We start from the raw sequence: 922,746 nt of genomic DNA, 5'->3' as shown, positions 1-922,746 counted from the left end.
TGAACTTTTAGAATGGCGCGAAGAACATTTGCTTGCTCAAACCTTTCTGCGCAACAACGGCATGGAGTTTCATCGGCAATATATTGGAGCTTCGGCATGTTCCCCGAGCCGAGCCACCTTTCTCACGGGCCATTATCCCTCTCTGCACGGGGTGACCCAGACAAGCGGACCTGGGAAGGGGCCATTGGGTGAAGGCATCTATTGGCTGGACTCCAATAGTGTGCCGACCATGGGGGACTACTTTCCGCGCTGCCGGTTATCGGACATTTCTAAAAGGAAAGTGGCATGTTTCAGCAGCAGACATTCTGATTCCTGGTACCTATCAATCATACCCCAGCTATGACCCTCAGACAGGTGTACCTATTCCGGCGAAGGTAGAAACCTATTGGTATGCGGATCGCCTTGCCGATTTTGGGTTTCATGGATAGGTTGGTCCTGAACCGCATGGAGCAAATCCCCTCGATTCAGGATCATCCGCGGCTGTCGGGTTAGCCGGCAGGGATCAAGTGTTTGCTGAAGAAACCGTTGATCTGATCAGATGGTTGGATCAGGAAAAGAAAGAAAATCCGTATTCAGAATCCGGCCCCTGGCTGATCGTCTCATCCTTTGTCAATCCACATGATATTACCTTGTATGGAGATGTCACCAAGTTTTCTCCTTCCTTTCATTTTGCAGTAGATCCAACTGTCCCTGATGTTCCCCCACCTCCGACGCTTCATGAATCTCTGGAAACGAAACCTCGCTGTCAACAGAGTTATCGCGATGTGTATCCACTGTTCATCCAACCTACAGAGAACTCTAGCTTTTACCGCCGACTCTACTACCAGCTCCAAAAAAACGTCGACCAACAAATCGGAAGAGTTTTGCAGGCTCTCCGTGAGTCTTCTTTTTATGAGGACACCATTGTGATCTTTACCTCAGACCATGGGGAGCTGTTAGGTGCTCATGGAGGGATGCATCAAAAATGGTACTGTGCCTATGAAGAGGTGATTCACGTTCCTTTCATTATTCATAATCCGCGGCTGTTTAGCGGCCGCGAATCGGTTGACATGCTAACCTCTCATGTCGATCTGCTTCCGACTATGCTTGGGCTAGCGGGTATTGATGTAGAGAGTGTTCAGGGTGTGGTACGGAGAAGATCACACGGAAGTGCATCCTTTGGCAGGCAGGGACTTATCCCCGATGATCCTGCACGGAGCGAAGCCGGAGCGTGCCGGGGAACCGATTTATTTCATGACGGATGACGACCCCACGGACAACTCGATCCAGTACGGAGTTCTCAGAATCCATTATGAACCAGTTGTGCAACCCAATCATATTGAAACGGTGATGGCTCAGCTGAACATGAACGGTCGGGAGGAAATCTGGAAGTATTCGATTTACTTTGATAATCCCCAATTCTGGTCGGATCCCGGTGTAAAAAATGAAGACATGCATCAGCGTTCAGGCGAATTGGAGAATAGATACGCCGATAAACGTGTTGTTGATGAGTCGATTTGCTACAAGACCATAAAGAGAGAACCTGTCCCTAACCAATATGAGCTGTACAATCTAACCGAAGATCCGCTAGAAATCAACAACCTGGCCTATCCTGAACATGCTACCGAGAGATCAAGAGAGATTCAAGCATGGCTGGCAGAGCTCTTGGAACAACAATGTCGTCAGAAACGGCTAGCTCCAACGAGTGGTACAGTACCTGGAATGCCAACGTGCAACGAAATAGAGGGATGAGGTATTGTCAACACCATCTGCACAAGATGTTTTCGCCGCCAAAGGAACAGATGATATGATATTGAATTCAAGTGGGGAATTCATGATGGGAACAAACAGTCCGATAACACAGAGCCGTATCATAAGCCGACGGGCAAGCTGCTTTGTCATTTGCATTAAGCTCCGACGATACGGTTTACATATGCCGTTTCCCAGCGATCATAAAGCATAATCATAAATATAGGAGCAATATAACGGAATGCAGTCAAGAAATGATTCCAATCGTGATAAATCAACCATCCATGATAGTAAGAATAAAAGGCAAATGATATGCCGATGCCTGCAACAAGGGTGAATACTAGAGGTCGGTATTTCATGGGTGTACTTGGAATGAACATCGTACACAAAATGGCCAATACCTCTCCTGAGAGGAGGTCGACAAAACGACAATCAGCCATGGGATCGTGAAACAAACCTAATTTGTATTGATACAATTTTAATAAGGGAGATGCGAAAAGAGCACCAAACCACATAATGATCATGTGTGAAAAAGCAAGCAAACGAACCCTATATGGGATTGGTGGCATATAGCTTTTCAGACGTGGAGCCAAAAAGGCACCTAAGCGAAAACCGATGATATAAAAAGTGGCGGAATATCCGATGTTCCAACGTATGTACGCAATATACCCTAACTTTAAGTAGAACAACTCGAGAATGATAAACCCTGACGCAAACAGTAATGTGATCCTCCATGGGTGCTTTGTTTTAGAAGCATAATATACATAGATGATGAAAGCGAAAGGTAAAATTAATGTATCCGCAAACACGATTCCTAGTTCATTGGCATCAATTGGATTTTTATGTAAATGTGTGGGGAACCCTAAGCAATGCCAACATCCATACGGTCAAGAAAATAAGAGTGAAAATATATAGTAAGTATGATTTACCCCTTATTTGTTGGTCTGATCACAGTATGAACAGGTAGGCGAGTTGTCATTCTTTGGTTTTGGACATTAGCGGTCACATGCTGAACCGTATCACAAACAATGGCAAAAACTTCACAAAGTCTGACCGCTGTCTACCGTAATCACCTGTCCCGTCATCGCTTCTTGTTCCAAAACCGCACAGATCATGTGAGCAATCTGTTCCGGTGTTGAGATATGTTGCAATAAAAGTTGCGGAGCCAGCCTCTCCATCTGCTCTTCTCTCCCAGCCCACCATCTTGTCGCAACCGCTCCAGGCACGACACAGTTGACTCGAATGCACGGAGACAAGGCACGCGCCAACGATTTCGTAAGACCGTGAACAGCCGCCTTGGATACGGCATAGGGAAGCGATGAACCTAATCCCGTCTGGCCTGCTATGCTGCCTAGATTGACGATTGCGCCTTGTTTCCTCTTTTTCATGAGCGGGGCAACGGCTCGTGCGCAGAAAAACATGCCTTTGACATTTACATCATACAACTCATCCCATACGTCTTCCGTTGCAGCTTCCAAGTCGTCGAAGGAAATATGGCGTGTCATGCTGGCGTTATTGACAAGCAGGTCGATGGTCCCGAATCGCTCTACGATGGCATCAACCATTTCTCGTACGTTCTGGTCTTTTGCTACATCGGCGCGTATAGCTATGGCTCGTCCGCCTTCGTTATTGATCAGTTGTACCGTTTCTTCTGCATCTGATCTGGAACGGGAATAGTTCACAGCAATCGTTGCACCCCGACTGGCAAGTGCAAAGCATGTCGCTCTGCCGATTCCTGTACCGCCGCCGGTAACAAGAGCCACTTTGTTTTGTAGATCCATCTTCGGTCATCCCCTTTTGAAATATGATGTCAGTATGTATAGGTGATTTTATACCTTTCACTTTGTTTTGTATAATTGAATATATAGAACGTTTGATTCGATTTTTTTGAATTAACCAAGTTCGAATTAACGAAGATGGGGTATGGAGATGGACCTGAAAACCGTAAAAACGTTTCAAATCATCGTAAAGCACAGGAGTTTTAACCGGGCGGCAGAAGCGCTCAACTATGCTCAATCTACCGTAACGATGCAGATCCAGAAGCTTGAAAGCGATCTGGGTGTGCAGTTGATTGAACGTGGCAAAAACTTTCGGTTAACGGAAGCGGGCAGGCTCTTTTACGAACAAAGTTTGCAAATTGTAAAAGATTTGGAACAGCTACAAGCAACGATGTCGGAGGTGCAGGTGGGGGAAGCAGGTACGATTCGCTTAGGGGCGACGGAGCCAACTGCCAGTTATCGATTACCTGGCATGTTGAAGCGGTTTTCCGATCAGTTTCCGAGGATTTGTATCTCTGTGGAGATTGCCAATACACCAAGATTACAGGAGCGGCTTTTGAGCGGGGATATTGATTTTGCGCTATGTTCAGCACCGGACTTAGGTACCGATTTTTATTTTGAACCGCTGTTTCGGGAAACGTTTGCGGTTTTGATGCCGGGAAGCCATCCGCTTGCTGAGAAGGACGTTATGAAACCGGATGATATTCGGGAACATCGTCTGCTTATAACCTCAGCCACCTGTCCCTATCGCAGAAAACTGGAGATGGCTTTGCAGGAGTCGGGGAATATTCCCGTGGACACGATGGAGATAGGGAGCATGACGGCTCTCAAATCCTACGTCCAAAGTGGATTCGGCATCGCTCTTCTGCCAAAGATTCTTTTGGATCCAGTCCCGGCGGGAACGACGGTGCGGACGATGAGTGGCAGCGGTTCTATCGATATGACGTTTGGAGTTCTCTACAAAGCATCTGATTATCCGTTGAAACTGGCAAGTGCGAGGCTGTGCGAATATCTCAAGCAGGAGCTGTATGAACAGGAAAAATCCGAACGGGAACGATCAGAACAGAAACGACCAGAACAGGAACGATCAGAACAGGAATGAGTATCATCCTTTTTTAACGGTATTGCGGGAACAAACGAAGATAAGGCGTACCCTGGATACATCATGGTGCCTTGCCTCTATATGGTAGTATGAGAGTATCGCAATTGAGGGAAGTGACAGGAGTTGTCTAACAAGCCTATCAATCGTCCAACGATACGTTTTTCGTTTACATCAGACTGTGAGAACTGTTTTGGATTATGCTGTGTTGCACTGCCTTATGCAAAGTCAGCTGACTTTGCTTTTCATAAAGATGGAGGAGCACCTTGTCGAAATCTAAAAAAGGACTATCGTTGTGGTATTCACCAAAATCTAAGGGATAACGGTTTTAAGGGCTGTACAGTATATGAATGTTTTGGAGCGGGCCAAACGGTTTCCCAGCTTACGTATAAAGGAAAGGGTTGGCGAGAAGACCCTGAGATCGCGAAGGAAATGTTCGATGTATTTCCTATCATGCAGCAGCTCCACGAAATGCTTTATTACTTGGATGAAGCGCTTAGTTTGGAAGATACCGAGCCTCTTTATCACGATTTGCTGCCAGTGATTAAGGAAACGGAACGACTGACGCGACTCGACCCCCAATCGATTTTACAGCTTGATGTGCCAGCGCATAGAGCTATTGTGAATAAGCTACTTCTCCAAGCAAGTGAACGGGTACGTGCCAAAGTGAAGAAAGGGAACAAGCACCATGAAAGGAAACGGGCTGGGCGAAGAGACCTCATCGGAGCCAAGTTAAAAGGGGCTGATTTAAGAGGCGCCAATATGAGGGGAGTCTTGCTTATTGCTGCTGACCTCCGCGAAGCTGACTTGAGGTGGGCTGACCTGATTGGTGCAGACCTTAGAGATGCGGATATAAGAGGAGCGAATCTGGTCGGAAGTATCTTTTTGACGCAGGCCCAGGTGAATGCGGCAATTGGTGATAGCAATACCAAGTTGCCACATCCATTGAAGGTTCCGGAACACTGGGTAAAATAAGTTCTCGAATGAAGTTCACTCTAATGTTAGGAGTGGCTTTGTGTTATGTACAAATGTAAATCTTATACATATGAGATCAAATGGTCAAATGTATCAATAGGCGCCAACTATGCCTAGAAAGAGTATAATAAATTGGCAGAAGTAAACACTAAACTGGGTAGCTTGTAGCTAACACAGAAATATTGATGACGATAAATACCATAAACACCTATGATGTGTTGTTTTAGCCCCCAAAAAATCCAAGATCCCAAAAAAGGAGATACGATGACAGAGAACCAAACCATCATACAAGCAGGCTGGAACTTCGACAATAGCTATTCTCGTCTGCCGGACTCTTTTTATACCAAGCTAGACCCAACCCCTGTACGTGATCCGCAATTAATTATTCTCAATGAGCCGCTAGCTGCATCCCTGGGGTTGAACATCCAAGCCCTGCAAAGCGACGACGGCGTAGCAGTGTTTGCCGGCAACCAGATTCCCAAAGGGGCTGAGCCACTCGCTCAAGCGTATGCGGGGCATCAATTCGGGCATTTTACCATGCTGGGGGATGGCCGGGCTCTGCTGCTTGGGGAGCAGATCGCGCCGTCAGGTGAACGGTTTGATATTCAGCTCAAGGGCTCAGGGAGAACGCCGTACTCCCGCGGGGGTGATGGCCGGGCAGCACTTGGACCGATGCTGCGTGAATACATCATCAGCGAAGCCATGCATGCGCTTGGGATTCCTACTACTCGCAGTCTGGCAGTAGTGACGACCGGTGAGTCAATCATCCGTGAAACGGACCTGCCTGGTGCGATACTGACCCGCGTGGCGGCCAGTCATGTGCGGGTCGGTACTTTCCAGTACGCTGCGAGATGGGGCACTGCCGAGGATCTCAAGGCTTTGGCTGATTATAGCTTGCAGCGCCATTTTCCGGACGTTGCCGATGCCCCAGACCGATATCTTTCCCTACTGCGGGAAGTGATCAAGCGCCAGGCTGAGCTGATTGCCAAATGGCAGCTCGTTGGGTTTATTCATGGGGTGATGAACACGGACAATATGGCGATTAGCGGTGAAACGATTGATTACGGTCCTTGTGCCTTCATGGATACCTATGATCCGGCCACCGTATTCAGTTCTATTGACATTCATGGCCGTTATGCCTATGGAAATCAGCCGTATATAGCGGCGTGGAATCTGGCGAGATTTGCGGAGAGTCTGTTGCCGCTGCTGCATGACGACGAGGAGCAGGCTGTCAAACTGGCGGAGGAGGCCATTTCCGAATTCAGCGGGTTGTATCACCGTCATTGGCTCGCCGGCATGAGGGGAAAGCTGGGGATTATGAACGAAGAACCGGAGGACCAATCCCTTGTGGGAGACCTCCTCAGCATGATGCAACAGTATCGCGCAGACTACACCAATACCTTCCGCGCATTAACGTTTGATCAACTGGAGGGTACGGATCTGTTTTGCAGCAAGGATTTCACGGAGTGGCATGAGCGGTGGCAGGCGAGACTGGGCAGGCAGTCGGAATCAAAAGAATCCTCGCATCAGTTGATGAAGAACAGCAATCCGGCGCTCATCCCTCGCAACCACCGGGTAGAGGAAGCATTAGAAGCGGCGGTGGAAGAAGGAGACTACAGCGTGATGGAGCAGCTTCTCGATGTTCTCGCGAGCCCCTGCGCCCACTCTCCTGAACAGGCTGAATACGCCATATTGCCACCGTTATCTGATCAACCTTACCGTACTTTTTGCGGTACTTGAGTTGAGAGTGTGAGACCAGACAAGGTTTTATCTAATGATCTGAAACCGATCTGAAACCTTAGTCTGGAAGTTTTACATAAAAGGGCTTTCGCTTGGGATGCAAATAGATGACTTCTGAAGCTTGCTGGATCTTAAACTGAACGTCATCAGCAGCATAGAAGCGTGCTCACTTCGTTTTTGCGTTGCAACGCATAAAACTGATTCTACGAAGACAAAGGGGCGTGGATCGTAATGAGCAAACGGCTCGCAAACCTGCTCCCAGCGCTGCTTCCTGCAGCGCTGCTGCTCGCATGTGCCATGGGATTCCTCTACTCTTCCCAGACACTCCTGGGGCTGATCAACCAGAGCTTTCTAACGGGGCTGTTTCTCTTGATTCTCGGCAGCATCGCACTGGTGCTTCGCTCCGGCTTTTTCACCGTCTTTTTGCGAGGTTTCAGGCAATTGAAGCACTTGTTTTTCAAGCGCCCGCGGGTGATGGAGAGCGATTGGTTTCAAGAAAAGGACGCAGTGTGGCAAAAAAAGAAAGAGACGCTGACCCGAGTCTGCACGTCTCTATCTTTATGGGCGGGGAGTGCCCTGCTCATGTTTTCCATTGTGCTAACCGGTTTCTATCTCTATCAGTCGTCGTAAAGAATCAGTTAGAACAAAATCGGCTGTAAAGAATCAGTCGTAAAGGTGGCAGGCTGCCCAGTGGCCTGCCTCCGTTTCGTTCCAGACCGGCTCTTCGAGGGCGCAGCGCTCTGTTGCCTTCGGACAGCGCGTACGAAAACCGCAGCCGCTAGGCCGATTGGCTGGGCTCGGCAGGTCGCCCTGTAAAAGGATTCGCTCTCGTTTGACAGTTGGGTCCGGAACCGGCACAGAAGAGAGCAAGGCCTGTGTATACGGATGAAGCGGCCGTTTATACAAAGTATCGCTGGTCGCGAGCTCAACCAGTTTACCCAAATACATAACGCCGATGCGAGTCGAGATGTGCTTCACCATCGACAGATCATGGGCGATGAAGAGATAGGTTAGCCCGTGCTCTGCCTGTAAATCCTCCAGCAGATTGACTACCTGTGCCTGTATCGAAACGTCCAGAGCGGAGATCGGTTCGTCCGCAATGATAAATTGAGGTTCTACCGCAAGCGCCCTGGCGATGCCGATCCGCTGACGCTGACCGCCGCTGAATTCATGCGGAAAGCGGGAAGCGTGTTCCTTTCGCAGACCGACTAGATGCAATAGCTCGGCAACCCGTTCTTTGCGCATTCCCCTGCTGAGCCCATGGATGTCCAGGCCCTCAGCGATTATGTCCTCCACCGTCATCCGCGGGTTGAGGCTTGCCTGCGGGTCCTGAAAGATCATCTGCACATCCCGGTTGAATCGAGACGCTTCCTTCCCTTTCAGACGATAGACGTTCTTGCCTTTATAGAGTACTTCTCCGTCCGTATTTTCGTACAAACGGATGATCGTCCGCCCCAGCGTCGACTTTCCGCAGCCGCTCTCTCCCACAAGACCAAGCGTCTCGCCTTGCCGGATGGAAAACGTCACGCCGTCAACTGCCTTCAGGAGCAAGCCGTTGCCGATGTGAAAATGTTTTTTCAGATTGTTTACTTCTATCAGTCGATCGGTCATCTATGCTGCCTCCCTGTCGCGACCCATTCCTCGACACGCGGCGCACGCGGATCATGCAGCCAGCAAGCCGCTTGATGTCCCGCCTCGAACGTGCTGATGGGGGGCATTTGCTGATTGCAGATTTCCATCGCGTAATCGCAGCGTGCTGCAAACGGACAGCCCTGCGGCGGGTTGAACAAGTCCGGCGGGGCTCCGTCGATCGGCACAAGCCGCTGCTTTTCCTCTCCGTCCATACGCGGCAGAGAACGCATCAGACCCCATGTATACGGATGTCGTGGCGCCGCAAACACATCTTCAACCGTCCCGGTCTCCACTACAATTCCCGCGTACATCACCACCATACGGTGCGCGATTTCCGATACGACGCCCAGGTCATGGGTGATGATGACGACAGCGAGCTGCTGCTCCTCCTGCAACCGTCCCAGCAGGTCGAGAATTTGCGCCTGGATCGTCACGTCCAGCGCCGTCGTCGGCTCATCAGCGATGATCAACTGGGGCTGGCAGGCCAGTGCGATGGCGATGCCGACACGTTGGCGCATCCCGCCGCTGAATTGGTGTGGATACTGCTGCACCCGTTTTTCCGGATCGGGAATCCCGACCAAGCGGAGCATCTCGATCGCCCGTTTCTGTGCCTCTTCACCGGAGACTTGGTGGTTGCGCACAAATCCCTCGACGATCTGCGCTCCCACCTTCATCGTCGGATTGAGCGTGGTCATCGGGTCCTGAAACACCATGCCGATCTTGGAGCCGCGGATTTGCAGCCACTCTTTTTTCTTCAAATGGGTGATCTCGTTCCCTGCAAAAACGATCTGTCCGTCTACGATCCGGCCCGGAGGTTGGGGGATTAAGCCCATGATCGCCTGGGCGGTCACGCTCTTGCCGCAGCCGCTCTCGCCGACGATCGCCAGTGTCTCCCCTTTGTCTACATGGAAGGAGACGCCTCGTACAGCTTGTACTTCCCCGCCGTATGTCGTAAAGTTTACTTTCAGGTTGTCAATGGTTAGCAGATGGTTTTCCATCGCGGTTCCTCCCTCCAGTGCTACTCGCGCAGCCGCGGATCAAGTGCATCCTGCAAGCCGTCTCCAAATACGTTGAAAGCAAACATCGTTAGTGAAATCATCAAGCCAGGGAAGAAGAGGCGCCACCAGTCGCCTGTCAAAATAACCCCTAGCGCATCGTTGGTCATGGTGCCCCAACTTGCGTCTGGTGCCTGAACACCCAAGCCAAGAAAGCTGAGGAAGGACTCTGCAAAAATCGCAGACGGAATGGTAAAGGTCAGGTTGACGATGATCACACCGATCGTATTGGGAATCAGATGCTTGAACAAAATGCGAGAAAACTTGGCTCCCAACACTTGTGACGCAAGGATGAATTCCTGGTTTTTCAACTGCAGGATTTGGCCGCGCACCAGTCGTGCCATCCCGGTCCAGCCGGTGGCGGAGAGTGCAATAATAATAGTCAGCATCCCCGGTTCCATCACGACCATCAGCAAAATGACAACGAGCAGATACGGCAGTCCGTACAGTACTTCGATCACCCGCATGATGATCGTGTCAATCCTCTCTCCGCGTGCTCCTCTGCCTGCCATGTAACCGGAAATGCCGCCCACTGTCACTCCGACAATTAGGTCGATCAGAGCGGCAACCACGCCAATTGTGAGCGAGATGCGAGCTCCGGCCCAAGTGCGGGCAAACATATCCCGTCCCAGATCGTCAGTACCGAACCAGTGCTCAGCCGACATCGGCTGGTTTTTCGCGAGCAAGCTTTGATCCGATGCGCTGTACGGCACCAGATGGGGCCCGATAATCGCCATGGCGACCAGCAGCAAGATGATGGCAAGGCCAAGCATGGCCAGTTTGTTCTTTACCAGTTTGCGCACCACTTGCTGGACATATGTCTGGCTTGGGCGCATGGAGATGTCATGGGCTTCCGACTGCTTTTGTAACGGTCGGAACAGCGGATCGATTGGTTGCTCCATCGCCACTGCTCATCCCTCCTTGTTGGTCAGCTTGATTCTCGGGTCAATCAGGGTGTAGGCCAAGTCGATCAGGAAAATCGTTACGACCAGGATCGAGCTGTAAAAAATAGTGGTCCCCAGAATAACTGGGTAGTCACGGTTAAAAATGCCATCCACGAAGTATTTGCCGACACCTGGGACAGCGAAAATTTTCTCCACAACGAACGTTCCCGTGATCAGCGATGCGATAAGCGGTCCCAAGAAGGTGACGACCGGCAGGATCGCGTTGCGAATGCCGTGCTTGATCACGATGGTAAAGGTAGGGACCCCTTTGGCCTCCGCAGTGCGAATGTAGTTCTGATTCATCACTTCGATCATGCTGGCCCGCATGTAACGGGTAATAATCGCAAGCGGTCCGAAAGCCAAGGCAAGCGACGGCAGCACCGTGTGCGCCCAGGTACCCCAAGTGGCAACCGGCAAGATTGGCATTTTGATCGCGAAAAAGTGAATCAGCAGGGGCGCCATGATAAAGCTTGGGATAGCAACCCCCAATACGGCCATCGCCATTGCCGCGTAGTCCAGCCATTTGTTGCGGTTCAGTGCCGCGATGATCCCAAAGGTGACGCCAAAGAGAATCGCGATCACAATCGCTTGCGCACCTAATGTGGCGGATGCCGAAAACCCGTCGGAAATCATGTCATTTACGCCGCGCGTATCCGACTTGATGGAAGGACCGAGATCAAGCATGATCAGGTTTTTCAAGTAGAGCACATACTGCACGGGCAGCGGCTCGTCCAGGTTGTATTTGGCGCGCAGATTGGCCAGGATCTGTTCCGGCAGTTGATCTGACTCGGAAGCAAACGGATCACCCGGTATGGCATGCATCAAGAAAAACGTCATCGTCACGATGATCCATAGTGTGAGCAGCATCATCAGGACGCGCTTTACGAGGTAATGGGACATGGCTCAACCTCCACAACGTGTTATTTGGCCAGCTCGTACATGGCCTCTGCATAGATAGCCATCGCCCGGAGCAAATCGTCAATCTCCGCGTACTCATCGATGAGATGGGCCATCGACTGTTTCCCGGGGAAGAGCGGACCGAATGCGACCCCCGCTTTCAACGATTTGGCATAAGTTGCGCCGCCCGATGAGAGCAGTGCTGCTTCTTCTCCCGTATGTTTGGTGTAGACGCGGGAGAGAGTTTGAATAACAGGATGATCTTTCGGGACGTAATGAGAGCGGGACGTCCGCAAGCTGGAGATGGTAACGCCAATCTGCGCGGCTCGCTCCTTTAGCTTTTGGACATACTCTTCCGGATTGATCGTAGCAGGATAGCGAATATTCAGTCTGACAGAACCGCCGTCGCTGCGGCTGTAGGTCAGGATTCCCGCATTCACCGTCAGGGGTCCGGTCGCTTCATCCGTACAGGCTAGTCCCAGCTTCATACCGTAGTGATCCCCGTGCAGTACATCGCCTAGTAACTGCAGAAACACACGGTCTGAACCGGCAAACGGATAGCGCCATAGGAAGCTGGCAGCAATCGTTCCCGCATTCAGCCCCTTTTGCGGCTCCATTCCATGGGCTGTTCTCCCCTTTACGTAAAACCGGAGCGTACCGTCATCGCCCGGGATTAGTTCTCCGCTCACCCCGTGCGCGGCAAGATGCACCTGCCAGTTCTGCTGCACATCCCGAACGGTACGTTCTTCGTCTGCTTCGCGCGGTAGAGAAACAATGACAACTGCTTTTTCCGGCACGCTGTTTCCCTGGTCACCGGAGAGAAACGAAATCAGCTTCCAGACGGCAGTATCATCTGCCGAAATGTCAGGCGCGATCGCCAGCGACGGGTTGATCTGCCCCTTTTCCGCATGGATGATTGGGAAGGATGCATCCGGCGAAAACCCGACCTCCGGCAGTCCTTCCACCTTGGCATAATGCTTCATACAGAGCCAGCCGCTCTCTTCGTCGGTACCGATGATCAGCCGAATTCGCTTGGAAATCGGCATTCCCGACTCCTTCAGCAGTTGCAAGGCAAAAAAAGCAGCCAGCGCAGGCCCTTTGTCATCGAGTGCACCGCGGGCGTAGATTTTTTCTCCCCGAATGTCTGGTTCAAAAGGAGGAGTCGTCCATCCCTCTCCTACTGTCACCACATCTACATGCACGAGAACACCGATTTCCTCTTCACCCTGGCCGTACTCCACGTATCCGGCATAGCCATCCAGGTTTTTTGTCGCAAAGCCGTGCGCCTCTCCCAGGTTGAGCAGGTATTCTAGCGCTTCTGCCACGCCTGCCCCAAACGGCTTGCCTGCTGACGCGCTCGTCATGTCCTCGATACTGTTGATCGACAAAAACGGGATCAGTTTTGCTAGAAAAGTTTCCCGCTGTGCTGCCGCTCTTTCCTTCCAGTTTTCGATCATCTCGATTCCCCCCTATCTGGCAGCTTGCTTGCAAAAGTAAGAAACGCTTTTCCCTTTGAAGAGATGCTGCTCCCTTGCCGGCCCTTCCCGACATAGATCAGTTCATCTTGTTGAAGCATTTTCAGACGGTAGCGAAGCTGCTGTGATGTCAAGTTGAAGCCTCGCTCGCGCAGCTGCTCCGATAGAGCGTACCTCCCGCCTCCACACATGGACAACTCCTCAAGAATGGCGGTCATTTCGGGTAAAAACCCTCTGCTTTCATACGCTCGATAGATACCTTCGCACTGGTGCTGCAAACCTTCTGCTTGCCATACCGGGACCTCGGAGGCGGTCAGCAAAAAGGGCAGATGGTCCGTATAAACCTCATCGTCCACTACATGAGCCAGATACTCTACGACATTTTCCAGCTCGCGGACATTTCCCGGCCAGTCATACTCCTGCATTGCCCTCAACGCTTCAGGCGACAGTGTAAACGGAGGGCGTCTCAAATCGACACAATAGTGACGAGTAAACACTTCTACCAACCATGGAATATCTTCTGCCCGTTTTCGCAAGGGCGGCAGATGAATCGGCAAAATGTTAAGTCGGTAATACAGATCTGCCCGAAACCTCCCCTCTTTCACCATTTGCTGCAAATCCTGATTGGTGGCGGCGATTACCCTGATGTCGATCGGGATCACCTTGTTGCCGCCTACACGCATGATCTGCCGCTCTTGCAGCACCCGCAGCAACCGGTTCTGGATCGCTCCGCTGGCATCGCCGATCTCGTCAAGAAAAATCGTCCCTTTGTGCGCCAGTTCAAACCAGCCGATATGTCCGCCCTTTCGCGCTCCAGTAAATGCCCCCTCCTCATAACCAAACAGCTCGCTTTCGAGCAGAGATTCAGAGATAGCGGCAAAGTTGACGCCGACAAACGGCTCCCGCTTCCTCTGAGAAGCGTTGTGAATCGCCTGTGCCAGCAATTCTTTTCCTGTTCCGGTTTCGCCGAGCAGCAGCACGGTGGAATTGCTGCGGGCGATTTTTTTGGCGATCTGGATGACCTGTTGAAAGGACTGGCTCTTTCCGTAAATCTCGTCGAAGCTGTACTTGGCGATCAAGCCCTTGCTGTACAGGCGCATCCGGTAGTCGTGCTCCATCTTTTCGATTTCAGCCGCCTTTCGGAACAAAAGCAGGCTCCCCAAATATCGCCCTTCCATGACGATGTGCATTTTTCGGAAAAAGTAGGTCCGGCCAGCCCAATCGACGAGCACCTCTTCATTCTCATCGCAGTTGCGAACCGTCTCCATAAAGTCTTCCGGCAGGCAGAGAGCCGCTTTCTCCCCTTGTACGCCAGGTCCGGGCAGATGAAGCGTATCGATCGCTTTCTGATTGATAAAGCGAATCACTTCTTGCTCATCCAAGGCAATCACTGCGTCTTCGATCCGGTTGACGATGCCCTCCAGATACATTTGCAGCAAGCGGGCATGGAGAATTTCATTGTTTAGTTCCTTGGTAATGTAAATGAGTGACTGCATGGTGCGAGATGTTACCTTTTGAAAATTGCCGTTCTCAAAATGGGCGTAAATCTCCAACCATGTAGACAGGTCGATCACCCGAAAGCCGATATCCACGACCTTGCGAATCGTCGAAGGGACATGCTCTGCCTCGCCCGGTGTCACGGCGATTTCAATGTCCAGCGGATAATCGGATCCGGGGTAGTAGGGATACAGATCAAAATCTACTCCCGATGCGATCAGGAGCCTGATCGTCTCTTCCACCGTCTCGGCCGTATCACTGACCAGCAGCACCTTGACGCCTTTTGGAATCTCCAGCATTTCCCGCAGGTTGTGATAAGGCAGCATCCGCTTGGCGACGATCACCTCGGAACCTTGCGGCAAATACGGCTCCACCTGGTCGTAGATGCTCCTCGTGGACAGCACGACCAGCGAGCCTTCGCCAATCGGCCGATAAGGAAGTTGGTCGACCCGCCGGCCTTCAATATGAAAGTCTTGTGTAATGCCCAACTCATGACACTGGCTTACCACCGATTGCAAAAATTCGTCCATCTTCGCAACAAAGGTTACCGTTTTTTTATCCATCATACCCGCTCCAAGATGTATAGTGAGGACAAGGGCAGGTATAGAAGGCCCTTGTCCTCGCATTGTAGTATGAATGTTCAAAAAACACTAATTTCCTAAAATTTCGACCCACTTGTAGTCGAGCGTTCCAACGGGGTGACGGATAATGCCTTTCACTTTTGGCTGATCCATGAACACCTTGGTATTGAAGTAAAGTGGAACAAGCGGCATATCGTCCATGAACATCTTCTCGGCGTCGTGCATCAGTTGGAATCGTTCTGTTTCGTCCGACGTATTGCGGATTTTTTCCACCAGCGCATCGTACTCTTTGTTGCTGTAGTTGATCCGGTTGCCGGGGTGATCCGTTACGAACAGTTCCAGGAAGTTGAGCGGATCGCCGTAATCTGCCGGGATCGTGGAACGGGAGATTTGCAGCTGACGAGCGCGCTGTTCTGCCAGGAACACTTTCCATTCCTTGTTTTCCAGCTTCACGTCAACACCCAGGTTTTTCTTGTACATCTCTTGCAGCACTTGCGCGATCTGTTTGTGAGCATCGCTGGTGTTGTAAGTGAGCGTGATGGGCGGAAGTGTGGTGTAGCCTTCTTCCTCCATCCCTTTTTTCAGCAGCGCTTTAGCTTGTTCTATATCGTTGTCCTTGATATAATCGCCGCCGACTTCACGGAAATCGCGGCCGTCTGGCTCAGGAAAGCCGACCGGGATGTACGCGAGTGCAGGAAGCTGCTTTCCTTGGGCGACGTTGTCGATCAGCGCTTGACGGTCGATCGCCAGCGCAAATGCTTTGCGGATGTTGGCGTTTTGGAACGGTTCCATCTTGACGTTCATCCGGTAAAAGTAAACGGCTGCTTCCGGTTCTACCTTCGCTTCTCCGGAATCGATCAGTTGCTTCTTCATGTCGTTGGGTACGGTTTGGATCATGTCCAGCTGGCCTGTTTTATACATCTGGTATTGCGTGTTCTCATCATTTACCATCACCCAATCGATGCCGGCATACTTCACGGAATCCTTATCCCAGTAACCGTCGTTCTTTTCCGCTTTCACAGATTGATCGTGCACCCATTCGGTAATTTTGAATGGACCGTTGCTCACGAGGGTAGATGCCTCCGCCGCAAAGTTGGGATTGCTTTCCACCACTTTTTTGTTCACCGGAAAGAAGGTTGGCTGGGTCAAGATGTGCAGGAAGAACCCTGCTGGAGACCTCAGCTTGATTTCCAGCGTCTTCTCGTCGATGGCCTTTACCTTGACATCGTCGGCTGTGCCTTCGCCTTTGTTGTAGGCTTCCGCTCCTTCGATGTAATAGGCGAGGAAAGCGGACGGGAAGGCGTTCTTCGGATCGACGATGCGTTTGAAGGCAAACTCAAAGTCATGCGCCGTTACCGGATCCCCATTGGACCAGTTGCTGTCGCGAAGCGTAAAGGTGTAGGTTTTGCCGTCTTCGCTCACTTCCCACTTTTCTGCCATTGCTGGCTGCGGCTTGTGATCCTTGTCCAACCGGGCAAGGCCTTCCATTGTAGCGTTCAGCACTTCATTGGAGGTACTGTCAAAGCCTTTTGGCGGATCGAGAGAAGGCGGTTCCGTTTTCAGGTTTAAGCGAAGCATGGCCGATAGATCAGCTTCTCCTCCAGGTTCCCCCGTCTGCTGTTTTCCCGGTTCTGTCGGCGCGGCAGACGGGCTGCAGCCTGCCATGACAAGCGAGATCAGCAAAGCTGCTATGCCTAGTATTTTCCATCCTTTGTCCAGATTCATCACTGGATTTCCCCCTTTTTTGGATTACATGGTATATGCGTAAACGGGCGTCGAGAACAACGACCTTTTACACGCCGAGTGATCTATTTTCTCTGTTCAGCGCAAATACTGTTTCAATGCGTCCTACCACGTTGCTGCTCATGTTCTTGACGGTAGGATTGGTGTATTGTGCAAGCTGCTCAAGCGGGCCATCTGAGCCGATGCCCAGTTGGCGAAGTACTTCATTGACCACAGCGTAGATGGCGCGTGGTCCACCGTCTTCGATCTTCACGGCGATGCCGATCCCTGTCTGACGGTCACCCAGGCAGTATACAGACTCTGCACCTGCTTTGCCAAAAATCCGCCCGGAGAAGGCGATCATCAAGTCGGTGCAGTAGCGCTGGTTGCCGCCGACCATTTCCGGATGGGCTATCATCGCATCCGTTATGCGGACGACTGCTTGGCGGCGCGTCGGATTTGCGATCACGTCCGGCTTGGCCATTTTGGCGTAGGCCCAGGCGTAATGAGCTAGTGGCAGGCGATGCACAGGAACGCCGCATCCGTCCGTCCCGAGGACGATCTTCTCCTGTGGGTAGGATGTCAGATCGGCGACCGCATCCAATATACGCTGCTGCACAGGATGCTCAGGCAGATGGTACGTGGTTACCTCTTCTCCCATGTGGACGGCTGTCGCAATCATGCCGGCATGCTTGCCGGAGCAGTTGCTGTAGATGGGGGTTAATGGCTTGCCCGCGCGAATCAGTTCCTTATAGCTCTCCTCGTCACGAGGCACATGGGTTCCACATCGCAGGATCTCTTCCGGCTGACCGGCGCGAATCAGCATCTCCATCGCTCGGGAGCGATGACGCGGCTCGCCGCTATGCGAAGCACAACAGAGAGACAGGTCCGCTGGCTCCAGTCCAAACTTGTCCGCTGCCCCCGTCTCGACGATTGGGATCGCTTGGATCGGCTTCATGCTGGAACGGGCGAACGTTTGGCGATGAGGATCACCGTAGGAATAAAGCAAGGTTCCGTTTGCATCGACGACAGCTACATGACCGAGGTGCGTGCTTTCTACCGCATCCCCTCGGTATACGTTGGCTACCAGGTTCATGACGAATCTCCTTTGGTCGTGAAGTATGGAATTCTATGCAGATTTTTAGCAAGAAGCGTGCCAATCATTCCAATGAAGCAAAAAACGTTGAATGTTCGCTCTTTTCATGATTCGTGCTCTTTCATCCAGTGTGACCACTTTTATAATGAGTCACCCTATTTTGAGGAATAGGTGCGCCGGTTGTGTGAAATGGGTAAAGCTTCCGTCTCATGGACATAAAAAAAGGCCTAAGGCTGCCAACTGACAAACCGCCGTCAGCTTTTCGCTTCCTTTTGGCCGATTAGAGTGATAAATGCAGATTCATAATCCGTTTGGTCGAAGTTCTCTATGACTTTCTGATCGCGATATTGACAATTCCGGTCATCTCAAAGCGAAGCCTACCATCCCTAATCACGCTCACGCCAGTCGCGGTCCGGAATAACAAACGAAACAACCGTCCCTTCGCCTGCCTTGCTCTGTATGGATAATCCCTTCCCGTACATTTGCGTCAACCGCCGATTTGTATTGCACAACCCGATCCCACCTTGATGCTTCCTCGTCGTATCCAAAACATACCGGATCTTCTCTTGCTCCATCCCCGTGCCGTCGTCCTTTACCTCGATATACGTCGCATCAGCCTGGCGGAGAATTCGGATCTGCACCGTCCCCCCTTTGGCTTGGCTTAGCACGCCATGTCGGACCGCATTTTCCACGAGCGGCTGGATCGTAAGTGGCGGAAGCAGCAGATCGAGATCTGGATCAACCTCCCACACGATGGACAACCTGTCCTCGAAGCGCTCTTGCTCGATATAGAGATAGGCACGGACCAGATCCAGTTCGTGGGAAAGCGGGACTAGCTCTCCGGCGGTTATCAAAGCTGATCCGCAGATAGGATGTAAAGGCATCGCCCAGTTTGCGCATTCTATCCGTATCCCATTCGCTCAGCGCCATGATCGAGTTCAGGGTGTTAAACAGAAAATGGGGGTGGATTTGCGCCTGCAGATAAGCAGCCTCCAAGCGCAGCCGTTCATTGACCGATTGCTTCAACGTTGTGAGCGACCAGATGCGATATTTCAGTTCCATGGCGTCGACCGGCTTGGTGACGTAATCGTTAGCCCCGGACATAAAACCGGTGTAGATATCTGCAGGCTCACTCCGCGCGGTCAGCAGCAAAACCGGAAGTTCTGCAGCGGAGAAGCGCTCCCTCACCTTTTGCGTCAACTCGTAGCCAGACATATGTGGCATCATCACATCGGCAATGAGCATATCCCATTGTTCTATAGCCAGCCATTCCAGCGCTTCCCGAGCTGATGTCACCGTTCTCACGTTGTACGCCTCCGACGAAAGCATACCGATTAGCACCTTCAGGTTGACAGGATCGTCATCGACGATGAGCAGGTTCGCCTTTTCGTCACCAGCAGGCGGCACGGTAAGCGGCAGCGAAGACCACGCATGAGCCGAGGCATCATCTGACAAGACCCGTGATGCCGCGATTTCCTCCAATCCGTTAGTGTGATGATCGGAGACGTCCCGAATTGATGGCAACCCTTGCGTTTCGGCCAACGGAAGCGAAAAGTTGAATACGGAGCCTTGCCCTGCTTTGGAGCCAACGCTCAATTCGCTGCCGTGGAGTTCTACCAACTGCTTGCAAAATGCTTAAGCCGAGCCCGAATCCTCGTCCATCGCTTAGTTGGTTAGCTCCCTGCTCGTAAGGCATGAAAATACGTGTCTGTGTCTCCTCGTCTATGCCCACTCCGGTGTCGGACACTCGTATGATGGCGTGTCCGTTCCGTGCTTCGGCAGAAACGGCAACCGTCCCTTCCTCGGTGTATTTGAGCGCGTTATGCAGCAGGTTGAACAAAATCTGCACCAGCCGCTTTTCATCCGCCATAATGGGCGGCATCGATTCCGCAATCTCCATCTTGAGCTGAACGGGTTTGCCGTCTGCCATAAACTTGAGCATGCTAAAGACGCCGGAAACGACCGATTGGAGGGCCAACGGCTCCTGCTGCAGCACGATGCGCTTCTCCTTGAGCCGCAAGATGTCCAGCAGATCGTCCAGCAGATGCGACATCCGCCGGCTGATCGTGATCAGCAGCTCCATGTCCTCCAGACTCTTGGCGTCCATCGTATGCTGCTCTTTGTCCGCGATGTTCCGCGCGATATTTAAGATGCCGTGCAGCGGCGTTCTTAACTCATGCGATGTGTTGGCGAGAAACTGGTCCTTCAGCTTGTCAGCCTGTCTAAGCTGCTCGTTCAGCTTGGCGTTCTCCTCGGAGTTGCGGAAGTACTTTTTAAACCAGTAAGCGGAAAAGCCGACGATGGCCGCCATTACATCGATCGGATAGAAGACGCTGGTCACTTCCTGGTAAAAATTGCACATCCCGCAGACTACACCGGATACGACGCTGGTGGCCGCAAGCAGCAGAAAGATGACGTCGTGATCATTTTGGATCACCATTTTCCCGATCAGACAGACAAACCAGGCCAATGGAAACAGGTACAGCACTACGAATACCTTTGCTTCGATCGAATAGTAAATGAGCGGCGGAGACACGGCCAGCACAAACAACGAATACAGGGCAAGCAGAGCGGTATATGTCCGGAACAACTTGAGTTGAGACGCATATCCGGAAAACGCTCTGGCCATCAGCAGGGTCAGAAAAGACAGCCACAGGTAGGAGAGCAGGCTGATTTTCAGGGCCCAGGCATAGTTGATCGGCAGCCATATCATGAGTATGTCATCGTTATTGGAGACAACTGAGATGGCCGCGGTCAAGAGCAGCAGGAAGAAGACAAGGAACGCCTTTTGCCGCGGATTGAACAAGTACAAGATGCAGGCGTAAAACGCATGCAGCATCAGCACCATGAAGGTAACGAGCTGAAAACCGATGGAATACCAGCGTTCCGTATCGATCGCTGCCTGCGAGCCGAAATGGATCGGTCTGATAATCCCGCCATGGAACGGGTTGTCGAAGTTAGCCACGCGCACAAGCAGCTCGATCTCTTTCGCCCCATCTGATGTGTGCGATACGGTATAGGAGACATTCTTTGGCTTGTACTCCTCTGCACGTTCTGCAGGAGGGCCAAATGCAACTTGCCTCTCCCCGTTGACTTCAACATTGGAAGAGGCCTGAATATCCTGAATCCAGAAGGTATAGGGTTGATCCAGAGAAAAATCATCGACCAAGATCCGCAATCGGTACGTCCCGTAACCAAACGAAGATTCCGAGTCTTCCGGAAAAGCACTTCGCCAATCTCCCGGAACTTGCACATAACGCGGGTTGTCTACGGTTTCTTGTGATGTCTCTTCATGCGAGATGAATGCACTGGGGAAAAACTGCCATTCGCCATTCAGCTTGATAGGAGGTGCTTCCGCGAAGTGCCAGCCGCGCATGTCGAGTACTCCTTGAACCGCACGGGGCTGCTCCGCCGCATAAAACACTTCGGACCAGAGCCACCGCAGACTAAGGAGAACAGAAACAAACAGGATGATGATGACAACATACTTTAGGGCAGGTTTATTTCGTGCTCGCATCATATTGGCAATCGATTGGACACTACTCATACTTTCCTATTAATATTCCTTCCTGTGGGAGCATTTATCTTGGGCTGCATGTGGAGATAATAGGGGAGAAGAATGGATCTAATAGCAACGTACACAGACACCACCGATAACCTTATCACAAGTAATAGCAATTTTCCATTGAGTGGCGACGAAAAATCACGTCGTGAGAGGCTCAGGTAAATCAATCTTCTCACCGTCCGAATAGCCAAGCGAGTGTTACCTGCGCTTTTTTACTTCACTTCTACAGCTACACTTCCGGCCTGCTCAATGCCCTGCTGCTGCTCCCATAATTGCTGTCCTCTGCGAAAGAACGGAAAGGCCAAGAACGTAAGCAGCATGAGAATGCCAAATAGCAGGGGGCCTTGACTGAATCCTAATAGTTGGAGCAAGATGCCGCCAATCCAGGTGCAAACACTCTGCCCGATAAAAGCAAAGCCACTGGCGCCATAATATGTCCCTCTCAAATGTTCAGGAGCAATTTCTCCTATCAGCACATCGCCAATGACAAAACACAAGATTTCACCAGTCGTAAATACCACCATAGACAACGCGAGCATCAGCATATCTTCAAAAAGACCAAATCCGAACAGACCCAGTCCAAACAACAAGCAGCCAACCTTTAACGCCGTTATAGATGAGAAGCGTTTCATCAGTTTTGCCAGGGGATACTGAAGGACCAATACAGACAGCGTATTGATCACGAATAGAAAGGAATACGCTTCGATCCGGTCATGACCAATGAACTGCGACAGCGTCGTATCCAAGTGAGAATAGGCTCCCGCCACAAACACGTTTCCCAGCAGGAAATAAAGAAACACGCGGTCAGTGAAAACAATCCGAACCATTTGCCTCAACGGGACAGTAGTGGATGCCTTTTCCATCTTTTGATTGAACGTGATCATGAAAACCACCAACACGACGGCGTAGACAGCGAATATGCCCGCGCTTACCAAAAACGGCAAAAACGCTGAAGCGCTGCCTGCCCCCAGTTTCAAACCCAATAATGGTCCGATCGCTCCACCCATATTGATCGCAAAATACCTCGCATGAAAGGCATCTGCACGACGTTGGGCTGGAGTGACATCGGCCAACAGTGCTCTCGCCGTCGGTTCGAATACGCTGCGAAAGAGGCCGTTTAACGTACTTAATAAGAAGAACTGCCACAATGCGTCTGCGTAGGCGTATCCGACCAAGACAAGGCTCCACGCAGCCATTGCAGAGATCATCACGGGGTAGCGGCCCAGTCGATCCGATAACGCCCCTCCCAAAACGCTGCTTGCCGTCCCTGCCAATAAGCTTGCTGCCAATATAGCCCCAACTGTGGCTGGATCGATCCCCTTGACCTTACCCAAATAAATGCCCAAAAACGGAATCGTCATAAAAAAACCGGTACGGGAAAGAAAGGTCCCGATGATTACACCCCAGGCAACCGGATGAAAGTCGGCCATGTCACGCAGTTTCTTCAAGTGGATCTTCATGTTTGTTCATCATCCCTTTTTGATTCGTCACGTCTAGGTGATCGATTTGTTTGTTTGGTTTTTGAGTAACGTTATCTTGAGTATATCTGTCCAAAAGGGGATAAAAAGGGTATGATTTGTTTGAATCTGTTCACCTTTTACACCAGAAATGAGGGTCACGATGTCGATCATTCTTTATTTTTTAGAGCTTCGCCTGTTTTTTGGAACCCAAGAGATTGGCACACCCTTTCCCGTCACGGTCGAAAAACTAACCGGCGTCTGGCATTGCACACCTCGCTATGCCAAACAGATCATTCGCAAACTTTGTGAACTCGGCTGGATCAAGTGGCAACCAGGGCGGGGCCGTGGTCATACCTCCGTATTGACGCTGCTCACGGATTCGGATGAGATTCTGCTTCAGGAAGCGAAGCATAGGATGGAACAGGGCGATGTGAAAGAAGCGATCGAGCTGATGAACCGGTTCGGAGGAAACGCGGTCAAAAACCGATATGTAAACTGGCTGTCAGCAGGAATGGGCTTCTCCACAAAAACCGTTTCTGACAAACTTCAGGATACGCTTCGTTTTCCCGTGTATCGAACGATCGTCACGTTAGACCCTGGTTTGATCTATTACTGTCTTGATTCACATATCGCGGGCCAGGTGTTCAATACACTTTTGACATATGACCATGACAGTCGAACGATCATGCCTTGTATCGCGCATTCTTGGGAGAGCGGTGATGATGGCCGAGAGTGGATGTTTCATCTGAAAAAAGGAGTGATGTTCCATCACGGTCGGGAACTGACTGCTGCTGATGTCGTTTTTTCTCTGGATCGGATCCGATTACAGCCTGATCGTTACGAATCTAGCTGGATGTTTCAAGATATTGAGCTGGTGGAAGAGATGGATTATAAGACGGTACGCATCCGTTTAAAAGAACCGAATCACTTGTTCCTGCGGTTTCTCTCTACCATTCCTTCCAGTATTGTTCCGAGAGATATTGTGCAAAAAGATGAGGTGGGCTTTGGGAAAAAACCGGTAGGAACGGGTCCATTCCGAATCGTCCGTTTCAACGAGGGAATCTGCAGTTTAGAGGCATTTCCGACACACATTCAAGGCAGGCCGCAACTGGACCGGGTTGAGGTGCTGATGCTCCCTGGTATGGAACCCGGCCGATTGAAGGAGCCAGAGTGGACATCTATTATGTCTTCATATGGGGACACTCCCAAAGCACAATGGAAAGGGTCGAGCAGAAGCGATGCTGAGTGGCACAACATGGAGACGCTGTTCTCCTGCTGCACGCTGCTTGTCTTTAACCAGCGGAAAGTAGGTCCGCAAAATCACACCAGTTTCCGTGAAGCGCTGCACCATATCATTGACCGGGAGCAGATGATAGCAGATCTAGGCGGGGACCGGTTCTCACCGGCACAAGGTTTCCGTGCGGACATGATGGGTTCTGCTCAGACAACGGGAGCGAACACCCGTCTAGGTCGACGGGAAATCACAGCACTATTGCACGCAAGCGGCTATCAAGGTGAAACGTTCCGTTTGACAACAACGAAATACCACGAAACAGATGCTGCCTGGATCAGAGAACGCTGCAAGTCGTTTGGGATCGATATGGAAGTAGATATTCGAGAGCCATCTCATCTGGCGATTCACCATTCTTCACCAGATTATGACTGCCAGCTATATGGAAACGTCTTTGTTGATGACGAGATATGCGAGTTGGAAATGTATCTTCAAAAAAATTACTTCTTGTCTGCGTTTGACCAGCAAACAGCAGAGGCCGTAACAAAGGCGACTGAATCAATCTTTCGTGAATCCGACGAGTTGGAACGGCACCGTAAGCTTACTCGCTTGGAGCATTTGATCAGGCAAACGTATTCCATTCTATATCTTGTACATCGAAAAAAAAGCACCTCCTTCCATCGATCAGTTCGTGGGGTTACGATAAACTCATCTGGTTGGCTCAACTTCCATAAAATCTGGTTTCATCCGCGTATGGTAAGGGAAGAGTGCGATATATCACACTGAACTGTCTATCGTTTCTTGCAACAAGAAAAAAGAGCCGTATCCGCGCGGCTCTTTTTAAGGGTCTCACCAACCACTAACCACCATACAATCGAAAGGTTTTATTTTCTTTTCTCCTGTAAGTGAATGGAGAGAAAGATGATTGATTCTGCCTGCGTTCGATCACGCGATTGTGACGGAGGCACCTGACGAAGCTGAAGCCCTTGAGAAGAACCCCACCTCCCCCCTCCTTAATACAATATCCCTTAATACAATATCCCTTTCGAAAGAACGAACAAGTCCCTACCCGATCGTGAAAAATGGTTGAGAAATTGTTTAGAACGTTTTTTTATACTCATAACTCCGAGAGTATCGACCAAAATATGGAAACATCCGTGCGCTCTCGGAATGCAAGGGGGTGCCCAGGCAGCCAGAATCGTGGCAAGGAAAGGAGGAGGAGCGCTATTCGATTGCCGTTTTTCAAGGGGAGAGCCGTCACAGCCCTTATTTGGTTGTTTTTGTTTTCGGGCATTTCTTTGATCTGCTATCCCTTTGCGGACAGGTGGTGGCAGGAAAAAGAGCAAACTCGGCTGTTGAACGAATGGAAACAGCACAAAGAAAAACCTTTCACTACGCTGCAAACTTCGTCAAATGAGCTGACTGCTGTTTCTTCCGGCTCCATAGAAAGTACAAAAACCGAAGATGATCAAGTGCTTGGCGTGATCAGCATCGACAAGATTGGACTGGAGGAGGTTATCCTGCCAGGTACCGATGAAGAACAGCTTCGACTGGGGATCGGGAAGGTGGAGCCAGACCGTACACCCGGAGAAGTGGGTAATCTGGTTCTTGCTGGTCACCGGAGTTGGACGCACGGCAAGCAGTTCAGCAGATTGAATGAACTGTCTCGTGGAGATCTCATCCGGATCCAAACCGACACGGGTGGTTATGTCTATTCCGTTACGGATTCATTTTTGGTGACACCGTATGAGATAGGGGTTCTCGACAATACCGAGAATACAGCGGAAATCACCTTGATTACGTGTGATCCGCCGCGTAATCCCACCCATCGATTGATTGTGAAAGGGAATTTAGTGGATGGAGGGGAGTAGCAACAGATGAAGTGCAGGAAAAACATGCACGTGATCGTGTTTATCTTCATGCTTCTCGTGCAAATGATCCTGCCGCATGCAGTTATACACGCAGAGAACCAGACAACAGTGCAGGCAGAATTAGCAAGTCCGAGTGCGGACGAACCGGATACGTCGACGACGGATCAAACGGATGCGCCGACGACCGAGGTTCCGGAAACGCCGCCGACGGGCGATCCAGAAACGCCGACAACGGAGGATCCAGAAACCCCGACGACGGGCGATCCAGAACCCCCGCCAACGGAGGATCCAGAAACCCCGACGACGGGCGATCCAGAAACCCCGCCAACGGGCGATCTAGAAACCCCGCTAGCAACCGAACCATCTGATGAACTTATCGTACTTGACCTTGCTGTAAACAAGACAAACGTAAAAGCGGGGGAAACGTTTGAATACACGATCCGATACAGCGTTTCCAGCACGATGCAGTACGAGTTTGAAACCCCGAAAATCGTATTTGAGATTCCGCAGGGTGTCGAGTACGTATCGCACATCGACAGCGATATTTCGCATGGAACCTTTGACGATGCAACAAATACCATTACCTTCGGGTTTGAAAACGACAAGCTGCCCGCGGGTTCCACTGGTATCCTAACCGTAAAAGCAAGGTTCCCTAACTACGAGACACCGAATGGTACCACAGCAACCGCGCATTGTACATTTGAAGCAACGATCGAAGGAGAGCCCAAAGAGCAGCCTTCAAACGATGTTTCGGTTACCGCGGAGGCAAATGCGGACTGGCAGCTCACCAAAGAAAAAATCCGCCCTCTTCCCGATCCGATGAAAGGTTCGGAAGTGGAGTACGAGATTGTTTTCTCGGAAAACAGCTCATCTACTGGTGCTCTCGACATCACCGATGTGACGATCGTCGATACGCTGCCGCCGGGGGCAATCTATGACGATTCGGACCCTACTGCTTCCTCGCCAAAAGGAGTCTATGATCCGGACGCACATACCCTTACCTGGGACTTGGGCGATAGCCCCAGAGACGAGAAGACGCTGAAGGTAAAAGTACAATACCCGGCAGATTTCCCCGATGACACGGCAGTAAACCAGGTGACGGCTACGTTTACCCCCTTTGGGTGAGGACGTACAAACGCTGACGGCACAGGTGGATCATGGATTCCAGACCGGTTCGGAGGACTTGGGTGCTTCCATCAACAAGGGGCATTTCTGGTACAACGAAGAGGTATCTCCGGGGCAGACGGTTACATTTACGATTAACGGTTTTGAAAACAAGTCTAACCAAACCATACCGACTGCCACGATTGTCGACATGACACCAACCAAGGCTGTATCCACTGATCCTGCTATAGGGGAGATCAATGATATCCAGTTGGATCTGGAAGCATTGAAAACAGCCACGTTCTCCGGTATCCAAACGTATGACATTTACTATACCAAGAGCACGGACGCAACCAGCTGGCAGGTCTGGAAAACTGGTGTTTCCGCTTCCTCCAGCGAGACGTTAACCGTCAGCGGTGAACTAGCAGGGAAGATCAAAGGCGTTAAGTTTGAGTTTGCCGATCTCCCGATTAACTTCATCCAGAGAAGCGCGTTCGAAATGACCTATCGTGTGCCGGCAGATTTGCCCGTAGGTCCGGATGAAGCGAAAGAAATCACCAACACGGCGACTCTCGAGTATGAGTTCGCAGGGCAGACCAAGAATGCCGCAGACTCTTCCACGATTGAGGTTGTACAAGATCGACCGTTGGTGGATCTGGAAAAAACGGCAAGCCGTTCTTCGCTTAACCCAACAGAGGAAGTCACCTATACCCTCAAGTTGGATAACAGCTCTCACGGAAGTGCGGACTTGACCAACCCGCTGTTGACGGACATTTTGCCAGCTGAGCTGGAGCTCGCTGAAGATAGCTGGTCAATGACCGACGCGCCGGCTGACTTTCTACAGCCCACGTTTAACAGCGAGGACCTTGACGACGGCAGCAAGAAACTGACCTGGCACTGGGAGAACAGCACACTGCCTCCAGGCGAATCGCTTGTGATCGCGCTGCGTGCCAAAGTGAAGCCAGGAACCTCGTCAGGTGAAGTGGTAAACAAGGTGCAGGTTACATCGGATGATCCTTACCTGAACGATGTTGACTTCACCTACTCCAAATGCCCTGACTGCAAACCACCTGACGGCAAGTATGTGATCGAACGCACCTCAAAAGTAACCGTCTCGGCAAATGCCTCGATTCAATCGGTGATGTGGATCAAAGGGGAATTGGACAGTGACTGGTCCCGTTATCCGGATACTGGGGAAACCGCTCCCGGCGGTATTGCCAACTACAAGCTGATCATTACCAATGTGGGCAATGAGTCAGTCAAAAATCTGGTGATCATCGATTCTCTGCCGCGGATTGGCGATAGAGGTGTTGTCTCCACCAACGGCAGCCGCCAGAGTGAATGGGGGCCGATCCTGGTCGGGCCGGTGAGCGTGCCGGATTATGTGACGGTTTACTATTCGACGACATCGAATGTTACGATGAACCCTCTCACAGGTGCCGATAACGGTGAATGGCAGGAAACACTCCCGAACGACATCACCACTGTGAACGCCCTGAAGTTCGTGTTCGATCCTGATTATATCCTGGAACCGAACGATGAGCTGGAAATGCAGTGGCCGATGCGTGCTCCGGTAGGTGCCCCAACAGGGGGAGAGGTGGCCTGGAACTCTTTTGGCTACATGCTGGAGACCGTTTCCGGGCAGAAGCTGCTGCCTGCAGAACCGCCGAAGGTGGGTATTGAAATCTATGAAAGCCCGAAAGCGGAAATCGGCAACTATGTATGGTCCGATCAAAATGAAAACGGCATACAGGATAATGGCGAACCAGGCATCAACGGCATTTCCGTACAGCTGCTAAACGCCCAAGGGGATCTGTTGGCGGAAACCTTTACAGGCGATGACTTCGACGGCAACCCGGGCTATTACCTGTTCCCCAATCTCGAACCGGGCACATATGTGATCCGTTTCGGGTCATCCCTGCACCATGAGGGGTGGACAAAAGGGAATCAGGGCGGCGATGCGGAGAAAGATTCCGATGCAGATCCTGCCACAGGCCAATCCAGTTCGGTCACTCTGGCGGACGGAGAGAAGAACCATACCATCGATGCCGGTTACATTCCGAATAAAGGAAAACTGGGCGACTACGTATGGATCGATGCCAACGACGATGGCTTGCAGGACGCCAATGAGGAAGGTGTAAATGATGTGGTGGTCGAGCTGTACGACGGCACAGGCAATCTGCTCACTCAAACCAAGACGGCGACGCACAACGGAAAATCAGGGTACTACCTGTTTGACCAACTGTCAGCGGGCACCTATCTGATCCGCTTCATTCTGCCGGACGGGTACACCTATACAACGGCAGAAGTAGGGGAAGACGATAGCGCAGACTCCAACGCAAACGAAGAAGGCTGGACAAAACCAATCGTCCTCGCTGCCGATGAAGCCAATATGACCATCGACGCCGGTGTCTATACGGCGGATGCAGAAGGCGGAAAAGCAAAACTGGGTGATACCGTCTGGATCGACAAAGATGAAGACGGCAAACAAGATGAGGACGAAAAAGGCAAGAATGGTGTTGAAGTGAAGCTTTATGATGCGAACGGGGATCTGGTGGCAACGACGGAAACCGCTACGGTTGACGGGCAAAGAGGCTACTATGAGTTTGATGAACTCTCGGCAGGCACCTACCGGATTCGTTTCATTTTACCCGATGACTATGAATTTACCGATCGGGAAGAAGGTAACGACCGCAGTGACGACTCGGATGCCGATAGCAAAGGTTGGACAAAATCGATTGTTCTCGGTGTGAACGAGGAAAACATGAGCATTGACGCGGGACTGGTCTCGGACGATGATTCGGGAGGGTCGAACAGACCTGACGATGACGATGACGACGACCGTGACAACGATGACGACCGCGACAATGACGATGAATGATATCGAAGATTGCAACGGTTAGTATTTATGTAGACGATCAGGAGAAAGCAAAAGAATTTTGGTTGAATAAAGTTGGTTTTGTAGTAAAAGCAGAATTCCCCATGGGGCCCATCGCCAGTTAACGGAAAAAGGAGTGGAATTCACGATGCATCCAACCGAAATGGAGTTTGGGTTCTTCGCACAATTTGTAGATGAGGATGGAAACTCGTTTGGACTCAAACAATCCAAAAAAGGTGAGACGTCTCTCACCTTTTTTCATGATGATAAAATCACTGAGAAGCGATTTCTTCTATCTTTACGTTGCTTTTGCTGGCTCCAACTATTTCTGTAAAGGAAATAACAGACTCGAGATAAGGTTTGCTTGTATTAGCCTTGCCGATAATGCTTCCACCAAAAATTGAAAACGCACTTCATAATCAATCGAGAACCGAGCTGCTGAGCGGTTCACGAGCAACATCAACATGCGACATTACTGGTTGTAGGCTTTTAACACGATCACTGCATTGTGCCCTCCAAAACCGAACGAATTGGATAACCCAATGCTCAGTGAGGCTTCACGAGCTGTATTGGGCACATAGTCGAGATCACATTCTGGATCATTCTCCTCCTGATTAATCGTCGGAGGGATGATGTTTTGCTGAAGGGTTTTTACGAGACCGATCGCTTCCACCGCACTAGCTGCTCCCAACAGATGACCTGTCATCGATTTGTTGGCTGTAATCGGTATCCGATAAGCGTCATCTCCAAAAAGCCTTTTAATCGCCAGCGTCTCCGAGCGATCGCCTACCTCTGTGCTTGTAGCGTGTGCACTGATTACATCGACTTGATTAGGGGCAATGCCGGCTTCTTGAATCGCTAGTTTCATAGCCTGATAAGCGCCAATCCCCTCTGGATGGGTCGCTACCATATGGTATGCATCCGAACTGGCTCCATAGCCGATCACTTCTGCATAAATCGGGGCATCTCTTCGCAGAGCATGGGTAAGCGATTCCAATAGCAGCACCCCTGCGCCCTCTGCCATCACGAATCCATCTCGTCTGGCATCGAACGGACGACTGGCTCGGGATGGCTCCTCATTTTGGACAGATAATGCGGTGGCATTGCCAAAACTGGCTAAAGATATTTCCGTGACAGCAGCTTCCGCTCCTCCAGCAAAGACAGCATCCGCGCCCCCAGAACGAATCAAGCGAAATGCTTCTCCGATCGACGTATTGCCAATGGAACAAGCCGTAACCGGGGACATGGTGGGACCTGATGCGCCAAATGCGATACTGATCATGGCGGCCGCCATATTGGAAATCATCATGGGTACCAAAGTTGGGCTTACCCGCGCCGGGCCACGCTCTCGAATAACAGTGTCCTGTCCCAACAAGGTTTGAATGCCGCCGACGCCAGAACCGACAAAAACGCCCAAACGTTCCCGATTCATCTGCTCTAGTGAAAGTCCCGAATCTTGCAAAGCTTGATGAGCAGCCACCACAGCAAACTGGCAAAAGCGATCCATACGTCGTGCTTCTTTGCGGCCCAAGAGCGCATCTGGATCAAAGTCTCGAACGAGCCCGGCTATTTTCGACTTGTGCCTGGAGACGTCAAATGTATCAATGAGGGAAATGCCAGACTTGCCGTTTATTAATTGATTCCAAAAGCTGTCTACGGTGTTCCCTAGCGGCGAAACTACACCCATCCCAGTAATAACGACCCTTTCCATCACCGTTGCCCTCCCTTAACGCAGAAATCACAAGATTATCTTTTCACGTGATTTATCCTATTACAAGTTATAGATTATAATAGTATAATCAGTACCACGATAATGGAAATGAAAAGGTGAGCAAAAACCATGGATCGCGAAGCGAGACGGCAAGCTCTATCCGTTTTTTTGAAGGCGAAGCGGGCCAAGATCCTCCCCGAATCTGTTGGATTAGCTTCCGGCACTCGCCGCAGAACGCCGGGCTTACGGAGAGAAGAAGTTGCCCAACTGGCAGGGATCAGCACCACCTGGTACACATGGCTTGAACAAGGGCGAGACATCAGAATGTCAACCTCGGTATTGGATTGCATTGCAAACGCGCTGCAGTTGACCATTGACGAACGCAAATATCTCTATGCCTTGGCATTGGAGTCTGGTTCAGCGGCAAACTTAGGGAAGGAAGAACCGCCTGAAATCAGTCCCTCATTACAAAAGATTTTGCAGGAGCTGCGATTTTGCCCTACAATCATCTCCGACAGGCGCTATGATATTGTCGGATGGAATGACGCGGCAGCCAACGTTTTTTTAGATTTTGGGACAATCCCGTTTGAGCAGCGTAATATGATTCGTCTGCTGTTTACCAGAAAAGAACTACAGCGATTGGCGGTGAACTGGGAGCATTTTGTCAGGGGGTTTCTCGCCATCTTCCGGGCGTATTACGGTCAATATGCGGAGGATCACTGGTATGATCAGTTCCTTGAAGAGATGAAGGCGATTCACCCAGACTTCGACGATCTTTGGCAGCAGAGCGAGGTAAAATCGGCTCCAGAGGTATTGATCCAGTTTCGTCATGCAAAAGCAGGGAAGATGCAGTTTCACCTCACATCTCTGCAGGTGCAAGGCAGCTCCGATCTACGCTGCAGCATCTATACGCCAGATCCCCATTCGCCAACAGAGAGCAAGTTGAAAAAATTAATGGGGGACAACGCGGGGTAGCGAAGTTCCGTGTCCCTTTTGATAGAAGTCCTGAACCGCAGTCGTTCAGGACTTTTTAATAGGCTACGAAACGATGGATGAATTGGCGTTGTGCTAGTTCATTATCAAGTAAAAGATTTTTGAAAAGAACGTTGACATTGTTTTCCATACGTGATACGTTACTTTTGTAACGTAGCATTTACATCAATCTACAAAGGAGGCGCTTACTCATGCTCTTGATCAATCGGATTCGCAAGCTTGAAGCTGCTTACAACTTCATCAGGCATGATGTGACCTCCTTGTTAACCCGCAAAGCCGTGTAACGATTTGTTGTTTCATCTTCGTTAAAACAGGCGCAGGTCACGATTTGTCGTGGCGTGCGCTTTTTATATGGTTCTGACAAAGCACATTGCGATGTCGTGATGTGTTTTTTTATTATCCAGCAGCCCATGAAAGAGAGGAGAGAAGACCATGCTGGCGGTCATGCAAAAGCTTGGCTGGTTTTTCAAACAAGAATGGAAACGGTACACGCTGGCCATTTCGCTGCTCGTGTTTGTCGGCATTCTGGAGGTGATTCCGCCGATGCTGGTGGGCACGTCCATTGACGCGATCCAGCTTGGGATGTTGACCTGGGTAGAAATGGTGCAGACGCTGCTCCTGATGCTGGGCATTACGGCAGTCGTGTACGCGATCACCTACGTCTGGATGTATACGCTGTTCGGAGGGGCATTTGTCGTAGAGCGGTTGCTTCGCTCGCAGTTGATGCGTCACTTCCTCAAGATGACCCCTACCTTTTACGAGCGGAACCGTACAGGTGATCTGATGGCGCGGGGCACCAACGATCTGCAGGCGGTGTCGCAAACAGCCGGGTTTGGCATATTGACGCTGATTGATTCTACTGTCTGGATGGCGACCTTGCTGGTGACGATGGTTTGCTTCATCTCGTGGAAGCTGACGCTGGCCGCTATTTTACCGTTGCCGATCATGGCGGCTCTGATCAATACCTATGGAAAATGGATTCACGCGAGGTTTACGGCGGCCCAGGACGCGTTTGGCGACATGAATGACGGTGTGCTGGAGACGATCTCAGGCGTCCGGGTCATCCGCGCCTACGTTCAGGAGAGGGCGTCGGAGCGGCATTTCGACGGTGTGACCAGAGATGTGCTCCAGAAAAACCTGGCTGTGGTTCGTATTGACGCGTTGTTTGAACCGACTGTGAAGATCCTGGTTGGTGCTAGCTATTTGATCGGGCTTGGCTATGGTGCCTACCTCGTTTTTCATAATGAACTGACGATTGGCGGGTTGGTCTCGTTCAACGTCTATCTGGGGATGCTGATTTGGCCGATGTTTGCGATTGGTGAACTGATCAATATCATGCAGCGGGGAAATGCCTCTCTCGACCGGGTAAACGAGACACTTGGGTATCAACCTGATGTTCCCGAACCAGAAAACACACTGCCCGTCGAATCACCCGAACGGCTCCAATTCGACAACGTTTCTTTTCGTTATCCCAGTTCCCGGATTGATAACTTGCAGCAGATCTCCTTTACGCTGGAAAAAGGGCAGACACTGGGCATTGTAGGGCGAACCGGCAGTGGGAAAACAACCTTGGTCAAACAGTTGCTGCGCGAATACCCACCGGGTGAAGGCAGCATAACCATATCGGGTGTTCCGATTGAGAGAATTGACTTGGACCAGTTGAAAGCGTGGCTGGGGTACGTGCCTCAAGAGCAATTTTTGTTCTCAAGATCGGTAAAGAACAATATTTTATTGGGCAAGAGCAATGCGAGTGAAGAGGAATTCCACGAAGCAGTCACTGCTTCTGCGTTTGAAAAGGATTTGCCGTACCTGCCCGAGGGGGTGGACACGCTGGTTGGAGAAAAAGGGGTGGCGCTGTCCGGCGGCCAAAAACAGCGTGTATCGATTGCGCGGGCGCTTATTGCTGACCCGCACATTCTGATCCTGGACGATGCGATGTCGGCGGTTGACGCACGGACAGAAGCAGAGATCATCGCCAATATCCGCAAGGCACGTAAGGGTAAAACCACGTTGATTACCACACACCGGTTCTCCGCCGTGCAGCATGCGGATCTGATTTTGGTGCTGGATGAAGGGTGCATCGTAGAACAGGGAACTCATGAGCAGTTGATGGAAAAGGGTGGTTGGTACTGGGAACAGTACACACGCCAGCAGGTAGAAGCAAAACTGACAGGGAGCGGGTGATCCCGGATGGAGACAGATATGGATCAATATGATTTGGAGATGGACCGGACCGCTGCAAGTGTAGCCAAAACAGGCAAGCGGCTGGTGAAATACGCCCTGCATTTTAAATGGCAATTGATCGCTGCGCTGTTGATGCTGGCAGTGGCGGTTGGAACAGATCTGGCAGGTCCCTTGATCGCCAAGCGGATGATTGATGTGCACATCTCCGGCATCGAGCAGTCTTGGTACGAGACCGAGCAGGAGGGACCGTATGCAGTACCGTATGAAGGCAGGTTATATAAACGCGCTGACCATTTTGCGGAAGGAGAGGCTCGCGGTACCGAGGTTAGGGTTCTGCAAGTGAATCAGGATTATTACTTTGTCGGCCAGCCAGTTGGCTTTGACGGCGAACGCTCCATCACAGCAGATGGCTTGCTGGCGATTACCAAAGGGAACCAAACGCAGACTTATCCGGCTCAAAAGCTGGATACGGAACAGCTCTATCCGTTCTTTCAACCAGAGATGAGCGGTTTGATTCAGCTATGCTTGTTCTACTTCGGCTTGCTGATCGTATCGTCCGTGTTCACGTATGGCGAAAGATACCTGCTGCAAGCAACAGCGAACCGGATTATTCGAAACATGCGGACAGATGTATTTGCCCACTTGAACAGGCTGCCGATCCACTATTTCGATAGCCTTCCGGCCGGAAAAGTGGTATCGCGGATTACCAACGATACGGAAACGACGCGCGAGCTGTATGTTACCGTATTGGCCAACTTTTTCTCCGGTGCGATTTACATGATCGGGGTGTTTGCCGCTTTGTTCATGCTGGATGTACGGCTTGCGTCCATTTGCCTGTTTATTGTGCCTCTTCTGGCGATCTGGATCTATGTGTACCGTCGTTTCGCCAAACGGTTTAACCAGGTGATCCGTTCCACAGTCAGTGAGATCAACGCGATGATCAATGAGACGATCCAGGGGATCACGATCATCAAGGCGTTTCGGAAAGAGAAACAGACAGAGCAGGACTTTCACATGTACAATACGAGGCTTTTCACCTACAAGAGCAAGCTGCTCAGTCTCAATGCCCTGACCGGCCACAATCTGGTCGGCGTCATTCGCAATCTCGCCTTTATCGCCATGATCTGGTACTTTGGCGGCATCTCGATCACGGGGGTGGAAGGTGTTATTTCGCTTGGTATGCTGTACGCGTTTGTCGATTATCTGAACCGCCTGTTCCAGCCCATCGTCAACATCGTCAACCAACTGCCCCATCTAGAGACGGCGTTGGTTTCGGCGGAGCGTGTATTCGTTTTGCTTGACGAGCCGGGCGAAGATGTATCCGATCAGAAGATGGACCGCTATCAGGGCAAAGTGAAGTTTGAGGACGTATGGTTTGCCTACAAGGAAGACGAGTATGTGCTCAAAGGCATCTCGTTTGAAGCAAAGCCGGGACAAACGGTAGCGCTTGTGGGGCATACCGGCTCCGGAAAAAGCTCGATCCTGAATGTGCTGTTTCGCTTTTATGACGTGCAGCGCGGCCGGATTACCATTGACGACGTGGATATTAGAGAGCTTCCTCGACAAACCTTGCGGGAGCATATGGGGATCGTGCTGCAGGACCCGTTTTTGTTCACAGGAACCATCGCGTCCAATGTGTCGCTCAGCGATCCGGCCATCTCGAGGGAGCGGGTGGAACAGGTACTGAGCGAAATCGGCGGTGATCGGGTGCTGAAGCATTTGCCAAACGGCGTGGACGAACCGGTGATCGAAAAAGGCAGTACCCTGTCTGCGGGCCAGCGTCAGCTCATCTCGTTTGCCCGTGCGCTTGCCTTTAACCCGGCCATCCTGATTCTCGATGAAGCCACGTCCAACATTGACACAGAGACAGAAGCCACGATTCAGAATGCGTTGGATGTGGTGAAAAAGGGGCGGACCACTTTTATCATCGCCCATCGCCTCTCCACGATCCAAAATGCTGATATGATTCTGGTTTTGGATCGGGGTGAGATCGTGGAGCGGGGGGACCACGATGCATTGATGAGGCTGGGAGGCAAGTACTATCACATGTATCAGCTTCAGCAGGGAGAACAGGAAGTGTCTGCTGTAGAGCGGAGTGTGTTGTCACCGGAAACCGCGTAACATTCTGACGCTGACTTGCCCAGGCCAAGGGGAGTGGCGCGGAGGAGAGTAGCTCTTTGCCTCCAGTCGCTGCCTCCGGAAAGGAGCTGTCCTCCGCCTGTACCGAGGCTTTGTCTACATGCTAAGAGGGGAAGCTGCAGCTTCCCCTCTTGTCCGTCCTATTACAAACACCTACTTTGACCAGAAGATCCCCCGATCAGTTGAGAGGGCTGGAATGGTCAAATGATTTCCTTTCTCCCTGGGCTTGACTCATCTTACTCTTCGCCAGCTTCAAATACCCATAAACGTTTTGCAGTTCGCTATCCTCCACGAATCGCAACTTGACCGTACCAGCCGCTTCTTTAATGTAGGGTTCCAGGGCCGCGGCACCTCCGCCAATCACATAAAAGCAATGAATATCCGGAAACTTGTTCCATCGCTTTTTAATCAACCCAAAGATTTTTTGGGCGGCACGGGTAAAGTATGTATCAACGATCGGTTTGATGTCGGCTTGCCCTTCACCAATCCGTTGAATCATAAAATTCTTCTCTTTTATCCTTTGAACCAACTTCGTTCGGCTGGGGAAACGATAACCGTATTGATCCTCTACGTCGCGGATGATGGCGTCGATGTACACAGCGAGACCGATCTGCTCTCCGGTGCTGAACTGATTGTCGATGTTCATCCGTTTCACTACCGGGAAGTCCGTGGTTAACGCTCCGATTTCACATATTCCGATGCATCCGTAATACAATTCTTCATCTCTGACCTGAAACGTGTCATTCGTCGCCATATGGAACAGTGCGGCCGCACCTTCTATTGACACGACAGCTCGTTTAATGTTGACTTTCACTTTGTGGTTTTGCAGTTTTGGTGTAGACAGGAACGTCACCTCATGCTCTCCCAACAACCTATCCTCGAACGTCTTGTGATAGTTAGCGTACGTCCGCACGGGGAGTCCTGTTCCAATACAATACGCAACTTCATCATAGTGATTGGATGAAAAACCTGATGCAGATTGGTTCATAATACCAGCATATGCTAGGGCGGTTAGCGCGACAACGAGGCTCTGATCCGAGACCGCCTTGTTTTCGCTCTCGTCCAATTCCACGTTGTCAAGGTTCTCCGTAGCCAACAAACCGACAAAGTAGCGCTCTCCTTTCATCGAGAGCTTGGGGCTGTGAATGGTGACATCCAGCGCCTGCAGTGGAGATTCCTCATTCTGCAGAATGTGTCTGTCGTGACCGGGAGCGACTATGTTGGGAATGACAATAGGCTGAGTCGATCCGTCAAGAACAACCTTGACACTATCGTTCCCAACATCAATTCCTGCTAGCTTCATTTGATATCCCCTTTCATGTTAGGATAAATCGGAACATTCAGTGTTTGGCAAGTATAACTTGACCATAATAATGGCAGGTGTGTATAAAAACCCAACCGGGTAGCAATCATTTACTTTCATGTTAATTCCCGAAGCAAGCAGAATCTAAACTACTTGGCAAACAAGAATCACGAAGGGAACGTTTTATTTCCCTATTGACCCTCACGTTACGTGATACGATATCGTGAGGATAGAAGGGAGGTCACCGAACAATGAGAGTAAAGGAAGTAGCCGACTTGGTTGGCATTAGTGTGCGCACACTTCATCATTACGATGAGATTGGCTTACTCACTCCGGAGAAGACAACCGAGTCCGGTTACCGCATTTACTCCGACCAGGATCTTGAGACGTTGCAGCAGATCTTGTTTTTTCGAGAGCTTGGCTTCCCTTTGAAGGAAATCAAAGAAATCGTCAATAGTCCCTCGTTTGATCGGCGGGAGGCGTTGGAGCTGCAGCGGAACATGCTGCTGGAGAAGCGCAGCCAGCTCGATAAGATGATTGCGACGATTGACAAGACGATTCGGCACATGAAAGGAGAGATTCAGATGACAAACGAAGAAAAATTTGAGGGATTCGACTTCCGGCACAACCCATATGAGCAAGAGGCACGCGAGCGTTGGGGAGATGAGGCAGTTGACAAGACGAACGCCAAGATCAAAAACATGTCGCAAGCGGAACAAGAAGCGATGGGCAGTCAAATGAATGCCATCTATCAAAAACTGGCGTCTCTTCGCCATGACTCTCCGGAGTCAGCAGAGGCACAGGCTGCCATCAAAGAATGGTACGTTTTCCTCAACACCATGGGTTGTTACTCTCTAGAAGCTTTTAAAGGATTGGGTCAAATGTATGTGGATGATGAACGCTTTACCAAAAATATCGACAGGTTTGGTGAAGGCTTGGCCCAATTCATGCGTGACGCGATGGCCATCTATGCAGATCGTAACAAGCAGCGATAAATGCGAATGCTGTGATTCCCTTCACCACTGCTATGTTTGCGGGGCAAATAAAGTGATCCCGAAAGTTCATCCCGGTATGGGATGGACTTTTTTTTCGAACCATTGTCTACAGTACGTGCGGAAAAACGTATTAAACGAAGAGATGATTTTTAATGAGCAGGTGAACGATATGGAAGAGATTCATGTACTGATAGCCGACGATGAAAAAGAGATTCGGGATTTGGTCAAAAAATATTTGGAACAGGAGAAATATCAGGTAGATGTCGCCGCAGATGGAGAGGAAGCTCTTCGTTTGTTTGATCAAAACAAACACAACCTGATCCTGCTGGATCTGATGATGCCCAAGATAGACGGGATCGAGGTATGCAGACGGCTGCGCAACAAAACCAATATTCCCATTCTCATGCTTACAGCCAAGGATCAAGAGGTAGACAAGATTGTTGGATTAAGTATCGGAGCAGACGATTATATTACGAAGCCATTCAGCATCCATGAACTCGTTGCCAGGATCAAAGCGCACATGAGAAGGTTTATGGTGCTGGGGAGTGATCGCAGTACGCAAGAGGCGCCGATCACGTATGGCAGCATCACCATGGATGTAAAAAAGTACAAGGTGAGCAAAGCGGGAGAAGAGGTATTCTTGACGGCCAAAGAATTTGAGCTGCTGAAGTTTCTCGCCTCCCATCCAGAACAGGTGTTTACCAAAACACAGATTTTCCGCAATGTCTGGGGCACTCAATACCTGGAAGATGACAATACGGTGATGGTTCATATTCGAAAGCTGCGAAAGAAAATAGAAGATGACCCGTCCAATCCGAAGTTGATTCAGACGGTATGGGGGATAGGGTACAAGTTTGTAGGTGGATCAGATGGCTCATGACAAGTGGATCGTGCTGACCCTCCTGCAAAGCTTCCTGATCGCTGGTCTTTTCATCGTGCAGGTGAACGATCACTCTCTGGGAATCGCGCAAGCAGCGTTGTTTGCCGCACTGTTCGCGCTAACGGCGATGTTGTTGGTCGCCCGAATCCACTTCCTATCTGCCTTAAAAAGCATGGTTGCAGCGCTAAGACGTGCGATCCAAGGGAATGTCAACACCAGATTATTGGCCGATCACGGCCGTTGGTTCAATGAAGTCATCTTTGCCATCAACGAATTGATCGAACAAACCGCTAAAATCCAAGTCCAAACGGTCAAATCGGAGGCAGCAAGAAAGAGTCTGTTAGCAAACATTTCCCATGACATTCGGACTCCTGTGACATCGATCATTGGCTATGTTGATGCGCTCAAAGATGGGATCGCGATCTCTGACGAAGAAAGACGCGAATATCTTGAGATTCTATCCCGGAAGGCACTCTCCTTAAAGGATCTGATTGACGAGATTTTTGAGATGGCCAAGTTGGATGCGGACGATATCTCGTTCAAGCTGGAATCACTCGATTTTGCTGAGCTCACAAGGGAGTCGGTCATTGAGTTTTTGCCTGAGATGAAAAAACAGGGGATCAACCTAAACGCTGCGATTCCCGACACGAAATGTCACATCGTTGCAGATCGCCTCAGCATGCTGCGAATCATCCGAAATCTGCTCAAGAATGCTCTGCAGCATGGCAAAGATGGCAAAGTAGTAGGGGTAGAATTGATAGAGACGGCCACAGACTATCAACTGAGCATATGGGACAAGGGAGCGGGTATTTCAGAAGATGATCTGCCTCATGTGTTCGAACGAATGTATCGAACCGATCGATCGAGAAGTTCCTCGCAGGGGGGAAGCGGCCTAGGTCTGGCTATCGCCAAAGCGCTGGTGGAAAAAAACCGGGGCGCCATCTGGGTGGAAAGCAATCCTGGAACAAGAACCTCGTTTCGATGTTCTATCCCCAAAGCAACGTTGCAGAACCAAAGATTAAGAAATAGATAAGAATTTGATAAGAGGCAGTTAAAACCGCCTGTTTATCATGGTACTAGAGCTGTTGTTGAGGGCATGATGGGAGACGGGAGGTAGCCGATGACTACGATCATCAAAACGACAAATCTGACGAAAATGTACGGGACCCAGAAAGCGGTAGACAATCTGCAGATGAATGTGCAGCAAGGACAGATTTACGGTTTTCTTGGCCAGAATGGCGCGGGCAAAACGACGACGATTCGCATGCTGCTAGGCTTAATCAAGCCCACTCAGGGAAGAATTGAGATATTCGGAGAGGATTTGTTTCAGCACCACAAAGAGATTCTGAAGAGAATCGGAGCTATTGTTGAGTTCTCTGGCTTCTATGAAAACCTGACAGCTAGAGAAAACCTGCTCATCAATGCAAAACTGATGGGAGTTCACAAGAAAAACGCAGTTGAGGAAGCCCTGGAGATCGTCGGACTTCACCAGGAAACCAAAAAGTTGGTCGGCAAGTTTTCCTTAGGCATGAAGCAAAGGCTGGGGATCGCCAGAGCGATTCTGCACCACCCAGAGCTGTTGATCCTCGATGAGCCTAGCAATGGCTTAGATCCGATCGGGATTAAGGAGATACGCAGACTGATCAAATCGCTTGCGCAGGAACGGAAGATCACGATTGTCATCTCCAGCCATATTTTGTCCGAAGTAGAACAGTTGGCAGATCATATCGGAGTGATTCATCAGGGGAAGCTGCTCGAAGAGATCTCGTTTGAGGAACTGCGGAAAAGGAATCGGAAATACCTTGAGTTTCAGGTATCAAACGACCATAAAGCTGCGATGCTGCTGGAGAAGCACTTTCAGATTTTTGAATATGAGGTGCATGACGAAGGGAATATCCGTATCTATTCTCACATCGGCCAGCAGAGCAAGTTGAACAGAGTGTTTGTCGAACATGGCATTGACGTGTCAAAGATGACGATGAGTGAAGATCGGCTGGAAGATTACTTTATCAAAGTAATCGGGGGTGGAAGGATTGGTTAATCTGATCTACACGGAACTATTGAAACTGAAACGAGCCAAGATGTTTTTCGTCAGCGTTATTGGAGCGGCGGCAGCACCGATCATGATGTTTATCGGGTTTTTACATATGAAAAGCGAAAAGCCTGACACGCCGATTACGTTTGAAGTCTCTTTTTACAATACCAATCTGTATGTTATTCTGTTGATCGGAACGCTGCTCTTTGGCGTCATTACAGCTTATGTGTTTAATCGTGAATATGCGGAAGACACCCTGAAAAATCTCTTAACCATCCCTGTTTCGCGAATAAGCCTGATTGCTAGCAAGCTGGTCTTGGTGTTTCTCTGGATTTTGGTCTTGACGTTGCTGTCCTGGGGACTAACTCTCGTGCTGGGGCTCGTCGGGCAGTTCGAAGGGTTGAGCACCGCCGTGCTGTTACAGTCGTTGAAACAATATATCATCGGGGCCAGCTTGTTTTTCCTTCTGGCAACCCCGACTACTTTCGTATCATTGTGGTTTAAAAATTATGTGCCGACGATTATTTTCACTGCTATTATTACGATGGTAAACGTTGCACTTGTTGATACGGAGTACAGAGTATTATTTCCCTGGTCGGCGGTGCATGTGATCGCATACGACAGTTTCGTTCCGGAGTATCCGCCGCATTATTCTTATCTTGCTGTCCTTGCGGCTTCGGTTCTTGGCTTTATCGCCAGCGTGGTCTATTTTAACAGATCGGATATCGATTGATGCGATCAAGCTTCTATTGATGCAAACAAGTTGCTAAAGAGGATCGGCGATGAACCGATCTATTTAGGAAAGGTAGAGTGAATTGAGTGAATCTATGGGAAGCATTTGTTGCGCTAATATTGGGCTTAGTTGAGGGACTGACCGAGTTTGCCCCGGTTTCTTCCACCGGTCACATGATTATCGTCGATGATGTTTTGTTCCAGACGAAAAAGATGTTTTCGCCGGAGATCGCCAATACATTCAAAATTGTGATCCAGTTGGGATCGATCCTGGCCGTTGTGGTACTGATGTGGGGGCGGTTTATGAACCTGCTCGGACTCGCAAAAACGCCGGGACAGACAACATCGGCCGGCCCGCATCTCAACCTGCTGACTGTGCTGGTCGGGCTCATTCCTGCTGGCATATTGGGACTGCTTTTTGACGATTACATCGATGAATACCTGTTCTCTACGGAGACGGTTGTAATCGGGCTGGTCCTTGGTGCCCTACTGATGATCGCAGCTGATTGGTTCCGTCCACGTCAACCAAAGACAGAGACGGTGGATCAGGTGACGTATAGACAAGCGCTGCTGGTCGGGTTGGTGCAATGCTTGTCGCTGTGGCCTGGTTTTTCACGATCCGGCTCTACCATCTCAGGGGGCGTTCTCTTGGGGATGAGTCACCGTGCAGCTGCTGATTTTACTTTTATTATGGCAGTCCCGATCATGGCTGGTGCCAGCTTTTTATCGCTGCTTAACAGCTGGGATTCGTTTACGATTGACGTGCTTCCCTTTTTTGTCGTCGGATTTATCAGTGCGTTCGTTTTTGCACTCCTCTCGATCCGCTTCTTCCTGAAGCTGATCAATCGCATCAAGCTCATTCCGTTTGCGATCTACCGTCTGGTCCTCGCTGCTGTGATCTATTTTGGGTTCCTGATGTAGAGGCAACCTTAATCAAAACACGATTCTTCTGATTTGCGTCATCTGTTTACTTAGTTGGCAGAGGTAAAGCCGCTGGTTGGGTGTTGTACAGAAGACCGACCAAGACGAAGTGACCGCGATCCGTGGATTTCCGGATCAGCGGTCTTTTTTTTGCAATGGAGTACGGGAAGCTGCGCAGTTGGTCTTGTTTTATTTTTTGTTTGGCCAGCAGGTTCTTGTCGCTTCATGTTAAGCAATGGATGGATGCAAAGCAGCGGACCAAAAGTCGGAATGGGAAAGCAACAACTCGAAAGACGTCAATGCAGCATACGTGGTACAACTATTGTCACAGGCAGACCACCGATGGGAAGTAGGCGGATCGACCACTGTGGCCAAAACGATGTCACCTGAGACGAACACGATATCCTTGAAGGAGAGTGTATGTATGCATAGAGATATTCAGCCGAAGATTCTTTACTTTGGAACCCCGGTTGTGCTCATCAGCACACTGAATGAAGATGGATCAGCCAATCTCGCTCCGATGTCCTCGGCATGGTGGCTTAACCAGTCGTGCATGCTCGGGATGAGCCGCAAATCACAAACCGTACAGAATCTGCTGCGCGAGGGCCAATGTGTCTTGAACCTTCCTTCGGCGGACCTTGTTGGTGCGGTGGATCGGCTTGCGCTGCTTACGGGCAGAAACCCGGTACCTAAGAATAAGGAAGAGGTTGGATATCGTTACGAACCGGAGAAGTTTAGAGTGGCCGGGCTAACGCCGGAGCCTTCGGGGGTGGTGAGGCCGCCGCGCGTGGCTGAGTGCCCGGTTCAGCTGGAGGCGCTGGTTGAACAGGTTCATGATTTTGAAAAGCCAAGCTCCTTGGCCGCCATCGAAGTAAAAATAGTGCGGGTTCATGTTGAGGAACAGCTCCTGATGGCGGGAGAAAAAAACTACATCGATCCCGAGAAGTGGAGTCCGTTGATTATGAACTTCTGTGAGTTCTTCGGACTAAGTCACAAGCTGCACCCGTCGCGGTTGGCTCCAGTCTTCGCTCCTCTGCATCGCATGGTTTAGCAGATACAGGCAAGACAGCTGCGGACGTCATCGTCTGGCAAACAGAAATGATAAACAAGCAAAGGGAGGTGAGAGTCGATGAGTCCTTTTACCCAATCGATCTCGGTTTGGCAGGGCATTGCCTTGTATGTAGGTGCGGTCGTGGGCTCTGGTATTCTGATTCTGCCCGGGATCACAGCAGGGATCGCAGGGCCCAACGCCCTCTTGTCATGGGTAGGAATGGCATGTTTGGGCATGCCTTTGGCATCTACCTTTGCCTTTTTAGCCAGGAAATATCCCAGTGCAGGTGGGGTGGCAACATTTGTTGAAAAGGCATTCGGCAGATATGCGGGGGCCATCATTGGATGGTTTTATTTTATTGCAGCTGCAGTAGGACAAATTATTGTGCCGTTGACGGGCGGCATGTACCTGACGTATGCGCTTCAATTACCGAGCGAAATGGCCTTTGTCACTGCAGGTGTCATCGTGCTGGCTGCCGTCACGGCAAATTATCTGGGGATCAAAACAAGCGGCAAGGTTCAGCTCATCATCTGTGGGCTGACTTTGTTGGTTCTGCTCGGCACCATTGTGTTGGCTCTCCCGCTGATTGAAGCGGAGAATCTGACGATAAACCTCACCTCTGATGAAGCCATTGCATCTGTAGGAACAGCTGGGATGCTTATCTTCTGGTCATTCTTTGGGTGGGAGGCCATTACCAGTTTGGCTCCAGAGTTTCAAAACCCCAAGCGTGACATCGTCAGGGCAACGATAGGAGCCGTAATCATAGTCGGCATCGTCTACGTTGGATCTGCGGTTGCGGTGATTGGCACACACTCCTATTCGATTGGAACGGATACGATCAATCAGTCCATGAATCATGCCTCTTTGGTACAACTGATCACGTTGACAACAGGGGTGAATGGCGGATATGCGACAGCTATCGTCGCCCTGATCATTTGCTTAGGTACGACCAATGCGTTTGTTGCGGGAATCAGCCGTTTGGGGTATTCCCTGGCAGAAGAAAAAATGGCTCCTTCTTGGCTCTATTGGATGAACGAGAAGTATTCCACCCCTTCTCGTGTGATCTTCTTCGTCGGTGTGGTTGCAATCGGAGGTCTTACCATGACCTACGCATGGGAGATTGGGTTGGAGCAGCTGGTCTACATCCCCAACTCACTTGGGATCGCGACCTATATATTGGGCGCATTGGCCGGGGTCAAGCTTTTGCCATCTAACATGGAGAAAGGGATGGCAGGATTCACCTGTCTTGTGTGCTCCCTCGCATACCCCTTCGTAGGAGTTTTCATCCAGATCCCGATCGTGGTCGCTGTAGGCTGTTTCTTGTATGTGTATGGCAGACAGATGAGAGAACAACCGTAAGAAAAGGGAGCGGCTGCCCGCAGGCAGTCACTCCCTGGTGAATGCTTGTGATGATAGAACGGTACTTCCCTCTTTATTGCCCATAGTATTGTTTCAGCGCTTCAACCAGTCCGAGCGGGTTTTTGCGCAGATGCTTGGCGCTGAAAAAGATCGCTCCCTCTACTGCCGGGTATTGCGTATTGTACTGCAGCTGGTTAATGATCTCCTGCGCGGTATGCCAACCGGCTTCAGGTGTACCAAGTTTGTATGGTGCGTGACCAATGTACAGTTTCACATCAGTCCCGTTCACTTCGTTTGTCCACCAGGCTACCAGGGTGGCATAGGGCGCAGCAGAAGAGGAGAAGCTCCAATAGATTTGAGGTGCTACATAATCCACCCATTCTTCTCGAATCCAGGTGCGCACATCAGCATACATGTGATCATAAGTGGTTACGCCGGCTTTCGTATCGGACCCGGTTGGATCGGTTGACTTGTTGCGCCAGACGCCAAACGGACTGATCCCGAACTCGACCTGCGGTTTGACGTTGTGAATCGCTTGGCCAAGCTGCTTTACGAATTCATTGATATTGTCGCGGCGCCATTCCGCTTTGGTAGCAAACTGTTTGCTGTTATAAGCCTGAAAGGCAGCGTCATCAGGGAACGTTCCGCCAGAGGGGTAGAAGTAATCATCGAGATGAACGCCGTCAATCTCATAGCGATTCACAACTTCCAGAATAGCGGAAATGATGTGCTGCCGCGCTTCAGGAATGCCCGGGTTGATGTACAGCTTGTTATCAGCCGTGACAATCCAATCAGGATGCAGCTTGGCAACATGGTTGGGCGCTAGCTGGTCCGTTTTGGTGTCAGTATTGGCTCGAAATGGGTTAAACCAGGCATGAAACTGCATGCCGCGTTTGTGTGTCTCTTCAATCATAAAGGCGAGCGGGTCATATCCCGGATCTTTTCCCTGCGTTCCGGTTAACACCTTGGACCAGGGAACCAGTGAGGAAGGATAAAGGGCATCGGCAGCAGGGCGAACCTGGACAAATACCGCATTCATCCCCATGCTTTGCAAGTCATCTAGTAAAGCTATGTACTCCTGCTGCTGTTTGGCCGCATTGTCATAAGACTCGGCTGATGGCCAGTCCAAATTGTAGACGGTAGAAACCCAAACTCCTCGCACAGAACGGTTTTCTTCCTCCCCTATAATATCGGGCGGAGGTGTGGGCACAGGTGCGGCTGCACCTGATTGCAAGGTAATGGTTCGGGTTGCCTGATCCCAACCCACCAACAGACCGAGCTGTTCACTAACAAAACGGAGCGGTACCATCACCCGTCCCTGTTTGTTCCGAACCGATGCATCCAGCGCTATGCTGGCCCCATTGACCAGAGCATGCTGCTGACCTACCGTCATCGCAATCGTTGTTTCTGGCGTCTGGATCGTCGCCGTTTGGCTGCTTTGCGTCCAAGAGACTGTTGCCCCAAGACCTTCGCTGATGACGCGTAGGGGAACCAGGGTGACATTGAGGCTCGGGTCGATAAATGGAGGGACATCGCTCTCTATTTTTTGCCCGTCCAAAAAGATGCTGATCCCTGTCGTTTCTGCTTGGGCGGAAGCGCTGACAGACGGAATGCACAAGGTAAACAACAACAGCAGAATAAACCACTTACGTAACGCCATGTTCGAAATCCTCCATCAATGTAGATTTGCGCGAACGATCGTACAATCATATAGACGTCTGTCTCCGATCATTGGTTGCGGTCAGTTTGTGTGCATAATTTGAATCGATTCCACCATAATAACTGTTGTTGAGCTCAACAATAAAATGTTGGAGGTTCAGGCAAATAATGAGACAATGGGCTGCGCACGAACTGATGGAAACGACTGAACTGCTGAGAAAATTGACGGCTGATATTGAATTTCACGCTTTTTGCGCCGAAATGACGAGTGATCACGATCTGCAAGGCATCCTTCGGCGTCATATCCAGACCATGGACCATACGTACCATCAGGCGGTCAACTTGTTGCACAACAAAGGTGCGGACTTGACTACTACCCGTATTCATCAAGTACATGGCCAACACCATCCCCACATGGCCCAACAGCCACAGCAGATGATGCCCGCCCCCAATACCAACGCCACCAGAAAAATGAGTGACTTGACCATCAGCACCCTGATTTTAAACAGTCATAAGGCCGGTTCGATGTTGGGGATGCTGTGGGCCAATGAATGCGTCGATCCGGACATTCGTTCCCTGCACGTGTTGAGTGCCAACAACTGTCAGCAAATGGCGTATGAAATCTGGCAGTACATGAACGCCAAGGGGTACTATGAGGCGCCTGTTATGCCCGCCGAGACAGCCAGAACCATGACACGGGCCTTTCAACCAACAGCAGGAGCAAATCCTGCATACACAGGAGTTTATCAGATGATGTAAGCAACCCCAAATTTGAACAAACATGGAGGTGTTCACAGTGCCTTTGGTTCCGTACGAACCATTTCGTCAACTGGAAAATATGAGGCGTCAATTGGATCGGTTTTTTACCAATGACTTTCCCGCTTTGGCAACCTCCCCGTACTTCGGCAATCTGAACGTAGATGTTTACGAAACGGAAAATGAGGTAGTGGCAACCTGTGACATACCAGGATTGGAAAAGAAAGAGGATGTGAACATTGATATTGATAACAACATCCTGACCATTAGTGGAAGCGTAAACAGGGTAAATGAGGTAAAGGAAGAACAGATACACAGGCAGGAACGTTTCGTCGGCCGTTTTCAACGGTCGATCGGCTTGCCCCACAGTGTTTCCACCGAAGGGGTTCGAGCTACGTATCGGAACGGAGTTCTCGAAATCCGCATGCCGAAGCTGCAGGGAGATAGCAGAAGGAGAATCGATGTCCAGTTTCATTAAGTTCTGCCTGATCAGCAGCGAACATTTTTGTCTGAAGGCAAGACCCTAGGTGTGTGACCAAACCGTTTTGGCTTGGTCTCTTTTCTTTTTGGCCGCAATCTGTTCTCTGAACGTAGTAAATAATGTTTTACCTCTATTACCCCGGCATCCGTTTCTTGCTTATAATAATGAATAGGTGATCTGGCCTAACAGGATGGACATATTGTTAATTGGGCCCGTAGTGGCAGGAAGCGGAGAGCGTGAACGTTGTGGGAGGGCTGATTGTGTCAAAAGGAACCGACATTGTCTCAACAAAATTGAACATCCCCAAAATGTCTCACGGGATCATATCGCGAACTCGCCTGATGAACAAGCTTGATCAGGGAATGAACGGAAAGCTGACGCTGGTTTGTGCCCCAGCGGGTTCCGGCAAAACAACGCTGGTGGGCGAATGGGCGCAGCGCTCGGGTGTATCCATTGCATGGGTTTCGCTTGATTCATTTGATGATGACTTCTATCGCTTTTGGAGATGTGTGACTGCTTCAATTGAACAGCACATACCCGGCTTTTCCGGACGATCATCCCGGTCTTGAGCAATACCCGACCACTTTTCTTTCATCCCTTTCTCGTGCAGGTTTTAAATGAATTGCGTCATTTCCATGACCGGCTTGTTATCGTCCTGGATGATTACCATGTATTACAAAGCGCCTCGATTCACGAATCAGTCGCCTATTTTATCAAGCGGATGCCGGAGCACATCCGCTTTCTGATCATAAGCCGTACCGAACCGCCGCTGCCTTTGCCTCAACTGGCAGCCAGAAATGGTTTGCTCCGCCTGGACACGGTCGACTTGAACTTTACCATGGGGGAATGCAAAGCATTTTATCGTATGATGAAGCTGGATCTGCCTGCCATTTACATCGAGCAGCTGCTGCAACGCACGGAGGGATGGATTACGGGTATGAAGCTGGCGGCACTTTCCTTGGAGAGAGGTGGTGATTACCGCCGGCTGATCAGGACGCTGACGGGCAATCACCGTTATCTGGCGGACTATATGTTTCAGGAAGTGTTCCGTTTGCAGACCGACTCCGTTCAATCGTTCCTGAAGCGAACGTCGGTGCTAAACCGTTTCTGTGCTCCATTGTGCGAATTGGTGTCGGGAACTGCAGATTGCCAGCAGATGTTGCAGCAGTTGGAGCTGTCCAATCTATTTCTAATCTCCTTGGATGAGACGCGACAATGGTACAGGTATCACTACCTGTTTACCGATTTTCTGCAAAGGCTTCTGCGCCAGGAGGAGCCCGACCTCTGGAGTGAACTCCACTACCGTGCGGCGCGATGGTTTGAAGAACAAGCCTATACCGTCGAAGCGATTGAACATTACTTAGCCGGGAATCATCAACTGCAGGCGGTTCGACTGATCGAAGAGGTATTGCCGGAGGTGATCGGCGGCAGATGGGAGACGCTGCATCGGTGGTTGTCGGCCATGCCGGAAGAGCTGTTGGAAGAGCGGCCTGATCTCTATTTTACCCTCGTCTTTTTCATCACCATCAAGGAAGACTGGCGATCGGTGCAGCCCAAGATCGCTGGTGCAGAGCGCTTTTTTGAATCCCGTCAACCGTTTTGGTCAGCGGAGGAAGCAAGCAAGTACGCAGGATACCTCCATTTGATTAAAAGCTACGCCGCGGTGGATCACCTCTCGGACCTGGATGCTGCTGTTGCCCACTCTCGTGAATATTTTCGCTCGATTCCGAATTCGGTCTTGCTGCATCATGTTGATATTGATACAGGCGATATATCGATACTGCGGGCTTTTACCGGCATTCAAGGAAAACTGCGCAGGGCGGAGACGTTTTTTGCTGAGATGATAGAAATATGGCAACACACGTTCTCGCCGTTTACCGGCATATTTTACATCGGGCTAGGTGAAGTGATGTACGAATGGAACAGAATAGAAGAGGCGGAAAAGGCTGCGTGGAGAGGATATGAGATAGGAAAACAACAGAACAGCGGGAAAGTAATTGCTCCGGCTGCCGTCCTGCTGTCCAAAATCTATGCGATTCGGTATTCAACAGATCAGGCGATCGCCTTTTTGCAGAAAACCATTGATCTGCTCCAAAACAGCCAGTTTCACTTTTGGGCAGACATTGGGGAGGCACAGATTTTGCGTTTCAGGCTCGACCGGATGTCCACCGCCGAACGGCAAGCCTGGTGGGAACAATGGTCCTGGATATTGGACGAAGAGATTCCCTCAGCCCACCTCTTTCAAGCCCTGTCGTTGATTCGTGTGCTGATTGCCTTGGAGCAGTGGGATGAAGCTGCATACTGGCTGGCTCATTTGCAGCGCTTGGCTGAGCAACAGGGAAGATTGGGGGAACAGATCGAGATCCTGATGCTGTATGGCTTGCTGAACAAAAAAAGAAAGCAGATGAAGCAGGCCGTCTCTATTATGTCGGAAGCGTTATCGCTGGCGGAACCGGATGGCTATCTCCGCACGTTTTTGGACGAAGGAGGAGCGGTGGCTGAGCTATTGCAAATATGTGTACATGACAAAAAAGAGAATCGTTTGCCAGCAGCACATGCTGCGCCATCACTTGGGTACCTGGCTCACCTGAACGAAACATTCAGAAACGAGTTTCTTGCCGCAGCGTGTTCATTGGGAATAGCGGGAATCGAATTGTTAACGGACAAAGAACGGGAGGTGTTGCATCTTCTGGCGGAAGGGGTGTCAAACCGGCAAATTGCTCAGCACATGCATATATCCGTGGGCACTGTGAAAACCCATTTGCACCGGATTTACGATAAATTGCAGGTCAAAGGGCGCTGGGAAGCGATCGAGCAGGTGAGACGGGCGTGGACAGCTGGCAACAAATGACCTGTGTACAAAACCATATGGAACAGATGTATTGCAGAATCTATCTTTTGGATAGATTCTTCTTCATTTTATGTAGACTACAATGGATGTGCGAGTATGTCCATGTCGAAGGATCGTTTTGTGACTTGTCAGGCGCATCTTGGTCAAGAAAGGAGGTGAAGGGGCGATGCAACCTGTATTGAATGGAATCTATATCGTTGAGGACATGAGTCCATCAGCACAAACAAGACGGAAATAATGTCCGAAGATGACAGGTGTAATGGAGCTTTTGGGCGAGACGCCAGGCGGGATCGTTATCCCGCTTGGCGTGTCGGGTAAAAGCTTGTTCTCTATCCTTGTTGTCCCGAACATCGGGTAGTGGGTTCATACTCGACCCGTCCAATCTTGTTCTGTACACGGAAATCTCTATCTTTTGGATAGATTCTTCTTGTTTTGAGGGGAATTATACTGAGTCCTGCAAGCGGTATGTATTTATCCCATTATAGTAAAGGGGTTCGCACATTGGGGTACAACATCATTACGTGTCAAAACGACAGCGAGTACGAGCAGTTTGCCAGATTCTTTCTGGAGAATCGACGGGAATTCCTTCATCCGTACAGTCTGAAAGCAGCCGTCCATTACATAAGCAAGAGCTTGAGGGATGGAAAGATCCTGCTGGGTTTCAATGAACGTGGAGAAGTAATTGGAACACTTGTGTTTACGATCGGTACCCAGGAATGTAATTATCTGGATGATCATGTTGTTTGCATCAATTTTGTTTTGCTTCACAAAAACTATCGAAAATCCAAACTCTTTATTCACGGTTTCCGGCGGGTAGCCGAGTCGATCGGACAAACGGGAGCGGAAGAAATCCGGTTTAATGCCAATTCCGATAGTATGTATTTGCGACAATTATACGGCAAATTTGCCGGGGTAGTCTCCCAAAAGCAGAGCGGTACTTATGCGGAGGATAGCTATTCTGTAAAATACTCCGACTTCGTTCATTCAGGCGGAGGTTGGCGTGGAGGAAATCGAGTTTTATGTCCCAGGTAATGATCCTTACTTGCGCAAGCTGTTTTCCAAATTCGCAACCCTCAAGGTGACGACGCAGACGAAGTTCGGTTTGGAAGACCTTTTCACCGTAACAATGGAAGACTTGACCAGGTATTGCAACGAGTTGAGACCTCAAAGGGCTTAAAACACTTCAGGGTTTCTGTTTTTGTCACGAACTTGCCACTGTTTCCCTTGTTTTCGGCTTATTTGACCCGACAAACTCCCATTTCTGCTCCGGCAGCGAGGGAGTTTGTCTGTAATCTAAAAATCTATCATTTAGATGCGAGCAGTGCTATTATTGTGTCTGCCTTCTCTGTTATTGGCCGAACGCCACGTTTTGGTTACGTACTGACGCATCATATAATATCTTGATCTGTACACGGAAATCTATCTTTTGGATAGATTCAGCCTGTAGACAAAGTTCCGTAAGGAACAGGGTCTGCAGGCTTTTTTGTTGAATATAGAACATGTTACGTTTTCAATAGTTATTTTTTAGGGGTGGCATTATGCTTAATAAGCAAGAGGCCGAGGGCCGTTATCAGATATCTGCATTCTCTTTAGATGAGTTGGTGCCAAAAGATCATCTCGTAAGAAAAATTGAAAATGCAATCGACTTTTCATTCATCTATGACTTGGTGGAAAGCCTCTACTGTCATGACAATGGCAGACCCAGTGTTGACCCTGTAGTCTTAGTCAAAATTGCTTTCATCCAATATATTTTTGGAATTCGTTCCATGCGACAAACGATTAAAGAGATCGAAACCAATGTCGCCTATCGGTGGTTTATTGGCTATGACTTCAGTCAGCCCATTCCACATTTCACGACCCTAGGTAAGAACTACGTTCGCCGTTTTCGGGATACTCAACTCTTCGAGTCGATCTTCCTTCGCATATTGGAGGAGGCGGTACATCATGGATTCGTGAAGCCTGACGTGCTTTTCATTGATGCTACGCATGTAAAAGCCAGTGCGAATAAGCATAAATACGTGAAAGAAATCGTTGAAGAACAAGCCAAGAAATATCAAGAGCTACTGGACGAAGAAATCAATCAGGATCGTATTGCACATGGAAAGAAGCCCCTTGAAAAAAAGACAGTAACTTCGAAGAAGGAGGTGAAGGTCAGCACAACTGACCCGGATTGCGGATTGTTTGTAAAAGGGGAAAAAGAACGTGTTTTTGCTTATAGTTTTCATACAGCATGTGATCGAAATGGATTTGTGCTTGGCGCCAGGGTAACGCCAGGCAATGTGCATGACAGTCAGGTTTTTGAGGATGTTTTGAATCAAGTGCGACAGACGTTTGCACAGCCTCAAGCTGTGGCAGTGGACTCGGGATACAAGACGCCTTACATCAGTAAAACACTCCTTGATGACCAGATTCGCCCCGTTATGCCCTACACAAGACCACGCACCAAAGAAGGTTTTTTTAAAAAGCACGAATATGTGTATGATGAATATTTCGACTGCTACATCTGCCCGAACGAGCAAATCTTAACATATGAGACAACAAACAAGGATGGGTACCGTATCTATCGATCAAATTCTCAAGTTTGCCGAAGTTGTCCGTTTTTGAAACAATGCACGGAAAGTAAAGACTACACAAAGAGAGTGAGTCGCCACATCTGGGCTAATTACCTCGAAGAGGTAGACCACCTCCGGCATACCGAGGAAAACAAACAAATCTATAGCAAACGGAAAGAAACGATTGAACGTGTATTCGCTGATATGAAGGAAAAGCATGGCATGCGTTGGACGACCTTACGAGGACTGGAGAAGGTCACGATGCAGGCGATGCTTGTTTTCGCTGCCATGAACTTAAAAAAAATGGCGACCTGGCTATGGAAATCAGGTCGCCAAAAGGTGAAGGATCAAAACACCTTCGGTATTTTCATCAAATTATTAAACAAACGCCCTCTGCTGTTCGTTCAGCGAGGGAGTTTGTCTGCAATCTGAATCTATCTTTTGGATAGATTCTTTTTGTTTTGAGAGGATTTATACTGAGTCCTGCAAGTGGTATGTATTTATCCCATTACAGTAAAGGGGTTTGCGCATTGGGGTACAGCATCATCACGTGTCAAAACGATGCCGAATACGAGCAGTTTGCCAGGTTTTTTCTTGAGAATCGTGAAGATTTTTTTCGTCCGTACAGTCTGAGAGTTGCTCTTCAATTAATTGAAAAGAGCGTGGAACAGGGGAACATCCTGCTTGGCTTCAACGACCGAGGGGAAGTAATCGGCACGCTGGTGTATACAATCGGCACGAGGGAAGCCGATTATCTTGACGAGCATGTCGTTGATATCAGTCTCTTGCTGCTTCGCAAAGACTATCGAAAATCGAAGCTGTTTCTGCACGGTTTCCGGCGGGTTGCCGACGCCATTGGAGAAGCAGGAGCAGAAGAGGTTCGGTTTCATGCTACAGCGGATAGCCCCTATTTGCGAAAATTGTACAGCAAATTTGCCAGCGTAGTCTCTCAAAAGCGTGCCGATACATGCATAGAGGATATTTATTCTGTCAAGTATTCCGACTTCGTTCATTTTTGCAATCGGCTTCTCGCCAGGCAGGGGTTACAGGATGGAACAGAGGCAACGGATTGATGGAAACCTGTATCAAACGTTTGGAGTTTTGAAGATGTCTGCAGAGGAGTACGGATTCTAGCCGTTTATAAATTGCTTTCGGAAAGGTTGATCCGATGGTTACTGTTGTCACGTGTCAAAACGATGCCGAATATGAGAAGTGCATTGATTTTGTGTTACGCCACAGGCGAGACTGTTATCCCGCGTGCAGATTCGGTACGGTTTTGGCCTTTCTCAATGGTCAGTTGAAGTTTGGTGAACTCGTCGTTGGGTTCAACGAACGAAATGAGGTCATTGCGGTGGTCGGCTATGTGTACGGAACGCCGGAGAGGGAGTTTGCAGACAAAAGCCGGGTTCGTATTGAGACCATCTGCATCGCCGAGGAACATAGAAAGACCAGGCTTTTCTACAACCTGCTCCGCCATGTGATCGATCATTTGAGCAGGGCGGAAGTTGGTGTGAAAGAAATAGAATTTTATGTCCCAGGCAATAACCCGTACTTTCGCAAGCTTTTTTCCAAGTTTTCCACGCTCGCGTCGACATCGAAAACCAACTTCGGTGTGGAAGACCTTTTCGTAGCCACAATGGAAGACTTGACGAGCTATTGTGAGAGACTGAGACCTCAAAGGGCTTGATCGCTTTGAGGTTTCTTTCTTCGTGAGCAAGCGACTTGCGATTTTTACTGAAGGGCTGGTAGGCAACATGCCAACACTCCCCTTGGGAAAAAACGGAATTCTGCACAACAAGGTATTCAGAATACTACTACTCTCCGTCCTGTTTTTGCAGGTTGGAATCTGGGTGCGCAATTATGCTGTGTTATTGTTTGTGATGGAGCAATCCAACGGTGATCCATTTGCTGTCTCCATGATTTGGATTGTTCAATATGTGCCCATGCTGCTGTTTTCGTTTGTTGGCGGGATGTTTGCCGATCGCTGGCGTCTCAAGCCGACCATCATTGGCTGCGATGTGTTAAGCTCCTTGTCGGTTTTCGCTCTCTTGCCGACGCTATTGTTTGGGATGTGGGAAGCCGTATTTTTCGCTGCGTTCATCTCTGCCATAACAGCGCAATTCTCCCAGCCCGCTGCTTTAAAATTGCTGAAACTCCACCTGTCGGACGAGCAAGTCCAGTCCGCTATTGCCGTCAATCAAGCCGTATTTGCCCAGTTTGCCATGATTGGCCCAATCCTGGGCACCTTAGTGTATCAACATTTTGGCATTCACTTCTCCGTTGGGGTCATGTGTGCAGCCTTTCTGCTGTCTGCTGCCGCTCTTGCTTTCTTGCCGCCCGATCAACCAGTTGAGAAAGAAAAAACACCGGCAAGCTTCCGTCAAGAATTGGCAGAAGGACTGCGTTATGTATGGTCCAGCAACGTCCTGGTGCGGATGGCGGCGGGTTACGTTGTCGCAGGCTTGGCGCTTGGTTTGATTCAGCCGCTGGGCATTTTTGTGGTGACCGATCGCCTGTCTCTGCCAAAGGAAGCTATCCAGTGTTTTACCGCTGCGAATGGAGCAGCCATGGTGATGGGCGGTATCTTGATGCTGGTGGCGGGAAAAAAGATGGCCCCTCTCAGGATACTGGTTACAGGAATGGCGATATCAGCGGTGAGCGTCTCCGTCACGGGATGGTCCACCAACATCTGGTTTACACTAGCCGCCCAGTTTTGCAGTGGTCTTATGCTGCCTTTCATTCAGATGGCGCTGAGCATGATTATGCTGCAAAACACGGAACAGTCGTTTGTTGGGCGCGTCAACGGTCTGCTGTCTCCGCTGTTTTTGGCCTCCATGATCGTCACGATGAGCGCTACCGGTTGGCTGACATCACTGCTGTCGATTGTTGCTGTCTATCAGTTGGCGGCCATGTTGCTAGTGATCGGAATGGGAATCATTCTGCCGCTTTCGCATGAGTGCCGACAAAAGCCAGAAGCTTCGCAAAAGACGGAGACAGGAACCGCAGAACTCTCCTAGGAGTGCCTCGCCGGGCTGCAAACCTTTAGCTGCAAACCTTCCTGACAATCCTCTTTTTGTACGCTCCCTTTGCTTATCTGTTTGTCTATTTTTCGACAATTGAAGATCCAGGGGATAGGGATCAGCATTCAACAAGTGTCATGCCTGTTTTACCGGTTGACATTTTCGGTGAGGAGCGTTATCATTCTAAATGATAATGAATATCATTATTGTGGATTTTACATACGACAACTCCTCGACGTAGAGGCAGAGTAAGGAAGCGTTATGAAAAAGAGATACCTGATTCCAGCGTTGATTGTCCTATCGATCATTTCCATTTTTGTTGGGGTAAAAGAGCTTACTCCTTTTGACTTGTTCAGTCTAAGCAAAGAACAGAGCCAGATCTTGCTGATCAGCAGGCTGCCTCGGTTGATCAGCCTCATTGTCGCCGGCATCAGCATGAGCATTGTCGGTTTGATCATGCAGCAGCTGAGCCAGAACAAATTCGTATCGCCTACGACTGCCGGAACGATGGATTCGGCCCGCTTCGGCATCTTGGTTTCGATGATTTTGTTTACTTCAGCAAGCCCGTTGCAGAAGATGCTGGTTGCCTTTGTCTTTGCCTTGCTCGGCACCTTTCTCTTTATGAAGATACTGGAGAGGGTGAAGTACAAGGACACGATTTTTATCCCGCTTGTCGGTTTGATGTTTGGCAGTATCGTCAGTTCGATGACCACCTTTTTTGCTTACAAGTATGATCTGATTCAGAATATCTCCTCATGGCTGCATGGAGATTTTTCGATGATCATGAAGGGGCGGTATGAACTGATCCTGATCAGTGTTCCGCTTGTGATCGTTGCGTACCTGTTTGCCAATCGGTTCACGATCGCGGGGATGGGGGAAGAGTTTTCCGTCAACCTGGGCCTGCGTTACAAGCAAGTGGTCAACATTGGCTTAATCATCGTCGCCCTGGTATCATCGGTTGTTGTCCTGACCGTTGGCATGCTGCCTTTTTTAGGCTTGATCATCCCCAACATCGTCACCATTTATCATGGCGATAATCTGAAAAAAAGCCTGATCCATACCGCTTTGCTGGGAGCCGTATTCCTCTTGTTCTGTGATATCCTGGGCCGGCTGATCATCTATCCTTATGAGATTCCGATCGGTCTGATGGTTGGCGTCATCGGCAGCGGCATCTTTCTTTACTTGCTCATGAGGAGAAGGACATATGGACTATAAAGCCAAGATCAGCATGCTTGCTATTCTCGCAGCCGTATTCATCGCCATGTTTTTATTGATCGACATCGGTCCCAACTGGGATTACGCCCTGCCGAAGAGAGGGAAAAAGATCCTGGCGATCGTCCTGACCGGTGGTGCCATCGCTTTCTCCACCATGGTGTTTCAGACGATTACGAATAACCGCATTTTGACACCCAGCATGATCGGCTTGGATTCGCTTTACCTGTTGATTCAGACCTTTATCATTTTTGTGTTCGGCTCGACCAGCCTGACGGTGATGGATAAGAACATCAACTTTCTCCTTTCCGTTGCGCTGATGGTTCTATTTGCCGGAGTGCTGTACAAATTGCTGTTTAAACGGGAAGGACAAAACATCTACTTTCTGCTCTTGATCGGATTGATCTTCGGCACCTTTTTTGAGAGCATTTCCACGTTTATGCAGGTGCTGATCGATCCCAACGAGTTTTTGATCATACAGGACAAAATGTTTGCCAGTTTTAACAACGTCAATACGGATTTGCTGCTGATTTCGATCGTCGTTCTGCTTCTGGCAGCCGTCTACTTTGCGAGGTATATCAAATACCTGGACGTCCTTTCACTGGGGCGGGAACAGGCGATCAATCTGGGAATAGACTATGACTATGTGGTCAAAAGGCTGCTGATCGGAATCGCCGTCCTGATATCGATATCGACGGCTTTGGTCGGACCGATCACGTTCTTGGGACTGCTGGTGGCCAACATCGCGCATGAGTTCTTAAAAGCGTATCAGCATAAGTACCTGTTGGTCGGCTCCATTCTGATCAGTATCGTCGCCCTGGTGGGCGGTCAGTTGATCGTAGAGCGGGTGTTCACCTTCTCCACCACGTTAAGCGTGATTATCAACTTTATCGGCGGCGTCTACTTTTTGTATCTTCTCTTAAAGGAGAATAAGTCATGGTAGTGGTGAAAAACGTTTCCAAGCGCTATGGACATAAAAACGTGGTCGACAACGTATCTGTCGAGATCTCCAGAGGAAAGATCACTTCTTTTATCGGCCCAAATGGAGCGGGGAAAAGCACCTTGCTGTCGATGATGAGCCGTTTGATTGGGAAGGATCAGGGAGAGATCTGGATCAATGGCACAGAGATCAGCCAGTGGAAAAGCAACGATCTGGCCAAGAAGATCTCCATCCTGAAGCAATCGAACCATATCAACATCCGCTTGACGATTCGGGATTTGGTCAGCTTTGGACGCTTTCCGTATTCCCAGGGGAGACTCTCCCAGGAGGACTGGAAACACATCAACGAAGCGATTGAATACATGGAACTGGGCGATATCCAGGAGAAGTACCTCGATCAACTGAGCGGCGGACAAAAGCAGAGAGCCTACATCGCCATGGTAATTGCCCAAAATACGGAGTACATCCTCCTGGATGAGCCGCTCAACAACCTGGATATGAAACATTCCGTGCAAATCATGAAAGTATTGAGAAGGTTGGCAGATGAACTGGGGAAAACGATCGTGATCGTGATCCACGATATCAACTTCGCCTCTTGTTATTCCGACTACATCGTTGCACTGAAGGATGGCAAAGTGGTGAACGAGGGACCGACCGATCAGATTATCACGCGACCGATCCTGCAAGAGATTTATGATATGGACATCCCGATCGAGGAGATCAATCAGAACAAAATCTGCATCTATTTTACCTGATCATTGTTTCCGCTGTACGGGTGACAATTTTGGTCGTCCGGCCATGCGATACATGCTGTAGGCTCTGCACATCCCTTTTGCTTACATAAAGCGACAGAAATGGATAACTGTGCAAATCAGCAACTGTTCGGTTTTGGCGGCACGATCAAAATCACATATATGAAACCATACTATTTTGGGGAGTGACTCAAATGAAACAAAGATGGTCTTTGATTCTCATGATGCTGGTGTTGGCTCTCGTGGCTGCCGCATGCAGCACGACCAGCTCGTCAGCACCTGTCGGCAGTGAAGGAGGACAAACAACTGCAGCCAGCACATCGGGCGGAAGCGACAGTACCGGAGCTGCTGCTGGAAGTGAAGAGCTAACGATCAAACATCAGTTGGGCGAGACGAAAGTTAAGAAAAATCCTCAGAAGGTCGTTGTTTTCGACATGGGGGCGCTGGACACACTGGATAAACTGGGGATTGAGGTAGCAGGTGTGCCACAGGATTCCCTGCCATCCTATCTGGAAAAGTATAAAGATGCCAAATACGAAAATGTAGGAAGTCTAAAAGAGCCGGATTTTGAGAAAATCAATCAAATCGGTCCAGATGTGATTCTCATCTCCGGACGGCAGTCAGAGGCTTATGAAGAGTTGTCGGAGATTGCCCCTACCGTATTTGTCGGAGTGGATACCAATCGGTACATGGAATCCTTCAAGGAAAATGCGAAGCTGATCGGGCAGCTGTTTGGCAAAGAGTCGGCTGTGGAAGAAGAGTTGGCCAAGATCGATGAGTCGATCAAGAGTCTGCATGACAAAGCTTCGACCAGCGGCAAAAACGGGCTGATCATCCTCACCACAGGCGGCAAAGTTAGCGCGTATGGAGCAGGTTCTCGCTTTGGCTTGATCCATGATGTGTTTGGTGTGCCTCCGGTGGATGAGAACATTGAGGCATCCACGCATGGTCAAAGCATCTCTTTTGAATATATCGTCGAGAAAGACCCTGACTACCTGTTTGTCGTCGACCGCGATGCAGTCGTAGGCGGTGAATCGGCGGCGAAGCAAGTGGTGGAGAATGAACTGATGAAGAACACCAAAGCGTTTAAAAACAATCATATCATCTATTTGGACCCTAACTACTGGTACTTGTCTGGCGGCGGTTTGATTTCCGTTGCGGAGATGGTCAAAGAGATTGAAGCAGGCATAAAATAAATAAGAACGAGCTGTCTGTGTTGCGGGAGATGTCTCGAACAGGCAGCTCTTTTTTTGCACGACAGCCCCCTACACGCGATCGATGTGGGAGACGGCTCCGTTTTTGACCTTCGAACCGAAAAGGGTAACGAAAGAGGCCAAATACGAGACCTTTCTGCTGCTTGAAAGAGAGCAACTGTTCTACCATTTCGTCTGTCTCACTGGTATTTCCGCCAGTAAAGCGATAGAAGTACAGATGCACGGAAGACCATTCTGGATCGGTTCGCTTTTCCTCAGAGAGCTGATGATGGATCTGAGTGATTCTCCCAGATTGCTTCATAATCTATGCTCACCGCTTCACGTTTTTCTTTCATTATAAGAAACAGCAGACAAAAGAATTGTCAGAGATTGAAGCGAAGATACCGCTAAGATTGTAACTTTATCGGGAATGCTGACGGGAGGACTCGATTACCCCATAGGAGATACGGTCGGATGCTGACTCAAGTCGTATAAAGCGAGAACTCTTAAGGAACAATTTACTTGTGTGGAAAAAACTTGCGCAGAAAGAAGGGATCATCCATGTCCGTCAATCTCGCGGTCATTTACTACAGCAGCACGGGAACCAACTATCAGATGGCCCAATGGGCCGCAGAAGGGGGGAAAGAGGCAGGGGCAGAAGTAAAGATCCTGAAGGTGGCCGAGCTTGCACCGGAGGAAGCGATCGCCGGCAATCCTGCATGGAAGGCACATGTGGAAGCAACCGCAAACGTCCCTATCGCTACGATGAACGACTTGGAGTGGGCGGATGCGATTATCTTCAGCACCCCCACCCGTTTCGGCAACGTTGCTTCTCAAATGAAACAGTTCCTGGATCAGACGGGAGGACTGTGGTTTCAGGGAAAACTGGTGAACAAAGTGGTCAGCGCGATGACTTCGGCGCAAAATCCGAACGGTGGACAGGAAGCAACCATTCTTTCGCTGTATACGACGATGTATCACTGGGGGGCGATTGTGGTTGCACCCGGCTATACCGACCAATCGATCTTTACTGCCGGAGGAAATCCGTATGGAACCAGTGTCTCGGTAGACCAGGATGGAAACATGAAAGAGGATGTGCGTGGAGCGGTACAACATCAAGCCAAACGGGTCGTAACAGTTGCCGGATGGGTGAAAAAAGGGATGCAGTAGCTAGGGAGAGAGCTATTTCGGCTCTCTTTTTTTGTACGGAATGGAGACAGTCAAGGTGTAATTGACAATCCCAGAACGGCATAATACAATAACGCTTAGAATTCTAACTAATCGTTGAGAAGGTTGGCTATGAAAAAGGAAACCAACGAATCGCTGCAGCAGCTGCCGTGGCAGGAAAGAGGAGGACTCACCGGCCACTGGCTGAAAAGAGCATACCTAGTGATGCGTCGTCAGCTTGAAGGAGAGCTGCGGCAGCTAGGCCTGACACACCCCCAGTGGGCAGCGCTCGGGCAGCTCTACTATCGCCCCGGGATGACCCACTCCCAACTGGAGGATGCTCTGATGATTGAAGCGCCTAGTGTTACAAGCTTGATCAACGGGATGGAGAAAAAAGGATGGGTGAAACGACGCCAGCATCCTGAAGATGCCCGTATCAAGCAAATCTTCATCACCGAGGCAGGAAAAAAGGTGATCGAACCAGCTTTGCGGTTGGGCGAAGCGGGAGAAGAGCAGCTGCGGCAGGTCATCCCGGCAGAGGAACTGGAACAGGTAAAAAAGACGCTTCGCAAGATTGTCCAATTGTACGAATCGTGAGCAATCGGATTGGTTGCTCCCTATTGGTTAGAATTCTAAGTTGTTGCAAAGACACGCTGATTTAGTTCGAATTCTAACTTAATAGTTCGAATTCTAATAATAAGGTAGAAAGGGTGAAGAAGCAGGTGAGACAGCAGAGCGAGATGATAGGAACTCCTTACCAAAACAGGTGGTGGGCCATGAACGCGGCAAAGCCATGGCTGTTGTTGGAACCATCGGTCCGCTTGGAGGGATTGCCGGTCCCGGATTGGGAGGTTTGTTGACGGAAGCCTGGGGATGGCAAAGCGTATTTTTTGTAAACGTGCCATTCTGCCTGGTGGCGCTGCTGTTGATGTGGCGCCTTTTGCCGAATGATACAACGAAACGGCATCAACCGTATGACTTTGTCGGTTCGATCGCTCTCTCAGCGGGTGCGCTTCTTCTGTTGTTGGGACTGACAAGCAGCTACGACCTATCACTTTTATTCTTGATTGCTGGCGTTTGTCTGCTGCTGTCGTTTCCGTTGATTGAGAAGCGGGTCCGGCATCCGCTCGTTCCCCCTGCTATGTTTGGGAAAGGCGACTTTACGCTGCCCTTGGCTGGGGTTATCGCTAGTTCCATTGCAGGAAGCGGCCTTGGTTTTATAGCTGCCTTCTTTTTGCAGATCGATATGGGACTGAGTCCCGCTCAGGCAGGGTTTGCAGTACTGGCTGTGCCGGTATCGATGATGGCTGCTTCCCAAATCGGAGGCATCATAACAGATCGTATGGGTTCAAGGCTTGCGGCGATGATAGGTGCAGCTATGGGGCTCCTCGGTCTGGCCTTGCTGCTCCCTTTACAGCCCGATTGGTCGATCGCAGATGTGATGCTTCGCTTTGTCTTGATTGGTTTTGGACAGGGATTGTTCGCTTCACCGGCCAACGTGGCAATCATGGCAGCCACTTTGCATGATTATCTAGGGGTGAGCAGCGCGATCACCAATCTGCTTCGTCAGCTTGGCTTTGCACTGGGGCCGGCAATTGCCGCTTTCATGTGGAGACCCGATGCGATCGATTCGTTGGAAAGTATGCGCAGCGTCTTTTCGGTGCTGCTGGTCGTTCAAATGATCACGTTCACAACCACTTTGCGTTATCGAAACCCTGTCTGACAGATCATGCCAAACGGTTCCATTGATTGTAAAGTTTATTTGATCAAACTGCCGGCTCGCCATATAATCCTTACTAGGCATGATTCAGTGACGCTAAAGGAGAAGAGAAGAATGATCCGCCGCTTTTATTCTTACTACATCCCCCATCGCAAATTGTTTATGCTCGATTTTAGCAGCGCGGTCGTCGTAGCGGTCCTGGAGCTAGCTTTTCCGCTTGCCGTACAGTGGTTTATCGACACGTTGCTGCCTGGCGGGAACTGGTCAGCGATTGTCTGGGTAAGTGCAGGACTGCTGATGTTGTATCTGCTTAGCACGTTTCTCCATTTTGTGGTCAACTACTGGGGGCACAAGCTGGGGATCAATATTGAGACCGACATGCGGCAGCAGCTTTTCCAGCATGTGCAGAGACAGTCGTTTCGCTTCTTTGACAACACGAAAACCGGACACATCATGAGCCGCATCACCAACGATTTGTTTGACATTGGCGAACTGGCCCACCATGGGCCGGAGGACTTGTTTATTGCTGTGATGACTTTCCTCAGCGCCTTCTGGATTATGTTTACGATCAACGTGCCGCTCACTCTGGTGATCTTGATCATCGTGCCCTTTCTCATCTGGCTGATCGTCGTCTGCAACCTGCAAATGAATCGCGCCTGGAAACAGATGTACAGTGAAATAGCAGACGTGAACGCTCGTGTAGAAGACAGCGTTTCAGGCGTTCGTGTGGTTCAGTCGTTTACCAACGAACCATTTGAGATTGCCCGATTTACGAAGAATAACCAAAAGTTCCGCAAGGCCAAGCTCCGTTCCTACCGGATCATGTCATTCAGCACCTCCGGGATCTACATGATGACGCGACTTATCACGCTCGTAGTTCTCGTCGTGGGTGCTTGGTTCAGCTTCCGCGGCCAACTCTCCTATGGGGAACTGGTCGGGTTCGTGCTGTATGTCAATGTGCTGTTCAAACCGATTGACAAGATCAGTGCATTGATGGAGTTGTATCCAAAAGGCATGGCGGGGTTCAAACGGTTTACCGAGCTGCTCGATATGGAGCCGGACGTGCAGGATGCGCAAGATGCGATAGAGGTGCCTGCGCTGCGTGGAGATATCGTGTTTCGCGATGTGAGCTTCCGATACGATGAGCGCAAGCCTGTCCTGGAAGGAATCAATCTGCAAATCCGGGCAGGGGAGACGGTCGCTTTTGTCGGACCGTCCGGAGCCGGGAAAACAACGATCTGCTCGCTTATTCCGCGATTCTATGATGTTGATCACGGGACGATCACCATCGACGGGATCGACATCCGCCAGATGACCAAACAGTCGCTGCGCTCGCAGATCGGGATTGTGCAGCAGGATGTCTTTCTGTTTACGGGAACGCTGCGGGAAAACATTGCCTACGGCATGCTTGACGCTACCGATGAAGAGATAGCGGAGGCGGCTCGACGCGCCCATCTGGAAGACTTTATTGCATCTCTCCCGGAAGGGTACGAGACGCAGATCGGGGAAAGAGGATTGAAACTATCTGGCGGTCAGAAGCAGCGGATCGCGATCGCCCGTATGTTTCTTAAAAATCCACCGATATTGATCTTGGATGAAGCTACCTCGGCTCTCGACACCGAGACGGAATTCATTATCCAAAAAGCGTTGACCGAGCTGGCCAAGAATCGCACAACACTCGTCATCGCCCATCGGCTGGCAACCATTCGGAATGCAGACCGCATTGTCGTGGTCACAGAAAACGGGATTGCCGAACAGGGGCGCCATGATGAGTTGGTTGAACGAGGCGGAGTATTTGCTTCCTTGTACCGGGTAGAGTATCAGCGGTCATAGACGGGCGGCTCGACAGGAAACGATGATTAGCAGCAGAGATGATTACTTTAGCGGAATATAAATCTCCACCTCTCTGGTGCTGATCGGTGTTTCCCCGGGTTTGCATACTTGCAGACAGTAGGCATCGGGATCGTGATCCATGTTTTGCTGACGCAGTTTTTCAAGGGTAAAAAAATAAGTCAGATCCAGCTCTTCCCGCTGGTGGGGGCCTTGATGAATGTAGGCGGCATAGGCTTTGGTGGGTAACGTGATCCCGACCATGCCCCCGGGAACCGTATCTAGGGAGGCGACTTCAACTCCTGCTATATAGTGATAGGCGAAGTTGCGGTTCCGTACGACGCCGATCATCCGGCCGGGTGCAATAGGTGAGGCAATCTCCTGCTGTCTCACCTCTAGTTCACGCCAAAGCCTTGGGATAATTGCATTGGCCATATAGACGGCGGCAAACGGTGCTTTCAACTCGACTCCCACAACGTGTGTAGTCGGTTTTACCAAACGCCTCGTCAAAGGAGGAGATTTTTCTATTCTCCCCCTTCGGCTGCTCTGATTGGTGATGCTGTACCCACCGTGCCTGCCTGGTTCCGAGTAGAGCGGGACTCCCATACCGCTTAATTCCTGCAGATAACGAAGCATGGTCCGGTAAGAGACCCCGAACTCTGCCGCCAACTCGTCGACGGTAAACCGCTTTCGTTCGTATACGACCATCATCAGTTCCAGCAGTCTCTCTGTTTTCGTCATCTCATCACTTCTTTGTATTAATCTGACAAGTTTTGTCACAGTTTCATTGTATGATAGAGGCAAGTTGTTAGCAAACCAATTACAGGGAGGTAACGATGATGGAACAGTTGACCGCAGCGGCTGTGGTGACAAGAACAGGTTTTCAGGCCATTGGATTAAAATGGGAAGGGACGTTTGCCGAGGCAGGCGCGGGCGATATTCGCCGGGTTCATCAGGAGATGCATCGACGCCTGCAGGAGATCCCTCATGTTGTACAGCCTGACAAGTTGTTAGGGTTGTCTTATCATGCCCATCCGGGAGCGGCCGGTTTTACTCATTATGCGGTGGTAGAGGTGGGCAAGGTGGAGCAGGTACCAGCCGGCATGGTTCATCTCTCTGTGCCAACGCTTACCTATGCCAAGTGTGAACATCGCAAGGGACAAGAAATTATCCGCTCCTATCAAAATCTCTACACGTGGATTGAACAGCAAGGATTTTCTCCTTTCAAAGGAGATCTGACTCACCTAGAAGAATATCCGATGGCCCAAGATCCGCATACGGATGATCCCGAGTTTACCATCCTGATTCCGATTGAAAAGCAATAATCCGGGGGTAGGCAACGGTACCAGTCCGGCCAACTGCGGGCCAGCATCTAGTTTAAGTAGAAGTCACTTTAGGAAAAGAAAGACGAAAAGGTAGACAAAAAGCAAGGGGCATATACAGGATATGATCCCTTGTTTTTTTATTTTGGTTGCGGTGCAGGATGCCCTGTCTTCTGTGTAAATTGTTTTGGCAACAGGGAGGAGCCAGCTCCATGTAGGTAGAAGGATAAGAGAGGTTGCCCTTTTTTTGAATTCTTGTATGGTAAGCTATATGACAGTCCATGTAGAAAAAGGAGCGGACCATGCGCAAGACTTTGTTCATTCTGTTTTGCAGCCTGTTGGTCACTATTCTGGCAGCCCATCCTGCTTTCGCCAACGGAACGACTTTCTTTCGATACTCCAAGATGCCGACCGGCCAGGTGCTGCCCATGGAGCCGGGAAAGATGAGCATAGAAGGGGAAGAACTGTCGATACGTTTTGTGAAGCAAAACAAGGGGACCATCTTTGCCCCCGACCACCCATCGATGAAGGCAAGGATTCAGGTGATCTATAAGCTGCACAATCACCTCAGCGAAGATTGGGAGGTGCCGATCGCTTTTCCCCACCCGGGGGAGACTGACCAATGGAAAGTCACCTTTGATGGGAAAACGATTCCGCTGACGGGGACGGTTATGCTGCCGAGGGAACAGGTGGTAGGCAAGGTTCCGCTGCATAGTTGGATTCACCCGCGTATCGGCAAGAAGTATGAGCTCAGTTACCAGGATGAGTATGCTGAATTCCGCAGCATTCCGTCCCAAACGTTTACCGTTTTGGCGAAGGGAGAAACGACTCACACCTTGCAAATCGAATACGAGGCTAGCTTGGGGATTGATGAACGAACCAATCTTCACCCCGTCTATCGCTTTGATTATCTGCTTCATCCCGCATCGTACTGGAGTGATTTCAAGGATCTCCATATCAAGTTGGATATCCCCTTTAACGGGGACGTCTACGTCAATCTCCCGCTGCAGAAGAGCGGCTTTTACAGTTGGGAAGGAACGTTTGACCGTCTTCCGGAAGAAGATCTGGTCGTCTTTCTGTCACCTGACTCTGGTGTGGTGATTGATTTGTTTCACTCCAGGGCAGCCGCTCTGGCAGCGGTGCCGATTCTATTGCTCCTGTTCTACCCCATAGGCCGATGGATGATTTCCCGGACACCCTCGCGTCATGGGAAAGTGGTTTCCATCTTGTGGCTGGCGGTTTGTCTCTGGGCAGGCTATGACATCCTGGAGATGAATATCACGGGTTATCCATTCAAGGTGCTCCAGCCTGTCTTGTTTGGAGTGTATGTGTTGATTCTCATCCTGGTGTGGAATCGATTGCGCAGAGTATGATGCGTTGCGTCGGCGTACTGTACTGATTGACGCAGCCGAATTGTTTTTGGCCCCTCGCAGCGGCAGTACAATGCCGTGTGAGGGGCCTGCAAATATTACTTGCCCAACATCTCGTTCACTTTATCCTGATTGTTATCGATCCAGGCTCTGGCTACCTCTCTCGGATCTTTTCCGTCGTTGATCTGGACGATCATTGCTTCAATATCTTCAACAGGGATACTCCATTTTTTGAGAAACGCGTGGGCTTCAGGTGCTTTTTCCTTAAACCCTTTGTTTGTCAGCACATGAACCTCCGAAGTCTTGAAAAACTTTTTTGGATCAGGAAGGACTTTCAGATCCCAGTTGACAAACATCGGGTGGGGACGCCACCCCAGGAACAAAACCGGATTGTTTTGTCCGATTTCCCGCTTGGCTTGAGCCAGCATCCCGGATTCGCTGGAGGGAACGTACTGCAGATTCAGCCCGTATGTCTTGATCATTTCACGTGAGGTGATGGTCATGCCGGCCCCTTCTTCAATCCCGTAGATCTTGCCGCCAAATAGATCTTCTTTTCCCTTCAGATCCTCTACCGAATTGATGCCCTCTACATAGGTTGGGATGACCCAGCCCAATTCGCCATTGGGATAACTGACAGCAGTATCTTCAATGTTCTCTCCGTATTTTTCCATGTAGTTGCGATGCATGTCCGGCAGCCAGGAGTCCATAAAGACGTCGATGTCCCCTTTTGACAGACCGGTATAGACAACCCCTGCATCAGCGTCCTGCAGTTTGACGGTGTAACCCATGTCCTCCAGAAGCAGGCGCGCGATCTGGGTTGGTGGAACCGTACTGGTCCACGGCGTCACCCCAAAGGTGATCGTCACATCTTTTTTCTCGTCAGCCGGCTGCTGTTCGGCGGGCTGTTCGGCTGGCGCTTCCCCTCCCTGACCCTGATCGGTGCCGGTTGCACAACCCGTCAGCGCCAACAGGAACATCAGAACCGCAGTAAGCCCCAGCTTGATCCATTTGTGCATCGTTTCCTGTCACTCCTTTGTTATTTTTCTGCGCTTCTTCCCAATCCTTCTGTCATGCGGTCGAGAATAATCGCCAACACCACGATTCCCAGTCCCCCGACCAACCCGATGCCAACATCTACCCTGGAGATTCCAGAGAGAACAATCGATCCCAGTCCCGGTGCGCCGATCATCGAGGCAATCACCGCCATCGAGAGCGCCAGCATGATGGTCTGATTGACACCCGCCAGGATCGTAGGCATGGCGATGGGGAGCTGAACTTTCGTCAGCATCTGCCAGGAGGTGGAACCAAATGCGCGGGCTGCCTCCACTACGTCATCAGGCACCTGCCGTATGCCCAGGTTGGTTAAGCGGACAGCAGGCGGGGTGGCAAAGACAAACGTAGAAATCACGGCAGGAACACCGCCGATCCCGAACAGCAAGATGGTTGGGATCAGGTATACGAAGCTGGGCAGCGTCTGCATAAAATCAAGAATGGGTCGAACGGCACGTTCTACCGCATCCGACTTGGCACTCCAGATGCCAACCGGAATTCCGATGATGATGGAGAAGGTGGTCGCCACCAGAACCACTGCCAGCGTCTGCATGCTCTCTGGCCATAAATCGACCGAGCCGAGGTACAAGAGACCGATGATGCTGAAGATCGCGATCCCGATTCCCGCTGTACGCCAGGCCAGCAATACGATCAGAACGGCGATGATTTCCGGAGGGATCCAGAGCAGGACAGCTTGAATGGCATCCAGCACAATAGAAATGTAGTCACTGATCATGTTGAAAAATCCACCGAAGACGGGGATCAACCAATTATCGACGAACAGGTTTGTCCATTCCGCCAGCGGGAACTGGAAATAATTCATACACCGTTTACTCCTTTCCTGCCTCCGCTTCTTGCATCTCTTCTTTACCCAGGACCAATCCGGAGAGGATCGAAACTCTCACAATGATCCCTTTCAGTTTGTTGCTCTCATCGACCACAGCGATCGGATACTTGGTCTGGGCGGCAATCCCGATCAGATCGGAAAGCGGCGTATCCGGGGATGTTGTATGGAAATCCTGGATCAGCATTTCCTCCACCCAGCGGTTGTTTTTGGCTGCCTCCAATGCATCGTCAATCGTCAGCAGCCCTTTCAGGTTCTGCTGCTTGTCGACCACGAAAATGCTGGAGATCCCTTTTTCCTCCATCTTGCGGATCGCCACCCGTGGACCATCCTTCCAAGCGGCAACAACATCTGGTTTTTTCATCACTTGTGAAGCAATCAAGATCTTGGAGCGGTCCACGTCTTCGACGAAGTTGGAGACATACTGGTTGGCTGGGTCACGCAGGATTTCTTCCGGGGTGCCGATCTGCACCACTTTGCCGTCCTTCATGATGGCGATGCGGTCCCCTAGTTTCAGCGCTTCATCCAGATCGTGAGTGATGAAAAGAATCGTCTTCTTCAGCTTTTCCTGCAGCTCCAGCAATTCATCCTGCATTTCCTTGCGGATGAGCGGGTCAAGGGCACTAAAGGCTTCATCCATCAGCAAAATGTCGGGATCGTTGGCCAGGGCCCGGGCGAGACCGACCCGTTGCTGCATGCCGCCGCTCAGTTGATCCGGTTTGCTGTCCTCATATCCTTTCAATCCGACAACTTCAAGCGATTCTTTTGCCTTGCGCTCTCTTTGATCTTTGGGGACATTTTGCACTTCCAAGCCGTATTCCACGTTTTGCAGGATTGTCCGATGAGGAAAGAGACCGAACTTCTGGAACACCATCCCCATTTTTTTTCGGCGCAAAAGCGTCAGCTGTCGCTCATCCATCTTGACGATATTCTCTCCATCGATTAGTACGTCACCTGCAGTTGGTTCGATGAGCCGATTGATCAGCCGGATCAGAGTTGATTTTCCACTGCCGGAAAGCCCCATGATAACGAAAAACTCGCCTGCCTCCACTTCAAAACTGGCCTGATTCACCCCTATGGTCATCCCTGTTTGCTTGTGAATCTGATCTTTGGATTCACCGTTTTTCAAACGACGCAACGCTTCTTCCGGATTGGACCCGAAAATTTTGGTGAGATCTTTGACGACAATCTTGGGCATACGATGTTCTCCTTTTTGGTCTCCACTCTAATCCATGATTGATAATTACCCTTAAGTTTTGTTACTTTTTTGTTTTGATGTATGGAGTTTCTTACCTGTGTGTCGCCTCTTCATCTCTGCATGTATCTGTGATAGCAGGGATAAGCTATGCCTAAAAAGAAGGGATTGGTATCTTGTGAAAGCTAGGAGCGGATTTGGCCCCCTGTGTCTGCTTTTCTTGGCAGTGACAATCGTTATGTCCGGGGGCTGCGCGACGCAACCTGGTGGTGATCAGCCGGGCGGGGCTGCAGAGGAAGCGGAGAAGCCAACGATTACGATTGGAAAGGTACCGTTCGAGCATGAATGGGTTCCTGTCGCCATCATCCAGGAGGTAGCGAAAGAATTAGGGTATGCAACCAAGATTGAAGAGGGGGATGTAGGCGTTGTTTTTCTCGGTCTTTCCACGGGAGACATCAATGTGTATCCGGACGTCTGGCTGCCTACCCTCCACGCCAGCTACATGGAAAAGTACGAAGGGAAGATCGATCTGGCCGGAACGGTGTACCAAAAGGCGCCGACCGGCTGGGCTGTACCGACTTACGTAGACATCAACAGTATCGCAGACTTGAAAGGAAAGAGCGAAACCTTTAACGGACAAGTGGTTGGCGTGGAACCAGGTGCCGGGATGATGGTCACGTCAGAAAAGACCATCCAGTCTTACGGTCTGACTGATTACAAGCTGCTTTCCGGAAGTACGCCGGCGATGTTGGCTGCTGTAAAGAAGGCAACGGATAATCAAGAACCGATCGTATTTCTCGCCTGGCGTCCCCATACCATGTTCCAGGATTTTGACATCAAGATGCTGGAAGATCCCAAGGGGGTCTGGGCATATGATGACTGCAGGATCGGTACCAGTACAGATTTGAAGGAAAAAGCACCCGATCTTTATTCCTTCTTGCAGAACTTCCGGATCAGTATGGATGAAATAGAGAGCTTCCTGGTCAAAATGGATAAGGAAAATGCGGATGTGAATGATCTGGCGAAGGAATGGATTGAACAAAACCGGAACGACATCGATAAATGGATCGGTAAATAACGCAGATTAGCCGTTAGCGCGAGGTGATGTCCTGCACGCTAACGGCTGATTTGGTTCGTCTCTTTTTTATCACAACTGCATGCTATAAACCGCATGTGATAGACAGTATGGTCATCGACAGAGAGATGACTCCCACTGATAGGCGTCACTAGAAACTCTCGTCAGAAACGGACTAATCTCACCGACTGTGTATATGTGCAATTCGTGCATCGCCCGAGTACAGGCAGTGTAAAACAATTTGCGCTCACTCTCTCTTGCGTACTGTTCACGCGAACCGTTGTAGATGATAACAGCGTCGAATTCGACCCCTTTGGCCAGATAAGCGGGAATAACAAGTACACCAGACTCGAAAGAAGCGGTCTCTTTTCCGATTATACGAATCGGGATGTCGCCTCGCATGGCCTCGCAGGCCTGGCGACTTTCCTGAGCTGTTTTGCAGATCACGGCAATGGTACGGTGTCCTGTCTGCAGGAGTTGGCGGATGCGCTTGCTCACCTCTGTGGCCAACTCTGCTGGAGATCCAACCTGTGTGACAGTCGGCAGGCTGCCTTCCCGGTTGAACGGCTCAATGGCTTCTCCTGCAGGCAGTAGTTGGCGGGTGAACTCTACGATGGGCCGGGTGGACCGATAACTGCGCGTCAATACGATCGTCTCGGTACGATCTTCATCAAACAGCGTGGACAGGCCTTCAAAACTCGTCTCGGACGTGTCCGCATGTGCCGAAATCGACTGGTTCAGATCCCCAAGTACCGTCATTTTGCTCCGTGGAAACAGCCTTTTGATAAAGGCAAACTGAAACGGTGAATAGTCTTGCGCCTCATCAATGAAGACATGTCGCACCGCGTTGTTCGTCTGGAATCCAGACAGCTGTTCTTGCAAATACAAGAATGGAGTTGCATCTTCGTAGGCAAGCTCCCCACGATCCAAGCGTTCCACGGTTTGCATACAGATCGCATCCCATGTCGCAGGATCGATGGAGAGGCCATCGGCTGCCATTCGGGCACTGTACTGCGGATCGGCAAATAACTGTCGATAGAGCGCCAGAACATCGATAAAGCGGAGTCGTTTTGCGTTCGCACGAATAGGCTTGAAGTGCTCGTTGACCACCATGGCAGCAAGCACTTTCTGTTCCTGCTGATGGTCGTCAAACGTATCACCACCAAACCGCTTTTTCTTCTGAAGCTGCTGATAGGCCTGCAGGAAATCCTCCTTGTCCAGCAGCTCGATCTCGTCTTCCACCCAAGGCTTTTTCCGCTCTAGCCGAGCCCGCGCTTTTAATTCTCCAAGCAGCCATTTGGCGGTCAATTCCATACGATTGGGAATCGATAAGGAGGGATCCAGACTGTAAAAGTATTCCTTGATACTGGCAGCAGATATCAATGTCTGCTCCCGGAACACGATATCCGCAAAGAGCATCCCGTCCCGACCGAGAGAGTGGACATATCGTTCGATCATCTTCATGAAAGAGAGGGAGGCTTTAAAACGGATTCCTTCCATTCTGGACTGATAGCCCGGTTCATGCATCGCCGTGAGGGCGTATTCCAGTTGGGTGAACGGGTCTTCCAGGATAAATCGTTTGCCGAGTCGACGATCCAGATACTCTTGAAACGTCGTTTGCTGCATGTTTTCCTCCCCTAACTCAGGAAGAACAGTGGAAACGTAGCTGTTGAACATCGGATTGGGGGAAAACAGTACGATTTGTTCAGCCTGCAGCGTTTCCCGGTATCGATACAATAGATAGGCAACGCGCTGGAGAGCGGCTGATGTCTTGCCGCTGCCTGCTGCTCCCTGCACGATCAGCAAGTGACTGCGTTCATTTCGAATGATCTGGTTTTGCTCTTTTTGGATCGTAGCGACAATACTTTTCATCTGGGTGTTCGCCTGATTGCCCAGCACTTCTTGCAGCAGTTCATCGCCGATGGTGACTCCGGTGTCAAACAGGCTGCGGATCTTGCCATCCCGGATGATAAACTGGCGTTTCAAGTCCATTGTTCCGGTGATGGTGCCGCTGGGAGTCGCGTACTGCGCAGGGCCAGGCGGATAGTCGTAATAGAGACTGGCTACCGGTGCCCGCCAATCGTAGATCAGAAACTGCTCTTCTGCTTGATCGAGAAGGGAAGCGATCCCCAGGTAGATCTGTTCCGTCTCTGTTTCCCCATCTTCCGTAAAGTCAATCCTGCCAAAATAGGGTGAGTGCTTGAGACGAATCAGTGTTGCCAACTGACGGAATCCATGCCTATGAGTCCGTTCCCTTTCTGACAGGACTTCTGCTTGTTGTTTCATGCTGGCATAGGTCTCGATCGCTTCTATTGCGTCATCCAGGTTGACCGTCACGTCGTCCCAGAAGTTTTTGCGGATGTCCACAATATCTTCTTTGGTTTTTCTGACCTGCTGCTCCAGCGTCTCGATGCGCCGATCGATTTCATCGACAACCTGATCAACCCGCCGCTGTTCCTCCTGCCAATCCGGCTTTACTGGGTTCTCTTGTTTGGACATGCTCACAAAACCGCTCCTTTGCATTAGAGTTTTTGCTGCTTGGGAACATACCTCATGTTTGGCAAAAGGTTGACATACCGAACCTGATGTGATAAAATTAAGGTGGAGATATATACATTAAAGGAATTCACAAAGATGGAAACCATCCCCTATTCTAACATAGGTTTCTGTCTGTTTCAATATTCTATTCTTCTTTTTGCTGAAGAAAAACGGCGACGTTTAGACGTCTCCGTTTTTTTGTTGTGACGGAGAGATTATTGTCCCAATCATGTCGAGGATGGTATGGTCGAGTAGACAGTCTTTGCTTAAACTAAACCTAAGATTAAGAGGGGATTGAGGTGAATGAGGATGAGCACCATTTCCGAGACAGACGCAGTCTACCAACAAGCAGAAGAGGTTCTTATAAAATACTTTGGTTATCCTTCTTTTCGGGAAGGGCAGAAGGAGATCGTGCAAAGCCTGTTATCTGGTCATGATACGGTAGGGATCATGCCGACCGGTGGCGGGAAATCGATCTGCTATCAGGTACCTGCCGTTCTCTTTGAGGGTGTTACGATCGTGATTTCACCGCTCATCTCCCTGATGAAAGATCAGGTAGATGTGCTTGTCCGTATGGGTGTCCCTGCTGTCCACATCAACAGTTCACTCGATTCAATGGAAGTGCAGCAGCGGATGAAACAAGCTAGTCGCGGGGAATACAAACTTCTTTACGTCGCACCGGAAAGGCTGGAGTCGGAACGTTTTCTTGCTTTGACAAAGCAGCTCCCTGTTTCATTTGTGGCTATCGATGAGGCTCACTGCATCTCCCAGTGGGGGCACGATTTTCGCCCCAGCTATGCGGCGATTGCCCAGTTCATTCAATCACTGCCAAATCGACCGGTGGTGGGGGCATTTACGGCGACGGCGACACCAGAGGTGACGGAGGATATTCGAAGACAGCTGTCGTTGGTCGATGATCAACTTTTCGTAACCGGTTTTGGCAGAGAAAATCTAACCTTTTCTGTTCGCAAGGGGGAGGATCGGCGGCGGTTTGTACAAGACTATCTTCAGGCCAAGTCAGGACAATCAGGTATTGTTTATGCCGCAACCAGAAAGGAAGTAGATGATCTATACGAGCATCTGCTTGCAAGAGGGTTTTCCGTCACCCGATACCACGCCGGGCTCGATGATCGTGAGAGAGCGAGAAACCAAGATTTGTTTCTGTTTGATGACGTGAGGACGATCATTGCGACCAATGCATTCGGGATGGGGATCGACAAATCCAACGTTCGTTACGTTATCCACTACAATATGCCCAAACACCTGGAGGGCTACTATCAGGAAGCGGGGCGAGCCGGCCGGGACGGCGAGCCGAGTGAATGCATTCTGCTGTTTCACCCGCAAGATATACAGACACAGAAATATCTCATCAGCCAGAGCCAACAGGCGGAAGAACGAAAAGAGCATGAATACAAAAAACTGTACGCCATGATCGATTACTGCCGCACGCCCAGATGTTTGCAGCACTACATCGTGCAGTACTTTGGAGAGAACTCTGCGAAAGAGTGCGGGCAATGCAGCAACTGCACAAACGTGGCAGAATGGACAGACATCACAGTGGAGGCGCAAAAAATCTTTTCCTGTGTGAAACGGATGAGGGAACGCTTTGGCGTCCAGCTGATTGCTCAGGTATTGAAGGGCTCTAAAAACAAAAAAGTGGCCCAGTTTCGGTTTGACCAACTGCCGACCTACGGAACGATGAGCCAGTACACAGAGAAAGAGATTGCCGATCTGATCCATCTGTTGATAGCAGAGGGGTACATGGCAATGACAGGCGGCCAATACCCGGTCGTCACCTTATCAGAACGAGCTCTCCCTGTGCTGAAAGGACAGGAGAGCGTCCAACAAAAAGTCCCTGTTCGCCCGACTGTGCAAGAAGCCGATGATGCTCTCTTTGAACGGCTCAGGCAGCTGCGAAAGGAGATCTCGCAGACGGAGGGGGTACCGCCGTATGTCGTTTTTCACGACAGCACGCTAAAAGAGATGAGCCGATTGTGTCCGACGGATCGAGAGACTTTTCTTACAGTCAAAGGAGTTGGGGAGTCCAAGTTTGAAAAATATGGACAGGCCTTTCTGGAATGCTTGCGGGCATATGCTGCGGAAAAGTAGTTGCAATATACATATATTACCTTTAATTTAATTTTTAGGACGATCCATCCAAAAGAGGAGAAAAATTTTTAATTCTGACAGGTTGTTTAACGATAAAACATGTTCTATAATTCAAAACGCAGGCAATATTCAAAAAACATTAGGGGGGGGCGTTTTTGGAACAGTTTGTCGGAACCTTGAACGACATTTTGTGGAGTACACCAATGATTGTCTTTTGTCTTGGCGTAGGGCTCTTATTTTCCATCATGACTCGTTTCTTGCAGGTTAGGCATATCAAAGACATGGTTACTCTGATGTTTAAGGGGAAAAGTTCCGAGGCCGGAGTATCATCTTTTCAGGCATTATCAATCGCTCTTTCAGGCCGTGTCGGAACAGGTAACATTGCGGGAACAGCGACGGCGATTGCATTTGGCGGACCGGGGGCCGTTTTTTGGATGTGGGCGATCGCCTTCATCGGGGCCGGCAGTGCTTTTGTCGAGTCCACACTGGCTCAGATTTACAAAGTAAAACAGGATGGTCAGTACCGCGGCGGACCTGCTTATTACATCGAAAAGGGTATCGGCTGGAAATGGTACGGGGTGCTGTTCGCAATCGCTGCAGTTGTTGCGATGAGCATCTTGATGCCAGGCGTACAGTCCAATTCAATCGCGTCTGGTTTGGAGAACGCTTTTGGGATTAATCCGACCATCACGGGTATTGGCATTGTCGTCCTGTTGGCCCTGATTATCTTCGGTGGCGTGAAGCGGATTGCCCGTGTCGCCCAGTTGGTTGTACCTTTCATGGCGATTGGCTACGTTCTTGTTGCTCTGATCATTGTACTGATGAACATCGAACAACTGCCAGGCGTGTTCGCACTGATCTTCAAGAGTGCGTTTGCAGCCGATTCGATGTTTGGCGGCATCATTGGGATGGCGATTTCTTGGGGTGTCAAGCGGGGGATTTACTCCAACGAGGCAGGTCAAGGTACGGGTCCTCACCCGGCGGCTGCTGCGGAAGTGTCTCACCCAGCGAAACAGGGGCTGGTTCAGGCATTCTCCGTGTATATTGATACATTGCTGGTATGTTCTGCAACAGCATTTATGATTTTGTTTACCGGTATGTATAATGTACAGGGACCAGATGGGAACTTTATCGTTAATAATTTAGGTGATGTCGAGGCGGGGCCTGCTTATACGCAAGCGGCGGTTGAATCTGTGCTGCCAGGTTTCGGCGCAGGGTTTGTGGCGATCTCACTGTTCTTCTTTGCCTTTACTACGATTATGGCTTACTACTATATTGCGGAGACCAACATCGCTTATCTGACGCGAGGCAGAAACAGCAAATGGCCGATGTTTGGATTGAAGATCGTACTGTTGGCTGCCGTGATGTACGGATGCGTGAAAACGGCGAAAGTGGCGTGGTCACTGGGTGATGTCGGGTTGGGGCTGATGGTATGGCTCAACCTGATCGCGATCGTGATTCTCTACAAGCCTGCTATGAAAGCACTGAAGGACTACGAGGAGCAGAAAAGACAAGGATTGGATCCTGTATTCGACTCCGAGAAACTTGGGATCAAAAATGCTGACTACTGGGTGAAAGAATACAAGAGAGATCAGGAGCAAGTGTCGTAATACCGGAGATCGATAATGATAGCACTGACTGCAAGAGGGGATGTCTCCAATAGATGGGCATCCCCTTTCTGCTTTTCTAAAAGACTGGGAACCAGCCAGCAGAGATACTTCAAGGATGTTTGGTACAGCAAACGGACACCTACCCCCTTTCGGGGAGGTGTCCGTTCTTATTTCCAACCGTCCAAAAAGTTGACAAACGCCCGAATAACCGAGATATCCAGTGATTCATTGCGAAAAATCATCCAGGTCCGGCGTGTGACCGGCACGTTGTCCCGTGTGGTGCACCGTGTTGTAAACAGGTTTTCATCCTCATCCAGTACGATGCTGGGCAAAATCGCATAGCCCAGTCCATTCAGCACCATTTCCTTGCAGGTTTCCATTTTGTCTACTTCCATCGTGATCAGAGGAGGATGGGAGTATCGTTCGTGCCACCAGTTATCAATCATTTTTTTCAGCGAGGTGTCCGTATTATAGTAAATCCGGGACATATTAGGCAGCTCTTCGATGTCGATCGGCTGCTTGGAAACAATATAGATGTGTTCTTCCATCACCAATTTTCGTTTATAAGGCCAGTTGTAGTCTCCCCGAATGATCCCGATATGCACTTTCTCTTGGTAAACCGCGTTGACCACTTCCTCGCTCCAGCCAGTCGTTACATTAAATTCTACATCAGGATACTCGTTGTGAAAATTCTTCAGGATCGCTGGCAGCTTATAGCGGGCAAATATACTGGATACGCCCAGACGGAGTGTTCCTTGTACCTTGTTATCCATGTTCTGCAGATACTCCTTAGTCTTGCGCAGTTGCAGCAGCATCTCACGGGCGTATTTTACCAAATGTTCGCCTTGTGGTGTAAAGGATACTCCACGGCGGCCACGGTGGACAATTTTCACCCCGACTTCTTGTTCCAATTGTTGAAGTCTGTATGTTAAAGCGGGCTGAGAGATGGAAAGTTTGTCTGCCGTTTTGGTAATGTTTTTTTCCTCGTACAGGGTGCTCAAAATGGACCAATCACGATCGTCCATCGAGTACCAACTCCATTTCATAAAAAAATATTATCGTTTGAGTGAAACAATTTATATAATCTTTATATCAAATTGTACTACAAAATTCGACACGCTGTCACGTAATGCTGCGGAGGGTGGAGCAAAAAACGAATAGGAACCATGATACAAGAAGAGGATCATATAAGTTCGGGACGAATTCGGGACGAAAAGAATGCAAAAGAGATACAATAAAAATTAATTATGGAATCAAATAAAAAATAAGTATTTTTTTTATTCCTAAATGTTCGCTACAATAACGATTAGAGAGAATTAAATATTATTTGAAAAATTCATTACTAGTAAAAATTGGGGTGGGACCAGAAGATGTACATCCACGGACAGATCTACCGGGTTCCCAGTACCCTGATGCGCGGTGGAACAAGCAAAGGTTTAATCCTGCGAACAGTTGACCTGCCGAAAGATCCTGCTGTACGTGATCAGGTGATCCTGAAAATCTACGGCAGCCCAGGAAACAATCAAATCGACGGGGTCGGCGGAGGAACGCCGCTCACCAGTAAACTGGCACTCGTGGGGCCGACTGCTCACCCGGAGGCACACATCAATTACACCTTTGGACAAGTCAGCTTGGAAAAACAAGTGATCGACTACCGGGTCACATGCGGCAACATGGCTTCGGCTGTCGGGTTATACGCGGCAGAAGAAGGATATGTAGAGCTGCAAGAACCGGTCACATGCGTACGGATCTTCAATACCAACACCAACAAGATCATCGAGGTGGAAATACCGGTACAGGACGGACAGATTCAGTACGAGGGTGATTTTTCTATCGCTGGTGTCTCCGGTACAGGTTCGCGCATCATGGTCAACTTCCTTGACTCGGGAGGAACCTTTACGGGAAGAACGCTGCCAACAGGAAATCCGATCGATGCGATCAAGTTGGACGATGGCAGAAAGTTTCTGGTTACGATCGTCGATGCCGCCAATGTTCTGGTGTTCGTCCAAGCCGAGGATCTCGGCATCATCGGGACGGAACTGTCCGGTGAGGTTGACGGAAATGCTGAGCTGCTGGGGACGTTGGAGAGGATTCGCGTGAAAGCAGGAGTGCGAATCGGAGTGATCAGCGACGAACGAAATGTAACCCCTACCACTCATGCTCTTCCCAAGATTGCTGTCATCGCGCCGGTCCGAGAGTATGTGACCGAGAACGGACAAACCGTCACCGCCGATCAGGCAGATATTCTGGGACGCTACATTTCTATGGGGACCTTGCATAGAGCGTTTGCTGTAAGCGGTTCTATCGCACTGGGTACAGCCGCCAAAATTCCTGGTACACTTCCTCATCGTCTGGTTGCCAGCCGCGGAGTGGGTCTCAGGATCGGACATCCCAGTGGAACGCTGTACGTGGAGGCACACGTAGAGCAGAATGGGGAAGAATGGTACGTAGCACGAGCCGCTCTTGGGCGTACCGCACGGAGATTGATGGACGGCTACGCCTATGTCCCAACATCGTCACTCGTCGGGCAAGCAGTATTGTGAAGGTGCGTTTTTACAGGCAATAAGGCGTGACGAAGGCAGTAGCGTGCACCTCTGGCAAGAGGGCCGCTTTTACCGTCGCTCTTGCCATGTAGAGAGAGGGAAAGTAAGCGTGAATTCGTAAGCGGTTTCAGTCGTTTTCATCGTTTGCACTCTATGCTTATCGGGTAATTCTACTGAGCCGCCTCGCTTTCACTGCATGCAGATACAACATAAGGAGGGTTTTCTCAATGAAAAAAAGCTTGTTATCCATCTGTCTGACGCTCACACTTTCTCTGGGACTGGTTGGCTGCGGCGGTGGCACTGGTGATACCGCTGCCGCTCCCGGTGGAGAGGGACAAAGCGACTATCCGAAACAACCGATTGAGATGGTTGTTCCGTTTGGTGAGGGGAGTGCAAGTGATACATTTGCCCGCAAGTTTGCAGAAATCATGAGCAAAGAGACTTCTCAACCGGTTCAACCGGTCAACAAAGATGGCAGCGGCGGACTGGTCGGAATGGTATACGCGCACGGCCAGAAAAATGATGGCTACACCATTCTGGAAATCACTCCGTCCCATGTCATCGCGGATGTATTGGGCAAAGGAAAAGACGTCAAGCTAATGGAAGATTTTGAACCGCTTGTTCGTATCCAAAGTGACATCTACGTCCTGTCCGTACCGGCTAACAGCAGCATCAAAGATTTTGACGATCTGATCAAACAAGGGAAAGAACGCGAAATCTCCTTTGCCGGGGTTAGTCCGGGGGGATTAGATGACTTGACACTGAATACCCTGGCTGATGCAACAGGGATCAAAATCAAGTTCGTGCCCTACAAGTCTGGTTCAGAGGTAAAGGCAGCTGTACTTGGCGGAGAAGTAGACGTCTATCTGGACAAACTGGTATCTGCGGTCAGCTACATCAAAGACGGCAAAGTAAAACCAATTGTCGTGCTGAATGACGAACGCATCACACGAATCGAAGAGTTGAAAGATACACCGACTACGGTGGAAAAAGGGTATGACGTGACCATCGGTTCCTGGCGTGGATTTGTCGTGAAAAAGGGAACGCCGGAAGCTGCGAAAAAGTACCTGATCGAGAAAATGAAAGCAGCATACGACTCCGAGGAGTACAAAAAGTTCGCTGAGCAGAACCTGGTCGATATTCGAGAAGGGTTCCTCACACCGGAAGCATTTAAGGCAGAATGGGATGTGCAGTACCAGGTCTTTGACAAGATCGCTAAACAGATCGGGTTGAAAAAATAAGCGTCTCGCTAGCGTTGGGAACAAAGAGAGAAGCGGAAACAAACTGGTGCAGGCGGCAGAGATGTCGCCTGCTTTGGAGGTGACATCATGGGTGAAATTTTGTTCCACGTGCTGCTGCTCATCTGTCTGGGCGCCTTTTTTAAAGAGTCGCTCGTTATTGACACCACAAGGGTGTCCGATCCGATCGGACCAGCCGGCTTTCCTCAGGCCATCCTGATCATCGCGATTGTACTTACGCTGGTTTCCCTGTTTCAGACGATCCGCAAGCGTAAAGCAAAGGCTGAGGTGTCGGGAGGCGGTAAACCTCACGAATTGAGCAAAGAGTTTATCGGTCTCTTGCTTACCATCTCCATCTATGTGTTGATCGTAGATACGTTAGGCTTTATTTTGGCCACCATCCTCCTGCTGTTTGCTCTTCTGTTTCTGTTGGGCGAGAAGAAACCAGGCAAGGTGGTGATTCTGTCGATTGTCGGTTCGTTTGGCTTTTCGCTTTTGTTCGGGAATCTGCTAAGCGTGCCGCTGCCCAGAGGAATCGAGATTTTGAAACAGCTCAGCTACTACATCTACTGAGAAGGGGAGGATGATCATGGACTTCAATCTGTTATTTGATGGCCTGCTGACCACCTTGTCCCCGTTCAACCTGCTGCTCGTCTTCATCGGTATGCTGATGGGAGTTGTCTTCGGGTCACTGCCGGGGATCAGTTCTTCCATGGCGATTGTGCTCATGCTGCCGTTTACCTACTATATGGGCATCATACCGTCTATCATCTTGCTTGTCTCGATCTATGCGGGATCGGCGTACGGTGGATCGATTACGGCCATCTTGTTTAATACGCCTGGTACTCCAGAATCGGTTGCGACAACGTTTGATGGATACCCGATGGCCAAGCAGGGGAAAGCAGGACGAGCGTTGGGATTGGCCATCAGTGCCTCGGCGTTTGGCGGAATCTTCGCTGTCCTCGTGATGCTGTTCTTGTCTCCACCATTGTCTGAAGTAGCACTCAAGATCCAAAGTGCTGAGTATTTCGCGCTTACGTTCTTGGGGATTACGGTCATTTCTGCGGTGGGAACGAAAAATGTGGTCAAGGCGATCATATCTGGATTGATCGGGATCACCATCGCGATGATTGGGATTGACCCGATCGCCGGTTCTGAGCGGTTTACCTTCGGACACATTGAATTGATGAATGGGATCGAATTCATTCCAATCATGATTGGTGCGTTTGCGCTAGGAGAAGTGTTAAACCAGGTAGTAGAAAGATCGGAAGCACAAAACTTCACGACCAGTGAGAAGATTAAACTGGCCGGGTATAAACTGAAAGACTTGATGGTCCACAAATGGGTGGCCTTGAAGTCGGCTGTTATTGGTACCTTAATCGGGATTTTGCCGGGTACCGGTGGCTCCATCGCTTCGATTGTCAGTTACGGAGAAGCGATGCGTTCCAGCAAGAATAAGGACAAGTTTGGCCAAGGTGTTGAGGAAGGCGTAATCGCACCAGAGGCAGCAAACAACGCAGCCGCTGGCGGGGCGATGATTCCTACGCTCGTCTTGGGGATTCCGGGCAGCCCGACGACTGCCGTTATTTTGGCCGCGCTCACCCTTCAGGGACTTCAGCCTGGCCCGCAGCTGATGTCGGAGCAGCCGCTGTTGTTGTACTGCATTTTCTTCGCCATGCTGTTTGCCGGCTTGATCACCTTTGTTGGCGGACGTGCTGGCGTGCGAGGGTTTGGTTTGCTGCTGAACTTGCCCTATTCTATTTTAGGTACATTTATAATTGGCTTGTCGATCATCGGATCGTACGCGGTCTCCAACAACATGTTTGAGGTTTGGATCATGCTGCTGTTTGGTGTGGTCGGTTACTTCATGAAGAAATACGAGTTTTCTCCTGCCTCGCTCATCCTGGGTCTGGTATTGGGGAAAATGATGGAGGAGACATTCCGTCGTCAACTGCTGATTACCGACGGGGACTACAGTTCGTTTGTGACGCAGCCGATTTCGGCGATCATTCTGCTGCTGGCTGTTGTCTCGCTGTTTTATCCGGTACTGTCTAAGTACCTGACGCTTGGGCCGAAGAAAAGAGATTCCTAGCCGCCGGCTTCCAGGCAGGGTTAGGATAGCAGACAAGAGGAAGGGCGTGGGGGAGAGTAGCTCTTTTCCTCCAATCGCTCCGTTGCCAACCAGCGAGGAAGTGGGACTGGCGCAGCTGAGCTGGTTGGCAAGAGTCGCTCCTTCCGGAAAAGAGCTACTCTCCGCCTGTACCGAAGTTTTGTCTACACGCAAAAAGGGATGCCCCGAGGAGGCATCCCTTTTGCAATTCGTTGTTCAAACTGTGATTTTTTCCTTTATTTACCTATTTTGTCTGGTATTTTACTATTGAGACAAGCGCTTGTACGTTTCCTTATCACAGATGACAAACAGGCGGGCATCTGGAGGTATGGTGTCATCCAATCTGCGGTTGATGTTGAGCTGCTGTCCTTCCGATACAAGCGTCGCCCCCTCCGAGAGAAGTTCGGTAAAAGCGTCGCGGTAGGTGTTCCAATGAGGCCTTTTCTTGATCTGATACAAGTCGTCTCCGTCCTGTGTCGACAGCAGTTGTGATACGACCTTGGAAGCGCCAGGGCTGAAGGCAGAACGAACAGCCAGCTGCGATACCGTTTCTGATCCGAGGATGAATTCATCTACATTGACATGGATAAAGTTCTGAATGTTGTCCCGTTCTTTCACCTCGACAATGGTGTAGATATGGTGAAATGACGTTCGATTGTCGTTGCGATCAGCAGCGTCTTCCCGTCGATAAACGAGGTGTCCCGGATCACGTTTTGATGTTCGGTGACGTCATTGGCAAAGATGAAGACGGCTTTTGCTTTCGCTAGGTTGGCCTGATCCAGCGTCTCTTTATGGACGGGGTTCCCCTGAATGTAATGAACCCGTTCGTGGGAGATCGGCGTTTTCTCCAATTGGTCGATCAGCACCACTTCGACAGCAGGGTCGCTGCTGAGAATCTCTTGAATGGCCAGATCGGCGTTTCTGCTCCAGTCGATGATAACAAAATGGTTTTCCCCTCTGTAACGCAACTTTCCTTCCTCCTTCTTGCGATTGTAGGCGAAAATAAAGTCAACCGCTTTGCTGATCACAATCGAAATCAAACCGATGCCAAAGATGTACAGAAAGATCCCCAGGCATTTGCCGGCGATAGTGTGGGGATAGAAGTCCCCGTAACCAACTGTTGTGACCGTTGTCATTACCCACCAGAAGCCGTTAAAGGAATGTTCGTATGTTTCCGGTTCGATCCAGTAGATCAGGTAGGAGCTGAACAGGATCAGCAGGCTGGCGCTCAGAAAGATGTTCCTGTTGCTCATGTGAACCAATCGCAGGAACAATCGTTGAAAAAAGAACATACTGCACCTCCGTCGCATTGATCGGAGCCGATTTGACTCGCTGTAAACCTTATGCATGATTATACCATTATGGCAGATACGAGGCCCAAAACGGTTTAAAACCTTATTAGCAGTGATATTCCTTCGAAAAAAATGTTGCTGTTCGCGTTGCATCATGCAGAATGTGGACCGAAGATATGTGCTCTGCAAGGTTCCCGTAGAGTAGGCTGCCGCAACTTGATGAAGTTTTAATAAACCCAAATAATTACATTAATATGATTATAATACCAAGGAAGGTATTCCCAGTTTACGAAGTGTATGCTATGATTTAAGTAGAAAAATAAAATGGGACAAACTCTTTTCGTTGGGGGGCTTCTGCTATGGCGATTGGAGACTTTGGAGAATTGATTCGGACATACCGACGACAGGTGAACATTACAGCAAGCGAACTTGCCAAGCGGGCTGGTATTCCCAAAAGCGTGCTCTCAAAAATCGAAACAGGTGAAACAAAACGTCCATCGTTTGAGACCTGTAAAAAGATCGCCAGTACGCTGAATATTCCCGACACGTTGGTCATCAGCTCCTACCTCGATGTCACAGAACATGCAAAGTCGATTCAAGTCCTTCTGCAGGAAGCGATCGCCCTTAAAAACAAGGTGCTTGTGGAAAAGGTGGCTCAACGGCTGCTGGAAACGCCGAAAATGGATACCTTTCTCGCATTGGATCTTCTTTTCCAAGTAACAAGAGATGTTGCAGATCATCCTATCAGACTGACGTTGTACAACGTTATGATTGACTACACCCGAAAGCGTGGGGTGCCTTACTATCTGGGGAAATGTCTGTATGAGAGGTACTTGCTTGAACGCGATGATTTTTCACGTTTCGAGGAAACGTACCGGGGAGCCAGGGAACTGCTGCACTACATTGATTACCTTCAGCCGACCGAGCGGATTTCCTTTTACTATCGGTTGGGCATTCACGCTAATATTTTAGGCTATCATCGTGAATGCATCGAATTATGTGGCAAGGGGATTCGCCAAGATCGAACGGACAGCAAGCAGAAAGCATCTGCCTTGATTGCGTTGTTTAACTCGTACATCGCTCTGGGTGATCTCACTTTTGCTGAGTACTGTTTAAAACAGTACGAAGATTGCGAATATGCAGACTTCCGCAAAAAACACTTTCAGGCTGCTCTTTACACAATGAAAGGGCAGTATGACGAGGCTGTTCATCTCTACAAAGAGTGCCTGTATGAGGCGGAGCGGGACGGTCGTATCTCGATCGCAAGCGATCTGTTGGAAATTTACATGGTGAGTGGCAGAAACGATGCGATAAAAGAATTGATCCAAGCAGAGGATCAGTTCTTGCCTGCAGATGTTGATGGCCATCCGTATCGGATCAACGTGGCTGCCAGGTACTTTCAGCAAAAGGGGATGTGCCAGCTTTCCATAGGACTCACCGATGAAGGGTTCAACAGCCTGCTGCAAAGCATTTCGTTCTATCGAAAACTGGGAGCTTCGGAAAAGGTGATCGAGTGTGTCGGCCTTTTCCTGAAGCACCATCGGATATACGAAAAAAATTTATCCTTCGAACATATGGAATTAATAGTAAATATATGCTATGATGACAATTAAAGGGCAAAGGAGGTTTATCGCATGAAAAAATGGTTATCTGTATTGGCTTTTGCTTTGCTTTTCAGTATAACTGCGATGCCTACAACAGTGCCGAATCAAAATGGACAAGCAAATAACGCGGTTGTACTCGTCGAGCCAGACTGGTAAGCCGTACAACAAGTTGGCCGAACATGGGAACACCCTTGCGGTAAGAGCTTTCTTATCGCAAGGGTGTTTTTTTGCGAGAAAGCGACTGCCCCCTAGCCCATGCCGGTTGATGCAGGTGCAGTTCGGTTCATCTTTTCTCTTGTTTTTGTATGCGCTTTATTTTATAATCTCCCTAAACCGGTTTACTAAATCGATTTAGTGATGAGGAGCTGTTATGAAACGAGTAACAATGGCCGAAGTGGCCGCCATGGCAAATGTCTCGAAAAGCACAGTATCCCAGTATATCAACAATCGCTTCGAGTACATGAGTGAGGAAACGAAGCTGCGCATTGAAAACGCTATCGAAACGCTACAGTATCGGCCCAACTATGTCGCAAAAAGCTTGAAGCAAAAACAGACCTCGACGATTGGTGTGATTGTCGCCAATATTTTGCATACGTTTTCGACTCAGGTGATTCGCTCGATAGAAGACTTCTGCAGAGAATCCGGCTTTCACGTGATTGTCTGCAATGCCGATGACAACCCGGAAGCGGAGAAGAACTATATCGACATGCTGCGGGCCAAGCAGGTGGACGGACTGATTGTGTTCCCGACCGGGGGAAACATGGAGCTCTACGAATCGATGGTGGAAGAGAAGTATCCGCTTGTTTTCGTGGACAGGATCGTGAAGGATGTCAGAGTGGATACAGTTTTGCTGGATAACGAGAGGGCATCTGAGCTGGCTGTCGATCACCTCATCAGTAAAGGGTATCGACGAATCGGCATGATTACCACATCCCTGCATCGCAACATCACCCCGCGGATGGAGAGGATTAACGGATTTAAAAAGAGTCTGAACAAACACAGCCTCCCTGTACGGGAAAGTGATTACGCAGGTGTGGAAATCTCCGACATGAAGCAAACGCTGCAGCGTATGTTTGCGCAGTCTGATCCTCCAGAGGCGCTGATTGCAGGGAATGATTTGACGATGATGGAGATTCTGAAGTTTGCCAAAGCGGCTAACCTGGCCATACCAGATCAACTGGCACTGGTCGGCATTGACGATGTATCCTTTTCGGAAATTTACGACCCACCGCTGACAACCGTCCGTCAGCCGGCATTTGAGATTGGCAAGAGGGCGGGTGAACTTCTCTTGAGGCAAGTCAAAGAGGGCAGGCAGGACGAGGGGCGGGTCTATCGATTTACACCCGAACTTATCATTCGAAGTTCAACCTGACGTTTGGAAATGGATCAAAGACTTGTTGATGGATAAGGAGAGATACGATTGTTGGACGTGATAACCATAGGGGATGCGTTGATCGCGATGAACCCGTCTACTACGGGACCCCTGCGCTTTGTCCATTCCTTTGAAAAGAAGGTGGGTGGAGCAGAGCTAAATGTGATCATCGGCTGTGCCCGATTAGGTCTGAAAGCGGGCTGGATCAGCCGCTTGGGGAATGATGAGTTTGGTCGGTTCGCCCTAAACTTTGTGCGGGGAGAAGGGATCGACACTTCACAGGTGCAGTTCGTGGATGGATGTCCTACCTCTGTTTATTTCAAAGAGATATTCGAAGATGGCCGAACCAACTCCTATTACTACCGGCAGCAATCGCCGACCAGCTCGATGACTCCGCAAGATATCGATGCCGATTATCTGAAACAAGCCAGGATTCTGCATATCTCAGGGGTTTTTCCGGCTGTGTGCGAGAGCAATTACGAGGTGCTGCTTCATACGGTCAAGCTGGCCAAAGCGAATGGTTTAACAGTGACCTTTGATCCCAATATCCGTTTGAAACTGTGGAGTGCAGAGAAGGCACGGCAGAAGCTGCTGGCGCTCATGCCTTTTCTCGATGTCGTGCTGACAGGGGAAGAGGAGGCTCAGATTCTCGTCGGAACATCTGAGCCGGATGAGGTGTTTCAGGCTTTTCAGAGCCTGGGGATTGATCACATCGTGTTGAAGCAGGGAGAGCGGGGAGCTATCGCAAGTCGGCACAACCAGGTTATGCACTCCCCTGCTGCGGCTGTCAGCAAGGTTGTGGATACGGTTGGTGCAGGAGATGGGTTTGCCGCAGGATATCTGTATGGACTCTTGCATCAGTGGAACCTGCGGGATTGTTTGCAGCTGGCGAATGCGGTGGGTGCGTTGGTGGTAGGCGTCTCAGGTGACAACGAAGGCCTGCCGTACATGGACGAAGTAAAGGTTTTTCTCGGTCAAAAAGTCGTGGTAGACCGATAGACAACGCCGCCAAGGGCGGCAGCAACAGGTGTGATTGTAAGCGCTTTGATTCTGCAGTGGAGGTGAGAGATGGAGGAGGAAGGCGAACAAGTTTGATCATCAGGTATTGCAAACGTATTCAACTAGAAGAGAACGAGAAAGAGGGGTTTTACAAACATGCAGAAACTTGGGAAATGGGGAAGTATCGTTCTATCGATCGTACTTACATTTGCTTTAGCGGCTTGCTCTTCCGGCAATAGCGGAGGAGGCGCAGAAAATGCAGGAAACACGGAAAGTCCGGACGCAGGTGCAGAGGGCAAAACATACGTGGTCAACATCGCGTATGGAAACCAGCCTGGCGAACCCATTGACAAGCTGGCGAATAAATGGAAAGAGCTGGCGGCAGAGCGCAGCAACGGGCAGCTGGAATTAAAACTGTTCCCAAGTTCCCAGATGGGCTCTGAAAAGGATGTAGTGGAGCAGGCGATCATGGGGAATAATGTCGTCATCCTGACCGGTTACGACTTTTTGATGGATTACGTTCCCGATCTGGGGATTTTGACAGCTCCTTATTTGACTGAGGATTTTGATGATTTGTTTTATCTGACGACAACGGATTGGTTTCAGGATCTGGAGTCTCAACTGAACAACAAGGGCGTGGACATTGTCACCACCAATACGATCTACGGGAAGCGTCATCTTATGACCGTGAAGGAAGTAAAGACACCGGAAGATTTGGCAGGGATGAAGATCCGGGTGCCCAACAATAACATGTACATCAACTCCTTTACAGCACTAGGAGCAACGCCGACCCCGATGCCGTTGGCCGATCTGTATACCTCTCTGCAGCAGGGGCTTGTAGATGGTGCGGAGAACCCGCTGCCGGTATTGCAGGGGTCCAAAACGCATGAGGTAGCCAAATATCTGGCACTGACCGAGCATACCAAAATTATTAGCCCATGGATCGCCGGAACCAAATTCCTGGAGACGATGCCGGGAGATCTGGTGAAGATTCTCAAGGAAACAGGCGACGAAGCGGGCGAGTACGCAAAAGAGATCGTCGAGCAGGAGTCGGCAAAAGTACTGGAAGAGTTCAAGCAGCAGGGAATTACCGTAAACGAAGTGGATCTGAATGCATTCAAGGAGAAAGCGAAGAGTGTCTACACCGCATTTCCTGAATGGTCCCCCAATCTGTATGAGACGGTACAAGAACTGCTTCAGAATCGCTGATCCAAAGTGTGAGAGGGAGCCTGTTTTCAAAAGGCTTCCTCTTCTCGGGAGGGGATCCATATGCTGAAAAAATGGTTGGTCTTACTTGATGATGTCCTCTCGGTCGTCAGCTTGACCGGGATTATTCTCTTAACCATCGTAAATGTGTTCTGCCGCTTTGTGCTGAACAGTCCGATCGCCTGGGCCGAAGAGGTTACGCTTGGCTTGTTCGTCTGGCTCGTTTTTGTCGGGATTAGTTCGACGATGAAGCGGGATGGCCATATCGGCATCGACTACTTTGTACGGAAGCTGCCAAAGCCTCTTTCCGCTGTGTCCCAGATGCTGCGTGCGGGCGTGATCTATTACGTGCTGATCGGGATTCTGCTTGTACTGGGTTACGAGTTGATGGCACAGGCAGGGGAAAAAGTGACACCGGTACTGGGGATTAGTTATCAGCTGATCGATCTGGCCGTTCCCTTTGGCGCCATCCTGTCGACCGTTCATTTTACACGCAGGTTGATTGAGACGGGGCCGTGGAAACGAAGCAAGGAAGGGAGCTGCTAACGATGACACTAACCATTACCCTTATCGTCTTGCTCGTCCTGTTTTTGATCAACGTCCCGATATCGTTTGCCTTGATCGCCAGTTCGTCGATTTATTTTTTGACCAGTGATTCTTTTTCCGGCGCTGTCCTGATCCAACGAATGGTGGGCGGAATTGAATCCGTTCCGCTGTTGGCGATCATATTCTTTATCACCGCAGGCATCTTGATGAACTACACCGGGATTACCAACCGGATGTTAAACTTCGCCCAGGTGATTACCAGACCGCTGCCCGGCGGCTTGGCCCAGGTAAATGTGATCCTCAGTACGATGATGGGCGGGTTGTCTGGTTCCAATATTGCAGATGCGGCGATGCAGTCCAAGGTGCTGGTGCCGGAGATGGTGAAACGTGGATATCCGAAGTCGTTTTCAACCGTTTTGACGGCTGCTTCTTCGCTGATTACCCCGATCATCCCACCGGGCATCGCGCTCATCATGTATGGGTATGTCGGCAATGTTTCGGTCGGGAAGCTGTTCCTCGCTGGTATCGTTCCAGGCATCGTGCTTTGCCTCGTTATGATGCTGTACGTTCATTTTGTTGCGAAAAAACAGAACTTTGAGACGGATAAAAAAGAACGGGTTACGGGAGGAGAGTTCTTTCGTTCCTTCAAGGACGCGATACTGGCCATCCTGCTTCCGGTGATTATTATCGGCGGGATTCGCTTCGGGATCTTTAGTGCGACAGAAGCAGGAGCGATCGCCGTGTTGTATGCGCTGTTGCTGGGTCTGCTGATCTATCGGGAGATGAAGCCGAAGCACCTGCTGGATGCGCTGGTCGAGACGGTCCACACATCGGCTTCGATCCTGATTATCATGGCCGCCGGGTCTGCCTTTGCCTGGATTTTGACCATTGAACAGGTACCGCAAACATTGACGCAGTTTATGGTTGGGATAATCTCGTCTCCAGAGATGTTCTTTGTCGTGGTGCTGCTTTTCTTGCTGATCGTGGGGATGTTTGTGGAAGGGAATGTGGCGCTGATCATCTTGACGCCATTGTTCATGCCGATGCTGCAGGCGTATGGGATCGATCCGGTTCATTTCGGGATCTTTTTCATTATGTGTTTAAGCATTGGCACGCTCACCCCGCCGCTCGGCACGATCATGTTTACGACTTGTTCGATCACCGGTACCAAAATCGAGGAATTCGCCAAAGAGAGTCTTCCCTTCCTCGCTCTTTTGATCATAGCGGCCTTGGTGATTGCTTTTGTACCCAGCATCTCACTCTGGCTGCCGTCCGAACTGTTCTAACAGCTACAGCAAACGAGAAGAGGTGAAAGTGTGACAAGCGGAAAACGGCAAGCAATCCAAATCCACCAAGCAATCCAAATCCACCAAGCGGACAATGTATGGGTCTCTTTGCAGGATCTGCAACCGGGAGACATGATAGAGGTCGCCGGCCATAGGCTCGAGGTAAAGGAAGAGATCGCGAGCGGCCACAAAATAGCTTGTGAGCCCATCGCTGCAGGCTCCAACATCATCAAGTACGGTTTTCCCATCGGACACGCGACTACCGATATCCTCCCAGGGCAGTGGGTGCATACGCACAACGTGAAAACCAATCTGGAAGGCGAACTGGAGTATGTCTATTTGCCGAAGTCCGAGCAGCTAACTCCTGCCGATCAGAGGGGAGACGCGACGTTTGCCGGCTATGTGCGGGAGAATGGCGATGTCGGCATCCGCAACGAGATCTGGATCATCAACACCGTCGGATGCATCAACAAAGTGGCGGAAAACTTGGCTCGCACGGCCAACCAGATGATTCAGGCAGACAACCTGGACGGCGTGCATCATTTCCCGCACCCGTACGGCTGTTCTCAGCTAGGTGATGACCTGGTGTACACACAAAAGATTTTGGCCGGACTCGTGCAGCATCCAAATGCCGGCGGCGTGCTCGTGCTGGGGCTTGGCTGTGAAAACAATTACATCGATTTGTTCCGGGACGTGATTGGGCCGCATCATGAGCAGAGAGTCAAGTTTTTAAGCGTGCAGCAGGTAGAAGATGAGATGGAGGCGGGACTGGAACTGATCCAGGAGCTGGCTGCATACGCAGCACAGTTTACCCGCGAGGAAGTACCGGTCTCCAAGCTGAAAGTGGGGTTGAAATGCGGCGGTTCAGACGGATTGTCCGGCATCACCGCCAATCCGCTCGTCGGCGCTTTTTCTGACAAACTGATCGCAGCTGGCGGCTCCACGGTACTGACGGAAGTGCCTGAAATGTTTGGGGCGGAGACGATCCTGATGGAGAGGGCTAAAGATGAGCAGGTGTTTGAACAAATCGTAGAGCTGGTGAACAGATTTAAGCAGTACTTTATCAAGTACGACATGCCCGTCTATGAGAATCCATCGCCTGGAAACAAAAAAGGCGGCATTACGACGCTGGAGGAAAAATCGCTCGGCTGTGTCCAAAAAGGCGGGTTTGCCCGCGTCGACGACGTGCTGCCATACGGTGAGCGGATACGCGCCACCGGCCTTAGCTTGCTGCAGGGACCGGGAAATGACCTGGTTTCGGTTACGGCTCTTGCCGCATCAGGCTGTCAAATGGTGCTGTTCACAACAGGACGAGGCACCCCTTTTGGCGGACCGGTACCGACGGTGAAGATTTCAACCAATACCGCGTTGTACGAGCGGAAGAAAAACTGGATCGATTTCAACGCTGGAAAACTATTGGACAACGGTTCCATGGAAAAGGTTACGGATGAGTTGTTTGGGTACCTGCTGGATCTCGCCACGGGCAAGGAGCGGACGAAAAACGAACAGTACGGATACAAAGAGATTGCCATTTTCAAAGATGGTGTGACCCTGTAAGGAGAGTGGCAAAATGGAGCAAAACCTGCCAGTTTTAAACCGCGAGAGCGCCTCCGCTGCTGCGGCAAAAGAGCTGGACTACACACCGCATGCCGACTTGCCGGAGCGTGTGCTGCAGATCGGCGAGGGCAACTTTTTGCGCGGTTTTATTGACTGGATGATCCATGAAATGAACAAACAAGGTCTCTTTCGCGGCAGAGTAGCGGCCATCCAGCCAACGCCTCGGGGAAAAGTGGTGCCGAAGCTAAATCGGCAGGACGGTTTGTATACGCTGATCCTGCGCGGTATGGAGCAGGGGAGGGCAGTCGAGAAGCTGGAAGTGATCGACTCGATCAGCAGAGGGATCAACCCCTATGAGAATTGGTCGGAAGCGCTGCAGGCGGCAGAATCGCCATCTATTGAGTTTCTTATCTCCAACACGACGGAAGCAGGGCTGCAGTTTCTGGAGGAGCCGTATGATCCCGATCAGTCGCCGCTGTCGTTTCCCGGAAAGCTGGTCGCCCTCTTGTACCACCGTTATCAACATTTCCGAGGAGCACCTGACAGAGGCTGGATCATCCTGCCCTGCGAACTGGTTGAGGAAAACGGGGCGGTCCTGAAGCAGTTGTGCCAGCGGGTCGCAGTGTACTGGCAGCTGCCCGATTCGTTTCTCGACTGGGTAGAAACATCGTGCGTCTTTTGCAACACGCTGGTGGATCGGATTGTGACCGGGTATCCGCATAGTGAAGCGCAACGCTATCAAGAACGGCTCGGCTACAGAGACGAGCTGCTGACAGCGGCAGAGCCTTACCACTTGTTCGTAATTGAGGGGCCGCAGCAGGTACAGCAGAAACTGCCGTTTGACAAAGCCGGACTGCGTGTCTACTTTGACCGGATCGACGATTACCGGGAGCTAAAAGTTAAGCTGTTAAATGCGCCTCATACGCTGATGGCTGCCGTTGCCTTTTTGGGCGGAGCAACTACGGTGAAAGAAGCGGTTGAGGACCCGCTGTTCAAACAGTATGTGCTGGACGTGATGACAGAGGAAATCACGGCAACACTGCGCGGTATCGATCGGGATCGGGCACTTTGTTATATCGACGATGTGCTGGAGCGCTTCGCCAATCCATATCTGCATCATCGCCTGCTGGATATCAGCCTGAACGGTGTGTCCAAGTTTCAAACAAGGGTGCTGCCTAGTCTGTTGGCATATCGAGAAAAGAAAGGACAGCTGCCGAGGGGGCTTGTGTTTGGGTTAGCTGCCTTGCTCGCCTTTTACCGACCCAAACGGATAGAGACAGATCGTTATATCGGAGAGCGCGACGGCGGTGAGTACGAAATCAGGGATCATGGCGATTTCCTGCAAAAGATGGAAGCGCTGTGGAAGGATGTGGACCAGATCGAACCGGTGGCAGAGCAGGTGGTCGCCGCATGTCTGGCACAGGAGAGCCTCTGGGGCCATGACTTGACCCAAGTTGACGGCCTGGTAAAAGAAGTGGCGGAGCAGCTCGTCGCAATCGAGCAGCACGGGATTCGCGCCGCCTTGCAAGAGAGCGGCTGGGGCGTTACCGGGCTGCAGTAGTATGCTTTGACATGGAAAGGGTGGAGAGCAGTGAAGACGATCGTGTGTCAGGAACCGGGGAAAATGGAGCTGGTAGAAACGGAAGCGCCTGCCCATCCGGCGGATGATGAAGTAATCCTGCAGGTAAAGCGAATTGGTATCTGTGGTACAGACATTCATGCCTACAACGGGAATCAGCCGTTTTTCACCTATCCCCGGATTCTCGGTCATGAGTTGTCTGGTGAGGTCTCCGAAGTAGGGCGGGCTGTTTCCACCGTCAAAAAAGGAGATAAGGTGTCGGTTGTTCCCTATATGCACTGCGGGAATTGCGTGGCTTGCCGCAGCGGCAAAACCAACTGTTGCACCAAGATGAGTGTATTAGGGGTCCATCTGGATGGTGGAATGAGAGAGTGGATAAAGGTGCCGGCTTCGCATGCGATCCCGGTACACGATCTTACATGGGAAGAAGCAGCGATTGTGGAACCGCTCAGTATCGGCGCCCACGCAGTGCGCAGGGCGGCGATTCAGCCTGGGGAGACCGTGCTGGTGATCGGGGCGGGACCGATTGGGTTAGGCGTGGCCCGGTTTGCCAAACTGCAGGGAGCCAATGTGATTGCGATGGATATGAGTATAGAGCGGCTCCAATTCTGCCAGCAGTGGGCGGAATCCGATCATACGGTCCTGGCGTCAAACCAGCCGGCGGAGAGGATCCTGCAGGTAAACAACGGAGAGTACCCCACGATTGTGTTCGATGCGACAGGGCACAAGGGGTCGATGATGTACGCGTTTGACCTTGTATCTCACGGGGGCAAGCTGGTTTTCGTCGGGCTGGTCAAAGACCAGATCAGTTTTTCAGACCCGGATTTCCATGCAAAAGAATTGACGTTGATGGGGAGCCGCAACGCGACGATAGAAGATTTCCAATACGTGATTCGCAATATGGAACAAGGAAAGATCGATACGGTCCGTTTCATCTCGGAGACCGTGCCGTTTGCAGCGGCAGCCGAGCGTTTTGGCGAGATCCAGGGGAACCGGCAGTTGATCAAGGCCGTGCTATCTTTAGACTAATCATGCGGAGGGGGACTCAAGGTGAAGCGGGTAGAGACACTGCAAGGGCTGCAGCGAGCAGGGATTGTTGCGGTGATGCGCAAAATGAAGCCGGATACAGTCTCACAGATCGTAACTGCGCTGCATCAGGCCGGTATTGAAGCGGTTGAGATTACAGTGGAACAGGCTGATGGTTTTGCCTGTATCCAACGATTAAAAGAACAGTTTGACCGTTCGCTGCTAATCGGTGCGGGTACGGTACTTGACGCGCCAACCGCGAAACGAGCGATCGAGGCGGGAGCCGATTTTATCGTAACCCCGGTGGTCAAAGAGGACGTAGTGAAGATGGCCAATCGATATGGCGTTGCGGTAGCGGCAGGGGCGATGACCCCGACAGAAATCCTGGCCGCCTATGAGCTGGGAGCAGACGTCGTCAAGGTATTTCCGGCAGCAACACTTGGACCCGACTATTTCAAACATGTAAAAGGGCCGCTGGGACATATCCCGCTGATGCCGACCGGCGGCGTAGACCTGCACAACATGGAAGATTACTTCCGCAGCGGGGCCGTCAGCGTAGGCATAGGCAGTGCGCTGTACAACTATCAAACCCCACAAGAGATTGAACAGGCAGCACGCCAGTTTGTAGAGAGATACCGCCAGATTTGTGCAGAACAAAACCGGAACTCCAAGTAGAAAAGGAGTTCCGGTTTGTTCATTTCGGTTTATCGGTCATCCCGGCTTCCCCGCAGGCACTGGCACGAGCCGAGCTTACCTGTTTTTCTCTTTGCGCCCCCACTCTGTACGTGCAAAGCTAAATACCGTCAAGCTCTCTTTTCCCCTACGGTATTGCAACCAACCCCAGTAATGTTCGTCCCTATCTATTTCTCATGCAGCTCTGCTCTCAGAAAATTTTCCGTCGCAAAGGCGGAAACCCCAAGCGCAGCAGAATAGGTAGACAGTTTTGAAAAATGAAGCTGCAAATCCACACGGTGAAACGGCAGGGTGTGGCTTTCAATAACCCGTTCAACCGGTTCTTTCAGCCATTCCTCAGCCATCGCCAATCGGTTGCCGATGACGATTTTTTGCGGGTTAAAAGAGTTGATGATATTGTTGATCCCAAATCCCAGGTAGCTGCCGATATGCTCAAATAACTGCAGCACCTCCTTGTTGCGATGGCGGGCCAACTCAAGCAACGTTTCCAATGATGGCTTTTCTGATTGCTGCCCAAGCGGTTTCAACTGCTCTGCTTCAGTGAGCAGTGCCTGTTCGGAAGCATACAGTTCCCAACACCCCTTGCTTCCGCAGCGACAGGGTTTCCCGTTGACTTCTATGATCATGTGACCCATTTCCCCAGAGAAACCGTTGAGACCCCGATACAACTCACCATTAAAGATGTAGCCGACGCCAATGCCAATACCGGCACTGATATAGACGAGATTGTCCACGTCTTGTCCGGCGCCGAACTTTTTCTCACCGTATGCCCCTGCATTGGCTTCATTGTCAATGATCACCGGAAGATGGAAGTGCTGTTCAATCTGCTCTTTGAGATCAATGTTTCGCCAGCCAAGGTTTGGGGCCAGCAGGATTTCCCCTTCTTTATCGACGATGCCCGGCACGCCAACGCCAATGCCGACAATACCATAGTAGCTGTCGGGAGCAGCATCGATGAGCGACTGGATCGTCTCCTTGAGGTGCTGGATCATGCTTTCAAAGGTAGAACTGCTGCAGTTCACACTGGTTTCTTTGACGATGTTGCCCTGCAGATCCGTCAATACGCCCAGAATGTAGTTGACACCCAGGTCAATCCCGACAGCATATCCCGCCAGCTGGTTGAACAGCAGCATGACGGGCCTTCTGCCGCCGCTTGATTCGCCTGGGCCGATCTCGTAGATTAATTGCTCTTCGATCAGCTCATGTACGAGCGATGAAACCGTACCCTTGTTTAATCCGGAACGCTGCGAGATGTCCGCGCGAGACAGCGGAGCCTGTTCTTTGACGGTCTGCAGCACAAGGGATTTGTTGCTCTTCTTCACTAAATGCTGATTCCATGTGATCATCTTTTCTCACCTAATTAACGTAATCTGGTTTAACGGGTCATTTGAAATCCTGTTATATGCTGGTACTATCCAAAAATTCTTGCGCCTCTCACTCATTGTAGCACAGGTCATGAAAAAATTATAAACTTTGTTTATCCAATGGACAAACAAAGTTTCCCTTTGTTATAATGCGTATGAAAGTTACAAACTATCTGAACAAGAGCAAGGGGGAGATGTTGGGTGAAACATGCGGTAAAGTCTGTATGGTCTATTTGCTTGGTTTTGGTTTTATCATTGGTGTTGTCGGCCTGCGGGCAAGATGCTGCGCCGCAAAATGGAAGCGGTACCAATCCTGCCGATCAGAGCAATGGTCAGGAGGCGGGTGAGGCAGACAGCCAGGCCGAAAAAATCAAGATCGGACTGTCCGTATCTGACCTGACACTGGAACGCTGGCAGCACGACCGGGATATTTTTGTTGAGAAAGCAGAAGAACTGGGAGCGGAAGTGCTGGTTCAATCGGCGAACGGAGAAGACGCGAAACAGTTGTCGCAAATCCAGAACATGCTGTCGCAAGGGATCGACGTGCTGGTCATCATAGCCAATAACTCCGACGCATTGTCGACTGTCGTAGATCAGGCAAAGCAGGAGGGCGTTCCTGTTTTGGCGTACGACCGGCTCATCAACAATTCGGACATTGACGCATATGTCTCCTTTGACAACGTACGGGTGGGAGAAATGCAGGCAGAGTACATCGTGAAGCAGGTGCCGAAGGGGAGCTATTTCCTGCTTGGCGGTTCTCCGACTGACAACAATGCAAAGATGTTTAGAGAAGGACAGATGAATATCTTGCAGCCGCTGATTGACAAGGGTGACATTACCGTAGTCGGCGACCAATGGGCCAAAGACTGGCAGGCCTCAGAAGCGCTGACGATTATTGAAAACGCTTTAACGGCGAATCAAAACAAGATCGATGCGATTGTCGCTTCCAATGATAGTACGGCAGGTGGTGCCATCCAGGCGCTTGCCGCTCAAGGTTTGGCCGGAAAGGTGGCCATATCGGGACAGGATGCCGACTTGGCGGCGGTGCAGCGCATTGTAGAAGGAACACAGTCGATGACGGTGTACAAGCCGATCAAGACAATCGCAACAAAATCTGCTGAAGTAGCCGTGCAGCTGGCCAAAGGAGAAAAGGTGGAGGCGTCAGGGGCCGTCAACAACGGTAAGATCGATGTACCGTTTATCAAGCTGGACCCGATCATGGTAGACAAAGAGAATATGATCGATACAGTGATCAAGGACGGTTTCCACTCCTATGACGACGTTTACAAAAACGTACCGGAAGATCAGCGTCCATCGCGTCCATAACGACCAGGGAGTGGGGTCTCTTCGACCTCGGAGCGAAAAGGGGGAATTCACGAATCCCCCCTTTCCCTTCCCCTTTACTCGTCAGGAGGTTACAGGCACATGTACGCACTTCAGATGAAAGGAATAACCAAGGAGTTTCCAGGAGTTCGCGCCTTGGATAACGTAACGTTTTCCGTGCGCAAAGGGGAGATTCATGCACTTTGCGGTGAGAATGGTGCCGGGAAATCAACACTGATGAAGATTTTGAGCGGACTATACCCGTCCGGCACCTACGAAGGACAGATCGTGATCAACGGGAGTGAAGTGGCGTTTCGTACGATCAAAGAGTCGCAAGATGCTGGTGTCGCGATCATTTATCAGGAGTTGGCACTGGTTCCGGAGATGACGGTGGCGGAAAATATCTTTCTTAGCCATGAACTGATGAGACGTCCACTGATCGACTGGAATCAACTGTACGCGGAAGCCCAAAAATGGCTGGATCAAATGGGACTGGAGATTGATCCAGAAACCAAAGTGGGTGATCTAACGGTAGGCAAGCAGCAACTGGTCGAGATTACCAAGGCGCTTACCAAAAAAGCGGATCTGTTGATTCTGGATGAACCCACTGCCGCTTTGACAGAGAGTGACGTTGAGATATTGAAAAGCATCTTGCGGGAGCTGAAAGCAAGAGGGGTCACTTGTATTTACATCTCGCACAAACTGGGCGAAGTGATGGAGCTCGCTGACGCCGTTACCGTGCTGAGGGACGGGAAAACGATCAGCACCGATCCGATCGATCAACTGACGGAAGAAAAAATCATAACCAAGATGGTCGGCAGGGAGCTGACAGAACTGTTTCCATACCAGCGGCGTGCAGTTGGCCCTACCATCATGGACGTGAAGAATTACAGCGTCACCAAAGCGGATACGGGAAAAACCGTGATCCACAATGTTTCGTTTTCGCTGAATCGAGGAGAAATCCTGGGCATCTCAGGCTTGATGGGTTCAGGTAGAACAGAGCTTTTTACCAGCTTGTTTGGGGGATTCAACGGAAAACAGCAAGGAACGGTCAAAATCGAGGGGCGGGAGGCTGCCATCCGTACTCCTGCCGATGCCATCCGGGCCGGACTCGCTTATGTCTCGGAAGACCGTAAGCGATATGGGCTGGTGTTGGGCATGGATATCATTCAGAATTCCACACTGGCTTCCCTCAGGAAGGTCATGAAGTTTCGGGTCATTGACGATGCCTTGGAAGTGAAGCATGCCGACCAGATGACCCGGAAGATGAAGCTGAAAGCAGCTGACCTCAAAGCGAAGGTAAGTCAGTTGAGTGGCGGCAACCAGCAAAAAGTGGTGCTCAGCAAATGGCTGTTGAACGACCCCAAGATTCTGATCCTGGATGAACCGACAAGGGGAATCGATGTGGGGGCAAAGTACGAAATCTACAAGATCATCAATGAACTGGCCGAGCAGGGAGTGGGTATCGTGTTGATCTCGTCGGAATTGCCGGAAGTGCTCGGCATGTCGGATCGGATTCTCGTGATGTGTGAAGGCAGCATCACCGGTGAACTTTCAAGGGAAGAGGCGACACAAGAAAAGATCATGGCCTATGCGACAGGGGGGATAAAGCGTGAATCTTGAACAGTCCAGACAACACAGTACGCAGAGCAAGCAAAAAAGCGGGCTTCGCTTTACCTTTGATCTGCAGTCCTACACACTGGTCATCGCACTGGTGATCATCGCGATCATCTTTGGCGTCTGTACGGGCGGTGAGTTCCTCTCTTCGCGAAACCTCTCCAACCTGTTCACCCAGATGTCGGTCATCGCTGTCCTCGCTATCGGCATGACGCTGGTGATTGTGGCGGGACATATCGATCTGTCGGTAGGCTCCATGGTTGGACTAACCGGTGGGATTGCGGCGATTCTACAGGTTTGGTACGGATGGGACACCTATTTGGTCGTGCTTTCTGCCGTGGTTGTCGGAGCGATTTTGGGGTTGTGGCAGGGATGGTGGGTTGCTTACCGGGCGGTACCCGCCTTCATCGTCACATTGGGCGGTATGCTGATTTTCCGGGGGGGCCTCATTGGTCTCAGCAAGGGACAGACCATTGCCCCGCTGGAGGAAAGCTTTAAGCAGATCGGGAACAGTTACCTCCCTTACGGCTTGGGGTACGGATTGGCCGCCCTCAGCATTTTGTTGCTGTACGGCTGGACGGCCCGTACCCGGAAAAAACGGGAACGGCTAGGCCTGCATGTGCCGCCGGCGCTCATCGATTACGGGAAAGTGACGATGTACTCGCTCTTCATTCTCTTGCTCACTTACATGTTAAATCGCTACTACGGCATCCCCGTCCCGATGCTGATCGTCCTCCTGCTGGCTGCAGTTTTCCTGTTTCTCGCCGTGAAAACAGCGTTCGGCAGGTACGTGTACGCCATCGGCGGCAACGTAGAGGCAGCTCTGCTGTCGGGAATCAACATCAAGCGGAATGTGCTGTCTGTTTTCATCTTGATGGGTGCGCTCGCCGGGGTGGCCGGTGTGATTTTGACTAGCAGGCTGAATGCAGCAACGGTTGGTGCGGGTGAGATGTACGAACTGGATGCCATTGCTGCATGCGTGATTGGCGGAACCAGTCTGATGGGCGGAAGAGGAAACATCGTAGGTGCGATCATCGGAGCCCTGATCATGGCCAGTATCGATAACGGCATGAGCATGATGAATATCGAAACCTTTTGGCAGTTTATCGTAAAAGGGCTGATCTTGATCGTAGCGGTGTGGATTGACATCTCCAGCAAGAAGCAAACGGCCTAGCAAGGCGACGGCGGAAAGGGGCGAAGCAGAGAGGAGGCGATGGAAACGAAAGAAACAGCTATCGACAGAGTGAGGGATGTAGAACAGAAGCTGAAGCGGGTCAGGCGCTTTATGGAAGCCAATCAATTCGATGCCGTTTTTCTGCAGCGCCAGGATTCCTTTGCCTGGTTGACCAGCGGCGGCCATAACGGCATTCCGTACAACAGCGAAGCGGGCGAGTGTGCACTGCTAGTCACCGATCAGGAGTGCTATCTGCTCGCCAATACGATTGAGATGCCGAGAATAGCGAGAGAAGAAGTGTATGATCTGCCGTTCACCATGGTGGAGTACCCATGGTACGACGAGATCGCCTCCCAGGTAAGACGGATCATAGGGGACGGCAGGGTGGCTACTGATCAACTGGTGGATGGGATGATCCTGGAAAGCAGGTTGGCGGGACTGCGATTTGCTTTGACGGAGTTGGAAGTGGAACGGTACCGATACGCGGGAGAGCAGGTGGCCCGCTTGACCGAACAGTACTGCATGAGCTTGCGGCCCGGACAGACAGAATGGGATATTGCAGCTGGTTTGCATCATATCTATCTATCGCAGGGGCTGATCCCTACTGTCACGTTAGTTGCCTGTGATGAGCGGCTTGATTCCTACCGCCATCCCACTCCGACAGCTCAGCCATTACGCAAAAAGGGCATGGTGGTAGCTTGTGTCCGGTACAAAGGACTGATAATCGCCTTGACGAGGATGGTCTGTGTGGGGCAGCCGCCTGACGATCTTGGCAAAACCTTTGTCGCGACTGCCATGATTGATGCTGAGATGATTGATGCCACACGACCAGGGGTTTATACTGACCAATTGTTTGAGCGTGTAAAAGCCTTGTATGCGGAAGTGGGCTTTGACGGGGAATGGGTGCGGCATCATCAGGGAGGAGCGATCGGATATCGAAATCGCGACTACTTGATTACACCGCCGCAGCGTTATCAGGTGTTGCCCAATCAGGCGTTTGCCTGGAATCCTTCGATCCGCGGAACAAAGTCGGAAGATACGATCTTGGTTGGAGCAACGGGGGCGGAAGTTGTCACCGTGTCCAACGGCAGTTGGCCGCAGATCGATGTGCCGCTTTCTTCAGGCAAGACGATGCGGCGACCAGCTATTTATCAGATATAATACGATGCCAAGAGGGGGAGGAATCAGCGATGGCTTATTTCCAAAATATCGATCAGATCCAATACGAAGGACCCAAATCGAAAAATCCGCTCGCGTTCAAGTACTACAACCCACAAGCTAAAGTGGGCGAAAAAACGATGGAGGAACACCTCCGCTTTGCTGTGGCCTACTGGCATACGTTTACGCATGATGGCACGGATCCGTTTGGAGCGGGCAACATGCAGCGGTCATGGGATCGCTTCCAGGGGATCGATTTGGCCAAAGCCCGTGTGGAAGCAGCGTTTGAACTATTTGAAAAGCTGCAAGTGCCGTTTTTCTGTTTCCACGACGTGGATGTCGCACCGGAGGGAAGCACGCTGCGGGAGACGTATCAGAACCTGGACACGATTGTCTCGATGATCAAGGAGTACATGAAAACCAGCAAGACCAAGCTGCTTTGGAACACGGCCAACATGTTTTCGCACCCCCGGTTTGTCCATGGCGCCGCCACCTCCTGCAATGCCGATGTGTTTGCGTATGCTGCCGCCAAGGTGAAAAAAGGGCTGGAAATCGGTAAAGAGTTGGGGGCAGAAAACTATGTGTTCTGGGGTGGCCGTGAAGGATACGAAACCTTACTGAATACCGATATGAAGCTGGAATTGGACAATCTCGCCCGCTTCCTGCACATGGCGGTCGACTACGCAAAAGAGATCGGATTTGACGGGCAGTTCCTGATCGAACCGAAACCGAAGGAACCGACCAAGCACCAGTATGATTTTGATGTCGCCACCGGGCTGGCTTTCCTGCAAACCTATGACCTGCATCATCACTTCAAGTTTAATATCGAGGCCAATCACGCCACGCTGGCCGGACATACGTTTGAACACGAGCTGCGAGTTGCCCGGCTGCATGGCATGCTTGGTTCCGTCGACGCCAACCAGGGAGACTTGCTGCTGGGGTGGGATACAGATGAGTTCCCTTCCGATTTGTACGCGACCACCCTTGCCATGTACGAGATTTTGCAGAATGGCGGACTGGGAAGAGGCGGATTGAACTTTGATGCAAAAGTGAGAAGAGGATCGTTTGAGCCGGATGATCTCTTTTATGCCCATATCGCCGGGATGGACAGCTTCGCCATCGGATTGCTGGCAGCCCATCGCCTAATCCAAGACAACGTATTGGAAGATCTGATCGCCCAGCGATACGCCAGCTACTCCGAAGGCATCGGCAAAGAGATCGTTGAGGGGAAAGCCAACTTTCACAAGCTGGAGGCACATGCCATGCAGTTGACGGAGATCCGGAATACGTCTGGTCGATTGGAGCGAATCAAGTCGCTTCTCAATCAGTATCTGCTGGATGTGCCGAACGCAGTAAGCGGGTGATCGGCAGATGAAATACGTAATCGGAGTCGACCTGGGGACCAGTGCGGTAAAAGTGCTGCTGCTCAGTCAGGAGGGGCAAGTATGCGGGGAGGTCTCGGCTTCCTATCCATTGATCCAGGAGAAGCACGGGTACAGCGAACAATCTCCGGAGGCATGGGTGGAAAAGACGACCCAAGCGATGGGGGAGTTGGTTCGACAGTTTGCAGGGAACGTGGCGGATATTGAGGGGATCAGCTTTTCTGGGCAGATGCACGGCCTGGTGCTGTTGGATAGACAGAAACGGGTATTGCGCAACGCGATTCTCTGGAACGATACCAGGACCTCCCGGCAGTGCCAACAGATTTATGAGCGGGTGGGCAGAGAACGTCTGCTGGAGATTGCCAAAAACCCTGCGCTGGAGGGATTTACCCCGCCTAAGCTGCTATGGGTAAAAGAGCATGAGCCGGAACTCTTCAGACAGGCTGCCTGGTTCCTCCTGCCTAAGGATTACCTGCGCTATCGGATGACAGGGACGATCGAAACGGAGTATTCGGATGCCGCGGGTACGCTGCTGTTGGATGTGGCAGAAAAAACATGGAGCACAACCGTTTGCGAGCTGCTCGATCTGGACCCCGGACTGTGTCCGCCGTTGGTTGAATCCCATCAATGCGTCGGCACGATCACCCCTGCCTTCGCGGAGCGGACAGGACTGTCGCCTGCAACCAAAGTGTTTGCCGGCGGTGCGGATAACGCCTGCGGCGCAATCGGCTCCGGCATTCTATCAGACGGCAAGACGCTGTGCAGCATCGGAACGTCTGGTGTCATCCTGTCCTACGAAGCAAGCAAAGCGCGTGATTTTCAAGGAAGAGTTCACTACTTTAACCATGCGAAAGAAAATGCCTACTACACGATGGGCGTTACGTTGTCGGCTGGTCACAGCTTGAGCTGGTTCAAGCAGGTGTTCGCGGAACAGGAGGATTTTGACACGCTCTTAAGCGGAGTAGATCAGGTACCGATAGGGTCAAACGGGCTGCTTTATACGCCGTATTTGGTAGGGGAACGGACACCGCATGCAGACGCTGTCATAAGGGGAAGTTTTATCGGACTCGATGCTGCTCACCGAAAAATAGATTTTGTGCGTGCCGTGATCGAGGGCATTACCTTCTCTCTTTGCGAGAGTGTAGAGATCTTCCGAAAGAGCGGAAAAACGATCGATACGATCATCTCCATTGGCGGCGGTGCCAAAAACCGGACGTGGCTGCAAATGCAGGCAGATATCTTTAATGCCCGGATCGTCAAACTTGCCAGTGAACAAGGGCCGGGGGTCGGTGCGGCCATGCTGGCGGCCTACGGCTGCGGATGGTTTTCTTCCCTGGAGGAGTGTGCAGAGCGTTTCATACAGCCTGTTGCCACTCATCAGCCAATCAAGGAGAACGTTGAGCGATACCACAATCTGTACAGCGTGTATAAACGGGTGTACCATCAGACTAGAGAGATCAATGGCGCGCTATCAGCTTTTCGCGGGTAAAATAAAGGAGGTACGATCTATGACGGTTATCCGGTGGGGAATCCTGAGTACAGCCCATATCGCACATACGGCGTTGATTCCGGCGATTCGGCGGTCGCGGAACGCACAGGTGACGGCGATCGCCAGTGGCAGCGGGAAAGCGGCAGCGGTCGCGGCACGGTTGGGGATACCCAAATCGTATGAGAACTACGAAGAGATGCTTCGCGACCCGGAAGTAGACGCAGTATACATTCCCCTCCCCAATCATCTGCATAAGGAGTGGGTCATCGAGGCCGCCAAATCCGGCAAGCACATCCTGTGCGAGAAGCCGGCCGCGCTGACGGCAGCAGAGACAGAGGAGATGGTCAGCTTCTGCCGTCAGCAGAAGGTGACGTTCATGGAAGCGTTTATGTATCAGTTCCATCCGCAGCATCAGCGGGTGAGAGAGATCATCGCTTCTGGAGAGATAGGAGAGGTAAAACTGATGCGGGCCAGCTTCTCGTTTTACCTGGACCAGCCGCAGGGCAACATCCGCATGGATGCGGCCAAAGGCGGCGGCAGTATCTATGACATTGGCTGCTACTGCATTCATTCCATTCGCCACGTTTTGCAATCCGAGCCTGTCTCCATTCAGGTACACGGCCAGATCGATCCACAGTATCAAGTGGATACTTCCGCTTTTGCCACGCTTACGCTGGAAAACGGAATGAACGCTATGTTTGACTGCAGCTTCGAGATGACGTTCCGCAATATGTATGAGATCGTTGGGACAAAAGGACGGATCACCGTTCCCCGTGCTTACCGGCCTGATCTGCATGGTGGAGAAGGGGTGGTTGCGGTGGAGAAGGATGGCGAACGAAGAGAAGAATATATCTCTGATGACCAATACAAGATGGAAGTGGAGCACCTCTCGCAATCCATTGTCGAGGGTCGAGACCCGATCTATCCGGGGGAGAGCTCTATCCGGAACATGCGTGTCATCGATGCGTGCTATGAGTCTTTAAGGAATGGGACGGTCGTCAGGATGTAGTTTTTGTGGGCAGTTTTAAAAGTGTGAGACAAACTCCCTCCGCAACACGTACGGCAGTGAGGGAGTTTGTCTGTATCGATCCTGCGTAAAGCCCTATCTTCAAAAGCGTGAGAATGTTCTCCCAACCTTTACCGTAACGCTATGCTACCTTCATACAAGCTTAACAAACCAGTGGTACCTTAGGAACCGTAGACAAGTGAATCAGAGAAAGTTCTGGGTCAGAGTATAAGAGAAAGCCCTCATCCAGGAATAGCAAGAGACGGAACCTGTAGATGGAAAGGTTCTAAACGTTTGCTATTGCTGCATGAGGGCATTTTTTATTTTCATGCGAAGGGGACATCCAGTTTGGCAGAGTGCGCGACCAGATTTGACGCCTACCTTTTTGATTTAGACGGAACGATTTTTATCGGAGGTCAATTGCTTCCCGCAGTTGGGGAAACACTGACCATCCTGCAAAAGCGGGGAAAGCGGGTGATGTTTGTAACCAATACGACCATTCAGACACGGGAACAGTGCGCAAGCCGTCTGCGGGCGATGGGAGTAGATGTGAGTGACGACCAAATCGTTACGGCTGCGTATACGGCAGCTCTCTACTTCCGTGATGCAGCCCCCTCAGCCAATGTTCTGCTGATCGGGGAGGAAGCGATGGCAGAGGAATTGGACAGGCTTGGGGTTCAGCAGACGTTGGTACCGGCAGAAGCGACTCACGTCCTGCTGGGCTTGGACCGTACTTTTACCTATGCCAAGCTGTGTGACGCGATCAACGCACTGCTCAACGGGGCCAAGTTGATCGTCGCCAACCCTGATCCGGCCTGTCCGGTACCAGGAGGAGCGATTCCGGATACAGGGGCTTTAGCCAAAGCGATTGAGGCGGCGGCGGCGCAGCGCAGGTATGCGATGACGGGCAAACCTTCTGCCTTCTATGCGGAGCGGGTGCAGCAGATGCTGGGCATTCCCGGCGAGCGGTGCCTGGTGGTGGGCGACCGGTTGGAGACGGATATTTTGCTGGGCCGCAACAGCAGGATGATGACGGCACTGGTGCTCACCGGCGTGACGACCAGAGAAGACCTGCGGCAGACGGACATCGTGCCTGACTTTATCCTGCCGACGATGGCCGAGCTTCCGATCGACTAGGTCCATACGGATGGAATGGAATCTGCATTTGGGGAGGAATGAGGCAATTGACGACAAGTGCTCAACATCACAAGCAACCATGGAGCAAAAAGCTGCTGATTGGTTTTCTGGCAGCAAGCACGTGGATAAGCGGCTTTCCGGTTGCCGGGCAGGCATATTCTCAGGAGAGCAGCCACGTTGGTAGCGATGAAAGGGTACGGACGCTGGTCATCTCAGAAATCTTGTACAACGCGGAAGGCTCCGATGACGGAACCGAATATATCGAGATTGCCAACCTGGGCAGCGAGCCCATCGATATCAGCGGCTATCTGTTGGGGGATGAGGAGACCGAGGGCGGCGGCGAGGGGATGTTTGCCTTTCCGGCAGGAGCGGCGATAGAAGCGGGCCGTTCTATCGTGGTCGCGCAGTCGTCACTGATCAACAAGGAGAAGTACGATTATACACCTGACTACGAGTTCCCCCAAGTTGAGCGCTACAATCCGCTCGACGATCCAGAGGTCCCCAATCTGACGGCGGCCGAGTGGGCCGAGGGAACTGTAATCCTGGCCAACAGTGGCGATGATGTGCTGCTGATGGATCAGGAGTTGAATGTGATCGATTACGTACCGTACATCAATGATACCGAGTTTGGCGGACAGATCGTCAAAGCAGCGCCTCCGCTTGCTCAACTGGGAGAATCGCTGCAGCGGTACTATCTGACCGGTGACGCATCCCGTGACTTCATCTCACAGTAGCCTACGCCGGGCGAAGCGACGTTCTCCGATGAGGAACCACCACCGCTCGAAGAACCGGAGAGTAACGGCCTTTTGATCACAGAGGTAGTTAATGACCCGTTGTTTGATGAAAGTACCGGTGAGTTCATCGAAATCACCAACGCCTCCGAACAGTCAATCGATCTGAGCGGGTTTTACATCGGGGATGAGGAAACGCTTGGCGGCGGCGAGGGGATGTACCGCTTCCCTGAAGGGACGGTGAGGGGGTCATTCGGCTGTTGGTTGATCAGGAGGGAGCCGTGACTGTCAGGGAGGATAAAACATCCGTACTGGCAGTTAGACCGGGGAAGGTCTTGGCTGGTCTATGGTCAGCCGTTGCCACCCAGACAGGGACCTGGCTGTATGCAGCTCCCCCGATCGAAATCAAGGTGACGCCGGGAAAAGGAGGGGAGTAGAGGTCTACGAAATCTTAACGATGCCAAAACGGTTCATTTAGACGAGATTGCTATGGTAGTGATAGCAGGTCAAAAAGATGAGGGGGATCGGGATGACAGAGGTCGCATTGCGATCTGTCAGCAAGCTGTATGGGAAACAGCAGGCAGTGCAAGACATCAGTGTCGACATCCGTCCGGGCGAGTTTTTTGTTCTGGTTGGTCCTTCCGGATGCGGAAAATCGACGACGCTGCGCATGATTGCCGGTCTGGAGGAAATCAGCTCAGGACAACTTTTGATCGACGGAGTCGTGATGAACCATGTGCCGCCCAGCAAACGACGGATCTCAATGGTCTTTCAAAACTATGCGTTGTACCCGCATATGACGGTGAAGGAGAATATCTTGTTCGGGCTTCAGGTGCGACGGGTGCAAAAAGAAGAGCAGAGAAAACGACTGCAGCACGCAGCCGAGATGCTGGGGATAGCCAATCTGTTGAATCGCAAACCACGCGAGCTTTCAGGAGGGCAGCGACAGCGGGTTGCACTGGGACGGGCCATCGTCAGTCAGCATCCGATCTGCTTGATGGATGAGCCGCTTTCCAATCTTGACGCCAAGCTGAGAGGGCAGATGCGTTCGGAGATTCGACAACTCCAGCAAAGCCTGGGCATTACGATGATCTACGTCACACATGATCAGGTAGAGGCTATGACGATGGGAGACCGCCTGATGATCTTGCGTGATGGTCAGCTTCAACAGGTTGGAAAACCTCTTGAGGTGTACAATCAGCCGGCCAACTTGTTCGTGGCCCAGTTTATGGGGGCTCCCCCCATGAATACCGTGAACGGAGTATGGAGACAGCAGGGCAGTCAGACAGGGATTCAACTGGTAGAGCAGGAGGTGGACCTGTTTATCCCGCTGGCAGGCACGGAGGGATTTACGGATGGTACGCCGGTGGTGCTCGGCATTCGCCCTGAGTCCCTGCTGCCGGCAACGGGCGAGATGCGCTATACCAATCATCATCAACTCTGTGTCACTGTCCGCAGCGTGGAACTGCTGGGATCGGAAACGATCGTGGGGTTTATGCTGGGGCGTGAGTGCTGGAAGGCCAAGTGGAATGGGCAGTGGCCGGTTAAAGTGGGGGAAGTCTTGGATATTGTGTTTGCACCGGAACAAATCGTCCTGTTTGACCAACAGTCGGGTGAACGTCTGCCCGTTCAATCCAACGATAAGGAGAAGATTGAGCTATGGGTAAAATCGTAAGAAGCATGCTGCTGATCATGATCATCTTCACATTGGCAGTTGTCGGCTGCTCAAACGGTACGACGCCAGCCAACAGCACCAGCACCTCTGGAGAAACCGGGGAGCAAACCAAGCAAAACGGAGAGGCGGCCGGACAAGAGAAGGTGGAGCTCACCTTTTTCTACCCGGTAGCCGTCGGTGGACCGCTGACCAAGATCATCGACCAGATGGCCGCCGAGTTTAATCAACAGCAGTCCAATATCGTAGTTAAGCCTGTTTATACTGGCAGCTACCAGGACACAACCACCAAAGTACAGGCTGCCGTACAAGGGAACAACCCGCCTGATGTAGCGGTTATGCTCTCTACAGAGCTGTTCACGATGCTGGACATGGATGCAGTCATTCCCCTCGACGATTTTGTCGCCAAGGACGGAGGCAATGAGTACCTCAACGACTTCTACCCCGGCTTTATGGCCAACTCGCAGGTGGACGGCAAAACCTACAGCATCCCGTTTCAGAGAAGTACGATCGTTCTTTACTACAACAAGGATGCGTTTCGCGATGCTGGCTTAGACCCGGAAAAACCACCGCAAAACTGGGACGAGCTGGTCACATACGCACAAAAATTGACCAAGGACGGACAGTGGGGAGTAGAGATCCCAACCTCCGGATTTACCTACTGGATGTTCCAGGCGTTTGCGCTGCAAAATGGGAAGAACATGATGTCTGAAGACGGCAAACAGGTATTTTTTGACACCCCGGAAAATGTAGAAGCTCTGCAGTTGTGGGTCGATTTGGCCAAGAAACACAAAGTGATGCCGGAAGGTGTGATCGACTGGGCAACCGTCCCGTCCGATTTCCTGGAGGGCAAGACAGCCATGATGTACCATACCACAGGAAACTTGACCAACGTGAAAAACAACGCAACCTTTGACTTCGGCGTCGCCTATCTCCCGGCCAAGAAAACGTATGGCAGCCCGACCGGTGGCGGAAACTTTTACATCTTTAAAGGAATTGACGCGCAGAAACAGGAGGCAGCCTGGAAGTTTATCCGGTTTATGACCGAACCGGAGCGTGCTGCCCAGTGGAGCATGGATACCGGATATGTGGCCACGCGGAAATCGGCGTATGAGACCGACAAGATGAACGCGTACGTAGCAGATTTCCCGGCAGCAGCGGTTGCCCGCGATCAGCTGGAATACGCCCATGCGGAACTGTCCACCCACAACAATGGCAGAGTCACCAAAGCGTTAAACGACAGTCTTCAGGCGGCGATCACCGGTCAGCTTGACCCGGCGGCAGCCCTGCGGAAAGCACAGGAAGAGGCCGAAAAGGTACTGGCACCATTCAACCAATAAAGCCTGAGAGAAAATGGGGGAGAACGAATGGAGAGAGAACAACGATTGGCATCGTTCAAGGTAAATGCATACGCCTGGCTGCTCCTCCTTCCCTCTCTCATCTTCCTCGTCCTGTTTACGTTTTATCCCGTCATTCAAACTGTGCTGCTCAGCTTTTATCAAGCGGATCTGGGTACCCCAGAGCCGCTTTTTAACGGGATCGACAACTACAAACGGATGCTGGAAGATGACGTGTTTTGGAAGGTGATCACCAACAATCTCTGGTTTGCGCTTTGGACCGTTCCGACCAGCATGGTGCTCGCGCTGCTGATGGCTCTGTACGCCAACCACGTGCTGCGGGGAAAAGGGTTTATCCGCACGGCCTATTTTTACCCTACCGTTCTGCCGATGATTGCCGCGGCCAATATCTGGCTGTTTATCTACACGCCGGAGTATGGGGCACTCAGCCATGTTCTGCAATGGATCGGGCTTGACCAGCTTAACTGGTTAGGCGATCAGGATCTGGTGATGTGGGCGATGGTGATCATGGTGGTGTGGAAAGAGGCGGGCTACTTCATGATCTTCTATCTGGCCGGCTTGCAAAACATCTCCCAGGAACTGTACGAGTCAGCTTCCGTGGACGGGGCACGGCCCTGGACGGTGTTTCGCCGGGTGACGTTTCCCCTGCTGATGCCGACTACCTTGTTCGTGATGATTATCGCCACCACTAATTCATTCAAACTGGTGGATCACCTGGTGATCATGACCAAGGGCGGGCCGGACAATGCAAGCAGTCTGCTGCTCTACTACATTTACGAACATGCCTTTACCTTCTGGGATCAAGGCATGGCTGCCACGCTAACGTTCGTCATGATCGTGATTTTGCTGTTGATCGCCGCTGTGCAATTTTTTGGTATGGATAAAAAGATACATTACAACTGAGGGAGGTGGCAGGATGCTGCGACGCATCACCGATCTGGCGATGTACGTATTGGCACTGCTGTGGCTGTTTCCGCTGCTCTGGGCGATGTGGACCGCGTTTCGGCCGCGTGAGAAGGCGATTACGTGGGATTTGTCGCTGGAGTTCACCTTTGACAACTTTATTCATGTCTGGAACTCCGCTCCCTTTGCCCAGTATTATCTCAATACGTTTCTGATCGTGGCAGGAGTGCTGGTCGTCCAGTTCGTTACGGCAACGCTGGCGGCTTATGCTTTTGCCAAACTGCGGTTTTGGGGGCGGGATGTGCTGTTTATCCTGGTACTGGTTCAACTGATGGTGCCTCCTGACATCTTGATCTTTCCCAACTACAATGTCCTGCGGGATCTGTCGCTGATTGATACCAAGCTTGGCATTATGATGCCCTATTTTGCTTCCGCCTTTGGCATTTTTCTGTTGCGACAGGTGTTTAAGACGATCCCTTATGAGCTACAAGAGGCGGCCCGTATGGAGGGATGCAGGTGGTGGCAGGTCTTGTGGAAACTGTACATTCCCCTGGCCCGGCCAACCTATGTCGCTTTTGGGCTGGTCTCTGTCAGCTACCACTGGAATAACTTTCTGTGGCCGCTGATTATCACCAACTCGGTGGAGAATCGGCCGCTGACGGTCGGACTGGCGATCTTTGCGCAATCGTTTGAAACCGGGGCACAGTGGGCAGAGGTAACGGCTGCTACGGTGATGGTGATCCTTCCTCTGCTGCTCGCCTTTTTGCTGTTTCAGCGCCAGTTCTTGAACAGTTTTATCCATAGCGGAATGAAGTAGGGGGGATAGCCGATGCAGGTGCAGGCGAATGGAGCTGACTATGCCATCTCCACGTACGCATTGTTTGAGCTGCCACTGCGGGAGGCGGTTGACCAATTGGTGGCGGATGGCTGGACGTCGATTGAACTGATGTGTGAAGGCAATCATGCGGAGATACTGGAGTGGACACAGGAGCAAGTATCCACATTGGCAGAGTGGGGACGGGAAAAAGGGGTGCGCTGGTCGCTTCACGCCCCGATCAGCCGCTGCAATCCGGCTGCCGAGGAGCAGGCGCAGCGCGATCACTCGGTCGAGTTGATGCGCCGCTGTCTGCACCTGGTCGGAGAACTGCAATGTTCGCATGTGGTGATGCACGTCGGACAGATACGGGACCACCTCGATCCCGTTTGCCGCGATCAGGGGGTGCGGCGGGTCATACATTTTCTGCAGCAGCTGCTTGCTGACTCGGATAGAACAGAGATTAGTTTGGCGTTGGAAAACGTTCCGCCTTATCCTGGCGTGCTCGGCTGGAATGTGGATGATCTGGTCTCCATCTGTCAAGGGATGGACGACTCTCGTGTGGGGATTGTTTACGACGTGGGACATGCTCATCTGATTCGCCCGGGCTACGTGCTGGAATCGCTGCGTCAGGTGCTTCCTCACCTGCTGGCGCTTCATCTCAGCGACAACAGAGGTGAGCATGATGATCATCTGGCTGTGGGAGAAGGAGCAATCCCGTTTCCGCAGGTGGTTTCTTTCTTGTGTGAGCAGGGTTATCGCGGTTTCTGGACGCTGGAGACAACCAGTGTGGCCGATGCTCGACTCAGTATCGACCGTCTCGGACGGTACCGGGAAAACGAGGGACGAGGCTGAGCATGAAGATGGTTAGGTCGCTGGGGCAAGCCCATTCCGTGCTGCTGCGTACAACCAAGTGAAACATAGCATTTCTGGGAATGAACCAGGCACCTGTCCTCCACATAGGATGAAGTAGGTCAATAACGGCACATCATTCGTGGAGGTTTTTTTATGTACGGGTATCTTATCCCGATCAAACATGTTCCGGTAGGATCATATCTGCCTGTCACCCGCCCGCCTCGGCGTGCATTTGCATGGATTACCGGCGGGCCGCTTGCCCCTGATCTGAATGGAGTTGTGGTGTTTACCGATGTTCCCGGGGGAGTTGAGGTGTATGTCAAGGTGAACGGACTTCCTCCGTACCAACCCGGCACGGAGACTCGGGACCCCATCGGGCCCCATGGGTTCCATATTCACGAAAATGGTACTTGTGAAGTAGGCCGGCCGGATGATCCGTTTCAGTCAGCAGGGGAACACTGGAATCCGACCAACCAGCCGCATGGAAATCATGCTGGAGACTTCCCCGTCCTATTCTCCAACAATGGATATGCTGCGATGAGCTTTTTCACCAATCGGTTCCGTGTAGCCGATATTATCGGCAAAGCGGTGATCATTCACCAAAACCCTGACGACTATCGGACTCAACCGGCCGGTGACGCAGGCAAACGCTTGGCTTGCGGCGTGATTCAGCCGTTGGAGGAAGGGGCCTTCGATTTTTAAAGCAAAGATTCGTTACAGGATCCATTCCGCTTCATTCGTTTCGCTTCGTTCCTCTTTTACAAAACGCCCGTAATCGGGAACCGCGACACGGTCAAACTCTCGGGCAAGCTGCTCTAGGCCTCGTGACAGCTGCGTTCCCGACATCGGCAGTCCGTGTCCTGTCACTGCCAGGGCTGGCTGCAGTGCGGCTAGCTGTTTGACCGATTCCCAGGCGGCCTGCCAATCTGTGGTCAGATAGCGGGGTGGACCGTTAATTTCTTCTACCTGTGCGATTACTTTGTACAGGGAGTCCTGTCTCACAGTGACAAAGGCATCGCCGGCAATCAATGCGCGATCCTCCTCCCGAAACAGCGACACGTGGCCGGGCGTGTGTCCCGGTGTATGAATCCAGCGCCATCCAGGCAGTTTGGGCACGGTCCCGTCGGCAGACAGCTTGTGTATCCGCTCGCCGAGATCAATCCCCTCGTTTGGAAACAAAGGGGACAGTTTGGCGACGAGGCCGCCTTCCACACTTCCGTCGGGTTGGGGGTAATCGGATCTTCCGGTCAGATATGGCAGTTCCTGTTCATGGGCATACACCGGAACATCCCACTGCTCCGCCAACTCTCTGACTGCTCCGACGTGGTCAAAATGTCCATGCGTCAGGATGATCGCCCCAGGCCGCTTGTCTGTCCCAAACCGCTCTGCTGCTACCGCGACGATCCGTTCGGCTGAACCTGGCATGCCGGTGTCCACGAGAACCCACTCGTCAGCTTGCTGTGGATGACCGACAAAACAGACATTGACGATTTGGACAGTCAGGCTGTAGAGGTCTGGGGCAACTTCTTTGCCGATGCCACTTGCTGTTGACGTTACGGGAATGATCGTGTCTGTCATCTGATTCCTCCTCTGGAGTTGTCTAACTCCATTGACTCCATCCTGCCTGTTATTGTTAGTCTGCAGGCGAATAAATATGTTAATCCGCTTGCTCTCTCCAACGCATACCCTTTTTTGTCAGCTTTTCTCCACATTTCGAAACCATTTTTCACTTATTCTGTATTTGTCTGTATTAAGGGTCATGTTAATCGAGGTAGTTGTTGCTCAGACTGGAGAAGGATGATATTATTAATACTGGATGTTTATTCCATGAACATAACTTTTACTTCTTTTACACTCAGCGAATCATAATCTCCCAATTTTCTAAAAAAACAAATAACCAAAAAATGATCGAAACTATAAACATTATAATGGAGTTACATTAATTAGTAATTAGACATAGTGTTGAGCAATTGTTTGAGAAAACTTGCGCCTATCACACTTACTGACTTTTACATTACAGGGATTGGTGAGATGCAGCTAGGGGAGCAGGTGGTTTCTCACTTAGTTGGGACTGGAAGATTGAATACCTTCCATCATTAAAAACGAATGGGCAATATTGAGGTTAAAATCTATTACAATGGTGCCTCTCTTAAGAGAGACACCCAGATTGCAGACAAACTCCCTCGCTGAACGAACAGCAGAGGGCGTTTGTTTAATAATTTGATGAAAATACCGAAGGTGTTTTGATCCTTCACCTTTTGGCGACCTGATTTCCATAGCCAGGTCGCCATTTTTTTTAAGTTCATGGCAGCGAAAACAAGCATCGCCTGCATCGTGACCTTCTCCAGTCCTCGTAAGGTCGTCCAACGCATGCCATGCTTTTCCTTCATATCAGCGAATACACGTTCAATCGTTTCTTTCCGTTTGCTATAGATTTGTTTGTTTTCCTCGGTATGCCGGAGGTGGTCTACCTCTTCGAGGTAATTAGCCCAGATGTGGCGACTCACTCTCTTTGTGTAGTCTTTACTTTCCGTGCATTGTTTCAAAAACGGACAACTTCGGCAAACTTGAGAATTTGATCGATAGATACGGTACCCATCCTTGTTTGTTGTCTCATATGTTAAGATTTGCTCGTTCGGGCAGATGTAGCAGTCGAAATATTCATCATACACATATTCGTGCTTTTTAAAAAAACCTTCTTTGGTGCGTGGTCTTGTGTAGGGCATAACGGGGCGAATCTGGTCATCAAGGAGTGTTTTACTGATGTAAGGCGTCTTGTATCCCGAGTCCACTGCCACAGCTTGAGGCTGTGCAAACGTCTGTCGCACTTGATTCAAAACATCCTCAAAAACCTGACTGTCATGCACATTGCCTGGCGTTACCCTGGCGCCAAGCACAAATCCATTTCGATCACATGCTGTATGAAAACTATAAGCAAAAACACGTTCTTTTTCCCCTTTTACAAACAATCCGCAATCCGGGTCAGTTGTGCTGACCTTCACCTCCTTCTTCGAAGTTACTGTCTTTTTTTCAAGGGGCTTCTTTCCATGTGCAATACGATCCTGATTGATTTCTTCGTCCAGTAGCTCTTGATATTTCTTGGCTTGTTCTTCAACGATTTCTTTCACGTATTTATGCTTATTCGCACTGGCTTTTACATGCGTAGCATCAATGAAAAGCACGTCAGGCTTCACGAATCCATGATGTACCGCCTCCTCCAATATGCGAAGGAAGATCGACTCGAAGAGTTGAGTATCCCGAAAACGGCGAACGTAGTTCTTACCTAGGGTCGTGAAATGTGGAATGGGCTGACTGAAGTCATAGCCAATAAACCACCGATAGGCGACATTGGTTTCGATCTCTTTAATCGTTTGTCGCATGGAACGAATTCCAAAAATATATTGGATGAAAGCAATTTTGACTAAGACTACAGGGTCAACACTGGGTCTGCCATTGTCATGACAGTAGAGGCTTTCCACCAAGTCATAGATGAATGAAAAGTCGATTGCATTTTCAATTTTTCTTACGAGATGATCTTTTGGCACCAACTCATCTAAAGAGAATGCAGATATCTGATAACGGCCCTCGGCCTCTTGCTTATTAAGCATAATGCCACCCCTAAAAAATAACTATTGAAAACGTAACATGTTCTATATTCAACAAAAAAGCCTGCAGACCCTGTTCCTTACGGAACTTTGTCTACAGGCTGGGTGCCTCTCTTAAGAGAGACACCATTGTTTGTTGTAAGTGTATGATAAGTTTTTGGCGTTATCAGCATTAAAATAACACAATTGCAAAATCTCATTAAAATGGAGGTTACAAACATGTATCGGTTGAACTTCCTACTGTTTATTCTGTGTGCGATATTGTCAGGTTGTAGTAATGACGAATATGTTTTAACTAAAGCAGAGGTTCATGGTATTACCTATAATTACGCTGAACATGTTTATCTGCATGCAATGTTCCTTGCACATATCAATAATTGGTTGGCAGATAATAACCAAGAATATTCAGAAAAAAGTGACCGCTTGCGGTCTTATATCAACGGTTTTGAGAGTGGAAATAAACGGAGAAGTATATATGATAGTGTTCGAAATATTGTTTCATACCGGCTATCTCAGTCCTATAGTGAGAAAACGATTAATAACATCAAAAAAGCTCATGCAAGATTAAACATCATCTCATATAAAACTTCCGAATACCTCACTCAGGAGCGTGATATTGAATCGCGTGAATTAACTGAGTTGGGGAAACTTATTAATCAGGTAGAGTCTTTACTTTATCCTAAAAGTGATGATAGAGCAGAGTTAAACCTCTATAATTTAATACTATATCAAGAGGATATCACTGAGGCACACAACGAGAAAAAAATTGAGAAATACTTTGATGATCTTGACTCGGCAATGTACCAATTAACTGAATTTTTGAATGAGGGTACACAACCTTAAGGGGGACATTCTGCAGTATGGAACATTTGTCGTTACGCTTAGTTAGGATTCTACACCAAGACCGAGAAAAGACGAGGAAATGATGAAAAGAGTGATGTCTACTCTCTCTGTAGTCATGATGGCTGGCATTATCCTGTCTGCTTGTGAGAATGGGTCGTCATGGATCGGACTCGGTCCAGATGAGCGGCGGGAAACAGGCCAGCAGGCAGTCGAACAAGGCCAACAATCAGATAACGAGAAGGGAGAGGCGGTTATGCGGGAAGATTTGCCACAGCTTCTGCTCAATCAACAATTCGAGCAAATCTACAGGCAAACTGGGCAGGAGTTTCGGGAGGCGGTCACTTATGATCAGTTTCGTTTGATCGCAGCCCAGTTCGTGGAAGATGTGACATCGTTTTCGCTGCAGTCAAAGCTGACGGAAAACGGGCTGGACATGTATGTCTGGATTGACCAGAGCAGCACAAAAGGGATGATGGCGGCCTTTGATCAGACAGGAACAATCGTCGGGCTGCAAGTAAACCGGCTGCAATCCTATCCAGATACAGACGCTGCTTTGACGCAGACCGAGTACAGGCTTCCTTTCCAGGGGGAGTGGATGACCTATTGGGGCGGTCGCAATGTGTTGGTCAACTATCATTACGCCTATCCTGGTCAGCGTTATGCTTACGACTTTATCATTGTCAAGGATGGGATGTCGTACCAGGGCGACCCAACCCATAACGAGAGCTATCACGCTTTCGGCCAAGAGGTGCTCGCCCCGGCCTCTGGAACGGTGGTGCAGGTAGTCAACGATGTTCCCGACAATGAGCCGGTTGGCGAGATGAATGAGGAACAGCCAGCAGGCAATTATGTCGTCATCGATCACGGCAGGGGAGAATACAGTCTGTTGGCCCACTTTCAGCATCAATCGATCCGGGTAAAGCCGGGCGATGTGGTGGAAGCAGGCGACCTCCTAGGTTTGTGCGGCAATTCCGGCAACTCCAGCGAACCGCACATCCATTTTCATGTCGCTGATGATGCGGATCTTGTGAAAGGGAGATCGCTGCGGATTCGCTTATCAGATGGGTTGGACCCGCTACGTGGGCAGGTAGTGGCACCGTAAAGCGAAACGATTTGTCATAACCTAATTTGGAATTGTTGCCACGTAGAGCAGAATAATCACAGGGAGGTGAGCGACGCTCTCCTCTTTGTTTTTCCAATCTGCTACAATCAAGGGGAGCAAGAGAAATCGCATCTCGCACTGCGCCGAAAATAGCTGGTTGTTCTAATCGACTGGTTTCCCTCATGTAGACTGCATGGGTTGGGATAACCATTCAGCCAATCGGTGCGCCGCAAAGGTGGTGGAAACGAAACGATGATCCTCATCAGTTCTTGTATGGCCGGCCTGGCTACTCGCTACGATGGAAATGATGCTCATGTGGAACAGCTTGATCAATTGCTACAAGCAGGCAAGGCTGTACTGGTCTGCCCGGAACAGCTCGGCGGCCTTCCTACCCCCCGTCCGCCTGCCGAGATCGTCGGTGGCGACGGATATGATGTTCTGGATGGAAAAGCGAGCGTGATCGACATAAACGGGTGTGATGTGACGGAGGAATTCCTCAAAGGCGCGCAGCAGACCCTGAAGCTGGCTTTATCGGTAGGTGCGAAGCAGGCTGTGTTAAAAGAGCACAGTCCATCCTGCGGGAGTTCGTTTATTTACAATGGGACGTTCCGTGGAGAAAAGAAAGACGGAGTGGGTGTGACCACGGCCCTCTTGGAGAGAAACGGGATCAGGGTGATCTCCGAGGATGACATTGACCTGGACAACCTGTAACAACCAAAACCCAGTAACCAATAACCTACATAACCTATCTGTCCCATACGATCACTCAGTATGCCTATAAAGTTGAGGTGGTAGGATGCGCCGGCAGCTGACTCAGACGAAACTCGCCCAGACGCTGCGAACGATCGGAGACACATCAGCGATAAATGAAATCCGTCCTGTCACAGGTGGCGACATCAATGAGGTGTATTACGTTAGAACGGCTGAACAAGAATATTGTGTCAAGTGGAATCAGAACATTCCCTCGGGGTTTTTTGCAAAGGAAGCAGAAGGTCTGGAGCGGATCAGACAGTCAAAGACGGTTGCTGTCCCCTTGGTTTATGGTGTGCACGAAGACGATCACGGTCGGGGAGGCTTGCTGATCCTGGAATGGATCGAGGGGGAAAAAACGTCCATCACCGATGCACAGTTGGGCAGGAGCGTTGCCGCGCTGCACCAGACTCCCGGGCCAGGGTTTGGATGGGAGACGGACACCTACATAGGGAGACTGCCGCAAAAGAACGGCTGGTACCAGCGCTGGACAGACTATTACCGGGAATGTCGACTCCTGCCGCAGATGAAAAGGGCCGAACAATCCGGACGTATGCCAGTCCAGCGTGGAAAACGACTGTTACATCTGATGGAGAACATCGAAAAATGGCTTCCCAAAGAAGGAACTCCCGCTTTGCTGCACGGAGACCTGTGGGGAGGCAACTGGTTGGTTGGACCTTATGGACGCCCCTATTTGATTGATCCGTCTGCCTTTTATGGGCACTATGAGTTTGAACTGGCTTTCACCGAACTGTTCGGCGGGTTTTCCGACCTGTTTTACCAAAGCTATCAACAGTTCCAGCCGCTCTCGCCGCACTACGAGGAAAGGAAGCCATTGTACCAACTCTTTTACCTGCTTGTCCATCTCAACCTGTTTGGTGAATCTTATGGAAGCTCGATTGACCGCATCCTTACACGCTATGTTGGCTGATCCACTTTTTATGGCGCAGATTCGGCCACATACTGATCGCGACCGTTGTGCTTCGCTTGATAGAGGGCCTGGTCGGCTGATTGGAGCATCTCCAAGTAATGAAAATCCGAGGTTCGGGTAATTCCTCCGATGGAGATGGTAAGCTTCACAGTCTCTGAGTCGGCGGCCACTTCCAGCTTGCGGATTTCCTCCAGGATTCTTTCTGCTACTTGCCTTGCCTCCAGTTCATTAGTCTCCGGCAGCAGCACGCAAAATTCTTCTCCGCCCAAACGAGCGGAAATATCCGTGGCTCGGAGTGAACGGTTCAACGTATGGGCAACTTCTTTTAATGCCTCATCACCGACGATATGGCCATACGTATCATTGATCTGTTTGAAGTGATCGATGTCCAGCATCAGCAGCGACAGCGGATGCTCATATCGTTTGGAGCGGTCAATCTCCGTCAGGAAGAGTTGTTCAAAATGGCGGCGATTGTTCAACCCAGTCAATTCATCGGTCGTGGCCAGTTGATGAAGCCTCTTTTCCATTTCCTTTTGCTCCGTTATGTTTCGCAGAACAATGGAGGATCCACCTACCAAGCCATCATCGTTTACTTCATATCGTTCACAGAAAAAGCTGTATGTTTGGTCATGCATGGACAGGGTGATTTCACTGTTATGGCAATCGGCATCATGCAAAAGCTCAATGACCCGTCTCTGTTCGGAATGGTCCAGTTGTTTTTGCAGCTCCCAAAAAAACTGCCCCAATACTTTTGAGCGTTCCATCTGAAGAAAGGAAGCCATCTGATCGTTGCAGAGATCGATTTTTCCCTCGCTGGTGGCTCCCATGATCAATGCGTTAGAGTTTTGAACCAGAATGTTGTGCTTGCTGTTTAGCTGTTCTCTTGCTTTGACCGTCTTGCTCACCAAAAAGATGACCAAGCCATAAGTAGCAAATACCATCAACGTTTCCAGCAGCGCATAGAGAGAAAAGCTCATAGAGAACGTTTTGATCAGTAGATCAGACAGGGCTAATACCAGAGTTAAGCCTAACCCCGTTCGCAGGTTGGTATAGATGGTTAGGATCATCACGGGAATCAGATACAAGTCGATGACAAACAAACCGCTGTCGGACTGATAACCTTCGATGTCCCATAGAATACTGAGAATAGAGGCCAAGGCAGCGACAACGTAAATCATCATTCGCTTCTGCGCTTGGAAAGTCCCCAACCAGACAGGTTGAACCACCAGATAGAGGAAGATCATCATGATCACATTGAGTGCCTGGCCCAGCACATAAAAGTCGGTTGGGAAAAATTTCAATTTTAAAAAAATATAAACCGCAAAGACAGCAAGGATTACCACGTTTTGCATCATTAATCGCATACCGGACTTTATATTCATGTTCTCTCACCTGTCCTAGGGGATCCATTCACTCCATAAGAGTAAGGGATACGAAGGGATTTGCCAAGCTATGTTTACATCATAACCGACTTCATTTTCGAGAGGTACAGGATTTTTCCTCCATATGTATATCTCGACATGGAAAAAAGCAGTACATGTAGGGGGGTCAGACCGGCTAGGCTGGGGATACGTCTGAAGTGGAATCAAAGGGGATGTCAACTAGTGGATGGTATGTCTGAGAGTCAAAGTTGAACTCTGCTGATGGACACAGTATTATGAGTAGAAGAATACATTGCAGGAATCGACGACTTAACGTATGTGAAAGGTTGATAACAGTGGAACACAAATCGGCTTCCTCCAACTTTATCCGAACGATCATACAAGAGGATCTGCAGTCTGGCAAAGTGGATCAGATCGTGACCCGCTTTCCCCCGGAACCAAACGGGTATCTGCATATCGGACATGCCAAAGCCATTTGCCTCAACTTTGAACTGGCGGATGAATTCAAGGGAAAGACCAACCTTCGCTTTGACGATACCAACCCGCTCAAGGAAGACAAGGAGTACGTAGAAGCGATCAAGGAAGATGTGAAGTGGCTCGGTTTTGAATGGGACGGGCTCTACTTCGCGTCCGATTACTTTGAGGAAATGTACAACCGGGCTGTGCTGCTGATCAAAAAGGGAATGGCCTACGTCTGTGACTTGTCGGCTGAGGAGATCCGGGAGATGCGCGGGACCTTGACCGAACCGGGGAAGGAGAGCCCTTACCGCAATCGCTCGGTCGAGGAAAACCTGGACTTGTTTGAACGGATGCGGAGCGGTGAGTTCAAGGACGGTGAAAAGGTGCTGCGGGCCAAGATCGACATGGCTTCGCCCAACATCAACTTACGGGACCCGGTCCTGTACCGGATCTCCCATACGCCTCATCACAACACCGGAACCAAGTGGTGCATTTACCCGATGTACGACTTTGCCCACCCGATCGAGGATGCGATTGAGGGCGTCACCCACTCTCTCTGTTCCTTGGAGTTTGAGGATCATCGTCCGTTGTATGACTGGGTCGTGCGCGAAACGGAGATGGAGCACCAACCGAGACAGTACGAGTTTGCCAGATTAAATCTAACCAACACGGTGATGAGCAAGCGATATTTACGGCAATTGGTAGAGGAAAAAGTAGTCGATGGCTGGGATGATCCACGGATGCCGACGATTTCCGGGCTGCGCCGCAGAGGATACACCCCAGAAGCGATCCGCACATTTGCTCGTGAGATCGGTGTAGCCAGAAGCAACAGCGTAGTCGACGTCCGGATGTTGGAGCATTTCGTCCGTGAAGACCTGAAGCTGAAAGCGCCGCGGACCATGGCCGTTCTCCGCCCGCTCAAGGTGGTCATCGTCAATTACCCAAAAGACCAGGTAGAGATGCTTGACGCAGAGATTAATCCAGAGAATCCGGAGATGGGGATCAGGCAGATCCCGTTCTCTCGGGAGATTTACATCGAACAAGACGATTTCATGGAAAACCCGCCGAGCAAGTACTTCCGGCTGTTCCCCGGGAACGAAGTGAGATTGAAACATGCCTACTTCATCAAGTGCGTCGATGTGATCAAGGATGAGGAAGGGAACGTGGTCGAACTACACTGCACGTACGATCCCGAGACTAAGAGCGGCACTGGATTTACCGGGCGCAAAGTAAAGGGAACCATTCACTGGGTGGAAGCCAAGCACGCAGTTCCCGCGGAGTTCCGGCTTTACGATTCACTGATCATCGATGCCGACGATAAGGCAGACAAGTCGCTGCTCGACCTGCTCAATCCCGACTCCTTGGAGATTACCCACGGTTTTGTGGAACCGAACATGAAAGAGACTGCTCCAGAAGACAAGTACCAATTCTTCCGACACGGATACTTTCATGTCGACCCGAAATACACAACTCCTGAGAAGCTCGTCTTTAACCGGATTGTGCCGCTCAAGAGTTCGTTTGATCCCAAGAAAGGATAACGACGCTTCGGCGTTGAGTCATCAAGCTGTTGACACTAGTAGTGTCCACAGCTTTTTTATTCATGTAAAGGAAAAAAGAGACCAACCGAGACCGGTTGGTCTTGAAAAAGGAACAGGAAGGGTGAACGGCCGCTGAGGAGATGTGCGATCTCAGGTAGAGCGATTGATCGGAGTATGACGCTGTTGGATGGTGGCATTGCGTGTTGTAACGTTGCGGTTCGTAATGTTACGGTTCGTAATGTTACGGTTCGTAATGTTACGTGTCACAACGTTCCGCGTCGGAGTGTTGCGTGTCACAACGTTCCGCGTCGGAGTGTTGCGTGTCGTATTACATGTGTTTGCATTGCGTGCGGCAGCAGTTTGTGTGGTTGTCGTATTACGAGGGCAGTTGGGGAACCGGCGTATGGATCGAACTTGGTTTATCGGGATCCGGATGAGTGGAAATACATCATCGATTAGAAAGACCAATAAAAAGAGATTGTTGACTCCCACTCGGCACAATACGCCATCAATCCCGGTACCATCCCTGCGTGTAATACCAACCGGTTTCCCGACTAATCGCAAAGCCCTCTGACGGACCAAGGTTGTAGACATTCGATACCCTCCACTTCTCGTTGGTATAGGATATGGTATTGCGTCTGAACAATCGCGGAAACGGCGAATGTACTGCCTGTCAGCCCAAAATGGATGTTGGAACAAAGGGCGAAGGACTGTATGGCCGCACCAACGATAAGGAGGAGCAAAAAAACCGCCTCGAAAACATCTGAGGCGGCTTGGAATTTCTTCATGTGATGTCGCTCATAGAGAGAAGTCGATCTTGGTTCCCAGTACGTGATCGAGAGGGATAAACCCAATATCTCTGCTGTCTTTGCTGTTGTTGCGATTGTCACCCATGACGAATACGTGGTTTTCTGGAACAACCCATTTCCCGTCAGCTACATAATCCATCGCTTCTTTTATATACGGTTCGTCCAACGCGGTTCCATTTCGATACACCTTGTGATTCTTAAATTCCAACACATCGCCTGGCTTCCCGATCACTCGTTTTACATATAGAAAGTGTCCCTCTACCCCTGTGACCAGTTGTATCAGCGGCGTTTCACTCACTTCATCGACAAAGGTTCGCTCACGATTGGTCCGGCTGTCAATCACCACGACATCCCCATAGTCCGGCAGATACGAGAACGTATGCGGCAGCTTTGAAACGTAGATACGCTGCTGATCCTGCAGGGTAGGTTCCATAGAATGTCCTTCTACTTTATATGGTTGAAATACGAAAATCGTGATCAGTAAAGCGAACACCAAAGCGATTGCCAGAGAACGAATCCAGCTCCAGATCTCACTCACCATCTTCACAGGCGATTTCCTCTCCTTTTTTCTATCATTCTTACGAAATTATACTCCACAGGTGCACCATAAGACAAACAAGACGGGAAAACAACCGTCCCTGCCCTACGTTCGCCCAACCTTTGCTCTCATGAGTTGTTGGACCGGGAGAGGGTGGCTGGCCCAACACGAGAGACTTCTGCTGCCTTGCGGTGGGCGCTGGTGCTACCTAGCGTAGTGCTTCGCTTGGGGCCCAGTAGCAGCGCGGTGTCTATTGGGACGATATGGGAGTATATGAGAGGATACAGGAAGAAAAAGGGGGATCCCCCGGGTAATGCTTGCTGAAATTGGGTGAGCCGGTTTCAGCCGGAATAATTCCGCTATATCAAGGATGAGGATCGATTGGAATTTTGTTACCATAAAAGTCAGGTAAATAAGAACGGCGTTGCACCCTCTGTCATTTACTCCGACTGTCACCCTCGAAGACCTTCATGATAAACGCATACCTTCCAGACCCGGACGTAGTCTCGCGCTTCAAATAATGGCAATATTTGAAATAGTGCCATTATTATAGCCTATAACATGCATAAAAAATTATTGGGGGGAGCCAGAGCGATGAAAAAATTTTTTCACATGCTTATCACATTGATGATGGTGGGGGTTCTAGTCGGCTGCGGCACACAGACGAGCGGCAGTCAGGCAGGAACCGGAGACCAGCCGTCAGGTGACTCATCATCGGGAGAACAGTCGGCAGAAACGACGCTTGCAAAAATTAAGAGCGCTGGAAAAGTAACGGTCGGTTTTGCCAATGAGAAGCCTTACGCATACAAAGATGAGAATGGCAAACTGACAGGTGAGGCCGTAGAAATCGCACGTACGATTCTGAACAAGATGGGCGTCAAGGAGATGGAACCGGTACTCGTCGAGTTTGGTGCACTGATTCCGGGTCTGAAGGCAAAACGCTTTGACATGATCACGGCCGGAATGTACATCACGCCGGATCGCTGCAAATCTGTCGCGTTTGCTGAGCCAGAGTACAGCATCGGTGAGGCGCTGGCGGTGAAGAAGGGAAATCCGCTCAACCTGAAGAGCTATGAAGATATCGTCAACAACAAAGAGGCCAAAGTTGCTGTTATGGCTGGCGCGGCTGAAGAGGGCTACTTGAAGAAAATGGGTGCCGCTGAGGATCAAATCGTGATCGTTCCGGATCAACCCGCGGCGATAAAGGCCCTGCAATCTGATCGTGTACACGCTATTACGATGACCGGTCCTTCGCTGCAGGCAGTGCTTGACTCAGCAAATGATGACACTCTGGAGCGGGTGATGGACTTTGACCAGCCGGTGATTGACGGGAAAGGGGTCCGTGGCTATGGTGCCACTGCGTTCCGTCAGGAGGATACAGCTCTTCGCGAAGCGTTTAATGCGGAACTGAAAAAACTGAAAGAATCAGGCGAACTGCTGAACATTATCAAGCCATTTGGCTTTACGGAACAAGAGCTGCCGGGCGATATGACCGCTGAGAAGCTCTGCAAACCGGAATAACTGCTGGAATCAAGATGGACTTTGCCCCCGCTGACAGGGGGCATTGTCCGCTTCCATTGATTTTCCACTTTTGCCTAAGGAGGTTGGAGTCCGATTAACAGCATGATTGATTTACTGCCTGCTTTATGGAACGGAATCATTGTTACGGTGGAAGTAACGCTGTACTCCGCCTTTTTTGCTCTTATCATTTCTATTGTTGCGGGTCTTTCCCGCCTTTCCAAATACGCGATCGTACGACAGGTGACAGTTGTCTACGTGGAAATCTTTCGCGGCACCTCGCTGCTTGTCCAACTTTTCTGGTTCTACTATGTGCTGCCATTGTTGGGTGTGACGCTGCCTACGATGGTGGTGGCGGTTCTCGCTTTTGCCCTTAACTACGGGGCGTACGGATCAGAGATCGTGCGCAGCGCCATTTTGGCGATACCAAAAGGCCAGTGGGAAGCCTCGATTGCCCTCAACATGACACCGTTTCAGCGGATGAGAGTGGTCATCCTGCCACAGGCGTTTGTACGGATGATTCCGCCCTTTGGCAACCTGTTGATTGAACTGCTCAAAGGAACAGCACTTGTCTCGCTGATTACGCTCAACGATTTGACAGCCGAGGCCATGCTGCTGAGTACCACGTACATCGACAAGTCGACGATGATCCTGGGCTCGCTATTGGTGATTTACTTCATCATTGCCTACATTCTGACACTTGCGGTCCGTTTCATCGAGCGAAAAGCCGCAGCGGGGAGGTCGTAGGTGATGTGGGACTGGAATTACGCCTTCTCAATCCTGCCCAAACTGCTTGAAGCGGCACTAGTAACCATTGCTGCAACGTTTGTCGGGTTTGTGATTTCTGTCGTATTCGGGTTGCTGCTGACACTGGCGAGGCGGTCTTCCAACCGTCTGCTCTCGCTGCCGGCCGTTGGGTTTGTCGAGTTTGTCCGCAGCACCCCGCTGCTGGTACAGGTGATTTTCTTGTATTACGCCATGCCTGCATGGACTGGAATTTCGCTATCGGCCTTTACCACTGGTTCGATTGCATTAGGTCTTCACTACAGCACCTATCTCTCAGAAGTGTATCGTTCGGGGATCGACAACATCCCCAAGGGCCAGTGGGAAGCAGCGACGGCGCTTAACTTCACGCGGGCACAGACCTGGCTCCGAGTTATTTTGCCGCAATCGATTCCCCCGATCATACCGGTGATGGGGAACTATCTGCTAGTGATGTTTAAAGACACACCGATCCTGTCGGCGATTACGCTGGTGGAACTGCTGCAAACCGCTAAGATCATTGGTTCCCAGACGTTCGAATACGTTGAGCCGTTTACCCTGGTCGGTCTGATCTTCCTCCTGTTAAGCTATCCTTCGTCGCTTCTGGTACGACGGCTGGAAGCACGTTTGCAGCGGTAACGGTTGGCATCAAAGAAGCGAAAAATCCAAAAAAGGATGTGAGGGTATGAGCATGGCACTGGAGCATTACCACGATGAGGTCCAGGAAACGGTTAGTCAGCGGCCCATGGTGCGCTACCGGGGAATAACCAAAAAATTTGGTGATCTGGAGATTCTAAAGGGGATTGATCTGGACATCGCTCCTTCGGAAAAAGTGGCCGTGATCGGGCCCAGCGGATCAGGTAAGACGACGCTGGCTCGTCTGTTAATGACATTGGAGGAGCCCACCTCAGGCACGATTGAGGTAGATGGCGAGATGCTCTGGCACAAAGAAGTGAACGGCAAGCTGGTACGTGCTGATGAAAAGCATCTGCATCGGATTCGCGGCAATATCGGGATGGTGTTTCAACACTTCAATCTCTTTCCGCACATGACAATCCTGCGCAACTGCATTGAGGCACCGATCCGCGTCTTGGGGCTGTCCAAAGAGGAAGCCGTGCAGCGGGCCGTCAGCATGCTGGAAAAGGTAGGTCTGGCGGACAAGACGGATGCCTATCCGGCTCAGCTTTCCGGGGGGCAAAAACAGCGGGTGGCCATCGCGCGAGCATTGGTGATGCGTCCCAAGGTGATGTTGTTTGACGAGGTCACCTCTGCGCTCGACCCAGAGTTGGTAGGCGAGGTCCTCTCTGTTATCAAGGAGATTGCCGAAGAGGGCGAAATGGCGATGATGCTGATCACACATGAGATGGATTTCGCGCGAGACGTAGCGGACCGCGTCATCTTTACCGACGGCGGATTGATCGTAGAAGAAGGTCCGCCGCAGCAAATCTTTGAGAACCCGCAGAGTGAACGGCTGCAGTCGTTCCTCAGTCGGTTCCTCAATCCGTGATAGAGGGCTGCATTGCCTTTTCGAAACAGACAGATATAGGGTATACGCTTACCGTTCATTGGGCTGTTGATTCCTCAACAGCCCTTTTTTGCCCCTTTTGCGGTTTGCGGGGATACTCCAGCCAACCCTTCAGTCGTGCATGTCCAGTTTTTGTTATAATGGTTGGTATGGATGGACACTTTGCTTTTATAGGTGATGATGAGATGAAGATATTGCGAAATGACTGGGGACCGCTCCTGCAGGACGAGTTTGAGAAGCCGTATTACCTGCAATTGCGGCAGTTTCTCGTAGAAGAGTATCGGACGAAAACGATCTATCCGGATATGTACGACATTTTTAACGCGCTGCACTACACGGCGTATGCCGACACCAAAGCGGTGATCCTCGGTCAAGACCCTTATCACGGGCCGGGGCAGGCTCATGGGCTAAGCTTTTCCGTCAAGCCGGGAGTGGCCACCCCGCCGTCCCTGCAGAATATGTTTAAAGAGCTGCAGCAAGATCTGGGCTGTACCATTCCCAACAACGGTTACCTCGTCAGATGGGCTGAGCAGGGGGTGCTGTTGCTCAACGCTGTCCTCACCGTACGGCGCGGTGCTGCCAACTCGCATCGGGGGATAGGCTGGGAGAAGTTTACAGACAGGGTGATCTCCATCCTCAACGAGCGCGAAAAACCAGTGGTCTTTCTCTTATGGGGCAAGAACGCTCAGGAGAAACGTGAACTCATAACGGCTCCGCACCACCATATTATCAGTTCCCCCCATCCCAGCCCGTTTTCTGCCAACAGGGGGTTCTTCGGCAGCAGACCATTCTCTAGGACCAATCAATTCTTGAAGAGCATCGGCAGTGAGCAGATCGACTGGCAGATCCCGGATATGTAAAGGAAAGCTCGGCAATCTCCGAGCTTTTTTGTTTTCGACAAGGAGCCGGTCAAGTTGTTTCCTGTCTGGACCTCTGCAGGACATCTGCCAACGAATGGCCCCGCGTCAGGGTTGGTTTCTTTCCACCTCCAGCTCACGTACAATCGATCGAATCAGATGTTCAGGCGAGTTTTCAAAACCGGACAGCAGCTGCATCGGATGGATCTGGGGGAACAGGCGTTGGCGGATCTGCTTGGCCGTTAGGCCTTGCTCGTAGAGTGCGGTTACCTGTCCGACTACTTCTTCCAGGTAGTTTAGCTTTGTTTGAATCATTTTTTTCCCGTCGAACAGAACGCCGGCATGTGAACAGATTAAGGTGGAGAAGTCATAGGACAAGATGCTGCGCAGTGAGCGAATGATCTGCGGTGCTGCTTCAAAGGAAAAGAAGCTTTTGGGACGTGACGTAACGAACAAATCGCCGCTGAACAACCAGCCTTGTTCACGGTTGAGCAGCGAGATATGATCGTCGGCATGGCCGGGTGTATGGATCACTTCGAACTGGTAATGTTCCGTCTCCACAGTGGAGGGCACGGGCTGCGGCTGAAACGGTTCCCGGCCTCCCCAGAACAGTCGGCGGTAGAGCGGAAGGGATGGCCGCTGCTGGCAGAGGGGGATGCCTTTTTCATGGATATACGGAGTCATGCCGAGGTTTTGCTCGATCCATCTAGCCAGGCCGGTATGGTCTTCATGGTGATGGGTTAGGACGACTTGCTCGATCGGCTTGTCTTGGAAAAACGGAATCAGTGTACGGCTCATGCGACTCGGTCCGGTATCCACCAACAACCCGTCCATAAAGTACAAGTAGACGTCAAGCTTTATTCCGCCCCCGGACACTGTCGTCCGGGCGCAGGTGATCGCGTCAAACTCGGTTATCTGCAGCAAATCTCTCACTTCCCGATCGATAGAGGTACAGGTATAGTATAAAACAAATGAGGGTGAATACCCAGATCTGGATGAGGTTCATCACTTGCATGCGTGTTAGTTGGTTCGATTGTTTTCTCGTTTTCTGATCATGTGTCACAAATCTCACTTCTTTCTCGTCTTGTTTGCAAAAGGATGCAAAGGGGAGGACTCTGATGACGACCACACCCGCCAGGTGGGAGGGTAAGCCGTGGGACACAGTGGTTATCGGGGGTGGCTTGGCAGGTTTAACGGCGGCCACCTGGTTGGCCAGACGAGGAAAACAGGTGCTGCTCCTGGAACGCTCAGATCATCTGGGAGGGCGCGCCATGACGGAGGAACGGGAGGGATGCCTGTTTAATCTGGGCCCTCATGCGCTGTACAAACAGGGGGCGGGAATGAACGTACTGTGCGAGCTTGGCGTGATTCCAAAAGGGGGAACGGCTGGCATCTCCGGCAAGCTGGTTATGGGAGAGAGGGTATACGAGATGCCGCTTTCACCGGTCTCTCTGCTTACCTCCAAGCTATTCTCCTGGCGGGAGAAAAAGGAGCTGATCCGTTTGATCAGTCGGCTTCCGAGGGTAGACACGGATGCGATCCAAGGAATCAGCCTGCATGACTGGGTAGAGCAGCAGTTTCAATCGGAGAGTGTGAAGCAGCTTTTTTATGCGATCTCCCGGCTGGCCACCTATACCAATGAGCCGGAGTTGACTAGCGCCGCTGCGGCCATCCGACAGGTGAAGCTCTCCGCAAAAGGAGCCCTCTACCTACATGGTGGTTGGCAGCAGTTAGTGGATGGTCTGCTGTCGCAAGCAGTGGCAGCGGGAGCGACGGTCCACCAAAAAAGACAGGTTACAGCGATCGGCGGCACGGCACCGGAGATGATCGTAACCACGGCTGATGGACACGCATTCCATACTCGCTCAGTCATCTCCACACTTCCACCGCCAGGTACTGTCAAGCTGCTGCGGCAAGAGGTGCCATCACGGCTTGCGGCACTCGGGGAGGCCATGATCCCGGTGAAAGGGGCGTGTCTGGACATCGCATGTAAAAGACTGCCAAGACCCGACACCTCGTTTGCACTCGATTTGGACCGTTCGCTTTACTTTTCCAACCACTCGGCAGCGGCCAGGTTAAGTCGGGACCGTCAGCACGCTGTGGTTCATCTGTTCAAGTATCTGCGAACGGGGGAGGAGCAGGATGCAGCAGGACATAGACAGGAAATGGAATCGTTTCTCGATCAGCTCCAGCCTGGGTGGCGGAGGGAAGTGTTGACCAGCCGCTATCTGCCAGCTATTACCGTGTCGCACCGCTTGCCGAGGGTTGAACCGACATCCGTCACAGCAGAAGCATCCTCGGTTGCCGATATTCCCGGTCTTTACCTCGCTGGGGACTGGCTGACTGCCGAGGGACTGCTGGCTGATGCTGCCCTGTCCAGCGGAAGGCAAGCCGCTTCCTGTGTGCTCACGCTGCTTACTATATAGAACAAGAGGTGATGGCGCTATCGATACAGTAGAGTTGTACCGGAGATATCAACCATTGCTCTTTTCACTGGCCTATCGGATGTTGGGCACGGTCGTTGATGCAGAAGACATTGTTCAGGAGACGTTTGCGATGATGGGTCGGATCCATCAGGAGCATATCTCCAACATCAAAGCGTATCTGTGTAAAATGGTGACCAACCGCTGTCTGGACCACCTCAAATCGGCACAGAAACAGCGGGAAGTGTACGTCGGCCCGTGGCTGCCGGAACCTCTCGTCCTTCAGCAAGATGATGATCCGCTGCAGGAGGTCATCTCCCGTGACAGCTTGTCTATTGCCTACGTGACCTTGATGCAGCAGTTGACGGCTGTTGAGAGAGGGGTGTTTGTCCTGCGTGAAGTTTTGCAGTTTGACTACTCGGAGATTGCCGAGATTGTCGGCAAGACGGAGGCAAACTGTCGGAAGATTTTTAGCAGGGTTAGGCAGAAGCTGGCCCACGAGCATCCCCAGCAGGAGGTGCCTTATGAGGAAAACGAGAAGCTGCTGCGTGGATTCATCACGGCGATCCGGCGTGGAGATGCCCAAGCCTTGCTTCGTTTCCTGTCGGATGATGCCGTCTTGTACTCCGATGGCGGAGGCAAGGTGAGGGCAGCTCTGCGTCCGATCTACAGTCGGGAGCGTGTCGTCGCCTTTCTCTTGGGAGTGGCGCAGAAGCGGGCTGCAAATATTGGCCTGCAGATCGTCAATGTAAACGGCAGTCCGGGACTGTTGATTTCAGAAGGCAGTAAGTACTGGAGTGTGTTCAGCTATAAACTGCAGGGAGGACAGATTGCGGAGATCTACCTGATCATGAACCCTGACAAGCTGCGGCACCTCCCGCAGGTCCCCAGAGAAGATAGTGACGGCTCCGACTGATACCCGTCTCTGATTGAGTCGATGCATGGGGCGGCCCTGCTTTCCACGATAGGGAAGGCAGGGCCGATTCATTTGGAGGGGAGATCACGATAGACGCAGGATCGTTAGGGCTGAATTACGGCTGCTGGCTTATATCGCCATCCAGTCCTGCTGTCCGTTGATGTGAACGGGGCAATCGCCATAGCTGCCGGACGATCACATAGCCAATGATACAGAGAGAGAAACTGGACATGCTGAGGGCCATCAGGCTCAGTCCGATCGTGTCTAGCAGGAGACCAGCGGTCAACATCACAAACAAGAAGTAGCTGTTTTCCATCATGTCGACCAGCGAAAAAAAGCGTCCGTGAAACTGCTTGGGAATCTGTTGCTGATACAGAGCTGCAGAGAGCGGAAAAAAACTGCCTACACCCAAACCCATTACGGCAAAACTGGTGAGATAAAAAGGCCAGTGCTGGGCGAAAGTGAGAGAGAGATAAGCGAGACCGACGAGCAAAACAGAGACGGTCATCACATAGATCTGATTCCGTCTGTGCGACAGCATCCTGGCCGCAAACGTTCCCGCGATGGCACAGATCCCCTCTGTCGTGTAGAGCAGTCCTTTGATCGAGGGGTCGGCTGTCTGCTCGCTAATCGCGATCACTGTTAAGTTGAAACAACCTAAGAGAGTCAGCGGCACAAAAGAGAGAAGCAGTACCTGTGGCACCATGGAAGACGCTCGCAATACGGGAAGCAAATCGGCAAAGCGGTGCCCCGTATCTGCTACTGCTGCGGCAGGTTCCTGTGGTGGGCGATCGCAGGCGGGAATACCCTCTTGTCCTCTCGCCGGAGCAGCTTTCCCGGTCTCGCCTCTATCGATACGTAGAAATGGAGTGAGGAGGACCAGAAAGAGATAGCCAAACATGGCCACCAGATACATGCCAACCAAGTCAGTCACAGTCAGCAGCAGCCCGGCCAAGGCGGTACCAGCGATCCGGGAGAAGGTAGCCACGTTCATATGCAGCCCGTTTGCCGCCACCAGGTGCTTCTCCTCGACGATCAAGGGAATCAACGACTGTAGCGCCGGCAGATAGAAGCTAGCAGCCACTCCGTTGACAACCATGAACAGAACCATCCAGCCGACCGAATCAGTGGCAAGAGCGAGAAACATGAACAACAGCCCGCATACGCGGGCGATCCCGGACCAACCCATGACCGCTTGGCCGCCCTGACGGTCAATCACGCTGCCAGCGTATGGAGCGGTCAACGTGCCGACGAACAAGCCGGACAGCAGAATCGCCGCTTTCAGGAAATCGGAAGGGACCATCTGCTGTAAGAACTCGAGATTGCCGATGATTCCAAACCACATGCCCAGTCCGGAGCCTCCCTCGGCGATCATTAAAATCCACAGATTTCGGTTCTTCCACATTGGCGATGCCCCTTTTCCAGGTGATGACGATTCGTAGAAACGAAGATCGGTTTTAGAAGTTTGTTCATTTTATTTAGATATGAATCTAATTTAATGAAAATCTAATTAGATAATAATCGAATTCGTTGGTGCGCGCAAGGAGAATCTGATCGAACACGATCAACTCTTAACCGGCATGAGCAGTGATGAACGTGTCTGACGATAACAAAAAACACACCGCAGAACATCGATATGTTCTGCGGTGTGTACGATGGCAGCAGCAAAACAGCGCTTCGCTGTTCAGCCCAGATGTCAGACGTCTACATGTCAGGAGCCTACTTTGCTAACCTGCCGTTCTTCTTTTGCTGTCGCTTGGTTTGCCTCTTGCTCCAGCACATAGCGGTTCCGCTTGTGTTCACGGCACTCCTGCGAGCAGGAGCGTTTATAGGTTTTCTCGCATTCTTCACAGCAGATATGCTGCAGGTTGCATTCCGGGTTGGCACAGTTGACGTAGCGATCTTCCGGTTTTCCGCAGTGATAACACTTGCCGACGACAACATCTTCCACCTGGTTGATCGGTACGGAGATCCGTTCGTCAAAGACGTAGCACTTCCCGTCAAACAAATGCCCTTTCACTTCCGGGTCCTTGCCATAGGTGACAATCCCGCCGTGCAGTTGGTACACATCCTGAAAACCTTCTTTCAGCAGCAATCCCGTCAGTTTTTCACAGCGGATTCCGCCGGTGCAGTAGGTCAGTACTTTTTTATCCTTAAACTGTTGGAAGTTCTCTTTGATCCATTCCGGGAACTCACGGAACGATTCCACATCGGGGCGAATCGCGCCGCGGAAGTGTCCGATATCGTATTCGTACGTGTTGCGTCCGTCCAGCACGACGACATCCTCGCGCTGCAGCATCTCGTAGAACTCTTTAGGGGAGAGGCGTTTGCCGCTCAATTCGTTGGGGTTGATGTCTTCCGGCAGGCGGAAGGTAACCAACTCATTGCGCGGGCGTACGAACATCTTTTTAAAAGCATGCCCGTCTGCTTCGTCAATCTTGAAAACCATGTCGGCGAAGCGAGAGTCCTGGTGCATAGTGTCCATGTAAATCTGTGTCTGTTCAACCGTGCCGGATACGGTGCCGTTGATTCCTTCCGGTGCTACCAGAATCCGTCCCTTGAGACCCAGCTCCTTGCAGAATGTCAGATGCTCCTGTGCAAACTGCTCATGGTCCTCAATCGGCACATACTTGTAGTAGAGCAAGACTCTGTACGGTTTTTGTTGCTGTTCCATTTTCAAATACCTCCATCTATTTGCAGGATAGATGATGTGCAATACCTGCTATTATACTACAAAAGCAGCTATTTCGCACAACTTGCCGTCACTTTACAGAAACTACCGCCTGCTTGACAGCAATAGGTCTAATCCTACCATACATGGAGAGCAGTGTGGCTGCGCTGCATGTGACTAATTGACAAACTTTTTGCTCAATCGGACAGGGCGAGACTTCCCACTTCTTGATACGTGTCAAGGTCGTGTGCTTTAATCATCGAAGAAGACAGGGTGTACAGCTTGTCGCCGATGTACAGGATTCGCTCCACATTGCGTTCGCTGTCGTACCAGCCGTCACCCGACTTCAGCATGTCCTGCTCTGTGAGGTGGGTAATCTTTTTGCGCAGGGTAAAGCCTTTGTCGAGATCCAGTTGGTAGACATAGGCACCCTGGAACGTAAACTCGCCGTAGCGTGTCACGTCACGCGCTTTGGACTGTTTGACGCTTTCCGGGATTTCTCTGACGGTGATTGGGAACGCTAGCAGGTTTTTCGCTTTGGAGAAAAGCAGTGCCTTGTGGTTGTGCAGCAGTTCCGAATCGGTGCCGCGATCGCCGATGATCAGGCTGTACTTTTCCACCGGATGGCTGACATCGCTGACGTCAAACAGAGCGACCTTCATGCCTTGGTAAAAGGCGATTGTGTCTGAGCCCGATCCTGGTTCCCCTTCCCGTGAGGCTTCCACTGCGTCTTTTCCGAAGCCGATCAGATGGTTTTCGTCGTAGGGATGGAGGTAATCGCTGTAGCCGGGAATCTTCAGTTTTCCGAGAATCTTTGGCTGCTCCGGGTTTTTCAGATCGATCACAAACAACGGGTCCACTTTCTTAAACGTTACGATGTATCCTCTGTCGCCCATAAATCGGACCGAGTAGATTTTTTCGCCTGGTGCGATGTCCTCGATTTTGCCCTTCAAGGCTAGACTGTCGTCCAAGATGTACAGGTTGTTCTTCGAGGTATGCTCATCGGTGCGCCAGACTTCTCCTTTGGTCGTGGCCACACGGAAGTAGCCGTCGTGTTCATCCATCGAAAACTGATTGAGGATGCGGCCGGGGACTTCCCCTTTTGCCAGGTATTCCGTTGTACCGTCATGGAGAGCAAACTTGTAAAACCGTGTCTTTTGCTCAGGTGGCTGTTCGATAAAAAAGGTCTCCTTGAGTTCGTAATCGGTCACTGCTACGTACAAGTGCTCAGGTGAGGCGTAGATATTTTCACCCGCTCCCAGATAGGAGGAGACCTGCATCTCCTGATCGATTCGATCCAGATTGATGCCGCCGATCAACAGATAGTTCGGCTCGATCGAATCAGGGAAATAACGCATATCGCCATAGTCAACCGGGATCGGCTCATCGCCGCTGGCCGAGTCGCTGTACACCGGGGCAGGCAGTTGCGTCTGCTCTTTTAAAATCCAGTGGGAGTCGATCCATCGGTTGGCGACGAGATAGAGAGCAGAGCCGATCTTGCGGGACGATACATAGTGACCCTCCAGCGCAACCTCTTTGACCTGTTTTAGCTTCGTTTTGTCACGCAGATCATAGACGATGGCTTTTACCTGCTCGCGGTGGTAGGGAATTTTGGAGATCCGTTCGGCATCATGTCCGATCACCACCAGGTAGTTGTCATCCACGTACAGCTCACTTGGTCGGAGATCTTCTTCTGCGTAATTGAGGGTGCTGACGACCTTTAGCTGATCTGCGGGAGTGGCCTGTGCCACAACGACCTGTTGATTGCGCACCAGATACAGATAAGAACCGTCTGTCTTGACCACGTCGGATTCATCGACGCCGGCAACCTGAACATTGGTGCCCGAGTAATCTGCGGCCATGCCTGAGTCGGCCGAGGGTGCTGCCTGTTTTGCTTGGGCTTCGCTGCTGGCAGGGGCAGAAGCAGTTGTTTCGAGGGCCATTTTGACTCCCCGGTAACGGTACACCCGTTCACGGGTTTTCTCCGCTTCTTCCAGTAGTGCTTTTAGATTGTTGTAGGACCCCACTACCGGCAGCGGCTCTACCTGCTTGGGAGCAGTCGTTTGATCCGCTGTTTGTGCAAAGGCATGGGGCTGATCAGTCAAGAGATATCCATCGTCAGCCGATCGCACTCCCCACCCGTTCCAATAACCGGCAGAGAGTGCAACCAGGAACGTAAGGATGGTTAAAAAGTAAAAACGATTCCGTTTCATCGCGCACCTCCTCTTTGTTGATGTAGACGTGTTCTGGTGCGGATACGTTGCAGGTGTTTGCGAATCTAAGTCGAACCCAAGACAATGCATATCGGCTAATCCAAACTCTGTATGAGCAAGAGTTGTCCGGACTCGACGCTGACCGTACCGTGTGAACCCAGCAATTCGTTGCTGATCCCGAGTGACTGGCCGATGGTTAGTGTTGCGCGATGCAAGGGGTAGAGAAATCCCTCCAGCGTAATGCCGGTAACCTGTGTGCTGAGCGGCAGCAGGGAGACATAGCGGTAGCGCCTCTTTTTGATCTGTGCGGTGCCATCAACGAGCAGCACCTCGTTTTTCTCGTCGACAATCCTGCAGGGCACAGTTGCCTTTTGCGCTTCGACCAGCAGGTGGAGATTGGCCAGTGTGTGGTCCAGGCGGCTGCCTACCGCACCGAGCAGGATGATTTCCGTCGGCTGCTGTGTGAGCGCCCATCGGAAGGCCATCTCCGTATCGGTCAGGTCTTTCATCACCGGATCACAGGACGCAACGCTCGCTACCTGCTGCTCGATCTGGCTTCGTTCTGCCTCGTTTACGGAATCGAAATCTCCGACGGCATAGGCTGGAACGATACCGTGCTGCAGCAAAAAGAGCGCCCCGCGGTCAACGCCGACCAGCACATCACCCTCCTGCACTTCGTCAAGCGCCCAGTCCCCGAGATTGCCTCCGGAAAAGAGGAGATAACGGTGTGTCATCATCGGAGATTTCTCCTCCTTTTGTATTCGTAAGAACTTGTAGTCGTCAAAACCACGGTGGTTGTGATTTCGCGACCAATCGTTGCTGCCAAGGAAAGAAAAGAATGCATGTTACGAATCCACCACGTTGGAAAAGACTGCTTCCTGCAGCAGTTGGAGCAGTCTCGATTTGATGGATAAAAAGGCGGGATCGGTCGTGATCACCGGCTCCCGCGGCCGTGGCAGAGGTACGTCCACTTCGGCGACGATCTCTCCGGGACGTGCGGATAAGAGATAGATCCGGTCGGAGAGGAGGATCGCTTCATCCACATCATGCGTGACCAGCAACACGGAATGGCGGAACTGCTGCCAGATGCCGAGCAGCCACTGCTGCATCTGCATCCGGGTGAGTGCATCCAGACTGCCGAACGGCTCATCCAGCAGTATCAATTCTTTTTTGCACAGGTAAGTACGCAAAAAAGCGGCGCGCTGCCGCATCCCGCCGGACAGCATGTGCGGGTAGCTGGCAGCGAACTGCTCCAATCCAAACACGGGCAGCAGGCGGGTCGCTTCTTCTCGTGCCTGCTTTTTTTCCACTCCTTGAATCTGCAGCGGGACGATCACATTGTCTAGAATGGTTCGCCATGGAAACAGCACATCCCGCTGCGGCATATAACTGACGTGGCCGCGTTCTCCGGCCTTGGAGCGGCCATCGATCAGTACATCACCAGCGTCGGGAAGCGAGAGACCGGCGATGATGTCCAGCAGGCTGCTTTTCCCTGATCCGCTCGGGCCGATCAGGCTGACGAACTCCCCCTGTCGGACCGACAGGGAGATATCTTGCAGTGCTCGGACACGAGAAACCCCTTTGCCAGGGAACGTTTTGCTTATTCCTCGTATCGCTAGTTTTTCATCGGTCATCCGCAGCTCCCTCCTTTATGCGGGTGATGTTTTATCGTTCTTCTGGTTCACTGGTTATTAGTTGGACGGCTCAGGCAAAAACTCGTTGGTAAAGGCCTTGTCCGCTTCGATCATCTTTGGGATCAGGTCGCGCTCAAACATCCATTTGGCATAGCGTTCCCACACTTCTTGCTTTTGGATGCCCCATTGGTCAGCATCGTCCTGGTACTTGCCACTCAGCCACTCCTGGCTTGCTTTGACCAAGTCCGCATTCAATTCCGGGGCGTTTTTGAGCAGCATGTCCGCTGCTTGGTCCGGCTGTTCGATAGCAAACTGATACCCTTTGGCAGTAGCGGCGACGAACTTTTTGACCAGTTCTTGTTGCTCGGCGATATGATGTTCGTTGGTGACGATCACCGGTGTGTAGTAGTCGAGCGCAGGGTCCAGGTCTTTGAGCATCAACAGATTGAGTTCCATGCCGCTTCGCTTCGCTTCGACACCGTCCCAGCCGTAGTAAATCCATTCAAAGTCGGCATCTCGCCCGATGGTAGAAAAGAAGTCGGCGACTCCAAGCGTGACGTTTTCTACTTTGGTAAAGTCGGCGCCTGCTTTTTCCATCACCGCTTGCAGTACGGCTTCCTCGACTGGCGAGCCCCAGCCGCCGTAGCGTTTTCCTTCGAAATCTTTGGGCGAGCTGATGTTAGCCTCCTTCAGTGAGGCAAAGGCAGAGGTGTTGTGCTGGATCACCGCTGCGATGGAAACGAGCGGGATATCAGTTGCCCGTGCCTGGGTGACTGCTTCTTGGTAACTGATGCCAAAATCTGCTTTTCCGGCGGCTACCAGTTGGTCGGCTGTGCTGCCTTCGCCCGGCTGTACGATTTCCACATCCAGCCCCTGCTCCTCGTAATAGCCGTTTTCTTTGGCTACGTAGAGACCGGTATGGTTGGTGTTGGGCAGCCAGTCCAGCATGACTGTCACTTTTTGCGGTTCTGCTGGAGCTTCTGTGGACGGAGTCCCCCCTTGGTTTGGTGTCGTCTCTTGTTTCGGTGCGGATTGCTCCGCGCCGCCACAGCCGGTCACCACCAGCGCTAACGAGAGTCCCAGTGCCAGCAGCGGTGCAAACAAATCTTTTCCATTCTTGTTCATCTTTTTGTCTCCTATCCTTTCGTCGTTTGCATGCAATCGTTGCATCATTCAGATGGTTCCTTCTGATCTTTCCTTGCTTCGCTTCGTTTCGGTCGGCGCTAGGGTGAAGGCTTCTGCCGATAATGCCAAGGCATCAACAAGCGGGCGGCTCCCTCGATCAGAGCAAAGATAGCCAGGCTGAGCAGGGTGATCACCACGATCGTCGCAAACACCCGGTCAGTCAGGAACGACTGTGACGAGCGGGTCATCAAGATGCCCAGTCCTTTGCTCGCTCCCAGCCACTCGCCGATCACGGCCCCCATCACACTGTAGGTACCGGCGATACGCATCCCGGAAAAGAAAAATGGCAGTGTCGCCGGCAGCTTCACCATGTGGAAGATTTGCCAGCGGCCTGCGCCCATCGACGCCATCAGCCGCAGGGTGTCGCGATCGACGAGCCGCAGCCCGTCTGCCACATTAATCGCCACTGGAAAAAAGCAGACTAGAGTGACGACGACCACCTTGGGCAGGATGCCATAGCCGAACCAGATAAAAAAGAGCGGTGCCACAGCGATAATCGGGACCGTCTGGGAGATGATCAGCAGCGGGTAGAACGCTTTGCGCAGCCACTCTGAGCTGTCGATGATCGCGGCAATCGCGACTCCGATCACGATCGCTATGGCCAATCCCAGCAGGGCTTCGTAGATGGTCTGTACGCTGTGCTGAGCGATCAGTGCTCGCGACTCCCAGAGCGACTGTACGATGTGCGACGGCTTGGGAAGAATCCACTTTTCAATCCGGGTGATGGCCACCAGCCATTCCCAGAGGATCAACAGTACCAGCATCACACCGCCAGGCAAGAAGATGGACACCCAACGGGTAAGCGGGGTATCGTCTATGAGGCTTCGCTTACCGGTATTTTTCCAGCTTTTCATCCATGCTGACTCCTTCGGGCCGGTAATGGATCTTCATGTGGGTCATCACTTCGGAAGCACCTGCGGCGATGCAGGCTTCCTGGGCCCGTTTGACGATCTCCAGCAGTTGGTCAAGCTCTCCTTCCATCACGGTCTCCATGGCGCCCACTTCGTATTTCACACCAGATCGCTGCACGACCTCGATCGCCTTGTCGACGACCGCATAGCTGCTGCCATCGGCCACCTTGGGAAGAACTTGAAAACCTACATTCACGATTGGCATCTGCGTGATCTCCTTTCTTTTGCCTACACGGCAATCTAGCTGCTGCGCCACCAAAGAGCAATGAAAAAAGCTGCCATTAGCGGGCAGCCTGTGGATTCGCACAATAACAACCTGGGTTGTTACAATGGTAAGCTTCATTCCCTCCGCTGGCATTACCCAGATCAGGTTTGACGGGTCGGTACCTGTCGGGTACCCTCTCAGCCAGGCTCACCCAGCTCCCCGAAACGAGTATGTGGTTGGTCTACTGACACTATACCAATGGTTGCGGCATTTGTAAATTGTATGAGTGCGAAGTCAAAACAAGTGGCCAGCGATGGTATCAAGCGCCTCCAATCCGGCCACATCCTGCTCCAGCATGGGAATCCTGACGATCCGGTAACGGCTGAATTGCTGTTCGATCTCGGTCAGGTACTTCCTCTCCTGCTCGCGCCGACGTCGGATAAACTCGCCGTCCGCCTCGTCGGGAATCACCCGGTTGACAACCAGGGTATCGACGGGTACCTGATACTTTTGCAAAACAGGCAATGCCCGTGTCGTCTCGGCAATCGGCAGCCGCTCCGGGGTGAGTACGAACGAAAAGGCGGTCAGCTTGGCATTGAGGATCACTTCTCGAGCGCGAGCGAACTTCAGCTTGCGGGCGGTCAGAATCTCATAGATCGGGTCTTCGGCAGGAGCCGCTTCCTCCAGCCAAGTCTCCCGCATGCTCATCACCTTCTGGCGGCGCGACAGCATACTGTCCACCCAGGCACCCATCAACTCCGGCAGCGACAACAACCTGAGCGTATGTCCTGTCGGGGCGGTGTCGAAGACGATCAAGTCAAAATCGGTCTCAATCCATTGGATGATCTCGACGATCCGGTCAAACAGAGCCGATTCGTCAGCACCGGGGGAGACATGGGCGATATCGATCTGCCGCTCGATTTCATTCATCATCTGCACGCTGACCACTTTTCGCAGGTTCTCCTTGACCGATGCGATGTAGCGGTGTGATTCGTGGTGTGGATCGATTTCCAGCGCCCATAGATTCTCTCTCAGCTGCGTCGGCTCCTGTCCGACCTGCCGCTCAAAGATGTCGCGCAGATTGTGGGCGGGGTCCGTGGAGACAAGCAAGGTTTTTTTTCCATGATCGGCGGCACGCAGGGCAAAAGCAGAAGAGGTGGTCGTCTTGCCCACCCCGCCCTTGCCGCCGAAGAACACAACTTTTCTCTGCAGGTAGTGTTTCACGGCCAATTCCCCTTTCCGGCATACCGTGCTGATCTGAGCGACGCAGGCGGATACGGATGCTTGATTCGCTGCCCCGTTGCGCTGTCCTCATTCAACAGCAGCGAATGTCATCAAGCGGTGAGCGCTCCATACCCATCCGCGTATGCCATTCGTGGAAACGTTCGTAGATGGCTGGATACAGCTCCAGCGTATAGTACGAGACCGGGTTGGGCAATCCGAGCATTTCGGAAAAGCAGAGCAAGAGGAACAGATCTTCTTCGTTGCGGATTTCCCGTCTGATCTCTCTGCGGTAGCGGACGTAAAAGAGCTCTTCGTAACCCTGCATCAGCGTCTTCCAACGTTCTCTGATCTCCATCGCTTCACTTCCTCTCTCGCTGCCTGGTTAGCATTTGCAAAACTTTGTCAGCAATCAGATCATACCGGGGGATCTCCCCGGCAGCGACTAGTTCGCCGTTGACAAAGATCGCTTTTGTATGAAATCCACGGCTGAAGTGCATCAGCATCTGCGACAGCGGCACTTTTTTTCTGCGCCACTGCCGCCACAAAACAACCACGAACAGAATGATGTTGCGTGGATCGATGACATCCAACTCCACTTGCTCCCCGAATTGTTCATCCAGTCGGCGGTAGAGGAGGCCCATCTCCTCCATGATCTGGCGGCGTTCGCGGAACAATCGCTCACCAGTCACTTCCGAGAGGTTGATTAGATCACCGGAGAGACGGCCGCAGCAGCCGCTGTTGGACATCTGCTGTTCCGCTTCCCGTACAAACAGCACATGCACCTTTTCCATCGCTACCATCTCCCAAAAGATAAGGAGCCGCATGGGCGGCTCCTTCCCGTATCTGGATCAGCCCGGAATGTCCTTGGAATAATCTTTTCCAGTGGCAAATACTCGGACGGCCTCGAGGACGATCCAGGCGGCGAAGACGAGGATGACGGCACCGAGGAAGAACAGCAGCATTTTGCCTTCCTGGCCCATCCACTGGGTAAACACCTGCTGAGCCATCGCCCAGATCGTAACGAACAGGATGAACAACATCGGCAGCAGCGTCGGCAGGTAGTTGCGGCCCAATCGTTTGAGCCAGATCGTGACGATCAAGAGCGAGATGCCGGCTAACAGCTGGTTGGAGGTCCCAAACAACGGCCAGAGGTGATAACCGCCGGAACCAAACCCGTTGGCGCCGCCCGGTGTTAGTGCCAACGCTGCGCTGGCCAGAACGGCGATCGCTGTAGCGGTTCGATTGCCGGTAATTACTTTGATCTTGTATTCACTGCCGATTTCTGCAATGATATAGCGCATCAGCCGTACCGAACTATCCAGAGTGGTCGCGGCAAAGCTAACCACAACCACGGCGACGATCGTCTTGCCAAGCGTCGGATCAATCGCCAGTCCGCTGGCCAGATTGGCTGCGCCATTGACGAAAGAGCTTAAGCCGTTTTTGCTGGCATCGGCAAAAGAGGCGTATTTGCTGGAAAAATCGACTACGGAGAAAGCAGTGGCAACGGCAATGACGGAGATCAGAGCGAGAATCCCTTCACCGACCGACCCGAGATAGCCGACGTAGCGGGCGTCTGTCTCTTTATCCAACTGCTTGGACGTAGTGCCGGACGAGACCAGTCCGTGAAAACCGGATATCGCACCGCAGGCGATGGTGATAAACAAGAGAGGCCACCAGGATACGTCGTTGGCACTGGAGTTGACGACTGGTGCCGTGACCTCAGGAGCCAGGAACAACAGGCCCAGGTATAGGACAATCAGCCCGATGATCAACTGGTGCGAGTTGATGTAGTCCCGCGGCTGCAACAAGGTCCAGACCGGCAGGCTGGAAGCGAAGAAACAGTATACGAACAGCACTACGATCCAGATCAAAAAGGTAGTCTCGGTGGCGTTCAGCCCCATAAAGACGTTTGCCGCTTCGGCACCGCCCAGGTAGTCGACGAAGTTGATCTGCAGAGCAGGCACATAGCTGGCGACGACAGCTGTGCCCCACATCACGACCAGCGCGATGACTGAGGGAAGCAGCAAGCTTCCGCCGGAACGATAGACGCGATAGCCGATCCAGATGGCAAGCGGGATCTCGATGAAAATCGGCAGGACAGAAGCGGGGAAAGAGATAAACAAGTTGGCGATCACCCAGGCAAACACCGCATTCACCATCAGCACAAGGATGAGAATGATGAATAAGAAGAGCATTTTAGCACGCTGGCCGATGATGCGGTTTGCGAGGGTGCCCATTGACTGGCCTTTGTGTCGGGCCGAGATGACCAGGGTTCCGAAGTCATGCACACCTGCTGCGAAGATCGTGCCTAGGACGACCCAGAGAAAAGCAGGCAGCCATCCCCAGTAGACGGCGATAGCCGGACCGAGTATGGGGGCAGCTCCAGCTATGGATGTGAAGTGGTGCCCCCACAAGATTTCTTTCTTCGTCGGGACGAAATCCACACCGTCCTTGTAGCGGTGGGCAGGGGTGACGAAGGTTGGATCCAATCGGTAGATTTTCTCGGCGATGAACTTGCTGTAAAACTGATAACCGAAGAAAAAGCAGAGCAGTCCGACGACAGCAATACCGATTGACATGTACGAAGCCTCCTTTATGCATTTTTTAGGGCAAGCGTCATAGGTCAATGTTCAGGCAAACGCTTACATTCAAAATTATTCGATTATTTGCAGAAAAATCCTTTCCAAATAGTCTGTTTTTTCTATATATACGCTGAACAAACAAAATATCGTATGTTGTCCTTTTCGTAGATGGACAGGAAGTTGAGCCAGAGACTATGAGAGAAAGCAGTGCCTTACTGAAGAACAAGCCGTAAAAGCCTTTCATCCGAACCAAAGGATAGCGACGAAAATCGGCATTGTCAGGATCACCCTCCCCTCACTGAATCATCAGGCGACAGTACGGATCGACGAAAGAACGCTCAATGAAGGAGGTTCAACGAAGTGGGAAGGTTCGGGAAAAGGATTGAAAGGAGAGCCTTATAGGATTAAAATATTTTTAACGTAAAATATTGGTTGTGGGTGAGAGAACACATAGGTGCATGTGCTTGCCTAAGATGGAGAGGAGTGGGAAGGTTGGTTCAGATCAAACGTTTGACAGAGTGTACGTTGGAAGAAGCGGTTACAGCCTGGAACAAAGGGTTCACTGGATACTACGTAGATGCGTCGACGACAGCAGACAAGTTCGTCAGCCGGATGGGGCAGGAGGATTTATCCCCCTCGCTATCGGTCGTCGCATGTATTGAAGGCAGGCCAGCCGGACTGACGTTGAGCGGGCTGCGGACGATCCATGGCCGGAAAGTGGCGTGGAACGGGGGCACCTGTGTGGCTCCTGAGTGGCGCGGCAAGGGCGTCGGAGAAATCATGATCAAAGCCGCCCTGGAACGGTATGAGCAGGAGGGAGTGGACACGGCAACCCTGGAGGCTTTTGTTCAAAACGAGTCAGCGATCTCCCTCTATCGCAAAATGGGCTACCAGGTCGTCGATCGACTCTTATTTCTGGAACGAACCGGTCCATTTACAGCCGAACCGTTTGCACAAAGCGGTGAGGATCTCTACACCATTCGCAGAGTGACACCCCGTGAAGTGGGGCTGCTCCCGTTTTACCCAAGACTGGCACCGTGGCAGACCCAATGGCAAAGTGCCAAAGAGGGAGAGGGACTGCTAGTCATCGATCAGAAGGGGGCAGTTGTTGGATTCGCCTTATATAGACGGGTCTATGACGAAGCGGGGGCGGTGCAGGCGATCTTTCTGCTGCAGTGCGATGCACATCCGGAAGTGGATGATGCTGACGGGATTATCCGCACAGCGCTCACAGAACTGTTTGCTCCTTACGATCTGTCCTGCCGCCGCAGTACGTTTAACCTGCCGGCCTCCCGTCAGCGGTTGGTTCAGCTTCTCACAACAGCAGGGTTTCAACCCACTGTGGAGCAGGTGTTCATGACGCGGCAAAGCTGATAGACAAACCGGACGTTCCCGTATTATGATTATGACGGATAAACGGATAACCATCGAACAGGTGCATGTCCATGCTTAATAGGGAATTCGGTGCATAACCCGACACGGTCCCCGCCACTGTAAAGGTGAGTTCCCCTGGATGAAGCCACTGAATACGTTCGGGAAGGCACAGAGGAGTGATGAACCTGAGTCAGGAGACCTGCCTGTTCGCGATTCACGTGCAACCTACGGGTGATAGGGAAGTGTGAGGGTGTTTCGAGATGATTCATTCTCATGGCTGAACTGGCATTTCTGACCACACTGCCCGGTTGGAAATGCTTTTTTGTTTGGTACGGACAATCGGATGGAGGTCATAATCATGTACAAAAAATGGATCAGTCTGTTGATGGCAGTCTTCCTGTTGATCGCCTTGGCTGGCTGCGGGAGCGATGAGGCACAATCTGTTCCGCAGGGTCAGTCTGCAGGGTCTGCAAGTCAGCCATCGGCACAGCAGCCAAGTCCGTCGAGTGCGACGTCTGGGGAAGGAGAACAAACTGGCTTTCCAGTCACACTGGCAGATGGCAGCGGGGCGGAGGTTGTAATCGAAAAGCGGCCGGAACGGATTGCTTCCGTCACGCTGGGGACCGATGAGATCTTGCTCTCGCTGGTGGATAAACAGCGTCTGGTCGCCGTCACCCAGTACTCGACCGATCCGGGCATTTCCAACGTTGCTGGACAGACAGATGACATTGCGGCTAAAATCGAGAGCTCCAATGCAGAACAGATTATTGCGCTCAATCCCGATCTCGTCTTAGTCGCCAGCTATACGTCGCCGGATGTCGTCAAACAACTGCGTGATGCCGGTTTGACCGTGTTTATGTTTTCGTTTGTCGATTCCATTGACCAGATGAAAGAAAATATCCTGACGATTGGCAAAGTGGTAGGAGAAGAGGAGAAGGCGAAGCAAATCGTCGCCGACATGGATGCCCGGCTGGCCGCTGTCGCCGAGAAGGTGGAGAAGATCGATGATCGCCCCACTGTGCTCAACTACACGCCCGATGGCTACACGGGCGGAAAAGGTACGTCCAATGACGATATCATCACCAGGGCGGGCGGGATTAATCTGGCTGCCGAGGCGGGCATCGAGGGCTGGAAGCAAATCTCCCTGGAAAAGGTGGTTGAACTAAATCCAGACGTGATCCTGTTGAGCGACTGGAATCCAGGGCACCCCAACTTCGCAGAAACACTGCGGAATGATCCGATCCTGAAAAACGTAGCCGCCGTAGAGGAAAGTCGTGTCGTGACCGTGCCTGGCAAACACTTGACTGCCGTTACCCAGTATGTCGTCAATGGTGTAGAAGATGTATACAACGTCCTCTATCAGTAAGGTACGGAAGAAAGCGACCGGGGAGTTGAAGGATCGCACCGTGCGCTTGTCGCTGTTCCCTCTGCTTCTGTTTTGCAGCCTTCTGCTGGCAGCCGTGATGATTGCCGCAACGGCAGCAGGGGCCGTAGCGATACCGTATCTGTCGACAGCCAAAATCATCTTGTCGCAGCTTCCGTGGATCAACCTGAGCGGCTGGGACCAGGCCCATGAGACAATCATCATGCAGATTCGGCTGCCGCGCGTCCTGGTTGCGGCTCTGGTGGGGGCTGCTCTCGGCGTCTCTGGAGCCGTGATGCAAGGGTTGTTTCGCAATTCGATGGCGGACCCAGGGATCATTGGCGTCTCCAGCGGCGGTTCACTGGGAGCGGTCATCGCGATCTACCTAGGCTTGGCTCAGCTTCATTATCTGCTGGTTCCGGCATTCGCTTTCTGCGGCGCCGCCGGCACGACGTTTCTCGTCTACCTGCTGGCAACCAGCCGAGGGCGCACTCCGATGGCCACATTGCTGTTGGCGGGGATTGCGGTTAGTTCGTTTCTCGGTGCGACAACCTCCCTGGTCCTCTCGTTTTCCAATGAAAACGTGATGCGGGAGATCTTGTTCTGGATGATGGGCGGTCTCTCGTCGCGCGGTTGGGCGCATGTGACGATGATTATGTTGCCGGTACTGCTCGGTATGGCGATCCTGTTCTGCTACGCGAGATACTTGAACATCCTGCTGTTAGGAGAGGAGACGGCTCATACCTTGGGGGTGAAGACCCAGAAGACGCGAAAGGTGCTGCTGGCAGTTACCTCCCTCGTCACCGGGGCGGCTGTCTCCGTCAGCGGTGTGATTGCATTTGTCGGCTTGGTGATTCCGCATATCATCCGCATTCTGATCGGTCCTGACCATCGGCTGCTGCTGCCGGTCAGCGCCTTTGGCGGTGCGATTTTTTTGATTGCGGCGGATACCTTTGCCCGGTTGGCGATTCGCCCGGCAGAACTGCAGGTGGGTATCGTCACCGCTTTTGTCGGCGCTCCGTTTTTTCTCTACCTGTTGCGCAAAAACAAAAAGACAAGTTTCTTCTGAGATCAGGCCAAAGAGCTTGTGTACGGTACAGGTGGGCAGCTAAGGCTGACCGGTCTGCTGTTGCTGTACGGTTGGCCGTGCGGGTGATTGTACGGATGACTGTGGGATCAGACGCAATCAGGCTTGGCAGACAGGACAAAAGAAAGTCTTGCGCGCCGAAAGCTTCTCACGTCGAATCGGACTGCCGCAGCGGAGACACGGCTCCCCTTCACGATCGTAGACGAGACAGTGACGGTTGTATCCTCCGGTTAGGCTGTCTCCCGCAAACAGCGGATTCTCCATATAGCCGCCGAGTGACACTGCTTTGGTTAGCACCCCGGTAATCGAGCGGTACAGACGGGCGATGTCACCTTCCTGCAGTTGGTTGCACTTGCGCATCGGCTTCAGCTGGGCTTGAAAACAGATTTCATCTGAGTAGCAGTTGCCGATCCCGGCGATAAACGATTGATCAGTCAGGGTTGGTTTCAGCATCCCTCTTTTGCCAACAAGCCGCTGACGCAGGCTCTGTTCGTCAAATGACAGGGCGAGCGGCTCCGGTCCAAGCGGGTCCAGCTTCTCATCGACAGCGTCAGTAGACAGCAGGTGAAGGTAGCCCAACCGCAGCCCGTGAAAAAACAGCTTGTCCTCTCCAAAGCAAAGGACGACTTGGGCGGTGCGATCCAGCTTTTCCTGCTGGCTGCCATAGTACAGAAATCCGCCTAGCATCAGGTGCAGCAGCAGGACAGTTCCGTTGTCCAAACGGAACAGCAGGTGCTTGGCCCGCCGTTCGACAGACAGCAAGCTGCGCTGCTGTACGGCATCGACAAACGCTGCGACAGGCAGATTGACCGATTTTTCTCGATTGATCATCACGCGGGTGATTCTGCGCCCGCTTATTTTTTCTGTCAGCAGTTTGCGGTAGGTCTCCATTTCAGGCAGTTCCGGCATGGCTGGCGCACTTCCTTTTTGTGTACAGGCTTCTTTCCGCGAAGAAAACAGGTAGAGAGATTGCTGCTCGGTTGTATCGTAGTATAAACGAATCGTCGGCACATATATGCAGCAGTGGACTTTTCAAGCACTTAGACGATTGCTGTCAAATCACTCTGCCAATGGGGTATGATAGGGGAAGAACAGGAAAACCAGCAAAACGGTTGCCAATTCACAGCAGCAGAGGACGGGAGATTTGTGACATGCAAAAAGTAGAGTTGATCGCGACGGCCACCTTCGGTTTGGAAGCGGTTGTTGCAGAAGAAGTAAAACAACTGGGGTACCAAGACGTACAGGTGGAAAACGGAAAAGTGACGTTTACTGCCGACATGTCAGCCATACCCCGCACCAACTTGTGGCTGAGAACTGCAGATCGCGTCCGCTTGAAGATCGGAGAGTTTCAGGCGACGACCTTTGACGAGCTGTTTGAACAGACCAAGGCACTTCCCTGGGCGGAGTGGATTCCAGAAGACGGTGCGTTTCCGGTAGAAGGGAAATCAGTCAAATCGACGCTGTTTAGCGTCTCCGACTGTCAGGCAATCGTCAAAAAGGCGATCGTGGAAAACCTGAAGCAAACGTATAGACGCGATTGGTTCGAAGAGACAGGTCCTCTCTACAAAATCGAAGTATCTCTATTGAAAGATATCGCCACACTGACAATTGACACCAGCGGCCCTGGCCTGCACAAACGCGGCTACCGTCAGCTGATCGGCCCGGCTCCGTTGAAAGAGACGCTGGCAGCGGCGTTGATTCTGCTGTCCCGCTGGAAGCCGGATCGCGTGCTGTACGATCCTTTTTGCGGCTCCGGCACGATTCCGATCGAAGCCGCTCTGATCGGCCAAAATATCGCCCCCGGTATGAATCGCGAGTTCGCATCGGAACAATGGCCGGTGATACCTAAGGCACTGTGGCGGGATGCGCGGGCGGAGACGCATGATCTCGCAGCGTACGATCGGAAACTGGAGATCATCGGTACAGATATTGATGAAGCTGTGTTAAAAGTGGCCCGTCACAACGCAGTGGAAGCGGCGGTGGAGGAGCAGATTCACTTTCAACGCATGGGTGTCAACGAGTGGAGCACACGGAGGAAGTACGGTTACCTGATCGCCAATCCGCCTTATGGGGAGCGGCTGAGCGAACGGCCTGAACTGTCCGGCCTGTACCGTGATCTGCGAACGCTGATGCAGCAGTTGGATACCTGGTCGTTTTATGTGCTCACCTCGGATGAGAGATTTGAAAAAGAGATGGGGAGGACGGCGAGCAAAAAGCGGAAGCTGTACAACGGCAATATCAAAGTAGATTACTTTCAGTTCTTCGGGCCGCGTCCACCTCGTACGCAGCCAGTGATCCGTGCAGGAAAAGAGGCGGAACCGCAATGAGGTTTGACAGTCGAACAGGCTCCAGCAGCCGGGATGGCAGGACACCCAGACTGTCGGTTCGGCTGATCCTCATTGCGACCTGCCTATTGACGGCGGTGGGGGCAATGGGAGCGGACCTCGTGTGGGCATCAGGTGGCGCCTCAGACGGGTTTGTCATAGAGCCCGCACGGCTAACGCTCGTAGCAGGAACAAGTGAAAAGATCATCGTCAGGGGGAGAGACGGGGCCAGACTGCCGTATCCCCCTGTTTTTTCTTTTGATCGCATAGAATTGGGCAGGGTGATGGCGGACGGTACATTTGTCGCCGGTCCGTATGCCGGAAAAGGCACGATTACGGTGTCAGTGGGTCACCATACTGCGGCCATCCCGCTGGAGATCACCCCTGATGGACGCCAGCCGATTCCGATTGGACAACCATCGCTTACCCTGCCACAGGCTGACAAGCTTGACAAGTACGGAGGCAACCTCGCTACCCACCGATTCTTTTCCGTACAGACCACAGGTCCTGTTGACCCTGCTCTACAGCAGATGGAGCGGCAGTACCCGGGGCCGGTAGGTGGTTTGGTCACGGATTCACCTGTCTGGACCGGGTATCACCGTCAGGCAGGCCGAGTGATTACGGTGGCCTTGGGAGACAGGTATGGATTGGAACAAGTATCCCTCTCTTTTTTGCAGCGTCCCGATCAGGGAATCTACGCTCCGCGTGAGATGGATGTGGAACTGTCGGCAGACGGGGAAAACTGGCAGTTTGCCGGCAAGGTGAGGCACTCTTGGACGGGGCAGCGGACCGATCATGGCGTGTATACGTATGCTGTCGCCCTTCCCGCTGCCCCGGCGAAGTATGTTCGGATTCGCTTTCCTGTAAAGGTCTGGGTGTTTGCGCGCGGGTTGCAGATTAGAGGAGCTTTCCGAGCGGGAGAGGAAAGGCAGGTGAAATGGGCTGACGCAGAGCAGCAGCAGTCCCGTTCAGACGGGAGAGTTGGGCCCGTTCGCCATCTGCTGCTTACCTACACCGGAGGACATGGGGCGCGTGGAACGTGGAACAGCCGCGACTTTCTGCCGATGGTGGCGTATGTGGATCAGCGCGGCAGGATCGTTGATCGGATGTTTGACAGCTTCCTGTTTCTGCCCTATCCAGAACTGTCCGCGACCAAAGAGGCGTGGACCCGCTATCTTGACGATCTGTTTCAACTAGGCAGTCAGTTGGCTGCGCTTGAGGAGGCGATGAAGGAGTACGACCGACAGCACGGCAGATCAGGGGAGACACCAGAGGTGGCTCAAGTCATCTTGTCGCTCCCGTATCCCGATCCTAGGCAGCATCACTTTGGCAGGATACCAGATCTGCCGCGGCCGCTCTCATTTGCCGGAAGCGGTGATGACGAGGCTGCTTATGAAGATCGAAAGCGGGCGCTGGAATGGTATGCCGATCACCTGCTGCAGCGCTGGAAACAGGCTGGCTATTCCCATCTGCGGCTGGTCGGTCTCTACTGGTTTCACGAACTGGTGGACGACAGTGCACCGGGAGAGCGCCAATTGATACGCGATGCCGCTGAGATGGCGCACAACATGGGCCTGCCGCTGTTCTGGATTCCGTATTATGAATCACCAGGGTATACGGAGTGGCGGGAGCTGGGATTTGACCATGCTTTTATCCAACCCAACTACTACGGTGACCAAAGACTGCCGCTCGCCAGGATGGAGGCGGCGGCGGCCGTAAGTCGCGCATTTGGCATGGGTCTGGAAATAGAAGGGGATGAGCGGATGACAGCAGATCTCCACTTTTACCAGGTCTATCGCAACCAGTTGATTGCAGCACACCGGCTCGGGATGGATCGGCAGGCAGCCTGCGCCTATTATTTTGGTTCAAAGGGGCTGCTGCAGGCATATCGCAGTCGGGAATCCCACGTCCGGCGTCTCTATGACGATACCTATTGCTGGATGCGCAGTCGTTTTCTTGAGCGAGACTACTGGCAGCCGTGGGTTCTCCCCGACTAGCTATGCCTTACCTGATGCACCTATACCACCTCCGGCTTTGCTTTCTTTTGCTTCGCCTCTTGCGCCGCGTTTGCGTCCAACTCCTCCTGGCTGGTTTTTCGGGGGAATTTGGCGAGCAGCCGGAACAACCTTACGTACAACAAGGCGCTAATCAGGGCACAAAGCAGTATCACGCCAAACACACCCAGCGGCGGGAGCCACTGCGACAGCCCGATCGCAGCCGGGGCGAGGAAGCGTCCGATGGAGAACTGCAGCGTAGAGGCGCCCATGTACTGACCGCGGCTCTCTTCCGGTGCATATTTGCTGACAAACGTCTGGGCCACCGGAGTCCGGATCAGTTCCCCCAGGGTAAACAGCACCATACAGCCAAACAGCAGCCAGACGTTGGCGGTCAGCCCCATCGCAAACATGCCGATTCCAGACAGGATCGAGGAGAGAACGAGCGCGTTGCGGTCATTCCAGTGGGAAAACATCCGGGTCACCAGCAAGGTAAACAGGACGACCATCAGCCCGTTTAGGCCGATCAGCCAACCGAACACTTCTGTCGGTGCCACCGTGAACGACCAGTCGCCCCAGGTGAACAGCGTTTGTTCCGGGACGTGCTCTTTAATATAAATGCCCATGTAGAGATCCATCTGCATAAACACGATGGCCACGAGAATCCCGGCCATAATATACAGGGCAAACATTTTGTCGCGAAAGATCACCGCATAACTGCGCCACTGCTCCTTGGGCGTGTTTGCCTGTTCGCGCATCTTCCGCGCGGAAGCGGGCAGCGATTCTTTGATCAGGACAAACAGCAGGGTAGTCAGCAGCATGCTGACTGCGGCACAGACCACGAACAGTGCTGTCCGGTGGTGAATAAAGAACATCGAGCCGATGATCGGTCCGACTACCACGCCAATGTTCATCGTCGTATAAAAGGTGGCGAAAACCTTTCTGCGCTCTTCTTCCGTGGTCAAGTCGGTCACCATCGCGGCGCTTGCCGGCCAGTAGATAGAACCGGCAACCGAGAGGCCGATAAATGCCAGGTAATCCACCCAGGGGGAAGAAGAGAGGGCAAACAATACGAACATGGCGGACTCCATCGCCGAGGCGAAAATCATCGCCGGTCGTCTCCCGATTCGATCGGACAACTGGCCGCCGATCAGGCTGGCGACGATGCCCAGCAGCGGCGGAACCATCAGCAGGAGCCCTGCTGCATCTTTTCCAAACGATTCCGTGAAGTGCAGCGCCATAAAGGGAAAAACCATCCACATGAATATGTGAAAGATCCCTTCGCCAAACAGCCGTACTTTTAAGTTTAGATCCCATCGAAGCCAATACATGGCGGTACCTCCCATCAGTTTTCCATACAACATCTGCAGGTACGGGCCATCCGCCTAACAAAAAACAAACAGCGTAAACGAAGGGAGGTGGACTCCTGCGCTTACGCTGTTTCCAATTGCGACGTACGCTGTTTTGCATTCTCGGCCTTCGGGACATACGATAGAAGGACTGATGACATGTGTGGGGAATGAAAAAGACGAAAGCACACCCTTCCCCGCTAAAGGGAACGGAAAGACACCTTTCGTCTCCACAATACGCAGCATATGGAAACGGAAGCGGACCCAGCATCCTGCAGCTTCTCAGATATGAACGGTTTTTCAGGGGGACGGACGGTACCCCCCGAAGGGCCCGTCACATCATCGAAACTCCAGTTGGACGCATAAGTCACACTCCCGTTACATGACATGTTAACAAGTGATATCCATAGATTATGCCAGAAAAATAGGAAAATGCAAGAATTTTTTTCGAACAAAAACGATTTACCGGATGACTGTTAGGTGGAATATGCAGGACTTTGTGAAGTGATCGAGAAGTTTTGCCACTATAAAGCGGATGAAGAGGTTTTGTCACGTCAGATGGTGAAAGAAAAAATGAGCGTTTGACCAAGAAAGCTGCAAGGGTGGGTATCGAATGAAATCGGAACCATTGAAATCAGACCAAATGACTCAATATCACAGAGAGTGGAATGCCGTCATGGCCGACAACGATGACTTCTTCCAACAATTCGGAGCGTTGGACGACAAGGTGTACGAAGAGGGGGCGATTGACAAAAAACACAAAGAACTGATGGGATTGGCCATCTCAGTCACAACCAAATGCAACGAATGCATTTTGTATCACCTCAAAGGGTGTCTGAAAGCGGGCGCCAACAAAAGCGCGATCATCGAGGCGATCAAGATCGGTGTGATCGCCGGCGGGTCGATCACCTATCCCAATGCTCGTTTTGCCTTTGAGATGCTACAAGAGTTGGAAGTGATCCAGGCAGGGTGAAACGGTCACTGTCATCACGACCGCTATGCCAATCTTATGACTGTTGCTATGCTAATGCGACGCCAACTGTCATGCCAACAGACAGGACGACTGCCCGCATCCCCGGCGGGCAGTCAACAAGTGAGGCAGAACATGTCCTATACTACCACGATCTTCCCAGGATGCTCGTCAACCACATCGGCGATCTTCCGCGCCCCATCAACCCCATGCTCGTGCAGGGAGTGGAGCAGCGCGTCAGCCTCCTCGCCTCGCACACTGATCAACAGTCCCCCTGACGTTACGGCATCACAGAGGATCAGGCGGTCAAGCTCATCCAGCGCCTCGGAGAAGCTCACGCGGTCCTGAACCCAGCGGTAGTTGGATTTGCTGCCGCCGGGAACGATTCCCACCTCCGCCAGTTGGCGCGTCCCCTCCAGAACCGGTACGTCCGCCTGCCGTATGCGAATCCCTACCTTGCTTCCCTCCGCCATCTCCAGTGCGTGTCCCAGCAGTCCAAAACCAGTCACATCGGTGCAGGCATGGACAGAAAAAGCTTTCATGCAGGCAGCTGCCTGCTTGTTCAGCGTGGCCATCAGCTTCATCACCGTCTCTGTCATTTGAGGGGAGAGGGCATCCCGTTTGATCGCTGTCGTCTGAATGCCGACGCCGATCGGCTTGGTTAGGATCAGCGCATCGCCGGGTTTGGCTCCCGCGTTGGTGAGAACGTTCCGCGGGTGAACCGTTCCGGTCACCGACAGACCGAACTTTGGCTCGGGATCGTCGATCGAGTGCCCACCCACGAGAGCCGCGCCCGCCTCCTCCACTTTGTCCGCTGCACCCCGCAGGATCTCGCCCAATACAGCCGGGTCCAGCTTGCTGATCGGGAAGCCGACGATGTTAAGGGCCGTAATCGGCTGCCCGCCCATCGCAAACACATCGCTTAGTGCGTTTGCCGCCGCAATCTGGCCGAACCAGTACGGATCATCGACAATCGGCGTAAAAAAGTCCAACGTTTGGACAAGCGCGATGTCATCGGTCAATTGGTAGACGCCGGCATCATCGGATGTCTCCAGTCCAACCAGCAATCGCGGATCGTTTTGACCCGGCCGTTTGGCATCCTTCAGTACGGATGAGAGGGCATCAGGGCTGATCTTGCAGCCGCACCCTCCTTTCGTCGTGTAAGACGTCAGTTTGATCGGGCTAACCATCTGCTATGACCTCCTTTATGGAATGAACATGGAATCATGCTACAATAAAGCAAAGTAAATACGGATTTATCTTATCAAATAAAAGGTGATGTTGTCGTGAAAGAGATCAGCATAGAGGAACTGCTGCACAAGGGATGCGGCAACCTGATCGACGTGCGATCCCCTGCGGAATATGCGCGTGATACGATTCCAGGTGCCTGCAACGTTCCGCTGTTCAGCGATGAGGAGCGCGCCCAGGTGGGAATCACTTACAAGCAGGAGGGACAAGCAGCGGCACAGTGGCTAGGCATGCAGATTGTGGCGCCCAAGATGGAGAGATTGATGCGGGCGATCCGGGAGCGGGCAGAAGAAACAAGTGAAGTCCCGACCATTTTTTGCTGGCGGGGCGGCATGCGCAGCAAGGCGATGGCCACATTTGCCAGCTTTTCCGGTCTGCCTGTGCAGCGCCTGATCGGTGGATACCGGGCCTACCGCAAACACGTCGTGCATACGTTTGAGCCGTACCAACTACATGCTCCGGTGGTGCTGCTGCACGGTTTGACGGGGGTGGGCAAAACGGAACTGCTCAGACGATTGGAAGAGCGCGGTCTGCCTGTGCTTGACCTTGAACGGATGGCGGGCCATCGCGGTTCGGTCTTCGGTCACATCGGGTATGGCAAACCAGCCAACCAGAAGATGTTTGACGCTCGTCTGTTTGAGACCCTGCGCCAGTATCCAGACGCTCCCTTTTTCCTGATGGAAGCAGAGAGCAGACGGATCGGCAATGCCCTCCTCCCTCCCTTCTTGATGGAGGCAAAACAGACAGCCTATCATCTTTTTCTCCGTGCGCCGCTCGACGTGCGTGTTGAGCGATTGTATGCCGATTATGTCGCTCCGTATGCCCACCGCAGTGATTTCCGCGAAAGCATTCTGCAGGCCTACCGAACGATCGCCGGCAAGATTCCGACAGAACAGTCCCGTCTGCTGGCAGAGGCGATCAAGCGGGAGGATTACCGACAGGCGATCACTTCTTTGTTGCTATACTACTATGATCCGCGCTACCAGAATAAACGGAACACTTATACCGGTCCCTTTACCGAGATCGATGCCACCTCGCTGGAAGCAGCGGAAGCGGCGACGATTCATTTTTTGAAAGCAACTTTTACCGACCAAAAAATTTATGGTGGGATATCAAGGGGGCAGCTCGATGTGTTACAATGACAAGGATATGGAAGGTTATGGTAAAGGGGTAGAATAGATGGTAGATCCACGAATGAGCAAGCTGGCTGAAATCCTGCTCGACCACTCCGTCCGCATACAGGAACGGGAGCATCTCATGATTGAACTGCGAGGCGGAGGAGTGGAACTGGCCAAGGAATTGATAAAACAAGCATACGCCAGAGGGGCTTACCCGCATGTGCGGATAATCAATCCCGAGATTCAGCGCGAACTGCTGATGGGCACGACAGAGGAGCGGGCAGAAACAATCAAGCAGTGGGAGGAGCCGATTGTCCGAGGAACGGATGCGTTCATCGTGATCAACGGCATGAACAACGACAGTGAAATGGCCGACGTGCCGGTTGAGCGGCGGCGCATGCAGCAAAACGTGATGAAGCCGGTCAATGACTTGTTGACCAATCACCGGAGATGGGTACTGCTCAACTATCCGGGTCCCGCTAAAGCACAGAGCGCCAACATGTCGACGGAGGCTTTTGAAGATTTTTACTTCGATGTCTGCACCCTAGACTACAAAAAGATGAAGGAAGCCTTTTCCCCGCTAAAAGAATTGATGGATCAGACAGATCAGGTGCGGATCGTCGGTCCAGGTACCGAGCTGACCTTTTCGATCAAAGGCATCCCTAACATTATCTGCGCGGGTGAATACAATGTTCCGGATGGAGAAATCTTTACCGCACCGGTGCGCGATTCGGTTAACGGCACGATTAGCTTCCGGACGACTACCCAGTACATGAATACGCGGTTTGACCATATCAGGCTGCGCTTTGAAAACGGCAAGATTGTGGAAGCTTCGGCCAACAATACGAGCCGATTAAACGAAATCCTGGATTTGGACGAAGGAGCTCGCTACATTGGCGAATTCGCAATCGGGGTCAATCCTTACATCCTGCACCCGATGAACGACATCTTATTTGACGAAAAAATCGCCGGCAGCTTCCACTTCACGCCAGGGCAGGCTTATCTGGAAGCAGACAACGGAAACCGCAGCGTGGTTCACTGGGATATGGTCAACATTCAACGTCCGGAATACGGTGGTGGCGAGATCTGGTTTGACGATGTGTTGATTCGCAAGGACGGTCTGTTTGTGCACGAGGCTCTGCTTGGCCTCAATCCGGAAAACCTGAAAACCTGAAAACTTGAAAAGACGCATCGATGTGACAAGGGGGTAACACGATGGCGACGATCAAGACACCGCTGCAGTTTTTGCCGCGTCTCAGCGAGACATTGGGGCGGCAGATCTGGATCAAGCGGGACGATCTGAACGGTGACATCCTGACCGCCGGAAACAAAAGGCGAAAACTGGCCTATCTGTTGGCAGATGCGAAACAGAAGGGGGCAGATACGGTTCTCACCACAGGCGGTCCTAATTCCAACCACGCACGGGCAACCGCTGCGATGTCCATACAAATGGGTCTCACTCCGATCCTGGTACTGGCTGGCCGCGAGCCGGATGCCCGACGGGGAAACTATCTGCTCAACAGCCTGATGGGCGTCGAGATGAAGTTTAGCGGGGCACGCACACAAGAAGAGATGGAGTCTGCTTTGAGAGATTACGCCGACCAAGTGGCTCAAGCGGGAAAGCGGCCGTATGTGATCGGAGTGGGCGGATCGAACGGTCTCGGGTCGCTCGGCTATGTCGATGCATACAGTGAGATGAAGCGGCAGGCGGCGGAAGCGGGAGTCCACTTTGAGTGGATATTTGCTGCTGCCGGATCCGGAGGAACACTGGCAGGGCTGATCTACGGACGTGACCTGGCCGGCGATCAGACGGAGATCGTCGGGATTTCCCCCTGGCTAAAAGAGACGGAAATCCGCATGCGGATTGATCAGTGTCTGGCCGAGTTGGATGTACTGGCAGAGCAAAGAAGGACGGCAGAACGATCCGGTCCCGCATATCGGGTGAGTGATGCCTACCTCGGCAAAGGATACGGTGTGCCTACCGATACAGGCATGGAGGCACTAAGGCTGCTGGCCCAGTCGGAAGCGATCCTGCTGGATCACGTCTACACCGCAAAAACAATGGCGGGCTGCCTGGACTTCATCCGCAGCGGAATCATTTCACCAGGGGCGAACGTACTCTTTTGGCACACTGGTGGAGCACCGGGGCTGTTTGTACTGGAGTAGAGCAGGATCGTTCCTTTATGCAGAAAGCCGAGAACAAGGGACGGTAACAGGAATCACAACTGCAGCACCACCATACGAATCAACCAATACTGGTTACGAGAATTACCCAACACAGAGGAGAGTGTTGGTCTTTTTTTGTCTATATATAATACTTTTTAAACAACAATGTTTACAAATGAAAATCCCTTGCTATATACTTAATATACAAATAAGTTTAATAAGTTGGAGGTTAGCCATGGACAAAATCGTCAAAAGCATTGTCTGCCAGCTGCTGCCACAAGGGAAGTATACCCTTGCTTATGTGCTTGATGAACGATATACGACCCAATTGCTGGAGTTGGGGAACACTCCATCATCTTGGCCCCCAACATCCCCAGAGGCTGTCTATGAACAGGTGTACATGACGAGAGTCGTGTAATCCGATGTCAACTGGCGGTCCCCTCCTCGTTTCGCTACAATAAGCAAAGGATAAGAACCTACAGAACGGCGGGGATACAGGTGTCAGCCAAGGGATGGCTTGAATACGTAGTGACGGAGCAGGACGAAGGACAAACAGTGGAACAAATCGTACGGGAGAAGCTGGCGGTTTCCGGGCGCATGGTACAGCGGTTAACCCGCAGTAAAGGAATTCGCCTCAATCGCAAAAATGCTTATCTGAAACGAACGGTAAAGAAGGGCGACAAGGTAGCGGTGCGGATCGCAGACAGGGAAAGAACGGGGGCAGCATCTCTGCCAGAGACGGAGCATCCTCGTATCTTGACGAAAGCGCCCCCCGTCGAGATTCTTTATGAAGACGACCATCTGCTGGTGGCAAACAAGCCTGCGGGCATGATGGTGCATCCTCTAAGGGAGACAGATCGCGCCACGTTGGTAGAGGCACTAGCAGCCCACTTCCAGGTGACGGGTGAGGCGTCAGTGGCTATTCCCCATCCCGTCCACCGGCTGGACAAAGAGACCTCGGGGGCTGTGTTGATAGCCAAGAGCAGCTACGCCCACCAATTGGCGGACAGGGTGCTTCGGGCAGGAAAACTCCACCGGGAATACATAGCGCTCGTTTCCGGGCGAGTGGAGAAGAACAGCGGGACCATCCGGGCGGCGATCATCCGCGACGGGCGGCACCCGACCAAGCGGAAGTGGAGTGAAGCAGGTGATCCTGCGATCACACACTACGAGGTGCTGGTCAGAGGAACCGATACGACACTGGTTAAAGCGTGGTTGGAGACGGGAAAGACGCATCAAATACGCGTTCATTTCTCCGGATTGGGTCATCCGCTGATCGGGGACCGATTGTATGGGGGGAAGGGATTCGGCTTTTTCCGTCAGGCGCTTCATGCCTATCGGTTATCCTTTCCTCATCCGCTGTTCGACGAGGTGGTAGAGGTGTTGGCGCCACTGCCGGAGGACCTGCGTTCCTATCTGGCGAAGGCAGGGTACGACGAGCATCTAGAGAATGGCAGCTAGTGCTGTATATCAATGTGGAAAGTGGGGAAGCAGATCAACTGCGGTTCATGAAGGCAGTGATCTACTTTTTCTGTTTCGACGGATCAGCATTTATTTGCAAGCAAGTATTTACTGTCATGCGCCCGCTTTGGTATAATCTTCATGTTAGCAAGTACTTGCATGTGGTGGGGGAACGAATGATGACAAAAGGGACAAATCTATTTCCAGATGGAAAGGGGGAAGAGCGCGAAACGAGACAGCGCATCTTGGACGCCGCCCGCCGATTGATGGCTCAAAAAGGATATGTGGGTGCGACCACGCGCTTGATTGCAAGTGCCGCCGGAGTAAATGAAGTGACCATCTTTCGCCACTTTGGCAGTAAAGAAGGGATTTTGGATGCGATGGTGGCTGAGATGGAGGCAGCTTTTCCTGTTTTGCAGCAAAGTCTGGCCCAGTCCTATACAGACCCCAGAGAGATGTTGATTCGCTTCGGGCGTACCTTCTTCCAGGTGTTGTGCGAGCAGCGGGAAAACCTGATGATCTGTCTGGTAGAAGTGCCCAATCGCCCGGAGTTGGTCGGACACTTCAGCCGACTCCCGTTTGCGGCGGCGTCAGGGCTTCTGGCCAAGCTGGAGGAGATGCATCGGGAGGGATGGCTGCCGCCAGGGGATTTTGCTGTAGCAGCTCATATGTACATATCTTCTTATTTTTACGCCTTTATGGTGCGGTATCGGTTAAACAACCAGTTGTATGAGGTTGGGGACGAACGGCTGTACGAGACGGCCGCCGATCTGTTGCTGAACGGCTTGACAGCTGGACGGAAATAATCAGACAACATAGTACGTATTGAGTAAAAGAGAACGGGTACGAGGGAGCATCATACGATGGGAGCGGAGGTTGTCATGAGTAAGCGTATTCCGGTTTTATTCAGTATTTTCACCTTGCTGGTCTTGACCGCATGCAGCAGTCAGCCTGCGGCAGTTGCACCGAAAGAAACGAAACGGGTAGCCGTGGTTCCGGTAAAACGGGAACAGGCCGTACGGGTTGTCGAGCTGTCCGGAACACTGCAGCCGAACGAGGAGACGTTGGTTGCCTTTGAGGTTCCGGGACGGATCGTCGATCTGAAGCGGGAGGAAGGTGATCGGGTCGAGGCAGGAGAACTGCTGGGGCAGGTGGACGCCAGCGATTATTCGCTGCAGCTGGCCCAGGCGAGTGAAAGCGTCCAACAGGCGGAGGCTACGCTGCAGCAGGTGAACAACGGTGCACGGGAACAGGAGATTGCCCAGGCGAAGGCAGCCGTTGAAAAGGCCCAGGTCGCATGGAAGCAAGCTGAGAGTGACTTCAAGCGGATCGAGAAGCTGTACGAGGAAAAAGCGGTCTCCCAGAACGATTACGAAAACGCGCAAAACCGATTGACCCTCGCTGAGAAGGATCTGCTGACAGCCCAGCAGGCCTACTCGCTGGTCACGCAGGGGGCCCGTTCGGAGGTGCGCGAGCAAACCAGGTCCTCTTATGAGTTGGCACTCTTGGCGAAACAACAGGCTGCCCTTACCCTGTCCAAGACGGAACTAAAGGCGCCGATCAGCGGAACCGTTATCGCCAAACTGTCGTCACCGGGTGAACTGATCAGTGTCGGCACACCCGTCTACAAGATCGGCGACATTGACATGCTGAAAGTGGTGCTCCCTGTGCCGGATCGGGAGATATCCGAGTGGAAACAGGGAGATACGGTTACGTTATCGCTGTACAGTGAGACTCGCGAAGGGACGGTTACCAACATTCTGCCGGCCACCAACCAAAACACGGGAACGATCAGTGTGGAGGTAAGTGTGCCTAACCCTGAGCACGACTGGTATGTGGGGCAAGTGGTCACAGCCAACCGGACGATTACGGGGAGTGAGGGGATCTACGTCCCGATCGAAGCAGTCCTGAGCCGTGGTGAAGAGACCCCGCATGTCTTTTTGCTCCAAGACGGAAAAGCCGTGAAAACCCCGGTTTCGGTTGGACAACTTTTTGACAACAAACTGGAGATCACAAGCGGTTTGAAAGAGGGAGACGTCCTGATCGTCAAAGGAGCGGACCGCCTGTTTGACGGTGATCAAGTCGAAGCGGCAGCAGGAGGTAAGTAACGGTGATCTCTTATATCGTCAAGAAGCGAAAGATTACCCTTCTGTTTTTCACGATGCTGCTAATGATTGGGAGCCTCTCCTTTCTGCAGCTCCCCCGGCAGGAGATGCCGGAGATTGTCGTCAACATGGCGACCGTTACGACGGTATATCCGGGAGCTTCCCCCGAAAAGGTGGAGCAGACGGTCACCAAAAAGTTGGAGGAAAAGATTAACGAACTACAGGGATTGAAGTCGATCCAATCTACCTCCAGCCTGGGGGTCTCGTCGATCATCATTGAGGCGGAAAACGGCGTAGATCCCAAGCAGAAGTGGGATGAACTGCGGAAAAAAGTGAAGGATGCGGAAGCAGATCTCCCGGAAGATGCCCACCAACCGGTGATCAATGATGATTTGAACCGCACGTTTATTCAGACGTTTGCGATCGTTGCCAATTCCACAGAACAGCTCTACAGTTTGCGGGATACCCTGGAAAACTGGAAAGAACAACTGAGGACCATCCCCAACGTCGCTGATGTGACGATTCAGGGACTTCCTGAGCAAGAGGTGCGGATTGACGTCGACACGCAAAAGCTCCAGCAGTACGCGATCTCTTGGACACAGGTGCTGGGGGCTGTCCAGGCGGAAAACGAGCGGGTGCCGCTGGGTGATCTGGATGTGGGAGAACGCACGTACCAGTTGAAGCTATCCGAGTCGCGCGATGTACAGCGGTTGGAAGACGTGATCGTCTCCAAGTCCCGGGAAGGGTTTCCAATCTATCTGAAAGATGTCGCACGGGTGGTGCTGACCACAGAAAAGATCAACTCTCTTTCCTACTATAATGGAAAGCCGTCCGTCTCGATCAGCATCAATGCGGAGTTTGGCAGCGACGTGCCTTCCCTGCAGGAAAAAGTAGATGACATGGTCGAGAACTTGGAAGAGACACTGCCTGTGTGGGCGGAGTTTCATTCGATATTTACCCAAAACGAGCAGGTGCAGGAGATGTTTGGCGATCTCTCGCGGGAGATGCTGATCGCGATTGTCGCCGTACTGTTGGTATGTACACTCGGGCTTAACTTTACGACTTCATTCGTGGTCGCTTTGGCCATCCCGATATCGTTGTCGGTTGGCATGCTGCTGCTGCCGCCTCTGGGGATCAGCCTCAACATGATCACCATCGCCGCGCTGATCATCGTGCTGGGGATTCTGGTCGACGACGCGGTTGTCGTCAACGACAATATCGAGCGCAGGCTCTCTGTCCTGCGAGAGCGTCCCTTTGCGGCAGCGGTAAACGGTGCCAGGGAAGTGTCGATTTCGATTATCACGGCTACGTTAGCGACGATTGCCTCGTTTGGCCCGCTCTTCTTCCTGGAAGGGAATGTAGGACAGTTTATCAAGCCGGTCCCGGTTATTATCACCAGTACGATGCTTGCTTCGATGGTGATGTCTCTGACGATCATCCCGATCTACCGGCAGTGGCGTGAAGAACGGAGCAAGCGGGGAGTGGAAGGATATCGCAAACCGGCGGGTCTGTTGGGGAAACAGATCTCCTCGCTGACCGACTGGTATGCACAGCGGCTGATGCCCAAGGTGTTAGCGAAACCGCTGCGTACCGGATTGATTGGCGTGCTGATCGGCACGCTCGCGTACGGATTGATTCCGTTTACCCCAGTTCAACTGTTTCCCCCTGACGATCGGGCGCAGTTTCTCGTCAATGTCCGCCTTCCGGTTGGCAGCAGTCTGCAGGAGACGGATCGCGTCGTCAGCGGTGTGTCCGACTGGATTCGTCAGCAGGAAGGAATCGAGGCGGTTGCCGCCTACGCTGGCGGCAGCGCTCCCAAGATGTTCAGCGGGGATACAGAAGTAGGAACCGGTATTGAACTAGGGCAGCTGGTCGTCACCGTCGATCAGGATAGACGGGATGTCGCCCAAACGGTCGAGGAATGGCGCGACCAGTTCCGGCAGCTGTTTCCGGAAGCAAGCGTAATCCCGGTACAACTGGAAGCAGGTCCGCCCGTCGGCAGCCCGGTCGTAATCCGTATCTTTGGCGACGATCTGGACACGCTGCGCAAGCTGTCTCAACAGGTGAAGGATATCGTGGCCGATGTACCCGGTACGTTCGACGTGCAGGATAATCTGGGAATTGAGCGTTACGCTATCGAGTTTGAGGTAAACAAGGCGCTGATGGATGAGAAAATGGTCTCCGCGGCCGAGCTCAACCGAACACTGCGGCTGATGAATGAGGGAATCACGGTCAGTGAGTTTGATACGGGGACTGAGCTGATCGATATCAACCTGTACGCCGACACGACACAGATCGAACCTTTTGCCGCGTTTCAACGACTATCCGTGACCAACGCGATGAGTCAGCAAATCCCGCTGTCCGAGATCGTCGAGATGAAGCCAGGGTTTGCGATCAAGTCGATTCCGCATCACAATCTGTCCCGGTCTGTTACCGTATACAGTGATGTGAAAGGGCGTACGGCGACAGAAGTGATGCAGGAGATTCGACCGCTTGTAGAAAAGATCTCGTTTCCTGACGGGTATCGCTGGGAAGTAGCAGGGGAAACTTCGGAACAGACTGATGTGTTCATCGACATGGGCAAGCTCTCTGTCGTCGTGGTCTTCCTGATCGTAATCTTGATCGCGATGCAATTCTACTCACTCAGCCTGCCTCTCTTGGTGATGAGTACGGTATACCTATCGTCAGCGGGCAGCTTGATCGGCTTGTTTGTTACACAGACGCCGCTTGGCTTCATGACGATGATGGGTGTGATATCCTTGGCGGGGATTGTCGTACGCAACGGGATCGTATTGATCGAGTTTGTGGAAGAGGCCAGACGCGAGGGTGTCGAACTGAAACAAGCGGTCATCCAAGCTGGCGAAGCGCGGTTCAGACCGATTCTGCTGACTACGATGACGGCAGTAGCAGGCTTGATGCCGCTGGCGCTGTCGGGTGACGTTTTGTTTGAACCGATGGCGATTACGATCATCTTCGGGCTGATTTTCTCGACGATGCTGACGCTGATCGTCGTGCCGTCCTTCTATACGGTACTGGCAGCCTATAAAGAGAAACGAAAGGCTCGTAAAGCAGCACGTCTCGGTCTGGATGGCCCGTCTACGGGTGCAGAAGTGTAGCCTGGACGAATTGTTATTCAATGTCTCCCCAGGAGGGGCGGTTCACCGAGTAGTAGATCACCCGATCGCTTGCAGGCTCAAGGGTGATCTACTTTTTTCTGCCGTTCGACAGGGACGCGACAAAAGCAACTAGTGCAACTACGAAGATTCCAAACTGAATCATCAAGTTTATTTCTTCGTGTGCTGTCATGGCTCTACCCCCCTTCCCAAATGGGTTGGTGATGTCTCAAACAATTTTGCTATACTGTATGGTATGGGTAGTAGATGGCGAGAGAGTTGGAGAGGGAGTGCGTCCCGATGGAGATGGCTGAGCTGTTAAGCGAAGAGAAGGTGTTTAAAGACCCGGTCCACCGCTATGTGCACGTGAGGGAGAAACTGATCTGGGATCTGATCAATGCACGCGAGTTTCAACGCCTGCGTCGAATCAAGCAGTTGGGCACCAGTTTCCTGACGTTTCACGGCGGTGAGCACAGCAGGTTTAACCACTCACTCGGCGTCTATGAGATCATGCGCCGGATCTTGGAGACATTTGAGGGACGAGCTGAACTGACGAGACGGGACAAGCTGCTCTGCCTGTGTGCGGCGCTTCTGCACGATATCGGGCACGGACCGTTTTCCCATTCGTTTGAGAAAGTGTTTCGTTTTGATCACGAGGACTGGACCCGCAGGATACTCACCGGTGATACCGAGATCAACCAGGTGCTGCGCAACGTGGACGAGCAGTTCCCGCTGGACGTGTCCGAAGTGATCGCCAAAACCTATGAAAACAAACTGATCGTCAGCCTGATTTCCAGCCAGATTGATGCCGATCGGATGGATTACCTGCTGCGTGACGCCTATTACACTGGTGTCAACTACGGCAACTTTGATATCGAGCGAATCTTGCGGGTGATGCGGCCACACGAGGACGGTGTGGTGATCAAGCTGAGCGGGATGCACGCGGTCGAAGATTATATCATGTCTCGCTACCAGATGTACTGGCAGGTCTACTTTCATCCGGTGACACGCAGTGCGGAAGTGGTGCTTCGCAAGATTTTTCTGCGGGCCAAGCATCTGCATCAGCAGGGTTATGCGTTTGGCATGGAGCCGCTTCACTTCCTGCCGTTCTTCCGTAAGCAGATCCTTTTGCAGGATTATCTGGCGCTAGATGAGACCGTCGTCTTCTTTTACATGCATCAGTGGCGGGAAGAAACTGATCCGATCTTATCTGACCTGTGCAAGCGGTTTCTTGACAGGAATCTCTTTCAATACGTCGAACTAGATTCTAAGAAGTTTCTGCAGGTGGAAGAGATGAAGAAACGGTTTGCTGAGGCTGGCATTGATCCGATGTACTATGTAGAGGTAGATTCCACATCCGATCTGCCGTATGACTTTTACCGTCCGGGAGAAGAGCAGGAGCGCATCCCGATCATGCTGCTGATGCCATCGGGGCAATTGCAGGAGCTGTCCCGCAAGTCGGAAATCGTGGAGTCGATCAGCGGGAAGCGGCGGTTTGACTATAAACTGTATTTTCCCATGGATGCCGTGATGGCTTTGCCGGATCATCTGTCCGGCCCGATTCGAGAACGTCTAGGGGTGATGCAAGATGTTTAAAGGACACGCCAAGATCGTACGTCTGGTCGAGGTACTAGGCGAGGTGACAGGGCGCAAGAAGCTGCACAAGATGGTCTACATCGCAAAAAAGATGCAAGTCGACTTTGACGATCGGTTCGAATTCCACATGTACGGACCGTATTCGGAAGAACTGACCGTACGGGTCGACGAACTGTGCAGCCTGGGGCTGCTCGACGAACAGAAAGAGAGCAAGGGAGCAATCGAAGTCTACCGCTACACGGTGAACGATGCGGGACGCGAGTTTCTGCAGCACCAGGATGTTGATCTGGGCGGTGGGGAACCGTTGTTTCGGCGGATGAACGAGGAGAACTCCCGCTTTCTGGAGCTAGTCTCGACCATTCTTTTCTTTGACTATCTTCCCTACGACGAGATGAAAACGAAGGTGTTTACGCTCAAAAGCAAGCAGCGCTATACCGAAGAGGAGATTGATAGAGCGCTCGCATTCATTGAAGAGATTCGGGTGATACATATAGCGTAATACGCTTGTTGCGTCTTCGCCAGCAGTGGCTGTGGGGTGGGAGGCTCCGCTGCGCGTGGGAACTCTACCGCAAGCGGGAGCGGTTTGGTTTGCAGCAGTTTCTGCTAGTCAGAATCAAGTGTACGTGGTTGACAATCGGTCTTATCATCTTATGTGTGTTTATGCATGAAGCTCGACGGACGTCATGTCCTGTTGAGCTTTTTTTGTCTCACTGGAAGGAGATAGGATGTAGATGTTCATGTTTCCTACCATCCGTAGTAGAGGAAATATTTATAAGGTTATACTTGGAAAGGTAAGAAGAGGAAGAAAGATTAATCCGATGAAACTAGTAGGGTGTTCTGCAAGCGTTTTGTAAGCATTCTGAACGGTTCTTGATTAAGGATTTTTAATCTTTCCTGAATCGGGGTGTTTTTCGATCTTTTTTCTCATTGTCAGGTTGTCAGGCTGCTCTCTTTTTCGGTTCACTTGGCGTGAGTATGGATAGCTGGTTTTGTGAAAAGAGATTGCGAGAGAATCAGGGGATGGCTAGAGCCAGCAGGTTCCGAGAGAAACAGTAATGTTTATGGAGGGGGGAACGGGCATGTACACTGCCAAGCAAAAACAAGCAAGCAGTCAGGGAAAGCGAACAGTCAAATGGGTTGTGCTTGCGCTTGTGATTCTTTGCTCTTTTTTGGTCGGTTTTTGGAGTGGGAACGCTGATCCTGCATCTCCGGTGATGGAGAGGAGCGACCTGGAATGGGCGCAAGAGCAGGGCTATTTAAAAGCGGGGATCGAATCAGAAAAACAGATTACCCAAGCCGAGTTTTTGAACGGCGTGATGAAGCGCTATGGAGAGTGGCAGACCGGCTTAACCGTGCCAAAAGGGGCGGAGAATCACTGGGCGGCCGATGTGTACGCTCTGGCCAAAGGAAAGGGAGTAATCGATTGCTCTTGCCAGATCAAGCCGGATGAGCCGATCACCACGGATGAGGCTGTGAAGTTTGTCATGCTGGCGATCAACACGAAAGCGAACAAGCAGCTGACCAACTTTGAAGAGGTGCAATCCTGGATCAAACAGGACGGGGAAGCGTTGGTGACGTATCAGGATGCGGCGACGCTGATCCGCAAGATGGATGAGCTGTACCGGTATCACAAGTTGATTCCACAGGAGGAGAATGCGTCATGAGAACATGGATGAACCTTGCATTGGCTGTTGTTATGGTGTTTGGGATCTTATTTGCTTCTGCTGCTGCGGCTGCCGATGAGTCGCCTGCGGAGATCCGCGTGCAGGTGGATGGGAAGATGATCGAGTTTCCGGATGCCAAGCCTTACATAGATCCTACGAATAATCGGACGATGGTGCCGGTGCGGTTTGTGAGCGAGGCGTTGGGGGCGGAAGTGACGTGGGACCCGGTGAAGCGGAAGGTGCGGATGGAGAGGGAAGGGAAAGTCGCTGCTTTGTATGTCGGTAGCAAGAAGGTTGATGTACACAACCGCACGTTTTACATGGATGCCACCCCCGTGATTCATGATGGTCGTACCTACGTTCCGTTGCGTTTTGTCAGCGAGGCGTTTAACCAGGATGTGAAATGGGACGAGAAGGAACGGCTTGTTACCATCACGCCTCTGCCTGAGCTTCCTGAACGAACGGATAGCAAACTGCACAAACGAAATCCGGCTGCAGAGGCGGCAATGGTCAGCTTTGTGAACAGCATTGAAGTGAAGAATGGATACGTGGAAGCTGTTATGCCGAAGACTCCGGACGGGTATCAGTTGAAAATCGATTACTACGATGAAAGCGATGGACTTTGGGGCAATCGAAAGTTTGATGTAATCGAGCTTCAAGACAGGTACAAGGCAGGTGAAAAATTCAAGATACAAGTGCATGGGCAAGGTGGTTTTTTTGCAATGTCTGTCTTTAGAGGGGAAGTGGGCGTAGGTGGTGTTTCTGTCATTGTCCCATCTTTAGAAGCTAAATGGTCAATTGAGAGGGAGATATGAAAAGAGCTTTTGAAGTAACAACCACTTGTTTGTTAATATTTTCATTGCTACTAACGAGTACAGTTACAATTCCTATCTCAGTTACTGCGGCTACGGAACCGGCCTATGGACCATTTGAATACAGCAAGGATAGGACTTATAGCTTTACAGGTGACTTGCGGCCAACTGGCTTGGAAAACCCCGATACTCGGCAGGCTTGGCATCTCTGGCACAAGGACAACTTTGTAGGAGCTGTCAGTAACTCTCTTAACGGGGTTACGTTTGACCTGCGGCCCGATTCGTCACAAGGAGAAGGAGAATGGGATTTAAGCCGTAGGTCAGGTTATCACGTGGTACCGTGGGAAGAGTCTGCTGTCAAGATGATAGTGGCTGCAGCTAACGGAAATCCCGATTGGGTTTGGAGAGAAGGAAAGAGCCAGACAGAGCCTGACCCGGACAATCCGGGCAGAAGAGTCCCGATTATCAAAAGTTTTTCCGTTGCACAACGGTATGAATGGGTAGACTTTGGAAGCCTGGTCCGTCTCAGCGGTGGTGGAAGCCCGAACGAACGCCGAACGGGAGATGGTGTTTCCGACCCGTTGTTCACAACGGAGTGGGATACGACTCCAAAGCCGTTGATAAATTCGATCAAGTTTAACGGCGTAGAAGTTGCTCGGAACAATCAGGGGGACAATCATTCGCCCTTGATCACGAACTATATCCATAAAGCCGATGCGGGTCCAATCCAAGTAAATATCACACAAACGGTCTACGGGATAAACCCGACTCGTAACATACTGGAAGTCTACTTCGATGGGTTCAAAGACGATAGCCTTGGCATCGTAACGAATGATTCTGCAGCCGGTTCTTATCAAATCAATCATTCATTTACGATCAGTAACCCTGCCAGCTTACAGCCTGGTATGAGCCATGAAGTAAAGTTCCGTGTGTTGGATGACTTTCATCGAGAAGCATATGTCACGGTCCGTTATACCGTAGAAGGAGAGTGTGACCCCACCGCATCCGGCACCTGGGGAACAATCAAGCCTGCGGGGGAGTCCTCCAGCACCGTTCCATCGATGGGAACGTTTGAACTTCCCGAAGGAAGTGATGAAGTAACTCTGACGTTTGATAAGCCGGGTAGACTAAAAGTAGATGGCGTTGACTTCGGAGGGGTTAGTCAGACATTTCGTGTGCCGATCACGGGTCCAACAACGGTTTATTATCTATCAGAAGATGGAACCGATTGTTGGCAAAAAAGTATCGTCCCAACTGTTCCTGACGATGAATGCGACCCTGAGCTATCGACATTCCAAATGCCGGTGGACCCGTTTCCGCATAACCGGCGTGTGTTGGAGAGTGGCGGCTTCTATGCATTAGAACGAGATACGGACACCCTTCAATTCTGGCCGGGAGTGAAAGGAACCTATTACAAAAACGGCAGCATAGTCGCTGAAAACAAGGAGACGTTCAGTATTCCCGTTAGCGCATCGGAAGGTTCTTTTACGATTAAGTTCGTCAGTGAAGAAGGCCAATGCTGGGAGCATCGATTTGGTTGGCAATCAGCGGAGGATACATACTCCTGTCCAAAAGTCGAGTATTCGCTCAATCGCAACGATGATAAGACTGAACGGGTTGGAGATGGGGATACCATCTATATCCGCCCAGGAACCTACCTGCGACTGGATGCTTATTACCTTGATGAAGAAGGAGATCGAACGGGAGCAAGGGTATTCTGGCATATGAAAACACCGAGTGGCAAGATCCGCCATTATGACGATAACCTTACCAGCGTCTTTACTTATGACCGGTTCGACGAAGAGATGGGGACGTATGAGATCTGGATCTCCTTTGATCCGAACAGCAAATCAGGTGAATCGTGGATCGAGCAAGGCTGCTCCTGGAAGATGTTTGTGGTAGTGGAAGATTCGTATCAGTGTGAGCAGGTGACGGTGGAGGGATTTGTCGGAAGTCGCAGTGTGTCCATGTCCGGCAGTGGTACGCAGTCATCTCCTTATCGATTACAGATTCCATTCGGGGCCAATCCGGAACAAGATTACGGTGTTCGCCTTTCTTACAATGGCGAGAGCTGGAATATTCCAGAGGAATGGACCATCTATGATAAGAACGGCACCGACATTACCAGGGAGTACAGCTGGAGTGGGGGAGAGAATAGGCTGTACAGCGCAATAAAATATCTGGATACAGACACTTTGCCTCATCTGATTGTGGTGAAGGTAAACTACACCAACCAGTCTGATTGTATCAGGTATATCGAGATCAGTATGGGAGAGTTCTCCTGCGATGATGTGTGGGTTAAGGCGGAAGTAGATGGAGATAGGGTCTCCATGACAGGAACAGGTACGCAATCCAATCCTTATGAGCTGGATCTACGATTGGGGGGCAGATACGACGTAGATTTTACTGCTTTCTATGATAGTTCATACAAGGGAGTCACAGCTGATTGGGAGCTGACCAAGGATGGATCGACCTACTCCCGGATTGTAAACGACGATAACCCGTTCTCGCACACCTTTAGTGACTCATCTGATGCAAGCTATACGCTTCGAGTTACCGTCCATGTCGGTTCCGAAACGTGTATCGTCTACATCAAGGTCAACGTGAAACCCGTCGATTGTAGTGATGCCTACATTAGTGCCTTCTATGATGGAATCGCACTTGATGAAGGTGACGGAGACGGTTCGCTATCGGCTCCATATGAGATTAATATCTTAAAATCCGGTAAAGAGACACTCTTTCGTGCCAGGTTCAACATGCAGGATGCAGACGCCAATTGGACACTGAAACGTGGGTCATTCACAGGGACCACCATTGAAACAGAAAGTGGACAAGTAGAGTTTTCGTATCGGTTTACGGATACATCGGTCACAACGTACTACCTGATCGTGGAGATTGATACGGGTACAGAGCCGTGCACCAAGTACATGATCATTCATTTGACAGACAAAGTTTGTACCGGATATCTCCATGTCGGTGTTGTACTCGAGGGAGAAACCCAGTGGATCTTAAATCAAGACGGGAAAACCGTTACTGTTGAAGCCGAGCATGTGGATACAATTGCTGCGTTCGTGGGTTACTGGCCCAACCAATGGGAGGGGGCTTTTTACAAAGCCGATTGGACTGGTACTCGATCCAATGAAAGTCCTGCAGAGGGCCTCTACGCAATGTTTGATGTAGAACCTGGTACGTATCACATCAAAGGCGTCGTTAATGAAGACAGTTTCGATCAATTAAATGTCGGATGTGAATACAGCGTGACCGTCGTGGTTACAGGAAACGAAACCCCTGATCCTGGCGGCGATCTAGATGGCGGCGAGGTCGAGATCCGTATCTACGATTCCCGCAACCGTATGCTTCGTGACGCGGCGGATGGCGTGTGGGAACGTGAGCCGGCGCGAATCGAGGTGACGATTGATCAGAACAAGATTCGGGAGGCATTTTCCCAGATCGATGACCAGATTAATCAAAAGGCAACCGAGCAAAAAAACGAGTGGGAGAGCAGATACTCTGGTCCGGAATATGAGAATGTGATGGTTACAATCTCGCCTCCGGTCTGGAATTCAGAGACAAGCCCTACGACAGAGTGGCCGTCGACTCTGCGATTAAGCCTAGAGGGGCCAGGAACTGACCAGACCTTTTCCCTCCAGCCGAAACGACAGACTCAATCTCACACGTACACAGGAACGATTCGCCCTACGATCACAACATGGGGGAAATCGCTTCATTCGGAGAACTATCGGGCCACAGTGGATAGTTTTGTGATAACCGTACCTTATCAGGTAGAGATCGATGTCTCCTATGAGATGTGTGAGGCGGCTGTGGACCCGGATACGGGAGATCCGCTTCCCGATCAGGAGAGGGTGTGTACGCCAGGAACAGACAGTGATGCGATCTCCGGTACGTTTACGGTTACGGTACTCGGCGATGAAGCGTTGTTTGAGGTGTATGAACCCAACGCCAGAGGCTGGTTAGCCCATACCGCTGAATGGGCGGAGTACCACGCACGCGACCGATATCCGGCAAGTCAACCCAACGACTTTTACGCTGGTGAGCGAATCCTGACCCGAGTGCAGTTGGACGCACGACATCGACACCCGTACAGCGGACAATATCCGCAAATCCTCTCTGCAACGGCTTGGATATCAGAGAGAGGACGGGCTTCCGACATGCTTGCTTCCACGCTTGCCTTACAGCAGCAGAGCAACACACTCTGGGGCGGACCCCAGCATTCCGTGGAGAAACTGGGGCTGCGTGAAGTGGGGGTAGACATACCGTTGATGGGCGACAAGCAGAGAGGATTTGCAAAGGATTCCACCTATGCCGTCCATTTCACGGTTCAATTCGCATTTGGTGTCAGAAAAGGCTTCGTCTATCCCGACAAATCCGTTTATACCGGCCACGAACAGCAGGATTACCGTACCGTATTTCGGATTATCGCCAACGCCTGGGAGCGGCAGGGCATCCGCAATCACACGACACAATAACAGATGCAAGAAATCGTAAGAAAATATGTTTGCACCCCCTATTGTCTTTTTCTACGGTGTAAAGGGAGAAGACAAGGGGGGTTTTGTCTTGAAAAGAAAGAGTTTACGATATATGACGCTGGTCCTTGTCGCCCTATTGGAACTTCATTTCACTATGGGGATGTCAGCTGCAGAGGTTCGTGCGGTTGGGGGGAACGATCCAGCAGGTTTTCACAGGCAACAACCGCAGTGGGATGCTTCAACAGAGCAGGCAGCAGCGGTCTCACCGACCTTGTCGGCAGAGCGCAGGAGCAGCCTGTCTCAGCGTCAACACGATCGTTACCGCTATGAGATGGAGCCGAACAACACCCCCCGTTACGCTGATTGGACGTTTCCAGACATACCAGCCTACGGTCGAATCTCGAAAAGCGGCGATCTTGATTACTGGAAGGTAAAGGCCTCTCAAGAGGGGACCTTGATCGCCGTACTGGAAGATATTCCACCGGGGCGGCATTACGTGCTCTCCTTGTACGATGATCAGCAGCGAATCCTGGATCAGTCGGACGGCAGGGGAGAGCGCCAGCAGGTAGAAGCAGAAGGAGTCGAGCAGGATCGATGGTATTACATCGCTGTCACGGCAGAGGGATTTGAATACGATACGAAACACTACTACCACTTGGATGTGCATGTGGCCGCATCGAAAGAGGATTCATCTACGATCGGACCAGATCGATTCGAAGCCAATAACCGTCTGGACGATTCTACTGCCATTCCCTACGATGACAGGTTGACCCAAAACAGACTGACCCCAAACAGCCTGACAGCAACCCTCCATGAGAAGGATGACGTCGATTATTACACGTTTACGCTCAGGCTCGCCTCAACCATCGAAGTAAGCCTGAAATCAGCCCAGGAGAAGGATCTCATCTTGTCTTTGCTCGACAGGAGGGGCAGAGTGCTGGCGCGTTCGGTCGATCAGCAGAAAAAGAAGACACTTCTGTTTCACGGTGACCCTGGCAACTATTACATCAAGATTGAGTCGATACAGTCCGCTTCGTTTACGGCACAGTCTTACACCCTGACCAGCCGTATTCAGACGATCCCGGTGATTCTGATTCCTGGCATTGGCGGATCAAGGCTGATGGTGACTGAGGAGGGGAAAAGCAAGGAAGCGTGGCTCGACATCGCCAACATGCCGGTTGATCGGATCCTTGCCGTACACCGACGAGTCCTTCCGCTCGTCCCGAAAAAACCAGGCAGTACAGAGATGGTCCAGCGAGAACCGGGGGTGACAATCGCCCCTGAAACGGGTGATGCCGGGTTTCGGGCTACCGCTTTTTTGTCCTATGATTCGCTGCTCAAACAGCATACCGAACAGTTTGCCAGCCTGGCGGAACACCTGCAGAAGATCGGCTATGTGAAAGGCATTTCTTTGTTTGCTCATCCGTATGACTGGAGACTGAGCAACGTTGAAAACGCCGTACGGTTAAGAGAACGGGTCGATGAAGCACTGAGAGCATCGGGGGCAGGGCAGGTACAGTTGGTCGCCCACAGCATGGGTGGACTGCTGGCGCGGGAGATGCTGCTTTCTTATCCGGCCTATCAGCCCAAAACGAGACGCTTGATCTATCTAGGCACGCCGTTTCTGGGAGCACCCCGCGCTTATCAAGCGATCAAGTTCGGATACGACTTTGGGATTCCGCTCATTTTTAGTCCGGAAACCGGGAGACAGATCGCTATGTACGCTCCTGCTGTCTACCAACTGCTGCCATCGAGGGCGTACGTCGAGCGGCAAAGCTACCTGTACACAATGCCGGATCTCTATAGGCCAAACAAAGGTGGACGTGAAGCGTTGGATTACGAGAGTATCTATAACCATCCGGCTGCCCAACTGCCGTATGCCCCGCTGGTGCGCCAGGGCGATCTGTTGCATCGGAAGTGGGACCAAACTGAAATACAGGTATCGCAGTATTCTATTATTGGGCAGGGACACACAACCCTACAGGGGTACAACCTGTTTCCACGGAGCGAGTGGCACCTCCCGCTGTACGATTCAGAGGGAGATGGGACGGTTCCGTTTCACAGCGCCAACCACTCTGGTGCCAACATTCGCAAAAAATTTTATGTTGCGGAAACACACGCCAAACTCCCGGTCAATCCCCGCGTGATCCAGCAAGTAATCCAGCTCTTGCTGGGAGTGGAAACGGTTCAAGCCGGGATGAGCGATTCACCTCTCTCCACAAAGCCTTTCGACTATTACGTCATCTACAACAGGGACGGTACCTTTCCAGAGGTGACGATTGAAGCTGGGGGGCAGCGCTTTCGGACGGCGGCGATGAAGGCAGCGTCGATCAAGCAGAAGATCCCGCAGACCGATCCGTTTGAAGTGGAGTTTCATGGCAATGTGATCGTCGTCATCCCCAAAGCAGGCGGTCCACAGCCGAAGATCAGGGATGCGCAGTCTGGTGGAATGAAGCGTTCTGCCAGGGGATCACAGTTGGTAGTAGAACGGCAGCACTCGACAACGCCGCTTTCCCTGCACGATAAGCAGTAATCCGGTCAAGTCGTTGGCTGATCCTACGGACGGGATCATACAGTAGAGAAATTGCACCGTCGACAGCTTTCAGGGTACAATAGAAACAAGAATGACTGGAGTATGGAGGATGTGCAGGATGGACTTGTTAAATAACAAGAAAAAAAGCGGGTTTACAATCATGAGCCAGACCACCGATGTACACGGCGGGTACGGTCAGGGAGTGCTCGACCTCAGTTCTGTTTCATCGGTGATTATTGATGGGGACGAAGCCTATATCGATATGGGCGCCCTGCATGCCAAAAGTGCAGTTGAAAAAGGAATCAAGTGGACGGCCAACAAGGAAGAAGTGCCCAATGGCAAACCGTATTGGGTTGTATGGGTGACGGTTGATCGCAATGAAAAAGGCCCCTACTACGCAGGGGTCACCGCTTGCTACATGGAAATTGATCGCGAGGCCAGACGCGGTTACAAGCTGCTGCCGGAACACGTCAACCGGATGGACTACTCGATGAAGCGACGGATCATGGTCTCGGAATTAGACGGAACGGCTAAACAGGCATTACAAAAGCTGTTGATGACACACAACCCGCAGATGTGGGAAAACTCCACAGACGAATTAAAAGAAGCGTTGGCATCGTAGCTGCTCTGCTCGATGAGCACCTGGATGCCAAAAATGAACGGTCTGTGAACAAAATGTGAAAGCGATTGTACCAGCATTTCAACTCAGGTAAACTAACGATACAACTGCATACGTTGTTTTACACTAGGTCAGCAAACAGGGAAAGATTCCGTCGTCTTTCCCTGTTTGTCTTTTTTTACAGCATATTGCGCTCTGCCTGCGGCACACTAGCGTTAAACGGCTTCATCATTACAAAGCGAGGTGTTGACATTGGATCTGACCAACCAATCCGTTCAGCAGACAGATGTTGTGAAGGAACTGTTCGCCCGACATGGAGGCGTCCACTTCCAGGCCCTTGTCCCTGCGGAAGAGATCAACCACTTTGTGGCGAGACTTTCTGCAGGAAAACGGGAGAGCATGTTTGAAGTGATGAAAGAGTTGGAGAAGGCCGGATACATCTCCATTCTCAACGATCACGTCTTCACCGACGGCAATGGCGTTGTCGGCGGAGGCGAGCTTGGTGAAGGCGAAAACGGAACAACCATGTCATAGGGCAGCCACTCCCGAATTCCCGCGGCATAGGGCAACTACACTCTCGAACTTGCACAGCTACCGTCCCCACCAGCCGCCGAACCGCTGCCAGAACGACTGATCATCTGGCGGCTCAATTGGTTTCGGCGGTTCATCCGATTCAGGCAGGTGATCCGTGCAGAATTCCTTCGGCTCTGTCCCTTGGGCAAAGTACTCCAATTGAGGATTGGGACAGTTCTCTGTGGCTAGTTTGTGGCTGACCGGGTCAACGTAGACGGAGATCACACCAGCCGGCATTTCAAACAGTGTTGGCGGTCGATCCGACAGCGCATTTTCCGTGAATTCCGCCCAGATCGGGGCTGCCAAGGGGGCGTCCCGGACAGGATCGATCTTACGGCCTTCGTCATACCCGACCCAGACGGTGGTGACTAGTTCCGGTGTAAATCCGACCAGCCACGAATCGTAATCAGTAGATCCCGTTTTTCCCGCGACCGGACGGTTTAACAGATGGGCTACCCGATAGGCAGTTCCTTTCGGTTCAAACACGCTCTGCATCATTTGTGTCAGCAAAAAGGAGGAAACTGGGTCGGCCACCTGTACTTTTTCTTGCTCTTCTTCGACAAGGACGTTGCCTTCGCTGTCCACGATTTTTGTAATGGCTATCGGTTTCACCCGTTCCCCCAGGTTGGCAATCGTGGCATAGGCCGCCGTCATCTCATACGGGGAAACCGGTGATGTACCCAGTGCCAGCGAAGGAACCGCCTGCAGGGGACTGGTGATGCCCAGCGTCTTCGCTTGTTCAACCAGAGCCTGCGGCGATATCTGCTCTATTGTCTTCACGGCGTAGATGTTATCCGATGTTGAGATAGCTTCCTGGAGCGTGATGAAATCGTGGGCGTACTTATCCCCGAAATTGTGAGGGGCGTACTGCTTTCCATTGTCATAGGTGAACACCGTCGGTTCACTTTTCATCAGGGTCAGCGGCGTAAAACCCTCCTTGAGCGCAGCCATGTACAGAAACGCTTTAAAGGAAGAGCCTGGCTGACGTTTGGCGAACACGCGGTTGTACTGACTCTTTTGGTAATCGCGACCGCCAACAAACGCTTGGATGTGACCGGTTGTGGGATCGATCGCCAGTAAGGCTGTCTGCAGTTCTGGATTTGCCTTTTTCATGTGATTGGCGATCGCCTGTTCCGCTTTTTTTTGCATCTCATAGTCCAGCGTGGTATAGATCTTCAGGCCGCCATGAATAAAGGTGTCCTCGTCGATGCCGTACTTTTCCTTAACCAGATTGGCTACATAGTCACGAAAATAGGGAGCCGCAACAGGCTGCTGCCTCTCCTCCGGGGTGGTGTAGATCAACTGCTCGGCGTAGGCTTCTTCCATCTGTTCCGGACTGATGTATCCCTCCCTGACCATTGCCTGCAGGACGAGCTTTTGACGGTTTTTGGCCCGATCCTCATCGTTAAACGGCGAGTAGTAGGTGGGCCCTTTAGGAATCCCTGCGAGCATGGCACTCTCTGCCAGGGTCAGATCTTTGGCATCTTTTCCAAAGTAGGTTTGTGCTGCAGCCTGGGCGCCATAAGCAGAGGAGCCGTAGTAGATTTCGTTCAGGTACATTTCGAGAATCTCCTGCTTGCTGTAGTTGAGCTCCAGTTGGACGGTCAACAGTGCTTCCTTGATCTTTCGCTCCCAGGTTTTGTCCAGTGTGAGGTACAGGTTGCGGGCCAGCTGTGCTGTTATCGTACTGGCTCCCTGGTCCTTGTCCATATTCTTCAGATTTACATAGACGGCCATCAGGATCCGTTTCAGATCGAATCCGTAATGCTGCCAGAAATAACGGTCCTCAATGGAGACGGTTGCCTGTGCCAGATAAGGCGAGATATCCTTGAGCGGGACAACGAATCTGTTTTCGCCGCGGTGCAGTGTGTCCAGCACTTGGCCGCCATTGGCGTAGATCGTTGTTGTTTGCTTGATATTTGCTTCTGGCAGCGGTTGGGAACGCAGATAAAGAACAGCCAACAAAATAAGAAAAGAACCAAATAAGACACTGAATATACCAAACTTGATCAGCCGCTTCAGCCAGCGCAGCCAGCGAATCAAGGGGGCTTCGCGAACCACTTCCACCGTTGTCACATCCTTTCCGAATCGTCCCGCTTCCGGCTCATCAAAACATCGTCTAAAAAGCGGTCAGTGATCTGATACCAACTTTTGCAAATCAAGACGATAGAGCGCGCGAGCTGCAAAATCCGTTTATTTTGGAAGCTTCTCGCCCGAATCGGTCATACTGTATGAAGAGCAAATCAATCTCTGTATGAGTGCATGTCCATACACGCTTTGACTGAATGCAAGCCTGTCCAGCCTCTTAAACAGCAAGCCTGTCCAGCTATTATTCAATCAGCAAAAACCGACCCATCAGGCACCAAAAGCCAGTCGAGTGGTAGTATCCAGTATGGGACAATCGAACAGTGACTATACTTGCCTGCAACCCTGGGAAAAAACCCTTGCATTTTGAGAGTCAGCTACTATAATTCTTGTTGACGTGCAAAAACGGACGGATTGATCTGCCGGTTTGAAGCGTCCTGCCTGTGGGTCGGACAAGCACGTATGGGGCGCGGAAAACCGCTGCCAGAGATGAACGTCAAGAGGAGGCGTAAACAGATGGATATGGAGTTGTGGTACACGGAGAAACAGACGGAAAACCATGGGATTACGACGAAAATCACCGAAACTTTACATAGTGAAAAGAGCGAGTTTCAGCAGATCGACGTAATCAACACAAAGCAGTTTGGGCGCATGCTGGTCTTGGATGGCATGGTGATGACTACCGACGTCGATGAGTATGTCTATCATGAGATGATCTCGCACGTAGCACTCAACACCCATCCCAATCCGAAAAAAGTGCTGGTAGTCGGCGGTGGTGACGGTGGGGCGATTCGCGAAATCGTGAAGCACGCCTCGGTTGAAAAAGCGGTTCTCGCCGAGATTGACGGCCGCGTGATTGAGACCTGCAAAACCTACTTCCCCCACATCGCCAGCGAACTGAGCGGCAATCCGCGCGTTGACGTGCAGGTGATTGACGGCGTGAAGCATATCCACGACAACAAAGGGGAATACGACGTGATTTTGGTCGACTCGACAGAACCGGTCGGTCCTGCCGTCGGTCTGTTTGAAAAAGGTTTCTACCAGGGGATTTACGATGCGCTGAAGCCGGATGGCATCATGGTGGCGCAAACTGAATCGCCTTGGTTTAATCGCGATCTGATCAAGCGCGTCTTCCGCGATCTGAAGTCGATCTTCCCGGTTACTCGCTTGTACACGGCGAGCATCCCTACCTATCCGTCCGGGCTGTGGAGCTTTACGATTGCTTCCAAGCAGTATGACCCGCTGGAAGTAGATCCCGTCCAGATCAAGGATTTGGACACGAAATACTACTCTCCGGAACTGCACCATGCCGTATTCAAGCTGCCCAAGTTTGTGCAGGAATTGACCCGCGACTAGGAGGCTCCGGTCATGATGCGATTTGATGAGGCATACTCCGGCAACGTATTTATTCGCAGTCATCCTGACTATGCAGAGAGTCAAGCTGTCATTTACGGGATGCCGATGGACTGGACAGTCAGCTTTCGACCGGGCTCCCGTTTCGGCCCTGCCCGCATCCGTGAAGTCTCGATTGGTCTGGAAGAGTACAGTCCGTACCTCGACCGCCTGTTGGAGGAGATTACCTACTTTGATGCCGGGGACATACCGCTTCCTTTTGGCAACGTAGAGGGCAGCCTGGAGGCGATTCGTTCCTTTGTCCGGCAGGTGCTGGCTGACGGAAAAATGCCGATCGGACTTGGCGGGGAACACCTCGTCACCTGGCCGGTGATCCAGGCTGTATACGAGAAGTACAAGCAGGATTTGGTCGTCTTCCACTTTGACGCTCATACCGATCTGCGTGACCATTACGAAGGGTATCCGTATTCTCACTCTACTCCGATCAAAAAAACTTGCGACTTGATTGGCGGCAAGAATGTCTACTCGTTTGGCATCCGCAGTGGGATGAAGGAAGAATTCGAATGGGCCAAAGAAAATATGCATCTGTACAAGTACGATGTGTTGGAGCCGATCAAACAAGTGCTACCGACGATTGGCAGTCGTCCGATCTATTTGACCATCGACATCGATGTACTGGACCCGTCGGCCGCTCCCGGTACAGGGACGACCGAAGCAGGCGGGATTACCTCCCGTGAACTGCTGGAGACGATCCACTACATGGCGCAAAACGGCGCCAAGGTGATTGGATGCGATCTGGTCGAGGTAGCTCCCGTATACGATCATAGCGAGATGACACAGATTGTCGCTTCCAAAATCATTCGCGAACTGCTGCTCGGTTTTGTGAAGTAAACTGCTCCCCCTCAATCCCGGACAGGATTGGGGTTTTTCTTTTTTATTTTTTAAACAAAAATATTTACAAAGTATCATAATTTCAGTATCCTATACGTGAAAAGATACGCGAGGGGGCGGTACATATGAAAGAGGTCTTCAGCAACCCCAATTTTCGCAAGCTGTTTTTATCCAATCTATTCTCTGGCTTTGGTCAGGGGATGAGTATGATCGGCATCTCCTGGTACCTGGTCGATACGACGGGTTCTGCCCAACTGCTTGGTTCGACGATGTTTATCTCGGCGATCCTGATGTTTTTTGTCGGCCCGTTTGTGGGAACGGTGATTGACCGCTTTTCCCACAAAAAGATTTTGCTGCTGATGAACACAGGAGCATTTCTCGTGATCGGTCTGCTGGCCGTTTGGGGATTTTTTGGTTCTTACACCGAAGGGATGCTGATTGCGATATTTTTTGCCACCACACTGGTTTACCAGATCCACTACCCGACGCAATCAGCTCTGGTGCAGGAGAACTTCGATGAGAAACAGTACAAACATATCAACAGCCTGCTGGAGATTGAAGGACAGACAGCAAGCATGTTGGCCGGAGCGGCAGCAGGGTTGGCATTGAAATGGTTTGGTCTGCACGTGGTGCTGCTCTACGATGCACTATCGTATCTGCTGGCGTTCCTCCTGCTCTATCGGATTGAGTACACCTTCACGCTGGAAAAGCTGGTGGAAACGTCTCCGCGAACCGGGTGGATGGGGCAGCTACGGCAAAGTCTAACCTATGTAAAAGAGAGACGGGGTTTGTTCCTGTTTGGCATATCCGCGCTGATGCCGTTTATCGCTGTGATGGCGGGCAACCTGTTGGCACCGGTGTTCGTCAGCCGGGATCTCGCGGTTGATGTGAAGTTCTATTCGCTCCATGAGATGACGTATGCGATCGGAGCGGTCGCCGCCGGCTTCCTGATCGCTGCGGTGACGCGCCGGTGGGGCGATACCGCTGCGCTGGTCGGCAGCATCTTGCTGTTCGCGTTGACGATGATTGCGATCGTGGTGATCCCCAATGGCTGGGTATTTGTGGCCTTGTCCACGCTGATGGGCTGGTCCAATGCTTCAGCCCGCCTGATTCGTCAGACGCTGCTGATGGTGATCGTGCCTCGCCAGTTTATGGGGCGGCTGCTCAGCTTTTTTCAGGCCCTCGGCATGATCTTCCGTCTGTTGCTGCTCGGTCTGTTCACACTGATGATCGATATCACCGGTGCTGGCATTGGGTACCTCATCTTGGCCGGTTTGCTTCTGCTCGCGACGTTGGGCGTCTATGTTTCGATGGGTATATTGCTGCGACCGTCAGCCGGGTCCCAAGCGTTCCCGGCGGAGATTGGGGCCCTTCCGTCTGCCACGGCGGCAGCGGCAGTTGCAACTGGAACAACTGCAACTGCAACCGCAAACGCAGCGATCCTGCCGACTTGTACGCCAGCGGCATCGGAGCGGACCGCTTCGGACAAGTGATTACTCAGATCGGCGCCGGACATGGGATGTCCGACACCTCTGGCCGTCCGCTTTCCTTCCAGGCTTATCTACAGTAGAATAAAAGGGAACGAAGGTGAGGATACGGGATGCAGGATGTTCTATTGGACTTGCACAGCAAGCAGAGAAGCGGCGGACAGCTGGAGGAAGTGACTCAACGATACCATTCCAAAGCGGTTGCCAAACCAAGCGGCTGGTTTTTTTCCTATCACGAGTCGATCGGGGACGTGGGCGAAGTACGGACGGTTCTTAAGATTAGCGATGCTGAGGTGACCATACTTCGCCAAGGGTCGCTGGAGATGAAGCAGCGGTTTCAATCCGGTGTGAGTACCGAGTCGATCTATCACAGTCCGTTTGGCCGATTCCGGATGAAGGTGCATACCCGACGGATGCAGGTGACAAAAGAGGGGAACCGTCCCACTGCCGTAGATATCTCCTATCAGCTGTGGTTAAATGATGCCTACGTCGGGGAGGTTGATCTGGCGTTTCAGCTTGACTGGCGGTGAGAACGGCGGGAGGGGAGCGAAAAAACAATGTTTATCCTGATCCATGGATTGATCTCCGGGATGATCTTGGCTGCTTTTTTGGCGTTGTGCGACGGATTGTTTGCGACAGCCACCTTTGCGACACTTTTGGATGTTTCTTATGTCCCAGGTTTGAGCGGGTTGGCACCCATCGTGGAGCTGCTGATTCACTTACTGATCTCCATGGTGATCACATTTGTATTTATCTCTTTCTATCCCCGCTACGGTGGGAAGCCGACGTTGAAATACCTGCTTGGCTGGATCGGAGCGTACGGACTGCTTTATCTGCCGATCTCACTGCTAAGCGGGCAGATGCTGTCTGCTGCCGCCTTTCTGATTTGGCTGATTGGCCATCTGCTCTACACCGCTTATCTGACGGTTGTGGTGGAACGACAGCGTTAATGCCGGAAAATTGGCACTTGTGACGAGAATTCGGCAGCTTTGCCAGAGAGGGGGGACCAGCATGGAAAACTGGCCGATGTCTGATACCGTAGAGATGCTGCAGGCCATTCTGAGTACGATTGATGAAGGGATCCACGTCGTTGACGCCAATGGGATGACCATTTTTTACAACCATGTAGCGGCCAAGCTGGATGGTTTAACCCCTGAAGAAGTGTTGGGAAAACCACTGCTGGAGGTGTTTCCTTCGCTCGACAGGCATTCCAGTACGCTGCTGCGTGTAATTGAAAACGGAGAGCCGATCTACGACCAGCCGCAAACCTATACCAATTGGCGCGGTCTGCGTGTGGAGACGGTCAACACCACGCTTCCGGTGCGGGTGGGGTCACGGCTGGTCGGAGCGGTGGAAGCGGCCAAAGATATTGGAAAATTGCGTGAACTGTCAGAGCGGCTGATCGAGCTGCAAGCCCAGGTGAACAAGCCCAAGCGGGCCAGACGGCAGGAGACGGACGGAGCCGTCTTTCAGTTTGAGGACATCGTGACGCAAGACGAGGCGATGCGGCAGATGATTCAACGGGCCCGACGCGCTTCATCCACCAGTTCGCCGGTCTTGATCTACGGAGAGACAGGTACGGGAAAAGAGTTGTTTGTCCAGTCGATCCACCACGCGTCGCGGCGCAATGGCCGACCGTTTATCGCGCAAAACTGTGCTGCCCTGCCGTCTTCTCTGCTGGAGAGCATCCTGTTTGGTACGACGAAAGGAAGTTTTACAGGAGCAGATGACCGACCCGGCCTGTTTGAGTTGGCAAACGGAGGAAGCTTGTTCCTCGATGAATTGAACAGCATGCCGCTCGATCTGCAAGCCAAGCTTTTGCGTGTCCTGCAGGACGGCCAGGTGCGGCGCATCGGCAGCATGAAGGCGAAGCAGGTAGACGTACGGATTATGGCGGCGACCAACGAACCGCCGCAGCAAGCGGTGGAACGGGGTGTCCTGCGCGCGGATCTGTATTACCGGATCAATGTCGTCTCGTTCGAAATTCCGCCGCTGCGGGAACGGCGCGCCGATATCCCGCTGCTGTCCCGCCATTTTTTGGCCAAATACAATCGTTTGTTTGAGACAAAAGTGGGAGGGTTTGACGAAGCGGTCAGCCGGATGTTTCAAACGTATGACTGGCCAGGCAACGTACGAGAACTAGAACACGTGATTGAAGCGGCACTCAATGTGGTGGAAGGGAAACAACTTTGTCTCGAGCACCTTCCTGACTACTTGATCGAACGTGGCCGCAAAGTACAGGGAGAGCGGACAGCGGAGGCGCTTGCAGGGGAAGGAGCGGCTCTCATTGATGCCCAGCAGGTTGTCGGAAGCCGAAAACTGCGCGATGTCCTGCAGGAGACGGAAGAGATGATGATCGAGGCGGCACTCGCCCAGACAGAGGGGAACATTTTGCAGGCGGCCAAGCTGCTCGGCATCCCGCGGCAAACCCTGCAATACAAGCTGAGTCAACGTTCTTCCACAACACAATAATAAGGAAGTGCCAGTCGAGCTTACTTTTGTGCCGAAAAACCGGCACTCATAACGCCTCCCCATCGGCAGAAGGGGAATGTTGATGTTGACCGGCATACGCTGCGAAACGGAATCTATCGCGGTTTAGCGCGTGTTTATTTAGCCGAATCATCAAAATATACTGATGTTGGCATGAAGATTGCACTCTCTTGTTGCCAAGAACGCGTACGATTACGTACAGCTCGGCGAAGGAGGAGTATGCAATGACTGTAAAAACGCGTGACTGGCGCGACATTGAACTGTGGAAAGACGTAACGGATGAACAGTGGAACGACTGGATGTGGCAATTGACCCACACCATTCGCTCCATTGACGATCTCAAGAAGGTAATCAACCTGACGCCGGAAGAAGAGCAGGGGGTAGGAATTGCCAACCAGACGATTCCGCTCAATATTACTCCGTACTATGCGATGCTGATGGACCCGGATGATCCGACCGATCCGGTGCGGATGCAGTCGGTTCCACTCTCCCAGGAGATGGTTCGCACCAAGTACGACATGGAAGATCCGCTGCATGAGGACCAGGACTCGCCTGTGCCGGGACTGACCCATCGCTATCCTGACCGCGTGTTGTTTTTGGTCACTAACCAGTGTTCCATGTACTGCCGCTACTGTACGCGCCGCCGTTTCTCCGGCCAGATTGGCATGGGCGTACCGAAGAAACAGCTGGACGCCTGTATCGACTATATCCGCAGGACCCCGGAGATACGTGACGTGCTGCTTTCCGGCGGTGACGGCTTGCTGATTAATGACCGCATCCTGGAATACATTTTGAGCGGCCTGCGGGAGATCCCGCATGTAGAGATCATCCGCATCGGGACGCGTGCCCCTGTGGTATTCCCGCAGCGGATCACCGAGAATCTCTGCAACATTCTGCGAAAATACCATCCTGTTTGGTTGAATACCCACTTCAACCATCCAAAGGAGATTACGCCAGAAGCAAAACTGGCGTGCGAAATGCTGGCAGATGCAGGTGTACCGCTCGGCAATCAGGCGGTGATCCTGGCAGGGGTGAACGACTGTCCGCATACGATGAAAAAACTGATGCACGAACTGGTCAAGATTCGCGTCCGCCCGTACTACATCTATCAGTGTGACTTGTCGGAGGGGATCGGTCACTTCCGTGCGCCAGTCAGCAAAGGGATTGAGATCATTGAGCATCTGCGCGGCCATACCTCCGGCTACGCCGTTCCGACCTTTGTGGTCGACGCTCCGCACGGTGGCGGCAAGATTCCGGTGAGCCCCAACTACATCATCTCGCAGTCAGCAGAAAAAGTGGTGCTGCGCAACTTCGAGGGCGTGATTACCTCCTATCCGGAACCAAAGGAGTATCACAAGCACGACGAGGAAAACTGCGAATACTGTCAGGCCGCCAAAGGCAGGAGCGTCGGTATCGCTTCGCTGATGCAGGATGAGCGTGACAATCTGGAGCCTGACGGATTGCCGCGCAACGAGCGGATCAAGTCGACCAAGGTGAAGTCGCTGGCTGACATTCGCCGGGAACAACAAGAAAAAAAGCAAATGAAAGCAGCACCGGAAGCGTCCGGCAAGTAGTCCGCGAGCTGCGCCAAGCAGCAACAGGACCAACCGGCGTGTACGGAGAATGAGAGGCCTTCAACCGACCGAATAAGGATGAAAGTGAGCACCATCTGTACGCAATGCGTCCCGTGATGGTGCTCACTCTTCTGTATTTTGAGATCCTCCATCGTGGGGCGGCTGATTGACTGACGATTTCCATAGCGCTCTTCCTTTTCCTGTGGTATAGTAAAACTGTCAGCAGTGTTCATGCACTGTTTTCTCTTTATGTTCATGCTGAACGGCCGCTCAGCATCGAGCGGAATAACTGGCATTTTTTGCAAGCTTGCGATATTTGAATGAATGATCATTCATTTTTTGAAAGAAATTTGCTAAGATGGAGGTACGAATAACCTTATCTTAGAGAAAGCAAGGGAGTTGAGAGCCGTGGATTGGTTGCCGCTGCTAAATCTGATCGCCTTTTTCCTGGTCCTTGCCTACGGGCTGTACCTGATCGCCCACGTATTGTACAGCCGATACCTGTTTATCAAACTGGGCAAGAAAGGCGATATCAAAGATGATTTCCGTACTCGTCTAAACTTGGTGATTGAAAACGTTTTCCTGCAGAAGAAGCTGCTAAAGGACAAGAAGAGCGGCGTGATGCACGTCGTCATGTTTTACGGCTTTATCATTTTGCAGTTTGGCGCGATTGAGCTGATTCTAAAGGGATTGATCAAAGGTTTTGAGCTTCCCTTTGGCAGTGCTCATCCTTACTTCAGTCTGATGCAGGAGATTACCACCTTCCTGATTCTAGCGGCTGTTGCCTATGCCTTTTACCGCCGCTACATTGAAAAGCTGGCTCGCTTGAAACGGGGCTTTAAAGCCGGACTGGTCCTTATCTTTATCTCAACGCTGATGGCATCTGTCCTCTTGTCGCTCGCCTTTGAGCAGCTCTGGCTGGGACACGAACCATCTGCATTTGCCCCGATTTCATCGCTGATTGCGATGCCGTTTGCGGGAATGGGGGCGACGGCGGCCGCATCCCTGTTCTACGTCTTTTGGTGGGCCCATCTGCTGATCCTGCTGGCGTTTGCTATATACGTACCACAGTCCAAGCACGCACACTTAATCTTCGCTCCGTTTAACGTCTGGTTCAAAAAGCTGGATCCGCCGGGCAAACTCTCTTCGATCGACTTTGAGGACGAGACGCAAGAGGTATTTGGCGTCGGACGGATCGAAGACTTTACACAGACACAGCTCATCGATCTGTACGCCTGTGTGGAATGCGGCCGCTGCACTAACATGTGCCCTGCATCAGGGACAGGCAAGATGCTGAGTCCGATGGATCTGATCGTAAAGATGCGTGATCATCTGACGGAAAAAGGGGCGGTTGTCACCTCTCGTACACCGTGGATGCCCAGCTTTGCCTTTCCCGATGCATCTGCCAATCAATTGGCCGTTCAGGCGGGGCAGCTCGCCGGAGAAGCAGCGGCTGCTGGCGAATCAACTGGTCAGGCAGTCGCCTACGACGTCAACCTGATCGGAGACGTGATTACCGAGCAGGAACTGTGGGCCTGTACGACCTGTCGCAACTGCGAGGACCAGTGCCCGGTGATGAACGAGCACGTGGACAAAATCATCGATATGCGCCGCTACCTGGTGATGACCGAGGGCAGCATGCCGCAGGAAGCACAGCGTGCGCTGAACAACATTGAGCGCCAGGGCAACCCATGGGGGATTAACCGGAAGGATCGCACCAAGTGGATCGAGGGCTTGAACGGCGAATACGAGGTGCCGACCGTACAGGAAACAGATGAGTTTGAATACTTGTTCTGGGTCGGGGCGATGGGCTCCTACGACAACCGTAGCATCAAGATTTCACAGGCATTTGTCAAACTGATGCACCAGGCAGGCGTCAAGTTTGCGATCCTTGGCAACGAAGAGAAGAACTCCGGCGATACTGCCCGCCGGATCGGAAACGAGTTTCTCTTCCAACAGCTTGCCCAGGAGAACATTGCTTTGTTTGAAGCGTACGGGGTGAAAAAAATCGTCACCTGTGACCCGCATGCGTTTAATACCTTTAAAAACGAATACCCAGAGTTTGGTCTGCAGGCGGAGGTGTATCACCATTCCGAACTGCTGGCGGAGTGGGTAAAAGAAGGACGTCTCAATCCAAGCAAGGAAGTAAACGAGCGAGTCACCTACCACGATTCCTGCTATCTGGGTCGCTACAACGAGATCTACGACAAGCCCCGCCAGATCCTGGAGCGCATCCCTGGTGTTGAGATCGCGGAGATGCAGCGGAGCGGCTGCGACAGCATGTGCTGCGGAGCAGGCGGCGGGATGATGTGGATGGAGGAGCACGAGGGAACGAGGGTCAACGTGGCCCGCACCGAACAGGCTCTCGAGGTGAACCCGACAGCGATTGCCAGCGCCTGCCCATACTGCCTGACGATGATGAACGATGGAGTCAAGATGAAGGAAGCGGAAGAACAGGTGAAGACTAGAGACATCGCCGAGATCTTGGCCGATGCGATCTAATCCGGAGGTTGGTAAAAAGATGCTGCGAAAGCCGTACGGTCAGGTACGGCTTTCCGGCTCTTATTGCTCGATATTACAATTGACGAATCTCCAGAAAACGAGGAAAATAAAATCATAAGTGAGCGATCGCTCAATCGTTTGGTTGATTCTGTAAAGTGAGTCGATTATGACAATCCTGACGAAAAGAGGAGTGACGCGGATGAAGACAGTGATTGCGGGAGCTGCCCGTACGCCGTTTGGCAAGTTTGGCGGTTCGCTCAAAGAATTGTCGGCGGTCGAGCTGGGTGCCGTCTCGATTCGGGAGGCGCTGGGACGTGCGGGGATTGGCGGCGAACAAGTGGATGAAGTGATCATGGGCATGGTCATCCAGGCCGGAGCGGGTCAGGTGCCATCACGTCAGGCAGCACATAAGGCAGGCATACCGTGGAGCGTGGCCAGCCAGACGATCAACAAAGTATGTGCATCCGGCATGCGGGCGGTCACACTGACAGATCAGATCATCCGTGTCGGTGACGGCGAGATCATTGTGGCCGGTGGGATGGAGAGCATGAGCAATGCTCCGTACGCACTGCCGCGGGCCCGCTACGGATTTCGGATGGGCGATGCAGAAGTGAAAGACTTGATGATGCACGATGGACTGACCTGTCCATTTGATCAGGTGCCAATGGCTGTCCACGGGAGCAATGTGGCAGAAGAGTACGGGATTACGAGAGAGCTGCAGGATCAGTGGGCCTATCGCAGTCAGCGTCGTGCCGCAGCAGCCGTGGAAAACGGTCTGTTTGACGAAGAGATCGTCCCGGTCACCATCCCACAGAAAAAAGGGGAGCCGCCTGTCGTCAACCGCGACGAGGCCCCTCGTCCCGATACCACCCTGGAAGTGCTAAGCAAACTGCCGCCAGTCTACAAGAAGGACGGTACGATCACCGCCGGCAATGCCCCGGGGATTAATGATGGGGCAGCGGCGATGGTCTTGATGTCGGATGTGAAAGCGAAGTCCTTAGGGATCAGGCCGCTGGCCACCATTCTCGGCCATGCGCAGGTTGCAGCGGAAGCACCCTATATCGCTACCACACCCGGTCTGGCGATCAACAAATTGTTGGAGAAGACGGGTGTGCGATTGGCGGATATCGACCTGTTTGAAGTTAATGAGGCATTTGCTGCGGTGCTGCTAACCAGCGGAAAGCTAGTAGGCTGGGACGAAGAAAAAGTAAATGTAAATGGTGGGGCAATCGCCCTCGGCCATCCCATCGGAGCAAGCGGGGCCAGAATTATCATCACCCTGATCCACGAACTGCGCCGTCGCGGCGGCGGTTTGGGTATTGCGGCCATCTGCAGCGGCGCCGCCCAGGGAGATGCCGTGCTTTTACAAGTGGAATAAAAGATAGATTGATATTCCTTGGAGGAGGCGTAGCAGTGAACAAGGTAGAGAAGCTGATGGTGGTGGGAGCCGGCCAGATGGGCAGCGGGATCGCCCAGGTAGCGGCTCAGGCAGGGATCCAGGTCCTGCTGCACGATGTAAAGCAGGAGTTTGTCGAGAGAGGGCTGTCCACCATTACCCGCAACCTCTCTCGCAGTGTAGAGAAGAACAAGCTGACGGATGAGGATAAGCAGTCGATCTTGTCGAGGATTACCCCCTGTACCGATCTGCATGACGCTGGCGACGTGGATTTCGTGGTGGAAGCGGTTACCGAGAACATGCAGATTAAAACGGATATTTTTACAAAGCTGGATGCCGTCTGTCCAGCCCATACGGTCCTGGCCAGCAATACCTCGTCGCTGCCGATCACAGAAATCGCGGCGGTGACCAATCGTCCGGAAAACGTGATCGGCATGCACTTCATGAATCCGGTACCGGTGATGCGGCTGGTCGAAATCATTCGCGGCCTGCAAACCGCTGACGAAGTGTACCAGTCGGTAGAGGATCTGGCCAAGCGGATGGGGAAAGTTCCGGTCAGTGTCAACGACTTTCCCGGCTTTGTCTCCAACCGGGTGCTGATGCCGATGATTAATGAAGCGATCTATTGTGTTTATGAGGGAGTAGCCACCCCGGAAGCGATCGATGAGGTGATGAAGCTGGGCATGAATCACCCGATGGGGCCGCTCACGCTGGCTGACTTTATCGGTCTCGATACTTGTCTATATATCATGGAAGTGTTGTACGAAGGATTTGGCGACTCCAAGTATCGTCCATGCCCACTGCTTCGCAAATACGTCAAGGCAGGCTGGTTAGGCAAAAAAACCGGTCGCGGCTTTTACGTCTACTCGTAAACCAAGGTCCTTACTCATTACTTACAGCTAAAAGGGTGAGAAACAACAATCCACGATTGTTTCGCCCATAGAGAGAGGGTTTATACGGCATGGATCTTCGATTCACGGAAGAACAAGAGATGATGCGCAAGATGGTGCGTGACTTTGCCCGCAAGGAGATCGCTCCGTTTATTCCGGTGATGGAAGAGACGGAGCAGTTTCCCCGCCAGATCGTCAAGAAGATGGGGGAAACGGGCTTGATGGGCATTCCGATCCGTGAGGAATGGGGCGGAGCCGGCGCTGATTTTGTCTCCTACATCCTGACAATTCACGAAATCTCCAAAGTAAGCGCCACTGTCGGTGTCATTTTGTCGGTACACACCTCGGTCGGCACCAATCCGATCAACTATTTTGGCAGCGAAGAGCAAAAGCGGCGCTACCTCCCCAAACTAGCCAGCGGTGAGTATCTGGGTGCGTTTGCCCTGACTGAACCCAATGCCGGGTCCGACGCAGGCCGCATCAGGACGACCGCCGTCCGGCAGGGAGATGCATACGTGCTGAACGGCAGCAAAATCTTCATCACCAATGGCGGGGAAGCGGACACGTACATCACGTTTGCTGTCACTGACCCATCTAAAGGGAAGAGAGGAATCTCCGCCTTTATCGTCGAAAAACAAACACCAGGTCTTGTGATCGGGAAAAAAGAAAAAAAGATGGGGCTCTACGGTTCCAACACGACAGAGCTTATTTTCGACCAGGCGCGGGTGCCGGCCGAAAATCTGCTAGGCGCTGAAGGGGAAGGGTTTGCGATTGCGATGGCCAATCTGGAGGTGGGGCGCATCGGGATTGCCGCCCAAGCCTTAGGCATTGCCGAAGCGGCGGTCGAACACGCCGTCGCGTACGCTAGGGAGCGAAAGCAATTCGGTCAGCCGATTGCCAAGCAGCAGGCGATTGCGTTTAAACTGGCGGAGATGGCTACCCTCGCGGAGGCGGCCCGTCTGCTTGTCTATCAGGCTGCCTGGCTCCGGAACAACGGACATCCCTGCGGCAAACAGGCATCGATGGCCAAGCGATTTGCTTCGGACGCTGCGATGAAGAACGCCACCGAGGCGATCCAAGTCTTTGGCGGATACGGATACACCAGAGAGTACCCGGTGGAGCGGCTGTTCCGCGATGCCAAGGTGACGCAGATCTACGAAGGTACCAGCGAGATTCAGCAGATTGTGACAGCTAAACACTTGCTTGCGGACTAGAAAATGCCAGCACCACAATTCTGAAGCGGTTGGGAGTGTTGAATGAGATGGATTTCCGTCTGACAGAAGAACAAGAGATGATCCGCCGGATGGTGAGGGAGTTCGCCGAGACACAGGTAGGACCGACGGCGGCTGAACGCGACGAGGAAGAGCGGTTCGACCGGGAGATTTTCAATCAGATGGCAGAGCTTGGGATGACGGGGATACCGTGGCCGGAACAATACGGAGGTGCGGGTGCCGACTATCTAAGCTATGTTTTGGCAGTTGAGGAACTGTCTCGCGTAGATGCTTCCATCGGCGTTACCCTCTCGGCCCATGTGTCGCTGGCCAGTTGGCCGATTTACAAGTTTGGGACGGAAGAGCAGAAACAGAGCTTTCTCCGGCCGCTTGCCGAAGGTCGAAAAATGGGGGCATACTGTCTGACAGAGCCTGGCTCCGGCTCTGATGCTGCAGGCATGCGCACAACAGCCGTCAAAGACGGGGACGATTACATCCTCAACGGCAGCAAAATTTTCATAACGAACGGGGGTGAAGCGGAGATCTACATCGTGTTTGCCATCACCGACCCGTCGTTGAAGCATAAAGGAATCAGTGCGTTTATTGTGGAGAAAGGAACACCAGGTTTTTCGATGGGGAAAAAAGAGAAGAAGCTGGGTATTCGTTCATCGCCAACCTTGGAAGTGATTTTTGAAAACGCACGCATTCCGGCAAAAAACCTGCTCGGTGAGGAAGGACAGGGATTTAAAATCGCCATGATGACCCTGGACGGGGGACGCAACGGAATTGCCGCCCAGGCACTGGGGATTGCCCAAGGGGCGCTTGATCATGCCGTGGCCTACGCCAGAGAGCGACATCAGTTTGGCAAGCCGATCGCTTCTCTACAGGCGATTCAGTTTAAACTGGCTGATATGGCGACCAAGATTGAAGCAGCCCGTCTGCTTACCTACCAGGCAGCATGGCTGGAAGACCAGGGTTTGCCCTACGGCAAGGCGTCAGCCATTTCCAAGTTGTTCGCAGGCGACATCGCCATGGAAGTCACCACCGAAGCGGTCCAGGTGTTCGGCGGGTATGGCTACACTCGTGAGTACCCGGTTGAGCGATTCATGCGGGATGCCAAAATCACGCAGATCTATGAAGGAACCAATGAGATTCAGCGTCTCGTGATCAGCAACTACCTGCTCAAGGAGTAGATCGAATCAGGTTCGCCCCCTGTGCTGCTTTGCCAACAGACGTGGTTGTCCTAGACGCATTCTACAGACGGAGGGTTGTCTCAACATGCACGATATCTCGAAACGAATCCTGCAAGGCGAAGTGCGCGGAGCAGCCCGTGCCATCACCTGTATTGAAAATGACTACCCGGAACGGACCCAGATTCTGCAGGAGATTTTTCCGCATACGGGGAAGGCGAAACTGATCGGGATCACTGGCACCCCTGGTGCTGGCAAAAGTTCGCTGGTGGATGTGCTGATCGGATTCTTGCGTGCACAGGGGATGACGGTGGGCGTAGCTGCTGTCGATCCGACCAGCCCGTTTACCGGCGGCGCACTGCTTGGCGATCGGGTGCGGATGCAGAAGCATGCCTTGGACAGCGGAGTCTTTATTCGCAGCATGGGTACACGGGGCAGCCTCGGTGGGCTCTCCCGCAAGACGAAGGATGCCGTTCGGGTAATGGATGCGTACGGCTGTGATGTGGTGCTGATCGAGACAGTCGGTGTGGGACAATCAGAGTTGGATGTGATGAACATTGCCGATACGACAATCGTGGTGTTGACTCCCGGCGGGGGAGACTCTGTCCAAGCTTTTAAAGCAGGCATCATGGAGATTGCCGACCTGTTCGTGATCAATAAAGCTGACCTGCCAGGTGTCAGCAAACTGGAGACGGAAGTAGAGCAGATGCTTGATCTGGTCAAACATGATGCCGCCTGGCGTCCGCCGATCGTGAAAACCATCTCTACGCAGGGAAGCGGTTTCGAGCAGCTATGGGAACAGGTGCTTAAGCACCACACCTACCTGCGAGCAAGCAGCCAATGGGATATCCGTCGCGCACAGCATCTGCAGGAGGAAGTGTTGGACATTGTCGGCTACCAGGTGCAGCGGCTGATACATGATCAACTGCGATCAGGCGAGTACGGAGAGCAGTTGATGTCGGTGGCGAACAGAGAGAAAGATCCATACAGTGTCGCGGAAGAAATCGTCCGTCGCTGGTTCGGCTCGCGGCCCAATTCGAGATAAATAAGGATTGTGGCTACCTCTCTTCTCGTCGTATAATGAGAATAGAAGAGCGAATCTATTCTTGTTTTTTTCAACCCGACTAAACGCTCAGTCAGTATGCGAGGTGGCTGTTACTTTGTCTGAAAAGAAAAAAACCATTCCTTCTCTAGTCAAAGATCCAAAACTGATAGAAAAACGGCGCGAGCAAATTATCGAGGCCGCTGTGGACCTGTTTATTCACAAGGGGTTCCACAAAACGACGACGCGGGAGATTGCCCGTGCGTCGGGATTCAGTATCGGTACGCTGTACGAATACATTGAATCCAAAGAGGATGTCCTCTACCTGGTCTGCGACGCCATTCATGCCGAAGTGGAAACCAGGCTGCGGGAAGCGATCACCGATCAAGGAACCGGTTTGAAGATCTTGAAGATGGCGCTGCGCAGTTTCTTCCGTGTGATGGATCAGATGAGCGACCGTGTGCTGTTGATCTATCAGGAAACCAAGTCGCTGCCGGGAGAGACGATGCACTACGTGCTGCGCCGTGAAGAGGAGATCACCGAGATTTTTGAAGAAATCCTGCATAAGGGTATCAAAGACGGCTCTATCTCCATCGATGAGAAGCACGTCAAACTGATGGCCCACAACATCATGGTGCTGGGGGAGATGTGGGTGTTCCGCCGCTGGACGCTGCAGAAGGATTACACGCTGGAGGAGTACACGGAGAAGCAGACGGCTCTACTGCTGCGCGAGATTAGCATTTCGCAATCGTAGTCAGCGTATGGCATAGCGTAGCATGGACCGGGCAATCCACAGGTGCTATGACAGCGTTACGGAAATTCTGTGATCGTGGAAAGAAGAGGCAGGCGGTGACGGTCACCGCTTGCCATGAGGAGGGAGCAGGATGGAAACGGAAGTGTATCAACCGACCAACAAGGTTCGGTTTGTAACCGCTGCCAGTCTGTACGATGGACATGACGCTTCGATCAACATCATGCGCCGCATACTGCAGGCATCCGGGGCGGAGGTGATTCACCTTGGACACAATCGCTCCGTGGAGGAAGTGGTAACGGCAGCGATTCAGGAAGACGTGCAGGGGATTGCGATCAGCTCCTATCAGGGCGGCCACGTTGAATACTTCAAGTACATGATAGACCTGCTGCGGGAGCGCGAAGCAGGTCATATCCGGGTGTTTGGCGGCGGTGGCGGCGTCATCGTGCCGCAGGAGATTCGGGAACTGGAAGCGTACGGCGTTTGCAAAATTTTCTCGCCGGATGATGGTCGGACTCTCGGGTTGCAGGGCATGATTAACCTGATGCTGCGCGAGTGTGATTTCCCTACTGTCAGGCAGGTGGAAAACGAGCTGACCGCACTTGTGGAACAGAACCACCAAGCGGTTGCCCGGCTGATCTCACTGGCGGAGTACGCGGTACAGCAGCCTGAGGTGTTCGCCCCTGTCGCAGAGCAACTGCCACGACCGGAAACAGCGATTCCCGTACTAGGTATTACCGGTACTGGTGGTGCAGGGAAAAGCTCGCTGACTGACGAACTGGTTCGCCGTTTTCTCAACACGTATGCGGAGAAGACGGTCGCGATTCTTTCGATCGATCCTTCCAAGCAAAAAACGGGCGGCGCTCTGCTTGGGGACCGCATCCGGATGAATGCGAACCAGACGCCGCGTGTCTACATGCGCAGTCTGGCCACACGCAAGTCGGGGTCGGAGCTGTCCGCGGCGATCCACGATGCCCTCAGGGTCGTGAAGGGGGCTGCCTTTGACCTGGTGATTGTGGAGACGAGCGGGATCGGCCAGGGTGATGCACAGGTAGCTGACGTATGTGACGTCTCCCTATACGTCATGACCAGTGAGTTTGGTGCACCGACGCAGTTGGAAAAGATCGACATGCTGGACTTTGCCGACATCGTTGCGATCAATAAGTTTGACCGCAAAGGCTCCGAAGATGCGCTGCGAGAAGTACGCAAGCAGTACCGTCGCAACCACAATGCCTTTGACCTGCCTGACGAGAAGATCCCCGTCTACGGGACGATGGCCAGCCAGTTTAACGACCCAGGCACAACTGTTCTTTTTGCGGCTGCCATGCGAGCGCTCGTTCAGAAGACGGGTGTCGACTGGTCGGTTGAGCATCTCGACCCAACCCCGGTGGCGATCCAGAAACAGTCGCTGATTCCGGCCGATAGAAGTACCTATCTGCAGGAGATCGCCAACACGGTACGCTGGTATCGCACATATGCCGAGGAACAATCACAGATCGCCCGCAAGCTGTTTCAACTGCATGGGGCTAAGGAAACTGTGTTGGCTTCTGGCGATCCTGCGGCAAAAGAAGTGGCCGCCGTGCTGGAGCGGCAAATCACTCATTTCCAAGAGAAGCTGGACCCGGAATGCCGCAAGCTGCTCGACAACTGGCCAGAGTTGAAAAAAGCGTATCAGCAGGACCAGTTTGTGACCAAAATCCGCGACAAGGAGATCGTGACCAAGCTATACAACCAATCATTGGCCGGTACGCGGATCCCCAAGGTATGTCTGCCTGATTTTGCGGATTGGGGAGAAATCCTGAAATGGTCGCTCAAAGAAAACGTCCCTGGTCGGTTCCCTTTTACTGCCGGTGTCTTTCCTTTTAAGCGTGAGGGAGAGGAGCCGCGCCGTCAGTTTGCCGGAGAGGGCACGCCGGAGAGAACCAACCGCCGGTTCCATTACCTATCGCAAAACGACGAGGCCAAACGGCTCAGCACGGCATTCGACAGTGTTACCCTGTACGGGGAAGATCCCGATTACCGCCCAGATATCTACGGCAAAGTGGGCAACAGCGGTGTCAGCATCTGTACACTGGATGACATGAAAAAGCTGTACGCCGGGTTTGACTTGTGCGCGCCGAGCACATCTGTCTCGATGACGATCAATGGTCCGGCCCCGATGATTCTGGCGATGTTTTTAAATGCGGCGATCGAGCAGCAGCTGGAGCAGTTCGTGCAGCGGGAGGGGCGGCAGCCGAACGAAGAGGAATACGAGCAGATTAAGGCGTATACCTTGTCTACCGTACGCGGCACCGTTCAGGCCGACATTCTCAAGGAAGATCAGGGGCAAAACACCTGCATCTTTTCGACAGAGTTTGCGCTGCGGATGATGGGCGATATCCAGCAGTACTTTATCGATCATAACGTACGCAACTACTATTCTGTCTCGATTTCTGGCTATCACATCGCCGAGGCAGGAGCCAACCCGATCACGCAATTGGCCTTTACGCTGGCCAACGGCTTTACCTATGTAGAGTACTATCTGAGCCGCGGCATGAAGATCGACGACTTTGCTCCCAATCTATCCTTCTTTTTCTCCAATGGCCTTGACCCCGAGTATACGGTGATTGGCCGGGTAGCTAGGCGGATCTGGGCTACGGCGATGAAGTACCGCTACAACGGCAATGAGCGCAGCCAGAAGCTGAAGTACCACATCCAGACGTCGGGCCGCTCGCTGCACGCGCAGGAGATGGACTTCAACGATATTCGCACGACGCTGCAGGCCTTGATCGCAATCTACGACAACTGCAACTCGCTGCACACCAATGCCTACGATGAAGCGATCACCACTCCGACCGAGCAATCGGTTCGCCGGGCGATGGCGATCCAGATGATCATCAACAAGGAGTTTGGTCTCGCCAAGAACGAAAACCCGCTGCAGGGATCGTTCATCATCGAAGAACTGACTGATCTGGTGGAAGAAGCCGTGCTGATGGAATTCGAGCGGCTCAACATCCGCGGAGGTGTATTGGGCGCGATGGAGACGCAATACCAGCGCGGCAAGATTCAGGACGAGTCGATGTACTATGAGATGAAAAAACACAGCGGCGAACTGCCGATCATCGGGGTAAACACGTTCCTGAATCCCGATGCTTCCGAAGAAGACTACGATATCGAACTGGCTCGCGCTTCGGAAGAGGAAAAAGAACAGCAGATCCGCAATCTCCGTGCGTTCCAGGAGCGCAACCGCGAGCAGGCGGAGCAGGCGCTGCGGCGGCTGCAGGAGGTGGCTGTTACCGGCGGCAATATCTTTGCCGAATTGATGGAGACCGTGAAGGTTGCCTCACTGGGGCAGATCAGCCGGGCTTTATATGAGGTCGGTGGTCAGTATCGCCGCAACATGTAGCAGCCTATCAATGAGTGTGCGTGAAGTGTAGGTGGCGTGTACGCGAGCAGAGATGACATCTGACGATCCCACAAGCCGTTCCAAGCCAGTTTGGTTGGGACGGCTGTTCCTATTCACCATGAAGAACATCCATAGCGCCGCACTCTTGCATCGCTTGCATTTTCCAGTAAAATAAGGAATACTGTAAAATAGCCAAGTTATTGTTGGGAAAGGACGTGCCCGGGTTGAGTCAATTACTTCAACATATCGAACCGGAAAGACTGAACGAAATGGCGATGGTCGACATTGCTTTTGAGATCTTGAAAGAGACCAATCATCCGCAAAACTTCCGTGATTTGATGAAGCAAATCGCTGCGCTGCGGAACATGACAGAAGATGAAATGATGGCGATGATCGCCCAGATCTACACTGAGGTAAACATCGACGGCCGCTTCGTCTGCCTTGGCGAGAACACCTGGGGGCTGAAGCGCTGGTACCCGATGGAGACCGTCGAGGAGACGCATGAGAGCGGGAAGAAGAAAAAAGCGGCGATTGACGACGATTTTGATTTTGAAGAGGATACAGAAGATGACCTCGTAGAAGAGTTTGACGAAGATGACGACATCGAGATACTCGATGATGAGGATTTCGATGAAGATGACGAGGATCTGGATGACGAAGCTCTTGATGAAGACGAAGAGCTTATCGAAGACGATGAGGAAATGTTTGAAGATGAAGACGAGATAAGCGATGAAGAGACAAACGAAACGGACGAGGATAAAGACGACTTTTGACGGGTTGACTTCCTCGTTAAAAACAGTATAAAATACTCCTTGGGCTTCACATGAAGAGATACCATATTAGGAAAAGCTATAAAACAAAAGTGCCCCTACCTGCTTGGCGGGATAGGTCACGCTTTTGTTTTTTTTCTTTTTTAGGGAAGCCATCCTCACCGGAATGAATATATTGGCTGCTAACGAACATACGGAAAAGAGAAAGAGGGGACAGAAACGGTGGCAAAGTACATTTTTGTAACCGGTGGGGTCGTATCCTCACTTGGCAAAGGGATTACAGCTGCATCTCTGGGACGTTTGTTGAAAAACAGGGGCTTGAAGGTGACGATCCAAAAGTTCGATCCGTACATCAACGTAGATCCGGGAACGATGAGCCCGTATCAGCACGGCGAGGTGTTTGTGACCGAAGATGGTGCCGAAACCGATCTTGACCTGGGTCATTATGAGCGTTTCATCGACATAAATCTCAATGCCAACTCCAATGTGACAACCGGAAAAATCTACTCGGCCGTCATCTCCAAAGAACGGCGCGGCGATTACCTGGGAGGTACGGTGCAGGTGATTCCGCATATTACTAATGAAATCAAGGAGCGGGTGTTCCAAGCGGCGGAACAGACCGGAGCTGACGTGGTGATCACGGAAATCGGCGGAACCGTTGGGGACATCGAGAGCCTGCCGTTCCTGGAAGCGATCCGTCAGATCAAGAGCGACATCGGGCGGCAAAATGTGATGTACATCCACGTAACCTTGATTCCGTTCATCAGTGCCGCTGGCGAACTGAAAACAAAGCCGACACAGCATAGCGTCAAAGAACTGCGCAGCTTGGGGATTCAGCCCAACGTGATCGTTACCCGTACGGAGCAGCCGCTCTCCGAGGAGATGAAGGACAAGCTGGCGCTGTTCTGCGACATCGATCGAAATGCCGTGATAGAGGCGATGGATGCCGACACCATCTATGAAGTTCCGCTGCTTCTGCAGGCACAGGGACTTGACGATTACGTCTGCAGCCACCTCGGTCTGAACTGCGGTCAAGCAGACATGAGCGAGTGGAGATCACTGGTGGAAAAGATCAAACACCTTTCTCATACGACCCGTATCGCTATCGTAGGCAAATATGTGGAACTGCACGATGCGTACTTGTCTGTGGCAGAAGCTCTCTATCACGCCGGATATGCCAATGACACCACCATTGAGATCAAGTGGGTCAAGGCGGAAGAAGTGGCTCCCGACAACGTGGAGCAGCTGCTTGATGGCGTGGATGGCATTCTCGTGCCGGGCGGTTTTGGCGACAGGGGGGTAGAAGGGAAAGTTGTGGCAACCCGTTATGCACGTGAGCGCAAGATCCCTTTCCTCGGCATCTGTCTGGGGATGCAGGTGGCCGTCATTGAATTCGCCCGTCACGTGGCAGGGATGGCAGGGGCCAACAGTTCTGAGATTGATCCAGAGACCAAGTACCCCGTGATCGACTTGCTGCCCGAGCAAAAAGAGGTTGAGAATAAAGGCGGCACGATGCGCCTGGGCGTTGACCCGACCAAAGTACTGCCAGGCAGTCGGCTTGAACAGGCCTACCAGCAATCGATGGTCTATGAACGTCATCGCCACCGTTACGAGGTAAATAATGAGTATCGGGAGCAAATGTCCCAGTTGGGTCTTAGTTTCTGTGGCACTTCACCCGACGGCCGATTGGTCGAAGCAGTGGAATTGCCTGATCATCCATGGTTTGTCGCGACGCAATTCCATCCGGAATTTACTTCCCGTCCCAACCGGCCGCAGCCGCTGTTCCGCGAGTTTGTCAAAGCAGCCTTGCATGCAAGAACAACGACTCACCACAACCGGTAATGTGACGGATGGCGGACTTGGACTGCATTTCGTTCCCTTTTCACCTCTGTGATGGATGAGAGAGTGGGTACCCGATGGGTATCCACTTTTTTTATTGCCAGTAACTCTTTCTGTTTTTCCAGCAGGATTTTCCATATGATTAGCGAATTTTCAAAACTATCATGTTGAGGACGAAAAGGTCAGGAGGGAAAGACAGATGCAGCAGCAGAAGAAAATCTTAGTGGTTGACGATCAATACGGCATCCGCATTCTGTTGTATGAGGTTTTGGGCAAGGAAGGATACTCCACGTTTCAGGCAGCAAATGGCAAGCAAGCCTTAGAAATTGTGCAAAAAGAATCACCGCATCTCGTCATTCTGGATATGAAAATTCCCGGTATGGACGGTATTGAGATCCTCAAACACATCAAAACGATTGACAAGGATATCAAAGTGATCATGATGACGGCTTATGGCGAATTGGATATGATTAAGGAAGCGACGGAGCTTGGGGCTTTAACCCACTTTACCAAACCATTCGACATCGATGAACTGCGACATGCCGTTAATCAGCAGTTGGTTTGTTGACGTGCGACTCTGTTAAGAACTACATACATGTGGTATAATAAGCCGAGTTAATGATCACCACTGGAGGAGGAATCATACTGTTATGCCATTGGTACCAATGACCGCATTTATAGAAGATAGCAGGAAGCAGAGATATGCTGTCGGTCAGTTCAACCTGAATAACCTTGAGTTTACACAGGCGATTACGGAAGCGGCGATGGAAGAGAAGTCACCCGTTATTTTCGGTGTCTCTGAAGGAGCCATGCGCTATATGGGCCTTGATTTTACTGTCGCCATGGCAAAGGCAGCTGCAGAGCGTGCAGGTGTTCCGATTGCCCTTCATCTGGATCACGGGAGCAGCTTTGAAGTGGTGATGAAGTGCATTCGTGCAGGTTTTTCTTCTGTCATGTTTGACGGTTCTCACTACCCGTTTGAAGAGAACATCCGCCTGACCAAGCAGGTCGTGGAGGCAGCACATGCGGTAGGCGTTTCCGTAGAAGGGGAACTGGGTACGATTGGCGGCGTAGAGGATGACCTCGCGGTGGACGAAGCTGATGCGGCTTTGGCCAAGCCAGAAGAAGCGATTCGCTTCTGGGAAGAGACCAAGGTAGACTATGTGGCGATTGCCGTAGGTACCGCTCACGGCATGTACAAAGGCGAGCCGAAAATCCACTTTGACATCATTGAAGAAGTGGCCAAGAACATCGGGGCGCCGATTGTGCTGCACGGTGGCTCTGGCGTACCTGACGAGGCGATCAAAAAATCGATCAGTCTCGGCGTTGGCAAAATCAATGTGAATACAGAAAACCAGGTAGCCTGCACAGAGACCATTCGCAAGGTCCTGGCCGATAAACCGAACGAAATCGACCCTCGCAAGTACCTGGGGCCGGCTCGCGAAGCGATCAAGGAAGTCGTAAAAGAAAAGATGCGCTTGTTTGGAAGCAGCAACAGGGTATAACTCGGGAGGTAGCTTATGCGATTTTTTATCGATACAGCAAACGTCGACGAGATTCGTGACATCCACGAATGGGGTGTATTGGCCGGTGTGACAACCAATCCGTCGCTGGTGGCCAAGGAAGGGCGCGATTTCGTCGAAGCCTTGAAGGAGATTATTGACATTGTCGATGGACCAATCAGTGCCGAAGTGATCAGCACGGAAGCCAAAGGCATGATTGAAGAAGGCGAGAAGTTGGCAGCCCTCTCCAAAAACATCGTCATCAAGGTGCCGATGACGGCTGAGGGGTTAAAAGCTGTCAAAGTCTTTGCCAAGCGCAAAATCAAAACCAATGTTACGCTGATCTTCAACGCCAATCAGGCATTGATGGCGGCCCGTGCGGGAGCGACTTACGTGTCGCCGTTTCTCGGACGTCTCGACGATATTGGCTATGACGGGATGCAGTTGATCAATCAAGTGGCTGATATCTTTGCCATTCACGATATCGACACGGAAATCATCGCGGCCAGTATCCGTCATCCGCTGCATGTTACGGAAGCGGCCCGTCAAGGTGCCCATATCGCCACGATCCCGTATAAAGTGTTTCAGCAGATCATTCAACATCCGCTCACGGATAGCGGTCTGCAGAAGTTTCTGGCTGACTGGGCCAAGATGCAAAAGTAACGATGACGGTCATAAGGAGCACCTTTTCCGGAGGAGAAGGTGCTTCTTTCAAGAAAACGAACCAATAATCAGAAAGATATGCCTGAGGAGAGCGAAAAATGGGAAAACTGTTCATTGAAGGAGGAAAGCCGCTCGCGGGAAAAATAGAAATAAGCGGAGCGAAAAACAGCGCGGTTGCTTTGATCCCAGCCGCGTTGCTGGCCGATGGTCCGGTCGTGATTGAAAACCTGCCCCGGATTCAGGACGTAGAGATTTACACGGACATCCTGCGCGAGATGGGAGCCGACCTGCTCCTCGAAGATGACTGGATTGAAATCGATGGCAGATCTTTGCGGCCGATGACGATGCCCAACGGACGCGTAAAAAAACTGAGAGCCTCATATTATTTATGGGGAGCTCTGCTTGGAAAGTACGGAGAGGTAAGTGTCGGACTGCCGGGTGGCTGTGATTTGGGACCGCGTCCGGTCGATTTACATATCAAAGGATTCCAAGCCTTGGGTGCCCGTGTTGAAAACAAAAACGGCGTGATGAGCATGAAAGCGGAACGCCTCCGTGGAGCGCGGATTTACCTCGATCTGGTCAGCGTCGGTGCCACCATCAACATCATGCTGGCCGCTGCCCGCGCAGAGGGAGTGACCGTGATTGAAAACGCTGCCCGTGAACCGGAAATCGTCGACGTGGCGACACTTTTGAACAACATGGGTGCAAATATAAAAGGAGCTGGTACCGATGTGATCCGCATCGAGGGTACGGACCACCTGAGAGGCTGTCGCCATACGATTATCCCTGACCGGATTGAAGCGGGGAGTTACATGATTCTGGCCGCTGCTGCACGTGCAGATGTGACGATTGAAAACGTGATTCCTAAACATCTGGAGTCAGTATCGGCCAAACTGCGGGAGATTGGGGTCGTGGTGTCAGAAGAAGACGACAGCATCCGCGTGATCGGGCAGGACCACTATCGCCCGGTAGACGTCAAAACAGCGCCGTATCCCGGATTTCCCACTGATCTGCAGCAGCCGATGACTACCCTGCTGACGCAGGTTGATGGTCCCAGCATCATTACAGACAACATCTACGGCAGCCGCTTTCGGCATGTAGATGAATTGCGTCGGATGGGGGCCGTGATCAAAGTGGAAGGGCGGTCCGCCGTGATCGAGGGTGGTTCCAGACTGTTTGGCACCAGAGTGGTCGCTTCCGACCTGCGTGCCGGGATTGCTTTGGTGATTGCCGGATTGATCAGCCATGGGGTGACGGAGATCGATGGGGTGCACCACATTGAGCGAGGCTATGCGAATTTGGTTGGGAAGCTGCAGAGCCTGGGAGCAACAGTCTGGAAAGAGTCGATGGAGCCAGAGAACATCATGAGGGGGGAACTAACAGATGGAACGTAGCTTGACGCTTGAGTTGGTCCGCGTCACCGAAGCCGCTGCCTTAACCTCTGCGCGTTGGATGGGGCTTGGCAGGAAAGACGAAGCGGATGATGCAGCGACGACAGCGATGCGCAAAGAGTTTGAAAATATCCCAATGGACGGGGTAGTCGTGATCGGAGAAGGGGAGATGGATGAAGCGCCGATGCTTTACATCGGAGAACGGCTTGGCCAGGGCGTGCCGCCGTACGTGGACGTCGCCGTCGATCCGCTGGAGGGGACCAACATTGTCGCCAAAGGGACGTGGAATGCGATCTCCGTCATTGCCATCGCTGATCGGGGGAACTTGCTGCATGCGCCCGACATGTACATGCAAAAAATTGCCGTTGGACCAAAAGCGGTCGGCAAGATTGACATAAACGCCGCGGTTGCCGATAATCTAAAGGCGGTGGCACAAGCCGTCGGCAAGGATATCAGTGATCTGGTGGCGATCGTACTGGATCGGGATCGCCACCAGAAGTTGGTCGATGAGATCCGGCAGGCCGGTGCACGAATCAAGTTGATTCCGGATGGAGATGTGGCAGCAGCGATCAATACCGCGTTTCCAGACACCGGCGTCGATATTTTGTTCGGCACTGGCGGTGCGCCAGAAGGGGTTTTAGCCGCAGTAGCGCTGAAGTGTCTCGGTGGGGAAATCCAGGGAAAACTGCTGCCGCAGAGTGACGACGAATTGGAGCGCTGCAAGAGGATGGGCCTCTCCAACCCCCACCAGGTGCTGTACATGGATGACCTGGTAAAGGGAGATGACGCCATATTTGCGGCGACGGGAGTGACGGACGGTGAACTGCTGCGCGGGGTTCGTTTTCAAGGGATGCGGGCTACCACCCATTCCGTGGTGATGCGGGCCAAGACCGGAACCGTTCGTTTTATCACTGGCAATCACCGCCTGGAGCGAAAGCCGCGATTAGTTTTGTAGAGAAAGGAACAGATGACATGAAGAGAAGACGTAAAGCGTGGTGGAATCGTACGTGCTTTTATCAGAACTAGAAGAAAAAAAGCTGACGGAATTATACAAGCTGGCCAAAGAGTTTCAGATCGCCCATTACTCGCAAATGAAGAAGAAAGAATTGATCTTTGCCATTTTACGGGCACGAGCTGAGCGCGATGGGTTGATGTTCATGGAAGGAGTTCTGGAGATCCTTCCGGAGGGATACGGGTTCCTGCGACCGATCAATTACCTGCCCAGCTCGGAAGACATCTATATCTCCCAATCGCAAATCCGCCGCTTTGACCTGCGGATGGGCGATCTCGTCTCAGGCAAGGTACGCCCCCCGAAAGAAAATGAGCGATATTTCGGTCTGCTGCAAGTGGAAGCTGTCAACGGAGAAGACCCGGAATTGGCGTCTGAACGCCTGCACTTCCCCGCCCTTACACCGCTCTATCCTCAGCAAAAACTCGTATTGGAGACATCACCCTCTAAGCTTTCTGTACGTTTGATGGACTTAATCACCCCTGTCGGCTTGGGACAGCGCGGATTGGTTGTCGCTCCGCCCAAGGCCGGCAAGACCGTCCTGTTGAAAGAGATAGCCAACAGCATTACCGAGAACCATCCGGATATCCACCTGTTCGTTCTGTTGATCGACGAGCGGCCAGAGGAAGTAACCGACATGCAGCGATCGGTAAAGGGAGAGGTTATTGCCTCAACGTTTGACGAACTGCCGGAAAACCACATCAAGGTGGCAGAGTTGGTCTTGGAGCGGGCGAAGCGTCTGGTAGAGCATAAAAAAGACGTCGTGATCCTACTCGACTCAATCACTCGGCTGGCCCGGGCTTACAATTTGGTCATTCCACCGAGCGGACGCACGTTGTCAGGTGGGATTGACCCAGCCGCCTTTCACCGGCCAAAGCGCTTTTTCGGCTCAGCCCGCAACATCGAAGAAGGGGGCAGCCTGACCATTCTGGCAACCGCCCTCGTAGAGACAGGTTCGCGGATGGATGATGTGATTTACGAAGAGTTTAAGGGAACCGGCAACATGGAGCTTCATCTCGACCGGAAATTGTCCGAGCGTCGCATCTTCCCGGCGATCGATATCCGTCGTTCCGGTACTCGTCGTGAAGAACTGCTGCTGACCAAAGAAGAGTTGGAAAAGCTGTGGGCGATCCGCAAAACCATGCAAGAGAGTCACGAATTCGTGGAATCATTCCTGAAAAAACTGGCTGATTCCAAAACCAATGAAGAATTTTTGCAGACCATCGAGAGTAGAGATACCAAGGGGGATGCCCAGTCGGATGCAAAACCGGCGCGCGGGTCCCGCACCTCATCTATGACGGCGAGATAAAACTCCCGTCATTTTTTTTGTCCATCGCGCATATCTGTAGGGAAGGTAGAGGGGAGGGAATCAGATGGATTTGCATGACTCCGCTGTAGAAGCCTCTTGGAGCAGTCAAGAGGACGCAAAGCAGGCTGTGATTGAGCAAACACTGCTACAGGCGATCAATCCGTTTTCTGCGCTTCAGGAAGATAAGCAGCCGGTCGCTGAACGGAAAACCGTAATCACGTACAGCGTGCAAAAAGGAGATACGCTTTCAGAAATTGCCTATAAGTACGGCGTAGGTTTGCAGCAATTAGTTGAAGAAAACAAGATTCGCAACCCCAACTTTTTATCCATCGGGATGAAGATTGTCATTCGGCGCAACGAAGTGGTCCATACGGTTGCGCGAGATGAAACGCTGGAAAAGATAGCCGCCCGTTACCAGGTGGACAAAAAGGATATCATCTCACGCAATCCACTGCTGCGCATCTTGCCGGACAATTTGTATATCGGACAGGTCGTGTACGTGCCGCTTCCCCGGACCGAACCCATGCTGGCCGGCGACGTGCAGCTTCGCCGACAAATCGTGCAAGCGGCCAGCCGCAGTGCGGTTCGGTCGCGTTCTATGGATTGGCCGGTCAGCGGGGCGACGATCACCAGTGGTTTTGGCATGCGCTGGGGTCAACTGCACAAAGGGGTCGATCTATGGAATCAACAAGAAGCACAGACGCCGATCCTCGCTGCCAAGGAAGGTGTCGTAGTAGAGACGGGAGCAATCCGCAGCGGGTACGGCTACATGGTGATCCTCGACCACGGTGACGGGCTGCAGACGTACTACGCCCATATGCGGAAAATCATCGTGCAGATCGGCCAACGTGTGGAGCGCGGCCAGAAGTTGGGCTACATGGGAAACACAGGTGATTCGACAGGGTATCATCTTCACTTTGAGGTTAGGCAGGATGACGTGCCGGTCAATCCACTTCGCTATCTCAGGTGATCGCAGGTGAGTGGTTGCGCGAGGTGGCCAGTTTTCTGCGGTGACAGCCAGTTTTCTACGGCGAGACTGCCCACTCGCTCTGGCAAAAGCCGTTCCGTTTACAATGCCTCTTGAATGCGGTACGATACAATGAGCAAGAAGCAGTGAAAAGAGGCGATCCTTACCATGCATCTGGTATATGCAGATGACCAGGGCCGGGTGTATGATCACCCGGATATCTTATCCGTTGCTCGCAACGGCGATCTATTGACCGAGATCTTGGATGATGAATTGATCCTGCTGCCGGAAGGGGCCACACTAGTCAGCCTGCCGGATACGGTGCCAGTCGGCATGGACCCAAAGACAGGAGAGATGATCAAACTAGATGGGTGTACGGCTGTCGGCGCGCTGCTGCCGCAGGGGTTCACCCGCCTGCTGCTTCCCGGCTACATCAAAGTGGACAAGCAGAAGAAGTTTCCTCTGTTCGGCTATACCGCCGTCGTCTGGAAAGATGATCAGTTCTGGGTTGCGGCGAGGCAGAGTGACGACCCCCACAAGTGGAATCCGCTGCTCTCACCGATGGATGAGTTGAGCCGGCTGGTTGAGAAGACATGTACCCAGTTTCCCGATAACCGCATCTTTCAGCATCTGTCGCACTGTGCGTTGGAATACGAGTGTTTGACGGCGGCCAACAACTTTTTTCACCGCTGGGAAGGCAGTCTGCCCGTCTCCTATACCTGCAATGCCGGCTGTTACGGCTGCATCTCCGAACAACCGGAAGACAGCGGCTTTCCGGCGCCGCAGACGCGGATGAACTTTCGTCCGACAGAAGATGAACTGGTCGAAGTGATGCTGCATCACCTGCAGACGCCGGAGAGTATTATCAGCTTCGGGCAGGGCTGTGAAGGGGAACCGTCGACGATGGCCTCTCTGATCATCCCGGCGATGCGTCGCGTGCGTCAGCAGACCGAGATGGGTTACATCAACATCAACACCAACGCCGGCTTGACGGACCATATCAAAGGAATTGTCGACGCCGGTCTCGACCTGATGCGGATCAGCATCATCAGTGCGATCGAGGAACATTACAATGCGTACTATCGACCCCGTGGCTACACGCTTGAGCACGTAGCACGCTCGGCCGAATACGCTTCGGCCAACGGCGTCTACACCTCGATCAACTACCTCTGCTTCCCCGGGGTCTTTGATCGCGAAGAAGAGATGGAAGCGATGATCCAGTTTATCCGACGGACGGGTATCAAGCTGATCCAACTGCGCAATCTGAACATCGATCCGGAGAGCTACCTGGCGATGATCCCTCAGGCTCAGGGAGAGGTATTCGGAATGAAACAGGCGATCGAGATCTATCAGCAGGAACTGCCGGATGTCGTGATCGGCTCCTTTACCCACGTTCCACCTGAAGAACTGTGTCGCAGGAAGAACACCGCTAACAAAAGTTGACAAGAGGATAGGCTGTTGCATTCCCTGCAGATACGTGTTACTATGTTTTTATGTGCGTATGAAGATAACTCTGTTTCGGCATACGAATCAGGGCGGAAAGAGGTGTATATCATGAAACCAGGAATTCATCCTACCTACCACACGGTTAAAGTAACGTGCGCATGCGGCAACGAGTTTGAGTCTGGTTCTACCAAACAGTCTCTGCGCGTTGAGATTTGCTCCAACTGCCACCCATTCTTTACCGGCAAGCAAAAATTTGTGGATGCCGGTGGTCGTGTGGATCGTTTCAAACGCAAATACAACCTGTCCTAAGGACAAACGCAGCAAGCACGATGACCAATCTGCTCAAACGAGAAGCCAGGCGGTTCCGACTGCCTGGCTTTATTGTGGAAAAAATCAGCTATTCTGCATTGGCTGCATCGCTGCAAGATGATATGATGTAAAAGTTACCCTCTCTTCTTGAAGGGAATCGAGATTACGGCAATTGGGGATGTCTGGTTATGTTATTTATGAAACATGATGGCTGGATTGAAGTGATCTGTGGCTGTATGTTTTCCGGAAAGAGTGAAGAGCTGATTCGTCGGATCCGTCGGGCCAAATACGGAAAACTGCGTACCCAGGTATTTAAACCGTTGATCGACGATCGATACCATGCGATGGCTGTCGTTTCCCACAACGGAACGATGGAAGATGCCATTGCCGTCAAGCATTCCCGCGATATTTGGAATGCGGTCGGGTCAGACACGGACGTCGTGGCGATCGATGAGGTGCAATTTTTTGACAGCGGAATCGTCGAAGTGGCAGAAGCCTTGGCTGATCAGGGGATTCGTGTGATGTGCGCCGGACTAGACCTGGATTTTCGCGGCGAACCGTTCGGATCGACGCCGACGCTGCTTGCCTTGGCTGAGTTTGCAACCAAACTACACGCAATCTGTATGGTCTGCGGCAATCCGGCGACGCGTACCCAGCGGTTGATTGACGGCAAACCGGCTCATTATCACGATCCGATCATCATGGTTGGCACATCGGAGAGTTACCAGGCGCGCTGCCGCCACTGTCACGAAGTGCCAGGCAAACCGCGCTTGCCCACCCAGGAGGGCTGCGGCAACCCTTCGCAGGTCTAGGACGACAACGGCAAACCATTCCCTGCATGGAGGGATCTTTCGCTGAGCCAGCCTGTTGGCAGCGATTTCAAAGGAAAATCAGGCCACCTTCTCTAGCTCGTATGTGCACCTCACGGGATGCGCAAACTAGGCGAAACAGGAGGTGGCTTTCACATGCAAGCAAAGGTACGGTGGTCGCGATTGGGAGGGGTTCTGCTGGTTTTGGCTCTCGTCACCGGCTGCAACTCGCCTACGACCCCGCAGGAGAACAGCGCAGGTGTGCGCAGCCTTGACCCTACGCAAAACGGGCAAACCATCCCTGATCGCAACGATGATGTGATTGATCGTCAGGCCTCGCCGCTGCAAGATAGAGATGAGTTGATGGGCAGAGACCAGAACCCCAATCTGGTGATCGGTCATTCCAACGTGAACAATAAAGAAATCGACATTCGCAATATGCGGATGATGGCAAGACGGGTGCCCGGCGTGGAGAATGCCCGGATCACATTGAATGGGGGGAACGCCTATATTACGCTTGATCTGGTACCCAACGTTACGGCCCAGCAAGCCCGCGATGTCGAACGGCAGGTGATCACAGCCCTACGTCAAAAGGTCCCCCGTTACGATTTTCACGTCACCTCAAACGACGGCTATCACCGCTGATGGCAAAGATTGGGCTCGGTTCTGCCGGGCTTTTTTCTTTGACTTTTAAAACGTAATCTCCTATACTTTTACTGTTAAAGGAAAGTGGCATTCATTCTCTAACATATGGGGTGAAAAGCATTGTTTGATCGCTTAGCCGCAGTGGAAGAACGCTACGAGGAAGTAACCAACCTCTTATGTGATCCTGATGTGATTGCGGATACAAGAAAACTGCGCGAGCTCTCCAAAGAACAATCGTCTTTGGAAGAGACCGTTATGGTTTACCGTGAGTATAAATCAGTCGTACAGCAATTGGACGACGCGAAAGCGATGTTCGAAGAAAAACTGGACGATGAAATGCGCGAGATGGTCAAAATGGAGATCGCCGAACTGGCACAGCGCAAGGAGAAGCTGGAGCATCGCTTGAAAATCCTGTTATTGCCCAAGGACCCCAATGATGAGAAAAACGTCATTGTCGAGATTCGCGGGGCTGCGGGCGGCGATGAAGCAGCGCTGTTTGCTGCTGACCTGTTCCGGATGTACTCCCGCTTTGCCGAACGCCACAACTTCAAGGTTGAAGTGCTGGAAGCCAACCCGACCGATATCGGCGGGTACAAGGAGATCATCTTTTCTGTCAGCGGTCATGGAGCTTACAGCAAGCTGAAGTTCGAGTCGGGCGCCCATCGCGTGCAGCGTATTCCGACCACAGAGTCGGGCGGGCGGATCCACACCTCTACCTCCACCGTAATTGTGCTTCCGGAAGTCGAGGAGTTGGAAGTGGAACTGCACGAGAAGGATATTCGCGTAGATACATTCTGCTCCAGCGGTGCTGGAGGACAGAGCGTCAATACGACCAAGTCAGCGGTTCGCGTGACGCATCTACCGACCGGAATTGTGGTTTCCTGTCAGGATGAGAAGTCACAGAATTCCAACAAGGAGAAGGCGCTCCGCGTGCTGCGCGCACGGCTGTTTGACTATTATCAACAGCAGGCGATGGCAGAGCAGGATGCAGCGCGGAAAAGCCTGGTTGGCTCTGGTGACCGCAGCGAACGGATCCGCACTTACAACTTCCCGCAGAGCCGGGTTACCGACCACCGCATCGGCTTAACTGTGCATCGCCTGGACGCGATCCTGCAAGGGGAATTGGATGAAGTGATCGATCAACTGATCATGCACGAACAAACGGAGTTGTTAAAAAGTGCAAGCGCAACCGCGTAAGCCAGAGACTGTCCGGGAAGCCCTCGTCTGGGCTTCTTCGTTTTTGCGGCAGACAGGAAGCCAAGATCCGCGGTTTGAGGCAGAACTGTTGCTGCGACACATACTGGGCCTGGATCGCACCCGCTTCATCACTGCTCTGCCGGAAACCATCTCAGCAGCAGAGGTAGAGGAATTGGAGCGGCTGTGTCGGCGCAGAGCAGCATCGGAACCGCTGCAGTATATCGTCGGCACACAGGAGTTTTTTGGCAGAGTATTTGCTGTTCGCCCTGGCGTGCTGATCCCCCGTCCGGAGACAGAGATTCTAGTAGAACAGGTGCTTCGCCATGCCGACAAACTATGGCCAAGCGTAGAAACGCTGGATGCAGCAGATATCGGCACCGGCAGTGGAGCGATCGCGTTGACGCTGGCTGCGGAACGTCCGCAATGGCGCGTCACCACAATCGATTTGTCACAAGCTGCGTTAGCGATTGCGATGGAGAATGCAGAGCGGCTGCACCTGTCCTCGCGCCTCCGTTTCCTGCAGGGAGATCTGGTACAGCCGCTGCTTGCGGCAGACGAACAGGTGGACCTGCTTGTCTCCAATCCGCCTTATATTCCCAGTGCCGATGTAGAACGGCTGGATCCTGAAGTGAACCAGTTCGAACCACATCTCGCGCTGGACGGCGGAGATGACGGACTCACCTGTTATCGGAAAATATGTGCCGCACTGCCTCATCTGCTGCGGCCAACCGCCCTTGTCGCCTTTGAGGTGGGCATCCATCAAGCCGATACGGTTCAACAACTGTTGCTCGACTCCGGAGCTGTGGACGGTACAGAGATCGTGCCCGACCTCGCCGGCATCGATCGCGTCGTGCTGGGCTGGCGGAGAGAAGCTTCCGAAGGATCAGCATAGGATTTATTCTGAATCAAAGGAAAGCACAATCCACCTGTTCTAAGGGGTGGCATGGATGGAAGGACAAGATGTCTGAGATACGCAAGGAAATGTTTGTCCGAAAGTAAACGTTGCGAGGCGAAAGAGAAAACAGGTGAGCGAAAGCCTTGGCAGTGCCCACAGAGTCGGAGCGGAAACAAAGCGGTACACGCTTGGCGGCCAACTGCTTCCCTGAGATGCATTCGCCCCTTGAGGGCTTTTGGCCGCCGTACCGCTTTGTTGGAGAGGAGACGGTCATCCCGGCTTCCCCGCAGGCACTGGCACGAGCGGAGCGAACCTGTTTTTCTCTTTCGCCCTCCACTATGCTCGATCCTCAGCAATAGACAGATTGGCTGTCGCTGCACGTCCCCTTGACGGTTTTCCCATACCCAGACAAAAAAATCTGATCAACTTTTCAGAACCGTGTATCATCACTAGATATTCTGTCCATACTGTGGCTAGAGAGAACGATAGTTGTACACAGTATGTAGGGGAGAGGGTATCGATGAAGCGGTTCTTTTATCTGTTGTTCGCCTTGCTGATTGGGATGATGAGTTGGGAAAATCAATTGGAAGCAGCTAGTCTTGCCGATCCGGGGCCGATCCCGGAGCAGTCGATTCGGCTGCGGATCATAGCCAACAGTGACTCCTTCCGCGATCAGTGGCTGAAGCGCGAGGTGCGTGATGCGATCATCGATCAGGTGAATCAGTGGGTAGAGGAGGTTCGCTCCATTGATCAAGCCCGCTCCCAGGTGGCGACACGGCTTCCCGAACTGCAGCAGCTCGTAGAACGAACGATCCGTGAACGGGGCTTCCGCTACCAGGCGGATGTCCAATTCGGGCAGGTAGCGTTTCCCACCAAACTGTACGGCAGCTACGTTTACCCTGCAGGTCAGTACGAGGCCCTATTGGTCAGACTGGGTGAAGCAAAAGGGCAAAACTGGTGGTGTGTGTTGTTCCCGCCGCTCTGCTTCATCGACATGTCTAACGGCGATGCCATAGAACAGACGAAGTCACCGACAGACGATTCGGATGAGACGTCGACATCTGACGCCGTGGCTGAGCAAGATCACCTGACGGAACGTGAAAGGGATAGCGGCGCAAGCGATTCCCAAACCGGCTTTTTTGACGCCTGGTTTGCTGCAGAAGAGGAATCTGACCGTACGGAAACGGATCGTCCAGCAGCAGAACAGACGGCAGCAGGACAGGTACAGACTGTCGCCGCCGCATCTACTGCTCTGGAACAGGATCCAGCCCCACAAGTGGAAGTCCGCTTCTTCTTCTGGGAAAAACTAAGTTCTCTCTTTGGATGATTGCCTCCCCCTCCCCTATCTCTTTTTTGGGATAGGGTTTTTTTATGGAAGAAGAACCAACCGGCTGCTTCTAGGTTTTTAATGCTTCTTCCTGGACCGCATTCTCATTCTGTCTCTCCTATCCAGGACAACAACAGACTTATTCACAGGTTACCCACAGGCTGTTGAAAACTTTACCTATAGATTCTATACTGGGGAAAGCAAATGGCTCATCTCGCATGAACAGGAAAGGAATTTCCGCTGATGAAAAAACAGATGAAGACGCAGGTTTGGCATGTGGACAAGCATGTGGACGAAAAAACGATTTATACACAGATTGTGGATGCAGCCCACTTGATCAGACAGGGAGAAGTAGTCGCATTCCCTACGGAGACCGTTTATGGACTAGGAGCCAATGCATTGTCTGAACATGCTGTGGAAAAAATATTCGAAGCAAAAGGGAGGCCTAGCGATAATCCACTGATTGTGCACATCAGTGATCTGGATCAACTCCCTATGGTTGCCAGGGAGGTGCCTGAGCAGGCCGAACGAGTCATGGAGGTTTTCTGGCCCGGGCCGCTGACGCTGATTCTGCCCAAGCAGATGGACGTGGCGGAGCGCGTCACTGCCGGTCTTGATACGGTGGGGGTGCGCTTGCCTGACCATCAGTTGGCTCGTGCGCTGATCCGGACAGCAGGAGTACCTGTTGCTGCGCCCAGCGCCAATCGCTCAGGGCGTCCCAGCCCGACGACAGCCCAGCACGTCCTTGTCGATTTGGATGGACGGATCGCAGGTGTCGTAGATGGAGGAAGCGCTGGTGTCGGCGTAGAATCGACGGTACTGGATGTGACGGTTGATCCGCCGATGATCTTGCGCCCGGGCGGGATTACCTTTGAACAGCTCAAAGAGGTTTTGAGCGAGGTCACAGTTGATCCGGCGATTGCCCGGGACACGGAGGCGCCGCGCTCACCCGGTATGAAATACGCACACTACGCTCCCCAAGGCGAACTATGGGTCGTTGACGGAGAACCGGAGCCTGCTCGGGAGCGTATGCTAGAACTATTGAAGAGCGCCTCAGAGGCAGGTCTGAAAACAGGGGTGCTGGCGACGAGAGAGACAGCCGACTGGTGGAAGCAGCAGCCAAGCGCCGGGCTGGTCCTCTCATGTGGAGCGGATGGCGATCTGTCCGCTGTCGCACGGGAATTGTACGCTTGTCTGCGCCGCTTCGATGAAGAGCAGGTCGCCTATATCGTGGCTCAAGCTTTTCCCCGAAGCGGTCTGGGAGCCGCGATTATGAACCGATTGGAAAAAGCCGCCGGCGGACGGGTGATCTGCGTCTAGCCGGTTATGTTTCCCCACTTGTCCGCATAAGGTGAAGGGACGGGAGGGGGAAGCAGGATGGACATCACTCTGATCCAGTGGGGCCAGTTCCTAACCTTTCTGATGATTGCAATCGCCCTTGGTATGGATGCTTTCTCTTTGGGAATCGGTGTCGGCATGGTAGGGATGAGGCTCAGAGAGGTGATCCGGGTCAGCGTGACAATTGGTTTGTTTCACATGGCAATGCCTTTGCTGGGCATTTTAGTTGGTATATACTTATCTGAAATGGTTGGCGATGTCGCCGTGCTCGTTGGCGGGGGAGTCCTGACCATGCTGGGAATGCATATGTTGTGGAACGGACTGTTTGGCAGTACTGCGCAAAGTATGATGCAACCGAGTGGCATCGGTCTGTATCTGTTTGCCTTTAGTGTCAGTCTTGATGCCCTATCGGTTGGACTTTCGTTTGGTCTGATGAATGTGAACAGACTTGTGGCCGTTACCCTGTTCGGCTTGATCGGTGGTCTCATGTCGGGCTTTGGTCTTCTGCTGGGGCGCAGAGTAGGCGGTTGGCTGGGAGGATACAGCGAACTGCTGGGCGGTCTGATCTTGCTTATTTTTGGAATCAAGTTCATGATGTAGGGACAGACGAGTGACAGATTCACAAGGAAGGGTGAAATGCAGATGCGCATCCTGTTTGTCTGCACTGGCAATACATGTCGCAGCCCGATGGCCGAAGCGCTGCTGCGCGACAAGCTAAAGGGAGTAGCGGGTGTGGAAATCAAATCAGCCGGTGTCGCTGCCTTTGACGGTGAAAAGGCGTCTGAAAACACGCTGCTCGCATTGGAACAACGAGGCATCCAACTGCAGCACTCCGCTCAGCGCCTGACAGGTGACTTGATGAAGTGGGCGGATCTGGTATTGACCATGACCCGAGGTCATAAACAAGTGATCTGTGATTTGTATCCCGATCGAGTGGACAAGGTGTTCACACTTAAGCAGTACGTCGGTTGGCGGGGGGACGAGGATGTAGCTGATCCATACGGCGGCAGCTTGGAGATGTATACCATCTGTGCTGATGAATTGAACCAACTGTTGGAGGAACTGCGAGAGATCCTCACCACTTCTCCTTCAAGGGAATAAGCTAACATCGTATTGCCAGCTGCCGTCTGGACAGCGGTTGTTGCCATAAAAAGCGAACGTTTTGCGAAATGGTGATAGAAAACATAAGGATTTTTATGGGAAGGACGGCAGGAATACGGTATAATAGACGAATACAAGACAGCGCAGACTGCACGGAAATGGAGGGTACAGATGAGAATTGCATTGGGTTCCGATCACGGTGGTTTCAGGTTGAAAGAAGAGATCAAACAGCTGCTGGCCTCGATGCAGATCGCGTATGAGGATTTTGGTTGTACATGTGAGGAATCGGTAGACTACCCGGACTACGCTCTGCCCGTAGCCCAAAAGGTGGCATCCGGAGAATTTGACAGAGGGATCCTGGTATGCGGGACAGGCATCGGGATGTCGATCTCGGCAAACAAAATACCGGGGATTCGCTGTGCGCTTGCCCATGATACGTTTTCGGCCCGCGCGACTCGTGAACATAACGATTCCAATATTCTGGCGCTGGGTGAACGGGTGGTTGGTCCTGGTCTGGCCCTTGACATCGTCAAGATTTGGCTGGAGACAGAGTTTCAGGGAGGGCGTCATGCTCGTAGGATCGAAAAAGTAAAGGAGATTGAGGCCAGTCATTTGGGAGTGAAGCAGGGTGGACCTGTCACTGGTTGAGCAGCAGGCTTTGACTGTTGTATCAGACGTACAGCGGATGGCTGATTTGCGCAGTGGCCAGATCTTAGTGATCGGCTGCAGCACGAGTGAGGTGCTTGGCGAACATATTGGGAAAGCTGGCAGTCAGGAGGTGGCTGCAGCCTTGTACCGGGCGTTTTCGCAGGTGCAGCAAGCATACGGATTTGCCCTTGCCTTTCAGTGCTGTGAGCATCTGAATCGAGCCTTGGTGATGGAGCGCACGACGATGGACGCATACGGCCTGGAGGAAGTATCGGTTGTTCCCGTGCCTTCTGCTGGCGGTTCGATGGCTGCATACGCGTACGGGCAGATGCAGTCGCCTGTCGTGGTTGAGCACCTGAGGGCAGATGCAGGCATCGACATCGGCGATACGCTGATCGGGATGCATCTGAGGCATGTAGCAGTCCCCATTCGGCCAACGGTACGTCAGATCGGGCAGGCTCACGTGACAGCAGCGCGTACGCGGCCCAAGCTGATCGGCGGCAGCCGGGCCGTATACGAACGGACAGTTGCCAATCAGAGCTGTCAATAGCGTGGGGATAAGTTTCCTGTAGGTTTGATCAAGCTTACATAACGAGGAGGAGAGAAGATGTTTGAATTTCTAAAAAAACAAGACCCGCAAATCGCAGAAGCAATCGGACTGGAGCTGGGACGGCAGCGGGACAAGATTGAACTGATTGCTTCCGAAAACTTTGTCAGCCGCGCTGTGCTGGAAGCAGCCGGCACGGTACTGACCAACAAATACGCAGAGGGGTATCCGGGCCGCCGCTACTACGGTGGCTGTGAATATGTCGACATCGCTGAGAACATCGCCCGTGACCGTTTGAAAGAGCTGTTTGGGGCAGAGCATGCCAACGTCCAGCCTCATTCAGGCGCACAAGCCAACATGGCGGTTTACTTGACTGTATTGAAGCCGGGGGATACAGTCCTGGGGATGAATTTGTCGCATGGCGGCCATCTCACCCACGGCAGCCCGGTCAATTTCTCCGGTTCGCTGTACAACTTCGTCGATTATGGTGTGGATCAAGAGACGCATCGAATTGATTATGAGGTTGTTCGCCAAAAGGCACAGGAACACCAGCCAAAGCTGATCGTGGCTGGTGCCAGTGCGTACCCACGTAAAATCGACTTTGCCAAACTGCGTGAAATCGCAGATGAAGTAGGCGCTTACCTGATGGTAGACATGGCTCACATTGCCGGTTTGGTGGCAGCGGGGCTGCATCAGAATCCGGTGCCTTACGCTCAATTCGTCACCTCAACGACGCACAAGACGTTGCGCGGGCCCCGTGGCGGTCTGATCCTCTGCAAGGAAGAATTCGCCAAAGCCATTGACAAGTCTGTATTCCCGGGTGTCCAGGGTGGTCCGCTGATGCACATCATCGCTGCCAAAGCGGTGGCATTCGGGGAAGCGCTGCAGCCCGACTTTAAAGAGTATGCCCGGCGGATCGTGGACAATGCCGTTGCTTTTGCGGAAGCGCTCCGAGCAGAAGGTCTGCAGTTGGTATCAGGCGGTACCGACAACCATCTGGTCCTGGTCGATGTGCGCAATCTCGGACTGACCGGCAAGGTTGCCGAACATCTTCTCGATGAAGTAAATATCACCACCAATAAAAACACGATTCCTTACGATCCGGAAAGTCCGTTTGTCACCAGCGGCATTCGGATGGGAACGCCGGCGGTCGCCACCCGCGGTTTTGATCAGGAAGCGATGAAAGAAGTAGCGGCAATTATCGCGTTGACACTGAAAAACCCCGAAGACAACGCTAAACACGATCAAGCTCGTCAACGGGTCGCCGCTCTCTGCTCTCGTTTCCCGCTATACCCTGGATTGGAAGTATAGCCGGTCTTGATACAAAAAAGATCACGCTACAGGCCGTTGAGCATTGCTCGGCGGCCTTTTGCTGTGAGGTGACCATAAAATAACACATGGACTGGTAAATCATTTCACCTCTGAATACGTTACAATAGAGTCAGATGAGGAGGAGAGATAATGACCGGATTGGCGAAAGTTTTTTGGGGACTGCTGTTAGTATTCTTTGACTTTCGTATCGAAGGATTTGACGTTTTGCCTGATGTTGCGGGGTTCATTGTTGTGTACCTGGGCTTCTCTCAGTTATCGGCCCACCACTCCTCGTTTCACAAGGCAAAGATTGCTTCACTGCCTCTGCTGGTATTATCGATTTTGGATTTGTTTTCCTTTCGGTTTCAATTCGAAATCGGCCTTTCGATCCCAAATGAATCGGGGGATGCAATCGGCCTGATCGTTGGACTTGCTGCCGCAGCCCTCTATCTGTATATGGTGTATCACCTATGCAAAGGGATTGAGCACATGGCCCAACGAGCCGGCTTTGTCGAACTTCAGCAGAAAGCGAACCGTAGGTGGCAGTACTATCTATGGGCCAACATTGTCATTTTGTTGTGCAGCATTTTGGCAGTTGGTGTGCCCATGTTGATTGGACCATTGATCATACCCCTCATAGTAGTGGGAGTGGTTGTCTACATTCTGATCCTCGTACTCGTCTATCAGGGTGATCAAGTGTTAAAAGTGTAGCAAGCTTTTGGGAGGGGAGAGTAGATGTGGAGATCTTTACCTGGATTGTGCTCTCGATCATCCATCTGCTGCTTTTGTACGTGATCATCATGGCGGCAATCGACGGTTCAGAACAGACCGCACTCTTGCGGGAGATTCGGGATATGCTCAAACAGCAGATGCAGACAGGCCAGCCTGAAGCTGGGGATCGGGAGAAGATGGACCCAAGCACAGAAGAATCAGACCGGAACTGTCCCGCATGCCGCCATGATCTGGCAGATACGGATGTAGAATGCCCCTCCTGCGGACTAGTGCTTGTCGACCCAGGAGATGATAACCCCCGTTAACCGGACGTCCCCGAGGAAAAATTGACGTTCCTGCGCGGCTCCAGTATCATAAGAAAAGCTTCGTTGAGACCGCAGCCCTCTTTACCAGATCGTCTGCGGCATGTACGAAGCGAGATAGCAAACCACACTGAAGCTGAAAAACGGGGGAGTTGCGATGAGTCGAGTCTATGTGTTTGACCACCCATTGATCCAGCATAAACTGACCTTTATCCGCGATAAACATACGGGTACCAAAGAATTCCGGGAACTGGTTGACGAAGTAGCCACCCTGATGGCCTATGAGATCACGCGGGATATGCCGCTGCAGGATGTGACGATTGAAACACCGGTTGCCCAGTGTCGAGCCAAGATGATCGCAGGTAAAAAGGTGGGGCTGATCCCGATCCTGCGGGCCGGACTCGGGATGGTGGACGGGATACTCAAGCTGATCCCGGCTGCGAAAGTGGGACATGTCGGATTGTACCGCGATCCGGAGACGCTAAAGCCGGTGGAGTACTATGTCAAACTGCCTTCAGACATTGAAGAACGCGACCTGATCGTGATTGATCCCATGCTGGCAACCGGCGGCTCGGCTGCCGCCGCCTTGACCGCGCTAAAACAGCGCGGCGCCAAAAATCTCAAGCTGATGTGCCTGATTGCTGCTCCAGAAGGCGTAAAGGTGATCCAGGATGAGCATCCTGACGTCGATATCTTCGTCGCTGCCGTCGATGATTATCTCAACGATCACGGTTACATCGTCCCAGGTTTGGGCGACGCCGGTGATCGCCTCTATGGCACGAAGTAGGTGGAGACCATGAATCAAATCAAAGTGATGACCGTATTCGGCACGCGGCCGGAAGCGATCAAGATGGCACCGCTGGTTCACGAACTGAACCGACATCAGGAAGAGATTCAATCACTGGTCTGTGTGACAGCCCAACACCGGCAGATGCTCGATCAGGTGTTGACGATCTTTGGGATTGAACCGGCGATTGATCTCAACATCATGAAGGAACGGCAGACATTGGCCGATGTGACGATCCGCGCTTTGGACAGCCTCCATCATGTGATCAAGGAAAACAAGCCGGACATCGTGCTGGTCCACGGTGATACGACAACCACTTTTGTAGCCAGCCTGGCCGCTTTTTACAACCAGGTGGCGATCGGACACGTGGAAGCGGGACTGCGCACCTGGGACAAGTACTCGCCGTTTCCAGAAGAGATGAATCGGCAGCTGACAGGCGTCATGGCTGATCTCCATTTCGCACCTACTGTTGGTGCAGCTGAGAATCTGCGACGGGAAAACAAACCGGAACAATCGATCTACATAACCGGAAATACAGCGATTGATGCGTTGAAAACGACCGTGCGCAGCGACTACCAGCATCCTGTGCTAAGCCAGGTGGCGGGCAAAAAAATGGTGCTGATGACCGCTCATCGACGGGAAAACCTGGGGGAACCGATGCGCCGTATTTTCCGTGCGGTACGTCGTCTGGTGGAGAGTTGGGAGGAGATCGCCGTCGTCTATCCGGTACATCTCAACCCGGCTGTACAGGAAGTGGCCTACGACGTGCTTGGCGATCATCCGCGCATCCACCTGATCGATCCGCTGGATGCGCTAGATTTTCACAACTTTGCCCGCCGGGCGCACCTCATCTTGACCGATTCAGGAGGTGTTCAGGAGGAGGCTCCTTCGCTTGGTGTCCCGGTGCTTGTGCTGCGGGATACGACCGAGCGGCCGGAGGGGATCGAGGCAGGGACGCTAAAGCTGGCGGGAACGGATGAAGGTCAGGTCTACGATCTGGCTGATCAACTGCTTCGCGACCCCGCCGCCTACGAAGCGATGGCCAAGGCGGCCAACCCGTATGGAGATGGAGCGGCCTCCCGGCGTATCGTCGAAGCGATTTTATACCATTTCGGCAAGCGCCAGAGCCCTCCGGACCCGTTTCAACCGGGGGTAGAGAGGCTGCCGAGCCGGTGATGGAATCACCATGTGATCACGATAGAGTGGATGCGAGGCGTTGGGCACAGCGCCTCGTTTTCCGTATCTCAAGCTGATGCCAGCAGCTGCCAGCCCATATAGGCAGCTACCCCCCAGATAATCACCGCAGACAGACGGTTGATCCACAGCAACCAACGGCCAGAGCCGTCAAACCGGCCGATCAGCCGGCCGCATACCGCCAGCCCGACGAACCAGATGAACGAGACAAGAATGCAGGAGGCGGTAAACACCCATTTGTCAGGTGAGTCGTACTGCAGCGAACTGGTACCGATGACGCCGATCGTATCCATGATCGCATGGGGATTTAACAGGGAAACGGAAGCGGCGAAGGCGATCTGCTTGCGTGGCGAAAACGGTTCTGGACGTTCCGCCTGCGACACACCTGCAGGAGAGCGCCAGATGGACCAGCCCATGTAAAGCAAAAACACCAATCCTGCTCCAAACAAGAGGGTCTTCAGCCAGACGACTTGCAATACGATCAGCGAGACCCCCAACACCGCCAACAAAATCAGCAGCATATCGCAGAGAGTGGCGGTCAGGACCGCGGGCACCGCTCGGATCAGTCGCGGCTGTGTCGCTCCTTGATTAAAAATAAAGACGTTCTGTACGCCGAGCGGCAAAATGAGTCCAAGTGCCAGCAAAAAGCCGTGTAAAAAGGCAGTTATCACAGCAGAAACGCTCCTTTCAAAGCAACCCCTGCTACCATCCTAAACGAAGGGTGATGAAAAATCTCCAGCCAATTGGATGGCATCACACCCAACCACTTTATTTGTTGGCCGGCACACATCGCACGGTGCGGAGTTGGTGCAAGGATCAGCGCAGAGAGGAGGGGATCGGTTGGTTACGTTTCGTTCAGATTGGAAACCGGATCGATCGTCTGTCGTACCACTGTACAGGCAGATCATCAATCACTTGCGAGAAAAAATCACCAGCGGTGAATGGCCTGTCGGCAGCAGGATCCCCAGCCAGCGGGTACTGGCAAAAGCCATGGGGGTCAACCGCAGCACGGTGGTGACAGCCATCGACGAGCTGATCGCCGAGGGATGGATCGAAGGGAAAACAGGCAGTGGAACCGTGGTGGTCGATAACAGTTGGCGGACCGTATCGGCTTTACCGCCAGACTGGAACCAGTATGTTAGCTCTGGTCTGTACCGCCCCAATCTGCCGACTATCCAGGAGATTAATCAAGCCGAGTTTCTGCCCGGCATGATTCGCCTTGGTACGGGGGAACTCTCTCCAGAGCTATACCCGTATGAGATGATGGCGGACATCCTGGGACGTCTGCCGGAGCGGATCCACTCGCTTGGTTACGAAGAGCCAAAAGGACTGCTGTTTCTTCGTGAACAGATCAGCCGCTATGTGGCCTCTTTCGGCATTCGGGCAACGCCAGATTCGATCCTGGTTGTCTCCGGGGCGCTGCAAGCCCTTCAGTTGATCTCGCTTGGCATTCTGCAGCAGGGGGCGACTGCTCTGCTGGAAAGGCCATCCTACCTCTATTCACTGCATCTTTTTCAGTCGGCCGGCATCCGTTTGGTCGGGGTACCGCTCGATTCACAAGGGATCGCGGTGGACCGTCTGGCGGCAGACATAAAGAAACAGAATGCCAGTCTGCTTTACACGATCCCGTCATTTCACAATCCGACCGGACTGGTAATGAGCGAAGAGCGGAGATCAGACGTACTGCAAATCTGTGAAGCGGAACGTCTGCCGATCGTAGAGGATGACGTATACCGCGAACTATGGATCGACCAGCCTGTACCTGCGCCGCTGAAGGCCCGCGACCGCAGCGGCTTGGTGCTCTACCTCGGCAGCTTGTCCAAAAGTCTCAGTCCCGGTCTTAGGATTGGCTGGCTGATCGGTCCCGAACCGGTGATGGAGAGGCTGGCAGATATCAAGATGCAGACCGATTACGGGTCTAGTTCGCTCTCTCAGTGGGCGGCTGCCGAATGGCTGGCGACTGGTTTCTACCAGCAGCATCTGGAGAGCATTAGAAGCCAACTCCGCCGCCGGAGGGAGATCGTGCTGCAGGCATTACAGCGCTGCTTTTCCGATCTGGCAGAGTGGACCGAGCCGCAAGGTGGTTTTTACATCTGGATGCGGCTGATTCCCCCGGTGCGGATGAGAGATCTGTTCGATAAAGCACGGGCAGCAGGCATCCTGCTTAATCCTGGAAGTTTGTACGACCGACACGCGACCGACCATCTCCGTCTTTCGTATGCTTACGCGAAAGAATCGGAACTGACGGAAGCCATTCATACGTTGTCCGTGCTGATCCGACAACAACGAAGTTCGCAATGAGCGGTAAGATAAGGAGTGCGTCCCACCAATTCCCTACGAAAAATTTGATCGGTAACGAAACAACTAGGGGAGATAGTACGTCTATACTTACTAGATGACCATGAGAGAAAGAGAGAAGGAACGAGTGGAACGGGAGGGGAGCAACAACTGTGAGAAGAAGACTACATAGACTGCTGTCACTGCTTACCGCCTCCGTTTTGGCGTTGGGGACGGTTGTGCCGACAGCTTCTTTGGCGGCTGAGGCGCAAGGGAAGACAGGCCCTTTGACTGAGCAGTGGAGTTCACCGATCGGGGAGGGGACGACGCTCTACAAGTACACCAAGACGCACGGAAACAAGCAGGCGGTTGTACACGTGACCAAAGTAGATCTGCGCAACCAGTACGTCGAAGTCAAGCCGGTGTACGGAACCGGCGGATTATTGACAGATAAACAAAACGTGACACAGATGGCCAATGAGAGCGGAGCAATAGCGGCGATCAATGCTGACTTTTTTGATATGAGCAAGCGAGGCGCGCCGTTCGGAATTGTCTTAAAGGACAAGCAACTGATCTCCTCGATGGGGCATATCGGCTATTGGTACAGTCTCGGCATCACGGAGGACAAGGTGGCCCATATCGAGCATCTTGGATTTAGCGGCAAGGTGACCGCAGAGAACGGCGCCAGCTTTCCGTTGCGGGGAGTGAACAAAGAGAAGTACAACCCGAGTGAAGGATACAGCCACTTGGATCAGTTGAACCTGTACACCCCGGCATTTGGCAGAACAAGCCTGGGCAAGATTGAGAATTATCAAAATGTAGTGGAGGTTGTGTTTCAAGACGGAGTCGCTACCGAGGTACGAGTGGATCAACCGGGCACTCCGATTCCGGTTGACGGATTCGTTCTCTGGGGCCAGGGATCGGCAGCCAATTACCTGCTGCAAAACGTCCCCGTCGGTTCGCGTGTGACGGTTGACTATGAGACAACACCGACCGATAAAGACTGGCTGCAGGCGGTCGGCGGACACGTCTTATTAGTCGACCAGGGAAAAGCATTGACTAGCTTTCGGGCAGATGACTATGTCAAAGGAGTAAATGCTCATTCCGCGGTCGGGATTTCACAAGATGGCAAAACCTTGTACATGGTGGCTGTGGAGGATAGTGCCAACAGCCGTGGTGTCAGCTTGCAGGAACTGGCTCAGATCCTGGTGGAATTAGGCGCCTGGCGCGCTGTCAACTTTGACGGCGGAGGCTCGACCACGCTGGCCGCCCGTCGGCTGTTTGACACTCAGGCAACGTTAATCAACCAACCCAAGGGTGGTTCCCAGCGGCGGGTACCGACCGGGCTTGCCGTATTTAATACAGCGCCGCCAGGAACACTCTCCAACTTCCAGATCTACGGCCCGTCAGAAGTGCTGATTGGCCAACAGGTGGAGTTTACGACCAAAGCGTACGACAATCACTACCTGCCATATACGATCAAGCCTTCCGAGATCCGCTGGGATGTTCCTGCGACGGACGCCGGTACGTTTGAAGGAAGCAAATTTACCGCCAAGAAAGCGGGAAATCTGACGCTGAGAGCAACGGCGGTCGGCGTGACCAAAACGAAAGAGGTCTACGTGATTACAGGGAAGGACGTCGCTGAACTGCGTATTGTACCGTCGGCGGTCAACGTCGCACTTGGTCAGACGGTTCCGCTGCAGGTGCAGGTGAAGACAAAACGCGGTCAGACGATCACCGCTTCACCGAAAAGCGTAAACGTAACCGTCAACTCCCCGCTGGCGACAGTGGATGATCAATTGCGGTTGACAGCTGGCAGCACACCAGGCCACACCACTCTGACGGTCTCTTACGACGGCGTGTCAAAGACCGTACCGATCAACATCGGGGAGCGGGAGCTGCCGTGGCTTACGTTTGACAACTTGAGTGGGCCGTACCACAGCGGTCATCCCGCATCACTGAACAACGCAGGTTCATTCACGTTGAGCGGGGAAGGCGAGCCGCTTTACCGTACGCGAAAGGCCGGCCGGCTGCAGTACAACTTCGCCGGAGTGCCAAATGACGACGTCCGGATCTCCTACGGACGGCTCGGCTCTGAGGCTGTCACCATACCTGGGGAACCGTTTGGCATGGGGTTGTGGGTATACGGCGACAGCAGCGGACACTGGCTGCGCGCAGAAGTGATTGATGCCAAGGGAGACCTGCACTATGTCGACCTGGCTGAAAAAGTGGACTGGACCGGTTGGCGGCAGGTGAGAGGCTACTTCCCGCCGGGAGCGCCTCACCCGCTGAAACTGCGCAGCATTTATCTGGTTAACAAGCCGGAAGAGACAGAAACCCGTCCGGAGCGTGGTACTGTCTACTTTGACGAAGTATCCCTCCTGTACCCGTACGATGCCAAGCAGCAGGTGACGGGCCGTGAGGTGCAGCCGGATACTCCTGGTACGCTCTCATTGGGGAAAGAGCTCAACCTGACATACTCGTTCCAGAGCGCAGCTGCTTTTCTGGAAACAGGACGAATTGGCGTGCAGTCCGTTGTCAAGCGTCAACTGCCTGGATACGTGCCGGCTGACTACTCCTTCAGCATCGAGGCGGTCACCTATAAACAGGGGCAGAACGACCAACTCACGATGCACCCAGTAACAGTAAAGCTAACTCCCAAGGAGTGGATCAAACGAAAAGGAATCGGACTGCTGTACGTCAATGAGCAGACCAACACGCTTGATCCACTGCTTGGCCAGATGGATCCTGACGGCAACTGGGTCTATCAGCTAAATGCGTATGGTACCTACATTCCGTATTATTTGGATATTCCGTCCAATCTGCCGTTTATGGATATCGTCAATCATCCGGCTCAGGCAGAGATCACCACGATGTACAACCAGGGGTACGTGAAGGGACTGACCGCAGACGCTTTCGGCCCGGAAGTAGCGCTGACCCGGGCACAGTACGTCACCTTGCTGGCCCGCGTATACGGATGGAAACTGCCGGAGAAGCCGAATCCAGGCTTTAAGGATGCGATCCCTGCCTACGCACAGGGTGCTGTACAGGCGGCGGTAGCGAAAGGACTGGTGAAAGGATATCCAGACAAAACCTTCCGCTCCGATCAGCCTGTTTCCCGGGCGGAGGCGGCGGTGATTCTCGATCGATTGATCGGGACGAAGCCGTCGACGACGGTCCAGCTTGCTGATCAGGATAGCTGGCCCGACTGGGCAGCCGTTTCCATACGCAACGTAGTCGGACTGGGGTTGATCGATCCGCTGAACGAAAAGTTTGAAGCCGGCCAACCGACAACCCGAGCTGTGTATGTCGTCGCCCTGTACCGTCTGTTGAACGAAACATAAGTATATGCGAGATTCTTACACGACCACACCTGCATGATTCAGGTGTGGTTTTTTTGATATTCGTTACAATCCGGATGTTGATCTGATTACGGACACGATCTGTTTAAAATGTAAGACAAAGTAAAAGATTTACTGAATATTCCGTTTTGAGATTGACAGAGATGGAAGGTGTTGTAATAATTTAGATAAAAAAATCTAATACATCCATCATTTTCTACCATTCTGGTTGTCCTTCCTTTTCTGCCAAATCGATCGTCGTCATCGCTGAGATGGGGGATCGATGGCTCTCTCCTTGGTGCGTACTCCTTATGTATGAAATTGTGCAGGTATGACAGAGGAAGAGGTGAAACATGGCGGCAACATCGACTAACTTACTGCTTGAAGTAAAACATCTTCATGCCGGATTTGCCATCGACGGCAGTTTTTACAACGCGGTAGATGACGTCTCTCTCACGGTGGAACCCGGCAAGATCGTCTGTATTGTTGGGGAGTCGGGCTGTGGAAAAAGCGTCTTGGCCCTGTCGATCATGAACCTTCTGCCGAGTGAGTCGGGTAGAATCGCCAAAGGCGAGATCCTATTCCGAGGCAAGGAATTAACCTGTCTGTCCCAAGAGGAGATGAACCGGATTCGCGGGATGGAGATCGGGATGATCTTTCAAGAGCCAATGACGGCACTAAACCCCGTATTTACGATCGGCTTTCAACTCCAGGAATGTCTTTTGAATCATCAGAATATTGGCAAGAGAGAAGCGAGAAAGAAAAGTGTTGAATTGCTCAAACAAGTGGGGATACCCCGTGCTGAAAAGGTAATCGACGAATACCCACATCAGTTATCCGGAGGGATGCGGCAGCGGGTGATGATCGCTATGGCGATTGCCTGCAACCCCCAGCTATTGATCGCCGATGAGCCGACGACTGCCCTGGATGTGACCATCCAGGCTCAAATCCTCGAACTGATCAAACAGGTTCAGCAAGCGGGCGACATGTCCGTCCTGCTGATCACGCATGACTTGGGTGTGGTCGCAGAGATGGCTGATGAAGTGATCGTGATGTACGCCGGTCAGATCGTGGAGCAGGGAGCAGTGGACGACATTTTTCACGACCCCAAGCATCCCTATCTGCGCCAGCTCTTAAAAGCGATTCCCCGGTTGGATGAGGATCGCAGCCGATTGGATTCGATCGGGGGCATCGTCCCATCTCTGAAGCGGATGCCACGCACCAGCTGCCGTTTTGCCGGTCGCTGTCCGGAGGCGAAGACAGACTGTTATCAGCTTGATCCACAGTTGGCCCATGTCGGCAGAAACCACCAGGTGCGCTGCCTGTTATACAGAGAGAGCTATCCCGCCAAGGAAACGGGGGCCCGCACATGAACCGTTCGTCCACGCCCAACTATCTGCTGGAAGTAAAGAACCTGAAAACTTATTATCCGATTCGCGGCGGGTTTTTCCGCCGGAAAATCGGAGATGTAAAAGCGGTCGACGATGTCTCGTTTGAATTGGCGTACGGTGAGACGCTCGGGCTTGTCGGCGAGAGCGGTTGTGGCAAGTCGACGACTGGGCGCAGCATCCTCCGCCTGACCGAACCGACGGACGGAACGGTTACGTTTCAAGGCAAAGAGATTACCCAACTAAAGGGGCGGGAGCTGCGCTTGATTCGTCGAGATATGCAGATGGTATTCCAGGACCCCTACGCTTCCCTGAACCCGAAAATGATGGTCGGCAGTCTCATCTCCGAACCAATACGCAACTACACCGGCCAGAGCGAAAGCCAACTGAAGCAGGAAGTATGTGAACTGCTCAGCAAAGTAGGACTGCCAGAGGATGCTTATTACAAATACCCGCACGAGTTTTCCGGCGGGCAGCGTCAGCGGATCGGCATCGCACGGGCGCTTGCCCTGAAGCCAAGGTTAATCATAGCCGACGAACCGGTCTCTGCCCTGGACGTATCGGTACAATCGCAGGTGCTCAACTTGCTGCAGGACCTGCAGCAAGACTTTCAGCTCACCTACCTCTTCATCGCCCACAACCTAAGTGTGGTCAAACACGTAAGCGACCGGATCGGCGTGATGTACCTTGGCAGGCTGGTCGAGATCAGCGATAAGCAGAGTCTGTACACGGACCCGCTCCATCCATACACACAAGCCTTATTGTCGGCGATTCCCATACCCGACCCGCGCCAAAAAAAGGAACGGGTGGTCCTGCAGGGTGACGTGCCCAGTCCGGAGCGTCCGCCGCAGGGGTGTGCCTTCCATCCGCGCTGTCCGCATGCGTTTGCTGAGTGTCGCCAGGTTCGCCCTGTGATGAAGGAGGTGAAGCCGGGACACAAAGTGGCCTGTCATCTCTATTAGCACGGCAACAAAAGATATGAGGGGGTAAATCATAGTGAAGAAAACCAATTCGATCATATTGTCGCTGCTGCTGGCACTTGGTCTTGCCATCAGCGGCTGCAGCAGCCAACCGGCGACGAATGGCGACGGTCAAGGCAATAATCAAACGGAAACCACTACGCCATCTGAGAGCGATACGGAGCCGCCAAGCAGCGAACCCAAGTATGGGGGTACCGTCACCTATGGATTTAACATACCTTTTAAAGGATTGCTGGAACGCGGGCTGTACGAAGGCGTCGACGACGACAAGATTCTCTATTTTATGATGGACCCGCTGTTTAATACGGGCGACGACCTGCGTGTCTATCCTTATATTGCGGAATGGACAGAATCGGAAGACCATAAAACCTTTACCTTTACGTTTAAAAAGGGTGTCAAGTGGCACAACGGTGATGAGTTGACCGTAGAGGATTGGAAATACGCTCTGGAGGTAATCGCCCACCCTGATTACACTGGTCCTCGCTACTCAAATGTCGAGATGATCGAAGGGGCGCAGGAGTATCACGAAGGGAAAGCATCTGAAATCTCCGGCATCAAGGTGATCGATCCTTATACCATTGAGCTCAAAATGAAGAAGGCAGCGGTCAACACGATCGACAACCTCTGGGCATACCCGATGCCTAAAAAATACTACGAGGGCATAGCGGTCAAAGACCTGCAAAACGCACCGCAAGTGCGCCAGAAGCCGATTGGGACGGGACCGTTTAAAGTGAAGAACATCCAGCCGGGTGAGTTTGTCGAGTTGGAACGCTTTGACGACTACTGGCAAGGCAAGCCGTACCTTGACGGGATCGTCTACAAGGTAATAGATGGTGCCCTGGCTACCAGTCTGCTGCAAAACGGCGAGATCGACATGACCGACGTTCCGCGAAGTCAGGTGAAAGAAGTGGAGAAGCTGGACAACGTCTACATCAAAGAGGAAGACGAACTGGGCTACGCCTACATCGGCTTTGACTTTGGACACTGGGACAAAGCGCAGGAAAAAGTGGTCATGGACAATCCCAAGTTTCAAAACAAGAAACTGCGCCAGGCTTTTTACTATGCGATTGATCGGCAAGCAATGCTGGACGCTTTTGAAAACGGCAAAGGTACTTTGATCCAGGCGCCGATGCCGACGGTGAGCTGGGCTAAAGCTCCCGAGTCCGAACTAATACCGTACGAGTATAATCCTGAAAAGGCGAAGCAGCTGCTTGACGAGGCTGGGTACAAGGACGTGACCGGTGATGGGATGCGCGAAGATCCCGAGGGTAAGAAGTTTACCGTCACACTTCATGCCATGTCGGGTACCGAGGTATCGGAACCGCGGGCACAGGCGACGATTCAGTTTCTGAGAGACGTCGGCATCGACGCCAGCTTGAACGGCGGTTCACTCAAAGAGTTTAACCTGTTCTACGACATGATCGACAACGACGACCCATCTGTTGAACTGTTTGCTGGTGCCTGGGCCTTGGCCAGCGACCCTGATCCGACAGGACTGTGGAAGAGCACAGATATCTGGAACCTCCCTCGCTGGTACAATGAAGAATCCGATCGGTTGATCGAAGAGGGAATCGGTGAAAAAGCATTTGACCCAGAATACCGGAAACAGGTCTATATTAAATGGCAGAAGCTGGTCAACGAAGAAGTGCCGATGATTTTCCTGTACTCGCGCAAAGACATCAACGTGATCAACAAGCGGCTGCAGGGCGTCCATACCAACTCGTTCGCCAACAACCTGTATTCGCACAAGTGGTACGTGACCGATTAGATTGAAGCATGCGGCAGAGAGGGGGAAACGACGATGCTCACGTACACACTGAGGCGATTGGTAGGTATGATTCCCCTCCTTTTTCTGATCTCGATCGTGGTGTTTTCCCTGGCAAAGATGATGCCGGGGGACGCTCTGACGGGCCGAATCGATCCGACCAATGTCAAACCGGAGTACCTAGCCGAGATGAGAGAAAAACTAGGGTACAACGATCCGATTCACGTCCAGTACCTGCGCTGGATCTCAGGCGTGCTCCAGGGTGATTTTGGCGAGTCTTTTATTCATAAAATGCCGGTGTCCCAGCTGATGGGACACCGACTCTCCAACACGATTTTTTTGGCGCTGCTCTCCTTGTTGATTACGTACGCCATCGCTTTTGCCGCCGGCATCTACGCCGGCCGCAAGTCATACACGCTCGGGGACAATCTGGTGATGGCTCTCAACTACATCGCGTATGCCGTCCCCTCTTTTTTCGCGGCGATTGTGGCGATTTACATCTTTGCCATTCTTCTCGGTTGGGTACCAGCCAGCGGCACGATCAGCGTTGGGGCAGGAGATGACTGGCTGTCGTCTTTTCTGGATCGGTTGAAGCATGCCATCTTGCCTGCGTTCTGTCTGGGGCTTGTTCAAACGGCGCAGTACACGCAGTTTTTGCGCAATGACATCATTGAGAGCAGCCGCAAAGACTACGTGAGAACGGCCAGAGCAAAGGGAACGAGGGAAAACCTGGTCTACAACCGGCATATCTTGCGCAACTCGCTGATTCCCATCGTCACGTTTCTGGGCATCGATATCGGGGTGCTGCTCAGCGGGGCGGTGGTGACGGAGCGGATCTTCGTCTATCCAGGGGTAGGCTCGCTGTTTATCGACTCCATCAGCAACCGGGATTACTCGGTGGTGATGACGATTACGATGATGCTATCCGTCATGACACTGGTGGGCAATCTGATCGCCGATCTGCTGTACGGGATCGTCGACCCACGAATCCGGCTTGAATAGGGGGGATGATGGTGCAGCCGATACCCGTGAGAGAACAACCTGACGTACCACGAAACATAGCTCCGTCCAAAAGTCCATCCCCTTGGATGATCGCCAGGAGAAAGTTTCTGCGCAACCGGTTGGCGATGGCCGGATTGGCATTTCTCATCGTTACTGCAGCGCTCTCTTTTCTCGCACCTTATGTGACGACAGAAGACCCGACCAAGCTGAACATTCGTCAAATCAATCAGGCGCCGAGTGCCGAACATTGGTTGGGGACGGACAAAGGCGGCCGGGATGTATACACCCGCCTGCTGTACGGTGGCCGGGTTTCTTTGACCATCGGCTTATCCATCTCGCTGCTGGTCATTCTGGCGGGTACCGTGATTGGAGCGACCGCCGGCTACTTCGGCGGAAAAACGGATAATCTGCTGATGCGTTTCACCGACTTTATCCTCAACTTCCCGCTGCTGCTGTTTGTGATTGTGTTCAGTGCGATCTTTCAAGGTTCAGGAGTCCTGACGCTGATCCTGGTGATTAGTGCGCTGAGCTGGGGTTCTACCGCCCGGCTGGTGAGAAGCAAAGTGCTTGCCGAGAAGGAGAACGAGTACATTTTAAGTGCCGTCTCCATCGGCTGCACGCCGCTGCAGGTGATTGTCAAACACCTGCTGCCCAACGTCGTTTCCACGATTATCGTGCAGTTCGTCTACCTGGTCGCGACGATGATCGCGGTGGAAACGGCACTCAGCTTTCTCGGTTTTGGGGTGCAAGCGAATGTTCCCAGTTGGGGCAACATGATGTCGGATGCCATCTCCCCGGAGGTGATCCGCAATCAATGGTGGGTATGGGCCCCTGCAGGGACGCTGATCACCCTGACGATTCTTGCGATCAACTTCGTCGGTGAAGGGTTAAAGGATGCGTTTAACCCCAAATCGCAACGGTGAGCAGAAGACGGTTCTCCTTATATGGGGGAACCGTTTGCTTTTATACAACTAGAAATGATGATCGTGAGTCACCAATCTTTGGCATCGTCAACACGCTGGGCGAAAATCAAACGTTACGGAAGAAAAAAAACAGCGTAAGCGAAAGCCTTGGCAGTGCCTACAGAGTCGGAGCGAACCTGTTTTTCTTTTTGCCCACCCCTTTTGTTCGACATTAGGAAAAACTCGCATGTTAATAAGGGTAAGCAAGTAACGAAGTGAAGTACCTCTTACGGGCAGTTTGGCACAGAACGATTGCATCGGAACGGATTTATTGGGAACTATTTCCTACTACTCTTGTCCGATTTTTCCATTCGATATTTTTTGACATAATACTTCTTGATTATAAAAAGATAGACACAAATAGACTATGAGGGGAAAGTGAAATGGGAAAATTACATGTAAAATCGTTTGTCAGCGGCGTTTGCATCGGATCGGTCCTGTTTGCCGGGATGGCCTATGCTTCCGCCAGCAAGGTGCTCAGCCTTGATGTCGTCCAAATGCCGACCACGTTTTATTTTGATGGAATTCCGAAATCGCCGCCCGAAGGTCATGAGAGCTTCCTCTACAAAAACACCAACTACGTACCGCTTCGGTTCATCGCCGAAAATCTGGGCGAATCCGTGATCTACGATGCCAAAACCGCATCCGTCTACATCGGTGAACTACCCTCCGTTCAAATGTTGTCCAAGCTGCAGGCAGTTGAACTGGTCCGCCAACTAAACAGCCAACAACTTCCTCCCAACGCCATCGTCGAGTATCATCATACGAATGAAAACGGCCATTATGTGATTCATGTTTATTCTGAATACGTCAACAACTTCTCGACAGGGGATTCCTACACGCGGTCATACGGCTGGTTTGTTGTAAATCCCAGCAGTGGCGACGTGCAGAAAATTTTATAGTAGAAGAGTTGTAACTGTGGCATGGTACCATTACCTTGGGAGGCTGCGACAAAAACAGGGAGCAGGAAACATCCAGTGGTAAGCAGAATCAGGTAGTAAGAAAACGCTATCATGTGCCAAGGAGGGTGTCGCGATGAGCAACCGGGAAGTGGTCATTGTCAGTGCGGTGCGGACCGCAATCGGAAAGTTTCAAGGTTCTCTTTCGACTGTAGCCGCCACCAGACTGGGAGCGGTGGTGCTGGAGGCTGCATTGCAGAAGGCAGGTGTTGCCAAAGAACAGGTGGATGAAGTGATCATGGGCAACGTCCTGCAAGCCGGTCTGGGACAGAATCCAGCAAGACAGGCGGCGATTCAGGCGGGTCTGGCTCAGGAAGTTCCGGCGATGACGATCAACAAGGTGTGCGGATCAGGGTTAAAAGCGGTCCATCTGGCAGCCCAGTCGATTCTGTTGGGTGATGCTGATGTGGTGTTGGCTGGCGGCATGGAAAACATGAGCCAGGCTCCTTACCTGCTGGAGGGCGCTCGCGAGGGATACCGCATGGGTGATCAGAAGGTCGTGGACTCGATGATCCGCGACGGCCTGTGGTGTGCTTTTAACGACTACCACATGGGGATTACCGCAGAAAACATATGTGAACAGTACAATCTGACGAGAGCGGAACAAGACGAGTTTGCTGCATGGAGCCAGCAAAAAGCACTGCAGGCGATTGCGGAAGGACGCTTTCAAGATGAGATCGTGCCGGTTCCGGTGCCGCAGCGCAAAGGAGATCCTGTACTGTTTGAAGTTGATGAAACACCGCGCGAAGGGATCACGGCTGATTCCCTGTCTAAACTGCGGCCTGCTTTTAAAAAGGACGGCCAAGTTACGGCGGGCAACGCTTCAGCGATTAATGACGGAGCAGCCGCTCTGCTGTTGATGTCCCGCGCAAAAGCAGACGAACTGGGTGTCAAACCGTTGGTCCGCCTGGTGTCCAATGCGAGTGCCGGCGTCGACCCCAAGATCATGGGGATCGGTCCGGTTCCAGCCACCAAGCGTGCGTTGGAGAAAGCGGGACTCTCTTTGGAACAGCTCGATCTGATCGAGGCCAACGAAGCATTCGCAGCCCAATCACTGGCCGTTGGCAAAGATCTGGGTATTGATCGGAGCAAACTAAATGTGAACGGCGGAGCGATTGCATTGGGTCACCCGATTGGTGCCAGCGGTGCCAGAGTGCTTGTCACCCTGATCCATGAATTACAAAAACGGGATGGGGCAAAATATGGATTAGCGACACTCTGCATCGGCGGTGGATTAGGTGTGGCCAGTATCGTGGAAAGGCTGTGACAAGCCACTTAAACTCATGGAACGAGCCTGTTTTGCAAGCAATTGTGAACGGTTTGTGTACAGTAAAGCAGGCAAGTTGACAACATGAATAAACCAACGTTAATATGGATGAGGGCAATTGGCATTTCTGCCTGCCCTCTCCTTTTGTGGAAGGGGAGAATCTGTTTGCCAAAACCGAAACTAGATAACCCGTGGCAGGCCATTGCCCTGGTGAGTGTGATCGGTGTTGACTTGGCTATCTCCGTGATGGCCGGGTTTTGGCTGGGCCGTTATCTGGACAGCTGGCTGCAGACAGATCCGTGGCTGATGCTGCTCGGGATACTCGCAGGATTGGCCGCAGGCGTATACAGTGTATACTTGCTCATACGCTCGTACTTATAGGGGTCCTGCGATGCAAACCTTTTCAACTCAAATGCGTTTGGTCTTTATGTATGCATTTCTCTCGTTGGCAGTGGTGGCGATCCTCTGGGCTGCATTGCCTGGTTCTCGCGTTTTTTTGCAAAGCCTGTTCCTCGGGATGATCGGCAGCACGATCAACGGCGCTGTTCTGTTCGCCAAGACCTGGAGGGTAGGACAAGCGGCGGTCGATCCGCGCATCCGTGCGAGGGGAACCGGGATGCTGCAGCGCTTTTTGATTGCCAGCATGGCCATATACTGTACGATCGCATTTCCTCAGTACTTTGTCCTGTCAGGGGTGCTGATCGGATTGTTCCTCATCCAACTGCTAAGTGTTGTTACGTTTCTAATCCGCTCCTTTTGACGATAGTGCAGTCCACTTTTCCTTCTGATACCCCATTTTCGGGGAAACCACACATCTGATTTACGATTTATTCGGCAGAAAGGGGTGAAAACATGGGTCATTATTCTTTGCGATTTGAGTGGGCAGGCATGGTGTTTGATATCCCGACCATGATCATGATTGTTGTGACTTCCCTGATCGTGTTCCTGCTCATCCTTGGGTTGACGCGCAACATGACGGCTGGTGTGCCGAGAGGGGCGCAGAACTTCATGGAATGGGTGATCGAGTTCGTCAAAGGAATTGCGATGAACTTTATGGATGCAAAAACCGCAGCTAAGTTTGTCCCGCTTGGGTTGACGCTGTTCCTCTACATCTTTATCGGCAACCAGCTGGGTGTCATCCTCAACGTGAACACAGCTCACTATGAGGTGAGCGAGAACCTGATGGAGTACCTGACCGTTTCCGGTACGGAGGAACAAGCAACAGCAAAACGGGAAGAGATTGAGCATGAACTGGCTGAGGGTCATCCGGTCCACATCGCCTGGTGGAAATCTCCGACAGCGACGACCAGCGTTACCTTCACTCTTGCGCTTTTCGTTTTGTTATACGCTCATTATCTGGGGCTGAAGAAAGGACCGGGTTCCTACTTCAAGCACTACTTTGAGCCGAATCCCGGAATCTTCCCGATACACGTGCTGGAGGAGTTTGTGATTAAACCGCTTACGCTCCCGCTTCGTCTATTCGGTAACATTTTTGCGGGTGAGGTGCTGATTGTCTTCCTGCTCTCTGCAGGGCTGTTTGCATCGCCGGCACTGGCGGTTTGGCTGGGTTACTCGGTATTTGTAGGCGCTATCCAGGCGTTTATCTTTACGACGCTGACGATGGTATATATCTCACAAAAAGTGAGCCATCACTAAAGGCAAGGATCAAAATCTCTATTATTTGAAAATCTTGAGGAGGTATTTACACAATGGAAGGATTGGCTTTGGCAATTGGCGTTATCTTTGGTCTCGCTGCACTTGGAGCAGCAATCGGAAACTCTGTCGTTATTTCCCGTACCATTGAAGGGGTAGCTCGTCAACCGGAATCTCGCGGTTCGCTGATGGGTCTGATGTTCCTTGGTCTCGGTCTCGTAGAGGCTGTGCCGATCATCGCGGTAGCAGTAGGTTTCCTGCTCTACACCAATCTGTAAGGTATCTTTCATACGATTTCGGCGGGGGTTCAACCTTCGCCTCTCTTTTGTAAGCGCATGTTTGACTGGGAACATCGTTGTTAGGTAGGAAGGAGTGAATCGAATGCTCGATTTAGGAGCGATTTCGTTTGAAGCAGGGACAATGCTGTTTCAATTGATCGTCTTTCTGGTGCTTATTTTTCTCGTCACCAAGTTTGCACTGAAACCGGCTATGTCCGTTATGGAAAAGCGTCGTCAGCACGTGGCAAATGAAATCGAGGCGGCAGAGCGGAACCGGCAGGAAGCGGAGGCGCTGCTGGCAGAACAACGCCGTCTGCTGGATGAAGCTCGGCTAGAAGCAAAAGAGATTCTTGATCGCGTAACCAAACAAGCGAACGACGAATCTGCCCGCATCGTCGAGGAAGCGAAAGCAACTTCCGAGCGCCTGAAGGCGGATGCAAGCGCCGATTTGGCCCGCGAAGTGGAAAAAGCGAAAGCAGAATTGCGCGACCAAATGGCGGGTCTGTCCGTGATGCTGGCTTCCAAGATCATCGAAAAAGAACTGGATGAAGCGACGCAGAAAGCAAATATTGACCAATTCTTGAAACAAGTAGGGGATCGCTTATGAGTGGAGCTGTAGCCAAGCGCTACGCGCGTGCACTCTTCGAGGTGGCAAATGAGCGAGGGCTGATTGATGCCGTAGAGGCGGAGGTGAAGCTGGCTGCTGTGACGCTTCAGACCAATGAGGAAGTTGCCAGTGTCATGACTCATCCGCAGATTCCCGTGGAGGAAAAGAAGCAGTTGGTCAGCGACCTGTTTCAGGCCCATCTCTCTCAAGAGACGCTCAACCTGCTGCTGATTCTGATCGAGAACGGCCGTCAATCCCAATTGAGCGATATCGCCAAGGCCTATGTTACGTTGGCCAACGAAGCGCGCGGCATTGTTGATGCCGTTGTGACTACGGCGAAACCGCTGTCAGAGCCGGAACAGGCGGAGATTGCCGAGCAGTTCGGAAAGGTTTTGGATCGCACATTGCGCGTTCAGACTGTCGTCAACCCGGCGATTCTCGGAGGCGTTGTGGTCCAAATCGGCGACCGTCTGTATGATGGCAGCTTGAAGACCAAGCTGGAACGTTTTGCGCATCAAGTATAACGATGTTTGGATGAATGGGGTGAATCAATAGTGAGTGCAAGTGCAATCAGACCGGAAGAGATTAGCTCCCTCCTGAAAGAGCGGATTGCTAACTATAAAGCTGAGATTGAAGTTGTGGACGTTGGTACCGTTATCCAGATCGGTGACGGGATCGCACGTATTCACGGTTTGGAAAAAGCCATGGCCGGTGAGCTCCTCGAGTTCCAAAACGGCGTCATGGGCATGGTGCTCAACTTGGAAGAAGATAACGTGGGTGTCGTTATCCTCGGACCTTACCGCGATATCAAAGAAGGGGATACCGTTAAGCGTACCGGCCGGATCATGGAAGTACCTGTCGGCGATGCCATGATCGGCCGCGTCGTCAATCCACTCGGTCAGCCGATCGATGGCCACGGACCGATTGAGACGACAGAATTTCGTCCGATAGAGAGCAATGCACCTGGCGTTATGGCCCGTAAGTCGGTTCATGAGCCGCTGCAAACGGGGATTAAAGCGATCGACTCGATGATTCCGATCGGTCGCGGTCAGCGTGAGCTGATCATCGGTGACCGCCAGACCGGTAAGACGGCGGTGGCACTGGACACGATCATCAATCAAAAAGGACAGGATATGATTTGTATCTACGTCGCCATCGGTCAAAAGCAATCGACCGTTGCCGGCGTGGTAGAAACCCTGCGCAAGTATGGCGCGATGGACTATACCATCGTCGTTTCCGCGACGGCATCCGATCCGGCTCCACTGCTCTTCCTGGCGCCGTACGCTGGCTGCGCGATGGGTGAGTACTTCATGTATAAAGGCAAGCACGTTCTCTGCATCTACGACGACTTGTCCAAGCAGGCAGCTGCCTACCGTGAGCTCTCCCTGCTGCTGCGTCGTCCCCCAGGCCGTGAAGCATTCCCGGGTGACGTTTTCTACCTGCACTCCCGTCTGCTGGAGCGTGCAGCGAAGCTGTCCGACGATTTGGGCGGCGGTTCGCTGACAGCTCTGCCGTTCATCGAGACGCAGGCTGGTGACGTATCCGCCTACATTCCGACCAACGTGATCTCGATCACGGATGGTCAGATCTTCCTGGAGACTGACCTGTTTAACGCCGGTCAACGCCCAGCGGTGAACTCCGGTATCTCCGTATCTCGTGTCGGTGGTTCGGCACAGATCAAAGCGATGCGAAAAGTAGTGGGGTCGCTCCGTCTGGACCTTGCGCAGTACCGTGAATTGGCTGCTTTTGCCCAGTTCGGTTCCGATCTCGATAAAGCCACACAAGCGCGGCTGACCCGTGGTGAGCGCGTGGTCGAAGTGCTGAAACAGCCGCAGTTCCAACCGATGCCGGTTGAGAAACAAGTGCTGAGCATTTATGCAGCGACAAAAGGATTCCTCGACGATATTCCGGTCGGCGATGTAAGCCGCTTTGAAAAAGAGTTTCTGGCATTTGTTGAATCCAGCAAGCCGGAACTGTTGGAGCACATCCGCACGACCAAGGAACTGCCGGATGAGGCCCAGCTCAACGGAGCAATCGAAGAGTTCAAGAAAGGCTTTGCTGCAAGCCGCTAAGCCTGCCAGATGACGATATATCTTGCCGAACAGCGGGCATGACTGACAGCCCGCTTCCCCCGGTAAACACAAGGTGGTGAAACACAAGTGGCTCAAAGTATGCGTGAGATTAAACGCCGGATCAAAAGCATAAAAAACACACGTCAGATCACCAAGGCGATGAAGATGGTCGATGCGGCCAAACTGCGTCGCGCCCAGGAACGAGCGACGGCAGCTAAGCCGTATGCCCGTAAGATCCAGGAGGTTATCGCCAGCATAGCCAGCGGGACAACTTCTGTCAATCATCCCATGCTGCAGTCCCGTCCTGTGAAGAAAACAGGTTATATCGTGATTACGTCCGACCGCGGACTGGCAGGCGGGTACAACTCCAACATCATCCGGAAAGTGATTCAAACGTTGAATGAACGGCATAAGTCGCCGGATGAATACGCCATCTTCGTCATCGGTCGCAAGGGACGGGATTTTTTCAAGAAACGCAACTATCCGTTGTTGGATGAAATCGTCGGACTGCGGGAAGGTGCGACGTTCGCAGATATCAAGCCAATCGCTGCTGCGGCTGTACAGATGTACGCCGACGAGCGAATTGACGAGCTGTATATCTGCTACAACGAATTCCACAGCGCGATTTCACAGACACCGGTTCTGAACCGCCTGCTTCCTCTACAGCAGGTAGATGGCGCCAATGAACGGAAAATCAACTACGAATACGAACCATCGGCCGAAGAAGTCCTTGCCGAGCTGCTCCCCAAGTACGCAGAAACACTTGTGTACAGTGCCCTGCTTGAAGCGAAGGCTTCCGAGCACGGTGCGCGCATGACCGCGATGGGAAATGCTACGGATAACGCGACGGAAATGATCGAAAAGTACACCCTGTTCTACAACCGTGCTCGTCAGGCTGCGATTACGCAGGAGATTTCGGAGATTGTGGCCGGTGCCAATGCACAGGTGTAACGATACGGTACAAGCGATCGCAGGAACGGCTGAGAATCGTTGAGATGACCAAAAGCTTGCATAGGCTTTATTTAGGAGGGAAGAACAGAGATGGCGAAAGGACGCGTAGTACAGGTAATGGGTCCGGTCGTCGACGTCGAGTTCGAACGCGGACATCTGCCTGCCATCTACAATGCGATTAAAATCCAACACAAAGCGCAGAGCCCTAGTGAGAGAGATATCGACCTGACAGTAGAAGTAGCGATTCACTTGGGCGACAACCTGGTTCGCACCGTTGCGATGTCTTCCACGGACGGCTTGGTGCGCGGGATGGAAGCAGAAGATATGGGAGCGCCGATCTCCGTACCGGTTGGAGAAGTTACCTTGGGCCGTGTATTCAACGTGCTGGGTGATCCGATCGATCTGCAGGAAATGGGCGACGTACCTCGTCGTGACCCGATTCACCGTGCAGCACCGACGTTTGCAGACCAAGCAACCAGCACAGAGATTCTGGAGACCGGGATTAAGGTTATCGACCTGCTTGCCCCGTATGTAAAAGGTGGTAAGATCGGTCTGTTCGGTGGTGCCGGCGTAGGGAAAACCGTATTGATTCAGGAATTGATCAACAACATCGCCCAAGAGCACGGCGGTATCTCCGTTTTCGCTGGTGTAGGGGAGCGTACGCGTGAAGGGAACGACCTCTACCATGAGATGAAAGATTCCGGCGTTATCAGCAAAACGGCGATGGTGTTCGGCCAGATGAACGAACCGCCGGGTGCGCGCTTGCGCGTAGCATTGACCGGTCTGACCATGGCTGAGTACTTCCGTGATCAGGAAGGCCGCGACGTACTGCTGTTTATCGACAACATTTTCCGCTTTACCCAGGCTGGTTCCGAAGTATCCGCTCTGCTCGGCCGGATGCCTTCCGCGGTTGGTTATCAACCAACGCTGGCAACCGAGATGGGGCAATTGCAAGAGCGGATCACCTCAACCAAAAAAGGTTCGGTTACCTCGATCCAGGCGATCTACGTGCCAGCGGACGACTATACCGACCCCGCTCCGGCAACGACATTTGCCCACTTGGATGCAACGACCAACCTGGACCGCAGCATCTCCGAGCTCGGGATCTACCCTGCGGTCAACCCGCTGGAGTCGACCTCCCGTGCACTGTCTCCTGACGTGGTTGGTCAGGAACACTACGAGGTGGCACGTGGCGTACAGGCGATCCTGCAGCGCTACAAAGAACTGCAAGACATCATCGCCATCCTCGGTATGGACGAGTTGAGCGACGAGGATAAGCAAACCGTTGCCCGCGCCCGCCGCATCCAACGCTTCCTGTCGCAGCCGTTCCACGTTGCTGAGCAGTTCACCGGTTTCCCGGGTAAATACGTGCCGGTAAAAGAAACCGTACGCAGCTTTAAAGAAATTCTCGATGGCAAGCACGACAATCTGCCAGAGGCAGCATTCCTCTATGTCGGCACGATTGAAGAAGCTGTCGAGAAAGCAAAGAATATGTCTTAAGACAACCCTGCGAAAGGGGAGACGATAAATGAGCAAGATGATGTTGGAAGTCGTAACTCCCGAACGGGTTGTCTACAGCGGTGAAGTAAACATGGTAATCGCGCGTGGGGTCGCAGGCGACCTCGGGATTTTGCCCAACCACATGCCGCTGGTTACCCCGCTAAAGATCGCGCCGGTTCGGGTCAAGACCGAAGGCGACAAAGAGACGCAGATTGCTGTCAGTGCCGGTTTTATGGAAGTCCGGGGTGATAAAGTGACAGTTCTGGCTGAAGCAGCCGAACTGCCGGAACAGATTGACGTAGAACGGGCTAGAGCGGCACAAGCCCGTGCAGAGCAGCGCCTAAACGAAAGGCACCCTGACTTGGACATAAGCCGCGCCGAATTGGCTTTACAGCGTGCAAAGGTACGATTGCAGGTGACCAAATCCCTGTAAAAGCGAAAAATCCCCGACGCTTATGCGCGGGGATTTTTCTAACATCTGAACAGCGGAAATGAAGCATCGCTGGAGTTTCCCACACAGATTGGTAAAACCCTGTCCGATATGTGTATAATAAGGCTGATAGTGAGTCAACTTTGCCCGACTTCCCGTGCGAGGATTCAAGTTTTCGAGAAGGAGAGAGCGAGATGCAAACAATCCGCGAATTGAACCAAAATAGCGAGGAAACCGTCATCCCTAACGGCTACGAGACGAACGGGTGGTCCAGCATTTTATCCCATGAGTTAAGTGTGCTGTTTCATGCGCTGTGTCATGTTGTCCCCAGGTATCAGTCCAAAGAAGAGATGAAGCAGGCGCTGATGGAGTTCGAAGGGGTTAAACACTCCTTTTCCCAACTTGATAAATCCAAGTTCAAGTCAGAAGAATCCTATAAGGGATATGTGCAGCGTCTGGAGCGACACAAGCGATTCTTAAAACGCTCAGGTTACGAGTATCCCTCTACCGTGGATGAAGCAATCGAACTGTTTGTGAAGTGGGGATTGGTGCTGGACCAGGACGGTTATTGGGATATTCCGATCAAGCCATTTCCTGACGTGCAGGAACTTTTCACACTCAAAGAAGAAGAGCGTACCGCTTTGGCTCACATTAAGCTCGAGGCATTGATTCACCCGGTGTTCAGCAAACTGGTCCTGACTCTGCACGAAAAGGACGAGAATACGTTCCAGATGTCAAAAAACGAATTGAAAGAGATGCTGCAGGTTAACGATACGATGCTGCTTGAGGTTCTCGTCAAACTGACACCGTATCTGGAAGAGCCAATTGTCAACATGCATGAGATTCCAGACGACCAGAAGATGGAGTTCACGGTTGTCTGGGATCGGATCTATGAAGATTTCCTCGGAACGAAAGACCCTCAGTCAATCCAATAACAACTCTCCCTGGTCCTGCCAAGGAGACAGATGTGATGCGGCCTTGAGCCGCATCTTTTTTTTCATCAACTACAAAATCACGCCCTCTCCCCCTACTATAGACCTATTTGTTCTACAAAAGCTGTCACCGTTCGATTTTAATCGATTCCAGAAAATAGGAAAAACGATTCAAGGAGAAAGCGAAATCCGGACGGAATAATAATTATTTATAAAAATAAATAAAGCAGCCAAAAATTTTTAAGCGCATGGGAGCCGTTTAGCCAATGTTCCAAAATCTAGGGAGAGGGTGATGCTTGTTGAAAAGAACGCGTAAAGTTATGGCAGGTATTATGAGCTCGACACTGGTGCTCGGCGCACTGTTTGGCACACCGCTGAGTGCTGCGGCGAAGGACGAGGATGCGCACGTCGACTGGGCTGTGGTAAACACGGACAGGTTGGTCAACGCCTTGATCGAACAAGGTGAACTGGACGAGGATGCATCCCCTGAGGAGATCGACCGTGTCGTCAAACGCTACGTGACGCGCCCCAAACGTCCCGGTACAGAAACGTTGGGAATTGACACATCAACCAAAATCGGGAAAAAGGCTCTCAAAGGGAAACTTGGCGTACAGCAAAACGGCATGGCGCTGGTTAGCGGCAGCGAAAAGGCGAAAAAGGTGAAGAAGAAAGACCGAGCCCATGTGGATAACGCCGTAGTAGCGCTGATTGAATACCAAGATTTTACCCACAACAATATTGAAGACGATGGCTACTACTTCTGGACAGCCGATTTTAACCAGGAACACTATGAAAACATGCTGTTCAACGAGGATGGCTACACCACTCCGGAAGGCAAAGAGCTTATCACGATGACCCAGTATTATGATCAGCAGTCTGCCGGCAGCTGGAAACTTGAAGGGACGGTAACACCGTGGATCATGGCTGAAAACGATGCTGATTATTACGGTGGCAATGATGCAAATGGAAACGATGAGCGCCCTCGTGAACTGGTCATGGAGACGCTCGAACAAGTAGGTGAGCAAATTTCTGATGATTGGGAAAAATACGACCAACGTGACCCTTACGACTTGGACGGCGACTTGAACGTCATGGAGCCGGATGGATTGCTGGATACACTGATGATCGTGCACTCTGGAATCGGGGAAGAAGCCGGTGGAGGGGAGCTTGGCGAGAACGCGATCTGGTCTCACCGCTGGACCTTGCGAGAACCGACTGATATCCCAGGTACACCCCTGAAGGCATATGACTATATCATCCAGCCGGAGGACGGTGCTGTCGGGGTTTTCGCCCATGAATATGGCCATAACCTGGGATTGCCGGATGAATACGACACAGGGTACTCCGGGACCGGTTCGCCAGTTGAGGTATGGTCGCTGATGTCAGGCGGCAGTTGGGCAGGTCAGACTCCTGGAACGGAGCCAACCGGATTTAGTCCATGGGCCAAACTGTACCTGCGTGAGACCCTCGGCGGCAACTGGCCGGAGCCGCAGGAGATCGATCTCGATGATCTGAGACGGAAGAAAAAAGTGAAGTTGGATGAAGCCGTTAGTATGGATGATGACGGGAAGCTGCTCAAGATCAATCTGCCGGATCGGGAGATGGAGCCGCCCACTCAACCGAAAGACGGGGACTACGCTTATTTCTCCACCAAAGGAAATGACCTTGATTCCCGCATGACATCACCGGAGATCGACTTGACTGCAGTCAACGAAGCGTCATTGAGGTTTGACTCGTGGCGGCAGATTGAGACCGGTTATGACTACCTCTATGTCAATGTATACGCTGAAGGTTCTGAAGAACCAGAGCAGATTGAGGGGTACGACGATACCACTGATGGCGAGTGGGAAAGTGAAGAACTGGATCTGTCCGACTTCGTTGGTCAGAAGATCAGGATTGAATTCCAGTACAAAACAGACGGCGGGCTTATCATGGAAGGCTTCTACGTTGATAATATCGAGGTAGTGGCCGATGATGAGGTGATCTTCCAGGACGATGCCGAAGGTGAACCGCTGTTTGAACTGGATGGCTTTGAAAAATTTGATGGTTCACCGATTCTGTATCCCAGCTACTATCTGGTAGAATGGCGTTCGCACAACGGTGTCGACATCGGACTGGCCCACTATCGACGCAACAACAGCTTGCTTGTGTACGATCCCGGCTTGCTCATCTGGTATTACGATGGCCGTTGGGGAGAGGACAACATGACAGGAAACCATCCTGGTGAAGGGTTCCTCGGTGTGGTCGATGCTCACCAGCGTGGACATTACTGGGATGACGGCACGGTAGGGTCTACACGCTTCCAAATCAACGATGCAGCTTTTGGTCTGAGTGAGACGTCCGATATCAATGTCGTCTATCCGACCTTCTCCATGGTCTACGAGGGATTGCCGGGCGTAAGCACCTTCTCTGACGAAGAGGATTATTCCAGCCCGTTTAACCCGGACGGTGGAAAAATCCTGCCGGAGCACGGATTGGAAATCGAAGTGAAAAAAGTGAAGAAGGACGGCAGGGAAGTGGAAATCGAAGTAAGACGGGACTAACAAGCGGAAAACAGGCAAGGCCATCGTCGATGGCCTTGCTTTTCTGTGCCTGTGAAAGCTGATCGGAACAAGAAAAGGTCTGCCGCTTTCATTAGACAGTAGAAGACCCGATTTGCTATAATGGTGGGGGCATTTTCTTGAGCCTCACTGTACAACGGAGGGGGAAAGGCTGATGAGTGCAGAGTATGCGAATAACTATGTAATCGTTTCTATTTTTTTGATCCTCGGCGTACTGCTTCCAGTGGTTACCGTTAGCTTCATCGGACCGCTTTTACGGCCCAAAAATCCAACCCCTGAAAAGCAGACCACCTATGAAAGCGGAAACATTCCGGTTGGCGAGAGCTGGGTCCGCTTCAATGTGAAGTATTACATCTTTGCTCTGTTGTTCGTTATTTTTGACGTTGAGACACTGTTTCTCTATCCGTGGGCAGCGGCCTACAATCAACTTGGATTATTTGCTCTGGTTGAGATGGTCATCTTTGTCGTCCTGCTGGTAATCGGGCTGATCTATGCCTGGAGAAAGAAGGTGCTGGAATGGAACTAGACCTCAAGAACATTGCGCCTGAGCTGCAGGAGGAACTGGATCGCAACGTACTGTTTACAACGATGGAGACCCTCAAAGGATGGGTGCGCAGCAACTCGCTATGGCCTCTGACATTTGGCCTGGCCTGTTGTGCGATCGAAATGATGGGGAGTGGAGGCGCCAACTATGACTTGGACCGGTTTGGCGTTATTTTTCGTGCTTCCCCCCGGCAGTCAGATGTGATGATTGTCGCCGGTACGGTAACGAAAAAAATGGCTCCCCTGCTTCGCCGTTTGTACGATCAGATGCCTGAGCCGAAGTGGGTGATTGCGATGGGCTCCTGTGCCACTGCGGGCGGCCCGTACATCAGATCGTACAGTGTGGTCAAAGGGGTGGATCAGGTGGTGCCGGTAGATGTCTACATTCCGGGGTGTCCGCCAAATCCAGCCGCACTAATTTACGGAATTAACAAACTGCAAGAGAAGATTCGGTATGAAGCGAAGACTGGGAGGAAGGTGACCAGTCAATGAGTGAAGATAAGCGTAAACCTACGCCTGAAGAAAAGGCAAAGGCAGCGGCCGAAGCCAAGGCAAAGGCGGAAGCGCTGCGCAAACAGCGCGAACAAGAGCAGCTAGCCGAAGCAGGTTCAACTGCTAATCAATCAGTTTCCAGCGAGAGTGAACAGTCTACGGAAACGAAGCAAGCCCAGAATGAAGCGGGCGAAGGCAGCGGAGTTACTAGTGACGCAGACGCGAAAGCAAAGGCAGCCGCCGCGGCCAAGGCAAAAGCAGCAGCCGCAGCAGCGGCAGCAGCGAAAGCGAAGCAAGCCCGGGAAGCAGGCGAGAGCGGCGGAGCCGAAGGCGATGCAGACGCGAAAGCAAAGGCAGCCGCCGCGGCCAAGGCAAAAGCAGCAGCCGCAGCAGCGGCAGCAGCGAAAGCGAAGCAAGCCCGGGAAGCAGGCGAGAGCGGCGGAGCCGAAGGCGATGCAGACGCGAAAGCAAAGGCAGCCGCCGCGGCCAAGGCAAAAGCAGCAGCCGCAGCAGCGGCAGCAGCGAAAGCGAAGCAAGCCCGGGAAGCAGGCGAGAGCGGCGGAGCCGAAGGCGATGCAGACGCGAAAGCAAAGGCAGCCGCCGCGGCTAAGGCAAAAGCAGCAGCCGCCGCGGCGGCAGCAGCGAAAGCGAAGCAAGCCCGGGAAGCAGGCGAGAGCAGCGGAGCCGAAGGCGATGCAGACGCGAAAGCAAAGGCAGCCGCCGCGGCTAAGGCAAAAGCAGCAGCCGCCGCGGCGGCAGCAGCGAAAGCGAAGCAAGTCCGGGAAGCAGGCGAGAGCGGCGGAGCCGAAGGCGATGCAGACGCGAAAGCAAAGGCAGCCGCCGCGGCCAAGGCAAAAGCGGCAGCAGCGAAAGCGAAGCAAGCCCGGGAAGCAGGCGAGAGCGGCGGAGCCGAAGGCGATGCAGACGCGAAAGCAAAGGCAGCCGCCGCGGCCAAGGCAAAAGCGGCAGCTGCAGCTGCGGCAAAAGCGAAAGCCGTGCAGGGAGCGTCTGCGGAAGAAGAAGCGCCTAAACCTCCATCTAAGAATCAACCCTTCCTCGACAAATATATCAAACGGATTACGGAACAGTTTGGTTCAGATGCGATAGAGGACGCTTACATCAATGAATTGGCCAAGGAAGTGCCGACGATTGTTGTAAAAAATGATCAGTGGCAGGATGTGGCCCGCTTTTTGAAAGAAGATGAACAGTTGGCATTTGACTATCTGTCCAATCTGCACGGTGTCGATTATGAGGATCGGATGGAAGTATACTATCACTTTTACTCCTACAACAACCGACAGAGTTTGGCAGTCAAAGTAACTACGGACCGAGAGAATCCGACAATCCCTTCTGTATCAGATGTTTGGTCGGGGGCCAACTGGAACGAACGGGAGACATTCGACTTACTCGGCATTTATTTCCCGGGTCATAACGATTTGCGTCGAATTCTGCTTCCTGATGATTGGGTCGGTCACCCCCTGCGTAAGGATTACGAGCAGTATGACGAGGAGGTGTGACGGGTGAATATGCGAACCGAACCGACGACGCTTTCCACTGCGATTTCGCCCGACACCGGCATTCGTACCGAAGAGATGCTGCTAAATGTAGGGCCGCAGCATCCGAGTACGCATGGCGTGTTTCGTTTAGTCGTAAAAATAGATGGGGAGACGATTACCGAAGCAATCCCAGTGATCGGCTACCTGCATCGCGGAACGGAAAAACTGGCTGAGGATCTCAACTACACGCAAATCATTCCGTATACCGATCGCCTCGATTACGTGTCGGCCATGACCAACAATTATGTGTTGTGTCATGCGGTAGAGACGATGATGGGATTGGAAATACCGGAGCGAGCCCAGTACCTGCGGCTGATTGCGATGGAGTTGAACCGTGTGGCAAGCCACCTCGTCTGGTGGGGGACTTACCTCTTGGACATCGGAGCGATGAGTCCGTTTCTTTATGCCTTCCGCGACCGCGAGATGATTCTAGACTTGTTTAACGAACTGTGCGGCGCACGGATGACGTTTAATTACATGCGCGTAGGAGGTGTCAAATGGGATGCTCCGCCTGGCTGGATCGACAAGGTAAAAGAGTTCATTCAGTATATGAAAAAGCAATTGCCCAGTTATCACAATCTGGTCACCGGCAACGAAATTTTTATCAGTCGTTTGCGGGGCATCGGGACTTTTGATGCCAAGATGGCACTTGACTACTCCCTATCCGGTGTGATGCTGCGCAGTACCGGCATCAAGTGGGACCTTCGCAAAGATGAACCCTACTGCATTTACGACCGGTTTGACTTTGACGTGCCGGTGGCGACGGAGGGTGACTGTCTCTCCCGCTACCACCTGCGCATGGCGGAAATCGAACAGTCCCTGCGTATTTTGGAGCAGGCGGTGGAACAGTTCCCGTCAGAAGGCGAGGTTATGGGGAAAGTACCGCGCGTGATTCGTCCGCCTGCAGGGGAGACATTTGTGCGAATTGAATCGCCGCGCGGAGAGATCGGTGTCTACATTGCCAGCCAGGGAAAAGACAAACCATGGCGGCTCAAGTTCCGTCGTCCGTCTTTTAACAACCTGCAAATCCTCCCGACACTGCTGAAAGGAGAAAACATCGCGAACATGGTAGCGATTCTCGGCAGTATTGATATTGTACTTGGGGAGGTGGACGCGTGATGGAACAGTTGCTGCAACAAACACCTGGATTGCAGAACATATTGCTGTTTGCCGTTGCGGCAGTGGCTTTGCTGCTCGTCGTACTTGGTTTCGTCACTTACGCGATCTATTTTGAGCGCAAGGTGATCGGCTGGATGCAGCTGCGGATTGGGCCTAACCGGGTTGGACCGCTAGGGCTTTTGCAGACCGTGGCAGACGTAGCCAAGCTGCTGCTCAAGGAAGACACTCGTCCCAAACACGCCGACAAGGCATTGTTTGCGCTGGCGCCAGTGCTTGCTTACGCCCCTGCTTTTGCCGTGCTGGCAGTGATGCCATTTACGGATACATTGCATTTTGCTGATCTCGGGATTGGTATCCTGTACTACATCGCGCTCTCCGGGATTACTGTACTTGGTGTGATAACGGCCGGCTGGGCCTCCAACAACAAGTACTCTTTGATCGGGGGACTGCGTTCGGCGGCGCAGATGATCAGTTACGAAGTGCCGCTGGTTATGTCGGTAGTTGGCATTGTCCTGATGACGGGAAGTCTCAATCTGAAAGAGATCGTGCTGGCTCAGCAGGATGTGTGGAACATTGTGCCGCAATTTCTCGGGTTTGTCGTGTTTATCATCGCAGCCCAAGCCGAGCTGAACCGGACCCCGTTTGACCTGCCGGAAGCAGAGTCGGAGTTGGTCGCCGGTTATCACGTCGAGTACTCCGGTTTCCGCTTCGCGATGTTCATGCTGGCGGAATACGTCTACATGTTTGGGATGGGGACGTTGGTTACGATCCTGTTCCTCGGTGGATGGCTTCCGATCCATCCGGCACTTGACTTCATACCGCCAGTTATCTGGTTTATCTTGAAGTTTTCGCTCTATGTATTTTTCCAGTTCTGGCTGCGCGCGACCATGCCGCGCCTGCGGGCCGACCAGTTGATGAGCTTCGCCTGGAAAGGATTGCTCCCGCTTGCGTTAATTAACATCATGCTGACCGCGCTGTTTGTCTCCTACCAGTCTGGTATGATGTAAACAGAACTCGGAAAAGCTGCTTGTCCCAGTAAACGATAAGGGGTGAACAATCATGTTAGGATTTGCCAAAGGACTGGGATATACGCTAAAGAAACTGTCGGAAAAAAAGGTGACACACTCCTATCCCGACGTTCCTTATCCGATGCCACCCAGGTTTCGTGGTATCCAACACTTTTCTCCGGAAAAATGTATTGTCTGTAATCAATGTGCGCGTATTTGTCCGACCCAATGCATTCAGCTGACGGGCAAACCGCACCCCGATCCGGAAAAGAAGGGTAAGATCATCGACACCTACGATATTAACTTTGAAATTTGCATTCTTTGCGACCTCTGTACGGAGGTTTGTCCGACAGAAGCGATTGTGATGACCAACAACTTCGAACTGGCCTCCTACAGTCGGGATGAGCTGTACAAAAATCTGAAGTGGCTAGACGATAACAATACCAACGTCAGGGAGGAAAACTAGCGATGCAGGTGAGCGGAACGTTTCTCGCATTTGCCGTCCTTTCCTTGCTGACGATCGGGGGAGCTGTCTTTATGATCAGCTTCACCCGTGTGGTACATATGGTCATCTCGCTCGGTGTTACCTTTTTAAGCATCGCCGGTCTGTTTGTCCTGCTGGAAGCGGAGTTTGTGGCTATCTCGCAGGTGCTCGTATACTCCGGTGCGATCTCGATTCTCATGCTGTTCGGGATCATGCTGACTAGACACGATGCGATGGATGAAGGGGTATCCAAAGCAAACAAAGGCTGGCTTAGCTTTCTCATCGTGGCTGTTTTCTTCGTCATCATCTTTTGGGGCATTCAGAATACGCCGTGGGTTCCGGCGCCGGACCGTTCGACCGCTGCACAGGTCGACAACGCTACGCAGCTGGGTACGGAGATCTTCACCAAGTTTGTCATCCCGTTTGAGTTGACCTCGGTCTTGCTGCTGGTCGCATTAGTCGGTGCGATTATCCTGGCCAAAAAGGAGGGTGAGAACGAATGATCTTTGAAGTATCCCTTCCGCTCTACCTGCTGATTGCTCTCATCCTCTTCAGTATTGGGCTGTACGGGGCACTGACGAAACGAAATGCGATTGTCGTGCTGCTGTCCATAGAATTGATGCTAAATGCTGTGAACATTAATCTGGTCGCTTTTGCCAAGTACGGACTGTACGCGTCGATTACAGGGCAGATCTTTACCCTGTTTACGATGACTGTAGCGGCCGCTGAAGTAGCAGTGGGCATCGCCATTTTGATCTCGCTGTACCGCAACCGTGACACGGTGAACGTGGACGAGATGGACACGATGAAGCGCTAAAGAGGATGGGAAAGATGCTTGCTTCTTTATCCAGCCTCCAAAACAGGGAAAAGGATAGGTGAATTATGGATACGATCATGCAATACGCCTGGCTGATTCCTCTTTTTCCGCTATTTGCTTTCACGCTGATCGTCTCGTTCGGCCGACAGTTGAAAGAAGCTGCGGCTTATCTGGGGATCGTTGCGGTAGCGATTTCGTTCGTGCTATCCGTCATGACCTTGTGGGCACGTTTTCAAGAAGGGGCGATCGACTACAAACTACCGGTGGAATGGCTGCAGATCGGCCAGTCTGTCGTCGAGATGGGTTTTGAGGTAAACCAGTTGAACGCGATGATGCTGGTGATTGTAACGCTGGTCAGCCTGCTCGTCCAAATCTACTCCCGCGGCTATATGCACGGAGACGAGCGCTATCCGGTCTTTTATCAGTATCTGTCATTGTTTACTTTTTCAATGCTCGGCCTTGTGATTTCTCCCAATCTGCTGCAGGTGTACATTTTCTGGGAGTTGGTCGGGGTCTGTTCATTTTTACTGGTAGGCTACTACTACTTCAAACCAGAAGCAAAAGCGGCTGCCAAAAAGGCATTTATCGTCACACGGATTGGCGATGTAGGCCTGTTTATCGGAATCATCTTGCTGTTCTGGTGGACCGGAAGCTTTGACTACTCCGAAATCTTCAATGCGGTATCAGCCGGCAGACTGGAGCCGTGGATGATTACCTTGGCTGCGATTCTGATCTTTATCGGAGCGATAGGTAAGTCAGGTCAGTTTCCGCTGCATACCTGGCTGCCCGACGCGATGGAAGGTCCCACACCGGTATCCGCGTTGATCCACGCCGCGACGATGGTAGCGGCCGGGGTGTATCTGGTTGCGGCCACGTATCCGCTGTTTATCGCTTCGCCGACCGCACTGAACGTGGTTGCCTATGTAGGTGGATTCACCGCCATCTTCGCTGCTTCGATTGGCTTGACACAACGTGACATCAAGCGTGTTCTGGCCTACTCAACGGTCAGTCAGCTGGGTTATATGATGATGGCTTTGGGAGTTGCTGGGGCGGTTGGTTATGTCGCCGGTACGTTCCATTTAATGACCCACGCCTTTTTTAAGGCGCTGTTGTTTTTAGCGGCAGGCAGTGTGATTCATGCCGTACATACCCAGGACGTGTTTGAAATGGGTGGTCTGCGCAAAAAAATGCCGATCACCGCAGGTGTGTTCCTGATCGGCTGCCTGGCGATTGCGGGAATCCCGCCGCTTTCCGGATTTTTCTCCAAGGAAGCCATCCTGGGCGCTGCCTACAGTGCACACCGCTTCGATCTATTATGGCTGGGACTGATTGCTGCCTTTTTCACCGCTTTTTACATGTTCCGGCTTTACTTCCTGACCTTTACCGGCGAGCGACGCGGTGGAGCTGACGGAGCTCATGAATCCCCGGCGGTGATGACGGTGCCGCTTTTGATTCTAGCTGTGCTCGCCGTCGTTGCGGGATTCGTCAATACGCCGTTTGCACCGATCCTTCAGGACTGGCTGGTATCCGGCAGCATCGGAGAATACCTGAGCAAGTCGTTCGGTACAGAGGAAGGCCACGCGGCGATCTGGGTACAGGTGGTTGCGATTCTGGTATCTGTTCTGGGAATCCTGTTGGCCTATCTGATGTACGTGAAACGGACCGTATCGTCCGACATCATCTCCCGTCCGCTGCCATGGCTGTATCAACTCTCGTACCGGAAGTACTACATTGATGAAATTTATCACGCTGTGTTTGTCCGACCGCTCAAATGGCTGGGCATTCTGCTCAACCTGATTGACCGTTACATCGTGGACGGCTTGGTGGCACTTGTGGCCAACATCACCAATGGTATCGGTATCTTGCATGCGCGTATCCAAAACGGCCAGGTACAAACGTACGGCTTTGTCGTTCTGCTCGGATTGGTCCTGTTGGTCGCTGGGTTCACGGTGCTAGGAGGTATCCCGAATGGACAATAGTATGTTGCTTAGCCTGATTACCTTTTCACCGCTCTTGGCAATTCTGATCCTGGCGTTCGTCCCCAAGCAACATGGCGGGATCATCAAACAGATCGGCATCATCGGTACGCTGCTGCCGCTGATCCTGTCGCTGATGTTATTTGCCAACTTTGACTATCAGCAATCGCAGATGCAGTTTGTCGAGCATCTGCCCTGGATCGCCGTTCCGATCGGAGTAGGAGCGGGCGGTGATTTGTTTACCTTCCCGATCAACTACGACATGGGAGTAGATGGGATTTCCATGCCGTTGATCGTGCTGACAGCGATCGTCGGAACGCTGGCGGCCATTGCATCGTGGCAGATCAAGCGTCGTCTGAAAGAGTACTTCATCCTCTTTCACCTGCTCTTGATCGGGATGTTTGGCGTGTTTGCGACACAAAACCTGCTTCTGTTCTTCATCTTCTTCGAATTGACCTTGATCCCGGCGTATTTCCTGATCGGGATCTGGGGCTACTCTGAACGGGAGCGGGCAGCGAACAAGTTTCTGATCTACAATGGTATCGGCTCGGCGATCATGTTGATAGCCTTTATCGCCATCTTTTGGACGGCACCGCAGTTGAATGCCGACCCTACGATGAACATGACAGAGTTGAGACAGATCCTGACCTCGCCCGATTTTCTGGCGATGATGGAGCAGGTTAAGCCTGGTCTTTTGGCCGCTCTGTTTCTCGCTTTGTTCATTGCCTTCGGTATCAAGCTGCCGATCTTTCCGTTCCATACCTGGATGCTGAGGGTTCACGTACAGGCTCCCGTGCCGATCGTGATGATCCACTCCGGCATCCTGCTGAAGATGGGCGCCTACGGATTGATTCGTCTAGGGATCGGGTTTTTCCCTGAGCAAGCCTACTTCTTCGCTACCTGGATGGCCATCCTTGGGGTGATCAATATTTTGTACGGTGCCGTATTGGCGTTTGTGCAAAAAGATCTGAAGATGGTGATGGCATACTCCAGTATCAGCCACATGGGGATTGTCCTGCTCGGCTTTGCTGCGATGAATACGATTGGCTTCCAGGGTGCTGTCTTTCAGACGATCTCCCACGGTTTTATCTCAGCGCTGCTGTTTTTCCTGATTGGCGTGATCTGGGAGCGCGTAGAGACATCGCAGATCGATGAATTGGGGGGACTGGCCAGATCGATGCCGTTTGTCAGCGGGATCTTGCTGGCCGCAGCGATGGCCTCCCTGGGACTGCCGGGGATGTCCGGCTTCATTAGTGAGTTCCTTGCCTTCCTCGGACTGTTTGGTACCATGCCGGTGATCGGGACCATTGGGGCACTGGGCATCATCTTGACAGCAGCTTACCTGCTGCGGGCCATTCTCCGCACCACGTTTGGCCCCACACCGGATCGGTTCCTGAGCTTGGCCGATGCGCAGCCTATCGAAGTGATCCCGATGATCGTCCTGCTCGGTTTTATCATCCTGCTCGGGATTTATCCGGCTGTGCTGAGCGATCCACTGCAAGAAACGCTGAAAACCATTGTACCAATCGTAACGGGAATAGGAGGGTAAGCGATGGAAGTAAAAGATATCTTTTCTTACGATTGGAGCTACCTTCTACCCGAGTTCATCATTTTGGGCTTTGCAACGCTGCTTTCTCTAATCGACTTGTTTATGGGCAAGCGGGCCAATCGGGCGATCCTCGGCTGGCTGGCCTTGGCAGGTGTCGTGGTGGCAGGGGGATTTGTCGTCTCCAACATGCAGGCACTGGACGAACCATTCTCATATATGGCCGACATGCTGCGCGTCGACGATTTCGGCAACGCCTTTAAGCTGCTGTTTCTCGGTGGGGTGGCGTTTACTCTGCTGCTCTCCCTCTCCTATATGAAGACGGGGGAAGTACAGCACAGCGGAGAGTACTATTACCTGCTGCTGACCGGATTGCTCGGTGCGATGGTGATGGCCTCCTCGGCCGACCTGCTCACCCTGTTTATCGGCTTGGAGCTGTTGTCGCTCTCCTCCTACGTCTTGGTTGGTTTGCGCAAAAAAAGGCTGCAGTCCAATGAGGCTGCCTTTAAATACGTCGTATCGGGATCCATTGCAACAGCCTTTACTTTGTTCGGGATGTCATACGTATACGGGCTGACTGGGACGACCAACCTGTACCAGATCACCCAGCGGCTCAATGAGGCTTATGTTGCCGGGTTTGGGTTTCTTGTCCTGCTCGCGTTTGCCTGCCTGGTCGTCGGGCTCAGTTTTAAAATCTCCACTGTGCCCAATCACATGTGGGCTCCCGATGTGTATCAAGGGGCTCCGACACCGGTAACCGCGTTTTTGACGACCGTCTCCAAGGCGGCGGGATTTGCCCTCGTCTTTCGGCTGCTGCTGATCGCTTTTATCGGCCTGTACAATCCGGAAAAAGCACCAGAAGGCGGACGGGTCTTTATGGAAGATCTCAGCTTCTATCTGTCCATTATCGCCGCTTTATCGATGATTATCGGCAATACCATGGCATTACGGCAGACAAACGTCAAGCGGATGATGGCCTATTCCGGTGTGGCCCAGGCAGGATATCTGCTCGTACCGTTCGTCACGCTCACCTCGCTCTTCTTTGAACAGGCGCTCTTTTACCTGTTCGCTTATCTGCTGATGGCCTTTGGCGCATTTGCCGTGATCATGGTCGTGACACGTGAGCAGCAGACGGAGGATCTCAAAGCGTTCGCTGGTTTGTATCATCGTTCGCCGTTTGCCGCCATTGCGATGAGCATCTTCCTGCTGTCGCTGGCCGGGATCCCTGTAACAGCCGGCTTTTTCGGCAAGTTTTACATCTTCTGGAGTGCGATCTGGCATGAGAACTATTGGCTGTCTGCAGTGATGATTGCCACTAGTGTTGTTTCGTACTACTATTACTTTGGGATCATCCGGCAGATGTATATGCGACCTGGGCGTGAGGAGACACGGGTGGTCTTTCCGGCTGGTGTTGCAACTGTCGTAACCATTACCGCTGTGTTGACGGTGCTGTTTGGCATTATGCCTGGCACAGCTATCGATTTTATCCATGCCAACTTCAACTCAGGGTTTGACTTCGGCAATATGTTGGTTCCCAGCAAATAAGGATGACGGTTGGACCAAAAGAGAGGGGCTGCATACCATCTCCCTCTCTTTTTTCTTCCTCCGTCGGCGCATCCGGCAGGAGTAAAGCACTGCGACGGGCGAGAAACGATAGGAAGCGGTAAGGCGGCGGCCATGCTTGGTGGTGATCGCTTACCAGTCGCCGTTTTTCGTCAGTCCGAGTTCTTTACCCGTTCAGAGTAAGAGAAGATCTGAAAACGGAAAAAAGGGTTTGAAGTAAACGAATTGGAGGTAATCAAATGGTAAACTCCGTCGGCATATCCGCGCTTTTGTATATTGTCCTGACAATTATCTTTATTGCCATTAGCTGGTGGGCCTTGCAAGCGTTTCGGTTTGATTTGTTCGTCAAGAAACCGGACGGGGCCCAAGCCAAGCTGCTGCAAGTCCTGTTGTCCATCTTTATCGGACACGGCGTGGCTCAGTTTTTTATGGAGTACCTAGGTCATTCCCTGCTGCTGCAAAATCTCTTTCAGTAAATAGCGAATGGATTGGTCGGCACTGGTATGTATCTCCATTTTCCCGTTAAGAATAGTTGTAAAGAAGAAGAAACGGGGAGAGAGAAGATGGAGAAGCATACATGGCGGGGGAGCCTGCTCCTAGCGGTATTATTGCTGGTCGCTGTTGGTCTGCCGGTACTGTCAGCGGACGATCAGCCGTCTAGTTCCTGGGATAGCGCTGCAGCCCTGCTCGAGGCGGTAGAAGCATCCGGTGCACAGGTGAGCGAGGTCGAGTTGCGCGCTACCATTGATGGTGACCATCTGCCTGATGCAGAGTACCTAAGGGCAAAAGCCAATGAGTGGAACAGCCTTCTCGGGCTTTCGGTTCCACAGGATCCTCAACAGGACAAGGGAACATATATCATGCAAACGCTGGGTGTTTTTGGTGAAGCGAAGCTCCATGTACGATTCGTCGGTGTACCGCAGAATTCCGGATTTCGTACCTATTTAGTCGTCAAAATGACAGGTGAGCGTTCCGCTCTCAAGGATCTGGAACAGCTGTATCAGCAGGTGACGGAGAGATTAGCCGAAAAATCGGCAATTCCGCATTTTAGCACTTGTGTTCGCGGAATATACAGTGATACACTGAGTGATGATCAACAGGAAGGTAAAGTTTTCGCCGTTTTACAATATCTCCGTGCGCAACCAGTTGAGCGTCTGCACGATGAGACAGTACTGAGTTTGTCCGCTTATGCCGGACAGTGGCAGCACTGGATCAAGACGGGTCAACACAAGATGAATCTGCAAGTAGCTACCCATACCGATACAATGGGTGAGATAACGCGAATCACCGCAGGGACACCGATCATAACAGCGGAATACTAAGCACCCGGAGGGATTTCATTGGAAAAAATTATTGTCCGCGGTGGTAAGGCATTAGCGGGTAAGGTAAAAGTGTCCGGTGCAAAAAACGCCGTCCTCCCGATTATTGCAGCCTCAATTCTGGCGGAAGAGGGGACATGTGTCATCCATGATGTACCGGCATTAGATGACGTATATACGATCTGCGAGCTTTTGAAAACGCTCCAGATATCGATTACATATGAAGACGAGATGTTGACGATCAATGCTGCCAACCTGGATGGTTGTGAAGCCCCATATGAGTTGGTTCGCAAGATGCGAGCTTCGTTTCTGGTGATGGGACCGCTGCTTGCTCGGCGGGGCAAGGCGCGAATCGCCCTGCCAGGCGGTTGTGCAATCGGGACGAGGCCGATCGACCAGCATCTCAAAGGCTTTGAAGCGATGGGGGCCAAAATCGAGATTGGACAAGGTTTTATCGAGGCGGTTGCAGACGGTCGACTGAAAGGCGCCAAGATCTATCTCGATGTGGCTAGTGTCGGCGCTACAGAAAATATCATGATGGCGGCAGCCATTGCCGAAGGTACTACGGTGATTGAAAATGCGGCGGAAGAACCGGAGATCGTGGATCTGGCCAACTTTCTCAATGGTATGGGAGCCAAGATCCGCGGCGCCGGGACAGGCTCAATCCGCATTGAGGGAGTAGATCGGCTGCACGGCTGCACCCATGCGGTCATTCCCGATCGGATCGAGGCGGGCACGTTTATGGTCGCTGCAGCTATTTCAGGTGGAGATGTCTTTGTAGAAGGTGTGATTTGCGATCACTTGAAGCCGATCACCGCCAAGTTGCGGGAGATGGGTGTAGAGGTTGACGAGCAGGAAAACGGTGTACGCGTGAAGCGTACAGAATCCTTGCGGGCTGTTGACGTGAAGACTTTGCCGTATCCTGGTTTCCCTACGGATATGCAGTCGCAAATCATGGCTTTGCTGCTTGCATCAGAGGGGACAAGCATTGTCACCGAGACCGTTTTTGAAAATCGTTTTATGCATGTCGAAGAGTTCCGCCGCATGAGCGCCAATATCAAGATCGAAGGACGAAGTGCGATTGTCGAAGGAGGCGCTCAACTGACCGGTTGCAGAGTGTGCGCAACCGACCTGCGGGCGGGTGCCGCGCTGGTGCTGGCAGGCTTGATTGCCGAAGGAGAGACGGAAGTGATCGGTCTAGAGCATCTGGACCGGGGCTATGTCAACTTCGCCGAAAAGCTGCAGGCTTTGGGTGCGGATGTAAAGCGGGTAAAGGAACAAGAAAGCACATCTGCGGCAGATGAAACCGATATGCAGCCGAAAGCGAAACAGACCGGCCAGGTCAATCTCTCTGTCAATCTGGCATAAATGTACGCCATGTGCTGCTTCTACCGGGCACAGCAGGCCATCATTCAGCCAGACATGTTAGAAAGACCCAGACAGCATGTTCTCCGGCAAATACGGAGAACAGCTGTTTTTTTGTTCAAATCTTTTTTTCTATTTCCAGTACCTTGTGCTGTGCTCCCTCTGTGCTATTATTATGGAAATGCGATCACGCAAAAAAAAGACAGATTCAGGCTGTAGACAACGTAAAGAAGGAGAGTAGCTCTTTGACTATAGTCTGAAAGATGATTTGTCAAAAGATTCAAACCAAAGAAGGGTTGGAGTGGAATCATGAACAAGCAACAGCGGACAGAACTGCTGCGGCTGTTGGAAGAGGACAGCCGTCTGAACAGCTCGCAGTTGGCCAAACTGCTGGGAACGACAGCAGATGAGGTGGAACAAGAGATTCAGGCTTTGGTCGACGAAAAAGTGATTGTCAAATTTCCGGCACTGGTCAACTGGGAACGAATCGACGACAATCCCTATGTGACTGCGATGATAGACGTGAAAGTGACTCCGAAGCGGGAAGTCGGATTTGACGAGGTGGCAGAACGTATCTGCCGTTTTCCTGAAGTAAAGGCCGTCTATCTGATGTCTGGTGCCGGCTATGATTTGTCTGTCGTACTGGAGGGCAAGACGATGCGGGAGGTGTCCAGTTTTGTCTCACAGAAACTGGCGACGCTCGACTCTGTCATCTCAACTGCCACCCATTTTATCTTGAAACGGTACAAACATGATGGCATTGTGCTGGAAGAGCGGGATGACGACCGCAGGATGGTGGTTAGCCCATGAGTGAGCAGGTATCCACGCGAAGCCGCTTGTCAGAGACAGTCAGCGCGATCCGTCCGTCAGGCATTCGCCGTTTTTTCGATCTGGCTTCCTCGATGGAAGGCGTCATATCGCTGGGGGTCGGGGAACCGGATTTCGTCACTCCCTGGCGCGTTCGTGAAGCGTGCATTTCGGCCCTGGAACGAGGCTATACGGCGTACACGTCCAACGCCGGTACGTTGGAGTTGCGTCGGGAGATTCAACACTACCTGGAAGAGAGATTCTCTGTCTCGTATCGTGCGGAAGAGGAGATCATCGTCACGATTGGGGCAAGTGAGGCAATTGACATCGCCTTGCGCGCGGTCCTCGATCCGGGTGATGAAGTTCTGGTGGTGGAACCTTGCTACGTCTCCTACGAGCCGATCATCCGGCTGGCGGGAGGAGTGCCTGTCTTTTTACAGACATCGGCACGAAACAACTTCAAGCTGACTCCGGAGGAGATGGAACGCTGCATTACACCACGGACAAAAGCGATCATTTTTTGTTATCCCAACAACCCGACCGGCAGTACGATGAACAGGCAGGAGTGGGAAAAGCTGGCGGCCGTGATCGAGCGTCACGACCTGCTGGTCCTCTCAGACGAAATCTACGCAGAACTGACATACGACCACCTGCACGACAGTTTTGCCGCCCTGCCGCGAATGAAGGAGCGGACGATCCTGATTTCCGGTTTTTCCAAAGCGTTTGCTATGACCGGATGGCGGCTGGGATACGTCTGTGCCCCGCCTGATCTGACGGCAGGGATGTTGAAAATCCATCAATATACCATGTTGTGTGCGCCGATTATGGCGCAGATGGCGGCGGTTGAGGCACTTCGCCGCGGACGCGATGATGTAGAGCGGATGGTTGAGAGTTATCGACAGCGGCGCAACTACATCGTTCGCTCTTTTTCTGATATCGGTCTCGCCTGTCACGAACCGGAGGGGGCGTTTTACGCTTTTCCTTCCATTGCATCAACCGGGCTCAGCGCAGAGGAGTTTGCCGAGCGACTGCTGATGGAAGAAAAGGTAGCCGTCGTTCCGGGGGATGTATTTGGTCAGAGTGGCCAGGGACATATCCGATGCTCCTACGCCACATCGCTGGAGCAGTTGGAGAGGGCACTTGAGCGGATAGACCGTTTTCTGTCACGACTCTAGGGTATAACCTGCAAACACGACTCTCGTAATCTCTTTCGTTCTATCTTCCCCAACGAGGACATAGACTATAATGTCGGGTCGTCCAGTATCGTTGGGGAGGATGTTTTTATGAAGCGAATCGCACTCACTCTACTCGTTCTTCTACCTGCTCTCGTAGTTTTCATGCCGGCTGTGCTCGTCTACTATCTAGCAGATTCTGCCTCCGACCCGCTGCCTTCACCCAAACCAGAGGAAGACCCCGACCAGCCATCTGCTTCTTCGCTGCAGATCCACGTCTACAGGACTGAGCAGCAGCGAGTGGAGACAGTCCCCCTCGACCGTTACCTGGAAGGGGTGGTGGCTGCCGAGATGCCGGCTGAGTTTGAACTGGAAGCGCTAAAAGCTCAAGCTATGGCAGCACGTACCTACATTATACGGAGACTGGCTGCTGGACGGTTTGATGACGTGCCGGAAGGAGCGCACGTGCTGGATACGGTGAAACATCAGGTCTATCTGGATGAACAGCAGCAGAAAATCCGGTGGGGCAGCGATCATGAATGGAAGAGCCAGAAGATCAGTCAGGCGGTAAGTGAGACGAGAGGCATGATTCTCACCTACCAGGGAAAACCGATTGATGCCACCTTTTTTTCAACAAGCAATGGTTTTACCGAAGATGCAGAAGATTACTGGCAGCATTCGATTCCGTATCTGCAAAGTGTAGCCAGTCCCTGGGATCAGGAGTCTCCCCGTTTTCGGGAACAAGTCGTGATGGATGTAGCGGAGTTGGAGCAGAAGTTAGGCACTCGCCTGGATCTGACAGCTTCCTCAGCGGGCAATTGGTATACGGTGCTGGAGCGGACCACTGGCAATCGCATTGGACGTGTTCGGATTGGCAGCAAGGTTTACAGCGGCCGGGAAGTGCGGGAGAAGCTGGGCCTCAATTCGACGGCGTTTACCATGCAGCTCTCCTCGGGGCGGGTCGTGATTACAACCAAAGGATATGGTCACGGCGTCGGGATGAGCCAGTGGGGCGCCAATGGAATGGCCAAGTCCGGCAAAAGCGCGGAGCAGATCGTGAAGTATTTTTACCAAGGGGTAGACGTGCAGAACTACCAGCAGGTCATCAAGATCTAGGATTTGCATTTCGTGGAGTAATGAAAAAATTTCTTTTTTTCACCCGTTCTCAGGTTTAAGCGGTAAAAATCTGGCGATACTGAGGACTGAGGTGATAAGAAATGGAAGATCAAAAGAATCAAAAACAACCGATTCCATTTAAAAAGACATCAGCCTGGAGATCGTTCCTGGGCAAAAAATGGGCGTTCCCAGCTATCTACATCGGAACCGCAGCAATCATCCTCGCTATTGTGATGTGGTATCAGGGAACAGCCAATGACACCCCGCTTGACAAGACAGACGTGATGGATGGTGTCACTGTGACCACCCCTGAAGACGGCAGTCAGGCAGCGGTAACAGATGAGACGGATCAATCAGCTGTACCAGTCAATACCCCGTCGCAACCATTGGCGTGGCCGGTAGCCAAAGATGTTCCGTTTGAAAAGGGAATGGGCTTCTTCGACGATGCAGCTCCCGAGGAAGAGCAGGAAAAGGCGCTCGTACAGTACGACGGGGCCTACACGCCGCATACCGGGATTGACTTTGTGGCCAAAGATGAACAACCATTTGATGTGATGGCTGCCCTGGACGGAAAAGTAACCAAGGTGAAAACAGACCCGCTGGTCGGCGTCCTCGTCGAGATTGAACACAGCGACAAGATGACCACTGTATATCAAAGTTTGGAATCCGCTTCCGTAAAACCGGGAGATGAAGTGAAACAGGGTCAACTGATTGGGAAAGCCGGTCGCAACGTATACGAAAAGGATGCTGGTGTCCACCTGCACTTCGAAGTGCGTGTCGATGGCAATGCGGTCGACCCGGAACAATATTTGAGCAAAGCAGAATCGCAGTAAGAGAAAACCACTCTGGCGTTAACAGGAGAAAAAAACCCGGTCCAAAGCCGGGTTTTTTTCATGCTGTCAAGCGCTGTAAAATCCGGCATGTGTACACGCCTGTGAAAAAAGATTGAGTGCTGCCAGCTTGTCAGGCTTGGAAACGTAGAATATGTGTCCCCACCTACCCATATATTGTATCAGACAATTCCGATACAGGGAGGCGAGGGGCGTGCATGATTACATCAAAGAGCGGACCATAAAGATTGGCCGATATATTGTGGAGACGCGGAACACGGTTCGCATGATCGCCAAAGAATTCGGTGTTTCCAAGAGCACAGTGCACAAAGATCTGACAGAGCGACTGCCCGAGATAAATCCAGAATTGGCAAACCAGGTAAAGGAGATACTGGAGTACCACAAAGCAATCCGTCATCTGCGAGGAGGGGAAGCGACCAAGATCAAGTACAAACGGAAAAGCAAAAAGGTGAGACGAGAACAGGAAGAAAGCGTTTAGATTTTATTGGTTATAACGTGAAGGTTTTCCTTGTCCTCACATGAAATCCGGCCTATGATATTAGTAATGAATGTTTACACCGTACAGGGAGGCCCTTTCATGTTTAACAAAGATATCGGGATCGATTTAGGCACGGCCAATGTGCTGATTTATGTGAAAGGAAAAGGAATTGTACTTGATGAACCTTCTGTAGTAGCTATTGACAGTCAATCGAAAAAAGTACTGGCCGTAGGCCATGAGGCACACCGTATGGTAGGAAGGACTCCCGGCAATATTGTCGCAATCCGACCGCTGCGCGACGGAGTGATCGCCGATTTTGAGATTACAGAAGCGATGTTGAAGCACTTTCTCGCCCAGATTGGCGGCAAGAGTTTGTTGACCCGTCCCCGTGTTTTGATCTGCTGCCCAACCAACATCACATCTGTGGAGCAGAAGGCGATACGGGAAGCGGCTGAACGAAGTGGTGGTGCACGGGAGGTCTACCTGGAAGAAGAGCCGAAGATTGCAGCAGTAGGTGCGGGGTTGGACATCTTTCAACCCTCTGGCAATATGGTGGTGGATATCGGGGGAGGCACGACTGGCGTGGCAGTTCTTTCCATGGGCGATATCGTCACCTCCTCTTCTATTAAGGTAGCAGGCGATAAATTTGATCTAGCTATCATGAAGTACATAAAAGACAAATACAAGATGCTGATTGGAGAGCGCACGGCTGAGGAGATCAAGATTACGATCGGGACCGTTTCCGGCGGACGCCAGGACGAAATGGACATCCGTGGACGCAATATGGTGAGCGGGCTGCCGCAAACCATCACGATAGCGTCGCACGAAGTCCAAGAAGCCCTGGCTGAGTCGGTTAGCGCAATTGTACAAGCATCAAAAAATGTTTTAGAGCGAACACCTCCGGAGCTTTCTGCCGATATCATAGATAAGGGGGTTTCCGTGACAGGCGGCGGGGCCCTGCTGCACGGTCTTGACCAACTGCTGGCTGATGAACTGCGGGTTCCGGTACTAATCGCTGAAGACCCGATGATGTGTGTGGCCAAAGGTACCGGATTGATGCTGGAATATCTGGACAAGCTACCGAGCAGGAAGAAAAAGCTTTTTGGATAAGGGGGTTGACCTCATTTGATCAGGGGATTGTACACGGCGGCTTCAGGCATGCAGTCGCTGCAGCGACAGCAGGAGTCGCTTTCGAACAACCTGGCAAACATCAATACGCCGGGATACAAACAGGATGACGCTGTGATGCGTTCGTTTCCCGAACAGTTGATATCGCGCATCCGCGACTCGCAAAGTCCGGACATTCAGGGATGGCCTAGCATTCCCAGCCAGCCCGCCGTGATCGGCGGGCTGCATACCGGTGTATACGTCCCAGAAGCGATATCCAACTTTGCGCAGGGAGATATCGAGCAGACCTATTCCGCTTTCGATGTGGCGTTGACAGACAATCTGCCGATCGATCCGGATGGGCCAGTCGTCAACGGCAAGCCGGTTCAACCACGCCTGTTTTTCGGTGTGGCGCGACTGCAGGATGATGCTCAGTTGGATCAGCCGGTCGACCCTGCCAATATCCGCTATACCCGGAATGGCAGTTGGCAGGTAAACGACCAGGGGTATCTGGTGACAGCAGAAGGATACCACGTATTGGACCAGCAAAATCGTGCGATCCGCGTAAACGGTCTGCAAGACTTGGTCGGAGGCACCATCGACGTGGGAGAAGATCTGAAAATTTTGCCGGATGGACAGTTGCTGCGGCCTGACCCATTTGAGCCGGAGGGGACATATGTACCGTTAACCGAGCCGTTGAATAATGAACCCGGACCGCGGATCGGGATCAAAGTTGTCGACGATCCGTACCAGCTCGTACGGGAAGGAAACAGTGTGTACCGCTGGGAAGGAGAAGAGGTCCCGGCTGACGTATCCGAAGATCCTGCGCTTGAAGGTTTTTACGCGGTTCGTCAGGGCTGGATTGAACGGGCAAACGTAGATTCTGCCAGGACGATGACCGATATGATGACCGTCCTGCGGGCTTACGAGGCGAACCAGCGGGTCATCACCACCCTTGACGGTACATTGGAAAAAGCGGCTAACGAGATTGGCCGGGTAAACGGATAAGCTAGTTACAACCTTTGAGGAAAGGGGTGTACGGAATGCAATCCTTACACATATCCACTTCCGCTTTGCGCAGCATTCAATACGCTCTAGATACAACAGGCAACAACCTGGCCAATCTGGACACAGTTGGCTACAAGCGGCGCAATGCCTCGTTTTCTGAGCTGCTGTTTGACTCCATGAACGAGCAGCCGTACAATGATAGGGAGAACCGTACCACGCCACCGGGACTCAGAATTGGCAGCGGTGTCCGATTGGGTGAGACGCGCCTGGATATGAGCCAAGGCAATATGAAGGCGACTGACGTCCCGACTGATCTGATGATCGAGGGGGAAGGCTTCTTCCTGGTGAGACGGATGGACAACCCTGACGAGTACGTCTTCACCCGTAATGGTGCATTCCAACTGATGCAGAACACATCTGGAACCTATAGCCTTGTCAATGCATCTGGCGACAAGCTGGTGGGGGAAGATGGTTTCGAAGTGGAGTTGGACATCGACCCCTCTGATACGATTTCGATCAGCCCTGATGGCCGGATCATGGTGAATGGGGCGGAAGAAGATCCGCGCATTCCGGTCTGGCACATCCCAAATCCAGGGCAGTATCGGCAGATCGGAGACAACGAATATGTATTGACGCTGCCGGATGGAGTAAACGATCCGAGTTTGGTGATGGGCTTTTTAAATTATGAAAACCCCGAGTATCCTCCTGCCCAGGAAAACCTGAGGATTGGATCCAAGATCCGCCAGGGAGCCCTGGAGATGTCCAATGTGAATCTGCAGGAAGAGATGGCCAAACTGGTTACCGTTCAGCGGGCTTATCAGTTAAACGCACGTGCAGTCGCAATCAGTGAACAAATGATGGGGATTGCCAATTCCCTGCGCAGCCGCTGAAGCCACATCCGTGCACGCTGACTGCTGAAGCAGGCTGAACAGGCGGCGCATACGAAAAAACGGAGGCAGTCCTGATGGAACAAGTGGAACAAAACCGCTATTCGCGCAGGCCGCAGCAAACAAGCGAGCAAAAGAAGCCGAAGCCCAATGGCAGGGCCAACAAGCGGGTTTTGCTGTTGACGAGAGTTCTGTTGATCCCCGGCTTGTTGTTTCTGTCGCTGATCGTGGGGTTGATGATCGGCTACAGTGTACTGGGGGATCGCCCTGTATCGGAGGTCTTTGATCTCCGTACGTTTACCCATATGTACGACTTAATCTTTGAAGGCACGTAACACAAAGGCATCGTACAGCAGAGTTTTCGGCCTTGTTCCGAAAGCTCTTTTCTTTTTATCGTGTGCATCCTCCTTGACAGGTATTCTTTGGCAAAAGCCCTGTTGCTGTTCAACAAACAATGGAGGTATAATGAAACAAGTGGTCAAGGAGTGTCGCGTGTCAGAGGTGGGACCCACGGAGGGATTCGGATGAACGTTCCTAATGCTCTAACGATCTTTCGGATTTTGCTGGTACCGATCTATCTATACATCTTCTTTTCATCATATCCCTACAAAATCGAGATCGCCTATGTCATATTGATCATCGCGGGCTTGACGGATATAATCGATGGGTACATTGCCAGAACCTATAAGTTAATAACCGAATTTGGAAAAATGATGGATCCTTTGGCAGACAAGCTGATGATGTTAGCGGTAATCACATCATTTTTTTTGACAGAGCGGATAAGTGTATGGGCCGCCCTGTTTTTCTTTGCTAGGGACATTGGGATGATTGTCGCTTCCGCCATTTTTCACTTGCGTGGAAAAAAGACTGTTCCAGCCAATGTGTTTGGCAAGCTGACAACAGTCTTGTTCTATCTGGTATTTACCCTGATTATGTTTCAGTATCCGTACGCCGAGATTGGGCTGTGGTTTGTCATCGTTTTTTCGTTTGTCACCAGTGCCGTCTATGTGGTCAAGTTCCGGTTGATCAATCGGGTATCATAAGGATAAAGAGCACTTCTTCAGCGAGAAGTGCCCCTTTATCTCAATCCCGCATCCCCGCAGGGAAAGGGAATTGACCATAGTTTATATGGCCAAGAGTCTCTTCATGCGTGCGGGACAAGCAATCTTAATGGAAATGGAGTTGTTGGCATGGAAATTTCGGCAGTTCTTGATAGCACACAGATTCAGGCGATTATTCCGCATCGATACCCGTTTTTACTGGTCGATCGGATCACGGAATTAGAAGTTGGGAAACGGGCAGTCGGTCTGAAAAACGTCACGGTGAACGAGCCGTTCTTCGAGGGACATTTTCCCCAATACCCGGTGATGCCGGGGGTCCTGATCGTAGAAGCGTTGGCCCAGGTTGGCGCGGTTGCGGTGCTCAGTATGGAAGAGCATAAGGGCAAGCTTGCTTTTTTCGCCGGCATTGACCAGTTTCGTTTTAAGGAACAGGTGACGCCAGGGGATACACTGCAATTGGAAGTGGAAATGACCCGGCTGCGGGGTACACTAGGAAAAGGGCATGCTGTGGCGCGAGTCGGCGAGAAGGTCGTGGCTGAAGGAGATCTCCTGTTTGCCCTGTCCAAGGCATAAAGGCTTATTCCAAATAGTACTGTTACACAAGAGGTAAACTCCGTTATAATAACGGTAGATTTACTTTTGAAAAGAAAGCGTTACGCTGACGTAACTTTTTGCAAACGGATTGCGTCTAACTAACGAGGGTGGGTATGTTTTGATGCAGGTCGCAAAGATACTGGGTGTACCATTTAAGACGAGTGGCTTTGAGGAGACCGTGACTCACCTGACGGGACGTATCGATGCAGGCGATCGAACCCATGTGGTCACAGCCAATCCGGAAGTGGTGATGGTGGCTCGCAGCAATCCTCATTTTAGGGCGGTTTTGGACCAAGCCTATGTCGTTCCAGATGGCATCGGCATTGTATATGCAGCGCGGTGGCTGAACTACCCGATGCGAGAGCGCGTGACGGGAATCGAACTGATGACTGCCTTGATGGAACGTGCCAATGCTTATGGGTGGAGTGTTTACCTGCTGGGTGCCAGTCCTGATGTGATCGGAAAGGCTGCCTCAACTCTCAGCACGCAGTACCCGCAGTCCCGGATCGTCGGTGTTCGTGACGGGTACTTCTGCAAAGAGGAAGAAGCAGCAATCGTAGAAGATATCGCCGCCAAACGCCCCGATTTGCTGTTCGTAGCACTTGGTTCCCCCAGGCAGGACGAGTGGATACACACGTACTGGGAGCAGATTCAGGTTCCCTTGGCGATGGGGGTAGGTGGCAGTTTTGATGTGTTGGCAGGTGCCGTAAAGCGCGCCCCTCTCATTTGGCAAAAGATGCATGTTGAGTGGCTTTACCGCTTGATCAGTCAGCCTTCCCGTTGGCGACGGCAGTTAGCGATTCCGCAATTTGTGGCTGCCGTTCTGCGGGAAAAATGGACACAACGAATGCAATCGTAAGGGTAAGAGAGGAGAATACAGATGTCCAGCTATGTTTTAGGGCTCTTGACTTCACTGCTGATTGCTTTTTTGGCCACACCTTATGTAAAGCGTCTTGCAGTCAAGCTGGGAGCGGTGGATGCTCCCGACAGTCGAAAAGTACATACCAAAATCATGCCGCGCATGGGCGGTTTGGCTATATACCTGGGATATGTGGTTTCCTTGTTTCTGTTTGTACCATTGACAAATGAAATCATCGGTATCTTTATCGGGGGAACGATCATTCTGCTCGTCGGTATGTTGGATGACCGATACCAGCTTGCTCCCAGATGGAAGCTGCTCGGGCAGTTGGTTGGCGTTGCCATTGTTGTCATTCCGTTTGGTTTGAAGATTGGCGTGGTTAACCTGCCGTTCGGTGGCATGATCGACTTTTCCAGCGGTTGGCTCGTCTGGCTGGCCATACCGATTACGATGTTCTGGATTGTTGGCGTAACCAACGCGATCAATCTGATCGATGGCTTGGACGGGTTGTCGGCGGGAGTATCGGCGATTGCTACCGCCACGATGGCGATTATGGCCCTCATCATGAATGACATCGTCGTCTCCACTTATTGTTTTGTCCTGTTAGGAGCCATTTTGGGGTTCCTGTATTTCAACTTCTATCCCGCCCGCATCTTCATGGGAGATACGGGAGCGCTCTTTCTCGGGTTCAACCTGGCTGCGCTGTCCGTGATGGGCTTTAAAGAAGCGCTGTTTGTCTCCTTCATCATCCCGATCGTCGTGCTTGGTGTGCCTCTGTGGGATACGTTTTTTGCGATCGTTCGCCGCATTGTCAACAAGAAGCCGATATCCAGTCCGGACAAGGGACATCTGCATCACTGTCTGCTGGACATGGGCCTGTCCCATCGGACTACGGTGATCACCATCTACGGGGTCAGTATCCTGTTTGGAGCAACGGCGATCCTGCTCACCCAGACGGAAGCCTTATGGGCCTCGATTATCATTATGGGCATTTTGCTTGTTGTGATTCACATGGCAACGGAAGTGACGGGTCTGGTCGGCAGGGGCCACCGTCCGATCATCAACGCCTACCGCCGTCTAACTCGGAGGACGCAATAATACGGTTTATTAAGTGAAAAATACGTGAAGCCGCATCTGTTTAAAGCAGATGCGGCTTTCTTTTTTTAAAACGAAGATTTTTGCGACTGCACGTATGGACAGGCAAACAAGTCTAATCATCAAAGGCAGAGACACCGATATAAAAGAAAGGGAAACATTTTAGCAGTTGCCGCAGAAACATTAGGAGGGGAAAGAATGTTCAGAAAGCCGTTGTTAGTGCTTCTCGTCTTTGTGATGATGATAGGCACGATGTTTACGACCATACCACCGGCACCAGCCTACGGCGCGGTCAATTTTATTGATTTTACCAATCGGCAATTAAACAGCACGGATGTGAACAATCCGTATGAACACAATTCGTCCCGTATAGACATGGAAGGGACGCTCAACACTGTAGATGGACGCACTCTGTCCTATACGGTGGAACAAATCGTGAACAAGGATACGATGGAAGTAGGGCTGAGTGCCAGTCCGAATAGCGGAATCATTACCCAAGGATCCAAAATCACGGTTTCGGGCGTACAGCTTTTCCCCGGGTTGAACCGAATCACATTTAACGGAACCAGCGGAGGAGCTGCCTATACCCAACATGTATTTGTTCGTTATATTGATGCCCCCTCGCTGTATAATTTGCAGATCACAGGTGGTTCTCAGGAAGTAATCATCAAGGATACCGGTACGACGGTGATCACTCCTAACAATGTGAGCGATCCGAGAAGAGGAACGGTATTTATCAAAGGGAACGCCCCAAACGTCAAACAAGTGACGGTAAATGTCATTGATGTTTCGACCGGTGAAGCGGAGGGGACGACGGCTTCGGTCATGTCCAACTCCAGCTTTTCTACCCAAGGTATCGAACTGCAGCCTGGAAAAAACCTGCTTCAGTTTATCTTGCGGACAGAAGACCAATACACGGAAACGTATCGTACCGTTGTCTACTTTGACGGAAATGTTACATTCTACGACGAAAAACTGGTAAACCCGGCAGCTGCAGGAGCGGAAACGGAAGAGCGCTACCTGCGTAAGTTGGAGCCGTTTTATATTGAGGATGATGACAGCAGCGGGGATGCAAATGGCGAAGCGATCGAGCTGAACGCCAAGGTGATTGTCCCCAATGGTTACACAGTGGAAGAAGAAGGCCTACGCGTGACTGCTGTCTATATGGAGGCAGATGCTACCGGTACATCGGGTGTCGATGCCGATGAGCGCATCGTCATCGAGTTCAACCAGGACGTAGACGGTGGAACGGGTACGGATGACGCTGCTGATATCAACGATATGCTCGGATTTTACTACGTGGCTGGTGGAACGAGCGGAAATGTAGTGGAGATACCAGCTCTGGACGAGCGTAATCCCGACAACAGTGTGCAGACGACCGGTGAATGGGTAGATCCCAGCACGTATGTGATAACACTTGGCGAAGCAGACGTTGAGAAATTTGTCCCATGGGCTTCTACCGACAGCACGACGGCAAATATGCCATTCATCGTGTTTAAGGAAGAACTGGTTGCTGAAGACGACCCAACATTACCGGGGATCAATCCGGCGATTCGCATCGACAACGACGACGCTGACAACGGAGTGCTCCAGCTGACGGAGGACCTGGAGATTGGCGACGTGCTGCTGATTGGCGATGGTGCCGATTCAGCCGCTGCCGTCAATGACGCCAATGCGAACCAGCGTTGGGTGCTGGTAGGCGATGGGCTAAACAGCGGTGATCGGGTGGAGCAGATCTTTGTCGTAGGCAACCCTGATCCTGCGCAACTAATCCCGGAAAACACGCGGATTGTTAAAGCTGTCGATGAGAATAACCCTGCTGTTGATACCGTGGATGAGACAGCGACTACGGTTACCGATACGGCAGCAAACCTGCAAGTTCGGGTGGACAGCACAACCAGCAACAGTGACAACAGCACGACAGTCAGTTTAAAAGTACATGATACGGCGACCGGTACAGATACTGGAGGAATCCCGGCAAATGCTGCTGTCGCCTTCACGGAAGGAGAACTGGTGCGCTTTGTTGACGATCCGGCGGCCCCTGCCGACATCATATATGGCATTGTGGCAGCTGACGCAGCAGGTCCAGCCAGTCAGGTAAAGGTATATGCCACCGAGACCATACAGGCTGATTACGTACTGCAAAAGATCAATTACGCAGGTGTTGCCCCCGGTCCGGGTGTACAGGGCAGCGTAGCACTAGGAGGAGACAAAGGACGCGTCTATGGAAAACAGGCGTTCAGCACGATCGGTGACGTGAATGCCCAACTCTCGCTCAACGTCGGCAGTGATCAAAAAGCTGCTTTGCTGGGTAGTATCCAATCAGGACAACTGCTTGTTGCAGACGGAAAACCGGTCATTGTGGCCGTACCGAAAAATCCGGCAGGCACTGCTTTGACGATTGGTGATACGGCGGCAGGCAGTGAAACTATCTCCACCCTGCCGATTGTAGGGCTGAATGGAGACGCCTTGTCTGATGGAAGCACCGTTACCACAGCGACCACTAGTGCCGGAACCTCCCTTGGTTCGGTGAGCGGCAGCCAACGGGTCGGACTGGACGGCAAACTTTCTCTGGCCATTGGTGGTGCAGGGATCTCCACTGCTGTGACCGGAGGAACGGTGCTGCAGGTAGGCACTCAGTACGCGATCGCCACAGATGACGCACCAGCAGGAGCAACAGCCATTCCTGTTGTGGCTGCGCCAGGCGTAGTTTTGTCCGGTGCAATCTCAACGGTTACAGCATCGGCCGGTACGACCATCGCTTATGTAGCCGATGGGGTAACGCTGAATGGAACCGGCAATCTGCCGTTCTTTGCCGCAGGTTCGTTTGACAGTACAAAGCCTTCGATCATCCGTGCAGAAGTGAATGCTGATGGTGACAGCGGCAACGTAGACGAAGGCGAATCGATCAACGTGATTTTCCAAGATCCGCAAAATCAGCTGCGGAAACAGTCCACCAGCACACTGAGTGGCATCGACACCAGCAAAGTGTTGGTCGAAGGGGTATACGGCAGCGGAACGGATAACCGCGGTATCTTTAGAAATTCCGACCCGCTTGGTATTCAGGGAAGATTGCGCTGGCTGGGTGAGACAAGCGGACACAAGACCCTGCAAATCATCATGGATTCGAGCGGTAAGTCGTTCTTCAACGACTACGGTTATATCTCGCTGCAAGGATCGTATCCGAGAGAGGGCGGCGGAGCCAACGTGAGTGTGGGCAATGTGCCGTTAACCTCTATCAATGAAGCAATGGTGCTGTTGAACGGCAATTTTGACGGCGACGATCGTTCTGCCCAGCCTGATGTGACCAAAATCGTCGGCGGCTACATTCCGGATTATACGGCAACTGTCGTATACAAGGATGAAAATGGCGATGTGCTTGATTCTATTCCCGGAGTGAAGCTGCGGACGATCGCCGGCGAAAGTTACGAGGAAAGCGATCCGTATTTCATCTTTGAAATCAACGAAACATTGTCTACCAGTACGCGCGGCTACCAAACGGAATACTGGGTGAACCTTCTTGCAGACAACCTTACCTTGAACCCAGTAGCAGAACAAGGCACGGCAGACGGTGAACTGCGCTTCTTGTTGGATTTGCCCAACCAACCGTTCTTCCACGAGGTCAACTTCAAGGCTTCTCCAGGAAATGTCAGCAGCATCGGTCAGAGCTGGCTGCTCAATCTGGACAATCTGGCTCGGTTGACGGATGGAACGACATTGTACAATACACCATTTGCTGTTCAGTATGTGGTCATTGATGACGATTCGGCTGATATGAATGGTACGGGTACGACAGGCAGCCTTCCGGACGCGAGCGCCAACTTCGATATGGAAGTGATCGCTACCAGCCTGGCCGGAGACACGGTCAAGCTGCACGAGAATCCTGACAAGTACTTCGTCACATACAATACGAACAAAATGGCTGCTTACTCGATTCAAGATGAAGTAGTCCGTATCGATGGAGTCAATCACGACGTGACGTACATCAACTTCCTGCTGAAAGAGCTGCCGTTTGAAGGAACACAGACGCTTACATTCAAGCTGAAAGTAGATGGTGTGGAGCAGGAGATTAAGCGTACGGTCACGTATGTGGCAGGCACATTTGTCACCTTTGACTCCATGTACGATGGTCAAGTGATCAACATTGATACGACCGAACCAAAGGACGACCTAGTCGAATCAGTCGTGGAGAAGGCACTTGGCGCTCTTGCCGGTGAAATGCGCAATGCAGATCTGTCGAATGATGCCTACTTCGTAAAAGAAGGCGACGATCAACGACTGTTCCTGTATGTCAATAACTTTGAGGTCTCTCTGAAGCGGGAGAGCAGCAGCGCCCCCAATCGCTTTAATGTAAAGACAGCAGGAACCAACTCTACCACCTTTGAACAGATATACGAAGCGCTATTGCCTGGTGAGAACAAGATTATCTTCTATTACAAGTCGGATGGTCCGACGACCAAACAAGAAGATATCTACAAACGGGAACTGGTGATCCGGCTTTCGTCTACTAACGTCCCGGTCATACCGGTACCTGACACGGATATTTACCCGTATCCGGCAAGCTATGAAGAACCGGAGAAAGATTCCAAGCGGTTTAAAGGTTCTGATGGCGCTTATGTGACGGAAGAAAAAGAATTTAACGTATATGGTACGTTTGACTTTATTGACCTGGGCACTTCTCGCCAGTCGGTACAGACGAAGTTGAGTGCGTTGGGTGACGATGCAGAGAACTATATCCTGCAAATCGAACGTACTGATACAAAAACCACCTGGACGTGGAACCTGACCAATGAGTTTTCTTTGGTAAACAGCAGTACCGTTTTTAACAACAATGACGACATCGAAGATCTGCAAGTGATGTACGATACGGAAGACGAGACGTTCTCCTTCATCATCGAAGATCAGGACATGCCAAAGGACGGCAACAAGGCGATCTTTACCTTTAAGGTGTACAACTCCGGCAAGTCCGGTCCTTACGCCAGCTACACACTGGAGATCTCGCCTAGAAACTTGCCGTATACGATCCTCAGACCGGTGGTTCAGGAACGGAACGGATCGATCAACCGCAACTACGTGGAAGTGATTATCGAAGCTGTTGGTGCAGAGCAGGTCATCATCAACGACATTGAAGCGGAAATGATCGACTTCGACGAAGACAATGATGGTGACACTGATTACAAGGATGTGTTCCGCGCCATCGTGATGGATCTGAAACCGAACAAGAGCAACACGATAGAGTTTACGATCATCAACGGGGACGATGAAACAGAGGGTGAATTCGAGATCATGTTCGCGCAGGATCTCATCCCCGGAGCCCAGATGATGGAGCCGATGGACAGCGGCCACAAAGTGTTTGACGATGCTCTAGAACTGGACTTCCCGAAAGACACATATGTGCGCCGGATGGATCCGAAGAGCCCCAACTTGTACAAGACTCAGGTATACGCTGACCATTCCATCCTGTTTGGCATCGCAAACCCGGTGGATGGCGTCGTAAACCGGTACGACTACGAGGAATGGCCGAACAGCTTTGAGGCCAGCATCGAACGAAGCGAAGCTCTGCTGCAGGGGTCGTTTGACTACAACTTTAAGCCGATCAGTCCTCTGTACTGGATTGACGCCGGTATGGCCGACGATGACGACACCTCGGAATACGATGATGTGAAGCACGGCTTCCTGCCTCATCAAATGCCGTCATCGGGATTGCCGGACTTCGACGAGCGACGCGCTGACCTGATGGTTGTTCCGACCAAACGGGGGGAACTGACGCTCAAGTTCGACGAAAATGTCGTGACGGATGCGTCCGCATGGGTAACCGTGTTCCGCTTTGATCCGGAAGATTATACCTGGACTAACGTTGGCGGAGTCGTCAATTCCAAGAATGCAGAGATCACGGTCAACTTCGACCGATTTGGTTATTACGTGGTCGGCAAACTGTCGCACACGTTTAATGACCTAGTCTCACACCCTTATGCACGCAACCATTCGGAAGCGATGTACGTAAAAGGGGTCATGAAACCGGTAGAAATCGACGAATTCGGCCCGGATCAAAACATTACCCGAGGTGAGTTTGCCGCCATGGTGGTTCGTGCCCTCGGAGTACCGCTTAATTTCGACCCGGAAAAACTTAACTTTAATGACGTGCCGCTGTACTACGATGCGGATGACCTGTGGGATTACCGCTATATCGAAACAGCTGCCAACATGGGTATTCTACGAGGCACATCGGCACAAACCTTTGAGCCAAACGCACCTATCACACGTGAGGATGCATCGGTCATCATCGCCCGCGCGTTGGAGTTGAAAATGGAGACCAATGCGAAAAAGATTGAGAAAGACCTGCAAAAACTCTTCAAGGACTATAACTTGATTTCGCCATACAGCCGTTCGGCAGTATTGGCAATAGCCAAGGCAGGATACGTCAAAGGGGCACCTGTTGATGAGAGTGATCCCAAACAGGGATATGTGTTTGAGCCACAAGCCAACCTGCTGCGTGGGGATGCAGCGATCATCATGGCCAACATTATGGCGGATGAGAAGAAACTGCCGGAACTGCAAGCCGTGCGCTAGAGCAGGCAGGCAAATAAGGAAAAAAGCTGAAGGGCCGCGAGCCCATCAGCTTTTTTTGCTGCTTTCTTAATCTATGGAGAGGAATGTATGGTTAGTATCAATAAGCCAACTACTTGGGGTCGTCCGGGCCATCCTCTACCAGTGCATCCAGGTCCACATGGAGGTGATGACCCAGTGCAAAGATTTCCCGATCATGCCTCCAGAGGATTTTCTGACTGTACTGGTTGTCCGCTTGCAGCCTCTTCACTGTAGTTTCAAGCCGATCGATGCGTGTATTCGTTTCTTGCAGATAGGAATTGTTTTGCCCGACCATCTTGATCAGGGACGCACACATCTCCTCGGTACGCTTCGTCTGCCCTTCAATTCGATCAAGGCGTGACTCAACCCTCTCGAACCGCTGGTCCATTTGTTCAAGTCTGTGATCAATCTGTTCAAACCTCTGGTCAATCTGCTCAAACCTTTGATCAATCTCCTCAAACCGCTTGTCGATCTGTTCAAACCTCTGATCGATCTGCTCAAACCTCTGATCAATCTGGTCAAACTTTTTGCCGAACTGCTCCCCCATCTGCTCGATCTTCGCAAATAGATCGTCCAGCGACTTCCCCATCATTTGACCTCCCCTTATCCTCCAGATCCTCTTATATAATGGTAAGACAAGACAAGGGATGTCGCAAAGAAAATCTCACTGCGCTTTGCCACTGCCCGGAAATATCGCGTCATCCTTTCTACGCTTCCTCCCCAACCTCTTCAATCGGTACCTCGACGTACTCCTTCTCCTCAAGAAGTATCTCGGCCTGTCCATTGGTCAGATCAGTCATGCGCTCTACAAATCCATCCTCTTCTCCGGCCGGAATCAGTACTTGGACCGCTACCGTATCTGTATAGGAAGTGTCCACCACGCGATGATCGCCCACCCGCAGCTCGTTTTCCACCTTGCCCCACCAGTGATAGTCTACCGTCACGGTGATGCGCACGTGCAGAATATGAGCCACGATCCTCGCGCCCTGCAGCGCGGCCACGGTACCGGCTGTGTAGGCTCTCACCAGTCCGCCCGCTCCCAGCTTGATCCCGCCAAAATAACGGGTCACGACGACCACGGTATCTTTGAGTCCGTTTTTCTTGATGCACTCCAAGATTGGCTTGCCTGCCGTCCCGCTCGGCTCCCCGTCGTCGCTGGAGCGCTGAATCTGATCGTGCTCACCGATCACAAAAGCGGAGCAGTTATGCGTCGCATCCCAATGTTTCTTTTTGATCATCGCAATGAACGCGGTCGCTTCCTCCTCTGTCGTCGCTCGCTGCGCGTAACCGATAAAACGCGAACGTTCAATCACGATCTCCTGTTCCCCATAGCCTGCGACTGTCTTGTACTGCTGTATCACGCAAACATCACCTCATGAGACAGCATAGCCCAGTTTTCCACCTTGATGCAATTGGCTGAAATCAAATCTGTCACTAAAACGTAATAATAGACAGGTTCTATGCCGTCATCAAATCAACCGAGGAGGGATACACATAGAGAGTGTGGAAAAATACGGATCAGATGAAAACTTTCTAACAATCGGACAACCTGACATCAATCCGACTCAAGGCTGTGGTATAGTCAGGTGAGGAGCGGTATGATAAGCCTTGTGAGAAAATAAAACGGTAAACTGAAAAGATGAGACCGAAAAGGAGTGTACCAGATGAACTTTCCATATTCCAAGTCGAAGTGGCTGAGCCTTTCACTGGCAGCGTTGGTGCTGACATCTACGGCTGCTGCAGCGGCTGAGTCCACCGCAATCCCCAATCAGCCATCTGCTGAGTCGGCTCAGCAAGCAAAGCCCGAGGCGAAAGAGCAAGTCAACCAAAACGAACTGACGGTTGATACGGCAATCGAGATGGCTTTGAAAAACAACCCAGACTTAAAGGCTCTTAAGCTTGATGTGGAGAATGCCAACATTAACTACAGGATGGTGGATTCTCAACTAGATGACCTCTCTTCAGAATTCATCAACTCACTGGAGACCGCCCAGCAAAAATACGTAAATGAAGCAAAAGCGGAAATGGCCAAAAAGGTGAATGAGCTCACGTATCAGGCGACCGAGAATAAGATCAAACTTGGTGCGCAACAAGCTTACTACGAACTGCTGCATGCGCAAAATGAACTAGCGCTGAAAGAACAAAGCCTAAAGCGTTCAGAGGCACAGCTCAAGGTGGCAAAAGCAGCCTTTGACGTGGGAACAAGAGCAAAAACCGATGTGCTCCAGGCGGAGGCAGGCGTAGCTAGTGCCGAGGCAGCTCTGGCTGTGGCGAAAAGCGACGTTGAAGTGGCCCGCATGAAGCTCAATCAGTTTATCGGTTCCGATCTGTCCAAGAAGTGGGACCTTACTTCCACAGACTTATCAATCGAGAAGAAGCAGATCGACCTGGAAGAATCGATTGCCAAGGCACAAGAGCAAAGAGTAGAAGTAAAGCAAAAAGAGGAAGAGATCAAGGTGGCGCAACTAAATCTGGAGTTGATCGATAAGTATGCGTATCTCGGTACCTATCAAGGCCGGATCAGTACCAGAGATAAGGAGAAGGCCCAGATCCAACTGGAGCAGACAAAGCAGGACATCGCTGTTGAAGTCTCTCAGGCCTACTACAATCTGGATTCAGCGTTAACGGCGATCAATGCCTATAAAAAAGCAAAAGAGTCTGCGGCAGAAAATTATCGACTGACCAATCTGCGCTATGAGACTGGTCTTGCGACAACGCTGGAAGTGATCCAGGCTGAAGAAGAGCTGTCCAATCGCGAGAACCAATACCAGCAGGCTGTACACAATTACAACCTGGCTCTGGTTTCGTTTGAAAACGCGCTGGGCAACTAGTCGTAAAAATGGAAAAAGGTTGGCGATGACAATCCATCTCGCCTCCCCTATAATACGAATTGTGAGGCTGGAAAACCGTACAGATTACGGCAAATCCTCGTCTCGCAAAGATTTAAAAATTTTTTCTCCAAGGCACCGCAACTTTTCAATGGATGAAGCGTTTAATAGAATGTCACACACAAAATGGGGAATTTGTGTAAAAAAGAATTCACGAACTCTAGCACTTATGATACACTAGGGATTGTTGTATTTTACGCAAACGTGAGATTTACTGAAAGATTTAATCTGTTGCGAAAAAATCCACGATCCTGCGAAGGGAGGTGAAACGCGCTTGCAGGATTCGGGCTTTAAAAAGAAAGATACAAAAGAAATAATTCCCCAAAGACAATCTCTTTATACTAGAGGAGGAGAACCTAAGGTTATGAAAAAGGTTGTTAACAGCGTATTGGCAAGTGCACTGGCACTGTCTGTAGCTCCTATGGCAGTAAGTGCTGCTGAAGATGACACTCAAATCGATTCCAAGCTGCAAAACACGATCGACCGTTTGCAAGCTCTTGAGCTGGTTACCGGTGACGACAAAGGTCAACTGAACCTGGAAAACCCGATCACCCGCGCTGAGTTCGCTACTCTGGTTGTTCGTGCTCGCGGTCTGGCTAGCGGTGTACCGCTCGCAAAATATCAAACCAAGTACAGCGACATCCTGGTGTCCGACTGGTACTCCGGTTGGATTAACGTAGCGTCCGGTGAAGGCCTTGTAAAAGGTTACCCGAACAACACGTTTGGTCCGAACAACAACGTTACTTATGCCGAAGCAGCTACCATGCTCGTTCGCGCACTGGGTTACGAGCCGTCTGTAAGCCAAGCTGGATGGCCGAACAACTTCATCGCGAAAGCAGCTGAGCTGGGCATCTCCGACAACGTACAAATCGATCCTAACAAGCCTGCTACTCGTGCTGACGTATTCATGATGCTCGACAACTCTCTGGACATCGACCTCATGAAACAAGTTACTTACGGTTCGCAGATCGAGTACAAAGCTGTTCCGGGAACCAGCCTGGTTGAGGACTACCTCAACGTAATCGTATACGACATGGACTGGTATACAGAGGATGACCTGGACAACGAGTACGATGCTGACGACCTTCCGTTCGTAACCGGCGTACCGGCTGTTGAACTGGGCGACCTGGAAGAGGATGAAATCACGCTGGCTTCTGGTTTCTCTGGCGGTCTGAAAGGTACCTACAAGGTATCCAACGGCATCAACCCGAACGAGTTCGCTGGCCAACACGTACAAGTGTGGGTGAAGGAAAGCAGCAACGTAATCGTTTGGATGGAACCTTCTGAAGATGAAGAAGTTCTCAACACCACTTTCGACGCCTTCTCCTTTGATGGAGATGACCTCGATGGTGACAACTACGACGATGACAACGTTGACCTCGATGACGAGGATGAAATCCGCGTAGAGCTGGGCGGACGCAAATACGAGTTCGCTGACAACGCTGCATTCGTCTACAACTATCAAAAAATTGACGACATGCAGGAGTTCATCGAAACCGTCATCGAAAACTCTGATGTAGATGGCATGCAAACCAAAGCCGTGCTGAACGGCCAAGGTCAAATCAACTACATCCACATCGTCGACGATGTACAAGGTGACCAAGAGTCCGACTATAAATTCGGTTCTGAAGTTGTCAAAGAAATCGACGCTGAGGATCTGAGTCTTGAGTTCTTCGATGGCGATGACCTCGACTTCGAAGATCTGGAAGAAGGTACTGACTTCATCGTCCTGCGCAACGGTGAGCGTGCAACGTTTGGTGACCTGAAACCGCTCGACGTTGTGAACGTGTACTATGCAGGTGGCGACGAAGACAAGCGCATCGTCGTAGCAACCAGCAAAACAGTTGAGGGTACGGTTGAGAAAGTTACCATCAAGAGCGACACTGACAACCGTCTGGTCATCAACGGTGAAACCTACCGCATGAGAGGCGACGTAACCATCTCTGACGATGACAACGAGACTGCAGAAGTTGCAAACGATGACGATATTCGTGATCTGTACGATGACGAGGTAACCCTCTACCTCGACTCCAGCGGCCGTGTACGCCACATCTTGGTAGGCGAAGGCAATGACAACACCGTCAAAGCTGTCGTAACCAAAGATGCTTACTACGATCCAGGCCGCGACGAGCTGACTTTTGAAGTGGTTGACGAGAAAGGTGTCAGTGGCAAAAAAGTTGTCATTACTGATGCTGACGATATCTCCTTCGAAAACGATGATGACGATATCGACTCCGACAACCTGAAAGACTACGTTGACGTATTCAATGTAGTGAGCAGCAAAAAACCTGTCTTCGTTGAGCTGGAACTGGACGACGAAGGTGATGTAGAGTCTGTTGAGGTTCTTGACTCCGACGACCTGCAGCACATGGATGCTGACACATTCGGAGACGAGTCCGAAGAAGATACGCTTGATGGTGACGACATCACTGACAGCACCGTTGTCTTCGATCTGACTGGCGACCTGAAAAAATCGGGTGACCGTGACGAGATCGACGATGCAGACACCACCAAGTGGAGCTACGTCGAAGGTGACGATCACGAAGTATACTACATCACTGAAGATGGCGATGTAGAGTACGTATTCGTTATCTCCAACTCCATTACTTCCGAAGGTACCTTCGGTTACGTGAAAGAGTTCAGCAAGAGCACTGACGATACGGCTATCATCATCAACGAAGATGGTGAAGAAAAAGAATACAAGCTGGACGGCGACTATGAAGATGCAAGAAAAGAATTCGCTGACAGCGACCTGATCTACTTCGAGCTGAACGGTGACGATGAAATCGACCTCGACAGCGTAGAAGTGATCGCAACTCTCGATGACGATTTCCTCGACGGAGATGGTTATGAGATCAACAAAAACTACTCCCAAGTTGACGACGTTGTAGTTGGCCGTGTGGTTGACTTCGATAAGAGCGAAGTTGAATTGGAAGTAGCTACTGGAAACGACTTCGATGAGAAGACCTTCCAACTGTCTAATGCGGTAATCGTATTCGACGACGAAAAAGTTCGCGACGCTGACGAAGACGATCTGGTCATCCTCGTCGACACCGACGACAACAGCGACAAGTACGACTTCGTACTGGTACTGGATGAACCAGCAGACGAGTACAGCCGCGCTGAAGTCGAAGAGTTCCTGAAGCAAGTTGCTCAATCTGGTGAAGAGCCTGGCGGCGACGACCTGATTAAAGAAGAGGACGTTGAAGCCAAAGGTGTAGCACTGGCTGGTGCTTACTTCTACACAGTTGAGGCACCTGCTGGTACCGTTGACAAGGATGCCGTTGTCGAAGTAACCCTTGGCGGTCAAACCAAAACTGCTGAAGTGAACAGCGACGGTTCCTTCGGTCCGCTGGAATTCGCTACCGAAGATAAGGCAACCAAGGCTACGATCAACGTAACTCTTGGCGATAAAGAAGACGAAGAGGAAATCAGCGTAAGCGTTGCTGAGTAATATACTCTTCAATCTAGTGTGATTGATTTGGGAATCTCATAGTAGGTACTCTCGGGGGCACCCCCGAGGGTATCCCTACATAGAAGCCCCCAATCTTTGAAAGCATGATATTGTTGTTGGAGAGAAGCAATCAGCATAGATACAGACCATCACGATGTTTCTCTTCTTCATAAAAAGATTCCTATCAACTATCTGGAGGGGTAGTACGTGAAGAACAAGAAGTTGGTACTCTCTGTATTATCAACGGCTGTAGTAAGCAGCATCGCTTCCTCCGCTTACGCTGCACCAAGTGGCGGTTTCTACATCGGCGGAGAGGTTGACAAATACTACACCATTAGCGCTTTCGTTAACGACAGCACAACAGCTACCGGCGAAATCGTGGACGCTTCGTTTGACAACGTCGTCTACGTACATGAAGATGGCCAAGCAGCATCTCTGAAGGAAATTGTAGATCAACAATCTCTCTTCGATGCCCTGCGTCAAGCTACCGAAAACGACTTCGAAGGAATCTACACAGATGCTGTAACTGGTGAAGATGTTGATCCGATTTCTCAACTTGATCCGGTAGATCCTGGTGAACTGACTGTTGAGAGTGTAAGTGCTATTAACGCAACTCAAGTTGAGGTTGTATTTAGTGTAGAAGTCGATAAAACAACCGCTGAAGATTTAACAACTCTTCCTGGGGATACAACTTCTAGTTACACTGTAGATGGTACTAAGTTGGATACCACTAACGTAACTGCGGAGCTCCAGGATGATAAAAAGACTGTTATTTTAACCTTTAACACATCTCAAGATGGAACCTCTCAAACTTTCGAAATTGCAGGCGTTAAGTCCGCCGACAAGAGTCAAACACTGGCCAAGTCCACTCATGTAGTGTCTTTCGATGATACGGTTGCACCAGAAGTAACGGAAGCTACTATTAAGTCAAATGGTGATTTGGAAATCACTTTCTCCGAACCGCTTGATGCTGTTGATCCGATTGTTCGCGTTAATGGCAATCCAGTTACAGTTCAAGCTGTAGGAGCCGGTGATACCACTGTTACTGTTCTTCAAGCTGATCTTCCGACTTTGACGAAAGGATCAACTGCAACATTATACGTAGCAGGTGCTAAGGACGTTGCAGGTAATGAAATGGCTCTCTACAATGGATCCTTCGAAGTTCCGGACGACGCAGTGGCGCCAGAAATTGATTCAATTGAACAAATTGCCCAAAATGCTATCCGAGTCCAATTCAGTGAGCCGTTAGGTGGAACTGAATTGGAAGATGGAGATATTAAAGTACTTATTGGCTCTACAGTTTACTATGATGGTGATGCTTACGCTACGGCTACCACTGTTAATAAAAACACAACTGTAGATCCAACTGGTAAAACCTATGACGTTGAGTTTGATCTTGGTGGTGAAGGACCTAACGAGTACGGTATTTATCCTAACAGCACCGCTTCTAGTGCAACTGTGACTCTTTTGATTGATGCTGATGCTGTTGAAGATGCCACGGGGAATGGTATTGAAGCAGTATCTCAAAGTTTTACCTTTACTCGCGATGCTGAAGGACCAGCGTTTGATTCGGCTGAAGTAAGCTCCAATAAGCAGGCGATTGAAGTAACATTTGACGAGATGATCAAAGATGGTGCTGATGTTGATGAGACCAAGATCATTGTTACAAACGAAGATGGTGTAAGGTTCAGTTTAGTTGCAGCAGAGACAGACCGTAAGGGTGCTGCTGGTGGAGATGAAAAAGTCCTTGTTCTAGACTTTGTCACCGGGGGAACAGAGATGACTAACGGTACTTACACTCTTCAATTCAAAGAAGGTGCCGTAGTTGACTCGTTGGGTAACAAAAACGCTGCATTTACTACAGAAGTAACAGTGGGTGACTCTACCGACAACGAGAAACCTACAGTTGCATTAGATGGAGCAAGTAGCGAGAACGTCTTTGTAGTAGATTTTGGTGAGAAAGTAACTGCAAGTGCATTGGATCTGAGCAATTACAAACTCGATGGACAGTCCCTACCTGATGGTACTGACATTTACTTTAATTCTTCCTCTAAGGATATGGTCACTATTGAACTTCCTGAGGGTTCTGTAAATATTGGAACAGTAGGTCTTGGAACAGACGCCGTTCTTACTGTGGCCAATGTAGCAGACGAAGCTGGGAATGTAGCTGACACTACTAATTTGACTGTGACCATTTCTGACAACACAGCAGCTGAATTGCAATCTGCTGAGTTGGTTGGTGACATCCTTGTACTAACCTTTAATGAGGACCTGGACGCAGCATTCACTGCTGCTGACCTCTCCGCTGTGTTAGCCGAGATGGACATCGAAGCCGGATCTACTGCTCTTGAAGATGGTGCTACAGACGCTGTATCATCGGACGTTGAAAATAACAAGTTGATCCTGACCATTACCGGTGGAGATTCTAACTGGGACACAATCAAAGCAGCTGATACAGTTACAGTGACTACTAAAGCTGGAACTTTGACTGACGCTAATGGCTACGGTGTAGCTGAAGGTGTAGAAGTTACTGTTCAATAGTCAACCGAAACGCAACTTCATAAGCCATCCCTAGGATGAGCGAAAGAAGTGGAGAAAAACCCCCATAGTGCAGACATTAGTCGGCTATGGGGGTTTTCTCTAACTGTTCCGTTGAATCGACAGGTGCAATTCCTGTTCAGGACAACAGCGTAAATGCAATGAATAATAAATAAGGAACAATGAAAACGTGTAATGTCTGACATCGGGCGCTATTCACTATTCATTGTTTCCCTGTTCATTGCATTAGTCCTGTGCCTAATCTCCTGCATCCAGAGAGGCGCTATCCACGCCGAAGGGGTGAAGTCAGGTAAAGTCGTACTCGCTAGAGGCGGGGCTCCTTAAAAGGTGGCTATGGTTAGGCAGACGAACCCATGACGATCCAGGGTGAGGTAGTGGGTGTCGTGATCCGATGCTAGCAGTTCGGCATCCATCCCTGCATGTGCGATCATGCAGCGGCGATCAGCACAATTGGGCTGTTAAACTGGTCGTTCTCATACCTGAATAGTGGGAACCTACGGTCATCAAAAGAAGGGATAGACGGAACGGGACGTTTGAAGTTTTGCCGGAGGAGATGGGATAGCGTCAACGATCCCGGCAGAATGGCGGCGGGTTCGTAGTAGTGAAGAGGGTCTGCCGTTGGTACCGCGATGGCAACATGGCGGGAGGGGAAAACAGACCGGAGCGAAGGGACCCAGTCAGCGATAAGATGTGATGTTACAACGGGCGCAACAGTTTGATACAAGACCGATCAGGATTGCTGATACCTTGGTATTGGCAGTCCTATTGGTCTTTTCTTCCGTTTGTAGAGCTCTTTGCATGAAAGTAAAGGGATTTTTACCCATAGAGGAGCTAGGGTATGGTATGATGGCACTGCCCGTTGTACGTTACACCGCTTATCGTTGATGGCACGCCGTGTGCGCTGAAAGGCGCCCGCACGGTGTAGGCCTGACCGAAAACCACAAAACGGATGTGGTTAGGCGGGAATAGCAAAGAAGGAGGATATACGCCTCCACCACCACCACCCGAAGCATCGGGACTGACCGTTTCCACAATGGATGATCGATCAAATGAGACCCATACCATCGTGCAAGTAGATTCGGGAGCAGATCCCGGCAATAAGTTTGTTTATAAGACGAGTGCAACGACACTTCCGGCACCAAGAGTAGGCGATAGACTGACGAGCTGGACAGATCTGCCTGGTGATGGCAGTATCGCTGCGGTAGATGGGCATGATGTCTATGTTGCCGAAGTCAATGCCGCGACGAATGCGGTAGTCAAGTTTGGCTCAGCAACAGCGGTAGTGTTACCCCACCTTGCTCCTTCTATTGCTGAACCAATCGATGGTCAGACCGCGATAATAGGTCCAAAGACAATCCGAACAACCTGGAAACAATACAATATTGGAGGTGGAGATAAAAAAGTAGATTTGTCGGCAGTGTTTGAAGATGAGAATGGTGATGTATTAACCTATAGTGCTGTTTCAGATGACGATACCATTGCATCGGTCACCATCACCGGAGACGAGTTGATCATTCATCCGATCGTACCTGGGGACGTTACAGTGCGCGTAACGGCAAAAGATCCTACCCATTTGAGTGTAGATACTTCTTTTTCCGTAACGGTATCAGGAGCGGATCTGGAAGGTCTTGATTTAAGCAACGCCAATCTAAAAGGAGTAAATCTGTCCTACGCAAACGTGAAAAAGGCCGATCTGAGCTATGCTGAATTGAAAGGCGCCAATCTAAGCCATGCTGATTTAAGTCAGACTGAATTAACCTTCGCGGATTTTAGCAATGCAGACCTTTCCAACGCTAATCTGAATCAGAGTGAAGCTGGATACGGTGTATTCTATGAGGCTGATGTGTCAAATGCAACCTTTCGGGATGCTTTTCTGGCATTTGCAGATTTTCGTAATGCCAATCGAAGCGGTACCGATTTTACAGGAGCCGATACTGCTTTTGTTGAATGGTAGGAGCCTAAACCTCTAGTTTTGGTTTCCTGCTTGAGAGTTTAGGAGTGTTTGGGAGATCCAAGGGGATAGCGGTGATTCCCCTGCCATGGGAGTGAGAGGGGTTACTGTGTCCAGGTAGTCGAGAGAAGGGTCTGACGTCGAGAGACGGTTAGACCCTTTTTTGCTGTGTCTATGTCTAGGTTGAGCTATCCCCCATACCTCTCCAAAAACTCCTCCACCGCCTTGTTTACCACATCTTTTACCGTGAACCCGGTATTATTCACAAAACCCGACAATCGTTCCGACAGCTGCGCTTGAAACTGTACCGTCTTGGTTACTGCCGGTCCCCTGTACCGTTTCATATGGAGTGGTGGGGCTCCATCTGTAACCATGTTTAGCAGCTTGTCCTTGTTTCGCAGGATCTCCTGTAAGCCGTGCAGCAGTTCTGGCGGTAAAACTGCCGGTGTTGCAGGCTTCTTCTCCACTGATTTTGGGAACGAGACAACGTTGTTATCTTTTGATTCCTGCGACTCTTGCAAGAAATTGCTTGCTTCTTTCAATGGATTGCCAGTTTCAAGTTGCTGTTGATTGCTTCCTTGCCATTCATTGCTTACCGGCAATGTCTGGCTATCCATTTCACTTTTTTGCAAATTGCTTGTTGCTTGGTCAAGTAAAAGAGCTTGCTGGTTAACGCTCTTGGATGATTCTCCGTTTTTCACCGGATCAGGTACATAGTTCTTCACCGTCCAATCCCATCGGTATCCGTGTCGGCGCATGTAGCCGCTAACGCCGCCTTTTCCTTTGTACCCAAGCAGGTCGGCGATTTCTTCCGGTGAATGCCCTTCTTGAAACAACTCAATGATTACCTGGACACGTTCGTTCGTTTCCACACTTTAATCTCCTTTCTATGAGAGTTTTTCTAATGCCTCTCGCAGATGCTCCGGCGTGGTATGAGTGTAGATGGATGTGGCCCGCGGTGAAGCATGGCCAAGCAGTTTCCCGATCCGCAGCAAATCGATGTCAACTGCAAATGAAAATTCCCCATTATCTGCACTTGAATTTTCCCCATATTAGGCAATAGGTTTGTTTGAATAATGCCCCCCGAGGGGGGCTGGCGGCGGGAAAATTCCGTTCATTCGGTTTTATCTTCAATTGTCTCTGGTCGAAAGAAACCAGCTTTTTTCTTCTCCTTTATGCGATAACTTTCTCCTTTAATGTTGATGGTGTGGGAGTGATGCAATAATCGATCAAGGATGGCGGTGGCAAGTACCGTATCTCCAAATATCTCTCCCCACGAACCATAAGACTTGTTCGAGGTAAGAATAATCGAACCAGATTCATAACGCTCCGAAACGATTTGAAAGAAAAAATGAGCTGCCGTTTCATCCATCTTGCGATAGCCGATTTCATCAATGATCAGTACATTCGGCTTAATAAAAGCCCGCATTTTTTGTTTGATACTATTGTTTTGATGGGCAATCTGAAGTGTCTGAACCAAATCGTGAGCAGTTGTAAAGTAAACTGTCAAACCTTGCTTAATGGCTTCCAGAGCCAATGCAACAGACAAGTGGGTCTTTCCGACTCCTGGCGGACCCAGCAAAATGAGATTCTCCTGTTGGTGCACAAACCGGAGGGTTGCCAAATCACGAATCCGTCTTTCATCTACGGAAGGCTGGAAACTGAAATCGAATTGCTCTAATGTTTTATGGTAGGGTAAATGAGCCAATCGTGTCTTCATTCGAATAAATCGATCCCTCTTGGCCTTGATTTCCTCTTGCAAAAGCTTGTCCAAGAACTCCAAATACGATATATTCTGAGCAGCAGCTTCTTCTGCGTGGTGGTGAATAATTTCCGGGATTCGTACCCATCCCATTTGCGAAAAGGCTTCTTCTAAACGGGACTGGAGCATCATTGTACGATCACCTCCTCGTCAGCAAACTGCTCGTAGACTGATAAATCACGTTCCACCACTTCAGGGCTTGGATTTGAAACCAGACGCGGCATAGGTTGGGGAGCCTTCACGCGACTTTGGGTTTGAATCCCCTCGAAGTGTTTTTTATTGGTTACGACTTGTTTGGAACGAACTGCTTTTTGATGTTCAGCGATAATCGTGTTGCCCTGATAGATCCGGATATGACCATTCTGGAGATCTTGTACCTGTACCGTATGACCAATATAGGTATAGGGTACAGAATACCTGCTTCCTCCGTAAGAAACGAGCAAATCGTTGGATACTCTTCGAGTATGCCGTTCTACTTCTTCGAACGGAACCGGGTTAAGCGGCTTCAACTGTTCATGTTTCCATCGATCTACCGGCTTTTCATGTGTGGTGCCGTGAATCCGTACATTGGCTACCGTATCCAACCAATGGCGTACTTGTTGATTCAAGTCACTCAGGCTGGTAAACGACTGTACGCGAGGCCAAAAATTCTTTCGCACATAGCCAACACCATTTTCTACTTTCCCTTTTGTTCGTGCACGGTAGGGGGCACAACGCCGGAGGGTAAAGCCGTGATGACTTGCAAACTGAGAAAAACGTTCATTCCACAATACATGGCCTTGGTCGTCGTAACCTGCAATGACGGTTTTCATATTGTCGTACAAGCATGTATCCGGTCTGCCTCCAAAGTATTGCATGGCACGTAAGTGACAGCCGATGAGGGTATCCAGCCGTTCGTTCTCCGTAAATTCCACATACAACATTCTCGAGTATCCCAAAACCATGACAAAGGCGTATAGTCGTTTATATCCACCATTCCATTCCACTTTGAAATGTCCCCAGTCTACTTGCGCTTGCTTACCAGGTGTGGTTTCATAACGGATCGTTGCCTTGGAGGTAACGACGGGGCGCAATGGTTCCATGAAGGAACGAAGGAGTCTAATTTGTCCTGAGTATCCCTGGGCTCTAATTTCATCAAACAAGACAACAGCATTTAAGCAGCCTTCTTCCATTCTCGCTTTGATATAGGGTTTAAATGGATCGAGGATGCTTGCTTTTTTGACGGTTCGCTGGTATTTCGAAGGTTCATCTCTCTTCAGCCACTTACGGATTGTTTTTCGATCCCTCCCTAATTCGTTCGCAATTTGCGTGGTACTCATTCCTCTTTGTTTCATGTCTTTAATCAAGTAAAACTCCCCATTCTTTAGCATATTTCTCTCCTCCAGGGAGAGATTTTCTGCCGAAAGTGGGGAATTTTCAAGTGCCGTTATTGAGGATTTTAACAGTGCCGTTCACATCGACTCCGTGATCCTTGTAAAGTGAAGTAGCGAAGGAGTGACGGAGGACGTGCGGTGTTACCTTTTTGGAGATACCAGCTGCGGCAGTTGCCTTATGCAGTATGGCCCGGATGTAGCCGGTCGTCATTTTTGTGCCCGTTTTCTTGGTGATGAAGAAATGCGGATCGCAGCCGGATGGTCTGATGTTTTCCAGGTATTCCTGGAGGATCGGGGCCAACTCCGGGTGCAGCGGGATTATTAGAATACCTAGCTGTTACTGGTGAAGTCGTTAATTTATGAGAAGTAGGAGACATCCCCCAAGAGGCAGAGACATAGACTTCTCAATGAAGGTTTTTCATCGGGCTCATCGAGTTGATCAAGGGGGAAAGGAATTGAACTATTTCTTGGGTACGTTCGTGTTTTTGTTACCCGGTCTGATGGCATATTTCTGGCTGCAAGTGTTTGGGCTCACTCCCCCGGTGAAACATACCACATCAGAAGTGGCGGGAATCTCAGCGCTGCTGTGGCTTCCGATCAGCTTTACTTCCCTTTGCCTGCTCAACCTATGGTCGCTGATGGGTGAGTACGTTCCACTGCTTGCTGTCAAGCGTGTATGGACGGTAGATGAGCTGATGCAGGCCACGGGCGACATCCGTTACCTCCTGCTCTTTGTGGCGGTTAGCGCATGGGTCAGTTTTGGATTATGTGTAGTGTGGAGTACGTTTTTGGCATCCCGTCTGGAAAAGCTGATCAACAAGGTGCGTTACCGGAGAGGCCTTGCTGATTTATCGAGTCGATCGACGGTGTGGGACGAGATCTTTTCCACGCAGGAGCCGCAGGTAGTGGAAATCAGCAAACTGGATAAGCCTGAAGAAAAACAGATTGGTTCCATCATTCATGTCTCCCGACCATTTGAGCCGGAACGAGTGCTGGTCTTAGACGGCATCAGGCTCTGGACACAGGTGGTTGCCAAATATCGTCCAGAGCCTGAAAAGGTTTTTGTCGATATCAAAGCGGGGATTGCGATAAAAGTCTTCAACAGTGATGTAATGCTGGAGCACGCCCTCCGGGAGTTAAACACTACTTCTTCTGATTTTGTGACTGTTGCTGAGCGATCGTCGTGAGGGAAGGCTTGTTTTGGGATTTGGCGATGTTGGTTAAAGAACCCTTGTTTTGGCTAGACGTTTCGGGTCCTGTCGCAGATGGTTTTTTTGAATCACTCACGGTACTCCCTCCTTTCCTTGGTTATTAAAATCTCTATTCGATTTCTACCCTTATGAGGCAGGTTCCTTTCATTTAGGAAATAATCTCTGCTTGCCAGGCGGTGGGCGGCTGTTGGCGTATTGTCCATTTTATGCGTCTTTTCGTTGTCAGTCCATGTTTCATGTAGTAAACTAGGGATGTAAATAGCAGCAGCCGTATAAACTAAGAAAGACCGCAGGTGTTGGCGCACCTACGGTCTGTACAATAGACGTTCCCCATAAGGGGGCGGCTCATTACTCAATGCGAAATAGACCGCCGAGCTACCAACTCAAGGGCGGTCTATTTCCTTTTAGGAAAAGACAGTATGGCGACGACCAACATGCCGAATGCAAGCATCAGGCTGAGTGCTTCATATACTGTCAAGTCTCTCACCCCCTCCCATTATGGGATAGAGAGTGAGCCGACCACCCTTGAGGAGCCGATTCTATTGTACAGGGGGATTATACCACCGTTTTGAAGTGCTGGGTATACATGAATATGAGTACCATCAGGACTAGGTGGCACTTACCAAAAGCTTGTGGTAAAATAGCTTGTACAAGCATAAGCTAAAAAGACCGCAGGTGTTGGGAACACCTACGGCCTTGTACAATAGCCGCCCTCAAAGGCGTCGGCTCAGGGTATTGCATTGTAGACCTCCTGGCTTCGCAGGCTCAAGGGAGGTCTACTACTTAAAGGCGATCTACCAACTCCGGGTTTCGCAACCGCAGCAGGAGCAATAGGCAAGGCACCGGGAGTCTTTTCCCGTTATTTTCAAATCAATTTTCTTTTTCGTTTTTCGTAAGAAAGGGGCGAGCGACATGAGTGAGGAGCGGTTGGAGCGGTTAGAGGTCATGATGACTGACTTGATCGGGAAGGTTGGAAAGTTGATCGAAGGGCAATCTCGGATGGAGGAACGCTTGGAGAGGTTAGAGAAACGGCATGATCGTTTGGAAGAATCTCAGTATCGTTTGGAGGCTGAAATACAGAAAGTTGGACAACGTGTGGAACGCTTAGAATCGAAGTTTGACCGTGTTCATCAGCGGCTTGCTCTCCACTCTGAGCGCATTGAGGAGCTTGAAGTAGATGTTTCGATTTTGCGCGATCGCCTGCGAGGGTGATACCGGGAATACTCCCGGTATTTTCTTTGGGGAGATGTGGAGTGAGTGTATCTTTCTATCGACCAGATTAGGTGGCACTTACCAAAAGCTTGTGGTAAAATAGCTTGTACAAGCATATGCTAAAAAGACCGCAGGTGCTGCGAACACCTACGGTCTGTACAATAGACGTTCCCCTACAAGGGGGCGGCTCAGCAAAACATCAGTGGTCACGGAAATGACCGCCTGGCTGCCACAGCTCAAGGGCGGTCATTTCTCTTGGTCAAGGCAATGACGATTGTGACGATTAAGCTCAGCAGGCCGATCAGAAATCCGCCGAACTGGAGCATGAGTGTCATCGTTTCGTGCGTGATTGCCACGTCTCTCACCCCCTTCCCTGATGGGATAGAGAGTGAGCCGACCACCCTTGAGGAGCCGATTCTATTGTACTGAGGAAGATTATACCACGAAATAAGGCGGAGCGGCGCACTTGTGTTGACAGTCCAGACAAGGGTTTACATTCCGGACATTCAACCTCGGCAGGGCTGTCATTTCGTTATAATAGGGTCAAGGACCAGCAGCCAAGGGTCACCCAAGCCCATCAACCACTCGGACGAAACGGGTGGTTTTTTTTGTTGGTTGTTCCCCGTCTGTTTGGTGTGACGTCACCCCGCCGATTCGGTACAATGCCGCCAACGATGGAAAAACAGGAGGGAACGATGGAATTGTATCGCGTACATGTGGACATGCCGAGACGGTGGCTGTCGAGTTACGGATGGATGATTCTCGGAGCTGCGGAATTCGTGTCCAGTTTAATGGTCGGCATGCTATTGATCCTCTTCGGGCTGTTTCTGATTGGCATTCCGTTGCTTCTCTTCGGCGTATGGGGCGCTATCGGGACATGGAAGAAGGCTCGCAAGTGCTCCCGGTTTGCTTGTCAACGTTGCGGCAAACGGTTGGTGGTTTATCGTTACCACTACGAAGTCCGTTGCCCGCGTTGCCGAGCTGATCACGATATCGAGTGGCCAGATGAAGGGCACCTGTAACATGCACCCGCAACCGGGTGTTTTTTCATTTGAGAGGAGGTGAACGTCGTTGGCAACGATTACAGCCACGTTCGTCGCACGCAATCGGATTACACCCGAACTGGTTCGCATGCAGCGCGAGATTCGGGAACTGCGTCGTGGCCTTGGTGGCTTTGAGCGAGAGACTCGCCAGATGGACCACTCGTTGGAGCGGGCTGCCCAGGACGCCATTCAGGATATGGAGCGAATGCAGCGGGAGATCAACGAATTACGCGCCGATCTTCGCCGCCTCAACGGGACGGATGCGCGGCCCACGGTCCAGATTGACGACCAAGCCAGCGATCAGATCGCTGGAATCCGAGAACAGTTGGTGCGGCTGAGTACACTGGCAGGCGGGATCGCCATCGGGATGGGAATAGGCGACATCAAAGGAGAGATTGACGATATCTACCGGCAGCGGATGCTCTATGCCGCCAAGGGTCGGACCGATGAAGAGATGACGACCTATGATCAGCGCTCTCGGGATCTGGTCCGGATCAACCCCTACGCTTCGCGTGGCGAACAAATGGCGTTGTTGCGTGCATCCTCCAAGTATTTCGGAGAGAACGGAAACGACTACGCATCGGTTGCTTCCAAACTGCACATCACCAGCGATCTGGACCAAACCGACGCACTGACCGCGATGGCTGCGATGAGGGCTGCCTTTGATGTGGACGATGCCGAACGATTGGGGAATGTTGTCCTGCACATGCAGCAGAGTGCAAAAGATCTGCGAGGTGAGCTGATCGACTCCTTGGTGGAGTACAGCATTCAGACCAGCAAGTTCCTGGACTCCCCCGAGAAGATGGCGGCCTTGGTCGAGGAAATGGGCAAGATGGGCGTTTGGTCGCTGGATAAAAGTTTCGATGCCTTAAAGGAAACCACCTTGAAACTGGCCAACCAGGGCGATCTGGCCAACGTCTTGAAAACCGGTTACGAAACCCAAGGGATGGACGCAAAAGATGCGCAGGAGAAAGCGGAGACAGAAGCGGCTTTGTTGCGGGAGTTGCTGAGTTCCGGGAATCAAGCGGATGCGCAGCACGCAATGGGCCGGTTGATGATTGACCTGTCGACGATCCGAGATCGCAACGCCCAGCAGCAGGTGCTGAACGAACTGGGCAGCGGCCCCGGAGAAGACATGGGCAAGGATTTCCGTCCATTGCTGGAGGCGGCTGGGCGGCTTGCTACGGGAGAGGTGACGCCAACGATCAGAGACCGACTCAATCCGGCTTATCAGGCGGCAACCGGAGGCAATCCGTTGTTTGCGTACACCCAAGCGCAAAATGAAGCGAAACAGGCGCTGTTGGACTTCTCTGCCTTGATTGCCCAAGATGTGGCGCCGGTGCTCTCTGGTTTGGCCCGATCCGTTCAATGGGCGCTGGATGGATTTCGCCAGATGCCGGATTGGGCCCGATGGGGGACGGAGCTGGTGGCAGCTGGTACCGCATTGGGCGTAGGAGCCAAGGTCCTTCTCAACACGCTCTCTTCCCGCCGACAGGCTACCGCAGCCCAGGAGAGGGCGGCAGAAGCGCAGGAGCGTGCCGCAAGGGAGTTGGAGCAAGCAGCTAAGAACTACGGCCGGAAAAGTCAGGGGATGTGTTGCTGCTGTGAGGAGGGCGGCGGGAATCGAAGGCGGCGACGCAGCGGTCGGCGTCGGTTACGCAGAGGCAGGCTGGGCGGGGCAGGCCAACGGTTTGTGGGCAGACGCCGGATGACGACTGTTTCACCTGCGCCACCGGACACAGGCGGGACCCGAAGCGGCAGCAGTCAGGGACTGCGAGGCCGTCTGGGAGCCGGTCTCGACCGGATCAAGGATGCGGGAGGCAGGTTGTGGAACGGTGCGAAAGAGCTGCTGAACTTCGGAGGAGAGAGCGGCGGGATGTGGAACAAGCTGAAAACCTTTGGCGGCGGTCTGGTGCGGAAGCTCCCCTGGATCGGAGCCGCCATCGGCGTGGGCCAGATCGCGACCGCGGACAACAAATGGGAGGCAGCCGGACGAGTCGGTTCCGAAACGATTGGAGCGCTGGGAGGAGCCGTAGCAGGGGCGGCCATGGGTTCCATCGTACCGGGTATCGGGACAGCGATTGGGGGTGCCATTGGAGGAACCATCGGGGCGTTTGGCGGCGGTGCCATCTTTGATAAAGTGAAAGCCTGGTGGAATGGCACACCAGAGAAGCCACCGAAGCCGCCGAAACCGCCTAGACCGCCGGAAGAAGTGTTGAAAGACGTGGGCGGCATCTTGAAGGATGCTGCCGCGAAGACGACGTTTGGCGGCGTCGCGACAGCGTTGGCTCCCCTCGGTGAAAAGATTTGGGCGGGGATGAAAAAGAAAATGGAGGAGAACGCAAATGCCCAGGCGCAAGGTGTGAAACCGGCTGGGGTGCCCGTTGTATCTCCGACCAAGCCCAAAGAGGAGAAACCCAAGCTGGCGTCTCTGACCGTTCAACAGATGCCGATCACCCTGCAGGCAGACGGTATCCTCCAGGATGTCGCGGGTCTTTTGCGGCTCTTGCGCGATCCCAAGGTCAGCAACGAGGTGAAGAACATGGTGGAGAAGTTTCTGGTTGATGCCATCGAAACGGCGGGCGGCGCCACCACATAGGAGGTGTTATGGCATATGATTCGACTGCAAGGCATGTACCGGCTTACCTTCCCGGTCACTCCCGGCGAAGTGCAGCTGCGGGGATACGGAAACGATACGGAATCCACAACGACGATTACGCTGTCCACCAAGTCACGGATGGCGGGACGTCGACCGAAGTCCATCTCGTTTGATTTCGTCTTGCCGGGTGACCCTCAGTCTCCCCTCAACGAAGTACCGGGCTACCAGGGACCGAAAGCCTGGCTGGAGGGTCTGGATCGACTGACACCCAAGGAAGTGCTGATTACCATTGACGAACTGGACTTGGCGTGGACGGTACTCATCGGTCCGTGTGAAGGAGCGTACAAGGGGATCAACGGCGATTTCTACGGCAACATTGAACTGCCTCTCTTTGAGAAGGACGAGTTTGTCACCTACACCAACCAGAAGCAGTTGTTGCAACCAGCTGCGGTCGTGGCCAAGCAGACCAAGGCGAGGCCGAACACGACAGGCAAAACGGCCAAGAAAAAAAGCACGTCCAGTCAATCCCTGGTGGCGTCCACCCTTCAACTGACGCAGCGGGAGCGGATCGATCGAAAACTGGCCAGTCTCAACCGTGCGATCGGGACATAAGGGGGCGATTGGATGAGAGTGGTATACGGCAAAGGAGCGGAACGAATCGAGCTGACCGATTCCATCGTGGATCTCTCTTGGTCATCGTCGCGCGGTCAGATCGCCCAGACCTGCGACATCCGCATCCGCAACTCCCCGCTGTTACAAGCAGCGGGTTTTTTGATGCTCTTCTCCGGTGAGGAGCTGATGGAGAGTGAGCAATTCTTTCATGGCCCCATCGTCAACCCCCGGCGGGATGACAAGACGGTTGACTTATCCGCCACAGCCTACGAACTGTCCTGGTACCTGCAGAAGAATGACACTGGGCCGGTTCGCCTGAACGGGGATGCGGGCAAGGAGCTGGAGCGAGTGATCAAGGGTACAGGGATCGCCTTCTCCTGCCCGTCCCTCGGCTTTTCGATCAAGGAGCGCATGGTCTCGCAATCGTATGGGTCGCTGTATACGACCATCATGGAACAAGCCTATGAAAAGACAGGAAAGCGTTACTTCCTCCAGCATCAGCGAGACAAGCTGACCGTCGTGCCGGAAGGAGGGAATCAGAGCATTCCCCTCTTCCGTGCCGATCTGTTGGAAAGCAGCTCGACCGGCAACAGCATCGAGGACGTGTACACGGTGGTCACCGTCGAGCGATATAAAGACGATAAGGTGGCAGGCCGCGTAACCAAGGAAAACGGATCGCTCATCCAGGACATTGGCCGGATGGAAAAGATGGTCGATGCCGGAGAAGACACCAACCTGTCCAGCTTAGCCGACAGGCAATTGAAGGAACTGTCCAAGGTGCCCGTCACCCGGTCGATTACCGTCAAGCACAGCGATCCCAAGGCGGCGATGCTGCGGGCCGGGTGGGCCATCAAGATTCAGGAGAAGGATGGACAAACCATCTCGGATTGGATCGTCACGTCCTGCCGCGGCATGTGGAAGGGCGGCCAGTTCACGATGGATCTGGAGATGGAGAGGAGGTGAGCACAGAGAGATGCAGACCGCGATTGCGAAACTGTTTCAAGGGGCCAGGTCAGGTATTACGGATACACAGCCGGAATTCGGGACCATTCAGTTGCACGCCCCTCTCACGATTAAGCTGGATCGGGACCCGGAACCGTTGGAAGAGGAGGAATGCGTTTTGCTGGAGGATGAGGTGATTCTGTCAGAGGACATTGGCAGGAAAGTCGTGCTTGTCCGCTGTGCGAATGGTCAATATCTGGTGTTGGGGAAGGTGAAGTGAAATGTTTCCACAACTGCAAGACAACCAACTGCTCAAGCAGCAGGATGAACAGACGCCGATCCCCTGGACGTACAAGTTTGACTGGGAAACGAAACAGTTTCGACAGGGGCCAGATGGGCGGTACCTTCGTACGACCAGCTATGCCGAGTACCTGGAGGAGGCGGCTAAAAAGATTCTCAACACTAGACGGTTTCGCTACGCCATCTACTCGGAGCGGTACGGGGTGGACTTCTTATACGAAGTGGGCCGCATGCGGTCGGGTATATCCCTGGCAACCATTAAAACACAGGCCCAGGAAGCGCTGGAGGCCCACAGCGAGATCGAGCGGGCCGAGGTAATGGACATCCGGTTTGAAGGAAACGGCATCATATTCTCGCTTGAAATCGAAGGTGTAAGAGGCACAACCAGAACGGAGGTGGACGCATGGCAGCGATAGAGAAGCCGGAGATGCCGATTTTGCGGGAGACGGCGGATCAGATTTATCAGCGAATGGTGAACCGGCTGGAGGCTTTGGCGCAGGAGCGAGGGGAGACTCTGCCAGCTACAGAGGAAGGGGAGTTTTTCTACGATCTGCTCTACCCGATTGCCGACGAGATCAGCGAGCAGCAGCAGCTGTTGGAATATGCTTTTGTGCAGGGATTCCTGCCTTGGGCGGATGGGGAGTTTTTGGATGCTCACGGTGTGTTTATGGGATTGGAGCGAAACATCGACGAGGCAGATGATCCGTACCGGCAGCGATTGATCGACCGCGCACGGACGGAAGAGGGGGATGGGCGCAGGATTGATTACGAGCAGTGGGCGCGGGCAATTGACGGGGTGGGAGGCGCAGTTGCCATCGAGAAGGCACGACACGATCTATCGATCGACGTGTACATCACGGATAGTACCGGGCAGCCAGCATCTGCGGAGTTAGCGCAGCAGGTGCGGGATCAATTGGAAGAAAAACGAAAGGCCCTGCATGACTTGCAGGTGCTTCCGGCCAATGTCTATCCGGTTTCTGTATCAGTGGCGCTGATCCTTGAGCCAGACGCTGTGATGGAGAAAGTTACTTCGGAGATAACCAATCAAATCAAAACCTACTTGAAAGGGCGTTCCGAGATCGTGTACCAGGTGATTGGATCGCTCTTTTTGGTAGACGGTGTCAAAGACTTCACCAACTACACGTTGAATGGCGGGACTGCCAATCTGACGATCCCCGCTGATGCCGTTGCAACGCTAGAACTGGTGGTGACGACATGATTCCTGAGCGATACCGAGAAATGTTGCCACCCTACTGGTATGAGAACAGGGTGGCTGAGTACTACTTTGAAGGGGTAGCCGTACCCGTCGATGACTATGCCGCTCGTCGGGGAGAGTTGGGACTGCAGTTTTTTCCCCTCTTGGCCACCTATGCACTGGATGTGTGGGACTGGATTTACTTCGGACAGAAGCAGCCTCTTGGGACAGAGGAGCGGCGGAAGAACATCCAGCGGAAACATTGGGCACGGTTGGGGTTTACGCCCAGCGTCCTTCGCGCGATTGGCCTCAGCGCCTCTACGTTGAAAAACGTCCAGATGGTGGAGGACTTTCTCGGAAAGGTCATTCACTACGTTTACCCGATCGAGGATCCGTTCGATACGAAGCACGCCGTTCAGTCAGTAGAGAAGATTCGCCCCGTGCATTGTAACGGCGTTTCCTTTGAGCCAGTGAGCGGCGATCATTTGCAGTTCGTGGACAACGTAGTGGTCGGCATCAAGGAGTACCACATCGTAGCCGAGTTTCGCGTCGGCATGACACCAATTAAACGATATGAGGAGGTGCTGGTATGATGCACAAAGATTACCTGACTCTTGCCAGAAATGACCTCCTCTCACGATTGAACGGCGGCAGCATCCTTATAAACGATTCCGTTTCTGTTCCAGTGCAAGGTGCGGTGATTTCAACCCACCCCATTGTTGGGTTTCAAAACGCGATTGCCCTGCAGGTACAGGCGCTGCATGTAGATTCCGTACCGCTAATCAACAATCTGAAACTGTTGACCTCGGATGGCGTTGTCGTGGCAGAAAAGGTGACTCAGATCGGAATGAACGGCTCGCAGTTTTTGACCTTGACATTCGTTGTGCAGGTGAAAGGAGGGGTATAGGTGCCTTATCAAGCAAAGATCGACTGGAAATACAGTGATCCTGTCACAGAGCAAGACATCAACCGCTGGGAGCAGGGTATCGCAGATGCACATGCACAACTCGCCCAACTCTCCACGGATGTGAACAACCTGAAAACCCGCGTCTACACGCTGGAAGGCATTTTGCCCGAGAACTTCATCCACAACAAGTTTGACGACGACCTGAGCACGGTCGACTCCATCATAGTGATTCGCGGCTACTACAATGCAGCTGAGACGCGGTTGGAGGTATAGGTAATATGCGGATACCTTCGGATAACGGCCATTTTGAGAAGGGAGGGGGAGGAATATGTCGTATACCAAGAAAGTGACTAATATATTAGCCGATACATTTGTAAATGCCGGAAATTCTGGTAATACCGCCGACACTGCATTTGGTGCAACATCGCCGACGATTAATGAAATAGGAAGGTTGAATAGGGCACAATACTCCTATCCATTCTTTAAATTCGATATCTCAGGGGTCAATAACCTTTCTGGAATTACTGATGCGAAGTTAGTAATACCAGTCACGAGAGCATTTGCCTATTTGAGTTACAGCGCTATCTCAGCCAAGGTCTATAGATGGAAAAATGAATGGAATGAAAATACCTTGACATACAATTCATCCGATCTAGCCAATTATAATTTTAATAGAATTGACGATGGCAACGTCGGTACCATAATAACAGGAGATGAATCCGTAGGTAGTCTAGTAAAACTTGATATCCTTAATTCTCTTTTGGCTGCTATTGGAGAAGGTCAGAACATTTTAAACTTTTACATTCATAGCGAATTTGGGGAGACAGGTAATTCATGGGCAGGCATAGAGACTGGTACCAAAGAGAACACTGACGTAAATAAGCGGCCATATCTAGAAATAACCTACTCAAACCAAATTCCCTTGTTAAATGTTAGTTTACCTACCGATAATCAAACATTATCGGAAGGTACTGCATACGACATCGAGGGAAGCGCGACCGACGCAGACAATGGCAACGTGGTGACGGTCAAGTATAAAATCAACAACGGCACAGAAAGGGCGATTGCCTCCGGTGTAAGCGATGGAAGCACGCCTCTTTCTTTTGCAAAGGCGCTGACGTACCAAAACAAACGGCTGTGGGATGGCGCCACGGACGTAACCGGTGTAGATCTGGCCGAGAACACGGCCCACACGTTGCATGTATGGGTTGAGGATGACCAGGGCGGTGTTTCAACCGAAGAGGTCAGGAACTTTACCGTCATCTGGAACCGTCCACCGACCATCAGCGGGGCCAACGAGGATCTGGGAACCATCATGGCGCCGCCTGTCCGGACATACACAGTTACGGATCCAGAAGGAAACCCGTTCATGATCACCGAGAAAATCAACGGAACGGTCATTCGCTCTTTCCCAGGCGTTACTGGCCAGGAAGAGACGGTAACCATTCCGCATGATCGCTGGATCAGGCTTGACTTGGACACGCCACACGAGCTGACCGTGGAGGCTACTGACGACAACGGCCTCACATCTACCCGGACGTTCACTTTCGTGAGAACCGAGACCCACATCGAATTCATGCTCGATTTCGACAACCCTGATGTGGAGGTGCACTTCACGCTGGACGGGATGCCGAAACGGGTGCTCGTGAAGTTGGAACGGTATCTCCCACCGGGCTCAGAAATCGAGTTTGTGCGGGTAACAAACAACGCGATGGATGCGGAGCCTACCTGGGAGGATGCAACGGCAGCTGTAATCGCAGGACGAGGGCATCTCTTTACAAACGAGACGAAAACCGCTGAGAGCTGGCGAATCAACATTTGGGTGAGCATAGCGAAGGGGACAGCAACGGAAAGAGTGTTGCTGAACGGATACGGAGGTGCATTCGACTGATGCGATTCCAGAACGTGAAACCGATCTCGGAGATCCGCGAAGAGGAAAGGCAGAGTCCCGAAGTGAGAATTGCCCAACTGGAAGCCGAAAACACAGCGCTGAGGGCCGAAAATCAAACGCTTCGGGCCGACAGCCTCATGACGATGGAGGCGGTAGCAGAAGTGTATGAGCAGTTACTAGCTTTGAATGGAGGAACTACATGATAGTGCAAATCTACTATACCTTGATCAAGGAAGGACGCAGAACCATAGAACAAGTCCCGGAAAATCTCCGTGCAGATGTTCAAGCCCTCATGGATGCTGAGAACCATGCTTCTTAGCTTCGTGCTATGGATACTTTTTTGGAGAGGGGGTGTCGATATGGTCGCCTTGTACGTCGCCTTGATCATTTACGGTCGTCGAACCTTCGATCAGGTTCCATCTATCCTGCAGCCTGCTGTACAAGCAGAACTGGAGGTGCTTGGCTTGGGTACCGATGGACAACCTTTACCATAAAACATCACAATATTACAGCTCGCCCCGAACCGATCGGGGCTATTTTTGTTGCCTGGAAGGAGGGTGAGCACATGGAACAGACACTATGGAATACGTTGCTGCAGCAGGGGCCGTTCGCGGCCCTTTTTGTTTGGCTGCTATTTTACGTGATGAAGACCAGCAAAGAACGAGAGATGCGCCTGCAAGAGTTGCTCAACAAGTTCAGTGACAAGTATGACGTGGTGATCACGGAACTACGTGAAATCAAAGAAAAGGTGGGGAAGTAGCATGAAGAGCAAAAAGCAAGGAAACATGGTGGTATTGGTGACTGGCTTGCTGGGTGCCGCGAAACTGGTATTGGAGGCGTTTGGCTACAGTGTCATTTCCGATGATCAGATCAACGCGATTGCCAACGGTGTAGCTGCGGCTGCCGCCGTTTTGGCAGCGTTTCTCAACAACTTCAAAGGGGAGAAGGATGGACAGTGAACATCATTCAGGATTTCATTCCGGCCGGCCGCCCAAACCGTCCAGGAACAAAACTGACAGGACCGAAGTACATCACTGTCCACGACACGGCCAACCCAAATGCCGGGGCTGACGCACTAGCGCACGCCCGGTACCTGAAAGGAGACAGCGCTGCGAGTCGGCCTGTCTCCTGGCACTTCACGGTAGACGACACCCGCATTGTGCAGCACCTGCCACTTGATGAGATCGGCTGGCACGCTGGAGACGGCAATGGCCCAGGCAACAGCACATCAATCGGCATCGAGGTATGCGAAAACAGCGACGGCGACCGTTCCAAAGCAGAAGCAAATGCTGCGGAATTGGTCGCTTCTCTTTTGCGGCAGTTTGGACTTGGACCGAATGCCGTAGTCCAACACAGCCACTGGACAGGGAAGAACTGCCCGCATGTGATCCGGTCGCGTCCCGATGGATGGGAAGAGTTCATGGCCAGCGTCCAGCGGCACATGAAAGGTACGCCTATTGCAGGGCAGGCGCAAGCTACCGTACAACAAGCCCAAGAGTGGGCGCGGAACCGCGGGGCATCTCAAGCGTTCATTGACGTGGCTCCAATCTACTGGCGACTTGGGGCGGAGATGGGCATCCGGGCAGAAGTAGCGTATGCGCAAGCGGCCAAGGAAACGGCGTTTGGGCGTTTCGGCGGCGTGGTCACACGCGATCACCACAACTGGTGTGGGCTGAAAACGACCCAAGGCGGAGCCAACAGCGATCCCTACGCACACGCAAAGTTTCCAGACGATGAAACCGGGGTACTGGCGCACCTGCAACATCTGGCACTGTACGCTGGCGTGGAAGTCACAGGCAAGATCGTAGACCCCCGGCACTTCTCGTCCATCGAAGGGACGGCCCCGACGGTGGAGGAGTTGGGCGGAAAGTGGGCACCCGCAGCTGATTACGGGCAGTCGATTGTGAAGGACTATCTGGCGGGCCTGTTGGCCACGAAAGTATCCACACCGCCTGTGGATAATGCTGTGGATAGAGAGGCAGCCGAGAAGGTGATCGGTGTCTTGGGAGCGCTCTGGATCGCCAGCGCAGATAAGAAAGTACAGGATGCTGCACATTATGCGGCTAGTGCGTTGCGGAACGCGGCGGGGATTCCGAGGTAGTGTGTGAAGGCCTTCAGCCAAATCGCTGGAGGCCTCGAAATCAAAAGAAGAAGAGTTAGTTAGCCTTTTCTTGAATGTATTCCGTTATTTCTTCGTTAGATGTTCCTTTAATCTTAAAGTATTCTGTGTGCAATGTATGATCGCTTGATTTCCAAGACACCTTTACATAAACCGTTTCGTAGAGATCAACGAAAGACTGGTCAAGCGCTTGGGGATCAAGGATAAATCCTCTAAACAGTTGTACGCCCTTTATTTCCCCACCTGGTTTAAGTAGAAATCGATCGGGGTATGTATCAATATCAAATATATTGGTGAAAAATACATTACTCGTTTTAAGCTTCAATGCCATGTCAGGATCAAGATGAGCGCTTAACGTAACGTCTTTCATCATCTGTTTCGCTTCATCGACTGTCACTTCGTAGATAATTCGATCCATCTCTTCTTGTTTCAGACTAATGTTTACGGATATATTGTATGAAGTTGGCAAGGTTGATGAAAAGCTTGACGTTTTTATTTTATCTTCAATGTCGGAAAGTTCCTTGTTGTGTAAATCCATTGGCTCGTTACCTCTAGTAGAGTGATCTTTGTCCACACTACAACCTGTGATCGCCGATAACAAAATGATCAAAATGATCATTATCAAGCAAGTGAACAGTCTTTTCACGGAAGTCCTCCTGATATAAAGAGACCTGTGGAAACCACAGGTCCATGATATTTAATAGCCAGTCTCAACAACCCAATATCTTTTGTACTTCCAAAACATCAGACCTTACCGCCGGAACTTCTCCTATAAAGATTAAAACCCCTTCCTCGGAATCATCACATGAGCAAGGGGCACACTCGTTCAAAGGCCAGCCTACCGGCGTTCGGATAATTCCATGATACAAAAAATGGCTCTGTTACACAAGCGAACAAAATTGGCTATGTACGCAGTCTGGGTGATTTTCTGATGCGGATGGCTTATCACGAAGCCGTGCATACCGGATAGATGCTTCAGTACATGCGGATGATTCCCATTCCGCGGTCGATGATCAGGGATTAACGGCTTACTGGTGAAAATCTTTGGCGTTTATTGTTTTTCCCTGCAAGGCGAACGTAGCCGTAGGTGGTGCCATGCAGGTGCTCTGGGAGATTGACAGAGAGGAATATATTGAGTGACACCTCAGCAGACCAGAATTGCGTTGCTGAGGCGTTGCTGTTTGGGTTTAGTCAATTAGCAAGAAAGATGACGTGTTTGTAGCGAACTAGATTGATTTGTCAGACATCGAAAAGTATAGCTGGATACGAAAAGACCAAGAGATAACTCTACAGGTAGCAACTAGCGGCTACTCTGTGAGCTCGATTACAAGGACTTTGCCCTTGTAATTTCGGTTGCAAAATTCCAATGATTTAGGTAATATGGTTGCAACAACATTTGTCAAGAGGTGTTTGCCGGTGAAGGTAGTAGTTCCTGAAATTGCGGAGGATTTTATCAACCAACAAATTCCGCTTAAAGTTCGAGCGAGTATTGTTCCAATCATCCGTAGTAGCTATTCGCTTGCTTATCAGGCAGTACATAATTCTGACTTCTTGAACTGGGAAATTGGCCATGCTCATGTTGGTTATCTTAAACCTATAGCTATTCAATTCATGTTTAAGAAAGCCATCGATGAAGGAAAACTTAATCTTCAATATCGTTTAAGTTACAACAAGAATAAGACTGCGCGACACCTTGAATTACTGACGAATCGAGCGATTATTACCATCAGTCAAACTCGTAGCCCTAATCGTATAGCAAGACCAGCTTTTTTTCGCAAGAAGTATCAGGAACTGAATCTGAATCAGTTGTTTATCGACTATTTCGGCGAAGTGAATCAATATAACATTCTACAAGAGAAAAGATATTTACTCCTTACCCATGGGTATGGAAATGTGGAACCGGATTTTATCATGCTTGGTATCCCGGGTAAGAAGGAATGGATTGACCGTATCAACTTGCTAAAAGAAAAGCATTTGGTGCAAAATAATGATATTCAGATCGAAGATGATGCCAACATGGAGGAACGCTTAGTCAGTTTTAAGCGTTTTGTTCAAGGAGTGCAAAATGAGTGAAGAACAGGAAGCAATTTTCTAGCTTCGTTCCAGAAAGGTTGAAAGAAGGTCGCGAGGCCAGGGGATTAACCTTAGTGGAATTGGCTGAGAAAATTGGAGTCACGCACCAAGCTGTATCGAAATATGAAAAGGGAAAAGCAGTGCCCGCACATAATGTTTTAGATAGAATAACATACGTATTAAATCTTCCCCTTTCATTCTTTCTAAGGCCCATCGAAGAAAAAAGGGATGGGATTGTTTACTTCAGATCAATAGCGGCAGCTTCAGTAAAATCTAAAAAGATACATCAAACAAAAATAAACTGGCTTAGAGATGTGCATTGTTATCTGGAGAGTATATTAGACTTCCCAGCATTAGATATACCTAAGGTTAACACTACGTCTCATTTTGTGGAAACCAATTTCAATGATATTGATGATATTGCGTTAGAGGTCAGAAGGCGTTGGGGATTAGGAAACGGTCCTATCACCAACCTTATTCGGTTGTTGGAGAAAAAAGGGGTCATCATTGCTCGAGCACGCTTGATGAACTACAAAATTGATGCGTGTTCTCTATGGAATGAGGGAGAACGACCATATATCTTACTGGGAAACGATGAACAATCCGCTGTTCGCTCAAGATTTAATTTGGCCCATGAGTTAGGGCATCTGATTCTTCACTCCTCGATAACATTAGAGGAGTTCAAGAAAAAAGAAAACTACAAACGGATGGAAAAGGAAGCTCATCGGTTTGCTTCAGCATTCCTGCTTCCTTATAACTCTTTCCCCCAGGAAATATTCTCGAGTTCGCTGGATCATTTTATATCACTGAAAAAACGATGGAATGTCTCAATAGGTGCTATGATTTATCGTGCGGAAGAATTGGGGATCATTAGTGACTATCAAGCCCTCTATCTACGAAAAAAGATGAATGCACTAGGAATGACGAAAAGGGAACCATTAGATGCTGAAACGCCCTTAGAAGAACCTATTGCATTGAAACAAGCCATAGAATTATTGCTTGAGCACAATGTGAAAGGTAAGTCAGATCTCGTGTCGGAAATTGGATTGTCTGCCAAGGAGATTGAAGAAGTAGCCAATTTCCCTGATGGTTACTTAACCGAACGAGAAACAGGACCATCTGCTAAGATCATTCATTTGAGACCCAGATAATTTTTACTAAAGGATGATCCAGGTGATTGAATACAAAAGAGGAAACCTTCTTGAAGCAGATGTGGAAGCGCTGGTCAATACGGTCAACTGTGTCGGGGTTATGGGTAAGGGGATTGCTTTACAATTTAAGCAGGCCTTCCCCGATAATTTCACCGAATATGTGAAGGCGTGCAGGGTTGGTGGCGTGCAACCCGGCAAGATGCTTACCGTCATGACCGGTTTTTTGTGGAATCCCAAGTACATCATCAATTTTCCGACAAAAAGGCACTGGAAAGAGGCATCCAGGCTAGAGGATATCGATGCAGGGTTAACAGCACTGGTTCAAGAAGTGAAGACCCTCAACATTAAATCAATCGCGATTCCTCCTTTGGGATGCGGCAATGGCGGACTTGATTGGAATGTAGTGCGTCCGAGAATCGAAAATGCGTTTGCGCCACTTTCAGATGTATATGTTGAGCTGTATGTACCCTCCGGGAGTCCTGCACCTGACGCCATGAAGATCGGCACAAAAAAACCAAGAATGACTAAAGCTCGCGCTCTGTTTCTCTCACTTATGAAGGAGTACGCTTTGCCAGGGTATCGCCTGTCCCTGCTGGAGATTCAGAAACTGGCTTATTTTTTGCAAGAAGTGGGGGAAGAATTAAGACTAAAATTTGTGCGGTTCTACTACGGCCCCTATGCGGAAAATTTGAATCACGTCCTCCAAGCATTAGAAGGGCATTATATTCGAGGGTATGGTGACAGAAGCAAGGATGCGGAAATATACGTACTTCCCCATGCGGCGGAAGAGGCTAAGGACTTTCTGGCGAATGAAGGAGAGTCCCTGCGAAGACTGGATCACGTAAAGGAAATCATTAGAGGATTTGAAACCCCATACGGCATGGAATTATTGGCGACGGTTCACTGGGTGGTGAAAGAAAAGCCGGGGATTGCTGACTCTCCAGACAAGGTCGTTTACGAAGTTCATCAATGGAGTCCCCGCAAAAAGCGGACTTTTACAGAGAGCCACATAAAAAAAGCCCTTGAGCATCTTAGAAAGGCTGATGTTATGCCCACAACAGACTGACACCAAGGTTTGCCCGTCTCTCATCTAGAGGCGGGTCATTTTTTTGGATAAGGCCAATTATTCTCCATACCTCCCCCTGACAAAGCATCAGAGAAGCTGTACTTGGGATAGCCCCGAAACCGTTCTTAGCGGTGGATGAACAGCGAATATGCAATATCGAATCCAGGAATGACTACGCCGTCACCGTGTAGCATTGCTCCCGTTGGGGGATACGGTCGATGTGGGGCTGCCACAAATAAGCAGATCAAAGTGGTCAATGATGACTTTGAATGGATTGATGTGAGCGAATTGTGTCATTTGGAAAGCAGAGTAAAGGGCATCATTTCCATTATTGGAATACCTGGACTTGACTAAAGCACAGAAAACAGGCACCATTCAATCGTGTAACGGTTGCCTGTTTTTGTGCTCCAATATATCTAATGTGTATCAGGGGTGCTATTATGACTTTGCAAATAAAACGGATGGACTCGATAAAAATAGTGGGGGTTTTGTGCGACAAGAAAACTGAGGTTGACCAATATTGTTATCAGCAGTTAAGTATAAACAACACTGTAGATAATGATACAGTTTATAAAATCCATGACGAATATTACTACATGATCGGAAAACAAGTATCCCATGTGGATGGAGTAGAGCAAGGTTTAAAAGAAATAACAATTCCAACTGGAGAGTATGCGGTTTTTCCAAAAGAGCAGATCAGTGAAATAGAACAGACCGACTCCTATGCGACCATTGGATATTGGTTTGAAGTGCACCATTTTCAAGAGGGTATAAAAAAGCGGGTTGACCTCTATGTTCCTATAAAAGATTACGAATTACGTATAAATCTGCTACCAAGCCTCTCCCGGGAAGAATCGTTACGCTTAAGAAAAAAATATATTCGTACTTTTTGTAATTTGGAAGAGCAAAAGAAAAAGAGCTATTATCAAGACTATCTCCAAGGGTATGGGTACCTTTGGGATGTATTAAAATCAGGTTTTGCGGTTGTTTGTTTTGAAGACGTAAAGTATGGCATGGATCTTAACCAGGAGGTTTTCTTTTTTTGGGATGGTACGTCACCGTTTACATATACAATGGGTAGAACGTATATTTTTAAAATGCCGTTTCAAGAATTAATGAATAAATTAACGGATTTTCCTTCTGATTTATACATTTTTGACTCCAGCTTGGATTGGACAGTCGTTTCCACACATGAAACTTTAAATGAAGAAGGATGGAATTGGTTAAAAATTGGTGATGCTAAGAATGCTAAGTTTAATATTGATCGTTTAAACCGACCAGAGTAAATTGTGATATGATTCTCAAGTGTATTATCGGACAATCGGACAATACATCAACTGTACTAGTTTGGTAATGTTTATGCTTGTTTTGTTATTGCACGCAAACTCTATTCAGTCCTCAACAAACCGCGTCATTATGCGGTTTTTGATTTTTTGTAACGTTAAGTGCTATTAACGCTAAGAAGCTGCAAGTAGTGTTTAGTAAAGAAGTAGAAGCTGGTGGTGGCACAAATGGTGCCGAGAATGCCGCTAACTACTCAATTAACGGCTTCAATGCTGGTACCATCACACCTACGTTGTTAGAAGACGGCAAGACAGTTGAATTGGCGCTTCAAAACGCAATTTCTAACAACACTACTTTTGCAATTAACGTTTTGCCTATTGCTCTTGAAAGTGATGGCTCTGTTAAGACTGAGGTATTTACAAAAACAATTACCTTCAGTGACACGACAAAGCCACAATTTAAAGAAGTAAGCTATCCAGCGGCTGGAACTGCACGTGTATACTTTACTGAGGAGCTTTCCGTTCTTGGAAGTGTAAAGGTATATGATGGCTCAACTCTGCTGTCAAATGGTGTTGATTATAATCTTACCACTTTCAATGCTGGTGAAAATTATCTTGAATTAACAGGTCTAACCAGCAACAAGGTGTACACTGTTGAAGTAGTTGGTGCAAAAGACCAGTCTGGAAACTTTATTAGCCCGAACCCAACCTCCGAAGATGTAAATGTACTTGAAGAGGACACTACACCTCCAGAAGTTGTATCCGTCAAAGCGATTGACAGAGACACATTGGTTATTGAGTTTAATGAAAAACTGGCTGGCACAACCACCTTCGCTACTGTTACAGTTGGAGGAATTACAGCAGACGGAGCGCAATCATTTGATGAAGACACTAACACACTTACGGTTGCATTGGGTTCTGCTGAACCTGCTGGTGACTCGATAGAGTCTGTAGTAATTTCTGGGTATAGTGATCCATATAACAACAGTGGGGACACCTATACAAAAGCCGTAAGCTTCCAAGCTGACGCGCCTGAGCTGTTGAATACAGAGGTAAAGGTGATCGGTAGCGATACTTTCGTAGTATTGACCTTTAATGAGGACGTTGATCAAGCTGCAGCTCAAGGTCAAGATATTACCGGCACTTATGTCACAGCCAACAACATCGTTAAGAATGTGGATACCGCTGCTATAAACGAGGGTACAGATGTTACTGCAACCGATGAAGTGTTAAAAATCAAAGTAACAGGATTTGAAGCTGGTGCGTATAATCTAACCATTCCTGCTGCTGGTATTTCTGACGGTGCAAATGCAGCTTCTGATGATCTTGAAATTTCATTCACCTTAGAAGCGAATGACAATGCGTCGAAACCAGATGTAAGTGCGATTTACATCCCAGGTGATGATGCAAGCGGAGACGGTGGGCCTGCTAATGTTCCTCTAAACACAATCTATGTCAAGTATGATGCTGAAATGGGTCCATCTGCGATTGATGTATCGAACTACTCCATTGATGGACTAAATGTCTTTGAAGATGCTGTGTTTGTTGGAGATGAGACATTAGTTAAACTTACTATTGCAGATGGAGAATTAACTACCTCTGGTAATCGTGAATTTGTAATCAGCAGTGCTGTCAAGGGTAAAAATGACGTAGCTATTGACGAGGATTCTACCACACAGGGACTCAACGAGAATGTAAAACCCGAACTAGTTTCTGCCGAATTGGTTGATGGGGACACTATTCGTGTAACGTTCTCTGAAGTAATGAGACACAATGAGATTGAAGTAGCTGCTGGCTCTGGAGACGACTTTGAAGTATATGTCGATGGAGTTAAGAATGCGATTACCGCAGTTGCTTCGGTCGCAGGTTCAGCCACAGATGATAATGAGTTTGATCTGACACTAACTAATCCGATCACACCAGATCAAGTAGCTGACGATACTCTAATCGAGTTGAAACTGCTGGACGGCAGTGATGCACAAGATCAAGCAACCAACCCGTTAGCAGAAGACAACATCACTATCACTGTTGACAAACAGTAACCGAAACGCAACTTCATAAGCCATCCCTAGGATGAGCGAAAGAAGTGGAGAAAACCCCCCATAGTGCAGACATTAGTCGGCTATGGGGGTTTTCTCTAACTGTTCCGTTGAATTGACAGGTGCAATTCCTGTCCAGGACAACAGCCACGATCAGACGAGTAACCGTGTCCTGTGCCTAATCTCCTGCATCCAGAGAGGCGCTATCCACACTGAAGGGGTGAAGTCAGGTAAAGTCGTACTCGCTAGAGGCCGGGCTCCTTAAAAGATGGCTATGGTTAGGCAGACGAACCCATGACGATCCAGGGTGAGGTAGTGGGTGTCGTGATCCGATGCTAGCAGTTCGGCATCCATCCCTGCATGTGCGATCATGCAGCGGCGATCAGCACAATTGGGCTGTTAAACTGGTCGTTCTCATACCTGAATAGTGGGAACCTACGGTCATCAAAAGAAGGGATAGACGGAACGGGACGTTTGAAGTTTTGCCGGAGGAGATGGGATAGCGTCAACGATCCCGGCAGAATGGCGGCGGGTTCGTAGTAGTGAAGAGGGTCTGCCGTTGGTACCGCGATGGCAACATGGCGGGAGGGGAAAACAGACCGGAGCGAAGGGACCCAGTCAGCGATAAGATGTGATGTTACAACGGGCGCAACAGTTTGATACAAGACCGATCAGGATTGCTGATACCTTGGTATTGGCAGTCCTATTGGTCTTTTCTTCCGTTTGTAGAGCTCTTTGCATGAAAGTAAAGGGATTTTTACCCATAGAGGAGCTAGGGTATGGTATGATGGCACTGCCCGTTGTACGTTACACCGCTTATCGTTGATGGCACGCCGTGTGCGCTGAAAGGCGCCCGCACGGTGTAGGCTCGATTTGAAAGCCCAAACCGGGTATAAGACGAGAATAGCGAATTTGACAGTGGGGATGGCACAGTCAGCAATCCCTATGTGATTACAAATGCTGCTCACCTGGACAACATACGGGATCATCTATCCTCTCACTTCCAACTCGGTCAAGACATTCAGCTTGATTCAAATACGAATTGGAACCCGATCGGTTCGGTGAGCAGTCCGTTTACCGGAAATCTAGATGGAAAAGGGCATGTGATCCGTGGCCTGCGGGTAGACGGAGGGGGGAATATTGGCCTCTTTGCAAGCATTGCAGATGGTGCCAACATTAGAGAATTGGCGCTGGAGGATGCCAGCGTGGCCAGCACCCAGAAAAACGTCGGGCTGCTCGTCGGCCACATGCAAGGAGGTACGATTGACAGCTCGTCTGTGATGGGTGATGTGACGGCTGACAGTTTTAACGCAGGATTGTTGGTCGGTTTTATGGAGGAAGGAACGATTTCGAATAGCTCAAGCTCGGGAACTGTGGTCAATGAGGATTATTATACAGGCGGGCTCGTTGGAAGAATGAGTGCAGAGGCGAAACTCACCCGCACATTTGCCGATGCGACGGTTAAAGGTTTTGGGTTTACCGGAGGACTTGTGGGGGCGAGCGAGGGGACTATTGAAGAATCGTTTGCCATAGGTTCCGCTGAGAATAACGCTTCTAGCTTAGGCGGATTAGTCGGGGAAAACTATGGAACCATCTCGCAATCCTATTCATGGGTAGACGTAGGCAGTGGCAGCAATGATGTCGGAGGGCTCGTTGGAAGCAATGCGGACACTGTTACGGAAACGTATGCTTCCGGGAGCGTTAATAGTGCATCTCCCAACATAGGCGGGCTGATCGGAGCGAATACGGGAACCGTCAGTCGTTCTTACTATGATGCTGATACGAGCGGGCAGAGTGACACGGACAAAGGAACTCCGCTCACTACAGCGGAGATGAAGCAGGAAGCTTCGTTTTCTGGCTGGGAGTTTGCGAGTGTTTGGGAGATCCAAGAGGGCAGTGGTTATCCAACTCTGCAATGGGAGTAAGAAGTGATACGTGTAATCTGTTAGTTGGGAAGGGTCTAGCGTCGAGAGACGGTTAGACCCTTTTTTGCTGTGTCTAGATTGAGACTAGCCGCCGTACTTCTCCCAAAACTCCTCCACCGCCTTGTTCACCACATCTTTTACCGTGAACCCGGTATTATTCACAAAACCCGACAATCGTTCCGACAGTTGCGCTTGAACCTGAACGGTCCGGCGGCCTGACGTTTTCTAGGTATTCCTGGAGGATCGGGGCCAACTCCGGGTGCAGCGGGATTATTAGAATACCTAGCTGTTACTGGTGAAGTCGTTAATTTATGAGAAGTAGGAGACATCCCCCAAGAGGCAGAGACATAGACTTCTCAATGAAGGTTTTTCATCGGGCTCATCGAGTTGATCAAGGGGGAAAGGAATTGAACTATTTCTTGGGTACGTTCGTGTTTTTGTTACCCGGTCTGATGGCATACTTCTGGCTGCAAGTGTTTGGGCTCACTCCCCCGGTGAAACATACCACATCAGAAGTGGCGGGAATCTCAGCGCTGCTGTGGCTCCCGATCAGTTTTGCTTCCCTTTGCCTGCTCAACCTCTGGTCGTTGATGGGTGAGTACGTTCCGCTGCTTGCTGTCAAACGTGTTTGGACGGCAGATGAGCTGATGCAGGCCACGGGCGACATCCGTTACCTCCTGCTCTTTGTGGCGGTTAGCGCATGGGTCAGTTTTGGACTATGTGTAGTGTGGAGTACGTTTTTGGCATCCCGTCTGGAAAAGCTGATCAACAAGGTGCGTTACCGGCGAGGCCTTGCTGATTTATCGAGTCGATCGACGGTGTGGGACGAGATCTTTTCCACGCAGGAGCCGCAGGTCGTGGAAATCAGCAAACTGGATAAGCCTGAAGAAAAACAGATTGGTTCCATCATTCATGTCTCCCGACCATTTGAGCCGGAACGAGTGCTGGTCTTAGACGGCATCAGGCTCTGGACACAGGTGGTTGCCAAATATCGTCCAGAGCCTGAAAAGGTTTTTGTCGATATCAAAGCGGGGATTGTCATAAACGTCTTCAACAGTGATCTCATGCTGGAGCATGCTAAGCATGAGCTAAACACTACTTCTTCTGACTTTGTGATTGTTTGTGAGAAATCGTCGTGAGGGACGGTTTGCTTTGGGATTTTGCGATTTCGGTTAAAGATCTCTTGTTCTGGCTCGATGGCTGGGCTCCTGAGGCAGCTGGTTTTTTTGATCGGCCCACGATATCCTCTCCTTTCGTTGATTGATTTACCCTTCTACTATATGTACGGGAGCCCATTTAGATGGCGGATTCCGGTTTGGAAAGTGAACGAAGGGGTGAATCCGTTTTTTTGTGTCTACCGCATGATTGAACACGGAGAATATGCCATAAAATCGAAAGGTTGGGCATACTGAGGGGCAAGGATACCTTTACTGTGTAAAGCAGGTTAGGTGGCATTTGCCAAGAGGTTGTGTTAAAATAGCTTGTACAAGCATATGCTAAAAAGACCGCAGGTGCTGCGAACACCTACGGTCTGTACAATAGAGGTTCCCCACAAGGGGCGGCTCATTTCTGGGGAAGTAGATCACTGAGGTCCTAACTCAAGGGTGATCTACTTCTTTTTGTGGAAGGACAGTATAGCTACGACTAGCATGCCAAATGCCAGCATGAGACTGAGTGCTTCGTATACTGTCATGGCTCTCACCCCCTCCCGTTAGGGGATAGAAGGTGAGCCGACCACCCTTGAGGAGCCGATTCTATTGTACTGGGGAAAATTATACCACGAAATGAGGCGGAGCGGCACTTGTGTTGACAGTCCAGACAAGGGTTTACATTCTGGACATTCAACCTGGGCAGGGCCGTCATTCCGTTATAATAGGGTCAAGGACCAGCAGCTAAGGGTCACCCAAGCCTATCAACCACTCGGACGAACCGGGTGGTTTTTTTGTTGGCTGTTCCCCGTCTGTTTGGGTGTGATGTCAACTTGCGCTTCCGTACAATGCCGCTAAGCGATGGGAACAATATGGAAAGATGGAACCGTACGACTTGGAATACCCCCTGGCTGAAGAGATCAGTGAACAGCAGCAATTGCGGGAGTACCATTTCTTACAGGGATTTCTCTCTTGGGCGGACGGTGAATTCCTGGATGCACACGGTGTCCTGCTTGGACTAAAGCGTAACGAGGGGGAAAACGACGAATCCTACCGTGACCGGCTTATCGCCAAGGCGGTCGAGGAGGAAGGCAGCGGAGCCGAGTACGATTACACCCGCTGGACCAAAGAGGTAGCGAATGTTGGCGAAGTTTTCGTGTGGGGCGAGCCGCCGAATACGGTCCGCATTGCGATTACGGACGCTACTGGTGCTCCTGCGTCAGCCGATCTGGTGACGGCGGTGCAAGAGCATGTGAACCGTCCAGACAAGCACCACATGAATGACCAGGTGATCGTGTCTGCCGCCACTGCCATCAATCTGAGCATCACCGGTCAGGTTGAACTTGCGGCAGGGACAACGTTGGATCAGGTGGCCCCGCAAATCGAAGCGGGCATCCGTGAATACATCCGGACGCAGCGCGAGCGGGTGCTGTACTCGGAAGTCCACCGGCTGTTTAAGGTGCAGGGGGTCGTGGATTACCGAAACGTGCTGATCAACGGAAGCACCGATAATGTCACCATCCCGTTCGGGTCCATTCCGGTAGCGGCCAGCGTGGAGGTGACATTGTTATGAGCGATGTGAAGCTGATACCCGAAAGGAACCGACCGCAGTTACCCCCTTATTGGCGGGAGAATCGGGTGGCGCTCTATCACCTGCACGCCGCGGGCGCGGAGATGGATGAGCAGCGGGAAAACGATCTGGATGTGGCCCGGCAGATGATCCTCGCTACGGCCACCTGGGGACTGGCCTATTGGGAGTACCTCTTTCAGGTGCAGCCCAAACCGGGGGACACATATGACACGCGGCGAGCCCGCATCATGGCCAAGTACCGGCAACGGAATCCGTTCACGCCCGCGCTTGCGACGGAGATTACGCATGTGTTCCTGACACCGGAAGGGCAGGGCCATGTCGAAGTGATGGAGAACGTCGACACCGGGGCGTTTGTGATCTCGGTACCCTTGACCACGCTGCGCGACCTGGAGGAGTGGATCAGGGCCATCGAGAAGCGGAAACGGGTGCCGCACCGGTTCATCCCGAACCTGTTTAAAGGCGGAGAAGTGCGGTTTTCCCTGACGTCTGACGCTGTTCGGGTCTACATCAACCGGTTTCCGATCTGCGGGACATTCTCTTGTGGAGGAAGGTGGAGGCTATGATGACCGAGTACGCGCTGGGTAGACACGCCGATCTTTTGGCGTCCCTGTTTGTATCGGCGGAGGTTAAGATTGACGGTGTGATAAAACCCATGACCCTCACCAAGGTGCAAGATGGCGCCCAGGTGCGGGTTTTTATCAACATCCCGGCTGCTGAGGTTGGCCGGATTACCCGGCGGATTGTGAAAGACGAGACGGGACAGGTGGTGTGGGACGATCCCGTGGACATCGTGAAGCCCGAACGGGACATGACGCTGGAGATACGAGTGGAGATGACGTGGAAGGGAGGCACACCATGATGCTGCCGCATTTTGAAGATGAACAGGTACGGATAGGGGAGGAGAACCGGTATCGGATTACGGACCGGGGAGATGGTACGGTGGACATTGTGTTCACTGGGCAAGTGGAGCGGCCTGGAACGCCGATTAACAAAGCGACGCTGAATCCGATGGTGGATAAGATTAACGAGCTGGAGAGTAGGACAGAAGGGTTGGAAGAGGCGACGCTGCAACAAGTCCACGACTTGCAGGTGAACTTCATCGACCTGTCCATCGAGTTTGAGACGTTGAAGGGAGCCACGCTCAACGGTGTCACGGCCAACATTTTTGTTGAGACGTTCCAAACATTGAATGATATAGAGATGATACACGGGTCTTTTGATGTTACGAACGAGAAAGTCTATCTGCCTTAGAAAGGAGGGAGAGTATGCCGACATATGACGTACAGTCAACGGTTGTAGCGCAACCATACCACACATACGGCAACGGCGGGCGGAAGTTGGTGCGATTATCAAATGGGTGGGTTATTGTAGTTGCTTTCGACAGTACCAATAAGCGCTATAATTTTTATAAGTCCGAGGACGGAAATACGTGGAGTAGTTTGTGCTATGCGTATAATGCCAACTATTCTACCAGTAACATTGCTATAGTAAACCTCGGCACAAGGGTTTATTTGTTAGTGGGAAGAGATACTCAAGGACATTTTTACGGGTTTGATGCAACTACTGTTACAGTAGATTCCCAATTAATCGATCCTTATATTTTTTATGCCTACTCTTCCTCTGGCTCCGACTTTACCCCGACACCGACAGTCAATCATGCAGATAATACGATTCATGCTGCTTGGTCTGCTGTTATGTCTGGTTCCGTAAACTCTAATAATATCGCCTATTGCAAAGGGACAATCGCGGAAGACGGGTCGGTGACGTGGGGTACGGTAGAGCAGGTGACCACTATTAATACAACAGGACACAACATGACGAGTCCCTGTGTAGTTCTACTGCCTGATGGAAATCCAGTAATCGTTTACGAAGAGGCATCACCTAGCGCATCCTTTCCAATCGCAATAAGTTACGCCAAGTACAGTAACGGTTGGAGTGGTGGTTATCGGGACGGGTTTGTTTTTAGCAGCTATACCGAGTACGGTGACTATTATAATCAATCCTCCCCATGCGCTATATATGTACCGCAAAATGTGAACGGATTAGCAAATGGCCGCATTTGGGTTGCGTGGCATGGCACGGATGGAACGGACACCCCTAGAGTTCAATTGAAAGTGTCTTATTCTGACGACTTGGGTGAATCGTGGTCCCCGGTACAGAAGCTTACAACGGGTTCTGACAACGGAAATCAACCATCAATCACTGCCGATCCTAACGGAAACCCAACGATAGTCTTCGGGGGAATCGAGACATCTGTTTCAGCGACCTTCTACCAGATTAAAAAAGTAAAATATAACGATACAGGTTGGGGCGCTGTTTCAATAATCACTAACAACACAATAGACAATGCTATGCACCCGTCAACACTATTTGACAGCACGTTTTTGCTAGATTTCAGCGAGCCTTTGTTCATCTATCGGGACAACGAAGCATCTGCCGTCAAGTTCATGGGTACCTGGACCGTCAACGATCCACCAGACCCGCCATCGAACTTATCACCCGCAGGAACCAGCGGCGCCCCTGGATCAGTGGCAACACTGACACCTACACTGTCGTGGTCGTTTAGTGACCAAGACCCGACCGACTCACAGAGCGCCTACCAAGTGGTGGTGAAAAAGGCGGCGGAAGACAGCGTGGTGCATGACACCGGAAAAGTGACAAGTGGCAGCACATCCACGACCATACCAGCAGGAAAACTGGAGCCGGACACGCTCTACTACTGGACGGTGCAGGTGTGGGACAACGATGACGCAGCCAGCCCAGTGAGCGATGCTCAATACTTCAAGACGATGAAGGCACCGACAGCCACTCCAACCAATCCAACGGGTACAAGCACTACCCCGCAGGCTGCCGGTACAGCTCCCCGTCTTGAATGGTCATACAGCGATCCAGAGGGGCACGCACAGCAGAAGTACCAATCTCGGGTGTACAAAGGCGCTGACGATTCGCTCGTCCATGACAGCGGCGTGGTAGCGTCCGCAGACCCATTCCATGACGTGCCTGACGGTGTTCTCTTGGCTGGGGAAACATACTACTGGCAGGTGCAGGTCATAGACAGCACGGGCATGGTGAGCGCGTGGACGAGCCCGCAATACTTCATCACGAACCACGCACCGGCAGCCCTGACGACGATCAGCCCGGTAGACACGCTACGGACACCTGTACGCCCTGCCTTCACGGCCCAGATCGGCGACGACGTGGAGGATGACGGCCAGCATTTCGTGTTGCAGTTGGCGGACGACAATGCTTTCTCCATCAACCTGCAAGAATTCATCAGCAGCACAGACGCCACGGGTTGGGAAGTTGCCCCGCCGAGTGGTTCCTTTGCCCCGCTGACCACAGCAGGCGTAGACAGCACGTATGAAGGCGGGCAGGTGCGCTGCACGATGCAAGTCGATTTGACCGAGGGACAGACCTACTACTGGCGCATGGCTCCGATAGACGCCACTACAGGGGCACGGGGAGCATGGACAGAGACCCGATCCATCCGAGTGGGGGACAAACTTCAGTTCAAACTCAAAAGCCCCATCGTCACCAGCGTAGCAGCTCAGCGGCTAGTTTTTAGTGCTGTCTATAGCTTGGCTGCGGACGGCACGATCCCGGCAGGAATTCTGGTAGAAGTCTGCAACAACGGGAATGACGCTGCCCCAACTTGGGAGGATGCGACGACGACGGCCTTCCTGACCCGGCAGTACCACCAATTCGCCAACGCGACCAAGACGGCAGCCGATTGGGCGATTGACCTTCGCGTGACGGTGACGGCAAATGATTCTTGGAACGAGATTTCGTTTGACGGAATCGGGTTCTCGTTCGACTGATAGAGGGGAGGAAAAGTCGTGAGAGCAATCACCCAAACCGACTTGCTAGAGCAAAGGCGAAAAGAACGATCTAAGATGACAGCCGATCAATGGTACCAAACCATCAGGCAGACCAACGCGCCGTTGGAAGAGTGGAAAGAAGCCAAGATAGCCCAGTTGGACGGGATGGCCGAGCGGGATATTCTCTCCGGATTCACATCTCAAACAACTGGGCATTTCTATCGATTCAATCAGCTGGATCAGATGAACTTCACGCAGCAGATGCTACTTCTGGTTGCTGACCAATCCATTGCGGAAGTGTCATGGAAAACCGAAGATGCCGGTGTTGTGGTGCATACCCGCGAGCAGTTTCTGGCCGTGACGAACGAAGCCGAGCAGCACAAGCGTAGCCTAATGGAGCGATACTGGACACTGAAAGCTCAGGCACAGGATGCCACAACAAAAGAAGAAGTGGATACGATCAACTGGTAGGTGGGATCACCGTGGACCTGAAACCCTACGCCCTAATCTTCGTGAAAGGGCGAACGTGTCTCGGACGGATCAACCGCCAAGTGACGGACTCGCCCTATTCTCATGTTGCCGTCGTTCTGGATGAGTGGCACGTGGCAGAAACAAACTGGTGGTCCCCGTTGAAGGTGCGGCACCTGACATATCCTCAGGACATGATCGATGTGTACCGGTATCGGGAGCCGGTCACGCCAGCACAGGCTGCAGCAATGGATGACTTCATCCAGGCCAAGCTGTGGACGCCATATGATTTCATTCAGTCAATCACCAATGGCTTGTATCTTCTGACTGGTCTGGCGATTCGCGACACTCCTGACCGCATGAACTGCTCAGAGTTTGCCGATGAGCTGTATGCAGCAGCCGGGATCGACCTGTCGTTGAGGCCGTTGGGGAAAGTGACGCCGGCAGATTTGGCCCGGTCGGATAAGCTGGAGCGAGTGGCAAATCGGGAGAATCGTAGGCGATACCTTTCTCAGCATAGTAGAGAGACGTTTTTCTTGAGAAGCTGCCACGGTTTCGTTTGCTATCAGACTCCAAGCTAGAACTACAGCAATTGCGCAACTTTGTCCTTGTCCATATCGTATCAATGGATAGGAATGCTTAAGGAGGGTCAAGGTTGTGTTCGATTTAGGCGCGGTCAGTTTTGAGTGGGGAACGATGATTTTTCAGCTTATTGTCACACTCATCGTCTTTGTGATACCTGGTGTGCTGATGATCTACCTAATCTATCGCTGTGGATTGAAGAGAAAGGTAACGGAACTGGAGCAGAGAATCGAACAACTGGAAAAGGAACGAAGGAAATAGGGGAGCTGCATGGCTCCCTTTTTCTGTTTGAGGAGGAGGGAAGCGAGCACATGGAACAGACACTATGGAATACGTTGCTGCAGCAGGGGCCGTTCGCGGCCCTTTTTGTATGGCTGCTATTTTATGTCATGAAGACGAGCAAAGAACGAGAGATGCGCCTGCAGGAGTTGCTCAACAAGTTCAGTGACAAGTATGACGTGGTGATTACGGAACTGCGCGAAGTGAACTCAGAGCTGCGAGAAGTCAAAGAAAAGGTGGGGAAGTAAGATGAAGAGCAAGAAGCAAGGAAACGTAGTTGTTCTAGTGACCGGCCTGTTGGGTGCCGCCAAACTGACATTGGAGGCATTCGGCTACAGCATCATCACGGAAGACCAAATCAACGCGATTGCCAACGGTGTAGCTGCGGCTGCCGCCGTTGTGGCAGCGTTTCTCAACAACTTCAAAGAGGAGAAGGATGCACGATGAAGTTGATCGCAGTAGATGATGGCCATGGAATGGAGACTGCCGGAAAAAGAACACCTCCATTTTCCGACGGAACAGTCATGAGAGAAAACGAATTCAACCGGGCCGTTATTGCCTACCTGGATGCCGCACTTCAACGGTGCGGCTTTCTTACGCTTCTGGTGGCGCCTGGTGACGATGACGTACCACTGAGCACTCGTACCGAGCTGTCTAACAATGCTATCCGAAACAAGTACAACCGGCCGGCAGACCTGTATATCAGCATCCACACGAATGCCTTCACAGGCGAGTGGCAGGACAAAGCGCGGGGGATTGAGACGTACCATTACCCCGATGTGGAGGACGGAAAACGAGCGGCACAGATCATCCACAGCCATCTGCTGCGGGGAACCAATCTGCCTGACCGAGGCGTGAAGACTGCCGACTTCTACGTTCTGCGCCATACTACCATGACAGCAGTGCTCGTAGAGTGCGGATTCATGGACAATCGGGAGGAGGCGGAGCTGTTGCGGTCCGAAGCATATCGAAAAGAATGTGCCGAGGAGATCGTTACAGGGATATGCGAATACTTTAGCGTTGAATACGTGCCGGAGGGTCAACCTGCAGGTACGTCCATAGCTGGATCGGCTCAATCCACAGTAGAACAAGCGCAAGAGTGGGCGCGGAACCGTGGGGCAGCTCAAGCCTTCATTGACGTAGCTCCAATCTACTGGCGACTTGGGGCGGAGATCGGCATCCGGCCAGAAGTAGCGTATGCGCAAGCGGCCAAGGAGACGGCGTTCGGCAGATTCGGCGGAGTGGTTGATCGTTCGTTCCACAACTGGTGTGGACTGAAAACCACTCAGGGCGGCAGCAACAGCGATCCGAACGCACACGCTCAGTTCCCCGATGATGAAACCGGTGTGCTGGCTCATCTGCAGCATCTGGCCTTGTATGCTGGCGTGGAAGTGAGCGGAGAGATCGTAGACCCTCGGCACTTCTCTTCTATCGAGGGAACGGCACGGACAGTGGAATCTCTCGGCGGGAAGTGGGCACTGGCTGCAGACTATGGGCAGTCGATTGTGCGGGACTACCTAGAGGGACTGCAGCAGACAAAGATATTCACACCTCCTGTTGATAACTCTGTGGATAAAGAAGCTGCGGAGAAAGTCATTGGTGTCCTGGGAGCGCTCTGGACGGCTAGCGCCGACAAGCGCCGACAAGCGGGTGCAGGATGCGGCACGTTATGCTGCTAACGCTTTGCGGGATGTTGCAAGGATACCGAGATAATTATTCAGAACCCTTCGGCATACTCGCCGGAGGGTATTATAGTTGTAAATGTTGCTTATTTTAGTTCCTTCCAATAACACTTATATCTTCTATTGTCCTGGATTTCCAAAGACCCTTTGAGGTTCATTGTTTGGATGTTAAGGACATCCCTTATTCCCCAACTTAACTTAGCACTAGTAGTTGCGACAACTGCCTCTCCATCTTCGGACTCTGTATTCCCCATTGCTTCGCTGTCTAGTCTCCAGACATTTAGAATATTCTCGGAGAAGTATATGGGGTCCCTGCATACCAAGTAATCTTTTCACCGTCAGTTTTGGCATCTTGATAGAGGGTGTAACTCCACAAATCAATTCCTATGCACTTTCACATAGAATGTTGTTTTTGCTGTTACTTCTCTAAGTGAAGCCAACTTCCGTCATTTCAGAAATCTTAATCTGTTTGTTATTAGTTGGAGTATTAGTAACCGTCAGTTCGGACCAATACACAAAGGAAGGTGAACTGTAGATTAGCTTGTTTCGGGTAAGTACAGAAGTTTTTTTGCATCACGGTGTTTGGTGAAGTAAACATTGCACCGCTTGAAAAAATGAACCGCAATGGATGGCGTGGAGTAGACTATTACTCATTGCAATGTCCGTTGCATTGATTGTTGAATGCATTGTACGGCTCTTAAAGAAAGCGAATACGTCTGATTAGTTCTCAATAAGAGATCCTCGGCTTTAAACCACAATCCCGCGTTTGGTAATACAGGGAGGGTTAAAAAATTCACTTGTTGGGCCATGAGCGTGGGGGCAACTGAGGCGGCCTACTGGCGAAAGCTAGGACGAACGCAGACGGAGAACACATCTTCACAGTAGGCGGGGATTATAGTCCGGCGGCAGAAACAGTGTGGCCCCATGTTCACACAAGAGGGAACGGTTGCGGGGATGTTATTCTCAGTAACGATGCTTGTATGGATATGACCAATTACCGTAATGCCCCCCCAAAGTCCAGACAAATTTTTGCTGTTTTACGTTAGAACGTTTTCCGACCACCTGAATCGTAGGATGATCTGCGATATGCGTCAAGGAAGGCACTTGACCCATATCGCAGATCATCCTCTGTCTCGGATAGGTCGGAAAACGCATCGTTATGCAGCATGAGCCATCTGCGACTTCCGAAACTCGGTCGGTGATTGGTACCGCAAAGCAGAGTGTGGACGCTCCTCATTATAGAATCGGATGTATTCCTCAATGTCTTGTTTCGCCTCGGAAAAAGACAGGTATTCTTGCACCCAAACCGTTTCTTCTTTGAGCGTACGAAACCATCTCTCGATGTAAGCGTCTGCATCGGGATTGTTGTAGCCCGTTCGTTCCTGTTTGATCCCTGCATCCTTGAGAGCTTGTACATAGCGTTTGCTGGTCATCTGGCAACCGTTATCACTGCGAATACGTAACCCTTGCCCCTTGACACCCGTTGGAAACCGATAATCAATGGCCATGTTCACTGCTTGCAGCAGTTCATCCGTCCGGCAGAAGCGAGAAAAGCTGTAGCCAACAATCTCTCGATCATAGGCATCAATCACAGCAAAAAGGTATCCCCATCCGTCTTTCCCGCACCACACCTTGGTCATATCTGTTTGAAAATGTTGGTTGGACCGTTCGACGGGGATCTTACCTTTCTCTTTTTTACGCCGTGCGGCGTATGCCTTGGTGGCGACCAACAGATTCAGTTCTTTCATGATCCGGTAGACACGCTTATGATTGATGACACGCTGGTATTTTTTCTTCATCCACACCCGGATGCGACGATAGCCGTTGGTCGGGTGCTCTGTGCACAACTGGCGTATCTCGGCTTTGATTTCGGCTTCATCAGGACGTTGGCGCTTTTGTGTCCGCAAGGGCTTGAGCAGAGCGTAGCAATACGTTCGATTCAGTTGAAGGGCAGAAGCAATGCGCGGGATCGGATGCCCTTCACGATGGAGAGCCTGAACCAACTGACGACTTCCTACTTCCGACCCCAGTTCGTCTTTTTTCGGAGGATCTCGATCTGCATGGCTTGATCGCCCAGCAGTTTCTTTGCCTCCTAAAGCTCTTTCTCCAACTGTTGCTCACGGGTAGAAGGACCCGCGGAAAGGCCAGAAAGCCCCGCTTGGAGGAATGCTTCACGCCAACGATAATAAAGGGTTTGGGCAATGCCGTGGTTGCGGCATACCTCGGAGATGTTTGCGCCAGGAGCCATTCCCTCCAGGACGATATTCATTTTTTCTTCGGCTGTCCATTTTCTTCTCGACATAACAAAGACCCCTTTCGACCCTTCCTTGATTATAACTTACATGTTGTCTGGGGTCTTATGGGGTCAGTATACGCCGATGACTCCATGTACATGCGATTGGCCATACGAAATATATTTACAAACAGCGGGCGTAACGATCGCTGGAGAGGCAAGGAATGGGGAGGAAGCAGTAGCAGAGTTTATCAGATTGGGACCTGATTTTGTGGACACTGGATCTGACGATGCCGAAGATGGACGGTATGAAGGCCGCCCGACACATTTTACGCCATGATGAAAACGCAATCATTTTTATTTGTACAGCAATGGGACAATCACACCTCAAGGAAGAGGCTCAGAAAATCGGGGTCAAAGAGTTCATCGTCAAACCTTTTCAGTCGAGCGATATTTTACAGACGATTCATACGGTTTTCGGTTCTCAAGAGTAACCTCGCATTGGTCTTTTCTCACCGGACGTCCTTCCTTCGGGAAAGGAATCGGAAATATAGCACCTTGAGGTGAACCCTATAGTTACCATCGGGCTGAACCTCTCGCTGATTGGCATCAACGATCCTATCATTCGTGCATGAAGAAGATCGTTTCTTTCTTATTGTAAGAACACGTTGTAAGAACACGCACCTTACCAAGCCGTACCAAGAACCCATCACGAAGCAGGGAATAGTAAAAATATTCTTGACAATAGATCTTGTTGCATGGAATGGTAATAGAAAGAAAACCTCACGCATATCATGGCTTTTCGACGGCATTCCTTAACGTTGAAACGCTGAGGTTCAGCCATACATGAAACAGATTGGAGGGTTCTAGGATGTCGGAAAAGGATATTGTACTTTACACGGAGGAAGATGGAATTGCGAGGATTACCCTGAATAGGCCGGATGTACGAAATGCTTTAAGCCGAGAGGTTCTCCAACAACTTTCGTCCATCTTGGATAGGGTGAAAGAGAATGATCACGTAAAGGCAGTGATCCTTATCGGTGCAGGAGAAGAGGCATTTTCTGCGGGGGCGGACATTGCGTTTCTCAACCGGGCCACTCCTCTGGAAGTGAGGGAATTGGCTCAACTGGCGGTGACGGTGACGAGCAAAATCGAGTCATTGGGCAAAGTAGTTGTCGCTGCGATCAATGGCCACGCGTTGGGAGGCGGGCTGGAATTGGCTGAAGCCTGCGTCCTTCGTGTGGCAGCCCATCATGCCAGATTGGGCCATCCGGAAGTCCGCATTGGAGCTGTTGCTGGATTTGGAGGTACAACGAGGCTGCCGAGACTTGTCGGCAAGGGACGCGCTGCCGAACTTCTCCTCACAGGAAAGGTGATAAGTGCTGCCGAAGCTCATCAGATCGGATTGGTGAACAGGGTGGTTGAGCCTGATCAGGTATTGCCTGAATCAGAACAGCTTCTCCGAGAGATTCTCGCTCAGGCTCCTATTGCGGTAAAAATGACATGGGAGGCTCTACACCGGGGCTGCAATCTAACATTAGAAGAATCCGCGCAGCTCGGTGCAGATTACTTCGGTCTGATTGCCTCTACTGAGGACTTTAGAGAAGGAACGAAATCGTTCTTGGAAAAGACCAAACCTGCATTTAAAGCAAGGTAATTAATTGAGTAAGCCGAGGCTTGCTCCTTCCACGGTTTGTCAGAGATGTGCCCCTCACAAGAGTATTCCAGGTTTTGCATTGGCTCGAACAGGAAATGTATATAGTATGGAACCCTGCCGGACCGAACACAAGTAACCACCTATGAGGCATGGCCTGGAAAGGAGTCAAACTGTTGAAGTCAGTCAGCAAGAAAGACAGCCTGTTTGAAGCGAGCCGTTCACTTCCTGAGCAGCACGAGGGATACCTGAAGATGAACCAAGAGCAGGAGTTGGTTGCACAGCCAATCATTGAGGAGGACGAGGTAAATAAGTTTAACCGAATCATATACGATTCTGTTCATCGAGATTATGCCGTTACCGTACGGTCTTGGGTACCGGTATCCATTCGACCGGATCTCGGGGAAATCAAGTCTGTGTGGGGGCGGATCAAGAGGATCGATGCCACCAACCAGCAGATCAAGATCGTAAACGATGAAGGAACCGAGTGGATCGATATGAACCGAATTGTAGCGATTTGGAAAAATTCAATAGAAGGCTAATACTAAGCTACTCCTTACCCCTGCTGCGGCGGGGGTTTCGATTTGAGGACAAAACATTTTTATCATGTATACTTAGCGAGAGGATGCGCTACTGTTCCGGATAATGCTCACCTTCTCCTCTGAACAGCTGCCGAACTTTGGTGTACTGGCGCACAGAGAGATGGGGAAGTACGATTGCCAGCTGCCCAGTGGGGAGCATCGGGAAATCCGTAGGGTCTTCAACGGCATGGGGGATGTCCATCCCTTCTAGAGCTTGAGTGTAATCAGCGGCATCATCCCATGACACAGGGTAGTATATTGACTTGTTGTCCACTTTTTCACACTCCTTTACAGCTAGTATGTCCAGGTTAGGGAGGGGAATACAAAACAAAGCTCCTGTTGGCCTTGGTAGACCTCAGGAGCTTTGTTTTGTATTCACAAACATCCTATCCTTGTTGTGTTTACTCGATGTCGATTACATCGAAATCGTCGCCGCCGCCCAATTCTGCTCCCGGAAAGACGAGATCCAGTTCATCTCCGTTTTCATCAATCTCGGTATATCCGTTTGCTTCAAAGTCGCCAGCGGTCAGCTCGTGAAGGGCGTCAAATAAAGAGCCTTCATCGACAACCTCCAGGATGGTTGCGCCGGTTGCATCATCCGATACGTAGATCGTTTCTCCAAAACCGGCATCAGTAATCTCTTCAAGAGCTTGTTCAAAGTTCTTAACAAACGAGGTGATCGAGTAATAGCGATCTACCTCCCCATTGATGTAGAAACCTTGCTGAGGCGCTGCCCAAGCGGGGGTAGAGAAACTTCCCAAAAGTGCCGTGGCTGCCAATGTGAGTGCCCACTTTTTCATTCGTTTCATCTTGCGTTTTCCTCCAATCGTCTCTTTATTCTATTACGGTGTGATCGTAAAAGTCATCCGAATGGACTGCTTCAGCTTTTCGCCGGAGCGCGATACAACACGATCGGTGATGATGAGATCATAACGCTGTCCATTCAGGAAACCCCCAGCTGGTTCCTCTACGATAATCGATTTGTTGTCCGCGCCGATTGTCACCGTTTGATCGAGCACTTGTCCTGTTTCATCTACAACATACACAGTTTCGTTCGTCACGCTGTCCGGGTCTACTTCATCATTGAAGCGGATCGTCCAGGTTTTGCTCGCAGATACGTTGGTTTGCGACGGCCATTCCAGATAATTGTCTGCATCGGCAACTGCCACAGATGCTGTTGCCGTTTTGCCTTCGTACTCTACGGTAACGACGGTTGTACCGCTCCCTACGGCAGTTACCTTCCCGTCAGCTACGGTGGCCACTTGCTCGTTACTAGACATCCACGCACCCAAATCGTTGATGAGCTCTTCCGAACCGTCAGAATAGATAGCGGCAGCATCCAGTTGGATGGAATCACCTGTCGTCAGTGTTAATTCAGATGCAGAGAGCTGCAATGCCGAGACAGTCTTTTCAACAGCGTCAGTAAACATGCCGTTGGTTGCGATCGCGTACGGTTGAGGTCCCCACGGAATGTTGTAGCCGCTTACCGTTACCGTGTAGAGACCTGGCTCAGGATTGACGATATACGTCTGTTCCACATTGTTTACATTGTCCGTCTCATCGCCGGGTGAGCCGTTAAAGTCATTCCCGTTGTACACCTGACCGCTTGGCGATACTACAACAAGGTTCACGTCGTTAACCAACTGACGGTCAGCGAGGACGGATCCGGGATAATCGGTCCATGCCAGTGTGGTCACAAACAGGTTGTCCGATTCGCTTACTTCGATTGTATACGACTTGCTGTCACCTGTTTCCAGCGCATCAGACTCATCGATGAAGTCGGTCTCGATCGCATTTACCAGATTGGCCCGCCCATATCCTTGTTGGGGAAGCGGCAGCGACAGATCGTCAGCGCCGGTGAGCAGCATCGTCTTGATCAGGGCACTGCTCGGATTATTGTGTCCCTCTTCTTCCAGAAACTGACGAACCTGTGCTACGCCGCCGGCCAGAATCGGGGTGGCCATACTAGTGCCGCTCAGGTATGCATAGTGGTCATTGTATGGAAGGTGAAAACCATCATCGGTGGCGAGAGCAGAACGTGTCGACAAAATCATGCTGCCCGGTACGACGATGTCCGGCTTGATCCGCTCGTCTTGGGTTGGTCCCATGCTGCTAAATATAGCGACATCATCCGCATCATCGGCGTATGAGCTGTCGCCGTACGCTTGCGAGCTCTCATTTGGACGTACACTTTCCGACGCTCCAACCGCAATCACGTTTTTCGCCGTTGCTGGAGAGCCGATCGAATAGAATCCCTCTTGCCCGGTGTTGCCTGCAGCAACCAGGATCGTCATATCTTTGTTTTCCCAAAGGTACGTATCCATAAAATAGGAATCGCTGCCATAGGCCCCCATGTCATCGGTACCCCATGAGTCGGAGTGGATGCGCGCTCCCGCATCATAAGCCTGATCTAGAATCTCTGGCAGATTGTTTAATCCAGTTAGATAGCCATCCTTATCTGCAACGGAGTGAAACACCAGTTGGGCATCTACAGCCATCCCTGTAATCTGCCCGCTGGAATAGGCACCGCTGCCCACGATGGAACCTGCTACATGTGTTCCGTGTCCGTCCCCATCGCTGGGATCACCGGGACGGCCAACGCCGTAGAGCGCGCGCACTTGTCCGACAAAGTCGGGGTGGATGTTGTCGAGATCACCCGTGTCCAATCCGGTGTCGGCTGCACCAATAATCTGCCCTTCGCCGGTATATCCTGTGCTGGCTAAATTGTCAGAATGGATAATCTTCGCGGCCATGTCGTTACGCAATTTGCGCTCCGGCACCGGCTCGATTGCGATCACATCGTCCGAGAGAAGCAAGTCTTGCAATGCTTGGCCGCTGACGGTGATTTGGGAGACACTTTTTAATTCAGACTGGTCAAGCTCACTCGCTTGTGGCACCAGTTTGCGAATCTTGGGAGCGATGTTTTCCTCCCTGTCAAAGCCGAAGACTGCAACCTTTACTTCATCCGAATCGTCCAAATGATCGAGCAGCTTGGGTGACAACTTGTAAGATGGTTTAAAAGGGTGCACCTCTTCTACAAAGGATAGCTCCTTTAGCTCACGCTTGCTCTTGTTGTCGTCCAATCTGGCAATAAAGGCGAAGTCGGGTATGTAGTGGGCCAACTCGACGCCCAGGTCTTCCACTTCTTCTTTCCACTCCTCCTGAACGGGTCCCGCAAACTGGATTATCACCAGTTTGCTACTGGATTCCATTTGACGAAGCTCGTTTGGCAGAGATGCTGATCTCAGAGACAGTTCCTGCCGTGCCTCGATCTTGAGGCCCTCCCGGTCGTGCTTGGGAGCAGCATGCGCGGGTGTCAATAAACCACCGGTGATCAATGGAAGCGTTAAAGCACTGATGACTGCGATACGGGCAAGCTTTTTCAAGTAGAAACCGCCTTTCACTTGTAAATATGCTGTCTTATTATGAAAAAGAAAAGGACAAGCCAAATAATTCCCCATTTAAATATACTTCTGAACAGTTCCAGTTAACAAGTAAAGATTCCAATACAAACCAAGGCAATCACAGGAGGTTCCTCCCGGCCTGAAATACCGGACACAATCTCTATCTTGTTGCTTGTTCAGGCGGCTGTTGAATCCTTTTTGCTTCTGATTCGTATACATGAGAAGAATCATTTTACACACAAAGGAGAGATTGACTGATGAGATATATGATGGCGATCATCATGCTCTGTTTTCCTCTCGTCCTAACTGGATGTGCCGAATTCACCCAGTCGGTACAAGATGCCCAGCAGGCAGTGGAAGCTGGCAAACAAGTGATCGAGACCGGCAAAGAGGCGGTAGAGTTGGGGAAACAAGTAGTGGAGACCGGTAAACAACTGGCGCAAACGGAAATCGCCCAGGAACTGCAAACTTACCTTCAGGAGAAGTACGAGACCTCTCAGGCACTACGTGACTCCATGTTTTCTGGTGACGGTCAACTGGTTGTACAAGAGTTGCAGAACACCGAGTTGGCCGAGTTCAGTTTTTACCAGTCCGATTTGCTAGGAATTGAATACAAAGGGAAACTGACGGCGGATGGAACGTTTCAAGTACTGAAGTACCAGCTGGCTGATCCACAAGCGGAACCGGAAGTGGTTACAGAGTTTAACGTAGTCCTGAACTCGAATGGAGACATTCAGGTAGAGCAGCCGCAGCAGGAGGGCGCAAGCGAGCCGCAGCCATGAACGAGGAAGCCTGAACTAGAAGCAAACAGGACCATTCTATTACGTTATTTCTCAAAAAACACATTTTCCCTGTAACAAAATGTATATCATATACGTCATGAATTGTAGAGAGATAGGCGGAAAAGGGGGTAATGGGTGATGGCAAGGCGGATGAGTGTCCTTACATGGGCCGCGGTACTGTTGGGCATTAGTCTGTTGACTGGCTGTGACTTGCAGAAACAAGGGTTGCTGGAGGATGGATCACTGCCAACCCTGCATGCTTCCGCTGGAAATGCGGATGATACCCCCCCGACGCAAGAGAAGCAACAAGAGAAGCAACAAGAGAAGCAACAAGTGAAGCAGTCGCAGCAGCAAACAAATGCAACGGATGGGAAGTCTATTCATACGACGACATACCGGCTGAAGATTCCTGATGGTCTAGAGGTACAGCATGATCCAGGCGACGTTGTTTATCTGATGCGTGATGGCCGAATGATCGGCGGCATCAATGTGTACAGCTTCTATTCCGAACATCAGGATATCTCGTTGATCTTGCCGAAAAACAGTAAGATGGTGCGGTCGCAACCGATGGAACATGGTAACGGAAAAGCGGTTCGTTACGTCTTGGAGCGCCCTCAGTCAGACGGAGCGGATGGAACAACCATCCTCGAGTCCCACACTTACTTTCTGCATAGGCCACTCGCGTATGATGTTTGGGTAGTAGAGGGTGAACTGTCAGAAGATGCATACAGTTCCATGCTAAAAAGCTTTCACCTGCTTCATTCCTCGGAAGTCGCGGGAGGCGGCGAGGAGGATATATAGGATACCAAGGCACCTGAGTGCACGTCACTTGGAGCACCAATGGACTATGGAGTGGATCTATATAATAAGGAAAAAACAGTCTGTTGCTCATCGTCTGCAGGCTGTTTTTGCTTTTTGGAAAATGAATCGTCTTATGTTATAGTGGAGTTCAGTGGCAGCAGGCCATACCAATTGGAATCATGGGGAGCGTAATGCAATGTTTTCATTTATGAAGAGTTGGTTAAAAAAAGGGTCAAGCGCCGATGAAGGAGATACGGAGATAAAAGAAGAGTCGGTGTTGTCGGCGGATCAAATCAATCTTGCCGAAACAGGGGAAACGGCGTTGACAGAGGAACCGATGAAGCAGGGGGAAGAGCAGAAGCCCGAAGGGACCGAAGGGACTGCTGTAGAGACCCCGCTCTCCCTGCACCCAGAGTGGGAACAGCAGCTTGATACCAATCAAAAGTATGCTCTCATGTTTATGGCGAGCGAACTTCCGCCGATATCGAGGGGCAACGTATCCTTGGCGGGGATCAAGATTTTTCCCCATGACGAAGGTGTGGAAGTGACGGCTTTTATCCGCAATGGACTGCCCCGGCCGATACGATTTGATCATATGAATCTACTACTATTGTTTGACGATAACAAGCTGTTCGCCCGTCAGACGTTTGACTTGTCGGCGGTAGGGGAGATCCCAGCCAACCACGCACGTCCATGGAGCTTCCTGTTTTTACGGGAACATTTCCTGATCACGGACGTGCTGCTCTCTAACTGGAAACTGGCTTTTGAACTGGCCCAGAAAAAACTGGTGCTGCCCCAGCAGTTAGAGCTGGAAGAGTCGTGGATCAAGGCGCTCAGCGAGGGGCAGAAACAATCCCTCATCCAGCTGGCCAAGCGGCTGCCTCCACTGCAGCCGGGAGAGGTGAACGTCCAGGCCGTTCAGCTTACCAGAGGCGATGATGAATCGCTGCGGGCCTTACTGCTATTCCGCAATGGTTCACCGAAGTCGCTTTCGTTTGAGAAACTGCCGCTCGTATTGTTGGATGCACAGGGGGACAAGGCGGCCGAGGGAATCTTTGAATTGCAAGGGCTCACCGTTCGGACGGGGACGAGCAAGCCTTGGTTGTTCATCTTCCCGCAGCAGAGTCTATGCAAGGATGAACCGGATTTATCTCGTTGGAAAGTAATCGTCCCAAGCAAATCGTAAGCAAATTGACCTGTATTGGCAAAATCTATATCATGAAGATTAAAGGCGCTACCACAATGAGGAGGATACGATGTTCTCGTTTTTAAAAAACTGGATGAAAAAAGGCGAAGATAAACAACGCTCACTTGATGAGTTAAAGCAAGACATACAGGAAGGCACCACCATCTCTGCCGGGGTCGAAGATGCGGAAGGACAGACCGAAGCAGAAGGCGACACCGCGGATCAATCGGTCAAGACGGTGCGCACGGAACTGTCGCTGCATCCGGGATGGGAGGCGGCACTTGACTCGGAAAAAAAGTATACGCTCCGGTTCTTGCAGGCGGAACTGCCGGAGATGGAAGACGGCACCATTGGTGTGACCGGGTTTAGTCTCATTCCCAGCGAAAAAGGTTTGACAGCGGCCATGTTTTTCCGCAATGGGACCAAGCATCCGCTCAAATTTAAAAACCTGACCTTGCTGATCATGTTTGACGATGAGATTTATGCCCGTCACTCATTTGATTTGAATCAGTTGGAGCAGATTCCCCCCTACAGCAGTCGTCCGTGGGAAGTGATGTTCCCGCGCAGCAGTTTTCTAAAGGACAACATTCGCTTTGAGCGGTGGAAAGTAGCTATCGAGCGAAAGCGTGTCTGGCCAAAGCAGTTGGACTTAGACCCGCAGATGGAAGCGCGTATGACGGAAGCGCAAAAAGAGCGTCTGTACATGTTGGCACAGAAGCTGCGTCCGTTGGCCCCTAGAGAAGTGAATGTGGCCGGATTTGATATTGCCAGAGCGGCAGATGGACGGCTGATCGTTGGTCTCTTGTTCCGCAACGGAATGTCGGTTCCCTACAACCCAGAGAAGTTCCATATGGAGATTTTGGATAAAGCGGGTGACCTCGTTGCTTCCGGAACAATTGATGCCAGTACCGTAGAGGTAAAGCCGGGCACCAGTCGGCCGTGGATCGTCGTCATTCCGCCCGGAGCGGTTAAAAAATCAGACGCCGATCTGAGGAGATGGAAGGTTAAAGTTACGTAAACCTATAATCGGAGGGTTATCATATGAGTTGGTTGTTGGAAAACTGGTTTGGCGGCAAAGAGAGCCTCGAACAGGTTCGTGAAGAAATAAAAGATTACGCACAAAAGGAAGTATATCTTGGAGTTTCTGGTCTGGAGAATCCGGAACAATCTTCGAACCGGGTGCCTCCTCAAGAGCTGTTCCTCGCCTTGCATGGGCCTTGGGAAAAGAAGCTGGAAGAGAATGAGGCCGAGTTTCTGCAGTTTGTCCATGATGAATTGCCTCCTGTGGTGCGTGATGAGGTAGGGATTATTTCATTCTTCGCCGCACCTACCACACAGGGATACCTTGTCCTCACCTTTATCCGCAATGCTGGCAAGCGGGATGTCGCCTTTTATAAGCTGCCGCTTTCCCTCGTCAATGCCAGAGGAGAGGTCATGGCCAAGAAGAACTTTGACATGATGAAGTTCGGTACGGTTGGTGATCGGACGAGTCGGGCAGCGGACTTTTTGTTCCGCTGGGAAGAGTTTCGCCAGATACCTGAACAGGGAGAACCGCTCTTTCTCCGATTTGACGCTCCACTGCGCAAAAAAACTACCACAGCTGTCGGACCAACAGATACAATGGACCCGAAAGCGTTGGCTCATTATGAAGAGAGATCAGCTGAGCAGCAAATGTCTGTTGTCCCTGGGGAAGTGAAACTGGATGCACTCGACATCCTCCCCGCTGACGAGGGCAATTGGAAAGTCGTTGTCCTGTTCCGCAATGGTCTTGACAAGCGGCTGGAGTTCACAGAAGTACCGATCCAGATCCGTGATCAGCAGGGAGCAGAGGTTGCAACGATTCGTTTCGGATTGAAAAATCTGCGAGTCGATCCCAACAGCAGTCTCATCTGGGGATTCGACATACCGGCTGAATCGATCAATAAACCAGGAGTAAATCCAGCCGAGTGTACCGCTTATATCCCCGACCCAGAGCCAAAGAAAAGCTTGAGAACCAAGCGCCGTTCGCGAGGAATGATTCAGTAAAGCATTCGTATGTGTGCCCCCGTGGAGAGCGGGGGTTTTTTGATTCTACTAACGTTGCATGTCCATTCTATGGTAAACTAGGGGTATTACCAAACGACAAAGGAGCGACACGAACGGTGAAAAAACAAGTAATGCTGGCATGCCTGGCTAGTGTGCTGACAGGAAGTCTGGCTGCAACGGTCCTTGCTGCCGGGGCAAGCCCCTTTGGTCAATTGGGCGAATACGACAAGGTAAAAGTGATTGTCGATCGCACGCCTGTAGAGGATAAGGGGTTGTTGATCGACGGGAACTTGTACATACCGGTCAATGCGCTTAGGGAAGAAAACAAACTCGCTTATGTATATGACCCTGAAACATATCAGGCTTATCTCTTTTTTGGTGGAACGGCTGCCAATCAGGGAACCAATCCTTCTGCAACAGATCAGTCACCCTCCCCGAGCGAAAGAGAGGTTGCGCTGGGCTTCATGTCCGGCATCCCGTATGAAGCGGACGACTACCACTCCGGCATGATGCGGCAGGACGTGATCAATATCGCCACGCTCGCCAAAGCACTTCTTGATACGTCAGGCGATTGGGAAAACGCCGTCTATTCCAAACTGAACTTCAATCGCAACCCGAATCTCTCCATGCTGAGGCAAAAGTTGGCCTATCGTACCGTTCCGTTTCAGGTTCTCGAAGACAGGATGGAAGCATTGGCCGAGGAGTTGGGTGATCAAATATCAGGCAGATACGAGCGGAAAATGGAAGACGTAATTGATGAGCTAGAAGAGGCTGTCGAGAAAAAAGAGAAGGCGCTCGAATCACTTGAAGATTGGCTGCAAAGTTCCGATGAGGATGATTTGGAAGATTACAGAGATTATGATGAAGAGGCCAAAGAGAGCATTTCCGACGCAATCGAGAAGCTAACCGGAGAGGATCTGGAGGATCCGACCGACCACCATTCCAACAACATCAAGGAAAAAGTGGAAGAATGGTCCCGGAAACAGCAGAAACTAGATTGACAACGTTTTTTGCGCGAGGCTGCAAACAGCTGTGCGCAAAAAGGCACCTCTTTTGCTTCCAACTTTTGATAAAGTTGTGACAAGAAAGGAAGAGGGGACGCGGTTTAGATGGAGAGGCACCTATCACTGAGGAAATGGCTGCTGGGGTGTATCGTATTTGTCCTGATGGTTACCGGTTGGCCCACTGCAAATCGGGTATGGGCCGAATCCCCCAACGATCCATACTATCGCAGCCAGCCTCACTTGAAGCAGATAAAAGCCGATAGGGCGTGGAGCCTTGTCAGAGGTAATACGGCAATTAAGATCGCCGTACTTGATTCTGGTGTGGACCGCAATCACCCGGATCTGAAAGACAATCTGCTGCCCGGCATCAATCTGCTCTCACCGTCGCGCCCGCCTGAAGACGATAACGGTCACGGAACAGCCGTTGCCGGGATCCTGGCGGCCAAAGGAAATAACGGAGCCGGTGGCAGCGGTGTCATGTGGGACGCCCGCATCATTCCGATCAAGGTATTGGATCACCGCGGAGAAGCGCTAGTTGAGAACCTGGCTCATGGAATTAATACAGCAGTGGACCTAGGTGCCAAAGTGATTCTGATGTCTGTCAGCAGTATACAGCATTCTGCACAGTTGGAGCAGGCGGTGAAGCGAGCCGAGGAGCGTGGGGTGGTGCTCGTTGCTGCCGCGGGAAACGAATCCAGTCGAGTCACCTATCCGGCCGGCTACCCGACAGTCATAGCCGTAGGAGCAGTCAATGAAAAAAACCAAGTGATTTATCAGTCCAATACCGGACCAGAACTGAACCTGGTTGCTCCTGGTTGGAGCATCTACACCACCCAGCGGGGCGGTGGCTACTGGTCATTTAAAGGCACATCTGCAGCTGCTCCTCAGGTTGCTGCAGCAGCGGCGATGATCTTGAGCCGTCACCCCCACCTGACACCATTGGAAGTGCGTCAGCTGCTTTATCACACGGCTACAGATCTGGGGAGCAAGGGATGGGACAGACAAACAGGCTACGGTTTGTTGAATGTGGATGCCGCAGTTCGCAGAGGGCTGCCGGCCGACATTAACGAGCCCAACAACAGCAGGCCAGCCGCAGCAGCATTTCCCATTGAGTCGCAGGTCCGCGGTTCGTTGGATCACGCCGATACCGTTGACTGGTACTACACCGATATACCTTATGACGGTAAGCTGTCCGCATCCGTCTGGGTATCATCCTATTCCGTCGCGCCGCTTGCCATTACCTTTTACAATGGAGATCAGACTACCTCCTACTATCCAAGTTCGGGGCACACCTTGCATGTTCCGGTTGAACAGGGGAGAGTGTATATAAAAGTAGAGCGGGGCGGAGGGGCCGGTTCCCTATCCTACTTGCTGACCAGCCGCTTTCAGATTGCAGCTGACCGTTATGAGAACAATGACCAACTGGATGCGGCGCGACCACTGCCGCCAGGGAATCGCGTCAGCATATTGGGCAATTTTCACCGTGCGGGAGATGTCGATTGGTTTTCGTATTACGTGCGTGGTCCGGGCAAGCTAGGTGTGACCGTTACATCGGATACATACCGGATTGATCCTGTCCTGTTCATCGCCAAAGAGAAGGAAAGAGGTGTTGAGATTGACAACAACAGCTCTGTTCCCAATATCGAGCAAGCCAACCTGGATGTCACCACAGGAAAATACTACGTCAGACTAACCGACTACTGGGGAAATCAAGTAAACGGCGAATACCAGTTGGAGGTCATATATACACCAGAGCGACAGGATGAGAATGAGCCAAACGATACCTACAACCGCGCCACCAACCTGGGGAACAGCATGCTGATGACCGGAACGCTGGCTACAGAGCATGATTATGACTGGTTCCAGTTTGTCATCTCCGAAGACACGTATGCGACCATTCGCGCCCCATACATCCCGGTGCGCTCAGGCGTCCATTTCTCGCTTTACAAGGCAGGACCGACACGCAACTATCTACTCGCTTCGGCTACCAATGTGGCAGAACTATCGAGAGCAGGCAGCTACATCTATGCATATAAATTAACTCCCGGGACCTATTATGTTCGACTGAACAGTATGGTACCCTTCCGGTATGACGCCTACCGACTCACCATTACTCGCGAGAGGCTGATTGATGGTTATCGGGATATCAGCAACCACTGGGCTCGCGCTGAGATTGCCCGACTGTCCAAGCGGGGCATCGTCCGTGGATTTGAGGATTCTACGTTCCGGCCCAATCAGACGGTGACGCGCGCAGAATTTGCCACAATGCTGATCCGTACCATGTCGGAGAAGGGGCTGTACACGGGGAATGTCAATGTGAGAAATCCTTTCCGGGATATTAACCGGGCACACTGGGCTCACGAAAATATTATCAAAGCGTACAGCCTCGGTATTTTGGCAGGATACCCTGATCGTACGATTCGCCCCAACCAGCCAGTTACCCGGTCAGAGATGGCGGTCATGGTAGCGCGCGCCAAGGGGTTGTACACCTACAAGCGCAGCCGAAGTTCGTACCGAGATGTTTCGGTCGATTACTGGGCGTCACCAGCAATCGAGTCGCTCACCAGCCTGGGATATGTGAGAGGGATTAGCTACCGGACGTTCCAACCACAGGCCAAAACTCGCCGCGTCGAGGTGGTCGTCCTGTTGACCAAAGCCTTTAACCTGTAGGAGGAGAAGAGATGAAGAAGAACATCAAGGGAATTGTCGCTCTTGCCGCAGTAGGCGTCTTGATTTTTGCCGGGCAAGCGTGGGCTGATTATGCCGGTTCGGCCGGTATTCCCGGCTCGGCGGATGATCCGGTCGTGACGAAAAGTTATGTCGATGAGAAGATTCAACAAGCGCTCGGCGGGGGACAAGCACCCTCGCAACAGCAGTCTGAGCCGCAAGGAAGCAGTCTGGTCGTAGAGGAACTGACGCCGGGAGAGACGTTGTACGGTTTTGAGGGCACGGAATTTATTGTCCGCACAGGCCAAGTAATCGCCGTGCCTGGTCAGAATGGAGATGGTTTGACCGATCTTACGGCTGGTGTCGATCTGCAGGGGGGCGATCCAGTCGGGTTAAATCATCTGCTGTTGATCCCTCGTTCCGATTCCCGTGGACTTCGCTTGGCACCTGATTACGATGGGACAGCCTACGTGATTGTTCGCGGAAAATACGAATCGCGCAGCCAGTAGTCCATTGACACAACTGGAAAAAACGGTTATTCTATTACCCGTAATGGATACTCTTATCCAGAGCAGGCGGAGGGACTGGCCCGATGAAGCCCGGCAACCGTCTCGTACGGTGCTAACCAGCAGAATGGTTGCCATTCTGGCCGATAAGAGGTTAGGGAACGCATACAAAGTACCTTTTCCTCAAAAAGATGGAAAAGGTTTATTTTTTGGACGTGAGAGAAACCCGATTCGGCTAGCCACACTATTCGTATAAAAGTTCAAAAGGAGGTTGGATTATGGCACTGCAAAAAGGTCGTCGTCTCTTTACATCAGAGTCTGTTACAGAAGGGCACCCTGATAAAATCTGCGACCAGATTTCTGACGCGGTCCTGGACGAGATTTTGTCGAAAGATCCCAATGCACGGGTGGCGTGCGAAACGTCGGTCACAACCGGGCTGGTGTTGGTAGCAGGAGAGATTACCACCAATACCTATGTCGACATCCAAAGGTTGGTTCGTGACACGATCCGGGAGATTGGATATGACCGTGCCAAGTTTGGTTTCGATGCCGATACGTGCGGCGTCATTACAGCGATTGGTGAGCAGTCGGCAGATATTGCGCTCGGCGTGGACAAGGCATTGGAAGCACGCGAAGGAAGTATGACAGATGAAGAGATTGAAGCGATTGGTGCCGGCGATCAAGGTCTGATGTTTGGCTTTGCCTGCAATGAGACACCTGAATTGATGCCGCTTCCGATCAGTATGGCCCACCAACTGGCCCGTCGACTCACTGAAGTGCGGAAGAACGGAACCCTTGCCTACCTGCGTCCTGACGGCAAAACACAAGTAACCGTAGAGTACGATGGTGACAAGCCGGTTCGCATCGATACGATTGTCATCTCCACCCAACATGCACCAGAGACCACCCTGGAACAAATCAAGGCTGATCTGATGGAGCACGTGATTAAGCCAGTGGTGCCAGCCGAATTCCTGGATGAGCAAACGAAGTACTTTATCAATCCGACCGGCCGCTTTGTCATCGGCGGGCCGCAGGGAGATGCTGGATTGACCGGCCGCAAGATCATTGTCGATACATACGGTGGCTATGCCCGACACGGCGGAGGTGCTTTCTCGGGGAAAGATCCGACCAAGGTGGATCGCTCCGGTGCGTATGCTGCCCGCTATGTAGCGAAAAACATTGTTGCTGCCGGCCTTGCTGAAAAATGTGAGGTACAGGTCGCTTATGCGATCGGGGTGGCACAGCCAGTTTCGATTGCGATCGATACGTTTGGCACAGGAACGGTGTCTGAATCGGACTTGGTTGCCCTGGTTCGAAAGCACTTTGACCTGCGTCCTGCCGGGATCATCAAGCAGTTGGACCTGCGCCGTCCGATCTACAAGCAGACTGCAGCATATGGGCACTTTGGCCGTAACGACCTACAGGTTCCTTGGGAACAAACAGACAAGGCGGAAGCGCTCAAACAGGATGCTGCCCAGTTGACAAAATAAGAGCGTAATCCATGTCACAAAAGCGCTTGGCTGATCAGCCGGGCGCTTTTTGTGGTTCGCCTTTCCTCTGTTGGATCTTAGTGTATAAAGGATTCTTATTACCTATGTCGAATGATTAGGAGGAATCAAATCGTACCCTACAGGCATTCCTCTGGCGGCTCCATCTTCAATGCGAACAGGCCAGTGAGAAGGAGGAAGCTTCGTGTTCAGACGATTCCCTTACTTGATCGTAATGACTGCGGTCATTACGTTGGTAATGGTAGGGTTATTTTTGTTAACAAATACGAAAATGGCGAAAGATGTTGACAATATGCAACATTTTCCCCCATCTCCCACGTCTAAAGATCATAGGCAGAACGATTCAACGATAGAAGCACCGCTTCCATCGACGGATGTGCCTACACCTAAGCCGCTCCAAGAGCAGACATGGTACCGCGATCAAGTAGTCGTCCTGATGTACCATCATATTGCTGACAACCCGCAGACCCGGTACGTCATTCGTCCCGAACAATTCGCTTCTCATATGGCTTTTTTGCATGAGAACGACTTGCGGCCTATCTCGCTGGGAGAGTTTCTGCGGTTTGTCGACACCGGAGTCTTGCTCACGAAAAACGCGGTTTTGATTACCTTTGATGATGGGTATGAAAGTTATTACAAAGAAGCATTTCCTGTGTTGGAAAAGTACGGTTATCCATCAGTCAACTTTGTGATCGCCGGAAACCTGCGGGATGTTCAGGGGAGAAAGCGGGAAAACATGATTTCCCCGCTATCCCACTCGCAGATTGCCGAAATGACGGGCAGCGGGCTAGTTGAACTAGGGTCACACACCTACAGCCTGCACGCGATGGAGATTGCAAGCGAATGGGGAGAACTGGGGCCCAGGACTTCTCCTGTCTATCTCGAGGATCTGCATCGAGTTGAAAAGGAGGAAGAGTACCGGGATCGGTTGTTTGTCGACTTTAAGATGTCGCGAGCTGCTCTAAAAGATCTGATCGGGCATCAAGTGACAAGCATCTCCCTTCCTTATGGATACTTTAACGACACCGTTTTGGAGACGGCCAGACAAGCAGGCTATCGCCACATTTTCACTTCTCTTCCAGGACTCGTTGCAGAAGATGTGAATCCGATCGAAATCCCTCGATATGATGTGGGATTGCAGGATTTTGACGAGAACCGGCTGAGGCAGTTATTCCAGTCGGTTAGGATGAAGTGATGAGAGGAGTACCCAAACGATGGGCATAGACGTGAGTGTGCTGGACGGAGTCATTAAAAAGACGATAAAAGCTGTCGAATCCAGCAAGGAGCAAATTTTTGAAATCGCGGAAACCGCCAGGCATGAATATCAAAACATCCAGCAGGAATTACAGGAAGTGCGGGATACCATAGGGGAAGTGATCAGTCAGGTAGACGAACTCGACCTTAAATATCGTCAGGCACGCTCCAGTTTGATGATGGTCAGCAGAGACTTTAACAGCTACACGGAGGACGATATCCGGGTTGCTTACGAAACTGCCCACGATGTCCAGATTGATCTGCTGCTCGCGCGTGAGAAGGAAACCAACCTGAGAAAACGTCGCGACGATCTGGAGAGACGGCTCCGCAACCTAGGGCAGACGATTGAAAAGGCGGAAAACCTGATGTCACAGATGGGCATTGTGCTCAGCTATCTGATGGGGGATCTTGGACAGGTGGAAGAAATGCTCGCTACGGCGAAACAGCATCAAATGATGGGGCTCAAAATTATTCAGGCCCAGGAAGAGGAGCGAAAGCGGGTTGCTCGCGAAATCCACGATGGTCCCGCACAGTCGATGGCCAATGTCGTGTTGCGTGCCGATCTTGCCGAAAAGATGTTGAAAAACCAGCAGGTGGGAGAAGCGCTGCAGGAACTTCAGGGGTTGAAGGAGATGGTCCGGCTCAGTTTGGCTGACGTACGGCGGATCATCTTCGATCTGCGTCCGATGGCGTTAGACGACCTGGGGCTGGTCCCGACATTGCAGAAGTATATCCAGACGTTTGAAGAGCGGACGGAACTGCATATTGAGCTGACTGTATTCGGCAAAGAGCAGTCGCTGGAAAGCTCCTTTAAGGCCGGTATGTTCCGGCTTGTACAGGAGTGCCTGACCAATGTGGCGAAGCATGCGCGAGCCAGGTTTGTCCAAGTGAAGCTGGAATTCCAGCCAGAGATGCTGTATCTCGTGGTAAAAGACGATGGCGTCGGATTTTCCGTTGAAAAGATACAGCGCAGTGGACATTCATTTGGAATCCTCGGCATGAGAGAGCGAACCCAGCTCCTGCAAGGAAAAATGGAAATTACGTCTGCTCCGCAGCAGGGAGCAAAAGTGTTTTTTCAAATACCGTTAAAAGGCGACTAAGCATGTGCGAGGAGGTAGAGGTGTGTTGGAGAATCGTGAAGGCATCAGCATCGTTTTAATAGATGATCATAAATTGTTCCGTGAGGGAATCAAGCGGATCCTGGAAATGGAAGCAGACTTGAAGGTAGTTGGGGAAGGGGCAGATGGCAGCGATGCGCTCCGATTGGCGGAGCAGCACAATCCTGACGTGATTTTGATGGATATCAATATGCCGAACGTGAATGGAGTGTCTGCCACCGAGAGTGTGATCGAAGCAAGTCCGCAGTCACGGATCATCATCCTGTCGATCCATGATGATGAGGGATACGTCTATCGGACACTTCGATCCGGAGCATCAGGATACTTACTGAAAGAAATGGAAGCGGATGATCTGGTGGAAGCAGTGCGGGTGGTGGCCAATGGCGGAGCCTACATACACCCGAAAGTAACCGGAAAGCTGATCGACGAATTCCGTCGGCTGTCAGAGCAGGAAGAGCAACAGGATCGACCTCATTATTACGATGGCGCAAGTACCCACAACAACAAAGTAATCGAATCGCTAACCAGGCGCGAACGTGAGGTACTCCAACTGATGGCCGAAGGAAAAAGCAATCGGGTCATCGGGGAATCACTCTTTATCAGTGAAAAGACGGTTAAAAACCACGTCAGCAGTATTTTGCAAAAGTTGGACGTACAGGACCGTACGCAGGCTGTGGTCATTTCGATCAAAAATGGTTGGGTGAAGCTGTCGTAATCAGGCTTCTGTAGCTGTTGTCAACAAAACTGGTAGTTGGCGGGAGGGGTACGCACCCCGACCAAGCTATGCGGCATACCCTGCTATAGGAGGGGATGACCGTGTGGGATAACTTGCTGGTTTGGTTGATGGCGGTGTATGGCTGCTCCTCTCTCTTGGTGACCTTACTGGAACGGTGGTGGCTTCGCAAGACAGTTTGCGATGATATGCCATTCATCCACTACCAAGTTTTGTTATATAATTCTGAAGATTTACTGGAGGGCGTTGTGCGCCGTTTATTGTATTCGTCTGTGGTTCGCGGGGAACCGATTCGCATCTCGTTTGTTGATTATGGTTCAACGGACGATACCGCCAAAATCGCAGCGATATTGCGGCGAAGAGATGAGGTATTGAGCAATGCTCCCGATTGGTGCGATCGTGAGAAGATGGTTTGTGTCGATTTGAGAATGCCGACACATCAATAAACGCATCCAGATCAACGGGATGCTTCCAAACCTGGTGAACATGGTTTGGAAGCATCCTTTTTTGATTGGAGGGCTATATTTTCTTGCATACTCCCCTGTCTTTTTCCAAAGTGATAGTAAGGATAATGACAGGGGAGCGAGAGCATGCACGAGTACCTGCTGTATGTAAAAAAGGGCAGCGAGAATCGGTGCTGGGATGCCTATGTGACGCCTTGCTTTCAGGTAGACAGGATCTACTGGCAGGAGCGGAACGGGGGGCATCTGCAGATCGTTGGCAAGAGCAGATCACTGGCCCTCGCCTTCGCCTTGCGTGAGGAGATTGGGCGGATGCTGGCGCTCGGTTCGTCTTCTTTGCCGATTGAACAGATCCGGAAGAGAGTGTTCGCTTACGTGCGGGAATTGAACCAAGCATATAGGCAAAAAGCCCAACAACAAGCAGCCAAGTTTGGAGACGGTGAATTCGTTGAGACGGATGATTGGTCTTACGTGCCTTATTCCTTTGAAACTTCACTCACTGAAGAAGAAGCGGATTCGGACTCAACCCGATCGCAAGCAGAAAAGGAGGAAGTATGCTTACCTGAGGCACTGTCAGACTTCAAGTCGATATCGGCGATTCAGATGGAGGAGTGGGCCGAACAGTTGCTGCTGCAGATAGGTGGGCGAGCGCTGCTGATGGAGGAGATTAAGCTGCTGCTTCATATGAGTGGCTATGCTTTCTCCGTTCCACTGATGGTTCCGATCCAATGGCTGGTGTTGCAGAGGCGGGCTGCTCTGCTTGCGGGGATTCGGACGGAATGGAAGCGCAGCTGGTGGAGAAATAGATTGCGTCTTATCTGCCAGCGTTGTGGTGCCGATGAGACGGATGGTTCAGTCCGCATTACCGTTTGTCACACTTGTCGGCAAGGTTGTGCTTATTGTTTATCCTGTTTGCAGATGGGGAGGAGCAAATGCTGTACACCGTATATTCAGGCTGAACAGGTACGAATGATGACACAGCTTCCCTCTGTGTCCCGCCTCCAGTGGAGCGGCAGCTATTCTCCACTACAGGAGCGAGCAGCCGAGCAGGCACGCCGTTTTGTAGTTGGCGAGTTAAAACGCCCAGGCGATGGAAGCTCTTCATCCTGCCCGGCGTTTTTGATTTGGGCTGTTTGTGGCGCTGGTAAAACCGAGTTGATCTTCCCAGCTATTGATGAAACTCTGCAGAATGGAGGGCGTGTATTAATTGCCACTCCCCGCAAGGACGTAGTGCTGGAGCTTGCTCCCCGTCTGCGGTCCGTTTTTCCGTCGGTAGAGGTGGCAGCAATATATGGAGGCAGTGAGCAAAAGTGGAGTGACGCGGAGCTTACCCTCTCCACCACACATCAGGTACTCCGCTTTTACCAGCGGTTTGAGTTGGTGATCGTCGATGAAGTAGACGCGTTTCCCTTCCACGGTGATCCGATGCTGCACCGAGCTGTTCAGCGAGCAGTTGGCAGCGAGGGGAAGCTGCTCTACCTGACCGCAACCCCGCCGCAAAGCCTGCGTGACAGGCTGGTACGCTTCGGGCCACCGCCCAGAAGCTTGCGTGAGCGATGGGGGCATTGCGTACGACAGCTTACCAGCTTATGGAGGACGAGGTTTCCGCTGTCTTCTGCTACGCACGTGATGGTGCCGCTGCGTTATCACGGGCACCCGTTGCCAGTCCCGCAAAATGTACTGATTTCCGGACTAAGCGGGAAGTTGCAGAGAGGCCAGACCATCCCTCTGTTGGCGGAAACGATCATACGGTCGATTCAAGAACAGCGGCAGGTTTTTGTATTCGTTCCCCGCGTCGCACAGACAGCGAGGATACTGGCCTACCTGCGCAGGCTGCTTCCCGACCATGCGGTTTGCATGGAGGCTGTATCAGCTGCAGATCCGGAACGGGAACAGAAGGTGAACCGCTTTCGGGAGCGTTCATTACGGTTGTTGGTTACCACAACGATATTAGAGCGAGGAGTCACCATTCCGCGCAGTGATGTGATCGTCCTCGAGGCGGATGATCCAGTGTTTGATGAGGCCTCACTTGTTCAGATTGCCGGACGGGTCGGTCGTTCGGCAGACGATCCAGACGGTACGGCGCTGTTTTTGCTCAACCGGCGCAGCAGCGCCCCCTACGCTGCCGTCAAACAGATCCGGGCCATGAATCGGTTGGCGGCAGAAGTGACTAGGCCGGATGTGGACTGATCAGGGAGGCGGTAGACGAATGACAATCATAGGCTTCCACCCTAGGTGCAGTGCAAAGCCCGTAAATACAGGTGCCGTATATCCGAAAAAGTGTGGTGAAGTACGCCGATATGGATAACTCCTGCCTCTCCTGCCGCCGTATGGTTCGTCCGACGGACCGGGAGTCTGCGGTCAGGGTACTCCTGAAGTCATATTGTGCAGCGAAGATGTATCCAAAATTGTTTGGGTTGCTCAATCGGCTGCCTTTGTGTGCCTCATGTATGGCGGGGCTGCCGATGATCACCGGAGAGATTTGCCAGCGATGCGGCAGGGAGTACGTTCACGCTCAAGATAGGGAACCGGAGCGACAAGCAGTAGCTCATAGAGCAGCTCATGGTACCGGCGCATTGTGTGGCGACTGCATCAGGTGGGGAGACAAGGATCCTCTGGTCATGAATCGCTCCACTCTACGCTACGACAACTGGAGCAAAGAGATGATCTCCTTATTGAAATACCGCGGCGATGAACGTATCGCCGAACTGCTTGCTGTGTTGCTGATCGTATCATTTCAACTCGGTTACGCCGGGAAAACGTTTCAACTGCTTTCCTATGTGCCTCTCCATGAACAGCGCCTGCTGGAACGCGGGTTTAACCAGGCCGAGCTATTGGCTCACCGAGTCGCTCAGCACACCGGGATGCTGATCCTGCCGCTGCTGCAGCGGACGAAGCGAACGGCCAAGCAAAGCCAACAGGAGGGCAGACAGGCGAGACTGGAGAGCATGATAGATGCCTTTCGAGTAGACCCATCGATAGCACAGATGGCAGCGAACCGATTAGCGAGAACTTCAGGCAGGACTGCGAGATCTGTTGGTGCACCTTGGCGCGTGCCAGCCATTCCACGACTGCTGCTCATTGATGATATCTATACGACCGGGGCCACGATTCGCTCCTGTGCCCGTACCCTTCAAACTCATCCGCTGCTAGCCGGTATCGAAGTGCACAGCCTGACCGTTTGCCGGTGATTAGAACTTGGCTTTGCCAAGTCTCTGGCACGGGCGAAGCCTGAGTTGTACTACTACGATCAACCTTAAAGTGTTGGTACTTTTGATAGCGGAAAAAATTCATAGGCAACAATTGACTCTTACGGTATGATAAAACTATAAAACCGAAAAAGAGAGAACAACTCACCACAGAGGGGATGTGCCGCCTATGTCTTTAGGGAATTTGGCAAACTGCTCTCGCTGCGATACGTTATTTGTAAAAAAACTTCGGGATGTTTGCCCGAAATGTTATCAGGAAATTGAACAGGAATACGATAGATGCGCGAAATTTTTAAGAAAGCGGGAGAACCGCGGGGCGACCATTTACCAACTGAGTGACGCCACTGATGTCTCGGTCAAACAGATTACCAAGTTTATTCGGGAGGGCCGGATATCGGTTCTGGACAATCCCAATCTTGGTTACCCGTGCGAGAGCTGCGGGACGATGATTCGGGCAGGAAACCTTTGCGAGACGTGCGGCAAGAGCTTGAAGCGACTGATCGACCAACAGCTCGAAGTGGAGAAGCGTCTTGAGGAGGACAGGCAGCGCGCCAAGGGAATCGGGTATCGCAGCAGAAAAGGTACGGATGATTGAGCTTTTCCTGAGAAAAAACTAATTGTTTTTTAAAAAGTTGCCGATGATACTACTGAAGAGTGTCATCGGTTTTTTATGCCTTGAGAACAAGAGGGTGAAACAGTGAAGATAAATGAGCCAAATCGCACAAGCATGATCAACGCTTATAACAAAAATCAGTCCCCGGTGTCCAATCAGTCGAAAGCGACGCGGATGGGCCGGGATGAAGTAAAGATATCCGATGAAGCGCTGGAGCTTTTGCGATCGTATGGTGATATCGATGCCAGCCCAACCAGCAAAGCCAGGCTGCAGGAATTGAGTCAGCAGGTTGAGCAAGGAACTTACCACGTGCCAAGTGAGAAGATCGCTGAGAAGTTTATTTCTTTTTGGCTCAAGGGATGACGGTTGACGTCTCCCCATCATAATGCAACCTAATTAGGAGAAACGGGTGAGCAGAATGACACAGATCGCCCCCCTCTATGAGGTACTGGATCAACTGCTTGATCTGCATAAGGCTCTGTATACGTTGGCAGATCAAAAAAAAGAGGTGCTGATCAAAGGCGATGTCGAATCGTTAATGAACATCACCAAGCAGGAGGGGAAGTTGCTGCGAGCGGTAGAACAAGCGGAGGCATCTCGCATAGAGATGGTCAAACGGATATACGAGGCCAAGGGGCTCCCGCTTATAAACGGAACCCTGCAGGATTTGATCAAAAGCACGACGTCAGCGGACGAGAAAAGCCGTTTACAACATTATCGTGAAGAACTCATCAGGATTGTATCCGAACTGCGTCAGGCCAATGAGTTGAATCAGCAGTTGCTGGAGCAATCCCTTTCTTTTATCAATGCAAATCTGGAACTATTGACAGACTCTCCCGAAGAAGATTACATCTACCGAAACCCGAGCGGATACGGCAGCGGAACCTCTGCTAACCGTTCGTACATTAACAAAAAAGCGTAAAAGAGGTGCTCCTATGCGATCTACGTTTCACTTGCTGGAGGTAAGCAAGCGCGGACTGTTTGCACAGCAGAATGCGTTAAACGTGACTGGTCACAATATTGCGAACGCCAACACAGTGGGCTATACGCGACAGCGTGCCAACATGCAGGCCACTCCTGGCATACCCGTTCCGGGGATGAATATGGACCGGGCACCAGGACAGCTGGGAACAGGCGTTGAGGTGACAGACTTTCAGCGTTTGCGTGAAGATTTCCTGGACATCCAGTATCGCAACCAAAACAAAAGGTACGGATTGCATGAAGCGAAGCTGGATGCCGTGCAAAAAATCGAAGACATCATGAATGAACCATCGGAGACAGGTTTGCAGTCGGTTATGGATCAGATGTGGCAAGCATGGCATGACTTGTCACAGGACACGCGTGATACCTCGGCACGCTCCGTATTGCGTGAACGCTCGATCGCCGTTGCCGAGACCTTTACCAGCATTTATAACCAGCTGGATGAGGTGCAAAAGGATCTGGATAACGTGCTGGGCGTGAAAGTGGGAGAGGTTGATTCCCTAGCTCGGCAAATCGCCCAATTAAACGATCAGATCGCTGATGTCGTCCCGCACGGCTATCAACCAAACGATCTATACGACCAACGCGATGTCTTGCTGGACAAACTGTCCAAGCTAACCTCGATCAACGTTACACAAGGCGAACACGGCATGGTTAACGTAACCATGGAAGGTCAAGCGCTGGTAACCGGAAGAACCTCTGTAGCGGTTGAAGCGGTGCCCAATGAAGTCACCGGTTTGCTCGACATCCGTCTGGGCGGAGCAGATTTCATCCCGCAGGAGGGTGAGTTGGCCGGGATCATCCAATCCCGAGGGATCGCCACCGTGGAGATGGTAGAGGTGGACGGTCAACAGCAGCAAGTTGTGACGTATACGGGGCTGCTTCCAGACTACAAAAAGAATCTGGACAAGCTGGCCGTCAATCTGGCTCGGGAGATCAACGACTTGCATCGTACCGGTTTGAGCCTGAAAGACATCAATAACCCTGGGGCCGCGCCACAGGATCTGCCGTTCTTCGTCGACGCCGATGCTTTGGCTGCCGATCCAAATACCAAAGAGTACCCGACAGGGGCTTCCAAGCTGGTGATCAATCCAGCAATTATGGCAAGCTTGGACGCCATCGCCGCAGCTCGTCCGGAAGCAAACGGCACAGCGCCTGAAGGCAATAACGAGAACGCGTTGGCTATCTCCGAACTGAAGTTTAAGATTATCCAAGCGGGTACCGGTCCCAACGATTTCAACGAGACGACGTCAATGGATGATTTTTACCGCAATATGATTGGGCAGCTTGGGGTAAGCGGTCAAGAAGCGGAGCGCAATATGAAGAATTCTGAGATGGCACTAGGTGTAGTTGACAACAACCGGATGTCTGTCTCCGGGGTTTCCATTGACGAAGAGATGGCCAATATGGTGAAATTCCAACATGCCTACAACGCATCAGCCCGTGTCATGACCAGTATGGACGAGATCTTGGACAAAGTGATAAACGGCATGGGTCGAGTCGGACTCTAAGGTAGCAGGAGGGGTTAGCTATGTCGATGCGCGTTACGCAAACGATGTTGAACAACAATATGATGCGGAATTACCATAATTCGATGAGTAAACTGGGAAATCTGCAAGAACAGCTTTCATCAGGGAAAAAAGTATCCCGTCCGTCACAGGATCCGGTCATTGCAACCCGAGGGATGTTTTACAGAACGGCGCTTGTAGAGAACGAACAGTATCTGCGCAATGCCAATATGGCTAGTTCTTGGATGGATATGACGGACAATGTGTTGAACGAAGCCGGTAAAATTATGCAGCGGGTGAACGAACTGTTGGTCTATTCGGGAGACGGAGCCGTATCACCGGAAGATTTAAAGGCGATGGCGGAAGAGGTGTCCCAATTAAAAAAACAACTAGGGACGCTGGCCAATCAGACCATCAATGGTCGCTATATTTTTAATGGTACGGATACCACTACTGCTCCATATGACCCGGTTGCCGGTGAGTTTATCGGGACGAATGATGAGGAGATTAAACTGGAAGTAAATCAAGGCGTACAAGTTCCGATCAACGTAAATAGCCAGAATATCTTCAACTACCCGGACAATGCCAACAATATCTTTAAACTGCTGGACAACATCGTTGCCGACCTGAGCAGCGGTCAGCCAGCTACTCAGCATCAAGCAGCCTTTACCCAACAGCATGACAACCTGCTTGCGGAACGGGCTACATTAGGGGCGCGGGTGAATCGGATCGAATTGGTGCTGGAGCGATTAAAAGACCAGGAAGTAAGTACGACCGAACTGATGTCCAAAAACGAAGATGCAGATGAAGCGAAGGTGATCACCGACCTGAAGACACAGGAGTCGGTTCACCGTGCCGCTCTGGGTGCGGGAGCACGGATCATTCAACCGTCTCTGCTGGACTTTCTACGCTAATCGTTTTCCCAACATCGAGTGGTAAGGAGGGGCCGACATGCCGATGGCTCGCCTCACAATCGACCAGACGTTTGCCCAACACGGCATTCGCATACAGAAACCTGTCCAGCAGATCGAACAGCCCAAAGCGGAGCTGAATCTGCGGCAGGAACCGGCTGTTATGGAAATCCGACAGCCAGTGGCGATACTGACGATTAACTCCACGCGGGCAAAAGAAGCAATTGGCATAAAAACGCCGTTGCCATTCAGCGATGACCAGGCGGCATATGGCAAGCAGCAGTTGATGGAGGCGATCGCCCAGATGAGCCAGGAGGGTGATCGCCTCGCCGCTATTGAGAACAAAGCCAATGCTATCGCCAGTCTCGCCTTTGAAAAAGGATTCCGCGAGCCCAGCTACTTCCCAGTTACGCCGTCCCATGATGAAGGAGTGGACGTCTCGTTTGAGACTCATCGTCCAACCATCCATGTGGAGCGCAGGGGCATGCGGATGGACCCGGAGATCAAGCCGATTGTACATGAATATACGCCTGCCAAGGTGGAAGGATACATGTTGCAGTGGCCTCGGGTGGAAATCGACGTCGTAGGACTTCATGTAGACCGAAGGATGTAGCTTGAAAAACCATAAGTTTTACCCTTGAACCACAAAGTATTACTATGTAAAGGGAGTTGGCTCCATGAACAACGGCATTCAGGCAGGCAAGCTCTTCTTTGAAGAAGGAATCCCCGGGTTTCCTCAATTGCAGTTTTTCCAGCTGAAGCAGCATGAACCGAACAGCCCATTTTATTCACTCGACTCCATGGAAGAAGAGCAGGTAGGATTTTGGCTGGTCGATCCGTTCTCCTTTTTCAGAGAGTATCAGTTCACTCTCTCCGACTCAGCCAAGGCCAGTCTGCGAATCGATGAAACGAGTACGCCGGTGGGTGTTCTCAATATCGTCACCATTCGTTCCAACAATCAGGTGACGGTCAACCTGAAAGCGCCGATTGTGCTCAACCTTGCGAATCGGATGGGCAGACAAGTGATCTTAAACGATGACCGCTATTCGGTGCGTCAGCCGCTCGTTCCGGTCAACCAACAGCAGGCAGGCGGGTGAGACGATGTTAGTCCTTTCGCGAAAAAAGAATGAGTCGATAATGGTCGGTGACGCAATCGAGATCAAGGTGATCGCGGTGGAAGGCGATACGGTACGGATCGGGATCGAAGCTCCTCGCGATGTGGAGGTCCATCGCAAAGAGGTATACGTGGCGATTAAAGAGGAGAACAAGCTGGCCTCGGAGCGCAAGCTGGATTGGTCCGTTGTGAAGAATCTAGTGTCGCCTGGGGATGTAGAGGAATAGGGTTCAGTTTTCGATCTGGTGAGCGGAATCATCAGATTTTTTTCTTTAAAAAAACGAAAAATGCTAAACACGTCTTTATACCTATCCGATAATAAAAATGGAAGGGAGTACTGCACAAGCGCGCGATTGTGCCGTGCTCCACACCAAATGTCGGTCACAGGGACGTGACCGGAACAATCAAGGAGGATGAAACGAATGATTATCCAACACAACATTTCTGCGTTGAACACCCACCGCAACCTGGGCATCAACGGTCAAAACCTGGCGAAGAACGTGGAGAAGCTGTCGTCCGGTTACCGCATCAACCGTGCTGCTGACGACGCAGCTGGTCTCTCCATCTCCGAGCGCATGCGTGCACAAATCCGCGGTATGGAGCAAGCTTCCCGCAACTCGCAAGACGGAATCTCTCTGATCCAAGTAGCTGAAGGTGCGCTGCAAACGGTAAACAACATGCTGGTTCGTATCAAAGAACTGGCTACGCAGTCTGCGAACGGTACGTATGACTCTACAGCTGACCGCGCTCGTTTGCAAGAAGAGTTGGAAGAATTAAACAAAGAGATTACCAACATTAGTGCAAACACGAAGTTTAACGGGATTAGTCTGCTCGATGGCAGTGCCACTGGTGGTGCTATCCAATTGCAGATTGGTCAAGAAGCTGGTCAAGTGTTAAGTTTGGTCGTTTCCAACTTTGATTTGACGGCGTCTGTGACAGGTGCCGTAGGTGCATGGGACATCTCAACACAAACGGGCGCTTCTACTGTTCTGGGCAGCATCGAAGCTATTATTAACTCGGTGAGTGCAGCCCGTTCATACTTGGGTGCTAACCAAAATCGTCTGGAGAACACAATCAACAACTTGAACATCACCGCAGAAAACCTGACGGCCGCTGAATCCCGTATTCGCGACGTTGATATGGCGAAAGAGCAAATGCAATTTACTAAGAACAACATCCTTACGCAAGCATCTCAAGCGATGCTGGCACAAGCAAATCAATTGCCGCAAGGTGTACTGCAACTGCTTCGTTAATAAGCATCAAAGTGAAGGCATGGATTCTCGTTCGAGAATCCATGTTTTTTTATATACAGGCGTTCTCTATGCTGCCCATCCCCATAAAAAGGAAATGCATTTTTGGGTGAAAATGATTTTTACATGTAATTCTATGAGGCAAATCATCCGAAAAAGATAAAGAAGGAACAGTAGGGGGGCGGCAAAAAATGCGCGTTTTGATCAAGGAGAAAGAATACTTCTTCGAAAACAATGTACAAGCTGTTGAACAAATGATCGAATTAATCAATACGAGTATCTCAACATCCGGCCTCCTCTTTAGCCACGTGATAGTTGACGGTGTGGAGATATTTGCGGATCCGGCACGATATATTTCAGAGAATCTTAACAATATTGAGCTTGTTAAGGTGCATTTAGTAACCCCGACGGAATATTTGTACGATCTTCTACGAACGGGGAAGGAATATATAGGTGGTGCCATCGTGCAGTTACCACTTTTAGTAGATGAGTTTTACAACGTTCCTACAAGCGACTCCTGGATCAAGCTAAGTCAATTGACCGAAGGAATTCAATGGTTTCAACAAACAGCGTTATTTATTCAGGAGGTGAGATCGCTTCCTAAATGGGCCGCAGGCATTCAAGACGTATTTCAGTTTGCGTCAATCCTGTCACAGCTAGAAGAAGCAGTGAACCAGGAAGATTCAACAATGATTGGGGACATCATTCAGTACGAGATCCTTCCGCGATTTGAGGATATTTCGCGGATCCTAGTTGAAATAGATGAAAACGAGGTTGAAAATGGATGTTAGTGGAAAATGTGAAATACCTTAAGGATAAATTTCCAATCGCATGGAATGTGTTACAGGCTGCAACAGCAAACTTAGCAGAGAATAACATTCAATTGGAGATTGCGAAAAATGAACAGCATACGATAACGGTCCATACAGAGGGACGAACTAACTATATACACAGTAGCTATAATCCACAAGCGGAAGCTGTAAGATTTATTGATCAACAAAAGGAGATCGGATTACATAAGCATGTTTTTTTCTATGGTGTTGGACTTGGGTATCATATCGAAGAATTTGTAAAACGGTATCCTAACACCTCCTTTTCGATATATGAGCCCCATACGATAATTTTCGAACAATTTTTATCCTTGTTTGACTTACAGCAGTGGAAAAAAAATCTAAAGCATGTGTATCTTGAAGACAAACCTGGTGCCATCCATTACAACCTAAGACATTTCACACAGAATATAAAGGAAGATGTCTGTGTAGTAGTATGGCCAAGCTATGAAAGACTGTTTTTGGGAAAAACCAACGATTTCATAGCAAAGTTCCGGGAGAAAGTTTTTGCGAGAAAGTCGTATATGCAAGCGAGCAGGGTGTTCTCTAAGCGGATTACAATAAATAATGTTATCAATCTCTCCAAGGTCGTTCAAACGCCCGACATTTTATCTGATGGTATGGAGCACTTTCAAGGAAAACCAGCCGTTATTGTGGCCGCAGGTCCATCTCTTGACGCAGAATATGAAAATCTTCGGTATATAAAAGAGAAAAAGCTCGCTTATATTGTTTCAGTAGGTTCAGCTATTAACTCGCTGATTAAGAATGGAATCTATCCGGACGCCGCCGCTACTTACGATGGTAGTGTAAAAAATGCAACTGTGTTTCAGAAGGTTGTTGATGAGAAGATTACGAATATCCCCCTTTTGTTTGGTACCACTGTTGGCTTTGAGACATTGAAAAACTATCCAGGCAAATTGTTTCATTTTATGGTAAATCGTGATACCATATCTCCGTATTTCTTGCGTAGGAAAGATAATAGGGAGTTTGGTATGGTTAAGGGATATAAGACCATTTCTACTATTACCCTCCAACTCTTATCTAAATTAGGTTGCGATCCAATCATACTTGTCGGTCAAAACTTTGCGTACACACAAACACAGCGGTATGCGAAGGGAATTGATTATATTAACCCAGACTTAAACAAGGATAAGATGAAAGATCTGACTACGGTGATTGACGTTGACGGTAATGAAACGGTAACCAGCCGAATGTTTGATCTTATGAGGCTGGAAATGCAGGAATTATTATCATCCTTAGACTCTACTGAAGTAATTAATACTACTAAAGGGGGTGCGCGAATAGAAGGAGCACCATTTATCCCTTTGGAGCATGTGATCCGGGAAAAGCTCACACAGGAGCGCGTTGTTTCCCCACAGTGGCAAAAGCTAAAACATGTGGAGTACGATATGGAGTACTTCAAGAAACAGGCAGAACAAATGAAAGGGATCATCGGTAAGTATGAACAAACCATCAGTAAGTTTGAAGAACTGTTCACTGAGATGAATCACTACATTCAGAGCAGAAACCATAAACAGCTGAACAAATGTTTCAATAAATTTGATAAATTGTTTGACCGTCTCCAAAGAAATGAGTTTAACTTGAGAGTCATATTTCCGATGAACAACCTGATGTTTGAGCAGATCTTGAAGATGTTTGAGGAAGTCCGATTCTCCAAAGATGTGGTTGCAAAAGCAAAACGGGTTATGGAAGAGTTCCGCCTATATCTAGACCATTGTCGTAACGATACCAAAGTCATTAAGTATCTGCTAGAAGAAATGCAGCAAGAAGTGCTGGGGGAAAGCAATACAGTATAGAAACTGGAGGAAAAGAACAATGAACCTCAGCGGCAAAAAAATTCTCGTCACTGGAGCAGATGGATTCATCGGCTCTCATCTAACAGAAGAACTGGTTCGTCGCGGTTATGACGTCCGCGCGTTTGTATATTACAACTCATTTAACTCTTGGGGCTGGCTCGACCAGGCTCCGCTGGACATCCGTGCGGCACTTGACGTATTTGCGGGAGACATCCGTGACCCCTACGGCGTAAAAAAAGCGATGCAGGACTGCGATGTCGTTCTGCATCTTGCGGCACTGATTGCGATCCCGTACTCTTATCATTCTCCGGACACATATGTTGATACCAATGTGAAGGGTACGTTGAACGTGTTGCAGGCAGCGCGTGAACTGGGTCTGGAGAAGGTTGTCCACACATCGACGAGCGAGGTCTACGGGACAGCCCAGTTTGTACCGATAACCGAAGAACATCCCTTGCAGGGGCAATCCCCCTACTCAGCGAGTAAAATTGGAGCTGATCAGATGGCGATCGCATTCCATCGCTCATTTGAGATGCCGGTATCTATTATACGTCCGTTTAACACCTACGGTCCTAGACAATCTGCACGGGCTGTTATACCCACGATTATCACCCAGATCGCCAATGGAGAGAGAACGCTTAAGCTGGGAACCCTGCACCCCACCCGGGATTTTAACTACGTAAAAGATACTGTGGCCGGCTTTATCAAGGTGGCTGAGTCGGACCAGGCAATTGGTGAAGTAATCAACATTGGCAGCAATTATGAAGTTTCGATTGGAGATACGGCTACTATCATAGCAGAGTTGATGGCCGCCGACATTGAAATCGTGACGGAAGATAAACGTGTCCGCCCGGCAAAAAGTGAAGTAGAGCGTCTGTGGGCTGATAACAGCAAAGCGAAGCGACTGCTCAACTGGACACCGCAATACGGCGGACTGGATGGTTTTAAAAGGGGCCTTTCCGAAACGATTGCCTGGTTTACTGATAAGAAAAACCTCCACCAATACAAAGCGGGAATGTATAACATATGATGAAAACGTTTAGCGTGGAAACGGTTGTGTCAGTCCTGCAGAGCGTAGTGCCAGCAGAGGAGCGCAGAGTCCCCCTTCATGAACCGGTATTTGAAGGGAACGAGTGGTTGTACGTCAAGGAATGTCTGGATACCGGTTGGGTTTCATCTGTGGGCAAGTATGTCGACCGTTTTGAGCAGATGCTGTGCGAATACACAGGGGTAAAGCATGCCGTTGCCGTGGTAAATGGGACGGCAGCTTTGCATATTTGCCTTAAGCTGGTTGATGTTCAACCGGGAGATGAGGTGCTGATTCCCGCATTGACCTTTGTCGCAACAGCTAATGCTGTTCACTACTGCGGAGCGATCCCTCATTTTGTCGACAGCTCTCAAAAGACTCTTGGGCTTGACCCGGTAAAACTGGAACAATATTTGCAAGAGATTGCAGATGTTCGTACCGATGGTTGCTGGAACAGGCAGACAGGACGTCGGATCAAGGCAGTTGTCCCCATGCATACATTTGGCCATCCGGTCGACTTGGACAGGCTGGTTGATGTTTGCCAGCGTTATCGTCTGGAGTTAGTTGAGGATGCGGCTGAATCGCTTGGATCCTATTACAAAGGAAAGCACACAGGCAACTGGGGTAAGATGTCCGCGCTTAGCTTTAATGGGAACAAATTGGTCACAACCGGTGGTGGTGGTGCGATCCTGACCAATGACGAATCTCTCGGAAGGTTGGCAAAGCATCTCACCACGACAGCTAAGGTGCCTCATCCATGGGCTTTTTTGCATGACATGGTTGGATACAACTATCGCTTGCCAAACATCAATGCAGCTTTGGGATGTGCACAACTGGAGAAACTCCCAAAGTTCATCGAACGAAAGAGGTCATTGGTACAGACTTATCTCCATGCTTTTGAGAAGATAGAGGGGGTTCAGCTTTTCACAGAGCCTTCCTTCGCTGAGAGCAATTACTGGCTTCAAGTGTTGTTGCTGGATGAGTCTTACAAAGACCACCGTGATGAACTGCTGGAGGCGACCGATCGTGCTAAAATCCAGACTCGCCCTGTTTGGACGCCGTTGCATCGACTGCCCATGTTTCAGCAATGCCCCAGGATGGATGTATCGCTGGCGGAGCAGTTGGAACGAAGAATCATAAACATACCAAGTAGTCCTAATCTGGAGGCAGCAAATCATGGAGAAGCGTAAGATTTGCGTCGTAACCGGGACCCGGGCCGAATATGGTCTGCTGTATTGGCTTATGAAAGAAATCCAGGATGACCCAGATCTTGAACTCCAGATGGTCGTCACCGGAATGCATCTCTCCCCTGAGTTTGGATTAACGTATCGAACGATTGTGGAAGATGGGTTTACGATTCACGAAAAAGTAGAGATGCTGCTTTCAAGCGACACGCCTGTGGCTATTACAACTTCGATAGGTCTCGGAACCATTGGCTTTGCCGTAGCCTTTGACCGATTGCAGCCAAATATCGTTGTCTTGCTGGGAGACCGCTACGAGATACTAGCTGCCGCACAGGCTGCCCTAGTGGCCAGAATCCCTATCGCCCACCTTCATGGCGGTGAGACGACGGAGGGTGCTATTGACGAAGCGATTCGACATGCTGTTACCAAAATGTCTCACTTTCATTTTGTTTCAACAGAAGAGTATCGGCGTCGTGTCATTCAGCTTGGTGAGGTTCCCGAACGGGTATACAACGTCGGTGCAATCGGTTTAGATCATATACGACAGTTAACGTTGCTTGATCGGGAAGAGTTAGAGAGCTCGATCGGTTTCACACTGGGCAAAGTTAACTTTCTGATTACCTACCACCCGGTCACTTTAAGTGATAGACGCCCCGAAGAGTCCATGAATGAGTTGCTGGCAGCATTGGACGAGTTTCCAGATGCCCATCTGATCTTTACAAAGCCGAATTCCGATACGGGTGGCCGCATTATTTCAAAGATGATTGATGATTACGTTTCACGTGATTCCAGCAGACGTGTTGCTTTTACATCCCTTGGACAGCTCCGATACTTAAGCGCTGTGAAACATGTGGATGTAGTGATCGGCAATTCCTCTAGTGGAATCATTGAGGTTCCAGCTTTCAGGAAACCAACGGTGAATCTGGGGGATCGTCAACGGGGAAGAGTACGAGCACCATCCATCATTGATTGCGATGAAACCAGAACGGATATCGTGGCTGCAATTAATAAGGCACTATCCACCCCTTTTCAACGAGAGCTGAGTAGTCTTAACTCCCCATATGGCAATGGGAGTGAATACGTTTCTGTAAAAATAAAGGATCTGTTAAAAAAAGCTGAACTTCGTAATGTTCTCATGAAGTCATTTTTTGATCTTCCAGCAAAGGAGGTCCTGTAGCCATGCAACGAACGTTTATCATCGCTGAAGCTGGCGTAAACCATAACGGTTCACTGGAGAGGGCTAAGGACCTGATTCGTGTCGCTGCCGAGGCCGGAGCAGATGCGGTCAAATTCCAGACATTTAAAGCGGAACAGATCATTAGCCGTCATGCGGAAAAGGCCGCTTATCAAAAACAAACGACCGGAACCAATGAATCACAATTGGACATGGTAAAAAAACTGGAACTGGATGTCTCAGCTCATATCCAATTGAAAGCGTACTGTGAGCAGTACCGGATTCAGTTTTTGTCTACTCCTTTCGATCTGGAAAGCGTTGACTTGCTTGTTCAGCAGATACACGTCCCGACATTAAAAGTGCCATCAGGGGAAATCACAAACGGACCGCTTCTGTTAAAAATGGCACAGACTGACCTGCCGATCATTCTCTCGACTGGGATGGCAACTCTGGCAGAGGTGGAACAGGCGCTGGGTGTACTCGCTTTCGGCTATACCGGCAAACAGTCGGAGCCGTCGATTGCGCTGTTTCGCTCAGCCTATAGCAGTCAAGAAGGACAGCAAGCATTGCGCGAAAAGGTAACATTGCTTCACTGCACGACGGAGTATCCGTGCCCATATAGCGAAGTAAATCTACGTGCAATGGATACTTTGTCTACTGCCTTTGGCTTGCCTGTCGGTCTGTCTGACCACACAGAGGGGATCGCGGTACCGATCGCCGCGGTTGCCAGAGGTGCTAGAGTGATCGAAAAACATTTCACATTGGATAAAAACCTGCCAGGACCTGATCATAGGGCTTCCTTGGAGCCAGACGAACTCGCTGCGATGATCACGGGAATCCGCCAAGTGGAATCGTCACTGGGATCGCCGGTAAAAGCACCTTCGCCCTCCGAGCTCAGGAATCGAGAGGTTGTCCGAAAAAGTTTGGTTGCTGCTAGCGGGATAGGCGTTGGAGAGAGGTTTAGAGAAGATAACCTGACGTATAAACGACCAGGAACAGGCCTTTCTCCCATGCACTACTGGGAATGGCTAGGGAAAACAGCAAACAGGCTCTATCAAGCAGATGAAGTGATTGAAGAATGAATCCAGTCATCGTCATCGGCGGCGGCGGTCATGCCAAGGTTCTGATCGATTCGTTGCAAGCTCAACTCATCCCGATCCTCGGATTTACCGATATAAGTGATAAGCAGGGCAAAACGGTTTTAGATGTACCCTTTCTTGGTTCTGACGATCAGATCTATCGGTACTCACCGTCAGAAGTAGAACTGGTTAACGGAATAGGCTCAGTGGTCGATGCATCCTCCCGTCGACAGGTGTTTGAAGCGTTTAAGCAGCGAGGATACCGGTTTGCTGCGGTGATTCATCCTAGTGCAATCGTATCGCGATATGCCCAACTAGGAGAAGGTGTACAGGTGATGGCCGGGGCGATCATTCAACCGGGGACGGTGATTGGAGCGAACACAATCCTGAACACCAAAGCATCACTCGACCACGACTGCCATATTGGACAACACGTCCACGTTGCCCCAGGGGCAACACTTTGTGGTCAGGTACGGGTGGAAGATCACGCTCATGTTGGGGCGGGAGCTACAGTTCTGCAAGGGGTGACTATCGGACAAGCCAGCATTGTCGGCGCTGGGGCAGTAGTGACCCAATCCGTCCCACAGGGGATAACAGTGGTTGGAGTACCTGCACGCGAATTGTCAAAGGGGTGAGACAACAAATGACCTGGCGAGAAATGATGGTTTCACCAGAGACCCCCATCATCAAAACATTGGAGATTATCGATGCGAGTGCCAGGCAGATCGCGTTGGTTGTCGATCATGATGACCGTCTCCTCGGTACGGTAACGGATGGAGATGTGCGTCGCGGTTTGCTCAAGGGAAAATCGCTCAACGATCCCGTGTCACTGGTGATGAACGCTTATCCAACCGTCGCATCACCGTATGATTCCAAGGAAAATATTCTGGCTCTAATGAAAATTAAACAGTTGCAGCAAGTCCCTGTTGTCGATGAGGATGGGCGAGTGCTGCATGTAGAGATATTGGGAGAACTGCTGCGACCGGTTAGGAAAGAAAATCCGGTAGTTTTGATGGCAGGCGGTTTTGGAACGCGGCTGCGGCCGCTTACGCAGGAATGCCCGAAACCGCTGTTAAAGGTTGGGGACAAGCCGATCCTGGAAACGATTCTCAATAACTTCATCGATCATGGTTTCTATCGTTTTTACATCTCCGTTCACTATAAAGCAGAGATGATCAAAGAGTATTTCGGAGACGGATCTCGTTGGAACGTAGAGATAGAGTATCTGCATGAAGACGAGTCCCTGGGGACCGCAGGTGCATTAAGCCTGCTCCCTATGCAACCATCATCTCCTTTTTTTGTGATGAACGGCGACCTGCTAACCAAGGTGAACTTTGAACAACTGCTCGATTTCCATGCGGCACACCGGGCCAAGGCCACCATGTGTGTCAGAGAATACGATCACCAGGTGCCTTATGGTGTTGTCAGATTAAATCGGCACGAGTTGTTGGGGATTGAAGAGAAACCGATACAGCGCTTTTTTGTCAATGCCGGCATCTACGTGCTAGATCCTTCGGTCATTGGCATGATCCCCCGCAATACCTTTTTTGATATGCCAAGCTTGTTTGATATGTTGGTGAAACAACAGGAACAGACCATCGCCTTTCCGATCCGGGAATACTGGCTGGACATTGGCCGGTTTACGGATTTTGAACGGGCTAATATGGAGTTTGCGGAGGTATTCGGGTGATAAACGGAAAAACGGTATTGGCGGTTATCCCCGCACGCGGGGGATCGAAAGGCGTACCCAGAAAAAATATAAAACTTCTCGCCGGTAAACCGCTGATCGCCTGGACGATTGAAGCTGCCAAGCAGTCTGCTTATCTCGACCGAGTTGTCGTTTCAACTGATGATGAAGAGATTGCCAGCGTGGCCAAGAATTACGGAGCCGAAATTCCTTTCTTAAGGCCGCCAGAGTTGGCTCAAGATGATACACCGGGGATTGGGCCTGTCTTGCATGCGCTGGAAAGTCTACCATCCTATAATTACGTGGTCCTCTTGCAACCTACTTCACCGTTGCGAGAGTCGCAAGATATTGATCGGTGTATCGAAGTGTGTAGGGAGCGGGAAGTGCAGGCTTGTGTCTCGGTGACGTTAGCAGACAAGCCTCCCCAGTGGATGTACCACTTGGACGGGAAATCCCGCCTCCAGCCGCTTCTCCCTAAGCAGCCGTTCGTTGCTAGGAGGCAGGAGGCACCGGATGTATATGTTTTAAATGGTGCCGTATATGTTGCACAGAGCGAGTGGTTAAAGCATAGCCGTACATTTTTGACCGATGTAACAGCGGCATACATCATGCCCAAGGATCGATCGCTCGATATCGACAGCGAAATCGATTTTCTCGTCGCTGCGGAACTACAAAAATCTCGCGTCTAAAACGGCCCCTAAAGCAATAGTAAAACTTTCCTCTTGTTTTTCCGATAATTACGGTAAAGAGAGCGATTAGGGAGGAAAAGGGCATGAGGATCGAAGCGAACGGCTCTGCCACTGGTGTCTCGACCCAGTATTCTGACAAAGCAGCGTCAGGCAGCATCCAGACTGAGAATCAGGGAATCCAGGAGCGCAGTGGAGACGAAAGTCTCGAACGAAAACCGAATAGGCCAGATCTAGAGAAGGAGTTAGAAAACTTGAATAAGTGGGCGCAATCGCGGGGTACCCACATCAAGTTTACGCTGCACGACAAACTAAACGAATACTACATCCAGGTCGTCAACAACGAGACAAACGAAGTGGTTCGTGAGATTCCATCCAAGAAAATCATGGACATTTCAGCCAAGCTGCAAGAGATGATCGGATTGCTCTTTGACGAGAGAAGATAGGAGGGGAAAACATGGTAGGTCAAATCAGATTTGGTGGGATGGCTTCGGGGCTTGATACGGAGAAAATCGTCAAGGAACTGATGAAAGCAGAGCGGATGCCCGTTGACAGGCTGCACCGCCAAAAGCAGTTGCAGGAATGGAAACGGGACGCATACCGCGAGATGAACACACTGATGCTGGAACTGCAGCAGACGATTGACAGCTTGCGGTTTTCCGGATCTTTTAACAAAAAAATTGCCACTTCGGAGAATAGTAATGTCGTCTCCGCTACTGCCACCGGCAAGCCGGGGCTGTCTACTTACTCGATCGAGGTGCTCCAATTGGCTGAGCCCTCTACGCCGCCAGTCGCAGAGTTTACGACGAGCACGACCGATTCCACGGCGGCACTGGGCGCATCTTTTACATTTACCATCGACAAGACGATTGACGGTACGCCAACCACTGCAAGCATTACGGTGGAAGCAACTGATTCCATTGACAGCGTGATCAAAAAAGTGAACGACGCCAATATTGGTGTAAAGGCTTCATTTCTGAACGGAAAGCTGGTCTTCAGCTCAACCGATTCAACCGCCTTCACCGTCAATGCACCTACTGACGGAAGTGGCGCTGCACTGGGCATGAACGGCTCGGTCACCGCTACGGGTACTGCCGGTACGCCCGGCAAGGTAAAGATCAACGGCGTCGAACATGAGATTACCAGCAATACATTTACGTATGATGGAATGGAATTAACGGTGAAGCAGGTATCCGCGACACCGGTCGTCGTCAGTACCAAGACAGATGAGGATGCAGTGTTTGATCAGATCAAATCGTTTGTCGACAAGTATAATGAAGTGATCGAGAAGATCAACGCCAAAATCTCCGAACCCAGGTACCGGGGCTATGAGCCGCTGACCGACGAAGAGCGGGAAGCACTGCCGGAAAAGACGGCCGACAAGCTGGAAGGGATGGCAAAGAGCGGCTTGCTGTTGCGCGATTCTATTTTGACAACGGGTCTTCACAATATGCGCTTTGCGATTAGTACCCCGCTGCAGGGAGCGGGCGTTGACACGGCGTTTGACACGTTATCCGAGATTGGCATCGGTGGCCCTCCTACGGGTAAGTATGCCTATCAGGAAAACGGAAAGCTGTACATTGACGAGGACAAACTGCGCCAGGCAATCAGTGAAAACGGCGATGCGGTTGCCAAGCTGTTTACCAATTACAGCAATAATGCCGACCCGGCAACCAAATACAAAGAGAGCGGAATTGCTGAACGCCTGTATGACGAGTTGAAAAAGACGATGGATGAAGTGACCAAGAAAGCGGGAAGTTCGACTACGCTCTTCGATGACAGCGTCCTTGGGAAAAGCATTCAGAACATTGATGACGAGATTGATCGATGGGAAGACCGGCTTCAAACCATCGAGGATCGTTATTGGAAGCAGTTCACTGCCATGGAGAAGGCGATTGCCCAATACAATTCGCAAGGCTCATGGTTTGCTCAGATGTTGGCTCAATAACAAGGAGTGATACAGGTGTTACACAACGCGGCCCAAGCATACCAGAATAACCAGGTTACCACTGCCACTCCTGGAGAACTGACATTGATGTTATACAACGGTGCTATTCGATTCATCAAGCAAGCGAAGGCAGCGATCGGTCAACAGAATGTGGAGCAAGCGCACCAGCACTGTCTGCGTGTGCAGGAGATCCTCTACGAACTGATGTCTACCTTGAACAGAGATTACCCGATCACTGAAGAATTTCTCAAGATGTACGATTACATGCTGCGCAGGATGATCGAGGCCAACGTGAACAAAGATGTCTCTATCCTCAGTGAAGTGGAGGAACTGTTCGTCCAGTTCCGTGACACCTGGAAGGAAGCAATGGCATTGGCGAAGCAGCAGGGGTGAAAGAGATGTCCTCGTTAACCTCGTTATGTGAACGCCTGCTGGAGACCACCCTGAAGCTGGAGGCTGTCGTCAGTCAGTCTGATTCTGATGCCGAGTTGTGGAGTGCCCTTCTTGAGGAACGGGAAGGGATTATGGACCAGATTTCCCAATTGCTGTCCGCGGGGGAAGAGTTGTCTGCTACGATGCGTGAACAATATGTGGAGAAAGCAGATGAGGTAAACCGGAGGATACGCTCCCATATGACAGCACGGAAGGACGCCGTTCATGATCAGATTGTTCAACTGCAGCGGACCAAGCAGGTGAGGCGGCATTACGCCAACTCGGGCCCAAATGGATATGGCGCTTTCTTTGATAAACGCAAATAAGACGGACAAAACGGTCGCAAGTCTGCGACCGTTTTGCCCGTAAAGAGGAGATTAGGCACGCACATCGACGTGGTGCCCCGCTGTCGGATGTGGTGCGCTTGCTGCCTGTTGGATGTTCTGCTGAGTTTTGGCAAAGTCAGCGAGCATGATAGAAGCTTGGGATGCTATCGTATTTTGTACATTGTCCAACACGCTGATATTCACAGCCTGTTTCAGCTGTAACGCATTCATACTGTCTCCTCCTTTCAGGCATCTATTTGTGTTGCTGTTTCTTTTATCGGCAAATGTGGTTGTATTGGTTACCGCTTGGCTGAATAACACGGTAGGTCAATTGAGGATACAAGAATTTACCTCATTAAAATGTAGTACTCCCCGCTTAATTACGATCCTTCTCTAACCGATAAATAAAATAGTAGAGGTGTTACTTTATATACACAGGGGTGCCTTATGTTACATTACAAAATGCTGCTTCTAGGTGATACAGTTATTGACCCCATCGTGAGATTTTTGGCAGATCCCGGAGTAGAACCGGTAATTCAGGCAACGGTTGGACCGTACAACCAAATATATCAGACACTTATGGATCCGTCTCATGCCGTTTGGCAAAACGACTCAGACATATTATTGATCTGGTCAACTCCTCAAAGCGTGATTCCATCCTTTGAAAAGCTGCAACGTTACGAAAACGTCTCCACTGATGAAATTTTGCGAGAGGTAGAACGTTTCGCTGAGTTAGTACGAAAAGCAAGTGCCAAGCATAAAGCTACTTTTGTGATTTCATGGTCTTTGCCGCCCCACCTTCGCTGGAACCAAGCTATGACCTACCAGCATAATATTGGCTTAACCAATATACTAATGCAGATGAACTTGCTCCTTGCTCAGTATTTTAGTAAACACAAAAACATAGTCATGCTGGATTCCCAATACTGGTATGCCGCCTTGCAGAAAAAAAGTTATGATCCCAAAATGTATGCGATAGGAAAAATCCATTATACCAGGGACTTCTTTGCACTTGCGGCCGAAGAAATCAAAGCGGTCGTGAAAGGAGTTTTTGGTCAGGGCAAAAAACTGATTATTTGTGATTTAGACAACACTCTTTGGGGAGGAATAATAGGTGACGACGGGATCGACCACATCAAGTTAGGTGGTATCGACCCTGTGGGTGAAAGTTTTGTTATGTTTCAAAAAGAACTCAAAAGTTTGAAAAACCGGGGCATCCTACTCGCTATCTGCAGCAAGAACAACCAAGATATAGCCATGGAAGTGATTGAACATCATCCTGGAATGGTATTAAGAAGAGATGATTTTGCAGCTTATCAGATTAACTGGAATGACAAGGCGGAGAACATCGCTAAGATTGCAAGCGATCTAAACATCGGGTTACAATCTGTCGTCTTTCTTGATGACAACCCTGTGGAGCGTGACAGGGTTAAACATGCATTCCCGGAAATCTACACGCCGGATTTACCAGAAGATTTTACACATTATCCAAACTTCCTCAGTGCTCTTCGGTGTTTTGATACACTGGAAATAACCCAGGAAGATCGTGTTCGTACGGAGTTATACCGAAGTGAAATAAAACGAAAAGTTGCGCTTCAAGAAGTGGCCTCAAAGGAAGAATGGTTGAAAACCCTGGACATCGTCGTGACGGTAAGACTGTTGGAAAAAAGTGATTTACCTCGTGCTGTGCAGCTGTTAAATAAAACGAACCAGTTCAACATGGCTACCAATCGGTATACCGAGCCTGAATATTGGGAGTGGAGTCAAGTATCCAACAATAGAGTCTATGTGTTTTATGTGCGCGACAAGTTTGGGGATGTCGGGCTAACGGGAGTGCTTAGTGTTGCACTGAAGGAAGAGACAGCGGAGATTATCGACTTTGTTATGAGTTGTAGAGTAATGGGAAAACAGATCGAAGACGCAATGCTTTGGACTGTACTTTCGAATATTCAAGCGGAAAAACCTGCTACGGTAAGGGCCATATATCGGAAAACGGCTAAGAACTCACCCTTTTACGAATACATTAAGTCCAAATACAAAGATGAGACTACTGGTGTCTTGGAAATAGCGGCAGTGAACAAGCCCGACCACATAACTATCCTGTAGAAGGTGAATCATGATGAATCGATTAGAGAAAGTGAGAACCATAGTGTCAACCATAATGGAAGTTCCCATTGAGGCAGTAACGCCTGAGTCAGAAAGAGAGGATTATGAGAAATGGGATTCATTAAATCAATTGAATCTCGTTATGGAGATTGAATCAGCGTTTGGCATCTCGTTTAGTCTAGAAGAAATGAGTAGTATCAACTCGATTAAAGATATCCTTGATATTCTTGAAGACCATTTAAAAGCATAAGGAGTCTTTCCAAATGACAGAGTTTCACTTTTTTGGACCTACAGCTAGGCTCCATCATGTTGGTCTCGCTGTTTCCAGTATAGAACTAGCAAAAATGAATGACTTGGAGGTATTTGAAGATCCGATCCAAAAGGTAAGGGTTGGATTTGTTAACGTAAGTGGGACTAATTTGGAACTCATTGAACCTGTTAGCGAGCAATCTCCTGTTCATAATAGTATCAAGAAAGGACACAAATTGGTCCATTTATGTTTTGAATTAGATGATCTACAGGCAGGCATCGATCTAGCAACATCTTATCAGTTTAAAGTGCTTCAAGAACCAACTCCTGCCGTAGCTTTTCAGAATCGTCGGATTGCATGGGTTTACCATCCTGTTTGGGGTTTATACGAGTTACTGGAAAGGGATAAAGCTGATGAAACTCCTTCCGTTTAACGTTACATACTTTGCAGATGTAGTTGACTTTTTGAAAGAAAATTGGGCCCAAAACCATCCTATCTATGACGAAGTATTATTCAATTGGCAATACAGAATAAACGATCAAGGGGAGTCAGACTCGCAACTCCTCGTTCATGAGGACCGGATTATCGGATTTCTGGGAAACATCCCAAGTGTGTTTTCAATTGCTGGAGAGAAGTTGTCAGGTGCAGGTTTGACCATGTGGATAATTGACAAAAAGTACAGAAATACGGGGTTGGGAATTAGACTTCTCATGGAAACCGAGAAACGCTTTCCTATGACTTATACGCTTGGCTGTGGCCAACAAGTGGTCCCGCTGTATAAGCGAATGGGTTATACATACATGGATTCACTAAATCGCTATGTAATACCCCTAGATGTAACGGGTTATCAAAAACTCCTTCCAGAAGCTGTCGACTTAGAGGATATAGGAAAGTGGCTAAACCACATATTTCCGGAGGTTGACACAAGAGAGTTGCCACTTGACAATATCTCGCTAAAACAGATGGAGCTTCTATACAACCGTACAATTGAAAAGGCCTTCATCATTTCGCAATTCCGAGACGAAAGCTTTTGGAATTGGAGATATGTGAATAGTAAGGGCTATAACTATCATTTTTTGGGGGATCCTGAAACAACTGGTGCTGCGGTTGTCAGAATGGACAGAGTGTATGATATAGACAATCGTCTACTACACGGAACCAAAGTACTGCGTTTAATAGAACTTTTACCAGCCAATGGCGATGTTTGGCACGGTAAAACAGATCAACGTTTTATTGCTTTGCTGCGTGCGGTATTACTGTGGGCCAAAGAGAATGGGTGTGTTGCAGCCGATTTTCAATTAAGCAACAATCGATTGGAACATATTTTATCCGAGGTCGGCTTTAAAAAACAAAACATCGATTACTCACCTAATTTATGTGGAATAGCCGGGCTGTTTCAACCGTTCCGCTACAAAGTAAACAGAATTAATGTGGCCTGGAAGGTCAAACTTGCAGAGCAGAAAACGGCTATAGTTGATCCTAATGATACGTACTTTGTCAAATCAGATTGTGATATGGATAGGCCTAACATATGGCCGCTTCCCGAAGGATGGAATAACTAAACGACGAATGGTTGTGTGAAGGGTTGAGAAAGGTCGATATTGCCGTTATGTATCACTATATCCGTGAACAGAATGGATGGGGCGCTATTCATCCCCTGCGGCCCGAGGATTTTGCCCGCCAAATAGATGTAATCCTGCAGACGCATGAAATTGTGAGTGTAGATGAACTAAGAATGCCGTCTACTAAACCAAAAGCAATTATTACTTTTGACGATGGAACGAAAGATCAGTACACATACGCATTCGATATCTTGCGGAAAAAAGGTGTTCGTGCGTATTTTGCAGTAATGTCTGGGCCACGGATTACTGGGAAAATACCGCTTGTTCATTTAGTTCATGCCGTCCTGTCATTTACTTCTGACGAAGAGTTAAGGGATATATTGATAGCTTCGTATGACGTACAGAGTCTTTCAATTGAAAGTTCCATTTATGATTACGAGACGAATAAACTTCGAAAATTTAATAAATACGTATTAAATTTTATTCTTAAGGAAACGGAAGCAAGGGCCATTTTGGAGTCGATTTTCAATGCCATTTTTCCAAATGCTGCTAAGTTTGTAAAAGAACACTACATCAGTGATTCTGAATTAATCGAAATGCATCGAGCAGGGATGACAATAGGGGTGCATGGTCACAACCACATCCCATATTACAATGATGCACAGCATTATTTTGCAACAGAAATCCTCCCTTGCAAAGAATATTTAGAAAGGGAATTGGGGATTATCGCCAAGTGGTATACCCCTCCTTTTGGCGGAGGGGAGTTTTTCCATTGCATGGAGCGGGATTTGACTCCTATTTTGTTGGAGCATGGTTTTGCAGGGGGATTTTCAACTATATCTGGTCCAATTGATGATACGAGCCGTTTCTGGTTTCCCCGGATAGACTGTAACCGCCTTTCGCCTGAGCTCCAAAGCCTAACATAATCGTACAAGCGTTTTTACCATACAGAAGGAGTGGGATGAAATGGAGAAATTTGAATTTATCCAACAATACGCTGAGTTGGAAAGACAAACACGTGAAGATCTGTTGGAATTGTTTCAGAATAGTCCTGTACCCAAAAATGAATTGATGGACCATATGGCCCTGTACGTTCATCGTCAGATGATGTCTCGGATACTGTTTCTAAATGAACTGTACCAGCACATACTGGATGTGAACGGTGTGATTATGGAATTTGGTGTGCGCTGGGGAACGAATTTGTGTATTTACGAGGCGCTTAGGGGGATTTATGAACCTTATAACTATACGAGAAAGATTATTGGATTCGACACTTTTGAGGGATTTCAATCGCTATCTTCCAAGGATGGAGATCATGCAATCATCAAAGAAGGAGCATACGCAGTAACAGAGGGTTACGAGAAATATTTGTCCGATCTGTTGTTTACCCGCCAAAAATTAAGTCCGTTAAATCATATCAACAAGTACGAGTTGGTGAAAGGCGATGCCACGAAAACCCTTAAACAGTACCTTGATCAACAGCCTGAAACGATTGTCTCTCTTGCTTACTTTGATTTTGATATTTATGAGCCAACAAAGGTATGTTTGGAATTGGTGTTAGAGAGAGTTACCAAGGGAAGTGTTATCGCATTCGATGAATTGAACTACCCGGCGTTTCCTGGTGAAACGTTAGCTCTGATGGAAGTGATGGGACTCAATAAATATCGCCTGCGCCGCTCTAAGTTTGCATCTGTTCCTTCTTACATTATTTTCGAATAGTAGGTTTTATTTTATGATAATGCCATGCCTTTCTTCCGTTTTTGGGCTCGAGGAGGGAAGGTGTGATGTTATCATTTTTGTCTGTATTTTGTTTTTAGAAACAGGCGGTATCCTGTCGCGAGTGGAATTCTGGTACGAAAGCGATTAAATCTCGAAGAATGGAAGCGTTCCATCAATGTGAATATCGCGAAGTCTCTATATCGAAACTATGTACATCCGATTGGTAGGTGATTCCATGCGTTGGCAAAACAAACGCTCCATGGTGCTGGTTGCCATCGTCATTTTCATCCTGATCCACGTCGTCTACCTGCACGGCAGCTTCGTCGATCTGCTCAACTTGACTGCCTTTGAACTGGTCGGCCTGTCCGTGATCATCTCTTATGCGATCAAGCGGAAGCACATCCAGATGAAACGGTTGGTGCGTCTGCTGGTCCATGGTCGAGAGAGCAATGTGGAAGAGACGATCAAGCGCTTCTACTATTATGCCCTGGTGCAAAAAGAGCAGGGATATTTGCAGTTGGAGAAAGAGCTGCAAAAAGAGCCCGATTCTTTCGTTCAGCGTGGCAGCCTGCTGGCGATAGAAGGAGTACCGGAAGACGAACTGCGTCTGATCCTGGAAAATGAGTTGAAGGGGGAGCAGTACCGCTATCAACAGGCAGGGGGGATGTTCCGCCTGATCGCCCTGCTTGCCCCTGGGATGGGGTTGGTTGGAACACTGCTCGGGATGACGGGCGTGCTGGAGACACTCTCTGATTTTACGCAGACAGGTCACAGCTTGAGTGCGGCGGTGATCGCTACGCTGTACGGCGCCTTGCTGGCCAACCTGTTGGCCCTTCCCTGTTATTACCGCTTGATGGACATACACGATCGTGAGATGTTTGAGAAGCGGCTCTACATCGAGGGCTGCCTCGGTCTGCAGCGGATGGAAACACCGCGTGTCTTGTTTGAGAAACTGAACTCGTTCCTGCCGGGTGATCAAAAGCTGGTGTTGATCAAGGAACCAGGAAGTATGAAGGGAACGATCGAAAGGCAGGCCGAATATGCAGGATGAGCGCTTGTACGATGAGAAAGAGCTGGAGAAAAGCTGGCTGCTTAGCTACAGCGACTTGATCTCTCTCTTGTTCGTGATCATCGTGATCATCGCTGCTACCTCCGCCTCGCAGTTCGAGAGCAAGCTGCGTGAGGTGAAGCAGGCGGAGGCGGAACAGCAGACCGCCTTGCAGGAGACGATCAAGAGCAAAGACATCCTCGAGCTGCAAAAGTTGGAGCTGCAGCGGGAAATCGCCCTGTTGGAACAGCGTCAGCAGCAGTTGGTGGCTGATATCGAGGCTGTCCGGACCGTAGAGGAGGATGCCAGCAAGCGCCTGGACATCGTCCGCTCGCAGTTGGCCGCCGCCCTGCATGAGATGAACGTGCAGTTCGAACAAACACCGGAGGGATTGATGATCCGCCTCCCGGAGAATGTCTTGTTTACTAGCGGATCGGCAGAATTACAAGAGACAGGCAGGCAGGTGATTGCATCGGTGGCCGGAGTGCTGCAGCGTTTCCCGCACCTGGTCCGGATCGAGGGGTATACAGATAACGTGCCGATCGCCAACAGCAGGTATCGGACCAACTGGGAACTATCGGCCGCACGCGCGCTGTCGGTGATGCGGGAGATGGTCGATCAGCATCAGCTCCCTCCTTCTCGCTTTATCGTCGCCGGACTTGGGGAACGAAACCCGGTTGCCGACAATACGACAGCGGCTAATCGGGCGCGGAATCGCAGGGTGGAGTTAGTGATTCTGCCTGATCTGCAGCAGGCTGATCAATAAAAAAAATTTGCCTAAGAGGAATTTCTTCATGCAAAGCGAATCTATTCTCGTTAAGTGCTGAAAGATTCTTTGTTTTCCGGCACTTGTCTTTTGGAAGCATCGCCAAATCAGGTTGATTCTGTGAAACAGAGACGATAGCAGGGTCGGCTGATCTGGAGATGTTTCGGACACAGTGTGTGTTCCTCAACTTTTCCCCATGTGCACAAGTGGTTGTGGATAATGTGGACAACTCTGTGGAGAACGCGTCGTTTAGGGGACGCCGTTGTGTACAGGTCGTACAGTCGAGGAATGACATCTGTGTGGTTGCACAAACTGGAAGAGGGAAGGACAAAAGGGGGTTCACGAGATGAAGAAGAACGGATGGAACAGAAACTGGTTGCTGATGATCGTCGCACTGCTCAGTTTTACGCTGTTGGCAGCGGGATGCGGCACTAGCCAGCCTGAGGCGGGCAATCAGCAAAACACAGGTGCGGGCAATGAACAGGCCAATACCGGCGACACGAACAATCAGTCGGGTGAGGGCACCGCAGAAAAGACTTACGTCGTTGGAACCGACGCGATCTATCCGCCGTTTGAAAAAATGGAAGCCGACAAGATCTCCGGCTTTGACATTGACGTCATCAACGCGATTGCTGAGGCAGCTGGGATGAAGATTGAGATCAAGCATACCGGCTGGGACCCGCTGTTTGACGGGATTGAAAAAGGGACAGTCGATCTCGGCATCTCGGCGATTACCATCACAGACGACCGCAAACAGAAGTACGACTTTACCGAGCCGTACTTTGAGGCAAATCAGTTGATCATGGTAGCTGAAGATTCTCCGGTAACCAAACTGGCTGACTTGAAAGGAATGACCATCGGGGTACAAGGCGGAACTACCGGTGCTATCGCAGTCAAAAAAGCGTTTGGTGACACCTATGAAGGCTTGAGAGAGTACGAAGACACTCCGTCGGCCGTGGATGACTTCTTCAACGGCCGTGTACAGGCTGTAGTGGCTGACAACGGTGTGCTTTCCCTCTACACCAAGACGGCTGCTGGCAAAAAGTTTAAGCTGCTCAAAGATGACTCGTTTGAGAAAGAATATTACGGCATCATGGTCAAAAAAGGAAACAGCGAGCTTCTCGAAAAGCTGAACCAAGGGCTCAAGACGATCCAGGACAACGGAAAACTGGAGGAGATTCACAAACAGTACTTTGTTCAATAAAGGTTGAATAAAGCATAAACAAATCGTCTCAAGTACAGTCAGCAGCGGGACAGTGATGTTGACAGATAGACGAATATCCTTCGGCAGCATGAAGGCGGGCGCGTCTGATGGCGTGCCCGCTTTTCAACAAGATTTGTGAAAGGAGGACACCAATGGATTGGAATTGGTACGTGGTCTGGGAATATCGCGAGTGGTTTTATCGGGGAATCATGTATACCATTTTGCTGACTTCGGTAGCGATATCACTGGGGACAGTCATGGGTCTGTTTATTGGGCTGGCCAAAATTTCGAAGATCAAGATCCTGCGGATTCCGGCGGCGATTTACGTGGAAGTATTTCGGGGTACACCGCTGTTCGTCCAGATCTTCCTGTTTCACTTTGCAGTTATCCCTTCGTTTTGGGAAACATTCTTTCCCGGTTCGCCCGCGCCGCAGCCCTTGTTTACCGGTTTTGTCGCCCTGACGCTCAATGCAGCCGCCTATATTGCCGAGATCTTCCGGGCCGGGATACAATCGATTGACCCCGGGCAGATGGAAGCGGCCCGTTCGCTGGGGATGACGAATCGAATGGCGATGCGGCTGATCATTATCCCGCAGGCATTTGTACGGATGTTGCCACCGTTGGGCAACGAGTTTATCACGCTGCTGAAAGACTCTTCGCTGCTTGCCGCCATTTCGGTGACAGACCTAGCTTACGCCGGGATCAACGTGGCCAAGAGTACCTTCGAACGCTACCCTCCATATCTGACGATCGCCGCTATTTATCTAATCATGACACTTTTCCTGTCACGGGTCGTCGTTCGTGGACTGGAAAAACGGTACACACGCTGACATCCACAATTTGACTTTGGGATGAGCAGAGTGATATATTCGAGACGTGGGGTGTCGCTCCACAGTTTCCAAAAAGAAAGGACTGTATTTTGCATGCTGGGTAAAGTAAAATGGTTCAACGCTGAAAAGGGTTATGGGTTCATCGAGCGTGAAGATGGAGGAGACGTGTTCGTTCACTACTCCGCCATTCAGTCGGATGGATTCAAAACCTTGGACGAAGGTCAGTCTGTGGAGTTTGACATCGTAGAAGGTGACCGTGGCCCTCAAGCAGCAAACGTCATCAAGCTGTAAGGTTTCCGCGTTGGAAACAGTTACCGAATAAAATGACGAGCCCTACCCCCTGAACTGTGTTCAGGGGGTATTACATTTTCAACACATTCTCCATTAGCCGACAATTTGTTCGATCGTGATTCCACGCTCTTTGCGCAAATCAATGTACTGGCGGCCGCTCCGTACGAGGGGACGCATCGGTTCGTCGAGGTGAATCAGTACCACTTCTACTTCCTCACCGTTACTGAGAATGGCCTTATGTCCGACGTAACATTGAACGATGTATTGGATGAACCGGGAGACGATCTCGGGGTGCAGCTTGCCGTTGAACATGGCTCCCCAGAGAATCTTCGCCGCCTCAAATGGAGAGGTGCGTGATTTGTAGACACGGTCCGAGCAGATGGCATCAAACGTGTCGGCTACAGCCACCAACTGGCACTCAACGGGCAGTTCGTCGCCTGTACGTCCCTCCGGATAGCCCGACCCGTCACAGCGTTCATGATGCCAGTGGGCACACTGTACGAGTACCGAATCCGTTCCCTCCATCTGCTTCAGCAATTGATACCCATAGATGGTGTGCTTCTTCACTACTTCGAACTCTTCCTCTGTCAGTTCGCCAGGTTTCATCAGCACATTCTGTGGGATCATCATTTTCCCGATGTCGTGCAAGAGACCGGCTTGACCCATCAGAATGATCCGTTCTTGCGGCCAGTTGAGGAGCTTGGCCAGAAGGGCGGACAGAATTCCAACATTGATGGAATGGCGGTAGGTGTAATTTTCCGATCCCTCCAGCAGATAGATCGGATGAAAAATACCTGTCTCTTGCAGGACCTGATTGAGCAGGGGAAAAAAAGCCTCCGTAAACTGGTGCAAGGACGGGATATGGATCTCTGATATCTTTCCAAACAACTCTTTGGTTTGTTCCAAAGCGCGAGAGTACGTTTGGATCACTTCAGGGTCTCTGTATAGCAACCGTTTGATCTGAGCGTGGATCTCTCCACTGTACTCATCTCCTGGACCGAATGGTATCCATTCAAACAGAGTGGATGCGGGAATATGGGTCACCTGATGGGCAAGCAGCAGGCGAATATCTTTGGAAGTCAGCTCTGTTCCCCGGGACAGAAGCAGCAATCCGTTCTCGTTGTATACGTCATCTGACAGGATTTTCCCAATCAGAGCGGGTCCTGTCTTCACCATTTGAGGCATGGATCACTCCTCCATCGTACGGGTTTGTGCATGTGCTTCCCTATTATAGCAATTGTTCGCGCTCCTGTGCATCTGTTGCTGTTGTGTTTCATGACCCCCATGCATGCTGTTTGTAAAGGTTATGTAAAAAAATTATGAAGGGCAGAGGAGGATTTTCACTGTCCACAAGGAATACAGTAAACATAGACGGAAGGAGGTCAGGTGCCATGAAAATGCAAGTTCGTGGTGAAAACATTCAGGTTACTGCAGCTCTTCGCGACTATGTAGAGAAGAAACTCGGCCGTCTCGAACGCTACTTCGACAACGGGCAGGTGAAAGACGTCAACGTAACCTTGCGAGTCCTCCGGGGGGACGGGATCATCGAGGTGACCATCCCTATGACAGGCGTGATCATCCGCGCCGAAGAAACTCATGAAGACATGTATGCCGCTATCGATCTGGTGATTGAGAAACTGGAGCGTCAAATCCGCAAATATAAAACCAAGATAAACCGCAAGCTTCGGCACGATTCGACGGCGAAAATAGCGCTGCGTCAGGCAGAATCGGTGGCTGTCCTGACAGACGATGAAGAAGACGACGATGAGCTGAACATCGTCCGCACCAAACGGTTTGACTTGAAGCCAATGGATGCGGAAGAAGCCGTCTTGCAGATGGATATGCTGGGACACAGCTTTTTTGTCTTCCAAAACAGCGTAACCAATGAGGTAAATGTCGTTTATCGTCGAAACGATGGACGATATGGATTGATTGAACCAAAATGAGCAAAATGTGACGATTGAGGGAGTTGTCGTTTGGCAGCTCCCTTTACTTGTGCACTTTTCACATCATTTGTTACAATAATCATTTAGATGGGTTCATGTGTTATTTTTAATTTAATGTGATCCAGGATGGGTCCACCGACGGGTGTGAACCGTGAAAGGGGTGTCCCTATGTTAGGACTGGTAAAGAAAATATTTGGTGATGCAAACGAGCGAGAAGTGAAAAAAATGTTTAAACGCGTTGAGAAAATCAACGCTTTGGAACCGGAGATTGCTGCGTTGAGTGATGAGCAGCTGCGGCAAAAAACAGAAGAGTTCAAGTCTCGCCTGGCTCAGGGTGCGAGCCTCGACGATATTCTAAACGAAGCGTTTGCCGTTGTCCGTGAAGGATCCAAACGGGTACTGGGCATGCGCCATTTCGACGTGCAGTTGATCGGTGGGATGGTGCTGCAGGAGGGACGCATCGCGGAGATGAAGACCGGGGAAGGGAAAACCTTGGTGGCGACGCTGGCAACCTATTTGAATGCCCTGCAAGGGAAAGGCGTCCATGTGGTCACTGTCAACGAATACTTAGCTGAGCGTGACGCCACGACCATGGGTAAGCTGTACGGTTTTCTCGGCCTGACGGTTGGCCTCAACAAACACGGCATCAGTACAGATGAAAAGCGCGCTGCCTATAACTGCGACATTACGTACGGGACAAACAACGAGTTCGGGTTTGATTACTTGCGGGACAATATGGTCTTGTACAAAGAGCAGATGGTACAGCGCCCGCTCTACTATGCGATTATCGACGAGGTAGACAGCATCTTGATCGACGAGGCCAGGACGCCGTTGATCATTTCCGGGGCGGCCAACCGCTCGACGGAGCTTTATCACATCTGCGCTCACTTCGTCAAACGGTTGGAAGAGGAGACCGACTATACGGTTGATGAAAAGCTGAAGATTGTCTCCTTGACTGACGAGGGTGTCGCCAAGGTAGAAAAAGCCTTTAATATCGACAACTTGTACGATACCAAACACATCACGCTGAATCACCACATCACCTCTGCGTTGAAAGCACAAGTGCTGTTCAAGCGGGATGTCGACTATGTGGTGCAGAACGGCGAAGTGGTGATCGTGGACGAATTTACCGGACGCCTGATGGTCGGGCGGCGGTATGGCGACGGTCTGCACCAGGCGATCGAGGCCAAAGAAGCCCTAAAAGTACAAAGCGAGAGTATGACCCTCGCGACGATTACGCTGCAGAACTACTTCCGTATGTATCAGAAACTGGCTGGCATGACCGGAACGGCCAAAACAGAAGAAGAAGAGTTTAAGAAAATCTACGGGCTGGACGTAGTTGTCATCCCGACCAACCGTCCGGTGATCCGTCAAGACTTGCCAGATGTAATTTATAAAACCGAAGACGCAAAGTATAAAGCGGTCGTCAATGAAATCATCGAGCGGCATAAAAAAGGACAGCCTGTGCTGGTCGGGACGATCTCGATCGAGAATTCGGAGCGACTTTCAAAAATGTTGCGGCAAAAAGGTGTTCCGCATAACGTGCTCAACGCCAAGCAGCATGAGCGTGAGGCGGAAATCATCGCCCGTGCAGGGCAGTACGGCTCCGTTACGATTGCTACCAACATGGCTGGTCGCGGAACCGACATCCAGCTCGGTGAAGGCGTAGCGGAAGTGGGCGGACTGCACATCCTCGGGACGGAGCGTCACGAGAGCCGCCGGATTGACAACCAGCTCCGCGGACGCTCCGGACGTCAGGGTGACCCTGGTTCGTCACAGTTTTTCCTCTCGTTGCAAGATGAGTTGATGCGCCGCTTTGGAGCGGAAAATATCATGAACATGATGGACCGATTGGGCATGGAGGAAGACGTACCGATCGAGAGCCGGTTGGTGTCTCGTGCTGTTGAATCAGCGCAAAAGCGGGTGGAAGGCAGCAACTTCGATGCCCGTAAAGTGGTTCTGCAGTATGATGACGTGATGAACCAGCAGCGTGAGGTCATCTACAAGCAGCGTCGCGACATCCTGGAAAATGAGAACTTGCGTGAAGTAGTGCTAGGCATGATCGCAAGCGTCATTGAGCGCATGGTAGAAGCATACTGTCCAAAGGAAGAAGTACCGGAAGAATGGGATCTGCAAGGATTGCTGGATTCGGCCAACAACGGCTTCCTGCGTGAGGAAACGATTACCCTCAAAGATCTCAAGGGCAAGGAAGCTGAAGAAATTCTCGAGTTGCTCAAGAGCGAAGTGGAGAAACAGTTCGCCAAACGGGAAGAAGAGATTGGCGAGTTGATGTCCGAGTTTGAGAAAGTGGTCGTTCTGCGTGCGGTAGACAGCAAGTGGATGGATCATATCGACGCGATGGAACAGCTGCGTCAGGGTATTCATCTGCGCGCTTATGGACAGACCGACCCGTTGCGTGAATATCAATTCGAGGGCTACGAGATGTTCCAGGCGATGGTTGCCAAGATCGAAGAAGAAGTGGCGCTCTACATCATGAAAGCAGAAGTGAGCCAGAATCTGGAGCGTCAGGAGGTTATCAAGGGACAGGCAGCCAACCAGAAAGAATTGAAAACATCAGGTCCTTCGGAGAGACCGACCAGTGCCACCTCAGGCGATGCCGAACCGAAAAACCGGGCGCAGCGCCGTGCGGAGGAGCAGGAACGGCGGCGTCAGCAGAAGCGCACGCGCTAACGAACGAAACACCATTTTCCGCTTTCAACGGGAGAATGGTGTTTTTCTTATGCATATTTTAGTACCAACTACTAATACTTTATACTATAATCAAGTTATAAAAGATCGTTCGCATCTGATTACTAGAAAGGCAGGGAAGAAAGATGACAAATACAGGAGTGGCTCTCTCCTCTCGTGCACGCATAACCGCAATTGGCAGCTACGTGCCAGAAAAGGTTTTGACCAATCACGATTTGGAGCAGATGGTAGAGACCAGCGACGAATGGATTGTGCAGCGGACCGGGATACGGGAGCGGCGCATAGCTGCTGCAGATGAATTTACCAGTGATCTCTGTGTCGCCGCTGTAAACGATTTGGCGAGAAGGTACGGAAAATCGCTGGATGATGTGGAGGTAGTGATCGTTAGCACGTCTACACCAGATTTCCCATTTCCCAGTGTATCCAGTCAAGTACAGGCCAGGCTTGGACTAGAGGGGGCGGGAGCGATTGATTTGCAGGCAGCATGCGCCGGATTTGCGTATGGCCTGCATTTGGCCAATTCGCTGATTACGGCGGGCATGCATAAAAAGGTGCTGGTGATCGGGGCAGAGACGCTGTCAAAGATTACGGACTACAGTGACCGTACGACGTGCATCCTATTTGGCGATGGAGCAGGAGCGGTCTTGGTCGAGCGCGATGAAGAACATCCTGGGTTTCTATCGTATCACTTGGGTTCCCAAGGCGAAGGTGGTGTTCATCTGTACTGCAGCGGACTTTCCTCCAAGATTGGGGATCAGGAGCTGATCGACAACAAACGGATTGTTCAGAACGGTCGGGAAGTGTACAAGTGGGCCGTCACCACTGTGCCAAAAGGAATGCAAAAGGTTGTGGAGAAGGTGGGCATGACCCTGGACCAGGTTGACTGGTTTATTCCGCACAGCGCCAATCTGCGCATGATCGAATCGATTTGCGAAAAGACTGGTTTTCCGCTGGAGAGGACACTCTACAGCTTGGAATACTATGGGAATACATCGGCAGCAACGATCCCTCTATCGCTTCACATGGCCATCAAGGAGGAGAAAATAAAAGCGGGAGATACGATCTTGATGTACGGATTTGGTGGTGGATTGGTCCACGCCGGATTGTTGATCAAGTGGGGGAAAGTCTGACGGGGACAGAAATAAGGGAATCACCAAAAGCACCAAAAGTACCAAAGGATCGGAAATAAAAAAGTCGAAAGTGGCTCGCTTAATACGAAAGCGGGCCATTTCTTCATTTGTTTTATACAATACCTATGTATGGTATAATACACAAAAGACGATCATTATGGATGCAGAGGGAGGGGTTGCTGTGCGGCAGCAGTGGAGGGTGGGGATATTCCTGTACGAGGAGGTAGATGTGCTTGATGTTGCCGGTCCGTTTGAAGTGCTTTCCCTTACCGGGTACACGCAGAAACACGTCGCTAGAATTCTCGATGGTACGGATTGTCAGGAGGACCATCCGTTTATCGTGCGGACGGTATCGGAGACGGGAGAAGCGGTGAAGGCGCACAATGGCCTGCGCATCGTGCCCGACTACGGGTTTGCGGATGCGCCTCATTTTGATATCCTTGTGATTCCCGGTGGGGCTGCGCTGACGGTAAAACGGATGATGGACAACAGCACCGTCATCGACTGGATCGGAGAGCAAATGAAACAAGTACAGTTGATGACGTCTGTCTGTACCGGATCGTTTTTGCTGGCCAAGGCCGGGCTGCTTGCGGGAAAGCAGGTCACCACTCACCGGTTTGGTCAAGACGCTTTGGCGCTGCTCAATCCCGATCTGCAAATAGTGCCTGATCAAAAGGTAGTGGATCAGGGGAATCTGATCACCTCAGGTGGGATATCGGCAGGGATTGAGATGGCATTGCACGTAGTGGGCCGATTGCTTGGCCGGGAAGCCGCAGTGACCACGGCGCGTTCGCTGGAATACGACGGCTACCACCCGGTTGTCCCGGCAGCCTCCTATTCACAAGAACGATTGTCTTGGAACCGGGCGATCAGGCAGTTGGTACGGCTGTTTCGTCTGTATCTGTACGAACGTGCTCAAAAAAGGATACAGCGGTAAAGAGGAGAGAGAAAAAGCGGATCATCAACTGTTCCAGTCTGGTTGCACTCTCGGCAAAATCCGCTACAATAAGTAGGAACAAGGAAAAATCTTTACACAAGGGTGGTTCAAACATATGGCTTTGATCGACGTGACCAACGTCAAGCAGGAACTGACCAATATGGCTAAGCGATTAGCGGATATCAGGGGGTCTCTTTGACCTCCCTGTAAAACAGGAGCGAGTCGGTGAACTGGAGGAGCGAATGCTGGCTCCCGATTTCTGGGACGACAACGACGCGGCACAGAAGACGATCAGTGAACTGAACGCATTAAAAAGTCTCGTTGATACGATGCATTCGTTGGATACTTCTTATGAAGACCTGCAGGTGATGCTGGAATTGGCGGTAGAGGAAGAGGATGAGTCGCTGATCCCCGACCTATACGACAGCGTACAGTCGCTCAAACGGGAGGTAGAGCAGTTTGAACTGCAGCTTCTGCTCAGCGGTCCCTACGACAAAAACAACGCAATTCTGGAGCTTCATCCCGGAGCAGGTGGAACAGAATCGCAGGATTGGGCAGAGATGCTTCTGCGGATGTACACGCGCTGGGCCGACGATAAAGGATTCAAGGTGGAGACGCTCGATTACCTGCCTGGTGATGAGGCAGGGGTAAAAAGTGTTACGTTGCTGATCAAAGGGCACAATGCATACGGATATCTCAAGGCGGAAAAAGGTGTTCACCGCCTGGTGCGGATTTCTCCATTTGACGCTTCCGGACGCCGCCATACCTCTTTCGTCTCCTGCAATGTACTGCCGGAGATCGAGGCGGATGACCAAGTGGATATTCGCAGCGAGGATCTGAAGGTGGATACCTATCGATCCAGTGGTGCAGGAGGACAGCACATCAATACCACCGACTCTGCCGTACGGATTACCCACCTGCCCACAGGGATTGTCGTCACCTGCCAGTCGGAGCGGTCCCAGATCAAGAACCGGGAGCGGGCGATGACGATGCTGGCAGCCAAGCTGTTTGAACGCAAGCGGGAAGAACAGCAGCAGCAGTTGGCTGAGATCCAGGGCGAGCAAAAAGACATCGCCTGGGGCAGCCAAATCCGTTCGTACGTGTTCCATCCTTACAGTCTGGTCAAAGATCACCGCACCAATGTGGAGGTGGGGAACGTCCAGGCTGTGATGGACGGTGAACTGGACTCGTTTATTGATGCCTACCTTCGCTCGCAACTGAATCAGTCTTAACATAGGCTTTTCTGGTTATCTATGTTCCGAGTAAAACAGCGCAGTCTAATAAAGGGCTGCGCTGTTTGCTGCAACTTGCCCGATTCTCCTACGTAAGATAGGGAGACGTGAACACAGTATAAGAAAAAGGTCGGGGTAAAAGATGGAAACCAAAGAACAACTGCAGCAAGCGATGGCTGAAGTAGAGACGTGGGAACAAGAACAAAAAGACCTGTGGATCTGGGATAAACTGGCCAGGCTGCCATTCGTCCTGCTGGATAAAGTGACGCCAGCCTTCATCCAGGAGAAGCTGGGACAGGCTGTTGAGGAACTAGCCCGTTATGTCGATACAGGGGGCAGGTACCTGCTGCACGAACAGGAGGTGGTGAAGCTGCTGAGTGAACAGTCTGTTGCTGCCGGCGGCCAGTCGATCCGTTCGATCGAGCAGATTGCGGAGCAGCCGCTCTCCTTGATGGATGCTGTAGCCGATCAGCTAAGCTCATCCCGCACCCGTTTTGCCACGGTACAGGGAGCGACGACCGGAGTTGGCGGCGTCTTTACCTTGGCGATTGACATCCCGCTGCTGCTCGGACAGTCACTCAAGGTGCTGCAAGAGATGGCAGTCGTATATGGCTATCAGCCGGCAGAACAGGCGGAGCGGGTATTTATCGTCAAATGTTTACAGTTCACTGCCTCTGATCTCGTCGGCAAACGGGCTATTCTAGAGGAGCTCGGCCAATACGGCAGTGAGGCAAAGCGGAACCAGATGATCGCCCAGCTTGTCGGCTGGCGGGAAGTAGCCTTGACCTACCGAGACAACTTTGGTTGGAAAAAACTGCTGCAGCTCATCCCGATAGCCGGTATTCTTTTTGGTGCTTACATCAACCGAAAAACGATTGAGGAAGTAGCCGAGACGGGCAGGATGTTGTACCGCAAGCGGCGTATCGCGGAGAGGCTGCTGCGGATTACAGGAGAGAGACCTACCGAGTAAAACCCAATGCCCGGTCAGGCCCCTCCTTTTCTTCTTTTTCCTGTTAATCGAACACACAGACTTTGTCAGGATCACGCAGGTACTCGAACAGCAGATGGATTTGGGCTTTGGTATTGCGCCTCTCTGACAGGATGGGCAGTTCCTGTTCTGGGAAAAACCCGACATCACTCGTCTCGATATCGTCAGAAACCGCACTGCCGCCCGTGATCCGGCATTGAATAAAGATCTTGTAAAAATGGTAGGGCTGCGGCAGTTGGGAATGACGTCTCATGTCCAACACTGCCAGCAGTTTGACAGGTACTACTTCGTAACCCGTTTCCTCTTTTACTTCTTTGACGGCGATTTCGCCCGGCGTATAACCGATATCGGCATAACCGCCCGGTAATGCCCAGGCTCCATCCGACATTTCTTTCACCATCAAGATTTTGTCGTCTTGGAAAACGACACCGCGGACGTCCACCTTGGGGGTTGGATAGCCTTTCTCATTGGCAAACAGTTGGCTCACCCGGCACATCTCTGTTTGGGAGTACTCCGCCATGATCTGTACACTGATCCTGCGCAACTCCTCAAAACGTTCACGATCAAAGGCATCTTTGGAAAAGGTCAAGCCTGCCTGGGCGATGGCTTGCAGACGAGTGCTCCATTCTAACCACTTGTACGACATATCCTCATCTCCTGATTCTCGTCTTGCTGGTTCCATTCTACCGTACCCGTCCAGTATTCTCCAGCCGAGGAACACCCAACTTCTGGCGAGACGATCCGGGCATGATGGATTGACGGCTATTCGAGCAATCGCTTACAATACACATATTGATGAGGTCATCAGATCACCGCAAGACTTATGAACTCGTGAGGGGCAATATGAAACCGAATTCTCATTTTAAAATCCGCAAGACGTACGAGGAAGTGGCTGATTACATCAAACAGCAAATCTTGTCGGGTGCATATCAGCCGGGAGACCGACTTCCTTCGCTGCGTGAACTAGGGGAACTGTTGGGGGTAGGTCAGTCGACGGTACGTGAAGCGGTCAGTGCGCTGAAAACGATGGGACTTGTCAGCATCAGACAGGGGGAGGGAACATTTGTCACGCCCTTTCATCCGGAAGAGGTCTTATCAGCTTTTGAACCAGTGCGGCCGATGACCGAACAGGATATCATCGCCCTGCTGGAAGTGCGCAAAATCATTGAGTCGGGTACAGCCCGCCTCGCCGCTGAACGGCGTACCGAGGATGACCTGAAACCGTTGGAAAAGGCGCTGGAGCAGATGAGGGCAGCACTGGTAACAGGGGTGCTTGGCGAAAAGGCGGATTGGCATTTTCACTACTCGATAGCCCTCGCATCGCACAACCCGATTCTCGTCTCCGTCGTGCAGTCCATCGGAGAGACGATGGAGAAGCACGTGAAAGAAAACAGGCTGCGGTTATTCCGCACCCCGGGGAATCCGGAACGCCTGCTGGAAGAACACCGCCGAATCTTCGAAGCAATTGCCAACCAGCTTCCCGAGCAGGCGGAAGCGGCGATGCTGGCCCATCTGCAGGGAGTGGAACAAGAGATGATGTCCTGAATGGCCCTTTCAGCAGAAGTCATCTGATGACCTGATGCTAGATAGGGGCGATTTGTCATTACGACTGGGGTAGGTCACCGATAGGGGGACGTACCCAGCCAGCAAGACAAATCGCGGTAGAATGTACGATTTCCAAGGAGGCTTGCCATGGTAAGCAAGGAAGCACGAAGTGAACTGATCAGTGTCGTCGGCGAGAAGTGGTTTCTCGATTCGCCGAACGAATTGTACGTCTATTCGTACGATGCCACGCCGCTCTATCAGGCTATGCCCGATGCAGTGGTGATTCCCGGCAGTGTGGAAGAACTGTCGGCTGTGCTGCGGATCGCCAACCAGCGCGGCATCAATATTGTACCCCGCGGGTCCGGAACCAACCTGTGCGGCGGGACGGTGCCGCTGGAAGGCGGCATTGTACTGAACATCAACCGTCTCAACAAAATCAAAGAAATCGATCAGGACAACCTAACCGCGACGTTTGGACCGGGAGTGATCACGGCGGATCTGCATAAAGCGGTGGAAGCGGTTGGCTTGTTTTATCCGCCAGACCCGGGCAGCATGCGGATCTCGACGATGGGCGGCAATGTGGCCGAGTGCGCCGGTGGGATGCGCGGACTCAAGTACGGCGTGACCAAGGACTACATCATGGGTCTGGAAATGGTGCTGCCGACAGGCGAAATTTTGCAGGTTGGCGGAAAAAACGCCAAGGATGTGGCCGGCTATGATTTGACAAAATTGTTGGTCGGTTCAGAAGGTACATTGGCCGTGGTCACAGAGATTACGGCCAAACTGCTGCCGCTGCCGGATGCCAAGCAGACGATGGTCGCCTATTACCGCAGCTTGACTGATGCTGCCCGCACAGTACAGCGGGTGATTGCCAACAGGATCATCCCGGCGACGATGGAGTTTCTCGACAATGCTACGATGCAAGTGGTAGAAGACTTTGCCCGAATCGGGCTGCCGCTGGATATGGAAGCGATGCTCTTGATTGAGCAGGATGGCTCTCAATCGCAGGTGGAGCGAGATATGGAGCGAATCGCCGAGATTTGCCGTCAGGAAGGAGCGGCGGAAGTGCGGTTGGCCCAGACGGCCGATGAGGCCGCTGGTTTGATGGCAGCCCGGCGTGCCGCACTGTCGGCGCTGGCTAGAATGAGACCGACAACGATCCTGGAAGATGCCACAGTTCCCCGCTCCCGACTGGCAGAGATGGTGGAGCAGGTGAACCGGATTGCCAAAAAGTACGATGTGCAGATCTGCACGTTTGGTCATGCGGGTGACGGCAACCTGCACCCCACCTGCATGACGGATGAACGGGACAAAGAGGAGATTCACCGCGTTGAACAAGCGTTTGAAGAAATCTTCCTGGCCGCGATGAAGCTGGGCGGCACGATTACCGGTGAGCATGGTGTTGGAGTAGCCAAGGCCAAATACCTTGACCTGAGAGTAGGTTCTGCCGGTGTTGAGTTGATGAAGCGGATTAAACAAGCCTTTGATCCCAACGGCATCATGAATCCCGGGAAAATGTTTGCCAAAGATACACGGCGGCGAGTGGTGGTGAAAAGTTGTGAGTGTGGACATGAACACGCAACAGAACACGAAGCTTGAGGAACAGCAGAAAAAAGCATCGCAGCCCGGCTGTGAGACGATTAGCTTGCTCGGCAAGTTTAATATGGACGAAATCATGAACTGTATGCAGTGCGGCTTCTGTTTGCCCGCCTGTCCCACCTATCGGGAGACGGGGAAAGAGTCAGCCAGCCCTCGTGGGCGAATCGCACTGATGAAAGGAGTGGCGGAACAGAAGCTCCCGGCGGATGATGAATTTGAGCAGAACATGTACCTCTGCCTCGGCTGCCGTGCCTGTGAAACGGCCTGTCCTGCTGGCGTGCCATACGGTAGTTTGGTAGAAACAGCTCGTGAAGTGGTAGAGTCGACCAAAAAGCAAAGTGAATCCCCTTCATTCGTCCGCAAGTTGATTTTTGAGAAGGTATTCCCCTATCCGGAGCGATTGCAGACACTGGGCACCCTCCTGTGGGGGGCACAGGCAGCGGGATTGCAGTCGCTGGCCCAGAAGACCGGATTGATGAAGCTGCTGCCCCGACCGATGGCTGAGATGCAGCAGGCGGTCGATCGGGTTGCATCTCCAATGGAGCGGCGGAAGCGAGAGCCCGTGATGAAGCCGGAAACTTCCCCGCCAGCCTTGAGAATCGGCCTGTTTACCGGCTGCATTATGGACGTGATGTTTTACGAGATCAATCAGGCCACGGCCCGTGTGCTGGTGAAAGCAGGGTGTGAAGTCATGTTCGTCGACAATCAGGTGTGCTGCGGTGCGCTGCATGCACATGCCGGAGAAAAGGACGGAGCGGTGGAGCTGGCCAAACGGAACATCGAAGCGTTCGAGCAGTCTGGCGTTGATTATGTTGTGAACAATGCTGGGGGATGCGGGGCTGCCCTCAAAGAATACCATCACTGGTTTCACGATGACCCCGAGTGGAAGCAGCGGGCGCTCAACTTTGTAGCCAAGGTACGAGACGCCAACGAATTGCTTGCCGAACTGCCGGAAATCACCTTTACCAAGTCGCTTGCCATGCGGGTCACGTACCAAGATTCGTGTCACCTGGCCCACGGTCAAGGGGTGCGCAATCAGCCGCGGCAGTTGCTGCGCAGCATCCCTGGCGTGGAATACCTCGAACTGAACCGGGCGGATAGCTGCTGCGGCTCCGCCGGGATCTACAATATCACCAACTATGAGATGTCAATGCAGATCCTGGATGAAAAAATGGACGACGTACAGGAGACCAAAGCCGATGTAGTCGTCACGTCCAATCCCGGCTGTTTGTTGCAAATGAAGCATGGTGTCAATCGTGCAGGGCTGGCAGGACGGATGGAAGCACTTCATATCATGGAACTGCTGGACCGAGCCTTGTAATTAGGCATTGGCGCTGGCAGGCCGTTAGGGCTGTTAGGCAATGTTCACCATTTCGTTGGTGTCAGATCCTCCGTGAAGGATGTTATAATCTAGATAGTCAATAAGGTTACAGATGGAGGGAAAGACTATGTTGTATGTAGCGATGTTAACGATTGTCGATCATGAGGTAAATGCCCAGGTTCGACCGGCACATTTGGAGTATATCAACCAACTTTTCCTCCAGAACAAAGTGGTCATGGCAGGTCCGTTTACCGATCAGCGCGGCGGGATGGTCATTTACCGGGCAGACAGCCTGGAAGAAGCTAGAGAGTTGGCAGAGGCTGACCCGGTCGTCTTGAAAGGAGCGAGGACACTGGAGCTGCGAGAGTGGAACCCGCTTTCCTTTCCTCTCGGTTGATCGGTTGAGCTGAGCCCCTTTGTGGCAGACTATCCTTATACAATTCGCAAGGAGGAATCTGAATGAAACGTATTACCCTCACATTGCTGTCAGCGGTCATCGCTTTGGCAGTAAGCGCCTGTGGCGGTGGCGAGCAAGCAGAACCACCAGCCGAACAAGCACCTGCAGAGCAGCCGCCTGCCGACCAACCACCAGCAGAGGAACCAGCGGAAACCGCTCCTTCCGGTGAGGCCGGAGAGTTTGACGCGGAAACCGCATCCGCGCTGTTCAAGCAGAGATGCGCAGGCTGTCACGGACAAGAGCTGGAAGGATTAAACGGTCCGGCATTAACCAACGTCGGCGCCACCTATTCCCAGGAAGAAATTTTGGAGATTATAAAAAACGGCAAAGGCGGAGCGATGCCGGGGAATCTGGTAACCGGTGAGGATGCCGACAACCTGGCAGCGTGGCTCGCATCCAAGAAGTAAACAAAACGAAACAGAAAATAGAAATAGATATTGATCAGTAACAACCATCTTCACGGAAGGAAGGTGGTTGTTTTTTTGTTGAATTTTTATTATTATTCATGTATAAAAATACAGAAAGAGGAGAGAGGCATGATTCGTGTTGGAATTGTGGGTGCTACCGGATACAGCGGTGTCGAACTGATTCGTCTGTTATCCCTTCACCCGCATGCGCATATGGAACGGCTTTATTCCAGTTCGGCTGAAGGAACGTCACTCGCATCGGTATTCCCGCACCTGCAGCAAATCACTCTGCCGACGCTGCAAGCGATTGACCCGACAGCGATGGCGGCAGAGAATGATGTCGTCTTTCTCGCTACACCCGCAGGCGTCAGTCGGGAGTTGTCTCCTCAACTGCTTGCAGCAGGGGTCAAGGTGATCGATTTGTCAGGAGACTTTCGTCTTTCGTCCAGTGAATTGTACCGAACCTGGTACAAAAAAGAGCCCGCATCGCAGGACCAGCTGGCGCTTGCTGTGTATGGACTGCATGAATGGAATCGGGAACAGGTAAGCGAGGCGAAGCTGATCGCCAATCCTGGATGCTATCCGACGGCAGCACTGCTTGGACTTCTGCCGCTGGCCAAAAGCGGTTGGGCAGATCCGCACAGTTGGATTATTGATGCCAAGTCAGGTGTATCCGGAGCGGGCCGCGGCGTCTCTCTGGGTGTCCACTACAGTGAAGTGAACGAAAGTGTTTCTGCGTATAAGGTGGGTCAGCATCAGCATACACCAGAGATCGAGCAGGAACTGACCCGACAATCGGGTGTGGAGACGATCATTCAGTTCACGCCTCATCTGATTCCGATGACGCGGGGCATTCTGGTTACCGCTTATGCCCAATTAACAGCCTCGGTCGGGATCGAAGCGCTGCAAGATTTGTACGAATCGGCCTATTCCGACAAGCCGTTTGTGCGTGTTCGCCAGCCCGGCACCCATCCCAGGACCAAAGAAGTATACGGCTCCAACTACTGCGATATTGCCCTTCACCTCGACCAGCGGACAGGGCGTGTGATCATCCTGTCGGTCATCGACAATGTGGTCAAAGGAGCGGCAGGTCAGGCTGTACAAAACATGAATACGATGTTCGGATTGCCGGAGACGGAAGGGCTCGCGCTGACGCCGGTGTTTCCGTAAAAGGGGGGAGAGACGTGCCGGTTGTGATCAAGTGCGGCGGCAGTACCATGGAACAGCTGCCCGCTGCGTTCTACCAAGCCATCGCTGAGCTGCAGCGATCTGGTGAGCAGCTTGTGCTGGTGCACGGAGGCGGACCGATGATTACGGAGATGCTGAGCAAGATGGAGATTCCGCCCCGTTTTATCGAAGGACTGCGCTATACCTGTGAAGCGACGATGGACGTCGTGGAGATGGTGCTTGGCGGCTCGATCAACAAGCGTTTGGTACGCCGGCTGCTGCAAGCGGGGTGTCGCGCCTGGGGGCTAAGTGGGATCGATGGCGGAATGATTTCGGCCAGACAGACAGATCAACCGTTGGGATTGGTCGGAGAGATCGTCAGCGTCGAGACCTCACTGCTGGTCAGCCTGTTGGATCAGGGATATCTGCCAGTGGTAGCACCGCTGGGCGTGGAGCAGGATGGGAGACAAGTCTACAACATCAATGCCGATGTTGCCGCAGGAGCTGTCGCCGCTGCTCTTGGCGCAAACAAACTCCTGATGGTTACCGATGTACCGGGCATTCTCATCCCTGATGGCGATTCATTGGTCTGCAAGCAGACGGTTGATCCGCATGAAATCGCGGAGCTGATCGAAAAGCAAGTGATTACCGGCGGGATGATCCCAAAGGTACGTTCCGCGCTCGCTGCACTGGAACAGGGGGTAGAGGAAGTCGTGATCTGCAGGGGCACGCCTGAAGACCTGCATGGAATATTTGCCGGCAAGCCGGTGGGGACATCGTTGCGCAAGAGCCGTGACGAGCGTTCCGCCACGATGAAAGGAGTGAGCGTATGAGTGCGGTCACCGATGCATGCAACTTGATGAACAACTATACGAGATGGCCGATTCGTCTGGTGAAGGGGAAAGGAAACACAGTCTGGGACGATCAAGGCAAGGAATACCTTGACTGTACGTCCGGGATCGCCGTGACCTCGTTGGGACACGTGCCACCACAGGTGACAGAGCGGCTTCATCAGCAGCTCGATCAACTGTGGCATACATCCAATCTGTTCGAACATCCTTTGCAAGAGCAGCTGGCGGCCAAGCTGGCCCAGCTCTCCGGACTGGATCGCGTGTTTTTTTGCAACAGTGGCGCGGAAGCCAACGAAGCGGCTATCAAACTGGCCCGCCGCTATCAGCAAAAGGTGAAAGGAGAGCAGCGGTACGAAATCATCACGTTCCGCCAGTCGTTCCACGGACGTACGCTCGCTACCCTGACGGCGACGGGGCAGGATAAGGTCAAGGATGGTTTTCTGCCGCTGCCGGAGGGGTTTGCGACGGTACCTTACAATGATTTGCCCGCTCTGTCTGCGGCGATCAGCCCTCATACCTGCGCGGTTATGCTTGAGTTGGTGCAGGGCGAAGGAGGAGTACTCCCGGCCGATCCACAATGGGTAAGTGCAGTGGCGCAGCTGTGTGCCAAGACAGGGGTGCTGTTGATCATTGACGAGATCCAGACTGGAGTTGGCCGCACCGGCAGTTGGTTCGCCTATCAGCAGTACGGGATCAAACCGGATATCGTGTCACTCGCCAAAGGCTTGGGCAGCGGATTCCCGGTAGGGGCGATCCTGGCTGGGGAGGAAGTGGGCGAAGCGTTTTCGCCAGGCACTCACGGCTCCACCTTTGGCGGCAATCCATTGGCGATGGCGGCAGGCTTGGCGACGCTGCAAGTAATCGAACAGGAGCAGCTGCTGCAGCGGGTCGGTGAGCTAAATCGTTATCTGATCTCCCGCTTGGAGCAGATCAAGGAGTCCCACCCAGGAAAAGTGACCGCCGTTCGCGGCATGGGCTTGCTGGTAGGTATCGAACTCTCCCAGTCAGCCGCTGATGTTGTCTCTCACGTGAGAGAAAAAGGGGTGCTGATCCTGCAGGCGGGACCGCAGGTCGTACGCCTGCTGCCATCGTTTGTCACGACAGAGGCGGAATTGGATCGACTGACAGACGCCCTTGATGAAGCGATAGCTGCTCTGTAAATCCCAGGCAACGGGTTGATGTAGGCGAAGGCCCGCGAAAAACCCGTTGCATTTTTATTAATGGAAACGTATAATAATTCACAGTTGCGCATATGTATACGGCAGAAAACAGAGAAAACCTGTGATTTTCATGGAGAGGAGATGGCTGTATATGAATCAGCATACAACCGCCCATGGCCCCGGTTACTTGACGCTGGCGAGTGGTGAGGTATTTGTCGGACAGCTGCACGGCGCACCGCTGACTGCCCCTGGGGAAGTGGTTTTTCATACAGGCATGACCGGATACCAGGAAGTGATGACCGATCTCTCATTTGCGGGTCAGATCGTCACGTTTACGTATCCGTTGATTGGCAATTACGGGATTAATGAACACGATCACGAGGCACTGCAGCCAGCTCTTGCCGGGATGATCGTCAGCGAGTTGTGCGATCAGCCCAGTCATTACCGCAGTCAGGCAACGCTTGCTGAGACGGCGGAGCGTTTTGGCTTTCCGATTTTGTCTGGCATTGATACACGAGCGATTACCAAGCTGGTTCGGGCGAGAGGTCATCTCTACGGTGTCATTGCTGATCAGCCGCTGACGGGAGAAGAAGTAGTGCGTCTCTGCACCAAGCGAGACTGGTCATCGCTTGTCGCCGACGTATCTTGTCGCCAATCGGAGAGCTATCCAGGCACAGGAGAACATGTCGTGCTCGTCGATCTGGGGATGAAACGGTCGATTCTCGATTCGCTGCTCGCTATGGGCTGCCGAGTGACGGTCGTTCCTTTTAACACCAGCTATGAACAGATCAAGTCTTTGGAGCCAGACGGTCTGGTTTTCTCCAACGGTCCTGGCGATCCCCAGGATTTGCTGCCCTACTGCAGTGAGTGGCTGAAGGCTGTAGAGCGGTATCCGACGCTCGGCATCTGCCTCGGCCATCAGGTGATCGCTTTGATGTTCGGAGCCAAGACGGGCCGACTTCCTTATGGTCACCGCGGGAGCAACCATCCGGTAAAAGAACTGCTGACCGGAAACGTATACCTGACCTCGCAAAACCACGGGTACGTTGTCCTGGAAGAGACGCTGGACAAACGCCAATTGGCGGTTACTTATCGCAATGTAAACGATGCTTCCGTAGAGGGGCTGCGACATCTCTATCTGCCGATCAGCAGTGTCCAGTTCCATCCGGAGGCCCACCCGGGACCTGACGATACGTCCCATATTTTTCAACAGTTTATCCAGTCACTGCGCACGATAGGAGCGAAGCATTATGCCTAAACTGCCTGACATCAAGAAAGTGCTGGTAATCGGTTCCGGTCCGATTGTGATCGGGCAGGCAGCGGAATTCGATTATGCCGGCGCCCAGGCCTGCTTGTCTTTAAAGGAAGAAGGCGTCGAAGTAGTCCTCGTCAACAACAACCCGGCGACGATCATGACCGACGAACAGATGGCAGACAAAGTGTACCTGGAGCCGCTGACCGTAGATGCGGTAGCCAAGATTATCGAAAAAGAACGGCCTGATGGCCTTTTGCCGACACTGGGCGGACAGACCGGTCTCAATCTGGCAGTTGCCTTGTCCGAAGCGGGTGTACTTGCCAAGTACCAGGTAAAACTGTTGGGAACCCCGCTTGAGGCGATTCAAAACGGGGAAGACCGTGAGCTGTTCAAACAGATGATGGAGAAAATCGGCGAGCCCATTCCCGAGAGTGCAACGGTGGAGTCGGTCGAAGCAGCGATGGCGTTTGCTGCGCGGATCGGCTATCCGGTCATCGTCCGTCCGGCGTATACCCTGGGAGGAGCCGGGGGCGGCATCGCGGAGAATGAAGCGGCGCTGAAGGACGTAGCAGCACGCGGCATCGCCGCCAGCCCGATCGGTCAGGTGCTGATCGAACGGAGTGTGAAAGGCTGGAAAGAGATTGAATACGAAGTGATGCGGGACAGCAGCGATACCTGCATCATCGTCTGCAATATGGAGAACCTCGATCCGGTCGGCGTTCATACAGGGGACAGCATCGTCGTCGCTCCGTCACAGACGTTGACCGACCAGCAGTATCAGATGCTGCGCAGCGTATCGACAAAAGTGATTCGGGCGCTGGGCGTTGTCGGCGGATGCAACATCCAGTTTGCGCTTGACCCTCATTCTGACAGCTATTACTTGATCGAAGTAAATCCACGGGTAAGCCGTTCCAGTGCGCTTGCTTCCAAGGCGACCGGCTATCCGATTGCCCGAATTGCGGCAAAACTGGCACTTGGCTACCGTTTGGATGAAGTGCTCAACCCGATCACCGGCTATACCTACGCCAGCTTTGAGCCAACCCTGGACTACGTGGTGGTTAAGATTCCACGCTGGCCATTTGACAAGTTTCCACAAGCCGACCGTTCGTTGGGGACCCAGATGAAGGCGACCGGTGAAGTGATGTCGATCGCCCGCAACCTGGAAGCGGGTCTGCTCAAAGCAGTGCGCTCGTTGGAGATTGGCTGCATTCATCTGGAGCGGCCGGAAGTGGCCGCCTTCACACGAGAGGAACTGGAGACGGCGTTGGCACATGCCACCGATCTCCGCCTGTTTGCTCTGGCAGAAGCAGTGCGTCGCGGCTTTTCCGAAGAAGAGCTGCATGCCTTGACCGGGATCGATCCGTTTTTCCTGCGCAGTGTCAGACGGATTGTGCAGCTGGAGAACGTGCTGGCCGACGCAGGGGCCGACGGATTGACTAAAGAACTGCTGCAGGAGGCAAAGCACCGCGGTTTTACAGACAAAAAAATCGCATCCTTGCTCGCCTCCACACCAGAGAAGATTCGTCAACTGCGCAAAGAATGGGGCATCACACCCGCTTATAAGATCGTCGACACCTGTGCCGCTGAGTTTGACGCGATTACACCCTACTACTATTCCACCTGGCAGGGAACCGATGAAGTGGCGGAGTTAACCGGACGAAAAGTGATGGTTCTTGGTTCGGGACCGATCCGCATCGGTCAGGGAATCGAGTTTGACTACTGTTCGGTTCATGCGGCAAAAGCGCTGCAGGCCAAAGGCATCGCGGCGGTTGTCGTCAACAACAACCCGGAGACGGTCAGCACCGACTATGAGACAGCCGACCACCTCTACTTTGAGCCGCTGACGGTGGAAGACGTCCTGCATGTTGCCGAGCGTGAAGGGATAGAAGGGGTTATGGTGCAGTTTGGCGGTCAGACCGCGATCAATCTGGCTGCACCGCTGGCTGAAGCCGGACTGCCCGTATTGGGTACTTCGCTTGATTCCGTAGACCGTGTAGAAGACCGTGAACTTTTTTATCAGCTGCTGCGAAAGCTGCAGATCCCGCACATACCCGGCCAGGGAGTAGATTCATTGGCTGAAGCGCTGCAGGTGGCTGAATCGATCGGCTACCCTGTGCTGCTCCGTCCCTCTTACGTCATCGGCGGTCAGGGGATGACGCTGGTGCACGACCCGGCAGAATTGCAGACGGCAGTAGAGAATTGGCTCGCTGACAAGGAAGACCGCAGCTTTTTCCCGCTGTTGGTAGACAAATATATCCTGGGGATGGAAGTAGAGATCGATGCTGTCTGCGACGGAGAAACGGTCTTGATTCCCGGTATTTTCGAACATGTGGAAAAAGCGGGGGTTCATTCCGGCGATAGTATGGCCCTCTTTCCGGCACAAGGCCTCACCAGCGAGCAGAAAGAGACATTGGTTAGCTACAGCAAACGAATCGCCGTAGAGATGAAAGCAGTCGGACTGATCAACATTCAGTTCGTCGTCCACCATGACGTGATCTACGTCCTGGAGGTAAATCCCCGTGCTTCGCGGACCGTACCGATCGTGAGCAAAGTGACGCGCGTACCGATGGTGGAACTGGCCGTACGGGCACAGTTGGGGGAAAAGCTGGAGCAGATGGGATTTGGCAGCGGGCTGCTGCCGGACATTCCTTTTGCTGTAGTAAAAGCGCCTGTTTTTTCGACGATCAAGCTGTTAGGTGTTGATCCGGTTTTGGGACCGGAGATGAAATCGACCGGAGAGATTCTCGGAATTGGTCGCACGGTAGAGGAAGCAGCGGCCAAGGCGTTTGAATACAAGGACGGACTACATTTGGCGCTGCAATCCGACGATCTCGTCTTTGTATCGCTTAGTGACGCCGACAAGCCTGCTTTCCTGGTCCAATTGGACGGCTTGTGCGGGAAGGGAGTGCGGTTTGCCGCTACGGCTGGTACGGCAGAAGCGTTGAAGAGGCACGATGTTGATGCGATTGTGATCAGAGATACCGCAGAATGGCAGCAGTTGATCCAAACAGACAAAGTGGCGTTGGCACTCATCACGGCAACGAAGGGAAACCGCCAAGACCGTCTGGGATTTGCTCTGCGCAGCCTGGCCATTCAAAAAGGGGTCCCATTGTTTACCGCGATGGAAACGTTTGGCTTGTATCAAGAGGCTTGGATGAAAAGGGGGAGTACGGAGGATGGAACCTGCGAAGACATTGGAAGCTTATCAGGATGTGCAGCTGTCCGCATGTAAAGGCAGAGATGTGTTGAGAATTGACGAGTTCAGCCCTGCTGAACTGGAAGGATTGCTGCGATCCGCGCAGCAGTTGAAACAATGGCAGAAGAGCGGCAAGGTTTATCAACCGCTAAAGGGAAAAACGCTCGGCATGATCTTTGACAAGGCATCCACCCGTACGCGTGTCTCGTTTGAGGTAGGGATTTACCAACTGGGCGGGATGGGAATGTTCCTGAGCGGCAAAGAGCTGCAGTTGGGGCGAGGCGAGCCAATTAGCGATACAGCGCAGGTGATGTCACGCTATGTCGATGGGATCATGATCCGCACGTTCTCTCATGAGGCTGTAGAGACGTTGGCCCGATACGCCGAGATTCCGATCATCAACGGACTGACCGATCTGTTCCACCCCTGCCAGGCGCTGGCCGACATGCTGACCATCCTGGAGCATAAAGGAACACTCAAGGGCATCAAGCTGGCCTACGTAGGGGACGGAAACAACGTCGCCAATTCCCTTGTATTGGCCGCTGCACTGCTTGGTGTAGATGTGAGCGTAGCTGCTCCGACCGGTTATGAAATGGACGACCAGATCATCAAGCAAGCAGAGATGTACGCTGCAGCCAGTGGAGCACGTCTGCTATTTACCAACGATCCTGAACAGGCGGTAAAAGGCGCCCACGCGGTCTATACCGACGTCTGGACCAGTATGGGCTTTGAAGCAGAAAATGAACAGCGTCTGCGAGATTTTGCCGACTATCAGGTGAACGAACGACTGGTAAGTCTGGCTGATCCCTCGTATCTTTTCATGCACTGCCTGCCCGCCCACCGCGGGGAAGAAGTGTCGGCGGGGGTGATTGACGGCCCGAATTCTGTCATTTTTGATCAGGCAGAAAACCGTCTGCATGCGCAAAAAGCGATTTTGGCCGCGGTCCTGTAACTCCAGTACTAGGCCTCTTGCGCTCTTGCAAGGGGCTTTTTGCATGGAACATGATGAAATCTATGAGCGGAAAGTCACATTTAGTGGGAATCTATCTAATATTCACAAATCTAGTGTTGCCGAAAAATGTCAAAAACATGTACTATACTTGTAGAGAAGGTGTGATGAAATATAGACTGTATGTTGGATGCTTGGTCTATATGGAGCGTGTAGCGAACCCACCTTCCATAAAGCGGAAAGGAGGGATAGAGATGAAAAAGCTCTTCTTCGCTGTTCTTTTGGTCGTAGGTATTGTAGCTGCTACTTCTGCACACTTCAATGTAACCTAAAACGGACCAGCATGTCTATGGGGAAACACCGCTATAAGTGGTGTTTTTCCACTAGATAAGGAGGAACGCAGATGTCCATCGATATCATATTACTATCCTTTGTGATTGCATTTCTACGTGGTGGCAGGTTGCGAGAGTTGCCCAAGTTCCACAAGCTTTACTTCCTGGTTGTTAGCATTCTTTTGCAAGTGTGTTCAGCTTTCATGCCAACCATCGGGGGCATTTTTGTCTCGATAGCCTATATCTTCACGTTGTTATTTTTTTTTAGTAACCGGGAACATGAAGACATCCGTGTCTTTATGATCGGCTGGTTTCTAAATGCCATCACGATCTGGTCCAACTACGGAAAGATGCCGATAGATCTGGAACAAGCCAAAAAATTGCCGTACTCACTTGAGCCGATTATCAACGGTACAGACTTTAAACACAGTGTTTTGACGGAAGCTTCCAATCTTCCTTTTTTGGCGGATATCGTGTACATGCCGTTCCCGATTGAACGAGTGATCAGTATCGGGGATATGTTCATCATGCTGGGTGCCTTTCTGCTTGTCCAGCGCATCATGAACAAGCCGATTTCATTAATCAGACTGCGAGAAGGTAGTAGCTATGCAGCCAAGAACTGAGATTCTTCAACAGATGAAAGGCTTTCTAGTTCGATTTTGCTATCCAATCCTGGCTATAGTAATCGTGGTATCAGCTGTTCCAACATGGGAATCTCGTACCTATTGGGATATTTTGGTAATATACACGATTTTATCAATTATTGTCTCGTTTACCGCTATGAAAACGGCCAATTTTGTCATCACCTTGAACAACGCCGTAACGTTTTCGGCGATTCTGTTGTACGGAACATGGGTAGGAGTTTGGTGTGCGGCTGTTGAGATCCTAATCATTGCGTTTTTGTTTCGGTCCGCCATCCCAAGATTTTTAGCAAATGCAGGACAGATGCTGTCAACCGTGTGGATTGTGGGTTACGCGCATGAGTGGATCAATTCAACAACGCTTCCTCCAGTGTTCTCTGACGTTTTTTTGGTTTTGTTGTACTTTGCAGCGAACACAGTATTATGTTCAGTGGCCATTTCTCAGTTTTCGAAAGTGCATACATATGTAGTGGCAAAAAGTCTAATCAAGGACGGAACGCTCACTTATGTTCTCGTGATGGTTCACGGAGGGATTGGGGCAAGGCTCATCGAATATTACGGCGCCCCTTCCCTGTTACCGATCCTCGTCACTTTTGTGATTATAAGCATTGTTTTCCACCAATACTTCAACAACCTCAACAGCCTCCAGCAAAAGATGGACGAGGTAAAACATCTGAACGACTCAATCCTCACGGCAATGGCGGCTTCGATTGACGCCCGCGACCCGTATACGCATGGTCACTCGTATCGTGTCGCCTACTGGGGCCGTGAACTGGCCACGGCAATCGGCCTCTCCAAAAAGGAAGCCGATGAAGTGTACTACGGAGGGATTCTGCACGATATCGGCAAGATCGGGATTGAGGACGATATTTTAAATAAAGAAGGAAAATTATCCAAGGAAGAATATCACAAGATTCAACAGCATCCGGTCATTGGTTACCATATAGTGAAACAAGCAGGCGTCTTTCCCGAACTGCTGCCGGCTATACGTAATCACCACGAACGGGTTGATGGGAAAGGGTACCCAGACGGGCTAGGCGGTACAGAGATTCCGCTGATCGCCAGGATTCTTGCGATCTCAGACGCTTTTGACGCGATGGTGTCAGACAGACCCTACCGCAAAGGGGTACCGGTGGACCAGGCTCTGCAGATCATCAAGGAAAACGCCGGGACACAGTTCGATGCAGTCTTGGCCGAGACGTTTGTCAGGCTGGTCCGACGTTACTCCAAAGAGCAGTTGGAAGAAGTGTTTCGACAAAGTGGACAAATCAATATCAGGTTAACCGAGGGGGCTTCTTGACAGGGGGAAGCCCCCTCGGCTTGTTAACGAAAAATGACAGATGCGAAAACTTGTTGTATTTTTATTAGTCAGTATGTATAATTACACAATAGAATACAGGAACGATTGGAGAGAGGATTCATGGCAAAAGAAAAAATTGTACTGGCTTATTCGGGTGGTTTGGATACATCCGTTGCGATTAAATGGCTGCAGGAGACTTACAACTTTGATGTGATTGCCGTCGCTCTCGACGTAGGAGAAGGCAAGGATCTCGACTTCGTACAGAAAAAAGCGTTGCAGGTTGGCGCGATCAAGTCGATTGTCGTCGATGCCAAAGAGACGTTTGCCAATGATTTCGTGCTGCCTGCCCTGCAGGCCAACGCGATGTACGAGGGGAAATATCCGCTCGTCTCTGCGCTGTCCCGCTACCTGATCTCCCGCGTACTGGTGGAGATTGCAGAGAAAGAAGGAGCAGTCGCTGTGGCTCACGGCTGCACAGGTAAAGGGAATGATCAGGTACGCTTTGACGTCTCCTTTACGGCGCTCAACCCAGACCTGAAGATCGTCGCTCCCGTCCGTGAGTGGGGCTGGACCCGTGACGAAGAGATTGAATACGCCAAGCAACACAACATCCCGATTCCGATCAACCTCGACAACCCGTACAGCATCGACCAGAACCTGTGGGGCAGAAGCTGTGAGTGCGGTGTTCTGGAAGATCCGTGGGCAGCTCCTCCGGAGGGCGCTTATGACATGACCAATTCGATCGACGATGCCCCCGATCAACCGGAGGAAATCGAGATCACGTTTGAGAAAGGGGTACCGACAGCCCTCAACGGAGAAAAACTGTCCGTTGCCCAGCTGATCCTCAAGCTGAACAAGATTGCAGGGAAACATGGCGTCGGCCGTATCGACCATGTGGAAAACCGTCTCGTCGGGATCAAGTCGCGGGAAGTGTACGAAACCCCGGCAGCTACCACGCTGATCCTGGCTCACCGCGAGCTGGAGTTCCTGACTCAGCCGCGTGAAGTGGCTCAGTTTAAGCCGATTATCGAACAGAAGATCACCCAGGTGATTTACGAAGGTCTCTGGTATTCGCCACTGATGAATGCCTTGAAAGCTTTTGTCCAGGAGACCCAACAATATGTCAGCGGGGTCGTGCGGGTCAAACTGCACAAAGGTCACGCCATCGTGGTAGGCCGCAAGTCTGCTTCTTCCCTGTACAGCCATGAGCTGGCTACGTATGCGGAGGGTGACCAGTTTGACCATAAGGCGGCACTCGGCTTCATCAAACTGTGGGGCCTGCCGACCAAAGTGCACGCTCAGGTAAATGAAGCGGCACTCGGACAGGGGTATACGACTCCTATTACAATCGTCGATGAAAAGGATGCGGTTACGCAATGAAACTGTGGGGAGGGCGCTTCACCAAGCCGACCAACCAACTAGTGGAAGAATATACAGCCTCGATCTCGTTTGATCAGCAGATGTGGCGGCAGGATATTGTCGGCAGCCTGGCCCACGTCGCCATGCTGGGCAAGTGCGGCATCCTTCCGATGGACGAAGTGAAACAGATTATCGCCGGGCTGAAAAAAGTAAAAGAGAAGATTGAGCGCGGCCAGGTAACGTTTCAAGTAGCACACGAAGATGTGCACATGAACATTGAGAAGCTGCTGATTGAAGAGATTGGCCCGATCGGCGGCAAGCTGCATACGGGACGGAGCCGCAACGATCAGGTGGCCCTCGATATGCACTTGTACCTGCGGGAAAAAATGCTGGAGCTGATCCAACTGGCCGCTTATCTGCAAAACGCCTTGTTGGATCAGGCAGCCAACAACCTGGATACGGTCATGCCTGGCTATACGCATCTGCAGCGTGCGCAGCCGGTGCTGTTCGGCTATCATCTGATGGCGTATGTCTCCATGCTGCAGCGGGATATGGAACGGCTGCAGGATGCCTGGAAGCGGGTCAACGTTCTGCCGCTCGGAGCCGGAGCGCTCGCCGGAACGACCTTTCCGATCGACCGTGAGTTTGTCGCCGAACTGCTGCAGTTTGACGGTGTCTACCTGAACAGCATGGATGCGGTGAGCGACCGCGACTTCATCGTCGAGTTTCTCTCTGCCGCCTCGCTGTTGATGGCCCACCTCTCCCGTCTCTGTGAAGAACTGGTGATGTGGAGCAGTCAGGAATTCTCGTTCATCGAGCTGGACGATGCCTTCTGCACCGGCTCCAGCATCATGCCGCAGAAGAAAAACCCTGACGTGGCAGAACTGGTCAGAGGCAAGACCGGACGCGTCTACGGCAATCTGATCGGCATCCTGACTGTGCTGAAAGGACTGCCGCTGGCCTATAATAAAGACATGCAGGAAGATAAAGAGGGAATGTTCGACACGGTCGCCACCCTGCACGGCGCACTGGCGCTGCTCACCCCGATGATCGAGACGATGCAGGTAAACAAACAACGCATGCGGCAGGCGGTAGCCGAGGATTTCTCCAACGCAACCGATCTGGCGGACTATCTGGTCACCAAAAATCTGCCGTTCCGTCAGGCGCATGAAGTAGTAGGACGGGCGGTGCTCTACTGCATCGAGCAGAAGAAATATCTGCTCGATCTCTCCCTGGAGGAGTTTCAGCGGTTCTCGCCGCTGATTGACGCTGATGTCTATCAAGCGCTTGATGCAGACACGGTGGTAAACGCGCGTAAAGCGATGGGCGGTACGGCGCGCGAACAGGTAGAGAAGCAGATCACTGCTTATCGTGGATTTTTGGAACAGACCAAGTCTTGGATCAATCAGACCAGCCAAAAAGTCTCCATCGAATCACTGGTCGACGTCGGCTCGCCGGTGTAAAGATGATTCTCGTTGCATGAACAAGCGCTCCCCTGCTCCGGAGGTTCCGGATACAGGGGAGCGTTTTTCCTATTTACTGACAGGCTCTGTAAACGTTTGGGCTGTACAACATCAGTCTGATCAGAAGAAAGGAACTTGTCATTAGCTTCAAATCCCGTAATGTATCATGTATTTCTTTTCATCTATCGCCTGTATAATTTTTGAAGCCAGTTCATGAAGTTCAACAGATTGATTATAGTACCTCGAAGATGTGACGACATCATAAAATAACGATAATGATTCAGGTGGAATAATCGTGATTCCCCAATGGGCTAAACCACGTTCTGGGCGATTGCATGAATGAAAGTAGGTTTTCATGGTAGATAAATGTTCCATTAAGCCATTGATCATATCATCATCCACAGAAATACAGTTGTATTTCTGCGGGTTGTAATCATTGTAATCTTTCTGACTATCAATATCATCAAGTATCCCAAACTCGTGTACACAAGGCATGGTCATCATCCTCTCCACTAGAAGAAGCAACTAAACTTATATTCATTATAATCCAATATTGTAATCCGATAGGCTATTCCAATAAAAAGTCCTCATGTACAACTATACTGCTCCGTTCGTTCTTTATCGATTTTTGTTTGATGTGCTTGAGCACATTGGCAGCGCTTAGGGTATGCCTAGTTTTCCGGCAATTTATGTATAATAAGGGAGGTGTAGTTTTCCAAAAGAAAGGAGAGCGGTTTACATGAACAACTTCATCTATCGCAATCCGACCGAGTTGATTTTTGGTAAAGGGCAACTGTCCAAGCTGGCGGAAAAAGTGGAGGCATACGGCCGGAAGATCTTACTGGTGTACGGTGGCGGCAGCATCAAAAGATTTGGCTTATATGACAAGGTGATGTCCATCTTAGGGGAGCATGGATGTCAGGTAGCGGAATTGGCTGGAGTAGAGCCGAACCCGCGCCTGTCAACTGTTCAGAAGGGGATCGAGCTCTGTCGTCAGCAGCAGATCGACTGGATCTTGGCTGTAGGCGGGGGCAGCGTCATTGATGCAGCCAAAGCGGTGGCGGTTGGCGTGCCGTACGACGGGGACGTGTGGGATTTTTACACTCGCAAAGCGGCTGCCCGGGATGCACTGCCGCTGGGCACGATCCTCACATTGGCCGCGACCGGATCGGAGATGAACAGGGGCAGCGTCATCACCAACTGGGAGACCAAGGAAAAGTACGGAGCGGGCACCACCTTTCCGGCTTTCTCCATCCTGGATCCGGAACACACCTATTCGGTGCCACGCGACCAGACCGTATACGGGATTTGCGACATGCTGTCACACGTGTTTGAGCAGTACTTCTCTCACACGCCAGAGATCCCGCTGCAAACACGGATTGCCGAAGGGATCATGCTGACTGTGATCGAGAATGCAGAGCGGGTGCTGGCCGATCCCGAGGACTACGACGCACGGGCCAACCTCATGTACTGCGGCACGATGGCTTTAAATGGCACCTTGGCGATGGGTGTGGAGACGGACTGGGCCACCCATTCCATTGAACATGCGGTTAGTGCGGTTTACGACATCCCGCATGGCGGCGGCCTGTCAATCATCTTCCCTAACTGGATGAAGTATGTCTACAGGGAAAACGTGTCACGGTTCAAGCAGTTTGCAGAGCGCGTCTGGCAGGTTGATCCTGCCGGAAAGTCGGATGAGGAAGTGGCCTTGGAGGGGATTGCCAGGACGCGGGCCTTTTTTGATCGGATCGGCGCGCCGAGTCGACTGCAGGAGTATGAGATCGGTGATGAACAGCTGGATCTGATGGCTGACAAAGCGGTTCCATACGGGCCGATTGGTCGGTTTAAACAGCTTAAGGTAGATGATGTGCGTGAGATTTTAATACAGAGTTTGTAAGCCCCTTGGAAGAGGGGAACAATGTTGTCTCAGTTCTAATGCACTCTTGTTCCTGATGGGAACAGGGTGTTTTTTTTAGATAAGGCTCTGTTAATATTGAATATTGATATTTTATCAAAATTAGAGGTGCAACTAAACGATGCACCTCTAACACATATTGCCTTTTAACTACAAATAGGGATTATGCCTACTGCCTATATATTTGAATATATTAAATATATTTTACTTTGTTAAATTATAACTCCAATTTATCAAATCGTAGATTTCACCTTTAGGAAAAGAACTATCCAATACAATTGTAGTCCAATGTTCCTTATTCATATGATATGCGGGCAAAATTCCTTGTTGTCTCCTTAATAAGCTATTAAATTCTGGGTCGCCCTTCAAGTTAATTATATCAACTTTTCCTTCCCCAGATAAACCTAATTTGACTCTCGGTACATTCATAATCACTCCATACCACTTGCCATTCCTATTATTTCTTATTACGCATAATCTGGATGCTTGAACCAAGGGTAGTCTGGCTCTGTATCAAATTTTTCCTTTACATAAGTAAAAATTTCTTCTCTATTTATCATAAAGGTACCTCCTGAAATAGCTGTTATCTTTCTGTTATACAAATTTTTTTCGAACATAATTTTAATAATTTACATCAATTCTTGTCAGTCGCAAACTGTCATAAGTCTCTATCATTTCAAATACAAATGAAGTTAATAGAAATTCTTTTATATGCTGTTTTGTGCTTGATCCAGTGTGGATACCTTTGTATATCGGGGTTGTCTATGAACTTTATCAGGTCTCGCAAAAGAAGAAATAAGTATGGGAGAGATACGTAACCTTTAAGTAAAATCGGAGAAAGTGGCAATGCCGTGTAAGTATCTCGGGTGCCCCCAAGCCCCCGCTTCCGCACTTGCTCCGCTAAGTCTGGCTGGTGAAAGTCGCTCACACTCTCTTGCCAATACCAAGATGCTGCAATCTGCAACCCGGACGTTGTTCCGGGTTTCAGCCTGTAGACAAAGGGGCGGCGCGGGGAAGAGTAGCTCTTGGGGAGTATCGTACCAAACCTGTTTGTTTAAGCCGAATGCGCCAGCAGAAATAGCCGCATCTACCGATTCAATGTAAATGGGCCAATCATCCTGTCCCTTTCTTTTGGACAAGATTCCGTTCTATTTCCTTAGTTTAGCTCCGGTTTTGTCACAAAAAAAGGGCGGGAAGCCCCCATTTTTCGATTTGCTGTTACTTTCTTACACCTTGAGACGTCATATGGGATGAGAGCTCAAGCAAGGACAAAGAATGGAAATGGAGGAGAAACGATGAAGCTGTTACATAAATCCGTGATGACGGTGATCGCGGCTAGTCTGCTGTCCAGCACTCCGGTCTGGGCCAGTGCCCAAGAGGCGGTCATCACGAACCAGGAGGCAGTGGAGAAAGCGAAAGCAGTGGAAGTGAAAGTGGCAGAAAAGAAAGGGGAAGAAGGGAACGTTGAACAGCAGGCGATGAGTCAAGCGGTGGAACAGTCACTTGACCGCCTGTATCAACTCGTACCAGAGCTACAGGAGATGAAGCTGACAGATCAACACCTTCGGCCTGCTGAGAATGGTCGCTCTGCCGCCTGGTACTTGCATTTTTCTAATGCTCCAGAACAACCGCAGGAAGCAGAAGATTTGCAGGATACAGCACATGCCTACCTGTCGCTGAAAGCGGAGACTGGAGAACTGCTCACTTTCAACATCCAGCATCCGCAGTGGTCGTCCGAAGAAATGCCAACAGCGCAGCTGACAAAGGAGAAGGCGACAGCCTTTATGAAACAACTGCTAGGGGATCAGGCAGACGATTATCGACTAAGCGATAGCGTCGGTTACGGTCGCAGTGCTTCCCGTGACAGCAATGGCAACGAAACAGTCTGGACCAGCGCCAGTGTGCAGTTTGAACGGCTGATTCATGGCGTTCCCCTGATCAATTCCGGCTACCAAGTGGAGGTAGACTCGTTTGGTCACGTGACCAGCATCTATCAAACGGATGAAGACAGCGGAGTGGCCCCGATTGATCTCGAGGCATTTCCCGACCCGTCAGAAGCATTGACGGTAGAGGAAGCAAAGAAAGCGTATCAGGACCTGATCGAGATGGAATTGGTTTATTCCGCATACGGTCCAGGCCAGCGTATCCTGATCGGAACGAATGATGATGCGGAAGAATCAGCCGCAAAACCGAGTCTCCAGTACAGACCGAATTTTACAAAAGTGTTGGACGCACGCACAGGAAAAGAAGCAGATATGGGAATGCGACTGGCAAACCGCGAGGAACTATCGAAAAGCATCAAGCTGGAACCGCAGGGGAAAGAGCTGGTGGCCGAAACACCGGAAGACGCCGCAGCGCTTCTCTCTGACGAATTCGGCATTGACATGACAGGTATGCGCTTCGATGAGCGTGAGGAGATGGACTGGCCAACGCAAAAGAAATTTCTCCACTACTCCTGGCATAGTGAGCCAAAAGAAGATGTAGAAGGCCCGGACAGGTACGCTGACATGAAGTACGTGCATGTGGGAATAGATGCAGAAACGGGTCAGGTACTCAACGTCTCCGTGCAGGATGAGTCCAAACAGGGAGCCAAGCCGAGCATCAGCGAGGATCAAGCTGAGAAGGCAGCCATTCAATTCCTGGAAACATACACGGATTCCGATATAGAGGAGTTGATGCTGCGGAGCATGTACTCTTCTGTGGAGAAACCGCTATACCCTGACTGGGTGGACGAAAGCAAAGTAGAGGAGCGAATGGCAGAGTCAGCGCCGGAATTCACGTTTTTCTTGAACGAGAGCTATCAGGGAATACCGATTATCGATCGCTCCTACCAAGTGACGATTGACGCGGTAACAGGTGAAGTGAGTCGCTTCTATCTCCCCAGTCAGCGGGAGCAGGACCTTCAACTGCCGGACAGCAGCCAGGTTGTCACGCCGGAAGCAGCAGCAGAGGCCCTGTTTGATGCAAATCCGCCCCGCATGGTCTATGTGTGGCCAGAATTCGCAGGTCAGCGCGCACCACAGCCTTGGCTGCTCTACATCAGTGACTATACGGCTGGCGGCGGCTATCTGGACGCGATCACCGGTAAATGGGTGAAAGCCAGCTCGGATAAGGAATAAGGAACGTGAACGCTGGTTGAATCATAGCGAGAACAGAGAGGCACGGGAATCCATCCCGTGCCTTCTGACTTGGATCAAGTCTTAAACCGACACGGGTGATTCGTTTTGAAGCACGTTGGCTGTTTTCTTTTTTTGGCGCTCCTTCAGCACGTAGTGAAAGAGGTACAGCATGATACACCCTACCAGTACATAGAGAACACTCATCATCCAGGACGGCAGCAGTACGCCAAGCAGGATGCCGGAAGCGCCGAAAAGCCTTCCGCCGTGAGCGACCAAGCCGTAGACCGCCATATAAGAGCCTCTGGATTGCTCATCTACCAGATCAGCCATCACGGCCTGGTTAACCGGCGTCAAGATCAGTTCCCCCAGCGTGACAATCAACACGGCCAACAGCAGAATCCAGAACATATTGTTGCTTCCCATGATCGCAAACCCAACCATGTACAGGATCGTACCTGTGCGCAGCATGAGGCTGTCTGAAAACCGTTTGGTCCACTTGGTAACCCAGAGCATCCCGATGGCTACCAGCAAGGTATTTTCCATCTGCATGATGCCCACTAGCTTGATTCCGTTGATCTCTATTGAAAACAGATCAGCTACTGAGAGATACTGGCTGCCGAACTCTTGTTGTACACGGACGGCAATGTAATACAGTTTCTGATTGAGCAGCGCACTGCCCAACAGGGCGGCCAGACAAAAGCAGAGAAATATCCGATCTCGGGCCACAAGCTGATAATGATGCAGCAGCTCTTTCCAGCCTGCCCTTTTTGTATCCTGGGCAGGCTTTTTCATCTGACCAGATTCGCTGATAAACAGGATAAATACGAGTAATGTGAAGATATGGACACCCGTCAAGGTAAGGAGAAGTTCAAAGCGGTGGGTTTGAAACAGAAAGCCGCCGGCCAATGCGCCGATCGACATCGCCAGGTTGAGCGACCAGTAATTGAGGCTGTATACAAATCTACGGTTCTCCTGATTGGTCACATCGATGAACATGGCATCGATGGCGGGGAACAACAATCCGGTTCCGATGCTTTGCACCAACAGCATGGCAAACGTGAGCCAGGCTGAATCAAGCCAATCGGAGTTGGCTACTGTCATCATCGCATAGGCCAGAACCAGAACTGTCTGCGAAGAGACGATCACCTTCCTACGTCCGATCCGATCGACGAGGAATCCGCCGTAAAAGCTGATCAGCACGGTAGTCGTCACCGTTGACAGCATGATTACCCCGGCTGTGGCCTGCCCAAGTTTTTCGGTAAAGTAAATCGACATGAACGGGAAGATGGTCGTGCCGACGATTACGCTTAAAAATCTCGTGATGATACGGATTTTGATATTTGGATGAAGGTCGCGGAATCTCATCTCTTTCCTCCCCTCCTCTACATCGTGATTATACACCTAAATATGTCAAATATGGTATATGTTTTTATCGGGAGGATAAGGGAGGGGGCGGTCAATTGCTATCGCATTTTCTTTTCCGTTTAGAAAAAGGTTCTGTTCCCCAGTGGAATCAGAACCTTCCCTCTCGTCCTCTTGGTGTCGTGTTGTTAATCCTCAGTCTGAGCATCACCCAACAATGGCTCGTACATCATGATCGCCTGGTTTTCCGTCACCAACTCTTCTCTTACGAATCGCTCTCCTTCATATACATTTCGATAGATTTGATTGTACCGGATGTAGCCACCAAAAGGATTGGGGATAAACTGATGTTCCTTTTCTACGATCTCGTAACGGTAAGGGACAGGCCGGTCCGCTCGCCAGCGGCCGATCAGATGCGTATCGTCCAGTTCAATCTCCAGGCACCAGGTCCATTCCGTATCGTTTTGAAACATCAGATCAATATAGTTGTAAAAACAGGTGGCCCCGCTGCCAAACGGCTGTGTGCGGTTGGCGTCGGGGAAGACGTCGTAGCTGTGCCGCCAACGCTCGACAACGGTCAGCGGTGTGTGCAGCACCATCCAGTACAGCAGGTTGGAGAGTTGACAGAGCCCCCCGCCGATGCCCGCTTTATAGCGGCCGTGTTCCAATACCATCCCTTCTGCATATCCTTTTGCCTGGGTCGGACGGCCAATCGCGCGCCAGTAAGAAAAGAGCTGACCGGGTCGCAGCAACAATCCATTCAGTTTCTCGGAGGCCAGCCGCAAGTTGATGATTTTGTTGTACTGCAGCTTCATGTCCACATCTTTTAACCTGCGCAGCAGGGGTGTCCGATGTTCGAACACGATGACAGGAAACGTCTGGACGTCTGCGAACTCTCGGGCAAACCGTTTTCTCCATCGCAGCCAGCGCAGATAGCGCAGTTTGGTATACACCGATTTTCCCACTGCCAGTCGGATGCGGCTTCTCTTTGTCTGTTTGGGCCAAATCATGGCTGTGTCCTCCTCATCAAGGTCGTGCCGTTCTCTCCTTCGTAATGAAAGGCACATTTTCCTGCTCCGATCCGACAGGGTTGACAAGAAATGAGAGATTTAGGGGATAACAGAACCTATTTCCGATGGTATAATAGGAAAGGTGTCGTCTGATTTCTTTTCTTGTCAAAACGTGCTGCAAGGGGTAACGACGACGCTTGTTTCTGTCGAAATGATTGATAACGGATGATAACGAATAAAACGAAATAGCCGATTCTGATAAAGATCAACAACCGCGATGTTAGGATGTGACAGACTTGATCGAAATGTTTGACGTTTGGAAAACCTATCCGAACGGTACCCATGCCCTAAAGGGGATTAATGTACGGATAGAAAAAAGTGAATTCGTTTACGTCGTCGGCCCGAGCGGCGCCGGGAAGTCGACGTTTATCAAGCTGATGTACCGCGAGGAAAAACCGACGAAAGGCCAGATCTTCCTCGGAGGTTTTAACGTAAGCCGCATCAAAGAGAGCCAGATACCGCTGGTACGACGCAGTATCGGGGTGGTATTTCAGGATTTCAAACTGCTGCCCACGCTTACCGTATTTGAGAATGTAGCCTTTGCGATGGAAGTGATCGAAGCTTCCAAAAAGTTAATCAAACCGCGCGTCATGGACGTGCTGGGTCTGGTCAAACTGAAGCACAAGGCAAAAATGCTGCCCAATCAATTGTCCGGCGGTGAACAGCAGCGGGTTGCCCTGGCCAGAGCGCTGGTCAACAACCCGGGAATCATCATCGCCGACGAACCGACTGGTAACCTCGACCCCGATACTTCATGGGAGATCATGAAGCTGTTCGAGGAGATCAATCAGCGTGGTACGACAGTAGTCATGGCCACTCATAACCGTGAGATTGTCAACACGATGCGCAAGCGGGTGATCGCGATCGAAAATGGTCAGATCGTCCGCGATGAGCAGAAGGGGGACTACGGCTATGAAGCTTAGGACGCTTGGACGCCACGTGCGCGAAGGGGCAAAGAACATCAGCCGAAACGGTTGGATGACGTTTGCTTCGGTCAGTGCCGTCACCATCACGCTGTTAATTCTGGGAGTCTTTCTGCTGCTTGCGATGAACGTCGATTATATCGCCAAAACAGTGGAGAAACAAGTGGAAATCAACGTCACTCTGGACTTGCTGGCCGAGAAAGCAGACATCGACCAAGTGGAGCGACAGATCCGTTCCCTGCCCAATGTGGACTCGGTCACCTTCGTTCCCAAGGAGCAGGGGTTGAAGGAGTTGCAGGAATCGTTTAAAGATCAGGCGTACCTGCTGGACGGATTGGAAGAAGAGAACCCGCTCCCTGACAAGTTTGTCGTCAAAGCAAAAAAGCCGCAGGACACAACAGCGATTGCTGCCCGCATCAATGAGTTCGACCATGTGGACGAAGTGATTTACGGTGAAGGACACGTCGAAAAATTGTTTGCGGTCACCGACATTGTTCGCAACGTAGGACTGGTCTTTATCATCCTGCTTTCGTTTACCGCGATGTTTCTGATCGCCAACACGATCAAGCTGACGATCGTTGCGCGCAGGCGGGAGATTGAGATCATGAAGCTGGTTGGCGCCACCAACTGGTTTATCCGTTGGCCGTTCTTCGTGGAAGGATTGATCATGGGGATCTCGGGAGCGTTGATCCCGATCATCCTGCTCAGCGTGGGCTACCACTTCTTGCTGCAGGCTGCGATGAGCACGCCGCTATTTGCTGATACGCTGCTGCCGCTGTTCCCGCTGGTGTACGAGATTGCGCTGCTACTGGTATCGATCGGTGCGTTCATCGGTATCTGGGGCAGTCTGGTATCGGTTCGCCGATTCTTGCGGGTGTAAGCGATGACCAAGAAAAAACGCATGAGCTTTGACCGGGGAGGAGACGTATGAACAAGAAAGTCGTTTTTCCGATCATCTTGACAACTGTGCTTGTGTGTACGATGATCCCGGCTGTGGGCTGGGCGGAAAATAGCTCGTTGGAGAAGATCAATCAGGAGATCGCGCAAATCCGTGCGAGGATGAGCGAGCAGAAGAAGAACATCTCATCACTGGAACAGCAGATTTCGGCGATCCAGGTTCAGCAGAAGGAATTGGAAGACCAACTTTTATACATTGACATGCGGCGCAATGAGACGCAGAATAAATTGGACAAGCTGGACGGTCAGATTGAGGTCACCAAAGGTGAAGCCGTCAAAGCGCAGCAGCAGTTGGACGAGGCGGTTGAGCGCGTGGCCAAACGGGACGTGCTGCTGAAAACGCGGCTGAGAGCGATGTATGAGCACGGCACCGTCTCTTATCTAGAGGTTCTGCTCGGCTCTACCGATTTTAGCGACTTCCTCAACCGCTTCCACGCACTGCAGACGATTTTTGAGCAGGACAAGCGTATACTTGAGGAAAACATTCGTGACAAGGAAACGATCGAGGCCAAGAAGAAAGAAGTGGACGAGCACCTGGCCAAGTTGGAGACGATGTTTGCCGAGGCAGAGAAGCTCAAGGCGGATCTGGATTCTCAGTACAAACAGAGTGTCGCGATTAAGGCGGAGTTGAAGGAAAAAGAGGAAGATTTGCACGACAGTCTGGTGCAGTTTGAGGAGAATCTGCTCGCGATGGCCAGACAGGAGAAAGCGAAACTGGCGGAGAAAATCCGCATGCAGGGCGGCAGCGTCATCGCAAGTGGCGGAAAGCTGGGCCTGCCGCTGCCGCCTGGGTCGTTTACGTTTACCTCTGGGTTCGGCATGCGGACTGACCCGTTTACCGGCAAATCGGCCGGACATAACGGACTGGACATGGCCGCCCCCAAGGGGACACCGATCTATGCCGCTGAGAAAGGCGTGGTCATCCTCGCCGGTCTGTATCGGGGCTATGGCAATGCCGTGATCATCCAGCACGATGAAACGTACAGTACCCTGTATGCTCACATCCGCGAAGGCGGCATCCAGGTAAAAGTGGGACAAGTCGTCCAACGAGGGGAAAAGATTGCAGAGGTAGGTTCCACGGGCCGCTCCACCGGTAATCACCTCCACTTTACGGTCTACAAAAACGACGTGGCGATCGATCCGGCTCCTTTGATCCGCTGATGAGCCGCAGGTAAATATTGTGCGTCCGGTTTGCATAAACTAGCTGCATACCTTTTTTCCGGAAGCGCAAAGGATGGTGAGTAGAAACGATGAGATGGAACGGTCGTTTGGTATTTTTACTGGTTGCATTTAGCATGGTAATCAGCAGTATGTTTACGATAACTGTCGTAAAAGGGAGCTTGAATAGCCCTACATCGGGTGCGATCGCCGCCTTGGGGGATGCGTTCCTGCCAGGGAGCGGGCAGAGTCAGTACCCGAAGGAATTTGCCAAGCTGCATGATGCTTATAACGTGATCAAGAGCCAGTACGTGCAGGATGTACCTGCCGATCAATTGGTCGAGGGAGCGATTGAAGGGATGATTCAGTCGCTTGAAGACCCCTACTCTGCTTACATGGACCCGGAATCGGCCGGTGAGTACAACAACGCGCTGCACTCCTCTTTTCAGGGCATCGGCGCAGAAGTGACGATGAAGAACGGACGGGTGACGATTGTATCTCCGTACAAGGATTCGCCGGCAGAGAAGGCGGGGCTTCGTCCGAACGATCAGGTGATCAGTGTAAACGGCGAGTCGCTGGAGGGATTGAGTCTCCACGAAGCAGTTGAGAAAATCCGCGGCCCCAAGGGAACCAAGGTGACGCTGGAAGTGGTTCGTGAGGGTACGGCTCAACCGCTGACCATCGTCGTCACTCGTGACGAGATTCCGGTTGAGACGGTCTACGGTGAACGCTTAAAGAGCGGTTCGTTTGCCTTTGGCAAGATCCAGATCGCCCAGTTTTCCACCGAGACAGCCGCTCGATTCCAGGAGGAGGTAAACCGCCTGGAGGGGGAAGGCATCGACGGCTTGATTATTGATGTGCGGGGAAATCCCGGTGGGTACCTGAAAGCGGTGGTCGACATCACCAAGACGCTGCTTCCCGACAAGAAACCAATCGTCAAGATCGAGTATGGCAAAGGAAGTTCCAAACAGGGTGATACGTACAACGCGGAAGCATCAGAATTGAAACCATACCCGATCGTGGTGCTGACCGACAAAGGAAGCGCAAGCGCTTCGGAGATACTCGCGGCCGCGATGCGTGAGAGCGGCGGCTACAAACTGGTCGGTGAGAAGACATTTGGCAAGGGAACAGTACAAAGTACCGTACAGATGGAAGATGACAGTCTGATCAAGCTGACCATCGCCAAGTGGCTGACGCCAAATGGCGACTGGATCAACAACAAAGGGATTGAACCGGACGTCGCTGTGCAGCAGCCTGAATACTTTAATGCCGCGCGACTGCCTGACAACAAGGCATTAACCTTTGACTTGGCTGGTCCCGAGGTGAAGAACCTGCAAGTGATCCTGAAAGGATTGGGACTTGATCCGGGACGCGAAGACGGCTACTTTGACAAGCGAACGGAAGAGGCCGTCAAACAGTTCCAGAAGGAGCATAAGCTGTCCGTAACCGGCAAGGTGGATCAAGCGACAGTGGAGGCGCTCCATGAAGCGCTGCTGGAGAAGATCAGAGATCCGCAAAACGACCTGCAGCTGCAGCGAGCGATTGAAGTGTTGAAGCAGCAGAAAACAAAATAATCCAGTGGCAGGGAATCGCCTGCAGCTTGTAGAAAGGTAAGACCACGGTTTATTCTGCCGTGGTCTTTTTTCTGTTTCGCCAAACTACGGCCATGCCGTCGTCTGAGGCTCGGTATACATCCAGTTTTTGGAAAATGAGGTGATCGGTCGGATGCTGAATGGATGGGGGATGCTGTCCGATGTGTTGTATGGCATCGTTCAGTTACTGCTAAACCCACTTTTATACGTATTCGCCTTGTTCATATACCTGCAGTATCGCAAACAAATGGCGATTGAACGTCAGTTGTTTGCGGTTCGACTTCATATACCTTTGGTTCAGACGATCCGCTCGATTGGCTGGGGGCTTGTTGGAGGCTTGCTGGTCTCGGTGATAGCGGCGGCATTGGGTGTGGTGGTTCAGGTGACGGATATCTGGATGACCGCTTTTCTGGCCATTTTGCTCGCCTTTTTTCGGCTGCGTTTCCTCTGCTTGGCTTATGCCGCAGGTCTGTTGACGCTACTCCATCTGGTTGCGCTGCTGTGGCCGCAGCCCGCACAGTTTTCGACCGTTGGCGTAGTATGGGGATGGCTGATGGAGGTGCAGCCAGTACCGCTGCTTGCCTTGGTCGCGTTATTGCATCTGGCTGAGGCGATGCTCGTCCGTGCCGTTGGCAGCCGTGATGCGTCTCCACTGTTCATCGGCGGGAAGCGAGGGCGGATTATCGGGGCTTATCAGCTTCAGTCCTTTTGGTTGACACCACTGCTCCTGTTCGTGCCAACCGACTCTTCCTCCGGCGTGACAGAGGCGCTCTATTCAGGCTGGCCGCTGTTTTCATCTGAATGGAGCAGTGCTTCCTTTGCCCTGCTGCTGCTGCCTGCTGTGACAGGCTTTTCCGATCTGACACAGGCGATGACGCCGCGCCAAAAAGTGAGGGAAAGCTCTCGTGTGCTGACATGGTACGCGATTCTCCTCTTGGGACTCTCCTATGCTGCTGTCTGGCTGCCGGCGCTTGTTGTACTAGCTGCTCTGTTTGCCGTTGCCGGACACGAAGCATTGGTCTGGTACAGCCGCAGGCGCGAACAAGCATTGCCGCCCTACTTTATCCAATCGTCCAAAGGGATTAAGGTGATGGCCGTGATCCCCAACACACCAGCGGAAGAGCTAGGGATACTGCCGGGGGAGATCATTGTCAAGGTAAACGGGATCTCGGTGCGGGACAAGGAACAACTGTATCCGGCCCTGCAGGCCAATCCGGCATTTTGCAAGATGGAAGTGCTCACCTATCAGCAGGAAGTGAAGTTTCTCCAGTGTGCCGTCTATGCTGGCAACCATCACCAGTTGGGGATTATCGTCGTCCCCGATCAGGAGACACAGTACTATATGGACATCCGCAAACTGAGCTTGGTCCAACTGCTTGGCAAGCAACTGCAGAAGCTGAAGATGGGAGCGTAGGTGAAAACAAAATAAGTAGTCTCAGCCCGTACCGATCTACGATTGGACGGGCTTTTGGCTGTCTATACGGCACCACCGGATGAGGCGCCTCCAAAGCAATGATGCCTCGTTGATCTGGCGATAACCATGCCGGGAATGGGATCGACCGACGGTTCATTGGAATCTGACATAGCCGAGAGGTATCTAGCGTTATGGGAGGAACAGTATCTCTCCTTCCCGTTCTCTCTCAACGAACTGACAGAGCAGATCAAAGCGGCCAAGAATATGCAAACTGAGGCGCAGTTCCAGTTCGTTATAAGACCAGAATTACAAGGGGATTGTGCGCAAGGGAAAAAGAAGCTGTCCCGAGGCCTTTTCATGGCTTCTCAGAACAGCTTCCTAGAGGATTCCGGTCGACCAAGCGACAGTCCATTATCCGTTATTCGATGCCTCAAATCCAATGATATCCCGCAGTGAAATCTTCTGATCATCTGCCAACAAGAACTCAACCAGTCCGTTTTTCATGCTGACAGCGTCGATGGTTCCTGTTTTCTCTACCGATTCCTTGGAGCCATCGTCGTTGACGACCTCTTCCAGATAGGTGACCGTGTAGCCGATCAGTTGCGTGTATTTGAGCGTATTGTCCATCGGGATGTTGTCTGGAGCCATTTCCAGACCGATGATGTCGGCCATGCCGAGCTTCTTGCCATTGTCGAGGGTGAATTCGATCAATCCGTCTTTGACGTTGAAACCGGTAATCGTCCCCTGTTTTGTCACATCGACTGTGGAGATATCGTCGGTTGTATCTGGATCGCCATCCGCATCCACTTTTTCCTGTTCCGTATAGGAGACCAGCGTTCCGAGCAGTTGCGTAAACTTCAGCGCACTATCCAGCAGGCTGTCGTCCGACATGCCTTCCGAGTCCAGTCCGTGGACGTTTCCACGCGGAACGACATCTTCGCCAATCACGAACATGATCTTGCCGTCGACCATTTTAACGTCGTTGATGGTGTCCGTCTTAACCTCGACCGACTTCTCTCCGGTTGCCTCATCGACGGTCACCATGTCATAGGTGGCTGTCTTGCCGATCAATGTCTCGTATTGAGGCAGGTTGAGCAAACTGCTGTTGGATTCCTCCATCAAGGTTTGGATGCGAGTCAGCCGCTCCACCATGGTCATCATCGTCGTCTGCTGCACGAATTGCTGGTTGTCCATCGGAGACAATGGATCTTGCTGTTTCAACTGCTCGATCAGCAGCTTCATAAAAGAGTTTTGATCTATTTCAGTACTGAATTCTTTTTTGCCTTTATAACTCCAGTTGGGTGGAATATAGACGGTGTCGTTGACGCTGTTTGGCATCGTGATCCTCCCCATGTTTCGTCATCTCTTTTCATATCGGCAAAAAGGGGACGAGGCAATAGACAAACAAATGTTCGAATTCTCTGCTTAACGACTTACATTTTGTGCTATAATGATGATAGTACAATAGGAAGGATGAACGGCTAGATGGATCGCTTTCAATTGGTTTCCGAGTATCAGCCGTCCGGCGATCAGCCGCAGGCGATCGATCGCCTGGCGGAGGGGATCATCGCCGGCAAACGGTACCAGACCCTGCTCGGTGCTACCGGGACAGGGAAGACCTTTACCGCAGCCCAGGTGATCGCGCGGGTAAACAAGCCGACACTGGTGATGGCCCACAACAAGACATTGGCGGCTCAGCTTGCGGCTGAGTTCAGGGAGTTTTTTCCGCACAACGCAGTCGAATACTTTGTCAGCTACTACGACTACTATCAACCGGAAGCCTACATCCCTCAGTCCGATACCTATATCGAAAAAGATGCCAGCATCAACGATGAGATCGACAAACTGCGTCACTCCGCGACCAGTGCGCTGTTTGAACGGCGGGATGTGATCATCGTCGCCTCGGTTTCCTGCATCTATGGTTTGGGTTCACCGGTAGAATATCGTGAACTGCTGCTTTCCCTGCGCGTCGGCATGGAGAAGAGTCGGGAGGAAGTCCTGCATCGGCTGGTCGATATCCAGTATGACCGCAACGACATCAACTTTACGCGCGGCACGTTCCGGGTGCGCGGCGACGTACTGGAGATTTTCCCCGCCTCGCAGAGCGAGCAGGCGATCCGTGTCGAGTTTTTCGGCGACGAGATTGAGCGGATTACGGAGATTGACGTAGTAACGGGAGAAATCCTGGGTACGCGTGATCACGTCGCGATCTTCCCGGCATCCCACTTCGTCACTCGCGATGAAAAAATGAAGCGGGCGATTGAGAATATTCAGCGGGAGCTGGAGGAGCGGCTGGCCGAACTGCATGCCGCAGGCAAGCTGTTGGAAGCTCAGCGGCTGGAGCAACGGACGCGGTACGATATCGAAATGATGGCAGAGATGGGCTTTTGTTCGGGCATCGAAAACTACTCCCGTCATCTGACCGGTTTGCCTGCGGGCCATCCGCCCTACACATTGCTGGACTATTTTCCGGATGACTTTTTGCTGATGGTTGACGAGTCGCACATGACCCTGCCGCAGGTGCGCGGGATGTACAACGGGGACCGAGCGCGCAAGGACGTCCTGGTAGAGCACGGCTTCCGACTGCCTTCGGCCCGCGACAACCGACCGCTGACGTTTGAAGAGTTTGAAGGGAAGATACCACAGTTTGTCTTTATTTCAGCCACACCCGGACCATTTGAGCTGGAGCACAGTCCGGAGATCGTCGAGCAGGTGATCCGGCCCACCGGCTTGGTCGACCCGACGGTTGAGGTGCGCCCGATCAAAGGGCAGATTGACGACTTGATCGGTGAGATTCAAGCCACCATTGCCAAAGACGAGCGCGTATTGGTGACCACGCTGACCAAAAAGATGGCCGAAGATCTGACCGACTACCTCAAGGAGATCGGCATCAAAGTTCGTTACCTGCACTCTGATATCAAGACGATGGAACGGATGCAGATCCTGCGGTCGCTCCGTCTGGGTGAGTTTGATGTGCTGATCGGGATCAATCTGCTGCGGGAAGGACTGGATCTGCCAGAGGTGTCGCTGGTGGCGATCCTCGATGCGGACAAGGAAGGCTTCCTCCGCAATGAGCGATCCTTGATCCAGACGATTGGCCGCGCAGCCCGCAACGCGGAAGGCCGAGTGATCATGTATGCCGACAAGATCACCGATTCGATGGCCGCTGCGATTCGGGAGACAGAGCGGCGCCGATCGATACAGATCGCCTACAACGAACAGCACGGCATCACGCCGCAAACGATCAAGAAGGCGGTTCGCGATGTGATCGAAGCGACCAAGGTGGCGGAAGAAAAGGCGGACTATCTGCCGCAAGCTGACTTCAAGAAGATGCCGAAGAAAGATCGCCTGCGGGTCATTGAGCGGATGGAAGATGAGATGAAAGAGGCAGCCCGCAATCTGATGTTTGAACGGGCGGCTGAACTGCGCGATTTGATTTTGGAATTGAAAGCTGAAATGTGAGGAGTGGAATCTCAGCATGCCGCTGGAGCACATAGTAGTAAAAGGAGCCCGGGCGCACAATCTGAAAAATATTGATGTAACCATTCCGCGCGACAAGTTTGTCGTGCTGACTGGTCTATCCGGGTCCGGCAAGTCGTCACTGGCGTTTGACACCATTTACGCAGAAGGGCAGCGGCGGTATGTCGAGTCCTTGTCAGCGTACGCCCGGCAGTTCCTGGGACAGATGGACAAGCCGGACGTTGATTCGATAGAAGGACTGTCACCGGCGATTTCCATCGATCAGAAGACGACCAGCCGCAACCCTCGTTCAACGGTGGGAACGGTAACCGAGATATACGATTACCTGCGGCTGCTGTATGCGCGCATTGGTAAACCGATCTGCCCGGAGCACGGAATCGAGATCAGCTCGCAGACGATTGAACAGATGGTCGACCGGGTGATGGAGTACCCGGAGCGCACACGGCTGCAAATCCTGGCGCCGCTGGTACAGGGACGCAAAGGAGAGCATGTCAAGCTGCTCGATGAGATTCGCAAGGAAGGCTACGTTCGTGTACGGGTTGATGGCGAAGTGCGCGACCTGTCAGAAGAGATCAAGCTGGAAAAAAACAAGAAGCACTCGATTGAAGTGGTGGTTGACCGGATCGTGGTCAAACCGGATGCGCAGACCAGACTGGCTGATTCGCTGGAGACAGCACTGAAACTGGCCGACGGCAAAGTCATCGTGGACGTGATCGATCAGGAAGAGCTGCTGTTTAGCGAAAAGCATGCTTGCCCGATCTGCGGCTTTTCCATCGGTGAACTGGAGCCGCGCATGTTCTCATTTAACAGCCCCTACGGAGCTTGTCCGGAATGTGACGGCCTGGGGGTCAAGATGGAAGTGGACCCTGATCTGGTGATACCAGACACCCGCAAAAGTCTGAATGAAGGCGCGATCGAGGCATGGGAGCCGAAGTCATCCACCTACTACCAGCAGTTGCTGGAGTCGGCCTGCCGCCACTTTGAGATTGACATGGATATCCCTGTGGAAGAGTTGCCGGAGGAACAACTGCGAATTGTCATGTACGGCAGCCGAGGCGAAAAGATTCACTTCCGCTATGAAAACGAGTTCGGCCAGGTTCGAGAGGCGGTTGTTCCGTTTGAAGGGGTCGTGCCCAACCTGCAGCGGCGTCATCTGGAAACCAGTTCCGATTACATCCGTGAACAGATCGAGGGTTTCATGAGTCAGAAGCCTTGTCCGGTCTGCAAAGGGCAGCGTCTGCGGCAGGAGAGCCTGGCCGTGTTGGTGGGCGGCAAGAACATTTCCCAACTGACTGAACTCTCCATCTCGGATGCGTTTGCTTATGCCGATCAGCTGGAGCTGAACGAGAAAGACGCCAAGATTGCCAATCTCGTCCTGAAAGAAGTTAAAGCACGGCTCCGTTTTCTCATCGATGTAGGGCTTGATTATTTGACCCTCAGCCGTGCTGCGGGAACGCTCTCCGGTGGGGAAGCGCAGCGCATTCGCCTGGCTACGCAGATCGGTTCCAGCCTGATGGGCGTCCTCTACATCCTCGACGAGCCTAGTATAGGGCTGCATCAGCGCGACAACGCCCGTCTGATCAAAACGCTCGAACACATGACCAGTCTGGGCAACACCTTGATTGTCGTGGAGCACGATGAAGATACGATGCTGGCCTGCGACTACGTGATCGACATCGGCCCCGGAGCGGGTATTCACGGCGGTCAGGTAGTGGCGGCTGGGACACCGCAAGAAGTGATGGAAAATCCCAACTCGCTCACCGGAGCCTATCTGAGCGGGCGAAAGTTCATCCCGGTGCCGCTCAATCGTCGTGAGGCAGGCGACAAGTGGATCACTGTCGAAGGGGCAAACGAAAACAACCTGAAAAACGTGAACGCCAAGATTCCACTCGGCGTGTTTGTCGCTGTCACCGGCGTTTCCGGATCGGGGAAAAGTACCCTTGTGAACGAAATCCTGCACAAAGCGCTGGCCCGCGAGTTAAACGGTGCCAAGGCGAAGCCGGGCAGCCACCGGCGCATCACCGGCCTGGAACACTTGGATAAGGTAGTCGATATCGACCAGTCGCCGATCGGCCGTACCCCGCGTTCCAACCCGGCTACCTATACCGGTGTGTTTGACGACATCCGCGACTTGTTCGCCCAGACCAATGAGGCCAAAGTGCGCGGCTACAAAAAAGGACGTTTCAGCTTCAATGTCAAAGGAGGCCGCTGTGAAGCGTGTAGCGGAGATGGGATTATCAAGATCGAGATGCACTTCTTGCCCGATGTCTACGTGCCTTGCGAGGTTTGCCACGGCAAGCGCTACAATCGTGAGACATTAGAAGTGAAGTACAAAGGCAAAAGCATCTCAGATGTACTGGAGATGACCATCGAGGATGCGCTGGAGTTTTTCCGCAACATTCCACGTATTGAGCGGAAGCTGCAGACGCTGTACGATGTCGGACTAGGCTACATGAATCTGGGGCAGCCGGCGACGACGCTCTCCGGTGGGGAAGCGCAGCGGGTCAAACTGGCCTCGGAGCTGTACCGGCGCAGCAATGGGCGCACGCTGTACATCCTGGATGAGCCGACGACCGGTCTGCACACGGACGACATCGACCGCTTGCTAAAAGTGCTGCAGCGGTTGGTGGAGAACGGCGATACTGTGCTGGTGATCGAGCACAACCTGGATGTGATCAAGACAGCTGATTATATTATCGACCTCGGCCCGGAAGGTGGTATTCGCGGCGGTGAAATCATCGCAACCGGCACTCCGGAAGAGGTAGCTCAGCAGGATATCTCCTACACCGGACAGTTTCTCGGACCGATCCTGGAGCGCGACCGCCAGCGGACATTGGCCCGGATGGACCAGTTGGTGGCGAAATAATCCGGACTAAGAAAGGGTGGAGGAGCGATGGATTACGCGGCGCTAATTGTAGAAGCACTGCCACCGCGGCTACTGAAGCGGGCGGAACGCTGTTTTGACGGACAGGATCCGGCGCACGATTGGAGTCACAACCTGCGCGTGATGGCCCTCTGTGAACGAATTGGCCGTGAAGAAGGGGCCGAGATGACAGTGCTCCGGCTGGCTGCTTTGCTGCACGATATCGGGCGTGCAGAAGAAAGACGGACAAAAGAATGCCACGCCCAAATCAGTGCTCGACAGTGTGAGCCCATGTTGCGGGAGGAGGGCTATGACCACGCGGTGATCGAGGCCGTTCAAAAAGCGATCCTGACTCACCGCTGGCGCAAAGAGAATCCTCCACAAACCCTGGAGGAAAAGATCTTGTTCGATGCTGATAAACTGGACTCGATCGGAGCGGTCGGGATTGGCCGGGCGTTCGCCTATTCCGGGGTCATCGGTCAGCCGTTACAGTCCGACCAACTCGACCAGCATACCCCACAGCGAGAGTTTGAACAGAAACTAGTCAAACTAAAGGACCGCCTGTTTACGCCAACGGCGAGGCAGATAGCTGAGCAGCGCCACGCCTTTATGCTGCGGTTTTTTGAGCAGTGGGAGAAGGAGCTGAGAGGGATCTCTTGAGGAGGGGAGAGAATGTTAAGATGGGTGGTCCGGTTGCTGCTTAATGGGGGAGCGCTCTTGGCGATCAGCTATTTGTTTGACGAGGTAGAAGTAACCGGGTTTGGTGTGGCGGTCATGGCTGCTTTTATCCTGGGGTTGGTGAATACGATGATCCGGCCGATCCTGGTGATGCTGACCATGCCGCTCAACTTCTTGACATTGGGATTATTCTGGTTTTTCACAAATGCTGTGACGTTTGCCTTGACGGCCTACCTGATCGATGGATTTGAGATTGGCGTGTGGCCGGATTCACTGATGACGACTGTTCTTGCGGCGGCGACGATGAGTTTGTTTGCTGCCGTCATTCACCGAATGACACGTAAGAAAAAAGCCGCATCGTAAATCTTACGATGCGGCTTTTTTGACTAGATTTATTAATTAGGCACGAGTGAAAATATTATTATTTTTCACGAAGGTGAGGCGGTTTAGGTTCGTGCAAGATTCCTGTGCAGCATTTACCGGACAGATTGTGAGCAGATACAGTTGCAAAAAAACCATTGGCTCGCTCAACCATTTTCTTCAACATCATAAATCAACTCCTTTGAAGAATTTATGTTCGATACTCTCAACCAGTCGATATATGACGGGATGGAGCAATATCGATTGGAGTAATATAGCAACTGTGTAAGCAAAGGCAAACTTGCTATAAGCAAAGTATACTAATAAATAAGATAAAAGACAACCAAAGATTAACAATCTTAAGATAATTGTGCGATTCCTTTTGATAATGAATGGATCGTATTCTACATAGATATGCTTCGCCGGTGCGTGCCGCGCGTTTACGAGATACGACAATACGAAACTGATGCTAATGAGAGAGTAGGAAAAAACATCCGGTACAGACGGCAACGATTTTACAATGAGGGCCAAGCCGATCATCAAGGCATTTCCGATGAAAAAGCAAGCCGATTGGTTTCTAAAGTGAACCCCTCCTGTGAAATTTCTATGGAGCATATAGATGAATCCAATCACGACTGATTCCATAAAACAGCCCAGAATATAAGAAACGACCAACAGAAATGCCGCATTGAGTACCATCAAAAGAAAGATCTCTATCCCGTGCGATATTTGTCCAAGGGAATAAGGACTTCCTTCGGTGACAAGTCTCCTTGCCAATCGGTTCGACACTTTTTCTGTCCAACTCAAATGATCATTCCTCCTAACATCTTTCCCTACAGAGGAAATAAAATGGAGAAGCGCGTGATACCGTTGTTGGAGGATACCTTAATACGACCGCCATAGGATTTGACTACCTTTTTCACGACAGCAAGTCCAACTCCTCCTTCCCCCTCTCCTTTTGTTGTATAACCGAGATTGAAAACCTCATCTAGTTTGTCGGTAGGTATCGTGGGACCGCTGTTTTCGATGTACAGGGACCGCTCTTTGTCTGTATCTTCCCAACGAAGAACGATAAAACGGTTCTCCTCTACTTCCTCAAGCGTAGCGGCGATCGCATTGTCTAGCAGATTGCCGAGGATTTTAATGAGATCATACGTCTTTACAAATGAAAACTGGGACTCGGATTGGATGTTGACGGAAAAATGAATCCGCTCCGCCATACAGACAGCCATTTTAGAATGAAGCAGGGCTGAAACGGCTGGACTCTTTACACCATCGACAGCTTGCACCACATTGGTTGTTTCGCGCATTAGCTGCTTTACATAATCTGACGCCATGTCGTACATACCTACCTTTAGGAAGCCATCGATAGCGGTATAGTGATTGACAGCATCGTGTTTGATCGAGCGGATAGCAGTCAATAATTCGTTTATGTTCTGCAAGTATGGAGTTTCCGTTTCGGTTTCTACGCGATCGATCGTGAGGCTTAAATAGACCCAGAATAAATAGGTAATCACGATAAACAAAACCAGAATCGCCCAATTCAAAATGGGGACGTGATCCAAGTATAATAAGGGTAGAACATTTTTCTTTGCCAGATAGAAATGAGTACTCATAAACAAAATCAAAAAGAATTCAATACTTCCTACCAGAATGAGCAAGGTTAAATACCGGTTTAGTTTGGCTTTGGGCATTAACCGACGAATATCAAAGCGAAGGAACCTCAAGATAACGGTGATGATTAGCAAAAATAAAAAGTACAGCCAGACCGCCAAGTAAAGATAGTGTTTGTTTTCCATAATCTCGTCAAGATTAATGGAGAAAGTCTGGAAAAAAATAATGATAAAGAATTCAGAAATAAAGAATAAAGAGAATGAACTTGCACAAATGACCAGGGCGAGCCAAGTCTTTCGTTCAATCAGCCAATAAACGAGTACGAACATCCAGAATAGTAGGAGGAATGCTTTTACATCAATAGACAAGCCAAGATGAGTCAGCAAAAAGCTGCCGCTCCCATACAGGAAGCTGAACAAGAGTCCCTGCTTCCACTTGGGCAGGATTGATTTGTTGAAGACGGCCAATCCAACCATGAGGACGACGAGAGCTTCGGGCACGTTGAGTAGGAAAAATTCTAGTAGGCTGTTCATCAGGCCGCCCTCCTTCTCGTTTACAAATCGCAATAGAAGCGTGGTGCCATATGATTTGAAAGTCTGTTAATCCACTACTATCTTATGAAAAAAGTCGCAGAATGTAAACGATAGGCAAGGAAACAACCAAGAAGGGAAAGGTTGTCGTCGAGTCGGACGATTGGCTACAATAGAGAAAAATCAGGCGCGGCAAATCCAACCTGGGACATAAAGGAGAATCTTATGCGAAAAACAAGAGTAAGCCACGTGGTGGAACAGTTCCATATGAAAGTTTTGAGTGGTGAGGATGGTCTGGGGCGGGAGATCACGGTGACCGACTTGAGTCGGCCCGGTCTGCAATTAGCAGGGTATTTGTCCCATTATCCAGCAGAGCGGATTCAGCTGCTCGGTTTGACAGAGATGGGGTTTCTCAAAACCCTGAGTCAAGCAGAGCGGGTAGAGCGGCTAGGCTTTCTGATGGATGAGCAAACTCCTTGTTTCTGCATCACCCGCAGTCAAGATGTGACACCTGAGATGGTGGAAATCTCCAACGAACGGAATATTCCGGTTTTGCAGTCTCCGCTCGCTACGACCAATCTGGTCAGCAAGCTGACGAACTTTTTGGAAAACCGTCTGGCCCCGACGACGACGCTGCACGGCGTGCTGACCGACATCTACGGGGTAGGGGTGCTTATCGTGGGCGCCAGCGGGATCGGCAAGAGTGAGACAGCACTGGAATTGGTGAAACGAGGCCATCGGCTGGTCGCCGATGATGCAGTGGAGATCCGCCAGACCCAGGAGGGCCAACTGATCGGCAGTGCGCCTGAGCTGATTCAGCATCTGCTGGAGATTCGTGGTGTGGGGATCATCAACGTGATGACGATGTTTGGAGCAGGGGCAGTGCGGAACGTAAAAAATATTGCCATGGTGGTAAAACTGGAGCTGTGGGATCAGCATAAACAGTATGAACGCCTAGGCTTGGACGAGGAAACCATGAAGATTATGGATACGGAGATTCCGCTGCTTACGATCCCCGTCCGCCCTGGCCGCAACCTGGCCGTGATCATTGAGGTAGCCTCGATGAACTTCCGCCTGAAACGCATGGGTTACAACGCCGCTGTCCATTTTTCCAAGCGGCTGACGGATACGATTGAGGACGCCGAACCAGATCTATAAGTGAACTCGCCGTTTAGACTATGAAAACAAGGGGCTAGCAAAGCATATGCGAAAGACAAAACGATACCAGGTGCAGGGGGCCAACCCACTCTGGCAGCTCTACCAAACCGTCAGCTTCTGGAAAGTCGTCAAAAACTTCGTCGTCATCCAACTCTCCCGTTACACCCCGTTTTTATCGTGGAAGAACTGGATGTACCGCAGGCTGCTGCGGATGGAAGTGGGAGAGCAAAGCGCTTTTGCACTCATGGTCATGGTCGACATCATGTTTCCCGAGCTGATCAAAGTGGGGAAAAACTGCGTCATCGGCTATAACACCACGATCCTGGCGCACGAATACCTGGTCGATGAGTATCGGTTAGGTGAGGTGCGGATCGGGGACGGTGTGCTGATTGGCGCCAACAGCATCATACTACCTGGTGTGACGATTGGCGATGGAGCGGTTGTGGCAGCCGGTACGGTGGTTCACAAAGACATCGCTGCTGGCTGTTTCGTTGGCGGCAATCCGATGCAGATCATTCGGGAAGTCGAGTAAGCTGCACGGTTTTCTTATACATCTCCCCCCATTTTTTCATTTCCAATATGATGGGCTCCAGGGTTCTGCCGAAGTCGGTTAGCGAGTATTCCACTTTCGGCGGAACTTGGTGGTATACCTCTCGATGAATCACTCCGTCTTGTTCCAACTCTCTCAACTGCAGGGTCAGCATGCGCTGCGTGATGCCCGGGCAGATTCTCCGAAACTCGTTGAAGCGTTTCTTTCCATCAAGCAAATAATAGAGCAGGACCCCTTTCCATTTACCGCCGATCACATCCAACGTTGTTTCGACCGGGCATGCCTCATCATTGGGGCAGTGCCCGTACCCGCTTTTGCGATTCCTCATCTCCTCATCCTCCCATGGTATACAAAGTGATACTACATCACATGAATGTGCCTACTTACAAAAAGTAATTATACTACATATAATCGGGCTGTAGGCAAAAAAACAGGAGAGGAACGATGGTTATGAACACAGAGAAAACGATGAAAGCAGTTGGACTGACCCGCTATTTGCCGATCGATCATCCGGATAGCTTGCTTGATGTCGAAGTGGAACAACCCACTCCAACCGGGCGCGACCTGCTTGTCCAGGTGCAGGCGATCTCGGTCAATCCGGTAGATGTGAAAGTACGCGCACCAAAAGAGAAGGTGGAAGAACAGCCGAGGATTCTCGGATGGGACGTGGCAGGGATCGTGGTGCAGACAGGTTCTGACAGCAGCTTGTTTCAAGCAGGAGATGAGGTGTATTACGCAGGCAGCATCGCTCGTCCGGGCGGCAATAGTCAATACCACCTCGTAGACGAGCGGATAGTAGGGAAGAAGCCCAGAACGCTTACCTTTGCCGAAGCAGCCGCTCTGCCGCTCACTGGAATTACAGCCTGGGAGGCACTTTTTGATCGTCTCGGCATCCCGTTTGCTGCCGAAGCCAATCGGGGAAGAACGATCCTGATCATCGGTGCAGCTGGCGGAGTTGGCTCGATCGCGACGCAATTAGCCAGTCTGGCAGGGTTAACCGTGATCGGTACAGCCTCACGCGATGAATCGATCCGCTGGGCAAAGCAGCATGGGGCCACCTACACGATCAATCATCATCAACCGTTTGCGACGCAACTAAAAGAGATCGGTTTTGACCATGTTGACTACATTCTTTGCCTCAACAGTACCGACAAGCACTGGCACAGCATGAGTGAGGCGATCGCGCCGCAAGGGAAAATCTGCTCTATTGTCGAGACGGATCAACCTCTTGATCTAACCCTTCTAAAAAACAAGAGTGCAACGTTTGTCTGGGAATTGATGTTTACACGTTCGCTATACCAGACGGCTGATATGGAGGAACAGCACAAGCTGCTGAACAAGCTCGCCGGTCTAGTGGATGGCGGAAACATCCGTACGACGCTGACGGAACGACTGCATCCGATCAATGCGGCAAACTTGCGACAGGCACACGCCAAGGTGGAGACAGGACATACAATCGGAAAGATCGTACTGGAAGGGTTTGAGTGAAGAAACTTTGCTCCGGTGGCCATAGTAGACCACCGGAGTTTTTCTTTTGCCCTGCCTTGTTTTTCCCAATTGTCAAACTATTGTTCCGACTGTTGACCATTTGTCTCTTTAGTGGTAAAGTTCTACTAACTCACTTTGCTTTAGTTCATTAGCAGAGTAAAGCGTTCGGAGGGAGAATCAGATGGCTAAGCCGTTAGGATTTGAAAAACCGTTAGGCATGCGCGACATTCTACCGGAATCGCTGGCGAAACAGCGCTACTTGGAGGCAGCACTGCGGGGACAGATTGAAAAGTGGGGCTACGAAGAGATCGCCACTCCTTCCCTTGAGTATTATGATACCGTCGGAGAGGCGAGTCTGACCACAACAGAACGGATGTTTAAGCTGCTGGACAAACAAGGGCATACAGTGGTGCTCCGACCGGACATGACGGCGCCGATTGCCAGGGTTGTCTCTTCTTTGTATAAGCAAGTGCCTTTTCCAATACGCTTGTACTACCAGGCCAATGTCTTTCGCGCTCAGGAGAAGGAGGCAGGCCGGAACGCCGAGTTTTATCAGACGGGAGTGGAGTTGATCGGGGATCACTCGGTAGATGCTGATGCGGAAGTGATCGCATTGGCCGTAGCTTGTCTGCAATCTGCCGGTGTCACCTCCTTCAAAGTAGCGATCGGTCACGCCGACTTTATGGACGGTCTGCTTGAAGAAATCGTGCCTGACCGCTCTTATCATGAGCAGTTTCGGCAGTTCTTGCATGACCGTGACTACGTCGGCTATCGCCAGCTTGTCGATTCCCTGCCGATCGCCGAAGAGGGGCGAGAGCGCCTGCACGCCCTGTTGCGCTTGAGAGGGGGAAAGGCGAAGATCGAGCAAGCACGGCAGCTCACCGTCAACGGCAAAGCACGCCAGGCTGTGCAAACCATTCAATCTCTATGGGAGGCACTGGAAGCGTACGGTGTGACCGAACACCTGCTGCTTGACTTTAACCTGGTGCTCAATCTTAACTACTACACGGGAACTGTATTTGAAGGATATGCGGCTGATCTGGGCTCGCCGCTGATCGGCGGGGGGCGCTACGACCATCTGCTGGCCCGGTTTGGACGACCGGCACCTGCGACTGGTTTTGCGATCAAAATGGACCGACTCCTACAGGTGACTTCCAGCCGACCAGAGCCAAAAAAACTCGGCCTGTTGATCCTCTACACGGAACCGAATCGTCGGCGGGCGCTGCTGGAAGCGCAGCGACAGCGGCAGTTGGGGCGTGTCGTGTTGACCCAACTGATCGGTCACGCCGCTGACGCCGGTGCGTTCGTTACGCGAGACGACGTCGAAGTGATCGAAATGACGGGAGAGGGGGAGGCCGGATGAGCGGTGCGGACCAGCTGCAGAAACTGACGATTGCCATGCCAAAAGGGCGTATATTTGAGGAGTCCCTCGTATTTTTAAAGCAGGCCGGGCTTACCGTGACGGCTGATCTGCAGGACTCGCGCAAACTGATTATTCCGGTTGCAGACAGTCATCTGCAGTTTATCCTGGCCAAGCCAACAGACGTACCCACCTACGTGGAGTACGGGGTAGCCGATGTCGGGGTGGTCGGCAAAGATGTGCTGCTGGAAGAAGAACGGGATGTCTATGAACTGCTTGATTTGCAGATCGGCTACTGCCGGGTGATGGTAGCGGGGCTGCCTGATTGGAAGCCGGTCGAAGCGCCGCGCGTTGCTACCAAATACCCGCGTATTGCATCCCAGTATTTTCGCGAACAGGGTCAGCAAGTTGAGGTGATCAAGCTGAATGGTTCAGTGGAGCTAGCCCCGCTGATCGGTCTCGCTGACCGAATCGTCGACATCGTCTCCACCGGCCAGACGCTGAGAGAAAACGGACTGGTGGAGTTGGAACATATTTGTGAGATTACGACCCGGTTGATCGCCAATCGTGCCAGCTACCGGATGAAAAGTGAAGCGGTGGATGACATCGCACAGAAATTTCTGTCGGTCATTCCCCGGCCTAACCGTTCCGGTAAGCGGGAATTCTTTTGAAAATGTGAGGGGAGTAAAGAGATGATCAAGATGGTTGACGCCGCCAACTTTGATACCCGTCGCAGTGTAGATAGCGGTACGCGGGAGCAGCAGGAGGCGGTGCGCGAGATCCTGGGCAGAGTGAAGGCGGAGGGAGACGAGGCACTCCGTTTCTATACAGAAAGATTTGATCGTGTGCGACTGCAGGATTTTTCCGTTCGTGAAGCGGAATGGGCAGAGGCGGAAACACAAGTAGATCCTGCTGTGGTACAGGCGCTGCGGGAGGCGGCAGACAATATCCGCGACTATCATCGACGCCAAATCCATCAATCGTGGTTTACCAGCAAGGAGAGCGGCACGATGCTGGGGCAACTGATCCGCCCGTTGAAGCGGGTCGGTCTGTACGTTCCGGGAGGTCTCGCTGCTTACCCCTCGTCGGTGCTGATGACGGGTGTCACAGCACAGGTAGCAGGTGTAAAAGAGATTGTGATGGTATCTCCTCCCGGAGAGGATGGCCGGCTCAATCCGGTGATTCTCACTGCGGCACGGATTGCCGGGGTGACGGAGATTTACAAAGTGGGGGGTGCGCAGGCGATCGGCGCGTTAACGTACGGTACTGAGCAAATCCCAGCTGTCGATAAGATTGTCGGCCCGGGCAACATCTATGTGGCGCTCGCCAAGCGGGAAGTATTCGGACTGGTCGATATCGACATGGTGGCAGGACCGAGCGAGATCGTCGTTCTGGCAGACGAACAGGCCAACCCGCGTTACATCGCCGCCGACCTGCTCTCGCAGGCGGAGCATGATCCGCTGGCTTCTGCCGTGCTGGTCACACCTTCCCGCTCACTCGCGGAAGCGGTCCAGGCAGAGGTGCAGCGCCAACTGGCGGAGCTGCCGCGCCGTGAGATAGCGGCTGCTTCGCTCGCCAACCACGGTGCCATCTGTGTCGTCAGCGACCTGGAAGAGGGGTTTGCTGTCGTCAATCGACTGGCACCGGAACATCTGGAACTGATGATGGATGACCCGTTTGCTCACCTGGGCAAAGTGGAGAATGCCGGTGCGGTTTTTCTCGGTGAATACAGTTCGGAACCGGTTGGGGACTATTTTGCAGGAACCAACCACGTGCTGCCGACGAACGGCACGGCCCGCTTTTCCTCGCCGCTGTCAGTAGACGATTTCGTCAAGAAAACGAGTGTGATCTCATACAGCAAACGCGATCTGCAGGCAAACGGTGCAAAAATCATGGCCATCGCCGAACAGGAAGGGCTGACCGCCCATGCCCGTGCGATCGGAGAGCGGTTAAACGATCTCGGGAACGACCCGGAAAAACTTTGAGTCAGATGGAGTGAGCGAGATGGAAGGAAACAAGCGTATTGGGCGCGTAGAGCGCAAAACAGGTGAGACAGACATTTCCCTTTCGTTTGCAATTGACGGGCAGGGGGATGTCTCCCTGCAGACGGAAGTGCCGTTTCTCAATCACATGCTGGATCTGTTTGCACGGCACGGTCACTTCGACCTATCGGTTCAGGCAAAGGGCGATATTGAGGTGGACTACCACCACACCGTGGAAGATATCGGCATCTGCCTCGGCCAAGCCTTGCAGGAAGCGCTGGGGGATAAAAAAGGGATCAGGCGTTATGGCAATGCGTTTGTGCCGATGGATGAGTCGCTTGCCCAAGTGGTCATCGACCTCAGCAATCGCCCCCATCTGGAGTACCGAGCGGCTTATCCGTCGCAGCAAGTGGGTCAGTTTCCAACGGAGTTGGTCCATGAATTCCTCTGGAAACTGGCTTTGGAGGCGCGCATGAACCTGCATGTGATTTTGCACTACGGCCAGAATACCCATCATATGATCGAGGCGATCTTCAAAGCACTGGGACGCGCCTTGGATGAGGCGACCTCGTTTGATGCCCGCGTCAAAGGCGTTCCTTCTACAAAGGGGTTGTTGTAGATGATCGGCATCATCGATTACGGGATGGGGAATCTATACAGCCTGAGCAAGGCGCTGGAGCGGCTTGGCTATCGTTACGCGTTTGTCACGGAGGCAGCCCAGCTCGCTTCGTATGATGGACTGATCCTGCCTGGGGTTGGGGCATTTGGCGATGCGATGCATAACATTCGTCAGGCCGGACTGGAACAGCCGTTGAGAGAGTATGCCGCAAGCCGACGTCCGCTACTCGGGATCTGCCTGGGGATGCAGCTGCTCTTCAGCCAAAGCGAGGAGTACGGTTCTCACCAGGGGCTTGACCTGCTGCCTGGAGACGTGATCCGTTTCTCTGGCGGCTACAAAGTGCCGCATATGGGCTGGAACCAACTGACGCTGCACAAGGATAATCATCCGCTGCTGCAAGGCGTCAGCAGTGGAGACTACGTCTACTTTGTCCACTCGTACCACGTGAAACCGGAAAATCCCGACCACCTGTTTGCCGTCACCGATTACCATCAGGACGTGACGGCAATCGTGGGTCGAGGAAGTGTCTACGGTATGCAGTTTCACCCTGAGAAAAGTGGAGAGACTGGTATGCGGCTGCTGGGCAACTTTGCCCAGCTTTGTGAGGGGGTCTTGCAATGAGTTTTACGATCTATCCGGCCATAGATATTCGCGGCGGCAAGTGTGTCCGCCTGTTCCAAGGCGATTACGAACAAGAGACGGTGTACGGTGAATCGCCGCTTGATGTGGCCAAGCAGTGGGTGGAACAAGGGGCCACCTGGCTGCATCTGGTTGACCTGGACGGGGCCAAACAGGGGACACCGGCCCACATCGATTTGATCTGCACGATTGCCAGGGAAGCAGGTGTGCCTGTCCAGGTCGGCGGCGGCATCCGTACGCAGCAGGACGTATCAGCCTACTTGGACGGTGGTGTTAGCCGGGTCATTCTGGGGACGGCGGCGATTGAGAATCGCCCCTTTGCCGAGGCTGTTTTGGCCCGATACGGCAAACAGATAGCGATCGGGCTGGACTGCCGAGATGGATTGGTCGCCACTCGCGGCTGGCTGACGACGACTGACGTCAAGGCGGAACAGCTGGCAGTTGAGCTGGCACAGTTGGGAGCGGAGACGTTTATTTATACCGACATCTCCCGTGACGGCACACTTACCGGCCCCAACATCGAAGCGATCCGGTCGTTGGCGCAATCGAGCGGCAAACAGGTGATTGCATCTGGTGGCGTCAGCACGGTTGAGGACTTGCGTGCACTAGCCCGCTATACAGATGAAGGGGTTGGCGGAGCGATTGTCGGAAAAGCGCTCTACACCGGAGCTGTAAAGTTGGCGGAAGCGCTCCGGCTGACCGGGGAGGGCATGTAGCATGCTGGCAAAGCGGATCATTCCTTGTCTCGATGTAAAAGATGGTCGAGTCGTCAAAGGCGTGCAGTTCGTCGGGCTGCGCGATGCCGGGGATCCGGTCGAGTTAGCGAAAAAATACAGCCAAGAGGGCGCTGACGAGCTGGTTTTTCTGGACATTTCCGCCTCTCATGAAGGGAGAAAAACAATGGTGGAGGTGATCGAGCGGACGGCCGCTCATATCACCATCCCGTTTACTGTTGGAGGCGGGATCAACAGCGTCGATGACATGAAGCGGATTTTGCGTGCTGGCGCAGACAAAATCTCGCTCAATACTGCCGCTGTGCTTCGTCCGGAGCTGATTCGCGAAGGGGCGACGGTGTTTGGAACCCAATGCATCGTGGTCGCGATCGATGCCCGACGCACGGGGGCGGACAAGTGGGAGGTGTACACGCACGGCGGACGCAATGCCACTGGCCGCGATGTGGTGGAATGGGCAGTTGAAGCGGAACGGTTGGGAGCAGGTGAGATCCTGCTGACCAGTATGGATAATGACGGTGAAAAGAACGGGTTTGGCCTGGAGTTGACACGCACCGTCTCAGAAGCCGTCACCATCCCGGTCATTGCCTCCGGCGGCGCGGGCAGCCTTGATCACTTTGTAGATGTATTGACTCAAGGAAAAGCAGATGCAGCACTGGCTGCTTCTATTTTTCACTATGAGCAGACATCGCTTGGCTCTGTCAAATCACATCTATTGGAGAGAGGAGTTGCCATACGCCCATGACCAGCACAATACCTTGGGATGAGCTCAAGTTTTCCGAGCAAGGACTGATACCGGCGATCGTCCAGGATGCGGTCAGCAAGGAAATCCTGACGCTCGCCTATATGAATAGGACATCGCTGGAAAAGACGTTAGAGACAGGCGAGACCTGGTTTTGGAGCCGTTCCCGTCAGGAATTGTGGCACAAGGGAGCTACCTCAGGCCATACCCAGCGGGTCCAGTCGATCCGCTACGACTGTGACGGCGATGCCTTGATCGTGCAAGTTGTTCCCAATGGTCCGAGCTGCCACACAGGAGCATACAGTTGCTTCAACACACCCATTCCGGTACAGAGCGGATCAACTGCGAAAACGGCTGCCGGAAATGATCGCTTTGCCATCCTCAATCAGCTGGAAACGCTGATTGCCGCTCGTGAAGCAGAACGTCCGGAAGGCTCTTACACCACCTACCTGTTTGACAAAGGGGTGGACAAGATCCTGAAAAAAGTGGGCGAGGAGGCCGCCGAAGTGATCATCGCCGCCAAGAATCGCAGCCACGAAGAACTCCGCTACGAAGCGGCCGATCTGTTGTTCCACCTGTTGGTGCTGCTGCGGGAACAAAAACTGCCGCTGGACGATGTGCTGGCAGAGCTGCAGAATCGGCGTTAGGGCACGATACCTTCGTACCCTGCCTGGCCCGATGCCGCTTCTGGCGACAACGGCCTATTTAGACGTCTGAGAAGGTTTTTTTACACATCATGCATGAGATTGCCAACAGTGGCAAATCATACATGAAAAAAGGATGGTGTGTATGAACCATTACCTCAGACAGATCACTTGGAGAAAGAGCGTGTTGGCACTGCTTATCGCGCTGCTGATTATGCCCGCAGGTTTGCTTCATGCTGAGCGAGATGAAGGAGGGGGCGCTGCAGCCCACAGCCATCATAAAGCCCGTTCCTATCGGCTTGACTTGGTCCACTCGCCAGCCGTGCTGAAGCTTTTGCAACTGGATGAACAATCGCTTCGGCAGCAGTTGAAGCAGGATAAATCACTGGCGGAGATTGCTGCAGAGCGAGGCGTCAGCCTGGACCGTCTGACGGAAGAGGTCGCCAAGGAACGAAGCAAACGACTCGACCGTGCCGTGGCGGATGGAAAGCTGTCAGCAGATGATGCCAAAGAGATGAAAGCAAGACAAATAAGCGGCATCCAGAAACGACTGCAGGCGAAATGGTCCGAACGCAAAATGCACAGACGGGCCAGACTGGCACAGTTGGCCGATACTCTGAAAATGACCCCTGATGAGTTGAATCGACAGTTGGAAAGCGGAAAGTCGCTCGCCGAAGTAGCCGAGGAAAAAAAGGTTCCGACCGAGCAGCTCAAGACGACCATGAGAACCTCTCTGGTCGAGATGATCGATCAGAAGGCTAATGATGGCTTGATACCTCCCAGCAAGGCTGCGGAGTGGAAGCAGAATGTGGAACTCCATCTGGAACGGATGCTGAATGCCAAGCGTTCGTCTCACAAACATACAGGATAAGCGCTGGGCCCGGGTCTATGACCCGGGTTTTTTATGTAAAAAATCCATTTACAGGAACAAAGTTTTGCTGTAGTATGTGAATTGCCAATTTTTCTAGAAACAACCATCCTTCATTTCAGTACGGATCGTGCCGACCTGTGGACTTTGGTCATGTGATTTTGGGTCATGCCTGGGACACGTTATGTACAGACCACATCGAATATCCTCTCATTATGCAAGCGCCGTTCATGCTGTGAGCAGCGTGATCAGCATCGCGAACCTTTCTAACGAGATCTCAAACAGCTCATGCCATCATATAGTTCCCGTCTCTTTGTCTCTGGAACGGATACAAAACCGGCCAGATTTTGTCTTACGGCTGGAGGCGGACAATGCGGAATTGTGTTTTCCATGTAATCCGCCATATGGAGGATTACTTATTTTCATTATGATTCGATCCAGTTCCCCAGAACCTGATCATACTGCCTACCTGTCCCGGAGCTGGAGAACCGTAGAGGAGGAAAAGGAGAAAAATGAGAGAAGTGAAGGAGATGCGGATGGAATTGCTCCAACAGTTGAAGCGCTATATGGGGGAGGCCAATATGGCGGGGGCCGCACGATGTGCACAACGACTGCACCAGGTGTTGCCGGACAAGGGTGATTTGATGAACAACGGTGTATTTGTAGCGTATGGTGGCGGCAAAGACAGTTCCTATATGGTTGCTTTTGTCCGCTTGATTCAGTTGTTGCTTTTTGAACAATACTCATGCACGTTCAAAGTGCAGGTGGCGACGAATCGTCATGCGGGCATGCCGCAGGCTGTGATGGACAACATTGATAGCGTTTACAAGGCGCTTCGCCTGTATGAAGATCCCGATGTCGAGACGCTGGTAATCGATGGCCAACGCATAACCGCATTTGATAGGATGCTGCCATTGCCGGAACAGATTCGGGAGACGAACCGCAACGATATGCTGATGACCGGACATCGCTGCCAAGGGGACGCACGCCCCACTTTTTGCAATGCCTGTAACCTGAGTATGGTTAATTCCTTCGGTGTCGCTCTCTCTTACGGAAAGGGCCCTGACATTATCGTCACCGGAGATTCTCCCCAAGAACAGCGAGCCTATGCGCGGTGGATCAAGCGATTGGTTTCTACGTTCCACCTGCCCAAACATGCGGGAAAAGATTTCAAAACATTTCTGCGCTCGGTTGACGACATTTCTCAACATTATTTTGCAGACATTCACGGAGACAATGAAGAACAGCTGCAGATGCACCGGGTTGCTTATGAAGGGATTCAAAAAGAACCGCTGTTTTTTTCGATCTATGAAGACACTCCCTACCGGGCAGGCGACCACTGGGATTTGTTGGTTCAGTTTCTAGGATTTCAATTCGATGAGTTGGCCTTCAGTTTTACGGAATCGGACTGTGCCAATCCTGCTTTGATGGCCCATCTGCGCGGGCTAAAAGTGGAGCAGGTGTATGGCCGCACCTACAAGGAAGGTATTGAGGAGTACGTAGCCTTTGCCCTGCAACTGATGAGACAAAAAGATATCCCCGAACATCTCATCGAGATCGCCAAGGATCGCTATCGGGATGACGAAGCGATTCAGGAGATGCGGGCAAAGATCAGTCGATATACGGAAGACGTATATGGTCTGACCGAGGAACATCTAGTCTGTATGGTCTTTTCCCCGTTTGCCGAGCGGGCGAAAAACCTGGAGCAGTATCTGCAGGCAAGAAGGCCTGATCTGTTGGGGCGGATCCCTGCTATCCATGCCTTGCTCTCCGCTGAAGGAGCAGAGGTTGCGGATGCCCAGCGGGACTTGCACCACCTCCTGACAGCGCTGAGTGGTTTTACTCTTCCGCAGCTGCAGAGGCTGTATCAGGCAGACCTTGTTCCCAGCACCCTACAGGTGCAGGACAGGTTAGAGAAATCACCGATTGCCGTGGTTCGGAGAGGGGACCCGCATCAAGCAGTGATTCAGACTCGTCCAGCACCTGACGGGGAGGTCAGGGAAGAAATCATAACCGGACGTTAGGGTGTTTGGGACCGATGAAAAAATGGCTTACCGAATGGCTGCTCTGGAGTGTTGTGCTGATCTGGGGCGCCAATTATACGATCGGCAAATACGGAGTGGTGCAGCTGTCCCCATTGCAGTTTAATACGATCCGCTTTGTCGCCGCTGGTCCGCTGTTGTTATTGGCCACCTATTTGGTCGAGAAAAGTGTAAAGATTGACCGCAAGGATTTCATCAGGCTAGTGGTAGTCAGTCTCGTTGGGGTTATCTGCTACCAAACGTTGTTCATGGCGTCCATCAAGTATACGTCCGCCACCAATGCGGCCCTTCTCATAGCTATGTCCCCCGTTTTTACGGGGATTTTTTCCGTCATGGCCAAGCAAGAGACTTTTTCCTGGCGAGTTCAGATCGGCTCCGTGATCGCTTTTGGTGGCGCAGCGATGGTGATTATTCATAGGGGGGACCCTGGGTCAGCTCCCGACGGGCAGATGTTGGGGGATATCATGGGGTTGCTTGCCGCCATTTCCTGGGGGCTCTACCCGGTTATCACAACACCGCTGCTAAAGACTTATTCAGCGCTGCGTGTCACAACATGGTCGATCGTGATCGGGGCATTGATCCTTTTCCCCCTTGTTTTCTCCGATCTGCTCTCCGCTGCCGGGACCCTGACCGCCTCGACCTGGTCCTCTTTGCTGTATTCCGCCATTCTGGTGACGGCCTATGGCCTGGTGGCCTGGTATGTCGGCATCAGCAAGATCGGTTCGACCAAAACAATGGTGTATATGTATGTTACTCCTCTGGTCGCATCCATCATCGCCTGGCTTTTCATCGGTGAAACCATCCAGGCGGCTCAGATCATGGGAGGGAACATCATCCTAGCAGGTTTGTACATGGTCAAAAGTTCCCAATATACACAGAAACGGCGCCAAACAGCGAAAGGAGGCTAGCGGGTGGGGGCAGAAGAACATATCCTAGCGAAAAAAGAGAGGTACCTTGTAGACTGGCATCGGTCGCTGTGTGGATAGCGTTCACTCTCAACTACCGATAAAGAAGGGAGCCCCTGACGTGTTACGACTACTATCGCTGCTTGCTGTGATCGTGCTGGCGGGACAGTCCAGTCCCGCCGCAGCCCGAACCGGTTCACTGACTGATGGGGTAATTCGCGTGGCCTACGACCACTCGCTGCCGCCTTTTTCCTATGTGGACGAGAGCGGAGAGGCAGGTGGGTTTACCATTGCATTGATCCATGAAATTGCCAAGACAAGAGGCCTTGCGCTGGAGTACGTCCCGCTTGATTGGGGAGAGGCAGTTGCCCGACTTGCGGCGGGAGATGTGGATGTTATTGTGGGGATGAAATACACTAGCGCGCGGGACAGGCTGTTTGACTTTAGCGAATCGTTTTTTACAATGTCGGAGGTACTGCTGGTCCCTAAGCAAGACAAATCGATCCGCCACTTGAATGACTTGAAGGGGAGAGTGGTCGCCGTACAGCGGGCGAGTGTAGGCGTCGATCTGCTGGAAAGTGTCAGAAGAGTGAAAATGCTCGTAGCGTTTAGTCAGCAAGATGCGCTCGACTATCTACATATCGGCAGGGCGGAAGCGTTTCTCGGCAATCCCTGGACAGCGCAATCGATCCTGGAAAAAAGGGGGGAACAGGATTTGTACGAGACCCGCTCGGGGCTGATCAATCCTGCGGACTACGCCTTCGCCGTGCGCGAGGGAAACTACCGGCTGCTGCAGGAGTTAAACAGCGGTCTCTCCCAGTTGGTTCAGGATGGTACCTATGGGCGGCTGTACAGTCGTTACTTCGAACCGTATTCCGCACATATCGCCGATTGGTGGCGCAAACTGGTCACCTTGCTGCTGGCTGTCACTGCCTTGATTGCACTGGTGCTGGTTTTTGGTTTCTTCTGGAACAAGCGGCTGAAGTATGAAGTGAAAAGACAGACCACAGCCTTGGCAGACAGTTTCGCCTTTCAGTCCCAGGTGCTAAACAGCGTGGACAGTGCCATCATCGCGTTTAACCTCGATGGCAGCATTACGCTGCGCAATCAAATCACCGCCCACCTGCTCGGGATAGGGGAGGAGTGTTTGGGCAGACGGGTAGACGAGTACCTGCCGGAGCTGCCGATCCAGGAGGCGATCGAGCAGCGCCAGCAGCTGTTCCGCGGAGAGTTGGTGAGACAGGAGGGCGGCAGCCGCTTTTTTCACTACTACATCGCCCCTCTCTACAGCAGCGTGGGTGAAGTGATCGGGGGAATCGTCAGTCTGCAGGATCGAACGGAGCAGAAACACTTGCAGGCGCGTTTGGTGGATCAGGAAAAAATGCGGGCGCTTGGCCAGCTGGTGGCGGGAATTGCCCATGAGCTGCGCAATCCCTTGACTGCGATTAAGACGTTTATTGAACTGCTGCCGGGCAGGCTGGACGATCCCCACTTTCGTGCCGAGTTGATTCGACACGTGCCGGTTGAAGTGGAGCGGCTCAATCGGATCGTCGAAGACCTGCTGGACTACGCCCGCAGTCAACCGATGCAGACGCGGGCAGAAAACCTGAGGGAGATGGTCGATTGGGTACTTGGACTGTTTGCCAGACGACTGCATCATGAGCAGGTACTCCTCACCGTAGAAGTACCACCTCATTTGACGGTACGCTGTGACCGGGCGCGAATCAAGCAGGTGCTGATCAATCTGGTCGTAAATGGACTGGAGGCGATGGAGCAGACTGCGCAAAAACAGCTGCTGATCCGGGCTGGATCAGAGTCGGGCGCGGTGGTGCTGACGATTGCGGACACCGGTGAGGGGATTGCCAGCGACTACTTGCCCCGCTTGTTTCAGCCATTCTTCACTACCAAAAGTCAAGGGATCGGGTTGGGTCTGCACCTCTCACGCAAGATTATGCGTGAACATGGTGGAGAATTGACAGTAGAGCGCAGCGACGGAACAGGCACGACATTTCGGTTGGTGTTCGCAGACACGCCGCTTTCGCTATCGCCGGGTCCAACACGCTCTACAGAACACGTCGAGCCGATGCGATGAGACAGCGAAGGAGGACACGGTATGAAGAAAAAATTGTTGATCATTGATGACGAACAAGCGATCTGCTCTTCCCTCTCATTTGCGCTTGATGATAAGTACCAGATCTGGACTGCCACAGACGAGAGGTCCAGCCTGGAGATCCTCACGCAGACGGCAATTGATCTGGTGCTGCTTGATCTCAACTTGGGGAGGACTAGCGGCCTCGATCTTTTGCCGCAGATCATCGAACGGCGTCCTGAAGCGGCGGTGATCATGATGACGGCATACGGCACGATTGAATCATCGGTACAGGCGATGAAAGCGGGCGCCTATCATTACATAACCAAGCCGCTCAACTTGGAAGAAGTGCGGTTGTTGCTGCACAAGGCAGCGGAGTACAGGCAGCTGCATCGACAGGCGCAGCTGTTTGGTGATGCTGCCAGACAGCAGCACGCCTACGCCGGCCTCATCGGCAAAAGTCAGCCGATGCAGCGGCTGATTCAGTTTATTGAACGGCTCAAACAGATCAATTCCAACATTCTGATCACCGGGGAGAGCGGAACCGGGAAAGAACTGGTCGCACGGGCGATCCACTTCCAGGGAGAGCGGCAGGCCCGGCCGTTTTCGGTGATTAACTGTGCGGCCATACCGGAAAATCTTTTGGAAAGCGAACTGTTTGGCTATGAAAAAGGAGCCTTTTCGGGCGCCTATAAAAGAAAAGAAGGGTTGGTGGAATCGACGGATGGCGGCACATTGTTCCTCGACGAGATCGGGGAAATGCCGCTTGCTCTGCAGGCGAAGATTCTGCGGGTGATCGAAGATCGGCAGGTCACGCCGCTTGGCTCCCTACAGCCAAAAGAGGTAGATATCCGGTTTATCGCAGCTACCAATCGGAACCTGCTGGAGGAGGTTCGGAAGGGGACCTTTCGCGAAGATTTGTTTTACCGGCTCAATGTGATCCCCTTGCACCTGCCGCCGCTTCGAGAGAGAAGGGAGGACATCCCTCTCTTGATCGAGCACTTTCTTGCCCTTTTTGCCATCAATCTGAACAAGCAGCGAAAAACGATCAACAACGAAGTAAAAAAGCGTCTGTATGCCTACAACTACCCTGGAAATGTCCGGGAGTTGGCCAACATCGTTGAATATGCGGTCGCACTCGCCCCGTCTGAGGTGATCACAATAGAGGATCTGCCTCCCACGCTCTCAACACGGCTAGCGGAACCATTACAGGCAGCTGCCCAGCAGGAGGGGCTGTTTCTGCCGGCAGACCTCCCACTGCATGAGGTGGAGCGCCGCTATACGCTGTATACACTGGAACGATCCGGTTTTCATCGAAAAAAAACGGCAGAAGTGTTGCAGGTCAGTGAACGAAGTCTTCGGCAAAAGGTAAAGCATTATATGGACCCACAGCAGCCAACGGGTAATCGTTAGCCTCCCTCAGCAGAGGTATTCACTCATCCGGAAAACAGCAATGGCATCAAGCGGCAAAATATTCCGCTTCATCTCGGCATTTTTTGCCGGTGCAGGAAGTGCATGAGCTTACGCAATCTTGAGAGCGCTTTCTTTTCCCGCCTTGTCCAGGTTGGCATCCTACTTGCTAAGGGTTATAGAAGTGAAGACATGCAATCATATGGATCAAAGGGGGAAAACGATATGAAAAAGTGGGTATCATCCGTGTTGTCGATGCTGCTGGCGTTGATGGCTATCGGCTGCAGCAGTCCGGCGGGAACAGGAGTAAGCGGCTCCGGCAGCGGTGGGACTGGCGGGGCTGGTGAACAGGCATTCCTGACCATTGCCACCGGTGGCAGTTCCGGCCCTTATTACACGATTGGCGGAGCGTTGGCTAAAGTATACAAGGACAAGCTGGGCTACAACGCCTCGGTACAGTCAACCGGAGCCTCAGTAGAAAACGTGAATCTGTTGAAAGCCAAAAAGGTGGATATGGCTTTTGCGATGTCGGATGTCGTTACCTTTGCGTACAACGGGGAGGAAGGCTTTAAGGAGAGCGGCGCGATCAAGGAATTGCGGGCAATGGCCGGTCTCTATCTCAATTATGTGCAGATCATCACGCTGAAGGATCGGAATATCAAATCCGTTGCCGACTTAAAAGGGAAGCGCGTCGGGGTCGGTGCGCCGAACAGTGGTGTAGAAGTGAATGCCCGGATGGTGCTGGCCGGGCACGGGATTACCTATGACGACATCACACCGGACTATCTTTCCTATGCGGAAGCTGTCGAGCAGCTAAAGAACAATGCAATCGACGCTGCCTTTGTCACGTCTGGTCTGCCTAATGCTACGGTGCTTGATCTGATGACGACTGCAGATGTGGAAATCGTTCCAATTCAGTCTGCCGATGTCGACAAACTGGCGGCAACTTATCCGTTTTTCGTCAAGGCGGAAATCCCGGCGGGTATCTACAATAATGATCAGCCGATTCCAACGGCAGCGATCCGCAACGTGATGCTGGTCCGTTCCGATTTATCTGAAGAGCAGGTCTATTCGTTAACCAAGACCTTCTTTGAAAATCTACAGACGCTGCAAGAGGCCCATAATGCGGCGAAGAACATTTCGCAGGAAGAGGCAGGCAAAAACTTGGTTGTGCCGCTGCATCCGGGAGCAGAGAAGTACTACAACGAAGCGCTTGGCAAGTAACCCAATAGGCAGAGGGGGGAGAACAGATGAAGAAACGACGAACGATCTTTCTTTTTCTGCTTTCCTTCCTCCTGATAGGCCTTTGGCCTCTCCGATGCCTGTTGTTAATCGATTATCGCGAGCAAACGCTGCTTGGAGCACTGCCGTTCTCCCTGGGGGAACGTTTTACTGTGGAATGGGTTCACTCGGTGGAGTTAACGCCGTGGAGAGAAACCTACACACTAGGGGAATCAGGGGGATTGCTGCTGGTGGAGACGGCGTTTCGTTCCTTCGGAGCAGGTGTTCCCGCAACCTTTGAGCAATCCTTCGAGATAGAACAAGGATGGATCGTAGCGAAAGGCCTGCATGCGCCGCGAGATGACGTCATCTACCTGATTTCCCGGAGTGACTACACTTTGACGGTAGGGATGCGTACCTGGCAGATCACGCAGTTGATCGCGCAGGATCGTTCCCTGCAGTTTTCAATAGGATGGCGGCCATGGTGGTACCCTGTTATCCATTGCTTGCCGAGAGAGGATGTGAAAGCGAATGGGCGATCCGATCCGCTCGTTTACAGAACAGCAGAGCAGCGAAAATAAAGCCATGGCGATGCTGCAAAAGTATGATAAGGAATCAGCTTTCCGCGTTTTTCATAACAAGTGGCTGCGGCTGATGATATCGGTGATCACCGTGGCCTTTGCATTTTATCACTTCTATACAACATACTCGCCGATTGTCACCTTGAAACACCGCTCTCTGCATGTTGCCATCATACTTTGTCTGATTTTTTTGCTGTATCCCGGCCGGAAGCGTTCTTCGCGAGGGAAGTTGTCGCTGGTTGACACCGTGTTGGGGCTGCTCTCTCTTTCAACGGCGGGGTATATCTTTATCTATTATCTGGACATTGTTAACCGGGGAGGCTTGCCGTCTGCTTGGGATGTCATCTTCGGAGCATTGCTCTGCGTGCTGGTATTGGAAGCATCGCGGCGCGTGGCCGGTTGGGAATTGACGGCGATGGCTGCTGTTTCTGTCGCCTATGCTTACCTGGGCCCTTATTTGCCGGGAGATTTCGGGCATCGCGGATACACGTTTTCCGATATCTTCAACTATATGTACGTCACCACCGAGGGCGTTTACGGTACCGCTATCGCGGTATCCGCTTCTTACATTATCTTATTTATTATCTTTGGTGCGTTTCTATCCAAATCGGGGATGGGTGCCTTGTTTAATGATCTTTCACTGGCGCTGGCCGGAAGCAGCAAGGGAGGACCGGCAAAAGTGGGTGTGATCGCGAGTGCCGTGCATGGTTCCATCAATGGCTCGGCTGTGGCCAGTGTAGTGACGACAGGAGCCTTTACGATTCCGATGATGAAACGAGTTGGCTACAAACCCGATTTTGCCGCCGGAGTAGAAGCAACAGCGGCGGTTGGCGGTCAAATATTACCGCCGGTAATGGGAGCAGCCGCTTTTATCATGGCGGAGACACTGGGCATGTCTTACATTACGATTGCGATTGCGGCTTTTATCCCCGCGATGTTGTATTATTTCGGCTTATTGGTACAGGTTCATCTTCGTGCAGACAAAGAAAAGCTGGAAGGACTGCGAAAGGATGAACTGCCTCGTGTCATTGAGGTGTTAAAGGAGCGCGGCCACCTGCTGCTGCCGCTGATCATTCTCGTCGCGTTGCTGGTGTTGGGATATACTCCGACACTGGTAGCTGTATGTACCATTGCCGCGACCATCGTAATCGCTTCTTTTCGCCGCACAAGCAGGATGAGTATTCGCGATATCCTGCAGGCATTGGAAAATGGTGTCCGCGATACACTGGGTGTAGCAGCTGCCTGTGCGGCCGTAGGAATTACGGTGGGCGTGTTCAGTTTGACTGGATTTGGGCTGAAGCTGGCCAACATCATCTTGGTCTTGGGGCAGGGAAGTCTGTTTTTGACGTTAGTGTTTACGATGGTGGCCTCCATCATACTCGGCTTGGGGCTGCCGTCTATTCCCTGCTACATCATCACGGCGACAATGGCTGCTCCCGCCTTGGCTGCTTTTGGTGTGGATCCTTTGTCGGCTCATCTGTTCGTCTTCTACTTTGGCGTGATTGCCAACCTGACTCCACCCATTGCTTTAGCTGCTTTTGCCGGTGCCGGCATCGCCGGCTCCGATCCACAGCGGACAGGTTGGGTCTCCTGCAAACTAGCCCTTGCCGGCTTTGTCGTACCATTCATCTTCATCTACAAACCGGCCATGCTCATCCATCAGGCGGGTGCTATCGACATTCTTTTGGTGACTGTTGCATCGGTATTGGCGATTATCGCTCTAGCAGCGGCAACCGAGGGGTACATCTTCGCAGAGCTAAATTGGTTTACCCGACTATTATTGATCGCTGCCGGTGTGGTGATGATGTTCCCGGAGTATTGGGCAGTAGGATTATCGATAACCGTTATAGTGTGTGTGTTTGCCTACCAGTTTCTGCTCAAGAAGCGGTCTACTGTCATCTCCGCTTGATCCGTTAGGACCAAAACTTTGCCTTTTCCCCAGCCTCTCAAGCCGCTGGAGAAAAGGCTTTGTCATTCATTGCGAGATTTCCATAATTTATTATTGACTTTCGTTTTACTAATGTGATAGATTATTTCTTGTCGCCGCTTGAGCGGTTGCAACATAGTGTCGACGAGCATTCTATCGTCTAGCTGATCATCAATGGAATCTTGTGAGTCTTGCTAAAAAATAGCACTTGACTCTATCAAAGAAAACATGATATATTAGCTAGCGTTGGTTCAAAAAACGAACCTGATATGCTCTTTGAAAACTGAACAGCGAAGCGTTTATATGAAGCCTAAGCAAATGCTTTTGAACCGAGATCAATTTCTTTCTTATCTTTAATGGAGAGTTTGATCCTGGCTCAGGACGAACGCTGGCGGCGTGCCTAATACATGCAAGTCGAGCGGGGCGATCGGGAGCTTGCTCCTGAGAGCCTAGCGGCGGACGGGTGAGTAACACGTAGGCAACCTGCCCGTAAGATCGGGATAACATAGGGAAACTTATGCTAATACCGGATAGGGTTGTCTCCCGCATGGGAGAGAACGGAAAGGTGGCGCAAGCTACCCCTTACGGATGGGCCTGCGGCGCATTAGCTAGTTGGTGGGGTAACGGCCTACCAAGGCGACGATGCGTAGCCGACCTGAGAGGGTGACCGGCCACACTGGGACTGAGACACGGCCCAGACTCCTACGGGAGGCAGCAGTAGGGAATTTTCCACAATGGGCGAAAGCCTGATGGAGCAACGCCGCGTGAACGAAGAAGGCCTTCGGGTTGTAAAGTTCTGTTGTCAGAGACGAAACCGTACCGTTTGAACAAGGCGGTACCTTGACGGTACCTGACGAGGAAGCCACGGCTAACTACGTGCCAGCAGCCGCGGTAATACGTAGGTGGCAAGCGTTGTCCGGAATTATTGGGCGTAAAGCGCGCGCAGGCGGCCAGGTAAGTCTGGTGTGAAAGGCCGGGGCTCAACCCCGGTGTGCATTGGAAACTGTCTGGCTTGAGTGCAGGAGAGGAAAGCGGTATTCCACGTGTAGCGGTGAAATGCGTAGAGATGTGGAGGAACACCAGTGGCGAAGGCGGCTTTCTGGCCTGTAACTGACGCTGAGGCGCGAAAGCGTGGGGAGCAAACAGGATTAGATACCCTGGTAGTCCACGCCGTAAACGATGAGTGCTAGGTGTTGGGGGTTTCGATACCCTCAGTGCCGCAGCTAACGCAATAAGCACTCCGCCTGGGGAGTACGGTCGCAAGACTGAAACTCAAAGGAATTGACGGGGGCCCGCACAAGCGGTGGAGCATGTGGTTTAATTCGAAGCAACGCGAAGAACCTTACCAGGTCTTGACATCCCGCTGATCCCTCCAGAGATGGAGGTTCCCTTCGGGGCAGCGGTGACAGGTGGTGCATGGTTGTCGTCGACTAGTGTCGTGAGATGTTGGGTTAAGTCCCGCAACGAGCGCAACCCTTATCTTTAGTTGCCAGCATTCAGTTGGGCACTCTAGACTGCCGTCGACAAGACGGAGGAAGGCGGGGATGACGTCAAATCATCATGCCCCTTATGACCTGGGCCACACACGTGCTACAATGGCTGGTACAACGGGACGCGAACCCGCGAGGGCAAGCCAATCTCTGAAAACCAGTCTCAGTTCGGATTGCAGGCTGCAACTCGCCTGCATGAAGTCGGAATCGCTAGTAATCGCGGATCAGCATGCCGCGGTGAATACGTTCCCGGGCCTTGTACACACCGCCCGTCACACCACGAGAGTTTGCAACACCCGAAGTCGGTGAGGTAACCGCAAGGGGCCAGCCGCCGAAGGTGGGGCAGATGATTGGGGTGAAGTCGTAACAAGGTATCCGTACCGGAAGGTGCGGATGGATCACCTCCTTTCTATGGAGCTTTCGGCTACAAACGTTTTCGCTGTTCAGTTTTGAGGGAGCATTTCCTTCAACTTCCACTTGCCTCTCTGAGGCAGACGTGGTAAAGTAAATATCCTGTCTCAAAGACACAGGAAGGCCTGCTAAAGGCGCCACATCCTGTGGCGATGCAGGCACTAGCACATCCTGTGCGTCGTCTGGTGGCGATGGCGGAGGGACACACCCGTTCCCATGCCGAACACGGCCGTTAAGCCCTCCAGCGCCGATGGTACTTGCCCCGAAGGGGGCCGGGAGAGTAGGACGCTGCCAGGCGGTTTGACCTCTTGTGAGGTTGGACTCTTATATTGTCGTACCTTGAAAACTGGATAACGAGTATAGACAAGGAATGCAAGACGTGGCATGTCCCACGACATGACACGAAAAACGTGTGGTTTCGTCTGCTAAAAGCGCCAACGTCCTGTTGGGTCGGCTAGAGACGTCCCGTCCATGGGACTACGCCGACACTAGCACGTCCTGTGCGTCGCAACGCAGACATAATCACATCCGTGTGGTTAAGTTACTAAGGGCACACGGTGGATGCCTTGGCGCTAGGAGCCGAAGAAGGACGCAGCGAACTGCGATAAGCCTCGGGGAGCGGTAAGCACGCTTTGATCCGGGGATCTCCGAATGGGGCAACCCACCATCCGTAATGGGATGGTATCCGTCACTGAATCCATAGGTGGCGAGAAGGCAGACCCGGTGAACTGAAACATCTAAGTAGCCGGAGGAGAAGAAAACAAGAGTGATTCCCCTAGTAGTGGCGAGCGAACGGGAAGAGCCTAAACCGCAAGGTTATCCTTGCGGGTTGTGGGGCGTCTCACGTGGAGTTACAAAAGACGCGCGTAGGTGAACCATCTGGAAAGGTGGACCAGAGAGCGTGACAGTCGCGTAACCCAAACGCGCGTCTCTCCGACGGACCCCGAGTAGCGCGGGACACGGGAAATCCCGCGTGAATCTGGCAGGACCATCTGCTAAGGCTAAATACTCCCTAGCGACCGATAGTGAACCAGTACCGTGAGGGAAAGGTGAAAAGCACCCCGGGAGGGGAGTGAAACAGAACCTGAAACCGTGTGCTTACAAATAGTCGGAGCACGATCAATGTGTGACGGCGTGCCTTTTGTAGAATGAACCGGCGAGTTACGGTAGCGTGCAAGGTTAAGTCGAAGAGACGGAGCCGCAGCGAAAGCGAGTCTGAACAGGGCGCAAGTACGTTGCCGTAGACCCGAAACCGTGTGATCTAGCCATGTCCAGGGTGAAGGTAGGGTAACACCTACTGGAGGCCCGAACCCACGCACGTTGAAAAGTGCGGGGATGAGGTGTGGCTAGCGGTGAAATTCCAATCGAACTCGGAGATAGCTGGTTCTCCCCGAAATAGCTTTAGGGCTAGCCTCGGATGGGACCCCGCCGAACACGAGCGTAAGCTTGGGTTCGGTGGGTCCAGTGAGAGTCTTGGAGGTAGAGCACTGATTGGGCTAGGGGCCCTCATCGGGTTACCGAACTCAGTCAAACTCCGAATGCCAATGACTTATGTCCGGGAGTCAGACGATGAGTGCTAAGATCCATCGTCAAGAGGAAAGAGCCCAGACCATCAGCTAAGGTCCCCAAGTGTACGTTAAGTGGGAAACGATGTGGAGTTGCCCAGACAACCAGGATGTTGGCTTAGAAGCAGCCACCATTTAAAGAGTGCGTAATAGCTCACTGGTCGAGTGACTCTGCGCGGAAAATGTAACGGGGCTAAACGTACCACCGAAGCTATGGCGGTCCGTACGGACTGGGTAGGGGAGCGTTCCAAGCAGCGGTGAAGCCGTACCGGAAGGAGCGGTGGAGCGCTTGGAAGTGAGAATGCCGGTGTAAGTAGCGAAAAGACAAGTGAGAATCTTGTCCACCGAAAGCCTAAGGGTTCCTGGGGAAGGCTCGTCCTCCCAGGGTTAGTCGGGACCTAAGCTGAGGCCGAAAGGCGTAGGCGATGGACAACAGGTTGATATTCCTGTACCACCTTTGTTCCGTTTGAGCGAGGGCGTGACGCAGGAGGATAGGTGAGCGGCCTACTGGATGGCCGTCCAAGCAGCAAGTGTGGTATGCAGGCAAATCCGCATACCATCCAGCACAAGCTGTGATGGCGAGGGAAATACAAGTACCGAAGTCCCTGATTTCACACTGCCAAGAAAAGCGTCTAGTGAGGAACAAGGTGCCCGTACCGCAAACCGACACAGGTAGGCGAGGAGAGAATCCTAAGGTGCGCGGGATAACTCTTGCTAAGGAACTCGGCAAAATGGCCCGTAACTTCGGGAGAAGGGGCGCCCGGTAGGGTGAGGGTCCCCGCCTGACACGAGCGTAAGCTTGTGTCAGGTGGGCTGAGCCCGAGGGGGCCGCAGTGAAAAGGCCCAAGCGACTGTTTAGCAAAACACAGGCTCTGCGAAGCCGCAAGGCGAAGTATAGGGGCTGACGCCTGCCCGGTGCTGGAAGGTTAAGGGATGAGTTAGCTTCTGGGCCCCGCCGAACGCGAGCGTAAGCTTGTGTTCGGTGGGTAGAAGCGAAGCTTTGAACCGAAGCCCCAGTAAACGGCGGCCGTAACTATAACGGTCCTAAGGTAGCGAAATTCCTTGTCGGGTAAGTTCCGACCCGCACGAAAGGCGTAACGACTTGGGCGCTGTCTCGGCAAGAGACCCGGTGAAATCATAATACCTGTGAAGATGCAGGTTACCCGCGACAAGACGGAAAGACCCCATGGAGCTTTACTGTAGCCTGGTATTGGAACTTTGTGCATCATGTACAGCATAGGTGGGAGCCTGAGAATCCGGTGCGCCAGCATCGGGGGAGGCGCCGTTGGGATACCACCCTTGATGTACGGAGTTTCTAACTCGGCACCCTGATCGGGTGCGAGGACCATGCCAGGTGGGCAGTTTGACTGGGTGGTCGCCTCCCAAAAGGTAACGGAGGCGCCCAAAGGTTCCCTCAGAATGGTTGGAAATCATTCGTAGAGTGTAAAGGCACAAGGGAGCTTGACTGCGAGACCTACAAGTCGAGCAGGGACGAAAGTCGGGCTTAGTGATCCGGTGGTTCCGCATGGAAGGGCCATCGCTCAACGGATAAAAGCTACCCTGGGGATAACAGGCTTATCTCCCCCAAGAGTCCACATCGACGGGGAGGTTTGGCACCTCGATGTCGGCTCATCGCATCCTGGGGCTGTAGTAGGTCCCAAGGGTTGGGCTGTTCGCCCATTAAAGCGGTACGCGAGCTGGGTTCAGAACGTCGTGAGACAGTTCGGTCCCTATCTGTCGCGGGCGCAGGAAGTTTGAGGAGAGCTGTCCTTAGTACGAGAGGACCGGGATGGACGCACCGCTGGTGCACCAGTTGTCACGCCAGTGGCACAGCTGGGTAGCTATGTGCGGACGGGATAAGCGCTGAAAGCATCTAAGCGTGAAGCCCCCTCCAAGATGAGACTTCCCACAGCGCAAGCTGGTAAGACCCCTCAGAGACGATGAGGTTGATAGGTTCGATGTGGAAGCGCGGCAACGCGTGGAGCTGACGAATACTAATCGGTCGAGGACTTATCCACACTCTCTTTCCTTGTTCTATACATTCCGTTATCCGGTTTTGAAGGTGTGACTGGCACAGGAATGTGCCCATCGTTCCTTCACATACTTACTTGAAAACAAAATAGTTCTACTCATGGAGCTGTGGTGAAGTTGGAGTTCACGCCGGTCTGTCACACCGGAGGTCGCGGGTTCGAGTCCCGTCAGCTCCGCCATTTTATTTTGCCTGGATTTTTGCATATGGTTCGGTAGCTCAGTCGGTAGAGCAGAGGACTGAAAATCCTCGTGTCGGCGGTTCGATTCCGTCCCGAACCACCATTTGAGCCATTAGCTCAGTTGGTAGAGCATCTGACTTTTAATCAGAGGGTCGAAGGTTCGAGTCCTTCATGGCTCACCAGTCATAATATGCGGACATAGCTCAGCTGGTAGAGCGTCGCCTTGCCAAGGCGAAGGCCGCGGGTTCGAGCCCCGTTGTCCGCTCCATATGTGATCTGATCACACCACTTGCGATCTGCAAGTGGTGTTTATCGTTTTCTTCTTTCCCCAACGAGCTCTTTTACTTGTGGGTACGCAGGGGATTTGGTACGATACATGAAGGGTAAAGCTCCTGGAAAACATGGAGGTCCTATGAAAAACAGTGAAGGTATGAAAAAAAGAACGGTAGTTGCATTCGAGCGAGACGCCAGCTTTTTTGTGCAGAGGGGTGTGCGTTTAGCGCAGCGCTCTGAGTATGAAAAAGCCATAAAATATTTTCGTCGGGCCGTCGAGTTGGAGCCGACGAATGCAAACTGTCTATGCCACCTGGCAAGCGTATTGGCCGAAATCGGTCAATTTTCAGAGTCAAATGATATATTGCATCAGATTGTAGAACAGACGGAGCCAGGAATGGTAGAAGTCTACTTTTATCTGGCTAACAATTATGCCAACATGGAAGATTACCAGATGGCTGAGGAGATGGCGCTTCGCTATCTGCAAGAGAGTGTTGACGGGACGTTTGCTTTGGAAGCCGAGGAATTGCTCGATTATATCTACTTTGAACTGGATATACCGCCACGCGGACTGGAAGAGGAGAGCGACAATCTTCATTTCAAACACGAACAGGCGAGAAAAAGCCTGGAAGATGGTCGCTTTCTGGAAGCGACGGAACTGCTCCAGGAAGTGATTCAAGCCGATGATGATTTTACCCCTGCTTGGAACAATTTGGCTCTTGCCTACTACTACGTCGGCGATTTTAACAGAGCGATGCAGACGATTGAAGAGACACTGGCACGTGATCCTGGGAATCTGCATGCCCTGTGCAACTTGGCGGTTCTTTTGTCCCATCATAATCGCACGGGAGAATTAGCCCCCTTGCTGGAACAGTTGAGAAAAACGGTACCTCTCCATCATGAGCAGCTTTACAAACTGGCTACTACGCTGGGAGTGCTTGGTCAGCATAAAGAAGCATTCCGACTATATCGGCGGTTGTTCCGCTTCTGGGGACAGCACGATGCATGCACGTATCACTACGCAGCGATCTCCGCTTATCAATGCGGACATCAGGAGCAAGCGATCCGCTGGTGGCAAAGGGCAAAACAGCTGGACCCTGATACGGGGATTGCCGACTACTATTTGCATATGGTAAAAGAGCGCGAAGAAGGAAACAGTATACATGAGATCCCGTATCAGTACCAAATCCCGTTTAAGGGGAGCGCGTTTGAACACGTAGAATGGACGCGTTCAGATGAGTTGAAGTCTGACCCGATGATCCGGGCGTCACTGCTGTGGGCGATGCAGCACGGTACGGCTGAGGTTAAGAAAATGGTGATTCAGACACTGGCGTTAATCGGAGATGATGAGGCGGAAGAGGCCCTGCGCCGCTTTTGCCGTACGGCAGACGACGAGTACCTGCTCAAACTTGCCTTGGTGGCACTGAGTCAAATGGGGGCCGCTCTCCCTTACGAGGTGGGTGCCTTTACAGTTGGTGAAGAGGCCGACCACGTCGCTGACTGCATCCGCACTTGTTTGAGCAGAGAGGAGCACGCGGAGCTGCGTAGATGGGCACTGCTGGTTTGGTCGGCATACTGCCAATATCGGGAGGATCCCCCAAAAACACGCAAGCCGGAAGCGTGGGTTGCCGCTCTGGAATACTTATACGGAAAGCTGACATCAGGCAAGGTTACCCAGAAGTCGCTGGCCGCCAAGTACGGGTTGTCTCAACCGACCATCGCCAAGTGTGCAAAAGAGATATCCGCACTTGATTTACACAAATTCTAAACTTATAATTAATATAAACTATAGGCTGGGATTGTTTTAGGCGATAGGAGGCTGAACAGACATGAGTGAGCAAAAAGTATACGATGTGATTATTGCAGGTGCAGGACCGGCCGGCATGACAGCCGCCGTATATACGTCTCGGGCTAATATGTCAACATTGATGATCGAGCGTGGCATTCCCGGCGGACAGATGGCCAACACGGAGGATATTGAGAACTATCCGGGATTTGACCATATTCTCGGACCTGATCTTTCCACCAAGATGTATGAGCATGCCCAGAAATTCGGGGCAGAATATGCTTATGGCGAGATCAAAGAGATCCAAAACAGTGAGCCGTACAAGAAAGTGATCACCTCTGATGGCACGGAGTACCTGGCCAAATCCGTTATTGTTGCGACAGGTGCCGAACATCGTCTGTTGGGCGCACCGGGTGAAAAGGAACTCTCCGGACGGGGCGTCTCCTATTGTGCTGTATGTGACGGTGCTTTCTTCCGAGGAAAAGAGCTTGTCGTTGTCGGGGGCGGCGACTCTGCTGTCGAGGAAGCGGTATTTTTGACTCGTTTTGCGACCAAAGTGACCATTATCCACCGACGCGACCAATTCCGAGCCCAAAAAATCCTCCAGAAACGAGCCTTCGAGAATGAGAAGATCGATGTGATTTGGGATACAGAAGTGAAAGAGATACGTGGCGATGGAGTGGTCCAAAGCGTTCTGTTGGAAAACAGGAAAACCGGCGAGCAACGCGAGTTTGAGACCAACGGGGTCTTTATCTACATCGGTATGGATCCCCTCACCTCCAGTGTCGCCAACCTGGGGATCACCAATGCAGCAGGATATATCGAGACCGATGAGATGATGCGGACCAAAGTGCCTGGCATCTTCGCAGCGGGTGACGTACGTGAAAAAACACTGCGCCAAATCGTGACGGCCACCGGAGACGGTTCGATAGCGGCACAATCCGCTCAACACTACGTCGAAAACCTGAACGAGCGATTGCAAGCCGAAAACGTTACAATCTCTTAATTCTCTTGTAACATGACTGAAATATTCGGGGGCTATGATAAAAATATGAATTGACCCCCTTTTTCTATACTTTCTTCCTAGCGTGGCCGATTGCTGGTCACGCCCTTTTTTTGTAATGCGGTTTTGGCATGGGAAACAATGCGCGTACATCGTCAGTTATGGTATCCTTATAGCAGGATCAGAGGAGGCGAAATGTTGTGGTAGAAACGGGCAAAGAACGAGCCATTAATCTGCTGATGATCACGGGCATGTCCGGCGCTGGAAAGACGACGGCGGTGCAAAGTCTGGAGGATCTTGGCTTTTTTTGTGTCGACAACTTGCCACCGGTTCTGATCCCCAAGTTCGCAGAGTTGATCAGACAGTCAGGGGGCGGCATCGAACGTGTCGCATTGGTGATTGATCTGCGTGGTCGTGAGTTTTTTGACAGTTTGTCTGAAGCCATCGATAAGTTATCGGGAATGCACGGGATTTCGTTTCAAATCTTGTACCTTGATGCCAATGATCAGACACTGGTCATGCGTTATAAGGAGACGCGACGGCGGCATCCCCTCTCGCCTGAGGGCTCTCTTTTGGAAGGAATCCATTCCGAACGGCGCATGCTTCAAGAATTAAAAGGATTGGCCAGCCAGATTATCGATACCAGTCAGATGAAGCCTGGCCAGCTGCGTGAAAAAATCATTAGCCAGTACGGGCAGCAAGGAAACCAACTGACGATCAACCTGATGTCATTCGGATTTAAATACGGCATTCCGATTGACGCTGATCTTGTGTTTGATGTTCGCTTTTTGCCCAATCCGCATTATGTAAAGCATCTTCGTCCCAAAACCGGATGTGATCAGGAAGTAGCGGAGTATGTGATGAAGTGGAGCGAGACACAGGAATTCATCAACAAACTGCTCGATTTTCTACAGTACACGCTGCCCCATTATCAGCGAGAGGGGAAAAGTCAGCTGGTCATTGGGATCGGATGTACAGGGGGAAAACACCGATCGGTCGCTATCGCCGAGCATGTGGGCGAGGCGTTTGTCAAAGAGTTTCCAGTTCGGGTCACACACCGTGACATGGAGAAGAATAAATAAGCATAGGATGGCAAGGAGATCCATTACGATCGGGATAAAAAGAGACAAGATTTCTCATATGAGGGCTAGGTTCATATGAAGATAATGAGGTGACCTATGTCAACAGGGAGAAGGGGAGGGCAGTCAGGTGAGTTGCCGCGCGTTGTCGTGATCGGTGGCGGAACCGGTCTTTCCGTATTGCTGCGTGGATTAAAGCAGCATCCGGTCCATATCACAGCTATCGTAACGGTAGCGGATGACGGCGGCAGTTCAGGGAGGTTGCGGATGGAGATGGATATGCTTCCGCCAGGGGATATTCGCAACGTTCTGACTGCCTTGGCCGACACGGAACCGCTGATGGAAAAGGTAATGCAATACCGTTTTTCCAACGGAACGGGATTGGTAGGACATAATTTGGGAAATCTACTGATTGCAGCCTTGAACGAAATCACCGGCGACTTTGTTACTGCCGTAAAGGGCTTAAGCAGGGTTCTTGCCGTACGCGGTGAGGTGCTGCCAGCCTCCAATCAATCGATATTGTTAAAAGCAGAAATGGCAGACGGAGCAATCGTGTTGGGAGAGTCACAAATACCGCTGTACGGAAAGCCAATCAAGCGAGTCTTCCTCGATCCGCCGGACGCTGTGCCGTTGGCGGAAGCGGCCCGGGCCATCGCAGAGGCGGATGCCGTTCTGCTCGGGCCGGGGAGTCTGTATACAAGTATTATTCCCAATCTCTTGGTGCGCGGGTTGTTCGACGAAATCATAGCATCGACGGCGCCCAAGATCTATATTTGCAACGTGATGACTCAGCCGGGAGAGACAGACCATTTTACGGCATCAGATCATGTACAGGCGATGTACGATCACGTCGACAGACCGTTCCTCGACACGATCATCGTTAATACAACAGATGTTCCCGATGCCGTTCGAGAAAAATATGCGGAAAAGGGAGCAGCGCCTGTCGTTTGCGACCATGACAAGCTGACGGCACTCGGTCTGCATGTCATGTCTGGTCAGTTAATCGCCTATGAAGACGGTCTGCTGCGCCACGATGCAGACGCCGTAAGTCGGCAAGTCGTCGAACTGATGAAGCAGAAAATGGGGTGAAGCGCCATGTCCTTCGCAGCACACGTCAAAAAAGAACTAACCATGCTGCAGCCATCTGACTGCTGCAGTCGGGCGGAATTGTCGGCGCTGATCCGCATGAATGGCAGCTTGCAGTTTGGTGCAGGCCGCTTTGTTTTGGATGTATCGACAGAAAATGCGGCGATAGCCAGACGGATTTACGTCCTCACAAAGAAGTTGTTCCAGGTACATGCAGAGCTGCTGGTACGAAAAAAGATGCGCCTGAAGAAAAATAATGTCTACATCGTACGGATTCCTCGGGGCGCCAACGAAATCCTGCAGGCGCTGTCGATCATGGATGAAAACTTGTCATTTTATCCGGGGATCCCACGCGATTTGACCAAAACATCATGCTGTCGGGGAGCTTATCTGCGGGGAGCCTTTCTGGCGGGAGGATCTGTCAACCATCCAGAAGCTTCCAGTTACCACCTGGAGATTTTCACTGCCTATCAGGACTTTTGCGAAGCACTGACAGCACTAGCGAACCGCTATCGCCTCAATGCGAAATGTATTGAGCGCAAAAAAGGGTTTGTAATGTACATCAAGGAAGGGGAAAAAATCACGGAATACCTAAGCCTGATCGGGGCACACCAGGCGCTGTTGTACTTCGAAGATGTCCGTATTGTCAAGGATATGCGTAATTCTGTCAACCGTTTGCACAACTGTGAAATCGCCAATATCAACAAAACGGTTAATGCTGCTACCCGACAGATGGAAAATATTCAGTTGATTGAACGGGAGATTGGCTTGGAGAATCTGCCGCCGCGGTTGCGAGAAGTGGCGGAACTGCGCCTGCTTCATCCCGACATCAACCTGAAGGAACTGGGCGAATTGCTGCCAAGTGGCGTGGTCAGCAAGTCGGGGATCAACCACAGGCTCCGAAAAATTAACGAAATCGCTGACAAATTGAGAGAAAATGAAAATATTTCTTCCCCTTGACATGGTATAATGGTCTGCAAGAGCGAAAGAAAGAGAGGGAGGTTGCAATGGTACAACAGCAGGTTCTGGTTAAACTGAAAACGGGTTTGCAAGCACGACCAGCTGCTTTTTTTGTACAAGAGGCAAACCGGTTTGCATCGGAGATATTTGTAGAAAAAGAGAACAAGAAGGTAAATGCCAAAAGCATCATGGGTATTATGAGTTTGGCGATCGGCTCGGGTACGGAAATCACGATCTTGGCGGATGGGCCAGATGCCTCCCAAGCAGTGGCCAGCTTGGCGAAACTGGTAAGCGTAGAGGAGTAACGTTCTCTATTTTTTACTGGTGGCCGAGTGACTCGAAAAAAAGAACATGACTGTTATTGCATCAACCGTTCAGAGATCAAATCTGAACGGATTTTTTGCTTTTTTTGTCTACTTTTGTCTAATTCTTCATTATTTAAAGTAAATTCGATATAATGGTATGGAACGATCTGTTTTGAGATTCAGATACTTCCTGCATCACGAGGAAAGAGACAGCGGGGGGGACAACTGACGTGGAAACCATGGTGAACCAGCGGACGTTCTTTCGGCTTGAGCTAGAACCGCCGTTGGAGGCACAGACGAGCATCGTCAGGATTAAGGACAACGAGATTGAGTCGGGTGAAGCCCACGTACTGGTTGATAACATCAGTGCCGGTGGTCTTGGATTTGTGTCTAATCTCAACCTCCCGGTACAGACTGAGATTGTTTTGGAATTCCGGATGCGTCTGTTTAACCAACAAATCAAACCACTGGGCTACATCGTGAGAAAAGCGGAACGGCCAGACGGATTGTTCCACTACGGGGTTTCGTTTACCATTGACGAAGATCTAAAGGCTCTACTCGTCAGACTGGTCAGCGAGCTGCAAATCAAACTTCGTCGGGGGAACAACATTACCAGCTGTGATTTTTACCACGGGGACGCAACTGCATTTTTCGATAGGGAGCATCAGTAAAAAGGGCTGTCCGCATATGGAACAGCCCTTTTGTGTGCCAGTAAAGGGTCATTGAACCCCTTGGTATTGCGCCGTCCTATAGCTGTAGTTCACACCTTGAGCTGAGATGGCACCGGAGAGCTCTTGTCTCATCTGGCTGCAGAGCTGGGCTGCTTGCTGCATGCGATTCATTGCAGTCTGGTGTCCTTGCAGAGCCGTTTGAATCATCTGAGTGGCTGCTCGCTCCCGTTGAGCCATCTGTTCCAGCATCGTTACGTTCTGCTGTTCTTGCTGCATCATTTGCTGATACATGGCGGTAGCCTGTTGAGTCTGCTGCATCAACTGATTGATCAACTGCTCACATTGTTGAATTTGTTGGATGGCATGTTGATACGTATGCATGGATGGATCCTCCTTTTGCTGGTTGCTGTGCTGTCCGAACCCGGGCAGCCTCGTCTAGTTTTCCCAGGCTACAGACCGGTATGTAATCTGCACCAATCCTTTTACAGGATGAATGGCGCAGCCGATTTGGGGGAATCGTTAAAACAACCGCGGAATCGTTTGACCAACTCAAAAGGGGGGAAAGTATGAGTCGACGTCAGCAGACTGATTCACTGCACGAAGGAAGAGACGAGAACTTCATCGATGTTGATCGGATGGTGAACGAGGGACTGGGAGGAGGTGTCGTCAGTTCGCAAAACGGACTCATCGAACAGACGACTACCGATACGATGGATGATCCAGAATCAGTTGATCTGAAATAGCTTGATCGCGAGTATTCAGGGACGGAAAGGAGTTGACGGAGCGTGGACGCTGCACGGGCAAAAGAAATCTTGCATTCAGCGGAGAGAGTGAGTGTCGAATACGCAGGGGTACCGGTATGGATCGATGATGTGGATGAAAATGAGAACATCGCACGGGTACATACCGAAGGCAATCCCCAGGAGAGCAGAACCGTTGCGATTACCGAACTGAAGGAAAAGTAAAAGGAAAAAGACTTCCCCGGACCGTTCTGGGAAAGTCTTTTTGCGTGACGGCACTTGAAGCGTGTTACGAGATCTGCTTATTTTGCTGGTGTGGAGGAAATCACATCGTCGATCAGCCCATACTCCTTGGCGTCCTGCGCAGACATAAAATGGTCACGGTCTGTATCGCGAGCGATTCGCTCAATGGGCTGACCGGTGCGCTCAGCGTAGATGCGGTTTAGGTGTTCACGCATCCGCACAATTCGCTTAGCCGCTATTTCAATGTCACTAGCTTGACCCTGCGCGCCGCCAAGGGGCTGGTGAATCATGATCTCACTGTTGGGCAGAGCGAATCGTTTGCCTTTCGCTCCCGCGCAGAGCAGGAAAGAACCCATCGAAGCAGCCAAGCCGACACAGATGGTAGAGACGTCAGGCTTGATGAACTGCATCGTGTCGTATATGGCCATTCCCGCCGTGATAGAACCGCCCGGGCTGTTGATGTAAAGACTGATATCTTTATCCGGGTCCTCGGCGGTGAGGAACAACAACTGGGCGACCACGCTGTTCGCAACCACATCGTTAATCGGGGTACCCAGGAAGATGATGCGATCTTTCAACAGTCGGGAGTAGATATCGTAAGCACGTTCACCGCGATTCGTTTGCTCGATTACGGTCGGAATCAAATGCATATCCATTGGCAGTCCTCCTCTCCTTTCAAGTCTAATCATACACTAAAGGTCAAAAAAGGTCAAACAAAATGACCTCTACCTACTTCTCTAATGTATCCCGAAATGAGTAAAAGTAAAACTGCTTTTTGCCGTTCAAGCTCTGCTTTCTGTATGGCGATAAAGGTACCCGTTACTGCCCGCCGGCCAGAATCATCCTTTCGCCCCTGGGAAGGGGCGAAAGGAGTAGGCTAGAGGACAGAACGGTTGACGCGGCGGACGGTTGCTGCGACGGCTCCGAGAAAGATCATCCAGACGGCAATCGCGACCAACCATCCAGCAAATGGCAGGTGAACCAGCAGAGAGAGACCGATCACGCCGATCAATTCTGTCAACAGGGGAGGAATCCGCCACTGAAATCGTTCAGCCAGCCGAAGGCCCGCCCACGTGCCGACAAAGATTTTGGCTACAAACAGCAGCACGCCAACCACAACGACAAGTGTGACGGCAACCGGAATGCCGATGATGGTAATCAACAGGATTACCGTCAACATCGGAACAGCGAGCAGCAGCAGAATCCCGACGCCAAAGTGACCAAGCGTTTTTTCATCCAGCGTACGTTGAATGGACAACAGTGTTTTTGGAAACAGGAAGCGGATCACCAGCCATAGCAGTACCGTACTGATCACCGACATCACAACAAGCAAGATGGGCCATGTCGGGCTTTCCTTCGGCTCCGGCTCTAACTGGGTATACGCCACCTCCCCTGTGATTTGCGCCCCGGGAGCAATGGAAGCCTCCTGATGACTCATGTAGCGAACATCACCGTTGATTTTAGCTGATGGTTCGATTTGCAACTGGCCAACCCGCAGCATCGTGATGCCGCGCCCGATCTCCCCGGTGATTCGCATATCCGCGATCGTTCCATTGATCTCGCCGCCCAATCGCCCAAGCAGATCAACGGTTTGGGAAAAGGCCAAGACATTACGTCCGATCTCGCCCGATTGGGATAGATTGAGATACTGGGTAAAAACGGTCGTACTCCTCGTCACATGACCGTCTATCGTCAAGTTGCGTGTAAACGCCCGGATATCACCGTCTATCTCTCCGCGGATTACGGTATCATTGGAAAACGTGATGACGTCTCCCGTCACCTTGCCGCTGATCTGCAAACTTTCCGCAAACGAATATATGTCCCCTTGCACATGTCCCTCAATAACCACCTTGCGGCCAGTCACGAAGAGATCACCGATATGCGTTTCCCCGTTGGCCAAGACATAGGTTTCCTGGGAAACAGCTTGAAAGGCAAAACAGGTAGTACCGGATATGGCCAACAATGCGAATACCAACAGCAGCATCCTGATCCGATTCTTCACGGTCTGTCCCCTCCTCTCGAATAGGCTGGATCGATCGATTCGGCCTGACGGTTGGCGCCGGTCAAGATGATGGCCAAGATGAGACAGACGAACAAGGCGGAGAACAGAAAGCAGCTGAGCAGAAGATAATCCCAGAGTGTGTGGGCATTTTCTCTCAACCAAAACGTCGAAGTCCACAGCAGGTAGGGCTGCACGATCGGCCAAAGCCATTCCAGCCAGTTAAACAGCCAGCTCTGGGCAGGTATGACGGCCAGCAGGAAAAGGGAGAGAAGCAGGGCAGTCAATCGGTTGATGATTTTCGAAGAAGCCTGCCTGTTTTTTCTGTGCAAAGCACAAATGGCGTCGATTTGCTGTGTGACAGATGGATGGAGCGATGGCAATGGGGCGGATGTCGCCGAAAACGACTGCTCAAAAAACGAGCGGTCCTCCATCCAGGAATCGTACGTATTTCGACATTCCTGGCAACTCCGCAAATGCTCTGCCACTTTTTCCGATTCTTCGGTCAGTAACTCACCATCTGTATACATCATCATCGTTATTTCATCGATATGAGACATGGGGAGACCTCCTTTTGTCGGTCAAATGCTGCAGCAGTTGCTTCAACTGTTTGCGGGCTCGAAACAACCTCGTTCCGACCGTATTTTTACTCATCCCTACAATACTGCCAATCTCTTCGTAACTTAGCTCTTCACTGAAGCGGAGTGTCACAATCAAGCGATCCGTCTCATCCAAATGGGAGAGCAGTTGGTTAAGTTGCGTTTGGAATTCTTTCTCTAGGAACAAGCTCTCCGGTGTGTTGCTATAGGTGCTGTTCTCTTTTTGCACATGCACGTGCAGGCGATCGTCTTCCATCACAATATCCCTCTTTTTGCGAAGAAAATCGATACAGGTATTGGAGGCAAGCCGGTACAGCCATGAGTGAAAGGGGAGCGATTGATCGTATTTATGCAGGTTTTGCGCTACTTTTAACCAAATCTCGTTGTAGACATCCTGTGCATCGTGGTGGGAGTAAATCATCTTTTGCACAAGGCGCATGACCCGCTGCCCGAACAACTCGATCAGCGTATCAAAGCCATTGGCGTCACCCTGTAAAAATTGTTGGATGCCCGTCAGCGAGCGGGTGTTTAGAGCGTAGATATCCTCATGGTGATGCGTGTCCATGTATGCCCCCCCTTCCAATCAATAGTACGGATGAGACCGGTGCAGAATTTCACGCTATTGTCAGCATCGGCTAATCCCGAGCAAAAGAAAAGCCCCCTATGCGGGGGAGTACCTCGTTTATGCTTTTTCCTGCTTCGCTTCTTCATCCGTCTTCGCTTCTTCATCATCCGCTTCTGCTAAATCTACAGCTACCCGCAGCGTTGCTTTTATCTTGCGCCCTTTAATAATCGTATAGTCGGTGATTTGCTGACTTTTTAGCTCGCTTAGGGCTTCAGCCAAGGCTTGTTGATCCTCGTAGGGCTGGATCGTGAGCAAGCATTCGTCGTCACTCGCCTCTTGGTAAATCAGGTAGTAGCGATCGCGCGGCAAACCAAGCCCCCCAATCAGTTATCCACGAAATTATCCACAGCTTGTGCACAAAAACATGTGTTCGCGGCAATACTTTCATCAATCTTACGTAATATTTCCTTGTTGTCAAAAAATATACGGCGGATCAGGCTTGTAACAGCTAAAGTTATCCACAAAGTTATTCACATTTGATCTTAAGCTTGGGGATAGACTGGGGACAAGCGGGAGACGTCATGCTCCTCCTGGTTTGCTCATATACATGTGGCAAAAAGGGAGGAACTAACTATGGCGGCCATACCGGGTATTTTGATTTTGTTCATTCTGGTGGCAGCAGTGGTGTACGGTACAAATCGGATGGTAAAAGAGGATACGACCCAGTACGACCTGCAGTTCTTATGGGATCGGTACCCCATCACGATCGAGCAGATCGAGAAGAAAGGATGAGAAACGGGAGAGTACAAGCGAGATATACGCAAAATACGAGCGAGATACAAACGAGATGCAAGCAAGGAGCGCACAGAGCGGCGCATATAAGAAAAGCAGTCCTCATCTCGTTGAGTGGACTGCAGTTCCATGATGGTATTAGAATTGGTTCCAGACGATGATCTGATCAGCGGGAAAGCGACTGCTGGGACGAGCAGGTTGAGCCGCTTTTCCTACTGCAATCAGCAGAATCGGCAAGTAGCGCTGGGGTATCCCAAACACCGACACCAACTGCTGGGCATCAAAACCGCCCATTGGGCAGGTGTCATATCCCATCGCCTTGGCAGCCAGCATGAGCTGCATGGCAGCGAGCGAAGCATTGCGAATCGCTTCGTCACGCGGGGCATGTGGGACTGTGGCATAGGTTTGTTCAATATTAGCCAACAAGCGCTCTTTCACTTCTTCTGTCATTGCACCGGCCGCTACCGCAGGGCCGTAAACAGCTTCCGCATTTTTATTTGCTTCGAAGTCACCGAGAACGGCGATGGTGGCGGAAGCATCGATGACCTGCTGCTGTCGGTAAGCGATCGGCAGCAGCTTCTTTTTTGCCTCATCGTCGTGAATGACGAGGAACTTCCAATGCTGCAGATTCCATGAAGAGGGAGCGGTCGAAGCGTACTCGATCAGTTTGGCAATCTCTGCTTGAGTCATTTTCACAGAGGAGTCGAATTGTTTGACAGCTCCGCGATCTTGAATAATCGTAAAAAAGTCTTGCTGCAATGTTTCCTTCATCAATAAAGCCCTCCACCATACTGTGTTCAATGTGTATATGCTGTTAGTGTTCCAGATTTCAGTGATCCTACACATCGTATGTATGCTAAGGTGTCAGAATGGATGTCCCGCCGGACAGAAATGTAGTTGGCGGAAGTGGTAGAGAGGGCTATCAGGGAGGCGACACGGCTTGATCGCTAGATCGTACCGGACTGCAACAACCGTTGAATATCCTCCTCGATTTGTGCAGGGTCAGTTGCCGGAGCGTATCGCTTGACAACGGTCCCCTCGCGATCGATGAAAAATTTGGTGAAATTCCATTTGATTTGTTTTGTCAAAAGACCGGGAGCTTCGCTGGTCAGATGACGAAACAGGGGATGCGCGTTGGCTCCCTTTACGTCAACCTTGTCAAACACGGGAAAGGTAACGCCGTAATTGCGGCTGCAAAAGCTTTCAATCTCAGCAGCGGTCCCGGGTTCCTGCCCGCCGAATTGATTGCATGGAAAGGCCAACACCACGAAGCCTTGGTCCATGTATGTCTCATAGAGACGCTGCAGACCTTGGTATTGAGGTGTGAACCCGCAGTTGCTGGCCGTATTCACAATCAACAGCACTTTGTCCTGGTAATCGGCGATGGACTTCACTTCGCCCTGCAGGGTTTTTGCGGAAAAGTCGTAAACGCTCATCATCCTCACCCTCTCATCCGTTTTTCCAGTCTACGCTTCTTTGCGTAGTCGGGCGTCCAGCACAAAGGGCCCAAACGGCAGTATGGAAGCTGCCACTGCGCCCAGCAAGCGTAACAGTGACCAACGGTGAACAATCGTCACATGAGCGACAGCGAGCAGATACAGCACAAAAAACAGACCGTGCAGCCAACCGATAACCGTGACCGGTTGTGGTATGTTAAAATAGTATTTCAGCGGCATGGCAATCCCCAAGAGAAGCAGAAAGGAAGTCCCCTCGATATAGCCAATCACCCGCAGACGTCCAAGCGGTGAATTCATATCCGTCACCTCCTAACGAGATCGAACCATTACCAATTTTACCGGACTCGTATGGCTTGTTTCAATGTTTCGACAGGCAGCTTGCGTCGGGTTGGGCACATCTGACACGATTTGGTCACAGATCGATTCCGCCTGAAACGGCAAAAAGGATCAAACCGTTTGGTTCGATCCTTATCTGTCGTCTATTATGGTGCGTCCGGAGGGACTCGAACCCCCGCAAGACGCGGCTCCGGAGGCCGCCGCTCTATCCAACTGAGCTACGGACGCATAATGCTGATGAGAGTATTGCGCTTTACTGTTTTGTCGTCAGCATTTTTCATTATACATCATTCACGATCGGATGACAATTGAAATCCCCTGGATTTTCAACCCATTCCGAACGGCATTTCTATCAGATCAGTTAAGCTATATTGGACCAGACCATCTAGTCTGACCCGATCCTTACTGATCAGGCAACATAATTAACGATGCCAACCACGATTAGATAGAGGACGAGTATCAGAAAAACGATTTTCATCAGACGGTTCAAAACATACACCTCGATTCTCATCTTGTTAGGTACAACCCACACAAGTTAAAGTGCTGGCAGGTGCATGTACCTGATCAATGCGTATACCTCTCAATATACGCAATTTTTGCTATATTCTGCAAGCGGATCTGAAAATAACTGGATCATCACAGGATTGGCAGGAAAATTGCATAGGGCTCGCGAATACAATAAACACAGAGAGAAACAGAAATGGACGCAAAGGGGGCCGAGCCGGATGAATATGAGTTTTGGACTGTTTCAGGAACAGACGTTAAAACTGGTCATGACGCCCGAACTGCGGCAGGCAATCACCATCTTACAGTATTCCGCTCTGGATCTGAGGTCGTATCTGCAGGATCAGGCAGCGGAAAACCCGGTGATCGAACTGCAGGAAATCAGCGCAGCGGTCGAGACACCCATGGAGCAGAAACCGACGCCGGAAATCGATTGGAAAGAACTGATCAGCAACCGGGCAACCGGTGATTATTCATTAGCGAGAAGTGAAAGCACTTACAATCCGCTCGATCATGTGCATGCTCCATCATCCAATCTGTATCAGCACCTGAAAGAGCAGCTTGGCTATACCAAGGGACTGACGCGCGGCCAGCGAAAAATTGCCCTGTTTTTGATCGGCAATCTGGATGAGAAGGGGTACCTGGAGATTGAGACGGAAGAAGCCAGCAGGCAATTAGGAGTTGACCTCGAGGAAGTAGAGGATATGTTGTCGCTGATCCAGCACTTTGATCCGGTAGGAGTGGCGGCCCGGAATCTGCAGGAGTGTTTGCTGCTGCAGCTGCAACATACCGGCCTCGACGATGAGAAAACGGTGCAAGTGATTGAGCAGCACCTGGATGACTTAGCGCAGAATCGTTTTTCCCGAATTGCCGAAAAGTTAAAAATTGATCTGCAGGAAGTGCAAACGATCGCCGATTTGGTACGTTCGCTCAATCCGCGACCAGGGGCGGCGTTCAATCAGACAGAGACGCGGTTTGTGATGCCCGATGTGACGGTGGAAAAAGTGGAAGGCGAATACGTGGTGCTGGTAAACGAATCATCGACGCCGCGCCTTACGATCAGCAGGTTTTATGAAAGCATGTTGAAGCAGACAAACAGTGAGTCGGAAGCACGCCAGTTTATCCAGGATAAGATGAATGCGGCGATGTGGCTGGCCAAAAGTATCGAGCAGCGGCGTCTGACGCTGCTGCGGGTGATGCAGGCAATCGTAGAAAAACAGATCGATTTTTTTGAGCATGGCGTAGATCGATTGAAGCCGATGACCCAAAAAGAGATCGCGGAACGGGTGGGGCTGCATGAATCGACCGTAAGCCGGGCGACCAGCAACAAGTATGTGCAGACGCCGAGGGGTGTCTTTGAACTGAAGTACTTTTTTACCTCTGCTTTATCTACTGCCAACGGTGATGCGGCGTCGTCAGAAAGCGTCAAACGGCGGATCAAGGCGTTGGTTGACGCGGAGGATCGATCTCGTCCGCTATCGGATCAAAAGCTGACGGAGCTGTTGGCCAAGGAAGGAATTGAGATCTCTCGCCGTACGGTGGCCAAGTACCGGGAAGAGTTGATGATCCCTTCTTCTGCCAAGCGGAAGAGATACGCCTGATCTTCAACTGTGCAGAAATATGCGAGGAAAACGGCGAGCAATGGATGCAGCCAGTGCGCGACAACACAGCGGAGAAGAAGAGGGGTCCTACCATGAACAAGCAAGATCGCCAGGAAGCGTTTCAGGTCGTACTATTCGGCCGTCCCGGCTGCCACCTCTGTGATGAGGTGGAGCGGCGCATTCGTGCGGTAGCGGCGGAGGTTCCTCTCGTACTGGAAACCCGCAGCATCGCCGAAGATCCGGTTTTGGAAGAAAAGTATATGCTCACGATTCCCGTCGTTCAGATCGATGGTGACGAAGTGTTTCTATCGATTGATTCAATCATGACAGAGGAGCAGCTGAGAGCGGAGCTGCAGGGGAGACGAACCAAGCGCGATTAACCGATGGGGAGAGAGGTGGGCGTCCATGGGAGGGCAACCATTGCATGCAGCAGCGATAGGCGCTGCAAACAACGCAGGCGAGTTGGAATGGCTGAATGCAGTTATTGACAGCATCAACGACGGGATTCTCGTCATCGACAGTCAGGAGATTGTTCGCTTGATCAATCCCGAATACACGCGGATTACGGGCGTCTCTCCCGAGCAGATCATCGGAAAGCCGCTCCGCCGCGTTCGTCCTGGCGCTCTGCTGCCCGAAACGCTGCGGGATGGCCGGGGCCGAGTTGGCATCTACCGCAAAGAGGGCAGGCACGAATACGTAGTAGACATGGCACCGATTGTCGTGAACGGAGTGATCATCGGTGCTGTCTCCGTCTGCAAGGGATTGACCGAGGTTCACAAGCTGACACAGGAACTGCATAGGAGTAGAGAAACCATCAGTCGTTTGGAACAGCGGATGGACTCTCTGCATCAAGCTGCCTACCGATTCCATCAGATCGTGGGAAAAGATGGCGGACTGAGACGGCTGGTGCAGCTGGCGCAAAAAGCAGCTGAATCCGACCTGCCGGTTCTCATAACAGGAGAAAGCGGTACGGGCAAGGAATTGTTCGCCCAGTCCATCCACAACGAGAGCGGAAGAGCGGGGCGTCCCTTTGTGCCCGTCAACTGTGCAGCCATTCCGGCCGACCTGCTGGAAAGCGAATTGTTTGGATACGAAGCTGGTTCCTTTACAAACGCCAAAAAGAGCGGGAAGGTGGGGCTGTTTGAGGTGGCAGATCACGGGACCCTCTTCTTAGATGAGATCGGCGATATGTCGCTCGACCTGCAGGCCAAACTGCTCAGGGTGCTGCAGGAGCAAAAAATTCGCCGGATTGGCGATACTCGTGAGCGGAGCATCAACGTGCGCATCGTTGCCGCCACAAACAAGGACTTGCAGCATCTCGTTGCCAAAGGCAATTTTCGGGAGGACTTGTTGTATCGGCTGCAGGTGATCCGCCTGCACATCCCCCCTCTGCGGGAGAGGCGGGAAGATATCATTGATCTGATCGACTGGATGGTAAAAGGAACGAGTTGCAGACTGGAGGAGCGAACCATGCAGGTGTTGCAGCAATATGATTGGCCGGGCAATGTGCGGGAGTTGAAAAACGCAATCGACTATGCGGTCTGCATGGCGGACGGTTCCGAAATCTCCGTAGAGAGTTTGCCGCAGTGGATCGTCAAACGGGTACCCGCTGACGACCAACCGAAGCGCCAGGTGACCAAGCTGAAAGAAGTGCTGGAGGAAGCGGAGCGTGGCGCGATCCAGGTTGCGATCGAGCAGTACGGCTCCGATGTGGAAGGTAAAAAAAAGGCGGCGCAAGCGTTGGGCATATCATTGGCAACCTTGTACAACAAGATCAACCGATTGCAAGTGGATTGGTAATGTCCATTTCTATATTCTTAGAAAAAATGAGAGCGCTTTCTAAAATACTGGAAGCAACGCAAAATACGCAAGTGTACGTACAACTACGCAGCAGCGATGCGACGGAATCCCTCGGTCACAGTTATCGATTTCTAAACAATGAGAATAATGAGAGCGAACCGGTCGAAAAAACCTTGGTTTTACAAGGTTTTTTCTTTTGGCACGAAGCTTGCTCTGTCGGACGTATGTGCGGCTCCGTTGTGGGAAGTACATGGTTCGCGGATTTCAGATTAGTGGGGAGGGATTTCATGTTAGCGCTGTTAGGCTTTTTAACGATTTTTTTCTTCTTATTTTTGATCATGACCAAACGCGTCTCCGTGATTGTAGCGCTAATCACCGTTCCTATCGTGTTTGCCTTGATCGGTGGCTTCGGTTCCGAGGTGGGCAAGATGATGCTGGACGGTGTAAAGGGGGTAGCGCCAACTGGCGTCATGCTGGCGTTTGCGATCCTCTATTTCGGCGTGATGAATGACGCGGGCATGTTTGATCCAGTCATTTCGCGAGTGTTAAAACTGGTCAAGGGAGATCCGCTCAAAATCGTCGTCGGAACCGCTGTGATTGCCATGCTGGCCCATCTGGACGGGTCAGGCGCTTCTACGTTTCTGATCGCCATCCCGGCACTGCTGCCCCTGTACGATCGCTTGGGGATGAGCCGTCTGGTGATGGCCTGTGTTGTCGCCCTGGGTGCCGGTACGATGAATGTCGTTCCCTGGGGCGGCCCGATGGCGCGGGCAGCCAGCTCGCTGAAGCTGGAGGTCACAGAGATTTTTTCACCGATCATACCAGCGGTGATCGTTGGCGTCATCTGGGTGCTGGCGGTTGCCTATTGGCTGGGCAGAAAGGAGCGGCAGCGGCTTGGTGTAGTCGATATGGTGTATGACTATCATTCTGAATTGACAGAGGAACAACGTCGTCTGCGCCGCCCAAAACTGTTTTGGTTCAATCTGCTGTTGACGGTTGTGACGATCACGGCACTGGTATTTGGATGGCTTCCGCTGCCTGTCGTCTTTATGATCTCGTTGGTGATTGCGCTGGTTGTCAACTACCCCAATGTAAAAGAACAGCAAGAGAGGATTAATGCCCAGGCACAGGGCGTGGTCTTGGTAGCGGCGATTATTTTTGCTGCCGGCATCTTTACCGGGATCCTCTCCGGTACCAAAATGATTGATGCGATGGCAGCCAGCCTGGTGCAACTGATTCCGCAGGAGATGGGAGGATACATGCCGATCCTCGTCGCACTGACCAGTATGCCGCTCAGCCTGTTGTTTAACCCTGACGCATATTACTTTGGTGTCCTGCCGGTGATTAGTGAAGCGGCCGCTGCATTTGGTGTGGCTCCGATGGAAGTAGCCCGCGCCGCTGTTTTGGGTCAGATGACAACCGGATTTCCGATTAGCCCATTGACCGCCTCCACCTTTCTGTTGGTTGGGTTGGCCGGTGTGGAGCTGGCAGATCACCAGAAATTCACCTTTGGATGGGCATTTGGGACGACGATTGTGATGACCATTGTCGCTGTTATGGTTGGAGCTATCACTTTATAAAACAGAGGAGAGGTATGGTTCATGTTACGAATAGGTTCAGGAGCAGGATTTTCCGGTGACCGGATTGAGCCGGCTGTGTTGTTGGCGGAGCGGGGGGAATTGGACTACCTCGTGCTGGAATGCCTGGCTGAACGGACGATCGCGTTGGCCCAAAAGCGGAAGCTGCACAATCCAGAAGAAGGGTACGATCCGTTGTTGGAGCGGCGGTTTAGGCGTCTGCTGCCGATTCTAGGAGAGAAGCGATTTCGGATCGTCACCAATATGGGAGCGGCCAATCCGGTGGCTGCGGCAGAACGGATCGTGCAGATCGCTGAGGAGTTGCGGTGTCCGGTAAAAGTGGCAGCGGTGACTGGGGATGAGGTGACGGATCGGATCGATCTGGAGCAGGAGGTTTTGGAGAGCGGCTGCCCGATCCGTTCGTATGCTCCTATCATCTCCGCCAATGCTTATCTGGGCGCGGACGCACTGCTGCCAGCCCTGGAAAGTGGTGCCGACATCATCGTCACAGGTCGTGTCGCTGATCCATCCTTGTTTCTTGCCCCGATGATGCACCACTACCAGTGGCGCCAAGATGATCTTGAGCGGGTAGCCCAGGGAACAGTTGTCGGCCATCTTTTGGAGTGTGCCGGGCAGTTGACGGGTGGATACTTTGCTGACCCCGGGGTAAAAGATGTGCCCCAGCTGGCTGATCTCGGTTTTCCGTATGCCGACATCGACCAAGCTGGACGGGCGACGATCAGTAAGCTGGAAGGAACGGGGGGCGTGATTACGCTGGCTACGGCAAAGGAGCAGCTGCTCTATGAAGTGACCGACCCGATGGCCTATCACACGCCGGATGTGATCGCTGATTTTAGCACCGTCCAGCTGCGTCAAGTGGCCCCCAACCGAATTGAAGTGTTTGGCGCACGGGGCAGCGCAAGACCATCGATGTTAAAAGTAAGTATCGGGTATCAGGCAGGGTTTCTCGGCGAAGCGGAGATCTCTTACGCGGGCGGCAACGCATCGGGGAGGGCCGAACTGGCCGGTGAGATCGTCCGGCAGCGATTGCAGCAGGAGATCGAGGCGATTCGGATAGACTGCATCGGCAGTACTTCTACCCACCGCAAGTCGTTTACCCCCGAGGTCGTCCCTTACGAAGTTCGGATGCGTGCTGCTGCGATCGCTCCGACGGCGGAGCTGGCAGCGCGGATTGGGGAAGAGGTGGAGGCGCTGTATACGAACGGCCCGGCTGGCGGCGGCGGGGTGCGGAAGAGTGTGAACGAGGTGATCGGAATCGTCTCCACGATGATTCCGCGGCAAAACACAGCCACTCGATTGACGATTCGGGAGTTGAGTATATGAAGAAAAAGCTGTACCAGTTGGCCCACTGCCGGGCAGGAGATAAAGGGGATACGCTTATCTTGTCGCTTTTTCCATACGATGAGCGGGACTATACGCTGCTCTGTGAACATGTGACGGCAGAGAAAGTAAAGCATCATCTGCAGGGGATTGTACAAGGGGATGTGATCCGCTATGAGCTTCCCAATATTGCCGGACTGCAGTTCGTCTGCCGGGAAGCGCTGCTGGGCGGGGTCACCACTTCGCTCGCTCTCGATACACATGGAAAAAGCCTGAGCTATGCCTTGTTGGAAATGGAAATCGAAGCATAATCGCAATAGGCTGTCCCGTCATTGATGGGCAGCCTATTGCCTGCTTGCTGCCATTGTGTTACAGTAAGCTAAGAAAGGAATTACATTTTTTTGCCGCTAGCGGGACAAAAAATGCATATGCGGGACAAAAAATGTCCATACTCCTTTGGTAAAGGAGGAGTGGTATGCGCAGGTTGATTGAAGTACAGCAAAAACTACTTCCCGACCTGGTACATGTGATGAGAAAAAGATATGCGCTGCTGCAGTCGATCTACCATCTGCAGCCGATCGGACGACGGGCATTGGCGCAGGCGATGATGACCACGGAGCGCATCTTGCGTGCAGAAGTGGATCTCTTGAAAGAGTCGGGTTTGGTTGTCGTCTCGCCGGTCGGGATGAGCTGTACGGACGATGGACTGCGTGTGTTGGAGCAGCTGGAGCCGATGGTTGATGAGTTGTTTGGATTGAACGAACTGGCGCAAAAGCTGAAGCATCGCCTCGGGGTACGCGAGGTGATTGTGGTGCAAGGAGATGCCGACAGCTCGGAATGGGTGAAACGCGAGCTGGGACGAGTGGGGGCGCGCCTGTTAAAACAGCAGGTCCGCGAAGGAGACGTGATTGCCGTTACCGGCGGTTCTACGATTGCCAGTGTTGCGGAGCATTTGTCTCCCGCTACTTCGTTTCGGGCCGTCCAATTCATTCCCGCGCGCGGCGGTCTGGGAGAAAAGGTGGAGCTGCAGGCCAACACGTTGGCTTCTGCGATGGCGATGAAATCCGGTGGACAGTATCGGCTGCTGCATGCACCAGACAGGCTCAGTCCGGATGCCTATCAATCGCTGATGAGCGACCCGCAGATTGCCGATGTCCTTCACTCGCTGCGATCTGCGAGAATCGTCATCCACGGGATCGGTGATGCCCTGACGATGGCCAGACGGCGCAAGTACACGGAGGAGGAACTGGCCGATCTGGCTCAGGCAGGAGCGGTTTCAGAAGCCTTCGGTTACTACTTTGACGAGTCCGGCCGCATTGTGCATCGCATTCCTTCCATTGGTTTGCAGCTTGACGACGTCAAGCAGGCAGAGGTCGTCCTCTCGATTGCCGGCGGACACAGCAAAGCGAAAGCGATTCTCTCGTTCAGCAAACAAATCTCCGATAACACACTGATTACGGACGAGGGGGCGGCACACGCCTTGCTGTCCGGGGAACTGGCATGAGAGGGGAAGTGATGCCAGCGTCATGTTCCTAGCCAATCTGCCCGTACTGACACTGATCGGCAGTATCGCCGCCTGTCTGATAGGGGGCCTGCCGCTCTCGCTGGCGCTCGCAACAGCTCTGCTGGTTACGCTGCTCACGGTAAAGCGGCTCGGCTGCTCTTACCGCCAACAGTGGCAGTATGGCTGGGCAGGTCTGAAGCAGACGAAGCCGGTCTTGATCATCTTGTTTTTAGTCGGCCTATTAATCCCGCTGTTGATGATGGCGGGAACCATCCCGGCGATGATCTCCTACGGCTTATCGCTCGTTCACGTACAGTTTCTGCTGACCATCAGCTTTGGGCTGACGGCTGCGGTATCCTATCTGCTGGGTTCTTCCGTAGGGACGCTCAGCACGGTAGGTCTCTCGCTGATCGGGATCGCCCATGCCAGTGGCATACCAAGCGGATTGGCGGCAGGAGCATTGATATCCGGAGCGATGGTAGGCGAGCGTTTTTCACCGGTCTCTTCCAGCCGCCTGCTCGTACTCAGTACCGTACAGGAGGATGAGGCACGCGGGCGTTTCTGGCAGATTACCGGCGTATGTGCCGTTGGCATCACTGCCCTGATGTTCCTGGTGGCCGATCTGGGGCGAGAGGCTGCATCCGCAAGCGAGACGATTGCCGGGTATCAGCAGTTGCTGCAGCAGCATGTTCCGATTTCCTGGGTACAGTTGCTGCCTTTGATCATCCTGTTAGGCTCGTTTGCCTTCCGGGTCAAGGCGATTCCCGCCCTCTGCTGTGGCTTGGCTGCCAGTTTTCTCTTATACATGGTGACGCAGTCGCCTGATTGGCACTCTTTTCTGGAGAACCTGCTGTTCGGCTACGACCTTCGCTCAGGAACGATACTGGACGCGCTTCTCCACGGCGGCGGACTGCTGGATATACTCCATGTTTTGCTGCTGATCAGTTTAGCCGGGTTTATGAACGGAATACTATACTCAGCGAACCTGCTCGAACCAATCCTGGAACGGTTTGTGGGCAGTGTGAACAATGCAGGTGTTCTGGTAGCAAAGTGCGTAGCCTTGTCGCTGTTTGCGATCGCGATCAGCTGCAATCAGACGATCCCCATTCTCGTCCTCGGGGCGACGCTTCGTTCCCGCTTTATGCGCCTTCCAGACGGCAGCCAACTGCTGGGTCGGACGATGTTGGATGCAACCCTGGTCATGCCGGTTTTGGTTCCCTGGAATGGCCTGGCGATGGTGACCAGTTTGGCGATTGGCGTTACCACACTGGAGGCGCTGCCATATCTCTGGTTCCCGCTGCTGCTGCCCATCGTGACCATTTTGTTTTCCTGGTTCCATAGACGGCAGTCGGCCTCAGAGTGGGCGAAGCGGACAGAGCAGGCTCTGTGATCAAGGATAGTTAGCAAAAGGTCAGTTTCCGCTTTCTTGAGCGGTAAGCATAAAACACTCAGGAGGTAGAAAGTATATGGTAAAAATAGGAATCAATGGATTTGGACGCATCGGACGCAACGTGTTTCGCGCGGCACTGAGCAACCCCAACGTTGAGGTTGTAGCGGTGAACGATCTGACAGACGCAAAAACCTTGGCGCACCTGCTGAAGTACGACAGCGTGCATGGCGTGCTTGATCTGCCGGTGGTGGCCGGAGAGAAGAGCATTACCGTGGGCGATAAGGAGATTGTCGTCTTGGCTGAGCGCGACCCGGCCAACCTGCCTTGGAAAGAGTACGGGGTAGAGATCGTCGTCGAGTCGACCGGCCGCTTCACCAACCGGGAAGATGCAGCCAAACACCTGGAAGGCGGCGCCAAGAAAGTGATCATCTCCGCCCCTGCCAAAAACGAGGACATTACCGTGGTCTTGGGTGTAAACGAAGAAAAATACGACCCTGCTGCCCATACCGTTATCTCCAATGCATCCTGTACAACCAACTGTCTGGCACCGTTTGCCAAAGTGCTGCATGAGAAGTTCGGCATCGTACGCGGGCTGATGACTACTGTACACTCCTACACCAACGATCAGCAGATCCTCGACCTGCCGCACAAAGACTTGCGTCGGGCACGTGCTGCCGCAGAGAACATCATCCCGACCTCTACGGGTGCAGCCAAGGCGGTTTCACTCGTCCTGCCAGAGTTGAAAGGCAAACTGAATGGCTTTGCGATGCGCGTACCGACGCCAAACGTATCCGTCGTTGACCTGGTGGCTGAGCTGAAAACAGACGTCACCGCAGAAGAGGTCAACCAGGCATTGAGAGAAGCGGCGGAAGGATCGCTCAAAGGGATCCTCGCTTATTCCGAAGAACCGCTGGTCTCCTCTGACTACAACGGAAACCCGGCTTCTTCGACGATTGACGCTCTCTCCACAATGGTGCTGGAGGGCAACATGGTCAAAGTGGTTTCCTGGTACGATAACGAGTGGGGCTACTCAAACCGGGTCGTCGACTTGTGCCAATATGTTGCAGAACGCGGACTGTAAACCGTACAATAAAAGCGTTGCATGCAGTTGATTGTTTGAAGGGAGAGCCGCCTCTCCCTTTTCCCTTAGGGGTGACAGGTTGATCGTCCGACGTGCGGACGACTCGTGTACGAGGAGGTCGTGTTTTGTGAACAAAAAGTCGATTCGTGATGTAGAGCTCGCTTCCCGGACCGTATTTTGCCGGGTCGATTTCAACGTGCCGATGCAGGAAGGGCGGATTACCGATGATACCCGGATTCGCGCCGCCCTCCCGACCATCCGCTACATGCGGGAGCAGGGCGCAAAGGTGATTCTGGCCAGTCACTTCGGCCGCCCCAAGGGGAGTGTGGTGGAGGAACTGCGTCTCACCCCCGTTGGCGAACATCTGGCGCAGTTGCTAAATGCTCCGGTGAAAAAACTGGATGACTGCATCGGATCAGAGGTGGAAGCGGCCGTATCAGCGATGCAGCCGGGAGATGTGATCCTGCTGGAGAACGTACGCTTTCATCCAGGGGAGGAAAAGAACGATCCTGAACTGGCACAGGCGTTTGCCAAGCTGGCTGATCTGTTTGTCAACGATGCATTTGGCACCGCCCACCGTGCGCATGCTTCTACAGCCGGCATAGCCGACTACATACCTGCCGTCGCCGGATTTCTGATGGAAAAAGAGCTTCAGTTTCTCGGCGGCGCGCTTTCCAACCCGGACCGGCCGTTTACGGCGATCATTGGCGGGGCCAAAGTGAAGGACAAGATTGCAGTGATTGAAAATCTGCTCAACAAGGTGGACACGCTGTTGATTGGCGGCGGCATGGCTAATACCTTTCTCAAGGCACAGGGCCATTCCGTAGGTTCTTCGCTGCATGAAGAGGATAAACTGGATCTGGCCCGTTCGCTGATGGAGCAGGCCCGGCAGCGCAACGTACGCCTGCTGATGCCGACAGATGTGGTGGTAGCTGACCGTTTTGCGGCAGATGCTGAGAAGCAGACGGTACCGGTGGATCAGATCCCGGACGGCTGGATGGCCTTAGATATCGGACCGCAGACTGTCACAGCCTTTCGCGAAGCGATCACTGCTTCTCGCACCGTGGTCTGGAATGGCCCGATGGGCGTGTTTGAACTAGAGCCCTTTGCGGAGGGAACCGTTGGTGTGGCCCGAGCGATGGCTGATTGTCCCGGCACGACGATTATCGGCGGCGGAGACTCGGTCGCAGCGGTTGAGAAGGCCGATGTGGCCGAGCAGATGAGCCACATCTCAACAGGCGGCGGGGCATCGTTGGAGTTCATGGAAGGAAAAGAACTGCCTGGCATTACCGCCTTGCAGGAGAAGTAAACAAGACCTCTAGCTATTTGGGTTGGAGTCGTGAGACGGAAAGGGCGATCGAAAGCGGCCCTGACCGTCTCACGGCGGCCCGCATCGTGGGAGGAGAAGGACAGGTGCAGGAGGTAGGATACGATGAGAACACCCATACTGGCTGGGAACTGGAAGATGTTCAAGACGGTGCGAGAAGCTGTCGATTTTGTCAAGCAACTGCCGGCAGATGATCCGGCTACAGGAGTGGAAAAGGTAATCTGTGCTCCCTATACAGCTCTCCCTGCTCTATCGGAACAGCTGCGTGGTACGTCCTATCTGCTCGGTGCACAAAACATGCACTTTGCAGAAGAAGGAGCCTTTACCGGAGAGATCAGTCCGCTGATGCTCAAAGAGCTGGGGGTCCACTACGTGATTATCGGTCACTCGGAACGTCGTCAGTATTTTAATGAGACGGACGAGTCGGTCAATCAAAAGACCAAAGCTGCGCTGCAGCACGGATTAAAACCAATCGTCTGCGTCGGTGAGTCGCTGGAAGAGCGGGAAGCAGGCCGGACAGGAGAGGTGGTTCGCAGGCAGACGGAAGCAGCGCTGGCGGGAATCTCACCGGAACAGGCCAAGCAGATCGTCGTTGCCTACGAACCAGTATGGGCGATCGGTACCGGCAAGTCTTCCACAGCGGAAGAGGCTAACGAGACGATCAGCCAGATTCGCGGTGTGATGGCGGCAAAAGTGGGCGAAGAAGCGGCGCAGGCGATCCGCATCCAGTACGGCGGCAGTGTCAAGCCGGACAACATCGACAGCTTCATGCGCTACCCGGATATTGACGGTGCGCTCGTCGGCGGTGCCAGTCTGAAGGCGGACAGCTACCTGCAGTTGGTGCAGGGTGTACAGGATGCGCGGAGGTGACAACTATGGCAAATCGGCCAAAACCTGTCGCGCTGATCATCCTGGACGGATTTGCGCTGCGTGATGAGACCTACGGCAATGCGGTGGCGCAAGCAAAGAAGCCAAACTTCGATCGCTACTGGAGCACGTACCCGCATGCTACGCTGCAGGCGAGCGGACTGGCAGTCGGCCTGCCGGAAGGGCAGATGGGCAACTCCGAGGTAGGCCATCTGAACATTGGTGCAGGCCGGGTCGTCTATCAGGATCTGACGCGCGTCAGCAAGGCGATCGAAGAAGGCAGCTTCTTTGACAACGAAACACTGCTGGCGGCGATTCAGCACGCCAAACAGAACGGAAAAAAACTTCATCTGTTCGGCCTGCTTTCCGATGGCGGCGTACACAGCCACATCGACCACCTGTTTGCCCTGTTGGAATTGGCCAAGCGGGAAAACTTCGATCAGGTGTACATCCACGGTTTTCTGGACGGTCGCGATGTTGCCCCGGACAGTGCGGTACAGTACATCGAACAACTGCAGCAAAAGATCGAACAACTGGGGACGGGGCACATCGCCACCGTTCAGGGACGGTACTACGCGATGGACCGCGACAAGCGCTGGGAGAGGATCGAAAAAGCCTACCGGGCGATGGTCTATGGTGATGCGCCGCAGTACACCGATCCGATCAAAGCGGTAAAAGAGTCATACGAAAAGTCGGTGATGGACGAATTCGTGATGCCTACCGTGATCGTGGACAAAGCGGGAGAGCCGATCGGCAAAGTAGAGAGCGGTGACGCCGTGATTTTCTTTAACTTTCGCCCTGACCGCGCGATCCAGATCTCACAGGCCTTTACCAACGCTGACTTCCGCGGATTTGATCGGGGAGAGGGACGTCCACAGGATCTCTTCTTCGTCTGCCTGACCCATTTTTCCGAGTCGGTAGACGGCTACGTAGCCTACAAGCCGACCAATCTAGACAACACGCTCGGGGAAGTGCTCGCCCAGCAGGGACTGCGCCAACTGCGAATTGCCGAGACGGAGAAGTACCCACACGTCACCTTTTTCTTCAGCGGCGGCAGGGAGCAGGAATTCCCGGGTGAGAAGCGAATACTGATCCCGTCTCCCAAAGTGGCTACCTACGATCTCAAGCCGGAGATGAGCGCTCCCGAAGTGACCGATGCGGTGGTAGCGGAGATTGAGGCAGAGGCAACCGATGTGATCATCCTCAACTTCGCCAACTGCGACATGGTGGGCCACTCCGGCAAGATGGAACCGACGATCCAGGCCGTAGAGGTGGTCGACGCCTGCCTGGGCCGGGTAGTGGATGCCATCCTGGAAAAAGGCGGGGTGGCGGTGATCACCGCCGATCACGGCAATGCGGATCTGATGCTGGACGAGGCGGGCCGTCCGATCACCTCTCACAGCACCTACCCGGTTCCGGTGATCGTGACAAAAGCAGGAACTGTGCTCCGCGAAGACGGCATCCTTGCCGATCTCTCGCCGACCGTGCTCGATCTGCTGGGGGTTGCACAACCTGCTGAAATGACGGGTGCCACACTGCTTACAAAAGCGTAAAACGACGACAAAGGAGTTGGAAACAAATGGCGATGATTACAGATGTGTACGCACGTGAGATTCTTGACTCTCGCGGCAATCCCACAGTAGAGGTAGAGGTTTACCTGGAAGATGGCTCGATGGGCAGGGCAGCCGTTCCCTCCGGCGCCTCCACCGGCGCTTATGAAGCGGTGGAACTGCGCGACGGGGACAAGGGGCGTTATCTGGGCAAAGGAGTACAGCAGGCGGTGCAAAACGTAAACGACATCATTGCCCCTGAGCTGATCGGGATGGATGCGGCCGATCAGGTAGGCGTCGACATGACGATGCTCGAACTGGATGGGACCGCCAACAAAGGGAAGCTGGGTGCCAACGCCATCCTGGGCGTGTCGATGGCAGTGGCCCGTGCGGCAGCCCAATCGGCAGGACTCCCGCTGTACAACTATCTTGGCGGATTCAACGCAAAAACGCTGCCGGTACCGATGATGAACATCCTCAATGGCGGCAAACACGCCGACAATACGGTGGACATCCAGGAGTTCATGGTGATGCCGGTTGGAGCGGCTTCTTTCGCGGAAGCGCTGCGCACCGGAGCGGAGATTTTCCACTCCCTGAAAAAGGTACTGACCCAGAAGGGCCTCAACACGGCCGTCGGTGACGAAGGTGGATTTGCACCCAACTTGAAGTCGAACGAAGAGGCGATCACCACGATTCTGGAGGCGATCCAGGCGGCTGGCTACGAACCCGGGCAAGATGTCTACCTCGCGCTGGACGTCGCCTCGACGGAGATGTACAAAGACGGCAAGTACCATTTCGAGGGTGAAGGAGTGGTCAAATCTACGGAAGAGATGATCGCTTACTATGAGGAACTGATCAATAAGTACCCAATCATTTCGATCGAAGACGGACTGGCAGAGGACGATTGGGATGGCTGGAGAGCTCTCACAGAGCGCATCGGCAGCCGGGTACAGCTCGTCGGTGACGATCTGTTTGTCACCAACACGGAGCGGCTGGCACAGGGGATTGCCACCAATACCGGCAATTCTATCCTGGTAAAAGTAAACCAGATCGGCACGCTGACGGAGACCTTTGAAGCGATCGAGATGGCCAAGCGCGCCGGCTATACCGCTGTCATCTCCCATCGCTCCGGCGAGACAGAGGATTCGACGATTGCCGATATCGCCGTCGCTACCAATGCCGGACAGATCAAGACAGGCGCTCCGTCCCGCACGGATCGTGTAGCCAAGTACAACCAGCTGCTGCGGATTGAAGACGAGTTGGGTGACACCGCTCGCTACGACGGGCTTACAGCCTTCTACAACATGAAGAAGTAAGGAAACGTGAAGCAGTAAGGAAACGTGAAGCAGTAAGCAAAAGAGGTACCTCCGGCAACTGGAAGTACCTCTTCTGCATCTCCGCGTATGTAAAAAGGCCTTTTCACAAGGCCTTTATGTAGAACGGTTTATTTCTTTTCAGCGAGCCACTTGGCCAGTGCTTCCACCTCGGCCGGTTTGCTAACCAGTCCGCCTGGCATTGCCGGTGGCTTCCCGTTTTTGATAATCTCGGCAATCTGCTGTTCGTCGTATTTGCTGCCAACTGCGGTCAGCGGAGGAGCGCTAGTCCCTTCCAGGTTTTGGCCGTGACAGCCCATACAGCCCGCTTCCTGGTAGACGGTTTCTGCGTTGATCTCGGCAGCAGGTGTATCTTCTGCCATTTCCTGTTCCTTCGGGATGACCAGTGAGGCAACGAGCGCGATCAGAAACACGAGAAATAAAACACCGAAGGAAGTGAAAAACGCCTTCGCGGAATCGATGACGTCGTTTTGTGGCCTATTGTTTTGTTGCTTATCTTTTTTAGAACCAGCCATCAGATAAAGACCTCCTAGAAGAATGTAAACCACTACAGTGCAATTTTACGGTAAAATCGCGGCACATGCAAGGCAAGCCCGAAACAGACAAAGAAAGTACACATTTTGTCAAAACCGTGACGGCGACACCTCGCACAATCCCCTTTGCACGCAGACAAGGGTTGCTGTCGCGATATATCTATGATACAGTAAAAATAATGTTTTTTATGTGTCGCGTCATGATTTTGATCACAGTACAGCGAAGCGTAAAAGGAAATCAGTGCTTTGGGGTGACGTTAAGATGGTGTTGACGGTCAAGATTTTGTTGGTAATCGTATCTATCGGCTTGATTGCCGTTGTCTTACTTCAATCGGGTAAAAGCGCCGGGCTGGCCGGTTCGATCGGCGGTGGCGCGGAACAGTTGCTGGGCAAGCAAAAAGCTAGAGGAATCGATGCCGTATTGAGCAAGTTAACCATCGCATTTGCGGTGGCGTTTATGGTATTGACCATCTTGCTGGGCTATTTTCTGAAAACCGCTTGATATTGGTATGACAGAGGGCAGCAGGCTGAACGCCACGCTGCCCTTTTTCCTGTTTCGGGTTTGCCGCGCAGGGTTGTAGCAAATACTATAGAGAAGTGACAGCGCACAGCGCGGAATTGTTCAAAGGAGTTATGATGATGAACGAACAAGAAATTCTTTCGTTTATGCGGGAGCAGGCGTATCACCCGATGACGATTGATGAGTTAGAGGAAGCATTTCAAATCACAAATGCAGACGATTTCAAAGAATTGGTAAAAACCTTAAACCAGCTGGAAGATCAGGGCGAGATCGTGCGAACACGGACCAACCGCTACGGTGTTCCGGAAAAGATGAATCTGTTCAAGGGCAGACTACAGAGCCACACCAAGGGATTCGGCTTTGTCATCCCCGAAACACCGGGTGAAGGCGATCTCTACATTCACGCCAACGACATGAACGGGGCGATGCATGGCGACATCGTGCTGGCCCGCGTGGAAAAGCAGACGGGTGGCGCCAGGAAAGAGGGACGGATCATCCGTGTCGTGGAGCGGGGGATCACGGAAGTAGTCGGGACCTTTCAGGATGAGGCTCATTATGGCTTTGTCATCCCGGACGACCGCAGGCTGGGGAAAGATCTGTTTATCCCGAAAGGGGCGTATAATGGAGCGGTAGACGGCCACAAGGTAGTAGCCAAAATCACCCGTTACCCGGACGGACGTTCCAATCCAGAGGGGGAAGTGACGGAGATCCTGGGGCATAAAAATGATCCCGGTGTCGACATATTGTCCATCATCCGCAAGTACGGACTGCCGGAAGCGTTTCCCCAGGAGGTGCTGGCGGAAGCAGAGGCCGTACCGGATGAGATCTCGGAAGAGGAAATCCGCGGACGGCGCGACCTGCGGGACCGGATGATGGTGACCATCGACGGTGCCGACGCCAAGGATTTGGACGATGCCGTCTCTCTGGAGCAGCTGCCAAATGGAAACTATCTGCTCGGTGTCCACATCGCGGATGTCAGCTACTACGTAAAGGAAAACTCAGCCCTGGATCAGGAAGCGTATCGGCGCGGCACCAGTGTCTATCTGGTCGACCGGGTCATCCCGATGCTGCCCCACCGCCTGTCCAACGGGATCTGCAGCCTCAATCCGCAGGTGGATCGCCTCACCATCACCTGTGACATGGAGTTCGACCAGAATGCCAACGTCGTAAAGCACGATATCTACCTCAGCGTCATCCGCACCAACGAACGCATGACGTACGCCGACGTGCGCAGTATTCTGGTCGACCGGGATGAAGCGCTGATCGAAAAATATCACGATCTGGTTCCGATGTTTGAACGGATGGAAGAACTGTGCCGCAAGCTGCGGCAGAAACGGATGAGCCGCGGCGCGATTGACTTTGATTTCCGTGAGGCAAAAATCTACGTCAATGAGCAGGGAGAACCGACCGAGATCGGATTTCGCACTCGCTCAATTGCCGAACAGATCATCGAGGAATTTATGCTGGCGGCCAACGAGACGGTTGCCGAACACTTTCATTGGATGAAAAAGCCGTTTATTTACCGGGTCCACGAAGATCCCAACCAGGAAAAATTACAGTCCTTTATCGAATTTGTGACCACGTTTGGCTACGCGGTGCGCGGAAAAGGGAACAGCATCCATCCACGCGCATTGCAGCAGCTGTTGGAAGAAGCGAAGGATACACCGGAGGAAGTGATCATCAGTACCGTCCTGCTGCGTTCGATGAAGCAGGCGCGATACGACGCGGAAAGCCTCGGTCACTTTGGTTTGGCTACAGATTTTTACACACACTTCACATCCCCTATTCGCCGCTATCCAGACCTGATCGTACACCGGCTGATCCGAGAGTGGGTAGAACGCGGTGTGATGAACGAGCAGCGGGAAGCCTACTGGGCGGAAAAACTGCCGCTGATCGCCGAGCATACCTCACAGCGGGAGCGGGTAGCCGTCGATGCTGAGCGGGAAACGGATGATCTGAAGAAAACCGAGTACATGGCGGAACATATCGGCGAGGAGTTTGAAGGTGTCATCTCCAGCGTCACCTCATTTGGGATCTTCGTCGAGCTGCCCAATACGATCGAAGGCTTGGTTCACGTCAGCTTCCTGACCGACGATTACTACCACTTCCACGAAAAGGCGTATGCGCTCGTAGGTGAGCGTACCGGGAAGCAGTTCCGCATCGGGGATGTTGTCCAGGTGCGCGTGGCCAATGTGAATATCGAAGAGCGGACGATCGATTTTGAGATCGTCGGGATGAAAAAAAGTGCCTCTCGGCGCGGCGAGCGCATGCCGCGCGCGATTGCCGGGGGTAAGGTGGATCGCGGCGGAAAAGCAGAACGTGCCGGCAAGCGGGGGAAAGCGGCACGCGGCAAGGGCAAAGCGGACAAGGCGCCCAAGACGGCCAAAACAGCGGCTGAAACGCCGGCAGCCAAGCGGAAGCGGTTGAAAGAACGGGCTCGCAAGCGGCTGGAGGGCGTCGCTGTGGAGTTTGGCGATGATTACCTGGGGCAGGAGCAGTCGACAGGTGCGGCTGGTCAAAAAGCGTTCTGGGAGGACCTGGTCGAGTCCAAGAAGAAGCGGAAAAAGCGGGTGGCTAAGGCTGCGAAGCGGAAGCGGAGATAGGGTGAAGCTGGCCGAGCAGGAGAGTATCAAGCCAGAGGGGTCGTCATCATCAGCCTATAGCTCAGACGGGCGCTCCCCGCTGCTGCTATTTGCGATGTCTCCGAGAGGGCCGCACCCCTTGCGAGCAGCCGCTTTTTTTGCTACACTAACTGATACGATTCCGGCAAGCAAGTGAGGTGAGCTTGATGTCCAATGGGAAAGCCGGCACGAAGACAGTAGCGCAGAACCGGAAGGCGCGTCACGACTATCATATCGAAGATGTCTACGAAGCAGGCATTGCCCTGACAGGGACGGAGATCAAGTCGGTGCGTGCCGGACGGGTACAGTTGAAAGACAGCTTCGCCCGGGTGGAAAACGGGCAAGTGCTGCTGCACAATGTGCATATCAGTCCCTACGACCAGGGAAACCGCTTTAATCACGAACCGGAGCGCACGCGCAAGCTGTTGCTCCATCGCAACGAAATCCTCAAGCTGAACGCATTGACTCGGGAGAGAGGCTACGCTCTGGTCCCGCTGAGCGTCTATCTGAAAGGCGGCTGGGCCAAAGTGGAGCTGGCGCTGGCTAAAGGGAAGAAGAACTACGACAAGCGGGAGTCGCTCAAGAAGCGGGACGCACAGCGTGAGGTAGAACGCGCCCTGCGCGAGCGGCAAAGGATGTAGGATCTGCACAATCTGGGTGGATGCTGACAATAATGGAGGCAACCATACATTGCTTCGTATATACGCATGTGATATATTATAGGTACTACCTCGTCAGAGCTATACGCTGGCCTGACTTCAGGTAGGTACAGGGAAGTATCATCCATCTCTAAACAACCTTTTTTTCAACAACCTTTCATACCTTAGTGATACGCTTCTCTGGACGGCAGATGGCCTGACAGCTTGCCGTCCAGTTTTTCCATGTTTACTGAGATGACATGGATTTTTCTGTCCAATCGGACTATTTCTGTGGTTTTATTCTTATACATGGGGGCGTTTTGGATTCGACGGGGATGGTTGAGCATAAGAAGCGAGCCGGGGGGCTGCGGACCCCGTCAACAACGCGGAAAGCCATAACTGGCAACAAACAACAACTTCAACTCGCTGCCTAATAACCAGCGAGGCTCTACCTCTCCATCGCCCGTGTGGCGTGCGTAGAGCTCACTAACTAGCGGGCTACGCCGGAGGCCTCCGCCTGGGGCCAAAGGAAGAAGATCAATCAGGCTAGGTTGGCGACTGGCGTGTCGTTCCGCAGGTCGTTAACTGAATTGCTATAGAACGACTGCGCTCGGAGATGCTTATGTGGTCGCCGTTTTCGGACGGGGGTTCGAATCCCCCCGCCTCCACCATGAAAAGCCCGACCTCATGCGGTTTGGGCTATTCTTATGCCCGAAATTGTAGACCAATTGTAGACATCAGAATTACTTGATGATTTTATCGGCTATTTTTGTAGACAACTTGTCTATAAACGTTATGGGGAAATATATTGATTCTGCTTACATATTCAACCCATGTGGAGTGTTTAATATTGATGGTTCGCAAAAAATAGATGAGATGTGACAGTATCGTTCAATAACGTTGAAAAGTATAGGGGGCACATCATAGATAATATTAAATTGAAAACACAATTTTAATAGCTTAGAATTAACAGGTGATGATAGTGAGGAGATGTAATGACAAATGATGCTAAAAGATTGGATACTAGAGAACATAGTGGATTTTAACTCGAATGTTAAATCAGAAGAAGACTTGAAAATTAAAGTAATCATTCCATATCTTAAACAGCTAGGTTATGAAGAAGCTGAGTTTAGATATGAAAATCCTATTCAAGTTGTAATAGGTTCAAAGAAAACCACTGTATTCTCAGATATCGAAGTATTAATAAATGGTAAAGTGGAACTTGTGATTGATGTCAAAAAACCGACAAAATCTATTACTGAAAAAGACGTCTTGCAATCTACGAGCGTAATGCCCCCCAAAAGTCCAGACAAATTTTTGCTGTTTTACGTTAGAACGTTTTCCGACCACCTGAATCGTAGGATGATCTGCGATATGCGTCAAGGAAGGCACTTGACCCATATCGCAGATCACCCTCTGTCTCGGATAGGTCGGAAAAAGCATCGTTATGCAGCATGAGCCATCTGCGACTTCCGAAACTCGGTCGGTGATTGGTACCGCAAAGCAGAGTGTGGACGCTCCTCATTATAGAATCGGATGTATTCCTCAATGTCTTGTTTCGCCTCGGAAAAAGACAGGTATTCTTGCACCCAAACCGTTTCTTCTTTGAGCGTACGAAACCATCTCTCGATGTAAGCGTCTGCATCGGGATTGTTGTAGCCCGTTCGTTCCTGTTTGATCCCTGCATCCTTGAGAGCTTGTACATAGCGTTTGCTGGTCATCTGGCAACCGTTATCACTGCGAATACGTAACCCTTGCCCCTTGACACCCGTTGGAAACCGATAATCAATGGCCATGTTCACTGCTTGAAGCAGTTCATCCGTCCGGCAGAAGCGAGAAAAGCTGTAGCCAACAATCTCTCGATCATAGGCATCAATCACCGCAAAGAGGTATCCCCATCCGTCTTTCCCGCACCACACCTTGGTCATATCTGTTTGAAAATGTTGGTTGGACCGTTCGACGGGGATCTTACCTTTCTCTTTTTTACGCCGTGCGGCGTATGCCTTGGTGGCGACCAACAGATTCCGTTCTTTCATGATCCGGTAGACACGCTTATGATTGATGACACGCTGGTATTTTTTCTTCATCCACACCCGGATGCGACGATAGCCGTTGGTCGGGTGCTCTGTGCACAATTGGCGTATCTCGGCTTTGATTTCGGCTTCATCAGGACGTTGGCGCTTTTGTGTCCGCAAGGGCTTAAGCAGAGCGTAGCAATACGTTCGATTCAGTTGAAGGGCAGAAGCAATGCGCGGGATCGGATGCCCTTCACGATGGAGAGCCTGAACCAACTGACGACTTCCTACTTCCGACCCCAGTTCGTCTTTTTTCGGAGGATCTCGATCTGCATGGCTTGTTCACCCAGCAGTTTCTTTGCCTCCTCCAACTCTTTCTCCAACTGTTGCTCACGGGCAGAAGGACCCGTGGAAAGGCCAGAAAGCCCCGCTTGGAGGAACGCTTCACGCCAACGATAATAAAGGGTTTGGGCAATGCCGTGGTTGCGGCATACCTCGGAGATGTTTGCCCCAGGAGCCATTCCCTCCAGGACGATATTCATTTTTTCTTCGGCTGTCCATTTTCTTCTCGACATAACAAAGACCCCTTTCGACCCTTCCTTGATTATAACTTACATTTTGTCTGGGGTCTTATGGGGTCAGTATACGAGTTATGCAAAACTTATTTCGACACCTCCTGCATTGTATTCGATTACAACGAATGGGATAGATTGTATTATTTGCAACACGTTTACTGGAGTAAGACTAGACGAAATACCTTCAAAGTCGCAGTTACTTCGAGATATTGATCGAACTAAAAAGAAAACTTTTAATGAAATTGAAATTAGGGAAATCAAGAGTGTTCTGCTTACGTTACTTGAACCAAACGAATTATTTAAGGTTATTAATCGAAGCAAAGATGTTATTGAAAAGAAGGGTCTAATTAGAAGTGATCAGTCATTCAGAGAAATGACAAAGATTCTTTTAGTAAAGATGAATGAAGAAAGAAGAGTAAAAGTTGGTGAAGGTACGAATCGTTTTACTAAAGAATATCTTGAAACTAATGCTCTTGTTAACAAAACGACTGAACTGAACGTATTTGCGAATTTATTTAACGATGCAAAAAACAAATATCCTGACATATATACTAATGCAGACGAATCGTTGTCAATAACGGATAATGACTGTCTAGTTGAAGTTGTAAAAAACCTAGAGCCATTTTCTTTTTTAGGTACTGGGGATGATATAAAAGGAGCAGTGTATGAGGTTTTCTTAAAGTCAACTCTGCGGGGCGATTTCGATCAATATTTTACGCCAAGAGAAATTGTTGATTTTATGGTAAGATTTGCCGATCCAAATACTGGGGATGTGTTCCTAGATCCTGCATGTGGATCTGGCGGATTTCTTATCCAAGCATTTAATTATGTAAATCAAAAGATAATAAATGCTCCTTATTCTGAAGCAGAAACAAAGAAGAAATTCAACGAATTGGTAGAAAAGTGTATCTGGGGTCATGAAGCTGATTATGATCTACATGTCCTTGCTAAAATTAATTTAATTATGCATGGTGATGGTTGGAATAATATTTATCAAGGTGACACTTTATCCACTGAAAAATTACCACACGACTACTTCGATTTAATTTTAACTAATCCTCCGTTTACCATAAGATATGATTTTAAGAATGTGTTGTCCAATTATGAACTAGGATTAGGAAAAGATAGTGAAGAGCTTGATATATTATTTGTAGAAAAAAGCTTAAAAGTTTTAAAGCCAGGTGGAGACCTTTATATTGTACTACCTGAAGGGTTACTGAATAATAAAGTTTACAGGTATTTTAGAAAATGGTTATTAGAGAATTCTTATTTATTATGTTCAATAAGTCTGCCAGAGGGTGCGTTTATACCGTTCGGCGGATCAGTCTCTAAGACATGCATTATTGGACTTAGGAAAAAAGATAAGACTAATCCTGAATTAAACAAGCCCAATCATGTTTTTCTTGGAAGGGCAGTTGAAGTCGGATATGAAACAGGAAAAAAATCTTATAAACCTAATGAAAAAAATGATCTGGATTTCTTTTTGAAAGAATCTAAAGAAATATTCGATGACATAAAACTCTCTGAGAACCAAGGTGAATGTGGCTGGATCGAACAATCTCTAATTAGTGATTATAGGGTAGATGCAAACTACCTTCTAAATATGATTGACCGCAAACAGTTGCATGAGAAATTTGTAAATCTCGTTGCCTTGGAAGAGGTATGTGAAATTAGAAACATATCGATTTCAATTGATAAAAATACAGAGTATTATTATTTGGAAGTTCCTGATATTTCTTCGGAAACTGGTACGGTTAGTAATATTCGCAAGGTAAAGGGGAGTGAAATTAATGCTGATTCACTTCACCTATTTCATCCTGATGATATATTATTTACTAGAATTAATCCTCGTAAGAGCAGGGTAACAATTGCTCCGCCTATAGAAGGTATTGGAGTAGTATCGAAAGAGGTATATATCATTGCTCTGAAAGAAGGTAATAAATATATAAAGCCTGAAAATCGCTTCGTACTACTCTCGTTATTACAAGCCGAACATGTAAAGAATCAAATTATTCGACTATCTACTGGTTCTTCTTCATCTAGGGCGAGAGTGCAACCAAATGATCTTTTAAGTGATGTGTACGTACCAATTCCGAGTGAAGAAGTCCAAAAGAAAATTAGTGATAGTAACTATAACATGATGAAATCATATTGGGAAGTTTCACAGAATTATTTGAAAGTGTTTGTTGAAAATTTAAATATTTTAGGTTCTAATTTTAATAAACACAACATCCGTTCAGTTTGATTTCTTAGTAAATAAAGAAGATTGCAGGAATATTACTATATTGGGGGCGGGAATGTAAATTTTTTTGTGTAAATGGGTTTTTAACGGGTGGACAGTTACGTCAACGGCTTTACATGGAGTGGCGGGCATGATAGGCTCGCTTGCCATGCGATGCATGTTTTACTGGCATCGCCCAATCGCAAGAAATCATGCCCGCAGAGGCTCCATGTCAAGCCGACTCAACAGCCCAATTATGCGGACAGTTCCCCTTGCAATCGATCTCCAAAATGGATGGCAAGTTGCGATATACATTCTTTCCAACTCCGAAGCGGCATAGTCCATTTCTTCGATGCCTCAACGGTAGCCAGATAGATGATTTTCCGTAGAGCATCATCGGATGGATAAGCCGTTTTTGTCTTTGTGACCTTACGGAGTTGCCGATGATAGCCCTCGATGATATTCGTCGTATAAATCATCTTGCGTATCTCTGGGGGATAGCTGAAATAGGCGGTCAGTTCGAGCCAGTTGTTTTCCCAGGAGCGAATAATGATGGGATACTTCTTTCCCCACTTGTCTTTGAACGTAGAAAAAGCAGTCTCAGCTTCTTCTAACGTAAGGGCTTGATAGACTTTCTTTAAATCTGCCAAGACTAACTTTTCTTCTTTGAACGGAACATATTTCATAGAGTTACGAATCTGGTGGATGACGCACAGTTGAATTTGGGTTTTCGGAAAAGCGATCAAGTCCGAATTTGTGTGTAAATTCCCTCAGCTAGAATTTGCTACATAATGCGTGTCACTTTAGAAGCGGACTTTGGTCTGTTTCCCCGCCATTCTAAGTATTCGGCCATATCGAGATACTTCTTGCCGGCAGCCCATTTCTCGTCTTGTTCCATGAGTAGGGCACCGATGAGTCGAATGACCGATTCACGGTTTGGAAAGATGCGTATGACGCGTTCGCGACGACGTACCTCCTCATTCAGCCTCTCAACGCTGTTCGTAGTCCGTAGACGTTTACGGTATGTTTCTGGAAGGCTCAGAACAGCCGTAGCATCGTCAAAGCCAGCTTCTAGGATCCGCATTGCTTTCGCCGCTTTTTCCTCGTATGCTGCGATCGTTTGTTCAAGCATCATTCTTGCAGTGGCTGGATCAGGTGCCTCTAGAATTGCGCGTACTCTCGGATAGATTTCGTCCTTAAGCCCTTTGGGCGTCGCATCCAGGACATTACGCATGAAGTGCGTTTGGCATCGTTGCCAAGCGACGCCTTGTAATTGTTGACGAATGGAACGCACTAAGCCTCCATGATCATCAGATACAACAAGATCCACACCGCGAAGTCCACGAGACTTCAGCCAACTGAAGAATTCGCTCCAGCTTTCTTCGGACTCTGTATCGCCCAACATGAGGCCCAATACTTCGCGGTGTCCATCTGTATTCACGCCAATACCAAGCATTACGCCTCGAGAGCGAACACGACCGTCTTCACGCACTTTCAGATACAGCGCATCAACGAGAACAAAAGGAAAACGGCTATCCGACAGCGGACGGTTATTCCAAGCCGTGACGATTGGATCGAGACGTTTACACAGGTCGGAGACCGTTGATTTCGAAAACTCTGTGCCGCAGAGCTCCTCCGTCACTTGTGACACTTTACGTGTGGAGACACCGTTGATGACCATTTCCATCATGGCGAGGATCAGTGCTTGTTCACTTCGCTGGTAGCGCATAAAGAGTTCCGTAGAAAACTTGGCACCACGAATCCGGGGCACACTTAGCACAATCGTACCGACACGTGTATGTAATGGGTGAGGATAAGAACCATTCCGGTAACCTTGTCGATCTTCGGTACGCTCGTAACGATCGGCTTCCACTTGTTCCGTCACCTGCGCTTGCAAGACTTGGTTTAAGACCGATTCTAGCAGTTTTGCTACACCGGCATCTTGGGAGTTTCCTAGAAACAGTTGATGCAAAAGCTGCGAATCTACGTTAATCTGGTATTGAGCCATTTCATAACACCTCGTCCATTTAGAATGTTGCTTCGACAACACCATTCTAACTGAGGGATTTGAATATGGCTCCCTTTCTTTTGGGGAGTCTAGCATTTTACACAATTATACGGACTCAACTATGATATGATAGGAGTAATAATCGATCTCTTACTATTTATAGGAGAAGATGTAATGAAATTAAATAAAACGAGTTTAAAACCGTTATATGAACAGTTGATGGATGCGATAAAAAAAGACATCAATGAAGGGGTATACAGCATCGGCGCTCAATTGCCGGCAGAGACCGAATTATGTGAAAAGTACGGGGTCAGTCGGATCACAACAAGAAGGGCGATAACAGAACTGGTTGAACAGGGAATCCTGCGAAAGCTGCATGGCAAAGGGACATTTGTTACTAGCAATAAGTTAAAGCGCGAACTGATTGCCGTCAATGGATTCACAGAATTCCTGTTGCAGTCAGGAAAAGACCCCCATATCCGCATCTTGTCGAAAAAAGTGGTTCCCGCGTCTTGGCGGCAGGCCGAAGTGTATTTGGCAAGTAGAAAATGTACCGCTTGGCAATTAAAAATGCACACTTGCCAACCAGGGTATCATCGATTCATCAGTGAATCCTTATGACGAAAACTATCACGATTAAAAACAATCAAATGCGAATAGTGAATGAGACGATCAATGAATGCTTCCGTCAGTATTGGATCGCCAAAAACGTGATTCCATTGGCCGAACTGTAAGTTCGTGGTTATGATGACACTACGCTTTTCATAACACAGATTGATCACTTGAAACAGTAACTCTGCTCCTTGCTTGTGAAGGGGTACATAGCCTAATTCATCAAGAATTAATAGATCCAGGCTCTCTATTTGTTTAAACAGCCTACCAAGAGTTCCCTTCTCGTTAACCTCTAACAGGCTGTTCACGAGTTGAGCGACTGTATAGAAGCGCACCCGTTTTTGGCTTTTTTGGATGCAGTTCCAGCCTGCCAAGGCTGCCATAAGCGTTTTCCCGACCCCGACGCCTCCATATAGGATTAAATTCTCTTTTCTCTCTATGAACCTGCCTTGCAAGATTTCTTCCTTTGTAATGTTTCCATTCATATGAATACCGTGCCATTCTAGCTGCTTGCCAGATATATCCGGCAAACAGGATTGACTGAGAAGGAGATTGAGCTTCCGTTCCTCTCGTTGCTGTATTTCCCTTTCGAATAAGCAGAGCAGAAATTCTTCATGTGTTTCAGCTTCCACCGCGTGATAATTCTCCCGTATCCAACTTAATTTCAAACGCTTGGCATGCTCTTCAATGAGGCTTCTCACCGCTGCTCACCTCCTGGCATAATCATCAACCGATCATAATGAGAGAGGCCTCTGCTTGAATTTCTAGTTGATGGCACTGAAGGCGGAAGCGACAGTGTTTCTCGAATGCCTCGTCCATTCACAAGCTGATAATAGACGTGCTTGATGGATTCCGTGGTAGGATGTCCATGTTCGGATGCAATCCGTAGGGCTTGTAGAGATATGTCGAAATCCTGTTCCTTTAATATGACGGATAAAAGTTGGAGAGCATTCCGTTTCTCCTCGACTGTACATTCACCGAAAAAGGCTTTCCATTCCTCCGGCAATTGATCGTAGAATGAGCTGTATTTCAAAGCGGTTGGCCTCTTTGCCATCAAGGTCAGATAAGGTTGCCAGTCCATCGACTTCTTTGTCTCCCCATATAATCTGGGGTGGCGTACGATCACTTCATTTTCCTCGTTCAGAAGCGAGATCGTATCAAATGAGATCTTCGCCAATACCGCTTGTCCCGCAAAGCGTGGCGAAGTGGAATATTGCTTTTGGTCAATACGGACGATTCCGTATTTATCCGCTTTGACCTGCTCGAACCGAACGCATTCGTACGCTTTACCGGGCAGTTGGAGGAAGCGCTCCTTGTCTTCCAAATATAGTTCGGCAATCAGGGTATCCTTTTCATAGTGGCAACGTTTCCGATCCCCCAGGCTCCAATTCAGGGTCTTCTCATTCAAGACCGACAGGTCTTCATAGTGGATTTCCGGCAACAGATAGTTGTTTCGTATGTATTTGACCATTGCTTCCACGTGCCCTTTCTCGTTTCCGCTTCCCGGATTGCAGAATTCATATTGGAAGCCATAATGGGCAACAAAACGAGCGAATTCCTCTGTTACTTGCCGTTCCCCGTTTGGCAGCACTTTCTTCACCGCAGGTGACAGGTTATCGAAACGGATCGTATGCGGCACGCCTTCTAGAAAGGCGAACATGTTCGTCAGTCCTTGTAGAAAACACTCCCGGTTTTGGGAAGGGAACACTTGAAACAGGAATGAATTGCTGTAAGGGAATGAGAGGACGAGGAAGGGCAAGATGACCTCTTTTCCCCTGTGCTTAAAAGGAGCTTCCCCAAAATCTACCTGTGCTGTGCCGGCCTTCGCCTCTAACGGTAAGGCAGTGTCATTGCTCTCGTCCAATAAGGCGGCTTTCCTTTTCGCCACATAGGCACGAATCGTACGGTCAGAGCCTTGGAATCCATGTTCCGAAACGAGAAGAGTATAGATTCGCTTTGCGGTTCTTCTGAACTTCTTTTTCTTCCCCATATCTTCAAGTAGCCATTGATCAACGATTGGTTTAACCGGATCCATTACATTGGCTTTCCTTGTCTGTACAGACTTCACCTCCTGATTGAAATCCTCCATCTCCGAATACTTCTTGATTGTCCTGCGATCCATATTCATCTGTCTTGCAACAGAAGAGTAGGAGCGACCTTTTGTGTTTGTTTCATGTCTGATATAATTGACTTCAGCCATTGCTAACATCTCCTATATACCTCCCATGAACGTTATGCCCAACGGGGAGTGTATGTTTTTTAATAGATGTTGGCAAGTGGCTCTTTTTAATATGAGCATAAATTAGCTGCCATTTAGTACATTTAAATCATGCCATAAACAGGCCGAAGCGCTGCAGGTTGAGCGTGAAGAGCCGCTTTTAGAGCTGAAACGACTTCACCTGATAAAAGACGAGCCGATCCACAGCGAGACAAGTTACTACTCGCTGAGGAGATTTCCCGATTTGGACAAGCACATCGGGGATTCCCATTCAACCTATCAGATATTAAAAGAGGTATACCAGATTCAAGCCGTTCGCAATACCAAAACGATCAGTATCGTCAATGCCACTGCAGAGCAGGCGGAGTTTTTAAACTGTACGCAGGACATTCCCTTGTTTGAGGTTGAAAAAATTGCCTTTGATCGAAAAAGTGTTCCGATTCATTATACGCTGTCATTCCTGCCTTCAAACAAGGTGTCATTCACGCTTACGATGGATTCGACCGAAGATGTTCAGATGATAGATGAGTAACAGAAACGATGGCGCACGGCAATAAAAAAGGGGGCCTTTGCTCAGTCGAGCAAGGCTCCCTTTTTTCGTGCAAGATGTTCGGTTTACCCCAGAACTGGAGAAGCGCATTCAGCAGCAGCTCGCTCAGAGGAAGGGCAGAGGATACCGCAAGTTGTATGTGACAGGAACCGTGGCTGCCTGTCTGGCCTTGGCTTTTATCGTCGGCAAACCGATCACTTCAGGGCAGCAAGGGGACTGGCAGTAATCTGCAGCCATGCTGTCGGAGCAAAAAGCTAAGGCTACCGTGGTGAAGGCATTGCAGCCGCTGAAAAAAGCCGTAACGGAACTAAACCGTTATCAGCTCGTCATAAAGGACACATCGGCTGCCGTGATCGAAGCCGAGCTGCGAAACGACGAAGGGTATGCCAGAGTCGTGATCAACAAGGGGACCGAAGCTGTGGAAGGATTTAAATGGTTCACGTACGATACCAATGACCAGCTCCCATCGGAACAGAGGGAGCAGGAGATGTGCTAAGCTCCTATAGGGTCGAGAGTACGGGAGAACAAGCAGCAGAGGCTAAACGAGCTCCGAAAGCGCTGGCATTAGAACGAGGATTTATCGATCAAGGAGATGCCGATATTCTCTCCGTGACGGAGGAAGTCGTGCGGACCAGATTGCATCGTGCCAGAAAGCAGCTGAAAAACCTGATGACCAAGTCCAAGGAGGAAGAGCAATGAGCGAGGAAAAACTACTGCAAGAGTTTGCCCAATCTGCCAGACAAATGGTCGAGAGGGAATATCCCTATCGCCATGACCGTTTGGAAACAAAGGTATTGGCCCGTATGCAAGGGAAGAACCTGCACCAGCAATGGAAGAAAATGGCCTGGTCAGCCAGTTTTGCCGCTTGCTTCGCGATGCTGCTGTATGGCATCACCCCGATAGACCCCATCATTTCGGGAAAGAGAACAGCGAACCACCAGGAAGCTTCATTTGAGTGGTTGGTACCGGACGTAGGCTTTTCCAATGCAATCTATCACGGATACAAGATACTTCCTGAGATTCGGACAGAACAATCCGGTTTCACTATCCAAGTGAAGGATATTATGGTTGACCAGCTGCGTATGGGTTATACGGTGCTGCTTTCCGGAGATGAGATTGAAGCGATTGCTCAGCAGCCGGAGGAAGCGAAAAGAGAAGCCATCTACGCAGGGTTGACTACCGAACCCAATCTGAAGATCAGCGGTGGCAGTGAAAGTTCAGACTACCAATTGATCAATGGGAAGCACTATCTGATCAAAAAGGCGATCTTCACGCTGAAAGAGGGTGAGATCAAAAACATTCTCAGCAAACCGCAGCCAGCCATTTCTTTGTTGATCAAAGATATGAGGGCGGATCAGAAACAGGTAGCCAACGTACCCGTTTCCCTGCCCGTTGATATCGCTCAATCGGAGAAAGTGATACAGTCAGCCACCACTGCCAAACCGCAGCTTGGAACACAAGACGTCTTGCGCAATCTGCGCGTAAACGAGATTAAGGCGTATCCGACTGTGATGCGAATCAAGATGGAGGCTGAGTTGGCAGAGGGATACAGCCTGAGGGGTTTGCGAAACGTGGAAGTGGTAGATGATCATCGCAAAGAATACACCAGGGTGATCGTGACGCCCAGCGTTTCTGTTCAGCAGCAAGGAGAGAACGCTGTCTATTATCTGGACATGATGCCCTCCTTGTACTTCGGACGGGCTCCACAAGAACTGAGCCTGCGATTTGACGGCATTGAAGCGGTGCAAGAGATCACGAGTAGTTTCACACTGAAGCCAAACGGGGAGCCTCACGAGGTGACGCTTGGCAGCAAAAAGATCCGTATTCTCCGAGCTTATTACGAGAATGACCAACTCCATCTGGAGTTCCCTGGGGAAGCTAAGTCAGAGGAGACCCACTTCTCCATTGAAGGCGTGCCGCTGGGTGAAGAAACGTTTGACTCCGAATCGCAGACGTTCACACGCTCCATTGCCGTTCCCGAGAAAGAGACATACAAGATTGACGTGGTAAGGTACGAACAAGAACAAATCAACATCAAGGGGTTTGTTCCTATACGGGATGGCAAAGAGTAAATGCGTTGCTCAATCTTTCACCGCGCTAAGCGGTGTTTTTTTGCATATGTTTCGTTTGAACTGGAAAACCAGCAGATACAAGTCGCTTCAAGATGATGACACCGAGCGAGGAAGCGAACACAATCTTGATCAGATCAGGAATGATAAACGGCATGACGCCAAACAGGAAAGCTTGTTCCCAGGATAGATTCAGAATCAGCTTTAGATGGGAGGCCCCGATCGCATAGATGATCAATAGTCCCAGCAGATTGGCAAGAAACGCTTTCCACACGCTAATCTTGCCCCGCTCAAGGATCAAGCCGATCACATAAACGGCTGGTATAAAGGCAAGCAGATAACCCCCAGTTTTCCCGGCTATGGCTTGCAGCCCGCCTTGATACCCCGCAAAAACAGGAGCACCCATCACGCCTAACAAGAGATAGACGATGACCGATACCGTTCCCCAGCGTCTGCCTAACAGCATGCCGGTCAAGCTGATCGCCAACACTTGCAAGGTAAAGGGAACCGGTCCGATCGAAAACGAGATTTGGGCACAAACGGCTGTAATGGCAGCAAAAAGCGCGACAAGAATCATCATTTTGGTTTGGTGTGAACGCATTGGTAATCCCCCTTTTTGTAAACTTGTTTTATATGTTTGGTTAACAATTATTGCGAGTAATGTTTTCAGTATGGTAGAATGTTCTTGAATTGTCAACCTTGTTTGTTTATTTGGTTAACATATTTCTTGTTGAGGGGGAGACGGGGTGGAATTCGTGATAAAGGCACAGGATTGGAAGAGATTGGCGAAAGAAGTAATAGGGGGTTATCCGATTTCCAGGGAGGAAGCTTTAGCTATTCTTCGCTCCCCCGATGATCAGCTTCTTGAGGTGATGCAAGCGGCTTATCTGATTCGGAGCACGTATTATGGCAAAAAAGTAAAACTGAATATGATCATAAATGCGAAGTCAGGCTTGTGTCCCGAGGATTGCGGCTATTGCTCCCAATCCATCGTCTCGGAAGCGCCGATCGACAAATACGCCTGGCTCACAAAAGAGACGATTCTCAAAGGAGCAGAGGAGGCGATCCGACGCAAGGCAGGCACGTACTGCATCGTCGCATCAGGACGACGACCTACGGATAAAGAGATTGAGCATGTGATCGGAGCGGTCGAGGAGATCCGGGCGACGACAGATCTGAAAATTTGCTGCTGCCTCGGTTTTTTGAATGAGGAACACGCCACCAGACTGGCTGCCGCCGGTGTTCACCGCTATAACCACAACCTGAATACAAGTAAGCAAAACTACCGGAATATCACCTCCACTCACACGTATGAGGACCGTGTAGATACCGTGGTGAAGGCGAAGGAAGCGGGGATATCTCCCTGTTCGGGGGCCATTTTTGGCATGGGGGAGAGCGACGAAGAAGCGGTAGAAATCGCATTTGCCCTGCGAGAACTGGATGCCGATTCGATCCCGTGCAACTTTTTACATGCCATTGAGGGCACCCCGCTGGAGGGGCGAAAAGAACTGCACCCGCGCCGGTGCTTGCGGCTTTTGGCGATGATGCGCTTCGTCAATCCAACCAAAGAGATCCGCATCTCGGGAGGACGCGAAGTAAATCTGAGGTCGCTGCAGCCGCTGGGACTCTATGCGGCTAATGCCATATTTGTCGGAGACTACCTGACGACAGGAGGGCAAGAGCCGACAGAAGACTGGAGCATGATTGAGGATTTGGGATTTGAGATCGAGACGTGTGCCTTGTAACGATCCACATCCCGTCGGCTGAATGATAGCGGGCAGCAAGTCGACCGGCGCCGCTTTTTGGGTGTTCACTGTAGGGGCAAACGGCCGAAACGGCCATCCTGGGCACAGGATGATACCAAATCGAGGAAAAGGAGCAGACGCTTGGAGATATTCGGGAAGCGCAGCGCAATCTGGAGTTAAAGGAAAGAAAGAGTATCTCCATGGACGGCGATGGGATCGTTTACGATAAGAAATCGCATCAGAGCGTCGAGTGGTATGTAGCAGAAAAAGAAAAGGAGTGAAAGGCTTTGTAGTTGTAACAGCACAAGGTCAGGAGAACATGCTACTACAAGAGAGCGCTCTGACGACGCCGTTCTGGTGTCCTCTCAGCGCTCCTCTTCAAAAAAATCGCAAAAGCAGACCAGCCGAGGACATAAAAGACCGCCCTATATCCACGGATGTGAAAATGCTCATAAAAGTAAAGAAAGATATAGGGAAAAGGAGAAAAACGATATACGTCAGCAGATCTATCAGCGTATAGCGTGGATTATGGAACGTGTCATAAAAATCAAGTTTGTGGCCGCCGATGGAAAAATCGTAGATGGTATCCACGCTGAATCCCCATAATAGCATGAGAATCGTCAGCTTCATTGGGAACTTTTTAGGCAGCAGCAAGGACGAGAAACCCGCTACTAAAACAAAATAGATAAAAATCGCTTCTTTGCTAAGATAATCGTCGCTAAAAAACATCATCGGGTTTACTCCTCTTTGCAAGCAGCATGCTGATACCATTTGTACAGGACGAAGGTCGCGATTTGCAGGAAAATATAAAAGACAACAGAGTAGACCAAGTGCCACTTTTCGAATTCATATACGCTGAACTGAAGACCGACCCATTCCATCACCGTCAAAAAGGTATACACGGTGATCGTCATGATTGATTTCTGTTGCCATGAGACACTAGAGAGCCATATGTTCTGACACAGCATAATTGAGTACGGAATGATTGTACGAAACAGTAAAAAGGAGAAATTAGCAGGCAGCGGCGAAGCAAGTTTGATCGCTTTCATCTCCTCAATAAAAATCCAGGACCCGTTGCAATTCAGAAGGATTAGAACCATAAAGAAAAAGGTATTGTCTTGTTTATCGAGTTTGTTGGGGAGCATCATAAACAGGGCCAGGATCACCCAGGTAACAGATGCAAACACAACCAAAACCATGTATTGTCTTCCCTTACGAGGAATTTTGTTTGCTTGTATGCAGTGCAAACATGCTTGCAGGTATTTAAACAATTGCAGATGAATGATTTTTATTTTTTGCCTTGACTGAAAAGTGGGAAAATTGTATGATACACACAAACGGTATATACCAATCAGGAGAAATCGCCAATGAGTCGAAATGATCGAGCAAGAGAACCAGTTCCGTTTTACAAGCAGCTAAAGGACAAAATCATGGAAGACATCGAAAGCGGTAAGGTAAAACCTGGGGATAAGCTGCCTTCGGAGAGAGAACTGGCGGAGCAGTACGGCATCAGTCGGATGACAGCCAGACATACCCTCTCCATCCTGGAAAGAGAAGGGGTGGTTGAACGGAGAGTGGGCGCCGGGACGTTTATATCCAACCAAAAGATTGAAATGAACTTCATTACTTTCAACAGTTTTACCAAAAGCATGTTGGGCAAAGGGCTGATACCGAGCACGCAAAAACTCTCGGTCTATAGGGATCAGGCCAAGGTGCGACTGGCCAATCTGCTGAAGATCCCGGTAGGTGAGGAAGTGATTGTGATCAAGCGTTTGCGCTTGGCAAACCAGACGCCGGTCGCTATTGAAGAATCTTTTATTCCATACCAATACTGCCCGGGGATTGAAGCGCTGATTGAGGATGATACCTCGTTGTATCAAATATTGGAGGATGAGTATGGAATCATCCTGGTCAGAGCCAAGGAATACATGCAGGTCACGTTCTCCGATGAAATGGACAGCAAGTTACTGAGAATCAAATCGGAGAGTCCGTGCATTTTGCTGGAGGCCGTTGCGTTTGACGAAGAAGGACGGGAGATTGAGTTCTCCAAATCGATCACCCGCAGTGACATTGTGAAGTTCTATTCGGAGCCGCACCTGAAAAAATAGAAAGATCGGACAGCATGCGGCACACCTCTTTTTTTTAAGAGAAATGGTATATACCATTTTCAGATATACCAAGGGGGGAGGTCCAGGTGAGGGTTATTGGTGTAGGGGACAATGTCGTGGACAAATATGTACATAAAAAGGTGATATATCCAGGCGGAAATGCCCTGAACTTTAGCGTATACGCCAAGCAATTGGGAATCGATGCCGCTTATCTCGGCGTATTTGGCAATGATCGGGCAGCCAGTCATATCATCCAGACGATGCAGAGTCTCGACATTGATATCTCCCACTGCAGGCAGCATGAAGGGGAGAACGGTTATGCTCTGGTCGATCTGATCGACGGGGATCGGGTATTCGTCGGCGGGAACCATGGGGGCGTACAAAATGAACACCCCATTCAACTGACGTCAACAGACCTGGCATATCTTCAATCATTCCACCTCGTTCACAGCAGCATATACAGCGGAATGGAACAGGAGATCAGGAAGATTCATCAAGCGGGAATTCCGCTTTCGTTTGACTTTTCCAGTGATTGGAGCCCGTCGTTGCTCCAGCGTCTATGCCCATTCATTGATTACAGCCTGCTTTCCTGCGGACATGTGCCAGAGGACGAGGTAGAAGGATTGTTGAAGCAAATCGTCTCCTGCGGAAGCAGACTGGCATTGGCGACGATGGGATCACGAGGGGCCATTGTATACGATGGAGAGCATGTCTACCGACAGCACCCTCATCATGTCAATCCTGTGGATACGCTGGGGGCCGGCGATTCATTTTTCACGGTGTTTATCCTCCGTTTTCTGCAAGGGGAGCAAGGTCTTTCGGCTGCGCTGGAGGAAGCTGCCCGATTCGCTGCACAGACCTGCTTGGTTGAAGGCGCATTCGGATACGGCATCTCGTATGAGGAGTCGGTTTAGGAAGCCTTGTTCGGGGCCGGGGTCAAAGAGGAGCGTGACGCGAGAAAACGGTGTGCACCGATTCATCGTGGAACATAACAAGGAGGGATCACGATTGTTTGGCAAAAGCAAAAGTAAAAACATGACCATGATTATTCTGATCCTGTTCTCGTTGGTCTTCAGCGGGTGTGCAGGCTCCACTTCCACTTCGCAGGATTCGGCGGGTGATGGTCAGATCGTACTAAAATTTCTTCATAAGTGGCCTCAGCCGGAATACTCTCCATACTTCGAGGAAGTAGTCAAAGAATTTGAAAAGCAGCATCCAAACATCAAGATCAGCATGGAAGCTGTAGCGGATGAGCCGATGAAAGACAAACTCCGCGTGATCATGGGAGGAGGCTCCGTTCCTGACATCATGTTTTCCTGGTCGGGAGAGTTTGCCAGAAAGTTTGTCCGATCCGGTGCAGCGTTGGACCTGACACCATATCTGCGCGAGGATGCTGCGTGGAACGACAGTTTTATTCCCGCCTCTTTGCAACCGTTTTCAGCAGAGGGAAAACAATATGGGATTCCGCTCCGGTTCAACGGCAAGTTCTTTGTCTATAACAAGCAGATCTTTGAGAAGCATCAGCTGGAGGAGCCTCAGACATGGAATGAATTTTTGGATTTATTAGATAAGTTGAAGCAGGCCGGAGAAACGCCGATCATGCTCGGAAACGGCAGTCCGTGGGCAGCGATCCATTATTTGGCCGGATTGAATCAAAAAATGGTGGGGACGGACGTACGAATCAAGGACTATGATCCGAGGACAGGAGAGTTTACCGATCCAGGCTATATAAAGGCGTTGGAGTATCTGAAGGAACTGCAGGACAAACAGTATTTCAACGACAACGTCAATTCCAACTCCCACGATATGGCCACACAGCTGTTCTATGCAGAAAAAGGAGCCATGATTTATGTGGAGCTGGAAGAGTTTCCGACGGTAGAGAAAAATATTCAAGTCGAGTGGGACTTCTTCCCAATGCCCGAGATCACAGAAGGGAAAGGGAACCAACACTACATCACAGGAGCGCCAGATGGTTTTATCGTCTCATCCCAAACCAAACATCCGCAGGAAGCGATTATGTTCCTCAAATTCCTGACCAGCAAGGAGAATGCGGAAAAAATGGTGAAACAACTGGGCTGGCCAAGTCCGATCGTTGGGGCGACAAATGATCAAACCGCTCTCAAGCAAGTAGCGGAGGGTGTTGAGGTGATGAAGCAGGCCGAAGGTATGGCGCAGTGGCTGGATACCGACGTGCACGCCAAAATAGCGGATGTCTATCTGTCCAACATCCAGCTTCTGTTGGACGGCACGAAGTCACCGGAGGAGATCATGCGAGAAGTTCAGGCGGTGGCACAAGAAGTGAAGCAGGAAGTGAACTAGCAAATCTGGCAGGGGCAAGCCGACGTCCTGGACGCTTGCCTCGCCGAGGGAGGGGAAACGGATGCTGAAGACGTATCAGAATGGCCGGTCGGCGCTCCCGTTTATTCTTCCGGCACTCCTTCTCATCCTGATGTTTGTCTTCCTGCCCATGATTCTGAACATCTATTACAGCTTGTTCAGATGGAGTGCTTTCTCTGTGGAGAAAGTATTTGTGGGGTGGGAGTATTACGCCAGGCTGTTCCAGGACCCGGTCTTTTATACAGCGCTAAAAAACAATTCGCTGTATGCCTTGATTTCGATCCTCTTTCAGGTCGGAGGGGGCTTGGTGATCGCGGCGATTCTGGAGGATCGCTTGTTCAGAAAATGGCAGCCGTTGTTTCGGACGATCTTTTTTATCCCGTCTGTCATCTCCATTGCGGTGGTGGGGTTGCTCTGGCAGCTGCTGTACAATCCCGACATCGGATTGGTGAACGGGGTGATCAAGGCGATAGGACAAACAGAATGGGCCCATGCCTGGCTGGGTGACAGCAAAACAGCGATTTATGCGGTTATCGCCGTATCGCAATGGCAATTTACCGGTTATATGACGATGCTTTTTCTGATTGCGATGCACAAAATTCCCAGTGAGTTGTATGAGGCATCGATGATCGATGGGGCCAATCGGATTCAGACATTCTTTGCCATCACGATCCCGCAGATCAAGGATATGATCCTGGTGGGTACGATCATTACGGTGATTGGCGCTTTTAAAGTATTTGATGAAGTCTATGTGATGACATTTGGCGGGCCAGGGCGTTCCACGGAAGTACTGGGCACGATGGTATACCGGGCAGCTTTTCGCAATGACGAGATGGGCTATGCGACGACGATTGCGACGGTCATCTTTGTCATCACGTTTACCCTGTCTGTCCTGCAAATGAAGCTATCCAAATCGGGCCGGGAGGTGTGAGCGGGGTGATTACGCTGCAAAGCAAACTGTGTCGTATCCTCATATGGGTCTGGTTCACGCTCTATGCGATCGGTATCCTGTATCCGCTGCTCTGGTTGATCATGAACGGGTTTAAAACCAATCGCGAGTTTTTTCTCAATACATGGTCCCTTCCGAAACAATGGATGTGGGAAAACTATACAGGCGCTTGGGATGTGGGGATCGGGCAGTACTTTTTCAACAGCATTTTTGTCACGACGGTCTCGGTGCTGATCATTTTGCTGCTTGGTTCGATGGCAGCGTACGGGCTGAGCCGGTTTCGTTTTGCAGGTGCCGACCTGCTTCTGCTGATTATCTTGAGCGGTCTGATGCTTGCTCCACAGGCGAGCCTGATCTCTCTGTATCAGATCCTGCAGTCTATCGGGCTGTACAACACCTATTGGGCTCTGATCATACCCTACGTGGCCTTTCAACTGCCCTTCGCCATTTTTCTGATGAGGGCGTACTTTCTCTCGATCCCGAGAGAGCTTGAGGAATCTGCGCTCATGGACGGCTGCAGTACCTGGAGAGTCTACTGGCACATTGTCCTGCCTATGGGCAAGCCCATTTTGGCTTCCGCCGCACTACTGACAGGGATGTCGATCTGGAACGAGTTTATGTTTGCGATGGTCTTCGTCGAAGATACCGATCTCAGGACGATCCCTGTTGGGCTGATGAATCTCAGGAGCCAGTTGAACACCAACTTCGGGATGCAGATGGCAGGGTTGGCCATCGCTGCACTTCCGATGGTCGTGGCGTTTGTCCTGCTGCAGAAAAAATTTGTTCGCGGCTTGTCGGCGGGAAGTGTCAAAGGATAAGACCACTTTTTCAAGACCATTTGGCCGTGTGGATTCCACACGCTGCTTTTTTGGGATAAATGGTATATACCAAAAAGGATAGGGTGGTGAGAAGCGTGCATGGTGGGTGGATCAGGGCCAGCCCTGTACAGCAGGTTTCACCTGTTCCAATACAAAAAGGAGAGGAGATAAGCAAATGTTGACAAAAGGATTGGAAAATGAGCAGGTTCAAAAGGCTTTGGATGCGATGAAGGAGCGAACCATTGATCGTGTATTCTTTGCTGCGTGCGGGGGGTCGTCTGCTTTGATGTATCCCAGCAAATATCTGTTGGATCGGGAAGCCAAAACGATTACCTCCGACGTGTACAACGCCAATGAGTTCATCCATCGCGATCCGGCTACTTTAGGGGAAAACTCGCTGGTAATCCTGTGCTCCCATTCGGGAAAAACGCCGGAGACGGTGCAGGCGGCCGCCTATGCTCGCCAAAAGGGAGCATTGACCATCTCGCTGACCCAGGGTGAAGACTCGCCCCTTGCCAAAGAATCGGAATGCGTCATCCGATACGAGAAAGCCAGTTATTTTGACGAGACGATTGGCAAGAATACCGATTTTTATATCATGTATCAGTTGGTCACAGGCTTGCTCTATCTGAAAGAAGGAAACAACCGCCTCTCCTCTATGCTAAAAAGCCTGGAGCACCTCGATCATGTGTATGCCAGGGCCAAAGAGATCTTTGCAGAGCGGGCCGAGCAGTTCGGCGAGCGGTATAAGGACGCCAGCATCATCTACACTATGGCCAGCGGTTCCAACTATTGCGCCGCTTATATGTTTGGCATCTGCATCCTGATGGAGATGCAGTGGATTCACTCTCATCCGATTCACGCCGGCGAGTATTTTCATGGACCGTTTGAAATATTGGATGAAGATGTGCCATTTGTGATTCTGCTTGGTTTGGATGAGACTCGCCCGCTAGAAGAGCGTGCGGCCAACTTCTCCAAGAAATACGGAAAGAATCTCGTCATCATCGATGCAAAAGAGTTTGACATGACCGGGATTGAGGAGGATGTGAAGGGCTATATTGCTCCGCTCGTGCTGAACAAAGTGCTGGGGGTCTACTCTACCGCACTGGCAAAAGCGCGCAATCATCCGCTGGAGACCAGAAGGTACATGGGGAAAGTGGAGTATTGATCAAAGGATATAGATCGGGGTTGGGCAGACAAGCAAGGGGAGCTGGCAGCAGCGGCGTCGATACTCTCCTTGCCTCTGCCGGTTTTTTTCAAGATGCCGATTTATGTAAGGTCGGACATTTCTGTTTCTGAGGAGGCATGAGCAATGGGGAAAATCGCCAGATCACAAATCGTGGGGATGAACTTTCACTACCTGCATTATCCGTTGGAGTACTTTCTCGATGCGATGGTCCGCTACCACTTTGAAAAGATTGAATTGTGGGGCGCTGCCCCTCATTTTTATGTGGAGGATGATACGCTGGGCGATATGCGGCGGAAAAAGCGGGAGATCGATCAGCGCGGAGTAAGTGTGGTCTGCTTTACACCTGAGCAGTGCATGTACCCGATCAATCTGGCGGCGAAAGAGTCGCATATTCGCGAGAGAAGTGTGCGTTACTTTCGCAAATCGCTGGAAGCATGTGTGGAACTGGAGGCGCCGATGATGCTGGTCACGGCAGGATGGGGATATCGGAATGAACCAAGCGAGGAAGCATGGGAGCGGGCTCTTCACTCTCTACAGCAGTTAGCGGTCGATGCAGAGAAGCATGGCATCTGTCTCGTCTTGGAACCACTGACCCGTGTCGAATCCAATCTGGTTTGTGATCGAGCAACGCTTGTGAAGATGCTGACCGCGATTGATTCCCCTGCTGTCAAAGGCATGATCGATACCATACCGCTCGCGTTGGCCGGTGAGCAGATGGAAAGCTATTTTGAACAGCTGCAGGATGACCTGGCTCACATTCACTTCGTCGACGGAAATCCGGGTGGCCATCTAGCGTGGGGAGACGGGACGCTGCCGTTGGAGCAGTACATCCATACCTTGACGCAATACGGATATAGGGGAGCATTGTCCCTGGAGTTCACTGCTATGCAGTACGTCGTCGATCCAGATCAGGCCATTGAAAAATCTCTGCGACATCTGCAGCCCTACCTAGCATAAAAAAAGCTGCGGTGTTTGAAAAGATAAGTTAAGGGAACTATACAACCCTCCCAAGAGAGGATTTGAGCTGTACGTATGGGAAGAAGGCAGATTCTATGCAAAGTTCCCTAAAAGTGCAAGGGAAGGTTCTGTCCAACCTGTTCCGTTGGGAAAAGGGAGAATGGAGCCAAGCAAACGTGACGAGGCGCAAAGAGAAAAACAGGTGAGCTCGGCTCGTGCCAGTGCCTGCGGGGAAGCGGTCGTGACCGTCTCCGCTCCAACAAAACGGTACAGCGGCCAAAAGCCCTCAAGGGGCGTGGGTATTTCAGAGAAGCAGTTGGTCGCTAAACGTGTACCGCTTTGTTTCCGCTCCGACTCTGTGGGCACTGACAAGGATTTCGCTCACCTGTTTTTCTCTTTGCGCACACCACTATGGTTCGGACAAAGAAAAGGGAAAACGCTTTACTCTTTCCGTTGTGCGGAAGCCCATTTCACCCTATAATGTGTATAAACAGAATGGTGAAGAGGAGTTTCGACATGAAGGCGACTATTTACGATGTAGCAAAAATGGCCGGAGTATCCATTGCAACCGTTTCCAAAGTGATTAACAATACGGGCCGAATCAGCGAGAAAACGAGAAAGAAAGTATTGAAAGTGATTGAACAACTAAACTATCAACCCAATGTGATGGCAACTGCACTGACGGGAAAGTACACTCATACGATTGGGCTGGTCATACCGGATCTGGCCAACCCCTTTTTTGCGGAACTTGCCCGCAGTATTGAGGACCGGGGACATGAGTTGGGGTACAGTTTGGTCATCTGCAGCACGGATTATCTCCCGGAAAAGGAAGCAAAATACCTGGAACTGCTGCGGCGCAAAAGCGTGGATGGCATCATCCTCGCTTCCGGATTTGAGAAAATGAAACTGGTGGAACAGTTGATAGAAGAACGTTTTCCTGTTTCAATTGTGGCTCGCGACTTTCCATCCTTTGCGGTGAATGCTGTCTCAATCGATGATTTCCTAGGCGGATATGAGGCCACTTCGTACCTCGTCAAACTGGGGCATACAAATATCGGTATCATCGCCAGGGACGTCTGGAGCAATCGGGAGCGGATGAGAGGCTACTTGAAAGTGCTGGAGGAGCACCAGCTACAGCCGCATCCTTCTTTTCAATTCGTCCAAGAGTCAAATGTAGAGTGGGGCAGACGGGTGGCCAACCTCTTGCTCGATTCGCCGCAGCCTCCCAGCGCTATTTTCGCCTGCAACGATCTGTTGGCTGCCGGTGCCATCCAAGCGGCCAAGGAACACGGTTTAACCGTACCGGGCGATCTGTCGGTGATCGGCTTCGACAATACGATTTTGGCAACGATTACCGATCCGCCGCTCACCACTGTATCCCAGCCGATTCAAAGCATGGGCCGGGAAGTGATCGATTTGATGGTGTCAGAAATCAAAAACGAGAAAGGGCACAAAAGCAGGATCGTACTGCTGCCTGAGCTGGTCGTAAGAGATTCGACAGCGCCGCTGAAGCCAAAAAAATAGGTTAGCTGAGAGAATAAAGGAAACCTCCCCAACTGGAGACTGGATAGAACAGCGGGACATGTACGCTTTTAAGGTGAAGCGCTTACCTAATTTATTGACTCGGAGACGTTGACCAAAGCAACCAAACGCTATTTTTTGTGTAGAAAAAAATAATTTTTTGTCTGTTTTCGTAATTTCCTGTTGCCTGATATCTGAATCTTTACTATAATTCCAGTTAAGAAATGAGTTAAGCGCTTACCTTTCTCGAGATATTTTTCACGATGGTAAGGGGGGACCTGATTGAAAGCACTTGCAAAAATAAGACCGGGCTTTGGGAATGTCCAGATCATCGATTTGCCTGAACCATCTTGTGAAGATGGGCAGGTTAAAGTCGAAGTGAAATTTTCCGGTATATGTGGTACCGATCTACACATCTATCACGATACGTTTAAAAGCTATCCGCCCGTTATCATGGGACATGAGTTTTCCGGAATTGTGGCCGAGGTTGGCCGAGGCGTCCGACATGTGAGAGAGGGAGACAGAGTAACGGTACTTCCCTCAACAGCTGTCACATGCGGGGAATGCGACTACTGTCGGCAGGGATTCTACATGTTTTGTCCCAGCAGAAGGGGCATGGGGCACGGAGTACACGGAAGCTTTACCAAGTATGCCGTGGTCAGAGAAGATATGGTCCGCAAGATTCCCGATTTCCTCACGCTGGAAGAAGCTGCACTGTCAGAACCGCTCGCATGTGCCGTGCAGCCAATCGAGGAGCTGACCTCGCTTCATGTGGGGGATCAGGTGCTGTTGTCCGGTCCGGGACCGATCGGCTTGCTCTGTCTGTCACTGCTGATTGCCCGCGGCTGCAAGGTGATTGTCGCTGGTACCACAGCTGACAAAGGAAGGTTGCGATTGGCGGAACAGATGGGGGCAGATGTCGTTGTCGATGTGCTGACAGAGAACCTGGATGATGTGCTGAAGCGGGAAACAAACGGTCGAGGAGTTGACGCCGCGGTAGAATGTGCAGGAGCAGGCGCCTCCATCGCCAGTTGTTTGAAAGCGCTTAAACCTAGAGGGAAATATATGCAGGTGGGCATTGTGGGGCGGGAGATTACAATTGATTTCGATCTCGTTCTGTACAAGCAGATTGAACTCTGCGGATCACTGGCGCACTCGATGTCGTCCTGGGAAAAGGTGATGAGCATCTGGGAGCAGAGAAAACTCAACCTCAAACCGCTCATTACCCACACGTTGCCGCTAAGCTCTTGGGAAAAAGCCTTTGAGATCTGTGAGCAAAAACAGGGCGGGAAAGTGCTGCTCTACTACGATTACGATTAGAGAGAGATTTTGATAGGGTGGTGAAGAAACCAGTGTCGGCCATACAAGAAGATACGCTTAGAAGGCTGCCGGATTTGCCTCACAAGATGAAGGTGGCTGTCCTGCAGAAACCTCTGACGGTAACGATTGAAGAGAGACTTGTCCCTCACCCTGGACCGCATGATGTACTGGTGAAAGTGATGGCCGTCGGGGTCTGCGGATCAGATGTGCACTACTATGAGCACGGCAGAATTGGTGCCCGCAAAGTGGAGAAACCGCTGGTTCAGGGACACGAATGTGCTGGTATTGTGGTCGCAATCGGCAGTGAGGTGACCAGGTTTCAACTAGGGGACAGAGTGGCGGTGGAGCCAGGCATCACCTGCGGCAAGTGCCAATGGTGTAAAGAGGGAAGGTACAACTTGTGCCCGCATGTGGCCTTTCTCTCCTCACCGCCGGTCGACGGGGCATTTGCGGAGTATATCTGTCATCCGGAAGATCTGCTGTTTCCGATCCCCGATCACCTCTCATTTGAATGCGCGACCTTGATTGAACCTCTCTCGGTGGGGATTCATGCCGTAAAGCGGGCGGGGTTGCAACCTGGGTCATCGGTGCTGATCATGGGGATGGGCCCTGTCGGATTGACCGCGATTATCGCTGCCAAAGCATATGGCGCCCGCCAGATCATCGTCAGTGACGTAGAGCCGTTTCGTCTGGGATTGGCAGAGAAGCTGGGGGCCACTGCCACGATTCAAGCGGGAGAAAAGAACGTGGTGGAAGAAGTGAGCAGGCTTACCCAGAACCTGGGTGTCGACATGGTAATTGATACGTCGGGCAACGCGAGAGCGATTGACAGTGGAGTAGAGGCGGCAAAACGCGGAGGAAAACTGGTGCTGATCGGTTTCCCTGCGGAAGATAGAGTGCCGGTCAATCTCACGCTGATGCTTCAGAGAGAGATTGACCTATACAGCACCTATCGCTATACCAACACCTATCCCTTAGGGGTGGAATTGATGGCATCCAGTGAGAATGATGTAAGCGTTTTACTTACGGATCAGTATCCGCTGGTACAGACGGGTGCGGCACTGGAGCGGGCCAGGACGAACAAAAGCGGCAGCATGAAAGTGATCGTATATCCACATTTGTAATCAAACATCAATGAAAAAAGAAAAGGGGTATGAATCGTGCAAAAACATAAAAAGTGGTTACCCGTTCTGTTGGCAGCTATCTTGTCCTTTACCATCGCGGCGTGCGGCCAGTCTGGCACGTCCGCTCCGTCGGAAGCGAGCGGAGGGGAGACGAACACGGGGTCTGAATCTCCCCTCGTTCTAGACCTGAGCATTCCGGAACCGGAAGGCGCAAAGTTTGACATCACCGCCAAGGCGTTCAAGGAAGAATTGGAACGTGTAACGGATGGCAAGATGTCGGTAAAAATCTACTATAACAACGCGTTTGGCGGAGAACGAGAAGTATTTGAGATGATGGGTCTCAATTCCCTCGATATGGGGATTATTTCGGCCGGTCCGATGGGGAACTGGGTAAAAGAGTTTAACATGTTCGATTTGCCATTCTTGTTTGAGAGCAGAGAACATGCATTTGCTGTTCTGGACGGAGAGATTGGCGACGAATTGGCCCAAAAGTTTGAACAGGCAGCCAACGTAAAGATTCTGGGATGGGTGGAAAACGGATTTGTTGCCACCACTTCCAACAAACCGATTCAAACGGTAGACGATGTCAAGGGAATGAAGATCCGCGTCCAAGAGAACGAAGTACAGATTGACAGTTGGAAAGCGTATGGAGCAGACCCGACACCGATGGCTTGGCCGGAAGTGTTTACGGCACTCCAGCAAGGGGTAATCGATGGACACTCCAATTCTCCAGCGACAATCCAATCTTCGAAAATATACGAAGTGCAATCCAGTGTAGCTCTGCTGGATGACCGATATGCACCAGCTCCGATTGCGATCAGCAAGGCGCTGTTTGAGTCGCTCACCCCTGAGCAGCAAGAAGCGGTGCTAAAGGCTGCTGAATACGCGGTACCAAAGGGACGTCAGGCGAACCAGGACAAGATTGACGAAGCAAAAGCGTTCCTGGAAGAGCAGGGTTTGACGATTACGCAGCCAGACAAAGAGTCCTTCAAGGCAAAGGTAGACGCCGTCTATGAAAAATGGGCACCGCAAATCGGCCAGGAACTGATCGACAAGGTTCGGAATTTCAAATATTAAATAGCGGAGCGGGTGGTAATGGTTCATTGCCACCCGCTTCCGAGATAGGAGGGTAACGATGAGAGGAGTCCTACAGTCGTATATTCACCTAGTGGATCGTGTAAATAAAATCTTCGGTTGGGGCTTGGCGCTGATCATTGCGGTCATGTCCATTCTGATTTTTTGGCAGGTCATGGCCCGTTACGCCTTCGGGTCATCTCTGGCCTGGTCTGAGGAACTGGCTCGGTTTTTAATGATTTTCATGGTCTTGATCGGCTCTTCGCTGGCACTGCGCAAAGGGAGCCTGCTGGCTGTTGAAATCGTTCCAGAGGTAGCCCCTGCGAGGGTAAAAAAGTGGATCAAAGTGTCAACCCATCTGATTTCCCTTGTATTTTACGTGATTATGATGATCTACGGCTGGAAACTGGCAGAAAGTTTTGCGATGCAAGAGGCTCCGGGAACGGGGCTCTCCATGTTTTGGATCTATTTGTCACTGCCGATCGGCGGACTGTTACTCTTGCTGAACTCTCTCTCCTGCATCCTGGAAGAGTTCATAGGAACGGAGGAGTAAAAGCATGCTTGCTCTCTTTTTTATCTCGCTGGCTGTCCTCCTCTTCCTAAGCGTCCCGATTGCCTCTTCGCTGAGCTTGGCGACGATCGTCGGTGTGTGGTTTCACGACACACTGCCGCTGGAGATTATCCCGCAGCGCATCTTTATCGCGATGAATTCCTTTCCGCTGATGGCGATTCCTTTTTTTATTCTCGCTGGCAACCTGATGACCGCGGGCGGTCTTTCGCAGCGACTGGTTAACTTTGCAAGCGCGCTGGTGGGACATCGCACGGGTGGTTTGGCCATGGTAGCGATTATCACGTCCATGTTTTTTGCCGCGATCTCCGGATCAGGAGCAGCGACGACAGCGGCGATTGGTTCCATCCTGATACCGGCGATGGTGGCCAGGGGATACCACATCGAGTATGCGGCCTCGAATCAGGCGATCTCGGGTGCGCTAGGCGTGATTATTCCCCCCAGCATCCCCATGATCTTATATGGTGTTGCTGCGGAAGTGTCGATTGGCGATATGTTTCTGGCGGGGATCTTGCCGGGATTGCTGATCACGGTTTCCCTGCTGATTAGCGCCTATATCATCTCCAAGCGACGCGGCTATCATGGCGTGGAGCGTCAAAGCATTCGCGATGTTGGAAAAGCGTTCAAAGAAGCGATTCTGGCTCTGTTGATGCCAGTGATCGTGCTGGGCGGAATCTACACAGGCATATTTACGCCCACCGAGGCATCCGTTATTGCAGTGGTTTACTCGTTTGTGATCGGATTTCTCGTCTACCGGGAGATTAGCGTACAGAAACTGGTCGAGACCTTGAGGGACTCGGCAATTGCCAGCTCTGTCATCATGATTGTCATCGGCGCAGCCGGTTTGTTTGGTTTCTTTATCAATATTACCGGTGTGCCGGACATGGTGTACGGATTTATCTCGGAATTGGTCACCAATAAATACGTGTTCTTGATCATGATGAACGTCCTGCTTTTATTGGCCGGGATGTTTCTGGACGGGGGAGCGGCCATTCTGATTTTTGTTCCGCTGTTGTTGAGCACTGCCGTCAACCTTGGAATTGACCCAGTCCATTTCGGAACAATCATGGTCGTCAACCTGGCTATCGGATTGGTGACTCCACCGGTTGGGATCGACTTGTTTGTGGTGTCGCAGCTCTCCAAGTTGTCCATCGGGCGTGTCGCCAAAGCAGCGGTTCCTTTAATTATCCTACTCTTCGTTGACGTGTTGATTATTTCTTTTGTACCGGAATTATCCACGTGGATACCGTCATTAGTAAAGGACTAGTGATTCGGGACATTTTCTTTCCGGGTGATTCAGTTGGCGGTAGAGGCACAAGCACAGGCAAAAGCAAAGCGCTTCTGCCGCCGACTTCCCGGATTGTGAACGGGGAAAAGCAGAAAGAGTCTTTGCATCTGAAAACATGTATATTATAATAGGGTTTGGTTAAGCGATTACCCTATATTAAAAATATGGAATAGTCGCTGTTTTTTATAATTGTTAGGTTAAGCGCTTAACCTAGTGTGCAGTCAACTGGATTCATTCACACAGCCGTTGTGAGATGTGGGCACGAAAGAGAAGAGAAGTGAAAAGGAGGATGCAGATGGAAACCGTACTGGATCAGGAAAAGATTTCATTCTTGCAGCAAAAGGCAGCGGAAACGAGAGCGTTGATTATCAAAACGGTACATCATGCCGGAGCAGGTCATATCGGCGGGCCGCTGTCTGCAACTGATCTGTTGATCAGTCTCTACTACGAGGTGATGAATGTCAGACCGGAAGAGCCGCAGTGGGAAGATCGGGATCGTTTCGTGCTGTCAAAGGGACATTCGGCTATTGCCTTGTACGCGGTGCTCGCGCAAAAGGGTTACTATCCGTTGGAAGAGCTCTACACGTTTGATGCAATCGATTCTCGGCTGCAAGCCCATCCGGACATGAACATCCTGCCGGGATTGGATATGTCGACAGGATCGCTGGGTCAGGGGATCTCCACTGCAGTTGGCATGGCGCTGGGGGCTAAACTGACGGGTAAGACGTTTACCACCTATTGCATGATTGGCGACGGGGAGTCACAGGAAGGGCAGGTGTGGGAAGCAGCCGACGCTGCCGTTCGATACGGGTTGGACAACTTGGTCGTGATCATGGACTACAACAAGCTGCAGCAGTACGGCTGGGAAGGAAGCGACGGACGCGAACGAGCCGTACCGGTACCCTCTCCGGAAAAGAAATGGGAAGCGTTTGGCTGGAATGTGATGGAGATTGACGGTCATCACTTTGGACAGATTCTCACTGCTTGCAGCCAGGCAAAAGCAACAAAGGGAAAACCCACGGTGCTGATCGCTCACACGGTGAAGGGGAAGGGTGTCAGCTTTATGGAAAATGCCTACCTGTGGCATTCAAGGGTACCTACCGATGATGAGCTGAACAGCGCACTGCAAGAACTGGGTGTGGAGGTGTAAGAGATGCAGACGATACAGAACGGCAATTTGGTCTCGATGCGGGATGTATTTGGTGAAACACTGCTGCAGTTGTCGATCAGCGATCCTCGCGTATACGCCCTGGACGGCGATCTGGCCAACTCGACGAAACTGAACCTGGTGGCAGAGAAAAATGCGTCCAAGTTTTTGCAAATGGGCATCGCTGAGCAAAACATGATCGGCGCAGCCGCCGGGCTGGCTACGGTCGGACTGCAGCCTTGGGCTTGTTCGTTCGCTGCTTTTATCGCCAAGCGCTCGCTTGATCAGATTCAGGTGACGGTGGCCCAGCCCAAACTAGATGTGAAACTGATCGGTGCCTACAGCGGACTGTTGACGGGCTGCACAGGCAAAACCCATCAAGCGTTAGAAGATATCGCGATCATGCGCAGTTTGGCCAACATGGTCGTACTGGCTCCGGCAGATGCGTCCGAAGTGCAGCATGTGATGCGATTTGCCCACGAGCATACAGGGCCGGTATATATCCGGCTGGCACGCGATCCACTACCGGTTGTGATGCCCCAGGATTATTCATTTACATTAGGCAAGGCTGTTGAATTGAAGCAGGGCAGCGATGTTACGCTGATTGGCACTGGTACGCAGACAGTGCGCGCATGGGAAGCGGCTGATCTGCTGGAACAAGAAGGGATCTCCGCCGCTGTGCTGCACATGCCTTCGATCAAGCCGATTGACCGTGATGCGATTATCGATGCCGCCAAGCAGACGGGAGCACTCGTAACTTGCGAGGAGCACAGTATCTACGGTGGTCTCGGCAGCGCAGTTGCGGAAGTCTTGGTAGAACACTGCCCGGTACCCATGCTGCGAGTCGGCGTAAACGACAAGAATTCGGAATCAGGGCCTAACGATGCATTGCTGCAAAAGTACGAAATCTCGACTGGACACATCGTGAAGCGGGCAAAGGAAGTACTCCGGATCAAAGCGGGGAAATAGTCGTCTGGATTGACCAAAGGCCGGTCTAACACCAGACAACAGTCATACATGGTTTGGGGAGGAGAAAAAATGGAGAAGTCCATTGAAAAACAGAAGCTGTTCATTGATGGCGAATGGATAGAAACAGACGAGACACATACCATCTACAACAAATACTCGGGTGACGTGGTTGCCCATGTCTGCAAAGCAGGGGTTAAAGAAGTAGATCAGGCGGTCAGCTCGGCGGAATACGCCTTCAAACAAGTCCCGTTTCCGCTCGAATACCGCTACACGGTTTTGGCCAAACTATCCCAATTGTTAAAAGAAAACGAAGACGATTTTGCTGAAACCATCGCAAGGGAAGGGGGCAAACCGATCTCCGACGCACGTGTAGAGGTGAGGCGTTCCGCCAATACGTTCCTGATGGCGGCTGAGGAAGCGAAGAAAATCAAAGGTGAGCTGATTCCCAGTCAAGCAGCGCCAGGCCTGGAGTCACGCTTTATTTACACCGTAAAAAAGCCGGTTGGCGTGGTTGCAGCGATCACTCCGTTTAACTTTCCGCTCAATCTGGTGACGCACAAAGTGGCGCCGGCGCTGGCGGCAGGAAACCCGATCATCATCAAGCCGGCATCCGATACAGCCTTGGTTGCCCTAAAGCTGTGCCGGCTGCTGGAGCAAGCGGGGGTGCCCAAAGGCTACGTGCACTGCGTGGTAGGCGGTGGATCAACCGTTGGCGAGCAGCTGCTAAAAGATCCGCGCATCGCATACTACACGTTTACCGGCTCACCGGAGGTCGGCAAGCACATCAAAGAAACCGTTGGCTTGCGCAAGGTGACACTCGAACTGGGATCAAACTCGGCGACTATTGTTCACGAAGATGCCGATGTAGAGAAGGCCGCAGCCAAACTGGCAAAAATGGCCTTTGCCCACGCGGGGCAAATCTGTATCTCTGTTCAGCGCATCTATGTCCATCAAGCAGTAGAGGCACAGTTTATGGATGCCTTTCTCGCCCATGTAGCCCAACTCAAGGTGGGGGATCCGCTTGATCCGGAAACAACTGTAGGTCCGATGATTAGTGAAAAAGAAGCGAAGCGGATTGAATCCTGGGTACAGGAATCGGCTGCGGCCGGAGCGCAGATCGTGACGGGCGGGAAGCGCGAAGGCAGCCTGTTTTACCCGACTGTGATCGTCAATGCAGGCAAAGGGATGAAGGTAGTGGACGAAGAGGTATTTGCACCGGTCGTGACGGTGGCCTCGTACCAAACAATCGAGGAAGCCATCCAACTCGTCAATGATTCGAAATACGGACTGCAGGCAGGGATTTACACCAAATCCTTAAACTTGTCTTATAAAATCCCGTACCAACTGGAGGTTGGCGGGGTGATCGTAAACGACACGTGTTGCTTCCGTGCGGATCAGATGCCCTACGGCGGAGTAAAAGAAAGCGGGATTGGCAGAGAGGGCCCCGCTTATGCGATCGAGGAGATGCTGGAGACGGTCACGGTCGTGGTCAATCTGGAAGAGTAGCTACAGGTGAAGGCGATGAAGGGGAATTGCTTAATTGCCCAATCGGGCGGACCGACCGCCGTGATCAATCAATCGTTGATCGGTATCGTGGAGAGAGCGCTCCAATCGCAAAAGATTGAGCGTATCTACGGGGGAATCAACGGCATATACGGACTGCTCCACAACGAATACATTCATCTCGACGAGCTTTCCCACGACAAACTGCTGCAGGTGAGGAATACGCCGGGTGCCGCCCTTGGCACCTGGCGTTACAAGCTGACCGCACACGATCTGGAGCGCATCGTTGATTACATCGTCAGCCGGGAGATTCGCTACTTTTTTTACATCGGCGGCAACGGCTCGATGAAAGCAGCCAGCCTCATCGATCAGGAAGCTAAACGGCGTGGCTACCCATTGGCTGTCATCGGCGTGCCGAAGTCAATTGACAACGATCTGCTCAACACCGATCATTCGCCGGGTTTTGGCAGCGCGGCAAAATTTCTTGCAACCTGTATTCTCGACATCGAGATGGATGTGAAAAGCCTGGCCAAGAGCAATCGTGTGACCATCGTAGAAGCTATGGGGCGGAACACGGGCTGGCTCGCTGCCGCCTGTGCGCTGGTCCAACAGGTAAGCTCCGACATCCCCTTGCTCATCTACATCCCCGAGTCCGCTTTTTCCATCGAACAGTTTTTGGCCAAGGTGATAGAGACCCATAGCCAGTACGGTTACTGTCTTGTCGTCGTATCGGAAGGGATCCGCGATGAACAGGGCAGACTGGTAGGCGATGAGCATGCAAAGCTTGATCCGTTGGGGCGACCGCGCTTGGGGGGAGTATCTTCCTATCTGACACAGGTTATTGAGGAGCGTACCAAACTGACAGCCCGCTACGTATTGCCAAGCGTCTGGCAGCGGAGCAGCATTGCGCTCTGTTCGAAAGTGGACGCCGAAGAAGCCTACCGGGTGGGCAAACAGGCGGTGGAACACGCGGAGGAGGGGCTGTCCGGCACCATGGTTACCATTGAACGCTGCGGTGGGACAGCGTATGATGTTGTTTACGGATCTATACCTTTGGAGGCTGTGGCCAGCCGGGAAAAAGTAGTGCCAACCACTTGGTATGATGCTCAGAACTGTACGATGACGGAGGCATTTATTGACTATGTGCTTCCATTGATTCAAGGAGAAGTAACCATTCCGACGATCAACGGTCTGCCGGCGTATCGTCATTTGTTGCCAGTAAACCAGTACTAGTGGAGAAAAAGGAGGAGCGGCTTTTGCGCAAACGTTACAAGATCGCTGTCATTGCGGGCGATGGGATCGGTCCGGAGGTGATCGCGGAGGGAATCCGCGTACTGCAAAAAACGGCGGAACTGGACGGCAGATTTGAGTTCGAGTTCGCCTATTTTCCTTGGGGATGCGAGTATTACGTCAAACACGGGAAGATGATGGATGACGATGGATTGGAGCAGCTGCAGGCATTTGATGCCATCTACCTGGGAGCTGTCGGTTATCCGGGGGTGCCAGACCACCTCTCTCTATGGGGCCTGCTCTTGAAAATACGAAAAGGCTTTGACCAATACGTCAACCTGCGTCCGATCAAACTGCTGCAAGGCGCGCCATGCCCGCTCAAGGATGTAACACAGGAGCAGGTAGACATGCTGGTGATCCGGGAAAACAGCGAAGGTGAATACGCAGGAGCGGGCGATTGGCTGTTTAAGGGCAAGCCAGAAGAGGTTGTCTTGCAGACAGGTGTGTTTTCGCGTAAAGGTACGGAACGGATCATCCGCTACGCCTACGAGGTGGCCAGACAGACGGGAAAAACATTGACCAGCATCAGCAAAGGGAACGCCCTGCAGTATTCGATGGTATTCTGGGATCAGCTGTTTGACGAAATAGGGGCAGAGTATCCTGACGTACAGACCTATTCTTATCTCGTCGATGCGGCCAGCATGTTTTTTGTGAAACAGCCGGAGCGATTTGAGGTGGTCGTGACCTCCAATCTGTTTGGCGATATCCTGACTGACCTGGGAGCAGCGATTGCGGGCGGACTGGGGCTGGCGGCGGGCGCCAACATCAACCCGGAGCGCACCTATCCGTCCATGTTTGAACCGATCCACGGATCGGCTCCCGATATTGCTGGCAAAGGGATCGCCAATCCACTGGCAGCGATTTGGTCAGCCAGCCAACTGCTTGATTTCCTGGGGCATGAAGAGTGGGGTCGGCAAGTACTCCGTTCCGTCGAACAAGTACTGGTGGACGGACATTCGCTCACTCCTGACATGGGAGGACACGCCTCCACACAACAAGTGGGCAGCGCCGTATTGGAGCGGTTGGGTTCGGCAGATGCATTGGGATAAGGCTTCGACCTTGTATGGACACAAAAATAGCCGGTTTTCACCACGTTAAGGGTGTAACCGGCTTTATATTATCTTTGATTGAGCGGCCGTAATGCGAAGTGGTAACTCCTTTCGATTCACATCCATGCCTTTTTTAAGAGCCCAACACCAAGCCCAATTTCTTCACAAGAAAGATGACTAAATCCAAGTTTAATGATTGGGTGATCGGTTTTATTTTTAATAAAGTAGAGTGAGGTGGGACACACGTTTACACCATAAGAAAAAGCGCGTTGGATGAACCATTCTTCTGAACGGTTCAGGTGTAATTTGATTAATACGTACAAACCAGACTGCTCGCCGATGATAGAAATATTTTGGCCAAATTGCTTTTTTAATTCAGAAACTAAGTGCAGCATTTTCCTCTTATAAACAAGACGCATTCGTTTAACGTGGCGATTCCATTCTCCCAATTGCATAAATTTTGCCATTGTGAGTTGGCTGAAAAGCGATGTGGGACTCTCAAAATGAGTAAAATGCTTTTTATAACGATGTAAAACTAACTCTGGCAACACCATATAAGTTAAACGGATTCCCGGAAGAAATGATTTTGAGAAATTCCCTAAATAAATGACTCTTGCTGAATCAATGGAGGCAAGAGCAGGAAATGGTTTTTGTGAATAGCGAAATTCACTATCATAATCGTCTTCGATAATATATCCTTGCATCTTGTTTGCCCAACGGATAAGCGCATGCCTTTGTTGAATGGGCATGCTTACTCCGTATGGACTGTGATGGGACGGCGTCACATAAATTAATCGTGATTTCATATGTTCTAAGTGTGATAAATCCGCGCCTGTCTCATAAACGGGTAACGTTTCAAGCGTAAAACCATTTAATCGAAAAGCTTCCCTAGCGCCATCATAACCAGGATCCTCCACGATCATGCTAGAAAAATCATGTTTCAGGACAAGACCGAGATACAAAAGCATTTGTTGGGTACTACTTCCGATAATGACTGCATTGGGGTCTGTTCTCACCCCACGAGACTGGAGTATATATGCTGCGATTTGTTCGCGTAGGCACAATTCGCCAAAAGGTTCCCCGTATCGAAAGCTGTCCTTTTCCGTTAATACTTGATTCGAGATCCTCCTCCACGTTTTTAAAGGGAAATGCGATTGATCGACGACGTCTGCGCGGAAATCAATGCGAACAGGTGGTACCGACTCTGTTTGCTTGTGAGTAGAAGAGCTGCGAGCCTCTTGAAATAGAAGGGGCTCTAACTCATTTACAAAATAACCTTTTCGGCCCTCGCCACGAATGTACCCTTCAGCAACAAGTTGTTCATATGCCATTAATGTTGTATTACGGCTTACGTGTAAGGAATCTGCAAGTTGACGAATCGAGGGTAGTGGCTCATCCGCCTTTATGTCACCTTGCTCAATAAATGATTTAAATTTCTCGTAGATTTGTTTGTATTTAGGAGAGTTATCTTTGAAGGTAAAAATGGTATTTTTCATTTGCATCTCCCTGACATGCTCATTTTTTTAGTATTGTACCTTTTTTAATGTCAGTTTGAATTATATCATACCGTGTAAAGGATATCTGTTGTGTGTCAAAAATAGGATTGCGAGGAGGCTTCAAATGTATATCCCAAAGCATTTTGCGATGAAAGAAGCAACTGCTGCCTACCACGTCATACAGGAGAACAGTTTTGCAACATTGTTTTCCATTCATAACGGAACGCCCTTCGCTACCCATCTGCCTCTGGTGTTGAATAAGGAGAAAACCTATTTGTACGGTCATTTTGCCCGTCCGAACCCACAGTGGAGGGATATTCAAAATCAGACAGTCTTAGCTGTTTTCCATGGTCCTCATTGTTATATCTCTCCCTCCTGGTATGAGACCAATCAAGCAGTGCCAACGTGGAATTATGTAACTGTTCATGTTTACGGTGAAGTTGAGCTAATCGAGGATGAACAAGAGTTAATGAGTTCCTTGAATGATATGGTATTGAAGTATGAAGCTCCTGACAGTTCTTACAGATTGCAGGATGTAGATGCTGAGTTTCTCGCTGGTATGAACAAAGGCGTTCAAGGATTCAAGATAAAAATCGATAGGATGGAAGGGAAAGCAAAGGTAAGTCAAAACCATTCCGTACACAGACAAGAGCTCATTGTAAAACAGTTGGAACAGATTCCGTTTCCAAACGAGCAACAAATTGCCTCCTTGATGAAAGCGAACCTTAAAAATAAAGTGTAACCTTGCTTCTACCAACCAAGAAGGATCTCAATTCTATCATGTGCAAAAATACAACAAGGAGTTGCCTCTTATGGAGTTTTCAACGATTTGGCTCTTTGTCATTTCTGCTGCTGCATTGATCATCATACCTGGACCAGCTGTATTCTATATTATGGCAAGAAGTATTGAGCAAGGGAAGAAAGCGGGCTTGGTATCAGCTCTTGGTGTATCTCTTGGTGGTTCTGTTCACGTTTTAGCTGGAGCAATTGGAGTATCTGCGATCCTAATGACATCAGCAACAGCCTTTACTATCGTAAAATATCTGGGTGCTGCTTATCTAATCTATCTGGGTTGCAAGACTTTATTTTCTACATCTGATCGTAAGACTCCAGAAAATACACAAGCCCCTCGCAAAAAATTAGGAAAGATTTTTTACCAATCAGCGCTCGTAGAAGTAATGAATCCTAAGACAGCACTCTTTTTTTTAGCCTTCTTTCCGCAATTCATATCCCCTTCTGTCGGATCAGTCACAGTACAATTTTTGCTTTTAGGAACCATCTTTGTTACCCTGGCAATTATTTGTGATGGTCTGTATGCAGTTCTTGCAGCAAGTATTGGAAAGCGGATGCTGGGTAGTAAAGTGAGTTCAAAGGTACAGAATCGGATAACTGGCTATTTTTATATTGTTCTAGGGGTATTCTCCGCCTTTGCGAGCCCCTCCAAAACATAAGAGTGATTACTGATGAAGTTTATCGTGTTGTGACACAACAATAGCGATTTGACCAAGACTATAAGTAAAATGAAATGGAGAGATATGTTATGCCCAGATTTATCATTGAGGATGATTTTTGGTCGTTATTCCCTCATGCAAAAATAGGCACCGTTATTTGCGAGGGGATTGATAATGCAATAAGGGACGTTGAAGTATACGAGAAGCTGCTGCAGGAGGCAGAGAAAGAAGCACATAAATTCTTACGCCTGGAGGAATTGAGTAGTAATCCAGTCATATTCGTTTGGCGAGAAGCTTTTCAGAAATTCAAGACAAAGAAAGGGGCAAGGTGTTCCATTGAAGCTTTATTAAAAAGAGTGAAAAATGGCAATCATATTGGAACAATAAACCCGCTTGTTGACATTTATAATTCAATTTCATTGCGTTATGGGCTTCCGTGTGGTGGAGAAGATATTGACACGTTTGTAGGCGATATTCGGCTAACGCGGGCAAATGGCAACGAACCGTTTATCCCATTGGGAAATGATGAAAATGCTTCGCCATATGAAGGTGAAATTGTTTATAAAGATGATGAAGGTGCAATATGCAGATGTTGGAATTGGCGTGAAGCTAAGAGGACGATGCTAACCGAAAATACGAAAAATGCATTCCTCTGTATGGAATTAATAGATGAAACAAGAAGCGATGAGTTTCATATGGCGCTTAAAGAATTGTCTGATCTAGTGTCACATCATCTTGGTAGTACTGTGAAGATTGAAGTGTTAGATAGTAATAATAGGGAGATTACAATCTTCGGTTAAGGTCTGCCGTTACATCAAGGATAGCAATAAAGCCGGTTACCCCCTGAGCGTGGTGAAAATCGGCTATTTTTTTTGTTCCAAAACCCTTACCGTTGTAGATTCGCGTTTTGCTGGCGTCCCCCTTTCGATACTCCGCTACGATCCGATGGTACAACAGCAAATAAGATGTAAAGACCACCAGATAGACAGACCCCGAGTAGAGAGATGTCCACCCTTTAAAGGTAAAAACTCCCACTTTCACTCCAATCGCTTCGATACAGGTGTACTAGCGCCCAGCCGAATACATAGACGGCTCTGTGCCAACCTTGTAATCGCCACTAATCGTATAGATAAAAGGCAAAGTACCCATACAAAGGGTACCCCACCGTGTACAGAATCAGGTCAAATAGGCTGTGGGTAGCTGTATCCATTGCATCGCACAAATCGTAAGGCAAAAAGATGCTGTCTGCCAGCCTCGCCGTAAAAGCACTAAGGATAAGCATAACAATCGTAGCGGTGGTCGGAAATCGCTTGGGAAGAACAAGAAACAAGCTGCCAAGAATCAGCACTCCACAGATGACCATCCATTCACTGGCATCAAATTTTTCGGGGAATGGATACATTACAATGGACGCTCCTCTTGTGGCAAAGCCCGCCTGAACCACTTTGATACCACGAACAGAGCCGCCAGCAACAAACCGGTATGAAGAAGCGAGTACCACCCTGACCAATTGTTGATTTTGTATGGATATTAATGGGAAAGAGTTTCCTTTACGAACAACAAGCAACATGTTATGCTGACTATGTAACAATCAAAAATGATATAGATCGTTACAAAAAACGAAAGAAAGGGGGAGCAATCATGGTGTTCACAACGCAAAACCAATCTCCAATTCTACAAAGAAAGAGGGAGAAAAATGACATCGGTAACCGTTCGCCCGATCACGTCAGAAGAGACGCATCGCTTTGTTTCCATAGGTGTGGATTCATCCTACGCAGATGATGTGCAGCACTATCTGGAGCAGATGTTCTCTATCGGTTCGATGCGCCCTGAATGGTGTTTTTATGCTGAGCAGGCCGCTCAACTACGAGGGCGTGTGGCTTTCTGGACCCTTCCTACATTAGACAAACCGCTTGATATGGTGTTGCTCGAATTGCCATGGGAGAGTCCGGAATACCTTTCATTTGGCACAGCCATGCTGCAACTCGTACTCGATCAGATGCGCAGCAGAGGAGTTACGAGCATTGGGTATGTGCTGGACGATCCACCGCTCGCGCCGCAGTGGCAGAAGCACCCTGCAAAACGGAAGGCACTGCTCCAGGCAATGGGGTTTAAACAGGAGCGGGTAACCCATCGGTTCGAATGGAAGATGAGGGGGGCTCCTCTTCGGGAGTCTGATGAGCTCGTTTTCCGTTCGTTTCCCGAGGTTGGAACCCCTGTGTTTCTTGATGCAATCCGGTTGGTATCCCGGGGTACATTGGACTCCCGCATTCGCTCAGACTGCCAAGCCCGCGGGGACTGGGAACAAGCAAAGAGTTTGCTTGAGGACCTTCAACAGATGAAGTATGACCCCAGTTGGTGGCAGCTTGCTTACACCCGACAAGGTGACTTGGTCGGACTGGTGATGCCGACGGAAAGTCCAACCTTTGCGACGATTGGCTACATTGGGGTCGTGCCGCGATACCGGGGACGCGGGTATATTCATTTGTTGCTGAACCGGGGAACCAACATTTTGCTTAGCAATGGGGTCACTCTGATCCGTACTGATACGGATGTGAACAACATACCAATGGCAAACGCTTTTAAAAAGGCTGGATATATGCCGTTTGCCACACGCGAGGAATATAGACTAGAAATCTAGTTCATATGGACTCCAATTGGCTCGATACGCTTCCTTTCCGTGCTTCAAACTTCCTCCCCGCTCGAAAATTTAACAGCTACGGCCCGCACAGGGGAACCGTCTCCCTGCTCAATCTTCAACGGGAAGGCCATGATCCAAGGATGTGGAAAATCAATCGCTCCGAATTGGCTGAAGTTTTCGCCGATCACACCGTTCAACCGCGTGATTTTCTCATGGGCCGGAAAGCGGTCTCCATCGGGTGGGTCGATGTTTAATGCATCGATCAAAAACGTTCGTATCCCACGGTCCAGCATCGCGTCGATCGCTGCCGAGTCGACGTAGGGATGACGAAAGTAGAGTGGATCTCCCAGATAATCGGACCATCCGGTGTAGATGAGGGCGATTTTGCCGGGACCGAGCTGCTCCAGATAGGGTTGAATATCTTCGATGCCAATCGGTTCTGCAGGAGCTTTGCCTGTCACATCGATCACCACTCCTTCGCCAATAAAAGCCTGCAAGGGGAGGCTGTCGATCGAGGGCCCTTCCGCACGGAAATGAAGAGGAGCATCCACATGGGTCCCGGTATGGGACCCGAGGTGGAGGCTGCTGACGTTATAACCGTCCGGATCGATGGAAGCGGCCGGCGTTATGGTTGGTTGTGGATCTCCGGGGTAGATCGGTGTTGCTGCCGAGATCGGGATCGACAAATCGACTATCTTTTCAACTTTGTGCACGTAATTCACCTCATTTGTAAAGGTCGGTTCTGCGCTCTTCCCGCATCGTAAAGAATGCCCCTCTCAACTGCTGGGGATAGTCGAGGTCGATGGTGACGACGAGCAAATCTTCTGTCCCGTTTTTGGCCTGGGCAACTGGATTGCCATCTGGGCCGTGCACCGCGGAGAGACCGAAGAACTCCAGCTCAGCGGAACGGCCCACATGATTGCAGGACGCTACATACACCGTGTTGTCGATCGCTCTGGCCATGGCAAACCGCTGGAACGGGAGGTGGTGAGGCACCTCCCAGGCACTCGGGGCCAGAATCAGCTCTGCTCCACTCAGGGCAAGCTTTCGGGCCAGCTCGGGAAAGGCGAGATCCCAGCAGATCATGATTCCGATTTTGCCCAGCTTCGTCTCGGCCACCACCGGTTCATCTCCAGGGGTGAACAGGCCTTTTTCCAGTGGAGTCAGGTGGATCTTGCGGTAGTGGGCGGCAATCGTGCCGTCCGGTCCGAGCAGGATAAAAGAATTGTAGACCGCGCCACCATCCCCCCGTTCCGGATAGCCGAATCCGAGGTACAGCGAGTGGGAGCGAGCTGCTTCCTGCAATGGAGAAAAGACCGGGGATTCCCGGTCTATGGCATTGTTTCGCACAGCAGGAGAAAGATCGTAGCCGGTTACTGCCAGCTCCGGGAACAGAAACAGGCGGGCATTCGGATAGGCCTGATGGCCGTACTTCACGTTGTCGATCATCTTGTCGATGTTTTGCGTCACCCGTCCACTCTCAAAAGATGACTGGACGATGGCGATCTGTACAGGTTGGCTCATCTTACGCCTCCACGGCCTGTTCTTCATCGAGATCCGGCTGGGATTGTACGGTAGTCTGGCCGCTCACTTTCATCAGAACCCAGTATCCGACTCCGGAGATGAAGAACGTCAGGACCGTAGAGCCGATGCTGAGAGGCTGTACATAGGTGAAATAGTAAGCAAACACGGCGCCGATTACGTAAGCCGCATAGGCCGCATAGTTGATCCCGTTTTGATAATGATACAGCCCCTTCTTGCCAGAGGCAATCTCTTCGGCATCATAATCTCGTTTCTTGAGCATGAAATAATCGACGAGTACGATCGCAAACACCGGGATAAACATCGTGGCAATCAGCAGGATAAAGTTGAAGAAATTTGTCATCAGGGCTTCTTTCAGCAAGGCACCAATCGTACAAAGGATTCCCATGAGCAGGGTAGGTTTCCAGAACCCGAGCTTAGGAAATACGTTCATGAAAGACATGGTTGCGCTGTATAAGGCCATCACGTTTGTGGACAACACAGAGAAAAAGACAACGACGGAAGCGATCAGCCCGAATCCGTGCGCATTCAGCAGGATAGTTGGGTCATAGGTTTGTTCCATTCCGGCGAGGATACTGAAGCCGCTGACCGTCGCCCCTAATCCCATCGCGATCACGGTAGCCGTAATATAGCCTAGATACGTGCCCAGCATCCCTGCTTTCTCTCCTTGGCAGTTGCGGTTGAAGTCGCACACGGTTGACATCCAGGAAAAGGCGGTAGCGACGACAAGGTCAAAGGCAATGATTCCGGTAATCGCCGGATTTTCGCTCAGCTGCATCGTGAAAAGGCTGCCGGCATCATAGGCCGTAAACAACTTGATAAACACAGCGGCAGACAAGAGCAGCATTGCCACAGACACCCATTTTTCCATTCTTTCAACGCCGCGGTGTCCATAGATGGTAATCGCTACAACCAACACCTCTGTCAAAATGACAAACAGTTCCACATTGCTGTAACCGGTTGCATATTCGATCGCGTAATTGAGACTCAGTCCGGCCATATAAGCTTGAATCCAACTCCAGCCGATCAGAATAATCGTGTTGACGAGGGCAGGCAGTATCGCTCCTTTTTGTCCAAAGGATGCGCGGGTAATCACCATCGTGGGCAGACCGGTACGGGTGCCGATGTTGCCTGTGAGTGCCAGTGGAATCGCCCCTAGCACGGAGCCGATCAAGATTGCCCACAACGCATCGGTAAATGAAATATCTGGGACGAACATCATTCCCGTCATGACCGTGGTGATCACGACGTTGGCCGCCAACCAGAGGGCAAAGGTGGCAAAAAAGTTCATCGATCGCTCGTTCTTTGGTGTCGGTGTAATGTTGTCACGGCCCAGCTGCTGAGTCCAGTTTGCCATGTCGTCTCATCTCCTTTTTGCTCATAAATTAGAAATTTTCAATCATATACAGGCAAGGAAGGGGAATCCTTCCTCAGAAACCATACCAGTCCAGTCTCACCAAGGTGGGTGTTACATGCAGGTGTTTGGTTTCCGTAAAGCCATTCATTCCGTGCGGTCCCAATTCCCGACCGATGCCGCTCTGCTTGAATCCGCCCCAAGGGGCATCGACAAAGGGGGTGTGATAGCTGTTGATCCAGATCGTACCCGCCTTCAGCCGGGCAGCAATCCGTCTGGCCCGCTCGACATCTCCAGCCAGTACGCCTGCAGCCAGTCCGTATGGCGTGCCATTGGCCAAGGCAACCGCTTCTTCATCCGTTTCAAAGGTCTGCACGGTAATCACAGGTCCGAAGATTTCTTCCTGTACAATTCTCATCTCCTGGTGAACGTCAACAAAGACGGCAGGTGACAGATAGTAGCCCTGTTCGCCAACCGGCTCGCCGCCACAGAGGAGTGTTGCCCCCTCTTTCAATCCGGCTTGGATATATGACTTCACCCGGTCACGATGCGCTGCGCTGATCAACGGACCGATCTCGGTCTCTTCAGCGAGGGGAGGACCGAAGCGGATCTGCTGCAGCTTCTCGCTCAACCGCTGAAGAAACGGGTCAGCCAGATCCTGATGGACGAGGAGTCGGGATGAAGCGACGCATACTTGCCCCTGGTTAAAGAACGAACCAAATACAGCCCATTCTACAGCCAGTGCGAGGTCAGCGTCATTGAGCACAATCAGCGGCGACTTTCCTCCCAATTCGAGGGAGACTCGCTTGATCTGAGCGGCACAGGCTTCATAGATGGATCGGCCGGTAACGGTTCCGCCGGTAAAAGAAATCTTGTCTACCTCGGGGCTGTTTACGATGGTTGCGCCTACCGGATCGCCGGCGCCCAATACCAGATTGACCACTCCCGAGGGAAACGGGCATTGCTCAACCAGTTCCATCAGCTTTACGATCGTGAGCGGGGTGAGCTCCGACGGTTTAAAGATAACGGTGTTTCCCGCAGCCAACGCCGGAGCTAGCTTCCAAAGACCGAGCAGCAGGGGGAAGTTCCACGGGACGATCAGTCCACAAACGCCAATCGGCTCTTCAATGATCAGACTCTCCGTCTCTTCCTCCCGGGCAATCACTTGTGGCTGACTCTCCTTTGCGAGCTCTGCATAATATCGCAGGCAGGCAACCGAGTCGCTGATGTCCAAGCGCGATTCGCGAATCGGCTTGCCCGTATTGAGCGTCTCCAGTCTGGCGAATTCCTCTGAGGCGGCTTCCAAACGGTCAGCCAATTCATGCAGGGCACGAACCCGCAGCGATCGGTCTTGGGCCCATTCTCCATGATCAAATGCTGTTCGGGCAGCTTGAATCGCTTCCTGCGTCTGTTCTTGGGAAGCTTCGCGGAATTCTTCAAGGATCTGTTCGTTGGAAGGATCGATGATTTTCCGGGTGGAACCAGCTCCCTCTATCCATCTGCCACCGATGAAATTCTGCATCATGGTCTCCTTTCTAGCGATGTTGCTCCAGTTGGGCCTGTTGTCGGCTTCGCTTCTTCATTGCAACCAGACTGATCATTTCGTAGGCTACAGAGGAAGCTAGCATCGCTGTTATTTCACTGGGGTCCATGGAGGGGAGCACTTCAACCACGTCGAAACCGACCAGGTCCAATCCATGCAACCCCCTCACCAATTCCAATGCTTCATGGCTCGTCGGTCCGCCGACCTCCGGCGTTCCTGTGCCCGGAGCATATGCCGGATCGACAAAATCGACGTCAAACGAAACAAAGACCGGGCGATCAGCCGCACGGGCATGAATCCGCTTCAAGACCTGGCTGTAGCCGATATCGCGGCACTCCCGCATCGTGATCACCTCAAAGCCCAACTGGCGGGCATCCTCGATATCTTCAGGACCGTACAGTGGACCGCGCATGCCGATCTGGATGGAGTGTTCCACATCCAGCAAGCCTTCCTCGACGGCCCGCCGAAAAGGTGTTCCGTGCATGTATTTTTCTCCGTAGTAGTTGTCCCACGTGTCAGAATGGGAGTCAAAGTGGACCAAAGCTACCGGTCCATAATGTTTGGCAAAGGCCCGCAGGTTGCCCAGACTGATCGAATGGTCCCCACCCAGGATAATCGGAACAACTGATTTTTCCAGCAGCGGGGAGATCCCTTCCACCATGTTGTCGTAGGTGCGGTGAATATTTCCCGGCACGACGTCGATGTCGCCGTAATCTACCCCGGAGCAGTACTCAAATATCTGAATGTCTTGATCGGGGTTATAGGGTCGCAGCAGCACGGAGAAATCGCGGATATGCTGAGGGCCATAGCGCTGTCCGGTGCGGTTGGATACGGCTGTATCAAACGGCACGCCCAGTACGGCAAAATCAATGTCGTCCGTAGTCTGCAGCTGCTCCAATCTCATAAACGTTCTCACTCCGCAAAAACGCGGAGATTTGGCTGAGTCTTTCGGTTGGTACATAATAGCCTCCCTCGCATTTTGTTGCCTAGACAAGAGAAGCAAAATCCATGCCAAAAAGAACAGTTGAAAAAATGCGAAAACAAGGCGATTTGATTCAATAATGAATCAAAGCAGGCGCAGAATCGATTCGTTTATGAATTATGATTCAAATTTGAATTAATCCCGTACTTCTTTAGTCTCCGCACGGTAGTAGGCTGGCTTAAACCGATTGCTCTGGCGATTTCATACGTGCTTCGGTACATCCGGGCAGCCTGCAGCAGCCATTCTTTCTCCACTTCTTCCAGTGCTTCTTTCAGAGTGTGATGGCCGGCGAGCGGATGGCTTTCCCGAACATGAGCGACGGGTTGCTTCTCTGCTGTCCCCTGGCCTTCCTGCACGATATGGCTTGGAAGATGGGATGGCAGGATGATCTGTGAATCGGCGATGATGATGAGCCTCTCGATCAAGTTTTCCAACTCGCGTACATTGCCCGGCCAATCATACTGCATGAGCGCTTCGATGGTAGCCGAATGATACCATTTATCCGTTCCGTACTTTTCATTAAACTTTTTCAGGTAGTAGTGCATGAGCAGCGGGATATCTTCCGGTCGCTCGCGCAGTGCTGGGATCTGGATCGGGATCACATGCAGCCGATAGTACAAATCCTGGCGAAACCTTCCCTGTTTGACCATGGTTTCGAGGTCCTGGTTGGTGGAAGCAATCAGACGGAAATCGATCGAGCGGGGTTTTACTCCACCTACCCGGGTCACCTGTTTTTCCTGAATCACTTTTAGCAGTTTCGCCTGCATGGCTAGTGGCAATTCACCCAACTCGTCCAGAAACAGGGTGCCTTTGTCGGCCAGTTCAATCAAACCTGGCTTCCCTTTCTTATCCGCTCCGGTAAAGGAGCCTGCTTCGTAACCGAACATCTCCGATTCAAACAAGCTTTCCGGGATCGCGCTGCAATTGACTTCGATAAAGCTGGCCTGCCTGCGATCGCTGCCTTTGTGCAGGGCACGGGCCAGCATCGTTTTGCCAACGCCCGATTCGCCGAGGAAGACCACCGTGGCGTCAGAGCGGGCCACCCGCTGGATCAGTTCCCACACGCGGCGCATCGACTTGCTGCTGGCAATCCATTCTTCGGTCCGAATATCTCGTTCCCGCAGTTCTTCGATTTCTGTCTCATACCGCTCCATCTGGGCCAGCAGTTGTTCATAATCGCTCCGCAAACTCTCGATTTCAGTCAAGTCATGGGAGAAGCTAATCACCCGCACAATCTGCCCATCCTCATCGAAAACAGGGGAGCCGGTGGCCATAACAGTTCTGCCCGTATTGGTTCGTTGGATCGTTTGCAGCTCTTTTTTCTCACGCAGCACTTTGGCGGTAATGGAAGGAGAGAAAACACCTTCCTGTTCCAGGTCAAACACGGTTTTTCCGATCACGTCCTGAGCTTGTCTCCCGTAAATAGAGAGAATATTAGGGCTTACTTTCAGCACACGGCCTTGTCCGTCGGTTACGACAATGTTTTCTTTTGATGTGCGGATGATGGCCTCCAGTTCCATCTTCAACCACTTTGCCGAATCTTCCATCATGATCACCCTTCGATCAATTGTTATGAACCATTTTACGTGATTCGGCCCTGAATCGGTATGTCTATAAAAGGAAACGGAGAGTTGGCATGCTTATTGCTAGATGTACGGGCAACCACGTTGAGAAGGGAGTTTATCTCATGACCACGACGCAAAACCGAAAATACATTCGCTTGCAAACACCGATTCCAGGACCCAAGGCATCATCCCTGATGGCACTGAAAGAGCAGCATGTGCCGCGCGGGCCGTTTCATACGATGTCCACCTTTGCGGCTAAAGCGGAGGGGGCGCTCCTCACTGATGTAGACGGCAATACCTTTATCGATTTGGCTGGGGCGATCGGAACGCTCAATGCAGGCCACTGTCCGCCCAAGGTGGTGGAAGCGTTGAAAGAGCAGTTGGACCAGTATATCCATCCCTGCTTCCATGTCGTGATGTACGAGCCTTATGTAGCTTTGGCGCAAAAGTTGAATCAGATCACTCCGGGTCAGCATGAAAAGAAGAGCTTCTTTTTGAACAGCGGGGCGGAAGCGGTCGAGAATGCGATCAAGATTGCTCGCAAGTACACAGGACGCAAAGCTATCATTTCTTTTGAACGCGGTTTTCACGGCAGAACCTATATGGCGATGTCCTTAACCAGCAAAGTGAAGCCGTATAAATACGGATTTGGTCCGTTTGCTCCAGACACGTATAAAATGCCGTACCCGTACTATTACCGTGCCCCTTACGGCATGACAGCAGATCAAGTGGACGATCAGCTTCTGCGTAAAATGGAGGATTTTTTCCTCGCAGAAGTGCCGGCAGATGAAGTAGCCGCGATCATCATGGAGCCGGTACAGGGAGAAGGCGGATTTATCGCGCCGTCTGCGCGTTTTGTACGAGGCGTCAAGGAGATTTGTGAAAAATACGGCATTCTGTTCATCGCGGATGAAGTGCAGACCGGCTTCGGACGCACCGGCAAGTTGTTTGCCATGGAGCATTACGGGGTTGTGCCAGACTTGATGACTATGTCCAAATCGATTGCGGCCGGTTTGCCGATCAGTGCCGTCACGGGCCGGGCGGAAGTGATGGACGCGGCCAATCCGGGTGAGATCGGGGGAACGTATGGCGGAAGTCCGTTAGGCTGCGTCGCTGCGCTTAAAGTGATTGAGATGATGGAAGAGGAGCAGCTCCCGGATAGAGCGATGAAGATTGGAGAGCGGATCACCAGCCGCTTCCGCCAGCTGCAAGAAGAGATCCCGGCGATTGGCGATGTCCGCACACTGGGTGCGATGACGGCGGTGGAATGGGTAAAAGATCCACAAACAAAAGAGCCGGATAAGGAACTGACCGCCAGCATCATCCAGGAAGTGCATCGACGGGGTGTGATTCTGATGAGTGCCGGATTGTACGGCAATGTGATGCGCTTTTTAACCCCGCTTGTGATTGAGGATGAGCAGTTGGATGAGGCGTTGGATGTGATCGAACAGGTAATTCGCGAAAAATGTCGGTAGAGAGGAGGAAGTTGTGGTGAAAAAGCATTTATTTATCAATGGAACATGGGTGGAAGCCAGAGAATACCGACCTTTGTACAGTCCGTTTAGCGGTGAGCTGCTGGCGGAGGTGGCTTTTGCTGATGAGGCGGATGTGGACAAGGCGGTTGCCGCTGCAGAACAGGCTCGGCCCGTGATGGCACAGATGCCCGCTCACCAACGGGCCTCCATCCTGGAGAAGCTGGTCCTGCTGCTGGAGCAGAATGCAGAAGAGTGTGCTCGCCTGATCGCGCTGGAAGCCGCCAAGCCGATTGCGACAGCAAGAGGAGAAGTAAGCAGAACGGTCATGACCTACAAGTTTGCGGCGGAGGAAGCGAAGCGGATCCATGGCGAGACGATCCCGATGGATGCAGCAGCAGGTGGGGAGAACCGGGTCGCCTACACGGTTCGTCGGCCTTTGGGTGTTGTAGCGGCGATCACCCCGTTTAACTTTCCGATGAACCTGGTCGCACACAAAGTGGGGCCTGCGATCGCCGCCGGCAATCCGATCGTGTTGAAACCAGCTACTCAAACGCCGCTCTCCTCCCTGTTTTTGGCTGAATTGCTGCAACAAGCAGGTATGCCGCCAGGTGCGTTCAATGTGGTAACAGGCAGCGGGGGGATTGTCGGGGAGAGACTGATCCAGGATGAGCGAGTAAAGATGATTACCTTTACAGGAAGTCCTGCCGTGGGTATCGCCATCCGCAATAAAGCGGGATTGAAGCGCGTCACCCTGGAGCTTGGATCTAATTCGGCGCTGATTGTCGATCAGGGCGTCGATCTGGATACGATCATCCCCCGCGCGGTGTCGGGAGCGTTTGCCTTTGCCGGTCAGGTCTGCATCTCGCTGCAGCGGGTCTATGTACATGAACAGGTGTACGATCAGTTTGTCGAGAAGTTCGTGGAGAAGGCGAAGAGCTTGAAAGTGGGGAGTCCGCTGGAAGAGGACAGCGATCTATCCGCTTTGATCAGTCCGAAGGATGTGGAACGTTCACTAGCTTGGATTGAGGAAGCAAAGCAGCAAGGAGCTGTCGTGGCAGCCGGGGGAATCCGGGACGGAAACTGTCTCTATCCGACCGTACTGCTGGATGTAGATCCCGGGGCCAAGGTATCGTGCCAGGAGGTATTCGCCCCGATTGTGCTGATCAACAAAATCTCTTCGGTGGCAGAGGGCATTGCACATGTGAATGATTCCAGATATGGACTTCAGGCAGGCATCTATACAAATGATGTGCATACCGCACTGAAGGCAGCGGAGCAGCTTGAGGTGGGCGGCGTCATGATCAACGATATCCCTACCTTCCGGGTTGACCACATGCCGTACGGTGGTGTGAAAGAAAGCGGTGTTGGGCGTGAAGGATTGAAGTATGCGGTAGAAGAAATGACGGAGTTGAAACTGGTCGTTTTCCACACCCATTCCTAAGTGCATGTGCACATATTTCAAAATTGAACCTCGTATTTCCTTTTAGATCAAGTATACTAAAAGAAAATACGAGGTTTTTACTATTTTTTGGGACAATCCGCTTTTTAGAGAATCCGCATGCTTTGTTGTTTTTGACAATTCTGAAAAGAATCTGGAGTGAACAAAATTGCCTCTGTCCGAAGTGATTTCTTTCCTTGAGCGACATGAAATGATTGTGGTGGAAGAATTCAAAAAGAGTGTGATTGTGTCGGGAGAAGATCCATATAAAGAGAGGATTCACTTGAATGGACAAGCCATGTACCAACTGGTAGTGGGATTTTTTCGTTCCGAGGTATCCTTGGAGGAGGTGAAGCAGCTCGCGTACAAAGTGGCCATGGAGCGGATTCAGGCGGATGTGAACATCGGAGATTTTGTTCATAATGTATGCTCAGGCAGAAACCTGATCTTGAAGTATCTCCTCAAATCCGAACTCCCTTCTTCTGTGCTTCTTTCCGCGATTCTTAAGATGGATGAGTGTTTTGACCATTTTCTGGTTCATGCGGTCTCTCGATATACGGAACTAAAGAATGGTTACCTAGCAGAAAAACAGTTGTTCATTGAGCGCTCTCACAAGGACAGGTTAACGCTGTTAGGCCAGATGGCCTCCAGTTTCGTGCATGAGTTTCGCAATCCGTTAACATCGATCATCGGATTTGCCAAGCTGTTGAAACGAGAAAACCCCAGTCTACCATACGTAGATATCATTGAAAATGAACTGAGTCAATTAAACTACCGGATATCACAGTTCTTGCTGGTTTCAAAGAAGGATGTGTTGTCCAAGAGGCAAGAACATTTTGCCCTCGATGGACTGATTGAGGAAATCCTGGCTTTTTTGTACCCCACCATCGTGGATGTCAATGTGCAGATCGATACGGATGTTGATCCAACGCTACACCTTACCGGATATAGGGAAGAAATAAAGCAAGTGCTTGTCAATATCATCTCCAATGCGATAGAGGCTCTTCACAACCGTCAGGAACAGAAAAAAATCAGGATTGTCGCCTTCCAGACCGATCAGGGCAAGCTGCGAATTGCGATTGTCAACAACGGAAAACCCATTCCAGATGATGTGCTGCCTGTTATTTTCGAACCTTTTTTTTCCACCAAGGAGTTGGGAACAGGCATCGGTCTATTTGTCTGCAAAGAAATTGTGGAGGCACATGGCGGGAGGCTGTGGTGCCAATCCTCTGAACAGGAGACTACGTTTTTTCTGGAGTTTGAGATGAAGGCATCGCAGGACAGGGCAGGGTGACAGCCTAGAGCGACTTCTGTGTACCGCTAGGGGAAAAACCTGCAAGATAATAGAATAGGTGAAAATAAAGAGGTGAAATCGAAAACAAAAATGGTTGCGTTGGCAACCGTTTTGTTTTATAATTGCATTAGTTGCAAACGCAACTTATCGTGAAGGAGTGATTCGGATGGAAAAGCCAATCAGATCGGTTGGAAAGTATGTCTCCATCATCGATCGGTATGCCCAGATGTATATTGCGCGTCATTTTCATAAATATGGAATTGGAGCAGGGCAATTGGGGTTCTTGGTGTTGCTTTATCAGAGGGACGGGGTTTCTCAGGACCATCTGGCCAACCAGCTTCGGATGGATAAGGCAACCGTAGCCCGGGCGGTGACCAAACTGGAAGAGGCAGGATTGGTGAGACGAGAAGAAGGTCAGGAAGATCGACGTGTCAAGCTGGTTTACCTGACAGAACAGGCGAGACAGATCCTCCCAGAGGTAAGAGCAACCATGTACAAGTGGACAGATATCCTAACAGAAGGTTTTACCGAGCAAGAAAAGGATGTACTGTTCCAACTGCTGCAAAGAGTGGCGGGAAACGCAGTTCAATACATGAACGACATAGAAAAGGAGGGGTAAGATGAGAGAACAAAGTACCAGATTGGGTACGGAATCGATCCCCAAACTGCTGCTCAATCTTTCACTGCCGGCTGCTGCCGGAATGTTTGTGAGTTCGCTTTACAATGTAGTCGACACGATCTTTATCGCGAGGGGTGTCGGCACAGAAGGAATCGCCGGATTATCGATTGCCTTTCCGATTCAGATGATGATCGTCGCGTTCGCCGCCACATTTGGGATTGGCGGTGCTTCGATTATCTCGCGTCGTTTAGGAGCCGGTTCACTGGAGGAAGCCAATCGGGTGTTTGGGCATATCGTCTGGCTGATCGTCTGGTTCAGCTTATTGGTGGTGGGGATGGCTTTATTTTTCCTCGATCCTCTGCTGCAGGCATTTGGGGCAACGGCCGATATTCTCCCGTATGCCAGAGATTACTTGCTGACTATCTTGTGCGGCTCCGTGTTCTTCTCCTTTGCGATGGGCACCAATAACGTGGTTCGTTCAGAGGGGAACGCCAAGACGGCGATGAATACGATGATGGTTTCGGCGATCATCAACACGATTCTGGACCCCATTTTTATTTTTGGCTTGGATATGGGGATTCAGGGGGCAGCTCTGGCCACTGTGATTGCCCAGTTCTGTGCAGCGGTCTGGCTTCTCCGCTACTTTACCAGCGGCAAAAGTTCGCTGCGACTAACCTGGATCGGCTGGAAGCCGGACCTGAACGTGGTCAAGGAGATTATCGCGATTGGGATCTCTACATTTGTGCGACAAGTTTCCTTCAGTCTGATGTTCGTCGTGGTAAACTGGATGCTTGTCATCTACGGTGGAAGCTTGCAGGTGGCGATTTTTGGGATTATCAATCGATTGATTGCCTTCTCGGTCATGCCGATGTTCGGGATCGTTCAGGGGATGCAGCCGATCATCGGTTACAATTACGGCGCTGGAAGGCCGGAGCGGGTCAGTGATACGGTCAAACTGGGCATTCGGGTATCCAGCGTGATTGCGGTGACGATCTGGGTCCTCGTCATGCTCTTTCCCGAGTTTCTGTTCAGCATTTTTACCGCCGACCAGCAGGTCATCTCCGGAGGGACAGATGCGCTACGCTGGATCTTTCTGATGGTGCCCTTCGTCGGGTTTCAAATGGTCACCGGGGGATTCTACCAAGCGCTGGGAAAAGCGAAGATATCGTTTGTCCTCTCCCTCGCCAGACAGATTCTGTTTCTCATCCCGATCTTGTTGATTCTGCCGCAATTTCTCGGCCTGACCGGGATCTGGGTGGCTTTCCCCAGTGCCGACCTGCTTGCTTTCCTGCTGTCGTTAGTGATCTTCTTCAAAGACGGCAGAGAAATGATGGGGATGGGACGGACGGCGAAAACCCAGTTGCATGTGTAAGCAGTCAAAAAAGGATGAAGTCGATGTTCGTTTTGAGGCAGATGTCCCATGTTGACGAAAGAACATCATGAAATAGCAGAGAGTGCAGTTATCACAGGTTGTCAAAGACCTGGGGTAACTGTTCTTTATTTTGCAATGAAATCGTGAGGCAATTAACTTTTGTCAACATAGATCAAGACAAATCGACATTTTCATTTGATTGAGAGCTGTATGTAAACGCTTTATATTTGAGTCAGATAGGACTGATTTATCAATACGAAAAATTGCTCAGACAAGGGGGAGATGGGATGAGCAGTACGACCGCAAGCAACCAGGACAGCGGACTGCGAGTGTCGGTCCAAAAGTTTGGCAGATTTTTAAGTGCGATGGTGATGCCCAATATCGGCGCATTTATTGCGTGGGGCTTGATTACGGCGCTGTTTATACCGACGGGTTGGTTTCCCAACGAAAAGATGGCAACGTTGGTCGGCCCGACGATTACCTATCTGCTGCCGCTTTTGATTGGGTATACGGGCGGCAAGATGGTTCATGACGTCCGTGGTGGTGTCGTGGGTGCGGTAGCCACCATGGGGATGATCGTGGGATCAGACATCCCGATGTTTTTAGGTGCGATGATCATGGGGCCGTTTGCCGGCTGGATCATGAAAAAAGTGGATCAGTTGTTTGAAGGAAAAATCCGCGCCGGGTTTGAGATGCTGGTCAACAACTTTTCGGCCGGGATCATCGGCGCTCTGCTGGCCCTGCTGGCGTTAAACGCCATTGGTCCGGTTGTGGTTGGTCTCAGCAAAGCGCTTGCTGCCGGTGTTGATGCGATTGTGAATGCCGGGCTGCTGCCGCTGGCCAGCATCTTCATCGAACCGGCCAAAGTCTTATTCTTGAACAATGCGATCAACCATGGGATATTAAGTCCAATCGGATTGGACGAGGCGGCCGAAGCGGGCAAGTCAATCTTTTTCCTGCTTGAAACCAATCCAGGTCCCGGTTTGGGAATCCTCTTGGCCTATTGGCTGGTAGGAAAAGGGATGGCCAAACAGTCGGCTCCTGGGGCTACCATCATTCACTTCTTGGGCGGGATCCATGAGATTTACTTCCCGTATATCCTGATGAATCCGCGTTTAATATTGGCGGTCATCGGTGGTGGAATGGCAGGTGTCTTTACCTTCAGTCTGCTAGGTGCGGGGCTGGTTGCTCCGCCTTCTCCGGGAAGCATCTTCGCCCTGAGTGCGATGGCGCCAAAGGGAGGGTTGTTCCCGGTACTGGCCGGTGTAGTGACGGCTACGGCAGTATCTTTCTTCATCGCCTCGTTCCTGCTGAAGATGGGCGGGCAAGCAGCAGAAGAAGATGATCTGGATAAGGCAACAGAAAAAATGAAGCAAATGAAGGGGAAACATCAGCAGGCAGTAGAGCCGGCACCAACAGAAACCGAGACGGAGGCGGCGGAAGTACCCGCAAAAGAGGTAAGCAAAATCGTCTTCTCATGTGACGCCGGGATGGGCTCCAGTGCGATGGGGGCAGCCTCGTTCCGCAAAAAAATAAAGGATGCAGGGCTTGATATTACCGTCATCAACACGGCGATTAATGACATTCCGGACGACGCCGACATTGTGATCACGCACCAGTCGCTGACAGAACGGGCGCGAATCAAGGCACCGGATGCCGAGCATATTTCCATTGACAACTTCCTGAACAGCCCGGAGTATGACAAACTGGTCCGCCGTTTAAGCTAAAGAGATCACAACGCTAGTGCATACTAGCGTTCTCTCTCTTTGTGGCAAAGGGGATAAAAGCGATGAACGTTACTGCCAGACAACGTACCATCCTCGATATCTTGCTGAGGGAACAGCAAGGGTTGACCGTGGGTGTGATCGCCGAGCAGGTTGGCGTCAGCGCCAGGACGATTCACCGGGAACTGGATGCGATAGAAGAAGTGCTGCGTCCATTCCGTTTGGAATTGGCCAAAAAATCGGGATTGGGGATAGAATTGCATGGCTCGCCGGAGCAAAAAGAAGCATTGCACGAGCGGCTGCTGCACCTGACGACGATCGAATACACCCCAGAAGAACGGAAAATGCTGATCCTGGCGGCCTTGCTGGAGGCGACCGAACCGATCAAGCTGATCGCGCTGGCACTTGACTTGAAAGTGACCACTGCAACGATTAGCCACGATCTGGAGGACTTGGCCGATATGCTCAGCAAATTCAAGCTGACGCTCATCCGCAAACGGGGCTACGGGGTGGAGATTCAAGGGAGTGAATCAGACAAACGGAGAGCGATCAGCCACCTGATCTCGCACCACTTCAGTGAGTATGAATTGATCGGGCTGCTGAGGGAAAATATCCGCAACAAAAACCAGCGCGATGTCGACGCCGTCTCGGAGCGCCTGTTGGGGCTGATTGACAAGGAAAAGCTGCGCAAAGTAGAAGCAGCACTAGAGCATCTGCAGGATGATTTGCCTTATCCGCTGGCAGACAGCGCTTATATCGGCCTGATGATTCATCTCGCGCTGGCGGTGGAGAGGATTCAAAAGGGAGAGAACATCTACTTCGATGAGCATACGCTTGCCGAACTGAAGGAAACACAAGAGTATCGGGTAGCGCAGGAGATCGTGAGGCGGTTGGCAGACATCTTCCTAACGGAGATCCCTGTGGCGGAAATCGGATATATTACGATGCACCTGCGAGGCGCCAAACTGCGAAGCTTTCAAGCGGGGGCAGATTGGCCGGAGAATCTGGATTTGGTCGCAAAGACAAACCGGTTCATCCAGGCATGTGCGGAGAGGATGCGGCTGCCGCTGCAGGATGACCCGTCCTTGTTCCACGAATTGCTCAAGCATATGGAACCGGCTGTCTACCGGCTGAATCGCCAGATGGAAATCCGCAATCCCATCCTGGAGCAAATCCGGAACAATTATCCCGAGCTGTTTCGGGTGGTGAAGAAAGCGGCAGCCGACGTGTTCGCCGACATGGACGTACCGGATGAAGAGATTGGCTTTCTGGTCTTGCATATCGGTGCGGCAGTGGAGCGGGCAGCACAGGTCCACCAGCGATATCGGGCGCTGGTCGTCTGCTCCAGCGGGATCGGATCATCCAAGATACTGGCGACCCGGCTCCAAAAAGAGATTCCCGAGCTCGTCAGTTTGAGAAATGTCTCTCTTTTTGACATCGGACGGATCCCCAAAAGCGAATACGAGGTGATCATCTCCACGGTCCCCCTGCCGCTCGACGATCAGCCATACATCGTGGTCAGTCCTTTGCTGCCAGAGGATGAAATCCGTAAAGTAAGATCGTTTTTGCAAAAGAGCAGCATCTCCAGCTCGTCACCGACAGAGGCTGCTGTTTGGCACATGGCAGAACGGGCCCGACAGGTGAAACAGCCTATCAATCAGTTAAAGTCGGTCCACCAGTATACGGGTTATGCCATCCAACTGGTAGAAGGATTCCAACTGCAATCGCTGAATAACCAGGGATGGGAGCTTGAAGAACTGCTGAGTGCAATCTGTAAATCGTTATCGCAAAAAGGAACGGTACGGGATAAAGAGGCTGTGGTCCAACTGCTGTTGGAGCGGGAAAAAGTGAGCGGGTTGGGGATCACAGGGACGAGAATGGCCCTGTTTCACGGCAGACATGTACAGGTTGTCCGCCCTTCGTTTACCGCCCATCGGCTGCAACAGCCGATCTACCTGCGGTCGATGGACGATCAGCAGATGGCAATCCACATCGTATTGCTGCTGCTGGGGCCAAAGGAGATGTCGAAAGAAGGACTGGAAGTGTTGAGCAAGATCAGTTCGTTGTTGATCGAAGAAGAGATGATTGCCGCATTGGAATCGGCAGACGAGCAGGTGGCAGCCGGTTATCTGCAAGAGAGACTGTATGAGTTCTGTCAGAAACAGATAGGAATGGAGAGAGTGCAATGAATAAGGGTGCCAGTGTGTTATCAGCAGAAAAAATCATACTGAATGCAAGTGTGTCCGACAAGACAGAAGCGATCCGCCTGGCAGGAGAGCTGCTGCAAAAAGCAGGGCATGTAACTCCCGCCTACGTGGATAAGATGCTGGAACGCGAGGCGATGCTGACAACCTATATCGGCAGCGGGGTAGCCATTCCCCATGGGACTAACGAATCGAAGCAGGAGATCAACTCGACCGGCATTTCCGTCGTGCAAATACCGAGTGGCGTAGACTTTGGAGAGGGGAATACGGCCTATCTGCTGATTGGCATCGCAGCGGTGGGGGACGAACACTTGGAGATGCTGTCCAATATCGCTGTGATTTGTTCGGAAGAGGAGAATGTGAAACAGATCCTCCAAGCGAAGACAAAAGAAGAGATCATCACGTTATTTGAAAAGGGGTTGTAACATGCTGGCCGTACACTTTGGAGCGGGGAACATCGGTAGGGGATTTATCGGACTACTGCTTCATCAGGCGGGTTATGAGGTTTGCTTTGTCGATGTAAATCAGGAATTGGTCGACACGATAAACGAACGGCAAGCATACTCGGTTCAATTGGCGATGGAAGGAACCCCGGTCACAGTCGTCAAAGGCGTGCGAGCGATCCATGGCCAGGATACGGAGGCGGTTGCCGAGGCGATTGCGGCCGCCGACCTCGTCACCACCGCAGTAGGACCTCATGTGCTTCCCCACCTCGCCCCGGCGATCGCCGAAGGGATTGCCAGACGCAATCGCAGTGGCAGTCGCAGTGGCAGTCGCCCTTTAAACCTGATCGCCTGTGAAAACATGATTGGCGGCAGTGCACAGCTAAAAACCCACGTATTCGCCCTGCTCAGTGAAGCCGATCAAGCCAAGGCAGCGGATACGACCGGTTTTCCCAATGCTGCCGTAGACCGAATCGTCCCGCTGCAGAAGCATGAAGACAACCTGCTGGTGACCGTGGAACCGTTCTACGAGTGGGTAATCGATCAGTCGCAAATCGTCGGCGATCTACCTCTGATCGAAGGGGTCACCTATGTACCGGATTTGAAGCCGTATATCGAACGAAAGCTGTATACCGTCAACACGGGGCACGCGGTAATTGCCTACCTCGGGTATCAAATGGGCTATCCGACCATTGATCAAGCGATTGCGGATGAACAGATTCTCGAGGCGACACAACAAGCCTTGCGGGAAACGGGCGATCTGCTGGTCGCCAAGTACCAGTTCGACAAAACCAAGCATCAGCAATATGTCAACCAGATCCTCAACAGATATGCCAACCCATTCATTACGGACGAGGTGACCAGGGTGGGGCGATCACCGATCCGTAAGTTATCCGCGACCGACCGGCTGGTTGGTCCAGCCATGCAGTGTGTACAGCATGGGATTGTGCCAGACTATCTCGGCTTGGCGATTGCGGCAGCGATGCTGTTTGACTACCCGGAGGACCCGGAAGCCGTCGCACTCCAGACGGAGATCAAGCGGTCCGGGTTGCGGCAGGCCCTGCATACCTATACGCAAATCCCTGAAGATCACCCGCTTGTTGCGATTGTCATGGATCATCTGGATCGTCTGCAAGCTGCAAAAAAAGACATGTGAGAACCATTCGAGCCTTTCGGCAGATGAAATGTCGGAAAGGATAATAGGGCCGTACCCGCTGTCTAAGGCAGACGGTTGGGACGGCCCTTTTTCGCGTGTGTCAACATCAGGCATGGGTGAAAGAAATGATCCTTATCGCTTTGGAAAAAAGGTACAATAGGAGGCAGATGCCACTCGACTGGCGACTTCACCCAATTGGGAGGCGGCGTATCCAGCGCCGAATGCTGATTTGCTAAACGTAGTTTTTGCATGACTAGTGAACGGGAGGGATATTGATGAACATCGCTCAGCCGCGTATCAAGACGATCTCCATGCTTGCTTTGTTTATAGGACTCTCTGTGATTGGCAGCATGATCAAGCTGCCATCCCCTTTTGGAACGGTAGCGTTGGATTCAGCTCCGGCCTTTGTCGCCGCGTTATTGATCTCACCTGCTTCTGGAGCCGTCGTCGGGTTTTTCGGTCACCTGGCAACTTCAATGAACATGGGGTTTCCGCTGTCCATACTCATCCATCTGTATATCGCTGTGCAAATGGCGGGGATCAGTTGGGTGATCGGGTATCTGGGCAGCAGGGGGAAGCTGCTGGCTGCGCTGATTCTGGGCTCGCTGTTGAACGGAGTAGCCGCTCCTGCGCTGCTCATCCCATTTGACGGTTTTGGACAAGCTTTCTTCCTGGCTATGCTGCTTCCTCTGGCCGCAGGAGCGGTGATTAATCTCTCGCTGACCGGATTGATCGTGAAAGCCATCGGGAGAAAGTGGAATGCGTAAACGGACTCGATTTCGTGATTTGACGGTCATCGACTACCTGGAGAAACGGCTGGTGATCGCCTGTGACTCGAGCGGAGCCATCGGGGACAAGCAGCATGACGTGGTCAAAGTTGATCCATACATACTCGGCAGATTTCTGGTCCGTGTCCCGCTGATGGAGCTGCTCTCTGTTGGAGCGGTGCCGTTGACTGTGTGCAACACACTAAGCGTTGAGATGGAGCCGACGGGACGCAGCATTATCGCAGGAATCTTCGACGAGATGAGGCAGATCGGGATGGAGCCAGAGGCAGCCCTAAACGGCAGTACGGAGGATAATATCCCGACTGTGCAGACCGGAGCCGGCGTCACCGTGATTGGCGAGGCCGACCGCCTTATGGACAAAAGCATGGCTGGTGACGTGCTTTGCTGCATCGGGTACCCGAAAGTGGGACAGGAAGTTGGACTGGAGGATCCGGATATTTGTGATTTGCTTGCCATCAAACGATTGCGGGAGATGGACGGGATTCATGAGATCGTGCCGGTTGGTTCCAAGGGTATCCGCTATGAACTGGAGGAGCTGCTCAAACGGAATCAACTCACCCTGTTGGGTGAGCAGGTGGATCTGCCGCTGGAGAAAAGCGGAGGGCCGGGTACCTGCGTGATCGTCACGGCGAGGGCGGACGTGCAACAGTGGAGAGATGTGTTGGGTCAACCGGTTACCGTGCTGGGTGTCCTCAAAAACTGACCAGAAGATTGTTGCTTCAATAGAACTTGGGCCAGGGAGATAAGAGGAGTACCGGGAGCATGAACTGATCCGCCAGCCGGTGCTTCCGATTGATGTGGCTCATACGGTTCTGTTTCTGCTTTCGGACAAAGCGAGGAACTATACGGGAGCGACGTTTGATCTCAACAACGGCTGTTACCTCCGCTGAGCTCGCCTGTTTGTATAGCATATCTATCTTCCGGGAGTTGCAAAATTTTCCTTATAGAATAGGACTGATTGGAGCAATCTAATCTATGATTCTGGAAAGATGGGCGATCCAGAACATCATAGGGGAACTTGCAAAAGAAAAGGCAAAGGAAGGTGCATGCGTCGTGAGTTTCAGGCTGTCTCCAATCCGTTTGTTTGCATTGGCCTGTCTGTTTTGTTTGTCATGGATCGTGCAGGGTGTTGTTGGGGCAGAACCGCAGCAACCGGAATTCGAGGTTGGACAAACCCTGCGGGTACCCGGGCTGCCGCTGCCCGATGATACGAAAATCGTCCAGGTAAAGCGAGCGGACGTGACCGGCGATCGGACAGAGGACACCGTGCTGCTGGTCGGGCAAACTCTGCCGGACAATCCCTCCTTCTACTCCCAGCTCAATGTGGTGGTACGAGACGGGAAGACAGGCAAATACTCCGCTCTGCCTCAAAGACAGATCAAGAACTATTTGAGTGGGTATCAGCCGAGCCTGTTTCTCGGTGATTTTACCGGCGACAAGGCAAGCGACGTGATGGTAACTGTAGCGACAGGCGGCAGCGGCGGTACATCTAATCATTTGATTGCCAGTTGGCGAAACAACAACCCGGTGGTGATTTTTGGCGAACAGCAAAATCAGGGACTGAGGATCAAAGGGAAGTACCTGGACGGTTTCAAAGCGGAATTGCACAGCGAGGTTTTGAACAAGACCTTTATCGTCGATGTCAGCGGATATAAGCAGCAGTACATCGAAGCCGGGATCTACGATAGAAACGGGAAGTATATCTACGAGAGTCCGCGCAACGGTCAGCAAAGCGAGTACGACATCTTCTCCGATCCGTTCTACTCGCTGGTTCCGGTTGACACAGACAACGACGGCGTGTACGAACTGCAGGGCAAGCAAAATATATGGGGACCGATCCACGTGTTCACCTTTGCAACGGTAAACTCCACCTGGGACTATAAAAACGGCAAATGGAACATCCCGGACGCCTCTTACACACTTACCTACAGCATTACAAATGGGGGATGAGCGCCCCTGATCAGGTGAAGTAGATCACAGAGTTGGTAGCTCAAGAGTGATCTACTTCTTTTTATGAATGGACAGTATGGCGACGACTAGTATGCCGAATACGTGCATGAGACTAAGAGCTTCGTATACTGTCATCGGTCTCATCCCCTCCCTTTTTGGGATAGAGAGTGAGCCGACTGTGCCAAGAGGTGCAACAGGTCTTCTGTGGAGGATGAACAGCACTTGTCCCTACTTGTTATCTTGCCTATACGAATCTATCACCAGAAAATACTTGCAGTCGCCAGCCCCGATATTGTCCATGCGATGAGCTACGTCTGCCTCGAAGTAAAGCGTATCCCCTGGTTCCAATACATAGGTTTGCCGCTCGCCCAGCGTCACTTGCAGCTTTCCTTCGGCTAGATAGATATATTCTTTGACGTTTTGTTTGTGGGGCGGAAAGCTACCGGTGCTCGCGCCCTCAGGCAGGATATTCAGCACAAACTCAATGCCCTTGGAGGGAAAAGCGGGAGAGAGCAGGACTCGCTGAAAGCCTGTCTCCTCATCCTTCACATACGGTTTTTCCTGATTTCGAATCAAGATAACATCTCTCACTTCGTCTTGCCCCAGCATCTGTGATACGGTGACGTCCAGTGCTTCCGCGATCTGACACAGCACATTGACCGTCGGGTTTTTTTGATCCCGCTCAATCTGCGACAGCATGGAACGGCTTACCTGGGAACGTTCGGCCAGGTCCTGGAGGGTATACCCTTTCTCTGTTCGAATCTGTTTCAATCGCTTGCCTAAGGACAAAGAAACCACCTCTGTGTATACTATAGTGTATTAAAATGATGGGTCTCATTAGATATTTTGTGATTGATTTGGGTAAAGTTCACCTATTATAATCGATTTAGTGTACTATAGTGAACTTAATGAGGCGGGGATCAACGGATGCTTCTGTTTTGTCTGGCTTTACTGCCGATTGGATGCGTGTTGTTTGTGCTGTTTGTGCTCAAGCAGTCAGCCTGGAGGGCGGGAATGATTGGCTGTCTGCTGACGATTGCTGTCAGCTTGTTTGTGCCGGTGTTTCATCTTGATCCGCAGCAGTTGACCGTACCCGTTGTGAAAGGTGCGCTAACTTCCACGATTGTAGCATATGTGATTCTGTTTGGCATTTTCCTCTTTCATCTGATGAGTGAAGCAGGTGTGATCCAATCGATTGCCTCGCTGATTTCCCAATCGACGCGGGACCCGCTGCGGCAGGTGCTAATCCTGGCCGTTGCCTTTTCGCCGTTAGTGGAATCGTCCAGCGGCTTCGGCATTGCGATGGTGGTTGTTGCTCCGATTCTGATCGCACTCGGTTTCGATCGGTTCAAGGCCGTGCTGATCTCCTTGGTCAGTTTGAGTGCGGTGCCATGGGGGACGTTGGCGATGGGAACGGTGATTGGCGCCAACCTGGTCGATATGCCGGCGCAGCAATTAGGTACGGGCAGCGCGCTGCTGTCGATCCCGACGTTTCTCTACTTTGCCTTTCTGGCGGTGTGGATTGCCGGGGGATGGTCAGGGGTGAAGAGCAAGTGGGGCGAGACGTTGGTTGTCAGCGGCACATTTGGCCTGTCTGTCTGGCTGATCAATCGCTACGTCAGTGTGGAACTGGCCGGGGTGTTTGGTTCCCTGGCTGCGCTAGCCGTTGAGTTTGTCAGGATTCGCTTGAAACCTGATGTCTTGACTGCAGTTGGAAGCGTCGGGCCATCTGAAGTCTCCGTGACGATCGATGATGAGCGATATAGTACGGTACGAACCTTTAGTCCGTACCTGTTTCTGATCGGGCTGCTGCTGTTGACGCGGATCGTTCCGCCGATAGAGGCATGGCTGCAGTCGGTTTGGGTGGTGGAACTGCCTGCCTATCGCTTTTCCTTTGCCGTGCTTCACTCACCGGGCCTGTACCTGGCGCTTACCTGCCTCTTTTGCATCGTGGTGTTCAAAATAGGCAAGCCGTTGGTGCGAAAGTGCGCCTTGCAGACAGGAAAGCAGGCACTTCCTGTAATCTTGTCCACCCTGTTCTTCATCGACATGGCCGAAATCATGACAGCCGCCGGGATGACCGAACTGATCGCCAATACGACGGCTGCTGCATTGGGTACATCTTTTCTGATTTTATCACCCGTGATCGGGGGCCTGGGGGGATTTTTGACCGGCAGCAACACCGGGTCTAATGCGATGCTGATCAACCTGCAGGTGTTGACCGCGCAAAAGCTGGGCATACCGCCGGACGTGATCGCGTATGGGCAAAACACCAGTTCCTCCCATCTGATCATGGCTTCCCCGTCACGCGTACTGTTGGGGGCAACCGTGGGTCATGTACAGAACAGGGAGAGCGAATTGCTGCGAACGACCACATGGATTGGAGCGGGCACGATCAGTATCGTCATCATCGGCGTGCTCTCGCTGTACGTGATGTGCTGCCGTTAGGACTGGTTGTAGCTCGCGTGCAGCGCAGTGATCATCTCTCTCATCTGGTTACGCAGCGGTTCCTGTTCTTCCACGATCGCATCCGTACCGCAGCTCAGGAAGAAGCGGGCCGCCCATGGCAGATAATCGGGCCGCATCTTCATTTGCAACAGACCAGTACCATCCGGGTAAACGACAAGCGACTGGGAGAGCCAGGGTTCAGACTCGCATCGCTTTACGCCTTGCCGGTTCAGTTTCACTACCAGCGGCAAGGTACCAGCGGTCTCTTCTGCCTCCAGGTACTTTTGGATGGTGTCAGCAGAAAAATCTACTTTTCGCGATTGGTCGGCAGCTAGTGAGAGTTGTTCGATGCGGTCTACCCGAAACACCCGTATCTCCCCGGCTGAAAAGCAGTGAGCGGGAGAGTACCAGAGACCGTTCATCGCGTATACGCCGATCGGTTGGATGTCCCGCTCCCTGGTTTCCGTGGCGGAGTGGTAGCGGATCATGACGATCTGTTGTTCGATCGCGTGGTTCAGCAACTCGTTCAAATGAGGGACGGGCAGGTTGCGGGCAGGGGTCCAGAAGGTAATCCGCCCTTGCAGTTCGTTTATCCGCTGTTTCACCTGGCTGGGCAAATAGTGAAAAAACTTTTTTAGCGCTGAGATGGACTCCGATTCAAAGGGGAGGGAGGAATAATACTGCAACGATTGATAAGCAAAGAACATGGCCACCGCTTCCTCTTCGGAGAAGGAGATGGGCGGAAGCATTTTTTCTTTCAGTATTTGGTAGCCGCCGCTTGCGCCAACCTCGGAGTACAACGGAATGCCTGCTTCTGAGAGCTCCTGCAAATCGCGGAGGATCGTTCGTTTGGACACGCCGAATTCATCAGCCAATTCCTTGACTGTAAACTTTCGTTTTGTATTGACGGTTATCATCAGTTCGATCAAACGTCTCGCTTTTGACATACACGATCACCTCTTCTTTTACAAGAGCATGAAACGGTGACAAGCCCTGACACCATTCCGTGATACGGTGGTGGTGTGAGGTGGATGACATCTCCATACACGCGGAAGAAAGGGGATTGGAAAGAGATGAAGCAGGACAACCACCAAACCGTAATAGAACTGGTATTATTCAAGTTGAAGGAGGGAACGGACAAAGTGATCTCAGCAAGTAGGCAGGAGAGGCAAGCGAGTGCTTGTCTGAATCTGCTAGCTCTTCCATGCTCGTTTCCCGATATCTATCTCTCTCCGAAAGGTGATGGCAGATGGCTGACACTTTTAAGGATAAGTACAATCGGCCGTTTTTGGAGCAGTTTGCTTCCGTGGTCCGACAAGAATATCCGGCATTTGATACAGCGCGCTTTCTGGTGTTGATCTACGACGAGCGCTGGGAGCAGGAACAACTGAAACAACGCATCCGCCACATCAGTACGGCGCTGCGACAGACGCTGCCGGCTTCCTACCGCGATGCTGTATCGATCTTGTCTGCGATTGCCCCCCACTGCAGAGGAGTGGAATACCTGTTTTTCCCCGATTTCGTCGAGGCGTATGGGCTTGACGATTGGGCGGTTTCCATTCCCGCATTGGAGCGGTTTACGCCGTTTTCCAGTGCTGAGTTTGCCGTGCGCCCATATATCGTACAAGATCCTGAAAGAATGATGGCGCAGATGATGGATTGGGCCAGCCACCCGGATCATCACGTCAGACGACTGGCCAGCGAGGGCTGCCGTCCTCGGCTGCCGTGGGCGATGGCCCTGGACATGTTTAAAGCTGATCCCGCGCCCATCGTCCCCATCTTGGAGCGGCTGAAGCGGGATTCGTCTGCGTATGTGCAAAAAAGTGTGGCTAACAACCTGAATGATCTGTCCAAGGATCACCCTGAGAGGGTGAAACAACTGGCCCGCGAGTGGTATGGAGAGAATCCACATACCGATTGGATCGTCAAACACGGCTGCCGCGGTCTGCTGCGCAAGGGTGATCCAGAGGTGCTCTCCCTGTTTGGCTTTGCGCTTTCACCGGACGTGACAGTAAGCGGCTTGAGACTGGCTAGGGAGAGGCTGTCGATTGGCGATTCGCTCAGCTTTTCGTTTGCGGTCCGTGCCAATACTGCTTTGCCTCAGCGGCTGCGGGTCGAGTACGGGATTGATTTTGTCAAGGCAAACGGCACTACGTCGCGAAAGCTGTTTAAGGTGACGGAGAACACATATGACTCGGCCGAGCGGCGATACGAACGAATCCACCACTTCAAGGATCTGACAACCCGGAAGCATTATCCAGGCAAGCATCGGCTTTCTATTATTATAAATGGAAAAGAACTGACGCAAAGCGATTTTTACCTTACTCGCTGAGGAGCACAACGGGTTGGCGAATCTGCTCGCTTGCCTTTGCGTGCACTCTAAGGTGTATCATGTGGCTATGGATAAGAAGTATTCTATTCAAGAAGCGGCCGCGATTACCGGGCTTACTGCGCATACGCTTGTGTTATTACGAGCGCATCGGTCTGATCAACCGCGTTGGGCGTTCATCCTCCGGTTATCGATGGTACAGCGAGAGGGAGATTGCGACGGTTGCGATGCTGACAGTCCTCGGCAGAGAGCCGCAGCTACGGGTTCATCTGCAAGCAGCGTTTAACGTGGGATTGACGACGGAGGAACTGGAGGAAATCAGCTGTTAATGGTTCCTTCCGATATCTCTCCCCGCCCATACCATGATATCGACTAGACGCAAAAGACGCCTTACGAAGGCGTCTCAGCCTGTAGACAAAGTTCCGTAAGGAACAGGGTCTGCAGGCTTTTTTGTTGAATATAGAACATGTTACGTTTTCAATAGTTATTTTTGGAGGTGGCATTATGCTTAATAAGCAACAGGCCGAAGGCCGTTATCAGATATCTGCATTCTCGTTAGATGAGTTGGTGCCAAAAGATCATCTCGTACGAAAAATCGAAAATGCAATCGACTTTTCATTCATCTATGACTTAGTGGAAAGCCTCTACTGTCATGACAACGGCAGACCCAGTGTTGACCCTGTAGTCTTAGTCAAAATTGCTCTCATCCAATATCTTTTTGGTATTCGTTCCATGCGGCAAACGATTAAAGAGATCGAAACCAATGTTGCCTATCGGTGGTTCATTGGCTATGACTTCAGTCAGCCCATTCCCCATTTCACGACCCTAGGCAAGAACTATGTTCGCCGTTTTCGGAATACTCAACTCTTCGAGTCGATCTTCCTTCGAATATTGGAAGAGGCGGTACATCATGGATTCGTGAAGCCTGACGTGCTTTTCATCGATGCTACGCATGTAAAAGCCAGTGCGAATAAGCATAAATACGTGAAAGAAATCGTTGAAGAACAAGCCAAGAAATATCAAGAGCTACTGGACGAAGAAATCAATCAGGATCGTATTGCACATGGAAAGAAGCCCCTTGAAAAAAAGACAGAAACTTCGAAGAAGGAGGTGAAGGTCAGCACAACTGACCCGGATTGCGGATTGTTTGTAAAGGGGGAAAAGGAACGTGTATTTGCCTATAGTTTTCATACGGCATGTGATCGAAATGGATTTGTGCTTGGCGCAAAGGTAACGCCAGGCAATGTGCATGACAGTCAGGTTTTTGAGGATGTTTTGAATCAAGTGCGACAGACGTTCGAACAACCTCAGGCTGTGGCGGTGGACTCCGGATACAAGACGCCTTACATCAGTAAAACACTGATTGATGACCAGATTCGCCCCGTTATGCCCTACACAAGACCACGCACCAAAGAAGGTTTTTTTAAAAAGTACGAATATGTGTATGATGAATATTTCGACTGCTACATCTGCCCGAACGAGCAAATCTTAACATATGAGACAACAAACAAGGATGGGTACCGTATCTATCGATCAAATTCTCAAGTTTGCCGAAGTTGTCCGTTTTTGAAACAATGCACGGAAAGTAAAGACTACACAAAGAGAGTGAGTCGCCACATCTGGGCTGATTACCTCGAAGAGGTAGACCACCTCCGGCATACCGAGGAAAACAAACAGATCTATAGCCAACGGAAAGAAACGATTGAACGTGTATTCGCTGATATGAAGGAAAAGCATGGCATGCGTTGGACGACCTTACGAGGACTGGAGAAGGTCACGATGCAGGCGATGCTTGTTTTCGCTGCCATGAACTTAAAAAAAATGGCGACCTGGCTATGGAAATCAGGTCGCCAAAAGGTGAAGGATCAAAACACCTTCGGTATTTTCATCAAATTATTAAACAAACGCCCTCTGCTGTTCGTTCAGCGAGGGAGTTTGTCTGCAATCTGAGACGCCTTACGAAGGCGTCTTTTTGCCGTGCAGCGCCCGGTATTCATCCTCCAGAATGCTCATCAAGATCGAATCGTGGTACTCGTGGTTGTAGTAGAGTGCATCCCGCTGCACGCCTTCTCGTTGAAAGCCGAGTTTTTCATAGACATGAGCGGCTCGCTTGTTGTAGGAAAAGACGTTTAGCTCGATTCGGTGCAGGTTCAGGATGCCAAACCCGTAGTCTAATAGCAGCAGCAGTGCCTCTCTGCCATAGCCTTTGCCCTGGTGGCGATCGTCGTTGATCGCGATCCGGATGTTGGCGCTGCGGTTGGCTGGATCGATGCTTTGCAGGGCGATGTCGCCGATCACCTCGTCTGTCTCCCGGAGTGCGATCAGCAGCAACAAGCTGGACGTATCGTGTCCCTTTCCCTCAATATATCGGTAGATCTGTTCTTTCGTAAAAGATTTCTGCGTCCCCGTCAACCGCCTGGTTTCGTCGTGAAACAACATCCGGAAGTAGAGTTCTGTGTCGTCCAGGCCGATCGGGCGCAAATAGACCTGGTTCCCTTCCAGAAATCGTACGGGCCTGTCGGTTTGAAAATGAGCACACATGGTTTCGCTCCTCCTTTTCTTTTATACTCACTATAGCGGACAACTGTAGATATGAGTATGTACAGTTTTGACGTGCTGCCCATCCCGCTGGAGGAACAGGGGGTCAAACGGTTGAAACAAGCGTGGTTTGGGTAGGGAAAGCCCGGCTCGCCGGGCTTTTCGGATGTGATGGTTATATCTGGCGAATATCGGGTATAGGTATCGATAGATGGAAAGACTGGTGTTTTTTCCTGTTTGAACGGGTCCCCTGTCTGGACTAGTTCCCTGTTCAGTATTATTTACGACGGATTGAAGCGTACTTGGATTACCTTGCCGCAAATGCGAACGTTGCGGTGATGGGTGACAAGCGGTTTATAGTGAGGGTTGTCCGGATAGAGCAGCACGAGGTCGCTGTCCACTTTCTTGATTCTTCTCAGCAGCGCATCTTGTTCGTCGATATTGACCACTGCAATTTCTCCGTTTTCAACGGTTGGCTGAATCTTGACCAGTACCTTGTCACCGTTGCATATGCGACTGCCCGCCATGGAATCATCCTGCACCGTTAGAAAAAACAACTCTCCGTCCTGATAATCGCCATAGTTGGCCAGTTCGATCCAGGTGACGATATTTCGTTCCTCCATGAGCGGGTTGGGCTGTTTGGCATGAATTCGTCGCAGCACCGGGACTCGCAGGATGGCGTGAGACCGTCTGTGGGTGGCTTTTGGCCTATCCGCTTTTCTGATCGCTGGTTCTCCCTGTTTGGGACTGGTTCCCAGAGAGGAGTCGACCACCATCGTAAAGATTTTCAACTTTGCTTCAATATCGAGTGATTTGAGAAATGATTTCGCTTGGTAGCCGTACTTCATAAACTGTTCCTCATCTTCAATCACCATACCGTTCTCAATCAAACCGCTGATCAATAGATCCCGGTAGAGGTTGTCCACATAGCCAGACTCGTCTACCATCGCATCCACCAGGGAGTCAATACACTTGTTGATCAGGGACGTGATACTGTCTGCTTGATCCAACAGTTCTCGAATCTGTACAGGGGCTTTCTCTTTGTAGGCCGCAATGATCAAGGCTTCCGGATCACCTCCGGTCACCGTCGCTATCACGCGGTTTACTTCATCAGAGGCGGGAGGTACATCCCGTTTGACGATCTGGCTGATATACGCCTGAGATACGGGTGTTCCTCGCGCTTTGCACTGCCTCGATATTTCTCGATGCGATAAACCACTCTGTTCGATGTAATGCTTTAGCAGTTGATAATAGTTCATCCCTTATCGCCTCCGTACCATCATTATAGTCAAGTTTATCTGTATATCTAGCATAAAGAACTATACAATTTTTGATAAATATCTATCAAAAGACAGAGGTCAAAAGAACTATGAAAAAGGTAAAGAAACATGATCCCGTGTTGACAGATGTTTGATAAATAATTATCATTCAAACTAGAGTTAACACGGTTCATTCTCGCATGATGGAAGAGGAGCGTGAGCAGTTTGTCCAAAGATGAACCGATACGGGTGAGTCAAAAAATGAGTCAAAAGTTGGTGGAGGAAGTTCTGCCTCTCATCTTGTCTGATCTCAAAAGGAGAGGGAAGTGGCCGCCAGCGAATCGACCTTACGGAAAAGAATTGCAGGAGGAGCATGTGCGGAAAGTGACACATATCGGGTAGTCGGTAAATGTGAACAGAAAGTAGGGTTTCAGGTGAAAGAAGTCAGCGTCTGGAGCTTGTGCAGTGGTGACGTCCTCGCTAAGCCGATCTATTCTCCGACGGGGAATATATTGCTGGGAGAGGGTAAAATCATTACAGAGCAGCAGATTAAACGGCTCAAAAAACTGAATATTAAAACCGCTTATATTAAGGAATTAGAACCGGAGAAGGTAGTCCAACCGAACACACCTGGATCCTTGAAGCACGGTCCGGAGCGGACGTATGCCGATGCCGAACGGATCTATACGGATACCGAGCAGACGATTGACCACAAGTTGGTTAGCGATACGGTAACCGGATTTCTTGATTCGCACCATGTAAAAGGGTTGATCGCCTTTTCCCACATTGAAGATACATTCCGTCAGTCCTATCGGAAAATTTTTAGAGAGATTGTATCCAGTCCGTTCATCCTAGATCAACTGGTAGCCCTTTACAAAAAGGATCTCTTTGTGTTTCATCATTCGCTGAAAGTGGCGGTTACGAGCGGCATCGTCGGTCTCGCCCAGAAGTACGACTATCAGCAGCTGCTGGAGCTGACGATTGGGGCCTTGCTGTACGATATCGGTATGACCAAGCTGTCGGAGCATCTGGTCAAAAGCACGGGCCCGTTGACTCAATGGGAGCGGACGGAGTTGGAGGTTCATACGATTTATGGATACCAGATTCTGACCAGCCACAGAGAGGTTCCAAAGGCAGCCGCCTTATGCGCTTTGCAGCACCATGAACGCTTTGATGGAACGGGTTATCCTTATCAGCTGAAAGAATCACAGATCCACCCCTACGCTCAGATCGTTGCCATCTGCGATGTGTATAATGCGCTAACCTCTCCACGTCATTACCGCAGCGCCTATACTCATCACGAAGCGATTGAGTATTTGTATGCAGCGGGCAATAAATACTTTGACGTCACACTGATTAAAACGTTCCTTAAGCATATTTGTGTCTATCCGGTGGAATGCAAGGTTCTGCTCAGCAATGGAAAGATCGGAGTGGTCGCCTCCATGGATCTGGATACGCTTCATCGTCCGGTGGTAAAAGTGATCCGGGAGCCCGACGGCACCCCGATCGACAGTCCGTATGAGATTGATTTGAAGAAAAATGTGGATGTTGTGATTGTGAATGCGCTGTGATCCATGCAGTGTCAATCTAAGAAAAGCCACTCTGGCGGTAGCTTTTAGTCTGTCCATGGGGAGTAGCGCGGGGGAGAGTAGCTCTTTACCTCCAGTCGCTCGGTTGCCAACCTGCGAGGAAGCGGGACTGTCCGCTGCGCCAGTCCGAAGCGGGCGGTCGCAAAAGGGGTATCGCTACGAGGTGTTTCAGGGTTGCGCCCGAAAGCCCCCGCTTCGGACCGGCTCCGCAAGGCTGGCTGGTAAAAGTCGCTCCTTCCGGAAAAGAGCTACTCTCCGCCTGTACCGAGGCTTTGTCTGCGAGCATAAAAAGCCACTCCAGAGGGTGGCTTTTTCTTATATTGCGAGAGCGGCAAACGACTCGCTTCGTAGGTGTGTCAATTCATCATCGGTTGTTTCAGATACATCTCGACAAATGCTTTGCTGATGTAGGTCATGTCGTTTTGCAGGACAGGAGCGTACATGATGTCTGTTGACTTGTCATTGATCGTCGTGCTGCCGATCATCAGTTTTACCTGGTGCCTCTCTTTCATCAGCTCCGGGGCCGCCATGTCATCCTGCATGTCATCTGCGGCCATATCCATCATCTTTCCTTTGTAGGTAAGGGTTATGGAACGGTCCGCTTGGTTCCACATCACTTCATAACCAAGCGACTCTGCTGCTGGGCGCAAGGGGACGAGCATCTGCATGTCGTTCATCTTGGTCATGTCGTTCATCTTGGTCACGTCGTTCATCTTGGTCATGTCGTTCATCTTGGTCATGTCAGTCATCTCATTCATCTCACTCACCTCCGTCATCGCTTGGTCTGTGTTCATTTCCGTGGCGCCCACCAATGCGGCAGGCAGCGTAAGCCCGAGTGCCAGCAGGGCGGCTAGAGCAGCATGTTTCTGTTTGCTCATGTTCAATTCCTCCTCGATCTGTAAGTTTTTCACTTCCTCCATACAGTACCGAGGACTTCTTACCATCCCATAACGAAAATCTTACGGAATGATTACGAATCTGTTTCATCTTTGTAACCCCGATGGCCTGCAGGCAGGGAGGAGAGAGAGGTTTTCGGGATGGTAAACCAGAAGCGGCTCCCATGTCCTACCGCACTATCAACCCCTAGCTGCCCCTGATGCTCCGCCACAATCGCCTTGACGATGGCCAGTCCAAGCCCGGATCCGCCTTTTTCCCGGCTGCGTGATTTGTCGGTACGGTAAAACCGTTCAAAAATGCGGTCCCGCTCTGCCTCCGGGAGGCCGTCTCCGTTGTCTGCCACCGATACTTTCACGAAGGACTCCTCTGACTCTTCTACAGATAGGGTAATCACACCGCCAATAGGAGAGTGACGGATGGCGTTCTCCAGCAGGTTGGCGATCGCTCGTTTGATTTTCTCCGGCATCACCAATACGGGCGGCAAGCGTTCCGGCATCTCTACCGATAGCTGGACCTGTTTTTCCTCCAGTTGAATGGTCAGACCTTGCAAGGTTTCCAGGATCAAGCTATCTGCGTGATAGGGCTGGGGGCTGAATTCCTCTGTTCCCGATTCCAAGCGGGAGAGATGAAACAGGTCGTCGATCAGGCTGCTGAGCCGCTTCGTTTCCAGCTTGATCGTCTTGAGATAGCGCTGAAATGTCTCTTCGTCCTTGATCACGTCGTCCTGCAGCGCTTCCACAAACGTCTGAATCGAAGCTAACGGCGTGCGCAAATCGTGCGACACATTGGCAACCAACTCCCGCCGGGAAGCCTCCGATGCCTGCAGTTGGGTGAAGCTTTGTTCCAGTCTGCGCGACATCTCGTTAAATTGGCTGGCCAGCATCTGGAATTCGCAAGGCCCGATCTCCGGCACCGCTGTCTGGAAGCTGCCTTCGGCCAATCGCTTCGACTCCTCCGTGATCCGCAGCAGCGCGTTTTCCAGTGGACGGGTCAGAAAGAAGTGCAGCAGGAAGGAGAGGATGCCTGCGATCACGGTGATGCTGCCCAGCCAGATGGTCGCCTCCAACGACAGAAACATCTTGATATAGCTGACCAGCAGACAGAGCAGGATAAACAGTATGCTTGATCCGTTTGCGATCACCAGGTAAGTACGTACCTTCATTTAGCTTCCTCGTTTCTGGTGCAGATTGGGCAGCCAGGCGTCTGTATCGTAGCCGCGTACTTCCCAGTAGCCGAGATGCTCTGTGTCGATCAATTCCACCGCCTGCAGCCATTTGACTGATTTGTAGGCATACATCTGCGGCACGACCAGGCGAACGGGACCGCCCAACTTCTCCGGGATTGGCTTGCCGTCCAGCAGAACAGCTGCCATCACATCGTCCAGTCTGGCCTGCTCCAAGCTGAGGCAGTCGGTGTAGATACCGTCTCCTGAGTACAGTTTGACGTACTTGGCCTGCACACGTACGCCCGATGGCTCCAGCAACTGTCGAAGCGGAATGCCTTCCCATGTGATCTGATATACCGACCAGCCGGTTACACAGTGGAAGTCGCTTACCTGTACGGTGCGAGGAAGCTGTAAAAACTGGTCCCAAGTGAGCGTAAACGGTTTGTCGACCAGTCCGGAGACGGAAAAAGACCACTGGTTGGGAGCGAAGGAGGGGATGTCGGTTACGGTATAGACGCGAAAATGGCCTTGGGCGCCGCCGCCGATCGGCGGATTGGATTGGGGCAGTGGTTGGATGGATCGAGCCGCTTTTCCCGCTTCGCCCTCGGCGATTGCGTCAAGAGAAGCGCCCCCGTCATCGGTGACGGTCTTCAGCCAACGGTAAAAGGCAGGGCCGATCAGCAGAACCAGAAGCGACCCGATGGACATTCGGACAAAAGAGCGTCTGGAAACTGGCGGCTTGCGGTACCAAGGCACAGGGCGATTCCTCTCCTGCGAGGAACCGACGAGCGGAGTGGCAGCGGCGGGCGTGGGAACGACAGGTACGGAGAGGCGTCCGCGATCCGCCCTTTTCACCCAACGGCTGCGTGAGATAGAGTGATATACGGCCCAGGGCACCCCGATCCAGGTGAGTACGTCATGCCAGATCAAGGCCGCCGCATTGGCGCCGGGAAACCACTCGATCTGCCACAAGACGATCCCGGAGATCCCCCATCCGAGCACAAACAACAGAACGGCGGCCAGATTGATCACCTGATTCAGGCTGCCGGCGATTTGTTTTACGTGTTTCCAAAAGAGAGGCAGATAAGCAAGCAAGAGCAGCAGAGACACGATACCCAGTCCGATATGAAGTTGTTTCAAACTGACCCGAACGAGGGCGGTACTGCCGCGAAGCGAAGGCAGATACAGCAAGATGCCGGTCACGGCGAGCAGCAGGATGGTCCAGGCATTCCAGTAATGCAGGGTTTTCAGCTTTTTTGCCGTATCCACGGTACACGTTTTCCCACCATCTCTGCATCCTGACTTCCCCTCCAATGGATGGTTTCGCTTAGCTCTCTCTTCCCTCAAACTTGTAGCCGATGCCCCAAACCGTTTTAATCAATTGGGAATCGGAAGGCGTCTGCTCGATTTTTTCACGCAGTCGGCGGATGTGCACAGTTACCGTGGTTGTGTCGCCGAAGTAGTCGATATCCCAGACCTTGCTTAGCAGTTGATTGCGGCTAAACACCTGACCAGGATGGTTGGCAAACAGCAGCAGTAAGTCAAACTCCTTGACCGTCAGTTCGATCTCGCGGCCATGGGCGATCACCCCGCGGGTTGTCGGATAGATGGTCAGCCCGTCGAACGACAAGCGGTCAACGGAAGCACTGCCAGCAGTATGCCGTTTCTGCACTCTGCGCAGGATCGCTTTGACCCGCAGCACCAACTCTCTCGTGCTGAACGGTTTGGTGACGTAGTCATCCGCGCCCATCGTCAGTCCCATCACCCGGTCAATCTCCTCGCCGCGAGCGGTCAGCATGATAATCGGGATGTCCTGCTCATTGCGAATTTCTTCGCAAACCTGCCAGCCGTCACGTTTGGGCATCATCACATCCAGGATGATCAGATCCGGCTGTTCCGTTCTCCAGAGCCGCAGCGCAGCCTCCCCATCGTGCGCGGTCACTACGCGATAGCATTCGCGCTCCAGATAACGGGTACAAACATCGGTAATATTCACTTCGTCATCAGCCACTAATACGGTGAACATCATGCTTTCCTCCGTTTTTTAACATCATCTGGCTTGGCTGCAGGGGGGCGCCGTTTTGCAACAGGGGAGAAGAGCCCGCACCCTACAAGTCCCCACGAGGAAAAAGATTGATGTTGGATCTAGTAGATGCTGGATTAAGTTGATGTCGGGATCAAGTATACGTCGAAAAACTTAGCTGAGCCTTACGAAAAGGTTACAAAAGTATTACGCGTGACACGGCAATATTACGCAGATGCCTCGGTACACGCAGCGACATATATCCTCATGGAGCAAGCGCCGTTTTCAACCTCTGCACCCCTTCTCTGATCTGCTCCTCTGTCAGATTGGCGTAACCGATGATCAGTTTATCGGGGTGCTTGCCGCGGACGATGGCATGTTGTTCGACGGGATAGATGCGAACGCCGACGGAGAGAATCTGTTCGACCTGCTCCAGGGTAAAGTTGAATCCGGGAAACTGAGCGACCAGGTGCAGTCCGGTCGATTCGCCCAAGATGCGAACCTGATCGGAAAAGGCGTCCTGCAGGGCCGAGATCAGACATGTTCTACGCCGTCGGTACAGCTTTTTCATCCGCGCGATGTGCCTGTCCAGATGCCCCTGTTCGATGAAGCGGGCGAGCGTGAGCTGATCGAGCGATGGAGTGTGCAGGTCGGTGAACCACTTGGCCTGCTTGTAGCGTGTGACCAGCTTTTCCGGCAGGACCAGGTATCCCAGGCGAAGCATCGGCGACAGCGTCTTGCTATAGGTGCCGATATAGATGACTCGTTCGCTGTCCAGCTCTTTTATCGCACTAACCGGAGCACCTTCATAACGGAACTCACTGTCGTAGTCATCTTCGACGATGTAACAGTCATGGCTGCGGGCGTACTGGATCAGTTGGATGCGCCGCTGAATCGGCATTGTACCACCGAGTGGAAACTGATGGGACGGCGTGACAAAGAGAAAGCGGGGGGAACCGTCGGCGGGCAGATCAGCCGTTTGCATACCTGATTCGTCCACCGAGATCGGTATGAGTGTCCCGCCCGCTTCTGTAAAGATCGTCTGGATGTCGCAAGTGATCGGATCTTCGATTAGCACCTCGCTGCCGGGTGACAGCAGTACTTTGCCGATCAGGGTGAGAGCTTGCGTCGCCCCCGAGGTAATTATGATCTGATGAGGCTGGCAGCGAATCCCCCTGGTTCTCAGCAGGTACGTGCAGACAGCCTGTCTCAGTTCCCAGCGTCCCTCTGGCCGGTCATAGCCCAGTGCCAGAGACGATTCGTCGCGGCAGATCTGCTGTACGATCTGAGCCCATATCCTGCGGGGAAACTGATCGAGTGCCGGGATTCCGGATCGAAAGTCGATCACGTCACCCATCTGCCCGGCTTCTGCCGCTGGGGCAGGCTGGTAGGGAGCAGCCAGTTCGGCGGTTGACGGCAGCAGCACATCCCCTGCCACATAATGCCCGGCCCCTCTGACGCTTGTCACGTACCCTTCCGCCAACAACAGCTCATACGCTTCAATCACCACATTGCGGGAAACCTCTAACTCTCCTGCCAAGCGGCGGGTGGAAGGGAGACGAAACCCTGCGGACAGCTCTCCCTGCAAGATTCTGCTGCGAATCTGTTGATAGATTTGTCGGATGAGCGGCACTGGCTGTGTTCGATCGATCGTGATCCAGAGCAAGGCGGAGTCCTCCTCGGTCAATTGGTACTACTACTTTTCACGTGAAGTGGATCTGATATTTCTCAGTTTAGCATGCTACGGTAGATGCATATAGTCCACAAACGATGATAGGACAAAGGATGAGGAGGAGAGCAAGATGAGCTACTACAACGACGAGGAGAGACTGGCGGCCGATGTGTTGAAGACGATCGCCCGCAGCCAGGCGGTAAAGGAATACGTCCAACAGTCGCCTAATCTCTATCCATTGCTATTTGCCGCAGCTCGCCGCTTCGTGACAGGCGAGACAGTCGAGGATGCATTGAGGGCAGCCGACTACCTATCTGCCGGCGGGTACCGGGTCTCACTGGAGTACATCGGTGAAAACACGACCGACATCGCCGCCTGCAGAGAAGCGAAGACGACGTTTTTGCGGCTGATAGAGGAGGTGGGCCGTCGACAAGCGGATGCCACTGTATCGTTCGATCTGTCTCATATCGGTTTGTCCATTGATCCTGGATTGGCCGAGTCCCACCTGCTGGAGATGGCGGAAGCAGCAAACAAACAGGGCGTAACCTTGATGATCAGTATGGAGGAGTCGACCAAGACAGAACAGATCCTGCGGCTCTATCAAAAAATGGCTTTCCTATACACCAACATCGGCATTACGATACAGGCCCATCTCCACCGTTCCCAGGAGGATCTGACACACCTGCTCTCTTTGCCGGGCAGAATTCGCATCGTCAAAGGGGCGTACAAGGAACCACCTGAGGTTGCACTGCCGCGGGGCGAGGGTGTCAATCAACGGTATCTCGAACTGGTGGAACGGTGTACAGCGGCTCGCCATCCCATCTCGATCGCCACCCATGATGCGCACCTGATCCAGGTGATTGAGCAAAAGGGATATGCTCACCTGCCGTTCGTGGAAATGGAGATGCTGTACGGCATTCAGCCGGAGTTGAGCAAGCAGCTGCGAGAAAAGGGCGTGAAGCTGCGAATTTATCTCACGTACGGCACCGAGTGGTATCTGTATCTGTGCCATCGCTTGGCGGAGCACCCCCCCAATCTGTTTGTGGCCTTGGCAGACATGCAGGATCCGACTCGGACAGCAGAGATTCCCTATTGAAACAGGACAGGGGAGAAGAGGCTTGTCCGGCCTGCCCGCTGCCGGGATATAATGGGGACAAAAGAGAAAACGGAGGGAAGATGATGAGCATACAGCGTCCCCCATTTGCCCCCGACATGTCGGGGGAAGAGTTTCGCGCTCACTATTGGTACAAGGATGAACTGGCTGCCATCTGCAGGCAGAACGGGCTCTCCTCGTCCGGCACCAAAGCGGAGCTGGAGGAGAGAATTGTCCATCTGCTAATAGGAGAAACCGTCCACAACCAGCGGGCAAAGACAACCCAGCAGCGGCGGAAGCAGCGATCCGGCCCGATTACATTACAGACCCGGCTGATTCCGGAAGGGTTTCGGTTTAATCAAGAAGCGAGGGCTTTTTTTCAAGAATATTACGGGGTAAACAAGTTCTCGTTCACCAAGGAGATGGCTGCCGCTCTGCGGGACGCAGAGAAGCGGAATGACCAAGAGATGACGGTGGCTGATCTGATTGCGGTGTACGATAGCAGCCGCCAGAAGAATCACACCAAGGCCAATCCGCCTACTGCTGAGGACAAGACCTATCAGTGGAACGGCTTCGTAAAAGAGTTCCACGCCGATCCGCAGTCGAAGCAGTGGAAAAACAAGCTGGAAATCGCCGCCTTCCTCTGGCGGAAGGTACGGGATCGAAAAGGAGAGAAGCGGTACACGCCTGCTTTGCTGGAGGAGTTTAAGGATGAGATTGAGCAGTTTGCCAAGCCTGCCTCGGGAGGTAGCACAGATCAACGGATGCCGGAATAGAGTACAGGGAAAATACCCAAAAGGGAGGCTTAACCGGTTATGTATCCGTATCTAGGCTGGGTCAGGCAATGTGAAAACGTGCCGATCACATTTCCTCCCCAGCATCAGGACCGTCATCCGGGCATCGAAGCCATCATGGTGCCAAGACCCCTCTCGGACAACCCGCGTTATCAGGGAAGCGGGAAGCTGCAGGATAAAGTGGCGATCATTACCGGCGGGGACAGCGGGATTGGGCGGGCGGTGGCGATTGCGTTTGCCAAAGAAGGGGCTGACTCCGTGCTGGTCTACTACGATGAGCATGTGGATGCCACCGAGACCAGGCAGCGGGTGGAGCAGTATGGCCGCCGTTGTTTATTGATCGCCGGCGACATCCGGGATGAGCGGCTCTCCCAGTACACCGCACAGCAGACCCTGGAGACCTTCGGAAAGATCGACACGCTCGTCAACAATGTGGCGGTCCAATACCCTCAGGAGAGCATTCTGGACATCTCCGCCGAGCAGTTGCGAACGACATTTGAAGTGAACATCTTTTCATTCTTTTACATGACCAAGGCGGTGCTTCCTTATCTGCAGCCGAGAAGTACGATCATCAATACTGCTTCCGTCACCGCGTATGAAGGAAATACACAATTGCTCGACTACTCTACTACGCAAGGGGCTGTCGTCACGTTTACCCGTTCCTTGTCCGGCTCTCTCGTATCACAAGGGATTCGCGTGAATGGCGTGGCGCCGGGCCCGATCTGGACGCCCCTGATCCCCTCCAGTTTTTCCGCACAGCAGGTAGCGACCTTTGGCACGGAGACGCCGATGAAGCGTGCTGGACAGCCTTACGAGCTTGCTCCGGCCTATGTCTACCTGGCCTCTGAAGATTCCTCCTACGTGACGGGGCAGATCATCCACGTAAATGGCGGCACGATGACCAGCTCGTAGGGCGGGGCAGCTGAGCAGATTCACCGACTGGCTCAAGGATCGGAACTACCGACTGGTTCACAGATCGGGAACTACCGACTGGTTCACAGACCGAGAACTGGCTCACATACCGGGAACTGGCTCACATACCGGCACTACTGACTGACCCACGTACCGATACTACTGACCAGCTAGGTGCTGATACTGCTGGCAAGCTAGGTGCCGATGCTGCCGACCAGCAGACGTTGCGGCAACTGCTGATGCCGGTCGACAAAAAATCAGTTGACACAATTCGACAAGCAGGCTAGAATGAGTTCAATGTTACAACCGTATAAATAGTTTGCAATCTTTTCTTATCGAGAGAGGTTGAGGGACTGACCCGATGAAACCTCGGCAACCGGGCGCTTCGCCAGCGGTGCCAACTTCAGAGTGAATGTGTAATCATTCCGAAGATGAGAAGAATTGCTATCAATCCTGAACCGGATGACAGCCCTTCTCTCTTTTGTGAGTGAAGGGCTTTTTTGATGCGCGGGGGTGAGGAGGGCAGCGGCTGCGGCATTCGTATACAAACAAAACATAGTTATCCCATCGAGAAAATAGGGGTTGCACAAGGAGTGAAATGGTTGTGAGTACGTTTGATGAAGATTTGATCCTGCTGGGGGCGGAAGCGGAGCAGGCGGAGGATATCCTGAGCCGATTGGCCGCTCTGCTGCACAGCAGGGGGTATGTGAAGGACAGCTTCCGGGACGCAGTCGTGGAGCGGGAGAAGCTGCATCCGACCGGACTTCCCAGCGAAGGCGTCTATGTCGCCATCCCGCACGCTGATCCGGTTCACGTCAACCAGTCGGCGATAGCGGTTGCGACCCTGAAGGAACCAGTCTCTTTTTCCATGATGGGCAGCCCTGACGTTACCGTAGGCGTAAAGATCGTCGTCATGCTGGCGATCCACAAGCCGGAGGAACATCTGCAGCTGTTGCGCAACTTCATGAAGCTGTTTCAGGACAAAGAGCTGCTGCTGGGGATCAGCGAGGCCACGACCAGACAACGCGTGTACGAGCTGTTAGGCGGCGTCGTAAGCGCACAGACGGTGACCAAATAAGGACCATTGCCAAACGCAGGAAGATTACCAATAAGGATGGAGGAACGAAGATGAAAACAACGTTTAACGTATTGACGGTGTGTGGCTCGGGGACAGTCAGCTCCACGATGGTGGCCGAGAAGTTGAAAGAAGCGCTGGCCGAGAAGGGCTACAAGATCACCACGACGGAAGTGAAACCGCAGCAGGTGGAAAGTTACGCCGAGATGGGCAGCTATGACTTCATCGCCTACACCACCCCTGTACCGGAGAATCTAAGCATTCCCGCTATCAACGCCGTGGGATTCCTGACCGGTTTTGACGAGGAAGGGTTTTTGGAAGAAGTACTTAAAGTGATTGAGCAAATCAACGCATAACAGTTGAATACACCAAGGAGGAACCACCATGTTTTTGGAAACACTGAAGCAGATTTTTGACACGTTTGGCGCACAGATCTTCGTGCCGTTTATCATCTTCATCGTCGCCCTCTTTTTGAAGGTGCAGGTGAAAAAAGCGTTTTTCGCCGCGCTCTACGCCGGGATCGGTCTGCAAGGATTCACCCTGCTGTTGAATGCCTTTATCCCTGTTATTATGCCGGTTGTTCAGCAGATGGTAGAGAGCACTGGCGTGAAGCTGCCCGTCTTTGACATCGGCTGGCAGGCTACCGCCGTCGTCGCCTACTCAACCGAAGTGGGAATGATCTTCCTCGGTCTGGGAATCCTGCTGCAAATCGTGCTGTTCCTCGCTCGTTGGACCAACATCTTCCAACCAGGGGACCTGTGGAACAACTATTCGTACATGGTATGGGGTTCGATGATCTACCTGATCACCGACAGCATGGCACTGGCGATTGGCTGCATGATCGTATTGAACTTATACAGTCTTTTGTTCTCTGAAATGATTGCCAGACGCTGGTCTACTTACTTCAATTATCCTAACTGTACGATTGTCCAGCTCCACCACGTGGGGACTGTGCCGTTCGGAATCGGGATGAACTGGATTCTGGACAAGCTGGGTGCAGGCAAGATCAACCTCAGCCCCAGCGATTTGCAGAAAAAGCTCGGCTTCCTCGGGGAACCGATCGCGCTCGGTCTGCTGCTCGGCTTGTTCCTCGGCATCATGGGGAACCTGAAAGAACTGGGCACGCTTGCCTCCTGGGGCGAAATCGCTACTGTCGGTGTGGCTACTGCTGCTGTGATGGCGATTTTCCCGAAAGTATCCGGTATCTTTGCGCAAGCCTTCCTGCCGCTGACAGAGGCAGCCAAGAAAAAAGGAAAGCAGGGCAGCAAGTCCCGCGAGTGGTACCTCGGGGTTAACGACGCGGCCGGCTATGGTGAGGCTGCTACGCTGATCTCCGGTATCACGCTAATCCCGATCATGGTGCTGATGGCCCTGATCCTGCCTGGCAACGAAGTACTGCCTGTCGTTGACCTGATCGCGCTGCCATTCATGGTACAGGGATTGGTTGCGATCATGAACGGAAACATCTTTAAGGTGCTGGTCTCCGGGACGATCTGGTTCAGCCTGGGACTCTATCTGGCTACTTATACCGCACCGATCTTTACCCAGGTCGCGACAGAGGTAGGGGTAAGCATCCCTACCGGCGTGCTGCTGATCACCAGCTTTGGTATCCTGACCAAACCGATCGCTGGCCTGATCTTCCTCGCCTTCCTCTCCCAGTCGTGGCTGCTGATCGGCTTGGTGATTGCGATTTACGCGGTCTCGTACTTCTTGTTCAAGAAGAAGAAAGAAGCGTTCTACAGCTATATGGAGAATATGAACTCTCGCGCGGCGTAAAGCGTGTCGCGAGTGGAGAAACGTGCGATGGTTGTAAAGCGTGTTAAGATGTAAAGGCATGTTAAGATGCAAAGCGTGTGTAGGATGGAAAGCGTGTTATAATGAATAGGAAAGAATTGGGTAAAGAGACGGGGCTTGGGTCCCCGTCTTTGCCGTTTGTGGTGAAGTCTGTTTCGCGGGGCATCTCGGGGCATGGCAACGCGGGTGGCCAAACAAGGATCGCCAGAGGCATTGTGGGATATTTTTATCTGAAACATTTTTTATATAGGAGGGAAAGACATGCTATTGCAACACGAACGGGAACAGATCGTCGAGTACGGGAAAAAACTGGTCACCCATGGATTGACCAAAGGAAGAGGCGGCAATCTCAGTATCTACAACCCCGAACAGCAGTTGATGGCAATCAGTCCGAGCGGAGTGGACTATTTTGAGACCAAACCGGAAGACGTCGTCGTGCTCGATCTGCAGGGTAATGTGGTCGACGGTGAGCGGGAACCCTCCAGCGAGTATCCGATGCACAGCATCTTTTATCGGCACCGCTCTGATATCAAGGCGGTTGTGCATACGCACTCCGTCTATGCTACGACTATCGCCTGTCTCAACTGGACGCTGCCTGCTGTGCATTACTTGGTTGCCTTTGCCGGGCCAGATGTGAGATGTGCACCGTATGCTACTTACGGGACGGAAGAGTTGGCTGAACACGTGCTGGAAGGGATGCGGGATCGGAAAGCGGTGCTGTTGGCCAACCATGGGCTGATCGCTGGAGCGGATACGTTGGCGAGGGCGTTTTACATCGCGGAGGAAGTGGAATTTTGTGCGGAGGTGTATTATCGGAGTAAAAGTGTGGGGGAACCGGTGATTTTGCCGCGTGGGGAGATTGAGTTGGTGATGGAGAAGATGAAGGGGTATGGGGTGAATAAGGAGTAGTAGTGTTGTGGATGGTTGGTGGATGGCGGTAGCGACGTTGCTGTGGTGAGGGTAAAGCAAAAATATGGTGGTTATTGTCGTTGATCTCCAATAGGGTAGAAAACCTGGGGGATTGACGACAATCGTTTTTTCGCGATGAGCTTAGTGAGATAAGGGAAAGGTGACGTAGCAGGGAAAGTCTGGTATCGTTTTGAAACGTGGTGTATTTTTTAAGAAAGGCTATTTTTGTAGGGGATTTTGGGGTTTGTATCGTACCTATGAGGATTGAATACCGGCATGACGGCTAACTCGTTGGTGTCTTATATTGTGTTTGTATCGTACCTATGAGGATTGAATACCAGGATTAAGTTGGTTGATGACAAAGGTACGTATAACGTTTGTATCGTACCTATGAGGATTGAATACGTAGATAATGAATTGAGAACAAATGTTCGATAAGGGTTTGTATCGTACCTATGAGGATTGAATACAGTAAAGGAGTTACTAGTCAAGGGGCGCCGTAGCTGCCCCAGTGCACTTTTGAGGGGCCTCGCAAGGTTATCCTTGGCTCTAGCCTCTCTTTTATTTTGTCGTGTAAGAAATCAAGGAGTTTTAGCTTGGGGATAGACCAGCTATTGGAAGCATACTGGGGCGCGGACAGAATTTGTCGACGTTGAATGCGCAAACCCCAACATTAGAAACGAAGTACTCGGAAACGCTGTCTCGTTCGAAAAAAAGCTAGGTGGTTGAAAAAAGGGTTACTATCGAAGTGGAAAGCAAGAATGAATGGGCTACCATTATTTCTCAGTTTATCGAAATGGACTGGGGCTAATCAATGCACCTTCTATAATTTCGCTCGCGAAGTTAAGGGGTATTCTGTCATAAAAGGATTTATTGTCAACTGCAAATGAAAATTCCCCATTATCTGCACTTGAATTTTCCCCATATTAGGCAATAGGTTTGTTTGAATAATGCCCCCCGAGGGGGGCTGGCGGCGGGAAAATTCCGTTCATTCGGTTTTATCTTCAATTGTCTCTGGTCGAAAGAAACCAGCTTTTTTCTTCTCCTTTATGCGATAACTTTCTCCTTTAATGTTGATGGTGTGGGAGTGATGCAATAATCGATCAAGGATGGCGGTGGCAAGTACCGTATCTCCAAATATCTCTCCCCACGAACCATAAGACTTGTTCGAGGTAAGAATAATCGAACCAGATTCATAACGCTCCGAAACGATTTGAAAGAAAAAATGAGCTGCCGTTTCATCCATCTTGCGATAGCCGATTTCATCAATGATCAGTACATTCGGCTTAATAAAAGCCCGCATTTTTTGTTTGATACTATTGTTTTGATGGGCAATCTGAAGTGTCTGAACCAAATCGTGAGCAGTTGTAAAGTAAACTGTCAAACCTTGCTTAATGGCTTCCAGAGCCAATGCAACAGACAAGTGGGTCTTTCCGACTCCTGGCGGACCCAGCAAAATGAGATTCTCCTGTTGGTGCACAAACCGGAGGGTTGCCAAATCACGAATCCGTCTTTCATCTACGGAAGGCTGGAAACTGAAATCGAATTGCTCTAATGTTTTATGGTAGGGTAAATGAGCCAATCGTGTCTTCATTCGAATAAATCGATCCCTCTTGGCCTTGATTTCCTCTTGCAAAAGCTTGTCCAAGAACTCCAAATACGATATATTCTGAGCAGCAGCTTCTTCTGCGTGGTGGTGAATAATTTCCGGGATTCGTACCCATCCCATTTGCGAAAAGGCTTCTTCTAAACGGGACTGGAGCATCATTGTACGATCACCTCCTCGTCAGCAAACTGCTCGTAGACTGATAAATCACGTTCCACCACTTCAGGGCTTGGATTTGAAACCAGACGCGGCATAGGTTGGGGAGCCTTCACGCGACTTTGGGTTTGAATCCCCTCGAAGTGTTTTTTATTGGTTACGACTTGTTTGGAACGAACTGCTTTTTGATGTTCAGCGATAATCGTGTTGCCCTGATAGATCCGGATATGACCATTCTGGAGATCTTGTACCTGTACCGTATGACCAATATAGGTATAGGGTACAGAATACCTGCTTCCTCCGTAAGAAACGAGCAAATCGTTGGATACTCTTCGAGTATGCCGTTCTACTTCTTCGAACGGAACCGGGTTAAGCGGCTTCAACTGTTCATGTTTCCATCGATCTACCGGCTTTTCATGTGTGGTGCCGTGAATCCGTACATTGGCTACCGTATCCAACCAATGGCGTACTTGTTGATTCAAGTCACTCAGGCTGGTAAACGACTGTACGCGAGGCCAAAAATTCTTTCGCACATAGCCAACACCATTTTCTACTTTCCCTTTTGTTCGTGCACGGTAGGGGGCACAACGCCGGAGGGTAAAGCCGTGATGACTTGCAAACTGAGAAAAACGTTCATTCCACAATACATGGCCTTGGTCGTCGTAACCTGCAATGACGGTTTTCATATTGTCGTACAAGCATGTATCCGGTCTGCCTCCAAAGTATTGCATGGCACGTAAGTGACAGCCGATGAGGGTATCCAGCCGTTCGTTCTCCGTAAATTCCACATACAACATTCTCGAGTATCCCAAAACCATGACAAAGGCGTATAGTCGTTTATATCCACCATTCCATTCCACTTTGAAATGTCCCCAGTCTACTTGCGCTTGCTTACCAGGTGTGGTTTCATAACGGATCGTTGCCTTGGAGGTAACGACGGGGCGCAATGGTTCCATGAAGGAACGAAGGAGTCTAATTTGTCCTGAGTATCCCTGGGCTCTAATTTCATCAAACAAGACAACAGCATTTAAGCAGCCTTCTTCCATTCTCGCTTTGATATAGGGTTTAAATGGATCGAGGATGCTTGCTTTTTTGACGGTTCGCTGGTATTTCGAAGGTTCATCTCTCTTCAGCCACTTACGGATTGTTTTTCGATCCCTCCCTAATTCGTTCGCAATTTGCGTGGTACTCATTCCTCTTTGTTTCATGTCTTTAATCAAGTAAAACTCCCCATTCTTTAGCATATTTCTCTCCTCCAGGGAGAGATTTTCTGCCGAAAGTGGGGAATTTTCAAGTGCCGTTATTGAGGATTTTAACAGTGCCGTTCACATTATTGACCTTTTTAAGTTATCGGGATCGTCTCTTCTACTACTTTATAGAAAAAAGGGGGGCCCAATCTGTGTGAGTCCCCCTTTTTCGCAATGATAATCCCTCATAGGTAAGATAGACGCTCCTAGTCTGTATGTTTCAATTCCTTATAGGTAATGGACTTATTTATTCTACTCATATTTTTGAACCGCTTCAAGAGGGTATAACTACTTTAAAAAGACTTTTTCCAAAATCTGCTGGACAAAAGAATGGAAATGCTCTAAACTGTGTACTAAAGAACAGGAATGTTTTCTTTAATACATACTAGAAGGGAAGTGATTGAGGGAGAGGGAAGTATTCGTTCGACAACATACTCGTAGTCGAGCGCATCATGGGGAACCTAAGACGGTATATGTCAAGCAGTATTGGAGAAGACATCCAAGACAAAAATAAGAGACCTTCTGCAAAAGGTCTCTGGTGATGGCATGCACTGTATGCAGTACTTGCGACGTCAACAATATGTACTGTATGTAGTGCATGCCCCTCTCTAAATGATAGCCGGATTTATCGCTATTAATCAAATCACTAACTAATCAAATCACTAACTAATCAGAAAAATCTCTCGAACAATTTCCAAATATTCCACACATCCCCATTTCCCTATGGTAAAATAGCACCAAATTACAAAATCTGATAAGCCATGACAAACGGAACAGGAGCCGTTTCAATGCGATTCAAACTAACCCTTCATTCCGAGTGCGGGACCATAGAACTACCCGTGCACTACAATCACATGATTCAGGCGGCGATCTACCGCAACCTGAGCCCGGAGTTTGCATCCTTCCTGCACAATCAGGGATATGTAATCGATAAGAGGAGATTCCCCTTGTTTGTGTTCTCACGCATGATCGGTTCCTACACTTATGTCCCATCCCAGAAAATACTCCGCTTCCAAGCTCCGGCCTATCTATTCATCTCCTCTCCTGTCAGTCAGTTTATCCATGATATGGCCCAGATTTTTTTGCGAGACGGAATCCAGCTTGGAAGGCAGCAGTTACGGGTAACAGAGGTGGAAACGTCCTCTATCAACGTTGAACAGGATGAAATCAAGGTACAGACGTTGTCCCCTGTAGTGGCCTACTCCACTCTCTTGCGGCCTGATGGCAGGAAGTATACCTTGTACTTTCCTCCAAGAACAAGTGACTTCAAAAGAATCGTCTCGGAGAACCTGGTACGCAAGGCCAAACTGATATACGGAGAGGAGACAGAGTTCGAGCCAATCGACATCCAAGAGATTGGAACCCACAAAAAGCATGTCACCTTTTACAAATCAACCGTGATTGAAGCATACAGTGGGAGGTTTCACTTACGAGGTGATCAGAGGTTGTTGCAGACGGCAGTGGATACAGGTCTAGGAAGCAAGAATTCGATGGGCTTTGGGATGGTAAGAGTGTGCTAGCCGCATACGAGACTCCTTAGGATTTTCATGAACTTCCTTCTATAGTATTTCGGGAGGTGATCTAGTGAATTTACCGCAGCTAACGGCGAAGATCGGCCAAGCAGCCAAACAAGAGATTGGTGATTCTAGTGAATTGGCTATGCTGGTAAAACCGCTAAATGTCGATGGAGATCATGCGTACATTCTTTTTATGACCATAGATGTAGACAATCAAGAAATTCGTTTTGAAGAACCGATACCATACTCTGAAAGCGCTCCTTACCAGTATCATTACTTTGGTAATAACTCGGCCGCTGGAATGCAGTATTACGTTACTCGTGAAGCCAACTCTGCTCATTATTTGTTAAAGTCGGTGTTTAGCGATTTGTATCTAGTGCTCAAAAAGCACGATCTTCTCGAAAATGAGTTAGGTGCCTTACTTGCGGAAATGAACCAGAAGAAAGTGATTCATCTTGGCAATAAAAAAGGAACAGGTACGGTCAATCTTGGGATGATTAAAGGGCTATTAAGTGCCTGGATTGACGAGAAAAACAATATTGTCGTCGATGGAACGACCAGAAAGGCAGAAGACTTTTTACGCTATGTCCTGCAATGGGAGAACAAAGATGACACCTTTGCTTTGGTTGTTCCGAGAGTCATTTATAATCAGAAAACGATTATCCTTGCCCAGCACCCCGATTATGTAGCTGTTACGAAAAAAGAACAAAATCTTGAAGGGACAAGCAATAATAAGGCTGAGAAGTTTTGTTATATCTGTCATAACAAAAGCGCAGATGTGTCTAGCGAATTAACAACCAAACTCAGTCGGTCGGGAATTAACAAAATATTTGCCACCACTACTTTTAATTACGCCAAGAACATCGACAAAAAGCACTATGACGATAGCTATGCTATTTGCAGTACGTGCTTTCAGGATCTGCTCTTTGGCGAAAAAAAGGTGACAGGAAGTTTTTCTGCTCGCATTGCTGGTGAGAGAGCGTTTATTCTTCCCGAAGGACTGCTGGATGATTTCAATTATAACCAATTGACTGCATTAAAGCAGGGAGCAGACTTATTTTTTAAGAAAGGCTTGGCGCAAGAACTGGACGATCAACTGGAAACTGCAATGGATGATTTTACAAATGCAGAAGCGTATGTGATCCATTTCTTCATTTATCGCACGGATGGTAATTCGGTTACCGTGTTGAAAACGATTGAAGACGTTCCCACGATGCACATCGTTCGGATTTTATATACATTGGGAAAACAAGTGGAAAAGCTCTCCCCCCATATCCGTTCGATGTCACTGAATACCATTTACCGCATGATCCCGGTTCGGACCAACAAATCTGGCGATCAGTTGGATATTCAACGTGTTCTTTCTATTTACCAATCGTTGTTTTCCAAAACGACGATTGAAACCAATGTCCTGTTCGGATATGCAGCCGAGGCGATAGAGAAAGGCTTCAGAGAAATTCGAAAGAAGCAAGGTAGCCAATTCACCAATCTTGGCTGGCAGTCCTTTGTTCCCGATCAAGAAGATTTTTATTTCAAGAGACTAACGATGAGCTACCTCTGTCTGCTGCAAACCTGCCAGGAATTGAGCATCTTGGATCGGGATGTATTTCAAAACCGGGGAGTGATGAAGGTGGATTTATCTGGAATGAGCAAGAACGTTCAAGAGATTGAAGCTTTTCTCGAAGCTCAGTCGTTTGACAGCATGCCGCGAGCTTTATTCTATGTTGGCGTACTGCTGCGAAGTGTTGCACAGGCGCAGTATCAAAAAAAGCATAAAACCAAACCGATACTGAACAAGCTATCATTTCAAGGAATGAATCAGCGTGAGGTAGTCTGGCTTTATCAAGCAGTAATAGAGAAACTTCATCAATATGACAAGATGACAATGGAAAATGAGCAGTATATCAAAATGTTTAACCATTACTTCGGTACTATCGACGAATCGAAGGCACTCACCGATCAAGCGCATCTGTTTTATATCATGGCAGGATATGCATTCCACCCTCCAAAGTCATCCGATCATGAAGGTGATGCCAACACACAATCGATGGATGAAGGTAACATGGCAGTAACCTCTGAATAAATCATTTTCAGTAGAAGGAGTGAATACCGTGATCATTAACAATAACAGCGATTTTCTGTTTGCTTTTGAGGCGAACATGAGTAATCCCAACGGTGATCCGGATCAGGAAAACAAGCCAAGGATGGATTATGAAACGAAGACAGCATTGGTTAGCGATGCTCGTCGTAAAAGAGATTGTCGCAACTTCTTTAAAGCCAAGGGGATGCCCATCTTCGTCGATACATTGCGTGAACAGAAAGTAACGATGGAAAAAATGCTGGAACATTACCGTAATCAGTGGCTGACGGATGACCAAAAGATGATGGCACTCTTTGATGAGAACGCCGAATTAAAAGAGCTTTGGGAAAAGTTGTCCAAAAAAAGCAAGAAGACGACGTATCTGGATGTATACCAGGACAAGGACTTCCAGAAGGATAAAAAGGAGTTCGGGCTGTTCAACAATTTGTTTATAACCCAACTGATTCAAAAGGAATTGATCGATATCCGCCTGTTTGGCAGTGCGATGGCAGTAGACAATGTATCTCGAACATTTACAGGACCTGTTCAAATAACTTGGGGATACAGCATGCACCCCGTTGATTTGGTAAAGTCCAATACGATCTCATCGATTATGAACGAGGACAACTCCACCTTCGGTAAAAAACATAAATTGCATTATGGCCTGTTCATGCATTCAGGAACGATTAACAAATTAAGTGCTAGATTGACAGGCATGACTGAACAGGATCGGGAGCTATTCCGCGCTTCGTTGGTTCAGGGGATGCTGATGAATCAAACGGATAGCAAGCAAGGGCAGACTCCTTTGTTTTATTTGGAAATCCAATATACCCCTTCTTTTGACGGATTCCTGGGTGACTTACGCCGCTTTCTGAAAGTGGGGTGCAACGAACAACAACCCATTCGTTCTTTTTCTGATTTAAGCCTTGACGACAGTGAGCTAGTTGAAGCGGTGCAGTATATGAAACAAGCAGGTTATATTGACCGAGTGGTAGGCTGGTTTCATCCTGTCTTAAAGGTGAGCAACATTCTTCGTGTGGACATTGATCAAATGGTTGACTTATGGGCACCCGTAGAGCTTGCCGGGATCGACCGATGAAAATTCTCAATTTCCATATCCGGGGGAAAATGGCGCACTTCCGGCGATACTATTCCAATTCCTCAGCGCTATCCTATTCCATACCACCACGAACCACTATCATCGGATTCATAGCCGGATTATTAGGATATGAGAGAGACAGCTATTACGATGAATTTGCCCCTGCTCAATGTTCTGTTGCTGTAGGAATACAAAGCCCGCAGAAGAAGAATATTCAAACTGTTAGTTTGCTCATGATCAAAAGCACCAATGATCTGAATGGGTCGCAACCATTTCACAGCCAAACGCCGACAGAAATCATCACACCTGTTCATCTTCGTCATGGTTTTTTGGACTATGAGGTATGGTTTCATCACCAAAACCAGCGCATTATGGATAACTTATATGCCCAGCTCAGACTAAAATATGGTTATTTGACGCGGGGGGTATCAGCAGCGCTCGGAACGGCTCAGCATGTAGGGTGGGTTGAGGATGGAAAGGTGTTGGAGGGAGAAGAAGAGGGGCAAGCGGAAGCATTTATCCACTCCGTCATCCCTGTTTCAAACATTAGTAAACTAAATCTGGTCAATCATGAATACGAGCTGCATTTACAGAAGGAAGATATGCCGATTCATTTCCATAATGATCGAACAATCGCCAGCAAAGGCAACTTTATGATCAATGCTTCGGCATCCCCCGTCCATGCAACAGTGCATCGCGCTGTTCGATTGTCTGATGAAAGGATTATTACTTGGATGGAGGCGTAGCATGATGTCGCATAACCAACCATACTACTCTCATTACGATAAAAGAACTGGAAAGACCAAGCAATTGGAAGTACATCTGCAAGAGGTGGCAGAGGCGGCACGGAACAGTGTGCCGCCTTTTCTGCACTTTGATGTGGTGAACAGTGAACAAATCCAAAGACTGTTAGAATTGCAGGGGTATTTTCACGATCTCGGAAAGTATACGGATTATTTTCAGAATTATCTTGTGTACGACCGCCGCTCCAATTACCAGAATCACGCCCATGTATCGGCAGTATTGTTTTACCGCTATATGATAGATGGATTTGCTGATGTAGGTATTGATGAGAGGATGAAAGACATCCTGTACTTCCTGTTTTATGTGATGATTCGAAAGCACCATAACAAACTCTCTACAGATGGCCTTTTTCATCTGGAAGATTTGCCTACCATGCAATCAGAAATAGCCGAGCAGACCAAAAATTTGCACGCAAAAGGGAAAATTCTATCGCAGGTCTATGGGATTTCTGAACAGGATATTCAGAGGCTCTTGCGAAATGCAGAGAGTACTCTTGAAGACAAAAAATTTATGCGGAGCGTGAAAAGAATACAGATGCACCATGCGCATGAGCGATGGTATTTTTTGATGATCTATTGCTTCTCCCAATTAGTAGACAAAGATAAATCAAGCGCAGCGGATCTGGTGAAGCGAGACCGATCCATGTTACATCCGCAGTTGGTTTCAGAGTACATACAGGTTAAAAATCAGAACCAGAACTCTGAGATCAACGATGCCCGTGAGCGAGCACGCCGCACGGTGCTGTCTCAGATTGACAGGATTAGCGATCAGGATCTTCACACCATACGGATATGTACATTGACCGCACCGACCGGTATTGGTAAAACATTAACTTCTTTACAGGCCGCCCTACGTTTAAATGAGCGGTTGTGCCAAAAATATGGATACGCTCCAAAAATCATAACGGCGATACCGTTTATCAACATTATTGAGCAGACAAAACAGGATTACGCCGAAGTGTTGAAAAATCGGGGCATTTTAAACATTCATCATCGTTTGTCGGACAAACGATTAGTGGAGTACGGTAGTAAGGACCGAGAGATACCCATTGAAAAATCGATGCTTGAGGTGGAATCTTGGGAAGGCGATGTGGTGCTGACAACATTTGTTCAATTGTTCCAATCTTTATTGACAGGGAATAACGCCAAGCTGAAAAAAATAAATAAGTTGGCCGGCAGTATTGTGATTTTAGATGAAGTGCAGTCGATCCCGGAAAAATACATGCCGCTGGTCGGTGCTATCATCATCAAAATGGCGGATTATTTTGGTACTCGTTTTATCCTGATGTCCGCCACCCAGCCATTTCTATTGGAAATGGGACAAAGGTTGTTAGAGCACGTGAATAGAAAGCTGCCCACCTGTATACACGAAACAACCGATCAACCTGGTGTAATTCAACTGCTGCCAGATTATGCGGAGTACTATAAGCTTGAGACCCGAACCAAACTGATTCCTTCTTTTCACCAGATTTATACCACCGATACGTTTCTTGATTTCTTTCAGCAAACATGGGAAGACAGATCGGCTGTTGTGGTGGTGAATACGATTAATCGTTGTGTTGCTCTATATCAAAGTATGAAAGAAAGGTTAGAGGGTCAGGCGACCGTCTATCATCTTTCCACAAACTTGATTCCCAAAGAACGTAAACGAGTGATCAGTGAAGTGAAGAGCCGTTTGCAAAGCGGTGAGGCAGTCGTACTAATCTCAACGCAGACGATTGAAGCGGGCGTAGATCTGGATTTTGCTGTAGGTTACAGGGATCTTGCTCCACTAGAGTCCATCATTCAAACGGCAGGACGAGTGAATCGTAATGCTAACAGGAAAGATAGGGACGGGAAGACTCTTGCATGTCCCGTATATGTCGTCCAACTGGAAAAGGATCATCAATGGATCTATCAACTGCATCATTTGGATCGTACGAAAAAATTGTTGCAGCAGCATGAAGAAATCAACGAACCGGATTATCTGGAAATGATCGATACTTATTATCGGCAGATGGCCGATTACCTCTCCCAAGAATCGATTGAATTATGGAAAGACGGGGTGATGTCTTTACATTTCGAGAAGATCTCACAATTTCAACTGATTCCTGATGACCAAAGTGTTGTAGAAGTGTTCGTAGAGTTGGATGAAGAGGCGGAAAGGTTAGCAGATGTATACCAAATGATTCGATCAGTTTCTGAACTGGACATTCCCTTTATATCAGATGTTATTGGGGAAAGTATACCAATTGGTGGTGATCAGCGGTTATCACCTTATCAGCGTAAAGCACTGATTGATTTACTTCTCAGTCGGATGAGCGAATATATGGTGCAGATTCGTTATTCGAGATTTCAACAGACAAAACCACTACCATTCTCAATTAGAGGAGGCGTAGAGTCTTCCTTCTATTGGGTTCCTCGTAACCAGATCGAAGATTATTATCACCTGGAGGTCGGTTATGGAGAAGTAGAGGAAGCTAGAATGTGGTGACGTTTTAGGAGGTGTGATTGGGTGGAGTTTGTAATGGATGTCACCGGTACCCACATCTGGTACTATTTCATCTGTAAACGCGAAGTATGGCTCATCGCACACAACATTGCCGCCGATCAGGATGACGAGAATATGGATATCGGCCGTTTTATCAATGAACAGACGTACCAGAGAAATAAACAGGAGGTTCTGATAGGCAACATAAAGGTGGATAGAGTCCGTAGAGAGGACGGACAGCTAGTGATTGGTGAAGTTAAGAAGTCCTCTCGTTATCTTGAAAGCTCCCGGTATCAATTGTTGTATTACCTTCAAACATTGAAAAAAATGGGCATTGTGGCACGCGGGGAACTCCTTTTTCCTGAAGAAAAGAGGAGAGAAACAGTTGAATTGACATCGGAAGCAGAGCGGCAATTGGACCGGGCCGTAGAAGAAATTCGCATCATTGCACGCCATCCAGTTCCGCCACTCCCTGAAAAAATAAGCTTTTGCCGCAACTGCGCTTATCGGGAATACTGTTGGGCGGAGGGTTGAGCGATGAAGAAAACACTCTATATCTTCAAGAGCGGTGAGTTGCGCCGCAAGGACAATAGTCTTTATTTTGAAAGCGAGGAACGTAAAAAGTATATTCCCATTGAGGATACCAATGACATCTACATCTTTGGTGAAGTAGACGTATCCAAGCGATTCCTGGAGTTCGTCTCACAGAAGGAAGTGTGCCTTCATTATTTCAATCATTATGGTTATTATGTTGGTTCGTTTTACCCTCGTGAACATCAGAACGCCGGTCATGTGGTGATGAAGCAGGCGGAGCATTACATAGATAGCGACAAGCGAATGACGTTAGCGCGAAAGTTTGTTCATGGTTCCATCGGACAGATGAGCCAGGTTTTGAAATACTACACTGGCAGAGTTGGATCTGGGACGGGAGTGCTGACTCAGTTGCTCGCACAGTTTAAGGATACAGCCAAGCCTTTAGCCGATGCAGGATCAATCGAAGAAATCATGGCGGTTGAGGGTCACGCCCGAGAGAAGTATTACAGCGCGTTCGACTATATCATAGGCAATCCTGATTTTCCGTTTGAGAAAAGAAGTAAAAGACCGCCTCTTAACCGCCTAAATGCGTTAATCAGTTTTGGCAACTCAATCTGTTATACGATGGTGCTAAGTGAAGTATACAAAACGTATTTAGACCCTCGGATCGGGTACTTGCATTCAACCAACTTCCGCAGATTTTCCCTCAACCTAGACGTAGCAGAAATCTTTAAGCCGATTGTAGTGGACCGATTGATATTCACCTTGATCAACAAGAAAATGCTGACCAAGAAAGACTTCGACAAACATATTGACGGGATTACTCTCTCTGAATCGGGTAAGAAGACCTTCATAAGTGAACTTGATAAGCGAATGCAGACGACGGTTAATCACCGGCATTTGGGTAAATCTGTTTCTTATCGCCGTATGATTCGACTGGAGCTTTACAAGATTCAAAAACACATTTTGGGAGAAAAAGAGTACGTGCCCTATCAATCACTGTGGTGAGGGGAGGTATTAGAATTGTTTGTCATTCTCGTCTACGATTTTGCGGAAAAGCGGGTAGGTAAGGCACTAAAAATTGCGAGAAAATATTTACACTGGGTTCAAAACTCTGTATTGGAAGGGGAAATCTCCAAAGCTAATTTTGTCAAACTCAAAGCAGAATTGAAGATGTTAATGGACCCAGAGGAAGATTCAGTTATTTTCTATACATTTCGCTCCACTAAATACACTTCTCGTGAAGAATTTGGTTTGAAGAAGGGCGGAGATGAGAATATATTGTGAGTTCGTGTACGTTTTTGTCGTCGATCCCCAGTAGCGTAGAAAACCCGGGGGATCGACGACAAGAAGGGATTTGGGAGATAACAGCAGGAAATGTGCAATATTGAATGAGATGGGGATGTAATTAAAGTTTTGCTGCTAATGGTATTCTTAAGAGAGCAGTGTAGTGGAGTAGGGCAGATTATTATTTTATCGACCTTTTTTGGGGTTTGTATCGTACCTATGAGGAATTGAAACTTTCTTGATCCAGTCGAATGACTGGGTTTTCTTTTTAGTTTGTATCGTACCTATGAGGAATTGAAACCCAATCGGTGGATGAAAACAAGAACGCAGCGCAGAGTTTGTATCGTACCTATGAGGAATTGAAACACGTTTTCTTTCCACATGGCGTAACGCTTTCCAAGCAGGTTTGTATCGTACCTATGAGGAATTGAAACTTGCCACCCGATCATTTGGTCCCATGTTTTCAACCGTAGTTTGTATCGTACCTATGAGGAATTGAAACGTTTCTCGATCAGTTGGTTGATTCGATCTATTGCTCGTTTGTATCGTACCTATGAGGAATTGAAACTCCCTATCCCACAGTTCCACCTTGTATCGTTTTTTTGGTTTGTATCGTACCTATGAGGAATTGAAACTGACCAATGTCATGACCAATCCGTTGACCAATCCTAGTTTGTATCGTACCTATGAGGAATTGAAACTTCGACAAAACCTTTACAATATGTTCCCTTTTTGTTCGCGTTTGTATCGTACCTATGAGGAATTGAAACAAAACTATCGAGTATCTTAGCGCGTTGTTTGGAGTGCTTTGTATCGTACCTATGAGGAATTGAAACGCTTGCGATAACCCCTCTGAAATGAACCCCATTTCGTGGTTTGTATCGTACCTATGAGGAATTGAAACACCTTTCCGCTTCTTCTTCCTCGCTCAGCTCTCTTGGTTTGTATCGTACCTATGAGGAATTGAAACATTTGCGTTTCATCGTTTCAACCTCTCCCAAACCATGTTTGTATCGTACCTATGAGGAATTGAAACCAATCTGTTCCCATCTTGCAACACGTTCGATCTCATCTGTTTGTATCGTACCTATGAGGAATTGAAACTCCATGTTGTCACTCCAGGGCGTAAAATGTACAATGGGGTTTGTATCGTACCTATGAGGAATTGAAACCACTCCTCGCAAGCCGGTTGATTATGCCTCATTTTTGTGTTTGTATCGTACCTATGAGGAATTGAAACTCCTCGACAAGCACGTACTCCAACTCCCCAAATGAGTTTGTATCGTACCTATGAGGAATTGAAACAGTTGTTCCTCCATGATTGCCAATGTGTAGTCGATCTTGTTTGTATCGTACCTATGAGGAATTGAAACCTCTATTCATCCGGCAACCCTCCCCTCATGAATCTGGTTTGTATCGTACCTATGAGGAATTGAAACTGATAATTGTTGAATGGTTTGTAGTAAGGGAGTACAAAGTTTGTATCGTACCTATGAGGAATTGAAACCCGTTGTAGTGGAAGGTGGTTCGGACCAAGACGTTGGTTTGTATCGTACCTATGAGGAATTGAAACCGGTACTATCGCGAGGTGCTCAAGGCACTATTCGCTGGTTTGTATCGTACCTATGAGGAATTGAAACTGAACTGATGCCTCCACGTACAAATAAGGCTTGCAGGGCGTTTGTATCGTACCTATGAGGAATTGAAACTTAAGGCAGCCTTTGACCTCACAAACTAGCAGCTTTGTTTGTATCGTACCTATGAGGAATTGAAACTTGGAATAAGGAAATCTCATAGGAAGTAATTAAATGAGTTTGTATCGTACCTATGAGGAATTGAAACTCCCTAATCATCAACCAAACCGTCTGAAATTCAGTAGCGTTTGTATCGTACCTATGAGGAATTGAAACCTTCTCCGGGTTGGCCAGGATTCCCAGGGCCGCTAGGAGTTTGTATCGTACCTATGAGGAATTGAAACTCGTGATTGTCATTATTGGAGCGATAGGTTCAAGAGGGGTGTTGATCGTACCTATGAGGAATTGAAACTCGCTGCCAATGTTCTTCATTGTAACAGTCACTATGACGTGTTGATCGTACCTATGAGGAATTGAAACTTGGATTCACTGCGAGTATGCGCGAAAGCAGTGGGGAGTGTTGATCGTACCTATGAGGAATTGAAACTTTCGTCGGCGATGAACCACCCGACGTCCAGCCGCGAGGTGTTGATCGTACCTATGAGGAATTGAAACTACAAAGAACCTGCCGTCCGTGTAGTAGTTCAAGGTCCGGTGTTGATCGTACCTATGAGGAATTGAAACAGCACATCCCATTCCGCATCATACCCGACTTCATCGTGTTGATCGTACCTATGAGGAATTGAAACGGCAAACGATTGAAAGAAGCGAGACGGGTGCTTGCCGGTGGTGTTGATCGTACCTATGAGGAATTTACTTAATCATCCTTCCCACCTATACAACCCCCCCTCCAAATGCTATCATTATCAATAACAATAACAAAAGGAGTGACCCCCCATCAAAGACCCCAAAGCCGAAATACTCCTACACCCCATCCGCCTCCGCCTCATCCAGGCGATGCAGGATGGCCGACCAATCACAGCTCGTCAACTAGCCGAACGGTTGCCTGATATACCGCAAGCCAGCCTATACCGCCACCTCAACAAGCTGTCTGAGAGCGGCATCCTGACCGTCGTCAGCGAGCAGCAGATTCGCGGTGCCACGGAAAAGACGTATGTGCTTCACTATCACAATGCCAACCTGACGGCGGAGGAATTGAAACACGCGACCCGGGAGGATCACCTACGGTACTTTATGACGTTTCTCGCTTCGCTCCAGCAGCAGTATGAGCAGTATTTGAGCCAAGACACGTTCGACCTGCAGGCAGATGGGGTAGGGTACCGACAGTTTGGCCTGTACCTGACAGACGAGGAATTCACCAGATTTACAGAGGAGATCCGCGACGTGATTCAACGCGCTGCGGCAAACGAGCCTTCTCCGGATCGACGTCGCCGTCTCTTCACGACCATTCTCTATCCAGACGCAGTGAATACGCCTGCGATCGCTCCTGGAGACGGGAGAGAAGATAGCAAGGAGTCGGCAAGAAATAGACGGAAAGAAACGTAAAAACGCATGAGCTTCATGTAAAAACCATAGAGATTGTTGTGCTTGATGTCGGAACGATAGAACTTGATGTAAGAACCATAGAGCCGGATGCAAGATCCGTAGAAATGCAAGAACATAGAGCCAGATGCAAAAAACGCAGAGCCAGATGCAAAAAACGCAGAGCCAAATGCAACAACCCCAGAGCTTGATCACACATATGGAGGCGAAGTACGATGACAGCATCTTCATCTGAAAGGTCGGCATCTGGAACGTCGGCGCGGTCTACCCATCATCCGTCCCGTTCCTTTTACGCCTGCATTCCTTTATTTGTCGCTGTACCTATTGTGATTGGGCTGATCTTTACATCGGCTGGCATCCCCATCATCTGGTCAGCGTTCGGACTAGGCGCGCTGGGCTGGTGGATCGCGCTGCTGCTTCGCGGGCCGCTTGCGCTGAGCCTGAAAAGGCGGCCCAAAGAATCAGCCCAGCTAATCATCGGCCTAAGCTCCGGTCCGTTCGAGGAAGCAGTTCGTTGGATTATCCTCCTGCTCACGGCTCAATCCCTCCCTTGGGCTGCTTCCCTCGGCCAGGGATGGGCGGCAATCGAAGTGTTATTCACGATCGTCAACGGCATCGTCCTCACCCAACTGCTCCGTCGGGACGATGACAAGTCACGCGAAGTGAAGGCTATTCTGGAAGCACAGGGACAGCTGCACGCAAGTCCTTTGTGGGGAGTGATCGAGCGCATCTTCGCCAGCTGCTTCCATATAGGCGCTACCCTGCTGGTCGCTGCCAACCCACTGTTGGTGCTGGTGATGATCCCTGCCCACAGCCTGCTAAACTTTGCAGCCGCTTCCCTGATGCGTCGATCACTCATCCTGGCTGAGTTGATGGTGGCCGTGATCGGCGGAGCCACGCTTAGTCTCGGACTGCTCGCTTTTTCCTGAATCTGTTCAAATGACATCAGTGACTGCTGGTTATTCTACTCTACCTACTTTCTTGTGACCACTGATGTGAGAAGTTAGGATTGTACCTTGCCTTTGAGGTGTAGAAATAAGACCCTCTCTTGCGTCACACTGGAGTGACACCAACAGTCAATATCATACATAATATTCCAAAATAAGGTTGACAAAAATAGATGCAGTGGATTAAATTTTAAGTATAATTTGAAAGGGGATGAATACATGAAATAATTGTAGTCACTGCCTCCAAAATCATCCTCTGCCTCAGGATCCTGCCACTCTGCCTCTGAAGTTATGTAAATAGTGGCGCCGTCATCTGTGTTTGAAATATCTTGAGACACCAGATTCGAATCAAACACAAAATCGAAGTAATATGGAATAGATTCCGCTTGAATACGAATACTGTTCCCATTACCATCAACGGGTGTTGCATATTCAATCTTATCTGTATCAATTACATATTTGGCAGCCTCTTCTTCACTTACTTCAAACATTTTGATTTTTTGGGCTTCTTGCTTCCCAGAATCTTGGGCAGACACCATAGTTGTCAACGAACTTACCAAACACTATATGGGTCAGGCTATAGCAAAACAGTTAGGTATGTTCCAGACGGGACAACACAGATTGGAACGTTCACTAATGTTCCTGAAGGAGAAATCTATTTTTACATGAGCAAGCATCGTACTACTTGGTCTAAATATCTAGATGGAAAAGAGGTATTTGATGGTGATATAGAAGGAGACGGAGATGTAGATAACTAAAAACCGTAAATGTTTATAACATAAATATAGATAGGTAAAGCCTCTCTTTAAACAGGAATAAAAGAGAGGCTATCTTTTGAGATTCATGCAAATGTAAATTATTTTGCTTGTTTGGTTGAGATAACTTTCGAGGAGGCTCACTTCATGCTTCGCAAAATCTTCCTGATGCTCTTCGCGGTATACATCTGTCTCCTGCTGTACGTAACGCTGTTTTCCCATCCACCTTATGGCTACGGGATGTATACCATCAAATGGAATCCGACCATCCTTGCGATCTTCACCAGTGATGAACCCCTTGCGTTCAAACTTCGCAACGTGGGCGGCAACGTGCTGCTGTTTATGCCATTTGGCTGGCTGTTTCCATTTGTATGGGGCCGCTTCCACAAGACGTCTGTCCTGCTCACCATAGCAGCAGGTCTGTCCGCATCGCTGGCCATCGAAGCAACCCAGTTGGTCACCTCCATTGGCATTTTTGACATCGACGACGTCATCTTAAACTTGCTTGGAGTGGTTCTGGGATTGCTCTGTCTGTTGCCGTTTGTACGTATTTTTGGATTGCGTCAAGAGACCAAGTCTGTCTCAGGCGATCAGTCGTAATCCAGGCCTGCCGCACCCATCGTCACCTCACCCGCTGCATGTCAACCCCTGTCCCACACAAAAATAGGCGCGCCCTTTGCCCTGACCCAAAATAAGATTGAATAAGGATAACTACACTACAACGAAGTCGGGTGAGACTATGGGAAATGTGTTGGGAGTCATGACCAATCGGTTGACAAACCGTGCCCTTTTCCAAGCGTTCGAGACCGTTGCCAGGGAGGAGGGGTTTGACGATGTGCTGATCTTTACTCCAGCGGGCGTAGACGTAAAGCGGAAGCGGGTGAGTGGCTATACGGTACGGAATGGAGAGTTGGTGAAAAAAGCGGCGGGTTACCCTTCGATTTCCTATGACATCGGGTACTACAGCAGCCCACAGACCATCGCCCAGGTACGGAAGATAAAAAGTACGCCTTCTCTGCCCTTCATCAACTATGGCTTGGGCAACAAGTGGGCAATTCACAAACGATTGGCAATCTTCTCCAGGCTTCGTCCGCATCTCATCCCTACCGAACCGATCCGCAATGCGCGACAAGTCATACAATTACTGGAGAAGAATGGCACACTGATGCTCAAACCGATCAACGGTAAAGAAGGGAAGGGGATTATTCGCCTGAGCAAGGTGGGAAACACCTACCTGTTGGAAAAGGAATTGCAAAAAGTCGTCGTCCCCTCTGCCACCGACCTCTCCAAGCGGATTCGCACCTTGTTACACAAAGAGCAGTATATCGGGCAAAAGTGGATTGACATCTACAACCAGGACGGGAAGGCGTACGATATCCGCTCTCTGATGCAAAAAGACAAGCAAGGCGAATGGCGGTTGGTTGGCATGGCTGTACGTCAGGGAGCCAGCGGCAAGGTGACGTCCAACCTGATGGACGGCGGTACTGCCTATCCGGTAATTCCTTACTTGCAGGCCCAGTTTGGACGAAAACACAGCCGACATCTGTATCAGCGCCTGGAAGAGCTGTCGTTGTATATCCCGCCTTGTCTGGAAGCAGCCTATCGCCGACCGCAGGCCGATCTTGGCATTGATCTGGCCGTCGATAAGACCGGTCATATCTACATCATCGAGGTTAACATCAAACCGGGCAAACTGCCGTTTCGAGATGTGTTTGCGATTGGGAACCGGGAGGATGCGATTCGCCTGCCCGTGCAATACGCCGGTTACTGTTTGCGCAGCGGCAAACAAGGAAAGACGCCAAAAGCGCTTCTTGCTGCAGTCAATTCCGTCAAGTTGGAAGATGAAGCCGTTCCAACTCCTGCTATCTCCAGCGACTCTCTCGTCGAGGAGGAGAAACCGAAGTAACTCCGTTGAGGTAAGTTCTGCTAAGGTAACTCCATATGGGCGTCTAAAGGGACTAAGCTCCGCCAATCTACTCCCGTATCCATCTGGTACGGGAGTGTTTATTTTTCGCCGGGATAATGCCCCATCCAGATTCGCATACTAAGGGAAAATTTTGCGTCCTGCCACCGACAAGAGTTGGTCGTTGCTGACGAGCGACGGCAGAGGTCGGCAGTTCTCCAGACGAAAGGAAGGGAGCAAGGTATGAGACAAATGCGGAAATGGCTTGTCCTCGTCACCGCTGTGGTACTTCTGGTTGGCTGTGGTCAGGGGAATGTCGGCCCCCAGACGCAGCAAGCCCCGCGGCAGGAAGGAGCAGAAGGCCAGACATTAACGACTGATCGGATGGATCGGCAGGCGAGACTGCAGCAGCAGGCACAGGGGCAGCGTCAGAGACAACAGAATCAGCTGGCTCAGCAGATGAGGAGGACTCCCGACCTGGCCGGGGGCAAGGAACGAAACGTGCGCGAACCGCACCCGATGACACTCGCCGATTTACATAGAAAGTATCCGACTACCTTCCGACTGAGTGGTGCCCCTGTGAAACGCCAGGTTGCCCTTACCTTTGATGACGGGCCCGATGTGGTTTTCACCCCAAGGGTATTGGACGTGCTCAAAAAGCACAATGTAAAAGCCACCTTTTTCTTAGTGGGCAAACGCGTAGAAGCCCACCCCGAGGTGGTAAAACGGATGGTCAGGGAAGGGCATGAGGTGGGGAATCATTCCTATAGCCACGCTAACTTGCCAAAGCTGAAACCACATCCGTTTCACGTGGAGGTTTTGCGTACCCAGGATGTGATCGCCCGCCATAGTGGATATCGCCCCAAGTTTATCCGCCCGCCGTATGGGGCGATAGAGGAAGAGCAGATCAAGTGGTTGGCTAGTCAAGGCTTTACGATGGTCAATTGGAACGTCGACTCGCTTGACTGGAAGGGATTAAGCGCAGACCAGGTTGCCGACAACGTCTTGAGCAATGTCGCGCAGGGAGCGATTATTCTGCAGCACAGCGCCGGGGGGCACGGCGAAGATCTGAGCGGAACGATCGATGCCCTGCCCAAGATCATCGAGAAGTTGAAGGCGGACGGAGTCTCCTTTGTGACGGTATCCCAATTATTAGAACTGCCGAAAGGGTTTCGGTCTGGGCCCCCCAACGGGTCGCCTCTAACGCGTTGATTCAGTCGTTGGGATCCTGCGCCTCCCATCTTTCCAGTCAGGCAGATTGGTCAGTACCACACCCGCGATGACCAGTACCGTCCCTGCCGCACTGAGTGGATAAATCGGCTCACCCAGCACCAGGTATCCGACAACCAGGGCGATCACGGGGGAGACGTACAGCCAGGTGGAGGGAAACAGTGGGTTGGTACGTTTGATCAGCCAGTAGTAGAGACCGGACGCCAGAGAACCGAACAGGATCAGGTAGAGAAGCGATCCAATCGCGGTGGGAGTAGCGGCCGAAGGCAATGGCTCAGGCTCCCAAATCAGTGAGAGAAGCAGCAAACCCAGACTGCCGAAAAACATCTGAAATCCGTTCATGGCCATCGGTGTAATCCCTTGGGAGAGCAGCCGTTTGGAGAAGATTGCTCCCCAGGCATAGGCTACTTCCGACAGCAAGATAACGGCAGCGGAGAGAATCCAGGCAGCGGAGACGCCGATGTCCAGATTGGGCAGTACGACCAGATACAGGCCGAACATAGCCAGCAAGATTCCCAACCACTGCAGGGCAGCCGACCGTTTTCGTTCCAGCAGCAGACCGAATAGGAACACACTGATCGGACCAAATGCCGTCAGGAGTGCTGCAAATCCAGAGGAGATATGTTGTTCTCCCCAGTAGAGCGCCGCAAACGGCAGGAACGTCATGCAGATGCCGAGGCGAATCAAATCAACGTAAGCCCTTTTGCTTCGCGGAAGGGCCGCTTTAACGGCCAATAGGCAGCCGATAACCAGCAGTCCAGCAGCAGCAAAGCGAATCCCGGCGAAGAAAAACGGGGCGAATCCTTCCATCATCCCCAGTTTGATCGCAAGAAACGTCGTTCCGTAGATCAAGCACATCAGCAAGTAGGCGGAAATCGTCATGCCATAGCCTCCTTCACCTGTTTGGTGTTATAATCTGTTTGGCTAGAATATAGCGGAAAACAGACTATAACAGTCAATTACAGACTATAACACTAGGGGGAGGAATAGCATGGCGATCCATCTCGACCGTCGCTCCAGTGTGCCGCTCGTCAGACAGTTGTATCAGGAGATGGCTGATCGGATTCGCTCCGGCTTGCTGGAAGAAGGAGCGCCGCTGCCGTCGATTCGCCAGCTCTCACAACAGGCGAGGGTCAGCTTTATGACAGTCGTACAGGCGTATGAACTGCTGGAGCAGGAGGGTTTGATCACCCGTGTGCATGGCAGAGGGACCTATGTGGGAAGAAAAGAGCGGCATGATGCCGTCGAGGAGCGCCCTGTCTCCGGGTTGGACTGGCAGCTTGCGATCACCGATTATCTGCCGAGGGCCCAGTTCTGGAGGCAGCTGCAATATGCGAGGCCTGATACCGCGATCTCCTTGGCGACGACTACCCTCTCGCCTGAACTGGTGCTGCAGCTGGATTGGACCAAGACGATTCAGCAGATTGTCGGTGACGACCCTTCTGTCTTGTTTGCCTATAGTCCGGTACAGGGAGATCCGGCCCTTCGGGAAGCGGCAGCGGCCTATCTGCGTGCTTTTGGATTGCAACTGGTGCCGGAAGAGCTGCTTGTGATGAACGGTGCTCAGCAAGGGATTGACCAGGTTGCCCGCTGTTTTGTGGGGCCAGGAGATATCGTGGTCACCGAGGCTCCTACCTACAGTGCTGCCATCGATGTGTTTCGCGGGCGGGGAGCGACGATCCGGACTATCCCGGTCGATGAAGAAGGCATGCGCGTCGATCTGCTTGCCCCATTGCTTGATCGAGAGCCGCCCAAGCTGATCTACACGGTGCCTACCTATCAGAATCCGACAGGCGTGGTGATGAGCGCGCGCAGACGGGCTCAACTGCTCGATCTGGCTGAGAGCTGTCACTGTCTGATCCTGGAGGATGATCCATGGGGTGAGCTAACCTATAGCGGCGAGATCCCACCTACGATCAAAAGCATGGATCGGCACGGACATGTCATCTATCTGAAAGGGTTCAGCAAGATGCTGGCACCCGGCTGCAGGGTGGCGGTATTGGCTGCCTCTGGCACGGTGCTTACGCGGCTGACGGCGGCCAAAACGCTCGCCGATCTGGGAAGTCCGCTGCTGACTCAGCGGGTTGTCGCCGCTTTGCTGAGCTCACCCAAGATGAGCAAGTATCTCAAACAGCTACAGGTAAAGCTGCACAGACGACGCAATCTGGTACTCACCCTGCTTGAGCAGCACGCTCCACAGGGGATTAGCTGGACCGTGCCGCAGGGAGGAAGCAACATCTGGATCACGCTTCCCACGTGGTTGTCGGCGGACGAACTGATCTTTCCGGCTGGGCAGCGGCAGATCGATTTTATGCCGGGGTCCATCTGTTATCCGGGCGAACCGGAAGCCCACCATCTACGGATTAGCTTCTCTTTTGCGGAAGAGAAGAAGCTGGCAGAAGGGATCGTCGAACTATGCAAGCTGTTTTCAGCGGAGATCGAACAACAGTCTCACACAGGCAAACTGCCAACGATCTGAGGCGGAAGAATGCTCCAACGCCCGCACCGCCACCAACCGACTCCTCACTTGCTTTAGGAGCTGCTGCTGGACCTCTCTAAACACAAGGAACCCGCCATCAAAGGCGGGCTCCAGTTGTTCCATGTTCCCTTGTCCATGTTCCCTTTTCCATGTTCCCTTTTCCGTGTTCCTATGCTATTCACCGCTTATCCCCTACAACGCCACGGACAAATGCCTCCAATCTGGTCACATCCGTGATGTTCTTGTTGCAAACATCGCTGTTGATGCACATGTAGTTGCCAATGGCCTTGTAGTAATCAGGCGAAGCGTTAACCGGCTTCGATTTCGTGATCGCCGAAAACAACGCAACCTCCTCGGGCCGATTGCACAAAAAGCAGGCGTTTTTCTTATTCAGCGGGGTATATGTTCCTTCAACACCGACGAGCTGTCCGTCTAGATGATAGACGAGGAACATTTTGTTCGTCGCGATGTCGGTCCAGCCCAGATAGGTGAGAGAGCGGTAATCGATATCGGTGAGGTTTGGAACCTTCAGCTTTTTGTTTTTGGGAAAGAGCTTTTTGAGCTGCTTTTGCGTGACTGGCGCAAACTCCTCCAGATAAGGTTCCAATGAACGTACGTACTGATGGAAGTCTCCAGCCGTACGTAGCGTCTCAATCTCCTCCACTATCCGATCATGAAGCTCCATCGCATCCGGCAACGACTCCATGATTTGAGTTTGCACGCTGTATCGTACCGACTCGACCACTTTCGGATCGGAGATGGTATTGCAGGCATGCTGCAGCAGTCCGATCTGCTTCTTGATCAAGTTAAACTGGTGGTTTCTAATAAATGGTTTGACCATTGTTTTTCAGCCCCTTCTTTTATATGAAAGAAAAACAAGGTGCAAAGCCCATTATTAGAAACGATATTCAGCTCTCCCGGGGCGACAAATGGTAACAAGAACTGTCAGCCCCATGCAAAGTATCGCCCCAATATCAGGCTTTGCATGGGCTGCTACTTAATCTGGCAAAATCATTTGCCATCTCTACCGACCTCCCCTTTACCGACCATTATAAAAGGAATGGAACTCGAACAGCAACCTTTCGTGGCAAGGGGATCATGGCTGAGAAAAGCTAAAAAAAAGTGCTTAAGCAAGATGCTTAAGCGCAAGCGCTCAAAAGTAGGTACTCAAACGCTCGTCTTCTCTGAGATTCGTATAAAACTGTTTATATATCCTTGATGCATGCCTTCGTGGATCAGACTGAAGTTGAGAATCTCGCCGATGGTTTTGAATTCCACACCGTCTCTGAAGACGAATGGTTTGCGAGCCGCGTCGCTCAACCGACCGGAGAACGTCTCTCGAATGCGTGACGTCTGCTGGTCCAGCAGCGAGCGCAACGACTCCAGATCAGGGGCAGTCGTCTGCCAGTCGGCAGGTTTGGTGCCGCGGCCAAACATGCGGAAGTACTCGTCGGTCAAGCCGAGCTGCTCACCGGTGAGGCGGAACATCAGAAACTCTTGTATCACCAAGATATGACCCAGATGCCAGCGAATGTTGTTCCGGGATCCAGCGGGGATCAGATCGGCCAACTCCTCTGTGACGTCAGAGACTGAGTGAAGCGTCATCTTGCGAACGAGATTCATTTGAAAAAACAGCATTTCCTCTGTCATCTCAAACATGCCTCCTTTTTTAGGCACTTCTCCCTCATCGTACCATAATGGAACGATTCACTCAATTCGCACAAAAGGGTTTGTGTGCTCATAGATCGAAAGGCCTGGTTCCAAAATCCTCATTTTGATTCTTCTGGTGCAAATTTCCTCTATTTGCTGATATGATTTTCTATTGTTGAGTCATTTTTTGTCGGGAAGGAGAAGGACATGAAAAAAGAAAGATGGTTGGGACTTATTATCCTCGTACTCAGTTTGTCGCTGTTCGGCTGCGGCCAGGCGACAGAGACGTCAACCGATGCTACAGCAAAACAGGAGCAAGGAGAGACTGCGAAAGCAGACCAGAAACAAACCGAGCAAGCGGAGCAGTCTGCCGGGGAAGAGGGGGAACAGGAAGCGGCAGAAGCGGAACTGCCGGGAGAACCAGTCGAGTTTGAAGTGGTCTCCACAGCGAGTGAAGACGCTCCGGAAGACCAGGGGAATCTGGACGTGCGCCTGGAGGGGGAGATTACCGTCAACGGAAAAAACTTGATCATCAAGGGGCAGTCGAACTTGCTCCCAGGGACGGAAATCTCTAACGATGTCAATGTCAAAGGGTATAATGTATGGGGGTACAATGAAGAAACTGAAGTAGCTGGCGACGGTAGTTTTGAACTGGAGATCAAAAAACCTGATGTGAAGAATACAATCCAGGTGGAGCTCTACTTCAAGCCCGAATTCCAGAGTGAGCGGATTAAAAAGGCCTACGGCGAAAACGGAGAGAAGTTGACTGGCCCATACGTCTATCAATACCTCGACTCGGATGAAATCAAGTACAAGGCAGCCGCCTATGCCTATGTCGATCCGGAGGCGGCCGACGGTACCAAGGTGGCCTTTGAGACACCAAAGTGGGACAAACCGGATGATTACGGTCAGCCGACGATCTGGATCAAGCCGACCGTGTCCAAGGATGAGAAGCATCTCTATGTCACCGCTAAAAGCAATCTGCTGGAAGGCACCGAGGTAAAGGCCAATATCGACATACCAGATCATTGGCACTATGGGTACACCGACAATACGCAGGTGAACCCTGACGGTTCGTTTATGCTGCAGATTGAACATCCCAAAGACGTAGAAATGTACTACTTCCTGATCCAGTTTGTACCCGATGATGACATGTGGCCGACGGTCACGGAAGCCTACGGGGCCAAAGGAGAGAAGTTGAAAGGCGACCTGGTCAAAGTGAAGGATACCAATGACGAGACCGTCAATATGATTGAAATGAAGGTAAAGATTACGCCATAGCCATAGCCATAACCACATCCCGCACCAGTCGTCGGCAGGTGCGGGATGTTTGGCAACAGCGGAAAGATCGGTTCAGCGTCGGCTGATGCCGTTCATCAGAATATCCACGGTGAGTGCGACTTGTTCTTCTTCCGGCAGGAGGGCGTACTCTTCTCTGCCTATGGCGTACTTGAATACGACAGTGCCTACCAGCAGGGAGAAAATAACCCGTACGATCACTTCCGGCGGCAGCGGGCGCAGTTCACCTGCGTCGATTTTTTGTTCGACGAACTCTTTGACGATCCCGAGCGCTTCGCGGGCGACGGCATCGATCAGGGCCTCGCGCAGTTCCTCGTGAAAAAAGACTTCCTGGATCAGGATGCGAAAATGCTTTTCATTTGTCTGCAAGAGCGAGAGACGGTTCTTGAACAACTCGCTGGCGACATCGGCGAACGATTTTTGTACTTGTGTTTTTAGAATCTCCCGAATGTCCGACAGGATGAAGGGGGCGGCGATTTTGACGATCACCGGGGCGACGGCTGCGATCAGGATATCTTTCTTTGTCTTGTAGTGACGGAAGATCGTCCCCTCCGCCACCCCCGCCTCCTTGGCGATCTCGCTGGTCGAAGTAGCATGAAACCCCTTGCCGGCAAACAGCTTGATCGCCGCTTCCAGGATGCTCCGCTGCTTCTCGGTCATCTTGTCTTCGTGCTTCATCTCCTCGATAAACGCCTGCAGGCGGTCTTCAAAACGTTGGTCGCTCATCGGCCGTCCATGTTCCTTTCTATATTCGGATCAACACCTGTGTTACTCGATCTGCTTGCGGAATCGCAGGATCGCGAGGGTAATGATCAACACGCAAAAGATCATCATGCCCAGTGTGTCCTGCCATAGGGCGGTGAGATCCACCCCTTTGAGAAAAATCCCGCGCAGAATCTCGAGGAAGTAGGTGAGAGGGACAAGTCCTCCCAACCATTTTATCAAAAACGGCATCGTCTCGCGCGGGAACATAAACCCGGACAGCAGTACGCTTGGCAGGATAAAGGCAAAAGCGACCTGCATCGCCTGCAGTTGGGTGTTGGCAACCGTCGAGATAAAGATGCCCAGCGTCAGAGTGGTAATCAGGAACAGAATGGACAGGATGACGAGCAGTGGCAGGCTCCCTTTGATCGGGACACCGAACCAGAATGTTCCCAACAGCAAGACAATGCAAAAAGAAAACGAGCCGACGAATACATAAGGCGTGATCTTGCCGAGCAGCAATTCCAGCGGTCGAATCGGTGTGACGACCAGCTGTTCCATCGTGCCACGTTCCTTCTCGCGAACGAGTGAAAAGGCGGTCAAGATCATCGTCACATTTTGCATGATAATCCCGATCAACCCTGGCACGTTAAAGACGATGCTTTTCATGTCAGGATTAAACAGGACGCGAGACTCCACGGTGAGCGGCAGTTCCAGCTCGCCCAATCCTTCTCGTTGCAGCTTCCGCTCCTGGATCGAGATGGCCTGGTTCTGTACGATCAATTGAGCATTGCTTGCAGCGGTACGGGCAATGTTGGGATCGGAACCGTCAATCAGCAGCTGCACGGAGACGGGCAGATCATTGTCCCGCTTGTTGGCGTAATCGGGCGGGATGACGATGCCGACCCGCGCGCTGCCGCTGTCGATCATCCCCTCCAGTTCGTCATATCCAGAGACGTACGAGACCACCTGAAATACTTCCGTATTGGTAAAGTGGCGCACCAATTCCCGACTGTCGGGCGATTTGCTTTGATCCCAGATGGCCGTCGCGAGTTGGTCGACATCCGTATTGACCGCGTATCCAAATAAAAACAGCATCATCAACGGCATCACCAGGGCAATGCCCAGACTGGGTTTGTCCCGCTTGATCTGGATGATCTCTTTTTTGACGATGGCCAGGTAGCGTGAGAGGCTGAATCGTTTCATTGGACTCGCCCCGTTTCGCCGACGGAGGTTCCGTTCCGTTTCTTCGCTTCTGCCTCGTGCACCAGTGCGATAAAAACGTCTTCCAGATTGGCTGCGCTCATCCGTTCAATCAACTGGCGCGGCGTGCCTTGGGCAAGCAAATCTCCGAAGAAGATAAAGCCGATCTCGTCACAGGTCTCCGCTTCGTCCATGTAATGGGTACTGACCAGGACGGTCATCCCCTGTTCAGCCAGACGGTGGATCACGTCCCAGAAAACACGGCGGGAGACCGGGTCAACCCCTGCCGTCGGCTCGTCGAGGATCAGCAGCTCCGGTTGATGCAATAGAGCGCAGGAGAGAGCCAGTCGCTGCTTCCAACCTCCAGAGAGCGAGCCTGCCAACTGATTCTCCCGTCCTTCCAGTCCGGCCATCGCGATCAGTTCTGCCTTCCGCTCCCGCAGGCGTGATCCAGTGATGCCGTAGATCCCCGCATAAAAGTCTAGGTTCTCCTCAACCGTCAAATCTTCGTACAAGCTGAACCGCTGCGACATATAGCCGATGCGCTGCTTAATCTCCTCACTCTCTTTGGTGATGTCAAAGCCGAGCACGGTGCCGGAGCCGGAGGTAGGCAGCAGCAAACCGCACAGCATGCGGATCGTGGTGGATTTGCCGGAGCCGTTTGGCCCGAGAAAGCCAAAGATAGACCCTTTGCGGATCGATAGGGTCAGGTTGTTCACGACCACATGCTGCTGAAACTTCTTGGTCAGGTTTTCACACTGAATCACATCGTTCATCGGGACTCCTCCCCCTCCGAGAGCGAGACGTCAGCAGGCATGCCCGGTTTCAGTTTGTCAAACCCGTTCTGCAGCTGAATAGTAACGGCGAAAACCAGCTTGGTGCGCTCTTCTTTGGTCTGCACGTTTTTCGGTGTGAACTCCGCTTTGTCGGCGATCGCGCTGATCATCCCGGTAAACTGTTCGCCGGGGTAGGCGTCAACCTGGACGCTGACCTGTTGGCCGACTGATACCATGCCCAGGTCTGCTTCCGGAATGTAAACCGTAAGCTCAAGTTTCTCTTTTTTCATCATCGTAAACAGGGTGGCTCCGGCCTTCACCACTTCCCCTTCTGTGATGTTGCTGCGCAGCAGGATGCCGTCCGCGGGTGCGATGAGGGTTGTCTTTTGCAGCTGCAGTTTGGCCGCCTCCAGTTTGGCGCGTGCCTGTTTTTCCGCCGCCAGCAGTGCTTTGATCGTGTAGCCGGTACTGCCTTCACGGAGCAAATCCAACTGGGCGGAAGCGTGATCTTCCTGAGACTGGGCTGCTGCCAATTGGGCCGTGGCTGCCTCTACCTCGTTTTCGGCGCTGATTGCCTGAGAACGGCTGGCGGAGACTTGCGCAGTCAATTGGTCCACCTGTGTCTGTGCCTGATTAACGGCTTCTTGCTGGGTCTCCACATCGCGATTGGTGGCTGCACCCTGTTCAAAGAGCTGCGTCGTTTCCTGCAATCGTGATTGGTGATAGGCAAGCGTGCGCTTTGCTCCTTCCAACTGAGCCTGGACTTGCTGCAGCTGCTCTTGAGCACGTGTCACCTGTGCTTTGGCTTGCCGCAGTCGGGCTTCTGCTTGCTGGACAGTGGCCTGAGACTGTTGGACGGACGCCGCTGCCTGCTGCAGTGTCTGGTTGCGTGTACCCGCTTTGGCTTCTTCCAGTTTGGCGGTTGCCTGAGCCAACAGCGCTTCCGCTTCCTCTACCTGCAGCCGAAAGGTACGGTCATCGATCGTGGCTATTTCCTCTCCTTGCTGCAAGCTGGCTCCTTCGTCTACTGCGATGGAGCGAACCATGCCGCCAACCTCTGCTACGATTGGCAGTTCATCCGCTTCAATCGTACCGGAGAGCGTCGTATCTTCCTGTCCGTACAGGGAGCAGGATGTCAGAAGAAACATGGATAAGGAAAGGGTGGTGAGCAGGGCGCGATTTCGCATGGATCAATCCCCCTTCAATTTTTAGAGTGAGTAATCACTCACTTTTCGATTTATTATACCTTCCCCATGTGCATTCTGACTATCCTTGATTTATGCTGATTTTATGCAGTCCCGTCTCCTCTCCAAACAAACGCCGCAGCTGTCCACTGCTGACAGTTGCGGCGTCGAACCGGTGAGTCAATTGTTATTCTTCCCGCTGCAAGGCAATGCTGTCCTTTACCAGGCGCACGAATTCCATCTGCTGTTCGCCGGAGCTGTTCTCCTCCGCCAACTGCAGAACCTCTTCCAGCGAACCGTCCTTCGCCCAGTAGCTGCCGCGCAAAATCTCCGCGTATTCTGCAACGGCGGCCAGAAAGCGCAAATCTTGGGACAACTCATTGCCAGTGAGCAGGGGTTGTTCGATTTCCTTGATTTGACCGCTCTCCTGCTCTCGATAGCGCAGGCGAATGGTGCCCAGTGGAGCAGTGGCACTGCCTTTTCGCTTCACTTCATACAGCGCGGTGACGGTGTGACCGGAGCCGATCTCGCCGGCGTCCACTTTATCGTTGCGGAAGTCTTCATCGCGTACATCCCGGTTTTCGTATCCGAGCAATCGGTAGCGTTCCACTTGGCCAGGATCAAACTCGACTTGAATCTTCACCTCGCTGGCGATCGTCTGCAGGGTGCCGGTAAGAGCCTCGGTGAACACCCGTCTCGCTTCGGAGAACGTACCGATGTAGGCGTATTGGCCATCACCCTCGTCGGCCAACTGCTCCATCAGTACGTCGTTGTAGTTGCCCATCCCGAAACCAAAGGTACTGAGGGCGATACCTGCTGTGGCATGCTGTTCAATCTCTTTGAGAATCTCCTCATGTCCCGTTTTTCCGACGTTGGCTACCCCGTCAGAGCAGAGGATGACACGGTTAATGGCCCCCTTCTCATACCATTCGGCGGCCATCTCATATCCCAAGCGGAGCCCCTCTTCTGCATTGGTCGATCCTTCGGGCTGCAGTTGATCGATCGCCTGCATAATCTCTTCTCTCTCTGCAATCGATGTAGGCTCCAGCAGGACGCGGCCGCGCGAGCCGTACACGACGATGCCTACGGTATCTTCTTCTGTTAGTTGATCAACCAAAACACGCAAGCTTTTTTTCACCAGTTCGAGCCGATTTTCTCGATTCATCGAACCAGACACGTCAATCACAAAGGTGAGATGGGCAGGGAGCCGATTTTCGATTGCGATTTCTTTGCCCTTGATCCCGATACGCAGAAGGTCATACCCCTCGCCAAAGGGAGAAGGCCCCCCGTCTGTGTGAATGGCAAAGGTATCGCCTTGAGCTGGAAGTGGATACGCCACCGGGAAGTAGTTGACAAACTCTTCTACCCGTACCGCGTCATTTGGCGGCAGCTCGCCGCGGTTGATGTAGTTTCGCATCACGGTGTAGGACCCAGTATCAACATCTGCGGCAAAGGTGGAGAGGCGATCCTCTTCGGTCGCGATAAACGGGTTGGTTCCGTAATGCTCAAAGTACATGTTGTCGTACGCTTCCCCGTTTGGCGGGGCTGGCTGACCGGCATAGCCCGACTCAGACACACTATCTGCTGATCGCGCCATATTGCTGGCGGCCTCCTGTTGCGCGCTCTGCTGACTCACAGCACATCCTGCTGCTGCGAAAGCAAACAGAGCGGTTGCCGCCGCCAATAGATATCTTTTTCTTGGCATGATGAATACCCCCTTTTATCTGCTGAGACGTGGAAATAAAAGGAGTGTTACATCTGGCAGTCAGCATCGTTGCAGAAACGGCAACGCTTAGCTGATGGTCTGCAGCGCGGGTAATTGTGCGATGTTTAGAAAGGTTATCGTAGGTATATGCTGAGGATAACTAGTGATCGAAAAGGAAGAAATCGGCATGAGGTTTTTTGGAAAAAGACATCGAAAACCGCCCGTGAGCAAGCAGTTTTTCCACGGCGGCTTGGTTGACCAGACAACGCAAACGGAGCTGCTGCGACCGAGCCTTCAGAAAAATGTTCAGAAGGTGGTCGATGTGCTTGGAAATAGTGACGATCTCGTCATCAGAGAGGTTCGAATTGGTTCCAGCCGACGGATCAAGGTCGGGATCTTATATATCGACGGTTTGGCCGATACAAAATCGGTGCAGGATTTTATCATGGAAACACTGATGGTCGACATTCACCAGACGGACTTTGAGGACATGCTCTCTCATAGTCAGAACCTTTTACCTTTCTTGAAAGAATTCGTCCTGACAGTAGGAGAAATTGAAGATGTGAATGATCTTGACACAGTGGTTGCATCGCTGGTTTCAGGGAACGTAGTCCTCTTGTTGGACGGTTATGTGCAGGGCTTTGTGATCGGGATGAGCGGCTGGCGTGACCGAGGTGTGCAGGAGACGAGTGCCGAGTCGGTCATTCGCGGTCCACGGGAAGGATTTACGGAAACCATCCGCACCAACACGGCGCTCGTCCGACGAAAGATAAGAGATCGCAACCTGCGGCTGGAAAGCAGGGTGATCGGCCGTGTGACCAAAACTGAAGTGGCGATCATGTACATCGACGGAATCGCTAATCAGGAAGTTGTCCAAGAAGTACGTGCGCGACTGGATCGGATTGATATTGACGGGATTCTGGAAAGCGGCTACATCGAGGAGTTAATCCAGGATGAGACGTACACGCCTTTTCCTACCATTTACAATACAGAGCGCCCGGATGTGATCGCTGCCGGGCTGCTGGAGGGGCGGATAGCGATCCTGGTTGACGGGACACCGTTTGTGCTGTTGGTCCCTGCTCTGATGGTGCAATTTTTTCAGGCGCCGGAGGATTATTATCAGCGGGCCGACATTAGTACACTGCTGCGGTTGCTTCGTTATCTTTCCTTCTTTATTGCCTTGCTCGCACCATCGCTTTACATCGCGATTACCACCTTTCATCAGGAAATGATCCCGACGCCGCTGTTGATCAGTCTGGCGGCGCAGCGGGAAGGCGTTCCCTTTCCCGCCTTCATCGAGGCGCTGATCATGGAGATTACTTTTGAAATCTTGCGGGAAGCGGGCGTGAGAATGCCCAAGGCGATTGCCGCCGCGGTATCGATCGTGGGCACGCTGGTGGTTGGAACTGCGGCGGTGGAGGCCGGCATTGTGTCTGCCGCGATGGTCATTGTCGTTGCGATCACAGCGATTTCCACGTTTGTGTTGCCAGCTTTTAACATAGGAATTGCTGTACGCATACTTCGCTTTGCGCTGATGGCACTTGCCGCTTCTTTTGGGCTGTTTGGGATTATCGTCGGGTTAATTGCACTCGTCCTGCACTTGTGCAGTCTACGTTCATTCGGGGTGCCATACTTAAGTCCGTTTGCTCCGTTAATACCGACCGACCAGAAGGACGCCATGTTGCGGGTGCCTTGGTGGGCCATGTTCTCCCGTCCCCGCCTCATCAGTCAACGAAACGTGAGGCGTGAGCAGAATCCGTCCACTCCAAAACCGCCGCCACGGCGGTGAACAACGAGCGGATCGAAAGGAGGTTGAGCTGTGAAGCGGAACGTGACCCTGTTTTGCCTGGTTGCCGTCGCGTTGCTGTTCGCCACCGGCTGTTGGAACCGCCGTGAATTAAATGACATCTCCATCCAAGTGGGGATCGCAATCGATAAAGTGGGCAAACAATACAGGGTCTCCACACAAATTGTCGATCCCGGAGAAGTGGCTGTGAAGCAGGGGAGAGCGGGACGCGCGCCAGTGACGATGTATCACATGACAGGGGATTCCGTGTTTGAGACCGTGCGCAAGATGACGCGGGAGAGCCCGAGAAAAATGTACGGGGCTCACCTGCGCATGCTGGTGCTGGGGGAGTCAGTAGCCAGAGAGGGAATTGGAAAAGCTTTGGATCTGATCTCTCGGGATCATGAGTTTCGTACCGATTTTTACATCGTTGTGGCGCGAGGGGCGAGCGCCCATCAAATCCTGAAGAACTTAACCCCGTTGGAAAAAATTCCAGCCAACAAAATGTTTCGTTCCCTGGAAACGTCGGAGAACGCATGGGCCGAGACGATGAGCATCACGTTGGAAGAATTGATTACCGATTTGACCAGTGAAGGGATCAGTCCCGTTCTAACGGGGATCGAAATCACGGGAGATCGGGAGATGGGAGAAACAACGAAAAACCTGGAGTTGATCGATTCTCCTGTTCGCGTGCGGTATGCGGGGCTTGCCGTATTCAGCCAAGACAAACTGGTCGGCTGGTTAAATGAGGAGGAAAGCAAAGGGCTTGTCTACATACGTGACTTCGTCGATAGTACAATCGAAAACGTCACCTGCCCAAAAGGAGGATTGCTGGGATTAGAGGTACTCCGCTCCTCAACTGAGGTAGAGGGGAAGGTGACCAACGGAAAACCGGAAATCGACATCACGATCAAGACGGAGGGAAATGTTGGGGAAGTGCAATGTCTCATTGATCTAACCAAAAGTAGTACCCTTGCCGACTTGGAGAAGCGGGCAGAACAGGAGATCAAAAAAAGGGTGGAACGGACGATCAAAAAAGTGCAGAAAACGTATAAGGTAGATATTTTTGGATTTGGTCAGGCCATTTACCAGGCCGACCCGCAGGCATGGAAAAAACGGAAGGGAGAATGGAAGGAAGAGTTTGTTGATCTGACCGTTAACGTGAACGTCGATTTCAAGATTCGCCGTTTAGGGACCGTTACCCAATCCTTTTTGCAGGATATGAAAGGATAACGCGCCATAGGGGGACGAGGAGGGAACCAACTGCGCTGACCAAGCGACGCAGGCGTCAATAGTCATGATGGAAAGGAGGTTGGGCGGTGAAACAAAAAGTGGCGCTGATCTGTCTGTCCTTGGTACTGCTGTTGCTAGCAGCCGGTTGTTGGAACCGCCGCGAACTGAATGATATCGCGCTGGAAGTGGGGTTCGCGATCGATAAGAAAGGCAGCCAATACCGGGTGTCCAGTCAGGTCGTTGATCCGGGAGAAGTGGCAGCCAAGCAGGCGACGGCCAGTCGTACGCCAGTGACGATGTATCATGCCACAGGGAAAAATCTGTTTGAAGCGAGACGGAAAATGACGACGGTCAGCCCCAGAAAAATCTATGCTTCTCATCTGCGCATGCTGGTGATTGGGGAAGCGGTCGCCAGAGAAGGAATCGGAAACGTATTGGATTTTATCACCCGGGATCACGAGTATCGAACCGATTTCTATATCGTTGTCGCAAAGGGGAGTAGGGCTGAAAATATCTTGGAAATCTTGACGCCACTAGAAAAAGTCCCGGCTATTAATCTCTTTTCCTCCCTGGAAACCTCGGAAAAGTCATGGGGGCCGGCGCTGACGGTCACAATGGATGAACTAATCTCTGATCTGACCAGTGCTGGGAAGAATCCGGTACTGTCAGGGGTGCAAATAAAAGGTGACCCGGAAATAGGGGAAACGAGGGAAAATGTGGAGTTGATCGATTCTCCCGGCCAACTGCAGTATTCCGGACTTGCCGTATTCAACAAAGACAAATTGATCGGTTGGTTGACGGAAGAGGAAAGCAAAGGATATACCTACATAGTCGATCGGATACAAAATACAGCAGAAGAGGTGAGCTGCCCCAAAGGGGGGAAGTTGGTGCTGGAGGTGATTCGCTCCGGGACCGAACTGAAGGGGAAGGTTATCAACGGAAAACCGGAAATCGAGATCACGGTCGAGACGGAGGGAAATGTCGGGGAAGTGGAATGCTTGCTTGATGTCAGCGATCCACAGGCGATTTACGAACTGGAAAAGCGAGTGGAGCAGGCGATAAAAGACAGGATTCAACGTACCATCAAAAAAGTTCAACGAAGATACAAAGTAGATATCTTTGGATTTGGCCAGGCGATTCACTTCGCAGATCCGCAAGCATGGAGGCAACTAAAACAAGATTGGAACGAAATGTTTGTCGATGTAGCGGTGCATGTAACGGTAGATTTTAAGATCCGTCGCTTGGGTACAGTAAGCAAATCCTTCCTCGAGGAAATGAAAGAGTAGACTGCGCGCAGTAGAAAGGTGACCACAGATGCAGGAGAACGACAAGTTATCGGTTCGACAATTCCGTTACATCGTGGTGATTTTTTCGGTCGGCACAGCGATCCTGGTTGTGCCTGCAGGTGTTGCCGACGTGGCCAAACAAGATGCGTGGATTCCTGCCGTATGGGCGACCGTGTTGAGTTTGCTCGTTGTATTCTTGTACAACGCTTTGGCAAGTCAGTTTGGCAATCTGACCCTGGTCAAGATGATTGAGCAAGCGCTAGGTAAATGGCTGGGCAAGGCGGTCTCTCTTAGTCTTGTTTTTCTATTTTTCTACTCAGCAGCCGAATTGTTGTTTTATGTCGGGAACTTTGTCGTGACGCAATGGATGCCGGAGACGCCAATTGAAGCGATCCACATCCTGTTTGGGAGCATCGTCATCCTTGGGGTTCGTTTGGGGCTCGAGACGTTGGCTCGTGCCGTGGAAATTTTATTTCCCTGGTTCGTGGTTCTGTTCATTATTTTAGTTGTTTTTGTCTCTCCCCAGGTGGATACACAAAACTTGCAACCAGTGTTTGAAACAGGGATAGGACCACTGCTTTATGCTACCATGCTCGTCAGCAGTATTTTCTCGTGGCCCATGTTTACGATGCTGATGATGTTTCCCGTTTCCGTCAACGATCCTCAAACAGCGAAGAAAGCCTTTGTGAGCGGCGTATTGGTGGGTGGGGCGATTCTCATCGTGATGATCGGGTTGACGATCTTGGTGTTGGGTGCAGACATCACGTCGCGGCAGACCTATCCTAGTTATGCATTGGCGAAAAAGATAGACGTAGGCAATATCGTGCAGCGGATCGAGGCTGTGATGGCGATCATCTGGCTCATTACCATCTACATAAAGGCGGCATTTTACTTTTATGCGTCTATTGTTGGCCTCGCCCAAACGCTGGAGATACAAAGATACCGCTTTCTGACTTTGCCGCTCGGGCTGCTCATGATTGTGTTTTCAACGTTCACCCATCCCAATATCGTCGATTCGCACGAGTTTGATCGGGACACGTGGCCATTGTATGTGTTTACCTATGGGGTGCTCCTGCCCCTGCTGCTATGGGCAATCGGTGCGTTTCGCGGCAGGTCTCAGTTGAGAAAAGGACTCCCTGATCGCAAATAGCAAAGGAGGAGTGCCGTCATGTTGATCATTGCAGGGATCGTGCTGGTCGGGGTCGTCATCGCACTAATCGAGGTTCCCCGCCTGGTGCGAAACCGTCATCGAAAGGAACTGTGGGTATTTTCCTGTTTGCTGCTGTTTGGGGTGGGGCTTGGTATCGCGAAGAGTCTGGATGTAGAGATTCCTAATCCACTGGATTGGATTACGGCTTTGTACAAGCCGGCAAATGATCTCCTGACCGGACTCCTAAAGTAAGAGAGGGGGGTCTGACGGTGCTGGATCGTGGCAGAATCGGGATTCACCAATTAATCGTATTGGTCATACTGGTTACCATCGGAGATTCTATTCTGGTACTGCCGTCCGTCATAGTCGCTGAGGCGAAACAGGATGCGTGGATCTCCATGATCATCGGGGTAGCGGCAGGTTTGACCATAGCTTATCTGTTTTGCAAGGTAGGAGCGCTCTATCCTCGACTGACATTGGTACAATACAATGATAAAATCCTTGGCAAGTGGCTGGGAATTGTCTTTTCTCTCCTGTTTCTGTTGTATTTTTTGCTCAATATAGGCTTGATGGTTAGGGAAATCGGGGATTTTATGACGACGCAAATCATGCCGGAAACCCCGATTGAAGCGATCCTGATCCTGATGCTCTCTATCGTGATTATGGGGGCTCGGCTCGGTCTTGAACCGATCGCGCGCGCAGGAGAAACTTTTTTCGTCTGGTTCATCTTGCTGTTTTTCATGCTGGTGCTTTTTCTTTCGCCTGAAGTGGACACGGAAAAAATGACGCCGATCCTGGCGGAAGGGTTCCAGCCGGTACTAGCAGGAGCACTGCCGGTTATGGCTTTTCCGTTTACGGAACTGCTTGTCTTTTTAATGATTTTTCCGTTTGTGCATGAACCGAAACGAATGGCGAAAAGTTTTTTGTTTGGGGCAGCGATGGGAGGAACGGTATTGACGGTCATCGTCGTGTTGGCCCTTCTTGTACTCGGCCCCGACCTGACGGCAAGAAATATCTACGCCAGTTATTCTTTGGCCAAACAAATCAGTGTCGGTGATTTTATCGAAAGGATAGAAGCGATTTTGGCCATCATGTGGCTGCTTACCATGTACTTTAAAATCACTCTATACTACTACGCCTCTCATCTGGGATTAGCGCAACTGTTAAAACTGCGAGACTACCGGATGCTGCTGCTGCCCATGGGGGTCAATATCGTCGTACTTGCTATTGTGATTTCGCCAAACATCAGCTACTACAACTTGGTCATCAGCAGATACTGGCCGCTGTACGATATCACAATTGGTATCATAATGCCGCTGCTGCTGCTGGCGGTAGGTACAGTGCGCAGAGGGGAGCATAGGAGTGGATGAGCAGGTAGTCAGTACCATGTGGGGCATGTTGGGGGAAACCTATCCTTCCGATTTCGCCAATAATGGATTAAGATAGCTGTAGGAGAGAATGATCTAGAGAAGGAGAGAGCCATGCCGTACAACATTGTTTTCTTTGACATTGATGGCACGCTTTTGGACAGCAAGAATGAGATACCGGAAGACACCAAACAAGCAGTGGCACAGCTAAAAGAGACGGGCACAAAAGTAGCCATCGCCACGGGGCGTTCCCCCTATCATCTGAAGCCGGTCGCAGATCAGCTTGGAATTGACACCTATGTCAGTTTTAACGGCTCTTATGTAGTGGAAAAAGAGACGGTCGTCTATACGCAGCCGCTCAAAAAAGAATCGCTGTCGTTACTGGAAGAACGGGCCAGATCCTATGATCATCCGCTCGTCTACCTCAGTGAAGAAGATTGTTACGCCAATGCCGAGGATCACCCGCGCATTATCGAGTCGTTTCACTATTTGTCTCTGCAGCCTCCTGACTATCATCACTGCTACTGGCAGGAGAAAGAGATTTATCAGGCTTTTCTGTACTGTCAGCCACATGAAGAGACGGCCTATTTGGAGGATCTCGCCGATTTCTCGTCGATTCGCTGGCATCCGTACGCACTGGACATCTTGCCGGGCGGAGGATCGAAAGCAAAGGGGATTGCGGCTCTGCTCAAGCACCTGGGCCTGTCTGCAGAAGAAGCGGTCGCCTTTGGCGACGGTTTAAATGACATAGAGATGCTCTCGTTTGTCGGGATGGGGATCGCGATGGGCAACGCTCATGAGGATTTGAAGCCTTATGCCAAGTGGGTGACTCGCGATGCCGGTGATGGGGGTATCCGCCATGGATTGCAGCAGATTGGGTTGATTTCATGACACTGGAAACAGTGTCTTTTTTGTGTGTAGGGTATTATGGTCATCTCCCCAGCGCCTGAGAGTAGCGAGCTGTAGTGTCGCCATCGCTGCCCATTCCGAGGGTAGCCCCACGCTGATCATTTGAAAATCCCTTCCGGTCATGGAAAAGGAAGGAAGAGGGTCGGTTTCTATCGAACTATCCACCATGATGTGCATAGGTGCCGACAGAAAGCGATGGTTTTTCCAAACAAGCCTGGGGGGTATGAGTGATGAAAAATCGCGTCGTTATCACTGGTTTGGGTTGTGTGACACCATTGGGCAACAACGTTCGGGACACGTGGGAGGCTGCGGCAGCGGGGCGTTCCGGTATCGGTCGGATCACGAAGATCGACACGGAGGATCTTCCCGCAAAAGTGGCCGGCGAAGTAAAGCGGTTTGATATTCACGACTACGTCCATATCGAAAAAGGGCGTCGAATGGATCGATTTGCCCAGTACGCCGTCGCCGCGGCGGTGATGGCGGTGGAAGACGCGGGACTGATCATCGGCCAACACGTCGAGGCAGAGCAGGTCGGCGTCTGGGTAGGGACAGGCATCGGCGGTTTGGAAAGCTTTGAAGAGCAGTTTCTCAACCTGCTGCAAGGGGGATATCAAAATCTGCATCGCTTCGCCGTTCCCCTGATTATCTGCAACATGGCGAGCAGCCAGGTGTCGATCTACCTCGGCGCCAAAGGGGTCAATTCCTGTACGGTCTTATCCTGCGCGACCGGGGCAAATGCGATTGGAGATGCTTATCGTGTTATCCAACGGGGAGAAGCAGAGGTGATGATCGCAGGAGGGAGTGAAGCGTCCATCACCCGGATGGGTATCGCCACGTTCTGTGCGATGGGTGCGATCTCTGCCAATCCGGACCCTGAGAAGGCCTGCCGACCGTTCGACAAACACCGTGACGGGCTTGTCATGGGCGAGGGAGCGGGAATCCTCGTGCTGGAATCACTTCGCTCTGCTTTACAGCGCGATGCGAAGATTTACGGCGAAATCGTCGGCTACGGCACGGTTGGTGACGCCTACCACATCACCACACCTGCTCCAGACGGCGAGGGTGGTGTGCGGGCGATGCGAAAGGCGTTGGATGATGCAGGGCTGTCGCCAACAGATATTGACTATGTCAATGCGCATGGGACCAGCACCATCTACAACGACTTGTACGAGACGGCTGCGTTGAAAGCGCTGTTTGGCGAGCGGGCCTATCACGTTCCGACCAGCTCGACCAAGTCGATGACCGGCCACTTGATGGGAGCCGCTGGTGCAGTAGAGTCGATCTTCTCGATTCTCACCATGCACACCGGAACGATTTTGCCAACGATCAACTACGAAACCCCTGATGAACAATGTGACTTGGACTATGTTCCCAATGAGGCGAGGTGGGGGGCAGTTGATACAGTAATGAACAATGCCCTCGGTTTCGGCGGTCATAATACCGCGCTTATTTTCCGAAAATTAGATCTTTGACACGCGTGCATCCGGTGCGGTCACTTGTCCCAATGTGGTAAAGATAACTAAGAGCAAGCATATCAAGTATGGGGACGAGCGGAGAGAGGGGCAGATGAATATGGCACGTGTAAAAACAAAAAGAGTATATGAGGCGCCGGCGGCTTCCGACGGCTGCCGCATTTTAGTGGACCGTATCTGGCCGAGGGGAATCTCCAAAGCGCAAGCGCAACTCACCGAATGGTTGCGGGAGATCGCTCCGAGTGATCAACTGCGCAGGTGGTTTGCGCATGATCCGAACAGGTTCGCGGAGTTCCGGGAGAGGTACATCCAGGAACTCCGCCATGCCGGTCCTGATCAGCGCAAGGCCTTGGAGCGATTGCAGCGGCTCGCTGCCACCGAGACGGTCACACTATTGTATGCCGCGAAAGATGAGCAGCACAACCAGGCTGTCGTGCTACAAGAGTGGCTAGAGTCGAATCGCAACGGTTGGCCTGATCCGGTGAATCGTCCAGAGGACTGACTAGGTTATGATGGTGCGTCGCTATAGGGATGCTCCGTGAATTCTTTGGTAGAAGTCAGCACATCAGTAACCCAGAAAAAGAACGATAACCCCTTTGCTTCTTTCATCGGTAATCTCTCGTTTCACTCGTTTCCTTAGTGATGGCATGCCCTGGTTGGCTCGTACCATGGTCCGTCCCGCCGAGATTTAAACCAATGACACCGAGGATGATCAGTACGAGGGAACCGATTTTGAGCAGTGTCGCGGATTCCTTGAAAATCAGGATCCCAAGGACAGCAATCAGCGCTGTCCCCACTCCTGACCAGATCGCGTATGCCACGCCTACCTCAATGTACTTGAGAGCGACAGTGAGCGATACCAGGCTGGCGGCATAGAAGAAGAACATCAATAAGGATGGAAACACCTTGGTAAAGCCTTGCGACATCTTCATCGATGTCGTCCCTGCCACTTCCAGTACAATCGCCAGAATCAGATAGAACCAATTCATGAGGATCCCTCCTTTGTGGTGTGATCGGCGGTAATGCCAGACAGCATGATCGAGGCCATCTCTTCCAACGCCTCAGAGAGATTCAAGCTTTGTGTCGCAAGAAATCGTTGGTCGATCAACTGTTGGAGGCAGCCTACGTACATCTGGATAAAGACCGGCAGATTGATTGGCCGGATCTGACCGCTGGCAATCCCTTCCTCAATCACACTACATATCGTGGCCCATTCCTCCCGCAGGAAATGGTCGATTTTTTGCCATTGTCCGGGCAGATGTCGTTTTACGTCATGCAGTAGGCGTAGGCCACCAAGCCGAAACTCTTCTGGAGTTAGACAGAGCAGCACACGCAACTTTTCGATAGGATCAAGCCGCGGGTCGGCGGCGATTAGCGCTTCTTGCTCCTTCATCTCTGTCAGAGAGCGGTCGATGATAGTGCCGATCAGCTCTTCCTTTGACGAGAAGTGTTCGTACAAGGTTCGCTTACTCATCCCAAGCTGTGCTGCCAGGTCGGCCATGGTAAACTTGATCCCGTTTTGCTGGATCAGCTCGATAGCTCCGGCAAGAATTCTTTCGTGCATGCCGCATTCACCTCCCTTTTATAGAAACCAAGAAAACTATTTTTGTTTTATCGGTACCAAAATCATTATACCATAACGAAAATGGCTAAAGCAAATGGCAAATCGCCAGTCAGCAGGGGGATAACATGAGCAGTACACGGGCACGTTATGGGAGAAAATCACAGCAGATTCGGGTGAGAATGCGGTGCTTCTATATATAGGGAAGGTTATCTTGTTGTTTCTTGTCTCTGTCGTCGTCATCCGGTTCATGGGCAAAGCAACACTGGCTCAGCTGACGCCACATGACCTGACGGCCATCATCTTCTTGGCGACGCTGGCGGTTAGTCCGATCGCCAGTGAGCACGTGAGAGAGGCGGTAGCCGGTATTGTGACCGTTTCGATCATTCATGTGCTGTTTGCCAAACTAACGTTGTTTCGCTGGATCAACCGTCTGGTGATCGGCCATCCGACGATCTTGGTCAAACACGGAAAACTGATCAAAGCCAACTTGCGTCAGAGTCGCTATTCACTGGTCGAACTGCTGGCCAGCATGCGCTCCGCTGGGTATCCCGACATCCGCGATGTCCAATATGCCATCCTGGAACCGACAGGAGAGATTAGTATCTTGCCAAGAGAGGACGTCATACCTGTGACGCCTCGCCATCTCGATATGAAAGTGGAGTATCAGGGCTTGCCGATCGCAGTAGTGGTGGAGGGGAAGGTGCAGGAGAGAAACCTGCGTCTGATCAACAGGGATGAGCGGTGGCTGCAAAAGCAGCTGAAGTTGCTAGGTGTGACGGACGTGCGTGACGTCTTTTACGCGGCTGTTCGCGATACTGACCACTCACTGACAGTGGATACAGGAGCGGGGGAAGATGCCGCATTCGGCTCTTCCCCCGCGGAGCAGTAAGGACAATATCAGCGCTGGTGGACTGCTTTGCGAGTATGGCTGGTCTTTTCAGTTCAAAAAGCGACTCGATACTGCCGAGGGGCTGCCTCTCGCGCTTGACCGGTTACCGTTTGCAGCGCATGGAGGGCCCAATACGGGTCATCCAACATGCCTCTTGCCACTGCGACCAGGTCGGCGTCCCCATTTGCGACTACGGCTTCTGCCAGCTTGGGATCTTCCAGACTGCCTACGGCGATGACCGGCACATCCAACGCTTGCTTAATGGCGCGAGCAAAGGGAACCTGATATCCAGGATGTCCGCCCGGTTTTCTGCTGCCGATCGGCCCTTCTCCACCGCTGGAGACATGGAACAGGTCGACACCCGCCTCTTTATACCGTTTGCACAGCTCGATCGCATGGTCCAAGTCGTACCCGCCATCCATGTACTCAACGGCGGAAATTCGCATGATGAGCGGCATATCCTCTGGAGTGACGGCCTTGATGGCCTCTACCACCTCAACCCCAAATCGGGAAAGATCGCGGCCGTATTCATCTGTGCGATTGTTGATGCCGGGGGAGTGGAATTGATGGATCAAATAGCCGTGGGCACCGTGGATCTCGATCGTGTCTACCCCTGCCTCTACCGCTCGGCGGGCGGCATCTTGAAACTTGACCACCATCTGCTGTACTTCCTGAGTCGTCAGCGCACGCGGCTGTTTATAGTCGGAACTGTAGCGAAGAGCAGAGGGGGCAACTGGTACGTCCGCATCTTCCGCCTTGCGACCGGCATGGGCGATTTGGATCCCGATCTTGGCTCCGTATTTTTGCACTTCTGAGATAATCCGGCGGTATGCGGGAATCTGTTCGTCAGACCACAGTCCAAGATCGTAATCTGTGATGCGGCCATCCGGTTCAACATCGGTCATCTCAATGATGATCAGACCCGTTCCCCCGACCGCCCGCGACACATAGTGAACCAAATGCCAATCATTTGGTTTGCCGTCTTTTGCCTCGACAGAGTATTGGCACATGGGCGGCATGACAATACGGTTTTTCAGTTCCAAGCCTTTTAGTCGAAATGGAGCAGCTAAACTTGTCATGGTCAACTCTCCTTTTTTGTGTCGTATTGTATTCAGGACTAAGTAAAACATATCTACTTTAGAAAAGAAAGTGCAGAAGTGTAGGGTCATACAACCGTAGGTTCTCCCAACAAGAACACGTCCAGTCTGATGGCAAGGGACCCGGAAGGTTATGCTCTTAAGATCGGAAGTTTTGGTTTTTCTCACAAAAAAAGCTGTTCGGCAACCTAGGGTGGAACAGCCTTATCCTTCTCGTATTGTTCTATTCTTTCGTCAAGTACTGAAACATATCATCCAGCATCAGGTTTACCGCCTTTGCTGCCCAGGATCAGATCTGGCTGCAGGGCAGCTACTGACTCCAGATTGGGTTGATCGATCGCTCCGAGGATGGGGCTGCTGCCGATTGCTGTTATGACAGGAGGTAACATTTCGCGCTGACCTGTCCAGCATCTTGTGAGTTGGGAATCGGTCGAGCTAGTCCCTTAGCACAAAGTAAAGCCCGATCACGGTCATTGTTAGGCCGATGAATTTGTTGGCGGTGAGCGGCTCTTTAAACAGGATACTGGCAAGGATGCAGGTGATTAACGGATAGGTAGCGGTAATGGTAATCACAGTGGTGAAGTTGTCCTTGGACAGGGCGTAAAGATAGATGATAAATGAGGCGGGGATCAAGATTCCGTTTAAAACAGCATACAAAACGGTATTCTTGTGAAAGTGAAACGGGACTCCCGACCATCGCGCCAACGTGAAAGAGAGAAACACGACGGCGACCATCGTCAGCGTAGTAATAAAATTGACTTCGATCGGGTGGCTGGTGGACAGGGCTTTACGGTCGATCAAGCCGTTGACTCCCCAGATCAACGTCACTAAAAAGATTACCAGATATAGCACATAATCCCTCTCCCGCATCTCCAAATGGATTCATAACGATTATATGAGATTGTCCGGGGCTGCCATGACTGGATTTTGCCCTTCCAGCATCTGGCCCGGTCAGCAGAAAACCCCGCCGAAAACAGCGGGGTTAGCCAACTGAACGTATGGCACTCTCGATTTCCCTCTTGCCTTCTGTTATTGCTCTGTGAGAATGACCGGTCCCTCATCGGTGATCGCGACGGTATGCTCATATTGAGCGGCGAGACTGCCGTCCATCGTACGTGCCGTCCATCCGTCGTCATCCACTCGGACATCGTATGATCCTGTCGTCAGCATGGGTTCGATGGTGATCACCATCCCCGCTTTCAAGCGGATTCCTTTGCCGGGCGAACCGTAGTGGGGGACATAAGGATCTTCGTGCATCACCTGCCCGATGCCGTGACCGGTGAATTCACGCACCACACCGTATCCACGGCTTTCGGCGTACACTTGGATAGCGTGGGAGATATCCCCCAGGCGATTTCCGGCCACCGCTTGTTCAATCCCCACGTAGAGCGACTCTTTCGTTGTCTGCAGCAGTTTCCTGGCCTGCCGTGAGATTTTGCCGACAGCATAAGACCAGGCCGAATCAGCCAACCATCCTTCCTTATTGACCACCATGTCAATCGTGACGATGTCGCCTGCAGCGAGCGGCTGTTTGCTGGGAAAGCCGTGACATACCACATCATTAACGGAAGCGCAGGTAGCGTAACGGTATCCTTGATAACCTTTCTGTTCCGGAGTGGCGCCGTGTTTCTCCAGAAACTGTTCGACAAACTGGTCGATTTCCCGAGTGGTGACTCCCGGTCGGATCCGTTTAGCGATCTCCCGATGGCAGGCGGCCAGAATTTTCCCTGCCTGAGCCATCTGTTCGATCTGCTCTTTCGTTTTCAGCGTGATCACTGGATGCTCCCTCCCCAACCTTGCTGATACATCTTTCTGTATGTATATACGACTGGTCTGAAAAGGGAATCAAAACGTGCGAATGACGGAAACCGGGACGAAGCAGCGCCCGCCCGCCACCGGTTTACCCGGTACGCGTGGCGGTTGACACCGTCGCCTTCACCTGTGAATCATGACGGAGCTGCCTCAGCAGACGGTACTGGGCCAATCCTGAGACCAGGAGAAGCACGGCCACTACGGAGAACATCAATTCCCCGCCAAACGCCGAAAGCAACACCCCGCCAAACAAGGGACCGACTGCTTTAGCGACCTGCCAGTTTAGCCCATAAATAGAAAAATAGCGGCCCCGCATCTCTGGCGGAGCCAGGATGGAAACGGCCTTTTGCATATGGGGGCCAACCAGCATCTCACCGATCGTAAAGACGATTTCGATCAGGGCGAGCAGGATGAATACTTTGCCAAAACCGTAACCGAACGCCACAGTGGCAAACAGCAGGTATGCGACCAGAATCACGTTGTGCAAGGCGAGATGCTCCGTTTTCTTGGTCAGCCAGATCTGCAGCAGGATGACGGTTGTCCCGTTAATCGTCATCAGCCAGACGAATACCGTCTCATAGTTGACAAAGTTGGCTTTAAGATGGAGCGGCAGCACCGATTCCGTATAGGCGTACAACAGGCCAATCGGTGTGGCAAACAAAGTCATCCACAACAACGGCTTGTGCTGGGTCAGCTTCATTTTGGGATGGCGGCTGACTGGAAGGGAGCGCAGCCGAAGGTCGGCTGGCAGGGTCTCTGGGATTTTCCAAAGTACAGTCAGCAGGTAAACCAGGGAAGCAGCTGCAGCACAGGAAAATACGAGCGCCGGACTCTGTGTGAACAATGCCAGCCCCAGCAGAGGGCCGCAAGCAGCTCCCACGTTAAGCGCGGTATGAAGCAGGGCAAATACTTCAGCCCGCTGCTCCTCTGGTACAACATCGGTTACCTGGGCGTTGGCCGCAGGGAAAAACAAGGCCATGCCAAAACCATTGAGCAGAGTCAAGGCAGCGAATTCCCACACCGACTCGGCGAAGATGAATCCTGTCATCGATAGAGTTTGTACGATCAAGGCTGTCACCATCAGCGGCTTTCTCCCATAGCGGTCGGTCAACCCACCGCCCCAGAGCGTGACGAGAATGCCGGTTAGCGGCTGCAGTCCGACTACCACCATGGGCAGCAGGATCGAGCCATCCAGTTTGTCGTAGAGGTATAGCACCAAAAACGGACGCAGCATAAATCCGGTCAGTGTGGTCAGCACGGTCCCGAACACCCTGACCCAGATCGCGGTGTCATACCGCTTTAAAACCCCTTGCCATCTGCTCATCGCAATCCTCTTTTCTGTTTTGTAAACATAGCGTATCTATAGAGTAATGAGACGATAGATGGTCTGCAAGCACTGTTTCAAAAATTTTTTGATGGAAAAAACAGAGCGAAAGAACAGGATGGGAGGGGTCAGAGCAGCTTCAGTCCGGTATAGAAGATGATCGTCGAGATGGCAAATCGCAGGATGAAGGTAGGGACGCGCGTCGCGAGGATACTTCCCATGAACACACCGGGGATGGAGCCGGCCAACAGTTGAAAGACGATCGGGTAATCGACAGTGCCATAGCTCATGTGTACGAGTCCTGCTGCTGTTACAAGGACAAACGCGTGAGCGATGTCGGTCCCGACCACTTCTTTCCCGCTCATCTGAAAAAAATACATCAGGGCAAGCGCAAACAGCGAGCCGCTTCCAATAGAGGTAAGACCGACGATGAAGCCCAGAGCGGCACCGATGGTGATCGTGATCTTTTTCTTTTCGGAGATAGACAACTGCTGCCAGCGGTTGGGGTGAGGTTCCCGCCTATCTTGTATCGTTTTCACAATCATCGCGATGGGGATCAGGATCAAAGCAAACCCCAACACTTTTTTGATGATCAGATCAGCGCCGCCATAGACAAGCTCAATCCACTGGATGCAGTTGACCGCCAAAATCGCACTGGGAACGCTGCCGATCGCGAAGTACATGGCGACCCGCAGGTTGACTGTACGCTGCCGCCAATGTTGCAAGGCACCAAAAACTTTTGTTATCGAGTTGTAGACGAGGTCTGTTCCTACGGCAATCGTTGGCTGAACCCCCAACATCACTAGAATTGGCGTTAGCAGAGCAGCTCCGCCCACCCCTGTGAGACCGACGAGGAAACCGACAAACAGACCAATGATGATCAATTGCAAATCCATACAGCTTATCCCTTCCTTACCGTATTGTCGTGATCTTAGTCCGCCGCTGTCCCGTAGACTACTATCACAGTATGGGTCCCCACCGGGCAGGGTGCCATTCAGCTCGAAAATAGGCTTATATTTCCAATGCTGCTTCACATGCCTGACAAGAGCGGCAGTGTTATAAAATTGTCAAGATTGCCGTCGCTACAGACCACTTGATTCTGGTACAGTTACGGTGAGATGATGTGGAGGCAGCAAGGCACTGCAATGAGGGGCTCAAGTTGACTCCGTTGACTAGATTTCGCTACAATGAGAGGCGTATCGAACGGGTGTTTTTCTGCTCTGTTACGTGTATCTATTCAGACACACGAGCAAAGGATAGATGCTCCGGCGACAGGCAGGATGACGACCTGTCACGCCGGTGCGACTTACCTCAGAAAGGGGTTAGCAAGGATGGATCAGCAGGCTACTTACCAATCTGACAGCCTTTCCTTGGAAGCAGAGAGCGATGGGCAGATGCAACCGGCTACGTGGAGCGATTATCTGCATCTCACCAAGCCGGGGATTACCCTGTCCAACTTGCTTACCACGTTTACTGGCTATTGGTTGGCTGTGTTTACCTTTGGTTACAAACTGGAGCTGCATACACTTGTATTAACGCTTTTGGGAACGGCATTTGTGATTGCATCGGGCGCAACGTTAAACAACTACTGGGATCGAGAACTGGATGCCAAGATGAAGCGGACCAAAAATCGTGGATTAGCTTCCGGGCGAATCCATCCGCGAAATGCACTGGCGATCGGGATTGCGCTATTGGTTGCCGGGCTGATTGTGCTCGCCCTGTTTGCCAACCCTCTGACCGCTGTGCTTGGTTTGCTGGGTCACATCTTCTACGTGTTGATCTATACACCGCTTAAGCGGGTAACTACGCTAAACACCGTGATCGGCGGCATCTCCGGCGCCATCCCGCCGCTGATCGGCTGGGCAGCGGTTACGAACAATGTGGAGATGGGGGCGTGGGTGCTCTTCTTGATCCTGTTCCTCTGGCAGCCGCCGCACTTTTTGGCGCTGGCCATGTTGAAGACCGAGGAATATAGGGCAGGCGGCATCCCTATGCTGCCCGTGGTGAAGGGCTTTGCGGAAACAAAGCGGCAGATGTTCAACTATGCCGCGCCGATGGTTCCCGCTTCCCTCCTGCTCATGCTGTACGCCAATCTCGGTTATGTCTACCTGGCCACGGCGCTCATCCTCGGCATCGGGTATTTATATATCTTGCTGAAAGGTTTTAAAGCAGAGGACGATCTGGTCTGGGCGCGCAAGGCGTTTAGCTACTCGTTGATTTACCTGACGGTGCTCTGTTTCGCTATTATTGTGAGTGCGTTGTAAAAGCGAAAAAGCAGGCAAGCTCGGTGCTTGCTGATGGGAACGTATCGCAGGCATCCGCTATGGCCAAGGCATTGCGGGTGCCACCTTATTGTGTGGGTATAACTAAGCTTGACACTGCTGTCATACCAGCAGGTGGACGATGAGCCAGGAGATTTGCAATCGGATGAAAGGGAACGAGGTGAAGCAACGTGGGTAGGGGTGAGAGGTGGCTGAGATGGCTGGCCATATCAGCAACACTGATGATGTTCTTGACGATGCTGGCCGGTTCGCTGGTGACCAAGACGGGCTCAGCGATGGGCTGTGGCAACGATTGGCCGCTGTGCAACGGCAAGTGGGTACCGGAGTATACGCTGGAATCGCTGATCGAATACTCGCACCGCCTCATCACCGGTGTGGCCGGTTTGGTGGTGATCCTCTTTTCTATTGTTGCTTGGCGAAGGTTTCGCGGTAATGCGGAAGTTCGGGCATTGGCGATGATCGGCCTTTTCTTCATTATCCTGGAGTCGTTGTTGGGTGCATCTGCTGTGATCTGGCCCCAGTCCTCTGCGGTGCTTGCCTTGCACTTCGGCTTCTCTCTGCTCGCGTTCAGCGGAGTGCTGTTGCTTACTTTGTTTGTCCTGCAGCGGGAGAGAAGGGATCAATATGTACGGCAGCCGGTTTCCCGCCGTTTTCGCAATCTGGTCTGGGGAGTGGCTATCTACGCCTACGGTGTTGTCTATCTCGGAGCATACGTGCGGCATACCGGCTCCAGCATGGGTTGCAATGAATGGCCCCTCTGTCGGGGAGGAGAGTTGATCCCGGAACTGACCGGTCAAGTGGCGATTCACTTCATCCACCGACTGGCAGCTACCTGTCTGTTCCTGTTGCTGTTAGTCGTGCTGGTCTATGCTTTCCGTTACTACCGGCAGGAGAGGCGGGACGTCTACGTGGCCAGTCTGCTGGCTTTCATCCTGGTCGCGCTGCAGGTGATCAGCGGCGGATTTGTTGTCTGGTTTGAGCTACACCTGTACGCTACAATGCTTCACTCTGCGATCATCACCTGTCTGTTCGGCATTCTTTGCTATCTCTGCCTGCAGTCCCTGAAGCAGCCACAAGCTGTTCAACAAGAGCGGAAGGCACCTGAGCCTGAGTTTGCGCGGCAGGTCGCACCGCTGACGAAGATCTAACCTGCTTAGGAAAAAGGATTTGAGGGCTTCGAGCCGAATACGTAACAATAGCGAACTGAATAGGAGCAGCTAGGTGCCCTTGCAGAAGCAAGGGGTAACAGGGAATCGGGTGAAAATCCCGAGCGGTCCCGCCACTGTAACCAGGGAGCGCTTTTCCACGATGCCACTCGCCACTAGCGGGGAAGGCGGAAGAGTGCGATGATCCGGAAGCCAGGAGACCTACCTAGTTTGCCGCACCCATTATGCCTTCGCGGAAAGGAGAGGTGTACTGTAGAGTGAAGCGAAAGAGCGTTCTGTCTTTTTTGCCATCAGTACGTGCGCACGCCAAACCTCATCCGACTGGATGGGGTTTTTTGATGCTTGGAGGAGGAACCAATAGGGCGGACCGCGGTTTGCCTCTACGTCATCATCCACTCTGGTTTACAGCGGTGCTGACTGGGCTGACTTGTCTTCTGCTGCTGTCGGCGACATTGGCGGTGATGCTTGGACCGGTCAGCATTCAGCCGGCTGTCGTGTGGAACATTGCGTTATCGCATGTACCCATTTTCGGGGACTTGATTGAACAGGATTGGAGCAAGCCGCAGGAACAGATCATCTGGGAGATCAGACTGCCGCGCGTCCTGTTAGGCGCGGTCGTAGGCGCTGGATTGGCTGTTGTAGGGACTGCAATCCAGGCGTTGGTGCGTAACCCTCTGGCTGAACCGTATATCCTGGGCATCTCATCGGGTTCATCGGTCGCCGCGACACTTGTGATACTCTTCGGGGCATTCTCTTTTCTGGGAACGTATGCCCTGACACTAGGCGCTTTTGCTGGAGCAATGGTCGCGATGCTTGCCGTCTACTTGTTGGCCCAGGTGGCAGGGAGCATTCAGACAACCCGTTTGTTGCTGGCTGGTGTCTCCATCTCGATGATTCTGTCAGCGGCCACCAACTTCATCGTCACGGCTGCCCCAAATGAGCATGGAATTCGCGATGCGCTGTTTTGGATGCTGGGCAGTTTGGCAGGAGCGAAATGGGAGTACCTCATGATTCCTTACGTGGTGGTGACAGGCGGGATGGTTTTCTTGCTGCTTCAATATCGCTTGCTCAATGCCTTGCTCATGGGGGAGGAAGCGGCGGCGACACTCGGCGTCAACACCCATGCTTTTCGCAAATGGCTGATCGTGCTGCTCTCTTTGCTAATCGGGGTGGTTGTCGCCGTCAGCGGTTCGATCGGGTTTGTCGGGCTGATCGTCCCGCACATCGCTCGATTTGTCGTCGGGTCTGATCATCGTAGGGTGCTGCCGGTTAGCGCTCTGCTAGGCGCGGTGATCCTGATCTGGGCTGATGTACTGGCCCGCCTGCTGCTGGCTCCCGGGGAACTGCCAATCGGTGTCGTCACGGCGTTGGCGGGCGGCCCGTTTTTTATCTGGCTGCTGCGGCGGTCAAGCTACTCGTTCGGAGGGGAAAACAGATGAGCATGGAGGTAGACCAGGTATCCGTCTCGGTCGGAGAAAAAGCGATTATTCGAGAAATCTCCCTGTCTATCCGATCCGGACAGTTCGTCGGCATGATCGGACCAAACGGCAGCGGGAAATCGACTCTGCTCAAGACGATGTATCGCGTCCTGCAGCCTGATGTGGGCGTGATTCGTCTGGACGATCAGGAACTTTATCGGCAGACGCCCCGTCAAGTGTCGCGTCAACTGGCTGTGGTCAGTCAGGAAACGCCTGTCCACTTTGACTTCACAGTAGAGGAAATCGTCCTGATGGGCCGAAACCCGCATAAACGAATGCTGGAGCCCGATACCGCAGAGGATCGAGCGATTGTCAGAGAGGCGCTGCAGCGGGTCGGCATGCTGGACGCGGCGCAGCGCAGTTTGTTGACCCTGTCGGGAGGGGAAAAGCAGCGGGTGCTGATTGCCAGAGCGCTGGCGCAGCAGGCCAAGTGGCTGATCCTGGACGAGCCGACCAACCATCTGGATATTCAATACCAACTCCAATTGATGGATCTGGTCAGAGCGCTTGAAGTGACCGTTGTGGCCGCCTTGCATGACCTGAACCTTGCCGCGGCTTACTGCGATTATCTGTTTGTGATGGACAGCGGACAGCTGGCGGCATCAGGCCATCCGGCGCAGGTGTTGAAGCCCGAACTGCTTAGGGACGTGTTTGGCGTGGAGGCGGAAGTGACGGTCCATCCCAAAACAGGGAAACCGCACATCGTCTATTTGGCCGCCCATGCTGAACGGTTTGCACTGACGGAAAGGTAACAGCGGTTCTTTTGACAACGTGAATCGAATCGGGAAACCATGACAAGAGGAGAAGTAAGACATGAGACAGAGGAACAAAATGATCTATACGTGGAAACAAAAAATATGGGTAGCGATGCTGTGCTTGCTGGGTTCTGCTTTGGCTGCTTGTAGTCAAGGTGAACAGGCAGTGACGAATGGGACGGCTGCTGTTTCGGGTCAGCAGACGGAGGAGACGGAAGTGACGCTGACCAACATGGGGCGAACGATTACCTATTCCGCCCCTCCCCAGCGGGCGGTTGCCCTAAACCAGCACGCCACCGAGGTGATGCTTGCCTTGGGCTTGCAAGATGTGATGGTGGGCACTGCCTACCTGGATGATCAGATTTTGCCGGAATATCAGGAGGCCTATGAACAGGTTCCGGTGCTCGCCGACGAGTACCCGTCAAAAGAGGTGTTTCTCGCCGCCAATCCCGACTTTGCCTACGCTGGATGGAAAAGCGCCTTTACCGAAAAACAGTTGGGAACAGTAGAAGAGTTGGCAGAGATGGGCATCAAGACGTACATCCAGGAGTCGTCCAACATCACAGCACCTACTGTGGAAGACGTTTACGAAGATATCCGCAATATCGGCCGCATCTTCAGAGTGGAAGAGAGAGCGGACCAACTGATTGACCAAATGAAACGGGAGATGGAAGCGATCACGCGTCAGCTCGGTCCGGTGGAGCAGCCGCTTCGCGTGTTTGTCTACGACAGCGGGGAAGACAAGCCGTATACGGCGGCCAACAATTACATGACGCCCCTGATTGAACTGGCCGGAGGGAAAAACATCTTTGACGACATCGAAAAAGGCTGGGCGGAAGTAAGCTGGGAGGAAGTAGTGGCCCGACGTCCGGACGTGATTGTGATCATGGACTACGGAAAGAAAACCGTCCAGCAGAAACGGGATCTGCTGCTGGCCCGAAAAGGATTGTCCGAAGTGCCGGCCATACAAAACAAACGGTTTATCGTCCTCCCGCTCTCAGCGGCGGCCGAGGGAATACGTGCCCCGATTGCGCTAGAGACATTGGCGAGAGGGTTTTATCCGGAGCGATTTGAACAATAGGTAGGGCCGAACGTCCCGACTCCGCAGAGCAGGAGCGGGACGTTTCATGTTCATCCGTCTACCCCCTCTCCCCCTGTTTGGTTGAATCTATCCACCTCGTTCACAGTCTGGTAAAATATAGAGTAACACTCTTCTTCTGGAATGGGGAGATGGTATGTTTACAACACCCCGAAAACGGCCGCAGACCGCACTACCTGAAAAACGACAGACTGCTGCGACGCGGCACATCCATGATCAACCAAGTGCTGGAAATCCGATTCAACTAACGGCAACAGACCTTTTCGCCTTGCACAGGCTATACGGGAATAGGGCCGTCGCACAATGGATGACAGGATTCCCAAAATCGCAGCCGATCCAACGCTACAGCGAGTCAGAGGCCGACCCGGCTCAACAAGTAGAGGCTGTGAGGGCGCGCAAGCAGGATAGGAGTCCCCGAGCACAATTCAATGTAGCCACTGCCCACTTAAAAACCCGAAGTGACTCCCTGGCGAGCAGTACCCGTACCAGTCCAGGGGCAAATAATGCTGATCTGCATGCCGAACGTCTGGCAATCGAAACTTCAATGTCTACGCTTGGCATTGGCGGGTATGATCAAAAAAATGGCCAGCTTACAGGGCGAGCCTTGCAGCAGAATGGGATCGACAACGTGGATGTCTATACGGAATTCCCCCCTTGCTCCAAGTGTGGACCTTATCTGAGAGAGATGGATGGCGAGTTGGCAGGGGAGGTATCTGTAACATTTTCAACCTACTTGGCTGATTGGTATAACAGGTCAAAATCGCAGCGGCAGAAAATGTGGGACAACCATCTAGAAGCGATCCAGGATGTAGATATAGATGAACAGCAGTCATCCAGTGATCAAATGGAGCTAAGCGAGGATCAATCGGAAGAGGGCAGTGTGGCCGTTAGCGCCATCGATGATCCGGTCGACAACATAGTCGAGTTAAACGAAACGAACACACCAAAAATTCAGTTGATGATCGATAAGATGTTCGTCTTAACCGGCGTATCGCCAGCTGTAGTGCCTCAGCAAACGCAGACAGTGGTTCGTTGGCAGAAAGGGACAGGGCTGGGAATCGAAAAAGTGATATATAACTTCAAACATTATTGGGATCAGTATTAATCTCGGCGTCTGTTCAGCATCGAATGCGTGATGGCGAAGCCGTGCTTCAGGCAATCAATCGCCAATCCTCATGAGCGACGGAATTGGCGATTGGCGGACGCCTGTCCTGAGGTACAGATTGCAAGGGAGGAGAAGCAGCGATGACTGCGGTTGGCGGATTTCAAAGCGGGTTTGCGGCAAAGAAAGTAGAGCGCAAGGATGCGAAGTGGCCGCAGTTTCTCATCTGTCAGCACGACTGTGCGGAAATCATCCAGCTAATTTCCCACGTGTCGGGAGAGGTTGAGTTTGAACTGTGCAAGATCGAAGCGGAGCGCATGGCGCAGGTACTGCTGGAGGCGGCAAAGGAATAAAGCCGGAGTGGCTTTTTCGTGAGGAGAACCAGTTTCCTCTCATTTCAGCTCCAGAACGTCGAAAAAATCTTCGTGTATGATGAACCAAACGGACCGCTCACCTTTTTCAAACTGATATTTGTGTCCCATCCGCTCCGCTTTGTTTTCCATCCATCCCCGATTCTCTATTTCTTGAAGATACTGTTCTGAGGGATGCAGCCCCTGTTCTCCTCCGATGTTTTCATAGACATACGTCACACTGTGTTTGAACCGGTCGGACTCACCATTATGGTCTTTCGCGATAGTTCCTTTTGGTATCGGAAAATCGGTGATGACTTCTGATTCCGCAAAAGACAATTCTTCGTTAGAAAATCTACTGTTGGGAAATAGGATGACAAAAGCGATCATGAATACTAAACCGATCGTTGATAATAACAAAAAGAACCCCATGCCCCACAATCTTTTCATATGTGCCTCCCTGCCTTGCTGGAATCCCCTCGTTTGATCACTAAACACCAGAGCAGCGATCCAATGACGAAAACTAAATGCTACGGGAAGAAACGCATTTGGCCATAAGGTTAGAACTCGATTGCTTCGGCTCACTTGATACGAAATCGCTCCCATTGATAGAAGCATAACCGGAGGCCGTCGTGCAGCAGCCACCGTTTGCTACTGCTGCACGTCTACCACCTGATAACGGCCATCTATCTTCTCCAGCGAAACCTGCTCATCGTGTGAGTGGGTGATGCCCATGTCGGTTACTGCCTCATACATCCTGACATGATAGATTACGGTTTTCTGCTGTTTCTCGACGGACAGCAGATCGTAGCTTTCCGGATGAGGGTTGGATGTGCCAATCAACGATATGTAACCATTTTCCTGCGCTTTCGTCTGCATGGCGGGGGACAGCAGCTGTTCGATTTCTTCCCGATCTCGCTTCATCCGTGCATCCAGAAATGCCCGAACGACTGCCAGACTCGCTTCATCAGCTTCCGGCAGTTCCAGTTGGCCGAGCTGTTGCTGAGCTAAGCGGGTAATCTCTGTGACCCGCCACTCTGATTCTACCTGTTCTACCAGCAGTTGCTCGCTTTCGACTGCGAGTGTCGTCTGATGATTGCCATAAAACAGCAACACACGATAACGAACGCCATCTCCCTCGGGTTGAGCCTCTTCGATCACATACCGCAGCAGATGTGGATTAGCTTGGCCGATCAGCCAGGGACTCGACTCGACAAGCGCTTCACTGGAGGTACGCATCAATTGTACAGGATTCCGTTTCAGGCGGGCCTCCAGAAAACGGTTGGCAGCGGTGTAGGGAGAATGGTCAGCCGGTACAAACTGACTCCCGTCAAAGGTATACTGCTGCATGCGGGTTTCGGCCTGCAGCAGCTGATCCAACTCTTCGCCGTCCGGTGCCTGCCCCTTCGTTTCCCAGACGAGTAGGACCGGATCACCCTCGTCCTCCACCACCTGGTAGTTTCCAAACTGCAGGTGTGTGCCGCCCCCCGGCAAGGAGACGCGCTCCTTGAGAATCCCCGACCATGCTTCGTGCAAGGTTCCATTTTCCAGATAGCAGAGGTGCACCTCATATGTGTCCATCCCGGTGCCGCCGGTTCGATTGATTACTTCAAACAGTCGCTTGCCGGCTACTTTTCCTACTTCCATTGGCTCTTTGCTGTTCCACTCTCTAGCGTCAAAACGGCTGAAGTACCAGCGTTTTGGCGCGAAGTGGGGTACGTTCCACGCTTTTTCCGCGATTAGATTGTACGCATCGCCTTGCCGGTCCAGCAGGTAGAACATGCCGAGATGGACCGCATCATTGGTGTAGGCAGCGATTTCCGGCTCAGGATCGTCATCCAGATTGGCTACCCGCATAAACAACTCTGCGCTGTCGTCGACCGGTTCCTCAGCGGAGGCATTGATCACCGCTTTGATCTGGTCTTGACTGGGCAGCTGCTGTTTTGATCCTGGAACTGTTTCAACAGTGGACGGATTGTCTACCGAGGATCGGGGAGAGTCGTCGCTGCTGGCCATACCGGTCTGCAGACTGGCTGCCAATACCCCTGCTGCTATCACAAGCGAAATGCGAGATGTTTTCACGGTGATTCCTCCTTATATGTTCCTGGTGTCTGTGCTCCAGGTCATGATTCTATCGCGTGTGAACGCGTGTGAACGGTATATGCCTTGATTCCACAAGGGAATAGGCAGCGACTGAGACCGTTCATCTTAGGATTGCGATCAGGCTGGATAGGAAGGTAGAAGGGTAGAAAGGACAGGAAGGGAAAAAGTCCCTGTATTGTAGTAGACGCCAAACCCCCGGTCGATGTTACGCAGCTTTCTTTCATCTGGTACAATAAAAGGCAAACACGTGATCGATCGAGGTGGAGAAATGCGCATTTTACATACGGCGGACTGGCATTTCGGGCGTACATTGGAGGGACGGGAGCGGAGGCAGGAGCAGGCCGCTTTTGTCGATGAGCTATGCGTGATTGCTGATGAGCGGTCGGTCGATCTGGTGCTGATCGCCGGTGACGTATACGATTCTGTCAATCCTCCCGCTTGGGCAGAGGAGTTGTTTTACGAAGCGTTGGAACGGCTGTCAAAAGGAGGACAGCGAGGTGTGATTGCGATCGCCGGCAACCACGATCAGCCGGAGCGGATCCGGGCGGCTGCTCCCTTGGCTCATAAACAGGGGATCGTGCTGCTCGGATTGCCAAAAGAGGCTCCGATCGTCGACCAAGACGATCATGAGCGGCATGCTGAGCGGGCACATGTCGTGGCAGGTGGCCCTTCCTGGCTGGAAATGGCGTTGCCCGGCGTCGATCACCACGCGGTGGTGATCGCGATGCCCTATCCATCGGAAGCACGGCTGAAAGAGTTGCTTAGTGAGAGCTTTACGGCCGAACAGATGCAGCAGGCCTTTTCGGAACGGATGGAGGCGCTGTTAGCGGAACTGGCTAAAGCGTTCCGCCCCGACACCGTCAATCTGGTGATGAGCCATCTGTTCGTGATGGGCGGAGCTGAGAGTGAGTCGGAACGGCCGATTCAGATCGGCGGAACCTCTGTAGTGCCTCCGGCCGCTTTTCCCAAGCAGGCCGATTATGTGGCGCTGGGACACCTGCATCGGCCACAGAAGCTAAGTGAGACGCCTCTCGTCCGCTACAGTGGATCACCGCTTGCCTACAGCTTCTCCGAGGCTGGTCAGAGCAAGGCGGTGGTGTTGGTTGACGCGGTTCCGGGCCAGCCCGTGCAGGAAGAATTGATCTACCTCAGCAGCGGCCGTCCGTTGACACGCTGGAAGGCTACAGAGGGGATTGCGCAGGTGGAACGCTGGCTCGCAGAAGGGCGTGATGCAGGTAGCTGGATCGATCTGGAGCTGCATGTCTCCGACGTGATCGATCCCGCTGAATTCCAGCGTCTGCGCAAACTGAGTGATGATTTTGTCAAAATCCAGCGGGTGCTGGTGAAACCGGAGCGGGAATCAGAGGAGGAGCAGGCACAACAGGAGGAGTTGGGCGGGCTGCAACCGGAACAGTTGTTTCGCCGTTTTTACGAGCGGAAACGGGGTGTGCAGCCGGACCCACAGATCGTTGAGCTGTTTTCCCGCTTGATGGCTGGACCACAGGAAGAGACGCAGGAGAGTGAGGCCCGATGAAGCCGATCTATTTGAAGCTGGCCGGACTGCACAGCTATCGCGACATGCAGGAGATCGACTTTGAAAAGCTGTGCGAAGCCGGATTGTTCGGTATCTTCGGCCCGACGGGAAGCGGCAAATCGACGATCCTCGATGCCATCACGCTGGCCTTGTACGGTCAGGTCGTCCGAATGGGCGGCGGGACCCATCCGCATCAGGTGTTAAATCAGTTGGAGGATCGGTTGTTCGTCTCGTTTACGTTTGAACTGGGCCATGGCGATCAGCGCCGCAGGTATACGATCGAGCGGGAGTTCGGGCTGGATAAAAAGGGCAACAGACGGCAGCCGGAGGTGCGGCTGATCGAGCGCAGTCGGACGCCTGACGAGCAGGATAGAGTGCTGGAGTCGAAAGCAATGGCTGCGACAGCGGCAATTGAGCAGTTGATCGGGCTGACGATCCACGACTTTACCCGAGCCGTCGTGCTGCCGCAGGGTCAGTTTTCCCGGTTTTTGACCCTGAAGGGAAGTGAGCGCAATGAGATGCTGCAGCGCATCTTCCACCTGGAGGAATACGGGGAAAAGCTGCATGAGCGTGTCCGCTCCCTCTACGAGCGGAACAAGCAGGAACTGCACCGCCTGCAATTAGAGCTGGCAGCGTTAGGGGCAGCGGGTCCGGAAGCGCTGCAGGCTGCGACCAGTGAGTGGGAGGAAGCCACACGGCAAGAGCAGGGATTGAGCAGCGAGTGGCAGCGGTTGAGCGAGCAGAGACGAACCCTGGAACAGCTTCGTGAGTGGCAGACAGAGCGGGAGCAGCTGCTCGCCAAGATCGGTCAGTTGGAGGAAAAGCAGGCGGAAATCGCAGAGGTGACAAGGCAGATTGGCCGGATTGAGCGAAGTGTGACCCTCTGGCCCAGACTGGAAAGACTGCGGCAGTTAGAAAAGGAGCAGGTTGAACTGGAACAACAGCGGGAACGGCAGAGGGCTGAAGCAGAGGCGGCAGCCGCCGAGGTACATACCAGGGAAGAACGACTGAGCGAAGCGCAGGGCAGGCTGCGGACGGAAGAGCCACTCCTGCATGAGCGGAAAAGCAGAATGGCCGTAGCGCTGGAGTGGGAACGGGAGTTGGCCGCCTTGTCGCAGGAGTGGGAGAGCGGCGCGGCAGAAAGAGAACAGCTGCAGGCCGAGATCGAGCGGATCAGCGCACGTCTGTCAGAGGCGGAAAAGCAGACTGCAGCCCTTGAGGAGGAATGGAAGCAGGTTGACCAGGAGGAGCAGGCGTTAACGGCCATTACGGACAAGCGGAACTGGCTGCAAGCGGTGCGTGATGTCAAGCAGACATGGCAATCCGAACAGCAAAAGTTGGAGGAAGTAAAGCAGGAACGTGCCGAACTGCTGAGGCAGCAGCAGGCCGCTGAGGCAGAAGTAAATCGTCAGCAGGAAGCCTGGAGACAGGCGGCGGCACTTCGAGAACAGACACAGGCCGCCTTGGCGGAGGCAGAAGAGCGGGCAAACCAGGCAGCGTCCGAGCAGGAACTGGACAAGCTGCGAGAGCAGTTGGCCAGGGTAAAGACGATTGGCAAAGAGTGGCGGGAATGGACGCGGGCCAGGGAGGCATGGGAGACGAAGAAGGCCGACTGGCAGCGACGGATGCAGGATGCGGCAGGACAGGTGGAAGCGGCCGAGACAGCTTGGCGGGCAGCCGATGCGGTTCGCATCCAGCGGGATCGAGAGCGCCAGGAGGCGGAACAGGCGCGGTTGGAGTGGCAGAGAGCAAACATGGCTTACACGCTGCGCCATGCGCTGCGAGAGGGAGAGCCTTGCCCGGTATGCGGGTCGGAGCACCATCCGCATCGCCTGCAGACGTCTTCGACCGAGGAACTAGAGGGGCTCATGCCGCAGGAGGTGGATCACTGGCAGCGTCGCGAAGCAGAAGCGGCAGATCGGGTAGACAAGGCTGTACATGCCCTGCGGAAGGCGGAAGAAGCAGCCCGCCAGGCCTATGAGCAGTTGCAACGGGAGCAGGCGGGACTGCGGGCGCTGCGGGAGCAGCAAGCGCCGTTCACGGAAGAACAGGCTGCTTTGGAAGGTCGTCTGCGTACGCTGCAGGAAGAACTGGCCCAGTTGGACAAACAATGGGTCGTCAGTGATGTAGACGCGCTTTCCGTCCGCTACAAGCAGACCGAGCAGCTTCTGAACAAGTTGACGGAAGAGCGAGGCACGCTTCGGCAGCAGGTGGAAAAACAGCAGCAGCAGTTGGCCGTGCAGCGGGAACGTGAGCTGGAGCAAAAGGGAGAACACGACAAGCAAGCTGCTTTGTTGGAACGGTTGAGAGAAGCAGCGGTAGCCGCCGAGGCACGACTGGCCAAATCGCAGTCGACAGTCGATGAGGCCAAACAGCGCCTCGACGAGCTGCGAGGTACACTGGCTGTAGAGGAAGTAGATCGCGAATATGCCCACTTGGGTGAAGCGGACGAGCGGCTGCAGCACCTGCGTCAGCGGCGGCAGCAGATCGAAACCAGTCTCAAGCAGGTACAACAGAGCAGGCAGCAGGATCGCGAAACGTATTCCCGGCTTTCCGCCCAGGAAGCGGCACTGGCGGAGCGGCTGCAAGAGCGCAGTCAGCTACGGGAGCAAAAACGTATCCAGTGGCATGAGCTGACAGGCGGTGAACCAGCAGCCTCGTGTCTGGAGAAGATCGAGCGGCAGTTGGAGCAGCTATATGCAGATGCGAGTCAGGCGGAACGGGTCTGCAAGGAGGCAGCTGTTCAGCTGCAGAAACAACAGGAAATGCTGTGGAAGACGGAAGAGGCACTCGCCCATCTGACCCGTCAGCATGCGGAAGAGTCCGCTTCGATCATGCACGAGATCGCTGCCGAAGAATTGGATTCACCAGCCGAGGTTGAGCGGCTGTACCAGGAGAGAGAATCACTTGGCGCCTATCGCAGACAGGTGGAAGAGCACCGGACGATGTCGGCACAACTTCACTATGATGAACAGCGCCTGCGAGAACGCCTTGCCGGACGCACAGTTACCGAAGAAGAGTGGGAGAAGCTGACAGCAGCGCTGGACGAGATGGAGCAGGCCCTGGCCAACAGTAGGGAGCGGGCAGCGGTCGCCCGTCAGTCGCTGGCCCGGATCGAGGAAAACCATCAACGATGGATGCAGGTGGATGACCGTCTGGAGCAGCTGGAGGCGGAACAAAGCAGGCTGGATGACTTGAAAAAACTGTTCGAGGCAAAGGCGTTTGTCCAGTTTATCGCCGAAGAAAAACTGGCTTCGATTGCCCGTGACGCCTCTTATCATCTGGCGCGGATGACGAAAAACCGCTACGCGCTGGAAATCGGGGCAGAGGGTGAGTTTATCTTGCGCGATGAGGCGTCCGGCGGGATGAGACGCCCTGTCAGCACACTGTCCGGTGGAGAGACCTTCTTGACGTCGCTCGCTCTGGCGTTGGCTCTTTCCGTAGAAATCCAGATGCGCGGAGGCAAGCTGGAGTTCTTCTTCCTCGACGAAGGGTTTGGCACACTGGACCCAGAGTTGTTGGAGGTGGTGCTGGATGCGCTGGAGCGGCTGCGGATGGACCACTTTACGATTGGTCTGATCAGCCATGTGCCGGAGATGCGAGCGCGGATGCCGCGCCGACTGGTGATCACGCCTGCAGAGCCGATGGGGGCGGGCAGTCGGATTGCGCTGGAGATGGAGTAAAACAAGGTTAGGGGGAGTGTCGGATGGCTGTCCGTTTTGTACTGGGCAGGGCTGGGACAGGCAAAACAACATACATGATGAAAGAGATCGGCGATCGGCTGTCAGCCGGTTCCGTTGACACTCCGCTCATCTACCTGGTGCCGGAACAAGCCACGTTTCAAGCGGAGTATGATTTGGCGACCCGCTCTGCAGCGGGGGCGGTCGTCCAGGCACAGGTGTTAAGCTTTGGCCGGCTCGCCTACCGGATTACACAGGAAATGGGCGGGGGCGCCAAGCTTCCCGTTGATGAGTTAGGGAAGCAGATGGTGCTGCGGATGCTGTTGGAAAAACATCGGAACGAACTGCAGATCTTCCAGCGGGCCTCCCTGCAGCCGGGTTTTGCCGGACAGCTGGCCAGAATGATCAGTGAATGCAAGCGCTATGGCGTAGCCCTCGATCAGCTGGCTGAGCAGGAGTGGAGCGGGGGCACACTTGCTCAAAAGCTGCACGATCTGCGTCTGGTTATGGCGGCTTACGATGGATATCTCAGCGGACAGTATTACGATACGGATGACATGCTGACGATGGTGACGGAGCAAATCGCTGCATCTGCCTATGTAGGCAAGGCGGAGGTATGGATTGACGGTTTTAGCGGTTTCACCCGCCAGGAGTACATGGTGATCGAACAGCTGATGCGTCATGCTCGCCAGGTGACGATCGCCCTCAGTCTCGATCCGGATGAACGGGAGCAAGCGATCGACGAGTTGGCCCTCTTTTATCCGACCGCAGAGACGTATCGCAGATTGACTCAGCTTGCCGATGAAGCAGGAGTGCAGATGAAACCGCCGGTCCTGCTTCCACAAGCAGAACGCTTTGTCCGAAGTCCGTGGTTGGCGCAGTTGGAAGCGAGTTACTTTTCCTGGGGCAGTCCTGCTTCCTGCCCACCTGCGGGGCGAGAGGATGAGGTGACACTGGTCACCGCGGCCAATCGGCGGGCAGAAGTACAGGCGGCAGCCCTGCAGATGCTGTCTTTAGCCCGGGAAGAAGGGTATCGTTGGCGGGATATGGCCGTGCTGTTGAGGGAGATCGGGACGTATGCCGATGAGATCAGCAGTGTATTTCGCGAGTACGAGATCCCGTTTTTCCTCGACCAGAAGCGTTCGGTGCTGCATCACCCGCTGGTGGAGTTGGTTCGCTCCGCTCTGGAAGTGGTCACATCGCGCTGGAAGTATGAGGCTGTGTTCCGCTGCCTCAAGACAGATCTGGTACAGCCCGAGGAAGAGATGGAGCAGGAGGCGATGCGAGCCGAGGTGGACCTGCTGGAAAACTACGTGCTGGCTTACGGCATCCAGGGTGCTCAGTGGTCAGACGATGCACAGTGGCGGTATCACCCGGCTGGCGATCAACGTTATGAACGAATCGATGAGATACGACGTCGCTACGCTCGTCCGCTGCTTGTGCTGGATCGGGCCGCAAAAGCGGCGGCCAAACGGAATGTACGGGCGATTACGACTGCCTTGTATCAGTTTCTCGCCGATCTGCACGTTCCAGAGAGACTGGAGAGGTGGCAGCAGGAAGCGGAGCAGCGGGGAGATTTGGAAACAGCCCGCGAGCATCCCCAGGTATGGAACGATTTGATGGAGTTGTTCGACCAAGTGGTTGAGGTGCTGGGGGACGAATGCATCGACTTGACCAGTTACAGCCGGATATTGGACAGCGGTTTGGAGAGCATCCAACTGGGCTTGGTGCCGCCTGCGCTGGATCAAGTGCTTGTCGGATCGATGGAGCGTTCGCGACAGCCTGATGTCAAAGCCGCCTTTGTGTTGGGCGTAAACGACGGGGTGATCCCCTTGCGTCCCAGTGAGGATAGTATCCTGGACGAAGCAGAAAGGGAGAGGCTCGCAGAGGCAGGGGTGGAATTGGCTCCGAGTGCCAAACAGCGCCTGTTGGCCGAGCAGTTTTTGCTCTACCAGGCGTTCACCCGCCCCTCCGAACGGCTCTGGCTAAGCTGTGCGCTGGCAGACGAAGAAGGAAAAGGGCTCTTGCCTTCCGCTGTCTTTCAGCGGGTCAAAGAGACACTGCCAGGGATTCACGTCCGTTTCTTTGCCGACGAACCAAACGGTGAGGCAGAGAGTGATCTCCGCCTGCTGGGCACGCCGCAGCAAGTGTTTGTCCATCTCCTGACTCTGTTTCGTCAGGTGAAAAAAGGAACGACGTTGACGCCGTTCTGGTGGGCTGTTTACGACTGGTTTGTGAAAAGGGCAGAATCAGCTCTGCGGCAGCGCTGGCTGTTGTCTGGGCTGAACTATACCAATCGGGCAGCGCCGCTTGCGCCGGAAATCAGTCGCCAGCTGTACGGTCAGGAACTGCGGCTCAGTGTGTCCAGGCTGGAGCGCTTCCAGACCTGCCCGTTTTCCCATTTTTCCTCACACGGCCTGCGCCTCGCCGAGCGCGAGCTGTATCGGCTGGAGCGGTTTGATGTGGGCGAGTTGTTCCATGCTTCCCTGAAACGGGCCGTCGAGCGTATGCAGCAGGAGCGAATCGACTGGGCCAACATCACGGAGCGGCATGGGATGGCATTGGCCGATCAGGTCGTAGATGAGATCGTGCCGCTGACGCGGGGCAGTATCTTGAGTCGTACGGCTCGCTACCGTTTTCTGGCGGGCAAGCTGAAGCGAGCGGTCGGACGGGCAATAGTGGTGTTGGGCGAACACGCCCGCCGCAGCCGGTTTGTGCCGGTCGGTCTGGAGGTATCCTTTGGGCCAAACGCAGAGCTGCCGGGACTGACGCTGCAGTTGGAGGACGGGATTCGGCTGCAGTTGATCGGGCGGATCGACCGTGTCGACCAGTCAATTGGAGAAGGGCGCCGCCTGCTTCGTGTGATTGATTACAAGTCCGGCAGCAAAAAGCTGGCGCTCTCCGACATCTGGAACGGGCTTAATCTGCAACTGCTCGTCTATCTGGATGTAGTGGTCAGCCATGCGGAGAAATGGCTGGGTGAAAAAGCGGATATTGGCGGCGTTTTTTACTACCAGGTGGCTGATCCGTTTATTACCGCCAAAAACATCCTGACAGCTGATGAACTGGCACAAGAACGGAGCAAAAAGCTGCGCATGAAAGGCTGGATGCTGGCTGATCCGGAAGTGGCGCGGTTGATGGATGAACAGACCGGGAGCGGCAGTTCCGATATCCTTCCGTTTGGCCTAAAGAAAGATGGCAGTTTTACCTCTCGCTCGTCTGTCGCTACACCGGAGCAGTTTTCGCTGCTTACCTCGTACGTCCGTCAGACGATCAAGCAGGTCACGAAGAGGATGACAGGCGGCGAAATCGAGATTTCCCCGTACGTGCAGGGACCTTATCTCGCATGCCAGAACTGTTCGTACAAGCCGGTATGCCAGTTTGATCAACTGCATGAGGGAAACAGCGCACGGCCGATCGTCCAGGCTAGGGACGATGAATTGTGGACGATGATACGGCAAGTTGTCTCCCCTGCTGATGACCATTCTGCGGAGGATGCACGGCCTGAGGGGCAATGAAAGGAGTGAGCGGGATGTCCAATCAGACAGCAAAACCAGAACAATGGACGGATGAGCAGTGGCAGGCGATCACAGTCAGAGGTCAGCATCTGCTGGTGGCGGCAGCGGCAGGTTCAGGGAAAACATCGGTCCTCGTCGAGCGAATCATCCGGCAGGTTACCCAACCGGACGATCCGGTCAGCGTCGATCGGCTGCTTGTGGTCACCTTTACCAATGCGGCAGCGGCGGAGATGCGCCACCGGATTGGCGAAGCGCTGCGCAAAGCGGTAGAGCAGCACCCAGGTGCTGCCGACCTCAGGCGGCAGTTGGCACTGCTGCAGCGTGCATCCATCACCACACTGCATTCCTTCTGTCTGGGACTGTTGCGGCAGTATTACTACGTCGTCGACATTGATCCCGATTTCCGGATTGCCGACCAACTGGAAGTAGAGCTTCTCCGCCGGGATGTGCTGGAATCTCTGCTGGAAGAATGGTACGAGCACGATCAGGAGTTTCAGGAACTGGCCGAGGGGTTTGTAGACGAACAAGGGGACAATCGTCTGGAAGAACTGCTGCTCCACTTGTACGACTTTTCGCGCAGCCATCCCGATCCCGCTGGATGGTTGGAGCAGGCCGCCGCGATGTTTGACGTGGACCAATCGACGTCGCTGGATAGCTTGCCTTGGACGAGCAGTCTGCTCGCTGCTGTTTGCCTGGAGCTGCAGCGAGCAGAGGCAGCTGTGGCGAGAGCGCTGGAACTGGCTGAAGAGACAGAGGAGCTTGCGGCATATGTACCGCTGCTGCAGCAGGAGCGGGCAGCGATCGCAGCTGCCTGTCGCAGGGAGGAAACCAGTTGGGAAGGGCTTGCAGCGGCGGTACATGCCATCTCGTTTGGCCGTCTGCCGACGATCCGTGGACTTGATCCAGAGCTTGTACCGCAAAAGGAGCAGGTGCAGTCACTGCGAAATCAGGCGAAGGAGATTGTCAACAAACTGCGCGAAGATACCTTTACCCAGGATGCTGCCTTGATCCTGCGTGATTTGCAGCGAACAGCACCGCTGATGCAGACACTCGCCCGTTTGGTGAATCAGTTTGCCGATGCGTTTGAGCGGGAGAAGCAGGCTCGTTCTCTGGTTGACTTCAGCGACCTGGAACATCTTGCGCTGCGGATTCTGACGGAGACCGACCAAGCGGGGCGGCTCCAGCCGTCCCCGGTCGCCAGGCAGCTGCAGGAGCAGTTTGTGGAAGTGCTGGTAGATGAGTATCAGGATATCAACCTGGTTCAGGAGACGATATTGGAGATGGTGTCGCGGCCGCCGACAGATGGCTGGTCAGCCAACCGCTTCATGGTAGGTGACGTAAAGCAAAGTATCTACCGGTTTCGCCTGGCTGAGCCGAAGCTGTTTATGCAGAAGTACCTCTCTTACCGGCGGTTTGACCGATCGCAGCAGCAGATCGCGTCGCTGTCGGTGGAAAGCGACGATCCAACACAGGCGGTGGCGGCAGAACCAGGCGTTCGGATCGACCTGGCCGCCAACTTCCGCAGCCGCCGCGAAGTTGTGGATGCTGTAAACTATTTGTTTCGCCTGATCATGTCACCGCGAGTGGGAGAGATTGCCTACGACAAGGCGGCCGAACTGATCTGTCGAGCAGACTATCCGCTGGCTGTCGACGGTCAGTTGGATGTTGAGGTTCACCTGATCGACCGCTCTCTGGTCGACGGAACAGAAGTGGTGGCGGGAGCTGCACCGCCACACGAATCGACCGAAAGCGATCAGCTCATCGAGGGGGAAGCGAGCGAGGAGAGTGCGGCCGAAGAAGCGTCAGCCGCGCAACTGGAAGCGCGCTTGATCGCACAGCAGATTCGCCGGTGGATCGAGCCGGGACAGGGAGGAGAGCCGCTGCTCGTCTACGACAAGCAGACAAAAGGGATGCGCCCGGTCAGCTACCGTGACATTGTCATCTTGTTGAGAGCTTCCTCCAGTTGGGCACAGCCGATGATGGAGGAGTTCCGAGCCGCCGGGATTCCGGTCTACGCCGAACAAAGCGACGGGTACTTCTCGGCGACGGAAGTAGAGGTGATGCTCTCGCTGCTCCGTCTGATCGATAACCCGCGTCAGGACATCCCGCTCGCGGCCGTACTCCGTTCCCCGATCGTCGGACTGTCGGAGAACAGGCTGGCGGAGATCCGCGTTCGCTTCCCGTCCCTGCCGTTTCATGAAGCAGTGGAGCGATTTGCCCGCCAATCCACGCCGGACGAAGTGGCATGGATAGGGAGATTGCAGCATTTTCTCCGCCGGTTGGAGCACTGGCGGACGACAGCGCGGCGTCGTTCGTTGGCGGAACTGATCACGGACATTTACCGGGATACCGGCTATGTAGACTACGTCTCGGCACTGGAAAACGGCAAACAGCGACAGGCCAATCTGCGTGCGCTGCATGACCGCTCCAAGCAGTACGAGGCCGGGTCGCATCGTGGTTTGTTCCGATTCCTCCGCTTTATCGACCGTCTGCAGCAGCAGGGCAGCGATCTGGGTGAGGCGCGTACGATCGGGGAGAGTGAAGATGTCGTTCGGGTCATGACCATCCACAAAAGCAAGGGACTGGAATTCCCGGTCGTGTTTGTCGCAGGGCTCGGCAAACGGTTTAACACCCAGGACTTGCAGAAGCAGTTTCTGGTGCACAAAGATTTGGGCTTCGGTCCGTATGTAGTAGATCCATCCCTGCGCTTGCGCTATCCTTCCTTTGCTCACCATGGCATCAAACAGCAGCTCCGGCTGGAGATGCTGGCTGAAGAGATGCGGGTGCTCTATGTGGCCCTCACACGCGCCCGCGAGAAACTGCTGCTCGTCGGTTCGGCCAAGGGACTGGGTGAGCAGATAGGTCGCTGGTGTGAACAAGCTCTCCGGGGGGAGAGGATGGCAGATGAAGAGTTGATCCAGGCCCGCTGCTACCTCGACTGGATCGGTCGGGCCTTGATCCGTCATCCTGCTGGCCTGATGCTGCGGGAGATGGCAGGGGTGGCAGAGGATGCTGTTTCGGTACCACTCATCCCTGACGATTCACGCTGGCGGTTTCAGTTGTATCAAGCCAGTGATCTGCCCTCCCAGACGACGACCGCCCAGCTGGACGAACAAGTTTGGAAACGCATCCTCAAGCTGGAGCCGATTCCTGTCGATGTGGAGATCGCCCCCTACAAGCAGTTGGTTGAGGAGCGGCTGGGTTGGCAGTATCCGCATCGGCAGGCGAGTCAGACGGCCGCCAAGTGGAGCGTCAGCGACCTCAAGCATGTCCTGATGCGTCAGCAGGGGGACGATTCGGCACTCTGGACGCCATCAGCGCGCAAGGCGATGCGACTGCCACAGATTACCCAGCGGCCCCGTTTCCTGACCAGTTCAGAGGAGAATGGCAGAAGCGCCGGTTCTGCCCGCTTCACCAGCAGCGAGATCGGTACGATCATGCATTTGGTTATGCAGCATGTAGACATGTCCGGCTCGTTGGATGAGACTGATCTGCGTGGTCAACTGGCGGAGCTGGTCGCTCGGCAGTATCTGACGGCGGAGGAAGCGGCCCAGGTGGATGTGGCCCGGATCGCTGCCTTTTTCCAAAGCAAGCTGGGGGCGATCGTGAGGGGAGCCCGCAGCCTGCACCGCGAACTGCCATTTACGATGGCTATACCTGTGGGTGAGATTGACCCGGAACAGGCTGGAGCAGATGAACGGGTGATCGTGCAGGGTGTAATCGATTGTTTGGTTGAGGGAGAAGACGGGCGACTGATCCTGATCGACTACAAGACGGATGCGATATATGGGGAGTGGAGCGAGGCGGTCAGCCGCCAGCTTGCCAATCGTTATCGCGAGCAGGTCGGCTTGTATGCCCGTGCTGTCAAGCACGTGTACCAACGACCGGTTGATGAGTGCTACCTGTATTTCTTTTCTCGGGATGCAGCGATTTCCGTACCGGTCAGAGACTAGCTGCATCAGATTCTGTTCGCCTGTATCGATCGTACAACCGCTGTGGCCTGCTTTTGTCTGCTGCAGACATATCGAAGATGAGGGATGAGAACCTATAATAGAGGGAAATCAGGTGCACAGGGGGGATTGAACATGTTAGGAATGATTCGTGTGATCACGCTGTCCGATCCGGAAGCGATTGCGATGCATGGTGAACTGATTCGCACCCGTTACAATCTGCCGGTCATCAGCGAATGTATCCCGGACCAGCCGGAAGGCGTGTATGACCAAGAGACAGAAGCGGCAGCGATTCCCAAGATTATCAGCTTGGCTCAAGCGTTGGAGCAGCGAGGATGTCGGGCCATTGGGATAAGCTGTGCGGCTGATCCGGGGCTGCAAGAGGTACGTGCAGCGCTGTCCATACCGGTGATCAGCGCCGGGTCTGCCGCAGCCCATCTCGCGTTGACTCTGGCGGACAAGGTGGGCGTGCTCACGATTCTCCCCGATGCGCCGCCAACGGTGAAACACATACTAGGAGGAGCGTATATCGGAGCGGACCGGCCGGAAGGTGTTCGGACGACGCTTGATCTGCAGAAACCGGGTGGAATGCAGCAGGCGGTGGCTGCGGCACGACGGCTTCAGGAACGGGGGGCTCAGGCGCTCGCCCTCTGCTGTACGGGATTTGTGACGATCGGACTGGCCGATGTGCTGACAAAGGAGTTGGGGATTGCAGCTGTTGATCCCATCCTGGCTATCGGAGCGTCTGCTTCCCAAGTAGTTGCGAGCGATCAAGCCGAAATAGGCTGAAAACCAAACAGCCAGATGAGAGCAGCTTAGACTGTTTGCTTCAGCTCACCTTTTCCATGCTTCCACCCACGGCCCCAACAATCAGTGGGATACAATCAACAATCAGTAGATGACAGAAACAGCAGCCAGTCGAATACGGGAATGCGCCCTTTCAAATCGCCGATCGATCCAAGTGACAGGACGATCGGCTTTGCTTTTTCTCTCACCTTTTTCCGGTACGTAGTGATTGGAAAAGAGTAACACAGGGGAGGACCAAAAAAGTGGATTATAATGAAAGGGATTCAATAAAAAGATTTTATACTATTTCAACGAGTCGCCTCCTTTGCTAGACTAGATGATTAATGCGATAAAGGGTGATTGGAATGGATAAAGCTGGTGTAACAGTGAGAGAATTGATGCGCATTCCACTCCTGAAAGAGGCAAAGGTGATCAGCGGAGCGGCAGGGTTGGACCGGATCGTCCGCAACATTGACATCATGGAAGTGCCGGAAGTGGAGGGATGGTTGAGAGAGGGAGAACTGCTGCTGACTACGGCGTACTCGATTCGCCACGATCCCTCCCGGCTGCCGGAACTGGTCCAGCACCTGGCGGAAGCAGGGGCTGCCGCGCTGGCGATCAAGCCGGAACGGTTTTTGCACGACCTCCCGGAAGAGATGATCTTGATGAGCGAACGCTACAGTTTGCCGATCATCGAGATCCCGACGGGGATTCCCTATATCGATATCACTCATGCCGTTATGGAACAGGTGCTGGATCGTCAGGCGTATCTGCTGCGCCGCTCCGAAGAAGTCCACAAGACGTTGACCAACATGGTGCTGGAAAACAGCGGCTTACAGGCAGTAGCCGATCTGGTCGCTGATCTGGTCAAAGCACCGGTACGTGTGGTGGACATCTATGGCCAGGTGCTGGTCTCGTCGCCGCAGCAGATGGAAGGACGCGGAAATCGCCTGCTCTCTTGGGACATTACGGTGGACAAGCAGGTGGTCGGCAAGCTGCAGGTGGACAAAGAACGCCTCGATGAGATGGAGCAGGTCTGTGTGGAGCAAGCCCGTCTGGTGGTGGCGCTGGAATTGATGCGGCGCAAGACGGCCGAGGACACGGAGAGTCGGCTGCGCGGCAACTTCGTGGATGAGCTGCTGTCCCATCTGCCGCCACAGAGGCACGAAGTGGAGCGGCGAGGACGGCAGTTGGGGCTACACCCCGAGTATCGCTGGATCGTGGCGGTAGTGGAGAACGATCAAGCGGTGACGACAGAGCCCCCTTCGTTTTGGGCTAGCTTGCAGCAGTTGCTGGAGCAGGAAGCGCAGCGTCGCTCGATCCGCCTGCACGCGGAGACTAGAGGGAACCGTGCCCTGCTGCTGCTGCCGATCCAGGAGACGAATGGCCGGCAGGAGGGGAGCTGGCGAGCGGCACTAGAAGCCTGGGTTGGCCATCGCTCAGGGATGGGTGCGCTGCGCATCGGAGTTGGCAGAGAGTACCCGCTTTGGAACGTTCACTACAGTTATACGGAAGCGCGAAAGGCGCTGTCGATCGGGACCAAGTTGGGCAGCGAAGCAGGTGTTACGGCTTATGCGGAAGTGGAACTGTTCCAACTGCTGGCGGAATTTGCTGATCACCCGGGATTTGCCGATCTCTTCACCAAAAAACTGGGCAAGTTGTACTCGTATGACAAAGAGAACGGATCTGACCTGCTGAAAACGCTTTTTTTCTATCTGGAGTCAGGGGGAAGCCTGATCGAGACCGCAAATCGTCTATACATTCACCGAAACTCCGTCAAATACCGCTTGGAGAGGATGAAGGAGATAGCCGGGCTCGATCTCAACGACCCGCGCGAACGATTTATCTGCCAAGTTTGCCTGACTTGCCACTATGTGAAAGGGGAGGAAAATGTGTGATGCGCATTTGTGCGCAAAGCACAAGTCTTCCGCTTTTTTTTTATTGAGGCAGGACGTGGTGGCGGAATGGAACCAGCATGTACAATTAAGCACAACTGTAAGAACAGTTCGTTAATTTCAGTTTTTTAGAAAAAAGAGGGGTTGATCGCTTGTTTGTCTACATCCTTCGGCGATTGCTGCTGATGATTCCGGGACTGATGGGAATTGTGATCATCACATTTATCCTCTCTCGCGTGCTGCCCGGTGATCCGGCAATCATGCTGGCCGGTGAACAGGCTCCGCCGGATGTAGTGGAAAAAATCCGCGAAGAGATGGGATTGAACGATCCGCTCTATGTTCAGTTTTTCCACTATGTCGGCCAACTGCTGCAGGGGGATTTGGGATTTGCCTGGCACACCGGACACACCGTGCTGGAGGACTTCGCGACCCGTTTCCCGGCTACGCTTGAGCTGACGCTGGTCAGTATCCTGATTGCCATCCTGGTGGCGATTCCGGTAGGTGTGGTTGCTGCTACCCGCAAGGAATCGGTCATCGACCACATCTCCCGCGTCTTCTCGATGATTGGCGCTTGTGTGCCGATCTTTTGGCTGGGCTTGATCCTGATCTACATTTTTTACTCCAATCTGGGCTGGGCACCGGCACCGATGGGACGGATCAGCGGCGACATTAACCCGCCGACGGACATTACCGGTCTGTACATCGTCGACAGTCTGCTCACAGGTGACATGGTTGCCTTAAAAGAGTCGCTTGCACATATCCTGCTGCCAGCCATCTGTCTGAGCACGGGAACGATGGCGATCGTGGCCCGGATGACCCGTTCCAGCATGCTGGAAGTGATCGGTCAGGACTATATCCGCACGGCGCGGGCCAAGGGTCTGCTCGAGAGAACTGTAATCTACAAGCATGGTTTGATCAACGCGCTGATCCCGACGCTGACGATTCTCGGTCTGCAGTTTGGCTTCCTGCTCGGGGGAGCGGTGATCACAGAAACGATCTTTAGTTGGCCCGGTATCGGAGGCTACATCACGGATTCCATTCTGGCGACTGATTATGCTCCGATCCAGGCTTTCACGCTGCTCAGTGCAGTCTTGTACAGTCTGATCAACTTGTCGGTTGATTTGATTTACGGATTGATCGACCCGAGAATCCGCTATGAATAGACGGTCAGAGAAAGGAGGAGCGCTGGATGACGAGTGCTTCACAAGCAACGACGACAGCGGCGGAAACGGAGCAGGCAGTCAAGCCGCAGAGCACGATCCGTCTGCTGCTTAAAAATCGGTTGGCGACAGTGGGTCTGCTCTTTATCGTGCTGTGGACGATAGCCGCTCTGCTGGCTCCGCTGATCACACCGTACCCGCCCAATGAACCGGATACGGCGGTTAAGCTGCAGGCGCCCAGCGCCGAACACTGGTTTGGCACAGACAACTTCGGCCGTGATATATACAGTCGCGTCTTGTACGGGGCGCAGATCTCGATCTGGACCGGTTTGATTGCCGTTGGCATCTCGTTTTGTCTGGGCGTGCCGCTTGGCGGTATAGCGGCGTACTACGGCGGAGTTACCGGCAACGTGATCATGCGGGTGATGGATACATTACTGGCTTTCCCTTCTCTGGTGTTGGCGATGGCGATTGCAGCTTCGATGGGACCCGGTCTGCTTAGTGCGATGATTGCCGTCGGCATCGTCGGGATTCCCGAGTTTGCCCGCTTAATGTACGGGCAGACGGTCTCGCTGCGGGAGAAGGAGTTCGTCGAGGCATGCCGCGCGATCGGGGTGAAGGATACGGTGATCCTGTACCGTCACATCTTCCCCAATGCGCTTGCCCCGCTGTTGGTTCGGGCTACGCTGGGGATGGGCTTTGCTATTCTCACCGCCGCTAGCCTCAGTTTCCTCGGTCTAGGGGTAAAGCCGCCGATTGCCGAGTGGGGTGCGATGATATCCGAAGGTCGTGAATACATTATTTCCGGCCAATGGTGGATTGTCACCTTCCCCGGTTTGGCCATTGCCACTTCCATCCTTGGGTTCAACTTACTGGGTGACGGCCTGCGGGACGTACTGGACCCGCGTCTGCGCTCAAGTAAATGATGATACCACTCAACACCACGAAGCAAAAAGGGGGAAAAAACAAGATGAAAAAGCAAAAATGGCTTGCCCTGTTGGCCGCGGTGTCGATGGCGTTTGCCGTCGCCGGCTGTGCCGAGAATGCCAACCAACAGCCTGCTGAAGGGGAGAAGCAAGGAGATCAGCAGGCGGAAGCTCAGAGCAAGAATATCACCATTGCCTACTCTGAGGGCGGGCAGACGATGGACCCCGCTGAGGCGAATGACCTCACCTCTGATACGCTGGTGCTTGCCACCTACGACCAGTTGGTCACCTACGGTGTGAAAACCGTAGACGGGGCGGAAATCGCCAAGACAGACGAGATCAAGCCGATGCTGGCCGCGGAGTGGAAAGTGTCTGAGGACAACACGACCTACACCTTTACGCTGCGCGACGACGTGAAGTTCCACAGCGGCAATCCGGTCAATGCGGAAGCTGTTGCCTATTCATTTGATCGAGTGAAAAATTCCAACTCCGGAAGCTTCCTCTACGGCATGGCAGCGATTGACAAAGTGACGGTGCTTGACGATAAAACCGTCGAGATCAAGCTGCAGCGTCCCAATCACATGTTTTTGCAAATCATCGCGATGTACACCTTCTCGGTTGTCGACCCGGCTGTGGTGAAAGAGAAAGGGGACGACTACCTGAAAAACAACGCGGCCGGTTCTGGTCCGTTCAAACTGGAGAAGTGGGACCCTGCTTCAGAAGCTATCTTTGTGGCCAACAAAGACTACTGGCAAGGTGCGCCAAAGGTGGACAAAGTGACGATGAAGTTCACCAAAGAAGCGTCTAACCGCGTGATGCTGCTGGACAAGGGTGACGTCGACCTGGCGATTGAGATCCCGCCGAAAGACGTAGAACAGCTCAAACAGAACGCCGATCTGACCGTCCGCTCCGATGCGAGTAACCGGATTCTCTTCCTGGCGATGAACACGCAGGTGAAGCCGTTTGACAACGTCAAGGTACGTCAGGCGATTGCGTACGCCATTCCGTATGACAAGCTGATTCACGACGTGATGTACGACCAGGCGAAGCAACTGAAAAGCGCGGTGCCAAGCAATACGCCGGGCCACACAGATGCCGGATTTGTCTACAAGCACGATTTGGAAAAGGCGAAGCAGCTGCTGGAGGAAGCAGGCTATGGAGACGGATTCAGCTTTGACTTTACGCTGGGCTCCGGGTTCCAGGACTGGGAAGATGACGCCGTGCTGATCCAGGCGGAACTGGCCAAGATCGGGGTCGAGATGAACATCGAAAAAGTGGCTCGCGCCCAATTCCTGCAGATGCAAAAAGAGCGCAAGCTGACTTCTTACATCACCAAGTGGACCTCGTTCGTCAATGATCCTGGCTACCATCTCGGCTTCCTGCTCTATGGAAAAGGTTCTTCCAACTACGGCAACTACGTGAACGCGAAAGTGGATGAACTGTGGGAGCAGGCCAACAATGAGCCGGATCAGGCGAAGCGCGAAGAATTGTACAAACAGGCACAGGAAATCATCACATCGGAAGCGCCTTGGGCTTACCTGTACGAATACAACCGGATTGTCGGGATGAACAAAGACGTCAAAGGCTACATCTACTACCCAGATGAAGTGATCCGTTTCTACCCGCTGTCCAAAGGAGAATAATCTGTCAGCCCCCAGTTTTTGGGTCGTGCCCGGCACCAGCGATGGCCGGGCGGCCCATCCCTCGGGGGGCCTGATTTTATTTAGCGCCAAAACAGCGCTGCCCATGTGCAGACATGGTGCAAACATTACCCATTTTGGTGCAAACATTACCCATTGTTGAGGTGGTAAGGATGACAGATTGGCACCGTTTGATCGTCGAAGAGATCGACAAACGCCAGGAGGAACTGATCTCACTCTGTTCCAAGTTGATTCAGTTTCCCAGTGAAAATCCGCCAGGGGATTCTCGTCCGATCAGCCGCTTTATTATCGACTACTTGAAAGAAGCGGGGATTGAGACCGAGATCCATGAGTCGGGGGAGCAGATGTGGAACCTGCTCTCGACGATAGGCTCTTCGTCAGACAAACACCTGCTGTTCTGTGGACACACGGACGTGGTGCCGGCCGGCGATTTGAACCGCTGGGAGGTTCCGCCGTTCAGCGGGTTGGTAAAAGACGGCTACATTCACGGGCGCGGAGCGAGTGACATGAAGTGCGGATTGGCAGGACTGATCTTTGTCACCGCGCTGCTGTCTCGGATGGGCGTGCCGTTGGCCGGCAATCTTTCCTTGTTTATCGTTCCGGATGAAGAGACAGGTGGGGATCTGGGCGTTCCCTGGGTACTTGACCGCGGGCTGATCACCGGGACAGCCGCAGTCATTGCGGAACCGTCCCACCCGCAAAATCCGACGATCGGCCAAAAGGGAAGCTGCTGGTTCGAGTTTACGATTGAGGGAACGCCAGGGCACGGCAGTCTCTCCCCAATGGTCGGTGAAAGTGCCATTGTGAAAGCGGCCAAAGCGATCGAAGCCCTGCAGAAGCTGTGGGAGATGAAGCCGCAGATTCCGGAGGAAGTTCAGGAGATCATCGAAATATCCAAAAAGTACGTAAAGGAACGGGAGCGTACAGACTTCGGCGCAGCGTTTGACCATGTGACGGTAAACATAGGCACGATCCATGGCGGAACCAAGGCCAATGTGGTAGCCGACCGCTGTACGATTCAGGTGGATACGAGGGTACCGTTTGGGATTGACCATCGGGATGTGCTGAGAGAGGCCAAACGGCTGCTGCTGGAGGTTGGCATCGACGTAGAGCTGAGACCGTTCGGCTTCCATGGCAACGCCAACTGGACGCCTCCGACGGAAGATGTGGTTCGCCTGTTGGTAGAGAGCATCAGCGAGGTGAGCGGCAAAGAAGCATACGGCGTCCTGCAATGGGCCTCCAGTGATGCGCGCCACTTCCGCAAACACGACATCCCTGTGCTGCAGTACGGCCCTGCAGAGCTCTCCGGCATCCACTCCTTCAACGAGCGGGCTCCTATTGACCAGGTGATCCAATCGGCCAAAGTCTATGCCTTGACTGCGCTCAAGTATTTGGGGACAGCAGACGGGGGCTCACGGTAAAACATGATGCCACCAGAAGCCGTCCCATGGCGGATTGGTTGGGTCTGCAGCGAGGATGCAGAGATGCTGGAAGGGTCCGGACAGCAGGAGTCTCCGTCTGTTTGGCAGCTCTCCGACGGGCGGGATACGATCATCGTCAGTCGTACCGTCAAGTGGAGCGAGATACAGGGGAGCAGAGAGTCACATGATTTGCCGGAACTGCTTCGTGTGGTCAAGGAGTTGGGCGAGGAGACGGATGCGTTGATCCTCGGACCGGGAGTGGAGGAAGCGGTTGAACTGGTTCGGGAACTTGTCCATCAACCTGTGATTTGTGCTTCAACCGCCCCCTTGATTGTCGGACAGGTATACGGATCACGCATTGCTGTCGTCCGCGAGCAGATCGGTGAAACGGATCTGTTCACCTTCGCCTATCAGCACGCAGAGGCAATCGCAGTGGATGGAGATCGTCCGCCCCGGCCTGAAGCATCGGGGAGGAAGCGAGCCCATTCCATTCCGATCATTGACAGTGCTCATGCCTGTCTGCTGTTAGCTGAGCTGGCGGCGAAACATTCGTACTGGATGCGCAAAACACTAGGAGGGGAATCACCATGTTAAAACAAGTTATCGAAGTATTGGAGCTAATGGACAGTGCCAGTGTATCTGGTCAGCAGATAAAAGCCTATTTGGACGGGCTCGGCAAAGCGACGATTCAAGTGGAAACGGTCAGCGGAGCTGAGGGATCGACTGACTTCGTTCAGATCACCATTCCGGGAAAAACGGGGCGATTGAGTGGTGGAAATAGCCCTACACTGGGCATTATTGGCCGTTTGGGCGGAATCGGTGCCCGTCCCGAGCAGATTGGTTTTGTTTCCGACGGTGACGGGGCAGCGGCTGCGATTGCGGCTGCAGCCAAACTGCTTGATATGCAGAGCAAGGGTGACGTTCTCGATGGGGATGTGATTATCTCTACCCATATTTGCCCGGACGCGCCGACACAACCGCACGATCCGGTGCCGTTTATGGGTTCGCCTGTTGACATTTTGACGATGAACGAGTACGAGGTATCGCCGGAAATGGAGGCCATTCTCTCCATCGATACGACCAAGGGAAATCGCGTAATCAATCACAAGGGTGTTGCCATTTCTCCAACGGTGAAAGAGGGCTATGTATTGCGCATCAGCGATGACCTGGTTGACATCCTGCAGACCGTATCCGGACGTCCCGCTGTTACCTTTGCCGTCACCACCCAGGATATTACACCTTACGGAAACGGATTGTATCATATCAACAGCATCCTGCAGCCGGCTGTGGCTACTTCTGCCCCAGTGGTTGGTGTAGCGATTACGGCAGAGACGGCTGTGCCTGGCTGCGCTACAGGTGCCAGCCACGAGGTGGACATTGCGCTGGCTGCCCGTTTTGCAGTAGAGACAGCCAAACAGTACGGTCGCCAAAAGTGCGCGTTCTACTCACAGGAAGAGTTTGCCCGAATCCAGAGCTTGTACGGCTCGATGAAGCATCTGCAAACACTCGGCAAAGAGGAATAGCACGAGTGAAGGAAGGAGAATTGCGATGAAACCACTGCTGGAGATCACCGGCTTGCGGACAGAGTTTGAGACCCATGCAGGTACGGTACGAGCTGTAGACGGCGTAGATATGGTTCTGCAAAAGGGGGAGACGCTGGGTGTAGTTGGTGAGTCCGGTTGTGGAAAAAGCGTCACCTCTCTTTCGGTGATGCAGCTCCTCCCCAAAGGTGTCAGCAGGATTGCGGCGGGAGACATCCGATTTGAAGGAAACAGCTTGCTTTCGCTGTCTGACCGCGAAGTGCGCAAGATTCGCGGCAATCGGATCGCGATGATCTTTCAGGAACCCATGACCTCGCTCAATCCTGTGTTTAAAATCGGTCACCAGATCACCGAGTCGATCCGCTTCCACCTCAAGTTGGGGAAAAAGGAAGCGTGGGCGCGGGCTGTCGAGATGCTGAAAAAGGTAGGCATCTCCCGGCCGGAGCAGATTGCCTATGAGTATCCGCACCAACTATCTGGTGGGATGCGTCAGCGGGTGATGATCGCGATGGCGATGTCTTGCAACCCGCAGCTGTTGATTGCCGACGAGCCGACGACCGCTCTCGACGTGACCATCCAGGCGCAAATCCTCGATTTGATGCGTGAATTGCAGCGGGAGCACGGAACCTCGATCCTGTTGATCACGCATGATCTCGGCGTCGTGGCCGAGATGTGCGATCGGGTCGTGATCATGTATGCGGGACAAGTAGTGGAAGAGACGGATGTCAAAACGCTGTTTCGCGATCCGAAACATCCCTACACCAAAGGACTGCTCGCTTCCCTGCCGCAGTTGGCCGGGCAGCAGACGCGTCTCTCCTCCATTCCCGGACAGGTGCCCAATCCACTGCAGATGCCGTCGGGGTGCCGTTTCGCACCGCGATGTGCGTATCGGACAGAAGCATGCGACCAGGTACAGCCGGAGCTGCTGGAGGTAGAAGCAGGGCATAAGTGCCGATGTCTCTTGTATCAGGAGGGGACAGCGTGAAGCCATTATTGGAAATACGCAATCTGAAAAAACATTATCCGATCACCAAAGGATTGTTTGGCAAGCAAGTGGGTGCAGTGAAGGCGGTAGACGGCGTGTCGCTGACGATCAACGAGGGAGAAACACTGGGCATCGTCGGTGAGTCGGGCTGCGGCAAATCGACTACGGGACGTGCTGTTCTCCGCTTGATTGAGCCAACCGAGGGAGAGATCTTGTTTGACGGTGTTGATGTGCGGGCCTTGAAAGCAGATGAACTGCGAACGTTTCGCACCAACATGCAAATCGTCTTTCAGGACCCGTATGCCTCGCTGGATCCCAGGTGGACCGTCCAGCGCATCCTGGAAGAACCGATCCGTACGCACCAACGCCTCTCCGATGCTGAGATCAAGGAGAACGTCCGCGAACTGATGGAAGTGGTCGGACTCTCTACCTATCATGCCGACCGCTATCCGCATGAGTTTTCCGGCGGACAGCGGCAGCGGATCGGGATCGCCCGGGCACTGGCACTGCGGCCACGGTTTATCGTCTGCGACGAACCGGTGTCCGCCCTGGACGTGTCGATCCAGGCTCAGGTGCTAAACCTGATGCAGGATCTGCAGGAGCAGTTTTCCCTCACCTACATGTTTATCTCCCACGATTTGTCGGTCGTCAAGTTCATCAGCGACCGGGTGGGGGTGATGTACCTGGGACGGCTGGTGGAGCTCGCTCCGACTCAGGAGATGTTTGCTGAACCGTTTCATCCCTATACCAAGGCGCTGATGTCGGCAGTTCCTGTACCAGATCCCGAATCAGGCCGGGAGCGCATCGTTTTGACGGGAGATGTGCCCAGTCCGCAAAACCCGCCCAGCGGCTGTACTTTTCACACGCGATGTCCGGTAGCAACCGACGCCTGCCGCTCGGTCGTGCCCAAATGGCGGGAGGTAGCGCCTGGACGTCACGTTGCTTGCCATCTGTATGAGTAGCGATCAACTGCCTTTCCAATCGGGAGGGCAGTTTTTTCATCGGGCAAATCTAACACAGACTGCAGACAAAGGGGAGCACACAGGAGAGCAGCTCTTTTCCTCTATCCTATTGGTCTGTGTTGCCCGGTTTAATGATTTGGGTGGTTCCATCGGGTTTCATCACTTCTTCACGGATCATCCCTTTGTCATTCACAAAAAAGTAAAGATCTTGATAGGGTTCCTGTGTGTAGGCGATCGTGTACAAGGACACATGTTTATCTTTCCAGCCAATCAACAACTCAACCCCAATCATTCCACTGCGGAGTCCATCTTCATCAATGACGTGGTCGGGGACAGAGGGATGATAGTTCTCATCCTTATAGAAGCGGTACTTCCAGTACTGATCAAGCCCGGTCTCAAGATCGCCATTATGATCCACTAGAACATAGTCGTCTCCAAACAAGTCAATTACTTCTTCCTCAGATAAGCCCATTTTCACGTTATTTTGGATTCCAGCGACTTTTTTTAAAACTTCTTCATCACGGATTGCTTCTTTTCCTTGGGAAAGAAGTGGTTGGTCAAATATTGTAGTGAGATAATAAATTACCAAAATAGCGGAGATCCCTACAATCAGGATAATCGATAGACTAGCCTTTCTGTGCATGCTCCAAACCTCCCTGAATGGTAAGTTTACCTGTGATGCTTCTGCGGTAAACAATCATAAAAGCACACTCCCATAATACGTTATGGGAGTGTGTTACAAAAGTTATCTTTGAGTAGGTGTTTCTAATATCGCCTGCTTTTTTTCCTTGGAGAGTGAAGTTTCCAAGATTGATTTTATCTCTTTGTCGGATAATTTGAATTGCTTTTTGAAGTTTGTCATGGTTCCACCAGGATATGTCATTCCTTTGGCATTCACATCAAAGTGTAGATGATAACCACTGGCTCCACTTGTTCCAGACGTTGCAATTGTAGTACCCTTGTTTACTTCTTCATTTCTTGTGAACTTAAGTGTTCCGGGTTCTAAATGTAGGTATCTCGTGATTAAGTTTTTTCCAGTATCGGGATCTTTATCGTTGTGCTTGATGGTGATAGCATACGTTACTCCATCAGAGAAATGCCCACTTTGAATAACCTCACCTGATGCCGTTGAATATACTGGTTTCTTATAGACTCCAATGTCTATTCCTTTGTGCCAACGCCAACCGACATCGCCATAATCGTCCGTTATCGTGTCATCCGTTGTAGGCCAGGTCCAGTGCATGTTGTAATATGGATCATCAGGTCCCATTGGCTTGACTTCTTCATTCGATACGATTGTATCAGTGGAAGCGAGAACACTCGGAGAGATAATCGTCCCGATCAGTAAAGCTGAAGTAAATAAGCGGTAAAACCTTTTCATGCAAATCCATCTTGGTAGATCCGATAAAGATAAGGAAATCAATTCTGCCTTCACAACAGTTGACAGCCAGAGATAAATCTTGTACATTTGAACAAACGTCAACTATGTGAACAAACGTGCAGAAGGGGGAGGAGGTGTCTTGGTGGGTAATCTCGTCGAGGAGCGAAAACGACTGCTGGTGAAAGTGAGCAAACTGTATTACGTAGATGGATTGAACCAGCAGGAGATCGCGGAGCGCCTGCGGATCTCACGGCCAAATGTCAGCAGGATGCTGAGTGAGGCGAGATCGGAAGGAATCGTTACGATCACGATCAAGAACCCGTATGAGGAAGAGCAGCAGTTGGAGCGGGCGATTGCCGAAACATTCGGCATTCACGATGTGATTGTCCACAACATCTCGGATAACGATCCGAAGCTGATTGAACGGCAGCTGGCGCTTGCTGGTGCCGCCCTGCTGGAGACGACACTGAAGGACCGCGATATCGTAGGAGTGATGGCTGGCCGGGCGACTGCTTCACTTGGCAGAGAAGCGGAGTATTTCCCGCGGAAGGGACTGCAGTTCGTCCCACTGGTCGGCGGTTGGGGAATCGAGCGGGCCGATTGGCATGCCAATACAAATGCTCGCGTCTTGGGTGAAACGTTTAAAAGCAAATACTGGCAGTTGAATGCTCCTGCTGTCGTCTCATCAAAAGAGACACGGGATGCGCTGCTGAACGAACCGGAAATACAGGAAGTGCTGGGCCTGGCCCGTCAATCTACAGTCGCTTTGCTGGGGATCGGGCAGCTGTCCGAACAGGCGACGATCGTCAAATCCGGGTATCTCAAAGCCGAAGAACTGCGCTCCATTGAGGAGAGCGGAGCAGTGGCTAACCTCTGCGCTTCTTTCCTCAACGACCGTGGCGAGATCCTCGAACTGCCGGTATCGGCTCGCATGATCGGGGTGACACTGCCCGAACTGCGCAGGCAAGCGCAAGTCATCGGCATCGCAAGTGGCGAAGACAAGGTGGCGGCCATCACCGCAACGCTTCGCGGCAAGTGGATTGACGTTCTGGTGACAGATTACAGGACGGCGAAAGCAATACTTGAGTGGAACCGCACACACCCGGTCGAATCGTAAGGCCGGGCTGTGGTCTCGATGAAGAACAAAGGTAGAAATAGGAGGGAGACTTCATGAAAAAACTCATCTTTTTATTCATGTCGCTGTGTCTGGCCGCAGGCTTGACGGCATGCGGCGGAGGCGGAGACAGTTCTGGAAGTTCTGAAAACGCTGACACACCGGATCAGAAAAAGGTAGCGATTCTCACACCGTACTTGTCGTCGGTAACGACCAACGAGATGGTGGCAGAACTGACTCGTCAGGCGGCTGACCGCGGTTGGAAAGCCAATGTTGTCGATACCAAAGGAGACTTTGGACAGCTGGCCAGTCGGATGGAAGACGTGATTTCAACCAACGTTGATGCCATTGTGCTGGTGAGTACCGATCCCAACCAGGTAAAGAGTCAAATCGCGCAGGCCAAAGAAAAAGGAATCCCTGTGTTTGGTTGTGATGCCGGTTACATCGATGGAATGACGATGAATGCGACCAGCGACAACCAGGAAATGTCCAAAATGATTACCCAGTATCTGTTTGATGCCATCGGCAGCAAAGGAAAACTGATCGTACTGACCCACCGTCCGCACCCAGGCGTACTGAAGCGGACCGAACAGCTGGATGCGATGCTGAAAGAACATCCGGAGATCGAGGTCATTACGGAACAGCAGGTACAAGTACCTGGACCGATCGAAAATGCCCGCAAACAGATGGAGAGCCTCCTGTTGGCCAATCAGGCGGAAGGATCGATTACCGCTGTATGGGCAGGCTGGGATGAGCCGGCGATTGGCGCAGCTCAGGCGATCAAGGCAGCAGGTCGCAGCAACATCGTCGTGACCGGTATTGACGGGACAAGCCAGGCGATTGAAATGATCAAAGAAGATTCCGCACTGAAGGCTACCGTCAAGCAAAACTTCGTCGGGATGGCGGAAATCGTAGCTGAGCAGATGCAACTGGTGTTTGACGGCAAATCGGTTGAGGGCACAGAACTGTATGCCCCCGCGACATTGGTAACCAAAGAGAATGCGGCCGATATCCAATAGTCATCACGATTCCGATAAAAACGGGGGATTTGTGCAAAACCCCCCGTTTTTCTCTAAGCAGGGGGGAAGTCGCTCATGCCTCTATTGAGTGTAGAACAACTAGACAAGGTATTTGGACAACATTACGCGCTGAAAGATGTGTCCATCGAGATCGAAGCAGGAGAAGTACATGCCTTGGTAGGAGAGAATGGGGCGGGAAAGTCTACCTTCATCAAGTTGATCACGGGCGTGTACCAGCCGACGGCAGGGCACATCTACTGGGGGGGACGGGAAGTCCAGATCGGCAATCCGAGTGAGGCCCGACGGTTGGGCATCAACGTGATCCACCAGGAGCGCCACCTCGTACCGTCGTTTTCCGGGATGGAAAACTTGTTTGTCGGCTTGCCATACCCGCGCGGCAAGTGGTGGCCAGGCATCCGCTGGAACGAGATGAAGCTCCGTGCTGAGCAATTGAAAAAAGAGTTGGGAATCGACATTCCGCTCCATCTGCCTGCTTCGGAGATGTCGCCACCCCAGCGTACGCTGTTGGAAATCCTGCGGGCGATGCTGTTGGAATGCAAGCTGCTGTTTCTCGATGAACCGACCGCTTCCTTGACTGACCAAGAGGCAGAGATTCTGTTTGAGCTGATCGGCCGCTTGAAGTCGCAAGGGACAGCGATCATTTACGTATCCCACCGCCTCGATGAGGTGTTTCGTCTCTCTGACCGGATCACTGTCTTGAAAAATGGCAAAAAATCCGGAATCTTGACACGTGAAGAGGCGAATCGTGAGCGGTTGATTCAACTGATGACAGAAGAGAGCGGGATTACTTTCGCCGCACCCATTCAAAGATACGATGCCTCACAAGAGCCGATCGTACTGGAAGTGAAGGACCTGGCGACAGCCGACGGGAAAGTGAAGAACGCCTCGCTATCCGTTCGCCAGCGAGAAATTGTCGGCGTGTTTGGGTTAGCCGGGGCGGGCAGGACGGAACTGCTGGAGGCGATTTACGGCTTGCGCCCGCTCAGTCGGGGAAAGGTTGCCGTAAGTGAACAGCAGGTCGATACCCCCAGTCCAGCCGATTCCCTGCAACGAGGCGTAGTCCTGATCCCCGAAGATCGGCGGGGCAGCGGCTTGGTGATGAGCTTGACCATCCGGGAAAACATGACGTTGCCAATCCTCTCTCGCTATACCAACGGTGGTGTGATCGAGGGGAAGGCGGAACATGCTGACGTAAAAGAAAAGATGAGTGCGCTAAACGTGAAAGCGACCGGTTCTGAACAGCGCGTTGGTCAGCTGAGCGGGGGGAACCAGCAAAAAGTGGTGTTTGCCAAAGCGTTGATGTCCAATCCGTGTCTCTTTTTGTGCGATGAACCGACGCAAGCGGTCGACATCATGACGCGTAATGAGATTCATCGCCTGCTGCGGGAGCAGACGGAGCAAGGAAATGGCGTCTTGTTCGTCTCATCCGATTTGCCGGAAGTGCTGGAGGTGGCGGGCCGTTTGGTCGTGATGCATGATGGAGAGACGATCGCTGAGCTGCCGGTGGAAGGATTGAAGGCAGAAGATGTCTTGCAACTTTGTTATCGCCAGAGGAAGGAAGGTGCCACATCTCATGAATCAAACTAACTTGCAGCGTTCATTCTCGCTCGCTGAATTCCTGCGTTCCTATGGAACCGTCTTGGCAGGGATTCTGATCATCATCGGCTTCAGCGTGCTGAATCCGGACACATTTGCCACTTGGGACAACATGATCAACATCAGCCGACAGATCTCCTTTTTGGTGATCATCTCGATCGGTGCGACGCTGGTTATGTCGGTCAGCGAGTTTGATCTCTCCATCGGAGCAATGGCCAGCTTGGCAGGGGTGATTGCCGCCAAGATGGCTGCCGATCAAATGCCGATTCTGATCAGCATAGTTGCTCCGCTGCTGATCTGCTTGGTGATTGGATATGTAAACGGCTGGATCATCACTCGATTCCGTGTGCTTTCCTTTATCACCACATTGGCGATGGGTACCATCCTGGGTGGATTTACGTTCTGGTTTACCGGCGGTACGACGATTTTTGAGAACATTCCGGATTCGTTTCGCTACCTGGGGCAAACCAGTTGGCTCGGTGTTCCGCTGTTATCGATCATTATGATTCTCATTGTGCTGTTGTTCTGGTTTGTCATGGCCCATACCGGATTGGGACGTCGCTTGTACGCGATTGGCGGAAACGAGATGGCCTCACGGGTAGCCGGTCTCAATGTCCGTTTTAACAAAAACGCTGCCTTTGCGCTCTGTGCCGCCCTGGCTGCGCTTACCGGCATCCTGATGGCGTCCCGCTTGGGATCAGCCCATCCAACAGGTGGAAACGGATTGTTCCTGTCGGCCTATGCCGCCGTGTTTCTCGGCATAACCGTAGGAAAAGAAGGCGTGCCCAACATCTGGGGTACCTTCGTCGGTGCAGCAATTATCGGGATATTGGCCAATGGATTGACGATCATGGAAGTACCGACATTTATGCAAGATGTGATCACGGGTATGATCGTGATTGCAGCTGTGATCGTCCAAAAGCTGGGACGTGATGCGCGGTGAGTTCCCGATTCCACAGCAACCGCATGATGAATACCTACGAGATGGCAAGGAATCGCAATGAGGCAATGATTGTCGGATACTTTATCGCGGCAGACCCTGATCTGCCGCAAGCGATCAACATCGCTGCCGAGGCGGTGGCCGCCGGAGTGGACGTATTGGAGATCGGCGTACCCAGTCCAAACCCGTTTCTGGAAGGAAACATCATCCGACGCGGACACCAGCGAGTCCAGCAGCTCTCGCCCGATACCAGGGATCTGACCATCCGCTACTGCACCCAACTGCGCGAGCGTGTCGATGTTCCGATGTGGCTGATGGGCTATAGCCAGGACATCGTCGATAGTGGACTGTACCGGGAACTGGCAGACAAGCAGGTAATCGACGGATTGGTTTTGCCTGACGCACCACGGAACGTGTTGACCGAAGTAGAGCGGGAGGTTGGTTCGCAAGGCGTCGATGTCGTCCGTCTGGTTCACTCACAGATGGATCAAGATGAACTGAGAGAGACGGTGAGTGGCGCGACGGTCCTCTACGCTCAGCTTTATACGGGCACCACAGGCGACTTCTTGAGTCAGTCCAACGATCTGAACCAGCTGTATACTCGTGTACGTTCCCTGTCGGAAGCCATGGTCGTGGCTGGATTTGGCATTCGCTCGGCTGAGCGGGTACGAGAAGTAACCTCCGGCGGCTATGATGGTGCGGTGGTAGGCTCTGCTTACGTCGCGAAAGTAGAGCGTGGGGAGATGGACTCTCTCTATCAGCTGATTGCTGATATGAAAATTGCTGCCCGTCGACCCGGGAAGCTATTGTCGAAATGAGGTGAGCGATTTGCCATACGTGGCGTCATTTGATATTGGCACAACGGCGGCCAAAGGAGTCCTGGTTGCCAAAGACGGTTCGATCCAGGGAGAAGTGACCGTACCAATCGATACCCATTACGGAGATGCGGGTGAGGTCGAACAATCCCCGGAGCAATGGTGGCAGTCCGTTGTATCCATCTGCCGTACCTGGTGGGAAAATGGGTACTCCCCCGACTCGGTGGCGATGCTCTCCTTCAGCGGACAGATGCAGGACTGCATCCCTATCGACCACGAAGGTCAGCCAGTTCGTCCGGCCATTCTCTATTCGGACGGGCGTGCGGCAAAGCAGGCCGACAACATCAAAGAGAGGTTCCCGGAAGAGCAGATTCGCCGCTGGACCGGCAACCATCTGGACGGGTTGATGCCGCTGCCAAAGTTGCTTTGGTTAAAGGAGTCGGAACCGGAACAATACGCCCGCACACAGGTGGTGCTAATCAGTTCCAAAGATTACGTTATCCGCAAGCTGACCGGTGCCTGTGTAACCGACCCGACTTCAGCCGCAACCACCGGCATGATGGACATCAGCAGGCGGGAATGGTTGACCGGGATGGTGGAGGAGTGTGGAGTAAGGTGTGATCTACTGCCACAGCTGCTGGCTGCCGACGAGATCGCCGGGCAGGTAACGGATGAAGCCGCCGCTGCCACCGGATTCATCGCTGGAACACCAGTACTCTGCGGAGTAGGTGACGCAGGGGCAACCACGGTTGGTGCAGGCGTTACCGAGGTTGGCAGCATGTACGTCTATCTGGGAACAACCGGCTGGGTGGCGATGCCGTCGGAAACAGTAGCGGAACAGGGAAACGGGATCTTTCATTTGGCTCATCTTCCTGAAAAGCTGGTCTTCGCCGTTGCTCCCTTGTCCAATGCAGGAAATGCACACGGCTGGGCAGCCCGGGTTTTTGCGGATGAGGTGCAGTCGGATCAAGCCAATGCCTTTGGGCAGTTGGAACGACTGATGAAAGAAAGCGGTCCAAGTGCTCAGGATGTGTACTTTTTGCCCTATCTGCACGGGGAGCGCTGTCCGGTGCAGGATCTCGATGCCAGCGGCTGCTACCTCGGGGTGCGGCCAACGACGACACGGGGACAGATGGCTCGTGCCGTCCTGGAGGGAGTGGCCATGTCCATCCGCCAGGTTCGAGACTTGCTTGCCGATGGGAGAAGCGTAGAACAGATGACCCTGATCGGCGGCGGCAGTCGCAGTGCAGTATGGAATCAACTGTTGGCCGATGTCTGTGACGCCCGTGTCGTCGTACCGGAGCAGGCAGAATTCCTGCCCTCTCTCGGTTCTGCAGCGGCGGCCTTCGTCCGGCTCGGCTGGGCAGACAGCTATACCCACTTCAGCGAAACCTATTTGAACAGACAGCGAGTGGCAGTCTACAGTCCCAACCCAGAACATCGTACGATCTATCAACAGCGCTACCAGACATTTTTACAGTTGTATCCTACGCTGCAACCGTTGTTTTCCAGGTTGTGATAAGAGCCGACTCCATGTAAGGGGGTCGGTTTTTCGTCCATCCGGCGAAGACGTTTTCTTTTAGATGTACATACTAGGAGGAAGGAACTGGACAGCCCGCCCGTACATGCTATACTGGTGAAAGTTTAAGCAACAAGTGTATGGAGGAGAGAGATGATGTACCGTTTGTCAGAACGCGATTGGCTGGCCTATCAGGCCAAAAACAAAGATAGAGGCCGGATGTTGATCACCTGCCCGGATCGGCCTGGGATCGTCTCCGCTGTCTCGCAGTTTTTGTTTTCTCACGGTGCCAATATCGCGGAATCGGATCAGTATTCGAGCGACCCGGAGGGAGGGCGCTTTTTCATGCGGATCGAGTTTGATCTGCCTGAGCTGGAGTGGCGCTGCGAGGAGTTGAAAGCGGATTTCCGGCAGATTGCTGACACCTTCCAGATGGAATGGTCGATCGTGGAAGCGAAAAAACGGAAGCGGATTGCCATCTTTGTCTCAAAAGAAGACCACTGCTTGTTGGAACTGCTTTGGCAGTGGAAATCGGGCATGCTGCACGCCGATATCGAAATGGTGGTCAGCAACCACCCCGATATGCAGCAGTTGGTGGAGTCGTTTGGCATCCCGTATCATCATATACCGGTTACCAAGGACACCAAACAGGAAGCGGAGCGGCAGCAGTTGGAACTGCTGCAGGGAAAAGTAGACCTGATCGTGCTGGCTCGCTACATGCAGATCCTCTCGCCTCGTTTTCTGGAGGATCATCCCAACGGCATCATCAACATCCATCATTCGTTCCTGCCCGCTTTTGTCGGGGCCAAACCGTATGAACAGGCCTATCGCAGAGGCGTCAAACTGATTGGAGCGACCGCCCACTACGTGACGGAAGAGCTGGATGCCGGACCGATTATCGAACAGGATGTACAGCGAGTCACCCATCGCTATGATGTGGAGGCGCTCAAACAGATCGGACGGCAGATCGAGCGAACCGTGCTGGCCCGCGCCGTCGGCTGGCATCTGGAAGATCGGGTGTTGGTCTATCAGAATAAAACAGTCGTCTTTCCCTAGCAGCAGCTTGGCAGCCCACCCCTCGCTAAGAAGGTTCCTGAAAAAAGCGGGGGCACCGGAGGGGAGGAGCATCAGACGTGAGCACGATCCGTTAGCCGTTGGTCGATCTGTTCCTGGATGAGGCGGATCGCCTGTTCGGCTTCAACGTCCAGCAGCAGCTTATGACCCGATTCGGGGAAGTAGTATACGGAGCAATCTTCACTGCCTAATTCCCGCTTCAGGTGTTCGGCGCTGATCGCTTTCACCGTATCATCTCGTTTTGTCTGCAAGATCACGCTGGGGCAGGTGACCTTTGGCATGATCTGCTTCGTCTCTGTCAGCAAAAGGCGGAACTGCAGCATACTGCTTACCGGGATGCGGGTCATGCTGTTGAGGTAGCGGGAAGCATGAGGCCGGAAATCGCTGCGCAGATTGCGAACGACCTGACCCAAGTCCCAGTATTGATATGGTGTATTGACCGTAATCAGCATCTCAGACGGGTACTTTGACGCCAGATGGATCGCCAGCAGGCCGCCCATGGAGAAGCCGATCAGCACGATGGGATCAGCGCGCATCGCTAGTCGTTTATAAGCTTCCTCGGCTGAGCCAAGCCAATCGTGCCGTTTGCTTCTGGCTAGTTGGCGGCGGGTCAGACCGTGTCCTTCCAACGTGGGACACTCCACTGCATATCCTGCGTCCTTTAACTGCTGCGCCAATGGCAGCACCTCGTATACGTCACCCGCAAAACCGTGGATGACCAGGCAGCCTGGTTTCATTGCTGTCATTCCTTCGTTAGAATATCGGATACGACTTAAACATAGCAAAATAACGGAGAAAACAAAAGAGCCATCGCCTAGGTGCGGGCAAGAGGGGGAGAGCTAACGTGGACAAATTTATGAAACGAGCAGTAGAACTGGCAGTTGCCAATGTTCGCGAAGGTGGGCAACCTTTTGGGGCTGTGTTGGTGAAAAACAAAACCGCTGTAGCCGAAGGTGTCAATGAGCTGCACAAAACGCATGATGTCAGCGGGCATGCTGAACTCCTTGCTATCCGTCGGGCGCAGCAGCAATTGCAGACGAACGACCTGTCCGGCTGCACCATGTATGCGAGCGGAGAGCCGTGTCCGATGTGCTTGAGTGCAATGTACTTTGCCGGAATCGACAAGGTTTATTATTGCACGTCACTTGAAGATGCCGTTGCAGCGGGATTAGGGCGTGCAAAAGTGATCTATGAGGATTTGCAAAAACCGAAATCGGAACGTACGCTTGCGTTGACACAAATGCCATTGCAAGAGGGACAAGAAAACCCGATGAAGCTGTGGAGAGCATAGAAAGGCCCGGAGCGAAGCTCCGGGTCTCACTTGGTGGACAAGAAAGATAAACAATTGCTGCTGGATACCAGCACAAGATTTCGAACGTGCGCAAGGAAATCTGCGAGCGCAAGCAAACGTTGCGAGGCGAAAGAGAAAAACAGGTGAGCGAAAGCCTTGTCAGTGCCCACAGAGTCGGAGCGGAGACGGTCATTTTCGACTTCTTCGCAGGCACTGGCACGAGCCGAGCGAACCTGTTTTTCTCTTTCGCCCCCCACTATTGTTCGTCGAACGCAAAGAACCGCCAGGGTGACGTTTTCCTTGACTGTCCCCCGTTGTTAGCCACCATCTAACAGGGGAGATGCAGTCCAACCCTGACGGTTTTTCTCACTCGACAGATGGAAAAAGGACAGCATCAGAAGCTGATCGTCTTTAACTGGTCAGCAATGATCAGTTTCGGTTGCGTACTGGCTTGGATTTCCTCGACGGTATAGCCTTCCGCGATCTCCACCAGCTTTAATCCTTCAGCGGTCACGTCTAGTACCGCCCGGTCTGTAATGATCCGGTTTACCACCTGTTTTCCGGTCAGAGGCAATGAGCAAGTGTCCAGAATTTTTGGTTGGCCGTGCTTGTTGACGTGATCCATGATCACCACGATTTTTTTAGCGCCGTGCACCAGGTCCATCGCACCGCCCATTCCTTTTACCATCTTGCCGGGAATCATCCAGTTGGCGAGGTCACCTGCTGCCGAAACTTCCATCGCCCCGAGGATCGCCAGGTCGATGTGGCCGCCGCGGATCATCGCGAATGACTCCGCGCTGGAGAAGTAGGCAGCGCCTGGAATAGCCGTGACCGTTTCCTTGCCGGCGTTGATTAGGTCGGGGTCCACCTCTTGTTCGGTCGGATAAGGGCCAATCCCGAGCAGCCCGTTTTCCGACTGCAGCACCACTGTTTTCCCTTCGGGAATATAATTGGCGACGAGCGTCGGCATCCCGATCCCCAGGTTGACGTAAAAACCGTCTTCGATCTCCTGTGCCGCCCGCATTGCTATTTGTTCGCGTGAAAGTGCCATCAGAGATTCCTCCTTTTTGCTAAGCCCGATATATGCTAAGCCCGATCTATCATGCGATTCGTGCTATGACGAGCGTACCGTCAGACGTTCGATCCGTTTTTCAAAGGAAGGTGCCTGGATCAGACGCTGTACATAGATGCTCGGCGTGTGAATGTGATCAGGGTCCAGTTCGCCTGCTTCGACGATCTCCTCGACCTCGACAATCGTCACTTTTCCAGCCGCTGCCATCATCGGGTTGAAGTTTTGCGCTGTTTTCCGGTAGACCAGGTTGCCCATCTTGTCAGCTTTCCAGGCCTTGATGAGGGCGAAGTCCCCCGTGATGCCGTACTCCAGCAGATATTCCTTGCCGTCGAAGACACGCGTCTCCCGTCCTTCGGCAATCGGCGTGCCGACACCAGCAGGCGTGTAGAAGGCCGGGATGCCGGCACCTCCGGCGCGCAGCCGCTCTGCCAGCGTACCTTGCGGATTGAGCTCCACTTCCAACTCGCCGGAGAGGAACTGCCGCTCAAACTCTTTGTTCTCACCGACGTAGGAGGAGACCATCTTTTTGATCTGCTTCTCCTGCAGCATCAGTCCCAAGCCCCAATCGTCCACGCCACAGTTGTTGGAGACGACAGTCAGGTCTTTGGCTCCTTTGTCGCGCAGGGCGAGGATCAGGTTTTCGGGAATCCCTACCAGCCCAAAGCCGCCGACCAGCAGCGTGGCCCCGTCATGGATGTCGGCAACGATGTCGGAATAAGACGTATAAATTTTTGCCATGTTTGTACGTCACTCCCCTGTGTTTTTTTAAAAAATTCTGGTTTGACACGTTTGGCGGCAAAATGGGATTGTTATGAAACCGCTCTCATTTTGTCAAACTTATTGTAGCAAAGCTTGCGAGTGGCGAAAAGACGCAAGCCGGACTCGGCGAATCAACCGAGTGTATCCCCGTTCGTGCAGCAGCCGCATGAACCGTCGAGAGAGCTCGGCAATCACTGAGTTATCTTTATTATACGGAGCCGGGTTACGGTCCAGTTACACAACCAAGTTTTACACTTGTAAGAATTTTTTGTACACTTGATTTGGACGTTATGCACACATAGAGGAGTAGCTGTGCCTTCACACAGGCAGGGTAGAGGCAGCGCTATAGCAGACACGTGTCGCATGATGAGAAAAAGAAACGGAAGAGGAAAAGGCAAAGGGGACGATTCAAATGGGCCGATGGATGTTCTCACTGATCGCCGTCCTGGTCCTCGTAGGCGGTTGCGAGGAACTGGAAGAAGGTGTCGATCGACTAAGGGAGGCAGAAGAGAGAGACAGAGAACTGGCTGAACATATCAAGCCTGTACACGCTTATACGGTCGGGGAGCATGCGGAGATTAAACAGGAGATCTACGGGATCGTGACGCCGCGCCAAGAGCTTGCCCTCTCTTTCGGGACGTCGGGTACGATCGATCACATCCTGGTGGAAAAAGGCAGCCATGTTCAGAAAGGCAGCCTGTTGGCAACCTTGGATACAGCGGTCTGGCAGCAGGAGTTGGCTGCGGCACAAAATGAGGTGAGGTTGGCACAGGTGGAGAGGGAGGAAATGCTGCAAGGGGACGACTCGGAAGCCGTTCGTCTCCAGAAGCTGCAGCTAGAACGCGCCGAAGAACAGGCCAAACGAGCGGTCCAAGCCTATGAACAGGCTCAACAACTGTATGACAACGGAGCGATCGCCAGAGAGGAACTGGATCGACGGGCATGGGAGAAAAAGAATGCAGAACTGACTCTCCAAGAAGAGCAGATTACATATGAAGAACTGCTTAACGAAACGGATTCCTCGGAAGTGGTGGCGGCACAAGTGCGAGTCGAACAGGCGACCGCCGAGCTGCGGCGGGCACAGCAGGATGTGCGGCAGGCCGAGCTTCGTGCCCCTTTTGCCGGAGTTGTGGCTGATATCTACCGGACCGCTTCCGAACAAATCAGCTCCTCCCAGGAAGTGATCAGGCTGATTGATCCGGCTGAGTGGATTGTACAGCTCCAGGTCGACAGCGGTCAGATCGGTCAGTGGCAGGTTGGAAAACGTGTGACCGTCGCTTCTGGAGATGGGCAGGAGACGGAAGGGATTGTCCGTTTTGTCTCGCCAGCGATGAACCACGCCGGTTCTTATTCGGTTGAAGTGCGTATAGAAAACGCCAACGACCTGTTTAAGGCAGGTATGTCGGTTGCCTGTCGATATGTTTTGGAGACGGACAACGGCTTTTTTGTGCCTGCCTCCAGCGTTGGCTTTGCCGATGAGGCGTATTACGTGATGAAAATCGCCAATGGAGCTAGTGTTTCCAAACAGCCGGTCCAGGTAGGCACCCTGCATGGAGAGTGGTATCAGATCGTGGATGGATTGAACGCAGGCGAGCAGGTAGTGGAGAGCGGCATCACGTATGTTCGGGATGGCGACGCTGTACAGGTGGCGAATCAAGATGAAAACTAGACTGCAGCAGTCGCGTACCGTCATTGCCGCCTTGCTCGCGCTCCTCCTCTTGCTGTTAGGTATAGGGGCGGTTGCCAATCTAGAAGTAACGCTTGATCCTGATCTTCCGCTGCCCTCCTATACCGTGCGTGCTGCGGTTCCGGGGATGCAGCCAGAATCGGTGGATGCCGAGGTGACAAGACCGCTGGAAGAGGCGATTCGCGCACTGCCCGGCATTCGCAAGATCAGGGCCACCTCTCGCGCCGGTCAAGCAGAGATTGTCGTTACGGCTGAGACCGCCTCAGATGACTGGTTGGAGCGCTTGAGAGAGACTGTTGCCGATCAGGCCCGACTGCTGCCCGGTGGAGTTGGGGATATACGGGTAGAGCAGCAGCGAACCGGGGACAATCAGCTCGCCCACTACCTGCTGCACGGTGCCGATCTGCTCACACTTGTCGAAGAGGCGGAACAGACGGTTCGTGATCGGCTTGGATACATTGCCGGGGTATCCCGGGTAGAGGTTGATGCAACAGGAGTGCAAAATCGGATTGAACTGGTCTTTCGTCCCTCGATGCTTCACTACTACGGATTGACGCCGCTCGATGTGATCCGCCAACTGCAGCAGCAGAACGAGGCCGGTACGATCACGCCGGTCGGTGCGATTGGTTCTGGCAGCGATCAAACTACCTTTCGCTGGCTGGAGGGGCCGGATAATATAGAGGCTCTCGGCCGAATCCTGATTTCCTCGGAAAAGGGAGACGTCGTCCTCAACCGACTGGTGGAGATTCGCGACCTTAGGCGAAGCAGAGCGGATTCCGTCACGTATTACCACGGAGAACCGGCTGTTGCGATTCGTGTCTATGCAGCAGGTGGAGCACAGTACCCGCGGACACAGGCCGAACTGACTAAGGCAGTAGAAGAGCTGAATCGTGCGGCAGCAGATCGGTATACCCTTACGTTGTTTGAGGATCGGACGGCGCCGATAGTCAGTGTGATTCGCGCCTTTTTACTGGCAGCGGCAGTATCTGCAGCCGTGGTCGCCTTGTTTATCGGTGTTGGGATGAAAAGTTGGTCCGCCGCTCTGCTCTCTCTGTTCGGTGTCGTGCTTGGAAACGGATTTGTGCTAGGGACGATGTGGTTAAGCGGGTTCGGGCTTGATGTGGTCACGCTGCCTGCAGTTGGGATCATCTCGCTCTTGTATACGGTCACGGGCTGCTATCTGTTGTATGGCTATGCTCAGGCAATACAGTGGGAAAGGAACAGGATAAGCCTGGTTACGAAGCAGACGTTGGTGCCGATCTTGTTTGCGACAGCTTGTCTGGCTGGGCTGCTCTATTTGTTCTTGCAAACCAATTGGCTCGATCTGACCGAAAAACCGATCGTGGCGGCAGCACTTCCGGTGTTTTTGATCGGCATCGCTGGTCTGCTGCTCGTCTACGGGTGGACTCTGCCTTGTCTGGCAGAACGGCTGCCCGTGCCTTCTGTGTCATCTCGGCAGAGCCGCCTTCTCCACAGGCTCCAGCCCGTACAGGCACATTGGAGAAGAGTCCTTTCACTTCGCTTCGGTCCTTACTTGCTGTTCCTTTTACTGGGGTTGGCGTTCAGTTTCTTCTTCCAGCCGTTTGTACGGACCGCCGATCTGTTGGATCATGGGGAACAGCGGCACCTCCTGCAGGTTAGGTTGGCGGAGGGAACCAGTTGGGACGAGGCGGTTCGTCTGGATAAGCAGATCAGTGGGAAACTGGGACGAGCTGCGGAGATGCGTGATTTCGTAGCCACCGTCAGCAGAGAAGAGATTACGTATGAGCTGCAGCTTGTCGATCGCCGGGAGAGAATGCGGAGTGCTGCCCAGTTTGAAAAAGAAGTAGTTGAATCACTGATGGAGATTGTCGGGATTGAACATATCAAGAGCGGAGAAGAGCGAGACACATCCTCCGAACAGGTTCAGTTTGAAATAAAGGGACCATCGCTGCTCGCGGCCAAGACGCTGGCCGATCAGTTGGCGGAGATGATGGAGAACTATCCCTATGGCAAAGGAGCGATGGAAGAACCGTTTATTTATAACATTGAGACCAGCTACGAAGGCAGCAAATCTCAGGTAATTCTGCGTGCCCGTCCCCAGATGCTGGCTCACTATGGGGTGAGCGAAGCGGAAGTGCGACAGCAGATAGCGGCTCACATGGGGGTTCAGTCGGTCGGCCTGCTCCGCTGGGATCAGCAGGGAGTGGAGCTCGCTGCGCGTTATCCGCAATACCTGATGCAGCATCCGGACCAGGTGAGACAGATCATGATCAAAACACCGACAGGCGCTGTTTCGGCTGCCGATCTGGTCGAAGCGGTGAAACAGCCGGTGTCGACACAGTTTGTCCGTGAAGACGGACAAAACGTGGTGACCGTCACGGCGGAGGTAAACACGGAGTTTACCACCGCTGCCAACATGCATTTTGTACTGCCGCTTCGTCTGGAAGAGAACGGTTTGATCCCGGACGGATACACGGTCCTGTCCCAAGAAGAACTGGAAAAGCAGAAGGTAATGGGAGAAGCGGAAGAGCAGACGATCCCCCTTCTCCCATGGGGGCTGGCGATCGTTCTGTTTCTGCTGGCTTGTACCCTCTGTCGCTTCCGTTATCGGGTGGCTGCGGCTCTCCTGCTCTTGCTGCCGCTTCTGGCGCCGGGGACGGTCGCCGGCCTGCTGATGTTTAACGATCCCTTCAATCTAACCGCTTTGCTGGGGATCTGGGCTGCGGCGCTGCTGCTGCTGGTACAGGCCTTTACGCTGACGGCGGATCTGGAAGCAGCCCGCTCCGATGGAGAGGATAGCCAAGCCTATGTGCTGCAAGTGGTTCGTCGGCAGATGTCGGCACAGATCGCCGTTTGGACGGCCGTGCTAGCTGCGGTTTTACCGATGTTCACCGACATGTTCCCGGATGGGGACTTTCATGCATCGTTTGCTGCCGTTCTGTTGCTGGGTCTTGCCGCCCAGGTTGTAATCATGCTCTATATCGTACCATCGCTCTACCAGGCGGTGGCCGCCGGTACCGGGGGAAGTGCGTCATCGCTAAACTGGCAGCTGCTCAGGGCGGAGTTCACCAGATGGTGGCAAAACAAGCAGTTCGAACGGAGGGAAAGACGACAGAAGCAACACGACCAGACTGGGCGGCAAGACGGGATGCCGGTCTGGGATTCAGCGGGAACTGCAACTGCAAATGGAACCTCTCGACGCGTTGATCAGCTGACGTCCGACGATTTTACTCCGCTGTCCAGATGATGTCCCATATAACCCAGCTGTCATCATCGAAGGGTGGCCGTCTGTCTTCCGGCAATCCCGAGCATCTTGAGGAGGGAACGTCTATTGAGCAAAAAAGCGCTGATTGATCTCTCGCTGCTCGTTTTGGTCATGGCCGCTATCTATATTGCCTCATCCATGCCCTACGAGCAGCAGGACTTGCGCAAAACGATCGCCAATCTGATTGACGAGGAATGGGTAGAAGAGAAGTGGGGAGCGGTTTCGTTTCCATACGGCTCCCGGGAGATCAGCGTCGCAGAGCACGGCGCCGCCGGCTTCATCGAGTTTTTTATTCGCAAGGGGGCTCATTTTTTTGGCTTTGCCCTGGTGGCATTTCTGTTGTACCGGGTGCTGAACTACTGGTTGCAGCGGCGGGCAGCGATGCTGTTGAGTGGATTTCTCGCTATCTGTACGGCCGCGCTGGATGAGTGGCACCAGACCTTCACTCCGAATCGCACGGGGATGGCCATTGATGTGGTGCTGGACGCGGCGGGTGTGCTGTTCACTCTTGTTCTGCTCTTGCTGGCGCACCGGAGAGCGTGATAAAATGCTGACAAAACATCCATCCTATACGTGACATATGAGACTGTTATCGATGAAAGTGACGGAACCGCTGTAGTCGTGAGCAACATGCCAAAAAAAACGGGCTTTTCATTCGTAATTCATGTCTGCTATACTATTGCAATGAGCCTGTAATCCGTAGGGGTTCTCGACACTTTTGTAAAAGCTAAAAGGAGTGCAAACTTGATGGCAGTAGAAGTGGGAAGCATCATTGAAGGAAAAGTGACGGCGATCAAACCGTTTGGGATGTTCGTAGCCGTGACTGACACCGAGCAGGGCTTGGTGCACATTTCCCAAGTAGCAAACGGTTATGTCAAAGACATTAACGATCACTTTTCTGTGGGGGACACCGTCAAGGTGAAGGTCCTCTCGGTTGATGATGCCGGCAAGATCTCACTCTCCGTCCGTGCTGCGTTGCCGCCTGAGGAGCAGACCGGGAGAGAAGGACGCAGGGGTGGAGGTCGCGGAGATCGGGGTTTCCAAAAGCGCGACAGTAATGCCACCTTTGAAGACAAGCTGAAAAAGTGGTTGAAACACAGTGAGGAGAACCTGGCTACGATTAACAAGAAGAACAACAGACGCGGCTACTGAGCCGGGGCTTCACATATAGAAGATGCAGGAAGGGGAACGAACGGGTTCACCTTCTTTTTCTTTTTTCATGTGGAGGACGGATCGTGTTGTGAGCTGGAGGGTGGTTGAACATGGAGAACATATACCGCTCGGAACTGGTTTTAGACGTGGTGCAGGATGCAAGTCCCGTCGATAGCGTCTCGATGTTTACGGTTACCTATCAGAGCGAACGTTGGCTGGTAAAAGCCGCCCTTGCCGTACCGGACGGAAGCGGACCGTTTCCTGCGCTGCTGTACTGCCGCGGCGGCATTCGGAATGTTGGCCGTGTCCGTCCTGAACGGATCGCCCAACTGGCCTCCTTCGGATATGTGGTACTGGCGCCGCACTACCGTGGAAACGAGGGTGGAGAGGGGCGAGACGAGTTCGGCGGTGCCGACCGTCACGATGTGTATCAGGCGGACGAGCTTCTCCGTCAGCTGCCGATTGTAGATCCCCATCGCATCAGTCTGTTCGGGTTTTCACGTGGTGGCATGATGGCATTGCTGGCTGCGATCGAACGACCAGGTTTTCAGTCGGTCATCTTTTGGAATGGTGTATGCGATCTGTTTCTCACCTATGAAGAACGGGTCGATCTGCGCCGCATGCTGCGACGCGTTGTAGGGCATCCACAAAAAAATCGGGAAGCGTATCTGATCCGCTCCCCAGTCTTCCATATTGATGGCATCGCCTGTCCTGTCTTAATCATCCACGGGGTCCGCGATGAGAACGTCAGTGTAGAACACGCCTATCGTCTCTCGCGTGCACTCACACAGCATCGAAAACCTCATGACGTCTGGCTGGTAGAGGAGGCAACTCACCTGTTTGACAGCGTTCAGATCGAGAAGTATACGCGTCAGATGTTTGCCTGGCTGGCAGAGCAGCCACAAGTCCCGCCCAGGGATCAGTGCAGAGACTGAACCGTTCCAGCGGGTTGCAGAGGCAGGGAGATCTGAATCGAGGTTCCTCTGTTTACCTGACTGTAAACGTTCAGATCGCCACCGTGGTTTTTCACCATCCGCATCGTAATCGGCAGCCCAAGTCCAGTTCCTTCTTCTTTTAACGAGAAAAAGGGGTCAAAGATACGGCTGAGATCTTCACTAGAAATGCCAACACCAGTATCGGTAACGGAGAGATAAAGCTTGTCTTGATCGCACCTGCCCTCGATGGTAAGAGTTCCACCGTTTGGCATGGCTTCAATCGCGTTTTTCATCAGATTCAGCAGGATTTGCTTACATTGTTCTACATCGACCAGCAGCTTTGTCTCTTTCTCGTACGACTCGACAATCTCGATATTGTGAAGTCGGGCTTCTCCCTTCATCAGCGGAATGATCGAGGAGAGGACGTCATCTAATGTCACTTCCCGGTAATTGGGACGCGACGGCTTGGAGAGCAGCAGCAGCTCGGTTACGATCTGGTTGACACGCTCGATTTCCTTTAGGATCAGCGGCAGATGATATTCTTGCTGATCCTGCTCCGACAGTTTTCCCTCAAGCAACTGCATGAAGCCGTAGATAACGGTGAGCGGATTGCGGATTTCGTGAGCTGCTCCTGCGGCCAACTGGCCTGCTAATGCCAGTTTTTCCGATTGATTAATGTACTCTTGCACCTTTTCCTGTTCCGTGATGTCAGATAAGACGACCATCCAGCCTACCTCTTGACGATGCTGGTCCAACAATGGGACGTAGGAGACAAGGGCTGGAAACGGTTCGCCGTTTTTGTTGCATACTTGAATCTTGCGGTTTTCGAACCATCTGCCATTCTCATCAGTGGAGTCACTCTGCCAGAACAAATCATCCGGTGATCGGGGAAGAAATGTGGTCGGCTCGAGCTGCACCAACTCTCTTGCCTTGGCGTTGATGTGGACATCTGAAGTGGGATTGTGACGAGTAATAACAGCAACCGGCAGTGAATCGAGAATCTGCTCCCGCACGCGCTTTTCCGCCTCGAGGATTTGGTTTTGCTGCTGCCATTTTCCAAAGATTTCTGCGATGTTAAGGGACATTTTGTTAAACTCTTTGGCTAACTCAAAAAATTCATCCTTTACACTGTAGTTAACCTGTTCCCCGAATGTTCCGGAAGAAACGATCCGCACCTGGCGTATCAGAGACTGGATCGGCCGCAGCATTTCCCGTCTGAAGTAAAAGACGCAGAACAGGCTGAATAAGATCGCCAGTACGGAGACGGTATACGTCACAATGAGAGAGAGCCGCAAACTTTTGGTTCGATTGTTCAGTTCCTCCTGGGTCTGCTGCTCCATCAGCACGAGTGACAGGCTTAGTTCCCGTTCCAACTGCTCCAGTCGGGGATCGACTTCGTTATCCAGCACAAAGGTGACAGCGGCCACGTTGTGCGCCTGCAGCAGCGGATCGATCTGGTCGAGATAGATGTGATCCAACTCCTTGATCAACTGAATCACCCTGATGAGCTGGGCGTTTTCCTCCGTTTTCCTGAGTGCAGGCAGTTGATCTTTTTGGCTCAGCGCCATGTAGTAATCGTCCAGATAGGACGGCTCGCGTGTCGAGATGTACATCTTGAGCGCGTACATCTTTGTGTACAACTGGTTTTTTACTTCCAGCAGGGCAGTCTTTTGCGGCATCACGTGTTGGGAGACGTACATTTCCTCCTCGGTGATCTTGGTCATCTGGTAGCTGAATAAAAGGACGACACAGCCGATCAGCAGGATCATGACGAAGTAGCTAAGCATCATTTTCTTTTGAAAGCCCATCGTACGAAACAAAGACATCTGTTTACTGCCCCCTGGATCTGCGTTTGAGTTGGCGCTGCGGCTCTTGGATGAGGTGTTCCAACTCCTGATAGATTCGGTTTTTTACGGTCTCCGGCACCATCGGTCCAAACGGTCCCAACCGATTTACCCCTTCAGTAAGTCCATATGAGACTTCGCCAGTGGGCAGTTCCCCGGCCAGATATTGGCTGATCATGGTGGCGTACACTTTCCCGACATCCTGGATGAGGGAAGAAATGACATGCTGGGGTGCCATGTAGCGCTGATCGGCGATGTAGCCGATCGCGTAGATATTGGCGCGCTGTGCTTCCGTAATCACGTTGAGATTAAAGCTGTCACCAGTGGTATAAAGGACATCAACACCCTCGGAGATCATGCCGCGCGCCGCCAACAGAGCTGACTCCTTGTCATTGAAATCTGGAACTTTTTCTATAGATATGGATGTCTCGGGACTAACCGCCGTTACGCCTTCACGAAACCCCTCCACCTGAAGGTACTCAGTAGGTTTGTCAACCATGATGTAGCCCACTTTTTGGGACTCACTCATCAGCGCCGCCAACATGCCAACGAGATAGCCGGCCGATCTCATCTCGTAACGGACGTTCGTTTGATTCGGGTGGATCGCTTTGCCGTTAAACGTGACAAACCGCGTATCGGGATAGTTGGGAGCAACTTCAATAAATGGCTTGGAGAAAGCCACTCCGTGACCAAATACCAGATCATAGCCCTGCTGACCGAGAGACGACGCTGTTTTGGCGATATCAGCCACTTGCAGATTATCAGCTACAAACAGGGTGAAGCCGTGAATCTCTTTCAGCTGGTGCAGCGATTCCCATGCGCTGCTGTTCCGCCCTTGGTCATAGGTGGGCCCCTCCAGCAGGAGAGCGATACGGTATTCTGATGTTCGCCCCGTCTGTTTGTTTATCGTCTGCAGCATGTTAGACAAGAACTGTATCGTCAAAAAGAGAACAAGTATGAAGACAAATATGCCAATAAATAAGGGAAGCCTCTTTAATCGTATGTTCACGAGCGCTCCCCCCTCTTTCATTCGTGCAAGTTTATCAAGCATGCCCTGTGATTATTCTACGAACATTGTCGAATTCTTGCAAGAAGGTGTGTATGGCGTAAATTGGCTATTGACTTTGGGTTGAGAGGATGATATATTACTTTTTGTCACTGTACGAAACACATCATGCTCATGCGGTCGTGGCGGAATTGGCAGACGCGCTAGATTCAGGTTCTAGTGGTGGCAACACCGTGGAGGTTCAAGTCCTCTCGACCGCACCATTTCTATTATTATAATACGTTTGCCCCGTGATTGGGATCCGTTGCCCCTATAGTTAAACGGTATAACAGATCACTCGTAATGATCAGTTCGTGGTTCGATTCCGCGTGGGGGCACCATTGCTGCTCATTTGTGACAAATACAATCCCCGTTTCCCCCTGTATCGAGTGGGTGAACGGGGATTTTTATTTTTGTTACTTTATTTGCAACCTCTTTTTGCGGCTATATACCAGATACAACATGATCCCCGCGAGTGGTATACCAACCCACCAGCACCAGCCAAACGGGGAGATCACTTCTCTCAACCCGTAGGCCTGCGGCAAGCCGTCTGGACGGTTGGAAGGGAGCACCTCACAGATCGTGTGGTACCCATAGATTCGCCCGACGACGTACCAGCAAGCCACCAGGCTGACACCCATCAATCCTCGGACGATCAGATGAACCGTCGGTTTTCCGTTTTGCTCGCTCATCCCCAGGTTCGTCCGCCTTGCTCCTCAGACGGTTTGCTTCCACTTGATATTGCAACCAATGCTTGGCTTCTGCTCAACAGTAACCGATTCTCCCGCTAACAGTTGATTGAGTGCGTCCCGGATGTAACGGCCTGTAACCGGAATGTCGTTACCCGGCCGGGAATCATCCAGTTGGCCACGGTAGACACAGCGCAACAGGCCGTCGAAGATGTAAAAATCGGGCGTGCAGGCTGCTTGATACGCCTTGGCTACCTCTTGTGTCTCGTCGTACAGGTAAGGGAAGGGATAGCCCAACGCTTGTGCCACCTCTTTCATTTTTTGCGGCGAATCATCCGGGTACTGTTCTGCGTCATTAGCGCTGATCGCAATAAAAGAGATGCCCTTCGGCAGATAGTCGTTGGCCAGTTCGATCAGTTGGTTCTGCACGTGCTTGACGTATGGACAATGGTTGCAGATAAACATGATGACCGTTGCTTTGGAAGAGCGTAGTTGTTCTAAAGAAACGGTTTCTCCCGATACGACGTTAGGGAGCGAAAAAGTAGGGGCAATGGTGCCTAGTGGAAACATGTTCGATTCCGTCAATGCCATGGCTATACCTCTCCTTTCTACCAGTTAAAAATATGGTTTATCTATACTGTATCACATTGTCAACCTCACTTCACGGTGATGGAGGCGATTCTTGCCCATCATCCACAGACAGGTTCAGGCTGCCTTCGTTGCCGCCCGATTTTGACGAACCGTGGTTGAGCAGGGGCATAGTTGTCGAAGCCTGTCGGAGAGATGTGCTTGTTGTCATGGGCCATGTTTACTATGCTGAAAGGGAATGTAAGGTTTTGTCAAGGAATCCATTAGGGGGCGGAAACGGATGAAGCGGGATCGACCGGTAGACGTTGTAGAGTGCATCAGTGCCGGACTGGGTCAGGATAGCCAGCGTCCGTGCCTTGAGGAGAAGCTGCGCTGTGTTCAGGAAGATTTCAGGGAAGTGGTCAGGCAGCAGCAAGGAATGATTTTTGCCTTTCGAAAGGAAGGGGATCGCTTCGTCCATACGATTTGTGACGGTGAACTCCTGTACCGGATGGAAATGACGCCGGAACAAGTAGTGGGCAAAGAATTACATGATTTTCTTCCTAAACACCTTGTGGACGAAAAATTACCGTACTATGAACGGGCGTGGCAAGGGGAAGATGTGGTCTACGAGGTGAGTGCAGGAAATGGAATCCAGCTTCGTGCCTCCTTAAAACCAATCAAGCGAGACGGTCGGGTAATCGAGGTGATTGCCTCCTGCGTCGACATCACGGAGTGGAGAAGAACGGAGCGGCGGCTCAAGGAGGAGGAACAGCGCTACAAATCGCTGTTTGAGCACAATCTTGACCTGGTATGTTCGCTTGATCTGCAGGGCCGGTTGGTTTCGGCCAACAACGCATTTTACCGGATTACCGGATACCGCCCGGAAGAGGTGAATCACAAACCGCTGGATTCTTTGGTCGTAGACGAAGATAAAGCAAGGCGATTATTCGGGTTGGCCAAACAAGGCGTTCGGCAGAGCGACGAGTTTGCGATCAGAGACCGACATGATTGGAGGATCGAGTTGAACGTCACCAATGTTCCGATCATTGTTGACGAGGCGATAGTCGGAGTGTACCTGATCGCCAAAGACGTCACGGAACAGAAGCGAGCAGAGGAGAGCCTGCAGGAGAGTGAACAGCAGCTGCGCACCCTGATCAACGCGATGCCTGATTTCATCTGTCTCAAGGATGGTCAGGGGAGATGGCTGGACGCCAACGAATTCGCTGTTCAGTTGTTTCAATTGGAAGGTGTAGATTACAAAGGCAAAAAAGATTCAGAACTGGCTGAATATAGCAAATCCTTCCGGGGAGCATTGAAATCTTGCGAGGCCTCTGACGAGCAAGCGTGGGCGGCTGGTCATGCGGTTCGGATCGAAGAAATGATTGCGCAGCCAGATGGCTCGGTACGAACGTTTGATGTGAGCAAGGTCCCTATCTTTCATGCTTCCGGCAAGCGTCAGGCGCTTGTAGTGATCGGGCGGGACATCGCCGACCGCAAAAAGACGGAAGATCTGCTGCGCAAGTCGGACAAGCTGTCTGCTGTAGGAGAATTGGCGGCGGGGGTTGCCCATGAGATCCGCAATCCTCTAACCGCGCTGAAGGGATTTATCCAGCTGTTGAGATCGTCGGAGAGCAAGCATGATCACTATTTTGAGATTATGTTGTCCGAATTGGATCGGATTAACTCGATTGTTGGCGAACTGCTGCTTCTGGCCAAACCACAGGTGTTTACGTTTGAACAAAAAAACGTAATCAGCCTGCTCAAAAACGTGATCTCCCTGCTCGATACCCAGGCGATCATGCGGAAAGTAGAGATTCGCACGGCATTCGAAGTGGAGGAGCTGCCCATCTTGTGTGTCGAAAACCAGTTGAAGCAGGTATTTATCAACTTGCTGAAGAACGCTCTTGAAGCCATGCCGCAAAGCGGAGGGGAGATTATGATCCGTGTCGGCTGTCAGGAAGCGGATCGCGTCATTATTAGTATAATCGACCAGGGATGCGGTATTCCGGAGGATCGTCTGCCCAGATTGGGCGAGCCATTCTATACGACAAAAGAAAAGGGAACGGGACTTGGATTAATGGTCAGTTATAAAATTATCCAGGATCATCAAGGGACTATTTCGTTTTCCAGCCAGATTGGAAAGGGAACGAAAGTAGATATTGTGCTGCCCATCTCCTGATCGTCATTGATAAACCTGTCTTGCTTGGGAAACCCTAAGCTGCGTACACCAAAACGCTAGGAGGGAGACCCATGGAAAAACATGTGCCGGAAATACCGCAGATCGACATACCCGATGAAGTCACACACGTGAACCGTCCTGAGATCGAGGAGACGACACCGCACCCGACATCACCAAATCCACAGGCTGAGCAGCGAACCAGCACGGCAGCAGACCTGTCCGCAGACGGAGTGAAAGTAGAGCTCCCACCGATTGGATTTAAACCGTAAAGCACCGGCAGCGGTGCTTTTTTCTATTTGGAAGAAATCATGGACAATTGACGATTTTTTTGCAAGAGTAAAACTAGAAAGTGATCATGCGGGATGGAGGAGGTATCGGGGTGGCCCGAGTGTTGATCGTGGAGGATACGGCCTTTATGCGGAAGATACTAATCGAGATGCTGGAAGGCGAACACGAAGTGTGCGGTGAAGCTGGCAATGGCAGGGAAGCGATCCGGTTGTACAAGGAACTCTCTCCAGACATTGTGACGATGGATGTGACCATGCCAGATATACAAGGGATCGATGCGTTACGGGAGATCATCGCCCACGACCCGGATGCCAAAATCCTGATGTGTTCGGCAATGGGACAGCGACAGATTGTCCTGGAGGCGATGAAGCTGGGGGCGAAAGATTTCATCGTCAAGCCGTTTCAAAAAGAGCGTCTGCTTGATGCCATCTCCCGCTGGGTATAAGGCTGTCCATCTGAATGTTCCTGTCAAAAAGCCGTAGCTGGACGTCAGATAAAAAGGGTGTGAGGTAGTGGCTGCTGATAAAGGCTATTTTGACCAATTCCAACATGCGGACATCGATGAGTTGGCGGACGCGATCGGTGAACTGCTGGAGAATCCGATTACGATAGAAGATGTAGACCATAAGCTCATTGCCTACAGCTCGCATGGTGAAAGTACCGATCATGCACGTTGGTCAACGATTATGGGCCGTCGTGTGCCGGAGCGGGTGCTGACCCGGCTGTGGAAGGACGGCGTGTTTCAACTGTTATGGACACACGATTATCCGGTGCATGTACCGGCCAAGGATGAGGTGGGACTGGGCAATCGGGTCGCCATCGCCATTCGCAAAGGGGCGGATGTGCTGGGCTACATCTGGGCGCAAGAGGTGAATCGCCCTTTTACTCCCGAAGATGATGAGATTCTGCGACAGGCAGCCCGGGTGGCCGTCTCCCGGCTGCTTGAACGTCAAGGGAAACGGCGGGCAGAGGATCAGCGGAGAAAAGAGTTTTTTTGGGAACTGCTGCTGGGCAACCACAGCAGCGAAACGGCCATCCGACGAAAGCAGGAGAGTCTGCAGCTCCACCTGCCCAATCCGTACATCGTCTGCATCATTGAGTCCGCCGCTCCACGGCTGGAACAATTTCTCTATCCGCTGCTGCAGCGTGACAAGATGCTCTGGGTGGCAGATGGAACCCAGATGGTGATCCTGGTTGGCCTGCCCGCTGTGGCCGCATCCGAGGGGATGTCGCTGCCGCAGTACGTGGAGCACTTCCTGTCCGAATCGGCCGGCAAGGTACAGGAGCGGTTTCGCGAAGAGCAGACGCTTGGCGTGTACGGACGGATGTATCACATGTTTACCGATGTGGCCCGAAGCTATCGCGAAGCGCTGCAGGTACTGCAGGTAAAACGACTCTTTCCCGATGAAACACGAAATGTACGAGGCTACTCCGAACTAGGCATCTACCGCTTTCTTCCGCAGTTAAAAAAATGGGCCGATGCCGAAGGATACGAAAATGAACGATTGATTCGCTTGAAGCAGTATGACGACGAAAATCAGACCAACCTGCTGCTTACCCTGGAGACGTTTCTCGACACGGTGGGGAAGGTAAACATCACCTCCAGGAAACTGCATATCCACATCAATACACTGAGCTATCGACTGCGCCGCATTGAAGAGATTATTGGCGTTGATCTGGATGATGCCAATCAGCGAACCAGTCTCTATCTGGACTTAAAGATGGCCAAGATTGGAAAGGAGCCTGGCAAATAGCCGGGCTTTTCTCTTTGTGGATTTTCACAAATGGAGTCTGTTCAACTCAAAGGAATCGCCAATGAGATTCGGTTCAAATCGCTGTAAAATGGAACTAAGCAAACAATTGCGGTGATGGAAAAAAGGAGGGCGCTTAACTGATGATCGTAGGGATTCCAAAAGAGATTAAGAACAATGAGAACCGTGTGGCGATTACTCCTGCTGGTGTGACCGCATTGGTGCAGAACGGACACGAGGTGCGGATCGAGACCAATGCCGGCCTCGGCAGTGGATTTACCGATCTAGACTATCAAGCGGTAGGAGCGACCATTGTTCCAGATGCGGCAGACGCCTGGAATGTCGACATGGTGATGAAGGTAAAGGAACCACTTCCTTCCGAGTACCGTTTTTTCCGTGAAGAGCAGATCCTGTTCACCTATCTGCATCTCGCACCGGAGCCGGAACTGACCCGTGCCCTGATGGAGAAAAAAGTAGTTGCCATCGCCTATGAGACGATCCAGTTGGACAACGGTGCACTGCCGCTGCTCACGCCGATGAGTGAAGTAGCGGGACGGATGGCTGTACAGATCGGGGCTCAATTCCTGGAGAAGCAGTACGGCGGCAAAGGAGTTCTGCTGGGTGGTGTCCCAGGGGTGCAGAAGGGCGAAGTTGTCGTAGTCGGCGGGGGAATCGTCGGCACCAATGCAGCCAAGATGGCAGTCGGTTTGGGAGCCAACGTGACGATCCTCGATATTAGTGCGGATCGACTGCGTCAGCTGGATGATCTGTTCCAGGGGCGCGCGCAGACGCTGATGTCCAACAGCTTCAACATCGCCAATGCGGTGCAAAAGGCAGACCTGGTGGTGGGGGCTGTCCTGATTCCTGGAGCACGTGCCCCGCGTCTGGTGACCGAAGAGATGGTCAAGTCGATGACGCCTGGCTCGGTGATCGTGGACGTGGCGATCGACCAGGGCGGTTCAATCGAGACGATTGACCGGATCACGACGCACGATAACCCGACCTATGTAAAGCACGGCGTGATCCACTATGCCGTAGCCAACATGCCGGGCGCTGTGGCCCGCACCTCTACGCTGGCACTGACCAACGTAACCGTTCCGTATGCGCTGCAGCTGGCGAACAAAGGCTATCAGGCGGCGATTCGAGACAATCGGGTGCTGGCCAAAGGGGTAAACGTGATCGGCGGCAAGGTGAGCTACCGTGCCGTTGCCGAAGCCCACGGGCTGCCGTACGTCCCGATTGAGGATATTTTGCTGGTGAAAAACTAAAACCCGGTGGTAAAAACACTGAGGTCAACCAGATACGATACTGGAGGAAGAACCTGCTCGTCAGGTTCTTTCAGTCTGTATACAAAGGGGAGCGGCGCAGGGGAGAGTAGCTCTTTTCCTCCAGTCGCGCCGTTGCCAACCTGCGAGGAAGCGGAACTGTCCGATGTGCCAGTCCAAAGCGGTCGGGCGCAAAAGTGGTGCTGCTACAAAGTATCTCAGAGTTGCGCCCGAAAGCCTCCGCTTCGGACTGGCTCCGCTGGGCTGGTCGGCAAAAGTTGCTCCTTCCGGAAAAGAGCTACTCTCCGCCTATACCGAGATTTTGTCTGGGGGACATAGTCCCCCCTCTTAGATTTTTATATTAATAGTTAATAGAGTTTTGATTTAAACAATCTTCAGCAATTGCTGGGTTTGCGAGATATAACCACTCATACCAGTAATCAGAAAAGTTCGCTACCCTTGAATTATACATCGCCTCATAAATATTGGAGAACGCATAGGTGTGCGTGTCTTGTCCATCGTTATTAGAATCGTACATATCCCAAAGGGAACCAGCAATTCTGCCTTCTACTGTATCACCTAAATCAAAACTACTTGTATTCTCCATATCAATAGCAGATCCATTAGGGAATCTAAAATACGGATCGTTTTTTATAACAAGCGGTAAAAAATCCGCCCACCCTTCTTTCCATGCGCATTCCGCATTTGAGGCTTTCGTTATATAGTGTGGCTTTGGGCAACTGTCACTTGGAAACCAGCTGTCATATACATCCCACATGTAACTGTGAGCAGCTTCATGCATTACCACTGAACTGCCATTATCCGCGCTATCATGACTTAAATAAATTGTGTGATTATAGCCATCGAAGTAAGCAACTCTTGAAGTAGAGATATCCCATTCTACATATGCTTTTCTAAGCGGTACATTTGTACTAGTATCATAGTTATCTAATTTTCTATACACGCTATCTATTTGATGCATAATCCATATTGCACGTTTATTATCATCTTGAATATAGTACGTTCCAATCGAACCGGAATATACATTGGCGACTGCGGGAGTTTGCCATCTGTATGTAATTGAGCTATCATCCTCAACGTCAACAGAAGAATTTGTAAGTGAGTAAAGTACTGCATAAACCGTTAAAGAATCACTGGAGATAGAGTCTGAGGGAATTGTAACATCATTGAGTTCCCATTCCCCATAACTATCGGTGTAATCACTATCTAAGAAGTTCCAAGTGTAATATTTAGTTTTATCATATACTTTTACATGAGCGCCGTTTACTTCGTCTGATCTGCCGTTTTCGTCATAGTACTTAAACACCCCACTAATATCCGTACTAGTGCTTATTGATTGTTCATTAGTTGTTGGCTGGTCACGTGATGTTGTCTCGTTCGCTGAGGTTTTTTCGTCATCCTCATCAGGAGGTTCAGGTAATTCCTCATCTAAGATCTGTATATTGGGGCTGCCAGAATTCGGTTCGTACTCAGCCCGTCCGGGTTTCTGTTTTCTTTTTTCCCAACCGTCCTTAATTGTTTCTTCAGTAACCGTAAAATGTATTGTTTTTGATGCTCCCCAAGTGATATGTTCATTTTGTTTAGAAGTAGCTTGTAATGTAACCATGTACTCAGCAGGCTTTAAGTTATCAAACGGTACATTTATTTTTTTATGTTCATTCACTTTTACATGATCTTTGAACAAAGTTTCTTCTGCAATGGGTTCGAGATAACGATCATCTTGCCACTCAAATAAGCTGTAGGTTAAATGAATGTCCGCCTTGGTTTCTTTTGTCACGTTGAGAGTGATTTTTACCTTTCCCTTTCCTTTCTTCTCATTTACGATTGCATCCTCAAGTTTCGCATCCAGTTCAAGGTACCCTACCCCCGGTGAGCTAGTGCTTTGGCTGTCCACGTTGTCAGATTCTAGAGAACATCCATAAAACAAAAACAGAGATAAGAGGATTAGTGTAAACTTGTTCAAAAAATCACCTCATTTGGGCATTTTTGTTAAAATGCTTATCCACACAATATCATAATATTCTCTTTATATCAAATGTTGATTCTTTTTTTCTTTAGCAATCGTGGGTAAGTCAATCACCGTTCGCCCTGCTATGCCTGTCCACATAAAATATGCTATGCTCGTAGGCAGAGTATGTTTGCAGGGAGTGGCCATATGTACCAGTTGATGAAGAGATTTTTATTCCGATTAGACCCCGAAGCGGCCCATGAGCAGGTGACCGGAGCGCTTCGTTTTGCTTCTCGTGCACCAGGCGGAAAACAGGTGCTCCAACTGATGTACGGTTATCATGATAAACGGCTGGAGACGCGGCTGTGGGGCACCCGCTTTCCCAATCCGGTAGGGCTGGCCGCCGGCTTTGACAAAAATGCGGAAGTGTACCATGCCCTGGCAGCACTTGGATTTGGGTTTGTCGAGGTCGGTACGATTACACCTGTCGCTCAGCAGGGCAACGAACGTCCTCGCCTGTTTCGGCTGATCGAGGATGAGGCAGTGATTAACCGGATGGGCTTTAACAACCTGGGAGCCGACCATGCGGCCCAGAACTTGAGCCGCTATGCTGCCGCCAATGTGCCGATCGGGATCAACATCGGGAAAAACAAGCATACTCCCAATGAGGAAGCGGCGCGTGATTATGAAACATGCTTGGATACACTATATCCATATGGCCATTACTTTGTGGTCAACGTGAGTTCTCCCAACACACCTAATCTTCGCGATTTGCAGCAGACGGAGAGTTTGCGCAAGCTGCTGGAAGCGATCAAGATCAAAAAGGATGAATGGGTGCAAAGAGGGGAACCCTCCAAGCCGATCCTCCTGAAAGTAGCACCGGACATGACCGACGAGCAGATGCGGGATGTGATCCAGGTGGCACTGGACGTCGGATTGGACGGAATCGTCGCCACCAATACGACCTTGTCGCGGGAAGGGCTGCGGGATGCGGAAACCAGCCGACAGGCAGGTGGGCTAAGCGGGCGTCCGCTCACAGCCCGTTCAACCGAATGGATTCGGGAGATTCGGCAGGAGGTAGGCGACAAGCTGCCGATCATCGGAGTAGGCGGCATCTTTGACGGCGATGACGCGTATGCGAAGATTCGCGCGGGCGCCGATCTGGTGCAGGTCTACACGGGTATGATCTATCAGGGACCCGGCATCGTCCAGGCGATCAACAAACGACTCATCCAACTGCTGGAACGCGACGGTTTTTCCTCTGTCGAGCAGGCTGTGGGGGCGGATGCCCGATAGCAGCACCGATGCAGTCGGATGCTTTTGGCTGCGGATGATTTCGTGTACAATAGCTACATGAGAGAAACAGAAAAATCGAACGGCCAGGAGGGGATTGGCATGCGAGTGCTGGTGCTGGGTGCAGGGGCAGTTGGGGGTTACTTTGGGGGGAGACTGGCAGAGAAGGGGGCGGACGTCACCTTTTTGGTGCGGGAAAAGCGACGTCAACAGCTTGCCGCACGCGGTCTGCGGATTCACAGTGTTCACGGAGATGCCCATATCCAACCGAAACTGATCGTCTCAAGCGAGCCAGCGGGTCCGTTTGACCTGGTAATCTTGACGATGAAGGCGTACCACTTGGACGAAGGGATTGAGAGCATTCGACCCTACGTCGGGGAGCAGACTACGGTACTGCCGCTTTTAAACGGTTTTGCCCATATGGAAAGATTGCAAGAGCAGTTTGGTTCGCATCGTGTACTCGGGGGCATGTGCTTTATCGAATCCACTCTCGATGAGAACGGAGACGTGCGGCAAACCAGTAAAACGCATGAAGTGAAGTACGGCGAGTGGGACGGCAGCCGCACCAGCCGGATTGAGGCGCTGCAGGAGTTGTTTGCTGGTGCAAAGGCGACGTATACGCCTAGTGATCATATCATCGAAGAGATGTGGAACAAATACTTGTTTATTGTCACGTTGTCGGGGATGACGACACTGATGAATGCGCCGGTCGGGCCGATCCGCGATGCCGAGTACGGGTTGGAGCTGTCGCGTCAGCTGTTTACGGAAGCGGCAGAGGTGATGAAAGCAGCAGGTGCCCCTATGGCTGCTGATATCGTCGACCGGCAGATGAAGGTGTTTGAAGCCCAGGGGTACAAGATGAAGTCCTCGATGCTGCGCGATATGGAAAAAGGCCTGCCGGTAGAAGCGGACCATCTACAAGGCTACCTGCTTCGGCTGGCTGAGGCGAAACAAGTGAACGTACCTTTACTGCGGGTCGTTTACCACAATCTCAAGGTGTACGAATTGAAACGGATGCAGCAGATCTAGCTTGATCTAACAGAATCCACACAGAATGGAAGGAGGGCGAACCATGGAGGTAGTCAAAATCTCACCGCGCGGCTATTGTTATGGTGTCGTGGACGCTATGGTGTTGGCTGTGACGACGGCAAAAAACTTTGATCTGCCCAGACCGATCTACATCCTGGGGATGATCGTCCACAACGCCCATGTCGTTGAAGCCTTTAAGGAGCAGGGGATTATCACGCTGGACGGTGAGGATCGTCTCTCCCTGCTGGAGCAAATCGACGAGGGGACGGTCATCTTCACAGCGCATGGCGTTTCGCCGGAAGTGCGCAAGCGAGCTAGTGAGAAGGGCCTGACGATCGTTGACGCCACTTGCCCAGACGTAACCAAGACGCACGATTTGATTCGCGACAAGCTGAAAGAGGGCTATGACGTGATCTACATCGGCAAGAAAGGGCATCCAGAGCCGGAAGGGGCGATTGGGATTGCGCCGGAGCGGGTTCACCTCGTGCAAACGCAGGAAGACGTAGAAAAACTGGAACTGGACGGAAAAAAACTGATCGTCACCAACCAGACGACGATGAGTCAATGGGATGTCAAACACTTGATGGACGCGATTGTCCGCCGCTATCCACATGTGGAGATTCACAATGAGATCTGCCTCGCGACACAAGTCCGTCAGGAAGCGGTCGCCGAGCAGGCCAAGCAAGCAGAGCTATGTATTGTGGTCGGCGATCCGCGCAGCAACAACTCCAACCGATTGGCGCAGGTAGCGGAGGAGATTTCCGGGGTTCCGGCTTACCGCATTGCTGATCTGAGTGAGCTCGATCTCAATTGGCTGCACGGCAAGCAAAGAGTAGCGGTTACCTCCGGTGCTTCTACGCCAACGCCACTGACCAAAGAAGTGATTGCATTTTTGGAACAGTACGATGAAAACAACCCGGCTACCTGGGAGAAAAACCGTACGGTCAACATGAGGAAGATCCTGCCGGCTGTAAAAGGATAGGGGATACGAATAGAAACGGGGAAAGACCATGCCAGATACAGAAACGAACGTACTGCTGCAGGGACGTCGCAGCGATGCAGTCCGCGCCTACTTCTCCATTAGCGGACTGTATTTGTTTATCTACTATGGATTGGGAGCCTTTTACCCGCTCATCTCGCAGTACTACCAGTCCATCCAATTGACAGGAACGCAGATCGGGACCGTCAGCTCGATAACACCGATCATCTCGATCATCGCACAACCTCTGTGGGGAATGGTTTGCGACCGCTACCAGATTCGCAAACCCATTTTGGTTCTTACTCTGCTGGCCACTGCCGGGATCTCGCTGTTGTTTACGATGGTCAGTACCTACGCGTGGATTCTCGTGTTGATTACAGTGCTTTCGCTCTTTCAGTGTGCCCTTGTGCCGATCTCCGACAGTCTAGGGCTGACGTACGCAATCAAGCAAAAGATGCAGTTCGGCAACTTGCGTCTGTGGGGAGCGGTCGGCTTTGCCGTGGCCGTGTTTTTCACCGGATTGGGCGTGCAGGCGTGGGGGCCACATGTGATTTTCTACTTCTTTGCAGCGGCTCTCGTGATGGCCGTTTTCTTTTTGCGCGGGATTCCCGACGGAGGGACGCAGATGAGCGTCAACGTCTTTCGGGGATTAGGGGAACTGATCCGACTGCCTCGTTTTGTCCTGTTTTTGGTCAGTTCATTCTTCATCTTTGGGGCAATCAACGCCAATAACATCTGGTTTGCGATCTACTATCAGCACATTGGCGGTACGGTTGCAGGGATCGGGCTTGCTTTTCTGCTGTTCGCCGGCAGTGAAGCCCCGTTTATGAAGGTATCGTCATATTTCGTCCGCCGCTATGGTTTGGAGCTGACTATCTTGTTGGCGGGCACCGTTTCTGCCCTGCGTTGGTTTTGGTATGGAACGGCACCAAGTACGACGATGGTGATTGCCCTCTTCTTTATTCAGGGGATCTCCGTCGGGTTTTACCTGGCTTCGGCTGCCCAGTACGTTCGTGAAAATACACCAGACTCCCTGCAGGTGACCGCATTGGCGATCTTTACCTCCATCGGACACGGGCTGGGCTCCATGACCTGCAACCTGTTGGGTGGAGTGATCATGGACTATGCCGGTATTCTTGCGACCTACTACTTCTTTGGTACAGCTTCGATTCTCGGATTGATCCCGCTTGTTCTAATCTGCTTCGGACCGTATCGAAAATGAGGTTGAATGGGGGCTGGAACCATTCTGGATGAGCGTAACTTCTTCCGCTTTTCGTTTTGCCGGCGCTGAGGATGGGCCGGCTGACAGTCCGCTGTACAGAGCCAACAGTGTCAGAATCATCAGCAGGGCAAAGATCGGGTAGCGCATATGGTATAGACGGTGAAACATGGCTGATCAACTCCCTTTTGTTGTGATGTGCAACGTAGGCAGCAGATTTTCCATTTTGTAATTCCTAGTATGGATCAACCATGTGCGTCCTATTACAGATTTTTGTAACGACAAGAAGACCCGCTTCCCCTTTTGGGTAAGCGGGTTTTTCCATTTCCCACTAGGCAGCTATTCTGTCTGTACTTCTAGTGAAACGATCGTGAAGTCGATACTGGACGGCAAGATGCTGAAGCAGTAGTCCAGTTCTTCGTACAGGGCCTGCTGAATGGTCATGGTGCAGGTGGGAATCGAGGCGCCAAACGGCAAGCGCAGACTGATCGAAACATGAAGCCGGGGCAGATCGGCAAACAGATACTTCGTCTTGTGCACCTGTGCGACCTGTGGAAATCGGCAGCATACGTGCTGTACGATCTTTTTTAACACTTGTTCGTAGATCTGGATGCGGCCACCGGAAAACGGAGGATAAACAACGGTGGACTCGCCGATAATCTCTTTCCGGGGGGATAAGATCTGCTGGGCGGAGTGGATTAGCCGCTGCAGGAAATCTTTCTCCACTTCAACACGAGGGATGGGAATCACGTGCTTTCCCTGGGTCTCCCGGACAAAACGGGCTGCCTTGATCTCGTCCTCCGGTTTGATCGATTCAATCGAGATATTGTGACTGACAGGAGGCAGTCCCAATGCGTCAACAATCCGGCTGATCATCCGCTGGGAAGTCGCCAATATGAGAAGTCGCTCGATCGGCAGCGTGCGCAGCGCCTGGCGCACATCTTCGGCTTGGTCATGATAAAAAAAGATCGCTCGCTTCACGGCCTGTATTTTTGTTTTTTCATACTTGGCAGACGCTCCGGCTGCCTTACGCCCCTGATAAATCAGGATGCCATCATCGATGATCGCGTCAATCTTGTAGCGGTGAGCCAGTTCGAGCGCGCTGGAGCTTTTTCCGGTGCCGCTTGAGCCAAACAGAGCGTAAATCTCCATACATACCCCTCCCTCGGCTGACTGCCAGCCGGCAAAGGCTTGGCCTGTGGTTTTTCTTTTTCCAGTATACCACGTTGGGTCACCGTGGAGACGGTTTTAGATAAGCAGCTCCCAATTCACGGGAGCGTTCGGCGGCACGCAGAACAGCGGCAGAGACTGCTTGTTGGAAGTGATACGACTGTAAGGCCTCCAGGCCGGCTTGGGTGGTGCCCCCGGGACTGGTCACTTTTTGACGCAGAGTAGCTGGCTCTTCATTGGTCTGGATCAGCATCTGAGCAGCGCCGAGCAGGGTTTGCACGGTGAGCTGGCGGGCGATCTCAGGAGATAGTCCTGCTTGGATCGCCGCTCCTTCCATCGCTTCGACCAGGTAGTAGATGTAGGCAGGACCGCTCCCGGTCAATCCGGTCAAGATGTCCAGTTCATCTTCCGAGACGGCGTAGACGGAACCGATCGCTTCAAACAAGCGGAGCGCTACTTCCAGATGCGATTCGCTGGTGTGGCGGCCGCGGGCGATCCCTGTAACCGAGTGACCGACGGCGGAGGATGTGTTGGGCATCGTGCGAATGACCGGACAGTCAACACCCAACCAGTTTTGTATGCATTCAGTGGAGACACCGGCGATGACCGAGATCACCAACTGATCAGGGCGGATCTGGCCATGCAGGCATTGACACGCTTCTGCCGCATCCTTTGGCTTGATGGCCAGGATCAGAATATCGCTTTGCTCCACCAAGAGAGTCTTGTCCGTAGCAGTCTGCACACCATACTTTGCGGACAAGTGGGTTAAACGCTGTCCGCCGCTGCGGTTGACAACGGTGATTCGCTCAGCGGGAAGCAGGTTGTTCTGCAGGATTCCACCTAGCATCGCTTCGACGATCGAACCTGCACCGAGGAATCCGATGCGAACATGGGCAAGTACGTCGTGTTGAGCAGTCATACGCATGAAGATCCTCCTCTGTCAGCGGATTTGTCCTGTGCCGAGAATCTGATACTTGGTAGAAGTGAGTGCGCGCAGCCCCATTGGACCGCGAGCGTGAATCTTTTGGGTACTGATGCCGATTTCCGCACCGAATCCGAACTGACCGCCATCGGTAAATCGGGTGGAAGCGTTGTGGTATACGGCAGCGGCGTCAACGGCAGCGAGAAAACGGCGTGCATTCGCTTCCGTTTCCGTAATGATCGCCTCCGAGTGAGCGGAGCCGTACTGCTCGATGTGACTAAGCGCTGTCTCCAGGCTGTCGACTGTACGAACCGACATGATCAGCTCCAGGTATTCCGTATGCCAGTCTTCTTCCGTAGCTGGCTTTAAGGCGTCAGCCAGTTCAGGACAGTTGGAACGGGTGAGCTCGCAAGCGCGCAGTTCGACTCCGGCTTCCACTAGTCGCTGCAGCAGGGAGAGCGTCTGTTCACGCGGCCATTTGCTGTGGATCAGCAGCGTCTCTGCTGCATTGCAGACGGACGGACGGCTCGTTTTGGCATTCAGCACGATCGCTTCTGCCATCTCGTAGAGCGCGCTTTCATCAACAAACAGATGGCAGTTGCCGACGCCGGTTTCCAGTACCGGCACCGTTGACTTGCGCACCACCCGCTGAATCAATTCAGCGCCACCGCGAGGAATAATCACGTCGATGAACTCGTTCAACGTACAGAGCGCATCGACTGATTCGTGCTGGTCGGCGAGCAGGTACTGAATCGCTTCGTGCGGCATCTGAAGCGACTGCAGCGCGTCTTGCATGCTGTTGGCCAGCGCCAGATTGGATCGCTTTGCCGAGCGGCTGCCGCGCAGTACGATAGCATTGCCTGTCTTCAGTGCAATACCTGCTGCATCCACGGTTACATTGGGGCGCGCCTCATAGACCATGCCAATCACCCCTAAAGGCACACGTACCGACTGGATGACAAGTCCGTTTGGCTGTGTCCAGCGTTCCGTTACTTCCCCGATCGGATCAGGCAGGTCAGCCAGGGCCTCCACACTTTCTACCAGTTCGTCGATTCGCTTCGGTGTGAGGCGGAGGCGATCCAGATAACTCTCCGGCCGACCTTCCGCTTCCGCTGCCATGATATCCTCTCGATTGGCAGCTAAAATCTCTGTTTCATCCTGCTTGAGGCGGCGGGCAATGGCACGCAGCGCGTCATCCTTTTCCTCCTGTGTAAACAAGGCCCACCGACGTGATGCCTGTTTGGCCAGGCGGGCCTGATCAGCAACACTGGCTCCAACATCTACCTGATGGCTCATACTCCAACGCTCCTCTCTCCATTTTGTTGGTGCTTATTTGTTAGTGGTAATCAAACTGCATGCTCAATACTAACGTGCGTTTTGTGCTTGCTGCACATTAACGGGTCCAATCGGTCCTCCGGTGATCACATTGTCTGTTCCGTCACAGCAGTAGGCAGCATCGCCCATTGATCTCGGTGAATCACCTCATTCGTCCGGTTGGTTTGTCTGTCAGATGTCAGTGCATGCCTCAGTTCACTGGCCGAGTAGCGGCTGACACCGCGACCGATCAGCCGATCGCCTGTGTACACTTCTACTACATCACCCGCCGCAAAGCTGCCCTTCACGCCGGTGACTCCAGCCAGCAGCAAACTGCGGCTGTGGTGGAGCAGCGCTTCGGCAGCCCCATCGTCGATGACGATTTGCCCGTTGACGGGGGAGTGCAAGGCGATCCACTGTTTGCGGGTAGGGATGTTTACTTTTTCCAAAGAATCACTGTACGCTCCCACATAGGTACCGTCACCTTGACCAGCCAGAATCTGCAGCAGCGAATCCTCCTGATCGGCCATGCCGATAAAACTGGGGAGACCGAGCTGCTGAGCCGTCTTGGCAGCCAGCAGTTTGGAGCGCATCCCGCCAGTGCCGAGCGCACCGGCGCTGCCGGCTCTCTCCTCCCACTCTGAGGTGACTACCTCCAGGCGACTGATCCGTTTGGCGTCTCGATGTCTGCGCGGATCTTTGTCATACAGTCCGTTGGTATCGGTCAGCATCACGTAGAGATCAGCGTGGGTCAGCCCCGCAACCAATGCCCCCAGCATGTCGTTGTCACCAAAGGTGAGTTCTGCGACGGAGACGGTGTCATTTTCGTTGATCACGGGGATGACACCCCGGCTCAACAGCAAGGAGATCGTCTGGAAGGCGTGCTGATACCGCTCCCGGTTGGAAAAGTCATCCCGTGTCAGCAAAATCTGCGCTACCGTGTAGCCGTACTGATGAAACAGCGCTGAATACTGCTGCATCAACATGCTTTGCCCGATCGCTGCTGCTGCCTGCTTGGCTGCCAATGTACGGGGGCGCTGCTGGTAGCCGAGCCCCACGTACCCGCTGGCCACCGCTCCGGATGAGACCAGTAGCGTTTCGTGTCCGGCCTGACGCAGGCGGGCGAGCGCCGACACCAGCAAGCTTAGCTTGCCTGGATCGCAGCCACCACGCGGCGAGGCGAGAGAACTGCTGCCTACTTTTACGACGATTCGCTTCCTTGACGTCTTCATCCAACGCCCATCCTTCCATCATCAAAATAAAAAACCCTTTCGTCCGGATAAGGACGAAAGGGATTCTTTCGCGGTACCACCTTATTTGATGACTTGTCAACGCACGGCGCCGACAGCCATCCAGCTTTTCACCGATCAACTGCTGCCGTCTGGCAGAGATCGATCAGTGCTTTCCTTGATAACAGGAGAAAGTGATCCTGTCCAGGTCACCCCTGGCCGCTCCGGGATGGGTTCAAACCGTGTCATGGGCGAAACCTCTCAGCCGCTGGATTCCGCTCTCTGAACCAGATGGACGATCCTACTATTTCCCTTCACTGCGTTCACCGTTTGATTTGTACATAATTATGCCCCTGCTCGTATAAAAATGTCAAGGAGAAACGACAACTTCATTGAAACATCTTGCTGCCGTACGAACCTTCTCGCCGTACGATCTCAAGCTGTCCGGTGCGTTTGTCTCTCTCCAGGCGGTAGGAAACGGTGGGCTGACCACTGCGGTCAGGCAACCCTGCGTTTTGGACGACCACTGTTACGCCGTTTAGATCAGAGGAGATCGTCGTGTTTTGCTGCGAGATCAGTACGGGATCATCTTGGTCGGGAATCCGCAGATAAAGTCTGCCGTTCACGATTTTGGTGTCCAGATTGTCGTACATCTGAACAGCCAATGGGCGGCTCCAGTAGCGGGAAAAGAAAGCGATCACCTTTTCCCTGCTGGAAAAGCGTGGCGGAAGCTGCCGATACAGCAGTCCGTCGTCGCGCTGTATCTTCCCGCCTGGCATGCTTGAGGCGGCGTAGTACAGTTCCTCAAACACGTGTTCGGCACGATTGATAAATAGAACCAAATCTTGCTTATTTGTCTGGGGATGACGGGAGAGGGCTTTTGCTTTTGAGTCAGCCTCGTTTCGCTGTTGGACACGGGCTGTTTTGGTGTCATCATTCTCATTGCCTTTCGATTCCTGCTCGTCCTTGTCTCCGCAGCCGACGATAGCGAGACAGAGGGCCAGTAGTGCGAGCCATTTTTTCATCTTGTGATACCCCCTGTTGGACAAACCATTTTTTATAGTTTGCGGTTGGGCAGAGGATCATAATCGCGTCAACTTTTTCCTTGCGGCAGAGTAGGGGTTGTCTGGCGGCAGGTTTCCCTCTATGATAGAGGACAGGAATAATCATTTGGGGTGATGGCATGTTCGGGTTTGGCAAGAAAGCAAAAAAAATGGACGGAATTGACATTTTGCTGATCAAGACGGAGGAAGGCAAAAATCGCACCTTTTATCAGGTAGCGTTTCCCAGCGTAGTGGCAAATGATGTGATCAGCATGTTTCGCAAACTGCAGAAGTCTCCCTTTAACAAACAAGAGTACCTGGGAGACATCGGCGGCTTCCGCATGATTACCCATTTGGAAGCACTGACTGCGGTACAAGTTCTCGACGATGTGGATATGGAGGCGCATCCGGTTCAGATCCAGGACTTCGCCAACACACTGCTGCGCCGCTTGGAAGGGCTGCAGGAGAGCGGACAGTTTGAGGAATCGGAAGACTTTGCCTTTTTGATCGGTGAACTGACGATGCTTCGTGACGGCAGCTTCGTGCCGCAGATGTGATAGGTATGTCCAGCGCCGTGACGGGTAGAGGCTGCGATCTCGTACAACGATCGGCGGGATGGACAGAGAGAAAATCCGATTGCAACCGTTTCCTTTTTGCATTACAATAAAAATGGATCAGGAAACAACACTAAAATGCATCCCCATACTGCGTGATTGGCCATGCGAAGAGCGGCAGCGGTCACTTCCGTAACGGAGGATGTTTTTTTAGAGCAACATAATGAATGAGTATTCATTCAAGATGTTGCCGGAAGGACATCGAGCAGTGTCCATACTCATACGTATGAAACAGGGAAGATGGGAGGATCGCAGCGACAGACGTTTCGCTCTTGCTAGGGACAATCTACGCAATATCGCGAATAAGAGGGAGGGTTATGTAATGCAACGAAACATTCGCAAAGCAGCGGTTCTGGGCGCAGGCGTTATGGGAGCAGGGATTGCCGCCCACCTGGCTAATGTCGGCATCCCGACGTATCTGCTGGATATCGTTCCGCGCGAATTGACGGACGATGAAGGGAAGAAGGGACTGACGCTGGAGGACCGAAGTGTTCGCAACCGCTTCGCTGAGGCGGGCAAGCAGCGGCTGCTCAAAGAGAAACCAGCGCCTCTGTATGACAAGGCGGATATCGATCTGATTACGGTGGGCAACCTGGAGGACGACCTGCACAGACTGGCTGAAGTGGATTGGATCATCGAGGTTGTCGTGGAAAATCTGGATGTAAAGCGGCAGGTTTTCGCCAAGATTGAAGAGTACCGCAAGCCCGGTACGATTGTTTCCTCCAACACATCTGGCGTATCAATCAACGAGATGTGCGAGGGTCGTTCTGATGAGTTCCGGGAGCATTTCCTCGGCACCCACTTTTTTAATCCTCCGCGATATCTGAAACTTCTGGAGATCATCCCTGGGCGGGATACCAAGCCGGAGATCGTCCAGTTTATGATGCAGTTCGGCCAGTTTTCGCTGGGGAAAGGAACCGTCCTGTGCAAAGATACGCCCAACTTTATCGCCAACCGGGTGGGCACATACGGACTGCAGGTCTCCATACAGGAGATGGTGAAGCTGGGTCTTGGCGTCGACGAAGTGGACGCGCTGACCGGTCCGGTCATCGGCCGTCCCAAAAGCGCGACTTTCCGCACGCTTGATGTCGTCGGTCTTGATACGTACGTTCATGTTGCCAACAATGTAAAACTGAAAAGCGAGGATGCCGAAGAGAAAGCCGTCTTTGAAGTGCCAGACTTTGTCCTGCAGATGGTAGAAAAGCGCTGGATCGGACAAAAGAGCGGGCAGGGCTTCTTCAAACAGGAACGGACAGCAGCAGGGAAAGAGATTCTGGCATTGGATTACGAACAGCTTATCTACCGGCCGCGTGTAAAAGCCTCCTTTCCTTCCCTGGACGCAGCCAAAGCAGCCAAAACACTGCCGCAAAAGCTGCAGGCGCTGGCATACGGCAAAGACAAAGGAAGCCAGTTTGTCTGGAACGTACTGAAGAAAGTGCTGCTCTACTCCGCCGCCAAAGTGCCGGAGATTGCCGATGATATCGTCTCGGTTGATCAGGCCATGAAGTGGGGCTTTGGCTGGGAACTAGGGCCGTTCGAGACCTGGGATGCAATCGGTGTAGAGAAATCAGTCGCCCGGATGCGTGAAGAGGGAGAAACGATGCCGCCACTTGTTGAGGAACTCCTCGCCACCGGCAAAACCTCATTTTATGAGCGAAAGGAAGGTCGTACAGCCGCCTTCGCTATCGGTGGAGCGTATCGAGACGTAGAAGAGAAAAAAGAGATCATCAACCTGGCCCAGTTAAAAGAGCAGGGCCGCCTGATCAAGAAAAACGCTGGAGCAGCGCTGATTGATCTGGGAGACGGAGTAGCCTGCCTGGAGTTTACTTCACCGCACAACGCGCTTGGGATGGACGTGCTGCAGATGGCTGGCTATGCCGCAGAAGAGGTGAAGAAGAACTTCATCGGCCTGGTGATCGGCAATCAGGGGAAAAACTTCTGTGTCGGCATGAACCTGGCGATGGCGCTGATGGAAGCACAGGATGAAAACTGGTTTGAGTTGGAGATGCTGATCAAGAACTTCCACAAGATAGGCGATACCTTTCGAGCCATCAACCGTCCGGTGGTAGCAGCGCCGTTCGGGATGACGCTGGGTGGTGGCGTGGAAGTATGTTATCTCGCTGACCAAGTGCAGGCGGCTCCGGAGACCTATCTCGGTCTGGTGGAAGTAGGCGTCGGTCTGCTGCCGGGGGGCGGCGGTACCAAGGAAATGCTGTTCCGTGCGATGGAAAACGTACCGGAAGGCGGCAGCATGCCGGTCGATCCACTCCCGTATGTGGCCCGTGCGTTTGAGACCATCGCGATGGCCAAAGTCTCCACCAGTGGCAAAGAAGCGATCAAACTAGGGTATCTCCGCCCCACTGACCGGATCAGCATCAATGGCGACCACCTGCTCTACGATGCCAAACAGTTGGTCCTGGAGATGGACCAAAAAGGCTATGCGCCGCGTAAACCGCGCAAGATCCGGGTCATCGGCGAAGCCGGCTACGCGACGCTTCGCCAGAATGTTCACGCGATGCAGATCAGCGGCATGATCAGCGAACACGATGAGCTGATCGCCAGCAAGATCGCATACGTGATGTCAGGTGGCAGTGTTCCGGCGGGAACGGAAGTAAACGAACAGTATATTTTGGAACTGGAACGCCAGGCCTTCATGGAGTTGATCAAGACTCCGAAGACACAGCAGCGGATGCAGCATATGGTTACCAAGAACAAACCGCTGCGCAATTAGTGTGAGTGTTGGCTCAAAGCAAGGAAGTGAATTCGACGTAGGATTTCGCCATATAGAGGGAGGAGAGACGATGAGGGAAGCAGTGATTGTGGCCGGCTCTCGTACAGCGGTCGGTAAAGCCAAGCGGGGCAGCTTGAAAGATGTCCATCCAGTGGATATGGGGGCTGCCGTGGTCGAAGATCTGCTGCGACGATTACCCGCTCTCGATCCGGCAGAGATTGAGGATGTGGTGATCGGCAACGCTGTTCCGGAAGCGGAACAGGGGATGAACATGGCCCGACTGATCGGGCTAAGAGCCGGACTGCCGACCAATGTGTCGGGCATTACCATTAATCGTTTTTGTTCGTCAGGACTGCAGACGATCGCTTATGCGGCACAGCAGATCATGGTCGGAGGGGCCGATGTGATTGTCGCCGGCGGAGTTGAGAGTATGAGTCTCGTGCCGATGCTCGGCAATAAAGTAGCGTTGAACCCGACACTGGTGGATACCATGCCCGATGCCTACATGAGCATGGGACACACAGCCGAACAGGTGGCCAGTCGCTACCATATCACCCGAGAAGAGCAGGATGCCTTTTCGCTGGAGAGTCACCGGCGGGCAGGGACAGCGATTAAAGAAGGCAAGTTCCGTGAAGAAATCGTACCGATCACAGTAAAACGGCATCACGTGGACGAAGCTGGAAAGCTTCACGTAACCGAATCGATCTTCGATACGGACGAAGGCGTCCGCTACGACACCTCGCTTGAAGGCTTGGCCAAACTGAAGCCGGTGTTTCACGTCAAAGGGACGGTCACAGCAGGCAACGCCTCGCAGACAAGTGACGGCGCAGCCGCCGTCGTCGTAATGTCTGCAGAAAAAGCAGCAGCCCTCAACCTGAAGCCCATTGCAGCGTTCCGTTCTTTTGCGGTCGGCGGGGTTGACCCTGATGTGATGGGTATCGGACCGGTGGTGGCGATTCCGAAAGCACTAAAAATGGCTGGCGTCTCATTGGGCGACATCGATTTGATCGAGTTGAACGAAGCGTTCGCTTCACAGTCGCTGGCCGTCATCCGCGAGTTGGGGTTGGATCATGAGAAGGTAAATGTAAACGGCGGGGCAATCGCCCTTGGTCACCCTCTCGGATGCACAGGTGCAAAGCTGACGGTCACCTTGCTTCACGAGATGAAGCGTCGCGGTGGACGCTATGGTGTGGTTACGATGTGTATTGGCGGTGGCATGGGAGCAGCTGGCGTGTTTGAAATGCTGTAAGGCGGATTGACCTGACCATGAAAAAGGAGCGATGAACATGGCTGAAACAAAAAAACTGGTACGAGGCGGCAGTTTTCTGATTGATGCCGGATCACCCGAAGATGTTTTTACGCCTGAAGAGTTTACTGAAGAGCACAAGATGATTGCCAAGACGACAGAAGATTTTGTCGTCGGAGAGGTACGCCCTCATTTGGAAGAAATCGAGCAGCACCAGTTTGACATTTCGGTACGTCTCCTGAAAGAAGCGGGACAACTGGGCCTGCTTGGCGCGGATGTACCGGAAAAATACGAAGGGCTTGGTCTTGACAAGATCAGCTCGGCGCTGATCGGAGAGAAGTTTGCGCTGGCACGCGGGTTTGCCCTCAGCTATGGAGCGCATGTGGGGATCGGGTCGCTGCCAATCGTCTACTTCGGCAATGAAGACCAGAAGCGGCGCTATCTCCCTGATCTCGCATCCGGCAAGCGGCTGGCCGCTTACTGTCTGACAGAACCGGGCTCCGGTTCGGATGCGCTTGGCGCCAAGACGACTGCCCGCTTGTCGGAGGACGGCAAGCACTACCTTCTCAATGGAGAAAAGCAGTGGATCACGAACGCCGGTTTTGCTGATGTGTTTGTCGTCTATGCCAAGATTGATGGCGAACAGTTTACAGCCTTCATCGTTGAGCGTGATTTCCCGGGTGTCTCGTTCGGACCGGAAGAGAAGAAGATGGGGATCAAAGGCTCCTCGACACGTACCGTCATCCTGGAGGATGTGCCGGTACCGGTAGAAAACCTGTTGGGTGAACCGGGCAGGGGACATGTCATTGCCTTTAACATTCTTAACGTGGGTCGGTACAAACTGGCCGTTGGCACGGTGGGCTCGGCGAAACAGGCGCTTCATCTGGCAACTACCTATGCCAAGGAGCGGAAACAGTTTAAGACACCGATTGCCAACTTCACGCTGATCAAAAACAAGCTGGCCAACATGGCGGCAAAGATATACGCGGCAGAAAGCTCTGTCTACAGAACCGTCGGATTGTTCGATACGTCTCTTTCGCTGCTGGGAGAAAAGGCGGACGACGGACGGGAGGTAGCCAAAGCGATTGCCGATTACGCCATTGAGTGCTCGATCAACAAAGTATTCAGTTCGGAAGTGCTCGATTACTGTGTCGATGAAGGGGTACAAATCCACGGCGGATACGGCTTCATGTCCGAATACGAGATTGAGAACATGTACCGTGACTCCCGCATCAACCGGATCTTTGAAGGAACCAATGAAATCAACCGTCTGTTGATTCCTGACATGCTGGTGAAAAAAGCGATGAAGGGCGAACTGCCTCTGATGCAGGCAGCAGCCGGTCTGCAGGAAGAGCTGATGAGCTACTATCCGGAGGAAATCGAAGAGGCGCCATTGGCGGTGGAGAAGCATCTGTTGGACATGACGCGCAAGATAATCCTAATGGTGGCCGGGTCGGCACTGATGAAATATCAGCAGGCGATCTCCAAAGAACAGGAACTGCTGGCGATTGCCGCTGATATGCTGATCGAACTGTATGCGATGGACAGCGTCGTCAAGCGTACGGAGAAAGCACTGGCGCAAAACGGTCTGGAAAAGGAACAGCAGAAGCTTGATTTGACTGCGGTCTATGTGCACGATGCATTTGACCGGATCGAGTCTTGGGCCAAGGAAGCGTTGGCGGCGATGGAAGATGGGGACGATTTGCGACTCCGTTTGTCCATCCTCAAGAAGCTGACCCGGCGCAACCCGCTCAATACGATCCATCTGAAGCGCACCATTGCCGATCGGGTGATTGAGGCGGACGGTTATGTGGTCTGACAAATAAAAGAGCGCTGCATGCTCTGATGGGTTTGATCGCTGGCTGCAGCAAGCTGTTAGCTTTGCAACATGACCATCAGAAGAGAAGCTGGGGACGGAGTATTTCCAGCTTCTTTTCTGTACTTGTGTCTATTTGCTTTTTTACCCAATGCGATGGACTAGGGAGGGATGGAGGATGAACGGGTCACGTGTATTGCAGTCAAACATGAACGATGTAAACCGGCTGCTGCTTAGAGTAAGCGCAGTCGGGATCACCTTGCTGTACGGACTTTGTTTTGGCCTCATTCAATACGGCTTGTTGGAGATGGAGTGGCCTCGCTATTGGCTGGCTGTAGGAGTCACCTATGCGATATTCGGTCTCACCCTGCTGCTGTACCGCATCTCCCGGCTACGACGACTATTTCATTACATCTTCCCAGTGGAAATCTACCTGACGGTGGGGATTGGCGTCTATTTGTTCGGTTCCCCGGCTTCTGTGCACTTTATCTGGCTTATTCCTGTTATCTATGCCGGGCTGTATGCCATCCGGGGGCCGATCTTGTTTCTCTCTGCACTGGTGCTGGTTACTTCGGCTGTTGAAGCGTTGTTGGTGCGACCGGGAGGCTGGCAGCAAAATCTGGGTGATGTGCTGACGGCCAGTGTGATCATGCTGATTGTGATGATGCGGATCATCTCTCTCGTCAACCGCTCGCGCGCGATGATCGAACAGACGGAGGAGGAGATGAACCACAACGCTGAGCTGAAAATGCAGAACGAGCGGCTCTTGCATGAAGTGTCGGCAACTGTATCGGAGATGGGAACGGTGGTCAGACAGTTAACCGAAATGTCAGAAGGGATGCGCGTCTCCATCAATCAAATCGCTTCCGGCAGCGAACAGATTGTGTCGAGCAGTCAGCAATCGCAGCAGGTGATGAGGCAAAATCGGCAACTTTCCCAAGCACAGCAGGAGGAAGCAGAGAAGGTGGGAGAAGCGGTTCGCAGCAGCGTTGACTTTGCGGGGACTGTACAGAAGCAGGCGGTGAGCGGAGAGGAAGTAGTGGAACGGATCGCGGTTGTGATTGACCGGATTGATCATCAGTCGTCCGAAACCGCAACGCTTACAGAACGGTTGTTTGGGCGCACCGATGAAATCACTGACTGCAGTCAAGCGATTACGTCGATCGCGAAAAATGTGGGTGTCGTCGCGATCAACGCTTCGATTGAGGCAGCGAGAGCAGGTGCGGCAGGACGCACCTTTCAGGTGGTCGCCGAGCAGGTTCAGATGCTCGCTCGACAGGCGGAACAAGCTGCCAGTGCGATCGGAGAACTAGCCGAACGGGTGCGGGCTGATCTGGATCAGATACGTACCAATATGCAGGAGAGCAGAAACGTCGTCCGACAAGGAGTAAGTGTTGCACAAGAAGCGAGGGAAAAACTGCGTATGATCGGATCGGCAGTGGACGACATCCACCTGCTGCTGAGCGAAGTGGCAAACATTGCAGCCCGTCAGCTGCAATCATCCGCAACCTTGACGACCGGGATGGAGACACTTTACGGGCAAACAGAACTTTCGCTGCGCCAGTTGGACGAGACCGCTGCTGCAACAGAAGAAACGGCAGCGATTATGGATGAATTCGCCGTTGTGGTTCGGCGACTGCGTGAACGGGCCAACAGGCTGGAACAGTTGTTTGACAAAAAGATACAGTCTACATAAAGAATGTTGTACGGTAGACCATACATACACTATGTATGGTTCTTTTTTTCAATTAGAAGATTGTTGACATCCATAGGCAAAGTACTTATACTCTATAAATGTTAAGCATCTTAACTATTCATATTTTGAACCTTTATTTTTGTCCGTATTAGAGAGGGGAATCCCCGTTGGATTACTTGGATCAACTTGATGAGGTATTCCGCCAGGTCTTTCAAAGGATGACGGTAGAGCGGAACAAGATGCATACTCGTGAGTTTTCCGCTTCTCAGGCTTATATCCTGGAGTGGCTGGAGTGCCGCGGGCCGCAAAAGGTCTCTGATCTGGCTGAAGCGCTCGGCACTACGCTGAGTGCAGTCACGGCATTGGTAGACAAACTGCTTGTCTGTGGCTACGCCGTTCGGAAACGCTCCGATGAAGATCGGCGAGTGGTGTACGTCAACATCACGGACAAAGGGAGCGAGCTGTTGAAGGTGCTTAGGGAGCAGCGGCGAATCGTGCTGGAACGCTTTTACCGCGGTCTGTCGGATGAGGATCTTCAGCATTTAATCCGTATTTATCGGCAGGTGTTAAAAAATATGCAAACAGACAAGGGGAAATGATAATGGAGCATTTGGATCAGCGACGCAAGATTACCATTATTGTCGCCATTATGGCGGCAATGTTGTTTGCGGCTTTAAACCAGACGATCGTGGGAACTGCTCTGCCGCGGATTATCGCAGACTTGGGCGGCATGGAGTATTTTAGCTGGGTGTTTACTAGCTTTATGCTGACATCCAGTATTACCGCGATTTTGGTTGGGAAATTATCCGATATCTACGGTCGGAAACCGTTTATCTTGATTGGTATCGGGATCTTTATCATCGGGACGTTTCTCTGTGGATTGTCACAGACGATTATCCAGTTGATCATCTATCGCGGGATTCAAGGGTTCGGTGGAGGGATGATCATGTCCACAGCATTTGCTGCCGTCGGTGACCTGTTTTCTCCGCGTGAGCGCGGGCGCTGGCAGGGGCTGATGGGAGCTGTTTTTGGTCTGGCCAGTGTATTTGGCCCCACCTTGGGAGGTTATATTGTCGATAATGCGGATTGGCATTGGATTTTCTGGGTATTCCTTCCTTTTGGAGTGATCGCTTTTGCGCTGATCTGGACGTTGTTCCCTTCTGTCACACGAAATGAGGGTGAAGCAGTTGACTACCTTGGAGCTGTGCTGTTGACACTGACAATGGTGCCGATGCTGCTTGCCTTTTCTATGGGCGGCAGTCAGTACGCCTGGGGTTCGACAGAGATCATCGGGTTGCTGCTGGCAACCGTGATCGCCCTTGTGCTGTTTATTGCTGCCGAAAGACGGGCAAAAAGCCCCGTGCTGCCCTTGTCGATGTTTGGCAACAGTGTGTTTACCTTGTCAAACCTGGTTGGTTTCACCATGGGGGCAGGCATGTTCGGAACGATCATGTATATGCCGTTTTTCGTTCAGGGAGTAATCGGCACCTCAGCTACCGCTTCCGGATTTGTGATGATGCCGATGACACTCAGCATGGTGGCTGCCAGCGCGATCAGCGGTCAGTTCATCACAAAAACGGGCAAGTATAAAGGATTGGCGCTGGCTGGTCTGCTGATCATGACAGCCGGGATGGCTTCTATGGTCTTCATGAGTACGGAGACAACCAATCTTATTGCCGTGATCAACATGATTATCGTGGGTACGGGTCTCGGCATCGCCTTTCCGATCTTTACGCTTACGGTCCAGAATGCAGTAGAGCACAAACTGCTGGGCGTAGCGACCGCTTCCTCCCAGTTGTTCCGACAGCTTGGCGGGACGATTGGAGTCGCTTTGATGGGGACCGTGATGGGACAGCGGATGAATACGGAGATGCAGAATCGCATCACAGAGGCTGGCCTGGATCAACAGGGCGGCGCCATCGATCCCGCAGTTGCCGAACGGCTGACTCAACTGCAGGATCCACAGATGTTGATGGACCCGCAGCAGTTGGAACAGATCCGGCGTTCGCTGCCAGAGGCTGCTCAGGAGCTGTTTGCTCAAATCGTGCTGATCATGCGAGAAGCATTGAGTGCTTCCTTGTCTACCGTCTTTCTTGTCGGTGCGCTTGTGGTTTTTTCCGCTTTTGTTATGACGCTGTTTTTGCGGGAGATTCCACTGCGGACATCTAATCGCCAACAGCCAGCGGATACGGTGGAAGCGGATCAGCAGGAGATCGTGAACACGGCCAGACAACCGCAGCCCAATAGCCGATAGCAAGCAGCGCCACCGTTTTTCGGTGGCGCTGTTTTTTTGAGGGCAAGTATCGTGGAGACTCTGTTTTTCTTCAAAAAATAAGCGCCTCCATGTCTCGATATTTAGGTAAGAAATGATGATGAGATTAAAAAGTGATAACAGACGAAACCGATAGCTCATCTTTTTGAAAATTCCTAACATAAAAAGGGATTTTACATGCGTTTGCAGAATCATATAGAAAATAATTCAAATTTACGCAATAAATGTATGAAATGTTGTGGTCAGCTTGATGCAGCTAATCAATTCTAAAAGGAGGGTTGCCCCCATCCAGATGAAATCAAATGTAACGTCATTGGATTACAAAAATTTTTTGGAGGGATTGAATTGATAAAGAAAACAGGAAAAGTAATGGTGGTTAGTTTGCTAACTACATTCTTGTTCTCTTCGGTTGCGTTTGCGGCAGATCTTGGCACCCTGAACTATTGGTACTCAGATAAGGATATTATTAACAGATGGGGATATAAATCCATGTCTATTTGGTCAGGGTCGATAGACGGGTTTTCGACTTCCAAGTTTGCCAGTTATGTAAGCCATGCCATAAGTCAATGGAATAGTGCAGGATTTAGTCTATCTGGAGAGGATGACGAAACTGATTCTGTTATCAGGATCTATGGAGGAACATACAATACATTGAAAGAAATGGAGCCGAGTTTAAAAACATCAAATACGGGTCTGACATCCTATGATGGAGGGACAAAGTATGAGGGCGAATGGATCTATAGCGGCTCAGAAAAGAGTAGTTACAAGATAAGTTCTCCAGTCAATGTGTATATCGTTTATAAAAGCGGCAGAAGTGATAGTGGTTTTAAAAAGACCTCAACTCATGAATTGGGTCATGCACTTGGTTGGAGAGGTCATTCCAGCAGGTCGTCCGACGTTATGTATGGAAGTGCATCAGAAGTGACTCAATTAACCAGTAGAGACAAAAATCATTTACTGCAAGTGTATTGATTAACTTTAAATAGTGTGTTTATTCAAACGATTATGGGGAGGAATGCTGCATGAAATGGCTAAATACTATTTCTCTGTTGCTTCTTGTAGCGGCTTTTGTTGCTAGCGGTTGCACGAACAGTGATAGTTCAATTCCTGTTTCGAAACATCCTGTAAGGGAAGGAGAAACATTGATCGAATATAAAGACGTAAATGACTTGGTTCAACACGCCGACAATATTGTGATTGGTACGGTAACCCAGGCGGATGCCTTTAAGGGTGACGCTACCTACGTCTATACGATAAAAGTAGACAACCGCTTAAAAGGGGTTAGCGAACAATCGATCGACGTTTACGAGCAGAAAGGGAGTTTACAGATAGGAAGTCAGTATCTCTTGTTTCTTGAATACTGGGAGAATGAATTATATCCGCGGCCGGTTTACACCTCCGTCGGAGATGAATCCATCATCGAAGTTGCCGAGGGTGGTTTAAAGGGGAATGAGAAGTATACAGCAGGAAAGAAATTAAACAACCTGCTAGCAGATATCTCCCGGTCGCCAGGGTTAAAGGCGGCGAAAGAGAAGACGTTTCATATCAAGGAAAAGCCGAACAATCATAAAGATTTAATCGAATCTGCCGATCATATTCTTGTTTTAACTCCCACACACGTTATTGATGAAAACAAATACGTCAAAACGGTGGAAGTGCAGGTTGTCAACAGTTTGAAAGGAAGCGCGAAAGAAAGGACATTCTTTAACCTGCCCTCAGATGTAGAGACCGGAAAAGAGTATCTAGTATTCCTAAAAGATGAAGATGGTGGTGGCGTAACGTTAGCTACAAGAAAAGGCAGCATCATCGCAAAAGATACAAATCCATGGGATGAAGTAATGCAAGAATTGAACAAAAGGATGTAAGAAATAGAACAAAAAAGCGGAGCGACCGCCATATGGTCCTCCGCTTTTTGTGTTACATGTCAGTTAACGCATCCCAGCAAGTGGCCAGACCCGTTTACGCTGTAGGCTCTTCGTAAATCGCCTGCCAGCCGGCCGGGGTGATAAAGAGACGGATCGCTTTGATCTTACGGTCGTCCATCAAGGTAAAGTAGTGCCGGTAGTAGGACGGAACGGAGATCAGATCGCCGGGCTCCAGCTCCACATCAAAGTAGCGGCCGTCCTTTCCTTTGATCGCAAAGATTCCATGCCCGTCGACGCAGAAACGAACTTCATCGTCGGTATGATGATGTTCATCTTTAAACTTTTCCAATAGTTCGTCAAGATTGGGTGTTTTGTCGGAAAGCATCACCAAGTCAGCGGTGGTGTAGCCGCGACGTTCACTGATATCGTCAATCTCTTTACGGAAAGCTTCAACGATTTGGTTTTTCTCTTCGTCCGACAGATCATAGTCATCGCGAAGACGATCGCTCAACCGGTCGACACCCCAGTGTTCGTAGATGATTTCCTGGCTATCGAGGAATGTTTGTACTTCTTGTCCGGTGATGTACTCGTTGTTGTCATGAAAACGTACTTTTGCCATTTTCCTTCCTCCTTATTAGTGGTAGTTATCTTGACACTGCTGCCTGGCGCAGCTGCAGCCAGCGCAGATGGTATTCAAACAAAAACTCAAATGATTCCAGGTGTCGCTTTGCCTCAAAGTCGTTGGCTCCCCAGGCGTAAATGCCATGGTTGCGAATCAGCACACCAGGTATCTCAGGTGTGATTACCTCTTCAATAGCGGCCGCCAGTTGAGGAATATCAGCAAAGTTCTCAACAATCGGAACGGAAATCCGGGCGTTTTCCTCCCAGATACCGAGTCCCTTGATCAGTTCTTGCCCCTGAATGGAGAAAGCGGTCTCTTGAAAGTAGAGCTCAGAAACCAGGTTGTTGGCTATGGTGTGAACGTGGAAGCAGGCGCCCGCTGTCGGGATTTTTTTATACACCACGGCGTGAATCATCGTCTCAGCCGAAGGCTTCAACGACGTCGCCTCGACCGGGCGCGAGTCCCCATCGACGATCAGATAGTCTTCCGGGGAAAGTTTTGTCTTGTCCTTGCCGCTGGCGGTTACCGCAAACTGCAGCGGTTCACCGCTTAGCTTGATCGACAAGTTGCCGCTGGTACCAGGGAACCAGTCTCGTTTGGCAAAGGTGAGTTTTGCCTCATCAAGCCTGCGAAACGCATCCATGCGCTGCTCCAGTGTGATGGTCACGGTGTGATCACTTCCTGTTCCGTTAAAAGCGTATTTAATGATTCGATTACATCGTAGAAGGTGGCAAACGGGCGGTACCGCAGTCCCAGTTCTTCGCATTTCTGCTCCAGCAGCGAGCGGGCAATCACGAAGTCGGCGATTTTGGCTCCGGCCAGATCCGTTATGCTGTCGCCAATCACGACGCGGAAGTAGCGCTCCGGATCGTAGCGGCGGATAATCGATGTCTTGCACATGCCGCAGTCGTTGTCGCAGTTTTCGTCACAATGGTGCGGCCAGGTAATCGTGATCGTTTCGCCGGAAAAGTCGCTGCCATTGCAATAGACCTGGTTTTTGAGTCGAAACGGTGCCAGGATCGGTTCGACAAAAAAGTCGATACCGCCACTGGTGATCAGCAGTTCGATCTGTTTCTCCTCACAGAATCGGACAAACTCGGCAAAACCGGGACGGATCGCGGCTTCCTCAACGATGTAGTCGACGATCTCCTGTTTGCGCGAGGAGGGCAGCATCGCGAACAGCTTACCCACCCCTTCACGGACGCTAATCTGTTGGCTGAGGATCTGCTTGGTCAACCCTTCCCACTCTGGCGGGGCGAACTTGCGCATGATGGCGACGATATTATCCTTTTCGGTAATGGTGCCGTCGAAGTCACAGAAAAGTACCAGTTGTTTGCTCATCTTGGGCCTCCCCACTTGGCCAGGGCCGCAGCCAACGGTTGGGACGATTGGGCCGCTTCGTCCAGTGTCTGACCAGCTACGACAGCATCTATTGCCGCCCGGAAGGCACGTCCGCCATCTGCAGCGCCGCCGGGATGACCGTGGATGCCGCCGCCTGCATTGACGACCTGCTGCAGGCCAAAATCTTCGTACAACTGTGGCACCAGTCCAGGGTGAATTCCAGCCGAAGGAACAGGAAAAGCCTGCTTGACCGGCACAGCGCTATCTGTCAGGTTGGCTGCCACCTGTAGGGCTTCCTGCTTGTCTAGGGCCACACTGCCGTATGGGGACGGGAAGAGAACAAGGTCTGCCCCGGCCAGGCGCATCAGTTTGCCCAGCAGCAGTGGTGTCGCAATGCCGTAGTCAGGCGACGGGTAATACGCGCCGGCGAGGGCGGGATGCGCCATCAAAGGGATGGTGATATCGGGATCGGCGGCGAGACGATGCAGGGCGTCATACCCATATGCCAACACGTTAAACAGCAGGCATTGCGCCCCTGCCTCTACAGCCCGCTTGGCCCGCTCGTTCAGCTCATGGACGGGGCCGGTCAGGTTGGCGGCATAGAGGATCGGCTTGCCTGTTTGCTGTGCCACTTCATCGGCGATTTTCCCGAATTCCCGGATCCGGTCCAGGAACGGGGCTTTGTCGTCGACAAAGAAGATTTCATCGTCTTTTACCAGGTCGACACCACCGAGAGCTTGCGCTCGAAACTGAGTTTTCAAGTCGTCAAAGGGAAGTCCCAGACATGACTTGAAGATGCTCATCAGCAGCGGCCGGTCGTGAACCCCCAGTTTTTGGCAAATGCCATCGATGCCAAACTGCGGTCCGGGAAAAGCTTGGACGAATGATTCGGGCAGTTTGATATCGATCAGTTTAATCTTGCCGTCCATGGACAGCTTGCCGAACACGCCGGTCAATAGCGAGGCTATGTCAGGCGTGAAGTTGCCTGCGGGATAGTCGATGCGGATGAGTCCACGCTTATGTCCATCCGGCAGTTCTTCCAAGGTCTCGGAAGATACAGCTTCCCCTAGATACGGATGCAGCTCAGCTTGTTTGGCGGCAGGCAGGTCGGTCCAGGAACCAACGGTCATGCCAACGGCGATAGCTTCCGCTTTTTTATCCAGATCTTTTGCTTGCGTCAGATAGGTGACGCGGATTCGATCTCCACTCACGAACGATTGTCCTCCTTTTAACAAAAAAACCTCCTTCGCGAAGGAGGAGGCAGTCATGCTGGTTTACTCCTCTCATCTTTCAGGACTGCCTTGCAGCACCTGCAGGATTTAGCACCGTCTCGCGCCTGGACTTTCAGCGCGTCGGTTGCCGGGCTTCATCGGGCCAGTCCCTCTGCCTTCTCTCGATAAGAGCATTCTCATATCCGTTTGATTTGATTGGTTCCAGCAGCGCCCCTGCTGGTTTGATACACACATCATAAGCGCTTTTCGCTCCGTAGTCAACCCGTAGGGTACCGCAAGACGGCTTGCGGTCAAGATGGTCTTTTTTCCCATGGCTCCAACTGGCCGACCACGCTATCCTGCTTCCCGGAGGAGATCGCCCGTATCACGCCTTCTGCGATCTCACTGTTGGTCAGCCAGCGGCTTCCCCTATCTTCCAGCACAAACCCCAGGATTACCTGATGGTAGCAACAATGCTCCGGTAGGTCGGGACGCTGCGGGGATCGGTATGCTCTGCTGCCGCAGATGTGAAACAGCCTCCAGGAACTGGTCGCTGCCCCTGCCAGTTCTTCTATACATATGGGCAAGGCGCGGGGAGCGTTAGAATGTATCCAGGCGACAGCCAGTTCGATCGGACCGTTTTTCTCCATTGTTGTACGCAGTTGACGGCGCAGAGCTTGCTCATCAGTATAATCGAGGACAAGCGAGGTGATGCTGTTTGGTCTTTCCGCCCGCTCCACAAGCGCGGCCAACCTCTCCCGGTTTCTGGCAATGACCGACACATGATAGTCCTCCCTCTCTAGCCACAAGCAGACATCGGCCAACATGCCGGTACCCCCAACAACCAATGCGTGTCCTGGCATCTTCCAATCTCCTCTCGTTCGTGGGGCTGCTGCATGTTCATCTGAAGTTGTGTGATCTTCCCCCTGCCCCTGTTCTTCCCCATCATAGCACAGGATACCGATCGGTAACTCTGCAACTTCCGTGCTGCAATCGGACGTGATGAAACGAAAAAACCCCTCATACAAGAGGGGGGCTGAACATGCGACAGCAGATTAATCGTCGGCTTCCCCGACAATGACCAGCAAAATGAACAGCACCAGAGCCAATGCGAAGCCATTGCCGTTAAAGATTCCGCTCACTGCACATCCCTCCTTTTTGGGTATCACCCTTACGAGCAGGGTATGTAACCGAGGGGATATGTGCATGGGGCATCGTGCAGAAGAAGGAAAAGATGGGCACTGCGGGTAAGGGCGCTACTGACAGGAGGAAACAGGAAGCAATCAAACCAATTGACACCTTTTACAAGAGTGTGTAAGATAGATGCCATACATTTATTATCTATGGTATTCTGGAAGAACAACTGAAGAAACAATGGATTCCTTATCCAGAGACGGTGGAGGGACTGGCCCGATGAAACCCAGCAACCGACATGCCCTAGTGGCGTGCACGGTGCTAATTCCTGCAGAAGCGAAGAATTCTGGAAGATAAGGGGGAGACGACACGTATTGTAATCGATGCGTACACAACCTCTTTTCTCCGGAAAAGAGGTTTTTTTATTGTCATAACGTGACCAAATCGATCTGAAAGGGGTATGCATGATGGCTTATCGGGCATTATCGGAGCAGGAAGCTGTCGAGTACGTTCGTGCGCTTCCTGGATTGTTTGCACAAGGCGCAGAGCTTGTCAGCAGAGAGATCGGAGACGGTAACCTGAATTTGGTGTTCCATATTTGTGACAACAAGGGCGGCAAAAGTGTTATTGTTAAACAAGCACTTCCTTATGCGAGAGTAGTCGGTGAATCATGGCCGCTTACCCTGGATCGTGCCCGCATCGAGAGTGAAGCGTTGAGGATCCAGTACAAATACGCTCCGGATCTGGTGCCGGAAGTTTATCATTATGACGAGGAACTGGCTTTGACGGTGATGGAGGATCTAAGCGATCACATCATAATGCGGAAAGGGCTGATTGAGGGGAACCGCTACCCGTTGTTTGCCAAGCATATTGGCCGTTTTTTGGCTCACACCTTGTTTTTTACCTCTGATTTGGGGGCCCATCCATATGAGAAAAAGGCGCTGCTTGGCAACTTTATCAATCCCGAATTGTGCAAAATAACGGAGGATTTGGTGTTCACTGATCCGTATGAAGATGCGGATACGAATGACTTCAATCCGTTGATTCGCAGCGATGTGGAAGCAATCTGGGGCAATGTATTGCTCAAGCGGGAAATCGCCCATCTCAAGTTTGGCTTTCTGACTCGTGCAGAGGCATTGTTGCATGGCGACCTGCACACGGGCAGTATTTTTGTTACCGAACAAAGTACCAAAGTGATCGACCCTGAGTTTGCTTACTATGGCCCGATGGGATTTGATATCGGCGCGGTGATTGCCAACTTGCTGCTCAATTACGCCGGCCAGCACGGACTGCAGCAGGACCCCGCCAAGCGGGCAGATTACCGCAGTTATCTGCTGGAGACGGTGGAGAACGTCTGGACGCAGTTTGTCTCTGAATTCGTGAAACTGTGGCATCAAAAGGTGAAAGAGCGTAGTGCCAACGTAGAAGGGTTCTGGCAGGACTACGTGGAAAACCTGCTGCAGGATGCTGCGGGGTACGCCGGCTGCAAAATGCTGCGCCGGGTGATCGGGTTGGCGGGTGTTGCTGATTTGAACACGATTGAGGATGCCCAGATCCGCGCCGAAGCAGAACGCCTGGCGCTTCAGATCGGTCAGGCGCTCATCCTGAAGCGCAGAACGGTCAAGGAAGGAGCCGATCTTACCGCACTGGTTGAGGAAGTTGCGAATACGTTTTACCAGGAGGCAGCAGTATGACAACATCAACTCACCTCGCTCCCGTAGCGTGGGCAGAGGAGCACCTGCGGTTGCTGGATCAGACACGCCTGCCAGTGGAAACCGTCTATCTGGAAGTAACGACGATCGAACAGGTATGGGAGGCGATCCGCAGTTTGCAGGTCCGAGGCGCTCCGGCGATCGGAATGGCAGCCGCCTACGGTCTCTACCTCGGGGTACGCAGCAGTTCTGCCACTTCGTACGATGCCCTTTGGACGGATTTGACCAACCAGGCTGATTACCTGGCCACCTCACGCCCCACGGCCATCAACCTGTTTTGGGCACTGGACCGGGTCAAAGCACGAGTACAGGCAGAAGCGGCCCAACCAATCGAAGCAATCAAAGCGGCTGTTCTTGATGAAGCGATCAAGATTCAGCAGGAGGACGAACAAGTCTGCCGCCGAATCGGTGAGTTCTTGCTGACACAACTGCACGATGGGATGGGGATTCTCACACACTGCAATCCAGGCGCTCTCGCTACGGCCGCCTACGGTACGGCAACAGCGCCACTCTACTTGGCAAAAGAGATGGGCTGGAACCTGAAAGTGTACGCCGACGAGACACGGCCTGTCTTGCAGGGATCCCGTCTAACCGCCTACGAACTGCAAAAAGCGGGCATTGACGTCACGTTGATCTGCGACAATATGGCGGCGATGGTGATGGCCCAAAAGAAAGTACAGGCCGTCATCGTGGGAACGGACCGGGTAGCCCGTAATGGCGATGTTGCCAACAAGATCGGCACGTATGGCGTTGCCGTCCTGGCCAAGGCACACAATATTCCGTTTTATGTGGCCGCGCCCTTCTCTTCGATCGACTTTAACACCCCGACAGGGGCAGAGATACCGATTGAAGAACGGCCAGCGGAGGAGATCACGCATGGCCTCGGCAAGCAAGTGGCGCCAGATGGGATCAAGGTATACAACCCGGCATTTGACATCACACCGGCTGATCTGATTACGGCTATCGTAACCGAAACAGGGGTTTACAAGCCTGAAGAGATTCAGTTGCTGAACAAGTAGCTCGGTGTCGCTTTGCCCACAGCGCCGTTGCGTCTGGCGGGCTATCAACAAGGCTCGCTCAACGTGATGCCGCATTAGATGAACAAACATAACGCATCCCGGCTCCTCTTTTAAAGAGAAAAAGAGGACGGGATGCTTTTCTTTTGGTGTTTAGGTGTGAGTCTTTCCACTTTGTTGTTGCGGGGAGTCACTACAGGATGAGATGTTTGGTTCCTTTGTGCTTCAGATAGGCAGACAACGCATAAAGCAAACAACTTCCCGCGTACCAGAGCAGTCCGGAACTGAACAACAAATAATAGCTGAACGGAAGCATACAGATGAAAGGGATAGCGATAACTGGTGCATGGACGAAGGATAAAACAAGGGCAAAAAATACCCTGAACTGCATAGTTTCATCACGGTGTCATAACCTTTTCCATTTTACGCATTTTTTATCTTGCTGCAAGAAGGGGAATATGCTAGATTTAATCAACACTGTATGGGAGGAAAAATATGTATGGAGGAGATCGCTCTATCTGCGAATGCTTCCCTGCGGCGGCTGGAACTGACTGATGCCGCTGAGGTTTTTGCGGTCATCGACGCCAATCGCACCCATCTGCGACAGTGGTTGCCATGGGTTGACGACACGGCATCAGTGGATGATTCCGCAGCCTTTATCAAGACAACCATCTCTGGGCGTGAGCAAAACCAGGGATTGACCTTCGGGATCAGGCTTGCCGACAAGCTCGTCGGAACCATCTCCGTCCATGGGATTAACTGGGCCGATCGCAAAACTACGCTCGGCTACTGGCTGGCTGCCGATGCTCAGGGTATGGGGTTGATGACCGCTTCTGTGAGAGCTTACCTGGATCATCTGGTGTTCGGCGAATGGCAGTTAAACAGGGTGCAGATTGCTGCAGCGGTAGAGAACCAGAAAAGCAGGGCAATCCCGGAACGATTGGGATTTCGCCTGGAAGGAATTTTTCGCCAAAACCAGCTGCTTTATAACCGATATGTAGATCATTCGATGTACGCCATCCTTGCCGAGGAATGGTTGGAAATACGGGGGAAAAATCTCAATTGACAAAAAATTTTCCCTCCACTACGATGGAGTAAGCTTCGAGCGATGGGATGCGTCAGCATCCCCTTTTTCCTTCATAAATAAGTAATGTTATAGAGCGCATGAACAGTTGAACAACCCGTGTTGCGTTTTTTGTATGGTAGAGGAGGAACGGTTAAACATGTACACCTTTCGCCAACTAACCTGGTTTTTCCGCAGGTATTGGAAGAGATACACACTTGGCATTCTGATGCTGTTGATCATCAACGTATTGATGCTGGTCCCGCCTCGTCTGATCGGCGGTGCTGTCGATCATATGCGGATGGGCACCATGACCCAGGCGAAACTGATGGAGATATTGGCGATCCTGATTGGTCTGGGACTGCTGTTTTACGTGCTCCGTTTTCTCTGGCGCCATCTGTTGTTTGGCGGCTCGTTGACGCTTGAAAAACTGCTTCGTCAGCGGTATTTTGCCCACCTCACGCGGATGACCCCGTCCTTTTATCAGCGACGGCGCACCGGCGATGTGATGGCGATTGCGACCAATGACATTCCGGCGATTGAGCTGACTGCGGGAGAAGGGGTGCTGACGCTGGTCGATTCGCTGTTTATGACACTGCTGGCCCTGACGACGATGCTGGTGACGATTGATTGGAAGCTCACCTTGGCCGCGCTTTTGCCAATGCCGTTTCTCGCTTGGGCTACCGCTTACTATGGGAGACTGCTGCATGAACGCTTTTATCTCGCTCAGGAAGCGTTCGGGCGGATGAACGATCACGTGCAGGAGTCTTTTTCCGGCTTGCGTGTGCTGCGTGCCTTCGTACAGGAAGAGAAAGATGTGGAAGCGTTCCGTCAGGTGAGTGAGCATACTCTGCGCCGCAACGTAGCCGTGGCCCGGGTGGATGCTTTGTTTGACCCGACCATCTCGGTCATTATCAACTTCAGCTTTCTGATCGGCCTGGGGTACGGCTCTCTGCTTGTCTTCAACGGAGAGATCTCACTGGGCGATCTGGTTGCCTTTAACCTGTACCTCGGCTTGTTGATCTGGCCGATGTTCGCATTTGGCTTCTTGATGAACATCATCCAGCGGGGGAGCGCCTCCCTTAAACGATTGCAGGAAGTCTTCGCAGAAGAAGCAGATGTGACAGAGACCCCGAATGCGCGGGATACGGTGGAGCCGGGCGATGTGGAAGCAGTCAATCTGAGCTTTCGTTATCCGGGCAGTGAACAGCCTGCCCTGACTGATATCTCCTTTCGGCTGAAGCAGGGTGAGACTCTTGGTGTTGTCGGGCGTACCGGAAGCGGCAAAACGACCCTCTGCCGCTTGCTGCTGCATCAGTATCCGGTACCGGAGGACACGTTCTATCTGTCCGGGGTGCCGATTGAGAGATACCGTTTGTCTGCTCTGCGGCAGATGATCGCCTATGTCCCGCAGGAGCATCTGTTGTTCTCGCGGACGATCCAGGAAAACGTTGCCTTTGGCAATCCGCAGGCTGACGAACAGGAGATCGTAAACGCCCTTCGCCTGGCCGAGATGATGGACGATATCGCTCACCTGCCGAACGGACTTGAGACACTGGTGGGAGAGAAGGGCGTGATGCTCTCAGGTGGTCAGAAGCAGCGTATCTCGATTGCCCGAGCGCTGCTTGCGGATGCACCCGTGTTGATCCTCGACGACTCACTGTCAGCGGTGGATGCACGTACAGAAGAAAACATCCTCCGCCATCTGCGTCAGCAGAGAGCGGGGAAAACGACGTTGATCGCCGCTCATCGCCTGTCGGCGGTACAGCATGCCGACCAGATCCTCGTCCTTGATGAAGGGAAAATCGTCGAACGGGGGACGCATGATCAGTTGATGGCACGAAACGGCTGGTATGCCGAACAATACCGGCGTCAGCAGTTGGAGCAGCTGATTGAAGGCGCACAGGGAGGAGGCAAGCGATGAAGCAACCGAGCGTGATCAAGCGGCTGGTCAACTATGCCAAACCGTTTCAGAAGCGGATCTGGCTGGCTCTGCTGCTGCTGATTCTGGCAACGGCTGCGGAACTCTCCGGTCCCTTTATCGCCAAGGTGGCGATTGATGATCATATCTTAAGTGTTCAGAAAGAATGGTACCGTTACGACGCGGTTCCCACTGCATCAGGAGAGCAGCTCCGTTACAGCAGGATTGCTGATTCCTATCTGGTGCGCGAGGATTGGCTTCCTCCAGGAGGTGGTATCTCCCGGGGAGAGGAGAGCCAGATTATCAGCGAGGGAACGGACTATTACCTCGCTTTCAGCCCGATCGAAATGGAAGGTGCACGGACGTTTACTCCATTGGATGCGACTGACCAAGGACGTGGCCGCTACCAGCTGACGATCAGCCGGGGAGACCAGACGCAGTCAGTAGAGGTGCTCCAGCTGACCGCCGATGAGGTAAAGTCGCTTTATCAACATGACGTATCACCACTGCTATGGTTAGTCGGCGCATACGCCGTTTTGATTATTGTATCTGCCGGTTTGAACTATGTTCAGCTGCTGTCCCTGCAGACCACGGCACAGCGAATCATCCAGCAGATGCGGATCGATCTGTTTCGTCATCTGCAGAAGCTGCCTGTATCGTTCTTTGACCGGACGCCGATCGGCTCACTGGTTTCTCGCGTCAGCAACGATACGGAAGCGGTGCGGGAGTTGTATGTGAGCGTGCTGGCTACGTTCGTGCAGAACGGCGTCTATCTGCTGGGCATTCTGGTTGCCTTGTTTATCCTACAGCCTGAACTGGCTCTGCTCTATTGCATTTTGATCCCGTTTCTGCTGCTGTTGGTGATCGTATACCGGCGCTACAGTTCCCGGGTTTATGCGACGGTTCGCCAGCGCCTGAGTGAGATGAATGCGACGATTAACGAAATGGTGCAAAACATGACCGTTGTACAGGCATTTCGTCAAGAAAGGCGTGTACAAGAGGAGTTTGCCGGTCTGAATGAGGAGTACTACAAAGGACGGATGCGGGAAACCCATCTGCGAGCCCTGCTGCTGCGGCCTGCTGTCGATCTGCTGGAAAAACTGGCCCTCACCTTGGTTATTTGGTACTTTGGTTCCCATGCCCTGCAGGGGGGGCTGATCTCGTTCGGGATTTTGTACGCCTTCGTCGACTATCTCAGCCGGTTTTTCGAACCGGTCAACATGATCATGGATCGGCTCTCTCAACTGCAGCAGGCGGTGACAGCGGCCGGTAGAGTGTTTGAACTGCAGGACACTCCAGAGATGGAGGCTGGGGGAAAACAGGAAATCAGGCGCCCCGCAGGCAGAGTAGAGGTAGAGAATCTCTGGTTCGCCTATCAGGGAGAGGAGTACGTCTTAAAAGACGTATCGTTTACGGTTGAGCCTGGTCAGACGGTTGCCTTAGTCGGCCACACCGGCTCGGGAAAAAGTTCGCTGATGAACCTGCTGCTCGGCTTCTATCCATTGACAAAAGGGACGATCACCATAGACGGCGTGAACGTTGACGAGATCGATCCGAAAGCCTTGCGTCGTCACGTAGGGTTGGTCTTGCAGGATCCGTTTCTGTTCGCTGGTGATATCCGATTCAACATCCGTTTGTATGACCAGACGATCAGCGAACAGCGTGTCGTAGAGGCAGCAAAAGCGGTGCGGGCACATGACTTTATCACGCGCCTGCCGGCACAGTATGCGGAACAGGTAGTAGAGCGGGGGGCCACTCTCTCAGCCGGACAGCGGCAACTGCTCTCATTTGCCAGGGCCTTGGCTGCCGATCCTGCGATACTGATTCTGGATGAAGCGACCGCATCGATTGACAGCGAGACGGAGTCGACCATCCAAAAAGCGCTGCATGTGCTGTCAAGCGGCAGGACTACTTTTATGATTGCCCACCGATTGTCAACCATCCAGCATGCCGACCTGATTCTCGTCTTGTCACGCGGAGAGATCGTGGAACGCGGCACACATGAGCAGTTGATGGAGTTGGAGGGACTCTACCATAAAATGTACCTGCTGCAGCAGGGGAGAACCCCCGTCGTTTCCGCCGAGGCGGAGACAGGAACAACCATTTGACATCCGCCCGGGGGAAGGCTGTACGATGGGAGTGGAAAGGAGTATACAGAGCAATGCCTTCTTCACGGTTTACGATATGGACATTGATTGTGGTGGTTGCGGTTGCCGGGGCCAATCAGGGGCTAACGCTGCCTCTGTTGGCCATCCTGCTGGAGGAACAAGGGGTTTCATCAGTAGCCAACGGGTTGAATGCAGCCGCCATGTACATCGGGATTTTATTGGTCGCTCCGTGGTGGGAGGCGCCATTGCGCCGGTGGGGGTACCGGTCGCTTATCGTGTTTGGTTTGGTGCTGGTGACGGTCAGCACGCTGCTGCTCCCGTTTTTTGATGGACTGATCATCTGGTTTCTGCTGCGGCTGGTGATGGGGATCGGGGATTCAGGCCTTCATTATGCCAGCCAGTTGTGGATTACAGAAGTATCGCCCCCGGAGCGGCGGGGACGGGACATCTCGTTGTACGGATTGGCCTATGGCGTGGGGTTTAGCATCGGTCCGCTTGGCATTAACCTGCTGGGGATCGGAAGATGGGCACCGTTTTTCGCCGTCAGTTTGCTCTATCTGGTAGCGTTCGTGATGATTGCCCGCCTCCCCAACGCCCATCCGCAGCCGATCGCGATGACAGGAGAGAAACGGCAGAACAGGTACGTTGTGGTCACTCGCCTGGCCTGGCTGGCTCTGCTCCCGCCCTTTCTGTACGGATACATGGAAGCCTCGCTCAACGGCAACTTCCCCGTATACGCACTGCGGACCGGTGTCTCGGCAGAATGGGTCTCGATCATCTTGCCTTCTTTTGTCGTCGGCAGTCTGTTCCTGCAGCTGCCGCTCGGTACTCTGAGCGACCGGGTGGGCAGGAGACAGGTGATGATGGGTTGCGGCATTGTGGGGGCGATCTCGTTCAGCCTGTTTCCGCTGGTGGGCGATTCCACCTGGCTGATGATGGTCTTGCTCGCAGCGGCAGGCGCTGCCGTCGGCTCCTTTTACTCATTGGGCATGGCTTATGCCGCTGACCTGCTGCCGCTAGGGATGGTGCCGACAGCCGGGATCATCGCAGGGATCAACTTCAGCGTCGCCAGTATCATCGGCCCCAACGTAAATGGGTACCTGATCGAGTATCTCTCGCCGGGGCTGATGTTCTGGGTGATGGCGGCGATGCTGGCCGCCTTCGCAGCTTCCTGTCTGTTGTTCCGATCACCTCGGGCGGCGCAGCAGGTCGACGGCATGGCGGCCGCTGAAGAGGATGGGCATAGCATCACCGCAGACGGGAAATGCTAAGGACAGCATGCTCGATGCTCGAAAGGCAGGTGGCACTCGTGCTGACACCGTGCATCAATCGGCGGGCAGTCATCTGGATCCTGTTTTTCGTCATCAGCTTCTTTACCGTACAACTGTGGGACGGGGAAGAAGCAACACCCGATCCAACACAGGTCGTGCAAAAAGAGCAGAAGAGAGGGTGAGCGAGCTGCTCATCCTTTTTTATATGTTGCTTTTCCTGAAACGCCGAAACAAGCAGTCCGTCTAACCATGTAGAAACATGTTGTAAACGACTGCTTATAGCCTTTTCACCATTCTTCCAGCGGAGAGGATAATCATGCGCAAAAGGATGCTGTCCCTTGCCCTGCTCCTTTTTTTGGCCGCAGGCTGCAGTGAAACTGCTGCACCGTCTGACGTCTCCACATCCCCCAGTCCAGCACCTGACCAGAATGAACCCAATCGAGTCCCGCTCTCCTTCGTGCCTGTGCCGCCCGAGGACATATCTGTTACAGACGCACCAGTCGAACTGGTAAAAGTAAAAAGCTTCGGGCTGCAGCGTATTTCGGGCAAAAAGAATGTGTTTGTTCACCTCTATGTCGATCCGCAGTTCCAGAACAAACCGGAACAAGGAGAAGTAATTGCCTATCTGCAGGACGGAGCTGATCTGTACAATCTGGGGATAGTGACCGATTACGGGATTGCCCAAGCCAGTGTACAAGCTGCCGATCTAAATGGTGACGGCCGATCCGAAATCGAGTTAAGCGGTCACCTCGGTTCCCATTATGAGGAAATCAGAGTGTTTGGCTTTGACTCGGAACAGGGGAAGTGGTTGCGGTATCTGCAGACAGGCTCGCCGCTGAAAAAAGATCTCGATGGCGACGGCAGGGCTGAACTGCTAGCGGTCTCACAAGGGACGATTCCCAGCTATCTCTGGATCTTCCGCTGGGAGAATGGCCAATTCTCCCAGGCCGACGTAGCGACAGCTGTGGACGGCGAATACGCCCGGTTGATCGATGGGGAACCTCAGCCCCTAATCGATACCGGCAGTGCTGATGACTCCCGCTTGTTCCGCTATCAGCAGGGCGATCTGGTGGAATGGGAAAAACAATCTAAATAAGTATCGGGAAGAGTGGACGGAGATAAGCGCCTCTTCAGACAGATTTCGCGAAAACGAATGCTTTTTACCCATGGTTTCGTTACAATAGAATGCAGATATCTATCACTCGTCATGAAGAGGGGGTTCTTCAGTCGTGATTATACAAGTGAACGATCTGCATAAAAGCTATGGCAAACTAGAGGTACTCAAGGGTATCACTACCCAGGTCGCCGAAAAGGAAGTCGTCTGTGTGATCGGTCCATCCGGCTCGGGCAAAAGTACCTTTCTACGCTGTCTCAATCAATTGGAGCCGGTTACCAGTGGCCAAATCATTATCGATGGTTACGATGTCACCGACCCCCGCACTGATATTAACAAAGTTCGCGAAGAAGTAGGCATGGTGTTTCAGCGGTTCAATCTGTTCCCGCACAAGACGGTGCTGGACAATGTCACGTTGGCACCAGTCAAGGTCAAAAAGGTATCGGTGGAAGAGGCGCGCCAACGGGGGATGGAACTGCTGCAAAAAGTGGGACTGGCTGACAAAGCCGACGTCTACCCGGAACGTCTCTCCGGCGGGCAGATGCAGCGCGTCGCAATCGCCCGTGCACTGGCGATGAATCCCAAAATCATGCTGTTTGATGAGCCGACCTCCGCACTCGATCCGGAACTTGTCGGCGAGGTGCTGGCCGTGATGAAAGACTTGGCTGGTGAAGGGATGACCATGGTCGTCGTCACCCACGAGATGGGATTTGCCCGGGAGGTCAGTGATCGGGTCATCTTTATGGATCAGGGTGTCATCGCCGAAGATGGGACACCGCAAGATCTGCTGGTCAACCCACAAAACGAACGCTTACGCACGTTTCTTCGCAATACCGTTGGCTAGACTGTTCAATTGGACGCTTCACTCAGCAGCTGGCTGATGGTGACAAACTTGTACCCTTGAGAACGCAGATCCGTGATCAACTGCTGCAAAGCTGCCAGTGTCTGCTTTTGATTTAAGCCTCCATCGTGGAACAGGACGATGTCGCCGGGCGTGACGTTTTGCTTGACACTATTGATGATGACGGACGCCGTCCGTTTGAGTGACCAGTCGCGTGGATCAACCGACCAGTAAATCATGTCGTAACCGGACGACTGAACGGCATTTCGCACATCATGGGTAATCACTCCGCCGGGTGGACGGTAGTATTGGGTAAACACGCCTGCCTTCTGCAGTACCGCCCGTTCGGTACGTTTGATTTCATCATACACTTGTTGTTCGGTCAGTTTATTGAGGTCATGGTGCTCATATCCGTGATTTCCGATCTCATGTCCCGCTTTTCGCATCCATTGGAGGATCGAGGGATATTTGTCTACTTGAGAACCCAGGACAAAAAACGTTGCCGGAACACCGTTTTTGTGCAGCGTTTCCAGAATCAGCGGGGTATAGGTAGGGTCGGGGCCATCATCAAACGTGAGCGCCACGATCTTTTTTTGTGTGTCGATCCGATGAATCGGCTCGTCAAACGCGGTTTTACCAAGACTGGATAAAGGCATAAGCCAAACGGCGGCGACAAGAACACAGCATACCCACCAGCGGTGCAAGCCAACCAGCTCCTTTCTGTTGGAACGTCTGTCTGACGCCGCTGCTTATAGGTTCACCGCTATCCGCAAAAACATGCTGTCAATCTGCGTAGGACAAGCCGCAATATCTGCCAGTCCGGTTGGGCGGAAGCAGATTGACTCTGTGGTAAAATGGAAACAAAAAAGCAATGAAAGGGGAGAAACCAGCGTGGTAGAACTTCAGGGCACGCTGCGTGGGTTGGTCCACAGTTATCATGGGAAGGATCAACCAGTCGATTATTATCTGCAGCTAGATGGGGAAAAGCTGCCGTTAAACGAGTGGATGGGCAATCATGTTACCCTTTCGTTTCTCGGGCAGAAGAACTGTATCGCTTGTGGGCGGCGGACAAACAAAACGTTTAACAGTGGATACTGCTACCCCTGTTTTACCAGACTGCCGGAGAATGATCTGTGTATCGTCAAACCACACGAGTGCCACTTTGATCAAGGGACCTGTCGAGATGAGAGCTTTGGAGAAACATACTGCATGATTCCCCATTACGTCTACCTGGCCTTATCCAGTGACGTAAAAGTTGGACTCACCCGCAAACACAATCAGTTGAAACGCTGGGTAGACCAGGGGGCGATTCGGGCTATTCCGATCGCTGAACTGCCGACGCGGCGGATGGCTGGCGAACTGGAGTTTCACCTGAGTCAATATCTGCCGGACAAGACCAACTGGCGCAAGATGCTGAAGGGAGAAGTGGCGGAACGCGATCTGCTTGAGATTCGTGACGAAGTGTACGGCTACTTCCCGGAAACGTTCAAACCATTTCAAATCAAGGAAGACGAGTGGGTGGAGATCACCTATCCCATGCTGGAGACGCTGGACAAGATCACCTCTCTCTCCCTGGACAAGCAGGAAGAGGTACACGGCAGGCTGCTTGGCATCAAAGCACAGTACCTGGTACTGGAGGGGGGCGTGTTTCATACCAAAAAACATGCTGGTTACCAGGTAAAGGTTTCGGTTGGGTAGGTTTGAGCACCCTTGTCCTGACATGGTATGCTGACAGAAAGAAAAAAGGTGGGAATGATGGCAAATGACCTTGAAGGCGTATGTGTACGATAAGTGCGGTACGTGCCGCAAAGCGAAACAGTGGTTGAGCAAAGAGGAGATCTCCTATGAAGCGATTCCGATCGTCGAGCAGCCGCCCAGCAAAGAGGAACTGCGCCGCATGTGGCAGCAAAGCGGTCTTGACTTGAAGAAATTTTTCAACACGAGCGGCCAGCTCTACCGTGAACTGAATCTGAAGGAGCGGCTCCCAGCGATGAGTGAAGACGAGATGCTCGATCTCCTCTCGCAAAACGGCAAGCTGATCAAACGTCCGCTAATCACGGACGGCAGCCGGGTGACCGTCGGTTTCAGAGAAGATGAGATGGAGCAGTGGAGGCCAGTTCGATGAACCGCCCTCAGCCATCGCGCAGAGTGCAGAAGCTGACTTCTGCGATTTTTACTGAGATGGCCCAGCGAAAAAAAGAGGCGGCACGTACCGTCAGGGTGATCGATCTGGGCATCGGCAGTCCCGATCAACCGCCTGCCCCTCATCTGGTGGAAGCATTGACAGCGGCTGTACAGCGGCCCGATGTATATGGTTATCCGATGTCAGAAGGATCCCCCCACTTTCGGCAGGCAGTGGCCGAGTGGTATACATATCGGTTTGGCGTAGAGCTTGATCCCGACCAGGAGGTACATGCCCTGATGGGCTCCCAGGACGGATTGGCCCACGTGGCGATGGCTTGGGTCGATCCGGGTGAAATCGTTCTGGTTCCTGACCCCGGCTACCCGATCTACGCCGGAAGTGTCCATCTGGCCGGTGCCGAGATGTATCCGATGCCGCTCCGAGAGGAAAACGGCTATCTGCCCGATCTGGAGGCGATACCGGAGGAGGTGCGGAAGCGTGCCAAACTGATGATCCTGAACTATCCCAACAATCCGGTTTCAGCCGTCGCACCGCTTTCTTTTTTCGAGCAGGTTGTTCGGTTTGCCAGGCAGTACGGGATCATGGTGGTTCACGATCTGGCTTATTCGGAGATGGCCTTTGACGGGTATCGGCCGCCCAGCTTCCTGCAGGTGGCAGGAGCAAAAGATGTGGCGATCGAATTCAATTCGTTTTCGAAAAGTTTTAACATGGCGGGCTGCCGGATCGCTTATGTGGTCGGCAATGCGGAGCTGATACAACCACTCGCCATGATCAAATCCAACATTGACTATGGTGTGTTCTACCCTGTACAGGAGATGGCGATTGCCGCACTGCGAGGAGACATGTCCGGCCACTTTCCCAATACGATAGGCCCTCTCTATCAGGAACGGCGCGATGTGCTGTTGACGGGACTCAATCAGATTGGCTGGACGATCCCGGCTCCGAAAGCGACGATGTTCGTCTGGGCATCGATACCACGAGGATGGTCGTCTCGTCAGTTTGCCTTTCGGTTGCTGGAACAGGCGGGTGTAGTAGTCATACCAGGCAGTGCATTTGGCGCAGAGGGAGAAGGATACGTGCGCATCGCATTGGTGAAGAAGCCAGACGAGCTGTTGGAGGCCGTTGGACGCATTGAGCAATCCGGCATTCTCCATCAGGTGCCGCAGCAATAGTCGCTTCTTGGAGCGCGCAAAACATTGACACAAGTTTTCCTTACGAGCGGTATAAATCAGGTGTATGTGGGCATCCTTTTTAACGGTGTTGTCCAAGGCTGGCAGAACTTGGCTTACTAAAAAATGAACCAACTGTTCAAAGGAGGCCACGATAAAATGGCACAACGTTTGGTAGGTTTGCCGGCACCTGATTTCACGATGGAAACAGCGCTGGGTAATGGGAAGGACTTTGGCAAGGTTTCGCTGTCTGACTACAAAGGCAAATGGCTGGTGATGTTCTTCTACCCGCTTGACTTCACATTTGTCTGCCCAACCGAGATCATTGCGCTTAGTGATTCGATGGAAGACTTCAAAGATCTCGATGCAGAGGTACTTGGGGTTTCGGTTGACTCCATCCACTCCCACCGTGCATGGATCAACACGCCTCGCGACAAAAACGGTTTGGGCGGTCTCAATTACCCACTAGCTTCCGACTTCTTGAAAACAGTCGCACGCGACTACGGCGTGCTGGATGAAGAAGATGGCGTTGCATTCCGCGGTCTGTTCATCATTGATCCGGAAGGCGTGCTGCGCTATCAAGTCGTCACCGATCTGAACATCGGCCGCTCCGTGGATGAGACTCTGCGAGTGCTGCAAGCACTGCAATCGGGTGGTCTCTGCCCGGCTAATTGGCGTCCGGGTGAGGAGCACCTTGTCAAAAGTTAAGCACAACGGGGTGTATGAAACGACTGTTCCAAAAAGGTAGCGTGCAGACAAAGCCTCGGTACAGGCGGAGAGCTATCTCCCCCGCGCCGCTCCCTTTTGTCTTCGGTCAGAAAGGTCTAACTGATTTCTGTTAGACCTTTTTTTAACGAAACGACAAGTGGAGCATAGGTTTTTCGTGCTATGGCAGAATAGGGTATGAGGAAAAACTGCTGTTACACACGCAACGTAGGTCTACATATGGAAAGGGGTTGGAAACAGTGAGGTTACGTGAAGAGTTGCCCGATTTTCCCGGGATTACCGAATGGGTGAATGGTCAGGTGAGCAAGGATGATCTGGCGGGCAAGCCGGTGTTGATTCATTTCTGGTCGGTCAGCTGCCACATGTGCAAAGAATCGATGCCGCAAATCAACGAATGGCGGGATAAGTATGCCCAACAAGGCCTGCAGATGGTAGGCATCCACATGCCGCGATCGGAAGCAGATACGGATATTGCGGTGATTAAAGAGACCATTGCCGAGCACAACTTGACCCACCCCATCGCGATCGATAATCGGATGACCACGACCGATGCGTTCCAGAACGAGTACGTTCCAGCCTACTATCTGTTTGATGAGTCCCTCCAGCTTCGTCACTTCCAGGCAGGGGAAAAAGGGTTGAACCTGGTCAAAAAACGGTTGTTCCGAATTCTCGGCATCGAAGAGGAATCGTAAGATCTTTGTCCAATAGTAGTAGCGATAGACAATGATTAAGATCAATAGGAGGAGTAACGCAGATGGATTATCCAAAAGAGCTTAAGTACAGCGAAGAGCACGAGTGGGTACGCGTAGAGGGGAACAAAGCGTATATCGGCATTACGTCGTTTGCACAATCGGAATTGGGCGATATCGTATTTGTGGAGCTTCCCGAGGTGGGAGCAGCGATCAAGCAAGATGAGCCATTCGGCAGTGTCGAGTCGGTTAAAACCGTATCCGAGCTGTACGCACCGATCAGCGGTAAGGTGCTGGAAGTGAATGGGGAGCTGGAAGACTCGCCTGAATTGGTCAACTCCTCACCGTATGATCAAGCGTGGATGATCGTAGTAGAAATCTCCGATCCCAGCGAGTTGGATAAACTGATGGACGCAGAGAAGTACGAAGCGATGGTGAAGGAGTAGTCCAAGACTGCTTTCACAACCTTGTGCGGGCTTCCTCTTTGCTTTGCAGGCGAAAGCAAAGGGGGAGCCTTTTTTCTGATCGCCGCTTGTGGGTGCGATTGCTTACTCCGGCCATGGTTTTCAGATGTGGCTGTCAGAAGAAAAGTTTCTTGCAAGTTTCCAGATTAGTCTGAATATGATAGATGAAAGGATCGATTCAACTCGATTGCTGCACTCGCCGCCTGCCGATATCAACTGGATAAACTGGTATGATTTTAGGCTTGGTAGAGAGGAGTGAGGTGAGTTACAATCGAATAAAGATAGACTATGACAAGACGCGCCTATACGCGTGCGTCAGGAGGGGATAGAGTATGAGTTTTTGTTGTGGAGCGGGTATGATTGGCTCATTTGGTACGGTTCGTCACCAAAAGACGCTGGTTCACAACGTTCCGATCATGTTCTGCCCTGTTTGCAACCGAATGGATGTTCATCCCGCCATTGAAGGGGAATTCGAAATACTTGTAGAATATGCACAAGGCGATAATGCTCGGGAAGTCGATTTCAGCGATTTTGTAACGGTTGACAATCTGCCGGATTTGTTCGAGAATTGTACGATGACTGATGATGGCAATTATGCCGAAGTACTAAAGCAGCAGATTGACATCGCCCTTGATCTGTTGGGCATTGCCAAAGGGCTTGAGGATGACGAATGGCGAGATGCGTTGAAAGTGCGACTGCAGCATTTGAGTGAGCGTCTCAGGAACTACAACAAGCGAAAAGAGATGTCACGGTATACCGCGTAATATTTTTTCGTCATGTGTGCATCATTATGGAAGAGATCGCTTGCCGTTTTGGGAGGATTGCACAAATGCTATACTTGCAAGGTGTTCATCACATTGGACTCAACTGTCGGAACCCGCTGAAAACAGCCGAATTCTTTAAAGAAATTCTTGAGGTTCCGTTACCGTTGGATGATGTCGATGAGAGTCAGCCCATCTACTTTACACTGGGTTCCCACGTGAGGATTGGCCTTCATCAACATGACATGGATGGGCAGAATGGTGTTGGTCAGGTGGACCATATTGCTTTTTCCGTAGCCACTCGAGCGGAACTGGACTACCTGGTTGACAAGCTGGAAGTGCAAAATATCCCCTATCGCGGACCAATCGAGCGCCCGAAGAGTTATAATCTTTATTTCGAATCTCCAGACGGACACCACTTGGAAGTAAGGGTAGAAAAAGATGAGCAGGACGAAATCTGATCATTATGTACCGGATAAGTCCCGGAGGTACAGCTGATGGTCGCCCCGTACAGGGCAGGCCATCAGTTTTTTTGTTTTTGTCGAGAGGTTTTACGACAGCGCGACAGGAGACGACAAGGCTTCTCTCCCCTCGCCAAAGGATTCGACGCAGCCCATCCAGAAGCTGTTTTTGCAGATGGCAGGTTGCGGAAAGGGTGGGATTGTGGCAGGGTTGTCAAACAGCTTGACCGTATTTCAGAAACGACTGGCGGAAAAAACATTTCTTCGACCGCTGATCAGAGGATGGGAGCGGCGGATTGGACTGGTTGTAGAGGATAGAGCGTTGAGGATGATGCTCTCCTTTTCGGGACAGGAGTGCCAGTTTGGTGATTGGCCACAGGGAATGAAAGCCGATTTCACTCTCTGTGGGCGTGAGCGAGATCTGCTTCGCCTGTTTTCAGGTGACGAGCTGTCTTACCTGCATGCCCGCCAGTTCATTCGGCAGACAGGAGCGCTGCGAGATCAACTGAAGTTAGATGCATTGCTTCGACTCACTTTGCAGGAGTCCAGGTAAAAGGTCCGTACCGGCGATGTCGATGTGCAGACAGGCAATCCTGTCCGCTCCAGCCTGTGGTATAATGGCAGGCAGGAGTTGGTGAGAAATGAAGAACATACGGCTTGGCAGAACCAATCTCACGGTTTCGCAGCTTGGCTTTGGCGCGATGCATTTGCCAAAGCTGGATCAGACAGAGGCTGATCGCGTGATGAACCACGCATTAGATCGGGGAATCACCTATATCGATACGGCCGCAGCGTACGGCGACAGTCAAGAGAAACTGGGCAAGGCAATTGCTTCCCGCCGCCACGAGTACGTATTGGCGACGAAGACCCAGAAGCGCTCATACACGGAGGCCAAAGAGGAGATCGAGAACAGCCTCAAGCTGCTTCATACGGACTACATCGATATATTGCAGATACACTATGTCAACTATGTCAGCGAATACCGGGAGGTCAAATCACCCGATGGCGCGCTGCGCGCCGCTGTAGAGATGAAAGAAAAAGGCTATATCGGCCACATCGGCATCACCGGTCATCGTCCGGAACTGCTGGCTCGTTGGCTAAAGGATTATCCGTTCGATACGGTGCTGTTTCACCTGAGTATGGTACAGCCGTTTGCCGAGCGGGATCTGATGCCGACAGCGATCGATCTTGATGTTGGGATGATCGCGATGAAGCCGCTGTCCGGACCGTTTTTATCGCGAACCGAAGAGGCGATTCGCTACACGGGCGGATCTGCAGCACACGTCGTGCTATCCGGGATGAAAAGCATCGCTGAAGTGGACAGTAATCTGGCGGCACTAGAGCATGAAGTGACCGCAGAGGAAAGAAGCCAGTTGGTGCAAATGGCGGAAGGGTTGGACGAGCACGGCTGCCGCCGCTGCAACTACTGTTCCTGTCCTCTCGGCATCCGCATCCCCGATACACTGATCCCGTCCCGCTATCGGAACCGATACGGACTGCTTCCAGCCGGCGAAGAATTGTGGAACAAGTCAGAAGAGAAGTTCTCTCAATGTCTCACTTACGAGCCGTGCCGCGACCGTCCTTTGTGTGAGCGCGCATGCCCCTACCACTTGCCGATTCAGGATGAGATTCGCCGATTGACAATGAACAGCACACCCGCCCGTTCAAGCTGATCAAAAAGTGTTGCCATAAAAAGCGGTTCCGTTGCAGAGCCAAATAGTGGTATACTTTTGATATGTAATATAGTCGTCCCACAGATCCTAGGGTCTGGTTATGAATGAAGGAAAGCCCTTCGTCATAACCAGGCCCTTATTGTTTTTTTAGGGGCTGGAAAAGGGGAGTGGTCTATGGAACCTTTGTCAGCTACATAGGATCAAAAGGAGTGACGACAAAGTGCGAGAGGTTTTTGAGGATCGTACGTTTCGCAAACTATTTTTTTCGAACCTGTTTTCCGGTTTTGGCCAGGGGATGACCATGATTGGCGTCTCCTGGCATTTGGTGGAAACCACGGGCTCCGCCAAACTTCTTGGCTCTACGATGCTTGTCTCTTCTATTTTCGTGTTTCTGATCGGACCTTTTATCGGGACATGGATCGACCGCTTTTCCCGCAAGGCCATCTTGCAGCTGGAACAGGCAGGAGGGTTCACCGTACTGGCGCTCATGGCGATGTGGGGGTTTGGGGGTGCGTACCAGGGGTGGATGCTGATGCTCATTTTTTTGGCGACTACCTTCATCTTGCAGCTCCACTATCCAGCACTGTCTGCCTTTGTCCAGGAAACATTTGACCGCAAGCAGTACAACCAGATCAACTCGTTGCTGGAAGTGGAGAACCAAACTGCTCTGGTTCTGGCCGGTGCTTGCTCTGGCCTGCTTTTGGAACCGGTCGGCCTTCATGTGCTACTGCTGCTTAACGCATTGACGTATCTGATTGCCTTTGTCATGCTGTTAGGCATCGACTACGTTTTTACAGTGGAAAAGCAAGCCGAGAAGGATGTCCGAACACCCTGGGGAGAGTCGCTCCGCCAGGGTTGGCTCTATCTGAGGGAAAGACGAGGCTTTATGATATTCGGAGTTTCTGCTCTAGTCCCCTTCCTTACGGTCACGTTGGTGAACTTGCTTAACCCAGTCTTTGTGAGTCAAACGTTGTCAGAAGATGTGAGCATCTTCTCATTTGGCGAGGTTGCGTACTCCGTCGGTGCAATGGCGGCAGGTATCCTTTTTGCCTGGATCAGTCGAATAGGCGGTGCGTTTTCTTCCATGGTGTTTTATTACCTGTTGATGGTGCTTGCTTTCGTGTTGACAGTCGCTGTTCCAAAAGCATGGATGTTTGTCCTCATGTCAGCATTTATAGGTTGGTGCAACGTTTCAACACGGCTGATTCGACAGAACGTTTACATGGAGGTGCTGCCCAACCGTTTCATGGGCAGGGTGATGAGTTTCTTCCAATCGATCGGTACGCTGCTGCGGATGCTGCTGCTCTCTTTGTTCACTGTCATGATTGACACCACTGGTGTAGAAGGTGGCTACTTCGTCTTGGCAGGACTTTTACTGGTTGCAGCGCTGGGGATTATCGTCTCCATGCGCCATCTGTCATCCTAATCAGACGAGCCTTCACATTTTTTTCACACAACTCCGCAAAATCATGTGGCTTAATTTGATAAATGTGATATACTATTTATCAACGAACAGCGTAAACAGATAATCACAATGTGGAATGTGTGGGAAGGAGATCGTTCACATGAAAATCAAGACAGTCAAAACACTGAATGAGGTGCTCGCGAACTCCGACGTAAAATACAATCTGTCCGTACCACAGCTCGTTGAGGCCGCAGTAAAGCGGGGCGAGGGTGTGCTGACTGATCAGGGAGCGCTCAACACCCTAACGGGCAAGTATACCGGGCGTTCTCCCAAAGATAAATTTTTCGTGGATGAGGAGTCGGTTCGGGAAAAGATAAACTGGGGTCCCGGCAATCAGCCGATTGCTGTCGATCAATTCGAACGGCTCTACACGGACGTGCTTGACTATTTACATGAGAAAGAACTGTTTGTATTCGACGGGTTTGCCGGTGCCGATCAGGATTATCGACTGTCGCTTCGCGTCGTCAACGAGTATGCTTGGCACAACCTGTTTGCGCGGCAGCTGTTCATTCGCCCTACGGCAGTAGAACTGGCTGCGCATTCGCCGGAGTTCACGATTATCTCTGCACCGGGCTTTAAAGCAGATCCGGCCGTACATGGCACTCATTCGGAGACGTTTATCATCATCAGCTTTGAACGCAAGACGGTGCTCATCGGCGGAACCGAATACGCTGGCGAGATGAAGAAATCAATCTTTACTGTGATGAATTACCTGCTGCCGGAGGCCAACGTCCTTTCCATGCATTGTTCGGCCAATGTGGGCAAAGACGAGAAAGTGGCTCTCTTCTTCGGCCTGTCGGGAACGGGGAAAACCACGTTGTCAGCCGACCCCGACCGCTTCCTGATCGGGGATGACGAACACGGCTGGTCAGACAACGGCGTCTTCAATATTGAAGGAGGCTGCTACGCCAAATGCATTCGGCTGTCGGAAAAGGGAGAACCGCAGATCTGGCAGGCAATCAGCTTCGGTACGGTGCTGGAGAATGTCGATGTCGATCCGCTGACCAGAAAAGCTGATTACGATAGTGATACGTATACGGAGAACACTCGTGCCGCCTATCCGGTGGAGAAGATCCCTGGCGCGGTGATCCCTGGTGTTGGCGGTCATCCGGACGTGATCATTTTTCTTACCGCTGACTCGTTTGGGGTGATCCCGCCGATCTCCAAGCTGACAAAAGAACAGGCGATGTACCACTTCCTCTCCGGCTATACCAGTAAGATGGCAGGAACAGAGCGGGGAGTCACGACACCTCAAACCGAGTTCTCCACCTGCTTCGGAGCCCCCTTCCTGCCGCTTGATCCGGTGGTGTACGCGGAAATGCTCGGCAAAAAGATCGTCCAAAACAATGTGCGTGTCTACCTGGTCAACACCGGCTGGACTGGCGGCCCTGTAGGTGTCGGAAAGCGGATGGAGCTGGCCTATACGAGGGCGATGGTCACCGCAGCCATTCAGGGAGAGCTGGAAAACGCACAGTTTGTCATCGATCCGGTCTTCGGTGTAGAGGTGCCGACCAACTGCCCGGGGGTGCCCTCAGAGGTGCTTCAGCCGCGCAACACCTGGACGGACAAGGAAGCTTACGACCGTCAGGCAAGAGAATTGGCCAGCCGCTTCGCGGAAAACTTCAGCAAAAAGTTTCCAAATGCGGTCGAGATCGCACAGCAAGGACCACGAATCCGATAGCCCACCCTTTTCTCCGCTCTCATCCTCTCTCATGGATGAGGGCTTTTTCTTTGCAGTTGGCGGAGATTTTGCTAAACTGAGGAAAGCATAAGGATGGTGGAAAATCCCTGCCGCATGATCCTTACATAACGAAGCGGTGTCGGTGATACAGTCGACACCTGTAGAGAAGGGTATTGAAAGGAGTTGTTCGTGATCATGATCACCGCCATACAGCCTGCGTCGACCCTTTCCCTAAAAGAATGGGCCGTCGCAGTAAAAGCTCTAGGAGAAGGGAAGCAGATCATCACCGTTCGCAAGGGAGGACTCTATGAGGAGACACGAGAATTCGTTCTCGAGCATGATACCTTTTACCTCTATCCGACCTATGAACATCAAAAACCGGAGATGGTAAAACCAGCGTACCATGCTGACCTGGAAGCGACACTGGAAGGATGGAGCCCTGATCAGCCAACAGTGCCGATCCGATACTTCGCTCATATCACCGATGATGTGGAGCTGCTTGATGAAGCAAAACTGAGAGCACTCAACCCGTATCACATCTGGACGGACAACTTTGCGGACGTCCGACTGCACTGGAAGAAGAAAAAGCCGCTGCATATCCTGTTTGCCCGCGTCTATCGGCTGCACCAGGCCATCGAGCTGCCCATCGCGGAGGAGTACAAGGGCTGCAAATCATGGCACCATCTGCTGCAGGAGATTCCGCAGACCGATTTCACGCCCGTCCTCACGGATGAGGAATATCAGGCGAAACGGGCAGAAATCATGGATGTGCTGCGATAAGGCAAAGTTTTTGCCACACCCCACACATACTAAACATTTATATTTAAAAAATACAGGAATAGTTGTAACGTTGCTTTATAATAATTCTTATTATACAATGGTAATTGAGAACGGATTGAGAATGAATAACTGCTTGTGTGGAAATGACTGGTAGATACATAAGCAGTTTGTTTTCCTGCAATCCAGATTACTGACAAATGGAGGAATGATGGATGTCTGGCGTACCGCACCTGCAGATAAAAAATCTTCGTGCGAAGGTGGAAGATAAGGAGATCCTGAAAGGTCTTTCTCTGGAAATCAAGGGCGGAGAAGTGCACGCGATCATGGGCCCGAACGGAACAGGGAAATCCACGCTTGCTTCTGCGCTGATGGGTCACCCGAAGTATGAGGTGACGGACGGAGAGGTGACGTTTAACGGCGAGGACCTGTTGGAGATGGAAGTGGATGAGCGGGCTCGTGCCGGTTTGTTCCTGGCGATGCAGTATCCATCCGAGATAACCGGTGTGACCAACGCAGACTTTATCCGCTCTGCGATCAACGCACGCCGTGGAGAAGGAAACGAGATCTCGCTGATGAAGTTTATCCGCGAAATGGATAAGCAGATGGGCTTGTTGGAAATGGATGAGGCGTTTGCCCACCGCTATCTCAATGAAGGTTTTTCCGGTGGTGAAAAGAAACGCAATGAGATCCTGCAAATGTTGCTGCTGCAACCCAACTTCTGTATTCTTGACGAGATCGATTCCGGTCTTGACATTGACGCCTTGAAGGTGGTCGCCAAGGGTGTCAACGAGATGCGTTCGGCAGAGCGTGCTTTTTTGATTATTACCCACTATCAGCGACTGCTGAATTACATTACGCCTGACTTTGTTCACGTGATGATGCAGGGACGGATCGTCAAATCGGGCGGGCCTGAACTGGCAGAGCGTCTGGAAGCAGAAGGGTACGATTGGATCAAAGAAGAGCTCGGCATCGAAGACGAAACGGTTAACGCCGGTGTGTAAGCGAAAGGGAGGTGTAATCGAATGAGTGTAGATACACAACTTCGCTTTCGCAACGAATCGATCGCCGCATATTCCAAAGCAAATCAGGAGCCGGACTGGTTTCTCGAAAAACGTCTGTCCAGCTTGAACGCGGCCGGAGTTCTTCCTTTGCCGGCCCTGGAGAAGACAAAGATTGACAAATGGAATATCGACCAGTTTGCGCCGTTTCAGACGGAAGCGAAAGCGGATGGAATAGAGAGTTTGGATAATGTGGTAAAAGAACAGATCGGCGAAGGTGCAGTAAATAACCTGATCGTGCAAAAGAATGCCTCGACGATCTTTACAGCCGTCTCTGAGGAACTGACGGCACAGGGTGTGATCTTTACGGACCTGGCCAGCGCCCTGCGCGAGCACGGCGATCTGGTGCAGCAGTATTATCTGAAGGCGGTCGGTTTTGACGAACATAAACTGACAGCTCTGCACACCGCTCTGGTCAATGGCGGGGTGTTTCTCTATGTGCCGAAAAACGTGGAGATTTCGGAACCGCTGCAGGCGGTATTTGAAGTGGCCGGGGATGAAGCGTTTCTCTGCCCCCATATTCTCGTGGTAGCAGAAGCGAACAGCAGAGTGGCTTACGTTGATACGTTTGTGTCTGCCGCAGGCAAGCAGATGGTCGCAAACAGCATCGTGGAGGTGTTTGTCGGAGCGGGAGCCAAGGTGCAGGTAGCATCTGTGCGTACTCTCTCCGGCGAGGTGCATGACTATACGTTCCGCCGTGCTGTCGTCGAACGGGACGGGCGGATGGAATGGGTACTGGGCGAGATGAACGACGGCAACTGCGTCGCCAACAATACAACCGTACTCAAAGGAACCGGTTCGTTTGCCGACACCAAGACAATCAATGTCGGCACCGGCAGCCAGCGGCAAAACCTGACCTCACAGGTGCAGCATATCGGCACACATTCCGAATCCGACATGCTGAGCAAAGCCGTCATGCGAGACGAAGCAGTGACGATCTTGAACGGGATAACCAAGATCGAAAAGGGTGCAGAAAAGACGAACGGCGCACAGGCTGAAAACATCCTGATGCTTAGTGAGAAAGCACGCGGCGATGCCAACCCGATCCTGCTGATTGACGAAGACGACGTAAAAGCAGGCCATGCCGCTTCTGTCGGGAAGATCAGTGAAGAGAGCATCTACTACCTGATGTCCCGCGGCGTCACCCGCAAGGAAGCGGAGCGGCTGATCATCCTGGGCTTCCTGGAGCCGGTTGTCGCGGAAATCCCGCTGGAGGAAGTGAAATCCCGCCTTCGTCAGGCGCTGGAAAGGAAGTTGGGTCGATGATCAATGCCAGGGAGATCCGTAAGTACTTCCCAATTCTCGATCAGCAGGTGAACGGTCACCCGCTGGTATACCTCGACAGTTCGGCTACCTCGCAGAAACCGGTGCAAGTGATCGAAGCGGTGGATGCTTACTACAAGGAGTACAATTCCAATGTTCACCGCGGTGTTCACACACTTGGAAGCAAAGCGACGGATGCCTACGAGGGAGCACGGGAAAAGGTACGCTCGTTCATCAATGCCAGGGAGGCTAACGAGGTGGTGTTCTTGCGTGGAACCACCTCTGCGCTCAACCTGGTGGCCAACAGTTACGTACGCCCTCGTTTGCAAGAGGGAGACGAGATTGTGACCACGATTGCGGAACACCACAGCAACTTTATTCCTTGGCAGCAGGTGGCGAAAGCGACCGGAGCCACTTTTACGTTTATACCATTGACGGAAGATGGTACAATAACGGTAGAGGCCGTGAGAAAGACGGTGACTCCGAAGACAAAGGTTGTCGCCATCCGTCACATGTCCAATGTGCTGGGCGATGTGACGCCAATCAAGGAGATTGCCGAGATCGCGCATCAGAACGGGGCGGTGCTCATCGTCGACGGTGCCCAATCCGCGCCCCATATAAAGGTGGACGTACAGGAGATGGGCTGTGATTTCTTCACCTTTTCCGCTCACAAGATGTGCGGTCCCACCGGCATCGGTGTTCTGTACGGCAGGCGCGAACTGCTGGAGCAGATGGAACCGGTTGAATTCGGCGGGGAGATGATCGATTACGTGGACCTGTACGATTCGACCTGGAAAGAGGTGCCGTGGAGGTTTGAAGGGGGCACCCCGATTATCGCCGGTGCAGTTGGCCTGGCGGCGGCAATCGACTTCCTGACGGAGATCGGCATGGATGAGATTGAGCGACACGACAGACATCTGGTTCGCTACGCACTGGAGCAGATGCAGCAGGTAGAAGGCCTGAACATTTACGGGCCGCGCGAAGATCGAACCGGCTTAATTACTTTCAACCTGGCTGATGTCCACCCGCATGATGCGGCCACTGTGCTAGACTCGCATGGGATTGCGGTACGCGCCGGCCACCACTGTGCACAGCCGTTGATGCGCTGGCTGCAGGTGACGGCAACGGCACGGGCCAGCTTCTATCTGTACAACACGGAAGAAGACGTCGATGCGCTGGTCAGCGGGTTGAAAAAGACGAAGGAGTACTTTGGCAATGTCTTCTCTTGATGATCTGTATCGCCGCGTCATCATGGATCATTATCAAAAACCGCGCAACCGAGGAAAGCTGGAAGAACCGGCAGGGTTGGTTGTCAACCTGAACAATCCAACCTGCGGGGACAGCATCTCGCTGTCACTCAAAGTGGAGGATGGCAGAGTGACCGACGCCAAGTTTCTCGGCGAAGGATGCTCGATCAGCATGTCTTCTGCTTCGATGATGACAGAAGCGGTCAAGGGCAAAACGGTTGACGAAGCGGTCAAACTGGCACAGATCTTTTCAGACATGATGCAGGGGAAAGAGGTTGACGACTCAGTTGACTTAGGAGATATTGAAGCGCTGCAGGGCGTGGCCAAGTTCCCTGCCCGTATCAAATGTGCCACGCTGGCTTGGAAAGCACTGGAGCAGGGAATCCAACAAGCGGGCAAATAATCCCGCTCGATAAAGGAGTGAAGCAGTTATGGCAAAAAAAGCCCCTGAACTGCAGGAATACCAGTACGGCTTTCACGATCCGGACGTATCCGTATTTCGGACCAAGAAGGGCCTGACGCGAGAAATCGTCGAAGAGATCTCCCGCATCAAAGGTGAACCGGAATGGATGCTGGAGTTCCGCCTGAAAGCCCTCGAAATCTTTCAGAGAATGCCGATGCCCACGTGGGGCGGCAAGCTGGACGATCTCAACTTTGACAACATCACCTATTACGTCAAACCGTCTGAGAAACAGGGACGCAGTTGGGATGAAGTGCCGGAAGAAATCAAGGCAACGTTTGACAAACTGGGTATCCCGGAGGCGGAGCAGAAGTTCCTCGCCGGTGTCTCTGCCCAGTACGAGTCAGAAGTGGTATACCACAACATGAAAGAAGACCTGGAGAAGCTGGGCGTCATCTTTTGTGATATGGACACGGCTGTCCGCGAATACCCTGACCTGGTGAAAGAATACTTCGCCACGGTGATTCCGGCAGCCGACAACAAGTTTGCCGCACTTAACTCGGCAGTTTGGTCTGGTGGTTCGTTTATCTACGTACCAAAAGGGGTAAAAGTGGAGACGCCGCTGCAGGCCTACTTCCGGATCAACTCGGAAAACATGGGGCAGTTTGAGCGTACGCTGATCATCGCGGACGAAGACAGCTTCGTCCATTATGTGGAAGGCTGTACCGCACCGATTTACAGTACGGATTCGCTCCACTCGGCTGTGGTTGAGATCATCGTTAAGGACCGGGCACGCTGCCGCTATACGACGATCCAAAACTGGTCCAACAACGTTTACAACCTGGTGACCAAGCGGGCGGTTGCGTACGCAGACGCCAACATGGAGTGGGTCGACGGGAACATCGGTTCCAAACTGACGATGAAATACCCGGCTGTCATCATGAAGGGTCCTCGTGCCAAAGGTACGGTTCTCTCCATCGCCGTCGCAGGCAAAGGGCAGCACCAGGATGCGGGTGCCAAGATGGTTCACCTCGCACCGGAATGCACCTCGACGATTGTCTCCAAGTCCCTGTCGCGCGAGGGCGGAAAAGTGACGTACCGCGGTCTCTCTTCGTTCGGGCGCAAATCGGAGGGCTCAAAGTCCAACATCAAGTGCGACACGCTGATCCTCGACAAGCTGTCCACATCGGATACGATTCCGTACAACGAGATCCTCAACGACAACGTCACGTTGGAGCATGAAGCAACGGTCTCCAAAGTATCGGAAGACCAGCTCTTCTACCTGATGAGCCGCGGATTGAGTGAAGCCGAAGCGACCCAAATGATCGTGATGGGCTTTATTGAGCCATTTACGAAAGAGCTGCCGATGGAGTATGCCGTTGAGATGAACCGCCTGATTAAGTTCGAGATGGAAGGTTCGATCGGTTAAACGAGGTAACATGAGGTAACATGCAGATACGTGTCCGCAGTGACTTTTCAGGCTTGCGTGCCTAAGTCGCTCGGGCACGTATTTTTATGTTCCTTTCCGTCAAAGAGTGGGAACCGCAAGCGTGTGTTTCGCATCATAAGGGTGAAGGGATGAAGGGAGGGAGATCAGTTTGCTTGATAAACAACTGGAAGCCTGGGTCGATTTATACGCACAACGCCTTATTCGTCTTGCTTATTCTTATGTGAGTAATCGAATAGATGCCGAAGATCTTGTGCAAGAAGCCATGATTAAAGGTTACAGACATCGAGATCAGCTTAACAACGAGAGTGATCCATTTCCTTGGCTTGCAAAAATTGTAATAAACGAGTGCAGAATGGCAAAGAGAAAAAGATGGAGAGAGGTTTTAATGCACTCCATCCCTGATGGAATGACAAGGAGCACCGAACAAAAATATGTTGAAAAGTTGACACACGAAAAGATCGATGATGTAGTTTCCTCTCTACCGGAAAAATATCGGACACCTATCATTTTGTATTATTTTGAAGAGTTAACGATTTCGGAGATAGCCAAGATTGTTGGTGTCAAAACAGGAACGATTAAATCTCGTCTAGCACGCGGACGAGAAGCGATGAAGAAACGGATTGGAGGAGATCGGAGTGGATTGGGATTTGAACAAAGCAAGACAACAATATGAGTTAGTTTCGACTGATCTTGAACTCTTTAAGGAAAAACTAAGTAACAGACTGGCAGAGAAGCAGCCACATATCCGAAGCACAATAAATACCAGCCAACAATCTCGGAAGATCGTGATCGGAATAGCTGGGGCGGTTTTTCTTTTATCTGCAACAGGAATTGCGGCTGTTCAGTATCATGAAATAGTGAATCAAAATGCGGCATATCAGTTAGAGAAAGCAGAATATCGTTGGGACGAAATACAGAATATTGTCGATATGAACTCTTCTTACGGTCAACGATTGGAACAAATAAAAAAGTCAATGGCGAATGGTACTGCTATGGTTGTGTATGATTCTTACAAAGATGACATCACGATACTCAGGAAACCCCTTGAAACAAGTGATTATTCATCTTTCCATCAAGTAGTGAACCTATACTTTCAGTTACCACCAACCTTATTAGAGGATTTCGATTTTACAAATGGCTCCATCCTATTTCGACCGGAAAGTGGAGAAAGATACAGACAAGAGTTAAAAGAACAAGCGAAGACAGCAAATAAGCAAATGGTGGTAAAAATATTGGCCCTTACCGATGAAATAGTGAAAGTGGATGCCGAATATCAAAGCAACCAAGGGAAGATCCATATTTCAGCTTCTCATGCAGGAAGTTACGATTTGAAAGAAACGATTCCGGCAGATGCCGTGGTTGAGTCGATTCGAGTAAATGATTTTGAAGCTTATTACTTAGTCTTGCGCGATAATGAGGGGAATGAACAAAAAAGGATACAGTACATGATTAAGATTCCTGGTACGAACAGAAATGTAAAGTATACTGTTTATTCGGATGTGAAGACCATATGCAAAAAAGATCTGGTTTCTGTCGTTCAATTATTGCAGAGTCTGTAAGATATTTTGTGTAAACTCCAAACCTCATATCTATTACAATAGACATATGAAAGGTTGGGAGAACACATGAGCCTCATGTCCAAAGAGCAATTGAAGCAGTGGATCAAGGAAAAGAACATGCAGTCTGTTGACGATGTCCAAGCGGCGCTGAAGGAACTTTTCGCCGAGACGATCCAGGAGATGCTGAACGCGGAGCTGGATACGTCCCTTGGTTACACCAAGCACGATGTGAAGAACAAACAGACGACCAACAGCCGCAATGGCTATAGCAAGAAGACGGTCCGTTCGGAGTACGGCGATGTCGACATCCAAGTTCCGCGCGATCGTAACGGTGAATTTGAGCCAACTATCGTGAAGAAGAATCAAAGCAATGTTACCGGTATTGAGGATCAGATTATCGCTATGTACGCCAAGGGCGTCTCGACCCGCGACATCCAAGACCATTTGCAGCAGCTCTACGGCATCGAGGTTTCCCCGACGCTCATTTCCAACGTCACCAACAAGATCATCCCGCTCATCAAGGAATGGCAGAACCGCCCGCTGCAAACCGTCTACGCAGTCATCTTCCTCGATGCGATCCACTTTAAGGTCAAGCAGGACGGCGCAATCGTCAACAAGGCCGCCTACATGGCCATCGGCATCGACCTCGAAGGGCATAAGGACGTGCTGGGCATCTGGATAGGCGAGAACGAGTCGGCGAAATTTTGGCTGCATGTGCTGAACGAAATGCGGAATCGAGGCGTGCAGGATATTCTCATCACCTGCGTGGACAACTTAACCGGTTTTAGCGACGCCATTTCGGCCTGCTATCCGAAGACCGAGATACAGAAGTGCGTGATCCATCAGATCCGTAACTCCGTCAAATACGTCTCCTACAAGGACATCAAGAAAATCACCAGCGCGCTGCAGCCCATCTACAAAGCGCCGACCGAACATGCGGCCTTGGAGGAGTTGGATCAGTTCGAGAAGACGTGGGGCGAGAAGTACCCGTTGATCATTCGCTCCTGGCGCAACAACTGGGACGAGATTGCCACGTTCTTTAAGTACTCGCCGGAGATTCGGAAGCTGATCTACACAACCAACGTGATCGAAAGCTACCACCGGCAGCTGCGTAAGGTCACGAAAGGCAAAGCGATCTTCCCCTCCGACGAAGCTCTGCTGAAAATGCTGTATCTGTCTACAATGGACGTCCTTCGGAAGTGGACAGGACGCGTTCAGCACTGGGGACAGATTCTCCTTCAGTTGTCGGTCTATTTCCCGGAACGGGTTCAACCGTACTTGCGCTAATCAGGGGGCCAGCCCCCCTTCCCCCGCACTCGCCGTGAGGCAGCCCCAGCAACAGCTGGGGAACATCGAGTGTGGGAGGTATGAACCGCCTGTCAAGGCGAAAAGGATTACCTTGACAGGCTTACATTGTTCGGTGGTAATTGGCGTTTACACAAAATTGTTGACAGACCCTTATTGCACCAATAACCCCTCTCAAGCAAGAGAGGGGCACACACTACCGATATTCACTCAATCACCGTACGAATAAACCCAACCTGAATATTCTACTCTCCAATTATATCGGTCTTCAGAGAAAATATCATCTGAACTACAGTCGAGCCAACCAACAAAGCCATCTTTCTCATAAAAGAATTCCCTTGGTATATCATCTTCTGTTGGATACTTCCACTTTGGATAAATGACATCATAATCTTTGATGTACTTGCTAGCATAAATACGGATGTCGTCAGTGGAGAGTTTTACATTACTTTGTTGAGGTGCCGCCTCGGCAGCTAATCCAACTGTTGGGGACACTAAGGTCAACACGGAAGCAATCGAAAACAAATGCATCAACATCTTTTTCTTCACACGATTTTCCTCCTCTGAAACTATTGTTAAAGGTGGCCAACCTTACATCATAAAAATTACCATAGTATATATTATTTGTAAATAAAGAAAATTTATGTTGTTCTATTGTTTTTTCTCTATGCCACATGAACAGAAATCGGCAACAAACCAGCACCAAGCATCGTCTGACCAGGTAAGAAGCCAAGAAGGGAGCAGATGGAATTGGAGCTTATCCGTCGTTATGTCTGCTAGTTATCGTCTCGGTTATTAGCTTGAGTTTCGGCTTGTTTGCCATCGTGCCCTCCCCATGCATAGCCTGCTCCTGCGTACCGCAGACACCTGAAGAGGCGTATGAGCAGGCAGATGGTGTGTTTCGGGCGAAAGTTGTCGACATCGAGCAACGTGCCGAAAACCTCGTGGTAACGTTGAAAGCGGATCGGAGCTGGAAAGGAGAGATTCCCTCACAAGTGATTGTGCATACAGCCCTTCATGAGGCCTCCTGTGGATTTGGGTTTGAAGAGGGTAAAGAATATCTGGTATATGCAACAAACGAAAAGGGACAGCAGTGGGAAACCAGTCTCTGTTCAAGAACGAGTGAGATAACCAACGCAGAGGAAGATCTCTCTTTCTTGGGGACAGGAACGGAGATGAAGGATGGTCAGACGGAAAAAGATCCTGCAGATGCCGGTCAGGAAGATGAGCCTGATCACGTGAGCAACAAGAATGAAAGCAGCACCCCTGCCCGGTTGTACGCTGCGTCGGGTATTCTCATCGCGGGAGTGCTTGTTGCTCTCATCATCATACTGCTGAGGCGAAACAGGAACGTTCCCTGACAGCTCTGCATCCCAACCGGCTCACGATGCTGTCTGTAGAGGAATATCAAACAGGATCAAAAGGGCCACCGCAATCACAAAGGAGAGTGGATAGGCGAGCACCGGATTGTGGTAGTGCAATCGCAGCATCGGAAACATGATGCAGTTAAACACGGCAGACCAGAACAGGTTCCAGCCCAACTGATAGAGAACCCGTCCCGTTAGCATCCCGATGAACTCCAGTCCAACATAGATGATAATCCACTTTACGGTGTGCAGGATCTTCCCTTTGCGGTCTGGTGGATCGTTGGAGAGAAACAAAAACGCGGACAGGGGGAAGATAATGAGGGTATAAATAACCTCCGTAATCACATGGGTAGGAAGCAGATCGGGCTGCAGCTTCCACAGCCAGTGATCCTTGGTCAGCATGTGGTACATCAGATTTCCCAATGCAATGTAGAGCATGGTTGCGTGGTAGCGTCTCCAATCGGCCCAATCCCCCCACTTCCACGCCGCGAAAACAATCCAACCGGCAATCAGAAAGTGCATAGTCCTTCTTCCTTTACTCAAAGAGACTGCATTCGTTGTTCGCGTACCATGAGCTTCTCTAAACGAGTCTCTTGCGATTCCGTTTTTTGGTAAAGATACTTTTATTATCTCTAAAAACTAGGGAAAACATAACCATATATTGCCATTAGGTCGACGGAATCTTCGTCAAACGGACTACAAACCCTCAACCCTTGTAATCGAGTATCACAACAAAATAACTGGAACCATTAGTTCAGAAATCCCTGTTTTTCAACCCACTGGCTAGCATAGAAGCGGGTTGCTTTCGTTCAAAGCCGCAATCGAAGAGAAATCCTAACTTCCATCATTTGTTACACTAAAGCTAAAGGAAAATGGTTAGGAGCAGCCGCTTTGATGCGATTGTGCAGGAGGAGGGTGACATGATCTCAATGACAGAATGGCTATTGGATGAGTTTACAGAAGAAGCCAGATCGACACGTCGCGTACTCAAGCGCATACCCGAAGACAAACTTTCTTGGAAGCCGCATCCCAAGTCAATGTCTTTAGGAGAGCTTGCTTTGCACGTGGCCGTGCTGCCAGGGGAACTGGCGGAATTTTTCAGCGAATCAGAGCGGAAGGTTCCAACCGTGCCACTGCCGGAAGCCTCCTCTCTCAACGAGATCCTTACGGCATTTGACAAAAGCGAATCCATCGCAAAGACAAAACTTTCTGCCTGGAAAGAGGACGACATGTTGGCCGAATGGAAGATGGTCCACGGGGAGGAAACAGTGATCTCCGCACCAAGATACATGATGGTGCGCTCAACCATGCTGAACCACTGGTATCATCATCGCGGACAGTTGGTCGTTTATCTGCGGCTTTTGGACATCCCTGTTCCGGCAGTATATGGTTCAAGTGCGGACGAAGAGTTAATTGGTAGTTGATTTGTTAGGAAGCGGCAACGTTCAACCGATCCACCTGCGCGACACGCTGCGAATGATTTATTTTAAGAGGAACCTCTCGGGGTTCCTCTTCTAATTCTCCATAGAAACAAACATCTGCCCTGTCTGCCTACCCAAGAAACGGCCTACAATATATCTCAGATTGCAAGTTGTTTACATCATCGGCACACATCCGATTGCTAGTGTAATCTTTATTTGATTACATATGTAATTAATAGGCAAGGAGAGTTGGATGAATGTGAAAATCCCACAAATATCAGAATCAGAATGGGAAGTGATGCGCGTGTTGTGGTCGAAATCGTCGCCTGCAACAGCGCAGGAAGTGATCGATCAACTTGCCTCTCCGAACAACTGGAGTCCACGGACGGTCAAGACGTTATTAAATCGCCTGCTGAAAAAGAATGCCATAACGTTTACGAAAGAAGGGAAAATGTACTACTATTCACCAGTTGTGACTGAAGAAGAATGTTGCAGAATGGAAAGGCGCAGTTTTTTACAACGAATCTATAACGGATCTCTGGCCCCAATGATCATTCATTTTTTGAAAGAAGAGAAGCTCACGAAGGATGAGATTGAAGAATTGAAGCAAATCCTGGATAACAAGGCACAGGATGCACCATGAGTTTATTTATGATTCCCGAGTCTGTATTTCATTTGGTGGTTATGATGTCGCCTGCTGCTACGATTGTGATCGTCCTGGTTTTATTGGCTCGGAGAATCTTAGGGAATAGACAGGATCCGAGGCTCTTCTACTTTTTATGGATTGCTCTGACGATCCGTCTGTTAATCCCATGGTTCCCATCAGGTGAATTCAACTTATGGAGCGATGTTCCTTACTTTGCAGACTATGGACCCTATCTTGCAGAGCAGGATCCGGCGCTGCTTCAATCGAATCCGCAGCAACCGGAACCAGCGCTATTTAAGGATGAATCACGATTTGATTGGTGGATAGCAGCTTATTGGGTTTGGCTGATTGGTGCGCTTGGCGTCGCCGTTTTTTTCCTGATTTCACACGTCACATTACATACATCATTAAAAAAACAATCCATACCGATCGACCGAGCGAATCAGGATTTGGCAGCCTGTCTAGATCGATGCAAGGAAAAACTGGGCATTCACTCTTCAATCGCATTGAGCATGACTACTCTCGTATCCTCTCCTGCCACATTTGGTTTGTATAAGCCCAAGATACTGATTCCATGCGATCTGGAAGGGAAACTGAACGATCAGGAATGGACATGCATCTTCATGCATGAGTTGATCCATATCCGCAGGAAGGATATCTTCTGGAATGGACTTATGATCGTGCTGGTCGTCATGCACTGGTTTAACCCATTTGTATGGAAGGCCTATTTCAAGATGAGGGAAGATCAGGAATTGTCTTGTGATTTTGCCCTGCAAAAGCACTTCACCCCTATTCAGTACGGACATACATTGACAAAAATGGTGGAGATCCGATCAGGCACAGGGAGTTATTCCGCCATTTCATTTATCTCAAGAAAAACGAACATGACAAAAAGGAGAGTTGAAATGTTATTTTCAAAGAAAAGAACCCTATTCAGCCTGTTGATCGTGACCTGCATTGCGATTGTCTCCGCTTTGATTTTTACCAATCCCAATATGCAGGCCCTTGCAGAGCGATCCGATCAAGAAGGTTCATTCATGGTTCCGGCTGATGGAACGGTTACGTCACGTTATGGAGAAAAGACCAAGCACAACGTCTATGCCGTATCGATTGCGAATCAAAAAGGCACGCCAGTGTATGCAACTGTGGACGGCATCATTCAGAAAGCTGGATATGAATCAGGTGACGGGAACCATATTGTGATTGTCCATTCTGATTCTTATGAATCTGTGTACAGTCACTTGGAAGAAATTATGGTTACAGAAGGAGAGCAGGTAAGCAAAGGTCAGCATATTGGAACCATCGGGTCAACGGGAAGAAGTACAGGTCCGCATCTATCATTTGAAATCGTGAAGGATGGTCAGTTGATCGATCCTGAAGCGGTGATCGATTTTCATGATTGACCCGCAAGGATATGGGGATGCCGCTCTTGCGTTCGAGTAGGCTTTCGTAGGCTGCAAAAGATCGTGCCTTCCGAGCACGATCTTTTCGCTTGGTTTAAACGACAAGTCCAGTCAACAAAATCCCGATAGTATTGCCCCAAATATCCCAGAATTGGCTAAATGGCAGCGGATTGACTCCTCTGCCCAATTCAACCGTAAAGCCCGGTCGGCGATACTCCTGGATAAACCAGTCTCTGTATCCTGCGTCGCTCTCTACATACCGGATCGGCAGATAGCCGCTCACGTCGGCAAAGCGGGAGACGATCGCTTCTGACTCTGCGGGCTCCAATCCCCGGTACCCCCAATAAATCACTTCCCCCTGTGTATGAAAGGCGATCACCAGGCGGAAGTCGTGCGCTTCTGTGAAGGCTGCCATCGCCTGCGATTCCGGTTCGGAGAGAGGAGCGGGACCTGGGTAGTCACGCGGTGCCGGGCTGTCTGGCGACCGGCGTGCCACTTCCTCGGCCCAGCGAGCAGGGAATTGGTCATTTAGATCGACCCCGCGTATATTTGCTTTCCAACCGCTGAAGTTGCGCGACCCTCCATTGATCACCAGCACCTCTTCAAAGTATGGATTGTCTGGTGTAATCCCTTCCAGAACCAATTCGACGCCGTCGGGATTCACCATGGGCACGATCCAGAGCGAAGTCTGATTGTAGAGGTCGGGAATAGAGAAGGTCCCGATGGAGCGATTTTCTTCGAACGCTTGCGCGTATTCCTCTATAAACTTCATCACAATAGGCGTGGTAATATACTCGTTGGCATGAAACGAAGCATTGTAGTGTACTTCCTTTGGACCGATTCCCAATCGGACTGCCGGGATGCTGCGGCCTAGCACGGACTGGCCGATTGTGGTCATCTCGATAAAAGGATAGCGGCGCGTCAGCGCGTCTAGGTCAGCCATCATTTCATCGTATCCATAATCTTCGCGTGGAATGACGATCTCTCGCTGAGGCGGTTCGGGTATCTCTAATATCTGGCCGATCCGCAGTTGGGTGGCGATCACACCAGGGTTAGCTTGCTGTAGTTGGCTGACAGGAACACCAAAGGAACGTGCAATCTTATACAATGTATCGCCCGGCTGTACGACATACTGTCGCATGGCTCGCCGCGGAATAAATACAATTTCTCCGGGGACGATCGATGCAGGATTTTCAATCTGCGGGTTGGCGGCCAGCAGGGAGGTCATGCTGACTCGAAACCGCTGCGCGATCCGGAACATGGTGTCACCGACGCGAACGACATAGCGAAAAGTTTGCGGAGGTTGAGCGGAAGATACCGGAATATCAATGACTTGACCGGGATAGATCAGATCCGGCTGCAAGATTTGCGGATTGGCCGCCAGCAGATCGCGGATCGTCAGGCCAAACCGTGCTGCGATGCTGTACAGGGTTTCACCCGCTTGAATCGTATAGGGCATTTTACTCCCCTCCTGGATCTGTTCTTGTTACCAGCCTATTCCGCAAATGTCCGACAAGTGATCAAAAGATACTTCATTTCTTCCCCTGGAGTGGGAATGATCCACTCGCTTGCCAGTATTCATCGCTTGAGGCGGCCTTTTGACCTATCTATAATGGGGAAGGAAAGGAGGAGGTCATGTGAAAAAAGTCTTGCTAATCCCTTTCTTCTTTTTCTTCCTAGCCGTCGGCATGCTGCTGCCGACCGAACAGGCCGAAGCTGCTCCGGTACTGCGAACAGGCAGTCAGAGCGGCGACGTATGGGATTTGCAGTTCCGTCTCGACCTGCTTGGGTTCTACAACCAGAAACTGGATGGAGTATTTGGCCAACAGACAGCCACCGCGGTAAGGCGGTTTCAATATCAGTATGGGCTTCCTGTCGACGGAATCGTAGGAGCTCGCACCTGGAGCATGCTCAAGAAAGTATCTGTCAACCAGCGTGAACTGGATATCCTAGCCCATGTCGTATACGGGGAAGCACGAGGGGAACCGTATACCGGACAGGTTGCCGTGGCCGCCGTTGTGATGAACCGCGTCCAATCTTCACAGTTTCCCAATACCGTTGCAGGCGTCGTCTTTCAACCGAGAGCGTTTACTGCCGTAGATGACGGACAGTACTGGCTTACTCCCAATGGAACAGCTTACAGGGCTGCGATGGAAGCCGTTCGCGGTTGGGACCCGACCGGGGGCGCCCTCTATTACTTCAACCCACGGACAGCAACGTCCGATTGGATTTGGTCACGAACACAAACGATGCGTGTGGGCAAACACATCTTTGCCGTGTAAAACCAGACAGATCCTCGGCATCTGCTTGCTCCCTATGCCTTTGACATCTAAACACTGAACCTACACCCCCTAAGTCGTGAAAGAGATCACAGGGGGTTTTTCTATAGTAAGGATACGATCAGTCTTGGAGACCGAAGAGTTCCCACCTTTGTTCCGCTTTCTTTTATGGTCGAGTGAGCGAGCCGAACATGATGCGGAGATGATGTTGGAAGACAGCAGCATCGGACTGCTTTCGTACCCAAGCAGTACCCAAGCATAGGAAGTACAATCGATCTGTTACAAGGGATTGCATGTATAGAAGGACGAGATTTCAGACGCACGCAAGGAAATGTTGCGCCCCCCACTTTGTTCGTCCAAAGCAAACCGATCTCCACGCTGTCTTCTCCCTGACCGTTATTCTCAAAGCAAACCGATCTCCACGCGGTCTTCTCCCTGACCGTTATTCTCAAAGCAAGCTTACCCAAAGTTAGGAAACAGCGGTGAAAAATGAAACTTTTTGTCGATCTAGGCGTACTACTTACTGGTAACAAAAAGGGAAGGAGGAAAGAGATTGGAGTGGCTGGATACGCTGTTTGTCGCCTGCATCGGCTTTGCTCTCCTATACGCTTTTATTACATTGTTTTTAGGAGATGTCGCCGGCGATTTTCTGGATAGCCTGGACATTCCGATGTTGCAGCCCTTGACCTTGATCAGCGGTATCGCAGCATTTGGCGGTACGGGTTTTCTGCTGAAGCGATTGACAGATTTCTCTGACTTGCTGATCATCGCACTGGCTGTGATCGGCGGGGCAGTGATTTCTCTGGCTGCTTATTTCATCTGGATTGAGCCGATGAAGGATGCGGAGACGTCTACCGGCTTTTCCATGGCTGATCTGATCGGACGTTCCGGTGAAGTCCTGACCACGATCCCAGCCGAGGGAGTAGGCGAGGTGCTGATCACGATGGTAAACGGGACTACGAACCATGTAGCAGCTTCCTTGCAGGGAGAGGCGATTGCGGAGGGTACGCAGATCAGGGTGGCAGAGGTTCAGGATCATGTCTTGTATGTCGTACCACATAAACAGGAAAAGGAGAGATTCAATTGACGGAACCATCGATTTTCATTACCGTTGTTGCGGTTGCGGCGATCATCGTCATACTGGGGATCGCCTTCTGGGCCCGCTACAAGACAGTGGGAGCAGACGAAGCGATGATTGTAACCGGGAGTTATTTGGGGACCAAAAACGTCCTAACTGACGAATCAGGCCGCAAGATGAAGATTGTCCGCGGCGGCGGCGCATTTATTTTGCCAATTTTTCAACAAGCCAATTTCCTCAGCTTGCTGTCGCATAAACTGGATGTATCCACACCGGAAGTCTACACCGAACAAGGCGTGCCGGTCATGGCCGACGGGGTGGCGATCATCAAGGTAGGCGGTACGATTGAGGATATCGCGACGGCTGCTGAACAATTTATGGGCAAGACGGATGACGCGCTCAAATCGGAAGCACAGGAAGTACTGGAAGGCTACTTGCGCGCGATCCTTGGCAGCATGACAGTCGAAGAAATCTATAAGAACCGCGAGCGCTTCGCCCAAGAGGTGCAGGCGGTGGCGGCAAAAGACTTGAAGAAAATGGGTCTTTCCGTGGTCAGCTTCACGATTAAAGACGTCAGGGACAAAAACGGTTACCTGGCTGCGCTGGGGATTCCGCAAATCGCAGCAGTGAAGCGGGACGCCACCATCTCTCAGGCAGAAGCGGATAAAGAGGCTCGGATCAAACAGGCCGTAGCAGAGCAAGAAGCGCGAAAAGCGGAGCTGCTGAAGGAGACGAATATCGCCGAGGCAGAAAAGGAAAAAGAATTGAAAGTAGCCGCCTTTAAACAGGAGCAGGATCGGGCCAAAGCTGCTGCGGATCAAGCCTACAAGCTGCAGGAAGCGGTCACCAAGCAGCAGGTGACAGAAGAAGAGATGAAAATCGACATCGTTCGCAAGCAGAAAGAAATCGAGCTGGAGGAAAAAGAGATTCTGCGCCGCGAACGCCAGTACGATGCGGAAGTGAAGAAAAAAGCGGATGCCGACCGCTACTCAGTGGAGCAGGCGGCTGAGGCGGAAAAGGCGAAGAAGATGCGCGAAGCGGATGCTGTAAAGTACCGGATCGAAGCAGAAGCAAAGGCGCAGGCCGAACAGAAACGACTCGATGGTCTGGCCATCGCCGAGGCGGAAAAAGCAAAAGGGGCTTCCGAAGCAGAAGTCATCCGACTCAAGCTGGAAGCGGAAGCAGAAGGGAAGGAAAAACTGGCCGAAGCGTTCGAGAAGTACGGCGAGGCGGCTGTGTTGGACATCATCGCCAAGATGCTGCCTGAACTGGCAGAGAAAGTGGCGGCGCCAATCCAGTCGATCGATAAAGTAACCGTGATCGATACCAGTGGTGGTCAAGGCGACGGTGTAAGCCGGTTTAGCACCAACGTAACCAAGCTGATGTCACAAATGCCGGAAATGCTGAAAGACGTCTCTGGTATCGACATGAACGAAATGATCAAGAAGTTCATGAGTAGCGACAGCACCGCCGGGACTCAGGCACCACTCGTCGCAGCAGGTTCTGCCGGCAGTTCGCCAGAAGCGCCGCAGCAAGCGTCCACGTCCTCCGATCAGAAACCGGAGATAGGCAGGGAACAGGCGTAAGATTTTCCTCATACCAAGCGAAATGCGAGGAATGCCTGCTGTGATCAGGAAAGCTCGAACGGACGAAGACGAAAGGAACCATTTACCCATTGATAGGCTTGCAGCATCGGATGATCGCCAGAGAAGGAAAGAATCCAGTAGCTGAGCTGCGCATAGTGCCAATTGTGCACGTCGACTGAGGAGGGAACGGCTGAGCCGGAGGGATGCGTATGGAGCACCCCTAGCCAGCGGTTTCCTCCTTTTTGCATGTGACGAAGTGCACGGATCAATTCGGGGCCATTCCAATGAAACGAATCTCTCCTCCGCTCGGCTTGGAGGGCCGGATAATGACAGGTAATCCGGCTCCCGTTTCCCCCCAATAGTGCCGAATACTCATACGGCAGCGACTCACGCCCTTGGGCGATGAGTTGTTTTGCTACTTTTCCCTCCATCTGTAGTTTGGTATGCTTATTCGCAAAGGGTTCACCCAAAATATCGGGGAACATCATCCTTCCCCCTTGTACGCGAGGTTGTGAAGATGACAGGCAAGATTTCCATTGGCGTATGCGGATGGGGCGATCACGACGATCTATACACACAGGGTGTGAAGCCGAAAGAAAAACTTTCCGTTTACGCTAGTCACTTTCCGATTGTGGAGCTGGACAGCTCCTTTTACGCCATTTTACCACAAAAGAATTATGAAACCTGGGTACAGGACACGCCAGACCGATTTGGCTTTATCGTCAAACCTTATCAGGCGATGACCGGTCATCAGCGGGGAGCAGAGGTACAGACGACGAACAGAGAGGAATTGTTTCACCGGTTCGAAGAGAGTATTCAACCACTGGTTTCAGCGGGCAAGCTAAAGGCGTTGTTGTTCCAGTTCCCACCCTGGTTTGATCTGCAAAGGGAGCATGTCAACTATGTGCAGTGGTGCGTCCGGTCCTTTGCAGACTACCCAGTTGCGGTCGAATTCCGCCACCGCAGTTGGTTTGCCGAATCGTACCGGGAGAAAACACTCTCCCTCTTGCGGACGATCGGGGCGATCCACGTCGTCTGCGACGAGCCTCAGGTAGGCAGTGGTTGTGTTCCGATCGTGCCGGAGGTCACCCATCAGCAGTTGGCACTGGTTCGCTTCCACGGCCGCAATGTCGCTGGCTGGCGAGATCCCGGACCCAACCAGAATTGGCGCGAGGTGCGATACCTGTACAAATACAGTGAGGCAGAGTTGGCGGAGTGGTGCCCGCGGATTGAGCAGTTGGCCGAGAAGACAAAAGAAGTATGTGTCTTGTTTAATAACAATTCCGGCGGTGACGCGGTGGGCAATGCCAAGCGGATGATGGATCTTCTGGACGCTCATCCAGAGGGACTGAACCCGCGCCAAATGGAATTGTTCTAGCGAAAAGAGGAGAGGAACGTATGCTTGTTCTTGTGATCTTGTTTATCCTGGTCGGATTGCTCGCCGGGGCGATCGGCAGCTTGGTCGGCATTGGCGGAGGACTCTTTTTTGTACCCGCCCTGCTCTATTTCGTCAATCTGTACGAACCCGGCAGCATGACACCGCAGGCCGCTTCCGCCACTTCGCTGTTCGTCATCGTGATAACGGCTCTGTCCTCCACGCTTGCTTATCTCAAGCAGAAAAAGGTTGACAAGGCAAGCGCCTTGCTGTTTTTTGCTGCGAGTGCCCCGGGAGCAGTGGCCGGCGTCTATGTGAACAAGCTGCTGCAGGCAGATTCCTTTTATCTCTTGTTTGGCTTGTTTCAACTGTCGATGTTTGTCCTGATCAATGTAAAAGACAAGCTGAAGCCACGCTCTATTGGCTGGAATGTGAAGCGTACGTTTGTCGACGCCGACGGGGTAGAATACGAGTACGGGTACAAGCGCTGGGTCGCCCTGCTTGTCTCGTTTTTTGTCGGAATCATCTCCAGCTTATTCGGAGTGGGTGGCGGTCTCTTGATGGTACCGGTTATGATCGTGCTGTTTCGCTTTCCGCCCCACGTGGCCACAGCTACATCGATGTTTGTGATTTTCCTATCTGCGGTAGTCGGCAGTATGACCAATCTGGTATACGGGCATATCGATTGGCTCTACGTACTGTTGCTGGCACCGGGTGCGTGGGCTGGCGGTCACCTGGGGGCGTTGGTCGCCAAGCGGCTCAAAGGGAAGACACTGGTTCTGATCCTGCGGCTGCTGATTTTGGGAGTTGCCTTGCATATGGTCGCAAAATCGTTCCTGGCATAGCCTGAAAGAGAAAGGGAGGGGGCTTTGTGTCTCGCACCTGTACCTTGCACATCTTACATACCAACGATATCCACAGTCATTTTGAGCATATGGCACAGATTTGCTCCTGTCTGAAAGAAAAGAGGGCCCAATGGGAGCAGCAGGGCGGACACGTGCTGACGGTAGATATTGGTGATCATGCTGACCGCTCTCGGATGAAAACAGAGGCAACCTGGGGGCACGCTAATGTGGAAGTCCTGAATCATAGCGGGTATCAGTATGTGACGATCGGAAATAACGAAGGGCTTACATTTCCCAAAGAACAGCTTGATGGACTGTACCAGCATGCGGCATTTACCGTGGTGGTGAGCAATCTGATCGATGGTACAAGTGAACAATTGCCTGCGTGGGCATCGCCCTATGTCATTCACGAATGGGACGGATTTCGCGTTGCCCTCTTGGGAGTGACGGCGGCATTTGGGACCTTTTACCGGTTGCTCGGCTGGGAAGTAATGGATCCGCTTCCCCTGATCAAACGTCAGGTGCGGGAGCTTCGGCCACAGGTGGACGCGATCATCGTATTATCCCACCTAGGTTACGGGGCGGATAAGCAGATGGCTGCCGAGTTAGAGGGGATTGACGTGATCCTGGGCGGCCACACCCATCATCTGTTGGAACATGGTGAGCAGGTAGGCTCCGTTCTGATCGCGCAGGCAGGCAAGTTTGGCGATTACGTCGGCCACGTCCAGCTCCTGTTGGACCAAGAAGAACACCGTGTTTTGACCAAAGAAGCGAGCGTGCTGAACGTTGGGGACGCAGCTGCTGATCCTGCTATGGAACAGTTGATTGAACGGGAAAAACAGGCGGCCGAACAGGTGCTGTCCCAACCGATTGCCACCCTGTCCAGAGAAATGACGGTCGATTGGATGCGGGAGACGCCGTTTGCATCCTTGATGGCGGCCAGTCTGCGGCGCTGGACCGGGGCCGAGATCGGAATGGCGAACAGCGGTCTGCTGCTTACGCCGCTGAAACAGGGAGAAGTTACCCGCAAAGATTTGCTGCAATGCGTACCGCACCCCGTGAAGCCATGCGCGATCACGCTCACTGGAGAGCAACTGCTGGCCATCCTGCAGCGGGCGGTGCAAACAGCGACGATCTGCACGCCTTTAAAAGGATTTGGCTTTCGTGGCAAGATGTTGGGCTGGATGGCGGTCGACGGAATGACCGTTTACTATACAGATGGTGCAGAACGGACCATCACTCATGTGGAGGTAGCAGGTCAGCCGCTGGCACCGCTTCAACAATACCGTGTGGGAACGGTTGACATGTTCATGTTCAACCACCTCTTTCCCGAGTTCCACAGAGGGAAAGAACAGCAATTTTTCCTGCCGGAGGTACTGCGGGAAGTAATGGCCGAGATGATCGCGGATGAAGATCTGATAACAGCCAGTTTGACGCCGCGTTGGATTCGTAGCTAGCTGGCAAGTGGGTACCCTATAGAAGAATTTGAGGAGTGGGGTGAACAGACTGTGCGTTTTGTCGATCAACTGTATGAGATGTATAAAGGCCATTTCAACGGTGATGAAGAAGATATCGTAGCTATTGTGGTTGGTATACTCGAAGAACAGTCTCGCAAGGATTTGTATCGATTGATTGATGAGATGGACGATGAAGAGTTGTTTCACATGATCGCCATGTACATGATCGAGGTGATGAAGCGGAAGGTTGCCATGGATGAGGAACGGCCTCAGTCGACGATCCATTGATGGTCAGTCGGCCTCACGTTTGCCCTGACCGCTACATAGGGTATGGTAATAACAAGAACGGAGGGATCGTATGATCGAGGTACAGCCGCTTTCTTTTCCGGAAGGCACCGCCTTGGCGATCAGCGTTCAACTGCCGAAGACCAACTTGCTCGTCGTCACCACAGATAAAGGGTACATCATGTGTGGAGCCTTAGACGTTTCTTTGCTAAATCAACGGCTGACCGACAGACAAATTTTGGCGGGGCGGGCTGTGGGGGTAAAAACGATCCAGGAACTACTCGATGCACCGCTGGAGTCCGTCACTACTGCTGCGGAAAACATCGGTATCACAGTTGGAATGACCGGGAGAGAGGCGATTTTCAAACTGCTGTAGACATCCCTCTCTTCTTTTTTTCTTGTATTGCCAAGCCCGATAGGTGAGGAGGCTCTTTGCCGCGAGAGGGGAGTGCCTCCAGTCTGCAGAATGGAGTATAATGTCGAAGAGAACAAATTTGCTTGACCGGGGGAGGACATATGAGACTGATTTCTGTCAACCGGTGCCAACCTGGAGAAAAGCTTGCCAAAACCATCTATACCAGCAATGGGACCGTGCTCATCGGAGCAGGTGTCGCATTAAGTCAGAAAATGCTGGATCGATTAAAAGAGCTGAACATTACGTCCATCTACATAGAAGATAAGCTGATCAGTGATGTTGTGGTCAGCGATGCTGTCTCGGAGGAAACACGTAGAGAAGCAATGGCCACGATTACCACTGTGTTCCAATCCTTTCGCAGTGAACCGGGTCGATGGAGGCAGCTGTTCGTCCATCACGACGTCGGAAGAAAGTTTCGTCAGGTGATGGGCTCCGTCATAGATGAGCTGAAACAGAATCGCTCTGCTCTCAACCTGCTTGGTAGTGTGTGCGGCATGGATCACTATATCTTTTCCCATTCCTTTCATGTTGCGCTCTACACCACCTCGCTCGGGATGAAGTTGGGGCTGAGTGATCGGGAACTGATCGAGGTTGGCATGGGAGCGATGCTGCACGATGTCGGCAAGATGGCGATTCCGGCGGAATTGCTGATGAAACCGGGGAAACTAACCGAGGAAGAGTATGAGTTGGTTAAAAAACATACGGAATTCGGGTTCGAACTCCTGCGTAAGCAAGAGGAGCTTTCCCTGTTGACGGCGCACTGTGCCTATCAGCACCACGAGCGGTGCGACGGTTCTGGGTATCCTCGTCAGCTGACAGAGAAAGAGATTCATCCGTACGCGAAGATGATCGCTGTTTGCGATGTGTTTGACGCGCTGACCACTTCTCGTTCCTACCGGTCCGCAGTACTGCCTCATGTAGCGATGGAGGTGCTGTTTGCAGGAGTGGACAAGCTGTTTGTGAAAGAGATCGTCGAGGCATTTTACGACACGATTGCACTTTATCCGATTGGATTGACGGTGCGATTGACGAATGGGGAAGAAGGGGTCGTCGTCGATTACAACCGCGGCGCGCCCAGCCGTCCGATCATCCGGATCTTGAAAAATCCGAAAGGGGAAGCAGTGGCCGCGCCTTACGAAATCGACTTGTCCAAGCGCCTGGATGTGATGATCGCTTCGTGCGATTTGCTTGTCTAATCGATGAACGATGCTTGCAGCAGGCTGTTCGTACTGTTCATGCCTGCGACAGCAAGTTGCGCAGTTCCCGATCCCGTTCGGCTTGTTCCGCTTTGGCGGCCAGGTCGTATTTTTTTAGCAGATGAAACACTTCGTTAAGTGCAGACTGTGGCTGCGGCTTGCCGAGCCAGTCTTTTAAAGCCTGGTATAGATCGTTAGGCAAGTGCTCATGTTGCGTCTCCAACTTGCAAAGTACATCATCTTGGCTGTGGTCGATCTTGCATTCACCCATTTTACATCCTCCTCCTGAAAAAACTGACTTCACTCTATCGTACCATACCGGATAGTGGCTGGGGACGACTTGGCAGGAAAAACTGGTTTTGGGCCAAGAGCGCCTATTTTTGTATAAATAATAAATAAAAATGTTTACAATCTAGAGAGATTGTTGGATAATAATAGGGGATCGCATCATGGAACACTGCAGCCTAACAATCATGGAACAGTGAACGAAATAAAGGAGGAATACAGGATGAACATTTTAGTGATCTGCGGAAGCGCAACACAGCAATCACGCACAAGAGGCCTGGCCAAAGCGGTTATGGCTGAGCTGCAGGGGGTGGGCGTGGATGTCTCTTATTTTGATGTGGGCGAGCACATTCTTCCCCTGTACACAGGTCGTGACGAATTGAACCAACAACCGGAAGTGCAGAGGCTGCGCCGACTGGCCGAGCAAGCGGACGGTTTTTATATCTGCACGCCGGAATACCACAGCGCGATCAGCGGTTCTTTGAAAAACGCCCTTGATTTTCTGGGATGGAATCATTTTTCTAACAAGCCGGTCGCTATATCGGCGGTGGCAGGCGGAGGCAAAGGCGGGATCAACGCACTGAACAATCTGCGCCTGATCGTACGCGCCGTGTATGGTTTGGCTTTGCCCGGACAGTTTGTGGCTGACCCTGTCCATTTCAACGAGCGAAGCGAGCTGGTTGATGAAGAGGCTCTGTCACGGGTGAAAGGGCTCGTCGGCGAACTGGTCCAGATGACGGAACGACTGACCAAAGCAAAAGCTTGATTATGCCGCCCTTTTTCCATACTGCGGATACAAGCCGTGTCTGATTATAGGGATTGCGCATACCAACAACAAGCCCCGCCTGACCCTGATGAGGTTAGGCGGGGCTTTTGGTGTGCAGGAAGCTATCTCAGATTGACGAAAATCGTATCGGGCCCGGTGGGGATGAAACTACCCCCTTTTGGTTCGATGCTGACGGCAATGTTTTCCACCTGGCGCAGTTCTCCACCCCGAAAGTAAAGGTGAGCCATCCCATCTTTCCAGCGGAGCAGTCCGACGTGTGAGCGCCTGTTTTGTGAGATAAACCATACCTGATAGTCTTTTTCAGTGAGTGGTGACAATCCTTCCGTGAGGATCAGGATCTCGTTGGAGGCATCGTTGACCCAGACATAACTCTTCGTATCACTGGAATCGACAGGTACGACATGCAGCACGGTATGCGGGTCCATCACCATGGAGACATCACGGGTTACCGCCGTTCTTGGCAGGTCAGCCGGTGATAGTTCGGACGGCGATACCGCTCCTTCGTGTAGGGAGAACAAGCCGACGATACAGAGGAGCAAGGCTGCTGTCCGCATTGCCGGATAGATCGCGGTCAGGTGGGTACGCATCGACGATAGCCAGTTCTCAAGCGCGATCCGCCGCAGTAATCGACGCTTTACGGTTGGAGAGGGCAGCGGCAGCGGTTCAGTCGGGTTGAGTATGGCCGACCATTCACGATATACAGCAGCACAGTGCTCACAATCGTTTAGGTGAAGGTGGAGTTGGATCTGCTTTTCATCGGAAAGATTGCCGTAGACCAGATCGACTACATCTTCCTCCCGCCAGTTGCAGAATGCGTTAGTCATGCTTCTTTGCACCTCCTGACGGTTCCAGCCAGCCTAATTGGCTCAATTGCTTGCGGATGTTGCCAAGCCCGTAACGCACCAATGACTTGACGGTGCCAAGCGGGCGTTTCATTTTTTCTGACAGTTCACGATGCGTCTGTGACTCATAATACATACCGTGCACAGCGCGGGCCTGCGACGGAGGAATTTTGTTCAGCGCGCTCTGCAGAGCTTCCCGATCCAGTCTCAGCAGGACGCGTTCCTCGGTAGGATCGGCAGCAGTCGCTGCGTCCATCTGGGACTGATCGACTGTGTCAACCTGCAAGCGTGAAGTTTGCCGCAGCCGATCCAGTGAACGGGTACGTGCCTTGACTGCCAGCCAGGCTTGGACACTGCCTCGTTCGGGATCGTACTGATCTGCCTTTTTCCATACTTCCAAAAAGATGTCGTGGCAGACATCTTCCGCCTCCATCTGATCCCTGATGACCCGTTGGGCGATGTGCAGAACCAGTGAAGCGTACCGCTCATAGAACTGTTCAAAGGCTGTGACTGACCCGTTCGCTATCTCGCGCACCAGTCGTTTTGCGTCATCATCCTGGTTGGTCAACGCTTGTCACCTCCGATGGATGGTTCGTTACTACTACTAGTAACAAATTTTTTAACCGTTTGAAAGCCTCATCAAAAATTTCCGGGAAGGAGTAAATCCAAACCTCTCGTTCGTGCGTACCCTTGATGAATGCAGAAAAAACACATTTGCATGTCAGGGGGAGTAAAGAGATGAACATGAGATGGACAAAACATTTGTCGCTGGTACTAACTGTTGTGCTGGGAGTGATGACACTGGGCATCGCCCCCTCATACGCGGCAGGGGGGATAACCTTGTTCACTCCTTACACCAGCATCTCGGTAACACCAGGAGAATCGATCAATTACAACATTCAACTGATCAACAACAGCAGTGAGATGCAGGAGACGGCGCTATCCGTACAAGGACTGCCGGAGGGTTGGGAGTACCAACTCACCTCTGGCGGCTGGAGCCTGCAGCGGATGGCCGTGCTGCCGGATGAACCGCAAAACGTGTCGCTGCAGGTGGATGTTCCGTTGGAGATTGACAAAGGAACCTACCGCTTTCAGTTAGTGGCAGAAGGGAAGGCATCGCTGCCGCTAGTAGTGAATGTGACAGAACAGGGAACGTTTAAAACCGAATTGACGACCGAACAGCCTAACATGCAGGGGCATGCTGATTCATCGTTTTCGTTTCAAGCCACCCTGCGCAACAGGACCGCAGAGAAGCAGCTGTACTCGCTGACAGCAGGTGCGCCACAGGGATGGGACGTCCAGTTTAAAGTGGACGCCAAGTCTGTTACATCGGTTCATGTTGAGCCGAATACAACCAAAGATATCGATATCGAAGTTAGCCCGCCGGAAGGAGTAAAGAAAGGTTCCTATAAGATCCCGGTCAAGGCGGCTACCAGTTCCACATCCGCTAGTGCCGAGTTCGAAGTGGTGATCACCGGCTCTTATGACGTGGAATTAAGTACGCCAACTGGACTGTTGAGTACAGATGTAACAGCTGGCGACGAGCGCAATGTGACGCTGCAGGTTACCAACACCGGTTCCGCCGATCTGCGCGACATCGAGCTCAGTGCCGACACACCGGTGAATTGGGAAGTAACGTTTGAACCGAAAAAAATCACCAAGTTGGAAGCGGGTAAATCGACGGAAGTGACAGCAAAGATCAAGGCGGATGGCCAGGCAATCGCTGGTGACTACGTCGTCAGCATGACGGCCCGGGCACCGGAAGCCTCATCAGAAGCGCAGTTCCGTGTAGCGGTCAAAACCTCGCTGTTGTGGGGATGGCTTGGCGTACTGATCATTCTCGCCGTCATTGGAGGAGTGTACTACCTGTTCCGTACCTACGGGAGGAGATAACAAATGAAGCAGCCGATCATCGAATTGTCAGAGCTGACCAAACAATACGGGGAACAGACGGCTGTCGACAGTCTGACGCTTACCATCTACCGCGGCGAAATTTTTGGATTGCTCGGACCCAATGGGGCCGGAAAATCGACGACCATCCTGATGATGTTGGGACTGGCGGAGCCAACGTCAGGGTCAGTCCATGTCTGCGGTGTCAACTCCACGAGACAACCGATACTGGTAAAGCGAAAAGTAGGGTATTTGCCAGACGACGTCGGGTTTTATGAGGATATGACCGGTTTGGAAAACCTGCTCTACACGGCGCAGCTCAACGGACTATCCCGGACGGAGGCAAAAGAGCGGGCCTCCTCGCTGCTGCTGCGTGTGGGGCTGGAGGGCGCTGCGGAGAAAAAGGCAGGCAAGTATTCCCGGGGGATGCGTCAGCGGCTGGGGTTGGCCGATGTGCTGATCAAACAGCCGGAAGTGATTATCCTCGACGAACCTACCCTGGGGATCGATCCGGAGGGGGTTCGCGAATTCCTGCAGTTAATCCAGCAGTTGAGCCGTGATGAGGGAATCACCGTCTTGCTCTCCTCTCATCACCTGCATCAGGTTCAGCAGATTTGCGACCGGGTAGGACTGTTTGTCTCCGGACGGATGTTGGCCGAAGGAGATATCCACAGCTTGTCGAGGCAGCTCTTTGAAACAGAACCAGTCGCAATTGAGGCAGGGGTATCGTCTATGTCCGACAGCTTGCTGGATAGCCTGCGGCAGGTTGACGGGGTGAATCGCGTAGAGGCGGACGGACAGCGATTAACCATCCACTGTACGGAAGAAGTGACCGCCGAGATTTCCCGTACGATTGTCGAAAGCGGCGCCTCGTTGCTTCACTTGACACAGAAGCAGTATGGCCTCGATGAGATTTATCACCGTTACTTTGAAGGGGGGGGAGTGAGATGAGTAAAGCATTGGAGGCGATTCGAGGGATGGTCGGATGGTTCGACCGACCCGCTGCAGCCGTGAAAAGAGGTGATGGCAAGGAGCGCCATCCTTTCTGGGTCATCGTACAAAAAGAGGTAGCAGACCATGCGCATAGCTGGCGCTTTAACATTTTGCTGCTGCTGGTACTGCTGACCTGCTTCGGTTCCCTCTATACCGCGATGATGTCCATCCGCGATGCTGTGCCATCGGATGACTCGCTCAAGTCGTTTTTGTTTCTCAAGCTGTTCACGGTATCGGACGGGACGCTGCCGTCGTTCGTGACCTTCATTGGCTTTTTGGGTCCGTTATTGGGGATCGGCCTCGGCTTCGATGCGGTCAACTCGGAACGAAACAAAGGGACGTTGAGTCGGGTGCTCTCCCAGCCAATCCATCGCGACTACGTGTTAAACGCCAAGTTTGTCGCAGCCCTGCTGGTGATCAGCGTCATGTTTTTTGCGTTGGGCTTTCTGGTCATGGGGTTGGGCCTGATGATGATCGGGATTCCGCCCACACCGGAAGAGTTCTGGCGGATCATCGTTTTTCTGCTGCTTAGCATCTGCTACGTCGGATTTTGGCTGAACCTGTCCATTTTGTTTTCCGTCAGATTCCGCCAGCCGGCTACATCGGCTCTGGCCAGCATTGCGGTCTGGATTTTCTTCAGCGTCTTCTTTACCATGATCGTCAAGCTGATCGCGACCGCTACTTTTCCCAAGCAGGCGATCGATGCAGGCAGCCTGCTCAGCCACCAACAGTTTGTCGGATACTTGCTGAGATTATCGCCAAGCCAGCTGTTTACGGAAGCGACAACGACCATGCTCACACCGTCTGTCCGCAGTTTGGGGCCGCTGACGATGGAGCAGATCTATGGCGCCATTCCCAGTCCGCTGCCGTTGGGACAGAGCTTGCTGTTGATTTGGCCGCACACGATCGGGTTGATAGCGGCAACAATGGTCTGTTTCGGGCTTTCCTATGTGCTGTTCATGCGGCAGGAAATCCGTTCCCGTTAAGGTAGACCGTTCCGCCCTTACTGGGGCTGGCTGGCAGCGGCGTATATGTGACTCATCCAATGGGAGAAGAAAGAACGAAACAAGCTCTGAATTGTGGAATCGGGCAACGACCCGATTCCACTTTTTTGTTTGGAAAGACTACCTATGCGAGAAGGATAAAGAATGGAGAAGATGAGGAAAAATTTACCTGAATCATGTAACGTCCAGCATAACATGTTCGTCATAACATACGGGGTAAAGTGTGAGAAATACCGTTCATGGGAGGAGTTTACCATCATGAGAAAACCTATCATCTTGATCATGTCCGCCTGCCTGTTGCTGGCGCAAGGGTGCAGTTCGTCTGAGCCGTCATCGTCGCCGAATCCGACTCCCACAGAGACACCAGGTGATGTGGTTGGCGATCACGCCGATCAGAGCGGCAGTCCATCCGACCAAGAGGATACCAGTCAACAACAGGATACAGAGGCGGCACCTTCCACTGATCAAGCAGAGGAGTCCGGAGAGGGATCGTCAGGGCAAGAGGACGATAAACAGGCGGGAGAGAGTGAGACGTATCAGAATGAAAGCTTTCAAGGAGTAGTTGTAACAAAAGGCAGCGATGATTCGTATACCGTAACAGGAAAAGCACGAGTATTTGAAGGGGTAGTCGATTACGTCGTAGAGGATGGGCATAACGAACTGCTGAAGGGACATGTTCAGGCGGATCATGGCGCACCGGAATGGGGAGAATTTGAGATCACTTTCCAGGTGAAAAAAGCGGAACCGAATACGACGCTTGTCCTGTATCTGTTCGAGACTAGTGCAAAAGACGGAAGTCACCGGAACCAATTGCCAATCCCTTTGCCCTGACATCATCTCGAATCCATCCAACAACACGATGTGGCAGCAATTGTCGTAACTTGATACCACCAAAACATGACGCTAAGGAAAGGTGAATGGGACGTGGACGAAATTGATCGCAAAATTTTAATGCATCTCCAACAAAACGCACGAGTCTCCATGACCGAGCTAGGCAAGGCGGTCGGTCTGACCTCGCCGGCGACTGCCGAAAGAGTGCGAAAATTGGAGGAGCGCGGAGTGATTACCGGGTACCGTGCTACGGTGACCGCGGAGAAGCTAAACAAACAACTCACCGCCTACCTGTTGTTTGACATTCGTTCACAAAACGGATTTTCTACTTTCTGCGGGCAGCATCCCGATGTGGTTGAGTGTCATCGTGTTGCCGGGCCGTACAGCCATCTGACCAAAGTCGTAACATGTTCGGCCCGCTCCTTGGAGCAATTCATCGATGAAGCAGAAGCGTACGGAAGAGCGACAACGCTGCTGGTCTTGTCATCGCCTATCGAACAGAAATGCATACTGCCTGACATCACTTCATAGCAGAGCATAGCGGAGAAAAAGCTGCGGCCAGTGCCGCAGTTTTTTCATCGTTGTTTCGGCCACACGTTTTTTCTCGCAGGCGTTTTAACCTGCTCTCCGTATCAATCTGCACGCGAGAATCGAGTGAGTGAGCATGCCATGCCTTTTAGGGGCAGGCGTATTTTTGTCCTTGCCGCATACGATGTACTAAGTAGGAGGTGGCGGCAGTGGCAGTGTTTCGGGCACGTCGACGTATTCGCAGGCCATTGACGAAGACAAAAGCTTTCTTTATCGCACTTGTCTTGTTTTTGGCACTGACAATCCAGATGCTGGTAGTCGTTGAAAACAGGATCGAACCGACGCTGTTGATTCTCGCTTCGCAAAAAGCGGAACAGCTCGCCAAACAGGCAATCTCTGATGCCGTGACCAAGCGGATTGCCCAGACAGGTGTTGACTTCAATGAGATCGTCAAGATAGAGAAAGACAATGAGGGAAAGATCCAGGCCTATGAATTCAATTTTAAAGAGTACTCCCGGATTGTGGGCGAGACTACCTCACGCATCCAGAACAGGCTCAAAGAGTTTGAAGACACAAATGTGGGGCGCGATATTCCACTTGGCTTGGCGACGGGAAGCAGCTTTCTCGCACAGATGGGCCCACGCTTGCCGGTGACGTTTGTGCCGATCGGCTCCGTGAAGACCCGGTTGGAGACCGAGTTGGACGAAGCGGGCATCAACATGGTCCTGGCTACTGTGTACATATTTGTTGAAGTAGATCTGCGGATCGTCATCCCGTTTGCTACCGATGAGAAAACAGTCACCACCAAAATTCCGATCACCCATTCCCTGATCATTGGCGAAGTGCCGCAATACCTCTATGACAGCAGCGATGGCAAGCCTGACGTACCGCGTATGTCCGGGGACAAAAACATTGGAATTGAGCAGTCGGATTAGAATCCACAGAGAAAAAACAGGTTTGAAAAAGTAAAACGATGGGAAATAAAATGGCAGTTACCCCATCATGTCCTTATTTTACCCCCGTCCCGACGGGGGACTTTCTTTTGTCAGACCGAACCACTAAACGTATCACAGCGCCAGGAGATCGCCAGATGTTAACCGGGGCGATGATGATGGTAGCACAAGTCATAAAATATGCTATAATATGAAAATAGTTTTGCAACGTTTTATGAGATTAGAGGAGGAAAACAAGATGAGAAGAGACAAGCTGAGTAGAGAGAGACTGAGAAAGGGATTGGCTTCGGTGTTGCTTGCGGTATCGATGCTCTCGCTGGCGGCGTGCGGCTCCCAGGCAACTGAACCGTCCGGCGCTCCGGCTGATCAGCCGCCTGCCACTGCTGACAGTGACCAAGTCATCCAACTGGGGTTAACGCAGTTTGTGGAACATCCTGCGCTTGATTCTGTCCGCAAAGGAATCCTGGATGGTTTGGCCGAGGCAGGATATGAGGAAGGGAAAAACCTGGAGGTGGACTACCAAAACGCACACGCCGAGGTAGCCAACACAGTCTCGATTGCCCAGAAATTTTCCGGTGACAAGAAAGATCTGGTCGTGGCCATTGCCACACCATCCGCTCAGGCTGTGGCCAAAGCGATTACAGATGTACCGATCGTCTTTAGTACCGTTACCGATCCGGTAAGCGCACAACTCGTCGAGACTTTGGAGAAGCCGGGGAAAAACGTAACCGGAACTTCGGACAAGGTATCGATGGAACGACAGTTGGATCTGATCCAGCAGTTCGTGCCTGAGCTCAAACAGTTGGGTGTCGTCTACACCACATCCGAGGTAAACGCCCAGGTACAGGTGGAGGAGCTGGAGAAAGCGGCGAAGGAAAAAGGGATTGAACTGGTCAAGTCGGGAATCAGCAACTCCTCTGAAGTACAGGTAGGAACACAGGTGATCCTGGACAAGGTGCAGGCGATCCTCATCCCGGTCGACAATACGGTTGTCTCGTCCGTGGAAGGCGTATTGATTGCCGCTCAAAAAGCAAACGTACCCGTATTTGCTTCTGACGTCGACACTGTCAAACGTGGTGCTGTCGCCACGCATGGGATCAACTACTACGAGATGGGCGTTCAGACGGCTCAGATGGCAGCGCGCATCTTGGATGGGGCACAAGCGGCAGAGACCCCGGTTGAGGTGTCGAAAGAGACAGATCTGTACATCAATGAAACAGCGGCCAAGACGTTTGGCCTGACGATTCCGGATGAGCTGAAGCAGAGTGCGGCAGAGATTGTGAAGTAAATGATGAATTGTGAGCAGGGAATCCTTGTCGAACAAGGGGTCCCTGTTTTTTTGTGGTTATGTGGAGTAATAATAAAATTCCAATTAGACAAAAATCTACACCATTTGACAAAGCGCTTTTTGTACAGTGGAGAAGATTTACATATGGTCACCATACCAAAGGAAAATTTTTTGAAAAGGATGAAGCAAGATGCTGAACATCGCAAGTGCAACTCCCCAGGAACGTGCAGCCCTGATCCAAACATTTGGCTCGCTCGACGTCCGCTATGAGCTGTTTGATCAGGGGCAACACACCTGTCTATTGAGCCGGTTCCCGCGTTCCCTGACGGCGGAGGAAGTCGAAGAAGTACATTTAAACTACAGCGCTGACTGGCCGATGGATTCTGTGGAAAAACAGGAATACCTCGCAGTCGAAAAGAAATTTATCAGCTCTTTTTCCATGGTGCAACAGCTCAATCGAAAGCAGCCGGTCTATCTCTACTGTGAAGAATTTGCCGCAATCGGGCGGGAGCGAAACTATCTGCTGAGGTGTTTGGATAAAGAGGACCACCCGCTTGTGCTCAGCTTGGTGTGGATGCGATCAAACAAACGGGCAGCGATCTGATCAAAACATCAGATCCCCTTCTCTTGCACCTGTTCGTAAAAATCTCCCTGCGAGAAGCGCTGTATCCCGCTTTCTTCTTTCTCGCTACCTCTTCAGCGCTGGGTGCCTATTACGAAATGGAATTTCTGGTTTATTGTCTGGATGGAGCAACGATGCAGGCGTACGCCAAGGCTGCGGCGCAAGCCAAGCTGTTCACACGTGAACCAATGCGTTGAACGGGATGTTGTCTCAAACGATTTCCCCGGCTAGCTCATCAGCATTTGATCTCCTCACTCGCCTGCTGGCATCAGATCGATCGATGAAAAGGAAAAGCGATTGATTGCGAAAAAAGCAGAGGGCCGTTTTTGACGGGCCCCCTTGCTTTTGTTGCCATGTATCAGACTTTCCGTCACTAAGGTATGCCAAGGACAGCATACATAGGTGAAATACAGCTTATCTGCTGTTTTCATCCTCAATCTCGGCACGAAAGCTTTGAATGCTTTCCTCGCGCCGCTCGTTTTTCGCTTGCATGTCAGCAAGCTGATCGGCGGGCATTTCCTGTTTGTGCGCTTTCATATAGTCACGCGACTCTCTGATGTGTTCCATCGTGTTGTCGATCATTCTTTGCATCTTTTCTCCGTTGTCGGCACGATTGTCCGGCTTCGCCATCATGTACCACTCCTCGTCTATATAATGCTCTCCTCTGTTGCGGTTTGAAAGCAACCGCTAAACGGAGGGTGCGTTGTCATCAGTTTGAAGCACTATTCGACATGATGTGGGGTACGATCGGTTATTTCTTCTTTCGTCTCATCTCCCGTTCCCAACTCCGCAGTTGGGGATAAGGATCAAATGACCATTCACCGGAGCCAGTATCTCTGTACATTCCATAATGCAGGTGGGGCGGAAACTTCCCTGATGTACCAGGCTTTCCGTAACCAGAACTGCCTACGTACCCGATGACTTGTCCTGGTTCGACAATGTCTCCAGCCTTTAACCCCTTCCGAAACGAAGAGAGATGGGCGAAGTAATGATAAATATTGTTCATGTCCCGGATGCCGACGCGCCAGCCTCCGTATCGATTCCAGCCAACTACCTCAACGACGCCGTATCCAGTGGCCAGTACCGGTGTTCCGTAGTCGGCAAAGATGTCTGTTCCCTCGTGGATTCGCCTGCCCCCCCAGCCGCGAGGATCGCCCCAGGTGCTGCGATAGCTATAGGTGTATCGTCTGGGGATGGGGAAAGCATGCTGATCCAATTGGAGCGTTTGATATTTCTCGTATACTGCTGCAAACTGATCGATGGTTTTGACGGCGCGGTCGCGTCGGTAGTACATCCAGACACCAATACGAAAGTCTTCACGGGCATAGCCGAAATCGGATAAGAAACGGATCATGGCTGTCAGCACGTCGATGTCGTTCTGTTGATCTGCCTGTCCGTCACCGGAACCGTCAATCCCGATACCACCGAAGAAAGAAATGGATGATTCGTCTGTGTCATCCTCCTCCGGATTCAGATAGCCGGACCAGACAGCCGGAGGGATGGTGATGGCTGTCAATCGGTCTGTCACAGGTGCTGATTTCCGCTTCTTATTGATCGTCCGCTCATACTGGTCAATGGCAGCCAGATAGTGCCAGGGGACTCCATATAGGGCTTCCATCCACTGAAACAGTTCCATTCGCTCCCGCGTGAGAGAGGAGCCTTTAGAGGTTTGTTTCGTTGCCGGTTCAGAAATCATCGCTGCTGCCTCGGCTCGTTCGCCGCCATATAGCGGCGCAAACGGCATACACAGGCTGCATGCGATGATCAGATGGATAAACCGCATCTGTCTTCCCCTCCAGGGTTGGTTTCCTAAGATAGTTTCTGCCAGCAACTAGCAGACTAATCCCGATATTTTTTTCCAACCTCATAAGTGATAGTGTATGATGCTGGTGAGGGATCGTTGCTGGGAGGTTAAAAAGAGATGATGATCTGGATACATAGTGATCGACCGCTGACGCTGAAGCGGCTGTTGAATGCATGGAAGCAGTTGGACTTCTCGCAGGTAAAGGCAGGTGACGGCAGCCCCTCTTCACATGAAGAGCGGCTCAGTCGTATTGTGGAAGCTTCGCTTCCGTATCGGAGACAGGGGGAGGAGGGGTTTTGGCAGGAGGAAGAAGCAGCGCTGTACACACTGTCCGATCTGATTGGTCGGAGTCTCTCGGTTGCGGTGACGCCGCTGGTGGTGCCGCTGTCCGTTCCTGCACTGTGGCTGCCGTTGTTGACCGGTTGGGAAGTGCGCAGGTGGCAGCAAGCAGAAGAGCTCTTTTCGCCATTGGCACTGCTGTGGCTCCGGGAATGGGGAGCACGGACTGATCATATGCTGTCAGGCACCGTGCTGCATGCGGTGGAAGCGGATGGTGTAGGCTTGCTGCTCTGTCAGAGAGACGATGGGCCATCTATCGTGCATGAACAGAGGAATCACACGGAAGAACATGTCGATGAAGCGATGTTTCTGCTGCAGGTGAATCTGGACGATGCCAGCCCGGAGTGGATGGCTTATGCGATGTCCGCTCTCTTTGCCGCCGGTGCCAATGATGTCTCCTTTTTTCCCATGACAATGAAAAAGGGGCGACCGGGCACGATGGTCCAGGTGATGTGCTATGCCAGCCAACTGGAAGTGATGAAAGAGCTGCTGTTTCGAGAGACAACCACATTTGGTGTTCGCTACTTTCCTGTCGTCTGTCATCGTTTGGCACGCCGCTTTTGTCAGGTAGAGACCAGATGGGGAGAAGTGACGGTCAAGCTAGGCTACCTGCGTGGTGAACGAGTGCAGGTAGCCCCGGAATACGCGCACTGTGCCGCTTTGGCCGAACGGGCAGGAGTCCCCTTAAAACAGGTCTACCAGGAAGCACTCGCGATCGCCGTCACCCAAACACCGCAGCAGATGTGAAACTATTGATTTGGCTGTCCGATCAGTACACGCAGCACATTTGGCTGGTCAGGCAGATCGCGTGTTCCTGCACCATAACCGATCGATTCCACTGTCATCGCAGGCAGCGGGCCGAACTGCTTGACCAGGGCAGCGGCAATTCCCGCACCAGTAGGCGTGGTTAACTCTTTTTCGATTGTCGTGAAACGAAGCGGAATGTTTTTTAACATTTCCAATGTGGCTGGTGCCGGTACAGGATACAAACCGTGGTCACAGCGGACATACCCGCTTCCGGTTGGGATCGGACCGCTATAGACGGTGTCGATGTTGAGGTTTTCCAGTGCCAGTGCCACCCCGACGATATCGACGATGGAGTCCAGTGCCCCCACTTCATGGAAGTGAACCGTATCGATCGGCACGTTATGGATCTTTGCTTCAGAAGCGCCGATTACCTGGAAGATGGCCAAAGCCCGCTCCGTTACCCGCGGCGAGTATCCGGCGGCCTGAATCAGCTCAACGATCTCGCGGTACGCTCTGTGTGCATGATGGTGGTGATGGTGGTGCCCGTGCTGATGCCCATGATCGTGCTCGTGCGTGTGATCATGATGATGCCCATGATCATGCTCATGCGTGTGATCATGATGATGCCCATGATCGTGCTCGTGCGTGTGATCGTGATGATGCTGATGATGCTGATGGACATGGTCATGGTGGTGTTCATGATCGTGACCGTGATGCTCGTGTGTCGCTGAGTGGTCATGATGTTGGTGCTCTTGTGCATGGTAGTGATAAAGCTCTTCATCAATCACATCTACTTTTAAGGCGGAAACCCCTTTTTTCACTACGTTTCGCCACTCCATCCGGAAGCTGCCAAGCGGCAGTTTTCGCAGTTGACGTTCAATCTCTTCCCGATCAGCTCCGGCATCAACAAGTGCTGCGAGCGTCATATCACCGCTGATCCCGGAAAAGCAATCCAAATAGGCAATTCTCATCTGCAATCGTCCTTTCTTCGACTGGGCATTTTTTTGTTTTCCCGGGCAACCGGGACTTGGCGAACGACACCATTTGTATGTATCATATAGAGAAAGTATGTTCGCTACAAAAGATGGCAACATTCGGCATGTCCTATCCTGCTATAAGTGTAGCATCCGAGGTCGTGTCTGTCATGGGAGGTTGCGCTGATGATTTCTTTTATCCATATGGCTGACGTTCATCTCGATGCGCCGCTCAAGTCGCTGTCAGAGAAATACGAGCTGAGGCAGCAAGATTTCCGCCAGACCATGAAACGAGTACGGGACCTTGTCCTCTCCAGACAGGTCGATTATTGGCTGATCGCTGGCGATCTTCTGGAGTACCATGGGGGTACGCGGGCCACTGCCTCCTTTCTGCAGGACTTGTTTGCCAGCGTGGCACCGGTTCCCGTCTGTATTGCACCCGGAAATCACGACCCCTGGTTGGAAGATTCATTTTACCGGACGCTTGAGTGGTCCTCTAATGTCATCTTCTTTACTCCAGAGTGGGGAGCTTACGAGTTCCCCGAAAAGTCGTGCGTAGTCTATGGTTGGGGATTTCCGCAGACGCACGTCTCTCAATCCCCTATGCAGGATTTCCCAGGAAAGCTGCCGGGATACCAAAACCATCTGATGGTTCTGCATGCCACGGTAGGAGAGGATGGCGATCATCACCCTTACGCGCCGGTCTCGCTGGCTGAGCTGGCTCAGACAGGTGTCGATTATGCCGCTCTGGGCCACATCCATAAGCCTCGTACTTATCTCCATCCGCATACCGGCTCTCCGTTTGCCGCTTATCCCGGTACCCCAGAGGGTCTTACCGTCAAGGAAAGCGATGAAAGACATGTGCTCTATGGTCAACTCGATGAGACGGGTAGGGTTGCGCTGGAGGCGATCTCTGTCCAGTCGAGGCGAATACGCAAAGTAGAGGTAGAACTGCAGGGAGCCGAGTCCATGGAAGCGATTTTCAAGCGAGTGGAGACGGCACTTGCATCTGAACATCAGGATGATCTCTTGTTCATCGAGTTAGTCGGCGAACGGGCCAGTCATTTGGTTCCATCGCTCGATTTGCTATACGCCCAGTACGGTTCTTATTTTTTTGTCCGTTTTGAGGACAAGTCATGGCCGGATCTGGATGAGCAGCAGCTTCTGCAGCAGGGCGGCATCCTTGCTCGCTGGCTGGAAAAGTTGGCAGAACAGGCCGAACGAAGTGATGATCCGCGGGAGCGGCTGATCGCCCAGACGGCTCGACGAGAAGCGCTGAGACAGATCGGGGGGATGCTGAGGTGATCATTGACGAATTGCATGTCGGCGGCTTTGGCCGATGGCGGGATACAACCTTTTCATTCGTACCCGGACTCAACTTGTTTGTCGCCCCTAACGAAGCGGGCAAGTCGACACTGCTGCACGCCCTGTTTGCTGCACTTTATGGAATGAAGCGAGACTACCTGCGGGTCACCCGCTACCTGGACGAATACGAGCGCTACTATCCCTGGGACCGAGGCCCGTATGAGACCATCATCCGCTATCAGCTTGACGGGCAGTCCTTTCGTCTCCATCGCTGCCACGAGAAAGAGCGAGAGCAGGCGAGACTGTTTCGGGAACCGGAATTGACGGAGATTACGCTGTTGTACCAGGAGGATCGGCGTAAAGAATACAATTTTCTGGAGCGCCACCTCGGCCTCACCCGCACCTTGTTTGCCGACGTAACCTGGGTGCGGGGAGGCCCGGTTCATGCTGCCCGTCATCTGCTCCCCACACTGGTCAATGACAATGAAGCGGATCCGCTGGTCAATGCCCTTTTGGCCGCTCTGGAGCAGGAGATCAGTGTCGTCGGCCGCAAGGAGAGTGCAGGCAGTACGCTCATCGGCAAATTGTCAGGTCAGCTGGAACAGGCGCGGTCGGAACTGGAAGACGCTGAGGCGTCATGGCAATCTGTCCAGCATTTGACCCGCTCTCTCGCAGTATGGCAGGACGAATTGAATAGTGAACAGACCGCCCGGATACAGATCGAGGCGAAGATGGAACGGATCAAACAGGCGGAAGCAGCGTGGCAGGAGAAATGGCAGCAGAGTTTTGAGACCACGACTGCAGCTCAGATAACTGGCTGGGCGGAATCCGCGTCAGATGAGCAGCAGGAACGTGTACTGCACCATCAGACTGCTGAGCAGCTTCACGCATTGGAGCAAGAGATCGCACAATGGCGGCAATCCAATGTAGATAAGTCGCGCACAAGCCATTCTGAGGCAGCGGACCGCTATTTGTCATTTGCCGGGATTGATGAAGCGGCGTGGCAGCAGTGGTTGAAAGATTGGTACGCACTGTCCGTATATGATGAACGGCAGGTGGCAAGCGATCCAGAAGTTGATCTCAACAAACTGCAGTCCGACTATCTGATCGGGCAGGAATGGGCGAAAAATGTGGAGCGTTTGGAAAAGGAGTGCGAACGACTGGCTTCTGTGATCGAAGAGACGGAGCGTACCAAGCGGGAGGCGAGCATAACGACGCCTACGGCTGCACAGCCAACAGAGTCGCCGATGGAAACGTCGCCACAGGATTATCTGAGCCGAAAAAACAGAGCGGCTCTCGCCCGGAAGCGGCAGGCATCCCGTCACAAGTGGTGGTGGTATGGGGCGTCCTTATGCGTCGCAGCTGTCGGCATTATTAGCTGGTGGAGCGATCAGCAAGCGGCCGCAGTGGTTGCTGCGGTGTTGACAGCACTGGCGGGCTTAGTTGGCTGGTATGTGTCTCAAAATGGACAGAAGGCTGCCCCAGTGGTTTCCTCAGCAGATACGGAGACCCCCCTTGCCAGGCAGGACGAAGTAACGAGCAGGCTGGAAGCCAGGCTGTATGAGCTGGAGGAGGAACTAGTCGGCAAGCAGCAGGAACTGAGAAAGTGCCAGGCATCGCTTCGGCAACTGCTGGGCGAGTGGAATCTGTCGGAGTGGGAAGCTTTTCTGGCCATGCGCGAAAAGTGGCTGATCCAAATCCATGAACACCAACTAAGTGAGAAAGAGGCTGCAGAGCGGAAGCGGATTCAGATGCGGCTGGAGAAACAGATGCTGGAGTGGGGCGTCCCTCCTCATCTCCCGTTTGAACAGGCGGCAGCACTGGTATTGAGTGAACACGCCGAATGGGAACAGCGCTCTCGTGCCCAGCAGCAGCGGCTGCAGGAAGAACTGGATGACCAGAAGCGCAGGGCTGCACGAGCGAGCCGGTTGGCGAAATTGGAACAGAAGCAGACGGAGATCTTGGAGCGCTGGAGGATGGAGATCCGCGATATCCTGTTAAGCCGGCAAAAGGAGTTGGAGCAGCAGCGAAGAGAGGCGGAAGCAGAGCGAGCGGAACGGGACGAAGCGATCACAACCTTGCGAGAAAAGATCGCACAGGCGCGCGGCGAGATCGGCCAGCGCGGTGAAGTGGCTTTGGCAAAAGCAAAGAGTAGATACGATGATGTAAAAGAAAAGTGGGAAGAGGTGCGGCTGCGCAGGGATGCGCTGATCCTTGCCAAGTCGGCATTGGAGGAGGCGATGGAGGAGTGGCGAACCGACATCTCTCCGCAGATGAATCAAACAGCGTCGAGGGTAGTCAAACAACTAACCGGCGGTCGCTACCAGGATGTGCGTCTTGATCCCCTGCAGGACTTCGCCATACGTGTCGTTGAGCCGGAGCGGCGCAACATCGTCGAGCAGAGCAACTTTTCCTCTGGAACACAGGATCAGCTCTACTTTGCTCAGCGGATTGCGCTGCTGCAAAAAGTTAGCGCCGAACGGGAGCCGCTGCCCATTTTTCTGGACGATCACTTCATCCATTACGATCAGGAGCGGCTCGAGGCGGCGCTGTACTGTCTGCTTGAACTGGCGGAATCCCACCAAGTTTTTTTATTTAGCTGCCATCGGCGCGAACTTGATTATCTGCAGCCGATGATCAGCGGCATGGAACGGCACAAGATCCATGCATGGCCCTGAGAGGAGGATCACATGCTAGGAGAGCTGCTTTTCCAACATCGTAAGGAACAGACCGACATCGGTGACGACACCGACGGTTTGCGCTGATCCGCGATCCATGAGTTTAGTGACAACTGCCGGATTAATGTCGACACAAACGGTCTTGATCCAACTAGGCATCATGTTGCCTGTCCCGATCGCGTGCAGCATGGTAGAGAGCATGATCACCAATTCGGCTTCTGCCACTTGCTCAGCGTATTGAGCCTGCGCTTCGATCAGATCCATCAGTGTGTCCGGCAGCGGGCCATCGTCGCGAATGGAGCCGGCCAGGACAAAGGGGACGCTGTTTTTAACGCATTCGTACATGATCCCGCCCTGCAGCGTCCCGTCTGCCACGGCTTCCGCGATGGAGCCGGAGCGGTTGATTGCATTGATCGCTCGCATGTGGTTTTTATGCCCGCCGCGCACGACGGAACCGGTATCCAGATTGACACCCAGGGAAGTGCCAAACAGGGACCGTTCGATGTCGTGTACGGCCAGGGCGTTCCCCGACAACAACGCGTTTACATATCCGTTGCGGATCAGGCTTTGAAAAGCTTCTCCACCACCCGTGTGAATCACGACAGGGCCTGCTACAAACACAATCTTGCCGTTTCTCTGACGAATCTCGCGCATCTCTTCGGCCAGCCGTTTGACGACGACTTCCACTCGCCGCTCGGAACTGACTTCGTTGTTCATAAAGGCAAACTCACCGTTTTTCTCATCAGTAGGCGGGAGGACCAGACGCACACCGTTGCTGCCGCAAACGATCAGGTCACCTTTTTGAATGTCGCGCAGCTTCACGCAGTGCACCTCGTCCCCTTTGACGACGAGACAAGCGTCCATTCGCTGATATTTTACCCTGACCCACTTGCCGTTTAGATAGACCTCTGTCGGATGGTTGGTTGTCGAGTAAAAATCGTCGGGCACCGTTTTGTCCTTTTCCGCTGGTTTCAAGACTGCCATCTCCTCGGCACGAGGGATGTTGCAGCCCAGGTTTACCAGTTCATTCAGGATTAGGTCGATCTTATCTTCAGGCAGGTCTAGCACCACTCTGGCTGTTGATTCATCATCCACCTGATCCCCTACCTCCAGTTGCAGCACACGGTAGCGACCGTTGTACTGTACGACGGAAGCATCGATTTTTTTCAAAATGTCGTCACGGATGATGTGTCCGCGTATGTCAATCACTTGTTCCATCCCTATTCCTCCTTGTTATTGGCAGCTGTGGTATGTATGAGAGGCGCTGCAAAAACTGCGCGGCAACAGAAACATCGGCCGGAAAACACGTCTCAGGATGATGGTAGTATCAAGCTTCTCTTAGTATAGCGATTGTATACAGACCATCCAAGTGGTTGCACATAAATGGATGTTTATACACGCTGCTGCTGTGCTTCTCAAGCGATCTGCAAGGCAAACATACAGGCATATGCGATTCACTGCCCGCTACACGGAGCAGCCCTTGGTATTGCCCCGGGTATTTTTCTTACTCTATAATGGGGGAGAGCGTCCTGAACATGCTTCTGGCATTGAGAGCAGTCAGGACATCGTGTGTGGGATAGTATGAGATGAGGGAGTGAGCCCTGACATGACCCAACGAAAACCGGAATGGCTCAAGATCAATCTGGTTACTGGTGAAAAGTTAGCCAACTTTAACGAACTGAAACAAACGATGCGGGGCAAAACGCTGCATACAGTCTGTGAAGAAGCCAAATGTCCAAACATCCACGAGTGCTGGGCCAATCGCACAGCGACTTTCATGATACTAGGGGACATCTGTACCCGTGCCTGCCGTTTTTGTGCCGTCAAGACCGGTCTGCCTACTGAGTTGGACCTCGCGGAGCCGGAGCGTGTAGCGGAAGCTGCTGAACAAATGGGTCTGCGCCACGTGGTCGTTACCTCGGTTGCCCGCGATGATCTGTCTGATGGGGGGGCCGCCGTATTCGTCGCCACTATCCAGGCTATTCGTCGACGTTTGCCGTTTTCCACAGTGGAAGTGTTGATCCCTGACTTTCTCGGCAACTGGGATGCGCTGCAAATGGTGATGGATGCCAAGCCGGACGTGCTGAACCATAACATTGAAGCGGTGCGTCGCTTGTCCGATCGGGTACGTGCAAGGGCCAAGTACGACCGCACGATCGAACTGCTCAAGCGGGCAAAAGAGATGCAGCCATCCATTCCGACCAAATCCAGCCTAATGATCGGGGTAGGAGAGACCGTCGACGAGATTTTGGAAACGATGGACGATCTGAGAGCAGTTGACGTGAACATTATGACGATTGGCCAATATCTGCAGCCAACGAGAAAACATCTGACCGTAGAAAAGTACTACCACCCTGATGAGTTTGCCATGTTGAAAGAAGAAGGGATGAAACGTGGTTTTCAGCATGTAGAGGCTGGTCCGTTGGTCCGCAGCTCCTACCATGCACATGAACAGGCGAATGCGGCAAAGGAGGCAATTGCCGCCAAATCTTGAACCGGCCCATGAGAAGAGAATCCCCTATTTCCGCCATCAGGTGGACGTAGGGGATTTATCATACCGTATAGACGGAAGACAGATCAGCGCTTCCGGTTTTGTTGGGTCATCTGGCCTTCCATCGTGTCGCCAATGTCCATTTGATCACGCATCTCCGTCGTCATGCCTGATCTACGGGGCCAATCTTCCCCATCGGTCAAACCACCGAAGCGATGGATCAAGTCGTCGATCCTGCGGTCTTCGTTGAATCCTGCTACATTGACGTTTGCGGAACGACTGGCAATGCGGGCCATTTCACGAATGGTATCTCTTTTGTCGGTAATATACACCTTGAAGTATCGCGGTGAGACGGACCAGGCGTTCATCTTGGCTTTTTTCTTGATAGAGGCTGCCCGCTGCCGGTTGTTATCGGCGAGCTCCAACCCGACGAAGATTTCTTCATCCGAGACCAGCACTGATGACGTGTTGACACCGGGCACACCGGCTGTCACATTTCCGACCACTTGTGCCAGCGCGTCGCGATCAACATACACACTGTTCATGGTGCCGTTGCGCAGGGAGTTGCCGTCCACCTGTACATAACCCATCCGCGTCATGTTGGTCGTTCCATTGTTGCCCCCTCTGGCTGCGCCACCTGTTCCGCGGATACCTGTCGTGCGCACTCCTGCTGCCTTGTAGAGCGACTGATACGTCTGTCCGTTTCGCAAGGCCGCAGGACCGTTGGTGTCTGCTTCTCCTGCCGGATTGGTCGGACTGGCTGTACCACCGTAGCCATTTGGAGCAGGATAAGCAGTTGTCCCATAGTTATTGGTATAATCGGGAGCCGCATTGTTTCCAGCTCCGCATGCCGAAACGAGCAGGGCAAAACTGGCGATCATCCCATACAGCCATCTTTTCGTCATGTTTACACCTCCTGCAGGTAGGGTGCCCAAGCCTGCAGAGCGTTTTCCGTGGGAATATTATGTCCCGCTTCGAAAAATGTGGTAAGATGGGATCAGATGGACTCGAAAAGGGAGGAAACGCGCTTTGATCCGCACCCAAGCTGGAACATTTGAACTGGTCGAGGAACATCGAGGTGGTTGGAACCCGGAGATCTTTAAGGAACGCTACAGTGATATCCTGGACAAATACGACTACATCGTTGGCGATTGGGGATATGGTCAACTTCGCCTGCGGGGTTTCTATGATAATGTGAACCGGAAAGTTCCGTTTGAACAAAAGATCGCTTCTCTTGATGAGTATTTGCACGAATTCTGCAACTTTGGCTGTGCCTATTTCGTGCTTCGGCGCCTCGCCTCTTCGACTGACGGAGAGCGGAAACCGGCTGCCGTCAGCCAGGAGAAGCATCCCAATGGGGCGGAAGCAGAGTCGAGCCACCAGGAACAACAGTCCAATCGCCCACAGGGTCAACAGCGATCCAATGGACGCGGGGATCGGGGACGCCATTACCGTTCCCGGTCGGAGCGCGGAGATAAAGTCTCCCGCTCTTCCCGCCATGGACGGCACCAGGATCGCAAAGACTCGGGACAGGATGGGAGCAAGCCACGCCAATCGTCTCCTAAATCAAACGGACAGCCGCAGCGCGAGCAAGTCATGACAGGAGGATCTGTCAAGAAAGATCCGCAAGGGTAAAAATAAAAAGCACCTTTCCGCGTGGTCAAGACCCCATTTAGTGGACATTGAAAAAAAGCCCTAGGCAGCAAGCTGGTTCCTGTATTCGACAGGTGCCAGCTTGTTTAGTTTTCTTTGAGCGCGGTTATTGTTATAAAAGTCGATATATTCCTCAATTCGCCTTTGTGCCTCTTCAATACTTCGTATATCATAAGGATAGAGTGCTTCTGTCTTGAGATGAGAAAAGAAGCTCTCCATAGCGGCATTGTCATAACAAGAACACCTTCCTAAACGTCTCCAAAACAAGTGGATTGTCATTGCGACTGCTTATGTGGTACGCAATAATTTCTCCGTTCCACAAATCCATGATTGTGGATAAGTAAATCCTGTCGTCAAGTACTCGATACTGAGTTACATCTGTTACCCACTTACAATTAGGAGCACTTGCCGTAAAATCCCGTTGCAGCAAATTCTCAGCAATCCTTCCGTCCGATAACGCTGCTTCACGAGTTGTACGATGGACATACTTACGACGAATAATTGCTTTTATGCCTAGCTCTTGCATAAGACGCAGAACCTTCTTATGATTGACGATCATTTGATACTGACGGCATAACTCGTCTTGAATACGCCGGTAGCCTACAGTCTTATTCCGTTGCTCGTAGATCGCCATGATCCTGCGTTTCAGTTCTCCGTCTGGATTCTTCGTTTTACGCTTCAGATAGGCATAATAACCGCTTCTGCTTATTCTTAAATAAGCACAAAGTTCCTTAACGCTCTGCTTATCCTTCAGTTCATCGACAACGAGGTGTCGGTTTTGCAACCCTCCCGATTCAAGATTTGTAACCACTTTTTTAGGACATCTACCTCTAATTGCAAACGTCTAATTTCTCGCTCTTGCTCCGTTTCCACCTTGTGTGGATTGCCTCGTCTATCCTCGAATGCAGCCTGCCCATCCTCACGATACTTTCTCATCCAAACCTTAACACGATCCTTGTCCTGAACTTCCATATGATCCGCAATCTTTCTGTAGCTCCAGCCTTCTTCCACATGTAGACGGACTGCTTCCATCTTGAGTGATTCTGGATAATGCTTGAACTTTTGCCCTTTGAATGCCATAAAGAATACACCCCCTAAAGTAACATCGGTTTTCCCTAGGGGTTTTTCCAATGTCTACTTTAAGGGGTGCACTTCACTTTTTCCAATAAATCAGGGGAATGCTTTTTTTGCTACTGTTCGTTGAATGGCAGACCGGACTCGCCGTCCACCTGCGGGTACTCAGAACCAGCGGTCTGACGGTAAAAGGAGTACGGGGAATACGGTGTGTAGGGTGTGTACGGCGAGTAGTAGGGCGCATACGGCGTATAAGGCGCGTAGGGGTAATATTGGTACGGCGAAGAATACAGAAAAGGAGATAGAATCACAAAAGGCAGCAAAAATCGTGCGATGTCTTCCGGACTGTCAAAGCGATCTCTGCGCCGCCGAAACTGGACCGGTACGGCTTGATAAGGGTAAGCCGGTACCGGCTGAGGCTGAAAGCCCGCTGCTTGCGGATAAGCTGGAACAGCTTGAGCATAAGCTGGAACAGCTTGGGCATAAGCAGGGGCAGCCTGAGGAACCGGCTTTGCATGCGGATAGGGATGATACGGTTGCATACTCACTTCTCGACGCTCCTCACTCTGTGTTTTTTGTTCCACAGTAGTATACGGTGGGCGGATGACACAGGCGATTTGTCCCGAGAAAAATGGGCGTTGCAACCGGTGTTCCCATCCACAAAGTCTGGGGCATAGCTCTCCGTTATTTGTCGAAGCAGACAACGCTTCCCTTGAATTCCCCTCGCCCCTTGAGGGCTTTTGGCCGCCGTACCGCTTTGTTGGAGCGGAGACGGCCATCCCGGCTTCCCCGCAGGCACTGGCACGAGCGGAGCTCGCCTGTTTTTCTCTTTGCGCCCCCCACTCTGTGCGTACAAAGCAAAGAGCCGTCAGGGAGTCTTTTCCCCTGACGGCTTTCTCGATTTACACGATGCGCAGCAAAAACGTCTTTAACTCTTCCGCTTCTGCTTCGGTAAGCTGAAAAGCGTACTCCAGATAACCTTCTTCATTCAGATCATCTTCGCCAATGATCGCACTGCGACCATTTTGGATGTTGATGACCAGTTTTTTGCCATAAAAGCGGTTGGTTGTCGTAATCGCCAGATCAAAGCGGCTGGTTTCTCCAATAAAGCTGACAAAGCGAGTGCTGGTATCCTCTGTCTCGTCGTAGAGGTAAAACAAATCGTCAGACATCTATCCCACCTGCTTCCTTCACAAAATGAGGTTTATGCTCAAGGTTATGCACCGCACGGATGAAGCGGATCGTCTTGGTTTTGGCGCGCATCACCAGCGAATGGGTCTCCGCCAGGTTGTCGCCGAGATAGCGAACACCTTGCAGCAGCTCGCCGTCTGACACCCCGGTAGCGGCAAAAATCGCATCATCTCCGCCAACAAGGTCGGACAATGCCAATACTTGTTCCGGATTGGTAACCCCCATTTGCACGCAGCGTTGCCGCTCTCGCTCGTTTTGCGGCTTCAGCTGTGATTGCATATCGCCGCCCAGACACTTGACTGCAGCGGCGCTGATGACCCCTTCGGGCGCCCCGCCAATGCCGAGAAAGAGATCAATGCCTGTATTCGGCATGCAGGCGGCGATTGCGGCTGCCACATCGCCGTCCCCGAACAGTTTTACGCGTGCCCCTTTGTCCCGGACAGCTTCAATGATGTGTTGATGTCGTTCACGTTCCTGGATGATCACGGTAACGTCTTGCACCCGTTTATGGTTTGCTTCAGCCACCACTTCAATCATCGTGTCGATCGGATCGTCCAGGTTGATCTTTCCGGCAGCACGAGGGCCCACTACCATTTTTCTCATGTACATGTCAGGAGCATGCAACAGCGTCCCTCGATCGCCAATCGCAAGGACAGACATGGCATTTGCGTGTCCCTTGGCTACAATGGTTGTACCTTCCAGAGGATCGACCGCAACATCCACTTCCGGACCGCTCGCCCCTGCACTGCCTACTTGCTCTCCTATGTATAGCATCGGCGCTTCATCCAGCTCGCCTTCACCAATGACGACCGTGCCGCGCATCGCAATGGTATCAAACATCGTCCGCATCGCATTTGTTGCTGCGCCGTCTGCTTCATTTTTTTTGCCACGTCCGAGCCACTGGGCGGATGCAAGGGCCGCCATCTCTGTGACCCGTACCACCTCTAACGCCAATTCCCTGTCCATCAGACCCTCCTTTTTCTGCGTTCGATGCTTTATTTCCTTATCCATTGTAGCATAGTTGGTTACTTTTCATATTGAAGTTGAATGTTCCCATTAATTTTACTAATATAGCAGTAGCAATGGGAATCAACTCCTGTACTTATCGTCGATAGATGAGGAGTAGGGTGATCAACAGAATAGTAGGAGGGGCTGCAGTGTATCCAAGGACACACAGGGGTTGGGACAAGCTGAAAATGTTGATTCAACTGCTTTACCCATCTCGCGCACTCAAATTGTTTCCCCCTCACTTTTCTTTGCGAGATGTCGTACTGGAACGGATTGATGAGTGCTGCAAAACGGGCGAACGCTGCGCACTGCTATTTTTTCATGTGCAGCAGTATGGAGAAGTAAAAGCCGTGTATCCTCCTCATGTGGTGTTGCAGACAGAGGAGACGGTCGCTGAGGTATTTGCCGATGTGGTGCGCAGATGCGTCGCAGATGAAGATCTGTTTGTCCTGCAGCGATATGATCTAGACGATTACTTCATTCTGCTTCGCGATCGGCACGAGGAGTTCTGCTCTGACTGGCTGCAAGAGCGAACCGACCAGATCCGCCATGAAGTGGAGCGGGAGCTCAATATTCGCGCGGCAGCTTTTCTCGACGTCGGGATCACCTTATCTTCGGCATCAACCAGGATCGACCTCAACAGGCAAGATTCCTACGAGTCGTTTACATCCGCGATGCGAGATGTTCAGTCGCTGGCCAAGCAAGCTGTTCATACCCATCTGGGCAATTACCGTGCAGATATCCGCCGGATTATTGAAGAAGAGGATATTCAGGTGTTGGCCCAACCGATTATCTCACTCTCTACGGGTGAGGTGGAGGGGTGGGAAATCCTGACACGCGGGCCGAAGGAGACCTTATACAACCAGCCGCAGCAGCTTTTTCATTTTGCCCATCTTGCGGGGATGCTGATCCCTTTGGAATTGCTTGTCATTCAGAAGGCTCTGAGCGAAGTGGAGAACAAGCAGAACAAGAGTCCTATTTTTATCAATGTGACTGTTCCCAGCTTGTGCAGCAGCCTGTTTTACCAGCAGGTGATGCAGCAGATGAAGCGTTTCCCCAGGATTTCACCCAGTCAGATTGTGCTGGAGATAACGGAGCGGCATGCAGTGGATGACTATCCGTCCTTCTTTCAGGCATTAGCTGCATTTCGCAAGGCAGGTTTCCGCTTTGCCGTTGACGACACGGGTGCCGGCTACTCCAGTTTACATATGATTTCTGAACTATTGCCCGAGTTTATCAAGGTTGATCGGTCCATCATCCAGGGGATTGATCAGCATGAGATCAAAGATTCCGTCCTGCAGGCTCTCCTGCTGATCGCTGAACGAATCGGCTGCGGGGTAGTGGCGGAGGGAATCGAGACAGAGGCGGAGGCTGCTGTACTGATCCGGAAAAACGTTGCATATGGACAGGGATTCCTGTTCTCCAAGCCGCAGAAGCCGTTTCAAGAGATGGCAGTTGGCACGGAATAGTCCATTTCATCATACAGAAACCACCTACATTGATCCCTTGCCGGTGAGGCAGGGCGTCAACTGTTCTTTTACCAAGCTTCCTTCTGTCTGCCTGATCGGACAGGGAAGCTTGTTTTTGTTTTCGCACCCCTTTTCTAACGGCTCTCATAAGGTTTCTGATATACTTGATACGGAAATGGGGTGAAGGGTGTGGATCGAGAATATCTCATGCAGGGAGAATTAGTACTGATCGTATTGATCCTGACATTTGTCGGCACGCTTCTATACGCCAAGCGGGCGTCAAAAAAGAAACGCGATCAGATGAAAAAATAACAAGCGGGTGAATGCTGCATGTACAATCTCAATACAGATCGGATCGAAAGCGTGCTTTTGCACCTGGAGGAAAGACTTCGGCTGCTGCGTACGTTGATCAACGCGCCGGACGCTGATATTTTGTCAGATCAAACTGTGGTTGCTGCGATTGAGCGGGCACTGCACACGACGATTGAAGCGATTGTGGATACGGGCAATGCTTTGATTGACGGATTTATCATGCGCGATCCGGGCAGCTATACGGACATCGTGGAAATTTTGCGGGACGAACGAGTGCTTGATGATCAATCCGCTGCTGTACTTACTGAGCTTGTTGCCTTTCGAAAAGAGCTGGTACACAATTATACGGACGTACCACAACTGGAAATGATCCGGCTGGTACGTGTCTCACTCGATTCGCTTGCCCGGTTTTCGTCGGCAGTTAGGCAGTATATCAAGCAGGAGTTATTCTAAACCGGTAGTCCCAAGGGGAGTTTTTAGGCAAAAACGGATTTTATAAACAAAAATCTATCTTTAGTTTACTAAAGGGAGATGATAGGGTAAAATAGCATGTAGAAGGGTGGTGATGGATCGTGAGTACTGAACAGACGTCCACTCGTAACCAAATCTTGCATATGTTAAAAACAAAGGGACCACTCCCTGTGAGTGATATGGCGATTGAACTCGGGATTACGGAAATGGCTGTACGCCGCCATTTGAATACCCTTGAAAGGGACAACCTGATCAAATCTTCGCTCGTACGACAGGCGATGGGGAGACCGACCAACGTGTATTCCCTCTCCGAAGAAGCGGATGAATTGTTTCCGCGCAACTACCATGATTTGACGCTGGATTTCCTGCACGATCTGCAGGACGTAGACGGGCCGGACAAAGTGGAGAAACTGTTCCGCCGTCGCGAGGATCGCCTGGAACAAAACTACCGCACGTATGTCCAAGGAGACCTGAAACAGCGAGTTGCCGCTCTGGCAGAACTGCAAAACCAGAAAGGCTACATGGTGGAATGGGAACATGACGACAAGAACGGCACGTATTACCTGAAAGAATACAATTGTCCGATCTCCCAGGTTGCTAGGCAGTTTCACCATGCTTGCAACTGCGAGCTTTCCCTGTTTCGCCGCGTCCTCGACGCTGAGGTGGAACAGACGTCCTGCATGGCCAAAGGGGGAGACAATTGTGTCTACCGGATCAAAGACAGGTCCGGCTGACCTGTCAGGATAGGATTAGGATCCACTCGCTCAGAGTGGCTTTTTCTTTTTATCGAAAAAAGGAGAAGATAGGTGGGTGCGATGAAACAATACGAAGCCTTTTTGCTTGATCTTGACGGGACGATTTATCGGGGCAGCCAGGTGATTCCAGAAGCAGTCCGATTTGTACAGGCCCTGAAGCGGGAACAGATTCCCTTTCTCTATCTGACCAATAACTCCTCGGCGACTCCGCAGGTGATCGCTGAGCGGCTAACCGCCATGGGGCTGCCGACAACGGAAAAAGAGGTGTACACTTCTAGCTTGGCCACTGCTGCTTTTCTGCGGCAGCGGTTGGCGCCAGGCACCCCTCTGTATATCATCGGTGAAGCAGGGCTGCGCACGGCGTTGGAGCAGGCTGACTTCGTCGTGGATGATCAGCAGCCCCAAGCCGTCGTCATCGGCATCGATCGTACATTCAGCTATGATAAACTGGCGGTCGCCTCCCGTGCGATCCGGCAAGGGGCGCTATTCGTGGCGACCAATGGCGATGCCGCCCTGCCGACTGAGAGGGGGTTGGCCCCAGGCAACGGATCACTAGTGGCAGCCATACGTGTCGCCTCTGGCGTAGAACCGATTGTGATCGGCAAGCCGAACAAGTGGGTTGTTGACTTCGCGTTGCAGCGATTAGGAACAAAGCGGGAGCGGACGTTAGTGGTCGGCGACAACCTGCATACGGATATTGAGGCGGCTGCCAACAGCGGCATGGACAGTCTGCTGGTGTTGACCGGTTTCTCTACCATCGATGATGCGCACGAGCATCCGGTTCGGCCAACCTACACCGCTTCCGATCTATGGAGCTGGTGGACGAAGTGAGAGGTACGGAGCAGCTTGTCCTCATTTCACGGTTTGATTGAAACGCTCTTTCATGTGCTGCCGTTCTTCTTCCCGCTCATAGTAATTGTGGGCGATCCGACTTGACGCTGCCGCGGCGATTGCACCGACGAGGTCATCCAAAAAGGTATGGACACCATACTGCTTGTCGTTTAAGCGTTCCAGGATACCGTACTTCAACTTGTCGATGTAGCCGTAATTGGTTAACCCGATACTTCCGTAAATGTTGAGAATAGCTAAAGACATGACCTCATCTACACCATACAAGGGTTCATCCCGCATCATCATCTCCTGCAGCGGAGAGATCAACCGGTTTTGTTCGGCCAGCATGTCTAACTGAATACCGGTTAGCAAGGCATTTTGTACTTCGCGCTTCTGCAGAACAGCCTGCACACTGTCCAGACAGGTCTGCCGTTCCAGATCAGGGATGTAGTCTTTTTGCAAAAACATGACCAATTCGGCAATATCCTCAAGCTGTACACCGCGCTGCTGCAGGAGTTGAATCGCGTTGCGGTACACGTCACCACCGTTGATTGTCGCAGCGTTCAATCTGACCAGTCTCCTTCCTCCTCAGCGGTACAAGCACTATTATCTGCCGAACATCGGTCACGCTATCCCAATCCGATATGGATACCAAAAAAATGTACGACGTTTGTATAGGCACCTATCCCGACTCTCCTACATACAATACCTTAGCATGTGCAGGTGTTGAAGGGAGGAAAGAGTGATGGAGCGCATACGGACAATCCTTCAAGATGAATTCGGGATTACCATCTACGATCAACAGCAAAGGGGAGCGCAGACTGTTTTACAAACGGATCGCGGTCTATACTATTTATACTCATGTCCTGCCGCCTATCGGCAGAAACAGAGACTGATTGAGCTCGTAAGCCGCCATGTGGAAGCAGTCCCCAACCTCCGTCCGCTGTCGTTTTCCGAGACCCTGCTCGGCAAGCGGCACGTGCAAAATGGAGGAGATCTGTATTATGTACAGCCAGCGGTTCGAGAGGCAACCCCTGATAATCTCCCTTTTGTTACCGGTCAAACGATTGCTGAGTTTCATCAGGCGACGGCCACAGTGAAAGGGGAGTTATTTTTCCCGCAGTTTCGTTCGTTGGGGGGATGGCCCTCGATGTGGAGAAAACGATTGCGTCGTTACGAATCCTATCGGGACCAGATTGAAGAAAACGGCAGGGAGATTACACCGATTGATGAACACCTGCTAACGACGTATACGTATGTTCACCACCTGGGCGACACGGCGATCCAGTATTTAAACGACTGCGGTTATCAAAAAGTAGCGAAAGAGACGGTCAAATACGGTAGAGTGGCCTACCAAAACTTTGATCACGGGTTTGTCCTGTTTGATGAGGACGGATCCCGCTTCGTGTCCGGTCAATACGCTTGGGTTTTTGACATGCGGACTCGTGACATCGGACAATGGCTGAAAGCGGATATTCGCTTGCATGGATGGCATCCGGAGCGAGTGAGTTCGTTTCTGGAAGGGTACAACAGTGTATCTGCTCTTCAGGAGGCAGAATATGCTGTGATTTATGCACTGCTGCTGTTCCCGGGGCGTTTTTTGCGGTATGCTGAGATGTATGATCGGCTTGATCTGCAGGGACGAGAACAATGGGATGATCACGAATGGCAGGAACAGTTGGATGAAGAACTGCTCACGCTAGGAGATGCAGTACGCGACTTTCCGTCGGTGATAGAAGAACGCTTTGGCGTCCGGATCCGTCCCATCGACTGGCTGTGGCGAGGGAGGAAAGCAGAAGGAACAGTTGAGGCCGCGACAGCAGCGAAGACGGGCTAGTGTATGGAGGAAGGGGTTCAACAACAGTGATGGTTTGGGTGCTCATAAGTGCAGCAGCAGTCGTCTTGGTACTGGGAGCGGGAGCGGTGATCGGAATTGCACTTACCGTCGGCTGGAGACTGACGCATCCGCCTCGCAAACCAATCAGTATGGAGCCGGAAAGGTTCGGTATGGCCAGCTATCAGACGGTTCTCTTTCCCAGTCAAGATCACAAGATTTTGCTGAGTGGTTGGTATATCAGCGCAGATGACAATGGTGTGAAAAACAACGGCTGCACACTGATCTTCGCCCATGGATATGGACAGAATAGATTGGAGCCGCATCTGCCTGCGCTTTCTCTGGCCAGCAGGCTTTTGGCGAAGGGATACGACATCCTCATGTTTGATTTCCGCAATGCCGGTTTGTCGGAAGGAGAAGTAACAACGGTAGGATTGTATGAACAGCGCGATCTGCTCGGGGCGATTGATTATGTCAGCCATCACTATCCGCAGCAGCAGATCGCGCTCATTGGGTTTTCTATGGGAGCGGCTACGTCTCTGCTGGTTGCGGGAGTGGATCATCGGGTCAAAGCAGTGGTAGCTGATTCTCCTTTCTACTCCCTTTGGGACTATCTGCAGGAAAACCTGCCGCACTGGACGGGGTTGCCTCACTTTCCGTTCAACATGATTATTCTCACACTGATTCCGCTGCTGCTGCGCGCCAACCCACGCAGCGTCCAGCCGTATCGCTCAGCAGCGGGACTAGCTCCTCGACCTGTCCTTTTGATTCACGGGACGGGTGACGAGACGGTGCCCTTTCAGGATAGCTGTCGGCTGCTGGAGACGATCAACCATCCGTGTGCTGAGATGTGGCTTGTTCCCGGCACCGGCCACGTACGCAGTTATGCCGCATACCCGGAGGAATATACGGAACGCGTCCTTTCCTTTTTGGAGCGGAGCGTACAGGACAGACCCGATGAACAATGGAGCCAAGGAGACGGAGGAAAAAGGAAAACCCCTTCTTCGCCATAGGAAAAAGGGGTTTTGACACATACTGAGTATGATGGTTTAAAATACTTGTTGGACTTCTTTGACGCCAGGTACTTCTTCAAACAGCGCCCGCTCGATACCCGCTTTCAGGGTGATGGTGGAGGAAGGGCAGCTGCCGCATGCTCCCATAAGGCGCAGTTTAACGATTCCGTCTTCCACATCGACCAGCTCGACGTCACCACCATCGCGCTGCAGGAACGGACGAAGTTTATCCAATACTTCTTCCACTTGATCCATAATGGTCATGTTCGATCACTCCTTTTTTGTATGGAACCCCTTCTGTCACTCGCAAGAGGAGCACACAGAAAAGGGGATCAGCCATTTTGTTGTCTTACATACCTTTATTATACTCGTGTTGACCTCAGAAATCCACGGCTTCGTGCACTTTGCTCACTGCAAGTCCGTATGTGGACAGTTTGCGGCCAATCGTATAGCATTAAAGGAAGAAGCGGAGACAGATCAACCTGCCTGTTGTCCGATTAGCGGAGTTGTACTACCTTTCATCATGGGAAACGAGGGATAAAGAAGTGAATGTCTATCGCAATGTAAAAGAACTGATCGGGAACACTCCCATTGTGGAACTAACTCAGTTTCCACTTCCCGAAGGAGTCCGGCTGTTTGCCAAGCTGGAGTTTTACAACCCTGGCGGCAGTGTGAAGGACCGTTTGGGATTGGAATTGATTCGTGCTGCAGAGGAGAGCGGTGAACTGAAGCCAGGCGGCACAATTATTGAACCGACTGCGGGCAATACCGGCATTGGGGTGGCGCTTGCAGCGGTTGGCACCGGCTATCGGGTCATTTTCTGTGTGCCCGAGAAGTTTTCCGAAGAAAAACAGGAACTGATGCGTGCGCTGGGAGCGGAAGTAGTCAATACGCCTACGGAGCAGGGTATCAAAGGGGCTATTGCAAAAGCCAAGGAACTGGCTGCCACGATCCCTGATTCGTATGTACCACAGCAATTCGCCAATTCGGCCAATCCCGAGGCACACTACAAGACGACTGGCCCGGAGATCTGGGAGCAGATGGACGGACAGGTGCATGTGTTCGTGGCTGGTGCCGGGTCAGGTGGAACATTTATGGGGGCAGCTCGCTATCTAAAGGGGAAAAACCCGGCGGTAAAGACGGTCATTGTCGAGCCGGAGGGGTCGATCCTAAACGGGGGCGAGCCAGGGCCGCACAAGGCGGAAGGAATCGGTATGGAATTCTTGCCTGTATTTATGGATACGACGTATTTTGACGCCATTTATACGATTGAGGATGTAGAATCGTTTGATTTGGTCAAGCAGCTGGCAGCAAAAGAGGGGCTGCTGGTGGGCAGTTCTTCGGGTGCAGCGATGGCAGCTGCTCTGCGAGAAGCAAAACAGGCAGAGCCGGGGACGAATATTGTGACCATCTTCCCCGACAGCAGCGAGCGCTATTTGAGTAAAAAAATTTATCAGGGAGGGATCTGAGATGCGGCTAAAAACAAAGTTGATTCACGGTGGAATAGACGGTGACGCTCAGACAGGAGCTGTTGTCGTCCCCATTTACCAGGTCAGTACCTATAAGCAAGAAGCGATCGGTAAGCACAAGGGATTTGAGTACTCCCGTACCGGCAATCCGACCCGACATGCGTTGGAAACCTATATCGCGGAAGTAGAGGGCGGTAGTCGCGGCTTTGCTTTCGGCTCGGGTATGGCGGCGCTATCGACCATCTTGTCTTTGTTTAACAAAGGAGATCACCTCGTGGTTGGCGACGACGTTTACGGGGGGACGTATCGAGTCATTACACGCGTCTTCACCCGTCTCGGGCTGGAAGTGACGTACGTTGATACCAGTGATCTGGAAGCAGTCAAGCAGGCGATTCAGCCCCAGACACGTGCGATTATTCTGGAGACACCGACCAACCCGCTGCTCAAAGTGAGCGATATCGAAGCGGTAGCCGGCATCGCCAAAGAAAAAGGAGTGCTGCTCGTTGTCGATAATACCTTTATGACACCGTACTGGCAGAATCCGCTCGATCTAGGTGCCGATATCGTCTACCACAGTGCGACCAAGTACCTGGGCGGGCACAGTGACGTTGTAGCCGGATTGGCGGTAACCAAAGATCCTCAGCTTGGCGAAGACTTGCACTTCTTGCAAAACTCGATTGGCGCTGTCTTGGGTCCGCAAGATTCCTGGCTTCTGCTCAGGGGGATGAAAACGCTGGGAATCCGGATGGAGGAACATGAGGCCAATACTAGAACGCTTGCCAAGTGGCTGGCAGAGAGAAACGACATCAACCGGGTCAATTATCCTGGTTTGCCCAGCCATCCCGGGCACGAACTGGCCAAGCGTCAAGCACGCGGATTCGGCGGTATGATTTCATTTGACGTCGGCAGCGGAGAGCGTGCGGAAAGTGTGCTGGCCAAAGTAAAGTATTTTACGCTGGCCGAATCACTCGGAGCGGTTGAGAGCTTAATCAGCGTACCCGCACGAATGACACATGCCTCCATCCCGCCAGAGAGACGGCAGGAACTGGGGATTACCGACGGTCTGGTCCGCATTTCGGTAGGCATTGAGGATGTACAGGACTTGATCGATGATCTGGAACAGGCGCTTGCCTGACGAACAAGTACTCGGAGAATGGACTGCCAAGGTTGACTGTCAAGGAGAGAACAGCGGCAGCTTTCTCCATAAGGAGGAGGTCGTTTCGGTGGGGTAGAGGTGACTGTATACGGAACGGAGCAGTTGTGTGCCAGCTGTGTGAACCTGCCATCGGCAAAAGAGACGGCGGAATGGTTGAGAGCAGCATTAGCCAGGAAGTACGGTGAGAATATCTGTGAAGTCCGCTATTGTGATTTTCAGCAAGCAGTGACAGAAGAAGACAAAAGCTGGGCAGAGCGGATCGTCGGTGAGGACTTATGGTACCCGCTTGTCGTAATTTCCGGGGAAATTGTCGGAGAAGGCAACCCCAAGCTAAAAGACATTTATAAAAAGCTGGAAGGATTGGGGTTGTCTGCAAACGAAGCGTAAGAAAAAGGTGGCTGCCGGAGGGCAGCCATTTTACGTATCGAGGGCAAATACTAGTGCCGGATCTAGAAAGGGAGGGGAGCATGGACAAGATCAGGCTGTTTGTATATGGTACGTTGCGTATAGGCGGAGAAAGTCATTCGATCGTAGCACCATATGTTATCACCACAAAAAGGTATCAGCTGCATGGACGGTTGTATCGTGTTGGCAGCTATCCCGCCTTGGTCTGGGACCCTGCTGAGGAAGGACTGGTAACCGGTGATTTGTTGACCGTATCGACTGAGGCACTGAAGCCGCTGGATGAGTGGGAGGATTACGTTGGTCCGGGACATCCAGACAATGAATACGAGCGTATCCTGCATCCAGAGGGCTTCTTTGTGTACATCTGGAGCCAGGAAAAGGTGGATCGATTGGGACTTCCGCGAATCGATGGAGGCGACTGGCTCCATGATACAGGGCAAAAGAAGCCGCAACTCGGCAAGGGTTTTATCTAATCCCTATGCTCTGGCTAGGGTAGTGTTCTATTTCCGTTTGGAGCACATAAACTAGCTGATGAACATGGGAGGAGGCGTTGCCGATGGAGGAACTGGTTGCCCGTATGTACGAACTAAGAGAATTGCAAAAACAAGTAGAAGATGAGTTGGAACAACTTCGCACGAAGATTCTTGCCCGGTACCCTGTTGCTGCCAAAGTTGAGCTGGACGACTATCGGATGAGTGTGACCTACCAGGAGCGGCGCGATTACGATGATGAGCGTCTTTACGCTGCTCTGCCTGATCCTGGTATCTGGAAAATGTTGTCCAAGTCAGATCCTTCAAAAATATCCAGTATGCTCAAGCTTCATGTCATCGACGAGAACATTCTGAAGGGAACGTACGACGTACGACGCATACCCGTGCTGCGGATCACGAAGCGATAAAATAGAACTCTCTTTGAACGTAAAAAAGATGGGAGGTTATCCTGCCCATCTTTTTTGTCATGTGAACCTGTCAGCTTGGAGGTGTCCGAGATTAGCCTAGATGTTTCTTGTACATCCAAAGCACTCCGCTTTTCATTACACGAGGCATCTGGCCAACGAGGGAGACTTTTCCCATCACACCAAATCCTTCTTTCTTGCCAAGCGAACCCAGTACGCCTTTCAGCTTGATCTTGGGCAATGCAGCCGGATAATCGGCACCGGTTAGGCCTGCTTTCAGCACGACCGCGATCTGGTCACCTTGCGCCTCGGCTAGTTGTGCGCTTGGCGCAAACGGCAGACTGGCACAGTCTCCAACCACGAAAACATTGGGATGACTGGGAATCTGATGATATTGGTTGAGCATCACACGTCCGCTGTTATCTTGTTCCACTGGCAAATCGCGAACGATGCGATTTGCCTGGATGCCGGCAGTCCAGACGATAACATCTGTCGTTATCTCTTGGTCATGATTGTGGACGATTCCTGGTTCGACACGGTTCACCTGAGCGAGTGAGACAAGCTCCACATCATGCTCGATGAACCATTGGGAGGCGTAGTGCTGCAGTTTACGTGGGAAAGGGCTGAGGATGCTTTCTCCCCTGTCGAGAATCCGAATGTTCAAGTCGGGACGGCTTTCTCTCAGCTCCGATGCCATCTCCACACCACTCAATCCGCCACCGACGATCGTTACTTGTCCATACGGTTTCACATTGTTTACAGCTGCATAGGTTCTGCGCGTTGCCTCCAACGTCTGGATGGAGTGAGTGTATTCATCTGCACCAGGGATATTGTGGTAGCGGTCCTCACATCCGAGTGCAATCACCAGCCAGTCATAGGGCAGGACATCTCCATTGGCAAATACTATCAACTGTTTATCCAGCTTGATGCCCGTTACTTCACCGTATTTGATGTCCAACCGGGGATCATTGGGAAAAGCGACACGAATTGCCGATTCTGGTTCTGTTCCGGCGGCAAGGGCATAGTATTCTGTCTTTAGCCCATGAAACGGCATGCGATCGACCAGTGTGACAAACACATCATCTGGAAGATCGGGAGAGAGAATACGCTCTGTGATGCGCAATCCACCGTAACCGCCCCCGAGAATAACGACTCGTTTCATGATAGTCTATTCCTTTCCTATCCGAATTTAATACCCATTCTATTTTTAGTCTCTTCATGGCAAAAATGCAAGTGTTATCTTTTATCTAGTCTTTTCCATAACATGCAGGAGAACGCGTTGTGACCTATTTCTTCGCTGATTTTTTCCCGTTGACGAGTTACAATATATAAGGAACGGTTAAAGAAAGTCAGGTGGAAAAAGTATGAAGCCGTTAGTTGAATTCTGTGCAAGCAATGTGTCCTCTTACTCAAAAGAAGTGGTGGAATGGTTGGAGAACGACCCGGAATTGGATGCAGACGTGTTGGAATACGGATGTCTGGGTCACTGCGGAGAATGCTACATGACGCCATTTGCTCTGGTGAACGGTGATTTTGTTGCTGCTGAGACACCAAAAGAGCTGTTCGATAAGATCAAGCAAAAGATTCGCGAAGAGGAAGAGATGATGGAAAACGGCTTTCCATTTTGAACTCAGAGACTCTCCCCAGCTTGCATGGCAGGGAGAGTCTCTCTCTTATGGGATTCCTGATTTATCCGCTAGCGGGAGCATCCCGAAAGAACAGCTTGAGCAGTGGCGGTGTGACCAATGTAGTGGCTAGCACAACGACCACAGAAACGGTAAACATCCACGGTGCGAGCAGTTCTGCTTGCAGACCGATAGAGGCGATGATCAATGCCACTTCGCCGCGGGAAATCATGCCGGTGCCGATTCGCAGCGACGAGCGGGTGTTAAACCCTGCCAGACGGGCACCCAGACCGGAGCCAAGCAGTTTGGTCAGGATCGCGATAATGCTGAGTATCACAGCGGTCATCCAGTGGTTCCCGATGCCGATGAATTCCGCAGTCACACCGATACTTGTAAAGAAGACAGGTACGAAAAAGGAGTAACTGATCGTTTCTGTCTTTTGATATACTTCGTGCTGCATCGGAGTCATGCTGATCGCAACGCCGGCAATGTAGGCACCGATGATCGTCGCCACTCCAAATAGATCCGACACGTACGCGTACAGGAAGCAGATAATCAGTGCGGCCGAAATAACAGTTTCCGAAGTGCGCAGACCGCCGAGAAAGCGCATTAACCACGGAACCACCTTCCAGGCGACCAAGATCGCCGCCGCAAAGAACACCACTTTTTTCAGCAAGACACTGGAAAAGCTAACCTCTTCACCGCCGGCCATCCCCATCAAAAACGCCAGGATGAGCACCACCAACACATCGTCAATGATGGCCGCCCCGAGAATCGTCGTTCCTTCGTCCGATTTCAGCTTGTTCATCTCTCGAAGCGTTTGCACGGAAATGCTGACACTTGTCGCAGAGAGCAGCAGACCAAGGAAGATCGATTCATAGAAGCCTAGTTCAATCCAGGTTCCAAATAAATAGCCGGCCGCCAAAGGCAGGACGATTCCTCCTACACCAGCGAGGCTAGCTGCCTTTCCTTTCCGGCGAAGCTCATCGAGGTCTGTCTCCAGACCGGCCAAAAACATAAGTAGAATGACCCCGATTTCGCTCAGTTCGTGCAGAACCTCTGTGTTGGTGATGACGCCCAGCACAGAAGGACCGAGGATGATCCCGATCAACAGTTTGCCCAATACACCAGGCTGCCCTAGTTTGATGCTGATATCCCCGGCGATTTTGCTTGCCAGCAGGATAATGGCAAGTTCAAAAACCAGCACCTCTCCACCACCTTCCTTTCAACTCTAGACTGTAGACAAAACACATGTAGGTATACGAATGGGGGAGGCAGATGTTTCAAAAAAATGACCTTCCTGTCTATGGAAGGTCGGTCGCTCTCTTAGTATTCCTTTATCGCATTGTAAAATGTATCCCGTTCGATTGCCTGCCTGCCTGCACCTTTGATCAACCATACCAGTTCGTCGACGGTAAGAGCCTGCTGCGTCAATGCACCAGCGGAGTGACTGATCCGCTCTTCAATCAACGTCCCGTGGACATCGGACGCTCCCATCGTCAGGCTGACCTGCGTAAGCTGCGTGCCGATATTGATAAAGTAAGCTTTGATGTGCTGGACATTATCCATCATCAGACGGCTGATCGCGATCGTCTTCAGGTCGTCGATGGCCGATGTCCGCCGCTTGATACCGGCGCTTGACTTGATCGGCTGCACAGCTAGCGGGATAAATACCAGGAAGCCGTTCGTTTCGTCCTGCAGCTCACGGATGCGAATCATGTGAATCAGTCGCTCTTCCAGTGTTTCAATGGAACCGTACAGCATCGTTGAGTGGGTGCGCAGACCGAGCTGGTGGGCGGTCCGATGTGCTTGAAGCCATTGGTCGGTAGCTGCTTTTTCCGGACTCATCTTCTCGCGATAGCGCTCTGTCAGGATCTCAGCACCGCCGCCGGTAAGCGACTCAAGTCCTGCTTTCATCAGTTCTTCAATGACTTCCCGCATGCTGATTCCTGCGATGCGGGAGAAAAATTCGATTTCAGCACCCGTATATGCTTTAATCGTCACCTCTGGGTAGGCTTGTTTCAGCACCCGTACGGTCTCTACATAGTAGTCAAATCCGACATGCTGATTGTGGCCGCCAACAATATGGAATTCTCGAATGCCTGAATGGTAGCGTTTGGAAACGTACTCCAGCAATTCATCTTTGTTCATCGTATAGGCCCCGTCTTCTCCTAGATCGCGACGGAAGCCGCAAAACTTACAGTGTGCCTCACATACATTTGTAGGGTTAATGTACATGTTCTGGATAAAATAGACGCTATTCCCGTTTTTTTGCTGATTGACGTAGTTGGCGAGCTGGCCGATTGTCATCAGGTCGTCGGATTGGTACAAGGCTAAGCCGTCTGACAGGGACAGCCGCTCACCTGCGGTCACCTTTTCTACAATCGGTTCCAATGCTTTGTCTTGCCTCTGTAATGGCAGGATGGCCATGGATTCCACTTCCCTTCCCTCAAGTATTGACTTGAGTGCATGTAGTAACGTGCCCGTTCCAATGAGCAAACAATCGTATGATTCAGAAGCGCGAGACCTTCCTTATTATAAATCGCTTTTATCCAAGGGACAATAATGGAGTCGGTTGGGTAGGGAGGGGCAGATCGTCGAATCGTTTAGAATAGATTACATCATACGCCAAAAAAAGGTAAGGAACAACATGTTTTAATGGGAATTTATGTTTGCTTATTACAGTAAATTCCTATATACTGTTGCTAACGAAATGTGTGGTTAGATGTACCTTTCGAGGAGGAGAAAAAATGAGAGAAAAATTGCTCGAAAAAATTGAACTCCTTCGACAGCAAATGATACATGTTGGTCTCGAATTGGGACTTGATCACCCTGACGTGCTATCCTACAGTCAGGAAATAGACCGCCTGCACAATCAACTGCTTGAACTGGATTGTAAGCAGCGCAAATCGGGCAAAAGACCGTACTACCGATTTTACATCTCTGAAGAGCAAGCGAATTTCGCTTGATTGAGCGGTGACCTTTCATCGCTATGGAATGAGACAGCCTTTTTCCTGAGCTCTGGAGAAGCCGGGGTGCACCGCGAACCTTGTGGGATCTTCTGTTTCTTAGTATACTGGAGGCAAGGCGTCGTACACTATCGATGTACCCATTCAGCTTCGAGAGGAGGGGACGTTATGATTACCTTGACCGAACAGGCCAGCAGCAAAGTAAAGGAAATGCTGCAGGAAGAAAACAATCCGCAGCTTTTCCTGCGGGTAGGCGTACAAATGGGTGGCTGCAGCGGATTCACCTACGGCATGGGGTGGGATGAAGAGCTGAAGGAAGGCGACCACACATTCGAACAGGATGGAATTAAAATCGTTGTCGACAAGGACAGCTATCCATATATCAGAGGAACGGAAATCGACTACAAAGAGTCGATGATGGGCGGCGGTTTCAGCATCCACAATCCAAACGCTGTAGCGAGCTGTGGGTGCGGTTCTTCATTCCGTACGGCTGCCGATGCAGGCAAGCCGGAGGAATGTTAAAGCAACATAAGAGCGCGGGCAGAACCCTCTTTGGTCGATTAAGACACGACCAGAGAGGGTTTTTCTGTTTTCTCACTTGAGATAAAACAATCCATTCCTGGGAATGCTAGGATCAAGCAACCGAACTTGCAGAAAGGATGGATGAGCATGACAACCAATCGTCATCACAATGAAGCAGGAGAAGCCCAAGTAAGACAAAGCGATCAAAATAGGGGCCCTGCACAAAGCGAGATCGGGCAATTCCTGCAAGAAGCAAAAGAAGATCTGCGGCAGGGTGCGCTAATGAATCAGCAGCGAGAGGAAAAGAAGGAGTAAGGATCGATCCATCTCTATGTGCTTTCATCCGTCATGTCAAAGGCGGACAACTGCTCATCCGTCACTTCCTTGACTGCGATGCGCTGTTCTTCACGACAGTTGGGACACCAGGCGATATGCACACAGACGTGATGGGCCAAGTCGGGCAGACCGTTTGTCCGCTTTGAGTCGTCGATCGGCCGGTACGGGCTGTAATCGCCGAAATAATCGGCTAATCTGCCCGCATCCTGCATCGGCTGACTACAACGCGGACAACCTGCGTATAAAGGCATAAAGCTATTGCAAACCGGACACATCAGGTTCATTGGAAAGCCACCCCTTTGCATACTTTGCGCGGCAAAAGGGGGGGCTATGCATGCTTGCAGATAAAGCAAGCGGAAAAATATCGCCATGTACCTTGCATTATACAGTAGTCGATATTATGATATACATGTGAAGGCGGAAAAGTAGTCAGCCGTCTTTTTCAACCTTTTCAAGACCACTAGACGAAAAACAGGTGATTTCATGAATGTCCAGTTTAAAAAGGGCGTTTTGGAAATGTGCGTGCTCGTATTGACAGCGAAGAAAGACAGGTATGGCTATGAACTGGTTAACAAAATTTCAGAAAAGTTTCTGATTGCCGAAGGTACGGTGTACCCACTGTTAAGGCGGTTGACGCAGGAAGGGTATTTTTCCACTTACCTTGCCGAATCAACGGAGGGGCCGCCCCGCAAGTATTACCGGCTTACTGCCAGGGGCAGGGAATATATGAATCAGTTGGTTGCAGAGTGGAGCACGTTTTCAACGGGCGTCGATCAAATTATTTTGGAGGGCATATCGGATGACCAGAGATGAGTTTTTGTGGGAACTAGAGCAATTGTTAAAGGATTTGCCCGAGATAGAGCGGCAGGATATCCTGATGGATTACAAAGAGCATTTCTATAACGCGCTGGAAAGCGGCAAAGACGATGAGGAAATCATTCGCAGTCTGGGCAGTCCCAAAGTCATCGCGAAAGAACTAAAAGCGAACTATCACATTCATCGGGCACAGACCCAAGCCTCTGTCCGTTCGGTGGGACGGGCGATCATTGCCACCTTAAGTTTAGGGTTGTTCAACCTTTTGCTAGTGGCTGGACCTGCCATCGGCATCGTTGCTGTGCTGCTCGGACTGTATGCGACTACGCTGGCGTTGCTCGCAGCACCGTTCGGTCTCTTGGTCGGGTATCTGTGGACCGATCATGGGTTTGAACTGCTCGACGTTGTATTTCCGATGATGGCCATCGGCGGTCTTGGTGTGATGATGGCTGTAGGCATGATTTACCTGACGAGGTGGGTAGGTCGCCTGTTTGTAAGCTACCTGCGGTTCAATCTAAAAATGATCAGAGGATGATGGATCCATGAAATTGTTTAGCATCGACTCTCATAAACTGAATGAAGTCTTCAAGGTCGCCTTTTTTGTTTTTTTAATCGGAATTGCGGGGAGCGTATATCAGTACACAAAAAATCAGGGGGCCATCTTTGCAACTGTGCCAATCGAGCAACAGCAGGTAGTCGCCGGGAAGAATATTCAGAACATCGTAGTGAATGGCAATACGGTCGATCTGAACCTGATGCCGGGAGATAGCGATCAATTCATCATTCAACTGCACGGGAATGTGAGCAAACATCTGCAAGATGATTATGAACTGAAAGTAGATACCAGCAATCATTCACTAAACGTGTCAACCAATCAGAAAGATCAAATGTTTATGATCGGATTTCACGTATCCGATGTCCGGCTTGACATTACGGTACCTCAAAAAATGTACGAACGCCTGACAGTCGATACAGCAACCGGGGATATTGCGGTTCAGCAGTTGCAAGCTAAACACTGTGTACTGTCCTCCGATATCGGCGACATTACGGTCAGGCATTTACAGGGAAGTGAACTTAGTCTTGATACAGATACTGGAAGCATTGACCTCCGAGACTTTGGGAGCGGAGACGTGGCGGCATCAACCAATGTAGGCGATGTAAGTCTGCAGGGGATTAGCGGTAAGGTAACAGTGGATACCGAGACAGGTGATGTCGACCTGCAAATGGCAGAAGTACAGGGTGAAATCACGGTTGAGACAGATACGGGAGATGTGGAGGTAGATATCTCCGATCTGCCGGCAGCACTGCAGGTCGACCTGTCAGCATCAGTTGGAGATACCACGGTTGATCTCCCGGGAATGTCATATCGCACCAATACGGATCACGGGGTAAAGGGTGAGATAGGAACAGGAGGACCATTGTTAAAAGTAACAAGCGAAATAGGAGATATTACCGTTCGTAACCAATAACGACTAATCTGCCCAACGGCCGATCTGGCAGCAGCCACTAGGGAGCTAAGCAGGCGCTAGTTGGGCAGCGGCTGCCTGGGTACGGCCAAATAAAGACACCCTGCGTACCAACAACGATTACGCAGGGTGTACGTGTGTCTCATGCCTATTTTCCAAAGTCCATGCTGGAGGAGTGGCCAGGTTGAAGCTTGGCATCCGGGTTGATATAAGAAATGGCGTTGTTGACAGCAGTTGGTGCTTCACCAAAACCGACGGCAATCAGCTTCACCTTGCCTGGATAAGTGGCGATGTCGCCGGCGGCGTAGATGCCAGGAATGTTGGTTTCCATCTTGGAATTGACAATGATCGACCCTTTTTCCAGATTCAGTCCCCACTCTTTGATCGGTCCAAGCGAAGAGACAAATCCGAAGTTGACGATAACCGCATCCACATCCAATTCCGTTTCTTCCTTGGTTGTGCTGTTCTGGATCGTGACGCGTTCAATGCGGTCAGCGCCGTCCAGCTTGGCAATCTCGTAGGGTGTTTTCACGTCTACTTTGGAATTGTACAGCATCTCAACACTATGTTCATGTGCGCGGAACTTGTCACGGCGATGGATCAGTGTCACCTGGGAGGCGATCGGCTCCAGCATCAGTGCCCAGTCAACGGCAGAGTCGCCGCCGCCGACTACCAGCACACGCTGTCCCGCAAATGCATTGAGGTCGGTGACGAAGTAATGCAGGTTGGATGCTTCGTATTTGGACGCATCCGGATGCTCCAACTTGCGCGGTGCAAAAGCGCCAACGCCTGCTGTGATAATCACGGCGCGGGAGTAGTGTATGCCTTTGTCACTGGTGATTTCAAACACGTTGTCTTCTTTCTTTACCACGTTCTCTACTTTTTCTTCGAGGCAAACGGTCGGGTTGAAGTGGGCGATTTGTTGTTTTAATCCATCGACCAATTCTTGCGCCCGGACTTTTGGGAAGCCTGCAACGTCGTAGATGAACTTTTCCGGGTACAGGGCAGAGAGCTGACCGCCAAGTTGTGGCATACTTTCGATAATTTTTACAGAAGCTTGACGCATACCGCCGTAAAAGGCTGTAAACAAGCCGGCGGGACCGCCCCCTATGATTGTAATATCGTATACTTGCTCGTCTTTTTTCAACAAACTCAATGCCAAGCACCTCCAGGTTAATGTGGTAAAAGAACAGAGCATACTACACTATTATAAACATGCAGAGAAGTAAAAAAAAGAGCGGGGCAGAGAATTTCCCGGCAAGATCAACAAGAAGCGGATAATTGTGCAAAAAATCACTTGCAAAAATGAACGCTTCCTTCTAAGATGGAAGGAGAAAATGTGAAAGATTGATGGCAAATTTTATTCGTGATTGTTTGTGCATTTTTTCACATCCTTACAGCAGAATTTATCATCCCGCCATCATAAGTAAGATATCTGTCAAATGGGAACGGTATGTATAGCATTCAACGTGAAAAAAAGTACAAATAAGCGGATGATTTGTCAAAATACTACAACCGGAATGGAAGGGATACCAGATGAGCACACCGAAAATCCTGATTCTCGGTGCGGGGTATGGAGGGCTTCTCACCGCGCTGCAGCTGCAGAAAAAAGTAAACTACAATGAAGCCGATATCACCTTGGTAAACAAGCACACATACCACTACATCACGACATGGCTCCATGAGCCCGCTGCCGGGACCGCTCCAGTAGACCATGCGCGGGTTGAACTGGACAATGTGATCGACAAGAGCAAAATCAATCTTCTCAAAGGGGTTGTCGAGCGAATTCAACCGGAGGAACAGACGGTTACCCTGCAAGATCAACGGGTTCTTTCCTACGACTACCTGGTGGTCGGTCTGGGCAGCGAGCCGGAAACCTTTGGCATTGAAGGCCTGCGGGAGAATGCATTAAGCATCCGCAGTATCAATGCTGTGCGTCAGATCCGGGAGCATATTGAGTACATGTTCGCCAAGTACAAAAATGAACCGGAACGGACCGATTACCTGACGATTGTGATCGGGGGAGCGGGCTTCACTGGTATCGAATTTAGCGGTGAAGTAGCTGATCGGATTCCAGAGTTGTGCAGAGAATTTGATGTTGACCCGTCGTTGGTGAAAGTGTACAACATCGAAGCAGCACCGACCGTACTGCCCGGGTTTGACAAAGAACTGGTCGACTACGCGATGGATGTGCTCACCCGCAAAGGCATCGAATTCCGTATCAACACCCCGATTAAGCAGTGCAATCCAGGTGGAGTCGTGCTTGCCACCGGTGAAGAGATCAAAGCAGGTACGATTGTTTGGACCGGCGGCGTTCGCGGCAATGCCATCGTAGAGAATTCCGGCTTTGAAGTGATGCGCGGACGGGTCAAAGTGGATGAATATCTGCGCGCCCCAGGGTATGAGAATGTATTCGTAGTTGGTGACTGTGCGCTGATCTTCAACGATGAGGGACGCCCTTATCCGCCGACCGCCCAGATCGCGGTGCAGGAAGGGGAAAACTGCGGCAATAATCTGGTCGCTCTGATCCGCAATGACAAGATGACCCCGTTTGTACCAGAACTTCAAGGGACACTCGCCTCCCTTGGCAAAGGAGAAGGCATGGGGGTCGTCGGACAGAAAAAAGTATTTGGCTCTACAGCAGCCCTGCTCAAAAAAGGGAGCGACCTCCGTTATCTGTACAAGATCGGTGGGGTAGGACTCGCTCTGAAAAAAGTACGTCTGTAAGGAGCATTTCCGATATGCGGCACTGCAGTGTGCAAGTGAGAGGTTTGCTAACCCGTGAAGAATTGGATCGTTACAATGCCCTGATGGAAGTGGGCAGTTACCTCGAAGAACAGCGACGTCATGATCTGGCGTATCATGTGCAGCGGGAGGTCGACATCCTGATCCAACCTGCGATCGAGCGGCTCAAGGCAAAGGGGAAAGAACGCGATAAAGAGAACCTCCGCTACATGATTGATCAAGGCATGCTGGATGCAGAAGACGAGTAACGGCAATACAGAGACTTTCATTGCAGCATTACGCAAGCTGCCAGGTCATCCTGGCAGCTTTAGCGTGTAGACAAAGTCTCGATAGAGGCGGAGAGCAGCTCGTTTCCAGAAGAGCGACTTTTGCCAACCAGCTTAGCGGAGCCAGTCCGAAGCGGGGCGTTGGTCAAGAAAAGGAGGAGGATCAGGCGATGCGCAAATCAAACATATGGCTGGCTGCAGCCGGCATCGTGATCAAAGGCAGTGAGGCACTGGTCGTGAAGAAAGCATACGGCGGTCTGAAGGGCAAGTGGTCGTTTCCGGCAGGGTTTGTGCAACCAGGCGAGACGGTAGATCAGGCAGCGGTACGGGAAGTGTATGAAGAGACAGGCATCACTGCTGTGGTCAGACAAGTGGCTGCCGTTCGCACGGGCGTGATCAAGGAAGAGATTAGCGACAACATGATTGTGTTCGTGATGGACTACGTCAGCGGCCAACCGAGACCGCAGGAAGGAGAGATTGAAGAGACTCGCTTTTTTCCTATCAGTGAATTGATCAATCATCCGTTTGGTACGGAGTACATGCGGATTATCCTGCCTAAAGTGCCGCATTTAACCGAGTCACTTACCGGCAATGATTACGAGCCTGACCCGGTGTTTGGATACACCACATACAGGATTTTTACCTAGACCTCGGTTTCACAGATGGGTCAGCTCTCCCGTATGGAGGACAAACAGGAGGAACCAATCAAAGAAGAGCTTCAAAGAAGGGATAAAATCGGCAGAAGCGTGCAAAATGTTCAGAAAAAACCGATTGTACACGCTTACATCCGGTTTTTTTGGTTCATATCACGTTTCCTGATTGTTTCTTGTTGCGAATGTTCTCTGCTATACTATTGATCAATCTAACAAAAACACAAAATTCAGAAAATAATGGTAAATCCGCTGACCGTTCGTCATCTGGACGGCACGGCGGATAGGAGGGAGAGGGAACCATGAATAGAAGTCATATGACACCATGTTCCGACTGCAAAGGGCAGGGATACGTGGAACTTCTGCTAGGTGGTACGGAACAGTGCCCGTACTGCGAGGGAACAGGTAAACATAGAGAATCGGTCGCGATGGGCAGCAGGTAAACGAATAGAGATAGGACCGATGGTTTTGCAAAAAAGCCATCGGTCTTTTTTGGGTCGTTGTAAGAGATTAAGACATCGCGTTGATTGACCCTGTGGTTGCTTTTCGCTACACTTGGAATGAAAGACGGAGACAGTTTTTGCAGCGGAGGTAGAGGTGTTTCGATGAATATAGTCCAATTTGTCATTTCGATCTTATTATTTACCATCTTGGCTTTCGGTATCGGCTTTATCATAAACATGATCCTCAGAACGACATGGCTGCCGGTTGTCATCGCATTGGGTGTGATTATTGGCACTCTGCTCTACCAGGAGATCGTTCCAAATATTTTTGACTCGATTATCCTTGGATTCGGCATGCTTGGCTCTATCATGAGCGGCTGGACGATCCAGTTGCTACGGAAAAAGGGATATCGCATGTTTTAAAGACAAAGGGCAGGCCCAAAAAACGGCCTACCCTTTTTGTTTCCTTCAGATTTGTTCCGATGCTTCCAATGCCCGGTCCCAGGTGGAGTAGTAGAAGAGCGCATGCCGCATCAATTCTGGATCAGTATTTTTGACAGCCTTTTTGGAAAGGTTTTTACCTTCCTCTTTTATCTGCCTAATGCGGTGCTGAACCTGTTCGGTTGACATGTTCAACTCCATGAAGCATCCCTCCTTGCCAGTCTATACGATAAAGTTTTTCCAACGACACAAGCTGGTAAACATTTGGAAAAATATACTAATAATTTCCGCTTGTCATGGTACTCTAGCAAATTATGTATATCTCTCTCGTTTCTGGACATTACTAGAGACGAGAGGAGGTATCGATAAGAATGAATGGGAAAATGATGATTAGTCTGGTGGTGGCCCTGGCCGTAACGGTGACGGGATTCACAGCCAGCGGGTTCTCGTACACGATAGTAGGAACAGATACAATTCAGACCGTCTATGGATTGAAGGAAAAGCGTGAAGGGATAAAAACAGTAAAAAAACGACTGGTATCAGCCAGTTCGTTAAAACAGGTGATCGACGAGCCGAGTGATGTAGTGCCTAACCTGCAGCAGTATCCAAAGGTACGTGTAGTGGCGACCGGCTATTATGCAGGGTACGAATCGACAGGGAAGACTCCGTCCCATCCTCAATACGGCATCACCTATTCTGGAGTAAAGGTGCGCAGGGGTACATACTCGACGATTGCGGCTGATTTGCGTGTCTTTCCGCTAGGAACGGTTCTCTACATCCCCGGCTACGGTTACGGTGTGGTAGCGGATAAAGGGGGAGCGATTCGCGGGAATAAGATCGACTTGTACTTTGAGACGAAGCAGGATGTATACTCACAGTGGGGCAAACGGACGGTCGATGTCTACGTGGTGCACCGAGGCTCTGGGAAGTTTACCGAGACGATGTACCAAGCTCTGTACGAGGAAGGAGTCGCTGCTATGGCCCGTCTGCAGAACAAGCAATGATGACAGTCCCCGGATTGGCTGATACAGGCGATGTGTTGAGAAAAACGTCTAGACATGCTGGTGTAACGCTGCATGTTGGACGTTTTTCTCATTTGGGAAAAAATAACCTCCTAAGAGGGGATCGCCAGGTCGGGATGGATCAGGGAAACCAGTTGTTCCAGTCCCTGCAGGATGCGCGGCGAAGGGCGGCAGTACAGCCCCTCCTCCAGCAGATGGACCTGATTTTGCACGATCGCGGAGATTCCCTGCCAATCAGAACGTCCCGTAATCATCTCAGGCTTGATCCGTTTCAACTGTATCCCGCACCAGACGACACAGATGTGATCAGGATCGCGTTCTTGCACCATCTGTGTTGTCGCTTTGACATTGTCGAAAGAGAAGTCGTCGAACACGTTGCGGGCTCCTGCCAGTTCGCTCACATCGGTGAGCCAGTTGTCTCTACCGGGTGTATAAATCGGGTTCGGCCACCATTCCCAGTACAGTTTGGGCCGATGCTGCACGTTTGCCGTGATCTTGCGGATGGTTTCCACTCTAAAGCGAAACTGATCTGCCACCTGCTTTGCCTTCGCCTTACAATCCGCTGCGTCTCCGATTACCTCAATGTCCTCGGGGATTTGCTCGATTCGGGAGGGATTTAGCACAATATGCGGCAGCTTCCGTTTTTCCAATTGTTCGACGTTTTTCTCCATACCCGGTACACTGAGCGAAGCGACGACCAGATCGGGCTTGAGGGCCTCCACTTTATCCATGTCGATCGTCAGGTCAGGTCCGACTCGCGGCAGGTGCTGCCACTCGGGCGGCCAGTCGGAGTGATCGTCGAGGCCCACTACTTGTTCTCCCAGTCCAAGATAGTACAAAATCTCCGTGTTGCTTGGACAAATTGAAACGATTCTCATCGTACTCCCCCCTATAGAGTGTACTGCAGGAGACGACGACCGGCATCAAGCAAAGAACAGATAGACCAGCAGGGCGATGATGATGCCAAGCCAGCCGCCCATAAATACTTCAATTGGCTGATGACCGAGAAGCTCTTTCAATTTTTTTGCCTTCTCCTGTCTCGGCTGCACTTTGAACGTCTTCATACCCTCCAGCAAGTGGTTGAATTCATCAACCAGCTTGTTAAGTACCTCTGCCTGCATTCCAGCATGGCGCCGCACTCCGGCCGCGTCAAACATGACAATAATCCCGATAATGGCTGAGATCGCAAACGCGCTGCTTGCGAATCCTTCGCGAATGCCGACTGCAGTGGACAGCGCGGTAACGGCTGATGAGTGGGAACTGGGCATACCCCCGGTACTAAATAAAAGCGACCACTGCCACGATTTGCTCGCTAAAAAGTGCAGCGGGATTTTTACAAACTGGGCGAGACCGATCGCGACCAGTGCGGCCCAGAGAGGGTAGTTTTCAAGAATATCGGCCATGCTCAAGACTCGTTCCTTTCTCCTTACGGGGCAAGTTGCTTCTTATATTGTAGCAGATTGGATCGATGGTCATCCGTGAAGTTTTCGTAAGGATTAGCGACCATTCTCTGTAGGGTCTGCCGACACGTGTATTGTATCACACTCCTGCAACAGGTTTCTCCTCGTTTTGGCAAAATGGACAGATCAAGCTGACATTTGTAAGCGTCTCTCACCTATGAGCGGCAAACCGTATTGTGATATGATGGTAAAGAGACCGCAGATGCAAAGAGGGTTGGATGATGGCGGAGCGTTATCCGGAACAGTACGATCAGTTTTTTCACAAGTTTGACGCCGGTGAGTATTACGAGTGCCACGATCTGCTCGAAGAGATCTGGATGGAGGACAAAACGAACAAATTTCTGCAGGGATTGCTGCAGTTGGCGGTGGGGTTGTATCACTACGAGTGCGGCAATGTGAAAGGGGCGCGCTGGATGCTTGGCAATGCTCGCAAGTACTTGACGCGCTATCTGCCCGTCTATTGGGATCTGAAGCTGGGTCCGGTCATTTCCTATATAGACGACTGTATGCGGTTGCTGCCGGATACAGACAGCATCCCCTACGAGGAAGCGAAGCAGAAGCCCTTGCCTCGATACAGATTTGAACGGTTGGTACACCCTGATGAGACATGAGGAGGTAAAGATGATAAAAGTTGAGGAAAAACGTGAGCAGATCACGACGATTCCATGCGATGACTTGGTCGTCGGTCTGTTTAAGGATGAGGAGTGGAGTGAAGAACTTGCCCTACTCAACGAAAAGCTGGACGGTGCGTTGCATCAACTAGTGATGGAAAAAGAACTGTCTGCTGATTATAAGAGCATCACTGTCGTCCATACTCTCGGCAAGACAGCGGCCAGACGGATTCTGTTCGTCGGTCTAGGCGACAGAAAGCAGCTTGATTATGTCAGGGTGCGCAACGCGTTTGCCAGAGGTGTCAAGAGGATTGCACCCAAAGCGGAAAGCAGACAAGTTGTCTGTGTACTGCCTGATCACGGTTCACTCTCTGCCGAGCGCTGCACCCAGGCTGTAACGGAAGCATTTTGTCTGGCTTCGTATACATATGAAGGCTATCGCCAAAAGCCGAGGCAGAAAATGCCGTTTGCCAGTGTAACGCTGCTGGCAGCAACCGATTCTCTGGTAGCTGCGGAACAGGGCAAAAGCAGGGGCGAGGCCCTTTCCAAAGGAACCAACCTGGCTCGTGATCTGGTAAATATGCCGGGGAACTATCTGACCCCGGAGGAGCTGAAAAACCAGGCGGTGGCAGTAGCAGAGCGCTACGGTATGGAATACGAAGTGCTGGATAGGGAAACGCTGAAAGCGTTAAAGATGGGAGGTGTACTCTCCGTGGCCCAGGGCAGCGCTGAACCGCCTTATGTGGTGGTCCTCAAATACCAGGGGCGCAAAACATGGGATCGTGTGATTGGACTGATCGGCAAAGGCGTCACATTTGACACGGGCGGCATCTCGATCAAACCTGTGGCCGGCATGCAGGAGATGAAGTCGGACATGGGGGGATCTGCCGCTGTGATTGGGGCGATGGAAGCGATTGGCCGCCTGAAGCCGAAGGTCAATGTAATGGCCGTGATTGGCTGTGTAGAAAACATGCCATCCAGTACAGCATACAAACCAGGCGATGTCATCACCACGATGAGTGGTAAAACAGTAGAGATCATCACGACGGACGCAGAAGGGAGGCTGGTGCTGGCCGACTGCATCACCTACGCCAAGGAGCAGGGGGTAGACTGTCTGATCGACTGTGCAACGCTTACAGGTGGGATTGTCGTAGCCTTGGGCAACGTTTGCAGCGGGGCAATGACCAACAACCAGCCGATGGCAGACGAACTCTTGTCCAGTGCGGAACATGCTGGTGAACGCCTGTGGCAGCTGCCTACGTTTGAAGAATATCATGAGTTGAACAAGTCAAGCGTAGCAGACATAAAGAACTCCGGCGGCCGCAATGGACACGGTATTATCGGGGGAGTCTTTTTGCAGGTGTTCGCAGAAGATACGCCGTGGGTTCATCTGGATATCGCCGGCACCGCGTACGTCAGTTCGGCCACTGACATCAATCCTGCCGGCGCGACTGGTGTGATGACGCGCACGCTCGCCCAGTTTGTGCTGGGACGCAGCGAGTAGTCTCTGTTCCATCCTTTTCTATGTTGACACGGATAGGCTGCGGTTTGTTCAAACTCCGGTTTGACGAAGACCGGGGGGCAAGCATTTGGTTCATCCATTATTTCTGAGGAGGAATGATTTCATATGATCCAAAATCCCAGTGATGATGCACGTCGTGAGATCCTGCAAAACGCGAAAACGATTGCTGTCGTAGGATGCTCCAACAAACCGGAAAGAACCAGCTACATGATCGCAGAGGCGCTCCAGCAGGCAGGGTATCGTGTGATTCCGGTCAATCCGACCATTGCAGGCGAGACCGTGTTAGGCGAAGAAGTGGTTGGTTCGCTTGCTGACATCCATGAGCCGGTCGATATCGTCAACGTCTTCCGCCGCAGCGAGCAGGTGATGCCGGTCGCTGAAGACGCGGTGAAGATCAAGCCCAAAGTGTTGTGGATGCAGCAGGGCATCGTCAACGAAGAAGCTGCCCAACTGGCTAAGCAAAATGGCATCGAGGTGGTCATGGATCGCTGCATCAAGGTGGATCATGCCATTCTGGTTCCTCGCTGAGACCGCTTATCCCCAGACTGATGCATGGTTTGATCTGATGGTGAGCAGACTGGATTGTGAAAGGAGTAAGAAGGATGGTATTTACCAAGAAAACGGACGATACGCAAAATCGCGTACCGCCCAATCAGAAAGTAACCACCGGTTTTCCCGTGCTCCACTATGGAGATGTGCCAACCTATGCAGACTTGAGCAAGTGGGATTTTCGCATTTTCGGCCTGGTGGAAAAGGAGACGACCCTTACTTATGAACAGTTGACTTCCCTGCCGATGACGCAAGTGACCAACGATATTCACTGCGTCACAGGCTGGAGCAAGCTGGACAATCTCTGGGAGGGCGTACCGGTAGAAGAAGTGGTCAAACTGGCAGGAGTCAAACCGGAAGTAAAGTACGTGATGCTCCACGCCGAACAAGGATGGACAGCGAACATGCCGCTTGAAGACTTTATGCGTCCAGGCAATCTGTTTGCTGTAAAGCACAACGGTGAACCGCTCACTCCTGATCACGGCTATCCGTTGCGGTTCGTCGTTCCGCATCTCTACTTCTGGAAAAGTGCCAAGTGGGTACGGGGAGTGGAGTTTTTGGAAAAGGATAAGCCGGGCTTCTGGGAGAAGAACGGCTATCATATGTATGGAGACCCGTGGAAAGAACAAAGATTTGCTTGGGATTAATGTAAGTGGGGCGGAAACGCCCCCTCGTTTGTTGTGCGATACCCTGCATTTCTCCTTCAGCAGATAGGACAAATGACTTGACGACAGTCGCCATGCTTCCATATAGATTATTGGTTGCTTTGATGATGAGAGAAGGTATCCGAGGAAAAGACTGGCCGCTCACCTTAATTGAGCGGCCTAACGTATTTTAGTGACGGTTCGGGAAGTATAGTTTTCCACATATTTTTTAATGCCGGTATCAATTAGGCTTCTTCCTTTGCAGGCATCATCGGGACAAGTGTCTGGTTTCTCCTCCAGCCAATAATCCGTAGAGCACATGGAACAGTAATACTTTTTTGCGACCAGGTTTTTGTCATGTAATCGCTTGTAGTGCTTATGACGCTCCCAGTTATCGTAGTTGGATATCAAGATGGACACGAGCGTACCTCCTGTTAAGCGGTATCGGAAAAATCACGTCTATTCTCTATTCTCATGATTGCGTGTTTGCCTTTTACTTGATTATCTCTCAAAGATGAGTGGAACTTCAACATCAAACTACCAGGAAGGAGTCTGAAAATAAGCCACGCGTGATGAACATGTATGGGGATCTCTTCCTACAGACTCTCACAGATGCAGTTTTTTGCCGCTTCGTCCCGCAGATGCACGATCCTGAAACACCCCTTGATAATGATTACGGTAGGCCCACAATAGCAAACACTCCAGTAAGAAAACGAGCAGGCCCAAGGGCAGGAGCTCGGCATCGACAAATACATGAAAGGCGATGATGTTGACCGCGAGAGGGGCCAGGATGAGCAAGGCGAGAGGTACCAAAAAGTTGAAACAGAGCATGAGTCCACAAATCAGTTCAGGTGTTTTCTCCAGTACGAGTAAATATCCTTGCAGCAGTTTTTCGGCCTCTGGACTGGTAGGGAAAATCGGCTGGTACCCTAAAATCACAAGATAACCGTTTATTCCAGCGCCGGTGAAGATGATTCCGAGAAGCAGCCGACAGCAGAGCAGTAACCTTTGTTTCATGGGGTTCTCCTTTCACGGTAAAAGAATCAGATGCCGTGTTGCCGTTCGCGAACGCATATTGACCACTTGGTCAAATGCGTATAATTATCATATCTGATTTTGACCAGGTGGTCAATGTCGTGTACGATACCAGTATGAAGATCACAACGAACCGATAAAACGCAGGAAAGGTGATGAAGATGATGTCCCTCCTTTGGCCCGACCAGATGGAACCAAACAAACGAAAGATCGTGGAAGCAGCCTTGCAAGAGTTTGCCGATAAAGGATACGAACTAGCATCGACCAATCACATCGTAAAGAGGGCGGGTGTATCCAAAGGGATGCTGTTTCATTTCTTTTCCAATAAAAAAACATTGTTTCTCTATGTGGTAGACGCTTGCATAGAATATTTCTTTGCTTATCTTGACGCCCGGCTGCCGTCCCTGTCAGATGACATGCTGCAGCGTTTTATTGAGATCCACATGGCTAAGATGACCTTATTTTTTGAAGAGCCGTCCGCTTATCATATGGCTGTCACTACCTTCGTTGACCGGCCCGGAGAATGTAAAGACGAGATCAAGCAGAGAGAATCAGATTTCTTTCAAAGGTATACGCCTTTGTTTCTGAGTGGAGTGGACGTATCACGGTTTCAACATGGGGTCTCTCCGGAAAAAGTGCTTCACTTTTTGCTCACATCAGTTGAGGCTCTAACCAGGCAGCACGTTCGCGAGCATTACGACAAACAGGATAAGGGATTACATGCCTTACAGATGTTCCACGAAGAAATGAGCGAATGGATTGGGATGATCAAGCACGGGGTGTATAAGCAGCTGACATAACACAAGATTGCTGTATCGTTCTCGTCAGTCTAATGGCGGATGGTCGCCAAGGAATGTTTTGTTTTCCTCGTTGTCTACCGCTACGTCATTTGTACCGTCTATGTGAGATGCGAGTTTTTGGTGTTGTTCCCCTTATAGTAGCGTGCGCTTTTGTCCTCACAGAATCAAAAGATTCGGTTGTGAAGCGTTGCATGATTTGCTGTGATGATTCGGTGAAGATGCGGTAGCAATCCTATTATTCTAAATTGTATAATATATCAAAAAACGAATAATTGCGATGAATTCAGCTGCACCGTGATGATTGGAGAGGTGGGATCAGCAACTATTCATTTTTGGATAGGAAGCGCAAGGGGGGAGTGTCACCATGGGCACGCGAAAGAAAAAATGGAACGAATACGAAGCCATTCTCCACTCATTGAAGGATGATATATTGGTCACCAATACCGAAGGAATCATTCTCAAGGTAAGTGAGGCGACCGGCTCCATCTATGACGTCAACTCGGAGGATTTGATCGGAAAGTCTGTTTACGACTTGGAAAAGGAAGGCTTGTTTACGCCGCTGGCTACTCCCATTGTGATCAAAAACAGGAAGAAGACAACGTTTATTCAAACCACGCAGACCGGAAAAAAGCTGCTGGTTACCGGAATCCCGGTGTTTGATCCCAATAATGACCTGGTTCGCATCGTCAGCTACTCTCATGACGTGACCGAATTGTTGGAAATGGAAAAGTACCTGATTGAGATGAAAGACGAGATGCAGCGTGTAAAAAGTGAATTGGAACTGATGAGAAGCCGCAGCTACCTGGTCGATGGCGTGATCGCAAACAGTGCAAAGATGCGAAACGTGATTGATACAGCACTGCAGATCGCCGAGGTTGATGTAAATGTGCTCTTGTTAGGTGAGTCAGGTGTAGGGAAGTCGCTCATCGCCAAGTTTATTCACCAAAAAAGCCCGCGCCGCAGCGGCCCTTTTATTGAAGTAAACTGTGGAGCGATTCCGGAATCGCTGTTTGAAGCGGAGTTTTTCGGTTATGAGACGGGTTCATTTACTGGGGCCAATAAAAAGGGCAAGCTTGGTTTTGCCGAATTGGCCGAAGGAGGTACCTTGTTTCTCGATGAAATCGGTGAATTATCGTTTGCCAATCAAGTGAAGGTACTAAAATTTATTCAAGAAAAGCAATTCTATCGCGTAGGGGGGACCGCGATCAAAAAGGTGGACTTCCGACTGATCGCCGCCACCAATCGAAATCTGGAAGAGATGGTGCGGAAAAAAACCTTTCGGCAAGATTTATTCTTCCGGCTCAACGTTGTGCCGATTACAATCCCGCCTTTACGCGAACGGACAGAGGATATCATCCCCTTAATCGACCGATTGCTCACCCAGTTTTCCAAAAAGTATCACCGGAAACGAGAACTGCACGAGGACGTGCTGAAGCGCTTGCTCTCTATCGAATGGAAGGGAAACGTAAGAGAGTTGATCAATCTAATAGAGCGGTTGGTCGTCACCTCGTCCTCTCCGGTCATTACCCTAAAAGATCTTCCGGATGCATATGCTTCGCCTATCCCCGCTATCAGCTTGCCGGGAGAATCCGACGACCATCCGAGAACGATGAAGGAGATGCTGGAGGAGTACGAACGGGAGATTCTTGCCCGGGCAAAAACGGTTTGCAAAACACAGACGGAGATGGCAAAAGTGCTCGGCATTAGCCAACCGTCGATCGTCAGAAAACTGCAAAAGTACGGCCTCTAGCAGATCCAAAAAAGGCTCATGAGCGCAGAGGGAAGCCTCTGGTTCGTGAGCCTTTCAAAATATTTGGCACGTATATTGCAAAAAACGATTCCCCAAATCGATCTTAGTTGTTCTTATGTAGGGGGGAATCCAAATGGAGAAAGATTGGGAGGATTGGGAGCATCTTGTCAAAAATATGCCCAATCGTTTAGCACCTAGTATGGCGAAAGATCATCCCAATTTACCTGTCGTAAAGGAGGAAGGGTGCTATTATTACGGCTTGGACGGCAGGAGGTATCTGGATTTCACCTCGGGCATCGCCGTAGCCAACACCGGTCATCGGCATCCGAAAATCGTACAAAGCATCAAAGATGCGGCTGATCAACTGATGCATGGTCCTTCTGGCGTTATTATCTACGAATCTATCTTGCGTTTGGCCGATCAATTGGCGGAGATTCTGCCGGGCGATCTGGATTGTTTCTTTTTTGCCAACAGTGGAACGGAAGCGATCGAAGGAGCGCTGAAACTGGCCAAGTACGTAACGAGACGTCCCTATGTGGTCTCATTTACGGGCTGTTTTCATGGACGTTCTCTTGGTGCCTTAAGTGTTACCACCTCGAAAAGCAAATATCGTAAATACGTTCAGTCGTCTACCTTTGCGTATCAACTGCCTTACGCCAACGTGAGAGAGTGTCCTCCTGGGATGGATCCGGACAGCTATTGTGTGGAGAAGTTGGAACAAGACGTGCAGCGTTTGTTTCGACATCAGGTAACACCGGAAGAGGTAGCTTGTATGATCATAGAGCCAGTTCTGGGTGAGGGGGGCTATATAGTTCCGCCAAGTGGTTGGCTCAAGAAGATCAGGCAAATATGCGATCAGCATGGCATCCTGCTCATATTTGACGAAGTACAAACCGGATTTGGACGTACCGGAGAATGGTTTGCAGCGCAGACGTTCGAGGTTGTGCCGGATATCATGGCCATCGCCAAAGGGATTGCCTCCGGCCTGCCGTTAAGCGCAACGGTCGCCTCGAGTAAGTTGATGAAACAGTGGCCGTTAGGCAGTCATGGGACGACGTTTGGCGGGAATCCGATTGCCTGCTCAGTCGCACTGACCACTCTGGAGGTGATCCGGGAAGAGCGTTTGCTGGAGAACGCGCGAGCGATGGGTACCTATGCGATGGAAAAATTGCAAAAAATGAAAGAAAAGCATCAGGTGATTGGTGATATTCGCGGCGTTGGCTTGATGATTGGGATTGAACTGATCAACCCGGTCACGAAGGAACCAGATGGAGAGGGGGTGTTGAGAGTTTTGGATCTGGCCCTCGAAAAGGGAGTGTTGTTCTACCTATGTGGGAACTACGGAGAAGTAATTCGCATGATCCCGCCTTTAATTGTGACACAGGAGCAGATCGATGAAGGCTTGAACATGCTGGATGAGGCATTGGCGGAATACGAGCATGAACTGCAGCGATCTAGCAAAACAAAAGGGGTGTGCACATGATCAAAGTGAAATTTCCTTCATCTGTCTCCTTGTTGATGATCGTCATTTTATTTTGTACCCTGCTTACCTATGTGGTTCCCGCCGGAGAATTTGATCGCATGGAGGATCCGCGAACGGGGAAAACAGTCGTCGTATCTGGCAGTTACCATGCGGTTGAGTCAAATCCGGTGGGCCTATGGGACATGCTGTCATCGATCTTTTACGGCATTATCAAAGCCTCGGAAATCATCAGCTTCATCTTTATTATTGGTGGCGTCTTTCACATCGTGATCAAAAGCGGCGCGATCAACACCTTATTGGCCAGGCTAATTCAACGGTTTTCCGGAAAAGAGTCGATGTTTATTCTTGTCGTGATGAGTGCGTTTGCGATTGGCGGGGCCACGTTTGGCATGTCAGAAGAAACCTTGCCGTTTGTCGCCATCTTGATCACGATGTGTGCTGCGCTAGGCTATGACCGTGTTACCGCTGTCGCTATCGTATTGCTGGGGGTGTATGCGGGATATTCGGCCGGTCCGCTCAATCCCTTTTCAACAGGAATTGCGCAAAACCTTGTAGAACTGCCGTTGTTTTCGGGAGTAGGATTGCGGACCGTTTTTATGATTGGCGCTGTGGCTATCGCGGCTCACCACCTGATTCGATATGCTAGCAGGGTGAAAAAAGATCCCAAACAAAGCGTGATCTATGGAATGGAAACAAATCTGAACGATAACGAGGAACTGGATACCACGTTAACAAAGCAACATAAGATTGTGCTTACGATTCTGGGCATATCCCTAATCGGCCTAATTTTCGGAATCATCAAACTGGGTTGGTATTTCGCCGAACTGAGTGCGCTGTTTATCCTGATGGGCTTTGTCATCGGTTTGATCCTGTACAAAGGAGATTTCAATCGGGTGACGGATCAGTTTATGGATGGAGCCAGAGAGATGACAACGGCGGCAATCCTTGTAGGAATCTCCCGAGGCGTACTGGTCGTCATGGAACAAGGGAATATACTGGATACGATTGTGTACGGCCTTTCGATCCCATTGCAGGAATGGAGTCCGATCATTGCGGCGTGGGGGATGTACTTCATAACAGGTATCTTCAACTTTATCATGCCCTCATCGAGCGGACAGGCGGTTGTTGTGATGCCGATTTTAGGTCCATTAAGCGATTTGATTCAACTTAACCGCCAAGTGGCTGTGCTTGCTTTTCAAGCAGGTGACGGCTTCTGGAATCTGATCACCCCCACCCATTCGGTGTTAATGGCTTCATTGGGAATCGCCGGCATTCCCTTTAACAAGTGGTTTCGGTTCATGGTCCCTCTCATGGTCAAATGGGGAATATGGGTGATGCTGGTAATCGCATTCGCCGTTGTCATAGACTGGGGGCCATTCTAATCGATCTTGCCAGCAGAGACAAAAGATAATTGATGATGGAAAGAGGAGGGAAATCGAGATGACAGAGGTTCTGCTCATTTCGCAACAACAGGTAAAAGAAGTGCTTGGCATGAAAAAGATGATTGGGATCGTAGAGCAGGTATGGAGGGCGCATGGAAGCGAACAAGTCCTGATGCCGTCAAAGATTACGCTTGATCTAGGGGAAGGAAACGATTGGCCGCCATATGGCGGGTCCTTTAATGCGATGCCCGCGTATATCGGCGAGCAGATCGATATCTCGGGGATCAAGTGGGTCTGCGGTTTTGAAGGCAACAGAGCCAAAGGGCTTCCGTATATCAGTGGTACGATCTTATTAAATGACCCAAGAACAGGAGAATTGCTTGCTGTGATGGATGGCAGCTACATCACCGATTACCGTACTGGAGCTGCTACAGGTGTGGCCGTGAAATACCTGGCGAAGCAGGATGCCAAAGTGGTCGGCATCATCGGCGCAGGAATCCAGGCGCGGACCAATCTGACAGCCATCGCGGAGCTGATTCCTGTTGAAAAAGTGCATATCATTGACATCAACAAAGAAGTGGCCCAACAATTTGCTGCGGACATGAGCAGAGAACTGAATGTGGAAGTTGTAGTGGCCGAACGGAATCAGGATGTGGCAGAAGAGGCAGATATTCTTGTCACCGTCACGACAGCCAACAAGCCTTTGGTGATGAAGGAATGGGTAAAAGAAGGAGCACTTGTCATATCTGTAGGTTCCTTTCAAGAACTGGATGATCAAATCCCGCTCCGTGCTGATAAACTGGTGGTGGACAACTGGGAGCAGAATGCCCATCGCGGTGAACTGGTCAAACTTGTCGAAGCGGGCAGACTCACGCAAGCTCATATCCATGCCGAGATGCCAGACATTGTTACGCACAAAAAAGCGGGGAGAGAAAATGACAAAGAGATCATCTGTGCCTGCCTGATCGGAATGGGATCAACCGACATCGGCATTGCCCACGCTGTATATCGGGATGTGAAAGCCTCTGGAAACTATCAGACATTCAGGGTTCGATAGTCATGATGCAACGCCGGTTTACTGGGGAGACCCGCATTTTACATGGCAAGTGGTACGGCCTGCTCACTATTAGCCAATGAACAAGACGATACGTTTATCGAAGTTGCCCCCCTTTTTGACATAAGGGGGGCGCATTCTTCTCAAGTCTCGGATGAGCCGGGGTGAGACTGCTGCTGCCATTCTTCCTGCAGCAGCCTGTATTCCTCTGGATCAAAAACTCTGGATCTGGTCAGAAAGCGTACACCTTCGGGGCCTTCCAAGGAGAACATGCCTCCTCTTCCCTTGACCACATCAATCACCAGCTGGGTGTGTTTCCAGTATTCATACTGGGCGCGGCTCATGTAAAACGGGCATTCTCCGATTTCTCCCAGTAGGACATCACTATCGCCAACGTGGAACTCTCCCAACGGGTAACACATAGGTGAGCTTCCGTCGCAGCATCCCCCCGATTGATGAAACATCAAGGGGCCGTGCTTCTGTTTCAGGCGTTCGATCAGTTGCAAAGCTGCTTCCGTGGCCAACACCTTTTGTACACGCTTCATGGCCTCTCCTTTTAGAAGAAGCCCAAAGCATCCGGGCTATAGCTGACCAGCAGGTTTTTGGTCTGTTGATAGTGATCCAGCATCATTTTATGGGTCTCTCTTCCGATGCCGGACATCTTGTAGCCACCGAAAGCGGCATGTGCAGGATAAGCGTGGTAACAGTTGGTCCAGACGCGACCGGCCTGGATGCTTCTGCCCATCTGGAAGGCCGTGTTGATATTCCGTGTCCACACACCCGCCCCCAGACCATAAAGGGTGTCATTGGCTATCTCCAATGCTTCCTCTTGTGAGCGGAAGGTGGTTACCGAGACAACAGGTCCAAAGATCTCTTCCTGGAAGATGCGCATCTTGTTATGGCCGGCGAATACGGTGGGTTGAATGTAGAACCCTTCCGCCAAATCCCCCTCAAGCACGTTCCTTCCGCCGCCGGCAAGCAGTTCGGCTTTTTCCTGCTTGCCGATTTCCAGATACGACATGATTTTCTCTAGCTGCTCAAAGGAGGCTTGGGCGCCGATCATCGTATCCGTGTCCAGCGGATTTCCCTGCTTGATCTGTTTGACACGGGCCAGTGCTCTCTCCATGAAGCGATCATAGATCGATTCTTGAATCAGGGCCCGGGATGGGCATGTGCACACTTCCCCCTGGTTGAGTGCGAACATGACAAAGCCCTCGATTGCTTTGTTGAGAAAAGCGTCATCTTTGGCGAGAACATCTTCAAAGAAAATATTGGGCGATTTTCCGCCTAGTTCAAGGGTAACCGGAATAATGTTTTGCGACGCGTACTGCATGATCAGACGGCCTGTCGTGGTCTCACCGGTAAAGGCAATTTTGGCGATGCGGCTGCTGGATGCGAGTGGTTTCCCAGCTTCCAGCCCAAAACCGTTCACTACGTTGACGATACCGGGAGGCAGCAGGTCCTCAATCAGCTCCAGCAAGACGAGGATCGATGCAGGAGTTTGCTCGGCAGGTTTGAGTACCACGCAATTGCCAGCCGCAAGGGCGGGAGCCAGCTTCCAGGTAGCCATCAGCAGCGGGAAGTTCCAGGGGATGATTTGTCCTACGACGCCAAGCGGCTCATGGAAATGATAGGCGACCGTATGCTGGTCAATTTCGCCCAGAGATCCTTCCTGAGCACGTATGCAACCGGCGAAATAGCGAAAGTGATCGATCGCCAGCGGGAGGTCGGCAGCCAATGTTTCGCGGATGGGCTTCCCGTTGTCCCATGTTTCGGCCACCGCCAACATTTCCAGATTGGCTTCCATCCGGTCGGCAATCTGGTTCAAAAGGCGGGCGCGTTCCGTCACCGATGTCCGCCCCCAGCCATCTTTGGCAGCGTGAGCAGCGTCAAGCGCCAGCTCAATATCTTCGGCTGTGGAGCGGGGGATCTCGCAAAAGGCTGCTCCATTGACGGGTGAAATGTTTTCAAAGTACTCTCCTTTCACAGGTGGTACCCATTGCCCGCCAATAAAATTGCCGTAGCGTTTTTTAAAGGTAACCTTGGCTCCCTCTTTTCCGGGTTGTGCATAGATCATGTCGATTCCTCCTTCTTTTTGTCAAAATCGGTTTGCTACGGCAGATTGCAAGACGGATGCCAAAAGTGGAAGCGCTGTCAGGCCGGGGAAAAGTGCACCAGATCGGCGGGTCTATGTTCCATAATGGAACAGATACATGGATCGAAATGGAACATTCAAAATATTCCAATCTATATGGTAAGATGAGGAGACAAGGAAGAGAAAGGAGGAGCCTTATGTCGTCTCAGCGTTCCCTTGCCAAAAGCGGCCATTTCATCGAGCAATCCTGGAAGCGTTGTCATCTCGTAGGCTTGAATCGGAATGAGAAAGCAGACGATCAGTTGATCACCGGTTCTGAGATCAAGGAGCTCCAGCGCCACTATCAGCCCCTGATCACACATGCCGAAGCGGTCTTTCACAATCTCTATCCGTTGATAAAACAGTCTGGATGCGTACTGTTTTTAACCGATCCCAACGGAACGATCCTCTTTGCAGTCGGCGATCCCGATTTTGCCTCTCATGCGGCAAAAGTACAGCTCCAGGTTGGCGCCAATTGGCACGAATCCAGAAAAGGCACCAATGCCATTGGCGTTGCCATCGAAGAGAGAATTCCTGCTGTGGTGAGAGGGAGCGAGCACTTTTTTCAGGAAAACCACTTTCTCACTTGTGACGCTTCACCTATTTTTGATCAGACAGGCAGCTTTCTCGGTGTAATTAACATCAGCGGTTCGCGAGATACATTTCATCCGACGCTGGCCAGGTTCGCGCCTCTGGCGGCAGAGATCTATCAAAATCGCTTGCTGCTGCAACAGATACAGGCCAAACAACTCGTTGCCCTGCGGCAGCTGGAGGTGGTCACGGAACATCACCCCCTCCCGTTGGTTACGCTTGATGCAGACCAGCGGATCACGGGCGCAAACCAGGCGGCTGCCAAGCTCCTGGGTGACTGTATTGGAAAGGAACTGCCCGCCAATCCCAGCTTCAAGGTGATCACGATCCAGGATGACAGGAATCGGGTCTTTGGTTCCGTCGCCATCGGGGAACGATCGGCAAAAGAGATGGGGAAGGGACAGCAAACAGAACATACCGAACGGTTCTATCGTTTTTCCGATATTATGGGCACCTGCCCCTCGATCGTACGCGCGAAGGAAATGGCCAAAAAAGCATCCGACAGCAATCTCCCGGTTCTCTTGACCGGGGAAAGCGGCACCGGCAAGGAGTTATTTGCCCAGGCCATACACAGCGAAAGCGGACGAGAACCGTTTATAGCGGTCAACTGCAGCGCGATACCCGATACGCTGATTGAAAGTGAACTGTTCGGCTATGAGAGAGGAGCTTTTACCGGCGCAAATAAGGAAGGAGGGCTGGGCAAGTTTCAGGCTGCGGATGGCGGAACTTTGTTCCTGGATGAGATTGGCGATATGTCACTGCGTGCACAGGCAGCCTTGCTGCGCGCAGTGCAAGAGAAAACCGTTACGCCTGTCGGCAGCGTGAAATCGACCAGGGTGGATGTACGGATCATCGCCGCTACACATCGAGATCTGCTGAAAGAAGTTCAGGCGGGGCGTTTCAGAGCAGACTTGTACTATCGGCTAAAAGGGGTTACGATACCGCTGCCGCCTCTGCGGTTGAGAAGCGATATTCGTCAGCTGGCAGAGTACCTGCTCTATAAGCACGTGCAGGATGCACAGAGGTTGTCGCCCGCCGCTCTTGATACGCTGGCAAGCTATCCTTGGCCCGGAAACATCCGTGAACTGCAGTCCGTATTGCTGCAAGCGTCATTTCTGGCAGAAGGCGCTGTCATTGAGCCGAAGCAGATCGTTCTGGACGTTTCAGACAGTCTGCACACGGATGATTCGTTTTCGCTTCGCGAAAAGGAGCGCATGGCAATCGAGCAAGCATTGAAAGAGGCAAACGGAAACATATCAAAAGCGGCGCGCCTGTTAGGTATCGGTCGCAACACGCTGTACCGCAAGATCAAAGAGTATCAGCTTGAACAGAGGAACTCTGTTGATAGACAATCGATCTGGTATTGATTGATTATTCAAATATTGAGAAAAATATGGAGAAAGAGTAAGCTATTCTATATCCCTTATTAATGAGTGAGGTGGGGTGTCGCTACATGATCAACGAAACGCTTTCAAACAAGGTCTGGAAACGTTTTGTTCAAGATGGTGTAATCGACTCTGCTCGAATTAATAAGCGGATTTCTGAATCGTGGTTTCGCTGTAAGAACAGAAGTGTCAATCCTTATCTAGGTATCGGCCGCCAAATCCTTCAAGGTGAGCCCTTTGCCAAACAGCAGCAAAAACATCAACAACTGCTGTCACTCACGCTGCCCCATGTGGACAAACTCTCCCATTTTATTCAGGATACCGGTATGATTGCATTGCTGATCGATCCCGAGGGGTATGTGCTATCGATGAAAGGTGAAAAGAGGGTGCTGCAATATGCCCGGGAGATCAATTTTGTAGAAGGGGTGCGCTGGACGGAAGAAGAAGTAGGCACCAATGCGATCGGAACGGCGCTCCATTCGCAGGAGCCAATCGCGATCAGCGGCACCGAGCACTACTCTGTCGCTTCCCACAATTGGAGCTGTTCCGCTGCCCCGATCCGTGACGAAGAGGGAAAACTGGTCGGTATCCTGGACATCTCCTGCCCAGTCGACCGCAGTTATCCCCAGATGCTGGCCATTGTCTCGTCCATCGCCTATACCGTTGAACAAGAGTGGAACAGACGGCGTGAACAGGATGAGCTGGAACTGATTCGCTCTACCCTGGAGCATGCCGAAACCCATCAACCTGTGACCATCCTGAACCAGAAGCAGCAGATCGTCTTTGTCAACCAACATGTACGGAAAACGGTCACGAAATGGCCCGACAAGTCCGAATATCAGCAACTGCTGAGCGAGTACGGATACCTGGAACGTATGCGAACCCCCGTCTTCTCCAAACAACACGGAGGGTTAATCGGGTACTGTGTTTATTTGACGGATTCTGCGGCATCTGCTTCTCGTCTCTCCGTAGGCTTTTCTTCTTCTCCAGCGATTCAGTTCCGGGGGGAAGCAGGTACAAGCCGTTCCTTTCGACGCACACTGCACCAGATTGAACGACTCTCCAAGAGCGGTGCAAATGTGTTTATCAGAGGGGAGAGCGGTACAGGCAAGGAACTGATCGCTCTGGCCATCCACGAAAATGGCCCCCATAGAAATGGTCCGTTTATTGCCGTGAATTGTGGTGCCATTCCCAAAGAGCTGATTGAAAGCGAATTGTTTGGCTATGCCGAGGGAGCCTTTACCGGATCACGCCGTCGTGGGTACAAGGGAAAACTGGAACAGGCGCACGGAGGAACCATATTTCTGGACGAGATTGGAGAAATTCCTCACCAGATGCAGGTTGCATTGCTGCGTGTCCTGCAGGAACGGAAGGTAACCCCGATTGGCAGCGACGAGGAGATTCCGATCGATATTCGCGTGATCTCCGCTACCCACCGTAATATTTACCAGCTGGTGCGGGAAGGACGATTTCGCGAGGATTTGTTTTATCGTCTGCATGTTTTTCCGCTGCATGTGCCGCCGCTGCGTGAGAGAAAAGAAGATATCCCACACTTGATTCGCTATTACTGCCAAAAAAACGACTTGCAGCTGCCGTTGACACCTGCCCATATCCAGCGGCTGATTGAGTATGAATGGCCGGGAAATATTCGGGAGTTGTTTAACACGCTGGAGCGCATCCATGTGATCCCCGAGGATGAAATCCCGCTGCTGCTGGAGGAATTGCTCGGTGCAGGCGGATCGATCGCAGATGGGGCTTCCATAGATGAGGAGGTTTCCTCGACGGTGCGCTTTCCGACTTCAGAAAACAGGTTGTGCGAGGTCCAGAGCGGGCGGTTGACCTATCGGGAGGAAATAGAGAGACAAACCATTATCCAGGCTTTGCAGAAAACAAACGGAAACGCTTCCATGGCGGCCAAACTGTTGGCTATGCCGCGGAGTACGTTTTACCGGAAATTACGAAAGTACCGACTGTAACTCGACAGACAGAAAGGAGCAAAAATGAGCTTAGTTGGCTTGCCTGCACATTTTACCATCATGGACGTCTCCTCTATGGCAATGACAGGAGATGCGTTTTACCCGTTTGCCGTAGATGAAGTGTATGGCAAGCAGGTGGGACAAGAGCAACTGGGGCCGATCGTGCACATCTGGAGACACCGGAACGCTTTCGTGCTCGGCACCAGAGATCGCAAGCTCCCTTATCTATCAGAGGCAATCGGCTGGTTGGAGCGTCAGGGCTATCAAGTGACAGTCCGTAACTCGGGAGGGGCTGCCGTACCACTAGACCCTGGCGTTGTCAACCTTTCCCTAATCTTGCCAAATCCCCGAGGGCATCTGGACGTACAGCACCATTTTGAGCTGATGGCAGCTCTGATCGGCCATAGCCTGGAACATCATTCCGACCGAATCGAAACAGGCGAGGTGGGGGGTGCCTACTGTCCGGGTGAGTTCGATGTAAGCATCAAGGGGAAAAAGTTTTGCGGCATTGCCCAGAGAAGGCAGACCAGAGCAGTTGTGGTGCAGGCGTTCGTACTGGTAGAAGGAAGTGGAGAGGAGAGAGGGAGGCTGGTCCAACAATTTTATGAGATCGCCTCAGGGGGATCAACGACAGTGGATTATCCCAAGGTAGAGCCGGAGAGCATGGCTAGTCTCTCAGAGCTGACCGGTGCTCTCTCTGCGGAAACCTATGTCAAGTGGGTACGAGCGTTGCTTTGCTCAGGTGGCGAAGCGCAGGCGTATCAGCACTATCGCCTGTTCTCCCCCGAGGAAGTAGAAAAGACAATAGCAGGGTATCGCCAACGATATCAACTGAATCGGTAAGGTAACGCAGATACAGCCAGCGGTGTGGTCACACATCGCTGGCTGATTTTTTTCCTATCGTAAAGTATGGAAGTTTTAAGGTTGATCCGAGCACAAGATTTCGGACGTACGCAGACAAATGCTGCGTACACAAGAAACAGCTGCGAGGCGCAAAGAGAAAAACAGGTGAGCGAAAGCCTTGTCAGTGCCCACAAAGCCGGAGCGGATATAAAGTGGTACACGCATGGCGGCCAACCGCTTCCCTGAACTCCCCACGCCCCTTGAGGGCTTTTGGCCGCCGTACCACTTTGGTGGAGCGGAGACGGTCATGACCGCTTCCTTGCAGGCACTGGCACGAGTAGAGCGAACCTGTTTTTCTCTTTGTGCCCCCCGACTATGCCCGTCCGAAGCAAAACACCGCTACGCTACCTTTGCCCCAAATGATTATCCTCATGAGAAAAAATGAGACAAAATGAGACACCGTCTCAGTTTGGACTAAGACAGCATGAGATGAGCCGATAGAGAAATCCTTCTGTTTCAAGGACTGTAGAGCCGTTCCCGTATTGGCACATGATTTGCTTTGCTCAAAAAGAAAGAAAGGGGGAGGTACAGAACAAAGGGGGAAACAAGGATTGCATCAGGAAGATCGCATTCTAGCACATGAAACATGAAGATGGGAGGCGTAAACCAATGAAGGCAACGGAAGCGAAACAAAAGGGGTTATCTCAAGAAAAAGCGAGATGGATGTACCAAAAGATGCTAGAGATTCGCAAGTTTGAAGATGCCGTACACGATTTGTTCAGCCAAGGCAAACTGCCCGGTTTTGTGCACTTGTACGCCGGAGAAGAAGCGATTGCTGTTGGATTCGGGGCTCATCTGGAAAAAAAGATACGATTACAAGTACACACCGCGGACACGGACACTGCATCGCCAAAGAGTGCGATTTGAATGGAATGATGGCTGAGATCTACGGCAAAGCAACCGGCTTGTGCAAAGGAAAGGGCGGATCGATGCACATTGCCGATTTGGACAAGGGAATGCTCGGGGCCAACGGGATCGTTGGAGGCGGTTTCCCATTGGCCTGCGGTGCTGCTTTGACGGCGAAGCTTAAACAGACCAAAGGTGTAAGCGTTTGCTTTTTTGGCGATGGCGCCAACAATCAAGGGACATTCCATGAGGGAATCAACCTGGCGGCGATTTGGAAGCTGCCAGTCATTTTCGTCGCTGAAAACAACGGGTACGCAGAAGCGACTCCATTCTCGTATGCTTCCAGTTGTAATCGTATAGCCGATCGTGCAAGCGGTTACAGTATTCCCGGCATAACGGTGGATGGGAAAAATGCGATGGAAGTGTATCAGGCAGCCGAAGAGGCGATCCGCCGAGCGCGGAACGGAGAAGGCCCGACTTTGATCGAATGCATTACGTACCGCAACTACGGTCACTTCGAAGGGGACGCGCAGACCTACAAAAAGGATCAGGAGAAACAGAAACACCTGAATGAGCAGGATGCTATCAAGCTGTTCCGGGATTACTTGGTAGCACAGCAGCTTTTGACGCAACAGGAACTGACGGAAGTGGAACAGGGAGTAGACCAAGCGATTGAAGCGGCGATTCAGTTTGCGGAGCAGAGTCCATTCCCGGATGCAAGTGAACTGCTTACCGATGTCTACGTTTCTTATTAAATGGGAGGAGGCTATAGAAGATGGCAAGAACGATCAGGTTTTCCGGAGCGATTAATGAAGCGATGAAGCTGGCTATGCGAGCTGACGAGAACGTCATCCTGATGGGAGAAGACGTAGCCGGCGGGGCGCAGATCGATCATCTGCAGGATGATGAAGCGTGGGGAGGCGTACTGGGCGTTACCAAGGGGTTGGTGCAAGAGTTCGGCCGTGATCGGGTGCTTGACACGCCGATTTCCGAGGCAGGCTATGTCGGCGCTGCGATGGCGGCTGCAGCTACCGGCCTACGCCCGATTGCTGAACTGATGTTTAACGATTTTATCGGCAGCTGCCTGGATCAGGTGATGAATCAGGGAGCCAAATTCCGTTACATGTTTGGCGGGAAAGCGGAAGTTCCGGTTACAATCCGAACCATGCACGGGGCAGGTTTTCGCGCAGCGGCACAACATTCGCAAAGTTTGTACGCCTTGTTCACCCATCTGCCGGGTGTTAAAGTGGTGGTTCCCTCTACCCCGTATGATGCCAAAGGCTTGCTGCTGACGGCGATTGCCGACAACGATCCGGTCTTTTTCTTTGAGGACAAAACGCTGTACAACTTGACAGGAGAAGTACCCGAAGGCCATTATACGATTCCGTTAGGAAAAGCAGACATTAAACGATCAGGCAAGGATCTGACGATTGTGGCGATTGGCAAGCAGGTTCATACCGCCTTGGAAGCTGCCGACATGCTTGCCAAAAAAGGCATAGAAGCAGAAGTGGTTGATCCACGCAGTCTGTCGCCTCTGGATGAAGATACGATCCTCGCTTCTGTGGCCAAGACGAATCGGTTGATCGTGATCGATGAGGCGAATCCGCGTTGCAGCGTTGCATCCGATATCGCTGCGATCGTCGCGGAAAAAGGTTTTGATACGCTGGACGCGCCGATTAAGCGAATCACGGCCCCGCATACGCCCGTGCCGTTCTCGCCACCGCTTGAGGATCTCTATCTGCCCTCCCCGCAAAAAGTACTGGAAGCTGTCTCCGAGTTGATTGGCGACGCTTCGATCATGGCTGTTTCCTAATCCATCATGGGCGTTCCCCACTTGGGATGCTGGGAGCGCCCGCAACTCAAACGAACCAAGGAGGGGAATCAACGACATGGCAGCGGAAGTAATCATGCCGAAACTGGGGATGTCCATGAAAGAAGGGACTGTGACCGCCTGGAAAAAGCAGGTCGGTGACCAGGTGTCCAAGGGAGACGGCGTCGTCGAGATCAGTTCCGAAAAAATTGAAATGGAAGTAGAGGCACCGGCAGACGGCGTTTTGCTCCACATTGCAGTAGCGGAAGGGGGAACCGTTCCCTATGGAACCGTACTCGGCTACATCGGACAACCTGGCGAAAAAATAGAGAAAACCGAACAGGCGTCGGATAGCGGAAAGGCGGGGCAAGCGGCTGGCGAGAGCGGTAGCGCAGGAGAAAAGACAGCGGAGGCTGCCACAGGCCAAGAACAGTCTGCATCGGCACCCGCAGCCAAGAAAGCCAGCGTCGGCGGTCTCAAAATCTCGCCTGTTGCCAGAAAAATGGCGGAAGAAGCAGGGCTGCCGCTCGACTCCGTCGTGGGAACGGGTCCGCAAGGCCGCATCACGAAAGAGGATGTAGAAAAGGCACTTGCAGCTAGAGAACAATCAACTGAGACGGCGCCTGCGGATACGGCTTCTGTCGCAGCCCAGGAATCTGTGGAGATCACTCCGGTTGCCGGCATGCGAAAAGTGATCGCCACCCGCATGCACGAAAGCTTGCAGCAAAGCGCGCAGCTGACTATTACGATGAAAGCGGATGTGACGGAACTGCTGCAATTGCAAAAACAACTGACGGCAGAAGTGCAAAAACGATATGAAAAGAAACTGACCGTCACCGATTTTATCGCTCGTGCCGTCGTGCTTTCACTGGGGAGCCACAAGCAGATCAACAGTGCTTACCTCGACGATCGGATTGAAACGTACGGCCACATCCACCTTGGGATCGCAGTCGCGCTGGAGAAAGGCTTGATGGTGCCAGTGATTCGTCACGCCGAACAGCTTTCGCTGATCCAATTGTCGAATGCGATCAAATTGGTAGGCGAGCGTGCTCGCAGCAACCAGCTGAGCAGTGTAGAATTGAAAGGCTCTACCTTCACCATTACTAACTTGGGCGCATACGGCGTAGAGTTTTTCACTCCAGTCTTAAATCCGCCAGAGGCGGGGATTCTCGGTGTCGGCGCGATCGAGGATGCCGCTGTTTATCGGGGAGGGGAATGGCAGCAGCGCAGCCTGCTTCCGCTCAGTCTCACGTTTGATCATCGGGTACTGGACGGGGCCCCGGCGGCTCAATTCCTCGGAACGATCAAACGTTATCTGGAGGAACCGTACAGCTTGTTATTGTAAGCAAGGAGGGAGCCTGTGAATACGGTAGGAATCATCGGCGGCGGGCCGGCGGGATACGTAGCTGCGATTGCCGCGGCCCGCAGAGGTCAGCGAGTCATCCTGATCGAAGAAAAGCAGTTGGGCGGGACGTGTCTCAATGAAGGATGCATCCCGACGAAATCGCTGTTGGAAAGCGCGGAAACATACGAAAAGGTAAAACGCGCCGCACTGTTCGGAATCGATCTGCCAGAAGCAGAGGTGGCGGTAAACTGGAACGGCGTACAAGATTACAAGCGCCAAGTGATGAAGAAGCTTGTCCAAGGTGTCGGCTATTTAATGAAAAAGAATCAAATCGAAGTGATCCAGGGCAAGGCATCATTTCGAAGCGATCGACTGCTGCAGGTGGAGAAACAGGACGGGGAGGTGCAGATCGAGGCGGATCGCGTGATTATTGCAGCTGGTTCGGAACCGATTCAATTGCCGTTTGCCCCCTTTGACGGGGAATGGGTGATTCACAGCGGGCACGCGATGTCGCTGCCGGAGGTTCCCGCTTCTTTGCTGATCGTGGGGGGAGGAGTAATCGGCTGCGAGTTTGCCAGCATCTACAGCAGGTTGGGGACAAAGGTGACGATTGTGGAGATGGCCGAACACATCTTGCCGGGTGAGGACCCTGATATCGCCGCCGTGCTGCAAAAGCAGCTCGCTGCCTTTGGAGTGACCATCTATACTCAAGCGGCGTTACAAGAACTGCAGACCGAGACGAAAACAGCTTTTGTACAAAATGGAGATGGAGTGGAAGAGATACGGGCAGAGTATGTCTTGGTATCTGTTGGCCGGAAACCAAGACTGCAAGAACTAGGGTTGGATCGAATCGGTGTGCAGTACGACAGACATGGGATTCAGGTAAACGACTCGATGCAGACAAGCATTCCGCATATTTACGCCTGCGGAGATGTGGTTGGCGGCGTTCAGCTTGCCCATGTCGCATTTCATGAAGGGGAAACAGCCGCTCTGCATGCCAGCGGCATAGATAGAAAGGTGAGTTATCACGCCGTTCCCCGCTGTATCTATACGTGGCCGGAGGTGGCCGGTGTAGGGTTGACCGAGCGGCAGGCGAGGGATCAATACGGAGAGATTCAGATCGGCGAGTTTAGCTTTTCGGCTAATGGGAAAGCGTTAATTCTGCATGAGGCAATCGGCAAAGTGAAAGTGATCGTCGAGCCGGTGTATCAGCAAATCGTAGGCATGACCATCGTCGGACCGCGCGCGACAGAGTTGATCGGCCAGGGATCAGTTATGCTGCATACGGAATTGACGGCAGATACGATGGAAGGCTTCATAGCAGCCCATCCCACCCTTTCGGAAGCGGTCTGGGAGGCGCTACAAAACGCAATCGTTCAAGCGCTTCACGGTTAAAGAATCCTAACAATGGGGTGAAGTCGGAAATGAAAGCAGCACGATGGCATGGGATTCGCGATGTGCGGGTAGAGGAAGTGCCGGAACCGCAGATCCAACCAGGGATGGTCAAAATTCGTGTTGCCTGGTGCGGGATTTGCGGAACGGATTTGCACGAATATCTTGCCGGTCCGATCTTTTTACCCAATGAACCTCACCCGCTGACCAACGAAATCGTACCACTTGTCCTGGGTCACGAGTTTTCCGGTGAAGTGATCGAAGTGGGGCAAGGCGTCACCAACGTTGAGGTGGGAGATCGGGTTACGGTTGAGCCTATTTTGTCCTGCGGAAAATGTATGGCGTGTAAAAACGGTTGGTACAACGTCTGTGACCACATTGGCTTTCATGGATTAAGCGGCGGTGGCGGCGGCTTTTCCGAGATGACCATGGTAAAGGCGGAGATGGTGCACCGATTGCCCGCCGAGTTGACCGATGAACAGGCAGCTTTGATCGAACCGGCGGCCGTTGCCTTGCACGCAGTCAGGCAAAGTCAATTGAAAGCGGGGGACACCTGTGTCGTCTTCGGAACTGGACCGATTGGTCTGCTTGTGATTCAAGCGGCACGAGTGGCGGGAGCTAGCCGCATCATTGGTGTGGAAATATCGGAACACCGGCAAAGAATGGCCTTGGCATTTGGAGCACATGATGTCTTTGACCCAACGAAGGAAGACGTGGTGCAAGCGATTCAAGAGAGAACAGGTGGCGGCGCCGACGTCTGTTTTGAAGTGACGGGTATGGAGCAAGGATTGCTCAGTGCTATCGAGAGCGCTCGCACAAACGGCCAAATCGTCATCGTGAGCATTTGGGAGAAGCCAGCATCGATACCGCCCAATCAGTTTGTGCTCAAAGAGCGCCAAATGAAGGGAGTCCTCGGCTATCGGGATATTTTCCCTTCCGTCATTCAACTGATTGCAGAAGGAAGGTTTCAGGTTGATGGTTTGATCACGAAGAAAATCCGCTTATCTGATATTCAAGCAGGCGGGTTTGAGGAATTGGTAAAAAACAAGGGCCATATTAAAATCCTTGTTTCCCCTAAACCGTTTGCCTCTGTTTGATGTTTGCTTGTTTCCACGGTAGATGCTTCCTTCCGTTGGTAAAAACGGCCTTATCGTCTTGATCCTCCCCTGTCAAGTGCAGGCGCGCAAATAAGCTTTGGATTCTGCCGAGCCCGGTATTGTATACCGGGCTCTCAGATTGCGGATAAAGCTGTTCGATCCAAGGGAGTCCACTTTCTTCACTACCTCACTCGGCAAGCAGCGTTTGCGGCAGGTTATTTACTTGTTGGGCTACCCGTATACCGGATTCCACCGCACCCTGGATCCACCCCCGATAATGGGAGGTATGCTCGCCGGCAAAATAGATGCTGCCTTCCGGTACGGAGAGATAAGGAGACAATTCTGTCTCCTGTCCTGGTTTAAACATGGCAAAAGCTCCTGCCGCAAACGGAGACTGTGCCCAACTATAGGATGTTCCAGTGACGAATTCTCCGCGGATTTGATTCCCGTGAATCACAGCGAGATTCTCCAATGCTTGCTGTACACGATCCTGATCACTGAGTGCATTCCAAGGCGCAGTGTCATCTTCCCACGTATAGCTGGCCAGGACGACTCCGCCGCGATCTCCAAACCCATGACTGGGGTAATAGGCGAAGCGAATCGGCAAATCGGTTACGGCCTGCCCACCGTATATCCCCTGCTCCTCCCAGAACCTGTTTTCAAACTGAATCCCAATTTTTGAGGCGCCAACATAGTGAAGTTGGTGGATCGCTTTCCATTTGTGGTAGGAAAACGCATCGTAGGGATCAACCTCTACCAGGTTCAATAATGTGAACGGGATGGTGATGATGGCAACGTTGCCGGTGATCTCAACAGATTGCGAGGTACTCGTATGTGTACTTTGGATTATTACTCTATCCGGCTGCTGGATGATTTTCCTCAGCCTATGTCGGAAGAGGATGTTCTCTTTCAATTGAGGAAGAAACGATTTCGGGAGTTGATCATTCCCACCCGTGATCTCATAAAATCGCGTTTGAGGTTGGAAGATGAGGAGCTCTCTCAGTATCTCGAGGAAGGCCAGTTCCGGGAACCCCTCTACGGCCAGTAGCACCTTAATCATGTCGATTGCACCGACAGATAGGGAGCGGTGATAGGGATTGCAGCTCAGATACAAATCCATCGAGTACATATCAAAGGCTTTCACGATCTCCCAATAATGCTGCGGGTATTGGTTGATCAGACGGACGACTGGATTCGTGGCATAATCCACCAGTACGCTTGCCGTTTTTCCGCGTTCCTCGGGGGCGACTGGAAACCGGAGGATGTCCGGATTGCGTTCATACTCCATCCGTCGGGTCTTGATTCCGTTCACATACAGTGGATCACGGGGAGTGCTGTTGATAAATAGGTTAATGGGCAGGCCGAATTTCTGAATGTAGGCCAAAGTAAGGTAATGGAAATGGGGAATCCGCATAGCTCCAGCATCGAGGTAGCGACCCTCCGTAAAAGGAGACCGCAGCGTGTAAACACGTCCCCCGACACGATCAGATGCTTCCAGGATGATCACCTGGTGACCAGCTTCTTTTAGCAGTGAAGCGGCGACCAGTCCAGCCATGCCTGCTCCAACAATGATGATTTTTTTCGGGAAATGTGTCTTTCCCAACCCATTCTGGATCATCTTGATCATCTGATGGAGTGTCGAAGGATTCATGTTGCTTAGCATCAACGTTCCTCCTCGCCATGCAGTTGACGATACTTGATTTATGTTATTCGTTCACTCTATCGAGTATGTTACGACTCTCGGCATGGGAGGAAACGAGAATCGACGAGGCGTCTCGCGGTCTAGACAGCGGTTGACTGAATAAATCGCGAGGATAAGTAGGTGCGCGAAAGGTGATAGGCGATTCAACAGGGTATGCAGTAGGCCAATGGCTGGGACGTATAAAGAGTGGAAACCCTAGTATACAACAAGGCACCTAGGAAAGGGTGAGAAGGTTGTCGCTGCAATTGATTGAAGCATATGTACCGAGCCATTGCTTTGCTGCGATTGACCGAAAGGTACAAAGCTTCGATCTCGTCTCATACTGGATAACGAAAGAAAATGAACAGCAGAAGTTGATGCGAATATTGGTGAAAACAGAAAACGCAGAGGAGATTCTCAACTATTTGGAGAGTGTGACCAACCGGACAGAAGGGTTTGAGGTGATGCTGTTTTCTGTGGAATCGTATATGAACAGAAAACAGGAGAGTCAAGATAAACGGGATCAACAGCGTGCAGAGAAGGAAGCGATCAAGATCCAACGGGCCAGCCGACATGAGCTGTACGAAGAGATTGGGGCGAAAAGCGGGCTAGACGTGGCATATCTGACATTTGCCCTGCTGGCTGCGATTGTGGTGATGATCGGCCTGTTAAAAAACAGTGCGGCGATTGCATTGGCGGCATGGTGATCGCCCCGCTGTTGGGACCGGTTATTGCGCTGGCGTTTGCCTCTGTCCTCGGTGATTTTCGAATGGCTTTTCGTTCATTTGTGACCATCGCCACGGGTGGGCTGCTGGTTCTGGCACTGTCGATTGCAGGGGGAACGATGGTCGGGGTTCCACAGTACAGCCAGGAGTTTACCGCACGGACGACAGTCGATATGTACGATTTGGTGTTGGCCTTGTCTGCCGGGGCAGCGGGTGCCATCTCTATGCTGAAACGATTTTCTGGTGCTTTGGTCGGGGTGATGGTCTCGGTCGCTCTGCTGCCGCCCGTGGTCGTGCTTGGAATGACGCTGGGGGCAGCGATGTGGTATGAAGCGTATGAAGCGATGCTGCTGCTGTTCGTCAATATCAGCAGCATCCTGTTGTCTGCGGTGATCGTATTTATCATCTCCGGAATTCGCCCTGTTGAGCAGGAGCAGGCCGAGCGGGCCTTCGTCTCAAGAATGTATGCATTGCTTCTGATCGGTGTCATCGTTCTGCTGCTCGTACTGGCGATGATATACAGCCATCCATGGAGTTACACCGCTGAGCCAGATGCAGTCATCCGGACTGGCTATGATCATGAAATCATATTTCGACAGGCATGGAGAGATCCTTCAGCTATACTTGGTACATACAGAGGTGTCGGTAAACATCAGTTGAAGAGATTGCAAGAAATGGAGAGAGAAACATGAATCCTATCATGTACATGGGTCTCGTTCTGTTGACCACTTCGCTTATGGGTTCCTCCTTTACCGTTGGCAAGATGGGGTTGGCCTACATGTCCCCGCTTCTGTTGGCGGGATGCCGCTTCACGCTGGCCGGCCTGTTGATGGCAGTCTGGGTGATGAAACGACCATTGCCTGCTTCTGCCCCTGATTGGGCGAGAATTTGTCTGATCGGCTTCTTTCAAACAGCTGGTGTAATGGGCTGTATCTTTTTAAGTCTGCGGACCATCACGGCTGGGGAGAGTTCCATCCTCACCTTTATCAATCCACTTCTGGTCGTCATTTGGGGTACGCTGTTTCTCGGAACCAGATACCGCTTCAGCCAATGGCTGGGGGTTCTGATTGGATGCGTCGGGGTAGCGGTTACCCTTGGGCTTCATCTGCAGTGGAAAGCGGGAACCATCCTGGGGCTGGGCTCCGCGGTTTGCTGGTCAATCGCCACCATTTTGATTAAGGTGTGGGGGGATCGATTTGACGTGTGGGTGTTGACGGCTTATCAGATGTTGTTTGGTGGTCTGCTGTTGCTTGTGGCAGGGGCAACCCTAGAGCCAACGAAGCTGACCATCACCCCAGCATCTATGTTGATCGTTCTCTATCTTGCCATCATGGCCTCCATTGTTCAGTTTGCCGTGTGGTTTTACTTGTTGCACCGAGGTGATCCCGGCAGGACCAGCGCGTTTCTCTTTTTAGCCCCGTTTTTTGGAGTGCTCTCGGGCTGGATGATACTGGGCGAAGTGGTGGAGTGGTATGTATACGTGGGGGGACTGCTTATATTCATCGGGATCTTTCTGGTCAATTGGACAGCTGCGGGGCAGAGGCAGAACAGCCGGAGTGCCGCTAACATGACCGGCCGTTGAATCAAGCGATATCAGCAAGAGAAATTTTCGCTGCAAACCGCTTTTTTCTGTAGCAGGCAGCGTATAATCTGGTTTTGCAACAGTGGAAAGAAGGGAATGGATTGAGGAAAAGGCCATATACGATTTCTTCTACGTCATATGGAAAAGCAGATTCGCTGCTGGTTCGCCCACATGGCACATGACAGTCAGGCAGAAAAGGAGAGTGGGTCGATATGAGATACAAAGGAAGGACTACAGCAGTCAGTCTGGCCATCTTCACCCATTCTCTTTTTGTGGTCTACTTCACCTATTCCTTAGGAGGACCAGTGCATCCAGTAGGGATACTCGGTTATCCCGTATGGTTCTTTTTGGCCTACTGGATAGGGAGGAAGTTCGATCAAGCAGCATTTCTGGCGGAAAAAGACATGCTCACCAATTTGTATAATCGCAGGTACATGATTCAATCATTCGCCAAATTGACTGCTGCTGCCAACAAAGCTGGAAAAAAGTGCTTTGTCTTGATGATCGATTGCGACAATTTCAAATCGATCAATGACCGATATGGCCACCAAACGGGCGACGAAGTGCTGGTAACAATTGGCGAGGTGCTGATTCAATTTGCAGGCAAGAACGATTTGGTCGCCCGCTGGGGAGGCGATGAGTTCCTATGGATCGGGCACTACTCGAGTGAAGAGAGATTGCGACAGATACTCCAAGCAGTGGAACACGATTTGTTGGTGATGACAGAGGTACTGAAAATTCCGGTTTCTCTCTCGATTGGTACGGCGATCTATCCCGATCAAGATGACGATCTGCATGGCTTGATCAAGATTGCCGACCGCAACATGTATCGCTGCAAGACAAAAAAATCGAAGTGTCACGAGAGGTGAGTCGGCCGACTTGACCCCGTACAAACGGTATTCAGCCATCGGTGGTATTGTTCCAAAGCCAGGCCTGCATCAAGGGCATGGCTGGCCATCTCTACCCCTTCAGCCAGTGTGTCGGCGTGTCCGGCACCCCAGAGGCGCAGGGCGCTGTTGAGCAGTACCAGGTTGTGATAAGCTTGCTCTGCTTCTCCGTTCAAAACCGCTATCGTCGTTTGCAGTTGACGTTCCGCAGTCCAGATCACGTCCGGGAGCTCAGTCTGCAAGCCGAGCAGTGCCGGTTCAACCATATACGGCTCGCTATGCCCCTCCTGGATGAGCAGGGTACGGGTCCGTCTGCTAACGGTTACGTCTTCTGATCCTTCCATGCCCTGAACGACGATCCCTCTTTTTATCCCCAGCCTGATCAGCAGCTGTGCGGCTTTTTCCAAAGCTGTGCCGTGAAATACGCCTACAGTCACAGAGGACGGATCAGAGAGGCGCAGCAGCTTCTCCACCGTATTGAACAGGGTCCGCACGCCAATCTCCATCCGTAGAGGACGAAGCCGATGCAAAGCGGGACACCAGTCCTCCGTAGGGATGAACAGCACTCCACTTTCGGCAGCGGCCAGGCAGAGAGCCTTCTTGTTTTCAAACGGGATGTGGAGCAGCCGCATCACATCCAACAGGGTCACTCCCCACTTGGGTGGGAGGGATGGACTACTGTGAAGCGTGACCGGCAGGCCGCAGGCACTTAGCACGAAGGCAGCCGGCAGCGTAACCAGAAACGATGCCCGACGTCCGTCATAAGGACCGGCACAGTCGAGACTGGTCGGCATCGGATACAGAAAAGCATCTCGTCGATACACATCGATAAACGCCAATATCTCCTCTACCGATTCCGTCTTGATCCGCTCTGCCATCAAGAATGCGCTGATTTGTGCTGTTGTCGCCGTGCCGTTGAGAAACATCTCCGCAGCCATAGCAGCCTGGTCATAGGTTAAGTCTTTCGCTCCCCGTTTGCCACGGCCCACTTCTTTCAGCAATTCGAACATAGTCACTTCCCCCTTTTCGCGGGTTCGTCGTGAATCAGCCGATACACATTGACAATCGAGCGCGCTACATCCACCATTTTTTTTCGTTCGTTCATCGCTTGTTGGCGCAAGAAGGAATATGCCTCATCTTCAGAGAATTTCTTTAATTCACAGAGAATACGCTTAGCTTGATCGATCCATTTTCGCTCCTCGAGACGAAGCTGCAAATACCTCCGCTCCTGTTCAAACTGCAATCGCTGCGCATAATGAGTGGCGCCAACCTGAAACGTCCATTTGATCTGCTGTGAATTCATCGTGGGAAAGAGTAAGCCGTCGCAGGTGATGGCGGCTGCTGCATCGGGCAGAGATTGTTGTTCGCCGCACCACCAGAAGAGAGGCATGTCACAACGTTCATATAGCGGGCGACCGATGGTGGAGAAGGAGGCAAATGGGGCAGCAACGACGATGGCCTGCACTTCTGCCATGTATTTTGCAGTCTCTTCTTTCATCGTGACATGTGTTACCGAGTATGCTGCAGATTGCAGACTTTCGGCGATGGGCTGAACGGGCAGAGACTCGGTAATGATCAGGATGGAGTGTATCAATGAAACATACCTCCTGCCGCAGTTTGATGTTATATAATATAACATCAATTCTAAGGATCTGTCTATCTCTATCGGGTTAAATGCGGGATTGTGAAGTTTTTCATTACATTCAGTTGACATATGTGATGGATCGTCATAAACTGTCAATATCAGGACTAAAAACTTCAGATCGTACGGCTAAAGATACAACGGCGTATCTTTCATTGGCAACGATGCCTGTCTTCTATGGGGGAGATGGGCATTTTTTTATGACAAAGAGACAAGGAGGGAGAGATTGGATGGATCTTGCTGGTTTTCGAAAGAGTGGTCACTGGCCTAGTTTGTTGTCAGCTTTTCTCTATTTTGATGTCAGCTTTATGGTTTGGGTGTTGTTGGGAGCGCTTAGTGTGTTTATTGCTCAGGACCTTCAACTGACGGCCACACAAAAAGGGTTGATGGTGGCGATCCCGATCCTGGGTGGTTCCATCTTTCGCATTTTGTTCGGGCTCTTGTCCGACAGGATCGGTCCCAAGCGTACAGGCGTGATCGGAATCTGTCTGACACTGGTGCCGCTTTTGCTGCTTTGGTTGTCCGCTCGTTCGCTTCCGGAGCTTTATGCCTACGGTTTTCTCCTGGGGATTGCCGGTGCCAGTTTTGCCGTGGCGTTGCCGATGGCAAGCCGCTGGTATCCTCCCCAGTATCAGGGATTGGCTTTGGGCATCGCGGGCGCGGGGAATAGCGGGACGCTGCTGGCTACCTTGTTCGCTCCGCGACTAGCCGAATATTTTGGCGGATGGCAGCCCGTTTTTGGTTTGGCGATTCTGCCGTTGCTGCTGGTCCTCTTGGTCTTTGTGCTGATGGGCAAAGATGCCCCAGGCAAGCCTGCGCCCATTTCGTTGTCTGGGTACCTGGATGTATTGCGCTGGAGAGATACATGGCTGTTTAACTATTTCTATTTCATTACGTTTGGCGGATTCGTCGGCATGTCCAGCTTTTTGCCGATCTTTTTCCACGACGTGTACGGCATAAGCAGTGTGCGTGCAGGAGATTTTGTGACACTTTGCGTGCTGGCGGGCAGCTTCTTCCGCCCGATTGGCGGATGGATTGCCGATAGACTGGGCGGTGTACGGGTGCTGATTGTCATGTTTTTGCTGATCACCCTCCTGCTCGGTACAGCTTCCCTGCTGCTCCCGTTTTTGGCGGAGTTGGTTTGTTTGTTCCTGTTGATGGCTTGTTTTGGACTGGGAAACGGGGTGGTGTTCCAACTTGTTCCGCAACGATTTTCAGCCCAAATCGGTATCATCACCGGAATTGTAGGCGCCTGCGGGGGAGTGGGAGGGTTTTTCCTGCCATCGCTGCTGGGGCTGATGCGGGATTTGACCGGAACATACGCGGTTGGATTAACCGTACTGACCGGTATCGTTGCAGCGGCTCTGCTGACCATGATGGTCGTCGGGGAACGGTGGCAGCGGCAGCTGGTAGTTCCCTCGCGCAAGTTTGAATCGGCTACTTAAAACGAATGGAGGAGAGATGGTATGCGAGATGATTTATACAGCCATTTTCGCAAGTTGAATCAGACGTATACCGTCGTGCACACCAGTCCATCCCAGTGCCCTTACTGCAGTATGCAGTGCACGATGTTGGTGCATCAGGAGCGTTCCCCGTTTACGACTCGTCACGTGGTGTCAGCCAATAAGGAAGATCCCGTCGTCCATGGAAAGATGTGCGTAAAAGGAATAGAGGCGCACGTGCCAGCGTTTGATAAAAGCCGCTTAACAACACCGTTGCTGCGACAGAACGGTCAACTGGTGCCTGTTTCCTGGTCGGAGGCCATGAACTGGTTCGCGACAAAAGTTGGCGCACTGCAGCAGTCGGGCGGTACCGATGCAGTAGGTGTCTACGGTGGCGGTTCCCTGACTAATGAGGAAAGCTATCTGCTTGGAAAATTTGCACGGGTTGCGCTGCGAACTCGCTTTATTGATTACAATGGGAGGTTTTGCATGTCGTCGGCGGCAACTGCGGCGAATCTCACGTTCGGCATCGACAGGGGACTGACCAATCCGCTCTCCGATATCCCGCTGGCTCAATGTCTGATCCTGGCCGGGACAAACATCGCTGACTGTCAGCCGACGATGATGCCGTATTTGCGCAAAGCAAAGGCAAACGGTGCCTTTATCATCGCCATCGACCCGCGCGTCACAGGTACGACCAGACTTGCCGATCTTCATATCCAGGTAAAGCCGGGAGCAGATGCAGCACTGGTTGACGGGATGCTGAAAGTGATGCTGGATGAAGGACTTGTCGACTGGTCATTTGTCAAGAACCACACGCGGGGAGCCAAGGAACTGATCGAGCACTTGGCGACGGTACGCCTGGATCGAGTGGCGGAATGGACAGGAGTGCCTGAGGAGCAGATCGTGACAGCTGCCCGCGCCTACGGCCAGGCGGAAACAGGAATGGTATTTACCGCTCGGGGAGTGGAGCAGCACGTAAATGGTGTGTCCAATGTACGCAACTTGCTCAACCTGGTACTGCTCAGCGGAAAAATCGGAAAACCTGGCTGTGGGTATGGGGCGGTTACCGGACAAGGCAACGGTCAAGGGGGGCGTGAGCATGGCCAAAAGGCTGACCAGCTGCCTGGCTACCGTTTGATCGAACATCCGGAGCACCGGCGCCACATCGCCGACATCTGGGGGATCAAAGAGGCAGAGCTGCCGCGCAAGGGAGTTTCCGCCTATGAGATGTTTGCAGCGATGCAGGAAAAGAAACTGCGCGGTCTGATTGTCATGTCGTCCAACCCGGTCGTGTCTGCTCCAAATGCGCACAAAGTGGAAGAAGCCCTGCGCAGCCTTGATCTGCTGGTAGTTGTTGACATGTTTCTGTCTGAAACTGCCGAGCTGGCCGATCTCGTGCTGCCTGCAGCCTCCCATCTGGAAGATGAAGGCACGATGACCACGTTGGAGGGGCGGGTTACCCTGCGCACAGCTGCTGCCATTCCCCCTGGACTGGCCAAGTGCGACTGGCAGATCATCGGGCTGATGGCGGAAGCGCTTGGTAAGGGAAGTGGGTTTCGGTTTACGAAAGCGGAGGAGATTTTTAACGAACTGCGGCGGGCCAGTCAGGGCGGTCTTGCCGATTATGCTGGGATCAGCTATCAGCGCATCCAGCGCGAAAAAGGGGTGTTTTGGCCTTGCGGAAGCGAAGAATACCCTGGCATAGAGCGGTTGTTTGAAGATGGGCGGTTTTTCCACTCGGATGGAAAGGCGGTTCTCTACCCTGCAGCACACCTGCTGCCCCTGGAATCGCCCGATGCTGACTACCCGCTAACCTTAACGACGGGACGCGTGATGCATCACTATCTGTCAGGGACACAAACGCGCAGAACACCAGCCTTGCTTGCGAAGGTGCCAGAGCCCTATTTGCAGATTCACCCGAAAACAGCCAAACGTGTTGGGCTAAGCGATGGGGCACCGGCACGAGTGATGTCCAGGCGTGGTGAAATCGTGTTGAGCGTAAAGGTATCACAACACATTCGACCCGATACCGTATTTGTACCTTTTCACTGGGGGAAGGAACAGTGCATCAACAGATTAACTCTGCCTGAGTTGGATCCCCAGTCCCGCATGCCCTCTTTCAAGGCCTGCGCTATACGCGTAGAGCCGGTTGCCGGGAAGGTTTGCAACCAGTCTGACACGTTACACGGAGAGGAGAGAATGTTAGATGAACAAGCGGAAACTTGTGTTGGTCGGTAATGGCATGGCTGGCATCAATGTGATTGAACATGTCATGAAGCTGGCCAGAGAGCAGTTTGAGATCACCGTGATTGGTAAGGAACCGCATCCCAATTACAATCGCATCCTGCTCTCTTCTGTCCTGGCGGGGGATGCCAATATGGCCGATATCGTGCTAAATGATTGGGACTGGTACAAACAGCACGGAATCCGTTTGCATACAGGGACTGCCGTAACCGATGTGGACACGGATAAACAGGTGGTCGTGACCGACACAGGACTGGTAGTGCCCTACGATGGATTGATTCTGGCCACCGGCTCCCTGCCGTTTATGCTGCCGGTGCCAGGAGTGGACCTGGAGGGAGTGATCGCCTTTCGTGACATCAAAGACTGCGAGACGATGATCGAGGCCGCGAAATCATATCAAAACGCAGTCGTAATCGGCGGCGGCCTGCTCGGTTTGGAGGCGGCGCGCGGATTACTGAATCTAAAGATGAATGTCTCCGTCGTGCATATCTATGACACGCTGATGGAACGCCAGCTGGACCGGACGGCAGCAGAGATGCTGAAAACGGAGCTGGAACGTCAGGGAATGAACTTTTTGCTGGAGAAACAGACCGAACGGATCATCGGTGACAGAAGGGTCGCAGCCGTGGAGTTCACTGATGGGACCCGGGTTGAGGCCGATCTGGTCGTGATGGCCGTGGGCATCCGGCCCAATGCAACTCTCGCCAAAGAGAGTGGAATCACCGTTAACCGCGGCATCGTCGTCGATGAATTCATGCGGACGAGTGCCCCTCATGTGTATGCCGTAGGCGAGTGCGCCGAGCATAGAGGCGTGGTGTACGGATTAGTCGCTCCCCTCCAAGAGCAGGGGGCGGTGCTGGCCAAGCATCTCTGTCAGGTACCAACCGAACCCTATCAGGGCTCGGTCGTCGCCACCAAGCTGAAGGTATCGGGTGTTGACGTACACTTGACACATACGCGCGAAGTGATGCATGTGCTTGGCTGGTCAAATCCCGAAGGATGCTCTAAATGCAGACCAGCTGTAAACTACTATCTCGGGATGGTCTGGCCAGAGCAGTATGAGGATGAGCGGGAATCCCGGTTCGTCAATGAACGACTGCACGCTAATATTCAGAATGACGGAACTTACTCTGTCGTGCCCCGGATGTATGGCGGCGTCACTTCGGCTGCCGAGCTCAAGCGCATAGCGGAGGTGGCTGAGAAGTATCAAGTGCGCATGATCAAACTGACCGGGGGACAGCGGATCGATCTTCTGGGTGTCAGCAAAGAGGATTTGCCTAACATCTGGTCAGAATTGGGGATGCCTTCCGGGTATGCTTACGGCAAGGCCATTCGTACGGTCAAAACATGTGTGGGCTCCGATTTTTGCCGGTTTGGAACGCAAAACTCGATTCAACTAGGCATCGACATCGAGAAAAATTTTGAGCGACTGCAAACTCCGGCAAAAGTTAAAATGGCCGTTTCCGCCTGTCCGCGCAATTGTGCCGAATCAGGCATCAAGGACTTAGGGGTTGTCGGTGTGGATGGCGGCTGGGAAATCTATGTCGGCGGCAACGGCGGCGTGAAACTGCGGGCTGCAGATCTGCTTTGCAAGGTAAAAACGACCGCAGAGGTGCTGGACATTGCAGGTGCCTACCTGCAGTATTATCGCGAAACAGGCAAGTACGGCGAGCGAACATCGGAGTGGGTAGAAAGATTGGGACTTGAATCGATCAGAAACGCTGTCGTTGAGGATCACGAACAGCGCACACAGCTGCTCGCACGGATCGAGGTTGCCCTGGCGCAATGGAGTGATCCGTGGCAGGAAGTGATCAGCAGCGAGTCGATTCGCAGCAGATTTTATCAAGGGACAGAGGTGACGTCCCATTCCTGAGAGAGGAGTGGATTCAGATGAAGCGTTATGTGATTGGACAACTGAGTGAGATTCCCCAACAGGTGGGGAAAGTGGTTCGTCTCGGAAGCCTGGAGATTGCGCTGTTTCGCTTGTCAGACGGCGAGATTCACGCCCTGGAAAACCGCTGTCCGCATAAAGGCGGAAAGCTGGCGGAAGGGATTGTCAGCGGACCGTTTGTATACTGTCCGCTGCATGACTGGAAAATCTGTGTAGAGGATGGATGGGTCCAAGCGCCTGATCGCGGATGTGTTCGTTCGTTTCCGGTACAGATTGTGGGGCAACAGGTGATCATCGAACTGCCGGAAGAAGCGAAACATGTCTCATAACTGGGCAGTATAGAAGAAGCTGATGGAGTCCATGCTTCAACCAGAAAATCTACGTGCAGTCTGAGAGGGGATTCGCCATATATCCCCTCTTTGTTCCGCTTTCTATTATGGTCGAGTGATGGAGACAAATAGGATACGGCATATTTTGTTCGATAAACAGCAGCATCGAACTGCTTCCGTACCAAACCACAAGCAGAACAATCCACCTGAAGCGCAAAGAGAAAAACAGGTGAGCGAAAGCCTTGTCAGTGCCAACAGAGTCGGAGCTCACCTGTTTTTCTCTTTGCGCCCCCACTATGCTGGTTTAAAGCAAGACCGCAAGGGTGACTACAGACTTTGTCCCCCCCTGACGACTTTTCTCAGAGCGTTTTTGATTGCGAACCACTGGACAAAACCTCCATTATGACGCAATCATGGAAATGTAAGCGATTTAAAAATTGTTGACAGAATCTACTGAAAGTTGTATCCTACAGGCGAAAGTAAATTAATTTAATTAAGTTACAAAAAAGGATGATTGATTGGGGGGGTCTTTGTGAAAAAAGCAGTTTCTCTATTGCTCATCGGATCACTGGCCGCACTGGTCGGGTGCTCAAGCTCCACAGGTACGAGCGGCAGCGGAGGAGACCAGTCGGGGGGAGGAACAGCATCATCAAACCTCACGATTGGCGTCGCGATTTACAAGTTTGACGACACGTTTATGACCGGTGTCCGCAATGCGATTGAGGATGCGGCAAAGGACAAGGTGGCAGTGGAGATCGTCGACAGTCAAAATTCTCAACCTACACAAAATGACAAAGTGGATCTGTTTATTACCAAGCAGGTAAATGCACTGGCCATCAACCCGGTCGACCGCACGGCAGCCGGTGTGATCATCGACAAAGCCAAACAGGCGAACATCCCTGTTGTCTTCTTCAACCGGGAGCCGTTGGAGGAAGACATGCAGAAATGGGACAAAGTTTATTACGTTGGGGCAAGAGCCGAGGAGTCGGGTACAATCTCCGGCCAATTGATTGTGGACTACTGGAAAGCGCATCCGGAAGCGGATAAGAATAAAGACGGCGTACTGCAGTACGTCATGTTGAAAGGAGAGCCTGGTCACCAGGACGCTGAGCTTCGCACCAAATATTCGGTGCAGGCGATTGAAGACGCCGGGATCAAAGTGGAAAAAGTAGCGGAGGACACTGCGATGTGGGACCGCGTCAAGGGGCAGGAAAAAATGGCGGCGTTCCTCACTTCGGCAGGCGATAAGATTGAGGCCGTACTGGCCAACAACGATGACATGGCCCTTGGAGCAATCGAGGCGCTAAAGGCTGCGGGTTACTTCCAAGATGACAAGTATATGCCGGTTGTCGGCGTTGATGCGACAGCCCCGGCACTCAAGGCTTTGGAGGAAGGAACGATGTTGGGCACCGTGCTAAATGACGCCAAGAATCAAGGACAGGCAACGCTAAATATCGCTCACGTATTGGCACAGGGACAAACCCCCAACAAAGAAAACACCGGTTATGAGATTGTCGATGGCAAGTACGTGTGGATTCCGTATAAAAAGATCACGAAGGAAAATATGGCTGACGCCCAATAACCTTTTCGCTGGGGTCTCCAAAGAGCAAGGGGGCAATGTATGCTTACGTTGCTTCCTTGCTCTTCGTGCTTAACTGATAAAAGCGCTTCGTGTGTCAGGAAGAAGGGAGAATGGACGGATCCCCAGGCAGGAGGCGATACAATGACGGACAGTGAATACATTCTGGAGATGAATCACATTAGCAAAGAGTTTCCAGGGGTGAAAGCACTCGATGACGTAACGCTGAAAGTGCGCCCAGGAACAGTACATGCTTTGATGGGTGAGAACGGAGCCGGGAAGTCTACGCTGATGAAATGTCTATTTGGCATTTATAAACCCGACGCCGGTGAAATCATCTTGAACGGAAGCAAGGTTGAAATCAACAGTTCTATCGACGCCTTGCAACATCGTATCTCCATGATTCATCAGGAGCTTCATCCCGTTCCGCATCGAAGTGTGATGGAAAACATTTGGCTGGGCCGCTTCCCGATGAGAGGGATAGGACCGCTTCGCTTTGTAGATGAAAAAAAAATGTATCACGACACGGTAAAGCTGTTTACAGAACTGGAAATGGACATTGACCCGACAACACTCGTGAACAGCCTCTCCGTCTCCAAAATACAGTCTCTGGAGATTGCAAAGGCGGTATCTTTTGATTCTAGGGTGATCGTGATGGATGAGCCGACCTCTTCGCTCACCGGGAATGAAGTGGAGCAGCTTTTTACGATTATTCATCAGTTGAAAAGCAGAGGAGTGGCGATCATCTACATCTCACACAAGATGGAGGAGATCCTGCGCATATCCGATGAGGTTACGATCATGCGCGATGGCAAGCTGATCGGCACATGGGATGCCTCGGAGCTCACGACGGATCTGATTATCTCCAGGATGGTGGGACGAGATCTTTCACAGAGGTTCCCGGAACGGAGCAATACTCCGGGAGACGTGATCATGAGGGTGGAAAACCTCACCTCTCCGATCCCTAAATCATTCCAGGAGGTTTCCTTTGAACTGCGTCGAGGCGAGATACTGGGGATAGGCGGACTGGTCGGCGCACAGCGCACGGAACTGGTGGAAGCGATCTTCGGCCTGAGGTCAGTGGCGAGAGGGAACATCTACATCGATGGAAAACAGGTGCACATCAAATCACCGAAGGACGCCAAGAAACAGAAAATTGCCCTGTTAACGGAAGAACGGCGGGTAACCGGTATCTTTCCGGTGCTGCCGGTCTTGGAAAATTCGGTAGTGGCGAACCTTGCACGATACGAGACCCGTTATCTACTGCTGGATGAAAAAAAGCGAAAAGATGCAGCACAGCAAAGCGTGGAGCAGCTGCGAGTAAAAACCCCTTCGCTAAAAACACTGATCAAAAACTTGTCAGGAGGCAACCAGCAAAAGGTACTGCTGGCCAGATGGCTGCTGACCGAACCGGACATCTTGCTGCTCGATGAACCGACACGCGGTATTGACGTCGGGGCCAAGTATGAGATCTACTCGCTGATTGCCGATCTGGCCAAGCAAGGAAAAAGTATCATCATGATCTCTTCTGAAATGCCGGAATTGTTGGGCATGTCCGATCGCATCATGGTGATGTGTGAGGGACGGGTTTCAGGGATCATCGAAGGGCAAAACGCAACGGAAGAAGAGATCATGCGTCTTGCCACCAGACATTTCGGATGAAAAGGAGGAAGTGGTGCCGTGGTCAGCTTGCGCGCTAACAAGATTCAGGGTTTTGTCTCTCAGTATGCCATTTTTATCGTCTTACTCGTCCTTATCATCGGGATTGCTGTCTGGGATCCACGTTTTTTAGCTGTTACAACCATTCGTGACATCCTGCTGCAATCGTCTACACGAGTGATTATCGCCTTGGGAGCAGCTTTTGTTCTCATATCGGGGGGCGTAGACTTATCGGCAGGACGTGTCGTCGGTCTGTCAGCTGTTCTGTCTGCTTCCATGCTGCAGTTGGAAGATTATCCGAGACGATTTTTTCCCGATCTGCCTGAACTGCCGATGGTAGTGCCGATCCTGCTGGCGATCCTGGCTGGTCTTTTAGTAGGCCTGATTAACGGCTTTATCGTCGCCAAGTTTCATGTTCCGCCTTTTATCACCACATTGGGAACGATGGTCATGGTGTATGGGGTCAACTCGATCTATTTTGACCTGGAACCGAACCAATCCCAGCCGATTGGCGGACTGCGTGAGGATTTCTCCAATCTGGGGACAGGTTTTATCGGACCGAACGGCCCTTATTCATTGCCCTATATTGTGCTTATCGCCGCGGCAGTCTGTTTCTTGGTCTGGATCGTATTCAATAAAACGCGGTTGGGCAAAAACATGTACGCGATCGGCGGAAATGTGCAGGCGGCTACCGTTTCGGGAATTGATGTGGCTCGCAACCTGATGGTCATTTATGCCTTTGCTGGCGCCTTGTACGGTCTTGGTGGCGTGCTGGAAGCAGCCAGAACCGGTGGGGCGACCAACAACTACGGCAACATGTACGAGCTTGATGCGATCGCTGCCTGCGTGGTGGGCGGAGTCTCCACTTCGGGAGGAATTGGTACGGTTGCAGGGATTGTCGCGGGCGTTCTGATCTTCGGGGTGATCAACTATGGGCTGACGTTTATCGGTGTCAACCCATACTGGCAGTTGATCATCAAAGGTCTGATCATCGTGGCTGCCGTCGCCTTTGATATCAGAAAATACGTTGCAAAAAAATAAGCATAGGGAAGAGGCGGATAGGAGGCAGATATCCGCCTTTCTTTTAGGAAAGCATCCCGTTGGCAATCGCTTGTAACTGCAACAGCTTGGCCTCAGCCGCTTGCTGAGTGCGATCTGTGGTCCGGAGATACACCTTTAGTTTGGGCTCCGTACCCGATGGGCGAAAGGTGATCGCGCTGCCGTCAGCCAGCATGTAGGTTAGCACATTGGCTGGTGGCTGCCCATCCAGACCGTTTGCATAATCCTTGATTGACTTGATCGCAATGCCGGAGGTACGGGCTGCCTGATACTCTTCCACCGCCTGTTGACGAAGACAGCTCATCAGTTGGTTCATTTGCTCGGCTCCATCACTTCCCTGGAACATGACGGACAGCTGCTCTTCCCGGTAGTAACCGTACGTTTGATAGATTTCCTGCAGTGCTTGGTAGAGCGTCTGTCCTTTTGCGTGAAAATAGAGGGCCATCTCGGCGGCGAGGTATGCCGTTTGTACAGCATCCTTGTCCAGAACAAAATCACCGATTAGGTAACCGCAGCTTTCCTCATAGCCAAAGAGGAATGAGTGGCTTCCACGCGCGCCCAACTGTGCGACTTTTTCGGCGATGTACTTGAATCCGGTCAGGGTCTCACAGGTCTCGATTCCGTAAGCAGCGGCAATGGCGCGTCCCAAATCGGAAGTGACAATCGTCTTCAGCATCACACCGTTTTGCGGCAGCACCCCAAGCTGGTTTTTTCTCTCCAGCACGTAGGAGAGGAGCAAGGCGCCGATTTGATTTCCGTTAAACAGAACGTATTCTCCCTGGTCATTTCGTCCCATGATCCCCAGACGATCAGCATCGGGATCAGTAGCAAAGATGATGTCTGCTCCGCTCGTCTCTGCTGTGCGAATCGCCAGCGAATAGGCGGCAGGATCTTCGGGATTGGGGGTGGAGAGGGTGGAAAAGAACGGGTCAGGATTAGATTGCTCAGCAACCAGGTGAAGCGCGATGTTGTCCAACTGCTGCAGCACACGGCACACATGTGGCGTGCCGGTACCATGCAGCGGCGTATAGACTATGGATAGGGCTTGGCCGGACTTCCCTCGTTCTCGTACAGGCAGTAACGAGAGAGCATAGACGTTTTGGTAGTAGGCCTGATACACGTCCACGCCGACAAAGCGGATCCGTCTGCTCTTTTGTCCATCCTCCAAGGGCAGGACCGGAATGGTGAATTCATTGGGGATTCGGCTGATTTCCTCAAGGATGGCGCGAGCTGCCTGATCGGGAATCTGGGCCCCATCTTTGTTGTATACCTTAAATCCATTGTATTGCGGTGGATTGTGGCTGGCCGTAATCACAATCCCGCCGGCCGCGTGCAGATAACGGACAGCGAAAGATAAGATGGGAGTAGGGCAGACCTCAGCAAACAGATAGACCGGGATGCCTAAGTAGGACAGGACTCCAGCCGCTTCCTGAGCAAATAGACGCGATTTGTTGCGGGTATCATAAGCGATCACGATCCCTTTTTGCTCGATGTTCTGCTTTTTTAGATACCCGGCCAGGCCGGCTGTCGCGCGACGGATGGTATAGATGTTCATCCGATTGGTACCTGCACCGATCAGACCGCGTAGACCGGCCGTGCCGAAGTCCAGATAGCGATGAAAACGCTCTGCAATTTCCGAATCTTCGGTTATCTGTCGCAATTCCTCTTTGAGGGTAGGGTCTAAGCTCTCTTCGTTCAGCCAACGTTGGTACTGGAGTTGATCCGTTCGCATCTGCTGCTCCTCCTCCTTGCTTCCTGACCGGAATAAAAAGATTGAAAAGCAAAATCAGCTATATTAAGATGGTTACATAGTTAATTAAATTAATTTATAAACTATTCGTTCTTTAACTATACCATACTGATTCAATGGAGGGAATGCAATTGACAGAGTTGCGTTACAATCCGCTTCTTGGCGACTGGACGATGGTCGCCGGCAACCGGCAGCACCGTCCCAACATGCCAAAAGACATCTGTCCGTTTTGTCCTGGATCCGGCAAGGTTCCCGACCACTATGTCGTTCATACATACGATAACGACTTTCCTGTGCTGATGCCCGATCCGCCAGAGCCAGATCCGGTCGGTTCTGTTCTCTACCCGACAAGGCCTGCAAAGGGAAAATGCGAGGTGATCCTCTACTCTCCCGAGCATACGACCACATTGCCGCAGCTCTCTGTCGAGCATATTGAGCAGCTGATCAACCTGTGGACGGATCGGTTTGTCCAATTAAGCCAGGATCTCAACCACAAGTATATTCTGATCTTCGAGAATCGTGGCGAGGAATGCGGGGTCACCATGCCTCATCCCCACGGTCAAATCTATGCCTATCCTCACGTGCCACTAAAAGTGCGAGTCGAGCTGGAAAACTGTCAGCATCATTATGAAACGTCAGGTCGCTGTCTCATCTGTGACATCAATCAGGAAGAACAACGGTTTCAACAGCGGATGATCCACGAGAACGAGCACTTTTTCGCCTACATCCCTTTTTTCACAGATTACCCGTATGGATTGTTCATCGCCAGCAAATCTCACAAAACATCGCTGAGCGCATTCTCTGCGGAGGAAAGACGGAGCTTGGCTGAGATGCTGAAGGATATGACGGGAGCGATGGACACCTTATTTGACCGGTTGTTTCCCTATATGATGGTCTTGCATCAGAAGCCGGTTAATGGAGAGGATGTAGAGGCTTTCTACCATTTTCACATCGAGTTTTATACGCCGCTGCGCGGACCTAACCAGATCAAGTACTATGCTTCTTCCGAGATGGGAGCGTGGGCGCCCTGTAATCCGCACGCTGTCGAGGAAACGGCGGAACACCTGCGTCAGGCATACAGGAGGTATCAGAGCAGCAATCGTGAGTGGAAAGATAGATGAGCGGCCTGATATACTTATTCGTTAAGAAGTGCGCTGCAACGAAATCAGAAATAGGAGATTGACTTACATGGCAGATACGATACAGATTGGCAGCTTTCAATGGATGAAGTCTGTCAACAAGTCCGTTATTTTAAATCTGATCCGGCTCCATGGTCCCATATCACGAGCGGAGATTGCAAAAATGTGCAAGCTAACGCCGCCGACGGTAACCAATATTGTTGGAGAGTTGCTCGAATCTGGGATTGTCATCGAGAGCACGTTAGGGGAGTCATCGGGAGGGCGGAAGCCGATTCTCTTGCGCATCAACACGGAAGCTTTCTGTGTGATCGGTGTAAATGCCGGTGCCAAAACCCTCAGGGTGATTGCCACATTACTAGACAATACCGTTGTGAAAGAAACAGTCTCCCGCCTGCCTAGTCGTCCGTCTGCCGAGGAGTTCCTCGATACGGTGAAAAGGGCGATCCGTGCCGTGATCGATGAAGTGAAGCTGTCGCAGAAGCCGATACTGGGGATTGGCGTCGGCATGCATGGGCTGGTTAATCCCGAAAACGGCGTAGCCTTGTTTGCTCCCCATCCAGACCTCCGGGATGTGCCCGTCAAGGATGTGCTGGAAGAAGAGTTCCAACTGCCGGTGGAAGTGGATAATGATGTTCGCGCTCAAGCGATGGCGGAAAGCTGGTTTGGTCAGGCGCAAGGAGTGGCCAACTTTATCTCTATGTACGTCGGTACAGGCATCGGGGCCGGAATCTTTCTGAATCACCAGTTGTTTCATGGGATGTCCCATACTGCGGGGGAAATCGGTCATACCACCGTTGACATAGATGGCCCTCCCTGCTGCTGCGGCAACCGGGGCTGTCTGGAAGCGCTCGCCGACGGTTCGGCAATCGCCAGGAGAGCGCGAGAGGCGATTGAACAAGGCAAATCCACGCTGCTGGCAGAGTGGGGGGCGTCGGAAGAGATCACCGGAAATATGGTGTACGAAGCGGCAAAGCAGGGTGATCAGGTTGCGATTGATCTGCTGGCCCAAACCGGCCGCTACCTCGGAGTAGGTGTTGCCAACGTGATTCACACCCTCAACCCTTCCCTGATTATCCTAAGCGGTGGCGTGGCCCGGGCAGGAGAGTATGTACTGGAACCGCTGCGTAAAACGGTGAGTGCACGATTGATGCATAAAGAGCTGGAGAATGTAAAGATCGTAACGTCCCAACTGGGGAAAAACAGTGCGGCAATCGGAGCGGCTACGCTTGTGCTGCAGAAGTTTTTTGCGCCATCCGGTATTTCCGAAGTATGATGAAGTCTCAATGATCGGGTCCTTGTTGCCGCCCGCAAGCGGTCACAAGGACTTTTCACTTGAAAAAAGCGTTGAAAAAAGCATTTATATAAACGGAGCAAAACCATCAACCGAGCAAATAAAACGCGATCATCCATCAATTGACAGCCCGTACCAAGAATCATTCAGTGCTATATACTGATAGTAATGAAAGCGGGTGAAGATGATGGAAAATCAACTTGAAGATCGCGTCCGTCACCTTGAGGTACGACAAGCGATGATCGAGCAGCGATTAGATTCCGTTGCGCAAGATGTAAAAGAGATCAAAAATACCCTTATGTGGTTAAATAGACTGGTACTTGGTGCAACTATTGCGGCAGTTTTGAACCTGATTTTAAAAATCTGATGGGGGTGAATGATTTTCTACACATTGTGGCGGCAGTTTGCCGCCTTTTTACGTATGATTGGTTATCACTCTGCATGGTGCACCTTTTTCCCCATGCCATAGCGGGGGAGCATAATGGACGGGCATAACTGACGGGCTTGAATGCTATCAACGGTCCAACACAGGCTCTGTCAGACTGTGGAGCGTTCGACGAGACAAAATGGGACTTCACATTTTTGGGGGACATAGGTACGTTCATGGATATGCTGATATAAGAGGTTGAAGGCGATTCTGCCCACCTCCATGCTTGGATGTTCTACGGCGGTGATGTCCAGAATCTGAGCGATGGGATCAGTATCAAACCCGATCACGGCGAGGTCTTCGGGCACGCGGATACCTTGTTTTCTCAACTCTGTGACCATTCCTGCAGCAGATTGATGAGACGCCATCATCATCGCGGTCGGTCGGACCTGCAGCTTGCACAGTTTGCGTGCCGCTTCGATACCAGCTTCGATGGATAGATGCTCGTAGAACAGCCACTCCTCGCTGACTGGTACCGGCTCTTCCCATGCAGCCAGTACGTCATAGTAAGCCTGTCGACGAGCTTGACTGGTATGGCTGTTTTTCCGTCCAATGCAGTAGCCGATCCGTCGATGCCCTTTGCTGATCAAGTGGTTCATGCCGAGCAGAAAGCTGCGATAATGGTCGATGTAGACAGAAGAGATCGCCCATTTGCCGGAATCTTCACAGACGACAATCGGGCCATATTGGGTATAAGGAACCAACTGTTCCCAAGAGTTGGAGCGTGAACAGATGACGATGCCGTCTACTTCCTTTGTTTTCAGCATGTCCAGCGCGTCGCTTTCCTGTTCAGGGCGATAGTCGGTCTGGCACAGGGTAACCCGGTACCCGCTTCTCAACGCTTCGCTTACAATCCCTTCAACTGGTGCGTTGAGATAGGGGTTGTTCAGATAGGGAAGGATGACGCCGATGGTTAACGTCTTCCCCTTTTTGAGATGAACGGCGTTGCTGTTGCGGACGTAATTCAATTGTTGCACAGCTTTTTGCACAGCCTCCCGCTTTTCTTTGCTCACGTAGGGATGGTTGTTTAACACGCGCGACACGGTAGTGACAGATACACCAGCCAACGCTGCGATTTGTCTGATATTCGCCATAAACGACTCTTCCCCGTTCCCCGATTTTCTTGTCACGATTGTACCACAAGCAGCAAAATCGAAAAAAAAAGGGTTGACCTGAAAAGCATTTCATACCATACGCTTATGTCATAAGAGCAGCAACTGCCGGCGTTACATGTTGATTGGCGTCACGGCAGGCTGTTCTTTTTGGTTGAGCCGTGCTCACAGGAAGGTGTGAATGTGTGTTGAAGCGGCAACCGTGGCGCTTTTGTTTTTCCAGATGTGCTAGACTATACATATGATGGGTGAATCTTTGAAATCGTATCATTTTTGAAATCATATGATGAGGTTTGATTGATATGTACAGGGTACTCTCACTACTCGCATTCTGCTCCATCCTCATGTTTCTCACTATCGCTGGCGCTGGTGTGGCAGTCGGTGCAGCGTCCAGTCCTGCTGCGGTACAGGGTGTGCTGGATCTGCGCGATCAGGATCTGACGGCAGCCAAGCAAGTTATACTGCATGGGGAATGGAGTTTCTACTGGAATCAGCTGCTGACACCGGAAGATTTCCAACGGGAAGCCATCGAAGAGACAGCCAGCATCGTACCGGTTCCAAAGGAGTGGAACGATTATACAATCAATGGTCAACCGCTGCCCAACGAGGGCTACGCCACTTATCGTTTGCACATCCGGATCAGCAGCGACGAGCTAAACCAGCCAAAGGCACTCTATGTGCCCAGTGTCGCTACTGCGTACAAACTGTGGGTGAACGGCCAACTGCTTGCGAAGAATGGCATCGTAGGCAGAAGCAGCGAAGAGATGGTGCCCCGCAATTATCCCAAAGTCGTTCGTTTTACGCCTGAGAGCGAAACCATCGAGCTAGTGCTGCAGGTGTCCAACTTCGTCCAGCGAAAAGGGGGGATATGGCAGTCGTTCCGCTTAGGACCGGAGCAACAGATCCTTCGTCAGTACGATCAAAACACAGCTTATGAACTGTTTATCGTGGGAAGCCTGTTTGCGATGGCCATGTATCACTTCGGGCTGTACGCACTGCGGAAGAGCGAGAAGTCCTCTCTCTACTTCGGAGCGCTCTGTATGGCTATCTGCGTTCGTACGTTGACGCTGGGGCAAACCATGCTGCTCCGCTTGTTCCCCTGGATAGAGTGGGAGTGGTCGGTAAAGGCCGAGTACCTGTCGCCCATCTTGGGCGTCGTGTTTGTCATTCAATTCATTCATTACCGGTATGGTACTCGAAGCGGGAAGGTCCGACAGCTGATGATCTGGTGTGCGGCTGTGCTGGCATTATTTGTGCTGGTCACACCAGCGCTGATTTACACCAGAATGATGCTGACTATCCAGCTCTTTATTCTGCTCTCTTTTCTCTATGCCCTCGGCGAATACGTCCTGACAGCGTTAAGAAAGAAAGAAGGCATGCTGCTCAATGGGATTGGTCTGTTCGGCTTACTGCTCGCGATCATCAATGATATCCTATACTACAACCATTTGTCTGATTATGAGAATCTGGCCCCTCTGGGACAGTTGTTTTTCCTGTTTACGCAAATGATCAACCTCTCTTCACAATTTATTACGCTGTACAAAAATGTGGAGAAATTGTCAGGCAAACTGCGGCAGATGAACCGTTCGCTGGAGGAAACCGTACGAAAAAGGACAAGCAAATGGCAGCAGGCTAATGACGAGCTGGCGAAGGCAAACGAAGAGTTGTTTCGAATGGAGCAATCGCGCAGAAGGCTTTTGTCCAATATCTCACACGAATTGGGAACGCCACTGACCTCCATCCGAGGGTACATAAAGGCCATGCTCGATGGAGTAGCAAAGCCAGGAGACATCCAATACCTGAATGTGATTTACGACAAAACCAAACTGCTGCATCGGATCATCAATGACTTGTCGGAATTGACCAGGCTGGAGACGAGACAGATCAGTTTTCAGTTTGAGCAAGTAGCCGCCATCCCGTTTATCCGCTATCTCTGCCACAAATACGGGATGGATGTGGAGAAGAGCAGTCTGCAGTTTGAGGAAGTGGTCATCAACTCTTTTGCTGCAACAGATGGACGGATTGCCGTTTTTGATGTTGACCCGGATCGCATTGAGCAGGTTTTCGGCAATCTGGTTGTCAATGCACTGAAGTATACCCCTCAGGGCGGGACGATCCGTTTTGAAGTAGAGGGGGAAGCGACGGACGATGTACACGGGACCGTGACGGTCAAAATAATCGACAGCGGAATCGGGATTGCCGATGATGACCTGCCCCACATCTTTGAAAGGTTTTTCAAGGTGGCAGGGCAGCCATCCGATGGTGCGGGGTTGGGATTGGCGATCTGCAAGGAGATCATCGAGTATCATCAGGGGACGATTGGTGTGAACAGCAGGAAAGGAGAGGGAAGTACGTTCTTTTTCTCTCTCCCGGTCCGGTTCGTTACACCAGCGGAGTCTGAAGGAGAAGCGTAAGTGTCTCACAAGTACTTGACTAGAGATTGCTGCGCTTCCTCTATCCATACCCGCGATGGATGGTTTATAATAATGACAAACCGCATCAGGAGCCTTACTTCTTTACAGCTAAAGTTTTTTGATTATTTTAAACTTTCCTGCTGCTTGTTTGGCAGGAATGAAAAAATGACGAAAGGAGTTGTGTGGATGGTTACATTGCCCAAAAAGAACGACCTCGGTTTTTTTGAGATTCGGCTGGAGTCGATTGGCGGGCTGGGAGCCAATCTGGCGGGCAAGATGCTGGCTGAAGCAGGCGTGATGGGTGTGGGACTCAACGGCGTCAGTTTTTCCTCCTACGGATCGGAGAAAAAAGGGTCTCCGGTCAAAGCGCATATCCGCTTTTGCGACACCAACACCCATATCCGGGCAACCTCTCCGGTAGAGCGGCCTCACGTCGTCGGAATCTTCCATGAATCCTTGTCCAAGACCGTCAACGTCGTCAGCGGAATCTACGAAGACAGCCTGGTCTTGGTCAATTCCACCCAATCGCCCGCGGTACTGAAGGAAAAGCTGAACATGGTAGGCGGTACAATCGCTGTCGTCGATGCGATCGGGATTGCACTGGAGGAGAAAAACCGGGTCAACATGGTCATGCTGGGCGCATTGTTCCGACTCTGTGACTTTCTCGATCCGCAGGCGATGCGCGACGTGATCCGCAAGGCGTTGGAGAAGAAATACCCACAGGCGGTCCAACCTGCTCTGAACGCTTTTGAAAGGGGTTACAAAGAGGTTGTCTCGGAGACCTTTGCCGTTCCGCCAGGACAGGAGATGCCGCCGGTAATCCGTATGGATACGCCGATTCTCGGCTATGAGACACAGCCGATCGGCGGCACCATCACCAATCCCGGCAACAGCATTCTCAAGGATCTCAGCATCTCCCGTGCGGGGATGATGCCCCACTTTGCCGATGAGAAGTGCATTCACTGCGCCGCTTGTGACAATGTATGCCCTGATTTTTGCTTCGTCTGGGAAGAGAAGCCGGACAAGAAAGGACGTCCGCAAATGTTCCTGCAAGGCATCGACTATCAGTACTGCAAAGGCTGTCTCAAGTGTGTGCAAGCCTGTCCGACTGAAGCATTGTCCGATGCCCGGGAAGAGGAGGGATACGCCGAGCAGCATCGGGTGCCTCATCGTTTCGATTTGGCAGTTCGCTAAAAATTCCAATGGAAAGGTGGAATGACATATGGCGATCGACCTTTCGCAAGAAGCGAAAAAGGGAAAAGTAGAGCAAAAAATCGTGTATGAATCCGGCAATGAGATGGCGGCTTATGCGGCCCACCAGATCAACTACCACATCATGGGCTACTTCCCGATTTCTCCATCTACCGAGGTGGCACAATTCCTCGATTTGATGAAGGCTAACGGGCAACATGACATTGTCCTCATCCCGGCCGACGGAGAGCACGGATCAGCCGGACTCTGTTATGGCGCCTCGACAGCAGGCGGACGGGTGTTCAACGCCACCAGTGCCAACGGATACCTCTACATGCTGGAACAGATGCCGGTACAGTCCGGTACACGGTTTCCGATGGTGATGAATCTGGTCTGCCGCTCCGTTTCGGGCCCGCTGGACATTCACGGGGATCACTCTGACCTCTACTTTGCTTTGAATACCGGCTGGCCGATCCTGATGTGCCGCGATCCGCAGGCGGTATACGACATGAACATCATGGCGATCAAACTGGCTGAAGACCCGGAAGTGAGATTGCCGGTGCTGGTCGCATCAGACGGATACTTCACCTCGCATCAGAAGCGGCGCGTAGAAGTCTTTGCCCACCGCGAAGACGTGCATGCCTTTATCGGACCACAGCCGCCAACCGGTTTCCCCGACACCCTGGATCGCGACAACCCGGTCACGGTAGGACCGTACATGAACGAGCCGGATTACATCAACAACTGTTACCAGCAGTCCGTTGCCATGTACAACGCAGAGCGGGTCTATGATCGCATTCGCAAAGAATATGCGGAGCTGACCGGGCGCGATTACCCGATCCTCGACTTGTACCGAATGGAAGATGCTGAAGTAGCTGTCTTCTTGCTCAATTCAGCCTCTGAAATCATCAAGGACGTCGTCGACCAATTGCGAGCCAAGGGAATTAAAGCGGGCTCCATCGCCCCCAATCTGATTCGCCCGTTCCCGCAAAAGGCGATCGCAGATGCACTGCGTCATGTGAAGGCCGTAACCGTCGGGGACCGCGCCGATTCGTACGGAGCACATGGCGGCAATATGGTAAACGAGATCAAGGCCGCCTTATTTACCCACCAAAACCACGACACGATGGTCATCAGCAGAGTGTACGGCTTGGGCGGAAAGGATTTTTATGCCGAAGATGGCCATCACTTCTTCCAGTTGGCGCTCGATGCACTAGCAAAAGGCAGAGTAGAGGTACCTTTTGACTACTACGGACATACGCCAGGCGATCCGGAGAAAGCGCCGCAGCGGATCCTCAACCCGATGAAGTATGAGGATCTGAAAACCGGTCTGATCACCGTCACACCCAACGAAGAGACGGGCAAGCTAAACGTCCGCATCCCGCCTCTGCGTTCCCTGACCAAGAAGCCAAAACGGCTGGCACCCGGCCACGGCGCCTGTCCCGGATGCGGTATCTTCTCCGGCCTCGAGTTGTTCTTTAAAGGGATCGAGGGAGATATCGTCGCCTTGTTCCAGACTGGATGTGCCATGGTGGTCACGACAGGATTCCCCTATTCTGCCCATAAAGCAACCTATATCCACAACCTGTTTCAGAACGGTGCCGCTACCTTGTCCGGTGTTGTTGAAATGTTCTGGGAGAGGAAGCGCAGAGGGGAGCTGGACCACCTCAACCTGAAGGACGACTTTACGTTCGTCATGGTCACCGGTGACGGCGGCATGGATATCGGTATGGGACCGGCGATCGGCGCGGCTCTTCGCAACCACAAGATGATCATCCTCGAATACGACAACGAAGGGTACATGAATACCGGTGCCCAGCTGTCCTACTCCACACCGATCGGACATCGCACCTCTACTTCCAATGTCGGTTCCCATCAAGGAGGCAAGCTGTTCCACCACAAAGACACGGCACAGATCATGGCCGCCACCAATATCCCGTATGTATTCACCGGTTCCGAAGCGTTTCCGCAGGATCTGGTCAAAAAAGCGGCCAAAGCACAATGGTACGCGCAAAATGAAGGGTTGGTCTACGGAAAAATCCTGATCACCTGTCCGCTGAACTGGCTGTCGGAAGACCAGGATGGCACCGACATCGTGGGAGCCGCCGTCAACTCCTGTTTCTTCCCGCTCTACGAGGTGGAAAGAGGGGTTACGACGATTACCTACAACCCGGAGGAAAAGAACAAGAAAATCCCGCTCGCTGATTGGCTCAAAACGATGGGCAAAACCAGGCACATGGTGAAGCCCGATTACGCTGAGGCCCTGCAGCATTTCGAGCGGGAGGTAGAGCGTCGTTGGACGATCCTCAAGGCAAAACACGAAAATCCGTATCTGTAACGTGCAATCCCTGAACTGAACTGCCTCGGGCCAGAGGCAGTTTTTTTCTTATTGTATTATAACAATGCGTTATAACGAAAGATTTGTTATACTACATTAGTGCGTGTTTTTGTTCCGTTTCCTAGCGTTTTTACGTGTATGCTCCATATTTCGGTGTATTATAACTTTTTGGAAATTCTTCATCTGTTATAATACATTGCTTGACTAGGAGCATGTAAAAAAATGGTCCGTCTACGATGTCAATGAGGATCTTACTGCTCCCACAAGCCGTAGATGCTGCACATCTAAATATCGTCTTGTTTGATCACTATGGTTCACTGTTCTTGGGCGGCATGGCAATCTTTTTGGGGATCTGCCGATGGAGGGAGCAGAGTACCATCATGGATACAGCGTTCGTAAGTCCTCCGAATCGGTCTTCGCGCCAGCATTACGTTGAGAAATCTTTACCTGCCTTCACCTCCTTGTCACATTTTCTGTAAAAAAACTGGTGTAACCTAACAGGTAAGTCATGCGTCATACTAATGAGGGACTACACCCAGCAATAGACAAATCTAATCATTGGAGAGTTGAGGATGAGCGAAACATGACGAATTCGATCGGCGAGTTGACGGTTGAAGGGGTTAATCACAGCTACAGCAGCGGCAAGCTAAAGGTACCGGTGCTGTATGATATCTCGCTTCATATCAAGGCGGGGGAGTTCGTCGCCCTCTGCGGTTCTTCCGGTTCCGGCAAGACCAGCCTGCTTAACCTGCTGGCGGGGTTGACCAAACCGGAACAAGGTACGATTTGGGTCAGTGGACAGGAGATCTCCCGTTTAAATGAAAATAAGCTGTGTATCTTTCGACGCAATTATTTAGGTTTTGTATTTCAATCATTTAATCTGTTGCCTACCTTGACGGCAGTGGAAAATGTGGAGCTGCCACTGGTCTTTTCCGGCGAAAAAAAGCGGAAACGTCGCCAGAGAGCAGCTGAAATGCTGGAATTGGTCGGTTTAGGAGATCGCATCCACCATAAGCCCAATGAGCTGAGCGGCGGGCAACAGCAGCGTGTCAGTATTGCCCGTGCGCTCGTCAACAAGCCGAACATTGTCTTGGCGGACGAGCCTACAGGGAACCTGGACAGTGTGACGGAACTGGAGATCCTTCAGTTGATGCGTTCCCTAAACAGCGAGAACGGCACTACGTTTATCATCGTGACCCATGACGATCAGGTGGCGAAGCAGTCAGATCGGACCATTTTCCTAAAGGACGGGCGGATTATCGACGAACTGCAATCCGTTCATGCCTAGAAGCGATAAGAAATGCAGGTGGAGAAGAAATGAAACTGATTGATTCACTGCTGCTGGTTTGGCGCAACTTGTGGCGAATGAAACTGCGGACGATCTTGACGTCCATCGGGGTCATGATCGGAACAGCAGCGATCGTGGCTATGATTTCGCTTAGTATTGGGTTGCGCGACAATGCGGTAAAAAGTTTGGAGAATTTCGGGAACTTGACAGAGATGGAAGTACAGCCTGCTTTTCTGATGCCGGATGAACAGACGCCAATTCCCCCCGATCAACAGAAACAGTTGAATTGGGATGCGGTGAATGAGCTGAAGCAGGTGCCGGGAGTACAAGCGGTCATGCCGGTCAAAGAGCTCCGTGCAGAAGGGGAGTTGAAGGTTGGACGCCTGGAAGGGCATGTGCGGTTGACGGGCGTAGACGTACGCGAGGCGATTGCGTTTAAGGGCAAGGATATTGAAAAGGGTGAGTTTCTCAATGGACCCAAAAATGAGATCGTCATCTCGTACGACGTACTCCGCAGACTGAGGGATGTGGAGAAAGAAAAACGGGAGGCGCGCCTCCGCAACCAAAACCAGAATCAGGCTCCCAACCCTAGGTTTTTCAATCGTGATTCGGGTGGCGAAGCAAACTTGCCCAATGTAGTGGGGATGACTGGTTCACTGGTTATCACCAGGCAGATTATGGACGAGAATGACGAGCCCAAATTTGAGAAAAAAGAAATACGCGTGCGGATCGTCGGTCAATTGAAACAAGAGGAAAATCGCTACTACGGCGGTTCTGTCGCCTACGTCCCCATGGACCTGATCGAAGAGTTGAACAAGTGGGCCAATCCGGAAAGAGGATCAGGAGAAGCGCGGGATCGATCACGGGCGGAACAGTCACAGATCGAGTTTGATTCAATCACGGTGAAAGTGGAATCGCGGGAGAAAGTGGAGTCAGCTGTGCAACAGATCAAGCAGCGGGGATTCGATATCTGGTCGCCGGCAAGTGCGCTGGAGGAGATCAACAAGTTTTTCTTCGTTGTCCAGATGATCCTCGGGGGGATCGCTGCCGTTTCATTGCTGGTCGCTTCTATCGGGATCATCAATACGATGATCATGTCCATCCTGGAGCGGACCAAGGAGATCGGGATCATGAAGGTGATCGGTGCCACGGTCTACAACATTCGCTGGCTGTTTTTGATTGAGTCAGGCGCGATTGGCTTAATCGGCGGGATTACCGGCCTGGGGATTGCTTATGCGGCTGTTTCCGGCCTCAATTACCTGGCGGCGAACAATCCGGACTTCAACATGTTCGGCGGTGGACCTGGGCCGGAGGAGGCCATCACCCAGCTTGCTGTTATTCCGATGTGGCTGGCCTGGTTTGCGATTTTGTTCTCCTTTGTCATCGGCCTGTTGGCAGGGATTTTTCCGGCGTTTCGCGCCTCGCGCTTGAGCGCTTTGGAAGCAATCCGTTCACAGTAGCAATCATACGTACGCTAAGAGCGATGCGGTACATAGGTAGGAGGAAGAGCAATGACGAAGAAAAAATGGTTGACGATCGGCGGGGTGGCGGTCGTCCTCATCGGGGGATTGGTCTACTGGCAGTTTTTCATGCCAAAGGAGGAACCGGTAGACATGACGCAGCAGATGCCGGAGTTCCCCACGGTGCAGGTAGAGCTGGGAGAAGTAAAAAAATCAATCTATGCTACGGGTACGATTGAAGCAAAAGCAAGAGAAGAGATCAAACCGGAATTGAGCGGAAAGATCGAGCAAATCTTCGTAACAGAAGGACAGCAGGTAAACGCAGGGGATCCGCTCTTCTTGATCGACAGTTCCGAGAGCATTCTGGAGTATCAAAAGCAGGAGATCAACGTCACTCGGCTGCAGCAAGAGATCGCCGATTTGCGTTCGCGAAAGCCGGAGGTATACGCTGACGCAGAGGGGATCGTCTCGGAAGTGCTGGTGGAACCGGGAGATGAAGTGACCAAAGAGACGGTGATCGCCAAACTGTCCAACCCGGACAAGCTGAAGTTAAGAGGGGCTTTTGGCGCCAGTCAGATCAAACACTTCAAGGAAGGGATGCAGGTTAGCGTCTTTTTGAGCGGTTCACTCGTGTATCTTCCTGCTACCGTGGTCAAGGTGGATCGGGAAGGACGGGCAACCAGTGAAGGCGGCGTGATGTACGAGGTAGAAGTGCTGCTAGACAATCCCGGTGCCGTCCATCCATCGGAAAAGGGCATGATTCAATACAAGACACCCGAGGGCATTACCGTTAACAGTTGGGACAGCAACCAGTTTGAAGCGATGGACGACATCGAGATCAGGGCGGGAACAATCGGGAAGATCAGTACCGTGCTGATTGACGATGATGAGAAGGTGAACAAAGGACAACTGATCGCAAAAGTGGATCTGTCGGACACCGATCTGGAAATCAAAGAAAAAGAACTGGCATTGAAAGAGTCGCAGCTCATCCTGCAGCAGAAGAAATCGGATGCATCCAAGGCACAGGTGGTGGCACCGATCAGCGGACAGATCACCGACCTGGAGATCAAAGAGGGAGAGAAGGTAGACACCGGCAAAACGGCGATGATTATCATGGACATGTCTGCCGTCTACATGGAAGCCAGCGTCGATGAGGTAGACATCCCCTACATCCAAGTAGGACAAGCGGTCGATGTGTACGTCACCGCCTACGGAATCGAGGTCTTCCCGGGAGAGGTGGTAGAAATACCGCAAGAGGGTGTCAGCGAAGACAACTCGGTACGCTTTGAGGTTAAGGTGCTCGTCAAAGACGGAGCGAAGATGAAGCACGGGATGACCGGCGATTGCGACATAATCGTCAATCAGCAACAGAACGTCCCACGTCTGCCGTATAACGTGGTTGAAATCCTCGAAGAAGGCAAAGGAACCGTGATGGTGAAAAATCCAGAGACGGGCGAACCGATGCCAAAAGAGGTGGAGATTGGCGTGGAGGGCGCCGAGTACGTGGAGATCAAAAGCGGCCTCAACCCGGGTGATGAAGTGCTGATGATGAACGGCGGCGGAGGCATGATGGGCGGGGGCGGAGGCATGCAGATTATAGGCTAAGGAACACCCACACCCTTACATGATCATAACGATGAAAAGCTGATTGTTGCAGCACGTTCAACTGTCCTTTCCCCTTCCCAGTTTTAGACATCGGGGCGGGTTTCGGAGTGGATGTTGGAGGTGCTTCTTTTTTTGACTGCACAATCTGGTAAGATAAAAGCAGATATCCTTCACCGATAAGGGAGTATTAGAGAGATGACCTATAAAATCGGCGTAGTTGGTCCCGGCCCATCGATTGAGCGCATTCTCGGAGTGGCAAAGGAATTCCGTGCAGAAATGGAGTTTATCGCCTATCCCTACCAGAATGCCCAGGAAACAAAACAGATTGTCGCAGAGCACGATCCCGATGTAGACGGATGGTTGTTTACCGGACAGATTCCGTATCTGATTGCCAGGAAGGCCCTCCAAACAGAGGAACACCTGGTTTATATTCCGCATACCGGATCCAGTCTGTATAAATGTTTCTTTCACATGGCTTATTACCAAAAGAAGTTTCTTGAGCGGGTCTCCATCGATACGGTTCAGTCCGAAGATGTGGAGGAGGCACTGCAAGAGTTGGGCATACCTACGCAAGAGATTTACATTAAGACCTACGACGACTATATCCAACCGGACGAACTGTTTCGATTTCATCTGCAGCTCTGGCAGGAAGGGAAGACGGAAGGCGCTGTCACCTGCTTTCAGGCTACCTACTTGGCGCTGCAACAAGAAGGAATTCCGGCCTACTGGATCTCACCGACCAAAATGGTGATTCGCACCACGTTGAAGCTCATTTTGGAAAAGATGAAGACATCCTACTTCAAAGATACGCAAATTGGAGTGGAAATCATTGAAGTAGAACATTTTGACAAGATCATTGAAAAGGCAAAAACACCGTATCATCTGCAATACCTGGAGCTCCGGCTAAAAGAAATGCTACTGAAACTGGGCGAGAAATTGGACGGTTCCCTGTTGGAAAAGGGAAATGGGCGTTACGTGATATTTAGTTCCCGCGGAGCGATTGAACGAGAAATACCTGTGCTGCAAGATACGGTTCGGCAGCTTTCGCTGGAAGTAGACGATCCGGTAGCGGTTGGCATCGGCTTCGGTGAGACCGTCTTCGCGGCGGAGACCAATGCCCGACGTGCAGTCCAGCATGCAAAGGAAAAAGAGGGGCGTGGCATCATCATTGTTCAAGATGACGGACAGATCGTAGAATCTGTCGGTCAAAAGGAAGAATTGGCCTATGCCTACCGCTCAGAGGATAAGGAACTGCACGAGAGATTGAAACAAGCCAACATCAGCATCAAAACATACAAGAAGATCGAAGCGCTGGTACGCCGCAAAGGGTGGGACAGTTTTACAACCGCTGATCTGGCTTCGTATCTGTCGATGACTCACCGCAATGCCCGGCGGATCGTAGCCAGCCTTTGCGAAAACCAATTGGTGGAGTGCATCGGTGAGGAATCTCACGCTTCGCGAGGCAGGCCGAGCAAAGTGTATCGGTTGACGTAAAATCCGACCTATTGTGGCAGGCGCGATGAAACCGCGCCATTGCAAAACCGTCTATGATCCAGACCGTGGGTGTCCTGGCACCTGCGGTCTTTTTCATGCGCAAAAAGCATGCATGACAGGCTAAAGGGGCACGAAGAAAAGTGAGAAAATTTCTTTTAGTTGAAATAGAACGTGATCTTTTGTACCCTGTATTTAAGGAAATCGTCCTTAATTATACCGAATAAAGGGGAGTGCGTATGGCAAATCACATGACAGAGTTGAACCCGTCCAAACAGAATGGACAAAAAGGATTCCTCAAGTGGGTGGAGGTCGTCGGCAACAAACTGCCTCATCCGTTCATGCTGTTTTTGTATCTGGCCCTGGGAATGATGGTGTTATCCGCCATTTTGGCTTCATTTGGCGTAACGGTCGTTCACCCGGGAAAAGGTGAAACCATTGCCGTCAAAAGTCTATTAAGCACAGAAGGATTCCACTGGATCTTAACCAGCATGCTGACGAACTTTACTGGATTTAAGCCGCTTGGTCTCGTATTGGCGATGGCGCTTGGGATCGGTCTCGCCGAAAGAGTCGGGCTGATTCAGGCAATCTTGCGCAAGATGATTCTCAAGGTTCCGGCACGAATCGTTACGTTTACCGTTGTCTTCTCCGGGATTCTCGGCAACCTAGCTTCTGACGCCGCTTTCGTCATCATTCCGCCATTGGGCGCGATGGTGTTTCTCGCGTTGGGCCGCCACCCGTTGGCCGGATTGGCCGCAGGGTTTGCCGGGGTTGGTTCCGGATTTACGGCAAACATCTTCGTAGCCGGTACAGACGCTTTGTTATCGGGGATCAGTACAGAAGTGGCCAAGACGATCGATCCCAATGTGGCGATTTCTCCTCTGGCCAACTGGTACTTCATGGTTTTCTCCACTCTCTTCTTGTCTTTGCTCGGTACCTGGATCACAGAGAAGATTGTTGAGCCGCGTCTAGGCCAGTATTCCGGGAATAAAACAGCACGTCTGGAAAATCTGACAGAGACAGAGAATAAGGCACTGCGGGCAACAGGAATGGCTGCCGCTATCTTTCTCGTGATTCTTGCGCTGCTTGTCGTTCCGGAGGGAGCGATTCTGCGTGATCCCGAGCAGGGAACGATTATTCCCTCTCCATTCTTAAAAGGCATTATTCCGATCATCTTGCTGTTCTTTGTTACGGTTGCTACGACTTTCGGGATAAAAACAGGTCAGATCAAATCGCAAAAAGACGTCCCGCGCTTCATGACGGATGCGATAAAGGACATGTCCTCCTTTATTGTGATGGTGTTTGCCGCTGCGCAGTTTATCGCTTTTTTCAACTGGAGCAATGTAGGCGTATATATCGCCGTAAACGGCGCTGAGCTGCTGACAAGCATCAATCTGACCGGGCTGCCCGTGGTGGTTGGTTTTACCTTGCTGGCTGCACTGTTAAACTTGTTTATCTTCAGCGGTTCGGCCCAGTGGGCGTTGATGGCGCCAGTGTTCATTCCGATGTTTATGCTGTTGGACTATCACCCAGCCTTTATTCAGTTGGCTTATCGAATTGCCGATTCTTCGACCAATACGATTTCGCCGCTCAATCCATATATGCCGATGATTCTGATGTACATGCAGGAGTATAAGAAAGAGGCTGGTCTCGGCACGCTGATCTCGATGATGATGCCATACGCCATGATCTTCCTGACAATGTGGACGGTGTTGATGATCGTGTGGTACTTGTTCGGTCTGCCCTTGGGACCCGGCGTTTCGATGTAGAGAACTTGACTGGCAGAAGAGATACATCTAGCAATGAGAAGAATTGAGGAGATAGGTTTGGAGGGAACCCGAGTTGGTGAGGAAAGCAGTGACTGTCTCAAAAGTGGATGAGAAGTATCTTGTGGAACTACGAAGAGAGTTCCACCGATTCCCGGAAGTAAGCGGACAAGAAGAACGAACGTCCCGGCGGGTATATGAGGAACTGCAGCGTATGGGAATCACCGATATTAGACCGCATATCGCCGGGCATGGCATTGTCGCGGCGATCGGGGGCATTGTGGATGGCCCAGTCGTCGCGCTTCGTGCAGATATGGACGCTCTGCCCATCAAGGAGCAGACGGGAGTACCTTTTGCTTCTGAGCACAACGGTGTGATGCATGCTTGCGGACATGATTCACACACAGCGATGCTGCTGGGAGCGGCACAGGTGTTGAAACAGATCGAAGCACAGCTGCCGGGGCGGATTGTCCTGATTTTCCAGCCGGCGGAAGAAAACGCTCCGATCGGTGGAGCCAGGCCGATGATCGAGGCGGGCGCACTCCAAGATCCACAGCCGGACGCTGTTTTTGGGCTGCATGTCTGGCCAGGCCTGCCGGTCGGCCAGGTTGGCATCAGACCGGGCTATCTGATGGGGGCGTCCGATCGGTTTACCGTACACATCAAGGGTAGAGGCGGCCATGCCAGCATGCCTCACGAGACAGTTGATGCAGCCATTGTGGCCGTGCAGGTTGCACAAGTGCTGCAGACCATTGTCAGCCGCAATGTCAACCCGATGGATGCCGGTGTGGTCACGATTGGCAGAATAGAGGCGGGCAACAGGCACAATGTGATTCCAGACGAAGCGGTGCTGGAGGGTACGGTCCGTTCCTTTCGACCAGAAGTGAGAGACCTGCTGGAAGAGCGATTTTGCCGGATCGTCGGAGATGTGGCTCACAGCATGGGGGCTGACGCCGAGATCGTCTACCAGCGCGGATATCCTGTTCTGAACAATCATCCAGCAGCGGTTGAAGTGGTTCGCCAGTCGGTGCAGCGACTGCTGGGTATGGATGCACTGCCAGAGGTGGAACCGGGCTTGGTCGCCGAAGACTTTGCCGTCTACCTGGAGCACTTCCCAGGCGCCTTTTTCTGGTTGGGCTGCGGCTTTGTTGACGAGAGCAGGAATTATCCACTGCACCACCCCAAGTTTCTCATCGATGAACGAGTGCTGCCGATCGGAGCACAACTCCTGGCAGAGACGGCCTGGCAATTCCTCCGGCAAAAAGGGTGGTCGGCATGATGATGCAAAAACGAATTGCGCAGCAGATACAACAGATCAAAAAACAGATCATCCACTGGCGAAGGGACTTTCACCAATACCCGGAAGCGGGATGGACAGAGTTTCGCACAGCATCCGTGATCGCCTCTGTTTTAGGCGAACTCGGCTTCTCCGTCAAACTGGGCCGCGAGGTAGTGAGTGCGGAGTCCAGAATGGGTGTGCCGGATCAGGAATCATTGGCAAAAGCGAGACAGCGGGCGCTGGAAGAGGGAGCAGACCCGTCGCTAGTTGAGCAGATGGAAGATGGCCTTACCGGTGTTGTGGGCATCTGGGACACAGGACGCCCTGGACCCTCGATCGCTTTTCGCTTTGATATTGATGCGCTGGAGATTATGGAAGAGCGGAGCAGCGAGCACCTGCCTTCGCAGCAAGGATTCTGCTCCCGCTACGATGGTCTGATGCATGCCTGCGGCCACGACGGGCACGCGGCGATTGGGCTTGGCTTGGCCCACTTGATCGCTGGCCTGCCACAAGAGCTCAGCGGGACTGTCAAGCTGATCTTCCAACCGGCAGAGGAGGGAGCAAGAGGGGCAAAAGCAATGGTTGATGCCGGAGTGGTCGATGACGTGGACTATCTGTTTGCCGGCCACCTCGGCATGACCGCCCGTACAAACAGCCAGGTCGTCTGCAGTGTCACGCAGTTATTTGCTTCAACCAAAATGGATGTTCATCTAGAGGGGATACCCGCCCATGCCGCTTTTGCCCCGCATGAGGGAAGAAATGCTCTGATGGCGGCGGCTACTATGGCTGTGCAGCTGCAGGGGATTTCCCGTCACGGCGGCGGAGCGTCGCGGATCAATGTAGGCATGCTGCAGGCAGGCGAAGGGCGAAACATCATTCCTTCCCGCGCCAGTCTAAAGTTGGAGACGCGCGGGGCCAACAATGAAGTGAATCAGTACATGACGGATGAAGCGATTCGCATCATTCGATCCGTCGCTCACATGTACGGTGTGAAAGAGCGGATTGAACTGGTCGGTCAATCGATCTCCGCTCCCTGTGACCCGGAGCTGATCACCCTCGTCCAGGATGCAGCCAATGCCGTCGAGGGAGTGGCAGAGGTGTTGGAATCGATGCCATTTCGCGCTTCAGAGGATGCGGCCTACTTGATGGAAGCGGTACAGAAGCGGGGGGGAATGGCGACGTATCTCTTGTTTGGGACGGAGCTAGCAGCCGGTCATCACCACTATGCATTTGATTTCAACGAAGAGACCCTGCCGCTCGCGGTTGAGGTATACGCCAATCTGCTGGTAAGACTGATCGGGCAGAGCAGTCACGTCTCCAATAATACACTGCCGGTCAAAGACAAATCGTAGCCGCCGATCGAGGCGATTTCGTTTTGGAAGCGCTTGGATCGCAAAATGTCGAGGAGAAGCTCGATCCGCGCAGCGTTGTCGGGCTTCTTCAATAAAACCAGGTCATACCGCTCCTTGATCAGCGGCACAAAATCGACGCCAACGACATACGCCGCCTTTTCAATCCCCACTCCTGCATCGGCCCGGCCGTTGGCAACGGCTCCGGCCACTCCCAAGTGGTTCGTCTCTTCTTGATCGTATCCGATGATCCGAGAAGCATCCAGTTTATGGACGCGAAGCTGTTCGTCAACGAGGACGCGAATCCCCGACCCCTTCTCCCGATTGATCATCCTGATGTCAGGGTGCCCCAGATCACGCCAGTCACCAATCGCTTTCGGATTTCCTTTCGCCACGTAAAATCCGGCGTGACGAAAGGCGAGATTAACCACCAAGTAGCGATGTCCGCTCAACAACTTGCGAATGTACGGCAGGTTGTACTCTTCCGTATCGGCATCATACAGATGTGTGCTGGCCACCTCGCAGGCTCCCTGGTACATCGCAATCAGGCCGTTGAGACTGCCCAGTTGGGAGCGTAATGGTTGGCTATTGCTGTCCCGGGCTTCCACGTGACGGGCGAGGATGTCCAGAGCCATATCCTGTCCGCTGATCACCAGTGGGCGCTGGTTCGCCGGCAGGGATACGGTGCCGACCGCCCCATCCTGTTTCTCGCTGGAGGGGAGGGATTCAGCAGGCCCCTTTTTGGCACGTGACTTGTAAGCGTCTAGATCGGCTGCGTCAATCCGCATCTGTCTTCCCACCCGGTAGGCAACCAACTCCCCTTTTTTGATCAAATCGTATACGGTCAGCTTGGAAACCCGCAACAAGCGGGCTACCTCTTCTGTCGTATAGGAGACCTCCTTGATCATCCGGGCACCTCCCTCCATTCTCGTATCTAGGTGAGATTAGTTTATCATTTCCTGAAGAGAGGCTTCAATTAAGAGAAACGATCTAATATAATCAGTTATAATAAGATATATTTAGTTATATCTAATTATAATGATAGGGTGTGGTGAGATGAAGGGAAGCAGGGGGGCTTACATACTAACGGTGATGCTGCTGTTGGTCACGCTGACAGCATGTTCTGCCATGCAGCCTGTTGCTTCTACAGGAGGTGAAGGGACGTCTTCTGATTCTCCCAAGACAGAGCTTGTCGTCTCCGCTGCAGCCAGTCTGACCGACGCGATGAACGAGTTGAAGGGAACATTTGAGCAAGAGCATCCGCAGATTAGCCTCGTTTTCAACTTTGGGAGTTCGGGGAAGCTGGCCAGACAGATCGAGCAGGGCGCGCCAAGCGATCTGTTTTTGTCTGCGAGCCAAAAGGATATGGATACCTTGGACGAGAAGCAACTGATAGACAAGGATTCCAGGGTGGATTTCGCGGCCAATCGTCTCGTCCTGATTGCGGCTGTGGACAGTCCACTCCCCTTTTCTTCGATCGAGCAGATTGATCCGGAGCAATTCCAACACCTTGCGATCGGTGAGCCGGAAATCGTTCCGGCCGGCAGGTATGCCAAGGACGTGCTTCAATCTGTCCAGTTATGGGTACCACTGCAGGAAAAACTGGTACTCGGCTCCGATGTTCGGCAGGTGCTGACGTATGTGGCGACCGGAAACGCCGAACTGGGCATCGTCTATGCCAGCGATGCAACGATTGCTGATGGGGTGAAGGTGCTGGCCGCTGCTAAGCAGGAGTGGCATCAGCCGATCGTCTATCCGGCTGCGATCGTAAGTTCGTCTGCTCACCGCCCGGAGGCGGAGCTGTTCCTCGACTACCTGACGAGTGAAGCAGGAAAGGCAGCCCTTAAGAAATACGGTTTTGAATAGGTGATCAGATGGAAGCAGCCAATCTTTCTCCGTTGTTATTGTCTCTGAGAGTGGCCTGCCTGGCTACTCTGATCGTTTTCTCAGCCGGTATTCTCTTGGCTCGTCTGTTGGTGCGCCGCACCTTTCCGGGGAAGTCCGTTCTGGAATCACTTTTTTTGCTGCCGCTGGTGCTGCCTCCGACGGTGATTGGCTTCGGTTTGCTTATGCTGTTTGGCAAAAACGGAGTCATCGGTCATTGGCTGCTGGAGTGGTTCGGCATTCAGGTCGTCTTTTCGTGGTGGGGGGCGGTGATCGCTTCTGTGGTTGTCGCCTTTCCTTTGATGTACCAGAGTGCTGCCGCTGCCTTTGCGACAGTGGAGCCAAAGTTGGAACAGGTGGCTCGAACGATGGGAGCATCGGAATGGCGGCTGTTCTGGACGATTTCGTTTCCGCTGGCCTGGCCGGGGCTGCTGGCAGGGCTAGTGCTTTCTTTTGCGCGGGCGCTGGGGGAGTTTGGCGCTACCTTGATGCTTGCGGGCAACATACCGGGCAGAACGGATACTGTGCCGCTTGCTATCTACTCTGCCGTGGAAGCGGGACGGATGGAAGAGGCGACGTTTTGGGTGGTGACGATTGTCGCGCTTGGGTTTAGCTCGGTGATGTGGTTAAACTGGTGGAGTAGACGGAACATGGGACGTTATCGTGACGAGCATTGATCCGAAAGGGGAGGAAAAAGATGTTGTCAGTCCGGCTTCAAAAGAGATTGCCACACTTTCTGCTAGACCTTCAATTCGAGATGAACGAGCAAATCTTCGTCTTGTTTGGCCCCTCCGGATCAGGCAAGACCACGGTGTTAAACTGCCTGGCTGGGCTGACCCATCCCGATGGCGGCTGGATTCGACTTAATGGAGAGTCGTTTTACGAAGAGGGCGGCAAGCCTCTCCCTCCACAGCGGCGGAAGATCGGTTATCTCGTACAAGAGTATGCGCTGTTTCCGCATATGACGGTTGAACGCAATATCGCTTATGGCATCAGGCGGCAGCATAAGGAGTCCGCTTGGCAGCAAATCGAGCCGCTGCTGCAGGTGCTGGGCATCAAGCACCTGCTCCACTGTTATCCGCAGCAGATATCCGGGGGAGAGAAACAGCGAGTCGCCCTAGCCAGAGCTTTAGCCACACAACCCGCTTTGCTGTTGCTGGACGAGCCGTTGTCAGCGCTGGATCAAGAGACTCGTGAGCAGTGCCAGCAGGAACTGCTGCGCATTCACGACATGTGGCGCATCCCGTTCTTGGTCGTCACGCACGACCGGGAGGAGGCAGAGAAACTAGGTCAGACGATTTTATTCATGGAAAAAGGCACGATACAAAGGGTACGGCAGAATGAGGTAAAACCAGCCGACCGAGCTGAGACCGAGGTCAAATGACGGGGCTGTCCCAAGGCTGATACGCTTCCCATACGACCTGTCTATCTATAGGGGATGCATCATGCATGAGGGACAGCCCGCTTGTCTCTGATTACTCTTTGTCGCTGGAAGGGGTGCATGCGCCATCGGCACAAGCAGCATCTGACGCAGAATCATCCGCGTCATTCAGCACGGTCAGCTTGCTTTTTTCCTCCCACGCTTTCTGCAATGCTTCCAGGAAAACCTCACTCGGCTGCGCACCGGATATGGCGTATTTTCGGTTGATGACGAAAAACGGAACCCCGCGAATGCCAAGCTGGACAGCTTCTTGCTCGTCGCGCTGCACTTCCTGCCTGTATTCGTCGCTTGCGAGCATCTTGGCTGCCTCGTTAGCGTCAAGCCCAACTTCTGCAGCCAGATCGGCTAATGTCTGATGATCTCCGATATGCTTAGATTCGGTAAAATAGGCTTTTAGCAACCGCTCCGTCATGTTGAGCATTTTGCCATGCCGAGCGGCAAAATGCGACAGGCGGTGTGCATCAAATGTGTTGGTTGCAATCGTCGTATCAAAGTGATACGTCAGACCGACATCCCGTGCTTGAACTGTCATTTGATCATTCATCGCTTTGGCCTGTTCAAGACTGATGCCGTACTTGGCTGCCAGCATCTCGTGAGCATTTTGGTTTGCATCCCGTTTTGCTTCGGGGTCAAGCTCAAAGCTCCGGTAGATGACATCCACATCCTGTTTGTGGGCAAACTGCTCAAGGGCAGCTTCAAACCGACGCTTTCCAATGTAACAAAAGGGACAGACAAAATCAGACCAGATTTCAACTCTCATGGAGAGCACCTCCTATTGATTGCTAACGCTGCAGAAACATCATGTTCGCATATCTTGACCGAAGTATTGACAACAAAGAAAGGGAACATGCAATCTAACGATACATAAGGACTGGATACACATGGACTGCGATTACATGTAATCATTCTAGTTACAACTATACAAACATGTCAAGTGATCATGGCACTTTCAACTGCAACGTATACTAGGCATACAACCGGTTGAGCAGTCTTTGTTCGGCTGTCGAATCGGGATAAATGCGAGTCGGAAAGAGCGGAAAGAATCACTCTTGACGACTGGCAGGAACTGTATTACGATGGGTCTGTAAACGTTTACAGTAAGCACAGCAGGACGTGTTGAGATGAAGAATCTGACGATAAAAGACGTGGCCAGACGCGCCAATGTATCCATTGCGACCGTATCTCGCGTCATCAACAACAAGCCTTGGGCCTCAGAAAAAGCCAAGGAGAAAGTGTGGCAGGCCATCCGCGAACTCGGCTATGAGCCCAATGCGTTGGCTCGGGGACTGGTAAGCGGCAAGTCCAATACGATAGGTGTATTAATCCCTGATGTCTCCAATCTCTTTTTTGCGGAAGTGTTTCGCGGCATGGAAGATGCCGTACATGAGCGGAACAGCAATGTCTTTATCTGCAACACCGACTCCGACAAAAGGCGGATGCTGCGCTATATCAAGCTGCTCAAGGAAAAACAGATCGAAGGCGTTATTTTTACCAGTGAAGAAGTGACAGAAGAATACTTTGAAGCCCTGCAACAGCTTCATGTTCCGGTCGTATTGGTAGCTACCACCGCCTCCCGGCATGAGCTGCCTGTCGTCAAGGTGGATGATCATCAGGCGGTGTATGAAGCGGTCACCTATCTGATCCAATCCGGCCATAGAGAGATTGGCATGATCAGCGGCCCGCTGGACGATGCGATCGCCGGTTCTCCCCGCTATCATGGCTATCAGGCTGCGCTGGCCGATCATCGCATCCCCTGCAAGACAGAGAACGTGGTATTTGGCGACTATCGATTTCACAGCGGACGCCGTGCGATTCGGGAGCTGCTGGCGAGAAACCCTGGGCTTACGGCTGTATTTGCCAGCAGCGACGAGATGGCGATCGGTGCGATGGTAGAAGCGTGCAAGATGGGGATCGCCATCCCCGAACAACTGTCGGTGATGGGTTTTGACAACGTCCGTCTAGCCGAGATGTCCAATCCGGCCCTGACGACAGTGGCGCAACCTTTGTACGAAATGGGCTACAGAGCTGTCGAACTGCTGTTTGAACTGATCGATCAATACCAGATCGAGGGCAAGATCGATTGGAGCGGCCCGACAATCAAAATGAACCATCAGATCGTGGAGAGGGAATCTGTAAAACGAAGAAGCCTGTAACAGACGACTTCTTCCTTTTTTCAGATAACCTGTAAACGTTTACAGACAGACAAGACCTTGCTCGGGAGGGGAGAAAATGCCTTTTTACCGCAAGTACTGGCTGGAAATCGTCATGTGTTTCCCCTTGCTCTTTTACATTTTTTTCTTTACCCTGCTGCCCGTGCTGCAGACGATCATGATCAGCTTCCTTGATTCCCGGTCACAGCAATTTACATTGTCTCATTATCAGACCTTGTTTTCCGACATCAATTTTGACAGCGCTTTATTTAATACCCTGTTCATCACCATTGTCGGAATCATCGTGCAGATCGTGATCGGACTAGCGATCGCGCTGCTGCTCAAGCAAAAGTTTGCCAGCCGTGGTTTCTTTCGGACGGTGATGCTGGTGCCGATGGGGGTACCGACGCTGGTGGCGGGTGTGACCCTGCTGTTTATCTTTGGCCAGACCGGGTACTTTAACGAACTGCTGTACCGTCTAGGCTTGATTGAGACCCAGCCGTTTTGGCTGGGAGGCGGACTTGATACGCTACTCGTCATCGTCGTTGCGGATATGTGGAAAGTGCTGCCGCTCACCATCCTGATCCTGCTTGCCGGGCTGGAGAGCATCCCGAATGATGTGTACGAAGCGGCCGCGGTTGACGGGGCCAGCACGAGACAGGTCTTCTGGAGCGTTACTCTCCCTCTGTTGAAACCTTCGATTACCATGGCCGTGATCCTGCGAGCGATTGATTCATTTCGGATTTTTGAGCTGCCGCTGGTCATGGCTAGTAAAAATGCGCCGGTTCTTTCTACCTTTGCGTACGAAGCGTTTCGGCGCAACCAGTTTGGCTTGTCGGGCGCCGCAGCGACGATTCTGCTGGCGATCATTATCGTTTTCATCCTTCTCTACCTGTTCTTCGTCGAGCGTGACGACAAGGGGGTGTCGTAGGTGGAGCGATACGGGCAGCGGTCAACCTGGCGGAATCTCCTGATCATCGTATTGCTGGTCTTATTTACACTTCTGATGCTTCTCCCGGTCTACATATTGGTCAAAGTATCGATCAGCGAACCAGAGGAAGTGAATACGGATCACCCGACGTTTCTCGTGCACGATGCGACGCTGGAACACTGGAAAAGCATACTGATGACGGACAAGAAAACAGAGTCGGGTCAGACGATCTACCAGATCGCAGAGGGATCCTATCTGCTCCGGACGGAAGATGGCGACCAACTGACGCTCACCCCGGAGGATCAGTTTTCGATCAACGGCGTGTTCCGCAAAGTCTACTTGATTGATGGCCCCAGCGTGGCCGTGTCACTGGAGGAACTGCAAAAGCTGCGGGAGGTTAGTGTAACCAGCAAGACGTTTTTCGGGCCGGAGACGGTACGCAATCTGTACGCTCCACTGTGGAAAAGTTTTCAGGTAGCCACACTCACCACGCTGTTTGCTATCCTGCTGGCGGCTCCGGCCTCTTATGTGATTTCCCTGATGCCGAAAAAGGTGAAGTACACGGTGATTCTGTCGCTGTTGTTTACGCGGATGTTCCCTGACGTCGGAATTGCGCTGCCGATCGCCACCCGATTCTACGAATGGCAGATGATCGACACGACTACGGGACTGGTGATGGCCCATTTGATTCCCAACTTGCCGTTTTTGGCCTGGATACTGGTCGGTACGTTTGACGTCATCCCGCGTGATCTGGAGAAAGCGGCGCTGATCGATGGAGCGAACCGGATGAGGGCCCTGCAGCGGGTGATTTTGCCGATCGCGGCACCCGGCATCGGGGTGGGAGCGCTTTTTGTCTGGCTCAACTCCTGGAACGAGTTTATCTACGCCAGATATTTGTCCAGTGCGACCAGCACCTTGCCGATCAAAATCTATGAGGTGATTACGACGGGCACCTTCTTTTCGGCAGCCGCCTATTCCACGATTCTGACCATTCCGGTGATTGTGATCACCTTCTATCTGCAGCGTTATTTGCAGTCCGGTATTTTGTCCGGAGCTGTGAAATAAAAAGAAAGCCAATTGAGAAAAAGGGGCGAGGGAAGATGTACGTGATGGGAAAAAAATCGGCAGGAATTCTCGGGTTGCTGCTAGCCGTCGTGCTTGCCTTGACCGGATGTGTCAGCACACCACCGACAGAGAGCCAGCAGCCGGAGCAAAACAGCGGACAGACCGCGCAGTCCGAAACACCGTCAAAGGAGACGGGTCAGGGAGAAAAGGTGCTGCGGGTTGCTTTTGGGATGGGGGAAACAGAATGGAAGCTGTTTCATGACGAGATCCTGCCTGCTTTTCAACAAGAAACAGGGATCAAAGTGGAAGCAATCGAGTTGAAGCAGGAAGACCTGATCAACAATCTGACGGCACAGGTGGAGTCCGGCAACCTGACGATCGACATGTTTGCCCAGGATGTCAACAGCCTGTCTAGCCTGGTGACGCGCGGATTGGTGGAAGATTTGTCCGGGTACCGCGACCGGATTCCCGACTCGGTCATCCCCGGGATGATGGAAGCCGCTCAGTTTGACGGGAAGCTGCTGTTTTTGCCATACCGGCCCAACGTGGAGATTGCTTTCTACAATCAGAAAAAGTTTGAAGAGAATGGTTTGACCCCTCCGAAGACATGGGATGAACTGCTGCAGGTGGCAGAAGCGTTTAAACAAAAGACCGGTCAGGGAAGGGTAGCGATCAAGGCGAATCTGCAGATCGACAACATTTTGCACATGTTTGAATTCATCAAGGCGGCCGGCGGCGATCCGTATCAGCTAAACGATGATGGGAGCATCCAGGCGTTTACCTTCATGCAAAAACTGTACCCGCTGCTAAATGAGCAGAGCTCTACGGCCAACTGGGATACGATGAACCAATATCTGGAGAAGGACAGCGTCTATCTGGGGCAAAACTGGCCGTTTTACATTCCGCAGTTCCATCAAAACGGCAAAGAGGAAATCCAGGCGTACAGCGGTTGGGCCGGACCGGTAAAAGAAACCCATCTGCTTGGCGGCGAGGTGATCGGGATCCCGAAAGGCTCGGCAAAGATTGAAGAAGCGATTCAGTTTGCCGAATACCTGATGTCCAAACCGGTGCAGGAACTGCTGGTCAGTCAGTTGGCATGGCCGGCTGTCCGTTCCGATGCCTACGGATTGGTGCAGGGTTACCAAAAGCCTTACTTTGAAGCGATCAAGAGTGCTCTGGACAAAGCGGAACCCCGCGGCAACGTGCCGTATTGGGCTGATGCGGAGAAAGTCTACCTGGAGGCGTTCCAGAAAGCGGTCATCGATGGAGCAGATGTGAAAACCACGCTGGATGAGGCGGCACAGAAACTGGAGGAGATCAGGAACAACCAGTAGCAGGACAGATGATCATGACGAGGTGGATGACGAGTGGAGAGAAGAAGCTACTACGGTTTTACAGGAAACGGAGAAACGGCTGTACTGATTCACCCAACTCTCTCAATCGATTGGATGTGTATCCCGCGCTTTGACGGATTTCCGATTTTCGCCAAGGCGCTGGACCCGCTCAACGGGGGGAAGCTGGTGCTCAGTGCCATGGAACCGCTGCAGCCGGTCCGACAGCAATACTTGGGGCGCACCAATGTCCTGCAGACAGAGGTGAAGACGAGTAGCCTGACGATTACAGCTGTCGACTATATGCCGTGGGGAAAGAAGCTGTTCATTCGCGACCTGTCAGTGCAAAACAGAGGACAGGAAAAGGTAGATGCTCCGCTTTGTCTCCAAGCGGTTCCCACCCAGACGTCGGTACACACGTATGAAACGGACGAGGCAGACGGGATCGGCTCCATTCGTGACGGAATCAGTGTGCTCGTCTATCGTATCGAACAAGAGAAGTCTGCGATACCCCCAGGCGAAACCATATCCGCCAGAGTGGTGCTGGCATATGGAAATACCAAGGAAGAAGCGATGACCGCACTTGCGTCGGCAGGAGGGGAGTCTGCCGAGGATGCGATTGCTTTTTGGGAGAACTGGCTTGCGGCGGCTAGAGAAGTACAACTAGAAGACCCGGGCTGGAAAGAAGCGTACTGGCGCAGCCTGCTCGCTCTGAAACTGCTATGTGTCGAGCAGACGGGAGCGATCTTGGCGGCTCCTACCGCATCCTTTCCAGCCGTTCCTCACGGCGGGGACAACTGGGATTACCGGTACGCCTGGCTGCGAGACGGCTATTACACAGCCCACACGCTTGATCTGTGCGGCTTGCATGCCGAATCACGCCGGTTTTATGAATACGCTTTTCGCCTGCAGGAGGCGGACGGCAGCTGGCGGCAGCCATTGTACACGATCGACGGAGACAATCCTGCCGAGATGGTCGTTCCGGATATGGCCGGTCCCAACGGAGAGCGTCCCGTACGTTTCGGCAATCTCGCGGCAGATCAACTGCAGTTGGACAACAACGGCAACATCGTCCATGGTGTCTGGTGCCACTACAGAGAGACCGATGATAAAGCTTTTCTGCAGCAGTACTGGACACAGATCAAAAAGGCTGTTGATTGGCAGCTGCAAAACTGGGATCGGTCGGAGAACGGCATCTGGGAAATACGCGAAAGACAGGATCATTGGCTTCACGGCAAAGCGATGTCGTATGCCTGTTTTGAAGCAGGGGCCAACATCGCGCAGGTACTAGGGGAGACGGCAACGGCGCAGCGCTGGCGTGATGCTGCCGCGCAGGTGAAACGACAGATCATCGTGGAGGGGTGGAATGAGAAGCGCGGCGCCTATTTGCAGTCATACAGCGCGGATGCGCCGCTGGATATCTCCGTGCTGGCTCTGCTCTTTTACGGGGTGGTGGAAGCGGATGATCCCAAGCTGGCCGAGACGGTTCGAAAGATGGAGCAGCCGCTCTTTCGTCCGCTGCAGGTAAGTGGAGGGTATACCACGGCAGACCCGTTCGCCGGCCGGGAAAAAGGGGGCCTCAACATCTCCGGCGGAATCGCACGTTACGACTATGCACATGTCCCCTTTTACCTCCCGACGATCTGGCTGGCCCGCTACTATTTGCTCACAGGCAATCGTCAACGGGCCAAAGAGTTGATCGACACCTGCATTTCCTGCGCCACCGACCTGCTGTTGATGGCGGAGCACTTTCATCCGCGAACGAGGGAGCAGTGGGGCAACTTCCCGCAGGCTTTTTCCCACGAAGAGATGGCCCGGATTCTCTTGGAATGGAGTAGGCCCCGCTAGTACGCGTGCGCAGAAAACACGTTAGTCAACAGACTGGCGTGTTTTTTAGTTAAAACACGCTGAAATGTAAATTATAGGTTTGGTAATTAATGAAAACGGTTAATTAGATACAAGAAAGAAAAGCAATTATTGTGGTTGCTTACAAAAGGAGGGCATAATCATTGTTTTTTGTTGCATTACCTAATAAAAAGAAATAAGAACAATAAATCTAGTTGATCAGGCCAAGCTCTTCATCGTTGCGGTTGAGCAGTTTGTCATATCGGTGACGATGGTAGGTGCGCTGGAGAACAAAAAGGAGAGGAAACCATGAGTAACCGTGTGATGACAAAACTTTTGAAACCATCTATTAAAACAAAATTATTCTCGGCATTTGTGCTAGTTTCGCTCATTCCTCTACTGGTCATGGGAGTGATGAACTACTATTTATCCAAAGACTCGTTGGTGGAAGTAAACAAACAACATCTCAAATCACTGGTTGACAGCGCTTACCTGCTGGCGGAAACACTGGACAAACAGGTCCAAAGCGGCGTACTGACCGAGCAGGAAGCGCAGGAGATGTTCCGAGTAGCTATGGTCGGGGAAAAGCAGGCGGACAATACGCGTAAAATCCCCGACGATGTGCCGCGGATTGGCCAGGATGATTATTTTTTCGCCTACAATGGCGAGATACGCGCCGTCATGCACCCGAAAAACTTTGAAGGGGAAATCAAGGACAGCGTCAACGAGTTCGGTGTAAACCCCAATCGGGAGATGTACAACCAGAAGGAAGGCTACTACACCTTTATGTGGCAAAATCCAGGCGAACCGGAACCACGTGCCAAAATCGCCTACCTGCGTTACTTTGAGCCCTGGGATTGGGTGATTGTGATGGGATCGTACTACGATGGATTCTATCAGCAGACGGAAGAGAGCAAGCAATTTACCATCGTGATTCTGGTAGTCGGGTTTATCCTGGTGACGGTTGTTTCTCTCTTGATCGCTTCCGGATTTACCAGAAGAATCAACCGTTTTAAACAAGTCGTACAAGCGATGGGGAGAGGTGATTTTAGTCCCCGGGTAGAGGAGAAGGGGCAAGACGAGCTGGGCGTGATGGGACAGGCACTCAATGAGGCTCTGGAGAAGGTATCGGAGATGATCTCCGAAGTGAAAGAATCGGCCAAATACCTGAAGGAATCGTCCGACCATCTCTCCGAAGGAGCAAACCAACTGAACCATGCTTCTCTGGAGATCGCATCCTCTGTCGAAGAGGTGGCCAACGGGTCGGAACAACAGTCAGAAAATCTGCAGAACCTGTCCAGTTATATGGAGGAGTTGGCGGCCAGCTTTGAAGACACCTCCCACCAGGTGTCAACCGTAAACGGAGTGGCGATCAAGACTCGAGAAGCGAGTATGGAAGGAAAGCAGAAGATCGAAGTAACGATGGATCAGATGGCAGCCATCCAACATTCGGTTACACAAATCAATGAAGTCATTACTGCCCTGGATCAGCGAACCAAGGACATCGAAAACTTTGTCACGGTGATTACCGATATCTCCTCTCAGACCAACCTGCTGGCACTCAATGCAGCGATTGAGGCAGCCAGGGCTGGGGAAAACGGACGAGGGTTCGCCGTCGTGGCAGAAGAAGTAAGAAAACTGGCCGAACAGTCAGCCCACTCGGCGGAAGAAATCAAAGGGATTATTTCCAACATCGTCGATGAGTCAGAGCGCAGCCAAGCCACCGTTCAGGCGGGCAGTGACGCCATCCTGCAGGGGATCGCAGTGGTTCAAGATGCCGGAGAGAGCTTTGATCAAATACTCTATTACGTCAACCAGGTTGCGGAAGGAATCAATACGGTCAACCAAACCATCCAGGAAATCAACAAAGGGGCACAGGACGTATCCCGTTCTGTATCTGAACTGGGGGCATTCAACGAGGAGACCAATTCCCATACTCAAAATGTTGCTGCCTCTGTTGAGGAACAGACTGCGATGGCCAGGGAGATCCATTCCTCCATGGATAAACTGGCCGACAAAGCAAATCACCTGGACGAGATCGCCAAAACGTTTAAAGTATGACCTGTTCTCGCTCCAACCGTGAAAGGGGGTGGTGGAGGGGAAAAGTAGTGTGAACAGCCGACGCCATGCAGCCAATACACACGAAACGATACACAACAAAAGGAGGAGTACGATGTTTCGACGGTTTCAAACCTCTGTAGCAGCAACGTTAGCGATTGTCATGACACTGTTTACGGCGGCTGGTGCAAATGCAGCCAACAGGCCAACTACGATGGCGCCTCATGCGATGGTGACGACCCCGCATTATTTGGCATCACAAGCGGCCATTCAGGTACTGGAGGAGGGGGGGAACGCTATTGATGCTGCCGTTGCTGCTGCTTCCACATTAGGAGTGGTGTATCCTCATATGAATGGCATCGGAGGAGACAACTTCTGGCTGATCTACAACGCCAAAACCGGCGAGCTAAAAGCAATCAATGCAAGTGGTCGCTCTGGTGAGAAGGCCACGATTGATTTCTATAAAGAACAGGGATTTGAAAAAATTCCATCCCGAGGTTACGTGGCAGCCAACACGGTCCCGGGAGCCATTTCGGGCTGGCAGGAGGCTTATGACTACGGAAAGAAGAGCATGGGCAACAGCTTGCCTTGGCATAAGCTGTTGGAACCCGCTATTGATTACGCAGAGAACGGTTATCCGACAACGTTTAGCCAGGAGCATTGGACCCGTGTCAACATCGATGAAACTGACAAGGAATTCCGAGATCTGCAGCGCTTTTCTGAGTTTGCGGATGTCTTCTTGAAGGAGAACGGACAACCGTATGCAGAGGGTGAGTTGTTCAAACAACCCGATCTTGCAGAGACATTAAAGGTCGTTGCCAAGAAAGGGGCGGACGGATTCTACAAGGGGGAGATCGCTCAGAAAATCGTTGACGATCTGCAAGCCAATGGCGGCCTTCTGACGTTAAAGGATTTTGCCGAGCATAAGGCAAACTGGGTTGATCCGATTTCCGTCGAGTACCGCGGCTATACAGCTTATAATTTTCCGCCAAATACACAAGGATTTGCTTCGCTGTCGATCTTGAACATTTTGAATCATTTTGATGTAAAGGAACTGGGCGAAGGAACAGCCGATTACTACCACCTGATCGTAGAAGCTACCAAGCAGGCGTTTGCCGATCGTGACAAATGGCTGACAGACCCTGAGTTTGTAGATATTCCGCTGGATGAGCTGCTGTCCAAAGAGCATGGCAAAGCATTGGCTGACCGTATCGATATGGATCGGGCCGCAGCGGATGTAGAACCGCTCGATCCCAAAGGTGATACCGTCTGGTTTGGCGTGGTGGACAAGGATGGAAATGCAGTCTCTGTGATTCAAAGTATCTACCATGAGTTTGGGTCCGGCATTGTAGCCAAAGATACCGGCGTACTGCTGCAAAACCGGGGCAGCTTCTTTTCTCTCGACCCGGAACATGTCAACCATCTGGAACCAGGTAAACGAACGTTCCACACGCTGAACCCGGCGATGCTGTTCCAAAACGGGAAACCTTATCTCGTATACGGAACAATGGGCGGGGAAGGCCAGCCCCAAACCCAGGCTGCGATCGTGACGAGAATTGTTGACTTTGGCTTTAGCGTACAGGATGCGATTGAAGCCCCTAGATGGCTGCATGGACGGACTTGGGGCGCAGCGTCCAACGACCTCAAGATGGAAGGGCGCATTCCGGATGAGGTGATTCAAGAGATGAAAGATCGCGGACATCCGGTAAAAGTGGTCGAAGATTACACGGACACGATGGGTCATGCCGGAGCCATTTTGATCGACCCGGACACAAACATCAAATACGGCGGCGCAGATCCGCGTGGCGATGGCGCTGCTGTTGGGTATTAAACACCCGATCTCCATCTGGATTTCGTTTGCACATCCATTAACCTTTAGCCTAGACTAAAGTCGCATATTTGGAAGCGCAAAAGGGAAGTTCGTTCACCATTTCGTATGGGATGACGATCTTCCCTTTATGCTATACTGAGGGTGAGCTTGGAGCCTACATACCTCTGTTTGCAGGCACATGATGACGAAGCAAAGGAGTTGTTTACACATGGCAGACAACGAAGCGTTGCTTACGCTTGAAGGATGGTTCTCGTACCACGACTTCCGCAAGCTGGATTGGGAAAAGTGGAAGGCAGCATCGGCAGAGGAGAGACAGACGGCGATTGAGCAGCTGCTCGGCTTGATGAAAGAGTGGGAAGAAAACCAAACGGCAGGAAAGGGCAGCACCGCTACGTACGCGATGCTCGGACATAAGGCGGATCTCGGTTTTATGTTTCTCCGCGAGACCATGCAGGAGCTCAACGAGATCAAAACAACATTTAACAAAACACGGTTTGCCGACTTTACCCGCTCTGATTATTCCTATATCTCGGTGGTGGAGTTGAGCAACTATGTGAACAATCCGGGCGAGGACCCGAAGGCCAATCCACACGTGCGGGAGAGGCTCTATCCCAATCTCCCCAAGTGGCAGCACCTCTGCTTCTATCCGATGAACAAGAAGCGGTCCGGTGACGACAACTGGTATATGATGACGATGGAACAGCGCCGCGAACTGATGAAAGCGCACGGGATGACAGGCCGCAAGTACGCGGGTCGGATCAAGCAGATTATCGGTGGTTCGATCGGGTACGACGATTGGGAGTGGGGTGTCACCCTGTTTGCCAACGATCCGCTCGATCTGAAACGGATCGTCTATGAGATGCGGTTCGACGAGGTGAGCGCTCGTTACGGAGAGTTTGGCACGTTTTTGGTCGGCAATCTGCTGACGGAAGAAGGAGTGCAAAGCTTCCTAGAGGTCTAAAGTGATTGGCAGCAGAGCAATAAAATCGTTTCAGGCAGCTGCTGAGCCCAATGTTTTTGGCTACAGCAGCTGCTTTTTTGTCTCATACGCTGCTTTTTTGACTCTTAGAATGAAAGGACAATACGAAGTCACATTTAAATAAAGATAAATATGATGAACAAAATAAAAACAGACCCAATAGCTAAGACTAGAGCCGGAAGTTTGTGTTTGGGATTCCCCCAAGATACTAAGATTGAAAAATAAATGATGAATGCAAAAAAACCTATTATTCCAACGTTGATAGGTATTAATATCTTCATTTCTTGGTAAGTAAGGAACATATAGATCTCGGCTAACAGCCAAATGATGACGGAAACAACCCCGATAAAGATCAATCCAGTGTAAAGATTATCTTTCTTCATGCGCCAATCACCTCCGATGAGGTTCAGAAACTTCATGATACTAATGATACCTAGTATTGCAATCATTTTCTAGCTCCAGTCCCCAAAGCCGTTCATCTGGCTGAAATCATCCATTGACAAATCGCCAGTGAACTTTCTATAATGCCTTGTAAGCATACGGGTTTTGAACCGGATAGGCAGCGGTTCAAATGGATATACGCAAGAAGATCATGGACGAAAGCGTTGATGAGGACAAGTAGGAGGAGCCATGGCGTGCAGAGAGCCGTCCCGCAGGCTGAGAGGGCGGTCGCCAACTCGCTTCGAAGATCACCTCGGAGTTTTGCTTTTGAACAGGCGCTAGGGCCCTAGTAAGGAGCAACGGGAACAATCGCCGTTATCGGATTGAGTCCGCATCGTATAGACCGGACTTGCAGAGTCTGTTGTTCGCGAGAGCACAGAGATGCCGGGTGGTACCGCGATCCGATCGCCCCGGCAGTCAATCGCTGTTTTGTGGCGGTTGGCTGCCGGGGCGAGTTTTTTTGAAGATCATATGACCGTCGCGGCTGGTGATTAGGGCTAGGACATGCGGCTGTCGCGAGAACGTGTCGCGATACGACCGGAAACTGATTAGGAAGATGATCTAAAAACAAGCGTTGATGAGGACAAGTAGCAGGCAGCACTGACGCACAGAGAGCCGTTCCCTGGCTGAAAGAACGGTCGTTACCTGCCTGTGAAGATCACCTCGGAGCGTTCCTGTTGAAATGACTGCCCGCGATCAGAGCGGGGGCAGAGTAGACAGCAACGGGTTACCTCCGTTATCGGGTGGCAGTCCATATGTGCTGGACTGGGCAAGCCTGTCTGTTGTGAGACGACAGGAAAAAGCCGGGTGGTACCGCGATTCGATCGCCCTGGCAATCAAGCACGGTTTCGTGTTTTGATTGTCAGGGTGTTTTTTATTGAAAGGGAGAGGAATTGCGAAAGGGTGGGAAGGATGCAGCAAAGGGTACATGTACTGGTAGACAATCAACCAGGTGTATTGGCCAAGGTAGCGGCCTTGTATGCGGAGCGAGGGGTGAACATCGACAGCTTCTCTGTTCATCCTGTCCAAGGATCGGAGCTGTCCCGGATGTTGATCGTGACCAGCTGTGAACCAGATCTGCTGACAGGGATTTTAGGCGAATTGGAGCGGCTGGCTGAGGTGCTCAAAGTAGAGCGGGAGCGGAAAGAACCGGAAGAACAAGCAGACTGATCAAGATGGAGGCAAACAATCATATGACGAACCTATTAACGCTGGAAGATATCATGGTAGCGCATCACGTCGTAAAAGAGGTCATCTGCAAAACGCCGCTGCAGCGAAACGCGTTGTTATCGGAACGGTATGACTGCAATCTGTACCTCAAACGGGAAGATCTGCAGGTCGTCCGTTCGTTTAAGATCAGGGGAGCCTATCACTTTATCCGCAGTTTGCCAGAAGAATCCCTCAGCAGAGGGGTGGTTTGCGCCAGCGCCGGCAATCATGCCCAAGGCGTGGCCTACTCCTGCAAACGGCTTGGCATCAAGGGGAAAATTTTTATGCCAGCGACAACGCCGCGTCAAAAGGTCTCACAGGTCAAGCTGTTTGGCGGTGTATTCGTAGAGGTGATCCTGACCGGCGATACCTTTGACGACTCGTTCCGCGAAGCGATGCAGTCCTGCGAGCAGGAGAACATGACGTTTGTCCATCCGTTTGACGATCGGCGGATCATCGCCGGCCAGGGGACGGTTGGGACGGAGATCATGAATGAAATGGAAGAACCGCTTGATTATCTCTTCACCAGTATCGGCGGAGGCGGTTTGGTTTCCGGAGTGGGGACGTACGTAAAAGGAATTAGCCCGGCAACGCAGGTCATTGGCGTGGAGCCAGGCGGGGCGGCATCGATGAAGCAATCGATCGCAGCAGGGGATATCGTCACCCTCCCTGACATCGACAAGTTTGTTGACGGAGCAGCGGTGAAACAGGTGGGCCAGCTTACCTGGCAGATCTGCAAGGAGGTCCTGGACGATATCGTGCTGGTTCCCGAAGGAAAGGTGTGCACCACGATTCTGGAACTGTACAATGAGAACGCCATCGTCGCCGAACCAGCAGGCGCCCTGCCGATTGCCGCGCTTGATTTTTATCGCGATCAGATCAAAGGCAAGAACGTCGTCTGTGTCATAAGCGGCGGCAACAACGATATCGATCGCATGCAGGAAATCAAGGAGCGTTCTTTGATCTACGAAGGCTTGAAACATTATTTTATCGTCAACTTTCCGCAGCGGGCTGGTGCTTTGCGTGAATTCATCGACCGGGTGCTGGGACCAGAAGACGATATTACCCGATTTGAATATACCAAGAACAACAACAAGGAAAACGGACCGGCTCTAGTCGGCATTGAGTTGAAGCACAAGGAAGACTACCAGCCGCTGATCGAGCGGATGGAGCAACACCGCATTGACTACCTGGAAGTAAACAAGCATCCCTCGCTGTTTTCGTTTCTGGTTTAGATCCATGTACAAACGTTCTATTGGAGAGAAGCAGGTTTCACAAGCAATTGTGAAGCCTGCTTTTTTTTGAGCGATGAGGTAACGAAAGATAAGTCGGAAGTTTGGTCAGGAGATGCAGGGATCATACATAGGAAACATTCGACCTACGCAAGGAAATGTTGCGTACGCAAGCAAACGTTGCAAGGCGAAAGAGAAAAACAGGTGAGTTCCGCTCGTGTCAGTGCCCACAGAGTCGGAGCGGAAACAAAGCGGTATACGCTTGGCGGCCAACTGCTTCCCTGAAATCCCCCCGCCCCTTGAGGGCTTTTCGCCGCCGTACCGATTTGTTGGAGCGTAGACGGCCATCCCGGCTTCACCGTGGGCACTGACACGAGCGGAACTCACCTGTTTTTCTCTTTCGCCCCCACTATGGTTCGTTAGTAGAGTAAATCTTTTTTACAAAAGGAAGGAAAAGCGCTGGAAGGTAAAATTTTCGAAACTTCCCTTTCTCCTACTCTTTTTTACCAATATAATATTTTGCAAACGCGAAAAAGAAGGAGGAGTTCATGTTATTCACTTGCTGACGATGGTTGAAGCCACTGCAGAAGACGAACCGTTTCTCTATCAAGTCTACGCCAGCACCAGGCGAGAGGAAGTGGCAGGCTGGGGATGGGAAGAAGCAGCACAGGATGCCTTTCTGCGCATGCAGTTTGATTTACAACAGCGGTCTTATCAGATGGAGTACCCGAATGCGATTCATCAGATTGTGCTTCATGGCAGCAATCGCGCTGGCAGGATGATTGTTGACTACAGGAAGGAAGCGATCCTGTTGGTCGACCTATCGCTTCTTCCGGAATACCGCAATGTCGGCATCGGTACGACTCTGCTCAAAGAGCTGCAACAGGAAGCTGCGGATAGCGGGAAAGTACTGCTGCTCCAAGTGTATCACGCCAATCCGGCTCTGCGGCTGTATACCCGCCTGGGATTTGAGGTCACTGCGCAAAACGGTCTGTACGTCTCGATGAGGTGGCATACCAACCCCACTGAGTCACACTCGCATTACATAACCTAACATCATAGAGAGGTGATCCGTACTGAATTCTCTTACTGTTGCCGCTTTTCAGGAGTGTTTGCACAGCCATTTTACTGTCACCCCAGAACAAAACACCCCTCAGAAGTTAGAACTGATCGAAGTTGCCGACAAAAGTTCCACCGCAGTAGAGCAGTTTTCCCTCATCTTTCATGGCCCTTCTGATTTTTTGTTGCCTCAGAAATTGTATGCCGCCCAGCACCCGAAATTAGGTTCCATGGATTTGTTTTTGGTACCTGTGGGACAGACACAGGATGGGTATTTGTATCAGGTGGTTTTTAATCGATTAAAGGACTGATTCATTCGTATCTGCAAGGTATTGCGTGACAGCAAAGGGGGATTCTTACATGAGTGATGCGTACGTTGGAGAAATCCGTATGTTCGCCGGCAATTTTGCGCCGTTAGGCTGGGCGTTTTGCGATGGGCAGTTACTGAGCATCAGCGAAAATTCAACACTGTTTTCCTTGATCGGGACAACCTACGGCGGGGATGGCGAAACCACATTTGCACTGCCTGATCTGCGTGGGCGAATCCCGCTGCATGCGGGAACCAATCCCACTACTGGAACCGCGTATCCACTCGGTCAGAAGGGCGGTGTGGAGACGGTTACGTTGACGGTGGATCAATTGCCAGCGCATACACACCAGGTGGCAGCGCAATCGCAAGAGGTGGCAGAGAAAAGTACGGTATCGGGTGCAGTGTGGGCGCCGTCTTCGGTTCAGCAATATTCCACATCGGGGCCAACCGGGACCATGAGTGCATCTGCTGTGGCGACTGCAGGGGGATCACAGCCTCATGATAATATGATGCCGGCCCAATGCATCTCGTTTATCATCTCGCTGTGGGGAATCTATCCAAGTCCGAATTGAGCAACAGCTTCTCCACTTGCAAGACAAATCAACAGACGACAACAAGGAGGAATCAGCCATGTCAGAACCGTTTCTTGGCGAGATTCGTGCGTTTGCTTTTTCGTTTCCACCCAGAGGCTGGGCCTTTTGTGATGGGCAGGAAATGTCCATCATGCAAAACCAGGCTCTGTTCTCTCTCTTAGGGACGACATATGGGGGAAATGGACAGACAACCTTCCGTTTGCCTGACCTGCGCGGCAGGGTTCCGGTACATCCGGGCGACGGCATCACACTGGGGGAGAGCAGCGGAGAAGAGGGGCACACGCTGACGATTCAGGAGATGCCGCAGCATACCCACGTTGTATCGGGTAGTTCACAGCCGCCTTCCAGTCCGCTCCCTGACGGCCATGTATGGGCTTCGGCTCAAGGTGTAAACAACTACAGCCAGGAAGCAAATGTACTGATGAGCCAGACGGCACTCAAGAATACGGGCGGCAGCCAACCGCATGAAAACAGACAGCCGTATAGCGTACTCAACTACTGCATTGCCATCATGGGGATTTACCCCACACGGAATTAAGGGAGGCGAACGCACAAATGTCAGAACCATTTCTCGGTGAGATTCGCATCTTTGCTGGTAACTTTGCTCCGAGGGGCTGGGCTTTTTGCAACGGTCAGATAATGCACATAACTCAGAACACAGCGTTGTTTTCCTTGCTTGGTACCACATACGGCGGGGATGGCAAGATGACGTTTGCACTGCCCAATCTGCAGGGACGGGCACCGATGCATTGGGGGGCAGGACAAGGGCTTACACCGCGTTCACTTGGTGACGTTAGCGGCAGTTCCACTGTTACCCTGATCAGTCAAGAGATGCCAACGCACAACCACCTGCCGCAAAGTCAGTCTTCCGGTTCACAACCCAATCCAGAGGGGGCGATCTGGGCCAGACCATCCGGACTGCGCCCAGCATCGCTTTATGGTGAAACACCAGATACCCAGATGGCGCCAAATGCCATCCTCCCAGCAGGCGGCAGTATGCCGCACAACAACATGCAGCCGTATCTGGGGCTAATCTATATCATCGCCTTGGAGGGAGTCTTCCCTCAACGGCCATAGTCATGTGCAGATGAGCAAATGGCATGGAGGAAAATAGTTAGGAGGAACCTGACGTGCTTCACGCTTTGAATCGGCTCGGAACAGACATGTTTTCCATGTCGTTCCGAGCGAAGCTGTTTGCGGCTTGTGTTGGAATCGGGCTGGCTTTGTTGTTCGGTTTTTCCGTGGCTGCAGAGGCAGCCACTCATACGGTTACTGATCAAATGGATACCGTCGACAGCAATCCTGGTGACGGCGTTTGTCAAGACAGTAGAGGCCAGTGCACGCTGCGAGCGGCGATTATGGAGAGCAACGCTTCTGCCGGGGCAGACACGATCATCCTTCCTGAAGGTACCTATACACTTACATTGGCAGGAACAGAAGACGGTGGAGATGAAATGGTCGGTGACCTTGACGTGCTGGATGACCTGACGATTATCGGGGCCGGTGGTAGCGGGGAGGCTGATCCGACAACTACGATCATTCAGGCGGGAACTTCTGCCGGAACCGGAATCGATCGGGTACTTGCCGTAAACCCCAATGTGGACAGAGAGATCGACTTCACGCTAAAAGCGGTCTGGATCAGGTATGGAAAGAGTAAGGTTGAGAGCTTCTACGGTGCCAGTCTTGGGGGAGGAATATTAGCTGATGCAGCCAATTCCAACCTGTACATCTACAACACGATTATCAGTGACAACGAGGCAGGTAATGATGGAGGGGGTCTGTACCTCAGCGGTTTAACCAATGGTACCATTCGAGTCGAGAAATCTGAAATTAGACAGAACAAGGCGGGAACGAGCGGTGGAGGGATCATTGTTGCTGCTGACAGTTCGGTAGAGATTGTCAATTCGACAATTGACGGGAATACTGCCGGTATTGGTACAACCTTCGGCAGAGGCGGTGGTATTCGTCTTGATCCTATCAACTATGGGACAGTAAAAGGAGCAATGATCGAACAAACGACGATTTCCAACAACCAGGTAAGCGGATCCGATTCCCTCGGTGGCGGAGTTGCTAGCCATCTAGCAATGACAATGGAGAATGCGACAATCAGCGGCAATCGTTCCGATTACCATGCCGGCGGGGTTTATATCGAAACAAGTAGTCCTTCGACCATCACCAATATAACTATCACAGACAACCGTGCGGATGCCGACGGGAATAGCGTAGGAGATGGCGGTGGTCTGTATCTGGATAACGGTGACGTCACGGCTCGCAATACGATTATTGCCAAAAACTATAAGGGAACCGGCACGGCGGCCAGCGACGTGTTCAAGGGATCGGGGACTTTTAACAGCACCAGTTCGTACAATCTGATCGGTGTCGGCGGATCAGGCGGGCTAACCAATTCCAACAGCAATCTGATTAATGTGTCCGATCCTGGTCTTGGCCCGTTAGCGGACAATGGTGGTCCTACCAAAACCCATGCCTTGCTCAATGGCAGTCCAGCGATTGAGGCAGGCAGCAATGCTTGGGTGACAACAGGATCGACTGACCAGCATGGCAGGACGAGAATCCTCGACTCTGCGGATACAGGGTCCACGGCGGTCGTTGACATCGGGGCGGTGGAAGCTCATCCGACGATTCAGGATATCGGCAATCAAACGATTGGAGCTGGGGGAAGTAAGCAGGTGACGTTTGAGGTTGGCGACGATGGCCTCGGATTTGACTCGATCACGGCCACTTCCAACAACCAGACGCTGCTTCCTGACAGCAATCTGACGATTTCGGGTAGTGGTTCAACTCGCAACCTATCTATTACGCCGGCATCCGGTCAGATGGGTACGGCGACGATCACAGTCAAGATCACGGATGACCTTAACGGAGTCGTGCATTCAGCGACCGATACGTTTGATGTTGAAGTAGTTTCCAGTGCAGATCTCACGGTGGCCAAGACAGACAACGGCCCGTTCTATCAGGGGCAGACCGGGGCCCAGTACCGCATTACCGTGAGCAATGAGGGAGCGGGACCGACCAGCGGTACGGTTACGGTGACAGATACCCTGCCTGCAGGACTTGCTGTCACCTCAATCAGCGGGGAAAGTGGCGAGAGCAGTATCTGGCATGGAAACTGTTCGCTTGGCACGTTAACCTGCACCACGTCCACCGTTCTGGCAGCAGGAGAGTCGTATGAAGATATTGTCGTCACGGTAGACGTAGCGAATAACGCTCCGGCAAATGTAACGAACGCTGCTGATGTGACAGGTGGAGCCGATGTGGATACCACCAACAATCATACCGAAATCACGACAACGGTGAATGAAGCGCCTGCGGTTGCTGACGTGGATGTTCCGGCAAACGGCAGCTATCTTTCTGGAGATCCACTTGATTTCACCGTGCACTTTACCCGGCCGGTGACGGTGACGGGTACACCGAGATTGGAGCTAACGATTGGCAGCGGCACTAGATACGCCACCTATCAATCGGCTGTTGATGGTGATTCCTTATCGTTTCGCTACATGGTTGCAGAGGGAGACCTCGACTCGGACGGTATAGCATTGGCCGGGGCGATTGATCTCAATGGCGGTACGATCCGTGATGCCAGCACCTCTTATGATGCTCGGCTCACCCTCAATGGTGTGGAAGATCTATCGCAGGTACTGGTGGATGCGGTTAAACCCACAGTAAACAGCGTCACGGTACCAGCAAATGGGACGTATGGGACCGGAGCTGAACTGGACTTTACCGTAGAACTTTCAGAACCAGTCACGGTGACGGGCACGCCAGAGATTCCATTGATCGTAGGCGGTACTACGAGATACGCCTCGTATATTGCTGTCGATAGTGACCAGGATTCCTTGGTATTCCGCTATGCCGTACAGTCGGGAGACCATGACAGCGATGGCGTGGCACTGGGCGGCAGTATTGAGTTGGCTGGCGGCAGCTCCATCGACGATGCTGTTGGCAATGCGGCCAACCTAACACTAAACAATGTAGGCAGCACGGCGATGATCTATGTCGATACAAGCCAGCCAGAGGTTGCAGCCGTTGAGGTACCGGCGGCGGATGCTTACAAAGCCGGAGAGAATCTCGATTTCACCATCCGTTTTAGCAAAATCGTTACAGTCGATACGGCAGGTGGGACCCCTCGCTTGGTATTAGATGTCGGCGGTAGTCAGGTCTACGCCAACTACCAGAGCGGCACCAATTCCGATGAGCTAACATTCCGCTACACAGTAGGCGCAGGGCAAAATGATGCGGACGGCATCGCGATCACGGCACTGGAGGCAAATGGCGGGACGATTCAAGATGCGGCAGGAAATGCGTCCAGCCTGGTGTTGCAGAATGTGTCGGATACCTCCGGCATACTGATCGATACGCAAGTACCGACGGTTCAGTCCATCGTCATCCCCACTCCTGGCACGTATCTGGCTGGGGGAAATCTTGACTTTGCCGTCACCTATGACGAGCCGGTTAGTGTGGATACAACGGGCGGAACGCCGTATATTCCTCTGGATGTCGGTGGAGCGAATGTTCAAGCTGCGTACGTATCAGCGGTTGATTCCACCACACTGACGTTCCGTTACCAGATCGAACAAGGACGGAAAGATGAAAACGGGATTGAGGTTACTGGACCGATCGCCATAAACGGCGGCAGCATCACGGATACAGCTCAAAACAATGCAGATGCTGCACTAAACGGCTTGGGAGACACATCGGGCATCCTGGTCGATGCGGTGGCGCCAACTATTACCGGCTTTGTATATCCCGCCGCAGCTACGTATAAAGAAGGAGACACGCTTACATTTACGCCTACCTTCTCTGAGTCGGTGCTGGTGGATACCAGCGGTGGCAGGCCAAGAATCGAACTGACGATCGGCAGCAGCACGCGTTACGCCGAATATACGGCCGGTCACCATTCTACTGCCCTTACCTTTACCTATCAGGTACAGGATGGAGAAGTAGACGTCGACGGTATAGATGTGGCTGGTTCAATAGATCTGAACGGCGGCACACTGCAAGATTCGATCGGCAATTCTGCGGAGCTGAACTTGCCACCAGCCGGCACCAGCGGGATCTTGGTGGATGCGGCAGATCCGACCGTCACCTCTGTTTCGATCACAGACGGTTATTATTACGTGGGAGATACTCTACAGGTCATCGTAAATCTGAGTGAACCGGTCACTGTGAACAGCGGCACACCCGCGTTAGAACTGGATATCGGCGGTACGCCCGTGCAGGCAGATTACCAGGCGGGTACCAGAACGAATGCACTGGCATTTGCTTACAACATAACTCCCGGACTGGAAGACCATGATGGTATCGAACTGGGCGCAGCGATCCAATTGAATGGCAGCATGATACGTGACGCAGTAGGAAACGAGGCTGTACCCACACTGCCTGCTACAGATACATCCAATGTGCGAGTAGATACCTCCGAACCGGAAGTAACCTCGGTCGACCTCCCGGCAGACGGGTTCTACAAAGCGGGAGATGATCTGGACTTTACCGTTCACTTTGACGAACCGGTGACGGTAAGTGGCACACCCCGGTTGGCTCTGGAGATAAACAGAGGCACGATATATGCCGATTACCAATCTGGAAGCAACACTGATGAATTGCTCTTCCGCTATACGGTGCAGCCGGGCGATGATGACCGCAATGGATTGGAACTTCTGGTGCCGACGATCGATCTGAATGGAGGAACGATTCAGGATGCTTCAGGTCTGGCAGCGTTCCAATCGCTAAACAACTTAAACGGAGATTTGTCAGCGATTTACATTGACACGACAGGACCAGCAGCGCCGTCCTTCACCACCCATGACGGCACCGTATTCCGTTCCCGCACGGCTACCTTTACCGGTACCGGCGAACCGGACAGCACCGTACGGCTCTATGTGGACGGCGACACGTCGGCTAGCGCCAGTGGAAAGGTTCGGGGCGACGGAACATGGAGAATCTCCGTAAGCGGTCTGACAGTAGGGGATCATCAGATCGAGGCCGATGCTGTCGATGAGGCAGGCAATGAAAGCAGCGGCAGGGACTCGATCGACTTTACGATCAAAAATCCACCGCCACCACCACCGCCGCAAGATGAGGAGTGGCCGGAGCAAGAGGATGTCCCCGTTGACAAGTCGTGGACGATCCGTTTCAGCAAGAAGCTTGATCCTGAAACGGTGACAGAACGGAATATCTACGTAACCGATGATCGGGGAAGACATCTCGATGTAGAGGTCACCCTCGGTGAGGATGAAAAGTCGATCCTGGTCAGTTCGCCAGAAGAGGGGTACGAACCCGGAGAGACTTACACCCTGCATATCCGCCGCTATATCCGCTCAGAAGATGGGGAATCGCTGAAAAAGTCGATTCGCATGGACTTCACCATTGCCGAGGAAACGGTGGGCCCGCAGGATTCATCCTCGATCATCACCGTGCCGGAAGAGGCGGACGATGAGGTGCCTGAGGAGACTCCTGCTCCCGATGGTCAATTGGAAGATCAACCGGGAGATGCAGAAGACGGAACAGGTGATGAACCTTCTGAAGAGCAAGAGGATGGAACGATGACAGATGAAGTTGAGGATGAGGATGTCACTTCCCAACCGGATGATTCTTCCATAGAGGAACAGGGTTCCGAAGAAACTGACCAAGCCGGTTCTGCTGGTAGTCAGGAAATGACCGAGCAACCATTGATTCAGTAACCTTTGACGGAGTCCCATCAAAGGGATTCGTAACAAGCAGAAAGCTCAGTTCTATGCATGAAAAAAAGCAGGCTCGCTGCAATCGGCGAACCTGCTTTTTTCCTATCTGGCTCAGCCATTATGGTATAATTCTGAAAAAAAGAACCCGCAATCAAGGGAGAAGGAGAAACGAGAGATGATCATCGATCTCAAAAATGTTACCTGGGAACGAGACAAGACAATCATAAAGGACGTCTCCTGGCAGATCAAAAAGGGAGAACACTGGTGCCTAGTCGGACTAAATGGATCGGGCAAGACCACTCTTCTCAATATCATCAATGGATACATCTGGCCAACGAGAGGCGTGGTGTCGGTTCTTGGTCAGACGTTTGGCAGATGCGACCTGCGTGAGCTGCGCAAACAGATCGGTTGGGTCAGTTCTTCCTTGCAGCAGAGACTTTACGGACAGCAGTCAGCGGAGGAGATTGTACTGAGCGGTAAGTTTGCCTCTATCGGCTTATATGACAAGATTGAAGACGAAGATCGGCAACAAGCGGTCCAACTGCTTGTATCGCTTGGCTGTGAGGCACTGCTGTCACGCACCTATGCTACCCTGTCGCAGGGCGAGCGGCAGAAAGTCCTGATCGCCCGAGCATTGATGGCCCGACCCCGGCTGATGATCCTGGACGAGCCGTGCAGCGGTCTCGACCTGATCGCGCGGGAAAACTTGCTGACGATGATCAGTCAGATCACAGCTCAAGCCAACGCTCCCACGCTGATCTATGTCACACACCATATCGAAGAGATTTTGCCCTGTTTCAGCCACACCCTGCTGTTAAAGCGTGGAGAAGTGTACAAGTCAGGCGCGACGGCAGAAGTGCTCACCGGCCCGCAGCTGAGTCACTTTTTTGACGCTCCGATCAGCGTTGAGCGTCGGGATGAGCGAGTATGGGTGTCGTTGCGATGAATGCGATGCCGCGATACTTACTGTACCTGTCGCGCAAGTGTCTGACAGCCATTATTGTATCTTCCCTGTTCCCGCTGTTGCTATCGGGGTACAGCTTGGTAGACCCGGAACAAACCTTTCTCCAGTACTACCTGCTCTATCTGTATTACGGCTTTCTGATTATTGTTTCCTACGGTGTCCTCGTTTCCTGCGCAGCAGACCTTATCTATCGTCTGCTCCATCCGGTTCATGCAGGTATCGCCATCGTCTGCCAACTCGCTCTCTATGTGATAGGCGGAATGCCTGCCTCCTGGATGGGGGTGGTCCCAGCGCTCCTCTTCCTCGCGATTGATGAGTCGGCAAAACGCTGGATCGGCAAACATCCTGCTCTTTTCATTTTACCGGGCGTCTTCCTGCCTATCATCTCGGCAGCTATCGGGTTTGTCCTGATGATTTCCCGAATACATACAAGTTGAGAGAAAAAAAGCGCTTTTCGGATCACACGGAGAAGCGCTTTTTGCTTGCGTGTAAACTCTCAATAGGAAACTTCCTGCCTAATCTGATGATTTTTCAAGTTTATCCAAAATTTATCCAGGGAATTAGATAGATAGTACCTGCCGTTGCGGTGGCCTATATGGGGAATAAATGCTATGTGGTTGGTGAAAAAATGGAGCATCTCGTCACAAGTTACGGTTTTGTCGCAGCTTTCATCTTCATCCTGGTTGTCATCGCATATGCCATTTGTAGAGTAAAATTTTCAAAAGAGAGAGGTCAGCAGCAAACGAAAAGAAGATGCAGCTGGCCCGATAAGGCAGAGGAGATCATGGATTACATACACTCTCATGATGCCTTGACAGGTTTGCCCAATCGCCACTTGTTCGATCAGATTCTGGCGGAGAACATCATCGGTGCCAGACGGTCTGGAGATCGTACGCTGGCTGTTTTGTTGGTTTCACTGGGGCGGTTCAAGATTATCAACGACACGATTGGGCATGAGATGGGGGATTTGCTGCTGCAGCGGGTAGCAGAGCGGCTGCACACGCGTCTCGCAGAGGACGAGCATCTGTCCCGACAAGGGGGAGATGAGTTTGTCATGCTGCTCAAGGGAAAGGAGCAGGACGCTGTGCGGCAGACAGCGCGACAGATCCTCGAACAGCTGGCACGTCCCTTTTCTTTGGGTGAATACGAGGCATATGTTAGTGCCAGTATTGGAATCAGTCTCTACCCGCAAGACGGTGAGAGTGTCGGTGAGTTGATGAAAAATGCTGACGCCGCCATGCTGTATGCAAAGCAGCTAGGCAGCAACAGCTATCAGTTCTATTCACGGGAGCAGAGCCAAAAGACGCAGGGGCAACTGCAGATGGAAGTGGATTTGCACAAGGCATTGGAGCGGGGAGAGTTTCTTCTCTATTACCAGCCGCAAGTGAACCTGCTGACAGGCAGAGTGACTGGCGCTGAAGCGTTGATTCGTTGGAATCATCCGGAAAAGGGCTTCATTCCGCCCAATGAGTTCATTCCGCTCGCCGAAGAGACGGGATTGATCATCCCGATCGGAGAGTGGGTGCTTCGTGCGGCCTGCCGACAGAACAAAAGCTGGCAAGAGAACGGTTTTTCACAGCTGGTAGTTTCGGTCAATATTTCTGCAAGGCAGTTCCTTCAGGCCGATCTAGTTCGTATCGTGCGAGAGACGTTGGAAGAAACCGGTCTCGACCCGCAGTTCCTGGAGCTGGAGATAACGGAGAGTACCACGATGGATGTGAATCGGTCGATTGCCGTATTGCAGGAGCTCAAGAAGCTAGGGGTTCGCATCAGCGTGGATGACTTTGGGACTGGTTACAGTTCGCTCAATTATGTGAAACGGTTTCCGGTGGACAAGCTAAAGATCGATCAGTCTTTTATCCGGGACAGCATCTACGATGCAAATGACGCAACCATTGTGAAGACGATTATATCAATGGCGCACCATATGAAGTTGCTGGTCAACGCCGAAGGGGTGGAAACACGTGATCATCTCTCCTTCCTCAAACAGCATGACTGTGATGAGGTGCAGGGGTTTTTCGTGAGCAAACCACTACCAGCAAAGGAGTTTGCCCAGCAGGTTGCCGACATAGAACGTGATCTTGGAATGGTTGAGGGGATCAATAGAAATATTTGATGCCCTCGATATCGATACATAATCGGTTGTAAGACAATTCAGTTTTGTTATGGAAGTGGAGAAATACGTATGCAAAAAAGCCAAGCTGAAGCTATCCTTTGTTCGTCCGAAAACGGGACAAGCAAATGATAGCCTTTTCATTTTGATGAAACATTTGAAAGAACAACGGAAATCGTAGTATCGTATAACTTGGTGCATTTTGAGCCGAGGTGATGGGAACATGTGGTGGAAAAAACGTAGACAAACAGGAGCGGCTCTCTTTACACCGCTGCACCAGTTCTACGAGTACATCTTGCTGCTGGCTGGCTCATTGATTCTGGCGGCCAGTTTCAACCTGTTTTTGAATCCGAATCAAATCGCATCAGGTGGCGTAACCGGGCTGTCGACGATCATGCTGTATCTGTTTGGGGTCTCCCCGGCGATTACCCAGTGGGCGCTAAATATTCCGTTGTTTCTGTTGGGGTTCTGGCTGCTGGAGCGGCAATACAGTTTAAAGGCGGCCGTTGGTTCCACGGTACTCCCTTATTCGTGGTTCTGACCAGCCACCTCGCGCCTCTGACGCACAATCCACTTTTGGCCAGTATCTACGGCGGGATCGGAGTCGGCTTAGGCATCGGGATTGTCTTTCGCGGCAGGGGCTCGACCGGAGGATTTTCGATTGCATCCCAGATCCTGCACAAGTATACCGGCCTCAGCCTCGGGGTGGCTGTCGCCGTGTTTGACGGCCTGGTTATTTTGCTGGCCGGTATCGTGTTTTCTCCGGAAAAGGCGCTGTACGCCCTGATTGGGCTGTTTGTGACCAGCAAAACGATTGATTTCGTCCAGATGGGTCTGCACACCTCAAAAGTAGCCTATGTGATCTCGGAACAGGCGGACCAACTGCGTCATGCCATCCTGTACGATTTGGATCGCGGCTTTACGCTGCTGAATGGCTTGGGTGGCTACACGGGGGATGAACGCAAGGTGCTGTTGGTAGTGGTCAGTCAGAGCGAAGTAAGCCGCCTGAAAGTACTGGTGCGGTCTGTTGATCCATATGCTTTTGTGATTCTGACTCCAGCCCATGAAGTATTGGGCGAAGGATTTAAGAATGGGTAGCGCTGTGGTCAGCGCTACATCTCTGATTCGCCTTTTGGGAGTTTCTCGATCACTTGCACGTATTTCTCATGCCATTTTTCCCATTCATTTTTACGGTCTTCCAGCGTGCTGCCGTCCAGCAACGCTTCGATGACATCCAGGCAGACGTGCCAGCCGGCAAGATCCTTTGGCGTGTGATCCGTGATCTTGTTGATCTTCTCGATCAAGACCAAGCGACAGCCCTCTCCATCTGGGTACAGCTCAAAGCGAACCTGGTCGTCCCCCCATGTATACTCCAGTACGGAATACATGGCAAACTCGATAATCCGCAGTTCCTCAAACGTGCCATCCTGCATGTCAAACGTGATGACCCCGCCTTCACGCAGCTCATCCATCCGAAGCTCAGGGAACCACTTGGCCAACTGCTCGTTTTCTGTCAGCGAAGCCCAAACCTTTTCCGAATCTTCCAAAAGGCGCCTCCCTTTTTGCAGATTGGCCGCAGCCTCCATAGCGGACAAAGTGACCGGACTCTGTTCTTGACCTGTTCCTCCTCTCTCATGAAAGCCTGTCGCTGGAGCTACCCGCAGTTCCCCTAGCTCGTCGATCATCTTGTGGCGATCAAGCAGCAGGTGGAGTGCCTGACGAAACCGAATATCCGCCTGTGGCCCCGGTCTGGCCAGATTGAACGTGAGCAGGCTGCAGCTGGCGAACGGGAAATCCCGGCTTCGCCAAGAGGAATGGCTTGGTCTCGCTGTCTCCCCTGTGTGGACAAACAACTGGCTTGTCTCTTGGCTGAGCAGGGCGTTTGCCTGTTGCGCCGACACAGAGAGAATCTCAATCCTGTCCAGGTGGGCACGCCCGTAAAAGTAATCGGGATTCGCTTCCAGGATACAGTGGTGATCGGTGTATTCGAATACCCGGAACGGCCCTGTTCCCACCGGGCGAAACGGGAGCGAAGCGAGATCTGCCGGGACGACAGATGCAGCGGGCAAACTGAGAAACGGCGCAAACAGCCGATTGGGCGCGGACAAAGTAAGTTGAATCGTGTAGCGATCCAGGAGGCGAATGCGATTGACCGTCTGCAGCAGCCAACCGTTGGCTCCACCATCCCGGCTGGATCGCTGCAGCCGTTCCATCGTGTAGGCGACATCGTCTGCGGTGCACTCTTTGCCGTGGTGAAACCGTACGCCTTTGCGCAAGTAGAAAACCCAGTCACTGCATGTACGATTTGACTCCCAGTGATGGGCGAGCATTGGGAGATGACGCTGTTGTTTGTAGTCATAAGCGATCAATGTATCATATACCTGCTTGATTAGGTGGAGATCCAGGGCAAAAAAACCATCTGCCGGATCGAGCGCATTGATGGTCCGGGCGATCGGCAGGCGAAGGGTCTCCAATCGCTCCCCTTCGTTTGACTCCACCTGGTGCCCCAAAGACTGGTTCAGCAGCAGCAAAAAGGAACGCTGAAGCGTGGTTCCATCTCCGTATGTACGGAGCAGTTCCAGCGCCTGATGCAGTTTTCCCTGGCGCACTCTTTTTTCTGCTTCGGCCAGCAGCAGTTGGTCGGACGGATAGTGAAACCGGATCGTGGAAGCGATGCCCCTCCCTCTGCCGGGAGTGTAGGAGAGCCAGTTCAACTGCTCCATCTTGTTGATCATCAACTTCGCGTTGCGGGGGGTGCAATACCAGATCTCGGCCAGTTGGGCCATAGTCACCCGCAGCGGTTCCCCTTCTTCCGCTATCGGAAACGTCTGTCGCAGCTTTATGTAGTCCAGCACGATGGACATGCGGCACTCCTCATCTCTACTTGTCTTGAAAAAGTCGAAAAAACGAGGCATTAACTCTACACTTTTTATTTTACCACCCCTGGGTGGGTGATTGCCTGGTGGGGAGCATCCACCGTATTTGCAGCGGCAGCTATCGTCAATTTCTGTCTGTTTGCCGTATGTATCAAGACCCGCCTCTGGCATGTGGGTTAGATCCATGATGCATGGATCGCCGGCAGGAGATTAGCGGCTGCTTTTCGTATAGTTGTAGAGAGGAAAGGTGGCCAGTTCCTGCTGTAAGCAAGAAATGGAGTGAAAAACAATCGTAAGGAGGGGATCAGCATGCTGAGCAGAGAAAATACGTTGTTGGTGGTCGTCGATGTACAAGGCAAGCTAGCCCGGATCGTGCATGACAGTGAGGAGATGGTGGATACACTGGAGAAGCTGGTTCAGGGGGCCCAGATTCTCGGGATTCCGGTTGTCTGGCTGGAGCAGTATCCAGAGGGGTTCGGGCCTACAATAGAGGAGATCGCCCGTCATCTGCAGGACATTCAACCCATTGCCAAACACGCGTTTAACGCCTGCGATCATCAGCCATTCATAGAGGCAGTCCGTCAGACAGGCCGGCGGCAAATCCTGATCGCTGGTATCGAGGCGCATATATGCGTGTATCAGACAGCCGTTGGTCTGCAAGAGAGCGGGTACGAGGTACAGGTGGTGGCAGACGCCGTCTCCTCCCGTACAGAGGCCAACAAACAGATCGGGATCGAAAAGATGAGAACAAGCGGCGTCGCCATCACTTGTCTGGAAACCGCCCTGTACGAACTGCTGCGCGTCGCTCGGGGAGAAGCGTTTAAACAGATTCTCAAGCTGGTGAAATAGTCCAGTCCAGCCAGCCTCAAGCCTGCTGCAGGCAACCCTATTGGCGCAGATATCTGCTGTCTTTCATAAACATCCGCCAAAAGAGGAGAAACCCCGGTGTAAGCAGGGCGAATCCGACGATATAGCTGACAAACAAGGCGCGGAAGGTGTTGGGGTGAGTAAAACCTGATTCAATCGTGACATCCGGGTAGACGACATAAGGCAGATGAGCGGCCCCGTAGGCATAGCTGGCCAGCAGATACTGTACGATCACGCTGATCACGGCGATGCGCGGCAGGTGCAGCAAAAAGCGGCGTTCCTGCGGAAGCAGCAGCGTGATGTAACCGACAAAAAAGCAGGCGGCAGAAGCGATCAGCCAAGGGAGGTAGTCCCACAACCTCGCATAGAGCCAGGGGGCAGCTCTCTCCATCGTGACAAGGGTCAGCATCGCCATCAACAAAGTGAGCGGACCCAGCAGGATGGCGTCGCGCCGATAAACGGCAAATGCCTGCTTTTCCCCTGCCACGTACGAGTAATCGGCGAGCAGCAGCGACGATAGGAAAAGCGTGCTGGTGACGGCCAGTCCAACGTAAGCCAAACCGTGCGGACTGGTCAGCAGTTCGCCCAACAGCAGCCGTTCCACACCATCTATGTCCTCTATATATCCCCCTTGCGTGATCGGCAGCACGCTGATCAACAGAGCCGGAACGATCAGTCCGGTAATCCCAGAGACGACACTCAGCATCTTGTGATACTTCTGGACAAGATGAGAGAAGATCATAAAGGCACTGCGAATCAGGATCAACAGGACGACCAGGCTGCCTGGAACCAGCAGCACCGTCCCCAGCTTAAAAGTAGCCCCAGGGAAAAAAGAAACCAATCCCACAACGATGAGGACGATAAACACATTGGTCACCTCCCACGAAGGGGAGAGATATCGGTTGGCGATGGTTGTCGCTCTGGTTTGGTCGTGATTGAGGTAGACCATCGACCAGAAACCGGCTCCGAAGTCGAAGGCAGCCGCAACCGAATAGATTACCACAAAGATCCACAACAAGGTGATCGCGAGAAGCGTATCTGTCATCCTGTCTCACCCTTTTGGCGCGTCATTGTTGCTGACTTGACTGGCCGGTTTTGCAAATGGCAGGGGATGGCGGCGGAAGTAGCTGAGGAAGACCAGGATCGTCACGATGGCCAGCAAGAGATAGACAGCGAGGAAAAGCCCAAACAAAACGCCAAGTCCCTCCGAACGAGTGGCCGCCTCCGATGTCAACATCATCCGGTAGATCACCCATGGCTGCCGCCCGGTACAAGCAAAGATCCAGCCAAACTCAATCCCCAGCATGGCAAGGGGACCGCTCGCCACGAACAGCCACATCGCCCAGCGTGGATAGCGGTCTTTTTTCAGCAGCTTTTTCCAGGCAAAGCCGACAAAGCCGACCAGGATCAACAGACTGCCGATGCCTACCATCGCGTTAAACAGCGTATGGACAAACAGCGGCGGCCAGTATTCCCGGGGAAAGTCATTCAACCCGACAACCACCTCGTCAAAGCGGTTGCCGGCGAGAAAACTAAGCATCCAGGGAATCTCGATACCGTACTTCACCTCTTGTGTCTCGGGGTCGGTGAGCCCGCCGATCACCAGCGGCGCGTACGGCTGTGTCTCAAACAGCCCCTCGGCGGCAGCCAGTTTTTCCGGTTGGTAGTGATGCAGATACTGGGCCGATTCGTGGCCGTTGAGCGCAGTGAGCAGGGAAAAGGTGCCGCCGATGATCAGCCCCATCAGGAGCGCTTTTTGATGAAACAGATACTCGCGACCGGGCGCTTTCGCTCTGATCATCTTCCAGGCGGCGACAGAGGCGATCACAAACGCACCGGTCATAAACGCGGAGACGGTGACGTGACCGGCCGTAACGAAGAAGCTGGGATTGAAAAAAGCGGCCCAGGGGTCTACATCGACAATCTCTCCATCAACCAGACGAAAGCCGGCAGGCGTCCCCTCAAAGGCGTGTACATTGGTAATCAGCACAGCCGACGCAGTGGCGCCCACCAAGACCAGGAAGACACTGACGATGCGCATCCACGGGGTGAGCCTGTCCGCTGCGTAGACGTAGAGGGAGAGAAACAGCGCTTCCAGAAAGAAGGCAAAAATCTCGATCTGAAACGGCAGGGCGATTACTTTGCCCACCACTTCCATAAAACCTGGCCAAAGCAGCGATAGTTGGACACCGGCAATCGTACCGGAGGGAATCGCCACTCCCAACAAGATCGCCTGTCCCTTTGTCCAACGTTTGGCCATCAGCTCGTAGTCTTTGTCTTTGGTACGCCAAAAGAGGAGTTCAGCGATCAGGATCATCAGGGGAAGCCCCACTCCAAGGGTAGCAAAAATGATATGAAAGGCCATCGTCATCCCAAACATGGACCGGGCCAACAGGATTTCATCCAATTGGGAACACCCTCTCCACCAAACTGGTATTCATTCCGTTCTTTACTAGTTTAGTGTGCGCCGATTCCAAGTGATTATGTATCTCTTGCAAACGGCGGCGAGAGGGTGAAACGTTTTCTTCTCTATCCCTTCCTGCTTCTGTACAGCAGGTAGATAAAAAACGGTGCCCCGATCGCAGCGGTAAAAACACCGGCTGGAACATCGTTGGGCAGAAACAAGGTTCTACCAATCAAGTCGGCCAACAGCAGCAGCAAGCTGCCAATCAGGGCGGATACCGGCAACAGACCGTCAAGCGTCGGACCCACCAGCTTTCTGGCAATATGGGGTGCCATCAGTCCGATAAACGTGATGCCTCCGGCCATTCCTACCGCCGAACCGGCCAGGCAAACGCTTATGGCAATCAACAGCAGCCGATGTTTTTCAACAGGATCACCAAGTCCGGTAGCGACCGAATCGCCCAATTCCTGCACATTCAGTTTGGAGGAGAAGGCAAAGGAAAGCGGGATCAAGACAATCACCCACGGCAGCAGCGCTAGGACATGTCCCCACGCCGATCCGTAGACGGTACCCGACATCCAGCTTAGCGCTTGGGAAGCCAGGTAGGTTGGACCAGCCACCATAATAAAAGAAGTAAGGGCTGACATGGCGACGGAGAGAGAGACGCCGATCAGCACCAGTCGGAGGGGGGAGACCCCTTTTCTCCACGCGGTCAGGTAGTTGATCGCAGCGGTAAAGAAGGCGCCGAACAAGGCGACCAACGGGAGCCAGTTGACGCTGTACTTCCCTCCGGATACGGTGATAAAGGCCACGGCTGCTGCTGTCGCTCCGTGGGTAATGCCTAGCATGTCGGGGGAAGCAAGCGGATTGCGAACCACGCTTTGCAGGATCGCTCCAGCCACTGCCAGAGAGGCGCCTACCAGAATCGCCATCGTAATCCGGGGCAGCCGCAGGTCCATGACAACCAGCCGATGGGCCTCTTCCCCAGCGCCGAACAACGTCTTGACTACTTCCCAAGGGGGGATGAACAAGCTGCCTATGCCGACGCAGAGCAGGGCCGCCAGTACGAGCACAACCAGCAGGGTCAGGGTGACCAGCAGCGTTTTTTTGTGGATTAGGAAAGAAAACGGCGGTTTATGCGAACGCAGGGAAAGATACTTACTCATATTTTCTCCTTCTCACGATGTAAATCACGGCAGGCACCCCGATCAATGCGGTGGCGACGCCGACAGGCACTTCTTTTGGCATCAGGACAAAGCGGGCAGCCAGATCAGCCGTGACCAGCAGAATGGCGCCGACGACGGCAGAATACGGAAGCAGCCAGCGATGATCCACTCCCACCAGATAGCGGCAGATGTGGGGGATGATGATGCCGATAAAGGCGATCGGACCGGCCACGGCGACAGAACCTCCGGCAAGCAGGACGATCAGCAAGGCAGCTGCCGCTTTGGTCAAACCGGTTCGCTGCCCTAAACTCACTGCCACATCTTGACCGATGGCGAGCAGGTTCATCGGTTTGGCGACAAACCAAGAGCCGATCCACGCGATCAAGATATAGGGAAACACAGCGACCAGATGTGCCAAGTCGCGCCCGGCGACTGATCCTACCAGCCAATGCAGATATTCGTCCAGTGATTTGTTGGTCAAAAGCAAGATAAGCGAGGTAATGGAAAAGGCAAATGTGGAAATGGCTGATCCGGCCAGTGTTATCTTGAGCGGTGTCATTCCATCGCGGCCTACCGATCCCAGCAGGTAGACGACAATGGTAGTGACGCCAGCTCCCAGAAAGCCGATCCATATGTATTCCATCAGGGAAAAGGCAGAATCGAACAAAAAACTGAAAGCGACGATAAACAAACCTGCTCCGGTATTAATCCCCAAAATGGAAGGAGAGGCGAGCGGATTTCGCGTAATCGCCTGCATCAAGGCACCAGCGATGGCCAGGCTAGCTCCTACGGCGGCCGCAATCAATGCTCGCGGTACGCGTGTTTGCTTCACGATCAGATGCTCGTCTGAACCGTCAAAGTGCAAATAGGCGTCGACCGCGCTCTGCAAGCTGATGTTGTTGATTCCGTACAAGATGCTGGCCAGCATACTGAGCAGCAATACGAGCAGACCGAGGATCAGGATGGTCGTCTTCCAGAAACGACTCTGCAGCACACAAATCACGAACAACTTCCTTTCTAGGCCAAAAAACCAGCATGTTCTGAAACAAAAAAATATTGATAATCATTATCATATTAGGGGTAGGAAGCACGCTAGTCAATGAACGGGAGATGACAAAAAATCCATGACAGTACTTCCGCTTACACTGTAAAGTATTGCGTGTTTAATGATAATCGTTTTCACTAAATGTGATGAGAAGCTGTTTACCTCCATACAACTGGCTTGCATCACTACAGAAAAACAAGGAGGAGAATGTGATGGTACGCCAGCATCGTTTTTACACTGGATTTTTTGCAACTGCATTGGTCTTGATCTTGATGATGGTGACAGGGTGCGGGAATCAAGCGACACCAGAGAGCGGTTCAAACAATGCTTCTGCCCCTGCTGAGAACACGGAAAACTCGTCTTCTGGAACTGCTCCGCAAGAGGAGGCAGCAAGAGTTGTCAAACACGCGATGGGTGAGACAAAGATCAAGGGAACCCCGGAAAAGGTTGTCATCCTGACCAATGAAGGGACAGAGGCATTACTGGCTCTTGGCGTCAAGCCAGTTGGAGCGGTCAAGTCGTGGTTGGGTGATCCGTGGTACGAACACATCAAAGCGGAGATGGAGGGCGTCACTGTAGTCGGGGATGAGATGCAGCCCAACATTGAGCTGATCGCCAGCCTGCAGCCTGATCTGATCATCGGCAGCAAAGTTCGTCAGGAAAAGGTGTACAATCAGCTTTCGCAAATCGCTCCGACTGTCTTTTCCGAGACCTTCTCCGGCAGTTGGAAAGAGAACTTCATGCTGTATGCAGAGGCCCTCAACAAGCAGGCAGAAGCAGAACAGGTAATGAGCGATTTTGATCAAAAGATTGCCGATGCCAAGGAAAAACTGGGTGACAAACTCTCTTCCAAGGTGTCGATTGTCCGGTTCTTGCCGGGAAGC

At 51.7% G+C, this 922,746-nt stretch carries 850 protein-coding genes, 7 tRNA genes, 3 rRNA genes, 1 other RNA gene, 8 pseudogenes, 1 CRISPR repeat array, 7 riboswitches and 2 other annotated features (2 of these 879 cut by a window edge); of the genes and pseudogenes, 666 read left to right on the top strand and 203 right to left on the bottom strand.

Translation table 11 applies throughout. The annotated features are described in order from the left end of the window. The 3 genes from LOK74_RS24305 to LOK74_RS24295 form a co-directional block, all read left to right on the top strand. Window positions 1–343 carry the 3' portion of a sulfatase-like hydrolase/transferase gene (locus LOK74_RS24305; protein WP_338148679.1) on the top strand. It extends 137 nt beyond the left edge of the window, so 343 of the gene's 480 nt are visible here — the last part of the coding sequence; its start codon lies beyond the left edge, outside the window; it ends in the stop codon at window positions 341–343. Window positions 344–506: 163 nt separating this feature from the next. Further along, a complete protein-coding gene (locus LOK74_RS24300) occupies window positions 507–1,244 on the top strand; it encodes a sulfatase-like hydrolase/transferase (protein WP_338148624.1) in 738 nt (245 codons plus the stop codon). Next, the gene (locus tag LOK74_RS24295; RefSeq protein WP_338148623.1) at window positions 1,183–1,731 is read left to right on the top strand and encodes a hypothetical protein; all 549 of its coding nucleotides are present in this window, start codon (window positions 1,183–1,185) and stop codon (window positions 1,729–1,731) included. Before LOK74_RS24300 ends, LOK74_RS24295 begins: the two co-directional genes overlap by 62 nt. A gap of 155 nt (window positions 1,732–1,886) precedes the next feature. Here LOK74_RS24295 and LOK74_RS20380 read toward each other — a convergent pair whose 3' ends face one another. Continuing rightward, window positions 1,887–2,537 carry a hypothetical protein gene (locus LOK74_RS20380; protein WP_230043821.1) on the bottom strand — a complete coding sequence of 217 codons (651 nt, stop codon included), beginning with the start codon at window positions 2,535–2,537 and terminating at the stop codon, window positions 1,887–1,889. A gap of 231 nt (window positions 2,538–2,768) precedes the next feature. Continuing rightward, window positions 2,769–3,509, bottom strand: coding sequence for an SDR family NAD(P)-dependent oxidoreductase (locus LOK74_RS20375; protein WP_230043820.1), 741 nt, complete (start codon window positions 3,507–3,509; stop codon window positions 2,769–2,771). 148 nt (window positions 3,510–3,657) lie between these two features. Between LOK74_RS20375 and LOK74_RS20370 the strand changes: the two genes are divergently transcribed. The 4 genes from LOK74_RS20370 to LOK74_RS20355 all read left to right on the top strand — a co-directional run bounded on the left by LOK74_RS20370 (window position 3,658) and on the right by LOK74_RS20355 (window position 7,950). After that, window positions 3,658–4,608, top strand: coding sequence for a LysR family transcriptional regulator (locus LOK74_RS20370; protein ID WP_230043819.1), 951 nt, complete (start codon window positions 3,658–3,660; stop codon window positions 4,606–4,608). A 123-nt stretch (window positions 4,609–4,731) separates the two neighbouring features. Next, the gene (locus LOK74_RS20365) at window positions 4,732–5,580 is read left to right on the top strand and encodes a pentapeptide repeat-containing protein (protein ID WP_230043818.1); all 849 of its coding nucleotides are present in this window, start codon (window positions 4,732–4,734) and stop codon (window positions 5,578–5,580) included. Between the two features lie 264 nt (window positions 5,581–5,844). After that, the gene (locus tag LOK74_RS20360; protein ID WP_230043817.1) at window positions 5,845–7,320 is read left to right on the top strand and encodes a protein adenylyltransferase SelO; all 1,476 of its coding nucleotides are present in this window, start codon (window positions 5,845–5,847) and stop codon (window positions 7,318–7,320) included. 231 nt (window positions 7,321–7,551) lie between these two features. Further along, window positions 7,552–7,950 (top strand): DUF3899 domain-containing protein, encoded by a 399-nt coding sequence (locus tag LOK74_RS20355; protein WP_230043816.1) that lies wholly within the window; start codon window positions 7,552–7,554, stop codon window positions 7,948–7,950. A 33-nt stretch (window positions 7,951–7,983) separates the two neighbouring features. On the opposite strand, the gene LOK74_RS20350 is transcribed toward LOK74_RS20355, so the two are convergent. The 12 genes from LOK74_RS20350 to LOK74_RS20305 form a co-directional block, all read right to left on the bottom strand. Then, window positions 7,984–8,931: an ABC transporter ATP-binding protein gene (locus LOK74_RS20350; RefSeq protein WP_230043815.1), complete on the bottom strand. Its 948-nt coding sequence runs from the start codon at window positions 8,929–8,931 to the stop codon at window positions 7,984–7,986. Then, a complete protein-coding gene (locus tag LOK74_RS20345) occupies window positions 8,928–9,950 on the bottom strand; it encodes an ABC transporter ATP-binding protein (RefSeq protein WP_230043814.1) in 1,023 nt (340 codons plus the stop codon). Before LOK74_RS20345 ends, LOK74_RS20350 begins: the two co-directional genes overlap by 4 nt. A gap of 20 nt (window positions 9,951–9,970) precedes the next feature. Beyond that, window positions 9,971–10,909, bottom strand: coding sequence for an ABC transporter permease (locus tag LOK74_RS20340; RefSeq protein ID WP_420908805.1), 939 nt, complete (start codon window positions 10,907–10,909; stop codon window positions 9,971–9,973). A 9-nt stretch (window positions 10,910–10,918) separates the two neighbouring features. Beyond that, a complete protein-coding gene (locus LOK74_RS20335; RefSeq protein WP_230043812.1) occupies window positions 10,919–11,851 on the bottom strand; it encodes an ABC transporter permease in 933 nt (310 codons plus the stop codon). A 20-nt stretch (window positions 11,852–11,871) separates the two neighbouring features. After that, window positions 11,872–13,305, bottom strand: coding sequence for a dipeptidase PepV (gene pepV, locus LOK74_RS20330; RefSeq protein WP_230043811.1), 1,434 nt, complete (start codon window positions 13,303–13,305; stop codon window positions 11,872–11,874). Continuing rightward, a complete protein-coding gene (locus LOK74_RS20325) occupies window positions 13,302–15,383 on the bottom strand; it encodes a sigma-54 interaction domain-containing protein (RefSeq protein WP_230043810.1) in 2,082 nt (693 codons plus the stop codon). Before LOK74_RS20325 ends, pepV begins: the two co-directional genes overlap by 4 nt. Before the next feature lie 87 nt (window positions 15,384–15,470). After that, a complete protein-coding gene (locus LOK74_RS20320; protein ID WP_230043809.1) occupies window positions 15,471–17,126 on the bottom strand; it encodes a peptide ABC transporter substrate-binding protein in 1,656 nt (551 codons plus the stop codon). A 67-nt stretch (window positions 17,127–17,193) separates the two neighbouring features. Further along, window positions 17,194–18,219, bottom strand: a complete 1,026-nt coding sequence (locus LOK74_RS20315) for an asparaginase (protein WP_230043808.1) — start codon at window positions 18,217–18,219, stop codon at window positions 17,194–17,196. 386 nt (window positions 18,220–18,605) lie between these two features. After that, complete coding sequence (locus tag LOK74_RS24290) at window positions 18,606–18,971, bottom strand: sensor histidine kinase (RefSeq protein ID WP_338148622.1); 366 nt, start codon at window positions 18,969–18,971, stop codon at window positions 18,606–18,608. Beyond that, entirely contained in the window at window positions 18,958–19,743 is a 786-nt protein-coding gene (locus tag LOK74_RS24285) for a response regulator (RefSeq protein ID WP_338148621.1), read from the bottom strand. The genes LOK74_RS24290 and LOK74_RS24285 overlap by 14 nt, the downstream gene beginning before the upstream one ends. Further along, the gene (locus LOK74_RS24280; protein WP_338148620.1) at window positions 19,706–21,766 is read right to left on the bottom strand and encodes a HAMP domain-containing sensor histidine kinase; all 2,061 of its coding nucleotides are present in this window, start codon (window positions 21,764–21,766) and stop codon (window positions 19,706–19,708) included. The genes LOK74_RS24285 and LOK74_RS24280 overlap by 38 nt, the downstream gene beginning before the upstream one ends. Window positions 21,767–21,996: 230 nt before the next feature. Then, window positions 21,997–23,244, bottom strand: a complete 1,248-nt coding sequence (locus LOK74_RS20305; RefSeq protein WP_230043807.1) for an MDR family MFS transporter — start codon at window positions 23,242–23,244, stop codon at window positions 21,997–21,999. Between the two features lie 160 nt (window positions 23,245–23,404). Between LOK74_RS20305 and LOK74_RS20300 the strand changes: the two genes are divergently transcribed. From LOK74_RS20300 to LOK74_RS20280, 5 genes and pseudogenes are all read left to right on the top strand, one after another. Next, complete coding sequence (locus tag LOK74_RS20300; RefSeq protein WP_230043806.1) at window positions 23,405–25,261, top strand: SgrR family transcriptional regulator; 1,857 nt, start codon at window positions 23,405–23,407, stop codon at window positions 25,259–25,261. A gap of 446 nt (window positions 25,262–25,707) precedes the next feature. Then, window positions 25,708–26,346, top strand: coding sequence for a class D sortase (locus tag LOK74_RS20295; RefSeq protein WP_230043805.1), 639 nt, complete (start codon window positions 25,708–25,710; stop codon window positions 26,344–26,346). A 6-nt stretch (window positions 26,347–26,352) separates the two neighbouring features. Next, a complete protein-coding gene (locus LOK74_RS20290) occupies window positions 26,353–27,471 on the top strand; it encodes an adaptor complexes medium subunit family protein (RefSeq protein WP_230043804.1) in 1,119 nt (372 codons plus the stop codon). Beyond that, window positions 27,464–30,331, top strand: coding sequence for an SdrD B-like domain-containing protein (locus LOK74_RS20285; RefSeq protein ID WP_230043803.1), 2,868 nt, complete (start codon window positions 27,464–27,466; stop codon window positions 30,329–30,331). The genes LOK74_RS20290 and LOK74_RS20285 overlap by 8 nt, the downstream gene beginning before the upstream one ends. Further along, window positions 30,328–30,554, top strand: a pseudogene (locus LOK74_RS20280) (VOC family protein); the annotation flags it as partial. The gene LOK74_RS20285 and the pseudogene LOK74_RS20280, both read left to right, overlap by 4 nt. A gap of 246 nt (window positions 30,555–30,800) precedes the next feature. Here the strand turns inward: LOK74_RS20280 and fabF (LOK74_RS20275) are convergent. Then, complete coding sequence (gene fabF, locus LOK74_RS20275; RefSeq protein ID WP_230043802.1) at window positions 30,801–32,039, bottom strand: beta-ketoacyl-ACP synthase II; 1,239 nt, start codon at window positions 32,037–32,039, stop codon at window positions 30,801–30,803. A gap of 129 nt (window positions 32,040–32,168) precedes the next feature. Between fabF (LOK74_RS20275) and LOK74_RS20270 the strand changes: the two genes are divergently transcribed. From LOK74_RS20270 to LOK74_RS20260, 3 genes are all read left to right on the top strand, one after another. Next, complete coding sequence (locus tag LOK74_RS20270; protein WP_230043801.1) at window positions 32,169–33,014, top strand: helix-turn-helix transcriptional regulator; 846 nt, start codon at window positions 32,169–32,171, stop codon at window positions 33,012–33,014. 450 nt (window positions 33,015–33,464) lie between these two features. After that, window positions 33,465–35,216, top strand: coding sequence for an ABC transporter ATP-binding protein (locus LOK74_RS20265; RefSeq protein ID WP_230043800.1), 1,752 nt, complete (start codon window positions 33,465–33,467; stop codon window positions 35,214–35,216). Between the two features lie 6 nt (window positions 35,217–35,222). Further along, window positions 35,223–37,337 carry an ABC transporter ATP-binding protein gene (locus tag LOK74_RS20260; RefSeq protein ID WP_277613398.1) on the top strand — a complete coding sequence of 705 codons (2,115 nt, stop codon included), beginning with the start codon at window positions 35,223–35,225 and terminating at the stop codon, window positions 37,335–37,337. Window positions 37,338–37,533: 196 nt separating this feature from the next. Here the strand turns inward: LOK74_RS20260 and LOK74_RS20255 are convergent, their stop codons facing one another. Beyond that, window positions 37,534–38,658, bottom strand: coding sequence for a ParM/StbA family protein (locus LOK74_RS20255; RefSeq protein ID WP_230043799.1), 1,125 nt, complete (start codon window positions 38,656–38,658; stop codon window positions 37,534–37,536). 251 nt (window positions 38,659–38,909) lie between these two features. On the opposite strand from LOK74_RS20255, the gene LOK74_RS20250 reads away from it, so the two are divergent. From LOK74_RS20250 to LOK74_RS20215, 8 genes are all read left to right on the top strand, one after another. Further along, a complete protein-coding gene (locus LOK74_RS20250) occupies window positions 38,910–39,653 on the top strand; it encodes a MerR family transcriptional regulator (RefSeq protein ID WP_230043798.1) in 744 nt (247 codons plus the stop codon). 169 nt (window positions 39,654–39,822) lie between these two features. Beyond that, the gene (locus LOK74_RS20245; RefSeq protein ID WP_230043797.1) at window positions 39,823–40,533 is read left to right on the top strand and encodes a response regulator transcription factor; all 711 of its coding nucleotides are present in this window, start codon (window positions 39,823–39,825) and stop codon (window positions 40,531–40,533) included. Further along, the gene (locus LOK74_RS20240) at window positions 40,523–41,566 is read left to right on the top strand and encodes a sensor histidine kinase (protein WP_230043796.1); all 1,044 of its coding nucleotides are present in this window, start codon (window positions 40,523–40,525) and stop codon (window positions 41,564–41,566) included. Before LOK74_RS20245 ends, LOK74_RS20240 begins: the two co-directional genes overlap by 11 nt. An 87-nt stretch (window positions 41,567–41,653) precedes the next feature. After that, the gene (locus LOK74_RS20235; RefSeq protein WP_230043795.1) at window positions 41,654–42,574 is read left to right on the top strand and encodes an ABC transporter ATP-binding protein; all 921 of its coding nucleotides are present in this window, start codon (window positions 41,654–41,656) and stop codon (window positions 42,572–42,574) included. Next, window positions 42,567–43,301, top strand: coding sequence for an ABC transporter permease (locus tag LOK74_RS20230; protein ID WP_255679472.1), 735 nt, complete (start codon window positions 42,567–42,569; stop codon window positions 43,299–43,301). Before LOK74_RS20235 ends, LOK74_RS20230 begins: the two co-directional genes overlap by 8 nt. Window positions 43,302–43,387: 86 nt before the next feature. Further along, window positions 43,388–44,221 carry an undecaprenyl-diphosphate phosphatase gene (locus tag LOK74_RS20225; RefSeq protein ID WP_230043794.1) on the top strand — a complete coding sequence of 278 codons (834 nt, stop codon included), beginning with the start codon at window positions 43,388–43,390 and terminating at the stop codon, window positions 44,219–44,221. A 424-nt stretch (window positions 44,222–44,645) separates the two neighbouring features. Further along, window positions 44,646–45,272 carry a flavin reductase family protein gene (locus LOK74_RS20220; protein WP_230043793.1) on the top strand — a complete coding sequence of 209 codons (627 nt, stop codon included), beginning with the start codon at window positions 44,646–44,648 and terminating at the stop codon, window positions 45,270–45,272. Window positions 45,273–45,350: 78 nt separating this feature from the next. After that, on the top strand, window positions 45,351–46,631 hold the full coding sequence (locus LOK74_RS20215) for an APC family permease (protein WP_230043792.1): 1,281 nt from the start codon (window positions 45,351–45,353) through the stop codon (window positions 46,629–46,631). A 73-nt stretch (window positions 46,632–46,704) separates the two neighbouring features. Here the strand turns inward: LOK74_RS20215 and LOK74_RS20210 are convergent, their stop codons facing one another. Then, entirely contained in the window at window positions 46,705–48,291 is a 1,587-nt protein-coding gene (locus tag LOK74_RS20210) for a family 10 glycosylhydrolase (protein WP_230043791.1), read from the bottom strand. A gap of 167 nt (window positions 48,292–48,458) precedes the next feature. On the opposite strand from LOK74_RS20210, the gene LOK74_RS20205 reads away from it, so the two are divergent. The 17 genes from LOK74_RS20205 to LOK74_RS20125 all read left to right on the top strand — a co-directional run bounded on the left by LOK74_RS20205 (window position 48,459) and on the right by LOK74_RS20125 (window position 66,767). Continuing rightward, window positions 48,459–49,049, top strand: a complete 591-nt coding sequence (locus tag LOK74_RS20205) for a spore coat protein (RefSeq protein WP_230043790.1) — start codon at window positions 48,459–48,461, stop codon at window positions 49,047–49,049. 37 nt (window positions 49,050–49,086) lie between these two features. Continuing rightward, a complete protein-coding gene (locus LOK74_RS20200) occupies window positions 49,087–49,524 on the top strand; it encodes an Hsp20/alpha crystallin family protein (RefSeq protein ID WP_230043789.1) in 438 nt (145 codons plus the stop codon). A gap of 239 nt (window positions 49,525–49,763) precedes the next feature. Then, the gene (locus tag LOK74_RS20195) at window positions 49,764–50,096 is read left to right on the top strand and encodes a hypothetical protein (protein ID WP_230043788.1); all 333 of its coding nucleotides are present in this window, start codon (window positions 49,764–49,766) and stop codon (window positions 50,094–50,096) included. A 53-nt stretch (window positions 50,097–50,149) separates the two neighbouring features. Next, window positions 50,150–52,378 carry a winged helix-turn-helix domain-containing protein gene (locus LOK74_RS20190; RefSeq protein ID WP_230043787.1) on the top strand — a complete coding sequence of 743 codons (2,229 nt, stop codon included), beginning with the start codon at window positions 50,150–50,152 and terminating at the stop codon, window positions 52,376–52,378. 501 nt (window positions 52,379–52,879) lie between these two features. Then, window positions 52,880–53,410, top strand: coding sequence for a hypothetical protein (locus tag LOK74_RS20185; RefSeq protein WP_230043786.1), 531 nt, complete (start codon window positions 52,880–52,882; stop codon window positions 53,408–53,410). Window positions 53,411–53,916: 506 nt separating this feature from the next. After that, window positions 53,917–55,362 (top strand): IS1182 family transposase, encoded by a 1,446-nt coding sequence (locus tag LOK74_RS20180; protein WP_230043785.1) that lies wholly within the window; start codon window positions 53,917–53,919, stop codon window positions 55,360–55,362. Window positions 55,363–55,460: 98 nt separating this feature from the next. Continuing rightward, window positions 55,461–56,003: a hypothetical protein gene (locus LOK74_RS20175; RefSeq protein WP_230043784.1), complete on the top strand. Its 543-nt coding sequence runs from the start codon at window positions 55,461–55,463 to the stop codon at window positions 56,001–56,003. Window positions 56,004–56,098: 95 nt separating this feature from the next. After that, window positions 56,099–56,617: a GNAT family N-acetyltransferase gene (locus LOK74_RS24435; RefSeq protein ID WP_420908699.1), complete on the top strand. Its 519-nt coding sequence runs from the start codon at window positions 56,099–56,101 to the stop codon at window positions 56,615–56,617. 67 nt (window positions 56,618–56,684) lie between these two features. Continuing rightward, a complete protein-coding gene (locus tag LOK74_RS20165) occupies window positions 56,685–57,947 on the top strand; it encodes an MFS transporter (RefSeq protein ID WP_230047073.1) in 1,263 nt (420 codons plus the stop codon). Window positions 57,948–58,211: 264 nt separating this feature from the next. Beyond that, on the top strand, window positions 58,212–59,165 hold the full coding sequence (locus tag LOK74_RS20160; protein WP_230043783.1) for an ABC transporter permease: 954 nt from the start codon (window positions 58,212–58,214) through the stop codon (window positions 59,163–59,165). After that, window positions 59,155–60,105, top strand: a complete 951-nt coding sequence (locus LOK74_RS20155; RefSeq protein ID WP_230043782.1) for an iron chelate uptake ABC transporter family permease subunit — start codon at window positions 59,155–59,157, stop codon at window positions 60,103–60,105. The genes LOK74_RS20160 and LOK74_RS20155 overlap by 11 nt, the downstream gene beginning before the upstream one ends. Then, entirely contained in the window at window positions 60,099–60,857 is a 759-nt protein-coding gene (locus LOK74_RS20150) for an iron ABC transporter ATP-binding protein (protein ID WP_230043781.1), read from the top strand. Before LOK74_RS20155 ends, LOK74_RS20150 begins: the two co-directional genes overlap by 7 nt. 191 nt (window positions 60,858–61,048) lie before the next feature. Next, window positions 61,049–62,050, top strand: coding sequence for a siderophore ABC transporter substrate-binding protein (locus tag LOK74_RS20145; protein WP_230043780.1), 1,002 nt, complete (start codon window positions 61,049–61,051; stop codon window positions 62,048–62,050). 558 nt (window positions 62,051–62,608) lie between these two features. Next, window positions 62,609–63,217: an NAD(P)H:quinone oxidoreductase gene (gene wrbA, locus LOK74_RS20140; RefSeq protein WP_230043779.1), complete on the top strand. Its 609-nt coding sequence runs from the start codon at window positions 62,609–62,611 to the stop codon at window positions 63,215–63,217. Between the two features lie 129 nt (window positions 63,218–63,346). Beyond that, window positions 63,347–63,811 carry a MarR family winged helix-turn-helix transcriptional regulator gene (locus LOK74_RS20135; protein ID WP_230043778.1) on the top strand — a complete coding sequence of 155 codons (465 nt, stop codon included), beginning with the start codon at window positions 63,347–63,349 and terminating at the stop codon, window positions 63,809–63,811. A 196-nt stretch (window positions 63,812–64,007) separates the two neighbouring features. Beyond that, a complete protein-coding gene (locus LOK74_RS20130; RefSeq protein WP_230043777.1) occupies window positions 64,008–64,937 on the top strand; it encodes an MFS transporter in 930 nt (309 codons plus the stop codon). Window positions 64,938–65,048: 111 nt separating this feature from the next. Then, window positions 65,049–66,767 carry an ABC transporter ATP-binding protein gene (locus tag LOK74_RS20125; RefSeq protein ID WP_230043776.1) on the top strand — a complete coding sequence of 573 codons (1,719 nt, stop codon included), beginning with the start codon at window positions 65,049–65,051 and terminating at the stop codon, window positions 66,765–66,767. A gap of 42 nt (window positions 66,768–66,809) precedes the next feature. Here the strand turns inward: LOK74_RS20125 and LOK74_RS20120 are convergent, their stop codons facing one another. Beyond that, complete coding sequence (locus tag LOK74_RS20120; RefSeq protein WP_230043775.1) at window positions 66,810–67,505, bottom strand: GyrI-like domain-containing protein; 696 nt, start codon at window positions 67,503–67,505, stop codon at window positions 66,810–66,812. 98 nt (window positions 67,506–67,603) lie between these two features. Here LOK74_RS20120 and LOK74_RS20115 point away from each other — a divergent pair, with 98 nt between their 5' ends. Both LOK74_RS20115 and LOK74_RS20110 read left to right on the top strand, forming a co-directional pair. Continuing rightward, window positions 67,604–68,089, top strand: a complete 486-nt coding sequence (locus LOK74_RS20115) for a GyrI-like domain-containing protein (RefSeq protein WP_230043774.1) — start codon at window positions 67,604–67,606, stop codon at window positions 68,087–68,089. Between the two features lie 299 nt (window positions 68,090–68,388). Beyond that, window positions 68,389–69,459 carry a DUF4424 domain-containing protein gene (locus LOK74_RS20110; protein WP_230043773.1) on the top strand — a complete coding sequence of 357 codons (1,071 nt, stop codon included), beginning with the start codon at window positions 68,389–68,391 and terminating at the stop codon, window positions 69,457–69,459. Window positions 69,460–69,554: 95 nt separating this feature from the next. On the opposite strand, the gene LOK74_RS20105 is transcribed toward LOK74_RS20110, so the two are convergent. Genes LOK74_RS20105 through LOK74_RS20095 form a run of 3 tightly spaced genes read right to left on the bottom strand, consistent with a single transcriptional unit; the run spans window position 69,555 to window position 72,548 of the window. Next, window positions 69,555–70,472 carry a glycine betaine ABC transporter substrate-binding protein gene (locus LOK74_RS20105; RefSeq protein ID WP_230043772.1) on the bottom strand — a complete coding sequence of 306 codons (918 nt, stop codon included), beginning with the start codon at window positions 70,470–70,472 and terminating at the stop codon, window positions 69,555–69,557. 20 nt (window positions 70,473–70,492) lie between these two features. Then, the gene (locus LOK74_RS20100; RefSeq protein ID WP_230043771.1) at window positions 70,493–71,329 is read right to left on the bottom strand and encodes an ABC transporter permease; all 837 of its coding nucleotides are present in this window, start codon (window positions 71,327–71,329) and stop codon (window positions 70,493–70,495) included. 7 nt (window positions 71,330–71,336) lie between these two features. Continuing rightward, window positions 71,337–72,548 (bottom strand): quaternary amine ABC transporter ATP-binding protein, encoded by a 1,212-nt coding sequence (locus LOK74_RS20095; protein WP_230043770.1) that lies wholly within the window; start codon window positions 72,546–72,548, stop codon window positions 71,337–71,339. 175 nt (window positions 72,549–72,723) lie between these two features. Between LOK74_RS20095 and LOK74_RS20090 the strand changes: the two genes are divergently transcribed. Further along, window positions 72,724–73,623: a glycine betaine ABC transporter substrate-binding protein gene (locus LOK74_RS20090; protein WP_230043769.1), complete on the top strand. Its 900-nt coding sequence runs from the start codon at window positions 72,724–72,726 to the stop codon at window positions 73,621–73,623. Between the two features lie 111 nt (window positions 73,624–73,734). On the opposite strand, the gene helD is transcribed toward LOK74_RS20090, so the two are convergent. Next, window positions 73,735–76,119 (bottom strand): RNA polymerase recycling motor HelD, encoded by a 2,385-nt coding sequence (gene helD / locus LOK74_RS20085; RefSeq protein WP_230043768.1) that lies wholly within the window; start codon window positions 76,117–76,119, stop codon window positions 73,735–73,737. A 348-nt stretch (window positions 76,120–76,467) separates the two neighbouring features. Here helD and recQ point away from each other — a divergent pair, with 348 nt between their 5' ends. After that, the gene (recQ, locus tag LOK74_RS20080; protein ID WP_230043767.1) at window positions 76,468–78,267 is read left to right on the top strand and encodes a DNA helicase RecQ; all 1,800 of its coding nucleotides are present in this window, start codon (window positions 76,468–76,470) and stop codon (window positions 78,265–78,267) included. A 155-nt stretch (window positions 78,268–78,422) separates the two neighbouring features. Next, window positions 78,423–79,877 carry an alanine/glycine:cation symporter family protein gene (locus tag LOK74_RS20075; RefSeq protein ID WP_230043766.1) on the top strand — a complete coding sequence of 485 codons (1,455 nt, stop codon included), beginning with the start codon at window positions 78,423–78,425 and terminating at the stop codon, window positions 79,875–79,877. A gap of 167 nt (window positions 79,878–80,044) precedes the next feature. On the opposite strand, the gene LOK74_RS20070 is transcribed toward LOK74_RS20075, so the two are convergent. Beyond that, window positions 80,045–80,902: a LysR family transcriptional regulator gene (locus tag LOK74_RS20070; RefSeq protein WP_230043765.1), complete on the bottom strand. Its 858-nt coding sequence runs from the start codon at window positions 80,900–80,902 to the stop codon at window positions 80,045–80,047. Between the two features lie 345 nt (window positions 80,903–81,247). Here LOK74_RS20070 and LOK74_RS20065 point away from each other — a divergent pair, with 345 nt between their 5' ends. From LOK74_RS20065 to LOK74_RS20050, 4 genes are all read left to right on the top strand, one after another. Continuing rightward, entirely contained in the window at window positions 81,248–82,420 is a 1,173-nt protein-coding gene (locus LOK74_RS20065) for a 2-methylaconitate cis-trans isomerase PrpF family protein (RefSeq protein ID WP_230043764.1), read from the top strand. A gap of 227 nt (window positions 82,421–82,647) precedes the next feature. Beyond that, entirely contained in the window at window positions 82,648–83,661 is a 1,014-nt protein-coding gene (locus LOK74_RS20060; RefSeq protein WP_230043763.1) for a Bug family tripartite tricarboxylate transporter substrate binding protein, read from the top strand. 87 nt (window positions 83,662–83,748) lie between these two features. Further along, on the top strand, window positions 83,749–84,231 hold the full coding sequence (locus LOK74_RS20055; RefSeq protein WP_230043762.1) for a tripartite tricarboxylate transporter TctB family protein: 483 nt from the start codon (window positions 83,749–83,751) through the stop codon (window positions 84,229–84,231). A gap of 16 nt (window positions 84,232–84,247) precedes the next feature. Beyond that, window positions 84,248–85,750 (top strand): tripartite tricarboxylate transporter permease, encoded by a 1,503-nt coding sequence (locus tag LOK74_RS20050; protein ID WP_230043761.1) that lies wholly within the window; start codon window positions 84,248–84,250, stop codon window positions 85,748–85,750. A gap of 282 nt (window positions 85,751–86,032) precedes the next feature. Here the strand turns inward: LOK74_RS20050 and LOK74_RS20045 are convergent, their stop codons facing one another. Next, window positions 86,033–86,386: a hypothetical protein gene (locus tag LOK74_RS20045; protein ID WP_230043760.1), complete on the bottom strand. Its 354-nt coding sequence runs from the start codon at window positions 86,384–86,386 to the stop codon at window positions 86,033–86,035. Next, complete coding sequence (locus LOK74_RS20040) at window positions 86,383–87,060, bottom strand: potassium channel family protein (protein WP_230043759.1); 678 nt, start codon at window positions 87,058–87,060, stop codon at window positions 86,383–86,385. Before LOK74_RS20040 ends, LOK74_RS20045 begins: the two co-directional genes overlap by 4 nt. 359 nt (window positions 87,061–87,419) lie before the next feature. Here LOK74_RS20040 and LOK74_RS20035 point away from each other — a divergent pair, with 359 nt between their 5' ends. The 11 genes from LOK74_RS20035 to LOK74_RS19990 all read left to right on the top strand — a co-directional run bounded on the left by LOK74_RS20035 (window position 87,420) and on the right by LOK74_RS19990 (window position 98,910). Continuing rightward, window positions 87,420–88,673 (top strand): helix-turn-helix transcriptional regulator, encoded by a 1,254-nt coding sequence (locus LOK74_RS20035; protein ID WP_230043758.1) that lies wholly within the window; start codon window positions 87,420–87,422, stop codon window positions 88,671–88,673. Window positions 88,674–88,694: 21 nt separating this feature from the next. Then, window positions 88,695–88,820: a hypothetical protein gene (locus LOK74_RS24115; protein ID WP_255679470.1), complete on the top strand. Its 126-nt coding sequence runs from the start codon at window positions 88,695–88,697 to the stop codon at window positions 88,818–88,820. A gap of 214 nt (window positions 88,821–89,034) precedes the next feature. Further along, window positions 89,035–90,036 (top strand): substrate-binding domain-containing protein, encoded by a 1,002-nt coding sequence (locus tag LOK74_RS20030; protein WP_230043757.1) that lies wholly within the window; start codon window positions 89,035–89,037, stop codon window positions 90,034–90,036. A gap of 57 nt (window positions 90,037–90,093) precedes the next feature. Further along, window positions 90,094–91,035, top strand: a complete 942-nt coding sequence (locus tag LOK74_RS20025; protein ID WP_338148677.1) for a sugar kinase — start codon at window positions 90,094–90,096, stop codon at window positions 91,033–91,035. Between the two features lie 156 nt (window positions 91,036–91,191). After that, window positions 91,192–92,244, top strand: coding sequence for a C4-dicarboxylate TRAP transporter substrate-binding protein (locus LOK74_RS20020; protein ID WP_230043756.1), 1,053 nt, complete (start codon window positions 91,192–91,194; stop codon window positions 92,242–92,244). Between the two features lie 60 nt (window positions 92,245–92,304). Beyond that, window positions 92,305–92,787, top strand: a complete 483-nt coding sequence (locus tag LOK74_RS20015) for a TRAP transporter small permease (protein WP_230043755.1) — start codon at window positions 92,305–92,307, stop codon at window positions 92,785–92,787. A gap of 2 nt (window positions 92,788–92,789) precedes the next feature. After that, the gene (locus tag LOK74_RS20010; protein ID WP_230043754.1) at window positions 92,790–94,073 is read left to right on the top strand and encodes a TRAP transporter large permease; all 1,284 of its coding nucleotides are present in this window, start codon (window positions 92,790–92,792) and stop codon (window positions 94,071–94,073) included. Between the two features lie 30 nt (window positions 94,074–94,103). After that, complete coding sequence (locus LOK74_RS20005) at window positions 94,104–95,630, top strand: UxaA family hydrolase (protein ID WP_230043753.1); 1,527 nt, start codon at window positions 94,104–94,106, stop codon at window positions 95,628–95,630. Window positions 95,631–95,643: 13 nt separating this feature from the next. Continuing rightward, window positions 95,644–97,191 carry a tagaturonate reductase gene (locus LOK74_RS20000; protein WP_230043752.1) on the top strand — a complete coding sequence of 516 codons (1,548 nt, stop codon included), beginning with the start codon at window positions 95,644–95,646 and terminating at the stop codon, window positions 97,189–97,191. A 30-nt stretch (window positions 97,192–97,221) separates the two neighbouring features. Next, the gene (locus LOK74_RS19995) at window positions 97,222–98,238 is read left to right on the top strand and encodes a zinc-binding alcohol dehydrogenase family protein (protein ID WP_230043751.1); all 1,017 of its coding nucleotides are present in this window, start codon (window positions 97,222–97,224) and stop codon (window positions 98,236–98,238) included. A 21-nt stretch (window positions 98,239–98,259) separates the two neighbouring features. Next, the gene (locus tag LOK74_RS19990) at window positions 98,260–98,910 is read left to right on the top strand and encodes a bifunctional 4-hydroxy-2-oxoglutarate aldolase/2-dehydro-3-deoxy-phosphogluconate aldolase (RefSeq protein WP_230043750.1); all 651 of its coding nucleotides are present in this window, start codon (window positions 98,260–98,262) and stop codon (window positions 98,908–98,910) included. Window positions 98,911–99,095: 185 nt separating this feature from the next. Here LOK74_RS19990 and LOK74_RS19985 read toward each other — a convergent pair whose 3' ends face one another. After that, window positions 99,096–100,274: an ROK family transcriptional regulator gene (locus LOK74_RS19985; protein WP_230043749.1), complete on the bottom strand. Its 1,179-nt coding sequence runs from the start codon at window positions 100,272–100,274 to the stop codon at window positions 99,096–99,098. Between the two features lie 219 nt (window positions 100,275–100,493). Between LOK74_RS19985 and xylF the strand changes: the two genes are divergently transcribed. The 17 genes from xylF (at window position 100,494) to LOK74_RS19900 (ending at window position 117,613) form a co-directional block, all read left to right on the top strand. Continuing rightward, complete coding sequence (gene xylF / locus LOK74_RS19980) at window positions 100,494–101,618, top strand: D-xylose ABC transporter substrate-binding protein (protein ID WP_230043748.1); 1,125 nt, start codon at window positions 100,494–100,496, stop codon at window positions 101,616–101,618. Between the two features lie 99 nt (window positions 101,619–101,717). Further along, entirely contained in the window at window positions 101,718–103,238 is a 1,521-nt protein-coding gene (locus LOK74_RS19975; RefSeq protein ID WP_230043747.1) for a xylose ABC transporter ATP-binding protein, read from the top strand. Beyond that, a complete protein-coding gene (locus LOK74_RS19970; protein ID WP_230043746.1) occupies window positions 103,228–104,406 on the top strand; it encodes a sugar ABC transporter permease in 1,179 nt (392 codons plus the stop codon). Before LOK74_RS19975 ends, LOK74_RS19970 begins: the two co-directional genes overlap by 11 nt. Before the next feature lie 39 nt (window positions 104,407–104,445). Further along, window positions 104,446–105,567, top strand: a complete 1,122-nt coding sequence (locus LOK74_RS19965) for a M24 family metallopeptidase (protein WP_230043745.1) — start codon at window positions 104,446–104,448, stop codon at window positions 105,565–105,567. A 29-nt stretch (window positions 105,568–105,596) separates the two neighbouring features. Next, entirely contained in the window at window positions 105,597–106,928 is a 1,332-nt protein-coding gene (gene xylA, locus LOK74_RS19960; RefSeq protein WP_230043744.1) for a xylose isomerase, read from the top strand. A 7-nt stretch (window positions 106,929–106,935) separates the two neighbouring features. Beyond that, the gene (xylB, locus tag LOK74_RS19955) at window positions 106,936–108,435 is read left to right on the top strand and encodes a xylulokinase (protein WP_230043743.1); all 1,500 of its coding nucleotides are present in this window, start codon (window positions 106,936–106,938) and stop codon (window positions 108,433–108,435) included. Window positions 108,436–108,454: 19 nt separating this feature from the next. Further along, window positions 108,455–109,444 carry a Gfo/Idh/MocA family protein gene (locus LOK74_RS19950; protein WP_230043742.1) on the top strand — a complete coding sequence of 330 codons (990 nt, stop codon included), beginning with the start codon at window positions 108,455–108,457 and terminating at the stop codon, window positions 109,442–109,444. Between the two features lie 345 nt (window positions 109,445–109,789). Then, entirely contained in the window at window positions 109,790–110,578 is a 789-nt protein-coding gene (locus LOK74_RS19945) for an HAD-IIA family hydrolase (protein ID WP_230043741.1), read from the top strand. A gap of 47 nt (window positions 110,579–110,625) precedes the next feature. Next, the gene (locus LOK74_RS19940) at window positions 110,626–111,312 is read left to right on the top strand and encodes a lamin tail domain-containing protein (protein ID WP_230043740.1); all 687 of its coding nucleotides are present in this window, start codon (window positions 110,626–110,628) and stop codon (window positions 111,310–111,312) included. A 72-nt stretch (window positions 111,313–111,384) separates the two neighbouring features. After that, a complete protein-coding gene (locus tag LOK74_RS19935; RefSeq protein WP_230043739.1) occupies window positions 111,385–111,594 on the top strand; it encodes a lamin tail domain-containing protein in 210 nt (69 codons plus the stop codon). Then, a complete protein-coding gene (locus LOK74_RS19930) occupies window positions 111,591–111,746 on the top strand; it encodes a hypothetical protein (protein ID WP_230043738.1) in 156 nt (51 codons plus the stop codon). The genes LOK74_RS19935 and LOK74_RS19930 overlap by 4 nt, the downstream gene beginning before the upstream one ends. A gap of 92 nt (window positions 111,747–111,838) precedes the next feature. After that, entirely contained in the window at window positions 111,839–112,984 is a 1,146-nt protein-coding gene (locus LOK74_RS19925; RefSeq protein WP_230043737.1) for an ABC transporter ATP-binding protein, read from the top strand. Further along, complete coding sequence (locus LOK74_RS19920; RefSeq protein ID WP_230043736.1) at window positions 112,969–114,321, top strand: ABC transporter substrate-binding protein; 1,353 nt, start codon at window positions 112,969–112,971, stop codon at window positions 114,319–114,321. Before LOK74_RS19925 ends, LOK74_RS19920 begins: the two co-directional genes overlap by 16 nt. Window positions 114,322–114,348: 27 nt before the next feature. After that, a complete protein-coding gene (locus tag LOK74_RS19915; protein ID WP_230043735.1) occupies window positions 114,349–115,242 on the top strand; it encodes a carbohydrate ABC transporter permease in 894 nt (297 codons plus the stop codon). 13 nt (window positions 115,243–115,255) lie between these two features. Then, complete coding sequence (locus tag LOK74_RS19910) at window positions 115,256–116,059, top strand: carbohydrate ABC transporter permease (RefSeq protein WP_230043734.1); 804 nt, start codon at window positions 115,256–115,258, stop codon at window positions 116,057–116,059. Window positions 116,060–116,071: 12 nt separating this feature from the next. Continuing rightward, window positions 116,072–116,911, top strand: coding sequence for a sugar phosphate isomerase/epimerase family protein (locus tag LOK74_RS19905; RefSeq protein ID WP_230043733.1), 840 nt, complete (start codon window positions 116,072–116,074; stop codon window positions 116,909–116,911). A gap of 153 nt (window positions 116,912–117,064) precedes the next feature. Beyond that, the gene (locus LOK74_RS19900; protein ID WP_230043732.1) at window positions 117,065–117,613 is read left to right on the top strand and encodes a superoxide dismutase family protein; all 549 of its coding nucleotides are present in this window, start codon (window positions 117,065–117,067) and stop codon (window positions 117,611–117,613) included. Between the two features lie 12 nt (window positions 117,614–117,625). Here the strand turns inward: LOK74_RS19900 and LOK74_RS19895 are convergent, their stop codons facing one another. Continuing rightward, the gene (locus LOK74_RS19895) at window positions 117,626–118,489 is read right to left on the bottom strand and encodes an MBL fold metallo-hydrolase (protein ID WP_230043731.1); all 864 of its coding nucleotides are present in this window, start codon (window positions 118,487–118,489) and stop codon (window positions 117,626–117,628) included. Between the two features lie 554 nt (window positions 118,490–119,043). Then, window positions 119,044–120,519: an IS1182 family transposase gene (locus LOK74_RS19890; RefSeq protein ID WP_230043730.1), complete on the bottom strand. Its 1,476-nt coding sequence runs from the start codon at window positions 120,517–120,519 to the stop codon at window positions 119,044–119,046. A 216-nt stretch (window positions 120,520–120,735) separates the two neighbouring features. Between LOK74_RS19890 and LOK74_RS19885 the strand changes: the two genes are divergently transcribed. From LOK74_RS19885 to LOK74_RS19870, 4 genes are all read left to right on the top strand, one after another. Then, window positions 120,736–121,359, top strand: a complete 624-nt coding sequence (locus LOK74_RS19885; RefSeq protein ID WP_230043729.1) for a hypothetical protein — start codon at window positions 120,736–120,738, stop codon at window positions 121,357–121,359. A gap of 82 nt (window positions 121,360–121,441) precedes the next feature. Beyond that, the gene (locus LOK74_RS19880) at window positions 121,442–122,461 is read left to right on the top strand and encodes a M23 family metallopeptidase (RefSeq protein ID WP_230043728.1); all 1,020 of its coding nucleotides are present in this window, start codon (window positions 121,442–121,444) and stop codon (window positions 122,459–122,461) included. 252 nt (window positions 122,462–122,713) lie between these two features. After that, a complete protein-coding gene (locus LOK74_RS19875) occupies window positions 122,714–123,172 on the top strand; it encodes a 2-thiouracil desulfurase family protein (protein WP_230043727.1) in 459 nt (152 codons plus the stop codon). Between the two features lie 85 nt (window positions 123,173–123,257). Then, the gene (locus LOK74_RS19870; protein ID WP_230043726.1) at window positions 123,258–124,142 is read left to right on the top strand and encodes a fructosamine kinase family protein; all 885 of its coding nucleotides are present in this window, start codon (window positions 123,258–123,260) and stop codon (window positions 124,140–124,142) included. A gap of 8 nt (window positions 124,143–124,150) precedes the next feature. On the opposite strand, the gene LOK74_RS19865 is transcribed toward LOK74_RS19870, so the two are convergent. Next, the gene (locus LOK74_RS19865) at window positions 124,151–125,524 is read right to left on the bottom strand and encodes a sensor domain-containing diguanylate cyclase (protein WP_230043725.1); all 1,374 of its coding nucleotides are present in this window, start codon (window positions 125,522–125,524) and stop codon (window positions 124,151–124,153) included. A 326-nt stretch (window positions 125,525–125,850) separates the two neighbouring features. Here LOK74_RS19865 and LOK74_RS19860 point away from each other — a divergent pair, with 326 nt between their 5' ends. Next, window positions 125,851–127,521 (top strand): glutamine--tRNA ligase/YqeY domain fusion protein, encoded by a 1,671-nt coding sequence (locus LOK74_RS19860; protein WP_420908696.1) that lies wholly within the window; start codon window positions 125,851–125,853, stop codon window positions 127,519–127,521. 798 nt (window positions 127,522–128,319) lie between these two features. Here the strand turns inward: LOK74_RS19860 and lepB are convergent. Next, window positions 128,320–128,871: a signal peptidase I gene (gene lepB / locus LOK74_RS19855; RefSeq protein WP_420908804.1), complete on the bottom strand. Its 552-nt coding sequence runs from the start codon at window positions 128,869–128,871 to the stop codon at window positions 128,320–128,322. A 591-nt stretch (window positions 128,872–129,462) separates the two neighbouring features. Here lepB and ehuB point away from each other — a divergent pair. The 5 genes from ehuB to LOK74_RS19830 all read left to right on the top strand — a co-directional run bounded on the left by ehuB (window position 129,463) and on the right by LOK74_RS19830 (window position 133,533). Beyond that, on the top strand, window positions 129,463–130,389 hold the full coding sequence (ehuB, locus tag LOK74_RS19850; RefSeq protein WP_230043723.1) for an ectoine/hydroxyectoine ABC transporter substrate-binding protein EhuB: 927 nt from the start codon (window positions 129,463–129,465) through the stop codon (window positions 130,387–130,389). A gap of 102 nt (window positions 130,390–130,491) precedes the next feature. Then, on the top strand, window positions 130,492–131,133 hold the full coding sequence (gene ehuC / locus LOK74_RS19845; RefSeq protein WP_230043722.1) for an ectoine/hydroxyectoine ABC transporter permease subunit EhuC: 642 nt from the start codon (window positions 130,492–130,494) through the stop codon (window positions 131,131–131,133). 3 nt (window positions 131,134–131,136) lie between these two features. Further along, window positions 131,137–131,787, top strand: coding sequence for an ectoine/hydroxyectoine ABC transporter permease subunit EhuD (ehuD, locus tag LOK74_RS19840; RefSeq protein ID WP_230043721.1), 651 nt, complete (start codon window positions 131,137–131,139; stop codon window positions 131,785–131,787). A gap of 46 nt (window positions 131,788–131,833) precedes the next feature. After that, window positions 131,834–132,655 (top strand): ectoine/hydroxyectoine ABC transporter ATP-binding protein EhuA, encoded by an 822-nt coding sequence (gene ehuA, locus LOK74_RS19835; protein ID WP_420908695.1) that lies wholly within the window; start codon window positions 131,834–131,836, stop codon window positions 132,653–132,655. A gap of 203 nt (window positions 132,656–132,858) precedes the next feature. Continuing rightward, on the top strand, window positions 132,859–133,533 hold the full coding sequence (locus tag LOK74_RS19830) for a uracil-DNA glycosylase (protein ID WP_230043720.1): 675 nt from the start codon (window positions 132,859–132,861) through the stop codon (window positions 133,531–133,533). A 105-nt stretch (window positions 133,534–133,638) separates the two neighbouring features. On the opposite strand, the gene LOK74_RS19825 is transcribed toward LOK74_RS19830, so the two are convergent. Further along, window positions 133,639–134,454, bottom strand: a complete 816-nt coding sequence (locus LOK74_RS19825) for an MBL fold metallo-hydrolase (protein ID WP_230043719.1) — start codon at window positions 134,452–134,454, stop codon at window positions 133,639–133,641. A gap of 194 nt (window positions 134,455–134,648) precedes the next feature. On the opposite strand from LOK74_RS19825, the gene LOK74_RS19820 reads away from it, so the two are divergent. Both LOK74_RS19820 and LOK74_RS19815 read left to right on the top strand, forming a co-directional pair. Continuing rightward, window positions 134,649–135,956: a phytoene desaturase family protein gene (locus tag LOK74_RS19820; RefSeq protein ID WP_230043718.1), complete on the top strand. Its 1,308-nt coding sequence runs from the start codon at window positions 134,649–134,651 to the stop codon at window positions 135,954–135,956. Window positions 135,957–136,011: 55 nt separating this feature from the next. Continuing rightward, window positions 136,012–136,869 (top strand): RNA polymerase sigma-70 factor, encoded by an 858-nt coding sequence (locus tag LOK74_RS19815; protein ID WP_230043717.1) that lies wholly within the window; start codon window positions 136,012–136,014, stop codon window positions 136,867–136,869. A 115-nt stretch (window positions 136,870–136,984) separates the two neighbouring features. Here LOK74_RS19815 and LOK74_RS19810 read toward each other — a convergent pair whose 3' ends face one another. The 12 genes from LOK74_RS19810 to LOK74_RS19755 form a co-directional block, all read right to left on the bottom strand. Then, the gene (locus tag LOK74_RS19810) at window positions 136,985–138,274 is read right to left on the bottom strand and encodes an MFS transporter (protein ID WP_230043716.1); all 1,290 of its coding nucleotides are present in this window, start codon (window positions 138,272–138,274) and stop codon (window positions 136,985–136,987) included. Window positions 138,275–138,580: 306 nt separating this feature from the next. Then, entirely contained in the window at window positions 138,581–139,543 is a 963-nt protein-coding gene (gene trhO, locus LOK74_RS19805) for an oxygen-dependent tRNA uridine(34) hydroxylase TrhO (RefSeq protein ID WP_230043715.1), read from the bottom strand. Window positions 139,544–139,737: 194 nt separating this feature from the next. Further along, the gene (locus LOK74_RS19800; protein ID WP_230043714.1) at window positions 139,738–141,753 is read right to left on the bottom strand and encodes a beta-propeller domain-containing protein; all 2,016 of its coding nucleotides are present in this window, start codon (window positions 141,751–141,753) and stop codon (window positions 139,738–139,740) included. 95 nt (window positions 141,754–141,848) lie between these two features. Then, the gene (locus tag LOK74_RS19795) at window positions 141,849–142,490 is read right to left on the bottom strand and encodes a thiamine diphosphokinase (protein WP_230043713.1); all 642 of its coding nucleotides are present in this window, start codon (window positions 142,488–142,490) and stop codon (window positions 141,849–141,851) included. A 108-nt stretch (window positions 142,491–142,598) separates the two neighbouring features. Further along, window positions 142,599–143,387 carry an ABC transporter ATP-binding protein gene (locus LOK74_RS19790; protein WP_230043712.1) on the bottom strand — a complete coding sequence of 263 codons (789 nt, stop codon included), beginning with the start codon at window positions 143,385–143,387 and terminating at the stop codon, window positions 142,599–142,601. Between the two features lie 57 nt (window positions 143,388–143,444). Further along, window positions 143,445–144,512, bottom strand: coding sequence for an ABC transporter substrate-binding protein (locus LOK74_RS19785; RefSeq protein WP_230043711.1), 1,068 nt, complete (start codon window positions 144,510–144,512; stop codon window positions 143,445–143,447). Window positions 144,513–144,610: 98 nt separating this feature from the next. After that, the gene (locus LOK74_RS19780) at window positions 144,611–145,336 is read right to left on the bottom strand and encodes an ABC transporter permease (protein ID WP_230047069.1); all 726 of its coding nucleotides are present in this window, start codon (window positions 145,334–145,336) and stop codon (window positions 144,611–144,613) included. Between the two features lie 64 nt (window positions 145,337–145,400). Next, window positions 145,401–145,688 (bottom strand): thiamine-binding protein, encoded by a 288-nt coding sequence (locus LOK74_RS19775; protein ID WP_230043710.1) that lies wholly within the window; start codon window positions 145,686–145,688, stop codon window positions 145,401–145,403. 120 nt (window positions 145,689–145,808) lie between these two features. Then, a riboswitch (TPP riboswitch) is annotated at window positions 145,809–145,920 on the bottom strand. A gap of 62 nt (window positions 145,921–145,982) precedes the next feature. Further along, window positions 145,983–146,912: an ArsA family ATPase gene (locus tag LOK74_RS19770; RefSeq protein ID WP_230043709.1), complete on the bottom strand. Its 930-nt coding sequence runs from the start codon at window positions 146,910–146,912 to the stop codon at window positions 145,983–145,985. 91 nt (window positions 146,913–147,003) lie between these two features. Then, window positions 147,004–147,237: a cory-CC-star protein gene (locus LOK74_RS19765; RefSeq protein WP_420908803.1), complete on the bottom strand. Its 234-nt coding sequence runs from the start codon at window positions 147,235–147,237 to the stop codon at window positions 147,004–147,006. Between the two features lie 34 nt (window positions 147,238–147,271). Then, a complete protein-coding gene (locus LOK74_RS19760) occupies window positions 147,272–147,703 on the bottom strand; it encodes a hypothetical protein (protein WP_230043707.1) in 432 nt (143 codons plus the stop codon). 57 nt (window positions 147,704–147,760) lie between these two features. Next, window positions 147,761–149,491 (bottom strand): carbon starvation CstA family protein, encoded by a 1,731-nt coding sequence (locus tag LOK74_RS19755; RefSeq protein WP_230043706.1) that lies wholly within the window; start codon window positions 149,489–149,491, stop codon window positions 147,761–147,763. Window positions 149,492–149,986: 495 nt separating this feature from the next. On the opposite strand from LOK74_RS19755, the gene LOK74_RS19750 reads away from it, so the two are divergent. The 3 genes from LOK74_RS19750 to LOK74_RS19740 all read left to right on the top strand — a co-directional run bounded on the left by LOK74_RS19750 (window position 149,987) and on the right by LOK74_RS19740 (window position 153,300). Beyond that, a complete protein-coding gene (locus tag LOK74_RS19750) occupies window positions 149,987–150,868 on the top strand; it encodes a GNAT family N-acetyltransferase (RefSeq protein ID WP_230043705.1) in 882 nt (293 codons plus the stop codon). 44 nt (window positions 150,869–150,912) lie between these two features. After that, a riboswitch (cobalamin riboswitch) is annotated at window positions 150,913–151,089 on the top strand. A 137-nt stretch (window positions 151,090–151,226) separates the two neighbouring features. Further along, on the top strand, window positions 151,227–152,234 hold the full coding sequence (locus LOK74_RS19745) for a helical backbone metal receptor (protein ID WP_230043704.1): 1,008 nt from the start codon (window positions 151,227–151,229) through the stop codon (window positions 152,232–152,234). Then, window positions 152,209–153,300 carry a FecCD family ABC transporter permease gene (locus LOK74_RS19740; RefSeq protein ID WP_230043703.1) on the top strand — a complete coding sequence of 364 codons (1,092 nt, stop codon included), beginning with the start codon at window positions 152,209–152,211 and terminating at the stop codon, window positions 153,298–153,300. The genes LOK74_RS19745 and LOK74_RS19740 overlap by 26 nt, the downstream gene beginning before the upstream one ends. Window positions 153,301–153,417: 117 nt before the next feature. On the opposite strand, the gene LOK74_RS19735 is transcribed toward LOK74_RS19740, so the two are convergent. Further along, entirely contained in the window at window positions 153,418–154,227 is an 810-nt protein-coding gene (locus LOK74_RS19735) for an Fpg/Nei family DNA glycosylase (protein ID WP_230043702.1), read from the bottom strand. Window positions 154,228–154,469: 242 nt separating this feature from the next. Between LOK74_RS19735 and LOK74_RS19730 the strand changes: the two genes are divergently transcribed. Both LOK74_RS19730 and LOK74_RS19725 read left to right on the top strand, forming a co-directional pair. After that, window positions 154,470–155,645: a THUMP domain-containing class I SAM-dependent RNA methyltransferase gene (locus tag LOK74_RS19730; RefSeq protein WP_230043701.1), complete on the top strand. Its 1,176-nt coding sequence runs from the start codon at window positions 154,470–154,472 to the stop codon at window positions 155,643–155,645. Then, window positions 155,642–157,639 (top strand): DUF4855 domain-containing protein, encoded by a 1,998-nt coding sequence (locus LOK74_RS19725; protein ID WP_230043700.1) that lies wholly within the window; start codon window positions 155,642–155,644, stop codon window positions 157,637–157,639. The genes LOK74_RS19730 and LOK74_RS19725 overlap by 4 nt, the downstream gene beginning before the upstream one ends. A 20-nt stretch (window positions 157,640–157,659) precedes the next feature. Here the strand turns inward: LOK74_RS19725 and LOK74_RS19720 are convergent, their stop codons facing one another. Then, window positions 157,660–158,967 carry an MDR family MFS transporter gene (locus LOK74_RS19720; RefSeq protein ID WP_230043699.1) on the bottom strand — a complete coding sequence of 436 codons (1,308 nt, stop codon included), beginning with the start codon at window positions 158,965–158,967 and terminating at the stop codon, window positions 157,660–157,662. 631 nt (window positions 158,968–159,598) lie between these two features. Here LOK74_RS19720 and LOK74_RS19715 point away from each other — a divergent pair. After that, window positions 159,599–159,958, top strand: coding sequence for a carboxymuconolactone decarboxylase family protein (locus LOK74_RS19715; RefSeq protein ID WP_230043698.1), 360 nt, complete (start codon window positions 159,599–159,601; stop codon window positions 159,956–159,958). A gap of 137 nt (window positions 159,959–160,095) precedes the next feature. Here the strand turns inward: LOK74_RS19715 and selD are convergent, their stop codons facing one another. Continuing rightward, window positions 160,096–161,145 carry a selenide, water dikinase SelD gene (gene selD, locus LOK74_RS19710; RefSeq protein WP_230043697.1) on the bottom strand — a complete coding sequence of 350 codons (1,050 nt, stop codon included), beginning with the start codon at window positions 161,143–161,145 and terminating at the stop codon, window positions 160,096–160,098. Window positions 161,146–161,241: 96 nt separating this feature from the next. Here selD and mnmH point away from each other — a divergent pair, with 96 nt between their 5' ends. The 8 genes from mnmH to LOK74_RS19670 all read left to right on the top strand — a co-directional run bounded on the left by mnmH (window position 161,242) and on the right by LOK74_RS19670 (window position 171,169). Next, the gene (gene mnmH / locus LOK74_RS19705) at window positions 161,242–162,345 is read left to right on the top strand and encodes a tRNA 2-selenouridine(34) synthase MnmH (RefSeq protein ID WP_230043696.1); all 1,104 of its coding nucleotides are present in this window, start codon (window positions 161,242–161,244) and stop codon (window positions 162,343–162,345) included. 37 nt (window positions 162,346–162,382) lie between these two features. Continuing rightward, window positions 162,383–163,495: an aminopeptidase gene (locus tag LOK74_RS19700; RefSeq protein ID WP_230043695.1), complete on the top strand. Its 1,113-nt coding sequence runs from the start codon at window positions 162,383–162,385 to the stop codon at window positions 163,493–163,495. Window positions 163,496–163,536: 41 nt separating this feature from the next. Continuing rightward, on the top strand, window positions 163,537–164,487 hold the full coding sequence (locus LOK74_RS19695; RefSeq protein ID WP_230043694.1) for a 1-aminocyclopropane-1-carboxylate deaminase/D-cysteine desulfhydrase: 951 nt from the start codon (window positions 163,537–163,539) through the stop codon (window positions 164,485–164,487). Between the two features lie 235 nt (window positions 164,488–164,722). Continuing rightward, a complete protein-coding gene (locus tag LOK74_RS19690) occupies window positions 164,723–164,905 on the top strand; it encodes a hypothetical protein (RefSeq protein WP_230043693.1) in 183 nt (60 codons plus the stop codon). Window positions 164,906–164,985: 80 nt separating this feature from the next. After that, entirely contained in the window at window positions 164,986–165,948 is a 963-nt protein-coding gene (locus LOK74_RS19685) for an RluA family pseudouridine synthase (RefSeq protein ID WP_230043692.1), read from the top strand. A 179-nt stretch (window positions 165,949–166,127) separates the two neighbouring features. Further along, a complete protein-coding gene (locus LOK74_RS19680) occupies window positions 166,128–166,754 on the top strand; it encodes a TetR/AcrR family transcriptional regulator (protein WP_230043691.1) in 627 nt (208 codons plus the stop codon). 75 nt (window positions 166,755–166,829) lie between these two features. After that, the gene (locus LOK74_RS19675; protein WP_230043690.1) at window positions 166,830–168,056 is read left to right on the top strand and encodes an efflux RND transporter periplasmic adaptor subunit; all 1,227 of its coding nucleotides are present in this window, start codon (window positions 166,830–166,832) and stop codon (window positions 168,054–168,056) included. A 2-nt stretch (window positions 168,057–168,058) separates the two neighbouring features. Next, entirely contained in the window at window positions 168,059–171,169 is a 3,111-nt protein-coding gene (locus LOK74_RS19670; protein WP_230043689.1) for an efflux RND transporter permease subunit, read from the top strand. An 88-nt stretch (window positions 171,170–171,257) separates the two neighbouring features. Here LOK74_RS19670 and LOK74_RS19665 read toward each other — a convergent pair whose 3' ends face one another. Beyond that, complete coding sequence (locus LOK74_RS19665; protein WP_230043688.1) at window positions 171,258–171,359, bottom strand: putative holin-like toxin; 102 nt, start codon at window positions 171,357–171,359, stop codon at window positions 171,258–171,260. Window positions 171,360–171,466: 107 nt separating this feature from the next. Between LOK74_RS19665 and LOK74_RS19660 the strand changes: the two genes are divergently transcribed. From LOK74_RS19660 to LOK74_RS19625, 8 genes are all read left to right on the top strand, one after another. After that, window positions 171,467–172,762 (top strand): HD domain-containing protein, encoded by a 1,296-nt coding sequence (locus tag LOK74_RS19660; RefSeq protein ID WP_230043687.1) that lies wholly within the window; start codon window positions 171,467–171,469, stop codon window positions 172,760–172,762. Then, a complete protein-coding gene (locus LOK74_RS19655; protein WP_230043686.1) occupies window positions 172,755–173,261 on the top strand; it encodes a YwgA family protein in 507 nt (168 codons plus the stop codon). The genes LOK74_RS19660 and LOK74_RS19655 overlap by 8 nt, the downstream gene beginning before the upstream one ends. 580 nt (window positions 173,262–173,841) lie before the next feature. Next, the gene (locus LOK74_RS19650; protein WP_230043685.1) at window positions 173,842–174,426 is read left to right on the top strand and encodes a hypothetical protein; all 585 of its coding nucleotides are present in this window, start codon (window positions 173,842–173,844) and stop codon (window positions 174,424–174,426) included. Next, the gene (locus LOK74_RS19645) at window positions 174,423–175,241 is read left to right on the top strand and encodes a copper amine oxidase N-terminal domain-containing protein (protein WP_230043684.1); all 819 of its coding nucleotides are present in this window, start codon (window positions 174,423–174,425) and stop codon (window positions 175,239–175,241) included. Before LOK74_RS19650 ends, LOK74_RS19645 begins: the two co-directional genes overlap by 4 nt. A gap of 359 nt (window positions 175,242–175,600) precedes the next feature. After that, window positions 175,601–179,725: a hypothetical protein gene (locus LOK74_RS19640; RefSeq protein WP_230043683.1), complete on the top strand. Its 4,125-nt coding sequence runs from the start codon at window positions 175,601–175,603 to the stop codon at window positions 179,723–179,725. A gap of 88 nt (window positions 179,726–179,813) precedes the next feature. Continuing rightward, a complete protein-coding gene (locus LOK74_RS19635) occupies window positions 179,814–182,258 on the top strand; it encodes a lipase/acyltransferase domain-containing protein (protein WP_230043682.1) in 2,445 nt (814 codons plus the stop codon). A 118-nt stretch (window positions 182,259–182,376) separates the two neighbouring features. After that, window positions 182,377–182,880: a YwhD family protein gene (locus tag LOK74_RS19630; RefSeq protein ID WP_230043681.1), complete on the top strand. Its 504-nt coding sequence runs from the start codon at window positions 182,377–182,379 to the stop codon at window positions 182,878–182,880. A gap of 249 nt (window positions 182,881–183,129) precedes the next feature. Continuing rightward, a complete protein-coding gene (locus LOK74_RS19625; protein WP_230043680.1) occupies window positions 183,130–183,411 on the top strand; it encodes a hypothetical protein in 282 nt (93 codons plus the stop codon). Between the two features lie 57 nt (window positions 183,412–183,468). Here the strand turns inward: LOK74_RS19625 and LOK74_RS19620 are convergent, their stop codons facing one another. Continuing rightward, window positions 183,469–185,517 carry a transglycosylase domain-containing protein gene (locus LOK74_RS19620; RefSeq protein WP_230043679.1) on the bottom strand — a complete coding sequence of 683 codons (2,049 nt, stop codon included), beginning with the start codon at window positions 185,515–185,517 and terminating at the stop codon, window positions 183,469–183,471. 540 nt (window positions 185,518–186,057) lie between these two features. Here LOK74_RS19620 and speE point away from each other — a divergent pair. From speE to wecB, 42 genes are all read left to right on the top strand, one after another. After that, complete coding sequence (speE, locus tag LOK74_RS19615; protein ID WP_230047068.1) at window positions 186,058–186,891, top strand: polyamine aminopropyltransferase; 834 nt, start codon at window positions 186,058–186,060, stop codon at window positions 186,889–186,891. A gap of 15 nt (window positions 186,892–186,906) precedes the next feature. Continuing rightward, entirely contained in the window at window positions 186,907–187,779 is an 873-nt protein-coding gene (gene speB / locus LOK74_RS19610) for an agmatinase (RefSeq protein WP_230047067.1), read from the top strand. Between the two features lie 125 nt (window positions 187,780–187,904). Continuing rightward, window positions 187,905–189,272, top strand: coding sequence for an MFS transporter (locus LOK74_RS19605; RefSeq protein WP_230043678.1), 1,368 nt, complete (start codon window positions 187,905–187,907; stop codon window positions 189,270–189,272). 107 nt (window positions 189,273–189,379) lie between these two features. Beyond that, complete coding sequence (locus LOK74_RS19600) at window positions 189,380–189,796, top strand: YwiB family protein (RefSeq protein ID WP_230043677.1); 417 nt, start codon at window positions 189,380–189,382, stop codon at window positions 189,794–189,796. A gap of 27 nt (window positions 189,797–189,823) precedes the next feature. Next, entirely contained in the window at window positions 189,824–190,216 is a 393-nt protein-coding gene (locus LOK74_RS19595; protein WP_230043676.1) for a hypothetical protein, read from the top strand. A gap of 61 nt (window positions 190,217–190,277) precedes the next feature. Continuing rightward, window positions 190,278–191,738 (top strand): sigma-54 interaction domain-containing protein, encoded by a 1,461-nt coding sequence (locus tag LOK74_RS19590; RefSeq protein WP_230043675.1) that lies wholly within the window; start codon window positions 190,278–190,280, stop codon window positions 191,736–191,738. Between the two features lie 242 nt (window positions 191,739–191,980). Further along, window positions 191,981–193,330 carry a lysine 2,3-aminomutase gene (gene kamA / locus LOK74_RS19585; protein WP_230043674.1) on the top strand — a complete coding sequence of 450 codons (1,350 nt, stop codon included), beginning with the start codon at window positions 191,981–191,983 and terminating at the stop codon, window positions 193,328–193,330. Window positions 193,331–193,738: 408 nt separating this feature from the next. Next, window positions 193,739–195,832 (top strand): (Fe-S)-binding protein, encoded by a 2,094-nt coding sequence (locus LOK74_RS19580; protein WP_230043673.1) that lies wholly within the window; start codon window positions 193,739–193,741, stop codon window positions 195,830–195,832. A gap of 199 nt (window positions 195,833–196,031) precedes the next feature. Further along, window positions 196,032–197,210 (top strand): acetyl-CoA C-acetyltransferase, encoded by a 1,179-nt coding sequence (locus tag LOK74_RS19575; protein WP_230043672.1) that lies wholly within the window; start codon window positions 196,032–196,034, stop codon window positions 197,208–197,210. A 56-nt stretch (window positions 197,211–197,266) separates the two neighbouring features. Continuing rightward, on the top strand, window positions 197,267–198,100 hold the full coding sequence (locus LOK74_RS19570) for a 3-hydroxybutyryl-CoA dehydrogenase (RefSeq protein ID WP_230047066.1): 834 nt from the start codon (window positions 197,267–197,269) through the stop codon (window positions 198,098–198,100). A gap of 89 nt (window positions 198,101–198,189) precedes the next feature. Continuing rightward, window positions 198,190–199,332 carry an acyl-CoA dehydrogenase gene (locus LOK74_RS19565; RefSeq protein WP_230043671.1) on the top strand — a complete coding sequence of 381 codons (1,143 nt, stop codon included), beginning with the start codon at window positions 198,190–198,192 and terminating at the stop codon, window positions 199,330–199,332. A gap of 47 nt (window positions 199,333–199,379) precedes the next feature. After that, on the top strand, window positions 199,380–200,522 hold the full coding sequence (locus LOK74_RS19560) for an acyl-CoA dehydrogenase (RefSeq protein ID WP_230043670.1): 1,143 nt from the start codon (window positions 199,380–199,382) through the stop codon (window positions 200,520–200,522). Window positions 200,523–200,607: 85 nt separating this feature from the next. Beyond that, window positions 200,608–201,564 (top strand): methylmalonyl Co-A mutase-associated GTPase MeaB, encoded by a 957-nt coding sequence (gene meaB / locus LOK74_RS19555; protein ID WP_230043669.1) that lies wholly within the window; start codon window positions 200,608–200,610, stop codon window positions 201,562–201,564. Between the two features lie 115 nt (window positions 201,565–201,679). Then, the gene (locus LOK74_RS19550; protein ID WP_230043668.1) at window positions 201,680–202,315 is read left to right on the top strand and encodes a TetR/AcrR family transcriptional regulator; all 636 of its coding nucleotides are present in this window, start codon (window positions 201,680–201,682) and stop codon (window positions 202,313–202,315) included. A gap of 130 nt (window positions 202,316–202,445) precedes the next feature. Then, complete coding sequence (gene icmF, locus LOK74_RS19545; RefSeq protein WP_230043667.1) at window positions 202,446–205,697, top strand: fused isobutyryl-CoA mutase/GTPase IcmF; 3,252 nt, start codon at window positions 202,446–202,448, stop codon at window positions 205,695–205,697. A 224-nt stretch (window positions 205,698–205,921) separates the two neighbouring features. Then, entirely contained in the window at window positions 205,922–206,470 is a 549-nt protein-coding gene (gene rpoE / locus LOK74_RS19540; RefSeq protein WP_230043666.1) for a DNA-directed RNA polymerase subunit delta, read from the top strand. A 219-nt stretch (window positions 206,471–206,689) separates the two neighbouring features. Further along, window positions 206,690–208,309 (top strand): CTP synthase, encoded by a 1,620-nt coding sequence (locus LOK74_RS19535; protein WP_230043665.1) that lies wholly within the window; start codon window positions 206,690–206,692, stop codon window positions 208,307–208,309. A 196-nt stretch (window positions 208,310–208,505) separates the two neighbouring features. Beyond that, on the top strand, window positions 208,506–208,874 hold the full coding sequence (locus tag LOK74_RS19530) for a response regulator (RefSeq protein WP_230043664.1): 369 nt from the start codon (window positions 208,506–208,508) through the stop codon (window positions 208,872–208,874). An 82-nt stretch (window positions 208,875–208,956) separates the two neighbouring features. Continuing rightward, window positions 208,957–209,811, top strand: coding sequence for a class II fructose-1,6-bisphosphate aldolase (fba, locus tag LOK74_RS19525; protein WP_230043663.1), 855 nt, complete (start codon window positions 208,957–208,959; stop codon window positions 209,809–209,811). Between the two features lie 15 nt (window positions 209,812–209,826). Next, window positions 209,827–210,471 (top strand): fructose-6-phosphate aldolase, encoded by a 645-nt coding sequence (gene fsa / locus LOK74_RS19520; RefSeq protein WP_230043662.1) that lies wholly within the window; start codon window positions 209,827–209,829, stop codon window positions 210,469–210,471. Window positions 210,472–210,569: 98 nt separating this feature from the next. Beyond that, complete coding sequence (locus LOK74_RS19515) at window positions 210,570–211,865, top strand: UDP-N-acetylglucosamine 1-carboxyvinyltransferase (protein WP_230043661.1); 1,296 nt, start codon at window positions 210,570–210,572, stop codon at window positions 211,863–211,865. Continuing rightward, window positions 211,855–212,817: a class II fructose-bisphosphatase gene (glpX, locus tag LOK74_RS19510; protein WP_230043660.1), complete on the top strand. Its 963-nt coding sequence runs from the start codon at window positions 211,855–211,857 to the stop codon at window positions 212,815–212,817. Before LOK74_RS19515 ends, glpX (LOK74_RS19510) begins: the two co-directional genes overlap by 11 nt. 52 nt (window positions 212,818–212,869) lie before the next feature. Next, entirely contained in the window at window positions 212,870–214,180 is a 1,311-nt protein-coding gene (gene rho, locus LOK74_RS19505; protein ID WP_230043659.1) for a transcription termination factor Rho, read from the top strand. Between the two features lie 64 nt (window positions 214,181–214,244). After that, a complete protein-coding gene (locus LOK74_RS19500; protein WP_230043658.1) occupies window positions 214,245–215,150 on the top strand; it encodes a M23 family metallopeptidase in 906 nt (301 codons plus the stop codon). Between the two features lie 165 nt (window positions 215,151–215,315). Further along, window positions 215,316–216,590 (top strand): radical SAM family protein, encoded by a 1,275-nt coding sequence (locus tag LOK74_RS19495; protein ID WP_230043657.1) that lies wholly within the window; start codon window positions 215,316–215,318, stop codon window positions 216,588–216,590. A gap of 111 nt (window positions 216,591–216,701) precedes the next feature. Further along, window positions 216,702–216,902 (top strand): 50S ribosomal protein L31, encoded by a 201-nt coding sequence (gene rpmE, locus LOK74_RS19490; RefSeq protein ID WP_230043656.1) that lies wholly within the window; start codon window positions 216,702–216,704, stop codon window positions 216,900–216,902. A gap of 188 nt (window positions 216,903–217,090) precedes the next feature. Continuing rightward, window positions 217,091–217,714 (top strand): thymidine kinase, encoded by a 624-nt coding sequence (locus LOK74_RS19485; RefSeq protein WP_230043655.1) that lies wholly within the window; start codon window positions 217,091–217,093, stop codon window positions 217,712–217,714. Window positions 217,715–217,867: 153 nt separating this feature from the next. Further along, window positions 217,868–218,356, top strand: coding sequence for a sporulation protein (locus LOK74_RS19480; protein ID WP_230043654.1), 489 nt, complete (start codon window positions 217,868–217,870; stop codon window positions 218,354–218,356). Between the two features lie 120 nt (window positions 218,357–218,476). Continuing rightward, on the top strand, window positions 218,477–219,553 hold the full coding sequence (prfA, locus tag LOK74_RS19475) for a peptide chain release factor 1 (RefSeq protein ID WP_230043653.1): 1,077 nt from the start codon (window positions 218,477–218,479) through the stop codon (window positions 219,551–219,553). After that, window positions 219,534–220,445 carry a peptide chain release factor N(5)-glutamine methyltransferase gene (gene prmC, locus LOK74_RS19470; protein WP_230043652.1) on the top strand — a complete coding sequence of 304 codons (912 nt, stop codon included), beginning with the start codon at window positions 219,534–219,536 and terminating at the stop codon, window positions 220,443–220,445. Before prfA ends, prmC begins: the two co-directional genes overlap by 20 nt. A 146-nt stretch (window positions 220,446–220,591) precedes the next feature. Beyond that, window positions 220,592–220,807 (top strand): hypothetical protein, encoded by a 216-nt coding sequence (locus LOK74_RS19465; protein ID WP_230043651.1) that lies wholly within the window; start codon window positions 220,592–220,594, stop codon window positions 220,805–220,807. Window positions 220,808–220,968: 161 nt separating this feature from the next. Next, window positions 220,969–221,775: a stage II sporulation protein R gene (spoIIR, locus tag LOK74_RS19460; RefSeq protein ID WP_230043650.1), complete on the top strand. Its 807-nt coding sequence runs from the start codon at window positions 220,969–220,971 to the stop codon at window positions 221,773–221,775. Window positions 221,776–222,018: 243 nt separating this feature from the next. Beyond that, window positions 222,019–223,095, top strand: coding sequence for an L-threonylcarbamoyladenylate synthase (locus tag LOK74_RS19455; protein ID WP_230043649.1), 1,077 nt, complete (start codon window positions 222,019–222,021; stop codon window positions 223,093–223,095). A gap of 57 nt (window positions 223,096–223,152) precedes the next feature. Beyond that, window positions 223,153–223,713, top strand: a complete 561-nt coding sequence (locus tag LOK74_RS19450; protein WP_230043648.1) for a manganese efflux pump MntP — start codon at window positions 223,153–223,155, stop codon at window positions 223,711–223,713. Between the two features lie 42 nt (window positions 223,714–223,755). Then, a complete protein-coding gene (locus LOK74_RS19445; protein ID WP_230047065.1) occupies window positions 223,756–224,214 on the top strand; it encodes a low molecular weight protein arginine phosphatase in 459 nt (152 codons plus the stop codon). 171 nt (window positions 224,215–224,385) lie between these two features. Further along, window positions 224,386–224,862, top strand: coding sequence for a ribose 5-phosphate isomerase B (gene rpiB / locus LOK74_RS19440; RefSeq protein WP_230043647.1), 477 nt, complete (start codon window positions 224,386–224,388; stop codon window positions 224,860–224,862). After that, window positions 224,843–225,412 (top strand): TIGR01440 family protein, encoded by a 570-nt coding sequence (locus LOK74_RS19435; RefSeq protein ID WP_230043646.1) that lies wholly within the window; start codon window positions 224,843–224,845, stop codon window positions 225,410–225,412. Before rpiB ends, LOK74_RS19435 begins: the two co-directional genes overlap by 20 nt. A 57-nt stretch (window positions 225,413–225,469) precedes the next feature. After that, the gene (locus LOK74_RS19430) at window positions 225,470–226,720 is read left to right on the top strand and encodes a serine hydroxymethyltransferase (RefSeq protein WP_230043645.1); all 1,251 of its coding nucleotides are present in this window, start codon (window positions 225,470–225,472) and stop codon (window positions 226,718–226,720) included. A gap of 150 nt (window positions 226,721–226,870) precedes the next feature. Then, window positions 226,871–227,431, top strand: a complete 561-nt coding sequence (locus LOK74_RS19425) for a hypothetical protein (RefSeq protein WP_230043644.1) — start codon at window positions 226,871–226,873, stop codon at window positions 227,429–227,431. A 26-nt stretch (window positions 227,432–227,457) separates the two neighbouring features. Beyond that, window positions 227,458–227,757 (top strand): TFIIB-type zinc ribbon-containing protein, encoded by a 300-nt coding sequence (locus LOK74_RS19420; RefSeq protein WP_230043643.1) that lies wholly within the window; start codon window positions 227,458–227,460, stop codon window positions 227,755–227,757. A 154-nt stretch (window positions 227,758–227,911) separates the two neighbouring features. Further along, a complete protein-coding gene (upp, locus tag LOK74_RS19415; protein ID WP_230043642.1) occupies window positions 227,912–228,541 on the top strand; it encodes a uracil phosphoribosyltransferase in 630 nt (209 codons plus the stop codon). A gap of 9 nt (window positions 228,542–228,550) precedes the next feature. Further along, window positions 228,551–229,717: a non-hydrolyzing UDP-N-acetylglucosamine 2-epimerase gene (wecB, locus tag LOK74_RS19410; RefSeq protein WP_230043641.1), complete on the top strand. Its 1,167-nt coding sequence runs from the start codon at window positions 228,551–228,553 to the stop codon at window positions 229,715–229,717. A gap of 68 nt (window positions 229,718–229,785) precedes the next feature. Here the strand turns inward: wecB and LOK74_RS19405 are convergent, their stop codons facing one another. Further along, the gene (locus LOK74_RS19405) at window positions 229,786–230,406 is read right to left on the bottom strand and encodes a LysE/ArgO family amino acid transporter (protein WP_230043640.1); all 621 of its coding nucleotides are present in this window, start codon (window positions 230,404–230,406) and stop codon (window positions 229,786–229,788) included. A gap of 76 nt (window positions 230,407–230,482) precedes the next feature. Here LOK74_RS19405 and pdxR (LOK74_RS19400) point away from each other — a divergent pair, with 76 nt between their 5' ends. The 49 genes from pdxR (LOK74_RS19400) (at window position 230,483) to LOK74_RS19160 (ending at window position 286,052) form a co-directional block, all read left to right on the top strand. After that, window positions 230,483–232,036 carry a MocR-like pyridoxine biosynthesis transcription factor PdxR gene (gene pdxR, locus LOK74_RS19400; protein ID WP_420908692.1) on the top strand — a complete coding sequence of 518 codons (1,554 nt, stop codon included), beginning with the start codon at window positions 230,483–230,485 and terminating at the stop codon, window positions 232,034–232,036. Between the two features lie 149 nt (window positions 232,037–232,185). Then, window positions 232,186–235,356 (top strand): phosphodiester glycosidase family protein, encoded by a 3,171-nt coding sequence (locus LOK74_RS19395; protein WP_230043638.1) that lies wholly within the window; start codon window positions 232,186–232,188, stop codon window positions 235,354–235,356. A gap of 350 nt (window positions 235,357–235,706) precedes the next feature. After that, window positions 235,707–236,726 (top strand): ABC transporter ATP-binding protein, encoded by a 1,020-nt coding sequence (locus tag LOK74_RS19390; RefSeq protein ID WP_230043637.1) that lies wholly within the window; start codon window positions 235,707–235,709, stop codon window positions 236,724–236,726. Beyond that, window positions 236,723–237,703, top strand: coding sequence for an ABC transporter ATP-binding protein (locus LOK74_RS19385; protein WP_230043636.1), 981 nt, complete (start codon window positions 236,723–236,725; stop codon window positions 237,701–237,703). The genes LOK74_RS19390 and LOK74_RS19385 overlap by 4 nt, the downstream gene beginning before the upstream one ends. 34 nt (window positions 237,704–237,737) lie before the next feature. Next, entirely contained in the window at window positions 237,738–239,489 is a 1,752-nt protein-coding gene (opp4A, locus tag LOK74_RS19380; RefSeq protein ID WP_230043635.1) for an oligopeptide ABC transporter substrate-binding protein, read from the top strand. A gap of 33 nt (window positions 239,490–239,522) precedes the next feature. Beyond that, window positions 239,523–240,488 carry an oligopeptide ABC transporter permease gene (gene opp4B, locus LOK74_RS19375; protein ID WP_230043634.1) on the top strand — a complete coding sequence of 322 codons (966 nt, stop codon included), beginning with the start codon at window positions 239,523–239,525 and terminating at the stop codon, window positions 240,486–240,488. 8 nt (window positions 240,489–240,496) lie between these two features. After that, window positions 240,497–241,411, top strand: coding sequence for an oligopeptide ABC transporter permease (opp4C, locus tag LOK74_RS19370; protein WP_420908691.1), 915 nt, complete (start codon window positions 240,497–240,499; stop codon window positions 241,409–241,411). Between the two features lie 422 nt (window positions 241,412–241,833). Then, window positions 241,834–242,352 carry a stalk domain-containing protein gene (locus LOK74_RS19365; protein ID WP_230043632.1) on the top strand — a complete coding sequence of 173 codons (519 nt, stop codon included), beginning with the start codon at window positions 241,834–241,836 and terminating at the stop codon, window positions 242,350–242,352. Between the two features lie 133 nt (window positions 242,353–242,485). Beyond that, complete coding sequence (locus LOK74_RS19360) at window positions 242,486–243,676, top strand: acetyl-CoA C-acetyltransferase (protein WP_230043631.1); 1,191 nt, start codon at window positions 242,486–242,488, stop codon at window positions 243,674–243,676. 165 nt (window positions 243,677–243,841) lie between these two features. Next, window positions 243,842–244,057 (top strand): AtpZ/AtpI family protein, encoded by a 216-nt coding sequence (locus LOK74_RS19355; protein WP_230043630.1) that lies wholly within the window; start codon window positions 243,842–243,844, stop codon window positions 244,055–244,057. 10 nt (window positions 244,058–244,067) lie between these two features. Further along, the gene (locus LOK74_RS19350; protein WP_230043629.1) at window positions 244,068–244,436 is read left to right on the top strand and encodes an ATP synthase subunit I; all 369 of its coding nucleotides are present in this window, start codon (window positions 244,068–244,070) and stop codon (window positions 244,434–244,436) included. A 92-nt stretch (window positions 244,437–244,528) separates the two neighbouring features. Next, the gene (gene atpB / locus LOK74_RS19345; protein WP_230043628.1) at window positions 244,529–245,332 is read left to right on the top strand and encodes a F0F1 ATP synthase subunit A; all 804 of its coding nucleotides are present in this window, start codon (window positions 244,529–244,531) and stop codon (window positions 245,330–245,332) included. 53 nt (window positions 245,333–245,385) lie between these two features. Continuing rightward, on the top strand, window positions 245,386–245,607 hold the full coding sequence (gene atpE / locus LOK74_RS19340; protein WP_230043627.1) for a F0F1 ATP synthase subunit C: 222 nt from the start codon (window positions 245,386–245,388) through the stop codon (window positions 245,605–245,607). A 103-nt stretch (window positions 245,608–245,710) separates the two neighbouring features. After that, window positions 245,711–246,214, top strand: coding sequence for a F0F1 ATP synthase subunit B (gene atpF / locus LOK74_RS19335; protein ID WP_230043626.1), 504 nt, complete (start codon window positions 245,711–245,713; stop codon window positions 246,212–246,214). Continuing rightward, window positions 246,211–246,738: a F0F1 ATP synthase subunit delta gene (locus LOK74_RS19330; RefSeq protein ID WP_230043625.1), complete on the top strand. Its 528-nt coding sequence runs from the start codon at window positions 246,211–246,213 to the stop codon at window positions 246,736–246,738. Before atpF ends, LOK74_RS19330 begins: the two co-directional genes overlap by 4 nt. A gap of 30 nt (window positions 246,739–246,768) precedes the next feature. Further along, entirely contained in the window at window positions 246,769–248,286 is a 1,518-nt protein-coding gene (atpA, locus tag LOK74_RS19325) for a F0F1 ATP synthase subunit alpha (protein ID WP_230043624.1), read from the top strand. 87 nt (window positions 248,287–248,373) lie between these two features. Next, window positions 248,374–249,237 (top strand): ATP synthase F1 subunit gamma, encoded by an 864-nt coding sequence (gene atpG, locus LOK74_RS19320; protein WP_230043623.1) that lies wholly within the window; start codon window positions 248,374–248,376, stop codon window positions 249,235–249,237. A 90-nt stretch (window positions 249,238–249,327) separates the two neighbouring features. After that, entirely contained in the window at window positions 249,328–250,737 is a 1,410-nt protein-coding gene (gene atpD, locus LOK74_RS19315; protein WP_230043622.1) for a F0F1 ATP synthase subunit beta, read from the top strand. A gap of 28 nt (window positions 250,738–250,765) precedes the next feature. After that, on the top strand, window positions 250,766–251,170 hold the full coding sequence (locus tag LOK74_RS19310) for a F0F1 ATP synthase subunit epsilon (RefSeq protein ID WP_230043621.1): 405 nt from the start codon (window positions 250,766–250,768) through the stop codon (window positions 251,168–251,170). 191 nt (window positions 251,171–251,361) lie between these two features. Continuing rightward, window positions 251,362–252,102 (top strand): DUF6042 family protein, encoded by a 741-nt coding sequence (locus LOK74_RS19305; RefSeq protein ID WP_230043620.1) that lies wholly within the window; start codon window positions 251,362–251,364, stop codon window positions 252,100–252,102. Between the two features lie 296 nt (window positions 252,103–252,398). Next, a complete protein-coding gene (locus tag LOK74_RS19300) occupies window positions 252,399–254,642 on the top strand; it encodes an immune inhibitor A domain-containing protein (RefSeq protein WP_230043619.1) in 2,244 nt (747 codons plus the stop codon). 172 nt (window positions 254,643–254,814) lie between these two features. Further along, window positions 254,815–255,186: an NADH-quinone oxidoreductase subunit A gene (locus tag LOK74_RS19295; RefSeq protein ID WP_230043618.1), complete on the top strand. Its 372-nt coding sequence runs from the start codon at window positions 254,815–254,817 to the stop codon at window positions 255,184–255,186. After that, entirely contained in the window at window positions 255,177–255,695 is a 519-nt protein-coding gene (locus LOK74_RS19290) for a NuoB/complex I 20 kDa subunit family protein (protein ID WP_230043617.1), read from the top strand. The genes LOK74_RS19295 and LOK74_RS19290 overlap by 10 nt, the downstream gene beginning before the upstream one ends. After that, window positions 255,692–257,212 carry an NADH-quinone oxidoreductase subunit C gene (locus LOK74_RS19285; protein ID WP_230043616.1) on the top strand — a complete coding sequence of 507 codons (1,521 nt, stop codon included), beginning with the start codon at window positions 255,692–255,694 and terminating at the stop codon, window positions 257,210–257,212. Before LOK74_RS19290 ends, LOK74_RS19285 begins: the two co-directional genes overlap by 4 nt. A gap of 9 nt (window positions 257,213–257,221) precedes the next feature. Next, the gene (locus tag LOK74_RS19280; protein ID WP_230047064.1) at window positions 257,222–258,370 is read left to right on the top strand and encodes an NADH-quinone oxidoreductase subunit D; all 1,149 of its coding nucleotides are present in this window, start codon (window positions 257,222–257,224) and stop codon (window positions 258,368–258,370) included. Continuing rightward, the gene (gene nuoH / locus LOK74_RS19275; RefSeq protein WP_420908690.1) at window positions 258,367–259,377 is read left to right on the top strand and encodes an NADH-quinone oxidoreductase subunit NuoH; all 1,011 of its coding nucleotides are present in this window, start codon (window positions 258,367–258,369) and stop codon (window positions 259,375–259,377) included. Before LOK74_RS19280 ends, nuoH begins: the two co-directional genes overlap by 4 nt. A 52-nt stretch (window positions 259,378–259,429) precedes the next feature. Continuing rightward, complete coding sequence (gene nuoI, locus LOK74_RS19270; RefSeq protein ID WP_230043614.1) at window positions 259,430–259,843, top strand: NADH-quinone oxidoreductase subunit NuoI; 414 nt, start codon at window positions 259,430–259,432, stop codon at window positions 259,841–259,843. An 8-nt stretch (window positions 259,844–259,851) separates the two neighbouring features. Then, complete coding sequence (locus LOK74_RS19265) at window positions 259,852–260,364, top strand: NADH-quinone oxidoreductase subunit J (protein ID WP_230047063.1); 513 nt, start codon at window positions 259,852–259,854, stop codon at window positions 260,362–260,364. Beyond that, window positions 260,361–260,678 carry an NADH-quinone oxidoreductase subunit NuoK gene (gene nuoK, locus LOK74_RS19260; RefSeq protein WP_230043613.1) on the top strand — a complete coding sequence of 106 codons (318 nt, stop codon included), beginning with the start codon at window positions 260,361–260,363 and terminating at the stop codon, window positions 260,676–260,678. The genes LOK74_RS19265 and nuoK overlap by 4 nt, the downstream gene beginning before the upstream one ends. A 65-nt stretch (window positions 260,679–260,743) precedes the next feature. Beyond that, entirely contained in the window at window positions 260,744–262,657 is a 1,914-nt protein-coding gene (gene nuoL / locus LOK74_RS19255) for an NADH-quinone oxidoreductase subunit L (RefSeq protein WP_230043612.1), read from the top strand. After that, window positions 262,647–264,203: a complex I subunit 4 family protein gene (locus LOK74_RS19250; RefSeq protein ID WP_230043611.1), complete on the top strand. Its 1,557-nt coding sequence runs from the start codon at window positions 262,647–262,649 to the stop codon at window positions 264,201–264,203. The genes nuoL and LOK74_RS19250 overlap by 11 nt, the downstream gene beginning before the upstream one ends. A 3-nt stretch (window positions 264,204–264,206) precedes the next feature. Further along, the gene (nuoN, locus tag LOK74_RS19245; protein WP_230043610.1) at window positions 264,207–265,745 is read left to right on the top strand and encodes an NADH-quinone oxidoreductase subunit NuoN; all 1,539 of its coding nucleotides are present in this window, start codon (window positions 264,207–264,209) and stop codon (window positions 265,743–265,745) included. A gap of 257 nt (window positions 265,746–266,002) precedes the next feature. Then, the gene (locus LOK74_RS19240; RefSeq protein WP_230043609.1) at window positions 266,003–266,239 is read left to right on the top strand and encodes a DUF1146 family protein; all 237 of its coding nucleotides are present in this window, start codon (window positions 266,003–266,005) and stop codon (window positions 266,237–266,239) included. Window positions 266,240–266,326: 87 nt separating this feature from the next. After that, a complete protein-coding gene (locus tag LOK74_RS19235; protein ID WP_230043608.1) occupies window positions 266,327–267,085 on the top strand; it encodes a YwmB family TATA-box binding protein in 759 nt (252 codons plus the stop codon). Between the two features lie 18 nt (window positions 267,086–267,103). Further along, complete coding sequence (murA, locus tag LOK74_RS19230; RefSeq protein ID WP_230043607.1) at window positions 267,104–268,450, top strand: UDP-N-acetylglucosamine 1-carboxyvinyltransferase; 1,347 nt, start codon at window positions 267,104–267,106, stop codon at window positions 268,448–268,450. A gap of 306 nt (window positions 268,451–268,756) precedes the next feature. After that, on the top strand, window positions 268,757–269,257 hold the full coding sequence (locus LOK74_RS19225; protein ID WP_230043606.1) for an Lrp/AsnC family transcriptional regulator: 501 nt from the start codon (window positions 268,757–268,759) through the stop codon (window positions 269,255–269,257). Continuing rightward, on the top strand, window positions 269,254–270,429 hold the full coding sequence (locus LOK74_RS19220) for an aminotransferase (RefSeq protein WP_230043605.1): 1,176 nt from the start codon (window positions 269,254–269,256) through the stop codon (window positions 270,427–270,429). The genes LOK74_RS19225 and LOK74_RS19220 overlap by 4 nt, the downstream gene beginning before the upstream one ends. Before the next feature lie 108 nt (window positions 270,430–270,537). After that, complete coding sequence (gene spoIID / locus LOK74_RS19215; protein ID WP_230043604.1) at window positions 270,538–271,542, top strand: stage II sporulation protein D; 1,005 nt, start codon at window positions 270,538–270,540, stop codon at window positions 271,540–271,542. A gap of 101 nt (window positions 271,543–271,643) precedes the next feature. Continuing rightward, window positions 271,644–272,375: a M23 family metallopeptidase gene (locus LOK74_RS19210; RefSeq protein WP_230043603.1), complete on the top strand. Its 732-nt coding sequence runs from the start codon at window positions 271,644–271,646 to the stop codon at window positions 272,373–272,375. 211 nt (window positions 272,376–272,586) lie between these two features. Then, window positions 272,587–272,871: a sporulation transcriptional regulator SpoIIID gene (gene spoIIID / locus LOK74_RS19205; RefSeq protein WP_230043602.1), complete on the top strand. Its 285-nt coding sequence runs from the start codon at window positions 272,587–272,589 to the stop codon at window positions 272,869–272,871. Between the two features lie 99 nt (window positions 272,872–272,970). Beyond that, window positions 272,971–273,981, top strand: coding sequence for a rod shape-determining protein (mreB, locus tag LOK74_RS19200; RefSeq protein WP_230043601.1), 1,011 nt, complete (start codon window positions 272,971–272,973; stop codon window positions 273,979–273,981). A 15-nt stretch (window positions 273,982–273,996) separates the two neighbouring features. Then, window positions 273,997–274,986 carry a flagellar hook-basal body protein gene (locus LOK74_RS19195; RefSeq protein ID WP_230043600.1) on the top strand — a complete coding sequence of 330 codons (990 nt, stop codon included), beginning with the start codon at window positions 273,997–273,999 and terminating at the stop codon, window positions 274,984–274,986. 35 nt (window positions 274,987–275,021) lie between these two features. Next, window positions 275,022–275,876: a flagellar hook-basal body protein gene (locus LOK74_RS19190; protein WP_230043599.1), complete on the top strand. Its 855-nt coding sequence runs from the start codon at window positions 275,022–275,024 to the stop codon at window positions 275,874–275,876. A gap of 74 nt (window positions 275,877–275,950) precedes the next feature. After that, window positions 275,951–276,208, top strand: a complete 258-nt coding sequence (locus LOK74_RS19185; protein ID WP_230043598.1) for a DNA-directed RNA polymerase subunit beta — start codon at window positions 275,951–275,953, stop codon at window positions 276,206–276,208. A 189-nt stretch (window positions 276,209–276,397) separates the two neighbouring features. Next, entirely contained in the window at window positions 276,398–276,916 is a 519-nt protein-coding gene (locus LOK74_RS19180) for a CDP-alcohol phosphatidyltransferase family protein (protein WP_230043597.1), read from the top strand. Between the two features lie 147 nt (window positions 276,917–277,063). Then, window positions 277,064–277,507, top strand: a complete 444-nt coding sequence (gene fabZ / locus LOK74_RS19175; protein ID WP_230043596.1) for a 3-hydroxyacyl-ACP dehydratase FabZ — start codon at window positions 277,064–277,066, stop codon at window positions 277,505–277,507. Between the two features lie 142 nt (window positions 277,508–277,649). Further along, window positions 277,650–278,387, top strand: coding sequence for a WecB/TagA/CpsF family glycosyltransferase (locus LOK74_RS19170; RefSeq protein ID WP_230047062.1), 738 nt, complete (start codon window positions 277,650–277,652; stop codon window positions 278,385–278,387). Between the two features lie 21 nt (window positions 278,388–278,408). After that, window positions 278,409–279,485: a glycosyltransferase family 4 protein gene (locus LOK74_RS19165; protein WP_230043595.1), complete on the top strand. Its 1,077-nt coding sequence runs from the start codon at window positions 278,409–278,411 to the stop codon at window positions 279,483–279,485. Between the two features lie 195 nt (window positions 279,486–279,680). After that, complete coding sequence (locus LOK74_RS19160) at window positions 279,681–286,052, top strand: S-layer homology domain-containing protein (RefSeq protein ID WP_230043594.1); 6,372 nt, start codon at window positions 279,681–279,683, stop codon at window positions 286,050–286,052. 109 nt (window positions 286,053–286,161) lie between these two features. Here LOK74_RS19160 and LOK74_RS19155 read toward each other — a convergent pair whose 3' ends face one another. Together LOK74_RS19155 and LOK74_RS19150 are read right to left on the bottom strand one after the other, a co-directional pair. Continuing rightward, window positions 286,162–286,659 carry a hypothetical protein gene (locus tag LOK74_RS19155; protein WP_230043593.1) on the bottom strand — a complete coding sequence of 166 codons (498 nt, stop codon included), beginning with the start codon at window positions 286,657–286,659 and terminating at the stop codon, window positions 286,162–286,164. Window positions 286,660–286,777: 118 nt separating this feature from the next. After that, entirely contained in the window at window positions 286,778–287,431 is a 654-nt protein-coding gene (locus tag LOK74_RS19150) for a YigZ family protein (protein ID WP_230043592.1), read from the bottom strand. 303 nt (window positions 287,432–287,734) lie between these two features. Between LOK74_RS19150 and LOK74_RS19145 the strand changes: the two genes are divergently transcribed. The 4 genes from LOK74_RS19145 to LOK74_RS19130 all read left to right on the top strand — a co-directional run bounded on the left by LOK74_RS19145 (window position 287,735) and on the right by LOK74_RS19130 (window position 296,925). After that, window positions 287,735–288,901 carry a TolC family protein gene (locus LOK74_RS19145; protein WP_230043591.1) on the top strand — a complete coding sequence of 389 codons (1,167 nt, stop codon included), beginning with the start codon at window positions 287,735–287,737 and terminating at the stop codon, window positions 288,899–288,901. 478 nt (window positions 288,902–289,379) lie between these two features. Then, on the top strand, window positions 289,380–292,412 hold the full coding sequence (locus LOK74_RS19140) for an S-layer homology domain-containing protein (protein WP_230043590.1): 3,033 nt from the start codon (window positions 289,380–289,382) through the stop codon (window positions 292,410–292,412). Between the two features lie 207 nt (window positions 292,413–292,619). Continuing rightward, window positions 292,620–294,953, top strand: a complete 2,334-nt coding sequence (locus LOK74_RS19135) for a hypothetical protein (protein ID WP_230043589.1) — start codon at window positions 292,620–292,622, stop codon at window positions 294,951–294,953. A 1,084-nt stretch (window positions 294,954–296,037) separates the two neighbouring features. Then, the gene (locus LOK74_RS19130) at window positions 296,038–296,925 is read left to right on the top strand and encodes a pentapeptide repeat-containing protein (protein ID WP_230043588.1); all 888 of its coding nucleotides are present in this window, start codon (window positions 296,038–296,040) and stop codon (window positions 296,923–296,925) included. Window positions 296,926–297,110: 185 nt separating this feature from the next. Here LOK74_RS19130 and LOK74_RS19125 read toward each other — a convergent pair whose 3' ends face one another. The 4 genes from LOK74_RS19125 to LOK74_RS19110 form a co-directional block, all read right to left on the bottom strand. Next, window positions 297,111–297,794, bottom strand: a complete 684-nt coding sequence (locus tag LOK74_RS19125) for a helix-turn-helix domain-containing protein (protein ID WP_230043587.1) — start codon at window positions 297,792–297,794, stop codon at window positions 297,111–297,113. A 242-nt stretch (window positions 297,795–298,036) separates the two neighbouring features. Next, window positions 298,037–298,816 (bottom strand): IS21-like element helper ATPase IstB, encoded by a 780-nt coding sequence (gene istB / locus LOK74_RS19120; RefSeq protein WP_230042330.1) that lies wholly within the window; start codon window positions 298,814–298,816, stop codon window positions 298,037–298,039. Continuing rightward, complete coding sequence (gene istA, locus LOK74_RS19115) at window positions 298,813–300,054, bottom strand: IS21 family transposase (protein WP_230042329.1); 1,242 nt, start codon at window positions 300,052–300,054, stop codon at window positions 298,813–298,815. The genes istB (LOK74_RS19120) and istA (LOK74_RS19115) overlap by 4 nt, the downstream gene beginning before the upstream one ends. Before the next feature lie 46 nt (window positions 300,055–300,100). Next, window positions 300,101–300,358: a tyrosine-type recombinase/integrase gene (locus LOK74_RS19110; RefSeq protein ID WP_230043586.1), complete on the bottom strand. Its 258-nt coding sequence runs from the start codon at window positions 300,356–300,358 to the stop codon at window positions 300,101–300,103. Window positions 300,359–300,512: 154 nt separating this feature from the next. On the opposite strand from LOK74_RS19110, the gene LOK74_RS19105 reads away from it, so the two are divergent. After that, window positions 300,513–301,244, top strand: coding sequence for a hypothetical protein (locus LOK74_RS19105; RefSeq protein ID WP_230043585.1), 732 nt, complete (start codon window positions 300,513–300,515; stop codon window positions 301,242–301,244). A 418-nt stretch (window positions 301,245–301,662) separates the two neighbouring features. On the opposite strand, the gene LOK74_RS24430 is transcribed toward LOK74_RS19105, so the two are convergent. Next, entirely contained in the window at window positions 301,663–301,719 is a 57-nt protein-coding gene (locus LOK74_RS24430) for a putative holin-like toxin (protein WP_420908802.1), read from the bottom strand. A 461-nt stretch (window positions 301,720–302,180) separates the two neighbouring features. Here LOK74_RS24430 and LOK74_RS19100 point away from each other — a divergent pair, with 461 nt between their 5' ends. Beyond that, window positions 302,181–302,480, top strand: a complete 300-nt coding sequence (locus LOK74_RS19100) for a hypothetical protein (RefSeq protein ID WP_230043584.1) — start codon at window positions 302,181–302,183, stop codon at window positions 302,478–302,480. A gap of 236 nt (window positions 302,481–302,716) precedes the next feature. Here the strand turns inward: LOK74_RS19100 and LOK74_RS19095 are convergent, their stop codons facing one another. Continuing rightward, the gene (locus tag LOK74_RS19095; protein ID WP_230043583.1) at window positions 302,717–302,836 is read right to left on the bottom strand and encodes a putative holin-like toxin; all 120 of its coding nucleotides are present in this window, start codon (window positions 302,834–302,836) and stop codon (window positions 302,717–302,719) included. A gap of 339 nt (window positions 302,837–303,175) precedes the next feature. Here LOK74_RS19095 and LOK74_RS19090 point away from each other — a divergent pair, with 339 nt between their 5' ends. The 17 genes from LOK74_RS19090 to LOK74_RS24425 all read left to right on the top strand — a co-directional run bounded on the left by LOK74_RS19090 (window position 303,176) and on the right by LOK74_RS24425 (window position 314,070). After that, window positions 303,176–303,502 (top strand): hypothetical protein, encoded by a 327-nt coding sequence (locus LOK74_RS19090; protein ID WP_230043582.1) that lies wholly within the window; start codon window positions 303,176–303,178, stop codon window positions 303,500–303,502. A gap of 49 nt (window positions 303,503–303,551) precedes the next feature. Beyond that, entirely contained in the window at window positions 303,552–306,122 is a 2,571-nt protein-coding gene (locus LOK74_RS19085; protein WP_230043581.1) for a phage tail tape measure protein, read from the top strand. 15 nt (window positions 306,123–306,137) lie between these two features. Continuing rightward, window positions 306,138–306,734 (top strand): hypothetical protein, encoded by a 597-nt coding sequence (locus tag LOK74_RS19080; RefSeq protein WP_230043580.1) that lies wholly within the window; start codon window positions 306,138–306,140, stop codon window positions 306,732–306,734. A 12-nt stretch (window positions 306,735–306,746) separates the two neighbouring features. Then, the gene (locus LOK74_RS19075; RefSeq protein WP_230043579.1) at window positions 306,747–307,697 is read left to right on the top strand and encodes an XkdQ/YqbQ family protein; all 951 of its coding nucleotides are present in this window, start codon (window positions 306,747–306,749) and stop codon (window positions 307,695–307,697) included. Between the two features lie 10 nt (window positions 307,698–307,707). Next, window positions 307,708–307,956 (top strand): hypothetical protein, encoded by a 249-nt coding sequence (locus tag LOK74_RS19070; protein ID WP_230043578.1) that lies wholly within the window; start codon window positions 307,708–307,710, stop codon window positions 307,954–307,956. Window position 307,957: 1 nt separating this feature from the next. Next, window positions 307,958–308,392 (top strand): DUF2634 domain-containing protein, encoded by a 435-nt coding sequence (locus tag LOK74_RS19065; RefSeq protein WP_230043577.1) that lies wholly within the window; start codon window positions 307,958–307,960, stop codon window positions 308,390–308,392. Beyond that, window positions 308,380–309,195: a baseplate J/gp47 family protein gene (locus tag LOK74_RS19060; protein ID WP_230043576.1), complete on the top strand. Its 816-nt coding sequence runs from the start codon at window positions 308,380–308,382 to the stop codon at window positions 309,193–309,195. Before LOK74_RS19065 ends, LOK74_RS19060 begins: the two co-directional genes overlap by 13 nt. Next, window positions 309,192–309,764 (top strand): YmfQ family protein, encoded by a 573-nt coding sequence (locus LOK74_RS19055; protein ID WP_230043575.1) that lies wholly within the window; start codon window positions 309,192–309,194, stop codon window positions 309,762–309,764. The genes LOK74_RS19060 and LOK74_RS19055 overlap by 4 nt, the downstream gene beginning before the upstream one ends. Then, window positions 309,761–310,078 carry a hypothetical protein gene (locus tag LOK74_RS19050; protein ID WP_230043574.1) on the top strand — a complete coding sequence of 106 codons (318 nt, stop codon included), beginning with the start codon at window positions 309,761–309,763 and terminating at the stop codon, window positions 310,076–310,078. Before LOK74_RS19055 ends, LOK74_RS19050 begins: the two co-directional genes overlap by 4 nt. Then, window positions 310,079–310,351 (top strand): hypothetical protein, encoded by a 273-nt coding sequence (locus LOK74_RS19045; protein ID WP_230043573.1) that lies wholly within the window; start codon window positions 310,079–310,081, stop codon window positions 310,349–310,351. A gap of 55 nt (window positions 310,352–310,406) precedes the next feature. Further along, window positions 310,407–311,969 carry a DNRLRE domain-containing protein gene (locus tag LOK74_RS19040; protein WP_230043572.1) on the top strand — a complete coding sequence of 521 codons (1,563 nt, stop codon included), beginning with the start codon at window positions 310,407–310,409 and terminating at the stop codon, window positions 311,967–311,969. Beyond that, the gene (locus LOK74_RS19035) at window positions 311,969–312,172 is read left to right on the top strand and encodes a hypothetical protein (RefSeq protein ID WP_230043571.1); all 204 of its coding nucleotides are present in this window, start codon (window positions 311,969–311,971) and stop codon (window positions 312,170–312,172) included. The genes LOK74_RS19040 and LOK74_RS19035 overlap by 1 nt, the downstream gene beginning before the upstream one ends. Further along, window positions 312,169–312,288, top strand: a complete 120-nt coding sequence (locus tag LOK74_RS19030) for a CD1375 family protein (protein ID WP_230043570.1) — start codon at window positions 312,169–312,171, stop codon at window positions 312,286–312,288. The genes LOK74_RS19035 and LOK74_RS19030 overlap by 4 nt, the downstream gene beginning before the upstream one ends. A 40-nt stretch (window positions 312,289–312,328) precedes the next feature. After that, a complete protein-coding gene (locus tag LOK74_RS24110; RefSeq protein WP_255679465.1) occupies window positions 312,329–312,463 on the top strand; it encodes a CD1375 family protein in 135 nt (44 codons plus the stop codon). A 71-nt stretch (window positions 312,464–312,534) separates the two neighbouring features. Continuing rightward, window positions 312,535–312,729, top strand: a complete 195-nt coding sequence (locus LOK74_RS19025) for a BhlA/UviB family holin-like peptide (RefSeq protein ID WP_230043569.1) — start codon at window positions 312,535–312,537, stop codon at window positions 312,727–312,729. Window position 312,730: 1 nt separating this feature from the next. Beyond that, entirely contained in the window at window positions 312,731–312,928 is a 198-nt protein-coding gene (locus tag LOK74_RS19020; protein WP_230043568.1) for a hypothetical protein, read from the top strand. After that, window positions 312,925–314,070: an N-acetylmuramoyl-L-alanine amidase gene (locus tag LOK74_RS24425; protein ID WP_230043567.1), complete on the top strand. Its 1,146-nt coding sequence runs from the start codon at window positions 312,925–312,927 to the stop codon at window positions 314,068–314,070. The genes LOK74_RS19020 and LOK74_RS24425 overlap by 4 nt, the downstream gene beginning before the upstream one ends. A gap of 55 nt (window positions 314,071–314,125) precedes the next feature. Here the strand turns inward: LOK74_RS24425 and LOK74_RS19010 are convergent, their stop codons facing one another. Further along, a complete protein-coding gene (locus LOK74_RS19010) occupies window positions 314,126–314,734 on the bottom strand; it encodes a hypothetical protein (RefSeq protein WP_230043566.1) in 609 nt (202 codons plus the stop codon). A 770-nt stretch (window positions 314,735–315,504) separates the two neighbouring features. On the opposite strand from LOK74_RS19010, the gene LOK74_RS19005 reads away from it, so the two are divergent. The 7 genes from LOK74_RS19005 (at window position 315,505) to LOK74_RS18975 (ending at window position 324,764) form a co-directional block, all read left to right on the top strand. Then, a complete protein-coding gene (locus LOK74_RS19005; RefSeq protein ID WP_230043565.1) occupies window positions 315,505–316,161 on the top strand; it encodes a hypothetical protein in 657 nt (218 codons plus the stop codon). Further along, on the top strand, window positions 316,158–317,312 hold the full coding sequence (locus LOK74_RS19000) for a helix-turn-helix domain-containing protein (protein ID WP_230043564.1): 1,155 nt from the start codon (window positions 316,158–316,160) through the stop codon (window positions 317,310–317,312). The genes LOK74_RS19005 and LOK74_RS19000 overlap by 4 nt, the downstream gene beginning before the upstream one ends. Window positions 317,313–317,334: 22 nt before the next feature. After that, window positions 317,335–318,378, top strand: coding sequence for a type II toxin-antitoxin system antitoxin DNA ADP-ribosyl glycohydrolase DarG (gene darG, locus LOK74_RS18995; RefSeq protein ID WP_230043563.1), 1,044 nt, complete (start codon window positions 317,335–317,337; stop codon window positions 318,376–318,378). A 440-nt stretch (window positions 318,379–318,818) separates the two neighbouring features. Further along, window positions 318,819–319,664: a DUF4275 family protein gene (locus tag LOK74_RS18990; RefSeq protein WP_230043562.1), complete on the top strand. Its 846-nt coding sequence runs from the start codon at window positions 318,819–318,821 to the stop codon at window positions 319,662–319,664. Window positions 319,665–319,852: 188 nt separating this feature from the next. After that, a complete protein-coding gene (locus tag LOK74_RS18985) occupies window positions 319,853–321,703 on the top strand; it encodes a hypothetical protein (protein ID WP_230043561.1) in 1,851 nt (616 codons plus the stop codon). Between the two features lie 944 nt (window positions 321,704–322,647). Then, window positions 322,648–323,625: a hypothetical protein gene (locus LOK74_RS18980; RefSeq protein WP_230043560.1), complete on the top strand. Its 978-nt coding sequence runs from the start codon at window positions 322,648–322,650 to the stop codon at window positions 323,623–323,625. A gap of 407 nt (window positions 323,626–324,032) precedes the next feature. Beyond that, entirely contained in the window at window positions 324,033–324,764 is a 732-nt protein-coding gene (locus tag LOK74_RS18975) for a hypothetical protein (protein ID WP_230043559.1), read from the top strand. Window positions 324,765–325,234: 470 nt separating this feature from the next. On the opposite strand, the gene LOK74_RS24420 is transcribed toward LOK74_RS18975, so the two are convergent. After that, window positions 325,235–325,291 (bottom strand): putative holin-like toxin, encoded by a 57-nt coding sequence (locus LOK74_RS24420; protein ID WP_420908801.1) that lies wholly within the window; start codon window positions 325,289–325,291, stop codon window positions 325,235–325,237. A 362-nt stretch (window positions 325,292–325,653) separates the two neighbouring features. On the opposite strand from LOK74_RS24420, the gene LOK74_RS18970 reads away from it, so the two are divergent. From LOK74_RS18970 to LOK74_RS18920, 11 genes are all read left to right on the top strand, one after another. Further along, window positions 325,654–326,346 carry a baseplate J/gp47 family protein gene (locus tag LOK74_RS18970; protein ID WP_230043558.1) on the top strand — a complete coding sequence of 231 codons (693 nt, stop codon included), beginning with the start codon at window positions 325,654–325,656 and terminating at the stop codon, window positions 326,344–326,346. Next, window positions 326,343–326,927 carry a putative phage tail protein gene (locus LOK74_RS18965; protein WP_230043557.1) on the top strand — a complete coding sequence of 195 codons (585 nt, stop codon included), beginning with the start codon at window positions 326,343–326,345 and terminating at the stop codon, window positions 326,925–326,927. Before LOK74_RS18970 ends, LOK74_RS18965 begins: the two co-directional genes overlap by 4 nt. Next, window positions 326,927–327,223, top strand: a complete 297-nt coding sequence (locus tag LOK74_RS18960) for a hypothetical protein (protein ID WP_230043556.1) — start codon at window positions 326,927–326,929, stop codon at window positions 327,221–327,223. The genes LOK74_RS18965 and LOK74_RS18960 overlap by 1 nt, the downstream gene beginning before the upstream one ends. Next, the gene (locus LOK74_RS18955; protein WP_230043555.1) at window positions 327,220–327,615 is read left to right on the top strand and encodes a hypothetical protein; all 396 of its coding nucleotides are present in this window, start codon (window positions 327,220–327,222) and stop codon (window positions 327,613–327,615) included. Before LOK74_RS18960 ends, LOK74_RS18955 begins: the two co-directional genes overlap by 4 nt. A 1,100-nt stretch (window positions 327,616–328,715) precedes the next feature. Then, on the top strand, window positions 328,716–330,182 hold the full coding sequence (locus LOK74_RS18950; RefSeq protein ID WP_230043554.1) for a glycoside hydrolase family 78 protein: 1,467 nt from the start codon (window positions 328,716–328,718) through the stop codon (window positions 330,180–330,182). An 18-nt stretch (window positions 330,183–330,200) separates the two neighbouring features. Further along, complete coding sequence (locus LOK74_RS18945) at window positions 330,201–330,653, top strand: DUF4376 domain-containing protein (protein WP_230043553.1); 453 nt, start codon at window positions 330,201–330,203, stop codon at window positions 330,651–330,653. 11 nt (window positions 330,654–330,664) lie between these two features. Beyond that, window positions 330,665–331,231: a C40 family peptidase gene (locus tag LOK74_RS18940; RefSeq protein WP_230043552.1), complete on the top strand. Its 567-nt coding sequence runs from the start codon at window positions 330,665–330,667 to the stop codon at window positions 331,229–331,231. Between the two features lie 76 nt (window positions 331,232–331,307). Continuing rightward, on the top strand, window positions 331,308–331,493 hold the full coding sequence (locus tag LOK74_RS18935; RefSeq protein ID WP_230043551.1) for a hypothetical protein: 186 nt from the start codon (window positions 331,308–331,310) through the stop codon (window positions 331,491–331,493). A gap of 50 nt (window positions 331,494–331,543) precedes the next feature. Then, window positions 331,544–331,759, top strand: coding sequence for a BhlA/UviB family holin-like peptide (locus LOK74_RS18930; RefSeq protein WP_230043550.1), 216 nt, complete (start codon window positions 331,544–331,546; stop codon window positions 331,757–331,759). A 1-nt stretch (window position 331,760) separates the two neighbouring features. Continuing rightward, window positions 331,761–331,958 carry a hypothetical protein gene (locus LOK74_RS18925; RefSeq protein WP_230043549.1) on the top strand — a complete coding sequence of 66 codons (198 nt, stop codon included), beginning with the start codon at window positions 331,761–331,763 and terminating at the stop codon, window positions 331,956–331,958. Continuing rightward, window positions 331,955–333,190: an N-acetylmuramoyl-L-alanine amidase gene (locus LOK74_RS18920; protein ID WP_230043548.1), complete on the top strand. Its 1,236-nt coding sequence runs from the start codon at window positions 331,955–331,957 to the stop codon at window positions 333,188–333,190. Before LOK74_RS18925 ends, LOK74_RS18920 begins: the two co-directional genes overlap by 4 nt. Window positions 333,191–334,350: 1,160 nt before the next feature. On the opposite strand, the gene LOK74_RS18915 is transcribed toward LOK74_RS18920, so the two are convergent. Beyond that, the gene (locus LOK74_RS18915) at window positions 334,351–335,196 is read right to left on the bottom strand and encodes an IS3 family transposase (protein WP_230043547.1); all 846 of its coding nucleotides are present in this window, start codon (window positions 335,194–335,196) and stop codon (window positions 334,351–334,353) included. An 89-nt stretch (window positions 335,197–335,285) separates the two neighbouring features. Beyond that, entirely contained in the window at window positions 335,286–335,495 is a 210-nt protein-coding gene (locus LOK74_RS18910; RefSeq protein WP_230043546.1) for a transposase, read from the bottom strand. Window positions 335,496–335,716: 221 nt separating this feature from the next. Between LOK74_RS18910 and LOK74_RS18905 the strand changes: the two genes are divergently transcribed. From LOK74_RS18905 to LOK74_RS18895, 3 genes are all read left to right on the top strand, one after another. Then, entirely contained in the window at window positions 335,717–335,920 is a 204-nt protein-coding gene (locus tag LOK74_RS18905) for a response regulator (protein ID WP_230043545.1), read from the top strand. A gap of 377 nt (window positions 335,921–336,297) precedes the next feature. Next, a complete protein-coding gene (locus LOK74_RS18900) occupies window positions 336,298–337,083 on the top strand; it encodes an enoyl-CoA hydratase/isomerase family protein (protein ID WP_230043544.1) in 786 nt (261 codons plus the stop codon). Between the two features lie 173 nt (window positions 337,084–337,256). Next, on the top strand, window positions 337,257–337,622 hold the full coding sequence (locus LOK74_RS18895) for a YolD-like family protein (protein ID WP_230043543.1): 366 nt from the start codon (window positions 337,257–337,259) through the stop codon (window positions 337,620–337,622). 88 nt (window positions 337,623–337,710) lie between these two features. Here the strand turns inward: LOK74_RS18895 and LOK74_RS18890 are convergent, their stop codons facing one another. The 3 genes from LOK74_RS18890 to LOK74_RS18880 all read right to left on the bottom strand — a co-directional run bounded on the left by LOK74_RS18890 (window position 337,711) and on the right by LOK74_RS18880 (window position 341,047). Beyond that, complete coding sequence (locus LOK74_RS18890) at window positions 337,711–337,935, bottom strand: hypothetical protein (protein ID WP_230043542.1); 225 nt, start codon at window positions 337,933–337,935, stop codon at window positions 337,711–337,713. Between the two features lie 127 nt (window positions 337,936–338,062). Then, entirely contained in the window at window positions 338,063–338,470 is a 408-nt protein-coding gene (locus LOK74_RS18885) for a hypothetical protein (protein ID WP_230043541.1), read from the bottom strand. 33 nt (window positions 338,471–338,503) lie between these two features. After that, entirely contained in the window at window positions 338,504–341,047 is a 2,544-nt protein-coding gene (locus tag LOK74_RS18880) for a S8 family serine peptidase (RefSeq protein ID WP_230043540.1), read from the bottom strand. 275 nt (window positions 341,048–341,322) lie between these two features. Here LOK74_RS18880 and LOK74_RS18875 point away from each other — a divergent pair, with 275 nt between their 5' ends. From LOK74_RS18875 to fliT, 37 genes are all read left to right on the top strand, one after another. Beyond that, window positions 341,323–341,847: a hypothetical protein gene (locus tag LOK74_RS18875; protein ID WP_230043539.1), complete on the top strand. Its 525-nt coding sequence runs from the start codon at window positions 341,323–341,325 to the stop codon at window positions 341,845–341,847. 138 nt (window positions 341,848–341,985) lie between these two features. Further along, window positions 341,986–342,648 carry a hypothetical protein gene (locus LOK74_RS18870; RefSeq protein WP_230043538.1) on the top strand — a complete coding sequence of 221 codons (663 nt, stop codon included), beginning with the start codon at window positions 341,986–341,988 and terminating at the stop codon, window positions 342,646–342,648. A 196-nt stretch (window positions 342,649–342,844) separates the two neighbouring features. Continuing rightward, on the top strand, window positions 342,845–343,834 hold the full coding sequence (locus LOK74_RS18865) for an accessory Sec system S-layer assembly protein (protein ID WP_230043537.1): 990 nt from the start codon (window positions 342,845–342,847) through the stop codon (window positions 343,832–343,834). Window positions 343,835–343,904: 70 nt separating this feature from the next. Further along, window positions 343,905–344,852: an SLAP domain-containing protein gene (locus LOK74_RS18860; protein WP_230043536.1), complete on the top strand. Its 948-nt coding sequence runs from the start codon at window positions 343,905–343,907 to the stop codon at window positions 344,850–344,852. 23 nt (window positions 344,853–344,875) lie between these two features. Continuing rightward, the gene (locus LOK74_RS18855; RefSeq protein ID WP_230043535.1) at window positions 344,876–345,859 is read left to right on the top strand and encodes an SLAP domain-containing protein; all 984 of its coding nucleotides are present in this window, start codon (window positions 344,876–344,878) and stop codon (window positions 345,857–345,859) included. 116 nt (window positions 345,860–345,975) lie between these two features. Continuing rightward, window positions 345,976–346,860, top strand: coding sequence for a hypothetical protein (locus tag LOK74_RS18850; protein ID WP_230043534.1), 885 nt, complete (start codon window positions 345,976–345,978; stop codon window positions 346,858–346,860). A 108-nt stretch (window positions 346,861–346,968) separates the two neighbouring features. Further along, entirely contained in the window at window positions 346,969–349,533 is a 2,565-nt protein-coding gene (locus tag LOK74_RS18845) for a S8 family peptidase (RefSeq protein ID WP_230043533.1), read from the top strand. Between the two features lie 11 nt (window positions 349,534–349,544). Continuing rightward, window positions 349,545–350,039, top strand: a complete 495-nt coding sequence (locus LOK74_RS18840; protein ID WP_230043532.1) for a hypothetical protein — start codon at window positions 349,545–349,547, stop codon at window positions 350,037–350,039. 50 nt (window positions 350,040–350,089) lie between these two features. Next, window positions 350,090–350,189, top strand: a riboswitch (SAM riboswitch). Window positions 350,190–350,320: 131 nt separating this feature from the next. Then, the gene (gene metK / locus LOK74_RS18835; protein ID WP_230047061.1) at window positions 350,321–351,526 is read left to right on the top strand and encodes a methionine adenosyltransferase; all 1,206 of its coding nucleotides are present in this window, start codon (window positions 350,321–350,323) and stop codon (window positions 351,524–351,526) included. A 202-nt stretch (window positions 351,527–351,728) separates the two neighbouring features. Then, window positions 351,729–352,739 (top strand): polysaccharide deacetylase family protein, encoded by a 1,011-nt coding sequence (locus LOK74_RS18830; RefSeq protein WP_230043531.1) that lies wholly within the window; start codon window positions 351,729–351,731, stop codon window positions 352,737–352,739. Window positions 352,740–352,758: 19 nt separating this feature from the next. Then, window positions 352,759–353,898, top strand: coding sequence for a sensor histidine kinase (locus LOK74_RS18825; RefSeq protein WP_230043530.1), 1,140 nt, complete (start codon window positions 352,759–352,761; stop codon window positions 353,896–353,898). Between the two features lie 106 nt (window positions 353,899–354,004). Beyond that, a complete protein-coding gene (locus tag LOK74_RS18820; RefSeq protein ID WP_420908800.1) occupies window positions 354,005–354,631 on the top strand; it encodes a LuxR C-terminal-related transcriptional regulator in 627 nt (208 codons plus the stop codon). A gap of 101 nt (window positions 354,632–354,732) precedes the next feature. Next, window positions 354,733–355,095, top strand: coding sequence for a glycosyltransferase family protein (locus tag LOK74_RS18815; RefSeq protein ID WP_230043528.1), 363 nt, complete (start codon window positions 354,733–354,735; stop codon window positions 355,093–355,095). Window positions 355,096–355,239: 144 nt separating this feature from the next. Continuing rightward, window positions 355,240–357,300 (top strand): ATP-dependent helicase ComFA, encoded by a 2,061-nt coding sequence (locus LOK74_RS18810; protein ID WP_230043527.1) that lies wholly within the window; start codon window positions 355,240–355,242, stop codon window positions 357,298–357,300. 275 nt (window positions 357,301–357,575) lie between these two features. Next, window positions 357,576–358,301: a ComF family protein gene (locus tag LOK74_RS18805; RefSeq protein ID WP_230043526.1), complete on the top strand. Its 726-nt coding sequence runs from the start codon at window positions 357,576–357,578 to the stop codon at window positions 358,299–358,301. Between the two features lie 187 nt (window positions 358,302–358,488). Continuing rightward, entirely contained in the window at window positions 358,489–358,914 is a 426-nt protein-coding gene (locus tag LOK74_RS18800) for a TIGR03826 family flagellar region protein (protein ID WP_230043525.1), read from the top strand. 102 nt (window positions 358,915–359,016) lie between these two features. Then, complete coding sequence (locus LOK74_RS18795; protein WP_230043524.1) at window positions 359,017–359,295, top strand: flagellar biosynthesis anti-sigma factor FlgM; 279 nt, start codon at window positions 359,017–359,019, stop codon at window positions 359,293–359,295. A 55-nt stretch (window positions 359,296–359,350) separates the two neighbouring features. Further along, window positions 359,351–359,854, top strand: a complete 504-nt coding sequence (locus tag LOK74_RS18790) for a flagellar protein FlgN (protein WP_230047060.1) — start codon at window positions 359,351–359,353, stop codon at window positions 359,852–359,854. A 13-nt stretch (window positions 359,855–359,867) separates the two neighbouring features. After that, window positions 359,868–361,424, top strand: a complete 1,557-nt coding sequence (flgK, locus tag LOK74_RS18785; protein WP_230043523.1) for a flagellar hook-associated protein FlgK — start codon at window positions 359,868–359,870, stop codon at window positions 361,422–361,424. Window positions 361,425–361,444: 20 nt separating this feature from the next. Then, window positions 361,445–362,335, top strand: coding sequence for a flagellar hook-associated protein FlgL (flgL, locus tag LOK74_RS18780; protein WP_230043522.1), 891 nt, complete (start codon window positions 361,445–361,447; stop codon window positions 362,333–362,335). Between the two features lie 37 nt (window positions 362,336–362,372). Beyond that, complete coding sequence (locus tag LOK74_RS18775; RefSeq protein WP_230043521.1) at window positions 362,373–362,945, top strand: DUF6470 family protein; 573 nt, start codon at window positions 362,373–362,375, stop codon at window positions 362,943–362,945. A gap of 64 nt (window positions 362,946–363,009) precedes the next feature. Continuing rightward, window positions 363,010–363,429, top strand: coding sequence for a flagellar assembly protein FliW (gene fliW, locus LOK74_RS18770; RefSeq protein WP_230043520.1), 420 nt, complete (start codon window positions 363,010–363,012; stop codon window positions 363,427–363,429). Window positions 363,430–363,433: 4 nt separating this feature from the next. After that, window positions 363,434–363,673 (top strand): carbon storage regulator CsrA, encoded by a 240-nt coding sequence (gene csrA, locus LOK74_RS18765; RefSeq protein ID WP_230043519.1) that lies wholly within the window; start codon window positions 363,434–363,436, stop codon window positions 363,671–363,673. A gap of 195 nt (window positions 363,674–363,868) precedes the next feature. Beyond that, window positions 363,869–364,699, top strand: coding sequence for a flagellin N-terminal helical domain-containing protein (locus LOK74_RS18760; protein ID WP_230043518.1), 831 nt, complete (start codon window positions 363,869–363,871; stop codon window positions 364,697–364,699). A gap of 188 nt (window positions 364,700–364,887) precedes the next feature. Continuing rightward, complete coding sequence (locus LOK74_RS18755; RefSeq protein WP_230043517.1) at window positions 364,888–365,487, top strand: hypothetical protein; 600 nt, start codon at window positions 364,888–364,890, stop codon at window positions 365,485–365,487. Then, window positions 365,481–367,343, top strand: coding sequence for a motility associated factor glycosyltransferase family protein (locus LOK74_RS18750; protein ID WP_230043516.1), 1,863 nt, complete (start codon window positions 365,481–365,483; stop codon window positions 367,341–367,343). The genes LOK74_RS18755 and LOK74_RS18750 overlap by 7 nt, the downstream gene beginning before the upstream one ends. Before the next feature lie 19 nt (window positions 367,344–367,362). Then, a complete protein-coding gene (locus LOK74_RS18745; protein ID WP_230043515.1) occupies window positions 367,363–368,373 on the top strand; it encodes an NAD-dependent 4,6-dehydratase LegB in 1,011 nt (336 codons plus the stop codon). Further along, complete coding sequence (locus LOK74_RS18740; protein WP_230043514.1) at window positions 368,370–369,560, top strand: LegC family aminotransferase; 1,191 nt, start codon at window positions 368,370–368,372, stop codon at window positions 369,558–369,560. Before LOK74_RS18745 ends, LOK74_RS18740 begins: the two co-directional genes overlap by 4 nt. Continuing rightward, window positions 369,547–370,731, top strand: coding sequence for a UDP-N-acetylglucosamine 2-epimerase (gene neuC, locus LOK74_RS18735; RefSeq protein ID WP_230043513.1), 1,185 nt, complete (start codon window positions 369,547–369,549; stop codon window positions 370,729–370,731). Before LOK74_RS18740 ends, neuC begins: the two co-directional genes overlap by 14 nt. A 2-nt stretch (window positions 370,732–370,733) precedes the next feature. After that, complete coding sequence (neuB, locus tag LOK74_RS18730) at window positions 370,734–371,810, top strand: N-acetylneuraminate synthase (RefSeq protein ID WP_230043512.1); 1,077 nt, start codon at window positions 370,734–370,736, stop codon at window positions 371,808–371,810. Then, a complete protein-coding gene (locus LOK74_RS18725; protein WP_230043511.1) occupies window positions 371,807–372,442 on the top strand; it encodes an acetyltransferase in 636 nt (211 codons plus the stop codon). The genes neuB and LOK74_RS18725 overlap by 4 nt, the downstream gene beginning before the upstream one ends. Window positions 372,443–372,450: 8 nt before the next feature. Further along, window positions 372,451–373,497, top strand: coding sequence for a nucleotidyltransferase family protein (locus tag LOK74_RS18720; RefSeq protein WP_230043510.1), 1,047 nt, complete (start codon window positions 372,451–372,453; stop codon window positions 373,495–373,497). Further along, window positions 373,494–374,183, top strand: coding sequence for an acylneuraminate cytidylyltransferase family protein (locus LOK74_RS18715; RefSeq protein ID WP_230043509.1), 690 nt, complete (start codon window positions 373,494–373,496; stop codon window positions 374,181–374,183). The genes LOK74_RS18720 and LOK74_RS18715 overlap by 4 nt, the downstream gene beginning before the upstream one ends. An 83-nt stretch (window positions 374,184–374,266) precedes the next feature. Next, on the top strand, window positions 374,267–374,626 hold the full coding sequence (locus LOK74_RS18710; RefSeq protein ID WP_230043508.1) for a flagellar protein FlaG: 360 nt from the start codon (window positions 374,267–374,269) through the stop codon (window positions 374,624–374,626). Between the two features lie 11 nt (window positions 374,627–374,637). After that, the gene (locus LOK74_RS18705) at window positions 374,638–376,128 is read left to right on the top strand and encodes a flagellar hook-associated protein 2 (protein WP_230043507.1); all 1,491 of its coding nucleotides are present in this window, start codon (window positions 374,638–374,640) and stop codon (window positions 376,126–376,128) included. A 15-nt stretch (window positions 376,129–376,143) separates the two neighbouring features. Then, window positions 376,144–376,521: a flagellar export chaperone FliS gene (gene fliS / locus LOK74_RS18700; protein WP_230043506.1), complete on the top strand. Its 378-nt coding sequence runs from the start codon at window positions 376,144–376,146 to the stop codon at window positions 376,519–376,521. A 5-nt stretch (window positions 376,522–376,526) separates the two neighbouring features. Next, window positions 376,527–376,886 carry a flagellar protein FliT gene (fliT, locus tag LOK74_RS18695; RefSeq protein ID WP_230043505.1) on the top strand — a complete coding sequence of 120 codons (360 nt, stop codon included), beginning with the start codon at window positions 376,527–376,529 and terminating at the stop codon, window positions 376,884–376,886. 51 nt (window positions 376,887–376,937) lie between these two features. Here the strand turns inward: fliT and LOK74_RS18690 are convergent, their stop codons facing one another. Then, entirely contained in the window at window positions 376,938–377,117 is a 180-nt protein-coding gene (locus LOK74_RS18690; protein WP_230043504.1) for a hypothetical protein, read from the bottom strand. Window positions 377,118–377,333: 216 nt separating this feature from the next. Here LOK74_RS18690 and LOK74_RS18685 point away from each other — a divergent pair, with 216 nt between their 5' ends. The 11 genes from LOK74_RS18685 to LOK74_RS18635 all read left to right on the top strand — a co-directional run bounded on the left by LOK74_RS18685 (window position 377,334) and on the right by LOK74_RS18635 (window position 386,662). Then, window positions 377,334–378,992 (top strand): HAD-IIIC family phosphatase, encoded by a 1,659-nt coding sequence (locus LOK74_RS18685; protein WP_230043503.1) that lies wholly within the window; start codon window positions 377,334–377,336, stop codon window positions 378,990–378,992. A gap of 13 nt (window positions 378,993–379,005) precedes the next feature. Then, window positions 379,006–379,242 carry an acyl carrier protein gene (locus LOK74_RS18680; RefSeq protein WP_230043502.1) on the top strand — a complete coding sequence of 79 codons (237 nt, stop codon included), beginning with the start codon at window positions 379,006–379,008 and terminating at the stop codon, window positions 379,240–379,242. A gap of 13 nt (window positions 379,243–379,255) precedes the next feature. Next, complete coding sequence (locus LOK74_RS18675) at window positions 379,256–379,675, top strand: VOC family protein (protein WP_230043501.1); 420 nt, start codon at window positions 379,256–379,258, stop codon at window positions 379,673–379,675. After that, window positions 379,656–380,804 (top strand): GNAT family N-acetyltransferase, encoded by a 1,149-nt coding sequence (locus LOK74_RS18670; protein ID WP_230043500.1) that lies wholly within the window; start codon window positions 379,656–379,658, stop codon window positions 380,802–380,804. The genes LOK74_RS18675 and LOK74_RS18670 overlap by 20 nt, the downstream gene beginning before the upstream one ends. Window positions 380,805–380,827: 23 nt before the next feature. After that, window positions 380,828–381,730, top strand: coding sequence for a polysaccharide deacetylase family protein (locus tag LOK74_RS18665; protein ID WP_230043499.1), 903 nt, complete (start codon window positions 380,828–380,830; stop codon window positions 381,728–381,730). Between the two features lie 40 nt (window positions 381,731–381,770). Further along, on the top strand, window positions 381,771–382,523 hold the full coding sequence (locus LOK74_RS18660; protein ID WP_230043498.1) for a class I SAM-dependent methyltransferase: 753 nt from the start codon (window positions 381,771–381,773) through the stop codon (window positions 382,521–382,523). A gap of 235 nt (window positions 382,524–382,758) precedes the next feature. After that, window positions 382,759–383,574, top strand: coding sequence for a motility protein A (locus LOK74_RS18655; RefSeq protein WP_230043497.1), 816 nt, complete (start codon window positions 382,759–382,761; stop codon window positions 383,572–383,574). Further along, window positions 383,564–384,337 (top strand): OmpA family protein, encoded by a 774-nt coding sequence (locus LOK74_RS18650; protein WP_230043496.1) that lies wholly within the window; start codon window positions 383,564–383,566, stop codon window positions 384,335–384,337. Before LOK74_RS18655 ends, LOK74_RS18650 begins: the two co-directional genes overlap by 11 nt. A 346-nt stretch (window positions 384,338–384,683) precedes the next feature. Next, window positions 384,684–385,541, top strand: coding sequence for a basic amino acid ABC transporter substrate-binding protein (locus LOK74_RS18645; protein ID WP_230043495.1), 858 nt, complete (start codon window positions 384,684–384,686; stop codon window positions 385,539–385,541). 152 nt (window positions 385,542–385,693) lie between these two features. Continuing rightward, the gene (locus tag LOK74_RS18640) at window positions 385,694–386,371 is read left to right on the top strand and encodes an amino acid ABC transporter permease (protein ID WP_230043494.1); all 678 of its coding nucleotides are present in this window, start codon (window positions 385,694–385,696) and stop codon (window positions 386,369–386,371) included. A gap of 93 nt (window positions 386,372–386,464) precedes the next feature. Then, window positions 386,465–386,662, top strand: coding sequence for a cold shock domain-containing protein (locus tag LOK74_RS18635; RefSeq protein WP_230043493.1), 198 nt, complete (start codon window positions 386,465–386,467; stop codon window positions 386,660–386,662). Between the two features lie 93 nt (window positions 386,663–386,755). Here LOK74_RS18635 and LOK74_RS18630 read toward each other — a convergent pair whose 3' ends face one another. After that, a complete protein-coding gene (locus LOK74_RS18630) occupies window positions 386,756–387,847 on the bottom strand; it encodes an HD-GYP domain-containing protein (protein ID WP_230043492.1) in 1,092 nt (363 codons plus the stop codon). Between the two features lie 206 nt (window positions 387,848–388,053). Here LOK74_RS18630 and hpf point away from each other — a divergent pair, with 206 nt between their 5' ends. The 6 genes from hpf (at window position 388,054) to LOK74_RS18600 (ending at window position 395,586) form a co-directional block, all read left to right on the top strand. Continuing rightward, window positions 388,054–388,608: a ribosome hibernation-promoting factor, HPF/YfiA family gene (gene hpf / locus LOK74_RS18625; protein WP_230043491.1), complete on the top strand. Its 555-nt coding sequence runs from the start codon at window positions 388,054–388,056 to the stop codon at window positions 388,606–388,608. Window positions 388,609–388,776: 168 nt separating this feature from the next. After that, window positions 388,777–391,299, top strand: coding sequence for an accessory Sec system translocase SecA2 (gene secA2, locus LOK74_RS18620; protein ID WP_230043490.1), 2,523 nt, complete (start codon window positions 388,777–388,779; stop codon window positions 391,297–391,299). A gap of 143 nt (window positions 391,300–391,442) precedes the next feature. Further along, window positions 391,443–392,447 carry a ketoacyl-ACP synthase III gene (locus LOK74_RS18615; RefSeq protein ID WP_230043489.1) on the top strand — a complete coding sequence of 335 codons (1,005 nt, stop codon included), beginning with the start codon at window positions 391,443–391,445 and terminating at the stop codon, window positions 392,445–392,447. Window positions 392,448–392,628: 181 nt separating this feature from the next. Next, window positions 392,629–393,384, top strand: a complete 756-nt coding sequence (locus LOK74_RS18610; protein WP_338148618.1) for a DJ-1/PfpI family protein — start codon at window positions 392,629–392,631, stop codon at window positions 393,382–393,384. 115 nt (window positions 393,385–393,499) lie between these two features. Next, a protein-coding gene (gene prfB, locus LOK74_RS18605; RefSeq protein ID WP_230043488.1) for a peptide chain release factor 2 occupies window positions 393,500–394,616 on the top strand; the annotation gives its coding sequence in 2 pieces (ribosomal slippage) (window positions 393,500–393,580 and window positions 393,582–394,616; 1,116 coding nt in all). A gap of 142 nt (window positions 394,617–394,758) precedes the next feature. Beyond that, complete coding sequence (locus LOK74_RS18600; protein ID WP_230043487.1) at window positions 394,759–395,586, top strand: EcsC family protein; 828 nt, start codon at window positions 394,759–394,761, stop codon at window positions 395,584–395,586. Between the two features lie 43 nt (window positions 395,587–395,629). On the opposite strand, the gene LOK74_RS18595 is transcribed toward LOK74_RS18600, so the two are convergent. After that, the gene (locus LOK74_RS18595) at window positions 395,630–396,250 is read right to left on the bottom strand and encodes an NUDIX hydrolase (RefSeq protein WP_230043486.1); all 621 of its coding nucleotides are present in this window, start codon (window positions 396,248–396,250) and stop codon (window positions 395,630–395,632) included. A gap of 197 nt (window positions 396,251–396,447) precedes the next feature. On the opposite strand from LOK74_RS18595, the gene LOK74_RS18590 reads away from it, so the two are divergent. The 15 genes from LOK74_RS18590 (at window position 396,448) to argH (ending at window position 414,606) form a co-directional block, all read left to right on the top strand. Continuing rightward, window positions 396,448–397,149 carry a FadR/GntR family transcriptional regulator gene (locus LOK74_RS18590; protein ID WP_230043485.1) on the top strand — a complete coding sequence of 234 codons (702 nt, stop codon included), beginning with the start codon at window positions 396,448–396,450 and terminating at the stop codon, window positions 397,147–397,149. A 147-nt stretch (window positions 397,150–397,296) separates the two neighbouring features. After that, window positions 397,297–398,748 (top strand): FAD-binding oxidoreductase, encoded by a 1,452-nt coding sequence (locus LOK74_RS18585; RefSeq protein ID WP_230043484.1) that lies wholly within the window; start codon window positions 397,297–397,299, stop codon window positions 398,746–398,748. A 64-nt stretch (window positions 398,749–398,812) separates the two neighbouring features. Beyond that, entirely contained in the window at window positions 398,813–400,069 is a 1,257-nt protein-coding gene (locus LOK74_RS18580; RefSeq protein ID WP_230047059.1) for a (Fe-S)-binding protein, read from the top strand. 127 nt (window positions 400,070–400,196) lie between these two features. Further along, entirely contained in the window at window positions 400,197–400,466 is a 270-nt protein-coding gene (locus LOK74_RS18575) for a YciI family protein (protein WP_230043483.1), read from the top strand. Window positions 400,467–400,528: 62 nt separating this feature from the next. After that, a complete protein-coding gene (locus tag LOK74_RS18570) occupies window positions 400,529–400,933 on the top strand; it encodes a c-type cytochrome (RefSeq protein WP_230043482.1) in 405 nt (134 codons plus the stop codon). Window positions 400,934–401,062: 129 nt separating this feature from the next. Continuing rightward, entirely contained in the window at window positions 401,063–402,103 is a 1,041-nt protein-coding gene (gene argC, locus LOK74_RS18565) for an N-acetyl-gamma-glutamyl-phosphate reductase (protein ID WP_230043481.1), read from the top strand. A 47-nt stretch (window positions 402,104–402,150) separates the two neighbouring features. Next, window positions 402,151–402,933 carry an acetylglutamate kinase gene (gene argB / locus LOK74_RS18560; protein ID WP_230047058.1) on the top strand — a complete coding sequence of 261 codons (783 nt, stop codon included), beginning with the start codon at window positions 402,151–402,153 and terminating at the stop codon, window positions 402,931–402,933. After that, on the top strand, window positions 402,930–404,111 hold the full coding sequence (locus LOK74_RS18555; RefSeq protein WP_277613395.1) for an acetylornithine transaminase: 1,182 nt from the start codon (window positions 402,930–402,932) through the stop codon (window positions 404,109–404,111). The genes argB and LOK74_RS18555 overlap by 4 nt, the downstream gene beginning before the upstream one ends. Before the next feature lie 151 nt (window positions 404,112–404,262). Next, window positions 404,263–405,369 (top strand): carbamoyl phosphate synthase small subunit, encoded by a 1,107-nt coding sequence (locus LOK74_RS18550; RefSeq protein ID WP_230043480.1) that lies wholly within the window; start codon window positions 404,263–404,265, stop codon window positions 405,367–405,369. After that, the gene (gene carB / locus LOK74_RS18545; RefSeq protein WP_230043479.1) at window positions 405,362–408,598 is read left to right on the top strand and encodes a carbamoyl-phosphate synthase (glutamine-hydrolyzing) large subunit; all 3,237 of its coding nucleotides are present in this window, start codon (window positions 405,362–405,364) and stop codon (window positions 408,596–408,598) included. The genes LOK74_RS18550 and carB overlap by 8 nt, the downstream gene beginning before the upstream one ends. Next, a complete protein-coding gene (argF, locus tag LOK74_RS18540; RefSeq protein ID WP_230043478.1) occupies window positions 408,543–409,514 on the top strand; it encodes an ornithine carbamoyltransferase in 972 nt (323 codons plus the stop codon). The genes carB and argF overlap by 56 nt, the downstream gene beginning before the upstream one ends. Window positions 409,515–409,914: 400 nt before the next feature. Further along, a complete protein-coding gene (locus LOK74_RS18535; RefSeq protein ID WP_230043477.1) occupies window positions 409,915–410,466 on the top strand; it encodes a DUF5317 domain-containing protein in 552 nt (183 codons plus the stop codon). 487 nt (window positions 410,467–410,953) lie between these two features. Next, window positions 410,954–411,784 carry an HD-GYP domain-containing protein gene (locus LOK74_RS18530; protein WP_230043476.1) on the top strand — a complete coding sequence of 277 codons (831 nt, stop codon included), beginning with the start codon at window positions 410,954–410,956 and terminating at the stop codon, window positions 411,782–411,784. 120 nt (window positions 411,785–411,904) lie between these two features. Further along, window positions 411,905–413,164, top strand: a complete 1,260-nt coding sequence (locus tag LOK74_RS18525; RefSeq protein WP_230043475.1) for an argininosuccinate synthase — start codon at window positions 411,905–411,907, stop codon at window positions 413,162–413,164. Next, the gene (argH, locus tag LOK74_RS18520) at window positions 413,161–414,606 is read left to right on the top strand and encodes an argininosuccinate lyase (RefSeq protein ID WP_230043474.1); all 1,446 of its coding nucleotides are present in this window, start codon (window positions 413,161–413,163) and stop codon (window positions 414,604–414,606) included. The genes LOK74_RS18525 and argH overlap by 4 nt, the downstream gene beginning before the upstream one ends. 147 nt (window positions 414,607–414,753) lie before the next feature. Here argH and LOK74_RS18515 read toward each other — a convergent pair whose 3' ends face one another. Beyond that, window positions 414,754–415,101 carry a short-chain dehydrogenase gene (locus tag LOK74_RS18515; RefSeq protein ID WP_230047056.1) on the bottom strand — a complete coding sequence of 116 codons (348 nt, stop codon included), beginning with the start codon at window positions 415,099–415,101 and terminating at the stop codon, window positions 414,754–414,756. A gap of 244 nt (window positions 415,102–415,345) precedes the next feature. Here LOK74_RS18515 and LOK74_RS18510 point away from each other — a divergent pair, with 244 nt between their 5' ends. After that, window positions 415,346–416,503, top strand: a complete 1,158-nt coding sequence (locus LOK74_RS18510; protein WP_230043473.1) for an iron-containing alcohol dehydrogenase — start codon at window positions 415,346–415,348, stop codon at window positions 416,501–416,503. A gap of 222 nt (window positions 416,504–416,725) precedes the next feature. Here LOK74_RS18510 and LOK74_RS18505 read toward each other — a convergent pair. Beyond that, window positions 416,726–417,081 (bottom strand): annotated as a pseudogene (locus LOK74_RS18505) (MmcQ/YjbR family DNA-binding protein). A 61-nt stretch (window positions 417,082–417,142) separates the two neighbouring features. Further along, window positions 417,143–417,256 (bottom strand): annotated as a pseudogene (locus tag LOK74_RS24415) (IS1595 family transposase); the annotation flags it as partial. 560 nt (window positions 417,257–417,816) lie between these two features. Here LOK74_RS24415 and LOK74_RS18500 point away from each other — a divergent pair. Next, on the top strand, window positions 417,817–419,640 hold the full coding sequence (locus LOK74_RS18500; RefSeq protein ID WP_230043472.1) for a DUF4901 domain-containing protein: 1,824 nt from the start codon (window positions 417,817–417,819) through the stop codon (window positions 419,638–419,640). Window positions 419,641–419,721: 81 nt separating this feature from the next. On the opposite strand, the gene LOK74_RS18495 is transcribed toward LOK74_RS18500, so the two are convergent. After that, window positions 419,722–421,005 carry an MDR family MFS transporter gene (locus LOK74_RS18495; RefSeq protein ID WP_230043471.1) on the bottom strand — a complete coding sequence of 428 codons (1,284 nt, stop codon included), beginning with the start codon at window positions 421,003–421,005 and terminating at the stop codon, window positions 419,722–419,724. A 185-nt stretch (window positions 421,006–421,190) separates the two neighbouring features. After that, entirely contained in the window at window positions 421,191–422,012 is an 822-nt protein-coding gene (locus tag LOK74_RS18490; protein ID WP_230043470.1) for a VanW family protein, read from the bottom strand. A 296-nt stretch (window positions 422,013–422,308) separates the two neighbouring features. Between LOK74_RS18490 and ftsE the strand changes: the two genes are divergently transcribed. The 5 genes from ftsE (at window position 422,309) to LOK74_RS18465 (ending at window position 428,116) form a co-directional block, all read left to right on the top strand. Continuing rightward, on the top strand, window positions 422,309–422,995 hold the full coding sequence (gene ftsE / locus LOK74_RS18485) for a cell division ATP-binding protein FtsE (protein WP_230043469.1): 687 nt from the start codon (window positions 422,309–422,311) through the stop codon (window positions 422,993–422,995). Continuing rightward, the gene (gene ftsX / locus LOK74_RS18480; protein WP_230043468.1) at window positions 422,985–423,875 is read left to right on the top strand and encodes a permease-like cell division protein FtsX; all 891 of its coding nucleotides are present in this window, start codon (window positions 422,985–422,987) and stop codon (window positions 423,873–423,875) included. The genes ftsE and ftsX overlap by 11 nt, the downstream gene beginning before the upstream one ends. A 47-nt stretch (window positions 423,876–423,922) precedes the next feature. Further along, window positions 423,923–425,113: a murein hydrolase activator EnvC family protein gene (locus LOK74_RS18475; RefSeq protein ID WP_230043467.1), complete on the top strand. Its 1,191-nt coding sequence runs from the start codon at window positions 423,923–423,925 to the stop codon at window positions 425,111–425,113. An 89-nt stretch (window positions 425,114–425,202) separates the two neighbouring features. Beyond that, window positions 425,203–426,684 (top strand): S41 family peptidase, encoded by a 1,482-nt coding sequence (locus LOK74_RS18470; RefSeq protein ID WP_230043466.1) that lies wholly within the window; start codon window positions 425,203–425,205, stop codon window positions 426,682–426,684. A gap of 151 nt (window positions 426,685–426,835) precedes the next feature. Beyond that, entirely contained in the window at window positions 426,836–428,116 is a 1,281-nt protein-coding gene (locus LOK74_RS18465; RefSeq protein ID WP_230043465.1) for a PDZ domain-containing protein, read from the top strand. A gap of 411 nt (window positions 428,117–428,527) precedes the next feature. Here the strand turns inward: LOK74_RS18465 and LOK74_RS18460 are convergent, their stop codons facing one another. Beyond that, the gene (locus tag LOK74_RS18460) at window positions 428,528–429,454 is read right to left on the bottom strand and encodes a flagellar hook assembly protein FlgD (RefSeq protein WP_230043464.1); all 927 of its coding nucleotides are present in this window, start codon (window positions 429,452–429,454) and stop codon (window positions 428,528–428,530) included. Between the two features lie 147 nt (window positions 429,455–429,601). On the opposite strand from LOK74_RS18460, the gene uvrB reads away from it, so the two are divergent. From uvrB to LOK74_RS18440, 4 genes are read left to right on the top strand one after another with little or no spacing between them, the layout of a single operon-like run. Further along, window positions 429,602–431,578, top strand: coding sequence for an excinuclease ABC subunit UvrB (gene uvrB / locus LOK74_RS18455; RefSeq protein ID WP_230043463.1), 1,977 nt, complete (start codon window positions 429,602–429,604; stop codon window positions 431,576–431,578). Window positions 431,579–431,594: 16 nt separating this feature from the next. Next, window positions 431,595–434,462: an excinuclease ABC subunit UvrA gene (gene uvrA, locus LOK74_RS18450; RefSeq protein WP_230043462.1), complete on the top strand. Its 2,868-nt coding sequence runs from the start codon at window positions 431,595–431,597 to the stop codon at window positions 434,460–434,462. A gap of 27 nt (window positions 434,463–434,489) precedes the next feature. Then, window positions 434,490–435,119 carry an HD domain-containing protein gene (locus tag LOK74_RS18445; RefSeq protein ID WP_230043461.1) on the top strand — a complete coding sequence of 210 codons (630 nt, stop codon included), beginning with the start codon at window positions 434,490–434,492 and terminating at the stop codon, window positions 435,117–435,119. A gap of 12 nt (window positions 435,120–435,131) precedes the next feature. Beyond that, window positions 435,132–435,500, top strand: a complete 369-nt coding sequence (locus tag LOK74_RS18440) for a phage holin family protein (RefSeq protein WP_230043460.1) — start codon at window positions 435,132–435,134, stop codon at window positions 435,498–435,500. 183 nt (window positions 435,501–435,683) lie between these two features. On the opposite strand, the gene LOK74_RS18435 is transcribed toward LOK74_RS18440, so the two are convergent. Both LOK74_RS18435 and LOK74_RS18430 read right to left on the bottom strand, forming a co-directional pair. After that, window positions 435,684–436,304: an accessory gene regulator ArgB-like protein gene (locus tag LOK74_RS18435; RefSeq protein WP_230043459.1), complete on the bottom strand. Its 621-nt coding sequence runs from the start codon at window positions 436,302–436,304 to the stop codon at window positions 435,684–435,686. A 26-nt stretch (window positions 436,305–436,330) separates the two neighbouring features. Next, window positions 436,331–437,644 carry a sensor histidine kinase gene (locus tag LOK74_RS18430; protein WP_230043458.1) on the bottom strand — a complete coding sequence of 438 codons (1,314 nt, stop codon included), beginning with the start codon at window positions 437,642–437,644 and terminating at the stop codon, window positions 436,331–436,333. 222 nt (window positions 437,645–437,866) lie between these two features. On the opposite strand from LOK74_RS18430, the gene hprK reads away from it, so the two are divergent. Both hprK and LOK74_RS18420 read left to right on the top strand, forming a co-directional pair. Continuing rightward, window positions 437,867–438,799 (top strand): HPr(Ser) kinase/phosphatase, encoded by a 933-nt coding sequence (gene hprK / locus LOK74_RS18425; protein ID WP_230043457.1) that lies wholly within the window; start codon window positions 437,867–437,869, stop codon window positions 438,797–438,799. A gap of 46 nt (window positions 438,800–438,845) precedes the next feature. Beyond that, window positions 438,846–439,331, top strand: coding sequence for an acyltransferase (locus LOK74_RS18420; RefSeq protein WP_230043456.1), 486 nt, complete (start codon window positions 438,846–438,848; stop codon window positions 439,329–439,331). Here LOK74_RS18420 and LOK74_RS18415 read toward each other — a convergent pair. Beyond that, window positions 439,312–439,677, bottom strand: a complete 366-nt coding sequence (locus tag LOK74_RS18415) for a winged helix-turn-helix transcriptional regulator (protein ID WP_230043455.1) — start codon at window positions 439,675–439,677, stop codon at window positions 439,312–439,314. The genes LOK74_RS18420 and LOK74_RS18415 overlap by 20 nt on opposite strands. Before the next feature lie 122 nt (window positions 439,678–439,799). Here LOK74_RS18415 and LOK74_RS18410 point away from each other — a divergent pair, with 122 nt between their 5' ends. The 31 genes from LOK74_RS18410 to LOK74_RS18260 all read left to right on the top strand — a co-directional run bounded on the left by LOK74_RS18410 (window position 439,800) and on the right by LOK74_RS18260 (window position 471,436). Further along, the gene (locus tag LOK74_RS18410; RefSeq protein WP_420908799.1) at window positions 439,800–440,837 is read left to right on the top strand and encodes a zinc-binding alcohol dehydrogenase family protein; all 1,038 of its coding nucleotides are present in this window, start codon (window positions 439,800–439,802) and stop codon (window positions 440,835–440,837) included. A 181-nt stretch (window positions 440,838–441,018) separates the two neighbouring features. Beyond that, window positions 441,019–442,200 (top strand): ATP phosphoribosyltransferase regulatory subunit, encoded by a 1,182-nt coding sequence (locus LOK74_RS18405; protein ID WP_230043453.1) that lies wholly within the window; start codon window positions 441,019–441,021, stop codon window positions 442,198–442,200. Next, window positions 442,197–442,868, top strand: a complete 672-nt coding sequence (gene hisG, locus LOK74_RS18400) for an ATP phosphoribosyltransferase (protein ID WP_230043452.1) — start codon at window positions 442,197–442,199, stop codon at window positions 442,866–442,868. The genes LOK74_RS18405 and hisG overlap by 4 nt, the downstream gene beginning before the upstream one ends. A 21-nt stretch (window positions 442,869–442,889) precedes the next feature. Continuing rightward, on the top strand, window positions 442,890–444,182 hold the full coding sequence (hisD, locus tag LOK74_RS18395; protein ID WP_420908687.1) for a histidinol dehydrogenase: 1,293 nt from the start codon (window positions 442,890–442,892) through the stop codon (window positions 444,180–444,182). A 19-nt stretch (window positions 444,183–444,201) separates the two neighbouring features. Next, window positions 444,202–444,798 carry an imidazoleglycerol-phosphate dehydratase HisB gene (gene hisB / locus LOK74_RS18390; protein ID WP_230043451.1) on the top strand — a complete coding sequence of 199 codons (597 nt, stop codon included), beginning with the start codon at window positions 444,202–444,204 and terminating at the stop codon, window positions 444,796–444,798. After that, window positions 444,799–445,419: an imidazole glycerol phosphate synthase subunit HisH gene (gene hisH, locus LOK74_RS18385; protein ID WP_230043450.1), complete on the top strand. Its 621-nt coding sequence runs from the start codon at window positions 444,799–444,801 to the stop codon at window positions 445,417–445,419. It abuts the gene before it with no gap. Next, window positions 445,416–446,153, top strand: coding sequence for a 1-(5-phosphoribosyl)-5-[(5-phosphoribosylamino)methylideneamino]imidazole-4-carboxamide isomerase (hisA, locus tag LOK74_RS18380; protein WP_230043449.1), 738 nt, complete (start codon window positions 445,416–445,418; stop codon window positions 446,151–446,153). Before hisH ends, hisA begins: the two co-directional genes overlap by 4 nt. A 1-nt stretch (window position 446,154) precedes the next feature. Beyond that, window positions 446,155–446,913, top strand: coding sequence for an imidazole glycerol phosphate synthase subunit HisF (gene hisF, locus LOK74_RS18375; protein ID WP_230043448.1), 759 nt, complete (start codon window positions 446,155–446,157; stop codon window positions 446,911–446,913). Further along, window positions 446,910–447,557 carry a bifunctional phosphoribosyl-AMP cyclohydrolase/phosphoribosyl-ATP diphosphatase HisIE gene (gene hisIE / locus LOK74_RS18370; protein ID WP_230043447.1) on the top strand — a complete coding sequence of 216 codons (648 nt, stop codon included), beginning with the start codon at window positions 446,910–446,912 and terminating at the stop codon, window positions 447,555–447,557. The genes hisF and hisIE overlap by 4 nt, the downstream gene beginning before the upstream one ends. A 142-nt stretch (window positions 447,558–447,699) precedes the next feature. Then, a complete protein-coding gene (locus LOK74_RS18365) occupies window positions 447,700–448,425 on the top strand; it encodes a hypothetical protein (protein WP_230043446.1) in 726 nt (241 codons plus the stop codon). A 509-nt stretch (window positions 448,426–448,934) separates the two neighbouring features. Next, window positions 448,935–450,446 (top strand): hypothetical protein, encoded by a 1,512-nt coding sequence (locus LOK74_RS18360; protein ID WP_230043445.1) that lies wholly within the window; start codon window positions 448,935–448,937, stop codon window positions 450,444–450,446. Between the two features lie 14 nt (window positions 450,447–450,460). Beyond that, entirely contained in the window at window positions 450,461–451,372 is a 912-nt protein-coding gene (locus LOK74_RS18355; protein WP_230043444.1) for a DMT family transporter, read from the top strand. Between the two features lie 118 nt (window positions 451,373–451,490). Then, entirely contained in the window at window positions 451,491–453,461 is a 1,971-nt protein-coding gene (locus LOK74_RS18350) for a transporter substrate-binding domain-containing protein (RefSeq protein ID WP_230043443.1), read from the top strand. A 21-nt stretch (window positions 453,462–453,482) separates the two neighbouring features. Then, window positions 453,483–454,871, top strand: coding sequence for a sigma-54-dependent transcriptional regulator (locus LOK74_RS18345; RefSeq protein ID WP_230043442.1), 1,389 nt, complete (start codon window positions 453,483–453,485; stop codon window positions 454,869–454,871). Window positions 454,872–455,093: 222 nt separating this feature from the next. Further along, a complete protein-coding gene (locus LOK74_RS18340) occupies window positions 455,094–456,092 on the top strand; it encodes a TAXI family TRAP transporter solute-binding subunit (protein ID WP_230043441.1) in 999 nt (332 codons plus the stop codon). Window positions 456,093–456,118: 26 nt separating this feature from the next. Continuing rightward, a complete protein-coding gene (locus LOK74_RS18335; RefSeq protein WP_230043440.1) occupies window positions 456,119–456,670 on the top strand; it encodes a DUF1850 domain-containing protein in 552 nt (183 codons plus the stop codon). After that, entirely contained in the window at window positions 456,621–458,579 is a 1,959-nt protein-coding gene (locus LOK74_RS18330; RefSeq protein ID WP_230043439.1) for a TRAP transporter permease, read from the top strand. Before LOK74_RS18335 ends, LOK74_RS18330 begins: the two co-directional genes overlap by 50 nt. A gap of 371 nt (window positions 458,580–458,950) precedes the next feature. Then, window positions 458,951–460,496: ribosomal RNA gene (locus tag LOK74_RS18325) — 16S ribosomal RNA — on the top strand. A gap of 183 nt (window positions 460,497–460,679) precedes the next feature. Further along, window positions 460,680–460,795: ribosomal RNA gene (rrf, locus tag LOK74_RS18320) — 5S ribosomal RNA — on the top strand. Window positions 460,796–461,032: 237 nt separating this feature from the next. Further along, window positions 461,033–464,081: ribosomal RNA gene (locus LOK74_RS18315) — 23S ribosomal RNA — on the top strand. The 16S, 23S and 5S rRNA genes sit together here with 4 tRNA genes alongside, the layout of an rRNA operon. 115 nt (window positions 464,082–464,196) lie before the next feature. Next, window positions 464,197–464,273: transfer RNA gene (locus LOK74_RS18310), tRNA-Asp, on the top strand. Window positions 464,274–464,300: 27 nt separating this feature from the next. After that, window positions 464,301–464,376, top strand: a tRNA-Phe gene (locus LOK74_RS18305). A 3-nt stretch (window positions 464,377–464,379) separates the two neighbouring features. Continuing rightward, window positions 464,380–464,455, top strand: a tRNA-Lys gene (locus LOK74_RS18300). A 10-nt stretch (window positions 464,456–464,465) separates the two neighbouring features. Continuing rightward, window positions 464,466–464,541: transfer RNA gene (locus LOK74_RS18295), tRNA-Gly, on the top strand. A gap of 144 nt (window positions 464,542–464,685) precedes the next feature. Then, window positions 464,686–466,314, top strand: a complete 1,629-nt coding sequence (locus LOK74_RS18290) for a tetratricopeptide repeat protein (RefSeq protein ID WP_230043438.1) — start codon at window positions 464,686–464,688, stop codon at window positions 466,312–466,314. A gap of 61 nt (window positions 466,315–466,375) precedes the next feature. After that, window positions 466,376–467,338: a thioredoxin-disulfide reductase gene (gene trxB, locus LOK74_RS18285; protein WP_230043437.1), complete on the top strand. Its 963-nt coding sequence runs from the start codon at window positions 466,376–466,378 to the stop codon at window positions 467,336–467,338. Between the two features lie 236 nt (window positions 467,339–467,574). Further along, window positions 467,575–468,417 carry an RNase adapter RapZ gene (gene rapZ, locus LOK74_RS18280; RefSeq protein ID WP_420908798.1) on the top strand — a complete coding sequence of 281 codons (843 nt, stop codon included), beginning with the start codon at window positions 467,575–467,577 and terminating at the stop codon, window positions 468,415–468,417. Window positions 468,418–468,513: 96 nt separating this feature from the next. Next, entirely contained in the window at window positions 468,514–469,503 is a 990-nt protein-coding gene (locus LOK74_RS18275; RefSeq protein WP_230043435.1) for a gluconeogenesis factor YvcK family protein, read from the top strand. A 6-nt stretch (window positions 469,504–469,509) separates the two neighbouring features. Beyond that, window positions 469,510–470,460, top strand: coding sequence for a DNA-binding protein WhiA (whiA, locus tag LOK74_RS18270; RefSeq protein WP_230043434.1), 951 nt, complete (start codon window positions 469,510–469,512; stop codon window positions 470,458–470,460). 47 nt (window positions 470,461–470,507) lie between these two features. Continuing rightward, window positions 470,508–470,765 carry an HPr family phosphocarrier protein gene (locus tag LOK74_RS18265; RefSeq protein WP_230043433.1) on the top strand — a complete coding sequence of 86 codons (258 nt, stop codon included), beginning with the start codon at window positions 470,508–470,510 and terminating at the stop codon, window positions 470,763–470,765. 239 nt (window positions 470,766–471,004) lie between these two features. Then, on the top strand, window positions 471,005–471,436 hold the full coding sequence (locus tag LOK74_RS18260) for a PilZ domain-containing protein (RefSeq protein ID WP_230047054.1): 432 nt from the start codon (window positions 471,005–471,007) through the stop codon (window positions 471,434–471,436). A gap of 48 nt (window positions 471,437–471,484) precedes the next feature. Here LOK74_RS18260 and LOK74_RS18255 read toward each other — a convergent pair whose 3' ends face one another. Further along, on the bottom strand, window positions 471,485–471,817 hold the full coding sequence (locus LOK74_RS18255) for a hypothetical protein (protein ID WP_230043432.1): 333 nt from the start codon (window positions 471,815–471,817) through the stop codon (window positions 471,485–471,487). A gap of 185 nt (window positions 471,818–472,002) precedes the next feature. Here LOK74_RS18255 and LOK74_RS18250 point away from each other — a divergent pair, with 185 nt between their 5' ends. Both LOK74_RS18250 and LOK74_RS18245 read left to right on the top strand, forming a co-directional pair. After that, window positions 472,003–472,179, top strand: a complete 177-nt coding sequence (locus tag LOK74_RS18250; RefSeq protein WP_230043431.1) for a hypothetical protein — start codon at window positions 472,003–472,005, stop codon at window positions 472,177–472,179. 42 nt (window positions 472,180–472,221) lie between these two features. Further along, on the top strand, window positions 472,222–472,401 hold the full coding sequence (locus LOK74_RS18245) for an H-type small acid-soluble spore protein (protein WP_230043430.1): 180 nt from the start codon (window positions 472,222–472,224) through the stop codon (window positions 472,399–472,401). Between the two features lie 77 nt (window positions 472,402–472,478). On the opposite strand, the gene clpP is transcribed toward LOK74_RS18245, so the two are convergent. From clpP to LOK74_RS18220, 5 genes are all read right to left on the bottom strand, one after another. Then, window positions 472,479–473,069 carry an ATP-dependent Clp endopeptidase proteolytic subunit ClpP gene (gene clpP, locus LOK74_RS18240; protein WP_277613443.1) on the bottom strand — a complete coding sequence of 197 codons (591 nt, stop codon included), beginning with the start codon at window positions 473,067–473,069 and terminating at the stop codon, window positions 472,479–472,481. A 227-nt stretch (window positions 473,070–473,296) separates the two neighbouring features. Then, on the bottom strand, window positions 473,297–474,421 hold the full coding sequence (locus LOK74_RS18235) for a bactofilin family protein (protein WP_230043428.1): 1,125 nt from the start codon (window positions 474,419–474,421) through the stop codon (window positions 473,297–473,299). Then, a complete protein-coding gene (locus LOK74_RS18230) occupies window positions 474,418–474,978 on the bottom strand; it encodes an anti-sigma factor family protein (protein WP_230043427.1) in 561 nt (186 codons plus the stop codon). The genes LOK74_RS18235 and LOK74_RS18230 overlap by 4 nt, the downstream gene beginning before the upstream one ends. Next, a complete protein-coding gene (locus LOK74_RS18225; protein ID WP_230043426.1) occupies window positions 474,962–475,582 on the bottom strand; it encodes an RNA polymerase sigma factor in 621 nt (206 codons plus the stop codon). The genes LOK74_RS18230 and LOK74_RS18225 overlap by 17 nt, the downstream gene beginning before the upstream one ends. 117 nt (window positions 475,583–475,699) lie before the next feature. Next, window positions 475,700–475,951, bottom strand: a complete 252-nt coding sequence (locus LOK74_RS18220; RefSeq protein ID WP_230043425.1) for a hypothetical protein — start codon at window positions 475,949–475,951, stop codon at window positions 475,700–475,702. 264 nt (window positions 475,952–476,215) lie between these two features. On the opposite strand from LOK74_RS18220, the gene LOK74_RS18215 reads away from it, so the two are divergent. After that, window positions 476,216–476,374: a hypothetical protein gene (locus LOK74_RS18215; protein ID WP_230043424.1), complete on the top strand. Its 159-nt coding sequence runs from the start codon at window positions 476,216–476,218 to the stop codon at window positions 476,372–476,374. A gap of 138 nt (window positions 476,375–476,512) precedes the next feature. Here LOK74_RS18215 and LOK74_RS18210 read toward each other — a convergent pair whose 3' ends face one another. From LOK74_RS18210 to LOK74_RS18195, 4 genes are all read right to left on the bottom strand, one after another. Further along, window positions 476,513–477,145, bottom strand: a complete 633-nt coding sequence (locus tag LOK74_RS18210) for a nitroreductase family protein (protein ID WP_230043423.1) — start codon at window positions 477,143–477,145, stop codon at window positions 476,513–476,515. 176 nt (window positions 477,146–477,321) lie between these two features. After that, window positions 477,322–477,810: a glutathione peroxidase gene (locus LOK74_RS18205; protein ID WP_230047053.1), complete on the bottom strand. Its 489-nt coding sequence runs from the start codon at window positions 477,808–477,810 to the stop codon at window positions 477,322–477,324. Window positions 477,811–477,840: 30 nt separating this feature from the next. Beyond that, complete coding sequence (locus LOK74_RS18200; RefSeq protein ID WP_230043422.1) at window positions 477,841–478,128, bottom strand: DUF3817 domain-containing protein; 288 nt, start codon at window positions 478,126–478,128, stop codon at window positions 477,841–477,843. A gap of 188 nt (window positions 478,129–478,316) precedes the next feature. Next, window positions 478,317–478,395, bottom strand: a tRNA-Arg gene (locus LOK74_RS18195). Between the two features lie 497 nt (window positions 478,396–478,892). Between LOK74_RS18195 and rpoN the strand changes: the two genes are divergently transcribed. The 13 genes from rpoN (at window position 478,893) to eno (ending at window position 494,025) form a co-directional block, all read left to right on the top strand. Beyond that, a complete protein-coding gene (gene rpoN, locus LOK74_RS18190; protein ID WP_230043421.1) occupies window positions 478,893–480,272 on the top strand; it encodes an RNA polymerase factor sigma-54 in 1,380 nt (459 codons plus the stop codon). 92 nt (window positions 480,273–480,364) lie between these two features. Next, on the top strand, window positions 480,365–480,652 hold the full coding sequence (locus tag LOK74_RS18185; RefSeq protein WP_230043420.1) for a glutaredoxin family protein: 288 nt from the start codon (window positions 480,365–480,367) through the stop codon (window positions 480,650–480,652). 25 nt (window positions 480,653–480,677) lie between these two features. Further along, on the top strand, window positions 480,678–482,072 hold the full coding sequence (locus LOK74_RS18180) for a sigma-54 interaction domain-containing protein (protein WP_230043419.1): 1,395 nt from the start codon (window positions 480,678–480,680) through the stop codon (window positions 482,070–482,072). Window positions 482,073–482,359: 287 nt separating this feature from the next. Further along, window positions 482,360–483,652 (top strand): CitMHS family transporter, encoded by a 1,293-nt coding sequence (locus tag LOK74_RS18175; protein ID WP_230043418.1) that lies wholly within the window; start codon window positions 482,360–482,362, stop codon window positions 483,650–483,652. 21 nt (window positions 483,653–483,673) lie between these two features. Beyond that, window positions 483,674–484,993: an acyclic terpene utilization AtuA family protein gene (locus tag LOK74_RS18170; RefSeq protein ID WP_230043417.1), complete on the top strand. Its 1,320-nt coding sequence runs from the start codon at window positions 483,674–483,676 to the stop codon at window positions 484,991–484,993. Further along, window positions 484,990–485,301 (top strand): AtuA-related protein, encoded by a 312-nt coding sequence (locus LOK74_RS18165; RefSeq protein WP_230043416.1) that lies wholly within the window; start codon window positions 484,990–484,992, stop codon window positions 485,299–485,301. The genes LOK74_RS18170 and LOK74_RS18165 overlap by 4 nt, the downstream gene beginning before the upstream one ends. A 164-nt stretch (window positions 485,302–485,465) precedes the next feature. After that, a complete protein-coding gene (locus LOK74_RS18160; RefSeq protein ID WP_230043415.1) occupies window positions 485,466–486,494 on the top strand; it encodes a sugar-binding transcriptional regulator in 1,029 nt (342 codons plus the stop codon). A 22-nt stretch (window positions 486,495–486,516) separates the two neighbouring features. Further along, window positions 486,517–487,884: a Na+/H+ antiporter NhaC family protein gene (locus tag LOK74_RS18155; protein WP_230043414.1), complete on the top strand. Its 1,368-nt coding sequence runs from the start codon at window positions 486,517–486,519 to the stop codon at window positions 487,882–487,884. A gap of 76 nt (window positions 487,885–487,960) precedes the next feature. Continuing rightward, window positions 487,961–488,965: a type I glyceraldehyde-3-phosphate dehydrogenase gene (gene gap / locus LOK74_RS18150; RefSeq protein ID WP_230043413.1), complete on the top strand. Its 1,005-nt coding sequence runs from the start codon at window positions 487,961–487,963 to the stop codon at window positions 488,963–488,965. Between the two features lie 127 nt (window positions 488,966–489,092). After that, a complete protein-coding gene (locus tag LOK74_RS18145) occupies window positions 489,093–490,274 on the top strand; it encodes a phosphoglycerate kinase (RefSeq protein WP_230043412.1) in 1,182 nt (393 codons plus the stop codon). A 123-nt stretch (window positions 490,275–490,397) separates the two neighbouring features. Further along, window positions 490,398–491,162: a triose-phosphate isomerase gene (tpiA, locus tag LOK74_RS18140; protein ID WP_230043411.1), complete on the top strand. Its 765-nt coding sequence runs from the start codon at window positions 490,398–490,400 to the stop codon at window positions 491,160–491,162. Between the two features lie 5 nt (window positions 491,163–491,167). Beyond that, window positions 491,168–492,712, top strand: coding sequence for a 2,3-bisphosphoglycerate-independent phosphoglycerate mutase (gene gpmI, locus LOK74_RS18135; RefSeq protein WP_230043410.1), 1,545 nt, complete (start codon window positions 491,168–491,170; stop codon window positions 492,710–492,712). A 26-nt stretch (window positions 492,713–492,738) separates the two neighbouring features. Further along, on the top strand, window positions 492,739–494,025 hold the full coding sequence (gene eno, locus LOK74_RS18130) for a phosphopyruvate hydratase (RefSeq protein WP_230043409.1): 1,287 nt from the start codon (window positions 492,739–492,741) through the stop codon (window positions 494,023–494,025). 128 nt (window positions 494,026–494,153) lie between these two features. Here the strand turns inward: eno and LOK74_RS18125 are convergent, their stop codons facing one another. Beyond that, window positions 494,154–494,558, bottom strand: a complete 405-nt coding sequence (locus LOK74_RS18125; RefSeq protein ID WP_230043408.1) for a YqzM family protein — start codon at window positions 494,556–494,558, stop codon at window positions 494,154–494,156. Between the two features lie 280 nt (window positions 494,559–494,838). Here LOK74_RS18125 and secG point away from each other — a divergent pair, with 280 nt between their 5' ends. From secG to LOK74_RS18100, 5 genes are all read left to right on the top strand, one after another. Next, complete coding sequence (gene secG / locus LOK74_RS18120; protein ID WP_230043407.1) at window positions 494,839–495,078, top strand: preprotein translocase subunit SecG; 240 nt, start codon at window positions 494,839–494,841, stop codon at window positions 495,076–495,078. 137 nt (window positions 495,079–495,215) lie between these two features. Beyond that, on the top strand, window positions 495,216–497,699 hold the full coding sequence (gene rnr / locus LOK74_RS18115) for a ribonuclease R (protein WP_420908686.1): 2,484 nt from the start codon (window positions 495,216–495,218) through the stop codon (window positions 497,697–497,699). Between the two features lie 185 nt (window positions 497,700–497,884). Then, a complete protein-coding gene (gene smpB, locus LOK74_RS18110; protein ID WP_230043405.1) occupies window positions 497,885–498,358 on the top strand; it encodes an SsrA-binding protein SmpB in 474 nt (157 codons plus the stop codon). Between the two features lie 308 nt (window positions 498,359–498,666). Beyond that, window positions 498,667–499,026, top strand: a transfer-messenger RNA (tmRNA) gene (gene ssrA / locus LOK74_RS18105). Window positions 499,027–499,357: 331 nt separating this feature from the next. Continuing rightward, window positions 499,358–499,813 carry a type I restriction enzyme HsdR N-terminal domain-containing protein gene (locus tag LOK74_RS18100; RefSeq protein ID WP_230043404.1) on the top strand — a complete coding sequence of 152 codons (456 nt, stop codon included), beginning with the start codon at window positions 499,358–499,360 and terminating at the stop codon, window positions 499,811–499,813. Here the strand turns inward: LOK74_RS18100 and LOK74_RS18095 are convergent. Next, window positions 499,801–500,646: an IS3 family transposase gene (locus LOK74_RS18095; RefSeq protein ID WP_230043403.1), complete on the bottom strand. Its 846-nt coding sequence runs from the start codon at window positions 500,644–500,646 to the stop codon at window positions 499,801–499,803. The two genes, LOK74_RS18100 and LOK74_RS18095, sit on opposite strands and share 13 nt — an antisense overlap. Window positions 500,647–500,657: 11 nt before the next feature. Continuing rightward, a complete protein-coding gene (locus tag LOK74_RS18090; RefSeq protein ID WP_230043402.1) occupies window positions 500,658–500,945 on the bottom strand; it encodes a transposase in 288 nt (95 codons plus the stop codon). A 397-nt stretch (window positions 500,946–501,342) separates the two neighbouring features. On the opposite strand from LOK74_RS18090, the gene LOK74_RS18085 reads away from it, so the two are divergent. Continuing rightward, the gene (locus LOK74_RS18085) at window positions 501,343–503,190 is read left to right on the top strand and encodes an N-6 DNA methylase (RefSeq protein ID WP_230043401.1); all 1,848 of its coding nucleotides are present in this window, start codon (window positions 501,343–501,345) and stop codon (window positions 503,188–503,190) included. A 230-nt stretch (window positions 503,191–503,420) separates the two neighbouring features. Here LOK74_RS18085 and LOK74_RS18080 read toward each other — a convergent pair. After that, window positions 503,421–503,903: pseudogene (locus LOK74_RS18080) on the bottom strand (IS256 family transposase); the annotation flags it as partial. A gap of 47 nt (window positions 503,904–503,950) precedes the next feature. Further along, complete coding sequence (locus tag LOK74_RS18075; RefSeq protein WP_230043400.1) at window positions 503,951–505,174, bottom strand: IS256 family transposase; 1,224 nt, start codon at window positions 505,172–505,174, stop codon at window positions 503,951–503,953. A 174-nt stretch (window positions 505,175–505,348) separates the two neighbouring features. On the opposite strand from LOK74_RS18075, the gene LOK74_RS18070 reads away from it, so the two are divergent. Next, window positions 505,349–505,795, top strand: a complete 447-nt coding sequence (locus LOK74_RS18070) for a GntR family transcriptional regulator (protein ID WP_230043399.1) — start codon at window positions 505,349–505,351, stop codon at window positions 505,793–505,795. Here LOK74_RS18070 and istB (LOK74_RS18065) read toward each other — a convergent pair. Beyond that, on the bottom strand, window positions 505,768–506,487 hold the full coding sequence (istB, locus tag LOK74_RS18065; protein WP_007780154.1) for an IS21-like element helper ATPase IstB: 720 nt from the start codon (window positions 506,485–506,487) through the stop codon (window positions 505,768–505,770). The two genes, LOK74_RS18070 and istB (LOK74_RS18065), sit on opposite strands and share 28 nt — an antisense overlap. Further along, window positions 506,484–507,995 (bottom strand): IS21 family transposase, encoded by a 1,512-nt coding sequence (istA, locus tag LOK74_RS18060; RefSeq protein ID WP_007780157.1) that lies wholly within the window; start codon window positions 507,993–507,995, stop codon window positions 506,484–506,486. Before istA (LOK74_RS18060) ends, istB (LOK74_RS18065) begins: the two co-directional genes overlap by 4 nt. 97 nt (window positions 507,996–508,092) lie before the next feature. Between istA (LOK74_RS18060) and LOK74_RS18055 the strand changes: the two genes are divergently transcribed. The 5 genes from LOK74_RS18055 (at window position 508,093) to LOK74_RS18035 (ending at window position 510,626) form a co-directional block, all read left to right on the top strand. After that, complete coding sequence (locus LOK74_RS18055; protein WP_255679617.1) at window positions 508,093–508,536, top strand: UTRA domain-containing protein; 444 nt, start codon at window positions 508,093–508,095, stop codon at window positions 508,534–508,536. A gap of 67 nt (window positions 508,537–508,603) precedes the next feature. Next, window positions 508,604–508,780: a hypothetical protein gene (locus LOK74_RS18050; protein WP_230043398.1), complete on the top strand. Its 177-nt coding sequence runs from the start codon at window positions 508,604–508,606 to the stop codon at window positions 508,778–508,780. A 9-nt stretch (window positions 508,781–508,789) separates the two neighbouring features. Beyond that, window positions 508,790–509,050, top strand: coding sequence for a hypothetical protein (locus tag LOK74_RS18045; protein ID WP_230043397.1), 261 nt, complete (start codon window positions 508,790–508,792; stop codon window positions 509,048–509,050). Beyond that, window positions 509,044–509,253, top strand: coding sequence for a hypothetical protein (locus tag LOK74_RS18040; protein WP_230043396.1), 210 nt, complete (start codon window positions 509,044–509,046; stop codon window positions 509,251–509,253). Before LOK74_RS18045 ends, LOK74_RS18040 begins: the two co-directional genes overlap by 7 nt. Then, a complete protein-coding gene (locus LOK74_RS18035; protein ID WP_230043395.1) occupies window positions 509,250–510,626 on the top strand; it encodes a hypothetical protein in 1,377 nt (458 codons plus the stop codon). The genes LOK74_RS18040 and LOK74_RS18035 overlap by 4 nt, the downstream gene beginning before the upstream one ends. Window positions 510,627–510,651: 25 nt before the next feature. Here LOK74_RS18035 and LOK74_RS18030 read toward each other — a convergent pair whose 3' ends face one another. Next, a complete protein-coding gene (locus tag LOK74_RS18030; RefSeq protein ID WP_230043394.1) occupies window positions 510,652–511,224 on the bottom strand; it encodes a biotin transporter BioY in 573 nt (190 codons plus the stop codon). Between the two features lie 145 nt (window positions 511,225–511,369). On the opposite strand from LOK74_RS18030, the gene bioB reads away from it, so the two are divergent. Next, entirely contained in the window at window positions 511,370–512,368 is a 999-nt protein-coding gene (gene bioB / locus LOK74_RS18025; RefSeq protein ID WP_230043393.1) for a biotin synthase BioB, read from the top strand. 378 nt (window positions 512,369–512,746) lie between these two features. Here bioB and LOK74_RS18020 read toward each other — a convergent pair whose 3' ends face one another. Next, entirely contained in the window at window positions 512,747–513,100 is a 354-nt protein-coding gene (locus LOK74_RS18020; protein ID WP_230043392.1) for a hypothetical protein, read from the bottom strand. Window positions 513,101–513,105: 5 nt separating this feature from the next. Next, window positions 513,106–513,567: a hypothetical protein gene (locus tag LOK74_RS18015; protein ID WP_230043391.1), complete on the bottom strand. Its 462-nt coding sequence runs from the start codon at window positions 513,565–513,567 to the stop codon at window positions 513,106–513,108. 168 nt (window positions 513,568–513,735) lie between these two features. On the opposite strand from LOK74_RS18015, the gene LOK74_RS18010 reads away from it, so the two are divergent. The 19 genes from LOK74_RS18010 (at window position 513,736) to LOK74_RS17920 (ending at window position 533,579) form a co-directional block, all read left to right on the top strand. Next, complete coding sequence (locus tag LOK74_RS18010; RefSeq protein WP_230043390.1) at window positions 513,736–514,476, top strand: GntR family transcriptional regulator; 741 nt, start codon at window positions 513,736–513,738, stop codon at window positions 514,474–514,476. An 86-nt stretch (window positions 514,477–514,562) separates the two neighbouring features. Then, on the top strand, window positions 514,563–515,390 hold the full coding sequence (locus tag LOK74_RS18005) for a fructoselysine 6-kinase (RefSeq protein WP_230043389.1): 828 nt from the start codon (window positions 514,563–514,565) through the stop codon (window positions 515,388–515,390). 94 nt (window positions 515,391–515,484) lie between these two features. Further along, entirely contained in the window at window positions 515,485–516,795 is a 1,311-nt protein-coding gene (locus tag LOK74_RS18000; RefSeq protein ID WP_230043388.1) for an ABC transporter substrate-binding protein, read from the top strand. Between the two features lie 61 nt (window positions 516,796–516,856). Beyond that, window positions 516,857–517,744, top strand: a complete 888-nt coding sequence (locus tag LOK74_RS17995) for a carbohydrate ABC transporter permease (protein ID WP_230043387.1) — start codon at window positions 516,857–516,859, stop codon at window positions 517,742–517,744. A 5-nt stretch (window positions 517,745–517,749) separates the two neighbouring features. Next, on the top strand, window positions 517,750–518,580 hold the full coding sequence (locus LOK74_RS17990; protein ID WP_230043386.1) for a carbohydrate ABC transporter permease: 831 nt from the start codon (window positions 517,750–517,752) through the stop codon (window positions 518,578–518,580). A 175-nt stretch (window positions 518,581–518,755) separates the two neighbouring features. After that, window positions 518,756–519,748, top strand: a complete 993-nt coding sequence (locus LOK74_RS17985) for an SIS domain-containing protein (RefSeq protein ID WP_230043385.1) — start codon at window positions 518,756–518,758, stop codon at window positions 519,746–519,748. Window positions 519,749–519,892: 144 nt separating this feature from the next. Further along, the gene (locus LOK74_RS17980) at window positions 519,893–520,726 is read left to right on the top strand and encodes a TIM barrel protein (protein WP_230043384.1); all 834 of its coding nucleotides are present in this window, start codon (window positions 519,893–519,895) and stop codon (window positions 520,724–520,726) included. 160 nt (window positions 520,727–520,886) lie between these two features. Beyond that, window positions 520,887–521,207 carry a hypothetical protein gene (locus tag LOK74_RS17975; protein WP_230043383.1) on the top strand — a complete coding sequence of 107 codons (321 nt, stop codon included), beginning with the start codon at window positions 520,887–520,889 and terminating at the stop codon, window positions 521,205–521,207. A 35-nt stretch (window positions 521,208–521,242) separates the two neighbouring features. Beyond that, window positions 521,243–522,250 carry a LacI family DNA-binding transcriptional regulator gene (locus tag LOK74_RS17970; RefSeq protein ID WP_230043382.1) on the top strand — a complete coding sequence of 336 codons (1,008 nt, stop codon included), beginning with the start codon at window positions 521,243–521,245 and terminating at the stop codon, window positions 522,248–522,250. 279 nt (window positions 522,251–522,529) lie between these two features. Continuing rightward, window positions 522,530–523,567: a zinc-dependent alcohol dehydrogenase gene (locus tag LOK74_RS17965; protein WP_230043381.1), complete on the top strand. Its 1,038-nt coding sequence runs from the start codon at window positions 522,530–522,532 to the stop codon at window positions 523,565–523,567. Between the two features lie 86 nt (window positions 523,568–523,653). After that, entirely contained in the window at window positions 523,654–524,691 is a 1,038-nt protein-coding gene (locus LOK74_RS17960; protein WP_230047051.1) for an NAD(P)-dependent alcohol dehydrogenase, read from the top strand. A gap of 36 nt (window positions 524,692–524,727) precedes the next feature. Beyond that, the gene (dctP, locus tag LOK74_RS17955) at window positions 524,728–525,768 is read left to right on the top strand and encodes a TRAP transporter substrate-binding protein DctP (RefSeq protein WP_230043380.1); all 1,041 of its coding nucleotides are present in this window, start codon (window positions 524,728–524,730) and stop codon (window positions 525,766–525,768) included. Window positions 525,769–525,826: 58 nt separating this feature from the next. Beyond that, window positions 525,827–526,318, top strand: a complete 492-nt coding sequence (locus LOK74_RS17950) for a TRAP transporter small permease (protein WP_230043379.1) — start codon at window positions 525,827–525,829, stop codon at window positions 526,316–526,318. A 4-nt stretch (window positions 526,319–526,322) separates the two neighbouring features. After that, complete coding sequence (locus LOK74_RS17945) at window positions 526,323–527,600, top strand: TRAP transporter large permease (protein WP_230043378.1); 1,278 nt, start codon at window positions 526,323–526,325, stop codon at window positions 527,598–527,600. A gap of 316 nt (window positions 527,601–527,916) precedes the next feature. Beyond that, window positions 527,917–528,771 (top strand): transketolase, encoded by an 855-nt coding sequence (locus tag LOK74_RS17940; protein ID WP_230043377.1) that lies wholly within the window; start codon window positions 527,917–527,919, stop codon window positions 528,769–528,771. A gap of 3 nt (window positions 528,772–528,774) precedes the next feature. Further along, window positions 528,775–529,737 carry a transketolase family protein gene (locus LOK74_RS17935; RefSeq protein ID WP_230043376.1) on the top strand — a complete coding sequence of 321 codons (963 nt, stop codon included), beginning with the start codon at window positions 528,775–528,777 and terminating at the stop codon, window positions 529,735–529,737. A gap of 69 nt (window positions 529,738–529,806) precedes the next feature. Further along, window positions 529,807–531,243, top strand: a complete 1,437-nt coding sequence (locus tag LOK74_RS17930; protein WP_230043375.1) for an aldehyde dehydrogenase family protein — start codon at window positions 529,807–529,809, stop codon at window positions 531,241–531,243. A gap of 15 nt (window positions 531,244–531,258) precedes the next feature. After that, entirely contained in the window at window positions 531,259–532,473 is a 1,215-nt protein-coding gene (locus LOK74_RS17925) for a 6-phosphofructokinase (protein ID WP_230047050.1), read from the top strand. 23 nt (window positions 532,474–532,496) lie between these two features. Continuing rightward, a complete protein-coding gene (locus tag LOK74_RS17920; protein ID WP_230043374.1) occupies window positions 532,497–533,579 on the top strand; it encodes a tartrate dehydrogenase in 1,083 nt (360 codons plus the stop codon). A gap of 116 nt (window positions 533,580–533,695) precedes the next feature. Here LOK74_RS17920 and pdxR (LOK74_RS17915) read toward each other — a convergent pair whose 3' ends face one another. Next, window positions 533,696–535,075, bottom strand: coding sequence for a MocR-like pyridoxine biosynthesis transcription factor PdxR (gene pdxR / locus LOK74_RS17915; RefSeq protein ID WP_230043373.1), 1,380 nt, complete (start codon window positions 535,073–535,075; stop codon window positions 533,696–533,698). A 124-nt stretch (window positions 535,076–535,199) separates the two neighbouring features. Here pdxR (LOK74_RS17915) and LOK74_RS17910 point away from each other — a divergent pair, with 124 nt between their 5' ends. The 3 genes from LOK74_RS17910 to LOK74_RS17900 all read left to right on the top strand — a co-directional run bounded on the left by LOK74_RS17910 (window position 535,200) and on the right by LOK74_RS17900 (window position 537,326). After that, entirely contained in the window at window positions 535,200–535,817 is a 618-nt protein-coding gene (locus LOK74_RS17910) for an FMN-binding negative transcriptional regulator (protein WP_230043372.1), read from the top strand. A 70-nt stretch (window positions 535,818–535,887) separates the two neighbouring features. After that, on the top strand, window positions 535,888–536,526 hold the full coding sequence (locus tag LOK74_RS17905; RefSeq protein WP_230043371.1) for a LysE family translocator: 639 nt from the start codon (window positions 535,888–535,890) through the stop codon (window positions 536,524–536,526). Window positions 536,527–536,615: 89 nt separating this feature from the next. Then, entirely contained in the window at window positions 536,616–537,326 is a 711-nt protein-coding gene (locus tag LOK74_RS17900; RefSeq protein ID WP_230043370.1) for a B3/B4 domain-containing protein, read from the top strand. 317 nt (window positions 537,327–537,643) lie between these two features. Here LOK74_RS17900 and LOK74_RS17895 read toward each other — a convergent pair whose 3' ends face one another. Next, window positions 537,644–537,928 carry a hypothetical protein gene (locus LOK74_RS17895; protein ID WP_230043369.1) on the bottom strand — a complete coding sequence of 95 codons (285 nt, stop codon included), beginning with the start codon at window positions 537,926–537,928 and terminating at the stop codon, window positions 537,644–537,646. Window positions 537,929–538,222: 294 nt separating this feature from the next. Between LOK74_RS17895 and LOK74_RS17890 the strand changes: the two genes are divergently transcribed. Beyond that, window positions 538,223–539,167, top strand: coding sequence for a GNAT family N-acetyltransferase (locus LOK74_RS17890; protein ID WP_230043368.1), 945 nt, complete (start codon window positions 538,223–538,225; stop codon window positions 539,165–539,167). Between the two features lie 44 nt (window positions 539,168–539,211). On the opposite strand, the gene LOK74_RS17885 is transcribed toward LOK74_RS17890, so the two are convergent. From LOK74_RS17885 to LOK74_RS17860, 6 genes are all read right to left on the bottom strand, one after another. After that, window positions 539,212–539,880, bottom strand: coding sequence for a cyclase family protein (locus tag LOK74_RS17885; RefSeq protein WP_230043367.1), 669 nt, complete (start codon window positions 539,878–539,880; stop codon window positions 539,212–539,214). Window positions 539,881–539,890: 10 nt separating this feature from the next. Continuing rightward, a complete protein-coding gene (locus tag LOK74_RS17880; RefSeq protein WP_230043366.1) occupies window positions 539,891–540,691 on the bottom strand; it encodes a carbon-nitrogen hydrolase family protein in 801 nt (266 codons plus the stop codon). 1 nt (window position 540,692) lies between these two features. Further along, the gene (locus LOK74_RS17875; protein ID WP_230043365.1) at window positions 540,693–542,066 is read right to left on the bottom strand and encodes a purine-cytosine permease family protein; all 1,374 of its coding nucleotides are present in this window, start codon (window positions 542,064–542,066) and stop codon (window positions 540,693–540,695) included. A 73-nt stretch (window positions 542,067–542,139) separates the two neighbouring features. Further along, window positions 542,140–543,585, bottom strand: a complete 1,446-nt coding sequence (locus LOK74_RS17870; protein WP_230043364.1) for an aldehyde dehydrogenase family protein — start codon at window positions 543,583–543,585, stop codon at window positions 542,140–542,142. Between the two features lie 13 nt (window positions 543,586–543,598). Beyond that, window positions 543,599–544,567 (bottom strand): agmatinase, encoded by a 969-nt coding sequence (gene speB, locus LOK74_RS17865; protein ID WP_230043363.1) that lies wholly within the window; start codon window positions 544,565–544,567, stop codon window positions 543,599–543,601. Between the two features lie 131 nt (window positions 544,568–544,698). Next, on the bottom strand, window positions 544,699–546,135 hold the full coding sequence (locus tag LOK74_RS17860; RefSeq protein ID WP_230043362.1) for a sigma-54 interaction domain-containing protein: 1,437 nt from the start codon (window positions 546,133–546,135) through the stop codon (window positions 544,699–544,701). Between the two features lie 140 nt (window positions 546,136–546,275). Here LOK74_RS17860 and gabT point away from each other — a divergent pair, with 140 nt between their 5' ends. The 13 genes and pseudogenes from gabT (at window position 546,276) to LOK74_RS17795 (ending at window position 560,616) form a co-directional block, all read left to right on the top strand. Then, window positions 546,276–547,628, top strand: a complete 1,353-nt coding sequence (gabT, locus tag LOK74_RS17855) for a 4-aminobutyrate--2-oxoglutarate transaminase (protein WP_230043361.1) — start codon at window positions 546,276–546,278, stop codon at window positions 547,626–547,628. A 13-nt stretch (window positions 547,629–547,641) separates the two neighbouring features. Beyond that, entirely contained in the window at window positions 547,642–549,069 is a 1,428-nt protein-coding gene (locus tag LOK74_RS17850) for an aldehyde dehydrogenase family protein (RefSeq protein WP_230043360.1), read from the top strand. Window positions 549,070–549,235: 166 nt separating this feature from the next. Further along, the gene (locus tag LOK74_RS17845; RefSeq protein WP_230043359.1) at window positions 549,236–550,360 is read left to right on the top strand and encodes a histidine kinase N-terminal domain-containing protein; all 1,125 of its coding nucleotides are present in this window, start codon (window positions 549,236–549,238) and stop codon (window positions 550,358–550,360) included. A gap of 166 nt (window positions 550,361–550,526) precedes the next feature. Then, window positions 550,527–550,979, top strand: a complete 453-nt coding sequence (locus LOK74_RS17840) for a MarR family winged helix-turn-helix transcriptional regulator (protein WP_230043358.1) — start codon at window positions 550,527–550,529, stop codon at window positions 550,977–550,979. A 1-nt stretch (window position 550,980) separates the two neighbouring features. Next, entirely contained in the window at window positions 550,981–552,351 is a 1,371-nt protein-coding gene (locus LOK74_RS17835) for an MATE family efflux transporter (protein WP_230043357.1), read from the top strand. A 287-nt stretch (window positions 552,352–552,638) separates the two neighbouring features. Next, window positions 552,639–554,078 carry a PTS mannitol transporter subunit IIBC gene (locus LOK74_RS17830; protein WP_230043356.1) on the top strand — a complete coding sequence of 480 codons (1,440 nt, stop codon included), beginning with the start codon at window positions 552,639–552,641 and terminating at the stop codon, window positions 554,076–554,078. Window positions 554,079–554,140: 62 nt separating this feature from the next. After that, on the top strand, window positions 554,141–556,264 hold the full coding sequence (locus LOK74_RS17825) for a BglG family transcription antiterminator (protein WP_230043355.1): 2,124 nt from the start codon (window positions 554,141–554,143) through the stop codon (window positions 556,262–556,264). After that, on the top strand, window positions 556,261–556,704 hold the full coding sequence (locus LOK74_RS17820) for a PTS mannitol transporter subunit IIA (protein ID WP_230043354.1): 444 nt from the start codon (window positions 556,261–556,263) through the stop codon (window positions 556,702–556,704). Before LOK74_RS17825 ends, LOK74_RS17820 begins: the two co-directional genes overlap by 4 nt. A 1-nt stretch (window position 556,705) precedes the next feature. Then, entirely contained in the window at window positions 556,706–557,878 is a 1,173-nt protein-coding gene (locus LOK74_RS17815) for a mannitol-1-phosphate 5-dehydrogenase (protein ID WP_230043353.1), read from the top strand. A gap of 275 nt (window positions 557,879–558,153) precedes the next feature. Next, on the top strand, window positions 558,154–558,645 hold the full coding sequence (locus LOK74_RS17810) for an ECF transporter S component (protein WP_230043352.1): 492 nt from the start codon (window positions 558,154–558,156) through the stop codon (window positions 558,643–558,645). Continuing rightward, window positions 558,638–559,369: an AIR synthase related protein gene (locus tag LOK74_RS17805; RefSeq protein WP_230043351.1), complete on the top strand. Its 732-nt coding sequence runs from the start codon at window positions 558,638–558,640 to the stop codon at window positions 559,367–559,369. The genes LOK74_RS17810 and LOK74_RS17805 overlap by 8 nt, the downstream gene beginning before the upstream one ends. A 46-nt stretch (window positions 559,370–559,415) precedes the next feature. Then, window positions 559,416–559,556 (top strand): annotated as a pseudogene (locus LOK74_RS17800) (3-ketoacyl-ACP reductase); the annotation flags it as partial. 163 nt (window positions 559,557–559,719) lie between these two features. Beyond that, window positions 559,720–560,616, top strand: a complete 897-nt coding sequence (locus LOK74_RS17795) for a hypothetical protein (RefSeq protein WP_230043350.1) — start codon at window positions 559,720–559,722, stop codon at window positions 560,614–560,616. A 51-nt stretch (window positions 560,617–560,667) separates the two neighbouring features. Here LOK74_RS17795 and LOK74_RS24410 read toward each other — a convergent pair whose 3' ends face one another. Together LOK74_RS24410 and LOK74_RS17790 are read right to left on the bottom strand one after the other, a co-directional pair. Then, the gene (locus LOK74_RS24410) at window positions 560,668–560,724 is read right to left on the bottom strand and encodes a hypothetical protein (RefSeq protein ID WP_420908797.1); all 57 of its coding nucleotides are present in this window, start codon (window positions 560,722–560,724) and stop codon (window positions 560,668–560,670) included. Window positions 560,725–560,844: 120 nt separating this feature from the next. Continuing rightward, a complete protein-coding gene (locus LOK74_RS17790) occupies window positions 560,845–561,405 on the bottom strand; it encodes a helix-turn-helix domain-containing protein (protein WP_230043349.1) in 561 nt (186 codons plus the stop codon). Between the two features lie 138 nt (window positions 561,406–561,543). Between LOK74_RS17790 and LOK74_RS17785 the strand changes: the two genes are divergently transcribed. Beyond that, window positions 561,544–563,064, top strand: coding sequence for an L-lactate permease (locus tag LOK74_RS17785; RefSeq protein WP_230043348.1), 1,521 nt, complete (start codon window positions 561,544–561,546; stop codon window positions 563,062–563,064). On the opposite strand, the gene LOK74_RS17780 is transcribed toward LOK74_RS17785, so the two are convergent. Beyond that, a complete protein-coding gene (locus tag LOK74_RS17780; RefSeq protein WP_230043347.1) occupies window positions 563,061–564,011 on the bottom strand; it encodes a helix-turn-helix transcriptional regulator in 951 nt (316 codons plus the stop codon). The genes LOK74_RS17785 and LOK74_RS17780 overlap by 4 nt on opposite strands. Window positions 564,012–564,313: 302 nt before the next feature. On the opposite strand from LOK74_RS17780, the gene LOK74_RS17775 reads away from it, so the two are divergent. The 3 genes from LOK74_RS17775 to LOK74_RS17765 all read left to right on the top strand — a co-directional run bounded on the left by LOK74_RS17775 (window position 564,314) and on the right by LOK74_RS17765 (window position 567,343). After that, window positions 564,314–565,396, top strand: a complete 1,083-nt coding sequence (locus LOK74_RS17775) for a DNA alkylation repair protein (RefSeq protein WP_230043346.1) — start codon at window positions 564,314–564,316, stop codon at window positions 565,394–565,396. A 59-nt stretch (window positions 565,397–565,455) separates the two neighbouring features. Beyond that, entirely contained in the window at window positions 565,456–565,722 is a 267-nt protein-coding gene (locus tag LOK74_RS17770) for a carboxymuconolactone decarboxylase family protein (protein WP_230043345.1), read from the top strand. A 175-nt stretch (window positions 565,723–565,897) separates the two neighbouring features. Beyond that, window positions 565,898–567,343 (top strand): IS1182 family transposase, encoded by a 1,446-nt coding sequence (locus LOK74_RS17765; protein ID WP_230046894.1) that lies wholly within the window; start codon window positions 565,898–565,900, stop codon window positions 567,341–567,343. Between the two features lie 6 nt (window positions 567,344–567,349). Here LOK74_RS17765 and LOK74_RS17760 read toward each other — a convergent pair whose 3' ends face one another. Both LOK74_RS17760 and LOK74_RS17755 read right to left on the bottom strand, forming a co-directional pair. Continuing rightward, entirely contained in the window at window positions 567,350–567,934 is a 585-nt protein-coding gene (locus LOK74_RS17760; protein ID WP_230043344.1) for a GNAT family N-acetyltransferase, read from the bottom strand. Between the two features lie 278 nt (window positions 567,935–568,212). After that, window positions 568,213–569,190 carry a LexA family protein gene (locus LOK74_RS17755; RefSeq protein ID WP_230043343.1) on the bottom strand — a complete coding sequence of 326 codons (978 nt, stop codon included), beginning with the start codon at window positions 569,188–569,190 and terminating at the stop codon, window positions 568,213–568,215. Window positions 569,191–569,451: 261 nt separating this feature from the next. Between LOK74_RS17755 and LOK74_RS17750 the strand changes: the two genes are divergently transcribed. Both LOK74_RS17750 and LOK74_RS17745 read left to right on the top strand, forming a co-directional pair. Beyond that, a complete protein-coding gene (locus LOK74_RS17750; protein WP_230043342.1) occupies window positions 569,452–569,592 on the top strand; it encodes a hypothetical protein in 141 nt (46 codons plus the stop codon). A gap of 32 nt (window positions 569,593–569,624) precedes the next feature. Then, window positions 569,625–570,761: an HD-GYP domain-containing protein gene (locus LOK74_RS17745; protein ID WP_230043341.1), complete on the top strand. Its 1,137-nt coding sequence runs from the start codon at window positions 569,625–569,627 to the stop codon at window positions 570,759–570,761. 85 nt (window positions 570,762–570,846) lie between these two features. On the opposite strand, the gene LOK74_RS17740 is transcribed toward LOK74_RS17745, so the two are convergent. The 6 genes from LOK74_RS17740 to pdxR (LOK74_RS17715) all read right to left on the bottom strand — a co-directional run bounded on the left by LOK74_RS17740 (window position 570,847) and on the right by pdxR (LOK74_RS17715) (window position 576,530). Continuing rightward, the gene (locus LOK74_RS17740) at window positions 570,847–571,065 is read right to left on the bottom strand and encodes a hypothetical protein (protein ID WP_230043340.1); all 219 of its coding nucleotides are present in this window, start codon (window positions 571,063–571,065) and stop codon (window positions 570,847–570,849) included. 70 nt (window positions 571,066–571,135) lie between these two features. Further along, window positions 571,136–571,657 carry a stalk domain-containing protein gene (locus LOK74_RS17735; RefSeq protein ID WP_230043339.1) on the bottom strand — a complete coding sequence of 174 codons (522 nt, stop codon included), beginning with the start codon at window positions 571,655–571,657 and terminating at the stop codon, window positions 571,136–571,138. A 92-nt stretch (window positions 571,658–571,749) separates the two neighbouring features. Further along, a complete protein-coding gene (locus tag LOK74_RS17730) occupies window positions 571,750–572,838 on the bottom strand; it encodes a sensor histidine kinase (protein ID WP_230043338.1) in 1,089 nt (362 codons plus the stop codon). Then, entirely contained in the window at window positions 572,839–574,110 is a 1,272-nt protein-coding gene (locus tag LOK74_RS17725) for a molybdopterin-dependent oxidoreductase (protein ID WP_230043337.1), read from the bottom strand. A 58-nt stretch (window positions 574,111–574,168) separates the two neighbouring features. Beyond that, on the bottom strand, window positions 574,169–574,867 hold the full coding sequence (locus LOK74_RS17720; RefSeq protein WP_420908685.1) for a response regulator transcription factor: 699 nt from the start codon (window positions 574,865–574,867) through the stop codon (window positions 574,169–574,171). 262 nt (window positions 574,868–575,129) lie between these two features. Next, window positions 575,130–576,530, bottom strand: coding sequence for a MocR-like pyridoxine biosynthesis transcription factor PdxR (gene pdxR, locus LOK74_RS17715; RefSeq protein WP_230043335.1), 1,401 nt, complete (start codon window positions 576,528–576,530; stop codon window positions 575,130–575,132). Between the two features lie 136 nt (window positions 576,531–576,666). Between pdxR (LOK74_RS17715) and LOK74_RS17710 the strand changes: the two genes are divergently transcribed. From LOK74_RS17710 to LOK74_RS17680, 7 genes are all read left to right on the top strand, one after another. Continuing rightward, window positions 576,667–577,632, top strand: coding sequence for a proline dehydrogenase family protein (locus tag LOK74_RS17710; RefSeq protein ID WP_230043334.1), 966 nt, complete (start codon window positions 576,667–576,669; stop codon window positions 577,630–577,632). A gap of 83 nt (window positions 577,633–577,715) precedes the next feature. Beyond that, complete coding sequence (locus LOK74_RS17705) at window positions 577,716–578,405, top strand: SAP domain-containing protein (RefSeq protein ID WP_230043333.1); 690 nt, start codon at window positions 577,716–577,718, stop codon at window positions 578,403–578,405. Window positions 578,406–578,444: 39 nt separating this feature from the next. Continuing rightward, complete coding sequence (locus LOK74_RS17700; protein ID WP_230043332.1) at window positions 578,445–579,335, top strand: SDR family oxidoreductase; 891 nt, start codon at window positions 578,445–578,447, stop codon at window positions 579,333–579,335. 329 nt (window positions 579,336–579,664) lie between these two features. Continuing rightward, window positions 579,665–579,773, top strand: a riboswitch (SAM riboswitch). Between the two features lie 166 nt (window positions 579,774–579,939). After that, window positions 579,940–580,413: a PTS sugar transporter subunit IIA gene (locus tag LOK74_RS17695; RefSeq protein ID WP_230043331.1), complete on the top strand. Its 474-nt coding sequence runs from the start codon at window positions 579,940–579,942 to the stop codon at window positions 580,411–580,413. A 50-nt stretch (window positions 580,414–580,463) separates the two neighbouring features. After that, window positions 580,464–580,766 carry a PTS sugar transporter subunit IIB gene (locus LOK74_RS17690; protein WP_230043330.1) on the top strand — a complete coding sequence of 101 codons (303 nt, stop codon included), beginning with the start codon at window positions 580,464–580,466 and terminating at the stop codon, window positions 580,764–580,766. A 28-nt stretch (window positions 580,767–580,794) separates the two neighbouring features. Then, window positions 580,795–582,186 carry a PTS galactitol transporter subunit IIC gene (locus LOK74_RS17685; RefSeq protein WP_230043329.1) on the top strand — a complete coding sequence of 464 codons (1,392 nt, stop codon included), beginning with the start codon at window positions 580,795–580,797 and terminating at the stop codon, window positions 582,184–582,186. Window positions 582,187–582,465: 279 nt separating this feature from the next. After that, window positions 582,466–583,113 (top strand): L-fuculose-phosphate aldolase, encoded by a 648-nt coding sequence (locus tag LOK74_RS17680; protein WP_230043328.1) that lies wholly within the window; start codon window positions 582,466–582,468, stop codon window positions 583,111–583,113. Window positions 583,114–584,101: 988 nt separating this feature from the next. Here the strand turns inward: LOK74_RS17680 and istB (LOK74_RS17675) are convergent. Both istB (LOK74_RS17675) and istA (LOK74_RS17670) read right to left on the bottom strand, forming a co-directional pair. After that, window positions 584,102–584,881, bottom strand: a complete 780-nt coding sequence (gene istB, locus LOK74_RS17675) for an IS21-like element helper ATPase IstB (protein WP_230042330.1) — start codon at window positions 584,879–584,881, stop codon at window positions 584,102–584,104. Beyond that, the gene (gene istA / locus LOK74_RS17670; protein ID WP_230042329.1) at window positions 584,878–586,119 is read right to left on the bottom strand and encodes an IS21 family transposase; all 1,242 of its coding nucleotides are present in this window, start codon (window positions 586,117–586,119) and stop codon (window positions 584,878–584,880) included. Before istA (LOK74_RS17670) ends, istB (LOK74_RS17675) begins: the two co-directional genes overlap by 4 nt. A 791-nt stretch (window positions 586,120–586,910) precedes the next feature. Between istA (LOK74_RS17670) and cas6 the strand changes: the two genes are divergently transcribed. The 10 genes from cas6 (at window position 586,911) to LOK74_RS17620 (ending at window position 599,978) form a co-directional block, all read left to right on the top strand. Continuing rightward, complete coding sequence (cas6, locus tag LOK74_RS17665; RefSeq protein WP_230043327.1) at window positions 586,911–587,642, top strand: CRISPR-associated endoribonuclease Cas6; 732 nt, start codon at window positions 586,911–586,913, stop codon at window positions 587,640–587,642. Between the two features lie 64 nt (window positions 587,643–587,706). Continuing rightward, window positions 587,707–589,722, top strand: coding sequence for a TM1802 family CRISPR-associated protein (locus LOK74_RS17660; protein ID WP_230043326.1), 2,016 nt, complete (start codon window positions 587,707–587,709; stop codon window positions 589,720–589,722). A gap of 28 nt (window positions 589,723–589,750) precedes the next feature. Continuing rightward, window positions 589,751–590,818, top strand: coding sequence for a CRISPR-associated protein (locus tag LOK74_RS17655; RefSeq protein WP_230043325.1), 1,068 nt, complete (start codon window positions 589,751–589,753; stop codon window positions 590,816–590,818). Further along, complete coding sequence (cas5, locus tag LOK74_RS17650) at window positions 590,815–591,564, top strand: CRISPR-associated protein Cas5 (protein WP_230043324.1); 750 nt, start codon at window positions 590,815–590,817, stop codon at window positions 591,562–591,564. The genes LOK74_RS17655 and cas5 overlap by 4 nt, the downstream gene beginning before the upstream one ends. A gap of 1 nt (window position 591,565) precedes the next feature. Then, entirely contained in the window at window positions 591,566–594,094 is a 2,529-nt protein-coding gene (gene cas3 / locus LOK74_RS17645) for a CRISPR-associated helicase Cas3' (RefSeq protein WP_230043323.1), read from the top strand. Window positions 594,095–594,127: 33 nt separating this feature from the next. After that, window positions 594,128–594,625: a CRISPR-associated protein Cas4 gene (gene cas4, locus LOK74_RS17640; protein WP_230043322.1), complete on the top strand. Its 498-nt coding sequence runs from the start codon at window positions 594,128–594,130 to the stop codon at window positions 594,623–594,625. Between the two features lie 3 nt (window positions 594,626–594,628). Further along, a complete protein-coding gene (gene cas1b / locus LOK74_RS17635; RefSeq protein ID WP_230043321.1) occupies window positions 594,629–595,633 on the top strand; it encodes a type I-B CRISPR-associated endonuclease Cas1b in 1,005 nt (334 codons plus the stop codon). A gap of 15 nt (window positions 595,634–595,648) precedes the next feature. Further along, window positions 595,649–595,912 carry a CRISPR-associated endonuclease Cas2 gene (gene cas2, locus LOK74_RS17630; RefSeq protein WP_230043320.1) on the top strand — a complete coding sequence of 88 codons (264 nt, stop codon included), beginning with the start codon at window positions 595,649–595,651 and terminating at the stop codon, window positions 595,910–595,912. 204 nt (window positions 595,913–596,116) lie between these two features. Next, window positions 596,117–598,295: a CRISPR direct-repeat array (repeat unit 30 nt; unit sequence GTTTGTATCGTACCTATGAGGAATTGAAAC). 208 nt (window positions 598,296–598,503) lie between these two features. Beyond that, the gene (locus LOK74_RS17625) at window positions 598,504–599,052 is read left to right on the top strand and encodes a helix-turn-helix domain-containing protein (protein ID WP_230043319.1); all 549 of its coding nucleotides are present in this window, start codon (window positions 598,504–598,506) and stop codon (window positions 599,050–599,052) included. A gap of 212 nt (window positions 599,053–599,264) precedes the next feature. Continuing rightward, a complete protein-coding gene (locus LOK74_RS17620; protein WP_230043318.1) occupies window positions 599,265–599,978 on the top strand; it encodes a YhfC family glutamic-type intramembrane protease in 714 nt (237 codons plus the stop codon). A 74-nt stretch (window positions 599,979–600,052) separates the two neighbouring features. Here the strand turns inward: LOK74_RS17620 and LOK74_RS17615 are convergent, their stop codons facing one another. Beyond that, complete coding sequence (locus LOK74_RS17615) at window positions 600,053–600,544, bottom strand: hypothetical protein (RefSeq protein ID WP_230043317.1); 492 nt, start codon at window positions 600,542–600,544, stop codon at window positions 600,053–600,055. 354 nt (window positions 600,545–600,898) lie between these two features. Here LOK74_RS17615 and LOK74_RS17610 point away from each other — a divergent pair, with 354 nt between their 5' ends. From LOK74_RS17610 to LOK74_RS17600, 3 genes are all read left to right on the top strand, one after another. Then, a complete protein-coding gene (locus LOK74_RS17610; protein WP_230043316.1) occupies window positions 600,899–601,351 on the top strand; it encodes a VanZ family protein in 453 nt (150 codons plus the stop codon). A 139-nt stretch (window positions 601,352–601,490) separates the two neighbouring features. Next, window positions 601,491–602,657 carry a YheC/YheD family endospore coat-associated protein gene (locus LOK74_RS17605; protein ID WP_230043315.1) on the top strand — a complete coding sequence of 389 codons (1,167 nt, stop codon included), beginning with the start codon at window positions 601,491–601,493 and terminating at the stop codon, window positions 602,655–602,657. A gap of 240 nt (window positions 602,658–602,897) precedes the next feature. Further along, complete coding sequence (locus tag LOK74_RS17600; protein ID WP_230043314.1) at window positions 602,898–603,866, top strand: polysaccharide deacetylase family protein; 969 nt, start codon at window positions 602,898–602,900, stop codon at window positions 603,864–603,866. Here LOK74_RS17600 and LOK74_RS17595 read toward each other — a convergent pair. Beyond that, window positions 603,855–604,766, bottom strand: a complete 912-nt coding sequence (locus tag LOK74_RS17595; protein WP_230043313.1) for a DMT family transporter — start codon at window positions 604,764–604,766, stop codon at window positions 603,855–603,857. The two genes, LOK74_RS17600 and LOK74_RS17595, sit on opposite strands and share 12 nt — an antisense overlap. A 109-nt stretch (window positions 604,767–604,875) precedes the next feature. Here LOK74_RS17595 and pdxR (LOK74_RS17590) point away from each other — a divergent pair, with 109 nt between their 5' ends. Further along, window positions 604,876–606,363: a MocR-like pyridoxine biosynthesis transcription factor PdxR gene (pdxR, locus tag LOK74_RS17590; RefSeq protein ID WP_230043312.1), complete on the top strand. Its 1,488-nt coding sequence runs from the start codon at window positions 604,876–604,878 to the stop codon at window positions 606,361–606,363. 178 nt (window positions 606,364–606,541) lie between these two features. Here pdxR (LOK74_RS17590) and LOK74_RS17585 read toward each other — a convergent pair whose 3' ends face one another. Beyond that, on the bottom strand, window positions 606,542–607,204 hold the full coding sequence (locus LOK74_RS17585) for a FusB/FusC family EF-G-binding protein (RefSeq protein ID WP_230043311.1): 663 nt from the start codon (window positions 607,202–607,204) through the stop codon (window positions 606,542–606,544). Between the two features lie 326 nt (window positions 607,205–607,530). Then, window positions 607,531–608,013 (bottom strand): DinB family protein, encoded by a 483-nt coding sequence (locus LOK74_RS17580; protein WP_230043310.1) that lies wholly within the window; start codon window positions 608,011–608,013, stop codon window positions 607,531–607,533. A gap of 207 nt (window positions 608,014–608,220) precedes the next feature. Between LOK74_RS17580 and LOK74_RS17575 the strand changes: the two genes are divergently transcribed. Beyond that, window positions 608,221–609,294 carry a hypothetical protein gene (locus LOK74_RS17575; protein ID WP_230043309.1) on the top strand — a complete coding sequence of 358 codons (1,074 nt, stop codon included), beginning with the start codon at window positions 608,221–608,223 and terminating at the stop codon, window positions 609,292–609,294. 72 nt (window positions 609,295–609,366) lie between these two features. Here LOK74_RS17575 and LOK74_RS17570 read toward each other — a convergent pair whose 3' ends face one another. From LOK74_RS17570 to LOK74_RS24405, 6 genes are all read right to left on the bottom strand, one after another. Next, entirely contained in the window at window positions 609,367–610,038 is a 672-nt protein-coding gene (locus LOK74_RS17570) for a TetR/AcrR family transcriptional regulator (protein ID WP_230043308.1), read from the bottom strand. Window positions 610,039–610,080: 42 nt separating this feature from the next. Continuing rightward, the gene (locus tag LOK74_RS17565; RefSeq protein ID WP_230043307.1) at window positions 610,081–611,220 is read right to left on the bottom strand and encodes an ABC transporter permease; all 1,140 of its coding nucleotides are present in this window, start codon (window positions 611,218–611,220) and stop codon (window positions 610,081–610,083) included. Continuing rightward, window positions 611,217–611,993 carry an ABC transporter ATP-binding protein gene (locus LOK74_RS17560; RefSeq protein WP_230043306.1) on the bottom strand — a complete coding sequence of 259 codons (777 nt, stop codon included), beginning with the start codon at window positions 611,991–611,993 and terminating at the stop codon, window positions 611,217–611,219. The genes LOK74_RS17565 and LOK74_RS17560 overlap by 4 nt, the downstream gene beginning before the upstream one ends. Beyond that, a complete protein-coding gene (locus tag LOK74_RS17555) occupies window positions 611,990–613,180 on the bottom strand; it encodes an HlyD family secretion protein (protein WP_230043305.1) in 1,191 nt (396 codons plus the stop codon). Before LOK74_RS17555 ends, LOK74_RS17560 begins: the two co-directional genes overlap by 4 nt. 184 nt (window positions 613,181–613,364) lie before the next feature. After that, window positions 613,365–614,882 carry a vWA domain-containing protein gene (locus LOK74_RS17550; RefSeq protein WP_230043304.1) on the bottom strand — a complete coding sequence of 506 codons (1,518 nt, stop codon included), beginning with the start codon at window positions 614,880–614,882 and terminating at the stop codon, window positions 613,365–613,367. A 160-nt stretch (window positions 614,883–615,042) separates the two neighbouring features. Then, on the bottom strand, window positions 615,043–615,225 hold the full coding sequence (locus LOK74_RS24405; protein ID WP_420908796.1) for a hypothetical protein: 183 nt from the start codon (window positions 615,223–615,225) through the stop codon (window positions 615,043–615,045). On the opposite strand from LOK74_RS24405, the pseudogene LOK74_RS17545 reads away from it, so the two are divergent. From LOK74_RS17545 to LOK74_RS17505, 9 genes and pseudogenes are all read left to right on the top strand, one after another. Further along, window positions 615,157–616,671: pseudogene (locus tag LOK74_RS17545) on the top strand (spore germination protein); the annotation flags it as partial. The gene LOK74_RS24405 and the pseudogene LOK74_RS17545 overlap by 69 nt on opposite strands. 30 nt (window positions 616,672–616,701) lie before the next feature. Then, window positions 616,702–617,901, top strand: a complete 1,200-nt coding sequence (locus tag LOK74_RS17540) for a Ger(x)C family spore germination protein (RefSeq protein WP_230043302.1) — start codon at window positions 616,702–616,704, stop codon at window positions 617,899–617,901. A gap of 86 nt (window positions 617,902–617,987) precedes the next feature. Next, window positions 617,988–619,187, top strand: a complete 1,200-nt coding sequence (locus tag LOK74_RS17535) for a Ger(x)C family spore germination protein (RefSeq protein ID WP_230043301.1) — start codon at window positions 617,988–617,990, stop codon at window positions 619,185–619,187. A 28-nt stretch (window positions 619,188–619,215) separates the two neighbouring features. Further along, window positions 619,216–620,337, top strand: a complete 1,122-nt coding sequence (locus LOK74_RS17530) for a GerAB/ArcD/ProY family transporter (RefSeq protein ID WP_230043300.1) — start codon at window positions 619,216–619,218, stop codon at window positions 620,335–620,337. Window positions 620,338–620,355: 18 nt separating this feature from the next. Further along, complete coding sequence (locus tag LOK74_RS17525; RefSeq protein ID WP_230043299.1) at window positions 620,356–620,589, top strand: hypothetical protein; 234 nt, start codon at window positions 620,356–620,358, stop codon at window positions 620,587–620,589. 17 nt (window positions 620,590–620,606) lie between these two features. Continuing rightward, window positions 620,607–621,707 carry a GerAB/ArcD/ProY family transporter gene (locus tag LOK74_RS17520; RefSeq protein ID WP_230043298.1) on the top strand — a complete coding sequence of 367 codons (1,101 nt, stop codon included), beginning with the start codon at window positions 620,607–620,609 and terminating at the stop codon, window positions 621,705–621,707. A gap of 111 nt (window positions 621,708–621,818) precedes the next feature. Next, the gene (locus LOK74_RS17515) at window positions 621,819–622,595 is read left to right on the top strand and encodes a Cof-type HAD-IIB family hydrolase (RefSeq protein WP_230043297.1); all 777 of its coding nucleotides are present in this window, start codon (window positions 621,819–621,821) and stop codon (window positions 622,593–622,595) included. 248 nt (window positions 622,596–622,843) lie between these two features. Beyond that, window positions 622,844–624,085, top strand: coding sequence for a beta-ketoacyl-ACP synthase II (fabF, locus tag LOK74_RS17510; protein WP_420908684.1), 1,242 nt, complete (start codon window positions 622,844–622,846; stop codon window positions 624,083–624,085). Between the two features lie 100 nt (window positions 624,086–624,185). Further along, window positions 624,186–624,587 (top strand): DUF488 domain-containing protein, encoded by a 402-nt coding sequence (locus tag LOK74_RS17505; RefSeq protein ID WP_230043295.1) that lies wholly within the window; start codon window positions 624,186–624,188, stop codon window positions 624,585–624,587. Between the two features lie 103 nt (window positions 624,588–624,690). On the opposite strand, the gene LOK74_RS17500 is transcribed toward LOK74_RS17505, so the two are convergent. Then, window positions 624,691–625,074, bottom strand: a complete 384-nt coding sequence (locus tag LOK74_RS17500) for a DMT family transporter (RefSeq protein ID WP_230043294.1) — start codon at window positions 625,072–625,074, stop codon at window positions 624,691–624,693. Beyond that, window positions 625,071–625,649 carry a TetR/AcrR family transcriptional regulator gene (locus tag LOK74_RS17495; protein WP_230043293.1) on the bottom strand — a complete coding sequence of 193 codons (579 nt, stop codon included), beginning with the start codon at window positions 625,647–625,649 and terminating at the stop codon, window positions 625,071–625,073. Before LOK74_RS17495 ends, LOK74_RS17500 begins: the two co-directional genes overlap by 4 nt. A 184-nt stretch (window positions 625,650–625,833) precedes the next feature. Between LOK74_RS17495 and LOK74_RS17490 the strand changes: the two genes are divergently transcribed. Further along, complete coding sequence (locus tag LOK74_RS17490; RefSeq protein WP_230043292.1) at window positions 625,834–626,538, top strand: DUF421 domain-containing protein; 705 nt, start codon at window positions 625,834–625,836, stop codon at window positions 626,536–626,538. A 53-nt stretch (window positions 626,539–626,591) separates the two neighbouring features. Here LOK74_RS17490 and LOK74_RS17485 read toward each other — a convergent pair whose 3' ends face one another. The 6 genes from LOK74_RS17485 to LOK74_RS17460 all read right to left on the bottom strand — a co-directional run bounded on the left by LOK74_RS17485 (window position 626,592) and on the right by LOK74_RS17460 (window position 631,667). After that, window positions 626,592–627,617 carry an NADH:flavin oxidoreductase/NADH oxidase gene (locus LOK74_RS17485; RefSeq protein WP_230043291.1) on the bottom strand — a complete coding sequence of 342 codons (1,026 nt, stop codon included), beginning with the start codon at window positions 627,615–627,617 and terminating at the stop codon, window positions 626,592–626,594. A gap of 269 nt (window positions 627,618–627,886) precedes the next feature. Next, entirely contained in the window at window positions 627,887–628,024 is a 138-nt protein-coding gene (locus LOK74_RS17480) for a hypothetical protein (protein ID WP_230043290.1), read from the bottom strand. A 46-nt stretch (window positions 628,025–628,070) separates the two neighbouring features. Further along, on the bottom strand, window positions 628,071–628,487 hold the full coding sequence (locus LOK74_RS17475) for an EamA family transporter (RefSeq protein ID WP_230043289.1): 417 nt from the start codon (window positions 628,485–628,487) through the stop codon (window positions 628,071–628,073). A 177-nt stretch (window positions 628,488–628,664) separates the two neighbouring features. Further along, window positions 628,665–629,411, bottom strand: coding sequence for a type I methionyl aminopeptidase (gene map, locus LOK74_RS17470; RefSeq protein WP_230043288.1), 747 nt, complete (start codon window positions 629,409–629,411; stop codon window positions 628,665–628,667). A gap of 124 nt (window positions 629,412–629,535) precedes the next feature. Further along, the gene (locus LOK74_RS17465; protein WP_230043287.1) at window positions 629,536–630,771 is read right to left on the bottom strand and encodes an MDR family MFS transporter; all 1,236 of its coding nucleotides are present in this window, start codon (window positions 630,769–630,771) and stop codon (window positions 629,536–629,538) included. Between the two features lie 128 nt (window positions 630,772–630,899). Then, complete coding sequence (locus tag LOK74_RS17460) at window positions 630,900–631,667, bottom strand: sulfite exporter TauE/SafE family protein (protein WP_230043286.1); 768 nt, start codon at window positions 631,665–631,667, stop codon at window positions 630,900–630,902. Window positions 631,668–632,102: 435 nt separating this feature from the next. Between LOK74_RS17460 and cyoE the strand changes: the two genes are divergently transcribed. The 7 genes from cyoE to LOK74_RS17425 all read left to right on the top strand — a co-directional run bounded on the left by cyoE (window position 632,103) and on the right by LOK74_RS17425 (window position 639,006). After that, on the top strand, window positions 632,103–633,035 hold the full coding sequence (gene cyoE / locus LOK74_RS17455) for a heme o synthase (RefSeq protein WP_230043285.1): 933 nt from the start codon (window positions 632,103–632,105) through the stop codon (window positions 633,033–633,035). Window positions 633,036–633,274: 239 nt separating this feature from the next. Beyond that, a complete protein-coding gene (locus LOK74_RS17450) occupies window positions 633,275–634,201 on the top strand; it encodes a COX15/CtaA family protein (RefSeq protein ID WP_230047049.1) in 927 nt (308 codons plus the stop codon). 54 nt (window positions 634,202–634,255) lie between these two features. Beyond that, a riboswitch (cobalamin riboswitch) is annotated at window positions 634,256–634,442 on the top strand. A gap of 115 nt (window positions 634,443–634,557) precedes the next feature. Continuing rightward, window positions 634,558–635,658 carry a FecCD family ABC transporter permease gene (locus tag LOK74_RS17445; protein WP_230047048.1) on the top strand — a complete coding sequence of 367 codons (1,101 nt, stop codon included), beginning with the start codon at window positions 634,558–634,560 and terminating at the stop codon, window positions 635,656–635,658. Further along, the gene (locus tag LOK74_RS17440; RefSeq protein ID WP_230043284.1) at window positions 635,655–636,449 is read left to right on the top strand and encodes a heme ABC transporter ATP-binding protein; all 795 of its coding nucleotides are present in this window, start codon (window positions 635,655–635,657) and stop codon (window positions 636,447–636,449) included. The genes LOK74_RS17445 and LOK74_RS17440 overlap by 4 nt, the downstream gene beginning before the upstream one ends. 61 nt (window positions 636,450–636,510) lie before the next feature. Next, a complete protein-coding gene (locus LOK74_RS17435; protein WP_230043283.1) occupies window positions 636,511–637,533 on the top strand; it encodes an ABC transporter substrate-binding protein in 1,023 nt (340 codons plus the stop codon). A gap of 154 nt (window positions 637,534–637,687) precedes the next feature. Further along, window positions 637,688–638,656, top strand: a complete 969-nt coding sequence (locus tag LOK74_RS17430; RefSeq protein WP_230043282.1) for a hypothetical protein — start codon at window positions 637,688–637,690, stop codon at window positions 638,654–638,656. A 140-nt stretch (window positions 638,657–638,796) separates the two neighbouring features. Continuing rightward, on the top strand, window positions 638,797–639,006 hold the full coding sequence (locus LOK74_RS17425) for a hypothetical protein (protein WP_230043281.1): 210 nt from the start codon (window positions 638,797–638,799) through the stop codon (window positions 639,004–639,006). A gap of 39 nt (window positions 639,007–639,045) precedes the next feature. On the opposite strand, the gene LOK74_RS17420 is transcribed toward LOK74_RS17425, so the two are convergent. Both LOK74_RS17420 and LOK74_RS17415 read right to left on the bottom strand, forming a co-directional pair. Beyond that, complete coding sequence (locus tag LOK74_RS17420) at window positions 639,046–639,648, bottom strand: hypothetical protein (protein ID WP_230043280.1); 603 nt, start codon at window positions 639,646–639,648, stop codon at window positions 639,046–639,048. 6 nt (window positions 639,649–639,654) lie between these two features. Continuing rightward, window positions 639,655–641,085 (bottom strand): hypothetical protein, encoded by a 1,431-nt coding sequence (locus LOK74_RS17415; protein WP_230043279.1) that lies wholly within the window; start codon window positions 641,083–641,085, stop codon window positions 639,655–639,657. Between the two features lie 289 nt (window positions 641,086–641,374). Between LOK74_RS17415 and LOK74_RS17410 the strand changes: the two genes are divergently transcribed. The 14 genes from LOK74_RS17410 (at window position 641,375) to LOK74_RS17345 (ending at window position 665,125) form a co-directional block, all read left to right on the top strand. Continuing rightward, window positions 641,375–642,640 (top strand): exonuclease SbcCD subunit D, encoded by a 1,266-nt coding sequence (locus LOK74_RS17410; RefSeq protein ID WP_230043278.1) that lies wholly within the window; start codon window positions 641,375–641,377, stop codon window positions 642,638–642,640. Beyond that, window positions 642,637–646,323, top strand: a complete 3,687-nt coding sequence (locus tag LOK74_RS17405; protein ID WP_230043277.1) for an SbcC/MukB-like Walker B domain-containing protein — start codon at window positions 642,637–642,639, stop codon at window positions 646,321–646,323. The genes LOK74_RS17410 and LOK74_RS17405 overlap by 4 nt, the downstream gene beginning before the upstream one ends. 23 nt (window positions 646,324–646,346) lie before the next feature. Next, entirely contained in the window at window positions 646,347–649,838 is a 3,492-nt protein-coding gene (gene addB / locus LOK74_RS17400) for a helicase-exonuclease AddAB subunit AddB (RefSeq protein WP_230043276.1), read from the top strand. A gap of 14 nt (window positions 649,839–649,852) precedes the next feature. After that, complete coding sequence (addA, locus tag LOK74_RS17395; protein WP_230043275.1) at window positions 649,853–653,791, top strand: helicase-exonuclease AddAB subunit AddA; 3,939 nt, start codon at window positions 649,853–649,855, stop codon at window positions 653,789–653,791. A 132-nt stretch (window positions 653,792–653,923) separates the two neighbouring features. After that, complete coding sequence (locus LOK74_RS17390; protein ID WP_230043274.1) at window positions 653,924–654,577, top strand: aspartate/glutamate racemase family protein; 654 nt, start codon at window positions 653,924–653,926, stop codon at window positions 654,575–654,577. 362 nt (window positions 654,578–654,939) lie between these two features. Then, window positions 654,940–656,472, top strand: coding sequence for a PucR family transcriptional regulator (locus tag LOK74_RS17385; protein ID WP_230043273.1), 1,533 nt, complete (start codon window positions 654,940–654,942; stop codon window positions 656,470–656,472). A 149-nt stretch (window positions 656,473–656,621) separates the two neighbouring features. Further along, window positions 656,622–657,632, top strand: a complete 1,011-nt coding sequence (locus tag LOK74_RS17380; protein WP_230043272.1) for an ABC transporter permease — start codon at window positions 656,622–656,624, stop codon at window positions 657,630–657,632. Between the two features lie 26 nt (window positions 657,633–657,658). After that, window positions 657,659–658,555 carry an ABC transporter permease gene (locus tag LOK74_RS17375; protein ID WP_230043271.1) on the top strand — a complete coding sequence of 299 codons (897 nt, stop codon included), beginning with the start codon at window positions 657,659–657,661 and terminating at the stop codon, window positions 658,553–658,555. A gap of 44 nt (window positions 658,556–658,599) precedes the next feature. Then, the gene (locus tag LOK74_RS17370; RefSeq protein WP_230043270.1) at window positions 658,600–660,198 is read left to right on the top strand and encodes an ABC transporter substrate-binding protein; all 1,599 of its coding nucleotides are present in this window, start codon (window positions 658,600–658,602) and stop codon (window positions 660,196–660,198) included. Between the two features lie 170 nt (window positions 660,199–660,368). Beyond that, window positions 660,369–661,637: a M20 family metallopeptidase gene (locus tag LOK74_RS17365; protein WP_230043269.1), complete on the top strand. Its 1,269-nt coding sequence runs from the start codon at window positions 660,369–660,371 to the stop codon at window positions 661,635–661,637. A 3-nt stretch (window positions 661,638–661,640) separates the two neighbouring features. After that, the gene (locus LOK74_RS17360) at window positions 661,641–662,231 is read left to right on the top strand and encodes a hypothetical protein (protein ID WP_230043268.1); all 591 of its coding nucleotides are present in this window, start codon (window positions 661,641–661,643) and stop codon (window positions 662,229–662,231) included. Then, window positions 662,225–663,160 (top strand): DUF1177 domain-containing protein, encoded by a 936-nt coding sequence (locus LOK74_RS17355; RefSeq protein ID WP_230043267.1) that lies wholly within the window; start codon window positions 662,225–662,227, stop codon window positions 663,158–663,160. The genes LOK74_RS17360 and LOK74_RS17355 overlap by 7 nt, the downstream gene beginning before the upstream one ends. Before the next feature lie 25 nt (window positions 663,161–663,185). Beyond that, entirely contained in the window at window positions 663,186–664,163 is a 978-nt protein-coding gene (locus LOK74_RS17350; protein WP_230043266.1) for an ABC transporter ATP-binding protein, read from the top strand. Next, entirely contained in the window at window positions 664,160–665,125 is a 966-nt protein-coding gene (locus tag LOK74_RS17345) for an ABC transporter ATP-binding protein (RefSeq protein ID WP_277613394.1), read from the top strand. The genes LOK74_RS17350 and LOK74_RS17345 overlap by 4 nt, the downstream gene beginning before the upstream one ends. A 106-nt stretch (window positions 665,126–665,231) precedes the next feature. Here LOK74_RS17345 and LOK74_RS17340 read toward each other — a convergent pair whose 3' ends face one another. Continuing rightward, the gene (locus LOK74_RS17340) at window positions 665,232–665,768 is read right to left on the bottom strand and encodes a hypothetical protein (protein WP_230043264.1); all 537 of its coding nucleotides are present in this window, start codon (window positions 665,766–665,768) and stop codon (window positions 665,232–665,234) included. 102 nt (window positions 665,769–665,870) lie between these two features. Beyond that, entirely contained in the window at window positions 665,871–666,506 is a 636-nt protein-coding gene (locus LOK74_RS17335) for a M23 family metallopeptidase (protein WP_230043263.1), read from the bottom strand. 142 nt (window positions 666,507–666,648) lie between these two features. Here LOK74_RS17335 and LOK74_RS17330 point away from each other — a divergent pair, with 142 nt between their 5' ends. The 7 genes from LOK74_RS17330 to purU all read left to right on the top strand — a co-directional run bounded on the left by LOK74_RS17330 (window position 666,649) and on the right by purU (window position 674,586). Further along, entirely contained in the window at window positions 666,649–667,623 is a 975-nt protein-coding gene (locus tag LOK74_RS17330) for a sugar-binding transcriptional regulator (protein WP_230043262.1), read from the top strand. A gap of 53 nt (window positions 667,624–667,676) precedes the next feature. Further along, a complete protein-coding gene (locus tag LOK74_RS17325; protein WP_230043261.1) occupies window positions 667,677–668,639 on the top strand; it encodes a sugar ABC transporter substrate-binding protein in 963 nt (320 codons plus the stop codon). A gap of 75 nt (window positions 668,640–668,714) precedes the next feature. Next, window positions 668,715–670,247: a sugar ABC transporter ATP-binding protein gene (locus LOK74_RS17320; protein ID WP_230043260.1), complete on the top strand. Its 1,533-nt coding sequence runs from the start codon at window positions 668,715–668,717 to the stop codon at window positions 670,245–670,247. After that, a complete protein-coding gene (locus LOK74_RS17315; protein ID WP_230043259.1) occupies window positions 670,234–671,199 on the top strand; it encodes an ABC transporter permease in 966 nt (321 codons plus the stop codon). Before LOK74_RS17320 ends, LOK74_RS17315 begins: the two co-directional genes overlap by 14 nt. Then, window positions 671,196–672,014: a tryptophan synthase subunit alpha gene (gene trpA / locus LOK74_RS17310; RefSeq protein WP_230043258.1), complete on the top strand. Its 819-nt coding sequence runs from the start codon at window positions 671,196–671,198 to the stop codon at window positions 672,012–672,014. The genes LOK74_RS17315 and trpA overlap by 4 nt, the downstream gene beginning before the upstream one ends. 19 nt (window positions 672,015–672,033) lie before the next feature. Next, window positions 672,034–673,530, top strand: a complete 1,497-nt coding sequence (locus tag LOK74_RS17305; RefSeq protein ID WP_230047047.1) for a xylulokinase — start codon at window positions 672,034–672,036, stop codon at window positions 673,528–673,530. A gap of 156 nt (window positions 673,531–673,686) precedes the next feature. Next, complete coding sequence (gene purU / locus LOK74_RS17300; protein WP_230047046.1) at window positions 673,687–674,586, top strand: formyltetrahydrofolate deformylase; 900 nt, start codon at window positions 673,687–673,689, stop codon at window positions 674,584–674,586. Window positions 674,587–674,657: 71 nt separating this feature from the next. Here purU and LOK74_RS17295 read toward each other — a convergent pair whose 3' ends face one another. After that, entirely contained in the window at window positions 674,658–675,341 is a 684-nt protein-coding gene (locus tag LOK74_RS17295) for an alpha/beta hydrolase (RefSeq protein ID WP_230043257.1), read from the bottom strand. A gap of 107 nt (window positions 675,342–675,448) precedes the next feature. On the opposite strand from LOK74_RS17295, the gene LOK74_RS17290 reads away from it, so the two are divergent. Beyond that, a complete protein-coding gene (locus tag LOK74_RS17290) occupies window positions 675,449–675,895 on the top strand; it encodes a nucleoside deaminase (RefSeq protein WP_230043256.1) in 447 nt (148 codons plus the stop codon). 394 nt (window positions 675,896–676,289) lie between these two features. On the opposite strand, the gene LOK74_RS17285 is transcribed toward LOK74_RS17290, so the two are convergent. Together LOK74_RS17285 and LOK74_RS17280 are read right to left on the bottom strand one after the other, a co-directional pair. After that, entirely contained in the window at window positions 676,290–676,946 is a 657-nt protein-coding gene (locus tag LOK74_RS17285) for a CoA transferase subunit B (RefSeq protein ID WP_230043255.1), read from the bottom strand. Between the two features lie 63 nt (window positions 676,947–677,009). After that, entirely contained in the window at window positions 677,010–677,705 is a 696-nt protein-coding gene (locus tag LOK74_RS17280; RefSeq protein WP_230043254.1) for a CoA transferase subunit A, read from the bottom strand. Between the two features lie 433 nt (window positions 677,706–678,138). Here LOK74_RS17280 and LOK74_RS17275 point away from each other — a divergent pair, with 433 nt between their 5' ends. From LOK74_RS17275 to LOK74_RS17255, 5 genes are all read left to right on the top strand, one after another. Next, window positions 678,139–679,395 carry an efflux RND transporter periplasmic adaptor subunit gene (locus LOK74_RS17275; RefSeq protein ID WP_230043253.1) on the top strand — a complete coding sequence of 419 codons (1,257 nt, stop codon included), beginning with the start codon at window positions 678,139–678,141 and terminating at the stop codon, window positions 679,393–679,395. Continuing rightward, window positions 679,385–682,642: an efflux RND transporter permease subunit gene (locus LOK74_RS17270; RefSeq protein ID WP_230043252.1), complete on the top strand. Its 3,258-nt coding sequence runs from the start codon at window positions 679,385–679,387 to the stop codon at window positions 682,640–682,642. The genes LOK74_RS17275 and LOK74_RS17270 overlap by 11 nt, the downstream gene beginning before the upstream one ends. An 84-nt stretch (window positions 682,643–682,726) precedes the next feature. Continuing rightward, complete coding sequence (locus tag LOK74_RS17265; RefSeq protein WP_230043251.1) at window positions 682,727–683,203, top strand: VanZ family protein; 477 nt, start codon at window positions 682,727–682,729, stop codon at window positions 683,201–683,203. Between the two features lie 204 nt (window positions 683,204–683,407). Next, a complete protein-coding gene (locus LOK74_RS17260; protein WP_230043250.1) occupies window positions 683,408–683,812 on the top strand; it encodes a S1 RNA-binding domain-containing protein in 405 nt (134 codons plus the stop codon). A 182-nt stretch (window positions 683,813–683,994) separates the two neighbouring features. Further along, window positions 683,995–684,747, top strand: a complete 753-nt coding sequence (locus LOK74_RS17255; protein WP_230047045.1) for an alpha/beta hydrolase family protein — start codon at window positions 683,995–683,997, stop codon at window positions 684,745–684,747. On the opposite strand, the gene LOK74_RS17250 is transcribed toward LOK74_RS17255, so the two are convergent. Further along, on the bottom strand, window positions 684,732–686,573 hold the full coding sequence (locus tag LOK74_RS17250) for an ATP-binding protein (protein ID WP_230043249.1): 1,842 nt from the start codon (window positions 686,571–686,573) through the stop codon (window positions 684,732–684,734). The genes LOK74_RS17255 and LOK74_RS17250 overlap by 16 nt on opposite strands. Before the next feature lie 4 nt (window positions 686,574–686,577). After that, complete coding sequence (locus LOK74_RS17245; RefSeq protein ID WP_230043248.1) at window positions 686,578–687,600, bottom strand: BMP family ABC transporter substrate-binding protein; 1,023 nt, start codon at window positions 687,598–687,600, stop codon at window positions 686,578–686,580. Window positions 687,601–687,773: 173 nt separating this feature from the next. Here LOK74_RS17245 and LOK74_RS17240 point away from each other — a divergent pair. Further along, a tRNA-Leu gene (locus LOK74_RS17240) sits at window positions 687,774–687,860 on the top strand. 43 nt (window positions 687,861–687,903) lie between these two features. Continuing rightward, a tRNA-Thr gene (locus LOK74_RS17235) sits at window positions 687,904–687,977 on the top strand. A 75-nt stretch (window positions 687,978–688,052) separates the two neighbouring features. Here LOK74_RS17235 and LOK74_RS17230 read toward each other — a convergent pair. Further along, window positions 688,053–688,328, bottom strand: coding sequence for a hypothetical protein (locus LOK74_RS17230; protein WP_230043247.1), 276 nt, complete (start codon window positions 688,326–688,328; stop codon window positions 688,053–688,055). A gap of 24 nt (window positions 688,329–688,352) precedes the next feature. Further along, complete coding sequence (locus tag LOK74_RS17225; protein WP_230043246.1) at window positions 688,353–688,916, bottom strand: thioredoxin family protein; 564 nt, start codon at window positions 688,914–688,916, stop codon at window positions 688,353–688,355. Window positions 688,917–689,193: 277 nt separating this feature from the next. Between LOK74_RS17225 and LOK74_RS17220 the strand changes: the two genes are divergently transcribed. The 5 genes from LOK74_RS17220 to ald all read left to right on the top strand — a co-directional run bounded on the left by LOK74_RS17220 (window position 689,194) and on the right by ald (window position 694,381). Further along, a complete protein-coding gene (locus tag LOK74_RS17220; RefSeq protein WP_230043245.1) occupies window positions 689,194–691,074 on the top strand; it encodes a PAS domain S-box protein in 1,881 nt (626 codons plus the stop codon). A gap of 71 nt (window positions 691,075–691,145) precedes the next feature. Further along, window positions 691,146–691,343 carry a hypothetical protein gene (locus tag LOK74_RS17215; protein WP_230043244.1) on the top strand — a complete coding sequence of 66 codons (198 nt, stop codon included), beginning with the start codon at window positions 691,146–691,148 and terminating at the stop codon, window positions 691,341–691,343. A gap of 110 nt (window positions 691,344–691,453) precedes the next feature. Then, a complete protein-coding gene (locus LOK74_RS17210; protein ID WP_277613393.1) occupies window positions 691,454–691,807 on the top strand; it encodes a response regulator in 354 nt (117 codons plus the stop codon). A gap of 67 nt (window positions 691,808–691,874) precedes the next feature. Next, window positions 691,875–693,116, top strand: a complete 1,242-nt coding sequence (locus tag LOK74_RS17205; RefSeq protein ID WP_230043243.1) for a PucR family transcriptional regulator — start codon at window positions 691,875–691,877, stop codon at window positions 693,114–693,116. Between the two features lie 140 nt (window positions 693,117–693,256). Next, entirely contained in the window at window positions 693,257–694,381 is a 1,125-nt protein-coding gene (ald, locus tag LOK74_RS17200; RefSeq protein ID WP_230043242.1) for an alanine dehydrogenase, read from the top strand. 358 nt (window positions 694,382–694,739) lie between these two features. On the opposite strand, the gene LOK74_RS17195 is transcribed toward ald, so the two are convergent. Continuing rightward, window positions 694,740–696,362 (bottom strand): putative periplasmic lipoprotein, encoded by a 1,623-nt coding sequence (locus LOK74_RS17195; RefSeq protein WP_230043241.1) that lies wholly within the window; start codon window positions 696,360–696,362, stop codon window positions 694,740–694,742. Window positions 696,363–696,554: 192 nt separating this feature from the next. Here LOK74_RS17195 and LOK74_RS17190 point away from each other — a divergent pair, with 192 nt between their 5' ends. The 4 genes from LOK74_RS17190 (at window position 696,555) to LOK74_RS17175 (ending at window position 700,870) form a co-directional block, all read left to right on the top strand. Then, on the top strand, window positions 696,555–697,643 hold the full coding sequence (locus LOK74_RS17190) for a quinone-dependent dihydroorotate dehydrogenase (protein WP_230043240.1): 1,089 nt from the start codon (window positions 696,555–696,557) through the stop codon (window positions 697,641–697,643). Between the two features lie 99 nt (window positions 697,644–697,742). Next, window positions 697,743–698,669: a 2-dehydropantoate 2-reductase gene (gene panE / locus LOK74_RS17185; protein WP_230043239.1), complete on the top strand. Its 927-nt coding sequence runs from the start codon at window positions 697,743–697,745 to the stop codon at window positions 698,667–698,669. Between the two features lie 43 nt (window positions 698,670–698,712). Then, window positions 698,713–699,651: a 4-hydroxy-3-methylbut-2-enyl diphosphate reductase gene (locus LOK74_RS17180; RefSeq protein ID WP_230043238.1), complete on the top strand. Its 939-nt coding sequence runs from the start codon at window positions 698,713–698,715 to the stop codon at window positions 699,649–699,651. A gap of 28 nt (window positions 699,652–699,679) precedes the next feature. Next, window positions 699,680–700,870 (top strand): MFS transporter, encoded by a 1,191-nt coding sequence (locus LOK74_RS17175; protein ID WP_230043237.1) that lies wholly within the window; start codon window positions 699,680–699,682, stop codon window positions 700,868–700,870. Here LOK74_RS17175 and LOK74_RS17170 read toward each other — a convergent pair. The 6 genes from LOK74_RS17170 to LOK74_RS17145 all read right to left on the bottom strand — a co-directional run bounded on the left by LOK74_RS17170 (window position 700,841) and on the right by LOK74_RS17145 (window position 706,527). Then, window positions 700,841–701,038: a hypothetical protein gene (locus LOK74_RS17170; protein ID WP_230043236.1), complete on the bottom strand. Its 198-nt coding sequence runs from the start codon at window positions 701,036–701,038 to the stop codon at window positions 700,841–700,843. The genes LOK74_RS17175 and LOK74_RS17170 overlap by 30 nt on opposite strands. Window positions 701,039–701,206: 168 nt before the next feature. Then, window positions 701,207–702,019 carry a hypothetical protein gene (locus tag LOK74_RS17165; protein ID WP_230043235.1) on the bottom strand — a complete coding sequence of 271 codons (813 nt, stop codon included), beginning with the start codon at window positions 702,017–702,019 and terminating at the stop codon, window positions 701,207–701,209. 79 nt (window positions 702,020–702,098) lie between these two features. Then, window positions 702,099–702,956, bottom strand: coding sequence for a pyrroline-5-carboxylate reductase (proC, locus tag LOK74_RS17160; RefSeq protein WP_230047043.1), 858 nt, complete (start codon window positions 702,954–702,956; stop codon window positions 702,099–702,101). A 21-nt stretch (window positions 702,957–702,977) separates the two neighbouring features. Beyond that, window positions 702,978–704,255, bottom strand: coding sequence for a glutamate-5-semialdehyde dehydrogenase (locus LOK74_RS17155; RefSeq protein WP_230043234.1), 1,278 nt, complete (start codon window positions 704,253–704,255; stop codon window positions 702,978–702,980). A gap of 125 nt (window positions 704,256–704,380) precedes the next feature. Next, window positions 704,381–705,505, bottom strand: a complete 1,125-nt coding sequence (gene proB, locus LOK74_RS17150) for a glutamate 5-kinase (RefSeq protein WP_230043233.1) — start codon at window positions 705,503–705,505, stop codon at window positions 704,381–704,383. Window positions 705,506–705,891: 386 nt separating this feature from the next. Next, window positions 705,892–706,527 carry a hypothetical protein gene (locus LOK74_RS17145; RefSeq protein ID WP_230043232.1) on the bottom strand — a complete coding sequence of 212 codons (636 nt, stop codon included), beginning with the start codon at window positions 706,525–706,527 and terminating at the stop codon, window positions 705,892–705,894. 158 nt (window positions 706,528–706,685) lie between these two features. On the opposite strand from LOK74_RS17145, the gene LOK74_RS17140 reads away from it, so the two are divergent. The 9 genes from LOK74_RS17140 (at window position 706,686) to LOK74_RS17100 (ending at window position 718,785) form a co-directional block, all read left to right on the top strand. Next, complete coding sequence (locus LOK74_RS17140) at window positions 706,686–707,102, top strand: hypothetical protein (RefSeq protein WP_230043231.1); 417 nt, start codon at window positions 706,686–706,688, stop codon at window positions 707,100–707,102. Between the two features lie 379 nt (window positions 707,103–707,481). Next, on the top strand, window positions 707,482–709,890 hold the full coding sequence (locus tag LOK74_RS17135; RefSeq protein WP_230043230.1) for a 3-hydroxyacyl-CoA dehydrogenase/enoyl-CoA hydratase family protein: 2,409 nt from the start codon (window positions 707,482–707,484) through the stop codon (window positions 709,888–709,890). A 70-nt stretch (window positions 709,891–709,960) separates the two neighbouring features. Further along, window positions 709,961–711,139 carry an acetyl-CoA C-acetyltransferase gene (locus LOK74_RS17130; protein WP_230043229.1) on the top strand — a complete coding sequence of 393 codons (1,179 nt, stop codon included), beginning with the start codon at window positions 709,961–709,963 and terminating at the stop codon, window positions 711,137–711,139. Between the two features lie 37 nt (window positions 711,140–711,176). Then, window positions 711,177–712,955: an acyl-CoA dehydrogenase family protein gene (locus LOK74_RS17125; protein ID WP_230043228.1), complete on the top strand. Its 1,779-nt coding sequence runs from the start codon at window positions 711,177–711,179 to the stop codon at window positions 712,953–712,955. Between the two features lie 175 nt (window positions 712,956–713,130). Then, window positions 713,131–714,648: a methyl-accepting chemotaxis protein gene (locus tag LOK74_RS17120; protein WP_230043227.1), complete on the top strand. Its 1,518-nt coding sequence runs from the start codon at window positions 713,131–713,133 to the stop codon at window positions 714,646–714,648. A gap of 167 nt (window positions 714,649–714,815) precedes the next feature. After that, window positions 714,816–715,247, top strand: a complete 432-nt coding sequence (locus LOK74_RS17115; protein ID WP_230043226.1) for a MarR family winged helix-turn-helix transcriptional regulator — start codon at window positions 714,816–714,818, stop codon at window positions 715,245–715,247. A gap of 2 nt (window positions 715,248–715,249) precedes the next feature. Then, window positions 715,250–716,902: an MDR family MFS transporter gene (locus tag LOK74_RS17110; protein ID WP_230043225.1), complete on the top strand. Its 1,653-nt coding sequence runs from the start codon at window positions 715,250–715,252 to the stop codon at window positions 716,900–716,902. A 363-nt stretch (window positions 716,903–717,265) separates the two neighbouring features. Then, the gene (locus LOK74_RS17105) at window positions 717,266–717,892 is read left to right on the top strand and encodes a matrixin family metalloprotease (protein WP_230043224.1); all 627 of its coding nucleotides are present in this window, start codon (window positions 717,266–717,268) and stop codon (window positions 717,890–717,892) included. 50 nt (window positions 717,893–717,942) lie between these two features. Then, a complete protein-coding gene (locus LOK74_RS17100; protein ID WP_230043223.1) occupies window positions 717,943–718,785 on the top strand; it encodes a hypothetical protein in 843 nt (280 codons plus the stop codon). 94 nt (window positions 718,786–718,879) lie between these two features. Here LOK74_RS17100 and LOK74_RS17095 read toward each other — a convergent pair whose 3' ends face one another. The 6 genes from LOK74_RS17095 to LOK74_RS17070 form a co-directional block, all read right to left on the bottom strand. After that, window positions 718,880–719,404: a cupin domain-containing protein gene (locus LOK74_RS17095; protein WP_230043222.1), complete on the bottom strand. Its 525-nt coding sequence runs from the start codon at window positions 719,402–719,404 to the stop codon at window positions 718,880–718,882. Window positions 719,405–719,429: 25 nt separating this feature from the next. After that, a complete protein-coding gene (locus tag LOK74_RS17090; protein ID WP_230043221.1) occupies window positions 719,430–720,074 on the bottom strand; it encodes a methylthioribulose 1-phosphate dehydratase in 645 nt (214 codons plus the stop codon). After that, window positions 720,071–720,748: a 2-hydroxy-3-keto-5-methylthiopentenyl-1-phosphate phosphatase gene (locus LOK74_RS17085; RefSeq protein ID WP_230043220.1), complete on the bottom strand. Its 678-nt coding sequence runs from the start codon at window positions 720,746–720,748 to the stop codon at window positions 720,071–720,073. Before LOK74_RS17085 ends, LOK74_RS17090 begins: the two co-directional genes overlap by 4 nt. Continuing rightward, window positions 720,745–721,959 (bottom strand): 2,3-diketo-5-methylthiopentyl-1-phosphate enolase, encoded by a 1,215-nt coding sequence (locus tag LOK74_RS17080; RefSeq protein WP_230043219.1) that lies wholly within the window; start codon window positions 721,957–721,959, stop codon window positions 720,745–720,747. Before LOK74_RS17080 ends, LOK74_RS17085 begins: the two co-directional genes overlap by 4 nt. A 69-nt stretch (window positions 721,960–722,028) precedes the next feature. Further along, a riboswitch (SAM riboswitch) is annotated at window positions 722,029–722,151 on the bottom strand. Window positions 722,152–722,270: 119 nt separating this feature from the next. Continuing rightward, a complete protein-coding gene (locus LOK74_RS17075; protein WP_230043218.1) occupies window positions 722,271–722,822 on the bottom strand; it encodes a short-chain dehydrogenase in 552 nt (183 codons plus the stop codon). Window positions 722,823–723,014: 192 nt separating this feature from the next. Beyond that, complete coding sequence (locus LOK74_RS17070; RefSeq protein ID WP_230043217.1) at window positions 723,015–723,167, bottom strand: YjcZ family sporulation protein; 153 nt, start codon at window positions 723,165–723,167, stop codon at window positions 723,015–723,017. Between the two features lie 172 nt (window positions 723,168–723,339). Next, a riboswitch (SAM riboswitch) is annotated at window positions 723,340–723,453 on the top strand. Window positions 723,454–723,560: 107 nt separating this feature from the next. Between LOK74_RS17070 and mtnK the strand changes: the two genes are divergently transcribed. The 9 genes from mtnK to LOK74_RS17025 all read left to right on the top strand — a co-directional run bounded on the left by mtnK (window position 723,561) and on the right by LOK74_RS17025 (window position 734,142). Continuing rightward, entirely contained in the window at window positions 723,561–724,787 is a 1,227-nt protein-coding gene (mtnK, locus tag LOK74_RS17065; RefSeq protein WP_230043216.1) for an S-methyl-5-thioribose kinase, read from the top strand. Further along, complete coding sequence (gene mtnA, locus LOK74_RS17060; RefSeq protein WP_230043215.1) at window positions 724,784–725,824, top strand: S-methyl-5-thioribose-1-phosphate isomerase; 1,041 nt, start codon at window positions 724,784–724,786, stop codon at window positions 725,822–725,824. Before mtnK ends, mtnA begins: the two co-directional genes overlap by 4 nt. A 496-nt stretch (window positions 725,825–726,320) precedes the next feature. Next, a complete protein-coding gene (locus tag LOK74_RS17055; RefSeq protein ID WP_230043214.1) occupies window positions 726,321–726,887 on the top strand; it encodes a GNAT family N-acetyltransferase in 567 nt (188 codons plus the stop codon). A gap of 157 nt (window positions 726,888–727,044) precedes the next feature. Further along, window positions 727,045–728,808 carry an ABC transporter ATP-binding protein gene (locus LOK74_RS17050; protein ID WP_230043213.1) on the top strand — a complete coding sequence of 588 codons (1,764 nt, stop codon included), beginning with the start codon at window positions 727,045–727,047 and terminating at the stop codon, window positions 728,806–728,808. After that, window positions 728,805–730,913, top strand: coding sequence for an ABC transporter ATP-binding protein (locus LOK74_RS17045; RefSeq protein WP_230043212.1), 2,109 nt, complete (start codon window positions 728,805–728,807; stop codon window positions 730,911–730,913). The genes LOK74_RS17050 and LOK74_RS17045 overlap by 4 nt, the downstream gene beginning before the upstream one ends. Before the next feature lie 53 nt (window positions 730,914–730,966). Then, entirely contained in the window at window positions 730,967–732,184 is a 1,218-nt protein-coding gene (locus tag LOK74_RS17040) for an MFS transporter (RefSeq protein ID WP_230043211.1), read from the top strand. Window positions 732,185–732,222: 38 nt separating this feature from the next. Beyond that, window positions 732,223–732,366 carry a hypothetical protein gene (locus LOK74_RS17035; RefSeq protein WP_230043210.1) on the top strand — a complete coding sequence of 48 codons (144 nt, stop codon included), beginning with the start codon at window positions 732,223–732,225 and terminating at the stop codon, window positions 732,364–732,366. Window positions 732,367–732,500: 134 nt separating this feature from the next. After that, window positions 732,501–733,280, top strand: coding sequence for a hypothetical protein (locus tag LOK74_RS17030; protein ID WP_230043209.1), 780 nt, complete (start codon window positions 732,501–732,503; stop codon window positions 733,278–733,280). 133 nt (window positions 733,281–733,413) lie between these two features. Further along, window positions 733,414–734,142, top strand: a complete 729-nt coding sequence (locus tag LOK74_RS17025; RefSeq protein WP_277613392.1) for an amino acid ABC transporter ATP-binding protein — start codon at window positions 733,414–733,416, stop codon at window positions 734,140–734,142. A gap of 5 nt (window positions 734,143–734,147) precedes the next feature. On the opposite strand, the gene LOK74_RS17020 is transcribed toward LOK74_RS17025, so the two are convergent. Continuing rightward, the gene (locus LOK74_RS17020) at window positions 734,148–734,795 is read right to left on the bottom strand and encodes a polysaccharide deacetylase family protein (RefSeq protein ID WP_230047041.1); all 648 of its coding nucleotides are present in this window, start codon (window positions 734,793–734,795) and stop codon (window positions 734,148–734,150) included. Window positions 734,796–735,030: 235 nt separating this feature from the next. Between LOK74_RS17020 and LOK74_RS17015 the strand changes: the two genes are divergently transcribed. From LOK74_RS17015 to LOK74_RS16915, 21 genes are all read left to right on the top strand, one after another. Continuing rightward, entirely contained in the window at window positions 735,031–735,837 is an 807-nt protein-coding gene (locus LOK74_RS17015) for a DUF2797 domain-containing protein (protein ID WP_230043208.1), read from the top strand. Window positions 735,838–735,901: 64 nt separating this feature from the next. Beyond that, window positions 735,902–736,264: an arsenate reductase family protein gene (locus LOK74_RS17010; protein WP_230043207.1), complete on the top strand. Its 363-nt coding sequence runs from the start codon at window positions 735,902–735,904 to the stop codon at window positions 736,262–736,264. Then, window positions 736,261–737,454 carry an aminotransferase class I/II-fold pyridoxal phosphate-dependent enzyme gene (locus tag LOK74_RS17005; RefSeq protein WP_230043206.1) on the top strand — a complete coding sequence of 398 codons (1,194 nt, stop codon included), beginning with the start codon at window positions 736,261–736,263 and terminating at the stop codon, window positions 737,452–737,454. The genes LOK74_RS17010 and LOK74_RS17005 overlap by 4 nt, the downstream gene beginning before the upstream one ends. 156 nt (window positions 737,455–737,610) lie before the next feature. Continuing rightward, window positions 737,611–738,159 (top strand): peroxiredoxin, encoded by a 549-nt coding sequence (locus tag LOK74_RS17000; protein WP_230043205.1) that lies wholly within the window; start codon window positions 737,611–737,613, stop codon window positions 738,157–738,159. Window positions 738,160–738,416: 257 nt separating this feature from the next. Then, on the top strand, window positions 738,417–738,869 hold the full coding sequence (locus LOK74_RS16995) for a redoxin domain-containing protein (protein WP_230043204.1): 453 nt from the start codon (window positions 738,417–738,419) through the stop codon (window positions 738,867–738,869). 62 nt (window positions 738,870–738,931) lie between these two features. Beyond that, window positions 738,932–739,312 carry a glycine cleavage system protein GcvH gene (gene gcvH / locus LOK74_RS16990; protein WP_230043203.1) on the top strand — a complete coding sequence of 127 codons (381 nt, stop codon included), beginning with the start codon at window positions 738,932–738,934 and terminating at the stop codon, window positions 739,310–739,312. Between the two features lie 350 nt (window positions 739,313–739,662). Next, complete coding sequence (locus tag LOK74_RS16985) at window positions 739,663–740,094, top strand: hypothetical protein (RefSeq protein WP_230043202.1); 432 nt, start codon at window positions 739,663–739,665, stop codon at window positions 740,092–740,094. 65 nt (window positions 740,095–740,159) lie between these two features. Beyond that, window positions 740,160–740,552 (top strand): VOC family protein, encoded by a 393-nt coding sequence (locus tag LOK74_RS16980; RefSeq protein WP_230043201.1) that lies wholly within the window; start codon window positions 740,160–740,162, stop codon window positions 740,550–740,552. A 202-nt stretch (window positions 740,553–740,754) separates the two neighbouring features. Next, window positions 740,755–741,105 carry an SCP2 sterol-binding domain-containing protein gene (locus tag LOK74_RS16975; protein ID WP_230043200.1) on the top strand — a complete coding sequence of 117 codons (351 nt, stop codon included), beginning with the start codon at window positions 740,755–740,757 and terminating at the stop codon, window positions 741,103–741,105. Window positions 741,106–741,193: 88 nt separating this feature from the next. Beyond that, window positions 741,194–742,225 (top strand): aldo/keto reductase, encoded by a 1,032-nt coding sequence (locus LOK74_RS16970; protein ID WP_230043199.1) that lies wholly within the window; start codon window positions 741,194–741,196, stop codon window positions 742,223–742,225. Between the two features lie 220 nt (window positions 742,226–742,445). Next, entirely contained in the window at window positions 742,446–743,651 is a 1,206-nt protein-coding gene (locus LOK74_RS16965) for an MFS transporter (RefSeq protein ID WP_230043198.1), read from the top strand. A gap of 139 nt (window positions 743,652–743,790) precedes the next feature. Continuing rightward, window positions 743,791–745,371, top strand: a complete 1,581-nt coding sequence (gene pckA / locus LOK74_RS16960) for a phosphoenolpyruvate carboxykinase (ATP) (protein ID WP_230043197.1) — start codon at window positions 743,791–743,793, stop codon at window positions 745,369–745,371. Between the two features lie 195 nt (window positions 745,372–745,566). Then, window positions 745,567–746,151, top strand: coding sequence for a DUF1802 family protein (locus LOK74_RS16955; protein WP_230047040.1), 585 nt, complete (start codon window positions 745,567–745,569; stop codon window positions 746,149–746,151). A 212-nt stretch (window positions 746,152–746,363) separates the two neighbouring features. After that, window positions 746,364–747,152, top strand: a complete 789-nt coding sequence (sufC, locus tag LOK74_RS16950; RefSeq protein WP_230043196.1) for a Fe-S cluster assembly ATPase SufC — start codon at window positions 746,364–746,366, stop codon at window positions 747,150–747,152. A gap of 21 nt (window positions 747,153–747,173) precedes the next feature. Then, window positions 747,174–748,475: a Fe-S cluster assembly protein SufD gene (sufD, locus tag LOK74_RS16945; RefSeq protein ID WP_230043195.1), complete on the top strand. Its 1,302-nt coding sequence runs from the start codon at window positions 747,174–747,176 to the stop codon at window positions 748,473–748,475. Next, window positions 748,475–749,701 (top strand): cysteine desulfurase, encoded by a 1,227-nt coding sequence (locus tag LOK74_RS16940; RefSeq protein WP_230047039.1) that lies wholly within the window; start codon window positions 748,475–748,477, stop codon window positions 749,699–749,701. The genes sufD and LOK74_RS16940 overlap by 1 nt, the downstream gene beginning before the upstream one ends. Further along, window positions 749,688–750,122: a Fe-S cluster assembly sulfur transfer protein SufU gene (sufU, locus tag LOK74_RS16935; RefSeq protein WP_230043194.1), complete on the top strand. Its 435-nt coding sequence runs from the start codon at window positions 749,688–749,690 to the stop codon at window positions 750,120–750,122. Before LOK74_RS16940 ends, sufU begins: the two co-directional genes overlap by 14 nt. Before the next feature lie 28 nt (window positions 750,123–750,150). Next, window positions 750,151–751,548 carry a Fe-S cluster assembly protein SufB gene (gene sufB / locus LOK74_RS16930; RefSeq protein WP_230043193.1) on the top strand — a complete coding sequence of 466 codons (1,398 nt, stop codon included), beginning with the start codon at window positions 750,151–750,153 and terminating at the stop codon, window positions 751,546–751,548. 169 nt (window positions 751,549–751,717) lie between these two features. Continuing rightward, window positions 751,718–752,242: an RNA polymerase sigma factor gene (locus LOK74_RS16925; protein ID WP_230043192.1), complete on the top strand. Its 525-nt coding sequence runs from the start codon at window positions 751,718–751,720 to the stop codon at window positions 752,240–752,242. Beyond that, on the top strand, window positions 752,205–753,128 hold the full coding sequence (locus LOK74_RS16920; protein WP_230043191.1) for a hypothetical protein: 924 nt from the start codon (window positions 752,205–752,207) through the stop codon (window positions 753,126–753,128). The genes LOK74_RS16925 and LOK74_RS16920 overlap by 38 nt, the downstream gene beginning before the upstream one ends. 66 nt (window positions 753,129–753,194) lie before the next feature. Then, window positions 753,195–754,415: an IS256 family transposase gene (locus LOK74_RS16915; RefSeq protein ID WP_230043190.1), complete on the top strand. Its 1,221-nt coding sequence runs from the start codon at window positions 753,195–753,197 to the stop codon at window positions 754,413–754,415. 228 nt (window positions 754,416–754,643) lie between these two features. On the opposite strand, the gene LOK74_RS16910 is transcribed toward LOK74_RS16915, so the two are convergent. Continuing rightward, window positions 754,644–754,982 carry a hypothetical protein gene (locus tag LOK74_RS16910; protein ID WP_230043189.1) on the bottom strand — a complete coding sequence of 113 codons (339 nt, stop codon included), beginning with the start codon at window positions 754,980–754,982 and terminating at the stop codon, window positions 754,644–754,646. A gap of 347 nt (window positions 754,983–755,329) precedes the next feature. On the opposite strand from LOK74_RS16910, the gene LOK74_RS16905 reads away from it, so the two are divergent. Further along, the gene (locus LOK74_RS16905) at window positions 755,330–755,794 is read left to right on the top strand and encodes a hypothetical protein (RefSeq protein ID WP_230043188.1); all 465 of its coding nucleotides are present in this window, start codon (window positions 755,330–755,332) and stop codon (window positions 755,792–755,794) included. A 21-nt stretch (window positions 755,795–755,815) separates the two neighbouring features. Here the strand turns inward: LOK74_RS16905 and LOK74_RS16900 are convergent, their stop codons facing one another. Next, on the bottom strand, window positions 755,816–756,322 hold the full coding sequence (locus LOK74_RS16900; protein WP_230043187.1) for a CBO0543 family protein: 507 nt from the start codon (window positions 756,320–756,322) through the stop codon (window positions 755,816–755,818). A gap of 398 nt (window positions 756,323–756,720) precedes the next feature. Here LOK74_RS16900 and LOK74_RS16895 point away from each other — a divergent pair, with 398 nt between their 5' ends. The 3 genes from LOK74_RS16895 to LOK74_RS16885 all read left to right on the top strand — a co-directional run bounded on the left by LOK74_RS16895 (window position 756,721) and on the right by LOK74_RS16885 (window position 759,270). After that, window positions 756,721–757,224, top strand: coding sequence for a DinB family protein (locus LOK74_RS16895; RefSeq protein WP_230043186.1), 504 nt, complete (start codon window positions 756,721–756,723; stop codon window positions 757,222–757,224). A 250-nt stretch (window positions 757,225–757,474) separates the two neighbouring features. Next, window positions 757,475–757,864: a BlaI/MecI/CopY family transcriptional regulator gene (locus LOK74_RS16890; protein WP_230043185.1), complete on the top strand. Its 390-nt coding sequence runs from the start codon at window positions 757,475–757,477 to the stop codon at window positions 757,862–757,864. Then, window positions 757,861–759,270, top strand: coding sequence for a M23/M56 family metallopeptidase (locus tag LOK74_RS16885; protein ID WP_230043184.1), 1,410 nt, complete (start codon window positions 757,861–757,863; stop codon window positions 759,268–759,270). Before LOK74_RS16890 ends, LOK74_RS16885 begins: the two co-directional genes overlap by 4 nt. 94 nt (window positions 759,271–759,364) lie before the next feature. Here the strand turns inward: LOK74_RS16885 and LOK74_RS16880 are convergent, their stop codons facing one another. Continuing rightward, a complete protein-coding gene (locus LOK74_RS16880) occupies window positions 759,365–760,729 on the bottom strand; it encodes a LysM peptidoglycan-binding domain-containing protein (protein WP_230043183.1) in 1,365 nt (454 codons plus the stop codon). A gap of 229 nt (window positions 760,730–760,958) precedes the next feature. On the opposite strand from LOK74_RS16880, the gene sleB reads away from it, so the two are divergent. The 3 genes from sleB to LOK74_RS16865 all read left to right on the top strand — a co-directional run bounded on the left by sleB (window position 760,959) and on the right by LOK74_RS16865 (window position 764,213). Next, window positions 760,959–761,552 (top strand): spore cortex-lytic enzyme, encoded by a 594-nt coding sequence (gene sleB / locus LOK74_RS16875; protein ID WP_230047038.1) that lies wholly within the window; start codon window positions 760,959–760,961, stop codon window positions 761,550–761,552. Between the two features lie 550 nt (window positions 761,553–762,102). Continuing rightward, entirely contained in the window at window positions 762,103–762,636 is a 534-nt protein-coding gene (locus tag LOK74_RS16870) for an NfeD family membrane protein (RefSeq protein WP_230043182.1), read from the top strand. Beyond that, on the top strand, window positions 762,633–764,213 hold the full coding sequence (locus LOK74_RS16865) for a flotillin lipid rafts scaffold protein FloT (RefSeq protein WP_230043181.1): 1,581 nt from the start codon (window positions 762,633–762,635) through the stop codon (window positions 764,211–764,213). The genes LOK74_RS16870 and LOK74_RS16865 overlap by 4 nt, the downstream gene beginning before the upstream one ends. 44 nt (window positions 764,214–764,257) lie before the next feature. On the opposite strand, the gene LOK74_RS16860 is transcribed toward LOK74_RS16865, so the two are convergent. After that, on the bottom strand, window positions 764,258–764,698 hold the full coding sequence (locus LOK74_RS16860; protein WP_230043180.1) for a M67 family metallopeptidase: 441 nt from the start codon (window positions 764,696–764,698) through the stop codon (window positions 764,258–764,260). Between the two features lie 32 nt (window positions 764,699–764,730). Between LOK74_RS16860 and LOK74_RS16855 the strand changes: the two genes are divergently transcribed. The 6 genes from LOK74_RS16855 (at window position 764,731) to LOK74_RS16830 (ending at window position 769,786) form a co-directional block, all read left to right on the top strand. Beyond that, window positions 764,731–765,591 (top strand): DUF72 domain-containing protein, encoded by an 861-nt coding sequence (locus LOK74_RS16855; protein ID WP_230043179.1) that lies wholly within the window; start codon window positions 764,731–764,733, stop codon window positions 765,589–765,591. 20 nt (window positions 765,592–765,611) lie between these two features. Further along, window positions 765,612–766,433, top strand: coding sequence for a sulfite exporter TauE/SafE family protein (locus LOK74_RS16850; protein WP_230043178.1), 822 nt, complete (start codon window positions 765,612–765,614; stop codon window positions 766,431–766,433). Window positions 766,434–766,459: 26 nt separating this feature from the next. Further along, entirely contained in the window at window positions 766,460–767,890 is a 1,431-nt protein-coding gene (locus tag LOK74_RS16845) for a bifunctional metallophosphatase/5'-nucleotidase (RefSeq protein WP_230043177.1), read from the top strand. A gap of 51 nt (window positions 767,891–767,941) precedes the next feature. Then, window positions 767,942–768,178 carry a DUF6154 family protein gene (locus LOK74_RS16840; protein ID WP_230043176.1) on the top strand — a complete coding sequence of 79 codons (237 nt, stop codon included), beginning with the start codon at window positions 767,942–767,944 and terminating at the stop codon, window positions 768,176–768,178. 70 nt (window positions 768,179–768,248) lie between these two features. After that, window positions 768,249–768,551 (top strand): YunC family protein, encoded by a 303-nt coding sequence (locus LOK74_RS16835; protein WP_230043175.1) that lies wholly within the window; start codon window positions 768,249–768,251, stop codon window positions 768,549–768,551. A 140-nt stretch (window positions 768,552–768,691) separates the two neighbouring features. Continuing rightward, window positions 768,692–769,786 carry an HD-GYP domain-containing protein gene (locus LOK74_RS16830; RefSeq protein ID WP_230043174.1) on the top strand — a complete coding sequence of 365 codons (1,095 nt, stop codon included), beginning with the start codon at window positions 768,692–768,694 and terminating at the stop codon, window positions 769,784–769,786. 37 nt (window positions 769,787–769,823) lie between these two features. Here LOK74_RS16830 and LOK74_RS16825 read toward each other — a convergent pair whose 3' ends face one another. Next, window positions 769,824–770,057: a group-specific protein gene (locus tag LOK74_RS16825; protein ID WP_230043173.1), complete on the bottom strand. Its 234-nt coding sequence runs from the start codon at window positions 770,055–770,057 to the stop codon at window positions 769,824–769,826. A gap of 237 nt (window positions 770,058–770,294) precedes the next feature. On the opposite strand from LOK74_RS16825, the gene LOK74_RS16820 reads away from it, so the two are divergent. Continuing rightward, window positions 770,295–770,837 carry an NADPH-dependent FMN reductase gene (locus LOK74_RS16820; RefSeq protein WP_230043172.1) on the top strand — a complete coding sequence of 181 codons (543 nt, stop codon included), beginning with the start codon at window positions 770,295–770,297 and terminating at the stop codon, window positions 770,835–770,837. A 122-nt stretch (window positions 770,838–770,959) separates the two neighbouring features. On the opposite strand, the gene LOK74_RS16815 is transcribed toward LOK74_RS16820, so the two are convergent. Both LOK74_RS16815 and LOK74_RS16810 read right to left on the bottom strand, forming a co-directional pair. Further along, on the bottom strand, window positions 770,960–771,682 hold the full coding sequence (locus LOK74_RS16815) for an anti-sigma factor (protein WP_230043171.1): 723 nt from the start codon (window positions 771,680–771,682) through the stop codon (window positions 770,960–770,962). Next, on the bottom strand, window positions 771,675–772,268 hold the full coding sequence (locus LOK74_RS16810; protein ID WP_230043170.1) for an RNA polymerase sigma factor: 594 nt from the start codon (window positions 772,266–772,268) through the stop codon (window positions 771,675–771,677). The genes LOK74_RS16815 and LOK74_RS16810 overlap by 8 nt, the downstream gene beginning before the upstream one ends. 170 nt (window positions 772,269–772,438) lie before the next feature. On the opposite strand from LOK74_RS16810, the gene LOK74_RS16805 reads away from it, so the two are divergent. The 9 genes from LOK74_RS16805 to LOK74_RS16765 all read left to right on the top strand — a co-directional run bounded on the left by LOK74_RS16805 (window position 772,439) and on the right by LOK74_RS16765 (window position 780,006). Then, window positions 772,439–773,593: a COG1470 family protein gene (locus LOK74_RS16805; RefSeq protein ID WP_230043169.1), complete on the top strand. Its 1,155-nt coding sequence runs from the start codon at window positions 772,439–772,441 to the stop codon at window positions 773,591–773,593. 3 nt (window positions 773,594–773,596) lie between these two features. After that, window positions 773,597–774,541, top strand: coding sequence for an ABC transporter ATP-binding protein (locus LOK74_RS16800; protein WP_230043168.1), 945 nt, complete (start codon window positions 773,597–773,599; stop codon window positions 774,539–774,541). 26 nt (window positions 774,542–774,567) lie between these two features. Beyond that, a complete protein-coding gene (locus LOK74_RS16795) occupies window positions 774,568–775,569 on the top strand; it encodes an ABC transporter permease (protein WP_420908795.1) in 1,002 nt (333 codons plus the stop codon). A 276-nt stretch (window positions 775,570–775,845) separates the two neighbouring features. Continuing rightward, a complete protein-coding gene (locus LOK74_RS16790) occupies window positions 775,846–776,418 on the top strand; it encodes a Gmad2 immunoglobulin-like domain-containing protein (protein WP_230043166.1) in 573 nt (190 codons plus the stop codon). A gap of 93 nt (window positions 776,419–776,511) precedes the next feature. Beyond that, complete coding sequence (locus LOK74_RS16785) at window positions 776,512–776,949, top strand: Lrp/AsnC family transcriptional regulator (RefSeq protein ID WP_230043165.1); 438 nt, start codon at window positions 776,512–776,514, stop codon at window positions 776,947–776,949. Between the two features lie 206 nt (window positions 776,950–777,155). Further along, a complete protein-coding gene (yunB, locus tag LOK74_RS16780; protein WP_230043164.1) occupies window positions 777,156–777,881 on the top strand; it encodes a sporulation protein YunB in 726 nt (241 codons plus the stop codon). A gap of 256 nt (window positions 777,882–778,137) precedes the next feature. After that, window positions 778,138–779,187 (top strand): ABC transporter substrate-binding protein, encoded by a 1,050-nt coding sequence (locus LOK74_RS16775; RefSeq protein WP_230043163.1) that lies wholly within the window; start codon window positions 778,138–778,140, stop codon window positions 779,185–779,187. Window positions 779,188–779,377: 190 nt separating this feature from the next. After that, on the top strand, window positions 779,378–779,791 hold the full coding sequence (locus tag LOK74_RS16770) for a hypothetical protein (RefSeq protein ID WP_230043162.1): 414 nt from the start codon (window positions 779,378–779,380) through the stop codon (window positions 779,789–779,791). Next, entirely contained in the window at window positions 779,758–780,006 is a 249-nt protein-coding gene (locus tag LOK74_RS16765) for a hypothetical protein (RefSeq protein ID WP_230043161.1), read from the top strand. Before LOK74_RS16770 ends, LOK74_RS16765 begins: the two co-directional genes overlap by 34 nt. Before the next feature lie 217 nt (window positions 780,007–780,223). Here LOK74_RS16765 and tlp read toward each other — a convergent pair whose 3' ends face one another. Together tlp and LOK74_RS16755 are read right to left on the bottom strand one after the other, a co-directional pair. Then, window positions 780,224–780,442 (bottom strand): small acid-soluble spore protein Tlp, encoded by a 219-nt coding sequence (gene tlp, locus LOK74_RS16760; RefSeq protein WP_338148616.1) that lies wholly within the window; start codon window positions 780,440–780,442, stop codon window positions 780,224–780,226. A gap of 118 nt (window positions 780,443–780,560) precedes the next feature. Then, window positions 780,561–781,592 (bottom strand): M23 family metallopeptidase, encoded by a 1,032-nt coding sequence (locus LOK74_RS16755; protein ID WP_230043160.1) that lies wholly within the window; start codon window positions 781,590–781,592, stop codon window positions 780,561–780,563. Between the two features lie 138 nt (window positions 781,593–781,730). On the opposite strand from LOK74_RS16755, the gene larC2 reads away from it, so the two are divergent. Beyond that, window positions 781,731–782,699 (top strand): nickel pincer cofactor biosynthesis protein LarC2, encoded by a 969-nt coding sequence (gene larC2 / locus LOK74_RS16750; protein ID WP_230043159.1) that lies wholly within the window; start codon window positions 781,731–781,733, stop codon window positions 782,697–782,699. 2 nt (window positions 782,700–782,701) lie between these two features. Here the strand turns inward: larC2 and larC are convergent, their stop codons facing one another. After that, window positions 782,702–783,670, bottom strand: a complete 969-nt coding sequence (gene larC / locus LOK74_RS16745) for a nickel pincer cofactor biosynthesis protein LarC (RefSeq protein ID WP_230043158.1) — start codon at window positions 783,668–783,670, stop codon at window positions 782,702–782,704. 189 nt (window positions 783,671–783,859) lie between these two features. Here larC and LOK74_RS16740 point away from each other — a divergent pair, with 189 nt between their 5' ends. Together LOK74_RS16740 and LOK74_RS16735 are read left to right on the top strand one after the other, a co-directional pair. Next, a complete protein-coding gene (locus LOK74_RS16740) occupies window positions 783,860–784,978 on the top strand; it encodes a metallophosphoesterase family protein (RefSeq protein WP_230043157.1) in 1,119 nt (372 codons plus the stop codon). Beyond that, entirely contained in the window at window positions 784,975–787,656 is a 2,682-nt protein-coding gene (locus tag LOK74_RS16735; RefSeq protein ID WP_230043156.1) for an ATP-binding protein, read from the top strand. Before LOK74_RS16740 ends, LOK74_RS16735 begins: the two co-directional genes overlap by 4 nt. Window positions 787,657–787,671: 15 nt before the next feature. On the opposite strand, the gene LOK74_RS16730 is transcribed toward LOK74_RS16735, so the two are convergent. After that, the gene (locus LOK74_RS16730; RefSeq protein WP_230043155.1) at window positions 787,672–788,874 is read right to left on the bottom strand and encodes an ornithine cyclodeaminase, nickel-pincer nucleotide-dependent; all 1,203 of its coding nucleotides are present in this window, start codon (window positions 788,872–788,874) and stop codon (window positions 787,672–787,674) included. Between the two features lie 388 nt (window positions 788,875–789,262). Between LOK74_RS16730 and lipA the strand changes: the two genes are divergently transcribed. Beyond that, complete coding sequence (lipA, locus tag LOK74_RS16725) at window positions 789,263–790,150, top strand: lipoyl synthase (protein ID WP_230043154.1); 888 nt, start codon at window positions 789,263–789,265, stop codon at window positions 790,148–790,150. Between the two features lie 83 nt (window positions 790,151–790,233). Here the strand turns inward: lipA and LOK74_RS16720 are convergent, their stop codons facing one another. After that, the gene (locus LOK74_RS16720) at window positions 790,234–791,052 is read right to left on the bottom strand and encodes a YhcN/YlaJ family sporulation lipoprotein (RefSeq protein WP_230043153.1); all 819 of its coding nucleotides are present in this window, start codon (window positions 791,050–791,052) and stop codon (window positions 790,234–790,236) included. Window positions 791,053–791,176: 124 nt separating this feature from the next. Here LOK74_RS16720 and LOK74_RS16715 point away from each other — a divergent pair, with 124 nt between their 5' ends. Beyond that, window positions 791,177–791,782, top strand: coding sequence for a YutD family protein (locus LOK74_RS16715; RefSeq protein ID WP_230043152.1), 606 nt, complete (start codon window positions 791,177–791,179; stop codon window positions 791,780–791,782). Window positions 791,783–791,842: 60 nt separating this feature from the next. Here the strand turns inward: LOK74_RS16715 and LOK74_RS24400 are convergent, their stop codons facing one another. The 6 genes from LOK74_RS24400 to glpX (LOK74_RS16690) all read right to left on the bottom strand — a co-directional run bounded on the left by LOK74_RS24400 (window position 791,843) and on the right by glpX (LOK74_RS16690) (window position 795,031). Continuing rightward, entirely contained in the window at window positions 791,843–792,019 is a 177-nt protein-coding gene (locus LOK74_RS24400; RefSeq protein ID WP_420908683.1) for an IS3 family transposase, read from the bottom strand. A gap of 10 nt (window positions 792,020–792,029) precedes the next feature. Further along, a complete protein-coding gene (locus LOK74_RS16710) occupies window positions 792,030–792,584 on the bottom strand; it encodes an IS3 family transposase (protein WP_230043151.1) in 555 nt (184 codons plus the stop codon). Further along, complete coding sequence (locus LOK74_RS16705; protein ID WP_230043150.1) at window positions 792,551–792,880, bottom strand: helix-turn-helix domain-containing protein; 330 nt, start codon at window positions 792,878–792,880, stop codon at window positions 792,551–792,553. The genes LOK74_RS16710 and LOK74_RS16705 overlap by 34 nt, the downstream gene beginning before the upstream one ends. Window positions 792,881–792,990: 110 nt before the next feature. Further along, complete coding sequence (locus tag LOK74_RS16700; protein WP_230043149.1) at window positions 792,991–793,422, bottom strand: hypothetical protein; 432 nt, start codon at window positions 793,420–793,422, stop codon at window positions 792,991–792,993. Window positions 793,423–793,776: 354 nt separating this feature from the next. After that, window positions 793,777–794,046 carry a DUF3055 domain-containing protein gene (locus LOK74_RS16695; RefSeq protein WP_230043148.1) on the bottom strand — a complete coding sequence of 90 codons (270 nt, stop codon included), beginning with the start codon at window positions 794,044–794,046 and terminating at the stop codon, window positions 793,777–793,779. Then, window positions 794,039–795,031, bottom strand: coding sequence for a class II fructose-bisphosphatase (glpX, locus tag LOK74_RS16690; protein ID WP_230043147.1), 993 nt, complete (start codon window positions 795,029–795,031; stop codon window positions 794,039–794,041). The genes LOK74_RS16695 and glpX (LOK74_RS16690) overlap by 8 nt, the downstream gene beginning before the upstream one ends. Before the next feature lie 191 nt (window positions 795,032–795,222). Here glpX (LOK74_RS16690) and LOK74_RS16685 point away from each other — a divergent pair, with 191 nt between their 5' ends. The 5 genes from LOK74_RS16685 to LOK74_RS16665 all read left to right on the top strand — a co-directional run bounded on the left by LOK74_RS16685 (window position 795,223) and on the right by LOK74_RS16665 (window position 798,911). Next, window positions 795,223–796,542, top strand: coding sequence for an EAL domain-containing protein (locus LOK74_RS16685; protein ID WP_230043146.1), 1,320 nt, complete (start codon window positions 795,223–795,225; stop codon window positions 796,540–796,542). A gap of 189 nt (window positions 796,543–796,731) precedes the next feature. Beyond that, window positions 796,732–796,854 (top strand): amino acid ABC transporter permease, encoded by a 123-nt coding sequence (locus LOK74_RS16680; RefSeq protein ID WP_230043145.1) that lies wholly within the window; start codon window positions 796,732–796,734, stop codon window positions 796,852–796,854. Between the two features lie 18 nt (window positions 796,855–796,872). Further along, complete coding sequence (gene hepT / locus LOK74_RS16675) at window positions 796,873–797,307, top strand: type VII toxin-antitoxin system HepT family RNase toxin (protein WP_230043144.1); 435 nt, start codon at window positions 796,873–796,875, stop codon at window positions 797,305–797,307. A gap of 119 nt (window positions 797,308–797,426) precedes the next feature. Next, window positions 797,427–798,059, top strand: coding sequence for a helix-turn-helix transcriptional regulator (locus LOK74_RS16670; protein ID WP_230043143.1), 633 nt, complete (start codon window positions 797,427–797,429; stop codon window positions 798,057–798,059). An 81-nt stretch (window positions 798,060–798,140) separates the two neighbouring features. Next, window positions 798,141–798,911 (top strand): TIGR01457 family HAD-type hydrolase, encoded by a 771-nt coding sequence (locus LOK74_RS16665; RefSeq protein ID WP_230043142.1) that lies wholly within the window; start codon window positions 798,141–798,143, stop codon window positions 798,909–798,911. Window positions 798,912–798,932: 21 nt separating this feature from the next. Here LOK74_RS16665 and LOK74_RS16660 read toward each other — a convergent pair whose 3' ends face one another. Continuing rightward, complete coding sequence (locus LOK74_RS16660; RefSeq protein WP_230043141.1) at window positions 798,933–799,478, bottom strand: phosphatidylglycerophosphatase A family protein; 546 nt, start codon at window positions 799,476–799,478, stop codon at window positions 798,933–798,935. Window positions 799,479–799,656: 178 nt separating this feature from the next. Between LOK74_RS16660 and LOK74_RS16655 the strand changes: the two genes are divergently transcribed. Then, window positions 799,657–800,748, top strand: a complete 1,092-nt coding sequence (locus tag LOK74_RS16655; RefSeq protein ID WP_230043140.1) for a hypothetical protein — start codon at window positions 799,657–799,659, stop codon at window positions 800,746–800,748. Window positions 800,749–800,777: 29 nt separating this feature from the next. Next, a complete protein-coding gene (locus tag LOK74_RS16650; protein WP_230047036.1) occupies window positions 800,778–801,758 on the top strand; it encodes an alpha/beta hydrolase in 981 nt (326 codons plus the stop codon). 36 nt (window positions 801,759–801,794) lie between these two features. Here the strand turns inward: LOK74_RS16650 and LOK74_RS16645 are convergent, their stop codons facing one another. Continuing rightward, window positions 801,795–802,022 carry a NifU family protein gene (locus LOK74_RS16645; RefSeq protein ID WP_230043139.1) on the bottom strand — a complete coding sequence of 76 codons (228 nt, stop codon included), beginning with the start codon at window positions 802,020–802,022 and terminating at the stop codon, window positions 801,795–801,797. Window positions 802,023–802,303: 281 nt separating this feature from the next. On the opposite strand from LOK74_RS16645, the gene cysK reads away from it, so the two are divergent. The 5 genes from cysK to LOK74_RS16620 all read left to right on the top strand — a co-directional run bounded on the left by cysK (window position 802,304) and on the right by LOK74_RS16620 (window position 805,686). Next, window positions 802,304–803,227 (top strand): cysteine synthase A, encoded by a 924-nt coding sequence (cysK, locus tag LOK74_RS16640; protein WP_230043138.1) that lies wholly within the window; start codon window positions 802,304–802,306, stop codon window positions 803,225–803,227. Between the two features lies 1 nt (window position 803,228). After that, the gene (locus LOK74_RS16635) at window positions 803,229–804,362 is read left to right on the top strand and encodes a bifunctional cystathionine gamma-lyase/homocysteine desulfhydrase (protein ID WP_230043137.1); all 1,134 of its coding nucleotides are present in this window, start codon (window positions 803,229–803,231) and stop codon (window positions 804,360–804,362) included. A 99-nt stretch (window positions 804,363–804,461) separates the two neighbouring features. Next, on the top strand, window positions 804,462–804,770 hold the full coding sequence (locus LOK74_RS16630) for a YuzD family protein (protein WP_230043136.1): 309 nt from the start codon (window positions 804,462–804,464) through the stop codon (window positions 804,768–804,770). A gap of 80 nt (window positions 804,771–804,850) precedes the next feature. Then, complete coding sequence (locus tag LOK74_RS16625) at window positions 804,851–805,261, top strand: gamma-glutamylcyclotransferase family protein (RefSeq protein ID WP_230043135.1); 411 nt, start codon at window positions 804,851–804,853, stop codon at window positions 805,259–805,261. A gap of 83 nt (window positions 805,262–805,344) precedes the next feature. Then, window positions 805,345–805,686, top strand: a complete 342-nt coding sequence (locus tag LOK74_RS16620; RefSeq protein WP_230043134.1) for a hypothetical protein — start codon at window positions 805,345–805,347, stop codon at window positions 805,684–805,686. A gap of 91 nt (window positions 805,687–805,777) precedes the next feature. Here LOK74_RS16620 and LOK74_RS16615 read toward each other — a convergent pair whose 3' ends face one another. After that, window positions 805,778–806,845, bottom strand: coding sequence for an NAD(P)/FAD-dependent oxidoreductase (locus LOK74_RS16615; RefSeq protein WP_230043133.1), 1,068 nt, complete (start codon window positions 806,843–806,845; stop codon window positions 805,778–805,780). Between the two features lie 202 nt (window positions 806,846–807,047). Between LOK74_RS16615 and LOK74_RS16610 the strand changes: the two genes are divergently transcribed. Continuing rightward, on the top strand, window positions 807,048–807,311 hold the full coding sequence (locus tag LOK74_RS16610) for a DUF1450 domain-containing protein (RefSeq protein ID WP_230043132.1): 264 nt from the start codon (window positions 807,048–807,050) through the stop codon (window positions 807,309–807,311). A 61-nt stretch (window positions 807,312–807,372) separates the two neighbouring features. Here LOK74_RS16610 and LOK74_RS16605 read toward each other — a convergent pair whose 3' ends face one another. Beyond that, window positions 807,373–808,515: a cation:proton antiporter gene (locus LOK74_RS16605; protein ID WP_230043131.1), complete on the bottom strand. Its 1,143-nt coding sequence runs from the start codon at window positions 808,513–808,515 to the stop codon at window positions 807,373–807,375. Window positions 808,516–808,634: 119 nt separating this feature from the next. Next, window positions 808,635–809,738 carry an aminofutalosine synthase MqnE gene (gene mqnE, locus LOK74_RS16600; protein ID WP_230043130.1) on the bottom strand — a complete coding sequence of 368 codons (1,104 nt, stop codon included), beginning with the start codon at window positions 809,736–809,738 and terminating at the stop codon, window positions 808,635–808,637. A gap of 320 nt (window positions 809,739–810,058) precedes the next feature. Between mqnE and LOK74_RS16595 the strand changes: the two genes are divergently transcribed. The 3 genes from LOK74_RS16595 (at window position 810,059) to LOK74_RS16585 (ending at window position 811,114) form a co-directional block, all read left to right on the top strand. Next, a complete protein-coding gene (locus tag LOK74_RS16595; protein ID WP_230043129.1) occupies window positions 810,059–810,277 on the top strand; it encodes an aspartyl-phosphate phosphatase Spo0E family protein in 219 nt (72 codons plus the stop codon). Between the two features lie 168 nt (window positions 810,278–810,445). Then, window positions 810,446–810,799, top strand: a complete 354-nt coding sequence (gene erpA / locus LOK74_RS16590; RefSeq protein WP_230043128.1) for an iron-sulfur cluster insertion protein ErpA — start codon at window positions 810,446–810,448, stop codon at window positions 810,797–810,799. A gap of 147 nt (window positions 810,800–810,946) precedes the next feature. Next, window positions 810,947–811,114, top strand: coding sequence for a hypothetical protein (locus LOK74_RS16585; protein ID WP_230043127.1), 168 nt, complete (start codon window positions 810,947–810,949; stop codon window positions 811,112–811,114). Between the two features lie 14 nt (window positions 811,115–811,128). Here the strand turns inward: LOK74_RS16585 and LOK74_RS16580 are convergent, their stop codons facing one another. Further along, window positions 811,129–811,419 (bottom strand): hypothetical protein, encoded by a 291-nt coding sequence (locus LOK74_RS16580; protein WP_230043126.1) that lies wholly within the window; start codon window positions 811,417–811,419, stop codon window positions 811,129–811,131. Window positions 811,420–811,618: 199 nt separating this feature from the next. Between LOK74_RS16580 and LOK74_RS16575 the strand changes: the two genes are divergently transcribed. From LOK74_RS16575 to LOK74_RS16565, 3 genes are read left to right on the top strand one after another with little or no spacing between them, the layout of a single operon-like run. Then, window positions 811,619–811,948, top strand: coding sequence for a PadR family transcriptional regulator (locus tag LOK74_RS16575; RefSeq protein ID WP_230043125.1), 330 nt, complete (start codon window positions 811,619–811,621; stop codon window positions 811,946–811,948). Then, window positions 811,935–812,483, top strand: a complete 549-nt coding sequence (locus LOK74_RS16570; protein WP_230043124.1) for an HAAS signaling domain-containing protein — start codon at window positions 811,935–811,937, stop codon at window positions 812,481–812,483. Before LOK74_RS16575 ends, LOK74_RS16570 begins: the two co-directional genes overlap by 14 nt. Window positions 812,484–812,490: 7 nt before the next feature. After that, window positions 812,491–813,417, top strand: coding sequence for a DUF4097 family beta strand repeat-containing protein (locus LOK74_RS16565; protein WP_230043123.1), 927 nt, complete (start codon window positions 812,491–812,493; stop codon window positions 813,415–813,417). A gap of 145 nt (window positions 813,418–813,562) precedes the next feature. Here LOK74_RS16565 and LOK74_RS16560 read toward each other — a convergent pair whose 3' ends face one another. Then, window positions 813,563–814,570 carry an NAD(P)/FAD-dependent oxidoreductase gene (locus tag LOK74_RS16560; protein WP_277613391.1) on the bottom strand — a complete coding sequence of 336 codons (1,008 nt, stop codon included), beginning with the start codon at window positions 814,568–814,570 and terminating at the stop codon, window positions 813,563–813,565. Between the two features lie 380 nt (window positions 814,571–814,950). On the opposite strand from LOK74_RS16560, the gene LOK74_RS16555 reads away from it, so the two are divergent. From LOK74_RS16555 to LOK74_RS16535, 5 genes are all read left to right on the top strand, one after another. Then, window positions 814,951–816,141, top strand: a complete 1,191-nt coding sequence (locus LOK74_RS16555; RefSeq protein WP_230043122.1) for an NAD(P)/FAD-dependent oxidoreductase — start codon at window positions 814,951–814,953, stop codon at window positions 816,139–816,141. Window positions 816,142–816,155: 14 nt separating this feature from the next. Beyond that, the gene (locus tag LOK74_RS16550) at window positions 816,156–816,407 is read left to right on the top strand and encodes a hypothetical protein (protein ID WP_230043121.1); all 252 of its coding nucleotides are present in this window, start codon (window positions 816,156–816,158) and stop codon (window positions 816,405–816,407) included. 188 nt (window positions 816,408–816,595) lie between these two features. Further along, window positions 816,596–817,072, top strand: coding sequence for an NUDIX domain-containing protein (locus LOK74_RS16545; protein WP_230043120.1), 477 nt, complete (start codon window positions 816,596–816,598; stop codon window positions 817,070–817,072). A 305-nt stretch (window positions 817,073–817,377) separates the two neighbouring features. Further along, window positions 817,378–817,518, top strand: coding sequence for a YuiA family protein (locus tag LOK74_RS16540; RefSeq protein ID WP_230043119.1), 141 nt, complete (start codon window positions 817,378–817,380; stop codon window positions 817,516–817,518). 162 nt (window positions 817,519–817,680) lie between these two features. Then, window positions 817,681–817,941: a YuiB family protein gene (locus LOK74_RS16535; protein ID WP_230043118.1), complete on the top strand. Its 261-nt coding sequence runs from the start codon at window positions 817,681–817,683 to the stop codon at window positions 817,939–817,941. A 45-nt stretch (window positions 817,942–817,986) separates the two neighbouring features. Here LOK74_RS16535 and LOK74_RS16530 read toward each other — a convergent pair whose 3' ends face one another. After that, a complete protein-coding gene (locus tag LOK74_RS16530; RefSeq protein ID WP_230043117.1) occupies window positions 817,987–818,160 on the bottom strand; it encodes a hypothetical protein in 174 nt (57 codons plus the stop codon). Window positions 818,161–818,330: 170 nt separating this feature from the next. On the opposite strand from LOK74_RS16530, the gene LOK74_RS16525 reads away from it, so the two are divergent. Continuing rightward, window positions 818,331–818,963 (top strand): 3D domain-containing protein, encoded by a 633-nt coding sequence (locus tag LOK74_RS16525; RefSeq protein WP_230043116.1) that lies wholly within the window; start codon window positions 818,331–818,333, stop codon window positions 818,961–818,963. 110 nt (window positions 818,964–819,073) lie between these two features. Here the strand turns inward: LOK74_RS16525 and LOK74_RS16520 are convergent, their stop codons facing one another. Further along, window positions 819,074–819,859 carry a cobalamin-binding protein gene (locus LOK74_RS16520; RefSeq protein ID WP_230043115.1) on the bottom strand — a complete coding sequence of 262 codons (786 nt, stop codon included), beginning with the start codon at window positions 819,857–819,859 and terminating at the stop codon, window positions 819,074–819,076. 45 nt (window positions 819,860–819,904) lie between these two features. Continuing rightward, window positions 819,905–820,384 (bottom strand): divergent PAP2 family protein, encoded by a 480-nt coding sequence (locus tag LOK74_RS16515; protein ID WP_230043114.1) that lies wholly within the window; start codon window positions 820,382–820,384, stop codon window positions 819,905–819,907. A 278-nt stretch (window positions 820,385–820,662) separates the two neighbouring features. Between LOK74_RS16515 and LOK74_RS16510 the strand changes: the two genes are divergently transcribed. From LOK74_RS16510 to LOK74_RS16495, 4 genes are all read left to right on the top strand, one after another. Continuing rightward, window positions 820,663–821,052: a DUF309 domain-containing protein gene (locus LOK74_RS16510; protein WP_230043113.1), complete on the top strand. Its 390-nt coding sequence runs from the start codon at window positions 820,663–820,665 to the stop codon at window positions 821,050–821,052. A gap of 10 nt (window positions 821,053–821,062) precedes the next feature. Then, complete coding sequence (locus tag LOK74_RS16505) at window positions 821,063–822,556, top strand: leucyl aminopeptidase (RefSeq protein WP_230043112.1); 1,494 nt, start codon at window positions 821,063–821,065, stop codon at window positions 822,554–822,556. Window positions 822,557–822,679: 123 nt separating this feature from the next. Beyond that, complete coding sequence (locus LOK74_RS16500; RefSeq protein WP_230043111.1) at window positions 822,680–823,102, top strand: CoA-binding protein; 423 nt, start codon at window positions 822,680–822,682, stop codon at window positions 823,100–823,102. Window positions 823,103–823,176: 74 nt separating this feature from the next. Continuing rightward, complete coding sequence (locus tag LOK74_RS16495; protein ID WP_230043110.1) at window positions 823,177–823,770, top strand: sulfite oxidase-like oxidoreductase; 594 nt, start codon at window positions 823,177–823,179, stop codon at window positions 823,768–823,770. Between the two features lie 603 nt (window positions 823,771–824,373). Here the strand turns inward: LOK74_RS16495 and LOK74_RS16490 are convergent. Beyond that, window positions 824,374–824,784, bottom strand: coding sequence for a hypothetical protein (locus tag LOK74_RS16490; protein WP_230043109.1), 411 nt, complete (start codon window positions 824,782–824,784; stop codon window positions 824,374–824,376). Between the two features lie 182 nt (window positions 824,785–824,966). On the opposite strand from LOK74_RS16490, the gene LOK74_RS16485 reads away from it, so the two are divergent. The 5 genes from LOK74_RS16485 (at window position 824,967) to LOK74_RS16465 (ending at window position 831,274) form a co-directional block, all read left to right on the top strand. Next, window positions 824,967–825,602: a TetR/AcrR family transcriptional regulator gene (locus LOK74_RS16485; RefSeq protein ID WP_230043108.1), complete on the top strand. Its 636-nt coding sequence runs from the start codon at window positions 824,967–824,969 to the stop codon at window positions 825,600–825,602. 364 nt (window positions 825,603–825,966) lie between these two features. Continuing rightward, window positions 825,967–827,352 (top strand): sigma-54 interaction domain-containing protein, encoded by a 1,386-nt coding sequence (locus tag LOK74_RS16480; protein WP_230043107.1) that lies wholly within the window; start codon window positions 825,967–825,969, stop codon window positions 827,350–827,352. A 133-nt stretch (window positions 827,353–827,485) separates the two neighbouring features. Next, a complete protein-coding gene (locus LOK74_RS16475; protein WP_230043106.1) occupies window positions 827,486–828,835 on the top strand; it encodes an aspartate aminotransferase family protein in 1,350 nt (449 codons plus the stop codon). Beyond that, window positions 828,832–830,217: a YfcC family protein gene (locus tag LOK74_RS16470; protein WP_230043105.1), complete on the top strand. Its 1,386-nt coding sequence runs from the start codon at window positions 828,832–828,834 to the stop codon at window positions 830,215–830,217. Before LOK74_RS16475 ends, LOK74_RS16470 begins: the two co-directional genes overlap by 4 nt. Before the next feature lie 58 nt (window positions 830,218–830,275). Further along, on the top strand, window positions 830,276–831,274 hold the full coding sequence (locus tag LOK74_RS16465) for an ornithine cyclodeaminase family protein (protein ID WP_230043104.1): 999 nt from the start codon (window positions 830,276–830,278) through the stop codon (window positions 831,272–831,274). Between the two features lie 140 nt (window positions 831,275–831,414). Here the strand turns inward: LOK74_RS16465 and LOK74_RS16460 are convergent, their stop codons facing one another. Continuing rightward, entirely contained in the window at window positions 831,415–831,816 is a 402-nt protein-coding gene (locus LOK74_RS16460; RefSeq protein ID WP_230043103.1) for a DUF779 domain-containing protein, read from the bottom strand. 11 nt (window positions 831,817–831,827) lie between these two features. After that, window positions 831,828–833,348, bottom strand: a complete 1,521-nt coding sequence (gene adh, locus LOK74_RS16455; RefSeq protein ID WP_230043102.1) for an aldehyde dehydrogenase — start codon at window positions 833,346–833,348, stop codon at window positions 831,828–831,830. A gap of 215 nt (window positions 833,349–833,563) precedes the next feature. On the opposite strand from adh, the gene LOK74_RS16450 reads away from it, so the two are divergent. The 9 genes and pseudogenes from LOK74_RS16450 to LOK74_RS16405 all read left to right on the top strand — a co-directional run bounded on the left by LOK74_RS16450 (window position 833,564) and on the right by LOK74_RS16405 (window position 844,750). Continuing rightward, window positions 833,564–835,363 carry a sigma-54-dependent Fis family transcriptional regulator gene (locus tag LOK74_RS16450; RefSeq protein WP_230043101.1) on the top strand — a complete coding sequence of 600 codons (1,800 nt, stop codon included), beginning with the start codon at window positions 833,564–833,566 and terminating at the stop codon, window positions 835,361–835,363. Between the two features lie 86 nt (window positions 835,364–835,449). Next, complete coding sequence (locus LOK74_RS16445; protein WP_277613390.1) at window positions 835,450–837,357, top strand: sigma-54-dependent Fis family transcriptional regulator; 1,908 nt, start codon at window positions 835,450–835,452, stop codon at window positions 837,355–837,357. Between the two features lie 24 nt (window positions 837,358–837,381). Next, the gene (locus LOK74_RS16440; protein WP_230043100.1) at window positions 837,382–838,200 is read left to right on the top strand and encodes a lipoate--protein ligase family protein; all 819 of its coding nucleotides are present in this window, start codon (window positions 837,382–837,384) and stop codon (window positions 838,198–838,200) included. 223 nt (window positions 838,201–838,423) lie between these two features. Then, window positions 838,424–838,645: a hypothetical protein gene (locus LOK74_RS16435; protein WP_230043099.1), complete on the top strand. Its 222-nt coding sequence runs from the start codon at window positions 838,424–838,426 to the stop codon at window positions 838,643–838,645. A gap of 224 nt (window positions 838,646–838,869) precedes the next feature. Continuing rightward, a pseudogene (locus LOK74_RS16425) lies at window positions 838,870–839,861 on the top strand (thiamine pyrophosphate-dependent dehydrogenase E1 component subunit alpha). A gap of 20 nt (window positions 839,862–839,881) precedes the next feature. Next, complete coding sequence (locus LOK74_RS16420) at window positions 839,882–840,919, top strand: alpha-ketoacid dehydrogenase subunit beta (protein ID WP_230043097.1); 1,038 nt, start codon at window positions 839,882–839,884, stop codon at window positions 840,917–840,919. A gap of 76 nt (window positions 840,920–840,995) precedes the next feature. Continuing rightward, window positions 840,996–842,261 carry a dihydrolipoamide acetyltransferase family protein gene (locus tag LOK74_RS16415; protein WP_230043096.1) on the top strand — a complete coding sequence of 422 codons (1,266 nt, stop codon included), beginning with the start codon at window positions 840,996–840,998 and terminating at the stop codon, window positions 842,259–842,261. Window positions 842,262–842,276: 15 nt separating this feature from the next. Then, window positions 842,277–843,656, top strand: a complete 1,380-nt coding sequence (gene lpdA, locus LOK74_RS16410) for a dihydrolipoyl dehydrogenase (RefSeq protein WP_230043095.1) — start codon at window positions 842,277–842,279, stop codon at window positions 843,654–843,656. Window positions 843,657–843,685: 29 nt separating this feature from the next. Continuing rightward, window positions 843,686–844,750, top strand: coding sequence for a 2,3-butanediol dehydrogenase (locus LOK74_RS16405; protein WP_230043094.1), 1,065 nt, complete (start codon window positions 843,686–843,688; stop codon window positions 844,748–844,750). A 187-nt stretch (window positions 844,751–844,937) separates the two neighbouring features. Here LOK74_RS16405 and LOK74_RS16400 read toward each other — a convergent pair whose 3' ends face one another. Continuing rightward, a complete protein-coding gene (locus LOK74_RS16400) occupies window positions 844,938–846,413 on the bottom strand; it encodes a flavin monoamine oxidase family protein (RefSeq protein WP_230043093.1) in 1,476 nt (491 codons plus the stop codon). Between the two features lie 272 nt (window positions 846,414–846,685). Here LOK74_RS16400 and LOK74_RS16395 point away from each other — a divergent pair, with 272 nt between their 5' ends. The 4 genes from LOK74_RS16395 (at window position 846,686) to LOK74_RS16380 (ending at window position 849,607) form a co-directional block, all read left to right on the top strand. Next, the gene (locus LOK74_RS16395; protein WP_230043092.1) at window positions 846,686–847,138 is read left to right on the top strand and encodes a hypothetical protein; all 453 of its coding nucleotides are present in this window, start codon (window positions 846,686–846,688) and stop codon (window positions 847,136–847,138) included. A gap of 11 nt (window positions 847,139–847,149) precedes the next feature. Continuing rightward, entirely contained in the window at window positions 847,150–847,848 is a 699-nt protein-coding gene (locus tag LOK74_RS16390; protein ID WP_230043091.1) for a TIGR00341 family protein, read from the top strand. After that, window positions 847,845–848,738, top strand: coding sequence for a DMT family transporter (locus LOK74_RS16385; protein ID WP_230043090.1), 894 nt, complete (start codon window positions 847,845–847,847; stop codon window positions 848,736–848,738). Before LOK74_RS16390 ends, LOK74_RS16385 begins: the two co-directional genes overlap by 4 nt. A 212-nt stretch (window positions 848,739–848,950) precedes the next feature. Continuing rightward, window positions 848,951–849,607 (top strand): GGDEF domain-containing protein, encoded by a 657-nt coding sequence (locus LOK74_RS16380; protein WP_230043089.1) that lies wholly within the window; start codon window positions 848,951–848,953, stop codon window positions 849,605–849,607. Here the strand turns inward: LOK74_RS16380 and LOK74_RS16375 are convergent. Both LOK74_RS16375 and LOK74_RS16370 read right to left on the bottom strand, forming a co-directional pair. Then, window positions 849,595–850,635, bottom strand: a complete 1,041-nt coding sequence (locus LOK74_RS16375) for an anthranilate phosphoribosyltransferase (protein ID WP_230043088.1) — start codon at window positions 850,633–850,635, stop codon at window positions 849,595–849,597. The genes LOK74_RS16380 and LOK74_RS16375 overlap by 13 nt on opposite strands. Window positions 850,636–850,637: 2 nt before the next feature. Beyond that, a complete protein-coding gene (locus LOK74_RS16370) occupies window positions 850,638–851,219 on the bottom strand; it encodes an ANTAR domain-containing response regulator (protein ID WP_230043087.1) in 582 nt (193 codons plus the stop codon). A gap of 278 nt (window positions 851,220–851,497) precedes the next feature. Here LOK74_RS16370 and LOK74_RS16365 point away from each other — a divergent pair, with 278 nt between their 5' ends. The 7 genes from LOK74_RS16365 (at window position 851,498) to mglC (ending at window position 861,455) form a co-directional block, all read left to right on the top strand. Beyond that, window positions 851,498–852,712 carry a nitrate/nitrite transporter gene (locus tag LOK74_RS16365; RefSeq protein ID WP_230043086.1) on the top strand — a complete coding sequence of 405 codons (1,215 nt, stop codon included), beginning with the start codon at window positions 851,498–851,500 and terminating at the stop codon, window positions 852,710–852,712. Between the two features lie 21 nt (window positions 852,713–852,733). Further along, entirely contained in the window at window positions 852,734–854,950 is a 2,217-nt protein-coding gene (gene nasC, locus LOK74_RS16360) for an assimilatory nitrate reductase catalytic subunit NasC (RefSeq protein ID WP_230043085.1), read from the top strand. After that, window positions 854,919–856,829, top strand: coding sequence for an FAD-dependent oxidoreductase (locus LOK74_RS16355; protein ID WP_230043084.1), 1,911 nt, complete (start codon window positions 854,919–854,921; stop codon window positions 856,827–856,829). The genes nasC and LOK74_RS16355 overlap by 32 nt, the downstream gene beginning before the upstream one ends. A 17-nt stretch (window positions 856,830–856,846) precedes the next feature. Further along, window positions 856,847–857,176, top strand: a complete 330-nt coding sequence (gene nirD, locus LOK74_RS16350; protein ID WP_230043083.1) for a nitrite reductase small subunit NirD — start codon at window positions 856,847–856,849, stop codon at window positions 857,174–857,176. 532 nt (window positions 857,177–857,708) lie between these two features. Beyond that, window positions 857,709–858,758, top strand: a complete 1,050-nt coding sequence (locus tag LOK74_RS16345; protein ID WP_230043082.1) for a galactose ABC transporter substrate-binding protein — start codon at window positions 857,709–857,711, stop codon at window positions 858,756–858,758. A 141-nt stretch (window positions 858,759–858,899) separates the two neighbouring features. Beyond that, window positions 858,900–860,417 carry a sugar ABC transporter ATP-binding protein gene (locus tag LOK74_RS16340; protein ID WP_230043081.1) on the top strand — a complete coding sequence of 506 codons (1,518 nt, stop codon included), beginning with the start codon at window positions 858,900–858,902 and terminating at the stop codon, window positions 860,415–860,417. Between the two features lie 18 nt (window positions 860,418–860,435). Further along, window positions 860,436–861,455 carry a galactose/methyl galactoside ABC transporter permease MglC gene (gene mglC, locus LOK74_RS16335; RefSeq protein WP_230043080.1) on the top strand — a complete coding sequence of 340 codons (1,020 nt, stop codon included), beginning with the start codon at window positions 860,436–860,438 and terminating at the stop codon, window positions 861,453–861,455. Between the two features lie 43 nt (window positions 861,456–861,498). Here mglC and LOK74_RS16330 read toward each other — a convergent pair whose 3' ends face one another. Beyond that, window positions 861,499–863,205, bottom strand: coding sequence for a phospho-sugar mutase (locus tag LOK74_RS16330; RefSeq protein WP_230043079.1), 1,707 nt, complete (start codon window positions 863,203–863,205; stop codon window positions 861,499–861,501). Window positions 863,206–863,354: 149 nt separating this feature from the next. Here LOK74_RS16330 and galT point away from each other — a divergent pair, with 149 nt between their 5' ends. The 3 genes from galT to LOK74_RS16315 all read left to right on the top strand — a co-directional run bounded on the left by galT (window position 863,355) and on the right by LOK74_RS16315 (window position 866,020). Beyond that, the gene (gene galT, locus LOK74_RS16325) at window positions 863,355–864,344 is read left to right on the top strand and encodes a galactose-1-phosphate uridylyltransferase (protein WP_230043078.1); all 990 of its coding nucleotides are present in this window, start codon (window positions 863,355–863,357) and stop codon (window positions 864,342–864,344) included. A gap of 67 nt (window positions 864,345–864,411) precedes the next feature. Then, complete coding sequence (locus LOK74_RS16320; protein ID WP_230043077.1) at window positions 864,412–865,635, top strand: ROK family transcriptional regulator; 1,224 nt, start codon at window positions 864,412–864,414, stop codon at window positions 865,633–865,635. A gap of 205 nt (window positions 865,636–865,840) precedes the next feature. Then, on the top strand, window positions 865,841–866,020 hold the full coding sequence (locus tag LOK74_RS16315) for a hemolysin XhlA family protein (RefSeq protein WP_230043076.1): 180 nt from the start codon (window positions 865,841–865,843) through the stop codon (window positions 866,018–866,020). 170 nt (window positions 866,021–866,190) lie between these two features. On the opposite strand, the gene LOK74_RS16310 is transcribed toward LOK74_RS16315, so the two are convergent. Next, entirely contained in the window at window positions 866,191–867,174 is a 984-nt protein-coding gene (locus LOK74_RS16310; protein WP_230043075.1) for a LacI family DNA-binding transcriptional regulator, read from the bottom strand. Window positions 867,175–867,494: 320 nt separating this feature from the next. Here LOK74_RS16310 and LOK74_RS16305 point away from each other — a divergent pair, with 320 nt between their 5' ends. The 10 genes from LOK74_RS16305 to LOK74_RS16260 all read left to right on the top strand — a co-directional run bounded on the left by LOK74_RS16305 (window position 867,495) and on the right by LOK74_RS16260 (window position 883,376). Then, window positions 867,495–869,606: an ATP-binding protein gene (locus LOK74_RS16305; RefSeq protein ID WP_230043074.1), complete on the top strand. Its 2,112-nt coding sequence runs from the start codon at window positions 867,495–867,497 to the stop codon at window positions 869,604–869,606. Between the two features lie 186 nt (window positions 869,607–869,792). Next, the gene (locus tag LOK74_RS16300) at window positions 869,793–870,800 is read left to right on the top strand and encodes a 2-oxoacid:acceptor oxidoreductase family protein (RefSeq protein WP_230043073.1); all 1,008 of its coding nucleotides are present in this window, start codon (window positions 869,793–869,795) and stop codon (window positions 870,798–870,800) included. Window positions 870,801–870,828: 28 nt separating this feature from the next. Next, complete coding sequence (locus LOK74_RS16295) at window positions 870,829–873,135, top strand: thiamine pyrophosphate-dependent enzyme (protein WP_230043072.1); 2,307 nt, start codon at window positions 870,829–870,831, stop codon at window positions 873,133–873,135. A 583-nt stretch (window positions 873,136–873,718) separates the two neighbouring features. Next, window positions 873,719–874,423, top strand: coding sequence for an ABC transporter ATP-binding protein (locus LOK74_RS16290; protein WP_230043071.1), 705 nt, complete (start codon window positions 873,719–873,721; stop codon window positions 874,421–874,423). A gap of 29 nt (window positions 874,424–874,452) precedes the next feature. Further along, on the top strand, window positions 874,453–875,883 hold the full coding sequence (locus LOK74_RS16285; protein WP_230043070.1) for an ABC transporter permease: 1,431 nt from the start codon (window positions 874,453–874,455) through the stop codon (window positions 875,881–875,883). 51 nt (window positions 875,884–875,934) lie between these two features. After that, the gene (locus LOK74_RS16280) at window positions 875,935–877,488 is read left to right on the top strand and encodes an HlyD family efflux transporter periplasmic adaptor subunit (RefSeq protein ID WP_230043069.1); all 1,554 of its coding nucleotides are present in this window, start codon (window positions 875,935–875,937) and stop codon (window positions 877,486–877,488) included. 195 nt (window positions 877,489–877,683) lie between these two features. Beyond that, a complete protein-coding gene (locus LOK74_RS16275) occupies window positions 877,684–878,982 on the top strand; it encodes a hypothetical protein (RefSeq protein ID WP_230043068.1) in 1,299 nt (432 codons plus the stop codon). Between the two features lie 236 nt (window positions 878,983–879,218). After that, window positions 879,219–880,748 (top strand): AbgT family transporter, encoded by a 1,530-nt coding sequence (locus tag LOK74_RS16270; protein WP_230043067.1) that lies wholly within the window; start codon window positions 879,219–879,221, stop codon window positions 880,746–880,748. A gap of 76 nt (window positions 880,749–880,824) precedes the next feature. Beyond that, on the top strand, window positions 880,825–882,024 hold the full coding sequence (locus tag LOK74_RS16265; protein ID WP_338148675.1) for a M20 metallopeptidase family protein: 1,200 nt from the start codon (window positions 880,825–880,827) through the stop codon (window positions 882,022–882,024). Next, complete coding sequence (locus LOK74_RS16260) at window positions 882,024–883,376, top strand: amidohydrolase (protein ID WP_230043065.1); 1,353 nt, start codon at window positions 882,024–882,026, stop codon at window positions 883,374–883,376. Before LOK74_RS16265 ends, LOK74_RS16260 begins: the two co-directional genes overlap by 1 nt. Here the strand turns inward: LOK74_RS16260 and LOK74_RS16255 are convergent. Continuing rightward, window positions 883,334–884,281: a helix-turn-helix transcriptional regulator gene (locus LOK74_RS16255; protein WP_230043064.1), complete on the bottom strand. Its 948-nt coding sequence runs from the start codon at window positions 884,279–884,281 to the stop codon at window positions 883,334–883,336. The two genes, LOK74_RS16260 and LOK74_RS16255, sit on opposite strands and share 43 nt — an antisense overlap. 148 nt (window positions 884,282–884,429) lie before the next feature. Between LOK74_RS16255 and modA the strand changes: the two genes are divergently transcribed. From modA to LOK74_RS16240, 3 genes are read left to right on the top strand one after another with little or no spacing between them, the layout of a single operon-like run. Beyond that, a complete protein-coding gene (modA, locus tag LOK74_RS16250; protein WP_230043063.1) occupies window positions 884,430–885,239 on the top strand; it encodes a molybdate ABC transporter substrate-binding protein in 810 nt (269 codons plus the stop codon). Between the two features lie 8 nt (window positions 885,240–885,247). Continuing rightward, window positions 885,248–885,934 carry a molybdate ABC transporter permease subunit gene (gene modB, locus LOK74_RS16245; RefSeq protein ID WP_230043062.1) on the top strand — a complete coding sequence of 229 codons (687 nt, stop codon included), beginning with the start codon at window positions 885,248–885,250 and terminating at the stop codon, window positions 885,932–885,934. A gap of 20 nt (window positions 885,935–885,954) precedes the next feature. After that, window positions 885,955–886,641 (top strand): ATP-binding cassette domain-containing protein, encoded by a 687-nt coding sequence (locus LOK74_RS16240; protein WP_230043061.1) that lies wholly within the window; start codon window positions 885,955–885,957, stop codon window positions 886,639–886,641. A gap of 91 nt (window positions 886,642–886,732) precedes the next feature. Here LOK74_RS16240 and LOK74_RS16235 read toward each other — a convergent pair whose 3' ends face one another. Continuing rightward, a complete protein-coding gene (locus LOK74_RS16235) occupies window positions 886,733–887,458 on the bottom strand; it encodes a DsbA family oxidoreductase (protein WP_230043060.1) in 726 nt (241 codons plus the stop codon). Window positions 887,459–887,819: 361 nt separating this feature from the next. Here LOK74_RS16235 and LOK74_RS16230 point away from each other — a divergent pair, with 361 nt between their 5' ends. From LOK74_RS16230 to LOK74_RS16135, 20 genes and pseudogenes are all read left to right on the top strand, one after another. Next, window positions 887,820–888,851, top strand: coding sequence for a LacI family DNA-binding transcriptional regulator (locus LOK74_RS16230; RefSeq protein ID WP_230043059.1), 1,032 nt, complete (start codon window positions 887,820–887,822; stop codon window positions 888,849–888,851). A 76-nt stretch (window positions 888,852–888,927) separates the two neighbouring features. Beyond that, entirely contained in the window at window positions 888,928–889,779 is an 852-nt protein-coding gene (locus LOK74_RS16225; RefSeq protein ID WP_230043058.1) for a carbohydrate ABC transporter permease, read from the top strand. Continuing rightward, entirely contained in the window at window positions 889,780–890,844 is a 1,065-nt protein-coding gene (locus tag LOK74_RS16220; protein ID WP_230043057.1) for a carbohydrate ABC transporter permease, read from the top strand. 35 nt (window positions 890,845–890,879) lie between these two features. Continuing rightward, window positions 890,880–892,178, top strand: coding sequence for a sugar ABC transporter substrate-binding protein (locus LOK74_RS16215; RefSeq protein WP_230043056.1), 1,299 nt, complete (start codon window positions 890,880–890,882; stop codon window positions 892,176–892,178). 33 nt (window positions 892,179–892,211) lie between these two features. Beyond that, window positions 892,212–894,023, top strand: a complete 1,812-nt coding sequence (locus LOK74_RS16210) for a glycoside hydrolase family 15 protein (RefSeq protein ID WP_230043055.1) — start codon at window positions 892,212–892,214, stop codon at window positions 894,021–894,023. A gap of 306 nt (window positions 894,024–894,329) precedes the next feature. Then, a complete protein-coding gene (locus LOK74_RS16205) occupies window positions 894,330–896,081 on the top strand; it encodes a methyl-accepting chemotaxis protein (protein ID WP_230043054.1) in 1,752 nt (583 codons plus the stop codon). A gap of 160 nt (window positions 896,082–896,241) precedes the next feature. After that, window positions 896,242–897,909: a gamma-glutamyltransferase gene (gene ggt, locus LOK74_RS16200; protein WP_478213055.1), complete on the top strand. Its 1,668-nt coding sequence runs from the start codon at window positions 896,242–896,244 to the stop codon at window positions 897,907–897,909. A gap of 208 nt (window positions 897,910–898,117) precedes the next feature. Beyond that, a complete protein-coding gene (gene hemQ, locus LOK74_RS16195; protein ID WP_230043052.1) occupies window positions 898,118–898,870 on the top strand; it encodes a hydrogen peroxide-dependent heme synthase in 753 nt (250 codons plus the stop codon). Window positions 898,871–899,484: 614 nt separating this feature from the next. Beyond that, window positions 899,485–899,745, top strand: a binding site (T-box leader). 149 nt (window positions 899,746–899,894) lie between these two features. Beyond that, window positions 899,895–900,164: a binding site (T-box leader), on the top strand. Window positions 900,165–900,241: 77 nt separating this feature from the next. Then, window positions 900,242–900,499, top strand: coding sequence for an ACT domain-containing protein (locus LOK74_RS16190; RefSeq protein WP_230043051.1), 258 nt, complete (start codon window positions 900,242–900,244; stop codon window positions 900,497–900,499). A 23-nt stretch (window positions 900,500–900,522) separates the two neighbouring features. Next, complete coding sequence (gene ilvA / locus LOK74_RS16185; protein ID WP_230043050.1) at window positions 900,523–901,773, top strand: threonine ammonia-lyase IlvA; 1,251 nt, start codon at window positions 900,523–900,525, stop codon at window positions 901,771–901,773. A gap of 565 nt (window positions 901,774–902,338) precedes the next feature. Next, window positions 902,339–902,824, top strand: coding sequence for a GNAT family N-acetyltransferase (locus LOK74_RS16180; protein ID WP_230047032.1), 486 nt, complete (start codon window positions 902,339–902,341; stop codon window positions 902,822–902,824). 58 nt (window positions 902,825–902,882) lie between these two features. After that, entirely contained in the window at window positions 902,883–903,140 is a 258-nt protein-coding gene (locus tag LOK74_RS16175; RefSeq protein WP_230043049.1) for a DUF6916 family protein, read from the top strand. Between the two features lie 49 nt (window positions 903,141–903,189). Continuing rightward, window positions 903,190–903,711 carry a phage tail protein gene (locus tag LOK74_RS16170; RefSeq protein WP_230043048.1) on the top strand — a complete coding sequence of 174 codons (522 nt, stop codon included), beginning with the start codon at window positions 903,190–903,192 and terminating at the stop codon, window positions 903,709–903,711. Window positions 903,712–903,769: 58 nt separating this feature from the next. Then, window positions 903,770–904,270 (top strand): phage tail protein, encoded by a 501-nt coding sequence (locus LOK74_RS16165; protein WP_230043047.1) that lies wholly within the window; start codon window positions 903,770–903,772, stop codon window positions 904,268–904,270. Window positions 904,271–904,287: 17 nt separating this feature from the next. After that, window positions 904,288–904,809, top strand: a complete 522-nt coding sequence (locus tag LOK74_RS16160) for a phage tail protein (protein ID WP_230043046.1) — start codon at window positions 904,288–904,290, stop codon at window positions 904,807–904,809. Between the two features lie 53 nt (window positions 904,810–904,862). After that, window positions 904,863–910,427 carry a choice-of-anchor Q domain-containing protein gene (locus tag LOK74_RS16155; RefSeq protein WP_230043045.1) on the top strand — a complete coding sequence of 1,855 codons (5,565 nt, stop codon included), beginning with the start codon at window positions 904,863–904,865 and terminating at the stop codon, window positions 910,425–910,427. 175 nt (window positions 910,428–910,602) lie between these two features. Next, the gene (locus LOK74_RS16150; RefSeq protein WP_230043044.1) at window positions 910,603–911,373 is read left to right on the top strand and encodes an ABC transporter ATP-binding protein; all 771 of its coding nucleotides are present in this window, start codon (window positions 910,603–910,605) and stop codon (window positions 911,371–911,373) included. Then, window positions 911,355–911,828, top strand: coding sequence for a hypothetical protein (locus LOK74_RS16145; RefSeq protein WP_230043043.1), 474 nt, complete (start codon window positions 911,355–911,357; stop codon window positions 911,826–911,828). Before LOK74_RS16150 ends, LOK74_RS16145 begins: the two co-directional genes overlap by 19 nt. 347 nt (window positions 911,829–912,175) lie before the next feature. Then, window positions 912,176–913,507, top strand: a complete 1,332-nt coding sequence (locus LOK74_RS16140) for a putative bifunctional diguanylate cyclase/phosphodiesterase (RefSeq protein ID WP_230043042.1) — start codon at window positions 912,176–912,178, stop codon at window positions 913,505–913,507. A gap of 220 nt (window positions 913,508–913,727) precedes the next feature. Further along, a pseudogene (locus LOK74_RS16135) lies at window positions 913,728–914,602 on the top strand (YitT family protein). Window positions 914,603–914,616: 14 nt separating this feature from the next. Here LOK74_RS16135 and LOK74_RS16130 read toward each other — a convergent pair. Further along, window positions 914,617–916,368, bottom strand: coding sequence for an ABC transporter substrate-binding protein (locus LOK74_RS16130; protein ID WP_230043041.1), 1,752 nt, complete (start codon window positions 916,366–916,368; stop codon window positions 914,617–914,619). Between the two features lie 321 nt (window positions 916,369–916,689). On the opposite strand from LOK74_RS16130, the gene LOK74_RS16125 reads away from it, so the two are divergent. Then, window positions 916,690–917,229: a hydrolase gene (locus LOK74_RS16125; RefSeq protein WP_230043040.1), complete on the top strand. Its 540-nt coding sequence runs from the start codon at window positions 916,690–916,692 to the stop codon at window positions 917,227–917,229. Window positions 917,230–917,266: 37 nt separating this feature from the next. Here the strand turns inward: LOK74_RS16125 and LOK74_RS16120 are convergent, their stop codons facing one another. The 4 genes from LOK74_RS16120 to LOK74_RS16105 all read right to left on the bottom strand — a co-directional run bounded on the left by LOK74_RS16120 (window position 917,267) and on the right by LOK74_RS16105 (window position 921,820). Beyond that, window positions 917,267–918,292, bottom strand: coding sequence for a cytochrome d ubiquinol oxidase subunit II (locus LOK74_RS16120; protein ID WP_230043039.1), 1,026 nt, complete (start codon window positions 918,290–918,292; stop codon window positions 917,267–917,269). A 6-nt stretch (window positions 918,293–918,298) separates the two neighbouring features. Further along, complete coding sequence (locus tag LOK74_RS16115; RefSeq protein WP_230043038.1) at window positions 918,299–919,654, bottom strand: cytochrome ubiquinol oxidase subunit I; 1,356 nt, start codon at window positions 919,652–919,654, stop codon at window positions 918,299–918,301. 122 nt (window positions 919,655–919,776) lie between these two features. Beyond that, a complete protein-coding gene (locus LOK74_RS16110; RefSeq protein WP_230043037.1) occupies window positions 919,777–920,817 on the bottom strand; it encodes a FecCD family ABC transporter permease in 1,041 nt (346 codons plus the stop codon). After that, complete coding sequence (locus tag LOK74_RS16105) at window positions 920,810–921,820, bottom strand: FecCD family ABC transporter permease (protein WP_230043036.1); 1,011 nt, start codon at window positions 921,818–921,820, stop codon at window positions 920,810–920,812. Before LOK74_RS16105 ends, LOK74_RS16110 begins: the two co-directional genes overlap by 8 nt. A gap of 254 nt (window positions 921,821–922,074) precedes the next feature. On the opposite strand from LOK74_RS16105, the gene LOK74_RS16100 reads away from it, so the two are divergent. Further along, a protein-coding gene (locus tag LOK74_RS16100) for an ABC transporter substrate-binding protein (protein WP_230043035.1) crosses the window boundary here: on the top strand, window positions 922,075–922,746 show its 5' portion. The gene runs 345 nt beyond the window's last position; only the first 672 of its 1,017 coding nucleotides appear in the window; it begins with the start codon at window positions 922,075–922,077; its stop codon lies beyond the right edge, outside the window.

The sequence above is a fragment of the Brevibacillus humidisoli genome (assembly GCF_020923435.1).
Classification (GTDB): domain Bacteria; phylum Bacillota; class Bacilli; order Brevibacillales; family Brevibacillaceae; genus Brevibacillus_E; species Brevibacillus_E humidisoli.
The sequence above is the reverse complement of the archived record's forward strand: the minus strand, read 5'-3'. Positions and strand labels throughout refer to the sequence as shown.

Bases quoted from the DNA above. Each gene is read 5' to 3' on its own strand.
- LOK74_RS24295 (WP_338148623.1), top strand. From the start codon at position 1,183: ATGATCCTGCACGGAGCGAAGCCGGAGCGTGCCGGGGAACCGATTTAT.
- LOK74_RS20375 (WP_230043820.1), bottom strand. From the start codon at position 3,509: ATGGATCTACAAAACAAAGTGGCTCTTGTTACCGGCGGCGGTACAGGA.
- LOK74_RS20370 (WP_230043819.1), top strand. From the start codon at position 3,658: ATGGACCTGAAAACCGTAAAAACGTTTCAAATCATCGTAAAGCACAGG.
- LOK74_RS20360 (WP_230043817.1), top strand. From the start codon at position 5,845: ATGACAGAGAACCAAACCATCATACAAGCAGGCTGGAACTTCGACAAT.
- LOK74_RS20355 (WP_230043816.1), top strand. From the start codon at position 7,552: ATGAGCAAACGGCTCGCAAACCTGCTCCCAGCGCTGCTTCCTGCAGCG.
- LOK74_RS20350 (WP_230043815.1), bottom strand. From the start codon at position 8,931: ATGACCGATCGACTGATAGAAGTAAACAATCTGAAAAAACATTTTCAC.
- LOK74_RS20345 (WP_230043814.1), bottom strand. From the start codon at position 9,950: ATGGAAAACCATCTGCTAACCATTGACAACCTGAAAGTAAACTTTACG.
- LOK74_RS20340 (WP_420908805.1), bottom strand. From the start codon at position 10,909: ATGGAGCAACCAATCGATCCGCTGTTCCGACCGTTACAAAAGCAGTCG.
- LOK74_RS20335 (WP_230043812.1), bottom strand. From the start codon at position 11,851: ATGTCCCATTACCTCGTAAAGCGCGTCCTGATGATGCTGCTCACACTA.
- pepV (WP_230043811.1), bottom strand. From the start codon at position 13,305: ATGATCGAAAACTGGAAGGAAAGAGCGGCAGCACAGCGGGAAACTTTT.
- LOK74_RS20325 (WP_230043810.1), bottom strand. From the start codon at position 15,383: ATGGATAAAAAAACGGTAACCTTTGTTGCGAAGATGGACGAATTTTTG.
- LOK74_RS20320 (WP_230043809.1), bottom strand. From the start codon at position 17,126: ATGAATCTGGACAAAGGATGGAAAATACTAGGCATAGCAGCTTTGCTG.
- LOK74_RS20315 (WP_230043808.1), bottom strand. From the start codon at position 18,219: ATGAACCTGGTAGCCAACGTATACCGAGGGGATGCGGTAGAAAGCACG.
- LOK74_RS24280 (WP_338148620.1), bottom strand. From the start codon at position 21,766: ATGAGTAGTGTCCAATCGATTGCCAATATGATGCGAGCACGAAATAAA.
- LOK74_RS20305 (WP_230043807.1), bottom strand. From the start codon at position 23,244: ATGAAGATCCACTTGAAGAAACTGCGTGACATGGCCGACTTTCATCCG.
- LOK74_RS20300 (WP_230043806.1), top strand. From the start codon at position 23,405: ATGTCGATCATTCTTTATTTTTTAGAGCTTCGCCTGTTTTTTGGAACC.
- LOK74_RS20290 (WP_230043804.1), top strand. From the start codon at position 26,353: ATGAAGTGCAGGAAAAACATGCACGTGATCGTGTTTATCTTCATGCTT.
- fabF (WP_230043802.1), bottom strand. From the start codon at position 32,039: ATGGAAAGGGTCGTTATTACTGGGATGGGTGTAGTTTCGCCGCTAGGG.
- LOK74_RS20270 (WP_230043801.1), top strand. From the start codon at position 32,169: ATGGATCGCGAAGCGAGACGGCAAGCTCTATCCGTTTTTTTGAAGGCG.
- LOK74_RS20265 (WP_230043800.1), top strand. From the start codon at position 33,465: ATGCTGGCGGTCATGCAAAAGCTTGGCTGGTTTTTCAAACAAGAATGG.
- LOK74_RS20260 (WP_277613398.1), top strand. From the start codon at position 35,223: ATGGAGACAGATATGGATCAATATGATTTGGAGATGGACCGGACCGCT.
- LOK74_RS20255 (WP_230043799.1), bottom strand. From the start codon at position 38,658: ATGAAGCTAGCAGGAATTGATGTTGGGAACGATAGTGTCAAGGTTGTT.
- LOK74_RS20250 (WP_230043798.1), top strand. From the start codon at position 38,910: ATGAGAGTAAAGGAAGTAGCCGACTTGGTTGGCATTAGTGTGCGCACA.
- LOK74_RS20245 (WP_230043797.1), top strand. From the start codon at position 39,823: ATGGAAGAGATTCATGTACTGATAGCCGACGATGAAAAAGAGATTCGG.
- LOK74_RS20240 (WP_230043796.1), top strand. From the start codon at position 40,523: ATGGCTCATGACAAGTGGATCGTGCTGACCCTCCTGCAAAGCTTCCTG.
- LOK74_RS20235 (WP_230043795.1), top strand. From the start codon at position 41,654: ATGACTACGATCATCAAAACGACAAATCTGACGAAAATGTACGGGACC.
- LOK74_RS20220 (WP_230043793.1), top strand. From the start codon at position 44,646: ATGCATAGAGATATTCAGCCGAAGATTCTTTACTTTGGAACCCCGGTT.
- LOK74_RS20215 (WP_230043792.1), top strand. From the start codon at position 45,351: ATGAGTCCTTTTACCCAATCGATCTCGGTTTGGCAGGGCATTGCCTTG.
- LOK74_RS20210 (WP_230043791.1), bottom strand. From the start codon at position 48,291: ATGGCGTTACGTAAGTGGTTTATTCTGCTGTTGTTGTTTACCTTGTGC.
- LOK74_RS20205 (WP_230043790.1), top strand. From the start codon at position 48,459: ATGAGACAATGGGCTGCGCACGAACTGATGGAAACGACTGAACTGCTG.
- LOK74_RS20180 (WP_230043785.1), top strand. From the start codon at position 53,917: ATGCTTAATAAGCAAGAGGCCGAGGGCCGTTATCAGATATCTGCATTC.
- LOK74_RS24435 (WP_420908699.1), top strand. From the start codon at position 56,099: ATGGTTACTGTTGTCACGTGTCAAAACGATGCCGAATATGAGAAGTGC.
- LOK74_RS20165 (WP_230047073.1), top strand. From the start codon at position 56,685: ATGCCAACACTCCCCTTGGGAAAAAACGGAATTCTGCACAACAAGGTA.
- LOK74_RS20160 (WP_230043783.1), top strand. From the start codon at position 58,212: ATGAAAAAGAGATACCTGATTCCAGCGTTGATTGTCCTATCGATCATT.
- LOK74_RS20155 (WP_230043782.1), top strand. From the start codon at position 59,155: ATGGACTATAAAGCCAAGATCAGCATGCTTGCTATTCTCGCAGCCGTA.
- LOK74_RS20150 (WP_230043781.1), top strand. From the start codon at position 60,099: ATGGTAGTGGTGAAAAACGTTTCCAAGCGCTATGGACATAAAAACGTG.
- LOK74_RS20145 (WP_230043780.1), top strand. From the start codon at position 61,049: ATGAAACAAAGATGGTCTTTGATTCTCATGATGCTGGTGTTGGCTCTC.
- wrbA (WP_230043779.1), top strand. From the start codon at position 62,609: ATGTCCGTCAATCTCGCGGTCATTTACTACAGCAGCACGGGAACCAAC.
- LOK74_RS20135 (WP_230043778.1), top strand. From the start codon at position 63,347: ATGAAAAAGGAAACCAACGAATCGCTGCAGCAGCTGCCGTGGCAGGAA.
- LOK74_RS20130 (WP_230043777.1), top strand. From the start codon at position 64,008: ATGGCTGTTGTTGGAACCATCGGTCCGCTTGGAGGGATTGCCGGTCCC.
- LOK74_RS20125 (WP_230043776.1), top strand. From the start codon at position 65,049: ATGATCCGCCGCTTTTATTCTTACTACATCCCCCATCGCAAATTGTTT.
- LOK74_RS20120 (WP_230043775.1), bottom strand. From the start codon at position 67,505: ATGACGAAAACAGAGAGACTGCTGGAACTGATGATGGTCGTATACGAA.
- LOK74_RS20115 (WP_230043774.1), top strand. From the start codon at position 67,604: ATGGAACAGTTGACCGCAGCGGCTGTGGTGACAAGAACAGGTTTTCAG.
- LOK74_RS20110 (WP_230043773.1), top strand. From the start codon at position 68,389: ATGCGCAAGACTTTGTTCATTCTGTTTTGCAGCCTGTTGGTCACTATT.
- LOK74_RS20105 (WP_230043772.1), bottom strand. From the start codon at position 70,472: ATGCACAAATGGATCAAGCTGGGGCTTACTGCGGTTCTGATGTTCCTG.
- LOK74_RS20100 (WP_230043771.1), bottom strand. From the start codon at position 71,329: ATGAATTATTTCCAGTTCCCGCTGGCGGAATGGACAAACCTGTTCGTC.
- LOK74_RS20095 (WP_230043770.1), bottom strand. From the start codon at position 72,548: ATGCCCAAGATTGTCGTCAAAGATCTCACCAAAATTTTCGGGTCCAAT.
- helD (WP_230043768.1), bottom strand. From the start codon at position 76,119: ATGTCCAAACAAGAGAACCCAGTAAAGCCGGATTGGCAGGAGGAACAG.
- recQ (WP_230043767.1), top strand. From the start codon at position 76,468: ATGAGCACCATTTCCGAGACAGACGCAGTCTACCAACAAGCAGAAGAG.
- LOK74_RS20070 (WP_230043765.1), bottom strand. From the start codon at position 80,902: ATGGACGATCGTGATTGGTCCATTTTGAGCACCCTGTACGAGGAAAAA.
- LOK74_RS20065 (WP_230043764.1), top strand. From the start codon at position 81,248: ATGTACATCCACGGACAGATCTACCGGGTTCCCAGTACCCTGATGCGC.
- LOK74_RS20060 (WP_230043763.1), top strand. From the start codon at position 82,648: ATGAAAAAAAGCTTGTTATCCATCTGTCTGACGCTCACACTTTCTCTG.
- LOK74_RS20055 (WP_230043762.1), top strand. From the start codon at position 83,749: ATGGGTGAAATTTTGTTCCACGTGCTGCTGCTCATCTGTCTGGGCGCC.
- LOK74_RS20050 (WP_230043761.1), top strand. From the start codon at position 84,248: ATGGACTTCAATCTGTTATTTGATGGCCTGCTGACCACCTTGTCCCCG.
- LOK74_RS20040 (WP_230043759.1), bottom strand. From the start codon at position 87,060: ATGTTCTTTTTTCAACGATTGTTCCTGCGATTGGTTCACATGAGCAAC.
- LOK74_RS20035 (WP_230043758.1), top strand. From the start codon at position 87,420: ATGGCGATTGGAGACTTTGGAGAATTGATTCGGACATACCGACGACAG.
- LOK74_RS24115 (WP_255679470.1), top strand. From the start codon at position 88,695: ATGAAAAAATGGTTATCTGTATTGGCTTTTGCTTTGCTTTTCAGTATA.
- LOK74_RS20030 (WP_230043757.1), top strand. From the start codon at position 89,035: ATGAAACGAGTAACAATGGCCGAAGTGGCCGCCATGGCAAATGTCTCG.
- LOK74_RS20020 (WP_230043756.1), top strand. From the start codon at position 91,192: ATGCAGAAACTTGGGAAATGGGGAAGTATCGTTCTATCGATCGTACTT.
- LOK74_RS20015 (WP_230043755.1), top strand. From the start codon at position 92,305: ATGCTGAAAAAATGGTTGGTCTTACTTGATGATGTCCTCTCGGTCGTC.
- LOK74_RS20010 (WP_230043754.1), top strand. From the start codon at position 92,790: ATGACACTAACCATTACCCTTATCGTCTTGCTCGTCCTGTTTTTGATC.
- LOK74_RS20000 (WP_230043752.1), top strand. From the start codon at position 95,644: ATGGAGCAAAACCTGCCAGTTTTAAACCGCGAGAGCGCCTCCGCTGCT.
- LOK74_RS19985 (WP_230043749.1), bottom strand. From the start codon at position 100,274: ATGATCACATGGAATCAGCATTTAGTGAAGAAGAGCAACAAATCCCTT.
- LOK74_RS19975 (WP_230043747.1), top strand. From the start codon at position 101,718: ATGTACGCACTTCAGATGAAAGGAATAACCAAGGAGTTTCCAGGAGTT.
- LOK74_RS19965 (WP_230043745.1), top strand. From the start codon at position 104,446: ATGGAAACGAAAGAAACAGCTATCGACAGAGTGAGGGATGTAGAACAG.
- xylA (WP_230043744.1), top strand. From the start codon at position 105,597: ATGGCTTATTTCCAAAATATCGATCAGATCCAATACGAAGGACCCAAA.
- xylB (WP_230043743.1), top strand. From the start codon at position 106,936: ATGAAATACGTAATCGGAGTCGACCTGGGGACCAGTGCGGTAAAAGTG.
- LOK74_RS19950 (WP_230043742.1), top strand. From the start codon at position 108,455: ATGACGGTTATCCGGTGGGGAATCCTGAGTACAGCCCATATCGCACAT.
- LOK74_RS19925 (WP_230043737.1), top strand. From the start codon at position 111,839: ATGACAGAGGTCGCATTGCGATCTGTCAGCAAGCTGTATGGGAAACAG.
- LOK74_RS19920 (WP_230043736.1), top strand. From the start codon at position 112,969: ATGGGTAAAATCGTAAGAAGCATGCTGCTGATCATGATCATCTTCACA.
- LOK74_RS19915 (WP_230043735.1), top strand. From the start codon at position 114,349: ATGGAGAGAGAACAACGATTGGCATCGTTCAAGGTAAATGCATACGCC.
- LOK74_RS19910 (WP_230043734.1), top strand. From the start codon at position 115,256: ATGCTGCGACGCATCACCGATCTGGCGATGTACGTATTGGCACTGCTG.
- LOK74_RS19905 (WP_230043733.1), top strand. From the start codon at position 116,072: ATGCAGGTGCAGGCGAATGGAGCTGACTATGCCATCTCCACGTACGCA.
- LOK74_RS19900 (WP_230043732.1), top strand. From the start codon at position 117,065: ATGTACGGGTATCTTATCCCGATCAAACATGTTCCGGTAGGATCATAT.
- LOK74_RS19895 (WP_230043731.1), bottom strand. From the start codon at position 118,489: ATGACAGACACGATCATTCCCGTAACGTCAACAGCAAGTGGCATCGGC.
- LOK74_RS19890 (WP_230043730.1), bottom strand. From the start codon at position 120,519: ATGCTTAATAAGCAAGAGGCCGAGGGCCGTTATCAGATATCTGCATTC.
- LOK74_RS19885 (WP_230043729.1), top strand. From the start codon at position 120,736: ATGTATCGGTTGAACTTCCTACTGTTTATTCTGTGTGCGATATTGTCA.
- LOK74_RS19880 (WP_230043728.1), top strand. From the start codon at position 121,442: ATGAAAAGAGTGATGTCTACTCTCTCTGTAGTCATGATGGCTGGCATT.
- LOK74_RS19875 (WP_230043727.1), top strand. From the start codon at position 122,714: ATGATCCTCATCAGTTCTTGTATGGCCGGCCTGGCTACTCGCTACGAT.
- LOK74_RS19870 (WP_230043726.1), top strand. From the start codon at position 123,258: ATGCGCCGGCAGCTGACTCAGACGAAACTCGCCCAGACGCTGCGAACG.
- LOK74_RS19865 (WP_230043725.1), bottom strand. From the start codon at position 125,524: ATGAATATAAAGTCCGGTATGCGATTAATGATGCAAAACGTGGTAATC.
- lepB (WP_420908804.1), bottom strand. From the start codon at position 128,871: ATGGTGAGTGAGATCTGGAGCTGGATTCGTTCTCTGGCAATCGCTTTG.
- ehuB (WP_230043723.1), top strand. From the start codon at position 129,463: ATGAAAAAATTTTTTCACATGCTTATCACATTGATGATGGTGGGGGTT.
- ehuC (WP_230043722.1), top strand. From the start codon at position 130,492: ATGATTGATTTACTGCCTGCTTTATGGAACGGAATCATTGTTACGGTG.
- ehuD (WP_230043721.1), top strand. From the start codon at position 131,137: ATGTGGGACTGGAATTACGCCTTCTCAATCCTGCCCAAACTGCTTGAA.
- ehuA (WP_420908695.1), top strand. From the start codon at position 131,834: ATGAGCATGGCACTGGAGCATTACCACGATGAGGTCCAGGAAACGGTT.
- LOK74_RS19830 (WP_230043720.1), top strand. From the start codon at position 132,859: ATGAAGATATTGCGAAATGACTGGGGACCGCTCCTGCAGGACGAGTTT.
- LOK74_RS19820 (WP_230043718.1), top strand. From the start codon at position 134,649: ATGACGACCACACCCGCCAGGTGGGAGGGTAAGCCGTGGGACACAGTG.
- LOK74_RS19810 (WP_230043716.1), bottom strand. From the start codon at position 138,274: ATGTGGAAGAACCGAAATCTGTGGATTTTAATGATCGCCGAGGGAGGC.
- trhO (WP_230043715.1), bottom strand. From the start codon at position 139,543: ATGGAACAGCAACAAAAACCGTACAGAGTCTTGCTCTACTACAAGTAT.
- LOK74_RS19800 (WP_230043714.1), bottom strand. From the start codon at position 141,753: ATGAAACGGAATCGTTTTTACTTTTTAACCATCCTTACGTTCCTGGTT.
- LOK74_RS19795 (WP_230043713.1), bottom strand. From the start codon at position 142,490: ATGATGACACACCGTTATCTCCTCTTTTCCGGAGGCAATCTCGGGGAC.
- LOK74_RS19790 (WP_230043712.1), bottom strand. From the start codon at position 143,387: ATGACCGATGAAAAACTAGCGATACGAGGAATAAGCAAAACGTTCCCT.
- LOK74_RS19785 (WP_230043711.1), bottom strand. From the start codon at position 144,512: ATGAACAAGAATGGAAAAGATTTGTTTGCACCGCTGCTGGCACTGGGA.
- LOK74_RS19780 (WP_230047069.1), bottom strand. From the start codon at position 145,336: ATGCTGGTACTGTTGATCCTCTGGGAATGGCTGGTGGCCATCACCCGG.
- LOK74_RS19775 (WP_230043710.1), bottom strand. From the start codon at position 145,688: ATGCCAATCGTGAATGTAGGTTTTCAAGTTCTTCCCAAGGTGGCCGAT.
- LOK74_RS19765 (WP_420908803.1), bottom strand. From the start codon at position 147,237: ATGCAGGGTTACGAAGAGCTCTTTTACGTCCGCTACCGCAGAGAGATC.
- LOK74_RS19760 (WP_230043707.1), bottom strand. From the start codon at position 147,703: ATGGAAAAGGTGCATGTGCTGTTTGTACGGGAAGCGGAACAGCAGATG.
- LOK74_RS19755 (WP_230043706.1), bottom strand. From the start codon at position 149,491: ATGTCAATCGGTATTGCTGTCGTCGGACTGCTCTGCTTTTTCTTCGGT.
- LOK74_RS19745 (WP_230043704.1), top strand. From the start codon at position 151,227: ATGTACAAAAAATGGATCAGTCTGTTGATGGCAGTCTTCCTGTTGATC.
- LOK74_RS19740 (WP_230043703.1), top strand. From the start codon at position 152,209: ATGTATACAACGTCCTCTATCAGTAAGGTACGGAAGAAAGCGACCGGG.
- LOK74_RS19735 (WP_230043702.1), bottom strand. From the start codon at position 154,227: ATGCCGGAACTGCCTGAAATGGAGACCTACCGCAAACTGCTGACAGAA.
- LOK74_RS19730 (WP_230043701.1), top strand. From the start codon at position 154,470: ATGCAAAAAGTAGAGTTGATCGCGACGGCCACCTTCGGTTTGGAAGCG.
- LOK74_RS19725 (WP_230043700.1), top strand. From the start codon at position 155,642: ATGAGGTTTGACAGTCGAACAGGCTCCAGCAGCCGGGATGGCAGGACA.
- LOK74_RS19720 (WP_230043699.1), bottom strand. From the start codon at position 158,967: ATGTATTGGCTTCGATGGGATCTAAACTTAAAAGTACGGCTGTTTGGC.
- LOK74_RS19715 (WP_230043698.1), top strand. From the start codon at position 159,599: ATGAAATCGGAACCATTGAAATCAGACCAAATGACTCAATATCACAGA.
- selD (WP_230043697.1), bottom strand. From the start codon at position 161,145: ATGGTTAGCCCGATCAAACTGACGTCTTACACGACGAAAGGAGGGTGC.
- LOK74_RS19700 (WP_230043695.1), top strand. From the start codon at position 162,383: ATGGTAGATCCACGAATGAGCAAGCTGGCTGAAATCCTGCTCGACCAC.
- LOK74_RS19695 (WP_230043694.1), top strand. From the start codon at position 163,537: ATGGCGACGATCAAGACACCGCTGCAGTTTTTGCCGCGTCTCAGCGAG.
- LOK74_RS19690 (WP_230043693.1), top strand. From the start codon at position 164,723: ATGGACAAAATCGTCAAAAGCATTGTCTGCCAGCTGCTGCCACAAGGG.
- LOK74_RS19680 (WP_230043691.1), top strand. From the start codon at position 166,128: ATGACAAAAGGGACAAATCTATTTCCAGATGGAAAGGGGGAAGAGCGC.
- LOK74_RS19675 (WP_230043690.1), top strand. From the start codon at position 166,830: ATGAGTAAGCGTATTCCGGTTTTATTCAGTATTTTCACCTTGCTGGTC.
- LOK74_RS19665 (WP_230043688.1), bottom strand. From the start codon at position 171,359: ATGACAGCACACGAAGAAATAAACTTGATGATTCAGTTTGGAATCTTC.
- LOK74_RS19660 (WP_230043687.1), top strand. From the start codon at position 171,467: ATGGAGATGGCTGAGCTGTTAAGCGAAGAGAAGGTGTTTAAAGACCCG.
- LOK74_RS19655 (WP_230043686.1), top strand. From the start codon at position 172,755: ATGTTTAAAGGACACGCCAAGATCGTACGTCTGGTCGAGGTACTAGGC.
- LOK74_RS19650 (WP_230043685.1), top strand. From the start codon at position 173,842: ATGTACACTGCCAAGCAAAAACAAGCAAGCAGTCAGGGAAAGCGAACA.
- LOK74_RS19645 (WP_230043684.1), top strand. From the start codon at position 174,423: ATGAGAACATGGATGAACCTTGCATTGGCTGTTGTTATGGTGTTTGGG.
- LOK74_RS19640 (WP_230043683.1), top strand. From the start codon at position 175,601: ATGATAGTGGCTGCAGCTAACGGAAATCCCGATTGGGTTTGGAGAGAA.
- LOK74_RS19630 (WP_230043681.1), top strand. From the start codon at position 182,377: ATGGACTTGTTAAATAACAAGAAAAAAAGCGGGTTTACAATCATGAGC.
- speE (WP_230047068.1), top strand. From the start codon at position 186,058: ATGGAGTTGTGGTACACGGAGAAACAGACGGAAAACCATGGGATTACG.
- speB (WP_230047067.1), top strand. From the start codon at position 186,907: ATGCGATTTGATGAGGCATACTCCGGCAACGTATTTATTCGCAGTCAT.
- LOK74_RS19605 (WP_230043678.1), top strand. From the start codon at position 187,905: ATGAAAGAGGTCTTCAGCAACCCCAATTTTCGCAAGCTGTTTTTATCC.
- LOK74_RS19600 (WP_230043677.1), top strand. From the start codon at position 189,380: ATGCAGGATGTTCTATTGGACTTGCACAGCAAGCAGAGAAGCGGCGGA.
- LOK74_RS19595 (WP_230043676.1), top strand. From the start codon at position 189,824: ATGTTTATCCTGATCCATGGATTGATCTCCGGGATGATCTTGGCTGCT.
- LOK74_RS19590 (WP_230043675.1), top strand. From the start codon at position 190,278: ATGGAAAACTGGCCGATGTCTGATACCGTAGAGATGCTGCAGGCCATT.
- kamA (WP_230043674.1), top strand. From the start codon at position 191,981: ATGACTGTAAAAACGCGTGACTGGCGCGACATTGAACTGTGGAAAGAC.
- LOK74_RS19575 (WP_230043672.1), top strand. From the start codon at position 196,032: ATGAAGACAGTGATTGCGGGAGCTGCCCGTACGCCGTTTGGCAAGTTT.
- LOK74_RS19570 (WP_230047066.1), top strand. From the start codon at position 197,267: ATGGTGGTGGGAGCCGGCCAGATGGGCAGCGGGATCGCCCAGGTAGCG.
- LOK74_RS19565 (WP_230043671.1), top strand. From the start codon at position 198,190: ATGGATCTTCGATTCACGGAAGAACAAGAGATGATGCGCAAGATGGTG.
- LOK74_RS19560 (WP_230043670.1), top strand. From the start codon at position 199,380: ATGGATTTCCGTCTGACAGAAGAACAAGAGATGATCCGCCGGATGGTG.
- meaB (WP_230043669.1), top strand. From the start codon at position 200,608: ATGCACGATATCTCGAAACGAATCCTGCAAGGCGAAGTGCGCGGAGCA.
- icmF (WP_230043667.1), top strand. From the start codon at position 202,446: ATGGAAACGGAAGTGTATCAACCGACCAACAAGGTTCGGTTTGTAACC.
- LOK74_RS19530 (WP_230043664.1), top strand. From the start codon at position 208,506: ATGCAGCAGCAGAAGAAAATCTTAGTGGTTGACGATCAATACGGCATC.
- fba (WP_230043663.1), top strand. From the start codon at position 208,957: ATGCCATTGGTACCAATGACCGCATTTATAGAAGATAGCAGGAAGCAG.
- fsa (WP_230043662.1), top strand. From the start codon at position 209,827: ATGCGATTTTTTATCGATACAGCAAACGTCGACGAGATTCGTGACATC.
- LOK74_RS19515 (WP_230043661.1), top strand. From the start codon at position 210,570: ATGGGAAAACTGTTCATTGAAGGAGGAAAGCCGCTCGCGGGAAAAATA.
- glpX (WP_230043660.1), top strand. From the start codon at position 211,855: ATGGAACGTAGCTTGACGCTTGAGTTGGTCCGCGTCACCGAAGCCGCT.
- LOK74_RS19500 (WP_230043658.1), top strand. From the start codon at position 214,245: ATGGATTTGCATGACTCCGCTGTAGAAGCCTCTTGGAGCAGTCAAGAG.
- LOK74_RS19495 (WP_230043657.1), top strand. From the start codon at position 215,316: ATGCATCTGGTATATGCAGATGACCAGGGCCGGGTGTATGATCACCCG.
- rpmE (WP_230043656.1), top strand. From the start codon at position 216,702: ATGAAACCAGGAATTCATCCTACCTACCACACGGTTAAAGTAACGTGC.
- LOK74_RS19485 (WP_230043655.1), top strand. From the start codon at position 217,091: ATGTTATTTATGAAACATGATGGCTGGATTGAAGTGATCTGTGGCTGT.
- LOK74_RS19480 (WP_230043654.1), top strand. From the start codon at position 217,868: ATGCAAGCAAAGGTACGGTGGTCGCGATTGGGAGGGGTTCTGCTGGTT.
- spoIIR (WP_230043650.1), top strand. From the start codon at position 220,969: ATGAAGCGGTTCTTTTATCTGTTGTTCGCCTTGCTGATTGGGATGATG.
- LOK74_RS19455 (WP_230043649.1), top strand. From the start codon at position 222,019: ATGAAAAAACAGATGAAGACGCAGGTTTGGCATGTGGACAAGCATGTG.
- LOK74_RS19450 (WP_230043648.1), top strand. From the start codon at position 223,153: ATGGACATCACTCTGATCCAGTGGGGCCAGTTCCTAACCTTTCTGATG.
- LOK74_RS19445 (WP_230047065.1), top strand. From the start codon at position 223,756: ATGCGCATCCTGTTTGTCTGCACTGGCAATACATGTCGCAGCCCGATG.
- rpiB (WP_230043647.1), top strand. From the start codon at position 224,386: ATGAGAATTGCATTGGGTTCCGATCACGGTGGTTTCAGGTTGAAAGAA.
- LOK74_RS19430 (WP_230043645.1), top strand. From the start codon at position 225,470: ATGTTTGAATTTCTAAAAAAACAAGACCCGCAAATCGCAGAAGCAATC.
- LOK74_RS19425 (WP_230043644.1), top strand. From the start codon at position 226,871: ATGACCGGATTGGCGAAAGTTTTTTGGGGACTGCTGTTAGTATTCTTT.
- upp (WP_230043642.1), top strand. From the start codon at position 227,912: ATGAGTCGAGTCTATGTGTTTGACCACCCATTGATCCAGCATAAACTG.
- wecB (WP_230043641.1), top strand. From the start codon at position 228,551: ATGAATCAAATCAAAGTGATGACCGTATTCGGCACGCGGCCGGAAGCG.
- pdxR (WP_420908692.1), top strand. From the start codon at position 230,483: ATGGCATCACACCCAACCACTTTATTTGTTGGCCGGCACACATCGCAC.
- LOK74_RS19390 (WP_230043637.1), top strand. From the start codon at position 235,707: ATGGCGGCAACATCGACTAACTTACTGCTTGAAGTAAAACATCTTCAT.
- LOK74_RS19385 (WP_230043636.1), top strand. From the start codon at position 236,723: ATGAACCGTTCGTCCACGCCCAACTATCTGCTGGAAGTAAAGAACCTG.
- opp4B (WP_230043634.1), top strand. From the start codon at position 239,523: ATGCTCACGTACACACTGAGGCGATTGGTAGGTATGATTCCCCTCCTT.
- opp4C (WP_420908691.1), top strand. From the start codon at position 240,497: ATGGTGCAGCCGATACCCGTGAGAGAACAACCTGACGTACCACGAAAC.
- LOK74_RS19365 (WP_230043632.1), top strand. From the start codon at position 241,834: ATGGGAAAATTACATGTAAAATCGTTTGTCAGCGGCGTTTGCATCGGA.
- LOK74_RS19360 (WP_230043631.1), top strand. From the start codon at position 242,486: ATGAGCAACCGGGAAGTGGTCATTGTCAGTGCGGTGCGGACCGCAATC.
- LOK74_RS19350 (WP_230043629.1), top strand. From the start codon at position 244,068: ATGCAAACCTTTTCAACTCAAATGCGTTTGGTCTTTATGTATGCATTT.
- atpB (WP_230043628.1), top strand. From the start codon at position 244,529: ATGGGTCATTATTCTTTGCGATTTGAGTGGGCAGGCATGGTGTTTGAT.
- atpE (WP_230043627.1), top strand. From the start codon at position 245,386: ATGGAAGGATTGGCTTTGGCAATTGGCGTTATCTTTGGTCTCGCTGCA.
- atpF (WP_230043626.1), top strand. From the start codon at position 245,711: ATGCTCGATTTAGGAGCGATTTCGTTTGAAGCAGGGACAATGCTGTTT.
- LOK74_RS19330 (WP_230043625.1), top strand. From the start codon at position 246,211: ATGAGTGGAGCTGTAGCCAAGCGCTACGCGCGTGCACTCTTCGAGGTG.
- atpD (WP_230043622.1), top strand. From the start codon at position 249,328: ATGGCGAAAGGACGCGTAGTACAGGTAATGGGTCCGGTCGTCGACGTC.
- LOK74_RS19310 (WP_230043621.1), top strand. From the start codon at position 250,766: ATGAGCAAGATGATGTTGGAAGTCGTAACTCCCGAACGGGTTGTCTAC.
- LOK74_RS19305 (WP_230043620.1), top strand. From the start codon at position 251,362: ATGCAAACAATCCGCGAATTGAACCAAAATAGCGAGGAAACCGTCATC.
- LOK74_RS19295 (WP_230043618.1), top strand. From the start codon at position 254,815: ATGAGTGCAGAGTATGCGAATAACTATGTAATCGTTTCTATTTTTTTG.
- LOK74_RS19290 (WP_230043617.1), top strand. From the start codon at position 255,177: ATGGAACTAGACCTCAAGAACATTGCGCCTGAGCTGCAGGAGGAACTG.
- LOK74_RS19285 (WP_230043616.1), top strand. From the start codon at position 255,692: ATGAGTGAAGATAAGCGTAAACCTACGCCTGAAGAAAAGGCAAAGGCA.
- LOK74_RS19280 (WP_230047064.1), top strand. From the start codon at position 257,222: ATGCGAACCGAACCGACGACGCTTTCCACTGCGATTTCGCCCGACACC.
- nuoI (WP_230043614.1), top strand. From the start codon at position 259,430: ATGTTAGGATTTGCCAAAGGACTGGGATATACGCTAAAGAAACTGTCG.
- nuoK (WP_230043613.1), top strand. From the start codon at position 260,361: ATGATCTTTGAAGTATCCCTTCCGCTCTACCTGCTGATTGCTCTCATC.
- nuoL (WP_230043612.1), top strand. From the start codon at position 260,744: ATGGATACGATCATGCAATACGCCTGGCTGATTCCTCTTTTTCCGCTA.
- LOK74_RS19250 (WP_230043611.1), top strand. From the start codon at position 262,647: ATGGACAATAGTATGTTGCTTAGCCTGATTACCTTTTCACCGCTCTTG.
- nuoN (WP_230043610.1), top strand. From the start codon at position 264,207: ATGGAAGTAAAAGATATCTTTTCTTACGATTGGAGCTACCTTCTACCC.
- LOK74_RS19240 (WP_230043609.1), top strand. From the start codon at position 266,003: ATGGTAAACTCCGTCGGCATATCCGCGCTTTTGTATATTGTCCTGACA.
- LOK74_RS19235 (WP_230043608.1), top strand. From the start codon at position 266,327: ATGGAGAAGCATACATGGCGGGGGAGCCTGCTCCTAGCGGTATTATTG.
- LOK74_RS19225 (WP_230043606.1), top strand. From the start codon at position 268,757: ATGAACAAGCAACAGCGGACAGAACTGCTGCGGCTGTTGGAAGAGGAC.
- LOK74_RS19220 (WP_230043605.1), top strand. From the start codon at position 269,254: ATGAGTGAGCAGGTATCCACGCGAAGCCGCTTGTCAGAGACAGTCAGC.
- spoIID (WP_230043604.1), top strand. From the start codon at position 270,538: ATGAAGCGAATCGCACTCACTCTACTCGTTCTTCTACCTGCTCTCGTA.
- LOK74_RS19210 (WP_230043603.1), top strand. From the start codon at position 271,644: ATGGAAGATCAAAAGAATCAAAAACAACCGATTCCATTTAAAAAGACA.
- mreB (WP_230043601.1), top strand. From the start codon at position 272,971: ATGTTTAACAAAGATATCGGGATCGATTTAGGCACGGCCAATGTGCTG.
- LOK74_RS19190 (WP_230043599.1), top strand. From the start codon at position 275,022: ATGCAATCCTTACACATATCCACTTCCGCTTTGCGCAGCATTCAATAC.
- LOK74_RS19185 (WP_230043598.1), top strand. From the start codon at position 275,951: ATGGAACAAGTGGAACAAAACCGCTATTCGCGCAGGCCGCAGCAAACA.
- LOK74_RS19180 (WP_230043597.1), top strand. From the start codon at position 276,398: ATGAACGTTCCTAATGCTCTAACGATCTTTCGGATTTTGCTGGTACCG.
- fabZ (WP_230043596.1), top strand. From the start codon at position 277,064: ATGGAAATTTCGGCAGTTCTTGATAGCACACAGATTCAGGCGATTATT.
- LOK74_RS19170 (WP_230047062.1), top strand. From the start codon at position 277,650: ATGCAGGTCGCAAAGATACTGGGTGTACCATTTAAGACGAGTGGCTTT.
- LOK74_RS19165 (WP_230043595.1), top strand. From the start codon at position 278,409: ATGTCCAGCTATGTTTTAGGGCTCTTGACTTCACTGCTGATTGCTTTT.
- LOK74_RS19160 (WP_230043594.1), top strand. From the start codon at position 279,681: ATGTTCAGAAAGCCGTTGTTAGTGCTTCTCGTCTTTGTGATGATGATA.
- LOK74_RS19155 (WP_230043593.1), bottom strand. From the start codon at position 286,659: ATGGGGAAGTCGCTGGACGATCTATTTGCGAAGATCGAGCAGATGGGG.
- LOK74_RS19145 (WP_230043591.1), top strand. From the start codon at position 287,735: ATGAACTTTCCATATTCCAAGTCGAAGTGGCTGAGCCTTTCACTGGCA.
- LOK74_RS19140 (WP_230043590.1), top strand. From the start codon at position 289,380: ATGGCAGTAAGTGCTGCTGAAGATGACACTCAAATCGATTCCAAGCTG.
- istB (WP_230042330.1), bottom strand. From the start codon at position 298,816: ATGATGCTCCAGTCCCGTTTAGAAGAAGCCTTTTCGCAAATGGGATGG.
- istA (WP_230042329.1), bottom strand. From the start codon at position 300,054: ATGCTAAAGAATGGGGAGTTTTACTTGATTAAAGACATGAAACAAAGA.
- LOK74_RS19100 (WP_230043584.1), top strand. From the start codon at position 302,181: ATGAGTGAGGAGCGGTTGGAGCGGTTAGAGGTCATGATGACTGACTTG.
- LOK74_RS19090 (WP_230043582.1), top strand. From the start codon at position 303,176: ATGGAATTGTATCGCGTACATGTGGACATGCCGAGACGGTGGCTGTCG.
- LOK74_RS19080 (WP_230043580.1), top strand. From the start codon at position 306,138: ATGATTCGACTGCAAGGCATGTACCGGCTTACCTTCCCGGTCACTCCC.
- LOK74_RS19075 (WP_230043579.1), top strand. From the start codon at position 306,747: ATGAGAGTGGTATACGGCAAAGGAGCGGAACGAATCGAGCTGACCGAT.
- LOK74_RS19070 (WP_230043578.1), top strand. From the start codon at position 307,708: ATGCAGACCGCGATTGCGAAACTGTTTCAAGGGGCCAGGTCAGGTATT.
- LOK74_RS19065 (WP_230043577.1), top strand. From the start codon at position 307,958: ATGTTTCCACAACTGCAAGACAACCAACTGCTCAAGCAGCAGGATGAA.
- LOK74_RS19060 (WP_230043576.1), top strand. From the start codon at position 308,380: ATGGCAGCGATAGAGAAGCCGGAGATGCCGATTTTGCGGGAGACGGCG.
- LOK74_RS19055 (WP_230043575.1), top strand. From the start codon at position 309,192: ATGATTCCTGAGCGATACCGAGAAATGTTGCCACCCTACTGGTATGAG.
- LOK74_RS19050 (WP_230043574.1), top strand. From the start codon at position 309,761: ATGATGCACAAAGATTACCTGACTCTTGCCAGAAATGACCTCCTCTCA.
- LOK74_RS19040 (WP_230043572.1), top strand. From the start codon at position 310,407: ATGTCGTATACCAAGAAAGTGACTAATATATTAGCCGATACATTTGTA.
- LOK74_RS19035 (WP_230043571.1), top strand. From the start codon at position 311,969: ATGCGATTCCAGAACGTGAAACCGATCTCGGAGATCCGCGAAGAGGAA.
- LOK74_RS19030 (WP_230043570.1), top strand. From the start codon at position 312,169: ATGATAGTGCAAATCTACTATACCTTGATCAAGGAAGGACGCAGAACC.
- LOK74_RS24110 (WP_255679465.1), top strand. From the start codon at position 312,329: ATGGTCGCCTTGTACGTCGCCTTGATCATTTACGGTCGTCGAACCTTC.
- LOK74_RS19025 (WP_230043569.1), top strand. From the start codon at position 312,535: ATGGAACAGACACTATGGAATACGTTGCTGCAGCAGGGGCCGTTCGCG.
- LOK74_RS19020 (WP_230043568.1), top strand. From the start codon at position 312,731: ATGAAGAGCAAAAAGCAAGGAAACATGGTGGTATTGGTGACTGGCTTG.
- LOK74_RS18990 (WP_230043562.1), top strand. From the start codon at position 318,819: ATGACTTTGCAAATAAAACGGATGGACTCGATAAAAATAGTGGGGGTT.
- LOK74_RS18970 (WP_230043558.1), top strand. From the start codon at position 325,654: ATGGAACCGTACGACTTGGAATACCCCCTGGCTGAAGAGATCAGTGAA.
- LOK74_RS18965 (WP_230043557.1), top strand. From the start codon at position 326,343: ATGAGCGATGTGAAGCTGATACCCGAAAGGAACCGACCGCAGTTACCC.
- LOK74_RS18960 (WP_230043556.1), top strand. From the start codon at position 326,927: ATGACCGAGTACGCGCTGGGTAGACACGCCGATCTTTTGGCGTCCCTG.
- LOK74_RS18955 (WP_230043555.1), top strand. From the start codon at position 327,220: ATGATGCTGCCGCATTTTGAAGATGAACAGGTACGGATAGGGGAGGAG.
- LOK74_RS18950 (WP_230043554.1), top strand. From the start codon at position 328,716: ATGCACCCGTCAACACTATTTGACAGCACGTTTTTGCTAGATTTCAGC.
- LOK74_RS18930 (WP_230043550.1), top strand. From the start codon at position 331,544: ATGGAACAGACACTATGGAATACGTTGCTGCAGCAGGGGCCGTTCGCG.
- LOK74_RS18925 (WP_230043549.1), top strand. From the start codon at position 331,761: ATGAAGAGCAAGAAGCAAGGAAACGTAGTTGTTCTAGTGACCGGCCTG.
- LOK74_RS18920 (WP_230043548.1), top strand. From the start codon at position 331,955: ATGAAGTTGATCGCAGTAGATGATGGCCATGGAATGGAGACTGCCGGA.
- LOK74_RS18910 (WP_230043546.1), bottom strand. From the start codon at position 335,495: ATGTCGAGAAGAAAATGGACAGCCGAAGAAAAAATGAATATCGTCCTG.
- LOK74_RS18905 (WP_230043545.1), top strand. From the start codon at position 335,717: ATGCCGAAGATGGACGGTATGAAGGCCGCCCGACACATTTTACGCCAT.
- LOK74_RS18900 (WP_230043544.1), top strand. From the start codon at position 336,298: ATGTCGGAAAAGGATATTGTACTTTACACGGAGGAAGATGGAATTGCG.
- LOK74_RS18885 (WP_230043541.1), bottom strand. From the start codon at position 338,470: ATGAAACGAATGAAAAAGTGGGCACTCACATTGGCAGCCACGGCACTT.
- LOK74_RS18875 (WP_230043539.1), top strand. From the start codon at position 341,323: ATGAGATATATGATGGCGATCATCATGCTCTGTTTTCCTCTCGTCCTA.
- LOK74_RS18870 (WP_230043538.1), top strand. From the start codon at position 341,986: ATGGCAAGGCGGATGAGTGTCCTTACATGGGCCGCGGTACTGTTGGGC.
- LOK74_RS18865 (WP_230043537.1), top strand. From the start codon at position 342,845: ATGTTTTCATTTATGAAGAGTTGGTTAAAAAAAGGGTCAAGCGCCGAT.
- LOK74_RS18860 (WP_230043536.1), top strand. From the start codon at position 343,905: ATGTTCTCGTTTTTAAAAAACTGGATGAAAAAAGGCGAAGATAAACAA.
- LOK74_RS18855 (WP_230043535.1), top strand. From the start codon at position 344,876: ATGAGTTGGTTGTTGGAAAACTGGTTTGGCGGCAAAGAGAGCCTCGAA.
- LOK74_RS18845 (WP_230043533.1), top strand. From the start codon at position 346,969: ATGGAGAGGCACCTATCACTGAGGAAATGGCTGCTGGGGTGTATCGTA.
- LOK74_RS18840 (WP_230043532.1), top strand. From the start codon at position 349,545: ATGAAGAAGAACATCAAGGGAATTGTCGCTCTTGCCGCAGTAGGCGTC.
- LOK74_RS18825 (WP_230043530.1), top strand. From the start codon at position 352,759: ATGGGCATAGACGTGAGTGTGCTGGACGGAGTCATTAAAAAGACGATA.
- LOK74_RS18820 (WP_420908800.1), top strand. From the start codon at position 354,005: ATGGAAGCAGACTTGAAGGTAGTTGGGGAAGGGGCAGATGGCAGCGAT.
- LOK74_RS18810 (WP_230043527.1), top strand. From the start codon at position 355,240: ATGCACGAGTACCTGCTGTATGTAAAAAAGGGCAGCGAGAATCGGTGC.
- LOK74_RS18805 (WP_230043526.1), top strand. From the start codon at position 357,576: ATGATCACCGGAGAGATTTGCCAGCGATGCGGCAGGGAGTACGTTCAC.
- LOK74_RS18800 (WP_230043525.1), top strand. From the start codon at position 358,489: ATGTCTTTAGGGAATTTGGCAAACTGCTCTCGCTGCGATACGTTATTT.
- LOK74_RS18790 (WP_230047060.1), top strand. From the start codon at position 359,351: ATGACACAGATCGCCCCCCTCTATGAGGTACTGGATCAACTGCTTGAT.
- flgK (WP_230043523.1), top strand. From the start codon at position 359,868: ATGCGATCTACGTTTCACTTGCTGGAGGTAAGCAAGCGCGGACTGTTT.
- flgL (WP_230043522.1), top strand. From the start codon at position 361,445: ATGTCGATGCGCGTTACGCAAACGATGTTGAACAACAATATGATGCGG.
- LOK74_RS18775 (WP_230043521.1), top strand. From the start codon at position 362,373: ATGCCGATGGCTCGCCTCACAATCGACCAGACGTTTGCCCAACACGGC.
- fliW (WP_230043520.1), top strand. From the start codon at position 363,010: ATGAACAACGGCATTCAGGCAGGCAAGCTCTTCTTTGAAGAAGGAATC.
- csrA (WP_230043519.1), top strand. From the start codon at position 363,434: ATGTTAGTCCTTTCGCGAAAAAAGAATGAGTCGATAATGGTCGGTGAC.
- LOK74_RS18760 (WP_230043518.1), top strand. From the start codon at position 363,869: ATGATTATCCAACACAACATTTCTGCGTTGAACACCCACCGCAACCTG.
- LOK74_RS18755 (WP_230043517.1), top strand. From the start codon at position 364,888: ATGCGCGTTTTGATCAAGGAGAAAGAATACTTCTTCGAAAACAATGTA.
- LOK74_RS18750 (WP_230043516.1), top strand. From the start codon at position 365,481: ATGTTAGTGGAAAATGTGAAATACCTTAAGGATAAATTTCCAATCGCA.
- LOK74_RS18745 (WP_230043515.1), top strand. From the start codon at position 367,363: ATGAACCTCAGCGGCAAAAAAATTCTCGTCACTGGAGCAGATGGATTC.
- LOK74_RS18740 (WP_230043514.1), top strand. From the start codon at position 368,370: ATGATGAAAACGTTTAGCGTGGAAACGGTTGTGTCAGTCCTGCAGAGC.
- neuC (WP_230043513.1), top strand. From the start codon at position 369,547: ATGGAGAAGCGTAAGATTTGCGTCGTAACCGGGACCCGGGCCGAATAT.
- neuB (WP_230043512.1), top strand. From the start codon at position 370,734: ATGCAACGAACGTTTATCATCGCTGAAGCTGGCGTAAACCATAACGGT.
- LOK74_RS18725 (WP_230043511.1), top strand. From the start codon at position 371,807: ATGAATCCAGTCATCGTCATCGGCGGCGGCGGTCATGCCAAGGTTCTG.
- LOK74_RS18720 (WP_230043510.1), top strand. From the start codon at position 372,451: ATGACCTGGCGAGAAATGATGGTTTCACCAGAGACCCCCATCATCAAA.
- LOK74_RS18710 (WP_230043508.1), top strand. From the start codon at position 374,267: ATGAGGATCGAAGCGAACGGCTCTGCCACTGGTGTCTCGACCCAGTAT.
- LOK74_RS18705 (WP_230043507.1), top strand. From the start codon at position 374,638: ATGGTAGGTCAAATCAGATTTGGTGGGATGGCTTCGGGGCTTGATACG.
- fliT (WP_230043505.1), top strand. From the start codon at position 376,527: ATGTCCTCGTTAACCTCGTTATGTGAACGCCTGCTGGAGACCACCCTG.
- LOK74_RS18690 (WP_230043504.1), bottom strand. From the start codon at position 377,117: ATGAATGCGTTACAGCTGAAACAGGCTGTGAATATCAGCGTGTTGGAC.
- LOK74_RS18685 (WP_230043503.1), top strand. From the start codon at position 377,334: ATGTTACATTACAAAATGCTGCTTCTAGGTGATACAGTTATTGACCCC.
- LOK74_RS18680 (WP_230043502.1), top strand. From the start codon at position 379,006: ATGAATCGATTAGAGAAAGTGAGAACCATAGTGTCAACCATAATGGAA.
- LOK74_RS18675 (WP_230043501.1), top strand. From the start codon at position 379,256: ATGACAGAGTTTCACTTTTTTGGACCTACAGCTAGGCTCCATCATGTT.
- LOK74_RS18670 (WP_230043500.1), top strand. From the start codon at position 379,656: ATGAAACTCCTTCCGTTTAACGTTACATACTTTGCAGATGTAGTTGAC.
- LOK74_RS18660 (WP_230043498.1), top strand. From the start codon at position 381,771: ATGGAGAAATTTGAATTTATCCAACAATACGCTGAGTTGGAAAGACAA.
- LOK74_RS18655 (WP_230043497.1), top strand. From the start codon at position 382,759: ATGCGTTGGCAAAACAAACGCTCCATGGTGCTGGTTGCCATCGTCATT.
- LOK74_RS18650 (WP_230043496.1), top strand. From the start codon at position 383,564: ATGCAGGATGAGCGCTTGTACGATGAGAAAGAGCTGGAGAAAAGCTGG.
- LOK74_RS18645 (WP_230043495.1), top strand. From the start codon at position 384,684: ATGAAGAAGAACGGATGGAACAGAAACTGGTTGCTGATGATCGTCGCA.
- LOK74_RS18640 (WP_230043494.1), top strand. From the start codon at position 385,694: ATGGATTGGAATTGGTACGTGGTCTGGGAATATCGCGAGTGGTTTTAT.
- LOK74_RS18635 (WP_230043493.1), top strand. From the start codon at position 386,465: ATGCTGGGTAAAGTAAAATGGTTCAACGCTGAAAAGGGTTATGGGTTC.
- LOK74_RS18630 (WP_230043492.1), bottom strand. From the start codon at position 387,847: ATGCCTCAAATGGTGAAGACAGGACCCGCTCTGATTGGGAAAATCCTG.
- hpf (WP_230043491.1), top strand. From the start codon at position 388,054: ATGAAAATGCAAGTTCGTGGTGAAAACATTCAGGTTACTGCAGCTCTT.
- secA2 (WP_230043490.1), top strand. From the start codon at position 388,777: ATGTTAGGACTGGTAAAGAAAATATTTGGTGATGCAAACGAGCGAGAA.
- LOK74_RS18615 (WP_230043489.1), top strand. From the start codon at position 391,443: ATGACAAATACAGGAGTGGCTCTCTCCTCTCGTGCACGCATAACCGCA.
- LOK74_RS18600 (WP_230043487.1), top strand. From the start codon at position 394,759: ATGGAAACCAAAGAACAACTGCAGCAAGCGATGGCTGAAGTAGAGACG.
- LOK74_RS18595 (WP_230043486.1), bottom strand. From the start codon at position 396,250: ATGTCGTACAAGTGGTTAGAATGGAGCACTCGTCTGCAAGCCATCGCC.
- LOK74_RS18590 (WP_230043485.1), top strand. From the start codon at position 396,448: ATGAAACCGAATTCTCATTTTAAAATCCGCAAGACGTACGAGGAAGTG.
- LOK74_RS18585 (WP_230043484.1), top strand. From the start codon at position 397,297: ATGGTAAGCAAGGAAGCACGAAGTGAACTGATCAGTGTCGTCGGCGAG.
- LOK74_RS18580 (WP_230047059.1), top strand. From the start codon at position 398,813: ATGGACGAAATCATGAACTGTATGCAGTGCGGCTTCTGTTTGCCCGCC.
- LOK74_RS18575 (WP_230043483.1), top strand. From the start codon at position 400,197: ATGTTGTATGTAGCGATGTTAACGATTGTCGATCATGAGGTAAATGCC.
- LOK74_RS18570 (WP_230043482.1), top strand. From the start codon at position 400,529: ATGAAACGTATTACCCTCACATTGCTGTCAGCGGTCATCGCTTTGGCA.
- argC (WP_230043481.1), top strand. From the start codon at position 401,063: ATGATTCGTGTTGGAATTGTGGGTGCTACCGGATACAGCGGTGTCGAA.
- argB (WP_230047058.1), top strand. From the start codon at position 402,151: ATGGAACAGCTGCCCGCTGCGTTCTACCAAGCCATCGCTGAGCTGCAG.
- LOK74_RS18555 (WP_277613395.1), top strand. From the start codon at position 402,930: ATGAGTGCGGTCACCGATGCATGCAACTTGATGAACAACTATACGAGA.
- LOK74_RS18550 (WP_230043480.1), top strand. From the start codon at position 404,263: ATGAATCAGCATACAACCGCCCATGGCCCCGGTTACTTGACGCTGGCG.
- carB (WP_230043479.1), top strand. From the start codon at position 405,362: ATGCCTAAACTGCCTGACATCAAGAAAGTGCTGGTAATCGGTTCCGGT.
- argF (WP_230043478.1), top strand. From the start codon at position 408,543: ATGGAACCTGCGAAGACATTGGAAGCTTATCAGGATGTGCAGCTGTCC.
- LOK74_RS18535 (WP_230043477.1), top strand. From the start codon at position 409,915: ATGTCCATCGATATCATATTACTATCCTTTGTGATTGCATTTCTACGT.
- LOK74_RS18525 (WP_230043475.1), top strand. From the start codon at position 411,905: ATGGCAAAAGAAAAAATTGTACTGGCTTATTCGGGTGGTTTGGATACA.
- argH (WP_230043474.1), top strand. From the start codon at position 413,161: ATGAAACTGTGGGGAGGGCGCTTCACCAAGCCGACCAACCAACTAGTG.
- LOK74_RS18515 (WP_230047056.1), bottom strand. From the start codon at position 415,101: ATGCCTTGTGTACACGAGTTTGGGATACTTGATGATATTGATAGTCAG.
- LOK74_RS18510 (WP_230043473.1), top strand. From the start codon at position 415,346: ATGAACAACTTCATCTATCGCAATCCGACCGAGTTGATTTTTGGTAAA.
- LOK74_RS18500 (WP_230043472.1), top strand. From the start codon at position 417,817: ATGAAGCTGTTACATAAATCCGTGATGACGGTGATCGCGGCTAGTCTG.
- LOK74_RS18495 (WP_230043471.1), bottom strand. From the start codon at position 421,005: ATGAGATTCCGCGACCTTCATCCAAATATCAAAATCCGTATCATCACG.
- LOK74_RS18490 (WP_230043470.1), bottom strand. From the start codon at position 422,012: ATGATTTGGCCCAAACAGACAAAGAGAAGCCGCATCCGACTGGCAGTG.
- ftsX (WP_230043468.1), top strand. From the start codon at position 422,985: ATGAAGCTTAGGACGCTTGGACGCCACGTGCGCGAAGGGGCAAAGAAC.
- LOK74_RS18475 (WP_230043467.1), top strand. From the start codon at position 423,923: ATGAACAAGAAAGTCGTTTTTCCGATCATCTTGACAACTGTGCTTGTG.
- LOK74_RS18470 (WP_230043466.1), top strand. From the start codon at position 425,203: ATGAGATGGAACGGTCGTTTGGTATTTTTACTGGTTGCATTTAGCATG.
- LOK74_RS18465 (WP_230043465.1), top strand. From the start codon at position 426,836: ATGCTGAATGGATGGGGGATGCTGTCCGATGTGTTGTATGGCATCGTT.
- LOK74_RS18460 (WP_230043464.1), bottom strand. From the start codon at position 429,454: ATGCCAAACAGCGTCAACGACACCGTCTATATTCCACCCAACTGGAGT.
- uvrB (WP_230043463.1), top strand. From the start codon at position 429,602: ATGGATCGCTTTCAATTGGTTTCCGAGTATCAGCCGTCCGGCGATCAG.
- uvrA (WP_230043462.1), top strand. From the start codon at position 431,595: ATGCCGCTGGAGCACATAGTAGTAAAAGGAGCCCGGGCGCACAATCTG.
- LOK74_RS18445 (WP_230043461.1), top strand. From the start codon at position 434,490: ATGGATTACGCGGCGCTAATTGTAGAAGCACTGCCACCGCGGCTACTG.
- LOK74_RS18440 (WP_230043460.1), top strand. From the start codon at position 435,132: ATGTTAAGATGGGTGGTCCGGTTGCTGCTTAATGGGGGAGCGCTCTTG.
- LOK74_RS18430 (WP_230043458.1), bottom strand. From the start codon at position 437,644: ATGAACAGCCTACTAGAATTTTTCCTACTCAACGTGCCCGAAGCTCTC.
- hprK (WP_230043457.1), top strand. From the start codon at position 437,867: ATGCGAAAAACAAGAGTAAGCCACGTGGTGGAACAGTTCCATATGAAA.
- LOK74_RS18420 (WP_230043456.1), top strand. From the start codon at position 438,846: ATGCGAAAGACAAAACGATACCAGGTGCAGGGGGCCAACCCACTCTGG.
- LOK74_RS18415 (WP_230043455.1), bottom strand. From the start codon at position 439,677: ATGAGGAATCGCAAAAGCGGGTACGGGCACTGCCCCAATGATGAGGCA.
- LOK74_RS18410 (WP_420908799.1), top strand. From the start codon at position 439,800: ATGAACACAGAGAAAACGATGAAAGCAGTTGGACTGACCCGCTATTTG.
- LOK74_RS18405 (WP_230043453.1), top strand. From the start codon at position 441,019: ATGGCTAAGCCGTTAGGATTTGAAAAACCGTTAGGCATGCGCGACATT.
- hisG (WP_230043452.1), top strand. From the start codon at position 442,197: ATGAGCGGTGCGGACCAGCTGCAGAAACTGACGATTGCCATGCCAAAA.
- hisD (WP_420908687.1), top strand. From the start codon at position 442,890: ATGATCAAGATGGTTGACGCCGCCAACTTTGATACCCGTCGCAGTGTA.
- hisB (WP_230043451.1), top strand. From the start codon at position 444,202: ATGGAAGGAAACAAGCGTATTGGGCGCGTAGAGCGCAAAACAGGTGAG.
- hisH (WP_230043450.1), top strand. From the start codon at position 444,799: ATGATCGGCATCATCGATTACGGGATGGGGAATCTATACAGCCTGAGC.
- hisA (WP_230043449.1), top strand. From the start codon at position 445,416: ATGAGTTTTACGATCTATCCGGCCATAGATATTCGCGGCGGCAAGTGT.
- hisF (WP_230043448.1), top strand. From the start codon at position 446,155: ATGCTGGCAAAGCGGATCATTCCTTGTCTCGATGTAAAAGATGGTCGA.
- hisIE (WP_230043447.1), top strand. From the start codon at position 446,910: ATGACCAGCACAATACCTTGGGATGAGCTCAAGTTTTCCGAGCAAGGA.
- LOK74_RS18365 (WP_230043446.1), top strand. From the start codon at position 447,700: ATGAACCATTACCTCAGACAGATCACTTGGAGAAAGAGCGTGTTGGCA.
- LOK74_RS18360 (WP_230043445.1), top strand. From the start codon at position 448,935: ATGAGAGAAGTGAAGGAGATGCGGATGGAATTGCTCCAACAGTTGAAG.
- LOK74_RS18355 (WP_230043444.1), top strand. From the start codon at position 450,461: ATGAAAAAATGGCTTACCGAATGGCTGCTCTGGAGTGTTGTGCTGATC.
- LOK74_RS18345 (WP_230043442.1), top strand. From the start codon at position 453,483: ATGAAGAAAAAATTGTTGATCATTGATGACGAACAAGCGATCTGCTCT.
- LOK74_RS18340 (WP_230043441.1), top strand. From the start codon at position 455,094: ATGAAAAAGTGGGTATCATCCGTGTTGTCGATGCTGCTGGCGTTGATG.
- LOK74_RS18335 (WP_230043440.1), top strand. From the start codon at position 456,119: ATGAAGAAACGACGAACGATCTTTCTTTTTCTGCTTTCCTTCCTCCTG.
- LOK74_RS18330 (WP_230043439.1), top strand. From the start codon at position 456,621: ATGGGCGATCCGATCCGCTCGTTTACAGAACAGCAGAGCAGCGAAAAT.
- LOK74_RS18290 (WP_230043438.1), top strand. From the start codon at position 464,686: ATGAAAAACAGTGAAGGTATGAAAAAAAGAACGGTAGTTGCATTCGAG.
- trxB (WP_230043437.1), top strand. From the start codon at position 466,376: ATGAGTGAGCAAAAAGTATACGATGTGATTATTGCAGGTGCAGGACCG.
- rapZ (WP_420908798.1), top strand. From the start codon at position 467,575: ATGATCACGGGCATGTCCGGCGCTGGAAAGACGACGGCGGTGCAAAGT.
- LOK74_RS18275 (WP_230043435.1), top strand. From the start codon at position 468,514: ATGTCAACAGGGAGAAGGGGAGGGCAGTCAGGTGAGTTGCCGCGCGTT.
- whiA (WP_230043434.1), top strand. From the start codon at position 469,510: ATGTCCTTCGCAGCACACGTCAAAAAAGAACTAACCATGCTGCAGCCA.
- LOK74_RS18265 (WP_230043433.1), top strand. From the start codon at position 470,508: ATGGTACAACAGCAGGTTCTGGTTAAACTGAAAACGGGTTTGCAAGCA.
- LOK74_RS18260 (WP_230047054.1), top strand. From the start codon at position 471,005: ATGGTGAACCAGCGGACGTTCTTTCGGCTTGAGCTAGAACCGCCGTTG.
- LOK74_RS18255 (WP_230043432.1), bottom strand. From the start codon at position 471,817: ATGCATACGTATCAACATGCCATCCAACAAATTCAACAATGTGAGCAG.
- LOK74_RS18250 (WP_230043431.1), top strand. From the start codon at position 472,003: ATGAGTCGACGTCAGCAGACTGATTCACTGCACGAAGGAAGAGACGAG.
- clpP (WP_277613443.1), bottom strand. From the start codon at position 473,069: ATGCATTTGATTCCGACCGTAATCGAGCAAACGAATCGCGGTGAACGT.
- LOK74_RS18230 (WP_230043427.1), bottom strand. From the start codon at position 474,978: ATGTCTCATATCGATGAAATAACGATGATGATGTATACAGATGGTGAG.
- LOK74_RS18225 (WP_230043426.1), bottom strand. From the start codon at position 475,582: ATGGACACGCATCACCATGAGGATATCTACGCTCTAAACACCCGCTCG.
- LOK74_RS18215 (WP_230043424.1), top strand. From the start codon at position 476,216: ATGGCGGCCATACCGGGTATTTTGATTTTGTTCATTCTGGTGGCAGCA.
- LOK74_RS18210 (WP_230043423.1), bottom strand. From the start codon at position 477,145: ATGAAGGAAACATTGCAGCAAGACTTTTTTACGATTATTCAAGATCGC.
- LOK74_RS18205 (WP_230047053.1), bottom strand. From the start codon at position 477,810: ATGAGCGTTTACGACTTTTCCGCAAAAACCCTGCAGGGCGAAGTGAAG.
- LOK74_RS18200 (WP_230043422.1), bottom strand. From the start codon at position 478,128: ATGAATTCACCGCTTGGACGTCTGCGGGTGATTGGCTATATCGAGGGG.
- rpoN (WP_230043421.1), top strand. From the start codon at position 478,893: ATGAATATGAGTTTTGGACTGTTTCAGGAACAGACGTTAAAACTGGTC.
- LOK74_RS18185 (WP_230043420.1), top strand. From the start codon at position 480,365: ATGAACAAGCAAGATCGCCAGGAAGCGTTTCAGGTCGTACTATTCGGC.
- LOK74_RS18180 (WP_230043419.1), top strand. From the start codon at position 480,678: ATGGGAGGGCAACCATTGCATGCAGCAGCGATAGGCGCTGCAAACAAC.
- LOK74_RS18175 (WP_230043418.1), top strand. From the start codon at position 482,360: ATGTTAGCGCTGTTAGGCTTTTTAACGATTTTTTTCTTCTTATTTTTG.
- LOK74_RS18170 (WP_230043417.1), top strand. From the start codon at position 483,674: ATGTTACGAATAGGTTCAGGAGCAGGATTTTCCGGTGACCGGATTGAG.
- LOK74_RS18165 (WP_230043416.1), top strand. From the start codon at position 484,990: ATGAAGAAAAAGCTGTACCAGTTGGCCCACTGCCGGGCAGGAGATAAA.
- LOK74_RS18160 (WP_230043415.1), top strand. From the start codon at position 485,466: ATGCGCAGGTTGATTGAAGTACAGCAAAAACTACTTCCCGACCTGGTA.
- LOK74_RS18155 (WP_230043414.1), top strand. From the start codon at position 486,517: ATGTTCCTAGCCAATCTGCCCGTACTGACACTGATCGGCAGTATCGCC.
- gap (WP_230043413.1), top strand. From the start codon at position 487,961: ATGGTAAAAATAGGAATCAATGGATTTGGACGCATCGGACGCAACGTG.
- tpiA (WP_230043411.1), top strand. From the start codon at position 490,398: ATGAGAACACCCATACTGGCTGGGAACTGGAAGATGTTCAAGACGGTG.
- gpmI (WP_230043410.1), top strand. From the start codon at position 491,168: ATGGCAAATCGGCCAAAACCTGTCGCGCTGATCATCCTGGACGGATTT.
- eno (WP_230043409.1), top strand. From the start codon at position 492,739: ATGGCGATGATTACAGATGTGTACGCACGTGAGATTCTTGACTCTCGC.
- LOK74_RS18125 (WP_230043408.1), bottom strand. From the start codon at position 494,558: ATGGCTGGTTCTAAAAAAGATAAGCAACAAAACAATAGGCCACAAAAC.
- secG (WP_230043407.1), top strand. From the start codon at position 494,839: ATGGTGTTGACGGTCAAGATTTTGTTGGTAATCGTATCTATCGGCTTG.
- rnr (WP_420908686.1), top strand. From the start codon at position 495,216: ATGAACGAACAAGAAATTCTTTCGTTTATGCGGGAGCAGGCGTATCAC.
- smpB (WP_230043405.1), top strand. From the start codon at position 497,885: ATGTCCAATGGGAAAGCCGGCACGAAGACAGTAGCGCAGAACCGGAAG.
- LOK74_RS18100 (WP_230043404.1), top strand. From the start codon at position 499,358: ATGATGCTAAAAGATTGGATACTAGAGAACATAGTGGATTTTAACTCG.
- LOK74_RS18090 (WP_230043402.1), bottom strand. From the start codon at position 500,945: ATGTCGAGAAGAAAATGGACAGCCGAAGAAAAAATGAATATCGTCCTG.
- LOK74_RS18085 (WP_230043401.1), top strand. From the start codon at position 501,343: ATGAATGAAGAAAGAAGAGTAAAAGTTGGTGAAGGTACGAATCGTTTT.
- LOK74_RS18075 (WP_230043400.1), bottom strand. From the start codon at position 505,174: ATGGCTCAATACCAGATTAACGTAGATTCGCAGCTTTTGCATCAACTG.
- LOK74_RS18070 (WP_230043399.1), top strand. From the start codon at position 505,349: ATGAAATTAAATAAAACGAGTTTAAAACCGTTATATGAACAGTTGATG.
- istA (WP_007780157.1), bottom strand. From the start codon at position 507,995: ATGTTAGCAATGGCTGAAGTCAATTATATCAGACATGAAACAAACACA.
- LOK74_RS18045 (WP_230043397.1), top strand. From the start codon at position 508,790: ATGCTGTCGGAGCAAAAAGCTAAGGCTACCGTGGTGAAGGCATTGCAG.
- LOK74_RS18035 (WP_230043395.1), top strand. From the start codon at position 509,250: ATGAGCGAGGAAAAACTACTGCAAGAGTTTGCCCAATCTGCCAGACAA.
- LOK74_RS18030 (WP_230043394.1), bottom strand. From the start codon at position 511,224: ATGCGTTCACACCAAACCAAAATGATGATTCTTGTCGCGCTTTTTGCT.
- LOK74_RS18020 (WP_230043392.1), bottom strand. From the start codon at position 513,100: ATGATGTTTTTTAGCGACGATTATCTTAGCAAAGAAGCGATTTTTATC.
- LOK74_RS18015 (WP_230043391.1), bottom strand. From the start codon at position 513,567: ATGGTTTTGGTTGTGTTTGCATCTGTTACCTGGGTGATCCTGGCCCTG.
- LOK74_RS18010 (WP_230043390.1), top strand. From the start codon at position 513,736: ATGAGTCGAAATGATCGAGCAAGAGAACCAGTTCCGTTTTACAAGCAG.
- LOK74_RS17995 (WP_230043387.1), top strand. From the start codon at position 516,857: ATGCTGAAGACGTATCAGAATGGCCGGTCGGCGCTCCCGTTTATTCTT.
- LOK74_RS17985 (WP_230043385.1), top strand. From the start codon at position 518,756: ATGTTGACAAAAGGATTGGAAAATGAGCAGGTTCAAAAGGCTTTGGAT.
- LOK74_RS17980 (WP_230043384.1), top strand. From the start codon at position 519,893: ATGGGGAAAATCGCCAGATCACAAATCGTGGGGATGAACTTTCACTAC.
- LOK74_RS17975 (WP_230043383.1), top strand. From the start codon at position 520,887: ATGGAGCCAAGCAAACGTGACGAGGCGCAAAGAGAAAAACAGGTGAGC.
- LOK74_RS17970 (WP_230043382.1), top strand. From the start codon at position 521,243: ATGAAGGCGACTATTTACGATGTAGCAAAAATGGCCGGAGTATCCATT.
- LOK74_RS17960 (WP_230047051.1), top strand. From the start codon at position 523,654: ATGAAGGTGGCTGTCCTGCAGAAACCTCTGACGGTAACGATTGAAGAG.
- LOK74_RS17950 (WP_230043379.1), top strand. From the start codon at position 525,827: ATGAGAGGAGTCCTACAGTCGTATATTCACCTAGTGGATCGTGTAAAT.
- LOK74_RS17945 (WP_230043378.1), top strand. From the start codon at position 526,323: ATGCTTGCTCTCTTTTTTATCTCGCTGGCTGTCCTCCTCTTCCTAAGC.
- LOK74_RS17940 (WP_230043377.1), top strand. From the start codon at position 527,917: ATGGAAACCGTACTGGATCAGGAAAAGATTTCATTCTTGCAGCAAAAG.
- LOK74_RS17935 (WP_230043376.1), top strand. From the start codon at position 528,775: ATGCAGACGATACAGAACGGCAATTTGGTCTCGATGCGGGATGTATTT.
- LOK74_RS17930 (WP_230043375.1), top strand. From the start codon at position 529,807: ATGGAGAAGTCCATTGAAAAACAGAAGCTGTTCATTGATGGCGAATGG.
- LOK74_RS17925 (WP_230047050.1), top strand. From the start codon at position 531,259: ATGAAGGGGAATTGCTTAATTGCCCAATCGGGCGGACCGACCGCCGTG.
- pdxR (WP_230043373.1), bottom strand. From the start codon at position 535,075: ATGAAAAATACCATTTTTACCTTCAAAGATAACTCTCCTAAATACAAA.
- LOK74_RS17910 (WP_230043372.1), top strand. From the start codon at position 535,200: ATGTATATCCCAAAGCATTTTGCGATGAAAGAAGCAACTGCTGCCTAC.
- LOK74_RS17905 (WP_230043371.1), top strand. From the start codon at position 535,888: ATGGAGTTTTCAACGATTTGGCTCTTTGTCATTTCTGCTGCTGCATTG.
- LOK74_RS17900 (WP_230043370.1), top strand. From the start codon at position 536,616: ATGCCCAGATTTATCATTGAGGATGATTTTTGGTCGTTATTCCCTCAT.
- LOK74_RS17895 (WP_230043369.1), bottom strand. From the start codon at position 537,928: ATGTATCCATTCCCCGAAAAATTTGATGCCAGTGAATGGATGGTCATC.
- LOK74_RS17890 (WP_230043368.1), top strand. From the start codon at position 538,223: ATGACATCGGTAACCGTTCGCCCGATCACGTCAGAAGAGACGCATCGC.
- LOK74_RS17880 (WP_230043366.1), bottom strand. From the start codon at position 540,691: ATGAGCCAACCTGTACAGATCGCCATCGTCCAGTCATCTTTTGAGAGT.
- LOK74_RS17875 (WP_230043365.1), bottom strand. From the start codon at position 542,066: ATGGCAAACTGGACTCAGCAGCTGGGCCGTGACAACATTACACCGACA.
- LOK74_RS17870 (WP_230043364.1), bottom strand. From the start codon at position 543,585: ATGCAGAATTTCATCGGTGGCAGATGGATAGAGGGAGCTGGTTCCACC.
- speB (WP_230043363.1), bottom strand. From the start codon at position 544,567: ATGTACCAACCGAAAGACTCAGCCAAATCTCCGCGTTTTTGCGGAGTG.
- LOK74_RS17860 (WP_230043362.1), bottom strand. From the start codon at position 546,135: ATGGAAGATTCGGCAAAGTGGTTGAAGATGGAACTGGAGGCCATCATC.
- gabT (WP_230043361.1), top strand. From the start codon at position 546,276: ATGACCACGACGCAAAACCGAAAATACATTCGCTTGCAAACACCGATT.
- LOK74_RS17840 (WP_230043358.1), top strand. From the start codon at position 550,527: ATGGAAAAGCCAATCAGATCGGTTGGAAAGTATGTCTCCATCATCGAT.
- LOK74_RS17835 (WP_230043357.1), top strand. From the start codon at position 550,981: ATGAGAGAACAAAGTACCAGATTGGGTACGGAATCGATCCCCAAACTG.
- LOK74_RS17830 (WP_230043356.1), top strand. From the start codon at position 552,639: ATGAGCAGTACGACCGCAAGCAACCAGGACAGCGGACTGCGAGTGTCG.
- LOK74_RS17825 (WP_230043355.1), top strand. From the start codon at position 554,141: ATGAACGTTACTGCCAGACAACGTACCATCCTCGATATCTTGCTGAGG.
- LOK74_RS17820 (WP_230043354.1), top strand. From the start codon at position 556,261: ATGAATAAGGGTGCCAGTGTGTTATCAGCAGAAAAAATCATACTGAAT.
- LOK74_RS17815 (WP_230043353.1), top strand. From the start codon at position 556,706: ATGCTGGCCGTACACTTTGGAGCGGGGAACATCGGTAGGGGATTTATC.
- LOK74_RS17810 (WP_230043352.1), top strand. From the start codon at position 558,154: ATGAACATCGCTCAGCCGCGTATCAAGACGATCTCCATGCTTGCTTTG.
- LOK74_RS17805 (WP_230043351.1), top strand. From the start codon at position 558,638: ATGCGTAAACGGACTCGATTTCGTGATTTGACGGTCATCGACTACCTG.
- LOK74_RS17785 (WP_230043348.1), top strand. From the start codon at position 561,544: ATGCTTCTGTTTTGTCTGGCTTTACTGCCGATTGGATGCGTGTTGTTT.
- LOK74_RS17780 (WP_230043347.1), bottom strand. From the start codon at position 564,011: ATGTCAAAAGCGAGACGTTTGATCGAACTGATGATAACCGTCAATACA.
- LOK74_RS17775 (WP_230043346.1), top strand. From the start codon at position 564,314: ATGGCTGACACTTTTAAGGATAAGTACAATCGGCCGTTTTTGGAGCAG.
- LOK74_RS17770 (WP_230043345.1), top strand. From the start codon at position 565,456: ATGTGGCTATGGATAAGAAGTATTCTATTCAAGAAGCGGCCGCGATTA.
- LOK74_RS17765 (WP_230046894.1), top strand. From the start codon at position 565,898: ATGCTTAATAAGCAACAGGCCGAAGGCCGTTATCAGATATCTGCATTC.
- LOK74_RS17760 (WP_230043344.1), bottom strand. From the start codon at position 567,934: ATGTGTGCTCATTTTCAAACCGACAGGCCCGTACGATTTCTGGAAGGG.
- LOK74_RS17755 (WP_230043343.1), bottom strand. From the start codon at position 569,190: ATGAACTATTATCAACTGCTAAAGCATTACATCGAACAGAGTGGTTTA.
- LOK74_RS17750 (WP_230043342.1), top strand. From the start codon at position 569,452: ATGAGTCAAAAGTTGGTGGAGGAAGTTCTGCCTCTCATCTTGTCTGAT.
- LOK74_RS17740 (WP_230043340.1), bottom strand. From the start codon at position 571,065: ATGCTCGCAGACAAAGCCTCGGTACAGGCGGAGAGTAGCTCTTTTCCG.
- LOK74_RS17735 (WP_230043339.1), bottom strand. From the start codon at position 571,657: ATGAGCAAACAGAAACATGCTGCTCTAGCCGCCCTGCTGGCACTCGGG.
- LOK74_RS17730 (WP_230043338.1), bottom strand. From the start codon at position 572,838: ATGAAGGTACGTACTTACCTGGTGATCGCAAACGGATCAAGCATACTG.
- LOK74_RS17720 (WP_420908685.1), bottom strand. From the start codon at position 574,867: ATGTTCACCGTATTAGTGGCTGATGACGAAGTGAATATTACCGATGTT.
- LOK74_RS17710 (WP_230043334.1), top strand. From the start codon at position 576,667: ATGAGCTACTACAACGACGAGGAGAGACTGGCGGCCGATGTGTTGAAG.
- LOK74_RS17705 (WP_230043333.1), top strand. From the start codon at position 577,716: ATGAGCATACAGCGTCCCCCATTTGCCCCCGACATGTCGGGGGAAGAG.
- LOK74_RS17700 (WP_230043332.1), top strand. From the start codon at position 578,445: ATGTATCCGTATCTAGGCTGGGTCAGGCAATGTGAAAACGTGCCGATC.
- LOK74_RS17690 (WP_230043330.1), top strand. From the start codon at position 580,464: ATGAAAACAACGTTTAACGTATTGACGGTGTGTGGCTCGGGGACAGTC.
- LOK74_RS17685 (WP_230043329.1), top strand. From the start codon at position 580,795: ATGTTTTTGGAAACACTGAAGCAGATTTTTGACACGTTTGGCGCACAG.
- LOK74_RS17680 (WP_230043328.1), top strand. From the start codon at position 582,466: ATGCTATTGCAACACGAACGGGAACAGATCGTCGAGTACGGGAAAAAA.
- istB (WP_230042330.1), bottom strand. From the start codon at position 584,881: ATGATGCTCCAGTCCCGTTTAGAAGAAGCCTTTTCGCAAATGGGATGG.
- istA (WP_230042329.1), bottom strand. From the start codon at position 586,119: ATGCTAAAGAATGGGGAGTTTTACTTGATTAAAGACATGAAACAAAGA.
- cas6 (WP_230043327.1), top strand. From the start codon at position 586,911: ATGCGATTCAAACTAACCCTTCATTCCGAGTGCGGGACCATAGAACTA.
- cas5 (WP_230043324.1), top strand. From the start codon at position 590,815: ATGAAAATTCTCAATTTCCATATCCGGGGGAAAATGGCGCACTTCCGG.
- cas3 (WP_230043323.1), top strand. From the start codon at position 591,566: ATGATGTCGCATAACCAACCATACTACTCTCATTACGATAAAAGAACT.
- cas4 (WP_230043322.1), top strand. From the start codon at position 594,128: ATGGATGTCACCGGTACCCACATCTGGTACTATTTCATCTGTAAACGC.
- cas1b (WP_230043321.1), top strand. From the start codon at position 594,629: ATGAAGAAAACACTCTATATCTTCAAGAGCGGTGAGTTGCGCCGCAAG.
- LOK74_RS17625 (WP_230043319.1), top strand. From the start codon at position 598,504: ATGCAGGATGGCCGACCAATCACAGCTCGTCAACTAGCCGAACGGTTG.
- LOK74_RS17620 (WP_230043318.1), top strand. From the start codon at position 599,265: ATGACAGCATCTTCATCTGAAAGGTCGGCATCTGGAACGTCGGCGCGG.
- LOK74_RS17610 (WP_230043316.1), top strand. From the start codon at position 600,899: ATGCTTCGCAAAATCTTCCTGATGCTCTTCGCGGTATACATCTGTCTC.
- LOK74_RS17605 (WP_230043315.1), top strand. From the start codon at position 601,491: ATGGGAAATGTGTTGGGAGTCATGACCAATCGGTTGACAAACCGTGCC.
- LOK74_RS17600 (WP_230043314.1), top strand. From the start codon at position 602,898: ATGAGACAAATGCGGAAATGGCTTGTCCTCGTCACCGCTGTGGTACTT.
- LOK74_RS17595 (WP_230043313.1), bottom strand. From the start codon at position 604,766: ATGACGATTTCCGCCTACTTGCTGATGTGCTTGATCTACGGAACGACG.
- pdxR (WP_230043312.1), top strand. From the start codon at position 604,876: ATGGCGATCCATCTCGACCGTCGCTCCAGTGTGCCGCTCGTCAGACAG.
- LOK74_RS17585 (WP_230043311.1), bottom strand. From the start codon at position 607,204: ATGGTCAAACCATTTATTAGAAACCACCAGTTTAACTTGATCAAGAAG.
- LOK74_RS17580 (WP_230043310.1), bottom strand. From the start codon at position 608,013: ATGACAGAGGAAATGCTGTTTTTTCAAATGAATCTCGTTCGCAAGATG.
- LOK74_RS17575 (WP_230043309.1), top strand. From the start codon at position 608,221: ATGAAAAAAGAAAGATGGTTGGGACTTATTATCCTCGTACTCAGTTTG.
- LOK74_RS17570 (WP_230043308.1), bottom strand. From the start codon at position 610,038: ATGAGCGACCAACGTTTTGAAGACCGCCTGCAGGCGTTTATCGAGGAG.
- LOK74_RS17565 (WP_230043307.1), bottom strand. From the start codon at position 611,220: ATGAAACGATTCAGCCTCTCACGCTACCTGGCCATCGTCAAAAAAGAG.
- LOK74_RS17560 (WP_230043306.1), bottom strand. From the start codon at position 611,993: ATGAACGATGTGATTCAGTGTGAAAACCTGACCAAGAAGTTTCAGCAG.
- LOK74_RS17555 (WP_230043305.1), bottom strand. From the start codon at position 613,180: ATGCGAAATCGCGCCCTGCTCACCACCCTTTCCTTATCCATGTTTCTT.
- LOK74_RS17550 (WP_230043304.1), bottom strand. From the start codon at position 614,882: ATGCCAAGAAAAAGATATCTATTGGCGGCGGCAACCGCTCTGTTTGCT.
- LOK74_RS17530 (WP_230043300.1), top strand. From the start codon at position 619,216: ATGCAGGAGAACGACAAGTTATCGGTTCGACAATTCCGTTACATCGTG.
- LOK74_RS17525 (WP_230043299.1), top strand. From the start codon at position 620,356: ATGTTGATCATTGCAGGGATCGTGCTGGTCGGGGTCGTCATCGCACTA.
- LOK74_RS17515 (WP_230043297.1), top strand. From the start codon at position 621,819: ATGCCGTACAACATTGTTTTCTTTGACATTGATGGCACGCTTTTGGAC.
- fabF (WP_420908684.1), top strand. From the start codon at position 622,844: ATGAAAAATCGCGTCGTTATCACTGGTTTGGGTTGTGTGACACCATTG.
- LOK74_RS17505 (WP_230043295.1), top strand. From the start codon at position 624,186: ATGGCACGTGTAAAAACAAAAAGAGTATATGAGGCGCCGGCGGCTTCC.
- LOK74_RS17500 (WP_230043294.1), bottom strand. From the start codon at position 625,074: ATGAATTGGTTCTATCTGATTCTGGCGATTGTACTGGAAGTGGCAGGG.
- LOK74_RS17495 (WP_230043293.1), bottom strand. From the start codon at position 625,649: ATGCACGAAAGAATTCTTGCCGGAGCTATCGAGCTGATCCAGCAAAAC.
- LOK74_RS17485 (WP_230043291.1), bottom strand. From the start codon at position 627,617: ATGACAAGTTTAGCTGCTCCATTTCGACTAAAAGGCTTGGAACTGAAA.
- LOK74_RS17480 (WP_230043290.1), bottom strand. From the start codon at position 628,024: ATGTTACCTCCTGTCATAACAGCAATCGGCAGCAGCCCCATCCTCGGA.
- LOK74_RS17465 (WP_230043287.1), bottom strand. From the start codon at position 630,771: ATGAGCAGATGGCAAGGGGTTTTAAAGCGGTATGACACCGCGATCTGG.
- LOK74_RS17460 (WP_230043286.1), bottom strand. From the start codon at position 631,667: ATGGATTTGCAATTGATCATCATTGGTCTGTTTGTCGGTTTCCTCGTC.
- cyoE (WP_230043285.1), top strand. From the start codon at position 632,103: ATGGATCAGCAGGCTACTTACCAATCTGACAGCCTTTCCTTGGAAGCA.
- LOK74_RS17450 (WP_230047049.1), top strand. From the start codon at position 633,275: ATGATGTTCTTGACGATGCTGGCCGGTTCGCTGGTGACCAAGACGGGC.
- LOK74_RS17445 (WP_230047048.1), top strand. From the start codon at position 634,558: ATGCTTGGAGGAGGAACCAATAGGGCGGACCGCGGTTTGCCTCTACGT.
- LOK74_RS17440 (WP_230043284.1), top strand. From the start codon at position 635,655: ATGAGCATGGAGGTAGACCAGGTATCCGTCTCGGTCGGAGAAAAAGCG.
- LOK74_RS17435 (WP_230043283.1), top strand. From the start codon at position 636,511: ATGAGACAGAGGAACAAAATGATCTATACGTGGAAACAAAAAATATGG.
- LOK74_RS17430 (WP_230043282.1), top strand. From the start codon at position 637,688: ATGTTTACAACACCCCGAAAACGGCCGCAGACCGCACTACCTGAAAAA.
- LOK74_RS17425 (WP_230043281.1), top strand. From the start codon at position 638,797: ATGACTGCGGTTGGCGGATTTCAAAGCGGGTTTGCGGCAAAGAAAGTA.
- LOK74_RS17410 (WP_230043278.1), top strand. From the start codon at position 641,375: ATGCGCATTTTACATACGGCGGACTGGCATTTCGGGCGTACATTGGAG.
- LOK74_RS17405 (WP_230043277.1), top strand. From the start codon at position 642,637: ATGAAGCCGATCTATTTGAAGCTGGCCGGACTGCACAGCTATCGCGAC.
- addB (WP_230043276.1), top strand. From the start codon at position 646,347: ATGGCTGTCCGTTTTGTACTGGGCAGGGCTGGGACAGGCAAAACAACA.
- addA (WP_230043275.1), top strand. From the start codon at position 649,853: ATGTCCAATCAGACAGCAAAACCAGAACAATGGACGGATGAGCAGTGG.
- LOK74_RS17390 (WP_230043274.1), top strand. From the start codon at position 653,924: ATGTTAGGAATGATTCGTGTGATCACGCTGTCCGATCCGGAAGCGATT.
- LOK74_RS17385 (WP_230043273.1), top strand. From the start codon at position 654,940: ATGGATAAAGCTGGTGTAACAGTGAGAGAATTGATGCGCATTCCACTC.
- LOK74_RS17375 (WP_230043271.1), top strand. From the start codon at position 657,659: ATGACGAGTGCTTCACAAGCAACGACGACAGCGGCGGAAACGGAGCAG.
- LOK74_RS17370 (WP_230043270.1), top strand. From the start codon at position 658,600: ATGAAAAAGCAAAAATGGCTTGCCCTGTTGGCCGCGGTGTCGATGGCG.
- LOK74_RS17365 (WP_230043269.1), top strand. From the start codon at position 660,369: ATGACAGATTGGCACCGTTTGATCGTCGAAGAGATCGACAAACGCCAG.
- LOK74_RS17360 (WP_230043268.1), top strand. From the start codon at position 661,641: ATGATGCCACCAGAAGCCGTCCCATGGCGGATTGGTTGGGTCTGCAGC.
- LOK74_RS17355 (WP_230043267.1), top strand. From the start codon at position 662,225: ATGTTAAAACAAGTTATCGAAGTATTGGAGCTAATGGACAGTGCCAGT.
- LOK74_RS17350 (WP_230043266.1), top strand. From the start codon at position 663,186: ATGAAACCACTGCTGGAGATCACCGGCTTGCGGACAGAGTTTGAGACC.
- LOK74_RS17340 (WP_230043264.1), bottom strand. From the start codon at position 665,768: ATGCACAGAAAGGCTAGTCTATCGATTATCCTGATTGTAGGGATCTCC.
- LOK74_RS17335 (WP_230043263.1), bottom strand. From the start codon at position 666,506: ATGAAAAGGTTTTACCGCTTATTTACTTCAGCTTTACTGATCGGGACG.
- LOK74_RS17325 (WP_230043261.1), top strand. From the start codon at position 667,677: ATGAAAAAACTCATCTTTTTATTCATGTCGCTGTGTCTGGCCGCAGGC.
- LOK74_RS17320 (WP_230043260.1), top strand. From the start codon at position 668,715: ATGCCTCTATTGAGTGTAGAACAACTAGACAAGGTATTTGGACAACAT.
- LOK74_RS17315 (WP_230043259.1), top strand. From the start codon at position 670,234: ATGAATCAAACTAACTTGCAGCGTTCATTCTCGCTCGCTGAATTCCTG.
- purU (WP_230047046.1), top strand. From the start codon at position 673,687: ATGTACCGTTTGTCAGAACGCGATTGGCTGGCCTATCAGGCCAAAAAC.
- LOK74_RS17295 (WP_230043257.1), bottom strand. From the start codon at position 675,341: ATGAAACCAGGCTGCCTGGTCATCCACGGTTTTGCGGGTGACGTATAC.
- LOK74_RS17285 (WP_230043255.1), bottom strand. From the start codon at position 676,946: ATGGCACTTTCACGCGAACAAATAGCAATGCGGGCGGCACAGGAGATC.
- LOK74_RS17280 (WP_230043254.1), bottom strand. From the start codon at position 677,705: ATGGCAAAAATTTATACGTCTTATTCCGACATCGTTGCCGACATCCAT.
- LOK74_RS17275 (WP_230043253.1), top strand. From the start codon at position 678,139: ATGGGCCGATGGATGTTCTCACTGATCGCCGTCCTGGTCCTCGTAGGC.
- LOK74_RS17270 (WP_230043252.1), top strand. From the start codon at position 679,385: ATGAAAACTAGACTGCAGCAGTCGCGTACCGTCATTGCCGCCTTGCTC.
- LOK74_RS17260 (WP_230043250.1), top strand. From the start codon at position 683,408: ATGGCAGTAGAAGTGGGAAGCATCATTGAAGGAAAAGTGACGGCGATC.
- LOK74_RS17255 (WP_230047045.1), top strand. From the start codon at position 683,995: ATGTTTACGGTTACCTATCAGAGCGAACGTTGGCTGGTAAAAGCCGCC.
- LOK74_RS17250 (WP_230043249.1), bottom strand. From the start codon at position 686,573: ATGTCTTTGTTTCGTACGATGGGCTTTCAAAAGAAAATGATGCTTAGC.
- LOK74_RS17230 (WP_230043247.1), bottom strand. From the start codon at position 688,328: ATGAGCGAGCAAAACGGAAAACCGACGGTTCATCTGATCGTCCGAGGA.
- LOK74_RS17225 (WP_230043246.1), bottom strand. From the start codon at position 688,916: ATGGCATTGACGGAATCGAACATGTTTCCACTAGGCACCATTGCCCCT.
- LOK74_RS17220 (WP_230043245.1), top strand. From the start codon at position 689,194: ATGAAGCGGGATCGACCGGTAGACGTTGTAGAGTGCATCAGTGCCGGA.
- LOK74_RS17215 (WP_230043244.1), top strand. From the start codon at position 691,146: ATGGAAAAACATGTGCCGGAAATACCGCAGATCGACATACCCGATGAA.
- ald (WP_230043242.1), top strand. From the start codon at position 693,257: ATGATCGTAGGGATTCCAAAAGAGATTAAGAACAATGAGAACCGTGTG.
- LOK74_RS17190 (WP_230043240.1), top strand. From the start codon at position 696,555: ATGTACCAGTTGATGAAGAGATTTTTATTCCGATTAGACCCCGAAGCG.
- panE (WP_230043239.1), top strand. From the start codon at position 697,743: ATGCGAGTGCTGGTGCTGGGTGCAGGGGCAGTTGGGGGTTACTTTGGG.
- LOK74_RS17180 (WP_230043238.1), top strand. From the start codon at position 698,713: ATGGAGGTAGTCAAAATCTCACCGCGCGGCTATTGTTATGGTGTCGTG.
- LOK74_RS17175 (WP_230043237.1), top strand. From the start codon at position 699,680: ATGCCAGATACAGAAACGAACGTACTGCTGCAGGGACGTCGCAGCGAT.
- LOK74_RS17170 (WP_230043236.1), bottom strand. From the start codon at position 701,038: ATGTTTCACCGTCTATACCATATGCGCTACCCGATCTTTGCCCTGCTG.
- LOK74_RS17165 (WP_230043235.1), bottom strand. From the start codon at position 702,019: ATGGAGATTTACGCTCTGTTTGGCTCAAGCGGCACCGGAAAAAGCTCC.
- proC (WP_230047043.1), bottom strand. From the start codon at position 702,956: ATGACTGCTCAACACGACGTACTTGCCCATGTTCGCATCGGATTCCTC.
- LOK74_RS17155 (WP_230043234.1), bottom strand. From the start codon at position 704,255: ATGAGCCATCAGGTAGATGTTGGAGCCAGTGTTGCTGATCAGGCCCGC.
- proB (WP_230043233.1), bottom strand. From the start codon at position 705,505: ATGAAGACGTCAAGGAAGCGAATCGTCGTAAAAGTAGGCAGCAGTTCT.
- LOK74_RS17145 (WP_230043232.1), bottom strand. From the start codon at position 706,527: ATGAAAAAATGGCTCGCACTACTGGCCCTCTGTCTCGCTATCGTCGGC.
- LOK74_RS17140 (WP_230043231.1), top strand. From the start codon at position 706,686: ATGTTCGGGTTTGGCAAGAAAGCAAAAAAAATGGACGGAATTGACATT.
- LOK74_RS17135 (WP_230043230.1), top strand. From the start codon at position 707,482: ATGCAACGAAACATTCGCAAAGCAGCGGTTCTGGGCGCAGGCGTTATG.
- LOK74_RS17130 (WP_230043229.1), top strand. From the start codon at position 709,961: ATGAGGGAAGCAGTGATTGTGGCCGGCTCTCGTACAGCGGTCGGTAAA.
- LOK74_RS17125 (WP_230043228.1), top strand. From the start codon at position 711,177: ATGGCTGAAACAAAAAAACTGGTACGAGGCGGCAGTTTTCTGATTGAT.
- LOK74_RS17120 (WP_230043227.1), top strand. From the start codon at position 713,131: ATGAACGGGTCACGTGTATTGCAGTCAAACATGAACGATGTAAACCGG.
- LOK74_RS17110 (WP_230043225.1), top strand. From the start codon at position 715,250: ATGGAGCATTTGGATCAGCGACGCAAGATTACCATTATTGTCGCCATT.
- LOK74_RS17100 (WP_230043223.1), top strand. From the start codon at position 717,943: ATGAAATGGCTAAATACTATTTCTCTGTTGCTTCTTGTAGCGGCTTTT.
- LOK74_RS17095 (WP_230043222.1), bottom strand. From the start codon at position 719,404: ATGGCAAAAGTACGTTTTCATGACAACAACGAGTACATCACCGGACAA.
- LOK74_RS17085 (WP_230043220.1), bottom strand. From the start codon at position 720,748: ATGAGCAAACAACTGGTACTTTTCTGTGACTTCGACGGCACCATTACC.
- LOK74_RS17075 (WP_230043218.1), bottom strand. From the start codon at position 722,822: ATGCCAGGACACGCATTGGTTGTTGGGGGTACCGGCATGTTGGCCGAT.
- LOK74_RS17070 (WP_230043217.1), bottom strand. From the start codon at position 723,167: ATGCACATATCCCCTCGGTTACATACCCTGCTCGTAAGGGTGATACCC.
- mtnK (WP_230043216.1), top strand. From the start codon at position 723,561: ATGGCTTATCGGGCATTATCGGAGCAGGAAGCTGTCGAGTACGTTCGT.
- mtnA (WP_230043215.1), top strand. From the start codon at position 724,784: ATGACAACATCAACTCACCTCGCTCCCGTAGCGTGGGCAGAGGAGCAC.
- LOK74_RS17055 (WP_230043214.1), top strand. From the start codon at position 726,321: ATGGAGGAGATCGCTCTATCTGCGAATGCTTCCCTGCGGCGGCTGGAA.
- LOK74_RS17050 (WP_230043213.1), top strand. From the start codon at position 727,045: ATGTACACCTTTCGCCAACTAACCTGGTTTTTCCGCAGGTATTGGAAG.
- LOK74_RS17045 (WP_230043212.1), top strand. From the start codon at position 728,805: ATGAAGCAACCGAGCGTGATCAAGCGGCTGGTCAACTATGCCAAACCG.
- LOK74_RS17040 (WP_230043211.1), top strand. From the start codon at position 730,967: ATGCCTTCTTCACGGTTTACGATATGGACATTGATTGTGGTGGTTGCG.
- LOK74_RS17030 (WP_230043209.1), top strand. From the start codon at position 732,501: ATGCGCAAAAGGATGCTGTCCCTTGCCCTGCTCCTTTTTTTGGCCGCA.
- LOK74_RS17020 (WP_230047041.1), bottom strand. From the start codon at position 734,795: ATGCCTTTATCCAGTCTTGGTAAAACCGCGTTTGACGAGCCGATTCAT.
- LOK74_RS17010 (WP_230043207.1), top strand. From the start codon at position 735,902: ATGACCTTGAAGGCGTATGTGTACGATAAGTGCGGTACGTGCCGCAAA.
- LOK74_RS17005 (WP_230043206.1), top strand. From the start codon at position 736,261: ATGAACCGCCCTCAGCCATCGCGCAGAGTGCAGAAGCTGACTTCTGCG.
- LOK74_RS17000 (WP_230043205.1), top strand. From the start codon at position 737,611: ATGGCACAACGTTTGGTAGGTTTGCCGGCACCTGATTTCACGATGGAA.
- gcvH (WP_230043203.1), top strand. From the start codon at position 738,932: ATGGATTATCCAAAAGAGCTTAAGTACAGCGAAGAGCACGAGTGGGTA.
- LOK74_RS16985 (WP_230043202.1), top strand. From the start codon at position 739,663: ATGAGTTTTTGTTGTGGAGCGGGTATGATTGGCTCATTTGGTACGGTT.
- LOK74_RS16980 (WP_230043201.1), top strand. From the start codon at position 740,160: ATGCTATACTTGCAAGGTGTTCATCACATTGGACTCAACTGTCGGAAC.
- LOK74_RS16970 (WP_230043199.1), top strand. From the start codon at position 741,194: ATGAAGAACATACGGCTTGGCAGAACCAATCTCACGGTTTCGCAGCTT.
- pckA (WP_230043197.1), top strand. From the start codon at position 743,791: ATGAAAATCAAGACAGTCAAAACACTGAATGAGGTGCTCGCGAACTCC.
- LOK74_RS16955 (WP_230047040.1), top strand. From the start codon at position 745,567: ATGATCACCGCCATACAGCCTGCGTCGACCCTTTCCCTAAAAGAATGG.
- sufC (WP_230043196.1), top strand. From the start codon at position 746,364: ATGTCTGGCGTACCGCACCTGCAGATAAAAAATCTTCGTGCGAAGGTG.
- sufD (WP_230043195.1), top strand. From the start codon at position 747,174: ATGAGTGTAGATACACAACTTCGCTTTCGCAACGAATCGATCGCCGCA.
- sufU (WP_230043194.1), top strand. From the start codon at position 749,688: ATGTCTTCTCTTGATGATCTGTATCGCCGCGTCATCATGGATCATTAT.
- sufB (WP_230043193.1), top strand. From the start codon at position 750,151: ATGGCAAAAAAAGCCCCTGAACTGCAGGAATACCAGTACGGCTTTCAC.
- LOK74_RS16915 (WP_230043190.1), top strand. From the start codon at position 753,195: ATGAGCCTCATGTCCAAAGAGCAATTGAAGCAGTGGATCAAGGAAAAG.
- LOK74_RS16900 (WP_230043187.1), bottom strand. From the start codon at position 756,322: ATGCACTTTCTGATTGCCGGTTGGATTGTTTTCGCGGCGTGGAAGTGG.
- LOK74_RS16895 (WP_230043186.1), top strand. From the start codon at position 756,721: ATGATCTCAATGACAGAATGGCTATTGGATGAGTTTACAGAAGAAGCC.
- LOK74_RS16890 (WP_230043185.1), top strand. From the start codon at position 757,475: ATGAATGTGAAAATCCCACAAATATCAGAATCAGAATGGGAAGTGATG.
- LOK74_RS16885 (WP_230043184.1), top strand. From the start codon at position 757,861: ATGAGTTTATTTATGATTCCCGAGTCTGTATTTCATTTGGTGGTTATG.
- LOK74_RS16880 (WP_230043183.1), bottom strand. From the start codon at position 760,729: ATGCCCTATACGATTCAAGCGGGTGAAACCCTGTACAGCATCGCAGCA.
- sleB (WP_230047038.1), top strand. From the start codon at position 760,959: ATGCTGCTGCCGACCGAACAGGCCGAAGCTGCTCCGGTACTGCGAACA.
- LOK74_RS16860 (WP_230043180.1), bottom strand. From the start codon at position 764,698: ATGTTCCCCGATATTTTGGGTGAACCCTTTGCGAATAAGCATACCAAA.
- LOK74_RS16855 (WP_230043179.1), top strand. From the start codon at position 764,731: ATGACAGGCAAGATTTCCATTGGCGTATGCGGATGGGGCGATCACGAC.
- LOK74_RS16850 (WP_230043178.1), top strand. From the start codon at position 765,612: ATGCTTGTTCTTGTGATCTTGTTTATCCTGGTCGGATTGCTCGCCGGG.
- LOK74_RS16835 (WP_230043175.1), top strand. From the start codon at position 768,249: ATGATCGAGGTACAGCCGCTTTCTTTTCCGGAAGGCACCGCCTTGGCG.
- LOK74_RS16830 (WP_230043174.1), top strand. From the start codon at position 768,692: ATGAGACTGATTTCTGTCAACCGGTGCCAACCTGGAGAAAAGCTTGCC.
- LOK74_RS16825 (WP_230043173.1), bottom strand. From the start codon at position 770,057: ATGGGTGAATGCAAGATCGACCACAGCCAAGATGATGTACTTTGCAAG.
- LOK74_RS16820 (WP_230043172.1), top strand. From the start codon at position 770,295: ATGAACATTTTAGTGATCTGCGGAAGCGCAACACAGCAATCACGCACA.
- LOK74_RS16815 (WP_230043171.1), bottom strand. From the start codon at position 771,682: ATGACTAACGCATTCTGCAACTGGCGGGAGGAAGATGTAGTCGATCTG.
- LOK74_RS16805 (WP_230043169.1), top strand. From the start codon at position 772,439: ATGAACATGAGATGGACAAAACATTTGTCGCTGGTACTAACTGTTGTG.
- LOK74_RS16800 (WP_230043168.1), top strand. From the start codon at position 773,597: ATGAAGCAGCCGATCATCGAATTGTCAGAGCTGACCAAACAATACGGG.
- LOK74_RS16795 (WP_420908795.1), top strand. From the start codon at position 774,568: ATGGTCGGATGGTTCGACCGACCCGCTGCAGCCGTGAAAAGAGGTGAT.
- LOK74_RS16790 (WP_230043166.1), top strand. From the start codon at position 775,846: ATGAGAAAACCTATCATCTTGATCATGTCCGCCTGCCTGTTGCTGGCG.
- LOK74_RS16775 (WP_230043163.1), top strand. From the start codon at position 778,138: ATGAGAAGAGACAAGCTGAGTAGAGAGAGACTGAGAAAGGGATTGGCT.
- LOK74_RS16770 (WP_230043162.1), top strand. From the start codon at position 779,378: ATGCTGAACATCGCAAGTGCAACTCCCCAGGAACGTGCAGCCCTGATC.
- tlp (WP_338148616.1), bottom strand. From the start codon at position 780,442: ATGATGGCGAAGCCGGACAATCGTGCCGACAACGGAGAAAAGATGCAA.
- LOK74_RS16755 (WP_230043160.1), bottom strand. From the start codon at position 781,592: ATGCGGTTTATCCATCTGATCATCGCATGCAGCCTGTGTATGCCGTTT.
- larC2 (WP_230043159.1), top strand. From the start codon at position 781,731: ATGATGATCTGGATACATAGTGATCGACCGCTGACGCTGAAGCGGCTG.
- larC (WP_230043158.1), bottom strand. From the start codon at position 783,670: ATGAGAATTGCCTATTTGGATTGCTTTTCCGGGATCAGCGGTGATATG.
- LOK74_RS16740 (WP_230043157.1), top strand. From the start codon at position 783,860: ATGATTTCTTTTATCCATATGGCTGACGTTCATCTCGATGCGCCGCTC.
- LOK74_RS16730 (WP_230043155.1), bottom strand. From the start codon at position 788,874: ATGGAACAAGTGATTGACATACGCGGACACATCATCCGTGACGACATT.
- lipA (WP_230043154.1), top strand. From the start codon at position 789,263: ATGACCCAACGAAAACCGGAATGGCTCAAGATCAATCTGGTTACTGGT.
- LOK74_RS16720 (WP_230043153.1), bottom strand. From the start codon at position 791,052: ATGACGAAAAGATGGCTGTATGGGATGATCGCCAGTTTTGCCCTGCTC.
- LOK74_RS24400 (WP_420908683.1), bottom strand. From the start codon at position 792,019: ATGGAGAGCTTCTTTTCTCATCTCAAGACAGAAGCACTCTATCCTTAT.
- LOK74_RS16705 (WP_230043150.1), bottom strand. From the start codon at position 792,880: ATGGCATTCAAAGGGCAAAAGTTCAAGCATTATCCAGAATCACTCAAG.
- LOK74_RS16695 (WP_230043148.1), bottom strand. From the start codon at position 794,046: ATGTCTGACGATTTGTTTTACCTCTACGACGAGACAGAGGATACCAGC.
- glpX (WP_230043147.1), bottom strand. From the start codon at position 795,031: ATGGACAGGGAATTGGCGTTAGAGGTGGTACGGGTCACAGAGATGGCG.
- hepT (WP_230043144.1), top strand. From the start codon at position 796,873: ATGTACAATCTCAATACAGATCGGATCGAAAGCGTGCTTTTGCACCTG.
- LOK74_RS16665 (WP_230043142.1), top strand. From the start codon at position 798,141: ATGAAACAATACGAAGCCTTTTTGCTTGATCTTGACGGGACGATTTAT.
- LOK74_RS16655 (WP_230043140.1), top strand. From the start codon at position 799,657: ATGGAGCGCATACGGACAATCCTTCAAGATGAATTCGGGATTACCATC.
- LOK74_RS16650 (WP_230047036.1), top strand. From the start codon at position 800,778: ATGGTTTGGGTGCTCATAAGTGCAGCAGCAGTCGTCTTGGTACTGGGA.
- LOK74_RS16645 (WP_230043139.1), bottom strand. From the start codon at position 802,022: ATGACCATTATGGATCAAGTGGAAGAAGTATTGGATAAACTTCGTCCG.
- LOK74_RS16635 (WP_230043137.1), top strand. From the start codon at position 803,229: ATGCGGCTAAAAACAAAGTTGATTCACGGTGGAATAGACGGTGACGCT.
- LOK74_RS16625 (WP_230043135.1), top strand. From the start codon at position 804,851: ATGGACAAGATCAGGCTGTTTGTATATGGTACGTTGCGTATAGGCGGA.
- LOK74_RS16620 (WP_230043134.1), top strand. From the start codon at position 805,345: ATGGAGGAACTGGTTGCCCGTATGTACGAACTAAGAGAATTGCAAAAA.
- LOK74_RS16615 (WP_230043133.1), bottom strand. From the start codon at position 806,845: ATGAAACGAGTCGTTATTCTCGGGGGCGGTTACGGTGGATTGCGCATC.
- LOK74_RS16610 (WP_230043132.1), top strand. From the start codon at position 807,048: ATGAAGCCGTTAGTTGAATTCTGTGCAAGCAATGTGTCCTCTTACTCA.
- mqnE (WP_230043130.1), bottom strand. From the start codon at position 809,738: ATGGCCATCCTGCCATTACAGAGGCAAGACAAAGCATTGGAACCGATT.
- LOK74_RS16595 (WP_230043129.1), top strand. From the start codon at position 810,059: ATGAGAGAAAAATTGCTCGAAAAAATTGAACTCCTTCGACAGCAAATG.
- erpA (WP_230043128.1), top strand. From the start codon at position 810,446: ATGATTACCTTGACCGAACAGGCCAGCAGCAAAGTAAAGGAAATGCTG.
- LOK74_RS16585 (WP_230043127.1), top strand. From the start codon at position 810,947: ATGACAACCAATCGTCATCACAATGAAGCAGGAGAAGCCCAAGTAAGA.
- LOK74_RS16580 (WP_230043126.1), bottom strand. From the start codon at position 811,419: ATGAACCTGATGTGTCCGGTTTGCAATAGCTTTATGCCTTTATACGCA.
- LOK74_RS16575 (WP_230043125.1), top strand. From the start codon at position 811,619: ATGAATGTCCAGTTTAAAAAGGGCGTTTTGGAAATGTGCGTGCTCGTA.
- LOK74_RS16570 (WP_230043124.1), top strand. From the start codon at position 811,935: ATGACCAGAGATGAGTTTTTGTGGGAACTAGAGCAATTGTTAAAGGAT.
- LOK74_RS16565 (WP_230043123.1), top strand. From the start codon at position 812,491: ATGAAATTGTTTAGCATCGACTCTCATAAACTGAATGAAGTCTTCAAG.
- LOK74_RS16555 (WP_230043122.1), top strand. From the start codon at position 814,951: ATGAGCACACCGAAAATCCTGATTCTCGGTGCGGGGTATGGAGGGCTT.
- LOK74_RS16550 (WP_230043121.1), top strand. From the start codon at position 816,156: ATGCGGCACTGCAGTGTGCAAGTGAGAGGTTTGCTAACCCGTGAAGAA.
- LOK74_RS16545 (WP_230043120.1), top strand. From the start codon at position 816,596: ATGCGCAAATCAAACATATGGCTGGCTGCAGCCGGCATCGTGATCAAA.
- LOK74_RS16540 (WP_230043119.1), top strand. From the start codon at position 817,378: ATGAATAGAAGTCATATGACACCATGTTCCGACTGCAAAGGGCAGGGA.
- LOK74_RS16535 (WP_230043118.1), top strand. From the start codon at position 817,681: ATGAATATAGTCCAATTTGTCATTTCGATCTTATTATTTACCATCTTG.
- LOK74_RS16530 (WP_230043117.1), bottom strand. From the start codon at position 818,160: ATGGAGTTGAACATGTCAACCGAACAGGTTCAGCACCGCATTAGGCAG.
- LOK74_RS16525 (WP_230043116.1), top strand. From the start codon at position 818,331: ATGAATGGGAAAATGATGATTAGTCTGGTGGTGGCCCTGGCCGTAACG.
- LOK74_RS16520 (WP_230043115.1), bottom strand. From the start codon at position 819,859: ATGAGAATCGTTTCAATTTGTCCAAGCAACACGGAGATTTTGTACTAT.
- LOK74_RS16515 (WP_230043114.1), bottom strand. From the start codon at position 820,384: ATGGCCGATATTCTTGAAAACTACCCTCTCTGGGCCGCACTGGTCGCG.
- LOK74_RS16510 (WP_230043113.1), top strand. From the start codon at position 820,663: ATGGCGGAGCGTTATCCGGAACAGTACGATCAGTTTTTTCACAAGTTT.
- LOK74_RS16505 (WP_230043112.1), top strand. From the start codon at position 821,063: ATGATAAAAGTTGAGGAAAAACGTGAGCAGATCACGACGATTCCATGC.
- LOK74_RS16500 (WP_230043111.1), top strand. From the start codon at position 822,680: ATGATCCAAAATCCCAGTGATGATGCACGTCGTGAGATCCTGCAAAAC.
- LOK74_RS16495 (WP_230043110.1), top strand. From the start codon at position 823,177: ATGGTATTTACCAAGAAAACGGACGATACGCAAAATCGCGTACCGCCC.
- LOK74_RS16490 (WP_230043109.1), bottom strand. From the start codon at position 824,784: ATGAAACAAAGGTTACTGCTCTGCTGTCGGCTGCTTCTCGGAATCATC.
- LOK74_RS16485 (WP_230043108.1), top strand. From the start codon at position 824,967: ATGTCCCTCCTTTGGCCCGACCAGATGGAACCAAACAAACGAAAGATC.
- LOK74_RS16480 (WP_230043107.1), top strand. From the start codon at position 825,967: ATGGGCACGCGAAAGAAAAAATGGAACGAATACGAAGCCATTCTCCAC.
- LOK74_RS16475 (WP_230043106.1), top strand. From the start codon at position 827,486: ATGGAGAAAGATTGGGAGGATTGGGAGCATCTTGTCAAAAATATGCCC.
- LOK74_RS16470 (WP_230043105.1), top strand. From the start codon at position 828,832: ATGATCAAAGTGAAATTTCCTTCATCTGTCTCCTTGTTGATGATCGTC.
- LOK74_RS16465 (WP_230043104.1), top strand. From the start codon at position 830,276: ATGACAGAGGTTCTGCTCATTTCGCAACAACAGGTAAAAGAAGTGCTT.
- LOK74_RS16460 (WP_230043103.1), bottom strand. From the start codon at position 831,816: ATGAAGCGTGTACAAAAGGTGTTGGCCACGGAAGCAGCTTTGCAACTG.
- adh (WP_230043102.1), bottom strand. From the start codon at position 833,348: ATGATCTATGCACAACCCGGAAAAGAGGGAGCCAAGGTTACCTTTAAA.
- LOK74_RS16450 (WP_230043101.1), top strand. From the start codon at position 833,564: ATGTCGTCTCAGCGTTCCCTTGCCAAAAGCGGCCATTTCATCGAGCAA.
- LOK74_RS16445 (WP_277613390.1), top strand. From the start codon at position 835,450: ATGATCAACGAAACGCTTTCAAACAAGGTCTGGAAACGTTTTGTTCAA.
- LOK74_RS16440 (WP_230043100.1), top strand. From the start codon at position 837,382: ATGAGCTTAGTTGGCTTGCCTGCACATTTTACCATCATGGACGTCTCC.
- LOK74_RS16435 (WP_230043099.1), top strand. From the start codon at position 838,424: ATGGCGGCCAACCGCTTCCCTGAACTCCCCACGCCCCTTGAGGGCTTT.
- LOK74_RS16420 (WP_230043097.1), top strand. From the start codon at position 839,882: ATGGCAAGAACGATCAGGTTTTCCGGAGCGATTAATGAAGCGATGAAG.
- LOK74_RS16415 (WP_230043096.1), top strand. From the start codon at position 840,996: ATGGCAGCGGAAGTAATCATGCCGAAACTGGGGATGTCCATGAAAGAA.
- LOK74_RS16405 (WP_230043094.1), top strand. From the start codon at position 843,686: ATGAAAGCAGCACGATGGCATGGGATTCGCGATGTGCGGGTAGAGGAA.
- LOK74_RS16400 (WP_230043093.1), bottom strand. From the start codon at position 846,413: ATGCTAAGCAACATGAATCCTTCGACACTCCATCAGATGATCAAGATG.
- LOK74_RS16385 (WP_230043090.1), top strand. From the start codon at position 847,845: ATGAATCCTATCATGTACATGGGTCTCGTTCTGTTGACCACTTCGCTT.
- LOK74_RS16380 (WP_230043089.1), top strand. From the start codon at position 848,951: ATGAGATACAAAGGAAGGACTACAGCAGTCAGTCTGGCCATCTTCACC.
- LOK74_RS16375 (WP_230043088.1), bottom strand. From the start codon at position 850,635: ATGTTCGAATTGCTGAAAGAAGTGGGCCGTGGCAAACGGGGAGCGAAA.
- LOK74_RS16365 (WP_230043086.1), top strand. From the start codon at position 851,498: ATGGATCTTGCTGGTTTTCGAAAGAGTGGTCACTGGCCTAGTTTGTTG.
- nasC (WP_230043085.1), top strand. From the start codon at position 852,734: ATGCGAGATGATTTATACAGCCATTTTCGCAAGTTGAATCAGACGTAT.
- LOK74_RS16355 (WP_230043084.1), top strand. From the start codon at position 854,919: ATGAACAAGCGGAAACTTGTGTTGGTCGGTAATGGCATGGCTGGCATC.
- nirD (WP_230043083.1), top strand. From the start codon at position 856,847: ATGAAGCGTTATGTGATTGGACAACTGAGTGAGATTCCCCAACAGGTG.
- LOK74_RS16340 (WP_230043081.1), top strand. From the start codon at position 858,900: ATGACGGACAGTGAATACATTCTGGAGATGAATCACATTAGCAAAGAG.
- LOK74_RS16330 (WP_230043079.1), bottom strand. From the start codon at position 863,205: ATGCGAACGGATCAACTCCAGTACCAACGTTGGCTGAACGAAGAGAGC.
- LOK74_RS16320 (WP_230043077.1), top strand. From the start codon at position 864,412: ATGGCAGATACGATACAGATTGGCAGCTTTCAATGGATGAAGTCTGTC.
- LOK74_RS16315 (WP_230043076.1), top strand. From the start codon at position 865,841: ATGGAAAATCAACTTGAAGATCGCGTCCGTCACCTTGAGGTACGACAA.
- LOK74_RS16310 (WP_230043075.1), bottom strand. From the start codon at position 867,174: ATGGCGAATATCAGACAAATCGCAGCGTTGGCTGGTGTATCTGTCACT.
- LOK74_RS16305 (WP_230043074.1), top strand. From the start codon at position 867,495: ATGTACAGGGTACTCTCACTACTCGCATTCTGCTCCATCCTCATGTTT.
- LOK74_RS16300 (WP_230043073.1), top strand. From the start codon at position 869,793: ATGGTTACATTGCCCAAAAAGAACGACCTCGGTTTTTTTGAGATTCGG.
- LOK74_RS16295 (WP_230043072.1), top strand. From the start codon at position 870,829: ATGGCGATCGACCTTTCGCAAGAAGCGAAAAAGGGAAAAGTAGAGCAA.
- LOK74_RS16290 (WP_230043071.1), top strand. From the start codon at position 873,719: ATGACGAATTCGATCGGCGAGTTGACGGTTGAAGGGGTTAATCACAGC.
- LOK74_RS16285 (WP_230043070.1), top strand. From the start codon at position 874,453: ATGAAACTGATTGATTCACTGCTGCTGGTTTGGCGCAACTTGTGGCGA.
- LOK74_RS16280 (WP_230043069.1), top strand. From the start codon at position 875,935: ATGACGAAGAAAAAATGGTTGACGATCGGCGGGGTGGCGGTCGTCCTC.
- LOK74_RS16275 (WP_230043068.1), top strand. From the start codon at position 877,684: ATGACCTATAAAATCGGCGTAGTTGGTCCCGGCCCATCGATTGAGCGC.
- LOK74_RS16270 (WP_230043067.1), top strand. From the start codon at position 879,219: ATGGCAAATCACATGACAGAGTTGAACCCGTCCAAACAGAATGGACAA.
- LOK74_RS16260 (WP_230043065.1), top strand. From the start codon at position 882,024: ATGATGCAAAAACGAATTGCGCAGCAGATACAACAGATCAAAAAACAG.
- LOK74_RS16255 (WP_230043064.1), bottom strand. From the start codon at position 884,281: ATGATCAAGGAGGTCTCCTATACGACAGAAGAGGTAGCCCGCTTGTTG.
- modA (WP_230043063.1), top strand. From the start codon at position 884,430: ATGAAGGGAAGCAGGGGGGCTTACATACTAACGGTGATGCTGCTGTTG.
- modB (WP_230043062.1), top strand. From the start codon at position 885,248: ATGGAAGCAGCCAATCTTTCTCCGTTGTTATTGTCTCTGAGAGTGGCC.
- LOK74_RS16240 (WP_230043061.1), top strand. From the start codon at position 885,955: ATGTTGTCAGTCCGGCTTCAAAAGAGATTGCCACACTTTCTGCTAGAC.
- LOK74_RS16235 (WP_230043060.1), bottom strand. From the start codon at position 887,458: ATGAGAGTTGAAATCTGGTCTGATTTTGTCTGTCCCTTTTGTTACATT.
- LOK74_RS16230 (WP_230043059.1), top strand. From the start codon at position 887,820: ATGAAGAATCTGACGATAAAAGACGTGGCCAGACGCGCCAATGTATCC.
- LOK74_RS16225 (WP_230043058.1), top strand. From the start codon at position 888,928: ATGCCTTTTTACCGCAAGTACTGGCTGGAAATCGTCATGTGTTTCCCC.
- LOK74_RS16215 (WP_230043056.1), top strand. From the start codon at position 890,880: ATGTACGTGATGGGAAAAAAATCGGCAGGAATTCTCGGGTTGCTGCTA.
- LOK74_RS16205 (WP_230043054.1), top strand. From the start codon at position 894,330: ATGAGTAACCGTGTGATGACAAAACTTTTGAAACCATCTATTAAAACA.
- ggt (WP_478213055.1), top strand. From the start codon at position 896,242: ATGACACTGTTTACGGCGGCTGGTGCAAATGCAGCCAACAGGCCAACT.
- hemQ (WP_230043052.1), top strand. From the start codon at position 898,118: ATGGCAGACAACGAAGCGTTGCTTACGCTTGAAGGATGGTTCTCGTAC.
- LOK74_RS16190 (WP_230043051.1), top strand. From the start codon at position 900,242: ATGCAGCAAAGGGTACATGTACTGGTAGACAATCAACCAGGTGTATTG.
- ilvA (WP_230043050.1), top strand. From the start codon at position 900,523: ATGACGAACCTATTAACGCTGGAAGATATCATGGTAGCGCATCACGTC.
- LOK74_RS16180 (WP_230047032.1), top strand. From the start codon at position 902,339: ATGGTTGAAGCCACTGCAGAAGACGAACCGTTTCTCTATCAAGTCTAC.
- LOK74_RS16170 (WP_230043048.1), top strand. From the start codon at position 903,190: ATGAGTGATGCGTACGTTGGAGAAATCCGTATGTTCGCCGGCAATTTT.
- LOK74_RS16165 (WP_230043047.1), top strand. From the start codon at position 903,770: ATGTCAGAACCGTTTCTTGGCGAGATTCGTGCGTTTGCTTTTTCGTTT.
- LOK74_RS16160 (WP_230043046.1), top strand. From the start codon at position 904,288: ATGTCAGAACCATTTCTCGGTGAGATTCGCATCTTTGCTGGTAACTTT.
- LOK74_RS16150 (WP_230043044.1), top strand. From the start codon at position 910,603: ATGATCATCGATCTCAAAAATGTTACCTGGGAACGAGACAAGACAATC.
- LOK74_RS16145 (WP_230043043.1), top strand. From the start codon at position 911,355: ATGGGTGTCGTTGCGATGAATGCGATGCCGCGATACTTACTGTACCTG.
- LOK74_RS16140 (WP_230043042.1), top strand. From the start codon at position 912,176: ATGGATTACATACACTCTCATGATGCCTTGACAGGTTTGCCCAATCGC.
- LOK74_RS16130 (WP_230043041.1), bottom strand. From the start codon at position 916,368: ATGTCCATCGTGCTGGACTACATAAAGCTGCGACAGACGTTTCCGATA.
- LOK74_RS16125 (WP_230043040.1), top strand. From the start codon at position 916,690: ATGCTGAGCAGAGAAAATACGTTGTTGGTGGTCGTCGATGTACAAGGC.
- LOK74_RS16120 (WP_230043039.1), bottom strand. From the start codon at position 918,292: ATGACAGATACGCTTCTCGCGATCACCTTGTTGTGGATCTTTGTGGTA.
- LOK74_RS16110 (WP_230043037.1), bottom strand. From the start codon at position 920,817: ATGAGTAAGTATCTTTCCCTGCGTTCGCATAAACCGCCGTTTTCTTTC.